Below are 778650 nucleotides of genomic sequence, written 5' to 3'. Positions count from 1 at the left end.
GAATGTTCGACAGATCCTGGATACCGCCGTTGACGATGCGGCCGCGAGGCGTGAATGGACGCTTCGCATAGTATTGACCGCTTGCAGAAGGAATGTCGAGAGCGCTTACGCCCACTTCCTCATTATGCAGGGTCTGGAAGATATACGACTGCGCCGGCCTGGGCAGACAATCGTTCGCTGCCTGCTGGTCGGCGGCACCGATCAGTTCCGCGCAGATCTGGAGCGACCAGTTCGAAACCTCGGGAGCCGTGAAGTTCTTGAAATCGATCGTCATGAGTTCTCCGGTTGTGAGAGTCTCATTGACGATCAGCGTATCGCGATAGACTTCCTGTCCACCCGGGGACTGACGGATGACGGCGATGCAGCGCGCCGTCGTCATGTCGTTCAGACCCACGTTCTGAAGCTGTGCCGTCACAGGGATGGCAACGCCGCGGGGATACTTCTGCGGAATGACGTTAGGCGAACGGATGCTGCGGATGGCGATATCGTTATCATAGGCGATGTTGAATTCCTTCTGATACGTTTGCGTGTATCCGGGAATCGAATAGGTCGCCTCAAGACGGTATGCGCCGCCGGGAATCGTCAACAGATTGAGAATACCACCGGGACCCGCAGCCGGACCTACGGCATTGGTGATCTCGTACTTGTAGAGCCCGGTGGACGATGCCACGTGGGGCAATATGTTGCTCGCTCCCGCGCGTCCTTCATAGATCACGTTCGACGAAGGCAGAGGACCGACGAGCCGGTACGTCAGGTTGATGTTCTGACCGTTGTTCTGACGGAACGAAATGGACGGGCGCGGATACTCGGTCGTGGAGCCATCGTAGACGAAGCCGGACTTGAGAATGCGGCGCGGATCGACGTCATCCGGGAACGATGTTTCGATACCCGACAGCATACCGATCTTCGTTACCGGACGGATGCTGTACCAGCCCGGATACCATGTGTACGGGCTGCAGTAGTCGCCACCGTCACCGATCTGATAGGCCATCGTGGCATAGAACGTGGGCACCTGTGTGTACTCGTACTCAGGCCATACGTAGGTATAGCCCGTACGGTACGTACAGATCTCGAAGAGAAGGTGCGACGTACCATCCCACTGGAACGGCGTCGAGAACGGGAATTTCACCCAGGTCGGCGTGCCCGCGATGGGAGACCATACGTAGGAACCGTTCTCATAGACCGTCGTGAATCCCGTATTCTCGAACGGACTATTCACCGTATTCCGGTCCGTCATCTTCACCTTGATGGTGAAGCGGCGACTGGTGAACGGCGTAGCATTACGGAAGTTGAAGGAGACGGACTCCATCATACCCGGTACGAGACCGTAGTAAGCAGCTTCTTCGGCACGGATCACGAACTGGGAACGAATCGTCCACCAGTAGTCGGTAAATGGATTAGGATTGTAGCCCGGTGGGATGAATATCCGGCTGCTTCCGGCTCCCCCCGCTACTTCCGTGTACAACTGGGCCTGCGCGGAGCTGAAGACTCCCAATAGCGCAATGGCCGAAAGGATCGCCGCCAATAGATGTCGGCGTCGATGGAGGAACAAACGATTCATAGTGTTGCACCCACAACAATGAAGAAACTGAATAGAAACCTATTCTCGCTTTTCGTTCGATTCAATACGCAGGCGGGTACACGTACACACACCGGATATCCTTGTCTCCCCGGATATCTCCAGACATCGTCCCCGCCCCCGTTCCGTTCCATAAGGAAAATAGCAATTCTTTCGTGTTAGCAAATAGTGAATTTTCTACAGCGGAACATCGTAAGCTTTACCGTCGACAATGCCCGTATCTTCGCGTAACTATCATGGAGAATTGACGAATGTCCTTGTTCGAACATACATCCGAGGCGGTTTCCCATATCCGGGCCAGGACGTCGGCTGGGCCGGCCATCGGCATCATCCTCGGCACGGGGCTCGGTGGCCTGGTGGAACATATCACCGTGGAAACGGCCCTGGACTATGCGGACATCCCCCACTTCCCCCTTTCGACCGTCGAAAGCCACCACGGCCGGCTCCTGTTCGGAACCCTTGCGGGGCGCCCCGTCGTCGTCATGCAAGGTCGCTTTCATTATTATGAAGGCTATACGATGCAGCAGGTCACGTTTCCTGTACGGGTCATGCATGCCCTGGGGGTACGCACGCTCATCGTCTCCAATGCCTGCGGCGGCATGAATCCGTTGTATCGACGGGGGGACCTGATGATCATCGACGATCATATCAACCTGCTGGGTGACAACCCGTTGATCGGCCCGAACGACGAGCGCTTCGGTCCCCGGTTCCCGGACATGAGCGAGCCCTATTCCTGTCGTCTGATCGACATGGCGCGAAATGCCGCACTGAAACTGCAACGAAATGTCCATCGCGGTGTCTATGTCGCTGTGGCCGGCCCCAACCTCGAGACACGGGCGGAATACCGCTTCCTGCGCACGATCGGAGCCGACGTCGTAGGCATGAGTACCGTACCGGAAGTCATCGTGGCCCGCCACATGAACATGGAAGTCCTGGGTATGAGCATCGTCACCGACGAATGCTTCCCCGATGCCCTGGCCCCGGCACGGCTCGAAGAAATCCTGGCCGCGGCAGCGTCGGCAGAACCCACATTGACGGCAATCATTCGAGATGTAGTGGCACAACTGGATTGATGGATCATGATGTTACGTAGCGCAGCCCTTCTCACCGTCTTCTGCCTCCTCCTCGCCGCATGCAGCCCAGAGGAACCGGTCATCAATTCCTTCGAGGATCGCTGGCGTGTCCTGACGGCCGAAGATGCCGGTCTCGGAACCTATACGATGCCCGACGGCAGCCGCGTTGCCGGGCAAGCATGGCGGAACGATGCCTCCACACCGTTGAACGTCACGCGCTTCCGCACGTTCCGCGACGAGCTCTTCGTCCTTCGTGCCGACGCTCCTGAAATCGTCGTCCTCGCCAACGATACACTCCGCGAACGCGCCCGTATCGATTGCGGGGCACTGGGTGCGGCCCAGGATATCGCCTTCGCCAATGCCACGACGGCCTATGCCACCCACCCATCGTCGAACGTCGTGAGCATCATCGATCTCACCACCTATTCGATCGTGCGTACTATCCGCGTGGACTCATTACCGAACGGCATCGCTGCCGCCGGCAACCAGATCGGCGTGGCATGCTCCGGATCCGGAACGATCGCCATCATCGACAGCCGTTCCAACGCCGTCGAAACTACCATCCCCGTGAACCATGCCCCGTTCTTCATCGAGCCAGATGCCGCCGGCGAACAGTTCGTCGTGGTTTCACTGGGTGACGGACGCCTGAACGGGGGTACGCGGACCGTACCGACGCTGTCCCTCGTCAATCTGATACGTCGAATGGTGACGTCGACGGTCGACCTGACGGCCCGTGCCTCCGAAGGACCGCAACAGAACGCATCCGGACTTGTCGTGACGGCGAGCGACTATGCCTACGTCCCCGTCCAGAACGGCCTGCTGCAGATCAGCACACGAGGCCGTGGCAGAGCCAGCGCCGTGCAGTTCGAGGACTATCGTAGCATCTGCTACAATCCGAATCGTGCGGAGCTCATCTGCGTGAAGCAGGACAAGCGTACGGTCGATGTCTACGACGAGTATGCCGAGAACCGCAAGACCACGACGACAGCCACCATCGACATCCAGACGTTGCTCGGAATCGCCCCATGAAGCATCCTGTGATTGATGCGCTCCTCGCAGGCGCCTCAGTTCGCTCGTCCAGAATCGCCTTTCCCGACGCAACGGATCCACGAACGATTCATGCCGTACGCCGGTGCATGGATGCAGGCCTGTGCATACCGACCCTCGTCGGCAGAACGGCGGACATCATGCTGAAGGCATCGTTCGAAGGTATTTCCCTCGATGGTATCGCTATCGTCGACCCGACGCATGAAGACAATCTGATCGCCTGCAGCGCCTTCCTGCACGACCGGCGAAAGGACAAGGGGCTGACGGCCGACATGGCGCGGGACCTGGCCCTGAATCCTCTCTATACGGCCGGCTGGCTGTTGCACGAGAACCACGTCGATGGCGTCGTTGCAGGCTCCCTTTCCACGACCGGTGACGTGCTGCGTGCGGGAATCACGACCGTCGGTCTCGCGCCGTCGAACAGCACGGTCAGCAGCTTCTTCCTGATGATCGGCGAACGCAGTACGTTCGTCTTCGCGGATTGCGGCGTGGTACCCGACCCGACGGAGGCACAGCTCGTCGATATCGCCACGGCAGCGGCGGACAACTACCGCCGTATACTCGACGACGATCCGCGCGTCGCCTTCCTCAGCTTTTCGACGAAGGGCTCGGCATCGCATCCTTCCGTGGATAAGGTCCGCCATGCCTTCCTGCGATTCCGCGAGCGCAATCCGTCCGTCATCGCCGATGGCGAACTCCAGGTGGATGCCGCCATCGTCGAACACGTGGCGGCAACGAAAGCGCCCGACTCTCCTCTCGAAGGTCGGGCGAACGTTCTGATCTTTCCGGATCTCAATTCGGGCAATATCGCCTACAAGCTCTCCCAGCGTCTCGGCGGCATGATCGCACTGGGACCGATCGTCCAGGGACTGCGCAAACCGTACTGCGACCTGTCGCGCGGATGCACTGCCGACGACATCGTCCTGGTCAGTGCCATCACGTCCCTCATGACCGATGCCTAGTTGCGGCGTACGACGAGTTCTTCCTTCATATCCTTGAAATCCTGCTCGGACAGATAATAGTGTGCATTACAATACTGGCACACGAGCTCGTTCTGTCCGTCCGCTTCCATACCGGCCACCTCGTCGTAACCGAGTGTCAGCAACATTCCCTTGAACCTGTCGATCGAACAGCGGCAGAAGAAGTCCACCGGCGTCGATGCGAGGATGTCGATATCCGTGGGCATGACCTGGCGCAGGATGTCCTCCGGCGTATAGCCGTCGTCGAGGAACTGCGTGAGACGTCCCAGATAGTCGATCGTATCGTAGGCGCGGAAAATGTCCTCCGGTCGTGCACCGGGCATGGCCTGGATGAGCAGCCCAGCGGCCTGCTTGATGTGATCCTCTTCATCGAAACTCACGTCCAGGACGAAGGCGGATGGAATCTGTTCCGACTGCGTGAGATAGTAGCCGAGGTCCGACGTGACGTCGCCCCGACGTAACTCGACGATACCGGTCACGGGCTCGTATTTGCCGTAGAGGATACGAGAGACCTTCATGATGCCGTTGCCGAGCGCCGACGTGCTCTGTTCCGCGGGCTTCGAGTTGAGCGTGGCATACCCCCGCACCTCTCCAACTTGCAGTGCTTCGGCATAGATACTGGCGACGGGACCATCGCCTTCGAGCTGGATCACGACGCGCTCTTCCCCATTGAGGAACGATGCCATCAGTCCGGCACCGGTCGCAGCACGTGCCAGCATCAGGGCGCGCAACGGCTCGTAGTGATGTCTATCCTGCGCAGCGCGTGAGAGTTCGGTACTGCGGATACATGCCGCGCGGAACATGCCATCCTTCGTGATCGCACGAACGACCCTGTCCCGTTCCGTCCATTTTCGTTTGATTTCATCCATCGAGGGAGCCTTTCAGGTCCGACAGCGCCTTGAGCGCCTGCATCGGAGTCATATTGTCAAGATCGAGTTCCTGCACCTTGCGGCGCAGCGCATCGTCACGAACCTCGAACATCGATAACTGCCCGGCTTCTTCCAGCCGGATCCGTTCCACGGCGGCAGCACGTCCACCGTCGACCGGCCCATGATGCCCCTGTTCCAGTTGATCCAGTACGGCCCGTGCCGTACCTATCACCGCAGGAGGAAGACCTGCCATGCGTGCGACGTGGATACCGAAGGAATGATCGCTGTGCCCGGGAATGACGCGGTGGGTAAAGACGATCGAATCGCCAACTTCGCGCACTTCCACCTGATGGTTGTGTATCCGCGGGAATTGATCGGCCAGCGCCGTCAATTCATGGTAGTGCGTGGCGAACAGCGTCTTCGCCCCCGTCACCTCGTGCAGATACTCGGCGATGGCCCAGGCAATGCTGATACCATCGAACGTCGCCGTCCCCCGTCCGACTTCATCCAGCAGGATGAGACTCCGCGCCGTGGCGTTGTTGAGGATGTTGGCCGACTCCTGCATCTCGACGAGGAAGGTACTCTCACCGGCGAGAATGTTGTCCTGTGCTCCTACGCGGGTGAAGATGCGATCCGTCAGCGGTATCCGTGCCGACGTTGCCGGAACGTAGCATCCTACGTGAGCCAGGAAGACGATCAATCCTGCCTGACGCAGGTAGCTCGACTTACCGGACATGTTGGGGCCGGTGATGATCTGGATCTGCTGCTGTTCTGTATCGAGCCGTATCGAATTGGAGACGTAGCGCTCGCCCGGCGGCAGCAGCCGTTCGATCACGGGATGGCGGGCATCCTCGATGACGAGCTCCGTGCCGTCATGGATATCCGGTTCGCAGTATTCATGACTCCGTGCGACGTCCGCGAACCCGGCCAGACAGTCGATGGTCGCGATCGCTCGTGCCGTCTTCTGGATGGCGGCACCATGCACCGAAAGTTCGGCACGCAGTTCCTCGATCGCCTGCGCTTCCATGGTGGACAGATGGGACTCGGCATGGAGGAGCTTCTGTTCGAGGTCACGCAGGTGCGGCGTCGTGAACCGCTCGGCGTTGGCCAGCGTCTGCCTGCGTTCGTAATGTTCGGGAACGCGGGCCTTGTGCGTATTCGTCACTTCGATGTAGTACCCGAAGACACCCGTCATCGCCACCTTCAGTGACGTGATGCCGGTGGACTGTCGTTCGGCCTCCTGGTAGTCGGAGATCCACTCCTTGCCGTTCGTCAGTGCCGAACGCATTTCGTCGATCCCTGCATGATATCCCTGGCGGAAGATCATGCCCGTTCCCACCTGGAGCGGCGGTTCGTCGGACAGCGCACGTCGCAGGAGCGCCGTCACCTCCGTGTGATCGTCGACGGCATCGCCTATACGGGCTACGGCATCCGTCGCACTGCGCCGCAACGCCTCCCGAATCATCGGCAGGCGTTCGAGACCCGAGCGAAGAGCCACGAGATCGCGGGACGTCGCCCTGTTCATCATGACCTTGGTCAGCAATCTCTCGATATCGCCCATGCCACGCAGATTCGTGCGTACATCTTCGGCGATGGATGGTTCGAGGACGAAGCCACGGACGACGTTCAGGCGTCGGCGTATCGCCTCCATCGACACGAGAGGCGATTGCAGCCAGCCGCGAAGCAGGCGCCCGCCCATCGGCGTGCACGTATGATCGAGCAACGTTATCAACGACCCCTGACGTCCGTCACCATGCATCGACGCATGGATTTCGAGATTCCTGCGCGTAGCCGCATCGAGGATCATGAAGCCATCGGCATGATGGACGTTCATACTCGTGATCTGCGTCAGCGATGTCTTCTGCGTTTCACCGACGTAGTGCAGGACGACACCCGCGGCCGTCAGGCCGTGAACGAGTTCATCCGTACCGAATCCCTTCAGCGACGCGGTGTTGAAGTGACGCAACAAGGCATTGCGTGTGAACTCGGCATCGAAATGCCAGGTATCGAGTCTGGTGAGCGATGGCGTAGCCGGCAGAGCGTCGACGAGGGGTTGCCACCATTCCTTCTCGTCCTTGTTCACGATGAGCTCGGCCGGCGTCAGTGATTCGAGGACGCTGGCGATGCGATCGACGGGGATGTCGCCAGCGGAAAACAGGCCCGTCGACACGTCGGCGAAGGCGAGGCCGCAGATGGACGGGCTGGCCTTCGTCGGCCCCGTGATGCATGCAAGGATCGTATGACTGTTGTTGTCGAGCAGTTTGTCATAGAGCACCACGCCGGGCGTGACGACTTCCACGACGTCGCGTCGTACGATGCCGCGTGCCTGTTTCGGGTCCTCGAGCTGTTCGCAGACTGCCACACGATGGCCTGCCCGCACGAGCTTCGGGAGATAGGAGTCGAGCTGGTGATACGGGAATCCTGCCAGAGGAATCTCGCCTGCCGAACCGTTGTTCCTCTTCGTCAGTGTGATTCCGCAGGCACGGGCCGTGAGGACGGCGTCGTCACCGAACGTTTCGTAGAAATCACCGAGGCGGAACAGCAGGATCGTATCGGGATATCGGGTCTTGATCTGACCGTATTGCCGCATCAGCGGCGTTTCTTTGTCTTTCATCGCAGCGAAAAATACGAAAGGAAGATCGCCTGTAACCTTCCCCGGAGGCCGGCGTACACACTCCCGTACATTTCACGATCATATCATTTCGGAAGTCGCCATGAAATCAATCAAGAACCTGCTCGCTGGTGCGGCCCTCACACTCGCCATGTTCGCCGTGACGCAGAGCGATGTTCGTGCCGCCGACAATTCGGAAGTTCCCCTGCACCCCGTCCGGACCACGATGGTCGTATCCAACGGCGCCAATGTCAAGATCGATGCCGATGCCGGTGATGTCCGCGTCGTCACGTGGATGTTCGACAAGGTCGCCATCGAATCCAGGGGCGGTGAATACACGCTCGAACGTACCACGACGCAGGACGGCAACACGATCCTCTTCCATGCAAAGCAGATCGATCCTTCGAAGCCGCTGGACGGCAAGGGCATCACGCACACGCTCTACGTTCCGGCCTCGACCCACCTGGAGATCTTCTCAGGTAACGGCAACGTCTTCGTCAACGGCGTCTACGGTGACGTCAAGGTCGCAGCCGACCAGGGCGAAACCACACTGGAACATGTCTCCGCCATCACGGAAGTCATCTCGAATAGCGACATGGTACGGTCCGGCGCCGGATCCGCCCTTGCCGTACCTGCCCATCAGCAGGTGGCACTCGACCTTCCGGGTACGTCCTTCGCAGAATGATCGCGCGCCTCGACGCACGACAGACGGGATGCACGGAGTAAAAACCGTGCATCCCGTCTTCGTTCTTCCCGAATCGATGAATTTCATTATCTTTGTCGCTCCTTAACGGAGAGGTGGCCGAGTGGCTGAAGGCAACGGTTTGCTAAACCGTCATAGTGGTTAAGACCGCTATCGAGGGTTCGAATCCCTCCCTCTCCGCATCCATTGCCCCGCTCCAGTGCGGGGTTCTCTTTTTATGGCAACGCCCAACGAACGATCGACCCGCTCCATCATCCAGAACCGCAAGGCCCTGCACGACTATGAAGTGCTCCAGCGGTTCGAGGCCGGCATCGTATTGACCGGAACCGAGGTGAAATCCCTCCGTGCAGGCAAGGTATCCCTCGTCGATGCCTATGCCATCTTTCCTTCGAAGGCGTCGGACGAGCTGATGCTCGTCGGCATGCACATCAATCCGTACGACTTCGGCAACAGGGAGAACCATATCCCTACGCGTCCGCGCAAGCTGCTCCTCCACGAACACGAACTCGTGCGCCTGCGTACCGGTGTGGAAGAGAAGGGTCTGACCATCATTCCGCTCTCCCTCTATTTCTCCGGCCCGTATATCAAGGTCGAACTCGGTCTCGTCCGAGGCAAGAAACTGTACGACAAGCGCGCATCGATCAAGGATCGCGAACAGGAACGCGCGATGCGCCGCGATACCGACTAGCCCCCATCCCATCACGACGACATCGCCATGCTGACAATCTCCGAACAACTCGACGTGATCCGCCAGAACGTGGTGGACCTCCTGCCCGAAGAAGACCTCGTCCGCAAGCTCGAACGCAGCGTCACGACAGGGAAGCCGCTGACGATCAAACTGGGACTCGATCCGAGCCGCCCCGACATCCACATCGGCCATGCCGTCGTTCTCAACAAGCTGCGCCAGTTCCAGGACCTCGGCCATCGCGTCGTACTGATCGTGGGCGACTTCACGGCGATGATCGGCGATCCCACCGGAAAGTCCAGGACGCGCCCCGCCCTCACCCTCGAGGAGACCCGCGAGAATGGCCGTACCTACGTCGACCAGGCATCGAAGGTACTGGACATGGAGAAGACGTCGGTGGTCCACAACAGCGAATGGCTCAACGCCCTGACCTTCCAGGACGTCATCGCCCTGGCGGCCAAGTATACCGTGGCACAACTGCTCGAACGTGACGACTTCACGAAGCGATACAGGGCCGGCGAGCCCATCAGCGTCCATGAATTCCTCTATCCCCTCTCGCAGGCCTACGATTCCGTGGCCATCGGCAGCGACATCGAGATCGGTGGTACGGACCAGAAGTTCAATCTGCTGGTTGGACGTGAGATCATGCGCTCGTCCGGGATGGAACCGCAGTGCATCCTGACGATGCCCATTCTCGAAGGCACCGACGGGGTCGAGAAGATGAGCAAGTCCCTGAACAACTACATCGGCCTGTCGGATTCGCCGAAGGACATGTTCGGCAAGACCATGTCCATTCCCGATACGCTGATCCCCCGCTACCTCCAGTACGCATGCTATGCACCAGCCGATGAAGTGCAGCGTACGACGCAGGGCCTGGCCGATGGTTCCGTCCATCCGCGTAATGCCAAGGTCGATATCGCCAAGCGGATCGTCGCACGATATCATGGCCAGGGCGATGCCGATGCCGCCTTCGCCGAGTTCGAGCGGATCTTCGTCAAGAAGGATGTTCCGGACGTCATCGAAGAACGCACCATCGACGGTCCTGCCGACCAATCGCTCGTCGACGTCATGGTCGCGACCGGTCTTGTAACTTCCAAGGGCGAGGCGCGTCGTCTTATCCAGCAAGGCGGCGTCAAGGTCGATGGCGAGAAGATCGCAGACATCGCCGCAGTGCTGAACTTCGCCGAACCGCGCATCGTGCGCGCCGGTAAACTCAAATTCCTGCGTATCTCGGTACAATGATGCTCAACGCCTGGGAAGGATCCCGCAGTGGCGCTGCCAACATGGAACGCGACATGGATCTTCTCGATATGGTCCGACGCGGCGACGTCGCACTCGCCTTCAGAACCTATACATGGGAGCCGTGGACGGTATCCCTGGGCAAGCATCAGCAGGACGAACAGATCGACCGGGAGGCCCTCGTCAATTCCGGTTTCGACCTGGTACGACGCCCCACCGGCGGCCGTGCCGTCCTGCATGCCGAAGAACTCACCTACTGCATCGCCATTCCGGTCACGGATACCCGCACGCCGCGTGCGGTCTATGCCGGTATCCATACCATGCTGCTGTCGGCACTGCAACCCTTCGTACCGGGACTGTCCTTCGAAGAAGCTCCATCGGATCTGCAGCATCACTATGCCACGTCCGGAGCCCTGGCCGTTTCCTGCTTCACGAGCAGTGCCCGGACGGAGATCGTCCATGGCAACCGGAAGGTCGTCGGCAGCGCCCAGCGGGTGATCGACAACGTCATACTCCAGCACGGCAGCATCCTCACGGGACCCGGCCATCTGATGATCGGCAATGTCGTCCGTGCATCGGCGGACGAGCGAGCGCGCCTTACGGAAACGCTCATGGCTTCGTCGGTCTCTCTTTCGGAAGCATCGGACCGGATCATCACGCCGGAAGACATTGCGGAAGCCATCCATGCTACCGCTTCCGAACATCTTCGCCATATTTGAATCCTCTTCCTTCCGGAGTCCCAATGTCACGTACGCACATCGTCGTCATCACCCTGATCGTCGCAGCATCGGCATTTCTGACGGGCTGTCTCCGTACGATGACGACTGTCATCCTGAAATCCGATGGCACGGCGATAGTGCGGGACTCGATCCTCCTGTCGATGAAGGGCTCGACGGCCGAGGACCGACCCGACTTCCTGTCGGACTCGGTACGGAAGGCGATCGACAGCCTTGCGACGGCCAGCGCTGGTACACTTGGTCCCGATGCCAGATTGACCAATCTGCGTCTGGTCGACCAGGGAGAATATCAGGGATGGATTGCCGAGTATACCGTCGCCAACGTGAACACACTTCGCATCGACCAATCGCGCCTTGCGAAGATGCTCGCCACGCGCGTCATCGAAGAAGAAGAATCGGGCTCGACGGCCGGTATGACGTTCTCCTATGCGAAGGACAGGATCGTCATCACCAATGTCCCGGACCTGAAGAGCGACGCCAAGGACAAGAAAAAGAAGAAGCAGTCGAAAGAACAACTGGACATGGCTCTGGGCATGATGGAAAGCTTTCTCGGCGGCATGCGCATGACCGTCAACGTCCAGTCCGAACCGATCATCAAGAAGACGAACGCGAAGTACGTGAGCGGATCGACGATCACCATGTACGATGTCAACATGGACAAACTGATCGCGGCATTCCGCAAGAACAGGAATCTGATGAACGAGCTGGAAGGCATCGAGTCCATGGCTCGACAATCCGACTTCGAGAAGGCTCTCCGCAAACTGCCCGAACACACCGTCACCATCGAACTCCAGCCGACCATCACCATTCAATGGTGAGCTTCGGGCGGGATCGGAACGGAATCCGTCCGCCCGTTATCGTTCGTTGAGAAGTGGCTCGAGGGGACGCAGGATACTGATACCGGTATGGCTTTTCACACCGTTGACGTATTCGCTCACGGAGACGTCGAGGACGACCTGCTTCTTCTGCGATGACGCATGAAGCAGGTGCGCCACACCGTCGGCCGTACGATGGATCATTCCCGTATGGGCATAGTCCAGGCCTTCCTTGTTCGTCGTGATGGCTACGATGTCGCCGGTCTGCAACTGCGGCTCGATCACGTCGATACGATCCTTGGGAATGTAGTACCTGACCTGACCGTTGATGGCCGTTTCGATGGTCTCCATCTTCTCGACGAGAATGGAATCGTTCTTGAGCGGCGCGTAGTACTTCGGATTCCTCGACATGAAGTTCACGTCGAGCGGGAATATCACCCCGCCGAGTTCACGCGACATGTCCTTGACGACATGCTTCGCGACATTGTCCTCGATCCATTCGGCCGTATAGTGCAGACGTGAAGTATAGTCTCCGAGCTGTCCTCCACGATAGCGAGTGAAGGTCACCTCATGCTGCAGATCGGGGAACGTATAGCGCCCCTTCTTCACGATCCTCGACATGTCGAGAACGTTCTCGAAGAACGTCACGCAGTCCAGCCCCGTGAGATCGATACGGCATACTTCGGGTCCATCCCCTTCCAGCGTACCACCGACGTAGGGCGTCCCCTGGAACAGCATGGCGAACTGGCCCATCAGCTCTCCGATGGGTTTCCGGTTCCATTGCTCCGTCGATGCCTGACGCATCGCCTGGGAGAAGATGTATCGCGTCGTCGCCTGCTTGTCCGTATTACGTTTGCGGCTGCTGCGCAGGGCCGATTGCATGGCCATCGGGGCCACGGCGATCAGCGCAAGGAAATGTCGGCGTTCCATCGTGTCCTTCATCATCGTGCCAGTGCTATACCGAGATCGGCGAGTTGCCTGCTATCCACATCCGAGGGACATCCGTCCATGAGGGACAGTCCCGACGTCGTCTTGGGGAATGCGATCACATCGCGGATGTTGTCCGTTTCCGCGAGCAGCATCACCAGACGGTCGAAACCGAAGGCGATACCACCATGCGGCGGTGCTCCATACTGCAGAGCCTTCAGCAGGAAGCCGAACTTGGCATCGGCATCCTCGCGTGAGAGACCGAGCAGATCGAACATCCTCTGCTGTACTTCGTTGCGATGGATACGGATACTTCCTCCGGCCGCTTCGTAGCCGTTGATGACAAGGTCATGAGCCTGGGCACGAGCCTTCGACGGCTCCGACTCGAGCAGTCCGACATCGTCGGTCAGCGGTGCGGTGAACGGATGATGACGCGCGACGTATCGTTGTTCTTCGTCCGAATATTCGAGGAGCGGGAAGGCGAGCACCCAATGGAAGGAATACGTTCCGGCAAGACGGTCATGGATGCCGGTACGACGGGCGATCTCCTGACGCAACGCACCGAGGATGAGCTGCGAACGTTCCCACTCCCCTGCCGCGAACAGCAGGAGGTCGCCATCTTCCGCGCCGGATGCCGCGAGGATCGCATCGCGTTCGGCATCGGTGAGCATCTTAAGGAAGGATCCCGTCGTCTCACCGTTGGCATGCTTCAACCATGGCAGCCCCTTTGCTCCGTACTTCTTCGAGAACTCGGTGAGCTCATCGAGCTGCTTCCGCGAGAAAGTCGCACAGCCCTTGGCATTGAAGACGGATACGACGCCACCGCTCGCTACGGCATCCTTGAAAACGGCGAAGCCGGAGTCGGCGACGGTTTCCGTAATCGTCCTGAGCTCGAGTGCATACCGGACGTCCGGCTTGTCGCTGCCGAACCGGTTCATCGCTTCGGCGAAGGACATACGCGGGAACGGAACGGGAACGTCAATGCCCTTGATCTCCTTCCAGGCACGTGCGATGAAGGATTCGGTCAAGGCGAGGATGTCGTCCTGCTTCACGAAGGACATCTCGACGTCGATCTGCGTGAATTCCGGCTGACGGTCGGCACGAAGGTCCTCGTCGCGGAAACACTTGACGATCTGCATGTAGCGGTCGAAGCCGCTCACCATCAGCATCTGCTTGAACAGTTGCGGCGACTGCGGAAGAGCGTAGAACTGCCCCTTGTTGATACGGCTCGGCACCAGGAAGTCGCGGGCACCTTCGGGCGTCGACTTCGTGAGCACGGGGGTCTCGATTTCGACGAAACCTTGTTCGTCGAAGAACCGGTGCGTGAGCTGATACAGCTTGTTGCGGATGAGGAAGTTCTGCTGCAGGGCGTGACGGCGCAGGTCGAGAAAGCGATACTTCAGACGCAATTCTTCGTTCGTCTGGAGATCGTCCACGATTTCGAAGGGCGTGAGTTCGGCTTCGTTGATCACACCGAAGTCCTCGGCCAGCACTTCCACGAGACCGGTCGGAATGCGCGGATTCGGATTCTCGCGCATGCGCACGGTTCCGCGGATCCATACCACCCATTCGGAGCGTAGCTCCTTGGCACGTGCGGCAAGATCGGGGTGCGTCTCGGACTGGATGACGGCCTGTGTGATGCCGTACCGGTCCCGGATATCGAGAAAGATCAGGCCGCCGAAATCCCGGCGGGCATTGATCCAGCCATTGATGGTAACGGAAGTGCCGGCGTGTTCCGGACGCAGTTCCCCGCAGGTCGTTGTTCGCTGTTCGAATGTCATGATCGCAATATGCTAAAGTCACGGAGCATGTCATCGATCGCCGAAATGACGTGCTCACGTGGAATGTCCGAAATACTGCCCTGCTGCGCCTCGAGAGGACGGCACGGCGACATGTAGGGATACCACGGCATGAGTCCAGGATCGTCATGCATGAACAGCACGACGCTCGGCGTCTTCCATGCCGCGGCGAGATGTACGGACGACGTATCGGGCGTCACGATAGCGTCCATGAGGGATAACAGGCAGGCGTATTCGTGGAACGACGGCACGATGGGCACGGCGACGGCTCCCGTCGACTCCACGATCCGCATCTGCATGTCCTTGTGCGGCGGTGCAGCGAAGATGTATGGATCAACTCCCGGGTGACGATGCCGTATGGTCGTCAGCACCTCCGTCATCGCCTCCTCACCGTACATCCGCGAGATGTCGCTGCCACTGATGTTGACGCCGAGCCGTATGTGACCGTCGTCGTGCAGACCGAGGATGGACATGGCCTTCCGCCGTTCCTCGTCCGTGACCTCGTATTCGAGATCGAGCTGCTCCGTCGAAGGATCGATGCCGAACGGCATGAGCAGACGTGCCAGACGTTCCACGATGTGGACGGAAGAACGGTCGGCCAGCGGCACCACGTGCGTGTAGACGCCACTGTTGGCCTTCTCTATCCCAAGGGCCATGCGCGCACCACTCCAGCGTACGAGCATCGACGACGTCGTCGACGGATTGTCCATGAGATCGATGACGAGGTCGTAGCGCTTCCGTCGCAATGCCTTCAGCAGGCCGACGACATCGGACAGCGACTTTCGATAGACATGGATGTCATCGGTATAGGCCGCCACCGCGTGACGGACGGCGAGATTGTTCGGGCTCAGCACCATGTCGATCGTCGCGAACGGCAACCGGTTGCGCAAGGCACGCATCACGGGAATCGAAACCAGGACGTCGCCGATCCTGTCCTGCCTGAGCAGGAGGATACGCGCATTGTCGGGAAGATGCAGGACGTCGGCCGGCTCGGTGACACGCATGGCCTCTCGCGAGCCGGACAACAGTCCTGTCACGCGGCGGCGTATCGCCAGTTCGATATGTTTCAGTGCATTGGCCATGATGGAAACCGCAATTTACCGCCCAGGCGCACGACGATAAGCGTCGATCGTACGGATGGCCGTATTCTTCCATGTATAGGCATCGGCATGACGCCGGCCTTCATCGCGTCCGGCATCCGGTATGTTCCATGCTTCGTCGATCGCCGCAGCGATGGAATCGACATCGAACGGATCGGCATAGACGGCATGCGGCCCTCCCGCTTCCCGCGCGGCACCGTACGATCCGGCGACGACAGGGACGCCGCAGCGCATGGCTTCGAGAACGGGGATGCCGAATCCTTCGTAGTACGTGGCGAAGACGAGACAGGCCGCATTGCGCAACAATACCTGTGTTTCCTCTTCCGTACGATATCCGGTGAAGATGGTGTTCGTCCCCCGTGCGGCTTCGTGGATCCGTTCGGCCCCCATACTGTCCGCCCCCGCCACGACGAACGGATGATGGGCCGCATGTCGCGTACGCTTCATGGCCTCGATCATCGCCGGCAGGTTCTTGCGGATGCTCACGTGGCCGATGAAGAGTGAATATCGGCCGGCTTCCAGACCGAAGGTATCGAGAACGACCGCATCGCGATGCGAACGCACGGGATCGATGTGATCGCAGCCGAGAGGCGTCACCGTGATGCGCGCCGCATCGACGCCGAACATCTCCATGAGGTCGGATGCAGTGGCACGGCTCGGTACGCAGATGCCGTCGGCCCAACGCAGCAGTGCATTCAGTCTCCTTGCGCCACGTTCACGGAAGACGTCGGAGGTATATCCTTCGATATGCCGGGTCTCTTCACGGAAGATGGCGAGATCATGAATGGTCACGACGTGGCCGGCACCAGGAACGGTCGGATAGTAGGCATCCGTGGCATGCACGACCTGCGGTCTCCGGATGATGACCGGAAGGCCGGGGAGGTAATAGCGGACCGCATGCTTCATATCCGGATCCATCGCTCCTTCGCGTCCTTTCCGGGACGATTTGACGAAGTACCGAACGTCGACTTCCGCTTCTACCAATGCGCGGGCGAGATGGTCCGTATATCGTCCGATCCCCGTCGGTGTCGGCGTACACAACGTCGATACGTCGAGTCCGACGGACATCATCGATCCACTCCTGCAATCGCTTCCGCGTAGACGTCGCGCGTGGCACGGGCTGCTGCATCCCACGTAAGCATCGCGGCACGGAGCGATCCCTTCCTGCGCAGTTCGTCGCGCAATGCTCCATCGCGATGGAGGAGGTCGATACCATGAGCGATATCGTCCACCCGTTCCGGGTCCACGAGCAATGCCGCATCACCCGCGGTTTCGGGAAGACACGTCGTCGTCGACGTCAGTACCGGGCATCCGCAGGCCATGGCCTCCAGCACTGGCAGGCCGAATCCTTCGGCGAGCGAAGGGAACAGCAGAGCCTGGGCCCCGCCGTACAGGGCCGCGAGATCGTCATTGGATACCGACGGCAGGACGACGATCCCCGGATGGGACAGTGCCTCGGTATAGGTCGTCCTGAACGTGCTCACGTCGGCAGTCGTCCCGCTCAGGACGAAGACGAGTCGAGCTGCCGATCCATCACCGGTCCATGAACGATATGCATCGAGAATGGCAGGAACGTTTTTCCGCACATCCATTCTCGCAACGGCAAGGAAGTACGGCACGTCGTCGAGATGATGCAGCGCGGAAGGGAGACCGGCACCGGCTTCCATCGGACGGAAGGGGGCGCCCACTCCGAGATGGATGGGAATGACCTTGTGGACCATGTCGGGAAAGCGATCGATGATGGTCTCTGCCACATACCGCGAAGGAACGATGACCTTGCGCGCTCCCTCCATGATACGCCGGACCTCGATGGCGAAGCCAGGACGCCTCATCGGGAACAGGTCGTGTACGGTAGCGATGTAGGGCAGGCCCGGCAGCACCTTCGAACGATGGGACGTGTAATGGACGAGATCCGCCGACGCCAGCGTCTTCCTCATCGCCCGTGTCTGCAGGTGGCGGGTGACCGTCCCAAACGCAGAGCCGAGCATGAGGTCATGCGGAATACCGCCCTTGACGAGCAGGGATGGAGAACGTCCGATCGCCTCTCCAACCTCGTCGACCCGACTCGTCGTCGTAGCCACGACGTATCGATCGTCACCCGGCATCGTCGTCAGCACACGGACGAGCTCACGTGCATAGCGTTCGATACCGCTATGTCCCGTGATACGTGTTCCGTCGAAACCGATGATCATCGCCCGCTCCGTACGGACATCAATTCCATGTAGGCCTGCAGCACCTCTGCGGGTTCGAGCGTTTCGAGGTCCTCACGACCGTTCGTATATGCGACGCGATGAGGTACTCCGAAGGGCTGCCATTCCACCAGGAACGAGGCCTTCAGCGAGTACATGACGACGACGGGTGTTCCCATCGCCGCGGCGGCATGAACGACGGACGTATCCGGTGTGATCACGACATCCATCCTCCCCAACGTCGCTACGACGGAACGGAAATCCTTCGTCGGCTCGCAACACGATATTCTGGACGGATCCATCGAAGCCAGCCGTAGAGCCATATCCCGACGTGCGCCGTCGGAGAACAGCACGATGTGGGTGTCGGCATCGACGGCCATGAGCAGCGTCAGGAATTCGGCATTGCGCTCTTCGGACCACATCCGATAGGGATTGCCCGCCGACAGATTGAATCCGATAGTGTGATGTCCTTCGTTCCCCCTCACCTGCTGGGCCGCGAACCGCTCGTTGGCGGCGTCCAGGCGGATTCTCATCGGAAAGGATGCGGGATCGCAACGTACACCGAACAATGCTTCCACGATCCGCAACTGCATCTCGGCCATCGCGGAGACGTTCCGTTCGACGGGAACCTGGACGTCGAACCACGTCGCGTAGAGATCTCGACGTGCGGCGTTCTCGAAGGATACGGTGATCGCCTTCGAGCCTCCGAGTCTGTTGGCCATCAGTCCGGCCTTCGTCGTCTTGTTCATCACAAGCGAGATCACGACGTCGTACCGTTGGCGGCGACAGGCCTTCCGTACTGCACGGAACGCAGACCGGCTTCCGTCGTAGACGTGGACATGTCGGATACGGTCATCATCGGCCAGCAATCCGGCGTTGCGGTTCGAGGCGACGACGTCGATAGCGGCATCGGGTACGACCGATCTCAGGGCATCGAAGAGCGGCGTCGTGACGATCATGTCGCCGATGGCGTCATAGCGAAGGATCAGGATCGACCGGACGGAGCTGGGGTCGAGGGGCAGTTGCACACCGCCACGCCGCCACCGGAGGCGTGCGGGAAGGTAGAGCAGTCGTTTGATGGCATCCTTGAAGGACATGGGGATCCGTCATAAAACGAAAAAGGAGCAGTTCCCCGCTCCTTTCGTAGAATCTTTCAGTATCGACAGTCTCAGTCGACTTCGAACGACACGTCGTAGGAGACATCCTGGGCGAGAGCATAGATACGTTCGATCGCACCCGATATCTCGGAAATGGATGCCGGATCGTCACTCTGATCGTATGCTTCCTGCGAAGGATAGATGTAGACTTCCTGGAAGTGGTTGTGCTTGTTCTTGGATTCATATACGGCGTACTGCGCACCATTCCCCGCATAGAACTGCTTCAGCTTCTGTACCGAAGCGAGATACTCCGGACGCTTGCCGTCGGGGATGGAATACGAGACGCGGAACTGGACTTTCGCCATGGAATCCCTTGTCAACCGAGTGGAACGAAATCGATGCTGCAAACTTACGGAACTCCCGCCGTGCCGACGGGACGATTTTTTTACACACTCAGAAGGCCATCGTTTCACGGATGGCTGCGGCCACCTTGTCGGCATTCGGCAGGACGGCCTGCTCGAGCGTCGGTGCGAACGGCGTGGGCGCGTCGTAGGCCGCCACGCGTTTGACGGGAGCATCGAGGAAGCGGAACGCCTTGTCCGCGATGCGTGCCACGATCTCTCCTCCGAATCCGCCCGTCATCACGGCTTCGTGTGCCACGACGGCCCGGCCCGTCTTCCGTACCGATGCCAGCACGGTCTCTTCGTCGAACGGCACGAGCGTACGGATGTCCACCACTTCGACGCTGACACCGTCACGTTCGAGCTCATCGGCGGCGGCAAGGGCCATATGGACCGCGCTGCCATAGCAGATGACGGAACAGTCGCGTCCCTGGCGAACGACGTTGGCCTGACCGAGCGGTACGACGTACTCCCCTTCCGGCACTTCTTCCTTGATCTTCCTGTAGAGTCCCTTGTGTTCGAAGAACACGACGGGGTTGTCGTCTCGCATGGACGCCGTCATCAGGCCCTTCGCATCGGCGGGAAAGGCCGGGCAGACGACCTTGAGACCGGTCGCATGGACGAACCAGTTCTCGGGGTCGCGCGAGTGGAACGGATTGCCTCCCACGCCACCACCCGACGGGCCGCGAACGACCATGGGTACGGGCAGGCTCCAGCGATAGGCCGTGGTACCGGCAACCGTCACGAGCTGGTTGAATCCGTTCGTGATGAAGTCGATGAACTGCATTTCTGCGACGGGCCGCATGCCGTTCAGCGATGCGCCGATGGCGGCACCGATGATGGCGGCCTCGGAAATCGGAGCATCGATGATGCGCTTCGGTCCGAACTCGTCGAGAAATCCCTTCGTGAGCTTGAAGGCACCGCCATACGTGCCGATGTCCTCACCGATCATGAAGACACGATCGTCCTTGTGCATTTCGATACGAAGCGCATCGGCGATGGCTTCGAGATAGGTCATTACTGGCATAGGTCCTTAGAGAAACACGTTGCGATATGCTTCCTCGGCGGCAGGCCACGGCAGCTCCAGACCGCGATCGATCGACGCGATCATGTTGTCGAAGGTCGTCTTGCGCAGATCGTCGATGTCCTGCCGGGACATGATGCCCGCATCGACGATACGACGGATGTAGGTTTCGACGGGATCCTTTTTCTTCCACTCTTCGAGCATGTCCTTGGGTACGTAGGCGAAGTCGTCATGCTCGGCGTGACCACGCATACGCATGGTGACGGTTTCGATGAGGGACGGGCCTTCACCACGGCGTGCGCGTTCGACGGCACGGCTGCATGCTTCATAGACGAGTTCCACATCGGTACCGTCGATCGTCTCCCCGAACATGCCGTATCCGATCGCACGATCGGAGAGCCGTTCGCAGGCGAACTCGAGCGAGTTGGGAGTGGAATAGGCGTATTGATTGTTCTCGATGATGAGGATCATCGGAATCTTGCGCACCGCGGCGAAGTTCAGAGCTTCGTGCACTTCGCCCACCTGCGCTCCGCCATCACCGATGTAGGTCATGGAGACGGTGGTGATTCCACGCAACTGATCAGCCATGGAGAAGCCGGCGGCGACGGGAATCATGGCACCGAGATGACTGACGTTACCGTAGATGCGCTTCGCCGGATCCGCATAGTGTCCCGTACCGTCCGTACCACGCATCTGGCTCCCCTCACGGGCGAGGTGGTTCACCATCAAGGTGTCGACGTCCTGTCCGAATACGAAATGGGAACCGATGTTGCGGTGCATGGGAAAGAGTACGTCCTTCTTCGGGTCCAGCGCATAGGCCGATCCCACCGATACCGCTTCGTTGCCGAGCTGCGAATAGACGCCACCGAAGGCCTTGCCCTGACGATAGAGCCGGAGCATCGCATTGTCGAACTCGCGTGCCATCAGCATGTAGACGAGCATTTCCTTGCGCTGCGCGTCGGTAAGACCTGACGTCCGCTGGTGCTGCTGTGATGTACGTTTAGCCATTGAAGATCATTCGTAATGAGGTCGCAAAGATAGGGACAAACGCGACGACGCCCCGCCGACCATACGTCGACAGGGCGTCCTTGAGGAACGTTGTTCGTTACCGGTTCACCATTTCTTCTTGGCGCCACCGGCACGGACCTTCTTCACTTCGGCAGGCGTCACGGCCGGCCCCTTGTTGCCGAAGCTGTTGTAGACGTAGCTGATCACACCTGCCACATCCTCGTCCGTATACTTCGAGGGAAGCGGAGCCATGACTCCGTTGTATTCCTTGCCGTTAACCTTCACCTTGCCGGACTTGCCGAACACGACTTCATGGATGATGACTTCCTTCTTCGCCGACTTCAGATAGTCGCTCTTCGCCAGCGGAGGATAGACCGTTCCGAGCCCCTGGCCATTGGCCTGATGGCACGTCTTGCAGTATTCGTTATAGACCTTCTGTCCCTTCGCCATCAACGCCTTGTCCTGTGCCGATGCCGACCCGACGAGTCCAACCAGGGCCATCATGACGACCAGGCACGTTCCCAACCTTTTCATGACCGCGTCCTTTCTGAGGAATTAGTTCGTAGTACAAATATAAGACTCTTTTGTCCGAATATCAGTGTCCCGAACAGCACGATGCGGTTTTCTCATGCGACGGCGCTTCCGGACTGAGATATGGAATACCTAGGGCGGATCCGCGCAGGACGAAGACCAGGCCGAGAACGAGGGCCACGGCCGGCACGACGAGGCGATGCTTCAGCCGCACCCACTGCGGGAGGAGCCGCACACCGACGGCGAGGGCGAGCATGACCGGTGCGGTTCCCAGACCGAAGGCAGCCATGAACATGGCTCCGCCGACCGGTGTGGCCGCCCCGATCGATCCCATGAGCGCCACCGTCACGAGGCCGCACGGCAACAGGCCATTGAGCGCCCCAAGACCGATCATGGCAACGGGAGAGTGACGACGGAGCATCGGCATGATCCTCGAACGCAACGGCCCGGTCCACTTCGTGAGCCGTTCGACGGGCAGTATCGACGTGTGCCACAGCAACTGTACCACGACGGCCACGATCATGAGCGCACCGGCGATCACGGAGACGTACCGTTCGTACCCGGCGATGGCGACGATGCTTCCACCAAGGCCTGCGAGCATTCCGAGCAACATGTAGACGGCGATGCGTCCGGCCTGATACAACACACGCCCACCGACGAGGGTGACGACTCCGCCCTCCCCTCTCGGCAGGGCCAATGCGATCGGACCGCACATACCGATGCAGTGCAGGCTTCCCGCGATTCCCAGCATGAATGCCGCAAGCAGGTCCATCCGTTACCTCACGTCGATCATACGTTCGATGCGATACGTCCTGTCACTCTTCCATTCGACGAAGACACGCCAGCGGCCACGATCCATACCGTTCGATGGAATGTCCATGGTGCCACGGCCATCGACGTGCAGAGGCAGCGTCCTGTCGTCCTTCACCGAATTCGGTCTGTACAGCGTCACCGTGCCGTGCGCCATCGACGCATGCGACGAAGGGATACGAACGACGAGCCCGGCGGAATCATCGACGACGACATCGGCTTCGGCACCGAGCCTGCGGCCGTTCTCGAGTGCGTGGGCCGTAGCCTCGTGCGCCAGCGTATGCTCGTAGTAGTCGGGTCGGACAAGATCGACCTCACGGCTCGCGGCATAGGCGACGACGCCGAGCGTTCCCAGTGCGAACAGCGTATAGACGATGGTGACTCTCCAGCCCCAGTTGATCTTCATCACCTGCTCCCGTTTCGTGAAACAAGGAACGAGGTCTGCTCATTCCATACTTCGTCGTCATTCGCGCGAATGGACACACGGATCGGTATCGAACCGCGACTCGTCAGTGAATCGGGTACGATGAGCATGAAGCGTCCCTTCCGCTCCTCGTATGGACCGATCGTCGTCATGTCCGTCAGTGGCTTGATGATGACGTTCGCCGGCTCGATGACGCGCATCGATATCGTCCGGCGCTCGCTCGTCTTGTTGATCACTTCCATACGATAGAAATTCCCGACACCCTGGGATGTCGCTACCCACGTCGTTCCTTCCTGCCGCAACACGAGAATGTCGACGTCACGTCGCGTGAAGAACAGCACGGCGACGACGGAGACGAGTACGATCCACACGGCGGCATAGGCCTTGATGCGCGGCGTCATCCAGTTCGATGCACCGTCGATGATGGACTTCACACTTGCATAGCGGATCAGTCCCTTCGGACGGCCGATCTTCGTCATAACGTCATCGCAGGCATCGATGCAGGCCGTGCAGTTCACGCACTCGAGCTGGATACCGTTCCGGATGTCGATGCCCGTCGGGCAGACCGTCACGCACTGATGGCAGTCGATGCAGTCGCCAAGGCCCGAAGGACGGGGCTCTCCGGCCGCGGCAGCTTCCTTGTCTCCCCTCGTGAACTTGCCCCGCTTCTCGCCTCGACGGAAATCGTACGTGATGGCGATGGTCGATTCATCGACCAGGGCCGACATGTACCGTCCGTACGGACAGACGATGATACAGGCCTGCTCACGGAACCGCGCGAAGACCAGGTAGAAGACACCCGTGAATGCGAGCAGTGGAAGGAAGACGACGAGATGAGGAGCGATCCCTTCCCTCACGTACGACAACAGCGTATCGCTGCCGATCAGATAGGCGAGGAAGACGTTGGCGATACCGAAGGAAATGGCGAAGAAGATGGATTGCTTGGCGACGGTCCGCAGGATGCGCTCCTTCGTCCATGGCCCGTTCGTTCTCCGCACCTGCTCCGCAGGCGGGCCGTCGATCATCCATTCGATCTTCCTGAAGACCATCTCCATGAAGATCGTCTGCGGGCACAGCCAGCCACACCAGATCCGTCCGAGCGTCGCCGTGAACAACACCAGCGAAACGATGCCCGTAAGGAAGAGCAGGACGAGCAACCAGATGTCCTGTGGCCAGAAGACCATGCCGAGGATCACGAACCGTCGTTCGAAGAGATCGAAGAGCATGAACTGATGACCGTTCACCTCGATGAACGGGGACAGGACGAGGAAGGCCAGCAGCAACCATCCGAGCACCGTACGCCAGCGATAGAACGGTCCGCTCGGCTTCCTCGCGAAGATCCATTTACGACGGCCATCACGGTAGATACTGCCGAGCTCGTTCCTGAACCGCTCGTGATCCTCGACGGGTGCATCGGTGATTGACATGATTACGGCTTCTTCGTAGTGCTTACTGACATGGCACGTCCCTACCCTCTTCGACCGGCTTTGGATCGGGAGGGTTGGAACCGCGCTTGGATATGACGTAGGAGGCGACCTGAAGCAGCTCGTCGTCGGACAACCGGTTCGTCGATCCATACGGCAGCATGCCCTTTTCGGGGAATCCCGTCGTGATGTTCTTCATGATGTCCTCGATCGAGCAACCGTGGATCCAGTTGTCGTCCGTAAGATTCGGCCCAACCTGTCCACCCAGATCTTCCCTGTGGCATGTAGAGCAGAGATTGTTCGTACCGTTGAAGATGGCCTTGCCTTTCTCGAGGCTGGCGGCATCCGTCAGCAGCGTGGCCTTGACCGGACCTTTCTTCGGTGCCGATGCGATGGCCGCTTCCCAGTGCTTCACCTCGGAGTCGTATTCGTCGATCTGCCCGCGCTGCCCGAACATGGGTGTCTCGAGCACATGATAGTTCACCATGTAGACGACGGAGAAGACCATCGTCAGGTAGAACCCGTACAGCCACCATCGCGGCAGATTGTTGTCGAATTCCTTGATGCCGTCCGCATCGTGATCGAGCAGTCTGTCCTTGTCGTTCGTGGACATGATCATACCTCCCTGTTCGGATAGTGATGCCGGGCCGGTGCGTTGGCGGGAAAACGGACGTCATCAAGAGGCAACGCGGACATCCGTTCCATACGATGCTTGTCGGTACGGAAGAACCACACGATGAGACCGAGGAAGAAGCCGAAGAACAGGACGAGGGCGAGTACCGGATAGTATTCGATACCGGGAATGTGTTCGAGAACGTTCTTGTACATGATCATTCCTCCATTGCGACGGCGGGTTTCTTGATGTCCGTTCCGAGTCTCTGCAGATAGGCGATGAGAGCGATGATCTCACGATCGGCCGAGACGTCCTTGAATCCCGACGAACGGAGTCCTTCGGCGATCGTGGCCGCCTGCGCGGTGAGATCGGTCACCGCCTTCGACTCGTACCCTTCCGGATACGGCACGCCGAGCTTGCGTAGCGTGATGATCTTGCCCTCGGTATGACCGAGGTCGAGCTTGGCATCATAGAGCCACGGATAGCCTGGCATGATGGACTTCGGCGACGTCGACCCCGGCTCCTTCATGTGGTTCCAGTGCCATGCATCAGGATACTTGCGTCCGATACGATGCAGGTCGGGACCCGTTCGTTTCGATCCCCAGAGGAACGGACGATCGTAGACGAACTCGCCGGCCTGCGAATACTGTCCGTAGCGTTCCGTCTCGCTACGGAACGGACGGATCATCTGCGAATGGCATCCCACGCATCCTTCACGGATGTAGAGGTCGCGTCCTTCGAGTTCGAGCGGCGTATACGGCGTCACCGTTGCGATCGTAGGCACGTTCGAGCTGATCAACGCAGTCGGAACGTATTCGACGATACCGCCGATGAGCACGACGACGACGACGAGAACCGAGAACCGGAAGGGTTTCTTCTCGAGCAGACGGTGCCAGTAGTCGTGCTTCGCATCGGCCGCGTCCACGCGCGGTTCGCGGACGGCCCGTACTCCCTCGTCGGCGATGAACGAACCGCTCCGCGCCGTCTTCCAGAGGTTGTAGACTCCGAGGCCGGTACCGAGGAGATAGAGCCCCCCACCCACCGAGCGCAGGACGTACATGGGAACGATGCGGATCACCGTTTCCAGGAAGTTCGGATTGACGAGCGTGCCGTCCGGATTGAAGTCCTTCCACATCAGCGACTGTACGATGCCACCGAAGTACAGCGGAATCACGTAGAAGGCGATGCCGAGCGTCATGGCCCAGAAGTGCCAGTTGGCGAGCTTGACGGAGAAGAGCTTCGTACCCCAGATGCGTGGCACGATGTAGTAGAGCATGGCGAAGGTCAGGCCGCCGTTCCATGCAAGCGCTCCGAGATGGACGTGGCCGATGATGTAGTCGGTATAGTGCGTGATGGCGCTCACACCCTTGATCGACATCATGGGCCCTTCGAACGTGCTCATGCCGTAGGCCGTGATGCCGACGACCATGAACTTGAGAACGGGATCCGTACGGACCTTGTCCCATGCTCCGCGAAGCGTCAGGAGACCGTTGAGCATGCCGCCCCACGACGGAGCGATGAGCATGACGGAGAAGACGGTACCGAGCGACTGTGCCCAGTCCGGCAATGCAGTATAGAGCAGGTGGTGAGGACCGGCCCAGATGTATATGAAGATGAGCGACCAGAAGTGGACGATGGACAACCGGTAGCTGAATACCGGACGTTCGGCCGCCTTCGGAACGAAGTAGTACATGATTCCGAGGAACGGTGTGGTAAGGAAGAATGCCACAGCATTGTGTCCGTACCACCACTGCACCAGGGCATCCTGTACACCTGCGTAGGCCGAATAGCTCTTCAGCAGGGATACCGGAAGCTCGAACGAGTTCACGATGTGGAGCAGGGCCACGGTCAGGAAGGTCGCGATGTAGAACCATATGGCCACGTACATATGCCGTTCACGGCGCCGGGCGATGGTACCGAGCATGTTCCATCCGAACACCACCCACACGATCGTGATCAGGATGTCGATCGGCCATTCGAGTTCGGCGTATTCCTTGCTCGTCGTGAAGCCCAGCGGCAGCGTCACCGCTGCCAGAACGATGATGAACTGCCATCCCCAGAAATGCAACCTGCTGAAGAAGTCGCTGTACATGCGCGCTTTGCACAGGCGCTGCAACGAGTAGTAGACTCCGACGAAGATCGCATTGCCTGCGAAGGCGAAGATGACGGCATTCGTATGCAACGGACGAAGGCGTCCGTAGGACAGTTGAGGAATGAAGCCGAGGAAGTCCGGTGCCCACAGCTTGATGGCGATGATGAGACCCACGAGCATGCCGATGACGCCCCATACCGCCGTCGCGATCGCGAAGTTCTTCACGATGGCGTTGTCGTAGGCGAACGATTCGACCTGTCCCCGCCCTTCATCCCGTTCCGGTCGTGCCATGTTCATGAATCGAGTCCTTTCGTTGTACGTTGATGTTCGTCGTTTTCAATGTTCTCGATCTTCGCAGGTTCGTCGAAGAGCATGCGTATCGCCGGTGTCGACGTGTCGTCGAACTGTCCGCTCCTCGTGGCCCATAGGAAGGCGAACAGGAAGCCGCCCGAGACGAGCAGGCTGCACGGGACCAGCAGCATCATGATGTCCATACCGACCTCCTCGCATACCAGCGTGCACCCGCCACGCTCATACCGATCACCGTCAACGAGCTCACCGGCATGAGGATGGCCGCCGCAAGCGGCGTGAGCATTCCTCCGAGCGCCAGCGAAAGGCCGACGGCATTATAGACGACCGATACGCAGAACGTCGCGATGATGAGGTTCTTCATCCGCCGCGCATACCGCAGCAGGGCGGGAAGTTCTCCGAGTGCCGAGGCGTTCATGATGACATCGCAGGCGGGCACGAGCGTCGCCGTATCGTCCGTCACGGCGATCGCCGCATCGGCGGCCGACATGGCGGCCGCATCGTTCAGACCGTCACCGATCATCAGCACGGTGTGTCCCGAAGCGCGCAATGCGTCGATATGACCGACCTTGTCGGCGGGCTGCCGTCCGAACGACATCTCGTCGTCGTCGAACATGGACAGGAGCATGGCACGATCACGCAGGCCATCCCCCGACAGCAACCGTACGGAATGGCGTTCGCGAAGTCGTCCCATCATCTCCGATATTCCTTCACGCAATTCGGAGCGGAGCCGGATACTTCCGGCATACGAACCATCGACGGCGATGTGGGCCGCTCCGTCGGTCGTATCGGTCACGCGCCCTTCCGGACACATTTCTTCGACGAGGGTCGACGAGCCGATGACGACGTCGTGACCATAGGCTCTTCCCGTCATTCCCCTGCCCGCCACCTCATGCGCCGTGGCACATATGGTTTCATCGACCGGCCATACCTGGGCAAGGGATCGGCTTACGGGATGCATACTCTGTGCAGCGACGGAACGGACGGCCATCCACTCGTGATCGGCCAGGGAACGGCCATCATAGGAAAGCCCGTGCAGCGACTTCGTGAGCGTTCCCGTCTTGTCGAATACGATCGTCGAGCAGCGATCCAGATCGAGCAGAACGCCGACGGATCTGAGATAGATGCCGCGCTCGCCGAGCCTGCCCATCGCCGTGCCCAGCGTGACCGGCGTCGCGAGCGTGAGCGCGCACGGACACGCGATGATGAGGACTGCCGTCAGGACGTTGACAGCCATATGGACGTCGGGCATCTGCGCGATGGCGCCGCCCGCGGCGAGTAGCATGGCGACGACCGTGAACCATCTGCCGAAGGTATCGGACAGCGTGAGCAAGGAACTGGTCCGGATGCGCGGCGTGGCACGTTCCCACAAGGATGCCAGGTAACCGTGCGATACGACGTTCGTGGCCGCGATCCGGATGGCCGTACCGACGACCTTGCCACCGGCGAAGACGGCGGCCCCGGACGTGCATTCGATCGGAAGCGATTCACCCGTCACGAATCCGTAGTCGAGATAACCGACCGGACTCAACACCGTTCCGTCACACGGTATCGTCTCGCCATTGCGGACGACCATGACGTCACCGACGACGACGTCGTCGACAGGTACGGCAGGAGTGTTGCCATTCCGCTCTACCCGAACGGAAAGCGGGAAGAACGAGCGATAGGTCCTGTCGAACGAGACCGCATCGAACGCCTTCTGCTGGAAGAGCCTGCCTACGAGGAGCAGGAAGACGAGACCGTTGAAGGAATCGAGGAATCCCTCACCGTGTCCCGTGACAATGTCCGCGACACTGCGGAAGAAGAGCACGAGGATTCCGATGGCGACGGGTACGTCGAGATTCAGTGTGCGCCTGCCGATGGCTGCCCATGCCGAACGGAGCCATGGTGCGGCGGAATAGACCAGAACAGGTATCGAGAGGAGAACCGCGAAGATGCTGAACATCGTCGTGAGCGACGACGACAGCCCATCACCTGCAAGGTATCGGGCGATACCGAACAGCATGACGTTTCCGGTGGCGAACCCCGCGACGCCCAGACGCTGATAGATCGCCCGCCGCTCCCTTCCGTCGGTGGCCGTCGCAACGGGCTTGACGAGGGGTTCGTATCCGAGCGACGACAACAGCTCGGCGACGGATCGCAGTGTCGTGACCGCCGGATCGAAATCGACCCTCACGGTCTTGCGCAGCACGTCCGTTTCGGTATGCACGATCCCGGCGTCGAAGCTCGAGAGCCGCTCGAGCAGCCATACGCAGCTCGCGCAGTGCATGGCGGGAATCGTGAAGCGGACTCGTACGAATCGTAGGTCGGAGTACTCGACGAAGGTCCGGGATATCGCCGGATCGTCCAGGGCCTCCATGTCCGTCCGTGCGGCACCCTTCTTCATCGAGATGCCGGGATTCGACCCCAGGTCGTAATACGTACAGAGGTCGTGGTCCCTGAGCAACGCGTAGACGGAACGGCAGCCCGCACAACAGAAGGCCTCGTCCCCGTCCAGGATTTCCGTGGAACAGGGATCGCCGCAGTGGGCACACGTCGTCGTTCGATCGGATCCTGGTATCGGCCGCAGTGGCATTTGTCCGCTCATGATGTAGCACTACAAATTTTGGATCACTACGTCCGAAATCCCATGATTTTTGTCATGGTTTGACGCTATCGTTCGCCAATCGCACGTTCAGATCCTTGGCCCGGCTGGCCAACTGGGATAGCGTGGTACGTCTCGCGAGAGATGTGAAGCGCGTCCGGACCTCGACCCAGTGCTCGTGGGCCGGACAGGGTTCCTGATGTCCGCATCCGGGAAGGCCCAGCATGCACTCCGTGAACATTTCCGACCCGTCGATGGCGCAGATGATATCGTAGAGGGTGATGTGGGCCGTAGGACGTGTGAGGGCCACGCCTCCTTTGGGACCGCGATAGGATATCATGAGACCAGCCTGCGTGACCTGCTGCAGGACCTTGGTGAGGAAGTGGAACGAGATGTTCAGTTGCTCCGCGATACGGCTGATGGCCACGTAGTCCTCCCCACGCTGAGAAGCAACGTAGATGGCGGCCTGGATGCCGTAGATACAGGACTTGGAGAGAATCATCGCGACAGGGAGTAATTCGGATTCGGGACTCTGAATACGAATATAGGGCAGCCAGGGCGGGGGTCAAGAGGAGGAATGAAAAAGAGGGACTGCCGGAAAGATGCGACAGCCCCTCGTTCGATTCTCAGTAATACATCGGATAGCGGTTCGGGTCTGCCTCGTTCATCATGGCATACACCGCTTCGAAGACATGTTCGGCTTCCGGCTTGGACCAGTAGTTTCCGTCCGTACCGTATGCTGGCCGATGCTGGCGCGCGCAAATGGAGCGGGGTTCGGAATCCAGATGGCGGTATCCGCCGAGGCGCTCGATGACCTGCTGCATCATGTAGGCCGTGGTACCGCCGGGAACGTCTTCGTCGAAGAAGAGGATCCGGTTGGTCTTCTCGAGCGAACGCAGGATGACGCCGGTCGTATCGAACGGCAACAGTGTCTGCACATCGACGACTTCGACGTCGATACCGACCTGGTCGAGCAGGGATGCCGCTTCGAGGGCGACGCGGCAGCTCGCGCCGTAGGTGACGATCGTGAGATCACGTCCTTCACGGATGACGTCCGGTACGCCGAGCGGCACCGTGAATTCGGCGACGTTCGTCGGCAGCTTTTCCTTGAGGCGATAGCCGTTGAGCACTTCGACGACGAGGGCAGGATCGTCGCTCCTGAGCAGCGTATTGTACATCCCCGCAGCCTGGACGAAGTTCCGTGGAACGCAGACGTGGATACCGCGGACGAGATTGATGATGCCTGCCATCGGCGATCCGGAATGCCATACGCCTTCCAGACGATGTCCGCGCGTACGTACGATGACCGGTGCGCGCTGTCCGCCGCGCGTACGCCAGTGCACCGTGGCGAGGTCGTCGCTCATCAGTTGCAGAGCGTACAGGAGGTAGTCCAGGTACTGGATTTCGGCGATGGGACGGAGGCCGCGCATGGCGAGGCCGATGGCCTGGCCGAGGATCGTGGTTTCACGGATGCCCGTGTCGGTCACGCGCAGTTCACCGTACTTGGCCTGCAGACCGATCGTTCCCTGATTCACGTCGCCGAGCTTTCCGGCATCCTCACCGAAGATCAGGACGCGGGGATCGCGGCCGAGAATGGCGTCGAAGCAGGCATTGATGACTTCCGAACCGTTCAGCGACTGCGCATCGTCCGTGATGACGGGAGCGATGGCCTCGATGTCGAGAGCGGAACGCCCTGTTTCGTCGAAGAGATGCGACGAATACAACGGGGTGATCCGTTCATTGTAGGCATGGCGCCATTCCGACAGGGGGCCGCGTATGGCGGCGGGAGCCATCCGTGCAGCCAGCAGCGCACGATGCGTCGCCACCATCACGTCCCGGCGGAACGGTTCACGAATGGCGACCAGCTCGCTGCATACCGCGTGTACTGCCGCGGAAGCGTCGGCCATTCCCTGTGCGGCAAGAGCGTCGGTCAGGGCGTCCAGGATGGTCCGAACGTCGGCGATCTCCTGTTTGATGGGATTCATGTAGGCGTCCCACGCGGCCTGTCTCGCCTCCTGCACGAGCTGCGCGGCGGCGGTATCCATGGCCGTCAGTTCGTCTTCCGTGGCCATCCCTTCCTCGACGATCCATGCACGCATGCGTGCGATGCCGTCGTAGTCCTTCTCCCATTGCAGACGTTCGGGGGACTTGTAACGCTCGTGGCTCCCCGACGTGGAGTGCCCTTGCGGCTGCGTCACCTCGATGACGTGGACGATCTGCGGAACATGCTCGCGACGGGCGGTTTCGGCGGCTTCGGCATAGACCTTCATCAGTGCCGGATAGTCCCAGGCACGAACGGTACGGACGTCGTATCCGTCCTTCGTTCCTGCTGCACGCTGGAAGCCGGAGAGAAGCTCTCCCACGTTGCTCTTCGTGACCTGGACGTCGTTCGGAACGGAGATACCGTATCCGTCATCCCATATCGAGATGATGGCGGGAGACTTCAGCACGCCGATGGCATTGACCGATTCCCAGAACATTCCCTCGGCGCACGATGCGTTGCCGATGGTTCCGAAGGCGACTTCATTGCCGTTGGCCGAGAATTCCTTCATCTCCTTCAGAACGTCGACATCGCGATACAGACGCGATGCATAGGCCAGGCCGACCAGCCTCGGCATCTGCGAGCCCGTCGGCGAAACGTCGGCCGAGACATTGTTTCTGGACGTCTGTTCGAGGAAGCGTCCCTGGTCGTCGAGGAATCTCGTCGCGAAATGACCGTTCATGGAGCGTCCCGCGGAGGCAGGTTCCGCTACCACGTCGGTATGGGCATAGAGCTGGGCGAAGAACTTCTGGATGCTGCTCTCGCCGGTGGCGAACATGAAGGTCTGGTCGCGGTAGTATCCGGAGCGCCAGTCGCCGGGGCGGAAGGCGCGGGCCATGGCCAGTTGGGCCACTTCCTTGCCGTCGCCGAAGATGCCGAACTTGGCCTTGCCCGTCAGTACTTCGCGTCGGCCGAGCAGCGATGCATGGCGGCTTTCCGTCGCCATGCGGTAGTCGTTCAGTACGTCCTCACGCGACCATGCCGGTGCATGACCATTGCCGTTCGATGCCGATGTGCCGTTGATGTTCGCCGTGGTTGTCATCCGTTGAGATGTGGTCTTCTTTTTCATAGGCTGCAAAGTTACGAAATAGCGGCGCGGACGGCCTGCTCGGCAAGCCGTAAGGTATTCTCCAGCACGTCGTTAACGATGACGACGTCGAAGCGGTCACGGCTTGCCATTTCCATTTCCGCGCGGGAGAGACGAAGGGCGATCTGTTCGTCCGTCTCCGTATGTCTGTTCCGGAGGCGGGCTTCCAGAATGTCGATGGACGGAGGCGCGATGAACATGAGCAGGGTGTCGTCCGGGAATGCCGCCCTCAGCGAGAGGGCACCCTTGACATCGACGTCGAAGATGACGTCCTCACCCTTGTCGATCGACTCCTGGACCTGTGCACGCAGGGTGCCGTAGTAATTGCCGAAGATCTCTTCGTATTCGATGAGGCCTTCATGTTCGATCTCGGTGCGGAATTCCTCCCGTGTGAGGAAGACGTAGTCCTTGCCATGTACTTCGCCGGGGCGCTGGGCACGCGTGGTGGCGGAAACGGAGAACTGAAGGTGCGGAAATACCGTCAGCAGATGTCTGGCGACGGTCGTCTTCCCCGCTCCGCTCGGAGCGCTGAGAACGATGAGGTGCTTGCGTCCGTGTGCGGCGGCATCATTCGACATTCTGCACCTGCTCACGCATCCGTTCGAGTTCTTCCTTCATCTGGACGACGACGATGGCGATGGCCGCGTCGTTCGTCTTCGAACCGATCGTATTCACTTCCCTGTTCATCTCCTGCAGCAGGAAGTTGAGCTTGCGCCCCACACCCTTGCCATCCTGGAGGTTCTCGCGGAAGTACTTGATGTGGCTACGGAGGCGTACGCATTCTTCGGAAACGTCGAGCTTCTCGGCCAGCAGCACGATTTCGAGTTGCAAACGCTGCTCATCCACGGCGTCTTCGGCCATCAACTGGCGCACACGCTCACGCAGACGTTCACGTTCCACCGGAATCCGGGCGATCGAGCGGGCCTCGACGTCGACCAGCCCCGTCTCGATGCCTTCGAGACGTGCGGCGAAGTCCTTGTAGAGCTCGGCACCTTCCAGATCGCGCATCGTATTAAGATTCCGCAATGCGTCCACCAGGGCGCGATGCAGCTCAGGCCAGGGATCGGGGCGCTCTCCCTCGGCATCGGGTGCCTGGAAGATCGACGAGAACTGGACGAGGTGATCCATCGTGATCTCGCCATCGAGCGAGAGCTCCTGCTTGAGGGAACGCAAGGCCTCCACGTAGCCGCGGGCGATCGTCGGATTGACACGCACCGGCTGGGCAGAAGGCATGTCATCCTGACGGATGAAGATCGACAGCGAGCCGCGCGATACCTGTTCGCGCGCCGTTTCACGAACGGCACCTTCCTTGTCCGCCCACTCCTTCGGCATGCGGCAGTTCAGTTCCAGATATCTGCCGTTGACGCAACGGACTTCGATGCTCGTAGGTGTACCGTTGACGACGGCATCGCATTTGCCGTACCCTGTCATGCTTCGGATCATGATCAGCCTTCCTTGGTGTTCGCTTTGACGCAAGAGTGCAAAGATAGCACTTCGGCACAGGTCGGCCGGACGTAACTTGTCGTCATGGATCGAAGCCCCGTAGCAGCCGTCGTGGACGTCGACGGTATCGCGAATGCCGTAACCGGCCGCCTTCCGGCAGTCCCCCGTATGATGATGATCGCCGGGTCGGGCATCATGGAGGCGATCCGCGATATCCCCGTCCTCGCCGACATCCCCTACATGGACCTGCCCACCATGCCGGTACCGACGATCGCCGGTCACGGTGGTTCGTTACGACTCGTCGACATCGACGGCATTCCCGTCGGAATCTTCACCGGCCGCTTCCATCTCTACGAAGGCTGGCCATACGACGTGGTCACGGCGCCTGTCCGGATCGCCCATGCCCTGCAATGTTCGCATCTGCTCGTCACGAATGCGGCCGGAGGCCTGTCCCCGCTGTTCGATGCCGGCGACGTCATGATGATCGACGACGTGATCGACGCCACCTTCCGTATGTCGATGGCATCCGGTACGGCGATACCGGTCGACGGCGAATGGACCACGCGTATCCTGCAGGAGGCCCTGCGATCCGGAATCGCTCCTGCCCGCGGGATCTACGTCCAGGTTGCCGGACCGTCCTACGAGACGCGCGCCGAAATACGGATGTATCGTCGAATGGGTGCCGAAGCGATCGGTATGTCGACGTCGCGGGAACTGCGTCATGCGGCATCCCTCGGCCTGAAAGCGGCAGCCTGCTCCATGATCACGAACGTTCTGTCCGACAGCGCCATCCGTAAGGTGACCCACGACGAAGTGCTGGAAGCGGCGAGAACGGGCGCGGGTCGTCTCCTCTCCGTCGTCCGTGCCGCCGCACATACGGTAGATACACCATTGCCGACTGAATGAAGTTTTCCGATTTTGCGCCCATGCAACGACGTAAAGCCAATAGCCGACATCTCGTCATCATGGTATGCTGCATGGTCGCAGCCGCCCTGCTCGCGAGCTGCAAGTCCTCCTTCACCAGTCCCTACGGCATCCGTGCCCTCAGGGTCGACGAGCCGATCTTCCCGATCAAGGCCGTACGGCTCAAGGATTCCACGCTCCGGCTGTCCTTCATCACGTCTCCCCGCCTGCGCACGACCGATCCGGGCATACGCTGGGTGGAAGCCGCCATCGGACCCGATGAACGCTCGCTGAACGACACCATCACCTTCGCCTTGAGCTATACGAATACTCCTGGATCCGAAACGACGGTGACGCTCGTCGGCGATGCTCCATGGGATACACCGAGCGCGCGACGCTCGGCATCGGCCGTAGCCGACATCTCCGTCGTGACCTCCACGGATCATCTGATCTTCAGGCTGCCCCTCTCCTATCAGGAAGCGCAACCGATGGATCTCACGCCGTTCGTCGTCAGCCGTGGTGACAGTGCCCTGGAAATCGGCGTCCAGGCCAAACGTATCTTCCTTCTTAGCGACGAATACCTGCCGACGTCGGAAAACTTCCGTGTCATCATCTCCGATGAAAAGGGCACCGTGGTCTGGCGGTCGGACGCCGGCATGAACTTCATGCAGGCCATCACGTCGGTCGAACCCCAGACGCCGAACCACATCCAGCGCTATGCCATCGTCTGGAACGGACATCATACCATGGGAGAGACCGTTCCGCCGGGTACGTACAAGGCCGAGCTCATTATCCCCGCGCGGCCCAGAGCCTACATGAATACAGTCGAATTCGCGTGGCCGCCGAAGTAATCGAAGGAAGCCATGAGCGCTGGATGGACCGGGCACTCGACCTCGCGCTGAGGGGTACGGGACACGCCAGTCCGAATCCGCGTGTCGGCTGCGTCATCGTCGACGGCGATCGCATTCTCGCCGAAGGATGGCATGCCTATCCGGGCGCACCCCATGCCGAGGCCATGGCTCTCTCCCTGCTCGACCGGTCCACGATCACACCGTCGACCACTCTCTACGTCAATCTCGAACCGTGCTCGCATCACGGACGTACACCGCCGTGTGCCGATGCCATCGTCGCATCGGGCATCAGAAACGTCGTGACGGGAATCGGCGACCCGAATCCCTTGGTATCGGGCACGGGCATCCGCAGGCTCCGCGATCACGGCATCGCGGTCGAAACCGACGTCCGCGAAGAGGAATGCCGCTGGATCAACCGCACGTTCATGCATCATGTCACGACGCTCACACCATACCTCGTGCTGAAGATCGCCCAGTCGCTGGACGGCTGCGTGGCCCGTACGGCCACGGCGCCCTATCCCGTGACGGGTGCCGGAAGCCGCAGGCGTGTCCACGCACTGCGGGCCGAGTTCGATGCCGTGATGACGGGAATCGGTACGGTACTGGCCGACGATCCGCTCCTGACCGTGCGCGACGTCGAAGGGCGGAATCCCCTGCGCATCGTCCTCGATACCCACCTTCATCTGCCCTTGCAGAGCGCCATCGTACGAACGGCGCAGGACGTTCCCACGCTGTGCCTGTGCTCGCCGGATTCCGCGTCGGGCCCGTCTGCAGAGCCGTTACGCGATCACGGGATCGACGTCATCGGAATACCCGTGCGGGACCGGCATATCGACCTCGGCGAGGCCATGCGACTGCTCGGAGGAAAGAACGTGGCCTCCGTCATGTGCGAGGCAGGACCACGGGTAACCGCTTCGTTGCTCGAGCATGGACTGGTGCAGGAGCTTCGGCTTCTGACCGCTCCCTTCATCATGGGTGACGGCCTCCGGTGGAACGGCGGATTGCTCGCAGACAGCACGTGGCGCCTTCACGACGTCGAAACGATCGACGCGGATATCCATACCACGCTGATTCGCGAATGAGTAACTTCACGGTTATGAATCGTTCGCTCGCAATCCTTCTCTGCCTGGTTCTCTCCTCGGCCGCAATCGTCGCACAGGGCATTCCCCAGTCCCTCGCCCAGGCACGCAAAGCCGCAGCCACCAGGAACTGGAAGGACGTCCGCAAGCATGTATCCGTCGTCCTCAAGAAGAATCCGGCCATGCCGGAGGCCTTGATGCTGCTCGGCATGGCCGAACTGGAAAGCGGTGCGCCACTGGCGGCGCTCGATGCCGTACAGCGTGTCATCGCCTCGAATCCCGGGATCATGAGTGCATACCTGTTCAGCGCAGAATGCCGTCAGAGACTGAAACAGCCGGACAGTGCCGTTGCCGTGCTGAGAACCGCCGCACGACTGTTTCCCGATTCGTTGCAGCCCGATTATGCCCTAGGCATGCTCTATTTCCGCGCCGCTCGATACGATGACGCCCTGACACCGCTCGAGACCGTCGTCTTCAAACGCCCGGACTTCCTCCCCGCCATCCGCCAGCTCGCCGTCTGTTATGCGAAGCTCGACCGTCTCCAGGAAGCGTCCGACCTCCTCGGTCGTGTCCTGGAAGAAAGCCCGGCCGACGTCCAGACCCGCATCTGGCTCGCCGAAACGCAACTCGGCCTGAAGCACTACGATTCGACGGCCGCGTTGTACGAGACGGCCGTGAAGGACCGTCCGAACGACGCCGATGCATGGTATAACTACGGCATCGCCCGCCAGAATCTCGGTCAGGTCGACAGTGCCATCAAGTACTTCCGCAGAGCAATCGCCATCAGACCGAGTTTCCCGGAAGCATACTTCAACCTCGCGATCTCCTACCAGCAGCGCGGCTTCGACGAAGAAGCCGTGCAGGCCTTCCGCCGTGCCGCGCTGCAACGCCCGTCCCTCGCTGCCGATTCCTACAATTCGATCGCCGTCATCTATCGTGGACAGGGCCGTTTCGACGAAGCGATGGAAGCGCACCAGCAGTCGATCGCACTCAACGATACGAACGCTCTCTACAGGGCATCCGTAGGGAACACCTACTTCGCGGCGAGCAAGTTCGAGGAAGGTCGCCGCTACCTCGAAGAAGCGCTCAGGAAGTTCCCCGACGACACCGAACTCCTGTTCACGCTCGCACGACACTACATACGCCTCGGCGACCTCGACAAGGCCAAGGCCATCGAATCCGACCTGGACAAGCGCGCCCCCGAGCTGAGTGCCCAGCTTCGTGGAATGCAGAAATAACCTTCGACCGTCATGACATCATTACGTCTTCTCGTCGTCCTCCTCTCCGTTCCATGCATGATCACGACGGTGTCCGCACAGCAGGGCATGTCCAACGACAGCAAGCGCCTGCTCGATACCTCGCTCCGTATCCTGGGGATGAATCGTGCCGACTGCGCCATGCCGCCGGACCTCCTGCCTTCCGACACACATCGCCTGCCATGGCATGACCGACTCTTCAGCGACCCGTTCGGAGCTTTCGGTCAGGCCGACGGTCTCGCGAAACTCATCGCCGGGCGGTCCGACAATTCAATGGATCTGGCCGCACGCACGGCTTTCCCCTATCTCGACCTCACGGCATTCCGCAGATCGGTCTACGACAGCCGTATCACGGCCGACGAACTGATCCGGAGACTGCGCATCGATCCGAGCGATCGGACGGGCCTCGTTGGCTCGACCCTCCTGCTGCGCTATCTATCGGCCTTGGTCCAGGCCGCCGATGGCATGTCCGACGCGGCAGCACGATTCAGGAACCAGAAGATCCTCGTCGACATGTGCGATACGCTCTGGCAGATGAGCCGTGAGAACGAGACATCCTCGCTGTGGCAGTTGCACGACGACGAAGTGGAGGGCATGGAACGCGCCAGCACCTTCTTCCTCGCCTCGTCGCTCGCTCCCTACCAGGACATCTACACCCACGGTTGGTCGGCCTATCTCCATATCCTGCAGTACGCACGCGAGTCGCTGCAATCGAACGATCTGCTCCGCGACAGCATCCGCAGCATGACGTTCTCCACACCGTACGGACGTGTCGCCATCGGCGGCAAGGGCGACGACGTCTACGAAGGCACCTACTTCCTCATCATCGATATCGGGGGGAACGATCTCTACCGCTTCGATCTCTCGGCGAAGGAAGATGCCATCGATCGTCCCGTGCGCTGCATCGTCGACCTCGCAGGCAACGACCTCTACACCGCCGGTTCCTACGAGCTGGGCTCGGCCGTCGGTGGCGTGGGAATCCTCATCGACGCTTCGGGCAACGACACCTACCTGGCAGGCGACGCTTCGTTGGGATGTGGCATCTTCGGTGTCGGCATCGTCCACGACATGGCCGGCGACGACTCCTACTCGTCCGGCATCAACTCCCAGGGTGCCGGCATCTTCGGCATCGGTCTCGTACTCGACGATGGAGGGCAGGACATCTACCGTGCACATGCCCAGGCACAAGGCTTCGGTGCGACACGCGGCATCGGCATCCTGTCCGACCTCGCCGGCAATGACCAGTACCTGGCCGCGAGCCCGTACGTCGACGTCCTGCGCTACGAAGCACATCAGGTGACGTTCACCCAGGGTGCGGCCCTCGGCTATCGTCCACTCGCTTCCGGAGGCATCGGAATCCTCGCCGACGAACGGGGCAACGACGCATATTCGACCGACATCTACGGTCAGGGTACGGGATACTGGTTCGGCCTGGGCGCCCTGCTCGATCGGGCGGGTGACGACCGTTACGTCGCCTATCAGTACGCACAAGGCGCCGGTGTCCACTTCGCCACGGGCATTCTGAGAGACGATTCAGGCGACGACATCTACGTGTCGCATGGCGTCTCGCAGGGCTGTGGTCACGACGTCGCCCTGGGGGCCCTCATCGACGAACGGGGGAACGACAGCTACATGGTCGAAAGCCTGTCCCTGGGCGGCGGCAACGCCAACGCCGTATCGGTCTTCATCGACGTCACGGGGAACGATGCCTACGTCGCAATGCATACACCGACGACGATGGGCTATTCCGACTTCCGGCGTAACTACGGCATGATCGGCATCTTCGCAGATGGTGGCGGCAACGATACCTATGGAGCCTCGACGCGCAACAACAGCGTCAGCGTGCAGTCAACCTACGGTGTCTTCAACGACGCGGACCTGATCCCTGCGCCGGCAGGGACGACGTCACCAACGACTCCACAGTACGCCGTCATGCCGCTCGCCCAAAGCGTGGACAGTCTCTTCATCCAGGCCTCCGCGGCCCCCCTCCGTTTCCAGAACAACGTCCAGCCCGCACGGGACAGGATCGTCTCGCTCGGCGTGTCGGCCCTCCCCCATCTCGCCACGCACTTCGGTACACAGATGCCACGTGAACGCCTGGCTCTGGAATACATTCTCCCGAAGATCCACGAGTCGAACGGCGTCGCCGTCGAAACCCTGCTGCGTGACAGCCTTTCCAGCGAGGATCCCGCCGTCGTATCGATGTGCGCTACCGTCGGTGGCCGCATCAGAATGACGTCGATGGTTCCATCCCTCATGGTTCTCGTCCGCGACGATTCATGGCGGAAGCGCCGCCTGGCAGCCATCACCATCGGCGAGATCGGAGATTCGAGCGGTATTCCGGGACTGAAGATGCTGCTCAAGGACGATCATCCCTACGTCCGCTCGCGTGCCTCCTTCGCACTGGGCATGATCGGTGGCACGGCCGCCTTCCAGAACCTTCAGCCGGCTCTCGCCGAAGAACAGCAGATCGTACGGTATGGTGCGGTGGAAGGACTGGTGCGCGGCGCGAAGCGACCCGCGGCTCCGGTCATCTCCTGGTGGCGTACGCTGTCGAACAGGGCCACGCTGACGAGCGGCCTTCGCCTCGTCGGTGCCGTGGATACGACGACGGCGGATGCCGAGGACGTCGCCCTGTTCGTCAAGTCCGCCCCTCGTTCCACGCGCGAGACCTTCTACCGCATCCTGCCCTCCGCACCGGTGTTCTGGAAGAACCAGGCCGCCACCTATCTCGCGATGGAATCCGATGAAGCCCTGCAGGCCATGCTGCGTCCTCTCGCCGTGTCCGGTACGCCGATCGCCATCGACGGAAAGAAAAAGAAGAAGAGCAAGAAGAAGAAGTGATCCGTCATCATCTCACTCTCGAACATGTGGCTTCCGCCATCGCCAACCTGCGTGGCGCCATGGTGGCCGATGCCTATTCGCAGGAGAAGTATCAGTGCATCCTGACGTTGATCCACGACATGACCGAGCGCACGCTGGTCATCGGCGTCGATCCTGCGTACGGCTGCATCGCCGAGCGTCCGACCACACAACGGGCACGACGTAATACGATCGATCTCTTCCCCGCACTGATGGAACGGCACGTCGCGACGGCAACGAAGCATCCCGATGACCGCATCGTCACGCTCTGGTTCGAGGACTGTCAACTGCATGCCCTGCTCTACGGAGGTGGAAGCGGCAACATCGTCGTAACGAAGGACGGCATCGTCGTCGACGCCCTGAGGAAGAAGAACGAGGTGATCGGCCAGCCCCTGAACATCACTCACTACGCGCCGGTATCGTTGGTGGATGCCGTACCGACGACGACCGTGGCCAGAGCACTCGGTGCTTCGGATATCCATCTCGGCATGCAGTATGCGCGGGAAGTCTGTTTCCGTTGCGGCATCGATGCCGATATACGCATCGGCGATCTGGACCAGGACTCCGCGAAGCGGCTTCGTGCAGAAGCCGATCACCTCATCGCCGAAGCGCGACGAACGACGACGTTCCACATCCTCGAACGACATGACGACATCCTTCTCTCGCTGCTTCCCCTGAACGGATATACGATCGTCGATACGGACCACGACATTCTCTCGGCCATCCGTCGTGTGACAGGTATGCGACGCTCCGCCGTACGACGCGTCTCGGCCCGCACCGTCCTGGAGCGGGACCTGACGAAGACCGCCGCGCGACTCCGCCGCAGTATCGACGGGATGCAGGGCGATGCGGCCACACAGGACCGTGCGTCGACGTACCGACTGTGGGCGGACCTCCTGCTCTCCACGTCCGATCCCACACAGACAGGACTGACGACGATCGACCTGCAGGGATGGGACGGTGAACCGTTGACGATTCCGCTCGACGACCGCAAGACGCTCGTCGAGAACGCTACCATGCTCTATGCCAAGGCCAAGGCCTCCGACGAAGCAGCGCGCGTACGTGCTGCGCGACTCCCCAACTTCGAGCAGCGGCTGCAGTCCGTCGAACGCATGCTCGATCACGTACGGCAGACCGAAGACCCCGACGAACTGGAAAGGATCCAACGCTCGATGAAGAACGATCAAGGCATGCCGGACGATGTCTCGGCCAAGTACCGCGTGTTCAGACTCGATGACGTCTATACGCTCTACGTCGGCAAGAGCGCCGCGAACAACGACGAACTCACGATGCGGTTCGCGAAGCAGAACGACTGGTGGTTCCACGCCCGTGGCGTGAGTGGTTCCCATGCCATCCTGCGGGGCGGAGGCAGCGAGAAGCCTCCCAAACAGATTCTCGAGCAGGCCGCGGCCATCGCCGCCTATTACTCGCACGCGCGCAACGCCTCCTATACGCCCGTCGTCTACACGCAGCGCAAGTACGTCCGCAAACCCAAGGGAGCGAACGTCGGTGCAGTGACGCTCGAACGTGAGACGGTCATCATGGTACGACCGTCGATTCCGGGTGAAGAACTGTGACCCCTGACGTCACTTCCGGACGATCTTGAACTCCACACGACGATTACGCTGGCGTCCCTCTTCCGAGGCGTTGGAGGCAACGGGACGGGCCTTGCCGTAGCCAACGGCCTTGAGCCGTGCGTCGGCGATACCCTTGTCGATCAGATAGGCCTTCACGGCATCGACACGATGCTGCGACAGCAGGATGTTGTCGGCGTCGTTACCGACGTTATCGGTGTATCCCGCCACTTCGATCCGCACGGCCGCATCCTTGTTGAGGAAGGACACGAGCCGGTCAAGTTCGGGTTGCGACTCTTCGCGCAGATCCCATTTGCCCGAATCGAAGAAGACGTTCTTGAGCGTGATCGTCGTACCCGCATTGATGGGTACCAGCAGCAGGTCCCGCCGCAGTTCTGAATACGAGCCCAGCTTCCTGGTATCGAGCTGCTCGCTCACGGGATAGTATCCCGGCGCTTCGGCCCTGAATCCGTACAGGTCGCCGGACGGCAGTGAGATGGTGAACTCGCCCGTCGTTGGTGAAGATCGTGCGTCGCCCGTCGTTCTGCGCTTGGTAAGGCTTTCGTAGACCACCTGCGTGGTGATCGGCTTCTTCGTCACGGCATCCAGCACGCGGCCGGTAACGAGTACCACGGGCCGTGGGCGTACGCCCTCCGTCAGCTTGACACGGAAGATGTCCGCGCTCTTCGTTACCGGATCGACGCCGCACAGGTAGGCGAAGTCGCCCTTGGCTGGCACGGTGTAGTAGGCATCCCATTCCTTCGAATTGATGGCGGGACCGAGATTCATCGGAATCGACCATGAGCGCCATGTATCGTCCAGACGGCGGGACATGAAGATGTCCGAGCCGCCATAGCCCTTGAAGCCATCCGTCGAGAAGTAGAGCGTCATGCCGTCGGCGGCGATGAACGGCGAATTCTCGTTGCCCCACGAGTTGATGACAGGCCCCATGTTGACCGGTTCGCCGAACCCGCCGTTGTCCTTGCGGAAGCTCACGTAGAGATCGCGGCGGCCGTTCGCATCACGCCGCGAGACAGCCATGACGAGGACACGTCCGCTCGGGTCGAGCGACATCTCGACGTAGCGGTCGCGGTTGTAGTAGTTGTCGATCTCCACCGGCACCGGCACGGTCCATCCACTGTCCGTCCGGGTGGCCATCGAGATGCCCGTTCCCTTCGGCCGGCCGTCGGGATAGTAGGTATTGCCGACGAGGGCCGTGTTGCCGTCGGGCGAGATGCTGATGATGAAGTTGGCGCCCTCGTTGTTCAGCGGTGGACCCGGATTGATTGCCGGACCCCACGATCCGTCCTTCTTCCTGTCGCTGTACCACACGTCCTCGCCATCCGGATTGCCGATGTTCTGGGGATGCGGATAGCGTCCGAACCACAGACGCTTCCCATCGACGGAGATGACGGGCGAGAGATCCGCGCCCTGACTGTTGATCTGCGTGCCGAGGCTTTCCTTGACGACGTTGACGGGATGATCGGGTGCGAGGTTGATGCTCGTACTGTCCTGCCGGACTTCGAGGTAGTCGATCTCGGCGGCGATCCTGCGGCCCAGCGAGAAACCGATCTTTCCGCCGAACGGCATCGGCGGTTCGATGGTGGCGACGATGGAGCCGTTAACGACGAGGGATATCCACGATCCCCTCTTGCGGACTTCCATGACGTTCGTGCTGCCGTCGGTCTTGATCTCGCCGCTCATGCTCCACGGATAAAGATCGGCGATGGCCTGGCCGTAGACGTGCCAGGCCTTGAAGTTCCCTGCCGAGGACACCGAGAAGATGTTGGCGTTCTCGGCGTTCACCGCGCCCCATACGATGCCCACCGAATGATCCCGGCTGCCGCCCGTCACACGGAACGACGTCGAGATATCGAAGTCACGGTCGTAGTTGATGTATTCGTCCACGAGAAAGAACCATTCTCCTCGTGGACTGTTCTTGACCACCTTGTAGCGGCCATCGGACACCTCGGCGCCCACACCATCCCTCGTTCCCACGTCCCACCCACGGCGATTGTCGTCGAAGTCCTCGCGCATGGACAGGGGCAGAACCTGGGATGAAAGCACACCTGTCCACATGAACAGGACGGCCAGAACGCCAACGAGTCGATTATTCTTCAAGGTAGGTGTATCCGTAGAGGCCTGAACGATAGATGGCGAGGAATTCCTTGCCTTCCTGCATGGTGATCCGCTTCTCCTTGATCGAGGACGTCACCCACGCTTCCATCGTGCGCACGAGTTTCTTGCCGTTGAATTGTACGTAGTCGAGAACGTCGGCCACGGATTCGCCGTCGATGACCTGCTGGACTTCGTGTCCCTTGTCCGTACAGACGATGTGGACGGCATTCGTGTCACCGAAGAGATTGTGGAGGTCACCCAGGATTTCCTGATAGGCGCCCACCAGGAAGACGGCCATGTAGTACGGCTCGTCTTCCCGCAGTTCGTGCAGCGGGAGCGAATGGGAGAAGTCGCGGACACCGATGAAGTGATCGATCTTCCCGTCCGAATCGCAGGTGATGTCCTGCAGTGTCGCGTTCCGTGTCGGCTTCTCGACGAGGCGATGGATGGGCATGATCGGGAACAGTTGATCGATGGCCCAGGAGTCCGGCAGCGACTGGAAGAGCGAGAAGTTACAGAAGTACTTGTCGGCGAGCAGCTTCGGCAACGCACGCAGCTCGTCGGGCACCTGCTTCAGCTCGGCCGACATGTCGTTGATCTTCAGGGCCATCGACCAGTACAGCTTTTCGGTAAGGGCGCGGGACTTGAGATCGAGGAGTCCGAGCGAGAACCGGTCCAGTGCCTCTTCCCGCAACTGCTGCGCATCGTGCCAGGCTTCCAGCATCGTGCGGCTGTTGAGGGATTGCATGATGGTATGCATTTCTCGGACGATGTCGTGGTCCTTCTTCGTCACCCTGTCCTTCGACGTCCAGCGCGGGACGCTCGTCGTTTCGAGGACGTTGAAGATCAGGACGCTGTGGTGCGCCGTCAGGGCACGGCCCGACTCCGTGATGATGTTCGGATGCGGGAGGTTGTGCTTCGTCGCGGCGTCCTGCATCGTGGCGATGGCATCGTTGGCGTATTCCTGGATCGAATAGTTGATGCTGGACGACACGGAGGAGCGCGAACCGTCATAGTCCACACCGAGTCCCCCGCCGATGTCCACGAACTGGACGTTGGCGCCGAGCTGCATCATATGGACGTAGAACTGGGACACTTCCCGTAATCCGGCCTTGATCTTGCGGATGTTGGTGATCTGGCTGCCGAGGTGGAAGTGGATCAGTTTCACGCAGTCCAGCAGTGAGTTCTCGCGGGCATAGTCCACGGCTTCGAGCAGTTCGGAGGCGTTCAGCCCGAACTTCGAATGGTCTCCGCCGGATTCCTCCCACTTGCCGGAACCCGACGCCGCCAGCTTGATGCGGATACCGATGTTCGGCCGCACCTTCACCCGTTCGGCCACGGACTTGATCAGCCGCAGCTCGTTCAGCTTCTCCACCACGATGAAGATGCGCTTGCCCATCTTCTGGGCCAGCAGCGCCAGCTCGATGAATTCCTCGTCCTTGTAGCCATTGCAGATGATCAGGGCTTCGGGGTTGTCCATGATGGCCAGCACGGCATGGAGTTCCGGCTTGGAACCTGCTTCGAGGCCGATATTGAACTTCTTCCCGTGACGGACCAGCTCCTCGACGACGGGCCGCTGCTGGTTCACCTTGATGGGATAGACGCTATAGTAGTTGCCGCTGTAGTTGTATTCGACGGCGGCTTTCTGGAAGCAACCGGAGATCTTCTCGATCCGGTCGTCGAGAATATCGGGGAAACGCAACAGGACAGGAACGCTCACATCCCGCAGGGCCAGCTCGTCGACGAGCTCCTTCAGATCGATCTGGGACCCCTTGGCCTTGCGTGGCATGACCACGACGTTGCCCCGTGCATTGATGCTGAAGTATCCTATGCCCCAGCCGGATACGTTATAGAGTTCCATGGAATCTTCGGCACGCCACTTGCGCATGTACGACTCCGTTACCTCGAAGGGTGTGGTGAGAAATTGAGGCGCGAAATTAATGAAATGTCAGGGGTTTACGCCCTCTCGCCGGGCGTCGACTATATTTGTGTCCCATGGCACAACACACCGACCTCGATACGCTCAAGCAGCAGTTCGCGGACTTCCTGAAACGGAAGAAGTACCGCAACACGCAGGAGCGCTATAAAGTCCTCGACCGGATCGCCGAACTCGACCGGCATTTCAGCGCCGACGAGCTCTACGTATACATGAATACGCACGGCGACCGCATCTCGCGGGCCACCATCTATTCCACCCTGGACCTCCTCACCAAGTGCAACATCCTGATGAAGCACAGGTTCCAGGGCGACAGCGCGCACTACGAGCTTTCTTCCCGCATGCCGGACCACGACCACCTGATCTGCATCGAATGCGGCCGCATCACGGAGTTCCGGGAGAAAACCATCGACGAGATCCGCCAGCGCGTGAGCGAAGAACTCGGCTTCAGGCCCCTCAGCCACTCGCTCCAGATCTTCGCCGTCTGCAAGGATCCGGTGAACTGTGAGTACAACAAGGGCGAATGAAGTCTTGCATTCCCGACTTTTTTCGTGATTTTATTTCGCGCGCGTGGCACAACCATGTCACGTTGGACGTATGACTCCCTACCGGAGTCGGTGCACGGAGCACCACCGTTTCCGATACCGACTGCCGCACAACACCAACACGTATGAAAAATCTTGTGATCGTCGAGTCGCCCTCCAAGGCGAAGACCATACAGAAGTATCTCGGGGACGATTTCACCGTGACTTCCTGCATGGGCCACATCCGCGACTTGCCGGGCAACGACAAGGCCATCGACATCGAACACGACTTCGAACCCGTATACGAGATATCGGAGGACAAGAAGAAAATCGTCGCCGACCTCAAGAAGATGGCGAAGCAGGCCGAAACAGTCTGGCTGGCGAGCGACGAAGACCGTGAGGGCGAGGCCATCGCCTGGCACCTCACGGAAGCCCTGGAACTCCCTGCCCCGAAGACTCGCCGCATCGTCTTCCATGAAATCACCAAGCCCGCCATCCTCAAGGCCATCGAGCATCCCCGGAACGTGGACCGCAACCTGGTGGACGCCCAGCAGGCACGCCGCGTTCTGGACCGGCTGGTTGGCTACGGCCTCTCGCCGGTGCTGTGGAGGAAGATCCAGAAGAATCTCTCTGCCGGCCGCGTCCAGTCCGTCGCCGTACGCCTCGTCGTGGAACGGGAACGCGAGATCCAGAACTTCACGTCCACCAGCCAGTTCAAGATCACGGCCGAATTCGACGTCAACGGCAAGACGCTGACGGCCGAACTGCCGAAGCGCTTCGATACCGAAGAGGAGGCACGGGCCTTCCTGGAACGCTGCAAGGGCGCCGTCTATTCGATCGCGAACCTCGAGACCAAGCCGGCGAAGAAGAGCCCTTCGGCTCCCTTCACCACGTCGACGCTCCAGCAGGAAGCGAGCCGCAAGCTCGGATACTCGCTGTCCCGCACGATGAAGCTGGCCCAGGATCTCTACGAAGGCGGCCATATCACCTACATGCGTACGGACTCGGTGAATCTCTCCGAGCTGGCCATCGGAGCGGCACGCGACGAGGTACGGTCCTCCTTCGGTGCCGACTACAGCAATCCGAAGAACTTCACCACGAAGGTCGCCAGCGCCCAGGAAGCGCACGAGGCCATCCGGCCTACGGACTTCTCACGCAGGACGGCCGGTGAATCCGATCCGCACAAGAAGCTGTACGACCTCATCTACAAGCGGGCCATCGCTTCCCAGATGGCCGACGCCCGTATCGAGCGCACCATCGCCACGATCAGCATCTCCACGATGCCCGAAACGCTGACGGCGACGGGCGAAGTGCTGGTCTTCGACGGTTTCCTGAAGGTCTACCTGGAATCGACCGACGAAGAACAGGACGAGGAGAATTCGAAGATGCTGCCTCCACTGACGGTGGGCGACATGCTCGGTCTGAGGACCCTGCAGGCGCAGGAACGCTATGCACGGCCTCCGGCACGGTACACGGAAGCGAGCCTCGTGAAGAAGCTTGAAGAGCTCGGTATCGGCCGGCCGTCCACCTATGCCCCCACCATCTCCACCATCCAGGCACGGCAGTACGTCGTGAAGGAGGACCGCGACGGCCGCCAGCGCGAAGTACGCGTGCTGACGCTGGCCAAGGACGAGATCACGCGCCGCGTCGACCTCGAGAACACCGGCGCGGAGAAGTCCAAGCTCTTCCCCACCGATATCGGCGGCGTGGTGACGGACTTCCTTACCAAGCACTTCGACGACATCATGGACTACAACTTCACGGCCAACGTGGAGAAGCAATTCGACGAGATCGCCCAGGGTCATATCAGATGGAACGATATGATCCGCGACTTCTACGTACCGTTCGAGGAAGAGGTCAAGCGCACCAGTGCCACGGCCGAACGGCAGAGCGGTGAACGTCACATCGGTATCGATCCCAAATCGGGCAAGAACGTCTACGTCCGCCTCGGACGCTACGGTCCGCTGGCCCAGATCGGCGATGCCGACGATCCCGACAAGAGGCAGAAGGGCCTGCCGGGAACGTTGTCCATCAACACCATCTCGCTCGAGGAGGCGCTCGAACTCTTCAAGTTCCCCCTGCCCGTCGGCGATTTCGAAGGCAGCGTGATGGAAGTCAAGGTCGGTCGCTTCGGTCCTTACATCGAACACAACGGCGCCTTCTATTCCATTCCGAAGGGCGAGGACCCGCACACGGTCACGCAGACGCGGGCCATCGAGATCATCGAAGCACGGCGTATCGCCCTGGCCGAGCGGACCATCAAGGAGTTTCCGGAAGATCCGACGGTGAAGATCCTCAAGGGTCGCTGGGGACCATATATCGTCGTGGGCAAGCAGAACGTGCGAATCCCGAAGGGTACGGATGCAGCCACGCTGACGCTCGAGGAATGTCTGCAGCTCGCAGCCCAGCAGGCCCCGGCTCCGAAGAAGGCAGCGGCGAAGAAGACGGCCGAACAGGCCCCTGTCGCGAAGAAAACCGCAGCGAAGAAGACACCTGCGAAGAAGGCCGCGAAAAAGACGGCTGCGAAGAAAGCCGCCAGGAAGACGACGAAGTAACCATCACGACAGACGAAATCCATCCCGGGCCCGACGTATCCACCGATCGGGCCCGATTCGTTTCACCCACCCCGATGCGATCCACCCATGGCTACCTTTCGGCCTCTTCAGCCGGAGTACCCGCCGTCCACGATCGACATGGTGAAAGTCCCATATCGATCGTCCCGATGAACATCACACTTCCTATCATATACGATGAAACCTTTTCCCGCGTTCGCTGTTGTTGATGGAGTTCGGTAGGAACCTCGGACGGTCAGATACGCACGGAATACGATATCCGATAGTTCGACGTAGTGCATGATGCGTGGCCTTCGAAGGACGGCGCGATCCATAGCTTTTCCATAGATGATACGCCCATAGCCGTCCATCCATTCGATAGATATATCTCCAGGCCGCACGGAGCGGCCACATATTCCATATTCATTCCTTCGAGGAGGGTCTCATGGTACGTCTACTTATCTGTTCACTGGTATTCTGTCTTGCTGCGGCAAGCAGTTGGGCACAGGGCCCCGACAAAGGGCGTAATCAGGCGGAAACGACGCAGGTGTGCAAGCCCGACTGCCTGAGCGACAACTTCATCTGCTACGAGAATGTGACATGGACGATGTATGGCTGTAGCTGGACCGCATACTACTGCTATCGGAAGGCTTGCGGCATCTGGTGCGATGTCCAGCCGATCTCCGTCTACTGCAATACCAATCCACCATGTATGACGCTGACTCCGTCCCAGGTCTTCGAGATGGCTGCCAAGCAGATCATCTACGATGTTTCCCTTACGAAGGGGCTACTGGACTGCATCCCGACGGCGGAAGGACAATGCCGCCCGAACTGGCGCGTGACGTCGTCGTCATGCTGGAAATGGCACCTCGTTGCCGGCCCCGTTCCCGACTGGCGCGTCACCATCTGCGAAGTCAATACCTGCTGCCTCTTCCTCTACGAGATGTGCATCATCGACGGTGAGTATCAGATCAGACGGCTCTCGTCGTCCACCGATCCTACGCCGTGTCCTTCCGGATGCATGAAGGTCTGCAACGAATAAACAACTGAAAGGAACAATCTCATGAAACTGTTCGTGATCGCAGCATGCACGCTTTGCATGTGTATGATGACGGCCCATGCGCAGACACCATCGCAGAAGCCCGGTGAACGTCCGTGGGTGATCGACATGAATGACGGCTCTCAGTGGGTGTCTACCGACAACGGCAAGAACTGGCAGCCACGAACGGCAGACCGGAAGAAGATATCGAAGGAAGCTACCGCGCCCGGGGGCTTCACGATATCGCGTCTCGACGCTTCGGGGCTTGCCATTACCCTACCCGGCGAAACCACCGGTACGGGAACCATCATGGTAACTGATATTCTCGGCAATATTCTGTATCATGACAATGTTACACTGAGTCAGGGACGAAAGTTCGAAGTCAGAGGTAGTGTCTCGTCGTTCCCGAATACGGTACTCGCTGTCACCGTCAAGATCGGTGAACGTGTCTATCGTGAGGTCGTTTCTCCCGTGAAATAGATCCAGAAGTGCAATGGATCCAGAATACGACAAAGCATCGTCGACATGGCGGGGCCCCCTTGGGCTCCGCCATGATGTTACAGTAGTGCCAGGTTGTTCCAGTATGATCATCGCTACGCTGGTTCTGTGCGCGACACTCCATGCATCCCCGGTCCTCCCGCAGCAGGACAGTCTCGATCACCCGGAGGAAGTGGACTGGTTCCCTGTGGTACAGCGCGTACTGCCACCTCTCGTGGATGGTACGAAGGACCGATATCACACCTTCGGCTTCCTGCGTTCCGCAAGTGATGATGATTCGATCCTTACGGCATGTTCCACAGGTCCGGGCCATCCCGTCATCCTCCGGTCGACGGACTTCGGTTCCACATGGAACGTGGCCTACGATCCGGGTTATCAGGGATACGACGACGTCCCGAAGGACGGGGCGAGTGTTCCCGACGGCTTCGTATGCTACGTCATGAACCGGGGACGCGTCATCATCAGTCGTGATGCAGGACGGACCTGGCATGAACAGCGATTGGACACCATCGCCAACATCAATGCCGTCGACTTCATCGACCCGATGAACGGCATCCTGCGATGGGGCTACCGCGGCGTCGATGCACTGAGGACGTCGGACGGCGGCAATACGTGGGATTCGGTACGGATCACCGGGGTCTACGTCAACTCCGCCAGCTCCGTGATAGATATTGCCATGACCGGCCTCGACACGTGGACCATCTTCCGGGGTTATCAGGATACGACATGGTCATATGTCACCCGGGATGGCGGTACGACATGGAACATGACCACGCTTCCTCCGCGTGCGCTTACGATGAAGAGAATGGGAGGCTCCAGGCTATGGGCCTTCTGCCTCAATTATCTGCATCCTGATGATCTCTCCGATTTCCGCACCTACGACGAAGTATGGGAAAGCGAGGATGCCGGCCTTACGTGGAAGCGATTGATCAAGGCGAACGTCGCACCTCCGTGGGGTGTCCGCGATGCCGTCCGTATCGGCGGAGGCCTTCAGGTAGTCGGCGGCAGTGCGAACAAGTTGTACTTCGTGGAGCAGGGCGACTGGAAGGTGCAGAAAGTCGACGCATTCGGCCTTCCCGAGGCTGCTGTCCGCAACCTCCATCGGCATCGCGAGAACGTGATCTTCGGCACGATAGGCCCCGACTTCTTCCGTATGACCTACGTCCCGTCTCATACGTCTTCCGTCGATGACGATGGAACCTCGTCGCCGCCGACATCGATGGTCCATGCCTCGCCCGGAAGCCGCGTTGCGATCGGCCGTCCACTCGGAAGCGATCCCGTGCTCCATGCAACGACCCTTGACGGCAGCGATGTTCCCTACTGCTTTTCCATCGACGATGGCGGGAATCCGGCACTCATCGTTCATCGTACGACTGCACACGGAATCTATGCCGTCACGATCGATCGTGGAAGCAACAACATCCATCGGATGTTATTGATCGTACGATGAGCACCGATACGACAATACACGATGATACATGTTCACGTGTCCACCATTGTCGACGAAGCTCGGGAATCACAAGTCGTTCGGCTGGACAGGATCACGTGCATAGCATGATGACAGCCGGTCCGCATCACGTTGACGAGTTCGACATCGCGACGTTGATGGACGGCTCGACAACATGGTACATATCCGGATTCCGCGCCATTCTGGACACCCTTCGCCCGGGCGGATGCATCGACATCCAATCACACGAAGCGGTCATCAACGCCCACGCATCGTTTCGCCGCCGTCGGAGACGAAGACCTCCACCCCTGCGTATCCATCGAAGGACAATACGTATAGATAGAACGGAAAGGGCCCCCGACAGGGAGCCCTCGATGTTCGTTCGGACAGGATCACTTCACGAAGAGCATTTCGCGATATCCGGGTAACGGCCACTGATGGACCGCTACGACACGCTCCAGCGCATCGGCCGCCTTGCGTACCGCTGCCATCGCAGGCAGGACGTTGACCTGCATATGATGGGCCTTCTGATGCACTTCTTCGCCGCCGAGATCCATGTTCTGCGTACGCAGATGCTCCAGTGCGTCGGACAACTGGTCCACGTGTTCGCGGACACGGGAGACGGTGCGGTCGACGGCCGACGATGCGGTGACGGCGATCGATGCCACGTCCCGCAGATAGGCCAGTGCTCCAGGAAGCAGCTGCGTCTGTGCGATCCACTCCGTCGTCTCCCCTTCGATGTTCACGCCCTTGAAGTACTGGTCGAACATGATTTCCTCACGTGCTTCGAGCTCACGCTTCGATAGTACGCCCCACGCCTCGAACAGCGCGACGTTCTTCTTCTGGGTCAGCAGCGGAATCGCGTCCATCGCCGTCGGAAGGTTCAGCAGCCCGCGTTTCTCGGCTTCCTTGTGCCACTTCTGCGCATATCCATCGCCATTGAAGATCACGCGGCGGTGCGCACCGTAGACTTCCTTGAGGACATCGATCAATGCCGCTTCGAACGTCTGCTTCTTCTTCATGCGTGCTTCGATCATGAGCGTCATGGCTTCGATCGATTCGGCGGCGATCGTATTCAGCACCGTCGTCGGGAAGGACACGCTCTGGCTGCTTCCCACGGCCCTGAACTCGAATTTGTTGCCGGTGAATGCGAACGGTGACGTGCGATTGCGGTCGCCAGCATGACGCGGCAGTGGCGGCAGGACCGGGGTACCCAGGCCCAGCAGGCCCGAGCGCTTCGTTGCACCACCCTTGCCCGACAGCAGACGGTCGTAGATCTCCGTCAACTCGTCCCCGAGGAAGATGGACACGATAGCGGGCGGAGCCTCATTGGCACCGAGGCGATGGTCGTTCTGTGCCGAGGCCACGGAGATACGCAGGAGGTCCTGATGGATGTCCACGGCACGGATCACGGCAGCACAGAAGAACAGGAACTGCATGTTGTCGTGCGGTGTGTCTCCGGGCTCGAGCAGATTCATTCCCGTATCCGTCGACATCGACCAGTTCAGGTGTTTGCCCGATCCGTTGACACCGGCGAAGGGCTTTTCATGCAGCAGACAGACCAGGCCGTAACGGCGTGCCGTAGTGCGCAGCACCTGCATCACGAGCTGCTGATGGTCGGCGGCCACGTTGCTCTGTTCGAAGATCGGCGCCACTTCGAACTGACCGGGTGCCACCTCGTTGTGACGCGTCTTGATCGGAATGCCGAGAGCATACAACTGATGCTCGGAGTCGGCCATGAAGGAGAGGATGCGATCCGGAATCGAGCCGAAGTAATGATCCTCCAGTTCCTGACCTCGCGGGGGCTTCGCGCCGAAGAGCGTACGACCGCACATCACGAGATCCGGACGACGATAGTAGAACTCCTCGTCGATCAGGAAGTATTCCTGTTCGACACCGCAGGTACTGCCGACTGCCGATACGTCGGTCACACCGAAGAGGGAGAGTGCGCGCTTCGCGCTGTTGTTGAGCGACTGCATCGAACGCAGCAGCGGCGTCTTGAGGTCGAGAGCTTCTCCCGTCCACGAGGCGAAGGCCGTAGGAATGCACAGCGTGGCACCGTTGCTGTGGCGGATGATGAAGGCAGGAGACGTCGGATCCCATGCCGTGTATCCGCGTGCTTCGAACGTGGCGCGCAGACCACCGCTCGGAAACGAGGATGCATCGGGCTCACCCACGATGAGCTCCTTGCCCGAGAACTGCGAGATCGCCGAACCGTCGCCGGCAGGTACGAGGAAGCTCTCGTGCTTCTCGGCCGTCGAGCCCGTCAGGGGCTGGAACCAGTGCGTATAGTGCGACGCACCCTTTTCCATCGCCCATGTCTTCATGGCCAGAGCGACGGTGTCGGCGATGGCTGGATCGATGGCGTCACCGCGTTCCATCGTCGATTGAAGGGAACGCCATGCCGTCTTGCTCAACCTCTGACGCAGCTCCTCCATCGTCAGCACGTCCGAGGCGAATACGTCGTTGACGACGGAGCTGGGATTCGGCGCCGTCTTCCCGTCCATTCTCCAGTTGCGGGCTGCGGCAAGGATATCGTAATGTGGCATCGTTGATGTTCTGTTGGTGTTGGATGTTGGTTGCGGAATTGACTGCGGCATCATTCGACAGGTGTGATCGACAGCGTCTCCTTATGGGTGCTCAGCACCACGTTCGTCTGCGTGCGGGTTACTCCCCTCCATTGCTGGATGGTGGACAACAACTGCTCCAAAGCCGACGTATTTTTGACGCGCACCTTGATGAGGTGCGATGCCGTGCCCGTGATGGCATGGCATTCCTGGATGTCCTTGCGTTGACGGCACTGGCGCCGGAAGGAGTCGTAGTTGGCGCTGGAGTCGATGTCGACGAAGATGAATGCCGCCACGTCGAGCCCGCATTCCACGGGATCGAGAAGGGCCGTATACTCGCGGATGACTCCCTGCTCTTCGAGTTTGCGCACGTGATCGCTCACGGTCGGCACCGACGTCCCGATCCGCTCGGCGATATCGCTGAGGCTGAGACGGGCATTCTCCTGCAGAAGAGTGAGGATCAGACGGTCGCGATCTCGAAGAGACATTTTATGCTCGTAAAGTTTTTACGTCGCGAACTTAAATCTTTTAAGAAAATCACACAAGATGATTAAAAATATTCTCGTCTGGATATGGCGAACGCTGGTCGCAGGGCTGGTGGGATCGGTTCTCGTCGTGGTCCTGTTCCGCTTCGTTCCGCCCGCCATCACACCGCTGATGGCGAAGCGTCTGGTGGAAGCTCCGTTCAGGGGAGACAGGATGACGATCGTCCATCGGTGGGTATCGTACGACGACATCGCGCCGTCGCTGCTTCGTGCCGTTCAGGCCGGGGAGGATGCGGGATTCCTGCGTCATGGTGGTATCGACTGGAAAGCCGTCGATCGTGCACAGAAGGCGAATCCGGGACGGATCAAACGTGGCAAGCCGCCGCTGGGTGCATCGACCATCACGATGCAGACGTCGAAGAACGTCTTCCTCCTGCCCTACCGGAACATGATCAGGAAGGCGGCCGAAGTTTACTTCACCTACCTCACCGAGGCGCTGTGGGGGAAGAAACGCATTCTCGAAGTCTACGTGAACATGATCGAGTGGGGAGATGGCATCTATGGCGCAGAAGCGGGTGCACGGACCTATTTCGGCGTCCGTGCATCGGCGCTCACGGCCGATCAGGCGGCGCGTATGGCGGCCGTCGTTCCGAATCCACGACGCTTCCACGCGGATACACCGAGCAGTTATACGAAGAAGCGGACGAGTTTCATCAGGGGGCGGATGGGCGGGATTCCCCTGCCCAAGTGATCAGGAGCGAACGATCAGGACTGCGCGTCCTGACGGCATATGTCGATCGCCGTACGCATATCCTCCGGCGGTTCGGCCTCGAAGTCGAGCGGCTCCCGCGTGATGGGATGCGTGAAGCCGAGCGTGCGTGCATGCAAGGCCTGACGCGACATGCAGGCGAGAATACGTTGAGCCGTACGCTTGTAGAGATGGTGTACGCCATTGAGTGCCGACTCGCGTCCACCGTAGTCCGCATCGCCGACGATGGGATGCTTCAGGCTCGACATATGGACGCGGATCTGATGCGTACGTCCTGTGCGAAGCTTGCACTTCACCAGCGTCGCGCAGGAATAGCGCTCGAGCACCGTGTACTCCGTGGCGGCGTACTTGCCTCCGCGGTCGACGACGGAATAGGTCTTCCTGTTACGCGGATTCCGGCCGATCTCCGTTTCGATGAGTCCCCTGTCCTCCTTCACGACTCCCCACACAAGGGCGTGATATTCACGGCGAACGGTACGGTCGCGGAACTGATTCGCGAGAGCCAGCGTAGCCTGATAGGTCTTGCCCACGACGATGAGGCCGGACGTGTCCTTGTCGAGCCGATGCACGATTCCGGGACGTACTTCGGATGAGCTGAAGAGCTGCGATTCGTCGAAGGAAAGTTCATCGTCCTCCACCTCCGCATCGGCCGACTCGTTCTTGTCGGATGCATCCGCCTCCTCTTCCTCGTCGTCTCCCCACGATTCGCGTCTACCCAGGACGTCGATCGGCTCCTTCACTCCCATCTTGAACAGCATGGCGTTGACGAGTGTACCCGACCTGTTCCCGAATCCGGGATGCGTCGACATACCCGCCGGTTTGACGAGGACCATCAGGTAGGGATCGTCATAGACGACATCGACGGGAAGATCCTGCGGAATCAGTTGCAGTGGTGGTGGCTTCATCACGGTCACACGGATGACGTCACCCGGCTTGACCTTGTAGTTCGAGCGCGATGGTGCATCGTTCACTGTGACCGAGCCACGTTCGATGGCCTTCTGCACACGCGACCGCGTGGCATGGATGATGGAATGCGTGATGAATGCGTCGAGCCGTTCCGGACGCTGCTTGGCCGGAATCACGAACTGATAGATATGTTCTATACGTTCGGGATGATCAGGATTCTGGGCTGACGTCATGGTTCTCGTCCGTCGATTGGAGCGATCCGGAGCGCAACTGCGCGCCGGTAGGCATATGTCTGCTGAGCAGGATCAGAAGAACGATACCGACGCTCACGCATGAATCGGCGACGTTGAAGACGGGAAAGTGCGTATACAGTTCACCGAGCCAGTTGAGGTCGGGAATGTCGACCTGGACGAAGTCGACGACCTTGCCGTAGAACAAGGCTTCCTCGCCATAGAACACGCCATAGAACATCCGGTCGATCAGGTTTCCCACGGCGCCCGCCAGAACCAGTGATACGGCGAACTGTACGCCGCGATGGAAGGGGCGCAGTTTCCATAGGTACCATACGAGGACGGAAGCGATGACGATCGTCACGAGAGTGAGCACGATCTTCCCCGCACCGAAGCTGATGCCGAAGGCCATGCCCGGATTCTCGACGTAGGTAAGGCGTATCGCATCACCGATGAGAGGATGGCTCTCTCCCAGGTACATCCCTTCATGCCTGATACCGAACAGGGAGAATCCCTTCACGGCCAGCTTCGTTGCCTGGTCGACGAGAACGAGGGACAGGGCGAGAATGAAGTACTTGTAAGGAGCGAGACCGCTGCGGTCATTCCCCGACATCATTTCAGCGCGTCTGCATTCTTCGCAACGATACGGTCCACGCCATCCTCAGGGCAGCGCTGATGGATCTTGTACGATGCGGAAAGCGTCGTGATCGGCACGGCCATCAGACGTTCCTTGGCGATCAGGATACCGCACATACGGCAGATACCGTAGGACTTGTCCTGGATGCGCTGCATGGCTTCGTCCAGCTTGCGGATATAATCCTGGATGCGCTGGATCTGCGCGTACGTCTTCTCTTTTTCGATGGCTTCCGAACCTTGTTCGGCCATGTGCATCGAATAGATGGCACTTTCCTCGGCGGACTCGCTATTGGTAAGATCCTCGAGCCGTTCACGGAGCATGCGAAGTTCTTCCATCGCATCTTCCTTGGACTTTTCGATGACCGTACGGAAAGACGTAAGGTCCTTATCCGAATAGCGTACGCCCGGCTTGGGAGCGATCGGCAGTTGAGGTTTGGCCGCTGTTTTCAGCGTTACCTTGGGTGCTGGAGCTTCTTTAACAGAAGCTGCTCCGGCGGCCTTTTCGACCACCGGAGCAGCTGGGACTGTCCCGGAAGACTTCTTGGTAGACTTCTTCGTCGCCACGTTCCTACTTGATGCTGACTTGGACTTAGCTGAATTACTCTTAGCCGTACTGTTTTTCGACGGTTCGACAGAGGGTTTAGCCTGTGCCTTCGGCGAAGTCTTTTTGGAAGTCCTGTTCGGGCTCGAAGCCGAGTTAGAGCGAACCCTTACTTGGCTTTTTTTTTTGCAGCGGATTTCTTGGCTGCTGCCTTCTTCGCTGCCGGCTTCCTGGCTGCCTTCTTCGCCGCCTTCTTCACTGCCGGCTTCTTGGCTGCCTTCTTCGCCGTAGCCTTCTTTGCCGTAACCTTCTTGGCTGCCTTCTTGGCGGTAGCCTTCTTCGCTACCGTCTTCTTGGCCGCCTTCTTGGCTGCGGACTTCTTGGCTGCTGCCTTCTTTGCTGCTGCCATGGAACGTACCTCCAAAAAGTAGAACATGAAATCTAGTACGCCACCCTGGCGTACCACCTTCACACGCGTTGGACGCGCACGCCAACTTGATAGCCATTGATCTCGAGATCGGTCTCGTATGGACCGTCCCCCCTGTCAATGATATCAGCGAGCGTTTCTGTTGCAATGTACGTGCGCATGGTCTGCAGGGCATCCGATGTCGTATCGTCCGTAGCATATACGATGGTGATACGATCCGTTACATCGAACCCCGAGTCCTTGCGGAGTTTCTGAACCTTGCTCACGAACTCGCGCGCGAGGCCTTCCTGTAGAAGAGCTCCATCCAGTTCCGTATCCAGGGCAACCGTGATTCCCTGATCGGACGCTACCAGCCAACCCTCGATGTCCTCGCTGACGATCTCCACATCTTCGAAATCGATCTGTACCGTTTGATCACCGATCGTAACGGCCAGAACCGAAGATTGTTCCAAACGGCGCACTTGTTCGCTGCCGAGAGACTTGATCGCTTGCGCCACCCCCTGCGTGTTCGCACCGTACTTCTTTCCGATGATCTTGAAGTTCGGCTTTGTCGAACGTCTGACGATGTTGGTATCGTCGGATACGTATTCGATGCCCTTCACGTTGATCTCTTCGAGAATGATGTCTTCCACCGTTTGCAGTTGCCGACGTACTGCCGGACTATCTACCGGAAGAAGAATACGACGCAGTGGTTGACGCGTCTTGATCTTCGCCTTTTCCCTCAAAGAACGGGCAAGCGAAACGATGTGTTGTGCTTGCCACATCCGATGCTCAAGATCGTGATCAATCAATGATGCATCGGACGCGTGCAATATACTACAATGAATGCTCAAATGTTCTTCGTCGGTACGCAAGCGAAGAAAAATCCATTCGGCAAGAAACGGTGCGATCGGTGCGACCATGTGAACGACGCTGAGCAGGACATGATGCAACGTCTGATACGCGGCCTTCTTGTCGTCATCGTAGTCACCCTTCCAGAAGCGCCTGCGATTGCGTCGCACGTACCAGTTCGATACGTCGTCGATCACGTACTCCTGCAACACCCTGCATGCCTTCGTGAACTCGTACGATTCCATCGCCGCCATATACTCGGCGATGACGGTGTTGAGCTTCGAGAGTATCCAACGGTCGATCTCCGGCCGCTCTGCGACTGGCACGGGAGCCTCGCGTCCAGTATAGCCATCGATGTTGGCATACATGGCGAAGAACTCGAACGTATTCGTCAGCGAGCGGAAAAAGTCCGCGATGACGGTCTTCGCGATGTCTTCTTCGTTGAAGAGCTTGGGCTTCCATGCAGGCGATGATACCATGAGATACCATCGGATGGCGTCAACGCCGTACTTGTCGATGAGTTCGAATGGATCGACGGTGTTGCCTCGCGACTTGGACATCTTGTGTCCGTTGCGGTCGAGGATGAGATCGTTCACGGCGACATGCTTGTAGGCAGGTTTGTCGAACAGAGCCGTGGCGATGTTGTGCAACGTATAGAACCATCCGCGCGTCTGGTCGATCCCTTCGGCGATGAAGTCAGCAGGGAACGACTGCTCGAAGAGTTCCTTGTTCTCGAAGGGATAGTGGAACTGTGCGAACGGCACCGAGCCGCTGTCGAACCATACGTCGATCACTTCACGGACACGACGGTACGTGACACCGTTGCGTTCGAAGACGACGCGGTCAACGAAGGGACGATGGAGATCGATGTCCACACCAGCATCGGCAACGGCCACTCTCTGGCCGCTGTCGGTTTCATAGAGACCGGACGCGAGTTCTTCGATACTGCCGACGGCCATGATGTCGGAACCGTCCTCGCTCACCCACAGGGGCAGTGGAGTACCCCAGTACCGGTCGCGCGAAAGCGACCACTCCTTTACGTCCTCCAGCCAGTTGCCGAAACGTCCCGTGCCGATCTCTTCGGGATGCCAGGTGATCTCCCTGTTGAGAGCGACAAGGCGATCCTTGTATGCAGGCGACGTGATGAACCAGGAATCGCGGGCGTAGTAGATGACGGGATTGTCCGTACGCCAGCAGTGCGGATAGCTATGGAGATAGTCGAACGCCGCCTTGTAGATCTTGCCGCGCATCTTGAGCGTCTTGACGATATCGCGATCGGCTCCCTCTTCCGTGTGATCGGAATACGTGAAGGTTTTCACGGCACGTCCGGCGAATTCCTTCACCTCATCCGTGAACTTGCCGTTCGGCGTCACCGGCTGCGGAACCGGCAGACCATGTTGCTTGGACAGCTCGAAGTCATCCTGACCGAAGGCCGGAGCGATGTGGACCACACCCGTACCGTCTTCCGTCGTGACGAAGGTACCGGGAAGGATGTGCAGGACGTTGGGATGCGCAGCGGCGTCGAGAACGACGTCGTCGAAGATCTGTTCGTAGGAGGAACCGACGAGATCGGCACCGGTGAAGCGTTCGAGCACTTCGACCTCACCATCGAGGATCTCGAGGCGCGACTCCGCAAGAACGAGATTCTCGGTCACCTGATCCTTGCCGACGGTATGCGTATTACGTACGAGAACGTACTGGATGTCCGGCCCTACCGCGAGAGCGACATTGGCGAAGAGCGTCCACGGCGTCGTCGTCCATACCATGATGGAAGCACCGATGATCCTGTCGATGGGCGATGCCACGATCTTCAGCTTGAGATAGACGTTCGGGTCGCGCACGTCCTTATAGTTCAGGGAGAGCTCGTGGGACGACAGCGGAGTTCCGAGCGTCGGCGACTGGGGAACGACCTTGTAGCCCTTGTAGATGAGTCCCTTCTCGAAGAACTGCTTCAGAGCCCACCATACCGATTCGATATAGTCGTTGGTGCAGGTGATGTAGGCCGAATCCATGTCCAGCCAGTATCCCATACGGCGCGTGAGCGTCCGCCAACCATCGTCCATCCCGATGTTGCGATAGACGAAGTCCTTGCATGCGGCATTGAACTTGTCCACGCCGAGCGCTTCGATCTGGGACTTCTCGGTGATACCGAGTTCCTTCTCGACGGCGAGCTCGACGGGAAGCCCGTGCGTATCCCATCCGGCCTGGCGGCGGACGTAGTGACCACGCATGGACTGGAAGCGACAGGCGATATCCTTGATACTGCGCGCCATCACGTGATGGATGCCAGGACGGCCGTTGACGGTCGGCGGTCCCTCGAAAAAGCTGAAGACAGGATTGCCTTCGCGCGCTTTCAACGAAGCGTTGAATACGTCATGATGATCCCAGTAGGAAAGGATCTCTTCTTCGAGCGCGGGATACGAGAAATCGTCAGGTAACGATTCAAACATAGAGGGAATGCGGAAGTACAAGCATGGTGCAAAGTTACGCACGACACAGCTTATGCCGAAGCCACTTCCTCACGATGCAGGGGAAGGGAGATGGTGAACGTCGTTCCTCTTCCCTCCTCGCTGTGGACGTCGATGGTGCCGTCATGTGCGTCGACGATCCACTTCACGATGGCGAGGCCGAGCCCCGTACCCTGGATGCTCTTGCTCCGCGCCTTGTCCACACGATAGAACCGGTCGAAGATGAAGGCCGTATCCCCTGCCGGAATACCGATACCGGTGTCGGCGACGATGATGACGGCATCGGAGTCGTTCTTCCGCAACTGCACACGCACCATGCCTTCGTCCGGCGTATACTTCACTGCATTCTCGATGACGTTGAGCAGGGCCTGATGGAGACGTACTCGATCGCCGTCCACCATCACGTGAGGCTGGATGTCCTGGTCGAGAACGATACGCTTCTGCTCGGCCAGGATGATGACGTCGTCACAGATATCCTCGACCAGCGCACTCAGACGCAGCGGCTTGCGGTCGACCATGACCTGGCCGGTATCGGCGCGGGAGAGGTCGAGCAGCCCCTGCACCAGACTCGTCAGACGCTCCACTTCCTCGAGACAGCTTTCGAGCGTCGCGCGGTATTCATGGGCCGTCATCGGGCGTCTCAATGCGATCTCGAGCTCGCCCATGAGAATCGCGAGCGGCGTCTTCAGTTCATGAGAGGCATCGGAGGTGAACTGCCGGATGCGCGTAAAGGATGTCTCCAGTCGCGCGATCATCTCGTTCAGCGTTTCCGTCAACCGCGCGATTTCGTCGTTCGTGGGAGGCATCGGCAGACGCTGGGCGAGATTCTTTGCCGTGATCTTCCGTGCCGACAGCGTGATCTCGTCGACCGGACGCAACGAACGCTGGGCGAGGAACCATCCTGCGAGCGACGACAGCAACATGGCTACCGGCATACCGTAGAGCATCAGTGAGAACAGACGCCGCAGCGTCGCATCCACCTCACCGGCGGGATAGGCGGCGGCGACCTCGGCCGCACCACCTCGATACAGCACCAGACGATAGCGTATGCCACCGAGCGTATAATACGTATGGATACGGTCGTCGACGACCTTGGCCCCATGTTGTTCGAACGTCGAGAACAGCGGCAGGCTGTCGGTCTGGAGATTGTCGGACCTCCATACGATCACCCCCTGACGGTCGTTCACCTGGATCAGATAGTTCGACGAATTGAGAAGCATGTGTTCGTAGACGGCCGACCATACCGGGTCGTCGAGCTGCGTCTCGTTCTCGGGTGGAAGGACCGGTCCAACAACGTCGCGTGCAGACACGCGGTTCAGGAAGGCGAAGTCGTCGGTACGTTCAGGCGTCTTCGTACGCTTGTCACGACGCAACGGCATGAGCGGACGCTTCGCGGCCTGCTGTTCCTTCCGTATCACCGTTTCGAGCGAGGCGGCCACTCTCGACAGCGATGCATCCAGGTTCTCGTTGAGTTCACTGGACACCGTGAAATACGCCACCACGGCGAACGCTGCCAGCGTCAGTGCCACGAGGGCACTGTACATGAAGGTCAGCCGGGCACGAAGAGAGAGTTTCACACACTCAATATAACAGACCTGAAGGGCACCTGCCCTTTCGTACATTTGCCGTCATGCTGAACGACCAGCGCCCGATCGGCGTTTTCGACTCCGGAATCGGCGGCTTGAGCGTACTCAAGCACCTGTTCCGTATCCTTCCCAACGAACGGTTCGTCTACCTTGGCGACACTGCCCGCGTGCCCTACGGCAACAAGAGCACGGAGACCATCCGGAACTACAGCCGGCAATGCTCGGCCTTCCTGATGCAGCACGACGTGAAGATGATCGTCGTGGCATGCAATACCGCATCGGCTCTCGCCCTCGACATCCTGCAGGCGGAGATGCCCGTACCCGTCCTCGGCGTGATCGAACCCGCGGCGATGGAAGCGGTGACCCGCACTCATAACGGCCAGATCGGCGTCATCGGCACCCGCGCCACGATCGCGAGCAATTCCTATGCACGCTCGATCGACCGGAGTGCCGGCCCTCGTTCGATCACGGTACACAGCCAGCCGTGCCCACTCTTCGTTCCACTGGTCGAAGAAGGATGGCTGGACACACAGGCGACGCGCCTCGTCGCCGCGGAATACCTCCGCCCGCTCATCGCCAATCATATCGATACGCTGGTCCTGGGATGTACGCACTATCCCCTGCTCGGACCGATGCTGGCATCGATGCTGCCCGGCGTCGCACTCATCGACTGCGGCGAATGCACGGCCCTCACCGCCGCCGACATGCTCGGCGAACGGCAGGAAGCGACGGGCAGGGCGCCGGACGTCCTCTTCTATCTTACCGACCATACTCCGTCATTCCCCGTCCTTGCGCGGCAGTTCCTTGGCCTCACGAGTGTCAACGAAGCGGTACGCGTGAGTATCGACCACCTTGCCGGTCCGCACGGCGTCGCCCTGGGAGCGTGAACCGATGGCAACCTATCTGCTGCGAAAGATCCTCTATTCATTCCTCGTCCTCATCGGCGTCGTGCTGGTGACGTTCTTCATCCGTCCTCCGGGTGATCCGGCGCGCGTCCTGCTCGGACAACGGGCCGACGCGGCATCCGTGGCGGCACTGCGCGAGCAGCTCGGCCTCGACAAACCGATGCCCGTGCAGATCGCCACCTACATGTACAACCTGACGCAGAAGGATATGGGGACGTCGATCGCTACGAACCGCCCCGTCTACGAAGCGCTCAAGGAGCGTATCGGCCCCACGGCCCTGCTGGCAGTGTCGTCGATGGCCATCGCGACGATCCTGGGCATCCTGTTAGGGGTCATCGCGTCGTGGAAGCCCAATTCGTGGCTTGATACGCTCACGATGTCCACTTCGCTCTTCGGCATCTCGTTACCGGCCTTCGTCGTCGGTCTGCTCTTCGTCCTGGTCTTCGGCGTCCTGCTCGACTGGTTCCCGAACAGCGGCTACATCGATCGAGGTCCCGAGTATCTGTTTCTGCCGATGATCACGCTTGCGATACGTCCGCTGTCCATCATCGCACGCGTCACGCGAAGCAGCATGCTCGACGTGCTCGGTCAGGACTACGTCCGCACGGCACGTGCCAAAGGACTCAACAACATCACGGTCTTCTTCAAGCATGCCTTGCGCAACGCGCTGAATCCCGTGGTCACGACGGTGAGCGCATGGTTCGCCGGCCTTCTCGCCGGTACCTACTTCATCGAATTCATCTTCAACTGGCCGGGCATCGGGCTGGCGGCATTCAATGCCATCGAGAAGCTCGACTATCCGATGATCCAGGGCACGGTGTTGTTCACGGCCGTCGTCTTCGTGGTCGTCAACATGCTGGCCGACATCGTCTATGCCTTCATCGATCCCAAGGTGCGCCTGAAATGAGCAAGCAGCAATCAACGCAGGAGCAGGGTGAGAGCCTTGGTCGTCTGGCATGGCGCCGTCTCAGGAAGAATCCCGGTGCCGTCGTCGGTCTCTCGATCCTCGTCGTCATGGTCCTCATGGCCATCGGCGCACCGGTGGTCACGCAGTTCGATCCTACGACGCAGATCCTCGAATACTCCGTGAAGCCAGCTGGCTTCCGCGGCAAGGTCCTGTACAAGAAGAACCCGTCCGATCCTTCCACTCCGTCCATCATCGCCATCGATCGTTTCGAACTGCGTGGCGATTCGGTGCACTACGTCGATCCGGCGGGACAGGACTACCGCATCGCCATATCGGCCCTTGCAGGCAAGGGCCAGGACGAATGGTACGATGAACCGCTCTTCCTTCTCGGTACGGACCGCTTCGGCCGCGACATGTTCTCGCGTCTGGTCTACGGCATGCGCGTCAGTCTCAGCGTCGGTCTCATCTCCGAGTCCATCGCCCTGGCCATCGGTATCCTGCTCGGTGCACTGGCGGGATTCTTCAGAGGATGGGTCGACGACGTCATCATGTGGTTCGTCAACGTCGTATGGTCCTTCCCTACCATCCTGCTCGTCATCGCCTTCAGCGTCATCCTCGGCCAGGGATACTGGCAGACGTTCATCGCCATCGGCGTGTCGTCGTGGGTGGACATCGCCCGTATCGTACGCGGACAGTTCTTCTCGATCCGCGAACAGGAATACGTGGAAGCCACGCGGGCTCTCGGCTACGGCACGGCGCGGACGATATGGCGGCATATGCTTCCCAATGCCGCCGGTCCCATCATCGTCCTGTCCACGGCAGGTTTCGCCACTGCCATCATCGCCGAAGCATCGCTCAGTTTCATCGGCCTCGGTGTGCAACCTCCTACGCCATCGTGGGGACAGATGATCCGCGACGGCTACGGCTACATCGCCGTCGGAACGAACTGGGGCATGACACTCTATCCATGTATCGCCATGGCCGTGGCGGTCTTCGCCCTGAACCTGTTCGGTGACGGTCTGCGCGACGCGCTGGATCCGAAGACGACGCAACGGTAAGGGGTCCGCGCATGGCCGACATCATCCGGGACATCGTCAGCAACGGCACCTATCCGCCCGTGCTGCTACTGTTCGGCGAAGAGGAATTCCAGGTCGACGAAGCTGCCAATGCTCTCTACACCGCAGCGGCTGCAACCGATGCGACGGGCATGAACAGCGACGTCATCGACGGCGAAGGCACATCGATGGATACGGTGTTCTCCATCGCGCGTTCCTATCCCATGATGTCCGAACGGCGCACGATATGGGTGCGACGATTCGACAAGATTTCGGCATCGCGCGACAGGAAGGGTAACGATCCCCTGTCCCAGTATCTCGCTTCGCCTTCGCCCACGACCTTCCTGCTCCTTACCGCATCCATCCCTTCGGCCGACGGCATCGGTGCCACGTCGAAGTCGAACGCCCAGACGGCATCGAGGAAGATGTCCGCTCTGAAGTTCCCGTTCAACGTCCTCCTCAAGAACGCGCAGTGGCAGGAATTCCCGCGCATGAAGGAACCACAGGTGCTTTCGTGGGTACGGGACAGGACACAACGACTCGGCCTGACCATGTCGCCGGAAGTGTCGGACTTCCTCCTGTTGCGTTGCGGGACGGCGCTCCGCGATCTGTCCATGGAGATCGACAAGCTTCGGACGTATGCGGGCGACAGGACGGATATCGGTATCGACGACGTCAATGCCGTCGTCGGTGCCGGAAAAAGCTATAACGTATTCGAACTGCAACGTGCCGTAGGACGCCGCGATGCACCGGCCGCCTTCACGATCCTGACACGCATGATGGAGGCCGAGCGGCAGGAAATCCTCATCATCGCCATGCTCACGCGATATTTCGTGACGCTCTTCCGTCTCTGCGACGTCCAGGGTACGACCGACCGGAACGAAATCGCACGGCTGGCCGGTATGCAACCTTATGCCGTGGCCGACAATCTCGCAGTACTCGACCGCTATGGTCCGGCACGTATCGAAGCGGCACTCTATGCCCTGGCCCAGGCCGATCTCACCATCAAGTCATCGTCGACGGATCCCCTCGTCATCCTCCAGACGATGCTCACCAGGATACTCTCATGATGCGAACGCCGGAACAATGCGCTCAGGAACAGCTCGACGCCTATAACGGTCGCGACATCGATGCCTTCTGTGCCGTCTATACGGACGACGTGGAACTCATCGATCTGCATTCCGGCGACGTCTTCTGCCGTGGCATCGATGCCATGCGCGAGCGATACGGACGCATGTTCACCGAACGTACGGCACTGCACTGCACGCTGGTCCACCGGATGACATGCGGCAATACAGCCATCGACGAAGAGCATGTGACGGGACTCCGCGACGATGGGATCGTCCATGCCGTCGCCATCTACGACGTACGCGACGGCTTCATCGCCCGGGCGTGGTTCGTCCGGGAACGCCCATGAGCGAAGCCACCACGACACCGACCAATCCTCTCCAGTTGCATGCAGATATGCATACGCATACGCGATGCAGCGACGGCATCCTCTATCCCCATCAGCTCGTCGAGAAGGCCGAGCGGCATGGCTTCATGGCGTTGTCGATCACGGATCACGACAACATGGATGCCTACGCGGTGCTGCGCAGGGGTGGATACAACGGTCCGGTAACGCTCGTTCCGGGCATCGAGGTCTCGTGTTTCGAACACGGCCGCGATACGCACGTCCTCGGATACCATCTCGACGAACATCACGGTCCGCTGAATGAATACATCACCTTCTTCCGCAACGACCGCGAACGTCGGGCCGTGGAGATGGTGGAGAGACTGAATCGGATCAACATCCGTATCTCCTACGACGAAGTGACGGACCAGGCCGGATCGGCTCCGATAGGACGGCCCCACGTGGCCGCCGTCATGGTCAAGCACGGCTACGCCAAGCACCTCCAGCAGGCCTTCGACGTCTATCTCGATACGGGCAAGCCGGGCTACGTGGCGAAGTCGGCCTTCACCATCAAGCAGGCCGTGGACATGATCCATGCCGCAGGGGGTGTGGCCATCGTGGCCCATCCCGGTCGTACCTACAACGATCCACGGCTCTTCCTCGCCCTGCTGGCCACGGGCATCGATGGAGTGGAGGTCTACCACCCTTCCCACTGGTTCGTCACGCGCGAATACTATCGCGTACTGGCGAAGCAGCACGACCTCGTGATCTCCGGAGGATCGGACTACCATGGAACCCGGGACTACGACGAGCGCAACTTTGGTAATTTCGGCCTTCCGGTCGAGCTGTTCGAAGCATTGGCAGCACGCGCCCGGAATTACCCTACCACACCCTGATATCACGACATGACACAAGCGATCACAGGCCGCACGGATGGTGCCGGCCTCCGCATCGGCATCGTAGCCGCACTCTGGAACGACTTCATCACAGGCAAGCTCCTCGAGGGGGCCCTCGAAACACTCCAGCTCCATGGCGTACACGAGGATGACGTTACCGTCGTCCGTTGTCCCGGCAGCTTCGAGATACCCATCGTCGCATCCACGATGGCGGAAAGCGGTTGTTACGATGCCATCGTCACGCTCGGCGTGGTCATCAAAGGCGATACGGCCCACTTCGAATACGTATCGGGTCCGGTCGCCGACAGCATCGCCCGCATTTCCGTCGACACCGGCATTCCCTGCGTCTTCGGCGTCCTCACGACGTATACGATCGAACAGGCTCAGGAGCGTGCAGGCGGTGGAATGGGTAACAAAGGTGCCGAGGCGGCCGTCGTAGCTCTGCAAATGGCGTCGATCCTGACGCAGCTCGACGAGGCCCATGCACGTCAAGAATCCTGATTCGGTTTCCTCACGATCCACGCCCATACATGGTGTCCACATTCCGTCGACTCGTCCTCGGCCTTCTCTGCGCCTATGCGATCCCATGCACGCTGGAAGCACAGCAACTGCAGTTGACCGACTGGCAGACGTTCTCGTCCCTGCGATCGGTACGCTCGGCGTCGATCGATAGTGAAGGACGTATCTGGGCAGCGACGTCGGGCGGCGTCTTCGTCTACGACCCCGCCACCGAGGCCGTGAGCCAGTTCCGGAACATCGGCGCCCTGCTGTCGCTCGACGTCACCTCCGTGATGTGCGACCCCGCGACGAAGAAAGTCTATATCGGATGTCTGGACGGCGGCTTCGACGTCGTGAACGAAGACTTCACCTGGAAGAACGTCACCGACATCCGCCGCGCTACGCAGTATCCCAGGCGTCGTATCAACGACTTCGTACTGCGCAATACGACACTCTATCTCGCCACGGACTTCGGCATCGTGAGCTACGATACCGAACGCGGCGTGTTCAACGAGACGGTGGACCGCATCGGTACGCTACAGGACAAGACACCCGTCAACGGCATCACGATCCTGCACGATACCCTGTGGGCAGCGACGGATTCAGGCGTCGTAGCCGCTCCGCTCGACGTCACCACGCTCCGCCTTCCCAGCGTCTGGACCGTCTACGGTACGGCCCAGGGCCTCGGCTCGGCACGCGTCTCGCGCATACGGTCGGATGGCACCACGATCGTCGTCACCGCCGGGACGAGCATACAGACGCTGTCGAACGGTTCCTTCCAGACGCTCGCTACGGCACCGGCCGTCATCAACGGCCTCTCCGTCCTGGATGGCGTCGTCTACTACTCGACGATCTCCGGAGTATATACCCTTTCGGGCGAAGTCCCCGTCGTATGGCCGTCGGAACTGAACGGACACATCACCTATCGTGCGGACGGACGGACATCGTTCGTCGGCTTCGTCCGTGACCGCTCCATCGCCATCGGCACGGCGGGTCCGGCCCAGCCTGTCGACGTGAATTCCCCGATCTCGAACCAGTTCGTCCATCTCGCCATCGACAACGAAGGAGGTCTGTGGGCGGCTACGGACGTCGATCCTCCCCGTACCGGCGTCGGCATCACGACGTTCGACGGCACGCGCTGGACCAACATCACGACGACCGACAATCCGGAACTGGCCACGAATGCCTGTTACCGCGTCAACGCACAGCCCGACGGCAGCGTATGGATCGGCACGTGGGGACGCGGCGTCGTACGTGCGAAGAAGACGGAGACCGGCATCGACCTGTTCCGCTACGATCAGAACAACTCCGGGCTGCGCGGCATCGCCTCCGATCCCAACTACGTCCTCGTCGGCGACGTGGCTACGGATCGCAACGGCACCACGTGGATGGTGAACGAACAGGCGGGAAGCCAGATACTGATGAGCATTCCCAGGGACAATCCGTCGGCATACCGTACCTACTCCAACTGCGCCGATCCTCGCAGCAATCTCTTCCGGTCCTTGGCCATCGACCTCGCAGGAGGCAAGTGGATGGCCAGCAACGCCGCGAACGGCCTGCTCGTCATCAACGACCGCAATACGCCCGAACCGTCCGACGATATCTGCAACGTCGTCCGGTCGAGCAACACGCAATTGCCCGACAACACCGTCAACATCATCCGTCTCGACCGTAATGGTGCGCTATGGATCGGTACCGCCAAGGGCGTGGCCGTCATCGCATCACCCGGTACCGCCACCAACACGACCGTACCTTTCGTGCGCCGCATCACGGCTCTCTCCTCGGTCGTCGTCAACGACATCCACGTCGATGCCCTCAACTACAAATGGGTCGCCACGACGGGCGGGGTCTTCGTCCTCAATGAAGACGGTACGGAAGTTCTCGCCACGATCTCGGCAGCGAAGACACCCCTGATCGACGACAACGTGCGATCGGTGACCGTGGACGAACGTACGGGCCGTGCCTACTTCGGCACCGCCGTCGGCCTCTCGTCGGCCGCGACGCAGAGCATCCGTCCCCTCCCCTCCTTCGCCATGACCTTCCATCCCCAGCCATACCGGCCGTTGTCGGGTGCCCAGCTCGTGATCGATGGCCTGGCCTCCGATGCCGACGTACGCATCATGACGCCGAACGGCCACCTCGTGGCCGCACTTCAGACGCGCGGACGCCAGGCACTCTGGGACGGCCGCGATACCGAGGGCAGGATGACGCCTCCCGGTGTCTATATCGTCCATACCGTATCGGCATCCACCAAGGAATCGGCCGTCGGCAAGGTCGTCGTCACCCGTTAGGTGCCCCTTCAGCTGGGGTGCTCTTAGTATCTTTGCGCCCTCATTCCGATATCACCTTGGAGAATACGATGAAGATCCATCTCACACCTGATGGCAAGAAGCTGGTGACCGTCATCCCCGGCGATGGCGTTGGACCCGAATGTGTAGAATCCGCCATGAAGATCATCGAGGCCACCGGTGCAGCCGTCGCCTGGGAAGAACGTCATGCCGGTGAACGCGTATTCAAACAGGGCATCGCTTCCGGCGTGCCGCAGGAAACGATCGACTCCATCTCCAAGACGCGCGTCGTTCTGAAAGGCCCCCTCGGAACACCCGTAGGCTACGGTGAAAAAAGTGCGAACGTCACGCTCCGCAAGCTCTTCGAAACCTTCGGCAACATCCGTCCCGTCCGTGAACTGCCCGGCGTACCCACGCCGTACAGCGGCCGCAAGCTCGACCTCGTCGTCGTGCGCGAGAACGTCGAAGACCTCTATGCCGGTATCGAGAACATGCAGACGCCCGGCGTGGCACAGTGCCTCAAGCTGATCTCCCGCAAGGGCTGCGAGAAGGTCGTCCGCCTCGCCTTCGAATTCGCTCGCGCCGAAGGCCGTACGAAGGTGCATTGCGCTACGAAGTCGAACATCATGAAGATGACGGAAGGTCTGCTGAAGCGCACCTTCGAGGAGATCTCCAAGGAGTATCCCGATATCGAAGCCAATCACATCATCATCGACAACTGCTGCCACCAGCTCGTCAAGAAGCCGGAGCAGTTCGACGTGATCGTGACGACGAACATGAACGGCGACATCATGAGCGACCTGACCTCGGCCCTCGTCGGCGGCCTGGGCTTCGCCCCTTCTGCCAACATCGGTACGGAAGTCGCCATCTTCGAAGCCGTCCATGGATCGGCGCCGAAGTATGCAGGCAAGAACAACATCAATCCTACGGCCGTCATCATGTCCGCAGTGATGATGCTTCGTCACCTCGGTGAATTCGAAGCGGCAGCCACCATCGAGAATGCCGTCGTCGTCACCTGGGAAGAAGGCAAGTACCGCACGCGCGACGTCGTGGGCGATGCCGCGGCATGCACGACGTCCGAATACACGGATGCCGTCATCGCCAACTTCGGCAAGAAGAGTGCACAGTACGCCATCCGCGACGTCAAGCCGATCCAGCTGCCGGCCTTCAGCTCCGAACGCGATATCGTGAAGACCAAGACGCGCCGCGTGGCGGGTACGGACATCTTCATCGAAAGCCCGCTCGATCCCCTCGCCCTCGGCGCCGCCATCGAACGCCTGACGGCCGGTGCGACGTCAACGCTCAAGATGATCTCCAACCGCGGTACGCGCGTCTATCCTCCTACGGGCACCATCACGGACTGCACGGATCAGTACCGCGCACGGTTCCTGAAGACCGAAGGCGAGATGACGGACGCGGAAATCATGGATCTCATCCATCGCATCAGCGCCGAGATCCGCTGGGCCCACGTCGAGAAGCTCCAGGAATTCGACGGAGTTCCCGGCTGGACCAAGGCACAGGGAGAAGATTGATGAGAAACGTTTGTCCAATTGCGCCGGACTCCGTATTTTTGTCTTCCCCTGATGCGGAAGTGGCGAAATTGGCAGACGCACCATCTTGAGGGGGTGGCGCTCGCAAGGGCGTACGGGTTCAAGTCCCGTCTTCCGCACTCATGAGCATACGACGAAGCCCGACTCTTCATTGAGCCGGGCTTTTGTTTTTCGTATCATGTCGCCGCCGATCCGATATGATGACATACATGACACATGAGAGACCACAACGACAACAGAAAAGCCCCTGCATGGTCGTCCATGCAAGGGCTTCATTATCCACGCCGTGCTGTTTACGGATAGAACCGGACACCCGCCGCGACGTCGAAGGCGACGCCGAAGCCGGGCACGATGCCGATGTTCGGTCCCATTTCGAGGAAGATCTCCAGCGGTGTACGCTTCGGGATGACGTTCAGACCGAAGACCGCGCGGGCCGCGATACCGACGTCTCCATCCTTGCGGTAGTAGAAGACGTCGTCCTTGCCACGCTTGTACCAGATGCCGTATCCTTCGCGCCCGAAGCCGAGTCCGAGGCCAGGTCCGGCATAGAGCTTGACGACCTGGGACTGGAAGGCATCGAAGTGCCAGAGATAGTCTACCTGGAGACGCGGGTTACCGAAGTAGGAGCGACCGATGTCGCCCACCAGCGCATTCTCCTTGTTCAGCCAGTACTTCACGGTACCGCCGAGCGGTTCTCCCACGATCAGGCCGAATCCGAATTCCTTTCCTTTAGGACCCTGCCCGTATGCGCTGAGGCTGCATACGAGGGCTGCCATCACGACTGCAAAGAACTTCATACTCCCCTCTATGACGTGTGTGCGTTCTATGATATCAACGTTTCGTCAGCTTGAATGCGAGCTTGAGCCGATCGCGCAGGGTAATGCTCGCGCGCGGGTCGCGAGGATGGAGCAGCGATCCACCTGCACGGAAGACCTGCACTGCATCGAAGTCGAGTGCGACCGACGTCGTCGTACTGGACGTGATGCTGACGTAGGGATCGAACTTCATCCACAGGTTCTCGGTATCGTCATTCTCGAGCCGGAAGGGCGTACCGGTCCCACCTTCGTAGACGGTTCCGTCGACGATGACGGTGACGCGATCGGCGGCGAAATCTCCGAACGTCGGATCGTTGCGATACTGATCGGCTTCGCTGCCACTGAACTTATGCATTTCCAGCTTGATCTTGTCGTAGGTACCCGTCGGGATCGGCGTGTTGAATGCCGTCCGGACTCCCGCACGTGCGAACACGATGAGAGCAGGACCGGTCTTGACGTCACGACCACCGTTCGTCGTGTCCTCGTCGGATCTCTTGAGCTTGATCCTCGAAATCAGGATGCGGACACTGTCGACCCGGATACTGTCGGCGAACAATCCGCCTTGTACCGCACCGGTCTTGACGGACGTGGCCTTGACCATATCCGAACTCATCGACGTGCGCATTTCCAGCCGCGGTTCCGGACTGGGATCACTGCTGCTTGTGCATCCGGCGATCAACGCGATCGCCACCATCATGGCACAAAAGCCAACGAGCGGCTTCTTCATCGTACTACCCCATAAAATGAGAGGTGAATTCAGGTCATGGGACGTTCGGGGTCGCGGCTTTGTTCCGCGACCGCGCCATATGACGCATCACGGCCTCGGCTGCGAGTGCTCCCTGGCTGACGGCATTCTCCATTGCCGGCGAGGCATCGTTGTCCGTATTGGCGAAGAAGATCGCCCCATCCGGACGCGATACCGCCTGTGCGATACCGGCATGCGACCCGAGCGTAGGTACGACGATTCCGTGTCCCCACCGCCATAGATAGACTCCCGTTATGGAATCGCGCTGCTTCTCCGACAACGTCTCTTCGAAAGCCGTCACGGAATCGTGTGCGAAGCGGACGAAGGCCTCGTCGTTCTGCAACATGGAGCGTCGTGCGATGTCGACGGGTGCGAACAGCGATGCTACATGCTGGCCACCGGCATCACGCTGGACGGTCGTCGGTGCGATGACGTCGGTATATCCTCCGGCCATCGGGAAATGCCACGTGTCGTATATGCGCTCGTCGACGAGCGGCATGCCGGACGCGATATGGATGGTCGCGTATGGCGCATAGGTCAGGGCCCTGCAGGCCGCCGCACGCTCGGCGGAGATATCCGGCATCAGGTGCGGCACCTGGAACTTCGGAATGGCCATGATGACGCAGCGGGCCCGATGACGGATGATGGTTCCTTCGTCATCGATCGTGTCCACGATGGCGTCACTGCCATCCTGTCCCGCACGTACCGCAAGGCGTCCCGTCATGACAGGGAGACGCCGTGCAAGGCCACCCGAGAGAACGGAGGTACCCCCGGGAAACGTATAGCGTCCGAGATCGAAGCTCCTGCCGAACTCACTGGAATAGAAGTTCAGGAGACAGTAGGCATTGGTGGCGTCCAGAGGAGCGCCCATGGATGACTTGCTGTAGGCATCGAGGATTGCGTCGAGGGTCGGCGATTGATAACGACGTATATAATCACGGCCACTCGTACCGTCGAGCTTCCGGAGCCGGTCATTCAACACCGCAGGGAGCGGATAGGACGGCAGGGTATCGCCCAGGGCGAGAAGATCGTCGCGGAAGCGGCGCATGCCGTCGCGGTCGGCATCCGAACGTATGGCCCTGCCGAGGTCGGCATCGGACCAGAGGTCACGATACAGAACACCATCGAACACATAGCCATCGCCGGGACATTCGACCGGCTGGACACCGGCATAGTCGATCAATGCTTCGAGCTCGGGTGTACGGTCGACGAAGTAGACGGAGCCCAGCGGTATCGAAACGGCCCCATCCTGATGGCTGACCGCCGTTCCACCCGGACGTGGTTCGGATTCGATGACCCGGACGTCGATCCCCTGCCGATGGACCATGGTCGCCGCCGCCAGTCCGGACATGCCGGAGCCCACGACGAGAACGTCGCAGCGTTCGGTACGGGATGGTGACGGGAACGAGCCTCCGTCGCGGAGATAGCGATGTGCAAGACGGAAGCGCTGACCGTCGACGATCGGTCCTGTACGAGCGGACGAAGCCGGTGCCTTCGATGTCGCATCCTCGGCAATACGTCGACATCCCTCCATACCCATCGTATACGTGGCACCGGAGGCGAGCAGGACATAGCGAAGAAAATCCCGACGTGTAGTCACGGACATACCGGAAGGTCAGCGAAGGACGGTCACGTTCACGGTATTGCGCACACCGTTGACGATCACGTTGCAAAGGTAGCTCCCCGATTTCGCCGGTGTAACCGGTAAACGTACGGAACCGGCCGGAACAGATCCTTCGTACAGCCGTTCGACGAAGCGCCCTTCGATACCGTAGAGATCCACGACGACCGATGCCGGTACCGGCTGTTGCCATTCCAGTGTAACACTGCTGGCCGATGGATTCGGGAAGACGGATACGTCGATCGGCATCCGGCCCTGGTAGGCATCGCCGACGCTGACCGCTTCCTTGATGACGCCGAGTGGCAGAACGCGTTCACCGAATACGGCCTCGGTGTCTTCGGACGTTCCTCCGAACCACCGCTCGATCACGTCCGTGTATACGCGGCGGAAATCGTATTGATATCGCAGGTCACCGTTGCTGTCGAAGTTCGTGAGATCGGGCGACGTCCCGAAGACGGCGGCGTTGACCTTGTTCCCGAAGACGAACTGGACGGACGACGTACCGTGGTCCGTACCACGGCTTCCGTTCTCGTACGGACGCCGGCCGAATTCCGATGCCGTGAAGCCCACGACGCGGTCGGCGAAGCCCTGCGTGAGTGCGTCCTGCATGAACTGTCCGATCCCCGTGCTGAGCGATTCCAGAAGAAAGGGGTGCAGCCCTGTAAGATCGTCGTTCTGCTGCTGGACGTGTGTATCGAAACCACCCATGTAGACCATGTAGACCTTCGACTTCAATCCACCCGATATCAGACGGGCGACGAGCTGGAGCTGGCGTACGAAACCGTTGTCAGCATAGTCGACCCTGTTCGTTCCCCTGTCGAAGGCTTCCTTCACCACCGTCGAATACCGGTCGGACTGTTCGGCGACGAGACGGACGAAGTTGAACTCCTTGCCGTAGAACGTATCCTCGGGCAACGGATTCATGTCGGGCGACAGCCCCTGTCCGAGTTCGAAGAACTTCTGCGGATCGGTCAATGCGATGCCGACGTCACCCTTCGGACTCTGGAAGAGCATGGACAGCGTGCCACCGATCTGCACGGCGACAGGATGCTCGGGAAGGTTTTCCGGAAAACCGGGAAGCGTTCGTGCATAATAGCGACCGACCCAGCCGTCGACGAGACGGGCATTGGGGTCGGACGTGTTGAAGCCGCTCAGCCAGATATCCGTCGAGCGGAAGTGGGACAGGTTCGGATTCTCGTATCCGATTCCCTGGACGATCGCGAGACGTCCATCCTCCAGCAGCCGGCGAATGTTGTACGTTCCCGCCGGATCGAGGGCCGGATGCATGTAGACGCGGGACAGGACGTTGACGGCCTTGTCTTTCTTCACACCGATCGTAGGACGGATCTTGTAGTATTCGGGATCGTCGGCAGGAATGATCGTATTCAGCCCGTCGTTACCGCCGAACATCTGGATCACGATCAGGATGTTGTCGTTCTCCGCCTGCAATGCCGGTATGAGCTCCACGGGCGAGAACGCGCGCAGCGGGACTCCGCCAAGGACCTGTGTACCGACGGCCGCAGCGGTCGTTGTCTTGATAAAGTTGCGACGTTTCATCATTGTCACCGTGGTAGTTAGCAGAGTTGAAAGTCCGGCGCCTTCGAAAGCGTCGTCAGCAACCCACGAACTCGTGCGGCTGCGGCGGAAGGATCCTGCAGAACCTGCGGCCACTCGTAATCGGGCGTGTTCTGCAGCAATGCGCTGAGATAGAAGGTGTGGCGCTCCTCGGAGACGGGCATGGGCAGCAACAGGCCAACGACCTCACGAACGAATTTCTTCGCGTCGGTATGATCGGCGATACCGGTGATGAAGGACATCAAGTCCGTGTCGCTCATCTGGCCGACGACGGCCGAGACGAACTGGCGACGCACGGGATAGGTATTCGTGCTGATCCACGAACGGTAGCCGGGCCATCCCGCCACCGTGGGAGGATCCATCATGGCCTGATCCATACGCGCCACCCAGCTCTGGGGATTGCCTGCATCGGTGCCGAGTGCATGCATGAAGCTTGCAACGTATTCGACGGGCGTCTTGATCTGCGCGCCACGCAGTGCGAGATCGAAGAAGTGTGCGCTGGAGAACAGCGTCTTCAGCAGCGGCTTGATCCTGAAATCGTTCGCGATGAAGACCTGCGCAAGCTGGTTCAATACCGTCGCATCGACGTCCGTCGGCGAGCTGTAGACGTAGAACCTGTAGAGCTTGTCGGCGATGAACCTGCCGACGGCTTCGGGACGCTGCTGGAACAGGATCTCGATCAGACGGTACACTTCCTCGTTCTTGACCTGGAATTCCGTGTTGTTGTCGACGGTACGCGCGGGAATCGTCTGTCCCATGAACTGTTTCGCACCGACGTCGTGCCGCGCCGCGTTGAACCACGTCTTGTATTGCCCGTTCGGTGCGGGTTCGTCGTTGTATCGCTGCGACTTCCATCCCGTGAGTACGCGGGCCGCTTCCTTCACGTCGCCTTCCGTATACCATCCGATGCCGGTGGTGAAGAGCTCCATGAGTTCGCGGGCGTAGTTCTCGTTCGGTCGTCCGACTTCGTTGAAGTGACTGCCGAGATACCACACCATGGCATCGTCGAGCGTGACGTCGAGACACATCCGGCGGAAATCGCCGAGGCGGTCCTTCCGCAGCGTCAGGTACTTGCGGTAGAGTATCTGCGGTATCGTATAGCTTTCACCCTGGTCGAAGCTGAACTCCGTGGCGAAGTGATCGTTCCAGAACGCCGTCAGTTTCTCCACGGCTTTCACGTCGGCGGCCATGGCCTTCAGCCACCAGTTGCCGAGCTGGGCCATGTTCGCATTCCACTGCCCTTCGATGGCGAATCTCGTCTGCAGGTCGGCCCCTTCGGGATTCTCGGTCACGGCGTCGATCCAGTTCCCCGGCGATGGCAGATCGGCTTCGTCATCCGAACCCAGGAGTTCTTCGACGACATCGGCGGCATTCCTTCCGACGTAGGCCGTGGCCTGCTGATAGGTCGGGCCGAAGCCGATACGACGAAGGAGATGGTAGACGTCTTCGCGCGTCAGCGGTGTCGAATGCGGCTCCAGGCCCGCTGCCACGATCAGACCGGTTTCGGGACCGATATCCATCGGCGACCGGTCGCGTGACATCGGCACGAAGCCGGTGAAAAGTGCTCGTCTGTTCATACCTACCTCAAGGGTGTTGTGATCGTCAACGAGACGGTTCTGCAGTAGTAGCGGCCTTCCGGCAGGTTGTTGTCGTACGGAAGATCGGACGGCCCGACGCCGGTCACCTGGTCGAGCCGGACCTGCGGTGCCACGGATGCAAGATACTGCTGGACGGCACGGGCGCGCGACTGCGAAAGTTCCATGTTGTGCGAGAGCTCGCCGAGCCTGTCCGTCGTTCCCTTGATCGTAGCCGTGCTGTTCGGTCGGGCCGACGCCGCGATGACGCGTTTCATCATCTCACGATTCTGCTCGCTGATGAGGGATTGATCGAAGTCGAACACGATGAGACTCAGCCTGCTCACCTCGTAGTTGCTTACCGTCTTGATCAGCGGGAAGCGCGTGGACGCATCCACAGTGCTGCCGTCCTGCTGGGTGACGGCAAGACGCGCATCGAGCGTATCCACGGGATTGACGACAGGGCCCAGCTTGTCCGTCATGTCCTGGTCGAGATCGAAGACGATACGTTCAGGCGCCAGACCGTCACCACCTCGTGTCGCCACGGACGTTCTCGCCCTGCCGACGTCGAGGTTCCACGAACGCGCGAGCTCGGGATTCCGCACCGACGTCGTGAACTCGTGCCTGGGCTGTACGGGAATGTATTCGTTGAATCGCGTATGGACGACCGGCCCCATCACCGTCGGTTCGGACGACGCCAGTTCGACCCGGCGATTCTCTTCCCATCCTTCGGCGTATCGGTCGCTGGAAACGAGAGCGGGCCTGTCGAGCGTACGAAGGACGAAGCGCGATGTGGCAAGACCCCATCGCGATGTGAGATAGGAGATCACGTTCTGCGCCCGGCGTTCGGCCAGCTTCTTCCTCTCGTCGACGGCAGGCAGTTCGCGTCCGTCCGTCGTTCCCGTCACCGTCAACGTCGCACGCGGATTGTCCACCATGCGGCGGCCGATCACGTCGAGCATACGGTAGTAGATGGGCAGCGTCTGCTTCGGCAGGGCCTGCTCGTTGAATCCGTCGGTAGGTTCGTTCGATGTATAGCGTTCACGCAACGTCGCCGACGTCGAGTCGAAGAACAGATACGGCAGGAGCGGAAAGGTCTGCGTCACCACCGTCTCCCTCAGCTCCAGGGGCGTCGTACTGATCGATGCGATCATGACGGGCGCAGGTTCCTTCACCGACGCCGTCGGTGGCGGTGATGGCGGTGTCGATGGCTCTTCCGGACGACGCACCGCCGGAACGGGTGCAGGCTCGTTGAAGGTATAGCGCACCTGGACACCGGCCATCAACATCGATTGGTTCCATGTATCGGTGGACGTCACGGAGTTCAGACCACGACGATAGCCGACCTCGGGGCAGATCGTCACGTTCTCCATCCACGGGATTTCAGCCCCGATGGATCCGATCGCACCGTACGACGTGCCGAGCCCGGGAAACTCTCCCGACCCGGTCGGGCGGCGTTTCAATCCTCCGGGAAACAGGACGGTCGATGGTTCGACGATCTCTTCCGACTGCGTATAGTTCGATCCGACGAGTGGATTGCCTGCGTCTGCAGCGATGCGCAGATAGACGGGCAGCCATGCCAGAGGCTTGACGCGCAGACCGACTTCGACGTTGACGTAGCCGAGCGTCGACTGGAAGGCATGCTGCCGTCGCAACGGCACGTAGCTGTTCGTTCCTGGATCGAGCACTTCGAAATTGTCGTTGCTCATCGTGGTGAGCTGTGCAGGTCGTGAAGAAAAGACGAGAGCTCCGCTGGCTTCGATCAGACCGCCGAACAACGCGTACTCGCCCGTCAGTCCGGCAAAGAAGCCGCTCGCTGTGCCGTTCGTGAAGTTCCCGCAATCGTCGCTGCCGGGAATGATGGAAATGGACGACGTATTCCAGATGTATTGATAGCCACCCTTGACGCCGATGGAAGGAGGCTGGGCGACGGCGACCGCACCACTACCGAACAACAGGGCGGCACACAGCCGGCCCAGGATAGACATCCTCTTCATGCGTCCTTTCGTGACCGGTACGGAGGTCAGACCGTGCCGATCGTTACAGCGCCATGACCAGACTGAGCACCTGAGCCCATTTCGTGAGGTACAGAATCCGCGCGCCATAAAATGTCCCGAAGCCGATCAAGGTTACACCGGTGCACTGTTGAATCCTCGTGATGAAGGTCGGCGTCATGCGCTCCTTGTAATGCAGTACGAGACGCACCATGACGAGGAGCCAGAGCATGTTGCCCGCTCCAAAACCGAGAGAGAAGGCGAGATCGTTCAGCATCCTGCTCTCGAAGAGATCCAGCTTCTGGATGAAGGTCGACATCGCTGCGAGCGAAGGGATGAACGTCGGATTGGCGAGGTTGGCGATGGCGAAGCCGACTCCGATGAAGAACGGACCGTGTCCCTTCAGACGCTCCATCAGGTTCTTCTTGGTGGCATCGCCCTTCTCTTCTTCCGCCGCCATCGGCAGATGCTTGTCGCGCAACTGCACGAGACCGAAGCCGATCATTGCGACGACGATGACGAGCTGGATGATGAGCGTGAGGAGCGGACTCGATGCTTCCATCGAATTGAGCTTGTCCACCACGGCGGAGGTGGCCATCATGGCCAGGGCGCAGTAGATGACGTCGAAGAGACCGGCACCGAGTGCGAGCTTGGATGCTGCCCTGCTTCCCTGCCGTATTCCCGTGCGGATCGCGGCCATACCGATCGGTCCGGGCGGAATGGCCAGGATGAAACCTACGATAAGACCGATCAGGATAGCGAGAATCATTGCTCGACGAGGTGATGATAGACCGATAAACATACGAAATGGCCTTCCGCTGGCCAATCCGTTTGCTATCTTTGGCCCCTTCGATTCGGGGGATACGTTGCATGCAGAATACATCTCGGGGAGGAGCCGGACTACTCCCCACCCTTGGCCTGTTCACGACGACGACACTCGTCATCGGCGGCATCATCGGCTCGGGTATCTTCAAGAACCCGGCATCGATGGCGGCCCTCGTCCGCTCGCCTGAACTGCTCCTCCTCGTATGGATCGGCGCAGGCATCGTCACGATCTTCGGAGCCCTGACGAATGCCGAAGTGTCCAGCATCATTCCGGCGACGGGTGGACAGTACGAATACTTCCGGACGATGTACGGCGATTTTACGGCATACCTCTATGGATGGGCGCTGTTCGCCGTGATCCAGTCAGGCTCCATCGCCTCGATCACCTACGTCTTCTCGTATTACTTCGACTCCGTCTTCCACTTATGGACGCTGCCACCCGACGTCGTGGCATCGGTGGCCATTCCCCTGCCCTTCGGAACGATCTATCCCTTGAACGAGATCGGCATCAAGCTGCTGACATGTGGCGTCGTCATCCTTCTGACCATCGTGAACTATCTGGGAGTGAAGGAAGGCGGCCGTGTCCAGGCCTTCTTCACGATCGCCAAGATCCTCGCCATCTTCGTCCTCGTCGGCGCCGCCTTCTTCTTCGCGACAGGATCACCGCAACACTTCTCGCTCGACTCGACACAGGGCATACCGGTCGGCATGGCTCTCGTCGGCGCCGTCGTACTGGCACTGAACAAGGCGTTATGGGCCTATGACGGCTGGAACAACATCACGTACGTGGCGGGCGAAGTCAAGCAGCCCAATCGCAACATTCCGCTGGCCCTGATGATCGGCACCGGCAGTGTGATCGTCGTCTACGTCCTCATCAACCTGGCCTATCTCTACGTCCTGCCCATCGATGCCGTCGCGGGCTCGCAGAGCGTGGCGGCCGACGTGGCCCTGGCCGCCATGGGCAAGTACGGTCTGATCTTCGTCAGCGTGGCCGTGATGATATCCACCGTCGGTACGTCGAACGGCACCATCCTCGTCAGTTCGCGTGTCTACTATGCCATGGCGCGTGATCGCATGTTCTTCCGCCCGCTCGGAACCGTCCATCCCCGCTACCACACACCGTCGCTCTCGCTGGTGGCCCAGTGCATCTGGACGTGCGTGCTGATCTTCACGGGTACGTTCGATATGCTCACGGACATGCTGATCTTCGTGAGCTGGGGATTCTATGCGCTGGGAGGATACGGTATCTTCATCCTCAGGAAGAGGATGCCCGATGTCGAACGGCCTTACAAGGTGTGGGGTTATCCCTATGTCCCTATCATCTTCATACTCTTCGCCCTCGCCTTCCTCGTCTTCTCCATCGTAGCCGACGTCCAGAACTATATCGACGGTCGTGCCCGTGGAGAGGATCCCATCATCAACACCGCTTACGGCATCATTCTTCTCATCGTGGGAATTCCCTTCTACTGGTATTTCCGCAAACGACGGGAAGCTACACCTTCGGATAACTGACGTACCGGCGGTTACGTGCACCGCCGGTTCCATGCACGACATCAGAAGGTGATCCCGATCGCCACGTTCAGGAAGTTGCGTTCCGGCTCACCGTTCTCGCGTCCGACCATGTTCGAGAAGACGTACCGTGCTTCGAAGAACGGGCTGAAGCCACCGAGATTGATCTCCAGACCTGCTGCGAGCGAGGCGCCGAAGCGCGACGTACGCGGTTCGATCTCCTGCTCGGGCGCGATGATGCCCGTCAGTACGTCCCGTCCCGAAGACAGCGCCACGCTCCGATAGGTATACATGAGCTCGCCCGATGCATAGGGTGTGAGAAGGGACCTGGAGAACAGGAAGGTCAGCCCCGCATGGACCGGCACGATGTTCGTCACCGTCTGCACCGTGATCTTCCGTCCGTCGCTGAGCATGGCCGTCTGTTCCTGATCGGGGAACCTGTTGAAGGCGATCCCGCCGGAGAAGCTCAGGTTCTCCGACATCCCGAGTCTGAACCGCGCTCCCAGGTGCATACCGAGGGATGAAGCGACGTCGTAGGTATAGGACAGGCTATCGATCGTACGAGGGAACTGATAGACCTCGGCAATCCTGTCGCTCGGCGTGGCGACGCCGAACGAGATGCCGAGCTTCAGACCTTCGGGCTTGTTGCCTTCCTCGGCATGAAGGAAGGTCGTCGAGAACAGAAGTGCCGTAGCGACGGCTGCCGTGCGGAGTCGGCTGATTGAGGTCATGACGTTGCACCGAAAAGTCAATAAAACAGATGGTTCGTACGGCCGGTCGGTCATAAAGTTGCGCAGACGAACTGGAGAAAGCGCTTGTGATCAGGTGCCGTTCCATGTCCAGATCGTCCGATACTGTCAGTCCTACGATTGTTCCTCCCTCCTTGTATCCGCACGTATGTATCGGGAACCATCCCCGATGCAGGAACGTCCTGCGGGCCAGGTGCCGCTTATAATGAATAGTGGTAGTTTTGCAGGTTACACACAGGAACAACGAGGACGCATGAACAGCACGAAACGGACGCTCGGCACGGTCATCATGGCATTGGGCATTGCCGGAACGGCGACGGCACAGAACAATGTCGTCATCCCCCCGGCTCGTATCGGCCTGTACGGCGGACTGGGCCTCGACGGCAACAGTCCTTCCATCCAGGCATGGAGAACCCCTCTTCCGAACAACCCCAACATCCTGTCCTTCCGCAATGATACGGCAAGGATCAAGGATGGCAGCACCGGCCTGAGCGGTGCCTTCGGAATCATGGGCGGTTTCCCGATCACCCGTACGATCCATTTCACCGGACGTCTGGGCTACAACAACGTGAACGGTTCGGCCGAACTCGTCGAACGTCACGTCGACACGACCCTGACGCACAAGCTTTCGGGTTCTGTAGGACTTCTCGAAGTGACGCCGGCCGTCGAGTTCTACGACCTCCTTCCCGTTTCCATCCACGGTATCGTCGGTCTCGAATTCGGCATCCCCCTCTCGTCGTCCATGACGCAAGATGCCACCATCTCCGCATCGGGCTTCGAGGGTACACAACGATTGAGCGGTCCCGACAACATTCCGAACACGACCGTACGCGCGGCCCTCATGCTCGGCGCCGGATACACCCTCAAGCTGTCCGAGAAGTGGTATCTGCAGCCAGAGATCAGCTATCGCATTCCTCTCACGAACGTTTCGTCGGACGTCACCTACTCGCCGTGGAAGTTCTCCCAGTTGCGCCTCGGCGTCAACATCTTCTTCGACATCAGCCCCGATCCCGAAGGCAAGCCCGCGGCACGCAACGGCATCAGCGCATCGATGGAAAAGATCGTCGCCTTCGATCCCGATGGCAAGGAGTATCCGGTATCGGTCGTCAATGTCGAGGATGTGCGCTATAACGAAATGTTCCCCCTCGTCCCCTACGTCTTCTGCGCCGAGAACCAGACGCAGCCCGATACGATGCTGCAGCGGACCAACGTCTCGACCGAACAGGGCGAGTTCATTCCCGAGTCGTTGCCGCTCGACGCCGTCGAAGTCAATCGTAACCTCCTGAACATCATCGGTACGCGGATGCAGAAGTATCCACAGGCATCGCTGACCATCACGGGTACGACGGACGGCAAGACGGAAGCCAAGGCCAAGGAACTCGCGCGCCAGCGTGCCGACTTCGCCAAGGACTACCTCGTCAAGCGGTTCAACATCCCGTCGGATCGCATCACGACGAATACCACGACGACTCCCGCGAAGGCATCGTCGAACCTCGATCCCGACGGTATCGCGGAGAACAGACGTATCGAATTCAGCAGCAACGTCCCCGACGTCCTGACACCGGTCGTCATCACGGCCGACAACCAGCGCGTGGCCACACCGGACGTGATCTCCTTCCATCCGAAGGTCGAAAGCGAAGACTCGCTCAAGAGCTGGTCCCTCCGCATCTCCCAGGCCGGAAGGCCGCTGCGCGATCTCAACGGCAAGGGACGCCCCATGGCCATCTCGTGGGCCATCCGTCCTAACGAACTCTCGGCAGCCCAGGTGCCCGTCGACTACGAATTCTATGCGGCCGACGCCGATGGCGATACCGCCGTCATCTCCGGCTCCCTGCCCGTCGAGTACGTTTCCAGCGTCCGCAAGCGCACGGAAAACCTGCCGGATCGTACCGTGGACAAATATTCTCTCATCTTGTTCGACTTCGACAAGGCGACGCTCAACGACGACAATGCCCGCATCCTTCGGGAAATGGTCCTGCCGAGCATCAAGAGCAATTCGCGCGTCAGTATCGTCGGCTATACCGACCGTATCGGCAATGACGAATACAACCGCAAACTCTCGAAGGAACGTGCCGAGACGGTGAAGGCGTTCCTGTCGTCGCAAGCCAAGGACGCGAAGTACACGTCGAGTGGCGTAGGCGAATCGTCGCAGATCTTCTCCAACGATCTGCCCATCGGCCGCCAGCTCTCGCGTACCGTTCAGGTCATCGTGGAAACTCCGCGCCGCTGATCCAGACCCGTATTCCGCATTCTGCAAGGAAGAAGAGTGTACAAGTATCTTTCGTCCATCGACACACCGCACGATCTGCGCAAGCTCCCGGAGTCGGAACTGCGCACCGTGGCCGATGAAGTACGTGAATGCCTCGTCGATACCATCACCAAGGTCGGTGGGCACTTCGGTGCGGGCCTCGGTACCGTGGAACTCACCGTGGCACTGCACTACGTCTTCAACACGCCGCACGACAAGATCGTCTTCGATACGGGCCACCAGGGCTATCCGCACAAGATCCTCACAGGACGCCGCGACACGCTCAATACCATCCGTCAGAAAGGTGGCCTGTCCGGCTTCCTCAAGCGCACGGAAAGCGAGTACGACGACTTCGGTGCAGGACACGCATCGACGTCCATCTCGGCAGCGCTCGGCATGGCCGCCGCACGCGACCAGCTCAAGGAAGACTACAAGGTCGTCGCCGTCATCGGTGATGGCGCCATGACCGGTGGTCTCGCCTACGAAGCCATGAACAACTGCGGCGTGCTGAAGAGCGACATCCTCGTCGTGCTCAATGACAACAACATGTCCATCGCCCCGAACGTCTGGGCACTGTCGAACTACTTCTCCGAGATATTCGCATCGCCTACCGGACGCCGTCTGCGCGACGGTATCGTGGGCATGACCAATCGGATGGATTCGATCGGTGACCGTATCCGCACGCTCGCCCATCGTATCGAAGGCGGCATGAAGGCCGTCATCACACCGGGCATGCTCTTCGAAGCACTGGGCTTCCGCTACTTCGGTCCCGTCAACGGCCATAATATCAACCAGCTCGTCAAGATGCTGCAAGGCATCCGGGAGATGAAGGGCCCCATCCTGCTGCATACCATCACACAGAAGGGAAAGGGCTACGGTCCCGCCGAGCGTGACAAGCAGTTCCTCCATGCCATCGGCAAGGTGGACAAGATCACGGGCAAGTCGCTCAGCAAGCCGCCGGCCGTACCGCAGCCTCCATCGTACCAGAAGGTCTTCGGCGAAGCGATGGTCGAGATCTGCAGCACCAATCCCAAGGTCGTCGGCATCACGGCGGCCATGCCGGATGGCACCGGTCTCGATATTCTCCAGAAACAGTATCCCGACAAGGTCTACGACGTCGGCATCGCCGAGGGTCATGGCGTGACCTTCGCCGCAGGACTCGCCACGCAGGGCATGGTGCCCGTCGTAGCGATCTATTCGACCTTCCTCCAGCGGGCCTTCGACCACATCGTCCATGACTGCGCCATCCAGCACCTGCACGTCGTCTTCGCGCTGGACCGCGCGGGCCTCGTCGGTGCCGACGGTCCGACGCACCACGGAGTCCTCGACCTCGCCTACCTCCGTATCATCCAGGGCATCATCGTCATGGCGCCGAAGGACGAACAGGAACTGCGCGACATGCTATGGACGTCGGTCCACACCTACAAGAGCGGTCCCGTCGCCATCCGGTATCCGAGAGGCAACGGTGTGGGCGCCACCATCAAACCCATGCAGGCCATCGAACTCGGCAAGAGCGAGACGCTGCGCCCGGGTGTCGATGTCGCCATCCTCGCCGTCGGTAACATGGTAGCGCACGCGATGAAGGCGGCCGAACAGCTCGAGGCCGAAGGCATCAGTGCGGAAGTCGTCAACGCCCGCTTCATCAAGCCGCTCGATACGCAGATGATCGACGATGTCGTCCGGCGTATCGGACGTATCGTAACCGTCGAGGATGGTCAGATAGAAGGCGGCTTCGGAAGCGCCGTCGCGGAGTACGTCGCCCAGCGTCATAGCCATACCTGCGACATGCACATCCACGGCATTCCGGACATCTTCGTCGATCACGGAACCCAGGACGAACTCTACAAGGACATGCTCCTCGATGCCGATGGCATCGCCCACGTCGTCAAGGACTTCCTCGGCGACGCCGTCGTACGGCGCGCCCTGGTATAGAAGCATCGTCGATGACGCTCTATTGGAAGCCGTGCGGGTCCGTCGATCGCACGGCTTTCGTCGTTACGGACCATCGACAGGATATGTTCATGATCGGAATCCTGCGTGCAACCGATCATGCATCAATCGATCACGATCATCTCTCACGAACGTACGGGCACCATGCGCAAGCTCATCGTCGCCAATATCATCTCTCTCGATGGTTGCTACGAAGGTCCGGACAGGAATGTCATGTCCCTTCCCATGGACGAGGCCTTCGACATCTACAATGCGGAACGTCTTGCGGAAGCGGATACCATGCTGCTGGGAAGAGCGACCTATGAGCTGTTCCGCGGCTTCTGGCCGACGGTCGCGGAACAGATCGATCTTCTCTCTTCGTTATCGCCCGCAGGACGTGAGGCCAATCTCGCGATCGGCCGGCGGATGGATGTGATCGACAAAGTCGTCGTATCGAATACCCTGCAGCCCGAATCCCCTGGCGCCTGGCAGCGACCGATCACGGTCGTCGATCGCGCGAACATCCATGATACCATCGATACGCTCAAGCAGCGCCACGGCAAGGACATCATCGTGTTCGGAAGCAGGACCTTGTGGACCGACCTGCTCGCCCACGGTCTCGTCGACGAAGTACACATCATGATCGGCGCCGTCATGCTGGGCGGAGGCACACCGGTCTTCGAACATCGCCATCCGGCATCGTTCGAACTCATCGGGACACGGACGTGGGATTCGTCGGACAACGTCGTGCTGAAGTACAGGCCGCGTCCATCCCCTTCGACGTGAGCATCGACCATCAGTCGTACAGGTTCCGGACATGCAGGTTGATGTACTTGTTCAGCCCGCTCCCCTGTCGTGCCAACGCCTTCATGGTATCGACGTGAAGCTTTCCGGCCCGGCGATAACTGTAGGTATATGCCCTCGACGTATCGCTGAACGTTACCGTGATGAAGTCCGGTCCGATCTCATACCCAGCGATGCCTGACGTCCCACTCCAGTTCCGGTATCGTTCCATGGCAGCAGTGATCGATATGATGTCTATGTGGACTACTGTCGAGACCCTCATCCCTGCACTCAAGATAGGGATACGGAATGAGAGGACCTGCCGTATGGCGTGCCTGGACCATATCCGGGGAATGGCTCATGGAAAACCGGAACTTTCTTCCCACCTTGCGCCCGTGTGAATAGTCACGGACGAGAATATCCATTCATTTCTGATCCGATGCAACGGAACCTGAAAGCGTACCCGATATGAACGACATCGACGACACCATCGCCGGACTCGAATTCGCCCAGATCGGCTGGGTGGTTCCGGATATCCGGACCGCCATGACGTTCCTTACGAAGACTCTCGGAATTGCCGGCTTCCACGAGCCGCAACATATACGGGCGCAGGATCTGAACATGAGCTATCATGGTGAGGTCGTCGCCGCCGATTGGCTCACCACCCAGACCTACAACGGCGGAACCTTCATCGAACTCGTCCAGCCTCTCTCGGGTGAAAGCATGTTCCACGACTACCTCGCCAGATATCCTGCGGGTGGCACGCAGCACCTCGCCTTCCGTCTGCCCGTCAGCGAATTCGAGCGGATCACTGGTGACCTTCGTGGCCAAGGCTATGCGGTCATCAGCGAAGTGGATCATCCCATCGCTCGCATGGCCTTCTTCGATACGTATCGGACCCTCGGAGTCGTCACCGAGATCATGGGTATCACACCTGAAGGGGCGGCTGTCATCGAGCAGATGAAGGAAACGAGATGAAGGATACCGGCAAGGTCCGTCGAATCCGACGAGAGTGGATGCTCCCCCCTGCGGCCTTTTCGACGAAGAACCGTCATGCATGATGGCGAAGTCGTATGTACCATCGTTACCGAGTCTCGTGCCATGAAAACGTATACATGCCCGATGCACCCTCAGGTGCTGAAAGACGAGCCCGGCAAGTGCCCACTGTGTGGCATGACGTTGGTTCCCCTGGGAAATCCATCCGTATCCCATGAGCATGTAACCGGACACGGACACTCCGGACATACGCGACATGATGACGCCAAAGGGGGCTTCGACAAGCATGAGGGTCATCATACGGGAGACTTCCTGAAACGCTTCTGGGTGAGCCTTGCGATAACGATCCCGATCCTGTCGCTCTCGCACATGATACAGCAGTGGCTGGGCTTCGGCCTCGCGTTCGCAGGCGACAGATATGCATTACTCGCACTCGGAACGGCGATCTATATCTATGGCGGCATGCCCTTCCTGAAGGGAATGCTTGGAGAGATCAGGGCGAAGGCCACAGGTATGATGACGCTCGTCGCCATCGCCATATCCGTAGCCTACGTCTATTCCGTCGCCGTCGCTCTCGGTCTGCGGGGCATGGACTTTTTCTGGGAGCTGGCGACGCTCATCGACATCATGCTGCTGGGACATTGGCTGGAAATGCGTTCCCAGATGGCCGCATCGAAAGCACTGCAATCGTTGGTGGCCCTGCTGCCGAACGTCGTGACCGTGGAACGGAACGGTGAAGCGGTGACCATAGCGCTCGAGGACCTGCAAAAAGATGAAACCGTCATCATACGACCAGGGGAAAAGATTCCAGCCGATGGCGTTGTAGTGGAGGGACGTTCGTACATCAATGAAAGTATGCTCACCGGAGAAAGCCTTCCCGTACGGAAAGAGACGGACGGGAAGGTCATCGCAGGATCCATCAACGGCGATGGGGCAATGAAGGTCAAGGTAACGGCGGTCGGAAGGGACAGTTATCTGAACAGGGTCGTCGATCTCGTACGCGAGGCACAAGCCGCACAGTCCAGTACGCAGAACCTCGCGGACAAGGTGGCGAAATGGCTGACCTTCGTCGCCATCGCCGTCGGCGTGGGAACGTTCATGTACTGGTTCGTCGGTGGTGGAGATGCTGCCTTCGCACTGGAACGGATGGTCACGGTCATGGTAACGGCCTGTCCGCATGCCCTGGGCGTAGCGATCCCGCTCGTCGTCGCCATCTCCACCACGCTGTCGGCGACCAACGGCCTGCTGATCCGCAACAGGACATCGTTCGAACTGACGAGGAAGTTGTCTACGATCATATTCGACAAGACCGGAACGCTCACCATGGGCGCCCATGTAGTGAAGACGGTTCTCCCCTTGACGGACGAATACGATGCCGACGCGGTCATCCAGTATTCCGCCGCAGTACAACAACATTCGGAGCATCATATCGCAAAGGGCATTCTGGCGGCATTGAAGGAAAGGAATCTCACCCTATGGACATCCGAGAATTTCAGGTACATGCAGGGAATGGGCGTGCAGGCGGTCGTCGACGGAAAGGACGTCGTAGCCGCCGGGCCCAACTACTTCAACGAACACCGTCTTCCGCTGCCGGAGATCCCGGGATCCATCGATCGAGACACCGAAACAGTGAGCTTCGTCCTGATCGACGGTCGGGTCATGGGAATGATCACGCTGGCCGACAGTATTCGCGAGGGCTCCCGACAGGCGATCGACGAACTCGGCAAGATGGGCATCAAATCCTTCCTGCTTACGGGAGACAACGAGAAGATCGCCGCCGCGGTGGCCGGTCAACTGGGTATGGATGGCTTCCGGGCGAACGTGCTGCCGCACGACAAGCAGGAGAAGGTGAAGGAGTTCCAGGCGAACGGCGAAGTCGTGGCGATGACCGGTGACGGCGTCAACGACGCTCCTGCATTGGCACAGGCGGATGTCGGCATCGCCGTGGGATCGGGCACGGATGTCGCAGCCGAAACTGCGGACATCATCTTGGTGAACAGCGACCCGAGAGACGTCGTCAAGCTGATCGACTTCGGCAAGCGCACCTACAGAAAGATGGTGCAGAACCTGATATGGGCCGTCGGCTACAACGTGGTGGCCATCCCTCTTGCGGCAGGAGTGCTCTATCCCGACTTCGTTCTGAGCCCGGCGATGGGCGCCGTACTGATGAGCGCCAGCACCATCGTCGTGGCGATCAACGCGAGTCTTCTACGGTTCAGACAATCGGGCAACGACAGGTTCGGTGGAAGGCTTCGGTCAGGAAGGCCGTGAAGGGGAAGAACCAGGTTTCCTGACGAGGAATCGATGACCGCTACCGATTCCGGTCATTTTCACCGCGCCAGTAACTTCTTCCAGAACATACTGGTTACGCATTCGTGATCTCGCTGGGACTCGAACCCAGGACCCTTTGATTAAAAGTCAAATGCTCTAGCCAGCTGAGCTACGAGATCGGAGAGCCACAAAAATAGGAAGATCTTCGAACATAGCATCCGGCTTGTCCGACAGGGTCGGAACCGTATACCGGTCGCTACCCTACCCTCGCGGCGGGCAGGATGGGTATCGATACCAGAACGGCAAGCGCAATGACGACGATCCAGACCGCTCTCGAGTTGGTCCTGCCCAGGAAAAAGATCATCAACAATGCTTCGAAGACCGGGAATACCTGATACCATGCGGCTGCGCCAACCATTCGCCCGAAGAGCAGCTCCATCGCGAACGCGTTCATCGACACGCAGGATGCACCTGCCTGTGCAGGCCCGAAGAATCGTGCGGCAAGCACGAAGGCGACACCGATCGACAACATGAAGAACGTCCTCCATCGGCCCGATCTATCGAGGACATGATTCGGCTCTTTCAGCATCGGCATTGGCTCACCCCTTGATCTTCGAGATCGTCTCTCCCCTCGACTTCGTCGGCCTGGTCATGTCCTCGATGGCGAGGTCGATGGCCGCCTGGACAAGCCGCTTGACCTTCGGATTACGGTAATCGCCGGCCTTCCGTACGGGAATGTGCCGGATCAACGTGCCGGTTCCGTGGAGCAGGCCATGCGGATCGTCGAGCAGCGTGCCCTTGTTGAATCCGAGGTTGAGGTGGTCCGTATAGATGGGAATCATGCAGTAGGCATCGCCGAGCTTCTCGGAGATGGAGAAGACCGTCGTGAGAGCATGCGTGTGATAGAGCAACTCGTTGCAGGCGGGATGCATGTCGAGCATGAAGGACCGGAGATCGCAGAAGAGATCGATGACCTCGCCGGATTTGTATTCCAGCAGCGAAAGAAAATCGGGATGGATGGGTTTGACCGTTGCCATATCAGTCCGCTCTTCGTTGAATGACTACGTGGCGATAGTACATATCGGCCAGATCGTATCACGTCACCGATCATATACCTTTGCACATCGAGTCGACCGTGCCCACACCACGGCGTCGATCGCGGATACATGTGACCACAATGCGATTGGAGGCAAATATATCCACAGTTAGAATACTCCCATACCTATGGCGAGACCTATCCGCAGGATTCGCCGGACGTGAATCACTTCTTCCTGTTCTGTTCGGCGATATCCTCGATGTCAGCTTCCGCTATCCCTTCCCGCGAGAGAACACCGGCGATGAAGGCACTTTTGCCTTCGACGTAGTCATCGATGTCCGTAACGGCCGCAGCCAGCCCTTTCTTGACCCTGCCGTATTCCGTCGCGAGTTCCGCATCGGCGCGGAGGGCGTTACGGAGCAGAAGATGGTTGGTAAGACTGATACTGTGTTCGATGCAGCAATACAGATGATGCTTCGGCCATACCGTTCCATCGCCCGTCATCGGAACGGAAGCGGACGGCATCCGGAACATGTATCGATCCTTGATGCCGAGATCGCCGGCATATTCGTATCCGAGTCCTTCAAGGATGGGAATGACGTGGCCCAGTTTCCCCTCATCGGTCACGATGAGATCGATGTCGAGTACGGGCTTGGCCGCGAGACCGGGCACGGATGTACTGCCGACGTGTTCGATACCGATCACGAGATGTCCCAGATGCGATGCATAGACATCCCTCAATCGCGTGAACTGTTCCTGCCACGCAGGGTCGTATTCTTCTATCAGGATGGCGCTGTTCATCCCGCAAAGCTACGGATGGTTCGCCTGTGGATACGACGACGGTCGTGGACATGTCCATACCCGCATCGTCGATGATGCCAGGCATCAGAAGCGTTCTTCGATCAGCTCGCGATTGACGGCGGCACCGGCGAAATTTCCCGAGGCGACGGCCGCCGCAACGGACCGGAACATGGTCGTACAGTCCCCGGCCGCATAGATTCCCGGAACGGTGGTGCGCTGCATGGTATCGACCGTGATGAGGCCGGATTCCGTGTGCTCGCAGCCAAGATCGCGCGGAATATCGCTGTGCTGCTTCATGGGCACGCGGGCATACATGGCGGATAGCGACATCGACCCGCCATCGGCGAATACGACGTTCCGCACGTATCCGTTCTCGTGATCGATGGCACCGATCTTCCGCTCGACGATGTCGATACCGTGTCGAGCGAGACGCTCGGCATGTTCCATGCTCAGCGTCGAGGGTCCATTGGTCAGAAGCACCACATCGTCCGTCCAGTTATCGATGAGACGAGCGACCTCGAACCCTGCATCACCGTTCGCGAGCACCGCGGTACGTTGGCCACGGACTTCATAGCCATGACAATACGGACAATGGAGTACGGAGATTCCCCAGCATTCACCGAAGCCCGGAATGTCGGCATGGATATCGATCATGCCCGTCGCGAACACTACCTTGTCGGCACCGAATGTCAGACCTCCGTCCGTACGAACCGAGAAGCCGTTTCCATCCTTTTCGACGCTGGTCACCATGCCGCTCACCGTATGCACGGACGGATACTTCAGTACCTGCCGCAATGCCTCTTCCCGTATGGCCGACGGCGTCTCGCCATCGCGGGTGAGCATGTTGTGCGAAGATGGCGTTTGCTTGTTGCATGGCCGGCCGGCGTCGACGATCAACGTCTTGCGCAACGATCTCCCCAACGTCATCGCTGAAGAAAGACCGGCATAGCTTCCTCCGACGACGAGGACGTCATATCTCCCGGACTGCATCGACGAGCTCCATTCGATGGTGGTGAAAGGGCCGAACCACGAACTTACGGATACGCCCCGTTCATCCTGGAACTCATTCCATCATCCGTTCCATGTCCATACCATATCGTGGAGACAGGATGGGCGGTGGAATGGGTGGAGGTGGCGGAGTCGGTGGCGGTGTAGGTACAGGAGGTGGTACGGGTTTGGGCGGTTTGGGTATCGGTTCCTGATTCCGGTTCGATCCATGGATGGCGTACATGGCGATTCTCCGCGGTAATGGCTACGGATTGACTCCTGCCATACCCTTCCGCGTGGAGAATGGTTCCTGCATGAGGGCGGCTATGGGGTTACCCGGTGCGCGCACACGATCAATGCATGGAGAAGTACTCTTCCCTCGTCATGAGATAGGATGGGTGCAGGAGTCCTGTGGGTGGATAGAGGACGTCGTGCGTATACCGGAAGCCTGCTTTCCGCAGGATATGTCGTGAACCTTCATTGGCGGGATTGTGCCCTGCATAGAGTGCCACCACACCAATGCGTTCGAACGCATAGGCGACCGCGGCACGCGTCGCTTCATCCGCATAGCCATTCCCCCACCGGCTGTGCAGGAGATGGATTCCGACTTCATGGATGTCGTCATGAGGACGTATGCCGCAGCATCCGACGAAGTCCCCCGTGGCCAGCTCGAAAATGGGCCAGTACTGGATGCCATGCCGTTCCTGCGTTTCGATCTCCGTCGCCAGTCGCCTGCGCACATCGTCCTCGGTCCAGGGCTCACGCGAAATCATCCGCGTTACCCTGGTATCTCCCCACAATGCCATCGCCAGTGCGGAATCGTCGACCGTCCAATGACGGAAACCGAGACGTTCGCTGACGAGGAAGTACGATGCCGACGACCGTGTCATCGGATGAATCGGGGATGCATCAGGTTGTCCAGCGAGAAGACCTCGGCGATCTTCTCTTCGGACAGCAGCTTGCGCTGGCGTACGATGTCGATGATGTTGCCGCCCGTCTCATAGGCTTCCTTCGCGATGGAGGCACTGACTTCGTATCCGAGAATGGGATTCAATGCCGTCACGATGCCGATGGAATTCAGGACCATCGTCCGTGCATGTTCGGGATTGGCCGTGATACCCGTCACGCACTTCGTACGCAGCGTATGACATGCACGCGTGAGCGTCCCGATGGACTCGAACAGACAGTGGGCGATGACCGGCTCCATCACGTTCAATTGCAACTGTCCCGCTTCCGCGGCGAACGAGACGGTGACGTCGTTGCCGATAACGAGGAAGCAGACCTGGTTGACGACTTCGGGGATGACCGGATTGACCTTGCCCGGCATGATGCTCGATCCGGGCTGGAGTTTCGGCAGGTTGATTTCGTTGATACCCGTACGTGGTCCTGACGAGAGGAGACGAAGATCGTTGCATATCTTCGACAGCTTGATGGCTACGCGTTTGAGCACGCCACTGATCTGGACGTAGGCTCCGGTGTCCCACGTGGCTTCGATGAGATTCTGTGAAAGTGTCAACGGAATGCCCGTGATCTCGGCGAGGTGCTTCACGGCGACGGGAGGATAGCCTGCCGGTGCGTTGATGCTCGTACCGATGGCCGTAGCACCGAGGTTGATTTCCGTCACGAGGTCGCGCGCTTCCTGCAGTCGCTTGATGTCCTCTCCGACGTTCACGGCGAAGGCGTCGAATTCCTGCCCGAGTGTCATGGGAACAGCATCCTGTAACTGCGTCCGCCCCATCTTGAGGATGTCCGCGAATTCCCTTCCCTTGTCCTCGAAGGCCCCTTGCAACAGTGCGAGAGCATCGATCAGCGTCTCCATCTCGCGATAGAGGGTGATACGGAAGGCCGAGGGATAGGCATCGTTCGTCGACTGCGAAAGGTTGACGTGGTCGTTGGGATGGACGACTTCGTACTTTCCCTTGGGTTCGCCGAGAAGTTCCAGCGCCTTGTTGGCGATGACTTCGTTGGCGTTCATGTTCGTCGAGGTTCCTGCGCCGCCCTGGATGACGTCGACGACGAACTGGTTGTCCAGCACTCCGTCGATCACGGCATCGCAGGCGCCGATAATGGCATCGGCGATACGTACGTCAAGTACACCGCAATCCCTGTTCGCCAGTGCCGCCGCCTTCTTGACGTAGCCGAGACCCGCGATGAACGATGGCGTATGCGAGATCGGAACTCCCGTGATGTGGAAGTTCTCCAGAGCCCGGAGTGTCTGTACGCCATAATACACGTCATCGGGAATCTCCCGGTCGCCAAGGAAGTCGTGTTCTGTTCGCATGGAGGAATTGCCGTAAGGACTGTACAATCGTTCGGAACTATCGGATCGGAATCACTCAGAACTGCAGGGTATTGGCATAGCGCGGAAGGATGGCATCGATACCGTACCGCTCCCTGATGCGGGATGCGAGTACGATTCGCGGCTCGTCTTCACCGTGCGTCAGGATGAGTCGGGGCGCCGACCCTGCGAGATGACCGAACCAGTCGAGCAATTCGTCCTGTCCGGCATGCGCGCTGAAACCGCCGAGCGTATGGATCTTGGCCTGCACCCTTATACGGTCGCCCAGGACGCTGACGACTTCCTGACCATCGACGAGACGGCGGCCCAGCGAGCCATGCGACTGGAATCCGACGATGACGACATGGGAATTCGGATCGTGAAGATTCGCGCGAAGGTGGTGCAGGATGCGGCCGGCGGTGCACATTCCCGAGCCGGCGATGACGACGAAGGGCCCCTTCGCATCGTTGATGGCCTTCGACTCCTCGGCCGTTGCCGTCAGCCTGAGACTATCGAGATCGCGCTGCATCTGGCCCGACTGCGAGAGTGCCGTGCTTTCCTCGTCGAAGAGGTCGGTATGGCGCGTATAGATACGCGAGGCCTCGATGGCCATCGGGCTGTCGAGATAGATCGGAATGTGGGGGATGTCTCCGTTCCTGAACAGCTCGGCCATATGGAACAGAATCTGCTGCGTCCGACCGATGGCGAAGCTAGGTATGAAGATCTTGCCCTTCTGGCGAATCGCCTGCTGGAGTATCTGCTTGAACTGTTCCACCGTCTCGGCGAGGGACGGGTGGTTGCGGTCGCCGTAGGTCGACTCCATGACGACGATATCGGCCCTGGCCGGAGGTTCGGGGTCGCGGAGGAAGGGCAGACCATTCGGCCCGACGTCTCCCGAGAACACGACGGTACGCGTCCCCCTGTCGTCCGTCACCTGCATTTCGACGGTCGTAGAACCGAGCATGTGACCGGCTTCATGGAGGCGAATGGAAATACCCGGTGCGATATCGACGAAGGCATTGTACGGTGTGGGCTTCATCAATTGAATCGTCCGGTCCACGTCATCGGCCATGAACAACGGCGCGTCGTCGCGGTTGACCTTGAACCCCTTCTTCTGTGCCTTGCGGACCTTCCGTTCGTAGTCCGATTCCATGATATGGGCGGCATCATGAAGGATGAGGGCGGCAAGTTCGATCGTGGCATCCGTCGTGTAGATCGCATTCGCGAATCCACGCCGGATCAGCATCGGAAGTCTGCCGCAATGGTCGAGGTGACCGTGAGTGAGGACGATGGCGTCGATATGCCTCGGTTGCAGGTCCCGCGGAACGATATTCATCGCTTCCAGTTCGGCATTGCCCTGGAACATGCCGAAATCGACAAGGACCGTAGCTGTGGACGTTTCCACGCAGTAGGCGGATCCGGTGACTTCACCGGCCGCTCCGTAAGGGGTGATAACCATAGCGCGAAGATACGGGTTGCATATTTGGTAATTTGCGTGTCATGACACAAGAGCAAGACGACAAACCGAAAAAAGTCGACTACCGGCTTCTGCGGAGACTGCTCCGCTTCCTGCGCCCCTATCGGCTGCATATCGTCTGCGCCATCATCCTGACGCTCACGGCATCCGCTCTCGGTCCGCTCAGACCCTACCTCACACGCATCGCCATCGACGAACACATCGCCAAGAACGACATGTCCGGCCTGATGTTCTTCGTTGTGCTGATCGTAGGCTTCCTCCTGCTCCAGGGCCTGATGCAGTATGCCCTGTCGCTCCTCATGACGTGGGTGGGACAGCGCGTCCTGCTCGACATCAGGAACACGCTCTATCGTCACGTCCAGTCGCTGGCTCTCCGATACTACGATACGACGCCCGTAGGGCGCATCGTGACGAGGGTGACGAGCGATGTGGAAGTGCTCAACGAACTGTTCTCGTCCGGCGTGGTCATGATGATCTCCGACATCATGGTCATCGTGTGGATCCTGTACTTCATGGCGCAGACGTCATGGAAGCTGACGCTGCTGACGATCATCGTCCTCCCCTTCCTGCTCATCGCCTCCTTCATCTTCCGGGCCAAGGTACGGCGGGTCTACAACCTGATCCGACGCCAGGTGGCACGCATGAACGCCTTCATGAACGAGTTCGTGACGGGTATCAGCATCGTCCAGCTCTTCCGCCAGGAACGCAGGATGACGGACGAGTTCGGTGCGATCAACCGCGAGCACCGGGAATATCAGGATCGTTCCATCCTCTACTATGCCGTCTTCTTCCCCGTCGTCGAACTCCTGAGTGCGGTATCCCTCTCCATCATCGTGTGGTATGCCTTCGGCAACATCCTGAGTGGAGAGATGACGATCGGCATCCTGATCGCCTTCACGCAGTTCACGGAAATGTTCTTCCGGCCGGTCCGCGATCTCACGGAAAAGTACAACACGCTGCAGAGCTCGGTCGTCGCCTCGGAACGCATCTTCGACCTGCTCGATACGGACATGAAGGTGAAGGATACGCCGAATGCCGTGCCGTTCAACGGACTGCAGTCAGGCATCCGCTTCCAGGACGTCCACTTCGCCTATGACGGCAAGACGCCGGTGTTGAAGGGCGTGAGCTTCTCCGTCGGCAAGGGCGAGACCGTCGCTATCGTCGGCGCCACGGGTGCAGGCAAGAGTTCGATCATCAACCTGTTGTGCCGGTTCTACGAATTCCAGCAAGGCGACATCATGCTCGATGGGCAGACGATACGCTCCATCGACCAGCACTCGCTTCGTGCCCACATCGCCGTCGTGCTGCAGGACGTCTTCCTGTTCTCACGAAGCATCGAGGACAACATCTCGCTGGGACGTCCCGACATCTCCGACGAGAAGGTCGTCGAAGCTGCGAAGGCACTCGGCGCATGGGACTTCATCAATCGCCTGCCCTCGGGTATGGAAACGAACGTCCGCGAGCGCGGAGCCGTCCTCAGCGTCGGACAGAAGCAACTCATCTCCTTCTGCCGTGCCCTCGCGACGGATCCCGACATCCTGATCCTCGACGAAGCCACATCCAGCATCGATACGGAAACGGAACAACTGATCGAACGCTCGATCTCGACGATGCTCGAAGGGCGGACATCAATCGTCATCGCTCACCGTCTCAGCACCATCCAGCGAGCTGACCGTATCGTCGTCATGCATCACGGCGAAGTCGCCGAACAGGGAACACACCAGGAGCTGCTCGCCCTCGGCGGCCTCTATGCGAAGCTCTATGCCCTGCAGTTCGACAACACGTCGAGTACGACGCCGACCCGCCAGAACTGAGGACAGGTGAAGAACCCGTCCCGCATGGAACGAATCATGTGCATGACAATGAAAAAGGAGACTGCCGCACAGCGACAGTCTCCTTCATTCGTTCGTCGATGATCGTGCGTCAGGCCTTGAAGATCCTGGCCGACACCTGCTGCCAGATCGACGCGAGCGATACGCTGTCTTCCTTGGTACCTGACTTCGTCAACTCGTCCAGAGCCACCACTTCTTCGTCCGTGAGGCGATGCCATGCGCCCGGCTTGAGCGCTTCCGTCGAGAACGGGCCGACGCGCTGACGTTCCATTGACAGGACTTCCAGTCCGACGTCCTTCAGCACCTTCGTCACGTCCGTGATACGGCCACGGCGCATCGCCACCTTGATCCAGCAGTTGCGCGCATTCTTCTGGTGGAGCGTGACCTTCGTATCGGCGTCGACATCCAGCCATAGTTCGCGCAGCTTCTTCTCGATCTTGGTGAGTTCCGTCTTCTTCACCTGGCGATGGACCTTGAACAGCATGTCGCGGGACAGTCCGGCCAGCTTCGACCTGCGCAGGTTCCGGTGTTCGGGATCGTTCGTCACGATGACGATGCCGGACGAGCTCTTGGGGAGTACGCCGTTCGGAATGAACCATCCGCGTTTGTTGCTGAGGAAGCTGTAGAGCGTCCTTCGATACTCTTCCTTGGAGCCGATGAGTCCGTGCGGCTTGTTGAAGACGACGTAGATCGGCTTGACCGTCTTGCGTTGCAGAACGCGACCGTCCACGCTGATCGTATCGCGATCGAGCTTGACGTACGTATTCGGCTGATTGTTCACTTCGTCGTTGATGCCGATGCGGCCCGCCTGGATGGCCTGCAGTGCGAGTGCACGGGATCCCCACTGGTAGGATACGAGCGATTTGAGGAGCGTCGTGCCCGGTACCTTGCGGATGACGGGTGCAGGACGACGATCGCGGCCCTGACCACCCTCGCGCCGACCTCCCTGATCCCCGTACGGACGCTGCTGGCGGTTGGGATCGAAGCGGCGCGGTGCATCGGGATTGTTGTCATCCCTGCGATCGTCCCGCTGTTGCGAACGATCTCCGCGTGAGCGGAATGTCCGCTGCTGTTGTCCACCCCTGTCGTCACGCTGGAAACGACCGCCACCACCGCCTTGACGCGGTCCGCGGTCTCCTCCACCACGTGCATCACCCGATCCACGCTGGAATCTGTCGTTCCCCTGCTGGCGATCTCCGCTGCCCTGGCGATCGCGATAGCCACCGCCACCTTGACGATCCCCATAGCTGCCACCGCCCTGACGATCGCGGTAGCCACCGCCACCCTGACGATCTCCACCGCCCTGACGATCTCCACCGCCCTGACGATCTCCGTAGCCACCGCCACTCTGACGGTCGCGATAGCCACCACCTTGACGGTCTCCGCCACCCTGACGATTGCCGTCGTTGCGATCGCGATAGCCGCCACCCTGACGGTCCCCGTAGTTGCCACCACCGCCCTGACGATTGCCATAATTGTCGTTACGCTCGCGGTAACCACCGCCCTGGCGGTCTCCGTAGTTACCACCACCGCCCTGACGATTGCCGTCGTTGCGATCGCGGTAGCCACCACCCTGACGGTCTCCGTAGTTGCCACCACCACCGCCCTGACGACTGCCGTCGTTGCGATCGCGATAGCCGCCACCCTGACGGTCCCCGTAGTTGCCACCACCACCGCCCTGACGGTTGCCGTAGTTACCGCCACCCTGACGGTCCCCGTAGCCACCACCCTCCTGGCGATTGCCATAGTTACCGCCGCCGCCACCCTGGCGATTGCCGTAATTGCCGCCGCCCTGGCGATTGCCATAGTTACCGCCGCCCTGACGATTACCGTAGCCACCGCCCTGCTCGCGCTGCTGTCCTCCACCTCCGCCGCCACGGCGTGCGCCCGGACCGAAGAACTTCAACTGGCTATCGTCGTCCTCGAATCCATCCTCGTTCCATGACGAGGAGTTCCCCTTGTCCGAACCCGAAGGTTCGTCACGTCTGTTCCGACCACGTTGGTCGTCGTTCTGTTGCATGGTGGTGACCATTGACTCGTTACAAATGACGTTTCGTTCTCACTATTCCGTAAACACACCCATGCCGTAGAATTTCTCACGGCGACGGGTGACCAGCTCATCCACTGAAAGGCCCACGAGCGTATTCAATTCTTCGACGAGCGCAGATTGTACCGTTGTGAATATCCGTTCCGGATCGCGGTGTGCGCCTCCAACCGGCTCCGGTATGATACGATCGATAATGCCCTGCTCCTCGAGATCGGCGGCACCGAGCTTCAGCGCCTCGGCGGCCTGTTCCTTGTATTCCCAGCTACGCCACAGGATGCTGGAGCAGCTTTCGGGTGCGATGACGGAATACCATGCATTCTCGAGCATGAGAATGCGGTCTCCGATACCGATTCCGAGCGCTCCCCCGCTCGCCCCCTCGCCGATGATGACGATGAGGATGGGCGTGCGCAGGCTCGACATCTGCAGCAGGTTCCGTGCGATGGCTTCGGCCTGGCCACGTTCCTCGGCTTCGAGACCGGGAAACGCCCCCTGCGTGTCGAGGAAGCAGATGACGGGCAGACCGAACTTCTCCGCCATGGCGAAGAGGCGGTATGCCTTGCGATATCCTTCCGGATTCGGCATGCCGAAGTTCCGGTAGAGATTCGACTTCGTATCGCGTCCCTTCTGATGGCCCACGACCATCACCCTGCGCCCGTTCAGCGACGCCAGGCCGCCGACGATGGCAGGATCGTCACGATAGGACCTGTCGCCATGCAGCTCGACGAAGTCCTCGAAGCAGTGCGTGAAGTAGTCCAGCGAATACGGACGATCCGGATGACGCGCGATCTGCACGCGCTGCCATCGCGTAAGGTTACGGTAGATGGTTGCCCGTAATTCTTCTACCTGATGTTCGAGCTCTTCGATCTGCGGTTGAATGTCGAGCGTGTCCGCCAGCGCTCTCATCTCGGCGATCTTCTTTTCCAGCTCTACGATCGGTTTTTCAAAATCAAGCGTGATGTTGCTAGCCACGAATGCGTCGTAAAAGGTGTTTCAACAAGATTTCAATGTCGAGAGCGATCGAGTACTGCTCCACGTAAAAATCGTTCAGTTGTTCGATAGCAGACGGCGACAATGCGGCCGGCGTGCTGATATGAACAAGCCCGGTGATTCCTTCCTTCCCTACATTACGCTGTATGCCGTCGGCATACAGTCCTACCACGCTGTATGTTCCCCTGAGGACCATGCTCCACTGGCTGACGTTCTTCCTAGTACGAGTGGAGGCCAAACCCAAAATTAATCCGGGCAAGTGTAGCAACAAAACGAAAATGGCGGCCACGATGTCCACCACCCGTTTCACGGTCCTGTTGCGGAACGTGGTGAGCGGGGAAACCTTCACGGTGGGCTCGATACCCGCTACTTCGTTGATGATCCTCGCCGTCACGATTTCGTCGTAGTCGGCCGCCATGTGGAACCGGACCCTGTCCGCCGAACAGGCGGCCATGAGGCGCATGATTTCGGCCTGACCCACGTTCCTGTCCGTCATGATCACTTCCGTGATGCCGTGCATGGCGACGAGTTTGGCGAGGTAATCCGTGGTACCGAGCACGGGATATCCGACGAAGGTATCGCCCGTATATGCTCCATGCGCGGCGATACCCACGATGTCCGCATTGCGGTGCTCCGCACCGTGCAGGGCCTGGACGATCCGTTCCGTGCGTTCGTTCAGTCCAACCAGCACGATGCGCCGGATCTTGCGTCCGCCCACCATTGCCTCGGCGACGGCCGCAGCCCCCCGGATGATGGCGAAAAGAATGACCGAGAATCCGATGGTCATGAGGAGGACGCCGCGGCTGAAGGCGAACTGCTTGAAGAAGTAGGTGAGCGACGACAGCATGAAGAAGGTCACGAGCAGTCCGACGATGCTGCGCCGTACCGTCGGCCTGTGCTCGACGTATTCTCCTACCGCCACCATCGAGCAGAGCATGACGACGGAGATGACGAGGAAGACGGTGGGATAGGCATAGTCGGGAAATCCGAACGGACCGTCGAACCGTATGGTCGTGGCGGCCATCAGCGCACCGTTGATGGCGAGCAGATCGAAGAAGGCGATGACGAGTTCCCTCTTTCGGCGTAGCACACGTTCGAGGCCGGCACGAAGGACGATCCCCATCCGCAGGAACAGGAGGAACAGCGGCGAACCGCCGAAATGCTTCTTCGCGAAGATCCGCATGGCCTGGTAGAAGACCTGTACCTCGTTCATCGAGCTTCGCTTGGTGCTCTCGCCCTTGAAATGGACGATGCTGGTCTCGTGCACGTACATGATCTTCCGTCCGGTCTTCTGCACGCGATAGCACAGATCGAGATCCTCGCCGTACATGAAGAAGTCGGGATCGAATCCACCGAGAGCCCGCACATCGTCCGTACGGCCGATCATGAAGGCGCCGATCAGCGCATCGATCTCGTAGGTTTCGTCCACGCTGCGGAACGTCTGGTTGTACTGTGCGAAGAGCGGTGAATTCGGGAACAGTGACTGGAGCCCGAAGAGCTTGCAGAACGAGGCCCAGGGCGTCGGGAATCCGCGCCTGCATGCGAGCTGGAAGGTACCGTCGGGATTCAGGACCTTGCATCCGGCCATGCCGACGTCGGCATGATCGTCCATGTATCGCACCATGACGTTCAGCGTGTCCTGTGCGATGATGGTATCCGGATTGAGGAAGAGCACGTACCGCCCGCTGCAACGGTCCAGTCCGGCGTTGTTGCCACGACCGAAGCCGACGTTCCGGTCCAGCGGTATCCACGTCACCCACGGGAACAGGGGCTCCAGTTCGGCGACCGAGTTGTCGTCCGAACAGTTATCGACGACGACGACTTCGACGTCCACTCCCGCTGTGCGTTGCTCGATGGAGCGCAGGCACTGCAGGAGGTAGTCCTTGACGTTGTAATTGACGATCAGGACACTGACGTCCGGGCGCTCCATCGCTTACCGCTTCCCGAAGGTCAGGATGGTGGTGAGCTTCAGCTTCCAGACGAGGTAGGCCGCCTCGAAGATGATGTTCTTGCTCATCTTGGAAACACCGCTGACGCGGTCCGTGAAGACGATGGGAAGCTCCAGGATGCGTGCCCCCAACCGCCAGGCCCGGTAGTTCATTTCTATCTGGAAAGCATAGCCATTGGACCGGATGCGCTTCAGGTCGATGTTCATCAGCACGTTCACCCGGTAGCACTTGAATCCGCCGGTCGCGTCGGCGATGGGCATGCGGGTGATGATGCGCGTGTAGAGATTGGCAAAGTAACTGAGCAACAGGCGGCTCATGGGCCAGTTGATGACGTTCACGCCGGCCTTGTACCGGGAGCCGATCACGAGGTCGTTCTCTTCGATGGCTTCGAGCAACCGGAGAAGATCCTTCGGATCGTGGGAGAAATCCGCATCCATCTGCATCACGACGTCGAAGCCCTGCTCGATGGCCCATGCGAAGCCGGCGCAATAGGCCGTGCCGAGCCCCATCTTGCCTGCACGTTCGATGATGTGAAGATGCACGTCGGTAGCCATACGGCCTTTCACGAGCGCAGCCGTTCCATCCGGCGATCCGTCGTCGATGACGAGGATATGCGTAGCGGGAACCACGTCGTGGACGGCATCGATCATGCGTCCGATGTTGTCGTATTCGTTGTAGGTCGGTATGCAAACGATACTCTTCACGCCCTGCCGTGTCCTTTGATCATGACAAATACGGTTCGAACCAGAATTTCGAGGTCGAGTTTGAACGACATGTTCTCGATGTAGAAGAAGTCGTACCGCAGACGCTGCTGGATTTCCTCCACGGACTCGGGATTGGACTTGGCCTTGACCTGCCACCATCCCGTGATCCCCGGACGCACCTTCAGGCGACGCCGATAATACGGCAGAATGGTCGACCATTTCTCGACGTAGAACGGCTGCTCGGGTCGGGGCCCGACCAGGCTCATCTCACCCTTGAGCACGTTCCACATCTGCGGAATCTCGTCGAGGTGCGTCTTGCGGATGAATCGTCCCACCGGTGTCACGCGCGGATCGTTCTTCGCAGTCCATGACGGCTGCCTGCCGGTATCCGTCACCATCGACCTGAACTTGAACATCTTGAAGTGGTGTCCGTGGCGTCCGACCCGGTCCTGGAGGAAAAAGACCGGTCCGTGCGACGTAAGTTTCACGAGCAATGCCACGAGCAGCCATACGGGCATGCCCGCGACGAGGACGAGCAGGCTCAGCACGATGTCCAGCGTGCGTTTCGCGAACTCTTCCCAGGGCTGCATGAGGTCCGGACTGACCTCGATCAGCGGCGCGCCATAGATCTGCTGCGTCCGCGCCTGACCACTGAATATCTCGTACAGGTCGGGCACGATCTTCACCGTGCAATCCTCGTCGGCACACTGTGCCGTGACTTCCAGCAGTTCGTTGTGGTCGGGCTGCTCCATCGAGATCAGGACTTCACGCGGACGTGCCTGGCGCAGGACGACGGAGAGATCCGTCATGCTGCCGAGCGTCCGCACGGGCTGTCCCTGGTGCACGAGACCATCGCCGTGCTGTTCGTCGCGAACGGGAACGACGCCCAGGACGTCGTAGCCCCAGGCCTTTTCCTTGTGGAGATCTTCCAGCAGGGAGCGCAGTCGTGGAATCGTGCCCACGAGCACCGTCGGCACCCTGACGATGCCATGCTCCCTCAGGTATCGCTGCAACTGGCGCGCCGACAGGCGGCCGATGCAGGCCGAGAGGAACAGGACGATCCAGTAGAGCAGGATCGTGAAGCGCGGATTGCTCTTGAACTGTTCGCCCGAATCGATGAAGATCAGGAAGAAGAGCACGGCCACGCCTGCGAGCGTCTGCTTCAGCACGACGAAGAATTCCTCAAAGGGCGAGCGTATGTAGTAGTCCTTGTACAACCCACCCGACCAGAACATGACGACCCAGTATGCGATGGAGAGCAGCATGGCAAGCATCTTCATCTCCAGGTCGTAACGCCGGAAACCCGGCTCGAAGACTTCACGCAGGAGAAGGAAGGCGAACAGGCTGAAGATCACCGCCAGGACGTCGAAGGCGAGCTGCAACGAACGCGGACGCAGCATCCATTGCGAACCCGGATGCTTCTGTCCGCCGAAACCGGCCGACGGCATCGCGGATGCAGGGAGTGTATGATCTGCGGCTGATGACATGCGTTACGCTGAAGCTCGTGATTGCAGCAAACGCCGGACCATTCCGACGTCTGCACGTGTGATGAGCCCCGTCACGACGGCCATGACGACGAAGACGACTGCCGATAGCAACGTCCCCAGTGCGATACCGAGATGCTCCGGCGCCATGACGGCGACGGCACAACAGACGGCCGTGACGATGACGATCCTGAACGGGGCGGACAAAGTTAGCGACTCTCCGAGGACACGATGGAGGAGGACATATGACACGATGGAAGAAACTCCGACGGCCGCGAGCTTCGAGAGCACGGCTCCATAGGCATTCCACTCCGGTATGAGGACGAGTCCGGTAGCGACGGTAGTGACGGCAAGGGAGATGGCGATCGGCAACGCCCTCCGCTGATGCCCCATGGCGACCATCAACTCCTGTACGAAGACGAGGATGAAGATCGGTAACGGCATCCACAGGAACGTAACGAAGTGTATCAGATTGTCGGAATACCTTCCCTTGCTCACGACGTCGATGATGAAGGGAGCCGCTGCCGACGTCACCGTGGACACCGCGATTCCGGCAAGAACGATGATACGGAGACCGGTCAGGGCGAAGCGCCGGCATTCCTCCCAGTTCTCCTTCGCGAGATGGGCGACGGCCGGGACGAGCGACATCGTGATGGCCATCGGAATCGTTCCCGTGAGCGGGACGAGAGTCTGATAGGCCGCACTGAAGATCCCCATCTCGCGAGGGGTGCTGAACCGCTCCAGCATCATACCGTCGATCTTGTCGTGGATATTGGTGAGGATGACGAGGACAAGCACGGGCAATGCATCGACGACGAGTGACTTCATCGTCGCCGTCGACACCCAGCGGGGGCGGAAGTTCCTCCCCTTGTCCATGACGAGCAGCGTGAAGAAGCCCGGTAGCGTCGAACACATATAGGCCACGATCACGGTCGACGGAGTGAGCGCATCCTTCCACAACATGACGAGACCGACGAAGATGACGGCGTCGAGAATGGCCAACCCGTTGACGAAGCCGAAGCGCACATGCGCACGGTACGGCAGTTCCATCGTGTAGCGCAGCATTCCCGACCTCGAGGTGAGGAGCAGGAACAGACACCACAGGACGACGTCGACGATGGACAGATGGGCGAACTGCGCATAGCCGAAGCACAGGAGCGTCGCCACCACCCACATCATCAGCTTGAATGCCAGCGTCGACGATAGTATCTCACGCGCATGTTCCGGTTGCTGGATGACGCGTCGCATCGACACGCCGTTCAGACCGAAGTCGACGAGCAGGATGAGAATGAGATCGGCCACGCGTCGTACGGCGAAGAGTTCGCCGTTTTCTTCCTTCGTCAGCGTCGACAGGATCACCCGTTGCGCGAGGAAGTAGAGCACGATGGTCATGCCCTGCGTGAACAGCATGGTGATGCCGCCGCTGAATACCCTCCGGCCCAGTGACTCGGAGCGCTCAGCCATCGGTCCGCTCCGTTGCGGGCTTCCATGCATCGAGGCGACGGCCCGTGCAACTGCGATACATCCCGGCCAGGAAGCACATGTTCATGGCGACGAAGAACTGGATGGCTCCGATCACGGGAATGCGGGAGCCGAACCGTTCTGCTGCATGGCCAAGCAGCGCCAATGCATACAGCACGAATTGTCCGTAGAAGAGCAGTCCGAACAGAAGGACGTTGTCGACAGCGAGAATCGTCGCGACGAACAGCATGACGAGGAAGACGGGACTGAGCCAGCGGAGGATCCGGTGGGACCACAGCAGCCATGCGACGATACCCGACGTCGGCGACAGCAGTCGCTTCGCATGTCCCACACAGGCGAAGCCGCTGGCCACCGTACGCACGGTACGGCGCATTTCCATGGCCATGTCGTTCGGGCGGTATTCGACGGCACGCGCATGCGGTGTGAATACCGCACGTCGGCCCGCGAGAATGGCGAAGAGAACGTTCATCCAGTCGTCCGCCACACGGGAGTCGGGCAGCGGCCGCAACAGAGCCGTGCGTACGGCATAGAGAGCGCCGTTCGATGCCATCGTGCTTGCCACTTCCGATTCGAGGACATTCACCTTGTCCTCCATCGACCGATACATCGCCTCCCCTTCCGATGCACTGTCTCCTGCGAAGGCCTTGCCGCCACGATCGTTCTTGCCGAGAACGGCGCCGGTCCGGTCGTCGGCGAACGGGGCCATCAGTTCTTCGAGAGCTCCGGCCTGCAGCCTGGTGTCGGCGTCGGTAAATACCGTGATATCGGTTCGAACGAGAGGGATGATCCGGCGAAGCACTCCATTCTTTCCACTGCGTTCGCAGCGGTGCAGAACGATATCCACACCGGCGTGACGCCCTGCCCAGTCGAGCACGATCCCGGCCGTATCGTCCTCCGAACCATCGTCACCTACGATGATGGAGATCTTCGACGCAGAATAGCCGTTGCCGACGATGCTGTCGAGGCAGTCGACGATGTAGTCCGCTTCGTTATAAGCGGCGACGACGACAGTGAGCGCCGGATGCAGCGCCTTGACGTGTCGTACGGGGTCGCGCCGGAAACGATGGACGACCAGCAGCAGCAGTGGATACAGCAGGTGCGGGTACAGGATACCGACCACCGATACGACGGCGAGCACCAATGCTATATCGGAATCGGACATTCTGCCGTTTACCGAAGGATGGTATAGAACAGACCGACGAGTGCCGTAATGGACGACACGATACCGGCGATCACGGCATAGGTCTGGATTTCCGTACCGGCCGGAACGTCGGGAGAACGCGGGACGTAGACTTCGTCTCCGGGCTCCACGTAGATGTCGTCATTGCTTTCGACCCAGACGCGCGTCTTCCCCTTGATGATCCTCGCACGGCCGGGCTTCGCTCCCTTGGCGAAGCCTCCTGCCCTGTCGACGTACCACGACAGCGACTGTTTCGGTACGAAGGAGACGTAGCCGGGCTGGTGGACCTGGCCGTAGACGTAGACGCGTTCCGGAGTTTTCGGTACGACGATGATATCGCCGTTCTCGAGGATGATATTGTCACTGGAAGAGGGATTAGCGAACGCCTTCACGAAGTCGCATGAAACGTAGGGCAGCCGGTAGTTCTGATCGATCCTGAACCGCAGCGTATCCTCGAGCGTCAGGTCGCTGTACTGCAGGCGCCGGGTGGCGTTGTCGTACAATTCCTTCGCATTGTTGGGCAGCGGATCCTGGCGTACGACGTAGGCCAGGGCGAGAGCGGCATGCTCGGTGATACCACCGGCATCCTTGAGAACGTCGGCAAGACGCGTCTCACCCGGAACGATGATGGTGGCACCGGGTTGCCGTACTTCGCCGTAGATCTCGACGACGCCCTGTCGCGGAGCGGCTCCGGTCACTGCGAGTCGTTCCACGATGATCGTACTCCCAGGCTGAAGATCGACATCCTCGCCCGTGAGATGCAGCATGCTGTCGACCTGCAACGAGATCTTTCCATCGCCCCCACTCTGCACGAGCATCACCCGCGCGAGATCGGCATCGGGTGTCGGGCCTCCGGCAGCATCGAGGAGAAGCGAAACCTTGTCTCCCGGCTTGTAGGAAATCGTCACGGGATTGGCTACGGCACCGGAAATGGCGACGGCCGCGACGAGCTTGTCCTCATAGGGCACCACGATCTCGTCGCCTTCGCGTACGTGAGGATCCAGCATGGCGAAGCCCGTAAGCTTGGCCTTCAGGAGGTCGACGCTGGACGATCCCTTGCGGTGGCGGACGACGATGTTGCGTGCGGCATAGGGCGAGATGCCCGATCCCGTATTGCGCGTGAGTTCCTGTACCTTCGAAGTCTCCGTCATGCTGCCCGCTGCGCGGACCTGTTCACCGACCGCCGCATCGCGGCGCAGCAACCATGGTTGACGGGCCACTGCAAGCAGTGTCGATACCCGCATCGATGCGGGTACGGTGTAGGTGCCCGGATACGGTACGTTACCCTTGAGGGTGACGTAGACAAGACGAGGGCGACGCAACGCGACGAAGCATTCCACCGTACCCCGCGAGCGGGCCTGGACGATGGAGGTGATGGTATCGCGCACCTGCTTGAGCGTCATGCCGTCGACGTTGATCAGGCCATAGCGTTCGAGCAGCAGCGTGTTCTCGGGTGTAACGACCGTGAGCTTTTCCGTGAAATCCAGGGCCGTGGTCTGGTAGGCGATCAGATCGCCGGGCCCGACGAAATAGACGGCGGCATCCACGACGTTGTCGGTCGGCACCTGTTCGGACGTCAGGAGGTTGTTGAGCGTCGAACCGGCGCGGGCGTTCGGCATCAGTTTTTCGAGATCGAACGATCCCCCACCCTGAGCCCGCAGGGGGGTGATACAACAAGCAATGGCAAGGCACAGCCACAACGCGGACACGACGCCGCGGATCGTAGAAGTCATCCGATTCCCGGAAATGGACACAAGCGGAGTTCTGGACGGGGCAAAGTTACAAACATTGGGTGGTGATGATGGCGGCGATACGATCAGCCGCACGACCATCCCATAGTTCGGGAACACGCCCCTTGCGAACATCGCCGGCAAGGATGCGGGCGACGACTCCTTCGATGGAGATGCGGTCGGGATTGACCAGGATGTTCGTTCCCACATCGACGGTGACGGGGCGCTCCGTCGTCGTCCGTGCGGTGATACACGGAATGCCGAGTGCGGTGGTCTCTTCCTGGATGCCACCCGAGTCCGTCAATACGAACCGGCACTGCATCATGAGGGCGAGGAAGTCCACGTAACCCGCCGGATCGATGAACTTCACGTTCTCATGCAATCCCTTGTCCAGTCCCCATTGCACGATGTTCTTCCGTGTGCGGGGATGAACGGGAAAGACGACCGCGACGTCACGCGCCACGGTGTCCAGTACGTCGAGTAACATGCGGAGCTGGGCGGGATCGTCGACATTGCTCGGACGATGCAGGGTGATGAGCGCATACGATCCCGGTGTAACGCCGATGCGTGCATGGATGGCCGAGGCCCTTGCCCCGGGAAGGGCGTAGTGCAGGGAATCGATCATGGTATTGCCCACGAAGTGGATACGGTCGCCCGCGACCCCCTCGTGCAGCAGATGCTTCCGTCCGCTCTCTTCCGTCACGAACAGATCGTCGGCGATGGCATCCGTGGCCAGGCGGTTGATCTCTTCCGGCATCGAACGATCGAAGGAACGCAGACCCGCCTCGACATGGGCAACACGGATACCGCACTTCACGGCCGTGAGGGCGCAGGCGATCGTACTGTTCACGTCACCGACGACGATGACGTAGTCCGGACGTTCGTCGATGCATATCGACTCGAAGCCGGTCATGACCCGCGCCGTCTGCTCTGCGTGGGAACCGCTCCCCACTCCCAGGAACCACGTCGGCTGCGGCATGTCGAGATCATTGAAGAATGCATCGGACATCGCCGCATCGTAGTGCTGACCTGTATGGACGATATGATGTTCGACGGTATCGGTGTAAGCCTGGAAGGCCCTGTGGATGGGAGCGACCTTCATGAAATTGGGTCGTGCACCCACGACGGAGAGGACGCGCTTCACTTACCGTCTCCGAGAAGGACGATGTTCTTGCGTGATCCCTTGATGATCTTCGTGGAGTTACGTGTATCGATGACGACCTTCGCGTTGCGGACGATCATCTCGATGTCGAACGAACTGTGATCGGTGGTGATGACGACGACGTCGTGACGCTGGACGAACTTCTCCGTCAGCGTCTTGCGCGACGTCAGGGTCTGGCCCTTCACATCGACGGACGGAATATAGGGATCGAAGTAGCTGATGTTCGTAATTCCATCCTCGATCAGCAGTTCGGCGACCTTGAGAGCCGGCGAGTGTCGCAGATCGTCCACATCCCGCTTGAAGGCCATGCCGAGCAGCAGAACCTTGGCCTGATACATCGATACCTTTTGCTTGGCGAGCTCGCGTTCGATCATGCCGCGAACGTAGAACGGCATCGACTCGTTCACCTCCGCAGCGAGGGTGATGAAGTTCGTCACGAAGTCGTATTCACGGGCCATCCACGACAGATAGTAAGGATCGATGAGGATGCAGTGCCCGCCGATACCCGGCCCCGGGAAGAACGGCATGAAGCCGAAGGGCTTCGTCGAGGCCGCTTCCACGACCTCCCAGATGTTCACACCGATACGGTCGCACAACTGGGCCAGCTCGTTGACGAGGGCGATATTGACGCTGCGGAAGATGTTCTCCAGCAGTTTTTCCATTTCGGCCACCGACGGCGAGCTTACGGGAACGACCTGCGAGATGATGCGCTTGTTGACGGCGATGGCGAGATCGGTGCAGGCGTGGGTCACACCACCTACGACGACCGGAGTGTTCTTGGTATCCCAGACCTTGTTACCGGGATCGATCCGTTCGGGCGAGAAGGCCAGGAAGTAGTCCTTGCCGCAAATCATCTTCGTCGCGTCGAGTATGGGCTTGACGTATTTCTCCGTCGTACCGGGAAAGGTCGTGCTCTTGAGGATGATGAGCTGACCCGGGCGCATGTTGCGCGCCACTTCCTGCGTGGCGCTCACGATATGGGAGATGTCGGGATCCTTGTTCGGCGTGAACGGCGTCGGCACGCAGATGTAGATGACGTCGCAGTCGCGCACCTGCTCGAAGGACGTCGTAGCCGTCAGCTTCTTCTGCTTCTTGACCACACTGTGGATGGCGTCGTCATCCAGGTCCTGGATGTAGTTCCTGCCTGCATTGAGCTTCTTCACCTTGTCGGCACTCACGTCGATGCCGATGACCCGTATTCCGCTGGACGCGAATTCGAGTGCCAGCGGCAGTCCAACGTATCCGAGGCCGATGACGCCGACAGTGATCTCGCCGTCGAGGACGGACTTCATCAATCGCTGTTCGTGACGCGTGACGTTCTTGCGTGGTCGTCCACGGCGACGCAGCGTCGCATTTGCGGGAGCCTCACTGCTCATAGCGTTGTTCCGTACTGTCGTTGATAATACTCTCTGTATTCACCACTCCGCACCGAGGCGCACCACGCGTCGTTCTCGACATACCAGCGGATGGTCGAGGCGAGGCCCTCGGCGAAGTCCACGGATGGCTTCCAGCCGAGTTCGGACGAGATCTTCGCCGGGTCGATGGCATAGCGCCTGTCGTGCCCGGGCCTGTCCGCCACGTGCGTCATGAGGGAATGGGGCTTGCCGAGGACGTCGAGAATGGTGCGGGCGACGTCGATGTTCTCCCGCTCCCCGAATCCACCGATGTTGTAGACCTCCCCTGCCCGACCGTGTTCGAAGGCAGCCATGATTCCACGGCAATGATCATCCACGTGCAACCAGTCCCGCACCTGCCGTCCGTCGCCGTAGATAGGTAGCGGACGATCCTCTCGTGCGTTGAGGATCATCAACGGGATGAATTTCTCGGGAAACTGATAGGGGCCATAATTGTTGGAGCACCGCGTGATCACCGCATCCATACCGTAGGTGCGGACGAAGGCGTTGACGAGACAGTCCGCCGAAGCCTTGGACGCGGAATAGGGAGAGGAAGGATCGAGCGGGCTCGCTTCGGTGAAGACGCCGTCGGCTCCCAGCGAGCCGTATACTTCGTCCGTGGAAACCTGGAGGAAGCGGCCGACCTTGTGGCGGCGTGCGGCTTCGAGCAGGACGAGTGTACCTGTGACGTTCGTTTCGATGAAGGGCGCCGCCGAGGCGATCGATCTGTCGACGTGAGTTTCCGCTGCGATATTGACGATTCCGTCGAACGGTCGTGCCGACAGGATATCGTCGACGACGACCGTATCGTTGATGGACCCTTTCACGAACGAGCACCGGTTCCCGTCGATGCATCCATCGAGATTGTGCAGGTTCCCGGCATAGGTCAGCGCGTCGAGAACGACGACGTCGGCATCGGAACGTTGCAGCAGCAAGCGGACGAAATTGCTTCCGATGAAGCCAGCGCCGCCGCTGACGAGGAGTCTTGTCACAGGATTTTCGCCCAGCGATTCATAATTCACGTCCAACGCAACACAAGCATTGATGAGCCCTGGACGGCATTGCTGACGTGTGCGATCATATTTTCGTGGACAAAATAGGAAAAATCAGGACTGCATACCGGGCGGCGTTTCCCGACCGGTCAGCCGTAGAACACTCGCGGCGAGCGACGGCACGGTATCGGAATACATGTGGAGGATTAGACTGTGCGGAAGGTTCTCCATACCGTACGGGCTTCCGCAGACGACGATGACGATGGGCTTGTCCCCCGCCAGCCTGCGCATGATGGCGGGAAGACGATCCATGTCCGACATATGCCCACGATATGCGACGGCCTTGCCGAAGAAGGCGAAGACCACCACGTCCGCATCGGCGATACCATTCCGCAACACATCCAGATCGGCATCGTCGATGCTGTCGTCCAGATATCCGAAATCCGAGTTCCCTTCCGTGGCCTTGGCCAGGTAGTGGAACCACGTCGTCGCGGCATCGGCGTCGGCTTCATCGATGACGGCGAAGGCCGCATACTGGTTGTGCCGGGTGATGGGAAGGAGGTCCACGTCGCCGGAGATGCGCATGGCTCCCTGGGCCGCCTGGAGTGCGATCACGGCATGACTGCTCTGGTCTATCACGATCGGGGCCGACGGTGCCTCTCCGATACCGGTGAACTCCCGGGCACGTTGCCAGCGGCGTTCCGATTCGGCGAGCCGTTCTTCGGAAACGGTACCGTTCTCGAGGGCGGAGACCAGGGCCCTGATGGCTTCGACAGGATCCTCGGGCAACAGAACGACGTCGTTCCCGGCAAGCACGGACATGACGGCGGCCTCTGCCGACGTCCACGTGGATGCGATCGCCTTCATGTCCAGAGCGTCCGTCGTGACGAGGCCATCGAATCCCCATTCCTTGCGGACGAGATCCGTAACGACGGCATGGGACAACGAGGCGGGCAGGGCCGGATCGAGGAAGGGCACCAGCATATGACCGATCATGAGCGTTTCGACACCTGCATCGACGACGGCACGGAAGGGTGCGAATTCTCTGGTCGCCGCGACGTCGGCCGTGGCTGTGATCGTGGGTAACGACACATGACTGTCGACATCCGTATCGCCGTGCCCCGGTACATGCTTGCCACAGGCCAGCACGGCATGACGCTGCGTTCCCCGCACGTACGCCACGGCATGGGCCGCCACGGTCGCGGGGTCCTCACCGAAGCTCCGCGTGTTGATGATCGGATTCGACGGATTGCTGTTGACGTCGCAGACGGGGGCGAAATTCCAGTGCACGCCGATTGCGCGCGCTTCCTGGGCGATGCAGGCCGCCACGTGTTCCGTAATACCCGGCAGGGTATGTCCCAGTGCCATGGCCCGGGGGAAGGCGATGCCGCCCTCCAGACGCATCGGCAGTCCGTATTCGTAATCGGCGGCGATCAGCAGCGATCCCTTCGCCCGTTTCTGGAGGTCGGCTATCATCGTGGCCGTCGTCTCGACGTCGCCGAGAAAGACAGCGATGCCGCCCACTCCCCGATCGACCAGATCGTACAGGCGATTGCGGTAGGAGGAATCGGACCAGAACTTGGCGTCGGCCCGGGGCATGACGAGCGACGCGGCTCGACGATAATGTGATGACATGCCCTAAATTACGGCCGGGAATGACGTCGGCCTTGTAACAACTCTTTTGGCCTTGTGTCGATGCACAAGAAATCCACAGGAAAGCGGGAACCGGGAATGGCGACGGGTACGATGCAATCGCGCCGGACGGACGCTGACGACGTCTCCGATCTGGAACTGTACGCCAAGCTGGCGCACGATGATGCACCGGCCCAGGCTGCATTGTCCATACTCTATCGCCGTTATTCCCAACGCATCTACACCTACTGCCGGAAGATTCTCGGAGACAACCAGACGGCCGAGGACCTTTTGCAGGAAACGTTCGTCAAACTCTTCGACAGCGGCAGGCAAGGACGCGTCATCGAGAACTTTCCAGCCTACCTGATGACCATCGCACGGAACCTGTGCCTTTCATATCGCTCGCGCCATAAGAAGGCATTCGTCCCCGTCGAGGATTTTCACCTGACAGCCAGTGACGTCCCGTACGAACACAAGGAACTTCTTCAACTCATCCATGCTTCGCTCGAATTGTTGCCCGACGATTACCGTGAAGCCTTCGTCCTGCGTGAATACAACGGACTCAGCTACAACGAGATCGCCGAAGTCATCGGTGAGTCCCTCGACGTCGTCAAGGTGAGGATATTCCGCGCCAAGAAGAAGCTGCGCGACATCCTCGCCCCATACCTCAACGATCTGAACAACAACGCGTAGCAAACGCACAAGACTTATGACGCATTTGACCCCAGACGAAGCGCTGTATGCATTCATGGACGGAGAGCTCGAACTTTCCGACGAACAGCGCCTGTTCGATTCTCTGGCCCAGACGCCGGAGCTGAGAACGGAAATGAAGGACATTCTGTCCATCCGCAATGCCGTCCATCGCGATGTCCTCTTCCCGTCACCGGCAGCCGAAACCGGAATTCTCGCAGCCGCAGGATTCACCAGCGCAGCAGGTACGGCGGCAACGTCCGCTACCGTAGCGGCCACCGGAATGTCCGGCTGGCTGGCATCGTTCGCTCCGATTCTCTATACGCTGGCAGGATCGGTCGTCGGCGGTGTCGTCGTCTACATGCTGATGCTCGGCAATCCCCAACAGACGTCGAACTGGGCTTCCGCGGAACGCAACGGCACGACGGGTAACGTGACGGCCGGCGCTCCCGTTTCCACCGAACCCACGGCGGATACTCCCGTCCGCATCGACACCGTCTTCGTCCGGTCGAACGCATCGGCACGCGCCATGGCGTCCAGGCAGTCCGGAACGTCGACGTCGGAATCCGTCAGCAACGACACGCAGCCGCCGACGTCGGAAGCGGAATCCACCCTGAACACGACCATCGAACCGACACCGCTCCACGACATGGCGTCGTTACCCCCGCTGACGTCCACGCAACAGACCACGCTGGGTGCCGATGCCGCCGTACCGGCAGCATACCTCACGGCGGCCGCGACGCAGCAACTCCCCGTGTCGCTTCGTCTCCGTTCGCTCGCATCGGGTATTCCTTCCAGCGAGACTCCGCCGACCGACCTTCAGAACGCACTGCTGCCGAATGCGGCCTTCGCTCTTACCATGCCTCTCGGCACGGAACATCGCATCGGTATCGAAATGGGCTCCGAATCCTTCCGCCAGAACTTCAACGGCATGCTCGCCGACAGGCCGGTGGAATACTACCAGGTTCCGGTTCTCTTCTGGATGGGTGCCAACTATCAGTATTCTCCGACCGAGTTCAGCATCCTCGAAGGCCTGCGTCCCTTCGCCGAAATCACGGCCGGCATGGCCTTCGCGCAAGGCCCGCTGGCACGCGGCTCCATCGGCCTGCAGTATCAGCCGTCCGGTCCGATCCGCTTCAGCGTCGGCATCGATGGCGCGGCACTGATGTATCAATTCCAGAACCGCTGGTTCAATTCCACGAAATGGGGCATTACCTATGGCATCAGCATCGATATGGGTGGCTTCCGTTAGGAAGCCGCTGCCGGTCCTCCTGGGCGTCGTGCTGGGTCTCGTGATGCTGGCCTGTTCGTCCCCGCTCGACCTGAGTACGGACAGGAAGATGAACTATGCGGACAAGACGACGAATCCGACGAGGATCTCGCTGCTCTACTACTACGGCGACAGCGCCATCGAATTCATCTATACCGACCCGGAAATCCTGAAGGGCGTGCTCATCGATACCGGTGCCGCGCCGTTCCGCGTCACCATTCCCCATCTCCAGACGCCGAATACGCGATTCACGCCGACGAAGGACTTCACTCCACTCGTCACGGAATTCTCGTTCGGGGTCGAACGCCAGCCGTGCGACAACGTGATCTCCACGCTTGTGAATTCGGATACGTGGTTCAACGTCAAACACCTGACGAAGGACTACACGATCAAGGAGTATCTGTGGTTCGCGGATACGAGTGGACGTCAGTTCCGTCTCGGCCTGGCCAGCGTCGAGGAAAAACGCCTGGTCAAGGGACGCATCCAGATTTCCATCGCCGATCCCGATCGCCCGCGCTTCGTGAACTACAATGCCCTGGTCACACTGGAATACTGACATCGGACGATGGTGAGTCGCGAACGTCGGATCAGGGATAGGGATATCCGACGTTGCAGACAGAGGAACAATCCACCGAGGAACGGTTCTCGGATCGGCGCTGGCCAGGCGGCTATGGAATCGCCCGGCGCAGCAGGACGTGGTCGGATAACACGACGACCAGTACGAGATCGTACCCGGCTGGGCGGGCGTATCCTCTCTCCAGCACTTCCCCTTCACGACATGACCCCTATCCGTGCATCCGGCATGCGGAAGCTGCGGCGGGAATGCCATCGGAATATCACCACATACAGCGCGACCTCCGTGCAGGCATCGAACGGATCGTTCACGACGGCCCTATCGGATTGGCCATGGATCCGGTCAACGTATACACGATGATATGATATCGTCGATGATCTCCACCCCAGGGGCAAGGTCATCCTGCCCACGCCAGACCGTCAATCCTTGAGGAATTGAACGTTCTCACCCTCGAACTCGTGAATGAGCGTACGATAGGAGTCCGGAATGCGTTCCGGCTTGTGGGTTGCGGGATTGAGATAGACGAGGACGCCCTTCGCCGTGGCGAGAATCGCGCCATCTTCGCGCCGGATGACGTGCTCGAAGCCGAACGACGAGTTCTTCACGAACGACACGCGGGTGAATACCGTATAGGCATCGTCGAACTGTGCGGCCAGCTTGTATTCGATCTCCGTCTTGACGACGACGAAGCGGTGCTTCGTCACGAAGGCACGGCGGTCGATCGGTATACCCATATCGCGGAAATATTCGATACGGGCGGCCTCGAGCCAATAGAGATAGACGGCGTTATGGACGATGCTTTGCCGGTCGACATCATAGGAACGGACGCGACTGTGCAGTCTGTGATTGAACGTACCGTATCCCTCGATGGTAACGGGACCATGATCGATCGTCGCTTCGTCGTGCTCGTTGGTAGGCATGTCTATGTTGATAACGTATGCGGAGTGAAACGCATGCAAAGATACATCAACGCGATCCAGCAACCACATCGGCAATGACGGCAGCCGCCGTTTCCGCGGCCGCCTCTCCCACCTGATGATGGAAGACGGCCCGCATCGTACCGGACTTGATCGGTGCGATGCGAAGACCCCGTTCAGCACACCCGACCATGATTTCGGCATCGGACATGGCAGGAATACGGAAGGCGACGATATTCGTCTGCACCCGTCCCGTGTCGATATCCACTCCCTCGATCGATGCCAGACGTTCCGCGAACGCCCGGGCGCGTTCATGATCCAGAGGAATCCTGGGAAGGATGCTGTCCAGCGCGTACAGCCCGGCAGCGGCCAGAATACCGGCCTGGCGCATACCTCCCCCGAGCATCTTCCTCCAGCGTCTGGCCCGTTCGACACGCTCGCGCGTGCTGACGATGAGCGACCCCACCGGAGCACCGAGGCCCTTGGACAGGCAGACACTGATACTGTCATATGGTTCGGCCACGACGGCCGCAGGCTCCCCGACCGCTACGCAGGCATTCCAGATCCTCGCACCATCGCAATGGAAGGGAACGCCGATCTCGTCGGCGACGGATCGGAGCTGGCGCACGTAGCCCATCGACAGTACCGTGCCGCCATGACGGTTGTGGCTGTTCTCCACGGCAATGCATGCCGTCCGCGGATAATAGTAGGCCACAGGACGTACGGCCTCCATCACGTCCGCGAGTGGCATCTCACCTGCTTCGCTCCGGATGCCACGGATCTGGGCACGAGCGACGACACTGGTGGCCGCATTCTCGTAGTGGAAGATGTGTGCATCGGCATCGGCGATGATTTCCTCACCCGTACCGGCATGAAGGGCGAGACATATCTGATTGCCCATCGTACCGCTCGGAACGAACAGGGCCGCCTCCTTGCCGAACAATGCGGCGATGCGGTCCTGAAGTTCGTTCAGGGTCGGATCCTCACTGTAGACGTCGTCACCGACATGTGCGCGGGCCATGGCCTCCCGCATTCCTTCATCTGGAACGGTAAGGGTATCCGAACGGAGATCGAGCATGAGAGTGCGAACGTAGGTGGATCATTCCGTCAGCATCAGCGGAATCGTCCGCACTGCGCCCGACGGCATCTGGATCCGCAAGATATGAAGGCCCGGTGAAGGCGCCAGTTCCGGAAGGTCGAGACGCAGGGTCTGCCGCCCACCATCGACATGCACGGACTCCATGGTTCCCACGATGCGTCCCACGCCGTCAAAGAGGGTCAACGTCACGTCTCCCTGCGCCGATGCGTCGACCGGAATGGAGATCGTTCCATGAACGGAAGCAGGCAACGGGCTGGGTGTGCCGACGACGAGCGATGCCCGGTCGTCCTGCTCCACGCTCACGGTCGTGTCTCCCGACTCACTGCTCACCCTGACCGCCGCGACCTTGGCCTCGTAGCAGTCGAACCGTGCGATGATGTCGTCGATCCTGACGCCGGGTGTCGGAAGCGTGGCGCACATCTGGACCTGGATGCTCTCCCCCGGTTTCAGCACGAAGCTCGCGGGATCGAACGTGAAGATGCCGGGATGACGCCACACCTTTAGCTCCTTCACTGCGGCGGCGGTCGGACCCAGATTGGAGAATTCGACCGTCTTGCACGACGTCGCATCGTCCTGGGAAATCCGGAAGTCGAGAGACGTGGGATTGACGCCGAACTTGACCGCATTGTAGGTATAGGTTTTCTCGACGTACCTGCCCGACCGTGTCCGCATGCGGACGGTGGCCGTCGCATCCTGTGTCCTGTCGATCACCCTTACCCGATAGTGGACCGAGGCATCACTGACATTGAACGTTTCATCGACGTTCAGTTCGTAGTTCGTCAACGCGATCGCCTCGACGTTCACGATTCCACCACATGCGGTGGTTCCGGACGGAACCATCCGTCCCCAGGTATCGACATCGCCACAGACGGTCTCTTCTTCGTCGACGGCCAGGGAATCGTCACAGGCGACGGAAATGTCGACGGAGACGGGTGTACCATAGGCACGTCCCTGTTGCAGACCGTCGATCGAACCGTAGGTCCAGGCCATCCACTTCACGGCCGGGGTGCTCGACTCGATGATATGATCGCCGGAACCGGTCGTGACTCTGATGAAGGCATAGGGCGATCCGGCTATCGAAGAGATGGCGGGATATGCGGCCGTCAACGTCCGGCCGTCGATCTTGATCTTGGCTGCATCCTCCACACGAAAGACGACGTTCAGGAAATTGTCCACTCCCTCCGGTGCCGAGAATACACCATAACTCACCCAGCGATCGACCGATGGAACGCATTGCATCATCGGCTGTCCCGCTTCCACCGTCGGATGCCCCTGAGCCTTGTCGACCTTTCCTTCCTGCGTCGTGCCCACGAGTGGCGGCTGGATCCTGGCATAGGACTTTCCGTATTGTACCATGAGAACAGGTTTACTCGCCTTCCAAACCGTAGGACGATCCGTCGACGTCTCCGTATAGCTTTCGCCTCGGCGGAGATTCCTGCGATTCAGGTACGAACTGCCGTTCGCCGCCAGGGATTGAAGGAGCGTATTGTCCTCAAGGGCAATGACGCGTACGACATCTCCCCGGTCGTCGTCGATGCCATATTCCACACCGTTCATCCCGGTGACACGCTGAGCCTTGTACATACACGGAATCGTCACGAAATCGGTACCAGCCATCGTGGTCGGGAACATGGCATCGTGAACGTTGTTGCGGACGAAGTGCGCGTCGGCGGCGAACATGCCGGTTGGCGGCAGGATGTCGGGATAACGCATGATGGCCACCTTCGTATGCCCCGACACGACACCGATGGGCTTGTTCGAGCGGATGAGTGTGCCGGAAATGTCCGACGACCATTCCTTGTTCGTCACGGGATCGATCTTCGCCTTGATGAGGAAGGTCTCGCCGCGATCGAGCTGGATGTTCCGGGGCGTGCCTTTGGGAACGGATTCGGCATCCTTACCACCTTCCGTCGTGACGGTCGGTATATAGGTGACGATCGTATTGTCGACGGCTGCGACGATCAGTATCTGGCCAGGACGGTACTTGTAGCCGGCACTGGCAGTGCCGTACCGATCCTGGTAGAAGTTCATCGAGTAGTACTCCGTCCCCCACCCTTCGACCGGCAGATGTCGGGCGATCTCACCGTTGCCGTTCCACGCCTGATAGGTCGAGACGGAAACGGGATGGTCCGCGGTGATCATGATGCCGTGCGCCTTGCGGACTTCGGATTCCTCGTTCATGTATCCCTTGGGAATCGGCACCTTCTTCACGACGTTGGGTTCGAGTACGAATACCTGGTCGATGATCGCATTGTCGTTGCGACTCGATCCGGGCGTCGTGATACGGACCCTGGCCGCGCTTCTCGACGAGATCAACAGGGTCATCGGTACGGGTAACGGATTCTCCGCCGGCGCGGCCCAGACCTGCGGAAAGGCGACGACGTAATGCAGACCTTCCGCCACGGATTCCGTACCGCGCTTCTCCGTCGTCCCGGCCTGCATGAGACAGGATCCGATGACGAGCGACAGAATGGCGGCAACGACGATTCGATACGAGGATACGATGGAATACATACGCTGAACACAGGATAGTGATATGGATGAACATGGCGATCCGCCTGCCACACACCTCCGATCCGTTCGGGGGACCTACGGACTGCCTCACCATGCACTGGAGATGGGCACCACCTACATAACAACCGACATCGGACAACGTTACAATTCCATCGATGTACGTACGATGACATACCCGTGCTGACGGGATGGCGATCATGACGAAACGGATTTCACTCCGTGTAACGCCGGACAGAATTCCAGACCGTATTTTGCGGCCATGCAACTCGATCCACGTCTCAATCCCGCCCGCTCGTCGTTCGGTCGTTCGGGCGAATCCTATTCGTATCCGTTCGGCTCATGGTCGGCCGTCATGCAACATCACGATACGGTCTACGGTGAGAAACCCTGGATGATCCATATCGACGAACACGGCAACCGCTTCGGCTGGTCGTATGCCGTCTTCATCGACGTAGCACGTCGTCTTGCGACGCTCCTCCAACGGAAAGGCATCGAACGCGGATCACGAGTCGCCATCGCCGGACACAACCACCCCGATACCATCCTCTCCTACTTCGCATGCTGGATGCTCGGCGCCTGCGCCGTGCCCCTGAACATGACGGAAGACGACGGACGCCTTACCTATATCCTCGACAACAGCGGTGCCGCCATCGTGTTGTGCAGAACGGAATACATGAAGCGTATCGAGGACCTTCCGCAAACTGCGGCACGACGACCCATCCTCATCGACGTGGATACCGATGCGACGGATCCCGTCTTCTACGAAACACTACGGACGCTCGCACCCTCCCCCTGGCAACATGCAGGTGAGGACATGCGTTTCGACGAATGCCTGATCGTGTACACAAGCGGTACGACGGGCAATCCCAAGGGTGTCGTCCTGATGCAGCAGAATCTCTTCGCTGACGGCTACGACATCGCGGCATGGCACGGGGTCGACGAAGACACGAGAATGATGTGCGTGCTTCCTGTTCATCATGTGAACGGCACCATCGTCACGCACGTCGCTCCGTTCCTGGCGGGCGCGAGCATCGTTCTCAACAGGAAGTTCTCGGCGACGCGCTTCTTCGACGTCATCAGACGAGAGAACGTCCATATCGTCAGCGTCGTCCCGACCCTTCTCGCCTTTCTCCTCGAAGCCGATGCGGATGCATCGGATGTGATCGGGAACGGCTTCCGGCATATCATCTGTGGTGCGGGACCATTGACGTGCGAACTGGCGAATGCCTTCGAATCGCGCTACGGCATTCCCATCGTCCATGGCTACGGACTATCGGAAACGACCTGCTACAACTGCTTCCTGCCCGCCGACCTGAGCGAAACCGAACATCGGCACTGGATGCAGGACTACGGCTTCCCTTCCATCGGCATTCCCCTTCCGTGCAACGAAATGGCCATCCACGACGATCACGGCAACGCAGTCGGCGAGGGCGAACGCGGGGAGATCGTGGCACGCGGACCCAACACGATGAAGGAATACTATGCCAACGAGAAGGCCAATGCCGAGGCCTTCACCCATGGATGGTTCAGGTCGGGCGACGAAGGGTTCTACGTGAACGACGCGCAGGGACGCCCGTACTTCTTCATCACCGGACGTCTGAAGGAACTGATCATCCGTGGCGGTATCAACCTCGCGCCGCTGGAAATCGACGAAGTGCTCGCACGTGCGCCTGGCGTCAAGGCCGGCATCTGCGTGGGATTCGTCAACGACATGTATGGTGAAGAAGTCGGTGCTCTCGTCGTTCCCGACGATGCATCGAGCAAGGCCGAAGATATCCTGGCCTTCTGCCGTGAACACCTCCCCTTCTCCAAGGCCCCGAAGGTCGTCCTCTTCACGGACACGTTGCCCGTGACGTCGACCGGCAAGTATCAGCGGAACAAGGTCAAGCACCTGTTCGCCGACTATCAGGGTGTCCAGTTCAGACAGTAGTGGTCACCCGATATACGGCCGGGAACGTCCGCGTCGACATTCCGTGTCAGCGCAGATCGTACGCCTTCACCCCGGGACGCGGCATATAGAAGCGGGACGGGGCCAGTTTCACGCTCTGCGGCTGCATCTTGTTGGCCGAGAAGACAGCACGGACGACCCAACCACCAGGCACGACGTACAGCGTGGACGCCGGTTCGGTGATCTCGGGATGTGTATAGGCCAGCTCGTCCAGTTCCACCGGTGAAAGACCGGCGGTATCGCCCGGCTTGAAGAAGTGAAACAGCATCGTACGCTTGCGTCCGGGATTCAGCTTCGGCGACATGATGATGCTCTGTGCGATGCGTTCCGCCGAGCGCAGGATCTTCGTCGTATCGTAGGCTTCGACCTTCACGAAGTAGATGGCCGCAGCTTCCGAGTCACCGACATCGAGCAACGAATCGGCCACGGCGTAGAACCCCTCGACGTCGTTCACGGAACTGCGGTGCCAGACGAACAGGGCCGCCAATCCGAGGGACAGACCGAGAAGAATGGTGATGAACCATTTGGTACCGGCATTCATGCTCATGAGAGCGCTCCGATGAAGGCTGGCAGTCCCTGGGCTTCGACGGCGATGCCGAGAACCAGCATGGTGATGGCAATACTGAAGGGAATGGAAATGTTGTCGTCGAGTTTCAGTCTGATCGATCCCGCCTCGGCCACACCGCCCAGCACGGCACCGATGGCACCGGAGGCCACATACGTCCAGGGCAGGGAATAGATGGCCGCATAGACACCCACGACGACGATGGCGGTCAGGATGAAGGTCATGGTCCCGACGACACTCTTGTCCAGGAATGGTCTCGTTCCGAACCTCCTGCCGACGAGGGCAGCGAACGTATCGGAAATGATGAGGATGGAGAAGGCAGTAACGGCGATAACCTTCGGGAAGAGCAGGACCATCAGCGTGGCGGCGATCAACACCCACGAGGCACCGTTCAGCAGGAGCCTGTCGGTACGCAGTTCATGGTCGCGCAGCAGCGATCCGAACAGCCTGAGCATCAGGGCCCGGGTGGGCTCGTGATAGTGCATCAGCATGTCGATGAGGATCGCCACCACCATCATCGGCACCAGGATCCACAAGGCCGCCGGGCGGGATATCTGCAGATAGATGATCGGAATGAGCAGCGACGTTATGTGGATGCCCTTGCGGGCAAGTTCGTTGCCGTACGTGATCTGTGCTGAGTCGGACATAAATTCGCGGGTTCTCTCTCCTACACGGCCAAATGCATGAACGGATTACGGCTACGCGCCTGCGCGAAAATCAACCTCGGACTCGAAGTGCTCCGCAAACGCGACGATGGCTACCACGACATCAATTCGCTCTTCATTGCCATCGATCTCCACGATGAGATATCCATCCATCCTGCCGATGGAATCGAAGTCGTCTGTGAACCAGCCGTAACCGACCGTCCGGATGACAACCTGGCAGCTCGCGCCGCCCATACCCTGGGATCCTTGCCGTCCGCACACGGACAGGGGGCAAAGATAACGGTTGCGAAACAGATACCGACCGGCGGTGGACTCGGCGGAGGAAGCAGTGATGCAGCGACGACCCTCGTCGGTCTGAACAGGTTCTGGAACTTCCCTGCCGACGATGCCGCACTACTGGCGATGGCCTCGTCTCTGGGCAGCGACGTCCCCTTCTTCCTGCAGCCGTCCGTGGCCCTGGTTCAGGGGCGTGGCGACGTCATCACGACGATCGACATCGACCTTCCCTTCGTCGTCGTCCTCGTCGTGCCGGGTATCCATGTTTCCACACCGTGGGCGTATTCCACATTGGGGATAACAGGTGAACAACCGGCGACGGATCTGATCCGGTCACTGAGACAATCCATTGACGATCATCAGGATATGTCGCATCATTTCAGGAATGATTTCGAGCCGGTGGTATTCGCGCAACATCATGTATTATCAAGTATCAAGCAGCGATTCTATGAAAAGGGTGCTGCCTATGCGTCGATGAGCGGCAGCGGGTCGACGATGTACGGGTTATACACAGATGTGGATAAGGCTCGTACAGCAGCATCGGCGTTTGGGAACATGGCCGTGTATATTTGTTCTCCTGTCAACGACTCGTTTGTGACCAGCCAATGAAGATCATCGTAGCAGCGGCGGAAGTGGCACCGTTCGCCAAGGTCGGCGGCCTGGCGGACATGGCGGCGGCCCTGCCGAAGGCGTGGCATGCGGACGGACACGATGTGATTGTCGTCCTTCCCAAGTACGGAACGATCGATCCCGAACGATACGGGATGGTGAAGACCGACATGCTCGTCGCCGTGCCATTCGGGACGTGGGTGGAGTATGCGACGGTATGGACGTGCTCCCTGCCGGGCTCCACGGTACCGGTCTATTTCGTCGATTCGTCGGACTACTACAACCGCCCGGGCATCTACGGCTACCACGAAGGCTTCCTGGATAACGACCGGCGCTTCATGTTCCTCAGCCGTGCCGTCTTCGAACTCGCACGTGCGCTGGATTTCCGGCCGGACATCGTCCACGCCCACGACTACCACACCGCACCGACGATGCCGATGCTCAAGGTGCACTACTGGAACGACCCGTTTTTCGAGGGCACGGCAGGCATCTTCACCATTCACAACATGGCCTATCAGGGCATGTACGATCCGGTACGGGCCATGAGCTTCGGGGGCTTCTCCCCCGAAGACTTCCATCAGGGAAGCTGGTATGAACAGGACGGTATCTTCAATGCCATGAAAGCCGGCATCATGTTCGCGGACAAGGTCACGACCGTCAGCCCGACCTATGCCCAGGAAATCAGATGGACGCCCGAAGGCATGGGACTCCAGTCCGCGCTCCAGGTCCGTGGCGCCGACCTCGTCGGCGTACTCAATGGCATCGATACGTCGGAATGGCATCCGGACGTCGACGACTACATCCCGGTTCGATACAACCGGCAACACATTGAAAAAAAAGAGATTAACAAGCGCGCGCTGTTACTCGAGGCCGGCCTTTCACCTGAAGACGTCCATGACGATCTTCCTCTGATGGGGATGGTCACGCGCCTCACCGATCAGAAGGGTATCGGCCTTCTATACCAATGCCTTGAGCCATTCATATCCGATCACCGGATGCGCTTCGTCATTCTCGGAACGGGCGAGCAGCGCTACGAGGAGTTCTTCCGCGACATGGCCTCTCGATACCCAAGGCATGTCATTGTGGGAGAAGGATATAACACACCTCTCTCTCACAAGATCCAGGCCGCGTCGGACTACTACCTGATGCCCTCCCGCTTCGAACCGTGCGGGCTGACGCAGATGTTCGCCCAGACCTATGGGGCGGTTCCCATCGTCCGTTCCACGGGAGGTCTTACCGACACGGTAGAGCCCTACGATCCTATCATGTTCACGGGAACGGGCATACGGTTCCAGCGCTATCATGCCGATGACTGTGCGGCTGCTATCGACCAAGCCCTGAGACTGTACAAACAGGAGCCGCACTGGACGCGTATCCGCATGAACGGTATGGCGACGGACTTCTCCATCATGGCGAGCGCACGCAAGTACATCGACGTCTTCGGCTGGGCCCTCGAACGACGCAGTTGAACGTCAGCGCTTCCGTTCGGGCACGAAGGAGATCAGCACCTCGAGTCCGAGCGTTCCGGGGAACAGGTCCATGGGCACGATGCGCTCCGCCCGGTAACCGGCGGCTTTCCATTCCCTGACGCTGCGACGGATTTCCTCGTGGCCGCAGAAGATTTCCACGACACGACGTGGCTCTCCCTGTGCGATGGCATCGATGACGCCCTTGGCAGTACCCGCTCGCGGCGGATCGAGAATGACGACGTCCGATTCCACCGCTCCCCTGCCACGTGGCATGCTCCAGAGCTTCCTGATCGACTGTGGTGTCACGGCCGAAGCGATGGCGAGAGCCTTCCCCCCAGCACGACCGATGTTGTAGCGTGCGTTACCGACCGTATCCTCGTCGAGGTCCATGGCCACGACGTTCTTCACCTGCGACGCCAGGGACGCTCCGAACAGACCATATCCGCAGTAGAGGTCGAGCAGACGGTCTTCCGGTCGAACTGCCGCCAACGTACGGGCAACGTCCACGAAGGCCGGAACGATGGCGAAGTTGATCTGCGAAAAGCTGAAGACACCGACCTGGTACTGGACGTCGTTGACGGACTGCCGCCATGCGGCGTGACCGAAGATCTTCTTCGACTTGATGCCTCCCGGGGTCCGCTCCATATCCAGATAGTACCGGCTTCCGCGCGGATCGTGGAACATCCATGCGGAAACGACGGACGGATGCTCGCTGCGGACGTATTCGGCACAGCGTTTCGCTGCGCGGACGATATCGGCATCCATGAACTGCACGTTCAGGATCAGCACGTGTTCGTCATAGGTACCACGCACGATGACGTGATTCATGGCACCGGCCAGGGGGTCACGTGGACGGCGCAGGAAGGTTTCCACCGACTTGAAGATCCCCAGATGCGATGCCGGCTCCAATGTCTCTTCGGCTGCGTCCACCTTCGGGACCGAGCCATCGCCGTTGGCCAGAAGCAACTGTCCTTCACGCCGCAGCATCATGACACGCCGACGCGACGTGGTACGATAGCCACGCGGCAGTGGAGCGCGTACGAGAGGGTCGATCACAGCACCATCGGCACCGACGTTCGCGAGGAAGGCAGCGGCAGCTTTCCGCTTCACCTCGTATTCCTTCGCATATGGGGTCTGCCCGAACGCCGCAGGGCCGTGGAGAATGCGCATATCGGCCGCACGCAGTGCATCGGCCAGGTAGGTATCGAACGTTCTGATCTTGTACATTCAACCGAGGGGTTTGACGACGACGATAGAGGTATCGTCGTCGAAGACATGTGAATCCGTGTACTGCCGGAGATCTTCCTGCAGACGGTCGAGTAATTCTCTAGCCGTACCCACGCGATGACGGCGGGCGCTCTCGACGAGGCTGCCGACGTCGTATTCGTGTCCAGCGGGATTGCGGGCTTCCGTGACGCCATCCGTGTAGAGGATAAGGACTGCATCGGGTTTCAGCGTGCCGATACCCATGCGATACGGTGGCGGGTCGGCGATCACACCGGTGATGATGCCACCGTCCGAGAGCAGGACGACGTCCTCACCGTCCAGAAGGATCGGCGGATTATGCCCGGCATTGACGTAGTGCACGGCCATCGTACGGGAATCGACGATGGCGAGGAACATGGTCACGAAGACTTCCGGCTCCGTGTTGTCGCAGATGAGTCTGTTGATCCTGTCGATGAGCTGCGTCAGCGGGAGATCGAGCTTGGCCAGGACGTTCAGGGCCGCCTGGACGTTGGCCATGAGCAGGGCCGCAGGAACGCCCTTGCCGGCCACGTCTGCGATGGCGAGAAGCGTCCTGTGATCGTCGAGGGGAATGACGTCGTAGTAATCGCCGCTGATATGCTTGCTCGGATAGGTATCGGCGGCGATGTCGATACCCGGCGTGGGTGGCAACTGAACCGGAAGGAGGCCGCGCTGGATGTCGGCGGCGATGGACAGTTCGCTTTCGAGCCGCTGCTTGTCCAGTTCCTCCCGGAACAGACGTTCGTTCTCGATGGCGGCCATGGCCGTATTGCCCAATGCCTCGACGAAGAGCACTTCGTCGTCCGAGAACCGTTGTCCGTTCAACTTGCCGCACAATGCCAGCACACCCTTCTTGTGTCCGTGCACGGTCATCGGCGACACGACTGCGACACCGTTCCGTTCCAGCAACGGGCGGAGGTGGTGTTCGGCGGACAGGTCTTCCGTCCGGAAGGGATGTTCCACCTCGAGGATGTCGGGATACAGATCCTGGAGGCTGGCGGCGGCCTGGCGATTGATGATGACGTGTTCGTCCTGCTCGGACTCGGTAAGGAACAGTCCGAAGCTGCTGATCATCAACTGCCCCATAAGACGATAGGACAGTGTGCGGAGCATCTGGTTCAGTTCCATCGCCCCGGTGAAGTCACGCGCACTTTCGAAGAGCGTGTAGACGAGCAGGTTCCTCGCCTGCAGATCCTTCTTCGCCTGGATGAGGGATCGCACCATCTGGGCATTGTGGACCGCCGTCGACGTAATGGAACGTACGAGGTCCATATAGGTCCGTACGTCCGGTTCCTGTTCGATCCCGTCCAGGCTATGACCAAAACATAACACGGCGATCAGATCGCCCTGACGTTGCAGTGGAATGCACCAGTACAGACCTGCCGAAGCGAGCACGGCCGTATCGGGATCGTCTTCACTGGTGAAGACAGGCTCCGTCAGATCGAACCGCGGAACGGAAAGGATCGACACGCCCTTCAAATGCTTTGCTATCAAGAGCTTGCCATCCGGAACGAAGGCACATGCACGGCGTATCTTCAGCTTCCCCATCACGCTCAGAAGTGCCACGTTCAGGATCCTGTCGTCGGAATCCGTTTCCGACAACTGGGCGCTGAGGTCGAGCAACGACGTCAGATGCATCGCCGACGAGGCGGCGAACGTGGATCGAGGGGAACCGGAAGTATAGGCCAACATGATGCGAATATACCATACCGTCCTGGGCCTGGGCTCGAAAATGCCGTAGTTTTGGACTCAATTTCCACGGCATCAGCACTCGGAGCATCATGGTTCGTCGATACGTCGTCCTCGTTCCCCTCCTGTTCCTTGTCACCACGTTCGCCGGTCTGTCGCAAGGCGTCACGACGGGTTCCCTGGCCGGTACCGTCTCGGTACGGGCGGGCACGAAGCCCGGCGCGTTGCCGGGAGCTACCGTCAAGGCCATCCACGAACCCACGGGATCCGTCTACGGAGCGATCTCGCGGGAAAACGGACGTTATACCATCAAGGGCATGCGTCCGGGTGGGCCATATACCATCAGGGCCACGTTCGTGGGCTACGAAGCCCGTGTCGTATCCGGCGTCACCATCGTCGTCGGCGAAACCTTCGACCTCGATCTCGCGCTCGACGAGCTCGGTACGAAGACGAAGGAAGTGGTGGTGACGGCAAGGGGTGATGCTCTCTTCGATGCTTCCAAGACCGGCTCGAGCTCCATCATCACCGGCGAGACGATCAGGAACGCTCCGACGATCAACCGCAGCATCACCGACATGGCGCGCATCAATCCGTACGCGTCACAGGCGCAATCCGCCGGAGGAAGCTTCGACGCCACGGCGGGCATCAGCATCGCAGGACAGAACACGCGCTTCAACAACTTCCAGATCGACGGCGCGTCGGCGAACGACGCCTTCGGCATCGGCGGAGCCGGAACGGCGGGAAGTGTCGCCAACAACAACTTCGTCACCCTCGAAGCCATCGACGAACTCAAGGTCGCCGTCTCACCATACGACGTCCGCCAGAGCGGCTTCACCGGAGGTCTGATCAACGCCGTCACGCGCGGCGGTACGAATACCATGAAGGGTTCGATCTTCTTCTACGGCAGGAACGAGGCCCTGGTAGGGCTCAGCCCCGATGTGAACCGCAGACCCTTCGACAACTTCTACGATGCGCAGATGGGCGGACGCCTCGGCGGTCCCATCGTCCGGGACAAGCTGTTCTTCCATGTCTCCGCCGAGACGCGCCAGCGCTCCACACCTGTCGAGGTAGGTATCAACGATCCCAACGCCCTCAACAACTTCGCCGTGAACCCGCAGGTGATCGACGAAGTGGCCCGCATCGCGAGAGACGTCTATGGCTTCGACCCAGGTGCCACGACCAATCCCTATTCCATTCCGAACCGCTCGTACAACATCCTGACGCGTCTGGACTGGAACATCTCCGATCAGCACAAGCTGCAGTTCAGGCACAACCTCCTGTACGGGACGCAGACGCGGAATCTGCAGCGCACGAGCACCGTCTTCGGTCTTACGAGCCAGGCCAACGACTTCACGACGTGGAGTAACCAGTTCGTCACGCAACTCAACAGCGTGCTGGGCGACGGCGTATCCAACGAGTTCCGGGCGACGCTCACGACAACGAACGAACAACGCGTCCTCTCGACCAATCCCTTCCCCGAAATCAGGGTCTACGTAGGCTCACGCGAGTACGTGACGTTCGGGCCGGAGCGCAACTCCCAGGCCAACGCCCTCGATCAGACGCAACTGACGCTGACGGACGATGTCTCCTTCTTCCTCGGGGCGCATACGCTCACGCTGGGTACGCACAACGAGATAAGCTGGTTCAACAACCTCTTCATTCCCGACGCCTACGGAAGCTATCAGTTCGAGAACGTCCAGACCTTCCGCGATTCCACGCCCAACTACTATCGCCTGAGCTACGCCAACACGGCCGTCACGGGCAGCACCCTGCTGCCGCGCCAGCCGTGGAGCATGATGCAGGCCGGACTCTATCTGATGGACGAATGGCAGGTGACCCCGACGCTGCGCGTGACAGGCGGCCTCCGGGTCGACGTTCCGGTCTTCTTCACCAATCCGCTCGAGAACCCGACCTTCGCCCGGCAATTCCCCGGCTTGTCGACGTCGCAGATCCCGTCCACGGCCCTCCTGTACTCACCGCGCGCGGGCTTCAACTGGGACGTTTCCGGCGACAAGACATTCCAGATCCGGGGTGGAAGCGGCCTCTTCACCGGTCGTGCACCGGCGGTATGGATCGGCAACCAGTACACCAATACGGGCATGGACCTGTATCGCGTGGAGATCGGTCGTTCAGGCGCAGGACAGAGTCCCATCATCGACCCCGTCACAGGGCAACCGGCCAGGATCGACGTCTCCGCACCTCCTCCACGTCCGGGCGATCCGACCTTCCCCGGCACGGCGACGAGTCAGCGCAGCGCTATCAACATCACGGACAAGAACTTCAGATTCCCGCAGATCTGGCGTAGCACGCTGGGCTTCGACTACCGGCTGCTTCCGGGCATCACCCTCACGGTCGAAGGCATGTACGGAAGGAACATCAACAGTATCGACTATGCGAACCTGAACCTGCGTCCTTCGGGCCGCGGCGTTTCACCGCTCGATGGACGTCCGATGTATGCCGACGCGAGCCGTACGGATTCGCTCGTATCGCCGGATTTCACGCAGGTCCTGCTCCTGCGCAGCCGTTCGGAAGGATATTCCTACTCGACATCCGCCCAGCTCAACGTCGATGCCCGCAACACCATCGTCCCGGGCCTCGGCATCCTGCTGGCCTATACCCACATGGCAGCCTACGATCTGAACGCGTCCACGGATGCGACGGCATCGAGTCAATGGGGCAATACGGACGCCGTCGACCCGAACAACGCGACACTCGGACGTTCGAACTACGACGTCCCCCATCGCATCCTCGCCAACGTGAGCTATACGATTCCCTGGACGTCGGACGTCAGCACGACGATCGGCATCGTCTACAGCGGGAATTCCGGACGCCCCTATTCCTTGTCCTACATCCAGGACTACAACGGAGATAATGCCCTGGGCGGCAACGACCTCATCTACGTTCCCAAACGCGAGGATTACGGCACGAAGGTCGTCGTGACGCAGCCCACCGGCACCGATCTCCGGACGCCGGAACAGGTATGGGAACAGATCATGTCGTTCGTCGAAAGCAATCCCGTGCTGAAGGAATATCAGGGACGCATCCTGCCCCGCAACGCGCTGCGCGAACCCTGGCTCAACCAGCTCGACCTGCGTCTGACGCAGAAGCTGCCCGCCTTCGGAACGAACAGCGTGGAATTCACCCTTGACGTACAGAACCTGCTGAACCTCATCGACAGCGAGAGCGGCCTGCAGCGCTACGTGAACTTCCAGAGCTACAACATCTTCGGTCTCACGACGACGAACGGCACGCCCTTCGACAACCAGGGACGCCTGCGGATGACGTACAGCCAACCCGTCACCAACGGACGTCCGGGCATCTACAACACCGACAACTACGGCTCACGCTGGCGCATGCAGCTCGGCGTGCGCTACAACTTCTAGATCATCATGAAGCATCTTCTCTTCCTGCTCTGTTCCGTTCTAGCCGTTGCATGCAACGAGAACGTCCTCGATCTCCCCGATCCGCCTCCAGCGCGGTTGCGCATCGTCAACGTGACGGAAGACGTCGAGACGCTGTCCGTCATGGTCGACTCCTCCGCACGCCTCACGATACCGCGCGGCAAGGCCTCCGGATTCGAACAGGCGGCGGCCGGCCGGGCCATCTCCTTCGACCTGAGCGACGGCAACGGACAGGCTCTTCGACGTGAATCGCTCTACTACACACTCGGTGGCGACGCGCGCGTCCTGCTCTTCGTCAAGGGCTCCAGGACCGGGCTCATCGAATTCCGCCGCGCCATCCAGGATACGCTCGTCGATCCCGCGTCGCCGCAGGCCTTCGTGCGGTTCACGCATATGGCGGAGCTCACGGACCGCGGCCAGCTCGTCGAGCTGTGGGTGAAGGGCGGCCAGCGTGTCTTCCCCGAAGACTATCTTCCCGGCATCACGTCGCCGAAGGCCGAGCCCATCGCACCGGGTACCTATACCTTCGAGCTGCGTGAGTCCGGCACCACGTCCGTCCTCGCCGAATGGCCGGCGATGGACATCAGGGCCGGCATGTCCGTGATGCTCTACACCTACGATCTCGCCCCGCCGGAACTGGACCGTATCGGTACCGGCTCCTTCTGAACATGTTTCCATTTTCATCGCAGAGTACGCACATGACTGGTCTTCGCCATCATCTCGTCGGAACGGCCCTCGCCCTGCTGGGTGCGGCTGCACTCCACGCCCAGGACCCCATTTCGATCGCCGATGCCAAGCAGCAGCAGTTCGAGACGACGGTCACCAAGGTCGCAGGTCGCGTGACGGTAGCCGGGCAATTCCGCAATACGGCCTTCATCCAGGATCGCACGGCAGGCATCGCCGTCTTCAACAACAACTTCCGTACGGGTGTACGCATCGGCGACTCCGTCGTGATCGAGCGCGCCGTCCTCCGCGAGTTCGGACAATCGACGGGTCAACCCGGAACGGGGCTAACGCAGCTCGCCGGCGACTCCCTCCGCTTCACCGTGATCCCGGTCGAACGCATCGATCCCACGCCGCGTAACGTCACGATTCCCAACATCCTCGAAAGCGTCGAAGGCCAGCTCGTCAGGGTGCGCCGCGTGCGCTTCATCCAGACGGGCTCCTTCCAGGGCGAGACCACCTATCAGGTCACGGACCAGTTCGGCAACTTCCTCGACGTACGTCTCGATGCGGCGACGGAAGTCGCCATCAACCAGCTCCCGATCCCCGAAGGGGACGTCGATCTCATCGGTGCCATCAGCCAGTTCCGCGGCTCGTATCAGCTCCAGCCCCGCTTCGCCACCGATATCGGCCTTCCCCCTATCGTGATCGATACCGTTGCGCGTTCGCGTACCCTCGATCTGTCGACGTGGAACCTGGACTGGTACGGATCGGCCGATACGCTGCGTGGCCCGCGCGACAAGAACCGTCAGCGCCGCAGCATCCGCCAGGTCATGGACTCCGTCCGCTCCGACATCTACGCCCTCCAGGAAGTCCTCACCCAGACTGCCCTGGATGCATTGAGCGATTCCATCTCCGGTTCGTACGGCAACTTCCTCGCCACGGACATCACGTCGGATCAGAAGCTGGCCTATATCTACAACCGCGACGTCGTGACTCCGGTATCGCGCGGACTGGCCGTCAACGGTGGCGCCCAGGCATGGGCCAACGGACGCTTCCCCTACCGCCTGACGTTCGAGGCGAAGGTGGAAGGAACGACGCATCGTCTCGTCGTCTTCAACATCCACGGCAAGGCCACGGACTCGACGACGGCACAGGAAGACTACGACCGCCGCAAGGTCGATGCCGAGACCTTCCATGCCTATCTGCACGACTTCTACAACGACTCGCTCGTCATCGTGATGGGCGACTTCAACGACGAGATCATCAACACCGTCATCGACGATACCAGGCGTACGCCCTACGCCGTCTTCGTCGACGACTCGACGAACTGGTTCATCCCGACCTACACCCTTGCAGAACGCGGCCTCTCGTCCTACGTGGGCGGACGCCGGAGCTTCCTCGACAACATCATGGTATCGAACGAAGTCAAGCCTTACGTCCATCGTACGTATCTGGAAACGCCGTCCGCCTATCTCTCGTCCTATTCGTCCACGGTCACCGACCACCTTCCCGTCACGATGCGCGTCTTCACGGGCAACATTCCGGTATCCGTCCAGGAAGACGTCGCCGGGACCGGCCTTCGCGTATCGCCGAATCCTATGTCCGATCATGGCATGGTGGAAGTGAACATGGAGAACGGTGGACGTCTTTCGGCATCGCTGATCGACGGCATGGGTAGCGTCGTTATGGAACTCGCCGACGAAACCGTGGCGCCGTCGATCCGCCTCCTGCAGATCCCTGTGGCGGCCCTGGCTTCGGGCTCCTACATGCTTCGTGTTTCGGTGAACGGTATCGTTCGTACGCAGCCCGTCGTCATCGTGCACTGATGACGCTCATCAGCGCGATGGCCGCGGTTTCCGCACGCAGGCGATAGCGGCCGATCCTGATACGACGAATGTTCGATGCATCGAGCAGATCCTGCTCCCCTCGTGAAAAACCACCTTCAGGGCCGACGTAGATCCAGCAGCCGCTGGAATGCGTCGGCTCCGTCGTAATGGCCCCGCCGAACTGGTCGCCGGCATAGGCCACGGCATCCGAAGGCATGCGTCCGATGACGTCCTGCAGCGTCGCGGGCTCGTGCAGGACGGGAAGCCACAGCCTGCCGCACTGCGTGAGCGCGGCCTTCGCCTTCGCCTCCATCCGCTCCATCTTCACGGAGCCATGATGCTGATGATGGTCGGCATCGATGAACATGAGATCCGTCACGCCGAGCTCCGTCGCCTTTTCCACCACGAATTCCATGCGATCGCGATTGTCCAGCAGACCCATGCACAGGACGAACGGTATGGCAGCGGTTTCCACCGAACGTGATACGACGTGAAGGATCATGTCGGTGCGTTCCTTGCGTTCGACGGTACAGCTCGCGAGGAGGCCCTTCCCGTTGAGGACACCAACGCGCTCCCCGTCACGCAGGCGCAGTGCTGCCAGATGTCGTGCTGTTTCGGGAGGAGGAACGATGGTCGTCGAATGCTCGGCGAGACTCTCGATGAAGACGTTGTCCATGAACGGTGATCGTGTGTGAATCAGTCGGAAGGCACGGCGAAAATGCCGTATTTTGGGGCTTCGAACACCATTCAAATCGATCGAGCAGCATGACCAGCTACACCTGTATCGAAGTCTATACGCCGTTACCCGGCATCGGTGCGATCAAACTCAATCGACCGAACGTCCTGAACGCCCTGAGCCTGCAGACGATGATCGAGCTGGTGCAGGCCTTCGAAGCATACGACAACGACTCCACCGTCCGCTGCATCGTTCTCCACGGTAACGAGAAGGCCTTCGCCGCCGGTGCCGATATCACGGAAATGAGCGATGCAGATGCCATCGAGATGCTGCGCCGTGACCAGTTCAGTCGCTGGGAACGCATCCGGCTCACCAGGACGCCGGTGATCGCAGCCGTCAGTGGCTTCGCCCTCGGTGGCGGATGCGAGCTGGCGATGGTCTGCGACATGATCGTCGCGAGCGACACAGCACAGTTCGGTCAGCCCGAAATCAACATCGGCGTGATGCCCGGTGCCGGTGGCACGCAGCGTCTGACGCGCGCCGTAGGCAAGGCACTGGCCATGGAGATGGTATTGACGGGACGTATGATCTCGGCACGTCAGGCCTTGCAGGCGGGCCTCGTCAACCGCGTCGTTCCCACCGAAGTCTATCTCGACGAAGCGATGGCGTTGGCGCAGGACGTCGCTGCCAAGGCGCCCGTCGCCGCGCGACTCGCCAAGGAAAGCGTGCTGAAGGCATTCAGCACCACGCTCGAAGGAGGAATGGAATTCGAACGCAAGAACTTCTACATGCTGTTCGCCACCGAAGACCAGAAGGAAGGGATGAAGGCCTTCGTCGAAAAACGGAAACCTGAATGGAAGGGCAAGTGATGACATTCGAGACGATCCTGTATACCATCGAGGACGGCATAGGTACGATCACGCTGAATCGTCCCGATTCCTTCAACGCTGCCAACGAACAACTGACGACGGACCTGCAGCAGGCCCTGGCCGATGCCACCACGAACGAGGCCGTGCGCTGCGTCGTATTGACGGGCGCAGGCAAGGCCTTCTGCTCCGGACAGGACCTCAAGGACGCTCCGACCGGTGGCGGCAAGCGCAGTCTCAAGGATTCCCTGCACCGTCGTTACAACCCCATCATCCGGGCCATGCGCTCCATGCCCAAGCCCATCATCGCAGGCATCAACGGTGTGGCCGCAGGCGCAGGCCTTTCCCTGGCCCTCGCTGCCGACGTCCGCATCATGAGCAGCGCCGCACGCATGGTGGAAGCCTTCATCGGCATCGCCCTCATCCCGGATTCGGGAGCGACCTGCTTCTATCCCCGCATGCTCGGCTATGCCAAGGCCTTCGAATTCGCCACGCTGAACAAGCCCATCACGGCCGACGACGCGCTCCATCTCGGAATGGTCAACATGGTCGTGGCCCCAAGGGCCTTCCCTGCCGCACTGGCAGCCGTGGCCAGACAGTATGCCCATGGACCGACGCAGACATACGGCTTCGTCAAGGAACTTCTCCAGCAGGGCATGACGTCGACGCTCGACGACATGCTCGAACGCGAGGCCGACTATCAACAACGCGCAGGTGAATCGGCCGACTACACCGAAGGTGTCACGGCCTTCATCGAGAAACGTTCGCCGCGCTTCACCGGACGCTGATCCACTACGGAGATGTGCGCCAATGGCACGTACCAAACCGACACTGTTCGAGCAGATCAAGGACGAAGTACGCGAAGAGCGGCCGCGGAGAAGCTGGACGACGTCACCCGTCGTGCGGGTCTTCATCATCGTGATCACGATCACGGCCGTGGCCATGTTCTTCCCGGGACGCTCCGGCGATACACAACGGACCGTATTCGATGGATCCTTGCTGGGAACGGTGTGGACGGAAGAGACGATCGTGGCCGACTATCCCTACCCTGTGCTCAAGCCCGACGACGTCCTGGAGACGCAACAGGCCGCGGCACGGAAGGAAGCGCCCTTCGTCTTCGTGCCCGACGGTAACGCCACGGAAACGGCAACGGCACAGTTACGATACATCAGCCGCGGCATCTCCGACGGTATCGACTCCAATTCGCGCCTCGGATCGTCGCTCCGCGACCGCATCCAGTATCTCTCCACGCCGTCGCGCCGCCAGCTCGGCGCGATTCTCGACAATCGTGGTCAGGCCATCATCGGCGCGGTCTATTCGACGGGATACATCGACATCGACGACTCCACGATATCCGGCGACGTTCTCACGGTGCGTCCTACCCCCTCCACCGAGCGGATCGTTCCCATCTCCAGCATCGTCGACTCTGCGGGCTGTGCCCTGCTCATCGGCGATCGTCTGGCAGCGCTCCCCGATGACCTGCAGGCCCTGGCCACCGATCTGCTGATGGCGGCCATGAAGCCGAACCTCCGGTACGACGCCGGGCTCACCGAACGTGCACGCGACGAAGCGGCCCTGGCCGTACCCACGACGCAGGAGATCGTACAGAAGGGAGATCTGGTCATCCGCAAGGGCATGCGCGTGGATCAACGTGCGCTCGCGCGCCTTGTCTCCTACCGCGACGCCGAATATGCACGCAGCAACACGCGGTTCTCGGTCCTGGTCATCGTGGGCAGCCTCGCCCACTCGGCCGTCATCATCTCCATCCTGATCCTGTATCTGTACTTCATGCGGAGGCATTCCTTCAACAGGAACGGACAGCTCGCGAGCCTCTGCCTTCTTCCCGTCCTCACGGCTGGAATGGGATGGCTGAGCGTCAACCTCCCCACCGATCTTCCGCTGGAGTATGCCATCGTCATTCCCGCGATGTCCATGCTCATCAGCGTCCTCTACGAGGCACGCACGGCCTTCGTCGTCACGCTCGTCATGGCCTTCACCGTCTCCGGCGTTCGTGGCAACGACTATCCCGCGGCCATCGTCCTGCTGATCGCAGGCATGCTCGCAGCGTACTCGGTCACACGGATCCAGAGCCGTACGCAGATCTTCACGTCCATCCTGTCCATCTTCGTCGGTATCGTCGTCACGATCCTCGCCGTCGATCTGGAACGTTCCACGCCGGGCAGCCTTCTTCTCGAGAAGCTCATTCTCGGCACCGTGAATGCCGTGCTCTCACCGCTGCTGACGTTCGCCGCCATCATCCTGCTCGAACGCGTCTTCAATGTGGCGACGGACCTGCGTCTGGACGAGTTCGACAATCTGACGCATCCCCTGCTGCAGCAACTGAACGAGCGCGCACCGGGCACCTACCAGCATACCCTCGCCGTAGCACGACTGAGTGAAGCGGCTGCGAGCGCCATCGGCGCCAATCCTCTTCTCGCCAAGGTCGGCGCCCTCTTCCACGATATCGGCAAGCTCGAGAAATCGGAATACTTCGTCGAGAACCAGATCGACATCGACAACAAGCACGACAAGCTGCCGCCGAAGAAGAGCGCGGCCATCATCAGGCAGCACATCCAGGACGGCATCGAACTCGCGAAGCAATACAAGGTGCCCGAGCGCATCTGGAAGTTCGTGCCCATGCACCACGGCACAATCCTCATCAAGCACTTCTACGCGAAGGCACTCGACGAGTCGTTGCTGAAGGAATCTACGGTCGATGAACAGGACTACCGTTATCCGGGACCACGACCGGACTCGAAAGAAACGGCCATCGTCATGCTGGCCGATGCAACCGAAGCGCTCTCACGCCTCGTCACGTCAGGTCAGCGCGAAGACCTCGAACGCGCGGTCGACAAGATCGTCATGGAACGCTTCATGGACGGTCAGCTCGACAACACGCCCCTGACCATGAAGGACCTGCAGCTCATCAAGGAATCCTTCGTACGCAACCTCATCGGATCGTCACATCAACGCGTCCGCTACAAGGAAGTGAGCAACCCGCAGGACAACACCGCACCGTCGGCATGAATGCAGCACCGCAGCTTCCTCCGCCGTTGACTCGCGACATCACGCAGTTCACCCATTACCTGCGTCTCGAGCGTGGGTTGGCCGAAACGACGATCGTCGCCTACGAACACGATATCCGTCAGTTCGCCGGCTTCCTGGCGAACCGTGCAATGACGGCGTTCCCCCAGGCGACACTCGCCGTGGCGCGCGATTTCTTCGTCGCCCTTGCCGATGTCGGCATCGGTACGACGAGCAGGGCGCGCTATCTGTCGTCACTGAAGCATCTGTATCGCTACCTCGTCGCGGCCGGCCGCGCCACGGCCGATATCACCGAAGCGATGGAACTGCCGAGAGGAAAACGCCATCTGCCCGATGCTCTCACGGTCGACGAGATGCAGCGACTGCTCGACGTCATCAATCTCTCGTCTCCCGGCGGCCTGCGTAACAGGGCGATGCTCGAAACCATGTATGCCTGTGGACTGCGGGTCAGCGAAACGGCGACGCTACGGCAACGCGACATCCTTGCGGAAATGGAAATCGTCCGCGTCTTCGGTAAAGGCTCGAAGGAACGCATCGTCCCTATCGGTCTGTCGGCTCTGGAATGGATACGACGATACCAGACGGAAGCACGGGGCAGCCTGGTGAAGACGAGCGAAACGGACGACATCCTCTTCCTCAACTATCGCGGGAAGCCGCTGTCGCGCATGGGCATCTGGAAGATCATCAACGAAGCGGCAACGTCGGCGGGTATCGAGAAGCACGTCCATCCGCACATGTTCCGTCACTCCTTCGCCACCCATCTCATCGAAGGCGGTGCGGACCTCCGTGCCGTCCAGGAGATGCTCGGTCATGCGGATATCGCGACGACCCAGATCTATACGCACATCGATCGCGCCTATATCAAGGAAGTGCACACCTTGTTCCATCCCCGTTCCCGTGGCTGACCGATGAAGACCTTCCTTCGTCTGTCGCTCGTTACCCTCCTGTTCGGTATCGGTACCTTCGCCGTCGTTGGCTCTACGTTCACGGCGGACGTCAAATGCGGTATCGACAATCTCATCGATACCGACTTCGCACTGCTGAAGGGCAAACGCGTCGTCCTCGTCACGCATGCTGCGGCACGTGCGCGCAGCGGTCGCAGCACTGCCGAAGAGTTCATGCTCCGCAAGGATATCCGGCTCGTGCGCATCCTGGCTCCCGAACATGGCTACTATGGTGTCGTCAGTGCCGGAGAAACCGTCCATTCCGATACGCTCGGTGGTACTCCCGTCGTATCGCTCTACGGTGCCCTGCGGCGTCCTGATTCCTCCATGCTGTCCGATGCCGACGTCGTCGTCATCGACATGCAGGACATCGGGGTCCGGTCCTACACCTACATCAGTACCATGACGGAAGTCATGGAAGCATGCGCACTGTTCTCGAGGCCCCTCATCGTTCTCGATCGTCCCAATCCGTTGGGCGGCACGGTCGTCGATGGCAATCTCCCTGACCCGGCGCTTCGCTCCTTCATCGGCCGCCTCCCGATTCCCTACGTCCATGGATGCACGATGGGAGAATTGGCCACGATGACGAACGAGGAAGGCTGGCTCGCGAAAGGTGCGGGAGGGCAGCCACGACGCTGTTCACTCACCGTCGTGCGGCTCAAGCGCTGGAAGCGTTCGATGTCGTGGGAGGAAACCGGACTGCCGTGGTATCCGACGTCACCGAACATCCCTACGGTCCATGCCGTACGAGGCTATGCCGTCACCGGATTGACGGGTGAACTCGGTCCCGTCTCCATCGGGATCGGCACCGCATCGCCATTCACCGTCATCGGCGCCCCGACACTTGCATTCGATACCATCCTCGTGCGACGTCTGGCCCGGTATGGGGTCATCGCCCAGGCCGCGCGCTACAATCCTGCCGTCGGCAAGTTCGCCAGGCAGGTCTGCACGGGCTACTACCTCGCCTTCTCGATGAACGACGACGTCAAGCCTTTCCGTGCCGCACTCGCTCTACTGTCCGTACTGCACAGATCACAACCCGCCCTCTTTCCGGATTCACTCGCATCGAGCAGGCAGGCAGGCATGTTCAACAAGGCCGTCGGATCATCGGCCATTCTGCCGCTGATCCTTTCCGATGGCTCGTGGACCGATATCGAGGCCCTCGCGGTAGCGGGCCTGCAGGACTTCCTGAAGCGCAGGGAGAAATACCTGCTGTATTGAGTACGAAGGAATGGACACCATCCGGGAATGTTCTCCGGATTCGAAGGCCGGGCCAGCCAATCGACACTCATCGTCGTCGTTACCGATGAGCGGCACGAAACGGTCGTTTCCTGCTCACCGCATGGGATGGCACGGCATATGGCAAGGATCGCGGTAGGCGGCGGTCACCATCGGACTGCCTTTTCGCGTCGCGAAATCGTCCGTCGATTCTATCGAGGCGATGTCAACGTACTTCGCTGAAGCAGGGCGCGCTCGTCCTGGAGTATCACTTCCGAACGCAGCATACGACCATCCTTCGTACCGAGACGAATGACGACATAGGTATCGACGGGCAGATCGCATACCGTGATGATGCCATCGTGGATCGTATAGTCGACATCCTTCAGAGTACGTCCTCCGAGGTCCTGACAATCGAGCGTCATCCCGGTCGAGACCGTAGTGAGCTCAGGAACAGGACCGTAGTCGACGCAACGTCCCCTCCGACGAACGTCGATCTTCGACACCACGTTGCCGCTGCTACCAGCACTGCTGTCGATGGCGATCGCGCTGCTGGCATGACCACCGACGTCGGCGCCAGCCTTGTTGAAGGATCCATTGCTGAGCCACGTCCTGTCCTCCTGCCGGATCAACACACGAAGCTTCGCCGACCAGGGTAGATCCGAAGCCGGGATCGCGAACATCTTCTGCCGAAGATCGACGCTATCTGCCAAAATCCAGCAACGTCCGGTCTCTCCATCCCACAGGGCGATGCTTCCATGACCGCCCACCTTGGACGATACGGACCACGATATCGGGATACTGTCGTTCACGATGGCGACCGTCCCGTTACCCGGAGCGCCGATATGGACTTCCTGTGCCTGTGTCGCGATCCGTGTCGCCAGTAACATCGAAGCGAGAAGCAGACATCGCGTTCTGGATCGATACCCTTCGTAGGTGATCATGATGATAAATGCCTTCGTTCGGTGAACATTCCGGAGGAACGAGATCGTTGTTTGACCCGAATCGTTTTGCCCAATGGACACAAAACGGGGCCGGTTCAGCAAGAAACATATCGAATGCGCTCTTGATGTCCGGGTATCTGTCGTCTACGTAAACCTGCCGTGATCTCCTGTCTTCGGGCAACGCGAAAGGACTACTACTTCCTCTTCGCATGACATGGATGATACATGACTTGACGAATTCAGACCTCGCCACCCGTGTATACCGATTCTTCGACCCTATGTACCTGATTCGCCGCTCGGCCGATCCATCGCATCCGGATCCCGTTCACTCCTGCCGGTCACCGATGATCGTGCGTAGCACATGCGAACGTTTGATGATAGCCAGGCCGACGGAGATGCGCCGGGTGAGAGGATCCGTACCATCGAAGAAGACATGGTCACCCTGGACGATCATCCCGCTGGAACCGCCGCCATCGAGATTCATGGCGTCGTATGCTCCGAGCAGCTTCATCACGGATGCCATCTGCTGCAGCGTCGCCCCCGTCTGATGTTCTTCGGAGCGTGTAGGCTCCACCGCGGCGATGATGATGCGATTACCCAGACGGTCGACACCAAGGGCCGTACGAGCGAGATTCTGCTGGATGAAGCGTCGTCCCGTCGATCCCTCCGACATGGCTTCATGTTTGGCCACGCCATCGCGGACGAGACGCGGGGTGCCGCTGACGGCATTCATGAATCGTGTGCCACGGTGGATGTTGGTCTGATACGTGATCGTCAACGTATCTCCGATGCGCGGGAACGCGCCGCGCAGCTGACTGCGCGGGAACGACACGATGCATCCCCTCAACGGCATGTCCACCGTACCGGAATCGATACCGAGGATCTGGCAAGGCACGGCGACGTTGATACCGGGCGAACGCAGGTACCGCAGCCTGATCTTGATCATCGGATATTCGGCATTCGCCTCGCGCTGCGCCTCGGCGATCTCATTGCGGAGTTGCTCCTGCGTGAGGGCGATGTCGGACGAATCCCCTTCCAGCGTCATCGTGTCCTTCACGGCCTCCGCGAAGAACTTCTGGACCTCCTTCGCCGAAACATGCGGGATCTTCGGACCACCGTAGTCGTTGTAGATCACGATACCGGTACTGTCCATGCGACGGTTCACATTGGCCACCGGAAATGTCCTGTAGCCGAAGGATACCGTACCGCTGATAGCGAACGTATCGATGATCATCGTGTTCTTCATGTCGAAGAAGGCACTCGACCATTTCTTGTACGGATTCATCTCGACGACTTCGCCGTCGATGACGCAGGGTCCGATCGGCGTATTCCGATAGGCGCGCCAGAAATTGGCATTGACGAGACACAGGGCGTTGTTGCTCGTCGTTTCGTTATACCGTCCGTACATATCGGCAAGACGTTCCAGCCCGTCGTTGGCGTTCTCGGCCTTGACGATACGCACGGCGTTGCCCTGAACGGTCCGGTCCATCGTCACGACATGAACGTCGAGAGGCACTGCTCCATTGGAGCGATACTGATAGTACTGGACGCCGGGAGACAGTTCATGCTCACGCATGATGGTCAACCGCGTCATGGCCGTGTTACGTATGTGCGGCGCACGGACGCGTCTGCTCCGTTTCGAGGCTACCCGTGTCTTGCCGGCCTTCTTCGTCCCGGACCGAGACACGCCCTTCTTCCGGGTCTGTGCCGAAGCGACGGCTTTCTTCTTCCTGCCCTTCTGTCCGGCCTCGACGTTGGGAGGTATGGCGATGCAGAACGCGAGCGCCATGAGCACTGCAACGAGAAGACGATATGGTAGCCGGTGGGGGGTCGTCATGCACTTGGGTTCAAAGTTAGGATCGTACCGCATGGCAGCCAACCCGCAGATATCAACACCTACGTCGTGCGCCCCGAGTCGGCCCGACCTTTTTCGTAGCTTTGCCCCGATTTGTTCCATTGCATGCAAGACCGAAAACATGAGCTCGGTAGTGTTAATCGATCGCGCCACGGGATACGTGACGGTCAGCCTGAACCGTCCCGACAAACTCAATGCCCTGAATTCGGACGTCCTGGATGCTCTCGAGGCAACCTTCGCCGAGATCAAGGCCGATCCCACAATCCATGCCGTGGTGGTGACCGGCAGTGGCCCGAAGGCCTTCGCCGCCGGTGCCGATATCGAGGAACTCCACCGGCAGGACACCTATAGCGGTCGTCTGTTCGCGGAGCGTGGACAACGCGTGCTGAACGCCATCGAGCGTCTCGGCAAGCCCGTCATCGCTGCCGTCAACGGCTTCGCGCTCGGAGGTGGTTGTGAACTGGCCATGGCCTGCCATATCCGCTTCGCTTCGGAGAACGCACGATTCGGCCAGCCGGAAATCAACCTCGGAATCATTCCGGGATACGGCGGTACGCAACGCCTGAGCCGCCTCGTCGGCCCTGCGAAGGCGATGGAACTGGTGTTGTCGGGTGACATGGTAGGAGCCGACGAAGCCCTGCGCCTGGGCCTGGTCAACCGCGTCTATCCTCAGGACACGCTCCTTGCATCGACCCAGGCGTTCGCCGCCTCGCTGGCAACGAAGGCTCCCCTGGCACTGTATGGCTGCCTCGAAGCCGTGCAGGTTGCCGATGACACATCACTGCTCGAAGGTCTCTTCGTCGAAGCCAGCATCTTCGCACGTGTCTGCGGTACGCAGGACTTCAAGGAAGGTACGCAAGCCTTCCTCGAGAAGCGGCAGGCATCGTTCAGCGGACGCTGAACGACGAGATGACGAAGATCGTCGATCTGATCCATTCCCTGATCGCGATGCCCGTGCTGGCACTCGCCAGCCGCATCGCGGCGATCTTCAATGCGAAGGCCGGACAACGATTCACGGGACTTTCCGGCGATGACTGGAAGGTCCCGTCCCATATCGGCCCTACGCTATGGGTCCATGCAGCCTCCATGGGCGAGTTCGAACAACTCGTTCCGGTCCTTCAGAGAATCCGTGCATCAAGGCCAGACGTCTACATCGTGGGCACGGCGTATTCACCATCCGGTTTCGTCCATCAGCGACGCTCGGGCCTGGTCGACGACCTCCACTACCTCCCCGTCGACACCCGGCGCAACGCGAGGAAGACGGTCCGCTCCATCGACGCGGATGTACTGCTGGTCGGCCGATACGACCTGTGGCGCAATCACGTCCTGGCCTGTTCCGCTCACGGTACGTCCGTCATGCTCGTCAATGCGACGATGCCGTCGTCCGGACGCAAGGGATTCCTCCGGAGCTGGACGGCCGACACCTACCGTCGATGCTCGTCCATCACTGCCGTCACGGAAGCGGATGCCGCAACGTTGCACATGCTGACGGAACGAGTCGTGGATGTACTCCCCGACACGCGATACGATCGCATCACGGATCGCCTGCATCATCCCCTGGCCGATATTCTCGCCCTGCGTGACGAGAGCGTCACGACGATCGTTCTGGGCAGTTCCTGGGAACCGGACGAGGACCTCTTTCTTCCTGCGTTGCGGCTTCACGGCCTGCGTCTCGTCATCGTTCCGCACGAGCCGACGGAAGATGCGCTGCAGCGCATCGAACGACGCTTCCCCTGTACACGTCTGTCCGTCGCATCCGCAGGAACGACAGGTCATCTCGTCGTGGACAGTGTGGGCAAGCTGCTTTCGCTCTACGCCATCGCCGACGCAGCCTTCGTGGGCGGTGGATTCGGTGCCGGTGTCCATAGCGTGGCCGAACCGGCCGGATACGGGATTCCGCTCGCCTGCGGTCCGCGCATCGACCGTGCTGCCGATGCCATCGCACTACGCGATCTGGGTGCACTTCATGTCGTCACGACCGTGGAAGAAGCCATGACATGGATCACGATGCACGTCGTCGATATCGACAGACGCAAGCAGGACGGAGAGACCGCCGGACGCTATATCTCGTCGCGTACGGGCAGCAGCGGAATCATCGCCGATCGTATCGATGCGGCCTTGCCGAAGCGAACGACAGAACCGTAACTCAGTGTATGACGGAGACCGTCGCCGTTCGCCGGTCCCGTCCACTACGGCAATACACCTGATAGACACCCGACTGCAAAAGCGATGCATCGATATCGGCTCCTCTTCCCTCCAGTATGCGCCGCCCGGCGACGTCGAAGAGCGTCCATTCGATACCGGACGGCTCTGTCACCGGCCATGCGATCCTGAACCGGTCACGGACAGGATTGGGATAGATGCCGAGCGGAACGTCGCCATGCTCTTCCCGTCCATCGACCCCCACATCGTGGGGAGGGGTCAACTTGAGAATGCATTGCTTCAGATCGTCGATGGAAACGTAGACCGAACCGTCGTTGCCGACGGCGACACCGACGGGCCGTGCCCATCTCGTATCGCTGTTGTTGGTATCGTTGATGAAGCCCGTACAGAAGTCCTGAGCGACGTTCGCGACGGTATCGTTGTCGTCGTCGAACTCCAGGAAGACGATCTTCGAACCGCTGAGTGGCTGTCTGTTCCATGACCCTCGCAGGGCCATGAAGGCTCCGTGGCGCCATCGCTGCGGGACGTTGTCATGCGTGAAAACGATCTGCATCGGTGCCGAATGAGCAGTGACGAGGGCGGCCGGTGGCCGCATGGATGCGACGAGTGCGGTATCGCGCGCCGTCGTCGGCTTGATGTCCTTGTAATCCGATGCATCGAGATCGAACCAGCGTTGATAGTGATAGGCGAAGGGATAGCCGTAGAATCCGTTGTCCCTGATGAGATCCACCCATTCGGGCGGGATGTCGTTGCCCTGCAGATCGCTTCCGTTATTGTTCCCCCATAGCCTGCCCGTCCGTGGATGAAGCGTAAGGCCGACTCCGTTCCGGATTCCCGTGGCGTACGGACGACGTCCGCTGCCATCCATCTCGTACTCTTCTATGAGAGCCCTGTCCGTCTCGCGATCCGCATTGCCTCTCGACCCTACACTCACGTAGAGCTTCCGGTGCACGGTATCGATCACGAGGGAGCGTGTCCGATGATTCCCTCCGAGCTGATTCTGCTGCTCGGCCTTGTTGATGACGACCTGCCGCTGGTCGAACCTGTATCCGTCCGGGTCGCTGCGCCAGAGCTTGAGAATGGCCGCCTCCGTACCGACGTACATCGTATCACGCCAGAATCGCACGTCATGTCCGTTCACGAATCCTGTTGCGGCTACGATGGCCGTATCGGCGATACCGTCGTGATCGAGGTCGGGCAGGGCGAGAACGTTTCCGCGATTCATGTTGGCGACGTAGAGCACGTCGTTCGGTCCCCATGCCATGAAGCGTGGTTTGTTCAGGGTCGCGACCGGAGCTGCGTAGAACACGGACGCCGTCCAGCCTTCCGGAAGGTTCACGGAGTTCGTCGGCGACGGCAACGAGATCGCGGAGGCGAAGCGGGGCGGGACGGTGATGGTGGTACGGACCAGCCCGACGGACGATACGGGAGTCATCGGTATCGTGCCCGGCTGGGGATCGTCCTGTGCCATCAGGGCCGTACAGGCCAGTATCAGAAGAGGAATCGTGGTACGTATACGGTACATCGCATCACCCTGGAACTGTTGGTATCCCACCAAAAACAACGACCCCCTTCCGGCGTATACCGGAAGGGGGTCGACTGGTTTCGTCCGATCTCTTGGCTTAGCGTACGACGTTCAGCACTTGCGGTGCGCTCGTGTACGGGCCGGAGATCACTTGATAGTAGTACGTGCCGGACGGGAGGAGGCTGAGGTCCACCGTCAGCTCATACTGACCCATTTGCAGATCCGTATCTACGATGTCGAGGACACGTTCGCCCATGTTGTTGTACAGGGCGATGGTCGTGTGACCCGAGAGACCGATCGAGTAGTTGATGACCGTCGTCGAGCTTGCCGGGTTCGGATAGCTACCCTTTACACCGAAGGCGGTGTTCGTGATACCTACCAGGCGGAGACCCTTGGCGCACTGAGGATCGACGACAATCTTGCCAGGTTCGTTGTTGAAGACAACGTATTCCTTGCGCTCGATGTTTTCGCTCTCATGGTCGTTCCAGTACATCTGGATCGGGAGTTCGCTCGTGAAGAGGTTGTTCGGATCGGCACCCTTCGCGAGGAATGCATCGAACGTCAGCTTGAAGAGCGGCGTACCGTTGTCACGCAGCGGCGTCTTGACGGCGCGCTTGTCCTTCAGGTCGATTTCGATCATGTTGGCACTGACCTGGTCGAGCTTCAGGATGTCCCAGCCATCCATCTGAAGACCAGTGCGGATGACGTCGTTCATACCCGTACGCGGGCGGACCAGCGTGTTATCGTAGGAGATACGGATGCGAACCTGCGTCAGATCCGACGGGGCGATATCTTCCGGCAGGGCCTTGAGTTCGACGGCGACGTCGACGGACTTGCCAGGAATGGTCTTGTAGTCACGGCCGATGAAGTCGGTCGTTTCAAGATAGATACCGTTACCGACGAGTTGGGACGTCTTGGTTTCCGAAGCACCGCTCGGATTCGTGATGTCCTTGAAGTCGATGGCAGCCGTGAAGGCCTGAGCACGTTCCGGCAGACGGCCAGCGAGGTTCTGACCGGCCTTGATGCGCGTTACGTAGTTCGGCGTGAAGCGGACGGTGACGTCGCGCGATCCACCGGCAGGAACGGTCATCGTGTTGGTCAGAGGATTCGTGACGACGTAGTTGAGGGCGTCCGGACCGGTGATGTCACCGATCTCGATCGTCATGTCGGCCGCGCTTTCGTTACGAACCGTAACCGTCTTCTCCGTGGAGTTGTAGATCCAGTGCTCGAAGTCCTGGTTGGTTACGATGAACGTGCCTTGCGTTTCTACGCGGGCCAGCAGCGTGTACTGACGCTTGTAGGTAGCATCGGACGTGATTTCGTACTTGACCGTGAACGAACCGGGGCGCGACGGCGTGAAGATGACGGGAACTTCCCATACATCCGTGCCAGCCTGGAGAACGACGGGGTTAGCGACGCTCGGGCGTTGCCACGTCGGATCGATCGTGAAGCCTTGTGCGTTGTCGAGAAGCTGGATGTCCGTGATCGTTACGGAGTGCGTACCCTTGGCATCGCCAGTCGTAGGATTGGTCGTGCCATCGGGATGCTCGTTGACGATCTGGAGCATGTACTTCTTGGGAGCGTCTGCGAGTTGGAAGAGACCGAAGTCGTGATCTTCACCCTTGACCTGCGGCTGCCATGCGGTAGCCGTGAGTTCAGCCGAGACCGAAGCACCGGATTCCGTTTCGAAGAGAACGGCAGCGACGTAGTCGTTGCGTTCTGCAGCGCGGTTCGGCAGTTCGTTCGGAACGAAGGCGACCGTGATGTAACGCTCACCGGCATTGTTCGGACCAGCAGCGAGCTGGGTCGGGAACGAACCGACGTTACCATTATCGACGATCTTGAAGGCAGCGGCATCAGCACCCGTGATGACCGGTTGCTTGAAGGTGAGAGGCTGGTTACCGGAGTTACCGAAGACCAGCTTCGTTTCGTATTGCGAGATACCCTTGGCCGTCACGACGTTGTCGATGACGCGCTCGTTCCACGTAAGCGGATTGGTGTAGGGTGCGTTAGCGACGCCCATACCTTCGAGAACGGCGATCGTGTCGTATTCCTTGGCATTCGTGTAGAACGGAACGTCTACGCGGTGAGCCACATCGGCTTGACCCTTCGGGCTGTACATGACCGTGAACGTGTAACGCTCACCACCCTTGATCGTGATCGGCATCTTGTCGTCTTCGAGACCGATCGGAGCGAAGAAGTTACCACCATGGTTCACACCATCGAGGTAGGTCTTGTCATAACCCTTGATGATGACGTCGACGTTGCTTGCGTTCGTGATGACGACGGGCTGGCGGACACCAGGCGACGAAGCCGGAAGCGTACCCCAGTTGCGATCGCCGACGTTGACCTTCGGTTCGGCACCGCGGACACGGAGTTCCGTAGCGGGCATGTCGAAGCAGTCGAGCGATACGAGAACCGTGTCGAGCTTGAGCTCGGGCGACGTGATCATGGCGCAGACCTGAACCTTCTGGCTCGCACCCGGAGCGAGCGTGAAGCTCGTCGGATTGAAGGTATACGTGCCAGGGAAGTATTTGGCCTTGATTTCCTTCACGTTCAGAGGCGCGTTGGCGTTCATGTTCGTGAAGGTGATTTCCTTGCAGGAAGGCGTGTTGTACGGCAGAACGCCGAAGTCGATGGCCTTGGGATCGAAGGCGAGCTTGTCGGCGATATACGTATACGTCTTTTCGACGAACTTGCCGGAGCGCGTTACGACGAGAACCGTAGCCGTTGCATCCTTCGTCTTGTCGAGAACCTTCACCTGGAAGCGAACCGTGGGATCGCCGCTGTTGAAGTTTTCGTCGACGATGAGTTCGTAGTTGTCGAGAACGTCGGCATAGACGGCGAAGATCGAACCGCACGTCGTGTTTTCGGGCAGGATCTTGCCTTGAGCGTCGACGTCACCGCAGACGATCTGTTCCTTGACGCTGAGCGAATCATCGCAGGCGATGCTGAGATCGATGGCGATCGGCGTACCGTAGGCACGACCTTGTTGCAGACCGTCGAGCGAACCGTAGTTCCATGCAGCCCACTTCACGGACGGAGCGTCCGATTCGATGGTGTGGTCACCCGTGCTGATGTTCGTGCGAACATAGGCGAAGGGCGTACCGGGCAGGAGGCGGGGCGAGAAGGCCGACGACAGGGCGCGACCATCGAACTTGATCTTGCCGACTTCATCAGCACGGCAAACGATGTTCATGAAGTTGTCCATACCGTCCGGTGCATAGAACACACCGTAGTTCACCCAGCGATCGACCGAGGGAACGTACTGGAGCATGGGCATACCGGATTCGACCGTCGGGTGACCTTGGGGAAGGTCGACCTTGCCATCGTCCGAACGACCCATGAGGGGAGGAAGGATCTTGGCATAGGACTTACCGTAGTGACCGACGAGAGCCGGCTTGCTGGTCTTCCAGAACTTGGGAACTTCGACCGACGTAGCGAGGAAGCTTTCGCCCTTGCGGAGCGTACGTTCGTTCTGAAGGCCGGCACCAGTGACCTGCATCGACTGAACGAGCGTATTGTCTTCGAGAGCGACGATACGGATAACGTCACCCTTGTCATCGTCGATACCGAATTCCTGAGAAGCCATACCGACGACGCGCGTCGGCGTATACTGGCAAGGAACCGTTACGAATTCCGTACCGGCCATTTCGACCGGCAGCATGGCGTCGTGAACGTTGTTACGGACGAAGTGAGCTTCGGCAGCGAAGGCACCCGTCGGAGGAAGAACGTCCGGATAGCGCATGATGGCCACCTTCGTGTGACCGGAAACGACGCTGACGGGACGGCTGGCCTTGATATACGTACCGGAAAGGTCCGTGGACCATTCCTTCGTACCGTTCGGATCGATCTTGGCCTTGATGAGGAAGGTTTCACCACGCTCGAGCGTTACCGTCTGCGTGCTGCCCTTCGGCGTGGAAACGGCATCCGGACCACCTTCGGTCGTAACCGTCGGCGAATACGTGACGACCGTGTTGTCCTTGTCGGCGATCACCAGGATCTGGCCGGGGCGGTTCTTGTAACCGGCGCCTTCGGTACCGTAGCGATCCTGATAGAAGTTCATCGTGAAATAGTTCTTGCCCCATGCTTCCACCGGAAGATGGCGAGCCATTTCACCGTTACCCTGCCAAGCCTGGAACGTCGAAACCGAGATCGGCTTGTCCGACGTCACCATGATACCATGGCCCTTGCGGGTTTCCGATTCCTCGTTCATGTAACCGATGGGGATCGGAATCTTCGCCACTTCGTTCGGCTTGAGCGTGACTTCCCTGTTGATGCCAGGGTTGTTGTTACGACTGGGGTCGGCCGGCGTCGTGATGCGCACCTTTGCCTTGCTCTTCGAGGAGATGAGCAGCATCATCGGCACGGGCATCGGCTTTTCCGTCGGGCTAGCCCAGACCTGCGGGAAGGCGACGACGTACCGGCGCCCTTCGATTAACGACATCGTGCCCCTCTTCTCAGTCGTCGTCGTCTGAGCCGAGAGTACACCGAGCCCCGTGATGAACGCCAGCAGCGCTACCACAAGGGTCCGTGTCGTGGAGGAAACAACTCGCATTGGATATGCTCCGAATGTGATTTGGATGGAGATGAAGTTTTGAACGAATTCTTCGTAGCGTGTCGAAGGGTCTGCCTTCAAGGTCTCTTTCTCCGGGTCAACTGCCTAATATAACAGAACCTTAGATATTTCCAAGCTGTCTGTTACCAACATGGTAAAAGCCCGTTTTTCAAGGGCTTTTTCCTGCTCACTCCATAACAACAACGGTACAGGGTAAAAGTTACATTGAAGTGCCAGATTTTTTCCACACACACCCGCGCTCCAGGAATCGACGTAACCGGGTGTTGACCCAAGGCTCTACCGGCAGAACGGCTACCGCCAGCAACGCACCGACCAGCACGTCGATAACGTAGTGGTAGCGGAGGTAGATGGTCGACAGGATGAGACTGCCTCCGATGACGACGAACAGCCACCGGAATCGCGACCTGAAGCGGAATGCGAGGAGAATGTTGACCAGGGTCATCATCGTATGCCCGCTGGGCATGCAGTCCCGGTTGACCAGGCCTGCCGCGTCGACGACGCCCCTGGCCACTCCCCCGCCCACGTTGATGAGGTCCCGCAACAGGGGTGTGAAGATGATGCCCGGAAGATCGACGTCCAGCATGCCGAAATCATGCAACGTGAACCGGGGTCCGATGGCCGGCAGTGCGAAATACAGGAGGTACGAGACGTAGTAACAGAAGGCCATACCCCGTGCGAAGATGTCGAGCCTGTCCACATCCCCTTTTCGCCAGAGCTCGACGGCCTGGATGATGGGCAGGAGATAGAAGAGGAAGTAGCAGATCTGGAGGTATTCCGTCAGTGCGGGCACGCTGAACCGGGCCAGCCACCTCGTGGGATCCGTACCGAAGATGGCCCTGTCGATGGCGATGAAGAGATGGTCGTAGTCGACGGGATGCACGATCCGTACGAATGCATGCACCTGGTCGTACATGAGATAGATGACGGGAATGATGTAGAACCGGCGCAGGAAGCCGAAGACGGGCAGTTCGGTCGTGACCCATGCCACAATGAGGGCCATGATCGTGACCCCGATGAGCATATCCTGCAGGATGATGCTGGATGCATTCGGAACGTACGGGTAGAAGACCAGCGCCAGTACGCAGTAGATGGCCATGACGACGGCCGTGTAGATGTCGTAACTCACGATGGATGCACGAATCTTGTCCATGAACTGCCGCAACTGGTCCGTCGTCGTGGCAATGCCCATCATGCCCTCCCCGCCTTGTCCGCAAGATCCTTCCAGCAACGGTAGAGCTCCTCCGGCGAGAGTTCCTCGGCCCTCGTCCTGGCAAGGTCGAACGGACCGGTTTCCCGTGCGAGGTCACGGATGGATACGCCCAGCGTCCGGCCACACCATTCAGCGAGACTGTTGGACAGCACCTTCCGGCGCTGGCTGAAGGCGGCGCGGACGAAATTCATGTAGGCAGGCATGTCGACGTCGAACGGATCCGTCTCCCGGAATTCGAAGAGAACGACGGATGACGTTACGTCCGGTCGCGGGAAGAAGCTTCCCGGCTGCACATGGAAGAGCACCTTGGCCCTGGCCGCGAAGGCCGTTGCCACGGCGAGGATTCCGTATTCCTTGGTGCCCGGCTGACCTACGCACCGCCGCGCCACTTCGCGCTGCATCATGATGACGGCGCGTGAAACCGTACGCCGATGGTCGAACAGCCAGAAAAGGATATCGGAGGTGATGGCATAGGGAATGTTGCCGATGACCTTGACATGATTCGCAGGGACTCCCGGACAGGCCATGGCCGGGTCCACCTTGAGGATGTCCGAGTGCAGGACCCGGAACCGGTCGTTCTTCGCCCAGGGTTGTGCCACGACGTGATCGATAGCCCTCTGATCGACGTCGACGGCCACGAGACGTGACAACCGGCCGGCGAGCAGACGCTGCGTCAGCACACCCGTGCCCGGTCCGATCTCGATCACGTGATCTCCCTCCACGGCCTCGACCGCAGCCACGATCCTGGATGCCGTACCGGGATCCGTCAGGAAGTTCTGACTGAAACGCTTCTTCGGGGCGAACGTGCTCATGCTTCTCCGCGCAATTCGGCGAACGCGTCACGGAACCGCTGCCACTGGCCGACGAGATCGTCGGAAACGACCTTGACGTCGGCAAGCACGGGCATGAAGTTCGTATCCCCGTTCCACCTCGGCACCGCATGGATGTGGAGATGATCGGGCACACCGGCACCGGCGCCACGCCCGAGATTGGCACCGACGTTACATCCGTGAGGACGCATCACGTGCTCGATGACGCGCAACGACGTCTGCACGGCGCCGATGAGCTCGTGCGCCTGGGCCGTACCCAGCGTCGCGAGATCGCCATGATGCTCCTTCGGAGCCACCAGCAGATGACCGGCATTGTACGGGAATCGGTTCATGACCACGATCGTCGATGGAAAACGCGCTACGACGAGATTGTCCGGCGTATCCTCCGTCGCTGCGGCACATGCGCACAGGAAGCAGCCTTCGGCGTTACGTTCGTCGGCGCTCTGGATGTATGCGGATCGCCAGGGCGACCAAAGTTGTTGCATGGATATGACCCAAGTATTACGGAGCGATGCCCGCCGCGGGAGACGCGCCCCCTGCTCGTTCGGAGAGCGTCGACATCAGGATCCCGGACACAGCGGAACGGCACCATAAAAATAGCACCTGCCTGCATCCCGTACCGTCCATCGAAGAGATGTATCCGGTTCCTGCCGTCCTCACGGTGCGAAGCGCAGACCCATTCCCATCTGCAACGCATTCACCCGAAGATTCGCGGAAGGACTCATGTTGGCCAGGCCGATGGTGTAGACATGGCGAACATGCTGCCGAACGGAATGTCGTAGTGCAAACCAATCCTGAATGCCATGCGCACATCCGTTCGATCGGGAATATCGTCGCGGCCCGTGACGATACCTCTGCCTCCATCGACGTATTCGACGCTTCCCGGAGGGAACAACGAGGGATCGAACTTCGCGTCCGGAGAATCCAGCAGTTCCACGCGCTGCTCTCGGCTTGCCGAGACCGGCACACCGATCACGGGTCCGACAGCGACACCGAATCCTGAACCGAACAGATCGAATTCGAAGAGGGATCGAGATCGATCAGCGAGTATCCGACCTCGGCGACATGCTGCACCGTCGAATAGACGATGTTCTGATCCTCCTCTACCGAAGGAAGACGGTCACCGTTCACGCGATAGTTGGCAGGCAGCTTGTCGTAGACGACTCGTGTGGTGACGGACGGTCTGAAAGTGCTGGAGCGTCCGAAAAAGTATTCAGCCGTGATACCTGCATAGTAGCCATCGGCTCTTCCGTCCGTGAAATCCGGACACAGGACGTCTCCGGCAACAGATCGGCATCCCGGACGAATGATAGACTCGATTGTATCCTCCGGCGAAGCCGACGTACAGCCTCGGCATGCCGTTCGGCATCAGCGGGTCGTCGGCAGAATGCTGTGCCGACGAATTGCTGCTATCGAATGATAGCAGCAATCCGACGACGACGAAGGTTCGAGTTACCAGGGAGACGCGCGTCCACCCTTAGAGGGCGAAGCGCAGGTCGACACCCATCTGCAGCGCGTTGATCCGGAGATTCGCGGAGGGGCTCACTTCGGTAATACCGAAGTTGTAGTAGATACAGGGGACGAGGAGCAGACGGCCGATCGGCATTTCGTACTGCGCTCCGGCCTTGATGGCCACACGTACACCGGCGCGATCGGGGATGTTGTCACGGCCCGTGACGATGGCACGGCCACCGTTGACGTATTCGACACTTCCCGGAGGAAACAGCGAAGGATCGAACGTAGCATTCAGCGGCTCGATCAGCTCCATGCGTTGCTCACGGCTCACCGAGATCGGAATACCGACCGTGGGACCGACGACGACGCCGAAGTTCGAATTGAAAAGGTTCAGCTTGTAGATCGCTTCGATGTCGATCAGTGAATACTTGATCTCGGCGACGTGCTGCACCGTCGAGTAGACGATGTTCTGGTTCTCGTCCACCGAAGGAAGACGGTCTCCATCGACACGGTAGTTGGCGGGCAGATTGTTGTAGATCACCCGCGCAATGATCGACGACTTGGAATCCTTGGGACGCCCAAGGAGGTATTCGGCCGACATGCCGAAGTAGTAACCATTGGCAGTACCAGTCGTGAAATCCGGACACAGGACGTCACCGGCGACCGACTGGAATCCCGATGAGTGCAGTGAACGATTGTATCCCGCTACGGGACCGACATAGATCCGCGGCTTGCTCTTGGCCGGGATGAGAGGATCAGCCAGTTCCTGCTGAGCCGTAACGATCCCTGCGGATCCGAAGATCAACAGGAGGACGAAGTAAACGAGTCTCCTCATACGTGCACCCTAGTTGACGATAATTACGGGGACGCTCACTTCCCCGCTCCCATGCTGAACGACTAACCGGTAAAGGCCAGACGATAAACCGGAATGCGTGAATTTAAAATGCTGCGAGCCTTTTATCAAGGACAAATTTTGCCCAAGTGCCACAACATCGCCGGCTACGTTCACAATATGCACATTCACGACCGTTTCCAGCGTCGACAAAACCTCGAGGTCGAAACTTTCCGATGCAGGTTGCGGATGGACGGCCGCATGCACGACCGGTATCGTTCCGAGCCGCACCATCCGCAGGCCCGATGCACACTGCTCGGCCACGATTCCCGCCACCGCCGATGACCCGTCGATACACGACGTCTCACCGGCCTGCAGGATGATCGTGAACTGTGCAGGATCCTTGAGCATGGCCAGCAACGGCACGCTCCACGTGATGTCGGCAGGCACGGCCATGCTGTCGAACGTCATGACGAAGCGCTGCTCATTCTGCTCGATCCGCACCGTCGTACGGGTCTGTATTCCGTTGTGCGTCACGATGGCGTCGACCGTCGCAGCTTCGACGACGAGACGCGAGCGCGGCACGGTTGCCGTGATGGTCAGGGGTTGCGACGATGCGAGAGTCGCAGCCGTATGCCATGCCATGTCGACGCTGAACGACTTGCCCGGCTCGGTGGTGATCTGCGGTGTGATCGCCGTCTGCGACGGCGAATAGATGATCCTGACGTTCTTCTCGTGGACGATGTCGATGTCGCGCCCCACGATGTGAGCCGTGATCTTCGATGGTGTCGTTCGATCGAAGACGGTCGTTCCCGTCCACGTCCGTTCCTGCCCGGGCATGATGGTATCGGGGAAGACGACGACGTCGAGCGGAACCGGTATTCCCCCCGCATTCACGTCGATACTGTCGATGACGACGTCGACGTCACCGGTGTTGCGGAACGAAACCGAATACGGGACATCATGACAGGCGATCGCGGAAGCGGGTGCCGTCATGGAAGAGATGTAGTCCTTCTCGTCGATGGTCCTGCCACGCCCCCTGATGGTGATGCGCGATGTCATCGTCGCATAGGCGGGTGCCGCGTCATGATCGACATCGATGTACATCACGTGATCGCCGGAACGCGTGGGCACGAAACGTATGAGTCCATTGCGGTCGAGATTCGTCCCCTGCTGTCCGGGTGCGAGCATGGCCGGGTCGATGGTGAATGCCGCGACGTCCGGACCGCTGATCCTGAAGGCGTGAAGCGTCAGGGGCTCATTCCCGCCGCTGTGCAGCACCGTCGCGATGGAGTCCTTCGGAGTATTCACCAGAACGGATCCCATATCGATATCGAACGGTGTGATTTCGGGCAGCGTTCCGACACCTCTCAACGTTATCGTTACCGTATCGTGATAGCGCCAGTCCACGACCGCCTTGTATCGCGCTTCGAACGGCCCGACCTGCACCGGCTGGAAACTCCCCAGGTCCGCCACGCGATCGTTGCCGGAGAACGACAGCCTACGATTCCTGAATCTGGTCATCACGAAGGGGGCGGTCCGACCTTCCTCCCGGACGATCATGACGGTACAGGCCGCTTCGCCGAGGTTCGCCAGCGTGATCGTCGTGTCGTTGATCGTTCCGATGCGGCGACGTCCCCAGTCGATCACGACGTCATGGACATCGGGTCGTATCCCGCGTCCCCGATATGACATGCGCGGGTTGATGGCCGGTGTCGACTCGACGGTATCCGTACGGGAATATGTCCTGATGCTATCCGGCGTGAAGCACACCCGGACGAGGATCGTATCACCCGGAGCGAGCGTCTTCGGAAGTCCTGCAGCGGCGGCGTCGACGACGAACTGCGGAAAGGACCCGGCGAGCGACAGCGTGTCGACGACGATGGAGACACTTCCGGTATTGACCACCGCCACCCGAGCACAGGCCGTATCGCCGATCCGCACCGGACCGAAGTCGAGATCGTGCGCCACGAGAGAAGCGGATGTCGTCACGCGTACATCGATGTCCTTCCTGAGATCGCATGGCAGATCCACCGCAAGCGTGGCCTGTCCTACGTCTCCCGTCGAATCGGGCCTGAAGCACACGATGACGAAGATCGAATCGTGCGCGGCCAGCGTCGTGTCCCTCCTCGATGGAGTCACCGAGAATCGCACATCTCCGATCAGCCTCACGTTCCTGATATGCACGGGTGTACTGTCCTGATTACGTATCCACACCGTGTCGCAGTCCCCGCCCGTGACGGAGGCGAGCTGGACGTCGCGAGGCACGGCGATGTCGGGAGCATCGTAGCGATAGACCCATTCGCGACCATTCCCCTGGTCGTCGTACGAATGGATGGTGATCACGCCGTCCTGCCACGGATCCTTCACACTCGCATAGAACTCCGTAGTACCGTTCGTATCGAGCGGCGGCGAGATGTTCCAGCGGAAGTTCGTGGTATAGGCCGTCTGCACGGTAACGTTGTCGACCTTCGGCACGTTCGTGCGGCTCGTATCCTGGATCGTCCCTTCCACCGTACCGCAGTTGACGGTGAGCCTGTAGGTCGGCGGCGATCGATCCTCGACCGGTTGTGGCTCGTAGGATACGCCGAACAGATTCGCATAGGAGTCGAACCGGCTCGTTCCATACATGACGCCCGAGAACGTGCCTTCCTCGCACGTCAGTGAATGCACGCCGGGCTGCAGGCGCACCTGGGCCCAGTGCAGCGTCGTACCCGCCATCACCTGCGTCGCGAGTGCGGGCACCATCGTCGTGGCAAGCGTCCCGTCGATGGTGAGCGTAGGCAGGGCCGTTTCCTCGACGACGAGGTTGATGAAGAAATGGAAGGTCTGCCCCGGTATGTCGTCCTGCTTTTCAAGTGTAGGGAACTGTATGAGCGCCGAACTCACGAACTGTTCGATCGGCGGCACCACGACCATGGCGGGATCGATGTTCTCCGTCGTGTCCGTCGGCTGCCTGCTCGGCATGAACTGGACGACGAGGAACGGTTTGTCGCTCGACCAGAGGATGGGGATGTCGACGTTCTGGAACTCGATGCTCTCACCGGCGGAGTTCAACTGCACGGATGCAGAGCCGAGTTCGGATGAGAAGGTGACCTGCGTATTGTCCTCGGAAGCGACGATGCGCACGTAGTCACCGTTCCGTACCAGGGCGAACGGCGTCGTGGCATAGCGCTTCCCCCATTTCGCGATCGGGGGCAACATTTCGACCAGGTGGTCCTTCGAGTACACATCCCGCCTCGGTATGGAGGTACGCATGTGGCCCGACAGCACGGCGACGGGTTTGGAGGACCTGATCCTGCTTCCGCTCAGATCACCCGTACCGACCGGTGTCCTTGCGGACTTCACGAAGTAGGTCTGATTCCTGTTCAATGTCACGGTCTGTGTAACGCCTGCCTGTCCTCGGTATGTCCGGACGGAGGGCGTGACCTCGATGACCGTGCCGTCCTCGGGAGCGAGGACCATGAATTCACTGGAACGCACCACGGTATCCAGCGTGGCCGATGGAGACGACAGGTTGTACCGGTCGTTAGGACGGCAGACGGTGAGATAGTCCGTTCCGAGATGCTTGATCGGAATGGCGATGTAACTGTCCGTCGATGCCGCCAGCGTATTCACCGTATAGACGACGACGGGAACGTCGGACGTGATGCCGATGCCGAGTTCCTGCACCGTTTCCGACGATATGGCAGCATAGGACGCTGGTACCGTTTCGGTGAATACCGAGTTGGCGCGGACATAGCGGACGACGGGACCGAATACCGGATAGTCGATGGTGACCACGGCATCGAACTGGGAGGCGATGAAAATCTGCAGGCGCGGCGCGGCGCGGAACTCTTCCAGTTCGTTCTGCATGAAGCCGACGATGAACCGTGTTCCTTCGAGAGACGATCCGCCCTTCCTGGGTAATATCCTCTCCTGCTGTGCCCTGGAAAGATGCACGGCCAGCAAACCGAACAGAAGTGTACACAGTAAACAACGCCGCAGCACTGTCCCTCCGTAGGTGGCTCACGACGATGATAACTAACGTTCGGGAATTTGGTTACATCCCCTCGCCGGTTTTTATTTCCACGGCTTTGAAGGGTATGGGCAGGGCCCTCATGCGCGGTCGGTCCGTCCGCCACAGGAAACCGGGAAGACGGAATTCCTCGACACGCCCCATGACGAGATTCTCCGGATGATGTTCACCGGCCACACCACCGAGCCAGTAGATGTCTTCGGGACGACCCTCGATGAAGTCGACGACGATCGTATCGCTGGTGAACCGCGCCACTCCTTCTCCCCGTTCATCCTCGGTACGGAAATAGATGCTCTTGGCGTTATCGACGGCCGTGAGCTTCCGCACGGTATCCTTTACGATGCCGATGACGATTTCCCGCCCGCTGATCTGATCGAACCGGTCGGGATGGACGGTATCGGTATGATTGACCATGATGGCATTTCCCGTTCCGGTGACCTTGTGCAGGGCGTGCTGCGGCGCGTCCACACGTATGGTGTCGCTCTTGAGCAGCATGGAATCGCTCCAGAGGATCGGATCCTGTTCGAGCATGATGATTCCCGAGTCCATCGCATACTTCATTCGCCGGCTTCGTGCGGAGACCGAGCCCCGGACCATTTCCGCATTCCCGTTGGCCAGATAGAACGCGGAGTCGCCCCGCCATGTCTCGAGCGAGTCGGCGCGGATGTGCATGGTATCCTGTTCGTCCGGATCCCACTGCCATGCCGAAGCATCACCCGTGATCTGCATGTAGCCCCTGTTCCGGTCGTGATAGGCGCGCGCGCCGGACAGCCAGGCCGTACCGACGGAATCGGATATCACGACGCGCCCCATCGCCCTGTTGATGCGCGTGTCGCGTTCGTGGATGACGGTATCGGCCCAGATGCGTGTGGAGTCGTCGATCACGCGGACGGAGTCGACGAATGTGGCCACGTGGGCCTTGGTGGAATAGGAGACCTTCGTCGACCTGATGGTCCTGTTCCCGTCGATCACCGTCACACCTCCACGGGCGTCGGTCATGAAGTTGCCGCCGTCATACGTGGCGAGCGGTGCGAGCATGGTCATCGTCCCCTGAACTACCTTGACGTTGCCGTAGAGCTCTACCCGGTTGAGCAGAAGGTAGTGGAAGGCACGGTCGCAGGTGACGATGACGTTCCCCTGCTGGAACCGTACCTTGCCGATATATTCCCGTGTGCCTGACTCCGTCGGCCCGGTCCCGATCATCGTTTCCGAACTGCCGGTATAGATCAGGGGCTGCTCCGGCCCCATATCGTCCTGTGCCGTAACGGGTACGAGGCAGCACAGGACCGCGGCGATGGCCAGAAGAAAAGATGCTGAACGCGTCATATCCTCAAAACTACGTGCCCGCCGCGTGATAATTTTGCAGACACCTTCCTGGAGTATTCTTTTCATCGTGTACGAAATCGCAACTCTCCCGCGTGAGCGGGCCGTCATCGTGGCCGTCGTCCGCAAAGGATCCGACCCGGCCATCGTCACCGAACACCTGGACGAGCTTACGCTCCTGCTTGACACGGCGGGTGCGGACGTGGCAGCACGCCTCTATCAGGAGCGCGAGCGCCCGGACATCTCGACGGCGATCGGCAAGGGCAAGATCGAGGAAGTGAAGGAACTGGTGGTGGAGAATGGCTGCAGCATGGTCGTCTTCGACGACGACCTGAGCCCGGCCCAGGTCCGCAACCTCGAGAAAGCCCTGGAAGTCAAGGTTCTGGACCGCTGCGGCGTCATTCTCGACATCTTCGCCTCGCGCGCCAGCTCCGTCGAGGCGCGCACGCAGGTGGAGCTGGCCCAACTGGAATACCTCCTGCCCCGCCTGACGCGGATGTGGACGCACTTGTCGAAGCAGTTCGGGGGTGTGGGAACGAAGGGCCCGGGCGAAACGCAGATCGAGACCGACCGACGCATGTACCGCACACGCATCCAGCGTCTGAGGGCCAAGCTGTCCGACATCGACTCCCAGCGCTCGGTACAGCGCAAGTCACGCGAGGGCATGCCCCGCTTCGCTCTCGTGGGCTATACCAATGCCGGCAAGTCCAGCCTCATGCGCGTCATCACCGAAAGCGACGTCCATATCGAGGACCGACTGTTCGCCACGCTCGACACCACCGTACGCGCCTTCGCGCTACCGAGCGGACAACGCGCCCTGCTGTCCGACACCGTAGGCTTCATCCGCAAGCTGCCGACCCAACTGGTGGCTTCGTTCCGCACGACGCTTGCCGAAACACTCGAAGCCGACGTCGTCCTCCACGTCGTCGACGTCGCCAACGAACACTTCCGCGACCACATCAGGGTGGTGACGGAAACGTTACATGACCTGGGCGCCGAGAACATTCCAATGCTCCTCGTATTCAACAAGATCGATGCCGTGGAAGAGCGCCATCTTCTCGATGATGTCGAAACGGAATATCCGGGCTGCGTCTTCGTTTCCGCAGAGCGTGGCATCAACATCCAGCGCCTGCTCGTCCGCATGCAGGAGACCTTCGAAGAGCATGCCGTGACGCAGACGCTGATGATTCCCTACGACCGCATGAAGGAGGTCGCCCGGCTCTATCAGGACGCCGAAATCCTGAGCCGCGAGGAAAAGGATGCGGGCGTGTACTTGGCTGTCCGCGTACAGAGCGATAAATTGACCGGGTTCACGGCCCGCTACGGCGGATTCGTGATCAGGCACCACGACGAATCCTTCGAGTAACACCGTACTACTGGATACCACGACATGACGGCAATCTGGATCGCACTCATCGCCATCGTGACATACACCGTCACCATCGGTCTCGTCGTCATCGGACAGGAAGTGCATCCCGTCGTTGCGATCCTGCTGTTCGCGCTGGTATCCTATGGCGCATTCAAACTTTTCCAGACGCGCCTTACGCGCCTCTGATCCGCTTCACCGAAGGTTCTGCGCATGCTGCGCCATCTGTCGATCCGTGACTTTGCCCTGATTGGGACCGTCGATCTCGATATCGGGCACGGTATGACCGTTCTGCTGGGTGAAACGGGTGCGGGAAAATCCATCATCATCGATGCCCTGGCCGCCGCCCTGGGTGAGCGCATGTCGTCCGACATGCTCCGCTCTGGAGCACGCAAGGCCGTGGTCGAAGCCACCTTCGACTCCTCGTCGATGCCCGCCCTCGTGAAGGCCATCCAGGACAAGGAACTGGGATGGGATGGTACCGACGTCGTCTTCCGCCGCGAACTCACCTCGTCGGGCACGTCGCGCTGCTTCGTGAACGACACACCGGTACAGGCCACGGTCGTACGCGACCTCGCCGAACACATCATGGACTTCCATGGTCAGCACGATACGCATGGCCTGCTGAGTCCCGCACGTCATCTCGAAGTGCTGGATGCCGCTGCCGGGTTGTCAGCCGATGCCGATGCCGTACGTACGGCATGGTCGACCGTCACGGCCGCACGCACGGCCTTGCAGACGATCCTGGATCGCTCCGATTCCGTCGATGCCGAACGTACACGCCTGCAGTTCCTGCTCGACGAGATCGCCGGTATCGGCCCGGAACCGGGTGAAGACGAGCATATCGCGGCAGAACTGCGACGCGCCGAATCGAGTGAACAGGTCGTCGCCCATGCCTCCGCCGCCCACAGCGCTCTCTATACCGGAGAAGGCAGTGCCTATGACGACATCACGAACGCCCATCAGCATCTGAAGGCACTGACGGGCTTCGCGCCCGATCTCGAACGCTTCCTGCCCGAACTCGATGCCGCCCTCGTCAGCATCAAGGAAACGGCCAAGGCCGTCGCCGCCTATGCCGACCCGGAGGACTTCAGTCCGGAACGTCTGGAAGAACTCCGTCAACGGCAGGTCCTGCTGCAACGCCTCGTACGCAAGTACGGCACGCTCGATCGTGCGGTGGAGGAACGCCAGCGCCTCGAGCAGGACGTCCATACGCTCGAGCATATGGATGAAGCCATGGCCGCCGCGGAGCGCCGCCTGGAAGAGACACGTACCGCCGCCATGACGTTGGCGAAGAAGCTTTCGAAGAAGCGGACCACCTTCATCGTGGACTTCCAGAAGCTCGTCAACGATGGTCTGCACGAAATGGGTATGCCGTCGGCCGTCTTCAACGTCCACCACGTCACCGGCGAACTCGGTTCTACGGGAATCGACAGGATCGAATTCCTGCTTTCGGGCAATGCCGGCGAATCGCCCAAACCGCTCGGCAGGGTGGCCTCCGGCGGTGAACTCTCACGCGTCATGCTTGCCGTCAAACGCGCCATCGCACGTCAGGGAGCGATGGCGACGATGGTCTTCGATGAAATCGATACCGGTATCAGTGGCCGTGTGGCCCGTCATGTCGGCGACGTGATGAAAGGTCTGGCCGAACGCCATCAGATCATCTGCATCACGCACCTGCCGCAGATCGCATCGCTGGCCGATGCCTTCGTGAGCGTACGCAAGACCGAACACGACGGCATCACGGAAGTACAGGCCTCCGTCATCGATACCGACGCCGCACTTACGGAAGTGGCACGGCTGCTCAGTGGCGTCGACGTCACCTCGGCCGCCCTCGACGGAGCCCGTGAGCTCATGGGACGGCGAACCGCAACGCGCAAACGGTAACAGGTAGATCATGCTCGACCCGGGTTCATATCTCTACAACAGGACCTTCCTCTCCTACGAGGAACTGGAAGCACGGCTCGCTGCGAAGGTGGAACCCCTCGCTATCTCGCGCGTCCTCGACGCATACGAAATGGCCCGAAACGTCCACGAATTCCAGAAACGGAACGACGGTACGCCCTACTTCTATCACAGCACACGTGTGGCCCGCATCCTGATGGACGAGCTCGGCGCCTACGATACGGACCTTCTCATCGCTGCCCTGCTGCACGACGTTCTCGAGGATTCCGACACCATCACGAAAGCTGTCCTCGATTATAATTTCGGCAGCTATGTGACGTATCTGGTCGTGACGCTCACGAAGGATCTTTCCAAGCACAAGACCGATCCGGACACCGTCGACATCGCTCATGCCGAGGTCCTCAAGTCGGCCGGTGAGGACTGTCTGCTGATCAAGCTCGCAGCCCGGCTGGACAACTTCCGCTGTCTCTATTTCAACCTGAAGCGGAATCCGCTGATCTACGTGCGGAATACGTTCGAACGCTACCTTCCCCTCGCCGATGCCACGCAGAATCGTGGCCTTCATCATCTGGCAGCGGAAATACGCAAGGAAGCGAACAAGTTCCTGGGGTGAGGGTACTTTGGAAGAAGAGCATCCTCATTCGCTTCGTAGTATCACCTCAGAATTCTAGCGAACCAGACCACTCCATCAACTAGAAGACTCTTTCATTGGTGGTGGCAGCGGGCCATACCATTCCACTGGCGAATTGACCTGTGGAAACTTGTGAAGATACTTATCGCAGAACTCCAAGGTATTAGCAATCTTCAACTTTACACAATCATCTGCATGTTCCAATTCCGGGTCAAGAATAGCATGGATCTGTGTACTCACCGTTCGACGATCAACACCTAGGATTTGCGCTGTCGACATGACGAGCCGATAGTCCTTGGGCCATGGTATGGCAACTCGAGATTCTCGCCTCTGTACATTCGGATCACATACGCTCTTACTATTGTCAGCATCCTTGAATGGAATACGGAAGAACGGAAACTGTATCTCGAACTCATGGTGGTCCGTTCCCTGATATGGAATTGACACGTTGGTACCTTCCCTTGCCGCCCATCCTATCCATCCTGCTATCAGTTTGGCAGCTTCAGGTGTATAGTGGATCCCGGCCCAGTTTGCTCGTTCATATTCTGAGCTCGCATCATACACTGCCGTACCAAAGACTCCGTGTTCTCTGACGTATATAGTACCATATCCAACCGCTCCCCGCACCTTAATGCCATCAGCCAACAAACAGCAATAGAGCAAACCGATACTATTGTTTATTGCATAAAATACTGTCTGTGCGATAACACGATCTCCCGTGAGAGGGAAAGCAATCGCGATAGTATCCTGGAATAACAATGCTGTAGGGGTTTCCAACCTCCGTTCGTTTCCAATATGGGCCGACAGTGCATCAGGTAGTATCCTCTTCCAGATATCTTCTAAAGTATCTACCACACGTACCATCTGATCGTCTGTTAGGCTCTTAAAGCCCAACACATCTAGGAGACAGACAAATCCCTTATTCACCGTCCCTTTCATCCTCAGACACCCAAGTCTTTCATACGGTAGCCTTCCTCGATCGCAGTACGGCCGACAACGGCACCCATGCGGCGAAGCCCATCGTGACGAGGAGCAGCGTCAGCGCGGCCATCAGCACACGCGACGGCGAAGCCCGTTTGAGCGGCACTACGGCGGCATCCAGTTCGACGACCGTAGGAGTGTCCTTCGCTTCCTGGATCAACTCCTGCATCCGCTGCGTCTCGAGGTAGGCGTTGAGCTGCTCCTTGATCTTGAGATCGCGGAGGAGATTCGTATAGGTCCTCGTAAGCGCGGGAACGTTTTCGAGCGGGATCGAGAAGCCGTCCGTCTGGACCAGGCCACCACGCTGTACCTTGTCGTACTGCGTGCGCAGGGCTTCGACCTTGCGCTGGAGCAGGATCGTCTGTTGCGATGACGGCTGGAAGTCCTGCTGGACCATCGCGAGCTCGAGCTCGGCCTTCGCCAGTTCCGTACCGACCATGACGGCATTCTGTACGATGGCCATCATCTGTTCGTCGAGGGCGATGATCTTGTTCTCCTTCTGGAACTTCTCCTGCACGGCCTGCAGGGAATCGATCAATGCCCTGTTGGAAGCGATCACGCGTTCGATGTACTGACGCGACCTCCGTGCCTGCGTCACCGTCTTCTCGCGGTTCAACCTGTCGAGTACGACACGGCATGCGTTGGCGACGTCTGCCGCTGTCTTCGCCGCCAGCGTCGTCTTGTCCCCGAACGGGAACCAGCCCGTACTGATCTGGACGTCGACGCTGATGGTGCCGGTCTTGCGCGTATCGACGGCGATGCGCGAGTCCAGGTCCTTGACCAGCTCTTCGTCGTTCATGTCGTTGAAGAACGGCGTCTCGCGAAGCTTGAGCGTATCGGCCACACCGAGGAGCAGCGTCCGCGAGCGCAGGATTTCCGCAAAAAGCAGGGATCCCCGGTTGGATTCGGCTCCGCCGAGGCCGATGGAGATCGGAGCGGCCTGCATGAGCGAGGAGAGGCCACCGGCGCCGGTCTTCTGCTCCGGCGGCATGATGGTCGTGCCGCTCTTGTAGGTATACGGCATGATGAAGCTGAAACCGATGACGACGACGAGGGCGACGACACAGACCTTGACGTAGGTGCCACGGTACGTGCGATATGCTGCGAGCAGATACATCGGCTCCTGTTCTTCGGTCGGTCCGGTCGGTTCATTCATGTTGGTTACCTGTTGCTCAGATTCACGATCGTGAGTACGACACCGACGATGGTGACGAGCTGCGTGGCCACGGTCAGCGACGTCGTGAAGATGTCGATGAACCGCGTTTCGGGTTCGTCCAGAACGAGGATGTTGTCACCCGGTTCGATGATGTAGTTCTTCGAATCCGCCGGGAACTGATCACCCTTTACCTTGATCACGAGGGTGGCGGCTTCGTCGGCGCGGAATCCGTATCCGCCGGCCAGCGAGATGTAGTCGCTGTATCCGAGTCCGGGTTTGTAGACGATACGACCCGGATTGCGGACACTGCCGGTGACGTTCACGTACAGATTGTGCTTGGGCACGTAGATGCTGTCGCCATCGCGCAGGACCGGATTGTTCTCCTTGCTGTTGTTCTCGAACAGATCCTTGAAGTTCACGGACATGATGCCCTTGACTTCACGCGACTTCGTCCTGTAGTACTGAAGTTCGTTCCGGCTCATTTCGGATGGCGGAAGGCGCTTGAGACGCTCGTATTCCTTGTCCTCGAGGCTCAGTTCGCTCGTACGGATGATGACGGCGTCTTCGATCGAAGCCTTGTCCGTGAATCCCCCCGCGGCCATGATCACGTCCGTGACCCGCGTCACCTGCGGAGTGACGGGATACTTTCCGGGATAGGTCACCTCACCTGCGATCACGACGCTTTCGCGTTCCTTCCACCGTGGAATGGCCCTGATGTAGAGACGGTCCCCCGAACGGAGCGGAAGATCGCCTGGCAGTGCTCCGCCGGTATACCATGTATCGCGCCACGACGTAAGATCCAGGAACTGTTCCTTGAGATGGCGGCCGTCGTCCTCGATACTGACGAGGAGCACGGAGTCGAGCACACCGGACGGCAGGAAGCCGCCGGCGAAGCGAATGAGGGTGGACACGGAGTCTCCCTCGACGAAGTCGTAGGTCCCCTCTCGCGGCACCTCGCCGCTGATTTCGATCACATTCTTGTGGGTGCGCAGCGGAACGATGATACGGTCTCCGCCCAGCACCGTCGGATTGCCGTTCGGATCGCCGTTCGACAGATAGCGTTGCAGGTCCACCTTCAGCGGCATACGCTCGCCCTCACGCATGACCGTGATGGCACGCACCGATCCCGTATCGAGTGTCCCTCCTGCCTTCTGCAATACGTCGAAGACATGGTCCGCGGCCGTCGCCGATACGACGGACGGTACACGGACGGCACCGAGGACATAGACCTTGAATTGACGAAGGCGCTTGAGGGAAACGTCGATCTTCGCCGAACGATAGACCTTCGACATCTCTTCCGTGATGAGGATCCGGGCCTTGTCCAGCGTGAGCCCCTTGACGGATACCACTCCGGCACGCGGGATGACGATCTTGCCTTCCGGCGTGATCGGCAGGTCGAGGTGGACGGACTCGCTCGCCCACACGCTGATGGTCAGCACGTCGTTCGGTCCGAGCACGTAGGTCGATGCGTCGACTTCCCGCTCGAGCAGACCGGACGATTCTTCGGACAACCTGGTAGCGCGCTTCACTCCCGTCGTATCGTAGTCGTTGGGTCCCTTAGGAATGAACCTGGGAGTGGCGAAGTTGTTGTACTGTGCCATCGACGGCAGCGTACAGATCCCCATGAACAGGGCCACGATCAGCCGTGGCCACCACGACACCGCCGTAGGGTGCGAACAATGTTGCATGCCGTTGCGAGTATTGGACATGAATAGGGCAAAGATACGAACCAGCCATTGGTAAATTTGTTGCATGAACCACGACAATCTCCTCGCCGCCGCCGTCCAGGCGGCCCGTACGGCCGGCCTTCTCCTGCGCGAGGGGTTCGGCACGGTCATGGAACGCCGGTCCAAGGAAGGTCTCCATAACATCGTGACCGAATACGACATCCGCTGCGAGCAGCTGATCGTCGACCATCTCCGGTCCGTCTTCCCAGACAGCGGTTTCACCGCCGAGGAAGGCGGAGCCTCCCGTGCCGATGCCGATCTTCACTGGGTCATCGATCCCCTGGACGGGACGGTGAACTTCGCTCACGGCATACCCGTCTTCTGCGTCAGCATCGCCGCAGTCATCCACGGAGAGCTCGTCTGTGGCGCGATCTACAATCCATCCCTCGACGAACTGTTCACGGCCACGAGGGGTCAAGGCGCCTGGCTGAACGGACGACGCCTGCACGTAACGGCCACGGAGTTCGTCCGTGAGTCCATTCTCGTGACGGGTTTCCCCTACAACGTGAACGAGAACCCGGACCACTGCATCGATCAGTTCGTATCGATGATACGACAGGGCATTCCCATCCGTCGTCTCGGAAGTGCCGCACTGGATCTGGCCTACGTGGCCGCAGGCCGATTCGACGGTTACTGGGAAGTATCGTTGCATCCATGGGATATGGCTGCCGGCGTCCTGATGGTACAGGAAGCGGGGGGCACCGTGACGCATTACGACAATCGTCCGTTCGTACTCGGCAAGGACAGCATCGTCGCCACGAACGGCATCATCCACGACGAACTCGTCGCCATTCTCGAAGGAGCCCAGCGATGACCATCCATCATATGTCGGGCGCAGGAAACCGGTTCGTGGTGATCGACAACCGCGTCGAACATCTCGACCTCACCCGCCTCCACGCCCTGGCACCGGCCTTGTGCGACAGACGGCATCTCCATCTCCCGCCGGCGGAAGGCCTGCTCGTCCTGCAGGACGTCATGCCTGGAGGCTTCAACGGCGAATTCCTCAATCCCGATGGTTCGCACGGTGCGATGTGCGGCAATGGGGGACGATGCATCGTGCGCTTCGCGCTGGACAACGGGGCCGAGACGAATGCTGACGACGTCATCGACTTCACCCTGTCCGGAGAAGGATATTCGGCCACGCTCTCCGGCAACGACATGGTCACGCTGGAGTTCCCCGCACCGAAGGAAGTACGCCAACTGGCTCCAGGAGAGCTGCACGGCATTTCCGTGCCGTCGGTCTACGTGAACGTCAATTCCGACCATATCGTTCTCTACGGACCCGATCTCGGCATCGCCTTCGAGCATCTCAGAACGTCCGATCTCGACACCATCGCCCTCCCCTTCCGGCATCACCCGGCCTTCGCACGTGGCGTCAACGTCAATGTCTATGCCGTCGACGAGGACGGAACGATCCATGTCCGTACCTTCGAGCGTGGCGTGGAAGCGGAGACCGGCGCCTGTGGTACCGGCGCGTTGAGCACCACCATCGCCGCGTGGCTATCGGAACGGTCGAGCCCTACGGCACGTGTAATCCCGCCGAGCAGACGTCCGTTGTTCGTCACGATCCACGAGGATCATGGAGACATCCGTTCGCTGGACCTCACGGGCGATGCCATCTACGACCATGCGCCGACCCTTCATCACTGACATCCACCAAGAGCGATCCCCTATCCCATGCTTCCCTTCCTCTCCCTCAGCGAAACCATGTTTCCGCAGGCCGTCGATATCCGTCGGCACCTGCATCGCAATCCGGAACTGTCGTTCCAGGAATTCGAGACGTCGGCCTTCATCCGGAAACAGCTTGAGGACATGGGCATCGACCATCGCGTCGTCGCCGGCACCGGCATCGTGGCACATATCGGCAGCGGGGGTCGATGCGTCGCGCTCCGTGCCGACATCGACGCACTGCCGATCACGGAAGAGACCGGCCTGCCATACAGCTCGGAACGTCCGGGCGTCATGCATGCATGCGGACACGACACGCATACGACGATGCTGCTCTCCGCGGCCCGCATGCTCAAGCAGAACGAATCGTCACTGAACGGCATCGTGAAGCTGCTGTTCCAGCCCGGTGAGGAAAAGGTACCGGGTGGGGCCAACATCATGATCGCCGAAGGTGCACTGGAAGGACCGAGACCCGACGTCATCTTCGGTCAGCACATCAACCCCGAAGTACCGTTCGGTGAAGTATCCTTCGTGAGCGGCCCGATGCTCGCATCCGCGGATGAACTGTACTGGACGATACGCGGCTTCGCGGCACATGCGGCACAGCCGCACAAGGGCAAGGACCCCATCCTCGCGGCCGCAGGACTGATCCAGCATCTTCAGACCCTCATCACCAAGCGCCGCAATCCGCTCGATCCGGGCGTGCTGACGATCGCCAGCATCCACGGCGGAACGGCCACGAACATCATTCCCGACGTCGTGGAAATGAAGGGAACGCTGCGCGCCTTCGACAATGTGTGGCGTGAACAGGCATGGGAGTATCTCGAGCGACAGACGCGCGACTACTGCGCCCTGCACGGATGTGAAGGTACGATCGACATCGTGAAGGGATATCCCCCTCTGATCAACGACGAGGACGCCACGCGCTTCGCGCGGAACGTCGCCGAATCCATGTTCGGCATGGACAAGGTATCGGACTTCGAACCGAAGATGTGGGCGGAGGACTTCGCCTTCTATTCGCAGCATATGCCGGCATGCTTCTGGATGCTCGGTGGACGCCCCGACGGCATGGATCACATGCCCGGCCTCCACAATCCGAAGTTCGCACCCGAGGAACGGGCCATGATCTACGGAGCGGCCATGCTGGCCGGTGTGGCCTTCGACTATCTCGCAGGTCAGCCGAACAGGGCCTGACTCGTATAGTTGATGATCGTCCATACCACCGCCACGACGGGAGCCCAGGTCAGGAGCATCCTGATCGTGTTCCGTCTCGAGATACGCTCCGTGGTCGTGAGCAGGATGGCGGCCACGATCCATATTCCCATGAGGGTACCCGGGAAGCCTGCCAACCACGACGGCATGTCGGAAGCAGTGGTCTCGAGCCATATGGTGACGCCACCCTGGACCAGGTGACCGCTGACGATTGCGATGGCGAAGACGATGGTGCGCAATGCCCAGTAGCGGAACGAACGCCGCAGGTGGGGTCGGCCATGCATGAGGACGATGGCCGTTATCCCGGCAGCCATGCCGAATTTCATTTCATGGAATCCCAGTGCATTCCATAGCAGGCCCGCCCCTACCGATCCGAAGATCGTAACGGTGAGACCGAAGATGTAGTCCCACTTCGTCAAACCTCCGCCGACGGAACGTTGTCCGTCACGGTTATCCTTCGAGGTACGGTCGATATCCCCGGACATACTCACCTGCTGTAATGGATACGGAAATTCTCACGCTCTACGTAGCGTGATCTCGGTGATCTCCGGCGGCACTCCGATACGCAAGGGAGGTCCGACCGTGCCGAGGCCACGATTCACGTACACGTACTGCGAACCGGTACGATACAGTCCGGCCCATTGCTTGTAGACGTACTGCGCCGGACTCCACTCGAAGCCGAGGAGATTCACCCCGAACTGTCCACCGTGCGTATGGCCGCTCAGCATGAGGCCCACAGGCGTCTTGCCGAGAATCGCCTTTTCCCAGTACGTCGGATCGTGCGCCAGCAGGATGACGGCATCGTTCTCGCTCACACCGTCGAGAGTACTGCCCAGCCGGGCATACTGCTGCTTGAATCCCGTATTGTCCGTACCTGCGATGACGATGGACTCGTTACCGATCGACAGACGACGATGGCGATTGACGAGGAGGTCGATACCCCGGTCCTCGATAGCCTTGATCAACTGTCGATGTTCTTCGGCGGTATTGTAATGATCGTGATTACCGAGCGATGCATAGACGCCTTCGGGCGCCTTCAGGAGCTCGAGCTCGCGTCCGAGCGTCGTGAGTTCGCGCGGAAGGGCGTTGACGAAGTCGCCCGTGATGACGATCGAATCCGGCTTGAGCTCGTCGATCATCCTGCGTGCTTCCTGGAACGGCCGGTGGTCGGGGAAGGAGCCAGCATGGACGTCCGAGATCTGGACGATGCGCATGCCGTCGAAGGCCTTCGGAAGATTGGGCAGCGGAACGTCGATGCGATGGACCTTGAAGTCGTAGAGCGTCCGATACATTCCATTGCCTACCATGGCATACGGCACCACGGCGGTAGCCCATCCCGCCTTCGAGAGGAATGCACGACGCGTACCGTCGTGGGTCGCCTGCGTTTCCACGGGCGACACCTTCGCTGCCGGTCTGCGCATCTTCCCGACGATCCAACGGATTCCCTGGACGATGTCGCGTATGAGCAGGACGGGCAGGATGCCGATCTTGGGCAATGTCCACAGCGTCACGATGCCGAACAGGAAGACATCGAAGCCATCCATGCGGAAGAAGTGACGACGATAGACGACGTACCAGTAGATGCAGAACATCACGGCGGCGACGATCCAGGAGGATCGGTACCACCATCGATTCATGTCGTTACCGCGCACGAAGGACGTCCATCTCGACAGGACGTAGAGATCCATGACGGCCTGGATGACACCGACCCAGATGGAGAACGTTATCAGATTCGGAGGGTTCATACGATTTGTGGAATCGACTCGGGACGAACGGTGATGAAGAGAGCATCGGCCTCGGCGACGACACGATCGGGGTCGTCGGCCCTGCAGATCACACCCTTGAGGAAGTTCTTCCTGCCATCGATCCGTTCGATCCACGAACGGATTTCATGCTGGACATGCATCATCATCGGCGCACGGAACCGGACGTTCAACTGTGCCGTCGGCGCCTTGATACCACGAACGCTCAGGGACTTGCCCATCGTTTCGTCGAGCAGCAACGACACGAAGCCACCATGTACCGTTTCCATGGCGCCATTCATGCGTTCGTTCGGAGCGAGCCACGTGCGCACGACTCCATCCCCTTCATCGAAGACGAAGCTCAACCGCAGCGACCACGGATTGGCCATGCCGCAGCCGACGCACATGTTATCTTCCTTCGGCCTCAGCAGATGCAGGCCGTCGGGAATCGTCATGGGCGGGATCACGGTCGCTACACCCGTCGACGGATCGTGGAGAGCGTACATGGGGCCCCAGTGCTCGATATGACATCCCAGCTCCGTCGCCAGAGCGGGAACGAGGCGGCCCCGTTCACCTACCGGCGCTGCGTGATAGAGAACGCCATCGGGTGAGTACACCAGACTCGCGGCATTGAAGGGAACGGATAACGAGATGCCATAGAACAGACGTCCTTGTTCCATTCTCGTGAACACGATGGGAGTATCGGCAGGCTTGACGTAGTTCATTTCGTCGCCGCAGCGGCTGACGAACGGGTAGTCCGGGAACATCGGATTGGCCGTGGGTGCGAGACGCCTGTAGAAGAAATCCACGAACCAGGGATCGTCCTGTTCCAGACCGTTCAGCGACAGTATACCTCTGTCGGAAAGGTCGTAAAAGTATTCACGCGTGGACAATGCAGTTCTTCATGGTTGGTGGAACCCGACCGATGTGGACGATTCTCGCCGGTTTTGAGTTTTCACCCGTATCGTCCGAAATCGGCCAGGTCCCCGTAACACCAGGACCTTACATCACTTCCGGAGCCTTCACGCCGAGAATCATCAGGCCGTTGTACATGGCACGACGGGTGACATCGGCCAGCAGGAGACGGGCCGATTCCAGGGCGGGTTCGCTTCCGAGGATGCGGCAGTCATGATAGAAGTTATGGTACGCGGCTGCGAGATCGCGCAGGTATTCGGCCAGCGTATGCGGTTCGAGATGCTCGCAGGCCCGTTCGACGACGGTGCGCATGCGGGACAGCAGCGTGATCAGTTCGATCTCCTTCGGATGGACGAGTACGCCGACGTCCGCTCCTTCGTCGATGGCGACGCCCTTCTCGGCGGCCTTGCGCAGGATGGAGCAGATACGGGCATGGGCATACTGAAGATAGAAGACGGGATTCTTGTCCCCTTCCTCCTTCGCGAGTCCCAGATCGAATTCGAGGTGCGTACCCACGGCACGCATGATGAAGAAGAACCGGACGACGTCCGCTCCCACTTCATCGATGAGATCGTCGAGGGTGAAGGACTTGCCCGAGCGCTTGGAGAACTTGACGGCCTCGCCGTTCTCGATGAACGACACCATCTGATGGATGACGACCTTCACGCGCGACGTATCGTAGCCGAGGGCCTGCACACCGGCCAGGACGTCGGGAATGGTCGCGATATGATCGGCGCCGAAGATGTCGACGATGACGTCGAAACCTCGCTCCAGTTTGTCGCGGTGATAGGCGATGTCGGGAAGCCTGTACGTCGGCTCGCCGGTGCTTTTCACGATCACCTTGTCCTGCTGCTGTCCGAGCTGCGACAGTGCGAACCACGTAGCACCATCCTTCTCGTAGACGAGTCCTTTCGCGCGGAGATCGGCGATGGTCTGTTCCACCCTGCCGCTGCTGTAGAGCGAGTCCTCGTTGAAGAATACGTCGTGATGGATGTTCAGCACGTCGAGCGTACGCTTGATGGCGGCGAAGCACCATTCTTCTCCACGCTTGCGGCAGAAGACGAGAGCTTCGGCGGATTCCTCGCGATAGCGATCGCCCACTTCGTTCCGGATCTCCTCGGCGATCGTGCGGGGATAGTCGCCATGATATCCGTCTTCGGGGAACGGGTAGTCTTCGTCGCCGAGCACCTGACGATAGCGGGCATAGATACTCTTGCCCAGCATGTTCATCTGGTTGCCGGCGTTGTTGAAGTAGTATTCGCGGGTCGTATGATAACCGCACCACTGGAACAGGTTGGCCAGCGTATCGCCGACGGCGCAGTTGCGGCCATGTCCTGCATGAAGCTGCCCCGTCGGGTTGGCGCTCACGTATTCGACGTTGACCGTACGGCCTGCACCCACGTCACTCCTGCCGATGGTCGCGCCAAGTGCGGAGAGATCGCGCAGCATGGCATGGTAGACGGCCGGTGCGAAGGTGATGTTGATGAAGCCGGGACCTGCGATATCGATACGTTCGACCAGAGGCACGTTCTCTCCGATCGCCGTCACGAGTTCCTGGGCCAGTGCGCGGGGATTGCTCTTGCGGATCTTCGCGAGCGACATGGCGACCGTCGTCGAGAGGTGGCCATGCCCCTCCTGACGCGGAATCTCGAAATGGATCGGGGTGTCGGCATCGACGCCGATGGACGTCAGGGCGGTGCGGATGTGCGGCTCGATATACTGCTGCATCATCTTACTCGGCCCTCCGTGCCTTCGTCGTCGCGACCGCCTTGGCGGCACCGGCAGACGTCAGCGTGAAGGCCTTCGCATCTCCCCACAGGCGTTCGAGCTTGTAGAAGTCACGGGCATCGGGAAGCATGACATGGATGACGATGTCGAAGTAGTCGAGGATGACCCACGACGACGTGTTCCGTCCTTCGGTGCGGGCATTGCCGAAGCCGACCTGCTTCACGTTCGTGGCGATGGCGTCCACGACGGCACGTATCTGCGATTCGGAATCACAGGTAAGGATGACGAAGAAATCGGCGGGTGCGCTTTCGATCTCGGACAGGTCGAGGATCAGGATATCGTGTGCCAGCTTGTCCTGGGCGATACGTGCACACAGGACTGCGCGACCTTTCTGCGTACGGGGTTTCGTATATCCGGCCAAAGAATGTTCCTCTGGAATAAGTATCAATCGTTGAAGAGCGGGAGCGATTCCAGGTCCGTACCGAGCACCACGCTGGCGCGGACGAACATCATGGAATCGATATCGGAGACGACGAGCGTATCGGCGATACCGAGGACGCTCGCTACCTTTTCGGCCGACAGTCTGTCGCCGAGCCGGTCGATGACGTGGGAACGCTGCGCCGTTGCCGGGTCCGAAGAAATCTCGACGACGTCGAAGCCACGTTCCCGAAGGAAGGCCATGGCACGCTGTGCCGCGCCATCGACCCTGGAAGCGTTGACGATGTTCACCTGGATGACCTGCCGCTGTCCGGCTCCGTTCCCGTCACCTTCCACGAAGGGCGTCACGGGTGGATTGAACAGTCGCCAGACGAACGAGCCGAGCAGAACGATCACGACCAGGCCCAGCAAGCCAATGAGCACCCACGGCCATAACGGCCGGCGGCGCTTCGCCGTCATTCCCTGTCCTCGTCGGTCATGTACTCCTCGAAGTGGCTTCCATGACGGAGCAGCTTCTTGTAGAGCAATTTGCGGGCGCGGAAGAGATGGGCCTTGACCGTGCCGAGAGGCTGTTTCAGTCGTTCGGCGATCTCGAGATAGTCCAGTTCCTCTTCGTGGCGCAGGCGGATGACTTCGCGGTACTTCTCCGGCATCGTCTCCAGTGCCTCACGCAGCAACTGTGCCCGCTCCTTCGCCAGCAATGCCGTATCGGGCGTATGCCCCTTGTCGGCTGGATCCATGTACAGATCCCCGCCATCGCGGGTAGCGATCGGCTCGTCGAGTGAAACGGACTGGAAGCGGCGCTTCCGCAGATGGTCGATGCATCGGTTCGATGCGATCTTGTACAGCCAGCGTGAGAAGGGATATTCGAACTGGAAGGACGGTAGGGCCGCATAAGCCTTTACGAAGGTCTCCTGTACGAGATCTTCCACATCTTCTTCGTTGCGGATCATCTTCCGGATCAGGAAGGAGACGATCCGGCGGTACTTCCGTTCCAGCTTTGCGAAGGCATTCGTATGACCGGCCAGGATGTCGCGTATGACTGCTTCATCCTCGGCTGACGACTCCATTGCCTGCTGCGAAACTTCCTTCATATGCGGCTCGATGACCCCGGAGGGACGGTTGCGGAAAGGGCGGGATTCGAACCCGCGGTACCGTTGCCGGTACACACGCTTTCCAGGCGTGCCAATTCAACCACTCTTGCACCTTTCCGTAGCCACGAATATACGGTTTCGGAATGGAAGAATCGCGTGGAGAAAAGTTTTCCCCATCGGTGCATTCCACCGTAACCGTACGTGATACCGTGAGTTATTGATATTGTACGACCAGAAAAAGGCCTCTGTCCAACTCCCTCACATTCGTACATTTGCTGAAGGAGTTGAACGATCCAACGCAATCCGGGGACGAGTCTGAATCGACGTCGCTTCATAACCAGCCTGGCCGCGGCAACGGCGCTTCCCGCCGTAGCCTCCTCCATGACTCGCGACAAGGGTTCGGAAACGACCGCAAGCGAAGGAACGGCAGGCCCTCTGATACGTCCTGGCGCCATCGCACCGGGCCAGACAGTGGGTATCGTCTGCCCCGCAAGTGGTGTCATGACGAAGGAGCTGTCGGACTTCATCACTCTTTGCCAACGATGGAACGTCACGGTCAAACTGGGCGCCAATGTGTCGAAGCGCTACGGCTACCTGGCCGCACCCGACGAGGAACGGGCCAGGGAACTGATGGACTTCGTGAACGACCCTACGGTGGACGCCATCGTCTGCGGCCGCGGCGGATACGGCGTGATGCGCATCCTGCCGATGCTCGACTTCCAGGCCATACGGGCAGCGGGAAAGATCATCATGGGCTTCAGCGACATCACGGCGCTGCTCATCGCCGTACAGCAGTTGAGTGGCCTCGTCACATTCCATGGTCCGGTGGCGTCTTCCACATTCGATGCCTTCACGACGACAGCGATGACGGATGTCGTCCTGCAGGCACCGACGAAAGCCGAACGACGCTCATCGGCATTTTCCGATCCGCAGGTCCGCGTCCTCTCTCCTGGTCTGGCGCGCGGACGGCTGACGGGAGGTAATCTCGCGATGATCGTGAGCACGTTGGGCACCAGGTACGAGATCGATACGAACGGAGCCATTCTCTTTCTCGAAGAGATCAACGAAGAGCCCTATCGTATCGACCGGATGCTGACGCAACTATGGCTGGCAGGGAAATTGCAGCAGTGTGCAGGGATAGCCCTCGGCAACTTCAGGGATTGCGAAGCGAAGGGTACGAGCAGGTCCGAACCGTCGTTCCCCTTGCAGCAAGTCATTCAGGATCGTATTTCGTCATTGAAGTTGCCTGCCGTTTACGGTCTGCCCTTCGGCCACGTCAAGAGCAAGCTCGTGCTTCCCCTCGGCGTCCAGGCCGAACTGGACGCCGACAATCGCTCGCTGCGGTTGCTGGAAGATGCGGTGACACACGCGTGAATTTGAATTACCGTTTTACGACGATGGAGTAGGAGGAGAACATGTCTCGAACGATACGCTTCGCTCGATACTTGTGCATCATGGTCATCGCATGCCTGCTGTCGGGCGCTGCGATGAGGGCACAGAACTTTGCGGTGTACAACGTAAACACCGCCAACTTTCCTACGATCACGGCCGACTACATCGCCCTCGATCCGGCCGGAAATGGATACACCGATCTGAAGAGCACGGACTTCCGTGTCGTGGAAACGGCTGCCAACGGCGCACCACAGGATCTTACCGCGACGGTGCAGCAACGCTGCCGCGACATCGTGGGAGATCCGGCCGCCAGCATCCTGCTCGTCGTCGACGTCTCCAACTCCATGGGCGAGACGGTCGGCAACAAGAAGCGCATCGAATACGTGAAGGACGCGGTGACGGCCTTCATCAACAGGATACGCTTCACGCCGAACACGAGCGTGGCCATTCTGGGCTTCGACGGCATCAGCAGATTGATCTGCGACTGGGAGCAACGGCCGAACGTCCTCATCGATTCCATCAAGAAAATCCAGCCCGGTACGGCCACCAAGTACGAGATGTGCTTCGACGGCGAGCCGAACGTCTTCGCCATGATGCGCACGCGTCCCCAGGACGTCCCGAAGTTCGTCTTCTTCCTCACGGACGGCCACCCGAACCCGCTGATGGACAAGCCGAACGAATTCGTCAAGAGAACGTCCGACAGCGCCAATGCCCAGGGCATCAAGATCTACGGTATCACGATCCTCGAAACGACGACCCACCCGGTGCTGCAGCAGATCTGCGACAACACGGGCGGCAAGGCCATCGTCACGACGGAAGACAAGCTCGTCGATCTCTACAGCTACCTCTCGCTCGAAACCCAGGTCCGCCGCATCTGTACGCTGGAATGGCGCTCCCCCTTCGTATGCAATGACCAGGCTCGCCTGCGCACTGCGGTGGTAACGCTTCTCCGGGGCAACCCCAGTCCGTCGGCAACGGTACAATACGTGACTCCACCACGAAGTCTCGCCTCCGTACTGATATCGGATCCCGTTCTGTACTGCGGCGACCCCGCACCGGCGAGTTCTCAGACGGCGACGGTGAAGATCACGCCCCAGAACACACCGTTCACGATCACGTCGGCGACGGTGACACCGAGCACGTACTTCTCCCTCGTCTCGATCAACGGCAATACGAATCCCGTCAACATGACGCTGCCGGTGGGCGTGGAAGCGACGATCGTCGTGCGCTTCACCCAGCAGGGCATGCGCCAGTTCCGCACGGCACAGCTTATGCTGAACGGCAGCCCGTGCCCACAGGCCATCACGCTCGTGGGCGGTACGGGACAGGTCGTACTCTCTTCCCCCAACGGTGGAGAGATCGTCTCGTCGTGCGACACCGTCACCATCAAGTGGGCCGGAGTTCAACCCACGACGCCCGTCCTGCTCCAGTTCTCCGAGGATGATGGCCAGACATGGAACACCATCCAGGCCGACGTCACGGGTCTCAGCTACAAATGGCTTCCGCCACGCCCGGGCATACGGTATCGCGTGCGCGTCAGCGTATCGGCCACTCCCAGCTATCTCTGGGCCACGCAACTCGGTGGCGCAGGCGCAGAAACGGCTGCGGCAGTAGCCGTCACCCAGGATGGCATCAAGGTCTATGCTTCCGGCTGGTTCGACGGACCGTCGAGGTTCGGCACGCAGGTCGTGAACAATACGGCAGGCAATACCGACGGCTACTTCGTCGAGATGGATGCCGATGGCAAGATCGTCAAGACGACGCTCCTCACAGGAAACGGCAACAATGACGAGCGGGTGATCGGGCACGTCGTGGACCGTGCCGGCAACGTCTATGTGGCAGGATATTTCAGCAGCAAGAACGCCCTCTTCGGCTCGCTGCCGCTGTCCTTCGCTCCCAACGACCTCGATACGCGCAACATGTTCGTGTTCAGGTTCAGGGCCGACGGCGCCCTCGACTGGGGCGCCTACGGCACGGGGAACGGCTTGAGCCGCTGTACCGCCGACGCGAGTGCCATCGGTATCCGCTACAATGCGACGGGTGACCCCGAAGTGGTCGTCGCAGGCCGGTTCACGGGCTTCATCCGCGTAGGCATCAACCGCGGTACCATGCAGTACGAGGAAGTACGCTACAACGACAACAATGCCCGCTCCTACTACGTGATCTACGACAAGGACGGCTATGCGCGGCTGACGCCGAACGCCGGGGCTCCGCCGAGCTTCCAGTACAGCTCGAAGCGCGTCACCGATGCCGCTGGCTGCGTCTACGAAACGGATTCCTATACCGGTACCAGGACCTTCGCCGGCGCAAGCACGATCACGTTGCCGAACAACGGTCTGACCGACGTCTTCGTTTCCAAGTTCTGTGCGGCACCGGCCTCGCAGGATGCCAGCGATTCCTCCTTCAAGGTCCTCGCACCGGAACTGTCCTTCTCGTCGCCGTCCGTCACGATGGACCCCACAGCACAGGGCCAGTCCTCGTCCAAGGCCTTCACCGCCCTGCTCTGCAACACCGGTGACTATCCCGTCGTCGTTTCCACGGCCACGGTCGGTGGTCCGAACGGTGGAGACTTCCGTGTGGTGGGCGAGCTCAGGAACGTACGCCTCGCACCAGGACAGTGCATCGCCATCGAATTCGAGTTCAAGCCGACGGGAACGGGCATGCGGACCGGCACCCTGACGGTCGAAGGCACGTGCAATACCGTGGCACAGCTCGTTCTCGAAGGGAACGGCCTCGCTCCATGCACCTGGAAGGTCCAGGAAGTGGCCGATCTCGGCAAGACCATCATCGGCACGCCTCTCAGCATCACGGGCGTCTGCCTGCTGCGCAACGATAGCCCCACGCCCTTGTCCGGTACCCTCAGCGTAGCGCCGGGCGGTGAATTCGTCGTGACCCCGTCGGGTCCGTTCAACATTCCTCCGGGCGGCTGCCTGACGGCCGACATCACGTTCACACCGGTCGTGGGCACGAGCGGTGTCCGCTCCGCCGTCATTTCCTACGGTCTGCCTACGGAATGCGGCACGCCCATCACGGACCTGCGTGCACAGATCCTCGCACCGGAGCTCAGCATCTCGAACGTGGACTTCGGTCTGCGCCGCCTCCTCACCGTGAACAACGACGTCATCGTCATCCGCAACCTCAGCAGCGATCCGGCCACCATCACGTCGCTGACGCCGTCGGATCCGAATAATCCGCATCTGAAGCTCACACTTCCCGGCACTCCGCGCACCCTCCAACCCGGCGACACGTTGCCGATTCCCGTCCGCTACGAACCGCAGGACAGGAACAGTCACGTCGTGACCGTAACGGCAGCCGTCGCCGGTCAGTCCACGCCGCTCGTGGGTGAAGCCAAGGGCAAGGGCTATCTGCCCGTCATCGATCCGAAGGGCTATACCTTCGGCCCGTGGACGGTACTTCAGCAATCGCCCGAAATCGGGACGGTCGTGATCGGCAACTCCGATGCGGAAAGCCCGCTCACCATCTACAGCGTGGACTTCGCGGCGTCGCAAGCCGACTTCACGTGGGTATCTCCCCCACCGTCGTCGGCCGTGACCATCCAGCCGAACGGAACTCCGCTCACACTCCAGGTACGCTTCACGCCGCAGGCCGAAGGTATACGCACGGTAAGCGTCTGCATCATGCACGACGGCAAGCCGGGACCCGACGACATGCCGCCCTATGCGCAGTCGTGCGTCGACGTCACGGGCGTCGGCACCAAGCCTTCGGATCTGCCACCGGTCGACTTCGGTGACGTACTGACCTGTGCGACGAAGACCGTTTCCACGATCGTCATCCAGAATCCGAATCCACAGTTCCCCCTCGTCTGCCAGGCCCCAGTCGCCACCGGTGACGTCGCCAACTTCTCGCTCTCCGAGATGGGCGCCTTCATCGTTCCCGCCGGAGGCAACCGCACGCTGGAGCTGGTCTTCAGCCCGACGGCCGTGATGACCTACAACGTCTCCTATTCGATTCCCAACGATCAGGGGCTGGGCCTGAACATCAACGCCACGGGCCGCGGTGTACGCACGCCGATCGATCTGCGCTTCGGCACGATTCCCTCGGGTATCGTCGGCCAGGCCGTTCCCACCCCGGTCCGGGTTACCTTCCCCGACCTGGATACGGTCCGGATCACGGACGTCACGGTACGCTTCACGTATCCGGCCCGCTACATGCGCTTCAACGGCACCTTCATCAATCCGCAACAGACGGGATGGACGTTCTCGCCCGACCAGTCCGTACCGGGTGAGCTGACGGTCCGCGCAACGGCGGCACCGGGCACGTATCTGCAGAACGGCGACTTCATGACGCCGATGTTCGACGTCTTCCTCAACATCGACTCGACACTTCCTATCACCGCCGACCTCGCCACCAACCTGTCCTGCCTGATTCCATCGGGAGACTCGGGAGAGATCGAAATGAAGCGCGTCTGCTTCACGGCAGGCCGCCTCGTCAGGTTCGGAGCGCAGCAGTTCGGCCTCATGGCTCCGTATCCGAGCCCGGCCCAGGACATGGTGTCCGTGACGTATACGACGGGTATCGAGCTGGCCACGATGTTCGAGGTGGTAGACGGCATGGGCAACATCGTCCGCACCATCACCACGGACGTCGGTCCGTCGGCCGAGTACTCCCTGGACATCGACACGCGGGATCTGGCCAACGGCATCTACTATCTGCGGATGTTGTCCGGACCGTACACGACGACGCGTGTCTTCACGGTCGTCAAGTAGGATGGTTGAGCAGGGATTCGTGTAAGAAATATCGTCCGACTACGTCAAGGGCCTTGCGCATGCAAGGCCCTTCGTTGTTTCCGTATCTTTGCGCTTCATTTCCATTCTCCCGAATACCGTCATGATCAACCGTATCGTCGAAGCTCTCGGAAGTCAATCGGATTACTACCTCAACCACACGTCCACCACGATTCCCAGGGCGAATCTCCACGTTCCGTCTTCCACGAGCATCGATTCCGTCTTCGGTATTTCGGATCGTTCGACGCACGTCCTTCGCAACCTGAACTGGATCCTGAATACCGGACGTCTGGCGGGTACGGGATACGTTTCGATCCTGCCCGTCGATCAGGGTATCGAACACAGCGCGGGCGCCAGCTTCGCGAAGAATCCGATGTACTTCGATCCGGAGAACATCGTCCGCCTGGCCATCGAAGGCGGCTGCAATGCCGTAGCCTCCACCTTCGGAGTTCTCGGCAGCGTGGCGCGGAAGTATGCGCACAAGTTCCCCTTCATCGTCAAGATCAACCACAACGAACTGCTGACGTATCCCAACAAGTTCGACCAGATACTCTTCGGTACCGTGAAGCAGGCCCACGACATGGGTGCGGCCGCCATCGGAGCCACCATCTATTTCGGTTCGCCGGAGAGCGGACGCCAGATCGTCGAGATCGCACAGGCCTTCGCTCTGGCCCACAAACTCGGCATGGGAACCATCCTCTGGTGCTACATCCGCAACAGCGCATTCAAGACGGACAAGGACTACCACGTGTCGGCCGACCTCACGGGACAGGCCAACCATCTCGGCGTGACGATCGAGGCCGACATCATCAAGCAGAAACTCCCCGAGAACAACGGCGGCTACGAAGCGCTGAACATGGGTGGTTCGAGCTACGGCAAGATCGACAAGCGCATGTACACGGAACTGGCTACGGACCATCCCATCGATCTCTGCCGCTATCAGGTCGCCAACTGCTATATGGGCCGCATCGGCCTCATCAACAGCGGTGGCCCTTCCGGTAACAACGACATCAACGAAGCCATCACGACGGCCGTGATCAACAAGCGCGCCGGCGGTATGGGGCTCATCAGCGGCCGCAAGGCCTTCCAGAAGCCGCTCGGCGACGGCGTCGCCATCCTGAACGCCATTCAGGACGTCTATCTGTGCAACGAAGTAACGGTCGCCTGATGGCCGATCAACCGAAACAATCGGCGCTGCGCGAACTGCGCCGCCTCCTCCCCTATCTCCGGCGGTACCGGTCGAAGATGGTCTGGGGCCTCGTCTTCATCACGCTGTCGAACGTATGCTCCACGACGATTCCGCGCGTCGTCGGGCAGACGATCGACACGCTGAAAACGACGACGACGGCGGGGGACATCTGGTGGCTCATCGCCCAGATCCTGCTGCTGACCATCGGCAGCGGCATCTTCATGTATGCCACGAGGCGCACCATCATCCTGATGTCGCGCCTCATCGAAGAAGACCTGCGGAACGACTTCGTGGCCGCACTCCAGGTGCAGGCCCAGCGGTTCTTCCATGATCGCAGCACGGGATCGCTGCTCGCCCACTTCACCAACGACATCGGTGCGGTGCGCGAATTCATCGGCCCGGCCATCATGTATACGGCGAATACGATCACGACCTTCGCCTTCGCGCTCTCGTGGATGATGATGCTCAACGCCACCCTCACGGTCGCCATCCTCGTTCCGGTGCCCTTCATCGCATGGGCCACGTACAAGCTGGGACGCCGTATCCACGAATTGTACCGCTCCGTACAGGAAGAATACGAGCACATCACGACCCATGCCCAGGAGACCTTCTCCGGCGTCCGCGTCGTGCGCGCGTATTCGAGGGAAGACCACGAATCCGTCCTGTTCGACGAACTGAGCCAGACCTACTACCGGAAGAACATGGGCCTGGCCAAGATCCAGTCGCTCATGATGCCGTCCATGACGGTGCTCTTCAACATCTCCTACATCGTCGTCATCGCCGTCGGCGGATGGCAGGTGATGCAGCAGGCGCTGTCCGTAGGTGAACTCACGCAGTTCTTCATCTACCTCAACCAGCTCCTCTGGCCGATCGCGGCCATCGGTTGGGTGACCGGTATGATCCAGCGCGGTGCGGCATCCATCGGCAGACTCGGCCGGATCATCAGCCATGCACCGGAGATCGCCGATTCGGAGCGGACCGACACGTCCATCACGGCATTGAAGGGCGACCTCAGACTGGACAACGTCTCGCTGAGCTACGGTGAACGTTCCGTACTCCACGACATCTCCATCCACGTTCCGGCGGGCACGTCGCTCGGCATCGTCGGCGCCGTCGGCGCCGGCAAGTCGTCGCTCATCAACCTGATTCCCAGACTCTACGACGTCACGGGCGGCAGTGTGACGATCGACGGTCACGACGTACGCGACATCCCGCTGAGCGTCCTGCGCGGCGGCATCGCCGTCGTGCCCCAGGAGTCATTCCTGTTCTCCGAAACGATCCGCAACAACGTCCGCTTCGGACGCCCGGACGCAGCCGATGCCGACGTCGAGCGTGCAGCCGAAACGGCCCAGCTCGCGAAGGATATCGAGACGCTTCCCCTCGGCTACGAAACGGTCGTGGGCGAACGCGGCATCACGCTGTCGGGTGGCCAGAAGCAGCGCACATCCCTGGCCCGGGCCATCCTCTCCGATCCGAGCATCCTCATCCTCGACGACTCGCTGTCCGCCGTCGATACCGACACGGAAGAGCGCATCCTGAGTGGACTCAGGAACGTGATGAAGAACCGTACCACGCTCTTCATCTCGCACCGCATCTCCACCGTGAAAGACTGCACGCGCATCGTCGTCCTCGACGACGGCAGGATCGCCGAAGAAGGCAACCATGCGACACTCGTGGCCAAGGGCGGCATCTATGCCGATATGTACGAACGACAACTCCTGGAAGAAGAGCTATCATGACGGTATACGACAACGTCCTCCAACTCATCGGCAATACTCCACTCGTCCGGCTCAACAGGATCACGAAGGGAATCGATGCCACCATCTACGTCAAGCTGGAAAGCAGGAATCCCGGTGGCTCCGTCAAGGACCGTATCGGTATCGCCATGCTGGAAGCGGCCGAACGTGAAGGCCGCATCAAGCCCGGTGCACTCATCATCGAGCCCACGAGCGGCAACACGGGTATCGGCCTCACACTGGCGGCCCGGCTGAAAGGCTACAACTGCCTCTTCATCATGACGGACAAGGCCTCGCAGGAGCGCGTGCGTTACCTCAAGGCCCTCGGCGCCGACGTCCTTATCGTCTCGAGCGCTGCCAAGATGAGCTCGCCCGAATACTACTGGAACACGGCCAAGCGTCTGAGCGAAGAGCTCCCCAACGCCATCATGCTGAACCAGTACGACAATCCGGCCAATCCTGCCATCCATGAAATGACGACGGGCCCGGAGATCTGGCGCGACACGGACGGCACCATCACGCACTTCGTATCGGGCATCGGTACGGGCGGTACCATCACCGGCACGTCACGGTACCTCAAGCACCAGAACCCCTCCATCAAGGTCATCGGCGCCGATCCCGTGGGATCGTCCATCAAGACCTTCAAGGACACGGGACGTCTGGTGGAAGCCCTTCCCTACCTCATCGAAGGTGTGGGGCAGGAGCGTATCCCGCAGAACCTCGATCTCAATCTCATCGACGAGATCATCAACATCCCAGACAAGGAAGCCTTCATGACGGCGCGTGCCATGGCACGCGAGGAAGGCATCTTCTGCGGCGGATCATCGGGCATGAACGTAGCCGGAGCCCTGCGGGTGGCCAAGCTCCTCCCGAAGGAAGCCGTCGTCGTCGCCATCGTCTGCGACACCGGCGAACGCTATCTCACGAAGCACCACAGCGACGAGTGGCTGCAGGAAAAGGATCTGCTCGAGAACAACCGCCTTACGCTGCGCGACGTCATCGCTTCCAAGCGTACGCGAGGCAAGCTGCCCGCATTGATTTCCCTGCCCTCCGACGCGACGGTACAGGAAGCGCTGTCGCTGATGAGCGAATACGAGGTTTCCGACGTTCCCGTCATCGATGGCGAAGAGGTAGTGGGAACCGTTCGCGAGAACAAGCTCATGGGTGCCGTGATCGAGAACCGGGCCACCATCGAACGCGACATCCGTGACTTCATGGAACGGCCGATGCCGATCCTCGATGCCCATGCGGACGTTCAGGAGGGAATCAATCTTCTGAAGGATGTGCCGATGGTCGTCGTGAAGGAGTTCGGCCGTGTCGGCGGTGTGCTCACCCGCCACGATGTGATCGAATATCTGTGACGACGGGTGGCGGGAGGTTCCGTGGAACCTCCCGCCACGTCGTATCATTTCACTGTTGTCCGGGCTTCCACCACGTGAGATCGATGGCGTCTTCACCGCCGTCCACACCGAGCACTTCACCGTTGATCCAGTTGGCTTCGGGCTTGACCAGCAGACGCAGTACGTTGGCGATATCTTCCGGCGTCGTGAGACGGTGGTAGGGATTGCGCATGAAGGCGTTGTTCATGATCACGTCGCTGCCCGGAATCTTGGCCAGGGCCGGCGTATGCGTCACACCCGCGCGGATCGAATTGGCCGTGATGCCGAGAGGTGCGAGTTCCAGTGCGAGCTGGCGCATGTACGATTCCATCGCTGCCTTGGCGGCGGAGACGGCGCCGTACATCGGCAGCACCCGCGTGGCACCGGCACTGGTCAGACCGACGATACGGCCGCCGGGACCCATGAGGCCGTGGCGGACGACGTCCTGCGTGTAGTAGATCACGCTGTTGGCCATCACGTCGAGCGTCATCTCCAGGTTCTTCTGGGAGATCGCATCGTTCGGCGTATCGGCGATGAAGGGCTTGAGCGTACCGAAGGCCAGCGAATGCAGGAGGAGGCGGATCGTGGCTCCCGGCTTGCCTTCGAACAGCGTCCTGATGTGCTGCATCAGCTCGGCGCGGCGTTCCGCATCGGCGGCATTGATGTTGTAGAAGTGATGTTCCACGCCAAGTCCGGTCAGCTCGGCCTGCAGTTCCTCGACCTGTTTCATGCCGGCGGCACGATCCAGGTGCACTCCGATGATGTTGATGCCATCCTGGGCGAGCGCACGTGCGGCGGCGCGGCCGAAGCCGCTGGATGCGCCGAGAATGAGAGCGTAGAGATTGGTCGAAGCTGCCATGGTATCCGCGATGTGTACCGAAAAATTGCCGTTGCAAAGTTAGGAAGACGATCCTCGGCGGCCAACCTCACTTGCGGAGGAAGACGTAGCCCTGCTTTTTCGAGCCGAAAAGCTGCTCGTTCGTGGGCGAATACCCCCGCTCCCAGATCATGATTCCGTCCGCCATGACAGTGATGGTCGACGTCATGTAGGAAACGCCCTTGATGTCGCTTGCACAGGCCATACCGTGCGTGCCACCCACGTAACGGTCGGCATCGGTCTGGAAGTACAGCTCGCAGCCACGACGCCGGACGAGGTCCTTCTGGCTGCGCTCTTCGAATATCGTACTGTCGGCCCAGGCGCCGCGTACGGCGTCGGGATTCCTGACGGACCATACGATGCTCTCGATCATTCCCTCTTCCACACGCATGACCTGGTATACCATCTGGCGTTCGGGCTTGTCCTCCGCATCCACACGGGACAGCTCCACATAGAACCATGCCCCGTCCCTGCGGTCCGGCCAGATACGCTTGACGTGCAGCGTCATATCCATGAAGGCCGTATCCCGCCGTGCATGTTCCGCGCTGCTGAAGGTTCCTTCCATCCATCGGACCAGTCTGTCGTAGTCCACGTCCTCCGCGGCGAAAGCCCCCGGAACCCCGAGGACGAAAACGAACAGCAGTGCAAGGAGGGGTCGCATCATGACTTTTCAGCGGAAACGTTGGACAAGCTCGTCGAAGGTGATCACCACGTAGGTCGGCTCGCCACGTGGGCTGGTATGGGGCACGGTACAACTGAACAGGTCGCGCACCAGAGCCTGCTGCTCGGCACCCTGCAGGCGGTCGGACCGCCGTACGGCCTGCCGTCGTGCGAAGGCGCCCGCCAGACCTTCCTTGCGGCGCTCGGGAGGAAGCCTGCCGGCATCTTCCAAGGTCGCGAGGATATGGGTCAGCGTGTCTTCCTCGTTACCAGGACGGACGTCGGACGGAACGGCATGGATATCCACACTGCCATCCGCTTCCACATCGAGGCGAAAGCCGAGCGCCATGAACTCGTCGTGATACTCCCGCAACAATGCTCCATGCGACGGCGACAACCTCAGGCGTACGGAGAACAGAAGAGCCTGGCCCGCCGCTTCCGCCGGAGCCGTCTGCCGCAATGCCCGTTCGTACAGGACGCGCTCATGGGCCGTTTGTTGGTCGATGACGACGATGCCTTCGGCAGATGTGGTCACGAGATATCCCCCGGAGGCGGACAGGATCGTCGAAACGGAACTGTCGCCCGCGGTCGTCCCTGCGAACAGTTCCTGATATCCTCGCCGGGCCGCTTCGGTGAAGGGCCGCTCGGTCTGGTGTGCCTGGTAGGAACCACTGCCGGTACCACCACCGAACGACCATGACGTACCCTGTGACGGTGCGGGCTGCAATTCGCCGGTCAACCTGTTCAGGATGAAGGGCGCTCCCTGCGGCGAACGCGGAAGGGATTGCAACGGTGCATTCGCCAGTCCCGCATCGCCGATGAAGGACGGTACGACGTTGGCCTTCTGCAGCGCGGTGGCGACGCTCTGCTGCACGAGCAGGTAGACGAGGCGCTCGTCGTCGAACTTCACCTCATGTTTCTGCGGATGGACGTTCACGTCGACGCGCTGCGGATCCAGCGTCAAATGAAGGACGAAGACCGGGTGCTGGCCGGGATCGAGCAGATGTTCGTAAGCGGAGGCTACGGCATGGGCGAGCGCGCGGCTCACGATGCCTCTGCCGTTCATGAACATGAATTGTCCACTCCTGCTCTGGCGCGACAGCGATGGCATGCCGACGTAGCCACGCACCGAGATGCCGCCCTCCTCCCCCTCCACGGCGAGGAGGCCATGCGTGGCGTCCAGGGACATGATCATGGCGATCCGCTCGCGCAGATCGCCCGGCTTCACGTCGAATACCAGCACGTCTCCGTCATGGAACGTGAACCGGAGATCCGGACGCGACAATGCCAGACGCTGCATCGTTTCGGAGATGTGGCGGAATTCCGTCAGGTCGGACTTGAGGAACTTCCTCCGCGCCGGCACATTGTAAAAAAGGTTACGGACAAATATCTGCGTCCCTACGTCGCCGGCAACGGGTCTGATCTCCGCTTCCACTCCGGGGCGCACCGTAAGGGACCACCCCGTGTCGTCGCCGGCCTGACGACTGCGTATCTCGACGTCGGCGACGGCCGTGATCGAGGACAACGCCTCTCCCCTGAATCCGAGGGTACGGATGGAATGGAGGTCCTGCTCGGACGCGATCTTGCTCGTGGCATGGCGCACGGGCGCCAGGAGAAGGTCCTCCTTCGACATTCCCCCGCCATCGTCCACGATATGGAGGAGCTGTTTGCCCGCATTCTTCACCACGACGGTGATGTTCCGGGCCCCGGCGTCGATACTGTTCTCGACGAGTTCCTTGACGACGGATTCTGGGCGCTGCACGACTTCACCGGCGGCAATCTGATTGGCGAGATGATCCGAGAGGATCCTGATGGTGGAAGCCATGTCTGACGCAAGAGTGGTATTATTCGGATACGTCAAGATAGAGAGATGATCCCATACAAAATGGGATGTCCGATCGAACGTCAACGCAGGATGACCATGACACGACCTTCGACAGGCGAGCAGATACTGGACATGTTCCTGCTCCGCACCAGGGAGCCGGAATACGCTACCGACCGACCGTACTACACGACGGGATCGATCGTCGCCGCAGCCATCTTCCGTGTGGCTATCATCGGCATCGCAGCCATGATCTACAACGCCAACACGTATTCGGACTATACCTGGTACATCACCCTCTTCCTGATCTGGGGTATCGGCGTCTATCCCGCCTACGTCCAGTACCAGCGCTTCAACGAGCATATCGAACGTATCTCCGAGGAAACGCTCTGCGGGAAATGCCGGTACTTCAATCCCACGAACCAGCTCTGCTCGATCCTCGACGAACACGTAACGGACGACTACGTTCCCTGCGGCGGCGAGGCATGGGAACCGAGAGGCACCGATCAGTGATCGCCCGTCGTGGCCGCGATCTTGCGTAACCGGTAGATGCCCTTGTCGTCGATCTCGAACGTGAACGTCTTGTTCACGGCATTGGCATAGGTCCAGATCTCCACCGGGCGATCGCCTGACGTCGGCTTGCGGCTCACGTTCGTCGGCGGGCCGTGAAGGATGTAGATCTTTCCACGTTCGCTCTTCGCGCCGTCGGGTTCCTGTATCGTACTGAAGGCGAAGAAGGCCTGGTCCACACGCTTGAAGTACTCGGCCATACGTTCGTTGTACGTGGTGGCTCCGGTCTGATCCTGCCTTCGCCAGTAATCCATGAGCTTGGCACGACGCTCGGAATCCGGACCGTCGTCGATCCTGTCCATCTCCTCGTCCGTGAGGATGTAGCGCATGATGTCGACGGCGTAGTTGAGATTCCGGAGACTCAGCGGCATCATTTCCCAGAGGATCTGGAACTTCGTCGCGATGGTGTCGGACGTCCCGCGTCTGACGAGGCGCAGTTCGTAACGGCCTGGTACCAGCGCCGTCACCGGAACGGGAATGCGCATGGTAGCGATCGGATGCGTCATCGCATCCAGCTTGCGGAATTCGAGGAAGGGCTTGTCCGACGTGGAACGCGTACTGATGACCGGCACGATGCCGGGTTGCGACGTCACGGATTCGACGACATCCGAGACCTGCCACCAGCGGATATCACGTGCATCGGGCGGAAGCTGCCTGATGCTGTAGTCGTACGTCTGCGGCGTCTCGTCGGCCACGAAGAGCAGCGCGACGGCGTCCCTGGCTACGAAGGGCAGATTGCCCGTGAAGACGAAGGGACTGACGAGATCACCATACGGTCCTTCCTGCGGATCGGCGAACATGACCGGCGAGAGCTGGCCGCCGCGCCGTCCCGGACTGAACGTCACGGGAGGAAGCTTGAGCTTCTTCTGATTGCTTTCCTTCTGCGCGCTGATCTCCAGCGATACGGTATACGTGCCAGGGCCTACCGTCATCTGCGCCCATCCGTAGTGGAACTCGTTCTTGTTGTTCGTCTCCTCGAACGAATTCGTATAGGCCGTACCTCTCCACAACTGCCTGTTCCTGATCACTCCGAGCGAATCGCGTACTTCGATGTTCACCGGCATGTCGGCCTTGTAGTTGCCGCCGATGTCGCTTCTGTCCGTGACCTTGACGAAGGTCAGGAAGTCGCTCGCCATCCTGAAGAAGACCGTCAATTGCGCCGAGTCGGCGCCCTTCGTGGGCAGGACGTAGGTTTCCGCATAGAAGCGGTCTCCGTAGTCCACGAAGATCGTCTGGTCGCGCATGCCTCTCGGCTGGGCCAGTGTACCGATGGTAAACACGAACATCGAGATGATCGTCGGAACGAGAACGCTGTGTTTCATGGCGATGTCGATGGAGGCTTGGGAAGATAGTCGAGCTCTTTCAGGAAGTCCTGAAGGATGATGGCCGCCGCCACGACATCCTTCGTGCCCTTGGTCTGACGACGCTTTTTCTTCATTCCTGTTACAAGCATGAGTTCACGAGCGCGCTTCGTCGAAAAGGCCTCGTCCACGGGCATCACGGGAATGGCGATACGCGTGCGGAGTTCCTCGATGAAGGCTTCGATCCTTTCGATGATTTCCGTCTTCTGGTCGTCATGACGCCGGGGCACGCCGACGAGGAGCACGTCGATGCGATCGGCTGCGAGACGTTCCTGGATCGACGTCCATATGGTCGCTGCATCATTGACGATCACTGGCCGTGTGCTGACCACGATATGGAATTCGTCGCAGACGGCCACGCCGATGCGGGCCATACCGTAGTCGAAGGCTGCGAGGCGTTTTCCGCGCAAAGTGGTGAGATCGATCATACCGGCTCCTCGTCAGTAACGGCGAACTGGGCGTTGCGGAGACGTGGTCCTTCCATGCCGTGAGGGATGCGGAAGATGACCTGCGTCCCCTTCCCTACCTCGCTCGTCACGCGCAACGATCCGCCATGCTGATGCATGACGTGCTGCATGATCATCGTTCCGATTCCGGTTCCGCTTCCATCCTTCGAGGTCGTGAAGAAGGGCTTCATCATGTTCGTCATCGTTTCGTCGTCCATTCCTGCTCCCGTATCGCTCACCCTGACGTAGACGTTCGTGCGGTCGAACCACGTGGCGATCTCGATCGTACCGGGTTGACCGCGCATGGCCTTGATGCCGTTCTCCACCGCATTCCGTATCGCACGGGAGATCTTGAGTCTGTCCACGTTCATCATCGTCCCGCGAAGCTTCATCGAGAACGTGACGTGCGGGAACACCGTCGGATCGAACTCGTGACGTATCTCCGTGCACAGTTCGGCGGAATGGACGGGCAGACGATTCAACTCCTCACTGCGGCCGACGCTGACGAGGTCGCGTACGCGCTGGATGAGGACTCCGACCTGGAAGAGAATGCGCCTGCGGCGCTCACGCGTCACGTCGTTGCCGTCCACATCGAGCTGTTCCGCATTGAGGCGAATGGTGGACAGATTGGTCTGCATGTCGTGGGCGAGCTGTGCCCAGTTCACGATACGCCTGCGTTCCAATGCTTCGGTAATGTCCACACCGGTGATGACGCAGCCGTTGTATCGTCCGAAGGCCCCACGGAGCGGCACCGCGGAGAAGACATACTCTCTCGACGCTTCACCGTCGGTGATGACGACCTTGTCGGAGACTGCCGTACGGATGCTCTGCACCTGATTGACGAAGTCGAGCAGATCTCCGACGCCATCGTGCAGGGCATAGGTACGGAAGAGCCTGCGCATCGGAACACTACTCGTGATCTTGAGAAGGTGGGCCGCACGGTCGTTGGTGCGGAGCAGACGTCCGTTCGCATCGAGATGGATCACGAGGCCTGCGCCCGGCAGTTCCATCATCGCGCCGAGCAGCCGGCGCTGACGGAAATTGATGCTGAGCATGAACAGCAGACCGAGTCCCATCAGGATCGGTACGACGTAGGTAAGGACGTCCCGTCCGAACCGTATCATGCGCCAGAATATCTGATGCTCGCGGGCGATGACGATGCTTCCCTGGGCTCCGGCGATGATGAAGCCTGCGGGATGCCGATGGACGGCGAGATTCGTGGCTTCGCCGTCGACCGTCAGCGTATCGCTCGACAATACTTCACCGTGTGCCGTCGCGGCCAGGATGCCGCCCGTGCAGCAGATCACCAGGGAGTCTGCGATATGCCGGACGAGGAGGGGGCGCCCATAGGCGCCGTTGATCGTCTCGCCATCGGTCGAGGCCAGCGTTCCGAGCTGGCGCAGCGACGTGACGCACAGATCGTACCGTCCGTTCTGCAACCGGACGATGGCCGACGTGATCTGGCCGTTCTGCATGTAGCTCGTGATCAACTGCGGCGGCACGTCCACCGTAAGGAACTGCGACCGCGACGTAGCGGGATCGACGATCGTGATCTGCGTGCCGCGGACATCGTCGATCGGCGTATAGACCACGATGGCGGTTCCGACCTGTTCGAGACGTGATTGCGGTGCCATGGGAACGACGACATACGTCCGCACGCGCTGCGTGGTATCGAGGACGGTGAGATAGGACAACGTACCGACGGGATGGATATAGGCGACGTCCAGACCTTCCCTGCCGCTCAAGGACAGGAGTCCGCTGATATGATCGTCGAACACCCTTGTCGTGATGGTCTTCTCTCCCAGCGTACACGCAGTGAGGGTCCCGCCGATGCTGACGTAGACGACATCGCTGTCCGGTCGTCCGCTGATCTCGACCATCGTCCCCGTGCCCTCGAGCCTGGATCGACTGCGCTCGGTAAGAGTCTTGTCGAAGACGGCGAGCCAGTGCTGCTGACCTTCTTCACGGATCACGACGGCGATCCCATCTCTCAGCGGCATCGCCGCACGTATCTCCATGCCCGAACGCACGTGACGTTTCGGCCGGCCCTCCGCGTCGATGGTCCGTAGCGACGGAGCGTTCACATCCCATACGGATCGCTGTTCCACGACGTACCACAACGTCCCCTCCTCATCGGCAGGAAGCATGGTACCGGCGATGCGGCTGACGGGCCGCAGCGTGAGTGGGTACGAATCGTCCGCTACCGCACGCAGCGATGGCAGGGCGGAAAGGAGAAGGACAACGATCAGCTTCCGCATCATTGCGGCTGGACCTCACAGATACAGTAGGCTTCCACACCTTCCTTGCGTCCGGCGAATCCCAGACGTTCGGACGTCGTGGCCTTGATGCTCACGCGTTCGAGCGGGAGTCCGCACAGATCGGCCATGCACTCGCGCATCGACTGCTTGTAGGGAAGGATCTTCGGGGATTCAAGGATGAGCGTGGCGTCGATATTCACGATACGATGCCCCGATTCGCGCACCAGCTTCACAGCATGGCGAACGAAGGTACCGCTCGGCTCACCGCGCCACCGCGGATCGGTATCGGGAAAATGCTCGCCGATATCGCCCAGCGCCAGGGCGCCCAGGAGGGCGTCCACGAGAGCGTGCAGGACGACGTCGCCGTCGCTGTGGGCGACGGTACCATGTGGCGACGGAATGGTGATTCCGCCAAGAACGAGCGTTTCGCCTTCGGCGAGGCGATGGACATCATAGCCGAATCCGACCATTACATGTTTCCTTCGTGAACGAAGCGGAAAACTACGAAATTGCACGCCCTATGATCGATGAAGCCGTCAGTGTCAGTGATCTTACCAATGCCATCCGTGCCCTGCTCACGGAAGGAATCGGCGACGTCGTCGTCGAAGGCGAGATATCGAACTACAAGCATCATACATCCGGGCATCGCTACTTCACGCTGAAGGACTCCGAAGCCCAGATCGCCTGCGTCATGTGGCGTACCCGCTCCGTGTCCTTCGTGCCTGAAGACGGCATGCGGGTCGTGATATTCGGACGTCTGACCGTCTATCCGCCACAGGGCAGGTATCAGATCGACTGCGCCCTCATGCGTCCGGCCGGTATCGGAGACCTCCATCAGGCCTTCGAGGCGCTGAAACGCAGGCTCGACGCGAAAGGGCTCTTCGCCTGGGAACGCAAGCGGCCACTGCCACGTATGCCCGTCGTCATCGGCGTCATCACGTCGCCGACCGGGGCTGCCGTGCAGGACATCATGTCCACGATCGCCGGCCGGTTCCCTGCCGCGCGCGTCATCTTCCGTCCGGCCCTCGTCCAGGGCGACGGGGCAGCCGAGGATATCGCGCTGGCCATCGACCAGATGAATCTCACCGACGCCGAAGTCATCATCGCCGGCCGTGGTGGTGGGTCCCTGGAAGACCTCTGGGCCTTCAACACCGAACCGGTCGCCGAGGCCATCTATCGCTCGCGACTACCGGTGATCTCGGCCGTAGGGCACGAAACGGACGTCACCATCGCCGATCTCGTCGCGGACGTCCGTGCCGCTACACCGACGGCCGCTGCCGTCCTGGCCACTCCGGTAACGATCGACGATCTGCTGATGTCCATCGACGAAGCGCGCCTGAGCATGATCGACACCATGACGGAACGCGTGGACGACCTGATGGAAATGGTCACGGACTTCCTGGACGGCACGGCGGCGCAGCGTCTGATGGAACGCATCCATCTTCGTGCCCAGCGGATCGACGAGCTCACGGTGCGTTACGAACGCAGCGTTCGTCATCGTCTCGCCATGCTTACGCAACGCGTCGACCATGCCGTCACGCTATGCAGGTCCCTCCATCCACTGGCCCCGCTGCGCCGTGGCTTCGCCGTGGTCGAACGCAATGGCCACGTCGTGATGACCGACGAGATGCTGCAGCCGGGCGAGACCGTCACCATACGCCGCCACGCCGACGTCAGCATGGCGCTCATTCAAGCAACAACGCCCTTAACGGAGAACATCGATGGCGAAGACCAAGGAACAACCCTCGCTTGAGGATCAGCTCAGGCGTCTCGAAGACATCGCGCGTATGCTCGATGCAGGAGATCAACCGCTCGACGCCCAGCTCAAGGCCTTCGAGGAAGGCATGAAGCTGGCGGCCGACTGCAGATCGTATCTCACCAATGCCGAACTCACCATCGAGCGACTCACCGGCGATGTACGTCCCGAAGCATAACCTCATGACCGATCGCGACGAGATGATCGCCTTCATGCAGGACCATCCCTTCGCCATCGTGATTTCCGGCAGCGGCAGCAGGCCCGTCGCGACGCATATGCCCGTCGTCGTCCGGCAACGGAACGACGACGTCGTCTGCACGTTCCACCTTTCACGCGCCAACGACCACTGGAAGGAGCTCACCGGGGGCGAGACGCTCGTCATCTTCTCCGGCGACCACGCCTACATTCCGCCGTCGATCTATACGGCCATCGACGTTCCGACCTGGAACTACACGACTGTTCATGCCTATGGCGACTCGGCCATCGTCACCGACGCCGAGGCCGTCCGCGACCGCCTCAGGACACTGATCGAGATTCACGACGCCGATCCCGGCCTGTGGGAACGTCTGACGCCGGATCTGGTGGACCCTCTTCTCGGCGGCATCGTGATGGTGGATATGAGGGTACGGGAACTGCAGGGCAAGCACAAGATGGGACAGAACCGTTCGGCCGCCGATCAGGAAGCCGTACGCATCCATATGGAATCGCTCCGGTCACGTCCCTGAACCTGCTTGTACCCTACCGGGTCATTCGGCCTTGTGCGGCCGCATCATCAGATCGCGGATCGCCGTTCTCGGATCCTCTCCGTCGAACAGGATCGAACCGACCTTCTCCGTGATAGGCATTTCTACATTCACTGCCGCCGCCAGTTCGAGCGCGGATCGCGTCGTGGGCACCCCTTCGGCGACGGCACTCATCCCCGACAGGATATCCGTCAGCGTGCGTCCCTTCCCTATCTCGTCACCGACGTAACGATTCCGGCTGTGCCGCGACGTACACGTCACGAAAAGGTCCCCGAGGCCGGCGAGCCCGAAGAAGGTGGACTGCTGCGCACCGATGGCGACGCCAAGGCGGGATATCTCGGCCAGACCGCGCGTGATGAGGGCGGCCTTCGTATTGTCCCCGAGACCTAGACCGTCGACGATACCGGCGGCGATGGCGATGACGTTCTTCAATGCGCCGCACGTTTCCACACCGACGACGTCGTCGGTGGTATAGACCCTGAAATCCTTCGTCGAGAACACGCGCTGCACCGTATCGGCGAAGACCGTATCGAGGCTTGCGGCCACGACGGTCGTCGGCATGCGGAGAACGACTTCCTCGGCATGGCTCGGGCCGCTCAGCATGGCATAGCTGCGATGTCCGATCCCGGCATCGTCGAGTATCTGCGAGACGCGGAGATGAGTCTTCAGTTCGATGCCTTTGGCCACGTTCACGACGTCCATTCCGGCGAGGATGCCAGGAGTGGCCGTCAGTACGGGACGGATGAACTGCGTCGGTATGGCGATGACGACGAGGTCGGCTCTGCGGACGTCCGACAGATCGGTCGTGGCGGTAACGGACGTGGAGAGGACGGCACCGGGCAGGAAGCGTTCGTTCGTTCGACGCGTATTGATTTCGTCGACGACGTCCTGTTTGCGCGCCCACAATGCAACGGAATTGCCATTGTCCGAGGCGACGGCGGCCAGTGCCGTTCCCCATGCTCCGGCACCGAGAATGGCAACGTGCATATCATGCATGGCGATCTGGAGGGGTCAGGACTTCTTCTTGAAGATCTGCATCCGGGAGAACCGGTTTTCCGTGCCTGCCAGCAATCGCTTGATGTTCGTACGATGGGCGTAGATCACGAGCAAGGACAGGACGATGCAGAAGTGAACGAGGACATGATAGCCTTCTATCTCGACACCGAAGATATTGTGCCGGATGGCCATCGTTCCGGGTACGCTCATGGCGGCGATGATGCTTCCGAGAGAGACGTATCCCGATGCGAACAGGGCGAAGAGGAAGATACCGGCAGCGATGGACACTTCGATGGGAGCCACCGCGATGAGCAGGCCTACCGACGTATTGATGCCCTTGCCACCACGGAAACCGGCGAAGACGGACCATATATGACCGACCACGGCCGAGAACCCGGCGATGAGCTTCACGACCGTCGCATCCTCGAACGGAGTACGGTTCTGGAATGGCATCTGCGTATCGAAGAACAGTGCCACCAGAAGTACCGCGACGAGTCCCTTGAGAATATCGGCAACCTGGACGACAACGCCCCACTTCCAGCCGAGGACGCGGAAGGCATTCGTACTGCCCATATTGCCGCTACCCTTCTGGCGGATGTCGAAGCCGAAAACCTTTTTGCTGATGATCAACGCCGTAGGAATCGAGCCAATGAGATAGCTTTGGGCGATGATCAGTATGAGCCGTAGTAACGGATCCATGCTTGTCCCTGTTCATCCGTCGTAATGACGAGGCAAGTTACGATATTCCGTACACACAAAGTCCAGACGTGGATCGTCTTCAACGCTTCGTTAGGAGATCATGATGTCAACAGATACGACGATCAGCACCCGCCTGCGCCTCGAGGAAATCGACCGCGAACTCGACGAACTGCGGCATGAACATGCCGAACTGCGCTCACGGTGGGAAACCGAGAAGCTTCATATCCAGACGATCCGGCAATTGAAATCCGAGATCGAATCCGTCAAACAGCAGGCCGTCGAGGCCGAACGCGCCGGCGACTACGGCCGTGTGGCCGAACTGCGGTACGGGACCCTGAACGACCTCGAACGGCGCCTCGAAACCGCCAACCGGGAACTCACGGCCCTCCAGTCGACGTCCGCCCTCCTCAAGGAAGAAATCGGCGCCGAAGACATCGCCGAAATCGTGGCGAAATGGACCGGCATCCCCGTCCAGCGCATGCTCGAAACCGAGCGGACGAAGCTGCTGACGATGGAAGACCGGCTCCACGAACGCGTCATCGGACAGGACGACGCGGTACATGCCATCTCGAACGCCATACGCCGTTCCCGCGCAGGCCTGCAGGACTCCAAACGTCCGATCGGCTCCTTCATCTTCCTGGGCACGACCGGTGTCGGCAAGACGGAAATGGCACGGGCCCTGGCTGAATTCCTCTTCGACGACGAAGGCGCCCTGGTCCGGATCGATATGAGCGAATACATGGAAAAGCATGCCGTGTCACGCCTCATCGGTGCGCCCCCCGGCTACGTGGGCTACGAAGAAGGTGGGCAGCTCACCGAAGCCGTCCGCCGGCGCGCCTATGCCGTCGTGCTGCTCGACGAAATCGAGAAGGCCCACCCCGACGTCTTCAACATCCTCCTGCAGGTACTCGACGACGGCCGCCTTACCGATGGTCAGGGTCGTGTCGTGGACTTCCGCAACACGATCATCATCATGACGTCGAACCTGGGCACGGAAATCATGCAGGACAAGTTGCTGGAGATCACGGAGGAAAACCGGGACCAGGTCATGACGTCGATCCGGGTACAGATCCTCGACCTCCTGCGCAAGCGCCTCCGCCCGGAATTCCTGAACCGTATCGACGAACTGATCCTGTTCAAGCCACTGGTCTTCACGGAAGTCGAGAAGATCGCCAGACTGCAGATCGATGCGGTCGCCGGCAGGCTCAAGGAACTCGGCATCACCCTCGACGTCTCGGATCCATGCCTCGAATGGCTGTCGAAGCGCGGCTATGATGTCCAGTACGGCGCCCGCCCGCTGAAGCGTGTGATTCAACGCTACGTGACCGACCCCCTTGCATTAAAGGTGCTGGGTGCTGAAGTTCGTGCAGGCGACACCGTCGAACTGGATTGCGACGACAACGGCCAGACGGTATTCAGCGTACGCAGGTCCGACCTTACACCTACCGACTAACGGATGCCTCTTCCTTCGATACGCTCGATTCTTCCCAGCATTGCCGTCATCACCATGCTGGCATCCGCAGTGGCCTATGGTCAGTCAGATGACGTGGCGACAGGACCGAATCCCCTGCTCACGACCGGCGGCGCATTCAACTGGATGCGCGGCGCGATCTCGGATTCGACCACGACCGTGAGCCAGCTCCGGATCATGAGCACACGCATGTCCGGCAACCGCCTCATCGTACATGCCATTCCGCTGGACGGCAGCGGCAACGTCATCCGCAGTGGCCTTACTGGATGGTCCGTAACGACGCGATGCCGTTCCACGACGGATGCGAGTATTCCACATGTACCGGATGTTCGCGAAGTAGCCTGGACATCGACCTCGTCTTCGACGTCGGCCGTCCTGTGTATCGACAACTCGGCAGCAGGCGGAAGGTTCGCGGCCGACGCGCTGACCGGACTGCGCACCGCTCTGACGTCCATGACCGGACGCGACTCCGTCGGAATCCTGATCCTGAATCACGACACCGAACGCCGCTCACCGCTGGCACCGACCTCCCTTGCCGCCGAATCCAGTTCGGCGGATTCCATCGAAATGCCCAACGGTCTTACGGCCCTGTGGGCATCCGCGATGCAGGGCATCGCGATGCTCGCGGATCAGGCCAGCCCCGACAAGGTCCTCATCCTGGCCACGACGTCGGACGATAACGCATCCGTCCTGTTCAGACTCAAGGACGTAGTCGACAAGGCCCGCAGTCTCGACATCCGCGTCTATTGCATCAATGCCGCCGAAACGACACTCGGATATCTCTATCGATATGCATCCGGAGCCACGGCAGGTCGCAACTATACGATCGCCAACGAAGACGGTAGCGACGTAGGTAACATCGTCCGCGAGATACTGTTCGCGAGCAAGCACTACGTCGAACTTTCCATTCCTGCACCGGAAACGGACGCGGCCTGCGCCGATCTCGTCGTCGGTGTGAAGGTCGAAGGTCCGTCAGGAAGCTCGGCCGCCGATTCCGTCCGTCTTCCCGTTCGTGACCGTGACCTTCAGCCGTCGGTCATCTGCGTGGCGGCATTCCCTGACTCCGGTGAAGGCGCACTGCAGGACTACTATTCCCTGCTGGTTACCCTGGCGGAACGTCTCATGGAAGACAATACGCTCGACATCGAGCTCATCGGCCACGTCGGTCTCGACTACAAGGGCAACGCCGTCGCACGTGGAGCCGAACGCGCACGTTTCGTCGCCGACTTCCTTACGGGATACGGCGTCAGCACATCGCAGGTGCATACGCGGAGTGCAGGAAGTGCCTATCCGCTCTACTACATGCAGCAGGAGGCATCGCAACGCCTTCTCAACAACAGGGTCGAATTGCGCTGGCTGAGGCCGGACGACGAACCGTATACCATTACCGTAGGTCAGGTCGAAAGCGAAGAGCAGGCTGAAACGCTCGTACGTACGTGGTCCGCACGGAAGTACAAGGCATACTTCGAACCCGTCGTCGTCGATAACGCACCCGCCTACAGGGTCAAGGTATGGGGTTTCGCCACGAGATCGCAGGCTACCACTGCGGCCGATGGTATCAGGAAGAAATACAAGGTGAAGACGACGATCGAATGATCTCCGCTCGACAACGACGGGCGGAGTAGACATAGCCGAAGCAATGCCCCTCACCGACCCTTTCATCGGTGACAGCTTCGAAGCATTCCCTGGAGCACCGCTCTACCTGGACTATCCACCCGTTCGCGAAGTGATCCCCTCCTGTACCATGCGGCTGCACTCGATATAGTGCATGCCATCAGGTCTTCTTCCGCGAAGCGTTCGCCCGTGCGTTGAAGTCCAGGGCAAGACCGAGCCCGTAGTCGAAGTCCTCCTGCGTCGCCATACCGTTATCGTCGATCAGGACGTAACCCTTCATAGGACGTCCGGCCATTTCCATCGTCCGGCACCCCTTCCCGGCGATGGACTGGCCGTGCAGGTCGGGATCGCGACATATGGATCATGCATCAGGATACGCGTCACTGCCAGACGATCTTCTCTGCAAACGGAGACTACGACATTCTGCGAAGTATCTCCATCGACCGCACCTGGAGAATGGACGTACTCGCACCACCACCTTCGGGTATGTGCGCTACGATATACAGGACAACGGGGCCGCTGTTCAGCTCCATGATCCTTTGTTCCTGTGACGAACCTAAACCTCGCCTATGCATGTGGTTGGCTACGGCCGACCGATGGGTCGCACCGAATTGGACCTGACGATGCGCTCCCACCGACCGACCGGCAGAACACGTAGGAACTACGTAGACGACTATCGCGATGGGCCATCGGGGGCCATACCGATGTAACGAAGAAAATACAGTACGATGGAGATGATCATCTTTATTATTGTCCGTTCCGAGTGGGGTTCGGAACGGTATAGTGTATTCATACATACTTATTTACAGAGGTTTCCGATGTCATGTGAACCTTCCTGTCGTCGCACACTTGTCGGCATCTTCATCGCCGTAGTGTGCATGCTCGCTGCAAGTACGAACTTGCGCGCCCAAGCCGGTTGCAACGATTGCAACGGTCCTGACCGTGTCGTGCCCGTAAACATCTGCCTGCAGGGCGTGAACCAGGTCGTCAATGTGACGCTCTGCCACATGGTGTTCTGCCCGCCGATCGTCTATGGTCATCCATGCAATCCCAACAACCTTCCGATCAATGCCCGTACGGTCATCAAGAAGATATGCCCGACGATTCCGACCGGTAACATCGCTGGCCTGGTTCAGGCCACGATCGCCGGCCTCGGCATCTGCTGCGATCAAGGTCAATTCATGACATGGTGCCCCACGGCACCGAATCCGAACGTATTCAACTGGCTCGTGAGTCATTCCGTGTGCTGGGAGATGGATCCCGCTTCGGGATGCTGGACGTCCTGCAATCCGTCGCCGTGCTGCACGAACCTGGTCCGCTTCACACGTCTGACGACGGGTGAGTGCCGGACGACGGTTCTCAGGACCTGCGAAGAGCCCGGTGAATGCCCGACGACCCAGTGCGTCCGCATTCCCTGCGCTCCCTATCCGCTGCAGTGCTGCATCCCCTGATGACGTGATGCGGTAACGTTGTCGGGAGCAGGTCACCCCACGGCCTGCTCCTTTTTTGTTCCTCAGGGCGTTCGACGATTCCGGCATTCCACGCCCTCGATATCGTGTGTGCGACCATATACTTCGACGTTTGAATCACCGGACAAAATTATCCGGATATTGTCGGACCCGGTTAAGGAACCTTTACTTCCCTGTCGGGTCGGACAGAGTCGATCGGCGATGATTTTTCCATAATGTGGAACATTCTGAGTGGGGTTCAGAATGGTATATCGGTATTCATCTATATTATTTGTTCGCGAGGTAACCGATGTCACATGTACGTTCGTTCCGTACGATACTCGCCAGTGCGTTCATCCTCGTCGCTGGCCTGCTCGTTCCCACCCTCGATCTCACCTCCCAGGTTCTGTGCGAATGCACGGCCAGCCAGGAGAAAACGGCACAACTCACCGTCTGCATAGGAGGCGTGAACCGCGAGGTGAAAGTCGCATACTGCAACACATCGTATTGTCCGCCCAAGGTTGGAGTACAGCCTTGCAATCCGGGCAATCTTCCCATCAATGCCCGCACCGTGATACGGCGAATCTGTGTCGTCGATGGCGGCGCCCTCGTCACGGACCCCCAGGTACTGCTGAACGCCACCGTTTCGGCAATGGGTATCTGCTGCAGCGGCTACCGTTTCTTCCCGGAATGCCAGCACCCACCGGCGCCCTTCCACTGGATCGTCAGCTGGCCGAAGTGCGCGAAATTCGACGTGGCAGGACAATGCCTCATCGGCTGCGATAATTCGCCCTGCTGTACGCATCTCGTACGCTTCATACCTTCAACGACGGGAGACTGCACCACGACCGTCCTCCGTTCCTGCGAAGACCCTGGTGAATGCTCTTCCACGGACTGCATCCGTCTCGAATGCCGCTATCCCATCGAATGCTGCTGGTAGTGCGGTAGCACCACGAATGATCGATGATGGTGATCGACCCCACCGATCACCTTCTATATAGTGCAATCATCCGATTACGTCATGAGGAGAGGTCCGATGTCAACATCCGTTCGTCGATGTCATGGCTCTGTCGTCGTCATGCTCATCGCAATCGCCAGTATCGTCCTCGGTACCGTGGCGACCAGTGCCCAGAGCGTATGCACATGCACCCCTGCGCTATCCATCACCCGACAGATCACGATATGTTTCAACGGAGCTCAACGGCAGGTCGAGGTTACGTACTGCAACGAGAGCTTCTGCCCACCGAGCACACAGATCACCGATCACTGCAATGCACAGAACCTTCCGATCGATGCCCGTACGGTCATCAAACGCATCTGTCCGATAGGGTTCGCGACGACCAATGCACAGGGACTGATGAATGCCACGATCGCAGCCATCGGACTCTGCTGCAACAACCAGGGCGGAATCTTCGAATGCCAGCCTTCCACTGTCTATCACTGGATCGTACGCTGGCCGAAATGCGTCTACTTCGATGCCACGGGGTGTCTCGAAGCATGCGACGATACGCCATGCTGCCATGCCCTCGTTCGCTTCCGTCCGAATTCACCGACACCGGGGCGTTGTGAGACGACCGTCCTCACGAACTGCTCCGAGAATCTCGAATGTCCTCCATCACCCGTCAACACCTGCATCAAACTCGACTGCATCTATCCGGTCACCTGCTGCTGGTGATCGAGAAGAGATCGTTGCATGGCGCAACGATCTCCCGTTCGTTCCAGACCTTCATGAGATATCCGGTGTGTACTCCGACCTGAGTGGGGTTTCAGGAAGGACCATTGTTCCATTCATCTATCTACTATCACGAGGTTCCCGATGTCACGTGAACGCTCATTCCTCGGTGTACTGATCTGTACACTCCTGCTCACCGCCTGCCTGTTCCATCCCGGATCCCGGGCCTCGGCCCAGGTCATCTGCGACTGTCCTCCCGACCAGATGCGGGATGTCACGCTAAGAGTCTGCATCGGTGGTGCGAACCGTACGATCGTCGTATCGTACTGCAATACCAACTACTGCCCACCGCAACCCGATGTCCAGCCCTGCAATCCGGACAATCTCCCCATCAACGCACGAACGGTCATCCGGAAAGTATGTATCGTCGATGGTGGCCCTGCACTCGCGAGTGCACAGGATCTCATGGATGCCGCGATCGTCGCCATGAGCATCTGCTGCAACGACTATCAGTTCTTCCCTCCGTGCGAAGACCCACAGGCACCGTTCCACTGGATCGTCACGATACCGCTATGCGTCCAGTTCGATGCGGCCGCACAGTGCGTCTGGGCCTGCGACGATTCGCCGTGCTGCACGCATCTCGTTCGCTTTACACAGACGGCCTCCGGTACGTGCGAAACGCGCATACTCAAGACCTGCGACGATCAGCGGGATTGCCCGACGGCGGACTGTATCCGCCTCGCCTGCCGCTACCCTGTCAAGTGCTGCCTGTAATTCCGATATACGGATGATATCCTGCGGGCATGATCTTCCCCACGGATCGTGCTCGTGGATTCTCTACGATACAAGGCCTACGTCCGACAGGATACAGGGCTTCATTCACCACTCTTCTCAAGAGGTTCGCGATGTCACGTCAACATTCGTTTCTCGGCGTATTCGTCTGTACGCTCCTGCTCATGGCAGCCATGTTCCATCCCGCCACGGATACGTTCGCACAGGATATCTGTGGATGTCCTCCCGATCAGGAACAGAACGCTACAATCACGATCTGCGTGGGCGGTATGAACCGCACCGTGATCGTCGCCTACTGCAACAAGAACTACTGTCCTCCGGAACGCGGCGTTCAGCCATGCAATCCGGACAATCTTCCGATCAATGCACGCACGATCATCCGGAAGGTATGCATCATCGACGGCGGCCCCATTGTCGCCGATCCGCAGGTGATCATGAATGCCACCGTCGCAGCGATGGGTATCTGCTGCAGTGGCTATCATTTCTTCCCTCCATGCAAGGATCCCCAGGCTCCTTTCCATTGGCTGGTGACGACTCCGAAGTGTGTACGATTCGACGTAGCCGCCCAATGCGTCTATGCCTGCGATAACACACCATGCTGTACGCATCTCGTTCGCTTTACGCAGACGACGACGGGCGAGTGCATCACCGACGTCCTCCACTCATGCGACGATCCGGTCGACTGTGAAGGCGACTGCATCCGCCTCGAATGCCGGTACCCGGTGGAATGCTGCTGGTAATCCTGCACGACTCCGTGAACGACGAGGGCGATCTCAATGGAGGTCGTCCTCTCGTCGTTCCAGGCGTACGTAATCGCTACGCAATACAGGTAACATCAGAATTTACTTTCATTCGAAGAAGCTTTTGCTTATTGTTGGCCAACTCTGAGTGGGGTTTTCAGAGGGGATATATTCTCTTTTATCGTTCTTTTTTTCTAGGGGTTTCCGATGTCAACAAGAACATTCTGTTGTCGTCTGCTCGTAGGCATGTTCATCATCCTTGCCGGCATGACGATGTCGAGCGCTAGTGCAAGCGCTCAAGCCAACTGCGACTGCCCTGTAACGATGCAGCGCGTCAAGGTCATCGACATCTGCTTCGAAGGCCAGATCCGCCAGGTCGAAGTCACGTACTGCAACGAGACGTTCTGCCCGCCGCGTGTCATTCCGGATCCGTGCAACGTCCCGAACGTTCCGATCAGCGCCCGTACGGTCATCTGGAGGATCTGTCCTATCGGCTTCGCTACACCCAATGCACAAGGACTCATGAACGCGACAGTCGCGGCCATGGGACTGTGCTGCGGCAACAAAGCCGGCATCTTCGACTGCACGATCGTCGCACCCGAATACAACTGGATCGTCCGCTGGCCGAAGTGCGTCTACTTCGACGCTGCAGGATGCCTTAACGCCTGCCCGAACACGCCGTGCTGCGGTGCTCTCGTCCGCTTCCGTCCGAACTTCCCGATGCCGGGTCAGTGCGAGACCACGATCCTGGCAGACTGCTCGGATCCGACGCCCTGCCCGCCGCCGCCCGCCGGCTTCAACTGCCTGCAGCTCGATTGCCACTATCCGATCAACTGCTGCTGGTAATCGTCCGCTGTAACGAAGATTTCCACAGGCGACCGTCCCCACCGGTCGCCTGTGTTCGTTTCGGATCCCTTGCCGGAATACGACCGGATCGTCCGCAAACCGGAATACGTCTTCTTCGATACGGTCGGATGCGTCAATGCCTGCCCGAACACATCATCTGCCCTGTCCTGCACCGCCCAGCGGCACGACCTGCATCCAGCTCGAAACGATCCGGTCAGCTGCTGCCGGTAACCACCCGCAGGACCAGCCTCCCAGCCCTGCTCGTAGCATGTTTGTAACCGGATCGCGGAATCCTTGTTATTGTGCTCAGGGAGTACGGCGACACCGGTAGAATTCCGGATCGCGCCGTCATGTCCTGCAACCTGATGGAAGATCCCGATGTCACGAATCTTCTTCCATCGTCATCGACCTGCGGGTACCGCTCTCGCCGATACGTGATATCGGCGAAGGGAAGGTCTTGTAGTCCGTCTGTACGGAGGCATGAGTCTCGAGTATGATCGTGGCACCCTGCGACCGCCCTGACCCGAACGGCGGCCACTGCCGCTATCCGGATGGCAGTATGAATATCAAGCAGAATCGTATCCATCGTCGGGTCCTGCGAGCGGGGGTTCGAGGACTCATGACAACACCATTCTTTTCATGGAGGTTTCGATGTCCGAATCAATTCGTCGCCGAGTGCTCATCTGGATGCTGTTCGTTCTCATAGGTTCCATAGTACCAGGGGCACTTGCCAGCGCCCAGGCCGACTGTATCTGTACCTTGCCACAGATCGTCACAAGAATCACCATTTGCTTCGATGGCCAGTATCGCCAGGTGGACGTGACATACTGCAGCGAAAAGTTCTGTCCGGCATCTACGACCACCGACGCTTGCTCGACCTCGGTCGCCATCGACGTACGCACGCTCATCAAGAGAATCGCTCCCCTCGGCTTTACGACGACCAATGCTCAAGGCCTCGTGAACGCCACCATCGCGGCGATGGGGCTCTGTTGTGGTAATCAGGCCGGGCTGTTCAGTTGCCCATCCTCGACGAACGAGTACGTATGGCTGGTACGATGGCCGAAGTGCGCATCGTTCACCGCCGGTGTCCTGGATCTTCACGAGGGTGGACCATGCTGCGGAGCCGTCGTACGCTATCGACCGAACACTCCGACACCAGGGCTGTGCGAAACGACTGTCCTCAAGAGCTGTACGGTACCGGGAATATGCCCACCGGTCGTAGTAGGCGGTGCGCCCGTCATCGACCTTGCCTGCGATCCATTTCCCGCATCGTGCTGCTGGTGATATCCGACAATACCTCGCGGAACCACGTATGGTCGGCCGTCCCCGCCGATCGACCATACGTCTATCGTATCCATCATCATGGATGACGCCCCGACGTTCAGATGCCGTATCCATGTTTCTCCCCATACTCACCGCGAGGTTCGTATGTCGCGAGGTTCCTATGTCCTCCCCTAGCCTTCGTCACTGTCTCCTGACCATAGCTCTTCCTGTCCTCCTTCTGTTCACGGTTCCGGTATCGGACATCATGGCCCAACCATGCGCCTGTCCGGAGCCCGACTACATCGTCAGGCAGATCACGGTCTGCTTCGACCATCAGATGCGGCAGGTGGAGGTGACCTACTGCAATCAGACGTTCTGTCCTGCCATACCGTATCCGGGCGACTGCAATCCCCGGAACCTCCCCGTCACCGCTCGCACCGTCGTCCGGAAGGTATGCCCCGTCGGCTTCACGACGATGAATGCCCAGGGACTCATGAATGCGACGGTCGCAGCCCTGGGACTATGCTGCGGTAACCAGGCGGAACTGTTCGAATGCCCGGATACGGACCAGACATACAACTGGATGATATCCTGGCCTCAGTGCGTCTACTTCGATCTTTCCGGATGTCTGCAGGGTACGGACCAGTCCATATGCTGCTCCTTCCTCGTGGAATTCCGCCCGAACTACCCGACAGCAGGCGTATGCCGGACGACCGTGCTCGACGACTGCACTCCACAGGTCATTCCTGTCCCTTGTGAGCTCTCCACGACACCCGTGGGCTTCCCGATCCGGCTCCATTGCAGCTATCCTGTCGAATGCTGCTGGTAACGACTGTGAGGGTCCGACCGTTTCGCAGGCGGTCGTCCTGTCGGAAGCCGCCTGCACGCGGCCGAGATCGTAGATATGCCGCCGTGATCGGAATACCGCATTTGGTATACATGAATATCATCTATCTTGCGATCAACATCTGAGTGGGGTTTCAGATATCATAGGTACTATCATCCGTTATCATGAGGTTTCCGATGTCAAGAACACCGTATTTCCATCGTGCCGTGATCGGAGTTCTGATCTTCCTTGCCGGCATGGTGTTCGAGAGCCGTCAGGCGACGGCGCAGTTCTGCGTTTGTCCTGCGACGATGCAGACGACGAAACGAATCACGATATGCTTCAATGGCGCCATGCAGCAGGTCGACGTCACATTCTGCGACGAGACCTACTGCCCACCGGGGCCACCGACGACGGCCGACCCTTGTGATCCACCCAACGACCCGATCAATGCCAGGACCGTCATCGACCGGATCTGTCCGATAGGATTCGTAACGGCGGACGCACAGAATTTGATGAATGCCACCATCTCGGCCATGGGATTCTGTTGCGGTGACCAGGCGGGAATATTCGCCTGCGCTGCTGGAGCTACCCGTGCCGACTGGATCGTCCGATGGGCCAAGTGCGTCCAGTTCGATGCCACCGGGTGTCTCGTCCCCTGTCCAGGATCACCATGCTGCGGTTTCAGGGTCGCATTCTTCCCGGGCAATCCTCCCGGGCTCTGCGAAACGCTGATCCTCGACAACTGTTCCGATCCTACGTCGTGCACGTCAAGCACCTGCACGGAACTGCAGTGCTTCTTCCCGACGCAGTGCTGCTGGTAACGACGACTGTCCATAGAGTACTTCCGAACGGCCGTCCCCACCGGCCGTTTTCCATACCCGGCCCGATCGACGCTATGTCATGTGACCGTAGCGGGCGGTCCATGTCGTCGCCCCGCCATATCCGCCTGAAGGCGGCCGACCCGACGGTCGTCCGTGTGCCGGTTTCGTTACGATGCGATCCTTTGCATTCGTCAGGATTTTCCTTATTGTTACGCGTTCCGGGTGGGGTTCGGAACGATATAGTGGTTTATACTTTTTGTTATGAGGTTTCTGATGTCACAGTCAACCTTCTGTCGTTATGTGGCGGGAAGTGTACTTCTCATCTGTATGCTGTTCCTCGCCTCCACCACACGGGCCACTGCCCAGGACAATTGTCGTTGCCTTCCCTCGGAAGAGCAAAGCCAGCTCATCAAGATCTGCTTCGGTCCTACCGGAAGCGCCTTCGTGAAAGTCACCTACTGCAACGAATCGTACTGCCCTCCCAAGAAGGGCGTCCAGCCATGCAATCCGGACAATCTTCCCATCAGCGCCCGTACGGTCATCAAGAGCATCTGCCCTGATGGCTTCACGACCACCGACGCACAAGGGCTCATGAATGCCACCGTCGCGGCCATCGGCATCTGCTGCGGCAACGGTACGTTCTTCCCGCAGTGCCCGGAATCCGAACGCATCTTCAACTGGATCGTAAGCTGGCCGAAGTGCGTGGTCTTCAACGCCGACCGCTGCCTCGTAGCTTGTCTGGATGCTCCGTGCTGTACCAATCTTGTTCAGTTCGAACGCACCGGTACGGGCGAATGCATCACCCGGGTACTTTCGGAATGCCCCGATGATCGCACGTGCGATGCGGACTGCATCACACTCGATTGCAAGTATCCGACGAAGTGCTGCTACTGATCCAGGATTGTTCGGGGTGGATTCCCACCATCCGCCCCATGATTATCGTCGACGACACGACCGATCACGACTACGACACCATTACCCGGAGCATACCATGAAATCGCTGATCGTTCTGGCCCTCCTGCTGTCCTGTTGCGTCCTCGATGCGCAGACACCGCTGGAGCCGGCACCACAACAGCCGAAGCAGGACGTTCCTGCCATTGGTGAACGTCATTACCTTTCCGTCGATCTGAGCAATACGCTGTTCGGCAACTGCGGCTGCGCGAACGGAAACGGCAGCGTCATCACGACGTCCCTGAACCAGGAAGTGGTCCCCTGGTTCGATCTGTCGGCTTCGCCGAATCCTGCGCAATCGTCGACGACGGTGCATGTCTACAACCCGTCGCTGGCAGGATCGGACATCCGTTCACTCGCCATCTATTCGATGGCAGGCGACAAGGTCCGGGACCTCACGGATGCGATGAGAGGACACATGGCGAGCGCACGCATCGACATCGACGTCAATCTGTCGGATCTGCCGATCGGCATCTATCTGATCTATCTCGAGGCGGGAAAGAAGACCCGGCGTGCGAAGATCGCGATCGTACGCTGAGCGTTACCGGCTCAATGCGTCGATCCGTGTACGGCTTCCAGCCAGCGCTCGGCGTCGATGGCGGCCATACATCCCGAACCCGCAGCCGTGATGGCTTGACGGTAGACGCTGTCCTGTGCGTCACCGCACGCGAAGACACCGGGGATGTTGGTATAGCTGCTCTTGCCTTGCGTCTGGATGTATCCCGTCTGATCCATGTCGATGAGATTCGTGAAGAGTGACGTATTGGGCTGATGTCCGATCGCCACGAAGGCCCCGTCCGCCTCCACCAGCCGCTCCACGCCGGTCTGCGTGTCCTTGACGCGGATGTGCGTGAGCTTTTTCGCACCATTGTCGTTCGTACCTACGTACTCTTCGACGACGCTGTTGAGCATAAGGGATATCTTCGGATTGGCTTTCACACGATCGACCATGATCTTCGATGCGCGGAACTCCTCACGCCTGTGCACGACGGTGACATGCTCGGCGAATCGCGTCAGATAATTCGCCTCTTCCATCGCGGTGTCGCCACCACCGATGACGTAGACGTGAAGCCCCCTGAAGAAGAAGCCATCGCACGTCGCACATGCGCTGACGCCGAAGCCCATGAATTCCTGTTCGCCCGGCACTCCGAGCAACTTCGCGGAAGCACCCGTGGCGACGATGACGGCATCCGCCGTATACTCGGTTCCCTTTTCGTTCCACAGTGTGAACGGTCGCTTGGAGAAATCTACACGCGAGATGAGTTCGTAGATACTTCGTGCTCCGAAACGGTGGGCCTGCTTGCGGAAGACTTCCATCATCTCCGGTCCCATGATACCATGTTCGAAGCCCGGATAGTTCTCCACTTCCGTCGTGATCGTCAACTGTCCACCCGGCTGCAAGCCTTCGAAGATCACGACGTCGAGATTCGCCCTGCTGGCGTACAAGGCTGCAGTGAATCCTGCCGGACCCGATCCGATAATGGCGATGGTGCTATGATTCTGACCCATGAATATCCCTGTTGTTCGAATGGTGTGCCCCTAGGGCGCGTGCATTACGCTGAAGTCCCGCCAGCTTGGGTCGCTTGATGGGACTGTTTCGAAAGCGTATGACGAAATTATCAGGCTGCAAATTTAACACGTCGTCAAGTTTCAGGAAGGTTTCTCCCTCCCTGGGTTCGAAGCGCGCTTCCGACGTCGGCGTCTGGAAGCGGTTCCAGGGGCAGACGTCCTGGCAGGTATCGCAGCCGTAGAGCCAGCCGTCGAGGTTCCGGACTATCTCGAGAGGTATGTCCGTATCCCCCTTCGTCTCGATCGTCCAGTACGAAATGCACTTCGTGGCGTCGACGACCGACGGCTGGACGATAGCCTGTGTCGGACAGGCATCGAGGCAGGCCGTACAGGTACCGCAGTAGTCGGCCATCGGCGTGTCGGCCTCCAGATCCGCCGTCGTGATGACCACTCCGAGAAAGAACCACGAACCGATATCCCTTCGCAGGATATTGCCGTTCTTCCCCATCCAGCCGAGACCGGATCGTACGGCCCACTGCTTTTCCATGACAGGACCGGTATCGGTATATCGTCGCGTTTCAGCGCCGGGTACGATGCCACGGATGCGCTCGCACAGGTCGTCGAGCATCGGCGGCAACACGACGTGATAGTCGTCGCCCCAAGCATAGCGCGACAGCTTTCCGACGGTTCCGTCCGGATGGATAGAAGGCGTGTAGTAGTTCCTGGCTACGACGACGACGCTGCGTGCTCCGGGAACGATGGCGGAAACATCCCTGCGGCTTTCGCCGTTCCGCTCCATGTAGTGCATCGATCCATGATATCCCCTGTCGAGCCATTCGCGATACATCGCATACTCTTCGTCGAGCGGCTCCGCACGGGCGATGGCCACGGCGTCGAATCCCGCATCGAGGGCAGCCTGTTTCACGGCTTGCGTCCGGATGTATCGCTCATCGTCCATCGTCAGGCCACGTCGTCCAGATGACGCAGAACATGTCCGATGTCGACCTTCTCGATCGGGTGGCGAGTGGACGGAAGTACTGCGAACTCCGCCCCGGGTGTGGCCTTGTAGAAGGCGACCGTCTCGTCGAGTCCTACCATCTCATCGCGGTCACCGAGCATGAACCGGACCGGCACGGACATCGAGGCCATGCCTTCCGGCGTGAGCAGGGGCGTCGTTCCGAGATCGCGCATGAGACCGGCCGTACGATCGAGGACGGATCGCCATCGATCCGCACCGTGACGACGCTGCAGGTCCGCCGCGAAGGCCGGGACTTTCTCGGCGATGACGTCCGCATTCAGCCGCCCGGCTTCCTTCTCGGCACCTTCACGTGTCCATGCCAGCTTCGTACCGAGCGTGACGATGTTCCTGAACAGTTCGGGTCTGCGAAGGGCAAGTGTCATCGCGACATACCCGCCCATACTGTAGCCGAAGATCGTCACCGGATCGCCGGCACCGGCGTCGAGCTGTCGTTCCAGTTGGTCGACGAACAATGGAATCGTCCATGCACCACCATCGTCGGCAGTGGTACCGTGTCCGGTGAATTCCAGGAACGAGCCGCGCTCGCCGAGTCGTTCCACCAACGGTTCGAATTGATGGCGACTGCCCAGGGCTCCGTGAAGAACGAGGATCATATACGTAGTTACGATAGATGTGTGAAGAACGACGTGAATGACGCGAGGCCGTTTCCGCGGCATCGGACGTCAGGCGAACAGATCGAGGATCTGCCCGGGATGATCGACGAGATACCCCGCGTGAGCGAGCTCCTCTCTCGATCCGTATCCGTACGATACGGCGATGGATGCGACTCCGTTATGATGGGCGCCGTCGATGTCGTGATGTCTGTCTCCGATCATCGCGATCGTGGATGCCGACAGCCCTTCCTGCTCCATGACCCAGGCGATGAGTTCCTTCTTGTCCACGCGCGTTCCATCCAGCTCGCATCCGTAGACTTCGCGGATATGACCTGCCATCGGCGTGGACGCCACGATGTCACGGGCATAGATCTGTGCCTTCGACGTAGCGACGTAGCAGATGATATTCCGTTCGACGAGACGATCCAGCGTCTCCACCACTCCCTCGTAGACGTCGTAGTCGAACATCGGCCCATCGCGGTAGATGGCCCGGTACCGCAGTACCGCTGCATCGAGCAGAGTCCGGTCGTCGGAATTCAGGAGACGGGCGAAGGACTGCCACAGGGACGGACCGATACACCAGCGCAAGGGATCGTCGTCCGGAATCGTCACACCGAATTCGGCGGACGTCATACGAAGTGAATTGACGATACCACGATACGAATCGACCAGTGTACCATCGAGGTCGAACAGAACGGCATGAGGGGTCATTCTCGGCCCAGGAACTCAATAGGAAGCCCCGATGGATCGAAGGCTACCAACCAGAAATATCCCTGTCCCATATCCATCGGCTCGTCCATCGCCATACGGACACCATGGGACCGGAGGTGGTCGAACATCGCGTTGACAGACGGAACGTCGAAGCTGAAGGTCGTGCGGGCGGGATGTACATCGGCAGACGGCGGCTCGGTGCGCCCCCCGATGAGGTACATGCCATACGGTTGCCCATCGCTCGCGGCACCGAAACGGAAGTATGCGGCATTGTTTCCCATGGACTGCCAGTCCGTCAATCCCAGGATGTCGTGATAGAAATCGAACGACGCCTTGAAATCCACGGCATAGACGGAGACCATGGCAAGGCCCTGGATGCGGATGCGTTCATTCATCGCTCATCACCAGGACGGTGGTACCTTCGGGCATGACGATCCGGATGAAGAGCGGCTGCCCTTCCGGACTTCTGAACACCTCGCATCGATCACCGCATCGCTCCTGCAGATCAGCGATGGTATCGTCGTCGAGATCCCCGTCATAGACGAGAGGCCTGCCTGCCACGGCCGTCTGCTGCAGCGAGATCGACATGTGCCCATCCGTCATGTCCACTCGCGGGAACGGCTGCGCATGCTCTTCCGTAACGATGAAGCCCATCATCTCGGCCATCGTCTTTTCCTGGGCCACGTCCTTGACCGGTACGATCATTCCGTCGAAGTAACCGAGAACGGGATTTCCTTCCCGGGTCGGGCGCAGGGCCTTCGTTTCCGGCTGACGATGGACGAACATCTCCATGCCACCGGGCCCCGTCACATTCAGTTCCGAAGGGCTCACGGGCATGGAGCCGAGATTCCCGGCCTGCAGTTCCTTGTGCAGGAGCTCAGGATCGGAGTTGAAATAGGCCAGCGTGGGCGAGCTCACCGTCGTCTGCATGAGCGTGACGATGACCTGACCATCCGTCAATCGTGCGAACGTCGGCGGAAGTGATTCGTCGGCAGCCAGCAGCGTGAAGCCGATGGCCAGCCAGGCGGCCAGCGATGTGGCCACGTCCTGCGTGGCGACGAGGATACGGGCTGAATGTCCCAAGTGCGGCATAAGACGGCGGGTGGATACCCGGAATGTAGCGTATGATATCTGCGATAATACGACGAACCCCGATGACTATACGTCATCGGGGTTCGATCGATCGACATATTCTGCGGTCGGACGGTTACTTCGGCAGCACGTCCATGATGACGGTACGGTTGTACATCCGGCCTTCCGGCTGATCGTTGCTCATCGGTGCGTCGTCGGGGCTTTCGCCACGACCTGTCGACGCGATACGAGCTGTACGACCTGCGGCACGCAGGGCCGCAGCCAGAATGGTCTTCGTCTGTTTGGCGCGCTGTTCGGAGAGCTTCTGGTTCACTTCCGGACGACCGATGTTGTCCGTGTGCCCATGGACGAAAACGCGCGATCCGGCCTTGATACGGGGCGCGATCTCGTCACGCACGAACGGCGTGGTACGGGCTACCGGATCCTCTTCGCCATAGTCGAAGAGCAGTTGATAGCGCTCGCCGCGGGCGTCGTTCTTGGCACGGAACAGTTCGAAGGGAACGGCATCCGTCAGCGTGCGGCCATCGGCCGTACGGGCCGTGACTTCGGCGCGGAATTCGGCACGCTCGGCCGTTCCGAGCAGACCGGTAGAAGCCAGCAGGGCTTCGTCCGAGCTGTACGGACCATAGCTGACGTTCTGGCCGTTGCCCGAAAGGCGAACCGACCACGATTCGATGCTCTCGTTGGTCGTGAGTTCGATCAGGATGTTGTTCTCGATCGATGCGTCGCGCACGGCCTTGACATGGACGCGACGGGCGAGATCGGGATTGCTGAAGACGAATTCCACACGACGGTTCTCGAGGTCGACCAGCGGACGGTCCTCCTGCGGCGTGCGGGCCGTACCGGACACGATGCGGGGATTGATCTGCCCCTTCGTCGTGATGCGGGCCGGATCGATCTGCCATACGTCCACGAGATACTTCTTGACGGATTCGGCGAGAACGTCGCCGTTCTTCTCGATCGGATCGGAACCGACGAGTTCGACGGTAACCGACTGGTTGGCGCGCATACGCGCACCGAAGATGTTGAGCACGTTCAGATAGATTTCGCCCGTACGATATGCCTGTGCTTCGCGATTGGCGAGGTCTTCGGCATCGAAGCCCTTCATCTTCATGAAGTCGACCGTCTCACCCGACGAAACGAGAACGTAGCGGGAAGGGATGGCCGTGTTGTTGCGATCGAAGAAGACGTACGGCAGCATCGGATAGAATTCCTCGATGACGGACTTGCTGTAGATACCGTCCTCGGGAGGGCTGACACGGAAGAAGCGGTTTTCGGACGAGACCTTGTTGACGTCTTCGTTCTTGCCGAACTTGATACCGATACCTGCGCGGATCGTTACCGTGCTCAGTGCGTCGTCGAGCGATCCCTGCAGATTCGGGAAGTCGACACCGCGCTGATTCATGAGCCACGTGCCTTCGACGAACGGAGAAAGGATCCACTGCGATTCTTCGGACGGCTGGGAGAGGAAGATGTCGTAGCCAAGGCCAAGCGTCGCATTGTACGTCACGCCCGATGCATTGGGAATCTCCATTCCCGTACGCGCCGTGCCGCCTTCGGGGGTATAGTCGAACGTGGCCGCGCTCTTGATGGCAAGGCCGGGGCCGACGGAGATATGGAAGCCGTTGTCCGTGATCGGATAGATCAGGAGTCGGGGCTCGATGGCGATATAGCTGTTGTTGAACTTGTATTCGTCGCTGTAATAACCTCCACCCGGCTTGAGGTAGGACTGGTCGTCCTTCGTCGTGAGATTCCGCATGTCGTAGGATGCGCGGAGCTGGAGTCCCCACCACGTACGGCTGCGATACTCGGCGAAAAGACCGCCATAGAGGCCGAGCCCCGAGCCGTCGTTGATGACCTTCGGGATGTACTGTCCGAAGGGACGGGCAGGATCGCTCACCCAGTTGGCATAACCGACACCGGCCAGGTTGTAGTTGAGGCCGAGGTTGGCGCCGAAACGCCACGGTACGTACGGCAGCGACTGCGCCGATACGGATACAGCACCGGCCACGCAGGCCAGAACTACCGCGATGGAGAGAATTGTGACACGAATTTTCATACGTACTACCGTGTAGTTTGGATAAGGTTGTCAACGTGCTTGCAAAAATGAGGCCAAATTTACGCAAAGTGCTATAGTAGGTTCTACGGTATTGGTAGGTTTGCCGGCGATGAACGATACATTACGACGACTCAAGGCCGCCCTCGACGTAGAGCGGGCGGCGCATGCCGACCGGTACAAGGCGCTGGTCGAACATGCACCCGTACGGCAGCGTGTGGGCGAAGGCATCTGCTGGTATCCGGTACGGATCAGGGAAACGGGCTACGGCTTCGGAGAATATCCGTTCGTCGTCGTCGAACGTCCGCCTGGCAGCAATCAACCACATCAGATGTCCGGTGGAAAACCTGCCGAACTGTTCTCGATGGAACAGGGAGGCGGTGCACTCCGTGCCCCGGGTGTCCTTCATTGGGTCAACGGCAACGTCGCCCATATCATCCTCCGCGGCAACGACCATCCCGAATGGCTGGACGAGGGAAGGATCGGCCTCGAGCTGGTCTTCGACGCTTCAGGCTTCCGCGACATGGAACAGGCTCTCGATCGTGTCGCAACGGCCGAAGACGACAGGCTGGCCCATCTCCGCGATGTCCTGCTCGGCGATGAACGAGCATCCATGCAGCAAGGCCTTGCCCTGCCCCCGCTCCCCCCGTCGTTGAACGCATCGCAACGCGATGCCATCGCCAACGTCCTTTCGGCCGAGGACGTGGCCATCATCCACGGTCCTCCGGGAACGGGCAAGACGACGACCATCGTCGAAGCCGTGCGGCATCTCGCAGCCAGGCAACGTCCCATCCTCGTCTGTGCGCCGAGCAACAGCGCCGTCGATCTCCTCACCGAGCGTTGTGCGGCCGCGGGCATGGACGTCGTCCGAATCGGCAATCTCTCCCGCGTCGATCCCGCCGTGATGCAGCATACGCTCAGCGAACGATGGAAGTCGCACGGCATGGCAGACGACATCAAGGCATTGAAGAAGAGGGCCGACGAATTCCGTCGTATGGCGCTGCAGTACAAACGCAAGTTCGGACGCGACGAAGCACGTCAGCGTAAACTCCTCCTGGACGAGGCGAAGAACATCGTCGGCGATGCCCGCAGGATGGAGGAACAGGTCACGGATCTCATCCTCGGCCAGGCCGACGTGGTCACATGCACGCTCGTCGGCTCCCGCAATCATGAACTGAAGGGTCGTCAGTTCGGTACCGTCGTCATCGACGAAGCAGGACAGGGCCTCGATCCGGCCATATGGATTCCCATCACGCGCGCGGACCGCGTCGTGCTGGCCGGCGATCCCCACCAGTTGCCGCCGACGGTACTGTCGCAACAGGCCGCGGGCATGGGACTTTCCACGACGCTGCTGGAACGGAGCATCAAGGCGCAACCTCATACCGTTTCACTGCTGACGGAACAGTACCGGATGAATCACGTCATCATGCGCTACAGCAACGACGCCTTCTACGGCGGCGCGGTCACGGCGCATCCCGACGTTTCGCTGCACACGTTCCCGGATGATGCACCGATCACGGAATCGCTCGTCTTCATCGATACATCGGGCAAGGGCTGGACGGAGCAACCGGGCGAAGGGGCGGAATCGCTCTGCAATCCCGGTGAAGTGGAGCTCGTACATCACGTGCTCGGCGAACTCGCCGAAACGGACGGTCACGAGGCCATCAGCGTCGGAATCATCTCCCCATACAGAGGTCAGGTACGGATGATGCAGCAGGACCTGCAGCACCGCTTCGCCTCATCGTTCCGCACGTTCGACGTCGATACCGTGGATTCCTTCCAGGGCTCGGAATGCGACGTCATCGTCATCTCCCTCGTCCGCAGCAACGACGACGGCGACATCGGCTTCCTCAAGGACATCCGTCGTATGAACGTCGCGATGACGCGTGCGCGCAAGAAACTCGTCGTTATCGGCGACGGCTCGACGATCGGCGCCCATCCCTTCTACAAGGGCTTCATGGATCATGTGGCCGATCATGCCACGTTGAAGAGTGTGTGGGAGATCATGGTGTAGCATGGCCTCCCGACGGAAGGTGTGAAGATCAGACGTTGAACCGGAAATACATGATATCACCGTCCTTGACGATGTATTCCTTGCCTTCCACACGATACAGGCCCGCATCCTTCACGGCCTGCTCGCTTCCGAGGCGATTCCATTCGTCGTAGGCCATGACCTCGGCGCGGATGAAGCCCTTCTCGAAGTCCGTGTGGATGACGCCTGCGGCCTGTGGCGCCGTGCTGCCCTTGCGGACGGTCCATGCACGGCATTCCTTCTTTCCGGCGGTGAAATACGTGATGAGGCCGAGAAGCGAATAGGCTTCGCGGATGACGCGATCCAGTCCGGGTTCTTCCATACCCAGATCGGCAAGGAAGAGGTCGCGATCGGCTTCGTCCAGCAGGGCGATTTCGGATTCGATCTTCGCACAGATGGGCACGACGACGGCGCCTTCCTCGGCGGCGCGCTTGCGGACGGCATCGACGTACTGATTGCCGTTCTTGACGCCTTCCTCGTTGGTATTGGCGATATACATCACGGGCTTGTCCGTGAGGAGCTGCATGGCACGGATCCACGCGCCCGTCTTCTCGTCGCGCTCGAACAACCGCGCAGGCTTGCCCCCGTCGAGGTGCTTCTGAAGAAGATCGAGCATCTCGAATTCTTCCTTGGCATCCTTGTCGTTGGCACGGACCTTCTTCTGCACACCTTCCATACGCTTCTCCACGGATTCCACATCCTTCAGGATGAGCTCCGTTTCGATGATGTCGATGTCGTGCAACGGGTTCACGTCGCCGTGCACGTGGACCACGTTATCGTCGCTGAAGCAGCGGACGACGTGGGCCACGGCGTCGCAGGCGCGGATGTTGCCGAGGAACTGGTTGCCGAGACCTTCGCCCTTCGAGGCTCCCTTGACGAGGCCGGCGATGTCAACGAATTCGACGGTCGTGGGCACTTCCCTGTCCGTCTGGAATCCGTCCACCAGCTTCTTCAACCGGGGATCGGGAACGTTCACGATACCGACGTTCGGATCGATCGTGCAGAACGGATAGTTGGCGGCTTCGGCTTCGTTCGACGTCAACGCATTGAAGAGGGTGGACTTACCGACGTTCGGCAAGCCGACGATTCCGCAGGCAATGGCCATGGATCAGGCTCGGATTGAATGATTTCAGGTTCGGGATCGACGACGATCTCCCACACGGATCCGGGATCCGGGCAGGTTTCGGCTTCGACAGAACTGCAAAAATACAATCCGAGCCGGCATGTTGGACTTTTCGGGATCAGTCAGCCATGGAAGGCAGGGCGACGGATGGCTCGGGAATGGCCTTGGGGCTATCGTATATCCCGACCATCGCCAGAATGGCATCCGAATGCTTGTAGATATCGTTCAGGCTGGTCAGTTCGTGCCGTGTCTCGTTCTTGGCGGCGTCGAACGTGATGATGACCCGCCTGCCTTCCTTGAGGATGAACCGGCATAGGGGTTTACGGTTCGTATCATCGAGCAGAACGTTGAAGTACGACTGCGCATCACGATGGGTGACACGATTGGCCGGAATCGAGGATCGGAGGATAGCCCGCACCACGTAGTAAGCCTCGAGTTCTTCCTGTGTCGTAACGATGCTGGATTTCTCGGGGTGTACATCGTCACCGGTCGTCCCCGACGGCTCAGCGACGGGTTCGGCGACCGCCGACTTGTTCATCGCCATCGTCAGACGCTCGTTGATAAGATCGTTGATGTACTGCGAATACGACTTACGTACGAAATCCTTGAACTGGTCCAGCACTTTCTGGGTCACCATCGAGGGATAGACCAGTCTCGCGAAATAGCGAGTGAAATCGTCCGACGGCTCCTGAATCTCCCGCTGGATGATGGTACGTATCTCTCCAAGGTACTTCAGCTCACTGGCCGTATTGACGATGCTTTCGACATCGAAGTAGCTCTTGTGGAATTCCTTGAGCTTCTCGACCTGGACGTCCTTGATTTCATCGATGCGGAACTCGAGGAATGGCTTGTCATCCATCTTGTTCGGCTCTACGAGATCCGTATAGAACCGATAGGTAATGCCGTTCGTAAGGATTCCGAACTTTGCCTTTGATACATGAAAATAACGTAGAAGCTGGCCATCATGAAGATTCAGATTCTGATTCCAGTGCTTGCATTCGACAAGAATCACCGGCTGGCCGTCTTTCATGATGGCATAGTCGATCTTCTCTCCTTTCTTGGTCCCGATATCCGAAATGAATTCAGGAACCACTTCCATCGGATTGAAGACATCATAGCCCAGACTCTGGATGAATGGCATGATGAATGCATTCTTTGTCGCCTCTTCGGTCTGGATACTCTCCCGCAGCTTTGCGATCCTATCCCCAAGCTGCTTGACCTGGTCTTTGAAGTCCATCGGAACCCTCGTAGAGTGTAATTACGGATAACAACGATCACGTAGCAGTATGATGATCACTACGTACTAAGTATCGATACGATTTGGATGCAAGCATACGAAAATCGCCCGTATCAAGCCAGATTCTACCCGTTCACGTCTCCGAATTGTAACCGTCCCCTCCCCAATGCCTCCCAGACCACATGAAACACGCCATCATTCCGGCTCTGCTCCTTTTCATGGCGATAGCCTGCCCACCACTTCAGGCGCAGCCCGAGCCAGTCGTCGCTCCCCGCTTGCCTGCCAATTTCGTTCGGCAAATCAACCCGCGTGCAACGCGATTCATCGCCTCCCTCGATACCGGGTGGTGGCATTCGCGGACGATGGGCGATCTGCACGATACGACCATCATCCCGTGGTCGATGCAACTGACTGACGTCATCGACGCGGTTCGGTCAACCGGTGATACCTCGGTATCGTTCGGCATGAGGAATCACGGGGAACATGTGGTCACCCTCGTACGCTCCGGATGGAGCTACATCCTCGAAGAACGATATGGCGGAGGCGGCCTGGCCGCCGTCCGCATGTACAAGTACGTGGAGAACCAGACATTGACCGTGAATGCCTCGGGTCAGGGAACGCTGCGCGGCGATTCGACGGCCTGGGCACAGGTAATGTCGTCAGGGATCCTCGCAGCCAACGGACCGTCCACCTATTCCTCGACGGACAGCACGGAAGCCACGATGGTCTCCATGTCTCTTCACGACGTGGCCAGTCGCCAGCGTGCACAGCGCCTCATCGTCGTCTCCGTCGATCGTCATTTCCGTGCCCCCGAGCCACTCCGAGGAACGCAGTGGAAGATCGAAGCGCATCTCGATGACCCACGACTCGTATCGTCCTTCGCCATAGGTTTCCACCAGACCGACCGGTATGTGATCGCTCCATGCTCCGACTGTCATACGACGACATGGCCGTACCACATGCGCAGTGCCGATAGCATCCAGATATGGGCCCAGGCCGCTGTATGTCCGACCCTGTGCATAGGCAGGACCCTGCCGCAGTATATCATGGACGTCCTCGGTTCGACATGGGGAGTCATCGACGACGATACCATCACCTTCGAAGGGAACGGGACCGAGGTGATCCTGAAAAGAATGGATCCCTGATCGCTCCACGGCATGGCATAACGACAGCAGGGCCACGGGTTCGCACCCATGGCCCCGCCATCATGCAGGGAGCATGCCGTTATCGGACGACGTGCACATGAAAGTGATGCACGATCGATCCGACACGTACACGCAGGAAGTAGACTCCAGGCGAAAGCGGCAGACCATCCGTATGTACGGCCTGCCACTGGAGCACGAATTCGGATTCCATTGGACTACCTTCGTATAGCGTCCGGACGGTCCGTCCGGCAAGATCCATCAGCTCTATGGTCACGTGGCGTTCGAAACCTTCCGGCAGGACGAGCGAAAGCGTCGCCTCCGTCGAAACGGGATTCGGGCGGCACACGAACGACGTCGTGATGATGTCCGACCCTTGCTCCTCGACGCTCAGGACCTGCCCACCATCGTCGCCTCCTCCGTCATTGCCATCATCCGGCTGACCGTTATCCTCATATGTCGTGAAAGGAGTGACGATGGCATGCCGCAGGCCGAGACGGATGATTTCATCACGCCATTCCTTCCATCGATCACTGTCCTTGACTTCCTTCTCCATAAGGACGAGAAGGTCCGTGATCCGGAATCGTGCCCATAGCTTTGGGACGAAGAGATTCATTGTACTGTCATCCGTGAGTCGGGCAGCGAAGGTATGCTCGACAGGACCACGCGTGTCCGTACCGCGTACGGTAACGGTGTTCTCACCCGGCTGGCTGTATCGTCCGGCCAGTACGATCTGTTCGCCTTCGTAGACGTCCGGTACGACCAGCGGATGGACATCGTAGACGACATCCGGCGTAAAGGAAAGTATCGGATTCTTGACGATAGGATTCCGTATATGGTTATACAATGCCGCGATACGATCGAGCGTATTTCCTACCGTACGGATGATCTCGATGCCCCCGTTGTTGCGTGTGGCGAGGTCGGTCAGCAACGGTTCGTCGACGTTGTCGCCCACACCGAAGACGAAGATCCTCGTCTGGAACCTGTTCGCATTCACGATGGCTTGCTGATCGACCGTAGCCTGACCATCCGTGAGGAAGACGATGACGTTCACGTCGTCGGCATTCCGATACTGCTGCAACGCGGCGACGAGCGCCCCCATGATATTCGTCCCGCCATCGGCCTCGGCCTTCTGCACATAGGCGATGGCTTGTTCCACGGCCTGCGGCGTAGCATCGACGTGTTCGGTCTTCCATGGCCGCACGGCGCTGCTGAAGGTGATGACGTTAACCTTGTCCCGCACGTTGAGATGCTGAAGACAGTAGATGGCTGCTTCCCTGGCCTGACCGATCTTGGCGCCGCTCATCGACCCCGATACATCGAGGACGAACGTGAATCTCTTCGACAGGATGTCTCCATCCTCGATTCTCGACGCAGGTTCGGCAAGCATGATGGCATAACCGTCTTCGTCCGCAGGCTTGGTGCTCAGGACGTTCATCCGCAATCCATCGGATTCGAGTCGGAACTCGCAACTGATCCGGCCCTTTTCTCTCGGTACATCGTGGCGGACGATCCGGACGGTTCGGTCGGTGAACACGTCGTCGGAACCGTTACCGATATCGGCATGCTCCATCGCATCCGCTATCCGTCGCTCGCTTCGGATGTCGAGTGTCCATTCGTCGACCAGGCCCGACTCCTGTATGACCGGCAAGGCGTAGGTGATCCTGCCGTCGGTGAGGGAGAGAAGTTCGACGTAGGTCAGCTCGACGTCGATCGTATCGCCGGCATGCGCCGAGTCACGGAACGGAAAGATGAACGGACTCGTGCCGAAACCGTCGAAGATCCACGATGGGGCGCCGCCACCGCCATTCGGCGCCACGGTATCCGATGTATGCATCGTCCCGGCATACCACGTACCACCTGTTCTCCATCTGATACTCGTCACGGTCGCCTTGTCGCTCAGCGGAAAGCCGTAGCGCATCCTTCCGTCGTTCATGACGCGGAAGCGCTGCAGTACCGTCGTTACGGCAACCTGTTCACGGATCGTCGTCTGCACCCGCAACCCCGAGTCCGGAACCGACCACAGTCCACTTCGCCCCTTCACTTCGAGCAGACCGGAAGCCTGCATCGTATTCCATCCCAGCAGGAGCACCAGGATCATGATGTATCGTTTCATCGTCATGACTCCGTATGGTATCAGGGAAGAATGATGAAGGAGGCCGACGTTCTGTTTCCATCCACTTCGACGACGGCATGGTACATGCCTGCTGCGGCCCTTCCGCCAGCGATGGTCTGAACTGTCCATGTCAATCTCGTCACGAGATCCTTCACGGAATCGTCGTAGAGTACCGCTATCGAACGGCCCAGCGCATCGTGGATCGTAACCCGCATACGACGTCCACGAGCCTGTTCCGTCGTCGTTACCGTCGCCGTTACGACATCGGACGAAGGATTCGGCGAGACGGCCAGGCTGAGTGTTTCGATCGGACGTTCGCCATGCTCACCGGGTATCGTCGTCGGCTGTCCTCCGGGATCGTTGGGATCGGCATAGAGGGCTGTGTATTTCGTGAGGATGTTGAACCGGATGCTCAGATCGATGATGGCATCGACGAGCTCCTTGCGTTCACCTACTCGCGTGATCTCCTCGATCAACGCATCGATCTTCTCCCTGGCCCATAGTCGTGCGATGGCCTTGTTGCTGCGCGCAGGATCCCCGAACACGACGTCGTTGCCGATGGTGAACGGAACGTCGGACGTCGAGCCGGTCAGCGTGACGGGATAGAGGCCGCCGGCACGATACCGCCCGACCTGGAGGACACGTCCGCCGACGTAGACGTCAGGGAGGATTTCCGGATAGATGTCGTAGTTGTCCAGCGTTCCGTAGTACAGATGCAGACCCGACATGTAGGGCAGGGAGATGCGACGGATATGCCGTGCCGCGAGCACGGCGATGCTGTCGTCCGATGCCACCATCGTCACGAATCCGTTCGTCACGCGCGCCATGCCGTTGAGCAGTCCGGCGCTCGGCTCCGCACCGATGCCGATCGGGAACAGCCGCACGCGCTGCGTATTCCATGCCACCATGCTGTCCAGGATCGCCGCTTCGTTCAGTTCGCCCCATGACGGCTGGCCGTCCGTAAGGAAGACCACGACCTTCGCTCGTCCTTCATCGTACGTCATCCGGAGCGCTTCGCGCAGACCACCGGAGATATTCGTCAGTCCCTTCGCACTGCGCGACCGGACGAAGGCGCGGGCTTCTTCGATATTTCCGGGTGTGGCATCGACGACGTCGGGGCTGAACGGAACGACGTTGGTGCTGAAGAAGACGATGTTGAACTTGTCCTGTGGCGTGAGGTTATCCAGGAAGGCCATGAGCGCAGTACGCAGTTGTTCCATGCGTGTCCCTTCCATACTGGATGAGACATCGGCGACGAAGACGGCGCTTCTCGGCAGGACACTGGCATTGCTGTCGGGTGACGTCACCCACGTCGCATAGAAGGCATCCTGCCCGAACGAATCGGCCTCGACGGGCACGTAGGTAAGCACACCGACATCGACGCCATTGCGCTCGGCTCGTATCCTGATGGTGTAGTCCTTCGTCGGAACGTAGTTCTCGTCCCCGAACGTGCAACGGAAGCTCCTGGCATTCACCCGTTCGACTCCGTCCATGGTTTCGTTCATGAAGGACGTGGTGACGCTCCTGATCTCGGACGCTGCGGTGATCGTCGTGAGCAGGCTCACGCGTTGCAGCGGCACGGGAGAGACTCCGGTCGTTCTGAGAAGATGCTTGTACGACACCACTCCTTCATCGTACGGGAGGAACTCGGTATAGGTGATCTCGACGCGGACGTCGCTTCTCGGATTGATCGGAGCGATATTCAGTTTGAAGACGTTGTCGCCGATCTCCTGCAGAAGCGCCGGATCGATCAGCCTCCGTATCTGGGCGTCGTAGGCCGCCTGGGCCTCCTTACGCTCACGGACGCTCGCCTTGTACCGTACGCTGTTGAACCAGTAGTACATATCGGTGATCACAGCACCGGCAGGTAACGGAAAGATGAAGGTCGCCTCGACGGCAGCTCCCATCGTATTGACGAAAACCTGATCCACATGCGTTTCGGCGATGTGATCCTGGATCGTCACCTTCGCATCGTAACTGCGTATCTCGGCATTGGCATACGTGCTCGACGAATTGAGCGGTCGAACGAAAAGAGATCCGACTGCTCCCGCCTGGGTGGAAAGCGCCATGAAGAGCACCGCAGCAAGTAGACTTCGATAGTACATGAACCCTCCGTGGTATAGATCGTATTACCAACGGAGGCAACCTACACGTCATGGAGTTGCAGCGCACCTTAGCAAAACCTTTACTGCTCACCCGCTCCTATCTGCTGGAAGAATGCCGTGAGCCCCGTACCATGCGGTATCTGGAGCTTCCTGCGCAGCCTGTGTCGATAGATCTCCACGCTCGCGACGGAGACCGTGAGAATGTCGGCGATTTCCTTCGATGAAAGGTTGAGCTTGAGCAGACTGGCCGTCTTCAACTCGCTCGGCGTGAGCGTCGGGCACAGCGTGGTAAGCTCACGGAAGAAGGCATCGTGGACGTCGTGCAACTGCTCGTTGAGATTCCGCCAGTCCTCGCCCGTTCTCTTGTGGGCTTCGATACGGCGAAGCAGATCCTTGAGCGGATTGGCCCGCTGTCCTGGCCCCATCTCCAGAATGGTACGGACCTCGTCCGCGATACTTGTCAACAACTCGTTCTTCTGCGCCACGGCCATTGCCGACGTGTTGAGCTCGCGCGTCTTGCTCACGAGGTCGAACTGCAACCGTTCGTTCTGCATCTGGACGACCTGGCGTTCACGCTCGGCCCGCTCCACCTCCAGACGCAACTGCAGGGCCTGGCTGTGACGCGCATGTATCTGGCTGTCGATCTCCAGTTTGCACTCATGCCACCTGCGGAGATGATGGAGTGCCTTGGGATGGAGATCGGTCCGTTCGTAGACATGGGCAAGGAGCCGATGCGCTTCCGCCTCTCCGTTCAACGTGGCATTGGCGGAGGCGATGGCGAGTGCGGCCTTGAGGTGTCTGATCGCCGCATCCCATCGTTCTTCGAGTATCGCGAGCTCCGCGCGGTTGCGCTCGATATCGATATGCAGCGCGTAGTTATCCGTCCTCTTTCCCGCAGTCGCGGCTTCCTTGAAGATTCGCGCTGCGGACGGATACTTCTTCCGTCGCAACTCCACCTCTCCCAGTGTGATCGACGCGAGGATCTGCCGATCGACATCGTGCGTCTCGACGAAGAGACGCCTGGCATGCTCCGCGAACTCCCAGGCCTGTGTGTACAGACCACCTTCGAGATACAGCTGACTGAGATAGAGCATGGAGTTCGCCTTGCCTTCGGCATATCCGATCTGCGACATCACGGCGATGCTCTCCGTGAAATGAGCCAGCGCCGAGTCGTGATCGTTCATCGACTGATAGACGCGTCCGAGATTCGTCAACGTGAAGCCGACTCCCATCATGTCATTGTTGATACGGTGCAGGTCGAGACTGCGGCGGGACCATTCGATACCACGCTCGCTGTCGTCGATGTTGATGTAGACATCGGCGATGTTGCCCATCACACGCGCCCGCATCGGTCCGTCGTCGAGACGTTCGGAAATGGCGAGACATTCGGAGTATGCCTGCAAGGCCGATGACGGCTGATTCAGCGCAGTGCTCGTCGAACCGATGTTGACGAGTACGTGCATCAGCACCGAATCGTCCTGTAACACCCGCAAGGACTGCTCACTCATACGATAGAACCTGAGGGCTTCTTCGTTCCTTCCGAGGCCCCGTAATGCAAGCCCGATGTTCTGTTGACAACGTGCAAGACCACTACGATCCTTCAGGCGCATATACCGGTCGTGCGCCGTATTGAACGTCGAAAGGGCGCCTTCATAGTCATGCGCAGCGTATTGACATATCCCCCCCATTCGCAAGGCATGGACTTCACGCTCCTTCAAGCGCCCCTTCCGCGCTTCCTTCTGTGCCTTGATCGCATAGCCGAACGCTTCGTGCGGACGTTCGTACTGTATCTCACGGCATGCCTGCAGATAGATTTCGACGCGGCGAGAGATCCCCCGCGCCATGCGCAGCTCATCGAGAATGACAGGAGGAGAAGCTTGATTCATGGAACAAGCTAAGGTTTTGTAAAGGTACGGGCAAGGTGCCTCCGAACATGTGGTTCGTAAATTGCTTTCGAAACAGGGCTCAGTGATAGCAGGGTATCAACATGAAACGACGCATTTGGGGCTTCCTCGCAGTATGCATGCTCGCATCCGGAACGGCGGCTGCACAACCGGTACTGGGTTCCTCGTCATTGCCTACCGTAGGCAGATCCTATACACGTTACTACTACGACACCACGGGTGTCGATGCCGGTACGTCGGGTACCGGCGTCTTCTGGAACTATTCCACGCTCACCTGGACGCGAGCCTCGACCGAAACACGGATCGTAGCGCGCAATGTCCTGCCTATCGACGTACAGGCCCGCTATCCGGAGGCACAGTTCGGCGTCATCAACGATACGACGACGACGCTCATGCAACTCCGCAACGGCTTCCTCCGCGAAGTCGGCATCTCCACGCCGAAGGCGGATATCGCCAGCTCGACGGGGAATCCGTACGACACACGTCCGGTGGAGCTCAAGTATTCGACGCAGCACAACGACACCTGGCAAGCACAGATCACGACCAAACCGGCTTCGTTCTCTCTCGGCCGTGCAGGTACCGTCAGCACGGTCTATGATGGATATGGACAGTTGTTCCTTCCCGACGGCAGTATCCGTGACGGTATCGCAAGGACGACGACGACGACCAGGACCACGGATACACTCCGCCTTCAGGGCCCGTCGCCGGGTACCGTTCTCGTCACGACGCTCACCATACGTCATACATGGCAGCCCCCGGCCCATGACGTTCCATTGCTGGAGATGTCTACCACGATCGTTTCCACGACACGCAACGGCCAACCTGTCGGCCCACAGCAACGCTGGCGCTCGGTATGGTCCAGTATCAGACCCGATGGTGGAACGAGTGTAGAGGGTGATGCGGAAACGTCGCGCGCCTACCCGAATCCGGTCCGACGTGGCGGTGTCGTCCACATCGCCGATCTGTCGATGATGCCGCAGTACGTACGTTACGTCGACGTACACGGACGACAACTGGATGCGGTATGGTCGCTGGTCGGTGACACGGAATTGTCGGTTCAGGTACCGGAACTCGGCACCGGACCGTACATGATCGTCATCGCGGACGATCGCAGGGTGAACGTGATTCCCGTCGTGGTGACCCCGTAAGGTTCGCCACGACGGTGACGTCATTACCAGACGACCTGGAAGCCGAGTCCGAGATAGCGGTCGTTCTGATCGAAGAACATTCCGTGCATGCTGCGTCCGTTGTAGCCGTAGATGCTGAGCATCAGGCCACGTCCGTTCCAGCCGTCGAAGAAGACGCCGAGCTGGGCGGCCTGGGCTGTTGCATACGTGCCATCGATACCGACGAGCTTCCAGTCGAAACCACCACGAAGGTGGAATGGCCCGCCGATGTGCTGGCGTACGTCGACACCGGCTTGAGGAATGACACGGTCCGCGCGCTTCGGCTGCGTCGCGAACAGCCAGGTGAATCCCGCATAGGGACGGATGCTCCCGATGTGGTAGCCCGCAATCAGTTCGACGAACTCCCTGCTGTAGACGAACGGCGCCTGCCGTGTGAACACTCCTTCGCCATCGGCATACCCATCCACCAGGTGCGAAGAGATGTGCGCGATGCGCAATCGTGCATGGAGAGGCGACGACGGCAGTGCATAGGTCGCGTTGAGACCGAAGAAGTAGTCGCTCGTCTCGACGGGAAATTTGAAGTTGCCCTCGGAGCGAAGACGCGTGAAGGTGAAGAAGTCGGCACCGATCCGCAACCTCCCCGACGCCGTATCATCCAGCGGATTCATGACGTCGACCGTCGCACCGATGTCCAGACGCAGGTGCTTGACACCGAACTGTACCATCGTACCGATACGTCCTTCGAGCGGATTCGCGACGGGTGCGGCGAAGGGCCCGTCGTCCACGGCCGATACGGCCGGTATGGTCATGACGGCGCCGAGCGTGCATACTGCTATGAATCTGCGTATCAGTTGCGCGTAATGCCGCGCTTCGACGAGTGAATGAAGTCGATGCACTTCTGTACGTCCGGATTGATGACGGGATGTGCCTCTACGTATGCCTTGATTCCATCCGACGTATTGTAACCGGCATGCAACAGAAGACGATAGAATTCCTCGATATCGGCGATCGTCTCCGCAGTGAACCCACGACGGCGAAGGCCGACGGTGTTGAGCCCTTCCACGACGAGTGGCTGTCTGCCTGCGAGCGTATAGGGGGGCACGTCCTTGGCCACCTTCACACATGCGCCGATCATACAGTGAGCGCCGATACGGCAGAATTGATGGACACCCGTCAGGCCACCGACGATGGCCCACTCGCCCACTTCGACGTGTCCGCCGAGCTGGACACCGTTGACGAGGATGGCGTGATCGCCGACGACGCATTCATGCGCTACGTGGGAATAAGCCATCAGAAGAACGTCCGATCCCACCGTCGAGCGTCCGCTGATGGCCGTACCGCGGTTGACGGTAACGCATTCGCGGATGACGGTGCGGTCGCCGACGATGGCGAGCGTAGGCTCCCCCTTGAACTTGAGATCCTGCGGTTCGGCGCCGATCACGGCACCAGGGTAGATACGGACATCGGCACCGATACGTGCGCCATCGGCGAGAACGACATGGGAGATCAGTTCCGTACGATCGCCGATTTCGACGTCATCGTTGACGACACTGAAGGGTCCGATCTTCACACCGACACCGAGGCGTGCCTTCGGCGATACGATCGCGGATGGATGGATCTGCGTATCGACGACGCTCATATCGCCTCCCGATCCACGACTGCTGCCGAGAATTCTGCTTCGGCAACGAGCTGATTGCCGACGTAGGCTTTACCGACGAGATGAACGATGTTCATGCGGAAGCGGGTCATCGTGAGCTGCATCACGAGTTGATCTCCGGGAGTGATGGTTCGTCTGAACTTCACGTTGTTGATGCCCGTGAAGAGAACGAGTTTCTTCTCGATCTCGATACCCTTCGTCACCAGTAGCAGACATCCCGTCTGTGCCATTGCTTCGAGGACGAGTACTCCGGGGAAGATCGGTCTGTTCGGGAAATGTCCGGTGAAGCAGGGTTCGTTGACCGTGATATTCTTGATACCGGTGATACGGTTCGTATCGGGATCGAATTCGGTGATACGATCGACCATCAGGAAGGGATACCTGTGCGGCATCAGCTTGATGATGGTGTTGATGTCGAAGACCGTACCTTCGGTAGGACTCTTCTGATACTTCTTTACCGTCTGCTGTTTTTCGTAGAGCCTCCGCACCTTCCGTGCGAACTCGATGTTGCTCGCATGACCCGGACGTGCCGCAAGGACCTGGGCGCGCAGGCGCGCACCGATGAGAGCCAGATCGCCGAGCATGTCGAGCAGCTTGTGCCGTGCCGGCTCGTTATGATAACGAAGTTTATTGTTATTCAGGATGCCGTTGCTGCCGAGGACGGCATTGCCTTCGATACCCATTTCGCGCAGCAGTGCGCGAAGATCGTCGTCGGACATGTCCTTGTCGACGATGACGATGGCATTGTCGAGGTTACCGCCCTGGATAAGGCCCTGCTTCCAGAGCATCTGTACTTCATGCAGGAAACAGAACGTGCGGGCAGGAGCGAACTCCGATACGAATTCCTTGTCCAGATCGAACAGACCGGTATGCTGGCTGCCGAGAGCGGGGTTGTTGTAATCGACCAGCACCGTCACACGGTAGTCGTCGTTCGGTAGTGCCACGATCTCCGTGCCCCGTGCCTCGTCCTGATATCGGACGGGACCTTCGAGGATCAGTTCATCGCGGTCAGCATGCTGCTCCTGGACGCCGACGCGCTGGATCATCTCCACGAAGGGCAGCGAGCTGCCGTCGCCGACGGGAGGCTCGTTGTTCGACAGGTCGATGAGGCAGTTGTCGATGCCCATGCCGACGAGTGCGGCCAGGACATGTTCGACGGTATGGACGCGGGCCTCGCCAACGGCGATGGTCGTACCTCTGGCAATGTCCACGACGTTGTCGACCAGGGCCGGTACCTCGGGCGAGCCCGGAAGATCCGTCCTTACGAAGCGATAGCCCGTATGCTCCGCTGCCGGACGGAAGGTGATCGACGACAGGTTACCGGTATGAAGGCCGACACCGGACATCGATACTTCGGCTGCTACCGTACGTTGTTTGTTACTCACTCGTTCGTTCCTCCACTCGTCAATTCCTCCACCCGTCGCTGCAGCTCGCGGAATTCCTGCAGAAGCTGCGGCAACTGCCGGAGTGCCGCTTCCATTCGTATTGCCGTCTTGTGTTCCTTGGCCGGTGAACCGAAGTATGCACCGGATGTCGTGATCGATTTCGAAACGCCCGACTGGGCCTCGATGACGACGTCGTTTGCCGTCGAGATATGACCGACGACTCCAACCTGTCCGGCGATACGGTTCCGTTCGCCGAGTCTGGTACTGCCGGAAATGCCTGCCTGGGCCGCGATGGCCGTATTGTCACCAACCGTCACACCGTGCGCGATATGAACGAGGTTGTCGAGCTTCACGCCGTTTCCGATGAGCGTCTTGCCTACCGCCGCACGGTCGATCGTCGTATTCGCGCCGATCTCCACATGATCCCCAACTTCCACGATTCCCACCTGCGGAATCTTCTCATAGGAGCCATCGGTGTTCTCGAGGAAGCCGAAGCCGTCGCAGCCGATGATGGCGCCTGCATGGACGATACAGTGCGCACCGATACGCGTACCGGCGGCACAAACGACGTTGGCGTGGATGATCGTACCATCGCCTACCCTCGTGCCCGGATAGAGCACGACGTTGGCGAACATCTGTACGTTGGGACCGACGTCACATCCTTCGCTGACGACGCATCCGGCACCGACCGACGCCGTAGGATGGACACGGGCGGACGGATGGATGGATGCCGCGGGATGGCGCAGTCCTTCCTCCATGCGGAGCGGAGGGAAGAAATGCTGCATCACGATCACGAATGCACGATAGGCATCATCCGCAAGGATGATCGTCCGTCCTGCCGGAACGTAGGACGCAAGGTCCTTCGACACGATGACGCAGGATGCCTGCGTGAGGGAGAGGAACTTGACGTACTTCTCGCTCGCGACGAAGGTCAGTTCTCCCTGCCGCGCGAATTCAATGCGATTGATCCCCGTAATGTGTACGGTACCGTCACCCTGCACGTCGCCGCCCACCATATCGGAAAGCTGTCGTACGGAAAAACCACGCAGGGTCGAATCACTGTTCATCGGGGAATATCCTCTTCCTTGGGCTTAGTCGTATCTGTCTTCGTCGTAGTCGTATCGAGTACAGGCGGCGAAGGCATGATGGGAACCGAGCCAGGTGGAATGCCATTGGGGGCATGCACCCTCGGCTTCGGTTTCTCGGCGTTCTCCACCGGCTGTTCGTCCGTCTGTTCCGGTTCCGTCGTCGTCGTTCTGCGCGCCTTCCGTCTCCGGGGTTCCTCGGCACGCTTGTTGCGTGGATCGTTCGAGATGATATCTGCCTGCTTGCGTTCGAGATCACCGGCATCGATGCCGAGTTCCTTCATCACCTTGACGGTGAGATCGTACTTGGCGTTGACGTAGACGAGCGGTTGCGTGCTCTTGTCCCAGACGATGTCGTATCCTTCGGCGGCTGCGACCTTCTGGATGGAAGCATAGATCTTCGTCCAGATTCCCTTGAACAACTGCTCCGCAGTCTTGTCGTGCTCCCCGCCCGGTTCGAACTTGTCGCGTGCATACTTGTCGCGGTCCTGCCGTTTGGTCTCGAGCTCCTTCTCCTTCGTCGTACGCTCGGCATCGCTCCAGATCAGGCGGTTCTTCCTCATCTCGAGCTCCAGTTCGTCGATATCCGTCTGGCGTTTGGCGATCTCCTGCTTCCACTCTTCCACCAGGGCGTTCAGACGTTCTTCGGCCTGCTTGTTCGCTTCGTACTGTGCGCGGATGGCATCCGTCGAAACGTATCCGATCTTCTGTGCCCACGACGCCGTACTTCCGCACACTGCCGCTACAACAACGGCGATACCCCATAACCATGAAAGCTTCATGGTCGTTCTCCATCGATGATGTTGAAAAGGGGTGTCAAGATTCATGCGGGAAGTCTGCTGTTGATTGGCCTGACCGGCTTGACGGTTCGCTCGCTTATCGTCCACCACGCTTCAGCTTGTCCAGTACCTTGAAGGTCAGATCGGCCTTGTCTTCGCTGTACAGCACCAGGCCAGCGACCTTGTCGAGGACGAGGGCGATCTTCTCTTCCTTGGCGACGGCATTGATGGCGTCCTGGACCTTCTCGCGGATAGGCTTCAGAAGGCCTTCGCGCATGCGAGCCACTTCACCGGTCTGACCGAGCTTCTCTTCCTGATATGCTGCGAAGCGGCCACGCAGTGCGGTCAGCGCGTCCTGTTCCTTCTTCTTCGCGTCGGGCGACATCATCGCTTCCTGCTTCGTGTACTGCTCGATGCGCGTTTCGAATTCCTTCTGCATCATGCGCAGTGTGTCCTGGATCTTGAGACCGACTTCTTCGATCTTCTTGCTGGCATCGATGGCTTCAGGCATTTCCTTGATGATCGTCTCCGTGTTCACGACACCGAAACGGAATCCCTGGGCACCACTCTGAGCCTGGGCCGACGCCACACACAACACTGCGGCGCAGCATACGCCTGCGATACGAAACAACATACTGGTCACCTTGATGGAACATGATTGACTATATGAGGCCGTCAACGCCCGAACTGGAAGTGGAATCGCCACCCGGATCGTTCCCCCGTGGCATACACCGGATCGAACCCGTAACCGAGGTCGAAGCCGAGCAGACCGATGGGATTCAACAGGAGGCGAACACCAAAACCGGCGGAGCGTTTGAGACCGAAGGGATCGGCCGTGCGGAGGTTGGACCACACATTTCCCGCCTCGGCAAAACTAAGCAAATAGATCGGGAACGGATTGAGTGAGAGTGCGAACCTCAATTCGGCCACGAAGCGCGCCTGGACACGTCCCCCGAGGTTCGTTCCTTCCGCACTGACGGGTCCGATGGAGTTGTCGGGATAACCGCGCAGTGGCGTGATGGCGAATCCACCGAGACCGTTACCACCCATGTAGAAGACTTCCTGCGGCGGGATGGTCGTATCGTTCGTGATGCCGTCCACGTATCCGAGCTCGCTGCCGAGGAACATGACGAGACGCGGATTGCCGTTGATGCTCACGAGCGGGTTGATCATGTCGAAATTGAGACCGACCTTGGCGAAGTCCGTCGTACCGATGCCGAGGAAGCCCGTCGTGACGCGCGTGCTCAGCGAGAACCGCGAGCCGCTCGTCGGGAAGATGAGGTTGTCGTAGCTGGTCCGCGAAATCACCTGCGACAGCGTAAGGGCGGTGTTCGTACCCTGACGATAGAAGAGGCTGGCCACGTTGCTCTGGATGCGCTCGAAGGAAACCGACCAGTCGCCGCGGAAGAAGTCATCGGGGAAACGGAAGCGGCGGCCGATGTTGGCCTGGGCCCCCGTACGACGTACGTCGATGTTGAAATTCTGCCGCGTATCGAACAGACTGAAACCGACGCTCGTAGGCTGGTTGAAGAGCCACGGCTCGCTGAAGGAGAGCTGGAAGGTCTGCAGACGCGAGGCCTGACCGAATTCCCACTGGAACGACAGGATCTGTCCGGCACCGCCACGCAGCGGTTCGGCGATGTTGAAGTTGTTGAGCGTGACGCCTACGGAGCCCGTTAGACCGAAGGCACCGGCGAAGCCGACGGATGCGTTGAAGGTGTCCGTGGAACGTTCTTCGAGATTGTAGACGACGTCGACGCTCGTTGCATCGACGGGACGTACGTCGGGCTTGATGGCCTCGGGATTGAAGTAGTTGAGGACGCCGAGCCCGCGCACGCTGCGGATGATGGCGGCCCGATTGAACCAGTCGCCCGGCCTCGTGAAGAGCTCACGTCGGATGACGCGATCCTTGGTCTTCGAATTACCCTGGATCTCCACGCGGCGAATCGAATACCGGTCCCCTTCGATCACACGGATCGTGATGTCGACGGAGTCGTCGGCGACGCGCGTGAGATCGGGCACCATACGTGCCATGAGATAACCGTTATCCGAATACAGCGACTTCGCGTCGGTCTGATCCTGGTTGATCTCGAGATTCTGCTCCACCTTTTCCTGATTGTAGGCCTCGCCTTCCTCGACGCCGAAACGGCGCTTCAGGGCATCTTCCTCGTACACGGTATTGCCCGTGAACATCACCTTCCGCACGAAGACCCGATGCCCTTCGGATACGGCCACGCGTATCGTGACCTTCTCCGTCTCCTCGTTGTAGATGACGGTATCGGACAGGACCTCGCCGTCGATATATCCCTTGTTCAGGAAGAACTTGTGCAGCTTGGCGATGTCGGTCTTGTACTTGGTGACGTCAAACTTCGCCGACTTCCAGAACTGCCACCATGCCTTCGTCTTCGTATCCTCGAAGGCACCGGCGAGCTCGTCATCGGAAAAGGCCTTGTTGCCCTCGAATTCGATCGCGCCGACGTGGTATTCCACGCCCTCGTTGATATGGAGGAGGAGGTCGAAACGATTGGCCGAGTCGATGTCGACGACTTCACTTTCGATCTTGGCGAAGCTCATGCCCTCTTTTTCATAGAGCTTCTTCACGGCCTGACGTATTTCATAGACGTCGAAGGGCGAGATGATGTCGTCACGATTCTTGGCCACGGCCTTGCGGATATCCGCCTCGGACAGATCGTCGTTGCCGTCGATCACGATATGACGCAGACGCGGCGCCTCGCGCACCTTGATGACGAGGAAGACACCCAGAGCCGTTTCACGGTCCTTTTCGATGCGGACATCGGCGAACTGGCGCCGGTGCCACAGGTTCCGTACGGCCATCACGAGGTTGTCCGGACGTGCTTCCTCGCCTACGCGCAGTCCGGAGACGGCGATGATGGTTTCCGCATCCGTTCCCTGGGCCACACCGTCGACACTTATTCCGGCGATGATGGAATACCGTTGCTGTTGCTGGGCGTGGAGGCCTGCAACGGCGGTCAGGAACAACAAAACAAGGACGACCGCCTTACTTGAACGCATTGAGGATTTGACGAAGCGTGGAGAGATGTTCTTCTTGTTCGCGATCGGCGGCATGGTTCACCTGCTGGGACGTCATGCCGAAGCGGCGTTCGCGGCGCGCATAGTCATAGAGCGCGAGATAGAGATCCTGACGACGGAATTCCGGCCAGAGCCGTTCCGTGACGTAGATCTCGGCATAGGCCGCTTCCCAGAGAAGGAAGTTGCTCAACCGGTATTCACCGCTGGTCCGGATCACCAGATCGGGATCGTCCATGAAGGACGTCTGCAGATAGCTGGAAAGTGCTTCTTCCGTAAGATCCTCGGGCGACACCTTGCCGCGCCGTACGTCCAGGGCGATCATCTGCACGGCCCGGAGAATGTCCCAGCGTGCGCCATAGCTCAGCGCCAGGGTGAGGGTCAGCCCCTCGTTCTCCTTCGTGCGTTCCATCGCGTCCTGCAGGACCTTCTGGACGCCCTTGGGCAGGGCGTTCGTCTTGCCGATGGTGCGGATACGGACCCCGTTCGCATGGAGTTCGTCCACTTCTTTCCGCAGATAGGATTCGAGCAGTCGCATCAGGAAGCCCACCTCGGTAGCGGGGCGCTTCCAGTTTTCTATGGAGAAGGCGTAAAGGGTAAGGTATCGCACTCCCAGTTGGGATGAGACCTTGACGATATCGCGGACACTTTCCATGCCTTCGCGATGGCCGTCGATCCGCGGGCGCATACGTTGTTGGGCCCAGCGCCCGTTTCCGTCCATGATGACGGCCACGTGACGCGGAATGCGTCCGGTCTGGCGTAACGTATGCTGGATCGAGCGATCGTCGGGCTGTAGCTGCTCCTCAGACCAGTTCACTCTTCCTCCCATAGTGCATGTAACCTGCAAAGATACCATAGGCGCCGAAACTGGCGCAGTGGGAGTATGGAAGAATCTATAGGCGATCGCTCACGCTAAGTTGTTTTTCTGTATGGTATTTGGTATGTTTGTTGTTCGCTCGGTGCTTCTTTCCGCTCTCCATGAGAGCACGCACGAATCGCCGGGCAATAATATTGTATGGACAACTCGCGGTTCGAGGCACACTTGAACGTCACGAAAGCAGATATCGTAGACAAGATCGCCAACGAAACCGGCCTGACGAAGCTGGAGACGAAGGCTGTCGTTGACGGATTACTTCTCAGCATCATCGAATCCCTGGCGGACGGCAAGCGCATAGAGCTCCGGGGTTTCGGAGTGTTCAGCGTGAAGAGCCGCAAGCCGCGCATGGCACGGAATCCGCGGACCGGTGATCCGGTGCCGCTGGAAGAACGGTTCATACCGACGTTCAAGGTATCGTCCGAATTCCAGGAAAAGGTTCATGAGCGCCTGCGCTCCGAATCCGTGACGCCAACGAACGGTCAGTGAGCCATGTCCGACCGTCCTGACGTTCGTACGGGTCGCCCCCTGCTTCTGGCACTGGCTGCCGTGCTGCTCATCGGTGGAGCGTCCTATGGCGTCAGCCGATGGCTGGTCTCGCAGGACGTCGAGAAGGGTCGCCCCCTCGCCGAAGAACGCAGTCGTCAGCGCCAGGCTGCCGACAACGCGGAAAAGGCCGATGTGGCCCAGCAGCAGAGGAACGAACGTCTGTCCTCCCTGCTGGACAACATCTCGAAGCAGTTGGCCGAACGCCCGAACGACAGCATGCTTGTGATTTCCGCCGCCAACATCTGCTACGACCTCGGTCGATATGCCGAAGCGGTGACCTACTACAAGCGGTTCATTGACAACATCGATCCGAACAACCATGCCGTCAACATCGACTACGGTTATGCCGTGTTCGAGACTGGACGGCAGAACGAAGGCATCGCGATCATCGAACAGGTCCTGATATCGGAACCACGCAACCAGATCGCCATGTTCAACATCGGTGTGATGTACGTCCGGAGCAACAACCCCGATCGTGCACTCATATGGATGAAGAAATGCCGCGACGTCGACCCCGCTTCCGACATCGGCAAGAGGGCTGCCAACGTCATCCAGACACTGCAACAGACATCATAACTACCATTTTCCAGAACAACAATCCTCGAGGTCATCATGCCCTGCGGAAAGAAGCGTAAGCGTCATAAAATGGCAACGCACAAGCGCAAGAAGCGTTTACGCAAGAATCGCCACAAGAAGAAGAACCGCTGATACGAGACCCTGGACAGCAATGTCCAGGGTTTTCTTTTTCCCACCGTTTATCGCTTCGTACAGACGATGATCCTCGGTATCGCCGCGGCACTGTCCACACTGCTGTTGTGGAGCGTCGGAACGATGGCCTTCCTTACGGCCTCGCGCGCCATCAATCCCGCCCTGCTCAATCGGACGCGGCTTGCCCTGGCCGTGGTCGCCACAGGCATCCTGGCCTGCATCCTCACCCCCTTCTGGCCCTGGCAGCTCATCAGGGGCGCCACACCGACGCAATGGATCTGGCTCGGGCTGTCCGGTATCGTCGGTCTGACGATCGGCGATTTCCTCGGCTTCAGTGGTCTGCGCATCCTCGGCGCGCGACGACAAAGCGTCATCAGCACCATCGCTCCGGCAGCGGCCGCCACCGCGGGCTTCATTGCACTTGACGAGCGGATTTCGTGGATCGGCATCGGCGGCATGACGTTGTCCATCGCCGGCATCATGTATTCACTGAGCGGTACGGAAGAACGGAGCGACGTCGATCGCGACGGCTATGGCTCGTTCACGGCCGGCGTTCTCTATACCATCGGCGGCGCCGTATGCCAGGGCGTAGGCCTCGTTCTCGCCAAGCTCGGTCTCGAAGAACAGCCTCTTTCCCCCTTCCATGCGACGTTCCTTCGGATGAGTATCGGATTCGCATCCACGTATCTGCTCGACATGATGAGGAGGACACGCATCTATCCGATGCGGACGGCTTTCGCCGACAAACAGGGTGCACGGAGCATGCTGATCGGCGCCGTCTTCGGCCCCATCGTAGGCGTTACGTGCTCGCTCATCGCCGTCAAGCATCTCGACGCGGGTATCGCCCAGACCATCTTCTCTCTCATTCCCTTCGTCGTCATGACTATCGCCGCGGTCCGCTATCGCGAGCGCCTGCGCCCACAAGTCATCATCGGCGCCGTCATCGCCGTCGCCGGTGTGATACTGCTGGTACGGGGTTAGCGAACGACGACGAACTCCCGGGAGATCCATGCTCCGGCATCGGGCTGATAGATGGATACGATGTATATGCCGTTCGTCAGATCGACGTGCAGTGAGAGATCAGTACGTCCATCGGCGAGATCATACCTTCCTACGGCATACGACCGGACAGCAGTGGCATGGACGACACTGATCACGGCCTGCTGTTCCCGCTCGGAATCGATGCCGATGGACAGCATGCCTCCATCGTACCGTATCGCGGCGATGTTGATAGCGCGATGTCTGTCCGCCAGTCTTTCGCGTCCCGCCTCGGCGGCATTCTTCGGTTGACCGCATGCCTTGACGCGGTGGATCGTATCCCCTTCCGGGGTCATTCCCTGGTACTCGTAGTAGCGACGGATGATGGAATCCGCTTCCGGCTTGATCAGGCTGAGATAGGTCCAGTCCGGCAGCGCACAGTACTGGGCATAGAAGGCATCGAAGTAATCGATGATCCGCGAGAACCGTTGTCTCCGGATAGCTCCGTTCTGTGCGGGCGTGACGTTCGCGCTTCCGCAGGAGAAGAACGCGCCGAGGGAATAGTCGGCCTCCTTCATCGACGCGACCATACCATAGTGGGACGAGCCCTGGCGCCGGGGGGCGATCTCGACGTAGACCGAGCAGGCCCGTGCCGTCGGCAGGACGAAGACAGACCGGCACCACATGTGCGGAGACGTCCCTTCGAACGTCGCCCATGTGCCGGGTGTCGCAGTGGAATCGATCATGACGCTGTCGATAGTCTGGAGAACGACACCATCGCTCGCCCGCACGAGACGCGCCACGTATTCCGTACGGTCATCGAGCTTCCAGGTATCCGTGAATCGTTCGAGTCCGACGTTGTAGTTCCGGATCGACGCTTCGCGATAGAAGCGGATGGAATCCTCGTCGTTCTCGATGAAGAAGGGCTGCGTCCTCAGCACCTTCCTCAGATCCTCCTGTACGCCGACGTCCGGTCCGTTCTGCACGTAACCATCGGAAGGTATCTGTGCATCGAGGAATACGCGGCGTACCGAGCCGCTGCCGGCAACGGTCACTTCACCGAACTGATAGACGACGACGGCATCCTCGAAGCCGTTCACGACGTTGAAGTACTTCACGAACTGGCGATCGGACTTCGTGACGACAAGGATGGTATCCGCTGCGTTCGCGGTACCGGACGACGTGGACATGACCGTCATGAGGATGACGACAAGTGAAAGGACCCGACTACGACTCATTGGCGATCGTTCGTTCATCGTTCGATGCGCGTGGGTCAGTCGCATGTACATGGCCCTCCCATTGGCGGACGATCACAGGACGTCGGGATCTGACAACCGCCACTGTAGGCGGGCATACCCTGTTTGCAAAGGCTCTGCGTACTCACCACCATGCAGCGATGCATTTCCTGGCCATCCTGTATATAGATACAGGAATAGCTGCACGTCGTAGGTGCGATGGAACAATTGGACGTAACCGGTACGTCGCCGGCGATTCCGTGAGGTGGGATACAGGACGATACCATGGATATCGCACGGAACATCGGATGGATACCCAGCCACCAGGTTCCGGCATGAAGTCGGCCTCCCGCACCAGCGGCGAACAATGTGACGGCGATGAGCAGGAATGTCTTCATGACGATGGCCATACCGCACCAGATCGTACATTGTTCCCCGGTGGAATCCGATGGGAAAAGTTCTTTCCGAATGTTCGGGGGAATTCCCTACGTTGCGCACGAAATTTCCGTCCGTATGGCCGGATTCACCCATTCCATCCAGAAAGCGTATCGACTCCATGGACGTCATAACGAAAATTCACGCCCTCCTGAACACCGTCGGCGTACCTGCCATACTCGAAGATCCGGACGCTCTCGCGACGATGAGCGACGATCATCGGGACATGCTGCACGAAGCACGTGATCTCGCCTCCACTGCCGTGGAAGAGAAGCCCGAGGACGAACAGCTCATCGACCTTCTCTATATGTCGCACATGACGCTGAGTACGTCCCAGTATCTGTACAGCGTCCTTGCCGCCGACGAGCCGGCCGCCGTCCCCTCTCCGGCGGAACTCAACAAGACCTGGGCGGGCCGTCCCCTGGTGAAGTACGACAAGAATGCACTCAAGGACATGCTCGTCCCGACGACGACCCTCGATACGTTGACGCAGGTAGGCCTCCCCGACGAAGCGGAGCCCTATCTCTCTTTCGAGCCTGTACTGAAGCGCCTGGCCGAAGCCGAGGAACTGGATGGCGAAGACGAGGATTACGACCGCTACTTCCAGGCATACTGGCTGCTCGGCTATACCGAAGATGACGATGCCCTGTGCATCGACGAGCGCGCTGACGGCGTCGTTGCCCTGCTCCAGAGAGACTGGGGCTTCTTCGCCATGCAGTACGTCAACGCCAGCGTAGGCCATCTCGTCCAGACCATGCAGGCCTATGACGACATGCTCAAGAGCGTCGACCCGCAGGCCATCGCCGAGTCCTTCCCCAACATCCAGGTTCCGGATGAAGCACGCATCGCCTTCCTGGCCCGTGTAAGTGCCTTCGACCCAGGTGCGATGGCCGAAGGTGCGTTCTGGTACGAGGAACTCTCCCTGCTCGAACAGGGTGGTGGAGAAGATCAGGATCAGGAATGACGATACCGACGTCCAGTCGATCCGCGAGGCCCGTCCGATGACCATCGGATGGGCCTCGTCATTTAGGGGCGTAGAAGCAGGTCGTGAACGTCACATGACTTGACGAAGCCATGACCGGTACCGATCGTGAAATGCGCCCCATCCGCTCACACGAAGGAGCAGGGCATTCTTCGTACCTTTGCAGGATCATGAGTAATAATCAACGTTCGGATTTCGCGGACGTCGTGGAGTCGATGCCAGCATGGCTTCCATGGACGAAGCGAAATTTCCGGATGCAGTATCGCCTGGCGAAACACACGCTCGTACCATGGTTGGAGCGCCTGCACGTACTCCCCCGACCTGCCCGCGTCATCGAGATCGGTTGTGCCGAAGGTGGCGTTCTGAGTGCGTTCGTGGAACGAGGCACGACACTCGCAGTAGGTACCGATATCATGGATCTGCTGTTGACGACGATATCGACTCCGATAGCGGAAAAGCTCGGCCTGGATATCACGTACAGTCATCACGACGTGATCTACGAGAATCCCCTTCCCGAATGGACGGGCATTTTCGACGTCGTCATCCTGCGCGACGTGATCGAACACCTCGACGATGCGACGATCGCACTCCGTAACATCTCACGGCTTCTCGCACCCGGAGGCGTCGTCCTCGTCACCTTCCCGCCCTATACGTCGGCCTTCGGTGGGCATCAGCAACTTCTCGGTACGAAATCGGGAGGCATTCCCTTCGTCCATCTCCTGCCGAAGTCATTGTTCATGAAACTCGTCGCCCGCGGCGGAGCCGTGAATGCCGAAGAAGTACGCCGGCTTCATCGCATCAGGCTGAGTGCCATGGATGTACGGCATGCAGCCGCCGATAGCGGACTCGATATCGTGGACGAACGGTATTTCATGTTGCGGCCGGTGTTCCGGTGGAAGTACAACAAACCGATTCCGACCGTCGACATCTCCTGGCTGCGCTGGTTTCCGCCCGTACGGGCCCTGGCGATGGAAGCGGCCTTCGTCCTGCGGAAGAAGCCGGCCTGACGATCATCTTCTTCCGACCGACCGACAACGAAAAAGCCCATCCGACGAATGTCGGATGGGCTTTACTGTTACTGTCTCAGGTATGGAATTCGCAACGACGTTCGAGCCGGATTCCGATCACTTCGCCAAAGCCGAGCTGCGACGTTCGCGGATGACCGTGACCTTGATCTGGCCGGGATATTCCATCTCCGTTTCGATGCGCTTGGCGATGTCGTTCGCGAGCTGATCGGCACGCAGATCGTCAATACGCTCCGGCTCGATGAGAACACGCACTTCGCGACCTGCCTGGATGGCATAGGTCTTGGTGACACCGTCGAAGCTCGTGGCGATCTCTTCCAGCTTCTGCAGACGCTTGATGTAGTTCTCGAGCGATTCACGGCGGGCACCGGGGCGGGCTCCGCTGATACTGTCGGCAGCCTGGACGAGCACGGCGATCGGGGATTCCATCTCGATGTCGTCGTGGTGGGCACCGACGGCGTTGACGACGAGCGGATGCTCCTTGTACTTCTTGACGAGTTCCATACCGAGAAGGGCGTGAGGACCTTCGAGGTCACGATCGACGCACTTTCCGATGTCGTGCAGGAGGCCTGCGCGCTTCGCCAGATTGACGTCGAGGCCGAGTTCGTTGGCCATGATACCCGTCAGGAAGCCCACTTCGATAGAGTGGCTGAGCAGGTTCTGTCCATACGACGAGCGGTACTTCATCCGGCCGATGTACCGGATCATTTCCGGGTGGACATTGTGGATGCCCAGTTCCATGAGAGCGTTCTCGCCCACACGTACGAGCTCTTCTTCCAGTTCCTTGCGGACCTTCTCGACGACTTCCTCGATGCGGGCGGGATGGATACGGCCGTCGCCCATCAGGCGTTCCAGGGCCGTACGTGCCACTTCACGACGGAATGCGTCGAAGCCGGAAATCACCACGGCCTCAGGTGTATCATCGATGATCAGGTCGATTCCCGTCGCTGCTTCGAAGGCCCGGATGTTCCGTCCTTCACGACCGATGATCCGGCCCTTCATCTCTTCCGACTGGAGGTTGACTACCGAAACCGTCGACTCCACGCAATGATCGGAAGCCGTGCGCTGGATGGCCTGGAGCACGATACGTTGTGCTTCCTTGCGAGCGTTGGCCTTGGCTTCGTCACGGATGTCCTTGACGAGCTGGGCGCCATCGGCGCGGGCCTCGTTGACCATGTTGTCGATCAGATACTTCTTGGCATCGTCGCGGCTCATGCCGGTGATGCGCTCGAGGCGGACGTTTTGCTCCTCGACGAGTGAATCGATTTCCTTGACCTTCTGTTCGACGCTGGACGACTTCTTGACCAGTTCGGCGTCGAGGGTCGCAAGTTGCTTCTCCTTCTTGGAGATCACTTCGAACTTCTGATCCAGTCCTTCTTCACGCTTGCGAAGCTCCTTCTCGAGGTTCTTCACCTTCACCGACTTCGAATCGAGTTCGCTCTCGGCCTGGCGGCGCAGCTTCTGCGCCTCTTCCTTGGCTTCGAGAATCTTTTCCTTCTTGATGTTGTTGGCGTCCTTCGAAGCCTCCTCCACTACGGACTTGGCCTTCGCTTCGGCATCGGCTACCACGCGGGCAGCCATCTTCTTGCCGGTAAGATATGTGAGCAGAAAGCCGACGAGCGCTGCTGCCACGCCCACGACGATGCCCATCACCGATTGATCCATGCGTGCTCCTTCCCGTCCCCTGACGGTATCGGTCAAAAAAAGAGCCGCATCCACTATCGCCGCGGGGACTGTGCCCCGTTAACGGTCTCTAAAGAACCTTCTGTTTACGCACGGTGGGTAACATCCTGGCCATCGCTGACTTCCACTGAGGATCATGATCCCGTACCTGGCCCGGGGTGTTCCTGCCTTGCCGTCAGGCAACGGATGAGGCCTGCCATTGATGGTCAGAGCCTGTTTCCCTGTAAAGACAAAATGTTAGGTTCTTTATCAAGCGTGCGACAACGATAGCGGAATGCGGCTACGCCTTTTCCGACACGAACCGTACCGAAGGACTCTCGACGAACGAGCGACCGGAGGGAGTGTGCAAGTCCTGGAAGGGATTAGGGAAGCGGTTGCCGCCAGGCACGTTCAAGGTATTGAGCCATCTTGTCCAGTTCGTCGCTGACGAAACGGACATCCTGTGCGTTCTGTGCTTCAGCTTCTTGGTATCGTTCTGCGATGTTCAGAGCCGCCAGCAGTGCAAGCGTCGGGGTCGACTGCTCACGCAACGATTGTTGCAGCTGTTGGATCTGAAGATTGACTTCCCTGACTGACTTCTTGATCTTCTCTTCGTTATCTCCACGAAGAGTAAGATCCTTTCCACCAATCGTAACTCGGATCGCCTTCGACATGGTGTCGTGCCAGCGTTATCGTTAGTAGTGGCTCAAATCTAACGAATTCCGAACAATTCCTGCAGACGTCCGGCCACACCGTCCAGACGATCGGCCAGATCCAGAATGTCGTCCCCGGTCAGGATCGCTTCGGCCTGCATGATGCCGTCGGATGCCACCGGTGCCGGAACGCCTCCGAAGAGGAACATCTGCCCCTCCATCATCGGATCCTCGATATGCCGAAGTCCCGCGGCGCGATACTTTTCGACGATGGCCATGGCCCGATCGAGTTCATCGTGCAGGGTCCGTATCTCGTCTTCGAGTCCCTGCAGCTTGTCCTGGGCTTCGACGAAGCGCAGGGCCACGGGCTCCAGTTCGTCGAGCCGAGCTTCGAGGGCATCGCGTTCCAACGTGATACGCTCGACGTCGGCCGTATACTGGGCATTGACGGACGGTGCGTCGTCGTTCTGCGAACGCATGAGCAGCGTTTCCTGCAATTCCTGGAGTTCCTGGAGGAGCTGGGTACGGCCTTCGAGTTCGAGCCGTACCTGCATGAGCTGCTGGGCGATGGACGTATGGTCCTGTACCAGCGCCTCGGCCTCGGACAGGCGTTGACGAAGCTGCCCCAGTTCGGTATTCAGGTCTTCGATGGACGCCGCGTAGGCATCGCGCTGGCGGATGATCTCCCCACTCTCGTCGGCGGCTGCCCGCAACAGGCCCATCTGCTCGTCCCGCAAGGACAGTTCCGTGCGGAGGTAGCGGACTTCCTCCTCAGCGGCCTTGACCTGCGTCGCGGACGTCGTATTACGTGCCAGTGCGTCGCGCAATTGCCCGATCTCCGTTTCCAGCTCGATGATCGACGACGACTGGACGTCCCGCCGCGTGAGTTCGGCCTTGAGTCGTTGGATTTCTTCTTCTGCCATGCGTAGTAGTCCGATCTGCTCTTCGCGGGCCTCGAGATCGCCCTTCAACTGCTTGATCTCGTCTTCGGCCCGATCGATGCTGCGCTTGAGCTCTTCGTTATCGCTGTCGGGACGCTGGTCTCCGATACTCGGCAAGGCGCTCAATTCCTCACGGGCATCGCGCAACTCGCTCTCGAGTAGGGCGATGCGGTTCAGCAACGAACGTTCATTGTCCGCCAATGCCTCGACTCGTTCCAGCAATCCCTTGATGCGCCCTTCCAGCGAAGCGATCTCGGCCATGTACTGCTCTCGCTGCTGCTCGAGTTGTGTGGTGTCGACGACGGCGATTTCACGTACGACTTCCACTTCCTTCAGTACTTCGACTTCACGGACGACTTCGACAGGCTCTACCGACGCCAGTGCCTGCTCTGCAGCCGTAGCCCGATCGAGGAGGGAACGTTCGTTATCGGACAACGCTTCGACCCGTTCCAGCAACCCTCTGATGCGTCCTTCCAGGGCATCGATCTCGGCTATGTGTTCGGAGCGCTGCCGCTCGAGTTGCGTCGTGTCGACCACGGCGACTTCGCGCACGATTTCGACAGGTTCGACCGAAGCCAGCGCCTGTTCGGCGGTCGTAGCCCGATCCACAGCGGCCTGCATTTCCTCCCGCGCCATCTCGAGAGACACCTCGAGATCCAGAACCTTCGATTCCAGGTGCTGTATCCGTGCTTCGGCAGCGGGATCGGTACCTGCTGCCGCTTCGGCATCCTTCAGGGCCGACCGGAGAGCGTTCACCTGCGACTGCAGGATGGAATTCTCCTGCCGCAACGTCACGATCACGTCGGCCGACTTCCGCACCGTGTCCCAGAATCGTAGGACGGACGCCTCCAGTTCGGGTTGGGCCTTGTTGACCGCATCCTCTTCGAAGAGATTCTGCGGTTGCTGCTCGGGATTGGGTCGTGGGCTCATCAGGCGCTCTCCTGGTCCGTACCGCCGCGAACCGACGCTCCAAGTGTCGTAGCCGCGGCTGAAATAATGCTTCGAACGACGTCGTCGACGTCACCGTCGACGAGCGTGCGCTCGTCACTGCGGAACGTCAACGCGATACCGATACTCTTCCTTCCCTCGCCGAGCTGACGCACGTCACGGTAGACGTCGAAGACGTCCACTTCGCGCAGGAGCGTCGAGGACGACGAACGCACGACCTTCGCAATGTCTCCAGCCGTCACCGCATCGTCGACGACGAAGGCGACGTCCCGACGCATCGCCGGATACTGGCCAATGGCCGTATAGCTCTTCGTTCCCTGCTGCAACGTACGTATTCCGATTTCGGCGGCATGGACGGGTCTGTCGAGGTCCAGTTGCGCACAAAGCGCGGTAGAGACCTGACCGATATGACCGATGACCGCACCGCGTACCACGACGTTCAGCACGTTGACCGACCATATCGTCGATGCTTCCGCAGGACGGAAGACGACGTTGTCGATACCACACCGTTCGAGCATGGTCCGCACGGTACCGATGACATCGTAGAGATCGGCCGGGCGGTCCTTGGCACTCCAGTGCCGCTCGGCCAGGCCTGTCCACAACAAAGCCAGACGTTCTTCCTCACGAACGCGCAGTTCCTCCTTGCCATCGGCGAAGAATACCTTCCCCGCTTCGAACAGACGGATGGACTCTGCTCCATGACGATGATTGAGCGCAGCCGAAGCCAGCAGCGACGTCATCATCGACGTCCGCATGGCGCTGTTCTCGCGGCCGAGCGCATTCTTCAGCATCACCACGTCCCCACCACCGGCCTGGGCCAGCTCGGGCGACGTCTGCACCAGCGTATAGCACTCGCTGAATCCCATGTCCGCCAGCGTCGTCCGCAACCTGCGCGTCAACGGCGCGGGTTTGAGATCCGCCCGAAGACCGCCACCGGACATGACCACACGCGCATGGGTCGCCGCGGGGATGTTGTCCAGTCCGACCAGCCGAGCCACTTCCTCGCAGATGTCGATCTCTTCATGCAGATCGACCCGCCACGACGGCACCGTCACCATGAACGACGATGCATCGGCATCGCCGATCTCGCATCCGATGGATGTACAGATCGACCGTATCGATGCGTCGTCGACGTCGATACCGTTCATCGAACGCATACGTTCGTTGCGGACGCGGAACGTCGGACGGACATACGGTTCGGGATAGACGTCGATCGTTTCGCCCGGCGTTCCACCGGCCAGCGAGCAGATCAGTTCCGTCGCTCGGTCCAGGGCACCGATGATGTTCTCGATATCCACGCCGCGTTCGAATCGGTAGGACGCGTCGCTGGAAATACCCAGCGCCTTCGCCGTCCTGCGGATACTGCTCGGATTGAAACAGGCGCTTTCGATCACGATATCCGTCGTCGCCTCGTCGATCTCCGAGTTCTCTCCGCCCATCACGCCGGCGATGGCCACCGGGCGTTCGGCGTCGCAGATCATCAGCATATCGCCACGTAATGTGCGCGACTTCGAGTCGAGTGTGACGAAGTCCTCCCCATCCATGGCACGGCGCACGATGATCGTACCGCCCTTCAACTTCCCGGCGTCGAAGGCATGCAGCGGCTGACCGCATTCCATCAGCACGTAGTTGGTGACGTCGACGACGACGTTACGTGGACGCAGGCCCACGGCCGTCAGCCGATCCTTCATCCATTGGGGAGATTCCTGCACCTTCACGCCGCGGATCGTGCGAATCGCATATCGCGGGCAGAGTTCCTTATCCACGGCCTGTACCGTTGCATCCGCTCCGGGTTGCGCTGCGATAGGCCCGACCTTGTACGACGTCGTGTGGGGATCCTCGCGCATCGCCGCCTTCAGTTCGCGGGCGATACCGATATGGGACAGACAGTCTGCGCGATTCGGCGTCACGGCCATGTCGTAGATCACGTCGTTACGTCCGATCACCTCGGCCAGTGGCAGGCCTATCGGCGTATCAGCGGGCAGCACCCAGATTCCATCGTGATCTTCACCAAGGTTCAGCTCGGCCTTCGAGCAGATCATGCCTTGCGACTCCACGCCCCGCAGCTTGCGGCGGGCGATCACGAAGCCGCCGTTCGGCACCACGGCACCATCGATAGCCACGGCCACGACCTGTCCGGCCGCCACGTTCGGCGCCCCGCAGACGATCGTACGGTCCGCGCCCTCGCCGACGTCGACCGTACAGACGCTCAACTTGTCGGCATTCGGATGCTGGATACGTTCTTTGACGAAGCCGGTCAGGAATCCTTCGAGAGCCTTGGCCTGGTCGTCGATGTGTTCCACTTCGATTCCCAGATCGGTCAACACCTGACCGATACGGGACGGCGGCCACGCGACCGGGTCCAGTTCCACGAATTCCTGCAACCAGCGATGAGAAATGTTCATTTGAAGCTAATTCTACGTGAATACGGGCAAATATAATGGTGTCAACGAGCTACGGGGCATCGCTAGTTTTGCACACGATGGTGGTGACAACGACCGTTTTCATCGGTCGAAGCGGCCAAATCATTTTACCGTTTGGTGATCTCGAAGAAAGCCGTATATTTGTAATCCCTACCGCGGGGTGGAGCAATTGGTAGCTCGTCGGGCTCATAACCCGAAGGTTGTAGGTTCAAGTCCTGCCCCCGCTACAACGGAAAAGAAAGCCCTCGAATACAGATGTGTTCGAGGGCTTTTTGTATTGAATTCTTCCCGATACCCCGATACTAGACAGGGTTAGATCGTTCTACAGCTACGAGGATGCTATACTGCTAATACAAGCATCGAACAGTACTTTGGATTTCGTAGGGTTCTTAAAGACTACAGCAGGAAAATTGTCCGGGTATTCTTGGGTTAACTTCTGCGTAATCAATAGTATGGCCCTTTTGACTTCTGTTGCTATCGCTACACTGTGGCCAGCCGCAATAAACTCTGGGTCGGCAAGATTCTGGGTAATCTTGAGCCTTGTAAACACTACGGAAGCAAGTAGCCGATTTCCGTGTATGAGAACACCATATTGTTTCCCACTCCGCTTATCTATCTCTTTTACCATTCTTCTAAGCTCCATATCGATCAGTCGTTGTATTTGGACTGCATGATAGACCCTCAACGACGACGTATTTGGATTAAACAATCTCTTATAAGGACCTTTGTCTAGATCTGCCCAGAATCGACCTATTTCTTTCTTTGCCGTAACAGCAAGGTTAGGGTCGCTAGATGAACAGGCCAAGGCTATTGTCGCTTCCTCTAGATCAAACGATTTATCCGTAGGCTTATAGCCTTCTGATCGTGCGATGTGATAGTCAATCCCATCCATCTGCAACTCGAGGCGTATCCTCTGTTGTTCTTTTTCCTGTGATACAAAGTCACGAGCTTCAATTCTATTCTGTGTATTGTTTGACCGAGTAATCAACTCTTCATACTCATCAGCAGTATCCTGCAAAGAAATAATGCGAATTGGCACGCTGACGTGACTAAGATTTTCCCCAGCATAACGTCCGATACTACTAACAGTTTGCGCACCATTGACAACATGGACGCCATTCGCTCGGAAGCTTCCGACATCACGATTTGCTCCACCGGCAATAGTCTTCTCTATCGACTTAGCTGTCACAGTGATTCCGTTGTTGAAGTACCAGAAGTCCATCGGGCGTTCATGAATAGTAGATATGATTTGACTATTGACCTCAGTGTTCCCCAATGAGCTACGAAGGTTCTTTGCAAAGAGCAGGTTTCCGAACTTCTTCCACCAGTTTGCAACTTCACTTCCTGGTACTGTACCATAGTATGCGGCATATGGAGTTTCAATTTTTCCCCAGGACGAAAGGGTAACATCCAATGAAATACCTCCTCCAGAAGCGCTCTCGGCCATAAGTGCATAGACCTTATCTTGACCAAGATTTTCGAATACAGCTATTTCTGAGGCATCATTAAGTTCATTGAGTAGATCCGTTATGGAACGCTGTGCGTGGATCGCCAACTCTGTTCTTCCGGTATGTACTAAGACCAACTTGATCTGACAACCAAAAGTGGAGAGCGCATGTTCAATGCTATCTTGGCGCTGTTGCAGGCGAGTATTGAATCGATCAAATTCCGAGTTCACTAAATCTCTTACCCCACGACAGAATTTCAAGACCTCAGCACTACTAGGTTCTGCTTTGCCATCTTTAATCCATTTTGATTGTACCAATACAATCGTATTCTGGCTTTCTGAATAGAACACTGCGTCAAGACCATTGTCATCTGAACCATCAATGATTGAATTAGCAGCATCGATCTCTGAACAATCTGTAACAGCTTGGACCGCGAATGATGCCAGACAGCGAGTTAACACCTTGTCTGCAATGTTAGGGTCACCTTCACTAAGCTCATCCCGGGCAATTAAGGTGCTATATGCTTGCTGTACCCGGCGTTTAATCTGATTGAGATGAGTGACACTCATTCCTAGACTCCATACTTGTGGATGTAATCAAATCCGTGTTTGTTGTGTATTGTTCGCACAACCTATCGTCAAGCTTATCGTTACCTTGCAGGCGGTCTGTTACTCATCCTCCCACATACCCCATCGCCGCCTTCGCAAATGCCTTCCACTTGTCCTTGTGGACGTACGGCACCTGTACCCATTCCTTCATCGCACGCCCCTTACCGGACGGATCGAAGAGGATGGCGCCTTTCAATGCGATGGCCGTTTCGTGGTCCTTGCCCGTGAGCTTGAAGACCATGCACCGCTCGAACAGACACATGAAGGCCTTGCCACCGATCTTGAAACAGGGCTTGCCGAACATCTGACTGCGTTCTGCCCCCGTGAACGATTGGCCAATCTCGAGGTAGAGTTGTTCTTCCTTGTCCATACTTCCTCCGTAGTATTGCTCACGGAAAATACGTGGAAGTTCTGTCGCAGAAGCAGTTCTCCCAACGATATCGCATCAGACTATCGTTTCGTTGAGATTAGGAAGTACACCTTGCCATTACAGCTCGAAGACCCATCCAGACTATAGTACAGCGGGCGGTTGTAGTCCCCACCTTCCCAAGGATAGGCCATCGTGAGGTTAATCGCTCCCATACTTTGATAGTCGGTGGAATCGTCGTCGGAATCATTGTCACGAACATAGCCCATGATCCTGAACGACTCCCCGTGCACTCGCGGTATCGAGAACGATATGGTCTTGTTGATCGGAATGGCTTCACCGTCACCACCCTGTACATAGTCATTCCACCGACGTTCCACGGGACTGCCGAGCCTGTTGCCTTTCCTGTCGAAGACCTCGAACCGGTAGTAGAAATCCCCATCACCGGCCGTACCGAAATCACAATCCTTGCCGATCTCCAACGATGAGAATGTGATGTCGAAGTTCTGCCGGACGTTCGGATCCATCTCCCACTTCGGTATGCTGTACTCCACACTTTGCCCGAGTAGTACGGGCGAGAGATCATACAGGTGTCGTAAGGTGTACGATATCGGCATTCCGGGATTGGTCGGACTGTACTGCGCTTCTCTGCGAATCAGTGCGTTCACTTCGCCGATGGATTGAAGCGTGATCGCCTTCGCTGCGCCTTGTGCCGAACCGCCGAATACAAGAGCCTGGAAGCTATAGGTCGTATTCTCGTCGAGGTTGGTGAATTCGACCTGTCCCGAAACCATACGGTATCCGGCTTTCAGGGTATTCTCGAGCTTCTCCGACGACGTCGTCGCCGTGACCTTGATCAGGAATATCCGCCCATAACTCACAGTCGATATATAACACGGCGGATTGCCCTCGCCGATGAATGGTTGGAGATCGGCTACCGGAACGGAGCTGTCGAAGCCGGGCTTATCCGATGAAACGGTGAAATAGACTTGCTTCAGGTAGAGAAGTACTGAACTACGTTTCGTGCTGCGTTCCTCCGTGAACTCATTCCCGATGTTGCCCACCAGCCAGTCGACATTCAGTCCGAGCTTCATGAATGCCGATTCCTTCGAGTGGATAACGCTATACTGATACACCATCTGTGCGGCAGAAGGTTTGGAGTCGACGGCCAGTCGCTGAATAGCATCATTGACTGACGCCTTCGTCGGGCTGCCGACTTGCATCGACGTACCGTTGTCCAACGTCAGAACGATTTCCTTCTTCCTCCCCTCGATCGGTGTGAGTCTGCCCTGCTGCAGTTCCTTCCCCTGAACGATCGCGCCCGGATACAGGACATCAGCATACTTTCCGAACGAGCCGATCTCCTCGAACCGTGCGGAAAGACGACGCTTGCTCGATGTGGACACATATCGTTCTCCATCTTCTTCGAGCATGTCGGCGGCCGTTCCAACTTCGGTTTCCTGCGACGGCGGCGCTTCCGGCAGACGTCCAGCCCTTGCGATCAGTTCACTCACTGTTTTCGGGGGATCCGGCGTAGTCGTACCTTCCTTCCCACAGGACGACAACAAACAGAGTACTGCGATCAACGCTACTGTATTCTTCATAGTTCTTCGATAACCGGATGATTGACCAACTTGACACGATATGTATGATGCATTCTCCGCAAACCTAATTCGCAGAGCACCCAATATCCTCCCCGCAACCTGGTATTTCAAACCCGATTTCACGGAAGCAGCTATTTCATTCACCCGAATCGATGTTTCGTCAGTCCATAGCAAATGAGACTTTCTCTTGCTTCGACTGAACACTGTTTAGTATATTCGCGTCGTTAATTTCAAGGAAGTCGGTACACAATGGGCATCGCAGAACGGAAACAACGCGAAAAGCAGGAGATGCGCGACCTGATCCTCGAGGCAGCGACGGAGATGTTCATTTCCGATGGCTTCGAGAAGACGTCGATACGGAACATCGCCGAAAGTATCGAATACAGTCCGGCGACGATCTACCTGTACTTCGCGGACAAGGACGAGCTCTTCCACGCCATCCACGAGAGCGGCTTCAGGATGCTGATCGACTCCTTCCAGTCCGTGTCGTCCATCGCCGATCCGATGGAACGCCTCGCGGCCCTGGGCAAGGTCTACATCCACTTCGGCATCCAGAATCCGGAGTTCTACGATCTGATGTTCATCATGCGGGCGCCGATCTCGACGATCGAACGCGCCGGTGAATGGAAGTGCGGCATGGAAGCTTTCGAATTCCTCCATGCCATCATCCGCGAGTGCCTGGAACAGGACCTTCTGAACGTCGACGATCAGCCGAGCCCGGCGATCTCGATGATGGTCTGGAGCGTGGTTCACGGACTGGTTTCCCTCCACGTACGCCAACGCATGAAGATCGTCGGCATGAAGTATCAGCGACTTCAGAACGACGATACGCCGGCTTCCGAACGGGTCGATCTTCCGACAACGGACGAAGAGGTCGAAGGCCTTCTGTTCGGCACGGTCGATATGTTCGTGAACGCCCTCCGCAAACGCAAGCGTAGCGGATGAGATAGGCATCTTCTCCATCTCCTAGCCACTCTTCACGAGTGGCTTTTTTCGGCCCTGATACTGAACAGTGTTTATAATATAATCGAAATCAACAATGAGAACAGTATTTACGGCGATAGCCGTTCTGCTCATGCTGTGGGGTCAGCTCCGGGACGCCAATGCACAGGAATCATCTATCCTGTCGGCCTACATCGACGAAGCGCTGCATGCGAACGACGCCGTACGACAGAGGGAACAGCTACTCGTGAAGGCTCACGCCGCCGAAGCCGAAGCGGAAGGAATGCTCTACCCGCGTGCCGACGTCCTGGCGAGCTATCTCCGGGCCGGAGGTGGACGGACGATCGACATGCCGATCGGAGATCTTCTGAATCCGGCTTATGCGGCATTGAACCAGTTGACGAACTCGAACCGCTTTCCGACGCTGCAGAACATGTCCGTACAACTCAATCCCGACAACTTCTACGATGCGAAGGTCCGCATCTCAGCACCACTCCTGAACATGGACGTGCGCTACAACCGCAGCATCAAGGAACGTCTGGCGGACGTGGCATCGTTCGACGTGAACGTCGTGAAACGCGAGCTCGTGAAGGACGTGAAGACGGCATACTTCCGGTGGATGCAGTCGCAGGACGCCGTCGGAATCCTGCAAAGCGCCCTCGTCCTGCTCGACGAGAACATCCGCGTGACACGCTCGCTGCTCAACAACGGCGCAGGCAATCGCACGGCCCTGGTCCGCGCCACGAACGAAGCGGAGAAGATCCGATCGGAACTGATCTCCGCCGAAGAAACGAAGGCGAATGCGGCCGCAGCCTTCAACGTCTTGTTGAACAGACCACTGGACGCTGCGATCGTCGCCGATACGATGCTCGCTCGTACGACGATGCAAACGGCCGAAGACAGCGGGCGTTCGATCGCCGGAGACGCAACGGCAGCCGTAGAACGACGCGAGGAAACGTCCGCACTGTCGTCATCGGTACAGGCGTTGGACGAAGCCCGTGGTCTGGCCGGCTCGCACTGGATTCCGAAGCTCAGCGGCTTCGTCGATCTCGGCTCGCAGGGATTCGACTTCCGCTTCGGTAATAAAACCCGATACTATATGGCAGGACTTTCCTTCGAATGGAATCTGTTCTCGGCCTTCTCGAACTCGCAGAAGGTACGTCAGACCGAAGCCGACCGTGCAGCGCTGATATCGCAACAAGGTGTGGTGAAGAATCAGCTCGCCCTGCAGTACTACGCAACCGCCCGTTCGCTCGCATCGGCACGAGCACGGCTCGCCTCTTCCCTCTCCCAGACCGATGCGTCGAAGCGGTTCTACGACGACATGCAACTGCTCTACCGTGAAGGCAAGGCCATCTACATCGAGCTGCTCGATGCGCAGAACGAGTTCATGACGGCCCGCCTGCGCGAATCCCTCGCACGTATGGACGTATTCATCCGCACGGCCGAACTGGAACGCGCCTCGGCATCCTATCCCCTTCATTGACCTCCAACGATCGCTCACGAATTCCTGTAATGAACATGAACCATCATTCCATCCTCGCATCGATGGCATTGGGCGCAGCCCTGATCGTCACCGCATGCTCACACGATACGGGCAAGGCCGCGGCAGGCCACCAGGCAGCAGCGCAATCCATCCCGGTCCATACCGCGCCCGTCGTCCATCAGACGACGACCGACGTCGACCCCATCACCGCATCCGGCCTCGTCGCATCGGAACTGGAGGCACGGCTGTCGTTCAAGACAGGTGGTATCATCCGCACCATCGATGTCCGCGAAGGTGAACGGGTACGAAAGGGACAGCTCCTGGCCACACTCGACCTGACGGAGATCGATGCCCAGGTCGGACAGGCGCAGGAGGCACTGGCGAAGACCGAACGCGACATGCACCGTGTCCGCAACCTCTATCGCGATTCCGTGGCGACACTCGAACAGATACAGAATGCCACGACGGCCTACGAGCTCGCTCAACGCACGTTGGAGATCGCACGCTACAACCGGTCCTTCTCCGAGATACGCGCCACGAACGATGGTGTGATCCTGAAGAAACTCTCGAACGAAGGCGAACTGACGGCACCCGGTACGCCGGTTCTCGTCCTCAACGGAACCGGACCACAGAACTGGAAGATCATTGTGTCCGTGCCCGACAAGGACTGGGTACGCCTGCGCGCAGGAGATCGTGCGACGGTAACGCTCGATGCATTCCCGGACAGGACGTTCGGAGCCACCATCACGACGGTCGGTCAGGGTGCCGATCCACGGTCCGGCCTGTATCAGGCGGAACTCCGTTTGACGGACGCTCCTCGTGAACTCGCCGCAGGACTGTTCGCCCGTGCGACGATCACACCGGCGACAGGTCAGGCATCGGCTATGGCCCTCGTTCCCATCGATGCCATCATCGAAGGGAACGGTTCCCAGGCCTTCGTCTTCGCAGCCGATAATGGCAAGGCACGCAGGGTCTCCATTCGTATCGACAGGATCCGTACGAACGACGTCTCCATCACAGGTCCGCTCGACGGCGTCACGTCCGTCATCACGGGTGGTTCGGCCTACGTCACCGACGGCGCCACGATCCGTGTGGTCCGCTGATATCGCCCTTCTCCATCATCCACTCCGCATATCCAATGAACATCACACGATTCTCGGTAGAGAACTATCGGTTCACCCTCGTCATGTTCATCGCCGTGCTGGCGCTGGGCATCACATCCCTCCTGACCATGCCCAGGAGCGAGGACCCCGACATCATCTCGCCCCAGTTCGCCATCGTCATCGTCTACCCCGGTACGACACCATCCGACATGGAACAGCTCGTCGTCGACCCCTTCGAGAAGAAGATCAACGAACTCGACGACATCAAGCGCATCAAGACCGACATCAACGACGGCCTCGCTGTCATCCAGGTCGAATACAAGTTCGAATCGAATGCCGACGACAAGTATCAGGAAATCGTACGCGAAGTGAATTCCATCAGGAAGGACCTTCCCGCAGACATCAACAGCATCACCATTCGCAAGTTCACGCCGACGGACGTGAACATCCTCCAGTTCGCCCTGGTCAGCGAGAGCGTCCCTTATTCCGTATTGCAGCATCATGCCGACGAGTTGAAGGACAGGCTCGAGAAGGTACGTGGGCTGAAGAACATCGATGCACAGGGCTTCCCCGATCAGCAGGTGCAGGTAGAGCTGAACCTCGACAAGATGGCGCAGATGCACGTTCCGACGTCTGCCGTACTCGGTGCGCTCCAGAGCGAGAACGTCAACATGCCTGGTGGCAGTATCACGGCCGGAAACCGGAAGTTCAACGTGAAGACGAGCGGCGACTACGGCTCACTCGACGAGATAGCGGCGACGGTCATCGCCTCGACGGGAGGATCGATCGTTCGTCTTTCCGACGTGGCTTCGGTCACGATGGGGTACGAGGACGAGACGCACATCACACGTCTCGACGGCCACCGCTGCGTGTTCGTAACGGCCAGCCAGAAGAGCGGGCAGAACATCATCGATGTCCGCAAGGACGTGGAGCCGGTCATCCAGGACTTCCGATCCACCCTTCCGGCGTCGGTGGACTTCCTCACCGTCTTCGATCAGACGGAAAGCGTCTCAACACGTCTGCTACGCTTCGCCAAGGATTTCAGCATCGCCATCCTCCTCGTCCTGATCACTCTGCTTCCGCTCGGTTTCCGTGCTTCGGTCGTGGTGATGATCTCCATCCCCTTGTCCCTTTCCATCGGACTCACGCTGCTCAATCTCTTCGGATTCAACATCAACCAGTTATCCATCGTTGGCATGATCGTCGCCCTGGGTATCCTGGTCGACGACTCCATCGTCGTGGTCGAGAACATCGAACGATTCCTGCGCATGGGTGTGGAACGTACCAAGGCAGCCATCGGCGCCACCTCGCAGATATCCCTTGCGGTACTCGGCTGTACCGTTCTCCTCATGTTCGCCTTCCTGCCGCTGATGTTCCTGCCCGAAGCCGCAGGCGCCTTCATCCGCAGCCTGCCCATGGCCGTGATCACGACGGTCTTCGCATCGATGGTCGTATCGCTCACGGTGGTCCCCTTCCTCGCCAGTCACCTGCTCAGGAATCATGGCGTCGGCGAAGAGAACTTCTTCCTCCGTGGTCTGAAGAAGATCATCAGCGGCAGCTACAGCAAGGTGCTCGATGCCGCATTGCACCGTCCGAAGATGACCCTCGTCATCGCCTTCTCCATCTTCGCGGGAGCCATCGCCCTCGTCCCCGTCGTCGGCTTCAGTCTGTTCCCGAAGTCGGAGAAGCCGATGTTCCTCGTGAACATCGAGATGCCGAACGGTACGAATATCCATGCGACGAACGAGGTCACACGCGACGTGGAACGGGTGCTACGGTCGAAGGGATCGGTCATCCGGAACTTCTCTACCAACGTCGGCAAGGGAAATCCCCGCATTTACTACAACGTGACGCAGCGTAACGAGGCCGAGAACTTCGCCCAGATCTTCGTCCAGCTCCAGCCGGAGACCGGAACGAAGGAGAAGATCGCCGTCATCGACGACTTGCGCGAACGCCTGAACCATATCGCCGGGGTGAAGATCGAGGTCAAGGACTTCGAGCAGGGACCGCCGATCGATGCCCCTCTCGCCTATCGCATCTACGGTGAGGATCTGGATACGCTACGTGCTGTCGCAGCACGCATCGAAACATTGCTGAAACGGACCGGCGGCACGCTCTATGTGAACAACCCCCTCAGCGTCCAGCCTACCGATGCACGTATCCGCATCAACAAGGACAAGGCCGGCATGCTCGGTATTCCGACGGGAGAGATCGACAGGACGGTACGCCTCGGCATCGCAGGGCTGAACATCGGCACCTATCGCAACGGTAACGAGGACGAGATGAACATCAATGTCTCGATACCGCACAAGGGACCGACGGCCTCGTTCGATGTCTTCGATGCTCTCTACGTCCAGTCACTGACCGGCACGACGATTCCGCTCCGGAACGTCACCGACGTCGAGTTCGAGACGTCACCCAACCTGATACGGCACTACGACAAGGAACGCACGGTCACCGTCTCCTCGTTCCTGAAGACCGGCTACAACACGGCGCGTGTGAATGCGGCCATCGTCGAGCAACTCAGGACGTTCCCGTTTCCGACCGGTGTCCGCTATCAGGTCGCCGGAGAGCAGGAAAGCCGCAGCGAGAGCTTCTCCGGACTGGGCATCATCATCCTCGTGACGGTCTTCGGCTTCATCGCCGTCCTCATCCTCGAATTCAAGACGTTCAAGAGCATCGCCATCGTCCTGTCCGTGATTCCCCTCGGCATCATCGGTGCCGTGGCGGCACTCCTGCTTGCCGGCGAGACGTTCTCCTTCACGGCGACGATCGGTATGATCGCCCTCGTGGGAATCGAAGTGAAGAACTCGTTACTGCTGGTAGACTTCACGAATCAGCTTCGTGCCCAGGGCAAAGGCCTGATCGAGGCCATCCAGGAAGCGGGCGAAATACGGTTCGTGCCCATCGTCCTTACATCCCTCACGGCCATCGGCGGACTGTTGCCGCTGGTCATCGAATACAATCAGCTCTACTCTCCCCTGGCCATCGTCATCATCGGCGGGCTTGTCAGCTCCACCCTCCTGTCCCGTCTGGTGACGCCAGTCATGTACCTGCTTCTTCCTCCGGACGTCGAAGCTCGACCGGCCGAAGCGCCGCTCTCGGGGACGGTATGATACCCTGTGGAACCTCCGGACATCGATAGCTGGAACACTTTTTCATCATCAAAGTCGAAGACATCGACGACCGTCGAAATGTCACGTTCACATTCGCTGCAGGTGAAGCCATGTACATCGTCTGTCTGGCTATCATCCTCGTGTCGTCCTGTATGCTCACAGGATGCACGAAGAGAACGGAAGCCGATCGGAAGTTCGACGAGAATATCGCCGCGAAGAAAGACGCCATCGACGAGCAGGCTACCAGGGCCAAGGCGGAACTGGACCGTCAACGCGAGGCCTACTATGCCAGCGTCGACGAACACATGGTCCGCCTGAATGCCTATCTCGACTCACTCGAAACCGTCTATGGTCAGGCCAAAGGCGATGTGAAAGTCGAGATGCGCAAACGGATTTCAGAACTGTCGGCGGTACGCGATACCATGCGACATCGGTATATGGAGGTCCGGACGGCTTCGGAAGAAGCCTACCAGGATCTGAAACGACGCTTCGACTCATTGAAGGAACGGAATCGCTTCTGGGAACCGAACTACAACACGCAACCGAAGCCGGACAAGAATGCCGGTACGGGTGTGAAGCTGGCTCCCAACACCAACAAGAAGTGACATCCGGTGCATGCTGTACGGTCATCCCTTTCCGCACGAAGGGATGGCCGTCGGTGTTTATGGCCCGCTACTTCTTCATGAGACGTTTCGCTGAAGCGGCCAGGAGCTTTTCGAGCACGTTGATATCGATATCGCCAAGTCGCTTGACGTAGAGACATCCCATGCCGGTCGTGAACTTCCCGAGTTCCGACAGCAGATCGGCATGATGCTCGAATCCTTCGGTGAGATAGATGGTGAGCTTCTGCTTTCTCGGCGAGAAACCCATCACGAACCAGTCCCCTTCGCGCCCGCTCGCGTAGACATAGCGATAGTCGCCGAAGCCGACGATGGAAGGGCCCCACATCACCGGAGGGGACTTCGTGACCTTCGCCATCATGGACACGATGGTCCTGCAATCGTCGCGTTTGCCTTCATCCGCAACACTCCCGATGAAGGCTTCGGCGTTCATATCCGTCTTCTTCGTCTTGAGTTCAGCCATACGACCACTCCCGTTCATAGAAGTATCCGAACGTTCGCCTCGTCCTGCAGGCAAGATACTTCGATCGGAACCTGCTCTCCATCAATGAACGAGTCGGGCCGATTCCCGTGGCCGTGCTGAAATCACTCGAAAGACCGGATACCGATCTTCATCGTACTGCCTTCGACGGTCGAAACCAGGAAGCTGCGGTCGTCGATCACGGCCGGCACCACTCCATCAGGAAAGTGGAGATCTCGCGGCTGCAGGCGCTTCCCGTCGATCGTACCCCGGTACAGCCCGTAACTGATGGTATAGGGCTTGACCGACGCCGTATCACCGAACGTATAGTTGTTGTAGATGGCGACGATACGATCTCCGGAACAATCGTAGTCCACGATGAAAGATCGCTGGTTGTATGCCTCGTCGATCTTCTTCCGGCTTTCACCGTATGGGAAGTCATTCCGGTACGTTCGCCAGACCGTAGTGTCGAGACTCAATGGATACTGTTCGACGGTTCGTCCACGACCATCGAGCAGGCTGATACGCGGAATGAGATTCTGCCATTCGTATAGCTGTCCACCCGGTCCACGGCGATACAGGGCATAATTCAATCCACTCCATTTCCTTGTCCGGTATTCGGGTTCGGCGCTCCGGAACGGCCTGCATTCCGTACCGTTGACGGCCATGATGCGGATGTTGGTGTCGCTCGCCGTCAGCCGTTCGCACCTGTTGACGCTGAACGTGTTCGCGATGATACCGTTCCGGTCCGTATCGTAGAACATCCATGTCGAGATATTGACCGTCGTATCGGACGAGCATCCGCGATAGTAGTCCAGCGTCGTGAACGTATCCTTCACGACATCGTAGGTCATCACCTTGCGGTAGTCGTCGTAGGCATTGCAGGGAACGAGAAGAAGCGAGTCCCGTATCGCCCAACTGGCAGACAGCAATCCGATCATCGGGTCCTTGACGACCGAGTCGATGCGCATCTGCCTGCTCTCTCCCGTCCTGACATCGGTACGGACCATCACGAGCGAATGCTGCAGCATCGTGTAGATCACACCATGCTTCCGATCGTAGATATGCTCCCGTCGTCCGGCACTCGGGGCATAGGTTCCGAGATCCACCGTATAGGAGGCCTGCTCCCGTCCAGACATTCCGTTCCCTCGTCCGGCCGACGATCCGCCTTCGTCCGACAGAATCGCCGCGAGGATCATTTCAGCCGTCATCTGGCCTCCGGACTTGTCCACGGCAAGCACCTTGCCATCCTTGCCGAGTGCGATGTAGAACGATTCCTTCGATGCCGATACTTTATCCCTGTACAAACCGAGCTCGTCCGCAATGACGGCGCTGGCCGAGGGCCACTGTTCACGATATCGCTCCGCCCCTTCGTTGTCGAGGCCAAGAACGAAGACCTTGAAGTCGATCTTCATCGACCGCCTCAGATCCGTAACGATGCCACCCACGGACTGCATGCAGAGGTTGCATGCGGCGACATCGGTATAGAGATAGATGCTGGCCGCTGCTTCGTTCGAGGATCGGAGCATGCGGACCTTGCTTCCGACTTCAGGCAATCCTTCACCGGCATGGCACACCGTGATCGTCAGGAATATGGCCCAGATCGAGATGTACAGGATCTTCCAGTTCACGAACACTCCGGATCTATATCGATGGATACAATGACGTGCCCGCACCCACAGTCGGGAGCGGACACGCCGTGTCGCTTCGCTTCGTCGATGTTCTTATGGCATGAACAGTACCGTATAACCGCCGTTCACGTCGGTCGCGATACCGCTGATATTGATGACACGTCCGTTGAGGAGCGGATATGTCGGGCTATTGTCGATCGTTACCGTCGTCGTCGGGGGGAACGTGATAGCCCTGTTGGCCAACGGTATCGTGACAGGGCCGGTAATACGCGGGACCGTTCCCGTCATGTCCGTATAGGGCACCTGAAGGATGAGTCCCCCGCCACCTCCACCGCTCGGGGCGATGATAGACTCGGTCACGACCGTTTTCGTAATGGTGATCGTGCATCCCGTACCCGAGGAATTGCAGTCGGGAAGTCCCGTTCCACCGTCATAGCGCTGTACCGTCATCGTCGTCACCGTCGTCGTTTTGTCGGCATGGGCTGCCGACAGGATGCCCAGGAGGCATACTCCGAGAACGGCGGCAGAACGGATGATTCGTCGCATACTCATTACTCCGGAATGATTGAGGGATGAAACAACCAGGATCAAGGAAGGAAGGACACGGTGTATCCACCGTTGACGTTCGTCGGGATACCGCTGATGTCGATGATACGACCGTTGAGGAGCGGATAGCTTGGGCTATTATCGATCGTCACGGTCGTCGTTGCCGGAAAGATGATGGCACGATTGACGACGGGAACCGGTACGGGGCCGGTGCCGCGTACCACTTCGCCCGTCATGTTCGTATTGAGGACCTGAAGGATGAAGCCGCCACCACTGGGCGAGATGATCGAACCGGTCTCCGTCGTCGTCGTCACCGTAACGGTACATCCGGAGCCGGAAAACTCGCAATCGGGCGTACCCCATCCGGCATCGTACCGCTGGACGGTCTTGGTCGTCGTCGTCGTCGTCTTGTCGGCGTGTGCCGTGGACATGGCACCGATAAGGCAGATGCCGAGCATCGCGGCATATCTGGTCAGTCGTCGCATACTCACTACTCCGAAAAATAGAATGGATAAGAAAGAGTATCCCACGACATCGAGTACTCCTAACCGGTATGGAGCCCCCGACGCCCGGATACGAACGATATCGAAAGAAGAAGATCCGTCCTCCATGCCCGGTCACTACAACGGACAACGATGCGGTCATGTTTCTGCACTACGAAGCGAATATAGACGGACACGATGAGCACAAGCAAGGAGAATCGATGTGCCAATGTTTCGGCAACAGGAAATACCGGTTACCGGGGACGTCCGGCACTCTCCTCCTGCTTCTCAGTAACCATGGCTCCATCCATCACGCGACAACCTGCTCCATCGCCAGTCCTTGTTCACGTTATGGAAGGAAGGATACGGAATACCCGCCGTTGACGTCTGTCGCGATACCGCTGATATTGATGATACGACCGTTGAGGAAGGGATAGGATGGACTGTCGTCGATCGTTACCGTCGTCGTCGGGGGAAGGGTGACAGCGCGATTGACCAGAGGCTTGGTAACCGGTCCCGTACCACGTGGTACGACACCGACCATATCCGTATTCGCAACGTGAAGAATGAAGCCTCCTCCACTTGGGGCGATGACCGAACCCTTTTCCTGCGTTCTCGTTATCGTGACGGTACATCCCGTACCCGAGGACTCACAATCCGGCAGACCGAATCCGTTATCGTAGCGCTCGACCGTTATCGTCGTCGTCGTGGTCGTTTTGTCTGCATGAGCCACAGAAACCACCCCAACCATGCAAATGGCAAGAATCGCCATTGAGTGAACTATCCGTCGCATACGCACTACTCCAGTAAGAAATGTAAGAATATGGGACCTCCGTCTCCGACCCTTTACCGGTATGGAGTATCGGATACTTCGGCCTATCTATCACGGGAAGGAAACCTTACAGGGCGAACCAGGCACTACATTCAGCGGACCACAACCTTGCACTACGAATGCAAATTATACTACAATATCGAAGGCAAGCAAGAACAATTTGCCGATTCTCACCCGATACGAACGAATACCGACAAGCAGGTAGTATCGGGAAGCGAGGACTGACGGAGAAGCCATCTCCATCGTTCAACGACGCTTCCCGCACGATCGTCATAGCCTTGTCAGTAGCCTGTCGGTTGCTTGTTCTTCTTGCGCCATTCGAGGATGGGTTTGAACGGACCGTACTTGTGCTGTTCCTGGGTGAACGGATCGGAGTACGGGCCATCGCAATAATCGACGGGTTTATCGACCTGAACGGGATAGTCGTCATCCAGCTCGGTATGCGGACGTTGGTGAAGCTTGTCGTCGTTGATATAGGAGGCGACGTCTTGCGCTTCCTCGTCGGTCAGGACAGGCTTGTCCCAGCGTGCGAGATCGAAGGGCATATTGTACTTGATGAACTGCGCGCTCTTGATGAGCCGGTGCATGCTCGATCCGGGCTGATACGACTCCTTGCCCCATACCGGAGGATAGACGTAGGACTTTCCGTCCTCCTTCAGTACGCCCTGGCCGTCATCTCCGTGGCAGCGCATGCAGTGGCGGGTGTATATGTCACGTCCTTTATGCGGGTCGGCCGGACGGTTCAACAGTACGATTTCCTTGAGCTGATCGCCAGGAACGTGACCGCCGACGGGAACTCCGGCACTGAGCCACTTCATGTAGGCAAGAATAGCGACCATTTCCTTGCTGTCCAGCGGCATCGGCGTGCCGTTCATCGGACGCTCGATGCAGTTATTGACGCGATCACCGAGCGTCAGGATGCGTCCTTCACGTCCTCTGTATTGAGGGTATCGCGCGTGTGCGGAGAAGAAGTTCAGACCGTAGGGTCGGGTACCTGCATCGAGATGGCAGTTCTGGCAACCGAGCCCGTTGTTCCCGAACTTGCCGACCGTTCCTTTCGGACCGAGGTAGTACGGGAAGTTGACGATGAGTTCACGTCCGTAGCGGATCATCTCCCCGGTCGGGCCACTCGGAATGGTGGACGTATCCGGTGCAGTGTGAAGAGGTATCGCCGTTGCGGCGACTGTCGGTTCTTCCTGCCGATCAGCCGGCGGTTGACACGAGGCTATGGCCATCACGATGACGGCGAGATACAGGATGTTACGACGCATGAATCGTCCTGCCCTTGACGTTGGTTATACTCTGCTCCCCTGTGCAGGATCAATAACCCACGACCATGATTTTGGTTTCACCTTCAGATATTTTTCCGGCGGCGGAACGGTTCGACGATCTGTCCGAGGAAGCTGTCCGGATATCGCTCCACGCCGTCGAAGCCGAGCGGAATGTCCCGGCCGTTCACCGGGATATACGCCGTTCCGAACAGGTAGTCCCACAAGGAAAGCGAGAGGCCGTAGTTCACGCCCTTCACGTCGTGCGGAAGCTCTTTCGCATGATGCCAGATATGCATCTGCGGCGAGTTGAAGATGTACTTCAGAGGTCCTATCGGAAGGGAAAGATTCGCATGGTTGAGATGGCCGATGGCCAGGGCGAAGATATGGACCGCGAAGAAGTCCTTCAGTCCGAAGCCGATCAATGCGAGCGGAAGATACTCCAGCACGCGATAGACGACGGTTTCCATCCAGTGGAATCGCAGATGGGCCGCGAATCCCATCTGCTCGACGCTATGGTGTACCATGTGGAACCGCCATAGCCAGGGCACCGCATGGAGAAGTCGATGGACATTCCATTGGATGAAGTCCCTTACGACGAACAGGATGAGAAGCTGCGACCACCACGGCAAACCGCGCACGTCGATGATGTCGAATTCGTTGATTCCGAGCAGCGATGCGGCACCCGAGCGAACGAAATAGACGACGACGTTCGAAATGGCGGCATAGCCGATCAGGGAAAAGACGAAGAAGTTGAAGAACATGTACCAGGCGTCGAGCCAGAAGTCCTTGCGGACGATTGCCTGCTTCTTCCGCCATGGAACGACGATTTCCAGGCCCCAGACGACGAGCGAGACGCCAATCAGCCAGTAGAAGTAGTTGTTCCACGATGGCGTCGTGATCTCATACCACAGGTAGTTCGCGTATCCCAGATAGGCATTGACGACGATATCGACGATCTCTGTCATGTGCGCTTCGATCCGTAGGATTACTTGCCTTTCCTGCCGCCAGAGGATTTCGGAATGACGACGGGTTGACCTTTCTCCGCCCATGCCTTGTATCCACCGAGCATGTCATGGGCATTGGTAAAACCGTTCTTCTTCATCATTTCCAGCGTCGCTGCACTCCTGCGTCCGGTTGCACAGTAGACGACGATCTGTTTCTTCCTGCTGAGCTTCTTCACCCTGCTCTCGAACTTGTCCGAATAGAAGTCGATCCATACGGCATTGGCGAGATGTCCAGCTGCATATTCATCGGCCTTGCGCACGTCGAGGACGATGACGTTCTTCCTGTCGATCATCTTCCGCGCCTGTTCCACGGTGACGTCACCGGTATCCCCTGCGAAGGCCTTCGCAACGACGACGAGCAATGCGATCATCACTGCGACATAGTGCTTCTTCCCCATGATCAGCTCACAGTATGTGGTTGGTGCGACGTCATGGCCCGACGTCAAGTCGTCAATATACGAATCCGGTCCTTCGACGTATCCGAACCATGATTATCGCTCTTCCGGGACCGAACATAGTGTCCTATTTCCATAACTTCGGCAGCATGAATGCCTGCCTGCAGCGAAATACCCCGCCTCTCCTCGTCGTCCTTTGTTTCGTCGCGTCCATCGGCCTGTCGGCCCAGGACCTGCGATGGAATCTGAGTGACGACAGCAGCCAGTACGTCAAGCTCTCGATGATGGCGCAGTTCTGGGCACGATACAACGAGAGCAATCCGGGAACGGTGCAACAGGGAGAGCCCGCTGCCACCACGTTCGACATCGGCATCCGCAGGGCACGGATCCAGTGCTACGCCCAGATCACGGAGAGAGCATCCCTCTTCCTCCACTACGGCTTCAACAACTACAACACGAACTTCGCCATCGGAGGAAATCGCAGGCTTCAGGCTTTCTTCCACGACGTCTTCGGAGAGTATCGTGTGTCGGAACGTAACGAACTCAAGCTCGGCATGGGGCTGACCTTCGTCAATGGCCTCTCGCGATTCTCGCAGCCTGCGGTGATCGCCATCGCCACGACCGACATTCCCGTCTTCGGCCAGGCGACGGTGGAACAGATCGATGTCTTCGGACGGAAACTCAGCATGACTGCACGTGGACAGATCGGTCCGATCGACTACCGCCTCGCATTGTCCGACCCCTTCCCCGTCACGTCGACGGGAAGTCCGCAGCCAGCCATCAATGCCACCGCGACGTTCGCGCAACAGGGACATCACCTGCAGAAACAGGCCTACGTGATCTGGCAGTTCCGTGATCATGAACCTCATACCATCGCCAATATGGCCGGATCGTACTTCGGCACACGCAAGGTCTTCAACGTCGCAGCGGGCGTGATGCATCAGCCGAATGCGATGTGGCGTACGGCCGGTGCCGATACGGTCTACGATGATCTGCTCCTCATCGCCGTGGAATCCCTGTACGATGCGCCGATCGATGCGTCAGGTACGACACTCAGCGCCTATGCGGGTGTCTTCCGCAACAACTACGGCAAGAACCATCTTCGATACAACGGCATCATGAACCCGGGGACGGGTACCGCGCCACAGTCGGGTTCCACGTTGCAACCGATCCCTAACGTGGGCGCTACATACGGTAACGCCTATCCGATCTACGGTACCGGTACGGTCGTCTACGGTCATTGTGGAGTACTGTTTCCGAAGATCATCGGCGAGGCCGGCATCATGCCGTACGTCAGCGCCTTCTTCGGCAACTACGACCGCCTCGGCAGTACGGTGGACGTCTATCGTCTGGGTGCATCACTGCTCATCGACGGTATACGGGCCCGGGTATCCGTCGACCTGGAGAACAGACCGACCTTCGGACTTCTTGCCAACGGAGCGGGTGAACGGCAGGAAACGATCGTCCGTGGCGAGCGGAAGAACCAGGTCGTTCTTCAGTACCAGATCAGCTTCTGACGCCGATACCGCCTCCGTACGACCCGGCGATGAGATTCGGAATACGATGCTTCCATAGTATACCGCACAGGTAATCAGCGCCGTTACCATCGCAGCCATCAGAACTGCGGAACGTGTTCGTACATCGACGTCCAGTCCGGTCGGATACTACGCTTGGTGAATGAACGGCCGTGGATCCTTCAGGCGCTTCCAGAGATAGGCAACGTAGGCCGCTCGACGTCTCGTTACATCGTCGGTATCGTGGTTCAGGAACTCGTCGGGTACGCAGTCGACGGCATGGATCAGGACATCACGGGTGAGAGTCTGCGCAAGGATCGGGTCCCACTCACGTACACGCTTCGCCCGCGATTCCAGCACATGGTGCTCCGGAGCACGGCGGCGCGGCGACTCTTCCGTCACGTTATTCCAGTTGTACTGGAACGGCAGCGACGCACCGTGATCGATCAACCAGAGCTTCTTCATCCACAGCAGAAGATTCGGATTGCGAGCCGTACGATCCATGTTCATCACCAGGGCATCGAGCCATACGATGCGCGACGCTATATCTTCATCGATCGAGGGAATGTCGTCGGGACGGATATCCCGGGCACCCTTCATGTAGTGGAATCCGAGATTGAGACCGCGGCTCGCATTCAGCAGATCTGCGAGCTCGTCGTTCTTGTCGTCGCTGACGACGTCATGTCCCAGCATGATGAGCCTGCGTTCCGGAACATCGAGGTCGAGCGCTTCGGCAAGCTCGGCAACGATGATTTCCGCGACGAGGGCCGACTTTCCCTGTGCCGTTCCGTGAAGCTTGACGAAGTACGGTCCTGCATCCGTATCGACGATCACGGGCATCGTGCTGCTCTTCCTCTCGGCGGCGAGCACACGATTCACATGCAGGGCCTCTACTTCAGGAAGCAGTCTTTTCATGGTAGTCGTCATTCGCTCGTTCCATACGTTCTTCACGACGCAAATCTCGGCATTCCACGTGTCAGTTCATCGGATTCCATCCGCCCATCGCCATACGTGTTCCACGTACCCGGACCGTGCGGTCCGGCAGTATCCTTCCCCTCATCGGCCTCGACATAGGCGGGGGCGCTACCACCACCATGCCCGGCCCGGTCATCGGGGGCTGCCTTCTCCGGCGGTGTACCGATGATGCCGTCCGTGTCGCTCAACTCCATCGCATCCTCCGGCTCTTCCCTATCGCCATCGATGCCGGAATCGCGGTCGTCCTGCGGCTCGCTCCATCCGGTCGGGTTCGTCCCGTTACCCCACCTCCAGAACTCGAGACGGGTAGGGATGACGTATTCCACGGCGACATAGGGTTCTGACGTGTTATTCTTGTACTCAGTGACGATTTCACTAGATTAGTCATGTCTAAATTATTTTTACGACATGAAACACCCTAGTCCGTCCCTCGAGGAAGTACATCAGAGCGTCGATACGCGCAGCCGCAATGGCTTCTTCCGCAGGTTGCTGGCCTTCATGGGGCCGGCATATCTCGTCGCCGTCGGCTACATGGATCCGGGCAACTGGGCAACGGACATCGCCGGGGGCAGCAAGTTCGGCTATACGCTGTTGTGGGTGCTCGTCCTGTCCAATCTCATTGCATTGCTGCTGCAGAGCCTCAGTTCCCGGCTCGGTCTCGTACGTCGCATGGACCTTGCGCAGGCTTCGCGACAGACCTATCCGCCCTTCGTCAATTTCGTCCTCTATGGCCTGGCCGAACTCGCCATCGCGGCCTGCGACCTGGCCGAGGTTCTCGGTATGGCCATCGGCCTGCAACTCCTCTTCGGCATCCCTCTTCTCTGGGGTGTCGTCATCACGCTGCTCGACACGTTCATCCTGATGGCCATCATGCGCGGAAACGTGCGCAGACTGGAAGCCATCGTCCTCGGCCTCATCACCATCATCGGCCTGGCCTTTCTTTCCCAGGTCATCATGTCGAAACCCGATGCGGGGACGCTGGTAACGGGACTGGTTCCACGCATTCCGAATACCGAGGCCCTCTATATCGCCATCGGAATCATCGGTGCGACGGTCATGCCGCACAACCTCTATCTCCACTCCGCCCTCGTACAGACCCGCCTGTTCTCGCGCGACCGACGCGGTATCCTCGAAGCGTTGAAGTTCAACGTCATCGACTCGGCCGTGGCCCTGAACCTGGCACTCTTCGTCAATGCTGCCATCCTGGTGGTCGCGGCCTCGGCGTTCTATACGCGCGGACTGCATGACGTCACGGAGATCCAGGACGCCCATAAGCTTCTGGCTCCACTGCTCGGCAGCGACATCGCACCCATTCTCTTCGCCGTGGCACTGATCGCGGCGGGACAAAGCAGTACCGTCACGGGGACGCTTGCCGGTCAGGTCGTCATGGAGGGATATCTGGGGCTGCGCCTGCGCCCCTGGCTGCGCCGCATCGTTACACGTGCCATCGCCATCATTCCTGCCGTCATCGTCATTCTCGTGGCTGGAGAAGAAGCCGTCGGCGAGCTTCTGGTACTGTCGCAGGTGATCCTCAGTCTGCAGTTGGGCTTCGCCATCATTCCCCTCATCCATTTCGTCAGCGACCGCCGGGAGATGGGGGAATTCGCCATTGGGCGAATCGTGAGGTTCCTCGCGTGGTTGAGTGCCTTCGTCATCATCGGTCTGAACGGCCGCCTCGTCTACGCGGAGATCGCCGGATGGATGGAATCGAGTGCAACACCCTACATCTATTGGCTGACGGTCGTACCCGCCTGCCTGTTCTTCGTCGCAATCCTCGTCTATGCCACCGTCATGCCCTTACGCACACATCGCAGACGACACATTCTCATGCCGCACAAGGAGCAGCATGGCGCGATGGATCTGAACGTCGACATACGCTATTCCCGCATCGCCGTGACGGTCGATTTCTCGGATGTGGACGAGAATGCGCTCCGTGCAGCCGTTTCGATGGGAGACACCGGCAGTACGATCATCCTGTTCCATGCCGTGGAGACACCGGGCGCACTGGTCATGGGTGAAGAGGCCTACGACAGGGAGACGAGCGCTGACCGTACACGTCTGGAGCGCTACGCCGATGAGATACGTCGGACCGGACGCAGTGCGGAAGTACGGATATGTCACGGTGAGCCCCGCAAGGTCCTGGTCGGGCAGGTCGCGGAAAGCGGCGCCGATCTGCTCGTCATGGCAGGGCATGGTCACTCCGGCATCAGCGACATCGTCCATGGTGCGACGATCGACGCCATCCGGCACAAGATTTCGATCCCGATGCTGGTGGTCTGAGCCCATCCCACATCACGATCATCGTTCAGCTCGTCGGCAATACCATGCTGCCTGTGGAACAATAGCCCCGATCATCGAACTGCATCTCGATGACGTGACGTTTCGTTCCCGTCGCGCGATCGAATTCGACGACGAGCTGCGCCTCCTCTCCGGCGCGGCCGCCAGCGGCGGAAAACCTGAGGATGACCTGGGCATGCAGGTCACGAAGCCAGGCACCACGCACACCTTCGGCTGTTCCCATACGCACTTCCAGTTGATCATTGATCTCCATTTCATCGCCCGTCGACGTGATGTCGATAATCTTGAAATGATTGAGGTCGATGTCTTTCGAGAACTGGACGTGAACGGTCGTATACATGAACACCTCTGATAAGAGTGCATGATCCTTGCCCGGGATCGGAGGAGTAGCTGCGCTGGACCATACACGTACCGCGGTTCCAGCACAGCACTACGCTACTCCATGAACCTGCATTGCATGGGTACGAACTTCCTACTTTCCATGGAGCCAGGCATCCCGCCAACCGGGGAGCGCCACGGAAATACCATGTTCAGGGGATCAGATGTTCTCGGAATCCGGATTGTAGAGGCCTATGGCGTAAGCGTACTTCACGAGGCCGATCGTGGAATTGATGCCGAGCTTGGCCATGATGGCTTTGCGGTGCTGTTCGATGGTGTGAATGCTGCGGAACAGTTGCTCGGCGATCTCCCGCGACGTCAGTTCGTCGTAGACAATCATCTTCAGGATCTTGAGTTCGGTTTCGGTCAGGCCGAGACGGCGATTGCTGATGGTGGGCTGATAATAGGAACGCTCGAACTGGGCGAAGGAACCGTTCATGACGTTGCGGAGGCAGGCGAGGATTTCGTCGATTCCCGCGACCTTCAGGACGTAACCGTCGGCATCGGCCCGAACGGCGCGAAAACGTACTTCCGCTTCACTGTATTGTGTAAGAAGGATCACATAGGGAAGCGTGCCGCCCGATTTCAGTTTGCGACACAACTCGATACCATCCATGACAGGCATACCGACATCGGACAGGACGATGTCGATCTCGTTCCGACGCTGACCGATCTCTTCGAGGGCGGCCACGGAATCGGTGGCGGATCCCACGATATGGATGTCCGACGTCAGCAGCAATGCGGCCTTGATACCCTCAAGGACACTGCGATGGTCATCGACCATGTAGACGCGGATCGGATTGCTTGTCGTCATGTTCGGCTTGCTCCAGGCTATGTGTTCAGTATGTCGTTGCTTCCGCCAATGGTACGCTCACGTGCGTGAACGTGCCGTGTCCAACCGTAGTATCGAGATGGAGCGTTCCTCCGTAGGTACCCACACGTGCAGCAACCTCGCGGAGTCCGAGTCCTTTGCTGGTCGTCCCGACATCAAATCCCGTACCGTTATCCTCGATCGAGAGATCGACCGTGGATTCATGGACGATGAGCTGCATTTCGATGACCGTTGCGTTGGCATGCCGCAATACGTTCTGCAGCAGGCTTTGCGCGCACCGGTAGAGGCATCGGGCGAGATCATGATGGATGGTGTCGATGTCTCCATGTGCACCGTAGTTGATCGAAAGGCCATTCACGGCCAGGGCCGTGTCCTGGACAAGTATCTGCATCGCCGCCGCGAGGCCCTGCGATTCCAGTACCGTATTGGATAGCTCATGGGAGATACGCCGGACGTCGTTGGCCACTTCGACGATTTTCTCCCGGGCACGTACCATGACGTCCTGCATGGATTGTTCCGACAACTGTTCGCCGCGGCCCAGCTGATCGATCAGCAGGCGCAGGATGGTCAGGTCCTGTCCGACGCTGTCGTGCAGATCCCGTGCGATCGATCTGCTGACGCGATCCTGCGTTTCGATGATGACGCGTGTCTTCTCCTGTTGCCGTTCTACTTCGATCTGTCCGAGCTGACGTTCGTAGCTGGCACGGAAGTCCACGATACGTCCGATCGATCCCGACATTTCATCCAGTCTTTGCGTCTGCACGTCGGCGAGTTCCTGCAACAGGCGCGCCCTGTAGCGCTCGTCGTCGCCGGGTATGATGACGAGATGTTCCCTGAGGACGTTGGCGCGTTCCTCGTAGAGGCGATGCTCGTAGGCGGTGGCGCTCGCAAGTTCGAACCAATGCGCCGCGTCCGCCGGTGAGTCGAGCACTCCATGGATGCGTCCGCGCAGGGAGTAGACCTCTACCCGCGCGACTGCCGATGCCGAGGCGACATCGTCCATCGAGATGCTCTCCACCAGATTCCTGGCCTCTTCGTGCTTTCCTATCCTCACCAACAACTCTGCCTTGCCGACGATCAATCTGATGAACTGGGATGTCGGCGGCGTCGCGTCGATACATGCCAGCGCCTCGTCATACAACCTGAGCGCTTCGACGTGTTGTTGTTCGATCTTTTCCATCACTGCCAGATTTTGAAGAAGAATCGCCCTCCCTGTCGATGGCGAATCGAAAGGGGGTTGTGCAAGCGCTTCGCGCAGCATCACCTTGGCACGACCATGATCGCCCGTTCGCTGCAAGGTGGCGGCTACGTTGGCACGGATACCTTGCGTCTGACGGGAACTTCCCTCCTTCTCGACGACGTCGAGGGCCGCAAGATATGCAGTCGTGGCGGCAGCAACATCTCCATTGATCAACAAAACCGATCCGATCTCCACACGACAGAACGCCGCATCGAGGATCCATCCATGTTCCTGGAACGTAGCTTCGGCGCGAAGCTGCATCGAGATACTGCGCGCGTACTCGCTCCGCTTGCGCGCAAGGTGCCCCTGGCGGTGCAGCAATGCCGCGAGAACGAGTGCGTGACCTCCCTCGGCAAGAGCTTCAGCCAGATCGAGATGGACGACGACGTCGGATGGGTTTCCAAACGTAGCACACCATCTGCTGCGGACGAGTTCGTCCACGAACATGATTCCCTTATCCAGAGGATCGTAATGCCGATCCATCAGGGCTTTGGACGTGACGTCGTCACGAACGAGAATCGCCTGATTCAGATCATACAATGCGGAAAGGACACGCCCCTCTCCAACGGCCTGGTCGAAACGCCGCTCAACTCCGACACGATTGATATTCCAGAGAAACGAGAATATTTCTTCAGAATACCTACTTCCAGGGATTGCCAAAGGAGCCATAGGAACCACAATTTGCGTACAAGTATGGATACGTCGGCATCATGTCGAAACCGTCCTCCCCCATTACATCACCATTTCCGGAAGAAGCCATATCCTATGGATGAGAATCCTATACCTGGCGCAGACCTCAAGACGCTGAGCTTTATGGCTTGCGAAGTCAATCTCCTCACCCTTACACCTGCAGGCCTCGTCCGAGGCCCCAAGGCAATGTTGCCGATAGGTACGGTCGTCATCGTCGATAGCCGCTGCTTGATTCCCGTAGGCGGTGTGACGTACAGGATCGCATATCCGTCCCTTATCGTCATCGCCTCCTGCTCGAATCCCAGTTTGATCAACCTCGCCGCCGAAACGGCACAACCGGTCGACGTAACCGTGCCGGCTCCTCCTGAAGAGTGACATGGTGTTGTGAGTGCGATGGAAATGTAGAGAAGAGACTGCGGGGCCCCCGGTGATCGAGACGATGACCGGGGGCTTCGTCGTGTATGGGGACCTGCCGGGTCGAGCAAGGTCCGCATCACAGAAATATGTAGAATTGCCGAATGTTGCGCTACGGTATTTATGCGCAAATGATCGCAGGCATCGTGAACCCCGAGGAGAGAACGAATGACATGGTCGAACTACGGCGGCAACATCGTCGTCAAACCGAAGCGGATAGAACAACCGACGACGCTGCAACAGCTCATCGACATCGTTCGCAATGCGGAGGCCCACGGCCTCACCGTACGCGGCTTCGGCGACGGTCATTCCTTCAGTTCCGTGGCGGTGACGGACGACGTCATGGTACGGACGCATTCCTATGCCTCTCCCCTCCCCTTGCCACCGATGCGGAATCTGGCGGGTAATCCGCGTCTCGTCAACGTCGAAGCGGGCATCACGCTCGCACAGCTCATCAGGCATCTGCGTTCGTTGAAGACTCCCCTCGCGTTGCCGAACATGGGCAGCTATACCGGGCAGGCGCTGATCGGCGCCATCACGACCGGTACGCACGGAAGCGGGCTCACACTGGGGCCGATCGCCGAGATGGTCAGATCCGTCCTCATCGTCGCTTCGGGTGGCCGCGTCTTCCGCATCGAGCCGTCCAACGGAATCACGGATCCGGCCGTACCCGAGACCGGCGTAACGCTCGTACAGAACGACGACTGGTTCCACAGCGTCGTCGTATCGATGGGCTGCATGGGACTCGTACACTCCCTCGTCATCGAAGGCATTCCGGATTACGAACTCTTCGAAGACCGTCGCCTCGGACGGTGGACGGAAGCACGATCGATGATCGACGTCGACCACGCCATCTTCTCACGATTCCGGCACCAGGAGATACTCGTCAATCCGTATTCGACCGACGGAGCACCGAAGGTCCTCGTCACGGCACGACGTACACGCACGACCGAAGCCCTTTCCCCTCAGCCGACACGGGACAGTCCCTGGCTGGCGATAGCGAACGTAGCCCAGGAGCTCGTCGGAATCGGACTGCAATCCCATATCGTCAATCATCCGACCCAGATCCCAGGTCTGTTGGATTCCGGCCTCAGCGCCCTGCGTGGAACGTTCTGCTCGCACTACGACGGCGTCCTGACGCTCGGCCTGGGCGGCATCGACGGCTATGCGAACGAGATCGCCGTGCCCTTCGAGCAGACTGCCACGGCCGTCGACATCATCATCGAAACGTTGAACAAGCTCCGCGTACCGAAGAACTGGCGTACGTACGTGACGTCACCGTTCTCCCTGCGCTTCGTCGCGGCATCTGCGCACTACCTGGCTCCGCAGTACGGACGTCCGACGTGCATGATCGAACTGCCGTTCATGTCCCTGCCCGACATCGGTGTGACGGAAGAAAGCGTCCTCATCCTGAATCACATCCAGCGGCGCCTGCAGACCACGTGCGATGCGCGGATGCACTGGGGACTGGAATTCGATGCTCTCACCGCCGAACAGGTACGCACGATGTATCCCCGATGGCAGACGTGGTGCGAGGTTCTTCTCGCCCTCGATCCCCGCGGTACGTTCAGGAATTCGTGGACGCGCAGGGTCATCGAACCGTTGCTGCAGCATACGGGTGGTACGATCACGGCCTGATATGGCGTCTTCCGCATGCGCCCACACCGTCACAGTTCCAGTTCGACACCGAAGATGGGAATGATTCCCCACATCGGTTCGGCCTCGACGCTCTGATCCTTGATATCCCAGTAGTACAGCTTCGTGTTCTTGCGGTTGTAGATGTTGACGACGTTCAGATACGTCGTCAGCGATGCCCCCATGAAGTACCAGCGCTTGTCCGCCCGAAGTGATAGCGAGTGATAGGCAGGGAGGTAGTCGGTATTCGTATTCGCGACATCCCGCACCGTCCTGCCCAGCGCGCGCGAGGCGACGGGATCGACCGGTGTCACGGCCTTGCCACCTGCATAGACGAACCGTGCACTGAAGATCCAGGCACTGTCCGGCGCATAGCCTATCAGCAGATTGAGTACCAGACGATTGTCGAACGTCCGGTTTCTCCATGTTCCGTCGAAGTCCCGATAGCGGCTCCGGAAGTACGATGCACCGGCAGTGCCGTACCAATGCCCCGACAGGCGTTTCTGGACGAGGAGTTCGACACCGCGTGTGTAGGCGGAACCGCTGTCGCTGAAAACTCCGTACTGACCGTAATTCGAGACGTCGCCTGCGACCTGGTCGACGACGAACAGGTACGGCACGTTTGCGGATAACGGAAATCGATCGTATTCCTTGACGTACCCTTCCAGTGATATCTTGACGTCGGGCATCGGCAGCCAGTTCACGCCGACGATGCCGTGCATCGCACGAGGAACGTCGCGCCGCAGGTTGGACGGATCCTGCGCCAGAAGGAAGGGCGGCAGCTCCTGGTGGAAGACGCCTGCGGAGGCCGTGATCCAGAACGGTTCGGATACCTGATACGATGCCTGGAATCGAGGGTCCACAGTCCAGCGTCTCATCGCCGTCGAATACGTTCCACGAATACCTGCCGTCAACGTCAACCGTCCGAGCCGCTGACGGAACGATGCGAAGCCCGCCATCCATCCTGCGTCGAACGACTGCGATGTCGGCCGTTCGGAATCTTCCGAACGCATGATGCGCTGACGCGCTTCGATACCGCCTTCGAGATGGCTACCGTCGGCTATCGTCCATGCCGTTACGCTGCGCAGATTGAAGACATCGTCATTCACCGTCGTCAGCTCCACCAGACTGTCGCGATCGACCGACGACCATGTGTTGCGCGCATCGATATGGGAATAGGACAGTGCGGTATTCGTCACTACCGACTCGCCCCACAGTGCCCGCCAGGTCAGCCCAGACGTCGACACATGATATCCTTCGTCACCGTAGGTACTGTTCCCTTCGGTCTGCGCCACATCCTTGGGACGTTTGAAGTCGCTGACACCGTAGATACCAAGAGCGGAAATGCGATGTCCCGCTCCGGGATCGAAGACGATCTTACCCTGGACGTCGCCGAAGTTCGGAGCCTTGCCGACATCCAGCAGGGCGACGATGGCGTCCAGATAGCTTCGCCTGCCCGACACCATATACGAGCCTGCATTGCCGATCGGACCTTCGATATTGCCACCGAAGCCCGTCATGTTGAGATCGATCTGTCCTTGAAGACGTTCGCGATTACCCTCGCGGAACGATACATCGATGATGGCCGACGTCCGATCCCCATAGGTCGCGTCGAAGCCACCGGCCGACATCGTGAGATTCTCCACGAAGTCCATGTTGACGATGGAAATGTTTCCACCTGTCGCGCCCTGCTGTGGGAAGTGATTGATATTCGGCGTATAGAGCCCGTCGATATAGTAGCCGTTCTCCATCGGACTGCCGCCGCGGACGACGAGATCGTTCGCCTCGTCCTCCGGTTGCGTTACGCTCGGCAGATTGAGCAGTGCCCTGTTGAGGTCACCGACGGATGCAGCGGAACGACGTAGTTCCTCGGCATTGAAGGACACCGTACTGACGTTGGCATCGGCACCATTGTCGAAGTAGTTCGCCGTCACCAGCACTTCGTCCATATCCACGGAAGACTCGTGCAACCCTGTGTTCACGATCGTCACCCGTCCGGACCGCACGAAGACGTCGGACTCCACGCGTGGTCGATAGCCGAGCAGACGTACTTCGATCTGTACGATCCCAACGTCGACACCCGTGATCCGATAGGTACCGTCCTTCTTCGAAACGGCTCCTTTGTCGGAATTCCGTACCCGCAAGCTCACACCAGGCAATGGTTGCTGCGTAGCTGCATCGACAACGGTACCGCTGACGATACCGCCCATGACGTTCCTCTGGACCTCTGTGCTGTCCTGCGCCCACCCTGTCGATACGAGAATGCCCAGAATCATCAGCGACGTCGTTATTCGCACAGCCATCGTCAGCCCCGTTGAATGATCCGTATCCATCTGCGATCCATGCGTGCCACCCTCTCAATACCGGGTGCAAAGATCATACTTCGTCCGGTCCCGCAGAAGGGATTTCCTGACGGGATCTGTCGGAGGCAGGCTCCCCGGATCCGGTCCGGACACTGCGGCTGTAACACGTATGCGTCAGAACAATCAACCACATTGGAATCAACGGCTTGCGACCGGATTTCTACCTATTTCCGGACGTAGTCAGAAAATGACTAGAAATAATGGGTATCTGGGGCTAACTTTCCTTCCACCCTCTCAACGCAACGGACAACATGCTGCGATACAAAGCCGACCGCCGAACACTTGCCTATATGGCAATGACGACAACCCTGTTCTTTTTCCTCTGGATATCGGAGGGCTTCAGTCCGTGGCTCTACGTCATCTATCTCTTTCTGTCGGTCGCGGTGACGGTCATAGCCCACAATCACAATCACCTGCCGATCTTCCGGAACAAGACGCTCAATAATCTTACGGATTACTGGCTCACCGTGTTCTATGGCTTCCCGGCATTCGCCTGGATACCAACGCACAACATGAACCATCATGCCCTCAACAACCGCGAGGGAGACTATACGATCACCTATCGGTTGACGGAGCACAATCACCTGCTGATGCTTCTCCTCTATCCTTCGGTCAGCTCCTTCTATCAACAGAAGCCCATTCGTGACTACCTCAAGATGCTGAGGAAGGACAACCGCCGGAAATACTGGCTCGCGGTCATGCAGTATGCATTCCTCGTCGCCTGGATCGTTACCGGCCTGCTCATCGACTGGCAGAAGGCCCTGCTCTACATCATCATTCCCCAACAGTTCGGCCTGTTCGCGGTTCTCGTCTTCAACTACGTACAACACGTTCATGCCGACGAAGAATCCGAGTTCGATCACTCCCGCAATTTCACGGGCTTCCTGAACGTACTGCTCTTCAACAACGGCTATCACACCGTCCACCATGACAAGGCGGGAACGCACTGGAGCAAGACCCCCGAACTGCATGCCAAGATCGCGGACAAGATCGCACCGGACCTGAACGAGCGCAGTTTCTGGTGGTATATCATCCGTGTCTACTTCCTTTCCATCATTATTCCCTCCTATCGCACGCGCTCACGGCGCCTCGAACGGATGGCAGGAACGTCGAAGACCATGGCTGCGGAAACGCTCACGAAGGATCACCAAGCACGTGGCGTACAGCCATCTTCTTCTGCGTCGTGAAGTCGTACAGGACGATGACGTCCGTTCCTTCTGCCACGACGTCCCCCGCTTGGTCGATAAGGAGATGACGAAGCGTAAAACTCGTCCTGCCCGTCGACGCCAACGATGTCCGTACGGTAATCGTACCGGGATAGTGCAACTGCTTCTTGAAGTCGCACTTCGTGGATGCCAGGATGGGACCGACGTTCGTGGTGTTGTAGATATGCATCAGACCCACCTCTTCCCAGTATGAGACGCGTGCAGCCTGGATGTACTGGAAGTAGGCGATGTTGTTGACGTGACCGAAGCGATCCAGGTCACTCCAGTCGATCCTGAGATCCAGCGAATGTTCCGTCATCATGAGACCTCGACAGATCCGTGTTCAATGAAACGACTTCTCCCGGATCGGGAACGACGAGCCGTGTTCCGGTCCGCCGTGCTTCGTTCTGCAGACGATCGATGGGTTCGGCCCACGGATGGATGGCGAGATCGAAGGTGGCCCAGTGTATCGGCAGGAGAAGCTCTCCGCCCACCATACCATGTGCGGCAACGGCCTCTTCGGGAAAGAGATGGATTTCCGCCCAGGCCTTGTCGTAGGCCCCGATGGGCATCAACGTGAGATCAAACGGACCGAAGCCCTTTCCGATATCGTCGTATTGCGGCATGAAGCCAGAATCGCCGCCGAAGTAGACGCGATGATCCCCATTGACGAAACACCATGATGCCCACAGTGTGGTGTAGGTCGACATCATGCGTGTCGACAGCGTACGACCCGAATAGTGCCGTGCAGGCGTGCAGATGATCGTGTTGTCACCGTGCCGTACGTCCTGCCACCAGTTCCGTTCCACGATACGCTCGGCAGGGACACCCCATCGACGCAGGATCGCGCCGAGACCCATCGGCACGATGAACTGGCGCGTGCGCTCGGCCACCATGCGGATCGTCCACTTGTCCATGTGATCGTAGTGATCGTGGGAAAGGACGACGGCATCGACGTAGGGAATGTCGGACGGATGAATCGGCGAGGCATGGAGACGACGCGGCCCGATCGATTGCGAGAACGACGCGCGCTCGTTGAGGACGGGATCGAGCAGATAGCGTTGACCACCCATCTCCATCAGCAGGGAGGCATGGCCGAGCCACCACACCTTCGGCGCCTGCGAGGCCGACGCGAAAAGATCGGCCGACGCGATGGGATGGACGGTAATGGGATCGGGAGGTCTGCCGATTCCTTTCGGGCGCCGGGCATACCTCTTGAAGGCATCCCACATGGCTCCGTCGACATTCAAGCGTGTCGGGATCGGATTGGTATACATGGGGTCTTACGACGTTCCTGTCATCCGTTCATTTCACCGACGTCAGTCGGCGATGCGAACGGCTTCGATGTCGAGATGCATTTCGTGCTTGCGCAGCACTTCGTCGTCGAACCGCTGCTCCTTCCTCAGAGCCACAAGTTCCTTGCGCTGTATACCGATGAGTTCGGCGACGACTTCACGATAACGCTTCATCAATGCCTTCTCGTGTTCGTCGCATTCCAGTTGATCCAGATGCTGCGCGATCATCCTGATATCCTGCTCGTACTGCGTCCGCAGCGACCGCACCAGCTCATTCTCGTGGAGCTCCGCGGAGAACCGTGCGTTGAGATGACTCAACGAAGCTTCCGTCATGCGAAGCCGTATCGCCGCCTCCTGCTCCTCCTCGTCCATACGTTCATCGACTTCGTGGATGCCGAGTACCCTGATGAGGACCGGCAGGCTCAATCCCTGCAGGACGAGCGTGAAGAGGATGACGACGAAGGTGATGAAGAGGATGAGGTTCCGTTGCGGGAAGGTGGCACCATCGGCGGCGACGAACGGAACGGACAATGCCGATGCGAGGGACACCACGCCACGCATACCGGACCAGCTCACGAGGAAGACGCCCTTCCATCCCGGATTGCTCTCGCGTTCACGTATGCGCTTACTCAGGATCCTCGGAATGTAAGCGGCCGGATAGACCCATGCAATACGGATCGCGATCGTGAGCAGGCTGATGAATACACCATACATGATGGCCTGCATCAGGGAATAGTCGCCAAGCCCCGCCACGATGGCCGGAAGTTCGAGACCGATGAGGATGAAGACGAGGCCGTTCAGAACGAAGACGACCGTCGACCAGGTCCCCGTCGCCTGGATACGCGAACGGTAACTGAGTATCTCGTGCGAACGGAAGGACAGGAACAGTCCGCCGCTGACGACGGCCATGACGCCGGAGAAATGGAACTGCTCCGCGACGATGTACATGAGATAGGGCGTCATCAGCGTCAATGCCGTATCGATGCTCGGAGTCGTCGGCATCCACCGATGGATGACGTACATGATATGGGCGATGGCAAGGCCAATGACGACTCCCATGCCAGCAACGACGAAAAAGTCGACGACGGCGGCACGGAGAACGAACTGTCCGGATACCACGGCCGCCAGTGCGAAGCGGAATACGATCAGACTCGATGCATCGTTGACGAGGCTCTCGCCTTCGAGGACGGTCAGAACGCGTCGTGGAATCGCCATGCCTTTCAGGACGGACGTAGCGGCGACGGCATCGGGCGGCGATACGATACCCCCAAGGAGGAAGCCGAGCGCCAGCGTAAAGCCGGGTATCATGGCCGAGGAAACGAGGGCGACGGCCGCCGATGTGAAGATCACGAGACCGAAGGCAAGCAGCGCGATGGGCCGCTTCCACCTCCAGAATTCGTACCATGACGTATACCATGCCGCTTCGTACAGCAAGGGCGGCAGGACGAGCAGGAAGATGAATTCCGGATTGATGCCTACCTGTGGAATGCCCGGTACGACACCGATCAGCAATCCTGCGATCACGAGGAGGATGGGATATGATATCCGCAGTCTCTGCCCGAGCATGACGAGCATGAATACGGCGAACAGGAGGCTGAGGATCAGCAGGAGCTTGTAGGGAAGCATGGTGGCAAAATAGCTTCCCCGGCGCCATCCCGATACATCCGCTACGGTACCATCCGGTAGCCCACGCCGATCTCCGTCCTGATGATGAGAGGGCGGTCTGGATCGACTTCGAGTTTCTTCCTGAGTGCCGCTATGTATACCCTGACGTACTGCATCTCTTCCTGCGCACCCGGTCCCCATACGCTGCGGAGGATATGGTGATTCGTGACGACGCGCCCGGCATTTGATGCGAGCACGCGCAACACGGCGAACTCCGTGGCCGTGAGATGTATGCGCTCCCCGTCGCGCATGACGACATGACCCGCGAGATCGATGCTCAGAGGTCCGATCACGACGTCGGCCTGCGTCTCGGTGCGCGCCCGCCGGCGCACGTGGGCACGCATCCGTGCGAGCAGTTCGGGGATGGAGAACGGCTTGGTGATGTAGTCGTCGGCACCGGCATCGAGCAGGGCGACCTTCTCGTGCTCCGCATCCCGTGCCGTGATGACGATGATGGGAACATCGCTCCATGAGCGTACGGTACGGACGACGTCGACCCCTTCTCCGTCCGGCAGACCGAGGTCGAGGAGGATGACGTCGGGACGCGTCATCGCCGCCTCGACGGAAGCCGAACGCACGCTTCCGGCTTCGATCACACGCCAGTCCTGCGATTCCAGGGCGATACGTATCATACGTCTAATGGCGACCTCGTCGTCGACCAGCAAGGCTGTAGGACTGTCCGTCGTCATGTCTTCACCTCTGAATCTTCCTCGTTCGGAATGGTGATCACGAATCGTGTGCCAGCATTCTCCTTCCGATCGGGATGGGCCACTTCGACACGCACCGTGCCGCCATGTGCGGTGACGAGGCCATCCACGATGGCCAGGCCCAGGCCCGTACCACCGCTCGGTGCGGAGCTGCCTCGATAGAATTTGTCGAAGACGTGGGGACGCTCTTCATCCGGAATGCCCGGTCCATGATCTTCGACGTCGATACGGAAAGAAGCCACCTCCGGGATGAGCCGGATGACGATGTCCGTACCGGGCGGCGTGTAGATGGCCGCATTCAGCAACAGGTTCCGCAGAACGTGTTCCATATACACGGCGTCGCATTTGACGAGTGGATGCACGACGGAGCTTTCTATCCGGACCGGATGGTCGGCGAGCTCATGTTCCAGGGCTCCGACGACGCTGCGGACGAGATCATGCATATCGGTCCACTCCGGCCGAAGCATCACGCCTCCGCCTTCGATACGCGTCATATCAAGCAGATTGGCGACGAGCCTGTCCAGACGCACCGTTCCCTGGCGTATCTGCTCGAGCAGTTCGACGATACGCGCGTCACCATCCTCGCCGAGCAGTTCGTGGATGACTCCGGCCGATCCGCCGATTGCCGCCAACGGCGTTCGTATCTCGTGCGAAACGGTGTTCAATAGCAATCGATACAATCGTTCCCGTTCGTCCGTCATGCGTAGCCGTTCCGCTTCGGAGCGGAGCCGCTCCCGTTCGATGGCACGTGCGATCTGCTGGAGAACGGACCCGAGGGAAACGATGTCCACGGCCTCGCGCGATTGTGCCCGCAGACGAAGCCCCAGAATGCCGACCACATGATCTCCGACGATGAGCGGATGGAACGTCCCATCCGCCGAAGGCAGCGTGTCCGTTCCGTTGCCCGCCGACTTTCCGTTACGGTAACTCCACGTGGCCACACCGACGTCCTTGTCCGCCGGAACATAGGTGGCGCCCGGCAGCACGATCTCGGACAACTGCTTGTCGTCCGCATCCGGCATCATCAGACAGACATCGACGTCGAGCATCTGTCCGAGCCGCTCGGAGACGACGACGGAGATCGCGTCCAGCCCTGCGGCATCGCCGAGATCATGGGCAAGACGGTACAAAGTATCGGTACGACGTTCACGTCGCCGGATCACCTTCTCCCGCAGCCGTATCCGTGTACTGAGTACGGATGACGTGAGTGCGACGATGAAATACAGGACGAAGGTCAATCGATCCTCTATCCTGCCGATGCTGAACGTCAATCGCGGCGGGATGAAGAAGAAATCCCACATTACCGCCATCAATGCGGCCGTGACGAGGACCGGTCCCCTACCCGCCAGCATGGGCAGTATCGCAACATAGACGAGGAGGATGAGCCCGACGGCCTGATATCCTACGATGGGCAGAAGAGGCAGGCAGGACATCGTCAAGGCGAGGCCGATCAGCAAGGGTACGGGATAGGCCGCCCAACCGGACATCGGCGTCAGTGAGATCGGTCGTCGCTGTCCGCCGGCATTGTCGTCGTCGATACCCTGCACGATGGCGATGTCGACGTCACGACTCTTCTCCACCAGCTGCGACACGAGCCCCGTGCGGAACGTCCATGCAAGGCGTCCCCGGACGCGTGGTTTGCCGACGACGATGGTGGATGCATTGATACGCCGAGCCGCCGTCAGCAGTCCCGATGCTATGTCATCGTCGTCGAGAACGATGACGTCCTGTGCCCCAAGTTCACGGGCAAGGGAGATGTTCCGCGTCAACTGCTCACGCTGCTCTTCGGACACCATACGTGGTGTCCGTACATAGACTGCGAACCACGGTATGTCCCGTGCGGCGGCAGCCTGCCGTGTCCAGCGTATCAGCCTGGCTGCGTACGGACTCGGACCGATGGCGACGAGGAAGCGCTCGCGCGCAGGCCATACCGTATCGATCCGTTCGTCGACACGATAGTCCAGCAATTCCTTGTCGACGTGGTCGGCCGTGGTACGCAACGCCATCTCACGCAGGGCCGTCAGATTGCCGACACGGAAGAAGTTGCTGGCGGCCTGTTCGCGCCGATCACCCGTATAGACACGTCCTTCGCGAATGCGCTGCAGAAGATCTTCGGGCGATATGTCGACGAGTTCGACATCGTCCGCCTGGTCCACCACGCTGTCCGGCAAGGTTTCCAGTACGCGGATGCCGGTGATACGGCGGACGTTGTCGGCTCGGCTCTCGAGGTGCTGGACGTTCAGCGTCGTATAGACGTCGATGCCTGCATCGAGCAGTTCCTGTACGTCCTGATACCGCTTGGGATGGCGCGTTCCTGGTGCATTCGTATGGGCGAGTTCATCGACGAGGACGACATCCGGATGCAGCGCCAGAAGGTGATCCAGGTCCATTTCCATGATGGTCGTATCGCGATGACCGACGGCCATGCGCGGGATGACGACCAGCCCATCCAGCAGGGCCGCCGTCTCCGAACGTCCGTGCGTCTCCACGACACCGACGACGACGACGCGTCCTTCCCGTACGAGCCGGTGCGCAGCCGTGAGCATGGCATAGGTCTTCCCTACGCCGGCCGACATTCCGAGAAAGATCTTCAGCCGGCCACGCCCCTCCCGTTCACCTGCCTGGATGAGCGAGGTGAGAAGTCTGTCGGGATCGGGGCGTGTCGGTTCTTCGCTGCTCATACGTTCCGTTACTGTTGCGGCAGTTGGTCCAGCGCAACATTAAGCTTCCTGACGTTCACGCGATACTCGCCGAGCATGAAGTATTGCGGCGATTCCGTCATGCGGTCGATCAGGTCCACGACGTCACCGCGCCAGGATTCCGGCCATCCCCGTGCCTTCACCACGGACCCGACCTGTATCCGTGCCGATTGCGGGCTGATGTGCGGATCGATACCGCTCGCCGACATCGTCACCAGATCATCGGGTACGTCGGACGGTCGTACGTTGAAGCGCTTCGACAGCGAATCCCGCAGTTCTGCGATCCGCGTCTTCAGCTTCGCGTTGATGGGTCCGAGATTCGAGCCACCGCTCGGTAACGGCTGGCCGTTCACGGCCGAAGGACGGCCGATAAAGTACGTCGGCGATTCGACGACAGGGCCGATCGACATCGCGATATCGTCCTTCGATGGCCCCATGACCAGTCCCAACCCGGCGATCAGGCCGGGATACAGGACTCCGGTCAGCATCGTCATGACGGCGAGGAATGCCACGGACTGCCATATCAGAGTGATGAGCTTGTTCATCGTCATGCTCCTCAGAATGCCACGCTCATCGACGCCGTCACGAAGACGTCGGATGAACGGAAACCGTTATCGGATGGGAAGACATCGTTATCGGCGCCGAGCCAACGCACCTCACCACGCAGCAGAACGGGAGTCGAAGGAAGGACGTCGATGTTGAGCGAGGCGCCGCCGGTCCTGAACGACGTTGCATTGGCCGGTGCGATCAGGATCGTGTTCGGATCGTCGAACCATTCCATGCGGGCTCCGATCCGCACCGCATCGGAAACGGAGTATCGGGATTGCAGTGCGAGATACCACATGTTGTGGGTCGCGTCGGTACCACTCGTCGAATCGGCCGGGCGATGTTGAATGCATGCATCCGCGAGAAGAGCCAGTAACAGGTCGTCCGACGCCTGCAGTTGCACCCAAACATTATTGTGGATACGAAGGCCCGATCCCGACGGCGTAGGCTCGTTGCCGACGTACGTACTCCAGTTCATCGTCAACGCCGATGTGGGCCTGACGACGATCTGCGATCCAAAGGCCTTGTCGTCGTTGACGTCGACGATCTGCTGCCAGCCATTGAGCAGAAGGATACTGGCATCGATCATCGGGCTCGGTGACCACGTCAGCTTCACCGCGGCTTCGTAGTAGGGGGTATAGTCGGCGATGAGGGAGCGGCTCACGTTGATGTTGTCACGCGCGATCATGCTCTCGTAACCGATATGCGACGGCATGATGCCGGCATCGATCCACAGTCCATTCGCGATCCGTGCACCTGCCGAGAGCTCGTGGACGTTCTTCCACGCGGCGTCGGCGCCCACGTAGTTGGCTTCGGCGAAGGTACCGGCCTGCAAGGCAACGCGCAGACGATAGTCATCCGAGCCGTACCTGAAGGCGAGCAGTGCATGATTGACGATGATCTCGTCGTTACGCGACGGCTGCGTCTGGAACGACCGCTGATGATTCCTCGGCTGATTGCCCGACCACGAATACATGACATCGACGTTACCGTTGATGGTCAGCGAAGAGTCCTGCGCTGCCGATAACGCCATATCCGAAAACGAGCAGGAACCCACGATCAGTCCTGCCATGAACATCCGTCTCATACGAATCCCAATGCTGTGAGAAGAATATCGACCAGTTTGATGAAGAGGAAGGGGGCCAGCAGACCGCCCACGCCGTAGATCAGGACGTTGCGGCGCAGGACGACGGCGGCACCTGCGGGTACGTAGGCAACGCCACGAAGTGCGAGTGGAATCAGCAGTACGATGAGGAGTGCATTCACGATGACGGCACTCAGGATGGCACTGTGCGGGGAATGAAGTCGCATGATATCCAGTACGGCGAGCGGTCCGTGTTCACCGCCCGATACCACGTACAATGCACCGAACATCGCAGGCAGGATGGCGAAGTATTTCGATACGTCGTTGGCGATACTGAACGTCGTCAGGGCACCACGCGTCATGAGGAGCTGTTTCCCGATCTCGACGATCTCGATGAGCTTCGTAGGGTTGCTGTCCAGATCGACCATGTTCCCTGCTTCGCGTGCCGCCTGCGTGCCGGTATTCATCGCCACGCCTACGTCGGCCTGGGCAAGAGCGGGCGCATCGTTCGTACCGTCGCCGATCATCGCCACCATGCGGCCTTCGCCCTGTTCGCTGCGGATCCGGGCGAGCTTGTCCTCGGGTCGCGCCTCGGCGATGAAGTCGTCCACGCCGGCTTCGGCGGCGATGGCGGCAGCCGTCAACGGATTGTCGCCGGTGATCATCACCGTGCGTATACCCATCGACCGCAACTGCATGAATCGTTCGCGGATGCCTTCCTTGACGACGTCCTTGAGTTCCACCACGCCCATCACACGATCGTCCTGGCATACGAGCAGCGGCGTACATCCCTGCTGTGCGATGCGGCGTGCATCGGCTTCGCATTCGGGTGGGATCGTGGCACGACGCTCCTGCAGATACGAGCGCACGGCATCGACGGCACCCTTGCGGATCTCCATGACCGTACCGTTACGATCCACATCGGCACCACTCATGCGCGTCTGGGCCGTGAACGGAATGGCCGTATACCGTAGCGAGCCCGACGTATCGTTGGCTTCGGCATGACGGGTCTGGACGAGCGCTACGATACTGCGCCCTTCTGGCGTATCGTCGGCCAGGGATGCGATCATGGCCGACCTTGCGAGATCCGTGGCGCTCACGTGCGGTGCGGGCATCAGCGATGTCGCCATACGGTTGCCGTACGTGATCGTGCCCGTCTTGTCGAGCAGGAGGACGTCGACGTCCCCCGCCGCTTCGACGGCACGACCGCTGCGTGCGATCACGTTGCGGCGTACCATGCGGTCCATACCGCTGATACCGATGGCACTGAGGAGACCACCGATGGTGGTGGGAATGAGGCAGACGGCGAGGGCGATGAGGACCGTAGGCGATGTATCGGCGATGCCGAATCCCCCGTCACGGAGAAAGCCGGTGAACATCGGCAGACAGCCGACGACGAGGAGGAATACGACGGTAAGGCCGAGCAGAAGGTTCGAAAGTGCGATCTCGTTCGGTGTACGCTGGCGCGAGGCACCTTCGACGAGGCCGATGATACGGTCGAGGAAGGCGCTACCCTGTGCCGCAGTGATGCGCACCACGATACGGTCGCTGATGACGGTCGTGCCACCGGTAACTGCACTGCGGTCGCCACCGCTCTCGCGGATGACAGGGGCAGACTCGCCCGTGATCGCTGACTCGTCGATCGAGGCGATACCCTCGACCACTTCGCCGTCGGACGGTACGAGGTCACCCGCTTCGCAGACGACGAGATCGTCCACGACGAGCTCCGATGCGGGAATGCGTTGTTCTCTGCCGTCGCGCAGACGTCGTGCCATAGCCGTGGTACGCATCTTGCGCAATGCTTCGGCCTGGGCCTTGCCGCGGCCTTCGGCGACGGCTTCGGCGATATTGGCGAAGTAGACCGTGGCCCACAGCCAGCCGGCGATCTGCAGATCGAAGGAAGCCGGAATACCGTTCGCGAGATTGTAGAAGCCGATGGCGGTACAGACGACGGCACCGATGGCGACGAGGGCCATGATGGGCGTGCGGCGAAGATCGTTCGGATGGAATTTCCTTGCGGCGTCGACCAACGCCGTCTTCATTGCTTCACGGGAGATCATTGCACACCTCCTGTACTCATGATCAGATGTTCTGCGATGGGTCCGAGCGACAGCACCGGGAAGAACGTCAGTGCGCCGATGATGAGAAGGACGACGAGAAGGAGCATACCGAAGATCGGCGTATCCGTGGGGAAGGTTCCCGGCCCCATCGGCACCTTGCGTTTCGACGCCATGCGGCCGGCGATCGCAAGCACGGGAATGATGACGCCATAGCGTCCGACGAGCATGCAGATGCTCGTGACGATCGTATAGAAGTCCTTCGACGCATCGAGGCCTGCGAAGGCACTTCCGTTGTTGCCGGCCGCACTGGCCATGGCATACAGGACTTCGGATACACCGTGCGCACCGCCGTGCAGCATCGACGCACGTCCGGCCTCCGTGGCGAGAGCGAGCCCCGCACCGACCATGATGCACGTGCTGGGCAACAGCACGGCGATCATACTCATCCGGATCTCGAACGATCCGATCTGCTTGCCGTGATATTCCGGCGTACGCCCTACCATCAGCCCTGCGAGGAAGACCGTCAGCAGGATGAAGACGATGAGACCGTACATACCAGACCCAACGCCTCCGAACACGACTTCACCGAGCATCATGTTGAGCATCGCCAGTCCACCGGCGACGGGCGAAAGCGAGCTGTGCATGGCATTCACCGAACCGTTGGAGCTCGCCGTCGTGGCATTGCTCCAGAGGATGCTGTTCGTGATGCCGAAGCGCACTTCCTTCCCTTCCATCGCCGTCGTCATGCCCACGGCTCCATTGGAAGAGAACTCGGCCCACATGGAAAAGCCGATGAAGGTCACGAAGAGGGCCATCAACGATGCGACGAGGATGCGCCCATGTCTGCGGTCATTGACCATACGGCCATAGGCGAAGACCAATGCGACGGGAATCAGGAGCAGACTCAGCATCTCGACGAGATTCGAGAACGGTGTCGGATTCTCAAGAGGATGAGCGCTGTTCGCATTGAAGACCCCCCCTCCATTGCTGCCGAGCTGTTTGATGGCGACCTGCGAGGCCGCCGGCCCCATCGGCACCATCTGCTCCATACTACCTGCCGTCGCGATCTGCGTTGTGGCATCGAAGTTCTGGATCACACCCTGGCCAAGCAGGAGGATGGAAACGATGACGCTGAGAGGGAGAAGAATGTAGATCGTCGAGCGCGTCATGTCGGCCCATGCATTGCCGACCTTGTCGGTTTCCGTACGGACGATACCGCGGGCCAGTGCGAACAGCACGGCCATGCCGGCAGCCGCACTGAGGAAGTTCTGCACACCGAGGCCGATCATCTGCGTGAGATGACTGAGCGTCGTTTCTCCTGCATAGGCCTGCCAGTTCGTATTGGTCACGAAGCTGACCGCCGTGTTCAGCGAAAGCAGGAACGGAACCCTGCCGGCGTGATCCGGATTCAGCGGGAGCCACTGCTGCACCTGTTGCAACAGCACCAGTACGACGACGCCAACGACATTGGCGACAAGAATGGTACGGCAATACTGCCACCACGTCATTTCACGACCGGCGTCCACACCGGTCAAGCGATAGACGAACCCCTCGACCGGTCCCAGCCATCGCAGTAACGACGACCGTTCTCCGGTCGCTATCGCCGCGATGATCCTGCCGAGCGAGGGGCCCACCAGCATCAGCACACCGAGGAAGACGGTGAGCTGAACCCACATCATCGAAGACATCGTGATCCTTTCTGAATGAACACCTGCAACTTGCCACGACATCCATCAAGGCCGGATCAATAGTCAGGGGCATGGCATTAAGACCGTATAAAGATCGTCCCCATGCCCTGGTACGAAGCCTATTCCAGAGCTTTCGCGAACTCCTTCATCGCCGTACCCAGAAAATCCGCCAGACCAGGATGCCGGTCGTCATAATATCGCCTGAACTCCGGATCGCTCACGTAGAGTTCGGCCAGGCCACGGTACCTCTCGGCATTGCACGGATAGAAGTTCTCGATCCAGCGATGATGGCGTACCACCAGACGTTGTACCTCGGTGCCTGCAGGATCCGTTCCCAGATATGGAACGAGTTCCTGCGCGATCGCCTCGCCCTCCTTCTTTACCGCATCCCACTCGCCCTTCGAAAGTGCGGACAGACGCTTCGTCGTGTCTTCGACGGCATCTTCGCCATATCTCTCCTTCGCCTCCCGTTCATATCGTTCGATAGTATCGGGTGCGAAGCCTTCATATAGATCCTCACGTGATACAGGCATTGTCTTGTCCTCCAGTGTAGTGATTGTTCGACCGATCGTCTGCAACAGACGGCGCAGCCGCTCGACACGCAGGGTCAGCTCGTGGCGATGCCCCTTCAATGCCGAGACCAGATCGAAGTCCGGATCGTCGAGGATCGTCGCGATCTTCCTGAGCGGAACATCCAGTTCCCGATAGAACAGGATCTGCTGGAGCCGCAGAAGGTCGGCATCGGAATAGCGCCGATAGCCGGCTTCGCTTCGATGCGACGGCTTCAGAAGGCCGAGATGGTCATAGTGGTGCAAGGTCCGGACGCTTACGCCAGCCAGTTCCGCCAGCCTCTGTACGGTATAGTATGCCGTTGTCTGTTGCATGGTATCGAAGATAGGGGCTGACGTTACGTGAGAGTCAAGGGAAACGTTCAAGCCACCGATCCGGAAAGACACTACGCTTCGATTCTGCAATGGACTTCGGCTGCATAGACCCTCAGGATGAAGTCGGACATGAAATCGAACATATAGTGTGGCCTGTCGGCTCCTACGAAATCCGCACCGAAGGACTGTATGATGTCCTCACTGACGAACTGACTCAAGCCAAGGCAAGTATCCTCGCGATAACCATGTTCAGGGTTGCGTGGCGATGCGGCGAAGAATGACACGTCCGACATGATGAGGGTGATCGCGCGTGGGCAATCCTCCGGGACATAATCCGCCACGGAAACGATCCATTCGAGCGTCACTATCCGCGCAACGACATCGTAGGTCAGGCTACGAAAAACATAGTAGTTGTGAAGATCATAGAAGTCCTCGCCGACGATCAATTGTGTATGATCGATCCTGAACCCAATGAAGTTCATGTGTATCTCGCTTCTCGTTGTGTGAACGATCCAACGCCCCATAGTAATACGACGGAAAGGGCATTCAATGGCAGCATCCTCTCGATATCCATAGATACTACATCATAATAGCTCCTGACGGAGATAGAGCTCCCCGTTCATAAATTACGTGTGCTATTCGTCAATTGCGTTACGACCGGACATTCCGCATCTTCATATCGTTCGATGCACCGTTCGCGCTACTGTGAAGCCATGTTGCATATCGTGGCGAGATAACAATGAAGACAGGAAGAATATGAACCGCAGAACGTTTGAGCCTTTGGCATCGTCGATTTTCACGATTGGCATTCTCGACATGCTGGGCTTCGAGATGCCTGGTGTTGCCTATATCGCAGCCGTCGTATCGTCGATCGCGACAAGCATGCTGGTCCCGCGTTGGGACATCAAGCCTCTCGTACGTATGCTGATCATGGCCGGCATCCTGGGTGTATCGGTGCTGTCGGCGACGGTACTACCTCGTGGCACACACGAGGGGATCGAAAGCAGTTTGTTCTTCGTGATCCTCGGTGTTACATCTCCCTTGTTCTGGGAGATGCTGCTTTCTCCCGGTCATGAGAAGGAAGCATCGGCATAGGCTTTAATGCACATCCGATGAATGGAAGGGCGGCTGATCGTGAGAGCAGTTGTCCTTCTTCATGTGGGCATTGGCCTGTCAATGTAGTCATCGATACGATCGTGACAGGATGCCAGAGGAGTCACCCCACGAGGGCGAGACGTACCTGCAGTTCGTTGTAGCGCTGCACTTCGATCGGTACGCCGAAGCGATCCGTCAGCAGGTCCGTTCCTACCAGGTCGACCGGTCTGCCGACGAAGGCACACGTTCCCCTGTCCAGTACCAGAAGGCGGTCCGCCCGTTCGGCCGACGCGAGAACGTCGTGCGATACGCAGATGACGGACATCGAATGCAGATCGGCGGCTTCGCGCATCAGACGATAGACGATGCGCTGATGACGGAGGTCCAGGGCGGATGTCGGCTCATCGAGCAGGAGCACGGACTTCGACGACTTTCCCTGTCGCAGTTGATGGAGCGCGCGTGCGATCATGACGAGCTGGCGTTCTCCCCCCGAAAGCGTGGAGAACATATCGCAGGCCTTGTGTCGCAACTCGACCTGTTCGAGTATATCCATCGCTCCATAGTCCCCGTTTCCCCGCCACCACGAGCGGGACTGGGCCATTCCCTGCACGACGTCGATGACGGGCAGCGGAACGTTCGTGGCCGTATGCTGGGGTACCACCGCACGCAACGCAGCCAGCTCACGCGGATGATACTGCCGGATGTCACGACCGCCCATTTCCACCATACCCGATGAAGGGCGGACGTCCCCCGCCAGAACCCCCAGGAACGTACTCTTTCCCGCACCGTTCGGCCCGATGATCATCGTGATCGTACCGGGTTCGGCCGTGAGGGAAACGCCGTCGAGAATCGCGGTGTCTTTGCGTCGTACGGCAATGGATGATGCTGTGATCATACGAACTCCCGTCTGCGCTGACGAATCAGCAGGCTGAGAAAGAAGGGCGCGCCGATCGCTGCCGTTACCACTCCGATCGGCAGTTCGCGCGGGATGACGATGGTACGTGCCAGGCAGTCCGATGCGATGAGCAGCGTAGCGCCCAGAAGGGCCGAGCCCGGTATCACCGTACGCAGATCGGATCCGATGAGCATGCGCACGATATGAGGAACGACGAGACCGACGAAGCCGATCGGACCACAGTAGGCCACGACGATTCCCACACCTGCGGCGACGAGCAGGATGACGCTCGTCGTCAGACGCCGTACGGGCACACCGGCATGGGCGGCTTCCCGTTCTCCGAGAGCGAGGACGTGGAGACCGCGGGCCAGCGGTTGGGCACAGATCAGACTCACGATGGCGATCACGCACATGATGCCGGCCATCGTGGCATCCACCGCACCGACACTGCCGAGCAGCCAGAAGGACATGTTCTTGAGCTGTGCTTCCGTCGCCACGTAACTGCAGAAACCGATGATGGCTCCGAGCAGGGCATTGAGGGCGACGCCTGCGAGAATCATCAGCGACACCGACGATGTACCGCCGATACTTCCAAGACGCCATACCAGCACGACGGCAGTGAGACCACCGATGGCGGCAGCGGCAGGAAGGGAGAATGCAGAGGCCGCGAGTGCGGTGCCACCGCTCGTCAGAATGAAGATCATCGCACCGCTCGCGGCACCACTGCTGATACCGAGCAGTCCCGGGTCGGCCAGCGGATTGCGGAATAGTCCCTGCAGCAGGACACCGCTGAGTGCGAGGATGACGCCTGCCGCCGCCGATGCGAGCACACGGGGCAGACGTATCGTCAGGATCACGGTGGTATGCAACGGGTCGCTCGCTGAACGACCCGTCACGACATCCACCAACGTATCGACGACGTCCGAAACCGGAATAGGAAGGGCACCAAGACTGATGGCCATCACGAAGGCCACGGCCAGCAGGACGGCGAGTCCGGTCAGTACCATGACGGCCCTGCGCACACGTCGGCGCATGATGACCATCTCCGGCATCGTCATCGCATCCGTCGTCATTGCGCGTTCCGTAACAGGTCGTACAACGTCTTCGTTCCTTCCGCAAGGCGCGGACCGAAGGTAAGCATCAACGCATCGTCGACCTTGACGATCTTCCCGGCCTTACCGGCACGGGTGGCCGCCACCCCGGGCAGGGCTCTCACTCCATCCATTCCCCCGACGCTCGCCGCGCCATGCTCTGTGACGACGATGATGTCGGGATTCGCGCCGATCACGGACTCCGCCGTGATGGCGATGTTGCCCTTGGCATCGATGGCATTGGTGGCTCCCACGGACTGTACCATCGCATCGGACACCGTGCCCTTGCCGGAAATGTAGGTGACGCTCTTGCCGCGCAGATAGAGGAAGAGGATACGTTTACCGACTGGCTTCGCGGTGATTTCCTTCCACAAGGCGGTCATGTCGGAACGCAACTTCGCCGTGAGCTCCCTGGCTTTCGCCGCCGCACCGAACGATGCACCGATGGTTTCGATGCAGCGGCAGGTTTCGTCGAGTGTCTCGGGACGTTCGACGGTAACGATCTTCACCCCTGCCGCCTTGAGTTGTCCGATCACGTGCGGGGGACCGGCTTCGCCGATGGCGACGATGTGCGTAGGCTTCAGACTCAGCAGTCCTTCGGTCGACAGTGCCGTGAAGTATCCCACATTCGTGAGCGAATGCACGGAAGCGGGATACGTACTCGTGACGTCGACGCCGACGACGTACCTGCCGAGACCGAGGGCGAAGAGCGTCTCGGTGACGACACTGCCGACGGAGACGATACGCTGCGCGGAAAGGGACGACACGGCCATCGTCATGATCATCGCGATCAGACACAGGCGGCGCATCGCGGCCATACGATCAGCCATTGACCACCTCTCCCGCCTGACGCAGTTCCTGCCAGAGCGATGCCCAGTCCTCGCGTTCGGGAACGCCGGGCTTGCGCTTACCGAAGAACTGGACGATGAAGTCTCCGTTCTCCGCGAAGGCTTCGATGGAGTGGATCGGCCCGTCGTCGGACGGCTTCTCGACTGCCCATACGGTATGTACGCGATCGAGGTTGAGGTGAAGGTTCCAGAGCGGATCCATCACGTTGATCCACGGACCCGTCGCCATGATGTTCGATGCAGGCCCGGAATGGATCTGGATCGCACCATCGTTGCCGACGAAGCACATGATTTCGGCATTGCGTTCGCTCACGGCATTCAGCATCGTCGTGATCGATTCGCGAGGAATGGAACGTGCGAGGTCGTCACCGGCAGCATGCATGGCCGCGATGCGCGTCACACGGTGCTTGCGAAGCATCGGGAAGAAGTCGTGCGTATCGCGCAGTGCGCGCCAGTCGGCACGGAACCGTTCGACGTCCACATCGGTGGACGATACGGGCGGCGCGGGAGCCGGGCGAACGGCGAGACCGTCATCCTGCGTACCACTACGGTACTGTTCCACGAACTTCCTGTAGGCGTCGAGGTCGCTCGTCTCCGTCAGATAGATCTTGTGGACGGCCGTACCCGAAGCATCGAACGTCTGGATGCTCCGCAGCGTGCCGCGGGGCGACTCGGTTTCGCATGCGAACGAATAGGCCCAATGACGCGGAAACATCCGGAGGTCGATGTCGGCGCCGACGACGAGGACGTGTTCGGGAGACCCGGAGACATTCTTGTAGATACCCTTGCGTTCGTGGACGCAGGCTTCGTTACGGGTCAGCGCCATCACATAGCCGAAGGTCCCGGCCCCCTTCATGATGTCCAGACACGAAACGTCCAGACGCACGTTCTCGGTTCCTACCAGCGCAGCTACAAGCTCCCCTTCGCTGATGCCCATCTGGGCGGCGGCGTCCCGTGCACGCGGGGGGCGTGCCGACGTACGCATCCTATTCCATGTCTCACGGATGCTTGCTGGTTCCATAGTCTCTATCCCTTCTGCCAGATAATGAATCGTTCTCGATCTGAATTCGAAGTTACCGTATTTCACCAACATATCTTAATTTAGACTTAGTCCAAATAAGGGCTCAGCCATATTTTCGATTGTACGTAATCGACAGGAGTGAATGACGATGGTACGCAACTACATGATTTCCAAGGCGATTGCAGTGCTGGCCCTGCTCGGGTCCGTACCCGTGGTGGCCGAAACCCACGATTCCGTTTCGATGGGCGCGCAGTACGCCGATCAGGTCTTCTATCAGTTCGGATCGGGAGAAAGAGGTCGTTCATCGAATGCCAATTGGCACATCGCCTTCTCCACGACCGGCACGTCGGGCACAATTCTCACGAACGGCGCCGCCGGCGTGAAGCTGCAATGCGTGCCCGGCAAGACGGTCGGAGACTGGGCGACCATCGACACGGCTGGTTCCGGTGCATGGCCCATCGTCTACAACGATGCCAAGGACTGGTCGGAAGGCGCCTTCAGCCGTACCCGCGACGAGAACGATCCCTTCGACCTCGGCTGGGGCAGCTACAGCATGATCACGCATACGGTCGTCGGCAAGCGCGTCTTCGTCATCACCCTGCCCGACGGCACGGTCCGCAAGATCAGGGTCGACGGCCTCGTGAGCGGTGTCTTCACCGTCACCCATGCCGGCCTTGACGGCACGGACGAGCAGACGATCACGATCAACCGCAAGGACTACGCGACGAAGAACCTGATCTATCGATCGCTGTCCGAACATGAGACCATCGATCGTGAACCGGCACGCACGGACTGGGACATCACGTTCACCCGATACGTCGAACCCATTCCCTACGGTCAGATCATGATGGACTATCCGGTGACGGGCATCCTCACGGCTCCCGGTGTAGCGGCCATCAGGCTCACCGGCGAAGCCGCCCTGAATCCTGTCCTTCCCGTCGAACCGGCATGGGACAGTTCCGCGATGATCATCGGCAGCACCTGGAAGTCCTATACGGGCGGTGTCTACGTCGTCCGCGATTCCATCGCATGGATCGTCCGCAGGGCGAGCGGCAACATCGTCGTCTTCAAGCCGACGCGATTCAGCGGTGGAGGTACGGGAACGACGTCGTTCACGACGGAGGCAATCACGACGTCCGTCACCGAACACGACAACGGCCGGACGTCCCTCGCCCTCATGCCGTCGATGGTCGATCATGGCTCCAGCGTCCGCATCGTGACCGATCTGCCGTCGGCTGCTGCGTGCTCCATCGTGGATGCGACGGGACGCGAAGTCGTGAATCTCTCCATCGAAGCAGGTCTTACTTCGACGGTCCTTTCGACGTCCACGCTCGCCAACGGCATGTATCGCGCCGTCGTGCGAAGTCCGTTCGGTATCACGACACAAGCCTTCATCGTACGATGATCCTTCTTTCGCTGATCGCAGCAAGCGTGCTTGCAGTGCAGCAAGACTCGATCCCGGCCCGGCACGATACGATACGTTCGTATCGTGCCGACGAGGTCGTGGTGACGGGACAACTGCTGCCGACGTCGATAAGCCGCAGCGTCCATCGCGTCCGTATCGTGGATGCGGAGCGCATTCGCGCACAGCAGGCGGTGACGCTTCGCGACGTCCTGGTACAGGAATCGGGCATTCGCCTTCAGCAGGACATGGCTCTGGGTACGGGTCTGAGCCTCGGGGGTATCTCGGGCAACAACGTCAAGATCCTCGTCGACGGAGTTCCCGTGATCGGGCGTCTGGATGGTTCGATCGATCTTTCACAGGTACCGGTCCAACGGGCACAACGCATCGAAATCGTCGAAGGCCCGATGTCCATCATGTACGGCACCGATGCATTGGGCGGTGTGATCAACATCATCACTGCCGCACGAGCGGTGGACTCGCTCCATGTGTCGGCATACGGCCAGCACGAAACGGTCGGCGCATGGAATGCAGGCACGACGGTACGCGGCATGGTCTCCGACGTGGATGTCCACGGCTCCTTCACCCGCAATCTCTTCCGGGGCTGGAATCCTCCGGGTACGATCGCCGAACGTTCGTTCCAATGGAAGCCTCGCGAACAGTATCTCGTCGATGCAGGATTCGGTCTGAACGTCTCGTCCATGCAGCTCAAATACGACGGTTCGTGGTGGAACGATCTGATCCTCACGCGCGGCGAACCGCGTTCGCCTTTCGGAACGTCGGCCATCGACGAGCATACGACGACGCGCCGCATGCAGCACTCGGTGTCGCTGCTCGGCGATATCGTGGAAGGATGGAAACTTTCCGGCCTTACGAGCTTCTCCACCTTCGACAGAATGCGTATCGGCATCGTCAAGGATCTTGTGACGGGCGTGGAACGGACATCGATGCAACCGGGATCGAGCGATACGAATACGCAGCGCACGGTCATGACGCGATGGATGCTTCGCCCACCGGCATTCTCCGACGCTTTCGCACTCGAAGTCGGCGGTGAAGGAACGTCCGACGTCGTGACGGGTAACAGGATCGCACAGGGTCGGGCCACGATGGTCGACGTGGGCCTTTTCACCGCACTACAGTGGCAACCCATCCGGCAACTGATCGTACAGCCGGGCCTTCGCTATGTCTACAACTCCCGATACGGTGGACCATTCACGCCGGCATTGAACGTACGCTGGTCGGCGTCGCATGACGTCACCTTCCGGTTGGAGTACGGGCGCGGCTTTCGGGCGCCCTCACTGCGTGAACTGGCGATGGAATTCATCGACATCAATCACAACATCACCGGCAACGACAACCTGCGTGCGGAGTATTCGCATCATGCCGGCATGTCGATGGACATCGGCCTTGCCGGTGAACGGGCCCTCCTGTCGATCAGGCCGTCGATCGTGTTCAACGACATCAGCGACCAGATCACGCTCGCACAGGTCGATGCGACGCGCTACCAGTACGTGAACATCGGACGCCAGCGTACGATGATGGCGCGGACCGACGTCGTCGTCGACGTCTCCGATCTCCAGATCAAACTGTCGGGTGCGCTGACCGGTACGCAGCGCCGGTTCGAAACGGGTACGATGAGCTCCTGGATGATGTCGCCCGAAGGCAACCTCCAATGCACGTGGTCCGATCCCTGGGTGGGCATACGCTGGAACGGCTTCGCAAAGGTCACCGGATCGCAACCCACGGTCCAGCTGCAGGAAGACGGCACCCTGACGAACGGTTCGATCGCCGCCTATACGGTGATCGACGTCACGGCCGATCTGCCCGTCATCCTTTCGTTCTTCCGTGCATCCATCGGCGTACGCAACCTTCTGGACGTCACGATGCTGCAGTCGACGAGTGCCGGAGGTACGGCGCATTCGCCGTCGACCGGATCGATTCCCATGATGTGGGGCAGGTCCATGCTCTTCACGATTCGCTACGAGATGTAATCATGCCCTATACTCGCCTGCTCTCAGCCCTGCTGCTGATTCCCTGTCTCCAGTCCTGCCTGCCGTCCGACAAGCTCGTCGCTCCGCCCGCACCCGGCAGTTCGAAACGCATGCAGGTGCTCGTCGGATCGACCTACGACAGGCAGGTCTTCGTCGATCTCGCCACGTTGGACACCGTCCTCACCGTCCCGCTCGATTCGTGGAATCTCTGCGTGAACTCACGGCCCGACGACCATACGATCCGTCTCAACACGGGTCTCGTGGCTTCCGTCCAGGATGCAGGAGAAGTCCCGTTCGACGATGTACGGAACGCGCCGGCGACTGAGTCGCGCTACGATCATCCGACGGGCAGGACCGATTCCATGGCCATCGGTATATGGTGGAATGCCGACGGTAGTGGCGACGGCCATGTTTACGTCGTCCACCTCGGCTACGATACGAAGGGCAGGGACCTCGGCTTCCGCAAGATCCAGCTCGTGTCCGCCGAAGCGGATCATATCGTCCTGCGGGCAGCCACCCTCGACGGATCGTCGGATACGACCGTCACCGTCGCGAAGGATCCCCTGCGCCGTACGACCGGCATACGGCTGGCACCGACGGTCCAGGTCGTGACGCACGAACCGCCGGCGGACAACTGGGACATCGTCTTCACGCGCTATACGCACGTCTTCTGGGAACCGGCGTTCACGCCTTATGCCGTGACCGGTGCCCTGGTCAACACGACACGCATCGAAACAGCGAAGACGAGGAAGACTCCCTTCGTGGCCATCGACCGTACCGCTGCGGAAGCGATGACGTTCACGAAGGACCGCGACGGTATCGGATACTCGTGGAAGTCCTACGATCTCAACGCGGGAACCTATACCATCGATACGACGACCACCTACGTCATCCACGACGTCTACGGTCAGTACACGAAGCTCCGCTTCCTCGACTTCTACGATTCGCAGGGACGCACCGGTGCCCCGCTGTTCGACGTGGCGCCGCTATAGAGCACTCCCATCAAACGAGGATGATCTCGTGCCGGATGTCGGCCGTCTTCGCCAGCATGGCATAGACGCCGCAGTACTTCTCGATGGAGGAATGGACGGCGCGCTCGACCTTGGGACGTTCGGCCGGATCGACGCCGACTTCATAGACCATACGAATCGTCTTGTAGACCTTGGGATGATCTTCGGTTAGATCCCCTTCGACGCGGATCACGAGCGACCGCATCGTCACACGCGATTTGGCCACGAACAGTGCGACGTCGATTCCCGTACACCCCGCCAGGCCGCTCAGGAGCAGTGTCTTCGGGCTGATGCCCTGTCCCGTTCCTCCGGCTTCGATGGCGGTGTCGATCGGAATCGTGAAGCCCTGCTGGTGGACATCGAACCGAACCCCGCCCTTCCATGTCGTTTCCGTCCTGTGAGTCGCCATACCGATATCCCGTTCGTATCGTGATGAAAACACTGCAAACCTACGGCATCCGATAATTGATTAGATTTGTAATCGTCTTAGAGCTACGGGTATACGTAGCCTCTCATATTCCTCCTGCCTTCCGTTTCCATTGTCCGCTTGGGTTTACGACACGGTTAGCATGAATTGTGTCACGGCAAGGCGCCGTGCACGCGAGGGATGTGCGATCGTGTTGTTTCATCTTCCAAGGAACGGTCAATGACCTTTTCCGATCTGTCCCTTATTGACCCTATTCTCCGTGCGCTTGAGGCGGAAGGGTATTCCAATCCCACGCCCATCCAGCAGCAGGCAATACCTCCCTGCCTGGAAGGCAAGGATCTCTTCGGCTGCGCCCAGACGGGTACGGGCAAGACGGCGGCGTTCGCCCTGCCCATCCTTCAACGTCTCGGCACGACGCCCTTCACCAAGGGGCCGCGCGCCCTCATCCTCGCACCGACGCGCGAACTCGCTCATCAGATCAGCGACAGCTTCCGTACGTACGGGAAATTCATTCGCTTCCGCCATGCCGTCGTCTATGGTGGTGTATCGTCACGTCCCCAGATCGACGCCCTGCGTCGCGGCGTCGACGTCCTCATCGCCACGCCCGGACGTCTGCTCGATCTGATCGAACAGCGTGCGCTGACGCTGGAACGCGTGGAAGTGCTCGTCCTCGACGAAGCCGACCGCATGCTGGACATGGGCTTCATCACCGACATCCGTCGCATCATGCCCATGCTGCCGAAGGAACGTCAGACGCTGTTCTTTTCGGCAACGGTACCCAACGAAATCAAGAAGCTCTCCAACGATCTGCTCCGCGATCCCGTTCATGTCGAAGTCGCCCCTCAGGCCACGACGATGGAAACCATCGAGCAACTTCTCTATTTCGTGAACAAACTGCAGAAGCGCGAACTGCTCGCCCATCTGCTCGAACATCAGATCCAGGGCAGCGTTCTCGTCTTCACACGCACGAAGCACAATGCCGACCGCGTCGTCAAGGACCTCGAACGTACGGGTGTACGAGCCGAAGCGCTCCATGGTGACAAGTCCCAGCAGGCACGCCAGCGCGCACTGCGTAATTTCAAGGAACGTCGTACACGCGTTCTCGTTGCTACCGATATCGCGGCACGGGGCATCGACATCGACGATCTTGCATTCGTGGTGAACTACGAGCTTCCCGATTCGCCGGAGAACTACGTCCACCGCATCGGCCGTACTGGCCGGGCAGGCGCGTCGGGCACGGCCCTATCGCTCTGCAGCCCGGACGAGCAGGATTCGCTCCATGCCATCACGCGACTCATCCGCCGCCGTATTCCGGTCGTCAAGGATCACCCGTTTTCGACACCCGAGCACGAGTATCAGGCTCCGCAGCAACGTTCGTCCGGAGGACAGCAGCGCCAGGGCGGACAGTATCGTCGCTCCTCGGCCCCCTATCGTTCCGGTTCGGGATCGGGATCGCACCGTACACGCAGGCACTAACAGTGAAATGAGATGAGATGATCTCTCTCGACCGTTCCGGTATGTCCAATGCGGATACCATTGCCGCATTGGACGATCTACCAGTCGGCATCTTCCTGTCCGACAGAGACGGTCAGTGCACATACGTGAACAAGGCCTGGGTGCAGGTCACGGGATTGTCGATGGACGAATCCCTGGGCCTCGGATGGTTCAAGGCCATCCACCCCGACGACATGGCCTCGGTACTCAAGGCCAAGGCACAGAGCGAAAAGACGAAGACGGCCTACAGCCTTACCTACAGGATCATCCTGCCCACGGGGGAAATCCGGTATCTCCACGTGACATCTACACCGCAAACCGATGACGACGGCGCACTCCGCCTCGTCATCGGCAGCGTGTTGGACATCACCCGCGAGGAACGGCTCCGCCAGCAGCTCGAGCAAGAGAACCGCTCGAAGTCGGACTTCATCGCACGCATGAGTCATGAATTCCGTACTCCTCTGAATTCCATCCTCAGCATCTGTCACCTGCTCCAGCTCGAACAGCTCAGCGCGGCGCAGCTCGAATACGTGGACATGCTGCAATTCTCGACGAAGAATCTTCTGGACCTCATCAACGATATCCTGACCCTGAACCAGGTCGAAGCAGGTGGCATCACCCTGAATCCGGAAACGTTCGGGCTGCACGATCTCATCGACACCTTCTGTGCTCCGCTCGCCATCAAGGCACGCGAGCACGGTACCGAGCTCACGGTGGCTTACATGGGTGAAGTGCCCTTCATGGTCATCGGCGATCCGATCCGGTTCGGCCAGATCCTCAACAATCTGATCTCGAATGCCGTCAAGTTCACCAAGGATGGTATCATCCGCGTCGAAGTCCAGGTGCGGGAACGGGACGATCTGACCGTTACCCTGGCCGTCACCGTACGCGATACGGGCATCGGCATTTCGAGAGAGGAACTGCCCCACGTCTTCGACCGCTTCCGTCAGGCCAATCCGTCCATTTCGAAGCAGTACGGCGGCACGGGCCTCGGCCTGGCCATCAGCCGTGAACTGGCACAGATGTTCGGCGGCGACATCACCGTCACAAGCGAGCTCGGCAAGGGATCGTCCGTCACGGCCGTCCTGCGCTTCGGCGTCGTATCGCCCATGGCAGTGACGACCGATGACAGGCCTACCTCACAACGTCCGCTCGAAGGAAAGCGCATCCTGCTCGCGGAGGACCACTCGCTGAACGCACGGCTCATGCGCCGGATCATGGAACCCTGGGGTGCACGCCTCGTCGTGGCCGAGAACGGCCTCGAAGCCGTGGACATCTACAGGAAGGAAGGGGCCGATCTCGTCGTGATGGACCTGGTCATGCCACTCATGGACGGTCTCGAAGCCGCAATGAACATCCGCAAGACCGATCCCGACGTGCCGATCATCGCATTGACGGCCACGTCGACGGACAAGGCGCGGATCCTGGCCAACAAGGCAGGGATGAACGGAGTGCTGCCCAAACCCTTCGAACCGGCGGAACTGCTCAGGATGATCCTCGAGCATCTTCGGTGATGGCATAGCGCTCGACGATCCAGTCCGGAATGACGAGACTCCGGCCCGTCGTCACGTTCACCATGATGAAGTCCTGATGTCCCTGGGCCGCCACCTTTCCGGTCCCCTTGTTGACGATCCAGAACTCGACCCGCACGCCACGCTCGGAAAAGGAAGCGATGCGCGTTCGCACGGTCACCATGTCCCCCATGTGCAAGGGGCGTTTGTAGTCGATGGTACAGGAGCTGTTGACCCACGAATAGCCGTGGTCGAGGAATTCTTCCATGGACATCCCGTAGCAGCGGTCCATCTGATCGTAGCGGGCGGCCAGAACGTAGTCCAGGTACCGGCTGTTATGAACATGCTTGTTCATGTCTATGTCATCGGGCCGCACAGCCAGATCGGTTTCGAAGGTTGCATACATGGCACAAAATACCACGCCTCTGGGCCAGCTACTCCGTATATTTGTCAGCTACATGAATGCACCAACCCATTGATCCATGACGACATCCGAAGAATCAGCAGAACGCGCACCACATACCGACCAGGCACAGGGTGAGCAGTCCGGCGAAGCCGGACGCAAGCGTCGCCGCCGTCGGCGCGGACGCAATCGTGACAAGGGCGAAGGGGCTCCGCAGGATCAGGCCGAAGGCCAGGTATCCGACGACGATGGCGATGACGACGGTCCCGATACGGACACCGGAGACGGTGGCCCTGCATCGGCCGACGACGCAGCCGGCGGCGATCCGGAACGCAAGAAGAAGCGTCGCCGCAAGAAGAAGAAGCGCGGTGGCGAAGGTGGTGACGAGCAATCCGCCGAACAGGACGGCACAGCCGCCCCTGCAGGGGATGCCGCACCACAGCAACCTGCCGCAGCACCCCAGGAGAAGCTTGACAAACCCGAAAAGCAGGGACGTGGACGCCGTGATCGCGACCGCAGAGGCAACGAGCGTTCCGAGCAACCCGAGCGTTCCGAGAAGAAGGAACCGCCTTCCCGCGGTAATGCCCTGCAGCGCCGCATGTCCCGCATCGAACCGGTCAAGGACGTCTACGACGACGATCCCGTCATTCCGTCGGCACCAGTACCACCGGCGACGACGGTCGAAGGATACGTGAGCAATCATCGCGGCTGGCAGCGCGAAGTCCTGATGAAGCTCCGCGACATCGTCCGTACCTCCGCACCGGCACTGGAAGAATCCATCAAATGGTCCCAGCCCGTCTTCGAAGGCAACGGTCCCGTCTGCTACATGAAGGCATTCAGCGACCACGTGAACTTCGGTTTCTGGCGCGGAACGGAACTGGACGATCCCGAACATCTCCTCATCGGAGACGGCATCAAGATGCGTCACGTCAGGATCAGCCAGGTCAACGACGTACGCCGTGAGTTGTTCGAATCCTTCGTTCGCCAAGCCGTACGCCTGAACATCGAGAAGGGCGATCCGACGTTGTCATGATCTGCCCCCATCGCCCCCTTACAGGAGGGCGATGAAGGCTCGATCCGACCGGAAGGCTTCGCTGTCGCGCAAGGCCGACAAGGTCGTCGTCCCCATCACGTAGTGGTCGCTCCGGCCACGATAGTCGACATCGATCTCCGACCACGGAATGGTCCGGAGCAGCTTCTCGTCCGAAGAACGAGCATATACCCTGACAGGGACGTCCGTCGTGAACTGCGGCGCACGTCCCTGTTCCAGTTTCTTGTACTCGTACCGATAGTTGTACCGCAGTGCGGCGATGTCCGACAGGACAGCCGATGCCGTAGGATGCCCACCCGCCCCCTTGCCGATGAACGACTGTGCGTCGCTGAACGCACCGTGCAGAAGGACCGCGTTGTATTCGTCGTCGACTTTCGCCAACGTAGTCGATTCGGGAACGAAGCGAGGCAGCACGAAGGACGTGAGCTTGTTGTCCACGAGAACGTTGTTCGACACGAGCTTGATGGTCGCACCGCGTGCGCGTGCGGTGGCCGCATCGAAGGATGTGACGCTGGTGATACCGCGGCGGATGACGTCACCCGGCTCGAGCACGACACCGAAGGCATGGGCTGCGATGATCAGCGTCTTGAATGACGCATCGTATCCTTCCACATCGAGCGTCGGATCGCTTTCCGCGAATCCCAGACGCTGCGCTTCGGCCAGGACTTCACCGTATCGCGCATCGCCACTGGCCATCACCCGCGTAAGGATGAAGTTCGTCGTACCGTTCACGATCCCCTGCACCCCGTCGAGCAGATCGTTGTCGTAGTACTCCTCGAGGTTGCGGATGATGGGAATACTGCCACAGCACGAAGCTTCGTAGAGCAAGGGGGCACCCGTCTCGCGTTGCAGGGCCAGCAGTTCGTGGAACCGCGTCGCGACCATCTTCTTGTTGGCCGTCACGACGGCCTTGCCGCGGCGGAGTGCCGTCGACACGATGTCGAAGGCCGCATCGGCATCGTCGATGAGTTCGACCACGACATTGACGTCATCGTCGTTCAGGATATCGTCGCGATCGAACGTGAACGCTTCGGCGATGACCGGGCGCTGCTTGGAGCGATCCTTCACGCAGATGCGTGTAATGCGTGCCTGCAGGCCGGGCGTGCGGTGCAGGACGTCGTACAGTCCCTGGCCGACGCAGCCGAAACCGAAGAGACCGAGATTGAGAGCGGAAGTTGCCATGTGGTGATCAATGAAGAATTGTTGATGTACGAATGATGGATGCCAGACGATCCTGATCGATGAGGAAGGCGTCGTGACCGGCGGGGGATTTCAGGACGCGATATCCCGCGCCCGGGATCTGGTCGGCGATGAAGGTCTGTTCGGCTGTCGGGAAGAGCATATCGCTGTCGATGCCGATCACCAGCGTACGTGCGCGTATCCCTCGCAGTGCGGCACCCGCACCGCCGCGCCCCCGACCGAGATCATGACTGTCCATCGCCTTGCTCAGGACCCAATACGCATGGGCACTGAAGCGCTGCACGAGCTTCGCGCCCTGATGACGCTGATAGGATTCGGCGCGATAGTCGTCGAGGCGCTCGTCCTCGTCACGCTGACGTCCGTTGTACAGCACAGCCGTGCGATAGGAGATCATGCCGATGGCACGGGCGGCGGAGAGGCCACGTCCCCCTCCCGTCACCGATCCGTCGGTGAAGGACGGATCGGCTTCGAGAGCCATGCGCTGTGCGGTATTGAAGGCGATGCCCCATGGCGAATGCCGTGCATTCGTGGCGATGGGAATGATGCGCTCGATACGCTCCGGCTCCATGACGGCCCACTCGAGCACCTGCTGTCCTCCCATCGACCCGCCGACACAGACGGCGATGCGCTGGATACCGAGGTGGGCGCGAAGAACGATCATCGCCCGCACCATATCGCGTATGGTCACGAGCGGAAAGCCGTTCAGCCACGGCGAACCCGTCGCAGGGTCGACACTCGTAGGACCGGTGGAACCGTAGCACGAGCCGAGCATGTTGGCGCAGATCACGAAGTACCTGTCCGTATCGAAGACGAGTCCCGGACCTACGAGACCCTCCCACCATGAAGCAGCATCGCTGCTGCCGGTAAGGGCATGGCAGATCCAGATCACGTTGCCGCGGTCCTCTCCGAGTTCGCCCCACGACTGATATGCGACGTGGAGCCCCGGTAGTTCGATACCGGATTCGAGTGAAAAGGGTGTATTCGAGGAGTATACCTGCAACTCCGTCGCGGTCGTCTGCCTGTCCGTCATCTGCTTGCCCTCAAGGCTTGTTCGAGATCCGATATGATGTCATCGACATGTTCGATGCCCACACTGAGACGCAGCGTGGCCGGAGCCACGCCTGCCGAGCGTTGTTCCTCGCTCGAAAGCTGTTGATGCGTCGTGAGCGACGGCTGGATGATCAATGTCTTGGCGTCTCCCACGTTGGCGAGATGGGAAATGAGGGAGAGGTGATCGACCAGGCGCCGCGCGCGTTCGCTGCCACCGGTCGGTTCGAAGGAGAGCACGGCACCGAAGCCGTTGCGGAGATACTTCCGGGCAAGCTCATGATAGCGCGCCGACGGCAGGCCGGGATAGTTCACGAAGGAAACGTCGTCCTGTGACTCCAACCACCGTGCGATGGCCAGGGCGTTGTCACATGCCCGCTGGACACGCAGTGACAGTGTCTCCAGGCCCTGCAGCAGCAGCCACGCGTTGAACGGACTCTGGCTCGGACCCAGGTCGCGCAGCGCTTCCACGCGTGCACGAATGGCGAAGGCGATGTTGCCGAACGGACCGCCCGCACCGAAAACATCCCAGAACTTCAGCCCGTGATATCCCTCACTGGGCTCGGTGAATTGCGGGAAGCGTCCGTTCGCCCAGTTGAACGTACCTGCATCGATGATGACGCCACCGATGGCCGTGCCATGACCACCGATCCATTTCGTCGCACTCGCCACGACGATGTCGGCGCCGTGATCGATCGGACGGAAGAGATATCCTCCGGCACCGAAGGTATTGTCCACGACGAGCGGTATGCCATGCTGCTTCGCGATGGCGGCGATACGCTCGAAGTCCGGCACGTTGAATCCGGGATTTCCGATCGTCTCGAGATAGATGGCCTTCGTTCGCTCGTCGATGAGATAGGCGATGGAGGTCGGGTCGTCGCCGTCGGCGAAGCGGACGTCGATGCCGAGACGCTTGAACGCGACCTTGAACTGGTTGTAGGTACCGCCGTACAGGAAGGACGTGGAAACGATGTTGTCTCCCGCTTCGGCCAGAGTATGCATCGTGAGGAACTGTGCTGCCTGGCCACTGGCGGTAGCCACGGCGGCCTTGCCTCCTTCGAGTGCGGCGATGCGCTGTTCGAACACATCCGTCGTCGGATTCATGATCCGCGTGTAGATGTTGCCGAACTCCCTCAGTGCGAACAGGTTGGCTCCGTGATCGCTGTCACGGAAGGTGTAGGACGTGGTCTGATACAGCGGTACGGCACGACTGCGTGTCTGTTCCTCCACGTTGGTGTATCCCGCATGGAGTTGCTGTGTTTCGAAGCGGAGTGCTGCCATGGTCGATGATCCCGAATGTTGTTGTCATGTCGCCGTTCTTTCGGGTATCGATGGGTTTTCCGCTGTGCACGAACGAAAAAACGCCACCCCCCGGAAGGAGAGTGGCGTTGTAGATAGCTGCTCGTAGTTGGTTCGCTAGACGCCAGTCCCCTTATGATGCATGGGCATCATCATAGACCAACACATCATCGGGGCGACGTGATTGGAAGGGGTGGTATGGCGAAGCGTCGTGTTCATTGTCGGAGTGCGAAGATAGGGATTCGATCCAGATACGCAAGTGAGCGAAGGTTATTTTTCCATTTGATATCATTCGCCCCGCGTGCCGATGCTACCTCAGGGCGGCTTCCAGAGCCGTCTTCGCGTCGGTCTTCTCGTCGCGGTACTTGACGATCATCGGTGTGCTGATGGAGAGCCCGTGCGCGCGCCCGAAGTCCGACGTCACCGCCCTCGACCCCGCGACGACGACGGCTCCCCTTGGTATTTCGAGCGGCTGCTCGGCAGTGCTGCGCAGGATGGTCTGGTTGACGAGATCGTAGACCGGCGTGCTGGCATTGAGGATGACGCCGCTGCCCAGCACTGCACGACTGCGGATGAGGACACCTTCGTAGACACCGCAGTTGCCGCCGATCATGACGTCGTCCTCGACGATGACGGGCCGGGCGCCTGCGGGCTCGAGTACGCCGCCGATCTGCGATGCGGCACTGAGATGGACACGCTTGCCGATCTGGGCGCAGGTTCCTACCAGGGCGTGCGAGTCGACCATCGTTCCTTCGTCCACATAGGCGCCGATGTTGATGTACATGGGCGGCATGCAGATGACGCCATGACCGAGGAACGCTCCATTCCGGATCGTCGAGCCGCCGGGAACGACGCGAACGTTATCGGCCAGCGTCAGCATACGCGTCGGCAGACTGTCCTTGTCGAAGAACTGGAAGTTCTCGTCGGTCGATACGTCGATGAGACGTCCCTTGCGGAACAGGACGAGGATACCGCGTTTCACCCACTGATTCACCTGCCACGATCCGTCGTCCTGGGGCGATGCGCTCCGGATGGTACCGTCGTTCAATCCCTGAACGAAGTGCTGCAGCGTTTCCGTCGTGCCGCGGTCGTACTGGATTTCATGTGCCGGCAGTGCTGCCAGCGCTTCCACCCTGCTCTCGAGGTCGTTCATGATCATCTTCCTTTCGAGAAAGCGATGTTGAGCATCTTGTAGATGAGTCGTGCGGTCGTCAGATCGGTATGAGATACGTTCTTGACAGGTGCGAGTTCGACGACGTCGAAGCCGACGACGCGGCGCCCGCTCTTCACGACTTCACGAAGCACGTCGATGGTTTCGCTATAGAGCAGACCGTCCGGCTCCGGGGTGCCCGTCGACGGCATGATGGCGGGATCGAAACAGTCGACGTCGAACGTCACATAGACATCCTTCGCGAGCGTGTCCACGACGCTCTTCTGCCATGCCTTGCCGTGGAGGCCGCGACGGATGGCCGAGGCATAGAATGTATTGATGCCCTTCTCCTTGATGAACCGTGCTTCCTCGATACACTGTGCACGGATGCCGACCTGGCTGATGCGCTTCGTCGGGAAGAACTCGGCCACACGTGCCATGAAGGAGGCGTGCGAATACGGCGATCCCTGATACTCCTGGCGGAGATCGGAGTGGGCATCGAAATGCAGGACGCTCATCTTCGAATACTTCCGGAAGTGGGCGGCGATGGGAGCCGTCGAAATCGTATGCTCGCCACCGAGCGTCACCACGAACTTGTCCATGTCGATCAGGGCATCCACCTGCTCTTCGATGATGTCGAGAGCATCCCTGTCGACGGCCTTGCCGAAGCGCAGCGGCTTGAGCGTGGCGATGCCCTTGTCGAAGCACAGCTCGCGGTCGAATTCGTCGTCGTAGAATTCCACGTAGGCACTCGCGTCGACGATCGCCTTCGGTCCTTTGGCTGCACCTCCGCCGTAACTCACGGTATGTTCGTATGGAGCCGACACGATGGCGATAGCGGATGATTCGAGCGCGGAATAGCGCTCGTCGATGGCCAGGAAGTTCTTCGTCGGGCCGAGAGTCTTCATGATTCGTGATGGATGGTGTACAACGTCGTTGTCGTCCGGTAAGCGCAAAGATAGTGTCGGCACGGCTTGTATCTTTGGCACCATCCGCAGCATTCAGTCACAGACATGGTGAACAGTGGCAGCATCCATCAGAACACAGCGCATCGGATGGTATTTCTATGACTGGGCGAACAGCGCCTTCTATGCCACGGTCGTGACGGTCTTCCTGGGCCCGTACCTGACGAACGTCGCCGAGGCGGCGGCCGTCGACGGCAAGCTGCACGTAATGGGCTTCACCGTGAATCCCGGCTCGTGGTTCCCGCTCATGGTCTCGCTGGCCGTCGTCCTGCAGGTCATCATCCTTCCCGTCGTGGGGGCATTGACGGATACGTCGCATCGCAAGCGCAGGCTCCTCGGCATGTTCGCCTTCACGGGCGCCGTCGCTACGACGGCCCTCTACTTCCTCCAGGTCGATCTCGGCAACTACCTGATCGGTGGCGGACTCTTCGTACTCGCCAACCTCTGCTTCGGTGCCAGCGTCGTCGTCTACAATTCCTTCCTTCCCGATCTGGCATCGCCGGAGGAACGGGACAAGGTCTCGTCGCGCGGATGGGCGCTGGGTTATCTGGGTGGAGGCCTGCTGCTGCTGCTCAACCTGCTGTACTTCTCCTACGTGAAGAGCACGGATGGTCCGGTAGGGTTGGCCGTACGCATCATCCTGGCGAGCGCAGGTATCTGGTGGGCCCTCTTCACCATCGTTCCCATGATGATGTTGCGGGACCGGCCCGCGACAGGTACCACGCCAGGCAGATTGAAGACCGGTGCGGCGTTCCGCCAGTTGTGGTCGACGCTCAAGCACATGACCGGCTACCGTCAGACGTTGCTCTTCCTGGTAGCCTATCTGCTCTACAATGATGCGGTCCAGACCGTCATCGCCCTCGCGTCGCAGTACGGGCAGGAAGAGCTGGGCCTCGGCCTCGATACGTTGACGACGGCCATCCTGATGGTACAGTTCGTGGCCATCGGCGGGTCGCTGCTGTTCGAGCGCATCGCTCACGTGACGAGCACGAAGCGCGCCATCATGATCTCGCTCGTGATATGGTCGGCCGTTCTATTCGCCGCCTATACGGTGGTATCCACCGAAGCCCACTTCTACATCATGGCGGCGGTGATCGCCGTCGTTCTCGGCGGTACGCAGGCCCTGAGTCGCTCGATGTTCTCGCAGATGATTCCGCACGGACGCGAGGCGGAATACTTCTCGCTCTACGAGATCAGCGACAAGGGCACATCGTGGATCGGCCCCCTGGTCTTCGCCCTGGCGTTGAACATCACGGGCAGCTATCGGGCAGCGGTCCTTTCCCTCGTCGTGTTCTTCATCGCGGGCATGATCGTGTTGGCGAACGTCGACGTCGGACGTGCCATCGAGGAAGCTGCCGACTGACGTCGGCCACCGCACGGACGTATCGTCAGTGTGCCTGTTCCCGTCCGTCGTCCAGTGAGCAGATACCGTTCAGGATGGCCCACTTCGTGAGCCCGACGGTATTGTTCAGGCCGAGCTTCGTCATGATGTTCTTGCGAGGCTGCTCCACAGCATGGATGGAGAGGAACAGCTCGTTGGCGATTTCGGTCGAGGTCAGTTCGGCGCACACGATGTATCGCAGGACGTCACATTCGCGTGGCGTGAGCTGTCCACGGGAAATGTCCTGCACGATCGGTACACCGGGGAAGAGACTCCTTCCGTGCCGTGTGAACTCGATGGTCCCGATCAGTTCGTCGGACGTCGACGATTCGAGGACGACTCCATGTGCGCCCGCTTCGACGGCCTTGGCCTGCATGCCCAGATCGCCATGGGGCATGAGCATGACGACCTTACATGCGGGCGTCATATCCTCGTTCTCCCTGCATGTCCTGATGCCATCCATCGGCTTCGCCGATGCGTCGAGGATGACGGAGTCGGCGCCGGTTCCGTGGTGCTCCATTCACTCCATCGCCCCGTCTCCCCTGGTTGCCGTTCCGACGACGGACAGATCGCCGTGTCCGGCCAGAAGCAGTTTCAAACCGTCGCGTATGAAGACATGGCCATCGACGATGTAAATACGCCACATCTCTATCATATACGTGTGAGGTCTGTCGGCCTCGGCGCTACATGGTCTTTGCCGCAAACTACCACACGAGTATCAGACATCGCTCACCGGGCTGAAAACGACGACGGCCATCCGATATGGATGGCCGTACGCATGGTATCGATGTCGGAGGCAGGATCAGTCCATGATCCGGCGGAGGAAGGCGGGAGCGTCGCTATCGCCACCGCTACCTGCGGCACGACGTACGCTCGGCGTATAGGCTTCGCCCGTCGCGTTCGGCGTCACGGGAATGCTTCCAGGTGTACCTCCGGTTGCGGTCGACTGTCCGCCCGACTGCGGTGCAGGACGGTTACGCCATACGGCGGGTGTGTCGAACTCCTGCAGTTGACGCGAACCGCTCGGCGTAGGTGCAGCGGGAGCGGGCTGAGACCTCGTTTCGACAGCGGCCGGACGATAGGCGGCCGGTTCCGGTGCGGGAGCGGATTGTTGCTGTTGTTGTACGGGAGCTTGCTGTTCTGCTGCGGGCTCCGCCTTGATGATCGTGATGGCCGGCTTGGTAGCCTTCATATCCTCGGCACGACGGAAGCCCGTCGCGACGACGGTGATGGCGATCTCGTCGTCCATACCTTCATCCACGACGACGCCGTGAATGAGGTTGACGTCGTCTCCTGCGGCCTTCTCGATGATGGAGACGGCTTCGCTCACTTCGTGCATCGTCATGCTCAGACCGCCCGTGACGTTGACGAGCAGCCCCTGTGACCCGCTGATGGACATGCCTTCGAGGATCGGCGAATTGAGGGCACTCGTTGCTGCTTCGAGTGCGCGGTGTTCGCCGCGTGCCATACCGATACCCATCAGGGCATCGCCCATGTTGGCCATGACCGTGCGGACATCGGCGAAGTCGACGTTCACGTAGCCGACACCGGAGATGATGTCGGAAATGCCCTTCGTGGCATTGTAGAGAACTGCGTCGACCTTGGCGAGCGCTTCGATGAAGGACGTGTTCTTGTCGACGATCGTCAGGATGCGCTGATTCGGAATGACGATGAGTGCATCGACGTGTTCGCGCAATTCCTTGATCCCCTGCTCGGCGATCTGCATGCGGCGGCGCGATTCGTACGAGAACGGCTTCGTGACGATGCCCACGACGAGGGCCCCCAGTTCACGGCCGACCTTGGCGATCACCGGTGCTGCTCCGGTTCCCGTCCCGCCGCCCATGCCTGCCGTCACGAAGATCATGTCGCTGCCGTCGAGAGCATCGCGCACATCGTCGATGCTTTCCTCAACGGCCTGGCGTCCCTTATCGGGATTGGCGCCCGCACCGAGGCCACGTGTGACGCTCTTTCCAAGCTGGATCTTGATTCCGGCCGGATTGTTCATCAGTGCCTGGTGGTCGGTATTCGCCGCTACGAATTCGACGCCTTCCAGGCCGCGGGTAATCATCGTGCGTACGGCATTACCGCCGCCGCCGCCGACTCCCACAACCCGGATCCGCGCATCGTAGGTCTGCGTGGTATCCAGCTCAATTGCCATACTTCCCCCCAAGGAATACGGAAACATTGGACATCATAGATTTTCGAACCATCGTTTGAGGCGGTCCACCACACCGGCCTTCTCCTCCGGTACGAGCGGTTCCGCGGTTACTGCCTCGTCTTGTTGGGTTTCCTTGGTCACAGGAACAGACTCGGCTTCGTGTTCCTGTGCCTGCTGCGCCGCATACAGGATCAATCCTACAGCCGTGCTGTACATCGGATTGCTCACCTCGCGTGCCAGACCGTCCACGCTGAATCCCGTGGGGATACCGATCTTGACCGGGAAGCGGAAGACCCGCTGCGCGAGTTGATCAGCACCACGTACCAGCGAACATCCTCCCGTGATCACGATACCGGCGGCCAGTTGATGGGCCAGACCGGACTTCATGATTTCCTGGAGGGAGAACTCGAAGATTTCTTCCATGCGCGGTTCGATGATCTGGCAGAGCACGCTCTTCGTCACTTCCGTCGGCGTGCGTCCTCCTACCCCGGGAACCTGAAACACTTCGTCGCGATTGATGCTGTCGCTCAGCGCGTGACCGAATTCGAGCTTGATACGCTCGGCTTCGACCTGACGGATGCCGAGGACGGCCATGATATCGTCGGTTACTTTCTGTCCGGCGATGCCGAAGATCGACGTCGACCGGATGATGCTGTTCTTGAAGATGGCGATGTCGGTGGTGCCGCCACCGATGTCGATGATGGCGACGCCGAGTTCCTTCTCCGCTTCGTCGAGCACGGCACAGGCACTCGCCAGGGGTTGCAGGACGATGGAATCGACCGTCAGCCCCGCGCGCTCGGCACAGCGATACATGTTCTCGATGGCCGTGAGGGATCCAGTGATGACGAGGACGTTCGCCTCGAGACGGATGCCGCTCATTCCCACCGGATCGGTGATGCCGTCCTGTCCGTCGATGATGAAGTCCTGCGGTATCACGTGCAGGATGCGCCGGTCGCCGTCGATCTTCACCTTGCGGACATCGTCGAGCAGACGCCTGACGTCAGCCCCGCTGATCTCGCGCGTGGGCGACGAGATCGTGACGATACCGCGTGTGATGAACGACGAGATATGGTCACCCGCGATGCCGATGACGACACGCCTGATGCTGATACCGGATTGCTGTTCGGCCTTTTCGACGGCCTTGCGGATCGCTTCGGCGGTCTTGTTGATGTTGGTGACGACGCCCCGCTTCAATCCTTCACACTCCGACATCCCCGTACCGAGGATGTCGGTACGCCGCGTCACCGGGTCGGACGCGGCGACGACGGCACACACCTTCGTGGTACCGATGTCGAGCCCGACGTAGATGTTCGTCGAATTCATTGCAGTGTCATCCCTTGTAGCGTACGATCACTTGGTTGCGCCAGCGAAGATCGATTTCGTTGACGGTAGTCATGTCGAGCCGTGTCGACGTCCGTTTCCAGAACAGATCCATATCCGCCAAGGCCTGCCGTGCGACGGCGACGTCGCGGATCGGCAGTCGCCATACCGCTTCGTCCGTGGTGACGATGGCCTGCTGGCGTGCACCGTCGAGGCGCACTTCGGAAATCGACTGATAGAGAACCGGGTCGAGATTCTGCGCCGCCGCCACCAGCATCGCAGCCAGCGTACGGACGTCGGCCTTCGACAACGTGTCACCTTGCGACGACTGGAGGATCGGAACATTATGGCCCGTACGGATCGATGCGGGCGGAAGTACCGTGCCTTCGGCGTCGACGTAGCGCAGCTCGCCGCCCTGGACGACGATATGGGCAACGGGAAGACGTTCCTGCACATCGACGGTGATGTCCCGAACTCCGGACAGGTGCACGGATGCCGAACGGACGTAAGGCAGTCGCTCGACGACTTCGCGGACGTCGGCCAGCGAGATCGATCGCACCGACTTGTCGGCCAGCGTGTCCACCACCATGTGCACCGCCGCCAGACTCAATCCCGAAGCACCGGTGATGATCACCCTCCCGATCGCCTGCCGACCCTGCCACTGGCTTGCCACCAATGCCAGGAAGACGACTGCCAGGAGCGCGACGACCAATCCCGGAGCACGACGTCGTACTCCGGCCTGCTGCTCCGTCCCCGGGTGGGGTGCGTGCTGACGTTGGCGCTGGCCTCTTCCTCTTGCCGTCACTGCATGCCTCGCGTTGTGGAAAACTCGACTGAAATTCACACACCTGTGGAAAACTTCAAGCCTCGTCTCCTACCCTCAAGCTCGGTTTCCCGTGCTTTTGGTCGATATCCTTGCACAGTGCAACGGCTTACGACCACCGCAAAACTAGAGCGTTCGTGTGGAAGAAACAAACGAAGGACCATTCATGATAGCCCCATTTCAGAACAAGTTATCCACATCACGTGGAGAAACTCAGGAGAGAGCCCTGGTACGCCCACCATCCACCAGGATACTGGTTCCGGTGATGTAGCCGGACATCGGCAAGGCGAGAAAACCGACGGCATTCGCGATCTCTTCCGGGCGGGCGAAACGGCCCGCCGGAATCTCGTCCAGCATCTCCTGTCTGACGTCATCGACCGCGATCCTCGCCCCCTCGGCCTTCCGGTCGATGATCTGGGTGAGCCGCTCCGTCTCCGTCGCCCCAGGCAATACGTTCGTCACGGTGATTCCGTACGGCGCCAGTTCCGTCGCGAGCGTCTTGGACCACGATGCCATCGCCCCCCTGATGGTATTGCTCACACCGAGCCCTTCGATCGGCTGTTTGACCGATGTGGATATGATGTTGACAATGCGGCCGTAGCCCGCGGCCTTCATTCCAGGGACGAGAACCGACGTCAGACGATGAGCTATAAGTATATGATTGGAAAATGCTTCCAGGAGTTGTTCCGGCTTCGCGTCGATGAGTTTTCCACCGGCCGGTCCTGCCGTGTTATTCACACAGATGTGGATTGCGCCTACGTTATCCACGTGATTCTGAACACTGTGGACAAGCTCGTCGGGTCGTGTGACATCGGCGACGACCATCGAATGGACCTGGCCTTTCGACGTATCCAGCGTGGCGATGACGTCGGCCAGTGCCGACTCCGTCCGGGCGAGCGTGGTCACGGACGCCCCCAGTTGTGCGAGACGTTCCGCAGAAGCTCTGCCGATTCCTTTCGATGCACCGCAGACGAGTGCGCGATATCCGGTGAGAGGCATGATCGATTCGATATTGTTGTTGATGATCGTCGTGAATGGATCCGTCGTCGCATTGCGAGGCGCGAGTTCCGTATTTTCTGTAGCCTGCGTCCCGATGGCACGTCCACGTGTTCCCGGACAGCGGTTCAAACTTACTCAGGTCCAAACGAGGTATAGTCATGGCAGTTATCCCCCCGCTGAATTTCCGGCAATGGATCGACGACCACCGGCACCTGCTGAAGCCTCCCGTCGGTAACGCCAAGGTCTACGAAGACACCGATTTCATCGTAATGGTCGTGGGCGGGCCCAACGCCCGTAAGGACTATCACTACAATGAGGGTGAGGAGTTCTTCTATCAACTCGAAGGCGACGTCACCGTCAGGATCATCGACGACGGTGTTCCGAAGGACATCCACATCAGACAGGGCGATATCTTCCTCCTTCCGCCACGAACGCCGCACTCGCCGCAGCGTCCGGCCAACACCATCGGCCTCGTCATCGAACGCAAGCGTACGGAACAGGAGCTCGATGCCTTCATGTGGTTCTGCGAGCGATGCGGCAACAAGCTATACGAAGAATACCTGCCTCTCAAGGACATCGTGACGCAGCTCCCCCCGCTCTTCGAACGCTACTGGGGCTCGCTCGAGCACCGCACGTGTTCGAAATGCGGCACCGTCATGGCACCACCCGCCAAGGCCTGAAGCCGCATCCCTTCTTCTTCAGTGAATCATTCTCCCACCAACATCATCGACGATGCTCAAGATCGACTGTCATGCACACATCCTCCCCGAACGATGGCCCTCGCTGAAGGAACGCTACGGATACGGCGGATTCATAGAACTGGATCACTTCACGCAGGGCAAGGCAAAGATGATGCGGGACGACGGGACGTTCTTCCGTGAAATCGAGGAGAATTGCTGGAATCCCGAAGCGATACTCGAGGACATGGACCGGCACCAGGTCGACACCATGGTCCTCTGTACCGTCCCCGTCCTCTTCTCCTACTGGGCCAAGCCTGCCGACGGCCTCGACTGGAGCCGCTTCCTGAACGATCACCTCGCCGGCGTCGTGGCCGACGATCCGAAACGGTTCATCGGCCTCGGCACCGTGCCGATGCAGGACATCGACTTCGCCGTCAAGGAAATGAAGCGGTGCAAGCTCGAGCTCGGCCTCCCAGGCATCGAGATCGGAACGAACGTCAACGGGAAGAACCTCGACGACAAGACCCTCTTTCCCCTCTGGGAGGCTGCACAGGATCTCGGCGTCGGCATCTTCGTCCACCCGTGGGACATGATGGGCGCGGACCGCACCAGCCGCTACTTCCTGCAATGGCTCGTCGGCATGCCGGCGGAGACGACGCTCGCCATCAGCTCCATGCTCTTCGGTGGCGTCTTCGACGCGTTTCCGGACCTGAAGGTAATGTTTGCACATGCAGGTGGGACGTTTCCGTTCACAGTGGGTCGTATATCCCATGGATATCACGCGCGGCCCGACCTCTGCAACGTCAACCGTGTCCAGGATCCGACCGACTACATCGGAAAGTTCTGGGTGGACAGCATCACGCACAATGCCGACGCCCTGCGCTTCCTCATGGCATTGCTCGGTCCGGAGAGAATCGCCTACGGAACGGACTATCCCTTCCCTCTCGGCGACCTCGAACACGGCAAGTTCATCGAGGACATGGCGGACCTTTCCGAAACGATCAAGCAACAATTGTTCGCCGGTACCGTTCTTGATTTCCTGAGCCTCCGCGCCGAAGACTACACCAGGCCTACACCCAAGGATCTGCCGGACGATTCGACGGTCTACGAATGAGTCCGTTTCGCAAAAACCTGTAGTTTTGCAGCGCCTGGAGGGCTCGCATAATGGTATTGCAGCGGTCTTGAAAACCGCCGGGCGCAAGCCTGTGGGGGTTCGAGTCCCTCGCCCTCCGCGACATTTTTTCAACACCCACCGTACGTGGGACAATTCGGAACTTCGGAGCAACCACAATGAAGCGCATCGCTTCCCTCGTAGCAGCAGCTACCCTCGTGATGGTTGGGTGTTCGGACGACAAGAACAACAACCCCACTCCCGACAACTCGAACTATTTCCCGACGACGCAGGGTTCCTACTGGGTATCCGATACCAAGGAACTGAGCGGCGACGCATCGAATCCCACGGAAAAGAATCCGGGTGTGGACAGCACCTTCGTCAACCGCACGAACGTCACCGTCGGTGGCCAGGTCGCGACCGAATTCGTCACGCACAGTACCGTCGGCGAAACGATGTCGATGGACACGGTCTACTTCCGCAATGACGCTTCCAAGACGTATCGCTACTTCGAACTCGCGATCGACGGCATCACGGGCATGAGCGGCGTGGATCTCGGTGCACGCTGGATGCTGATGGCCGATGCCAACGCAACGGCCGAATGGACATCCCTCGACGAGACGATCAGCGACATTCCCCTGACGTATCAGGGCATGAGCATGAAGGGAACGGCCAAGCTGAAGTTCACCGGCAAGAAGGTCGGTGCCGAAACCCTCACCGTCGGTGGTACGGCAGTCACGACGCTCCACTATACGACGACGCTGAAGATCGACCTCAGCATCGACACGCAGAATCCGATCTTCGGTACGATCACCGTACCGATCTCGACGAACACCGACGTATGGGTAGCCAAGAACATCGGTATCGTCAAGACGCTCACGCCTCCGAGCAAGATCACCGTGGGTTCGTTCGGCAACGTCGACATCGACGGCAGCAGCAACGTCCTCGTCCGCTACTCCATCAAGTAAGCACACCATCACGACGATTCCGGAAGGGCACCCGCGGGTGCCCTTTTCTTTTTTGTGCAGGATCGCAGGACCGATGTAACCGCCTGCGGGCGTCGTGCCTCCCACGGCATGAATCACCATCACACGAACGGGAACGGTATGGACGAGACGTACGACCGGCAGCAGGAGTTCATGGACCTCCTGCGCCCCGTGCAGGCAAGGCTGGAGAAGTTCGCACTGAACATGACCCGCGACACGGACGCAGCCCGGGACCTCATGCAGGACACGATTCTCGCCGCATGGCAGCATTTCGATACCCTGCGCGACCACGCAGCATTCAAGAGCTACGTGTTCACGATCGCCTCCAACATGTACAAGCGCAAGTTCGTGCGGGCGAAGTTCTTCGGCCTCTACAGCGAGGAACTTCAGGAAACACTCGAGTCCTCCACTCCTTCGCCCGAACGGAGCACCGAACTTTCACTCGTCCGTGAGGCGCTCCAGACGCTGCCACACAAGTATCGCGAGGCCCTGGTGCTGTTCGAGATCAACGGCCTGAGCGTCACGGAAATACAACGCGTCCAGGGCGGCACGGTCAGCGGCGTCAAGGTACGCCTGATGCGCGCACGGCGGATGCTGGCCGACCGGCTCGGCATTCACGACGATCTCCCCGTTCCCGAAACGGTGCCCCAGGCCTTCCCGACCACCCAACTCCTGTGATCACGACTACAGTGGAATCCGTCATGAATCCGAACCAATCACTCCGCTCGACACTACAGGCCCTGAAGGACGAGGCCCCTCCCTCGACGCCGCTACTGTCCGAAAGCGACGTACGGTCCCTCCTGCAGTCGCCCCCCCCTCCCACCGCACAACCGACGTCCATACCGTGGATCATCACCGGTAGCCTGGCCGCCGCGGCTACGGTAGCCACCATCGCCTTGTGGCCGGATGCCCCCGAACCGCTCACTCCGCCTGCCGCCTCACACGCTGCGGCGGAACGGGGGAACGTCACCGATGCCCATACACCTCCGGCGATCCCGGCGAACAAGACGGTTCCGCTCCCTGCCCCTGCTACCGCCTCGGCGGACGAATCGAACGGATCCGCAATGACCATTCCGACGATGGAACTGAGCCGGGCGGAATTGCAACGCCTCGGCCTGGACGTACAAGGTGACCGCATCCGATATCGGCAGAACGAGGACATCGTCACCATCCGCACCAACGGTATCGGAGCACGCCGGCATGATTCGCCGGAGGATGGCCCCGTTCCCCCCTATGCACGCATGGTCCAGCTCTATCATGGGAACGACATCCATGCCTCATGGTGGAACAAGGACGATGCCGAACGACGCGATGCAGTACAGCAGACGAAGACGACGCGTCTGGTCACGTCCGTCAACGACATGATCGGCATCCGCATCCCGCTCACGCCCGACGCACGGACCTATGCGGTGCTGTGGTTCGATGCCGCCGCCGTCGCCGATCCGCACCGGCCGCTGCTCCCGTCCCGCTATACCAAGGCCGTCGACGACTTTACCCAACGGCAGACGACGACGCTCTTCGGCGCTGCGACCATCTCTCCCAATCCGTTGACGTCCGGCACGGCCATGCTGAATCTCGACCTGCGGTCGGACCTCACCACCTCGGCCATCGTCGTCGACATGAACGGCCGGGAGATCGCCACGCTCTGGAATGCACGCAGCATGCAACGCGGACAGCACCGGATACCGATCACCGGACTCGACGACGCAGCAGCGGGCATGTACCTCGTCGTCATCCAGGCAGACGGCCGGGCGGACCGCATGATCCAACGACTTCTCATCCAACGCTGATTCAAGGAGCATCATCATGAAAACGATCTTCCTCGCACTGCTCCTCGCTGCTTCCCTGCCCGTCCTCGCCACGGCACAACGATCGACGATGCCCGGTGTCGTCGTCAACGAGAACGGAACGTCGACAACCCTGCGCGTCGTCAAGCTCGACGTCTCCGTACGCATCACGGGCACACTGGCCGTGACGACGATGGATATGACGGTCCACAATCCGTTCCCCCGCATCCTCGAAGGCGAGTTCGAGTTCCCGATCACGGAAGGACAGACGATCAGCCGCTTCGCCCTCGACATCAATGGACACGTCCGTGATGGCGTCGTCGTTCCGAAGGAGAAGGCGCGTGCGACCTTCGAGGCCATCATCAAGCGGAAGGTCGATCCCGCCTTGATGGAATGGACGCGCGGCAATACCTTCCGCTCGCGTATCTATCCGCTTCCAGCCAACGGAACGCGCCGCATCGTCATCGCCTACGAACAGCAACTCCGCGCTTCGTCGGACGGCTATCTGTATTCCCTGCCCTTCGCCTTCACCGATACGGTGCGGACGTTCTCCTTCGTCATGGACGTCGCGGCCTTCGGCACACGGCCCGTCCTCAGCGGCAGCGACTGGAAGGACGTCGACTTCACGCCGAACGGCCGTACCTACCACGCGGAAACGCATCTGGAGAATGCCGTCATCGACCGCCTGTTCCAATGTCTCATTCCCGTGACGTCGGGAAAGACATTCACGGCCGTCAACGACTTCGACGGACGGAAGTACTTCGCGACCTTCCTCGGCATCCCGTCGCAACGGACACGCCGTATCGCCCCGTCCCGTATCACGCTCGCCTGGGATGCCTCGCTCTCGGGCATGAAGCGCGACATCGACAAGGAGCTGAACGTCCTCGACAATCTCTTCCGTCTCTATCCGAACGTCGACGTCACACTCGCACCGTTCGCCATCGGTGCACTGCCCGTGCAGAAATTCAGGATCACGTCCGGCAACTGGTCCGCTCTGCGGACGGCCCTGCGTTCGATGGTCTACGACGGCGGTACGCAGTTCGCCACCGCACCACTGGCAGGAGGAGGCACGGACCTCTACCTGCTCTTCTCCGATGGCATATCGACGTTCGGCGCTGCATCGGCACCGCCGGGCGACGCCGAAGTCATCACCATCGCGAGCAGCACGACGGCCAATCATGCGTCGTTGTCCGACATCGCACGTCGCAGCGGCGGATCGTATCTGAATCTCGCCGAAGGCACGATCGACGATGCCGTCGATCTTCTCGCCTATCGTCCTGTACGCCTTGCGTCCGTTCGCGTCGAACAGGGTGACGTCGACGGCCTCTACCCTGTCGGAGGACAGGTCGCGAACGACATGATCACCGTAGGTGGCATCCTGAAGTCCGACGAAGCCGTGATCGAGCTTCAGTTCGAATCCGGTCCGGGCACGGCACGCCTCGAGCGCATCCGTATCTCCGGTCGCGAGGACTTCGATTCGGGCACGACCGTCGCGCGTCTCTGGGCACACAGCGAACTCGGCCGTTACGGCGCCGATCCCGTACGCAACGAGGCGGCCATCACCGCGATCGGACAGCGCTTCGGCATCGTCACGCAGGGAACGTCGCTGATCGTGCTGGAACTACTGGAGGACTACGTTCGCTTCAACATCGCACCGCCCGCAAGCGAGCCCGCTCTCCTCGCACAATGGACGGAGCGCCGCAAGGGTATCGTGGACGACAGCGTACGCCGCCGATCGCTCCACAAGGAAGAGATGCTCGCACTGTGGAATCAACGCAAGGAGTGGTATGACAGGGTCTTCGAGCCCTATGTACCACCGGTCACCGACATCCCGATGCGTGAACCGGACAGTACGGCCTTCACGTTCAAGACGCCCGTTCCTCTCAAGATCAGGAACGGAACCACCGGTATCCTGCGCGGACTCGTCACGGGCACCGACGGCAAACCGGTTTCCGGTGCGACCGTTCGCATCCTCGGCACCACCCGAGGTGGCCTCACGAGAAATAACGGCACGTACTATATCACGAACGTTCCGGCAGGCGACTATACCGTCCGCATCAACATGCCGGCGAGCGGAGCGGTACGTGACACGGTTTCGACCAATCTCACCGTTCTGCCAGGCCATGAGCAAACGGTCGATGCGCGATTCCGGCGTGGAGTCATCGACTTCTACGAGAGCAATGGAGCTATGGATAGAGAAGGTCCGCTGCCCGCAGCATCCGTGAAGGGCAACGGCTTCAACATCCGCGGCAGCCGAGCGTCCGGTGCCGTCGTTCGCACACAAGCGGTCGAAATCACGGATCAACTGAGCGACGGATTCGCCGCGGGCTCGGGCAATGCGGCAGAGCCCGTCGTCGAAGCCGAAGTCTCGCAGCGGTCGGACGACGTCACGCTTACGGAAACGGCACGTGCACTCACCACCCCTCTGCCCGCCGCCCCCGAATCGTCCGATGCCCTGATGCCTGCGAAGTCCCCGCAGAACCGTGAAGGAACGACGGACCGATTCAAGAAGGAGGCCACCGCCGCGACCACGTCGGGCAGAATCATGCTGATCGACAGCGATTCATCGACGTCCTATCTATCTGCGATGAAGGCTGCGAAGCCTGCCGATGCCTACCGTATCTACCTGACGTTGAGGCCGCAGTACGAGAACTCGCCGCAATTCTATCTCGACGCCGCGGACATCCTGCGCTCGAAGGGCAGACTGGCCGAGGCCCTGCGCGTCCTCTCCAATATCGCCGAGCTCAAGGCCGAGGATCACGAGCAACTGCGCGTCCTTGCCGGCAGGCTGCTGCAACTCGGGCATGCAGACCTCGCAGTCCTCATGTACGAAGACGTCCTGCGTATACGTGGCGAAGAACCGCAATCGTACAGGGATCTCGGTCTGGCACTCGCCGCTGCGAAGCGATATCCCGACGCCATCCGCTATCTCTACGCCGTCGTCGATCGTCCGTGGGACAATCGCTTCCCCGAGGTCGAGATGATCGCCCTCAACGAACTGAATCATCTCGTCGCGAAGAACGGATTGTCCGTGGACACGACGGTCGTCGATCCGAGATTCATCGGCAACATGCCGGTCGACGTGCGCATCGTCCTCGCGTGGGATGCCGACAATACGGACGTCGATATGTGGGTCACGGATCCCAGCGGTGAGAAGTGCTTCTATGGCCACAGGGAAACGACCATCGGCGGACGCATCTCACGCGATCTGACCGGCGGATACGGTCCCGAAGAATTCCTGCTGAAGAATGCGGCGAAAGGTGCCTACAAGGTACAGGCCAACTACTACGGCAATAGCCGTCAGCGTGCGAGCGGTCCCGCCACGATACAGCTCGAGCTCTACACGCACTACGGCAAGCCGAACGAAACGAAGAAGACGATCACGCTGCCGCTGACCGGCAACAAGCAGACGCTCGACATCGGTACGCTGATGATGGAGTGACGATCACTGGCGTGCAGCCTGGACACGACGTCGGGATACGTAGAGATCCAGACCACCGGTGCCGCCCGGGCGATTGGATGCGAAGACGATGGTACCGTCGGGCAACCGTGCGCAGTCGCTGTCGTCGAACTCGGAATTGAGCCATTCGAGAGGCTCCGGTTCCTGCCACATGCCATCACGGAAGACGGAAAGGAAGATGTCATAGCCTCCCTTGCCGCCGTATCCGTTCGAAGCGTAGAGCAGTGAATCGTTGGAAAGGAAGACGGGCGTGATCTCGTTGCCCTCCGAGTTCACGACGTTGTTGACGAGGACCGGTTCCGTCCAGTCCCTGTCCACCGTCCGCTCGCTCATCCACAGATCGAGGCCGCGGCTGACTCCCCTGTCACTCGAGAAGACGAGACGCGTGCCATCGGGCGAGATGGCCGGGTGGGATGAGAAGAACTCGCCATTGCAGACGTCGAGGGCACGACCGCAGTTGACCTGCCCCCCGTCGCGCAGGATGTTGACGATTCCCATATAGGAACGTCTCGAATGCATGAGGAAGGCCGCCCCCACACCTTCGCCATTATCGGCGAACGAGACGAAGGCCCTGTGCTGCCCTATCTGGTTGAAGGTACCGGCAACGGGTACGACGTCGACATATACATCGAGTGCACGTGGCGGATCGCAGGAATAGACGGTAGCCCATTCGGTGCGTTCCGATGAGAAACAGAGTCTTCCGTGTACGGGATCGAAGGACGGCGCATAGTCGTCCGCCGCCGAATTGACGCCGACCCACAGTACCGGCAGGGCATACTTGTTCATGAGATCTTCGGCATCGTACATGGCCTGGCCCTTCGCCACGCAGAAGGAGGCGAAGATGGAGATACAGACCATGATGCTGCGGACGATCATCGCTACACTCCCCGCGTTTGAGGATCCCACACGAACTTGTGCACCTGCAACTGGAACCGCACGGGAAGGTGATCTTCGAGAATCCAGTTCACGAGATCGACGAAGGGCACGGCATCGAAGACACAGGAGAACAGGACCGCTGCCGTACGTTCTCCCAGTGCATACTTGCGGACGACGTCGCGGGCCCATTCGTAGTCGTCGCGCGAAGCGATCACGAACTTCACCTCGTCGTTGGCATCGAGAACGTCGAGATTGGGCCAGTAGTTGAGCGACGACATCTTCGAATCAGGACATTTGACGTCGAGGATACGAACGATGCGGCGGTCCAGGAGTGAGACGTCGACATGACCGCCCGTTTCCACGGCGACGGTATAGCCCTTGTCGCACAGCAGCGCCATGAGTGGGAAGACGTTGATCTGCTCCAGTGGTTCCCCACCCGTGAACTCGACGAACCGGCATCCGATGCGTTCGATTTCGGCAAGGATGTCGGCGCCTGTCATCGACCGCTCCCGATGGCGCTTGTCCAGGGCATAGGGCGTGTCGCACCATACGCATCGGAGCTTGCAGCCCTGCAGACGGACGAAGGTACAGGGAACGCCGGCACGTGTACCTTCTCCCTGGATCGAGTAGAAGATTTCGTTGACGTTGAATCCGAGTGTCAGCGGATCGTCAACAGGCAATATTTCACGTGTCGGCTGAACGAACATAGAGTACAAAGTTACGTCACTGCGATGAACCCGAAGGATACGTCCGGTGGATCGTTCTCCACACCTGGCGCCGTGTCGCGAAGCGAGTTACGGACCGGGATCGGCAAGACCGATGCCCTTCACGCGACGCTGACGAAGCCGGAGGCTCCTTCGAACAGTGCGATCAGAACTTCCCTGGCATGCCGATGTTCCTGCGCACGCAGGTGAGGATCGCGTTCGAGAAGACCGAAGGCTTCCTCTCTCGCTCGAGCGATCACCGGAACGTCCGTTACCAGATCGGCGAATCTGAACTCCGGCAAACCGCTTTGCCTGGTGCCCAGCACGTCGCCCGGACCCCGCAACGACAGGTCGACTTCGGCGATGCGGAAGCCGTCCGTCGTCTCCTCCATCGTCTTCAGTCTGATGACGGAGGCAGCCCGGTCCTCGACCGTCGTCCTTCGATTGATCTGGTACCGGAAATGATCCTTCGTTGCGAGAAAGCAATATGACTGGTGACCGCTCCTGCCCACCCGGCCACGTAGCTGATGCAACTGGGCCAGACCGAACCGTTCCGCATTCTCGACGAGCATGACCGTGGCATTGGGCACGTCGATGCCGACTTCGACGACGGTCGTGGCGACGAGAATGTCGAACTCCCTGTTCAGGAAGGCTTTCATCGCATCCTCCTTCTCGTACCAGAGCATCTGTCCATGAAGGAGGCCGACCTTGAGATCGGGAAACACTTCATGCTGAAGCGTCTCGTGATGCTCGACCGCGGACTTCAGCTCGAGCTTCTCGCTCTTCTCCACGAGAGGATAGACGATGTAGGCCTGGCGGCCCTCGGCGACCTGCTCGCGGATGAACCGGTGGACGTCGGAGATCTGCGATTCGAAGACGACGTGGGTACTGATCGGGCGGCGTTCCGCCGGCATGGCGTCGATGACGGAGACGTCGAGATCACCATAGACGGTCATGCTCAACGTACGGGGAATCGGCGTAGCGGACATGACGAGGATATGCGGCACCCGCGGCCCCTCATCGTGCGAGTCCTTGCCGAGCCGCTGCAATGCGGCACGCTGTGCCACACCGAACCGGTGCTGTTCGTCGATGACGATCAGACCCAGGTTCCTGTACCGGACGTCGGCTTCGAACATGGCATGCGTACCGACGATGATCTGGGCCTCGCCTGCCGCGATCTCGCTCAGCGCCGCTGCGCGCATGGCCTTCTTCTGTCCACCGACGAGCTGGACGATCCGTATGTCCGTCCCGTCGAGCAACCGCCGGATGCCGTTGTAGTGCTGTTCCGCGAGGATTTCGGTCGGCGCCATGATGAGCGTCTGATATCCGTTGTCGACCGCACAGAGCATGCAGAGCAATGCCACGATCGTCTTGCCCGAACCGACGTCGCCCTGGAGCAGCCTGTTCATGGGCACACCGGACGACATATCGTTGGTGATTTCGTGGATCACGCGGCGTTGCGCCCCGGTGAGCTGAAAGGGAAGACGTTCCGTGAGAGCCCGTGCGCGAGGACTCTTCGGCGATACGACGAGACCGTTCTCCGGACGTTTACGCGACCTCCGCCGTACGGCCAGCAGCAACTGGAAGAAGAACAGCTCTTCGAACTTCATGCGCTGGCGTGCATCGTTGATGGCCTGCAGCGACGACGGGAAATGCAGTTCCCTCAACGCACGATCGCGTGGAATCATCCGCAGGCGCTGGCGTATGTCGACGGGTACGGGATCGACCATCGTACCGATGGCCTTGTCGATGACCTGCCCTACCATGTCCCGCATGAGCCGCATCGTGATGCCGGCATTGCGCATGCCCTGCGTCAGCGTGTACTTCGGCAGGATCACGCCCGACCGGTAGTCGGCCATGTCCTCCTCGTCGATGCGTTCGATCTCGGGATGATGGAACGAGATCTGGTTGAATCGTGGCTCGTATTCCGGAGTACCGCTCACGACGACGTACTGGCCCTGGGTCAGTGCACGTTTGTAGTAGTCGACCATGTTCCAGAATACCAGCTTGGCCGTACTGCCGCTGCCGTCGGTGATGACGACGGACAGCATGCGGCGTCCCTTGCCCACCGTGCTTTCGCGTACGTCGTGCACGGCGGCGATGAGCGTCACTTCCGACGTGACCTTGGCGATGGAAGCAGCGTCGCCGTTCCAGAGATCGGGCCGACGGTACGATTGGTGCAGGGCGGCGATACTGGGTGCGGCATTACGATCCACGTAGCTCCGTGGTACGTACAGGAGCACGTCCTCGATCGTCACGAGACCATCCTTGGCCAGTGCTTCCGCCCTTCGTGGGCCGATCCCCTTCAGGTACTGAAGCGGAAGGATGCGCGACTCTGCTGGCGCATCGCTCATACCGCCCTTATCTCCATTGGCTCGCAGCGCCGTCGACGATGGACATCCAGTGATGCGAATCCGGAATCTCTCCGAAGCGCACGGCGTTGAGGCGTTGCTTGAGGGCGAACATCGTGCAGCCGGGTTGTACGTCGAGGGTGAACTCGTCACCGTCGATGGAAACGGCACCGATGGGAGCGATGCTCGCGGCCGTACCGACGCCGAAGGCTTCCGTGACATGCCCTGCGGGAATGCCCGCGCGCAGTTCGTCGACCGTTACCGGACGTTCCTCGACGCGCAGACCCATGTCCTGGGCGAGCGTAAGGACGGCATCTCGCGTCACGCCGTCGAGAATCGTATCGGTCGTGGCCGGCGTCACCAGGGCTCCGTCGACGATGAAGCAGACGTTCATCGTTCCGGATTCCTCGATATAGTGATGATCCCTGGCATCGGTCCACAGTACCTGATCGAATCCCTGCTGCTGTGCGAGCTTCGTGGGCAGCATCGCGGCGGCGTAGTTGCCGCCGCATTTGGCGGATCCGGTACCACCTGCGGCTGCGCGGACGAAGTCGCGCTCGACCTTGACACGGAGCGGACGTGTGTAGATAGGACGGAAGGGGCCGCCGACGATCATGAAGATGTACTCGTCGGATACCTTGATCCCCATGCGCTCTTCGCTGGCGAAGACGAACGGACGGATATAGTAGGCCGAATCGGGTCCGGGCGGCACCCAGTCGCGATCGGAATCGATCAGCGCGGGCATCGCCTTCGTGAAGAATTCCTGCGGCACCGTGGGCATGCACATACGGGTGAGCGAACGGTTGAAGCGCTCGTGATGCTTCGTATCGCGGAAGATCGCCACCCGTCCATCCTGCCAGCGATAGGCCTTCATCCCTTCGAAGACGGTCTGCGCATAATGCAGGCCGAGGGCCAGGGGGGACAGGGAGATGTCCCCATAGGGCTGGATCGCCGGTGTGGACCACTCACCATCACGATAGCGCGAAATCACCATGTGATCGCCAGGCACGTTCGTAAGGGCTCCACTGCGCACCGCTTCGACATCCAGGCGCGGACTTGTTACTGTTTCGATGATCATAGCGTTCTGAAATTGGAGGCATGAATGTTCTGCTGGTCGATCTTCTGCAGTATGACGGTCATCCAAGATACCCAATTCGAACCGTCGTCTGACCGTTCCCAGGTACCGGACAATGCCGTTCCTTCGTCGTTGAACGTACCGATAAAACGTCCCGATCTCCCCGTGATCGTCACGTTCCGTCCGTCGAGGTGGCCTTATACGTACCAACGGCTCCGTGATTGTCGAACGGATACGTTACGTACGCTCCTTCGGTCGCATCGTATCCGATGACGCCGATGGCCTTGATCTCCAGCCCATCGATACGGTCCCCCACACGATGCACGAGGAAGAGGTCCGCTCGACAAGCTCTCGCACGTGTCTTCCGCTTCCAGGGCCACGGGCTGCGCGACCGGGCCGGCCTTCGCCCCTACCTCCGCATGAACCACCGCCGATGAGAATGAGGGCGCATCGCTGGCCAGTTCGTGGTACGGAACGCCATCCCCATCGATCTTCGCCATGATGGTATTCCGTTCCCGCAGGACGGGACTGCAAATATCGTCAACCCCGGCGACGCGCCCACCGTTCGATGCGATCGCTGATGACGATACGAAGGTCGTGCGGGCGCAGTCCGAGAGAGGCAGCCATCGATTCCGACACATAGGGCAGGAAGAACTGGACGACCGAGCCCCGTTCCGAAACCATTCCGTCCAGATATGGCCTGAAGAATCCGGCGAGCTGGAGGACATGACCTGCCGGATCGTAGAGAACGAATCGCTCGCTTCGGATCACGCGACGCGCCTGATCCCGCAACTGCCGATACCACGTACGGGCACGAACGGCGCGAGGCGGAAACGGTGGCGCATGCGAACTACCCGTCGCGAACGTCATCGCCACCAGCACGGTCGCCCCATGGTCCCGTGCCCGTTCCCTCATGCCATGGAGGACGACGGGCTCTCCCGCCACGATGAAGGTATCGCGCCTCAGCAGCGTCGAGTCCCAGATCGTGGACCTGTATCCTGCCGACCTCTCCATCACCTGCCATAGGCAGAGCAGATAGGCATTTATCCAGAACGCGCTGCGCGCTACCGGACCGTAGGCCTGCGGCTGTGCGCCGGCGAACATACCGGCCAACCGACCGAAGGGCTCGCTCCTGACGGCATACGTGGAAAGCTTGCCCTGGCCGAGCGCGTCGGTCCATAACGAATCGAACAACCCGTAGTCGATCACGTCCGATGTATCGTCGACACCGAACGTCTGCCCCTCGCCATCGTAGATAACGAGAAGGAGGGTGAAGAAGAGCATGCGGAATGGGAGACCTCTTCCCCGCCCGTCGGCGAATGCAATGAGCCTGCTGAGCATCGGCAACTCCGTATCGATCCATGACTGCAACTGTCGACCAAACACCTATCTTGTGCCGCATCAACATTGGAATGTGACATGGAGATCATCACGACCGTCAGGGGCATGCAGGAACGGGCGGAAGAATTGCGACGTACGGGATCGACGATCGGTTGCGTGCCGACGATGGGATTTCTCCATGAAGGGCACGCATCGCTCGTGCGCACATCGGCATCGCGTCACGTCCATACCGTGACGTCCATCTTCGTGAACCCCACACAGTTCGGTCCGAATGAAGACTTCGGCAGATATCCGCGGGACTTCGAACGCGACGTCGCCACGGTCGGCGATGCAGGAGGCTCGATCATCTTCGCCCCTGCGGTCGAGGAAATGTATCCCGACGGATACGCCACCTCCATCCATATCACGGGTGTCACCGAGCCGCTCGAAGGCGGTTTCCGCCCCGGCCACTTCGACGGTGTGGCAACGGTCGTCGCCAAACTGCTCATCGCGATGCAACCGCATGAGGCATTGTTCGGCGCCAAGGACTATCAGCAGACCTGTGTCGTGAAGCGCCTCGTACGTGATCTCGGTGTTCCCGTGACGATCACGGTAGAGCCTACGATCCGCGAGGCCGACGGCCTCGCCATGAGTTCGCGCAACATCTATCTGTCCGCACAGGATCGGCAGAAGGCCACCGTGCTGTTCAGGGCGCTGACGGCAGGCATCGCCGAGGCCGAAGGCGGCATGACGTCGCCCGACGGTATCGAGCGGACGATGAAGGATGTCCTTTCAAGCGTGCCGGAACTGTCGGTCGACTATGCCAGTGCCGTTCTCGCCGACTCCCTGCAACGACCTTCATCTTTCGACGACGGCGCCGACATCGTCCTGCTCATCGCCGCACGTCTGGGGTCTACACGGCTGATCGACAACATGACGTGCAGGGTCGGAGACCGGCACGCCGCCCGCCCATGATCCACACCGCAGGTATCGCATGCCGCACGTCACACTGTCTCCCCTCGTTCCCGAACGATTCGACGACTTCATCGCCCTTGTCAATGCCCTGGCCGACTACGAATCCCTCCCACGTCCGGAACCCGATGCCGTAGCGCGTCTCCGTAACGATGCCTTCGGAGAACGTCGCCGATTCGAAGCGGTACTCGCCGACCTCGACGGCCATGCGGCAGGATATGCCATTCACTTCGAGACCTATTCGTCGTTCCTCGCACGGCCCACCATCTATCTCGAAGACCTCTTCGTTCTCGACGACGCACGCCGTCATGGCGTCGGGAGCATGCTCTTCGATCATGTGGCCGGACTCGGCCGTACACGCGGTTGCGGCAGGATGGAATGGCAAGTGCTGGACTGGAACCAGCTCGCACGCGATTTCTATGCGAAACGAGGAGCCACCTGGATGCAGGAATGGCTCCTCTACAGAATCGTCTATTAGATCCGTGCCGCGAGAGGCACCGGATGGATCAGGAAGACAGCCCCGCATCGAGGAACGTCGTGAAGTCCTGCTCGTTGCGCGTGAATGCCTTCTTGGCGATGTAGGTTCCCTCCCTCGACAGCACCACGTACAGCGGCAATGCCACGGTACCGTACTGCGTTTCCTGCATGCGCTGGTTGGAGATGAAGGGCTCGGACGGTCTGTCCGTATACAACCGGACGAGAACGTACTTGTCCATACGACTCCGGATACCGCTCTTCGGGAACATGTTCAGTTCCATCCAGCGGCAGTTCGTACAGGCGAAGCCCGTAAAGTCGATGAAGATCGGCTTGCCCGTGCGTTGCGCTTCGGCCTTGGCCTTGTCGAGATCGTCGAACCACACTTCCTTCGCGTCGGATACCGGACCACCGACGCCGGCACTCGTGACCGACGTATTACCGCTGCCTGCATCGAGCACTTCGTGATAGTTCAGCGGAGGCATCAACGCGTCGATCTCACCGAGGGGCTTCGCCCCGATACCGGAGAGCAGCCAGAACCCGACCGAGGCGAAGAGCACCGCGAAGATGGCACGCAGACCACTCACGGATTCGAGCGGACTGTCCAGCTTCATGCGGAACGTCCCGACGAGATAGAGCACGGTCAGGAAGGCGATACCGATCCAGATGGCGAGGAAGAGGTCTCGAGGCAGAATGCCCCAGCCCCAGACGAATTCCGCCGTACTGAAGAACTTAAGAGCGAAGCCGAGTTCGAGGAAGCCGAGTACGACCTTCACGTTGTTCATCCAGCCACCCGAACGCGGCATGCGCGTCATGAGCGACGGGAAGAGGGCGAGGAGGAAGAACGGCGCGGCGAACGCCACGGAGAAGCCCACCATGCCGATGGCCGGCCCCATGTACTCGCCTTGTGCAGCGCTGCCGATCATACCGGCCACGAACGCACTCGTACATGTGAACGAGATCAGTGCGAAGGTCAGTCCCATCAGGAAGGTCGAGCTCAGACCGTCGCCTTGCGACTTCTTGTTGAGAGCGTTCAGGATGCCGACGGGGACCTGGATTTCGTATGCACCGAAGAGGTTGAAGGCGAGGGCGAAGAAGAGCGTACCGATACCGAGATTGATCCATGGATTCGAGGCGATCTGTCCCACGGCACTCGCACCCCATAAGGCCGAGATCAGAATGCCGATCAGCGAGAACGTCAGGATGATACCCAGGGCGAAGATGAGTGCGTCGCGGAGTTGCTTGCCCTTGGCCTTCTCGTGCCTCTTGGTGAAGAACGATACGGTGATGGGCACCATGGGATAGACACACGGTGTAGCCAGTGAACCGAATCCTACCAGCAGACCGAGGAGGAAGATCGACCATAGTCCTTCCTTCTTCGCTGCCTCGATATCGGCATCACCTGCGTTGGATGCGGCCACTGCCGGCTTGGATGCCGCCGTCGAAGATGTCGTTGCGGCAGGCTGTTCCGAACCACCCTGTTCCGGCGCATCGGCTTCGGCGACTGCCACCACGGCAGGATCGGCGACGGCCGTGATCTCCACCGTGACCGGAACCTTGTAGTCCTTGGACGGCAGGCACGACATCGTATCGCATATCTGGACGTTCACGATGACCGTCGCAGAATTCGTGCCGAGCTGGAGTTTCGGATTCAGGCGTACCGGCACGCTGATGGAGAACGTACCCGTGACCTTCTCCGTCGTCACCATGAAGCTCGAATCGAAGACGGACTTGAACTTGTCGAACCGGGCCTTGCCGGCTGCCTTCAATACGGACCCGGGCTCGACGCTGACGAAGGTCGGCGTAGGACCGAGGCCTTCGGGTCCGAGCGTCTCACGTGTGGAATAGGTATGCCATCCCTTGTCCATACGGCCGGTCACCTTGACGACGATCGTATCGCCGGCCGTTCCGGTAATGCGTGCGACAGGATCGAAGGTGATGTGTTGTTTGTCCTGCGCTGCGGCAGGAATCACGGATAACAGGAGCAGTGCGCACAGGAGAGGGCGGAGAAGGGCAAGCATTCGGTCAGTCCTTAGCGTTCGATCGAAGATAGTCAATAAGCAATTCGGCGTCGGCGATCGGATCGTCCGACACCGAGCCGCCCTGTAGTTGAGCACGAAGGCCCTGTTGAAGCATCGTCGCTCGCAGACGAACGTGATGCGGGATTGTTATCGTACCGGAGATACGTCGCAAGACGGCCATCGCATTCTCACCGGCCGCAGCGCCGACGGCACGGCGGGCGCAGACACGCACCATTCCGTGATTACCGGCAATGCGCGCGGCGCGAGCCCGATCGAGCTCCAGAAGAACGGGATCGGAGGTAGTCATGAAAAATGCCGTAACTGGTTGTAACCCTGCTAACTTACGGAAAAGGCCGATTTCGTATCTTTGCAACCCATTCTCCACCACTGCAAGTGACTATGAGCGCCACTGCGACGCTTGATGCCATCCTATCGCTTTCCAAACGTAAAGGTTTTGTTTTCCAGTCGTCCGAGATCTACGGCGGCCTGAACGGCTGCTGGGACTTTGGTCCGCTGGGCGTGGAACTGCTGCGTAATATCAAGGACGCATGGTGGAAGGCCATGACGTATCGAACGGATGTGGTCGGCATCGACGCCGCCATCCTGATGCACCCCCGCACATGGGAAGCGTCCGGACACCTCCAGCAGTTCTCCGATCCGATGATCGACAACAAGACGTCGAAGCAACGGTATCGCGCCGACAACCTGATCGAAGAATACATCCAGAAGCTCCGCTCGAAGAACAAGATCGCCGATGCCGACGCCGTGGAAGCGCGCCTGTCCACCGTCGCGACGAACGAGGACTACCACAGCATCATCATGGACTTCGGGATCACGGATCCGGTGTCCGGCTCCACGGACTGGACCGAAGTACGGAACTTCAACCTGATGTTCAAGACCTTCGTAGGCCCGGTCGAGGATGCATCCAACGCCGTCTATCTGCGTCCGGAAACGGCCCAGGGCATCTTCGTCAACTTCAAGAACGTGATGGACTCGGCGCGGATGAAGCCGCCGTTCGGCATAGCGCAGATCGGCAAGTCCTTCCGCAACGAGATCAACACGAAGAACTTCCTCTTCCGCACCCGTGAATTCGAGCAGATGGAGATGCAGTTCTTCGTCAAGCCCGGTTCCGAAACGGAATGGTTCGACTACTGGCGCCAGGAACGCTGGAACTGGTTCCTCACGCTCGGCATCCGGGAAGAGAACCTGCGCCGCAAGCCACACGAGAAGCTGGCCCACTATGCGGCGGCGGCCGAAGACATCGAATACCGATTCCCCTTCGGCTGGGGTGAAGTGGAAGGTATCCATTCCCGTACCGACTACGACCTGGGCCGTCATCAGGAATTCTCGGGGAAGAAGCTCGAATACGTCGACACGGTCACGCGCGACCGCTTCGTTCCCTATGTGATCGAGACCGCCGTCGGTGCCACGAGAACCTTCATGGCCGTCCTCTGCGACGCCTATGCGGAGGAGGAAGTGGCCGGCGACAATGGTGCGACGGAAACGCGCACCGTCCTGCGTCTCGATCCTTCGCTCGCCCCGATCACGGCCGCCGTCTTCCCTCTCGTGAACAAGGACGGCATGCCCGAAGCGGCCGAGACAATCTACCGCGATCTGCAGCGCAGCTTCCGCGTGGAGTACGACACGAGCGGCGCCATCGGCCGCCGTTACCGCCGTCAGGACGAAGTGGGGACGCCGTTCTGCATCACCGTGGACGGTCAGACGGTGAGCGACGGTACCGTCACCCTTCGCGAACGCGACAGCATGCAACAGGAACGTTTATCGGCTCAGGCACTTGAAGAGGTCATTCGTCGTCGGTTACGTCGATAACAACGTTTCCGGCCTTCGGAGATCACCATGAACAGACGCACCATCCTCATCGGCGGTTGTACGGCAGTCATCCTCTCGCTCGGCTTCATCGCCGTGGGTGAGGACGACGTCTATGCCCGTATCGGCAGGTCGATGACGACGTTCGGCGCAGTGTACCGCGAGATCGCCTCGAACTACGTCGACGATATCGATCCGGCTACCGTAATGGAAGCCGGTATCGACGGCATGCTCAGCAAGCTGGATCCCTACTCGGTCTACATGAAGAGCGAGGAGACCGAGGACGTGGACATGCTGTCGACGGGTATGTATACGGGCTTCGGCATCACCGTCGGACTGCGCGACAAGTTTCTGACCATCACGAACACACGTACGGGTCTGCCGGCACAGCAGGCAGGGATCCGTATTGGCGATCGCATCCATTCCATCGACGGCATCGTCGTCGACACCATGGCTCCTCGCGATCTCCGTCAGTTCACACGCGGCACACCGGGCTCCATGGCCGCCTTCCGCATCATTCGCGAAGGACGTCAGGACACCTTGGACTTCATGCTCCGGCGCGTCGAGATGGACGTCGAGAACATCGCCCATCAGGAACTGCTGCCGGGAAGGATCGGCTACATCAGGCTCGCGCGGTTCTCGCGGCGCTCAGCCGAGGACATTCGCAAGACCATCGGGGCGTTGCGTGAAGAAGCGGACCTGCGCGGTCTGGTACTCGACCTTCGCGACAATCCCGGGGGCCTGCTCGACGCTGCCGTCGGCGTGGTCAAACTGTTCGTACCGAAAGGCAGTCGAATCGTGACGACGCGTGGTCGTTCGGCGGCTGAAGAACGCACCTATGCATCGGATACCGATCCGGTGGAACCGGTATTGCCGCTCGCCGTCCTCATCAACGAAAGCAGCGCCAGCGCCAGCGAAATCGTCGCAGGCGCCATCCAGGATCTCGACCGCGGCGTCATCATCGGCCGCCGTTCGTTCGGCAAGGGCCTCGTCCAGACGGTCATCCCTCTTCCCTACGATGCCATGCTGAAGATGACGACGGCTCGCTATTACACGCCGAGCGGCCGCAGCATCCAGAAGATCGACTACGCGGCCCGCCGCGGAGATCACAGGACAATGCCCGATACGGCACACTTCCTGACGAAGAACAGGCGCACGGTACGCGAACTGAACGGCATCGAGCCCGATACCCTCGTCAGCGACAGCGTCTATCCCGCCATCGTGGAACGCCTTCGCGACAACGATGCCTTCTTCCGGTTCGGAACGGTCTACACGGCTTCGATGGATTCCCTGCCGGCATCGTTCACGGCCGACAAGGCCGTCATCGATGCCTTCCTGCGCTTCGTGGAAACCATGCCGACGGAGCGACGCTCGCCCGTCCTGGCCGACCTGGAATACTCCAGACGTCAGGCCGAAACCGAACGCTGGCCCTCCGCCGTCCTCAAGAGCATCGAACAGGCCGAGAAGGCTGCCGAACGGGAATTGACCAAGGTACTCAGACAGCATCAGGATGCGGTCAAGGAGCTTCTCGAGCAGGAGATCCGCGCCCGCTTCCAGAACGACCGTGTGCGCCTCTCACGCTCGTTGCGCGTCGATCCATGCGTACAGGCAGCCGTACGCGTCATCGGATCCGCGCGGTATGCGACATTCCTCGAGGCAGTAACTACGGACGAACAATAGATTTGCACGGACGGAGCGACACTACCGATATCCGTCGCCCGTCAATGCAAGGCTACTCCCACAGCAACGAACATCCATTCAGGGACTCAGCGGTACCAACATGAGGATTACCAAACAGTATACGAATCGTGAGAGCCAGTCGCTCGACAAGTACCTTCAGGAGATCGGCCGCGTCGAACTTCTGACGGGCGATGACGAAATCGTGCTGGCCCAGGCGATCAAACGTGGCGGCTTCGACGGAAACCTGGCCCTCGAGCGTCTCGTCAAGGCCAACCTCCGTTTCGTGGTCAGCGTGGCCAAGCAGTATCAGAACCAGGGTCTCTCCCTCGGCGACCTCATCAACGAGGGCAATCTCGGTCTGATCAAGGCGGCGAAGCGGTTCGACGAAACGCGGGGCTTCAAGTTCATCTCGTATGCCGTATGGTGGATCCGTCAGTCCATCCTCCAGGCTCTCGCCGAGCAGTCCCGTATCGTGCGCCTTCCTCTCAATCGCGTCGGCGCGCTCAACAAGATCGGCAAGAAGTTCAGTGAACTCGAGCAGGCCTACGAGCGCGAACCTACGGCCGCGGAACTGGCGGAACAGCTCGACATGAGCATCGCCGAGATCAGCGAGACCATCAAGATTTCGGGACGCCACCTCTCCGTGGACGCTCCGTTCGTCCAGGGCGAGGACAACCGTCTTCTGGACATCCTTCCGAACGATCAGCAGCCGCCACCCGACAGCGAACTCATGCGTGAATCGCTGCGCGTGGAAGTGCAGCAGGTCCTCAAGACCCTGTCCGAGCGCGAAGCGGAAGTGATCCGTCTCTACTTCGGTCTGGACGATTCGCAATGCCTTACCCTCGAAGAGATCGGCGAGAAGTTCAACCTCACGCGCGAACGTGTCCGCCAGATCAAGGAAAAGGCCATCCGGCGCCTGCGCCACGCATCCCGCAGCAAGGCTTTGCGTGCCTATCTCGGGTGATGGCCAGCCCGTTCACTGAATATCTCGGCGTAGTCGGACGTACTCACGGTACCGATGGCACGGTCGTCCTGCAGGACACCGTGGGCATCCGTACCGTGCTGCGTATCGGGAGCACCATCGGCATAGGCTATTCGAGAGAATTCGCCCGCCCGTTCACGCTCGCAGGCTTCGAGGACAATCCTCCCCTGCTGCGCCTGCGCCTGCGCGAGTGCCCCACCGTCGAAGCCGCACGAGCCCTGATCGACCAGGCCGTCTACATCAGCTCCGAAGACCTCGTCGCGGATCAGGACGGACGCTTCGCCATCGGCGACATCGAAGGCAGTCGCGTCATGACCGACGACGGGCTGGAACTTGGTACGGTTTCGGAAGTATGGCTCTTGCCGGCCAACGACGTATGGATCGTGACCCGCCCCGATGGGTCGACGGTCCCCGTACCGGTAGTGGACTCCGTGGTACGGTCGGTCGACGTCGAGCACAGGATCATCACGATCCATCTGCTCGATGGTCTCGTGGACGTCGATACTCCATCGTCACCGGAGGATCACGATGAGTGAGACCGTCCGCCTTCGCATCGACATCGTCTGCGCCGTTCCCAAGACCCTCGACTCCGTCGTCACGACGAGCATCGTCGGCCGTGCACGGGAGAAAGGCCTCGTCGACATCCACGTCCATAACCTGCACGACTATGCCACCGACCGTTTCCGTCATATCGACGATACGCCCTACGGTGGAGGTGCAGGAATGATCCTCGAATGCGAGCCGATCTTCTCCTGTATCGAAGGCCTTCAGGCACAGCGCACGTATGACGACGTCATCTATCTGACGCCGGATGGTGAACGCCTCGCCAACGCACGATGCGTCGAACTGTCCATGCGCAGGAACATCATCCTTCTGGCAGGACATTACAAGGGCGTGGACCAGCGCGTACGCGACGTTCTCGTGACACGCGAACTGTCGATCGGAGACTACGTCCTGACCGGTGGCGAACTGGCCGCAGCCGTTCTCACCGACGCCATCGTCCGCCTCGTTCCGGGCGTTCTGGGCGACGCCGAATCCGCCCTCGACGATTCCTTCATGAACGGTCTGCTGGATGCGCCCCACTATACCAAACCCGCCGATTTCCGCGGACATCGCGTCCCCGACATACTCCTGAGCGGCAATCATGCCCGCATCAGGCAATGGCGCCATGACCAGGCGCTGACCAAGACACGGGAGCGTCGACCGGACCTGCTCTCGGAGAACGACGGACAATGACCATCGCCGAACGCACCATCACGATCCCGAACGGCGACGGACGGGACCTGCACGCCACGATCACACGCAGCACCGGTGAACGTCCGATGGACCTTGTCCTCCTGCTCCACGGATTCAAGGGCTTCCGCAACTGGGGATTCTTCCCCGTAACGGCACAGCATCTGGCCGATGCCGGCTTCGTCACCGTCCGTATGGACTTCTCCGGCAATGGCATGAACGGCGGCGCCGATCGCGTCGTCGACCTCGATGCCTTCGCACGGAATACGATCTCGGCCGAAGTGCATGACGCGCATACGATGATCGCTCACCTGCGTGCCATGGCAGACCAGCTCGGATGGAACGGCAGACTGCATATCGTCGGCCATTCACGCGGCGGCGGCATCGCTCATGTCGTCGGCCGTGAACTCATCGAAGGCAACAAGTCGCCGGATACCACCCTGTCCCGATGTGTCGTATGGAATTCCGTCGGTACATGGCAGCGCTGGACCCCACGGCAGCGTGCGGCCTGGCAGGATGCGGGCTTCGTGGAAATGGAGAATGCCCGTACAGGACAGAAACTGCGGATGGACGTGTCCTATGCGGAAGACATCGAACGTGCATCGGACCGGCTCGACCTCGTCCGCGCCTCCGGAGTCCTCGCTGACGGAATGCTCTACATCCATGCCGACCAGGACATCACCGTGCCGCTGAAGGAAGTGAAGGCACTACGGTCGCGGTCGGGAACGTCAGCACCATTGTACGTCGTGCCGAATACGACCCATACGTTCGGCATGACCCATCCCCTCGATCATATCACACCTGCTCTCGTAGAGGTATTGGAGACCACGACGTCATGGCTTCGTTCCTAACACCAAGAACAACGCTTTTGTGTACCGTCGCGGCAGCCCTGCTCGTCGGCGGTTGCGAACTGTTCGTCGTCGGCGGAGGCCGCCGTGCACAGCAGGTCGTCGAACGTAGCCAGCGCACGCCGATCGGCGTGGTCTACCTCTTCAAGGAAGAGCTCGACAGCAACAACACGGTAGCCGCCACGGAGCTCATGGTCCATTCGAGCGGACGCAGGCTGCTGGCCGTGGAGAAGTTCGAGATGAAGGACGAGATGGCCCGTATCCAGCGCCTCATCGCCAACAAGCCCATAACGGAATGGGCCGAGGACACCTTAAGTGCCTCGGCCCGTGATGTGCGTATTACGCTGGATCATATCCGCAAGATGCATTTCAGCACGATGTTGTCGGGTGACTCCTGGTTCATTTCCAGGATCCACGACAAGTGACGATCATCGTACGACGGCTACCGATCCCGTCCGTACGAGTCCGCCTACCTGCATCCGATACGAATACATTCCTGAAGCCAGACCTGCGGTGGAGAACGACACCCTGTGCGTTCCCGCACCGAGCGCCGAGGTGAACGGCTCCACGACTTCCATGCCGTTCGCGTTCACGAGACGCACCGTCACATCCATTGGCCTGTCGAGCGTCATGGGAATCGAGAACCTGTCGGCCGCAGGATTGGGGCTGGCATTCTCGACGCGTACGACGCCGGGGATGGTTTCGTTCACCGATGTGGACGGATCGAGATGGTGGTGGATGAAGTCGCCATACGGCGCGACGTAGAAATGATTGCCGACGGTACCGACGGCAGCTGCGCAGCTTCCGTCTCCGGGCAGGCCTTCATTCCTTACGATCCATGTGTCTCCGTTATCGTTGCTGTAGTAGGTTCCGGACTTGTCCGTCGTGGCGACGATCTCGCCCGGCTTTCCGAAGGCGATGCCGGTGATGTGACAGTTGATCACGTATTCCTGCTTCCAGTCCCCGCCCTTGAGATACTTCCATGATTCGCCGTCGTCCGTCGACATCATGACGACCGCATTCTGGATCTTCGAACTCGTTGCGAGTGCATTCCGACCGAGGAACATATTGCCCTGGTGGTCGAAGCGGATGACCCGGAAATTATCGTCCGACTCGCCTGGCTCGACGGTATTCGACGGATTGTCGATACGTCGCCAGAAATTGACGCCGTCGGGATCGAGACGGAAGATGCCCTTGTTGTAGCCGATCGAGCACCACATCTTGTTCGAGTTGGGGCTGAGCGCCACTTCGAACAGACCTTGATACTGCACACCGGGCAGGGCCTGCTCCGTCCACGTCGTACCACGATCGTCGGTGAGGAACATCTTCGTCATTCCCGATCCACCGTCGATACCGATGGCCAGACGCGGCTCTCCCGCACCTCTGTTCCTGATCGCGATCGAGCGCACTTCCTTCGACGGCAGCGTAGAACCGATATCGGTCCACGTATCGCCGTTATTCGTCGAGCGGAAGACTCCATTCCCCTTCTGGGCGATGTAGAGATTATCGTCAGTTCCGACCACGATGGCCATGACGGGCTTGTCATAGCCCATACCGGGCAGGCCTTCATACTTCCGTTCCCACGTCGCGCCATAATCGGTGGACCTGAACAGCGCATCGTTCGCCGTACCGGCGAAGATGTGCCCACGGGAATTCGATGCCAGACAGATCACGCTACCGGGAGGGCCTTGCGAGACTTCCCAGAATTCTGCTGCCTTGAGCGATACGATCGAAAAAAAGAGGGCGACGGAAAGCAGTAGTGAACTACGCATCGGATGACCAGAATATCTTTGCAACATCGTGTCAAGATACAATTTTCCCTGAATAGCAAACCAGCTTAGGATCCGTCGTATGCATCTTCATTTCATCGGTGTCGGAGGAACGGCCATGGGATCGGTCGCCATCGCCTGCAGCAAGGCCGGACATCGCGTCACCGGCAGCGATACGGCCCTCTACCCCCCCATGAGCACCGTCCTGGCCGAAGCGGGCATCGACTGGTATGAAGGCTACGACGCGGACCGCCTCGCGGCCCTGCAACCCGATCTCACCGTCGTGGGCAATGCCATCAGCCGCGGCAACGCCGAGCTGGAACGCATCCTGAACGACCGGCGCCCGATGACGTCCATGGCCGAGCTGATCGGCCGGCTTTTCATCGATCGCAATACGTCCATCGTGGTGACGGGGACGCACGGCAAGACGACGACATCGTCCATCACCGCATGGCTGCTGGAATCGGCCGGGCGCGAGCCGGGCTTCATGATCGGTGGCGTACCGGGCAACTTCACGACGGGCTGCCGCCCGGTATCCGGTGAGCTGCACGATACGGACCGCGGAATCTTCGTGACGGAAGGCGATGAATACGATACGGCCTTCTTCGACAAGCGGAGCAAGTTCGTCCACTACCGTCCGACGATCGCCATCATCAACAACATCGAATTCGACCATGCAGACATCTTCGCGGACCTCGCGGCCATCATCCGTTCGTTCGAGCAGATGATCCGCATCGTACCAATGAATGGCGTCGTCATTCCGAACGCCGACGATGCGAATGCCATGGCTGCGGCGTCGAAGAGCACGGCACCGGTGGAGCCGGTAGGCTTCGCCGATGGGGCCTACTGGAGGATCACGGACGTGGTCTACGACGTCGATGCCTCGCACTGGACGATGCTGCGGAACGGTGTCCTTCATGGCAGGTTCACCGTCGCCATGCCGGGCGAACACAGCGTACGGAACTGTGCGGCGGCGATCGCAGCCACGGCACATGCAGGACTCGGTGCGGAAGAACAGGCCACGGGCCTGGCCACCGTCCATCTCCCCAAACGGCGCCTCGAGCGTATCGCGACATGGCGGGGTGCGACGGTCATCGACGACTTCGCCCATCATCCCACGGCCATCGCCGCCACGATCGGCGCCCTTCGTCAGCAGTATCCCGGCGCACGTATCCTGGCCTGCTTCGAACCGCGCTCGAACACGACGACGCGCTCGTTCTTCCAGCACGAACTGGCGGCATGTTTCGATGGAGCGACGGCAGTATGCATCGGACCGGTAAACAGACCGGAACGTTATGCAGTGGAAGAACGCCTGGACACGAATCGTCTCGTAACCGATCTTGCGGCCCTGGGTATCGCTGCGGTGAGCCTGGACAGTACCCTCGCTTCCGATCCGCAGTGGGGACACTATGCGGAGGAATTCCTTGGGAGCCACGTGCGGGAAGGCGACGTCGTCGTCCTTCTCAGCAACGGCAACGTCGGTGGTCTGAGAGCCATGCTGTCGCACCCATCCCCATCTTCCGTCATCGCGTGATCATCAGCTTGCGAAGACCGGACTCGCTGGACCTTCCGTCATCGGACGTACCCGTCACACGGTAGAAGTAGAGGCCCGGCGGCACGACGTCGCCGGCAGTGGTCCGGAGATCCCAGGGGGCGCCGCCGTTGCCATCGCGTTCGCGGACGCGGGCGATCACCGTGAATCGCTGATCGAGAATCTCGACTTCTGCCGATTGCGTGAGATTGGCGAACGTCAGCGCCACATCGCGTCCGAGCCGCGCAGGCTGCGGATAGACGAAGACGGCGTCGACATCGGATGCAGTCAGGACGAAGCCGATGGTATTACCTGCGCCGTTCGTCATGGGAGCGCCGGAAAGGCCCGCAACGCCGCTCACCCGCACGTAGTACGTCACGCCCAGGGCCCCCAGCGGTGAATCCGGAGAGAACGTCAGTGTGACACTGTCGCCATCGGCCGGTTCGGCCGTAGCCACACGACCCGACGGAGACAGGGCGTAGTTCGATGATGTTGTGACTCCCTCGCCCGGAGCTTCGGAGAATGCCAGCCGTATCGAGGACGGACCGAGAACACGCACACCCGTGAGATACAGTTCCCGAACGGGCGGTGCATCGATCACGGCGAGCGGCAGGACGCCATGCTGCGTCGGCACGTCGCGCCCGTCCATGAAGGACGCGATATGCAGCATGACGGTATCGTTGGTCGTCGCCATGGGAGCGAAGCGGATGACGAGCTGATTCTCCCCGCCTCTGACGGCCGACGTGGAAGGAGAGGTTCGGCCCGTCACCTCGTCTTCCATCACGAAGGCATGCGGCTGTACGTCGGTCTCTGGCATCATGGACGAGAAGGCCACGACGACGGAGACACCGTTGGCCAGAGCGTCGCGCGTGACCGATATGGGCATCACCGATACGGGTATGCCGGAAGTCGCAGCACCGACGGCCACGACGTTCGAGCGAACGCTCTCTTCACGACCGTCGTCCGGCACCGCCGATACACGATATCGATAGACGGAGCCGGCCTTCAACGTATCGAAGGTCGCGCGTGGTGCATCGACCGTCGCAAGCAGACGGAAGACGGGAGCGCCGTCCACCGTGGAATAGACATTGTATCGTGACGCGCCGCCGACGGCGGACCATGTGAGATCGACCGTCGAAGGTGTCCGCAGGTTCGCGCGCAGCCCGGCGGGGGCGTCGATACGCCGCGTCGATGTATCGGCTTCGACGAAGCGGAACGACGTCATGAAGCCCACTTCGGGAACCGTCACGCCGAATCCCACTTCATTCACACCATTGCGATTGAAGTCATAGGTGAGCATCCGCGGCGAGGCGACATCTTCCGTATACCACATCGGCTCCATGGTGGATCGTGCAGGATTCCAGCGGAAGATGTAGAGCCGCGGGAAGGCGCTCACCAGGAGTTCGTCGCCACCACGCATATCCACCTGCCCGCCGTCGACCCCGTTACGGAATCCGATCCCGTAGCGAACGCCGTGGATACGATCGGTCCATACCACCTGATACGTATCCGGCCCCGTAGCCTTGATCATATGATACGTCCATGCCTGACGGCCGTACTCGCGTTCGCTGTTGGGCTGGACGGAATCGGGAATGCCGATGACGACGTCCTTCCTGCCGTCACCGTCGAAGTCCTTGCCGACGACGTAACCCGAACCACCGATACCATCGCCGAGAAGGACGAATTCCTCCCTGAAGCCCGAGCCAGTCCATTCGTGGATGACGAGATCCCCGTCCGTATCTCCGAAGGCGACCTCCATACGTCCATCGCCGTCGAAGTCTCCGGCCGCGACGCTCACCTCGTCCACGCGGTTGTTCGCCGTACCGGGCGGCGGCGGTGTCGCATTGACGGCCATACCGATTTCTTTATAAACTCCATTACGATAAGCTGCAACGACGAGCCCCGAGTCCGACAGCATCAACAGATCGTCGAGTCCGTCGCCATCGATATCGGCCATCCCTGCGGCATTCCGCCGCCCCGACACGGTATCGGCGTAGAGGATGCGTCCGAACGGGCTGCCGCCCTTCGTCCCGGCCTGATAGAGGATGGCACGTCCGACGACGTGGGCGAAGATTTCCGGAATACCGTCACCATTGCTGTCACCGAGACCACGTGGAATCCATGCACTGGCGAGCGTATCGCGTTCCGTGAAGTTGAGCCCGTCGCGCTGGACCGTCATCATCGGTCCGAACGACCCTCCGCTGAGGTCGTTCATCACGAACGTGGCCAGGCCATCGCCATACAGATCGCGGACGTCGTTGACGACGTAGCCTGCGAACGGATCTCCGCGAACTTCCTGCATGCCGGTACGCGGTGCGGCCTCGTCGGGCAGCGTGAACGTCATCACGGCACGTCCGGTGTCTCCATTGTCCGCAATGGCCAGCAGGCGCGCTTCATGAAGGGCACCGGGAACGGCGTCGGGTAGCAGGACGGAATGCGTCCGCGTGAACCTGCGCGTGTCGCGCCACGTGAAGAGCGTGCCGGCGCCCTGCGGACCGTATTCGACGACGAGGGTAACGGGACGCGACCATCGGGACGTGATCATCATTTCCTTGCGATCTCCCTCCCATACCGGCACGGCCTCGCTGTCGGTAAGGACAGGAACCCCACGGACGACGTTGAGACGCTTGCGGTCCTCGAGCGTCCGACCGGTCTGCAGTTTCGCTACGAGGCGGATCGTATAGAGCCCCGGAACGAGCTGGGCACCAGCGAGAGAACCGAGTTTTCCGTTCACGGTCTGGACACCGCTGCCGATCGTCGTCCACGACATCGGTTCGGCGATTCCCCTGCCGATCTGAAGCGTGTACGATGCGAACAACAGGGACGTGACCGTACCGTGGATGTCGAGCTGAAGATCGCGGTCGGCGTCGAGCTCCTGCTCGTTCCGCAACGACGTGATACGCACGACGGACGATCCGGGAGCTTCGACCAATGCGGCGACATCGAGCCTGCCCGCACCGTACTGCTCGTCCCACCCCGTTTCGCCCAGATCGACGCTATGCTCCTGCAGCATACCCCGTACCTCGTCAGGAGTAAGGCCGCCGTTACGCTCCATCAGCAAGGCGACAGCCGCAGCTGTATATGGTGCGGCGAACGACGTTCCGTTGACGGACCGATAGCGTGAATCCACCTGCGTCGTCCATATCCCCTCTCCCGGAGCGGTCAATGCCACGAGAGATCCGGTACTGGAGAACGGCGCCCGCTGATCGCGGTCGTTCGTCGCACCGACGGCGATCACTTCATCGTAGCCGGCCGGATACTGCCGGGATACCGTTCCCGTATTTCCTGCCGATGCCACGAGAATGCAGCCGAAGGCGGAGGCCATGCGCACGGCATCGCGAAGGACGGGTGAATCGACGCCGTCGCCGAAGCTCATGTTCACGACGGATACTCCGTTCAGGGCGGCATAGACGAGACATGCCGCGACGTCGTCCTCTTCGGCGTTGCCCGTCGCATCGAAGGCGCGCAGGCTGACGACCCGACTGTCGTAGGCCAGTCCGGCAACACCTTTTTCGTTATTCGCGCGTGCGGCAATGACGCCGGCGACCGACGTTCCGTGCCCCTGTTCGTCGAAGGGAATGGGATCGCGTTCACGATCGTCGCCGATGTTCCGTACGTCCTGGTCGACGAAGTCGTACCCGATGACATCGTCGACATATCCGTTACCGTCATTGTCGATACCGTCGAGGTCACCCATCACGCCATCGACATTCACGGTCGACGGCCATGCATCGAACCTGCCGTTGCCGTTGATGTCCTCCGCACGGTTGACGGCGAGCTGATCACGAAGATCCTCATGTTCCCAGTCGATACCGGTATCGATGATGCCGACACGGATACCCTTGCCCGTAGCCCTGGCCCATGCACGCACGGCACCGATGGTACGCAGTGCATATTGACGGTCCGAGAGCGCATCGTTCGTGATGGCCTCGTGTAACGGTATGCGCCTGTTGGGCAGGACGTCGTCGACGTCGGCACGACGGCGCAGTGCTTCGAGCTCGGCGGCACTTCCGACGTCGGCGACGATATACCTCGACATGACATCGAGGGCCTGGCGTTGCACGGCCGACATCGCCTTGTCCGACGGCTTGGCCGACAACATTTCCATGGGCAGCAGTGCGCGTCCCTGCGGTATCGTCCGCAACGCCGTCATCGCATCCGCGGACGGACGCAGTCTGACGATCACGCGTTCGCGTCCATGGGCGATCTGGATTCCCATCAATACACAGATGACGATGAGCGAGAACCTCACGTTAGCCCCTTTCAACATCGTTGTAGAGATCCCGCCTGGCGAACGACAGGGCGAGACGCAGTAGAGGAAGGTCGACGTCCGCGCCGACACGTTCGCGCACGTGCCGCAGCTTCGCATACCGGTGATGACGCATGTAGTCCAGCACGTCATCGTACAGGTCGTCCGGAACGAGGCTTCGGCGGTCGACGTCCAGTCCGGCCTCGATGGCCCTCTGTATCTGGGCTGCCGCCGTCGGCAGCGTCATTCTCATCGAGCGTGCTGCATCTTCGAAGGACCGGCTCTTCTCCACCGCTTCCGCAATGCGTACCAACGTATCGTCGGGACGAATCTTGGGAACGGCCCGTGTTTCCACTGCCTGGAACTCATGGATCGTACGCACGATTTCCGCGCCGTAGCGAGAGATGAAGACCTCGCTGCCGTGACGTCCCCCGACGAGGCGGGCGATCTCCATGGGCTGATCGATGGCGATACGCTCGAGTTCACGCAGACCCGCAAGGCTGCGGTCGGGAACGCCCTCACGCCCGGCGATGCGCGTACGCAGCTCCCGCAGGCGGCGGACCAGTTCCACTGGCGCTTCCTTCGACTGCTGCCACTCGATATGGATGGGCGACGGAAGCGTGCCTGCGGCACGACGACCATCAGGCAATACACCGATGGTCGGATACATGTCGGCCGTCTGCTGCAACCAGCGCCGTTCGATGGCTCCGTCCAGCGCCTCGAGAACTTCCTGGCGCGAATGTTCGCGGCACGTCGCCCATGCGGCGCACCGGTCGAGCCGGTACGACACGACCTTCTCCGTGAGCGCACCCGTGACGATGTCCGCCAGAACTTGGCGGCCGAACCGTCCCTGCACCTGATACGCGGCACTGATCAACTGCATCGAGATGGCCTGCAGTCGTTCGTTCATGGACGGCGCGGCATGCGACGGCAGACAGGACGAGCATCGTCCGCAGGTTCCCTGTGCCTCTCCGTCCCTGAAGTATGCAAGGATGAAGTTACGCTTGCACATCGGCGTTTCCGCATAACGGGCCACGACGTCGAGCTTGCGATACGCATGATTGCGCCTGCGATGGATCGTCTCCATATCGATGGGCAATGCCGTCGCCGCCATCCGTTCGCCGAGCAGCGTGATGCCGCCACCCGTCATCGGCGCCGTGTAGACCACGAGCTTGCGCATCTGCAGCGAACGCATGGTCGTACCGAATTCATGTGCCGTGACGCCCGTGCGCCTGAGGAATTCCGTGACCGAGAAGTCGAAGGCCTCGTCGATGCTGCGTCCGCCGATCAACCGTATCAGACCTTCCATCACCGTTCGTTTTTCAGGTGGAGCGGACCGCATCTCTTCGGCCAGTCGTTCGCGCGTGGTGCGGAGCATGAGCCTTCCCGCACCGCTTGCCGTGGTATGCAGCATCAGACCGTGCCGCTCCAGGATACCGAGGATGCCGTTGACGACGGCGACGGGCATGTGCAGGTCGCTCGAAATGGATCCCGCCTCGGCGAGGACGGGATGGGATGCCACCTCTCCTATGCGCACACCGGCGCGTTCGCAGAGATAGCCGTATACGGCAACGATCCTGTCGTATTCGGGATAGGTGGCATCGAGGAAGAATTCCATGAGACGACGATCCTCGCGCTGGACGAGCATCGTACAGGTAGCGGGTACACCGTCCCGTCCTGCCCTGCCGGCCTCCTGGTAGTATGCTTCGAGGGTGAGCGTCAGATCGGTATGGACGACGTTCCGGATATCGGCCTTGTCGATCCCCATACCGAAGGCATTCGTCGCGACGAGAATCTGCGTGGTACCCGAAAGGAAGCGATCCTGTACCGCCGACCGTTCACCGGTTTCGCGTCCGGCATGATAGGCATCGACGTTCAATCCTCTGCGCTTGAGCTCGTGAGCCAGGAGATCGACACGCTTGCGGGATCCTGCATAGACGAGCATCGGCAACTGCCCGTCCGTCCGTGCCAGTCGCGTGATGAACTCGGCCTTGTAGGCCGTTCGTTCGACGCGGAAGGCCAGGTTGGGGCGATCGAACCCCCGTACGATCTCGACGGGAGACGTCATGGAGAGACGTACGACGATGTCCTCGCGCACGTCCGGAGTGGCCGTGGCAGTAAGGGCGACGACGGGTACGCGGGCGCGTTCTTCGAAGACGGCCGGAATCGTCATGTAGGCAGGACGGAAGTCATGCCCCCATTCCGAAATGCAGTGCGCTTCATCGACGGCGACGAGCGACAATGGTATCGACCGAAGCAGGCGCCGGAAGGTCGTCCCCTCGAGCCGCTCAGGTGCCACATAGAGGAGCTTCACGTCGCCCCTGTAGGCACGATGGATGATGTCGTTGACCTCTCCCTGCGACAGCCCGCTGTGCAGCGCCTCGGCGGTGATACCGCGCTGGCGCAGGCGTTCGGTCTGATCCTTCATCAACGCGAGCAGTGGAGATATGACGAGTGTGCAGTGCGGCAGCACGAGAGCGGGAATCTGATAGCACAGGGACTTCCCCTGGCCGGTCGGCATGACGGCTACGGTATCGCGGCCTGCGAGCACTGCAGCGATGACTTCTTCCTGACCTCCCCGAAAGGAAGTGAAGCCGAAGATATCGTGAAGAACGGTGCGGGCCGTCGCGATCGATGACATCGTATCGATCCTACGGAAGAATGAGCAGGGATGACGTACCATGTCCCTGCACGCGGACGAGCACGGGACCGGGCGGCACGGCGGCTGTCGTCAGCGTTCCTGTGAACCGGACAGGAATGGTAAGCGTAGCGATGACGGCACCGCGTACGTCGGCGACGACGACTTCTCTTGGAACGGATGCGGCATCGACGACATCGATATCGATACGTCCGTCACTATGGGTCGTGACGACAGGATCGCGAAGAAGGTGAAGAGGGTCGAACAGCCGATCGACGGGATCGTTGCAGATATCCGTCAATCGCACGAATCCGTCGTACGACGTCACCCTCACGTTCGCATCGGACAGGCTGTACCATACGATACGCACGGGACTGCCTGGCGCACGCCCAAGAACGGCCCGGAACGGCATGTCGATAACGGGTCCGTTCCCGGAGCGCAGGTTTCCGCGTACGATGACGGTACCCTTCGTGCGGCCAACTTCATCGGGCAATCGTCCTTCGGCTACGAGGATCGTCGAGTCCCATGCGAGCTTCATCGTGAACGTCACGTTACTGAGGTCCGCACGCAGACGTGTACTATCCTGCCGTACCGACACGACGATACGATCACCGGTCATCGCCTCCATCGAGTCGGCGGCGAATACGCAGCAGCGCCCCTTCTCCGTTCTGGCGATGAGCCATATCGTATCGGCGACCATTTCACTGCCGTTCGTGAAGATGACGATGTGCGGCCGGACGTAGAAGGCTTGTGCGGACGTCCCTGTGAACGTGACGTACATGCGTCGTCGTTCACCGGGCATGATGTTGTTGTCCGAAACAGGATCGATGGTGAAGCCGGGCAGGACGGTTCGACCCGGCGAAGGTACGATGCGCGTACCGGTATTGACGAGATCGAAGGAATCCACAGCCGTTTCGCACGGTCCGATGATTCCGAAATCCATGGTATCACGCGAGAGCTCGATATCGAGCTGTGCACGGACACCGATGGTACCGGTAACTGCGACGGCAGCCAGGATGAACAGACGCACGACGGCGACCCACATCGCTAGCCTTTCGCGACCACCGAACCCACGATGAACGGAGATGAATCTGCCAGACGGCGCATCACGTCGTCCACCTTGTCGGGCGAGACGATGACGACCATACCGACGCCGAGATTGAAGACGTGGCGCATTTCATCGTCCGAAACGTTTCCGGCGGCCTGGATGAGGTGAAAGATTGCAGGCACGTCCCATGTCTTCCAGGCGACGTCGAGTGCAAGGCCGTCGCGCAGGACGCGTGACGTATTGCCGACGAGGCCACCGCCCGTGACGTGGGAGAGCCCGTTGACCAATCCCGCATCGACGAGCGGAACGATCGGATGCAGATAGGAACGATGCACGGCGAGAAGTGCGTCACCGACGGTCGTACCGAGTTCGTCCAGGTGCTGATCGATACGATAGGTCGGGAACAGTGCCGCGCGTGCCAGTGAATAGCCGTTGGTATGCAGACCCGTCGACGGAAGACCGATCAATACGTCACCGGCCTTGATATGCTCGCCGTTGACGATCTTCGGCTTGTCCACGACGCCGATGATGGTACCCGCCACGTCGTATTCTCCGTCTGCATACATGGACGGCATTTCCGCCGTCTCACCACCGAGCAGAGCGCATTCATTCTCCTTGCAGGCGACGGTCATGCCCTTGATGACGTCGGCTGCGACATGCGGAGCGAGACGTCCGGTAGCGAAGTAGTCAAGGAAGAACTGGGGTCGGGCGCCACAGGCCAGGATGTCGTTCACGCAGTGATTGACCAGGCACTGCCCCACCGTGTCGTGCTTGTCGGCCATGATGGCCACCTTGAGCTTCGTGCCCACGCCATCCGTGCTCGCGACGAGAACGGGATGGTCGTATCCCGGGAACCGGGCGTCGAAGAATCCTCCGAACAGGCCGATTTCCGAAAGCACGCCTGCCGTGCGTGTTGCCTTGACGAAAGGTTTGATCGTGTCGACGAGAGCCTCACCGGCTTCGATGTCGACACCTGCGGTACGGTAGTCTAGGGCCATGGTGGTATTAGCGGACTGGTTCCCATTCATCGGAGGAAGAACGTCCGGTGAACATCACGGAGAGAGCGTTGACCGTCCACCAGAACAGTACACGAAAATACCCAAATTTGCGGAACCGTCTCGGCGACTCTATCACCAGCAGCTCCGGGGCGAAGCGTACACGCGCCCGACGCGAGATGCGGGCCAGCAGGTCGAAGTCCTCCCCCGCCGCGAGATTCTGCCGATAGCCCTTGACGGCACGGAAGACGTCGGTACGTATGACCTGGCATTCGCCGCGCCCGACGCCGAGACGAAAGCCGTTCAGGACGCGGACGTAGGTATTGTAGAATCCATGGAAGAGCCTGTCCGCGACCTTCCGCTCTTCGGGCGGGAAGTTGACCGGACAGGCAAGGGCCGAGGCCCGTGCATACGGTCCGCTTCGCATTGCGAACCGTTCGATCGTACTCATGAAAAGCTCGACGTCGGCCGGATAGGTATCGCCGTTGATGAAGACCAGGACCTCCCCTCGCGCCTGTGCCGCGCCGTTGTTCCGCCCCTCGGCGATGGTCTGGCGACGTGCCTCCGTATGCCGTACGACGATGTCGGCATGACGGTCCGCGATCTCCAGCGTACCGTCCGTACTCCCTCCGTCGCTCACGACCAGTTCGGCTCCGTATCGCTGACGCAACGCCTTCGGGAAACAGCCCAGCGTGCGCTCCAGGAGCTTTTCCTCCTGCAGCACGGGCACGACGATGGTGATCCGGTACATGGCCTCGGTTGCCGACACGATCAGAAACCCACGGATATCTTGAAGGGATACAGTACCCGGAACTGCGTACCGTCGGGTCCGAACTCCAGCGTAGGACCCGGCAGACGGATGTTGTTCAGACACTGACGAAGGAAGTTGACGATGCCGATCCTGGATTCAGGAATGATCTTGACCCAGTCGTAGTCGAGTCCGATCATGAACCGGGACTTGAGCGGGAGGTAAGCCCCGGTGTCGTCCAGGATTCCGTAGTTGCGGATACCGTACCCTACGCTCAGCATGAGCCAGTCCGGCCACAGCGATTCGGCGGATTGCGGTAGAAGGTTGTTGACGTTGACGGCGAGCCAGAAGGTGGCGCTGTTGTAGTCATCGATGAACGTCCGGGGACGTTCGTTGATGGTACGATCCCCTACCCATTCGGCGGGCACGTAGCTCCAGCGCGGCGTGAAGTTCTGCAGAAAGGGCACGTAGTACTGCGCAACATGGAAGCCCGCACCGGCGATGTTGGCATAGGCGTCGGACGGCGAGAAGCCCCAGTGCTTGGCGAAGCCGTCTTCGACTTCGACGTAGGTCTGATAGGCGAGGCCCATTCCGCTGCCGATCAGTACGGCAGGCTCCTGCGAAAAGCCACAGTCCATCAGCATGTTGGACAGGAGCGACGACATCATGTAGCCACTGTACATATGGCCGCACTTGTCGACCTGGTTCACCGTTTCCCAGTCTTCGACGATATGGAACGAACCGCGGTCGCCACTCCACCATGCGTTGGTCTGGATGATGTGCAGACTTACGGCGAGCGATGCATAGCCCACGCCGAGCGCGATCGTCGGCAGCGCCTGGATGTCGGTTTCGTATCTGGGTGTATTCCCGAAGAACGTATACCGTGGATTATCGGCATACATGAAGGCCGACCTGGGTACGAAGAGTGTATCGTCCGATGCATGCACTGCCGTGCTTTCACCGCGCATCCCCTCTCCCGCCTTCACGTCTGTATCACCCTTCTGGGAGAGCAGCGGCAACGGCAGGACGAAAGAGAACAGGAGAACGAGGCTCCGTACGGTACTAGATTTCATCAACACGGACCTGCATACGCACCACGTTCTTATCGAGCAGGGCCGGGAAGTATGCAACGACGTCACTGGGCTTTGGTCGGCCACCCGAGAACCCGGTCACCGACGGCGGTCCGGTAAGGATCAGCGGAGCGATCTCCTTGCCGAAGCGTTCGATCGACGCCTTGTCGCGCGAGCGGACACCGATACGCATCATGACTTCGTTAGGAACGATGGGGGCCGCGATGGCACCATGACAGGCATTCATGCCCACGTACTCCGTCCGTATCTCATCGAACCTGAGACCGAGACGATCGAGACGCGTACGCAGGATCCTGTCGGCCGCCTGCGCTTTTTCATAGGCATCGGGCGCCGAATAGGTCAGGGATCCGAAGGACACGTAGCCGTCCAGATAGCTTGCCGAGACCTTGTAGAACGGCGTGGCCGGACGCCCCTTGATGCCGTGGACCTTCACCCGGTCGTTGCCGAGATCTTCGAGACGGATGCTGGTGAAGTCGGCGACGCAGTCCGGTGTGATGTATTCGGCGGGATCGCCGATTTCGTAGAGGAGCTGTTCGGATACCGTTTCGCGTGAGACACGGCCACCCGTTCCTTCGTGCTTGGTGACGACGAACGAGCCATCCGGATAGGCTTCGATGATGGGGAAGCCTACGTCGGCCATATCGGGAAGCGAGCGCCAGTCACCGAGGAAGTTACCGCCCGATGCCTGAGCTCCGCATTCGTTGATATGACCGGCCACCGTACCCGCGGCCATCAGATCCCACTGCTCGGCCGTCCAGCCGAATTCGTGAATCATGGGTGCGAGGGTCAGCCCCGTATCGGTCGTACGGCCGGTGATGATGATCTGTGCGCCCTGGCGCAATGCTTCCACCACGGGCCAGGCACCCGTATAGACGTTGGCGCTCAGGAGCCGGTCGCGGACGTCCGACAGCGGCTCGCCCGTTTCCATGTGCTTGAGCTGGTGCCCCCCATCGATCAGTTCGTCGATACGAGGCAGGATGTTGTCGCCCAGCACGACGCCGATCTTCAGTCCCTTGATGCCCTTGGCGCGGGCGATATCGAAGATCCGGTCCCGAGCCGCTTCCGGATTCACTCCCCCACCGTTGGTGATGAGCGTGATGTTCCGTTCCACGAGGTAGGGAAGGATTTCGTCGCAGACGTCGATCAGGTCACGCGCATAGCCCAGGTCGGGATTCCTCATCTTCTGCTTCTGCAGGATGGACATCGTCACTTCCGCCAGATAGTCCATCATGAGATAATCGATCTGGCCACGGCTCACCTGTTGTAGCGGAGCGCTTTGGAGGTCGCCCCAGAATCCCTGGCCTGAAGCGATGCGAATGGAAGGTTTCATACTGTCGTCGATACCGGTGGAGGGTCGTTGTGATCGCCGCGTCCGGTCTGGATGACCGGACAACCGCTGGCTCCGTTGACGAGCCGATGCAGTCCTGGTGCGGAGAACCGGAAGATACGAAACATCACGGGCTCGGGCCGGCTCAGACGCACCGTCACGGTCGTCCATATCAGCGCATGATGCAGTTCAACGATCACGATATCCTCGTATTGGATCGTCTCGACGTTATCGAAGAGAACGGACCGTACGACGATGCCCTTCGTCTTGATCTGCGTTCGCTGGAAGACCAGGCGCATGGCCATCTGTACGCTCTGCACGCCGAGGATGAGCGGGAAAGCATAGACGTAGATGGAGGGCGGTGCGACCGTATAGCAGATGATGCCCACGAGCACGGCGAGGATGAAGAAGCAGAACACGAACACCACGCCCGGAGCATGGATGAAGGCATCGCGGTCCTCTCCGAGCTTCAGCCTCTTCACTTCGAGGTTGTCCAGGACCTGCCGGAAGGCCAGGGCCCCGAAGAACAGGCATGCGAAGGCGAAGGCCACGTAGATGGCATGGAACAATGTTTGGGCTTCGTCACTCATTTATCTGGCGGCACCATTGTCCGACGTGAAATAAATGTTCATGTTTGCAGTAGAGCTGCGGTGATATACATCCTCACTCCAGAATATGGATCCATTGGCGGAACGACTTCGGATGGAACGCGAGCGCCAGCGGCGGACGCTTCGCGAACTATCTACCGAGACGAAGATACGGGAACCGTATCTAGCTGCACTGGAAGAGGGCAGATACGACGTTCTTCCGACAGTGTACATGCGCTCGTTCGTGCGCACCTATGCGACGGCCCTGCACATTCCTGCCGACGATCTCAAGGCCCTGATCGACGAGGTCTTCGAACACGATGACGGCATCGCCGCGGCCGATAGATTCCCGACGCACAAACGCCAGCCCCAGCCGGACCGCCCCAAGCCGCAGCCTCAGCAGCGCACCCGGCCGTCCCTCCCCCAGTTGCCACCCTCGGCCATCCGATGGCTGCTCATGGGTGCACTGGTCCTGTTCGCCGGAGTGATGGGATGGTACTTCTTCGTGCGGGATACGACGCCATCCCCGGCACCCCATACCGATACGACAAACGTCGTGGAGATCGACGCCAACGATGCGACGACGCCGGCCGCCTCGGCATCCGGTGAAGAGGTGGAAGCGGATAGCCTGATTCTTACGGCTACCGTCAGCGACACTGCATGGTTGAACATCACCATGGATGGAAAACGCACGCAGCAGATTGTGGCTACGCCGGGTATGGAGCTGCGCTGGAGCGCACAGGACAAGTTCGTTCTCTCCCTCGGCAACGCAGGCGCGTTGCAGTTCTATCGCAACGGCGAACAACTCAAGCCCTTCGGAAAGAAAGGCGATGTCGTACGGTCGGTCGTGATCACCAAGACCGACATCATCTCCTCGTCGACGGCATGGCGTCCTTCGACGTCCACGAAGCCCGCCACCAAACCCACAACCGAGCGTCCGGCGATCACCACGGCACCGCCGCAACGTATCCAGCGTCCTGCCCGGCCCTAGACCTGCAGCCGTACGATGTCGTGGACCCGGATCACGCCGACGCATCGGCCACGATCCGTGACCGGCAGGACCCCTATCTGACGTTCCCGCCGCTCCATGAGCTGGAGCGCATCATGCAGTGTGGCATCGGAGGCGATGCTCACAGGATTGACCGTCATCACATCGTCGACCACGATACCGTCTACCGTCACTCCCCTCGTGACAAGACGCCGGACGTCACCGTCCGTGAGAATGCCCAGCAGGGCATCATCGGCACCGCAGACACAGACGCAACCCAGACCGAATGACGAAAGTACAGCCAATGCGGCGGCGAGCGACGTGCCCGCCGGCACCCTTGGCAGTGCGCTGGCTGAATGCATCACTTCCTCCACCGTGCGGAGCAAGGTAGAACCGATCATTCCCTGCGGATGGGAATGGCGCAGACGCTCCATCGCATCCCCCGCTTCGTGCAGGACGCCCATCGCCAGCAGATCCGCCAGAATGAGGGCATTCGTCGTGCTCGCCGTAGGAATGATGTCGTTCGCATCGAGTTCGCGCGTGATCGGTGCGATGAGCGGTACACGTGCGAGATCGGACAGCCGGCAGTCGGCGCGTCCGGTGATCGAGACGACGGACGCCCCCATCTCCGTTGCCATCGCCGCGAAGCGTATCACTTCGGAGGTCTCGCCACTCTTGGAGAACGTCACCAGCGCATCTCCTTCCTCGATGAGTCCGCTATCGCCGTGAAGGGCATCGACGGGATGGATATATATCGACGGCTTGCGGATGCTGTTCAGGGTAGCGGCCAGTTTGCGGGCGATGAAGCCCGACTTCCCGAGACCGGTGGTAAGGACCTTTCCCGACGAGAGCAGGACGTGGACGGCCTGATTGAAACTGTCGTCGATACTCGCGTCCAGCAGCTCTATACTCGCGCGCTGCCATTGCAGGGCCGTCCTGACCGTCTCGAGCAGCGACTGATGTTCGGATGTCTTCATAAGGGATCGAGTATACAAACAAAAAACGAACCCCTTGCCGTTGCCGGCAAGGGGTTCGCTCTGAAAATGTCTGCCGTTCTTAGCGAACGACGGTCATCGTCTTGGACGTTACGACATCACCGGCCGTCAGCTTGTACATGTACGATCCCGACGTCACTTCATAGCCAGCAGCGTTGCGGCCATTCCATTCGATCGCATAGAAGCCGTTGGAACCGGCCACTTGTTGATCATACAGCGTGTTGACGAGGTTACCCATCATGTCGTAGACTTCGAGCTTCACGTTCGAGCGGAACGGAACGCGGAAGCGGAACGTCGTCTTGCCATTGGACGGGTTCGGGAAGTTGTCCTCGAGCGCAACATCATTGTCATTGCTGAAGACGACGTTGATGATGTTCGAGAAGCTTTCCGCACCGTCGCGGTCAACCTGGCGGAGACGATACTCGTAGTTCGTACCCGACGATACCTTGTCGTCGAAGTGCTTGTAGTTGATCGTCTGCGTCGAGTTGTTGGCACCAGGCACGAAGGCGATGGACGTCCACGGAGCGTTTGCAGCATCGGAATTATCGACGCAGCTCAGCGTGGTTTCGCCAGTGCTGAGGTTCGTCGTTTCCTTCATCGCGCGGCGTTCTACATGGAAGCCCATGTTGTTCTTTTCCGAAGCCGTTTCCCAGAAGAGATCGACACCGTTGGAACGGGGCTTGCCATCGAAGAACGTGAGTTCGACGGGGATGACGCACGGTACGAAGATCGGCGGGCTGTTGAACGAGCGCGGGCCGAAGTACGGACGAAGCAGCGGAATCCACGAACCACGCGTGAAGGTGTGATATCCGAGGCTCAGACCGGAAGCACCAAGGTGCGGATACCCCGGATTACCGATCGTCGGCGTGAACGGAACCCAGTCACCGCTGAAGCGGGTGAGTTCGTATGCGAAGCGGTTGTCGTTGAGCAGAGCGCCACCACGCGAACGTACACGGAAGTTCTTGTCGACCAGCAGGCTTCGATTACCGATACCGAAGGCCGGAATATCCGAGTAGACCGTCGTGACCATACCCATACGGCTTTGCGAAGCACCGAGTTCGTAGCCTTCCGTACCCATCTGGGCAACCGATGCCCAGTATTCGCCAGGAGGCAGAATGACGGGCTTGTTGAGCAGATAGGTGACGTACTTGCCGAAGACGGGATCCGGCGTATTGTCGAGTTCGTCTTCGCCACGATGCTTGATCATCGTCGAGTTGGCGATCGTTTCGCCCGGAACACCACCTTGGTCACGATAGAGCGTGAACGAGATGTTGAGGATATCCTGGTTCAGCTCGGCCCAGAAGGCCTGATAGCCAAGTACCGTGTCCTGCGTATAGAGCGTGAAGCGCATGGCGATCTGACCGGACGAGTTACCGGCATCGGCACCGAACATTTCGTCGGCCGAAACGCCACCGGAGAACTGACCCCACAGACCAGGCGTGTACTGAGGATTGTTGACACCCGTCCAGGTTGCAGCCGTCGAACCGGACGAGAAACCTCTGTGGTCGAGACCCTTACCGGTCACACCCGAGAAGGCGAGCTTCGGAACGTCGTTGACGGGGTTGAGCGGGTTGGCTTCATAGGCGAAGGACGGTCCGAAACGGATTTCGAACATCGTGAACGTGGAGTCGTTGAGCGAATCCAGGTCACCGCCCGGGAAGAAGATCTTGCCCGTTACCTTGTAGTTGCCAGGCGTCGTCGTACGGAAGTTGGCATCCGGGAACGGAAGGATCACTTCACGGTTACCAGGCAGCGTCGGTACGGTGATCGTACGGCAATAGATCCATTGCGACTCGTTGTTCTCCGGCTTGATCTTGATCTGGACAGAGAAGGCGGGAGCCGGAATGTGCGTGTTGTTGGACAGCTTGATGCGGATCGGAATACGCGTGGCCTGGCTTGCAGGTGCCATCGTATACGGCCAGATCAGCTGGATGTTCGCGAGCTCGATGTCCGTGACTTCGCTCGGGAAGAGAATCTTGACGTTGTCGACGAAGAAATCGTCGTCGTCATCAGCCGGATTCGGCGCCGACGAGTTACGCATGGCGCGAACGCGCAGGCGGAAGCGGAAGTTACGGGCACCTTCGTTGACCCAACGAAGAACGGTATCGGGGATCGGAATGGTGACCTTGTAGAACTCGAAGTCCTTACCGTCATCGAACAGATCTTCGCGCAGACCACCGAGCGGCGGCGTCGCCGACTGGTTGAGCTGCTGGTTCTTGTTGACCAGGTCATAGCCACGCATATAACCACCACCACCCCAGATACGGAACGGTTGTGCGTACTGCGTGCCGAAGTTGGCCATGTCGAGAACCCAGTTCGCGATGTTCGTGATACCGGTTACACCGTCATCACTGGGCTTGGCGAATTCGACCCAAAGTTCGTCGGCATTGCGGATGAACGGCGTAGCGGTGTTGACGGCGAGACCGTTGACACGGTGCTCGGGGCCTACCAGGCTGTTATCCGAGAAGCCACGGGGGAAGGTGATCTTGCCGGCACGTTGATACGAGATCGAGAGTACGGCATTCTTGCGGCGAACGAGGTTGATCGGGAACGAACGGAGTTCGTCACCGCCATACTGGCCTGGCGGCGGAATTTCACCGTCACCCAGGGTCTTGCGGTTCATGCGGATGACAGGCGAACGCAGACGTGCGAACTGCGAGTTGGCGGCCGTGTACTCGCCGCGCGGCGGCGGCGGGTTGTTCGTCGCTTCGTCGCCGCTGACGACCTGGCTTTCGATATTGACCCACTTGAGAACGGACGGCATGTAGGCACCGCCGACGACGTGGAATTCGCGGACATCGTCGTTGAATTCCGCCAGACGACGCATGACGAACAGGCGGACGCCCGTCGTATCGTCGTACGGCCACTCATCGCCCAGCGGCAGGTTCATCGTGTCCTTGGGCTCGGCGATAACCGTGGCGACGAGACGACCGATGTTGTAGTCGATGAAGGGGTTCGGTTCCCAAGGCATGAACGTCACCTTGATGAACTCGTACGGGGTAACGTACGTACCCGGATTCAGATAGGGCTGGTTGACACCGTTGATGTCCGAACGTTGAACGCGCTGGATACCAGCCGTCGAGTCACGCAGGAGAGCATCCGTAACCGGCTGCGACCTGTTGTAGACGATCTGGCCCGTGGCTTCGTTCGTGATGCGGAAGCGCACCTGGAAGTTGATGCCTTGCGGCGTGAAGTTGACGCCCTGGGGACCCTGGATGTTGTTCGTCAGGTTCTGGACGATGACGACAGGCTGGATAGCACCGAGGCGCGTTTCACCGGCCAGCAACTCGTAGTTGTTGGCGTTCGCCGGAGGAATCGGCACGGAGAAGTCCAGCGGAGCGTTGTTGTTCTGCGGGCGTACGCGATAGGACACGTTGATTACGCGCAGGACGTTCTTCCATTGCTTGAAGCGGATCGCGAGGAAGTCGTGGGGAAGACCACCATCCTGCCCTGCCGGCGTTGCGCGAACACCACCGTTGGGATCCGTATCGACGTTATAGAGATATTCCGTCGACTGCGTATAACGCGTCACGTGGGGTTCCCAGCTCAGCGTCGTCGGGCCGCTCGTCGGATAGTCGTTCAGACGGCGTGCGCCACCCGATACACCGACCGTCGAGTTACAACGCATCCACGCCGAAGCCGGAAGCGGTTGCAGAGCACCCGTGGGAGCGTTGCCGAGGAACTTTTCGTACTGGAACGTCACCGTGCTGTCCGTACGGTTCAGGATGACCTGACCGCTCATACGGTAGTGCTGGCCGACGCCCGGACGGTTGTTGACCGGGAAGTTGACGTTCTGCGTAACGGCACCTACGACGGCCGTCTTGGCACCGATAGGCGTAAGATTGACGAAGTAGATGATCAGGCGGTCGTTGGCGGGTGAACGCTTGTACCATACCTGACCGAAGTTGTCGACGATGCTGCGCTCGGAGTCGTAGACCGACACCTGGAGATCGTCCCAGAACGGGGCGATCAGCGCCGGACGCGTGCCACCGACCCATGCGCCCGAACCGTCGATGCTGTTCTGATCGAGCATACGGTTCGTCTTCGTACGGATACCGCTCGTCGGATTCGCAGGGTTGTTACCGCAGGCTACGTATTGATAGCCCCAGTTGTCGGCCGTTGCATCCGTCGTATCCGTACCCGTGGCGCTACGGCCACGCGTATCGTCGCTCGCAGGATCATAGACCGAGAACTGTCCCGGGCGAATCTCGAGAGCCTGACGGCGCACCGGGAAGCCCTGGGCATCGAATTCGTAGAAGTAACGACGGTTGCTCAGTGCGATCAGACCGTTCGTCGAAACGTAGAATGAGTCGTAACGAACTCCATTAAAATAGAACGGGAAGCCGATCGAGATCGGACCCGCAAAAGCGTCGTCCGTCGAGTCGTTCATGTTGCCGGGATTACGGAAGAAGGCATAGCCACCGTAAATGTTCCGTTGCGGATCATTCCAGTATAGCGGTGGCTGCTGACGGGGACCAGAAACGATCTGGCGCCACGTGCCGGGCTCCGTGAGTGTGTCGATGAACTGAGACGGATCCGGACGCCAATATTCCGGGACCTCATCATCGCTATCAACGAAATAATATCCCGTCGATATGGCCGGGTCGGTTCTGGGATTGGCGGCGGTGATGTTGAACGGAAGCGGATACGACGCCCTCGGCGATCGTACACCGCTCTTCCGCAACACATCCTCACCATCTTTCCCATCACCGGCATAGGCAAGCGACACGCTTACCAGCCCGGTCACGAGGGCAAGAAGTAGGAGTCTGCTTCTCATGAAAACCTCGAAAAAAACAGTGAACAAGTACGTGCAGTATGTTCTGATGTTAATGTCAGCATGCTCAACAACACACCCATTCCAGCCCAACGGCGTTGGATACGGAAGTGTAAAATGACCATTTCATGACACATAGTCAAGAGGAAATTTTTCTACCGGATGTCGCTCATGCCCTCTTGCAACCATCAACAACATCAACCAAGCCAAAAAGTTACGTCAGGACCGGAACCTCTTCCCGAACCCTGACCACTAATCCCGAGCCTGACCCAGATGCCGGACGTACGAGGAGAGAACTTCGGGATACAGGCGATGTTCCGCCTCCTTCACCTTGTCCTGCAACGTCTCCGGCGTATCGCTCGAAACGATCGGCACCCGCCGCTGCCCGAGGATACGTCCACGATCGTATTCACCATCGACCATATGCACCGTGCATCCCGACTCGGTTTCGACCGCTTCGATGACCGCACGATGTACATGCATTCCATACATTCCCTTGCCACCGAATCTGGGTAACAAGGCAGGGTGGATATTGAGAACATGTCCCGACATTCCCTGTATCACACTCTGCGGCAGCAGACGCATGAATCCGGCCAACGCCAGCACTTCGACGTCATTCTTCCGCAATACTTCCAGCAACTCCCCTGCGGATTCTTCCTGCGCCTTCCCCACCAGCACGTGGCTTTCGACACCGAGATCGCGCGCCATCTGCACGATACCGCTGTCCGGTCTGGTTCCCACGACGAGAACGACCCTGTATGGACAGGCAGCATCGGACTGTGAGTACCGTATCAATGCCCTGGCATTGCTTCCGGCACCCGATCCCAGAACGGCTACACGATGGTATGCGATAGGAGAAGTCATGCTGCGAGGATGAACATAGCACGACTACGCCACCATGACCAAGTGGAACTTATACACATTGGATTATTTTGCATGTCCGCCGTTCATCAACATGATTGCAACCGTGATCCATCACTGCCACGCCGTCGTCTGCCTGTTCGCACTCCTTTGCCTTGTTTCCTCCGCACATGGCCGACCCGTGGCCGATACGACGATGCCGACCGGTACCATCACGGGAACCGTCGTCAATGCGACGACACAGGCACCCGTATCGGGCGCAACCATCCAGGTGATGGGCAGCACCCGCGGTGCGGTCGCAGGATCGGGCGGGAGATTCGTGATACGGAACGTTCCTGCCGGCATCGTCAACCTCCGCATCACGGCCATCGGCTTCGAAGCGTCGATCCGTCCCGATATCGCCGTCGGCCCGGGCAAACCGTCGACGGTGACCATCGGACTGAATCCGTCCGACATCACGCTGGACACGGCAGTGGTAACGGCCAGTGCCCTCGGTGACCCACAGACGATGACGAGTACGGGCCGCCTGACATCCGAGGAAGTACGCCGTGCACCGGGTGTGCAGGAGGACGTGGTCCGCGCCATCGCCCTGCTGCCCGGTGTGGCCACGACACGCGCGGGACGCAATGATCTTGCCGTACGCGGCGGAGCACCGTTCGAAAACCTGTTCATCGTCGACAACATCGAAGTACCGAACATCAATCACTTCGGCGCCCAAGGGTCTTCGGGCGGACCGCTTTCCATCATCAACATCGACTTCGTTCGCGACGTCTCGCTTTCGACAGGAGGCTTCGGACCGAAGTATGGCGACAGGCTTTCGTCCGTAACGAACATCACCCTTCGCGAGGGGAACGATCAGCGATTCGGCGGCGAGATCAACCTGTCCGCCACATCCTTCGGAGTGATCGGCGAAGGCCCGATCGGCAAGGACGGCAACTATCTCTTCTCGATACGACGGAGTTATCTGGATCTGATCTTCACACTTGCAGGTTTCGGATTCGTGCCGGAATACTGGGACTTCACAGGCAAGGTATCGTATTCGCTGGACGACCGGAACTCGCTGTCCTTCCTGCTGATCGGAGCGCTCGGCAGCGTACGCTTCAACAACGAGTCGACGGACAATCGCTATTCCAACAGCCGTGTGGCATCGCCTTCGCAGAATCAGTACTTCTCGGGCCTGACATGGAAGCATCTCTTCGAGAACGGATTGCTGACGATGACACTGGGACGAACCTTCACCGCCTTCCGCACCAGTCAGCAGGACACGAACGCGACGGTGGTGTTCAGCAACGCATCGGACGAAGGTGAGACGAGCCTGCGCGCCGACCTCCTCTACCTCCCGACTCCTGCGATAGAGCTGTCGGCCGGAACGGTATCCAAGTACGCCAGCAACCTCTCCTACGATGTCCTCATACCGGGCTATGCACGTCTCGACGCATCAGGAAGTCCGCGACCGCTGCGGAAAGACACATCCTTCAGCGCATTCCGCACATCGTTGTATGGCCAGGCGGCATGGAGCCCATCGGATCGATGGAAATTCGTCGTCGGTGGCCGTATGGACGTCTATTCCTATCTCGACGAGAAGGTCGTCGTTGCGCCGCGAGCGTCGGCGAGTTACAGCCTCACACCTTCGTCCACACTCGCCGTCAGTGGCGGCAGATACTATCAATCGCCACAATTCATCTGGTTCGTCGGAGATCCGGGCAATACCGCTCTCGCGCCGCTTCGTGCCGATCAGGTGGTATTCTCCTATCAATGGCGTGCGCGCGAGGACCTGAACATCCAGATCGAAGGATACTACAAGCGGTACGGCAACTATCCCGGCCGGATCTATCGCCCTCAAGCCGTCCTCTCCCCTTCCGGCTACGACGACATCTACAACGACATTCCGTACGGACTCGAACCGATCTCCACGACGGCATCGGGAACGACCTACGGCGTCGAACTCTTCATCCAGAAGCGCCTGTCCGCCATCCCCGTCTTCGGCCTCGCGAGCATCAGCTTCAACAGGACCCGATTCGCTGGCCTGGATGGGACGGAACGTCCCGGCGCCTTCGACACGCCGATCTTCGGGACGATCGCCGCAGGGTGGCGGCCCGATCCCGTATGGGAACTCAGTTCCAAGCTCCGCGCCTCCACCGGCCTGCCGACGACGCCCTATATCACGACGTCCGATCGCGCGACGGAAACGGGCTTCCCCGTCGGCGCTCTCGACTTCGCATTCTACAACGCCGGGCCGAGGTTGCCGTTTTTCTATGCACTCGACGTTCGTATGGACAAGCGCTGGTTCTTCGACGGCTGGCAGCTGATCACGTACATCGACGTGCAGAACGTCACGGGCATGCGCTACGTGAGCGGATATCGATGGAATCCACGAACCAACCTCGTCGAGGAACAACGCAGCATCGGTATCCTTCCGTCCATCGGCCTCAACGTGGAATTCTGATGACCCTCGAGGACATCATGCGTCGTATCCGAGAATCGGCGAGAGCCAGCGTTCGCATTCTTCGAGAGCCATGCCCTTGCGTCGTGCATAGTCTTCCACCTGATCCTTCAGGACCTTGTTGACGGCGAAGTACTTCGCGTCCGGATGAGCGAAATACCACCCGCTCACACTCGCGGCAGGCATCATCGCGAACGACTCGGTCAGGCGAACTCCGGCATCCCCTTCACCATCGAACAAGGCGAACAACGTCTTCTTTTCCGTGTGATCGGGGCAGGCAGGATAGCCCGGTGCGGGACGGATCCCTTGATACGACTCGCGGACGAGGTCCTCGTTGGTGAGATCTTCGGATGAGGCATAGCCCCACAGATCCTTGCGCACCTGTTCGTGCAGCCACTCAGCACAGGCTTCCGCGAGACGATCGGCGAGAGCCTTGATCATGATCGAACTGTAGTCGTCATGATCCTTCTCGTACTTCGCGCAAAGCTCGCTCACACCGTCACCTGCGGTGACGATGAAGGCTCCCATCCAGTCCGCGATACCCTGATCCGTATTGGCCAGGAGGTCCGCAAGGCTCTGATTGGGAATGCCTGCCGCTTTCTTGGACTGCTGGCGCAGCATGTGCAGCGTCGCACGCACTGCGTTACGTTCTTCGTTTTCATAAACGACGATATCTTCTCCCGTCGATGAGGCCGGGAAGAGTCCGGTTACCGCGCGCGCGCGGATGGAACGCTCGCGGACGATTCCATCGAGCAGCCTGTTCGCATCCTCGAAGAGCTTCCTGGCTTCGGAGCCGACGGTCCTGTCCTCGAAGATATCGGGATACTTGCCGCGCAGCTCCCATGACTGGAAGAATGGCGTCCAGTCGATGTACTTCCTCAAGGTCCCGAGCGGAACGTCGTCGAAGGCGGTGACGCCTGGCGTGCGGGGTGCCGTCGGACGGTACGTATCGAACGATACGGCCTTCGCATTGTCCTTCGCCTGCTGATAGGTCAGGTACTGCTTGTCGTCATGACGTCGGGCATAGTCCTCGCGCAGCCGAAGATATTCCTCCTTCATCTGGCGTGCGAACGGATCGCGCAGTTCGTCGTTGATGAAGTTGCCTGCGACGGGCACCGCCCGCGATGCGTCGAGGACATGGACAACGGAACCGCTGTAGGAAGGTGCGATCTTGACGGCCGTATGCATACGGGAGGTGGTGGCACCTCCGATCAGGAGCGGGACGTCCATGTGTCTCCGTTCCATCTCCTTCGCCACGTGGATCATCTCGTCGAGCGACGGTGTGATCAGTCCCGAGAGGCCGAGCACATCGGCATTCTCGGATACGACGGTCTCCAGGATCTTGTCGGTGGGCACCATCACGCCGAGATCGATGACACGGTAGTTGTTGCAGCCGAGAACGACGCCGACGATGTTCTTTCCGATGTCGTGAACGTCTCCTTTCACTGTTGCGAGCACGACCGTTCCCGTAGGCTTCTGAGAAGACTGTCCGGCAAGGCGCTTCTCTTCTTCCATGAACGGTGTCAGGTAGGCCACGGCTTTCTTCATGACGCGAGCCGACTTCACGACCTGGGGCAGGAACATCTTTCCCGCGCCGAACAGGTCACCTACCTCGTTCATGCCGTCCATCAACGGTCCTTCGATCACGGCGATGGGGCGTCCATAGGCGACGCGGGCTTCTTCGATGTCCGCGTCGATGAATTCGGTGATGCCCTTGACGAGAGCATGTTTCAGGCGCTGTTGCACCGTTCCCGAACGCCAGGCCTCGTCCTTCTCCACAGCCTTGTCGGCCACCTTCACCGTTTCGGCGAAGACCAGCATCCGTTCCGTGGCATCCGCGCGGCGGTTCAGGAGCACGTCTTCCACGTGTTCGAGCAGGTCCTTCGAGATCTCGTCGTAGACATCGACCTGGCCGGCATTGACGATGCCCATGTCCATCCCTGCCTGGATGGCATGATAGAGGAAGGCCGTATGCATGGCACGGCGTACCGGTTCGTTGCCGCGGAACGAGAAGGAGATGTTACTGACTCCGCCCGACACCTTGGCGAGGGGCAGATGCTCCTTGATCCAATGCGTGGCGCGGAGATAGTCGACGGCATAGTTGTTGTGTTCCTCGATACCCGTACCGACCGTGAGGATGTTGGGATCGAAGATGATGTCCTGCGGCGGGAAGCCGACTTCCTCCGTCAGGATACGATAGGCACGTTCGCAGATCTCGATACGGCGTTCGAAGGTGTCGGCCTGGCCATTCTCGTCGAACGCCATGATGATGACGGCGGCGCCGTAGTCGCGACAGACGCGGGCACGACGCTTGAATTCATCTTCTCCGTCCTTCATCGACAGCGAATTCACGATACCCTTGCCCTGCAGGCATTCCAGACCTGCTTCGATGACGCTCCACTTCGATGAGTCGATCATGACGGGCACGCGCGAGATATCCGGTTCCGCGGCGATGAGCTGCATGAACCGCTGCATGGCGGCTTCGGAATCGAGCATCCCTTCGTCCATGTTCACGTCGATGATCTGAGCCCCGTTCTCGACCTGCTGACGGGCCACGTCGAGAGCCTTCTCGTAGTCGTTGTTCAGGATGAGCTTGGCGAAAGCACGCGAGCCCGTGACGTTCGTCCGTTCGCCGACGTTCACGAAGTTGGTTTCGGGACGTATGACGAGAGGTTCGAGACCGGACAGGGTGAGGAGGGGCGGACGTTCCCGGACGCTGCGTGGAGCCATGTCCGCCACGGCTTCCGCCATCGCTCGGATATGATCCGGCGTCGTACCGCAGCAACCGCCGAGGATATTGAGGAAGCCCGCTTCGGCATAGTCGCGAGCCTGCTGGGCCATGAAGGCCGGAGTCTCGTCGTAACCGCCCATCGCATTGGGCAGACCGGCATTGGGATAGAGCGAGACGAAGGTCGTAGCCAGCTCGGACAGTTCTTCGATATAAGGCCGCATCATCGCCGAGCCCAGTGCGCAATTGAGGCCGATGCTCAGCAGGTTACGGGTGTGGGCCAGCGAAACCCAGAACGCGGAGGTCGTCTGTCCGGACAGGGTCCGCCCACTCTGGTCCACGATGGTACCGCTGAGCATGACGGGCAGGTCGTTCAGACGTTTCCGCAGTTCCGCATCGAGCGTCATGTCATCGCACAGTTCAGCGAATGCCTTCACGGCGGCTTTGGCGTTCAGCGTATCGTAGATCGTTTCGATCAGCAGCAGATCCACACCACCCTCGGCGAGGGCGACGATCTGTTCCTTGTAGACGTCGCACATCTCCCTGAACGATGCCGCACGAAAACCGGGATCGTTCACGTCGGGCGACAGCGACAGGGTCTTGTTCGTCGGGCCGACGGCACCCGCCACGAAACGCGGCCGATCCGGCATCCGGCGCATCATCTCGTCGGCTGCCTCCCGTGCCAGTCGCACGGCGGCGCGATTCATCTCGACGACGAGGTCCTCCATGCCGTAGTCCGCCTGGGCGATCCTATTGCTGTTGAAGGTATTCGTTTCTACGATATCGGAGCCGGCCTCGAAGTACTCCAGGTGGATGGAGCGTATGGCATCGGGTTGCGTCAACACCAGGAGGTCGTTGTTACCCTTGAGGGGATGCCGATGATCGGCGAACCGTGAACCCCGGAAATCATCCTCTTCCAGTTGAAGGCGCTGGATCATGGTACCCATGGCACCATCCAGCAACAGGATGCGCTGTGCGAGTAGCGAACGTATGTCTGACATGGTATGTGCTGCAGTGACTGTGAGCCGCTAAGTTACGGCATCTCGTCATTGGAATCCCCTATGACGATGGCCTTGATATGGACGTCGTGGCCATCGACGACGTAGATGAGCCTCCATTGCCGGATGGCGAGCATGCGCCGTCCGTCGGGCAGCATCGACGTACGTCTGTAGGGATGCGGATCGGGGTCCAGCGCGAGGACTCGCCGGGCATGATCGAGGACATCGGCCGGAGCCATGACATGGACATCATGATCGACATGGACGTCGAAGACCGCCGAGCGGACGTCATCGTCGACCCATCCCGCAGCACTGCCGGGAAAAGAGTCGGCATACGGGATATAGGGCTTGATGTCGAGCACCGGAGTTCCGTCGAGCAGATCCGTCTCCGCGATGGTGATGCGAAGCCCGTCGATGGCCACGATGCGTGCCACCGAGAGACCGATGGGATTGGGTCTGTGCGGCGACCGTGTGGCAAAGAGCCCACGCTTGTGCGTGCTTCGTGGAGGCAGGACCTTGGGTTTCCACGTCGTGGCACGGTGGAACCAGCTCACGATCCATATCCGCTCGATGCCGGCCATGTCCTCAAGGGCCTGTTCGAAGTTCCTGCCCGCCATCAGTTCGACGACGGCTTCATGACGTCTGTCGTCCACACCGGGCTGGCGTGGGGCATCGTACTTGGAGACATAGGGACTATGGACGATACCGATCGGTTCGAGCGTCAGCATCAGTATGCCGAGCCGACGGTCAGGGAAAGGAAGACACCGCCGAAATCGTTGATCGGACTCCCCTTCACGCTTTCCAGACCATTGCCGCCGAACGGTATGGTATAGTACCGTATCTGGACGCCGATCAGGCTGCCTGCACCGATGGACCCGAAGAACGAGCCGAAGCCGATGAAGCCTCCGGGGCGGACGTAGGTCGTGGCATAGCCGAAGGAGTTGAAGAACTCGTAATACAGTCCGTCACGGATGTAGGGCGTCGCCAGAATCACCGTCGGGCCGATGCCTCCGCTCACGAACGGTCGGAAGGAGTCCTGCAGGGATTCGCTGAACAGGCGGTACTGAAGGCCAACGGTCATCGGCACCATGAAGAGGCGATTCACCTTGTTGGAAACGACGGGGACCGGTCCGAACCAGGCATTCTCGAATTCGTCGGTATTGCGGCGTCCGGAAATGGCCAGATGGAAGAATGCCGTGAGGTCGCGCGACAGGATGTGCTGATAGAATCCGCCCACTCCCCAACCGCTTCCGGAGAACAGCAGATCGAGTCCCATCGCCGTCGTGGCGGCCTTCGTCTCGCCGTCGTTCTCGAGCAATGGGCGAGGCGACGTGAAGACGATCAGCGTGTCGGGTGGAGGGGGAAGCTCACCGGTAATCTGTGCGGACAGTCTCGTGAAGGAACCGATCACACAGCACAGGACGAACGTTACTATCGGGAGGCGTCGTGTCATGACGGATTGTGGTCTCATGTCTTGGGTGTAAAATAGTCCGAACCGAAGAAAGTTACAGGGTCGGCCTACCGCCCATCCACCTGTGGATAACATTGTTAGTCGCTGACGATTCCGTAGTTTACAGTTCCTATGCAGCTGCGCGAGTTCCAACGCATCGTCGACACTCTCTTCAAGCCCAACGCGGCAATGCGCGGCGACAATATCGGTCTGCACGTTTCATCGCGTCGCGATACCGCCCGTAAGGTGCTGGTATGCCTCGAAGTGACCGATGCCGTTCTCGCCGAAGCCATCACTCTCGACTGCGACGCCATCCTCGCCTTCCACCCTCTCATCTACACTCCGCTTCTGCGACTGGATCGTAACGACAGGGTAGGACGGTTGGCATGCTCTCTCATTGAGAACGACATCGCACTTTTGTGCGTGCATACGGCGTTCGACGCATTCCCGAGGGGCACGAATCACGTCCTGGCCAACCGCCTCGGCCTGCATCCGCTCCGCCCCCTGCAGCCATCGCCGGTCGGCGAAGGCTTCGGCATGGGACTGCTCGCCGCCGCGCCGGATGGCATGACCTTTGATATGCTCATGGAACGGACGACGGCCGTCTGCGGTTCGCCGGTACGCTACATCCCGCCGACGACGGACATCGTGACGTCCGTCGCCCTGGTTGGAGGCAGCGGCGCTTCCTTCATGGACGACGCCATCGCGTCGGGTGCCGACGTCTTCATCACGGCCGACGTCAAGTATCACGGCTTCCATGCCGCGGACGGCGTCATCGGATTGATCGACCCTGGACACTTCGAAATGGAACGGTTCGTTCCTGCCGGGATGATCCAGGCCCTCGGCCTCGAATACGGTATGGCGGCGGAGCTCGTGGAGAGCCGCGTCGTCACCAATCCCGTTCGTTACGCTGCGCCGGCGGCAGCACCTCCCTACGTCCATTCATCACTATCGTAGATTCTCATGGAACACCAGATTACGCTGTTGGCGCGCCTGGCGCAAATCGATGCACAGCTCGACGAGCTGCACGATGACCTCGGCGACCTTCCGCTCGAAGTCAAGAAACACGAAGGCATCGTCCGCGAGCGTACGCTCGTGGCCGAACAGACGATGCAGGCCCTTCGCGATCTCGAGCATCTCCGCGGTACGGCCCATGTGACCGGCCAGGAACTCATCGACAAGGAAACGCGGCTCACCGAGCAGCAGTTCCAGGTCAAGAACAACCGCGAGTTCGATGCCATCACGAAGGAACTGGAATCCATCAAGCTGCAACGCGTGGAACTCGACGACGCTCTCCGCACGGCCAACGTGAAGGAAGAGAATCTGAAATCCACCCTCGAGCAGCAGCAGCGGGACCTCGACGAGGCGAAGGAATTCCTGACGGACAAGGAGCGTGAGCTCGAATCGGTATCCGGCGAACACAACGACGAACTCCGCCGTCTCATCGACCAGCGCAAGCAGCTCGTGGTGAACGTCGACGGCACGATGCAGATGGAATACGAGCGTATCCGCACGTTCCACCGCGAAGCCGTGGTTCCCCTGCGCAAGAACAGCTGTTCCGGCTGTTTCTCGGCCGTCCCTTCCCAGCGCATCATGGAAATGAAGTACAATCACGACAAGATCTATACCTGCGAGAACTGCGGGCGCATTCTCTATCCGGAGAACATGGTCGTGAACGTCGAAGAACGCATCGAAGGCTGATTACGGTACTGAACAGATCGGTCACGGGGGGACGACGGGCAGCTGCCGCAGGCATGTCCTGCGGAGGAAAGTCCGAACTCCACAGAACGGCACGCTCGCTAACGGCGAGGCGGCAAGGAGGCGGATCGGTCCCCGATCCGCACCGAGCCGACGGAAAGTGCAACAGAAAACAAACCGCCGCGGCTCGTCCGCGGTAAGGGTGAAACGGTGGGGTAAGAGCCCACCAGCGTTCCGGGTGACCGGCCGGCTGGCAAACCCCGTGCGGAGCAAGATCAAGCAGAAGCGGGACACGCAGGTGTGAGAGGCTGTTCGTCTCTCAGGGTCCGCCCACCCGCTTCGGGTAGATCGCCCGAGGGCGGCGGCAACGTCGCTCCCAGATAAATGGCTGCCTCCCCGCCTATGGCGGGAAGACAAAATTCGGCTTACAGGAGTCTTCCCGTGCCCGATCGTCTTGTACTACCATACAGCGTTCCGACGTCGATATCATCCGACCCGGTCCTGCGCGAATTCTTTCCCGAATTCGTCACACAATGGCTTCATGATCTTACGGTCGTATGGCCCGATATCGATGTTCGCCATGAAAAGGAAGAACTTTATAGATTCGGGCATACTATCAAGGGTTCGTTCCTCCAATTCGGCCTGCGCGACCTCTCCGCCGTCGGAAAGGACATCATGGCAGACGCCGAGCGCGAAGACTGGGCATCGGCACGCCAATGCGTCGAAGGTCTCCGCGTCGTTATGGCAACGTTGAAGGACGAGCTCGACAACAAGAGGTTCCCCCTATGATTCGCCGTCTTCTTCCCCTTCTGCTCACGACCTTCGTCACGGTCGGTGCCTTGGCCCAGACACGCGTCGCCATCCTTCCCTTCCGCAACATGGATGGACACATCAGCAGGAACCCCTGGACCACCCAGCTCTCGGACTCGCTCACGAAGGCAGTGCTCGCGATCGAGCCGGCCCAGACGAAGTTCATGGTCATTCCGGCCGACTCGGTGGAGATGGCGATCTCGGAACTGAATCTCGATCCGACGAATCCCCAGTACGAATCCGATATCTGGAAGGCCGTCTCCACTCTCGGAGCCGCAAAGGTCGTCCAGGGCAACTTCTTCCTGCAGGGAGACCGCGTCCTGCTCAACGTCTACGTCTACGACATCGCGACGAAGATGGCCGACCCCGTCAACCAGGCGAAGAACATCTACAAATCGCCGACGACCTATCTCGAGGCCATCCGCCCGATGGCGAAGAAGATCCATCCTGCCCTGATGCAGTAAGCCCGTACGGACAAGGAACAACAAGCACATCCCGGAATCGACGTCAATGCTCAGCCTACCTGTCATCCAACCGAACGAACAGCAACTTCCGAACGGCCGCCGCCCCGAATGGCTCAAGGTGCGCGCACCCGGCGGCGAGGACTATGCCCGTGTGAAATCGATGATGCGCACGAAGGCATTGCATACGGTCTGCGAGGAGGCACGTTGTCCGAACATCACGGAATGCTGGAATGCGGGTACGGCCACGTTCATGATCGGTGGCGACACCTGCACCCGGTCCTGCGGCTTCTGTGCCGTGAAGACGGGCCGCCCGATGCCCATGGACGACGGTGAACCGCTGCGTGTGGCCGAGGCGATCCAGGCCATGAATCTCAAGCATGCCGTCATCACGTCCGTCAACCGCGACGAACGCAAGGATGGAGGCTCCGAGCTCTGGGCCGCGACGATCCGCGAATCGCGGAAACTCAATCCCGATACCACGATGGAAGTGCTGATTCCGGACTTCAAGGGCAACATGGAGAACCTCCAGCGCGTCGTGGATGCCCATCCCGACATCCTGGCCCACAACACGGAAACGGTCCCCCGCCTCTATCGCCGCGTACGCCCGCAAGGGAAGTATCACTGGACGCTCGCCCTCCTCGAAGAGGCGAAGCGCCAGGGCATGCGCACCAAGACGGGCATCATGCTCGGACTGGGCGAAACGCCCGAGGAAGTGGTACAGACGATGAAGGATCTCGTCGCCGTCGGAACGGATATCCTGACGCTCGGACAATACCTCCAACCCACGAAGAACCACCTTCCCGTGGACCGCTTCGTCCACCCCGACGAATTCGCCCGCTACAAGCAGATAGGCCTGGAGATGGGATTCGACTATGTCGAATCGGGACCGCTCGTACGCAGTTCCTACCACGCAGAACGCCATCTATGATTCGCGTGACCGTGCTCGGCAGCGGCACGTCCACCGGTGTTCCGTCCGTCGCATGCGAGTGCCCTACATGCAGGAGCACCGATCCGCGTGACAAACGCCTGCGTACCTCGTTGCTGATACGGAGCGAAACGACGACCGTCGTCATCGACACCTCCCTGGACTTCCGCCAGCAGATGCTGCAGCACGATATCATGGATATCGACGGCATCGTGTTCACGCATCACCACTTCGACCATATCGGCGGGTTCGACGACATCAGGCCGTACAACTTCAGGTACAACCGTCCGATACGCATCCATGCGATGCGGGAAACCGTCGATGTCCTGCACGACACGTTCCCCTATGCCTTCGGTCTGATCGCCCCGAGTGGTGCCGCTGTCCCGTCCGTCGATACCCATATCATCGATACGGACCCGTTCACCATCGGCGACATCACACTCCAGCCCGTTCCCATGAAGCACGGCTCCATGCGCGTGAACGGCTATCGCATCGGATCGCTCGCCTACTGTACCGATACCAACAGTATCTCCCGAGACTCGATGGACATGCTCACGGGCCTGTCCACCCTCATCCTCGACGGTCTCCGTTACGAACCTCATCCGACGCACTTCACGGTATCGCAGGCCCTGGCCGTCATCGACGAGCTCCAGCCCGGGCAGACCTACCTCACGCATATCTCGCATCAGATCAAGCATGCGGACTGCGAAACCCGACTGCCGGCGAACGTCCGGCTGGCCTACGACGGCCTCGAAGTAACGATCCCCTGACATGCCCGGGGGCCAATGAACCTGGACCTCGAATCACTTCCCTTTTCCTGCAGCTGTACCTTGCTCGAAAGTAGATACTTGACTAGTCAAATAAATTGTCGTATGTTCGTGTCGTGAAGAAACAACAACCATCACTACTCGAGAGCATCGGGCAGACGAGACCATTCTCGTCGATCGGCCAGGAGACGCTCGTTTCCCTGCTGAAGACGGCCGACGTGATCAGGACGCGGGCAGAACGGGATCTCGAGCCGTACGGACTCACCTTCCAGCAGTACAATGTGCTGCGGATCCTGAGAGGCGCCGGCGAGCCGCTGCAGACGATGGAGATCGCCAACAGGCTGATCGAACATGCACCGGGCATGACGCGCCTCCTCGATCGGCTCGAAGCCAAGAAACTCATCCAGCGTGAGCGCATGTCCACCGACAGACGCGTCGTCCTGTGCAGCCTCACGGAAGCCGGTCGAGAATTGCTCCTCTCGTCGGATGCGGCGATGGACAAGATCGATCACACGACACTCGAATCCATGGACATGACGGACCTGAAATCACTGCTCACCATTCTCGCCGACGTGCGAGAAAGGTTTTTTTAAAACACAGATAGTTGATCAATCAATTATCAACCAGTCACTTTTCTCACAGGAACTACGATGGGACCGCTCACCCGCCGCATCATGGCGACCTCCTCCTCTCTCCCGCTCGCGATCATCCGAATCGTGCTCGCATTCGTCGTCCTGCCCCACGGCCTGCAGAAAGCATTCGGCATGTTCGGAGGATTCGGCTTTTCCGGTACGATGCAGTATTTCACGCAGACGCTGGGCATTCCCGGTCCACTGGCCTTCATGGTCTTCGTCGCCGAGCTGGCGGCTCCGGTCGCGCTCATTCTCGGCTTGTGGAGCCGTCCCGCGGCCATGCTGATCTTCATCAACTTCGTCGTGGCGGCCTCGATGCACACCGCGAACGGCTTCTTCATGAACTGGAACGGAGCGATGCCCGCTGGAACCGAGGGCTACGAATACCACCTCCTCGTCCTGTCGATGTCATTGGCCATCATCGTCGGTGGCTCCGGATCGGTATCGCTCGATCGTCGAGCGATACAGGCATGATCCGGTCGAAAACAAAAAGCCCCGCTGAACGCGGGGCTTTGTCGAGGGTTTCTCGTCGGACAAGGTCCGACGGCACATACGTACTTGACTGTTTGTTCTTGTCTCTCTGACGCCACTCCGGGAGGAGGGTTGAGGGGTGTGCATGACTCGAGAAAGACGGGTAACGCCATCGAAACCGAACTAACAAACATACGAACGGGTCAACGAATAAACTATTGTAGTTTTTTCGGTTTCCATCATTCGAATGCGACGTTCCGTATCGATACGGCAAAGAGCATACAAGCCGCACCACGAGGAGCAGCCTGCACGAATCACGTACAAGTGTCGATAGCTTGACGAAACGTTCACGTCCGCCGGGCGCGGTCGTTCAGGAAGGCTCTTCGTCGTCGGACGGCGACATCTCCTCGGTAGAGGGGCCTTCTCCAACAACACCATCGGGACTATCCGCGTCGCCCCCCGCTTCCGTATCACCGGAATCGACGGCGGCCTCGCCAGAACCTTCGCCCTCGGTATCCGGGGACGATCCGGGGTCGACGCCCCCTCCTTCTTCCTCGGAGGAACCGTGCTCATCCGGACTGTGCCAGTAGGCACCGGAATTGGCATCCGTATCGGCAGCGGCCTCGGCCGTATCTCCGTCGAGCAGAAGGCTGATCTGACGGCGAAGTGTACGGTGATCGGTCGTGACCTGGATGGTATCATCCATATCGATCATCGTCGTCGTCGTCTTGAGCAGATCGTCGATCTCGCGGAGCTTGGGCAGATCGGAAAGGCTGTTCAGCCCGAAGACGCGCAGGAAGTCATCCGTGGTGCCGTAGAGTAGCGGTTTGCCCGGCGTTTCGGCGCGGCCGACCATGGCCACGAGCTGTTTTTCGGTAAGCGAGTTCACTACCTCGCCCGAATTGACGCCGCGAATGGCATCGACTTCGGCCTTGGTGATGGGCTGACGGTAGGCCACGATGGCCAGGGTTTCCAGGGCGGCCTGGGTGAGCCGCTTGCGGTTCTTGGCCTTGAGCAGACGCTGGACGAGCTGACCGTGCTGGGGTGTCGTGGCGAACTGATAGCCGCCTGCGATCTTGACGATACGGAAGGGTCTGTCCGTCTTCTCGAGGTCGTCGTTGATCTCGTCCACCAGGTCGTCGAAGTAATGGACGGGCACCTGGAATGGCGGTTTCGGCGGCTCCTGCGGCTTGTCGCCGTCGAGCGGCAGCGACTGCTGTCCGGGAACCGTCTGGGAAGGATCCTCGAGAACAAGGATGCGATGCATGGCGCGGGCGGACAGCGGATCATCGCTCGCGAAGATCAGCGATTCCAGTGCGCGCAACTGGTCGAACCTGCCGAGCGTGAAGAAGTACGGAACGTTCAGACGCTCCGCACCGGTGGCTTCATCGTCCTCGACGGCCGGATCCATCGTCGGCTCTTCCGGAAAACCGGCCTCACCGCTCTCGTGAAGTTCTTCGTTGATATCAGACATTCTCTTGCTCTTCCGTCATTTCTTGTTGTTCATTCTCATCGCGCGCGACGACCATGATATCGTCGAACGCCTGGTCCTGCTGCACACGGATGTGCGAGTTCTTGGCGAGCTCGAGCAGGGCCAGGAAGGTCACCACGATGTGCATCTTCGAAAGGCTGCCGATCAGCTCGAAGAAACGCACGCTGGGCCGTGAACGCAGGATATGGACGATTTCCTCGGCCTTTTCTTCCACCGTGAACGGGAAGCGCGTCACCACGTGCGGGTCGGGAAGATCCGGAGCCCTGTCGATGGCCTTCTTCAACGCCTTGAGCAGGTCGAAGAGCGTCGCATTCCTGTAGGCGCCGTCGGATGCCGCGTGGATTTCCTCACCTTCGAACAGTTGACGGTACATCACGTAGCGCTGTTCGTCGGCCTGCGTGGCGAGGGTCTCCGAGGCTTCCTTGTACCGCTTGTATTCCAGCAGCGCCCGTACGAGTTCCGCACGGGGGTCGTCCTCGATGCCCTTGTCGACCTCGGGAATTCCCGTAGGCTCGCGCGGCAGCAGCATTTGTGCCTTGATCTGGACGAGCGTCGAGGCCATGACGACGAACTCGCCCGCAAGTTCCAGATCGAGCAGTTCCATCAGCCGCACATAGTCGAGGAATTCGTGCGTGATGGAGGCGACGGGAATATCGTAGATATCCAGCTCGTCCCGCTTGATGAAGAACAGCAGCAGGTCGAGAGGACCTTCGAAATTGTCGAGGCGGACACTATACATACTTGCGCGGCACGCGGGCCGTGATGGCTGTTGTGATCTCGTAGGGAATTGTTTCGGCCCATGCTGCGACGTCGGTGGCGTCGATCGACGCGATCCGTCCGTCGACATCGGCCTGACGCCCGATAAGCACGACGTCGTCACCGATGGCTACCGGATCGTCGCCGACATCGACCATGCACTCGTCCATGCAGATGGTACCGACGACGGGATAGGATCGGCCATTGATCAGGCAGGTGGCCTTTCCCGTAAGCTTGCGCGGATAGCCGTCGCCGTATCCCACGGGGATCGTCGCGATGGTACGGTCCGCCGGCGCGGTATACCGTCTGCCGTAACTCACCGTTTCCCCCGCCCTGATCCTCCGTACGGAGAGCACCTTCGTCTCCAGTGACAGGACGGGGCGCATCGTCATCGCGTCGTCGAAGGGAGGGGCATAACCATAGAGGGAAAGTCCGGGGCGGACCATCGTACACAGTGCCTGTTCGGCCTGCCAGATGGCGCCGGTGTTCGCAGCGTGGACATGGACAAAGGTACGACCTGCGGACGACAGCGTCGCCACGACGGTCCGGAAAGATTCCAGCTGCTCCAGGAGGAAGCCGCTGTGCGCTTCGTCGGACGTCGCGAAGTGGGTGCAGATACCCTGTACGTCGATGCCGGGCAGACGATCCAGCGCGTGGACGAAGTCCACTGCCTCGTGAGGCTGCACACCGTCGCGGTGCATGCCCGTGTCGACATAGACATGGACGATGGCCTTCGTTCCGCCCTCCGCCGCCAGCGTTCCGAGGGCAGCCACCTGATCGAAGTCGCAGGCCACCGTGGTCAGCGCATTATCGACGACGATCCGGGCCTCATCGGCCATCGTCGGCGTCAGGACCATGATCGGCACCACGATTCCCTGTTCGCGGAGCGTCACGCCTTCGTCTGCGAAGGCCACACCGAGCATGTCCACGCCGCTTTCCTGCAGCGTGCGACTCACCTCGATCATGCCATGGCCATAGGCATTGGCCTTCACCATGGCCATGATCTTCCGTCCTTCGGCGCGGTGACGCAGTTGGGACAGATTCCATCGGAGCGCACCGAGATCGATGCGCGCAACCGTACATCTCATGTCGTGATGTCCTCCGCCGCATCGGCCCATTCAAAGGCCACGCGGATACCGTCCACGGTCACCCCTGCGCCGAGAGCGCACATCAGCTTGATACGGGCCTTCTGGCCGTTCAGGTAATCCGCGAAGATCACACCCGCTTCATGCAGATGACGGCCGGCCCCTTCGTAGGCATAGGTATGTTCGATCCGTCCTACCGGGCAACGCGAGACCAGAACGACGGGCAGGCCTGCGGCCACGGCTTCAGACAGTTCGTAGTAGACGGGCGGGGTCACGTTCCCCACACCGAAGGCTTCCACGACCAGTCCCTGAGCGCCCTGCTCCCTGCAGGCCCGTACCAGCATGCCGTCCATACCCGCATAGGACTTGAGCAGCGGTACGGACGACGGCAGCTCCCCCACCCTGAAGACTTCGCGGTGGAGGGGGCGGCGATGGATCAGCAGATGGCCGTTCGTCACTCGTCCGAGTGGACCGAAGTCGAAGCTGGTGAACGTGTTGAGATCCTCCGTATCCGTCTTCGATGCCTCGGATGCGGCGGTGAGCATACCGCCGAGACAGACCATCACACCGAGTCCCGACACACCGGGATTCGCCGCGACCGTCACGGCATCGCGCACGTTGCGTGGTCCGTCCCAATCGGGCTCGCTGGAATTGCGCATGGCACCGATGACGATGACGGGTTTCGCCGTATCGACGGTACAGTCGAGGAAGTATGCCGTTTCCTCCAGCGTATCGGTTCCGTGTGTGATCACGATACCGTCGATGGACGTATCGTCGGCGTACCCCTGGACGATGCGTGAGATTTCGAGCATACGGGCCGGGGTGATGTGGGGTCCGGGCAAGGTTCCGTATTCGTGGATGAGGATGTCGGCGACATCGTGGATGCCGGGAATCTGGGCGAGGATCTCGCCACCCGACATACTCGGAACCACTCCACCCCACTCCTTGTCGAGTTTGGAGGCGATGGTACCGCCGGTAAAAATGATGACGACTCGCGGTCGACGGGACATGGTGACGTGGTCAACGATCGGTGGAACGAAGCGCGAAGATAGACAGGTCGTGGCTTTCACCCGCTCATTCGTAGTTTTGCAGATCATGATATCGACACCCTCTCATCTTCATCATCTTGCCGTCTACACTCCTGGTGCCTCACCCGAAGAGATCCGTCGGCAATACGGCCTGTCCAACGTCGAAAAACTCGCCTCGAACGAGAATCCTTCCGGTTCTTCGCCCCTCGCCATCGCCGCCGCGCAGCAGGCTCTCGCGTCCGCGAGCATCTACCCCGACGGCGGACAACGGCTGCGGGCGCGTCTGGCGGACGTCCACGGCGTGACGCCTGCCCACATCAGCGTCAACAACGGCAGCGATCCGATCATCCATCAGATCATGCATACGTTCCTCCTTCCCGGAGAAACGGCGCTGTCGTGCCGCGGAGGCTTCGTCAGTTTCGGCATCGCCGTACGGTCGACCGGTACGGAACCGCAGTTCGTTCCGCTCACCGACGACTACCGGTTCGACGTCCATGCCCTTGCCGCGGCCATCATGCCGCAGACCAAGGTCATCTACATCCCGAATCCGAACAATCCCACCGGAACGCACATCACCAGGGACGAGCTGACGTGGTTCCTCGACCAGGTACCGAATGACAGGCTCGTCATCCTCGACGAAGCCTACTGCGAGTATGCATCGCATCTCGCACCGGACACCTATCCCGATGCGTCGACGATGGGACGTGACAATGTGATCGTGCTGAGAACGTTCTCCAAGGCCTACGGTCTCGCGGCCCTGCGCGTGGGATATGCCGTGGGTCATCCCGACGTCATCCAGTGGCTGTTGCGTACGAAGCTGCCGTTCGATCCGAACGGCCCCGCCTGCGCCGCAGCCGTTGCAGCACTCGACGACAAGGACTTCGTGCGGAAGACCGTGGAACTCAACGCGGAAGGCCTGGCCCTCCTGCACGAGACACTTCGCACGAACGGCTACCGGACCTCGAACTCCATCGCGAATTTCGTGATGGTGGATTGCGGTTCGCCGGACCATGCAACGACATTTCATCGTACGTTGCTGGAACGTGGCTTCATTTCGCGTCCGCTCGCAGGCTTCGGTCTGCCGCACTGCGTACGCATCAGTACGGGCACGAACGATCAGAATCGGCGGCTCGCAGCCGTGCTGCGCGAACTCGCCGGCGCTTTTGTTACAATCTGAACATCGATGGAATACACGACATGAGTACGGACACGATGACGGCTCCCGCGCCGTCGACAACCGAGGACTTCCTGCCCATCAACGGCACGGACTACATCGAATTCTACGTCGGCAACGCCAAGCAGGCGGCCTTCTTCTACCGTACGGCCTTCGGCTTCCAGCTCGTGGCCTATGCAGGCCCCGAAACGGGTGTCCGCGACCGTGCGTCCTACGTGCTGCAGCAGGGCAAGATCCGTTTCGTACTCACCACGCCCATGCACCCGGATTCCGACATCAACGCCCATATCGCGAAGCATGGTGACGGTGTGAAGGTCATGGCCCTGTGGGTCGATGATGCGGAGAAGTCGTGGAAGGAAACCACGTCGCGCGGTGCGAAGAATGCAGGCGAACCCCGCACGCTGACCGACTCCTTCGGCGAAGTCAAGACGGCTTCCATCCACACGTACGGCGATACGATCCATACGTTCGTCGAGCGCCGCAACTACTCCGGTCCCTTCATGCCCGGCTACGAGCCGATGACGGACAACTACATCACGACGCCCGTAGGGCTGCTCCACGTGGATCACTGCGTGGGCAACGTCGAACTCGGCCGCATGGACGAATGGGTGAAGTTCTACGAAGACGTCATGGGCTTCAAGCTTCTGCTGACGTTCGACGACACGGACATCTCCACGGAGTATTCGGCACTCATGTCGAAGGTCGTCTCCAACGGATCGGGCTACGTCAAGTTCCCCATCAACGAACCGGCCGCTGGACGCAAGAAGTCGCAGATCGACGAATACCTCGAATTCTATCATGGCCCCGGTGTTCAGCACATCGCCATCGCCACGAACGACATCATCAGCACGGTGAGCGAACTCCAGCGCCGCGGCGTGCAGTTCCTGACCGTTCCGGACACCTACTACGCCGATCTGCTGGAGCGTATCGGCAAGATCGACGAAGACCTCGAACCTCTCCGCAAGCTCGGCATTCTCGTCGACCGCGACGATGAAGGCTACCTGCTCCAGATCTTCACCAAGCCCCTCGAAGACAGGCCTACCCTCTTCTTCGAGATCATCCAACGCAAGGGTGCTCGTTCCTTCGGCAAGGGGAACTTCAAGGCGTTGTTTGAGGCCATCGAACGCGAACAGGCTCGCCGCGGCAACCTGTAAGAAGATCCCCCTCCCAAGCACACGACCGACATACTCTCTGTTCCACACTTCTACGTGATCCATTCTATGGCATCTGCGAAGTCTGCCAAGCGCGGCAGTCAAGCCGCTACAGCGGTCCCACACGGATCGCAACCGTTTCTGCAGTCGGTGAACGAGTACTTCGACAAGGCAGCAACAGCAACGAACCACCCCAAGGGTCTGCTCGATCAGATCAAGGTTTGCAACTCGGTGTACTACATGCAGTTCCCGGTTCGCATCAAGGGTGAAATCCAGGTCGTCCAGGCATGGCGTGCCGAGCACTCGCACCACAAGCTTCCCTGCAAGGGCGGTATCCGCTACGCCGAAACCGTCGATCAGGACGAAGTACAGGCACTCGCTGCGCTCATGACCTACAAGTGCGCGGTCGTGGACGTACCCTTCGGTGGTGGCAAGGGCGGTATTCGCATCAATCCGAAGAACTACTCTGCGGAAGAACTGGAACGCATCACCCGCCGCTATACGGTGGAGCTGATCCACAAGAATTTTATCGGGCCGTCGGTGGACGTACCCGCTCCCGACTACGGCACCGGCCCACGTGAAATGGCATGGATCGCCGATACCTACCAGGCCTTCGCCAAGGACGAGATCAACGCTCTCGCCTGCGTGACGGGCAAGCCCGTCGGTCAAGGCGGCGTACGCGGCCGTACGGCGGCTACGGGCCGTGGCCTCTTCTATGCCGTTCGCGAAGCCGTCGGCGACGCACGTCTGATGAAGAAGCTCAAGCTCGAAACGGGCCTCGACGGCAAGCGCATCATCATCCAGGGCTTCGGTAACGTGGGCTACCACGCCGCCAAGTTCCTCCAGGAAGGTGGAGCCACGATCATCGGTATCATCGAATGGGACGGCGCCGTCGTCAACCCGAAGGGTATCGACGTCGAAGCCCTCAACAAGCACCGCCAGTCCACGGGAACGATCACCGGCTTCGCCGGCGGCAAGACCATCAAGGACGGCAACAGCGTCCTCGAACATGAATGCGACATCCTCGTCCCTGCCGCTCTCGAATCGCAGATCTACAAGGAAAACGCACCGAAGATCAAGGCCAAGATCATCGCCGAAGGCGCCAACGGCCCGGTAACGTCCGTCGCCGAAGAAATCCTGCTCAAGAAGGGAATCCTCGTGATGCCCGACATGTTCGTGAACGCAGGCGGCGTCGTGGTATCCTACTTCGAATGGCTGAAGAACATCTCCCACGTACGCTTCGGCCGTATGGACAAGCGCTTCGAGGAAGGTTCCAACACGCGCCTCGTCGATACGATCGAACGTCTGACGGGCAAGAGCCTGTCGCAGACGGAAAAGCGCATGGTGGCCCGCGGTGCGGATGAAGAGGATATCGTGAACTCCGGTCTGGAAGACACGATGATCTCCAGCTATCATAACATCATGGACATCTACTTCGGTCAGCCCAAGATCAAGGACATGCGTACTGCGGCCTTCGTCAATTCGATCGACAAGATCGCGACCGCGTACGCACAACTCGGCATCTTCCCCTGATCGAGCCCCGCGGCTGATCTACTGCGGTCTCATCTCCGAATACGAAAAAGGCGTGTCGTTCCGAAGAACGACACGCCTTTTTTCATGATCGACTCTTTCCGCTTCGCCTATCGCGTCACGGTCACGAGCTGCGTGAACCAGCGGCCACCCTGCTCGATACCGATCACGTAGGTACCGATGGCGACCGGCATGCCGTAGCCATCGCGGCCGTCCCAGCGGACGGGCGACGTACCGGCGTCACCACGCAACGTACGTACGATCACTCCGGCAGGAGTCACGATCCGTATGCCGTACGGTGCATCGAGCGGCAGCATGATCCGGCATTCGTCCGTGACCGGATTCGGCACGACGAGGGTCGAGGATGCGGCATCGGCTTCGGCAACGGAACTGGACACCGTACGGTGGACGAAGAACTCGTCCGATCCACCGGTCGATTCCAGAAGCACGCGAGCCATGCCGCCTTCACCGCCAATGGCCGAGACGCATACGTCGAGCGTCTCTCCCCTGCGGATGGTCATGGGAAGCTGCGCGGGCGATACGATGCGATACGTGCCCGCATCGGCGCCGGAGATCGTAATGGCACTGATGACGGCGGAATCGCAGTCGAGAGCGCCGATCGTATTGCACTTCTGTGCCTGTTCGTCCTTGCCCGCCACGAAGGCCAGCGTATCGCTCGCGAAGGTGATGGCCGGAACGACCGTCGCGGTGACCGTGATCGTGGCCGTACCTCCGTTGGAATGGACCGTGATCGTGGCTTGTGCGGTACCGGTCTCTTCCGGCACGAACCTCAGATTGACATCCTGCGTACCGCTCGGTGCGATCGTCAGCGGCAATGAGGCACCACCCGCGGTAAAGGCGCCCTGGGGCTCGACGGTGTAACCCGTCACGATGAGAGACGAACCGCCGTTATTCCTGAGCAACCCTGCAAGGACGGTGTCCACGCTACCGCACAGGGCAATCGTGCCGAGGTCGATCGTATTCGTCGATACGGCGAGAACGCCCGGGCCGGTGCCGGCGCTGACGCTGACCTTGACCTGGCGCGTCATGACCGTGCCGCACTTGTTCGTGATCGTGCAGGTGTACAGGCCGGAATCGGCGCGAGCCACCGTAGCCAGACGGAAACGGTCGCTCGTCGCACCGTTCACGGGAGTGCCGTTCTTCGCCCACTGATAGCGCAGGCTGTCACCGGTGACGGCGACCGTAAGAAGCAGGGAATCTCCGGCCTTCAGGGATTGATCGGGCGACACCGACGTCACCTTCGGCGGGGACATGATGATGAGTTTGGCGACGGACGTCACGGCCTCGGGCTGACATGTGCCGCTGATCTGGCACGTATAGTCCGCCTGGTCCAGCAGACTGGCACCGCGTATGACCAGTCGCTTGGTCGTGGCGCCGTTGATGAATTCACCGTTCTTGAGCCATTGATACTGCAGCCCGTCACCTTGGGCTTCGACGGTGAAGACGGCGCTGTCTCCTTCGCAGATGCTCCGTCCGACGGGTTGGGTCGTGATCGTCGGCCTCGTCGTTAACGTCACCGTCGCCGTATTCGACGTCACGGTACCACAGCCGGTGATGACGCAGTCATAGGTACCGGCATGCTCGGCACGCGCCGATGCGAGCGTGAGCGTAGCCGTCGTTCCCCCGGGAACGTCGACACCGTTCTGGCGCCACCGGTATATGAGTCCGGCACCCTGTGCCGTAACCGAGACCGAGAAACTGCGGCCTTCGCAGGCCATGACGTTCTCCGGTTGCGTCAGGATGTTCGGCAGACCACTGATCGTGAAATTCTGACTCCGGGTTATTTCGGCGCCGGTAGCATCGTCGACCAGACGTATACGGTAGGTCGTTCCCGATGCGGTTCCGTTCGGAATCGTCCATGTATACGTTCCCGCCGTGGCGGCGATGTTGGTATTGACGCCGATGACGTTGGCGAAGTCGTTGTTCGACGCTTCGATCCTGAACATCGTATGTCCGGTCTGCGTCCAGGTGATCGTCACCGGGGAACCGGCACAGAACGACGCGCCCGCAGCGGGTGCCGTGATGGTGGCACCGGTGACCGTGATCTGGATGGCACCGGAGAGATTCCAGTCATCGATGTCGGACGCCTGCCCATCGTGATTCACGGCATTCCCTGCCGCGTTGAAATTGACGATACCGTGCTGGGCAGGTGCCGTCCACGTGAAGACGAAACCGGCGACATGGTTCGCCATCTGGCGGGGTTCGACATGCGTCAGCTCGCCATTGAGGGGTTTCGACCCCGGACCGGGCGTGAGAAGTCCCGAATTACCACCGGCCTGGTCCTTGAACGACAGGTTCATGCCTGCGTAGTCATGCTGAGGATGGGCGACGGTCAGCGTGTAGTTCGAGGGCTGTCCGGCCCGGACCGTTCGCGCTCCTTCGAGAAGGACGGTCGTGTTGTTGCTCTGCCCGCCGTGACAGCCGGCACAGCCGGTCGCCGACAGCAGGCTCATCCCGTCCTGATGCGCCTGCACCGCGGTGCCGGTCATCATCAGAAGGGCTGCCATGGCCAGCAGGACTGGCAGCCGATGCGCGGTGGAAAATGAACGTATTGCAAGAGTCATGCACATGCCTCCGGATAGTAGATGTTGCAGCGATCGATGGATGGTAACGAATGTTACCTCAACCCCACAACAAATGATACGACACCATTGGGCAAAAAAAAAAGGCCGGTCTAGCGACCGGCCTTACGTTCATCTTGTTCCCTGGATCAGGAGTTGGCGAAGATGTTGGCTTCGATACTGATCGTTTCGCCGACACTCTTGCCTACGACACCGGCCTTGCCCGTGATATTATGGTCCTTGAGGGACACGGAGAAGGTCGTCTTGACCATCACGAAGTTGCCGGTGGCGCGCTTCTTCGTGGCATCGGATTCGGGGAGATAGGTCAGGTTGACCGTCGTCGTCAGAGGCTTCGTGACGCCGTGGCAGGTGAACTTGCCGACAGCCGTGGCGGTAGCGACATTGCGGCCATCCTTGGTCTCCACCTTGATGTCCTTCAGCGATTCGATATCGAAGGTGATGGTCGGATACTTGCCCGCATCCAGCCATACGTCGCTGTACATGTGATCGTCGCGCTTGGCGATGGCCGTCGTCATCGACTTCACGCCTACCTCGATACGCCCCTTCGTCGCTTCGAGATTGGCGGGATCGAACTGGAAGCTGCCCGTCACGTTATCCGCCGTGCCGTTGATCTTCTCCATCGGAGCGTCGCTCTGGAAGAGGATCTGGTTCTGGCCGACGCTGTTGTTCAGGGAATACTTCTTCGTTCCGCCCATAGCTCCGGAGAAACCCGTTCCCGCGATGGCGCCGTTGAGCGATACGACGGTCAGCACTCCGAGTGCCAGCACCTTCATTGCCTTCATGTCCAATCCTCACTGTTACAATGATGAATTATGTGTTCACACACGCATATTACGAACGATCTCGGCCAGTATTGCAACGGAGGACCGAATTTCGTCGTGCGTCGTGTCCTTCGAGACGCTGAAGCGTATCGCCGCTCGGGCTTCGGCCGCGGACAGTCCCATCGCGCTGAGGACGTGACTGGGCTGCTGGCTGCCGGATACGCAGGCGGAACCGTTGGAAACGGCCACACCGGCGATATCCATGGCCTGCAGGATGGCCTCGCCGTCGAGTCGGTCCGCGTCCAGGAAGGATACGTTGAGGATGTGAGGCAGAACGCCGTTCGCGGGAGTGTTGAACCGGATCTCCGGAATGGTCCGGACGAGAAGATCGCGCAGGAGGGTTGTACACGACGTCATGTGGGCCGCGTGCGCGTCCATCCTGGCATGGGCCTTTCTGGCAGCGGCCTGGAAGCCGACGATCAGGGCTACCGCCTCCGTACCGGCACGGCGGTTGCGTTCCTGCGCCCCACCCTGCTGATGGGACTTGAAATCGATTCCCTTGCGGATGAAGAGAGCGCCGATCCCCTTCGGGCCGTGGATCTTGTGCGCCGAAACCGTCGCGAAATCCACGCCAAGTGCCTTCACGTCGACGGGGATCTTCCCGAACGACTGTACGGCATCGGTATGGATGTAGGCAGACGGTATGCGTTCACGCAGGGCGGCGATGGGCTGGATCACACCCGTTTCGTTGTTGGCGTGCATGATGCTGACCAGGCACGAGGCCTGATCGTAACGTGCGACCTCGTCCGGACGGACACGGCCGTCGGCATCGACACCGATGACGTCGACGTCGGTTCCATGTGCGGCCATCTCTTCGGCGGGATGCAGGACGGCATGATGTTCCGTGGCGCTAACGACGATCCGGCGCACCAGGGCCGATTCGGCATACATGCTCTTGAGTACGGTATTGTCCGCCTCCGTGCCACCGCTCGTGAAGATCAGTTCGGCCGGATGGGCGTTCATCAGCAAAGCGATTTCCGTACGGGCGTTCTCCACGGCCACACGGGCTGCACGGCCCAGCGAGTGGATCGACGAAGCATTACCGTAGGAATCGCGCATCCACGGCAACATGGCGTCGAGAACGTCCTCGTCCATACGCGTCGTAGCACTATTGTCGAGATAGATCATGGCAGGTCAGGTACGGCCGAATCCCTTGTAGAGATCGAACTTGGCGCTGTAGACGACGATGTTCAGCTCTTCGTCGCGCAGTGTACCGCCCGACGGGGAAAGGTAGAACGTAGCCACGTCGTCCGTCGGTTCCTTGGCCAGACGTCCCTGTGCGTCCACGTAGAACCGCACCATCCTGTATCCCAGACGTTCTTCCGCCGTAGCGGCCTGGGCGAGCAGATGTTCGGGAGAATAGACGAGAAGATCGCTATGTTCGGCGGCCATACGGATGAGGTGTTGGTAAGAGCTTCAAATTAAATAATTTTGGCGGCTTGTGCCGGACCTGGCGTACGGCCCGTGCGGGCTAAAATCCGTCTATCGGGTAAACGTCATCGGCGTTTTGTCATCAACTGCGAATTTCCATGATCAGCCTGCTCAAGAAGATCTTCGGCACAAAACACGACAAGGACGTCAAGGCCTTGTTGCCGATCGTCGATGAGATCAACGAGATCTACGAGACCTACCATACGCTGAGCGACGACGATCTGCGCGCGAAGACCGACGAGTTCCGACAGCAGATCGCCGCCTCCATCCAAAGTCTCGTCGAAGAGGAAGAGGCTATCCGTGAGCAGCTCCGCAACGATGGCAGCATGACGCACATCGAGCGCTCCAACGCCTATGCCCGCATCGGCGAGATCGAACGCGAGAAATTCAAGACCGTACAGGAAACGCTGGACGGCATCCTGCCCGAAGCCTTCGCACTGGTGAAGCAGGCATGCAAGCGCCTGGTCGGACTCGAGTACGACGTCGTCGGCCAGCAGCTCCGCTGGGACATGGTCCCCTACGATGTCCAGCTCATCGGCGGTATCGTCCTGCACCAGGGCAAGATCTCGGAAATGGCCACGGGTGAAGGCAAGACGCTCGTCGCCACCCTGCCGCTCTATCTCAATGCGCTCGCAGGACGCGGCGTGCACCTCGTGACCGTCAACGACTACCTGGCCCGACGCGACCGCGAGTGGATGCAGCCCATCTTCGACATGCTCGGCATCTCGACCGGCTGCATCCAGTCCAACATGCCTCCCCAGCAACGGAAGGCCGAATACCAGGCCGACATCACCTACGGTACGAACAACGAATTCGGCTTCGACTATCTGCGCGACAACATGGTGAACGACGCCGTCGACATGGGGCAGCGTGGGCACTGGTTCGCCATCGTCGACGAAGTCGACTCCGTCCTCATCGACGAAGCCCGTACTCCGCTCATCATCTCCGGTCCGGTAACGACCGCCAGCTCCGATCAGGCCTTCGTGGAAATGAATCCCCGCGTACGCCGCCTGGTCGAAGTCCAGAGCCGCCTCATCAACACCCTCGTCGCCGACGCCGAGAAACTGTCGGCATCGGGTACGAAGGAAGACCGCGCCAAGGCCGGCGTATGCATCCTCAGTGCGCACCGCGGTATGCCCAAGCACAACCGCCTGGCCAAGCTGCTGCAGGATCCGGACAACATGAAGCTCCTCAAGGAAACGGAGCTCGACTACCTGAAGGAGCAAGGACAGCGCATGCACGTCATCGACGACGAGCTGTTCTTCACCGTCGACGAGAAGAATCACCAGATCGACATCTCCGACAAGGGCCGCGAACTCCTCTGTTCCGCCCAGGAAGATCCCGAGATGTTCGTGATCCCCGACATCGCGTCGGAGATGAGCGCCCTCGAAGGCGACGAGACGATCACGGGACAGGACAAGCAGGAGAAGAAGGACGCACTCATGCGCGTGTTCGCCGAACGGTCGGACCGCATCCACGTCATCAACCAGTTACTGCGCGCCTACTCGCTCTACGTGAGAGACGACGAATACGTCGTTCAGGAAGGCAAGATCAAGATCGTGGACGAGTTCACGGGCCGTATCCTCGAAGGGCGCCGTTACTCGGACGGACTGCACCAGGCCATCGAAGCCAAGGAAGGCGTGATGGTCGAACAGGATACGCAGACGTTCGCCACGGTCACGCTGCAGAACTACTTCCGCCTGTACCACAAGCTGGCCGGCATGACCGGTACCGCCGAAACGGAAGCGGGAGAATTCTTCGAGATCTACAAGCTCGACGTCGTCGTCATTCCCACCAACCGCGGAATCGCACGGAAGGACCTCGACGACCTGATCTACCGTACCAAGCGCGAGAAGTACAACGCCGTCGTCGAAGCCGTCCAGCAATACATCAAGGACGGCCGCGCCGTCCTCGTGGGCACGACCAGCGTCGAAGTATCGGAAGTACTGAGCAAGATGCTCAAGCGCGCCAACGTACCGCACAACGTCCTCAACGCCAAACAGCACCAGCGCGAGGCCGAGATCGTATCGGGCGCCGGACGCAAGGCGGCCGTGACCATCGCCACGAACATGGCCGGCCGCGGTACCGACATCAAGCTGGATGCCGACGTGAAGGCCAACGGCGGCCTCGCCATCATCGGTACCGAGCGCCACGAAGCACGACGGATCGACCGCCAGTTGCGCGGCCGCGCAGGCCGTCAGGGTGACCCGGGATCGTCGCAGTTCTTCATCTCGCTCGAGGATGACCTCATGCGCCTCTTCGGTGGCGAGCGTATCGCCGCGGTGATGCAGCGTCTGAAGGTACCCGAAGGTGAGCCCATCCAGAGCCCCCTCGTGACGAAGTCCGTAGGCAACGCCCAGAAGCGCGTCGAAGGCAACAACTTCGGCGTCCGGAAGCGCCTGCTCGAATACGACAACGTCATGAACCAGCAACGCGAAGTGATTTACGACCGCCGCCGCCACGCCCTCATGGGCGAGCGCATGCGCGGTGACTTCTTCGAATACATCAACGAGATGTCGGAGGACTGGTACGACCAGTTCCACGGCGAGAACGATACGGACGGCTTCAAGAATGCCGTGCGTACGACGTTGCTCTGCGAACCCGACATCACGGAACAGGACTTCTCGTCGCTGAAGAAGGAAGACGTCGTCCAGCGTGTCGTCGATGCGGCCACCGACTTCTACGACCGCAAGGAAACGATGCTCGGCAACGAATTCATGGGCGCACTGGAACGCGTGGCCACGCTGCAGACGATCGACGATCGCTGGCGCGAACACCTCCGCGGCATGGACGATCTCAAGGAAGGTATCTACCTCCGCGCCTACGGACAGAAGGATCCGCTGCTCGAATACAAGCAGGAAGCGTACAAGATCTTCATCGATCTCGTGAAGGACATCAACAAGGACTCCGTCCACTTCGCCTTCCGCTACTTCCCTGCCGTCGCCCAGCAACAGCAGCGCGCACAGGAACCGGTCGAGCAGCAACAGGAGCAACGTCCCGCCCCCGCGCAACGCCCGGCACCGCAGCCTCCTGCAGCACGGTCCGTCACGGCTTCACGTCCTCTGACGTTCTCCCATCCTACGGCGTCGTCGTCGTTCGGTGGAGCCGAAGAGACGGAACGCGTGCCCGCGCAACAGAACGTCACCACGGTCCGCAACGAAGGCCCCGCCATCGGTCGCAACGAACCGTGTCCGCACCATCCGGAGAGGAAATTCAAGAACTGCTGCGGCGCCGACGGAAGCAAGCACTGTGTCCGCACGTCATAAGAGGCCATGCGTGTACTCATCATCGAGGACGAACCCAAGGTAGCCGCCTTCCTGCGGAAGGGCTTCGCGGAACTCGGCTGGTCCGTGGATCTGGCGAACGACGGCAAGTCGGGTATCGCGAGTGCGCTCGCCGGAACGTATGACGTCATCGTCCTCGACCTCCTTCTGCCGCTCGTGCACGGACTGGACGTATGCAAGGCCATCCGTTCCGTCCGTACGACTCCGATCCTGATGCTGACGGCACTGGGAACGACCGAGGACAAGGTCAAGGGTCTCGAACTCGGTGCCGACGACTACGTAGTGAAACCATTCCAGTTCGAAGAACTGGTCGCGAGAGCTCGTGTTCTGACACGCCGTCATGGCAGGTCCGAACCCGAGCTTTTTCGTGTCGGTGACCTCGTCCTCGATGCGGAACGCCGCCTCGTCTCCCGCGCCGGTACGGAAATCGCACTCACGCCGCGTGAATACGCCCTGCTCCTCGAACTCATCAGACAACCGGGCAAGACGTTCACCCGCGCCGAACTGGCACAGCGTGTCTGGGGTATCTCGCACGACACCGGCACGAACATCATCGACGTCTACATCAAGTATCTCCGCAACAAGATCGACAGACCGTACGAACGGAAGCTGATCCATACGGTCCACGGCACCGGATACATCATCCGCGACGACGTGCCATGAAGATCGGCACCCGGCTCACCATCCTCTTCACGTCCATCACGGGTCTCGTTCTGGGCGGAGTGCTGGGTTTCATCTACGTGCTGACCGCCCGGAATGCGAAGGACGACTTCTTCGAGCGTCTCCGGGAGCGCGCCGTCATCGCGGCGACGGTCTTCCTCGAACAGGATGAACTGACGCGCCACCGTCTGCTCGAATCGAATCGCCGGTTCCTCGTCACGTTACCCTACGAACGTATCCTCATCATCGACCGGCAGAACCAGCCGCAGTTCGTGGAAGCCAAGGCGGATACACCGATCCCCCATCATCTCGTGGCACAAACGCGCCGCGAGAATCTCGTCCGCGAATGCCGCGACTCCGTCTGCACGGCAGGCCTCTACTACCACGACAACCAGGGAGACTTCGTCATCCTGGTCTCGGCCGTCGACGCGGTAGGCAACGGGAAGCTCGCCGATCTGCGGTTCATGATGACGGCGGGACTCTGCGTGGGTATCGTGCTCATGACGATGGGCGGCTTCATCTTCTCTCGCAGGATCCTGCGTCCGTTCTCGAAGATCGTCACCGACGTTCACAGCATCTCGTCCACCAACCTCGATCATCGTATCGACGTCGGCGACGGCCGCGACGAGATCGCACAACTGGCTTCGACGTTCAACGAAATGCTCGAACGTCTGCAGACATCCTTCGAACGGCAGCGCCTGTTCGTCGCCAACGCATCCCACGAACTCCGCACGCCGCTCACTTCCATCATCGGGGAGATACAGGTAGTCCTGGCCCGTCCGCGTACGGCCGATGAATACAGGACGACGTTACTGTCCATCGCTTCCGGAACGGAGCATCTCAATGCCATCGTGAACGGTCTTCTGCTCCTTGCACGGTCGGATGGCAGCCGCTCGCTCGAAGGCACGCATCCCGTCCGTGTGGACGAATGCCTCCTCGATGCCATCGACCTGCTCGGCAGGCAGTACGACACGGGCCGTATCCGCCTTCACACCGAGACGATGCCCGAAGAGGAATCGCATCTCACCATCGACGGCCATGAAGTACTGGTGGCCGTCGTTCTTACGAACATCATCGACAACGCCCTTAAGTACAGTGAAGATAAGCCGGTAGATATTTATCTTGAATCCGACGGAACGACCATCACCATCACGATAGAGGACGATGGCATCGGTTTCGACGATACAGCCGCCGGTCACGTGGCGGATCCATTCTTCAGAACCGACGACGCGCGACTCCATGCCGAGGGGCATGGCATCGGTCTCGCAGTCACGGAATCCATTCTCCATCACCTCGCCGGAACGATCGATATCAGCAGCGGTCCGGCAGAAGGCACGACGGTCATCATCCGGCTTCCAGCCTCGACGAAGCGTTAATGACATCCTAATCCCATTCTCATGATATTCTCATGAAAACGGCAAACGCATCGCGGTGCAATGCCGTCATACGGTCGGTTGACACAACACGAATAGCCTCATGTCCAGGTACCGATTCATTTCGATCGTCGTAGTGCTCTCGTCGTACGTATCCCTCGGTGCGCAACCGGTACGACGGGAACTGTCCGTGGAATCGGCCGTGCAGACCGCCCTCGCGCGGAACGCCGGCATCGCCGTCGTCCGTGCGGACGTACGATCGGCCAGGGGCAGCCTGCTGCAGGCATCGACGGGATACAATCCCTCTCTCGCCATCGAATACAATCTGTTCAACCGTACGAACGGCAAGTGGCTGGACTTCAACAACGGCGCCAATCCGAGCCAGCAGACCGCATCGATCGATACGAAGATCGACTACTCGGGAACCGTCGGCGGCCGTACGTCCGTTGCCGAGAAGGACGTCGAGGTCAACGAGACGGTCCTGACGGCAACACAACGACTCCTCACCGCCCAGGTGCAGCGTGCGCTCGTCGACATCCAGGCCTATGCGCGCCAACGACGGATCACGGATGGAGCCATCGACTCGCTCCGTGCGATGATCACGGCCATGGAGTCGATGAGAGGACGAGGCGTCTATGCCGAACAGGAACTGCTGCGCATCGGCGTCCTGGGCTACCAGCTCGAGCGGGCTGCCAGCGAGATCCGCATGAACGAACGCAATGCGATGGGCGCCCTCCGGGTTCTCCTGGGCGACAGCACCGACGTCGTCTACGACGTCACGCCCTTCGCCACCCGTCCCACGACGTCGTTGTCCGACACGCTCACCGAACCGTCTCTTCTCTCCCTGGCCATGCGCGAGCGGCCCGACCTCGCGATCAACCGCATCCAGCGCGAGCGCGAGCTCGCCAATCTCAGCTATCAGAAACGCCTCGCCTGGCCCGACCTCCGCATGGGCCTCACCTACGACAAGCAGGGAAGCTCCTGGCCCGACTACATGGGCCTCACCATGTCTCTCGAGCTGCCGTTCTTCGACCGCAACCAGGGTGGCATCGAGATCAGTCAGGCCAACATCGAACGCAGCGATGCCTCGTATCGTGCCGGCATGGAATCGGCCACACAGGACATACGCTCGGCCCTGGCCTCGCTTCGCGAGTCGACCAACCTGCTTCAACGGGCACGCACACTGGATAACGCCACCGGTGGCGAACGCGCGACCACCCTCCTGAACGCCTACAGGGCACGCGCCCTGGGCTTCATCGAATTCGTCGATCTCTATCAAGCCATCGTCGATGCCTCCATCATGTCCATCGAAGCGGAGCGCCACTGGTACAACTCCGTCATCGATCTCAACGTCGCGGCCGGAACGACGGTACTTCCCATCAACTGATCCACCTGACTCCGAGTAGCCTCATGCGACTCCATCATGTCCTCCTGTCCACGATCGCCATCGCATCCCTGACTGCATGCAATCATGCCGACAGCGACGACGACGCGCCCCGTGCCCAGGCACTATCTCTCGACTCGGTGTCGAAGAACATTCCCATCAGTGTCGATACGGTCCACGCCACCGCTGCCGAGCAGTACATATCGCTGACGGGCCGCGTGACGTACGACGAGGATCTCATCTCCCGCGTCGTGCCCTTCGCCGGCGGCATCGCCGTCGACGTCCGTGCGGACATCGGCGACCAGGTTCGCAAGGGGCAGTCTCTCGCCGTCGTCCAGTCCGCCGAAGTCATGGACGTATCGTCGCAGGCCGCAGCGGCCCGAAGCAACGTCGCCGTGGCAGAGAAGAGCCTGCATGCAGCGGAGATACTCCACAAGTCCGGCCTGATGACGGATCGCGATTACGAAGCGGCCGTACGTGAGGTGGAACGCACACGATCGGAGCTTCAGCGCACGCAGGACGTCAGCGGGCTGCTCGGCTCGTCGTCGTCGTCGAACTACACCGTGAAATCCCCGCGCACCGGCACCATCGTTCAGCGTGCCATCACACAGGGGTCCCACTTCCGTGCCGACGACGACAGCCCCCTGTTCACGGTCGCCGATCTGTCGCGCGTATGGGTACTGGCCAACGTCTACGAATCGGACATCAATGCAGTACGTGAAGGGGACTCGGTCGCCATCCAGGTCATCGCCTATCCGGACACGACCTTCCACGGCATCATCAATCGCATCTACAGCGTTCTCGATCCCGGTAACCGTACGATGAAGATCAAGATCCAGGTATCGAATCCCCGACTCCTGCTGAAGCCGGAGATGTTCGCCAACGTCGTCATCCGCAGGAAGGAGCATCGCTACCTGCCGTCCGTCAAGACGACGTCGCTCATCTTCCACAACAACAGTCATTGGGTACTTGTCGTAGGAGCCAACGACAAGATCTCGCCGCGGAAGGTCCATCCCTACCGTGAGGTGGGAGACCGTACGTACATCATGGATGGCCTGGCCGAAGGAGAGCATGTGGTGGCCAGCAATCAACTTCTGCTATTCAACGCAATCGTACAATGACCGCACTCATCAGATTCATCATCGCCTTCTCGCTGCGGAATCGCTTCCTGATCCTCTTCGCGACGGCAGGTCTCATCGTGGCTGGCCTGGTATCGTTCTCGACGACGATCATCGATGCCTTCCCCGATGTCACCAATACGCAGGTGACGATCATCACGCAATGGCCGGGAAGAGGTGCGGAAGAAGTCGAGAAGTTCGTCACCATCCCCATCGAAGCGTCCGTGAACGGCGTCGCGAGGAAGAGTTCGCTGCGCAGTACGACGCTCTTCGGTCTGTCCGTGATCAGGATCATCTTCGACGACGACGTCTCGGACCTGGAAGCACGGCAGAACGTCGCCAGCCTGCTCGCCAATGCCGACATGCCCGAAGGCGTCAATCCCGAGATACAACCACCGTATGGCCCCACGGGCGAGATCTTCCGCTATACGCTGCGCAGCAAGACGCACTCGGTCAGCGATCTGAAGTCGCTGCAGGACTGGGTGATCGAACGCCGCATCAGGTCCGTGAGCGGCGTGGCGGACGTCGTGAGCTTCGGCGGCGTGGTCAAGACCTTCGAGATCGGCGTCAATCCGAACCTGCTCAAGAAGTACGACCTCACGCCGCTCGCCGTCTACGACGCCGTCACCAAGAGCAACGTCAACGTCGGTGGCGACGTCATCGAGAAGAACGATCAGGCCTACGTCGTCCGCGGTATCGGCCTGCTGCAGTCGATCGACGACATCAACAACATCATCGTCGATTACATCGACGGCATGCCGATCCTCGTCAAGAACGTCGCAGACGTCTACGAATCCACCCTGCCGAGACTCGGCCAGGTCGGACGCAACGCGGAGCCCGACGTCGTCCAGGGTATCGTCGTCATGCGCAAGGGCAAGGATCCAGGCCTCGTCATCAAGGCCCTCCAGGAGAAGCTCGACGAGATACGCGCGACGGCGCTGCCGAACGATGTGGAGATCGTGCCCTTCTACAACAGACAGAACCTCATCGACTACTGCATCGGCACGGTATCGCACAACATCGTGGAAGGCATCATCCTCGTCACGGTCATCGTGCTGCTCTTCATGGCCGACCTGCGCGCCACGTTCATCGTGGCCATCATCATTCCCCTGTCATTGCTCTTCGCCTTCGTCTGCCTCAAGATCAAGGGCATGCCCGCGAATCTGCTGTCGATCGGCGCCATCGACTTCGGCATCATCATCGACGGGGCCGTGGTGATGGTGGAGGGGATATTCGTGGCATTGGACCATCTATCCCACAAGATGGGCATGGACCGGTTCAACAAGATGTCGAAGCTCGGCATCATCAAGCGCGTGGGCACGGAGATGGGCAAGTCCGTCTTCTTCGCCAAGATCATCATCGTCACGTGTCTCATTCCGCTCTTCGCCTTCCAGAAGGTCGAAGGGAAGCTCTTCACGCCGCTGGCCTATACGTTGACGTTCGCCCTGCTTGGAGCGTTGCTGCTCACGCTCACGCTCGTACCGGTACTGGTGAGTATCCTCATGCGGAAGAACGTGCGGGAGCGCCACAACGTCATCGTCGACTTCATCCGCAAACGTATCATCGGCCTCTACGATCTCGCGGCACGTAACAGGAAGGTCTCCATCACGGCCACGGCCGGTGTCGTGGCAGCCGGTATCATGTCCTTCGGCCTGCTGGGTACGGAATTCCTGCCGCACCTCAACGAAGGAGCCATGTACGTACGGGCCAATCTTCCCCTCAGCATCTCGCTCGAGGAAGCCGTGCGTCTGTCGGCAGGCATGCGTGACATCATCCGCAACTTCCCCGAAGTGCGCGGTGTGCTGTCGCAGACGGGACGCCCGAACGACGGAACGGATCCAACGGGATTCTACAACGTGGAATTCCATGTCGACCTCGTGCCGCAGGCACAGTGGAAGCGGCATATCACACGCGACGACCTGGTGTCCGAAATGCAACGTCGCCTCGCCATCTATCCGGGCATCAACTTCAACTTCTCGCAGCCGATCATGGACAACGTCGAGGAAGCCGTGTCGGGTGTGAAGGGATCGATCGCCGTCAAGATCTTCGGCCAGGACCTGCACGTCATCGAGAAACAGGCCGAGCATGTGGAGTCGATCCTTCACAAGGTACCCGGCATCGCCGACCTCGGCATCATCCGCAACCTCGGTCAACCCGAACTCCGCATCGAGCTCGACAAGCAGCGCATGGCCACCTACGGCGTGACGTCGGCCGACGCGAACAGCGTCATCGCCATGGCCATCGGCGGGAAAGCCGCATCGCAGTTCTACGATGGCGAGCGCAAGTACGGTATCCGTGTGCGCTACCTGCAGGAATATCGCAGCAACGAAACGGAGATCGCCGATCTGCGCGTACCCACGCTCCACGGCACGACCGTTCCGCTGAAGGAAATCGCCACCATCAAGTCCGTCACCGGCCCGTTGCTCCTCTTCCGCGAGGGCGCCGCACGATTCATCGCCGTGAAGTTCTCCATCCGCGACCGCGACATGGGCAGCACCATCGCCGACGCGCAGCAGCAGATCGGCAAAGCCGTGAAGCTGCCTGCGGGAGTGACGCTGACGTGGACGGGCGACTTCGAGAACCAGCAGCGCGCGGAGTCCACACTGGCCGTCGCGGTTCCCATCAGCCTCATCCTCATCTTCCTGATCCTCCTGGCCACCACGGGGAACGTCCGCGACGCCGTCCTCATCATCCTGAACGTACCGTTCGCATTGATCGGCGGCATCTGGGGTCTGCTTCTCTCGGGTACCAACTTCAGCATCTCGGCGGGCATCGGCTTCATCGCCCTGTCGGGCATATGCATCCTGAACGGCGTGCTGCTGGTCAACGAATTCCACCGACGGCGTACGGTCGACAAGCTGTCGCTGAAGGACGCCATCCGCGCAGGCGTGGAAAGCCGCATACGTCCCATCATCATGACGGCACTCATGGGCATCCTGGGCCTGTTGCCGGCCGCATTGTCGACGGGTATCGGTTCGGACGCCCAGCGTCCCCTGGCCATCGTCGTCGTCAGCGGCTTCGTCACGGCAGCCATCCTCTCGCTGGTGATCTTCCCGCAACTGTTCTATGCGGCGTATCACCGCCACAGAAAGTATACGGGATAGCGGCGGCGATCCACTCCGAGATCGTATACGGAGAGGCCGCTCCTGACATACCGTTGTCAGGAGCGGCCTCGTAGTTTCGGGAGACACAATCCGGAGCCATGACGATGACGACCATCACCATCGAACCATTCGCCGTCGCCGGCATCGCCGTACGGACGACCAACGAGAACGGCCAGGCCATGACGGACATTCCCGCGTTGTGGGCGCGGTTCATGTCGGAGAACGTCATCGTACGCATTCCGGGCCGCGTCGACGACACGGTCTACTGTATCTACACGGATTACGAGAAGGATCACACCCGGCCATATACGACGCTTCTGGGCTGCAAGGTGGCCAGCCTCGACGATCTTCCCGCAGGTCTCACGGGCAAGGTCCTGGGTGGCGGAACCTATACTCCGTTCATTGCGAAGGGCGATCTCACGGAAGGCATCGTCTACCACGAATGGTTACGTATCTGGAATGCCGGCATCGACCGCACGTTCACGACCGATTTCGAAGTGTACGGTCCGAAAGCCACGGACATGAAGAATGCCGAAGTCGATATCTTCATCGCCGTCGCATAACAACCCACCGATACCATGGTCGCTGAATCCAACAACTACTTCGCTCGCTACGAAGAACCCCTGCAGGGTTTGTTCCTCTTTCTCAGGAAGCTCATCCTCGACAAGGATCCGAACATCACCCAGACCATGAAGTATCAGATGCCCTTCTTCTGCTACAAGGGCAAGATCTTCTGCTATTTCTGGATACACAAGAAGCTCGGGATGCCCTACATCGGCTTCATGGAAGGCAGCAAGATCGACCATCCCGATCTCGTCAGCGAAGGGCGTGCTCGCGTGAAGATCCTGCTCCTCGATCCGGACGAGGATATTCCCGTAAAGAAGATCGACGACATCCTGACGATGCTCCTCGCCTTGTACCATACCGACGAGAAGCTGCGGAAGGCAGTACAGTGCATGTCGCGACGACGCTGAGTCCGTCGTAGCGTCCGTCATCGCTCCCCTCGATCGTACACGATGACGATCGTGCTAGAGGCATTCCTGTATGCGTATCTCCCCTTGCAGGTCGATCGTGACGTACTGTGAAGGCTTGTCCGTCCAGCACCCGGAATTGAAGTATCGCACGCCATCGACGCTCGTCTCCGTCGCATGATGCGTATGGCCGCAGAAGACCACGTCCGCTTCATGCTGCTTCCTGCCATAGACTGCGGCATCGTGCCCTACCTTGTCGCTCAGGCGAAGCCACTTCTTGCTGGTACGTTTCACCCATCGGCTCATGCGGTGTTCGGGGTCCATCTTCTGCAACAGCAGATAGAGCCACGACGCGACGGCCGTCACGATGACGTGATCGTTGATCCACTTGTCGAACTGATGTCCGTGGATGGCGAGATGGCGACGCCCGTGCGATTCCCACAGATATTCTTCGTGGACGGGTACGCCGAGCAGATGGCTCAGGATTTCCGCCACGCCACCATCGTGATTGCCCACGACCCAGACGACGTCCACTCCCCTGCGTGGGTTCGACATCCTGCGGATGTAGGAAAGGAACTTCCAGTCGTCCTTCGACAACCTGTTGAAGTTCAGATCGTCGAAGACATCGCCGTTGAGGATCAGCCTGTGATATGTGCAGGACCGGAGCAGTTCGAGCAGCCTGCTCGACCGGCTTACATCCGACCCGAGATGAATGTCCGACACGATGATCGTATCGACCTCGGTGTCATGATCCGGAACGATCGTCGACGGCATCGTCGTCGAGGGGTCTGAAGGCATAGGCATGCTGTACGAAATAGTTCTTCGGGAAGGGTGCGCCGAGACCGTATCCGGATGGCTTGGCACCCTTCGGGAGGTAGGCGGTACCGAACATCCAGTCCCATATCGCCAGCTTTGTCGAGAAATTCCTGTTGTGCGCCTCGTCGTCCACCGCATGATGCCAGCGATGCATTTCCGGACCGTTGATCACGTATTGCAACCAGCCCGTTCGCACGTCGATGTTGCTGTGAATATACATTCCCCAGACGGCATCGATACATCCCTTGATGACGGCGACCTCGGGCGAGGCCAGCAGGACGATCGGCGCGAACTCGATGGTCTGGTTGATCATGATTTCGAGCGAGTGCGAACGCGATCCGCTCAACCAGTCCACATCGTGTGTCGAGTGATGGGCCTCGTGCAGCCGCCAGAGCGTTGCGCTGCGATGCTGGAGGCGATGGAACCAGTAGATGTAGAGGTCGTGCACGACGAGGAAGATCACGACCTGCACGACGAGCGGCAGATCGCGTACGAGCGTCCATCGATGTATTCCGGTTCCGGTGTCCACGTAGTGGAGTACGTTGAAGATGATCAGGCCGAGAACGTAGCTCTGGACGATCGTGTACCAGAAGAAGTCGTTCCAGAATCCTTCACGGAAGAGTCTCTGCCCCTTCGAATAGGGGGCCATACGCTCCAGTGCGATGAACAGCAGCGCGGCCCCTATCGTAATCCCCATCGTGACGACTTCGAGATTGCTCATCAGACCGTCACTGTCTCGCGTGAAGGAACGCGGCGCAGCTTGGCACGCGGACCGATCTCGCTGTCGTAGACGCGCTTGATGCCGTCACCGAGAGCCACTTCGATGTCGCGGATGTTCTCTACAAGACGTTCGAGTCCACCGAGTTCGACGGAGGCGGCCTGGTCCGTACCCCACATGGCGCGATCGAGTGTGATGTGGCGTTCGACGAAGCCGGCACCGAGAGCGACGGCCGCCCACGTCGTGGCGAGGCCCGTCTCGTGTCCGGAATATCCGATCACGATCTCCGGGAACCGCGCACGCAACGTGGTGATCATCCTGAGGTTGAGCTCGGCGACGGGTGCTGGATAGGACGACGTCGCATGAGCCACGAGAAGCTGGCGAGGATCGAGCACGGAGATGGCTTCTTCGATCTCCTCCATCGTGGACATACCCGTAGAGATCATCAACGGACGTCCGGTGGCCTGCATGGCGTGCAACAGGGAGATATCCGTGAGCGAAGCCGAGGCGGCCTTGTAGAAGGGTACGTCGAAGTAGCGTTCCATGAACTGGACGGCTTCCTCGTCCCAGCACGACACTGTCCAGTCGATACCATTGGCGCGGCAATAGCGCTGGATCTCGGCGTAGTCTTCGGCATTGAATTCGACCTTGTAACGGTAGTCGATATAGGTCATGCGTCCCCAGGGCGTATCGCGTTCGATCAGCCACTGATCGCGCGGAACGCAGATCTCGGGAGTACGCTTCTGGAACTTGACGCAGTCGGCCCCGGCGGCAACGGCACCGTCGATCATCTTCTTCGCGGTTTCGACCGAGCCGTTGTGGTTGATGCCGATTTCGGCAATGACGTAGACCGGTGCGTCGTCGCCTACGCGACGGTCGCCGAGCATGATTGAACGTTGCGACATGATGGGCCTCATCTCTACTGATGGGATGGAATGAATTACCAGATCGTCCAGCCTCCGTCCACGACCAGATCGTGTCCGGTCATGTAGGAGGATGCATCGCTCGCGAGGAAGACCAGGGCACCCCGATAGTCCGAGCGACCGGCCATGCGGCCGATGGGTGTGCGCTTGCTGTAGTTGTCGATGAAATACTGTTGCTGACCGTTCTCGACGCCCCCGGGCGAGAGCGTATTGACCCGCACGCCCGCATGTCCCCAGTACGATGCGAGGAATCGCGTCAGCATCCCCACCGCACCCTTGCTGGCGGGATAGGCGGCCGATTTGAAGAAGGGCTGCTTGCCGTCGGGCGTCCTGTAGATGGACTGATCGGGCGCTACACTACCGTAGGTGGAACCGATGTTGATGATGCTGCCCGCTCCGCGTCCGGCCATGACGGCACCGAAGACCTGGCAGCAGAGGAAGACACCCGTGACGTTGACGTCGAAGACGCGCTTCCACAAGGCGAGCGGATACCGTTCGAAGGACGATAGCTCCGCGGCCAGCACAGGATGCTCGACCATATCGTTGATGGCCGCATTGTTCACGAGCACGTCGATGCGTCCGTAGTCCGCAAGCAGCATGTCGCGCAGTGCCACGAGCGACCCGGGATTGGTCACGTCGAGCATTACGCCGCGATGCGGTTCGCCGATCTCGGCGGCGGCATCGATGGCGGCGTGCTGATCGACGTCTGCGGCGATGACGACGGCACCTGCTGCCGCGAGTGCACGGCAGTGCTCACGACCGATGAGGCCGGCTGCACCGGTGACGATGGCCACACGACCGTCGAGATGGAAGGACGAGAGGACGTCGTTCATACGGACTCCGCGACGCGCCTGGGTTTCATGTTGAAGTTGCTCGTCTTGCGGAAGACGGCCTGGACGGGCTCGCCACGCAGCAGTTCGTCGACCGTGCCGTTGACGACCGCATCGCGCAGCATGGGGAGCACGGCATCGTAGGCATCCAGAACGTGTTCGATGTCTTCATCGGTATGTGCGTAGCATACCGTATGGAAGCCGCCCCACAACACGCCACGGCGGATCATCTCCTGCTGCATCAGGGACTTCATCAGCAGCGGATCGCCTGCAGACGCATCGAAGGTGACGATGGAACGACATGGAAGACCCGACGCCCTGGTGAAGTCCATGCCGTGTGCCGCCGCGATGGCATTGTATCCATCGCGCAGACGCGTTCCCTTCGCCGCGATGGCCGTGGTTACGTCGTGATCGCGCATGAATTCGATGGTGGCCTTCGCCGCCGCCAGCGACAGGGCCTCTCCTCCGAACGTCGTGAAGAAGAAGACGTCGCGTTCGAGCAGCGACATCACATCGGCACGACCTGCGAGGATGGACAAGGGCATGCCGTTGGCGACGGCCTTGGAGAAGCAGACGAGATCGGCACGGGCACCGAAGTATTCCTGTGCTCCGCCGAGAGCGATGCGGAAGCCCGTCCACATTTCATCAAAGATCAGAAGGATACCACGTGCATCGCAGATCTCGCGAAGAACGGACAGGAAGTTGTCCACGGGTACCGTGAAGACGGCGGGCTCGAGGATGATGGCGGCCGTATCGTCGTCGATGGCGTCGAGTACGCTCGTCACGTCGTTGTAGTTGAACGTATAGGTCAGATCGCGCACCGCTTCCGGGATTCCCGCTGCGCGGTCCGTCACGCCGATGTACCAGTCATGCCAGCCATGATAGCCGCAGCAGAGGATGGTATTGCGTCCGGTGAAGGCACGTGCCAGGCGCACGGCGGCCGTCGTGACGTCGCAGCCCGTCTTGCTGTAACGAACGCATTCGACGTTCGGAACGACGTCGCGTACGAGTTCGGCCACTTCCACTTCCAGCGGATGCATGAGCGAGAACGTCATACCGTCGGCCAGTTGCCTGCGTACCGCTTCGTCGACGACGTCGAAGGTATAGCCCAGCGAAAGCGGGCCTACGGCCATCGTCATGTCGATGTATTCATTGCCGTCGGCATCCCATACGTGACCATGATGACCGCGCACGGCATAGACGGGAGCGATGCCGCCCACGTACTGTCCCGGTCCCTTCGCCAGCGTCTGCGTGAGCGCGGGAATCAGGCCCGTAGCACGGCGTCGCAGGTCGTTGGAGGCGGTGATGTCCGGATCCCGTGGATCAGAGGCCGTTGCGATCGACATTGTGTACCTCGATGGTGGTGGTGAGGGCCGTGCGGATACGGTGTGCGATCCGCTCGCCGGTGAAGCCTTCGTGATGGAGCACTTCCGTGAGACGCCCGGGGCGGAACCAGCGTTCGTCGAGTGCGATGCTCTGCACCTTGCACATGCGTTGATGTGCGAGAAGCGTCTCCGCGAGGATCGTATGCAGGCCGCCCGTACGGAAGTGATCCTCCACCGTCACGACCAGTGTGCTCTCCTTCGCCGCGTCGAGCAGCAACGCCGTATCGATGGGCTTGAGCGTCCGCATGTTCACGACCTGGACCGTCAGGCCATCGGTCGACAGCAGATGGGCCGCCTCCATCGCCTGGCGCAGCAGGAAGCCGTAGGTGAGGATCGTGACGTCGCGAGGGCCTACGGCCGGGCCGCTGACGATTTCCGCACTGCCGAGTGCGAACGGGGTACGATGCTCCACGGGAGCCGGACCGTTGGTATAGCGGATGTAGAAAGGGCGCCCGCTCCTGACGATGTGGGGCAGGCCGATGACGAGGTCTTCGGCGTCGGACGGACAGAAGACGCCGACGTTCGGGATGCCGCGCATGAGGGCGATGTCTTCGATGGCCTGATGCGTCGGGCCGTTGCCGTCGGACAGGAACCCGGGAACGCCACCGACCATGATGACCGGCAGGTTCGCGATACCGACGTCCGTACGGATGAATTCGAAGGCACGCATCGTGAGGAACGTCGCAAGGGCATGCGTCACGACGATACGGCCACGCAACGCCAGCCCGGCAGCGGCGCCGATCATCGTCTGTTCGGCGATGCCGACGTCGATGAACCTGTCACCGAGGAGATCCGGAAGGTTCCGTATGGCGGCACGGTTCTCCGCCGTCATGACGATCACCCGCTCGTCCTGGCGTGCGAGATCGTAGAGGGTCTGTTCGTACGTTGAATACATCAGCGGACGTGAAGTGTTTCGGAAGTAAGGGTAGTGCGTTCTGATCCGTGTAGCTCCTGTAGTAGCGCGTCGACCTCTTCGGTCGTGAAGTTGCAGAACCAGCGATCGGCACGTTCGGCGATACTCGGAACGCCGTGGCCGCGTTGCGTCGAGGCGATGATGGCCGTGGGGCGGCCATGCTGCGGAGCCCATCCCTCGAAGACCGCGTGCAGTGCATCGAAGTCATGGCCATCGACGCTCAGGGAATTCCATCCGAACGCCTCGAACTTGTCCGTGATGGGTTCGAGCGGTATCAGTTCTTCCGTGCGGATGTTGGCCTGGAAATGATTGCGGTCCACGACGACGATGAGGTTCTCCAGTGCGAGGGCCTGGGCGGTGAGACAGGCTTCCCATACGCTGCCTTCGTTGAGTTCGCCGTCGCCAAGGATGACGACGACCCTGTTCGCATCGCCACGCATCCTGATGTCGAGGGCGAGACCGATGCCTACCGACAGCAGATGGCCGAGCGATCCCGAATGGAATTCCACACCGTCGACGGCACGGTTGGGGTGCCAGTAGATGCTGTCGTTCACGGACAGATGGTTGTTCAACCGCTGCGGATCCATGAAGCCGAGTTCGGCGAACGTACCGTAGAGCGCAGGTACGTCATGGCCCTTCGACAGCAGCAGGTAGTCCCTGTGCGGTGCATGGACCGTATCGGGGCTCACGTTCAGGAAGTGACCGTAGAGGTAGACGAGGAGATCGGCACAGGAGAGCGAGGCACCCGTGAAGCATCCTCCATCCGTGGACATCCTGAGGATGTGTTCCCGTACGCGCAACGCACGCTGCTGCAATGCCGCCTTGTCGATGATCGTAGTCGTCATATGTGGGAACGCTGTATTGGTGCGGGACGAGTGTGTTCCTGCGAGATGGTCCGCAGGACGTCGAGATGCTCACGGTACCAGTTGACGCCTGCGAGGTGGGCGTTCAGTGCGAGGATTTCCGGACGGCGCTCGAGCAGGTCCAGGACGTCGTCGATACCGAACTGCGGATTCGTCGGGAAGAGCTCGTGATAGACCGCCTTCACCAGCATGTAGTCTTCGGGATAGTCGATCGTCCAGCGATGCGACATGCTGTAATCCAGCCCCCGCTCCCATGCGACGTTCCTCACCCTGACGTCCGGATTGCCGTCCCACATCCACGGCGTCGTATGCTCGCGCTCGTGCGCGCGGTGCGCGCCGTGCCACGCACGCTCGAGTACGGACATGGTCATGAGTTCCACGTCGTTCCCATCGGGATACGTCGCGGGATGGAGATTGCCGACGTAGTCCACATCGGCAGGGCTTGCGAGATAGTTGCCGATGATACGATCAACGACGACCGGATCGATGAGGGGGCAGTCGCTCGGAACCTTCACCACGACGTCGGCGGAATAGGCGATGCCTGCTCTGTAATGTCGATCGAGAAGATCCGTGGGATGACCCTGGAATACGGGAATACCGTGTTCGAGGCAGGTGGCCACGAGCAGGTCGTCGGCCGGATCCGTCGTCGCCGCCACTACGCACTGCGTGGCGAGCTTCGAGCGCATCACGCGCTCCATGAACCGGATGACGAGCGGCTTGCCTTCGAGCGGAAGCATGACCTTGCGCGGCAGGCGGGTGGAACCCGTGCGGGCCTGGCAGACGACGATGATACGCTGCGTCATGCCGCCCTCCTGCCGTAGGAGCGGTCCATCACGCGCCGGCATACATCGGCGATGACGGCACCCGACGTACCGCCGTTCTGGATCGGCGTCATGCGGTGGAGCTGTTCCAGCGGAAAGTCGCTGAACACCGTCTTGCCCAGGGCGATGCCGACGTAGACGCATGACGAGAAGCGTGTCACGAGCGTATCGCAGTGTGCGATCATCGGATGGACGTCGCCTCTGTCGTAGACGATGGCGCCGGGTGCCCACTGCTCTATTTCCTTCGTCGCACGGTCCACACGTTCGTTCGGATGCAGCTTGAAGATGAGCTCGCGTCCATCGGCGATCCGTACGGCACGTTCGATGAATCGACGACGGTTCTCGTACTTGAAGGTCTCGCGGGAATCGGACGTAGCCACGAGGACATAGTCCTTGTGCGGGAACGGAATGTCGTGATAGGCAGCACAGTGGTCGAAGTTCGGAATACCCGTGACTTCGATCTTGTCGGGTCGCACGCCCTTGCGGATGAAGTGATCGCGATACCCTTCCGAGGCCACGCAGAACTTGAGGTAGGCATCGCTCAGGCCCGTCGTGGACGTCGAGGCCAGGTAACGAGGAAGGCCGAGCCACTTGACGAGGTAATAGGCCAGATTCTCCGGGTCGGTCATCCCTTCCTGGACCAGCACGATCCGGCGGTGCCGGATGTTCTTCGGCACGACGAGGTCGCTACAGGTGACCACGAGGTCGTAGGGCTGGCGTTGTCCGCGATAGTCGACCCGCAGATCGTGCCGCTCGCAATACGAGAACACACGATCCTTGAAGGTACGGCCGGCGATGGTGAATTCGAGGAACTGCTTCCGTTCGAGGACGGCGAGGAGCCCATCGGTATAGAAAGGAGTGAACCAGCAATCGGCGTCCGAGAGATGCTTCGCGATGGCGTGCATCATCGTCGTCTGGTTCATCGAGCCGCAAATGAACAGTATTCGTTTCACGGTGGCAAAACTCGCCACGGGGCATTATGCGAGGATTACGTCATCGTGAAGGTGTGATGACGCGATCGCCGCTCCATGTTACGGCTTCGCAAAGCGTGGGTCGGTCAGCAATGACCGATCCGTCAACGCCTTCATGAAGGCTACCATCGCCGCTTTCTCGGCATCGGTGAGGCTGAGCTTGCGAACGCGCTTGTCCTTGTTGACGAAGTTCGTCCCCCCACGATCGTAGTGATCCATCACCTGCTCGAGCGTGCGGAGGTCTCCCTGTTCGCTGTCCCCCGTCGCCATGTAGGGCGGGGTAAGCTCGATGTTGCGCAGCGTCGGCGTCTTGAACCGTCCTTCGTCCGCTGGCTTGCGCGTGACGTTGTACCGGCCGACATCGAAATAGTGATGGAAGAGACCGACGTTATGATACTGGTTGTCCGTGAAGTTCACTCCGCCATGGCAGGCCCCGCACTGCGTGCGCTCGCTGAAGAAGAGGCGCATCCCCTCCTGCTCCTGGGCATTGAGCGCGTTCCTGTCGCCACGGATGTAGCGGTCGTATGGACTGTCGGCACCGACGATCGTGCGTTCGAAGGTGGTGATGGCCTGGATCAGGCGACGCATCGTGATCACGGTATCGCCCCAGGCATCCTTCCACATCCGGCGGTAGTCGCCGGAACGCATCAGCTCTGCGGCCTTGACGGTATCGGCATTCATCTCCGCAGGATTCATGAAGGCAGCCATGGCCTGCTCCTCGAGCGTACCGGCACGGCCGTCCCAGAAGAACACGTTCTGATAGGCGACGTTGAGCAACGGAGGTGCGTTGCGCTGGCCGCGTGCACCGTCCACGCCGACGCTGACCTGATTGGGCGAATCCGTGAAGGCATTTTCCTGACGGTGACAGGTACCGCAGGCCACCGTGTTGTCCGACGACAGGCGCATCTCGTAGAACAGATGACGTCCGAGCTCGGCCTTCGACCGTGTGATGGGATTGTCCGCAGGAAACGGCACGGCAGGCATGTGGGCAGGCACTGCAGGGAACGGCTCTTCGGCCGGAGGACGGAGCGTATCCGTACATCCGGCCAGTGCCACGGCGATCACCGCCAGTATCCAGCAATGTCGACGAGTGCTCATGCGAAGGTGTCCCGCAATTTGTCGAGGAATTCCCGCGCCTCCCGGCCCTTCAGCCCGAAGGGCTCCAGTGCTTCCACGGTATCGGGCAGCGTCGTAAGGTATGACCTCAGCGCGCGCAATTCGTTACGCGAGAACCGCCGCGAGTGCAGGATATAGTCCTCGAAGGCTTCATAGGCCACGGGAACGATCTGGCGCACGATCTCGGCCATGGCTTCGCCATAGACGCGGATCTCGTACTGGGCATGCGGATCGATGCGAAGCTTCAGGAAGTGGAAGAGATTGTGCAGGTCGACCTTCCAGTACCACTCCGTGTAGTTCGAGACGGGAAGATTGATGCGCGCGATCTCGCGCGCCAGGTTCTCGCCGAGCAGGTCCTGATACTCGTCGTAGAGACCATCCTGCGTCGTACGCATACGCTCGGCGATGGCTTCGGCCTGTTCCTGCGGGAAGGCTTCTTCGCCACGCCCCTGCTTGTTGACGATGCTCTGCGGACGGATCTGGTCCAGCGACGGCACGTAGAACTCGTCCTTCATCTCCGAATAGCGTCCGCTGTATTCGTTGACGTTCGCCGTACGATGACGGATCCATTGCCGGGCCACGAAGATGGGGAGCTTGACGTGGAACTTGAATTCCACCATCTCGAAGGGCGTCGTGTGAAGATGGCGCAGCAGATAGCGGATGAGGCCTCGATCCTCGTGTACCTTCTTCGTGCCGGTGCCGTACGAAACGCGGGCAGCCTGCACGATGGAGGAGTCGTCGCCCATCACGTCGATGAGACGAATGAAGCCTTTGTCAAGACACTTGAATTCCTTGCCAATCAATTCACCGACTACGTCGTTCATATGCTCCTCGTTTGATGAATATGGGCTTCCGGCCCATTGAACAAAAATACATGTTGGGTATCTTCGCGCCCTCTATTCACCTATCGATATTCATAGCATGGGTACTATCGTTTCCTTTCTCTCGTCGTTTTCCGGATCTTTCATCCTGATCTTCCTCCCCGTCTGCGGCGGCCCGGTTTCCTGGGCGCAGTCCTTCGGATCGTACGACGAAATGCTGACGGCATTCAGGAACCAAGTACCAGATTCCAATGGAACTTATGAGGTAGATGGCCTGATGATCGAACATGGTCCCGTCACCATCATGCTGGTGAGCGGTACCGTCCATCTGGGCAGTCCGGTCGGCGGGCGTCCGGTATCGGCCGTCTTCATCGGCAAGGGGTCGGCGATCTTCACGCCTACCCTGCCTGTGGAAAAAATCAATCTCCAGCGCTTCTATCCGAACGACGTCTACAACGAGGAATTCACCTCGGCCTTCTTCCTGTTCGTCGACGATGACATGACAGCCCAGTTCAAGTCAGGCACCCACAAGCCCACGGAACGGCCCGGAAGCGATGTGCGCGGCATCATGGCCGCAGGTGTGGAAGCCTATGTCTCCACCGACGGCAAGCAGGTGGAACCCACCCTCGCGCGCGCCATCCTTAACAACCGGCGAGGCGATCGGGGTTTCATCTGCCAGACCTACAGCAAGGAAGGACAATACCAGGCCATCATCGGCGCCGATCCCTACGATACGGAACCGTATACGCTCACCATCGGCGAGCGTGGTACGCTGGGATGGAACTGGACGTCCGTCAACCAATGTCCTCCACCCGAAGGTGTCGCAGCCGTCGACAGCAACAGCGTATCGGCGGGAGACATGATCTACGTCGGCCAGCATACGATCGTCTGCAGCATCGACAGATCCCTGGCCATGAAGACGACCGACCGCATGGACGTCACGATAACGACGGACTCGGCGGAGTGGATCTCGTTGTCGCTGAACTATCGCCTGACGGTGGACTCCGTCCGCGAACACGGCGGAGCGATGCTGACGACGCATCGTCCGGACAAAAGCGGCCTTCTCTGGATCAAACTGCCGCGGATGATGCGCCGCGGTGAACGTACGGCCTTCGTGATAACGTATCACGGTGAAGTCATCGAACGTCAGGGCGACATCACGTTCCTCAAGACGTCGATCGACTGGTATCCCTATCATGGATACAAGCAGCTCTCCTTCTTCGATCTCGTCTTCGAACACGACCGCCGCTATATCCTCGTATCGATCGGCGACAAGGCATCGGAAGAGAAGCAAGGCGATATCGTACGCAGCCGCTGGCTGCTCGGACGCAAGATGAGGAATGCCTCGTTCAACATCGGTCTCTTTCGCGAGAAGACGATCGAAGGCAACGGCTATCCCGATGTCCAGCTCAACTACTACACGAAGGACCAGGTCGACGTCGTGGAAACGGATGTGAAACAGGCGCTGAACTTCTTCACGAAGCTGTTCGGTCCCCTGCCCATCAATCGTCTCTATGCGACGGAGTTGCCGGCCTTCCACGGAGAAGCGTTTCCGGGCATGCTCCATCTCTCGACGCTCGCCTTCTACAAGGTCGAGGATGCCAGGACCGACGACTTCTTCGGCGAACAGTTCACGTCACATGAAGTGGCCCACCAGTGGTGGGGTATCGCCGTCGACTTCCTTTCCTATCGCGATCAATGGCTGAGCGAGGGCTTCGCCATGTATTCGTGCCTGCTCTATTCGCAGCTCGCGGCAAGCGAGGGCGACAAGTTCTTCCGTCTGCTGGAAGAGTACTCGAAGAGCATCCGGAACAACGGCAAGAATATGTTCGGCACGTTCCGCAAGCCGCCGTCCATCTCGCTCGGCGGCCGCGTCTCCTCCGGCGGAAGCGGCGGAGAATACAACACGTTCATCTACTACAAGGGTGCGTGGGTCGTGCACATGCTGCGGAACATGATGCTCGATCTGACGACGATGAAGGAAGATGCCTTCATGACCATGTTCAAGGACTTCTACGCCACGCACAAGCTGAAGTCCGCCACGACGGAGACGTTCCGCAGTACCGTCGAGAAGCACGCCGGACAGGACATGTCGTGGTTCTTCGATCAATGGGTACACGGCAACGACATCCCCACCTATACCTTCGCCTGGAAGCATGAGAAGCAGGCCGACGGAACGTACAAGATCACGTGCCGCGTCCGCCAGGACGACGTCCCCGAAACCTTCCGCATGTACATACCGATCAAGATCGTGACGGAAGACAAGAAGGTCTACCGCATGCGTCTCCATATGACGGGCAAGGAGGCCGTGATCGACCTCCCTGCCATCGCCGGCGAACCGGACGACATCGTCTTCAACGATCTGACGTCGGTGCTCTGCACCGTCAGGACCGAGAAATTCTAGCTTCCGCTGTTGGCGACGAAGGGCTGCAACATGCGGGCGAAGGCACTGACGTTCCTCGTCTGCATGTACAGCCGGCCGGGGCCCATGAATTCGCAGACGAGGCCTTCGCCGGATGCGATCGTGGAGAAGAGGCCGCGCGCTGCTTTGCGAATGGTATAGGTGACGGTCGACGGGAAGGCCACGATATGGCCCGTATCCACGATGTACCGTTCACCTGGCTGAAGGTCCTTGGTATAGATGGCACCGAAGGAGTTCAGGAAGAGCGTGCCCGTACCCGAGATCTTGGAAAGGAACAGTCCTTCCCCCGAGATCAGGGCCTTGATCGATCCCTGTGTATCGAGCGTGAGCGAAGGATCACCGGCGAGATAGGCTCCGCTTTGCGCGAACCACGTCTCGTTGCGGAGATCGAGCTGGACGATGTCACCGGGGGCGGACGGTGCGAGGATCAGCTCGCCATTGCCGTGTACGGCCGAAAACAACGATGCGAACAGCGATTCGCCACCGACGGCCGCCTTCAACGTGCCGAGAATACCTTTGCCGCTCGACGTGGCTTCGAGTTCGATGGTCGGGCTCATCGACACCATGGCGCCGGATTCGCCCCGGAACTGCTCACCCTGCTGCATGTCGACGCGTAGCATGGAATACACCGGGCTGTATTCGATCGAGAACTTCATGACATCTCCTTGGTTGGATCAACCGTTGTAGATATGACCGCCCGACGCTGCATATTCCTTCAGTGCGGCGGCGGATTCGGTGCGACATACGTCGCGGATCACGTGGATGTTGCGCTGGGCATAGCCGTCGATCCAGTTGTCGGCCTTGACGCCTTCGTCGAAGCCGATGGCCCGGATATCCTCGTCGCGCGCACCGATGACGAGCGTACGCAGGCCCGACCACGGAATGGCCCCCATGCACATGGCGCATGGTTCAGCCGATGCATAGATCGTATACCGTCCCGTCGCTCCCAGGTCCCACGTTCCCGCCGCTTCTTCCGCCATCATGATGGCGACCATCTCCGCATGCAGGATGCTGAGGTTGAGCGACGTGACGAGGTTGAGGCCGACGCCGGCCACGGCACCCGTGTCGTCGTTCACGATGATGGAAGCGAAGGGGCCACCCGTACGATGTCTGATGTTCAGGCGAACGAGATCGATGACTGCCTTCATGCGTTCTTCATGCCCGGCATGTGGCTCGGGCGCCTTCCATTCCGCTATCCAGGACGGCAGTTCTACGTTCATGATGGACCTCTTCGTTTGGTCGGACATTTCCCGCGAATGTACATATTCGCGGCCATGCGTATCGTCGTCCAGCGTGTATCGTCCGCCTCCGTCACCGTGAATGGTCAGGTGACGGGTTGTATCGACCGGGGTCTGCTCGCCCTCGTCGGCATCACCCATGGCGACTCCCCCGCCGAAATGGAATGGATGGCCGACAAGCTGCTATCGCTCCGCATCTTCTCCGACGATGAAGGGAAGATGAACCGTTCCGTATCGGACATCGGCGGCGGAATCCTCGTCGTTTCACAGTTCACGCTCTACGGCGATCTGAAGAAAGGAACGCGTCCATCCTTCATCGACGCTGCACGCCCGGAACACGCCGAACCGCTCTACGACATGCTCGTGGCACGTGTTCGCGAGCGCGGCAAGGAGCATGGGCTGAACATCGGCACGGGAATCTTCGGCGCGATGATGGACGTCGCGCTGGTGAACGACGGTCCTGTGACGATCATCCTCGAGCGTGAGGCCGGGAGATAGTCATCGCATCACATACTATGCGGCCCCATACAGGAACGTTCTTCCGGTACCGGCTCGTGCAATCCGTTCCTGCGGCAGGTACCGCAGGTTCCTCCCCGCTTCGCGCAATGAGCACAGCGCGTACAGTTCCTGCACGCACTGCACGGCACGCTGCCCGAACACGCCGCCAGCGGATCGTCCTGCGGCACGAACGACGTACAGAACAGACCTGCAGCGAACAGGATCAACACCTTCTTCATGCATCATCTCCTTTCCGTTTCGATCGATCATATATGCCCATTCGGCGATCTTCCGGTCGCAACATAATGGCATCACTCACCATGGCACATCCCCCCTGATCGGGATTTTCACCCCGTGTGCTGGTGACGAATCGGAAAGACCATGTCCATCAAACGACGACGGCGGCATGGAATGGTCCACGCCGCCGCCGTATGATGTTCGATGTATCGTCTATCAGACCACGACGGTCTGCTCGTTCATGTTCTCGAGCGAACGGCAGATGGCGGCCAGGCATTGCGTGGCCAGAGCACCGTCGATGACGCGGTGATCGTACGTCAGCGAGAGGTAGACCATGTGACGGACGACGATGAGGTCTTCACCGTTGACCGTGCGTACGACCGGACGCTTCTGGATGGCACCGATACCCATGATGGCCGTCTGCGGCTGGTTGATGACCGGCGTTCCGAAGAGCGAACCGAAGGAACCGACGTTGGTGATCGTGATGGTGCCACCGGAGATATCGTCGGGGACGAGCTTCTTCGTGCGGGCACGTTGCGCCAGATCGTTCATCGCGCGGCCCATGCCGGTCACGTTGAGCGTGTCAGCATTCTTGATCACCGGAACGATGAGGTTGCCATCGTCCAGCGCCGTGGCCATGCCGAGGTTGACGCGCTTGTGCAGGATGATGTTCTTGCCATCGACGCTGACGTTGACCATCGGCCATTGCTTCACGCCTTCCACGCAGGCCATACCGAAGAACGGCGTATACGTGAGCTTGAATCCTTCGCGCTTCTCGAAGGCACCCTTCATCTTCTCGCGGAGCTTGACGATGCCCGTGACGTCGGCTTCGGCCACGCTCGTGACGTGCGGCGACGTCTGCTTCGAGCGCACCATGTGCTCTGCGATCAACTGACGCATGCGGTCCATGGGAATCACTTCGTCATCGGCGCCGATCGGCAGCGACGGCGTGGAAACCGCTGCAGGAGCCGCAGCTTGCGCAGGTGCCGGGGCGGCAGCCGGAGCAGGAGCTGCAACGGGAGCCGGAGCACCCGTACGTGTGCGGAGATAGTTCTGGAAATCGGTCTTCGTGACGCGGCCTTCGAGACCCGTTCCCTGGATGCGGTCGAGCTCCTCGACGCTCACGCCTTCCACTGCGGCCATGCTGCGCACGAGCGGCGAGTAGAAACGTCCACCCGACGTACGGGGAACACTGGAGGTGGCAGCCGACGCGACGGCAGGGGCTGCGACCGACTTGGCGGCACCGTTCGTGGCAGGAGCAGCGGGTGCGGGTGCTGCCGCAGGAACAGGAACGGCCACTGCGGGTGCAGGGGCTGCGGCAGGTACCGATGCGCCGGCACCGGTTGCGATGCGGGCGATGACCTTGCCGACTTCGACGACGTCGTTTTCGTTCGCGAGAATGGCGGACAGCACACCGGCCGTCGGCGACGGTACTTCGGTGTCGACCTTGTCCGTGGAGATTTCGAGGAGCACTTCATCGCGCTCGATCTTGTCGCCGACCTTCTTCACCCAGCGCAGGACCTTGCCCTCCTGGATCGATTCGCCCATCTTGGGCATCACGACGTCGACTTCGGCACCACCGGCAGCGGGGGCCGGAGCGGGCGCAGGAGTCGCAGCAGGTGCGGGTGCAGGGGCTGCGGCCACGGGGGCAGGGGCCGGAGCGGGCGCAGGAGTTGCAGCAGGTGCGGGTGCAGGGGCTGCGGCAGGAACGGACGCATTGGCATCCGTGCTCAGGATCGCGATGACCTTGCCGACCTCGACCGTATCGTTCTCGTTAGCGAGAAGCTGTACGATCACGCCGGCGGACGGCGACGGTACCTCGGTATCCACCTTGTCCGTGGAGATTTCGAGAATCACCTCGTCACGCTCGACCTTGTCGCCAACCTTCTTGACCCAACGAAGGATCTTGCCTTCTTGAATTGACTCGCCCATCTTGGGCATCACGACTTCTACGTTCATGTCGCGCGTCTCCGCGGTAAATGTGTCGGTTCGGATACGAAAAAAGAGCCGCAACATACCGAAAGTTGAGGGATTGGGCAACGTAACGACGGGCATCAGAGCGATGCCAGAGCTTCCGCGAGGTGTGGATGGCGGAAACGGAAGCCATCCATTTCCGTCCGCATCGGATGAGCGTACTGTCCGTGAATCACGAGGTCGGCCTGGAGACCCAGCACGATGCGCAGGACGATGGAAGGAACGGGCAGCCACGACGGTCGGTGCAATGCTGTTCCGAGTGCCTTCGAGAACTCCTTCATTCTCACGATGCCCGGTGCGGTGATGTTGTACGGCCCGTGAACCTGCGGCGAAGCGATGGCCCACCGGAATGCCCCGATGACGTCGTCGCGATGGACCCACGGCATCCATTGATCCCCTGGACCCAACGGTCCGCCGATGAAGAACTTCATGGGGCCGGCCATACGGGGCAGTGCTCCTTCGTTCCGATCGAGTACGAGGCCCAGCCGCAGAACGGCCACACGTGTGACCGTGCCGGCGCGTTCAGCCTCGGCCTCCCACAGTCTGCATATGTCGGCGAGGAACGTGGCACCCGCGGGCTGCGATTCGTCTCCGGGAATGCTCGTATCGCCGTAGAAGCCGACGGCCGACGCGTTGACGAGGGCTGGCGGGCGCACACAGTGCAGAATCGCATCGACGATGGCGCGCGTACTGCTCACGCGGCTGTCCAGTATCTCCTTGCGGTAGGACGACGTCCAGCGATGGGCTCCGACGTTCGCACCGGCGAGATTCACGACGGCTCCGGCACCATCGAACAACGCTACGAGATCGTCATCCCATCCGGCACTCGCAGCGCCTTCGACGTGGCGGCGTTTGCGGGATATCACGACGACGTCGTGTCCTTCACCATTCAGGGCTTCGGTGAGAGCCGTGCCGATGAAGCCCGACCCTCCTGCGATAACGACACGCATGATAGTCCTCCAAATGTAAAAGGCCCCGTGGTTACATACCACGAGGCCCCGAAGTTCCAGTGCGACGAAGACCTTGCGGCTTATTCCTGGCCGATCACCCACACCTTGAGGGTAGCGGTGATCTCGGGATGAAGCTTGGCCTTCACGTCGAAGATACCAAGCGTCTTGATCGGCTCTTCGATGATGATCGTGCGGCGATCGATGTGGAAGCCGCGGAGTTCGAGTTCGGCGGCGATCATCTGACCCGTGACCGAACCGAACAGACGGCCTTCTTCACCGACCTGCATCGGAATCGTGATCTGCAGTTCCGCGAGTTGAGCGGCGACGACTTCGGCCTGTTGCTTGGCCTTGGCCATCTTCACTTCATACTGCTTCTTTTCGGTTGCGAGCGAACGGATGGCACCGGCCGTGGCCATGTATGCCATGTTGTTCGGAATCAGGTAGTTGCGTGCATACCCAGGCTTCACGGCCACGATTTCGCCGATCTCACCGAGGTTTTCCACGTTCTGACGAAGGATTACGTTCATGGTTTTCTCTCTTCAACAACGTCCGGAAATAAGGTTGATCAGGAAACCGGAGCTTCCGACTTCGTCGGTGCGCCAGTTGACTTGTTCGCTTCGGCCATCGCGGCTGCACGGAGAGCCTGTGCTTCGGCGCGAACCTTGCGGAATTCGCGGAGCTTCGGATCCAGTTGCATCGTCAGGTGACGCAGGACGTTGTCTTCGAGAACGAAGAAACGCTCAAGCAGCGGAATGGTGTTCGACGGCGATTCGAAGCAGCAGTACACGTAATAGCCGTTGTACTTCTTCTTGATCGGATAGGCGAGGCGACGACGACCCCACTTGTTGACTTCGACGATCTGTCCGCCGTGGTCGACGATGTAGTCGGATACACGCTTGACGATCGCTTCGGTGTCGGCGTCTTCGAGCGCCGCATTGACAATGTAGGTCGTTTCGTACAGGCGACGTACACTCATGAGGACCTCCTATGGATGCTTTCGCAGCCGTCGCTGTCCATACAACGGCAGGTATTGGGGAATGAATTCACTGCAAGAGCCGACAAAGGTACGGCACTACCTTATGGAAAACAAATATTGCCGAATAGTGATGTAACAATCCCCTGCCGTTCGTAAGCAAAAAACCGTAACTTCGCAACTCTTCTAAATGGTATCGGGTGACCTCATCGCTGCCCGAAGTTGTCATAATCGTTTATTTCGTGGTTTAGTCGCATGTCTGACCTGACCAACGCTTCCGAGCCAATCGAGGAAGCATCCGCCGAAGCAACGCCTGCCCCTGAGGCAGCCCCTGCCCCCGAGGCAACACCGGCTCCCGTAGCCGAAGCCCCGGCAGCCACAACGGAACCTGCCGCCGATGCCGCTCCTGCGGCCGACGCAGCGCCCGGATCTCCCACCCCTGCCGCCGCCGAACCGTCCATGACGGAAGAGGAACAGGCGGAAGACCAGCGCAAGAAGGCCGAAGAGCGCGCGCGCAAGGAAGAAGAACGCAAGCGTCGCGACGAAGCCTACGAACAGCTCCAGCACCTGAAGGATACGAATGCGACCTTCGACGTCGTGCTGATCGAGCGCGTCAAGGGTGGGCTGCGCGGCGAATACAACGGCATGCGCGTCTTCCTGCCGGCATCGCACTTCGGCATCCGCAAGAATGTCCCCGAAGAGGAGCTGGGAACGGCGATCGGCCAGACGGTACAGGTCAGGGTCCATGAACTGCAATCGGACGATACGGGATACAAGTCGGCCGTGGTGACACGCCGCGACATCCTGCTCGACGAATTCTGGAGCACCATCGCAGCCGGTGCGGTCTATGACGGTACCGTCACGTCGGTCACGACGTTCGGCGCCTTCGTCAACATCGGCGGTGTGGAAGGCCTCGTCCACGTATCCCGCCTGTCGAATTCCCGCATCGACAACCCGGCGACCGTGGTCAAGAAGGGCGACCGTCTCAAGGTCACCGTCGCTGAAGTGGACAGCGAGAAGCGCAAGCTGTCGCTGAGCCACCGCGAACACGAAGAATCGCCGTGGAAGGGTGTCAACGCTGCCTATCCCGTCGGCAAGCGCGTCAAGGGTACGGTTCGCCGTATCACGGACTTCGGCGCCTACGTCCAGGTGGCACCGCGCATCGAAGGCCTGCTCCGCATCAGCGAGCTGTCGTGGACGCAGCGTGTGAAGCATCCGTCGGACGTGATCGCCATCGGCCAGGAAATCGACGTCGAAATCCTGTCGGCCAACGAGGACAAGCAGCAACTCGGCCTGGGATACAAGCAGACGCAGTCGAATCCGTGGGAGAACGTGCTCTCGATCCTTCCGGTCGGTATGGAAACGCAGGGCATCGTCCAGCAGTCGTCCACGCAGGGCGCCGTCGTCCGCGTCGCCGAAACGTTCGATGGCTTCATGCCCCGCAGTAAGATCGTGAGCATCGGCCGCGGACAGAAGGTCGAATTGAATCCCGGCGATACGATCACGGTCATCGTCGCGGACGTCGTGCCCGCGTCGCAGTCGCTGATCCTCGCCATGAAGGGCGCCGAGCAGTCGAACGAGGGCCGTGAAGACCGCCGCGAACGCGATGGCGGATCGTTCCCCCGCCAGGCCCGTCAACCGGACAGTGCCGGCGTGACGCTCGGAGATCTCCTCAACGATTCGGAAAAGAGCAACCTGTACAAGGGCTGATCCATTGCCGGACAATGAACATTTCAGGAAGCCGTCGCGGTACATCCACGACGGCTTCCGTATTTTCAGGGCATTATGATGATCGTGCAGCACATCGTCCCTTCCCTCCGCATCCGCAGGATGATCGCCACCACGTTCGTCGTGCTCGTCATGTCCTTCCTGCCCGTGCTGTCGCAGCAACAGGGCGGCAGCATCATGCTCCAGCCGCGAGTGGTCACACCGGCCGAATTCATCACGGGTGATACGGTACACCAGGAAGGCCGGCTCAACGTTCCGGGCGAAGTGACGATACGCTTCACGCCGGAACAGGACACCGCATATCGCGAAGCGCTCCGGACGAACATCAGCTCGTCCCTGCGATTCACCATCGCTACCAGAACACTGTCCTCCATCCTCCGCACGGCGACCGCCTTCCACCGCGAACCTTCGCCATGGGAAGCGGCGATGCGCACGATGGACATTCCGACGGCGATGTTCATTCCGAGCGGACAGCAAGTGGTGCAGCAACAGATCAACGTCGCCAATTCCATGTACGTCCCCGGCGTACTGATGCGGCCGATGGGCACCGGCAACGCCATGATCAACTTCAGCGACATCGGCCGGTTCTTCGGCCTCAGCGAGGACATCTCGCCACGCATCCGCTACTTCGTCGACGAGACCATCGAAGTCCATATCGTCGTGTATTCGACGCAGGCCCGTATCATCGCCACCGTCTTTCGCGGCATCCAGGGTCCGGGCACGTACGAGATCGTATGGAACGGACGTGACGAACGGGGAAAGATCGTGAGCAACGGCGACTACATCGCGGAAGTGCGCCTGGGCAACGAACGCCTGACGAGGAAGCGCATCGTATGGCCGCCGCAGAACTAGGCCGGTAACTTTTCGAATCGTCGAGCACTCGTATCCGGCGTATCATCGAAGGAAGCACATGACACTCCGGCACCTTCTTCTGGCCGTGTTGTTCTCTACCGTTTCGGCATATGCCGCCCATGACGTCGAACCGCAGACCGTCGTCCTGCGATTGCGCGCGGACAGCCCGACGGCCAGGGCGTGGATCGAGGCCGGTCGTAAAGGCCCGCTGACGTCCCTCACCTCGATCATCGGCGACCATTCCTCGGAAGGCTACGTCTCCGATGCTACGCTGAAGGCCTATCAATGGGCGCTCGACAAGCGTCCCCAGACGATCGTCACCAGCAATCCCGGTCATACCGTCGCCCGCATCGCCGTCGTGCATTATTCGGCGCTCCTGCCCCCCCTCACACTCGCGCGCAAGCTGGCCACACATCCCGATGTCGACTACGCCGAACCGCTTCCCGTCCGCCGTATCGACGGAACACCCAACGACCCCCTTGCCGTAGATCAATACCATCTTGGCAAGATCGGCGCCTTCGAAGCATGGGACATGCTCCCGGAAGGAGTTTCCACGGTGATCGGCGTCGTGGACACAGGCGTTGACACGACGCATCAGGACCTCGGCGCCAACGTATGGAAGAATACCGGCGAGATGGGCCTCGACAACAATGGCTTCGACAAACGCTCGAACGGCATCGACGACGACCGCAACGGCTTCGTCGACGACTGGATGGGATGGGACTTCCTCGGTGCCGATGGACAGTCGCCCGACAACTCCCCGCTCCCCGGCAATCCCCACGGAACGCACGTCGGCGGCATCTGTGCCGCCATCGTCGACAATCACCTCGGCGTCGCAGGTGTCGCACGCAACGTCAGGATTCTTGCCGTGAAGGTAGGCCGCGATGATGTCAACAGCAGGACGGTGGGCCGTACGGGTGACGGAATCCTCTATGCCGCATCGATGGGGGCGTCCGTCATCAACTGTTCCTTCGGCAGCTCGGCACAGTCGTTCGCCGACATCGACGTCATCAATGCGGCAACAGGCCTGGGTGCGCTGATCGTCGCAGCCGCCGGAAACGACGGCGACGACCTCGCCTACTATCCTGCAGCCTATCCGAATGTCCTGTCCGTAGCCGCAACGAATACGGCCGACCGCAGGGCCTTCTTCTCGAATTTCCACGCAACGGTCGACGTCAGCGCACCTGGCCAGGGAATCCTGTCCACCGTCCTCAATCAGGGCTACGAGGCATACGACGGAACGTCGATGGCCTCGCCCGTGGTTGCCGCCGTGGCTGCCATGCTGCGCATGGTGCGTCCGAACTTCAGACCCGATGAAGTCCTGGCCGTGATCAAGGCGACGACGGACGACATCGACGCGGAGAATCCGTTCAGCGTGGGACGTATCGGCACCGGGCGCGTGAACGCCCCTCGTGCCCTGCAGTCGTCCACAGCCCGGTGGGCATCGTTGACGTCGACAACCTTCATCGAGGAGACGCCGGACGATGTCTTCGCCCCCGGTGAGGATATCACCCTGCGCCTGACGGTCAAGAACATCCTCGATCCCCTGTCCAACGCCACGCTGACCACCCGCATCATTCCGTCGGACGTCGCCCCGCTCATCACGAGCGGCCCGATCTCGGTAGGGGCTATGCAGCGTGGAGAAGAGCGCACGTTGACGGACATGGTACGACTGACCCTGCCCGACGATACACCGATGAACGGCACGTTGCGCCTGCTCATCGTCCTGACCGACGCCGACGGTCGTACCGTGATGCGCGAACTCGTCACGGCCACCGTGAACCCGTCCTATCGCAACATGACGGAGAACGACATCAAGACGACCGTCAACAGCATGGGGAACATCGGCTACAACGACTACCCGAACAACGAACAGGGAATAGGACTGTCGTATATCGACGACCGCAGCCTCCTCTTCGAATCGGGTCTGCTCGTCGGAACGTCGCCGACGAATCTCTCGAACGTCGTACGCGGTGCCGCCACGTCGTTCAAGGACACGTCCTTCCATGCGACGCGCGTCGTGTCCATCATGCGCGACAGTGTACCAGACGGCATCCGCGCCGTAACGGGCTATGACGACCGTTACGACAACTATGCCACCGGCGTCAGCGTACGCCAGCATGTCTATCAATCCCCTGCCGACTCGATGCGCAACGTCATCACGGCGGTATACGACGTCACGAACCGGACCGATACCGTCCAGTCCGACGTCTACCTGTCGCTCTTCTTCGATTGGGATATCGGGACGGCCGGGCTCGAGAACGGATGCGCATGGGACTTCGACAACGGCATCGGTCTGGTGCAGCACGCGAACCGTCCCGACCTGCCGAGCGTCGGCGTCAGCATGATCTCGCCCAATACCGTGAACTTCTACGCCATCGACAACGATGGCAATTCGACCTTCAACCCGGGCATCTACGACAACTTCATCAGGGCGAAGAAGTGGCTGATGATGACGAGCGGCATAGGTCGTTCCAATTCACTCGTCACCGACGTGTCGATGATGATCGGTGCAGGGCCGTTCGCCCTTTCACCTGGCCAGACGCAGCAGATCGTCTTCGTCATCGGCGCCGGAAGCACCTATGACGACGTGGTCAAGGGGATCAGGGCTGCACGTAATCGTGCCGTGAACATGGGGCTCAACGCCACGACGTTCGTGCGTACGCCACGAGCGGACAGGATCGTCCATGTCGAGAACGGCCCCACGCTGTCGCCCGGTACGACGGAGATCATCTTCGAACTCCAGAGCAGAACGCCCGTCACCATCGACATCGTGGACGCATTGGGTCGCGAGATACGCACGGTCTATGACCAGCCGAGCGTCCAGCCCGGCGTACACAACGAGTCGATCACGATTCCCGACGGTGCGAGCGGCAACTACTTCATCCGCATGCGCACGTTCCGCGGTACGACGGTATCACCGTACTCGTTGATACGCTGATCGTCGAACGCATGGCGTCACCGTCGGGCCATGACCCGACGGTGACGCGAGATCATTCCGTTCTGCGTTCGAGAAGAGCCACGGCTTCCACGTGGAAGGTCTGCGGGAACATATCCACCGGCGTCACGAAGCGCACGTCGTATTTCTCTGCCAGCAGCGCGCAATCGCGTGCCTGCGTCGCCGGATTGCAACTGACGTAGACGACCTTCGGTGCGTCGATACGGAGAATATGTTCGACGAGCATGGCATGCATTCCGGCACGAGGTGGATCGACCAGCAGGACGTCGGGCTTCGGGAACGAATCGAGCAGCGTCGTGGCCGCCGCCGAATGCAGGTCCACGGTATGGAATTCGACATTCGCAATGCCGTTGCGTTCGGCATTGGCACGTGCATCGGCGATCGACGATGCCACGAGTTCCGCACCGACGACATGCTTCGCCCTGCGTGCTGCGGGAAGCGTCAGTGTTCCTGTTCCGCAGTAGAGGTCCCATACCACGTCGTCACTGCCGATATCCGCGGCATCGATGGCCCGGGTGACGAGATTCGGGAGCTGGACGGTATTCGTCTGGAAGAACGAGAACGGCGAGATCCGATAGCGGATACCGTGAGAATCTTCTTCGAGGTAGCCCGGACCGCGCTGTTCGACGATGGTACCGACGGCCACAGGAGAACGCGTGTCGTTCACGGCGGCGACGAGCGTGGAGTCGGCGGGCAGTCCTGCGTGCTGATCGAGCCAGGATGCGATGAAGGCACGTTCGGCATCATCGGATGGCGAGGTCGTGACGAGAATTGCCATGACGGCACCGGTGGCCACGCTCGTGCGGATGACGAGATGACGTGCGAATCCATCGTGGAATCGCTGATGATGGGCCTTGATACCATATCGTTCGGCGAGTTCGTGCGTGGTCTTCAGGATACGGTTGGCCAGTGCGCTCTGGAGCATGCAGTCGTCGAGGTGCCGCACCTTGTCGAAGCGTCCGGGCACATGTAGCCCCAGTGCGAACGACGTCTCGAAGATCTCACCGGAGGCGATCTCCTCGTTCGTGAGCCACCGCGAGGCCCCGAAGGAGAATTCCATCTTGTTGCGATAGTGATACGGCTGGGGGCAGGCCACGGTAGGCCTGTACTCTCCCACGGAGACATGGCCGATACGCTCGAAGGCGTCGATCAGGTGCTGCCTCTTCCATACACACTGCTCGCCATAGTCGAAGTGCTGCCACTTGCATCCGCCGCAGGCACCGAAATGCGGACACGGGGGCTCGAGCCGGTAGGCGGACGGCTCGTGTATCTCCGTGGCGACGGCCTCGACGAACCGCTTCTTCTTGCCCTTGACCCTTGCCGTCACGCGCTCGCCGGGGAGCGCCCCTTCGACGAAATGAACCACACCGTCGACGCGGCCGACGGCGATGCCTTCGAATCCGATCGTATCGATGGCGACTTCCACATATGTAACCGGACGTTCTTTCCTCATGCCTCTACCGTAGATTTGTGCTGCAAAGTTACCGTGAGCGCACATGATCACCATTCGTTTGTTTCGTCAAGACGTCTTCGAGATCGTCCCCATGGCACGGCTCACGGAGATCGACCTCGGCCAGCTCCCCGAAGGAGCGATGGTATGGGTGGACATGGACACTCCCACCAGCGAAGAGGAAACGACAGTACTCAGGACGTGGTTCCGGGTCCATGAACTCGTCCTCGCCGACATGCACCGGGCATTCCGGAAGTCGGACGACGACCGCCTGCACCATCCGAAGGTCGAGGACTTCGGTTCCTACCTCTACGTGATCATGCACGCACTGCAACTCCATGACGAGGAGACGGATGACGACGACCCCACGTCCTACCGCTATGCGTCGACGGCGCAGGTCAACATCATCATCGGCGAGAACGTCCTGATCACGCATCATGCCGTGTCCCTGCAGCCGATCAGGGCCCTGGGCGAATCGTGCAGCATCAACCATCGCCTGATGCGCCGCGGACCGGACTTCCTCCTCCATCTTCTGCTCGACGACCTCGTCAATCAGTATCTGCCGCTCGTCACCATGTTCGAAGACCGTATCGAGGAAGTCGAGCATACCGTGTTCAGGCAGCCCACGACGCTGACGTTGTCTCGCATCCTGAACATGAAACGACGCCTGCAGGAGGCACGACGAACCGTCGTCTACCAGCGCGAGATCGTGAACAGACTCGCACGCGGAGAGTTCGATCTCGTGGCACTCGATGAATCGGTTTATTATAGAAATGTTTACGATCATCTCGTCCGCGTTGCAGATCAGCTCGAAGCTGCGCGCGACGGCGTGACGTCCGTCATGGAAGCCTACTTCTCCGTCAGCAACGCACGACTCAACCAGGTGATGAAGGTACTCACGGTCATCAGCACGATCTTCCTGCCACTGACCTTCATATGCAGCATCTACGGCATGAACTTTCACTTCATGCCTGAACTCGACTGGGAGTACGGCTACAGCCTCATCTGGGCCATCATCCTCGTCATCGGCGTTTCGATGGTCATCTACTTCAAGCGGCGAGGCTGGCTTGACTGACGTCTTCCGCATCGTCACCGCGCTCGCCCTGATCGCCTGCACGGGATTCACCATACCCATGCAGCAGGCCGCCAATCCGTGCCGTATCACGTCGGTACGGGCCGAAGCGATGCCGGACTCCATCGTACTGCGCATCACCGGCAGCCCACGCCTGGAGCAGTATCAGCGGCCCGAACGCACGGGACGCAGCGTCGTCCTCCGCATTCCCAACGCGACGCACGCGGCGACGCTCGACAGCACGCTCACGGCGGCGGGCCTCGCCATCAGGCACGAGATCATCCGCGACATCCTCGTCTATCGCATCACGATACCGGCGCGAATCAAGGACGTCGCATGGCGACGAGAAGGCCCGTCGACGGTCGCTCTCTCCTTCATCAAGGAGGCATCGCCACCCGGCGACGACCGGAACCGTCCATCGGGCAACAGGAAGAAATGGGAGCTCGACGTCATCGTGCTCGATGCAGGACATGGCGGCGTCGACGGCGGTGCAGAAGGCACGAACGGCGCTCTCGAGAAGAACGTCACCCTCGCCATCGCGAAGAAGCTCAGGACGCTGATCCGCGAAGCGATGCCCGATACGCGGATCGTGATGACGCGGGACGACGATACGTTCGTCGAACTCTTCCGCAGGACGGAGATCGCCAACGAAGCGGGTGGCAAGCTGTTCATCAGCATCCACTGCAACAGCATGCCTACGAAGCCTCATCCGGCGCATGGCTGCGAAACGTACATCCTGAGGCCTGGACGCAATGCCGATGCCGCACGCGTCGCGGCACGCGAGAACGCATCCATCCAGTTCGAGCGGTCCCAGCAGCACTACAAGGGCATGTCGGCCGACCAGTTGATCATGGCCACGATGGCGCAGCGCAGCTTCGTCCAGCTCAGCGAGACGCTCGCTGCAAAAATCCAGCGCGAGGTATCACGTCGTACGCCGCTTCAGAACCGTGGTGTAAGCCAGGCCGGATTCTATGTCCTCGTCGGGGCGTCGATGCCGAACATTCTCTTCGAAACGGCCTTCCTGTCCAACAAGAGCGATGCAGCATACATCACGAGCGAAAAGGGCCAGGAGCAGGTCGCCGCTTCCATGCTGGAAGCCATCAAGGCCTATGCCCGCAACTACCGGGAACTGCTGAAGTAGGCCGGTGCCATTCATTCATCGTAGATTCGATCCCGTGACGTCAAGCACACATAACTATACCGCCCGCCAGCTCATTCCTCGCGTCCTGCGATTCGTTCGTCCGTTCCGTGGACTCCTCGCCTTCTCCCTCGTCGCCAACCTGCTCTTCTCGCTGTTCAACGCGCTGACGCTGGCCATCGTCGAGCCCGTGTTCCGGACGCTGTTCAGCGGACAACAGTCGGCGTCGGGAGCGATGGCCCTGCCACCGAACGTCACGCAGGTAGGAACGACGCTGAAGACATCCTTCGACAACTTCATCTACGGCCTGCTCATCTCTCCGGATTTCTTCACGACGATCCGCAATCTGAGCATCGCCATCTTCCTGCTCTTCCTGTTCCGCAGCATCACGAAGTACATGAGCAACCTCATCTCCACACGTCTGGAGGAAGGCATCATGAAGTCCATTCGCGACGCCCTGTTCATGAAGTTGACCGATCTGTCCATGGAATACTACGGGCGCAGGAAGACGGGAGAGATCATCTCGTTGCTGACGAACGACGTCGGAGTCCTCAACCACGCCACCATCAACTCCATCACGGCGCTGTGGCGTGAGATCACGACCATCGTCATCTACGTCACACTGCTGCTGATCATCTCCGCCAAGCTCACGGCCATCGCTCTCGTCATCAGCCTTCTGGGCCTCGTCCTCATCCGCACGTCGACGACCTTCCTGCGCAGGTACGGTGCGCGCATGCAGAATGCCCAGGCGGACTACACGGCCACGCTTCAGGAAACGGTCACCGGTATCCGCGTCATCAAGGCGCTGACGGTCGAACCGCTGATGATCCGGAAGTTCGTCACGCAGACGGCCCATTTCGTGCGCTCGGCACTGAAGAACACACGTGTCCTCTCTCTCGTTCCGGCCGTGAACGATACGTTCGGCATCCTCGCTCTCGTCGCCGTCTTCTACGCCGGTGGTGCGGCTCTCGCTGGGGGCGAGCTTACGGCACCGAATCTCATGACGTTCCTCTTCCTGCTCTTCGGACTGATGCAGCCCATCTCTGTCACCATCAGTACGATCGCCGGCATGCAGCGCGGCATCGTAGCCGCCTCGAACATCGTGAACACACTCGATGAGGAACCGTCCGTCGTCACCGGCACGGAACAGGCCTTACCCTTCGAACGGACCATCGACATCAGGAACGTATCCTTCGCCTACGGAACCGCGGACGTGCTCCGTGACGTATCGTTCTCCATCCGGCGCGGGGAAACCGTCGCCCTGGTTGGAGCGAGCGGAAGCGGGAAGTCCACGATGCTCGATCTCCTGATGCGCTTCTACGATCCACAGCGAGGATCCATCGACTTCGACGGAACGAACGTGCGCGCCTTCGATCTGGCTTCGTACAGGAGGCGCTTTGGAACGGTCTCGCAGGAGACGATCCTCTTCAACGACAGCGTCGCCAACAACATCTCCCTCGGAGAACCTGACGCCGAGCGTGCGTCCGTGGAGCGTGCTGCAGGCATCGCGCACGCGGATACCTTCATCAGAGCGTTGCCGGAAGGCTACGATACGAACATCGGCGACCGTGGCATGAAGCTCTCCGGAGGGCAGCGTCAACGTGTGGCCATCGCACGGGCGCTCTATCGCGATCCCGACGTCCTCCTGTTCGACGAAGCCACGTCTGCACTCGATACGGAATCGGAGCGAATCGTCCAGGATGCCATCAACGGTGTGCTGAAGAACAGGACGGCCGTCATCGTCGCACACAGGTTGTCGACGATCGTTCATGCGGACAGGATTCTCGTCTTCGACCACGGCCGAATCGTCGAGGAAGGATCACACGATGAGCTGCTGGAACGCAAGGGCGTCTATGCCCGTCTGCATGCGCTCCAGTTCAAGGAATCAACGGCTGCCGGGAGCTAGCCGTTCACCGAGACCTAGTCTGCGGAAGACCGTATAGTGCGGCGTCTGCATTTCCAGCGGCACATAGCCGATGGCGAGCGTCGATGCGACGGAGGCCTGCACTTCCTTCGATATGCCCGGATGGTAGTAGACGACGAGCTGCTTGCCCGAAGCGATGAGGGCGATGAGCGTGGACTCGTCGGCCGTACGCGCATTCAGTGCGACGGGCGTGTAGGTATATCCTTCGTTCCATCCGGCCATCCAGCCCTTCGTATACCAGGCGAGTTGCGGATTGAAGGCATCGCCGGCATTCTGCCGGTGATAGAGATAGACGAAGGTATGGGCCGTGCGCTCCTTCAGTGCTTCGGCCACCGCCTTGCCTCCTTCGATGTCATCGGGGCGTCCGAGCATGACGACTGCCACGCAGCGAAGGATCATGATGGCACATGCTCCGTAGATCACAGTGCGATATCCCTGGACGGAAAGACGATCCACGAGACGGCGCGGCAGGACGAGCGGCAGAATGACGAGCGCGGCCATGAAGACCACGACGAGCATCACGCGCATGTCGACGAACATCGTACGCATCCCTATCCGCACGAAGGAAAGCAGCGACCATAACGTCACGGCCGACACGAGACCATAGACTGCCACGATCATACGGCGTACGCATCCCGTGAGCATGCGCTCCAGGCCGTACACGGCCACGAGGACGACGGCCGGAACGAGTATGACGGTATAGTGCGGATTCTTCGTCGCGGCGATACTGAAGATCAGCAGACCGGCCACGAACCATGCGACGGCGAGGATCGCTCCCCGCTGTGTCCGCGCCGGCAGCATCGATCGCCACACGACGGCCATCATGACGTAGACGAAGGCCACGACGGAAAGGGCGTGTCCGACGAGGAGTTGATTGACGTAGTACAGAGCACCGAGCTGACGACCGTTCCCTTCCACTGCCGTCGTCATATGCGGCACCGTGAGTGCGAGCCAGAACTGATCGCCATAGTGCGAGACCATGGAGAGGTACCACGGCAGGGCCAGAAGGATTCCCGCCACTGCCGGCCAGAGCGCCTTCGCAAGCCCCTTCACATCCTTCCTGACATCGACGACGTATGGTACGAGGAACAGCAGCGGCAGCAGGGATACGACCATCTTCGTCAACAACGCCGCGGCGAACACTGCGGCGAAGATCGCACCATCCTTCCATGCATCGCCACGGTCCTTGCGTTCATGCATCCGGAGCGCTGCCCAGAATGCAGCCAGCACGAACGTCATGAGCGGTACTTCCGTCATCATCTGACGTCCGTACAGCAACCACGGCAACGTCCCCGCAAGCATGCACATCGCGAGAACGGCATGGTCGAAGCTCATGAACCTGCGTGCGATGAGGAAGATGAGCCACAGCGACATCCCGGCACACAGTGCGGAGAACAGGCGCACGGCAAGAGGCGTCGGCCCCATCACGCGAATCATCATGGCGCCGACCCACGGGACCATCGGTGGCGGTGTGGACGAATACAGACCGCCAAGAGCATGGGGCGTCTGATCCCACCACGCATCGTAACGGACGATGCTCTCCGCGCGGACGGCGTACAGGCCCTCATCCCAGGGCTGGATCTCCTGTCCTGCAAGACGCAGCAGGAACAATCCCGTCAGGGCCAGGATCGCGGCAGCGACGGTATGATGCCGGGCCGTCATTGTACGAAGTAGATCATGCGTGGAGTGAAGCTCACGATGAGGACGGCGATGGCGAACCAGCCGACGATCTTCCTCGTCGGGCTCAACGGAACGTCATCCGCGACGGGCGGATGCGGAATACGTATCACGAACCGGATGAGAATGGCCCAGATCAGCCATCCGTCACCGAGGGTGAACATCCATGGAATCGTTCGTTTCATCGCGTCGAGGGCGGGCAGGATCGAATGCTGCAGCCAGATCACGAAGCCCTCGGGTGACGGCTCGGACAAAAGCTCCTGCACCACGCCGAGCAGGGAAAGCATTCCCGCGACGAACAGACACCACCAGAGGATGCGTGCCACGCGGAACTGACGCTCGCCGATCAGCGCATAGAGCACATGACCACCGTCGAGCTGACCGAACGGCAGCATGTTGAGCGCCGTCACGAACAGTCCGAACCAGCCTACGCAGAGAAACGGATAATGATAGATCTCGTTCATCGGCGGAATGAAGGAAGCGCCCTGTGCGAAGACGCTGCGCATGGCGCTGAAGACGATCGTATCGCCGAAGTACATCCCCGTCGTCAGCATACCGTTCATACGGTATTCCGGATGGATCTGATACAGATAGTCGATCGGCGGCAACGTGGCGAAACCGACGGCAAGGATGGCGAGGCAGACGACGAAACCGGCCAGCGGGCCAGCCACACCGATGTCGAACAGCACCGTGCGCGAGGGAATGGCCTGCCGTGTACGGATGACGGCTCCCATCGTACCGAACGGCAACAACCAGAGGAGCGGCATCGGTATGAAGTACGGCAGGGAGACATCCACGCCGTGTCGACGCGCGGCGATATAATGACCGAACTCGTGTGCGCTGAGGAAGAGCATGAGGAGCACGGCATAGGTAAGACCGTGCGTGATGTTCGTCACCTCGAGCCAGTTCTGCCCGATCCATGCCGTACCTGCCAGCATGGTCGACGCGAACGTCAGCACGAACAACAGGGCGTGCAGCCACATCGGCGAACGCTTACCCACGCGAGGCAGAGCCTCTCCCGAAACCGGCGTATAGCCCATTCCGTCAGGCCTCCGGCCTCATTTGGGGGAAGAAGACGACGTCGCGAATGGAATCGTTGTTGGTGAGCAGCATGACGAGACGGTCGATGCCCACGCCGAGTCCGGCCGTCGGCGGCAGGCCCACTTCGATGGCATGGAGAAAGTCCTCGTCCACCACCATGGCCTCGTCGTCGCCATCCGCACGGATACGCGCCTGATCTTCGAGACGCTGACGCTGGTCGACAGGGTCGTTCAGCTCGGAGAAGGCATTGGCCAGCTCGTTACCGTTGATGAAGAGCTCGAATCGCTCTACGAGCCCCGCCTCCGTTGGATGTGCCTTGGCGAGCGGAGACATTTCGACGGGATAGTCCGTGACGAACGTGGGCTGGACAAGATGCGGCTGTACCTTCACGCTGAATATCTCGTCGAGGATCTTCATTGCGCTGGCCTTCGGATCGATGTCGACGTCCAGCGAACGGGCGGCAGCCAACAACTCTTCGCGCGAACGGCCCTTCAGGTCCATGCCGGTATGCTCGGAGAACAGATCGAACATGCGGACCCTGCGGAAGGGCTTCGCGAAGGAGAAGTCCATCTCCTGGAACGTCACGTTCTCGGAACCGTTCACGTCCATGACGATGGTATGGAGCATGTCTTCCGTCATGTCCATCATCCACTGGTAGTCCTTGTAGGCCACGTAGATTTCCATGGCCGTGTATTCCGGATTGTGGGTCTTGTCCATCCCCTCGTTCCGGAAATTCTTCGATATCTCGTAGACGCCTTCGAAGCCTCCGACGATCAGACGCTTGAGATAGAGCTCGTCGGCGATACGCAGATAGAGATCGACGCCGAGCGTGTTATGATGCGTCACGAACGGACGTGCCGTAGCGCCACCATAGAGGGGCTGCAGGATCGGCGTCTCCACTTCCAGCCAGCCGCGCTCGTCGAAGTAGCGCCGCATCGTCGTGATGATCCGTGCACGCTTGCGGAACGTATCCTTGATTTCCGGATTGACGATGAGGTCGAGATAGCGGCGACGATACCGGTGCTCCTTGTCCGTGAAGGCATCGTATCGTGTCACGTTGCCCGCTTCGTCCACTTCTTCCTTGGCGACGGGAATGGGCGTGACGGACTTGGTCAGGAGTTCGAACGAACGGGCATGGACGCTGATCTCACCCATCCTGGTACGGAAGGCGAAGCCTTCGATACCGACGATGTCGCCGATGTCGAACAGCTTCAGACGGTCGTAGGCGTCGCCCAGATCGTCCTTCTTGAGATAGACCTGGATACGACCGCTATGGTCCTGGATATGGCAGAACGAAGCTTTTCCCATCCGTCGCATCGTCATGATACGTCCGGCCACCGCCACGCGTTCGAGCGGAGTGGGATCGTCATCGGAAAACTCCTGCAGGATCCGGGCGGCATCGTGCGTTTTCGCGAAGGATACCGGATAGGGATTCACTCCTTGTTCGCGCAGAAGATGCAGTTCTTCCAGACGGCGCAATTCCTGTTCGTTGCGTTCTTGTACAGCCATGGCCTTCTCGTGATAACGGTCGTTCGGGACAAAGCGCAAAGATACGAGTTGGGCGCCTGATGGCCGGGGCCGGTATCGCTCGGATACGGGTTTTTGCCATTGCGCGGGCCTTCGGCAAGGGCGTATGTTTGCGCATGGTGGAAGACGAATACGGTCCGGCACAGGAAATGGATCCTAGAACGGCTGCGGACATCCAGCTCCGCGCACGTCTCATGGAGATCGGTGAGCGACTGTTCGCCGAACGGGGCTATACCGCGACGACGGCCGATACCATTGCGAAAACGGCAGGCATCTCGAAGAAAACGCTCTATCGCCTCTTCCAGACGAAGGAGGACCTCATCCTCGCAGTCGTCCGGATGAGCATGACCCGCACGGCATCGATCGTCGATCCGATCTACGATGACCGGTCCGGCAACTTCGTCGAACGCCTCGATCGTCTCCAGGGGCTCGTCAGCGGACAGTTCGCACGCATCAATTCCAGTACCCATATCGAGGACCTGCAGCGTAGCGCTCCGGTCGCCTGGGACGAACTTCGACACTGGTATGCCGAACGCCTGATGCGATTCAGGACCCTCGTCCTCGAAGGCCTCCAGGACAACGCCATCCGCAAGGATATTTCCGCCGAGCAGCTCCTCGCCATCTATACGGCCATGCTGACGCGCTGCCTGGACCACACCCTCCTTTCCGATACGAACCTCCAGGCCGTCGATCTCTATCGAGGCTTCATGGGCATCTTCATCCACGGCCTCGCAGATCATACGAACGTCGCATCGGAGGCCGCCGTATGACGATCGACCCCGTCTTCACCCGCTGCCTCGACACGGCCGAACGGATGTTCTTCCAGTTCGGATACCAGCGCGTCACCACCGAAGAGATCGCCCGTGCGGTAGGTATCTCCAAGAAGACGCTGTACGAACTGTTCCCGAAGAAATCGGACATCATCGTCCAGTCCCTGCTGCGCAACGGACGAGCGCTCACCACGTTCATCGGAGCGTGTTCCTTCGACGCCCGGACCTTCCGGCAGGAATTCATGGACCTCATCCAGATGATCGTGCGGATGAACGGGACCTATTCACGCCTCATCATGCGCGATCTCGAACAGTCCGATCCCGTTCTCACCGCACGGATCCAGCGGCAGCGGCGCAGGTTCCTGACGGAACGACTGAAGACCATACTCGACAGAGGCATCGCCTGCGGCATCATACGCAGGACCGTAAACCTCGACGTCGCCGTCGTCGTCATCATGCTCGGCATCGACGACCTCCTTCACCCCGATGCCCGCCAGGTCTCCGACCTCCCCCTCCCGACCGTACGCGTCATGTGCTCCGTTCTGCTCGACGGCATCATCGTCCACACCTTGTGACGATTCGGATACTTCGGTATCGATACGAGGAACGGACGTCGACGTCATCCCGGATGACGGCAACCGAACGGCACGAGCACCCGTGGATTCCTCTCGTATCCACCGATCATCATAGAGACATACCGACGTAGCAGGTCCGTTGGCACGATAGACCGCGTGACGACCACGACTACGAACGACCGTCGTACGGCCGGACACCCGTAGGATATGACGAGCGTGCATCCGATCCGCACCGATGTCACGTTCGACCGCCGTCCGGTACGATACACATACGACTGTCAGACATTCCTTCACATCGACACTCCGATCGATACAACTGCTATCCATTACGACGCGTTCCATCATGTGCACTCCCTCCCCGCTCATCCGGGTATTGGCCCTGTTGTCGGCGGTCCTGTGGGCCTACCCATCCTATGGTCACGAGACCGATCTCCATATCCTCGTCTTCAGTAGAACGACGGGCTACCGGCATCCCTCCATCGCCGACGGCATCGACATGTTCGATCGTCTGGCAGCGGAACGCGGGTTCACGGTCCGGTTCACGGAAGACGCCCGCATGTTCGCGGCGGATACACTCTCGCGATATGACGTCGTCGTATTCCTGAGCACGACGGGCAACGTCCTCGACGCCGCCCAGCAGCATGCCTTCGAGAACTACATCCGCGACGGTGGCGGGTATCTGGGCATCCATGCGGCGAGCGATACCGAATACGACTGGCCATGGTACGGACGACTCGTCGGCACCTACTTCTCCCATCATCCCGAGATACAACAGGCGGAAGTCCTCGTGGAGGACAATCTCCACAGCAGCACCTCGCATCTGCCACGACGCTGGAAACGCAACGACGAATGGTACAATTTCAGGTCCAATCCGCGCGGACAGGTTCACGTACTGGCTTCACTGAACGAGAGATCGTATCAAGGCGGGTCGATGGGATACGATCATCCCCTTTCCTGGTGTCATCATGTGGACGGTGGTCGTTCATGGTATACGGCCATGGGACATACATCCGAGAGCTACAGGGAAGCGGACTTCGTCGAACACGTCTACAACGGTCTCGTATGGGCAGCTGGCAACGATCGCTCGGATGCGACGGCCACGGTACATGCGACCTACGCCAAGACCGTACTGGCCGACAATCTCGATCAGCCCGTGCAGATAGAGGCCCTGTCCGACACCGAATTCCTCATCCTGCACCGCAACGGCAAACTCGTCCACATGGATTCCAGAACCGGTACGATGACGACGGTCGCGAATGCCGGAATCCCGATCGCAGGCGAGAATGGCGCCCTGGGTATGGTACTCGGCCACGACTATCGCACGAATGGAACGCTCTTTCTCCTGCATGCCGATCCGGTCGTCGGACAGTATTCCATCATCCGATCGGTGTACGATGCGGGAATCCGAAAGCTGAGGTCCGCCGATACCATCCTGCGGATACCGTTCGATGGTGGTGTCTGCTGTCATTCGGGTGGTGATATGGCCATGGCCCCGGACGGTACGCTCTTCATTTCACTCGGCGACAATACCGTTCCCTTCTCTTCCGGCGGCTTCGCGCCCGTCGACTCGGCGGCAGGACGTGCACAGTACGATGCCCAGCGCACATCGGCGAATACGAACTCCCTGAGCGGCAAGGTGCTTCGCATCCGCCCTACCGATACGGGATACGAGATTCCCGAAGGTAATCTCTTCCCTCCCGGGACGGCCGGTACCAGACCCGAGATCTACGCCATGGGCTTGCGCAACCCGTTCCGCATGACCCTCGATCCGACGAACGGCTCGTTGTGGGTAGCCGACGTCGGCCCCGATGCGGCGAAGGACGATCCGAAGCACGGTCCGATGGGCTATGACGAGATCAACCATACAGCGCATGCGGCCAACTTCGGTTGGCCCTACTTCGTCGGCGCCAATCGTGGCTATCTGTTTTCCGGAGGCAGGAAGGACACAGCATCGCCGGTGAACACGTCACCGAACAATACCGGTCTGACCACATTGCCGCCGGCTGTCGCGGCCGCCGTCTGGTATGCCTACTCACCTGCATACGTCTCCGATGATTTCGGAACGGGAGGCAGGTGCGTCGCCGTCGGCATCATTCCGCATGCTTCCGAAGGCACTACGTCCCGATACGCATTGCAGCCGTTCTTCCACACCACACTGCTGGCCTACGACTTCGTGCGGTGCAATCTCCGGGCCGTGATCCTCGATGACGATCGCAACATCCTGAAGGTCATCCCAATCTATGACGACAAGGATTCCGTGGGCATCATCGACATCACGACGACTCCCAACGGAGAACTGTATGCACTGGGATGGAGGGATAAGACCGGACGTACGGCCAGCGGTTCGCTATTCAGATTGACCTCTCTGCATAATACGGTCGGCCCTCTGCAGGCCAGAATCACCGCATCCGTCACCGATGGCAAGCTTCCACTCGACGTGACCTTCATCGGAACACGATCGACGGGCAGTATCGCACGCTATGAATGGGACTTCGATGGTGACGGATCGACGGACGATACGCGGCCCGATCCGACCCATACCTTCACGAAAGCCGGCCTGTACAGCCCCGTCCTGCGCGTCGTCGATGACAGTGGTAACGTCGCTACTGCCACCATGGAAATCGTCGCTGGCAATACAGCGCCGACCATATGGTTCGTCAGCCCGATGGAAGGCGAAGTTGTCGGATTGAGCGATCGCATCGACTATCGGGTGGAAGCCATCGATCCCGATGCCCTGCCGATACGCGACGAAGACATCGTCGTCCAGTTCTCGTTGGGCCATGACGACCATGCCCATCCCCTTGACCTGACCTATGGTCCCGCAGGAACGTTACACCCACCCGACATCGAAGGCCATGGCGAGAATGCGAACATCTATGGTGTCGTAACGGCCAGGGTATCCGATTCCTCCATCGGTGAAGCTCCCTCCCTCTCGGCAAGAACGGGTGTCGTGCTGCGTCCGCCCATGGTGCAGGTCGAGCATGCCGACGTCCTGAACGGCATCGTCCTGGAAGAATGCATGGACACCGGAGGCGGTTTGAACGCCGGCTTCATCGATCAGCACGACTACTTCGTGATATCGCCATTGAACCTGCATGGCGTCACGGCCATCGACCTACGCTATGCGACCGTCACCGGCGGATACCTCGACATCCATGCCGACAATCTCGGTGGCGAACGCCTGGCGCGGATCGATCTCACCGGCGTGACGGGAGGATATCAGAACTGGCATACGGTCCGCACAGCCATCCCCAGAACGTCGACCACGCACAGCTACTTCTTCGTCGCAAGCTCCGATCGTGGTGATCAGGGGCTGTTCAACATCAACTGGTTACGATTCGTCAAGGATGGAGATGCGGCCAGCAATCCGGAGCCCCGAGACCCGCATACATCGTTCGATATCTATCCGAATCCGGTATCGAGCGCACTGCATATATCGTTGCCTGCAGGTGAACCCGGCACATATATGTTGGTCGACGTGTTGGGTCGGGTCGTCGGAGAAGGATCGTTTTCGTCGCCGATCGACGTTTCCCGCTTTCCGGACGGCATCTATAGAGTCCACATCCGTACGTTCGGGGGTACCGTGTCCACGTCCGTCACTGTCATGCATTGATATCCGGAGAAGCGATCCCGTTTCGTCTGCCGATGGATCGGATTCCTTTCCTTTTGGGAATGCCTTTCGGCGGCAGGTATCCCTATGTAGTTACGCCACACGAAATAATAACCGCGTTTACGATCGACACTTCGTGCGGATCGCAGATAACGACTTGTCGTGGTATTTCACGACAACGCCGGAAGGAAGCGCCGTATCGTGAATGAATCCTGAACATGGAATTCGGATATGGACGACCGGATGTCGAGATATCGGCGTGACGAGGATGGCATACCTTCGACAGACGACGGAACAGGAGTGCCTACGTACAACTACGTCCGAGATACCCGCAACGGCCCGGAATGTCAGTAATGGCCTGTGTTTTCAATGCGGGACGGCCGGGCTCCGACTAATAACATCCTAATAAATACTACTGTCCGGCATAGAGGAAAAATGGTATATTGACCTAGGAAACTCGAAACGGATTTCCGGTATCTGGGCATAATAGTATACACGAAATCCTCTCGATTATCGTTTTACGCAATAACGTGACATCGGAACCCTGCAGCAGTTGCACTACGCTGCTGTAGCAACCGAATATAACCCCCTCATAGCCCTACGCCCCTCACCAAGCGTAGGGTTTTTTGTTTGTGCAGTGCTTCAATGCGTGGTCGATCTGCGTTGACGTTGTGCTTCGAACAGCACGACGCCAGCAGCGACGGAAGCGTTCAGCGACGCGACGCGTCCGAGCATGGGAATCGTCACCACGACGTCGCATTCCGCCTGCACGCGAGGGTGAAGTCCCTCGCCTTCACTGCCGATCACGATGATGACGGGACCATCGTACGTATGCGCGGCGTCGTACGATGCATCGGCCGGAATGGCGGTGCCGATGATGCGCCATCCGGAAGCACGCAGGTGCGCCAGCGTTTCGGACATCCGCTGCACACGCGCCACGGGAAGCAACTCCAGCGCACCGGCAGAAGCCTTGACGGCAGCGGGTGTGATCGGCGCCGTGAATTTTACGGGAAGGATGAGTCCTGCAGCACCCACACATTCGGCGGATCGTGCGATCGCTCCGAGGTTGTGCGGATCGGTGATGCCGTCGAGCGCCACGAGCAGCGGTGCAGGATTGGAAGCCAGCGCATCCTCGACCAGCCGCTCGAGCGTAAGCGCAGTACGCAGAGGACGAAGAGCGATCACACCCTGGGCATCGTTGCGGCCCAGACCAAGTGCGGCTTCCAGTGCGCCGAATTTCCGGCGGTCCATCACGCTGCATGTGATACCGGCACGCTTCGCGGCGATGCGCAGCTCCGCCATCGGTCCGTCCTCGCCACCATAGCTCAGGAATATCTTCTCCAGCGGAGTACGTGCGGCAAGTGCTTCGGCAACGGCACGACGTCCGACGACGTACCGCGCGGGATCAAGTTCTGTAGGGAGTTCACTCACGATATCGACGCCACCACGTCGCGGAGGATGTCGCCGAAGGCCACGACATCCGAATAGGAATTGTACAAGGGAACGGGAGCGACACGGATGACGTTCGGCGTACGCCAGTCGACGACGACGCCACGTGCCACGAGTGCTTCGAAGATGGCACGTCCATGATTGTCGAAGAGAATGCTGAGCTGAGCTCCACGCTGCGATGCGTCGCGGGGTGTGATGATACGCATACCGCTGAACGTCGACGCGATATCGTCGACGACACGTTCGAGGAGGTTCGTAAGCGCCGTACGTTTGGCTGCCAGGCGCTGCATACCTGCTTCCATGAAGATGTCGAGCGAGGCCTTATGTGCCGCCATGGCAAGGATCTGGGCATTGCTCAACTGCCAGCCGTCGGCACCGTATGTCGGCACGAAGCCATGCTCCATGGCGAACCGCGTGGACTCCTCGTTACCCCACCATCCCGCGAGACGCTGAAGCTCGCGATCGTCGGCATGGCGTTCATGAACGAAGACGCCGCCAACACCACCCGGACCCGAATTCAGGTACTTGTAGGAGCACCAGACGGCGAAGTCGGCATTCCAGTCGTGCAGCGAGAGCTCGACGTTGCCCACCGCGTGGGCGAGATCGAACCCTACCTTGGCTCCTGCTTCGTGTGCAGCGGCAGCGATGGCCGCCAGGTCGAAGAACTGTCCACTGTAGAAATGCACCCCACTGAACAGTACGAGGGCCGTCGCATCTCCGTGTTCACGGATGGCAGCGACGATCTGTTCCGTCTTCAGCCACGATGCACCGGGCTCGGGCTGGATCTCGATCATGGCCTGTTCCGGATCGAATCCGTGCAGTCTGATCTGGCTTTCCACGGCATAGCGGTCGGACGGGAACTCCGAACCCGACATGATGATCTTGTATCGTGATGCCGTAGGACGGTAGAAGGAAACCATCATGAGATGGAGGTTCACCGTCAACGTATTCATGGCCACCACTTCGTGGTGCTTCGCACCGACGATGGTGGCAAGCGGCTCGCGGAACATCCGGTGGTAGGAGAACCATGGATGACGGGCATGGAAGTGTCCTTCCACACCATAGGTTTTCCAGTCGTCCAGCTCGGCCAGGACGGCATCCTTCGTGGATACCGGCTGCAGACCGAGGGAATTGCCGCAAAAATACAGGACGGGGCGGCCGTCGTGCAGCGGGAAGTGGAATCGCTGCCGGAACGAAGCGAGCTCGTCGGCAGCATCCATACTGCGGGCGTATTCGGGCAGACCGGATGCGTGTTCTGGTGGGGTCATGACAGGCATGTGAAGATCAGAAGAAACAAAAAGGTCAAAAGTCGGTCGTTTCCGTCGTACAGGCTATTTTCGACGCAAGATTGCACGGAACAACAACACATGCGCCTACGAATCCAACGCTCTTTGTCCATCCTACTTCCTCTCGTCGTCGCCATTACCGTCGGCGCCTGCGGCTATCTCGACAAACCACGTCCTATGAAGATGTATTGCGAGGCAGGTCCGAAGAATTTCATCGAACAGGCGGCTGGGGTCTTCGACAGGAACGGCTATACCATCACCGAGCGCAGGGACGAGGATGGCTATCTGGAAGCGCAGGACACCACATACCAGGTGCTGTACCGGTACGTGTCGCTTATCCGCACGTGGAAGGTCAAGCATACCGGAGATACGGTCGTGATCCACGTATCGAGCGTTTCCGAGCGTCTGGACGGGAGCGACGTGACCCAGACCTGGGACAAGAAATGGTCCGGCGACGAAGTCAAGGAATGGATGCGCCCGATCATGAATTCGCTGGAATCCGTCTGTGGTCTCGGCAGCCCGCTGCGGCCCAGATAACGAGGTCCGCCTTGCCGTCACCGGCCATCCGGCATCAGTCCACGACGAGATCGTCCGGCACCTCGACGTTCATCAGCAGCATGGCCGAAGCGATCGTCTTGCCCTGGGCATCGAGCTTGAGCGAAACGGTCCCACCGCCGCCGAGCGTATTGTGCAGCACGAAATTGATGGCCCACAGGTTGGGTAGTTCATACCGCTCCACGGGCCCGAGGGCGAGACCCTCGAAGTGAGCCTTGACGCGTTCCACGGTAAGGATGTCGCGTAGCAGGGGATACCATTCTTCCTTGAATGCGATCACGCCGCAGTTCGCGGCATCACCTTTATCGCCACTGCGGGCATGGGCAAGTTTCGACAGCGGAATAATCATCCCCAAAGATACGAAGGGCCCCCGTCGTTCGTCCTAACACGGGAAAATCCATAGTTTTGTGGTTCGCCATACTCGTCGCGAGGAATCCATGAACCGCGTCATGTTCAAGTCGAAGCTTCATCGTGCCCGCATCACGCAGGCGGATCTGTATTATGAAGGCAGCCTGACGATCGATGAAGATCTGATGGAAGCCGCTGATCTGATCGCCTACGAGAAGGTGTCGGTCGTCAACATCAACAACGGTGAACGGTTCGAAACCTACGTCATCCCCGGAATCCGCGGCAACCGCGACATCTGTCTCAACGGTGCGGCCGCGCGCAAGGGTCATATCGGTGACGAAGTCATCATCATCTCCTATACGACGATGCCCGATGCCGAGGCACGTGCCTACCATCCGACCGTCGTCCTCGTCGACAAGAACAACGACATCGTCTCCACATCGCAGAGCGTCGAGGCCTATACGTCCATGGGGCATCACTGATGGTCGACCATGAACGCCGCCCCCTCGCCGTAGCGATCCTCGCAGCGGGCAAGGGCAAACGCATGGGGAATCCCGACAAGGCAAAGGTCCTGGCCCCGTTGCACGATCGTCCGCTCCTCGCCTACGTCCTCGATCAGGCCCGTGTGCTGGATCCTTCCCATGTCGTCGTCATCGTCGGCCACCAGCGCGACGCCGTCCGGAACTTCGTCGCAGGTCACGATCCATCGGCCGTCTGCGTCGTCCAGAGCGAACAGCTCGGCACGGGACATGCCGTACAGCAGACGCGGACGGAACTGGGAGACAAGGACGTCGACGTCCTGATCCTTTCGGGCGACGTTCCCCTTCTGACCGCGGAGACGCTCGAAGCCTTCCTTCAGGATCACCGTACAGCCGAAGCCGACATCTCGGTTCTGACGACCACGGTATCGGATCCGACGGGATACGGGCGGATCGTCCGCGACGCCGATGGCAATCTCCGGAGCATCGTCGAACACAAGGACGCATCGGAAGCCCAGCGTGCCATCGGAGAAATCAACTCCGGCATCTACATCGTCCGCTCGGCCGACCTGTTCCCCGCGCTCGACCTCGTACGAAACGGTAACGTCCAGGGCGAATACTACCTGACGGACATCATCGGCATCCTGCAGGCGGACGGGAAGCGCGTTCACGCTTTCCATACATCGAACTGGGAGGAACTCCACGGCATCAACACCATGGATGACCTTCAGCGCGCCGCCGACATGCTGACACTCCGCGATACGACGGCATGATATCGGCCGTCGACCATATCGGTATCGCCGTGCGTGATCTCGAAGCGAGCATGGAGCTCTATCGCAGGATCTTCGCCGTTACGGACTTCCACAGGGAGCAGGTACAGGATCAGGGAGTGGACATCGCTTCCTTCCTCGTCGGCGACGTCCGTATCGAGCTCACGGCTCCCCTGCACGACCAATCCCCCATCGCCATCTTTCTCGACAAACGCGGCGAGGGCATCCATCATATCGCCTTCCGGACGGATACAATCGACGATGATCTGACGCGTTTGAACGCCGATGGTATCCGCCTGATCAATACGACTCCACAGGCAGGTGCCCACGACATGCTCATCGCCTTCCTTCATCCGAAGTCGACAGGTGGTGTGCTGATGGAGCTCTGCTCTCCCAATCACTAGTTCTCCCCGTACGCCCATGCCGACTCTGACCCTTCTTCGCCACGGCGAATCACAGTGGAATCTCGAAAATCGATTTACGGGCTGGGTCGACGTCAATCTCTCTCCCAAGGGTGAGCAGGAAGCTGCCCGCGCCGGAGCCTCGCTCGCGGACGTTCCCGTCGACAACGTCTTCACGTCGGTGCTGCTGCGCGCCATCCGCACGGCCGACATCGCCCTGGAAGCCGCCGGAAAACACGGCCTGCCCATCATGCGCGACCAGGCCCTGAACGAACGTCACTACGGCGACCTGCAGGGCCTCAACAAGAAGGAAACGGCGGACAAGTACGGTGACGACCAGGTACATATCTGGCGTCGCAGTTACGACATCGCTCCCCCGAACGGCGAATCGCTGAAGGACACGCAGGCACGCGTCATCCCCTACTTCGACGGAACCATCGCGCCCCTGCTGCGAAGCGGCTCCAACATCCTCGTCGTGGCGCACGGGAACTCGCTCCGCGCCCTCATCATGAAGATCGAAGGTCTGTCGCCCGAAGAAATTCTGAAGGTCGAAATCCCCACCGGTATACCTATCAGGTACGAACTGGATTCATCTCTCCATGTCCTTTCGAGGACCATGCTCAATCCAGCGCATGCATAAATCACTAGCCCTGCCAGTCGTTCTCGGGCTTCTCCTCGCAACCGGTATCACGCGTGCCCAGAACGAATCCGTGATCCTCCGTGCGATGAAGACCGAGCTCGACCGCTCGATGCGCCAGCTCGCCTCGCAGCCCAATCCACCCTACTTCCTCTCCTATGCCGTTACCGAAACCCGGACCACGCAGTTCGCCGCGTCGTTCGGGTCGCTCGAATACGACAACCATACCGTACGGCGCGTCCTGGATGTGGACCTGCGCGTTGGTTCGTACGATCTCGACAACACCCGCCCCATCCGCGGTGTGGCCTACGAGTTCGGCCGGGGTACCCGCGGTGTGACCCTGCCGCTGGAAGACGACGAAGCGGCCATCCGTTCGTTGATATGGTCCACGACGGACCGAGCATACAAGGCCGCCGAAGAGCGCCTTGGCAAGGTCCTCACCAACAGGCAGGTCAAGGTGAAGGAAGAGGATACGTCGGCAGACATGTCGCACGAAAAGGCCTACCATCATCTCGACAATCCTGTCGACTTCGCCTTCGACACGCTCGGATGGAAGGGCATCGTCCGCAACCTTTCGGCGATGTGCCTCGGCAATCCCGATCTCTACACCGGACGCGTCACCTTCCAGGCCGACTACCTGACGAAGTACTTCGTCAATAGCGAAGGCTCTGTCATCCGTACGATCGAACCGATCGTGAAGATGTTCGTCATCGTCAAGGCCAAGGCCGACGACGGGATGTCGCTTCCCCTGTACAAGAGCTATTCGGCCTTCACTCCCGAGGGCCTGCCCTCGCTGGAAGACATGAAGAAGGACGTGCGCTCCATGATCGACCTCTGTCTCCGGTTGCGCAATGCGCCGCTCATGGAGACCTATTCGGGACCCGCCATCCTGTCCGGCCGCAGCGCGGGCGTCTTCTTCCACGAGATCTTCGGTCATCGTGTGGAGGGGCACCGCCAGAAGGACGCCAATTCGAGCCAGACCTTCAAGCCCTTCCTGGGCAAGAAGATCCTGCCCGACTTCATCAACGTCGTCTTCGACCCGACCAGGAAGCAACTCGCGGATCATGATATCGTCGGTTATTATCAGTACGACGACGAAGGCATCCCCGGGCAACGCGTCGTGGCCGTCGAGAACGGAGTCTTCCGCAACTTCCTGATGTCCCGCTCACCCATCGAGAACTTCACGAACAGCAATGGCCACGGCCGCCGTCAGGCAGGCTATCGTTGCGTCTCGCGTCAGTCCAATCTCATCGTCGAAGCGCAGAAGAAGGTACCGCTGGACTCCCTGCGCGCCATGCTGCGCGCCGAATGCAGGAAGCAGGGCAAGGAATTCGGCCTGCTGTTCGACGACATCCAGGGCGGCTTCACCTTTACCGGACGTACGGTTCCCAATGCCTTCAACGTCCAGCCCCTCGTCGTCTACAAGATCTTCGCCGACGGACGTCCGGACGAACTCGTACGCGGTGTCGACCTCATCGGCACGCCGCTGACGACGTTCAATAACATCGTGGCCGCGGCGGACGACACGGGCATCTTCAACGGCGTGTGCGGTGCCGAATCCGGTGGCGTACCGGTGAGCGCCAGCGCGCCCAGCCTGCTCGTCAGCACCATCGAAGTACAGAAGAAACAGAAGTCGCAGGCCAAGCCTCCGATTCTCGCCGACCCGTCGACGACACACAAGGAGGGCCATCCATGATGCGTTCATTCGCCGCGTCCGTACTCGCGATGGCAGGACTCTGGGCTTCGGCCCAGGCAGCACAGCCCGATCCCAAGCTCATCATCCGTGCTCTCGACGACGAGATGCGGCGGAACATGATGGAACTGAAGCTCGGTGATCTGGAACGTCCCTATCACATGGAATACACGCTCACCCTGCGCCGCCGCGTGGGCTGCCACGCCATCCTCGGCAACGTCGAGGACATCGACTCCGGCACCACCGCCACCGTCAACGTCAAGATCAGGGTCGGTGGTCCGCGCTTCGACAACACGAATTTCTTCGACGTCGGCCTCGGCTTCTTCGGCAGCAGCGACGACGAGGAATCGTTCCGCAACCGCAGCATTCCGTTCGAGATGAACTACGAGAACCTGCGCCGTGAACTCTGGCTCGCGACCGATGCCTGCTACAAGCAGTCCGTCGAACTCTATGCCAAGAAACAGGCCGCCATCAAGAACCGCACGCGTACCGATACGACGTGGGACTTCTTCTACATGGCTCCCGAGGAACTGACGGACCTCGATAACGGACAACTGACCGCATCCGTCGGCGATGCACGACGTCTCTGCGTCGAAGCATCCGGCATCTTCAAGAACTATCCCGACATCCAGAGCTCGCGCGTAGGATTCGAATTCGTTCCCGAAGAAGTCTACTACGTCAACTCCGAAGGACGCCGCGCACACAAGTTCGACGTGTTCTGCGGCGTGGAGATGATCGCAGCTTCGCAAGCATCGGACGGCATGCCCGTCGCCGAGACCTATGCCGCCTATTCCATACGGCCGGGCGACCTTCCTACGAAGGACTCCCTGCTGCGTGCCGCCGAAGCGATGGCCAGGACGCTCACGTCCATCGTGAAGGCCCCGACCATCGAAGCGTATTCCGGCCCCGTCCTCTTCGAAGGCCAGGCCGCAGGCGAGATCGTGGCGCAGGTCTTCGCTCCGAATCTCGTCGCCCAACGCTCTCCGTTATCCGACGGAGGCTTCTCGACGAACGACCGGTATCAGGCCTTCCAGAACAAGATCGGTGGTCGTGTACTGCCCGAATTCATGTCCGCACGCGCCGTACCGTCGCAGAAAACCATCGGTGGACAGCCCGTGGCCGGACACTACCTGATCGACGACGAAGGCATGAGGGCGATGGATGTCGCACTCGTCGACAAGGGCTATCTCAAGACCCTCCTGTCGTCACGCGTGCCGACCAAACGCATCCGCATCAGCAACGGACATCAACGCGGCGGTGCGGCCATGGTCAGCGTCATCGAGTTCATGAACAACGACAACAAGCGCGCACTGGACGACAAGGGCCTGAAGACACGCCTTCTCAAGCTCGTCAAGGACCGTGACCTTCCCTATGGAATCATCGTCCGCAAGGCACTGAACCAGAACCTGCTGTTCACGGGCATCTTCCCGATGATGGGAACGGACTTCCCGATTCCGCAAGGCGAAAGCAAGATGGGCATCGTGGAAGCCTATCGCCTCTATCCCGATGGCCGCGAAGAGCTGATCCGCGGTACGGAAGCGGCAGGCCTCTCGGCGTCGATCTTCAAGGACATCATCGCGACGGGGCGCACGACACGCGTGCACAATCTCCTGGCACCGGCCGTGAATCCGGCCTTCCTCACGGGAGGCTCGTCGTACACCATCGCCACGATGGCCACACCCGATCTTCTCTTCGAGGACATCGAGATCAAGCCGATCGAAGGCGACTTCCCCAAACCGCCCATCCTGCCAAATCCGTTGGCAGGCAACTGACGGTATACCTGAGAACGACGACGACGTCCACCCCATGAAGGTGGACGTCGTCGTTAATGGCCGAAGCGTCGCTCGTGCGATCCGCCGAGCCGTCAGTTCAACGAGTATCGCACGCCGAAGTACACCATGCGCTGATCCATCGGTCCCCAGGCCATCGACGCATCGAAATGCGGTCCATACGGCGTCTGGGGCGAGATGATGGGATCCTGCTGGAAGTAGTTGGTGAGGTTCTCGACACCGACGTAGAGATCGAGGATGTCGAACTTCCTGGTGATCTGACCATTGATGCGGATGAAGCCGGGGAAGGAATCGCCTCTGCGCAGGTCGGCGGGAAGATGTGCCGTAGAAGGCAGACGGCCTTCGCCGTTGTAGATGAACGTGGCATCGAACTGCCAGTCGTTGCCTTCCGTCAGGTACGATGCGGTCGCGAGGAACCGCGTGCGGCTCATCATCGGTCGTTGACGCAGCGTATCGCCGAACGTCGTCTGCACGTCCACCCAGCGATAGGCGAAATGCAGGTCGAGGCGCGGTATCGGAGAGAACATCATCTGCAGCATGGCACTCGTCGCGAAGGAACGTCCGTTCGGCGCGAGATTCCCAAGATAGATGTTGCCCGGCGTACGGTCGAAGTCGACGACGATCTGATCCGCGAATTCCGTGTGATAGACTTCGCCATCGAAGGTGAATATCCTGTCGAAGAGTTCGAGCGAATGCGTCAGCGAGACGCCGTAGTTCCAGGACTGCTCCGGACGGAAAACGGAATCCATTCTGGGCGTCATGGACGAGATGAAGGCCGAGATGTTCTCGGCGACGACGGTCGCCACGCGGAAGCCACGTCCTGCAGATGCACGCAGCGTCGTCATGTCCGACAGTGCATACCTGAGGTGCATCCGCGGCGTCCAGAACGTACCGTACAGATTGTGGGCATCGACCCGTGCACCGGCGATGAAGGTGAGGTTCTTCAACGGCGACAGCGTCATTTCCGCGAACACGCCGGGAACGGATTCCTTCCTGTTCAACGTGTCGACCATGATGCGCTCGCGAACGTCATCGTACTGATAGGACAGACCGCCGATGAACTTCACGTCATCCGAGAACGGCAGGGCGAGAATGGCGCGTGCTCCGAGCGAGCGTTGCGAACCGTCATAGGTCCGCACACCGAAGAACGACGCGTTGTCGTGCCACGAACCATTGACGACGAGAGCCACACTGCTTCCTTCGACATCGGGCATGATGTTCAGCAGACCGACCTTGGCGAAGCCTTCGTAACGATCGATCGTGGTGCGGATACCGTAGCGCGCGAGGGATGGACGATCCTGATCGAAGGACGTTCCCGTCTGACCCGATGCATATTCGTCCCTGATGATGCGGCCAAGGATCTGGATCTCCACTTCATCGTTGTTGAACCACCACCGGTTCAGAAGATTGAGCTGGCGGAAGTTCGGCATATCCAGAAAGCCGTCCGCATTCTGGTCCACGGTACCGTTGAACAGTCGTCCGTGTGCCATGATCATCGTCGACCATTCGTCGCCGACGGGCAGGGCCGACGTGATGTTGATCTCGCCACGACCGAGCGAGTTGCCGTAGGCGTTCACGAAGAGCTTCTCGCTCGTCGTCGGCTTCTTGAATTCGACGTTGATCTGGCCCGTCATGCCTTCATAGCCGAAGATCACGGACGAGGCCCCTTTCGAGATACTCACCGACTCCATGAACGGGCCGGGGATATGATCCAGACCATAGGGCAGCTCCATGCCGCGGATCGACGGCACTGCCTCCGTGAGGAACTGCGTATACGAGCCGCGCAGGCCGAGCAACTGGATCTGTCTGGCGCCGGAGACGGCGTCGGAATACGACACTTCCACGCTGCCGCTTTTCTCGAAGGACTCGGCGAGGGAGCAGCAGGCGGCCTTGGTCAGGTCCTTTGCCGTCAGGATTTCCGTCTTCTGCGTGGCACGGGTGATCATGGGTTGTTCAGCCTCCACGGTGACGGCATCGGCCGTGACGGGTTTCATGACGACCTCGATGGAATCCGACGTCGGAGCCAACACGACGGTCTCGTATCCCACGTACCGGATCTCGAGCGAGTCGTAGGCATGGCCGTGGCCATCGTCATGGCGTTCCAGACGGAAGAGTCCGTCGGCATCGGTATACGTACCGTGTGACGTGCCGCGCCACAGTACGGTGGCTCTGGCGAGGGGTTGGGTCGCACCGTCCGAGGAAGTGCCGAGTACGCGGCCCGCCACGGGATGCTGTTGTGCGGCCGCCGACATCGTCGACACGGCCATCATCAATAGAACGATAAGGGATCGCACGATTCCTGATTCCTGAATGTCATGAAATAAGGGTGACATTCCATGCCGCTCCGGCGGCATGGCCGAAAGGAAACCGGAATCGGTCTAGATCAGGAAGACGCCCAGGAGATCGGGAGTCGGGGCCGGAGGCCCGGCGTATATATCATCGGCGTACTGCTGGCCATGCTGAAAGAAGTCATAGCTCAGTACGACGTCGAGCGACCCGCTACCGGTATAGGGAAGAAAGAGATCGCAGACCTTGGCGACGGGGATCTGGTGTCCGGACGTGGGCACGGCATCCGTATCCAGCGTCGAAACGGTAACATTTTCCTCGCAGCACGCATCTTCACCTTCGTCGGTCGATTCTTCGTCGTCACTGCAGCACTGATCCACATCACAACCTTCACGCTGTTCCGACTGCATGAGACCACTGCAGAAGTGGTTCAAGGCGGGGGTACCCGTCGCCGCCGTCAGGTACAGCAGTGAAACGAATAGGAGCACTATGGTTCGCACGATGTGCATGGGACAAAGCTACGCAGGTAGTATGGAAGGGAACAATCGATATTTTCATCGTGTCGCTGATGGTCAACTGGTTTTCCACCATCGCAGGAGGGAGCGATGAGCGAGTTCGTCAAGCACTACAGCAACGGTGAAGTCACCATCGTCTGGAAGCCGGATCTGTGCATCCACTCCGCCAATTGCTTCCGCAATCTTCCCGAAGTGTTCAATCCGAGGGTCAAGCCCTGGATCAAGCCCGATGCGGCCCCTACGGAACGCCTGATCGCGGTCGTTTCGGCCTGTCCGTCCGGCGCTCTCAGCATCGAACAGGAAGAACCCGAAACCTCACCGGAAGCAGTGGCCGAACCACCGGTCAACGGCAAGGCCGCACATTCCGCCGACCCCGCCTTGAGGATCGACGTACAGCGTGGCGGCCCCTATACGGTCGTCGGCCGTGTGGACGTTTGTCTGTCAGACGGATCGGTGGTCGAAAGGACGCATGTAACAACCCTCTGCCGGTGCGGTCTATCCAGGGCCAAGCCGTTCTGCGACGGGTCCCACGTCCATTCCGACCTGGACAGATAGGCTGCCGCTTTTTCGCCGTTCGTTCCGTATCTTTGCATCCGTATGCGTCGTCTCTCAATCATCGCCGCCGTTCTGCTCGTCGCCGCCACCACGGCCTGGGCAGTCCAGGTATCGCTGCAGTACTTCCAGGCCCGCTCCAACGGTTCCTCGATCGTCGTGGAATGGAAGTCGGCTACGGAAAACGACGTGACGCAATACGACGTCGAACGCGCCGGCGAAGACCAGGTCTTCCGCTACGTTTCCACGGTCACGGCCAAGGGCAGCAACCAGACGTATCAGTACGTGGACGACGAAGCCTTCGGCAAGCGTGACGGCAACGGCACCACCATCGCCAAGAACTACTTCACGTATCGCCTCAAGATGGTTCACGGCGATCGTTCCGTAGCATATTCCAACTCTACGGGTGTCACGCACAACGTGAGCGGCATCAAGCGCACATGGGGTATGATCAAAGAGATGTTCCGCTGACCGTGCATTCCCACGGCAGTACCTCTTCCCTTCTTCTGTACGTCCTCCTCGTCATCTTCGGATGGGCCCCGCTGATTGCCGGCGATGGCTCGTTACCGGTTCGTTGCGGCTTCGCGACTCCGGAAGCCGAGGCCCGTCTCGCAAGCCTGAACAATGGCATCCTGGCCGCACAGCGTCCAGTCCTTCCCGAATCCGTCTCCTCACCCGGCGGACGATTCCGCATCCACTTCACCCGCACGGGTCCAGACGCCGTCCCGCCCGACGACGCGGATGGCAACGGCATTCCGGACTACGTCGACGAAGCAGGACACGCCCTCGACAAGGCCTTCCTGGCCGAAGTGGATACGATGGGCTACGTCTCTCCTCCATCCGACGATACGGCCGGCGGATCGCCCCAATTCGATCTCTACCTGCACGATCTCAGCAAGGCTGGCCAGGGCTTCGGCCTGTACGGCATCACCGAACCGGAACGTGCCCTGAACGGCTCCGGCCTGACACGCTATACGTCATGGATGGAAGCCGACAACGACTTCTCCCCGAACGACAGGAATGCCTTCGACTCCGTCATCTATGCAACGACCGGCATCGCCGCGCTGCGCGTGACATGTGCCCATGAATTCCATCATATGATCCAGCTGGGGGGATACGGCGACACGGGGATCCAGCGTAGCATCCACGAACTGTCCTCCACGTGGATGGAAATGCGTGTATGGCCGGAAATACGGGACTGGACGGCCTATACCGGCGCCCTGCTCAGGAATCCCGAACGTTACCCGCTATCACTGCCGGAGACCGCCAACGGCTACTACTGGGGCTGGTTCGGCAAGGCCATGCACAGACTCGACGGCGATGCGCCGCTGCGACGTACATGGGAACTGATCGCCACCGGCATGCGCCCCTTCGCTGCGCTCGATCAGGCCTGTGGCGAGTCGGGCAGCAGGCTCGAGCCGCTGTTCTGCAACACCATCGCCGAACTGTACCGGACGGGATCGCGCGGACAGTCCAATACGCTGCTCCCGAAGGCCGAACTCCTGCCGGAAATCCATCTCGCAAGCGACGACCGCGTACGTCCGCCTTCCGCCCTGATCACAGGAGAGCTGCGTCCGTACGAAGTGCGTTGCCATCGTTTCTCCGTTCCATCGCTGACGGATGCGGACCGCCCCGTCTCGGTCGCCATCGTTTTATCCGCACCGGACACGGATGCCATGATCGCCTCGTCGACGGCCGCACGTACGGCCTATGCCATCACGCTGACGTCGAACAGGACGGAAGAGGACCTGCCCATCAACGGATCCGCATGGGGCCTCAGGATCACGTCAACAGGAATCTGCTACAAGATGGACGGCGTCACGACCGAACGCGTGGAGGGTCCCTATCCCATGCCGTTCGTCAGGTCCATGCACGACAGGTTGAACATTCCCGTTCCCTTCGCCATGCCCGGCGATCACGCCACCATCACTGTCCTCATGCCGACGATGAGGGTCATCGCGAGCGACGAAGCCACGGTGATCCTGGACGATACACGCATCGTCGTACCGTGGGCCAATGCCTCGACGCTGCACTCCGGCATCTACCTTCTGCGCGTGAATTGCAGTGACAGGACGGAACTCTACAAGCTGGTGGTACGGGAATGACGATCATCACCGCAACGGACATCACGAAGACGTACGGGCCGCGCCGCATTCTCCGGAACGTCTCGGCAGCCGCACGTGGCGGCGACTGCCTCGGCATCATCGGCCAGAACGGCAGCGGAAAGTCGACCTTCGTCCGCATCGTCGCCGGAGTCCTGCGTCCTACGTCCGGCACGGTGAGCTTCGAACTCGACGGACGTTCCATCACCGACGAATCGCGGCCGATGCACTCGGGATTCGTGGCGCCGTATCTTCGTCTCTACGACGAGTTCACGGCCGTCGAACTACTCGACCTCCACGCGCGTCTGCATGGCCGTATCGTGGATTCCACACGTACGCATGAAACATTGGAGCGTCTGGAACTCTCCGAGCGATGTACGGACCGCATCCAGACGCTCTCCAGCGGTCAGCGGCAGCGCGTGGCGATGGCATTGGCCGTTCATCTCGAACCTCCACTGCTGATCCTCGACGAACCGTCCATCACGATGGACAACCGTGGGCGTGAACTCGTAGAACATGAAATACGTCGTCATCGTGAGCGAGGCGGCATCGTGATCCTTGCAACCAACGACGACCGCGAGAAAGAGCTATGTACACATCACGTTTCTATCGACGTACCGGTCTCTCCCTGATGATGTCGGGCATGACGGCCTTCCTGGTCTCCTGCTCCGATACCGCCCATACGTCGAACAATCCCAGCGCCCGCACGGCCGCCACCCCCCTGCCCATCAGCACGTGGAAGATTCCCGAGACCCTGGACTTCTGCGGTGAGGCCGTCCCGCTCGACGTTCCCGAAGTACGCGAACGCGTCGAACGCGAGTTCTACGTGAACCTGCAGACTCCGGGCCAGATCATCCTCTACATCAAGCGTTCGGGACGCTACTTCCCGCTCTACGAACGCGTCATGAAGGAGATGAACATGCCGACGGACCTTCGCTTCCTCTCCGTGGCGGAGAGTGCGTTGTTCATGGCACGATCGACGAAGGATGCCGTAGGGCTATGGCAGTTCATGCCTGCCACGGCGCGGGCGATGGGACTGGTCGTGAACGACTGGGTGGACGAACGGCGCCACCCCGAGAAGAGCACGCGCGCGGCGATGAAGTACCTGAAGAGCGGTTTCGACTCGAACGGATCGTGGACGAATGCGGCCGCCGGATACAACATGGGCCACACGGGATTCGGCGAGAACATCGCCTATCAGAACAAGAAGTCCTTCTACGATCTTTATCTCAACGAAGAGACATCCCGCTACATCCTCCGCATCGCCGTCATCAAGCACATCATGCTGCATGCACACGACTACGGCATCATCGTGCCGGAGGATGAACGCTACGGACGTGAGACGACGCGCACGGTCCGTGTCTCCGCTCCCGTCGACAACCTCGCCCAGTGGGCCCTTGCCAACGGTTCGTCGTACAAGGACGTGAAGCTGCTCAATCCGTGGATCCTCGGACGGAAGCTGCCCGCTCCCGCCAGCGGCGCATGGGAAATCAGCCTGCCCGTCAATCGATGATCAGACGTCGAACCTTCCCCGGTCCGACCGGTACCAGCATGTACCATCCCTTCGGCAGACCGCCGATGGACAGTTGTCCGTCGACGATGCCGACGATATTTCCGAGCAGATCGACGATCATCGCCTTCCGACCGGCGAGTGACTCCCCTGCCTGGACATCGTCGTCCACGCCCACCGTCGTACGCGATACGACAGTATCGCGCCACCATGTGCCCGTGCTGCGCGTCCCGACATGGATACGGTAGATGTCGCCGCCTCTCGGTTCGACGTGGATGGCTTCGACTTCCTTATCCGCAAGGCCCTCGTTCCATTCGTGCCATTCGGCTTCATCCGGTGTACGCGTGTAGATGCCGAGGCCCGAGAAGTAGCCCGTCGAGATGAAGAACGTGGACCGTGCCGAGGCGACGCTGAAGAGCGTTGCGAACGGTATGGGAATGCCTTCCTGTGCCAGCGTCCAGTCGGCCTTCGCCGGATCGTGAAGATAGATTCCCCCTGCGAGCTCGTTGAAGGCCAGGGCCGTCGCCGCGATCCAGCCGGCATCGTTGGCACTGGCTACACCGCCGGTGATGGGCTTCCTGGGCAGACCGTAGTTCATCGGAAGCCAGCCCTCCTCACCCTTCGCACGGTACAGGAAACCTTCGTGCCGCGTTCCGCAGAGGATCCCGCCGTCAGCCAGGGTCGTCAGCGATGTGACGGTCAGGATACTGTCGAAGGCCGGTGCGATCGTGATATCCGCCGTATCCGTACCCGTGACGGTCGACCATAGCCCGAACCTGAAGAGGCCGAGATAGACCGTATCCCCCACTGCCAGCAGCTTCATGGCCGTACAGCCCTCGGGCAGTCCCTTGATCGGCGTCCATGTTCCGTTCCGGAAGACGAGAACGCCGTAGCGATTGGTACCGCAGTAGATGTCGCCCGTCGATGTGACGGCGACATCCGTCACGCGCACCGTTCCGCCACCCGTGGAATCGATCGGGAAGCCCGTCAGCTCTGCCTGCCACGTCAATCCGTGATCCGAACTCGTATAGACTCCTGCATGCGTACCGCAGACGAGGCGCGTGGACGATCCGGTGATCGACGTCACGAAGTCGTTCCCCTCGCCGGTGGCGAGTCCGCTGCTTCGCTGCCACTGCGCATGCAGGGGCGCCGTACTTCCGAGGACGGCCAGCATACACACGGACAGCCACCAATAAAAAAGCCGCTCCGAGGAGCGGCCCATATGTGTCACGAGCGACATCAATTCTTTTCGTTCTTCTGGAAGACCGGCGATTGCTGTTCGACGACCATACCGTATGCCTTGATTTCCACCGAGGCATGATCGGGGTGGTTCGTATGGAAGCTCACCGTACCCGTGAAGGATCCCTTGGCCTGCGGAACGATCTTGGCGATCAGGTCGAACTTCTCGCCCGGCTTCAGGACGGTCTTCCCGGTCGTGTTCAGTACGATGCCGTTATCCGTCTTGAAGTCCGACAGTACCATGTCCGCGTTGTCGTTGTTCGTGATCGTCAGCTTGGACGATGCTTCCTGTCCGATCTTCAGATCGTTGAAGGAGAAGAAGACGGTCGGCGCGATCTGCAGGGCACGGACGATGTCGGCCTTGAGGAAGTAGTATGCCGTTGCCGTATCACCCGGCTTGCCGGGCTCGAGGGGTGCCGAGCGGATGGTGATGCTCTTGGTGAGAGCGCCCGATTGGGACGGACTGATGTTCAGCTTCACCTTCATGGTGCTGACTTCGCCGGGACCGAGTTCCGTCTTGTCGGGATCGGTCTTCGTGCAGCCACAGCCCGGACGGATTTCGACGAGCTTGAGGGTACCGGTACCGACGTTCTTCATTTTCACCTCGGCTTCGAGGTGGCCCGATGTCGGAGCCTTGGTCTTGCCCCAGTCATATGTATCGCCCCCGACAATCTCCAGCTTGGGTTGTGCGACGGCAGCGATGGACGCGCCGACGAACATGGAAAGGGCGACCGATGCAAATCTGTTCATTGTAGAAACTCCAGTTAGACGATCGTCAGACTCAGCCTGATTTGACGGTATGAGCGCAAATATAATTTAGGCCGGGTACAAAAAAGACAGTAGCTTCCGGGAATCATCGGAACACCCAAATGCGTGCGTTAACCCTTGCCTTTGCCATGATTACCGGATGGACGACGCTCACGGCCGGAACGGTCGAACCCAGACAACTGACGACATCGCGCGGTGCCAAGGTCTACGCCGTCCTCCATCGTCCGGATACGCCGGGCAGGGTTCCCGCCATCGTCATCGCACCGGGCATGGGATACGACATGGATCGCCCGATCATCAAGGATCTGGCCGAAGCTGCGGCACGTCACGGATTTGCGGCCATCCGCTTCAACTGGAACTACTATTCGACCGACCCGAAGAGCGGCAGGCCGTCATCCGAGCTCGCGAACGAGATCGACGACTTCCGCGCGGCCCTCGAGGTAGCGAAGAACGATCCGCACATCGATCCATCCCGCATCGTCATCGCAGGGAAGTCGATGGGTAGCCTTGCGGCGTGGACCATCTTCTCCCAGGACTCCGCACTGAGGGGCCTGTTCCTGCTCACACCCATCTTCAGCGAAGAAGGCGCCTATCCCGGCCTCGCCGCATCGACGCGACCGGTCGTCATCGTCGTGGGCAACGACGATCCCTCTTCTCCCCTGCCCAGAATGTATAGTGCGCTCGCACAGACGAAGGGCAACGTCGCGGCCGTCGTCGTCGGGGGAAATCACGGTCTGAACGTCGGTCCGAAGGACGACCCCGCCCACGCACGGAGCAATGCGGACAACATCGCGACGGCCATCCAGGCGATCCTGCACTGGGCCGATCTCGCATTGAAGAAATAGGACGCCGATCAGAATCCGCGAAGAAGTCTGACGCCGATTCCGACGTCGGTCATACGCCACGTGGCATCGCTGGATACGCTCATAAGGGGAAGCCCGAGCGTGAGCGTCGGTGACAGATAGACACCGCGTGAAATGCTGATGTCGTATCCGAGTTGTACGTAGGGAACCACCATCAGCCGCTGTGCGTCCGGCAGACCACGTGTGTCGTGCACGATTTCCTTGCTCGGCGGATTGCCGTTGAAGTACCGGTCGTCGGGCGAAAGGATGCGCTCCGTATGCGTGGCGGACGTACCGAGGAGAAGCATCCCGCGTATTCCACCACCGACGGTGATGTGCGTACCGAGCAATCGATACCTGGCACCGACGGAGACCGCCGCATAGTGCAGGGTGCTGGCGTAGATGTATTCCGTCTGGAAGATCCGTCCGTCGGCAAGCGGAAGCGGGTCGCTTTTCGCATTAAACGAGGCGTTCTGCGCACGATAACCGAGCGTCCCCGCAAGAGCCCAATCACCCGCTACCCAGTAGTCGCCGGTGATACCGAGGGCGAGAGGGAGCCCCGTACCGTTCTCGTAGGTACAGCACGTGAAGCCCAGATCCTTCGCCAGGTACGGCAGACTTCCACTATGCATCGTGTATCCGCTGGCGATCTCGGCGCCGATGAAGCGGATCGGGCTCGTGCTCGGAAACCGCGCACTGTACTGCCAGTCGAATCCCTGGGCACGGAGGCTTCCGATGCCCGCACAGACAAGAAGGCATATCGCCGACAACAGACCTATGACCGGCTTCATTGCGTCACCATGACAGGCGTGACGGCTACGAGACGTCCGTTATCGGCTTCGATGATATAGGCCCCTGCCGAAAGGCCCCGCAGATCGCATCCGATCACGTGCGTGCCTTCGTTGAAGACCCTGTCGGCGAACGTGCGGACAACACGGCCATAGGCATCGACGAGGCGCATGGCGATCGTATGCGTATCGCGGACCATGAGCGTCACCGTCGTCTCTTCTCTCGCAGGATTCGGGAACGCACCCATCGTGAACAGCGCCGCCCCCGAACCCAGCGTCTTGAATTCCAGACCGCAGACGGAGTCGATCTCGTACCTGCCGGACGTCGCGCGGACGTCGAGTACGGACGGGCAACCGTCGTTACCGAACGTCACCGTCGCGTCGCGCATGGCGATCTCCGTCGCGGCACTCGCACCGAGGAACGTATCGAAACGAAGGATGATGAACGTGTTCTTCGAGGTGAAGTTGCCGTTGCCGCGGATGTCGAGGAGCAGCGATCCGCGCGGGTCTTCGCCCTCGTTGATGAATTGCGCGCCGTCGGTCGCCGTCGACGTCGTCACTCGTCCGTTGTACCGCAACAGGGTTGGATCGTAGGTGATACGCAGGTTGGCGCGACTCGCCAGCGCGATCCTGTCCGCATCCACGGATACCGGAACGAGAATAGCCGTGCCCGGCTTCGACCGCACGACGCCGGACATTGCGACGGCGATGGTGTCGGGCCGTACGACGTCGACCGTGAAGGGGATGCGTACCTGTCCGGTGAGTGCATTCGATACGAAGGTCAGACTGCCCGTCCGCGGCTTGCCCAGTGCCGTCGCGGAATATGTCAGGTGCACGGTTTCACGTCCACCCGGTGGTATGACGAAGCTGGAGCGATCGATCTGAACGTCTTCCGTCGCGGGCTCCACTCGGAGTGAATCCACGCGCAGGTCGGCATTGCCGACGTTGATGATCGTGAGAGCACGTTCGGACGTGGACGTGCAGGACTGCAGCAGCACGACCGTACCGAAGTCGATTTCCGATGGCGACGGCTGGAGCTGCGGACGTTGTCCGAATCCTGTGCAGTTGATGACGATGTCCTGCGCCCCATCTGGCACCCCACGGATCGAACGGCGCAGAAGGTCGGTCATGACGACGTACTTCATCCGATGCGTCCCCGCGTCCGTCGGCACGAACCGTATCCTGATCGTATCGACGGCATTCGTGCGGAACAGCGGGCCCTCGTCGGCCAGCTTCCTCGTCACCTTGAACGCAGCGGTGTCGCGCACCGTCGCGCCTCTCTTCTCCTCACCGTCGACGCTGATGTTGAGATTACCGTCGTTCGTCACCACGATGATGGCTTCGACGCCGGATCCATCGGCAGGAACGTTGCCGAAATCGATGGTATCGTTCCGTATCTGGACGGGCGTGGGAAGCCCCTGAGCGCTCACGATACGGATCTTCTGTTCGACACCAACACCGGACATGCTGCCGACGACGGAGTCGACATCGGACGTCGGATCGGGACGATAGACGACGGTGAAGACGCCACTGTCGCGTCCCCTGTCGAGCGGCGTATAGCTGATATCCCAATCCACGTTGTTATGTCCGGGGAAATCGAAGTCCGGATATGGCTGGACGCCGAACTCCGGCGAACCCGTCAGCACGGGCGTGATCATCCGTATCCGCTGGGCGGAGATCCGCACGGGATTGTCGATGACGTTACTCAGGCGGTACTGTTCGACGGGCGGAAGCGGCCGTGGACTGACGTAGACGCTATCGAAGGCGAGGAAGGGTCTGTTCGACGCCAGGATGCGCGTCGTCTTCAACGCGAGCAGGCGGAACCGCTTGGCCAGGAAGGGGCCCTGCTGGTTCTCCGTTTCGACGATGCGGAGATTCAGCAGCGCTTCGTTGATGATGTCGGGCGGATACTGGGGATTGTTGGCGATGGCCCGGAAGGTGATCTGGAACGACCGCGTTTCGCCTGCCGGTACGGTGAACGGGAAACGGTCGACGGGAGCGTACTCTTCCTTCCGCGGGTCTTCTGCCGGAACACCGGGGACGTTGACGATCGAGAAGAAGGGATCGAGCTGCGTGGGAACCGTCAGCTCACGCGTCCCCTTGTTGTGTACCGTGAACGTCCGGAACGTCGGGAATCCCTGCAGGGTGACTCCGAAGTTGATCACCGTATCCGCTCTGTCCGCATCGTCCCAGTAGATGTCGGCCACAGGTTGCGCCGTGACCATGCCCGCGCCTGCAAGGAGACACGCTATCGCTATCAGGGTACGGATGCGTAGATCTATTACCACGTTTTGAAGATGTTCAGAAGCAGGGACGGAAAGATCCCCAGGACGATCACACCTACCGTGGAAACCAGCAGTGTGATACCAGCCAGGCCTGGTTCCGAGTCCTCTCCCTCACCCGTCGGTTCGTTGAAGTACATCTTCACGACGAGTCCGAGGTAGAAGAACACGGAAATCACAGACGAGACAACGGCGATAATCGTGAGCCAGGTGAACCCGGTTTCGATCGCCGTGATGAAGAGCAGGTACTTGCCGAAGAAGCCGCCGAAGGGCGGGATACCGGCCAGCGAGAACATGAAGATGGCCATCAGGGCCGCAAGGACGGGATGGCGGCGGTTCAGGCCGGCATAGTCGGCGAGGTCGAGGTTACGACCGTTCTCACGCTCGATGATCCCTACGATGACGAAGGCGCCGAGCTGCATGAAGGTATAGGCCGTGACGTAGTAGATGATGGCGGCGAATCCATCCGATGTTCCGGCCACGATACCCATGAGCAGGTATCCGGCGTGGGCGACGGAGGAATACGCCAGCATGCGCTTGACGTTGGTCTGCACGACTGCCGTGATGTTGCCGACGAGCATCGTGATGGCGCTGACGACGGCCAGCATCATCTGGATGTTGGCACCGTTCGGCGTCGCGGCACCCATCGGAAGGATAGCCATGAAGACGGGGATGAGAGCCGAGAAGGCAGCGGCCTTACCAGCCGTACTCATGAAGGCCGTCACGACCGTGGGAGCACCTTCGTAAACATCGGGCGTCCACTGATGGAACGGGAAGGCGGCGATCTTGAAGCTCAGTCCTATCGTGAGGAGGACGGAGCCGACGACGAGGAGCGTCGGGAACTGGACAGCACCGGCTCTGATGGCACCGGCGATGACGTCATACTGCAGCGACGTCGTGGAGCCGTAGACGAGGCCCATGCCGTAGACGAGGAAGCCCGTTGCGAAGGCACCGAGCAGAAAATACTTGAGCGACGCTTCGATGCTGCGGATGTTCGTGCGGAGGAAGCCAGCCAACACGTAGAAGCTGATGGACATCAGTTCGATACCGATGAAGAGCACGAGCAGGTTGTTGGCGTGGGCCATGAACATCATGCCGCTCACGGCCGAAACGAGCAACGTATAGAATTCGTCGTATTCCGCACCTTCGCGCCGCAGATACGGCCGTGCCGCCAGCAGCGTCATGATCCCGGCGCCGCAGAAGAGTACGTCGAAGTATGCGGCGTAGCCGCCCATCGTGATCATGTCGTTGAATGACGTTCCCTTATGTCCGGACGTCACGATGGCGAGAACCGCCGTCAACGCCAGGGTACCCATGTAGTAGCCGTAGACGAGACGCGTGTTCTCGCGCACGAAGGCCTGGATGAGGATCCCGATGGCGCCGAGGGCCAGCCAGATCACGACGAGAGGGAGCGAACCGAAGAGATCGATCTGCATGTGCTATACCTTGCTGGTCCGAATCACTGAGCGTTTCCGTCCACCGACGCCGAGGCCGGTGTACGACTGAACTTGAAGTGTTCTACGTGTTCAACTACTGCCTTGATGGAGCGTTCCGACAGGTCCATGAACGTCCGGGGTGCGACACCGATCCATACGATGAAGATGACGAGCGGTACGAGCTGCCAGTACTCCATCCTGCTCATATCGCGCAGATGATGGTTTTCCGCATGCTTGTTCTGTCCGAACATCACGCGCTGGAACATCCACAGCAGGTAGACGGCGGCGAAGATCACGCCGCTGGCACTCACGATGGCATAGCCCCAGTTGTTGAGGAAGGGCGAGCGGAAGGCACCGAGCAGCGTCAGGTATTCACCGACGAAGCCGTTCAGGCCGGGCAGGCCGACCGAAGCGAACATGGCGATGGCGAAGAAGACCGCGAAACGGGGCATCACGCTGGTGATACCGCCGTAGTCTTCGATCTCACGCGTATGGCGACGCTCGTAGAGCATACCGACGCAGAGGAAGAGCATACCCGTCGACAGACCGTGGTTGACCATCTGGATGACGGCACCCTGGACACCTTCGACCGTGAGGGAGAAGATCCCCAGCACGACGAAGCCGAGGTGGCTTACCGAAGAATAGGCGACGAGCTTCTTGATATCCGTCTGGACCATGGCCACGAGTGCACCGTAGATGATGCCTACGACGGCCAGGACGCTGATGGGGCCGGCGAAGTACGCCGACGACTGAGGGAACAGTTCGAGGTTGAAGCGGATGAGGCCATACGTTCCCATCTTCAGCAGTACGGCGGCCAGGATGACGGAACCGGCGGTCGGGGCCTGAACGTGGGCGTCGGGCAGCCACGTGTGCAGCGGGAACAGCGGCACCTTGATCATGAAGGCCAGTGCGAAGGCCAGGAACAGCCACATCTGGACGTCGAAGGGAATGTCGGGGCCGATGGCCCGGAGCTTCATGAGGTCGGTCGTGAAGCCGACGCCTGCACTCTGGCCGTAGGAACCGAGCCAGATGATGGCGACGAGCATGAGCAGCGAACCGGCGAGCGTATACAGGAAGAACTTGATCGCCGCATAGACACGATCCTTACCTCCCCATATCCCGATGATGAAGTACATCGGAATGAGGATGAGTTCCCAGAACACATAGAAGAGGAAGGTATCGAGGGCCATGAAGACGCCCGTCATGCCGAACTGGAGCAGCAGCAGCAACAGGTAGTATTCCTTCGTCTGCTTGCCGACGGACTTGAAGGACGCCAGGATGGCGATGGGCATGATGAACGTCGTCAGCAATACCAGAAGCAGGGACGTGCCATCGAGGCCGATCCTGAATCCCGCATCGATGGCGGGGATCCACTTGGCGTCGATCACGAACTGCATCGCAGACGTGCTCTTGTCGAATTCCGGCAGAAGGAACAGGGACGCGCCAAACGTCAACAGCGACATCACCAGCGCCGTCACGCGAATGGCCTTTTCCTGCTCGCGCTTGACGAGCAACAATGCCATCGCACCGGCCAGCGGCGCGAACAAGGTACACAACAGTGCTGATACGCCCATAGCGTACGGATCCGTTCGTGATCATTGAAAAAGCGGCGCAATATAGCAAACAATGATGAACGGGGCCGAGAGACGGATGTTCGCTTTCTTATGCCACCACCATGCAGGGTGACACATGTATCCTTCCTATCTTTGAAGTCTATCTTCCTAATGGGTTGAGGGGGATCAGGACATGGTCGTGTTGGGCGATACGGACGCCACCGTCGATCCAATCGACAGTGCGGCGTTCATCGCATTGTTGAAGAAGGAACTGCTGCATTCACCATCACCAGCAACGCTGGATGATGCGCGCGCACGCGCCCTGTGGGGAACGTCGTCCCTTCCGAACCCTTCCGACCGGATCGCCTGTTGCCAGATCCTCGCCCAGGCCGACATCCAGGCCGGCCGGTTCGCCGAGGCTCATGGCTATGCCCGCCTCGCTTATCACATCGCCGGTTCGAAGCCGGCCCTCGTGGCCGAAGCCGACTACGTGCACGGCATCGTCCTGAACCGCGAACGCCGCCTCGTCGAAGCTCTGCCCGTACTGGAGTCCGGTCTGAGAAAGGCCGACGATGCGGGCAACGTCACCCTGAAGGCCAAGATCGCCACCCTGCTCGCCGGCGTCAACGACGAGCTCGGCAATGCCGAAGCCACGGAAGAGCTCTACTTCCAGGCACTCGTCCTGCGCGAACAGCTCGGCGATCCCCACGGTCTGGCGGTGACCTACTACAACTACGCCGAACTGTGCGTCCGCCGGGACGATATCGGACAGGCCCTGGAGTACTTCATGCGCTCCCTGGAACTTGAGCAGCAGCTCGACGACCGGAGCGGTATGGCGCAGACGGCCTGTCAGATCGCCATGCTGATGGTGAAGCAGGAGAATCCCGAAGCGGCATTGGCCATGAGCCATACGGCCCTCGGTACGGCACGTTCCGTGGGCATCCCCGCCCTCGTCGCCTATTGCCTGGCCAATCACGCCACGGTGGTCGGCGCCCAGGGCAATCCTGCCGAACATCGCCGTGCGGTCGAAGAAGCCATCGCCTATACCCAGCCCTTCGGCTTCTCGCAGATCATCGGCCCGCTCTACGGAAATCTCGGAGAGCTCCTCCTCGCCGAAGGCGACCTCGTCCGGGCGGAAGCCTATCTCCAGCGCGGACTCTCCATCATCCGCGAAGAAGGCTATCGCTTCGGTGAAGGAACGCTGCTGCTGACGCTCGGCCGCCTGAAACGGCAACAGGGATCGAACGACGAAGCCGAGCCCATCCTGCGCGAAGCCGCGCGCCTGCTTCATGACGTCAAGGCTCACGGACTCGAACTCGACGCCCTGCTCGAACTCGCACGGACGGCCGCCGCGACCGGAGCCACGAGAGAATCCAGCGAATGGATGATATCGTGGGCATCGGCATATCGCGAAGAACACGACGCTGCCGTCAAACGCAAGCTGGACCATGTGCAACGCAGACTCGAACGCGAGCGCCGTGCCAAGGAAGACGAGATCAACCGCCTGAAGTACGTAGAACTCAGCAGTGCAATGGAACAACTCCGCACCGTGAACATCGAGCTCAAGGAGCTCGCCGCGGAGAAGGACGAGTTCATGGCCATCGCCGCGCATGACCTCCGCAATCCCCTGTCCGATATGCGGCTGATGCTGCAATCCATCATGTCGGATATGGATGGTATGGACAAGGCCGATCTCATGTCGTCGTGCCGCGATCTTCTGCTCACGACGTCGCGCATGATCTCCACGGTACACACGTTCCTCGAGATCAGCAGGAACGATCGACGCTCGAAGGATCTCAACGACGAGATCGTGGATCTCGGCCTGTTGCTGCAACGTGCCAGGGAACGCCATCGTACGCGTGCCGATGCGAAGAGCATCTCCATCATCGTCCACGTTCCCGTTCCCGTATGGGCCGCAGGCGACGCGTCGATCATCGATGCGGTCCTCGACAATCTCGTTTCGAATGCGGTGAAGTTCTCCCCCCCTGCATCGTGCATCACCCTTCGCGCCGACGCCGACGATCACACGGCACGGTTCAGCGTGATGGACGAAGGCCCCGGCATCTCTTCCACGGATGAAACACTGCTCTTCACGAAGTATACACGCCTGAGCGCACAGCCGACGGCCGGCGAGGAATCCCTTGGATTGGGGCTGTATCTCGCCAAACGTATGGCGGAACGTATCAATGGCAGGCTGGTGTTCGACCGCGCCTATACGGCCGGTTCATGTTTCATTCTCGAACTGCCCCTCATAAAACAGTGAACCCCGGACGAACCGGGGCCCACCGTGACCTCAATTCGCACTGTACATTCCGATCGTCTCCCCTGCCATGCCTGAACTGCACAAGGCGAGATGCCGAGCGCCGCTCGTTCATGACCGTCGGAACTACAACCATGCGATCTTCTAGAATCCCGTACGCCACATCAAGCCCAGGCGTACGGCGATCGAATTCCATGCAGTAGGCGTCGACACCATCGGTGTCGCCGCCTGTATCGACACGTACGGCGTCACCAGTTGCCGTCGATAACCGAACAGACCGGCCAGGAAGTCATGTCCCGCCCCGATCTGCAGGCCGACGCGCGGACGGAAGTCCGTCGTCGTGCGATACTTGATACTCGTGTTCGGTGCACCGGGCGTTTCGCCCGGCGCTGTGCCCGTCGATTGCTCGTGCTGCCAGAGGACGATCTCGTTGCCGCTCATCGGCATGTCCACCGTTGCCCCGATGGTGAGATACGCTCCGCGGGAACCCACACGATAAAGACCGTTCAGCGAAGCCGACAGATAGAGAATCTTCGCATTCGTCTCGAATGTCGCGTTGAACGTATTGACTCCGTCGTGCTCCGGCACGGCCGATTCGCTCTTCGTCCAGCGATAGTCGAGGCCTGCCATGAACGACAGACCGTACGACTCCCTGCGCGGCAGGTAGCTGAAGACCGCTCCGAGTGCAGCACCGTAGCCGAAGCCACCCGTCGTCTTCACCGATTCCGGCGACGCACCCGGCACCATGCTGCCACGATAGGATACCGTGAGGTCTCCGAAGTTCATCATGAGCAGGGCCGATGCATAGCCGCCGATCCAGTATTCGTGCTCGACATGGAAGGTGTCGGGCGGAATCTGCACTTCGTCGATGTTGCCCGTATTGACGAGCTGTGCCACGGAAGTAACGGACGCCGCGATGGCGACGATGACGACGAGGAGGACACGGACGATATGGTCGCGGTTCGTCATCATCGCAGTAGTTGTGCCTTGAGTATCGCCCTGCTGCTCTCACCGAGCGCCGTATCGTCGTACGGCGTGGCCACGAGGACGAGGTTGTAGAGTCCTTGCGAGGCTACGGCGGACGCCTCGAACCGTGCCTTGTAGAAGGCTCCCTTGGGATATTCCTTGTCGACGATCGGATTCCCCTGTTCGTCGAGGAGATAACCGATCAGCTTCCCACCGAGATCGTAGGCCGAGGCCGTGAGGCGGAGGCGGTCGTCAGCATTGAACTGCACGATGGTCCTGTCCTTGAACGGGTTCTCGAGCAGTGCGGCATTCGAGATGATGGCGTTGGGTACGCGGACGAAGATCGTATCGAGATAGGCCACCATCGCCGTATCGCGCACGTAGACGCCGACGAGTCGATAGGCGTAGGTCTCACGACGGTATTCGACCACGTCCGTGAAGTTCCCGTGCGTACTGCCAGTGAGGCAGACGCAGGACAGGAACCGGCCATCACTCAGATACGTGAGGCTCGGACGCGATTCGAACGCCAGGTTCGCAGGATCGCGTCTGTCGACGAAGGCCCGTTCGATGTAGTAGCCACGGAAGCAATGCTCGTCCTCCGTCCTGAACGAGAGCCCTACCGTGAGATCCCCATCGTACTGTCCTGCCAGCACCGCCCTCGTATTACACGTATCCGGCGGAGGAGGTGCGCTGTGCCAGCGCGAATTCATCTCCACGTTGTCGTGCGTGGCATACCATACGTTGCGTTGCGCACCCGAACCCGTGATACTGTCGTGGTCGAGCTTGAAGGCATTGGCCTGGAAGTACGGTTCGGGCTGCGTGAAGGCGATGAGACTATCGCTCAGGAAGGATCCGTTCGTGCTCGCGAGTTCGAATCTGCCGATGCGGATGGAATCGCCGAGACGGGTGATACGGAAGGCATTGCCGACCGAATCGGGGCCATGTACGACGATGCTCACCCTGCCGTTCATGATCCGTGGCACGATGGCGTAGCCGTCCATACCGGCCGGTGCATATGGCACGAGCGGAGTCAATCCCGTCGTACCAGGCATGAGGCGCACGGTATGTACGGCAGGATTCAGTCCACCCGTCATCATGAGATCCGAAACGTCGATGCGGAACGTACCGTTGGCCCAATGTTCCCAGCGCAGGCTCGTACGCTTCAGCCAGATGTCGAACGTGGCCGTGTCCGGACGCGGATCCTGTTGTACGTACAGCATCACGTCGGCGTCCGTCTGTGCATGCAGCACGGACGAGGCGCAGAGTCCCATGACGACGATGAGCACGATGTTAACGAGGTACCGCACTGCTCCGTCCGCGATTGTTCCAGGAAACGTTCCAGTCCTTCGTACTGATGATGCCGTCGAGATCCGTATCGAAGAGCGAGAAGCCTTCGATGTCGCGATTGTCCCAGATCAGGTTGTGATCGATGCGACGGACGTCGTCGTCGTGATCGACGTTCCCCGCCACCATACCGAACCAGCGGCGTCCGTCCGCCACACCGAGCAGCTTCATCGAAGCCGCGCCACCGAAGAGATCGAGACCGGTCGTGAAGTCGAGTGCACGATTGACGTTGCTCGGCGCCACGGTTTCCGCGTCCTGCGTCATGACGGCAAGGTGATTCCTGTGACGGAAGACGATGTAGTAGTCGCCGGGACGAATACTGCGTATGGGCAGGGGCAGGAACGTGACGGGGTCGACGACGTAGCCGTTCCTGGTGAGCAGGGCCGTCTGATAGTGCACGGCCGACGAGCTCGAGATCGACGTACGGAATTCGACGATCATCCAGTCCACGATGGAATCGGGCAGCGTGGGCACAACGATGGCCGAGCGCAGTGGATCGAGCGTATAAGGATACTCGTTCGGTGGCGTCGTGGGAACGAGGTTCCGCTGACGCAGGTCGGTGGCCATGACGGGTGCGAGGTTGTCCGCATACGAGCGCATGGCGCCTTCGAGATAGACACGTGCGCGCATCACCCACACCGTCGCGAAGGACGACAGGCCGATGGCGAAGTCACCGCTGCTGCGGATGCCGTGAGCCGAGCTGTAGCGCCAGATGTCGTCGCTCTGCGTGGGCAGGGTCGAGATACCGTCCGTCGCATACTTGTCCACGATGAAGCGTTCGAGTGCGAGCGAATCGATCTTGATCACGAGTGCGGGAATCGTTTCGATAACGCCGGCGTTCTCGACCGACGGCAGGCTGTCCGAACGCCACGCATAGCCGAATTCGAGAACGTAGGTGCTGTCCGGCACCGTGATTCCCGTTGCATCCTGGAAGTCCATCTGATAGAAGCGGCGCACCTTGTCGACGCCCTGGCTCGTCGGCAGCGGAACCGTCGACGGCTTCACGCGCACGGACGCCATACGAACGCTTCCCATATCGGCATCGCGCTCGAAACGGATGAAGTTGTGCGTACTGTTCATGACCATCCTGCGGCCCGGGACGAGGGAGGTGCGGACCATACGGCCGTTGATCTCCGGCCACAGTCCTACGAAGACGGGATCGAGCGTGGCCGATGTATATCGCAGCGCACTGCTGACGGCCGTCGGAGTATCCAGTTCGGTGAAGATGTGTCCGCGCAGGACGAGCGAGTCGTTGATCGTGACGTCCCACGGCAGCTCGACGCCACCCGGATTGTCCTGATGAAGTTTCTGGAGTACGGTAGCCGTACGGAGCATCTCCGCACCACCGCGCGTGAGAGCGAGACCGTAGTATCGCAGGTTCAGACGCTGGTCGGTGCCCGGTGCCTGGGCGATCGATCCCTTGTCGCTGCGCCAGATCCATGCGTCCCTCTGCATGGCGAGGTTGTCCGATGCCGTATTGAGGACTTGTCCGTCCTGAAGGTCGAGGCGTTCCACGATACGGAGTCCGCCACCGCGCGTCACGTCGACGCCCTGCGCGTTGTCCACTTCGAGAACGGGAACGAGACCTTCGCCCGATATCTCCTGGCGTGCGGCGCCATTCACCATGACGGTGCCGTCGCGGCGCCCCGGATTGATGAGTCCTTCGTGCATCAGGCGGCCGTGCGCCTCGATGTGCGTCGCGGCGACCATGTCGAAGACCGTCAGCGTATCCGCCGAGCTGAAGAGCGAGGCGGCCACGAGCGGACGCGTCACGTCCTTCAGGATCTTCCTCGACTGTCCTTCGAAGTAGACGCTGTCGTACGTCGTATGGGCCACGAGCTGAGTATCCGCGGCATGGTTGCGGAGATACTGCACCATGCCACCGATGCTGTCCTGCTTCAGGGCAGCATCGCCATATACCTTGATGGTACCGACGTTATGGATCTTGCCTTGACTGGTGAGCAGACTCGGTTGCTGGGCATATGCCGCGACACCGCCTGCGAGAAGCATGGCGAGCACGGCCAACACACCGTATGATCGTTGTCGCATCATGGCTGTCCCACCTGAAGCGTGCCCGCGTTGAAGACCGTGGCATCGGTCTCGACGGTGAGGTTCGGTACGAGAAGGAGGGCGCCAGGGTAGACGACGAGACCACCGTCGATATCGGCAGCCGAGGTATCCTGTGCCAGCATGGGCACGAGTGCCCGAGCCTGGCGCTTGACGTACATGAGAACGGTCGACGTCGGCACGAGCGAGAACGTGTTGAACGCCCCTTCCCTGCCGATGAGCAGCGTCGAATTGGGTTTGACGCCGATCATGACTTCCGTAGCGAGCGAATCGGAATACTTCTCGCGGACGGCGTAGTTGTCGTTCGCGCGGACGTAGCCTGCATGGACGGTGAAGCCGTCGATCACGACGCGATCCACGGGCTCGGGCTCACGCGCTTCGTCCCACGTGAAGGGATTGCTCCAGCGTCCGCTCGCGATGGCACGCAGGACGTCCCGGCTGCCGCGCAGCAGCATGTCGTTGCCATTGTCCACACGGGAGTTGTCCGGACCGTTACTGCTTACGTTCGACAATTCGATGTAGGCCAGACCGGTGCTCTGGGCGAGAGGGCGCCGCTGATAGGTCGGCGGTATCGTCGGCGTGAGCTTCGTCGCCGTTTCGTTCGGCGAGGGCGAGGCATTGTACATCTTCAGCAGACGCTCGCTGGACTCGGGAGCCCACGTACCAGGAAGATCGTCGGCCTTGTATCCGGCACGTACGAGGGCACGCCAGGTACCGTCGTATCGTGCCGTGATCTTGCGGAAGATGTCGGTCGTGGGATCGAATGCATTGGGACGCGTACGAGGGCGTACGTCGAGCGTGAGTTCACGCGGAATCTCGCTGAACCGCAGGCCCGTCTCTTCGTTGTTGTAACGATAGAACGTCACCGTATCCCCACCGGCCAGCTCGCGGCGCAGGGCGCCTACGACCTCGGCATTGTTGGTGTAGGAAGCCGTGCCGATCTTCATCGACAGCGTATACGGCAGCATCACGACATTCGTGTCGTTGACGCTCAGGTTCGTCGCCATGAAGACGTCACCCGATGCCGTCTTGGCGGATCGTGCGGTACGCAGCGATCCGTAGGGCTTGCTCGATGCCGTGGCCTGGATGATCTGCGGCTGCGTGCCGTCGTAGTTCACGAGCGACGACGTGTCGAACTGGACGTTCGTCAGAGGTACATGTCTGTTTACGAAGGATCCGAGCACGTCCATCTGCGTCGACGTTCCCATCACCAGCATGGCACGGCCATCGTTGACGAGTGCGAGGCTGGACGATGGCATGACGACGGCGACTCCAGCCCTGTCGGGCATGAGCAGTGTACCGTTGATCACGGTCGCGCTGTCGTGGAAACGGCTCGTATCGGAACCCGTCACGAGCTGCCCCGCGTCGTTGATCCGCACGTGAGCGCGGGCATTGCTCTTCGTACCCCAGTACATGTCACCGAGAACGAAGAGCGGAGATTGGACATCGCTGTCGAAGAGATTGTCGACCCGTACCTCCGACGAATCGGCGACGGTCTTGGGACTGAACAGCAGCGAGAGATTGTTGTAGCGATTGACGTTGCCGCTGAGACCACGCTCTTCGGTGATGAACTGCGGCTGCGTGCCGTCGTAGTAGAACGTACCGTGATAGGTACGCGATCCGCTCAGGACGATGCTGTAGGCACGGCCGACGAGGACGCTGTCGGGAATGTCCTTCGTCGCTCCGTCCTTCATTTCGAGATCGGTATAGAAGCGTGCCTGCACGGACTGATTGTCCGCAGCCTTCGCATACCGTACCAGGCCGGGCACACGCCAGTTACGGTCCTGGCCAAGAACGGTGGTATTCGCCGTCCTTCCGCCAAGATCGGTGAAGAGATTCGTCCGGCCCTGGAATTCGATCACGTTGTTGGTGATGGATGAATAGAGCGCATCGTTCTTGTACCTGCCCGTGTCGGACTTGAAGCGGATGGTTCCGTTGTTCTTCACGCGACCCGTCGCACCGTTCTCGAGATGTTGTGCCTGAAGCACGCGGCTTCCCAATCCCGTGAAGAACACGAGAAGCAGGAGAAGGAACGATCGATATGGTAGCCGGATCAGGTTCACGGTTTGCCGATGTTGATTTCGCCGTCGTTCGTCAACTCGCCTCTATTGAAGATCGAACCTTCCACGTCGAGCGAGCCCGGAGCGTAACGCCACACGATGCCGTCGTTGGCGACGACCAGATTCCGGACGACACGCGCATAGCTGTCCTGGAGCATGTAGAGTCCGCCGCGGACCACGTTCACGTCGCCCCTGAACTCCACGCGGGCCTGATTGTAGACGCGGACATCACCCGTACGGATTTCCGTATTGCCGTTGACCACGACCTGCGCATTCTCACGGATGTGGATGGTGGCGCCATTGGTCACCAGGGTCTGTGCAGAAACGCTGCCGGTCCCGAATACGACGAGACAGACCGCCATGGCGATCACCAGACCCACGTAATGGGTTGTCGATAGTTCGATATGGTTGCGCTTCATCTTCATCAGGGTTGCACGAACGAGCCCACGCATCTCCATCCGCCGTTGAGGTAGATCAGCGTCACACCGACGTCCGCACCATTCGGCACGACGAAGGGTATGCCCGCGATGGTGACGTCGTTCTGCGTATCGTTAGCCCAATAGACGTAGATGACCTGACCAGGCGTAGGATTGATGATACTCAGGATATCGTCGTCACCGCCCACACCGTTGTCCGACTGGATGTAGAAGGCGCTGTACTGTGCTGCATCGAGCGTCACGTTGTCGGTCGCGGCAGGTACGTTGGCCTGCACGCTCGGATAACCGGTCACGGAGAGCACGTTTGCTACCGACGCCCACTTCATGGTCGCATTGTTACCGGTCTTGGTATCCATGACGAGCACGTCGTTCACGTTTCCGACCGAAGCCGGCAGCGTATACGTGTTGTCGTCCGCCATCGTCGGCGCCGCCTTGAATCCGGCATAGTTCACGCCCGACGGCGGAAACGCACCGGTCGTCGCCGTCGGTTCGTAGAAGCGGAGCTCGCTGGCCGTGTTGTTGTTGTTCGCGAGCCAGATGTTGTTGTTGCCGAAGGCGACCGTGTTCGCCGTGGAAATGGTCATGGCCGAGCCACTGTTGAAGCCCGCGGTGTTGTTCGCGCTCAACGTGAGGTTCTGTCCGCCCAATACGGACGAATACTGGCTGCTGGCGACGTTGTTCTGGCCACCGAGTACCGCCGAGTAATTGGCTCCTGCCGTATTGGTTTCACCGCCACCGACGAACGAAAGTCCGCCCGATGCACTATTGCCCTGACCACCGACGGCAGCGGCACGATCGCCGGCCGCGGCATTGCTCTGGCCGCCGACGACGACAGCGATGTTTCCGGAAACGTTGTTGCTGGCACCACCACCGAGGAAGCCGATGTTGGCCGTATTGGTATTGCTCTGACCGCCGACGATGATGGCCTTGTTCCCGATCGAGGTGTTGTTGTTGCCACCACCGATGAAGCCGAGGCTGCTCGAATTGGCGTTGGACTGGCCTCCGACGACGACGGATGCATTCGCCGATGCAGTGTTCGACTGTCCGCCGAGAACCAGCGCGTAGGAATTCGTCGCCTGATTCGACTGCCCGCCACCGACGAGGGAATACTGGGCGGATGCAAGATTGGAATTACCACCGACGGCAAGAGAATACTGTCCCGTCGCTCCGTTGCTGTTGCCACCGACGACGAGGGAATACTGACCGGACGCGAGATTGTCGTTTCCACCGAGGATAGCGGAATACTGCCCCGTTGCCGTCCGACCGGCCGCACTGCGCGATCCCGAAAAGTCGTTGGCATACTGACCAATACCCGTGGGGGCGATATTGTTCAGGGCCGCAACGCGGCGCAGGTTATAGTTACCGCTCGAAGCGATTTCCACGGGACCGTTACCGAGTGTCGTCGGATCGACCCAGCTCATCGTACCGGTCGAGCCGTTGATCACGAACGTCCATGTACCGGCTGTGAGCGACGCAGGCCACGTGAGGGCGTACGACGTAATGCCCGTTGGAGGTTGCAGACGAATGGAATTCATCGGGTTGGAAGGATCTTCCACCCGCAGGGTCTGCACGGTCTGTTCGGACACCTGTGCCGTCGCCATGCCGGCCGCCGTCGTCAGGACGGTGGCGCAGACGAGTATGGAGCGCTTCATGATGTTGCCCCTTCGAACCATTAGTTGTTGCTCCGGGACAGTTCGACCCAGAGGTTGCTTGTACCATCCCATACGAGCATGATGGTATCGAGATTCTCCAGCAATGCCCCGCCATTGAGACTCAGATTGCCGCCGTTCACCAGTTCGATACCGTTGCCGGCAGCCGCCGCCACGCAGCGGATGATGAGCCGGTAGCCGTTCGTGATGCCGTTCGGCAACGTGATCGTACGATTGGCGGGAACGCCATCGGAATTGAATCGCACGAAGGTCATGTTGTCGAGTTGCGCAGCCGTGATGGCCTGGTTGTCCGCCGTGACGTTCACCGTGTTCGCACGGATCGTCGTGACGCCATCCACCCATTCCATCGTACCTGTCGTCGTCGTCGCCGCGGACAGGCGCAGTACCTGGCCTGCCGCTCCAACACGATCGGGAAGCGTATACGTGTTGTTCAGGTTGGCATTCGTGGCCGCAGGCGCCTTGAAGGAAACGTAGTTCGTATTGGCTCCTGGATAGGCACCCGACGTATTGTACGCTTCATAGAACCTGAGCTCACGGGCACTGTTGCTGTTGTTCGCGAGCCAGAGATTGCTGTTGGCGATGACGAAGGCATTCGCCGTCGAGATACTCATGACGTTGCCACCGCCGTTGAAACCGAACGAGCCGTCCGCTCCCGCAGCGAGCGTCATGTTCCGTCCGCCGGGAATCGTCGAGAAGTTCGATGCGATGCTGTTCGAGCTACCACCACCGATGAAGGAGTGATTGCCGGTGATGCTGTTGGACTGCCCAGCGCCGATCGCGGCGTGCGTACCGGTCGATATCGTGTTCGACTGCCCACCACCGATGAAGCTGTAGTCGCCTCCGGCACTGTTCGAATTGCCGCCGGCGGCCGTTGCATTCAGTCCCGACGCGGTGTTGCTCGCTCCGCCGCCGATGACGGAATTCGTGCCGGACGCGATGTTGTTCTGCCCTGCTCCGATGAAGGAACGTTGGCCTGATGCGGTGTTGTTGGCACCACCCACGACGACGCTCCGACGTCCGGAAGCAGTGTTGCCGCTACCACCACCGACGACGGCGCCTGTATCACTCGCCACATTGCTTGCACCGCCACCGATGACGGAGTAGACGCCCGATGCGTTGTTGTCCTGTCCACCGCCGACGAAGGCATTGGCACCCGACAACTGGTTGTTCGTACCGCCACCGATGAAGCCACCGCTACCGGCTGCGGAGATGCTGTTGTTCGCACCACCGCCGATGGCAGCATTCGTTCCTGCATTCGTGTTGCTGTTGCCGCCGAGGATAGCCGACCCCTGGCCCGAAGCAGTGTTGCCGTTACCACCGGCGACGAGACTGTACTGTCCGCTCGCCGTATTGCCGAGACCGCCGAGAACGAGCGAGTAGTTACCGCTCGCAGTATTGTTCTGTCCACCACCGATCAGCGAATAGTTGCCGCTGGCCGTCTGGGAGCTGTTCGTACGGCTTCCCTGGAAGTCGTTCGAATAATTACCCGGAGTACCGGCGATGCCACCTTCGTTCAGGGAGCCTACACGACGCAGGTTGCCGTTCGAGCTCGACACGAGTTCGATGGTAACGCCGACGTTGCTGCTCCACGTTAACTGATATGGTCCGGTACCTGTCACGGCGAGAGCCTGTCCCGTCGTGGGCGGTGTCGGTGGCCAGCGCAGTGTATAGGCCGTGATCGCCGAACTGGGCGGGAGGAAGGTGATGAAGGCTCCCGGCTGGTCGTTGCGTTCGATGCGGAATCCCTGGAAGGTCTGGATACCGTCCGTCTGTGCATGCAGATCGACGTGCTGGAACGACATCACGACACCGACGGCGACGAGCATGGTGATCGTACCGGACATCATCTGGCCAAGTTGGCGATATGAGCGCATCGACATCATTGATTCGTTCTCCCTACTTCGATCCAGATCTGATCGACGTCATCCCATACGAGCATGATCGAATCGGCCTGCTGCATGTCGTAGTCCGCATTCCCGGCCAGACGCAGATTGGCGTCCGTCGCGCGCAAACGGATACCGCGATCCGGATTCGTTCCCGGCGCATTCGAGACGACGCGCATCGTGAGCAGCATGCCGTTCGTCACCCCGTTGCTCAGACTCGTCCTTCTGTTGGCAGGTACGTTGTCGGACGTGACGCGCAGGAATTCGACGTTGTTCATGACGACGCCGAGGATCGTCGTCAGATCCAGGATGATCGTCGTCGCCGAGCTGCGATAGTTGATCGGAGCGGCGGCCCATGTCGTTGCCGCACTGGTCGTCGTCGGCGCAGGCGTGGCAGCGATGGTCAGCAGATCGCTGACGGCCCCCGTACGATCGGGAAGCGTATATGTATTGTCGTAGTCGTTCGCCGTGGCGGACGGAGCGTTGAAGGCTACGTAATTGGTATTGGCACCCGGAAAGGCTCCATTCGTTCCGTAGTTCTCGAAGAGCCGTGCTTCGCGAGGCGTGCCGTCGTTGTTCGCGATCCAGATGTCGGCGTTGGCGACAAGGAATTCGTTGGCGGTAGCGAAGGACGTCGTGACGCTCGCTCCGTTGAAGCCTGCCTGGTCGGCCGCCGATAGCGTCAGCACCCGGCCGCCCATCACGACGCTTCCGGCACCGGTCACGCTGCCATTCTGTCCACCGAGCAACGTCACGTTATCCGCGCCGGCCGTATTGGACTGACCTCCGAAGATCGATCCGCGAGCGAAGGCGCTGACGGTATTGGATTGCCCGCCACCGATGAAACCATAGCCGTTCGAGACGGTGTTGGATGCTCCGCCGATGATCGTGCCGTACTGATTGGTCACGCCGTTGTTCGTGCCGCCGAAGACGACGGTACCCGAAGACGACGATGTATTGCTACTGCCGCCACCGACGAACGAATAGTTCGAGCTGGCGCTATTGTTGTCACCACCGGCGAGCGTGGCACGGTTGGTCGAGTTCACCGTGTTGTTCATACCGCCGAGTGCCGTGGCATGCGTCCCGGTGACCGTGTTCTGATAGCCGCCGAAGATGCCGGCATTATCGCCCGTGTTGTTGTTGCCCGAACCACCACCGATGAAGGCCTGGTTCGACGTCATCGTATTTCCCGTACCGCCGCCGATGAAGCCGCGGTTGGATGACGAGCTGTTACCGCTGCCACCCATGATCGTACCGTCGTTACTACTGACGGTGTTGTTGGTGCCGCCGAGGATTCCGCCTTCGCTACTGTTGACGCTGTTGCCGGTACCACCGACTGCGACGTCCGTCGTGCTTCCCGCCGAGTTGCCCAGGCCGCCACCGACTGCCGCTTTCGACCCGCTCGCCGTATTGCTGGCGCCGCCAAGAATCGTCGAGCGATCGCCACTGGCCGTCTGGGAAGCGCTCGTCCGGCCGGCCTGGAAGTCGTTGGCGACATAGCCCGGAACTCCGGCGGGAGAACCCGGCGAGAGCGTGCTCGAAGACCGGCGCAGATTCCGTGACCCGGACGACTCGATTTCGAGCAGACTGCCTGTCGGCAGGGACCAAGAGAGGATGAAGGGAGTCGTACTGCCATTGGTGACGAGAACGGATCCTGCTGTAGGAGGATCGTACGGCCATATCAGCGAGTATGGCGTGATCGCCGTCGTCGGAGTCGTAAAGAGAATCGTGCTCGCGGGTGCGCCGCCATCGCGTTCGATACGGAAACTCTGGAAGGTACGGATGTCCGTGTCCTGGGCCATGACGCACAGAGCGGTCCCGGCATGTATGCACATACCCAGGAAGAATCCCCGCAGCCATGGAAGGGAGCTATATGATCTGCGCGAGGTCATGCGTCAGATTCCATTCCCTTTAGTTGTTCGAACGACTTGTTTCCGCCCAGTTCGCGCCGGTCCAGATGAGCATGATGGTGTCGTCGGCGCGACCCGTCCAGTTACCCGTCAGGTTGACGTTGCTGCCCGCGGCATCCGGCAACTGGATGTAGTTCCCTGCAGTTTCGAGGATACGCAGGATGAGGATCTGCCCTGCATTCGAACCGGCCGAAAGGACGAGCCCCGTTCTGTCGGCACCACCTGGATCGAGAACGATGTAGGAACGATTGCCGACCGTCACCGTCTGGTTGTTACCCGTCACGGCCAGGTTAGCCGGCGGACGTATGACGACGCCACCATCGACATCGAGCGATACCGTGGGGTTGTTGTTGCCGATACCGACACGCGTCGCTCCTGCTCCCACGGTCGGATGGTTGAAGACGATCGTGTTGTTCTGCGTTACCGCTGCACCATAGCCGAAGGCCATGGAATGATTGCCCGACACCGTGTTGGACTGACCACCGAGGATGGTGGCATGCGTTCCGGACACGCTGTTGGCCTGACCGCCGAGAACGCTGGCGTAGGAGTTGCTGGCCGTGTTCGAGAGGCCTGCGCCGATGAAGGCATAGGCACCGCTCACGGTATTCGAGCTACCACCTACGAGCGCGGAATACTGTCCGCTCGCCGTCTGCGTAGCAGCACCACGTGCGGCCTGCAGATCGATGGCATACTGTCCGACGGGAGCTCCGGCTATACCATTGGTATAGGCGAGCTTGCGGCGGACGTTACCCTGACCTGCCGTCACTTCCTCGAATATCTCGCTGCCTGCTGCCGCTCCCCATTCCAGCGTCGCGGCCGATGCCGTAGGCGCGGGGCTGGTTGCGATGCGCAGGACCTGACCGGCCGTACCGGTCGCACTCGGCATCGTATACGTATGGCTCGTAGCGATCGTCGCCGGTGCCACGAACGTCACGGTACCACTGGTGGAACCGACGAGCGTTGCACCGCCGCTCATACGTGCATTGAACATGTACGTCGTGCTCTGATTCGACGTGCCCGTAAGGATCGTTGCGAGATCGGCCGGCGTGTCGGCCGTCGTCGAACCGAGATAGATGTTGCGATTGTTCTCGCTCGCTACGACGAGAGGATAGAGCGTACCCGTCGTGCCGCTCGTGCTGAGATAGGCACCGAGGCCCGTACCACCTGCGATGGCGTTGGCGTCCGAAGACAGACCATAGGCGACGTTACCTGCCGTACCGCGGACGTATCCTTCGAAGGCCCTGCGACCACGCGTACCCGCACTCGTCGAAGCGCGGAAGGCCGTGCCCGTACCCGCCGTCGTCGGCGTAACGATGACGCCGTTCGATGCGGCCTGGATGTCGATACCGAGGTCGGGCGCGTTGAAGCCGGCAACCGTACCCATACGCATACCGATACCCGTACCCGCTGTCGTCGTTCCCACGAGGATACCGGCGTCGTTGGCTCCGGAAGCACCGATGCCACGAACGACGAGGCCGGAAGACGTCGTGGTGGACGCCATGTCGACGTCGATGCCACGACCACCCGTTGCGGGAATGGTTGCGATCGTCAGCCGGGCATTCGTCGTCGGCGTCGGCGTACCGATACCGACTTCACCCGTCGACAGGATTCGCATCCGCTCAGCATTGTTCGTAATGATGGGCAAGGCGAATGCCGACGTCGTACCGAGGTTCTGCACGCTGGCAACTGCGTTACCGCCGAGCAACCATGCCGTGCTGCCGAGCACACTACCGACGCTCCGCTTCAGGAGATCGCCGTTCGCATCCGCGACGATGATACCGTCGTTCGCCGTCGGCGTATAGACCGTTGCGATGGCTGCGCCGCCCGTGCTGCGAAGACGGACGTTCGCCGTACCCGCCGTACCGTTCACGTCGAGAAGACGTGCGGCGGCAGGCGTAGCGCCGATGCCGACTTCACCCGTCGACAGGATCCGCATCCGTTCGACATTGTTCGTGATGATCGGGAGGTCGAAGGTCGACGTCGTACCGAGCGTCTGTTCGCTCGGCACCGAATTACCGCCGAGTGCCCAGAAGTTTCCGAGGCTGATCCAGCTCAACTGGCCTGCCGTCGTTCCGGACAGGACCTGGCCGTTGGTGGAGGGCAGGGCCGTGGGCCACGTATAGACGGTATTCGTCAGGAGACCGTTAGGGGCGGTATGACTGACGTAATTGACGTTGTTGTTGCTGAACAACCGCAGATCACGGGTACGCACCGGCAACTGCGCATGCGCTTCCACGGCGCATGCCAGCACCACGACCGCTGTCGCGATCATACGTACGATGGTTCTATGATTGTTCATTCGTTTCATTGAGTGTCAACCGATGATGCAGTCGTTCTTGCGTTCCTACCATGCTGTTCTGGCGGTCAGGAAAGAGAAACGAGGCCCTCTCTTCCCTGACTGCCGGGGGTACTCCCCCGACAACTCGAAGACTACTATTAGGGGATCGGAATCCAGATCCACGAGATGCGCTCCGTGCCGATGAACGGACCCGCAGCGGAGACCGTGATCGTACCGGCAGCGACACCCGTAACCTGGAGAACCTGACCACCACCCGCCGTGTCGTACGACGTCACAAGAATGACATCGTTCGTCAGGTCGGGCGTACCCGTAACCGTAATGGCAGCCGTGTAGGCACCGGCCGTGGGTGTGAACACGCCACGTTCGACGTTGGCAAGAGGATTGACCGTCCACGTCGACGTACCGTCGGCGTTGGCGACGAGGATGTAGCCCGCCGTGCCGGCGGACGGGATGTTCGTCGTCACGGGAATGGTACCCGAAGCATCGGGCAGCGTATAGTTCCGTGCGCCCGTGAGGGGGCCCGTCACATTGAGCGTACCGGTGTTGGCCGATGCTCCGTCACCAAGGATGATCGTACCGTTCTGTGCATTGTCGCCCAGCGTCATGTTCGCCGTGGCGTTGTCGTACTGGAAGCGGGGGCTGGACGTCAGCGAGTTGTTGTCCGTGAAGTAGGCTACTTGACCAGCGGCACCATTGGCGTCGACGGTCACGAGTTGCTCACCCGTGGGGATGAGGAACCAGCTCATGGCACCGGTCGGATCCGACTGAAGGAAACCGTTGTTTCCGGCCGTAACACCTGCTGCGGGCCACGTCAGTGTATAGGACGTCGTAGCTGCTGCTGCTTCGTGGGTCAGCGTGCCGCTCGTCGAACCGATGAGCTGCAACGAACGGGTACGCAGGGGAAGCTGTGCATACGCTTCCGAGGCACAAGTGATCAGGACGGCCGAAACGGCGAGTCCCTTGAGAAGATTAGAGAACTTCACTGAAGAACTCCGGACAAAAGTGGGTAATGTGGTTGATTGTAGTGACACGTGCTTGAGGTCCATGATCAGGGATTCTTCACCATCCAGTTGATGGCTTCACCAGGATTGAGTCCACCCGGGAAGTTGATGATGAACGTCGTGGCCGTCCGCGATCCGTTCACGACGAAGGGAGTGGCGGACACGCTCGACGATGCTTCGGGAGTAAGGGAGATCGCGGCCTGCGGATCCAGCGTGGATCCTGCCGGCAGCGTGATGACGACCGTGAACTCGGGCGAAGCCGTACCGTTCTGATACCGACCGCCATAGATGCCGAGCATGGCGAGAACGGAACTCTTGTCGCGCTTCGTGAGCGTACCGTTACCTGTGGCGACGACCAGGCCGTCATCCGATGCGACAGGTGCGATGACCGGTGCGCCGGACAGCGACGTCATCGAGACAGAACCGGTCGAACGGGCGATATTCACGCGCGTGGTACCGTTGGTGCTGATGCGGACATCGTTGTCGTCCGTCGTTCCGATATAATCCGTGGGGCCGATGCCGGTATTACCGGCACGGGACCAGTAGTTGGCACGCTCGGGACTTTGCCAGATCGGGCGCCCGAGCTGGATCTGGAGCATAGCACCGTCGATTCCCGGAGGAAGCGGAACGGCGATATCCTGGCTGTTGCCCACCAGAATGTGGCCGGACAGCAGCGGGATCTGCGGCAGTTGCGTAAAGATCGTCGGACCGTAGTGCGTGGTCGTCGTCGTGGACGACGTCGTGAACTTCGGTGCCGAGATGATGATGTTCGTATCGGAAACGAGAAGAGCGCCGCTCCATACCGGTGTCTGGCCGACACCCTTGCTGACCATGACGCTTCCCTCGTTACCGGCATTGCCGTTGAGCGTGAGCGGCGTGGTATTGCCCATCAGGTTGAGCGGTCCCTTGATGTCAATGAGCCCCGAACTACCGTTGAGCATGATGAGCGAGCGACCACCGGCACGTACGTCCAGATCCATGATCCCCGACGTCGCCATGTTGCCGATAATGGGACTGCCCGGCGTCGTATTACCACCCACGGTCCAGGACTGGCTGCGGATGAGGCTGGACAGGTTGAACCATGTCGGACGTCCGTTGAACAATCCAAGGAACGAGCTGTCGGCGCCCGGCGGAAGATATTCCGCATAGCCGGCCGTACTGCCCACGAACATGTTGTTGTGCGGCAACGGCAACTTGGGGAAGATCGAGAAGCGGACGGTGTCGTTGAAGATCGTAGGACCGTTGACGGTGAGCGGACCGGAGATATTCGTCACTCCGGCATTCAGCGTATCGGTCGTGATGCTCTGAAGGGAAAGTCGGCTCGTATAGGAAGGCGTGGCGAGCGGACCGTTGGAAATCATCACCTGACCTTGCGTACCGGCCTGGCCATTGAGCCAGAACGGCACCGTGGCACCGGAGAGGTCGATGGTCTTCATGATCCTGACGGGGCCATCGGCCGTGATGATACCGAGGGGAGAGATCGTGAGGCGCGTCGTGTCGTTCGTCTTCATCACGAGCGGCGCCGCGTCGCGCGTACCGAGGTAGTGGCGCGTCTGGTCCGTACCGGCATTGCCCGTCAACGTCCAGAAATCACCGCTGTTACCGTCCGTTCCAATGGAAATGAATCTCCGCCATACGGGAGCGGAAGGTATACCGCTGTTGTACTGGAATTCCTTCTGGTCGAGATTGTAGATCATCAGTCCCGTCGCCGGGAGGGAAATGGCATCGCGCTGGGCGACGGTCACGCGGGGAATCAGCAAGCCCTTGTTGGTAGCGCTCAGATCCAGCAACGCAGACGGGTCAGGAGTGGCAGTGCCGATCCCGACATTGTCCTGTGCGGTGGCGATCCCGATGGCGAGGACGAGTATGGTGCATACCATCCCTATCCTCATACGCCAGCTATGCTGAGTACCAAAGTTCATCAGTTGATTCAGTTGATCCCTATGCCCGTAGTTGCATCCGTACAGAGGTCGTTGCACGTCGCGGTACAAAACTGCGTCAGGGGCTTCATCCGGCAAATACGTAGATTTGCCTAATCCGTTGATTTATATAGATTTGCAGGGTTTTACCTGCGTACTTTTGCTACGTGGATGTACGTAGCAAGAGCGATCGTATCTGCGTTCTGTCAAGGCCTGCGGGTCAGACAGGCTCGCCAAAAATAACACTAACCTTCAAAACGACAACCAGTTATGAAATTATCCACGACCGCACCCTCCTGGCTGATCGTCGGCCTCGGCAACCCCGGAGCGAAGTATGCCGCAACCCGGCATAACATCGGTTTCATGGTCGTCGACGAACTGGCCAGGCAGCACGACGCCGAGTGGAAGGAGCCGTCGTCGTTGTGGCAGGAGGCATCGTATCGTCATGCAGGACAGAGCGTTCTTCTCGTGAAGCCCCTCACCTACATGAATGACTCGGGACGTGCCGTGAAGCACCTTCTCGGCCTGCATCGCCTGGGCCCGGACCGCGTCGTGGCCATCGTGGACGAATACAACTTCCCCACCGGCAGGATCCATCTCCGGTCTTCAGGAAGCGATGGCGGACACAACGGACTGACGTCCATGATCACGGAACTGGGCACTCCCTCGTTCTGGAGGTTGCGTTGCGGTATCGACAGGAAGTTCGGTCCAGGTGGGCTCGTCGACTACGTCCTCGGTGCATTCCCTGCCGATGAAGAGGAAGCCCTGCGAACGATGATCACCAGTGCGGTGAAGGCGGTCGACGATATCGTCCGCATCGGTGCGGAACGTGCGATGCAGGGTGTGAATACGCAGCAGCAATCGCCGACACCCTGATGCGATGGGTACAGGTAATGCACGGTACTACGATCTCTTGATGACGACGAGCGTCTTGTCGTCCTGATAGCCTGCGCCCGCACTGTAGAGCTGGATCTCCTCGAGCAGACGGTGTGCGAGCAGTTCCGCGGAAACGTCGTGATTATCCGCGACGAACCGCTGCAGACGTTCCTCACCATAGAGGCTGCCGCTCCTGTCCTGTGCCTCGGTGATTCCGTCCGTATACAGCAACAGGATATCGCCACTGCCCATATTGATATTCTCGACCCGGAACGGTTGTTCCTCGACGATACCGAGGATGCCCCCGGTCGGCTGGAGCAGTGTCGTCGTTCCCGTTGCGGCGTTGTAGTGCACGGGCGGGCAATGTCCGGCATTCGCATACAGTACCAGACCGTTCGCCGAATGCGTCAGCTCGCAATAGCATAGCGACACGAAGCGTTCGAACGGGAACGTGTCGTAGATGAGGGTATTCAGTCGTGCGATGAGGGACGAAATCTTGGTGTGGAAGCTTACCCCCATGCGCAGCGCCCCGCTCACGAACAGTGCCTGCACGGCAGCGGGCAGTCCCTTGCTGGCCGCATCGCTGATCACGACTCCAAGCCTGTCCTTGTCTTCTTCGGGAGGATAGAGATAGTCGAAATAGTCACCACCCACGACGCTGTCGGGTAGCGAGATACCGTAGAGATCGTATTGCTTGAAGCGGAGTGCATGGTCGGGCACCAGTCCGCGCTGGATCTCCCAGGCCTGGTCGAGGTCGTGCTGGAGCTTGCGTTCGCGCTGTGCCGACTGCATGTTCCGCAATGCCGTCGTGGCCGCACTGCCGACCACGACGATCGTATCGTAGAATTCCTCATTGAGATCGTGGGCCGTGAAAGCCATGGCGTAACGGAACAACGGACCGGACGGGCAGCGTACGACGTCGCCCACGCCCGTCAGCGAATAGACCCTCTTTCCGCGAACGTCCTCATCCGATCCCGAGGCCACCAGCGTCTTGCGCTGGGCGAGCTGGGCCATGGCCGGCATGTCCTCGAGGGTCCGGCGCGTTCCTTCGTTGAGGAATTCCATTTCGCCGTACTGGACACGCAGGATGTAGGTCTCGTTCTTCGGATCGAGTTCCCATACGCGTCCTCCGGTCATCACCAGTTGTGCGTTGTCCACGATGTCCCTCACCAGTGATCCGAGCAGTTCGACCGGATCGCGGTAGTCGTGGGACAGCAGTTTATCGATGAGCTTGTAGGTGGCCCGCTGGTGCAGACCGATATTGGAACCGGGATTCATGCGGTAGGAGGAAAATATCCGTCTGATGCGATCACACGTTGTACGAGTTCGGCTTGGCGGACAGTGGGAACGATCTCGGCGAGATGGTCGTAAAGATATTCCAGTCGAGCATTCTCGGAATCCATCTCGATCAGATGCTGCTTCTGATCCGTGTTGAGGCCTGACTTCGGCGCCATGTAGAACGAAGGTGCGGAGGTCGACGTTCCCTTCGTATCGAACAACCTGGCCGACGTTCCATAGACGAGTTCGACGATCTGGTTGTAGAGATCGGCACAACGGGCGATGAGGTTCGTATCGACCGGCACGTCTTCGTCGTCGAGGAACTCCACTTCACCGACGACGTATGGGGCGTCGTCTTCCTTCACTCCAAGGAGCCGGAAGCGCTGCACGCCTTCCACCATGACGTCCATGCGTCCATCCTCATACTGCTGTGTGAGGGAGGTGACGCGTGCAGCGCATCCGATCGGATAGAGATGTCCTTGCTCGACCAGATTGACACCGAACACCTTGCCTTCCGTCATGCATTCGCTTATCAGCGCGCGATAGCGCGGCTCGAAGATGTGCAGAGGCACCTGCGATTGCGGAAAGAGGACGAGGTTGAGCGGGAAGAGGCCGAGTAGCATGAGCTTACTTCGCGAACTTCTTGTACCGTGCGTTGATGCGCCCCCAGTGGAGGTTGTTCAGGAAGCTGTCGATGTATGCGGCGCGGCCGGGACCGCTCTTGTGATAGTAGGCGTGTTCGAACACGTCGCACGAAATCAGCGGGATACCGCCCCAGATCGCGCCATAGTGATGTTCGTCCACGAGTACGTTGAGCAGACGGCCGGAATAGAGCTGATCGATGCAGAGCACGCCCCAGCCCGAAAGCTTGGCGGCCAGTGCCGTGGCCTTGAAGTCGGCTTTCCATGCATCGAACGATCCGAATTCCTTCGTGATGGCAGCTACGACGTCAGGGCCCTTCGCCGGATCACCGTCGCCGCCGAGAACTTCCCAGTAGACGTCATGAAGGACCGTACCGGCGTGATTCCACGTCTGACGGCGCTTCAGTTCACCGAAGTCGCTCCAGTTGCCGTTGGCGAGGGACTTGTCGGCGTTCGGCAGGGCGGCTTCGATCTTGTTGAGGAACGTCACATAGCCCTTGTGGTGCGTATTGTAGTGCCAGTCCGTGGTCTCGGGTGACACGACATCCTTGAGCAGCTCCTTCGCTTCTTCGTCGCTGTAGGGACGCGGATTGAACTTCCATTCGTACGACATCACTGGATCCTGAATGGTTGGAGAATAGGTTAGACGCCGAACGATGAACCGCAACCACAGGTCTTGGTTGCATTCGGATTGTTGAAAGTGAAGCCCTTGCCCATGAGGCCGTCGCTGAAGTCCAGCGTGATGCCCATGAGATAGAACATGCTCTTGGTATCGATGAACATCCTCACGCCTTCGGCTTCGAGAACGCGGTCGTTCTCACGCGAGGACGCATCGAATCCGAGCGTATAGGACATGCCGGAACAGCCGCCGCCCTTGACGCCCAGCCGGAGGCCGTAGTCGTCGGGAATGCTGTTCTGTTCCTTGATCTTCTTGATTTCGGCCAGGGCCTTGATCGAGACATTGATGTTGTCGTGCTCATCCGTGCCGGTGATTCCGGTAGGAATGGAGACGCTGTCGGCTCCGAGGATTGCTACGGACATGGCAGTGCGATCAGGTTGTGAGTGTAGGTTGATTCAATTTCACTTGAACGATATGTCTGTTGCCGACGAGTTCGGCTACGGACATGGAGGAGAATGTCGTCGTGATGCGCTCCTGCAGGATCGCGAGCGGACCGCGGATCGTGCAGCAGTGCTGTACGCTGCAGTCGTGTTCCGTCTCGTCCTGGCAGTCGACGATCGCCTGCCGGCCCTCCACGGCTTCGATCACGTCGGCGATGCTGATCTTCTGCGGAGCTACGGCCAGGACGTAGCCACCGCGCACGCCCTTCGACGAGCGTACGTAGCCGGCATGTCCCAACTGCTGCAGCACCTTGGCCACGAGCGTGAACGATATGTTGAAACGTGCGGCCACGTCCTTGGCCGAGACGACCGTCTCGGGCTGGCGCGCCATTTCCTGCACGGCCAGCAGAGCGTATTCGACGCGTTTGGAGAGCTTGAGCATGGTTATTGATCGTAGTCGGCGAAACATCCATCCGTGAGCGGATGGGATTGACAGGTGAGGATGTAGCCCTCTTCCATTTCATCGTCGCTCAATGCTTCGCGCTCGTCCATCACGACGCGCCCGGTCGTGAGCTTCGCACGGCACGTGCAGCAGGCTCCGATCTGGCAGGCGAACGGCGGATCGACGTTCTCGCGGATCGCCGCCGTCAGGATGGTTTCGTCGGGATGCACTTCGAACGTATGCTCCTGGCCGTAGAGGCGCACGGTCACGGTACGCGTCACGATTTCATCGCCGGCGTCCGTGGGCGCTACCTGGTCTCTCTGTTCCATATCGTCCTTCGTCAACGTGAAGTATTCGCGGTGTATATGACGATCATCCACCCCACGTTCGTGGAGGACGTCGAGAATACCCTGCATCATGCCCTGCGGACCGCAGATGAAGAATTCGGAGATGGCCGGATCGGGCACCCAGGACCGTATCAGAGTACGTACGGTATCCGGCTCCATCCGTCCCGCGATGGCCTCGCGTGCGGATGATGCCGTATCCTCGAGTATGTGGACGATACGCAGACGGTCGCCGTAGTCGGTCCTGAGCTTCTGCAACTGGCCGTCGAACATGATGGACGCCTCGTTCCTGTTCGCATAGAGCAGCGTGACCACGCTGCCCGGCTCCACCCTCAGGATGCTCTTCAGGATCGACAGCAGCGGCGTGATCCCTGATCCGCCACCGAACAGCACGTAGTGCCGTGCATGGTCGGGCTGCAGCTCCCTGGTGAAGTTGCCCATCGGAGGATAGACCTCGATGCTGTCGCCGACACGTACGCGGTCGTTCAGCCAGCCCGAGACGACGCCGTCATTGATGCGTTTGACGCCGATCGTCAGCGGTTCGTCGAGTACGGGGCTGCTGCACAGCGAATAGTTGCGGCGATGACTCACGCCATCCACATCCACGCGTACGGTAATGTATTGTCCCTGCTTGTACTGGAAGACCGGCTTCAGATCGTCGGGAACGGCGAACGTGATGGCGATGGCATCAGGGGTTTCCCTGCGGACGTCGGCGATGGTGAGCGTATGGAATCGAACGGACATCAGAACAACCCGATTTGAAACAAAGCGGCCTCGGACATCATGGTCTTGTCCCACGGCGGATCGAAGGTAATCTGTACGGTCACGTCCGTGACGCCTTCCACGGACCTGGCCTTCTGTTCGACTTCGGCAGGTAGCGACTGGGCGGACGGACAATTGGGAGTCGTCAGCGTCATGAGAATATGCACGGCCGCCCCGTCGACGACGCGAACTTCGTAAATCAGTCCGAGTTCGTAGATATTGATCGGGATCTCGGGATCGTAGATCGTCTGTAACGCTTCGATAACCTTGTCCCGCAGATGCGCGTCAGTGTTCATGCCGGACGTCCTTTCTGCATGGCCGAGAAGGCGAGTGCGTACAACTTTATCTGTTTGAGCATGGCAACCAGCCCGTTCGCACGGTTTTGGGAGAGATGCTGTTCCAGGCCGATACGTTGGATGAAATCGGTCGGCGTGGCCACGATCTCCTGCGGCGTGCGGTCATTGTAGATGGACATGAGGAGTGCGATCAGCCCCTTCACGATGAGGGCATCGCTGTCGGCTTCGAAATGGACGAGGTTGCCGTCGAACGAGGGAAACAACCATACCTGGGACTGACATCCCTTGACCTGATAGCGCTCGCTCCGGTGTTCTTCCGGATACGCGGCCAGACCCTTGCCCATGGAGATGAGCTGGGCGTAGCGGTCCTCCCACGATGGCATCGTGTCGAAGGTCCGGATCAGGTCGTCGATCGTCGCATCGATGGTCATCGCAGCATTCTCACGGCCTTGTTGACGGAATCGACCAGGATGTCGACCTCTTCACGCGTCGTGTGGCAGGCGAAGGAAGCACGAGCCGTGGAGGTCACGCCGAAGCGCTCCATCAGCGGCTGCGTACAGTGGTGTCCGGTCCTGATGGCCACCCCCATGGCATCGATCAGCGTACCGATGTCGTGGGCATGGACACCGTCGACCACGAAGGAGACGATGCCGAGTTTTCCGGGGGCGTTGCCGATGATGCGCAGCCCGTCGATCGACGTCAGTCCGGTCGTCGCTGCCGTCGTGAGTTCACGCTCGTGCTCGAGCAGCATCGCATGATCGATGTCCATGAACCATCGTATCGCAGCAGCGAGCCCGGCGGCACCGGCGATGTGCGGGGTACCGGCTTCGAAGCGCATCGGGACGTCGTTGTAGGTCGTCTTCTCGAAGGACACCCGCGAGATCATCGATCCCCCCCCCTGATACGGCGGCATGGCGTTCAGCACATCGTATCGGCCGTAGAGGATTCCGAAGCCCGTCGGACCGTAGAGCTTGTGCGCGGAGAAGACGTAGAAGTCGCAGCCGATGGCCTGGACGTCGACGGCAACGTGGGGCACTGCCTGCGCGCCATCGACGAGCGTAGCGGCACCGTACCTGCGAGCCATGGCGCATATGGCCGCGACGTCATTGACGGTCCCAAGCGTATTGGAGACATGCGTTACGGCGACCATCCGCGTACGTTCGTTCATCATCGACGCACAGGCGTCCATGTCCAGCGAACCGTCGTCGTGGATCGGCACCACACGCAAGGTCGCTCCCGTACGTTCACAGAGCATCTGCCACGGTACGATATTGGCATGATGTTCCATGTACGTCACGAGGATCTCGTCGTCGTTTCCCACGTTGGCCGCTCCCCATGCCGAAGCCACGAGGTTGATGCCTTCCGTCGTTCCCTTCGTGAACACGATCTCTTCCATACGCGCGGCATGCAGCAGCATGGCCGCCATATGACGTGCATCCTCGTAGAGACCTGTCGCCTCCGCCGCGAGCGCGTGAGCGCCGCGATGGACGTTGCTGTTCGACACCGAGTAGTACGAGGCGATGGCATCGATCACGACCTTGGGCTTCTGTGCCGTGGCCGCCGTGTCGAGATAGACGAGTGGGCGATCGTGCACCGATCGTTCGAGGATCGGGAATTGCTCCCGGAGATGCGATATGATATCCTGCTGTAGCATCACGACGGTCAATCCCGCCAGGATTCCAGTTTGTTCTGAATGCGTTCTTCGATGAAGGTGCGCAGCCCTTCATGTTCGAGATGGGACGTCACGTCCGCAGCGAAGGCGAAGGTGAGCAGCGCGCGCGCGTCGTCGACGCCGAGTCCACGGGAGCGGAGGTAGAAGATGGCTTCCTCGTCGAGTTGGCCGCTCGTGGCTCCGTGGGAGCACTTCACGTCGTCGGCCCATATCTCGAGCTGCGGCTTCGCATTCACCTGTGCGCCGTCGCTGAGCAACAGCGTATGATTCGATTGATAGGCCGTCGTCTTCTGTGCCTGCGGACGCACGTAGATCTTGCCGTTGAACACGCCCGTCGACGATCCGTTGTAGATGCCCTTGTAGAGCTCTTCACTATGACAGTACGGCACGGTATGGTCCACGACGGTGTGATTGTCCGCATACTCCTTGCCATCCAGCACGGATACGCCGTAGAGATATCCCTCGGCCGTGGGATGGAGTAATCTGATGGACAGATCGTTCCGCGTGAAGGCACCACCTGTACACGACGTCATACATACTGCCTTGGCTGCCTTGTCGAGATGTACGCCGGTATATCCGATATGATGGCCGAGCGATACGTCGTCGACGAGCTTCGTGTAATTCACATGACTTTCTTCGGCACCGAAGATCTCCGTCACGGCAACACCGAGAGCGGCATGGGTCCCGACGGTATGATGCGATTCGATGACGTGCAGCGACGAAAAGGCTTCGGCGATGATGAGGATACGCGGCGTGTGCAGCACGTTGTTCGACGGCGACGTGCCGATGATGACGACATGCACCGGACGGTCGACGATCGTCCTGACATCGACCTTGATGACCATGCCGCCATGGGCTATGGCCGTGTTCAGGGCCACGAAGGGATGCGTATCCATCGGCAAGGTCGTGTTGATCTTCTCCCGCACCGATGCATCGCCTGCGACCAGTTCATCCGTCAGCGGGAGGACATGGAGCCCTTCGACACCGTTCGGCAGTGTCGACGACGCGGCATCGAAGATGCCGTTGACCATGACGATCTTCCATGCATCGACGCCGGGCAGCGGCGGAACGGACGCGGGTGCGAAGTCCGCAGGCCCTTCGGCGGGAACGAAGTCGAGTCCCATGAGGGGCATGAGATTCGTATACTTCCACTCTTCATGCCTCGTCGTCGGCACACCCTGGCGCGTATAGGCTTCGAGGGCATTGCGTCGGGCCGTATGCAACGGACCGTCGGCATGACCGTTCACGTGACGCTCGCGCGACACGAAGGCACTCTGGACATCGCTGCTGAATCGTTCGATACTCATGATCAGGCTCCTACCGGGGAATCCTGCTTGATCCAGTCGTATCCCTTCTCTTCGAGTTCCAGAGCCAGCTCCTTGCCTCCCGATCGCACGATGCGACCGTTCCACAGTACGTGTACGACGTCGGGAACGATGTAGTTGAGCAGTCGCTGATAGTGCGTGATCAGGACGAAGGCATTGTTCGGTGTCCTGAGCGCGTTGACTCCCTCGGCGACGATGCGCAGGGCATCGATGTCGAGGCCGGAGTCCGTTTCATCGAGCACGGCGAGCGTCGGTTCGAGCATCGCCATCTGGAAGATCTCGTTGCGCTTCTTCTCGCCACCGGAGAATCCTTCGTTGAGCGAACGGCTCAGGAAGGACTGGTCCATCTCGACGAGCTTCATCCGCTCACGCATGAGGGCCAGGAACTGTGCCGGTTCGAGGGGCGGGAGGCCACGGTGCTTGCGCATCTCGTTCACGGACGTCTTCAGGAAGTTGGCCGTGGATACGCCGGGAATCTCCACCGGATACTGGAAGGCGAGGAACATGCCTTCGCGCGACCGTTCTTCCGGAGACATCTCGAGCATGTCCTTGCCGTTGAAGGTGACGCTGCCGCCGAGCACTTCGTAGTCCTCACGGCCGGCCAGTACGGAGGCCAGCGTGGACTTGCCCGACCCGTTCGGTCCCATGATGGCGTGGACTTCTCCCGGATTGACGGTCAGCGTGATCCCTTGCAGGATCTCGCGTCCTTCGATACCGGCCCTCAGATTCTTGATCTCGATGATGGACATGACTGGACTTGAAATACGTGATTGTGATTCGATCCTGATACGGGCCTTAACCTACGCTGCCTTCCAGGGAAATGGCCAGAAGCTTCTGCGCTTCGACGGCGAACTCCATGGGCAGTTGATTGATCACGTCGCGGCAATAGCCGTTCACGATCAGGGCTACGGCTTCTTCGGTGGCGATGCCACGCTGATTGCAGTAGAAGAGGATGTCCTCGCCGATCTTCGACGTCGTGGCTTCGTGTTCCACGATGGCATTCCTGTTGGCGACTTCGAGATACGGGAAGGTGTGAGCCCCGCACTGGTCGCCGATGAGAAGCGAGTCGCACTGCGAGAAATTCCGCGCATTGGCGGCCTTCTTGAGCACCTTGACGAGGCCGCGGTACGAGTTCTGGCTCTTGCCGGCCGAGATACCCTTGGAGACGATGCGCGAACGCGTGTTGCGCCCGATGTGCGTCATCTTCGTACCGGTATCCGCCTGCTGCATGTTGTTGGTGACGGCGACGCTGTAGAACTCGCCCACCGAATCGTCACCCTTGAGCACGACGCTGGGATACTTCCAGGTGATGGCCGAACCCGTTTCCACCTGCGTCCATGAAATCTTCGAACGGGGGCCTTCACAGATCCCGCGCTTGGTGACGAAGTTGTAGATGCCCCCGTTGCCGTGCTTGTCTCCGGGATACCAGTTCTGGACCGTGGAGTACTTGATCTCGGCATCCGTATGCGCCACCAGTTCGACGACCGCCGCATGGAGCTGGTTCTCGTCGCGTTGCGGCGCCGTACAGCCTTCGAGGTAGCTCACGTAGCTGCCCTCGTCGGCAACGATCAGCGTGCGTTCGAACTGGCCGGTGTTACGGGCATTGATGCGGAAATACGTGCTGAGTTCCATCGGGCAGCGCACGCCCTTCGGGATGTAGCAGAACGAACCGTCACTGAAGACGGCACTGTTCAGGGCTGCGTAGTAGTTGTCCGTCGCGGGTACGACGGAACCGATGTAACGGCGGACAAGATCGGGATGCTCCCTGACCGCTTCGCTCATGGAGCAGAAGATGATCCCCTTCTCCTTCAGCGCTTCCTGGAAGGTCGTTTTCACGGAGACACTGTCCAGAACTGCGTCGACGGCCACACCTGAAAGCAGTTTCTGCTCTTCGAGAGGGATGCCCAGTTTGGCGAAGGTCGCCAGCAATTCGGGATCGACTTCATCGAGGCTGTTCAGCTCGACCTTCTTCTTCGGAGCCGCATAGTAGATGATGTCCTGGAAATCGATCCTGGGATAATGCACGTTCGGCCAGACAGGCTCCTTCATCGTCAGCCAGTGGCGATAGGCCTTCAAACGCCATTCGAGCATCCACTCGGGTTCTTCCTTGCGGGCGGAAATGAATCGGACGACGTCCTCGCTCAGCCCTTTCGGGAGGAGGTCCTGCTCGATATTCGATTCAAACCCGTATTTGTATTCGCTCTGGACGACGTCGTCCAGCACCTGTTGATCGTTAGCCATAGTGGTGTCCACGCGGATTCAGAGCCGCAATATACGACTTTTTTAGTCCGCTTTTGGCGCGGTAAAAACGGGGCGTATTACCCCGTTTTTCCAGTCAGTCCACTATGACGATCCGTAGGCTGCTTCGTTGTATGCCGGAATCGGCCATGAGATAGTAGGTGCCAGCGGCAAGATGACGGACGTCTACGTCCATACCGGCCACTTCACCGGCCCCCGCATATTCCCATAACGTCCGGCCCGTCATGTCGAGCAGGCGCAGGTGGACGGTGCCATCCGTCACCGAATTCATCGAGACGGTGAATCGTCCGGAAGCCGGATTGGGATGGACGGCCACGACGGCGGAAATCTCCGTATCGTCGGCGACCGATACGGCACCGTTGACCTTCACGATGACGGTCCGTGTGGCGGTATCACCGCAACGGGACGTGATGAAGCAACGATATGCGCCGCCATCCCGTACCGAGGCCGAGGGAATATCGAGGGTTCCGCCGGAATACGCGGGAAGCACCATTCCGTCCTTCTCCCACCTGTAGGTGAGCTGTTCGCCACGGGCTTCCACTGCAAGCCGGACGGGCTGGCCAGCATCGACCGTGACGTCCGTGGGTTCGTGGACGATGGCGATGCCCGCACCGATCGACAGGATAGCCGGCTGGGACGTCTGGCCCACACCGCAGACTCCGTTGACGAGGACATCGTACGTTCCTGCCTGAGTGGCCGATTCGGCCACGACGGTCAGGACATTGTCCGTAGCCCCATTGATGGGCGAGCCGTTGCGACGCCATTGATATCGGGGATTCGTCCCGTCGGCCTCGACACTGAAGGTCACCGATGAACCAGGACATACCTTGGCCGACGACGGCTGCCGCGTGATATGGGACGGCATCACGATGGTGAGATCGGGCTCCGTGTACGAGAGATGGCCACGGGTCGACCTGACGGCAACCGCCCATTTCGCGTTCGGATCCAGTCCCATCGGTGGCGTCCATATCACGGAATTCGCTGGCGTTCTGGGAGTGATGACCGTATGTTCGACACCGTCATGAAGCAACACGACGGAATATTCCTGGTTGGCGGGCATTCCTTCCGTCGTCCAGGAAATGCTGATCGCGTTCTCCGCACATAGACTCTGTCCGCCGCGCGGCGTCGTCAGTTGCACGAAGCCGAAGGCATACTTGACGACGAAACCGTCGGTCGTCGGTGCCTCGCCCGCATTCTCGAAGGTACCGTCCGCCGCGACGACACTGGGTGATGACGTGACGCCACCGAGGTAGACGTCACCGCGACTGTCCTTGCAGATGGCGAGCACCTGATCGGTATCCTGCCATCCCATCAACGTCGCGAAGAACTGCGTGCTGGTGTTGAGCGAAAGCAGGAAGGCATCCGTGGCCCCGCTCATCTGTCCCGTCGATCCTGCGCCCATCGATTCGATGTCCCTCGACGTCGTCGAACCGGCGATGAGGCAGACGTCCTGATTCGCCATCGCGATCGCCGTCGGTACGTCGTCGCCCCTGCCGCCGTAGTAGGTGGAACCTACGAGGGTCTTGCCGTCTTCGGTGAGCTGGGCCAGGAATATGTCCTTGCCTCCACGGAATGCCGTCTGCAGGCCGGAAACCATCGGGAGATCGGGCGACGTCGTCTCGCCGACGACCATCACGCGATTCCTGCTGTCGACGGCGACGCCGCGTCCGACTTCGTTGTCGTTACCACCGAAGAACGTGGAGAAGATCAAGCCTCCCCCATCGATCATGAACTTCGTCACGATCGCGTCCGTCGTACCGCCGTTGTAGGTCCAGTCGTACGGCCGGCTCTGTTGCCAGACCCATGGATCGTATTTCGGATATGTCTCGTAGTTCTGGGACGTCGTATAGCCGGTGACGATGACGGCGGAATTGTTCGGCACGCACAGTGCCGTGAACTCCTCGTCGCCTTCGCTGCCGAAGTACGACGCATAGCCGATACCGCTTCCGATGCCCTGGACCTTCATGATGAAGCCGTCGAGCCCACCGTTATGGGTATGGTCGTAGGCACTGTTCAACGGGAAGCCCGACGGCGACGACGTGCTGCCGCAGATGAAGATGCTCCTGGTACCGTCCAGGGCCACTGCCTTGGGATGTTCGTCCTTGCTGCCGTTGATGTAGCATCCGAATCTGAGCGTATCGAGTCCGGGCGACAGCTTCACGATGAAGCCGTCGATTCCGGCCGAATACGTCTGGCCGATCGATCCCTTGATCATCGGGAAGTTGGTGGACTCCGTTTCGCCGATGACGACGATGTCCCCTTCGGAGTCGACCGCCAGAGCGGTCGCCCCGTCGTTCCTCGTTCCGCCGATGAACGTCCATGCGTGGATCGTCTTCAGATCGGACGACATGACGCAGACGAAGGCGTCTTCCGATCCGCCATGCTCGGACTGCAGGCCTCCCTGTGCGAGAGGCTGCAGGGTCTGGGTCGACGTTCTTCCACAAACGGCGACCCGACCATTAGGCATCGTTGCGATCCCGGTGATGGACTCTTCCTGGTCCCCACCGAACAGTCTTGCATGAACGAGTGGTTTTCCCGCCGTATTCGCCCTGGCGGTCACACACATAGCGGCGGCGAATGCCACCACAACAATTACGTGTCTCCCGACACGTGCCCGGATTGTAGAGAGGTGTAGCATGCTCGCAATAAACGAAAAAGGTTGATAATAACTACATCGACCTTTCCACTGGTGGTTCTTCCGTGAGTTGGGTACCGATCATCGTGCCACGACTCCACGAACTGCATCATGGAGACCACCGCCGTTGATCTCGAAGAGATAGACGCCCCCGCCCAGCTCGCCGACCGGAATGTCGAGTGTGCGCAGGCCCGCATCGACGTTACCGAGATCGACCACCGACACGACGCGGCCACGCTCGTCCACGACGCGCAGCGTAGCTGCGGAAGAGGTGCGGAACGTGCATTGGATGCGGACGACGTCGGAGGCAGGCGTGGGACCGAGCAGACGGATGGCCGAAGCGGCGACGGCAGGCTCTTCATCGACGCCTACGGTCGTAACGCTCACCGTCACCGCGTCGGACGTAGCGGTTCCGCATGTACCGGTCACGACGCACTTGTAGGATCCTTCATCGAACTGCTGTGCGGACGACACCGTCAACTGACGGGCCGTACCCTTCGGTGCGGGAATGTTCTCGTCGTTGAGTTTCCATTGATAGGTCAGTCCCCCGCCCGACGCTTCCACGGAAAGCGTGAAGGGAGAGTTCTTCTCGACGGTGACGTTCTCCGGCTGCTTCGTGATGGCCGTCGCCGCAGAGACCGAAACTTCCACCTGATGGCTCGTCACCGACGGATTGCAGGCACCGGTCACGACGACGTCGTACTTGCCGGCGCTCGCGGCGGACAGGGACGGAATGACGTAGGTAGCAGCGATCGCACCGTTGATGTTGCCGCCGTTACGGCGCCATTGATAGCGGATATTCGTGCCCTTCACATCTACGGAAAGCCTGGCCTCGGCACCTTCGCAACCGGAGACTGCCTGCGGCTGCGTCGTGATGGCCGGCGGTGCGTTCAGCGTGAACGTCGCAGCACTGACGCTGAGATGGCCGCGCGAAGACCAGAGACGGATCTTGTACTGACCTCCGGGAACCAGCGACGTGTCGGGCTTCCAGAGATAGGTCTTCGCCGTGATGTCCTTGGCCAGTTCCTTCCAGGTCTGACCGTTGTCCGGAGAAAGCTCGAGCATGTACGTATCCACGGCTCCTTCGAGGACGCCCCACGAAATCGCCTGGTTCGTACCGATGCACCATGCTTCTCCACCACGCGGAACCTGCAGGTCCATCGTGCCCTTGGCGTACTTCATGAGGAAGCCGTCGGTCGCACCTCCGCCGTATCCACCCTGGAAGGGCGTGAGGCCGGAAGGCACGTCGGTCGATGTCGTATAACCTCCGACGTAATAGTCGTCGTTGGCGTCGACGACGACGTCCGTCGGCGTGTCGTTGCCACTGCCGCCGAATACCGTGGCGAACTTCAGGGCCGCCGTCGAGACCGAGGCCACGAAGGCATCCACACCGCCCTTGCGTTCGCTGCTGGAACCGGCGCCTTCGACCTTGAGACCAACCGATGTCGTCGTTCCGACGATCACGGCTCCGTTGGCGGCATCCGGCTCGCACCGGGCCACGATTTCGTCGCCCGTACCACCATAGTAGGTACAGCCCACGAGTTCCTTGCCGTCGTCGGAAATGATCGTGAAGAAGGCATCCTTGCCACCGGCCCTGGTCTGCTGGAATCCGGCCGTTGCAGGAAGGTCGTTGGACGTGGTTTCACCGACGGCATAGACACGGCTCAGGGCGTCGGTATAGACTCCCCTGCCGACATCGTCGCCTGCACCGCCGAAGTAGGTCGAGAATTCCAGTCCACCGTCATTGGCACGGAACTTCACGATGACGGCGTCGGACGCACCGCCGTTATAGGTACGGTCGTACGGACGCTGGTTCTGGTTCCACATGGTAGGCTTGGGGAACGTCTCGAACGTCGTCGAATTCGTCAGACCCGTCAGGAAGATCGCTCCCGTGCCGTCGACGGCGACGTCGGTGAAGTACTCGATCCCGTCCTTGCCGAAGTACGTCGAGAACCTGTAGGTAGCACCGGCCGTGGCGATCTTGGTGAGGAAGCCATCCGTCTGTCCGCCGAACGTCCGTTGATATCCGTTCGTCGTCGGGAATCCGGTGACAGAGGTCGTCGAACCGCAGATGATGATGTTACCCTGGTCGTCGACGGCCATGGCATAGGGGATGTCTTCCTTGCCTCCGCCGACGTACGTGCCGAGCAGGAGATTCGTGGCCGTGGCGTCGAGCTTTGCGACGAAGACGTCGGTACCGCCCACGTACATCTGGCCTACGGAACCGGACGTCACCGGGAAGTCCGTCGATACCGTCTCGCCCGTGACATAGATGTTGCCCTGCGCGTCGACGTCGAGATCGGCGGCCCTGTCGTCGTTGGCACCACCGAGGAAGGTGTAGTGCAGGACGCGGGACAGCGTGGGATCCATGATGGCGACGTAGGCGTCCTGTCCGCCCTTCATCGTGCTGCTGTACTCACCGGCACTTTCGGGGAAGCTGATCTTCCACGTCCATCCGGCGACGGCGATGTTGCCGCCCGGCATCCTCTTGATGGCCACGACACGGTCTTCGTTGTCGCCACCGATGTAGGAACCGTAGACGACGGGATCGATCGTGAGATGTCGTGACGTGTTATAGTCGGGAATGTCGAAGCGTATGCCGTCACCAGTCGCCATGAACCGTGCATTCACGCCCTTGGCCTTGTTCCCTTCCTGATAGGCGAAGAGATCGGACATGATGATCTGGCCGAAGCGCGTACCGACCTTCAGCGTCGTGTTCTCGACGTCGACGCTCGGATGACCCTCGAAGGCCAGGTTGACCTTGCGCAGATCGGCGCCTGGACGGATGTCGAGGTCGTAGCGCACGTTGCCGTTTTCGATGTAATAGACTGCGTCGATGCCGGGATAGAGGTCGCGGATACGGACGCGCTTGTAGATCGGAACTTCCTGGCTCCATTGCTCGGGGCGCTGGGACGTGATGTAGTTCACGCGGGCACGAGCTTCACCTTCGCCGACCACCGAGGCGCGGGATTCGTCGATACCCTTCCATACGGCCCTGATGACATGGCCTTCGCGCGTCGCGCTCGCGGCCTGGATCAGGAACTGGTCGAATACCAGACCTTTCCTGGTGATCCATACATTGAGATTCGGCGTCCTGGCCATGAAGAGCACCTCTTCCGGCCATTGCCCCTTGTTCATGAGGAAGCCGACCTTACGGACCGTGGACGGCATCGTCGTAGCGGCGCTTATCCCCACCATCGCTACGATCCCCAAGATGATGGCCATTGCTTTCCTGGCCCCTAAAGAATGGCGTACACAACTGATCACACATCCCTCCACTGAAGTATTTTTGCCCCGAACTCCAACCAGTAAGAACAACGGACAGAGCGTTTCGTTACCAATCGGAAACACAATGATACGACTTGCGGTGAATATTGATCATGTGGCCACGATTCGCGAGGCCAGAGGCGGATTGGAGCCCGATCCCGTCCATGCGGCCGTACTCGCCGAACTGGCCGGAGCGTCGGGCATCGTATGCCACCTGAGGGAGGACAGGCGCCACGTGAACGACCGGGACGTCCGCGTCCTGCGTGACACCGTCAGCACGAAATTCGACCTGGAAATGGCAGCCGTGGACGAGATCATCTCCATCGCCCTGGACGTCGTACCGGACCTTGTCACGATCGTGCCTGAAAAACGTGAGGAACTGACGACGGAAGGCGGCCTGGACGTCGCCGCGCAGCCCCATTTCTACAAGGACCTGTGCTCGCTGATGCACGACAAGCTGATCCAGGTGAGCTACTTCATCGACCCCGTTCCCGCACAGATCGAAGCCGTGGCCCGGACGGGAGCCGAGATCATCGAGCTGCACACGGGAACCTATGCCAATGCCCGCACGCGGACGGCAGCCGAGGCGGAACTTACGCGCCTGCGCCTCGCCGCCGAAATGGCGCAGGACGCGGGGCTGATCGTGACGGCAGGACATGGCCTGGATATCCGGAACATCGGCCCTGTCTGCGGCATTCCCCAGATCGAAGAAGTGTCCATCGGACACAGCCTGATATCGAGGGCCGTCTTCCTGGGTATGGAGCGCGCTGTACGGGAAATGATCGAGGCCATCGCCGCAGTACCCAATTCCTGATGGCGACCGGCGGAAAACAGACGAGCCGACTCCCTGCATAAGGGAGTCGGCTCGCATCGTATCCGGATAATGAGAACGTCCTAGTCGCGGCCCGCGAGCGATGCCTTGACGAAGTCCCGGTTCATCTGGGCGATGAATTCGGCACTGATGCCCTTCGGGCAGGCGGCTTCGCATTCGTAGTGATTCGTACAGGAACCGAATCCTTCGGAATCCATCTGCAGCACCATGTTCATGGCACGCGTCGAACGTTCGGCCTGTCCCTGGGGAAGGGATGCAAGGTGGCCGACCTTTGCACCGACGAAGAGCATGGCCGACGAATTCGGGCAGGCGGCGACGCAGGCACCGCAACCGATGCAGGCGGCGGCGTCCATCGCGCGATCGGCATCGTGCTTCGAGATCGGAATGGAATTGCCGTCCTGGGCATTGCCCGTATTCACGGTAACGAAGCCACCTCTCTGGATGATGCGGTCGAAGGATCCGCGGTCGACGACGAGGTCGCGCAATACCGGGAAGGCCTTCGCGCGCCACGGCTCGATATAGATTTCGTCTCCGTCCTTGAACGAACGCATGTGCAGTTGGCATGCGGTCGTACGGGCCATCGGTCCATGAGGGCGGCCGTTGATCACCATACCGCACGTGCCGCATATCCCTTCACGACAGTCGTGGTCGAAGGCCACAGGATCCTCGCCCTTGCCGAGCAGTTCTTCGTTGAGAACGTCGAGCATTTCCAGGAAGCTCATGTGTTCGCTGACGTTGTCGAGGTCATAGGACTTCAACATGCCTGAAGCGTTCGGTCCGGCCTGACGCCAGATATGCAGGCGTAGTCTCATTACTTGTAACTCCTGGTTGCGAGGTGCACATTTTCGAATTCGAGGGCCTCCTTGTGCAGGACGGGCTTGCTGCCCACACCCGTGTACTCCCAGGCGGCTGCATAGCAATAGTCCTGGTCGTTCCGGCGCGCCTCACCGTCTTCCGTCTGATATTCAGTACGGAAATGGCCACCGCATGACTCGTTGCGATGGAGGGCATCGTAGCAGAGCAGCTCGCCGAATTCGAGGAAGTCGGCCACGCGCGTCGCCAGTTCGAGCGTCTGGTTCAGCGACTCGCCTGTACCGGGGATGTGGAGGTTCTGATAGAATTCCTCGCGCAGTGCGGGAATGCGTTGCAGTGCGTCCTTCAGACCGGCTTCGTTCCGTGCCATACCGCACTGGTCCCACATGATCTTGCCGAGCTCGCGGTGGAAGGATGTAGGCGTACGCTTGCCGTTGATCGACAGCAGGAGCTTGATCCTGTCTTCGGCTTCCCTGGCTGCCGCACGCGCTTCGGGCATGCCGGCATCGACCTTCTCGAGACCACCCTGGGCGAAGTATCCGCCGATGGTGTAGGGAATGACGAAGTAGCCGTCGGCCAGACCCTGCATGAGTGCCGATGCGCCGAGACGGTTGGCACCGTGGTCGGAGAAGTTGGCTTCGCCCAGGACGAAGAGGCCCGGGACGTTGCTCATGAGGTCGTAGTCGACCCACAGACCGCCCATCGTATAGTGGACGGCGGGATAGATCCGCATGGGGACGTTGTAGGGGTTTTCGCCCGTGATCCGTTCGTACATCTCGAACAGGTTGCCGTAGCGGTCCTCGATGACTTCCTGGCCGAGGCGCTTGATGGCATCGGAGAAGTCGAGATAGACGCCCAGACCGCCCGGGCCTACGCCACGACCGTCGTCGCAGGCTTCCTTCGCCGCACGCGATGCGATATCGCGGGGCGAGAGATTGCCGAACGACGGATACTTGCGTTCGAGATAATAGTCCCGTTCGCTTTCGGGAATCTGATCGGGCGAGCGGGTATCCCCCTTCTTCTTGGGCACCCAGATACGGCCGTCATTACGCAACGACTCCGACATGAGGGTGAGCTTGGACTGATAGTCGCCACTCTGGGGAATGCACGTTGGGTGGATCTGCGTATAGCAGGGATTCGCGAAGAGAGCACCGCGCTTGTGGGCACGATATGTGGCCGTGACGTTGCAGGCCTTGGCATTCGTCGACAGGTAGAAGACGTTACCATAGCCGCCGGTCGCGAGGATGACGGCATCGGCCATGTGCGTCTCGATCTTTCCGGTCACGAGGTCGCGAGTCACGATACCGCGGGCACGTCCGTTGACCATGACGAGGTCCATCATCTCCTTCTTGTTGTGGAGATGCACCTTGCCGAGGCCCACCTGACGGCTCAGGGCCTGATAGGCTCCGAGGAGGAGCTGCTGGCCCGTCTGCCCCCGCGCGTAGAACGTCCGCGACACCTGGGCGCCACCGAACGAACGGTTGGCCAGATAGCCGCCGTATTCACGGGCGAACGGCACACCTTGTGCGACGCACTGGTCGATGATGTTGACGCTGACCTGGGCCAGACGGTAGACGTTGGCCTCGCGTGCGCGGAAGTCTCCGCCCTTGACCGTATCGTAGAACAGACGCCAGATACTGTCGCCGTCGTTCTGGTAGTTCTTGGCGGCATTGATGCCGCCCTGTGCTGCGATGGAGTGGGCGCGGCGCGCGGAGTCGTGATACGTGAAGGCGTGGACGTTATATCCGAGTTCGGCCAGCGTTGCCGCTGCCGAGCCACCGGCCAGGCCGGTGCCGACGACGATGACGGTATACTTCCGCTTGTTGGCCGGATTCACGAGCTTCAGATCGGCTCTGTGCTTGTCCCATTTCTGTTCGATGGGGCCGCTGGGAATATTGCTCTTCAATTCCATGGGTTTCCTGACTCTCTTCCCTTATTTCACAAGTCCGAACAGAATAGCTACCGGAATCGAACTGAAGCCGAGGGTCAGCAGCAGTCCGAGCGCCGGGCCGATCGTACGTATCACGGGAGTGACGCGGGGATTGGTGATACCCAGCGTCTGGAATGCGCTCGATACGGCATGGTTGAGGTGCATTCCCATCAGGATCATCGCAACGATGTAGAGGATGGCGATCAGCGGTTCGTGGAAGCTCTCCACGACCATCCGGTAGACGTCGTGACGTCCGAGCGCATCGACGTGATGCGAGTAGTCCGGATGAGCGATTCCCCACGTGAAATGAGCGAGGTGGTAGAGGAGATAGACGAGCAGCATGGTGCCCGACAGCAGCATCGTGCGCGAGGCGAGCGTGGAGCGCCTGGGTTCCACCTTCACGTACTTCTCGGGGCGAGCGGCACGGTTACGTGACGCCAGACTGAATGCCGAAAGAATGTGCAGGATGAAGGCGACGACCAGCCCCGATCTCGCTACCCATATCGCCGAGCCATGCAGCATTTCGCGAAGTTCCACGGCATAGGCGTTGGTGTGTTCGGCCCCCAGGAACACCAGCAGGTTCCCGCTCAGATGCGCCACCAGAAACAGCACCAGCATGATCCCGGTAATGGCCATCACCCACTTGGTAAAAATCGTGGATCGCCATACCTCCGAAAACGCTCTCATGTATGTCCTCGTACGTTGTAGTCCTGCGTGCACCGGCTCCCTGAACACTCCGCACGCCCAGAAGTGCCGCCAAAGTTACGAAAGGCACGGAGAACGTCCCGATGAAGACGCTGCAACCTTCATTCCCGGCCGTCGTAACTTGCCCCTCGATCATCATTCCATTGCCTCCGGACACAGCATGCCTTTTCTCAGCGTCTCGAATGTCACCAAACGATTCGGCACCCACCTGGCCAACGACGATGTGAGTTTTTCCGTCGAACCGGGACGCATCTTCGGCCTTCTCGGACCCAACGGTGCCGGCAAGACGACGCTCATCCGCATGATCACGAACATCATCATGCCGGACGAAGGCCAGTTGCTCCTGAACGGCAATCCGGTATCCGCCGTACAGCAGAACTTCATCGGCTACCTGCCCGAAGAACGCGGCCTGTACAAGAAACTGAAGGTAGGAGATCAGCTCGTCTATTTCGGACGTCTGAAGGGATTGACCGCAGCCGATGCCCTGCAACGTGCACTGTGGTGGCTGAACCGCATGGACGCCAACGGCTGGGAGACGAAGAAGGTCCAGGAACTGTCGAAGGGCATGCAGCAGAAGGTCCAGTTCATCTCCACCATCCTGCACGAACCGTCACTGCTGATTCTCGACGAACCGTTCAGCGGACTCGACCCGCTGAATGCCGACGTCCTGATCGGCGTCATCAAGGAGCTGCAGCAGCGCGGCACCACGATCCTGCTTTCGACGCATCAGATGGATCAGGTGGAAAAACTCTGCGATGACATCGTCCTGATCAACAAGGGACGGATCATGCTCGAGGGCTCGGTGCGCGAGGTAAAGGCCCGTCAACGACAGAACCGCATCCATTTCAACTTCGACGGGAACGGTGAAGCCCTTTCCACGATCGCGGGCACATCCGTCATCTCGTCATCCATGGGTCGTGCCGAGCTGCGCTTCGATGAAACGACGACGAGCGATGCCGTCCTCCGCAAGGCCGTGGACCTCGTCCACGTCACGCGGTTCGAAGTGGCCGAACCGTCGCTGCACGACATCTTCATCGAAACGGTGAAGCAGGCGTAAGGGTCACCAGGCCGTCGTGCCCACGATGAAGAGACCGTGATAGCCGATGGACGTCTGCGGAACGGGATGATATTGTCCGAGTGCATAGAAGTACCGCAGCCGCAGGACTCCGCGCTGGAACGTGCCGATGTAGAGATCGGCACAGATGAAGGGTCTGATGTCCGCCGCACCACGGCCACCGGCATATCGCGAACCCGACAGCATGGCGCCGGCGCCTATGGCCCCTCCGATGATGGGCGACGTCCGTTCATCCGTCCATTCTTCCGTGCTCAACCGGAAACCGACGGGAATATGGATCTGGTCCACCGACAGCCCGGATGCCAGGCCGAAGCCTGCGACGGGCTGGACCATCGCGGACAATGTGATACCTCCCGCCTGATGGAGCGGAGCGACGACTCCGATGCCCACACCGACGCTGCCGTGCGAAGTCGTCACACCAGCGGAATCGACGGATGCGAGCAGCGATCCAAGCACAAGCTCGACTTCTGCCTTCTTCCGCTGCTGGGCAAGGGCATCGCTACCCGTCGCGAGTAACAGCATCATCGATCCGAATACAGCGGCTATCTTGCACATATCATGCGTAATCGTCTCGTCCGTTTCATTCTCGCCGCCGCCGTCCTTCTCGCACTCGCAGCGGCCGTTCTATGGTGGCAGTTGTCACGTAGGATAACGGATGACCCGCAACGATTCGTGTATGTCCCGCGCGGCTCGAGTGTCGTCGCAGCCGTCGACACGATCGACGCCCAATGCTCCCTGCCGTCGGCTTCCCTCGTCTCGTTGAGCGCACGGGTGCTCGCGCGCCTCAGCGGCCGGACGATACAGTCGGGCTGGTACGTGTTCACGGATACCTCGACGCAGCTCGACGTCCTCAAGGCCCTCTTCAGCGGACATCTGCGTCCGACACGACGCGTTACGATTCCCGAAGGACTGCACATCCGCGAGATCGGTGGCATCGTAGCCCGGGCACTCGACATCGACTCGGCGAGCTTCGTCGACATCGCCGAACGCGATTCCGTCCAGCGCTCCTTCGGTGTCGAGGGAACGTCCATGGAGGGCTACCTCAAACCTGATACCTACGAATTCTTCTGGCGTGAAGACGCCACCGTCGTCGTGACCCGCATGGCCCGCGAATTCCAGTCGATGTGGAATCGGGAATGCGAAGGACTTCTGGCATCAAGTGGCCGGACGAAACACGAGATCGTCACACTGGCATCGATCGTCCAGGCCGAAGCCGCCACGACGTCCGAAATGCCGCGTATCGCCGGAGTGTATGCGAACCGTCTGTCACGCGGCATGCGCCTGGAAGCCGACCCCACGGTACAGTACGGACTCGGCCAGCGTCGGCGTCTGCTCTATCGCGATCTCGACGATGCGAGCCGGTACAATACCTACGTGGTGGAAGGGCTGCCGCCAGGTCCCATCAACAATCCAGGACTCGAAGCATTGCGCGCGGCACTGCGCCCCGAAGAGCACGACTACCTGTTCTTCGTGGCACGGGGTGATGGTTCTGGCCTGCATACCTTCGCACGGAACGGCCAGGAACATCTGCTGAACGTACGCCGTTACCGCAGGAACCGGTCACTCGCTCCACGCCCGTGACCTCATTCCCCTCTTGTCGCGCGCCTGGATACGGAAGGAGAACGGGCGTGACCCGTCCTTGCGTTCGATATCGAATTCGATGATCCATGCAGGTGCAGCCGGATCCCTGTCGTTCGCCCGGTAGTTGTTGCCGTAGAGCGTCTGGATGCGTCCGACGTTGCCGTCCAGGATGTCGAGCACCGGACGGTCCATCTTCGGACCGAAGTACTTGACGACGATACGTTTCTTCGTGCCACCGGCGACATCCTTCGCCGCCAGGATTTCCGGCGCATCGAACGAACGGATGCGGATCGGCACCGGGCTGCCGACGCGTTGGTCGTCGACGTAGCGCTCGAGATAGATGGTCTTGTTCGTATCGGAGACGGAGGGAGTATACCGGATCACATCGCCCGTCGTGCGCTGTATCTCACCACGTTCACCCTTCAGGATGGCCACGACCTCGACGCCCGGCATGGACGGCAGACGGGTCGCCAGTTCGGCCTCGACCCCCGGATAGATCGCTTCCGGGAGGGCCAGGGCCGCAAGAGGTTCGGCGGATACGACGAAGGAAGCGCTTCTGCTCTGCCCGTCGCGCCGCAGCAGCGTCACGTCCACGTTCAGCGTCCCCGATCTCGGTGCGATACCGTCGAGTACGACCGTACGGGTCGCGGCGTCCACATAGGAACGCACGGACGCCGAGCCATCGCCCGAAGCCTTCACGGCAGGAGCATTGGCCAGATCACGCGACACGTCGGCACCGCCCACGCTGATACGATTCGTCCACCGCGTTCCGTGCAGCACCGTGACGCGTTCACGGGCAGGCTGCACCCAGAATTCTCCCAGCATGGTCTCGCCGCCGAATGACGGCCCCCCTTCCCGGATCCTGATCGTATCGACCTTGCCAGGCAACTGGACGATGGCATTCGGAGCGGGCTTGTCGTCGACGACATAGGACAGCATGAACTGCGTACTTCCCTGGATGCGCAGGCCCGACGGTACGTTGTCGGATTCGTTGGCATTGGCCGTGGAAACGGACGTCGGCACGCCCATCGCCGTCAACGTTACGCGGAACGTCCGGCCGATGCCGCTCTGCATCAGTGCCGGGCGCCAGCGGAAGACGGCCGCGCTGCGCGAGGGATCGTGAACGAGGGAGAACAGTTGCGTCGCCGTATCACCGGCATTGATGACGATATCCTTGCCCGTCGTCTCGTCGAAGACGGTGGCCGAAACGCGGACGTCCGTAACGGCACCCGTGTATCGGATGACGTTCAGGGAGTCCTGCTGGACGAGGATCAGTTGATTGCCCGTATCGCGTACGGCTCTGCTCTCGAGGCGGACACGCTCCGGTTGCAGATCGAGACGCGAATAGTCATAGGGGGACGGCCCGGTCGGCTGGGTCTGGTCCGACGGATCGGGCATCAGCAATACGAGGGCCACGACGTACAGTACGAAGTAGATCTCGACCCGCCGGCGGTTACGGGGTCGGGCGGTCATCGCGCTGCAGGATGGTCTTGGAAAGGATACGGTCCAGTTCCGTGCGAACGAGGCGTTCGACTTCCTGGCGTTCCACGGCGTTCAGGCGTTCGGCGAGAATTCCGACACTGGAGGCGAACTGACCGAGGGCGAGGGTCGTTTCCTTCATCGATATCAGGAGTTCGGGATTGGGTGCGACGGCCTGGACGGCCGACTGCACGGAATCCCTGACCGAGCCGATCATCTGATCCTGACGTTCGACGATGTCCATCAGCGACGTCGAGATGGCTTCGAGCTGAACGGCCATCGCGGCATAGTCGCGTCCGATCTCGCCGAGCTCGCGAAGCAGCTCGTCCGTCATCGACGAACTTCCACCGTTGCCCGTCGCCCCGGCATCCGGTTCTTCGGGTGGGGTGAAGAACATCACGCCGAACAGGGCCACGAGAAGCAGTGCTTCGAGGATGACGCCTGCAACGACGAGGGCCGGCGTCTCGACGACGCGCGTACGGTTCAGACCGACGGCCACCAGCAGCATGGCGGCACCGAAATAGACGAAGGCATTGATCGGAGCGTAGTAGAACCGGTTCACCACTTCCTGCATCCACAACGACGTACCTGCCCACAGCCCGAGCGGGTGGAGGACGACGACGTTACGCCGCGTGAGGCGGAACAGCTCACGCTCCGTCGTGCATATCTGCCAGGTGATCTTGAGAGTTGCAACGGCGCTGAGCTGCCGTTCGAAGCGCAGCTCGCGATAGATGTCGCGGAGGAGGGTGCGCCCCTGGACGCTGGACAACGTTTCGAGTTGGGTCATGACGGATCAATGATAGGGAATTTTCCATCTCGCCCTGTTGCCGTCATCTTTGTGAATGTCGGTTGTCCTTGGTATTCTGTACGCTTCGTTATGATTTGGTCACGTGATAATCGCGGAGAGGTTCATGGTTCGATGCTACGCTCTCACGTTTCTCTTCCTGCTGTTGCCGGCCCTCATGCTGGCCGGTCCTACGACCCGCCCGCCGGTACGAACGGATCGTCCTCTTCCCGCAGGCTTCGTCCCTAACATCGGCCAGGTACACTGGGGCGACGGAGAGCCCGCACCGCACGTGCAGGCCACGTTCACGTGGAACGGCACGACGGCCTTCATCCATCCAGAAGGGATGCACGTCGTACAGCAACGGGTGCACCGCCTTCCTGCGCGCCCCTACGAAGAAACGGAAGCCGACGTCCTTCGTTCGGACATCGTCTTCGTCGGAGCCAATCCGATGGCCCGCGTCGACTACGCTTCGCCCCATCCGCATAGCGTGCGCTACCTGAAAGGAAGCATCGATCCGGCCGCCCAGACGACGCGCTCGTATACGACGATGACCTATCACGACGTATGGCCGGGTATCGACGTACGGATGTACGTCACCACGGCAGGACTCAAGTATGACTTCATCGTCCATCCCGGTGCCGACCCGGGACGCATCGTCATGCGGTACGACGGCGTGGACAGGCTGAAAGTCACGTCGACCGGCCGCCTCGAAGCGTCGACCGGCCTCGGTACGTTATCCGAGGATGCACCGGTCTGCTATACGATTCCATCCGCCACGTCGGCCGTGCGGACATCCGTGAGGGCACGGTACGATGTCGACGGCGCAGCGGTTCGCTTCGCTCTCGGAGACTATAGCGGGAACGACGTTCTCGTCATCGACCCCCAGCGCGTCTGGGCCACCTACTACGGCGGTGCGGGAGATTTCTACAACGCGAAGGTGGCGTTCGACGGCGATGGCAACGTCATCCTCGCCGGTACCACACCGGTGGCCAACCTGCCACGTTCGACGGGTGTCATCCAGAACAGGATCAAGGGCGGGAACGACGGATTCGCGACGAAGTTCGACGACCGCGGCAATCTCGTCTGGCACACGTACTACGGCGGCGACAAGGAAGACATCTTCTTCGACGTGAAGACCGATGCGAAGAATTGCATCTGGCTCTGCGGTACGACGAGCAGCGGCAACCTGCCCTACCGTAACGGAGGCGTCCTGCAGGGCAGTGGCGCATATGGCGATCCCGATTCCGTCGACCCTTCGCCCGAAGCGCTCATCGTCAAGCTGAATCCCGACGGTAGCTGGAACGACAGCTGGCTCATCTACGGTCGTGGTGCAGATGTCGCGACGGGTATCGCCATCCGCAAGGATCGCATCGCCATCTGCGGCTATACACGAAGTCCGAAACTCGGCGGTCTGTACGGAACGCCCTATCTCTTCAATCCGCTGAACAACTACAATCAGACGGAGATGTTCATCTGCCAGGTCAAGCCACGCGTCAACTCGACGGACCGTTGGACGAACGACTGGCTGACCTTCTACGGCAGCGGCAACGACGACTTCGCACAGGGCGTCGCCTACGACCCCCAAGGCAACGTCCTGGTCGCCGGCAATGTGGAAGATCTCGGTGTGAGTGCCCCCTTCCCCACGACGGACGGTACGGCGCTGAGAGGCGACATCGACGGTGTCATCCTGAAATTCTCTCCGACCGGTCAGCGGTTGTTCGTGACGGTGATCGGCGGCGACAAGGTGGATCAGGTGAACGGCATCGCTGCCGACGGCATCGGCAACGTCATCGTCGCAGGCCAGACCGCCAGCCAGAATCTTCCCGTCGCCAACGCCATCCAGCCTGCCTATGGCGGTTCGTTCCTCGATGGCTTCGTGGCCAAGTACAACGGTCTGGGCAACGTCCAGTTCCTCTCCTATATCGGCGGGAACAAGATGGACGGCATGAAGAGCGTCGCCGTCGACCGGTCGAACAACATATGGCTGAGCGGGTTCACGGGTTTCGAAAGCAACCTCCCCACGACGCCCGATGCATTCCGTACGCAGCCTTCCACGGAAAGCGGCTCGGACAGCTACATCGTGAAATTGAATCCCGCAGGCACGACACGTCTCTATGCATCCTACTTCTGCGGCGACCCGCAGCATCCGGTTCCTCCCGCCGTTCCCGCTACCATGAACACGGACTTCGGCGATGACTTCGGTGACGCCATCGCCTGCGATGCCGATGCCTACATCGTCATGGGTACGCTCACCCGTACGTTCCGCATGCCCGTAACGCCAGGCGCCTATCAGGATTCCGCCCACATCCAGCAGGACACACTCCGCTACAATGCCTTCGTCGGCTATCTGTCGGATTGCCGTGACTCCGTCATCGACATCGTCTCCAATGGTCCTGCCGTGCTCTGTGCAAACGAAGCGCGACAACTGCTCGCACCGACGGGCTTCGCGCAGTATCGCTGGTCTACGGGCGACACCACGCGCACCATCACCGTCTCGGATACGGGTTCGTACATCGTGATGTGCCGTACGCAGCAGGGCTGCCGCTATCGCGACACCATCGTGATCACGAGGAATCCCCGGCCAGTCGTCCGCGCCGGAAACGACGTCAGCGGCTGCCGCGATTCCATGATCGTCCTCACCGCCGACGCGAGCGGAGGCACCGCCCCGTATCGCTACAAGTGGAACAGGATCGAGAGCGGACCCGACTACATCGACTCGGATACGATTCCATCGCCGAAGGTCTATCCGCCGACGGCATCGCGCTACGAAGTGCTGGTCACCGATGCGGCTGGATGCACCGCACGGGACACCGTCGCCGTCTCCATCGTCGATCCGAGACCGACGTTCAGTCCGGCATCCGTCGACTTCGGCGCTGTGGAAGCCTGCGCATCCTACCGCGATACGACGGTGACGATCACCAATCCCATGCTCTACGAGATCGCATTGACGAACTTCATCGCGGACAAGGCCGACGTCAGCCTCCTCACGTCGCTGTCGCCCGCCATCACGATTCCCGCATCGGGCTCGACGACGATCCGCGTGCGCTTCTCCCCTGCCGCGACGGGTACGACGACGGGCACGTTCCGTCTCGTCGGAACGCCATGCTCGTGGTCACTCGCCGTTCCGTACAGGGGTACACGACAGTCCCTCACCGCTACGGTACAGCCCGGCTCCATCGGTTTCGGATCGAGCACGTCCTGCGAGACCGTCGTACGCGACACCGTCGTCATCATCCGTAACGGAAGTACAGGAACGATGACGGTCGAACCCGGCCTCGTCGCCGCACCGTTCAATGTCATCGAACCTACGACACCGACGACGCTCGCAGCCGGAGAGACGCTCGCGGTACGTATCCGCTACACGCCGACGGCGAACGGCACCTTCAACGACGTCGTCCGCCTCGCATTCCAAGCCGGAGCATGCCGCGATACGCTGCGCGTCAACCTGAATGCGACGCGCGCAAACGTCGCGGTACGTATCGAGCCGTCGTCGTTCGTCATGCCCGAGCTCAAGGGATGCGAGACCACGAGGGATACGACGCTCACGCTCTTCAACGATTCGGACGTTCCCGTCACGGTCGAACTCAGCCCCCAGCCCAATGGCTGGTGGGCGGTCAGTCCATCAGGCCCGATCACCATTCCCGCCCGGAACTCGGCGCAGGTGCGCATCGAAGCCCGACCTGCGTTGGAGGGCCAGACATCCGAAACGTTCACGTTCAAGGTCCGGCCATGTGATCAGACGATCGCAGTGAAAGGTACCATCACGAAACAGGGGATGGTACTGTCCGCACCATATATCCTCGATTTCGGCGAAGTGGCATGGTGTCCTCCATTCAACGATGCCAGCGTCCGGCGTGACAGCATGTTCTACATCAACGGTATCGAGGGTACTGCAAGCATCGCCTCCCTTCGGCTTCCCGCAGACTTCACGACGACATTGACCGAGGGGATGCAGTTCCCGCCCGACACACGGGTAGCATTTGCCGTGACATGGCGCCCGACGCGTACCGGCGCGTATCTCGACAGTATCGTCATCGTCCTTCAGCCATGCGACATTCGCCATGTCATCGTCGTGAAGGGTTCCGCAACCACACCATCGCTCAGAGCCGAGACACCGGTCGTCAATGCGGGAACGATCGCACAGACGACATCCGGAACCGTGCGATTCACGAACGACGGAACGGCCCCGATCGGCGTCGTGCTGACGTCACCCGCCACGACGACCATCACGGCCACGCGCCCGGCACTACCCGCTACGCTGGCACCCGGCGCCGTCATCGACATCGATTACCGGACGGTGTGCGATGGACGTACCGACGTTTCCGATACGATCCGTGCGGACTTCGCCTCCGCCACCGCACCGGAGTGCGCCTCGGCGACGAAGACGGTCATCACCGCACGATGCTCGGACGACGTACCGGTCAGCATCGGCGGCACCATCGTCGTCGACACCGTCGCCGTAACGACGGGGCAACGCTTCCGCCTGCCGATACGACTCGTCTCGTCCACCGGCCTTTCCGCTCTCGCGAACAAGGCATGGTCGGCCGACATCGCCTACGATCCGGCCATTCTCGTCGGTTCGGGAACGACGCCGGACTGTTTCACGGCAGGCCAGGCGGGACCATGTACCATCACGCTTACCGGAACGACGACCGATACGACGGGAACACTCACGGAACTCGACTTCACCGCAGTGCTGGGCAATACCAGTCACTCCGATGTGAAGCTGGTCGGATTCACCTGGTCCGATGCTCCCGATGCGACCATGACACTCGTCGATGGGCATGTCACGATCACGGACATCTGTCCGGTCGATGGTGGACGTTATCTCGTTCCGAAGGCGAACGGCCTGCGCATCGGCATCCATCCCGTGCCTGCTGCGGACGAGATGACGATCGATCTCGAAGGGCTCGGTAAGGAAGGGGCCATGTGGACCATGCATTCGTCCATCGGCCGCGAAGTGGCGGCGGGAACGTTCCAACCCGATGCATCGGGAACCGGCCATACACTCGTCGACGTGAAAAGCATCGCGGCTGGTACGTACGTCCTCACCATCACGGCACACGGCACGATGTTCTCGATGCCCGTACTCATCACCCGCTAAGGAGCGAACCATGCAGACATTCATCACGACCATCATGACGGCGTGCGTGGCGCTTCTTCTCCCGATGACGACGCTCCATGCACAGGAGGCGATGTCGGCCCGGCCGACCGATCCCGAACCGGAACCCGTCTCGTACGCACCCGCCACACCGTTGCTGTGGCTCGGAGTCGGCGGCGGCCTCCAGCTCTCCATGCATTCGGCGAGCAACATGACGCTGCCCCAGGCACCGACGTGCTGCTCCGGTTACGACGGAACGTCGAAAGCGGGTATCGCCTTCGGCATCGAAGGTGGACTTCCCGTCGGAACGAACCTCTCCATCCTCGCCCGCCTCTCGTTCGCACCGTCGGGTGCGACGATGCGGAAGGACGAGGCCACGACGGTCCGCGTCGGCTCCCAGGCCGTGACCACGGCGCTACGACATACGCTCGTCACGTCCATGACGGCCCTCATGCTCGAACCGGCCGTGGAGTACCGCATCAATTCCAGGTTCGGCCTCATGGGTGGTCTGCGGCTCGGTACGCTGACGGGCGTGACCTACGACCAGAAGGAAGAGCTGGCCGACCCCACGCTGCCCTATGACTACGGCACGGGCGGCAGTACGTTCAATGCGTCGTCGGGCGACGTCAAGGACGTCAACGCCCTGCAGTTCGGCATCGTCGTGGGCGCACGCTACTGGATGTCGCTGAACGCCATGGGCACGCTGGCCCTCGTCCCGGAGGTCACCTATGCGCCGATGTTCACGGACGTCGCGAAGAACGTCCCGTGGAGCGTCTCGGCCTTCCGTGCGGGTATCAGCGTACTCTACACGATCATGACGACTCCGGGGAACAGCGATCCGCTGAGGCCTGGACGCTGATCCCATTCAGGACCAGTCATCTTCTAATGACGACCCGGAGAGCCGACCTCGCGTCGGCTCTCGTATTTTTGTGGCTTCCCAATGAATCGCGAAGATCCATGTCAGACATCATACAGGAAATAGGCCGCCGCCGTACCGTGGCCATCATCTCCCACCCCGACGCCGGCAAGACGACGCTGACGGAGAAGCTGCTGCTCTATTCCGGGGCCATCCACCAGGCCGGCGCCGTGACCGGTGGCAAGCACTCGTCCACGACGTCGGACTGGATGGAGATCGAACAGCAGCGCGGTATCTCCGTTTCGTCGAGCGCCATGCGCGTCGAATACGACGGTCACCTCCTGAACATCCTCGACACTCCGGGTCACCAGGACTTCTCCGAGGATACGTATCGGACGCTCATGGCCGTGGACTCGGCCATCATGCTTCTCGACGCAGGCCGTGGCGTGCAGGAACAGACCATCAAGCTCTTCAAGGTCTGCCGCGACCGCGGCATTCCCATCATCACCTTCATGAACAAGCTGGACCGCCCGGCCCGCAATCCGCTCGAACTGCTGGACGAAGTCGAACAGGTACTCGGTATCACGGCCATACCGCGCACCTGGCCGATCGGTGACGGGCAGGACTTCAGAGGTATCTACGACCGTGATGCGGAGCAGTTCTACGAGTTCGAGCGTACGGTAGGCAACAAGTACAAGGCTCCGATGAAGGTAGGCGACATCCGCAGCGAACACCTGCGGTCGTCCCTCGGACCTATGATGCACGACAAGCTGCTGGAGGACCTGGAATTCGTCGACCACGTCATTCCCGCCTTCGACCGTGACGAATATCTCCACGAGCGCTGCACGCCGGTATACTGGGGCTCGGCCATCACGAACTTCGGCCTGGAGCACTTCCTGCAGCAGCTCCTGCAACTCGCTCCGGCGCCGCAGGCCTTCGACATGTCGACGGGATCCGTCAAACCCGAATCGTCCGAATTCACCGGCTTCGTCTACAAGGTCCAGGCCAACATGAACAAGGCACACCGGGACCGCATTTCCTTCGTCCGCATCGTGAGCGGCCGTTTCGAACGTGGCATGACGGCCTTCCATCCGCGCAGCGGCAAGGAGACGAAGCTCAACTATCCGTTCCAGATCTTCGGCCGGGACCGCGAGATCATCGACGAAGCGTTCCCGGGCGACGTCATCGGCCTCACGAATCCCGGACTCTTCCGCGTAGGCGATACGATCACGACGAAGAGCGATGCCACGATTCCGAACTTCCCGCGCTTCGCACCCGAAATCTATGCCAAGGTCTTCCCGGCCATGGGCTCCTTCAGCAAGTCCTTCCGCAAGGGTATCGACCAGTTGGCGGAAGAAGGTGTGGTGCAGATCTTCACGGAGTCCGACGGCAATCCCGTTCCCCTCGTAGCGGCCGTGGGCGAGCTCCAGCTCGAACTGTTCGCATGGCGCATGGAGAACGAATACAACGAGAAGGTCAAGCTCGAACGTCTGCCCTATACGCGCACCCGATGGCTGGGCAGCGAGGTACGTCCCGCCACTGCCGTTCCCATCATCTTCGACGATCAGCAACGCCCCGTCGCCGTCTTCAAGAACGAATGGGAAATCAACTACGCACTGGAACGGACCAAGGACCTGATACTGAACGAGAAGCCCGACGCCTGACGCGCGTGCATAGGAGACGGCTGTAACCTGACGGCACGTTGCATTGTTGTCGTCGCGGATCCGCATCGCGTACGGGAGACCAGCAATGGCACATTTCGCATCCGTCTGGATCATCGTTCTGGCTACGATCGCTACGGTCCATGCCGGGGAGCAGTCCATTTCCGGCATCGTCAACAGCATCGCCGTTCACCCGCTACCGTGGCATGACGATCGTAACGGTACCATCGGAACGTCCCGCGACGAAGTCGTCGACTTCTTCATGGTCGATATTGCGGTCGGGTCGTAGCTCGAATGACGGGTAGGTCGGCCTCCCCCTTCCTCATGGAGACATCGGCCCTGGGTTCCGGTACATACGTATTGCAGGTCATGACGCCGTACGAGCGCCATGACCTGCGGATCATGAAACTTGCCTAGTCGTTACCGGATACCGGTCAATCCACGAGCTGCCCCATCTTTCCTGCGACGAAGTCGCGCCAGGCCGCGCGGATCTCGTCCTGCGAGTTCATGACGAACGGACCGGAGGCGACGACGGGTTCGTCGATGGGTTCGCCACTGAGGACGAGCGCATAACCGGCTTCCCTGGCGGTGACGGTGACGACACCGGTCGTTTCGTCGAAGACGGTCAGGTAGTGCTCACCGACGTCGTGCGAACCGTTCACGTTGATGCTGCCCTTGAGCAGATAGAGCATCGCCGATGTATGGGACCCGAAGTCCAGCTCGAACGATGCACCCGCGTCCATGTAGAGCATGATGGCGTTGATCGGTGTGCTGGTCGTGGCTGGCCCAGTGACGTCGCCGAGGCTGCCTGCCACGACATGGGCCCGTGCAGCGCCGTCGGCCAGCATCACCACGGGAATGTCGCCGCGATGGATATCCTGATACTTCGGCTCCATCATCTTGTAGGCGCGCGGCAGGTTGATCCACAACTGGACCAGTTCGAGCGTTCCGCCCCGTTCGACGAACCGCGGAGAAGGCCCTTCACTGTGCAGTATGCCACTGCCGGCCGTCATCCACTGGACCTCACCGGCACCGACGATCCCTTCGTTGCCGCGGGAATCCCGGTGATACACTTCGCCCTGGAAGACGAAGGTCACGGGCTCGAAGCCCCGGTGCGGATGCGGCTCGATGCGGTGTGCCGTGGCGCCTTGCTCGTACTTCTGTGGACTGGCGTGGTGCAGCAGCACGAAGGGACTCACCTGGTCCAGTGTCTGTGAAGGAAGGGGCTGTTTCACTCTCATAGGCCCCATCGGGAATTCGGGGGCGTACACGACCGTGCGCACGCCCCGTCGTTTCGTTGCCATGACTTGAACCAATCAGATGGTTTTTTGAAGCTGTACGTTCATGTACAAGCGGACATCATCGCTCACGACGATTCCTCCGGCTTCCGTGACACCGTTCCACATAAGACCGAAGTCCTTCCGGTTGATCTTGCCCTTCAGCTCGAAACCGGCCTTCGCATTGCCATAGAAGTCGGTAGCCGTGCCACCGAAGTCGACATCGAGCGTCACCGGCTTTGTGATGTCGCGGATCGTGAGATCACCCACCAGGCTGTATTCTCCGTTGGGCAACTTCCTGAATTCCTTCGAAACGAAGCTCAGCGTCGGATACTTCTCCGCATTGAAGAAGTCGTCGCTCTTGAGGTGATTGTCCCTCATCTCCACCTTCGTGTTGATGGAATTCACATCGGCTTCGAACTTGATGTGCGCCTCGGAGAAATCATCGGTCTCGCTGACGACTTCGCCCTTGAACGACGTGAATTCACCCGTGACCGTGTTGATCATGAGGTGCTTGATCTTGAATTGCACTTCGCTGTGCGCTGCGTCGATTGCCCACGTTGACATGCCCGTCTCCCAGTATTGTGATGGATGGAATGTGTTACGACACGAATATACGTGTTTAAACACACATTGCAAAGGACGTCGCTATGGGGAGCTTATTGTCGACTTCATCCGCTCCTGGAAACGAGGTCACTCCGCATGGTTCGGACGGGATCCGAAGGGCGGTTGCATGTGGCTGCATGTGCGCTCGGCCGGCGTGCCCGTGTCTAGTGACGTTCACGGACGATGGAGACTCCGGCCGATGTACCGAGCCTGGAAGCACCGGCCTCGAGCATCGCCTCGGCCGTGGCTCGGTCACGGATGCCACCGGATGCCTTGACACGGACGTCGGCACCGACGTTGGCGCGTAGCAGACGGACATCGTCGAGCGTCGCCCCACCCGTGGAGAATCCCGTCGACGTCTTGATGTAGTCCGCCCGTATCCGCGTGACGACGTGGCACATCCCGACCTTCTCGGCATCGGTAAGGAGGCTTGTTTCGATGATGACCTTCACGATTCCCTTCCGGCCGTGAACGGCCGATACGACCGCGGCGATATCGGCTTCCACGACATCGATCTCGCCGCTCTTCAACGCGGAGATATTGATGACCATATCCAGCTCGGTGGCTCCGCGATCCATCGCGAGCATGGCTTCGGCGACCTTCGTCTGCGTGAACGTTCCTCCGAGAGGAAAGCCGATGACGGTGCAGGTCGCGACCGGAGTATCCGCCAGCATGGCGGCGGCGCGTTCGACGTACCATGGAAGGACGCAGACGCTCGCGAAGGCATGTTCTCGTGCTTCCGCACAGAGCCTGTCGATCTGTTCGACGGTGGCATCGGGCTTCAGCAGCGTATGATCGATGGTAGTATTCAAATGCATGGGATTCCTCTATCGAACGACGGGAGGTCCATCACTCCACGTCGATGTCCCGGCCGAAGACGTCGGGAACCTTGAACTGATGTTGTCCGAAGGCGGAGAAGAGCTGGTCCGTCGTGAAGATGATTCCCGTGAACCGGCGCTCATCGAGATTGTAGGCGAAGTCGAAACGGAATGTCGCATCCTCGCCACTCGCCTTCAGGTTGTGGAAGCGGATGCCGAAACCGACGGCATGATGGAAGCGTGTTCCGTTGAGGCCGGTGCCCTGATTCCATACCGTCCCGCCGTCATAGAACAAGGCTCCCGAAAGACCGAGGATCCAGACCTTCCAGTCCGGGAACCAGCGGAACTCCGCGTTGCCGATCAACCTGTTATCGCCCGCGAGCTGGTTGGCAGCATAGCCGCGAAGGCCCGCATCGTTGTCGAGGACAAGCTGACGGAAGGCGCTCCAGTTCCACGCCGTCTGGCTCCGGAGGCGAGCCGCGATGACGACGTGCGGCGAGATGCGCAGATGTCCGAGTCCCATCACTTCGAGATAGGTGTATTTCGCACGACGGTCGCCGAATCCTGATCCTGCGCCGACACGACCGAAGAGATACACGTCCTTGGCGACGTAGGCCGATTGTTCGGCCTGCCCGCCAATGTACCACATCGATTCCCCGCCGTTACCCATCGAAAAGACGCGGCCCATGACAGCCGTGCCCCATGCACCGGTCTGCAGATCTTCCGTCTCGTATCCATTCAGGAAGACGGACCGCTGGAAGTTCTGACGGATCGAGGAAAACGCGACGAGCAGTCGTGCCGTGTTGTCGAAAGCCTGACGCGAGCTGGGAATGGTACGCTGGACCCAGTCGGCCGAGACCGAGCCCGTCATGAAGAGACGATCACGATCGCCGTAGGCCTGCGATATCCATGTGTTGAGGCTGCGTTGATGGAACGGCAGCAGGATCGGCTGCTTGTTCACGTAGGCGAAATCGCGTCCGAACGCATTCGTTCCCGAAATGCTGTAGGCCACCGGTGTGGACAACGTACGGAAGGGACGCGTGATGCCGAGTGTCTGGTCCGTACGGTACTGGTTCGCCATCAGCGACGCATTCAGGCTCAACTCGGTGCGGAACAGCCGGCGTTGGTAGAGCTGGACGAGACCTTCCCATCCGATGTCGTTCTCGGTGCGGTAGAGCCCCTGGACGAGGATCTTCGTACCCGTACCTGCGACGTTGATCTCGTCGACCTTGCCACCGATGTTCGTGATGCCGCCGCCCGTGCCGAAGAGGATGGCGGGACGCAGCGAGAAGCGATCCTGGCAGTAGACGACGACGTCGACGCTGTCCGCTCCTACCGGTTCGGTATAGACGCGCACAGCGCTGAAGAGTCCGGTACGGCGCAGGTTGCGCTCCGTTTCCAGCAGGTCCACGGTATCGAGATCGTCTCCCTCTTCGAACAGCAGTTCGTCCTCGATGAGATAGGGCTTCGTCATCGTATGGAAGGCGTTCAGGATATCTCCCGCGAAGAACCAGTCGTTGTGCCGACGGTCGAACACGTCCCGCTGATCCAGCACGATATCACGGATGACCGGCTGGGCGAACGCGTCGACACTGGAGCACAGGAGAAGGATGAGGATCGAACAGGAGAGGAGACGACACATCATGCAGGACGACCATCCTCCTGTCTGAGCTGCTGGATGGCAGCCAGCTCGGCATAGACCTGCGGTGTGGTCGTACAATCGAGGACGCGCTGCACGAGGTCGGCGCAGTCGGCATAGGATACCGAACGGATGCGATGCTTGAGTTCGAGGATGAGTCCGGGAGCGACGGACAATTCATTGAGGCCGAGGCCGACGAGCATTTCCGTCGCCGCGGCATGACCTGCCATTTCACCGCAGACGCTGACCGACTTGTCGTTGCGGCGAGCGGCATCCACGATCATGGCTACCATCCGAAGAACGGCCGGGTGCAGGGCATCGAAGATATCGGCGACGAGCTCGTTCGTCCTGTCCGTGGCGAGGGCATACTGCGCCAGGTCGTTCGTTCCGATACTGAGAAAGTCGGCGACCTTGGCGAAGGAGTCGGCCATCATCGCGGCCGCAGGTGTTTCGATCATCACTCCGAGCGGCATGGCGGAATCGAAGTCGATACCCGCATCGGTGAGCCGGCGCTTGCACGACTCGACGATCTCGCGTGCCTGTTCGACTTCTTCCAGGACACTGACCATCGGCAGCATGAAGCGGATGTTCCTGTTGACCGATGCGCGGAGCACGGCCGTGACCTGCTGTTCGAAAAGATCCGGACGATAGAGCAGGAAGCGTATTCCCCGCAGGCCGAGGGCCGGATTGTCTTCATGATTTGGGATGCCGTCGCGGAACTTGTCGCTGCCGACGTCGAAGGCCCTGAAGGTCACGGGCAACGGGAAGGCACGTTCTGCGATATCGCGATACCATGCGGTCTGCTCTTCCACCGTCGGATAATGTCCGCGCTGCATCAGCAGATATTCCGTCCGCACGAGACCGATACCGTCGCCACCCGATACGAGGGCGGCTCCGACCTGTTCCGGTGTGTCGATGTTGGCATGGAGCGTCACCGTCACACCATCGGTGGTAACGGTCGGCTGCTTGATCAGGGCTCCCAGGCGCTGCCGGTAGTCGGCTTCACGATCGAGCTTGTTCCTGTATTCGCGGAGGTGCCGTTCATCGGGATCGACGATGACGATGCCGGCATAACCGTCGATGATGATGGTCGTATTCGAAGAGATCTCGCCCGTCGCATTGCGGATGCCGATGACGGCGGGAATACCGAGATCGCGGGCGAGGATGCACGAATGCGAGTTGATACCGCCGATCTCCGTCACGTATCCGAGCGTCTGCGTCTGCTTGAAGAACAGCATGTCCTGCGGCGTGATGCTGCCGGCGACGACGACGCTGTTGCGTGCCGCTGCATGGACGAGCGTACGGTTCCGGAGCGTGGCGATGAGCCGTTCCTTGACGTGTTCGAAGTCCTGGGCGCGTTCACGCAGGATGGTATCGCGTGCGGAGTGCAGGATGTTCCTGTGGACGTCGAATTCCTGGACGACGGCGGACTCGGCGAGGAGACCGGTTTCGATGCGTTTGACGATCGACCCCGTGATGATGGGATCGCTCACGATCAGCAGGTAGGATTCGATGATCGTGCTGACGCTCGTGGATTCGACACGGGCAAGATCGATGGCGTTGACGAGCTCCGCGGCCATCGCTTCCATGGCGACGCGGAAGCGCCCTACTTCGTCGGTGACGCGGTCCGGAGAGATGTGGTCCTGCGAGACCGACGGAGAGTCGATACTGAGCACGAAGGCATGACCGATGGCGATGCCGGGGCTGGCCGGAACGCCTTTCAGGATATGCTGACCATAGGGAGCCGTGGTACGTATCATGAACTCCGCCGGTCGTCGTATCTGCAGTCCGTCGCGCATACTCCATTCCGTGAATGGACAAGGATGCAGGGTAGTATCGCCATCGTTCAGGGCTCTCCGAATCCGGAAGCGAAAAGATCGGCGATAGCGGCTGCCGCAGTGGACTCGTCGGGGCCGTCGACATGAAGTCCGAGATCGCAGCCCTGTTCCGCCGCGAGCGTCATCACGCCGATGATGCTCTTGGCGTTGATGTTGAATCCGTCGCGGATGAGGTAGATGTCGCTTTTGTATTGGGCGGCCAGCTTCACCAGCATCGCTGCCGGGCGCGTGTGCAAACCCGCTCTGTTGGTCACCCGTACCGTCGTCGTGATCATTTCGTCTCGCTAGTTCCGTGCGTGGGCTCTGCCGCCTTCCGGAGCCGATTCATCAGCGCCTCGTTGCGGCGAACAGCCTCGTCACAAAGTACGATTATTTTTTCCACATGCAACCGGTCCGCACGCCTCAGCTCGGCGAAGAGCGTAGAGGGCAGCAGAGGCCGCCATTCGATGCCGGGAAGTCCCGGATCCGACGTGGCGAGCATGACGATACGGAGTGGTTCCGTACCGTCGCCGGCGGAGGCCACGTTGACGTACGAAGTCCCGATTTCGTCCACGGAATCGACCAATATCATCGATGCTACGGGAGCGTAATGTCTGTACCTGGTTCCGGGCGAATGTGCCGTATCGTCCACCCGCTCCGGATCGACGACGGCGGCACCGGACACTTCGTGAAGCTGGACCCGCGTGACGCTGCCCGGACGCAGGACGACGATCCGCCCGCCGACGACGCGCACGACGGTGGATTCGAGCCCTTCCTGGCACGGGCCACCATCGACGACGGCGGCGATGGTCGCCTGCAGGTCGTCCATGACATGCTCGGCGGTGGTCGGACTCGGTCGGCCCGAACGGTTGGCCGATGGTGCGGCCAGTGGCATACCGGCCTCTTCGATGATCCTGCGTGTGATATCGAGTCCGGGAATCCGTACGGCGACGGTGTCGAGACCGGCACTGACGATGGCATCGACGACGGCGGTGCGGGGAAGGACGAGCGTGAGCGGCCCCGGCCAGAACGCCTCCATCAGTCGTTCGACGATCGTTCGGTCCGCGGTGTCGACCACGGACCAGTCCACGACCTCATCCACCTGTTCGCGTGCCGAGCAGTGGACGATGAGCGGATTGTCCTGCGGCCTTCCCTTCACGCGAAAGATCCGTCCGAGCGCCTCGGTATCGTCGATGCGTGCAGCCAGACCATAGACCGTCTCCGTCGGAATGGCCACGAGCTGTCCGCCACGGAGCAGTTCGCCGGCACGGCGGACCGCCCCGTCGGGATCGGAAAGAGCGTCGAGAATGTCCGTCGTCATGATGCACCGACGAAGTATGCATGCTTCAGGACGTTCCGGGCCATCGGATCGAGGGCATAGCCGCGCACCCAGGGTTGCAGCAGACGGTAATGCATCTCGTAGAAGAGCATGATGGACGGGGCGTCTTGCGTGAGCTTGCGTTCGGCCTGACGATACAGGTCGTGGCGCAGATCGGCGGCAGGTTCCATCATCGCACGCTTGATCAGGCTCGTGACTTCGGCATCGTCGTAACGCACGCTGTTGGGATAGGACGGTGCGGTCGGATCGGCCGGCAGGAGGGCGCCATTGTACAGTCCGAGGAACGTCTCGGGATCCGGATAATCACCGTACCAGCGGGTCCCCCACATCGGCAGCGTACCGCTCTCCGTCTGTTCCAGGAACTGTGCGAAGTTGAGCATACGGATACCGATGTTCACTCCGAGATGCTCCTTCCACATCTGTTGAAGGGCCTCGGCGGTCTGCTTCAGACGCGGCTCCGGATAGATCGTCATCTCGATGGCCGGGAAGCCCTGCCCGTTCGGATATCCGGCGGCAGCGAGCTCCCTGCGGGCCGCCTCGGGATCGAAGCCGACTCCCGGGATGTCGTCGATGGGATAGTCGGGCAGCACGGGTGGTGTGATGCCGTGATTGGCGGGCCCCCACGGCGACCCCTGCAATACGTATCGCACGATGCGGTGACGGTCCACGCTCAGGGCCAGGGCACGACGCACACGACGGTCGTCGAAGGGCGCCTTCGTGCACTGGAAGTCCACGAACCAGGTACACAGGGCGGGAATACGCTGCAACTGGAACTGTGCGAAACGCCCCTGGAGCTTGCCCGTTCCGGGTTCCACGAGTACGGGGAACACTTCCGTGGGAATCGTGAAGTTCTCGTCCAGGTCCCCCTGCCGGAATGCGGAGAACTGGACGTTGTCGTCCTTGATGAAGGATACTTCGATGCGATCCAGATAGGGCAAACGGTTGCCGTGTTCGTCCGTCTGCCAGTATCCGGCATTGCGGTCGAGGACGATGACCCGGTCCTCTTCCCATTTCGTGAGGCGGAACGGACCCGTTCCGACGGGATGGCGGAAGATGTCCTTGCCGTAGTGTTCGATGGCTTCCCTGGGAACGGGGCACCCGAGACCATTGGCGAGGACGAGGAGGAAGGGGGCCTGCGGCTCCACCAGACGGACGATGAAGGTGGAATCGTCGGGGGCCTGGAATCCTTCGGGAAGGGCGGCGGCGGGGTTGGTCGCGCGCTCCGCATGATATCGGTCCACACCGACGACGCGCTCCTTGAAGGCCCAGTAGGTCAGGGAGCCCGACGTCGGGTCGCAGCAGCGTGTAAAGGAATAGACGAAGTCCTTCGCCGTCAGGAGACGTCCACGGCCTCCGGGGAAACAGGGATCGTCGTGGAACCGCACGTTCGTGCGCAGGTGGAACGTATAGGTACGTCCATCGGGTGAGATATCCCACGACCGTGCGAGTTCGCCCTTCACCTGCAGGGTGGAATCGAACGTGATCAGACGGTCGAAGATCTGGAGGGCGAGATCGTCCCCTACCTTGCTCACGATCTTGATGGGGTCGAGGGCATTCGGCGAACCTCTCACCATGTTCAACCGGAAGGTACCACCGTAGGTCTTGCCGCCGTTGGCCGGACGCAGTGCCGTTCCGGCGTGGTGTTTACCGTTGCGGGACACGCATGCTACGAGCATGGCACATAGCACCAGATACGCTAACTTTCCATTCTTCATGACGACAATGTATCACTCCCGTGTCAAGTACCCATGCGGCCAGTAACAACCTTCGTGGTTTCCCCCACCATGCCCGATGCGCTCGCACCTCTCAAGGAGCTGGCTTACAACTACTGGTGGTGCTGGAATCCCGATGCCGTGGAACTCTTCCGACGTATCGATCCCGCCTTGTGGGAAGAAGTACATCACAATCCCGTTGCCCTGCTCACACGTCTGTCCCACGCACAATTGCAGGCCATGGCGGATCGTGTCGAATACGTGAACCAGGTGAGGGAAGTATATGCGCAGTTCCGTCGGTACATGGACGATCGGGGCTGGTACGCGTCCCAGGATCCCAAGCCGGGCTCCTACATCGCCTATTTCTGCGCCGAGTTCGGCATCCACGAGAGCTTTTCCTGCTATTCCGGCGGTCTGGGCGTCCTCGCGGGCGATCACCTGAAATCGGCAAGCGATCTCGGCCTCCCTCTCGTGGCCATGGGTCTCCTCTATCAGGAAGGCTACTTCCGCCAGTATCTCACGCAGAATGGCTGGCAGAACGAACAGTATCTCGAAGTCGACTTCTTCTCCCTGCCGCTCACGCCCGTCACCCGTGCCGACGGTACGCCCATCACGATTTCCGTGGACCTGCCCCTCGGCCGCTGCCATGCCCAGATCTGGCGTATGAACGTCGGCCGCGTCCCCCTCTACCTGCTCGATACGAACGTGCCGCAGAACACGGATGAACGTCTGCGCGACGTCACGGACCGCCTCTATGGCGGTACAGTGGACACACGCGTCATGCAGGAAATGATGCTCGGCATCGGAGGCATGCGCGCACTGCAGGCCATCGGCATCGAACCCGCCGTATGCCACATCAACGAAGGTCATGCAGCGTTCTGCCTGCTCGAACGGAGCAGGCAGTTCATGGATCGTTTCAGCGTGACGTTCCGCGAGGCATGGCAGATCACGCAGCAGTCGAGCGTCTTCACGACCCATACGCCCGTACCCGCGGGTAACGAGGTATTCCGGTTCGACATCATGGAGACCTATCTCAGATCGTACGTCGAAGCCCTGGGCATATCGTGGGTCGAGTTCCTGTCACTCGGATCGCAAAGTGCCCCGTCGTCCGACATAGGCTTTTCGATGACCGTACTGGGTCTGCGAGGGGCGGTGTATCGCAACGGCGTGAGCAAGCTCCACGGCGAGGTGGCCCGCACGATGTGGCGGGACGTATGGTCGGAGTTCGCACGTTCCGAAGTGCCCATCGGCGCCGTCACGAACGGCATCCATACGCAGTCGTGGATCGCCCCCGAAATCGCCGACCTCTACGACCGCTATCTGTCGCCGACCTGGCGCACCCGCCCCGACCTCGAGGAGTCGTGGAAGAACGTCGACGCCATTCCGAGCTTCGAACTGTGGCGCGCCCATCAACGCCGCCGCGAACGTCTCGTCCTCGGAGCACGGCAGCATATCCTCAGCAAACACAGCACGTCTCTCACGCAGGAACAGATCAACAGCATCCACGACTATCTGGATCCCGACGTCCTCACGATCGGCTTCGCACGACGGTTCGCCTCGTACAAGCGCGCCGATCTGCTGATGCACGACATCGAGCGGCTGGCCCGCCTTGTACACGATCCGAAACGTCCGGTCCAGTTCGTCCTCGCCGGCAAGGCCCATCCGCGCGATACCGAAGGCAAGGAGCTCATCCAGCGCGTCCTGCAGAACATCAAGCGTCACGGACTCGAGCAACGCATCGTCTTCCTCGAGGACTACGACATCGACGTCGCACGACTCATGGTCCGCGGATGCGACGTCTGGCTGAACACACCTCGCCGCCCCTACGAGGCGAGCGGCACCAGCGGCATGAAGGCCGTCCTGAATGGAGCCCTCCATTGCAGTATCCTGGACGGATGGTGGGCCGAAGGCTTCGATGGCTACAACGGTTTCGCCATCGGCCGCGGGGAGCAGTTCGACAACGAGCAGCAGGACGTCACGGATGCGGAAACGCTCTACGACATGCTCGAGCATACCATCGTCCCGATGTTCTACGACATCGGCAAGAGCCGCGTCCCCGAGCGCTGGATCGCCCTCATGAAGAACAGTATCCGTACGCTCGGCGGCCGGTTCTCCGCCGTACGGATGGTCCACGACTACGCCGTCGAGGCCTACATCCCCGCCGTCGAACAGCACTACGTCATGATCGCGAACCAGGCCGAGCAGGCCCGCGCCCTCGTACGTCATATCGGCATGATCGACGCCCGCTGGAAGCAGGTCCGTATCGGTCCGGTGGCCATCCACGGCACGACCGGCGCCCACGTCGGGAAACGCATTCACGTGACGGCCGAGCTCATGCTGGGGGCGCTCTCTCCGGACGACGTCCTCGTCCAGGCCATCTATGGCCGTGTGGACAGCAAGGGAGACATCTCGCCCGCACATACGACGACGCTCGGTGCCGTGCGCAAGGAAGGATCCACGACCTACTACGAAGGCGACTACGCATGCGAGGAAAGCGGCATGCAGGGCTGCACCGTCCGGGCCGTTCCTGCACATCCTCTCTTCGTGCATACGGCCGACGCGATGCGAGCGACCTATGCGGATATCGGCTGAAACTTTTTACCTTTCCCGATGTCACTCCTCTAGATCATCAGATCTTAATGGGCTAAACATTCCGCTTTTCTGGAGATTTCCATGATGATTCGTCTTTGTACGCTGTTGGTGGCATTGGGCGTAATGACGGCAGGTGCTTCGGCACAACTTTCCAACGTGACGTTCCTGCACAACTCGCCGGATCCGTCTCTGAGCACCATCGACCTGTACGTCACCCAGGCGGGCAACACGGTCAAGTTCGAGGACATCGAATTCCAGGCCGCCAACAACCTCGACGGCATCGCCATCTTCGATGACCTCGAAGTCACGTTCGCCATCGCACTCGGCAACAGCTCGGATGCCAGCAATCCCGTCGCCACCTACAACCTGCTCCCCACGCAGGAGAAGGCCTACATGGCCATCTTCCGCGGCGTCCGCGAAACCACGGGATTCGTTGCGAATCCTGACGGACAGAACATCACGCTGAACCTCCAGATCTTCGAAGTGGCACGTCAGATTTCGGACCCTGTGAAGGCCGGCCTCTACTTCGTCCATGGAGCCACCGACCTGGAAATCGGCGACCTCTACGTCCGAGGCCGTGCACAGGCAGCGATGACGAGCCTGAAGTACGGGATGAATTCGACACAGCCTCTGCTCCTCGACCGTGAACGCATCACGCTCGACTATACGAAGGCAGGAGACAAGACGCGCGTGACGGGATCGTTCGAAGTCGATCTCGGAACGCTGGCCGGACAGGTCATCGTCCTGACCCTTTCGGGATTCAAGACGCCGGAAGATAATCACAACAGCATGGATACGCTGTCCCTGCTCGCAGTGCTCGAGAATGGAAGCGTCGTCAAGTGTCCCATCCTTGCCGGCTCGCAGACGGCCCGCGTCCAGTTCGTCCATAACGCTCCGGATCCTGCCGTGGGTGTGGTCGACATCTGGATCAACACGGTCAAGAACACCAGCATGGACAACTTCGCCTATCGCAAGGCTACGGGCTTCGCCAATCTGGCTGCAGGCCAACCCCTCGTCATCGGCTTCGCCCCCGCGACGGCCACGAGCTATCGCGATACGATCAAGACCGTCACGCTTCCCGCCCTGCGCGCCGGACGTAGCTATACGATCGTCCTGCAAGGCCTCGTCGACACGACGAAGTTCCCCGTCAATCCCGACAGCCGCGATCTGAATCTCACGGCTCTGATCGTGGACAACGCCCTCGAAACCTCGAACGAAGACGGCAGGACGGTTCTCCGTATCGTCGACAACTCGCCGAACGCGCCGGAAATGGACATCATCACGCGTGCCGATACGAACCTCTTCTCCGGCGCACGCTATGGTGACTTCATGGCGGCATACAAGGGTATGGAACCCCGCGTCGATACACTCTGGGTACGCGATGCGAACAACAAGATCCTCCGTGGCTGGGTCGCCGACCTCCGCGGTACCAACCGTGCGACACTGGCGCTCGCCAGCGGCATGTTCGATCTCACCAGCGCCGCCCCCAGCGCCACCTTCAAGATCATCCTCGTCGATCCCAACGGCACGGTGAATGCATCGCTGCTCGAAGTCGCCCCTCCCGACACCTCGACATCCGTGGCCGAAGAAGGCATGGTTCCCGCCTCGGCATGGACGGTATCGCCCGTTCCGGCATCCGGTGACGTGACGCTGAGCGTCGCGGCCTCGCTGGTCGGTCCGGCCCGTTTCGACGTCTACGATGCTGCCGGCATGTTCGTCGGTAGCTGGATCGCCGCCGGTGCGGATGCCGCCTCCGCCGTCATCCCCGGATCCACGCTCGCGACGGGTACCTACCTCGTACGCGCCACGATGCCCGACGGTCGGACCATCGGCACGACGCGCTTCGTTATTTCTCGCTAAGTCTTTATATTTGTCGTTCTTCCAGCAAGACCCCGCCCCGAAGGGCGGGGTCTTGCGTTGTCAACAGCACTCAAGCAGGCCATGTTCGAAAGTCTAAGCGAAAAACTCGAGGAAGCGCTCAAGCGCATCCGGGGACAGTCCAAGATCACGGAAGAGAACATCGGTGAAGCTCTCGCCGAAGTCCGCCGTGCCCTGCTCGACGCCGACGTGAACTTCAACGTCACGAAGAAGTTCATCGACGACGTCAAGGAGAAATCCCTCGGCCTGGAAGTCAAGGGTAACGTCCTGCCCGGTCAGCTCATGATCAAGCTGATCCACGACGAACTCGTAGCCCTGATGGGCTCGACGAAGTCGGACATCGCCGTTGCGGCCCAGGCGCCTACCATCATCATGGTCGCCGGTCTGCAGGGTTCGGGCAAGACGACCTTCTGCTCCAAGCTGGCCTTCATGCTGAAGAAGAAGGGGCGTCAGCCCCTGCTCGTTGCCTGCGACATCTACCGTCCGGCAGCCATCGACCAGCTCAAGACCCTGGGACAGTCCATCTCCCTGCCCGTCTTCTCCAAGGATGACGCCAAGCCGCTGGAGATCGCCCAGGAAGCGGTCCAGTACGCGAAGAAATTCGGCCGCGACGTCGTGATCGTCGACACGGCCGGTCGTCTGACGATCGACGAAGAGATGATGCAGGAGGTCGCCGACCTCAAGAGCAATCTCAAGCCGCACGAAGTGCTGTTCGTATGCGACGCCATGACGGGTCAGGATGCCGTGAACACGGCCCAGGCCTTCCACGAGCGCCTCGAACTCACCGGCGTCGTGCTCACCAAGCTCGATGGCGATACGCGCGGCGGTGCCGCCCTGTCCATCCGTGCCGTCACCGGCAAGCCGATCAAGTTCGTCGGCGTCGGTGAGAAGGTCGACGCACTCGAACCGTTCTATCCGGAGCGGATCGCATCGCGTATCCTCGGCATGGGCGACATCATCACCCTCGTCGAAAAGGCCCAGCAGCAGATCGACGAGAAGGAAGCCGCCAAGCTCGAAGAGAAACTCAAGAAGAACCAGTTCACGTTCGAGGACTTCCTCGAACAGATGCGACTGATCAAGAAGATGGGTTCACTGCGTGACCTTCTGGGCATGATTCCCGGAATGGACAAGGCGATGAGGAACGTCCAGATCGACGAGAAGGCATTCTCCCGCGTCGAGGCGATGGTCCTGTCGATGACGATCGAAGAGCGCCAGAATCCCCGCCTGCTCAACGGCTCGCGCCGCAAGCGCATCGCCGACGGCAGCGGCTCTTCCGTTCAGGACGTCAACCGCCTGATCAAGCAGTTCGAAGACATGCAGAAGATGATGAAGAATATGACGCGCGGAAAGATGGCCAACATGTTCGGCCCTCAATCCCCCGTGCGTCGCTGATCAACCACATTTTCCCATTAGGAGACCCCCATGGTCAAACTCCGCTTGCGTCGCCGTGGTCGTAAGAAGCACCCCTTCTACGACATCGTAGCGATCGACGGACGCGCCCGTCGTGACGGCGCATCGATCGAACGGGTAGGGTACATCGATCCGATGACCTCGCCCAAAACCGTCGTCCTCAGTTCCGAACGCGCCCTCTACTGGCTGGGCGTCGGCGCACAGCCGACCGACGTCGTCCGCCAGATCCTGAGCCGCGAAGGCGTCCTGCTCCGCCGTCACCTTGCCCTCAAGGGACACAGCGAAGCCGAGATCGAAGCCGCCGTAGCACAACACCGCGACAAGGCATCGGCACGTCATACGCGCCTGAAGCAACGTCGTGCCGATCGTGCCAAGGCCAAGGCAGCAGCCGCTGCAGCCCCCGTCGAAGCGCCCGCTCCCGCAGCCGAAGAACCGGCCGCGGAAGCCGAAGCACCGGCAGAAGCAGCAGAATAATTCCCTTCCGCCTATCATAACGCGCAGGTTCCAACGTCGGAGCCTGCGCGTTTTCCTTTTTCTGCTGAAGTTTGCACATGCTCCATCAAACATTGCGCGATCTCTACGTCGTCGAGCGTAAACGCTTCAAACGTATGCTCGCCCTTTGCTTCACCATGGCAGGGCTCTACTGGCTGGTCATCTATGCCATCGTAGGATTCGACCTCACTCCCGATGCCGCAGCCGATGCACTGACGCTGCGCGCGGGGCAGACCGTCATCTACCTCATCCTCATGACGCTGTGGGGTGTGGACTATCTCCGCGAGGAACGACGCCTGAAGATCGTGATCGAGACGGCGAACGGACGCGATGTACGCCCCGATGCGGTGATGACCGCCGATATCGACGGCAAGCGCCTCGGAGCCTTCAGCATCCTGCGTCCTAAAGGAGCGGGCAAGGCTCCCTTCATCATGCCCCTCGTCAACCTCGCCGGCCTCGCTGTCGCCGCCTGCCTCATCGTCATGCAGTACGTCAACGCCATCCGCATGATCGCATCGTGACGACGACGGAACGCACCATCAGGCGTCTGTCGCGCATGCTCGATACTGCCGTGGCCGACTACAACAAGGATCCGGCTACGGCCGCGCGCACAGCGAACGATGCGCTCGTGTTGGCCGACAGGCTCCTGGACGAAGCGTCCCTTTCTCCCTCCGACCGTACGACGATCGTTACGGAACGTATCGCCGCCCTGCGCATCCTGGCCCAGCACTATCATTTCAATGGTGAACCCGACGCAGCACGTCATGCGGGCAAGACCGCCCTGCGCGAAGCACGGGCCCTGGGTGACGACCGCACACTGGCCAAATGCCTGCTCTCGTGCGGCAGTCATGAAATGCTGATCGGCGATCTCGACCTCGCCGAAGCGTACCTGACCGAAGCCCGCAATACGTTCGACCGCACGGGCCATGACGAAGGCGTCGCGATGACGACCTACAACCTTGGGATGCTGTACGGACGTCGCGACGATCTCATGCAGTCGCTGGAAGCCTACAACGAAGCACTGAACATCGCGAGGAACAGCGGCCTCAGCACCATCGAGGCCGGATGCTACACCAGCCTCGGTGCCCTTTACGAGCAGCGTGCGGAATACGAGCGTGCCGTGGAGCTGCACCGCAAGGCAGCGGCCAGGGCACGGGATCTCGGCGACAGGTTCATGGAAGGCAATGCCATCGCCAACGCCGCGACCGCTCTCTACAATGCGGGGTATGCCGAAGAGTCGACGACGATGATCGAACAGGCCCTGGCCATCCATCGCTCGCTCGGAAACAGGTATGGCGAGGGAACGCTGCTCAACAACCTGGCCGGCCGGCTGCTCTTCGCAGAGCGTCCCGCCGATGCCCTCGTCATGTACGAAGAAGCACTGCGCATCTGCCAGCAGTCGGGCCACATCCGCGAAGCCATCGTCGCCCGCTGCGGCCGTGGGACGTCGCTGCTCAGACTCGGCCGCATCGCACAGGCCGTCGAGGAAAGCGCACTCGGGCTGGCCGAAGCCAGGGTACTCGACGACACGCGCCTGCTGCTCCATTCCTGTACGGCGCACATCGAGGCACTGCTCACCTCCGGCGATGCTACCCAGGCACGAGCACTCTTCGACGAAGCGTATGCCCGTGCGGCAACGTCGGACAGCCGCTCCTACACGGTCATGCTGCTCGACCTCGGCACGCGCGTCTACGAAGCACTGAAGCAGTACCGCAAGGCTCTGGCACTGCAGCGGGAACGGTACGAGGCCTTCGAGCGGCAGCACCGCGAGGATGCATCGCGGCGAATGGAACTCCATGCCGCCGAACTGCGGCTCGCCGTCGCGGAGCGCGACAGGGAGATCCTGCGCCTCCAGAACGAACGACTGCGTGCGGAAGTGGACCGGAAGCTCCAGGAACTCACGTCCATGACGCTGCAGATCGCCGAACTGCAGCAGGGCAGGAAGACGTCGCGTGACGAAACGAAATCGGCATCGTGGACCATGTTCCAGGACAAGTTCAACACCCTGAACAACAGGTTCACCGAACGCCTCGCACTGCGATGTCCGGACCTCACGCCCATGGAACTGCGCATCTGTTCGATGCTCAAGCTTGGCCTGGCAACGAAGGACATGTCCAGCCTGCTCCACGTCACGGAGCGCGCCATCGAGAAACATCGCTACAACATCCGCCGTAAGCTCGGCCTCGATCCGAAGGTCAACATCGTCACCTTCCTCGAGCGTGCAGTAGTAGAAAGGTAGTACGGCAGCCGCCGTCATGGAACCGTAGGTTCGCAGCCTAACGGTATATCAATGACAAACGGAGCGCTGCCATGAACCACTTCCACATTCTTATTTTCGCACTGGTCATCACGGTCTTCACCACTGCATGCAGCAAGGACGATTCGTCGAACACCCCTTCTCCGTCCTCGGGAAACACGATGGCGGCGAAGATCGACGGCTCGGACTGGAGCGGATCGCTGACGGTGAGCGGAGTATACAGCAGTGGAGTCCTGGCCATCGCAGGACAGGACAACAACGTACGCCAGATCCAGATCCGCCTGCTCAATCCGAGCGGTACGGGCGATTATCCGATCGGCGGTACGGCCACCAATCCGCACATGTGCCAGGTTACGATGGGTACGACGCAGAATGACATGTATACGACGATGATCGGCGTCGGCAACGGTACCGTCACGCTCACGAAACTCAGCAGCACCGAGGCCGAAGGAACGTTCTCCTTCACTGCACGTAACATGGCCGGTTCCACGAAGTCCGTCACCGGCGGATCCTTCAAGGTCAAATTCTGACATCTCTTCAACCTTCAGATCATCCATGAAACCGTTCTCCATCGCCGCACTGATGCTGTTTCTCGCCTTCGCCGCAGTACAGGGACAGGACCTGCCCATCGCCTATCGCGAAGACTTCGACTCGACGAGTACGGAATGGGGCGACTATCAGACCCAGGACATCACGCAGAAGATCATCGACGGGTACTTCGTCCTCGACAAACGCTCGGAGACAGGCAACTGGCACGTGACGATCGGCGAGTTCATCGAGCAGGACAAGGACTACGAGATCGAGACCTCGCTCACGCAGATCGCCGGCGTGGAGAACCACGGCTACGGCCTCACCTTCCACGGCCCCAACCTCGACAACAGCTGGAACTTCGTCGTTTCGTCGAACGGCTACATCCGCATCAACAAGTGGGTCAACAACGAGTACAAGGACGTGCTGGCATGGAAGGAGTCGGGATACGTCAAGCCGATGAAGCAGACGAACATCCTGCGCGTGCGCAAACGCGGTTCGGAGTTCACCTTCTTCCTCAACAACGAGGAAGTCTACAGATGTCCGGCCCCGCGCACGACGGGCACGATGATGGGGTTCCACGTCAACGAGCGCATGACGGTGGCCATGGACTACTTCGTCCTCCGCACGAACCGCAAGCCCATCAACCTCGCGAAGAACCTGCCTGCATCCCTCAAGCGTACGCGGCTCTCCGACGCCGTTAACTCGTCCTCGACGGAGAAGAGCCCCCTCATCTCTCCCGACGGGACGATCCTCTACGTCACGCGGGAGAAGTACGATCAGAGCCCGATCGACAAGGTAAACAGCGAAGTCTATCTCTCGCAGAAGATGGCTGATGGAACGTGGAGCACTGCCCGCAACATCGGTCGGCCGATCAACAACGATGGACACAACTTCGTCGTATCCTCCACGCCCGACAACAACACGCTCCTGCTCGGCAACACGTATAACGGCGACGGATCGCCGAAGGGTTCGGGCTTCTCCATCAGCGAGCGTACGATCGACGGCTGGTCGATGCCCAGGACCGTCGAGATCGACGACTACGTGAACCACAACAAGTACATCGAGGCCTGCCTCTCCGCCGACGGCGGCACGCTGCTCATGACGGTGGAGCGCGACAGTTGCCTTGGCGAGCGCGACATCTTCGTGAGCTTCAAGCACGAGGACGGCAGGTGGTCGCGTCCGCAGCATACCGGCAACACCATCAACTCCTACCTCGACGAAGCGGCACCCTTCCTCGCCGCCGACGGCATCACGCTCTACTTCACGTCGGCCGGCCACAGCGGCTTCGGCAGTTCGGACATCTTCATGTCCCGCCGTCTCGACGATACGTGGAGGAACTGGTCGGAACCGGAGAACCTCGGCCCCATCATCAATACCAGGGGATGGGACGCCTACTTCAACGTACCGGCCGATGGCGCCTACGCCTATCTCATCGCCAACGGTCCGTCCGGTTCGCTCGACATCTGGCAGGTCGACCTTCCGCCGAGCCTGCGTCCGCGGCCCGTCGTCATCGTCAGCGGCATCGTCACGGACGCATCGACGCAGAAACCGATGGCCGCACGCATCCGGTACGAACGGCTCAGCGACGGTGCGGAACTCGGCACCGCCATGTCCGATCCCGCCACGGGCGCCTACAAGATCGTGCTCACGGGCGGCGAGGAATACGGCTTCCGTGCGGATGCCCAGGACTACTATGCCGTGAGCCGCAGCCTTTCGACGAAGGACCTCACGACGTACAAGGAAATCAAGCAGGACCTCACGCTCGAACCTGTCGTCATCGGCCGCGGTATCCGCATCAACAACCTCTTCTTCGACGTCGGCAAGAGCGACCTGCGCCCGGAATCGCGTCCGGACCTCGATCGCCTCGTAGCCTTCCTGAAGTCCAATGCCACCATCGCCATCGAACTCGGCGGGCATACGGACGACGTCGGCAAGGACAAGGACAACCTCACCCTCTCGGACAACCGGGCCAAGGCCGTCATGACCTACATCACGGAACATGGCATCGACGCCTCTCGCATCTCGGCGAAGGGCTACGGAGAGACGAAGCCGCAGTCGATGGACAAGACGGACGAAGGACGCCAGTTGAACCGTCGCGTCGAGTTCGTCATCACCAGAAAGTAATCCAACGCGAACGGCGCGGTCTTTCTCGCGGATGATACCGATTATCCGCAAGGCTGCGCCGTATATTGCGCCCCATGAAACGTGTTCTCATCACCGGCGGCGCCGGTTTTCTCGGATCGCATCTCTGCGATCGCTTCATTGCGGAAGGCTATCACGTCGTCTGCATGGACAACTTCATCACGGGTTCGCCGGACAACGTCGGCCACCTCATCGGCCTGGAGCGATTCGAACTCGTGCAGTACGACGTGACGAACTACATGTACGTCGATGGCCAGCTCGACGCCATCCTGCACTTCGCATCGCCGGCATCCCCCATCGACTATCTCAAGTTCCCGATCCAGACCCTGAAGGTCGGCTCGCTCGGCTCGCATAAGGCACTCGGTCTGGCCAAGGCCAAGGGAGCCCGCTTCCTGCTCGCGAGTACCAGCGAGGTCTACGGCGATCCGATGATCCATCCCCAGCCCGAATCGTACTGGGGCAACGTGAATCCGGTGGGCATCCGCGGCGTCTATGACGAGGCCAAGCGCTTCGCCGAAGCCATGACGATGGCCTATCACCGCTATCACAACGTCGATACACGCATCATCCGCATCTTCAACACGTACGGTCCGCGAATGCGCGTCGAAGACGGCCGCGCCATTCCTGCCTTCATGAGCCAGGCCCTGCGCGGCGAGCCCCTCACGGTGTTCGGGGACGGCTCGCAGACACGGTCCGTATGCTACGTCGACGATCTCGTGGACGGCATCTATCGCCTCCTCCACAGCTCGATCAACGATCCCGTGAACGTCGGCAACCCCGACGAGATCACGATGAAGAAGCTCGCGGAAGAGATCATCGCCCTCACCGGCTCGTCGAGCACCATTTCGTACAAGGACCTGCCCCAGGACGATCCCAAGGTGCGCCAACCCGACATCACGACGGCGACCACGCAACTCGGCTGGACGCCGAAGGTGGACAGGGCCGAAGGGCTGCGCCATACGCTGGCCTACTTCCGCAAGGCACTCGGAATCGGTGCCTGATGTTCGCCTGGCTCTCCACGGCACGTCGTCGCCTCCGGAGCCTCTTCCGCAGGCAGTCCGCGGAATACGCTTCCGTCGTCTCGCTCATGGCATGCATGATCCTGGCCCTCGGCAGCATCGTGCTCGGCCTGGTCCAGCATTCGCTGATCATGCAGACGAACGGATATCTGACGCTGATCGACATCGGTAACTCCCTGCTCTTCCTCGCTGCCGTGCAGCGCAGCATGCGCAGGCCCGACCTCACCTTCAACTACGGCTACGGCAAATACGAGAGCCTGGCCATCCTGGTCAGCGCCAATCTTCTCCTCGTCCTGACGGTATTCACGCTCGGCGAGGCGTTCTCGCTGTTCCAGCGGCCACCGGAAATGCGCAACAACATCATCCTCGTGGTGTGGAGCGTCATCTCCTTCATCGTGATGCGATGGACGGCCCGTCTGCTCGAACGCTATGCCCAGCGCTATCACATGCCCATGCTGCACTACGATGCCGAGCTGTGGCGTGTGGACTCGTTCGTCGAGATCGGCGTCGTCGTCGGCCTGGGTGCCAGCGCAGCCCTGCACGGCATCAAATGGTTCGGTGTGGCAGCGGTGCTCGACAGCGTCGTCTCCATCGCCCTCATCCTCGTCACGCTCAAGGTGCCGCTGCAGCACGGACGCGAAGCGTTCCGTCAGTTGCTGGATCGTACGCTACCGGACGAGATGCAGTACGAGATCCTTGCCATCATCGCCGAAAATTTCACACGTATGTGCGAATTCAGGAGCGTGCACACGCGGCAGTCGGGCAAGGACATTTTCATCGAGATCGACCTGGTGATGCCGTACGACTATACCCTGCAGCAGCTCTACGAGCTGGAGAAGCAGATCCTGGATGCCCTGCATGCGCGCTTCCCTACGGCTATTCCGCGCGTCTACGTGACGCCCTGCGACGGCTCGTGCGAACTTCACGGCACGAGTACCTGTCCCATCAAACGATCGCTGGCCGCCCCGCCGTCGACGCCCTGAAGGATCAGAACGGAACGTCGGGTCCCCCACCGATGAAGCCGTGGTCGTTCCCCGAATCGAACTGAGCGTCGTGATAACTGAGATTGTGGAACCGGGCCAGCTCCTTGTTGTAATGGAGGCGTACGTCGCCTACGGGACCGTTCCGCTGCTTGCCGACGATGATTTCGGCGATGTTCTCCGTCGAACGTCCGTCCTCGAACGTCTCGATCTTGTAGTATTCCGGGCGGTGCACGAACATCACGACGTCGGCATCCTGCTCGATCGATCCTGATTCACGAAGGTCGGAGAGCATCGGACGTTTGTCGGCACGTTGCTCGAGCGTACGGTTCAACTGCGAAAGGGCCACGATAGGAATGTTCAATTCCTTGGCCACCTGCTTGAGCGTATGGGAAATGACGGAGATTTCGCGTTCACGGCTCTCCGCCTTCGGGGCATGCATGAGCTGGAGGTAGTCGACGATGATGAGCTCGATCTTGTGCTCCATTTTCATCCGCCGGCACTTCGCCCTGAACTCCACGGGCGACAGGGCGGCCGAATCGTCGATGTAGATCGGGGCGTTCATCAGCTTGTCGATGCGCGCCACGATGTCGTGCATTTCCTTCTGCGACAGACGGCCGGAGCGCAGGGCCTGCAGATTGACCTCGGCATCGGCCGAGATCAGACGCAAGACGAGCTGTTGTGCGGACATTTCGAGCGAGAAGAAGCCCACGGCATGACCTTCGCGGGCAGCTTCGCGGGCGATGCTCAGCGCGAAGGCCGTCTTTCCCATCGATGGCCGCGCCGCGACAATGATGAGATCCGACGGCTGCAGTCCGCTCAACTTCTCGTCCAGCGCGGTGAAGCCCGTAGGTACGCCCGTCACGCCGTTACCGTCACCGGAGGCCAGGGCGAAGATGCGCTCGATGGCTTCCTTGGTGAGCTTCTTCATGCCCGAATAGGAGCGCTTCAGACGTTTCTCGGCCACGTCGAAGATGCGCTGCTCGGCACGGTCCACTTCATCCAGTGCGTCGGACGTTTCGTCGTAGCAGTCGGTGATGATCTCACCGGCGACCTTGATCAACTGGCGCTTCAGGTAGCGTTCGAGAACGATGCGCGCATGATGTTCGACGTTCGCGGCCGTGACCGTCCGCGCGGAGATGTCGGTGAGCGTATACATGCCGCCCACCCGCTCCAGCGTTCCGTTACGGCTCAGCTCGTTGTTCAGGGTCACGAGGTCGATTTGCACCCCGCGCTCGAACATGGCGATCATGGCCGTGAAGATCGTCTGATGCTTGTCGTGATAGAAGCAGTCGGGATCGAGCACTTCCACGACCTTGCTCACCGCGTCCTTGTCCACCAGCATGGCACCGAGCACGGCCACTTCCGCATCCGTCGAATGCGGTGGTATGTGTCCCGTCAGTTCGTCGAGTGCCAATACCTGTGCTGCCGTGGAGGGTCGTTTCGTGCGATCGTTCGATGCCATGGAGGACTGCCGATGATATGCTGTGAGTGTGTTCGTCGGGCGGAATGCAAGACTGCAAGTTTATCAAAAGGAAACGGCGCCGGCAGCACACCGTTGCTGACCCATTCTACAGCGGATCCGCATCGTTATGCACTGCGTCGTCTCCGGTTGTTCACCTGTCCGGTGCGGGTTATCCACCGCCCTGCGCGGATATGCACCGGTTTTCCCGAAGGATGCGCACCAGGCGCTATGGAATGACGATTTCGCGCTGAAGTTCCGCGCTGGCATAGAGGGCTTCGACGATCTTCATACGCTCGACAGCCTCGCCGACGGTGGAGATCATCGGCACCAGACCCTTCACGGCGTTCACGAAGTGCTTGAGCTCGGCTTCATAGCTCTTGCGGTAGACGAGCTGCTGCTGTTGCGACTTCGGCGGAGCCGGAGTGGTCGTATTGAAGGTGTTGCCCTGACGCTTGACGAGCTTGAACGGATTGATGAAGGCGCTGCCCTTCTTTCCGAAGACGTTGCAGTAGTAGAGGTCTTCGGCACGCATGAGGGACCAGCTCGTTTCGACCGTGGCGACGCTGCCGTTCTCGAAATGCAGCATGGCCACGACGACGTCCTCGACGCTCTTCGTCTCGTGGTGGAAGGTGCTGCCCACGACGCTGCGTACGCGGCCGAAGTTGAAGACGTGGAGAATCATGTCGATGACGGTGATGCCGAGATCGATCAGCACTCCGCCGCCGCTCTTGTCGGCCTGCGCGAGCCATCGGGCATCCGTGCTCCGCTGCTTCACCCAGCCGGCCTTGACGTAGAAGACGGGACCGATGTCGCCACGGTCCACGGCATTCTTCATGTTGACGACGTCCGGGCGGAAGCGGTGATTCATTCCCACCATGACCTGGACGTTGTGCTCCTGTGCCGCGACCTTGATGTCCATCGCCTCCTGCAGCGTACGGCCGACGGGGCGTTCCACGAAGACGTCCTTACCGGCCTGGATGGCCTGCAGGGCCACGTCGTGGTGCCCGTCCGTACTCGTCGTCACCACCACGGCCTGGACACCGGGTATAGCCAGTGCGTCCTCGACGGTCCGCACGGCATGGGGCACCTTGTACCGTTCCGCGAGGATCCGCGCCTTCGAGATCTGGCGATCGGCGATGCCCAGCAGCTTGACGCCGGGCATGGCGGCGAGGATCGGAAGATGGATGTTCTGCGCAATGTTCCCTGCGCCGATCAGGACTACACCGATTGATTGCATACGAGCGGATCGTGGATGATGATGGGCAAATCTACGGCTTCTGCAGTGCCTCCAGGACTTCCTGCACGGTGATGCCGTTCATGCACAGGAAGTGACCTTTGGGACATGCCGCCCGCCCGATATGACTGCAGGGCCTGCAACCGAGATCATGCTGCACGATGACGTGACGAACGCCATACGGTGCGAAGCCGAGCTCGGGAACGGTCGACCCGAATATGGCTACGACAGGCAAACGCCGTGCCGATGCCAGATGCATCACACCCGTGTCGTTCGTGACGATGGCGTCGCAGGTATCGAGAACGCGCGCAGTGTCCTGGATGCCGCCGATTCCATCGGCGCGCTCCACCGGAACGCCACTCGATGCGGCGATTCCGTCGCACAGTTCCCGGTCGTCCGGCCCTCCCACCAGGACGGGCACCAGGCCCTGCTCCTCCACAAGACGGCGACACAATTCGGCGAAACGTACGGCCGGCCAGCGTTTCGTGGCATGATGGGCACCAGGAGCGACGGCGATACGACCGCGAACGACAGCGGTATGGGCATCGGGCGGATAGTAGCCGAGCGTCCTCTCTTCGGGCAGCCATACTTCCGGACCGTCGCTGTCGAATGCCAGCGGCAGATGGGCCACGGACTTGCGGTACCGCGCCACGACGGGGATGATGGGCTGCGGACGCCGTTTGAGATAGACGAGGGCGAGTTTCTCGAGACGATGCTTCGGTGCCCGCACGGCGTCCCGGCCGAGTCCCTTGCGCAGAGCGGCGGAACGGAAGTTGTTCTGCAGGTCGACGACGAGGTCGTAGTGACCGCCTGGCACGGATTCGCGCATGGCGAGTTTCACGTCGTCCAGTTCGGGGTCGGGGCTGGTACGGGGCTCGATCTTCCACACCTTCCGGATGCGGGGATTGTCGGCGTGGACACCGGCGAAGCGACTCGCCACGGCGACGTCGATGATAGCATCGGGATAGGTATGCCGGAGCTGTCGTATCAGTGGTGTGGCGAGGATCACGTCACCCATCGACGACAGCCTGATCACGAGAATGGATTGCATACGCCGTTTTTTTGGGATATTTGCCGCGTCGATTGTTCCATCCCCCGCAGTACGCTCACCATGAAGTTTTCCGTAGAACAGGACGATGAACTCGTCATCTTCACCATCAAGGAACCGTCACTCGATTCCACCAACGCCCCCGAAGTGAAGAGCGAGCTGCTGATCCTGTGTCAGCCGAACGTCAAGGCCCTCGTCATCGACATGTCGATGGTACATTTCTGCGATTCACAGGGCCTGAGTTCGCTCCTGCTGGCACATCGCCAGATGTCGGAAGCGGAAGGCTTCGTCATCCTCGTCGGCATGCAGGATCAGGTACGCAACCTGTTCCGTATCTCGCAGATCGAATACCTGTTCGAATTCCATCCGACGCTGGCCGACGCCATCACCTGGCTCCAGGCCGATTAATTGTTCCTGGCTTCGGGCTTTTCCGGCAGCGGCAGCGAGCCGGGAAGGCCCATCAGCGGGAAATCCTTGCGCAGCGGATAGAGAGGTTCACCCTGCTCGTCCATGAAGTCCTCGGGCATGTAGAAGCGGCGCAGGTCGGGATGTCCGTCGAAGATGATACCGTACATGTCGTAGGCTTCGCGCTCGTACCAGTTGGCGCTTTCCCAGAGTTCGACCGTCGACGGAACATGGGGATGACGTTCCTGAACGGCGGTTTTCACGCGCAAATGCGTCTTGTTGGGAATCGAATAGAGGAAGTAGACGACTTCGAAACGATCCGTCGGACGCGCCCAGTCGATGGCCGTGACGTCGATGAGCTGATCGAAGCGCATGGCCGGATTTTCCTTGAGTTCCGACAGCACGTCGATCAGTTCCTCGTTCCGTACGATGAGGGTGAAGTCACCGTGATGCTCCACGGATTGTACACCGGCCGCCACGTTGCGGGCTACGGTCAGGATGGCGTCGTTATTGAGGGCCATGGATAGTCGTCCTTCGTTTACGTAGTGATCTTCTTCTGCCGACGCGCACGCTGACGCGCCCATTCCGGTACCGTGTTGAACACGTAGTCCCACAACGGATTGCTCACACCGTATGCCGTCTGTTCATCGACATAGTGGTGCTTCATGTGATATTCCTTGAGGAATCGTCCCGCCTTGTTGTTCATGTTCCAGTGATGCGTGGCGTAGTGGATCGTGTCGTACGCCACGTAGCCGAACAGGAACCCGCTGAACAGCCCCATATGATAGGGAGCTGCCACCGTCCTGAACAGGACGAAGAACAATATCGCCAACGGCACGCTGACAAGCAACGGCATCACGAGGCGCGTGGAGTCGCGCGGATAGTCGTGGTGCACGCCGTGGACGAGGAAGTGCAGCTTCTTGCCGAGGTCGGACGTCGGATGGATGTGGAAGGCGAACCGGTGGATGACGTATTCCGTCAGGGTCCATAACAGGATACCGCCGAGAAAGACACCTATGGTCGCCAGAATGGACGTTGCCATGATGCTGAGAACGGCGGCAGCGGTGAGCACCGGTACATAGACAACCGCTGGCAGCCACCAATGGATGTGGGAGAAGTATTCAAGAACGGGGTTCTTGAACAGCCTCACCGTCTCATCCTTATTGGAAACGAATTTCGCTCCCATGATTCCGTATCGAATAGTGGTATTGGATCAAAAATACAGGATTTTCGTGTCGTGAATGCTTTACGATCCGTCATCAATTCCCGATGGGGCCGCCGGACGCTCCTGGTCCTTTCACCACTGCTCCTGTTCCTGTGCTGGGACCTGATCGTTCCGTTCAGGACCGACATCCCCTATGCGCGTGCAGTGACCGACGTTGACGGACGAGTTCTGACGATATTCTTGAGTTCCGACGACAAATGGCGGCTTCCCACCGAACTCGACGACATTTCCGAAGACCTGCGCATGACCATCATCTACAAGGAGGACAAGTGGTTCCGCTGGCATCCCGGCGTCAATCCCGGGGCCCTCCTACGTGCAGCATGGAATAATGTTACGACGGGGAAAAGAACGTCGGGTGCATCGACGATCACGATGCAGGTCGCGCGCCTTCTCAATCCCAAACCTCGAACCTGGTACAACAAGGTCCTCGAAATCGTCCATTCATTCCAGCTCGAACTGCATCATTCGAAGGACGAGATCCTGCGGCTCTACCTCAACCTGGTTCCCTACGGCGGCAATATAGAGGGCGTGAAGGCAGCATCCGTGCTCTTCTTCGACAAGATGCCGAAGCGCCTCAGCCTTGGTGAGATCACGACGCTGGCCATCATTCCCAACCGTCCGACCTCGTTACGTCTCGGCGCTGCGAACGGGGCCCTCCAGAACGAGCGAGACCGCTGGCTGCGCCTGATGTACGACGACGGTGAGATAGGCCAGGACGACTACGACGACGCCGTCCGCGAGCCGCTCGTCGTACGCCGTATCGAGACGCCTCGCAAGGCATGGCATCTCGCCGTGCGGCTCCGTCAGGCCGACCCCAATGCCGTGACGATCCGTTCCACCATCCGCGCGGAGATGCAGGACCAGGTGGAAACGCTGGCCTACAATCATATCCAGCGCCTGCGCCCCTACGGCATCTACAATGCGTCCGTCGTCGTCGTGGACAACAGGACGATGGATGTCGTGGCCTACGTCGGCTCCGCCGACCCCACCGACGTCGAGCACTCGGGGCAGGTAGACGGAGTACGGGCCGTACGGTCACCGGGTTCCACGCTGAAGCCCTTCGTCTACGGCATGGCCTTCGACCGCGGCCTGCTCACACCGAAGACGATGCTTTCCGACGTCCCGGTGAACTATGACGGCTACGCACCGGAGAACTACGACCGCCACTTCAACGGTGCCGTATCGATGGAGCAGGCTCTGGCACGTTCGCTGAACGTACCGGCCGTGACGACGCTCCATCAGGTGGGCGTCGCGGCCTTCGTCGATGCCCTGGCGCGTGCAGGATGCACGTCGATCGGACGGAAGAGGAAGGACCTCGGTCTGTCCGTCATCCTCGGTGGATGCGGCACGCGTCTGGACGAACTCGTCCGCCTCTACGCGGGCCTCGCCCATGAAGGCGAGATACGTCCCCTGCGATGGATCCACGGCACCCCACGATCGTCCGACACCGTACGCCTGCTCAGTCCGGGCGCCGCATGGATCGTCACCGAAAGCCTCACGCAGCTCACGCGGCCCGATCTTCCGAACGGCGTGGAGGCCGGAGCGCGCATACCGAAGATCGCATGGAAGACCGGCACCTCGTACGGACGCAGGGATGCGTGGAGCATCGGCTACAACAGACGCTACACGATCGGCGTATGGGTGGGCAACTTCAGCGGCAACGGTGTCCAGGACCTCACGGGATCGACGAGCGCCACGCCATTGCTCTTCGACATCGTCAACACCATCGACCGTTCGCAGGATGACCGGTGGACGGCCATGCCGCAGGAACTCGACGAGCGCCTTGTCTGCAGCGTAACGGGCCTTCTGCCGGCGGATTCCTGTCAGGACCGCATCATCGACGTCTACCATCCCGGCGTCTCCAGCGGCAAGCGGTGCGAACATCTCAGGGAGATGGCGATCAGCGCGGACGGCCGCATGAGTTACTGCACCTCGTGTCTCCCCCCGACGGGCTATCGGCGCGTCATCTATCCCGATCTACCCCCTCCCCTCCTCGCCTTCTATCGCGGTGAGAACATTCCCGTACGCATCCCTCCTCCGCACAATCCATCGTGCACACGGATGTTCACCGATGGAACCATCGGCATCGTGAGCCCGTTACCCGGGAAGGAATACATCCTCGAGACCGACGGCGAGTCCAGGCTACAATTGCGTTGCGCAACGATGAACGACGTCGAGACGGTCTATTGGTATCTTGACGATGTCTTCCTCACCTCCGCTCCTTCGTCGGGCGTCGTCTTCATCGAACCGGGCAAGGGACGTCACGAGGTGAGCTGTCTCGACAACAAGGGACGTTCGACGAAGGTCGCATTCACCGTACGGTACTGGTAACCATGAAAACGATCCGTCTGCTGCCGGGATATACGCTGGTCGATGTCGATCCGGCCACGTTCGGAGCACTGTTCCGCGAACGCCGTGCCGAGATGTTTCCTCATAGCCTCGAATTCGATGCGGAAGCGGCGCTCAGTGCGCAGGAGCGTCAGCGGAAACGCGAGCTGGCGCAGGACATGCCTGCGATGTATTCGATACGATGGGCCATTCGCCATGGCCGCCGATTCATCGGCTGGACCTACGGATTCCAGGAGAATGCCGAGCGGTTCTACATGTGCAACACGGCCATCGAGCGGGAGCACCGGGGAAAAGGTCTCTACTCCGCCCTGCTACCTCATGTGCTGCGCAACCTGGGTGAACACGGCTTCCAGGTCGCCTACAGCCGGCATGCCGCGACAAACAATGCCGTGATCGTTCCGAAACTCAAGGCCGGCTTTCACATCACCGGCATGGAGCTGTCGGATCGTCACGGCACCATGGTTGTCCTGTCCTATTTCTTCAACGACCTTCGTCGTCAGGCTCTCCACTTCAGATCGGGCGAAGTACGCCCCGGACCGATCCTCGCGGCATTACTTCAATCCTAGAGCCCTGTGCATTTCATCTCCGTAGTCCGTCAGGATCTCGTCTCCGGCCTTGATCGGACGGACGGCGACGACCCAGATGCGCCCCTTGTCGGAAACGTATTCCGCATTGGGCTTGCGGCGCGAGCCATGATAGTCGCACGCATAGCGTGCGATACCACATGACGTCTTCGCAGCGTCGAGGACGTACCTGCTGTTGAGCTCGATGCCGTAGGCTCCGAGCGCGTCGTCGTCGTATTTGAGGTTATACTCCTTCTGCGTCATCTTCTCGCCGTAATATTCGACGATATGTTCTCCCAGAGCGAAGGGACGCAGGGCGAACAATCCCAGACCTGCGCCCGGGATATTGCTCTTCGCGACCTTCAGTCCGTATACGTCCTGCGTATGCTTGCCGCAGTACGGATGGGTAATCGTCGTCATACGCTTGCAACGACCGTTGGGACCTTCGTAGGCACATTGTGCCGTCACGGGAATGGAGTGTCTCTTCATAGGGCGCGAATATACGCCTAGAGGACAAGCTCCGCACCGACGAAGATATTTCGTTGTGCCGCCGGGAAGAATTCCTTGCCGTTTCCGCCGGCGATGTAGCGATGATCGAAGAGGTTGTTGACCTGAATATTCAGCCGTACGGACTTCAGTATCGCATACGATGCGTTGAGGTTCACGACCGTCGCGGCATCGATCAGGTTATCGTCATAACCGGTGGCATTCAGCACCATCGTCCGGTATTCTTCCGAACGGTTACGATCACCGAAGTTATCGGTATACATCCTGCCCATATGCTTCAACGTGGCGATCGCACGGAGATCGCCGACGGAATACGTGAGCCCGACATTGGCGAGCAGATCCGGAAAACCGGCGATCGGATTGTCCTTCAGCGACATCGTCGAAGCGTCCGTGACGAAGGTGAAGTCCACGATCCTGTTCCGGCTGATCGAAAGATTACCCCATACCTGCAGTGCACCCGCGGAGGCGGACGACAGCACCATGGCCGAGGCCTGGAACTCCAGGCCCATGTGCACGGTGCGCGGGGCGTTGCCTTCGATGGGCAGACCGAAGATGTCACGCTGGCCGTTCTTCACGAGCTCGTCGGTGAAGTTCATGTAGTATCCGGTCACGCTGCCCTTGAAGCGTCCGACGGCGATCGCCCACTGCGCTTCGATATCGAGCATGTGCTCGGGCTTGACGAGGGGCTTGCTGAAATCGTAGCGTGTGACGCCGCCCGTCGTATCGACGGCGAAGCGGGGCGTAGGACCGTACCACGAATCGGATGCCGCATAGAGGTTGTTGCGGCGAGGCTCGCGTGACGTATAGGCCACTGCGACGAAGGCATTCTGTTCTTCGTTGATGTTCCAGTTGGCGCCGATGCGCGGATTGGCGAAGAGGTAATGGACGTTGAAGAGGTCGCCGCCGTTGCCCACGACTCCGTCGACGCCGTCATACTGCGTGAATTCGCCGTTACGACGTTCATTGGAGAGATTGTATCGATGCGATACCACCTGGAGTTCGGTGTTCACCGTGAAGTCGTCGGCCACGGCCCATACCTGACGTGCGAAGCCGGAGATCACGTCGCGGGCGCCATTGTACGAATAGAACTTGGCATCCGGATCGTAGCCTTCGGGGAGACCTTCTGCATAGCGGATCTTGCCCCAGTGATCGCTGCGATGGATGCGGAACTCGGCACCGGCGGTCAACTGGCCGTAGGCATTGTCCCACACGATACGCGGGATCCAGCCCCCATGACGATTGTCGACGTTGGCCCGTACGATGGCGTTGGCGAAGCCGGGAGCCTTCGTCGGGTCGATACCGAAGGAGCTGGCCGAGGCCCAGGAAGCATCGTAGTCGAAGAAGCCTTCACCGGAGTAGTAGAACAGCGACGACTTGAAGGTGAGGCCCTCGGCGATATCCCAGTCGTTCAGCAATTCATAGTGGGGCTGCGAGAAGTTCTCCACTTCCTGTGGCCGGCGCGTGGCCGTATAGGACAACGTGCGGCCGTCGGCTTCGTAGCCGAAGTCGCTGAGATTCCGGCGACGCAGGATTGGATCGAGCGCCCATTCCTTCGGAAGTCCCGTATAGGCCAGGCCATCCGCGACAGGCCCGCCGAAGACGTTGATCTGCGTCGTCACATGATCGTCGAAACGGGCCGCGCTGAAGAACCAGCTGGTGAGTTCGGAGAACGACTGGTCACGATAGCCTTGCGAGTTGATGCGCGAGATACGGCCGTAGACGGCATAGCGGTCGATCATTCCCGACGATACTTCCAGCGAATACTTCGCAAGGGCCGGCTGGACACTGCGCGTGAAGGGATCGACGGTATTCTGTGCCGACGGCAGGCCTTCCTGCCAGCCCACACCGGTCGTGATCTTGACCTGGCGCTGGCTCGCGAAGTTCGACGTGGTGAGGTTCACGCTGCCGCCGATGGCGGCGGCTCCGTAGTTGACCATCCCGGCACCGCGCTGGACCTGGATGTTCTCGACGTTGCTCGCGAGATCGGGAAAGTTGATCCAGTAGACGTTGTGGTCTTCGGGATCGTTCTGCGGAATACCATTCACCAGAACGGCGATGCGGCGCTGATCGAAGCCCCGGATGGACAGATTACTGTAGCCTACGGCGTTGCCGTTCTCGGAATAGAACATCGTCGACGGCATGTCGGCCAGCAGCTTCGGCAGATCGTTCACCGTATGGGAGAGATCGAGGTCCGCCCGGGTGATCTCGCTGAAGACGACGGGCGTCTGCCGTTCTCGCGCACGGAGCGTGGTGACGGTCATGCTCGGCACCGAATAGATACGGATCGTATCGCGTTGACTGCGGACTGAATCGGCTTCGGCAGCGGCCGCAATGGATGGAGTGAAACAGGCCGCCAGCACCGTGGCGGCAAGGGCAAGACGTGGAGACATGGGACGGTCCCTGAGTGTGTGTGACACAAGAGAACGTCCGTTAGAACGGTAGGCAGGATATCCTTGAAGGAAGGATTCCGTTTCCCTTCGCCGGCATTATCCGGATCAGGTACCAGAGTATGATCTCAGCCGCCCGTACTTCGGGCAGCACCTCTAACGGAGCGCACGAACTTCGGCAAAAAACGTCTAACGACAATGAAGGATACCTGCCGTTCGTTCCATCGCTCACTATCTTTGCAGCATTCGTCCGGCGCCGAAGCGGCATATCCGTCACGCGCCGATGCCCACACTTTTCGGTTGCCGATCATCCATGGACAAATTCATCGTCGAAGGCCCCGTGCGGCTTCAGGGCCGCGTGTCGATTTCGGGAGCGAAGAACGCTTCCCTGGCTCTGCTGCCTACCTGCCTGCTGGCTCCGGGCGTCTACCATCTGGGAAATACGCCGAACAATCGTGACGTATGGACGATGAGCCGCCTGCTCGGCTCGATGGGTGTCCATGCGGAACTGAACAACAACACGCTCCTGCTCGACTCGACCAACATCACGAGTCATGAAGCTCCGTACGATCACGTGAAGAAGATGCGGGCGTCGATCTACGTACTCGGGCCGCTCGTGGCACGCTACGGCGAGGCGCGCGTGTCCATGCCGGGTGGCTGCAACTTCGGTCCCCGCCCCGTCGACCTCCACCTCAAGGGTCTGGAGAAACTCGGCGCGGAGATCAGCCTCGAAGGTGGTTACATCATCGCGAAGAGCCCCCGACTCGAGGGAGCGCGTTTCCACTTCGACATCTCCAGCGTCGGAGCCACGGTCAACATCCTCACCGCAGCCGTGCTGGCCAAGGGGCACACCACGCTGACCAATGCGGCCGTCGAACCCGAAGTGACGTCCCTCGCACGCATGCTGGTGAAGATGGGCGCGAAGATCGACGGTATCGGCACGACGACGCTCGAGATCGAAGGCGTGGACGACCTCCATGCCGTCAACGAAGAGACGATTCCCGACCGCATCGAAGCCGCCACGTTCCTCATCGCCGCCGCGATGACGAAGGGCGACGTCATCCTCGACAACGTCAACCCCTATCACCTCACGTCCGTCATCCAGAAACTCGAGGATGCCGGCTGCGAACTGGACATCACCGGTGAGACGGTACGCATCACGATGAACGACGACCCCAATCCGGTCGACATCACGACGGCACCGTATCCGGGTTTCCCGACCGACACGCAGGCACAGTGGGCGGCCTTCATGCTGCGCGCCAAGGGTGCGGCGCGCATCACGGACAACATCTATCCCACGCGCTTCGGCTACGTTCCCGAACTCCATCGTCTCGGTGCCGACGTCGAAGTCGTCGAGAACACGGCCATCATCAAGGGTGGTCGTCCTCTCACGGGTGCAGCGGTGATGTCGAGTGACCTGCGCGCAAGCGTCAGCCTCGTGATGGCAGCGCTCATCGCCGAAGGACGTTCGGAAATCCTGCGCGTCTACCATCTCGACCGCGGCTACGAATCCGTCGAGAAGAAGCTGAATTCGCTCGGCGCGAAGATCAAGCGGGAACGCACCGAAGAGTTCTGAATCACGATATGACCAGGTATTCCGCACGCCATACGCTCTTCACCGTCATCTGCATGCTGCTTGCAGCGTACTGCGTACCACTTTCGGCGCAGTCGCAGATCTCGACGAAGAAGCGTGAGCTGGAACGCCTGCGTTCATCGATCACGGCAACGAAGAAGAAGATCGATGCCCTGAGCGGCAACGAGTCGAAGGCCATGCGGACTCTCGGCTCGGCCCAGCGTCAGCAGCACAGGGTATCTTCCTTCATCGCCACGCTCGAAGCTGAACTTCAGTCCCTGCAGGATTCGGCATCGACACTGGAAACGCAGATCGCCTCCACACGGAATGCATTGCAGAAGACGGAAGACGCCTATGAACGTGCGGCACGCAGTCTCATCGAACTGCGCGCCACGCGGAAAGGCCTTCCGCCCCGCTCCACGACGACGAACGAACTTTTCCGCTCCATCTCGGCACAGGTCTCGGCCTATCGCGCACGCATGTCGAGTCTCCGCGATTCCCTGGCCTCACAGCAGGAACTGCTGAACGAGTATGCGACGACGAAGAATCAGGTCCTGACATCCAAGGAACAGGAACAGCAGCGCCTTTCCTCCACCATCGCGGGCAGCCAGAAGCAGATACGCCGTATCCAGTCCGACAAACGCCTGCTGGTACAGGAACTGCAGAAGAAGAAGGAAAGCGCGCAACGTATGCGCTCGATCATCGGAGATCTGGTGGCCCGCGCCGAGCGCGATCGTCGTGCGCGTGAAGCCGCACGCGCCGCGGAGCGCGAAAGGAAGCGCAGGGAAGCCCTGGCGCGGAACTCGAAGAAGACGCCACGTGCGTCGGCGAAGCCAGGAAACCAGCCCATGGAAGACGATGTATCGACGGGAGGACCGATCACCGGCGGATTCGGGGCGAAGTCCCTTCCGTGGCCTACGGCTTCACGCGCACTGGTTCATGGATATGGCAGCTACAGTAATCCCGAAACCGGCACCGTGCTGGAGAATCCCGGTATCGACATCCGGTGTGCCCTCGGCACCAGCGTCCTGTGCGTCGGCGCAGGAGAGGTTTCGTCCGTAAGCTGGTTGCCCGGCTTCGGCTCCCTCGTCATCGTCGATCATCACAACGGTTTCCGCTCCGTCTATGCCAATCTCGCCACGGTCAACGTGCGGAGCGGTAGCACCGTACGTTCCGGGACGCTCGTGGGGACGAGCGGCGAGTCGGTGGACGGCACCTTCGTCCACTTCGAGTTATGGCGGGGACGTGAACGGCTGAATCCCCTTACCTATCTCCGCTGACGCCGTTCTCCAACTGGAGGTAGGAATCGATGGCCTGGGCGGCCGCATGGTTCTTCGTGCGACGATAGGCGCTTCCGAGCAGACCGCACATACGATCGCGATACTGACGGCGCCTGCCCTGTTCCGACACCTGAAGCCAGGCACGCTGTTCGTATGCACGGCGCAGCAGACGTATCACGCTACCCGGTGACCTGGCGCTGTCTGCCGCCGCTTTCTCGACAAGGCGCGACAGACGTCGTTCGTAGGTATCCTCGTTGATCTGCACACTGTCCAGACCGAGACGATGGATCTTGTGATCGATCTGTTTGTTGATTTCGTTGACGTTCTCCACGCTGAAGTCGTAGACCGTGAATTTCGAGATCATGGCGGGCTTCAGCCGGACCCATACGCGTGAGGCATCCGTTCCGAAGCCGTGGCTGCGCAGTTCGTCGAGGACGTTCGAGCAGGCATCGTAGGACAGGTTCGTCTCCACCAGTGCCAGTGCGGCTCGCAGGGCGAGATCCCCGATCAGGCCATCCGTCTTCTCGAAGTGCCTGAGCATGATCTGGCGCATAAACTGCCCCTGATTATAAACACGTTGAAAATCTCCGGCGCTATAGGCCTGACGCGACCGGAGCACACGCAACGTGCTCGCTGCGTTGTCCTTGTATCCGAGCATTTCGAGCAGGCCGATGGCCTGCGAGAATCCGAATTCGACGTAATAGTCGATCTTCGGCACGTTGGCGATCTCGCAGACTGCCTTCAGATAGGAGTTGCGTCCGCGATTCGCACGCACGTTCGTGAGTTTGTTCAATCCTGTCGTATCGTCGAATCCGGCATCGCTCGGCGTATCGCGTGGAATGGAGATGATTTCGACGAAACCCGAATCGAGGAAGAAGCGCACGAGGTGGTTGGCATCGGCATGGCCCATGGGATCGCCGAGACGAGAATCCACGCCGGTGACCATGACGTTCACGACCCGTCCGCCCGGTGTCGGGAAGTTCTGCTGCTTCAGCGTGATGGTGGTATCCGTGACATTGAACGTCACGGTATCGATACCGTCGGCATTCAGCCGTTTCGCCTTCTTCACGGTATCGGCCGCAGCCGTGTCACCCGTGGTGCGGGCTGCGTCGGCAGGCCGCTTATCGCTGGTATCCGATGTGCAGGCGGCAAGGGCCGCGATGATCGACAGAAGGAAGGCAAGGGTCAGTATATGCTTCATTTCTCAGCTCTTTTGGCCTCATCCCAGTACCGATCCATCTCTTCCAGATTCATGTCGGTCAGGGCTCTGTTGTGTTCGCGCGCACGCGCTTCGATATGTTGAAAACGGCGCATGAAGGTATTGATGGTCATGTGCAGCGAATCCTCGGCGATAATGCCTTCATGACGCGCCGCATTGACGAGGGCGAACAGGACGTCACCGAACTCACGCTTCACACCGCCCTTGTCGTCCGCATCGATCTCGACCTTCAGCTCCTGCAGTTCTTCGTCGACCTTCGCCCATACGTCCCTGCGATCGTGCCAGTCGAAGCCCACGTTGGCCGCCTTGTCCTGTACGCGCTGGGCGCGCAGGGCCGCTGGCAGGGACTTCGGCACACCGTCGAGGATCGACGTACGACCTTCGTTCATCTTGAGCTTTTCCCAGTTCTCCAGCACCTTGGCCTCGTTCTCGGCCACTTCGTCGCCGAAAACGTGGGGATGACGATTCACGAGCTTGGTGAATTCGTTATGGATCACGTCCCTCAGCGAGAAGGCACCGCGCTGCTCGGCCATCACGCCATGCATGACGACGTGCAGGAGGAGATCTCCGAGCTCCTTCGAGAATTCCTTGTCGTTGCCGGAAGAGATGGCTTCCAGCGTTTCGTAGGCTTCTTCTATCAGGAGATGGGAGATGGACTCGTGCGTCTGTTTCATGTCCCACGGACAGTCCGCACGCAGGATCCGTACGAGCTCCACGAAGGCCGCGAAATACTGAAGCGTATCCGACGGATCGGCAGGATGCGGAATGGGACGCATGACTTGATCGTGGAAATGATGAAAAAGACGACGAAGCCCGACGAAATTACGGAAACGGTCCGCATCATGATCAGCGGAACATGCTACATCGTATATCCCACACCGGCGAGCAGCCGCAGGCGCTGCCATCGGACCGTCGCCGGCCGATCGGAACCGTTGAGGATGTCGTCGAGCACGGTCGTGGCGACGGTGCGGGGAAACTCCGACGAACTGCCGAAAGCATAACCGAGTCCGGCCGTGACGGTGAAGGGCCCGAAGGCGAAGACCGCTCCACCGGTCAGATGGATGATGTTCCAGGTCGAGATGGCGAGCGATGCTTCGGCACCCGGATCGACGGCACTCATGTCCGAGACGATACTGAAGAAGTACGTCCTCAGATCGGTTGGCATGTATTCCAGTCCGATACCGGCGTTGAGCACACTGCGGAGTTGTTCGCGCACGACCGGTACGACGGGCGTTCCGCTGACGAGCGTGGTGTCCGGATGGGTATCCACGACGTCGTAGGAACGCACTCCATCGAACCATTCCGCACTGCAGTGCAGACGCATCCTGTTGCCGAAGAGATAGGCGGCACCGACCCCCACCGACATCGGCGAATTGTGGCGGGCGGCGATATCCCGTTGATCCGTCACCATCGATACATCCTTGATGGTGGAATCGAGAACGCTGAAGCCGATGACGTGGTTGGAGACGTAGGCATCGCCACTGCCGAGAACGTGCAGGCCCGGCGTGGTGAACGTGGCACCGAACGACCAGCGCCCGTAGTGGATGGAGACGCCGGCTTTCCAAAGCAGACGTGCGGCGAAATACTGAAGGTGACCGACGTCATCGAGACCGCTGACCTTGCCCTCGCGTTGCGTGAGGATGGCGCGCAACTCGCCACGACGGTTATGACTGCGGAAGGCACCGAACATCGTCACTCCTACGCTGATGTTGCCGTTGAGTGGGCGTGCCCATGAGATCCCGCCCCAGTATTCGGACATGTCCTGGGTGACGAAGATGTCCCGATACAGGCCATAGCGCTGGTCGTCCACGTCGAGCACGTCCTGACGTCTGTCGTTCAGGCGGAAGGAGAAGACCTGGCGAGCGAGCAGTCCGTACGTCCAGCGATCGACGAGCGTCGTATCGAACCGGAGCTGACCCGCCACCAGGCCACTCGTGGGATCTATACTCAGATAATCGATACTGCTGCCGCCGTCACCGGCATTGTTGACGCTCAGATTGCTGAGCTCGAAGACCTGCGTACCGAGACTGAGACCGGGCGATACATGCCCCCCGAGCGCTCCGGGATTGTAGAAGATGGCGCTGAGATCGCGGGCGCTGCCGATGACGGCACCACCGAGCAGCGTGCCCGACGTGCCGTAGTGGATATTCCAGTAGTGCGAGTCCTGGGCATGGACCGATACCGACGCGCATATCGCCAGCAGGACGAGGATGCGATGCATCATAGGAACAGCATCGGCAACAGGGTGAATGCCAGCAGGACGCAGAACGTGATCAGCATGCGCCATGCGAAGGCCGGCGTACCGCTCACGAGGGCGATGACGTTCTTCACGACGGCATTGGCTGCGATGGCGATGAAGATGGCATTGCGGGCCATGGCCGCATCGATGTGCCCACCGCGGAGGAGATCGGCTGCCGTCAGCGTGATGACGTCGGCATCGACCAGACCGCCGATCGCACTCGTCACCATGAAGGCCGAACCTCCATAGTACTGCGTGGCTGCCGTACTCACGAAGGAGACGGCCGCGAGCAGGACGGCGAAGAAGATCGCAGGAACGAAGGACAGCGGATTGCGCAGTTCCATCGGCACGGCTTCCTTGCTTCCGTTGCCTCGCAGACCGATGACGAAGCTCAGGACCACTCCAGCCACGAAGGCCGTCATCAACGGCACGACGAAGCTCCATGCGAGATCGGGAAGGAAGACGGCAAGCAGCACGAGCACGCGCGGAAACTGCATGGCGTTCGACAGTGTGGCGGCCTGCCAGCAACTGTTCAACTGCGTACCGTCACGACGTACTTCGCCGGCGAAGGCCGACGTCGACGCCGTCGTCGAGGCGAGGCCTCCGAGGATTGCGACGATCTTCTTGCCGAGCGAAGGACCAAGGAATTTTTCGAGGAAGTATCCGACCCATGAGACGCCCGTGACGAGAATGACGGCGGTCCATAGACCCGCAGGCGAAAAGAACTCGTTCGGGCCGTAGCGTCCGTTCGGGAGGATGGGATAGATGACGAAGATGAGGGCGAGGAACTTCACCGTATCGGTGAATTCGATATCGGTGATCGTCTCGCGGAAGAACTTCTTGACGCGCGCCTTCGCTTCGAGGACGAGGGTCAGCACGACTGCCAGAGCGATCACGACTTCGACGTAATCCGAAGCCGACGGCACGGACACCATATAGGCCAGGCCGAAGACGGCGAGGCCTGCCAGTTCCGTCGTGATGCCTACATGATCCCGGTCGCGTAGGCGCAGGGCGATGAGCATCGTCACGATGGCAATGACGCATACGATCGTCAGCCCCGTCACCTGCAGCCATCCGCAGACGAAGGCGATGGCTGCGATCAGCATCATGTCCCGCAGACCGATGCTGCTTCCCGTCTTGGCCGTTTCCCGCTGCGCGCCGATCAGCAGACCGATCAGCAAGGCCTCCATGAGTGCCACCCATGGATTCCACGCAGAGGAATTGAACAGGCCGTTCATACTCATCAGCCCGCAGGAAGGTTAGGACAACGGCACGACGTATTTCTGATTCGGCTTGGCGAGGGCGCGGCGCACCCATTCACCCTGTTCCTCGCTCATGCGACGCACGGCAAGACGTTCCTTGTTGCACGGGCCGTCGCCGTTGATCACACGCTTGAACTCGTCCCAGTCCGGATCCCCGTAGGCCCAGATACCCGTGACGGGATCCTTCTTCAGCTCGGGATCGGGCACGGTGAGCCCCAGTTCCCAGATCTTCGGTACGTACTGGTTGAAGAACTGCTGACGCATATCGTCGTTGGTGGCCATCTTGACCTTCCACTTCATGAGCTTCTCCGTATGCTGGCTCATGGTGTCGGGCGGACCGAAGAAGTGCATGATCGGACGCCACCAGCGGTTCAGGGCGGCCTGCACCATCTCGCGCTGCTTCGGCGTTCCGGTCGCGAGCGTCACGACGTTATCGTAACCGTACTTCAGGTGGAAGGATTCCTCCTGGCAGATGCGTTCGAGCGCACGGCAGTACGGTGCATAGGAGCCCTTCGAATTCGCCACCTGGTTGATGATGGCGGCGGCGTCGATGAGCCATGCGATCACGGCCGTATCGGCCCACGTCATCGCAGGATAGTTGAAGACGTTCGAATATTTCGACTTTCCGTTGAGGAGATCGTCGATCATCTTCTCGCGCGGCTTGCCGAGCGTCTCGGCAGCGCTGTAGAGAAGCTGGGCATGGCCCACTTCATCCTGGACCTTCGCCATGAGGGCCAGCTTCCGCTTGAAGCCCGGTGCACGGGTGATCCATGTTCCTTCGGGCAGGGCACCGATGATTTCGGAATGGGCATGCTGTTCGATCATGCGGACGAGCTGACGCCGGTATTCCTTCGGCATCCAGTCATGCGGTTCGATCTTCTCTCCGCGTGCGATGCGTTCCTCGAATTCGGCCAGCTTCCCGGCATCCTCGTCGAGCTGCTCCGCCGTGGGAGCTTCGACCATGCTCAGATTACCGTACATGACATTCTCCTCGATTACTTGCGTTGGTTAGCATCAGAATTTCCCGCTCTGCGCATGCTGATACCGCAGATGATAATATCCCATCGGCGTCAGCATCGTGGGATTGGCCTCCGCATCCTTGTAGATGCTCGTCACCTGGAACTTCACGTATCCGCCCTTGCCGGTACGGACCAGTACGACCTTGTCCGGACTCGGATTGATCGTATGTCGTAGTGGATCGTAGACGAAGAGTGCATTGGGGCACGTCACGCAGTTCGGCACGACGCGATTGGCGGCTGCGGTGTCGTCGGACCGCAAGGCAGGTGCCGCGTCGATACTGACGAAGCCTTCGAAGCGCGACGTCACGACGGCGCCTTGCGTCACACCGATGCCGACCGTTCCGGAATTCAGCTCGATGTCGACGGTACGCGTACGGCCCTCCCCTTGCAGGTAGGCGAAGCGTACGTCCCACTCATCGGTCGCCTTCTTCGAAGCCGGAACGATGGAATCGCCGTCGAACGAATAGTAGAGCCATCCCTCGGTACTGTCAGGACGCATGTTGGTCTTCGTCTGCACGACGGGTGCGGGCCCGGGGCCCGTCGTCGTGTCGCTGCTGCAGCCCGGCGCCAGGAGAACGGCCAGTCCGAGCATGCCGGCGATGATCGTCGTCTTCGTCATATCTCTCATTCCTCCTTCATCTTCATCACGGCAACCACTTCATTGCCGATCATGGTCCCATGCTGGGCACCGGCGTCGCAGGCGCGCCTGTAGTGAATACCGCCATACATTCTGGAGATGCCTGCTTCCTCGGAAGCGTGCTTGAAACTCTTGAACGAACGCGGCGGAAAGCCGAACGGCACTTCCGTGGAATCCACGAAGGGCATGTCGCCGAAGTGGTGGGTGAGCACCACGGCCGCAGCCGCCGTGATCGTACTATGACCGCTGGCATGCTCCGGGAACGGCGGCGTCTGCAGGAACGGTTCCCAACTGACGTCGATGTACTTGTTGATGTAGGTAACAGGACGAATCAGGTTGCTCTTGAATTTTTCCGCCCAGCACGCCGTGAATGCGTCGAACAGGGCGCTGGCCAGCATGGTATAGACTTCCATGCTCTTGACCATGCCCGTCTTTTCCTTCAGCATCACCTCCTGGGCGATGTTCATCCAGTGGCCACCGGGCGAGATCTGTCTGGAATTGTAGACGAAGTGCCCACGGTAGCTCGTGACCACGGGGTTGTCGTTCCAGAAGTTGGCGATCTCCTTCTGCTCCGGCGTCAGGTTCTTGCCCGTCATGTACACTTCGTAGGCGGCCTTGTAGAACGGAGAGCCCTTGCGTGTGCTGAACGGCACGTTCGGCTCCACGGGGAACTGCTCGGCCTTCTTCAGGACGATCGTACGGACCGTGCCGCAGTATGGGGAGAGGGGCTTCGCGAAGTTCGGTGGAGTCGGCTCCCAGCAGGAATCGCAACGAGGCCACTCCCAATCCGGCAGGCCCTGGGTGCGGGGGAAGCCATCGGCCTTCGCATAGGCGTTGATCGCCTTTCCGACGGCGGTGCCGAACAGTTTCGACCGCTCGAAGACGTCGGCGTCGACGACGCCCTGCAGCTTCTTGAACTGGACGTTGGCCAGGCTGTCGGAAAAGTTGATGCGGTAGAGAAGCTTGCTGCAGGCCGTCTGATAGGCGGCGATGGCGCTCACGCGCCAGTCATAGGTCTTGTTCTTGTCGGGTACCGGACATTCCTTGAATCCGTTGAGCTTGCCCACCAGGCTCACATAGCCGGGCTCGGCATAGAAGGCGGCCTGATATCCGGCGAGATTCGCGTAGGTATGGATACGGGCCGCGATGGGCGGACCGAAGCCATCCTCCATGATGACATCGATCACGAGACGATTCCACTCATGTACGAGCGTCGCACCGTCCAACTGTGCTGAAACCGGCATCCAGCTCATCAGAATGAGGAGCAGGAAAAGGCTGATCTGCTTCATGGGGTTCCGGAACCTGAACAACAAGACACGACACATCCGTCGCGGATGGCACGATCGCAAATATACTCTCCCGGAACGAGTCGGCGGCCGCTAGCGGCCGCGCTTCTGTCTGGATCGTGTCTTTTCCGACGGTGTGGAACGGGGTACGGAGTAGACTCCGGGGCCGGCCGACGGACTGTACAGGGTCTGGGATCCCGTTACCGTCGCACACGGGAATTCCCGGCGCATCCGGCGTCCCTTGGGCAGCGTGATGACGGCCGATGTCGGAGACGTCATGAGGCCGGGTGTGATCCAGCCGTACGGACTCGACACCCCACCTGTACGTCCCACGGGGAACGTGAAGGCCGACGGCACGCCGCCGTTGATGGCTGCGACGACCAGGACGGAATCGCCTCCCCACGGCATGGCCACCAGACCGCGGCCGACGTCGGGTACGACGAAGCCCGACGAATCGGAACGGACAGGTGCGAAGCCTCCCCTGCCATCGCCTTCCAGAACCAGACCGATGCCGGCATCGTAGCCGATGATCTCGGCGTCCGCGCCCTTGCTGTTCCCATCGAGAATCAGGTCCATGTCGTCGTCTCCATCGACGTCCATGGCAAGGATTCCGTAGACCGGAGAGATCTGGGCCATATCGGGGAGCGGACGGAAGGTGAATCGTTTACCCTCGTTCACAAGGACTCCGGACTGGAACGTCGATGTCGTCAGGCGGATCGCCGAGGCCGGCAATACAGCAGGCACGATATCGGCCATCGTGGCTTCCGACCATTTACTGAAGGACGTGAAGGTTCTCGTAAGGACGGGCATGTGTTGCGCTACGGCCATGCGCGGACGTTGCGGGCGCTGCACTCCGTCGACGTCATAGGATACGAGCGGATCGATGCTTCCGTTATCGTCGAAGTCCGCGGCGACGAGTTTCATGGGCGCGGCCTGCGACACCTTGAACCTGCTGTTGAGCCCCAGGTTTCCGAGAACGTAGTCCATGTCTCCATCGTTGTCGACGTCGACGGGCACGACGCAATTCCACCACCCGGTCAGCGTATCGAGGGCCAGGGCGGCCGTAACGTCCGTGAACGTCTTGCCGTCATTGCGCCACAACCGTGGTGCCATCCACAGGCCGACGACGAGGAGATCGGGATCGCCGTCGTTATCGTAGTCGGTCCATATCGCACCCGACGTCATTCCGGCCGTTGCGAGGCCGGGAGCGAGCCGATCAGTGACGTCGACGAAGCTCCCTTCGTCGTTGCGGAGCAAGGTGCTGCGGCAGGGTTGGGGGAACATCCCCGGTACGACGGAACCGCCGATGAAGAGATCGAGATCACCGTCATCGTCGAAGTCCGCCGCGGTAGCACAGGATCCGCTCGCCGTACCATTGGGAACGCCATTCGGCACCTGCGTGAAGCGTCCCTTGCCGTCGTTGAGATAGAGCCTGTCCTTCAGTTCCTCGTCGTCGAGATTGAACTCGTTCCCGCCCGTCACGACGAGCAGGTCGAGATCGTTGTCGTTGTCGACGTCGAAGAGCAAGGCCGCGACGTCTTCCGATTCCGTCGCCTCTTCCAGACCCGACGTCGTCTGCGGTTCGAATGTCTTCGACGCGGTCTGGAACAGGACCTGCGTTGCGGCATATTTGGCGCCGGTGCAGACGAGGTCGATCAGTCCATCACCGTTCAGGTCTCCGGCGGCGATACCGGGACCGTTCTGGGAGAACCGGTGCGGCAGGAGCCGTTCACGCTTGAAGTCGTCGTAGTAGTTCTCACGATGGCGGAAGGGCACCAGCGTCGCATCCTGGCGCGTCATCAACGGATGGACGCCGGGTTCGGGGTGCCACACCGTCGTACCGCCATACGTGGCGACGGCTGTCGTATTCACTCCCGGCTTCCCGACGACGGACCGCTGGCCGTCGGACCATCGTATGACCAGACTGTCGATCGACGTGATGCCACCGAGACCGATATGCATGACGGGGTCCACGCTCGACAGGTAGCCGCGTGTGACGTAATGCTCCCGCACGAGCTTCACGGCACCGGCATGCACCGTCACCCTCGCACCTATACCGTGTGTATTTCCGGGCTGGTCCTTCAGTGACAACCGCAGGTAGTTGTGGCCGTGGGCTCCGTCTTCGACCGTCATGTTCCGGTAGATGAAGGCCACCGTATCGGTGTTGTTGAGGACGAGGTCGAGATCGCCATCGTTGTCCAGGTCGGCGAAGGCCGCTCCGTTCGATACGACACTGTCGGCCAGTCCCGCCGTACCGGCCACGTTGCGCAAGGGCAGGGCACCGTCGTTGTAGAACATGTAGTTCTGCAACTTCGACCGGGGCATGGTCTTGTAGGAATCGGGAAGCACGTTCTTCGTCGCCTGCAGGTTGTAGGAATGATCCTGGTCCCCGATGTCCCGCTTCGTCCCGTTCGTGATGAAGATGTCGTTGCGGCCGTTATTGTCGAAGTCGGCGATCAGACAGGACCACGACCAGTCCGTCGCGGCCATTCCTGCCAGATAGCAGATGTTCGAGAAATGTCCATTACCCCGGTTGAGCTGATAGGTATTGTGGATGCGCTGCGTGCTGTCGAAGAAAGGGCTGTAGATACTGCCCCCACCGAGCTGCGTCATGCGGCGCTGGTGACGTTCTGGCAGCATGTCGAGCGTGACGACGTCGAGAAGGCCGTCGCCGTTGACGTCTCCGATATCGCTGCCCATCGACGCCCACGACATGTTCTGCAACGCCGACATGGCCCGTTCCCTGAACGTTCCGTCGCCGTTGTTGTAGTAGAGCTTGTCCCGTTCCTCGAAGTCGTTGGCTACGTAGATATCCGGCCAGCCGTCGTCGTCGAGGTCGCCGATGCTCACGCTCAGACCGTAGCCGATGTCCGAGATGCCGGCGCTTTTCGAGACGTCCGTAAACCGTCCGTTCCCGTCGTTGCGCAGTAGACGGTCCGATACGCCGGGATTCCAGTATCCCTGTCGACGTGCTTCGCCGTTGTTCAGAAGATAAAGATCGAGATCACCGTCACGATCGTAGTCGAAGGGAGCCGCCATGGTCGACATGGCATGGATGTCGAGTCCGGCCACCCTACCCTCCTCGAGGAAGGAACCGCGACCGTCGTTGACGAAGTAGAGATTCGGCTTGTAGCGTCTGCAGATGTAGATGTCCAGGTCGCCGTCACTGTCGAGGTCGGCCAGCAGGGCACCGGAGCAGTTATCGAACGATGAGGAAGGATAGTTGAGGGAAGCGGTCTGATCTTCGAAGCCCAGGCCCCCCTTGTTGACGTAGAGACGGGCTCCTACCTGCGTTCCGGTAAAGACCAGATCCACAAGGCCGTCGCCGTTCACGTCACCGGCTGCGACTCCGCAACCGTTGTAGGCGTAGAAGTCGTGTACGATGTTGAACGAATCACTCTCGGTGATCACGTTGGCGAACGTGATTCCCGACACGGACTCTTTCAGGCGCTCGAATCGCTGGGCAGCAGCGGTGCCGACGTCCAATACGGCTATCGTGATGGCAACGGCCAGCCCGGCAACCCCTTTCGAGATCTTCATAGGCCCCCTTGGCTCCACATCCCTTGTTTCTACATCTCTTCGTCAACTCTTCGTTCGAAGCAGAATGCCTATTCCGACAAGAAAGAACAGTGCATTCGCCGACCACGCGACAACCTCCACAGGCACCGGAAGGTTCACTCCCATGGCTTGGGATACTTTGGTGAACGCAATGTACACAAAACTGATGGCCATTGCCGCCGCAATCTGTACGGCAATCCCCCCCCTGCGCCGTACCGAGGCGAAGGGCACCGCCAGCATGACGACGATGAAGTTGGCCCAGGGGAAAGCCCATTGGCCGTAGTAGTCTATCTCCTGTTGACGCGTGTTCTTGCCACCTTTCTTCAAGGTGCCGATATAGTCCCTCAACTCGTCGAAATTCATCTCCTCTACGTTGCGCTGCAGACGCTCGATCTGGTCGTTGCGGATGGAGAACGGCGCCTTGACGCCCTGGACTTCATCGACGATGACGGAGTCGTTCCTGAAGGTACGCCGCAGACCTGAATCGATGATCCACCCTCCGCCCGCCGTATCCCAGCGCATGCCGGGCGCATCGATACGCCATACGATACGGGGAGACGTCACGCTCGAATACTCTTCGATGTTCACGCCACGTGCCGTACCGGTGCTGCCGTCGAAGAACTCTATCGAGACGTTACGCGTAGGCGTGTCCCGGAAATAGAGGTTGAACAGGGTCTGGGCTCCGGTACTGCGCTGAAGGTAGGTACGCTCGTTGGCGAACTTCCTCGCATTGGCCTTCGGCACCACCCAGCCGTTGAAGTAGAGCTGCCCCGCGCTCATGAGCATCCCGAGGATCATGAGCGGCAGCATGAACCGCAGGAGGCTCTGCCCTCCGGAACGCATGGCCGTGATCTCGTTGTTGCCCGACAGGCGGCCGACGGAGAACAGCGACGCCAGGAGCATGCCGATGGGGATGAGAAGCTTGAGGATGTTGGGCAGGAAGGAAAGGTAGAAGTCGACGATGACGCCGAACGTGGCCTTGTTGTCGAGGAAGTCGTCGAGACTCTCGAACAGGTCGACGATGATGAAGATCAGACAGAGTGCGCCGATGGAGAAGACGAGAGTGGATACGTACTGCCGCACCACGTAGCGATCGATGATCCGTATCATGCCGTCCGCCTCCTTCCCGCACGTCGGGCGGCATTGAGTCCCTGCCACCAGCATATCGCCAGTCCTCCGACTGCCAGGATACCGACCCACATGGCGAACTCCTCGGTCCGCACCGTGCCCATCCACGGCATCGTGGCAAGGATCGACGACCACGACACGGAGATCAGACCGACGGCGAGCGAAAGACCGATAGAACCCGTCACGATACCGATGAGAAGATGCGGGGCGGCCATGAAGGACGGTGTGGCCCCCATCGATGCGCCGATCCTCATGTCCTGCTCCGCACGATGCAGTTCACTGCGGAAGGCATGGAGCAGTGCCGTCATGAACAGGATGAACGACAATACGGCGGCCGCTCCACCAAGTATCATGACGTCACGACGACGGCTGTCGATGGCGCGGACGTAGTCGATGGGCCATACGACCTTGTAGACGTCGGGCCAGGAATCCTCGCAGGCCGAAGCCAGCAGCGTCATGGAACGTTCGTTCAAGGCTGCATCGGAAGGCCGCAGACGCACCACGTCGGGGACGTCGACGACGGTCCTGAGATCGTCGTCGAGGCGAAGGTCACGGGAGAATTCCGACCACATGCGTTCAGGTGTACGCCATTCAACTCCTCCTACCGAGGGCATGGTCCGCAACGTATGGACGAGGCTGCGGATCACGGAATCGGGCGTACCGGCATGCAGCATGACGTCCATCCGTACGTCCGCGGCCATCCGCTCCGTATCGCGCCAGGTACCCAGTGCCCATGCGGCACCGACCAGACACCATAGCGTACCGACGAAGGCCGTGAGCATCATCCTGATGCACGGTCCCCTGCGGCGCGCCATCAGCCGGCGCATCGACGACACATGGAACCACATCGTCATGACGCGCCACCTCCCCGCCTCAGACGTACGGCGTTCCGGGCATCGCCCACGATGCGGAACAGGTCCCTCCATTCGAAGTGTATCGTACGACGGATATGTGCGGTACAGAGGACTCCGACGACGATCGTATTGACGACCAGACCGAGCCCCACCCACTGATACAGTCCGGCGAAGCCGATAGCCAGTTGTACGATGACGCTCACGACCAGACCTATCGCCGAGTAACGCACGATGACCGTGCTGTCCCCCAACGCGCTGATGACGGATGCCATGAGGAAGAAGGGCATGCCGAGCGCAGCAAGGATCAGCACGTTGAAGTGCCCGACGGCGGCGGCGTACTTCGGACCGAGAAGCGGGATGATGACGTTACTACCACCGGATTCCAGAACGATCAGTGCGATGATGCAGGGCAGCAGGGTGACCGACATCGCCTTCGTGATCAGATGGCCCAGCTCTTCGTTCTTGTGTGCGGCATGCAGTCGTACGGCCGCAGGGTAGATGAGTACCGTGACCGCATCGAAGGCCTGTTCGAAGAACCGGTACAGGTTCTTGGCGGGATTGTAGACCCCGACCACACCGGTCCCGAAGAAACTCGCGATCATGAAGACGTCGAGCTGACGCGGCGTCGTACTCAGCGTCGTGGCGACCGCCAACGGAATACCGTACCGCAGGTAGTCGCGTACCGTGATGCCACCCGTCAGGCCGAAGACGAGTTCCCGATGCGTAAGGACGATGGCGCACAACGAACTGGCCCCCATTCCCACGAAGTCGATGAAGATGATATCCTCGAGCGAGTTCAGCGTCCCGTTATGCAGGGCCCATATCGTCATCACCGTGCGGATGCCGAACCATACCGTATCGACGATGAAGAGATCCCGCATCCGGAGATCGCGATAGATCAGCTTCAGACAGAACATCCGCGGCAGCGTGAGCAGGCAGTACAGCGGCAGCATGTCCGCCACCGTGGTGAATCGAGGCTCGTGGAAGATATCCGTGAGCGGTTGCTGCAGCAGATAGACGAGCAATACCGAGGCACCGACGATGAACGTATAGAAGACGAGGCCGATGGTGTTGACCTTCGGACGTTCTTCGGGCCGGACTCCGAACTGGATCAGCCCCTGTACCGCAGCACCATCGGAAATGATCATGATCCACGTGTTCAGCGCTACGAGAAGTGAGAACACTCCGTAGACGTCAGGGGAGAGAGCCTTGATCTGCTGAAGCTGGACGAGACCGTAGCCGACGTAGAGGACCTTGTCCGCCAGCGACCACGATATCTTGCCCAGGTGTGCGGTGATTTTCATGAAGGGCAAAAGTACGGAAGAAGGTTCAGCCCAGGACGCGCAGACGCCATGTCATCGATGGTCCGTCGAGATGCAGCCGTACGATCGTCGAGGGTAACGTCCGGCCATAGCCTGGCGCACATGATGCCGGAACGGTATCGACCGCACCACCACTCCACGTCAGCTCCACGGTACAGGTACGTCCCGTCAGTACGACCCTGCCCTCCTGGTGGATATCGATGCCGACGGCAGGAGCGATGTGGAAACAGACCCGGGCGTCATGGCGTCCGTCGTAACGATCGGCGCCCTCGATCATATCGTCTGTCACGACCAGCTGCCTGCTGTGCGGGCGATCGTATCCGCGATGGACGGCATCCCATGTCGTCGCCGAAGCCGAGAGGATCGTCCCCTTCGCCCTGTCCCCCATCATCCAGAACAGTCCTTCGACGGAGTCGTCAGGCCAGTCGTTCTGCTCCAGTCCCTGCACCACCAGGGTACTGTGGACGGCCGTGCTGCGGTCCTCGTTGCGACGTCGCGGGTCGGCCCCGTAGGTGAACGTTCCGGCATCGATGACGACGTCTTCGTCATCGACGCGCAGGGTGATACTGTTCTGGTCGTTGTGGGCATGTCCGCCCTTGCCGTGCTGACCGATGGGACCGCACCGGGCCGTCAGCCGGAACGACGGCCGATGCCATACGGTGAGCCCGAAGTCCGGGAAATGCATGAAGGGTTCCCGTGCGGGAATCGTCAGCATGTCGGGAAGCATGACACCCATGCCGTCGTCGTTATCACCGATCAACGGATTCGGGGTGACGGCCGCCAGGAAACGACGGGCGACGTCCAGACGGCGGCGCCATTCCGGCCCAGGGCGCGGGATCGTATCGTCCTGCACGACGGCGGCATCGAGCAATGCCGTGACGTGCTCGACGAAGTCGATGCAGTGCCGATGATATCCCGTGCTGGCTTCGAAGTTGCCGCCGTCGTCGAGGAACTGGATCCGCAGTTCACGATCGAGTTCGCCGACGGCGAAGGTGAGCCATGAACGGGCTTCGGCATATCCATCGAGATAGAGACCGCAGGCGACGAGGCCGAACAGGTTCGCGAGGTAATGGCTGTTGCGCATCCCTCCGCTCCATTCGCGTGTGGCCATGATGTGTTCCGCATGATCCACGACGGAAGCGGCGATCCATGCATCGAGGCTGCCGTCGCCCATACCGGACTGCCGCGCCCAGTCCCAGGCGAGCAACATGTTGTAGATGCGTATTCCCGGGCCGGTGGCGACGGTCCACTGCGGGCCGTACTGCGGAGGACAGGAGACGATGAAGTCGATGATCTGTGCGCGCAGGACGCCGTACCAGTGATCGCGCCGCTCCTGGTCGACGAGGGCGGCGAGCGCACAGACCGGCCACTGATGGCCGCGGCCGAACTCGTGGGGAAGTTTGAAATCGGCTTTCTGGACGACGACCTTGACGTCGGCATACCATGCCGTAGCGTCGAAGCGATGTCCGTGCACGGGATCGAGCGTCCAGTCGAGGGGCACGTGATCGCAGGGCAGCTCCGCCGCCCGTTCGCGTGCATCGACGATGGTATCGGCATGGATACCGGCCGTCGGCCCCTCCCACCACCATCGCGGAGCGGCACTGGTATACGGCCCGCTACCGAGGATGTCGAACCGGTGCCGTGCGATCTCTTCCGCGCGTGCCAGGATGGCCGGGCCGTGAAGATCGATCCATGCTGCCGGTGGGGTGGGGGCGAGTCCCGCCTTCAGATTCCACAATGTGGACGGCCGTGTATACGTCGAGCCCTCTGCTGCACGGGCGCGCAGCTCCCGATCGGCACGGCCGAGACGCAGCCTGTCCATCAGCTTGCCCAGGATGAAGGGCCGCGCAGGGCCGAGCGTCAGGCGTATTCGTGTCAGTCTGTCCATTCCGTACAAGTTACCATCCTATTTTTGCCCGTCAGCGTCCCAACCCAACACCAAGAAGTCCTTGCATGTGCGGCATCATCGGTCTTGTCGATCCACAACAATCCCAACACGATGCGACGCGGATCGGCCTGGCCATGCTCGACGTCACATCGCACCGCGGTCCGGATCACCGGGGAATATGGTGCACGCCGCCCGTCGTGCTGGGGCACAACCGCCTGAGCATCATCGACCTCTCCAGTGCCTCGAACCAGCCGATGACGTATGGCGATCTGACGATCACCTACAACGGTGAAGTGTACAACTACATCGAGCTGCGGCAGGAGCTCGAGAGCGACGGCTTCGTCTTCACCACATCGGGAGATACGGAAGTCATTCTGGCCGCCTACCGGCGGTGGGGGCACACCTGCGTGGAACGCTTCATCGGCATGTGGGCCTTCGCCATATGGGACGATGCATCGAAGGAGCTTTTCTGCTCACGCGATCGTTTCGGCATCAAGCCGTTCCACTACATCGAACGTGACGGACGCCTCTACTTCGCCAGCGAGATCAAGGGATTGAAAGGCACTCCGCTCTTCCGCGGCGGCCTCAACGAAGCACAGATCGCACGCGGACTCTATCTCGGATGGATGCATCATCACGAAGAGACCTACTTCAACGACATCAAGGCACTGCCCGCTTCGCACAACCTCATATGGCAGAACGGACGAATCCGGATCGTGAGGTATGCCGACGTCGACACCTATACGACCGACGAAGGATCGTTCGAGGAACATGCGGCCGGCTTCCGTGACCTGTTCATGGATTCCGTGCGCCTTACGGCTCGTCGCGACGTTCCGATGGGCGTCTGCCTGAGCGGCGGCCTCGACAGCACGAGCATCGTCAGCACGCTTGCCAGCAGCACGGACGAGCACAGGATCAAGACCTTCACGGCCTACTACACGAACAAGGGCGAAGTGGACGAACGCCCCTACATCGATCATGTGCTGAAGGCCTATCCGCAGATCGAGGCCCACTACATCTCTCCCGACGCCGACGACATCGCAGCGGCCATCGACCGCATCACGTGGATCATGGATGCACCGATGCCGTCGTCTTCCTACGTGTCGCAGTACTTCGTCATGCAACTGGCATCGCAGCAGGGGGTCAAGGTCGTGCTCGACGGTCAGGGTTCGGACGAGATCATGGGCGGGTATATGCATTCGATGTACAGGATCATCGCCGACCATCTTCGTGGCGGACACATCGGCGAAGCTCTGGCCGATCTGAATGCCCACGGATCACGCCAGGGATACCCGGCAGGAAAGCGCATCGACATTCTCGGCAAGAGCGTGCTGTCGGCAGTGCGCGACGAGCCCTCCATGTATGCCCTCGAATTCCGCAAGGTATATCCCTGGATCCTCAGGCAATCGGCCGACGACGTCCCCTTGCGTCTGGAACTGCCCGCAGGTTCGAAGCTGAACGGCTTCCTCTACAACCTGCTCCGCGTGACGCTGCTCCCCACGCTCCTGCATACGGAAGACATCAACGCGATGGCCTTCTCGATCGAGTCGCGCGTCCCCTTCCTCGATCATCGCCTGGTCCAGTACTGCTTCTCCCTGCCGAACGATCACAAGGTCCATCGTGGCGAGACGAAGCGCGTCCTGCGTGCCGGCATGCGCGGCATCGTACCGGATGCGGTGCTGGATCGCAAGGACAAGACGGGATTCACGACACCGGGTCACATCACCTGGCTCCGCGGTCCGTTGGCCTATCTGCTGGAGGGCGGGTGGGAGGAAATGAACGACGTCGTCGACCACAAGGCCCTGATGCAGATCATCGATCAGTATCGTCGTGGCGAGAACCGCCACGCTCTGTTCGTCTGGCGTCTCGCCATGCTCCGTGCCTTCCTGCGCACGGCATAGTACGTCGCGATACCCCGCCATACGATGGTCGAACGGCGACAACGAGCGACATGCGCTAGTAGATCAGCATCAGCGTGACGTGTTTCGGCGTATGCAAGGCATAGACTCCCGACGCGATATGCAACAACGATCCCGCATCGCCCCGACTCGCGCGCAGGGCACCGTCCGTCGCATACATCGACCACTCCTGGCCTTCCGCGATCAGTTCTATCGACTCGTGTGCCTCCACGACCGGGACGACGACATGCCGTTCTCCGTCGCTCGTGACTTCCACGTTGCAACGTGTGAACGCACGTGTCTCGGAAACGAACAGCACCATCTCCAGGGGCAACTCGGAACATCCGGCAGGTACGTAACACGTATCGCGATATTCACCGGGCATCGTACCTCCGGCACAGACGACGATGACGGCATCGCCGTGTGGTGCGACACCGATCGGGAACTGGCCGGGTGGCGACGACACGTCGACTCCGCGTGCGAACCTCGGCGCCGTGATGACGACAGCCGTGTCCGCCGAATTCCGGAGCGTCAGCGTACGGCAGATGCGCTGGCCGGGGGCCAGATCGAACCATGCGATCTCTCCTCGTCGGGCATCACCGTCGACGAAGGACAGGCCATTTCCCTCCCTGTACCGGACCGCGAAGCTCGCCGTCCCCGTACAGCCTCCTGCATCCGTAGCATCGACCCCGTACACTCCCGCAACGGTGACGTCGATGGAGCGCGACGTCGCGCCCGTCGTCCACAGGTATGATGCGAATCCTGCCGGCGCTTCGATCCGTACCGTATCACCGAGGCATATCGGGGGTGGATCGACGACCTTCAGTTCCGGTCTCTCCCGCACGGTGATGCGTATGCTCGCCGTATCGGCGCAACCACCGGGGAACACGACGATCGCGCTCAACGTCACTGACGAATCGGCCTGCCATGACAACGAATCGCAATCATCGCATATCGGACCATCCGGACCGAACCACATCGTCGTGAGGCCTCCGCTCGCGACCAGCCGTACGATGGAGCCCGTACATACGGCCGTATCGGGACTGAGATGGAAGGATGCCGGTTCGAAGGCATTCGTATCGCCGTTGATGGTCACGTTATAGAAGACGCTTCCGTCGCATCCCGTTTCGCCGAGGCGTACCGAATCGATCTTCCGTCCGCCACGTCCACCCGCATACGAGCTCGGATTCAGGTTGAATGCATTGATGGTTCCGAGGCGAACGACTCCACCACCGCCGCCGCCGCCATTACCGTACGGATCGGGACCTCCCGTGGCCCCTGCACCACCGTGCGCCAGCAGCGTCGGGACGTCGACGATGGAAACGGCCGTGATCAGCATCGCGCCTCCGGCCCCGCCACCACCGCCTGCACCGTTGGGTTCCGAAGCACCATCGCCACCCGCAGCGGAGATCACATGCGTTCCATCGCCCTTCAGCACGGGCACGTCGATCACGAGGATGCCCCCACCGTCGCCACCATGAGCTTCACCACCGTTACGGAATGCGGAACCTCCACCGCCGCCCATGAACAGCCAGTTCACACCGGCATCATAGGACAGCGGGTCACCGGACGTAGCGTTGTACCGACGATAGGCACGTCCTCCGCATCCGAGATGCGAACCTCCCTGGCCTCCTCCGAGGATTGCCCCTCCGCCACCACCGCCATTGACGGAGCGTGCCGTTCCATAAGGCAGGGCATTCGCGGTCACCGACTCGCCACGGCTTCCAACGAAGCCGGCCGCATCATCCGTCGCACCGACCGTATCGACGATCGCCCCGTTACCCTTCCTCGCACGACCGCCACGGAAGCCTCGTCCTGCCACCGAGATGTCCTCTTCCATATAGAGCGTATCGCTGACCTGCAGGGCCAGGACGCCGCCAAGACGCCCGTCCCATGGACGGCATGTCAAGCGGGATACGACGACGGCCGAAGCATAGACCGGCATCCGTACGAGTTGTACGCCGTTACCGGGTGTGAACGGCTGGGATATCCGGTTGCGCAGGACGATGTCGCCGCCCGTCGAGCCCGGAGTGGCACTCGCCGTGATGGAGGCGACGACGTTACGTTCGAAACGGCCGGTCGTGCCTATCGAACGCAGTCTACCCTGTCCAGCTCCGGGATTCGTATCCTGCGTGGCACCCTGCATCTGGATGAGAAGCACGACGTCGCCTGTGGTGAAGCCCGATACGTCGTCGACCCGGACCGTATTCGCGCAAAGGGCGAGATCCAGCACTTCGGCATAGTCATTGATGATTCCACCGATACGGACGGGCTGCGCCGACGCCGTACAACATGTCACCACGAGAAAGAATAGGAACCTGCGGATCATGGACGGTAATGTACGACACGTCCTTCATCCGTCAATGACGTCCCGGTGTGGGCAGCATCGACAGGAGCTCGTTGCGATACCTGTCCGAGATCTCGACTTCGTCACCGTTACTCATCTGCAGGCGGAAGGCCTTGCCACGCACGATACGACTGATATGCTGGACGTTCACGAGGTTCGAGCGATGGACACGGACGAAGCCCATCTTCGCCAGCACCTTCTCGCATTCTCCGATACTCTTCGCCAGCACCTTCGCCGACTCCTTCGCCAGGAAGAACCTGCTGTAACTGCCTTCACCACGCACACGGATGATCTGTTCGCTCGGACGCAGGTCGATTCCCTTGTTGCCCGGAAGGGCGACGAGATTGTTATGGAACGGGAACAGACGCTCCCGCGTCGTCGCGCCATAGGAAGCATTGTGCAGCAACTGACGGCGTATGCGGGACAAGCCCTCCATGAACACCGGGAGATCGAGCGGCATCAGGAGATAGTGCGCGGCGCCGGCATCGAAGGCATCCATCGCGAACCGGGCGTCGGCGGTGATGCACATCAATGCCGGCCTGGTCCCGTACCTCTGCTGCCATGATCTCAACGTGATCCCCTGGTCGACACCGGGATCCATGATGACGAGGTCGGGCTTCGTCATGCGCAGAACTTCCCGAAGGGCCAGAGCCGTAGTACAGACGTCAACGATCTTGATCTCGTAGTCAATGATGTCGATATGCTCCAGCAAGGATTCCACTATCTGTTGTTTCTTGCCATCCATCATCAGCACCGTGTGCATCGTCATCAGTAGCCCTTCAGAATATCGGATTGTATAGCCATACCGTACCCAAGCCTGCGCTCGTGTGACGTTCCCACGCAGTTGTATCAGCACAATTACGACTTAGGGTACTCTTTCGCTACCCATACTTTACGTTGGGGTGGTATGGCTTGAACAACTGATTACTATCGCCTATGTCCGTATCGACATGGTGGTATGTGTCCGGAACGGAGGTCGTCCGGATCATCGTCCGCATTGTGAACGTATCGTATCCCGGGGGACACGATTCCACGGGATGGTCCCTGTCCATATCGGAGTACCGCATGCCGCATACAGAGAGCTGAACGGACACGCGATTCCGATGGAACAGGACCTGCATCGAATGGTGCCGTCGCGAGAGTGCTGCAAGCGTCGGCCCGGCATACGGGCGGGCTGCGATCACGGCAGCATTCCTTTTCCCCATAGATTCGCGACGTCGGCAAACGTCACGGACATCATCCCAACAACATCGCCCCGGCCTGCGAGCCTGCATGATCGCTGCATTCTTCTCCCTCTTCCTTCTGCTCGGTGCAGGCATCGCCTATCGATGGATCAGGAACGTTCCGCCGCCGTCGGACGTGCGGCGCATCATCGGAAGCATCGTGCTCAACATTTTCCTTCCGGCACTCACGTTCCACGTCCTATATACCGCGCCCGAAACCACGGATCTGATCGCCGTACCTGCCGTATCGATCGTCACGATTCTCGGCACCGCGGCGCTGGCATGGCTCGTCTACGGTATGCTGCTGCGCAAGCGTCTCGCGGGGCCTACCATCGGAGCCCTCATCCTCGCAGCCGCATGGTGCAATGCCACCTATCTCGGCTTGCCCGTCACGGCAGCGATGATCGGCGACCACGTTCGCCGCGTTCCCGTCCTGTTCGACCTTCTTGGCATGTCCCCAATGCTGTTCACGCTCGGTACGCTGATTGCCGTGGAATACGGCACGAAGGGCAAACGTCATACCATCGGCGAAGCGCTGCGTCAGATCGCCACACTGCCACCGCTCGTGGCAGCCATCGCAGGCATCACGCTCAACCTCCTCGACGTACCGCTGCCGGATGCCATCGGTCAGGCCTGTGAGATGGCCGGACGCTGCGTGGCGCCGTTGATGATCTTCGCCGTAGGTTTGGCGTTGAGGCCTCCGCAATGGAAGATCCTTCCATGGACGTTGCCATCGGTGGGCATCAAGCTCGTCGTGGCCCCATTGCTCGCCTCGCCGCTGGTCCATCTGTGGATCGCCGATCCGGACGTCCTGCGTGCGACGATGCTCGAAGCGGGGATGCCCACGATGGTCCTCACGATGGTCTTCGCCGAACGGTACGGCCTGGATGAAGCGATTCTCGCCCAGACCATCCTGGTAGGTACCGTAGTTTCCATGCTTACACTACCGTATCTCGTATGAACGTACTTCATGTCGCCAACGGCGACCTTGCCGTAACCGACCTTCAGGAACGGTTCCCCGGAAATTCCATCGCCGTATGGCGCGAAATACTGGCCATAGGCCCGATCGACGGCCCCATCGCGAACGAGGCATTCTGGAATCTACGCGAGGCCTTCATCCGCACGACCTACGGCGCGGATACCAGCGACTACCGCACGAAGGTCGTCGAAGAGTTCACGCGCATCACCGCCACCGGAAGGATCAGGGACCTGCGGCTATGGTTCGACGAGGACCTGATGTGCCAGATCAATCAGGCCTTCCTGCTCTATCATCTGCGCCCACCCTATACCATGGGCGCACGGATCCACGTCCGCTGCAGCGACTCTTCCATCGAACTGCATCATGAGGACCTCGCCTATGCCGCACGTATGTGGCGTATCTATGCGGGCGGCGATGCGGCAGAAATGGCCCTCGCCGTTCAGGAAGATGCACCGCCTGTCCTGCTCCCCTTACGGGAGGCGTGCAGGCTCCACCTCGGCAGGGTGACGGGTCCGGACAATCCGGTAGCGAGCGACGTGGCCATCCTCCGCTCCTATATCGACCAGGGCATCACGTCATCGTACGACATCATGGTACGGTTCCTGCAGGAGCATCCGGAGTACGGATACGGAGACCTGCAGATCGAGGCCCTTCTGCGCAGTATCGGCCATCCGCTCCAGGGATAGTTCACCGACCGTTCCACACGATCTGGCTTCATCGCATCACGACCCACGGCAACGTGATGGATCGCATACCATCGGTGAGGTGGATGTAATACGTGCCCGTCGACGGACGGAACGGGAGATCGACACCATAGGCCAGCTCACCGGCTCCGGCCACAGTAGTACCGAGCGTGGCGCCAGTAACGTCATACAGCACGATCGTCACCTTCCCTTCGGTCATCGCCGTCGAGAACAGACGTGCTGCATCGCGTGAAGGCATCGGTACGATACGCGATGCACCCGACGCCCCATGACCGTCGGAGCCCTCATCCACCGAGGTCGCGAGAAGACCGCTGCAATCGCTCATGCGCCATGACAACAGTTCATGACGTTCGACGGACTTGCCCGTCGCGGACGTAAAGCCCATCCAGGCCGTGCCGGTCGGACCGAGTCCCAGCAGACTTGCGATATCGACACTATCGACGACCAATGCCGGGCGCTCGAAACGTCCCGTCGTGCGGGATTGAGATACGTGTCGAATTCCACGGCCAACGTCTTCGGCATTCCTTCGTAGCCGATACCTTCGCCGGATTTGCCGAGTGCCGTCGGGCCCGAGTTCTGGACCACGAACACGATACCGTCGGCACCGGGAAGGGAGCCGTCCGGCAACTCGTTATCGTTGCCGTTCGTCATGCGAAACGTGAAGGTCGTGGCGAAGCCTCCCATACCTTCAACCTGCTTCCTGCTCCAGACCGCACCATCCGAATACGGCTGCGTTTCCGTGAGGACCACGGTTCCACCATCGATGCGGGTAGTGCCTGCCGCATGGTAGTCCTCCCCTTCGAAGTCCTTCCAGACCATGGCCAAGATTCGCGACCTGAGCGTGGGTTCTTGCCTGATTCAGGTTCCCAAAATTCTGCCATTCAGGGTCCTGCGCTCTTAGCAAGCAGGCCATGGATAACAATATCGCGACTACCGCCATTCGTAGGAGCATATCAGACACCACAATATTGAGATGAGCTCATAGATCGAATATGCATGAGCCCAATCGGGTAGTATCGTCACAACGGTTCGATTCGGGAAAGCGCAGATGTAGTATCCCGACAGCGTCCCCACTGCTCGTTCACACCACGCACGAGAAGGGGACTCCATACCGTCAGCAGTACATCACTTCAGAACGATCCAGGGAACGGAAGCTGAATGCATGCCATCCGTGATCCGAACGAGATAGGAGCCTGCCGCGGGATGGAACGGAAGTTCGAAACCCTGCCTCAACTCGCCACCTCGAACATGCACGGTACCCAGCGCTCTGCCGGCGGCGTCCTCCAGCACTATCACCGTATTGTCGCCGAAGACCACTTCCGTATACAAGCGTCCCCGGTTCTGGGACGGCATGGGAACGATAACGGTACTGCCCGTCAGCTCCTTCGGGACCGGAGAGACGACACCGTCGGCAACCGACGTAGCGAGACCACTACATCCATCGAGTGTCCATGAGAGCAGTTCGTGACGTTCGACGGATTTACCCGTGGCGGACGTGAAACCGATCCATGCGGTCGTCGAGGGATCGAGTCCGAGCAATGGTGCCAGGTCGACGTCGTTGACGACCAGTGCAGGCCAATCGAACCGCCCCGTCGTATCAAGATAGATCTTCAGCGTCCGTCCATGGTAGTCGATCCTGCCGTGATAGATCCTGCCGTCGGGAACGATCGCAACGACCTTGGTCGTGATCCCGAGGTTGTACGGTGCGACGTGCTCCGCTCGACAAGGACCGAGCCCACCTGTCTGAACGGCGATGTGATTGCCGTCGGGATCGCTATATGCTGGATTGAGATACGTATCGAACTCGACGGCGAGAGCTTTCGGTGTCCCATCGTATCCGATGCCCTCACCGACCTTGCCGACCTGGGCCGGCCCATCGTTCTGTACGACGAAGACGATACCGTCGGCCCCGGGAAGCGATCCGTCGGGTAAATCGCCATCGTGCCCCTCCATCATCCGGAATCTGAAGGACACGGTAAAGCCAAGACCGGTGGAGACCTTCGTCGTTCTCCATATCGCACCGGCCGAAAACGGAATCGCATCCGTCAGCAGGACGCCGTCATCATCCATCGTCTTCGTGCTTCCGGCCATACGTACGGCATCGTCGCGAATGGCGTCGATACTGTCGGAACATGTCCTGGCAAGGATCTCGATCGTGGACAACAGACTGTCACGTTCGTCGCGACCACCGATAACGAGAGCCACGGCATTCGTCGGAACACCATCCAGCCCATATGCGGTGGGAACGGAGACGGTTCCGTGGAATACACGCGGACCCTTCATCGACGGTCCGGGGCGGATGCTCCCGGCGTCGAGATCGATCCAGTCGGACGAGCTGAGGACGACGACATTCGTGGCATTCCCACCAGCGACGACGGCTCTTGACGGCGATATCTGCGCTACACCCGCCCATTGCCGTCCATCCGTCATGCGCCCGATCTCATGCACCTGTGTCCCGTCGAAGACATAGGCCCTGTCGGATGTCACGAACGGCTCTTCCTGATATGCGCCGCCACAGATGAGTGCGCGTCCGTCCCACAACTGCGTCGTTGCGGGATAACAGACACTGTCGTTCAGCGCCATCGTGCGCGTCCAGGCACTGTCGACATAGGAATATCCGTACCGCTCCCGATAGGAATTCTTCTGGCCGCCTCTACCGCCCACCACGGCCCATTGTCCCGTCCTGCCCCGTACGGTAACCGGCGTACTCATGGGAAACGGATGGGATCTGATCCGAACGGACTTCCCCGTGGATACCGTGAATATCTCGGCCAGGGCCATGGGAACGATGCTCTCGTCACGACCACCGACGACCAGTATCCTGTCGTCATCCAGCCAGTACGCCGCATGCTGGGCACGTCCGACCAGGAGCGAACCGATCACGCTCCACGTCCCGGTCGTACGATCGTATCGCTCCACCTCGTCGACACTGGCCCCGTTATCGTAGCCACCGATGACGATGATGTTCGAGTCCTTGTCGAACAGTGCGGTATGCGTATGCCGATTCCTGAGCATCGGCTTCGCCAGCTCGACGTGGCCGGTATTGACGTCGATGATCTCACAGTTCCTGTCGCGCGAAGGACCGATTCCACCAATGACGAGGACCTTTCCGTGTCCGATATGCACGGTTACGGGAAATGCCCTTGCGCTCAACAAGGTCCCGAAGAATCTCCATCGAATTTCTTGTGCAGCCAGGGTACCGGGAAGCATGAGGGAAAGCAACAGCGCCGTTATCCGTACCTGCATACGACCTCGTCATATCATATTTTGGCCATAAAATACCGTGTGCTGGATAATTTTGCGGTATTGCTCCCTATCCGATCGCCTATGCCCGCCCCACAGTTCGTGCGCCACGTATTCTCACGCCTGATGCGTTTCTTTCCGAAAGAGCACGGCAAGTATTCCATCCTGACCCGTATCTACTTCAGATGGCTGGCCCCGTCGTCCACGTACGTCATCGTGGATGATCTGCACTTCGGCATCAGGATGAACCTCGATCTTTCGGAGTACCTGCAGGCTCACCTCTTCGTGTTCGGAAGCTATGAACTGCCCACCGTACGCTTTCTCCGGCGATATCTGCAGCGCCATGACGTCGTGTTCGACGTCGGTGCACAGATCGGCTATCTGAGCCTGGTCATGGGCAAGGCGGCCGAAGGCGGTACGACCATCTACTCGTTCGAACCGGAAACGACGAATGCCATGCGACTCCGGAACAACGTCCAGTTGAACGGACTCGCCAACGTCAACATCGAGCAGTGCGCACTCTCCGACAAGACGGGTACGCTGAAGCTCTTCCTGTCACGCGACAACAATGCGGGAACGCATTCGACCGTATTCGTCGAACACAACGTCAGTACCGACTACATCGAGATCCCGGCTACGACCATCGATGCCTTCGTCGAAGCCCGTTCGATACCGAGGCTCGATCTCATCAAGATCGACGTCGAAGGTGCGGAACTGGAAGTCATCCTCGGTGGCACCAGGACATTGTCGAGGTTGTTCCCGGTCATCGTGATGGAGCTGAGCGACGGCCTGCAGAAGTCCCGGGACTTCACGACGCAACAATTGAAAGCGCTCCTTGCCGACCGAGGGTATTCCTCATTCCGCATCGACGATGACGGCTCGCTGCGAACGAGTCCCGTCGACGAATATCATCTCAACGACAATATCGCCTTCATACATTCGGACAACATGGACAGGGCACGGCCTCTGATCCGGGGATAACCACACAGCGCCAAGAATCAGCTATTCTTGCGCAGCACCACGAATACACCGGCCGACGTATAGATCTTCATGCCGGGCATGGAAACGGGATAGTCACGATAACTGCCATGCCGCAGTGCATGCCGTACCGTGTTCATCTGCCTGAGCGTACGCGGCACCTTTCGCCATCCTCCTACGACGATCTTGTCGTTGAAGAACGGGATCTCATAGTCACCATAGTAGACACGCTCGACTTCTTCGAGCCCGGTCGGGGCCACGATGCGCTCCTGGAACGAGGCCAGATCATGGTGCCGTTGAAAGAAGACCGGCTTCGACGTGTACTTCTCACCGTAAACGTCCTGGTCCAGGAACCATTCCTTGTAGTGGCCTTCGTTCAGGGGCGTGGTAAGGACGTACAGGCCTCCGGGTTTCAGCAGACGGGCGCTCTTCGCCATCGCCTCGCTGTCCAGATTGCCTTCGAAATGTTCGATGACGGAAATGTTGGTGATGATGTCGAACGATTCCGGCTCCAGTTCGGACGCCAGGAAGTCCTGTTCGATCACGTGGAATCGTCCCGAGACGTCCGCACCACCCATCACCTTTCGGGCATAGTCCTTCTGGATCTGTACCCACGAGAACTTGTCAAGACAGGTCACGTCCCACGACGAACGTTTCAGGATCCACGTCGGAAACAACGAGGGGCCGGTACCGATATCGAGATAACGCAACGGCTTCCCGAACAGTGGTTCCAGTCGTGAAGCGATGAGCGGGAGCTCTATCGCGCGTTCGTATCCGAATCCTTTGATGCGGTAGAGAAAGCGCAGTCGTCGTGCATGTGCATCGATATCACGCAGCAACCGTTCGTCGATATGTTCTGTCTTCATTGTGCAAATATCGCTCGGCACAGGCAATGCGCCATACGGACGGCGGAATACACTGCGCTCAGCGCCCGATGATCCGTTCGAATATCCGCGCGAACGGAAGCCATAGCGAATACCGGTTCCGCAGGGCGTCCACGACCACCCACTGCCCGTCACGGCTCAACGTATGGAACCCCGCGGGTTGCTTCCAGTTCGCGGCGGGCGGCATCGTCCCGACCGGTGTTTCGGCATAGTGTTCCGGTGTGAGACGGTCGATCCTGTGTATAGCCACGGCGCATCCATATCCACGGGAACTGTCCTGTGCAGGACGATACAGCATGCCGCCCTGCTCCCATACGGAGCCACCCGGACGACTGCTCCGGACGTCCAGGGACAGAGGACTGGACGGATGCGATACCCATGGTCCATGCGGAGCGGTTGCATACCATAGAAAGACCGATGCATTCTCCTGCAGTCCCGGTATCCCTCCCCAGAGCCACCAGTATCCATCACGGTGAACGATGGTGGGATCGATGATTCCCTTGTCCTCGAAGAGTACTGCATGTTCCACAAGGCGCATCGTATCCGTGGCGAGACGGTACAACACCGTCCTGCCCGAGGCACTGCCCTCCGGCAGAACGAATATCTCACCACCATGACGGAAGATGCAGGGATAGGAATAGTGCCCGTCTCCGACCAGCAACGATATCTCGTCTCCCCAACGCCTGCCGTCCCATGAACGTGCGCGTATCTCGCCCTTCTCACGGGAATCGATGTATTCGTAGAGTATCCACGGAATGCCGTCGATATCGACGACGAACGGATCGGCATTGAATGTCCTCACCCTGGGCCAGGGCAGCCAGTGCATGTGCTGCGGTAGCGCCAGGGGGCCGCCGGCCTTGAGATCCGCTTCTTCCAGCCTGCCGATACCGCAGTTCCATTGCTCGTAGACGAAAAGTCCTTTGAGACGCTTCAGCAGGATCGACATGGCAGGATGCTGCGTCCGGCCGGACTGTGCGGGATCGATCACCGCGGTAACGCGTACCGACTGTACGTCCAGGCCGCCGGTACCGGCGAGTTTGGCCAGGCCGAGGGCGAGAGCATTCACGAGATCGGCACGATTGGCGCCGGTACTGTAGTTCACGAACCGGATATGTTCCGTCAGCAGAACATCATCCGTCCCTGTACGGAGGAACCGCACGACCACCATCGGAAATCGATACCACCTGGCGTCGTCGACAGGATCGGGCGCACCGGTCGTCACTTCCATGTCAAGAACGGACGGCTGGGCCGATGGGACGACATGACCCGTACACAGGATATCGAATCTGTCACGTAGGTTCAGTACGAACTGCCGATCGGTCACACCGACGTCTAGAACAACGCGCATGTCTCAGAACGAAAAAAGGACCAATTCGGAATAGAGATTGTCCAGCAACGACGTATCGATCTCGAAGGTCGATCGATAGATCCTCGGCGTGACGAGCGGAACGAGCATGCTGAAGGAAGCTGCGGACGATGGATACATTCGCGCATCCATCGCGATCAACCTTGACCGCATGTGCCGCATGATGTCTCCCCGGCATACGACGGACACTTCCGCGAAGAATGCAGGATCGGAAAGATACACAATGTGGGCCGTCGGCAGCGTGAAGCCCTTGTACCTGCGCATGACGCGCTGGGCGATCAGGTTCGTCGACCGTCCATCCGTCGATGCGACGCGTATCGGAACGCAACCATATGGGAGATGGTCCGCGACGAGGGTCCGTTCGACGTCGGTCAGATGCGGTGAGATCGCTTCGAGGCCCACCGTTACACCCACACCGTCCCGCATGCCGAACAATCCTTTCGGATGCGGGAAGAGAAGCCTCACGTTGGTGTCGAAGCTTCGATACCCAAGGGAATCGTAACGCTTCATGATCTGCGGAATGGGCGTATGCCCGACGACGACGCAGCGATCGTATTCCAGAACGGCACGCTGCAGATCCATGCTATGAGCCCGATACTCCTTTAGCACGTACCAGGTGGACAGGCTGACGGTACGGAAGACATGTCCGCCGAGATGCCGTTCGGTCTGGATAGTGCCCAGGTATCCGACGGCGTTCCCGTCGTCGAATACTCCGACACCGACCACGTCGTCGATCCGGTTCCAGCCATTGCGGAACAGCACCGACCAATCGCGATACTGATCCGTCGGAAACGTATTCAGCAATGGCAGACAACGGTCTTCATCCACCGGTAGCAGCATCCTGCGCGCAACCGCACCCATGTTGTTCCTCGTATTACTCACGAAACCGACGCTTACCGATCCTCGGTCAACATACGGACCTCGTCATCGGAAAGCGCCCTGTCATACCACGCCACGTCGTCGATGATTCCTTTGTACGGCGTTGGTCTGTCCAGCCCCGTATAGTCGGACCGTATCACGGCCAGGCGCATGGGTTCGTCGGTCGTCGGCGAAATCGGGGAGCCATTCCAGGGTATCGTGCCTTCCCCTTGCAGTTGTCCGTCGATGAAGAAACGCCCGCCATTGGCGGTGAAGACCGCACATACATGATGCCAGACCATCGGCGCTGGCGAGGTGACATCCCTGCGCACATGTGACGAGAAGTGATTGCTCGCGTAGAATCCGACGAAGTTCGAGTTCTCCCAGAAGAAGCTCATGCCGTTACCGTCGGGATGACGGTACTTGCACACGACCTGCGACAAGTCCGTCAGTCGGTCGTACTTCATCCAGAACGACACGGTCAACGGGAATTGTTGTACACGCCTCGGTAAGGTCGCTTCCGCATACGAGGTGGTGTGTCCTGCGAACTGCATGGCCTTGCCTTGCTCACCCTTGCGATTCGCTGCCGGCTGAATCTCCGATACCGTTCCCGTACTACCGATTCCCGCGACCTCGCTGATGTCGCCATCGAGCGGGAAAAAAGCTACGAGCCCATCCGTGACGGGGAGCAGATCGGACTGGCCGACGCGAACGACGATGTGGCTGTTCTTCCCCATTTCGGTCGTTACCATCCTCGTGATCGCGGGGAAGCCACCTGCCTCGATCTTCAGCGACACCTTGCCCACCGCCACATTGCCGAAGGAGAATCTGCCATCGCTACCCGACGACGTCGTCCGGCCTTCCGACACCAGACCTATCGTCGCGTTTGCGATCGGGCTTTCGCTACCGGCGAGAAGAACGAGACCGGTGATGGTGGCCTTGTCGGGGTCCTGATCGGAAAGGATGATATCCGCGGTGGACGTGGCATCGATACCGACCTGTACGGTCTGCACCCCATAGCCCGCGCCTTCCTTTCTGGCACTGACGGTATAGGTACCGGGCTGGACGTTGCCGAACGCATATCTCCCGTCGGCATTGGTAGTCACGGCCTCCAATGCAGGAATGGTCGTAACGACGATGCCCGATAGCGCCTGGCCATCCTTCGTCACCGTTCCGATGATACTTCCCGTTGTCCCGGGCTCCCTGCTCAGGAGGATATCGGCTGTCGCTGTACGGCCCGATACGACGGAGACGTTGCTGGATCCCCGGCCGCTGTCACCGGCCACGGCGCTCACGACATACGTCCCCACAGGCACATCGGTGATCGTGAACGCGCCGTTGGCATCCGTACGTACGCTCTGCGTAGGCGGCAGCGTCGATACGAAGGCCAGGGGGACAGGCACCTGTATCCTTGCGCTGTATACCGTTCCCTTGATGACGCCGAACTGTTCGGACGGTTTGACGGTATCGCTCCCACAGCCACTCACGATGACCATGACCAGGATTCCGGACAGGAGGTAGAAGATCGATCGCATGGATCCCGTGACGAATGGTTGTGAATGCCTATACAAACATAACAATGCCGTCGAGCTGCAGCCTGACCGCAGCCCGATGTACCGCTATGATCGACATCGAGGGAGTTCGTCACAGGACATTCGGCAATGCGAACGACCGATATCAGGAACCTCGTATATCTATCTCACCCTCGGTCCCACATCCGTCGCACCCGGGCGACATACCCTTACCGTCGAACGGGTTCGGGCCGTGCATCATGGAATACGGTTACGCGAAGTAGTCGCGCAGATGATCGAGCACGGCGAAGTTCGTGAGCTCGTAATGCAATGGTGTGATGGCGGCATAGCCTTCGCCGACGGCGATGTCGTCCGCCCCTTCGACGGGCTCGAGCTGGACGAAGTCGCCAGTGAGCCAGAAGTATTCACGGCCGTGAGGATCGAGTCGCCGTTCATAGTGATCGTTCCAGACGCTTCGTCCCTGCCGTGTGACCTTGATTCCCTTGAACTCGCTTCTGTCGATGGAGGGGACGTTGACGTTGAGCAGTGTTCCTTTCGGCAGACCCGCCTCGACCAGCTTTCCCGCTACCGTATGGGCGACGTCGGCTGCCAGCGAGCAATCCGCATGCATGTCCCATGAGGTCTGGGATACCGCCATGCTTGGTACACCCATCAGCGTTCCCTCCGTTGCGGCGCTGACCGTTCCGGAGTAGATGGCGTTGACGCTCGTATTGCTCCCGTGATTGATGCCACTGACCACGATGTCCGGCGGCTCGGGCAGCAACGTACTGATAGCCAGCTTCACGCAATCGGCCGGCGTACCGTTGATGGCGTAGCCGAACATCATTCCGTCGCGATAGAACGGCGTGGCGCGCAATGGACTCGCGACGGTGAGGGCATGGCCTACCGCACTCTGCTGACGATCGGGAGCCACGACGACGACGTCGCCCAGCCTGCGCATGCTCTGCACGAGAGCGAAGATTCCCGGCGAGTCTATTCCGTCGTCGTTCGTTACGAGAATGCGTCGTGTCATCGTGTGATGTCGAGATAGATTACGAATACCATCAGTCCAAGCAGCAACGCCACACCGACCTGCTGAAAACGCATCTTGACGTTCGTCGGTATCTCACGACGGATGATGGACTCGATGCCGACGAAGACGAGGTGTCCACCGTCGAGCCCCGGGAGAGGAAGCAGGTTCATGACGGCAAGGGAGATGGAGATCAGGGCCATGAAGCGGAAGAAGGCTTCGGCTCCGAGCTCACTGCTGCGCGATGCCATCTGTGCGATCCGGATAGGGCCGCCGAAGCTCTGCTTGACGCTCACGTCGCCACGGAATACGTGGGTAACGGAAGCGCCGATCATGCTGATCGTGCCCCCGACTTCGCCGATGGCCATCGACAGCGACGTCAACGGACCGTAGGTCGTCGTGCGGGTTTCTCCGACGTAACTCTGTGCGAGTTCGACACCGATCGTACTGTCCTCGCTCACCGTCAGCGGCACGGGCAACGTGGTGCCCTTCCGTTCGACGTGCAGGACGAGGCTACGGCCTGCATGGGCACGAACGTACTTCTGGAGTTGCGGCGTCGTGCGTACGGCCATGGAATCGGCGGCGAGGATGATGTCGCCCGCCTGCAGTCCCGCCTTGCCGGCAGGCGCCAGCGTCACGACACCGGCCAGGCTGACGCGCATTCCTTCCGGATTCATGCCCAGCCCCTGACCCGCGGCCATCGCTCGCACGACATCACGCCCCGGAATGCGCACGGCACGCTCTTCGCTGCCGCGGCGGATATCGACGACGTGATCTCCGGTGGAACCGGACAGCCCCGTAGAGGCGATCAGCCCGAAGGACTCTCCGATCTCCTCCCAGGTCGATACGGACTTCCCGTCCACGCGTACGATCTGGTCCCCTGCCTGGAGGCCAGCCCGTTGCGCGACGGAGCCGGGTTCGACGTACGACAATCTGCTGACGACATGTTCCTCGCGGCCATTGAACATCGGGATGGCCCAGAAAACGGCGATGGCGAACAGGATGTTCATCACGACACCGGCCACGAGAACCAGGGCCTTTTGCCAGTTCTTCTTGACGCGAAACTCGTATGGCTGCGGAGCTTTGTCGACGAACTCCGTATCGAAGCTTTCGTCGATCATTCCCACGATCTTCACATAGCCCCCGACCGGCAGCAGGCACAGACGATAATCGGTCCGCCCCTCGAGATCGAGGTCTTCCGGAATGGGACCGAACGTGAAGCCCGTCTTCCAGTTCCATCCGAACAGACGACGGCCCATGCCGAGCGCGAAGACGTCGGCACGCATTCCGGTCCATTTGGCGGTCAGGAAATGTCCGAGCTCATGTACGAAGACCAGTACGCCGATCACGACGAGGAAGGAAAGGACAGTCTGTAGAAGTTCCATAGTCCGGTCGAAATGATATCAGATGTTCAGGAAGATACGGGCCCGGCGGCGGGCTTCGGCATCGACGGCGACGACGTCATCCAATGACGGATGAGCCACGCTTTCCATGTCCGCCAGCGTACGCTCGATCAACGACGCTATTCCGGTGAAGCTGCAGCGCCCTTCGAGGAAGGCCGCCACGGCGATCTCGTTCGCGGCGTTGGCTACGCAGGCTGCCGTTCCCCCTTCCTTCAGGACGTCGTAGGCGATCCTGAGGCACGGGAATCTGTCGACGTCCGGACGTTCGAACGTCAGCGTGGACATCGCGGCGAGATCCATGCGTGGAATGTCGAGCGGCATCCGTACGGGATAGGTCAGGGCGTACTGGATGGGTACGAGCATGGTGGGCAGTCCCATCTGCGCCTTGACGCTGCCATCGACGAACTGCACCATGCTGTGGATGATGGATTGGGGATGGATGACGACGTCGATGTGCTCCGGAGCCAGATCGAACAGCCATCGCGCTTCGATCACCTCGAAGCCCTTGTTCATGAGCGTCGCCGAATCGATCGTGATCTTCGCTCCCATCGTCCAGTTGGGATGTCGCAGGGCCTGCTCCGCCGTGACGTCTGCGAGCTGCTCGTGCGTGAAGGTCCGGAATGGTCCTCCCGACGCCGTGATGATGAATTTCTCGATGTCGGCGATACGCTCGCCGGCCATGCATTGCAGGATGGCACTGTGTTCGCTGTCCACGGCGATGAGCGTGGCTCCGTGTTCACGCGCCGCGGCCGTCATCACGTCGCCGGCACTCACGAGCGTTTCCTTGTTGGCCAGGCCTATCACCACGCCCGTGCGGATGGCGGCCATCGTCGGCACGACACCACTGAAACCGACCATGGCGCTCATGACGATGTCGTTATCGGAATGGGCGGCGGCTTCGCACAGTCCTTCCTCGCCGAGGAGGACGGGACCCCTGAATTCCGGACACTGCATACGGAAGCTGCGCCAGGCCTCTTCGTCGCGGATGGCGACGCCACGTGGTTCGTGGCGGCGCACCTGGGCGATCAGATCGTCGACCCTGGTATTGCAGGTGATGAAGTTCAGTCGGAAGTCGTCACCACGACGGGTGAGGATATCGAGCGTTTGCGAGCCGATCGATCCCGTAGACCCGAGGATGGTGATGGTGCGGGGAGAGCCGGACATGAGGCCTTACATGAACTGGCGGGTGATGTCCTTCGATGTGCCGGGACGGAAGGCGCGGAATTCACCGGCCTCGAGCTTGTCGTCCTCGACCAGCGATACGAAGAGGAAGTACTTGCGCAGCCATCGGCGGAGCGTCGTACCACGATGACGTTCGATGAAGTGTACGATGTAGGGGTGGGCGGCGATGGAGATACGCAGACCCCACGTGCGCGCCCTGTAGTTCCGCAGCCACCGGTCGATCCCCGTCACCGTCGTTTCCGGATTCTGCACCTTGCCCATGCCGAAGCAGAGCGGACAGTCCTCGCTCGAGCGCTCGGCGATGTTGCGTCGGATGCGCTGGCGGGTGATCTGCATGATGCCCAGTTGCGTGACGGGATAGACGACGGTCTTCGCACGATCGCGGGACAGTTCGCGCCGCATCTCGCTCATGAGACGGCGGCGGTTCTCCTCCTGCTGCATGTCGATGAAGTCGATGAGGATGATGCCGCCGATGTCGCGCAACCGGAGCTGCTTGGCCACTTCACGAACTGCCTCGAAGTTGGTCTTGACGGCATTGTGTTCCTGCGTCCGCTCGTTGGAAGCGCGGCCGCTGTTGACGTCCACGACGTGCATGGCTTCCGTGTGATCGATCACGACGGAGCCACCGCTAGGCAGCGGCACCTTGCGTGCATGCGTGAGCTGGACTTCGGCTTCCACACCGTAGATATCGAACAGGGGCTGGTTGTCGTCGTGGAATTCGATCTTGCCGTCGAGGTGCGGGGCCGTACGGGTAACGTAGGCCTTGATGTCGCGGTAGAGGTCGTGGTCGTCGACGATGACCTGGGCGACATCGTCCTTGAACAGGTCGCGGATGACGCTGTGCGTGATGCCGGGCTCGCGGTAGAGCAGTTGCGGGCCCTTCGCCTTCGCGACTTCGGCTTCGACGTCGCGCCACTTTTCGATCAAGGCCTCGAAGTCGCGCTGGACGTCACTGTCCGGCAAGCCGGCAGCGGCCGTCCGGATGATGCATCCGGTACCTTCGGGCAGGATGGACTTGGCGAGGCTGCGAAGACGGCGACGTTCGCGGAGGGAAACGACCTTGCGCGAGACACCGATGGAATCGTCGAACGGCAGAAGGACGACGTTACGGCCGGCCATACCGACCTTCGTCGTAACCCGCACACCCTTTTGACCATAGGCGTCACGTGTAACCTGGACGATGACCTGCTGCTTCGCCTGCAGGTTGATCGTCACCTGTCCGGAACGCTTCGTGGAAAAGGTTGGGAGACGTTTCTTGGGCGAAGCCTTGGCCTGGCGCAGGGCTACGGCGGCACTGTCCACCGTGTCGGCTACCGGCTGCGGGGCTTCGTCATCGTCATCGTCGTCCGTCGACAGTTCTTCCATCGACTGGTCGACGTCGGAGAAATGGAGGAAGGCATCCTGTTCGAGACCGATGTTCACGAAGGCTGCATTCATACCCTGCAGGATCTTCGTGACGCGCCCGAGATAGATGTTACCGACCTGGTTTTCGCGATCGGGTTCTTCCGTGAACAGCTCGGCCAGTCGTCCGTCCTCCGTGATAGCGATACGGACGTGGGTCGGCGTTGAATTGATCAGGATCCGTCGGACCATAGGGGACCCTCACGTCGAGCGAGGGGTAGAAATAAAAAAAGCCAAGTTTACCGTGGCGCCTTGTAGACAAACTGACCGTTGCTTCCTTCCGGACCTGGCGGGGTTGGGTTCGCTACAACCGCACGGGACTTGGCCGTAACTTTCTTGTGGGGTCACAAATATAGGAAACCCATTTGAATTGACAGCGGAAAAACGCTCAGGGGCGCTTGAATTCCGGCGTCAGCCCCTGCCAGCATTCCCAGTAGTCGGTCTGCAGCTCTGCGCAACTCATGGCGAACGCCGTAGGCTTGCTCACGAATCGCGTCTCGAACATGAAGGCCAGCGTGCCGTCGAGCTTCACCGGCTTCAACTCCACCTGCGTCATTTTCTTGTACGTATCCGCGTCGGGACCATGGCCACTCATGCAGTTGTGCAGCGATGCGCCACCCGGTACGAAGCCGCCGCCTTCCTTGGCATCGTAGATGCCTTCGATCAGGCCCATGAATTCGTTCATGAAGTTACGATGGAACCACGGCGGACGGAACGTGTTCTCGGCCACCATCCATCTCGGCGGGAAGACGACGAAGTCCATGTTCGCCGTGCCCGGAATCTCCGAGGGAGATGTCAGCACCGTGTAGATGGATGGGTCGGGATGATCGAACGATACGGTATTGATGCACTGGAACTTGCGCAGATCGTACTTGTACGGCGCATAGTTGCCATGCCATGCCACGACGTTGAGCGGCGAATGATCGTAGAGTCCCTTCCAGAGATTACCCTGGAACTTGGCGATGACGTCCACGATATCGGTCGTCTGCTCGTACCATGCCACCGGCGTCAGGAAGTCGCGCGGATAGGCCAGGCCGTTCGCACCGATCGGTCCCAGATCGGGAAGACGCAGCAACGCACCGTAGTTCTCGAGGATGTAACCACGGCTCGGACCGTCCATCTCAACACGGAATTTGATCCCGCGCGGAATGACGACGATCTCACCAGGCACCGCATCGATGATTCCCAGTTCGGTATAGAAACGTAACGCGCCTTCCTGCAGGACGATGAGCATCTCACCGTCGGCATTGTAGAAGAACTGCTTCGTCATCGACGCGTTGGCCACGTAGACGTGGATGGCATTGCCAGCATGGACGTGCAGGTCGCCGTTCCCCGCCATCGTGACGATACCTTCGATGAACGTCGTCGGACGTTCGGGAAACGGCAGCGGATCCCAGCGAAGCTGGTTCGGCGTCGTCTCGACCTCGTCGAATCTGGAACGGATCAGACCGTTATCGATACGTTCATAGGGTTTATGGACGACGGACGGGCGGATGCGGTACAGCCACGACCGCTTGTTCGCCGAGCGTGGCGCGGTGAAGGGCGTGCCGCTTACCTGTTCCGCATAAAGGCCATAGGCCGGCTTCTGGGGCGAATTGCGTCCTTCCGGCAGCGCTCCCGGCACGGCCTCCGTGGCGAACTCATTACCGAAACCGGACATGTACTGATTCATTCCATGACTCCAGATCAAATTCTCCTGCGGGGCAAATATACTGTCGCCCGGCCTCTGTGCGAACGCCCTCACGAGCCTATTTACTACGGCATCCTTCACACGTGGCTTTGATTGACCGACCAGTCGGTTATTATCGTCGACTTCAGTAAGTTCGACGACAATCAACGATCGCCATTCATCCGGAGAGACCGACATGGAACAGCGCATGCGTGACCTGTTCAGCAGTATCGACAACAGCGACGCCGACACCTTCGCATCCTTCCTTACCGAGGACGTCGTCCTGCAGTTCGGCAATGCCGAGCCCATCCAGGGACGCGACCTCGTACGCGACGTCATCGCCGGCTTCTTCGACAGTATCCGTGGCCTGAAACATCAACTGCATACGCACTGGCTGCAGGACGACGCCCTCATCTGCAACGGTTCGGTGACCTATACGCGCCACGATGGCAGCACGCTGCAGGTCCCGTTCGCCAACATCCTCATGCGGAAGGGTGACCTCATCAGCAAGTACCTGATCTACGTCGACACGTCCCAACTATACTCGACAGCGGCCTGACCGACGGCGCAATGCCAGGAAAGAGATCGCCCGCATTCCATCGAAGGAATGCGGGCGATGTCGTCTTCGTCATTGCACGGCTCCGTCACCCGGCCATCATGTCCTTCACTTCGTCTTCGAGCTTGTCGAAGTTCTCTTCGTTCTTCTCGACGATGAAGTCTTTCATCTTCCTGTACTCGTCGATACTGTCGAACCGCATCCTGTAGGCCACGGCCGTACGGTCGGGATCGATCTCCTCGAAGCTGGCCACGGCGCGGAAGCGATGGCCGGAGATGTGATCCCATACGATCAGTTCATGTTCGACGATCTTCACGAAGACGGACTCGTTCGGATAGTCCGCACCGTCCGGTGCATGCATCGTGAAGATCCACTTCCCGTTGGGCTCGAGTTCGCAATCGGTAAACGTATTCGTGAAGCCCTTCGGGCCCCACCACTTCGCGAGATGCGCAGGATCGGCCCAGGCCTTGTAGACGACATGCCGCGGCGCCTGGAGCACTCTTCTCGTCACGATATCGCGTTCGGGATCGATTCCCGACATGTCGAGGACTGGTTCACTCATAGGTCGATCACTGAGAAGTACGTCGGGCCGAATCCGTTGGAATGGAGCGAAAGAAGCTCCATCATCCGATCTCGACTCGTGTGTGTGTGAACGGGAATATCGGAACTCCCGCAACGTTGGCGCGCCCAGCAGGACTCGAACCTGCGACCCACAGCTTAGAAGGCTGTTGCTCTATCCAGCTGAGCTATGGGCGCAGCACTGCAAAGTTACGAAGAGGCAGGGAGTCAGCAGGTAGATTTGAGGCGCAAACCGAGACGCCGAATGCTTCGTCAGGGATTTGGCAGTGAATCGAAGCACTTCATGAAATCATAGACCAACTGGCACCCTGGTGTACAGCCGGAACCGGGTGGCTGGCATGCCTCGGTAGAATAGACTCCGACAAGTTCGAACTTCAGCCTTGCATTGGCCCCGGTAAATAGATAGGGCGAGCATGCCGAGCATTGTGAATAGCCCTCGTTGCATACATTGATCCACATGTAGCATCGACTTGAAGAAATCGTACAGACATCTCCTGCCGGAAGACATTTGGTACAGACATACCATTTCACGCTTTGATATGCGGGGCAATTGCTGACGGTCAACAACCCCCTTCGTCTCATGACTTCCAGTGCATAGCTTAGGTTCACGCGATAGTCTGACAGGCAAATTCCAGTTGTCGTGCAGTGCAACCACCCATCCGCGAGGGCAAAGCCTTCTATACTACTACAAAGTTCAAGCACCCCATTGCAGAATCTGTACTTGAAGTTGAGCCTAGCCTTGAATGGTATTCCATTCACACAGGAACCGCTGTCTGCATCGTTGAGGAACTGCCCATCGGTAACGATAAGGTCCCGCCAAGGCGTGGAAGGACACTCTGTCACCGCGCAACCACAGGACTGATTCTTGAAGAGATATGACAATTCCGGGCACGGATTAAGAATCGGATCGCATATCGGCCCGGCTGTGCGCGAGCACAGACGACAACTACGAATGCCAGTACGAGAATGGCGAAAAGGCTACGCATATCGTATTCCGGAAACAGTACATGAAAGGGGTTCCTGTTTCGGCCTAGATACACGCACACCGTTTTCGTCACGAAGAACTACGTACTACTTCCAGTCTGAACCGCCGCAATCGTCCGACCGCCGGGAACCAGAACGGGATACGCGAGAAGTGTTTTGGCCATGCACCGGTTATTCAGGATTTTCCCGACATGGAACCAGCTGGTTACGACACTCAGGATCACCCACATGACGAGAATTATCGCCGGCATCAACATGACCATCGACGGATTCTGCGATCACACGGCCGGGATCGCGGATGAGGAACTTCACCAGCACTACACGGAACTCCTTCTGAACAGTGGCACGCTTCTCTACGGAAGGACTACCTATCAGCTTATGGAGGGGTACTGGCCTGCATTGGTCGAACGCCCCTCCGGAGACAAATCGATGGACGACTTCGCATTGGCTATCGACAACATCCCGAAAGTCGTGTTCTCGCATACGTTGGAACGTGTCGAATGGCGCAATACGCGCCTGACCCGCCGCGATCTCGAGGAAGAAGTCCTGGCGATCAGGCAACAACCAGGCAAGGACACTCTCGTAGGAAGTCCCAGTCTGATTGCCGCGTTGACGGAGCTCCGGCTGATCGACGAGTTCCAGCTCTGTATCCATCCGGTCATCGCGGGAAAGGGGTTGCCGCTCTTCAGGCATATCAGCGACAGAATGGTTCTGACGTTGATCAACACGAAGACATTCGGTTCTGGCGCGGTGATGCACTACTACGTACCGGCAGCCCGATAGCGGATACCCATTGTCATGAACGCCATTCCGCCAGGGTCAACGCGTCGTCCCGCTTTTCTTCACCGTCCCGACCGACGATCAATCAAGGAAACAGCCATGTCCGCCACCCTCGCCGACCTGCTCGACTACACTCGCAACATGACGAAGTTCTACCTCGGCCATCTGCAGGACATCGACATGAAGCGACATTATGACGCCAATGGTATCCAGCTCAATGCGCCGCTATGGATCTGTGCCCACCTCGCGTGGGCCGAACAGTCGATGATCGCCGGGGCGCTGGGCAACGTCCCCAGTCCGTACGAATGGCTGGATACGTTCAGTATCGAGTCGCGTGGAGAATCGACCGATGCCTGGCCGGAATTCGAGGATGTGAAGACGGCGATGGACGTCATTCACCGGACGTCGGTCGACGTCCTGCGTGGTCTGCCCGAAGAAGAACTGATGACGGTCATGCCCTTCCCGCTCTTCGGACGCGACGTCCCGAAACGGACGGTCGTCTTCCATGCCATCCGTCACGAAGGCGCACATGCCGGACATCTGGGCTGGCTGTGCAAACTGCACGGAATCCATACGATCTGACGGTCGACTGCCATTGGAGCTGGCATTCCTGCCGATTTGTCATGATCGGAATGGGGTTACATCGGAACGATTTCCCAGGGTGACAGGGTTTCGTCGATCGCGATACGGATACTCCCGTATGGTGAATCCAGGCTGACCGGATCGTGATTCCCCACTCCTTCGAGCAGGGCCGCCTCGCGTTGCAGTTCGGCGAGCCATGTGTAGAGCGAGGGAGAGACCGCTACTTCCTTGGGAGCACGGCCGTGCTCCTGTACGAACTGTTCGATCGAGGCAAAGACCTCGTCGAATGCATCAAAGTAATCCATAACCGTATGCCCGGAAACGCTAGTGTGTGCGTACACGTACAGTAACACCATAACGCGCCCTAATGTTACAGCAATCCTGATGCCAAAGTTTTCCACACAAGACCTAAGGCTCTCATTTGCTTGCATTTAGTGAATTATTACCTATCTTTGCCTCCCTTTTTCGGCCCTTGCAGTTTGTTTCACCACTGTTTCCGTCGGCATCGCGCCCGGGCCGAGCACGATGATCGACAGTAGGAGTAAGTATGTCGGAAAACATGACAGCTGCCGGTGAAGACGTCACGATGAGTGCCGTTGCAACGGCTGCCGAAAAGCCGGCAGCACCGAAGCGTACGGCCCTTGCCGCTATCCTCAACGGTGAGCTGGACAACATTTCCATGGACGATTCCTCCTTCGAGGCGCTCTTCGAGCGTTCCATGTCGAAGGTCAAGGAAGACGAGATGGTCCACGGTACCGTGGTCTCCGTGACGAAGGACGAAATCCTCGTGGATATCGGCTTCAAGTCGCTGGGCGTGGTACCTCGCTCGGAATTCGTAGGCGCTGAACTGCTCACGGCCGGCGACACCGTCGACGTATTCGTGGAGAAGATCGAAGACGCACAAGGACGCCTGATGCTCAGCCGTCGTCGTGCGGACTTCATGAAGACCTGGGAAGACATTCTCAAGCTGTACGAAACCCAGCAGGTTGTTCCGGTCCGCATCCTTCGCCGCATCAAGGGCGGTATGGTCGTCGACCTTCTCGGTATCGAGGCCTTCCTGCCCGGTTCGCAGATCGACGTTCGTCCGGTACGCGACTTCGACGCATGGGTAGGCCGCGCTATCGACGTCCGCGTCGTGAAGGTCAACCACCCCAGTGAGAACGTCGTCGTCAGCCACAAGGTTCTGCTGGAAGAACAACTCAGCGAACAACGCGGCAAGATCCTCGGCACACTCGAGAAGGGTCTCGTCCTCGAAGGTACCGTCAAGGCCATTTCGGACTTCGGTGTCTTCGTCGACCTCGGTGGCGTGGACGGTCTCGTCCACATCACGGACCTCTCGTGGGGCCGCGTATCCCATCCGTCGGAAATCGTGCAGCTCGACCAGACCGTCAAGGTCGTCGTCCTGGACTTCGACGAGAACAAGAAGCGCATTTCGCTCGGCATGAAGCAACTCACCTCCCACCCGTGGGAACAGATCGGCGAGAAGTACGAGCCGGGTACCAAGGTACGTGGCAAGGTCGTTTCGCTGACGGATTACGGCGCCTTCATCGAAATCGAGAAGGGCGTGGAAGGTCTCATCCACATCAGTGAAATGTCGTGGACGCAGCACGTCAAGCATCCGTCGCAGATGGTATCGCTCGGCCAGCAGATCGAAGCCGTCGTCCTCAACATCGACAAGCACGATCGCAAGCTCGCTCTCGGCATGAAGCAGCTCGAGCCGGATCCGTGGTCGGACCTCATGGCCAAGTATCCCATGAACTCCGTTCACAAGGGTACGGTTCGTAACCTCACCAACTTCGGCGTCTTCGTCGAACTCGAGCCCGGCGTCGACGGTCTCGTCCACATCAGCGACCTCTCGTGGACGAAGAAGATCCGTCACCCTGGTGAATTCGTGAAGAAGGGCGACGAACTCGACGTCATCGTCCTGTCCATCGACTCCGACCACCGCCGCATCTCCCTTGGTCACAAGCAGATCGGCGACAATCCGTGGGACGTGTTCGAGAACACCTTCACGGTGGGTAAGGAAACCGAAGGCACGGTCGTCCGCATCATCGACAAGGGTGTCATCGTGGAACTGCCCGAAGGCGTCGACGGCTTCGTTCCCGTGTCGCAACTTTCGTTCGCACCGGTACGCACCATCGCCGACTTCTTCCATGTCGGTGACGTCCTTCCGCTGAGGGTCGTCGAATTCGACAAGGAACAGAAGAAGATCGTCCTCTCCGCCGTGGAATTCCTCCGTGGCAAGGGTACGGACGAGATCACGGCCTACAATGCGAACCACCCGGTTCCGAATGCCGACAAGTACAACACGGACGGAACGGCATCGGCCGAAACGTCCATCGAGGACCTGGAGTCATCCGAACCCGTCGGCGGCGACAACGCCTAAGACATTCCGCACGTAATCTTCAAGCCCCCTGCCGTTCCGACGGCAGGGGGCTTCGTGTTTCCGGAGGTTATGTTTGCATGTCCGTCATCCACCCCGTCATCATCATGTCCATCGCCCCTCTTCTCGAAGAACTGTTCGCCATGACGTTCTTCGGCATCAAGCCCGGCCTCGAACGTATCGAAACGCTTCTCACGCACATCGGCGATCCGCACGTCATGCTTCCCGTCATCCACGTCGCAGGTACGAACGGCAAGGGCAGTACGTGCGCCATGCTTGCTGCCATCCTGCAGCAGGCGGGCTACAAGACCGGACTCTATACATCACCGCATATCGCCCGCTTCAACGAACGCATACGGATAAACGGCACCGAGATCTCCGATGAGGATATCGCCCGCCTGGCGCGGCCCCTCATGAATGTCGCCAAGCCGATCGGCGGGACGTTCTTCGAGGTGACGACGGCGATGGCACTGCAGTACTTCGCCGAACAGCGCGTCGATGTGGCCGTCATCGAAACGGGACTCGGTGGACGTCTCGACGCGACGAACGTCGTGTCTCCACTGCTGACGATCATCACGTCGATCGACATCGATCACGAGGAGTATCTCGGCTCGACGCTGACCGGGATCGCAGGAGAGAAGGCAGGCATCATCAAGGCCGACGTTCCGTGCATCGTCACGGAACCGCGTCCGGAACTCCGCTCCGTCTTCGAAGAACGAGCACAACGGCTCCATGCTCCCCTCACCTTCGTCGACGACGTTCTGCAGGTCGACGTCGACAGCTATCATCCGGATCTCACGATGACCGTGAGCGTCATCGATCAGAACTTCCGGTACTATCTGACGACCGACCTGTGCGGACCGCATCAGGCGCGGAATCTGGCAGGTGTGATCGCAGCCCTGCCCGTATTGCGGTCGATCTACTTCATTTCCGAAGAGCACGTCCGCCTAGGCCTTCAACGTGTGCAGGCGGTAACCGGACATGCCGGACGCATCCAGCTACGACGGCACGAGCCACCGATCGTCCTCGACGTCGCCCACAACCCTGCGGGAATGAAGGCCCTCGTCGAGACGCTTGCGGCTTGCGGCCTCGCTGGGCACCCCTGGCAGGTCGTCTTCGGTGTCATGGCCGACAAGGATGCCGATGCCATGCTCGCGGATCTCAGACCGCTCACGCAGACGCTCCACGTCTGTGCACCGGACTACAAGCGTTCGATGGCACCGGAAGAACTCGCCGAACGCGCAATGAGGAACGGCTTCGATGACGTAAGGACGTTCGGCACGGTCGCCGACGCCGTCCGTGCGGCATTGGAAGCCGACATGGCAACGCTCGTCTGCGGTTCGTTCTACGTGGCCGAGGAAGCGTCCGCAGTCCTGCCGAACGATCGATAAATCACGGCCGACGAGGATGTCGTTACCCGGGCCATCAGAACACCAGCATGAGGGCGAACAGTGCACCGACGACGATCTGCAGATAGATGGTGTTGATGTTGGCCTTCACGAGTGCACGTGAATGGATGTTGCGGCGCATGTAGCTGATGACCCAGGCCCCATAGACGAGCCCGATACCGGCCGGGATCCAGAGGAGCGGCGCATGGTGCCGTAGGCCCAGCCATACCGTCGTGGCGATGGCACCGGCCCAGAACAACGTATAGAACCAGACGGCCGCGTCCTTGCCGAACGTCACCACGAGATGGTTCTTTCCCGTCGTGGCGTCACTGTCGGCATCGGGCACCTGATTGATGAGCAGGATGTTCGTCGTCAACAGTCCGGTCGGAATGCCGATCAGGAAGGCTTCCCACGACGACGTACCGGTGAGCACGTAATACATTCCGGCCGTGATGAGCGGGCCGAAGGCCATGCCGATCGTCACTTCACCCAGCCCCCTGCGCGCCACGAGACGGACCGGCGGAGCGGTATAGAGATAGCCGCAGAACAGGCCCGCAAGACCGTACCAGAGCACGCCCATACCGATCTGCCACGTCAGGAACAGGCCGATGGCGAAGGCCCCGATCATGAGCCACATGGCGACGGTCCGCGTTCCCTTGAGATCGATCAGCCCCATCTCTATGGCACGTGACCCGCCGGAATACTGGACGAAGTACTTCGTATTCGCCTGGTCCGTACCGCTCTTCACGTCGAAGTAGTCGTTGTAGACATTGCTCGCGAGATGGAGGAGGGCCACGCCGAGGATCGCCAGGGTCGCATACAAGCCGTTGATCGGTACACCGGCCACGCTACCGGCGAAGGCGAGACCGATGAAGCACGGAACCAGGGCCGCGGTCAGGAAGGGTGCCCGCGTGATGACGAGCCAGCGGACGATCTTCGTCGCCGTCCTGATCGGCACGTCGACGGGACGTTCGAGTTCCTCGGTGACGCCGCAGTATCCGATCTGCTGCCCGTCCTTGAATGTCGGTGACAGACGTATCCGCGCTCCGAAGACGTCGCCGTTCTTCCTGATGAAGTTGGTTTCCGTGACGTACTCGCCCGTCGCATCAGCCTGGGAGAGCCACGTCTTCAGGTTCTGCAGGACGATTTCTCCTGGTGAGAATACGGAAACGCGCAGCTTGCCCACCGTTTCTTCCTTCGAGTAGCCGAACAGCGTCTCGGCCCCCTGGTTGAAGGTCTGGATGATGCCTTCCATGTCGCAGGTAATGGTGCTTTTCATCGTCGCGTGTCCCGGTTTCTGGAGATGTGCCCGTCGAAGAAGTGGACGAATTTATGCACGACCGACTAATCGGTCAAACGATATTCCATTGTCCGGGCTGATAGGGCGGGCGTGACCGATGGCGGGGTACCGTCGGATGATGCATTGACGGCTAGGCCGTATTTTCGCGTTCTGCAACGATTATCCATGCCTCCCAGCCCTCACATGATGCAAGCCCTGCTCTCCGTCTCCGACAAAACCGGTATCGTCGATCTCGCCCGCGAACTGCATGCCCTGGGCATCGGTCTGATCTCCACGGGTGGAACGGCCGCAGCGCTCAAGGAGGCGGGCCTCCCCGTCACGAAGGTGAGCGACATCACCGGATTCCCGGAAATCATGGACGGCCGCGTGAAGACCCTCCACCCCAAGATCCACGGCGCCCTGCTCGGCGTTCTTGACAACAGCGCCCACGTCCGGGAAATGGAAGAGCACGGCATCACGAGCATCGACATCGCCATCATCAACCTCTATCCCTTCGAGAAGACGCTGGCGAATCCGTCGGCGACGGAAGAAGACCTGATCGAGAACATCGACATCGGCGGTCCGGCCATGGTACGCGCCTCGGCGAAGAACTTCAGGCATACGTGCATCGTGGTCAATCCCGGCCGCTATTCCGAGTTGATCGACCACCTGAAGAGCGGCAACGTGCCCCAGGTCTTCAGACGTCAGCTCGCTCGCGAGGCATTCTCCCACACGGCCTACTATGACGGCATGGTATCGTCCTGGTTCGCACGTACCGAAGGTCTGGCGCTGCCGGACGAGCGCGCATTGCCACTGCGCAAGGAGCAGGCCCTGCGCTATGGAGAGAATCCGCATCAGCGGGCCGCTCTCTACGGAGGCTTCCTGAACATCTTCGCACAGCTCCACGGCAAGGAACTGTCCTACAACAACATCCTCGACATCGACGCGGCCGCGAAGCTCGTCCTGGAATTCGACGAGCCCACCTGCGTCATCGTCAAGCACAACAATCCATGCGGCGTCGGCAGCGGCACCGACCTCGTCGATGCCTATCGCAAGGCCTTCGCCACCGACACGGTAAGTCCGTTCGGCGGCATCATCGCCCTGAACCGGATCGTCGACAAGGCCTTCGCCGAAGAAATCCATTCCCTGTTCACGGAAGTGCTCATCGCCCCGTCCTTCACGGACGAGGCCCTCGACATCCTCCGCAAGAAGAAGGATCGCCGTCTGATGACGATGGACGAAGCCGCGTTGCGGGCGTCGCTCGGCATGGACGTACGGACCGTGGCCGGCGGCTATCTCGTCCAGGACACGGACAAGGAACTGCTCGACGAGACGGCTCTTCGCACCGTCACCGAGCGCCATCCTACCGATGATGAACGGGCGGCGATGATGTATGCATGGAAGATCGCCAAGCACGTCAAGAGCAATGCCATCGTCTATGCCGTCAAGGATCGTACGCTCGCCATCGGCGCAGGCCAGATGTCACGTCTGGATTCCGCCCGTATCGCCGTACGCAAGGCCGAGGATGCCGGCATCGATCTCAAGGGATGCGCCGTGGCTTCGGATGCGTTCTTCCCCTTCGCCGATGGCCTGATCCAGGCTGCGGAAGCAGGGGCGACGTGCGTCATCCAGCCTGGCGGGTCGGTCCGCGACGAAGAAGTCATCGCCGCGGCCAATGAAAAGGGACTGGCGATGATGATGACGGGCATGCGCCATTTCCGACACTGAGCAGAACATCCGGGGAGGTGGGGCGTCATGCCCTACCTCCCGACCTGGTCCCTGGTGAAATTGACGAACTTCGTCCCGTCGTAGCGATAGGCCCCACCGGACGTACCTACCCATATCGTCCCGTTCGTATCCTGCAAAAGGCTCTGGATATGGGCACTGGCAAGACCATCCTTCTGCGAATAACGGAAGAAGGATGCGCCGTCGTAGCGGTACAGGCCGTCACCTACGGTACCGATCCATACCCTGCCTTCCCTGTCCTCCATCATCGTCCACCCGAACGCACGCCCCATACCATCGCGCACCGCGAACCTGGTGAACGACGTTCCGTCGTATCGGCTCATCCCGCCGCGCTGTGTGGCGAACCAGAGATTTCCTTTACGGTCTTCCAGGATACACTGCACGAGATCATCGCCGAGACCGTTCCGTGTCGAGATGCGGGTCAGGGTCTTCCCATCGTAGCGATACGCTCCTCTTCCGTTCGTACCGAACCAGATACGTCCGCCCCTGTCCTGTACGATGCAGCTCACCAGATCCGGAGCTGCATAGACGCTGCCCGACGCGTGTCGACGTTCGACCGCCGGAAGGGCGAAGTCGACGAATCTCCTCCCATCGTAGCGTGAGACGCCGCCTGCCGTGCCCACCCATAATGTTCCGGATCTGTCCAGCAGCATGCTCCAGACTTCATCGTGCCTCAGTCCGTCCTTCACGGTATAGGTCGTGAACGATCGGCCATCGTACCGGCTCACACCTCCCGACGTACCGAACCAGATATTCCCCTTCGCGTCCTGGACGATGCCTCGCACGGCATCGCCTCCGAGCCCCTGCGCCGTGGTGAACCAGGCAAGGGCCTTCCCGTCGTAGCGACATACTCCATCATCGTTGGTACCGAACCAGATGTTCCCGGATCGATCCTGATACATCCGTCTGATGTACCGGCTGATCTGCGCGCCGGATGCGGGAAGGGTCCATGATCCTCCATTCTGCATCGGATCGTACGTCGTCGCAGCGATACGCGACGGTACGACCGGCATCACGAAGAGCAGCGATACGAGGACGTGTTTCATATGTCCATGGATGGGAAGAGGAGACCGGATGACGCCCGTGATGGAACAACACGGACAGGTCGATCAGCCGTGTATCCTGCCTCGCAGACGTACGATGTCGAGCAATGCCCGGCGTCTGCGACGCATATCGTCGGCGGCATTACGCAAGGCGAGCGTACGCTCCATGTAGGAAATGACGCGCGGATGATCGCCGATAGCCTGATAGCAGCGTGCGAGCAATCCTGCGATACGCTGCTTGCGCCATGGCTCAAGACGACACCTGCCTTCGTCTGCGAAAAGCTCCTCGAGTTCACCGATGCATTTCCGGCGCAGGACGATGTCGTCGGCATCAAGCACCAGTGCCATCGCACGCACGTAGCGCGGAAGCGCTTCACTCGTATGCGGCTCGACGATCGCGAGAGCCTCGGCCAGTCGTCCGGATTCGGCGAGGATTTCCGCATGGCGCCATACGGTATAGCGACAGGACGGATAGGTGTCGATGCCGTCCCGCAACCGCGCCAGCGCTTCACTTTGCTCGAGCGCCGCAGGAGCGTCGCCGATGACGAGCAAGGACTCCGTCAGCAGCGTGCGGGCTTCGTATTCCACACGGGCGTCCCCGATCGCCTCGGCTGCCTGTATCGCACGGCGGAACAACAGATGGCCGCTGTCGTGTCCCGTCGTGATCGCATCGACGTAACCGCGCAGGACCAGAAAACGCACCTGCAGCCGCTCCAGATGATGATTACGTACGATCGAATCCAGCGTCCGGCATCCGATAAAGGCAAGATCGGGCCGGCCGTGATCGACCCAGTAATAGACGGCATTGACGAGGAAGCTGGACAGCAGGGCCACGTCGTCGCCCGCGGCATCGATGGTATCGCAGAGAACCTGGACACGATCGGCCGACGTCTTCTCCGGCAGCAGCAGCAGATCGAGAAGGCGGATGACGTACGTCCGCAGCGACGAACGCGACAGGATGTCGAGATGTCGCACCACGTCACGCAGGATCGACCGAGCGGCCTCGTGATCATCGCGATGGATGGCCGCCATCGCTTTCAGGACTCCGAGATCCACGTCGAACGACGCGTCGTCGGTAGTCCGCACATGCCGCTCGCACATATAGAGCAGAGGCACCGAGAATGGCTGGCCTCGATCGAGCTCGAGTGCGAGATCGATCAACGGACTTTCGACGACATAGGTGCGCAACGGAGGTGCGATACGTCGCTGCGTGAGCGACGTATCGCCAAGGATATCGTAGATGTTACGGACAACGACAGGTGCGTGTACTGAGGGCATCGTCAATTCTTGCCGTGCATGCGGCTGGCCTCATGCAGAACGTTGAGATTGTGCTGAACCTTGCAGTATACAGTTTCCGGAGGAAAATGCCCGCGTTTATCCGGCGTTCCCACTGGCACGTCCAGTAGCAACTCCACGGCGTCCTCGAGCACCTTGATGGGATAGATGAAGAACTTCTTGTGCTGGACGGCATCGATGATCTCCTGCCGCAGCATGAGGTCCCTGACGTTCTGCGCCGGAATGAGGACGCCCTGCTTTCCGGTCAGGCCCCTGTCCCTGCACACTTCGAAGAAGCCCGTGATCTTTTCGTTGACGCCGCCGATCGGCTGGATGTCGCCTTTCTGGTTGATCGATCCGGTGATGGCCAGATCCTGCCTGATGGGGAGATTCGAGATGGCGCTCAAGAGCGCCACCATTTCGGCAGCCGAGGCACTATCACCGTCGATACCGCCATACGACTGCTCGAAGGCAATGCTGGCCGCGAAGGAAATGGGCTGCGAGCGCGAGAACAGCGAGCGGAGTAATCCTGCGAGGATGAGCACTCCCTTGGAATGGATGGCACCGCTCAACTCCACTTCCCGTTCGATATTGATGATACCCGAACTTCCGGCGCTGACGGTTGTCGTGATACGTGCTGGTTTGCCGAAGCTCACGATACCGGTGCTATAGACCGTGAGCCCGTTGATCTGTCCCACGCGTGCCCCCTTGACATCCACGAGCAGCGTTCCCTTCCGGATCTGCTCGCGAATGGATTCGTCGACGCTGTTGCTTCGCCAGTGCCGTTGATCGATTGCCATCTGGACATGGGAACGGGAGATCACCAGAGCGTTGGCCTTGTGTGCGTAGAACGAGGCTTCACGCAGGAGGTCCGCGACGTAGCTGAACTGCAACGTGATCTTGTCCTGCGACTCCGTACGCTCCACGGCCCATTCGATGAGGGCTGCCGCACCCGAACGGTCGCAGTGCAGCAGGCCATCCTCCGCCGCGAGCAGTGAGAAGAAGGCCGCATAGTTCTTGATCATCTCCTGCGTGCGGTCCATCTGATGATCGAATTCGGCATGGACCTTGAACATCTTGTGGAAGTCCTCGTCCGATCCCCACAGGTAATGATAGATGGAAGGATCGCCGAGCAGGATGATCTTGACGTTGACCTTGATCCATTCCGGCTTCAGCGCATTCAACTGGAACTGCGAATCGGTGTTCTGGATTTCGAGCCGGTTGTAGAGCATCACCTTCTTGAGGGCCGACCATATCTGCGGGTCGCCGAGCACGTCCAGGGCATTCATGATCACGTATCCGCCGTCGGCGCGCAGGATGGCCCCCGGTTTGATGTGCGTGAAGTCGCTGATGTAGAAGCCCCGTGCATCGTAACGCTTCTCGATGCTCCCGAAGAGCGAAGCATAGGTGGGAGACGTTTCGATGATGACGGGAGCGACCTTCGTATCGTAGTTGTCCAGTACGAGATTCACGCCGTACTGGGCGAAGAAGGCCTTGATCGCTTCGTCGACGGCGGCATCCGGTGCGCCGGTCTGACGGGCGGCGAAGAGTCGCACGAGTTCGTCGAGATGTTCGAGCAGGTGCTTCTGGACGCCGTTCAGGTACTCCACGACCCTGTCCCTCGTGAAACTCGTACGCACGCTTTCGAACGCTGCATTGACGATGAGGGCCACCGACATCTGGTCGAACTCCGTGAGGCTCTTCCGGAACTCGGCGATGAGGCGCATGCTCTTGCGTCCGATCTCCACCAGCTCTTCCTTGTGCGCCGCATACTCCTCGCGGATCTGGGCGGCGCGATCCATCGTCATCGTTCCCGCCTGGATCAGTTCGTCGAGCTGCTCCACGGCGAAGGGCTTTCCGTCGATCACCGGAAATATCTCGGTACGCACGTTCCCTTCGTCATCCTGCATCTGTCCTACGGCGAAGCCTCGCGGACGCAGCTTGGAATCGAATTCGTTGAGGAGCCCTTTCTCCTGCAACTGATACTTCTGGATGATGCTCTTGCGGTCGGACTGGAACTGGTCTTCCTCGAACAGTTGCGGAATGCGCCGCTTGAGGTAGGCGAGGGCATCGTCGATCATCCTGGCGAAGACGCGGCCTTCGCCTTTCTGGAAACGGATGAGGACAGGCGTCTCCGTCTGCTTGAAGTTGTGTACGTAAGCGAAGTCGAAGAATTCCTTCGGGTCGCTCTTGTGTTCGTCGAGAATGGTCTGCACCGTCGTGAGACGCCCGGTACCGACCATACCCGACACGTAGATGTTATATCCCTGGGATCGTATCTGCGCTCCGAGCCGTATCGCGTCCATGGCGCGTTGCTGTCCCACAATACGGGTAAGCGGCTTGACTTCGCGCGTACTCTTGAAGGGCAGTGCGGACGGTGGACAAGTCCATCGCAGTTGTGCCGCACGCAGAGGTGCATACTTTCGCATCATCGGTCGTTTCGCCATGATCTTCTTCCTTACGTAATGACTGTTTGCGACACCCTGCCCCAGTGATCGATCCGACAGAGTTCATTGAACGAACACATACGGCACGCTCCATCGACCGGATCGACGGGATAGGATGCGGCGCGCATCCTGTCGACATGCCCGCCTACGACGTTCAACAGCGCCGACACTTGTTCTTCCGCCGAAAGCATCGCCGCTTCGTCCCGATGCCGTGATCGATCCGCCATCGGTTCACCGATGACGGGATCGTTGATGACGATCCGTTCCACAGGATCTTCCGTTGCACGCATGGAACGTCCGAAGGTCACGTATCGTGCACAGGCGGCGACGGCCGGGATACCGTTCTTCTTCATGTTTGCGGTGACGGCCGCCAGATAGAGCGTCATCTGCGTCTTGACACCGCTGATGACGTCCCTGCGCGATGCCGTGGAGGATCTGGTCGTCTTGTAGTCCGTCACGACGACTCCCACACCTTCTTCTCCAGTTCCGATATCGATACGGTCGACACGCATCGACACGGCTTCGTTCCGTAGCGTGCCGTCGGGCCCTACGATGTCGATGGCATCGTCGACTTCGTGTTCGAAGTATGCCGGGCGCCGTGCCGAAGCTCTCTGGATGGAGAGCTCGAGTGCGAGCCAGCGCCGCAGGATCCCTGCACGATCGGCGGTACCGAGCATGGCCCTGCGCTCGACGTCGACGTAGGTGTGTCCCATATCGAATTCGGGGGCGACTGCATGATAGACGTCGACGAGCCTGTCATACAGCGATGCCTCGGGAATGGCCGTGATATCGATCGGACCTTCGCCCGTACGATACGATTCGTAGAAGCGGCGTGCGACGTCATGCAGGAGATTGCCGCGCTCGAGGCCGCTCAGCGAGTCATCCTGTTGCGAAGCCACGTCGATACCGAGGAGATGCCTTGCATAGTACTGATAGGGACAAGCGGCGACGGTATCTAGTCTCGATGGACTGAGCGGACGATGTGTGATCGTGGCGATACGTTCCGTGACGGCAGGATCGGCATGCGGTCCTATCACGGCCTGCTGCCGGATGTGGCCGTAGGCATCGGGCTCGCCGTCGCGTATCCGCGCCTCGTCGATGTTCATGATGAAACCGCTGGTGTCGTCTGCGTCGAGGATGCCGTCTCCCGTCACCTCCCTGTGATCGAACCGTCGGCCCGTGACATCCCTGATCATCGCGATGAAGGTCGAGGGCATCGTCGGTGCGTCATCGATGACGTGCGGCCGCGTCAGCAGGAGCAGACCGTCGACGTCGACGGCATCCATGACGTCCTGCAATGCATCGAGCTGGCGCGCGGCGGCACGGCCGGGGACGAGATCCTCGTCGACCCCGTCCGGTATCCGTACGGGGAATTCGCCTTCGGTCATGGCCGGCACGATGACGATGCTCCATCGTCGTTCGCAAACGGCCTGTGGAGGCAGTACATCCACGCCGTGCACGTACGAATCCGGAACGCGTACGTCGATGTCGAGCACCATACGTATGAGCTCGGAGACATGATGATCGACGGGTGCAGGCTTCATGGAGGTGACGTCGGCGAGACGGACGTACCGGTCGCAGGTTTCCATCAGCGTGGTGATACCGGCCTCGTCGACCGCTGCGACGTCGAGCACATCGGCACGACGCTGACGCTCGCGTGCCGCCTGACCGATGCCCAGGCCCTGGACGATGTCCTTGCGTACGATGGCGACGAAGTCCGCAGCGGAGACGGAATCGTCGAACTGGGGCAGACGTTCCTGCAGGTGGACGACGGCCGTCAGGGCATCGTCGAGCATGCGCTTCCGTTCGTACCAGTGGTCGTCACCCTCCCTGCGCTGCATGTCGCGAACGATGATGCGGCGTTGCTGGAGTCTGCGACTCCAGTCGAGCGCACCTTCACCGCCCTGCAGTTTGATTTCTTCGGCGGCATTCAGCAGTGCATGTCCGTAGTGACCTATTCCCGTCACGTATCCGCTGCGCAACAGCCGCTCCATATCGGAACGCCTCCAACGGTATCTCATGACGTCGAGTGCGGCGAGCACGGCGGTGACGGAGCCGACGGTCGAAAGACGCCGTGTCCCCTCTCGGGAAACGGGCACTCCTGCGTCGCGAAAGGCATTGAGGACATGACGTTCGGCATCGCTTCGCGATGCGACGGCGACGCATATCCGCGAAGGCGTCACGTCACCTTCCATCAGACGACGCTTCACGAATGCTGCGATGAGGCGAGCCTCGTCACGCCGCGTGGGCAACGTGCGTTCGACGATGCGGATCGGCATCCGCTCTTCGCTGCCCACCGTGCCCACCTGCCAACCATGACCGACGAGCCACGTCGTATGATCCGAGACCGCCCTCGACGCACTGACGTCGTCGGGAAGCCAGCGTATACCCACGTTCCATCCCCGCTGCGCGAGGATGTGCAGAAGAATCCGTTCGACGTAGGTGACGTCGTGCAGGCCCGTCACGAGCAGGGTACGGATCGGCTCCGCGGAATCGCGCAGACGCAGGATGACCTCATCGGCGCAGGCCACGCCGTCCGTGACCCTCAGCACCAGATCGGCCCTGTCGGCCAGCCCCGTACCCTTGAGCGTGCGGTAGGAAGACCAGAGGTCGGCGACCTGGCGCAGACGCCTGAGACGTCGCGGTGCCAGCTCGTCGTCGTATTCGTACAACCGGTCGGGACTCCATCCTTCGAGAGTCCATTCGACGATACGGGACACGGTGACGCCGAAGGCCCCGGGAGGGAGTCCGGCCCTGATGGCCGCCTCACGGAGCAGGACGCTCGCATCGGCATCGGAACAGAGCATCGGCCGTTCGTCGAGAACGGCCCCTGCAAGGTGCCGGAGCAGCACGTTCATCGTCATGACCAGCGGTGGCGTACCGCCGCCATGGGCCCGTGCCCATGCGGTCAGCGCGATGCGCTGATGCAGGACCGTCGGCACCACGACGATCATCGTCTGGCTACGCTCGGAATCGAGCGACGCCATGCAGGCTTCCAGCGTCGGGGTCTGCAGGAGATCCCGTATCTGGCCGTCATGGACGTACTGCGCGTACCGATGCATGTGCTTCCATGGAAGAGGATGAGGCAGGGGGAGCGTATCTTCGCACACCCAATCGTCGTGTAGTCGTGGACGAATATGATGCGCCCTCTTCACCTGTGCAAACCGCTGACCATTATTCTCCTGTGCATCGTATGCTGGGGGTGCGGTGCAGGCCAGCCCGTGCGCGTCATGCCGACAGGGACGACGACCATCACGGCCTCGGCAGGCGGCCCCATCGCGCCCGGCAAGGTCCCGTCTGTCATCATTCCCTATCTCACTGCCGGCGTCATGCACGGTGTGACCGACGACATTACCGTACACGGCAATGCGCATCTGCTGATGGCGGCCTTCGGCGTGGGTGGCATCGATGCGGGAGCCTCCATACGGGCATGGCATCAAAACGGCTCGCTTCCGGAGCTCACCGTTGGGGCACGACTCATGTTGTTCTCGGACTTCAGGTCTTTCGGCGACATGCGCTTCTATCCGGACCTCGCGGCCACGTTCAGCTACGATACGGGCGGTGGATGGCTCGCCTACTTCGGCCTTCATCAGACACTGCAGACGACGACCGTGAGGTATTTCGCGAGCCCGTTCGCCGGACTCCAGGTTCCCCTTTCGGCGTCGTTCTCCATACAGGCCGAGTTCATCTGGCAGGCAGTGAACCACGTCACGCGCAACGGAGTCCTCGAAGGACGGTCGTCCATCGGGGGCCACGGCTCGGCAGGCGGCTTCATCGGGGGAGCGTTCAGACTATGATCCTACGATTCCATCACCTGGCCATCCGTTGCCTGCTGCTCCTGCTGCCCGTCGCGGGCGGTTGCACCATGGATTCCTTCCTCTTCAACCCTGCACGCCTGTCGCAGTACGACCTTGCCGATTCGGTCATTCCCGTGTCGCGCGTCGAAGCGGTAGAGTTCTCGTCCGGTGGCTTCCGCATCTACGGCTTCTTCGTGCGGCAACCGGATTCGGTGCGGCAGAAACCGCATGACGTCATCATCTACAGCCACGGCAACAAGCATCACATCGGCGAATACTGGAACCGTGTCGAGTATCTCTACAAGGCAGGTTTCGACGTCTTCATCTACGACTACCGTGGCTACGGCAGAAGCGAGGGCACCAGCAGCGAAACCGGATTGTCCGAAGACGCCCGTGCGGCCTACGACTACGTGACATCCCACATCAACGAAGATTCCGTGCGCGTCACCTGCTACGGCTATTCCCTCGGCGCTGTCGCGGCCACCGTGCAGGCGGCGGACCGGCAGCCACAACCTCATGCAGTCATCCTCGAAGCCCCGTTCGCCGACGGCGAAACGCTTGTACGTAGCGGCACGCTCCTCGACATTCCCGGCGGCTACCTGCTCGACGGGACGTTCGACAACAAGGGCAGGGTCAGACGCATCCATGCGCCGCTCCTCATCCTGCACGGGACCGACGACCGGTTCATCGACATGGAGGCCAACGGCCGCGTTCTCTATGACGCAGCCAACAATCCGAAGACCTTCATACCCGTCGTAGGAGCCGACCATGAAACGCTTCCCGCAACGATGGGAGTGCGGACCTACATGGACATCATCATTGGATTCATCAAAGGCAATTGACGTGTTCACGGGACTCATCGAAGAAATCGGCACCATCGACCACACGGCACCCGAAGGTGACGGCGTACGGTTCACCATCACTGCACGGGACGTCATGGATGACCTGGCCGTCGACCACTCCATCTCCGTCAACGGCGTCTGCCTTACCGTCACGCAACGCTCGGCCACGAGCTTCGACGTCACGGCCGTCGCCGAAACCCTGCGGAAGACGACGACAGGCCATCTCGCCAAGGGCGACAAGGTCAACCTCGAACGTGCCGTACGCCTGAACGACAGGCTCGGAGGACATCTCGTCCAGGGCCACGTGGATGCCACGGGCATCGTGGACGACATCATCGTCAACGAAACCGGACGCGAGATCTGGGTGCGATTTCCCGCCGCCTATCGCAAGTGGCTCATTCCCGTCGGCTCGATCTGCATCGACGGCATCAGTCTCACGGTGGCCGCTCTCGAGGACGAACGCTGCAAGGTGGCCATCATTCCCCATACGCTGACGCATACGACGATCGGAGAACGAAGGATCGGCGATATCGTCAATCTCGAATTCGATATGATCGCCAAGTACATCGACAATCTCACGAATCACGCCTAGCATGAACCCAGCAACGATCGGCGAGCTCAGGGCCTCGGGATGGGCAGGCGGCTCCGTCAAGGAAGAACTCCGACGCAACGTGATCCAGCGCCTGCGTGATCGCAAGCCCGTCTTCAACGGCATCATCGGATTCGACGATACCGTGATACCCCAGATCGTGAACGCCATCCTGGGTGGACACGACATTCTTCTGCTCGGCCTGCGGGGTCAGGCAAAGACACGCATCGCCCGCCAGCTCATCCATCTGCTCGACGAACGGATCCCGATCGTCAGAGGGTCGGAACTCCACGACCATCCCTACCATCCCGTATCCCATCATGCCGTGACGATGGTCGCAGAGATGGGCGACGATACTCCGATCGAATGGATCGGACGCGAGGAACGCTACGGCGAGAAGCTCGCCACACCCGACGTGAGCGTGGCCGACCTCATCGGCGACATCGACCCCATCAAGGCCGCGACGCAACGTCTGCACTACGCTCACGAAGGTGCCATCCACTTCGGCATCGTCCCGCGCTCCAATCGCGGCATCTTCGTGATCAACGAACTGCCCGATCTCCAGCCCCGCATCCAGGTCGCACTCTTCAACATCCTCCAGGAACGCGACATCCAGATACGCGGCTTCAACGTCCGCCTGCCGATGGACATCCTGATGGTGTTCACGGCCAATCCCGAAGACTACACGAACCGCGGCTCCATCATCACGCCGCTGAAGGATCGCATCCAGTCGCAGATCCTGACGCATTATCCGCGTTCCATCGACGAAGGTATGATCATCACGGCACAGGAGTCGTGGCTCGAACGTTCGGACCTGCGGCTCGTCCTGCCGTCCTTCCTCAGACAGATCGTGGAGAGCGTGGCCATGCTCGCACGCACGAGCGAATTCGTGGATCAGAGCAGCGGCGTCAGCGCCCGCCTCACCATCGCCACGATGGAGAACGTCGTCTCCAATGCCGAACGCCGCTCCTACATGACGGGCGAGGACGTGATCGCTCCCCGTCTGTGCGATCTCACCCGCGCCCTTCCCGGCATCACCGGCAAGGTCGAACTCGTCTTCGAGGGCGAACAGGAAGGCCCGCAGAAGGTCGCACACGCTCTCATCGGCAAGGCCGTACGCGAGGTGTTCAGGATGTACTTCCCCGATCCGAACGTGAGACGCTCGCGGAAGCAGCAGGGACAGCAGGAAGATCCGTACGCGCCCATCGTCCGGTGGTTCGAACAGGGCAACCATGTCGATCTCGACGATACCATGCCGGTCGACGAATTCTACGGCGTGCTGGTCCAGGTGCCGACACTGGCGAGGCTGACGGCTGCGACGCTCGGGATCGATCCCGCCGATACGGTCAGGATGGCCACGGCGATGGAGTTCGTGCTCGATGCCCTGCATCAGCACTCCAAGATCGCCAAGGACGATACGGACAACGGTCCGTCATATCGCGATCTCGTCGGGTCGATCTTCACGCCCGGCAACATGGACGACGACGAAGATCTGTAGAACGATCCGTCAGTCTTCCCATCCTGCGGGAAGGTAGGTGGATCGTGGTGATCCGGCTACGCGCCATGCCACGCGTCCCGCCAGCGAGGAGATACGGACGAGGTCGGCGAAGTTGATCTTCGCGATCTCGTCGCCCTGACGATGATAGTCTCCATGTTCGCCTGTGAAATAGAAGAGCACGGGAATACGCTTCATCGCGAAGCTCGCCTGATCCGAACGGAAGAAGTAGGCCTCGATGTCGTAGGCGAGCGTGAACGGTCTGTCCGCGGCTTTGTTCTCTTCCTCGTTGATGGCGATGAGGTCCGGGCACCGCAGATGCCCTCCGATGCTGAGTTTTCCGTTCTCGCTTCGTCCGATCATATCCATGTTCAGCATGCCCACACACTTCGCCAGGGGAAGAAGAGGTGTCGCCGCATAGGCCTTCGATCCCAGCAGCCCCCGTTCTTCGGCGCTGAAGGCGATGAAGAGGATGCTGCGATCCGGGCGCGCGGCCCCCTTCGCGAAGGCCTCGGCATTCATGAGCAGCCCTGCCGTACCCGATGCGTTGTCGTCAGCACCGTTGAAGATACTGTCGCCCTTCTCGTTGGGACGCCCAGTTCCGATGTGATCGTAGTGTGCGCCCATCACGACGTATTCATCGGGATGAACGGCACCCTTGAGCAGACCGACGACGTTGCGCACAGGCACGGAGTCGCGTACGAACGTGACCACGCACGAGATGCGCACGCCGGGCAGTTCCATCGACTGCGGAGCGCAAAGCGAATCGATGAGAGCACACCGCCCACGCAACACACCCACGGAATCCACGAGTGCCTTCAGTACCGCTTCACCCACATGGAAGACGGGCAGCAGCTTGACGTCGGGTTTCGTCCACATCAACGGCACCGCATCCTTCGGAAGGTTGGGATACAGCATCGGCCAGGGATATCCCGATACCGTGAGCGCCCTGCCCCGCATGGCATCGACGGCCAGGATGGCCACGGCGCCGTGAGAACGGGCGTTGCGGATCTTCTCCGTCATCGAACCATGCTGCCTCATCGACGACGGTTCGCCACGCATCACCAGAACGACGGCGTCGCGGGCGTCGATACCGGCATAGTCGTCGTACTGCTGTTCCGGCACCGTGATGCCGAAACCGGCGAAGACGACGCGCTTGTTCCGGATATCGGCGTTGCCCGTACCGCTCATCTCGAACGGGATGAAGTCCGCCTTCAGCGCCATGTGGACGGTGTCGCGCCCCTTGAGGATCGTCAGCGTCGTCGGCTCGGCGAGATGCATGCGCTCGAGGTGATAGCCATGGAAGTAGCTGCCGTTCAGCGGCTCCAGGCCGAAGCTGCGGAACTGGTCTGCGATATAGTCGGCGGCACGTTCGAGTTCGGGCGATGGAGTGTTTCGGCCGCGCATGTCGTCGGAAGCCAGGACGTCGAGATGACGGCGGGCCGTCACCGTATCGAAGCGTCCGTTGAAGTCGTTCGGAAGCGTACCCGCACCGAGCGGCAAGGCAATGAGGAACGATGCACAGACGTGCAGCAGGAAGGCATTCATATGCGGGTTCGTTTCGTCAGGCGAGGAAATACTTGATCAGCACCGTCATCCCCTCCGGTCCCGAGGCGAACTCCACGACGTCCGCGAGATGACGTATCAGGAACACTCCCCTGCCGCCTTCGCGCAGCAGCCGGTCGGGATCGCGTGGATCCGGTACGGCATCGGGATCGAAGCCCGATCCCTTGTCGCTCACGAGAATGATGATTTCATGTCCTGACGTCTGGACGTCGATGTTGACGGGCTTCGACGGATCGCTGTTGTTGCCGTGGATGATGGCGTTGTTGACGGCTTCGGTAAGTGCGACGAGCAGGTTGTGGTAGCGGTCGGGGCTGAGCCGGTGGCATGCTTCGATATTCTGGAGGAACGGTTCTACACCGGTGATGCTGGAGCGTTCGCTCGGCAATGTCAAGGTATATGTCCGCAACCCGTTCATGCTATAGTAGGACGTGTGCTTGAAGGAGGAGATTCGGCAGCTCCCTGCGACCGGTCACGTTGATATGCTGGAATTCATACCATCCGCTGACCGTCAGCGTGGACCCGCTGGTGAGGGTGTATCTGATCGAGGTTTCGGGCGCCCAGAACCTGACCGAGTTGCCGAGCCCCGGCAATCCCGGAGTCTGGTCGATCATCCTGCGTTCGAGACTGTACAACCGGACACCTGCGCCGACGCTAAGGATCGTGCCCAGGCGTGAAAATACAAGGAATTTGGTCAGGTATTCGAGATTGCTCGTCTCCGGGGCCTCGGCGAAGTCCGCCCATGCGAACAACGACCGCTCGTCATACCGTATCAGGATCTGAGCTTCTCCATGCAGCGTGGGCGTCAATCGCACGAGCATGCTGTCGCGATAGGATATCTGCCGGAAGCTGAACGACCGTATGGATGCGGCACGATCCTCGAAATCATAGACGGTATAGTTGGCCAGGACTTCGAGCAACGGACGCATCGTCACGACGCGACCGGTGATCCATATCTGCGGTGCGAGGCGGATAACCCTGTTCTCGTTGTTCTGCGCGCTACGCTGGGCCTTCAGGAAGACGGTATGAAGATACTTGCCCGACAGCTCGACGGAGGCCGCCAGACCCTCCGAGACACGCCGTGTATAGCTGACCTTGACGATGCCCGTGAGCTCGTCCCTGTCGTCGTAGTTCACGTCGCTCGGCGTGTCGTAGCGCAGGAGGGACGTCATCCCTTCCAGCCGTACGGTATCGTTGCGTGACGGCCGCCATTCTCCCCGACCCATCATGCTCGTGCGCAGCGTGTTGTTGTCGCGCTGTTTCTCCTGCGACTGCAGCGAGGCCAGATCGTCACTGGCGATACCGAAGCGGGCCAGCACACCGTTCTGTTCGTCGCGTCGGTAGAGAGAGGCGCTGACGAGGCCGGTCGTGGAAGCCGTGCGGCCTTCCAGCTCGGCGTTGAGGTCGATGACGAGTTCGGAGAGGTTCCGGTTGACGGCCGTGATGGGAATATCGGCGACAGCCTGGCCGTACTGCCGATCGATTCCGGCCATCTGGACGGAGGCCGTCATCCCCGCCCTGACGTTTTCCGTCAACTGGTACATCACGTTGGCGTCGACCTGGACGCGGCGTTCGCCGCGCGTTTCCACGGACAGCTCGTTGGGCGCCCCGGTGAGCGTGGTGAAGAAGTCCCGCCGCAACGACGTATATGCCGCCGCGACGCGCAATGCGGAACCATCGCCGATGGTACGCACGACGTCGGCACGGACTTCGGCGTCGGTATTCGTCCGCTGGGCATCCATGCGGTGATAGTCGGCCAGCAGGCGCGACGAGAACAGCCAGTCGTCGATACCGAAATCCCTCAGACGTCCGGACAACCCGATGATGGAGCCGGTGGCCACCTGTCCGAGTTGGGCGGTATTCTCCAGGCCGCCGAGCAGTTCGATGCGGGCTTCGGCAATGGGTTCGTATCGTACCCCAGCCGCCCCGTTCAACCGCTCCAGCGAGGAAAGTCCGAGCGAACGCGAATCCCGCGACAGGATCCACGACTGCCGTAGTAATGCCGTAATGGATGTACCGAGAGGAAACTCCCAGCCCAGTTGCGACGTCTCGTCGTCACGAATCGCCGTCGTCTGCGTACGGAATGCCGAACTGCGGTAGGCATTGATCCAACGTAGCGTTCCGAACGGTGTCTCCTGGGTGACGTCGGCGTTTCCGGTGAACAGGAAGGTGTTCGCGATCTTGTCCACGCCGAACCGCAATTCGTTTCCAAGGATATTCGGATCGGGATGTAACAAAGGTGCCATTTGTTGCGCAACCAGACCCCCGGCATTCATCACGAGGAGCAAGAGTGCCAGACGCATGGCGTCACGGTATCCGAACGAAGGTTGACGGGCCATCAAGGATTTCGCAGAGGCAATACTGGCATGTAACAAAACGGGGTTGCAAGTCAGGTATCTTTTCTAATTTCGATTCGAATGTCCAATTCTCCCCGCACCATACTTCTTCTGGATGCAGACGCAGGGCGCCGTACGGAGACGGCTGCGCAGCTTCTGCCGCATGAAGTGTCCGTCCTCGTCGCCGGCGATCTCTCGACGGCACAGCAGCTCGTACGCCATCACCGGCCGAGCGCCGTGCTGTTCGATGCGTCGTTTCTGGCCCAGACGGACCTGCGGGAAAAACTGTTCATCCATGGACTGAACGTCGACGTTCCCTTCATCGTCCTCGCCGACGAACGTGAGCCGCTGGCCACGACAAGTGTTCCCTACGGTGTCATCTCGCGTCCATTGACGGATGCCGGCATCCGTTCGTTACTGACGATTCAGGGGCTGCCGGTGATGGGCGAAATTCCGCCCGTCGTGCAGCCACAGAGCCCGCAGCCGTCGCTGCTCTATGCCCTGCCTCACGAATATCGCACTCCTTTGACGGACATCATCGGTTCCGCTTCCTACCTTCATGGACATGCGGCAGAATCGGGTCCGGAGGAGATCCGGGAAATCAGTGCCGAAATCCTCTCGGCCGCACGGCGCCTGCTGCGTACCACGGACAACTTCCTGATGTACGCCCAGATCGAAACACTGGCCGAAAGCCCGATGCATATCGACCGGATGAGGCTGTGCACCACGCGCGAACCCGCCAGCATCATCTACGATGCCGTCGTCCAGCGCGCCCTAGCCCATCAGCGCCAGATGGACGTCTCGCTGGCCCTCGATATCGAGGGAATTCCGGTGGGGATCATGGAGCAGCATCTCGACAAGATCACGGGCGAACTCATCGACAACGCTCTCTACTTCTCGCGGCCGGGTACGCCCATCACCGTCAATGTCACGCCCGGTCCGAACGAGATCGTCTTCTCGATCCGCGACCACGGCGTGGGGATGAACGAGAACGAACTGCATCAGATCGGCGCCTATCGTCAGTTCCGCCGCAAGAGTCAGGAACAGCAGGGTGTGGGCCTCGGTTTGATCATCGCCAAACGCCTCGTGGAACTGCATGGCGGCACCTTCACGATCTCGTCGGCCCTCGGCCTGGGTACGTCGATCTCCTTCACGCTGCCCAGGGCGGTGTAACGGTCCCTCGCCCGACATCCTGTCCACTTGCACCGCATCCCGGTCATGAACCGGGGAACACCCTCAGATGATCTCCAGCTTCGCGTAGGCGAGCATGAGCTGCTTGCGCTGACCGTTGCCGAACTGCACGGTGGCCTTGGCCTGCTGGCCGACGCCACTGATCCCCATGACCGTGCCGACGCCGAACATCGGATGGCGCACACGCTGCCCGACGCGCAGGGACGGAACACTGCCCGCTCCCGACACCTGTGAATAGGATTCTCCCGACGGGATCTGCGAATACGATGATCCCTGGGGTCGTTGCGGACGCGCAGGTGTGGCCGGCCTGGACGTACTCGCTCCCGCACCGCGCATCACCTGTCCGGTAACCTGCAACGTCTCCTTGTCGAGCTCGGAAAGGAACATCGACGGACGTGCGAAGACGAGCTCGCCGAAGCGATAGCGGCGCTCGGCGAAGGAAAGGACGAGCTGCTCGCGTGCCCGTGTGATGCCTACGTAGAACAGTCGTCGTTCTTCTTCCTGTTCACTGGGATCCATCTCCGCCTTGGCCAGCGGAAACAGCCCCTGCTCCATGCCTGCGATGACCACGAGCGGAAACTCGAGCCCCTTCGCTGCGTGCATCGTCATCATCGCCACGCGGTTGTTGCCGAGTTCGGGATCGTCCTGTTCGCTCACCAGCGCGACCTGTTCGAGATACGTCGCCAGCGTCAGCGTCTCGTCCAGCTCCTGCTGCTCGGCGACGTGGGACAGCACCCGTTCGATGTTGTTCCAGCGGTCGAGCGACTCGTCGGTATCCTGTTGCTTGTAGAAGAACGGGAGTCCCGTCGCCTCGATATACGACTGCGCGAGCGAAGCCGGCGTGAGTTCCTCCATCGACGCCTGATGGCGGACGATGAGGTCGACGAATTCCTTGATGGCCGTCACCGTGCGCTTCTGCAGGTTCGGCACCATCTCCACGCCGCGCAGTACGTCGAAGAGTGGCTGATTGGTCTGCGTCGCATACTCCTGCAAACGCTCCAGCGTGGTCTGACCGATGCCGCGCGCAGGTTCGTTGATCACACGCAGCACGCTTTCGCTGTCGGTGGGATTCACGAGGAGACGCAGATAGGCGATCGTATCCTTGACTTCCTTGCGCTTGTAGAAGCTGACGCCGCTGACGATGTGATACGGGAGGTTCACCCGTCGCAGTGCGTCTTCGAGGGACTGCGACTGCGCATTGGTACGATAGAGGATGGCGACGTCGCTGTACTTGTAGCCGTGCTGCTCGATCCTCGTGCGGATGGTGCGGGCCACGTTCTCGGCTTCGTCCCGGTCGTCCCGGCAGGCCAGGACGGTGATCTTCTCGCCTTCGACGTTGTCCGTCCACAGCTTCTTCTTCAGTTGCTTGCGGTTGTTGCGGATGACGCTGTCGGCGGCGGCGAGGATGACCTTGGTGGAACGATAGTTCTGTTCCAGGCGCACGACGGTCGCGTCCGTGTAGTCCCGCTCGAAGTCGAGGATGTTGCGGATATCGGCGCCGCGCCACCGGTAGATACTCTGGGCGTCGTCCCCGACCACGCAGATGTTCCTGTACTTGCGCGCGAGCATGTTGACGACCTTGTACTGGGCACGGTTCGTGTCCTGGTACTCGTCCACCAGCAGGTACCGGAACCGGTCCTGATACTGGTCGAGGACGTCGGAATGATTCTCCAGCAGCCGGATCATGTTGAGGAGGAGATCGTCGAAGTCCATCGCATTGCTCTGGCGCAGACGTTTCTCGTATTCCTCGTAGATCTGCCCCGTCTGCTTGTCGATGATCGTATCGGCATTGCGCGCATATTCCTGCCACGGAATCATGGCATTCTTCGCGGCGGAGATGCGCCCGCGTACGCCCTGCGGCGGCAGCACCTGCTGCGACACGCCGAGAGCGTTCATCACGGCCTTGATGGCACCGAGGGAATCGTCGGTATCGTAGATGGTGAAGCTGTTCGTGTAGCCGATGCGCTCGGCCTGCTGACGCAGGATCCGTGCGAAGATGGCGTGGAACGTTCCCGCCCAGATGGCCTTCGACTGTGCCTGACCGACGAGATGGGAGATACGCTCCTTCATCTCCTGCGCGGCCTTGTTGGTGAACGTCAATGCGAGCAGGTGCGACGGATGCACACCCATCCGCAGGAGGTAGGCGATACGATAGGTCAGGACGCGCGTCTTGCCCGATCCTGCACCGGCGATGATGAGCAGCGGGCCTTCCGTATGCGATACGGCGGTCCGTTGTGCATCGTTCAGGCCTTCGAGCAGGTCGGATGCGGGAGACGTCAAGGGAACGAGTTGCAGGGTCATGAATCGGAGCCGCTACTTGAGGAAGAATCCTTGCCCTTGCGGACATAATCGGTCAGGTAGAATCCTCCACCCTTGTAGATCACTCCTCCACCGGCGGAGAACCGACGCTCCACGTTCCCCTTGCCCTTGTCGGCCAGGGGACATTCGTCGGGAGGACAATGCGTCAGCGGCTCGTCCTTCATCGACTGGATGACCTCGAAATCCTTACCGCACGTGGCGCAATGATAGTCGTAGGTTGGCATGGTCGGGCGGCGTGTGGTGAACAACAAGCGATGGTGATTCCACAAAAATCGCGAACTGCTGCGGAAGTACCGTAGGAAGGTTGTCCACCGGACCGGCTACAGCTCCACGAAGCCCGTTTTCTTGTAGACCTTGCGGAGAGTCTTGCGTGCGCGTTCGCGGGCATGTTCGGCGCCACGGCGCAGCACGGTCCGCAGGGCTTCCTCGTCGGCCCGCAGGGCCATGAACCGCTCGCGGATGGGACGCACGTAGGCTGCCACGGCCTCACCGACGGCTTCCTTGAAGGGAGCATATCCCGTCGATCCCGCGAACTCCCGCTCGATCTCGGCGAACGTCCTGCCCGTGGCGATGTGATAGAGCGACATGAGATTGGAGATGCCCGGGCCGGTCGCTTCGTCGTAGCGGATCTCGGTGCCGGAATCCGTCACGGCGCGTTTGATCTTGTTCCGGATCTCGTCGTCGGTGTCCGTGAGGAAGATCGACGCCTTCTCGTTGGGATCGGACTTCGACATCTTGCGCGTGGGCTCCTGCAGCGACATGATACGTCCACCCACTTCGGGAATGTACGGCTCGGGCACGGTGAACGTGGGCGAGTAGTGATGGTTGAAACGCTCGGCCAGATTGCGTGCGAGTTCGAGATGCTGCTTCTGATCCTGTCCTACCGGCACGAGATCGGCGTTGTAGAGCAGGATGTCAGCGGCCATCAGGACCGGATAGGTGAAGAGACCGACGTTGACGTTATCGGAATGCTGGGCGCTCTTGTCCTTGAACTGCGTCATCCGCGAGCATTCTCCGTAGCCCGTAAGGCACGTGAGCACCCACATCAGCTGCGAGTGTTCGGCGACGTGGCTCTGGACGAAGATCATGCTACGATCGGGATCGACTCCACCGGCCTGATACATGGCAGCGAGATCGAGCGTACGCCTGCGCAGCTTGGCCGGCTCCTGGCGGACGGTGATGGCGTGCTGGTCCACGATGCAGAACAGCGAATCGAATTCTTCCTGCAACCGTGCCCAGTTCCGCAGCGCTCCGGCGATATGTCCTATCGTGAGCTCACCGGATGGTTGCATACCGGAGAGAATGACCTTGCGCTGTTGTTGTGCCGTTTCCATGTTGATGTCGGTCGGATGATTGGTTTCACATCGTAGGGTTCCGATGACGGATGTACGTCACGGAAGCTGTTCGTAGCGGTATCCCACGGCCTCTTCATCGAGGACCTGGGACGGCGTGTTGTAGCCCGGAGCCGACGCCTGGAACGGCGGCATCACGTCGTTGAGATTCGTTCCCGTACGACCGCCGCTGGCAGGCACGTAGGTGCGGCCATGACGCCTGAGCCAGGCCGACCAGATACGGTCGATGTTCGAGTGATGAATCCAGAACACGGGGTCATTGGGCGACGTGGCCTGCGTCATGTTACCGGATACGGTCTTGTCGCCGACCTTGAAGATGCCACCCACCCAGATGTGGACGATGTTATGCTGCGTCGAACGGCGTTGGCCGGGAATCGGGATGACGTCCATCAATCCGTTCTCGCATGTGTCGCCGCGCACGCCACGCCAGCCTTCGAGCGAATTGCGGAAGCTCTTCACCGAATCCACGGAAGAATCCCACGGTGCGCTGTCGTAGGTCGAGATATCCAGCGTCTGCGCGATCTCGTCCGTCGTCGGCAGATAGACCGTCTTGTCGAGGAACGTCCTCATCCCGCGCGTGAGATACGGCACGGGATTGGGCTCCGTGTCCACGTCGACGTGAATCGAATCGATGTCGTCCGTGTCCGTGATCGCGATCGGGAAACTCCCCTTGCGGAAGGGACCGGTCTTCACGGCATAGCCGTCGGATGCATCGCCGTCGCCGCCCATGAAGTCGTCCGTGAACACCCTGTCGGCCGATCCCGATTCCGTCCAGTCCCAGTACGGAATCGCTACGTCCTTGCCGCTGACGTCACGCAGGGCCTTCTCGAACAGACGCAGGAAGGTCCGGTGCCATGGCAGGAAGGCCGGATTCATATGTGCCGGATACGAGGAATGATCGGGATGAGCATTGCAGTAGAAGGCTTCGAGGTGCCATGCCACGAACTGGTCGTAGTAATTGTATCGCACGTCGAACGGACTCGGCGTCTGCTTCAGCTTGAGGATGGCATCGGTGAAGTCCTTGCGTTCCTGTGCGCTCAATGACGAGACGTTCTTGCGGACGATGGTTGCCTGACCGGGATTGGTGGAGTCGCTCGCACAGGATGCGAACACGAGACCGGAAACGGCGACGAGTAACGGTGTGCGCAGCGCGCGGATGATGTTCATCGGTGTATACCTGATGTCTGATTGCGATGTCGGGGACAAGCTGCAATGATACGACCCACGGCCGAGAAGCCACGACAATTCAGCATATTCGCAGGACGATGACCCCTTCCTCTTCCTTCGTCCGCCGCACCCTCGCAGTGCTGACCTCGCTGCTGATGATCGGCACCATCTCGGCTCAAACGGAACTCGGTTCCGACTCCGGTCCGTCGTCGAGCTGGGCCCTTCTGAGTATCCAGCGCACATGGACTCCTCCCGGCAACACACCGAACTTCGGTTTCGGCTTCCAGGGCTTCTCCGCACTGGATGAAGACCGTCGGTGGTGGATGGGGCTCGGCCTGATGGGATCCGGCATCGGCAGACGCGATCTGCTCGCCATCGTCGGAGGTCCGTCATGGTTCTTCATCGGCGATGGACGCCTCGGCGGCTTCGCCTTCACGCAGGTCGGCCTCGCCATGACGTCGAACAGCGGATTGACGGGCTTCAACTTCTTCACGGACCAGACCCTCGTCTTCGGTGCGGCGTCGATGAACGGCGTAGGCATGACGATGGAGCTGTTCACGAACCTCAGACTTCAGCTGGCCGTCGTGGCCAACATCTATACCGTCGACGGCGGCAAGACGCCGTTCGGATTGCAGTTCGGTCTTTCGAGCGGAGGGCGATAGCATGTCCTTCCCCTTCGGCTTCGGAGGCTACCGCATCGCCGAGGGCGACGCGACGCATGAAGCGGCATTGCGCCATGCTCTCGAACGCGGCGTCCAGCTCGTCGATACGTCCGCGAACTACGGCGATGGCGCGAGCGAGCGCCTCGTGGGGCACTTCGACGTTCCGGCCGTCGTGACCAAGGCAGGCTACAGCCGCAGCGGCAGCTTCCCCGAAACGAGTGCGATCGCCGACGGCACATGGCATTGCATCCATCCCGACTTCCTCGAAGACCAGCTCGCGCGCTCGCTGGAACGCCTGCGACGCACGTCGATCGACACCCTCCTGCTGCACAATCCCGAATACTTCCTCGCCCGTGCGCATCATGACGGCATGGCGGTCGCCGACGCACGCGATGAGTTCGCACGACGCCTGCGTGCATCGTTCGCCTGGCTCGAAGAACAGGTACAGGCAGGCCGGATCGAATCCTATGGAATTTCGTCGAACACCTTTCCGGGCGAAGCCGGCGATCCCGACTTCGTCTCACTGGACGTGTGCCTCGGCTGTGCCGCGGATGTCGCCGGTGATCGCCACCATTTCCGCTGGATCCAGTTACCGATGAATCTCGTCGAGCATCATGCGGCAACGACGCTGAACCATCGGGATGGAACGTACAGCGTCCTGGACGTCGCACGCGACGCCGGCATCAGGGTCCTGATCAATCGTCCCCTCAACGCCATCATCGGCAACGATCTGATTCGTCTCGTGACGCATCCCACACCGCTGCATCAACCGGATCCGGCCATCGTCGAACAACGCATCCATGAACTGGAACGGACGGAACACGACGCCATGCAGGTCGTGCTGGCGAACACGAAGCTCTCGCCGCAACAGATGACGGACGTACAGGAAGTCTTCCGCTGCGCCTCGGCACTCTGTTCGTCATGGCGTTCGTTCCAGAGCCTCCCGCACTGGAACGACGTCCGCTCGCAGTATCTCGATCCGCGGTGCGACGCCGCACTGTTCATGGCCGGGCACAGCACCGATGGCACACTCGTCCGCACCTATGCCGAAGGTCTGTCGAACGTCCTGGACGACATCTCCGTACTCTACGCTTCGCAGGAGAACGACAGCCTCGAGGAACTGCGTACATCCCTCGCGGATGAGTTCGGCCTGCCCCTCGATACACGATTGCAGCACATCGCACTACATGCATTGCGCTGCACCGTCGGCGTCGATACCGTCCTCGTCGGCATGCGCCGCCCCGACTACGTCGACGACGTCTTCGCGACATTGAACCTTCCGGCCGTCGCCATCCACCGCACGACGTGGATGCGCGTAGCGGCACAACTACAACGACTCTCGGCCTGATCACCATGACATCATCGCATCCCATCCGTATCGCACCATCGCTTCTTTCCGCCGACTTCGCCAGGCTGGCCGACGACGTCCGTCGCTGCGAAGAAGGCGGTGCGGACATCCTGCACGTCGACGTCATGGACGGCCATTTCGTACCGAACATCACCATCGGCCCCCTCGTCGTACGCGCCCTGAAGCCCGTCACCTCGCTGCCGATGGACTGCCATCTCATGATCACCAATCCCGACGACTACATCGAGGATTTCGCGGCTGCAGGGGCGTCGTGGATCAGCGTCCATGCCGAAGTCGCCCATCATCTCCATCGTACGCTCACACGCATCCGTGAGCTCGGATGCAGACCCGGAGTCGTCCTCAATCCCGTCACGCCGATCGAGACGGCAATGGCAGCGGCCGGCGAGGCGGACTTCATCCTGCTCATGAGCGTGAATCCCGGATTCGGCGGACAATCCTTCATTCCGTCCTTCCTCTCCCGTTGCGAACGTCTTCGCACATGGCTGGACAACAACGGACTCTCTTCCGTCGAGATCGAAGTCGACGGCGGCGTGAAGATCGACAACGTGCGAAGCGTCGTCGACGCCGGAGCCAACATCATCGTCAGCGGCAGTGGATTGTTCGGCGGCGATCTTTCGGCCAACATCCGTACGATGCGGGCTGCTGCAGAACGCTGAGGAACAGCATCCTCATCGATTGCTGGACAGGATTGTCCGTAACGTTTCGACCGTCTCCGCATCGAGCCTGTCGGCGGCCGTAGCCAGCAACGCCAGACTGCAATGACGGTAGACGTCTCGGAGCTCCCGTGGAATGGCTTCGAGTTGAAGACGCACGCCTTCCGCATCGCCACGTACGACGGGGCCCGTCATCGCGAAGGGCAGTCCCTTCTCCAATGCATCGACTGCATTGCGCTGCGTACGCTCCATGATGGGCGCGAGAAAGATATCGGCGGGAATGCCGGCAGCCTCTGCGAGACGTCGTCCGAGTTCATACGCCGCATAGGTGAAGTTCGACGCTGCCACGGCCGAGGCATGATAGACACGCTTACGTTCTGGCGTCATGTCCTTCAGTCGTACCGGACGCCCTCCTGAAGATTCGACGAAGGTGCGGCATGCAGTCCACGAGGCTTCATCGCATTCCACCCCCCATCCGATACCGTCGAGTGCGGAGGGATCGTCGTCACCGAACGTCTGGAACGGATGTGCGGCAGCCGTCATCGCTCCCGCATCACGACAGGGCGCCAGAATGTCGACGCCGAGCGATCCGTTCACATGAACGACGAGCGTACGGGTGAGAGCGGCACCACGCCGTGCGGCGATCGTTTCCACCACACTGCGCAGCACGGAATCCTTCACGGCGATGACGAGAACGTCGCCGATGGCCGTCGCGGACGATGACCATGCGTCGAAATCGTTCCGTCGTACTTCGACGACGGAACGTCCTGCATCGCGCAACCGCCGTGCGAGGGCGCCACCGACGCGTCCGACACCGACGATCGTCACGACCAGGCTCATGACAGACGTTCGAGACTGTAGCCGTCCTTGCCGTCGAGCATCGTCCATCCCAGTTCCCCGAGCACACCGCGCAGGCGATCGGCTTCGGCCCAATCGCGTGCGGTACGCGCAGCCCAACGTTCGTCGGCGACGGAACGCACGTCATCGGGAACGACGACGACGGGACGAGGCGAGAAGACCCATACGTCGAAGATGCCGTTGATGGTCTTCAGCGTTTCGATGATGGCAGCCGCATCCTGTGGCTGAACGGTGGCGGCAGGCCACGCGTTGATGAAGGAGAAGAGCTCTGCGAGGGCCTTCGGCGTATGGACGTCCTGGACGAGCTCCGTGAAGAACCGCGTTCGCAGCTCCTCTCCCGGATGATCGCCGGACGGCTTGCCGTCGACCGCACTGCGTTCGAGAAGGTCCCAGACGTAGTCCTGCACCTTCCTGCGCGCCACACCGGCGGCCCGCAGACCATCGAACGTGAAATTATAAACGGACCTGTAATGCGAACTCAGCATGGCGAAGCGGATGTCGAGCGCATCGAGTCCTTGCGCCATCAGATCCCTCAGCGTGAAGAAGTTGCCGAGCGACTTGCTCATCTTCTTCCCTTCGACCTCGAGGAACTCGTTATGGCACCAGAAGCGCGCCTGTTCGGGAACGTGATATCCTGCCGTGCACTGGGCCAGTTCGTCTTCGTGATGGGGGAAGCGCAGATCCACGCCCCCCGTGTGTATGTCCAGGGGAAGGCCCAGCAGTTCCTTCGACATGGCCGAGCACTCGATGTGCCAGCCCGGACGCCCCGGAAGCGATGCGCCGTCGATGTCGAAGTCCCAGTACGGCTCGCCGCCCTTGCGCCCCTTCCAGAGAACGAAGTCGCTCACCGATTCACGGTCGTATTCGTCGGCGTCGATACGCACGCCTTCGCGGAAATGCTCGGCGTCGATCGAGAACAGTCTTCCGTACGGATGACCCTTCCTGTAGGCGTTCACGTTGAAATAGACAGAGCCGTCGCTGACGTAGCCATAGCCTGCTCCGACGATATCGCGGATCAGGCCCTGCATGTGATCGATGAAGTCCGTAGCTCTGGGATTGGCGAAGAAGTGTTCCTTCCGGATACCGAGTGCGGAGATGTCGGCGAGGAACTCGCGTTCGTAATACTCGGTGAACAGACGCAGATTGGCACGAGCATCGTCCGTCTGCGGCCCCATGGCCTCGGTCCAGCGTGCCGAACCGATGGCGCTGTCGCGGATCGTCTTGTCGTCGATATCCGTGATGTTCATCACCCACCGGACGTCGTACCCACCCGCCATACGCAGCGTACGCTGGATGATGTCGGCGGAGAGGAACGAACGCATGTTTCCGATATGAGCCACATTGTAGACGGTCGGTCCGCAGGAATACATTCGGATATGATCGGCGTGAAGCGGACTGAAGGGCTCTATGGAGCGGCTAAGGGTATTGTATAGATGTATCTGCATGGACGAAAAATACGAACTAGCTCGACCCGGCAAGGGGTGTAACGGGAAACGGATAGTGTCTCGGTTCGGAATGATCGGTGCCAGGTTGGCTACACCACGTACGCACCGTACGGAGACTGGCCCTCCAGCGTGACTATGTCACGGCCTACTGCCCGGCCCTGCGTCAATGGTAACGATGGGCGATCCCTGCAGAGACCAGTCGTATATCCATCCCGGCATCGAATACGAGACGTCGGGCGCACAATCGCTACGACGTGTACATACTAGTGGACGTGCTGTTGAATTGTTCTGGGGTGAACTCAATCACGACGCTGACATCGTACACCCCGACGATGGCAAGTACTATTCGGCGGAACATACCGCATCTCCATAGATACCGATGAGATAAATTTCAATATGGTGAACATACATACCATACCGTTGAAGGTACCCCAATGAATGAAGGCGGGATACCTAGGCCTGGAATAGCGCATCGGCTATTCCAACTCGGACACACCGGAAACGGCGAGCAGCAATATCTATTACGACGCCGGGCCTGTCACGCCAACATGAACGAGCGCATGCTGATGCTGCCCAGATCGAGCGATTCATTGAAGAACGTCAGCTTGTCCGCCTTGCGTCGCAATGCGAGCGCATAGAGCATGGGCAGGTAGTGCTCGTTCGTGGGGATGGACAGCTGGGCGGCGGCACCGAGCGAAGGATAGTTCGCGAGGGAGGCAAGATCGTTCTTCTCGATGAGGTCCTTCGACGTCTGATCGAACTCGATGGCCCAGTCGTACGGCTTGCCCTCGCCCCAGCGGGCACGGCGCAGGTTGTGGACGATGTTTCCGCTGCCGAGGATCAGGACTCCCCTGTCGCGCAGGGTACCGAGCATGGCGGCGAGGGCGGCATGCTGGTCGGGACGCATACCGACGTCGAGGCTCAACTGGAGGACGGGGACGTTGGCACCCGGGAACATGCGGACGAGGACGCTCCATGCGCCATGGTCCAGCCCCCATTCATGATCGAGCAGGATGGTATGGCCCGTCAGCGTCTGTCTGGTTTCCTCGGCTATTGCCGGCGATCCCGGTGCGGGATACTGTACTGCGAACAGCTCGTCCGGGAAGCCGCCGAAGTCATGGATGGTACGCGGACGCTCCATGGCGGTGACGTAGGTACCGGCCGTTTCCCAATGTGCGCTCACGCACAGGATGGCTCTCGGTATGGGCAGATTGCTGCCCACCTTCCGCCACGTGCGGGAGAACTCGTTGTCCTCGATGGCATTCATGGGATTACCGTGTCCTACGAACAGGACGGGCATTGCGGGCGACGCGGGGCCGTCCGCCAGTGCACGAACGACGGCAGTTGCATCCGTCATGGCCAATGCTCCTCCAGCGCCGAGCGCTGTCATGAATGTTCTGCGGGTGATCATCGACGATCCGTGATCCTCGTTACTGTTCCTCGCCTTCGATCCATACGGACACTACCTTGTTCGTACCGAAGTGATAGACGAGATCGGCATAGCCGGCGACGTCGTACATCACAATATCGGCCATCTTGCCGACTTCGAGCGAGCCGACGTATTCGGCCACACCGAGAGCGGCGGCACCGTGCAGCGTGGATGCCGTGATGGCCTCTTCGATGCTCATGCCCATGTTCATGCATGCAAGGGAGATGATCTGCTGCATGTTCTCGCAGAAACACGAGCCCGGATTGCAGTCCGTGGCAAGCGCCACGACGGCTCCGGCATCGATCATCCGGCGGGCGGGGGCATACGGGAGTCTGAGGGTATAGGCAGTACCTGGCAACAGTGTGGCCACCGTACCATGCTTCTTCATCGACTCGATGCCGGCTTCGCTCGCGAAAAGCAGATGGTCGGCCGATATCGCTCCGCTTTCCGCAGCCATCTCGGCCGCACCGAAGGCGGAGAGTTCGTCGGCATGGATCTTCGGTATCAGTCCGTGAGCCTTCGCGGCGGCGGCGATCCGACGGCCATCGTCATTGGTGAAGTATCCGGTATCGACGAAGGCATCGCAGAACTGCGCGATGCCCTGTTCGGCGACGCGCGGCAGCATGTCGTCGATGATATGATCGACGTACGCTTCGCGGCGATCACGGTATTCCGGCGGGACGTCGTGGGCGCCCATGAACGTGGCCATGATACGCGGTGCCATCGTATCGTTCAGGATCGCCACGGCTTCGAGCTGGCGCAGCTCGCTGTCGAGCGTCAGGCCATAGCCGCTCTTGATCTCCATCGTCGTCGTGCCATGCTCCATGGCCGAATGGACGAGTCCTTCGCCTACGTGGACAAGATCTTCCACCGATGCGTCGCGGACGGCATTCACCGTGGCCAGGATTCCCCCGCCTTCGGCCGCGATCTCCTGATAGGAGACGCCCTGGAGACGGCGTGCGAACTCGGTGGCACGCGAGCCTGCGAAGACGACGTGCGTATGCGAATCGACGAAGCCGGGCAGGACGGTGCGTCCTTCCGCGTCGACGATTTCGAGATCTGCGACGACGATGCCGAGGGCCGTGAGCCGAGCTTCGTCGTTGAGCAACGACAATGCGTCTTCCGAGGTTCCGATCCAGCGGATCGTATCGTCGAACAGGATCGCGCCATCACGGATCTCGCCGATCTCCCTCATCGCGGCACCCGTCCGCGAGCGTTGGCCTGCAGCATCAACCGTGATGAGTGATGCGATGTTCGTGATGAGCGTAGCCATGGCCGTTCCCGTTTACGATTTGTAGTAGCGTCGCGTCTCCGCCTTGCGGAGCTGACGTTCGATGATGAGGTCGGCGAGCAGATCCGGAACGTCCGGTGGCATCGCCGTGGAGAATATCTCGTTGACCTGTTCCTCGCTCACGTCGATGCGATAGAGGATGGCCATGAGCCGTTCGGGGTTCGTGTTCAGGAGAGCGACGATACGCTGCACGAGTGCCTCGCGCATGAGCGTGAGCAACGTATCGGTACTCAGCGATGCGTCCTCTTCCTTCAGGTCGAAGGCGATGGAGACCTTGTCGATCGCCGACAGGACGACGGCTGTCCGTTCCGTCCCCTCAGAGGACATCGGACGCTCCACCGCTACGCAGCGTGGCCACGACCTTCTTCACGTCCTGGGCGCGGCTCTTGTGGCAGATCATCGTGGCTTCGTTCGTGACGACGACGACGAGATCGTCGAGACCGAGGGCCGTTACCACGTGACGTCCGTCGTGGGCGTTCACGACGATCGAGTTCTTCGTATCGAGAACCACGACGTCACCCTGCGTCACGTTGTTCTCGGAATCGCATCCGCGCATACGGTCGAGCGCGTCCCACGATCCGACGTCGTCCCACGGGAAGGAAGCAGGAATCACGTAGACGTTACCGGCATGTTCCATCACGCCGTGATCGATGGAAATATCGGGCAGGGCGCCGAAGATCGCGGAGAGTTCGTCCGTCGCCCGATTCGCGATGGCCTTCGCCATCGGCTCGATGGCATTGCCCACGGCGGGGAGATGCCGTTTCATCGCATCGGCAAGTGCGTCCACACGCCAGAAGAACATGCCGCTGTTCCACAGGTAGTCGCCGCTCAGGACGTACGACGTCGCCGTGGCGAAATCGGGTTTCTCCTTGAACAGCAGCACCTTCGACACGGGCGCTTCGGGCGATGCGTGATGTCCGTCTATCTGGATGTAGCCATAGCCCGTTTCCGGTCGTGTGGGTGGTATTCCCATCGTCACCAGCGCATCGTGGCGTTCGGCATAGTTCAGCGCCTCGTTCACATCGTGCCGGAAGGCGTCGGCATCTCCGATGAAGTGATCGGCCGTCAGCACGGCCATGACGTTGGAGCTGTCCGGCGTACGTGCATCGATGACGGCGCAGGCCAGAGCCAGGCACGATGCCGTGTTCCGCTTCGCCGGTTCGGCGATCACGTTGGCGGCCGGCAGTTCCGGCATCGCATCGATGATGGGCTGACGGAGCAACTCGCTCGTGATGATGAGGATGTTCTCGATCGGCACGAGCGGCTCGATACGGGCGATGGCCTCTTCCAGCATCGTATACTTCGGTGACGTGAGGCTCAGGAGCTGTTTCGGACGTTGCATCCGCGACAGCGGCCAGAAGCGTTCGCCGGAGCCGCCGGCCATGATGACGACGTATCGCATGGGGGTTACATCAAGGTTTCGGCAATCTGTACTGCATTCGTGGCCGCGCCCTTCCGGAGGTTGTCGGACACCACCCACATCATCAGCCCATTCTCCACGCTGTCATCGCGGCGAAGCCGCCCGACATAGACCGGGTCCGTGTCCTGCGCCGACAACGGCATCGGATAGACCCCATTGGCCGGATCGTCCTGGATGACGATCCCCGGTGCCGCGGCCAGCACGTCGCGCGCTGCGGACGGCGTGATGGGACGCTCGGTTTCGATGGCGATGGACTCGGCATGACCACCGGTGACGGGAATACGCACGCAGGTCACGGCGATACGCAGATCGGGCAGGTGCATGATACGGCGTGTTTCACGCTGCATCTTGATCTCCTCTTCCGACCCGCCTTCGGCTTCGGCGATGTTGTGGAACACGGCATTGTAGGCAAGCGTGTGTTCGGTGATGCGTGACGACGGAACACGTCCCGCGATCTCGTCGCGCAATTGGTCCACGCCCTTCTGTCCGGCACCGCTGACGCTCTGATAGGTACTGACGACGACACGTTTCAACCCGAATGCCTCGTGCAGAGGTTTGAGTGCCACGACCATCTGTATCGTCGAGCAGTTCGGATTGGCGATGATGCCGCTGTTCGTGAGGGCATCGGCGGCATTCACTTCCGGCACGACGAGCGGAACGTTCGGGTCCATACGCCAGCAGCTCGAATTGTCGATGGCCGTGGATCCGGCCGCGGCGAACTTCGGAGCCCACTCCCGGGACACGCTGCCGCCTGCCGAGAACAGTGCGATGGATTTCGGGAGAAGCGCTTTCAATGGCCCCGTCATCGTCGCCTCGTCCAGAGGCAATACCGGGTAATCTTCACCACGGAAGGGGATGACGATTCCGGCCGAACGCGGCGAAGCGAGCAACGTCAATCGGTCGACCGGAAAATTGCGTTCTTCGAGAACGCGGAGCATGGTGCGGCCCACGAGTCCTGTGGCGCCTACGACGAGGATGTGCATGCCACAAATCTACGGAGTTATATTGCCTTCCATGATCAGAGTTCTCCTCATTCTCTGCATAGCCGGCGTAATCCCGCTCCGCGCGCAGGATTGTTCCGCCCTGTCGTGGGAAGCACGCCTCACCTACGACGCCAACCACATCGCCAGTACCTTCGTCAGAGGTTCGTCGGGCGTGGTGAGCGACGCTCTCCTGCCCCTCACCATCGGCGTTCCCGTAGGGCTCTATGCCTACGGCATCTCCGGCATCGCGGGCTCGCAGGAGAACAAGCGTTATGCGGCGGAGACCGGACTCCAGGCCATGGTGACGATGGGCGCCACCTATGCCATCGTACTCGCAGGCAAACACATCTTCGACCGGGATCGTCCGTGGCAGGCCTATCCGGACTGCATCACGAACTACCGTTCGGATGCCGACGGCTCGTTCCCGTCGGGTCACTCCGCAGGCAGTGCGGCCCTGGCCACCACGCTGGCCCTTCGCTACAAGGAGTGGTACGTGATAGCTCCGGGTGCGCTATACGCACTATGGACCGGCTTCAGCAGACTGAACCTGGGCATGCACTATCTGGGCGACGTTCTCGCAGGGTATGGCGTGGGCATCGGTGTCGCAGTCCTTGTCCATGCCCTGAACACGCAACTGTTCGACCTGGCCGATCCCATCCTGCCGAAGTCCGGCCTGTACACCATAGACTCAGGGGCGATGTACGGTCACCAGCCCATCTTCCATTTCTCCCTCTCCTTCTAGTCCATGAAGCTGTCCGTCCATCAATGGTGTCCGGCCTACGCCGATCCCGACACCAACACCGTCCGTATCGTCAACGAGATCAGAACGACGCAGGCCGACGTCCTGGTCTTTCCGGAGCTGTGCACGACGGGCTACTTCTTCGTGAGCAGGGACGAAACGCGGCGTCTGGCGGAACCGGTTGACGGCCCTCACCTCGGCGAGATCACGAAGGCCGCCGACGAGCACGGCAAGGTCGTGGTCTGCGGCTTCGCGGAGCGTGCCGGCGAGGCCATCCACAACAGTGCCGTCATCGCCGTTCCTGGGGAACGTCCGCGCGTCTATCGCAAGACCCACCTCTTCTACAAGGAAACGCTCTGCTTCGATCCGGGGGACACGGGATTCTTCGCGGTCACGTTACCCCATCTCGACTGCACGCTCGGTACGATGATCTGCTACGACTGGCGCTTCCCCGAAAGCGCCCGCGCCCTGGCCCTGCAGGGTGCGGACGTCATCGCCTGTCCGAGCAATCTCGTGACGCACGTCTGGCGCATGGCCATGCCCGTACGCGCCCTCGAGAACAAGGTCTATCTCGCCGTCGCCAACCGGACCGGCTCCGATACGAACGGAGACGAAACCCTTTCGTTCAACGGCGACAGCGTCATCTACGACTGCAACGGCAACGTCATGGCCTCGGCAGACGCGACGAACGACGCCATCGTCATCGTCGACGTGGATCCGGCCGCGACGCGCGACAAGTCCTTCAACCCCATCAACGATATCTTCCGGGATCGTACTCCCGCACACTATACAGTCATCACGCAGCGGCCCGCATGACCTTCGCTTCCGTCTCACACATTCATTTCGTCGGCATCGGCGGTATCGGCATGAGTGGTATCGCCGAAATCCTGCTCACGCAGGGCTTCACCGTCAGCGGCTCCGACCTCCAGCGCTCCGACACGACGGACTACCTGGCCGAACGGGGCGCCACCATCCATATCGGACACGACGCGGCCCATATCGAAGGAGCGGACGTCGTCGTCTACTCCAGCGCCGTTCCCATCGTCAGCAATCCGGAGACGCTCGCCGCCCAGGAACGGAACGTTCCCCTCATTCGCCGCGCCGAGATGCTCAGCGAAGTATCGCGGCTGAACTACACGCTGGCCATCGCCGGTACGCACGGCAAGACGACCACGACGTCGATGTGCGGCCAGATCCTGATCGCTGCGGGCATGGACCCCACCGTCATCGTCGGCGGCAAGCTCAAGGGACTCGGCGGCAGCAATGCGCGTCTGGGCAAGGGAGACTGGATCGTCCTCGAAGCCGACGAATACGACCGGTCCTTCCTCCAACTGCTGCCCACCATCGCCATCGTTACGAATGTCGAAGCGGATCATCTCGACATCTATGCCGATCTCGACGACATCCAGGGCGCCTTCGTCGAATTCGCGAACAAGGTCCCGTTCTACGGCATGACGTGCGTCTGCCTCGACGATCCCGGCGTGCGGACGATCCTGCCCTTCATCAAGCGGAAGGTCGTCACCTACGGCCTGTCGCCCCAGTGCGACGTCAGGGCCATCGATCTCACGTCGAACGAACGCGCCACGTCCTTCGGACTCGTCCGCAACGGCGACTTCCTGGGCTCCGTCCATCTCAACGTCCCCGGCGAACACAACGTGCGCAACGCCCTGGCAGCCATTTCCGTGGCCCTGCAATGCGGCGTTTCCTTCGACGTCATCGCTTCGGCCATCGCCGATTTCACCGGAGTCTATCGCCGCTTCGAGATCAAGGGCGAGCGCAACGACGTCCTCGTCGTGGACGACTACGCCCATCATCCGACGGAGATCCGCAGCACGCTCGCTGCGGCCCGCAAAGGGTGGAAGCGCAGGATCGTGGCCGTATTCCAGCCGCATACCTATACGCGTACGCGGGACTTCTACAAGGACTTCGCCCTCTCGTTCGACGACGCCGACGTCATGGTCCTCACGGATGTCTATCCTGCCCGCGAGCTTCCCATCGAGGGAGTCAACGGCCGCATGATCGCCGACGCCGCCCGTGCAGCGGGGCACCGCTCCGTGCACTACGTGGAGGACAAGACGCTACTCCCCCACGCCCTGGCCGACATCGTCCAGCCGGGAGACATGGTCCTGACGATGGGTGCGGGCGATATCTGGAAGGTCGGAGACGCGCTCTTGCGGGAATAACTAACTTTGTGGTCTTGTTCGAACATTTACGAGGAGTCAGAGTTGATGTCGACGGCACGCACGTTGAGCATCCTCTTCAGCATCGCTGCACTCACCGCCGTACAGCCGCTTCAGGCACAGAAGGGCAAGAAGGCGTCGAAGGTCGCAGCTCCGGCAGTTACTGCCGGCAACACGTCTCCCCTCATCCTGGCCACCGTAGGCCCGGAACAGGTGACGTATGCCGAGGTGGAACGAGCTTTCCAGAAGAACATGAATCGCCGCGAAACGAAGTTCTCTTCGATTCCCCGCGACACGGCAATGGAGTTCCTGCGCCTGTACACGAACTATCGCCTGAAGGTGCTGAATGCCCGCGAACGCGGTGTCGACAAGGATTCGGCCGTGAAGGCCGACATCGGCAACAACCGCAAGCTCCTTGCCGAAACGTATTTCTTCGACAAGAAGATCGCCGACCAGCGCACCGATGAGCTGGCGAAGCGCCGTCTGAAGGAAATCCAGCTCAACATCATCCTCTGCGCCGTCAACAATCCCGAAACGAAGACCCTCGACACCCTCGTCAGCTACCGGAAGGCCCAGCGCCTGATCACCATGCTGAACGGTGGGGCCGACTTCGAGAAACTCGCACGCGATTCGTCGGACGACAAGGAAACGGGTGCCAATGGCGGTTCCCTGCCCTGGATCTCCGGCGGTTCCATCATCAAGGTCGTGGAAGACGAGGCTTATCGCGTCGCACCGGGCACGTTCTCGCAGTCGCCCGTGAAGTCGCGCTTCGGCTACTTCATCGTCAAGGTCAAGCGCGAAGAACCGCGCGCCCTCGTGAAGTTCCGCCATATCCTGCTCCAGGCCAAGGACGAGCGTGACTCGGTGGCCACGGAGCGCCTGGCCGACTCCCTGATCGCCGTCCTGCGCAAGGCGCCGAACCAGGACGTCCTCTTCGGTCAGCTCGCGGAGAAATTCTCCGACGACAAGGCCTCGGGCGCCAAGGGAGGCTACCTCGGCAGCCCCTATTCCCGTTCCGGCGGTCTCGAAGCCAACGGCTCGCGCCTCGTGCCGGCCTTCGAAGAAGCCGTCTTCGGACTGAAGGATGGGGAGATCAGCGGCAAGGTGAAGACCCTCTTCGGCACGCACATCGTCCGCCGCGACTCCACGAAGCTCCCCGATGTCCAACTGGAAAAGGACAATGCGAAGCGCGTCTACCGCCGCCTCTACTTCGAAGAAGACAAGCGTGTCCTGATCGACTCCCTGAAGAAGGCCTGGAACTGGGCCTGGAACGTTTCCGTCTACGACCGGCTCATGCACGCCATCGACACGACGAAGAACACGCAGGATACGTCGTGGACACGTACGATTCCCGTGGAACTCAATCCGCAGACGCTCTATTCCTCGCCCCGCATCACCTATACCGTGGCCATGTTCACCGATTCGCTGCGCCGCCGCCTCGACATGCGCGGCTATACGCTGAATCGGGCCGGCTTCGAACGGGCCCTGAACAAGATGACCGACCCCCTGCTCGTCGAGGAAGCGACGAAGAACCTCGAGAAGAGCTATCCCGACTTCGCAGCCCTCATGCAGGAATTCAACGACGGCATCCTGCTCTTCAAGGTCGAAGAACAGGAAGTATGGAGCAAGCTGCGCTTCGATACGGCCGATGCACGGGTCTTCTACGACACCACGAAGGCACGCTGGATGTCCGACCGTCGCTACCGCATCACGGAAATCCACACGCTGAACGATTCCATGGCCAAGGCCCTCCGCAGCCGTATCGACAAGGGCGAGGACATCGCGAAACTGGCCGGTGAATTCACGCAGCGCGAAGGCCTGCGCGACAAGAACGGCAACATGGGAGCCCTCGCACCCCGCACGTCGAAGCTGGCCCAGAAGGCCGAAAGCGTCAACGCTCTCGCCGGCACCGTCATCGGTCCCTTCGAGGAAGAGAAGGGGTACAGCATCATCCGTGTCGATGCCATCGAACCGCCGCACGTACGAAGCTTCGACGAAGCCCTGCCCGAGCTCGCACCCGCCTATCAGGATGCGCTCCAGAAGCGTCTCCAGGAGATCTGGCTGTCCGACGTCCGGAAACGATTCCCGGTCGTATACAATCAGAAGGCCCTTGATTCGCTGTATTCCAGGAAATGATCAACGTTGTTCCGCCTCTGAGGCCGTCCATGCACCGCATCGTCATCATCGTCGTCCTGTTCGCCCTGGCAGGCCCTCTTGCCATCGCACAACCCAATGCCGTGGAGCGCATCGTCGCCGTGGTCGGGAAGGAGATCGTGCTGAAGTCCGACGTGGACGGCCAGATAGAGCTGCTGGCACAACGGGATCCGAAGATCGACCGTAACGACCCCAAGCTGCGGCAGTACATCCTCGACGCCCTGATCAACGAGCGTCTGGTCGTGTCCAAGGCCCTGGAGGACTCGGTGACGGCATCCGACGACGAGGTGACGCAGCGCATGGATTACCAGATCCAGATGCTGGTCCAGCAGTTCGGCTCGGAAAAACGCATCGAAGACATCTACGGCATGTCCATGGCACGGATCCGCCGCGAATTCCGCGAGGAGATCCGCAAGCAGATCCTCGCCGAGAAGATCCGCAACGAACGCTTCGGCAACGTCAAGGCCTCGCGTGCCGAAGTGGAAGACTTCTACGGCCGCTATCTCGACTCGCTCCAGAACGTTCCGGCACGCGTTGAGCTCGCCCACATCGTGAAGTACATCAAGGCCTCCGACGATCAGAAGAAGGAGACCTACGGTCTGGCCCTGCGTATCCGCGACTCCATCCTCAAGGGCGGATCGTTCTCCGACTTCGCCCGCCGCTACAGTGCAGACCCCGGCACGGCGAGCAACGGTGGCGACCTGGGCTTCGTCGAGAAGGGCAAGTTCGTTCCCGCCTTCGAAGCGGTAGCCTTCGCCATGCAGCCGAACGAGATTTCCCAGCCCGTGGAAACGCCCTTCGGCTATCATATCATCCAGTTGATCGACAAGAACACTTCGGCCATCAACTGCCGTCATATCCTGCTGCGCGTAGGCCAGTCGGACAGCGATCGTGACCGCGCCCGCGAAGCCCTGCTCGACGTCAAGAAGAAGATCGAGGAAGGAATGAGCTTCGAAGACGCCGCACGCCAGTTCTCCGAAGAAAAGGAAACGATGGGCTTCGGCGGCTCCATGGGCCAGGTCGATCTCGCCCGCCTTCCCGAAGACATGCGCTCCGTCATCGTCAACCTGAAGGATGGCGGCATGAGCGATCCGATGCCCTACGCAGCCGACCCTACGAAGCCGGGCTTCCACATCATGTACCGCAAGCAGCTCGTTCCCGAGCACAAGCCGACACTCCAGGAAGACATCAAGCTCATCGAGCAGATGGCCGCCATGGAGAAGAAGCAGCGTCAGGAACAGGAATGGATCAAGGAGCTGCGCCGCACGCTGTACTGGGAAATCAAGCAGTAACGTCGTTCGCTCACGACGATGTCCGCACGGACTTCGGGAGACCCTCCGCAGCTTCGTCGATCCCGACGACACACCACAGGTCCGATGTCCCGCACGTCCGGATTCGTCGACGGATCATCCGTCAGGATGACGATGTATCGAGGTGGATGATCGCATCGCGCCGATGACCGGCTTCAGCGCATGGCTCCTACCAGCTCCGTGAAATCGAGAGGCGGACGATGTTCTCCTGATACGTGCCACCGAGGACGGCAGGTGTGACGCGTTCGTTGAAGAGATTACGCTCCACACGGAGGTCGACGACGGCATATTCCCACAAGGGAGCGTTCACGCCGAGGAAGAAGCCCGTCCGCGTGCCGTAGGTATCGTCCATGGCGACGGTCAGTCCACCACTGGTATTCACGACGTCGAAGAAGTAGTACGACGCCGAGCCATCGACGGTATAGATCGTATTGCGTCCCGCCTGCTCGCTGGTCTGCACGATGTAGCCCAGGCCGAGTCCGAGCGTCAGCGGAATCTCGAGTGACAGGTTCTGCGAGAGATTGATGCTCGTGACCCTGTAGTCGTAGAGATTGCCCTTCGTCTCGCTGTTCTGCGTGGCCACGTTGAGGTTGGTTCCGGCACCGAGTTCACCGATGCGGTAGCTGTAGCCCGAAGCGGCCGTGATCATCGTCGTACGGTTGACGTACTGCAGGAGCGGATTGGTCGCATCGCTCTCCTGAACGTACGGTGCATACGACAGACGCAGGTAGGGCCACTTGCGGATATTGAGGCCGAGTGTCGCACCGATGCTCGTGATCGTACTCGTGGCACGCTTCCAGGGTATGAGATTGTCCCGGTCGCGGCGCATGAACAATCCCACCGTCATCTGCCGTTTCCAGAGGGCCTGGTCGACGCGCGCATCGTAGCGGAAGATGTCGGTTCGGAGGTTCGGTACACCAAGGGCGCGGAAGCCGGGTCCGACGCGCCGTACGGAGGCGGACAACTTGGTGCCGCTGCTGCGGACGTTGACCGTCGTGGCGGCCGTCAGGGCCCAGTCCACGTAGGTCGACGACGAACCGTCGACGAGGTCGAGAAGGAATTGCGGAATATCCTTCGATGCGAACTGCGGAGCGTTCTGATCACCGGCAGTGAGCGACAGCGCCGCCTCGGCCTGCAGGCTCCATATACCTTCGATGGGTTCGACCTTGAAGTCGAGTCCTCCGAGCATGTTCTTCTGCGGTGTCAGCGACGTGTTGGAATCGACGATCGACAGGCTCGTCCTGTCATCGATGGTATAGACGCCGGTGAAGAAGATGTGCGGACCATCCTTGCGTCCGAAACCGACCTTGGCCGCAGTCAGGCGGCGTCCGAACGACGATTGATCGTAGTTGGCATACAGACCCGAGTCGAGACGGAAGGTATCGAGGCGTGTCAGCGGCGCCTGTGTCGTGCCGGTCGCGAGATGGATATAGAACCAGCCCGGATTCCATTCCAGACTGCCACCCTGGAGACGTATGCCGCTCACCGTGATCGGAGAGAAGACCGGGAATACCGTTCCTACACCGACGGTCGGCAGGTGGCTGATGAATTCCTCCGCGTCGGACATGATGCCGAGCTGCTGGAGATAGGACGTATACCCCGTGACGTCGCCATTGGCTACGTCGCGCATCTCCTGAACCTTGCGTACGGCATCCAGTTGCTTGAGCCGTTCCGGATCGTACTGTGCGAGCGAGTCACGCACGGCATCGTAGTTCTCGAGAAGCTCACCGCTCTCGCTTCTGGCGAAGTCCTCCAGCATGCGGTAGGCACGCTGCGTGACGATGCGCTTGATGGCATCGGGATCCAGCATCAGCGAGAAGGCATTGATGTCCTGCCGTATTCCCGACTGCTCGCTGCTCATCAGGATGTTGGCCGTGATCGGCACTCCGTAGATCGTCAGCGTCGGATTCAGCTCCATACGCCAGAGATCCGGAGGCTTTTCCTGGAAACTCCCCTGTCTGTTGGAGGCCTGTCCGAGAATGCGATAACCACCCGTGAACATCACGGGGGCTTCGCCCTTGTCCGCACCGAACACGAAGAACTGGGCTCGTACGGGAATGGCGCAGAACAGACACATCACGACCATTCCGATCGACCGGGGAAGATGGCGCACGGCGAGTGATCTATGGTTGACGATTATGGTGCGGCCAGACGTTCGACACGAAGCGGTCCTATCGGCGGATCGGCAGGTGTCGGCGCGAGATTGACGACGTCCCCTTCGCCGAGCTGACCGTATTCGTTGGTGCCCCACGTCCACAGACCGCCGTCGATACGGACGGCCATGGCATGCGCACCACCGGCCACGATGCCGGTCACGGCATCGAGACGGGAAACCTTGACGGGTTCACGGCGGCCTACCCTGGTACCGTCGCCGAGCTGGCCGACGGAATTGTTACCCCAGGCCCATACGGTTCCCGTCGAGTCGAGAGCGAGGGAGAACGTGCTACCGGCAGCGATGGCCTTGATGCCTTTCAGGCCCTTCACCTGGACGGCCTGCGTGCGGTCCTTCGTCGTACCGTCACCGAGCTGACCGCTCGCATTACCTCCCCATGCCCACACGCTGCCGTTGGCACCGAGGGCGAGCGTATGGAAGTCTCCGCACGAAACGTTGGTGATCTGCGGACGCTGAACGGGGAAGACGATCTTCGATGGCCACGTCACGCTGCCTTCGTCGGGATCCCCCCCGCACTGACCGTACGTATTGGCGCCCCAGCAATAGACTTCCCCGGCGAGCGAGGCGCTGGCCGTGTGCGCGCCACCGCAGGAGACCGAACGGGCCCCTCTCAGCACGAAGTGCTTGAACGGCTTCAGCACGTGCAGCACTCCGTCCACCTGCCCCGTCGTGGCATTGAAACTCTGCGTGAGCCACGTGCCCAGTTCGCCGTTCCTGTTGTAGCCCCACATCCATACGTCGCCGGTAGTGCTGATGGCCGCACTGTGCCGCGCGCCCGTGGATACTGCGAGGATGTTGGCAAGCTGGATCTGCGTGGGTTCGGCGACGTCCGAACGCGTATTGTTCCCGATCTGTCCGTAGTCGTTGAGTCCCCATCCCTTCACGTTACCGCCCTTGATGACGGCGAAGGATTGGGCCATACCGGCGGCCAGTGCCTGGACGTCCTTGACCTTCGTGGCATCGAGTTTGGAGGGCGACTGGACGATGGCACCGTAGGCCTTGGCGACGGCGCGCTTGTAGTTGTTGCCCCAACCCCACACGGTGTTCTTGGGGTCCAGCAGCGTCAGCGCGAAGAGCTTCATCTGGCTCATCACCTGGGGATTGTATTCGACGCCGCTGATTTCCGGAACCTGCGTGTTCTCCGGAATCGTTTCCGCTGCCGCGAACTGGCTCATCTGGGCGACGGTGGAGAGCCGGCCCTTGATGCTGGTCGACGTCTGGTTCACGACCTGGACGTCGGAGATCGCGGCCCTCGATGCCTTCAGATCCGTGATGTCCTTCGTGAACTGGTCACGGATCGACTTCGGCGGCTTCTCGTCCGGCGTTGCCGACAACGAATGATTCTCTCCCGCTGCCATCACGAGCACCGGAAGCTTGACGGAATCGCCCTTCTCGAGGTCGTAGAACCGGAAGTTATCGACGTTGAGGTGCCCCGTCTTCGACTGGTCCTTGATATAGACGCGGGCTGCGCGATTGATGAAGCGCGTCACGTCCCATTCGACAGGGGCGAGCCTGTCGGACATCGCCGCCTTCTTGTCCATCGCCGTCGACTTCGCCACGTAGTATTCACGCTGCGATTCCGGCAGCCGGCGCGTTTCGAGCTTGAAGGTATCCTTCGGCAGACGTTCGACGAGCAATTCCACGGCGACGTCGTTCGCGGCCGTTCCGCCATAGATGAAGCCGACGGCACTGTTCTTGATCTGGAATTCTTCGGAATACATCACGCCCATCATGGCGTCGCCCTGAACGTCGCCGTACGACGTGACCCATTGCTCGCGATGATGACCGAGTTCTCCGAGAACGGGATGGGCTCCCGATTGCGGACCACGCCGGAAGGCATCGCCGTCGAGCGTCCAGCACGCGAGCGACTTCAGTTCGAAGTCCCAGTTCTCGCCCGGACACGTTTCGTCGGCCTTCGTCACGGGCGGCCTTGCACCGCCTCCTGTACCGGTCCCCGTCGTATCCTCTTCACCACGTTCCGGACGACGCGGCGTAAACGACCATATCTCGCTCTCGCCGAGATTGACGAGGGCCCTGCCCCCACGATCTTCGACGGCCGTGATCTTCCATGCATAGCTGCGATCGTATTCGAAGGCACGTGACGATATAGGATACTGCAGGAGCATGCGCGTAAGGCCGTTGGCCTCGAACCATGCGGGATTCCTCGCCATGGCGTCGGCCGGCGTTTGCTTGCCGAAGATCTCCACGATACGGAGGTTGTAGGCGATGCGCTGGCCAGGCCCCGGCGGCACGCTCGCCATCCACGTGAAGACGGGAAGCTTCTCCTGGATATCGGATTCGTCGGGCGGGCTGATCAGCACCGGCTGCGACATGCGATTGATGACGATGAACTTGCAATCGCGTCCGAGCACCTGCTCCGTCTCCGCGGAGATCACTTCGCAGCATACCGTATAGTCGCCCGTCGGCACGTTCCCCGTCTGCAGCAGTGCGTCACGATAACGGGCATTGGCCTGATCGATGGATACAGGCTGGACGTCGGCTCCGGTGACGACCTTGCGTCCCGGCTCGAGAACGATGATGCGCGTGGTGGCATCGGCGATGATGCCGTCGGGTACGGACGTCTCTTCGACCGTACCATGCAGACGGACCCTGACGGTCGTTCTTCCTCTGTTGTTGAGTTCGACCTTCCAGAGATCGGCGACGCGGAGTTGATTGGGTGGCGGCTGGGTAAGGCGAACGTCGACCATTTCCTGCGCGGCACCGGAAACGGATGCCACGATCAGGCATGTCAGGACGTAAAGAATAGGTATTGTCCACCTGCTCATTCGGGACCCCCGGTGTGAACGTGACAGCCAGTTGATGAATCGGGCCTACCGACGCATCGTAGAATCAGGTTGTTCCAAACATACTCACCAATGTTGGAACTTTTTCGGTTTTGGAATTTCGAAGGCGCGTGAAAAAATCGGCATTTGAGATTACCCGCAAACGCCGTTTCTTTGCGCGAGTCACGTTCTAACGAACCCGAGGGGTTTGGTGCGATGAAACGACACGGTCTCAACATTTCCGCTCTTCGATCTCGAGCGCTACCCCGCATCCCTGTCGAGCCCCGTACGGTGGCTGACGTCGTTCAGCGACCGGACGGCTTCGGCTTCACACGTCGCCAGGCACTCGGCATCACCGGGCTGCTCTCCCTTACCGCAGCACCGATGGCACAGGCCATCACCACGGCATTCGAGGCCACCTATCGTCTCGTCCGCCGCGGTCAGAAGATCGCCTTCCTCGTGGCAGGCGTCGAGCGCTGGGTACTGGATCCGAAGCGATTCGGTGGCAGCCCCGTCATCGACTGCAAGGAAACGGATACGGGCATCGTTGTCCGTCTTCGCGGTGCCTTGTTCCCGGGAACGGACATTTCCGCCGACCTCGATGCATATATCGGCCGCGGTGCGGCACCCGACGCACGGTTCACGCTCCACGCGTGGCAGGCGGAACTCGAAGCGCCCTTCGTCCCCTGGCTGCTCGACAAGGAGATGGCGCGAGGCCATGCGGGATGCGCTACGGTGCTGACGTCAGGCGAGTTCGCGGGCCAGAGTCCTGCGAATGCCGACGTCACCTTCCGTCCGATGTGGGCCGTCGGCCTGCGAGGCGGATCCGTTACGACGGTTGGCTCACTCCACCTGCCTTCGGTACGATGCACGATCTCCCTCCTCGATTCCACCCAACGCACGATGCTCGCGAAGAGTGCGCACAGCCGCACGCTGATACGCCTGCATCGCGACAATGCCGCGTGGACCGTGCCCCTACAGGTCGCCGGTGTGGAAGACTGGACGCTGCGCGCCCATCATGATGCCTTCGACATGCTGTCCTATGAAGTGGCCGACGATGGTCGTGCCGCCGTCGTCCTCGAAGGCTCACGCGAAGGCGGCGTCGTCTTCCGCGCACGCGATACGGACGCCGACCTGCCCCTTCGTGACGTACGCTATGCATGGACACGCACGGAGGAAGGGCTGCACGAAGCCTTCGTCGCCCGCTATCCCGAAACGCCCGTCTGGATGAACGTCGACGGCATATCCCTGGAACTCGGTGATCGCCGCGAGATTCCGCCCCTGGAAATCGTCAGCCGCAACGGCATCATCGACCGCCTGCACGTGGCGCCGGGCCTGCTGCGATACAGCATTCCCATGGAAGGCGCCGTCACCGAACCGGTACGTATGCAGCATGGCATGCAGGTGGCATTCCTCACGTCGGCCGTGTCGAGCAAGGTCCTGCCCGCTCCGGCCTTCCACATGGCCGGGCTGCAGATCGACTTCAAGCAGAACGTCTCGACGATCAAGCAGATCGACGGCGCATCGCTCAGCAAGGAAGCGAAGAAGAACTACAAGGTCAGCAAAGACCTCGGCCGGTGGGGCAAGGTGAAGTTCGGCCTGCCGAACAATCCCCGCGTCAACGTCATCCGTCCCGAAGACCTGCTCGTCCTCACCTTCGAATTCGTCGGCCTGACCATCAACAAGTCGGCAGGGACATTCGGCGGTTCAGGCAAGCTGGTCGTATGGTTCCAGCCGCAGCACATCGCCGAACGCGCCTTCTTCTACACCGATCCGAACGCCAATCCCAAGAAGAAGCCGAACGAAGGATATCCGAACAGCGCTCCGAGCGGTTCGGACGAGCCGCCGCTGGACCCTCCCATCGACGCCGTGATGGCCCAGGACTCGCGCCTGGCCTTCAACGTCCCGAACGGCTATTCCGGCACGTACAGCATCGAAGGTCTGCTCGACTGGTCGAAGTTCACGCTGAACGTCTCGCCGTCGGCCAAGCCTCCCGAAGTGGCGCTCACGTTCGGCATCCTCAACACGAGCTTCCTGTCCAGGTACGCCCTCAGCACGGAAGCGGCCACGAAGAACGTGAAGCCCTTCAAGCTGGCCAGGACCAGGGCGAAAGCCAGTCAACCACCCACGGCGTCGGGCGGCAGCTCGTCGGCCTTCAAGAAGTACACGCTCCAGGCCGGTGCCGCGGCACAGCTTTCGGAACGTTCCGACATCAAGGACCGGTACGAGTTCGATCCCGACATGGCCACGGCCCTGTCGCCGCAGGTCATGGACGAGCTCATCGCCGTGGTCAATCAACGTCCCCCGATCAGGGAACCGCAGGCCGACGAAACGTCGATCGAGTATCCCTACCGCCTGATGCTCTCGCCCAACAAGTATGCGGGATGGGCCCATGCGAAGACGGCGAGGATCGATCCCGATTCCCGCAGGGCCGAGCTGTGGCATACACGCCTCGGCGTGAAGCATTCCGACGGTTCCGTCGACGAACACGCAGCCTACTTCCGTACCGTGCGGGCCATCTGGTCTCCCGACTTCGGCACCTTCCGCGAGATGAGCGCCATCTACAAGGAACGTCCGTTCCGCACCTCGCTCAACCGTCGCGACCGCCACGAAATCGTCCAGCTCACCAGCGACTATGCGATGAAGAAGACCAAGCCGGCTCCGGTACAGGTCAATCGCATGATGCTGACGTCGCTCGGCGCGTGGATGGACAGCACGGGTGCGTGGGACCCGATCGGCGAGGACAATCTCGAAGTGGAAAGCTGGGTCCAGCGGGGCGCCCAGGGGCGCGACAGCTTCGTGCGCGTCGCCTACAAGGGCTTCCTCTTCCCGTTCGGCAACAGGGCCACGCTCATCAAGGAAACGGAGCGCAAGTTCCGCCGCACACCGCGCGGCGACATGGCCGCCTATCTCATGCAGCGCATGTTCATCATGCTGCGCGAGCCTGTCCGCGAATTCCCTGCCGATGGCCTGAAGGGCATGTCCTATCAGGGGCGCGACTTCCCGTTCCGCCGCGTCCGCATCACCACGAAGGTCACGCCGAATCTCGAACTGCCTGTGCAATTGTCGCCGCAGTTCTCGACCAATTCCTTCTGGCCGCAGTTCAGCCATAACGGTGCGATACAGGACGTGGCCTGGAGCTGCGTCGGTACGGACTGGGACAACAACGAGATCCAGTTCTCCACGCCGCTCGTCTTCCTCGCCAATCCGGATGCCACGACGGATGCGACGAGGCTGAACGGATGGATCGACAACCAGTACGTCAAGGCCCAGAACGACAAGCGACGCAACATCAAGATGCAGGGGCAGTCCATCGCCCTGGCGCCGAGCTCGAAGCTCGGCGATACGTCGCTGCTCGTCAACGTCTTCAAGCTCTCGGGCTATGCATCGCCGACGGCGCCGGTCAACTATCCCATCTTCTTCCCGAAGATGGAATCGTCGATGGTCAAGCTCGACAAGGTGGCCGAACTCGTCGGTGCAGATGCAGAGCGTTCCATCGTCTACTATCAGAAGTATCTCGACCACGCCTTCGAACAGGGCCCGACACCGGCCAAGGGCGCACCGGTCAATCCTGCCGACATCAAGAATCCGTCGCAGATCTTCGCGCGACTCCTCTCTCCGCTGATGATGGACTTCAGCGCGAAGTCCGACAAGTCCGGCGGCCTCGCCGCTCCGAGCGTCAACATCGGCGGTCTCTCGCGTGCTCTCGGTCCGATTCCCGGCGACCTCGAGAACATCGCCAATACCGCAGCGGCCGTGGGCAACTTCGATCCGATGCAGTTCTTCGAAGACCTGCTCAAGACGAAGATCCTGGGCGACATCACGCTGAAGGACGTGCTCGACTTCGTGCAGAACATGCTCAACAACATCGACAAGATGCCCGGTCTCGACCGAAAGGATGACTACGGCATCAAGGACGATGTGAACGACATCAAGAGCAAGGCCGACGCCATCAAGACCGAAGCGCAGAAACTCGCCTCCGACGTCTCCCAGGATGTCAAGGATGCCAAGCAGGCGCTCGTCGACGAAGTGGACAAGGTCAAGAATGAAATCCAGGGCTACATCAACGGTGGCAAGAAGGTCGTCGAAGACCGCATCAAGGAATGGAAGAAGCGCGTCGAGGACAAGGTCAACGAACTCAAGAGCGAGATCGAGAAGGCGCTGAAGCCGCTGAAGGATGCGGGCAACGAAGCCTACAAGAAGTACACGGAAGTGCAGGACGGCCTGCAGCAGCTCAAGCAGGGCCTCCAGCTCGTCTATGAATGGAGTACGGAGATCAAGAGCAGTCCGGGCAACATCCTGGTACCGCTGAATCCGGGAGCGACGGACAAGGACGACCAGGCCATCCTCTACCTCAAGGCCTCGTTCACCAAGAAGCTCGACCTCAATCCGCCCGAGATCCTGCTGTACGGTTCGCTCTCGAACTTCGTCATCAACCTCATCGGCGACGGTGCGGCGCAGTTCCTCGTCATCAAGTTCACGCGCCTGGCCTTTTCCGCCAAGCTCGGCGAGAAGCCCGACATCGACCCCGACATCCAGAGTGTGGAATTCGCCGGGGCCCTGTCGTTCGTCAACAAGCTCAAGGACCTCATCCCGCGCGGCGGCAGCGCCGGCGGCGTGGGATTCTCCTTCGACTTCGACGTCCAGCCTACCGGCATCTCGGCCAGCATGACGATCGGCCTGCCGAACGTCACCGTCGGCGTGTTCTCGCTGCAGAACATGTCCTTCCTCATGCGGCTCACCATTCCGTTCGACGGCCGCTCATTCTCGGCCTACTTCGCCTTCTGCACGAAGGAGAATCCGTTCCGCCTCACCATCATGGTCTTCGGCGGCGGCGGCTTCTTCGGTATCGAAATCACGCCGACCGGCGTACGGATGCTCGAGGCTGCCTTCGAATTCGGCGGCAACTTCGCCTTCGACTGCGGCGTGGCCAGCGGCGGCGCCTCCGTCATGGCCGGTATCTACTACAAGATGGAACAGAAGGAAATCGACGGCAAGCTCGTCCAGCAAAGCGAGCTCACCGGATACTTCCGTCTGACGGGCAACCTTTCCATCCTCGGTATCATCCGCGTGAGCCTGCTCTTCGAACTCAAGCTCACGTGGCAGAGTAACGGTAAAGTTTACGGGACGGCGACCATCGAAGTGGAGATCGAAATCCTGTTCATCAGTTTTTCGGTCGGTGTTACCGTCGAACGCCAGCTCAAGGGCAGCGATGGGGATCCTACCTTCTCCGACATGCTTCCTCAACCCGCCATGTGGCAGGAATACTGCGATTGTTTCGCCTAAAGGATGGAGTGACACATGCGCTCACAGGAATTTCAGTGGACAGCCGTGCCCTACGACGTGGAGCAGCGGGATGGGAAGCGGATGCTCTCCGTGGCCATCGCCGTCCTCCCCAAGCTGCAGGACAGTACGTCGGCACCCGCCAAACTCGGCGACTATCCCGATATGGTGGACTGGCCCGCGACGCTGAACACGATACGATTCAGCATCGACATCGACGGCACGACGATCGGCCATAGCGACCTGAAGTTCAAGGACGAGCTGCCGGACTCGACGGTATGGAAGGCAGTCTTCCCCGCCACCACGATGGTGCGGCCCTTCGAGTACACGCCGTTCACGGACTTCAAGATCGTCTCCTTCCCCGTCAAGGGCGTCCTGCTCACGACCGCGGCGATGTACAAGAACTTCGCCAAGGAGTTCAGCGCCGACATGCCAGTGATCACGCCCGAGACGATCGCGCCGGCCGCATCGACGGATGTCAGCTACTACAACAACCAGCAGTCGCAACAGCAGCTCCATCCGGCGCTCCAGATCATCCGGGACTTGATACCGGACAACGAGGGCGACCAGGCATTCAAGTCCCTGAAGGAACGCTGGGAGATCCAGGGCATGGAGGCCATGGAGCGCGACAAGGGATCTACGCAACCGCATCCCATCAAACAGGGTCCAGTGGACATCAAGGAGATGAAGCCGGAGAACATGCTGTTCCAGCCGTTCGACACGTCGTCTCCGCTCGGTCAGCTCCGCATGGCCGAAGTCTATCATACCGCCCGCAACTATTCCCGCGACGGCAAGCTCAACGGCAAGGCGGCACGCCGCGTCGGCCGCCCGAAGATCGAACGTCCGAAGTTCGATTTCCACCAGGTCGTCTCCGTCATGCGCGAATATCCCGTGATGATGCGCAAGCTGGGCATCGTCCTGCACGTCGAGTTCGCGCTCCCCGACGGCGTGGACAAGGAAGGCGCCATCAGCGTGAAGGCGGACTGGAGCAATCCGAAGACCAGTCCCACCATCCACCGCAATCCCAAGGTCGCCTATCGTCTCGACATGGACGGCGATCCCCGATACTGGCAGTTCCTGCCGCGTCCGTCGAACGACTCCGAAATCGTCGGCCCCGTTCTCTGCCTCAACAATGCCTCGCACTTCGGCATCACGCAGATCGACGTCGATACGGCAGCACTCAAGACGATCAACTACACGCGCGGTCTGAAGGAGCGTCTGATGCACATGCGTCCGTCCTTCAGGAGAAAGGCCGATCCGAACGACAAGAAGGACCCCAAGGATCCCAGGATCGTGGAACGGACGCCACCCGACGAACGCGTCAGCGCCGCACCGCCGAGCACGCGCGGAACCGGCCTCTCCCTGGTACGGCACAATCGTGCCCTGAAGGTGGCCAAGGCCCTGCTGCGATCGGCGGCGAACTTCAACAGGATCATCGCCGGACAGGAAGTACTGCTCTATGCCGACGACCTGCTGCGCGGATATCGCATCGATATCTGGGACGAAACGGCAGGGCGCTGGGATTCCCTCTGCCGTCGTGATGCGAACTATCGTTTCCCGCTGGCTTCCGGCGCGCTCAGGACGGAAGGCCTCGCCGTGAACGACGAGGAAGGCGTGCTGTCCATGGCCGCCTCGCGGCCCCGCAGCTCGGAAAGCGCCCCCATCCGCGACCTCTACGTCCATGAGATCGTAGCACAGTGGGAAGGCTGGAGCCTCGTCGTCCCACACATCGGCTCCTACATCGGCACGGAAGACGAGCTCGCCGCGGAACAGCGCAAGAGCACGCCACCGGCCGACTTCGAGTACCAGGTGGAAACGGAATTCCGCGTTCCGAAGAACTCGCTGCCGCGGCTGCGGTTCGGGCGCAAGTACCGGATGCGCGCACGCTTCGCCGACATCAACGGCAACGGTCCGAAGAAGGATGAACTGAATCCGACGGACTTCACCTGTGCGACGCCGCTGGTCCACTATCTCCGCTGGGATCCTGTCGTATCGCCTACCATCGCCCTCCGCAATCACCCCGTGGAAGGCGAGAGCCTGGAGCGCGCCGTCATCCGCAACTACAATGCGAGCGAGAACGATACCGACGAAGTCGATACGGCCGAAACGTCGGATCGCCACCTCTTCCCTCCCGTTGCCAGCCAGCAGACGTGCGAACGACACGGCATGTTCGACTCCACGCCGACCGGCCCCATGCGAGGCGAGCAGAGTACCTACGACATGATCAGGAGTCGCCAGAAGGACATCCCGTCGCAGTGGTATACGCGCGGCACCGACGGCTCGCTGAAGCCCCAGGCCGGACTCGACACCCCGCCGCCACCTGCACAGCAGGATGAAGCGATCCGCTATCCCTTCATGAACAGCGGTCCGACGGAAGCCCCCTATCTCTCCGATCCCATCGCCCGCGGCGTCACGCTCCAGAAGATTCCCGGCATGACGGCCGGTGAGTTCATGGAAGTCACGCTCGGCGGCGTCAACTCGGCCACGATAGCATCGCCCGGCGGTGTCGTCAGCGTCTGCTTCGACCCCATGTCGTCATGGCCCGCCATCCGCAGCATCATCGTCCGCCTGGCTTCCGGCAATGGCAAGCCTTCGTGGGATCCCGGCACACGCGTGCTCACCATCTTCCTCCCGAAGGGTGAGCAGGCATGGATCACGTTCAGCTCCAACGTCGGTGAAACGAAGACGGAATGCGGCGCCAACCTCGACATGCTCGGACAATGGGCGACACTCGGGGCGGCAGGGCTTACGCCCGCCGCACTGGACGCTGCCGCACGCGGTCTGGGCTGGCTCGTCACACCCGGGCGCACCCTGCATCTCGTCCATGCCACGCAGAAGCCTCTCAGGAAGCCGGAGATCAAGGACCTCTCCGTCTACGAACGGTTCTTCGGTGCGACGGAAGCCGGCATCCGTACGACCGACACCTACGTCCATGCCCGCACGTCGCACAAGATCGACGTCAACGCCGAGTGGGACATGTGGGAGGACGATCCTCTCAAACCGGAACCAGTCCTTCTCAAGCAGAGCAGCTTCGTCTACGAACACCTCTGCGAAGACCGTACCAACGACAAGATCGAACACGATCATATCCACGAGTTCGGCGATACGAAGTATCGTGGTGTGACCTACACGCCCACGGCAACGACGCGCTTCCGCGAATATCTCCCGGCGGCACTCCGCAAGGATGCCGCCAACCTCACACGTCGCGGTATCGGCAAGGCCGTCGACGTCCTCAGCACGAAGCGCCCGGACGCCGCCAACCTCCTCTATGTCGTACCCTCGTTCAAGTGGGTCGAAGAGGCGAAGGTCATGTCCGGCAAGACCATCACCAGCACCCGCAAGGGCGGCGGTCTGCGCGTCTATCTCGACCGGCCGTGGTATTCGAGTGGCAACGGTGAACTTCTCGGAGTGCTGCTCTATTCCACGCAGAAGTTCACGCCGACGAATCCGTCGAGCGGTTCGGACAGCAAGGACAGCAAGAACAAGGACAACAAGACGACGCTCAAGGGCCTGTCCATGACCATCGATGCGAGCAAGGGGCTGCAGGCATCGCAGTTCGGCTCCATCGCCGCGCTGATGGGAGACCTGAAGCTCGACATTCCCGAGCAGCTCCATCCGTATGTCACGCAATGGGGTCTAGACCCCATCTGGCTGTCCGCACCGACACCCTCGGACAACTCGCCGCGCATCTCCAACTTCATCAATCCGGCCAAGGTCCTCACCAGTGTCTCCATCGCCGAAGTGGCGCCCACGCAGCGATTCATCTGCGTGGGATATACGCCGAAGTTCGACAAGGAGCGCAAGCTCTGGTATTGCGATATCGAAATAGATCCAGGTCAGTCATACTATCCCTTTATCCGCCTCGCTCTCGTGCGCATGCAGCCGAAGTCCGTCGCCAACGAGAATACGGGCGAGGATGTCTATGTCTCGCGCGTCGTCCAGTCCGAATTCTGCCAGATTCCGCCGGACCGCCAGGCCATCGTCAAGGTAGAAGACGACGACAAGGCCGTCACGGTCAGCGTCATCGGCCCCACGTATCGTATGAATTCGACGGGCCAGCAAGGCAGCGAAATGGAAGTCACCGTGGAGAAGCGCGACGCAGGCGTCGCCGGTTCGTCCGATCTCGGCTGGACACCGGTGGTCACACAGCGTATCGACAGGATCCATGCGGCCAATATGTGGTCCGGCATGATCTCCCTGCCCGATGCCGTCGGCAGCCAGTACCGTGTCGTGATCAAGGAATACGAACAGTTCTACTCCGATCCCCAGGATTCGCGCCGGCGCGCGACCAGCCTCGGAGACAAGGGATCGAATAGTGGCGACGTGGAGTTGACATTCGACAAGCGTATCGTCTATGCCGACGTCCTGCCCCTGGGCTGACGTAATAAGAACGGTACGAACGGTCGGTGATATCCGGAACGGTCGGCGTCCGCCTACAGCGGAACGCCGATCGTCAATCCGAGGACCGTCCACCAGTAATTCGGCTGCGAGACGAAGCGCCTGTCAGGCGTCAGCGTAACGTCGATGCAGAAGGTGAGATCTTCGCGGATGTCGAGGGCCTGGTAGCCGAGCGAAAGGAGCGGCATACCGTCGTTCTTCAGTGGAGTCCAGTGCCATCCGATGCCCAGGCGAACGATATCGGTACGTCCTAGTTCACCATAGAGGATGACCGGCATTCCGATGGTATTGAGGGTCTGGCCATCGGGAATGCGGCTTGCCGCCAGCCCCGCATCGAGGGCGAGCCCTTTCGCCAGAGCAAGGGTCGTCGTGGCCGTGACGCCACCGGGCGAACGGCCGGAGAACGCCAGACCGACATTGCGCAACCGTACGCTCGATCCGGTGCCAGGTGCGAGTGGATCCGACGCGATGGCGGCGGTCACGGTAAGGAGGGACAAAACAAGGCCAATCGCTGTCTTCATCCGGCAAAGATCGGAAAGGATGGCCAAGCTGAGGGAATTCGTACGTTGCAGTCGGGTTGTGTTTTCATACACCATATTGTTCGGGGGAAGGTCATGAAGGTACTCAAATACATTCTGTGGGGATTACTGACCGTCGTCGCGCTCGTCATCGTCATCGGCCTCTTCCTGCCACGACAGATTCACGTGGAACGGTCCCGCGTCATCGACGCACCTGCCAATCTCATCTTCGATCAGATCAACTCCCTGAAGAAATGGTCGGCGTGGTCGCCGTGGCATCGCATCGACCCGAACATGAAGATCAACTACTTCGGCCCCGAGTCCGGCCATGGTGCAGGCTATACCTGGTCGAGCGACAACGACTCCGTCGGCAACGGCAAGATGGTCATCGCCATCAGCGAGCCCGGCCGCAGGATTTCGACGTCGATGGAATTCATGGAGAACCATCCGTCCAGCATCAACTTCCTGTTCACGCCGGAGAAGAACGGAACGAAGGTGACCTGGACGCTGGACAGCGACATGGGGATGAATCCCTTCATGCGCTGGATGGGCCTGATGATGGACAAGTTCACCGGTCCGCACTTCGAAGCCGGACTCCGCAACCTCGACTCGCTGGTGAAGACCATGCCGCGCGGCCACGTGGGCTCCATCGCCATGATGGAATATCCGGGTGCGAACGCTCTCTCCATCCGCGGTACGATCGCACCGAAGGACATTCCGATGGTGATGGCCAGGGACTACAGCGAGATCATGAAGTATGCCGGATCGAAGGGCCTCGTCATGAAGGGCGCTCCCTTCGCCATCTACCATACGTGGTCCGACACCACCACGGACATGGAATCCGCCCTGCCCTACGACAAGGCCGATCCCGGCAGCGGACGCATCAGGGGCCTCGTCATTCCGAAGGGTACGGTCGTGCGCTGCGAGTTCTTCGGCCCCTACGAACAGAGCATGATGGCCCACATGGCCGTCGAGCAGTGGGCCAAGGACAACGGCAAGAAGCTCGGCGACGAGCCGTGGGAGGAATACGTCACGGACCCCGGAACGGAACCCGACCAGTCGAAATGGCTCACCAGAATCTACTATTGGGTCAAGTAGGCGGTATATTTGCCGAATGTCTTCTCCCTTCTCGGCGCTGTTGACGCGCCTGTTCCTTCTGCTCTTCATCGCCGGGGGTGTCGTCTGGCTCGGTGGCACGGTCATCCGCGCTGCCGTCGGCTTCGACGTCTTCGTCCCCGGCACGCTTGTCTTCAAGCCCGAACAGCCGGAAATCGTCCGCCTGCACACCATCAGGCTCTTCGCCCTGGCTGGTGCCTGGACGAACTGGTCCTTCGCCGTCTGTGCGGTGGGAGCCATCGGCCTCATGATCCTCACCAGATCGCTGTTCCGCCAGCGGGGCTGGCTTCTCATGTGCGCCATTCTCGTCATCCTGATCCTGCCCGTCCAGGGCTATCTGATCTGGGACGACATACGCCTGATCCAGCTCTTCGACAGGAACATCGGCACCCCTCTTGCCGGCGTGGGCGAGATCTTCGGCGTATTTTTACAGCGCTACACCAATCTGGCGCTGAACATGATGGCGGCGCTCTCCTTCATGGCTGCTGCCACCGTCGTCTTCCTCGCCACGCTTCGCCCCCTGCATCGGAACTGATCATGAAAGCCGAAAAGATTCTCGAAGAGCTCACCGAACTCGCCAGGAGCATGGGCTATACCGTACGCCGCGAGACGGGCACGTTCAAGGGCGGCGCATGCGTCGTCCGGGAACAGCAGCTCATCATCGTCAACCGCACCATGCCGCCCGAAGCGGCCTCGGTCATCCTGGCCCGCGCGCTCTGCAAGCTGGACGCCGACGACCAGTTCGTCAAGCCGGCCGTCCGTGAGATCCTCCAGCGCGAACGAGCCTGGATCGCCGACCATCCCGATGTGACATTCGAACCGCGGACCCAGGCCGCATGACCGACACACAGAACACCACGGAACCGATCGACACCCGCTGCGGTACGGTCGCCATCATCGGACGCCCGAATGCGGGCAAGTCCACGTTGCTCAATGCCATTCTCGGTACGCACCTCTCCATCGTCACGTCCAAGCCCCAGACGACGCGCAAGCGCGTGCTGGGCATCCTGACGGACGAGACGACGCAGCTCATCTTCATCGACACACCGGGCATCCTGGTCCCGCGATACAAGATGCAGCGCTCCATGATGGGCTTCGTGGGCGAAGCCCTCGACGAAGCCGACGTCATTTGCCTCATCGTCGATGTCGTCAAGGCCGTGGAGCACAAGACGATCATCGACCCGATGATCGCCCCCCTTCTGAAGAAGCACAACCGTCCTGTCGTCCTCGTACTGAACAAGATGGACGCCCTGCCCGTGAAGAAGGAAGCCCTCCCCCTGATGGAGGAGGCGCGTCAGAGCGGCCTCTTCACGCGGGCCATCGCCATCTCGGCGTCGGACGAGACGTACGTCGAAGACCTGGTCTACATCCTCAAGGGCCTGGTTCCCGAAGGCCCCTTCATCCACGGTGAAGACGAGCTCAGCACGCAGCCCCAACGCTTCTTCGTCGCCGAGCTCATCCGTGAAGTCATCTTCCGGAAGTACAAGGAAGAGATTCCCTATGCGAGCGAGGTGGCCATCCTCGAGTTCAAGGAACGGGAACAGGGCAAATGGTATATCGCCGCCGACGTCTACGTCGAGCGGGATACGCAGAAGGCCATCATGATCGGCGCCAAGGGTGCGGCACTCAAGCAGGTAGGCGAAGAAGCCCGCGCGGCGATCGAGGAGCACCTCGGCCAGCCCGTCTTCCTCGAACTCTTCGTCAAGGTCCGCCAGGACTGGCGTAACGACCGCAACCAGCTGGCCGACCTCGGCTACTGACCCACGATTTCCCGGATAAATGCGTCCCTCTCCCCTATCTTTGGAGCTTCGGCCATTCGCCGGAACCGGAGATCCGGGAATCACGAACTCGAAATGTACCGTCCGCACATGCCGATCATCCTGCTTCTGCTCGTTCTCATTTTCGGAGGATGTTCATCGACCCAAACGCTGCCCAAGCAACGCACGGCCGACGACGTATTCCGTGATGCGAAGGCTGCGCTGGACGACGACGATCTGATACAGGCGGCGAGCCTCTTCGACATCATCAAGCTGCAGTACCCTGCCAGCCAGTATGCCGACGACGCCCAGTACTACCTTGCCGAGATCAACTTCCGCAAGGGCGAATTCATCCTGGCCGCCTTCAACTACAGCATGGTACGCCGGGCCTATCCCAACAGCGACTTCGCCAAGGAAGCTCTCTTCAAGAGCGCCGTCTGCTATCTGGAACTGTCTCCGCCGTTCGACCGCGACCAGGAATACACGAAGAAGGCCATCCAGGCGTTTTCCGAATTCCAGGCCGTCTATCCCACGGATTCGCTCTCGCTGAAGGCCCTGGACCATATCGGCGGCCTGCGTACCAAGCTCGCCGAACGCTACTTCACCATCGCCGAGCAGTACGTCACGCTCGGTTCCATGAAGGGCGCGGTGGTATACTACGATGCCGTCATCGAAGAGTATCCCGACACGCACTTCTACGAAGATGCCCTCGTCGGCAAGATGACCGCCCAGCAACGACTCAAGAAATACGACGACCTACGGACGACGATCGCACGCTACCGGGGCACGGTCAGGAGCGGCAAGCGCGGAGCCGAGGTCGACCAGATCGAAAAGGAACTCCCATGAAAACACCCGCCGAATCCGAAGTCTTCATGACGCATCTCGTCTTGCCGAACGACACGAACCAGCTCGGCAACCTTCTCGGAGGGAAGCTCATGCACTGGATCGACATCGCCGCCGCCCTGGCAGCGATGCGCCATTCGGGTCGCGTATGCGTGACGGCATCGGTGGACGAGATCAGCTTCAACGAACCGATCAAGCTCGGTCACATGGTCCTTATCAAGGCCGTACTCACGCGCGCCTTCCGCACATCGATGGAAGTCTACGTGGAAGTGGAGCGCGAGGATCCTCTCAACGGTACGCGTACGCGTACGTCGAGCGCCTTCCTGACCTTCGTGGCCATCGATCAATACGGCAAGCCCCTTCCCGCACCGCCCATCGAACCGCAGTCGACGGAAGAGATCTCCCGCTTCGAAGAAGCGGCCATTCGCCGCGAGTCCCGTCTGCGCTACCGCGAAACGATTCTGGCGCGCCGGGGATGAGAGCGCTAGCGATATTACTGCTGGCGCTGTGCGGCGTGTTGCCCGGCATGGCGGCCCAGGCGGATGACGACGCAACGGCCGTGATCCGCTTCATCCGTGCCTATGGCTCGAAGGACGAGCGCATGCCTCCCGTCGTCCTGATGGACTCCCCGACGACCTCCCAGCAAATCATCGGGGCACAGTTCGCCACCGTCGAATTCGACGTCCAGGCCGCGACCATTCCGAACCTCTATGCACGGCTCGTCCACTGCACGGCCGACTGGGAGGACGATCCCAACGGCTTCGTCAACGACGTCATGAACCGCACCAGCCTGTTCGACTGGAAGGTGGCGCCCCAACGCTCATCCTACTTCAATTACCGCGGTGCGCTCCAGATTCCCAACGACCAGATCCAGATCAGGTTCTCGGGCAACTACAAGGTGCGGATCTACGACATCAGTACGGACAAGCTCCTGGCGGAGACGAGGATCTTCGTCGTCCAGCCCATGGCGGAGATGCAGTTCAACTTCATGACGGACTTCTACGAGCCGCGGTTCAAGGTGAGCTCGATCGCCCTGACGCTCGAAGCCGTCGTGCGGACGCAGTCGGCATCGCTCATCAGCAACCTTCTCAATACGGTCGTGCTCTATCGCAACGCCCGGTGGTACGAGCCGTTCATCATTTCGGAACGGTTGCAGACCATCACCAATCCTCCGCAATCCTCCACCTACGTCGGCGGCCTCTTCGCCGGCGGCAAGGTCTTCCGTATCGAACGCATACCGGCGGAGAACGAATACCGCATCCTCGACCTCTCCAACATGGCCCTGTTCCCGAATACGGGCCAGCCCGTACGCCTCCCTCTCTCGGATCTGCGCCGCAACGGATCCTTCCTGCAACGCACCGACGACGGCGTGATGACGACGTCCATGATCTCGTCCTACAATGACGAATACGTCCCCATCGAATTCATCCTCGACCCGCTGCCCTATCCGTCCGAGCTCGACGTCTTCGTCGTGGGGTCGTTCAACAACTGGCGACCGGATCGCACGTGGCAGATGTACTACGACGAGGAGACACGTCTCTACCGTCTGCGCCAGTGGGTGCGCCGGGGCATACACAACTACATGTATGCGAGCGGCACGTACAATATCGACAACGGCGAGTTCAAGGACTTCACCTTCGAAGAGTTCGAAGGCAATACCGCATCGGCGGGCCACGGCTTCGTCGCCTTCGCCTATTATCGCATGCAGGACTACGGCGGCTATGACGGCATCATCGCCGTAGGCAACACGAACATCTACCAAAGCGGACGCTGACCGTGGCAAAATCCCGACAACATCCTGCGATGGAATCCTCGCGCGCGGACGACGATCTCGACGCATCGTTGCGCCCATCCCATTTCAGCGAATTCACGGGGCAGCCCAGGATCGTCGAGAATCTCAAGATCTTCATCGCCGCCGCCCGAGGCCGCGGCGAAGCCCTCGACCACGTTCTGCTGACAGGCCCTCCGGGCCTGGGCAAGACGACGCTGAGCTACATCATCGCACGCGAGATGGGTACGCAGATCAAGGCAACGTCAGGACCGGTCCTCGAAAAACCCGGAGATCTGGCAGGCCTGCTCACGAATCTCGAAGAAGGCGACATCCTCTTCATCGACGAGATCCATCGCCTCAGCCCCGTCGTGGAGGAATACCTGTATTCCGCCATGGAGGATTTCCGCCTCGACATCATGATCGACTCCGGGCCATCGGCGCGATCGATCCAGCTCTCCCTGCCGCGGTTCACGCTCATCGGCGCCACCACACGGGCGGGGTCGCTCACGGCTCCGCTGCGCTCGCGTTTCGGCGTCGTGAACAGACTCGACTACTACGATCATGCCGAGCTCGCGCGTGTCATCACACGATCGGCCGAACTGCTCGGCGCTCCGATCGACCGCGACGGTGCGGAAGAACTGGCACGGCGTTCGCGTGGTACACCGCGTATCGCCAACCGGCTGCTCCGTCGTACACGAGACTTCGCCGACGTCAAGGGTACGGGAACGATCACACGCGAGATCGCACGCATCGCGCTCGCCGCACTCGACGTCGACGAATACGGCCTCGACGAGATGGACAAGCGCGTCCTCCTCGCCGTCATCGAGAAGTTCAACGGCGGACCGGTCGGCATCTCCACCATCGCTGTCGCCGTCGGCGAAGAGCCGGGCACGCTGGAGGAAGTGTACGAACCCTTCCTCATCCAGCAGGGCTTCCTGCAACGCACTCCACGCGGACGCACGGCCACGCCGCTGGCCTACCGGCATTTCGGCGTACGGCCGCAAACGACGGATTCGGGACTCTTCGATCAGGAGGCAGAAGCATGATCCGCTCATCCATCATCATCACGGCGATGCTCTGCATCGCATGGTCATCCCTGTCGGCACAGGAACAGCCGATCGCACGACAACCCGTCACGACGTCCATCGTCGGCACGCCGACACGTCTGGCGATGGCCGTCGAAAACGTCTTCACGTCGATGGCCTGGTATGCCCGCCTCGGCTTCAGCCCGCTGTCGACGTACTCGACCAAGCCCGATTCCATCATGTACCTCACCGACGGCCAGGTGGCCATCTCGCTCGTCAGGACGACGATGCCATCGCCCGTCCTCTACTTCCGTGCGCAGAACATGAAGGCCGTCATGGACACGCTCAAGGCCCTCGCCATCGCCACCACGTACGACGTGCGCGGGCCGAGCTTCGGCGAGATACGCTTCCGCTCTCCGGGCGGTGTGTTCTGTGCCGTGCGCCCTGCGGACGACGAGCCCGCCGTGAACGCTACCGTACACGAGAACACCGTCTGCGGACGCAACACGGAGTGGAGCATCGGCGTGGATCGCCTCGCCCACGAGAAGAACTTCTGGCATGCACTCGGCTTCACCGTTCGCCGCGAAGCCAACGAGCCCTATCCGTTCACCATCGTGTCGGACGGCATCGTCAGCATCGGCCTGCACGAACAACGGGACATTCCTACGCTGGCCATTACGTACTTTGCCACGGACATGGAAGCCCGCATCGACAGACTCAAGAAATCCGGCATCACGTTCGAGGAGGAAATCCCTTCTCCGGACAATCGCATTTCGAACGCCATTCTCAAGTCGACCGACGGACAGTTGATCTTCATGTTCGAAGGCGTCCAGTAATTCACGATCAATACAACACACGGAACCACGACATCCGATGTCAAAAGAAATCACCTCCCGCGCCGAAGATTATTCGCAATGGTATATCGATCTCGTTCGCAAGGCCGGCCTTGCCGACTATTCAGCCGTGAAGGGCTGTATGGTGATCAAGCCGTACGGCTTCGGCATCTGGGAGAACATGCGCGACCAGCTCGACAGGATGTTCAAGGAAACGGGCCACGTCAACGCCTACTTCCCGCTCTTCATTCCGAAGAGCTTCCTCAGCAAGGAAGCCGCCCACGTGGAAGGCTTCGCCAAGGAATGCGCCGTCGTGACGCACTACCGCCTGAAGAATGCCGACGACGGCAGCGGCGTCATCGTCGACCCCGATGCCAAACTCGAGGAAGAGCTGATCGTCCGCCCGACGTCCGAGACCATCATCTGGAATACATATCGCGACTGGATCCAGTCCTATCGTGACCTGCCACTGCTGATCAACCAGTGGGCCAACGTCGTTCGCTGGGAGATGCGCACACGCCTCTTCCTGCGCACCGCCGAATTCCTCTGGCAGGAAGGGCATACGGCACACGCCACCGCCCAGGAAGCCATCGAGGAAACACGGAAGATGCTGGACGTCTATGCGACGTTCGCCGAAGAGTGGATGGCCCTGCCCGTCGTCAAGGGCGTGAAGACGGCCAACGAACGGTTCGCCGGCGCCGTCGACACGTACTGCATCGAAGCGCTGATGCAGGATGGCAAGGCCCTGCAGGCCGGAACCTCCCACTTCCTCGGGCAGAACTTCGCCAAGGCCTTCGACGTGCAGTTCAGCTCGAAGGACAACACGCTGGAATATGTCTGGGCCACGTCATGGGGCGTGAGTACACGTCTGATGGGCGCGCTCGTCATGGCGCACTCGGACGACGAAGGTCTGATCATCCCGCCGAGACTCGCACCGACGCAGGTCGTCATCGTGCCGATTCCCAAGCCGCTGCCCGAACTCACGGAAGTCGCGGATCGTATCGCCGCTGAACTGCGTGCGAAGGGTATCCGCGTGAAGATCGACAACGACGATCAGAACCGCCCCGGATACAAGTTCGCCGAATACGAGAAGCTCGGCATTCCCGTACGCCTGGCCCTCGGAGCCCGCGACCTCGCCAACGGAACGATCGAAGTGGCACGCCGCGACACGAAGGAGAAATCGAGCGTCACCCTCGACGGTCTTGCGACCACCATCGAAACGCTGCTGGCCGACATCCAGCGCACCATGTTCGAACGTGCGCGTGCCTATCGCGACGATCACATCACGCGCGTGGACACCTGGGAGCAGTTCGTCGAAGTGCTCGACGGCAAGAGCGGCTTCATCAGCGCACACTGGGACGGAACCCCGGAAACCGAAGAACTCATCAAGACCGAGACCAAGGCCACGATCCGCTGCATTCCGCTGGACAATCCCCAGGAAGACGGCGTCTGCATCCGTACAGGCAAGCCGTCCACACAGCGTGTACTGTTCGCGCGGGCATACTGAGATCGACTCCATCACAAATGGAAGCACGACCATGACATCCCGAACCATCCCGCCGCACGACCCCCTCGCCGAAACTACGGTCAGGGCGATCAAGGCCGGTGATGTCGAAGCGCTCGGGCGTCTCCTCCGGGATAACATCGGCCTCGCAACGGTGAGGATCGGCAGCGACACTACGTCGCGCACCTTGCTCCATATCCTCACGGACTGGCCGGGGCACGTCGCCAACGGTGCTGCGATCGCCGCCATGCTCATCGGGGCCGGAGCGGACGCCGATGCGGAATTCGTCGGAACGCATACCGAAACACCGCTGCACTGGGCCGCGAGCAACGACGACGTCGATGTCCTCGACGCCCTCCTTGATGCCGGAGCGAACATCGATGCCACCGGCGCCGTGATCGGCGGCGGCACGCCGCTGGACGACGCAAATGCCTTCGGGCAATGGAAGGCCGCACGCCGCCTGGTGGAGCGTGGCGCACGAACGACGCTGAAGGATGCCGCTGCGTTGGGCCTGATGGATCGCCTCGAACGTTCCTTCCTCGATGCATCGCCCGATGCAGGAGAGGTCGACCTGGCCTTCTGGTACGCATGCCATGGCGGACAGCGGCGCAGTGCGGAGTATCTGCTGGACAAGGGAGCCGACCCGAACTGGATTCCGGACTGGGAGCGCCTGACGCCTCTCGATGCAGCCATCCGCAGCGAGGCGCACGACGTAGCCGAGTGGCTCCGTACACGTGGCGCCCGCACGGCAGGCGAATCGACGCTGGAATGACTCGGCGGACCTGACCATCGCGAATGGCGATCCGTCGTCCGAATGCACCTGACATACGACGAGGCCCGGGCCGGAGAGTCTTCCGGCCGCGGGCCTTCTTCGTTCTATCGATGGTGCCCGTCAGCGAATCACGCTGAACCGTCCGAGCGATCTTCGCTCGCCCGCAGCGAGGCTGCACAGATAGGTACCACTCGCCAGACCGTCGATGGCTATGGCGATGGAACCGTTGCCGATCTCCACCCGTGCTCTGTGCAAGAGGCGTCCCTGCATATCCATCACGTCGATCGTCGCCTCCGTCGCAGGCATCTCGGGCGGGATGACGCGCAGCACGCTGCCATCGGTATACAGACGCAGGGAGCCGAGCCGTTCGCGATCCTCCCGGACGTCGACCGTGAAATTGACGGGATGGCAGATGAGCGGCTGCCGTTCGAAGCCAGTACCTTCGGGCACGTAGTACAGCTTCTGGTGCACGAAATCGACGGTGTGCTCGAAGCTCGTGGCATGCTGTCTGGACTCCCATTCGATGTTCTCGCTCTGGAGGAGATACCGGGCCGTGGGCGTACACTGTCCGTCGAACATGATCACGAGAGGCATGGCTGCCGGTCCCGACATCACGCCGTGCAACTGGACCGACTGACCCGCCATATCGTTGTAGGCCCACTTGGGTGGATATCCAAGACGGACGCAACCGTATTCATCCGACGTGCTGGCACACGACACCACCGTACGTTCCCTTCCCGTGGTCAGGTCGAGGGCGATCACCTTCAGATATCCATCGCGTTCGCTGTCGAATCCAGCGATCAGCAGCGTGTCCGAATCGGCCAACCGGCACATCGGGCCGTAAGCCGACGGCTGCCATGAGCGGAGCTCTTCGCCCGTGAACGCATCGAGCTCCACGATCCAGCCGCCTTGCGCTCCTTCGACATCGTGCCAGTTCGTCGAGGCGACGTAGATGCGCTGGTGCCAGTCGTCGATGAAGACCGACGAAGGAGAATCGGTGAAGGTCCGGATACTGTCACCCGTCAGCAGGTCGCGGAGCTCGGGCGTGGCCACGAAGAACGGCGACGTCCTCGTCACGTAGACCATCGCCCGCGCCAGCCTCGTCGAAATGGTCATGACGCCGGCCTTTTCCTTCCGTTCCCAAAGCTGCTGTCCGTTGAAGAGATCGTACATCCGCGACGTTTCCGTGGAATCGTCCACCGTGAATTCCGTCACCATGCATCGCAGGCCGTCGGGGCTGACCGCCAGCGCATGGGGCGCACGCGAACCGCGCAGATGCAGCAGTTCCTCGCCCGACTCCGGTTCGATCGTCACGACGGACGTATCGTCGGATCTCAGCAACACGACCGACGTTCCGCCATCGGAGATCGCATATCGGTAGACCGGTTTCACGTCGTTCGAAATCCAGCGCGGCGGAGCCACGGGAATCCTGCTGGACGGCACCTGTGCCATGACCCCGCCCGCCAGGAGGACGAGGCCACCCAGAATACCGGCCGTGAACGAATGACGAGTACGCATAGCCATGAAAGCACCCTGTGTGAATGATAAACAACGAGACCGGATTGCACCCATGAACAGGAGGCAGAGACAGGAAGGGAACGGGATATGTTACCGGCCGCAGGGCGGCCGGCGGCGGGTGCGTTCCGGCCCTTCTTCCTGCATACTGTTCCCTGATATAATGGTAACTTTGGGGTCTATGAATCAATTCCGAAACTTCTGCATCATCGCGCACATCGACCACGGCAAGTCGACCCTTGCCGATCGCCTCCTCGAGATGACGGGGCGCGTCACCCAGCGCGAGATGGTCTACAATCAGATCCTCGACGACAACCCGCTCGAACAGGAACGCGGGATCACGATCAAACTGCACGCCATCCAGATGGAGTACAGGTCCAAGGCTGGCGACACCTATCAGCTCAACCTGATCGACACACCCGGCCACGTCGACTTTTCCTACGAAGTCTCTCGCTCGCTCCATGCCTGCGAGGGCGCCCTCCTCGTCGTGGATGCCACGCAGGGTGTGGAAGCCCAGACCATTTCGAACCTCTACATGGCCATCGAACAAGGGCTGGAAATCATTCCGGTGATCAACAAGATCGACCTGCCGAGCGCCGTGACGACGATCGACACCGTCAAGCAGCAGGTCATCGACCTGCTCGGATGCAAGGAGGACGAACTCATCCTCGCCTCGGCCAAGGCCGGTATCGGGATCGAGGAAATCCTCGAAGCGGTCGTGGCCCGCATCCCCGCACCGAAGGGAGACCCCGACAAACCGCTGCGCGCGTTGATCTACGATTCCATCTTCGACGCCTATCGCGGCGTCATCGTCAACGTCCGCGTCTTCGACGGCCGCCTCAGGGAAAAGGACAAGATCCTGTTCATGGCTACGGGACAGACCTACGACGTCGACGAAGTGGGCATCCTCCACATGAAGCGTCATCGTACCGGCGAGATCTCCGCCGGCAACGTCGGCTACTTCACGGCCGCCATCCGGCGTCTGCAGGACACGAAGGTCGGTGATACGGTCACACTGTCGGGCAACAGGTGCGAAACCGCCATCGACGGCTTCCGTGAAGTGAAGCCCATGGTCTTCAGCGGTATCTATCCCGCCGACAGCGACGACTTCGAGGACCTGCGCGAAGCTCTCGGCAAGCTCACGCTGAACGATGCCGCCATCTCCTTCGAACCGGAAAGCTCGTCGGCACTCGGCTTCGGATTCCGGTGTGGCTTCCTCGGACTCCTCCACATGGAAATCGTGCAGGAACGTCTGGAACGCGAGTTCAACCAGACCATCGTCACCACCGTCCCCAACGTGCGTTATCACGTCGTCACGACGAAGGGCGAAGAGCTGTGGGTGGACAATCCGGCCCAGCTCCCGAATCCTACGTTGATCGAAGTGATCGAAGAGCCATATATCAAGGCCCAGATCATCGCCCCCACGGAGTATATCGGCACGATCATGAAGTTGTGCATGGATCGCCGCGGTACGATGCTCGGTCAGACGTATATTTCGCCGACGCGCGTGGACATGAGCTTCGAATTGCCTCTCGCCGAAGTGGTCTTCGATTTCTACGACAAGCTCAAGAGCAATACGCGAGGTTATGCCTCGCTCGACTACGAATATTCGGACTACAAGCCGGGTGAGCTGGTGCGGCTGGACATCCTGCTGAACGGCGAGCAGGTGGACGCGCTCTCGTCGATCGTCCATCGCCAGAAAGCCTACGAATGGGGCAAGAAGCTCACGAGCAAGCTCAAGGAACTCATCCCCCGGCAGATGTTCGAAGTGGCCATCCAGGCTGCCATCGGAGCCAAGATCGTGGCGCGGGACAGCATCGCGGCAATGCGGAAGAACGTATTGGCCAAGTGCTATGGCGGCGACATCTCGCGGAAGCGCAAACTGATTGAAAAGCAGAAGGAAGGCAAGAAGCGGATGAAGCAGGTGGGCCGGGTGGAAATCCCGCAGGAAGCCTTCCTCGCCGTTCTTTCCATCGATGATTGATCACTCCCGGATTCTCTCCCAATGGCTGTAATGGACTGGATCGTCTCGTTCCTGCCCGACTCCGTCGAGGCGATGTACAAGACCCGCAAGGCGAAGAAGCTGGCGCAGAAAGCACCCGAGACCTTCTTCGAGCATCTGTGGTCATGGGTGAAGACGCTCGTATGGGCCATCACGGTCGTGACCATCGTCAACGGCCTGGCCCTCGCATCGTTCACCGTACCGACGGGATCGATGGAGTCCACCGTACTGGCAGGTGACTTCGTCTTCGTGAACAAGTTCATCTACGGTCCGAGCACGCCGCAGATCATCCCCTTCCTGAACATGCCGCTGCCCTACTACAAGCTGCCGGCATTGAGCCCGCCGGACCAGGGCGACATCATCGTCTTCATCTTCCCGGGCAACCGCGATCAGGTGGAGGCCGACAACTTCGAATACTATCTCAAACGCTGCGTCGCCGTCGCCGGTGACACGCTCCAGATCAGGAGCGGACACATCTTCGTCAATGGCAAGGAATTCCCGCTGCCCGAACATGCCCGCTTCGAGGACATGGCTCCGGAAGAACGCGAGATGTCCCACCTGCGCGATCGCATGCTGTCCTTCCCTCCCGGACGCGGCTGGGACCGCGACAACTGGGGCCCCCTGCGCATTCCGAAGGAAGGCGACGTGATCCCGCTGACGCGCGAGAACATCCGCGAATGGGCCACCTTCATCATGCGTGAAGGTCATGCCATCGATACGGAACGCATGACCATCGACGGTAGTCCGGCATCGTCCTATACCGTGGAACGCGACTACGTCTTCGGCATGGGCGACAACCGCGACAACTCCCTCGACTCACGCTTCTGGGGCTTCATTCCCGAACATGACGTCGTGGGAACGCCGATGATCGTCTACTGGTCGTGGGACAACGTCGATCCCGTCCTGTCGGCCCGCGTCGGTGTCCAGATGGAACGTTCGCTCTGGGAGAAGCTCAAACGCATCCGCTGGTCGCGGATCGGCACCATCGTGCGATGATCGAACGCCTCCTTCGTCGTCTGCTGGTGGCCGTCGTCTTCCTCGCCGCCACCGTCATCGTCTTCTTCGGCACCTTCAGTGCACCGACAGGTTCGATGGAGCGGACGATTTCGAGCGGCGACTTCGTCATCGTGAACAAGTTCCGGTTCGGCCTCAATACACAGAATCTCGTCCCCTTGTTCGGCAGCCTGCTATCGTTCAAGCCCCTGCTGCAATGGTCGGGTCCTGAACGCGGCGAAGTCGTCGTCTTCATCCATCCCGGCAAACGCGACGTCGTGACGCCCACCGTCGGTGAATACTATCTCAAGCGCTGCGTGGCCGTCGCGGGTGATACGGTGACGATACGCGGAGGCCGGCTCTACGTCAACAGCCACTTCGTGCCCGATGCCCCGTATGCCCGCCCCTCGGCCGAAACACCGGAAATGCGGATGATGCGGAACAAGGACGAACAGTATCTGACGTTCCCCGCCGGCTACGGCTACACCTCCGACGATTATGGCCCGCTGCGCGTCCCCCGGATCGGAGACACACTGTGGCTCGAGGGAAAAGCCTTCGCAGCCTGGTCTGTCTTCATCGAGCGCGAAGGACACGAGGTCGACGGCAATTCGCGGACGATCGACGGCACTCCCGCGAATCGCTACGTGGTCGAACAGGACTACGTCTTCTGTCTGGGCGACAACCGCGACAACTCCCTCGACTCGCGCTTCGACGGCTGCGTCCCCGTACGCAATCTCTACGGTAGTCCCCTGGCCATCGCCTGGTCATGGGACATCTCACAACCACTGCCGGATCGATTCTCCACGATCCGATGGTCCCGTATCGGTCAATGCATCGAATGATCTCCCTACGCGACGTGTTATGGACGGCGCTTGCGGCTACTGCAACAGCGCTCCTGCTGAAGATCTTCGTGATCGGTGCATTCATGATTCCGTCCCATTCGATGGAACGGACGCTGCTCGCGGGCGACTACATCGTCGTCAGCAAACTCGCCTATACCATCGGCTCCGTCGAGCGCGGCGACGTCATCGTCTTCCGTGGCCCGGATACGACAGGACCGGACGACGACCGCCCGCTCATCAAGCGCGTCGTGGCCGTCGGCGGCGACAGCCTGGTACTCACACCGAACGAAATCTTCGTCAACGACATGCGTCTGCCCACACCGCCGCTGAGTGCGGCGCCCGGCCCTGTCAGCATCGCCGACTCGGGGATCCTGCGTCTGCGCATTCCCGAGGGACGTCTGTTCGTCATCGGCGACAACCGTGCCAACAGCTACGACTCGCGATATTGGGGTCTGCTGGACAGTACGCGGATCATCGGCAAACCGCTCTTCGTCTACTGGTCCTACGGTCCGTCCACCGACGATACCGCGAAGCACGTGCGATGGGGCCGCCTCTTCTCCATGATCAGATGATGAACACGAAGATGCAGGGCATCTACCTCCATATTCCCTTCTGCGAACGGAAGTGCACCTATTGCGACTTCTATTCGATCGAGTCCACGGGGCTCATCGACACGTTCGTGGATCGCCTGCTCCATGAGATCGCGCTACGCGGAAGAATTACGGAGCGCCCGGCCACAAGCGTCTTCTTCGGTGGTGGAACGCCGTCGCTGCTTCGTCCCGATCATCTAGCCCGTATCGTCAAGGCATTGCATGACGTCCATACCATCGCCGACGATGCAGAATGGACGATGGAATGCAATCCGGGTACCGTTTCGCTGGAATCACTGACGGCCTACCACGGCCTCGGAATCAACCGACTGTCCTTCGGCGTGCAGTCCTTCGTCCCGGAAGAGCTCGCCTTCCTCCACCGCATCCATTCTCCCGAACAGGCCGACGAAGCGATGCATCTCGCACGGGCCGCGGGCTTCACGAACGTGAACATGGACCTCATGTTCGCCTTGCCGCCACAGACACCGGAATCGCTCGAACTGTCGCTGTCGCGCATGCTCGCGCTGAAGCCCGATCATATCAGCGCCTACTCCCTCGTCTACGAACATGGCACTCCGCTCTATGCCCAACTGCAGAAGGGTCTCGTACAGCCCCATCCCGAAGAAGAGGATGCGGCCATGTATGCCCATGCGATGGATCGTCTGACCTCGGCCGGATACGAACAGTACGAGGTCAGCAACTTCGCCTTGCCCGGACATCGCTGCCGCCACAATCTCACCTACTGGCACGGCGACGACTACGCATCCTACGGTCCGAGCGCCCATGGCTACGTCGATGGCGAACGGTACTGGAATCATCGCAGTCTCACGTCGTGGTCGGAAAAGGTCGACGCAGGAATCCCCCCCAATGCGAACACGGAACGGCTCGGTCCAGCTGAACGGCTCGTGGAACTGGCCTTCCTGCAGCTCCGTGCCGATGGCCTCGACAGGCAGATGTTCACATCCACCTTCGGTGTGGATCTCATCGATGCACTTCAGCCCTACCTCGGCTACTGGCTCGACGCCGGCTTCGCCGTCGTCGATGAGGAGAGAATCGCCCTGACGTCGGCAGGCTATCAGGTCTGCGACGAGATCACGCTGAAGGTCGTAGCCGCGTTGGAACGGCTGCGCTGAGATAAGGCTTCAGGATGCGCCCCTGCGCATGGAACCGGATACGATTCCCGTACATGCCTTCACATCGGTCGTCGTGCCTTCACAGGCGACATCCTCCGCCGGGCATGTACGTCACGCGTAGCCAACGGCATCACGAGACACGGATCCCCTCGACGATACTCGACCGGTAGGCGCGCCGGGCGGGATAGATGGCCGCGCAGCATGAAAGGATGAGCCCGGTGGCCACGGTGACCATGACATCCGTCGTGTGGACGTCGACAGGCAATGCAGGAATCAGATAGCCTGCAGCGGGATCGAAGGAAATCCATCCGTAGTGGATCTGTCCCAGGCATACTCCGATACCTATGGCCGTTCCTGCGGCCACACTCACGACGCCGATCAACAGCCCCTGCAAGAGATAGGTACGCTGGATCATGACGTCGGTAGCGCCGATGGACTTGAGGATGGCGATATCCCGCCGTTTGTCCACGACGCTCAGCGTGAGTGACACCAGGACGTTGAAGGCAGCCACGAGAACGATGAGGGCCAGGACGATGAACGATCCCAGACGTTCGAGCTTCATCGTATCGTACAGCCCGCGATTGATGTCTTCCCACGAGAGCACCTTGACGGCGAATCCATGCGACGCCGTCGCCGCCTGGAGCCTGGCGGCATACTCGGCCGCCCTGTCATGCCGGGCCATCGTGATATCGATCGCCGTCGGCGCCGTACGACGCGTCAGCGCGCGGATGACGGACACGTCCGTATACGCATAGGTAAAGTCGACGTCCCGCGTGGAGTTGGACTGGAATATCCCTCGCACCACGGCACGACGACCGTTCGGGCGGGCCATCGTCATCAACGCCTGTTCGATCATCTCGGGAGACAGCAACGTCACCGTATCGCCGATGAAGGCCTGGAGTTTGTCGGCGAGACCGGCCGCAAGTACGATGGATGGCGTATTGTCGTGTGGCGTCGTCATGAAGGTACCGACGACGATGGAACGCTGCAGACCTGAAGCGCGTGCAGCATCCCCCGGCTTCAGCCCTACGCCGGTCATCACCGACGTGATGCCGCGGGACTGGATGACGAGTCTCGATTCCATCACGGCCATCGTCGTCGCGCCCGGAAGCGTCGAAGCGACGATTCCTTCCAGCCGCTCGGCATCCTGCAGTGCCGTTCCTTCGGCGGGGATGACGCGTACGTGCGGACCGAAGCCTACCATGAGATCGCGGGCCACGTTGCGGAAGCCGTTGAAGATGGACATCACGATGATGAGGGCTGCCGTGCCGATGACGATACCCAATACGGACGACACCGTGATGATGGAGATCACGGAGAACTGACGCGGGACAAGATGGCGCAGGGCCAGGCGAACGATCATGACGAACCAGCCACCCTGCGATGGCGCTCAGCGTTTCTTTGGGGAATCCATCAGGGCGCGTTGTACGCGCAGGGGCTCCGTTGTGGGAGCAGCCACGCGCTCGTAGATACCGTCGCTGTTGAGCACGCGCGCCTTGACGTTGTCCGCAAGATACAGCTTGAGCACGTCGCGCAGGCGCACCCTGAGCTTGCTTTCGTAGACCGGGAAGAGCAGCTCCACGCGACGTTCCATATTGCGAGTCATCCAGTCCGCACTGGAAATGAAGACCTCTTCCTTGCCGCCGTTGTGGAAGTAGAAGATCCGGCTGTGTTCCAGGAAGCGGTCCAGGATACTCCGCACGGTGATGTGGTCGCTCACACCGGGAAGACCGGGACGCAACGCACAGACGCCACGCACGATGAGTTCGATCCGGACACCGGCCATCGATGCCTTGTACAGCTCCCGGATGATGACGGGATCGATGAGGGCATTCATCTTGGCGATGATGTGACCACGCTGGCCATTCCGCTGATGCTCCGCCTCGCGACGGATCAGTTCGACGAATCGGTCGCGCAGATTCACCGGAGCGATACCGAGATGCTGCCATGCCCGATGCTTCGAATATCCCGTCAGCATGTTGAACAGATGGACGAAGTCCCGCTCGAATTCCTGGCGTGCCGTGAAGATGCCGATGTCCGTATAGATGCGCGATGTCGTCAGATTGTAGTTGCCCGTCGCGACGTGGGCATAGGTCAGCACCTGCTTGCCTTCCTTGCGGATGATGAGGCATACCTTGCAGTGCGTCTTCAATCCGAGGACGCCGTAGACGACGTGCACACCCGCATGCTCGAGCTCGCGCGCCCACTGGATGTTGTTCTCTTCGTCGAAGCGGGCCTTCAGCTCCACGAAGGCCGTCACGTTCTTTCCGTTGCTGGCCGCCCGCTTCAGGGCGTCGATCACGGGTGACGAGCCACCGGCTCGGTAGAGTGTGATCTTGATGGCCAGTACCTGCGGATCGTCGGCACCTGCCTTGATGAAGCGCACGACGGAATTCGTGAAGGAGTCGAAGGGATGGTGGACCATCAGGTCGCCGTCCTTCAACGTATCGAACAGGTTCGCTCCTTCGATGTTGAACTCCGGCAGTACACGCGACGTGAAGGGCGTATCCTTCAACTTGCGCTTGTCGAGCGTCATCAGCGAGAGGTATTCCTGCAGGTTCAGCGGGAGATCGGTGGAATAGACGTCGATCGGATCGAGGTCCAGCGACTTCATCAGGAAGGTCTGGAGAAATCGCGGCATGTCCGGCCCGACTTCGAGACGTACGGGGTCCGTTCCCCAGCGACGCTGGCGAATACCTTCGGCGACGGCCGTAATGAGGTCGTTGGCCTCATCCTCGGCTATTTCGACATCGGCATCGCGCGTGACGCGGAAGACGTGGGATTCGCGGAACGCAAGACCCGGGAACAGGATGCCTGCATGGGCACGGATGATTTCGTCGAGCGGAATGAAGTGGTGCCCACCAGCCCGCGGCAGTTTGACCAGACGCGGCAATGCCGAAGGCAGTTGCAGGACGGCGATCTTCATCTCCTGCTGGCCATCTTCGTCGTCGAACAGCACGAAGGCGATGTTCAGCGAACGATTGAGCAGACGCGGGAACGGGTGTCCCGGATCCAGTGCCAGCGGCGTCAATACGGGCATGATGTTGTCGACGAAGTCGCGTTCGAATTCCGTCTTCTCTTCTGCCGTCAGCTCATCGAAGGTATGGATGACGATACCCTCGCGAACCATGCCGGGAAAGATATCGTTCCGGTACATCTCGGCCTGTTTCCTGCAGAGGGGCAGTAACCGGCTACGGATCTCCTTCAGTTGCTCGGACGGCGTCATACCGTCTTCCGTCAGTTCCGTCACGTCCGAATAGATCTGCTCCTTCAGCCCAGCGACCCGAATCATGAAGAATTCGTCGAGGTTGGTACCGAAGATGGACAGGAACTTCAGACGCTCGAGTAACGGATGCGTCGTGTCGGCCGCTTCCTCGAGAACGCGCCTGTTGAACTCGAGCCAGCTCAGTTCACGATTGAGATAGAGGGATTCGTCCGTAAGATCGATCTCGGGATCAGCCTTGGCCCGTTTCGAAGCTTTGGTTTTCATGGTAGCGATGGTATGCCGGCAAAAACAGGTAAAGATAGGCTTGTCCAGACGGACTTCCACATGATCTGTTGGTTATGCCCGAATACCCTGTTCCGGCGTAGGTCCGTCCGGCTTTTTCGGTCACGACGCCTGTTTCCTTCATTACTTGCCAGACCTCCTCGTCTCTGTAGCCCCAACGGCTGCACTATCTCCGTACAAATTCAGCCATCCCACCAAAATCTAACTCGTCCGTTGATACATCGGGCCGTCCTCAACGCCTTCGATCACAGATATTCCTAATCCTAGTCATCATTCAATGTTCGAACGAGAAACAAGGCCATTCCGCCCGCTAGATTAACAGCTAGCTCAGCATGCCGTGCCTTGGGACGGTATATCTTCACATGTCCGTGAGCATCTCCTTCCTTGTTTCTTAGAGTTCCGAGACCTTGAACTACGCTAGTGCAGCCTTGAAGGATTTGTTTCAACGACTGCTCCGAATGTTGGTTCGGTGCAAGATTCAACAATCTGGCCGCAGAAGCATACAGCTTGGGCAACTCGTCATCGATTGGGCCCTCTGACTTTTCGTCCAGGATATGCTTACAAACCAGCTCCAAGAGAGTCCTCGCCATCGTAATCGCACCCTCGGGGTCATCATGTGCCCGACCAAGCGCCTTGTCCCAGTTCCTTTGAACTTCTTCTCCAATGAACTTTTCCAGAACGACGGATGTACGTGCGGCATGAGGTGCAGTCGAACCCGATTCGAGTTTCTCAAATAAAGCCTGCATACTTTTCCATATGACATCTCTGCGATCCTTATACCCACCTTCGTTTTGCATCAGAGCCCGGAATTGCCCCAGATCGCGCGACGCGCGAATAGAATCCGGAATCAGTTCCTTAAGTACTACGTCGCGCATTAGTTCTGATCGAATGAACTGATAGGAGTCCTCCTGTTCACCAATGTCTTTTGCATAGGTGGCGGCGTCAATGAGTATTCTCTGAAGGGATTCCAATTGATCAATGCTGACTGAATACACAACCGACTCCTCCGTCTATTCCGTACGAAGTTCAATGAACGACATATTACACTAGTATCCAGTATCGGCCTGGGTAGTGTTTGCATCGCTTTCACGACTTTCAATCGTCGGGCACGACTGCCGTTCATCTCATCCCTCCATTTGCCTATAGTGCAGCTGAATCTACCGGCATCCCAGTGCTACTCCCCTACGACGACCAGACAAAGGGCACGCGACAACTCCCCCGATACGGCATCCACGGCCTCGACAAGAGCGACATATGGCCCGGGTGCCACCGTCACCCCATGATCGTCGACCCCATCCCATGCCACGATGCCCATGGTCCCGACGAAGACGGCATCGAGCAGCGTACGCACGGGCATTCCTTCCGGCGTCAGTATCCTGAGCGATGCCACGGCCTGACCAGCCGGAATGTCGAACCGCAACAAACATGGGTGAGCCGGGGCACCGGCTCTCGTACTGAACGGGCTGGGAGAGGCGACGAGCTTCCCACCGGATGGCAACGGCAAGCCGACGCTGTTCTTCCGTGCCGGAGTACCTCCTCTCGGATCGCCGCTCGACAACCACGATTCCGAGGCCATGCCGGACAGCTCGGCCAATGGCTTCTCCAGCGAGACTCCGCTCCGCTCGGGCAGGTGCGGATTGTGCCAACGACTGTCGTACCGGATACGGTCGACGACGAAACCGGAAGGTGTCATCACCGACACTTCACCGGCATCGGCATTCAGATTCCATCCTCTTCGCATGGATCCACGACGTGTCATATCATCCGCCCCCCCAAGCATGGCGTCGACCGACGTATCGGCCGCAAGGACGGCGAACGCTCCAGGTCGAAGGGTCACGGAAGTCTCGATATCCGTCGTATCCCACACGCCGTTGGAGCGCGTATCGGCCAGATACCAGCCTTGCAGGTCGATGGTATCCGACGTTCCATTGTACAGCTCCACATAGTCGCACTGCCAAGACATCGGATCGAACATCACTTCGGTGATCGTCAGGCTTCCCCTGCGTGGCGGCACGACGATCGGCAGTATGGCCGTATCGTTGTCCGGACGGTCGTCGCCATCGTCGAACCATGCGATGATGGTCGCCGAAGCTCCCGCAGTAGCGGTATCGAGAACCCCATCGTACGACAGCGATACGTCGATCCATGATCCCGGCGTCAGTTCAGGGACCGATTTCCCGGCCGCCGTTCCATCGGCGGACGACATCGATCCAAGAACCCTGAGCACCGTCGATGGCATGGCGCTGCGACCGACGTTCGCCACACGTACATGTATCGCATACGTGGCACCGTCGATACCGACGTTCGCGATGGCCCGGTCGTGGTCGAGCGTCACGATGCTGTTGAGATAGCCGCACGTCGCACTGTCGCGTGATCGCGACGCATGCCATGACGACAAATCCGAGCGTTCGAGAGAGCGGCCCCGTATTCCCTGTTCCATGTCGTAGCTCATGGAATCGACGACGACGATGTCCCCGTTCCTGACGACGACGTCATCCACACCGTTGTTCAGTGACGGCAGACGGACTTCGACGAGCAATGCACGTTCGTCCACGTACCGTGCTTCACGCAATACCACCGTATCGCGGGTGAATACCGCATAGCGTCCGGCAGGAAGCGTGATATCGGGGATTCCCGCGCACGTTCTCGCATCGCAGACGGACCAGGATGTCATTCGAATGCCGGTGCTACCGGCATTCACCACTTCGATCCATTCCGGTTCACCGGCAGCAGGGACCGCATGCACTTCATTGATGCGAATCTGCGCACCGCATGGAATCGTCAGGAACAACATGGAAAGGATGAGGCCGATCGCACTCCATACGATCGCGGATCGTACCGATTGATCGCACGCGACGGAATCGCTCCTGCGATCATACGTCCCGTGACGCCGTCTTCCGCTCTTCTTCATGACACGATAGTTCCGATGGTGGACACCGGAACTATCGTACTGGAATCATCTCGGGATGTGACTTACGGGCGGAAATCCGGAGCGGCCAGGACGACGATGGCATTGTGTCCGCCGAAACCGAAGGTATTGTTCATGGCCACGCGTACCGTGCGGCGCTCCGCAGTGTTGGCGACGATGTTCATGCCTTCCGTCGATTCGTCGGGATCGTCGAGATTGATCGTCGGCGGCATGATACCGTCACGGATCGCCATGATACAGGAAATGGATTCGACGGCACCGGCTGCACCGAGCAGGTGTCCCGTCATCGACTTCGTCGACGTGATGCGTGCATTCGCATTCGTACCGAAGACGCTTCGCATGGCCGCGAGTTCGCTTTCATCGCCCTTCGGCGTGGACGTAGCGTGTGCGTTGATATGGTCGACCTGTTCCGGATCGATACCGGCGATTTCGAGAGCGAGACGCATCCCGCGTGCAGCTCCGAGTCCTTCCGGATGCGTAGCGGTGATATGATAGGCATCGCTCGTCTGCGCATACCCCATCACCTCGCAGAGGATGGGCGCACCGCGGCGCAGGGCGTGTTCGCGCTCTTCGACGATGAGGGCACCCGCACCTTCTCCCATCACGAAGCCATCACGGTTCCTGTCGAACGGACGTGATGCCTTCTGCGGCTCGTCGTTGCGCGTACTCAGGGCCTTCGACGAACTGAAGCCGCCGAGAGCCGATTGCGTGATCGGTGCTTCGCTGCCACCGGCCACGACGATGTCGGCCAGACCGCTACCCACATACAGCGCGGCTTCGATCAACGCCGTCGTCGACGTCGCGCATGCGCTCACGGGAGCGAAGCTCGGCCCACGCAGACCGTATCGGATGGAGATCAGACCGGATCCCATGTCCACGATCATCTTCGGTACGAGGAAGGGCGAGAACCGCGGGGTACCATCGCCGGCGGCATAGTCGAGGATCTGCGTCTGCAGCGATCCGATACCACCGTTGCCGCTGCCCCAGATGACTCCCGCACGATCCTTGTCGATCGCATCGAGGTCCATCTGCGACATCTTCAGCGCCTCGTCCGCAGCCGCCAGTGCATAGTGGGCGAACAGATCGCTCGACTGCACGGTCTTGCGATCCAGCACCGCCGCCGCATCGAAGCCCTTGACCTCGCAGGCGAATCGCGTCTTGAAGCGCGATGCATCGAAATGGGTAATGGGCCCCGCACCGCTCACGCCGTTGACGAGATTGGTCCAGAACGTGGACAGATCGTTGCCCAGCGGGGAGACGACTCCGAGACCGGTGATGACGACACGACGTTGATTACGCATGATGTTCTGATGAAGAAGTGGAACGTGGACGACGAGCACCGAGATCGCGCCAGATACCGTCGACGAGTGACTTGAGCACGTCGTCGCCGAGTACACGGCGCATCTGGATACCCGTCATGAGATTCGCGATGATCTGTAATGCCATGACATGGGCGGCCTTGTCCGCCTTGAACGACCCGTCGCGCTGGCCGTCGCGTACGATGGACGTCAGGAGGTCCAGTATCTGTTGCGAGGTCGAACGCACGGCGTCCTGCACGGCTTCGCCGAGCTGAGGGAAGAGCGCCGTGACGGAACTGATCATGCAGATCAGATCGCGGCGCGCATTGTTGAGATAGACCTGGATGAAGGTCGACATACGTCGTACCGGGTTCTCCTGGCCGCTCGTTTCTCGTTCGAGATCGACGACGCGGTGGCAGGACCGCTCGATCAACGCAGCCAGCAGATCGTCCTTGGAATGGAAGTGGTAGTGGATGGCCGTATGACGTATTCCGAGAGCATCGGCGAGGTCGTAGAACGAAAATGCGGAAGGCCCCGCAGTGAGCATACGGCGTTCCGCTTCATCCAGTATGTGTTCGCGTGTCGACATAGCGCCACGAACTTACTGACTGGTCAGTAAGTTCCCAAATCCTTGTTCGGCCATACCGAACGATCCGACATCGGTCCGGAAGGCAGCCGATCACCCCGACGATGCCTATTTCGGCAATGTGAGCCATAGCAGTTCGGATTGTTTCGACCCGAAGTTCGTCGCGATCGCCATTCCATCGTCGATATCCTGAACGATGACCCCAAGCGGTATCTCGAAGACCTCGCCTAGGGCCCCTGTCTCGATGTTCACGGACCGGCCGACGGTGACCGGCGGATTGTCGCCATTCGGAAGGCGCTTGCCCGTATAGTGCGACATCGGCATCTGGAAGAAGACGTAGCAAGTCATTGATGTCGAATCACATAGAATCTTCAGCGGACGTACGAGAGAATCGCCCAATGCCTTCACCTGCGACAACGGTGACGAAGCCGTCAATGTTCTCATCCTGTTCTTCCATTCGATGCGATGCTCCGGAGGCAGCGTCACGGCTATCGTGCGCACGATCTCGCCCTCCCGGTCGTGGACATATAGCGTATCCGACATGCTCTGCAGCTCGAGGAATCCATCCTTGCACAGCGAAAACATCTGCCAGTAATAACTCGAATTGAATCCGTCGAAATAGATCCTGTCGAATCTCCCCTGCCGATGCCATGTGCCGTCCTTCAGCGTCAACAGGGAAGCCCCGTCGTCGATGAAGTCCATCGATGAATTGAAGGGCCTGCGGCCGATCCAGTATCGTCCAGACCTGGTGTCGTACAATATTTTATGCGTTGTTCTTTGCCGTTCCGCAATCGGAAAGACGAGAGTATCCGCATTCTGAGTACTGTAGTCATAGAAGAACAGATAAGGGTATACTGTTTCAACATCCGTATCGTAAACGAGCAACCCACGTTCACGGTCCAGGGCAATAAGTGTGGGGCCATACGGCCGATAGGGAATATTCTTCGCGGCGATTCTTCCGGTATACAGCGTCGCTCCCTTGTCCGAAACGATATGGAGTTTTCGGCTGCTATGATCGAACAGGGCGAATCGCCCCTTCTCGCCTTGATACTTAAGACTCGTATTCCGGCTCGGATCGAGCGCCGTGTCGAGAGGCACCCGTTTGGCGATCCGCGCATGTCGCACACCCTCCAGGGCATATCGCGCGCCCATCTTCGAAGTATCCGGTGTTCCAACCTTGTCGGCAATGACCGCCGGATCGAAATTGGCTGTTCCCGGAATACCGATGTATTCGACGACACCATTGCCGTTCACCAGCATGAGTACCGTCGGTTTCTCGATACGGAACAATGCGAAATAGGCTCCCATGTCGTCGCCGACGATAGTGGCCTCGACGTCCTGCTCCTTCCGGAATCGCTCCGTCGACGATGGAGATAGGCCCTTCACGAAGAACACGACGGGCACCTGTCGTTTGGCCATGACCTCGCAGAAACTCTTCAGCGTCAGCATACAGGTATAGCATGCCCGCTGATCGGTAAAGACATAGACGACATTGGCTCGCCCCTCGTCCTCGCCACGAAGCGTCACCACGTCGCCGACACGAGTCCTGGTATTGTACGAGTGGTCATTCGCCGTTCGCCCAGTGACTGGTAGGAAATACAGAGAAAGCAACAGAATCATTGAAAGGATATGTCTCATGATCGATCTTCCACTATAATGTTTTCGGCGCACTATGAATAGCACGACAGAGATGCTCCGAGACGGGTTTGTCATGCCCATTCATGGTACGAATAGTGTAATCCTTCCGGAGGCATCTACTACTGCACCATCGCAAGGGACAGTGATGCCATTGTACGAGGGATTCCCGGGCCAGTCCACAATTCGAAGTTGATACTCACCTGGTCCGAACATGAATCCCGGAAATGCAAGCAATGAGATCGGATACCAGAAACCGACCGGACTGAAGTTGAGGGTAGGCACGTCAACTGTGACTAACCATCCTCCGCCTGGAGCCGCAACGATTTCTCCGATGACACCAGCTTCATCAGGTGTGATTGTAAGCTGACATGTCGAACCTTCATGCGGACATGGATTACCAGGAGTAACATCTCCCGCCCAAGTCCTTGTACCACCAGAAGATACCTTCTTGTATTCCGTTCTGAGAAAGTCAGCCCTTACGTGACAGAGCGTTACAAGCAGAGTCACGGCAAGTACCATAATGTTCTTCATGATGCCCTCTATGGAATGTACGGGAACGTGATGGTAAAGCTTCCGTCTGGAGCCAACGTGACACCGGACATACTGATGGTTGCACCGACATACTGTGGCTGGCTAGTGTATTCGACGATTCGAACCATCGCTTCGCCCGACATGAACGTGAATCCGCCCATCGGTATCGACGGATCGACTTCGGATGTAATAGTATTGCGAGCTTCCAGTCCGTCGATCCTGCCATTCACGACGAGACCGAGCGGAATGATCTGGCTCCCATTCGCGGAATGGAGACCTTGTTGAATGACGATATAACAAGTACTACCAACCTCTTCGCATGATTCGGCGCCAGTCTCGCCTCCACCGGCAGCTACCCACAATCGGTTGCACCCACCATCGGTACAGCGATAGATCCAGATCTTCAGAATATCGGCCGAGGCCGACGACATTCCCATCACTATCAAGATGATGGCAAGCGAGATACGACAAAACAAGGTCGTCATAGTACCCCCAGAATAACGTGAATCGGCCGACTACAGCCAACAACTACATACATGTAAACCGCACGGCACTACACATTGCGCGATTTATCTGGTGCCAACTTATACCGTACCCGGACCGAATACTACTCTTTGTTACGATATCACCTATCATCCTCCATCAACCATATCATCTTCTCGACGAACGCACGACCATTCGTTCCGGCACTGATCACGGCAGTTGATCGAGTATGATTTCCACCACCTCTTCCAATCCCCTTCCATCCTCTTCGGTGAAGCGTCCGGGCAACGGACTGTCGAGATCGAGCACACCGATGAGACTGCCGTCCTTCACCATCGGCACGACGACTTCGCTGCGGGATGCCGCATCGCAGGCGATGTGACCCGGGAATTCATGCACGTCCGGTACGACGATGGTGCGACGCTCCGCCGCTGCTGTCCCGCATACACCACGTCCGATGCCGATGCGGATGCAGGCCGGCTTGCCCTGGAACGGACCGAGGACGAGCTCGTCGCCATCGAACAGATAGAAGCCTGCCCAGTTGAGGTCGGGCAGCGTATGAAAGATCAGGGACGATGCATTGGCGAGATTGGCGATGAGCGAAGGCTCGCCATCGACGAGATGGCCGAGACCTTCGTGCAGTGCGGCATACCGGGCCTCGACCGAAAGACCTGCCGTATCCGTTACGGTGAACATGAGAGTCCTATCTGACGACGAAGGTCGCCCTGAGTGTATTCGCCACATTCCGTCCATGCAGAAGGACGACGTAGGCACCTGCCGGAAACGTCGACACATCGATCATCGACCCATCACGCTGGTCCACGTCCGCCCGATGCATGCGCCGTCCCAGCATGTCCACCACTTCCACCGCGACGATGTCGTCGTCGCGATTCCACGTCAATCGTACGGCATCCGATGCGGGATTGGGCATCACACGGATGTCATGCGACGGGATGATGTCCTCGACGACTCCGACCGGCACACCGAGAACGACGTTGCTGCCCGAACTGTCGATGCAGCCGCCCTCGAAGGTCCGCACGACGGCAAGACGTCCCGCTGCTTCGGCATCGGCCCATTTCACCGTGACGATGGGCGTTCCCTGACCGGCAAGGACGGTCCCCTGCTGAACGGTCCAGACGAAGCCCGATCCCACATGACCGCGTACCTGATAGGTGTGCTCGGAACCACGCTCGACGGAACGCGGCCCGACGATATAAGGCAAGGCCTGGGGCAGGGTGCGGCCTTCCATCGGCAACCACTCCACATCATCCGTGCTCGTGGCCGTTCCGTCGTATCCGGAAGCATCCGTGACGTCTCGTCCCGATCCGTCATCCATCGGCCAGCTTCCGATCAGACCCGATTCCGGGCCACTGTATCGCCGATACATGGATTCGCGTATCTGCTCTTCCGTCCGCGGCACGTTCCATATGCGCAGATCGGTCAGTCGTCCCTTCTGCCTCCAGTTCCCGAACGTATTGGATCCGATGGCGATACGTTTCTTGCCGGTCGGCGAATCCGCGAAACTCGAACGGGAGACGAGCTGACCATCGAAGTATATACGCATGTCGTCGAAGCCATCGCTGACCAACGCTACGTGTCTCCACTTGTCCAGTGACGACTCGTATGGTGCGGTAAGCCTGCCGCCCTGCGCCCATGAGCCGAAGTCCCAGTACAACGTCTTGTCGCTCCACGGCGTATGAGCCTGGAAGCGGTTCTCCGAGCTGTCGGCCGTACCGATGACGAAGGCCGACTCGTTTCCGAGGTCCTGCGACGGAACATAGCACCAGAATTCGACGGTAGCGGCACGTCCATCGAAGACGAAGTCCTCGTCGACGAAGACGGCCGGCTTGCCGAAGTCCACTCCGCGATCGTAGCACGGCTGCAACGACGTGAAGGATTGTCCACGCCACGGACTGATCCTGTTCGCCGAGTGTCCGCGCACGCGCCACGTGAACGATGTACCGGAAGGGAGGCCCGCCACGTCGCAGGAGGTTGCCGCGATATTGTCGGCATGATGATAGACGACCTCAGGCTTCGCCGAATCGCGGATCTCGAACTCGTACCATTGTGCTTCGTCGACGCCCTGCCACCTGAACGTAGCCACATCGGTCCTGCCGACATCGTTGCCGGGTGTTTCCGCGGAGGGACGCGGCGGCATCATTGGATAGATGTCGTCGCATCCGATCGGCGCCGCGGACGATGCCCAGTATCGCTCGCCCATCGTCAGTGATCGATGCTGCGGCGACACGTCCGACACGCTCTCGCCCGTACCTTCCAGGAAGCGCCAGCATCCCATGAGTCCGGCGATGGTATTGGGCAGCCTGCGATTCATGTTCTCACGAATCTCTTCCTGCGTTCGAACCACAGACCATATCCGGAATTCGTCCACCATGCCCGACGAGAACAACTGATCGCGCATGGAACCGATGTTGAGGTACTGCAGATTCGTCGGAGTGCTCGCCGTCCGTTCCGACGAGACGAGTTTGCCATCGAAGTAGATGGCCTTGAATGCCGCACCGTCACTGACGAGTGCGACGTGTGTCCACTTACCGAGATACGGACCGTACCATGCCGTCAACCGGCCATTGGCATTGAGGTTGCCGTAGTCCCAGTACACGACCTGATCACCCCACGGAACGTGGGCCTGGAAGCGGTTACCGGTGTTGTCGGACTCTCCTATCGAGAACAGCGTACTGTTCGTCTCGACGTCGACGTATCGCCAGAACTCCACGGTCACGGGACCGCCGGGCCATACGAAGGCGGCATTGTAGGCGCGGGATGTCGTACCGTCGAGCTTCATGGCCTTCCCGCTGCAGTTGTCGGTCACGCTGAAGGTCTGGGACCGCGACCATGGTCCGACATACGTCGGATTGAAGGCCCGTATCCGCCACCAGTACTTCGAGTTGAAGAGCATGGGCATGGTCCATGTTCCTTCGACGCGAACGACGGCGACGTGGATGAGTTGACGGAAGTCGGCATCCTGTGCGATCTGTACTTCGTACTGATCGGCTCCGTCCACGTTCGTCCATACGAGCTGGGCGGGAATCGGAACGTTCGTCTGGCCGTGGGCAGGACTCACCAGTTGCGGTGCGACGAGCTTCACACCTGCAGGATACCGGCGCGGCAATGCCGTCACCGACGAAGACCGGACACTGGTACGCGATCCTCGTACGACACGGGCCGCATAGGTGTACGACGTGCCGTTCGTGACGGCATCGTCGACGTAGGTCGACACGTACGACGACACGACGCGCAGTCTGGTCAAGGGACCGCCTGCCACGCCTTTGAGAAGTTCGACCTGCGTGCTGTCGTCCGTCGTCCTCAACGACCATCTCAGGACGACATGTTCGTGCGCATCCTCTACCGTGAGATGGTATGGTGCGGCCAGACCGCCTGCATCGAACGATCGTGCGAAGATGTCGTTGGCCGGTTGGACGTCTCCTGCCGCCGTCACCTGAAGCCGCATCGTCACCGTGCCTTCGGGCAGGAGCGCCGTGACCGGGAACGGAATCGTGTCCTGCCTGCCGAGCGGCAGACGTGCGATACGGATCACGGTATCGTAGACGGGATCGGGATCGCGTACCCACTTCATCGTCAGACGAACGTCGATGGCATCGATATCCATCGCTCCATTGTTCCGGATGACGATACGCGGTACGACCGGAGTCACGACCTTCTCGTTCGCACGCGGGTCGACGATGTCGAAGGCCTGCACGTCCTTGTCGACGCCGATGGTGAAGACGTCGTCGGATATGTCGAAGATGTCGCTGTTCTCCTGACTGCTGATACGGACACGGCATTGCGACGACGGTATGGCAGGCACCGTCCACGTCGTACGCTTCTGCGTCGCATCGGTGAAGAAGCGCACCGTGGCCCATGACTTGCCATCGTCCGTCGAGTATTCGACGAGAACGCGTTTGACGTCCCTGGCGTCCCATTTCACGTCCACATCCTGTCCGGCACGCAGCAGTTCACCGCCGTTGGGCGATACGACGCCGATCGAGGCGGAAGACGACGCAGCGATACGGAACGGACGCGTCATCGAATGGTCGGGTCCAGGTGCGACACCGGGAATATCGACGGCCTCGACCCGCAACAGGTAGTCACCAGCCGAATCCAGCGACATACCATCGAAGCGCACGGTGAAGGCCTCGTCCGAACCGAGTTTCGGAATCACCGCTGTCTTCGCGCGTTTGATGGATCCGTCGGGCGTCGTAACGACCGCGCGTACGACGATGGCCGAAAGTGGCAATCGGCCGGTATTGCGCAGGATCGCTTCCGGTCTGAACTGCGCTCTGGGTGCGAGGACGGCGCCGGGCTGCGGCGCATTGATCATCACGACCTGTATGGCCGTATCGCGTCTGATGCCGAACGACGTGATGCAGTCGCGCTGCGCCATGACACTGCCGAAGAGTGTGGCCACACGTGGGTGGAATTCGAGCGACGTACCCAATGCGGTCAGATGGCAGTAGCTCATGATCGTGCCGCGGCGTGGCAACGTGGCGTCGAAGCATCCTCCTTCGGCATTCCAGCACGAGTCGATCGGTGGCTCCCACGAGCAGTTGTGCGTATGCGAGGATCCGATGTTATGACCGAGTTCGTGCGACGTCACGTCGACATCCCAGATGTATCCTCCCCATGCCGGAAGATTGACGTTGCCACCCACTCCGCATACCGAATATCCGTAGTCGGAGCACAGCACTCCGACGTAGGCGAGGCCACCGCCGACACTCGACGACAACAGCATCGTCGCCGAACGGGAAACGTACTTCATCCTGTCGTTCCAGTACGACAGCAGATGCCCCAGGGCATCGCCGATCTCACCGGGATAGGGATCCTCCTTCGTCCATATCCGGAGATACGGCAGGCGGATGTGGACGTTGGCATCGCGCGCATAGACCGTGGACGAGGCACCGAGGATGGCGATGGCGTATTCCGCAGCCGTCGTCAGGCTGCCGTCATGCCTGAGGAAGAAGCTGTAGGAACAGTCCACTGCGAGGTGCAAGGCATAGGGGATGTTCCGCTGACCGGCATCTCCCTTCATCTGTTCACCGCCGTGCTTCCGTACGATGGCGAGAATCGAATCGGTGCGGCGCTGATAGTCGGGAAGCTCTTCCGCATGGCATCGCGAGGGCGAAGCCGGAGCGTCACGTCCATCCACGACGGAGTGTTCGGCCATACCTCCCGGTACGATCGCATCGGGAACGATCACCAGACGTCGGCTACCGCCGGGTTCGGGAATGTCGATGATGCCGACGACGTGCGTAGGGAAGGCGGCGATGAACACCGACGATCCCGGACGCCCGGCCACGCTTCCACGCATGAGGGCGTGATCGGGGATATCGGCATAGACGTCACCGACATGCGTCCCGGCCACGAGAACGGCTTCGGGGAGGAACAAGTCGAAACGCTCTCCCGTCAGCGTCATGTCTCCCATGGACGTCGGGACGGTGATGACGACGTTCTTCTGCGGCATCGTGCGCATCGTACCGACGATGTCGGCCGGCGGCCGAACGCCACCCGTCGACGTAGGACGGAAGGTTACCTGCGCCTGGAGCGAGACGGCGACAAGGGCGAGAACGCATAGCGTGAAAACGGTACGGGACGGCATCATGGGCTATCCATCGATATGTATCTTTTTCGGTCGGAACGAAGATAGCGATTCAGCCACCGCCTATATTCGCCACATGGAACAAGACTCCCTCTTCGACGCCGCGACCGCCCCGTCCGAAGCCACATCGCGTGCTATGGAACTGCGTGCGGCGATCAACCGTCACGACCGCCTCTACTATGTGGAGGCGCACCCCGAAATCGACGACAGAACCTACGATGCGCTGTTCTCCGAACTGCAGGAACTCGAACGGAAGTATCCCTCGCTGATCACGGCCGACTCCCCAACGCAACGAGTCGGGGGCGTGCCGACGGGTTCGTTCCGGACCGTGACACATGCGCGTCCGATGCTCTCGCTGTCGAACACCTATTCGCGCGAGGAAATAGAGGACTTCGACCGTCGCGTACGCGACGGCCTCGAAGGCGCCCAACCATCCTACGTCTGTGAGCTCAAGTACGATGGCGTGGCCATGTCCCTCACCTATCGCGACGGCGTGCTCGCGCTCGCCGCCACTCGCGGCGACGGAACGTCGGGCGACGACGTGACGGCCAACCTGCGGACCATACGCTCCGTACCCCTGCGCCTCGCCGATGTCGATGTAGACGGCAAGCCGCTCCGTGACCTCGAAGTACGCGGCGAGATCTACCTTCCCATCGACGACTTCATAGCCATCAACGCACGTGCGGAAGAAGAAGGCGAGAAGCCCTATGCCAATCCGCGGAATCTTGCGGCAGGTACACTGAAGCAGAAGAACCCCGCCGACGTCGCCAAACGTCCGTTGCAGTTCGTGGCCTACTGGCTCGCAGCCGATGGAGTACAGCTCACGAGTCATCATCGCAATCTGGAACTGCTCGCCGAACTCGGCTTCCGTACGGGCAGCGGCATACGGCCCTGTTCGTCGATCGACGAAGTCGTGGCCTTCATCGACGAGTGGGATGTGCAACGCGACAAGCTACCCTTCCAGATCGACGGCATCGTGATCAAGGTCGACAATCTCCGCCAGCAGGACGAACTCGGCTTCGTAGCGCGATCGCCACGTTGGGCCATCGCCTACAAGTACGAGGCCAAGAAGGCGCAGACCGTGCTGCGCGACATCACTCTGCAGGTGGGACGCACCGGAGTCGTCACACCCGTCGCCGAACTCACGCCCGTCCTTCTCGCAGGATCGACGATCTCACGCGCGACGCTGCACAACGAGGACTTCGTCCACGACCTCGACCTCCACGTCGGAGATACCGTCATCATCGAGAAAGGTGGAGACGTCATTCCCAAGGTCAGCGGTGTCGTCGCAGCTCTCCGTCCAGCCGATGCGCAACCATGGTCGATGCCGCATATCTGCCCATGTGACCATCGGAGCACGCTGCACAGACCGGAAGGAGAGGCGAACTACTATTGCAACGATGGCTCGTGTCCCTGGCAGGTACGCCGGCGTCTGCAGCACTTCGCGTCGCGCGATGCGATGGACATCGACGGACTGGGCGACAAGGCCATCGATCAGTTCATCGAAGCGGGGCTACTCTCCTCGCTCGCCGACGTCTATGCCTTGCCGTCGAAGTCCGAGCGGATACTCGCACTGGACCGCTGGGCACCGAAGAGCCTGGAACGGCTGACGAACGGACTCGACGTCAGCAAGACCCGCCCGTATCATCGCGTCCTGTTCGCACTCGGCATACGCTTCGTCGGTGAAGGCGTGGCACGTATCCTTGCCCGCGCATTTCCTTCCATCGACCTGCTCGCCGATGCCACCCGCGAAGAACTGATGGCCGTGAACGAGATCGGCGATCGTATCGCGGACAGCGTGCTGGACTTCTTCGCCGACGGGAACAACCGGACGCTCGTCGCGACCCTGCGCGAACAGGGCCTGCTGCTCGAAGGCGAAGTCGTGGCACCGCAGGCACAGGTATTCGCAGGCAAGACCTTCGTCCTCACAGGTGAGCTGGTCACGATGACGCGCCGCGAAGCGGAAGAGATGATCCTCACTATGGGGGGCAAGGCATCGGGCTCGGTCAGCAAGAAGACGTCCTACGTCGTTGCCGGCGAGAATGCCGGCAGCAAACTCACCAAGGCGCAGGAGCTGGGCGTACCCGTACTCACCGAGGAAGAGTTCAGGAAGATGTTGCCGCAGTAGGCGCGGACGTCCACACCTGCCCCATCCTTGGGGCGATATCGATCCGATACGAAGAAGGCCCTTCACATGAAGGGCCTTCGTGGTTTTCGGCAAGGACGTCGTCACGGGCAGGAGCGGAAGATCAGAAATTCTGCAAGGAGTACTGGATGGTCACGATCAACTGGTTCCGCACCTGCGTCGCAGGGCCGGTCGTGCCGTTGTCCCGTACGACGGGAACGCGATCGTCGTAGAAAATGTCCGTCATGAAGCCGACGCTGAGGAAGCTGTTGACCTTCATGAGGATCGCGTTCTCGACCGTCAGTATCCAGAGGTCCGGTGCGTTATAGCGGCAGAAGGCATTGAACCGCGACTTCCACGTCACGTTCTCGAAAACGATCCAGTCGAGATTCATGTTGATGAGACCGCCGATGTCGGTCTTGATGTGCGCTCCGCTATCGACCCCATACGCCCCTTGACGCGCGAGATCGTCGTCGAGAACGAAGATCGTCCTTGAGGAAAGCGGCGACACCAGCATCTTGAATTCCTTGATGGGTGTCCACTCAAGACCGAGGGCACCGGTGAGATAGGCCGGAGCGAAGAGATTCGAGATCTTGAGGAACTTCGTCGTGTCGACGGGGTCGTGCTTGTCGTAGTTCAGACCTTGATAGAACTGGGTACGGAAGTCGAGGAAGGCCGTATAGCGCATGACGTCCGTCTGCTTCAGAGAAGCCTTCGAGGTGAAGATGATACGGTCGTCGTTCTTGCGGAAGGATTCCGTGCCGAGCTTCGTGATACCGTAGCCGAGATCGAGGTCGTTGTCCCACGAGAACCGATCGTCGATGTAGTCGGCCGATCCGAGGAACAGCCCCTTGAGGGTCACGGTATTCTCGCCCCCGCCGGACCAGTTGTTGAGCATGACGCTCGTGATACCTCCACCGATGGAGAACTTCAGCTTCCACGGAAGCGAGTCGGCCTTCATGGCTTCGATCTTCTGCAAGTCGTCCGATACCTTCTTGCTGTCCACCTGTGCAGCCGCGCCGGACACCACCACCAGTGCCACGAACATCAAGGTATACCATCGCATCATCGCTGTTCCTCCGAACATATTGGGATAACTGGCCGCAAAAATACGTGGATAGAACACCGCACCATAGCCGTAGTTTTGTGTCATGCCCTACCTTCCCGTCATGAGCGCATACGAATCCGGCCTGGACCGCGCCTCGATATGGCGTCAACCGTCCGTCAGCCCTGTCCTCTCCCTGCCCGTCCGTATGAAGGCCGATGTATCATCCACAGGCGCAGGTATCTGCATCGCGATGGTGGATTCGGACTTCGTCCAGCATCCCGACCTCATGCTTCCCGAGAACCGCATCCTGAAGTACTACGACGCGGTCGACGACATCGAACACGATCTACCGGGTATGACGGCTACGCCGCGGCACTGGCACGGTACGATGACGGCATGCACGGCCGCCGGCAATGGCCATCTCTCGCAGGGCAAGTTCCGCTCGCTGGCTCCCGATGCGTCCCTCGTGCTGATACGGACGATGGACGAGACGGGACATATCACGACGGACGTGATCGTACGCGCCTTGCAATGGATCGCCGACAAGGCGGAGACCTACGATATCCGCGTCGTGAACATGTCGGTCTATGCCGACGAGCTCGACCATTCGATCGACCATCCGGTCAACCGCCATGTCGAGGAACTGGTAGCCGAGGGGATCGTCGTCGTCGCTGCAGCGGGAAACAATCCCTATGCCCCGATCCGTCCTCCTGCCGCCGCACCCGGAGCGCTCACCATCGGTGGACTGAACGACAAGAACACACTGCGTACGGACGATGGCGAACTCTATCATTCGACGTTCGGCATCACCGACACGGGCATACAGAAGCCCGAACTGATTGCACCCGCCATATGGCTGCCCGGACCGATCCTGCCCGATACGACCGTTCACCGCGAAGCTGCCGCACTCTGCGCTCTCGACGCGATGGACGACGACATGCTCCTGGCATGCGCCCCTCGGCTACTCCCATATACGAAAATCCCCGTGGCCGTGTGGACGTCGAGAGACGTCATGACGATACGGCAGCGGATCGCGGAACGCCTCCACTCCGAGCTCATCGCTACACCGTTCTATAAAATGGTGGACGGTACGAGCTTCGCCGCGCCGATCGTCACCAGCGTCGTCGCACAGATGCTGTCCATCGATCCCTCCCTGCGCCCCGGCGACGTCAAGGACATCCTTGCATCGACGGCGGCACTACTGCCCGACCAGCCCACGATCCGTCAGGGGTACGGCGTCCTGCAGCAAGCCGAAGCGCTGCGTGCCGTCAGATCGCGCGACTAGCGCTCCACGCCATAGGAAATACGCATCGCGACGGGTGGGCCACTGACGCCCATGACGTTCACCGCACGTACTCCGATGGAATGCAGACCGTCCCGCAATTCCCACGGCAGCGCGGCCCCCTTGACCTTGCGCCACGTCGCATCGTCGAACGTCACCTCGAAATGATCGAACCACGGCATACCGTGTTCGAGCTCGACCTGGAAGGAAGGTTCGGCGGCGAACCTCGGCATCGCACGGACGTAGTCGTCCTTCGTCCGTATCGGATAGCGCTGCATCACGGAGTCGAACGGTGCAGGCTTGTCGAAGTAGTACGTGAGAGCCGTATGATTCACCGGCATGTAGATGTCCCGGGTATCGTCCGTGAAGGTCGTACCGTCCGCGGGAAGCCCCTGGAAGGTGAGATACTGGTCCCGTGAATCCATGAGGAGGGCGAGCAGGCGGGACTTTCCGTCCTTGTTCACCACGATCGTCAACGAGCCGTTGAATGATCGCACGAATGCTTCGTAGTCGTGCAGATAGCGTTCGACATCCGTCTGCGCGTTCCGCACCCCCGTCGCAGGAAGGCGCAACACCGATGCACCACGCTCTGCGGACATCTTCAATGCATTCAGTCCTTCCAGCGCATTCAGATACGTACTGTCCTGGCGCATGAAGACGTTCATCTGTGGATCGAGATAGATCCATTTGTCCAGCGTGTTCGACCATGCCTCGACCACGACATGTCCGCGCCCAGGCGCGCCGTAGGCGACGTCCACCGTGCGCAGTTGCTGGATACGTGCCACGTGCCCGAAGGAAGCGAGGACGTCGACGAGGACCCTTGCATATCCCTCGCAGTTGTAGCGCATGCCCTTGCCCGCCGACTGGAGTATCTCCACGCTCGACATGTCGAGCGAGGGGGAACGGCGGCCGTCATGGACCCACTGACGATGGACCCAGTCCATGGCCGCGATGAACAGATCGGGATCGCGCATCCGCACGAGATCGACCTTCGATGCGATGAATTCTCTCAGCCGCTTCAGTTCGGGAGTACGGGGGCTCGACGTCAGGGAAAGGATGCGATACCGCTCGTCGATGACGCGGTTGTTGGACGAAATGACGGTGATCTTCCTGAGTGGAGGGGTTTCGTCGGGCAGCGTCGCTCCGCGGAGCGCATATCCGGTACTTACGGCCACGAGGGCGCACAGAGAGAGGTAGTGTCGCATCGGACATAACAACCGAAAACCGTCGTATTCGTTACGTCGACGATTGTTCCGTTACCGTAAACAAACAGCAACATCCGTGCTTCGACAAATCGGGTTTGCAGAAATGCGGACTACCGTTCGCGAGCTCGTTCCCTACTGTCTCTGCTTCCTCCGCTGCCGTCCGGCCTTGTCGTTGGCCAGAACGTATTGCGTACCCTGCATCATGGAGAACATGTAGCGCCGCATGCTGTCGGCACGTACGGCCTCCTGCCGAAGATAGTTGGTCACGTCGCCCGTGCGGTAACGGTAGAGACCTTCCGCTCCGTCGTCCTTGTGGATGAACAGGTACTGTGCATCGAGGCAGGCCATCCTGTCGTCTTCCGTGATGAAGATGAACGGACGTCGCTCGCGCAGGAGGTCGACCCCCATCGTATTGTTCACGTACGATCGCCGCAGCAGTCCCATGATCGTCGGAAACACATCGATCTGCCCGCCCACCGTGCCGACGGCCGATGGCCGTATGACGCCCGGTGCGAGTACGATGAAAGGCGAATGGTGGTAGGACAATGGTACGTCGTACGGATTCACGCCCGTGATGCCGCCGTGATCGGCGACGAAGACGAACATCGTGTTCCTGAACCAGGGTCGCTTCGCGGCTTCGTGCATGAAGGTACCGATGGCCCAGTCCGAGTACTCCACCATCTGGGGTTCGAGATGTTCACTTTTCGGCGTGAAGGGGATGCCCTGCGGCAGGATATAGGGACCATGATTGCTCGTCGTCATGAAGGCCGTGAAGAACGGACGTCCCGCCGCATGATACCGATCCAGCACCGGCAGGGACCATGCGAACATCTCGTGATCGGGAACACCGAGAACGCTCAGCACCTTTTCCGATGGATAGTTCTGCTGGCTGAATATCTCGTCGAAGCCGTTCCATCGCAGGAAGCCACCGACATTGTCGAATTGATCGTCGTGCGTCGTGAAGTACGCCGTGCGGTACCCGAATTCCTTGAGCGTCACGGCGAAGCCCGTATGGTCGTTCATCTTGACGCCGTTCATGGGATGGCGCCGCAGCATGGACGGGAAGGAGAACAGCGTTCCGTAGATACCGTTGTGCGTATGGATGCCGGCGGAATAGATACTGTCGAACGACATTCCGATCGATGCCAGGCTGTCGAGTACCGGTGTCAATCCCGTGGGATGTCCCTGACGGCGCATGTAGTCGGCCGACATTCCTTCCATGATCACGAGAACGACGTTCATCGCGAGCGGCTGCCCCGTAGCGGCGACCGTCCGCGCCAGGGGTGAGTCGAATACCGTGTCCGTCTGCATGCACATATAACGACGCACCTCGCGCAACGCTTCGTCGTCCGGCATCAGTGCAAGGGCGCGATTCTCCTGCTGCCGTGCATCCATCCAGCTCCGCAGGAAGGTGAAGACCGGATTGAGCCCGAGCTGGTTGGTGAAGGCATACGGCGTGGCGAAGGCGGTACCGACCCTGATGGGCGACTTCTGCTCCCACCGCCCCCTGATTCCGAGGATGCAGAGCAGCATCGTCGGCACGAACACTCCGATGGCGATGGCCGCATGCTTCCACGACCGCTCCTCGCGTATCCGCATCGAGGGCAGATATCGCCGATGGGTCCGTCGCATGGCCCATATCCATGCCCCTATGACAGCGCAGAAGACGAGAAGATAGACGCCGAAGCGGGCTTCCTGCACGATCATCCCGATCATGAAGGCCGGATTGTCCGCCCACTGCAGCGCGTCCACGGTGATGCGCGATCGATACTGGACCATGTACGGTACGTCTGCCGCGCAGATGAAGAAGGCGATGCCATAGAACACCGTCAGGTAGATCCCGGCTGCGGCATAGAGCTTCGGTCGGTCGAGCCGGACGATGGAAGCCAGGGAAAGGACTGCGAGCGGCAGGGCGAGGATGTAGCAGGAGATGACGGTATCGAAGCGCAGTCCCATCCAGAACGCCGTCAGCAAGGACTCCATCCGTCCCGTGGCCACGCTGTCGAGCTGCGGCAGATTGACGAAGAGGACGAGGGCCCGGAACAGCAGGAAGACGACCAATCCGACACCGTAGACCGTCAGCAGATAGGAGATATGCAGATATCGACGATTCACGGTTGAGATATCGCTCCGGGGCGTAGTTTTGCCTGTTCCAATTCGGCAAAGTTACCATGAAGCGCTTCTTCCCTCTCCTGTTTCTTCTAACCGCTGCGCTGTCGGCACGGGCGCAGGTCTCCACCAGGGCCATCGACGGGTTGCGCACGAAGTCGATCCGGTTGATCGCCATCACGAACTGCACGGTGATTCCCGAACCAGGGAAGCGCATCGACAGCGCCGTGATCATCATCCGCGACGAACGGATCGAGGCCGTGGGCAGGAAGCTCTCCATCCCGCAGGGAGCGGAAGTACGGGACAGTCGCGGCATGTGGGTCTATGCCGGCTTCGTCGATCCCTATCTCGACGTAACGTCGGTCGGCGAAGGAAAGTCCGAGACGAAGGATCGCCCATGGTGGGAGGACGAAGGACCGGAGACGCCGACGGCAGTCGGCATCCGCCACTGGAACCAGGCCGTCCATCCCGAAGTACGCGCCTCGACCATGATCAACGTCGCCGACGATGCCGCGACGCAACTTCAGAAGCTCGGCATCACGGCCGGTGCCGCAGGGTCGCTCGACGGCATCTTCCGCGGAACCTCCGCAGCCATCCTGGTACGTCCCGGCACGGCATCCATGACGGTGATCGCCGACAACGTCTATCAAGGCATATCCTTCCGCAAGGGAACGTCGCGCACACCCTATCCATCGTCGATGATGGGCTGCATCGCCCTGATCCGCCAGACCTTCAGCGACGCCACCTGGTACCACAACGCCCACACCGTGGCGAAGCGCAATGCCTCCCTCACACCTCCCGAAACGAACATCGCCCTCGAAGCACTGATCGCGAACAGCCAGCTTCCCTTCATGGCAGAAGCGCAGGACGAACACGACGTCATGCGATGGAACGAACTGTTCCGTGGCACCACGACGATTCCCCATATCATCAAGGGTAGCGGCTTCGAGTACCGTCGACTCGCCTCGATGGCCTCGCTGAAGCCCAACATCGTTCTCCCTCTCGCCTTCCCCACGACACCCGACGTCCGCGACGTCACCGGTGCAGGCGAAGTCGCACTCGTCGACCTCATCCACTGGTACTGGGCTCCCGACAATGCCCGTCTGCTCGACAGCGTCGGCTGTACCATCGCCTTCACGACGCATGGCCTCAAGGACAAGTCGTCCTTCCTCGACAACGTACGTCTGTGCGTCGCCCGCGGCATGGATTCGTCCCACGCACTGGCTGCACTCACGACGACGGCCGCGAAGTTCGCAGGCATCGCGGACCGCTGCGGTCGCATCGCCCCGGGATACTATGCGAACGTAGTATTCGCCAGTGGCGACATCTTCGACAGCAAGACGTCCATCAATGCCGTCATGGTTGCAGGCAGGACCACCGAAGTCAAGCGTCAGGCCGACATCGACATGCGCGGCGTCTGGACCATGACGTCCAGCGCCGTGAGCCGGAATCTCACGGTACGCATCAGCGGCAGTGCGACGGCTCCATCCGTCGCCGTCAAGGCGGACAGCATCCCCGTGCCGTCGACCTTCACGGTCAGCGGCCAGCGGATGCACTTCACCCTGCAGCTCGACACGCTCGGTATCAAGGGCATCGCACGCGGCGCGGCACTCGCCGACAGCATCCTCGTGAGCGGCGTTCTCACGGCACCGGATGGAGCCGACGTGCCGTTCGTCCTGCGTCGCGACTCACTGATTCGGAAGACGCCCGACGTACGTCCTCCCGTCGCTTCACGCCGTCCTCTGCCGACCTGGCTGCCGCTCGGCCCCTTCGGCATGGACAGCCTGCCGGCGCAGAACACCATCGTACTCAAGAACGCGGCGGTATGGACCTGCGGTCCCGACGGCGTTCGTCAGAACACCGACGTCGTCATCAGCGGCGGAAAGATCACGGCCATCGGCAGTGGCGCGGGCGCCGGTGCCACGACGATCGACTGCACGGGCATGCATATCACGCCCGGCATCATCGACGAACATTCCCACATCGCCATCTCGCGCGGCGTGAACGAAGGAACGCATGCCGTCACGACGGAAGTGCGTATCGGCGACGTTCTGGATCCCGACGACATCAACATCTATCGTCAGCTCGGCGGAGGCGTCACGGCGTCCCACCTGCTCCACGGTTCGGCCAATCCGATGGGTGGGCAATTGCAGTTCATCAAGCTGCGCTGGGGTGCGGATGCCGAAGGACTGAAAGTAAACGACGTCCCCGGCACGGTGAAGTTCGCTCTCGGCGAGAACGTCAAGCAGAGCAACTGGGGTGATCGTTTCACGGTACGCTATCCGCAATCACGTATGGGCGTCGAACAACTCATGCGCGATGCCTTCCGTGCAGCGCGCGAGTACGAGCACGATCTGAAGGACACAGACCCGGGCAAGCTTCCCGTACGCCGTGATATCCAGCTCGATGCACTGGTCGAGATCCTCAACGGCAGCCGCAAGATCCACTGCCACTCCTACGTGCAGAGCGAAATCCTGATGCTCATGAGACTTGCCGAAGAATTCGGTTTCCGCGTCCATACCTTCACGCACATCCTTGAGGGATACAAGGTCGCACGCGAGATGGCGAAGCATGGTGCATCCGCGTCGTCGTTCGCGGACTGGTGGGCCTACAAGTTCGAAGTCTTCGACGCCATTCCGGAAAGCCCCGCCATCATGCACGAACAGGGAGTCCTGGTCAGCATCAACAGCGATGACGCGGAGATGGCCCGCCGCCTCAATCAGGAAGCTGGGAAGAGCGTCAAATACGGTAACGTCAGCCCGGAAGAAGCCATGCGTTTCCCCACCATCAACGCTGCGAAGCAGATGATGGCCGACAGGCGCATGGGAAGTATCGAAACGGGCAAGGATGCCGATATCGTCGTATGGACCGGCAATCCCCTTTCGAACATGTCACGCGTCGAACGGACCTACGTTGACGGACGCGAGATGTTCTCCCGCACCCAGGATGCGCGCATGCGCGAACGCGACGCCGAACTGCGTCGATTTTTGGAACAGGAAGCGCTCAAGTCCATCGCCTCGGGTGGTGCCGTCGCCGGTCGCGGCTCGGGACCGCGTCGCATGTATCACTGCGACGACATGGAGGACGAAGGCGGCGCCGAACACACAGAACGATGACCACCATTCCTCTCAGGAACCTTCCCGGATCGGCTCTGCTCCATGCATGGCTGGAACGGAATCCATCGCTCATACGCCATTTCCCGACGACGACCATCGACCGCGCATTCTGCGAAACACGTCGTAACGACGGCGCTGCACGTTCACGTCTTCGCTCCCTCGTCGAAGACGGTCTCCGTACGGTGGAGATGTCCGAAGCACAACGTGCATCGCTCCATGCCCTCGTCGAAGAACGGGCCGTGGTCACCGTCACTGGACAGCAGATCGGCATGTTCGGGGGACCGTTCTATACGCTGCTGAAGATCGCATCGAGCGTGGCCCTGGCCCGTGAACTCACCACGACGCTCGATATGCCGGTCGTACCGGTCTTCTGGCTCGAGGACAACGACCACGATGCGCACGAAGCTGCGACCGCAGTCCTTCAGCAGGCCGATGGCTTCCCCGTCGGAATGCCGTTCTGGGATGGCGACTCACCCCGCATCCCCGTCGCGCAGCGCACGTTCGGCGACGATATCGCGGAGCGTCTCGCTCCGGCGCTCGCCATACTGAACGGCCAGGATGCGGACAACGTCAGGGCAGTCCTGACTTCGATCTACCGTCCGGGCACGGCATGGAACGATGCTTTCGTCCAGTTGCTGCAACCGATGCTCGGTGCATGGGGAGTGCTTGTCGTGCGGGGCTCGGACGTGATACGTCACGGTCTTCATCTGCCTATCCTTCTCAAGGAGCTCGCATCGCCCGGTGCCGTGCGAGAACGCATCGACGAAGCATCCGCCGCACTGAAGAGTGACGGTTACCATGCACAGATTCAGGGGCACGACGTCAACGTCTTCATCCATGACGACGAAGGACGCCGCAGGCCGACGACGGAAGAAGCGCCGGCCATGATGGACCTCGCGGCGAAGGAAGCGCACAGGTTCTCGCCATCGGTCGTGATCCGTCCCGTCATCCAGGATGCCGTCCTGCCGAGCGTAGCCACCGTGCTCGGTCCGGCCGAGCTCGCCTACCACGCACAACTCGGCAGCGTCTACGAATGGTTCGGCATCCGCATGCCCATGCCGGTGCTGCGTCATACGGCGACGTTGATCGATGCGAGGACGCAGCGCCTGCTCGAACGTACCGCACATGAAGCCTCATGGTTCATGAGACCATGGCCAGACGTCGAACGGGATGTCGTCGCCATTCTCGACACGAACCGGACCCCACCGTCCGACGAAGCGGCCCCACATATCGCGGCACTGCTCGCTCCCTATCGCAAGGCCCTCGGCAGTCTCGATCCGACGCTCCTCGGAAGCGTCAATGCCGCCGAAGCCAACATCGTGAAGGCTCTCGATCAACTCGACGGCAAGATGCGCTCGGCCGTCAAACGTGTCAACGGCGAGATCCTGGATCGATACCGCTGGTGCGCCAACACCATCTATCCGTTCGGGGCACCTCAGGAACGCGCATATGCGCTGGGAGTGTGGTTAGCCAGATTCGGTACCGAAAGCCTTCGTAACATTGCAGGACAGATCTGTTCACAGGACCGTACGGTCCATACGATCATCAACGGATAGAGCATGGAGCGTCCCTACATCCTTGTCGTCGACGACAACAAGATCACGACAAAGCTGATGCGTCGATATCTCGAGACGCACGGCTTCGATGCAGACGAAGCGAACGACGGTATGGAGTGCCTCGACAAGGTCGCCGTACGTCAACCCGATGCCATCATCCTCGACGTCATGATGCCCCGCCTCGATGGCTTCGAGACGGTACGCACGCTCAAGACCGACCCTGCCACCGCACGAATTCCCGTCGCCATCGTCACGGCACTCAACGACATGGCCACGCAGGTCAAGGCGGTCGAAGCCGGAGCGGACGACTTCCTCACCAAGCCCATCGAAGAAAAGCTGCTCATCACCAAGGCGCGGATGCTCACCACGCTGGGCCAGGAACGCCGACGCATAGCGCGTCTGCGTACCATCATCAACAGCCTGCTCAACCAGAACCGCGAATCCATCGAATCGCTCCTGAAGGAAGAAGGCTTCAGCGGCGAATGATCGCCCCGTTAAACGCAACGATACCATTGATACGTCCTGACCCTTGCTCCGCGATTCTTTGCTATGTTGGCAGCGGACGACGTCGACGTGTCCCGAAACAACCATCATCAGACAATGAAAAAGTTCCTCTTCCTGGTCCTCCTCGTGGGCTGCACCCAGATCCAGCAGATCACGAACAGCCTTTCGTCGCTTCAGAAACTGCAGTTCAAGCTCAATAGCGTCACGCAGATGAAGCTCGCAGGTGTCGACATCACGCGCATCTCGTCGCCGGGCAGCCTTTCCATCGCCGACGGCCTCGCCCTGACGCAAGCCTTCGCGCGGAAGACACTGCCCACCAGCTTCACGCTGAACGTCGATGCGAAGAACCCCAACACGGGAACAGCGGGCACGAGGCAGACGGCCGTCACGCTGAAGGACCTCGACTGGCGTCTGTTCATCGACGACAAGCAGACGGTCGCAGGCAATCTGCAGTCACCCCTCGAAATTCCCGGTAACGGCCAGACGGCCGTGATCCCCCTCGGCGTGAGCCTGGACCTGTATTCGTTCTTCGCCGAAAAAGGCTATGACGGCCTCGTCAACCTGGCCCTCGCCCTCGGTGGAGCGAACGGTTCCGCCGCCCGACTCAAGCTGGACGCACAACCGAGCATCACCACGCCGTTCGGCCCGATGACGTATCCCAGCCGTATCACCATCGTGGACAAGGAGTTCCGCGGTAGCTGATGGACTATCTCATACTTGCCGTAGGTGCCCTCGGCAGTGGCCTGTGCGAATACCTGGCCTCTGCCCTCTTCAGTATGCCCGCCTCCGTCATCGCCACGATGGCCGAAGAAGGATCGGATGCGGCTTCACGCGTTCGTGCGGCGATGGACGAACACGAGGAAGCAAGACTGTCGATCAGTATCATCGACGTAGCCTTCCTGGTGCTGACGACGGCCAGCGTGGCCTCCCTGACGCTGCCCTTCGCGAACAGCTCCCTCTTCCTCATCGACATGCTCGTCCTGATCTCGGCTGTCGTCCTCATCAAGACTGTGGCCGCCGTGATCGGCGCCCGTTTCTGGGATCGCATGCTGCGCGGTACGAGTCTGCTCCTCGGTGCTGCGATCTTCACCGCACGCCCCTTCATCTGGCTCCATCGCCTGCTCATGAAGATCGCACGCCCGGGCGACAGCGAAGACGACTCACGCGAGGAACTCGAAGCACTCGTGGAGACCGCGCGTGAGGAAGGCGCCCTCGACCCGGGTGAATACCGCATCATGACCAACATCATGAAGCTCAGCAGCATCGAGGTCAGCGACGTGATGACGCCCCGTATGGTCGTATATGGTGCGAATGAGGACATGACGATCAGCGACGTCATCAAGCAACCCGAACTCCAGATGTATTCACGCTTCCCGGTCTTCGACGACGAGTCGCTCGACAGCGTCAGCGGCTACGTCATGACGAAGGACGTTCTCAGGGCCGCACTGGCAGGGCGCCATGCCGCTCCGATCTCGAAGCTCAAACGCGACGTGGACTTCATTCCCGAAAACATCTCGCTCGATCAGGCACTCGAGCTTTTCCTGCAGAAGAAACAGCATCTGCTGATGGTGGTCGACGAATATGGAGGTGTAGAAGGCCTGCTGACGCTGGAAGACGTCATGGAGACCATGCTCGGCGTGGAAATCGTCGATGAAGCGGACCACGTCGTGGACCTGCGTGCTCTGGCGAAGCAACGCCGCGACCAGCGCATCGCCCGTCAGAACGAGGCAAGCGCCACTACTCTCGAATAGTCAACGGATTCCGTTACAAACGGATACTGCCGGCCGGGCACCTTCCCACAGCCAGTAGGCGCCGTAACTGCGCCTACTAGCTGAAGAGAAAGGGAGAAAGACAGTGCATGGGCATGGGCATGGGATTGGGCACTACGAAACCAATCCTGTGTGGTTGTACTGTGGTGCTGGTCTCACAATCGAAAGGGCTTGTGTTCATCATCGGGTTGTCTGCATTTCAAGTGGGCGATCGGTGCCTGAGCCAATGGTCAATCACGGAAAGGATCGATGATCCTAACTTGCGACACCTGACCCTGGTACGTCGTCCAGATCCAATCCTGCGTCACTGGGTCCTGATACACCGCATTGATCGTCGATAGATTTGCCGTTTTGTAATCGCTGATTTGAGTGGTCGTATAGGTGCCCGGGGCACTGATACAACCGATCCAAAGGAGTATGGCGATGAGCAAATCCATGACAATCCTCAGTGACCGTGAAGCAGATCGTAACCGAGGGCAACTTCACGTTCCGGACATGCGCCAGAGCTGCCATTTCCATATATTTTGGGACATCGTATTCCGATGTCTTCATATCCGAGTTTACCTATGTATCATACGCTACATCAGATAGTCGAAGCGCTGCAACAGCTCGATAAATGGCCGCTGGAAAGCATGGGGAGCAGGACGTCGAAACGCAAGACCAATGAAGAGAAGATCCTTGCCGGCTTGAATTTGGGACACATCAGATCGGACATTCTGCTCGCCCGGTACATCTATGGAAGCAGCGGAAGGATCGACAGCAGGTATCGAAAGCTCGTCACACGTACACAATTGAAACTCGAGCTCGAATTGCTCGGAGCCGCGCTTCCGGACTCGCTCCCCTCACGTACCTACAAGCACCTCACCGTGGTACGCAGCGCCGTACTCGGTCAGATGCTGATCCGGCTCCGTGCCAGCAGCGGCGCACGACGTCATCTGCTCAACAGCGTCCACAAGTGCACGACGCCGGAAATGCTATGGTTCGCCATCGCCTCACTGGACGTGCTGGCCTTCGACGCAGCCAGCAATGGCTCGCGTCAGCAGGTCGAACAACTGACGGCCATGAAGGACACCTTCATCGAGAGCGCTTCCATCATCAGCGAGATCAACGATATCCGCAACAGGATCATCGCAGCCACACGGAAGTCACGCCGTGACAGGACAGCCCTCACACCCGTCGTGGCGAAGGCACGTAAACTTCTCGGTACGAACAGGACGACGGATATCTCCCCCTATGTACAGATAGCCGCGAGCCGGCTTGCGGCTACGGTTGCGCAGGTGCAATCGGATATCAAGCTCGGCCTGGAAGGAGCGGCCATGCTGCAACAGGCCTGCGAAGCCCTGGGGTCCTTCGACACGGCGATGCGTCGCGAATATCATCAACAGCGGCTCTTCATGTTCCTCATGGATGGGCAGGCACGCAACGCGCTGGAAGAGGCCTCGCAGATCCAGCACCTGACGGTGAAGGGAAGCACGTCATGGTTCCAGGCGACGGAAGGATTGACCGCACTGCTCCTCCAGAGCGGAAGGATACGCCCCGCCCTCGAAGCCTGCCTCACGGCAACCTCGCGTTCGGAATTCAAGCATCAGCCCACACCGCTCTAGAACGACATCCTGTTCCGCAAGAGTATCTGCGAGCTGCTCGAGACGACGGTCGATATGACCAGGTCGTCCAGGAGCATGGCCGCGCGACAGATCGAGACGGTAGAGGCTACCAACGAGCCGACCGTACTGAGAATGATCTATCGCATCCTGTACAGAACGAGGACCTCGGACATGGTCGGCCTTCAGGATGCCATCGGCACCTTCAGCCGGGCACTGATGCGCTCGTCCGTCTACGGACGCGATACACGGCTGAAAGCGTTCCGCCGGTTGCTGTCGTTATGGTCGAGGCTGGACTTCGATGCGAAGGCGACGATGGCACGGGCCGCCGGGAAAGAGCACCTCGCGGCGATCCAGGATCAATCCCTCTCGAAACTCTCGCCATACGAAGTCATTCCCTTCCATCTCCTGTGGAAGCGCCTCGTTGCGATGACGTCCTAACGGACGACATTCATGACGACCGTGGAATCGTCCATCCGCAACCGGAGCCATCGTTCCATGGTTCGCTGACGCGCCGGGCGGATCGTGCGTCTCGCATGGACATAGACGATGGCAGGCCCCGATGCCGGATGATGGTATCCGACATTCACGACGTCATCGAAGACGACCATCATCTCATCGCGAATACGCTCGACCTCATCGTTCATGTTCTTCACCTCACCGAGCTCGCTCTTCAACGAGTCGATCGTGCGGTCGCGGGACGCGATCATGTCGTCCGTATGCATGATCACATGTTCGAGATCCTTGCGCTTCGCATCGCGTTCGAGAGCGAAACGCCCGATATCACCGGGTTGGCGAACGACCATCCGCGCCGCGGCCAATCCGTAGCCATCCCTCATACCGTCGAGTTCCTTGAGCTCATTGCTGGATATCTGGTCACCGATGACCGTCAGCTCGATACGTGATGAATCGGGAGTGAAGGCCTTGTCCGTCACCAGCACCGACGCAGTAGGATGCTTTGCCCTGAAATCGGCAACGAACCTGCGCACGCGGTTTTCGAAGAGTCCTTCCTGTACCAGACGCACCATGATGAGTACCGAAGGAAGGAGCGTAACGACGACGACGGCGAAGACGATGTTCCGTACCCGGCGCGCCCGGGCGGAGTCGATGATGGCGATGTGCCTGAACTTCAGTATCCGCAGCACGACGAACGTCGCCGCACCGATGCAGACGGCATTGATGAAGAACAGATAGAAACCACCGAAGAAGAACACCGGGTCCATGTGGGCGATACCGTACCCCGCTGTACAGAGCGGCGGCATCAAGGCAGTCGCGATGGCGACACCTGGGACGACGTTGCTCCTGTCCTGGCGCACGACGGCGACCGCCCCCGCGATACCGCCGAAGATGGCGATGAGTGCATCGAGCAACGTCGGTGTCGTTCGTGCCACGAGTTCTGACTCGGCCTGACCGAACGGGGACAGGAAGAAGTACAGCGCAGAAGTGACGAGACTGATGACGACGGCGATGGCAAGATTCCGCCCGGAACGGAGCAGGAGCATTACGTCCCATATGCCGATAGCCACGCCGGCGCCGATGATCGGCCCCATGAGTGGGGAGATCAGCATCGCACCGATGATGACGGCCGTGGAATTCGTGTTCAGTCCGAGCGACGCGATGGCGATCGCCGCCACGAGAATCCAGGCCTTCGGCCCTCTGAAGTCTATGTCCTTGCGTACGAGCTCGACGACGGCTTCCTGGTCGATGATATCATCGATGCGGAATATCTGTCGCACGTAGGCGATCACACGCAGCAACGGCCGAGGTATTCGGGCCATAAGCACTTCCCTGTTATCTGACGACGAGGAGTCCCCGGCCATGATACGAATGAACGTCGTCATTGTACATGGCATCGGCTCCCACAGGCCCCATCCTGAAACGTCCGAGAGAAACTGCACGGACGATGTAATAGTAGCTGCGCTCGGTAGCTTCGGCGCGGACGAACAGGTTCATACGGTCGTCGCGGTAGTCGTAGTACTGCGCCACCGCCGCGTCCTTCGCCCAGGCCATCGTGCTGAGTCCACCGAGGCGCGGGTTCTCGAGTTCGAGCCCGGCAGGCAGCACATCGGTGATCACGACGTTATCGACCGAGCTTCGATCCGTGGTACCGACGGTGATCTTCACGACGACGAGATCATTCTGCTGAAGGACGAGATTCGGGAGCTGATTCCCGTTCCTGTCGAGGAAGGTTCTGCGGACACGCAGCGTTCTGTCCTCTTCCTTGAACTGCCCATCTGCACGCAGACCTTCGACCGCCCAGTAGTAATAGACGGTACCACCCGACGCCGCGATGCGATAGGAGCTGCCGTCGGCATGGTCGATCGTTGCCGTGGCACCGTCCATCACGGCGACCTGCTTGCCGTTGCGTGTGATGACGGCCTTGACGCCGCTCTTCACGGCACGGCGTGCAAGCTTGCCGAGCGCGAGTACCGCGAAGGCATTTTCCTGCGTGGAATACACGTCGTCCGCCTGCATGCTTTCCGAAAGGCGCCGTGCGAGCGCTCCCGTCTGCGCGTCGTCCGGCGCGGCCGTCACCAGCGCATACAGCGACAGCGCCATATCGCGGCGCGGCGATGCGAACGAACCACCGAATTCGGCCTGATACGTTTCAGGGACGAAGACCTTCGGCACGACGGCATCATAACTTCGCCTGTCACCGAGCAGGAGATAGGTACAGGCAAGAACGTATCGACTATCCTGCGACAACGACGATGCATGACTCTTCCACACGTTCATCGTCGAAACATCCTGACGTCCGGCAGCGGCCAGCACGAAGAGCGAATAGAAGACGTCACGCGGAGGCTTGTTCCCGCCATACGTCTTGGCCTTGTGCGCGATGAACTGGAGCAGTCTGTCCAGCACGCGCTGGTTGACCTCGTACCCGGCCTTCTGCGATTCGTAGAGGAAGTGCGCGGAATAGGCCGACGTCCACCACGACATGTCGCTGCCACCCGGCCAGGTCGTGATCCCGCCATTGTATCCCTGCATGCCTTCGATCTTGCGTATGGCCTCCTGCACGTTGCGCGTCGGATCGCTCGTCATCACGACGTCCGTCTTCCACGCCTTGACGAGATCGGCGAAGTATATCTGCGGGAATGCCTTCGATATCGTCTGCTCGGCACAACCGTACGGATAGCCGAGCAGTTGTCCGAGATTCTTGGCGATGCGCACCGCAGGGAACGAACTCACAACCAGGCGCCCTTCCGCAGTGCCCTGCATGAATGAGTGCTGCAGCGATACCGTTTGCGCTTCTCCTGCCTTGACGCTTCCCGCACCGCTCTGCTCCATCAATGGAACGTTGGGGCGGACGCTGATCCGGATGGTCTGCACGAAGGTCTCCCCCATCCCCTTGACCGTCGTCGTGATCGTCGAGACACCGAGCCCCGGCCCTGCGACGACGACGAACGGGACACGTGCTTCACGGGACGCGTCGATGGCGATGCGCTGCATAGCAGGCGATGCGAGCTGGACAGGACCCGTGGCCGACATGCTGACTTCCGCGGATGCATTGCGCGACGTCGTATTACTGACGAAGACCGGGACGTTCACGGTGTCGCCCGGCGTCATCGCCCGCGGTAACGGCGTGCTGATCACGATGGGATCCGCAACTGTCATCGTCTGTTGTCCCGATCCGAACGAGGAGCCCTTCCAGGCAACGGCCATGACGCGAACGGCACCACTGAAGGCGCTCGGCAGTTCGACGTCGATGGATGCCTTTCCACTCCTCGCGGTAAGGATCCCACTCCAGTACGACAGCAGCGTGACGCGTTGCGCAGTGAAGGGATTCAACCTCCGCATCATGTCCGCACCGGCCCCGTAGGCCATACGGGCGATACGCAACTCGGGGAAGAGGAACGGATACATGTCGTAGCTCTCCGATTCCAGTGCACGCTTCTGATAGAAGTAGCCATGCGGATCCGGCGTCTTCGTATCCCGGACCTGCAGGATGCCTTCATCGACGACCGCGATCGTGAGCTGTGCGCCCGGCTCCGTGCTGACGGTGATCGTCTGCTTCCGGTTGCTCCGCGTACTGGCTGCTGCACCGATGGTGATGGGCAAACGGCTTCCCGGACGTTCCACCATCAAGGCCTGATATCCGTGTGCCACCGTCAGTGGCATGTCGCTCTTCGCATGCGGCTTGATGAGCGTCGCCGTCACGTACACGTTCGGCGTCCATTCATCCTTGATCTTGAGTTTCAGCGTCGCCGAGCGCTTGTCCGTCTGCACCTGGTGATGTTCGAGCACTCCGTCGCGTTCGACGGTCACGAGCAGCTTGCCTGCGAACGGCGTCTTGAACAGTACCGCTGCCGTTTCGTTCGGCTTGTACGACTCCTTGTCGAGAACGATGTCGACGAGACCTTCGGTATTGACTTCGAACGACGATGCCTGCGTGTCACCCCAGCCCCACGACCAGAACGAATAGCCCACGTAGCTCGTGCCGCCCGGCGCACTGATGCGTACTTCGTATTCACCGCTCATCGGTGGACGATACGGGAACGACGTCTTGTCGCCGTCGATCTCGATCTGCCGATCGTCCATCACGATCTCACGCTTCTGCGAGACGTAACGATACCCTTCGCCGTATCCTTCCATCACCGTATGGTATTCGGTGCGGACGATCTGCAGGCGAGCAGTGCCGCGAGAGAGCTTCGCATTGTAGTCCGATGCGATCAGGCCGATGTTGACGGCGTTCTGCGTACTGGTATACTGGTCGAAGCGCCTGATGCCGAAGAGAACCGGTTGCGTATGGACGTCGCGGACGTCCGAACGATGGACGGGGCGACCCGTTTCATCGAACACCGTCACGAAGAATCTCGCCTGCAGGAGGCCGTTGTTACGCAGGGTGGAATCCAGCGTGAACGATTCTCGCGCCATGCTGCCATCGCCGATGACGCCGGCACGCTGATATTCGTGATAGATCCCGTCGTTCTTCGCCGTGAGGTCGAAGGTATAGTCCTTGAACTGCCGTGGCGCGAACGTCTTCCTGTTGACGTAGGCCGAGACTTCGTACTTCCGTCCGACAGCATCCACGCCATGGAAATATCGGGCATTGATCGTAAGGTCGACAGGGACGGCGGGACGTACGACATCGCTGCTGAAGGCGAGATCGACCTTGATGCGATCGGGAAGGAATTCCTCTACCGAGATATCGGTGGTGGCGAGCAAGACGTCATTGCCGGCATATACTTCGGCGATGTACGTTCCCGTGAGTGACGAAGCGGGAACGGGGATGTCGGCCGAGGATGCCCCCTGGTCGTTCAGGGTCAGACGTATGGACCGGAACTCGCGTCCGTTCGGCATCAGGATACGCAGTCGTGCGGGCACGTTTGCCACCGGCCTCCATGCGCGATCGCGTACGATCGTGTTGAGGTGGATGGTTTCGCCAGGGCGATACAGCTCGCGTTCGCCATAGATGAAGGCCTGATACCCTGCGGCGTTCTCGTGCAGCCCCCCGACGTCGAAGCGTGACTTGTCGACACGGGTATCGGCCATTGCGAGGAAGGTGAAGTCATCGCCATGACGTGCCGTGATGAGGCCGATGCGGAAATTGCCGAGTCGCTTCTTCAGGTCCTCCATGCGTGCCACGCCGTCGCTGGCGGTCTGCACATGATCGATCACCTGATTGTTGGTACTGATGAGCGTGAGCTCCACGCCGCCGATCGGTTCGGCATCGTTGATGGAGTTGGCGAAAATCGTCAGATCGTCGGTACCTTCCTTCGCGATCAGGCCGACGTCGCTCAGCGCCACGATCTTCGAAGCCTGCACCCACTGTGATTCCGTGCTCTCGACCTTGACGAGATACATTCCCTTGCGCTCGATATGATCTCTGACGTCGAACGTCAGCACGCCCGTTCCATTCTCGGTCAGACCGAGATCGGCCGTCGCATATTCGCGTGTCATCACCGTATCGCCGTAGTCGCTCAGACCGATCCAGCGGAAGTCGTAGGATCTCACGTTCGTCTCTTCGTCGTACCACGAGTACCGCCGCCCTTCGCGCAGGAAGTGAAGAATGTTGTTCTCGTAGATCTTGAAGACGGTGAGCTTGACTCGAGGGACGTTGACGATGTTGATGCCGAGCGCACGGCTTCCGCGGCTGCCCAGATACATGGCCTTCGACGAGGCGAAGGCGATACCGGGCTCCATCGAACGGAATTCGAGTTCCCTGCCGTACGCTTCCTTGAGCACGCCTCCCACCACGCCTTTGATGGCGGTCGATACCCGGAGACGATAGTAGTCGTCCGCGATGAAGGTGCCACGCACGGTGAACCCCGTCGCCGACCCTTCCACGGTGACCGCCAGTGCGGGTTCGATGGTCACTGCGCCAGACAGCGTCGCCGGATCGACGGCCTGCGTCGTCGTGACGTCGACCACACCTTCCGTACCTTCCCAGCGTGTACGGACATCGACGATGTCCAGGACGTACCGTGACGGCACGACGATGGACGACGTGATCTCTTCCGTGCTCAGGGCATCGCTTTCCGCACAGCCCAGGCCCTTCTCGATTCTCGAGAGCAGGCCCGTCTCCTCATCCTCATCGACGGAACTGGACGAGATGGCCACGACGACGTCACGTCCCGTCGTCGTGTTCACGAGGGAGAACGGGACCGAAGCGCTGCCGCGCATCAGATGCAGCTTCGGTACGACGTCGTTGGGATTGACGTCGTAGTTGAATCGCAACGTGATCTGCACGTCGACGCTGCCATCGGCAGGATTCTTCGTCCACAGGGCGGCAGTACGCTCGACACCGAGATACGGCGTATGGAAGTCGAAGGTCCGTCTGTCGGGAATCGGCGTTCCTGCGGCGGAATGATCGAGAACGCGCTCGGTGATCTCCGCATGATAGGCCGTCGCGGGAAGGAAGCCCGTACCTGGGGAGAAGACGAGCTGCCTCGACGAGATCCATTTGAACTTTCCATAGACGTCCGGCGAGAACGTCACGTATCGCGTCGTATCCCAGCGTTGCAGCAGCGAATCCGGCACCATGTCCTTGTCGAAGGTGAACATCAGGTTCTGATGTGGCTGCACCACGTCGCCGAAGTTCACGGCGACACCTCCATTCCCCATCGACGTGCAGGCGACGACGTAGAGGATCAGGGATGAAAGGAAGAGGGATGCGAAGGATCGGCGAAGTGACATGATGCCCCCGATAGCGGACGGTTGTTCTTGATCAGCACAAATCTATAACTTGTCAGCGCACCGTACGGGATCCATTATGAACGCATATTCGATTCGCAAGGCCACCAGGGACGACCTCGCCACGATGGCTTCCTGGGCCATGGACGAGGGCTGGAATCCCGGCCTGTCCGACATGACGGCATTCCATGCCGCGGATCCCGACGGCTTCTTCGTCGGAGAGATGGGCGGCACCATCGTCTCGTCCATCTCGGCCGTACGGTACGACCGGACATTCGGCTTCGTGGGTTTCTATATCGTACGCCCGGAATACCGCGGCAAGGGCTTCGGCCTGGCTATCTGGAACAAGGCGCTCGAGCATCTCGGCGACATCCCGTCGGGTCTCGATGGCGTCGTTGCGCAGCAGGACAACTATCGCCGAAGCGGCTACGCATACGCCCACGCGAACCATCGCTACGGCGGCATCGCACCGCAGGTCGACGGCAACGGCATCACGGTCGACCTGCATATGGTTCCCTTCGACCAGATATGGGACTACGACGAGGCCATCACCGGCTATCCCCGTGCATCGTTCCTGCGTGCGTGGCTCGACATGGATGGAGCGAACGAACGTGCCATCGTCCGCGACGGCAAGGTATGTGGCTATGGCGCCATACGTCCGTCACGGCATGGCCACCGTATCGGCCCGTTGTTCGCCGACACACCGTCGGATGCCGATTCGCTCTTCCGCTCTCTCTGTTCGGGCATCGTGGGCAAGGACGTCTTCCTCGACGTTCCCGCGACGAATGCTGACGCCGTGGCCCTGGCCCGCCGTTACGGCATGGAACCTGCGTTCGAGACTGCACGGATGTACAAGGGCAGCGTCGTGCGATATCCCGATATGGGACATACGTACGGCATCACGTCCTTCGAGCTCGGGTGACGACCTACACTTCGACGACGGTCTTGACGGCGACGAATTCGTGAAGCCCCTCGATGCCCAGCTCGCGGCCATAGCCGGAATCCTTCACGCCTCCGAACGGGAATCGGGCATCGCTCCGGACGAAGTCATTGACGAAGACATTTCCTGCATGAAGCTCTCGCGTGAAGAGATCGGCACGCCGGCTGTCCTTCGTGAAGACTGCCGCGCCGAGACCGAACGACGTACCATTGGCGATACGCAGGGCTTCGTCGTCCGTGGAGAACGTCATCACCATCGCCACCGGACCGAACAGCTCTTCCTGGGCGACCGGATTGTTCCCGGCGACATCGGACAGGACGAGCGGACGTATGAAGAAGCCTCGTTCGGGCAGCCCTCTCAACGGATCGTCGCTCGCCACGGCACCTGCGGCGACTGCGCGTGATATCTGGTCTAGAAGTGCGTCGCGCAGATCGCGGCGTGCCATCGGACCTATCTGCGTGGATGCATCCAGTGGATCACCGACGACACGTTCGCGCATGAGCTGGATCATCCGTTCGGTGAAGATCGATGCGATCCCCTCGTGAACGATGAATCTCTTGGCCGCGATGCATGATTGGCCGCTATTGATGCAACGCGATTCCACGCACGTACGAACGGCATGATCGAGGTCGGCATCCTCGAGTACGACGTAGGCATCACTCCCACCGAGTTCGAGAACACTCTTCTTGACGTAACGTCCGGCCAGCGCCCCCACCGCCATACCACCGCGCGTCGAACCGGTGAACGTCACGGCGCGAATGCGTTTGTCCGCGATCACATCTTCGACTGCGGGTACATCGATGAACAGCACGTCGACCAGGCCATCGGACAGTCCTGCTTCGCGACACAAGCGTACCGCCTCCAATGCGCTTCCGAACGTCGTCGGCGCATGCTTGAGCAGGACGCCATTGCCCGCGATCAGCGCAGGGGCGGCGAACCGGAAGAACTGCCAGAACGGGAAGTTCCAGGGCATGATGGAAAGGATCAATCCCATCGGCTCGCTGCGCACCACACTCGACCGGAACTCGGAGGCCACGACACGGTCGCGAAGAACATCGTCGGCATAGTCCGCCATGACGCTACAAGCCGTTGCGCACTTCACCACTTCCGACACGGCCTGTCCCAGCGGCTTCCCCATTTCGGCCGTGATGATGCGTCCTGCGCGTGTCGCTCCTTCTCGCAGCACCTCGCCCAGACGTCGTATGATTTCAGCGCGTTCCGCACGCGAGCGGCGTCCCCACTCTTTCTGTGCGGCATCGGCACGGGCGAGCACGTTCTCGACATCTGCCGGACCATGTTCGGCATAGGTGGCGATCACTTCATCGGTCGCGGGATTGACGGAGGAGAAGGGCATGGGGTTGCTCGCAGAGATGGGGTGGAGCGGTAAACTAAGAAGAAGCACACCTCCCACTACCGGCGCTAACTGTGCGATCGAACAGCAGCGGCGTACCTATCCACGACAGATTTCGAGTACGGATTCTTTGCAGCCTTATTGTCGACCATGATCCATACGTGATGTTGTGAATTGGGCACGAGTACAGATCTTTGATAGCTTCCTCCCTACGCACAAGCTTGTCCGCCGCGTCAGCGCGGACGCCTACCATCCTAGGGTCATCAGCGACATCTATTCTGGAGCATTGTAATGTACAGAGTGCCCGCGCTACGGACTCGTACCATTCCGAACACGCGCACGCTGAAACGCATTATGGCGCGCCGATGGCGACAACCCGTCAACCCGTGATCCGCGCGACCTCATGTCGGTCCTCATGGCCATGCGCTCTGCCGATTCGCGGCTGCGGGGCCACATCCTCACACGTCAAACGGCAGTGTCTGCGTTCGGATGGACACTGACGCCACATGATTCCGCCGATGCCGAGCGCGCAGAGAGAGCCAGCAGACGACTACGCACCGTCATTCCGGAGATTATCCGCCATCAAGTACAGGCTGTCTTGTACGACGCGTTCGCGCTTGAACTCGGATGGGGCGTAGGCGTCGATGGCATTACGCCGGTGGCGCTGCGCCGGCATGAACCCGTCGAGCTGGAAAAGGTCTCCGACTACGCCATCAACATCGTCGGCGACAATCCGTCGCGCATGGATCGCCTCATGCCGCTATCGCCGCAAGAGCCGAAGGAACAGTTCATCATCGACATCAGCGACGACGACATGACGGCGGCCTCCTGCGCTCGGCGCTTGGACGCGAAGTATTGATCGCCAACATGCTTGCTGAATGGGGCAACTATAACGCGAAGTTCAAAGGGATTCTGCAAGGCATCTACGAGGATGGTGCGGGCCCAGACGAACGTAGTGCAGCAGAAGGCGCGATGAAGACGGCGATCGAAAACAACTACATCCTGACATCGGATGCTATCCAGTTCACGTTGAACGAACTGGCAAAGGCGGGATCGGGCACGTGGTTTCGGGAGATTATCGAAATGGCGCGCGGACATCGCCATCGGCCTGTCGGGGCAGGCGAATACATCGGAGATTGCCAGGGGCAGCGGATCAAGAGCCGGCCTTCAGGTCCTGAACTTGATTAGGGCCGACATCCACTACGACGACATCGTTCGTACCGAGGCCATCATCAACGACCAGCTTCTTGCACACGACCACCGCCTGAATACCGGTAGCACGAGCGAGCCACAGTATGCGTTCCAGTTCTCCATGCCGGAAGAAATCGACCTCGAAACCCGCGTGCGGGCGGTTACGGATGTCTACAACTCTATGATGCCACTGGATACTGAAGAGGCATACGCAATGATGGGATAATAGCGCCTTGATGGCACCCCGGATATTATGCAGAAGGCAGAAGGAAGTGGGCTCGCATGACAAAGCGTGACATCCTTGAGGCCATCGGCGTACGCGCCGTCTCCATGATCGAAGAGAACGTCCGTCAGGGCATCGGCTACGACCGGAAGGCGTCCAGTACAGCACGCGCCCGTTCGCCATACCAGCCGGACGCCTGCGCTCCATACGGGCGTACGCTGGATTCGCGAAGGAAGGACGCTTGGCACCATTCAAGGCGAAGGACGGGAAATTGTGGGCTGTGGTCAAGGGCGGGTACAAGGACCTGAGAGCCATGCGCGGGCAGAAAACGGACGGCGATTGGCTGACGTCGACCGGGGCCATGATGCGGAACCTCAATGTCGCCGGCGTAACCGACGAGACCGTGCGCATCGGATTCGACGATCCCGTGCAGGAACGGAAGGCCTCTGGCTCTCGGTAACCGGCGCAGGCCGCAGCCGCAGACTGTGGCGCTTCATGGGTCTACGGCCAGAGCAGGAAAAGAGACTCGCCGAGCACGCTGGACTCGTCGCGAAGGCGGGGATCGACTTCCTCGTGCAACCCGGCATTCGAGTAAGACGTTCATATGACAAGGCTCGTGGCGGGCCTTGTCATCATCGGTTGCGTGCGCCCATGTTACGGCGCACTGCCCGGCCCCGCCTCAATGGTGAAGATCGGCTTTTGTACGGGCGTCGTCCAGTCATACATCCAGCCAGGCATCGAGTATGTGGCGTCAGGTGAACAATCGCTACGCCGCGTGCATGTCGTGGATGTACTGTTGAATTGCTCCGGGGTGCATTCAATCACGACGCTCACGTTGTATACTCCGACAATGGCAATCAAAGGATACAGCGTTCCGGCGTATCCAACGCCGCCGCTCTTTGATTCAGAACAATAGCACGAGCGCCCACCGGCGACAGCCACGTCGGTGGCGGCCCCGGACGACGGATCGCACAGCGGGTCGTTCGCCGCTGGACGTGGATTCTGCTTCGACGTGAGGGCATGTACGGCGCTCGTCATACCCATCATGAGCGTGACGATGGCCAGAATGGCCATTCTAATCATGGTTATCGACATACCTATGTGTTCAAGGATAATTACTGCACCATCATCGTACTCGTGCAGACGACAGCACCAACGCTATTGATGCCGCAGACGATGAAGAGACCCGGCCCCGTCGTAAGCGACTTCGAGCTGGGCCAACTCGTCACGGCAGCCTCGGCCACCGGCACCCCTTGCTGCGAGAACGCCTTCACCTGCACGATGGTGTTCGACGAGACGGACGCATTTATCGTACCCGTCGTGCCGCCCCTAACGGCCATGCCGCAGTTTCCGGCCGACGCAACACACGCATTATCCGCATTGACGATGGACATGAAGTTCTCGAACGTAGGATTATTCAGGAATATCCGGACGCGCGCCGTACTGAAGACGTCGCCCCGTGTGAACGTATCGTTCGATCCACCATCGGTAAAGACGTTGACGCGGATGCAGGCGAACACCGTATCCGTAATGGCGGATGGGATGACGTAGCGGACCTTCGATGCCAGCGGATAGACGGAGTAGACGCAGGGAGACGACGCCCCGCTCTGACTGATGCGGAAGGTGTCGAGCAGGGCCATGCGCTGGCCGTTCGACTGCCGCACCAGCTCGACGGAATACGACACTACATCATCGGATACGTACTTCGACAGTGGAACGTTGGCCGCTCCGCCCCGCTTGACCCAGTATGCGTAGCGGAAGAAGCCGATGGTGTCTCCCGCGATAACGGGCATGTATGCAGTACGCGACTTTTGACTCAACTGGGCGTTGGTAACCTCGTTGAAATACTGCTTCGTCGTCTTGTTCCAGTTCCACACCTTTTCGCGGCACCAGCTATCCAGCCAGATACGTCGCCCATTGCTCAGGAAGTCGTCGAAGACGAGCTTCGTTACCGTCGAATCGGATTGCGTCTCGAAGTGCCACTGTGCCGTCCAGATGCGCGGGTCAATAGGAACAGTGGTATCGGCACCATTCGGCCCCAGCGGATAGATCTTTGCATCCGGACGGTAGAACTGGAAGGACGAATCACATTGGGCAAACGCTGGAACGCAGGAGCACGCTACCAGCAACAACACTACTATTCAGCGGATCATACCGCACCTCCATAAACAACACGGCTAACCCCATATCAATATAGCTATTCAACCAGTATACCATATCCCCGAAACGGAGTACCCGGCCTATTCGTAATGCCAGCTCACCCCGCCGCCGCCTCGGGCCGATGGGTCGACAATGCCGTCAATCACGACCCGGCGACCGGCTGCAGCCCGTAGCACCTCGGCCATGCGCCGGGGGCCGTAGGCCACGTAGAGCGCCACGTACTCCGTGTCGCCGGGATACGCAGCCCGGTATTCCGATTCCAGCCGGTGCCACTCGTCCTATTCTTCCGTTGTGGCGTAGGTGCGTGTCTCGCTCATTTCTCGCCTTCTAGTATTCTATCCGCCCACCGGACCAGTTCACCGTGTATGCCAGGGAACATCTCGGCGAAAAACTCATTGCCTTGCAGCTTCAATTCCATCGCGTGAGCCGTCAACTCGGTCGCCGGGGACATCTCGTCATCCCAATAGGACCAATGATGACCATATCCGAGTTAACCACGAGATACCGCCGCGATGCGGTCAGCCGTGTGGCCGTTGTCATGTCCTGTACGTCGCGCAGCGGCAGTTTCCGCCGCGTGGCATACTCTCGCACGACGTCGCCGTCGCATGCAATAATAGGGTTGATTGTCTCGGCCAGCGCCCGTTGCTCCGGGTAGGGCTGCGTTGCCCACGAGTACAGATCTTTGATAGCTTATTTCCGGATTGAATATCGGACATATGAGTCTGGAATCCAAGTCGCTCGTTACTCTCGGATACGACCAATCTGATTCCATCGTATGAAGGATACCGGCATGATCGCCCATGGCCTTCGTGAACCAACCTGCATCGTGGATCCTGCCAAGTATAGCCCCTTCCCACCGCTCCCCCATCCTTTGTAACTTCGCCTCCGACACGGACGTACAACCGCCCTACCAGTATGGAATACCTGATCTCCCCCGAAGGACTGCTGTCCTTACTTACGTTGACGGTCCTGGAAATAGTCCTGGGCATCGACAATCTGATTTTCATCAGCATCATCGTGGCACGCCTGCCGCATGATCAGCAAGGGCGCGCACGAGCCATCGGCCTGTCCCTGGCGTTGATCCTGCGTGTCGTCTTCCTCTTCGGTGCGACCTTCATCGCGGGACTCGTCCATCCCCTGTTCAGCATATTCGGCCATGGGGTGAGCGGGCGGGATCTGATCATGTTCGGCGGCGGCTTCTTCCTGCTGGCAAAGGCGACGACGGAACTCCACAACAAGCTCGAAGGCGAGGAACATGGCGCCGGCGGCGGCCGCCGATCGTCGTTCGCGGGAATGATCGTCCAGATCATCGCCCTCGACCTGGTCTTCTCCATCGATTCGGTGATCACGGCCATCGGCCTTACACAGCATATCGAGGTGATGATTATCGCGGTGATCGTCGCCGTGATCGTGATGCAGCTCAGCGCAGGCAGCATTTCCCGCTTCATCGAGCAGCATCCGACGATCAAGATCCTGGCACTGGCCTTCCTCCTCATGGTCGGCATGGTCCTCGTTCTCGAAGGCTTCCATGTAGAGGTACCCAAACCCTACATCTACTTCGCCATGGCCTTCTCCGTCGCCGTCGAGATGCTGAATCTCCGTTTCCGCAGGAAGCAGGACAAGAACCCCGTGAAGCTCCATATGCCGTCGCTGGAGGAACCCTCGAAGTGACGAACCTGCTCGCCCTTCTTCGCCTCTTGCCCGACGCCATCGTGCAGGGACAGGCCGACACGATGATCCTCCACACCACGGCCGATTCACGGCATGTCGTGGCAGGATCACTGTTCGTCGCCATCCGCGGCACATCCTTCGACGGACATTCGACGATCAAGGATGCCATCGACAAGGGGGCCGTATGCATCGTCGTCGACATGGACTACGATCGCACGACGATTCCATCGTCGATCACGGCCGTCGCCGTCGCCGATACCCGACTGGCCTATGCACGGATCGTCCACTTCATCAGAAACCAGCCCTCGGAGGGCCTGCGCATCTACGGCGTCACGGGAACGAACGGCAAGACGACGTGCGCGACGATCCTGGAACAACTGTTCAGGACGAGCGGACGTACGACCGGCTTCATCGGAACCACGGGCATCCGCTACGATGGGACGACCCAGGACTTCGGCTATACGACGCCACATGTCGACGTCCTGTGCGACATCTTCGTCACGATGAGAAAGCACCGCGTCGATACCGTCTGCATGGAGGTGAGTTCACACGCCCTGGACCAGTACCGCACGTATGGCATCAAGTTCTCGGCAGCGCTTTTCACGAATCTGACGCACGATCACCTCGACTACCACGGTACGATGGAAGCCTATGCCGCTACGAAGAAACGTCTGTTCGACGGCCTCGGTCAGGATGCGGCGGCCATCGTCTGGGGCGACGACCCGTATGCGGAGTTCATGGTGCAGGATTGCAAGGCTCGCCGTATCGTTCGCGTCGGCACGAACGACGACAACGACGTCGCCGTGGAGGACATTTCCGTCGGCGCCCATGGCACGACCTTCACCCTCGTCCTGCCCCCGCGCCGCCGTACCGACGTCCCCCACGATCTCGTTATCACCACGCAACTGATCGGACGGTTCAACGTGGCCAATGCCGCGCTCTGCGCCGTGACGGCGATACAGGAAGGCATGCCACCGGCGAAAGTGGCCGAATGCATGGCAAGGATCAAGGGGCCGGCAGGTCGTATGGAACGCTATCCGCTGGCCAGCGGCGCCGTAGCCGTAGTGGACTACGCCCATACTCCCGACGCGCTGGAACAGGCGTTGACGGTCCTGCAGGAACTCGTGCCGACCGGTTCGAAGCTCTATACGGTCTTCGGCTGCGGCGGGGATCGCGACTCCACCAAGCGTCCGGCCATGGGACGCATCGCCACGGAGCATGCTGATCATGCATGGATCACGAACGACAACCCTCGCAGCGAGAATCCCGGGAACATCGCCGACGGCATCCTTTCAGGCATTACGGACAGGACTCGCGCGACCGTGGAACTGGATCGGCGACTGGCCATCACCCAGGCGCTCGACCGGGCGAAGCCGGGCGACATCGTCCTCATCGCCGGCAAGGGCCATGAAACGTATCAGGTGATCGGCACCGACCGCATCCATTTCAGCGACGTGGAAGAAGTCGCGCACTGGAACGCGGCGCACAGATAGTGCCGGTACGGCTACCGCATACCTTTCGAACGGACGACTACAAGCACGAAAAGGCGCCTCTCATGACGAGAAGCGCCTTCGATGGTAAGCGTCGCACAGAGCCGAAAAGGATCAGTCCTGTTCCATCTGCTGACGGTGCTGACGGCGAGCCGCCTTCAGGCGAGACATGCGACGGTCAACGCTGGGCTTGACGAAGAACGCACGCTTCTTGAACTCACGCAGCACACCCGAACGCTCGTACTTCTTCTTGAAGCGGCGCAGGGCGCGGTCGATGGACTCGTTGCTCTGGATGGTAACTCCGATCACAGACAGATCCTCAGATTAGGGTTGGTTGGGTTACTTATTACTTGACGTTCTCGACGAGACGTTTTTCCTTGTTCTTCTCGAAGTGCACGATCAGGCTGGCACGTCCGTTCGTCATGACTTCCTTCGACCGCACGATACCGACATCGTCCCAGGTCTTGTGGTAGATCACATCACCGACCTGATACTCGTTCTTCGGGGAATAGTCCTTCGAATCCTCGCGCGACAGACGTATCTGGGCAACGGACTTGTCCGTAAGTGCCTGCAATGCATCCAGGTTGACGAGTTGCGAGTGGTGGCTCACACTGCAACGGGCCCATTGCTGGCGTCCGTTCTCCGTTTCGAGCGGTTCTCCGATAAGCTCGTGCTTCGTCTCCCGCATCAGGAAGGGCGAATAGAGCAGAATGTACTTCGCCTTGCGCTTCGGCCGCTTCGTCTCAGCAGACTTGCTCGCCGTGGCCATAGGGTTCTCCGCATCAATGAGATTTCAGGGACTTCAAAGATACGGGGTTTATGTGGAAAAACCATGGCCCGGTCGTCAGACCTCGGCCAGACGGGCCTTGAGCTGCTGGATGACGGGCACGGGTGTGGGGTCCACGTTGTTGAGGATGGCCAGATGCCAGCTCATCCAGTCGCCAAGATAGATGGCCGTGAACATCCGGCTGAGCAGGGTCGACCCCACCCCCTCGACCGTCATGATGTTCTTGACGTTCTTGCGGATGATCTCCTTCAGGGCGTCGAACCGGAGCTGGACGCGCTTGTGGTCGTCGATATCCCGGAGGAGGACGACGCTGAACTGCTTGGTGAGGCCCCTGGGATGCTGCCAGCCGTTGATCTCGTTATGGTTCATTTCCGGCAGGACGTGGCCGAAGGCCACCTGCTTGCTGTTCTCCTGGATCTGACCGCGCCAGCGCAGATTAACGGCATCCATGCGCTCCGATGCCGAATAGATGACGGGGAAGGTTCCATGCAGCTTCTTCGCCAGGACGAAGGCAGGGTTCTTCGGCGACGTCGATGCGAACAGGTCTCGCAGTGCCTCGATGGACTCGAGCAGTTCGGCGACGCCCTTGTTACTGGCCTTGACGGCCTTCGGCTCGAAGGCTCCGCTGCGTCCCATGATGGTGAGGAGCGGGAAGAACGAATAGGCCAGGGCGCAACGCGGCTGATAGCCCTTCGGCACGGTCACGAGCGGATAGCCGGCCTTCGCCGCCTTCGTCGAGATCCTGCCTCCGGTGGAGATGCAGAGAATCCGCTGCGTCTTCTTCACCACGGCGGCATAGGCGGACAGGGTTTCCTCCGTATCGCCGGAATAGCTCGAGCAGACGACGTTGGTGGCTGCGTCCACCCACCCGGGAACGGTGTAGCCGCGATGGACGGAGAGCATGAGATGATCGGCTCCCGGCGTCGCCGCTGCATAGCTGCGCAGCAGGTCCCCGCCGATGGCACTTCCGCCGAGTCCGAAGATGGCGTACCGGTTCGATGCGGCCTTCTTCGCGAAGAGCGGCGCCTGCTCGCCGATGGCCACGGCCTCCCGTATCTGGTCGGGAACGTTGTACAGCACTTCGAACATGTTCGACTTGTCGACGGAAGGAACCTTATGAGCCGGCATGATCTATCCTTGTTGAGTGAGTCACGAATATAGACCACACGGCAGAATCACACACGTGGAGTCCGTGTAAATCGTCGCATGGATTCCCGTAGATTCATACCTGAGCCATCCCAAACCTTCCATGGACTTCATCACCTATCTCGAACAGCGCCTGCACGAACCCCTTCCGGGATTACGCGCACACCGGCAGTTCGTGCCCGCGATACCGGATGCGGCGAAGCGGCTGGCGGCACCGCCTGATGGTGCGCGGCAGAGCGCGGTACTGGTCCCGCTGATCGAGATGGCCGGCATACTGCCGAGCATCATGCTCACCCTCCGCAGCGAACACCTGAGGAACCACAAGGGCCAGATATCCTTCCCTGGAGGACGGGTGGACGATGGCGAGGAGATCATCGATGCGGCCCTGCGGGAACTCGACGAGGAAGTCGGCATCGCCCCCGATGACGTCGTCGTTCTCGGAACGCTCAGTCCCTTGTATATTCCGCCCTCGAACTCGGCGGTGACACCGGTCGTGGGCAGGGTGCATATTCCCGAACACTACAGACTCAGCGAGGCCGAAGTGCAGGAAGTCTTCCTGCTGCACCTATCGGATCTGATCGATCCGGCCAACGTCGCGGAGGAACCGTGGACGCTCTACGGCCAATCCGTGAACGTCCCGCACTGGAAGGTCCACCCCGCCGCCCCGCTGTGGGGCGCCACGGCCATGATCCTGAACGAACTGATCTTCATCGCACGCGAATACATGGACATCATTACGGACGAACGGCAATGAAACGACCGCTGGCCGCCACGGCACTGACGCTTCTCATCACGACGGCCTGTACCGAACAGCACGGTCCTTCGCAACACCTGATCGAAACATATACGGCCGTGGTGCTCGCCCGTGAGCAGGGCACCGATTCCGCCGCCGCGCAGGCGAACGTTCGCGCGGTGATGACGAAGAACGGCTATACACCGGAAAGCCTCGAAGCCGAACTGCGCACGATGTCCCGCAATCCCGATACGTTCAGGGCATTGTACGACAGCGTCAACATCCGGTTGCAGACGGCACGCCAGCGTGCCAACGACGCGCGTCATTGATCGCATGAGCGACATCTACGTGTGAAGGCGTCATGACCCGATCAACTGCCCGCGTACCGCATCGGCCGTGATGCGATACATGTCGAGATCCGTGAAGAGACGCCGGTACAGATCATGTCCGTATCGCGCGAAGGCATCGTAGTAGCCCGTATACCACTGATGCAGGATGATGCCGTGATCGAACGACTCATGAAGGTCGTCGACGGTCTCCACACCACCGCAGCGGATGATGTCGAAGGGACGATGCGGACCGTGCTCGGCCAGCGCCTGCCGGGCCCTGATGCAGAGCTCGAGTGAGGAAGCCTTCACCACACGTCCGCTGAGCCCACCGCCGAAGGTCGACGTGAAATAGTCGTAGACGGGCAGTTCTTCGGGCATGATCATCGGGCGCCGCGCCGCATAGGCAGTGGAGGTATTGCCGAGGATGATACCATCGAAGCCGAGATCGAGCAGCACCCTGACGAGGTCCGTCACCTGATCGGGATTGGTGTCCGTACCGAACTTCACGACGACAGGCAAGGGGCGCTCACGGTGCCGCAGCACATGTTCCGTCACGTAGTCGAGACGACGCAGCAGACCGTCGTCCAGCGCCACGCCCTGATGGCAATGACCCGGCACGTTCGGACAGGATTCATTCAGTTCGATATAATCCACACCGGCATCGATGTACTGGCGCATCCCCTGGGCCAGGGCGGGCAGAGCCTCGTTCTCGGCCATACCGGGATCGGCGCTCACGCTCGCTCCGACGGGACATCCCTCGATACGTTCGAGCCTGGAAAGTCGCGCCGCGACGGCAGCATGACCGGGGTTCGGAAGTCCGAGCCAGTTCGATGCCGAACCGGAGCGCGGGTAGGCCGTCACCGGCCACTTCACGCCATCGCGTACGTTGCCCGTGCGTGGTCGCGACGTCGTGGTCCCCGCGACGTAGGCACCGGCGCCCTGTGCCGCCACCACGTGGTATCCCTCTCCACTCTTGAACATTCCTGCCGCATTCCACAGAGGTGCGGACAGGAGCCCCCTGCCTCCGTCGTATCCGCGGAGGTCGGCGGAACGTCTGGAGACATGCTGCCTGGCGAAACGTTCGGAAAAGACGGTACGGCCGATGGAGAACAGCTTGACGGCCACCTTCGGTGGAAGACGTACGAGGCCGGGGCGGAAGGAATGCTCGAGGCGGGCCAATGTTTCAAGGACGGACATGGAACAAAGATACGGCGATCGCCGGCAGCGTCATCCTTCCCAGCGCAGGTGCTTGATCTCCTCGCCCTTCGTGCCGATCTCCGTCATCGCTTCCATGCCGATGGTCAGATGCAGGTCCATGAATCTCTCGCTGACCTGGCGGTCCGAGTCCTCGGTCTTGACGCCGTCCGCGACGATCGGCACGTCGCTCACGAGCAGGAGGGCGCCTCTCGGGATGCCGTTCTTGTGACCGACGATGAAGATCGTGGCGGTTTCCATGTCGATAGCCAGACAGCTCAGCGAACGCAGCCTCAGCCGGAAGTCGACGTCCCATTCCCATACACGGCGATTCGTCGTATAGACCACGCCCGTACGGTATTCCAGATGGTGCTTCAGGATCTTGTCCGACACGAACTTGTGCAGCTTGAAGCTCGGCAGGGCGGGCACTTCGGGAGGGAAGTAATCGAGGCTCGTTCCCTCTCCGCGGATGGCCGCGATGGGCAGCACGAAGTGACCGATCTCCGTCGACTCCTTGAGCCCGCCGCACTTGCCCAGAAAAAGCACGCCCTTCGGTTGCCGTGCCACGAGCAGGTCCATGACGAGGGCGGCATTCGGCGAGCCGATGCCATAATTGACGATACTCAGCCCCTCCTTCGACGTCGCGACCTGCATGGGCTTGTCCAACCCACGCACGGGAACGTCACAACGCTCGGCGAAGCGATCCACGTATCCCTTGAAGTTCGTGAGCAGGATGTAGTCTCCGAAATCCTTGATCGGAGTACCCGTATAGCGTGGCAGCCAGTTGGCCGCTATTTCTTCCTTGGTGTTCATGGCGTCAAGATAACGGTCTTGACGTATTGCGTGTCGTTATTACGGATATGGACGATGCCCCATGTATTTTCGGGCATGGTCACGACGCTCTCCCCTTACCGCATGCTGCCGTTCCTGCTCGCGACGGCCCTGTTCATCCCCGCTCTTCTCCATGCCCAGCAAAGCGTCCTTCAGGCAGGTCCGATGCTCGGGCATCTCGACATGCAGGAAGCACGGATCTGGATCCAGACGAAGAGCGAAGCCGATGTCTACGTGACGTACCGCGATAGCAGCCAACCAAGCGAGGCGTTCAGAACGCGGACGATCCGCACATCGGAGGCCACGGCATGCACAGCGACGCTGGTCGCCGACCGCGTTCGTCCCGGCCGCACCTATCTCTATGACGTCCATATCAACGGCAAGGCCTGCCGCTTCGACTACCCTACCCGCTTCCGCACGCAACCGGTATGGAAGTGGCGCCCCGATCCACCGCCGACGTATACGATCGCCCTCGGCTCCTGCTTCTATGTCAACGAGGAAGGCTTCGAGCGCAGCACCGGCAACTACGGCAGCGACTACGAGATCATGACGGCCATCCATGCCGCACGTCCGGACTTCATGCTGTGGCTGGGCGACAACACGTATCTGCGCGAACCCGACTGGAACAGTCGTACAGGCATCCTCCATCGCTATACGCATACGCGCTCGCTGCCGGAACTTCAGCCATTGCTCGCATCGACGGCCCACTACGCGATCTGGGACGACCACGACTATGGCCCGAACGATGCGGACCGGAGCTGGTGGGGCAAATACAACGCGCTCGAGGCATTCAGGCTGTTCTGGCCGAACCCGTCTTATGGCGTGATGGACAGACCAGGCATCGCCACATCGTTCGAGGCCGGTGACGTCCAGTTCTTCCTTCTCGACGACAGATACTATCGTGCGGCGAACAACCGCAAGGACGGGGAACGTACGATTCTCGGCAACGAACAGATCGAATGGCTGATCGATGCCCTTTCATCGTCGACGGCAACGTTCAAGATCATCGCCATAGGCAGCCAGTTCCTTACCGACAACGTGCGGAAAGAGTGCTTCGCACGCATGCCGGAAGAGCGCAGGAAGATCATCGACATGATCACGCGCAACGGCATCAAGGGCGTTCTCTTCGTCAGCGGCGACATCCATGCCGCGGAACTGTCGAGGCTCGACCGTCCGGATACCTATCCCCTCTATGAATTCACGTGTTCGAGCCTGACGGCAGGAGCCAATACGGGCATCAACGACCAGTCGAACACCTTTCGCGTTCCCGGTACGGCCGTGGGCCAGCATAACTTCGGCACCATCACCGTCGGCGGACCGTCGAAGAAGCGCGTGCTTACGTTGCGCGTCTTCGACAAGTCCGGTCGGGAGTTATGGAACAGGGTCATCACCGAAGGCGAACTGCAATAGACTTGCAGAGATCTAGTATTCGGGTTCCCAGGCGAGACTCTTCACGAACGCCGCGATATCCGCCGGGCGTTCCGCACGGGCCAGCCCCTTCTCGAAGAAGTATTCGGCGATGGCGACGGCGACGGTGATCGACGACGTACGGATATCCATCATCGGAGGATAGATCAGTCCCTTGTCGAACTGTTCCTGCGTCACGAGCGATGCGAGCGTACGTGCCGCTCTCACGAAGGCGCCGTCGGGGATGTGTTGCGGCCGTGCGGCCATGACGGCGAGTCCCATCGCAGGGAAGATGTAGACATTATTGCCCTGGCCGGGATGATAGGTACGGCCATTCAACTCGACAGTCGGGAACGGACTGCCACTGGCGAAGATGGCCTTGCCGTTCGTCCACGTATAGGCTTCTTCGGCGGAGCATTCGCTCTTCGACGTCGGGTTGGAATACGGGAAGATGATGGGCCGCTCCGTAGTGCCGGCCATGAGTTCGATCACTTCCTGCGTGAAGCTTTTCGGTATCGTGCTCGTGCCGATGAGGGCCGTCGGACGCAGTGCACGGACGCATTCCACCAGCGTATCCACGGCGGCGTGGTCGTGCGCGTACGGAGCCTTGCTCTCGGTGAGATCCGTACGTGTCGACGTCACCAGTCCCTTGCTGTCGACCAGCCAGCAGCGCTTGCGCGCGTCGTCGATCGACATACCGTCCTTGACCATGACATAGACGAGCAGGTCCGCGATTCCCACACCGGCACTGCCTGCACCGAAGAACAGGAAGCGCTGGTCCTGCAGCTTCTCCTGCTTGAAGCGCAGGGCGGCCAGGATTCCGGCCACACCGGTCGCCGCAGTGCCCTGGATGTCGTCGTTGAAACTGCTGATGCGATGGCGGTAGCGATTCAGGACCGGTACTGCATGATGATTGGCGAAGTCCTCCCACTGGATCGTACAGTCCGGGAATACCTCTTCGACGGCCGCGACGAATTCTTCGATGAAGGTATCGTAGTCATCGCCGTTCAGCCGCGGTTCGCGGATGCCGATGTAGAACGGATCGTTGCGGAGTTCTTCGTTGTTCGTGCCCACGTCCAGTACGATGGGCAAGGTATGATGCGGCGGTACGCCGGCACAGGCCGTATACAGCGACAGCTTGCCGACGGAGATTCCCATCCCCTGTGCACCGAGGTCGCCAAGACCGAGAATACGCTCACCATCGGTGACGACGATGAAGCGCACGTCTTCCTCTGGCCAGTTACGCAGGACCTCCGCGATACGACCACGCTGTTTCGCGGAGATGAAAAGCCCCTTCGGACGACGGTACATGCGACCGAAGAACTGGCAGGCCAAGCCGACCGTCGGCGTATAGACGACGGGCATGTATCGTACAGGATCGCTCATCAGGATGCGATAGTAGAGCGACTCGTTGCGCTCCTGCAGATCGCTGAAATAGACGTATCGGTCGAGATCCGTCGGCAGACCGTCGATATGGGACTGGATACGCTTCATCTGCGTATCGGGAGACGAGACGATGTCCGGCAGCAGACCGGTGAGCCCGTACCGATCACGTTCCTCGGCGGTGAATGCCGTGCCCTTGTTGTATCGCGGATCGCGCAGCAGATCATAGCCGCGCTTCTGTGTTGGAGGTGTAGACATAAGGGACAAAAATACTGTTTCTCCGTAGCTTGCGGCGCTAAAACGGAGAAATGACATGCGTTTGTTCCTGATCGCCCTCGTCGTATCGTTCACCGGACTTTTCGAAGTATCCGCTCAGCAGATGTTCCGGCCGGCGATCCGGCAGCAGATCGCACTCGACGCCGGCATACAGCTTCCGTTCGGCAACGATGCCAAGGGACTCGATCTTTCTCCCGCCTTCGGCATCAACGCCACACTGTGGCATTTCGTATCGCAGAACGTCGGCATCTTCGGCACGGTGGGTACGTCGTGGTTCAACCTCGGCAAGAACGTAGCCACCACACAGGGCACGATGGACCTCTCCGCCTTCAATCTCCAGTTGACCCCGCTCATGGGCGGCGTGGGCTACATGCATACGGAGTCGGACATCGTTCCTTTCGGAGGCATCTCCGCAGGCGTGACATTCGTCACGCTGAACTTCGGTAGCGGCCGCCCGATCTCCGAGCTCAATAACGAAGCGCACTTCACCGTCGGAGGATTCGGCGGTGTGGGGCTGCGCGCCACCACGAATCTGACCTTCCTCGTGATCGCCCGATACCATCATCTCGTCGGCGAAGAACTGTCGTCGCTCGGCCTGAATGCCGGCATCACGTGGGCATTTTTCTGATACTCCGGAGTTCCTACGTCGTGAAGACCTTCCTAGCCCTGCTGTTCACCACCACTTCACTCCTCGCCCAGAAGCAGGAATCGCACCTGCAGAACATACGGCAACTGACGTTCGGCGGCGACAATGCCGAAGCGTACTTCAGTCCGGACGGAACGCACGTATCCTTCCAGAGCAACAACAAGGCCTGGAACGTCCAGTGCGATCAGATCTTCGATCTCGACATCGCTGCCGCTTCGGCCACGCAAGGTCTGCGTCCGCCCATGATCTCCACCGGCAAAGGACGCACGACATGCTCGTACTACATGCCCGACAACGTCCATATCCTCTATGCCTCGACGCATGAAGGGGGCGAAGCCTGCCCACCGGAACCGGAGCCGCGCAAGGATCGCAAATACCTGTGGCCGGTCTATCCATCGTACGACATCTACGTCGCCGACAAATCGGGCCGTATCGTCAAGAAGCTTACCGATCATCCCGGCTACGACGCGGAGGCCACCGTCTCTCCGAAGGGCGACAAGATCGTCTTCACGTCCGATCGCTCGGGCGATCTCGAACTGTGGACGATGAACATCGACGGTAGCGATCAACGTCAGGTCACGTCGGGCCTGGGCTACGACGGCGGCGCCTTCTTCTCTCCCGATGGCAGGAAGCTCGTCTTCCGCGCCTCGCGTCCGAAGACGGACAGTGCCCAACGCGAATACAAGGACCTGCTTCGTCAGGGACTCGTGGCACCGACGGAGATGGACATCTATACCTGCAACGTCGATGGCTCGGACCTCCGTCAGGTGACTAATCTGGGCAAGGCGAACTGGGCTCCGTTCTTCCATCCTTCCGGCAAGAAGATCATCTTCTCGTCGAACCATCATTCGACGCGTGGCTACGACTTCCAGCTCTATATGGTCGATCTCGACGGAACGGGCCTCACGCAGATCACCACGGAGAGCATCTTCAATGCCTTCCCAATGTTCTCTCCCGACGGCAAGAAGATCATCTGGTCGAGCAACCGCAACAACGGCGGCACGCGCGACACGAACCTGTTCATCGCAGACTGGGTGGATTGAAGAGTGTTGTGAAAGGAATACGAGACAGGCTTTGAAGGGGTACGATCCCTGCTTCAAAGCCTGTTGTTCCTTCCGGGCAAGCCTGTACGATAAAATAGCAGGACCTCGAAATATAAAATAGCAATAGGCATTCAAGATTTCAAAGCCAGTAAAATCAATGAGATACGACACTGTACATTAAATAGGACCCTAGGATTCCATAAATTACGGACATGAGTTCATACCCGCTTCGCATCCCGTTTCCTGACTTCAATTCACAGATCGTTGAAGATATCGTCGAGCTGGAAAAGCTCAAGGCCAGGAGGTTCGACGGCAGTACCCATCCGGTCCTGTTCTTCGCGATAAAGAAAGTATTCCATCTTCTGGAAAGCCTGGGGTCCGCCCGGATAGAAGGGAATCGAACGACGATCGATGAGCTGGTCGAGGCCAGCATCACGCAACAGATGAGCTCTACCGAATCCTTACGCGAGATCGCCAACATCGAAGACGCGATGTCGTTTCTCGAACATGAATTCGAGAGGAATCCCGATCGACCTATCGACAGACCATTGTTGAGCGAACTTCATCGGCTGGTCGTAAAGAACCTGAGATCGCCCCTTGATGGGGGTGAAGGTGACGAGTCACCGGGCAACTACCGTATTCTCCAGGTCATGATCCGTGGCTCACGTCATCATCCCCCACCCTCGACACAGATCGAGAGCCTTATGGATGAACTGGTGAACTTTATCAATGAAGGCCAAGAGGTCCGAATGGACTTGCTTCGTATCGCCATCGCGCACCATCGGTTCGTCTATATCCACCCGTTCCGTAATGGTAATGGCCGCACCGTACGCTTGCTCACATATGCGATGTTGTTACGAGCAGGATTCAGAGTCGGGAACGGCAGGATCCTGAACCCGACAGCCGTATTCTGTCGAGACAGGGATGCTTATATGAACGCACTGTCGATCGCGGATGCCGGAGACGACACCTCGTTACTTGCATGGTGTGGCTTCATGCTCAGCGGTCTACGTACGGAGATTTCGAAGATCGACACGCTGCTGGATGCAAAGCATCTGTATTCGCTCATTCTGGTGCCAACGATCAAGCTGGCACTACAACGCGAGATCATTAGCGGCACCGAAGCGGAAGTCCTGAAACAGGTAGCAGAAGAACAGATCGTGGATGTTTCGGCATTCAGAACGTTCTATCCCAAGCTCTCCCCATCATCATTATCGCAGACGATCAGTAGATACAAGAAACGCAGGTTGATTTCACCATATCCACACGACAAGGCACGGAGATACATCATTGATGTCCTGCATGGCCCTCTCCTACGCCTGCTTATGGAATCACTTGATGCGGCAGGCTTCCTACCTGACAACCACAATCATCCAGATATCACGGAAAGACCGGAATAGTGGGCACTCCGCTATGTGCCGATCGCCTCGACATCCCTCTCGTACTCCTCCCACCCCGCCCCCACATGCTCCGCACGATGGGCATCGGAGCCATAGACGAGGTCGATACCCAGTTCGCGGCATCGCTTCATGAACCATACCGGAACATAGCTCTTGTTGCAGGCCCTGGCGCGCAGACCGGCCATGTTCACGTCCACACCGACGCCACTCGATACGAGCAGCGGCAGGATATCCGTCAAACGCCGTTCGAGCTGGGCATCGTCGATATCGGGAAGATCGAGACGGAATTTCTCGATAAGGTTGATGTGACCGATGCGACGCGATCCGGGCAACAGTGCCGCGAGCTCGATGGCTTCTTCGACATGATCGTAGTATTCGTCGACGATGCGTTCCATCGATCCGTAATATGTAAGCAGACCGTCGCGGAAGTCGTCGACGTTGTAATCCACGCAGCGCATGCCGTTCATTCCGGGCAGGTAGTGCACGGACATCACGATGTCTTCGAGTTCCTTGTGCCAGCGGTCGGCCATACCGAGCACGTAGTCGTCCTGTCCCGGCAGATAGTCGAGTTCGAGGCCGACACGCACGTCGAGGCGCTCCTCGTATTCCCGCTTGAGCCGTCCTACCGTCTCGAAGTAGAGGGGCAGCATGCCGGCCCTCATCGCGATCCTGCTCGCGAGCGCTTCATCCTTCAGCCATCCGTCTGGAATCGGAGGATGTTCGGTCACCGTGTATCGCCTGAATCCGAGCCGTTCCGCACGTTCGAGATACAGTCCGAGATCGTCACCGTTGCCGTGCGGACAGAAGTGCGTATGCGAATGTCCGTCCCATTTCATGATATCGTTCATCGGACCATGCTACCTGACATTGATGGATCTCCCTGCGAGAACTGCCTGACGGCCGATGCGAGATCGTTGCAGACGTCGGTACGGACCTGGTCCCGTACATGGACGACGCGCGCACGATCACGGCGATGATAGAGCCATGATGTGATGATGCGCAGTTCGTCGAGTTCGCATTCCGTGAACGGGCCGTCCACGACACCCGTGTAATAGACGTCGTCCACGACCTGATACAGCGTATCCAGACTTGCCGACGTGCTGACGATGCGTTGAACGCGCAGACGTCCGGAGCGGACGAAGAAGACTTCGACGGTACTGTACAAGTCCTGCGTCGGCACGACGACGATGACGTTGGTCTCACTGACGGCGAGCGGACGATCCTGGGCATGAAGCGTGACGCGTTCGATCTCCTTGATACCATCGCGCAGCAGTGCGGCGCGTTCGAAGTCGAGGCGTTCCGCACAAGCCTCCATCTGATCCCGCAGAAGGCTGATGGCTCCACGTTCCACGTTGGCGAGGAAGTCCTTGGCACGTTCGACGGATCTGTCATAGTCGTCGCGCGTCTGCAGTGCGGCGCAGGGCGCTTCGCACCGCTTGATATGGAACTGGAAGCAGGGTCGGACCTCAGGCGCAGGATGGAGCGGCCCATCGCATACGCGGAGCTTGTGCTCGCGGATCATCATGTTCATCACGCGTTCGGCCATGCGTTCACTGCGGAACGGTCCGAAGTAGTCGGCTCCGTCCTGATCGATACGATCCACCAGCTCGATGCGCGGGAATGCTTCCTTCGTGATACGCATCAGCGTCGGTGGGAGATATTCACGTCCCGCCACATTGTACGGCGGATGCTTTTCCTTGATCTCCCGCGATTCCAGCAGCATCGCGCCGAGTTCCGTTCCGGTCGTCACCCACTGGATATGCCGGATATAGCGGATCATCCGCGAGACCTTGCGGCTGTGCAGGGGCGTACTGTGGAAGTAGGACATCACGCGCTTGGCGATGGACTTGGCCTTGCCCACATAGAGAAGGCTCTTCTTCGTGCTCAGAAAGTAGTAGACGCCGGGTTCGTCCGGCAATTCCTTGAGATAAGGCTCCAGTTGGGCCCGGATCTTCGTTTCCCTGCGCGGCTGCGTACGCGGAGCGTACTGCAGGGCCAGGAGATCGGCCAGGGACCGGGCATCGTGCTCGTTGCGGGCGCGTTCGATCATCAGCACGAGCGCTTCGGCCGTGGCTTCGGCATCGCCCAGCGCACGGTGGCGTGCCATGATGTCCACGCCGTAATAGGAGGCCACCGATCCAAGATCGTGCCTCGCGAGACCTGTGCTCAGGCGGCGCGACAACTTGCAGGTACAGAGCTGCGTCACCTCCCCCAGCGGCTCTCCTGCCCGTATGATGGCTCGTTTGACGAAGCCCCAGTCGAAACCGACGTTATGGGCGACGAATACCGTCCGCTCGTCCAGCAGTTCCCGTGCGATTCCGCCGATGACTTCCTCCTCGTCGGGTGCCGAGGCCACCATCTCGTCGGAGATGCCTGTCATGCGCGTGATGAATTCGGGAATGGGCTGATGCGGATTCACCAGGGACGTCACACGTTGGACGATGACGCCGCCTTCGATCACGCAGTAGCCCAGCTCGATGATGCGGTGCTCGCCGCTCGTGCCGCCCGTCGTTTCAACGTCGGCTACGACAAAGCGCAGATCATCGAGAGCAAGATCGGTTTCGAACATCCCGGAAAATACAATGCCGTAGCCTCGCAAGAGGCTACGGCATATTGTGAAGGTGAGAAGGAGATCAATTATTCACGACCAACGGCATTGTGATGAAGACGTCCGTTTCATCGCTCGGAGTAACGCCGTCCTTCGTAGCCGAATTATCGAAATGCGAAAGTGAGACCTCGAGAACGCCCGTCCCTTGGGTGTGTGTAGTCAATGTATAAGACAATCCAACGTTCAATCCGTTACTATCCTTGTCCAGATTTGTCACCTCGGCCAGGTCCTTCGGCGTGACGGTGTAGAAGAACTGGTGTTGCTCCTTGTGCGCCGCCACATCCGCCGTCAGATCCTCGTGCGGATTGACCGACACGTTCATGAGCTGGATGGTGCCGGAATAGGCCACGCCGCGTTTCAGCCGTATCGTGTCGATCCTGTTGGGATTGTTGCCGCCCGGGCCGTCGGCATCCTCCCACACGAATCGGGTAGTGTCGTTATGATCACCGACGAGGAGAAACGTCACGGTCGTGACGACATCATGCTCCTCGCCATGATCGTTCGGCGTGGCCGATTGTTCCGAACAGCCGGTCGAGAATACGACCGCGGCCAGGGCGATCACGAGAGACGTCAGGATGCGGTTCGACGGGATGAGATTCTTCATGTCTTTTCCTTGCAATGGGTTAGAAGGGGATTGTCATTCTGATGACGACGTCGCGACCGACGTCGTCGACGAAGTAGCGGAACCGGCTGAGGTAGTCCCGGTACCGTTTGTCGAAGAGGTTGTTGCAGGCCACGCTGAACTTCACGTGCGTTCCGAACATGTCCAGATGGCCACCGACGGAGGCATCGACCCGGCCGTATCCGGCGGGTGGGTCCACATAGTCCTGACCCGATATGAAACGGTCCTGCCGCCTCACACCGAGCAGGCTGACGTCGACGAAGGGATCATGGAATTCCCACAGGTCGTGAAGATGGAAATGGGCGCCGATCCGGCCACGGTCTGCCGGCATCAGGAAGAGAGGCGTATCCCGGTCGATATCCGTTCCCCGCACGATGGCCGCCGATGCGTACAGGCTCACGACCTCCGCGAGGGCGACCGTCGCGCTGAAATCCGCACCGTTGATCGTGGCTCCGGTCTGGGTGAACCGGTACGTCGGGAAGGTCCCCCGCACCGTGATCGTCGGATTGGCCGGATCCGGAAGCGAATAGATATAGCCGTCGAACAGGTTGGTATAAACCGTCGCCTGGACGTCGACACCGGGCACGGCATAGCGCACGGTAAGGTCGACGGCCAGATTCCGTTCCGCATGGAGAGTGCTGTCACCGATCTCATAGAGGGCGACTCCGTGATGGACGTCGTTGCTATAGAGCTCGTTCACCTGGGGTGGACGCCATCCCGTCCCGATGTTGGCGCTCAGCGTCCAGGCCTCGTCCGCGGCATAGGATGCGCCGATACTCCCGGAGAGGCTGGCGAAGCTCTTCCGCTGTTCGACCGGCGTCTGCTGTGCACGATTGCGGACCGTAGCCATCAGCCAGCGATAGTCATAGCGCAGTCCTGCGGCAAGTGTCCAGCGATCGAACAGCCACGATTCGACGGCATATCCTCCAATGCCGTAGGACCGGTAGTCGGGCACGAGGAATACCGTCCCGCTGCGGTCGTTGACCTGGCGCGTACCGGATACCCCGACGGTACCGGACACGTTGTCGGCCAGCCTGTGCTGCAACGACGCTTCGGCCGACATGGTCGTCAGAAGGAGCTCCATCGCCGGAGTGGCGAGGGCCCTGTTCAGGCGGTCGATGGAATCGCGGGCCCGCACGACGGGATCGTCTCCCCGACCGATGATGCGGGTATTGTGGGCATCGAATTCGCGTCTGGTGTTCTGCTGCCACCCGTACGTGAGCTGGAGCTTGCCCAGACCCTCGATCTTGCGGAAGGCCTGGATGCTCATCAACGTATGCCGTACTTCCTGCCGCGGACTCGTGATATCGTAGGAAAAGGGCGGGTCGACGACCGGTCGTCCACGCTGGATGGCACGCTCCAGGTCGGCGGCATTGCCGAGGTGCGATCCCTTGAAGATGCCGAGCGTCGTCGAGAAGATGCTGCCGTGGACCAGGATTCCCATACTGTCGGTCGCCCATCCCATGTCGGCCGAACCGTTCAGCTCGGAGAATCCCGTGTTTGCGAGGCGATAGTCGGGCGTTGAAGCATCTCCTGCACGACGACCGCTGCCCTGGACCCGTAATCCAAGCGGCATGCCGAAGAGTCCCCCACCCTCCACGAAGACCGAGGCCGCACCCTGGCGGTTGTTCGTGAATCCGTTGAGGTTGACCTCTCCGTTCACCACGGCAGCGGACGGCAGCGGACGGGGATCGACGCTGATGACGCCACCCATGGCATTCGGACCGTACATCACGGAGGCGGGCCCCTTCACCACCTGGATGCGTCCCGGGGTGAACGGATCGATTTCCGGAGCGTGCTCGGCACCCCATTGCTGCCCTTCCTGGGCGACACCGGCATTCATCGTCACGAGACGCGTGCCGGACATACCGTGAATCATCGGCTTGGAAATGGACGGCCCCGTATTCATGACCGTCACACCCGGTATCGACGTCAAGGCGCTCGCGAAGGTCTGTCCGCGGTGCTCGTCGATCTCGGCCGGGGTCAGGATCTCGATCGGCTGCGTCGACAGTCCGGCCGTAGGACCGCGGTCCTCTTCGACGAGAATCTGGCGGGACTGGACGCCGGACGGTGCCAGCAGGATTTCGAGCCGCAGCTCATGATCCAGCAGGAGTGTCAGTCGTTTCCGGTGATATCCCACGAAGGACAGATCGACGATGGCCGTGTCGGGCAGATCATGCAGGTGGAACGTTCCCGTACGATCCGTCAGGGCCCCGGTCCGGGTACCGGCAATACGAACGGTAACACCTTGCAATGGCGCATGCGTCAGGCTGTCGCGGACGATGCCATGCAGATGGTTGTCGGGGGCGGCCGACGCCGGAATGTGGATTAATACCACATATACGACGCACGACAGCCACCGAAGGGTGGTAGTCATCGAAATGGTATGGAAGGTGGAACAGCGCTTAACCGGGGCGCTGTTCGGGCGGGGCACGATCGGAAAGGGTTCGTGCTGTCGCTATCGGACGATGTGGATCGACGGGACGATACTGTACGTCGTCGACCGTCGCCAGATGGACGAGTACCGTGGTACTCGGCAGCAGGATCTGCTGCTTGGTGACGTGGCACAGCGAACAGTCGCCTGCCCCGTCCTGATGATCGCCCGTCGCAGCCGTTACCACGACATCGTGACGTAGTTCGTCATGATGGGTGTGGACGGAGCTCGCACCCCATACCATGGCGAAGCAGAGCATGAGCACTGCTGCCGTGGGACGAAGTATGCGGGCGATCCTGTCGAACATGATTCTGCGAAGTTACGGCAATGAGGAACGATTTAATGCCATCGCTACGTCTTTGACGGTAGAAGCACGTTCAACCACCTGATGTATTTTGTACGCCATGAAAGCACTTCTTCTGACAGACTCCTCGTTCTCCGTCGAAGACGTCCCTCCGCCGGTGCCAGGCGAACACGATGCACTGGTGAAGCTCAAGACGGCGGCCCTCAATCACAGGGATCTCTTCATACGGGAAGGATTGTACGCCAAGATCGTTCTCCCGGCCATCCTGGGTTCGGACGGTTGCGGTGTGGTGGAGCAGACACCGGAATTCCATCACCTGATCGGCCGTCGCGTCATCATCGATCCTTCCATGGACTGGGGTCCGGATCCGATGGCCCAGGGCAGGGACTATTCCATACTCGGCATGCCCCGCTCGGGAACGCTGGCCGAATACGTCGCCGTACCTGCCGCCAATCTCTACGAAGCACCCGCCCACCTAACCGACGAGCAGGCCGCTGCGCTGCCACTCTCCGGGGTGACGGCATGGCGTGCGCTGATGGTGCAAGGCAAGTGCTCCGAACACGATACGGTACTGGTCACCGGCACCGGTGGCGGTGTGGCGACCATGGCCGTGCAGTTCGCCGTCGCGAGTGGTGCGCGCGTCCTCGTCACCAGCAGTTCGAACGACAAGCTCGCACGTGCGATCAAACTCGGCGCCCAGGGTGGCGTGAACTATACATCCGAAACGTGGACGAAGGATCTGATGGCGATCTACGGTCAACCTGACCTTATCATCGACGGGGCCGGTGGGGTCGGTTTCAACGATCTGACGAACATCGTCAAACCCGGTGGCCGCATCGTCCTCTATGGTGCCACGCGCGGCACGACGCCCAACGCCAACATGCACAGGATCTTCTGGAAGCAGTTGCGTATCACGGGATCGACGATGGGCACGTCCGTCGATTTCGGTGACATGATCAGTTTCGTCGCCGACAAGCAGATCGTTCCCGAAGTGGACAGCGTCATCCCTCTCGACCGTGTCGTGGAGGCGTTCGATCGTATGCGCATGGGCGCACAGTACGGCAAGCTCGTCGTACGCATCTCCTAAACGAATCCTATCGAATGCAACTATCTTCCCTTCTCGGCCATGCATCCGAGCTGGTGCGCATCGTACGCAAATCGCCCCAGCCCCCGGACGCCCTGGCCGCCGACTTCCTGCGCGCACGCAAGTACATCGGGAGCACGGAACGCCGCTTCCTCAGTGAACTCGTCTTCCATACGCTCCGCACCCTATCGCTCGCCGATGACGTCACAAGGCGATTCACCCTGCCCGACATCGTCCACGGCGCTCTCGCGCTTGCCTTGTCGGACACCATGCCGATCACGCTCTCCGAGGCCATGACGGCAGCATCGAAGACGACCGTCGCGGATCTTGACCAGCCGATGCAGGACGCCGTAGCATGGTGCCGTACCCATCTCGACATCCGGGCCAACGCCCCCGACGACATGTCCGACGCGACCTGGGCATGCACGCAGCCCTGGCTGCTCGATTCCATCGGCAACGACGGCGTGGACCTCTTCCGCAGCATGCTCGGTCCCGCCCCGTTGTGCCTGCGCGTCAATCTGCGCCACACCACACGTGACCGCGTCATGCACGAACTCGCGTCGATGGGTATCCAGGCCGAGGCAGGACGCTGGTCGCCGGCAGCCATCATCATCCGCCAACGCGTCAACCTGCTCCAGCACGCACTCTATCTCAACGGCATGATCGAGATTCAGGACGAGGGCAGCCAGCTCATCGGTTATGCCTGCGATCCGCATCCGAACGACGATGTTCTCGATGCCTGTGCAGGGGCGGGAGGCAAGACCGTACACCTTGCCGACCTTCAGAACGACAGTGGCCGCATCCTTTCCGCCGATATCGAGGGAGCACGCCTCAAGGAAATCTTCGGCCGTACCAGACGGGCAGGTGTGCGCAGCGTCGTCACACGTCTCGTCCATCTCACGCGCGGCCTCGACGTCAGCGACGCCCGTCGCGGCTTCGACGTCGTTCTCGTCGATGCACCGTGTTCGGGGATGGGAACCGTGCGTCGTCTTCCGATGGTCAAATGGCGGCTGACGCCGGAGCTGGCCAAACGTCATGCGGCCAAACAGCGCAAGATCCTCTCGACCTATGCACGGCATGTCGCCCAGGATGGCGTTCTCGTCTATGCCACCTGTTCCATTCTCCCTGCGGAGAATCGTCAGGTCGTCGAGGCTTTTCTTGCCGATCATCCGGAATTCGTCGAGGAGCCGCTCGCTCCCGTCCTGGCACGCCACGGCATCACGGTGGATGGACTGGACGGAACGTCGGGTATGCTCCAGGTCGATCCCTGGCATCACGGTACGGACGGCCTCTTCATGGCCCGACTGCGGAAGGTATCCTGAGACGGCGGGGTCGGACGGGTTTTCGTATCTTTGTGTCCTTCAATGGTCCCGTAGTTCAGCTGGATAGAACGTCAGCCTCCGAAGCTGAAAGTCAGCAGTTCGAATCTGCTCGGGACTACGATCAAGCCCATGACCCACATGGACTCATACGACAGGCCGGATCATCGCGATTCGGCCTGTTTCATTTTCACGATGGTAGGACCTCCGCTCATGGATGTGGCGGGCTCTTCAGGATACAGAACGGAACGATGAAGGGTCGATCACCGAATCCCCGGTCCGGACAGTGAACAAACAGCTCGGTCGAATGATCCGAACGGCCGAAACACCGGAAACAACCACCGGTTGTCGAAATACAACGGGAAGTAGCGCTGATACAACTGCCTGTAGCGTCATTACCACTTGGCGCGCCAATATCAAATCAGGAGGATATCACATGGTGGATACAGACTGGTATGTATTAGTCCTAGGCATTGAGAGCCTTGGGGGCCCCATCATTTTGTCTGATGGGCTTGAGATTAGGCCACTGGCATCAACATTGAGTGTATTTGATCTGGCGAATGCTGGTGCTTCTGGCTTTAAAGAATGGGCAGTACTTGAGCCTGTAACTTCGCTTTGTACAGTTGAAATTTTCTCTCGTCAACAGCAAGGCAGCACCACAGGATACGACACTCTGAATCGTGCCTGGCTTGCAACTACACTACTGCTCTTACGAGGATATAATAGGATTCATGGCATAGCATGCAGCAGCTACTCATGGAGCGCAATCGCAGGTAGTGCGCTTCGACCTAAATCCCTGTATGGCGATCAGAATAATGAAGCTTCATATAGGAGAGAGGAGAACCTGCCTAAATTTCAGGGCGGCCTTCTAGACTATCATCACCATTCTCTGCGCAACATTGAGCCTTGTAGAATAGACAGTAAAGACTCCGAATGGATCGCCATCCACTTTGAGTCTTGCGCTAGAATAGCATCAGAGAGCAATTCCTTCCGCTTCGCACTCGAAGCGGCGGAAGACTGGCGTTTTGCCAAGGAAAGTCGCTCGGCCGTCGCGAGAATCTGGTCAGGGATCGAGGCCATATTTGGCATTAGTAGTGAATTGGTGTATCGCGTGTCGCTCTATTCAGCAAGTTTACTGGTGGAACGAGGGGAAGCAAGAAAGACAAAGTTTGATAAAATTAAACGCTTGTATAGTCTGCGAAGCAAAGTCATTCATGGAGAACAGGTATCGGATGAAGATATTCACAAGTGCTTAACGGGCTCGTTCTATCTCCTTCGAGATCTCATCGTGTATTCGATAGAACAAGGTCGACATATCTCAGATCATGAGATTGATGACGCAGTCTTTGGGTAGTATTTGTACGGCCAAGCCCAGATAGTATTTGCCTGTGCCGTGTGGATCGGACGCAACCCAGCATTACTTCGATCTCGGCTTGTATGAATGCAGCAACTTCGGCACGATGACTTGTTAATGAGCCCAGCAATCCCGCGCCATCTTAACAGGATCGAGCGACGCCGATTGCCCGCTGGCTTTCAGGGGAGTACGAATGGCGCACCGCATCCACAACCTGTCGGAAAACACATGAGAAAGGGGCTGTCCGTATTCTATGGGCAGGCCCTTGATCGTTTCCCGGGCTTTCCCTTTTTCCACAATAGGAATATTGTACCCAGCCCTGTCCGTCGTAAATGAACAATATCACCGAATCCTCGGTCCGGACAGTGAAAAAACAGCTCGGTCGAATGATCCGAACGGCCGAAACACCGGAAACAACCACCGGTTGTCGAAATACAACGGGAAGTAGCGGCGATACAACTACCAGGAGCGGCGTAACCCCTTGGCGCGCCGATATCTTTGTGGCGTCGACACTACATCACCATATCGAGGACGACAACCATGGGAACGACCTTCATCGGCACCAGAATCGCCAACGCCAGGAAGAACAGGAACATCTCGCAGGCCCAGCTCGCCGAACACATGTTCGTCAGTCCGCAGGCAGTCGGGAAATGGGAACGCGGAGAATCGATTCCGGACCTCCTCACCTTCAATCGGCTCGCGGAAGTTCTGGGCGTGGATCTCAACTACTTTTCGGAGAACTTCCAATCGACGGCAACGGAAGCTCCGCCCGCCGAAACGGGAAGTACGCCACCGCCGGAACCACCGCCAGCCGGTCATGGAGACAGGCCGCGTTGGGACATGTCCCAGGGGAACTGGGCGAACGTGGACTTTTCCGGATTGAAGAATCTGCACGGACAGTTCAGCGCGTCCAACATGCAGCACTGCACGTTCATCGGTTCGGACCTGTCCGGACTGCTCCTGAAACGCAACAACGTGGACGCCTGCGACTTTTCGGGCTCGGACTTCGCGAACAGCCATATCCATAGTTCCAACGTCCACAAGGACGTATTCAAGGACTGCTCACTGAAGGGTACCCGGTTCACGGGGAGCAATGTCTATGCCTGCGACTTCACTGGTGCCGATCTGACCGGTGTGACCTTCGCTTCCAGTGGCTTCGAGAAGAACATCGTCGCACAGACCGTATGGAACCGGACCTCGTTCATCGAGACACAGCTCGTCGACATCGTGTTCGATGGCACCATGCAGGACTGCAGTTTCGAGAACTGCGTATGTACGAGAGTGACGTTCAGGAATGCCACGATCATCAATACGTTTTTCAAGAATGTCAACCTGAAGAAGGTGCAGTTCGTCGACTGCCGCGTGGACCGGATATCCTATGCATTCCTGAAGAACGGGAAGGCGGACATGAGCGGTATCACATTGTTGGCTGAGAACGCGGAGTGAATCCGGAGCTGCGGATCGGCACGACGATGATGAAGGAATGATCTCCGGCGTGTCTCCGGCAATCCGGGATGTGACAGCCTCGGAGGCATCGGACTTCCGGGGCCGTTCTTCTGAAAGGAACCCGCGACATGGCCTCGTGCTGCCACCCCTCCGTAACTTCTGGCATATCACTACCACGGATCAGCGATGCCCGGCGTAATGCCTTGCCATACTCCCGCGAGCCGTTCGAACGGCTTCGAACCTCGTGGAACCCGGTGCGATGAATGATCGGACCTCATACTCTATCGTTCGGTATGCATGGCGGCACGTCCTTTGCCCGGTGGTCCTTCTTCTCGTCGTCGCTTCCTGCAATGGACAGATCAAGACGAGTCCATCCGGAGACCCGGCGAAGATCACCCGAGCGACCATCGTACGGACGAAGGGCATCAGTTCCGGTGCTGTCATGTGTGCATTGCAGGACAAGGATGGAAATCTCTGGTTCCGCATCGACGGCGAAGGAGCCTATCGCTTCGACGGAACGTCCTTCGTCAACTTCACCACGACGGACGGTCTGTGCAGCGACAAGGTGAGCGCCATCATCCAGGACAAGGAAGGACGCTACCTGTTCGGTACGGACAAGGGTATCTGCGTCTATGATGGCAAGTCCTTCTCGGACCATCCCGCCACGAAGACGCTGCACGGTGCTGGCATAACCTGTCTTCTGGAGGACACGGACGGCAATCTCTGGTTCACCACGGAGAACGACGGGGTTTGGCGGTATGACGGGAAGTCGATCAGGAATTTCACGGAGAAGGATGGTCTTGTCGACGATGCCGCCATGAGCGCTCTCGAAGACAAGGATGGCAATCTCTGGTTCGGTACGAAATGGTTCGGCCTGAGTCGGTACGATGGCAAGACCTTCACGACATTCTCCCGGGAAGAAGCCGGAAACTGAGTTCATCAACTCCGTATCGATATCCCGTCGACGTCGGCGCCATCCGTGCGGTGCAGCTCCGCATGTTCCGTACTCAGCTCCATCGTATCCGTACCTCCGTACATCGCCGGATGGCCATAGTACCCGCCGATGACGCCATTCAAGGGCCGGACGTCCGTCACGAGAAGCCCTCGCCAGTTGGCCAGGGCATGGACCTTCGCCCGTACGATGAGAGCGGCATTACGCAGTTCGGAATAGAAGCGTTCCCGCATCTTCGGTGGCACCACGCATTGGACGAAGCCCGTCTCGTCCTCGATGGTAACGAACAGCACTCCATTGGCCGTCGGCGGGGACTGGCGCAGAATCACGATTCCAGCCGTCACGATCTCGCCCCCTTGCAGGCGGTAGCACGTACCGATCGATCGCACTTCCAGATCGTTCAGTGCCCTTCGGTACAGTGTCATGGGATGGATGCGTGCCGCGCCGTGCGTGACGTAGTCGGCAGCGAGACGTTCGGGTGCCGTCATGTGAGGCAGAACGGGAATGTCCTCGTCATCCACGAGCGGCAGATCGAACAGCGATTCCTGTCTTGCTTCACGTTCCTTGTCCCTGCGACGCACGGCGACGCCGGCTTCCCACAATGCGGTACGCGAGCCGTTGGAGATACCGTCCAGTGCACCGCTCATGGCGATGGCATCCATCGTATCCTTCGGAATGTCCGTACGCCTCACGAAGTCATCCACCGATGTGAACGGTCCCATGAGACGTGCCCACAGGATACTGCGCGCGATATCCGTCGTACAATGGGCGATAGCCGTCAGCGGCTTCCTGATCGCGAGCGATCCATCCTCGTCCCTCTCGAGTTCGTAGCGGAACCACGAGCGGTTGATGTCGGGTGTGCGCACTTCGACGCCGAGACGTCTGGCTTCCTCCTGCAGCGTCATCAGATTGTAGAATCCCGGGCGGCACTGCAGGAAGGCCGCCATGTATGCGGCGGGATGATGCTGTTTGAGCCAGGCACTCTGGAAGACCGTCTTGGCGAATGCCGCGGCGTGCGAACGACAGAAGCCGTATCCCGTGAAGACGCGGACCTTCTCCCAGATCCGCGCTGCAGCCTGATCGTCGACTCCCTGCGATGCGGCACCATGCATGAAGCGTTCCCGTACGTGTTCGATCGCCTCCATGTCCTTGTTCTTGCTGATCGTACTCCTCGCCTTCTCCGCATCGCGCAAGGGCATGGCGCCGACGGTATGGATGATTTCCAGTACCTGCTCCTGGAAGACGAGCACTCCGAGCGTGTCGCGCAGGATCGGCTCGAGGATGGGATGGAGATACGTCACGGGATCGAGGCCACGACGACGTCGTACGTATGGATTGACCGTGCCGCCCTGGAGTGGCCCCGGTCTGAAGAGTGCGATCTCCGTGAGGATGTCGAAGAAGTTCTCCGGCTGATGCTGTGCCAGCAGATGCATCTGACCTTGCGATTCCACCTGGAAGACGCCGAGCGTCTCGCCGGCCTGGAGCATGGTGTAGATATCGGGATCGTCGAGGGCGATCTCGTCGATGTCCACGGTCTTCCCTTCATGACGCTGGATGAGCTCCAGCGTTTCGGCGATACAGGCGAGCATACGCAGACCGAGCACGTCGAGCTTCACGAGGCCCATCTCCTCGATATCGTCCTTGTCGAACTGCGCGATACGTACGCCGTTGGCGGAGATCTGTACCGGCGTCAGCGTATGCAACGGACGATGCGAGAGAATCATGCCTCCGTTGTGTTGACCGAGATGACGCGGCCTGCGCATCAGGCGCTCGGCCACATGCAGGAGCGTTACGAGCAACGGTGAATCGCCGACGACGGCCACGAGCTCGTCACGATACCCGGCCGTCGGCTTTCGACGATGACCGGGCATGGCCTTCGACATCCGCACTACCGTCTCATGCGGCCACCCGAGAGCCTTCGCGACATCGCGAACGGCCATGCGAAGCGAGTAGGTCTGATACGTCGCCGTCATCGCCGTATGACTGATGCCGTAATGATTCTCGATCCATGCGATGACTTCATGCCTGCGTTCCGTATCGAAGTCGACGTCGATATCCGGCGTACCGACCCGTCCATGATGCAGGAATCGTTCGAACGTGAGCTTATGTTCCACCGGGTCGACTCCCGTGATGCCTAGGAGAAAGGCCACGATGGAGTTCGCCGCTGATCCACGCCCCGAGCATCTGATCCCCATTCCCTTGGCGGCATCGACGATCTGCGCGACGACGAGGAAGAAGTCCGCCAGCTCCATGTCCCGTATCACATCCAGCTCATGCTCCATCGTCGTGCGTTGCGCTTCGTATCCCCTGCCATCTCCGTATCTCTTGTGGAATGCCTCCTCGCAACGCTTCCGCAGAACGTCCGGCGCCGTTTCACCCGCCGACACCCCGGCTGCCGGCGGTGTGATCTCTTCACGAAGCACGTCCATCGAACATCGTTCCGCCAGCATCGCCACAGCCTCGAAGGCATCGGGGAACGGCAGGAGCTTCCTGAGCTCGTCTTCGGTCTTCAATCGTTGTTCATCATTGACAGGCCGATCGCGATGCGTGTCGAAGACCGTGATACCGTGCCGGATACAGGTCATGACGTCGTAGATGACGTAGTCATCGGCACATGCATACCGCACATCTCCACCGATGACGCACGGAAGCTCAAGTTCCCTGGCGATGGCATGCATGCGGGCCGCGATTCCTGTATCACCGGGCCTGCGGTGATGGATCAGTTCGACGTAGAGTTCGTCGGGAAAGACATCGCGCAGCTTCAGGAGCCATTCCTTCATGGCAGCGTTGTCGCGCCTGTGAGCATGGTGCCAGAGACGTCCGTCACGTCCTCCCGTGAGGCAGACGATATCGTCCCGGAACGCCCTGCAATCCTCCAGCGATACGACGGGATTGTCCCGATCCCGCTGCAGCGCTATCGTGAGCAGCGTACTGAGGTTGGCGTATCCATCCGCATTCCTGGCGATGAGAACCAGCGAAGCTCCTTCGACATCGACCTCGGCACCGATGATCGGCTTGATGCCTGCGCGACGGCAGGCCTGCTGGACCTGGACGGCACCGCTCATCCCCATCCGGTCGGTTACGCAAAGGAAGCCGTGTCCGAGTGCACGGGCACGCTCGGCCAGCTCCCTCGGCGACGAGCCACCGGAGAGGAAGGAGAAATGTGAATGGCAATGCAGCGCGCCGAACATGATTGTGCCCATCGATCGATGAATCAATGTGACACCCCCTGTCATCCGTCAGTCGTACAGTCTCGAAAGCATCCATCCATGCCTCGTGCGGAACACTTCCATGACGATGGTGGACGTTTCCAGAAGCAGATAGTATCGATGATCGTCCGTTCCGTCTTCCGACGCCCACCACGCCGTTCTCGACGTCCAGCGATCCAGTATGGAAGACACGTGATAGATCCCCCCGCGCCAATGCACGGCTATGGGTCGCGTTCCTTCGCACGACACGTCGATCTCTTCCATACAGAGCCTCATGCGGCCCCCCCGTCATGATCGTAGTACGAAAGGAGCGCTGCCCGTTCCGGCAGATAGGCATCGGCATCGACACGGACGATGCGCCGGAGCCCATGAGGATAGCGACGAAGGACGAGCGGAATCACGTCGTCGATGCATGGGCGTGGACGGAACATCGTCGCCTGCATCGCAGGAGGCTGAAGAAGCCCCATGAGCTTCAGACGGAGACCACTGCACCAGCGATCGGTATCGAGAAGATCCTGCAACAGCGTCCTCGCGGCCGTCATCAGGAACGTACTGCTCCACTGCACCTTCCCGGCGAGAATGCGTGACGACCGGACGATGACGTTATCCGCCCGATCCAGCATCTGCACTTCGATGGTCGTGGCATGGCGTCCTGCCAGTTCCGTCCATGCTTCCTCCACCATCATGGCCATGACGGGAAGCAATGCAGCAGGCTCCCGCTCCGGATCATCGAACCGCCCCAGCGCAACGACGGAAGGGGGTGGGCTGTAGACCGGCAGCTCGGTTCGATCGGGAACGCTATGCAGAAGATCGTGCAGGGTGTGCCCTTCCGTACCGAACTGGGCATGCAGATGCCGCCGCGTAAGATGCTGGACGTGAGCCATCGTGGAAAGACCGAAGAGGCGAAGGCGTTCCACCAGTTCATCCGAATATTCCAGTACACGCAGATTCGACGTATTCCATGTCGCCAGGAACTGCGCGGCTCCATCACGCGGAACCGTCATCGTTTTTCCGGGTTCGGCGATCACGGCGGCCAGCAGCGCCAGCGTCTGCGTCATCGCACGACCGCCTTGTCCGTACGTATCGTGCAGGATACCCCGTACCTGTACCGGACGATCCATACCACAGTAGATGAGGCCGAGCCGTGGAGCGATCATGAGCGGTGTGGTCTCATGCACACGCGCCAGTATCGTTTCCCATGTTGTCTGTTCCATCGCGGCATCGCGCTGGAGGATCAGGACGGATGGCTGCAACGCACGCGCGCGCGTCACGGTCATGCCGCATTCGATGCCCACGGCTCTCGCTTCCGGCGTGGATGCGATGATCGAACCATGGCGCTCGATCGCGATCATGTCATGACGCTCTCCACCCGACCGCAAGGCCAGCCGTGCAGCCAGTGCGGGATAGTGGGGAAAGATGATGGCGCAGAGCGACGACATGACATCACACACGCTTGATGCAATGATTGACGACGCCGACGATATGCAGATCCATATCGTCGGTGATCTCGATATCCCTGTATGCCGGATCGGGATTCTCGGCATGAAGGATATGCCGCGTTCCCTGGATCAGATACCGCTTCACGGTCAGCTCGCCATACACACGCGCGACGACGATCTGTCCGGACTTCACTTCCGCGGCCCGGTCGATGATGATCGTATCGCCATGACCGATCCCCGCACCGATCATCGAATGTCCGTTCACGTGCATGAGATAACTGTCCAGCGGATGCTGCAGCAGCATTTCGGCGAGGTCGATCTCCCGCTCGATCACGTCATCGGACTCCGTAGGCGCTCCGGCACTCACTCCCGTGCGCAGTAACGGAAGGCGTACGGATCGACGGAGCGGCCCTTCCTCCGCGGTCGGACTTCCCTCACCCGTCAGCATCCAGTGGCTGCTGATGCCATGATCGGACGTCAGTCGCGCCAGCACACCCGGCAACACGGCACTACGGCCGCTTTCCCATGATCGAACCGTACTGGCGGCCACCCCCATGGAAGCCGCATACTGCTCGCGGCTCTGCGCGAGAATCGCCTTTCGGACATGCCGATGACGAGCACCAAGTTCGGAAGCATTCATCTCTATCACCATACAATGGATACATATGTATCAATTCATGGCGCAATATACATTCCAAATGACTTTTTTGATACGTACGTATCAATTTCCGGCAAGAATCGGGCTCATTCCGAACGATCCTTCGCAGCTTCACTGCAATACGTCATAGGAGCATCGGCAAGATTGCAGGCCTTACGTGACCGGACCCTGCCATTGATAGTGTCGATCTCATGCAGTGATACGACGTCATGCACGTCGCCGTCGATCGATCCGGTTGAGTCCCTCGACCTCGGCCGTCGTTTGAAGAGCAGGCCGCCTTGATTCCATTCGCCATCATCGATCCCGATCAGAACGCCCTTGCCTGCCGGGAATTCGCGGCGGTTCGGCATCCCTGAAGTATCTTCGGCGGTTCCCTGTCACATCATCCATACTACATCGAGTGCACCCATGAATCCGACCATCGTCCAGCTCGAACCCATGAGCCTCCGCGGCCTGGCACGACAGTTCACACCGGAAACGAAACAGGAAATCATGCAGCTATGGGCCGACGCCGTCCCCCTCCTGCACACGACACCGGGCTTCACCGGCGACGTCGTCTATGGCGTGACGATCGATATGGCCATGAACGACGGAAAGATGGAGTCGTTCGACTACATGCCGGCCATGCAGGTACAGCCGGGATCGGCAGCACCGGAATGGTCCACCACCGTCGACGTTCCCGCAGGAAAGTACGCCGTCTTCACCTTCGACGGCCATATCAGCGGCTTCCCGGCATGGATCATGAAGGTATGGACCGAAGGCCTGGCAGCCAATGGACTCAAGCACAGGATGGCCCCTGACTTCGAACGCTATGACAGCCGGTGGAATCCGGAAACGTCGTCAGGTCCGGTAGACTACTATATCCCTGTCGAATGACGAGGATCGGCGACATCTGTCTCCACCGGAGAGCCCTCGGAATTTCCATCATCATCCCAGTTCGATCATGCGCAGAATCATCCTGTCGGAGATGACGACGCTCGATGGCTATTTCGCCCGCCGCGACGGCAGTATCGACTGGCATATCGTCGATGACGATTTCAACACCTATGCCATCGACCTTCTCGAACGGGTCGATACCATCCTGCTCGGTCGCAAGACCTATGAACTGTTCATCCAGTTCTGGCCGGCGGCGCACGACAATCCGGTGATGACACCGTCCGACCTCGTCATCGCCGATCATCTCAACGCGGCAGAGAAGATCGTCTTCTCGAGGACCCTCGATCATGCGGACTGGAAGAACACGACCGTCCATCGCTCCATCGATGCGAACGAACTCCGTCGGTTGAAGGAACGCCCCGGCAAGGATCTCATTCTCTATGGAAGTGCGAGTCTCGTTCCGGACTTCGTAAAGAACGGCCTCATCGACGAGTATCATCTCTTCGTCTGTCCGCTGATCCTCGGCGATGGCCTTCCCTTGTTCGATCGCATGACGACAGGAGATCTTCCCTTGACCTTCCAGAATACCCGGACATTCAGTTCCGGCGTCGTCGCGATGGCATACATGGCCGGAGCGTAATCCTTCATGACGATACTCCGTCACGTCCATTCGATCCGGACATGACGGAGTATCGTCATGGCGACGGGCTGGCCCTCACCCACTACCGACACTCGTGCACTCTCACTACGGGTGCCGATGGAAGCTTCCCGCTCGATCGGTCGCATGTAGCACCTCGTTGCTATCTTCCTGCATCGGCAGTCAACGAATCGAACGGCATCGATGCAGCACTTCGACATCACTCTCGATCAGCACGCGCCCTTCATCGAAGGAGGAGGAATCGTCGTCGGCATCATGTTCGATCCACGAACGAAGCGACGTATCCAGCCGGACGAGGCAGTGAGGATGGTCAACGAACGGAAGTCTCTGGACGTCGATGGCCACTACGCCGGTATCGCCGTCGTCGACGGTCGCATCGTGGAACTCGTGGATCCGTACGAACTCCGTCGACTGTACAGGATGACCTTGCCCGACGGCAGAATCAGATACATGACGAGGCTGCCCGGATCCTCGCCGCAGGGATCACTCGACCTGCGCGTACTCGCCAATGCATGGATGCCGGTCATGGGATTCACGCACTCGTCGATGGTCGAGGGCATCGAACGCTGTCTCCCATCTCCCGACCCGTTGCACTCCACAAGCCGCACGTCGACCGAACGGAGGAACGACCTCACCCCGTCGCTCGACGGCTTTCCCGACAGTGTCCTGGCCCTTTCGGGTGGATTCGATTCACGGACCCTCCTGGCCTGGTCCATCCGCGAAGGGGTCGATATCTCGACAACGAGTTACGGTTCGATGGATATGCCCGACTGCTCGACGGCATCCGATGTGGCATCGCGAGCGGGTGTGCGGCATACCTTCTTCGACGTCGCCACCGTCGTCGATCGGATGAGCATCGACGACATGCAGTCCATTGCCCGACATACGGCACTGGCTTCCGAAGGGACATATCATTTCGCCCATGCGATGGTGCTGCCTTCCATCGCGTCGATCCTGCCGCCCGGCGGCATCCTCATCGATGGAGGCTTCGGTGGCTTCCTGCGTGGAGGACTCGCGAACGGCCTGCGGTACCAGGGCCGTGCGGCTCTCCATTCGGGAGACGCACGACGTATCCTTCCCTACCTCATGGCACGCTCGAACGACGTCTTCGTCGATGATGTCGCACGGCGTATGACGGACATGGTGACGGAGGACCTGCAGCGTGCGCTCGACGAGCAAGGCCCGTGTACCAAAGGATCCGAACGTGAGTGGATCGACAACTTCTTCGCCTCGTGGTATCTGCACGGCTACGTCGCCAGTCCGCAAGGCGTCTACGACCACTATCTCGATTCCACGATTCCCTTCCTGCACCGCTCGGTCGTCGATTGGGTATTCTCGCGACCCGCTTCCTTCAGGGATCATGGCCGATGGTTCCGATCCGTCATTTCCGCGTCCGCTCCACGAACGACGTCCGTACCCTTCGTCGGCAAACGCTCTCTCTATCCCTGGTTCTGTGCGGGAAGACCGTTGATGAATGCCCTTCATTCGAAGATTTCACGAACGCGCTTCGTCCAGTCGGATACGATCAGCGACGTCGTCTACGGGAAGATGAAAGAACCCGTCGACGATCTTCTCCATTCATCGTGGGTCGGCCAGCTCGGTATCTGGGATATCGGCAATCTTCGGTCGGCGGCGGATAAGCTCGCCGTCTACGGCTATCTGCAATTGATCACGTAGAAGTGGCGACGATCATCTCCGCGTTGCTTCCACCTTCACCACCGCCTCCGTACGTATCACGTCACCACGCTCGCAGCATGCCCTGATGTGTGCGATGATGGACGTCCGCTCGTCATCCGGAAGGACATTCAGTATCGAAGCGATGGACGGTGCTCCATCGAAGGGGGCTTGCACGAGCAGGAGGTCCGGCGAAGCATGTATACGATGTTCGACGATATGCGGTACGATCCTGACGTCCTGCCAGTGTTCGTCGCCATACAGGCGCTCGATATCGGATACGGCGAAGCGGGCCGGTGCACGATCGAGATACGTTGCGGGTCCGTTCGGGAACAGATGCCTCAGGAGACGCAGACCGGCCTCACCAGCTTCCACGAGCGACACCCCCATCCAGCTCTGCGGATATTGTCGCAACGCATGGCCATGCAGAGGCTCGAGAGCGGTGAAGTGTCCACCCCGCCGAAGAACCCGTGCGATCTCGTCGAGAGACGTTCCCGTATCATCGACATAGGCGAGCACTGCACGCGATGTCACCAGATCCATACTGGCATCGTCGATGGACTCCAGTGAAGGCAGGGCCTCACCCATAAGGGACCAGCGATTCTCGTCGGCAGCTTCACCAAGCCAGACGGCCGTCTGGAACATGCGCTGCATGTCGGGTTCGGTTCCCGTGATATGCGCGTCCGGAAATGCATCGAGAAGATGGGCCATCATCAGGCCTTCACCGGAGCCGACGTCGAGGATGTTCTTCACGTCGTGATTCCGCACTCCCGCCAGCATCTCCTCGGCCTGCCGGTGATAGGGAACGAACGTCGACGCATCCACGCCCACGTTACCGTATCGTGCGATCATCATCGCCGTCCATCGGGCGATACCGGGGCTCATGGTCCTCCCCCCGTTCATATCGTGACGCGTTCGTTACGAACCGATGCGGCGACCGCAAGACGCACGATGGCGGCGAGACCGTTCACTGCGGAAAGGTCGAACCTCTCCGGCAATTGCCGTTCCGGGAACCAGCGTCCATGTTCGGCGAAGATGGCGACCCGATCGGCCAGATCGAAGTCCGGCATCGGGAACGACCTCGTTCGACCATACCTGCCATCGGTGAGGATCGCCAGTCCATGTTCCAGTGCCGGCAACCCTTCCAGCGGATCTTGCACCCATGCAGGCAGGGCGGCACCCGATCGCATGATCGCATTGGCGGATCCCATCTCACGCATCGCCTGTTGCGTCACGCATGAGATGATGGCATCGACGTCTCCGATATCCGCAACGGCACGGGCTTCGTGCAGAGCGATAGCTATACCGAGTGAACCGAGGAGCGTCGGCCTCAGTACTTCGATGGACGTCGTGGCCAGCATGGCATGGCGAACGGCACCGATCCACGCATAACGCCCATCACGCCGGATCGTAAGATCGACGAGTCGGCGCGCTACCGTATGAATGATCCCGACAGGATCGAACGCCTCTACGGCAACGTCGACCATCAGGGGACGGTCTTCCCTTCCCCCTGCACCGATCGCGATCGAAGCGCGGAGAACGTCGCGACGGAACTCCGGATCGATGGGATGTTCCACTCTCTCGATGCATCGGCGAAGCGGTGCACCGTCGTAGACGGTGCCAAGCGACGACCCTTCCGACGTCCTGACGCCGGAGTCACCGACGGGAGTCAGGAAGTACGGTATATCGAGAATGCGGAGCTGTTCTATTTCGGAGAGGATGATGGCGTGCTCGACGGAGCCGGGTTTCGTCGTTCCGGTCGCCACCTTTACAAGACGATTCAGCGATGCATCCCTGTCCCAGGCCGAGAGCAGGGCCGCACTCGTCGTCGAAGCCTGCAGTATGCGCTGACATGTCCACGTATCGCGGTGAATGGAACGGACCGGAATATCGGGATCGACGGCTAGCACCCATTCATGAACCACAGCATGCAGTGGTCCTGCAAGAAGATCATCCATCCGTGCATAGCCGCGTTCGACGTGATCGTGCCATCGACGCACGTCGACGTGCAGACCGTCGAACACCGGTACGTAGTCGGGATGTTCGAACGTCACATGTCCATCGGAGCCGGTTTCCACTTCTCCCGTCAGCTCCGCACGTGCCTTGAACGGCGTGCGGAACGGACGCAGTGGTGTGAGAGCACCCATGTCTTCCGCAGGACGTCCTTCGCCGACGGGAAACGACATCACGACGAGCCCTGTCGACAACGACGACTCATCCAGCATGTGCTGCGCATATCGCTCGGCGGCATCGATGCCGGCGTCGGCGGACATTCTCGGTTGCAGCACCATCTCCATGTCGATCACCGCAGGCCACGATGCCGAGGCCACCACGTTGTCGAGCCACAGGTCACGGGCTTCCAGATGTTCATACATGCACACCATGGCGCCGAAACGCTCGTAGTACAAGGCTACGTCGTCGAGACTCGCACATGGTGCCGTCGTGACGAATCCTTCCCATGCATAGCCGGGTCGTAGAACCATGGGCCGTATGTGCAGCAGAGGCTCATCGGCGGCGGCATTCAAACGTTCGAACAGATCGAGCGTACGCTCGACTATACGAAGATCCTTCGGCTTGTACGCGCACCTGCGATCTCCATCGAACGTCATGAGGGCCACGGATCGTCCATGGTCATGAAGGTCGCCTGCGTCGAGAGAGACCCGCAGGAGTTCGGCAGGAACGCCGGTTCCCGGCCACAACTCGACAAGAGCCTCCGCATCCGATGCGAGCCGTGACAACAGTTCGGCCACGTACTCGAGCCAGTGCGTGACGAGTGTCCCTGCGACGTGCGCCAGCATCGGCAGGCGCTCGACCATATCCGGCCATGTCGTTTCGTCGGCGGCATAGGGCGTGGATGCAGGCATACCGAGTGCGGTACATGTAGCCTTCCATGCGGCGAGCTCATCGGCGACGACACTTGCCAGCGTCATGATCGCACGTCGATGCAGGCCACGGAGCATATCCATCCTGGCACCATGCGTGATCGCGACGGGATGATCCGCACACATCCCATCGAGCAACGATGCGGCATAGGCCACGACCGGTGACAGCATCGCAGCGGTCGCGCGATGTTCGGGTAGTCCTTCGTCGAGAAAACGGTCTTCCAGGGGAGCGGTGTTCAACACTCCGTTCGCATGTCGGATCCATGAAGGCAAGGCCGGATGGTTCGCGATGATATGACCATCATGGAACCACCTCGAATCGACACTCCCCCCGAACCATGTATCGTCCAGACCATACGACCAGGTCCGACGTCGGTCGTTCACGACCTCGTCAGACGTCGGAACGACGACATACCATTCCTCGGAACGCTGCCGTGGTGGTACCGATCTGTCGAGCGGCGTCATACCCTCACCGGCTCGATGAGAACACCCAGCTTCCACAGTCCATCGATGGCGTCGCTCACCCATGCGGCATCGACCGACGATGATGTTGCAACGGTCCGGATCACATCCGCGCGATTGCAGGTGCCTTGACGAAGCGTATTCACCAAGGCATCCATCGCTTCGACGTTTCCGTGATGAGCCCTTCTCGCCTTCCCTCCGATCCGCCCCGTCACGACGAGGGCATCGTCGTCGATCTGCGTATTGACCCATGACGGTATCGCACAGATGTCATCATCGGCAAGAACCAGGCGTCGGCCTCGCGCCACGACGTCGGCGACCGTTGCGGGAATGTCGTCCGCGGACGTGAACTCCACCTGGGCGAACGTGATATAGCCGAGAGGATGGGCATCGTCGGCAGTCACGGGAGCGATGAGGGAAATGGTACGGTCCACCGTATTCACGAGGAAGCCCGTGACGCAGGCAATGGAGCCGTGAGCATGCGTGTCGTCGTTCAGATAGTCCTTCACGGACTCGTACCACGGTGCCCGACGCAGCTTGGCGCGTTGTTCCACGGCAGCTTCGGGATGGGCCTGCAGGTAGTCCCTGTATCGTCCGGCCACACCATAGGCATAGTCGGCTTCCCTGTTCAGGGGCAGGCATTCCGCAAGAGCGAGTTCTTCCGGCGTATACGTCGCGTGGATACGATCCATCAGCGACGTGGTCAGGACGGAGAACCGCGTGAGCCAGCTTCCGTGTTTCGCCGCGAGGTCGAGCAGATTCTTGATACGCTCGGGATGCTTGTGCGCCACGGCCGTCGTCGTCGGCGGGAAGGTACCCGTGATCGTATGGAAGTCCACGCAGTACTGTTCGTAGTCGGGATTGTCCATCGGCTCCGTACCCCAGTAGAGGAAACCGGAATCGACGGCGGCACCGAGTTCGTTCTGAAGCGCCGTGATGAGTGCGTGGAACGTTTCGCGTCCACCGCTATGGTAGTCGAGTGGAACGGATTTCTTGTCCGGACTCAACGCACAGAACCAGCATCCGACACTGCATCCCTTGTTGAGTTCGACGGCAAGCGAGGAGTGGATGTTCTGCATCGCATGATGGGGGCCGAGGTCGAGCACCTGACGATTGATCTGGCGCACGCGCCACTGCTGCCATGCGGCATCTGCAGGTTGGCAATGTTCGTGATAGAATCTGTTCGTCCACATCATCTTGAGATAGGCGAGCGTCTGCAACCGATCGAAGACTGCCGACGTTCCACCGGCGACGATGGCGTTGAGCTCTTCCGTATCGAGACGCAGTCCCCTGGCCTCGAGCGTTCCTTCCATGTCGTCCGTGAGCGCCTGACGGAACGTCGGATCGGAACTCCACTTCTCGAGAAAACGTTTCTCATGGGCAAGCTCGCGCAACGCCTCATGATAGGCTTCCATCGTCATGGCCGCGGACAGGTCGTGTGTGATCGTCATGGTGTTTCCTCCTCGACAGGTATTCCGAGCAACATCTCTCCTACGGATCCTTCCACAAAGGGATCGACGCCGGCCAACGACGAGAACGTCATCGTATCACCGTTACCGAGCGCACATATGCCAAGGTTCATGTCCGTAGCGACGAGATAGAATAATTCGTAGATCACGCCGACATGCTTGAGAATGGCCGCATAGGCCATGGCTTCGTACTTCCACATGATGCGGGTGAACCGCGCACCGAGCGTCATGAGGACCGGTGGTGGCACGCTCGTCCCCGATGCCTGCATCGCACGATACCACATGATGTCGAAACGGGAATCGACATCCGCACAATGGACGAGGGCATGCCTCGCACCGTCGTATCGCCAGAATCCGGGAGCCACTCCCTCCACGTTACGGATCGTGAGATAGACGTCGATCTCGTGGGCGGCGCCGCCGCTCGGGACCGGCCGCCTGCGCAGTTCGAACGGTATGGACGTACCATCCGGCGACGCTACGTCCATCGTCATACGTCCCGTTTCACGCACGGTGCGCCACAGCAACGTACCGAGCTGTTCGAGCGTCATCGGTCGTTGCGAGAAGGTCCGAACCGAACGACGCGTAGAGACGATATCTTCGAGAGATCGTGAGGTCACGGTGGTCGGCACCGGCAGCGACACCAGTCGTTCGTTCGGATCGTACGGTCTGTCCACACCCGGCGGATCGATGCGGCCCACATGACGGAACACTCCCCCGCTGGCGCGCGTATGACGGCCGAATCTGCTGCGGAAATGGAAGAGCATATCGGTAGTGGACCACTGGGCAAGCGTCGCATCGTCATCTTCACCGACGCGCAGGATACCAGTCTGGTACAGCAACGATGTCAGCAACCGGTCGTCATCGTCGGTCGCAAGGATACGCGATGCCTGCATCCACGACGTACAACGTTCGAGCAACGACGGGTCGAACACTTCCACACGTGCAGACGCTATCGGAGATTCGATCAGCACATGTCCACCTTCACGACGCATCGTCACGAATCGTGACCATCGGGCTTCGGAGGGCGGTACGTCGGCCGTGGCATCCACCATGAAGTCTGCCGCCATCGGGACGATCGTCGCATACAGGGCATCGCCGTCGACGATATCGACCTGGAGAACCATGGCCTTGCACAGCCGCTGAACGACTTCGTAGTATTTCGCGAGATCATCGGGTGATGACGTCGCCAACGTGTCTTCAACGATACGCGGATCTTCGCCGTCCCTCAGGACGCTCACCAGTGTATGGACGAGGGTTTCGCCTGCATTCTTCAGTTCGAGGCGCAGGAACTGCGTCACCAGTTGAAGCGCTCCGTCGACAACGTCGATCGATGCTGCTTCGGCAGGAAGGAGGCGGAATCGGGGACGTAGTGACATCAGATGAACATCGCTATTGGGTTCAGATCCATTTCGGCCGTGGG

The 778650-nt window shown here is 60.0% G+C and carries 634 protein-coding genes, 8 tRNA genes, 2 other RNA genes, 1 pseudogene and 1 other annotated feature (1 of these 646 running past the window's edge); of the genes and pseudogenes, 266 read left to right on the top strand and 379 right to left on the bottom strand.

Features of this window, described 5'->3' with window-relative positions; genetic code table 11:
- Positions 1–1357 (bottom strand): annotated as a pseudogene (locus tag BGO89_12635) (hypothetical protein).
- Positions 1358–1830: 473 nt separating this feature from the next.
- Here BGO89_12635 and BGO89_12630 point away from each other — a divergent pair.
- From BGO89_12630 to BGO89_12620, 3 genes are read left to right on the top strand one after another with little or no spacing between them, the layout of a single operon-like run.
- The gene (locus BGO89_12630; protein ID OJX57319.1) at positions 1831–2652 is read left to right on the top strand and encodes a purine-nucleoside phosphorylase; all 822 of its coding nucleotides are present in this window, start codon (positions 1831–1833) and stop codon (positions 2650–2652) included.
- 6 nt (positions 2653–2658) lie between these two features.
- On the top strand, positions 2659–3681 hold the full coding sequence (locus tag BGO89_12625; protein ID OJX57318.1) for a hypothetical protein: 1023 nt from the start codon (positions 2659–2661) through the stop codon (positions 3679–3681).
- Positions 3682–3689: 8 nt separating this feature from the next.
- Positions 3690–4661 carry a phosphate acetyltransferase gene (locus BGO89_12620; GenBank protein OJX57396.1) on the top strand — a complete coding sequence of 324 codons (972 nt, stop codon included), beginning with the start codon at positions 3690–3692 and terminating at the stop codon, positions 4659–4661.
- Here BGO89_12620 and BGO89_12615 read toward each other — a convergent pair.
- Positions 4658–5548: a hypothetical protein gene (locus BGO89_12615; protein ID OJX57317.1), complete on the bottom strand. Its 891-nt coding sequence runs from the start codon at positions 5546–5548 to the stop codon at positions 4658–4660. The two genes, BGO89_12620 and BGO89_12615, sit on opposite strands and share 4 nt — an antisense overlap.
- The gene (locus BGO89_12610) at positions 5541–8162 is read right to left on the bottom strand and encodes a DNA mismatch repair protein MutS (GenBank protein OJX57316.1); all 2622 of its coding nucleotides are present in this window, start codon (positions 8160–8162) and stop codon (positions 5541–5543) included. Before BGO89_12610 ends, BGO89_12615 begins: the two co-directional genes overlap by 8 nt.
- A 100-nt stretch (positions 8163–8262) precedes the next feature.
- Here BGO89_12610 and BGO89_12605 point away from each other — a divergent pair, with 100 nt between their 5' ends.
- The 6 genes from BGO89_12605 (at position 8263) to BGO89_12580 (ending at position 12341) form a co-directional block, all read left to right on the top strand.
- Positions 8263–8844, top strand: coding sequence for a hypothetical protein (locus tag BGO89_12605; GenBank protein ID OJX57315.1), 582 nt, complete (start codon positions 8263–8265; stop codon positions 8842–8844).
- A gap of 107 nt (positions 8845–8951) precedes the next feature.
- A tRNA-Ser gene (locus BGO89_12600) sits at positions 8952–9042 on the top strand.
- Between the two features lie 37 nt (positions 9043–9079).
- The gene (locus BGO89_12595; GenBank protein OJX57314.1) at positions 9080–9550 is read left to right on the top strand and encodes an SsrA-binding protein; all 471 of its coding nucleotides are present in this window, start codon (positions 9080–9082) and stop codon (positions 9548–9550) included.
- Between the two features lie 27 nt (positions 9551–9577).
- Positions 9578–10789, top strand: coding sequence for a tyrosine--tRNA ligase (locus BGO89_12590; protein ID OJX57313.1), 1212 nt, complete (start codon positions 9578–9580; stop codon positions 10787–10789).
- Positions 10789–11505, top strand: a complete 717-nt coding sequence (locus BGO89_12585; GenBank protein ID OJX57312.1) for a hypothetical protein — start codon at positions 10789–10791, stop codon at positions 11503–11505. Before BGO89_12590 ends, BGO89_12585 begins: the two co-directional genes overlap by 1 nt.
- A gap of 23 nt (positions 11506–11528) precedes the next feature.
- Positions 11529–12341: a hypothetical protein gene (locus BGO89_12580; protein OJX57311.1), complete on the top strand. Its 813-nt coding sequence runs from the start codon at positions 11529–11531 to the stop codon at positions 12339–12341.
- A gap of 36 nt (positions 12342–12377) precedes the next feature.
- Here BGO89_12580 and BGO89_12575 read toward each other — a convergent pair whose 3' ends face one another.
- The 22 genes from BGO89_12575 to BGO89_12470 all read right to left on the bottom strand — a co-directional run bounded on the left by BGO89_12575 (position 12378) and on the right by BGO89_12470 (position 35241).
- Positions 12378–13226 carry a hypothetical protein gene (locus tag BGO89_12575; protein OJX57395.1) on the bottom strand — a complete coding sequence of 283 codons (849 nt, stop codon included), beginning with the start codon at positions 13224–13226 and terminating at the stop codon, positions 12378–12380.
- Between the two features lie 53 nt (positions 13227–13279).
- On the bottom strand, positions 13280–15046 hold the full coding sequence (locus BGO89_12570; protein OJX57310.1) for an aspartate--tRNA ligase: 1767 nt from the start codon (positions 15044–15046) through the stop codon (positions 13280–13282).
- On the bottom strand, positions 15043–16146 hold the full coding sequence (locus tag BGO89_12565) for a hypothetical protein (GenBank protein OJX57309.1): 1104 nt from the start codon (positions 16144–16146) through the stop codon (positions 15043–15045). Before BGO89_12565 ends, BGO89_12570 begins: the two co-directional genes overlap by 4 nt.
- 15 nt (positions 16147–16161) lie before the next feature.
- Complete coding sequence (locus BGO89_12560; protein OJX57308.1) at positions 16162–17232, bottom strand: hypothetical protein; 1071 nt, start codon at positions 17230–17232, stop codon at positions 16162–16164.
- On the bottom strand, positions 17232–18356 hold the full coding sequence (locus BGO89_12555; GenBank protein OJX57307.1) for a hypothetical protein: 1125 nt from the start codon (positions 18354–18356) through the stop codon (positions 17232–17234). Before BGO89_12555 ends, BGO89_12560 begins: the two co-directional genes overlap by 1 nt.
- Positions 18353–19450: a hypothetical protein gene (locus BGO89_12550; GenBank protein ID OJX57306.1), complete on the bottom strand. Its 1098-nt coding sequence runs from the start codon at positions 19448–19450 to the stop codon at positions 18353–18355. The genes BGO89_12555 and BGO89_12550 overlap by 4 nt, the downstream gene beginning before the upstream one ends.
- A gap of 71 nt (positions 19451–19521) precedes the next feature.
- Positions 19522–19815, bottom strand: coding sequence for a hypothetical protein (locus tag BGO89_12545; GenBank protein OJX57305.1), 294 nt, complete (start codon positions 19813–19815; stop codon positions 19522–19524).
- An 88-nt stretch (positions 19816–19903) separates the two neighbouring features.
- On the bottom strand, positions 19904–20878 hold the full coding sequence (locus BGO89_12540) for an alpha-ketoacid dehydrogenase subunit beta (protein ID OJX57304.1): 975 nt from the start codon (positions 20876–20878) through the stop codon (positions 19904–19906).
- Between the two features lie 6 nt (positions 20879–20884).
- The gene (locus BGO89_12535; protein OJX57303.1) at positions 20885–21817 is read right to left on the bottom strand and encodes a hypothetical protein; all 933 of its coding nucleotides are present in this window, start codon (positions 21815–21817) and stop codon (positions 20885–20887) included.
- 171 nt (positions 21818–21988) lie between these two features.
- Positions 21989–22417, bottom strand: coding sequence for a hypothetical protein (locus BGO89_12530; GenBank protein ID OJX57302.1), 429 nt, complete (start codon positions 22415–22417; stop codon positions 21989–21991).
- 61 nt (positions 22418–22478) lie between these two features.
- Complete coding sequence (locus BGO89_12525) at positions 22479–23186, bottom strand: hypothetical protein (GenBank protein OJX57301.1); 708 nt, start codon at positions 23184–23186, stop codon at positions 22479–22481.
- Positions 23187–23189: 3 nt separating this feature from the next.
- Entirely contained in the window at positions 23190–23630 is a 441-nt protein-coding gene (locus BGO89_12520) for a hypothetical protein (GenBank protein ID OJX57300.1), read from the bottom strand.
- Complete coding sequence (locus tag BGO89_12515) at positions 23630–25075, bottom strand: cytochrome c oxidase accessory protein CcoG (protein OJX57299.1); 1446 nt, start codon at positions 25073–25075, stop codon at positions 23630–23632. The genes BGO89_12520 and BGO89_12515 overlap by 1 nt, the downstream gene beginning before the upstream one ends.
- A gap of 22 nt (positions 25076–25097) precedes the next feature.
- The gene (locus BGO89_12510; GenBank protein OJX57298.1) at positions 25098–25691 is read right to left on the bottom strand and encodes a hypothetical protein; all 594 of its coding nucleotides are present in this window, start codon (positions 25689–25691) and stop codon (positions 25098–25100) included.
- On the bottom strand, positions 25688–25906 hold the full coding sequence (locus BGO89_12505) for a hypothetical protein (protein ID OJX57297.1): 219 nt from the start codon (positions 25904–25906) through the stop codon (positions 25688–25690). The genes BGO89_12510 and BGO89_12505 overlap by 4 nt, the downstream gene beginning before the upstream one ends.
- Complete coding sequence (locus BGO89_12500) at positions 25903–28068, bottom strand: cytochrome C oxidase Cbb3 (GenBank protein ID OJX57394.1); 2166 nt, start codon at positions 28066–28068, stop codon at positions 25903–25905. Before BGO89_12500 ends, BGO89_12505 begins: the two co-directional genes overlap by 4 nt.
- Before the next feature lie 2 nt (positions 28069–28070).
- A complete protein-coding gene (locus BGO89_12495; GenBank protein ID OJX57296.1) occupies positions 28071–28271 on the bottom strand; it encodes a cytochrome oxidase maturation protein, cbb3-type in 201 nt (66 codons plus the stop codon).
- Complete coding sequence (locus tag BGO89_12490) at positions 28259–30661, bottom strand: hypothetical protein (protein OJX57295.1); 2403 nt, start codon at positions 30659–30661, stop codon at positions 28259–28261. Before BGO89_12490 ends, BGO89_12495 begins: the two co-directional genes overlap by 13 nt.
- Positions 30662–30725: 64 nt before the next feature.
- Positions 30726–31169: a transcriptional regulator gene (locus BGO89_12485; protein ID OJX57393.1), complete on the bottom strand. Its 444-nt coding sequence runs from the start codon at positions 31167–31169 to the stop codon at positions 30726–30728.
- 127 nt (positions 31170–31296) lie between these two features.
- Positions 31297–33735 (bottom strand): transketolase, encoded by a 2439-nt coding sequence (locus BGO89_12480; GenBank protein ID OJX57392.1) that lies wholly within the window; start codon positions 33733–33735, stop codon positions 31297–31299.
- 56 nt (positions 33736–33791) lie between these two features.
- Positions 33792–34376 carry a guanylate kinase gene (locus tag BGO89_12475; protein OJX57294.1) on the bottom strand — a complete coding sequence of 195 codons (585 nt, stop codon included), beginning with the start codon at positions 34374–34376 and terminating at the stop codon, positions 33792–33794.
- Positions 34366–35241, bottom strand: coding sequence for a YicC family protein (locus BGO89_12470; GenBank protein ID OJX57293.1), 876 nt, complete (start codon positions 35239–35241; stop codon positions 34366–34368). Before BGO89_12470 ends, BGO89_12475 begins: the two co-directional genes overlap by 11 nt.
- An 84-nt stretch (positions 35242–35325) precedes the next feature.
- Between BGO89_12470 and BGO89_12465 the strand changes: the two genes are divergently transcribed.
- From BGO89_12465 to BGO89_12440, 6 genes are all read left to right on the top strand, one after another.
- Entirely contained in the window at positions 35326–36147 is an 822-nt protein-coding gene (locus BGO89_12465; protein ID OJX57292.1) for a hypothetical protein, read from the top strand.
- Positions 36148–36218: 71 nt separating this feature from the next.
- Entirely contained in the window at positions 36219–36995 is a 777-nt protein-coding gene (locus BGO89_12460) for a hypothetical protein (GenBank protein ID OJX57291.1), read from the top strand.
- Positions 36980–38077 carry a riboflavin biosynthesis protein RibD gene (locus BGO89_12455; protein OJX57290.1) on the top strand — a complete coding sequence of 366 codons (1098 nt, stop codon included), beginning with the start codon at positions 36980–36982 and terminating at the stop codon, positions 38075–38077. Before BGO89_12460 ends, BGO89_12455 begins: the two co-directional genes overlap by 16 nt.
- A complete protein-coding gene (locus tag BGO89_12450; protein ID OJX57289.1) occupies positions 38074–39312 on the top strand; it encodes a hypothetical protein in 1239 nt (412 codons plus the stop codon). The genes BGO89_12455 and BGO89_12450 overlap by 4 nt, the downstream gene beginning before the upstream one ends.
- A 12-nt stretch (positions 39313–39324) precedes the next feature.
- The gene (locus BGO89_12445) at positions 39325–42174 is read left to right on the top strand and encodes a hypothetical protein (GenBank protein ID OJX57288.1); all 2850 of its coding nucleotides are present in this window, start codon (positions 39325–39327) and stop codon (positions 42172–42174) included.
- Positions 42171–43769, top strand: coding sequence for a hypothetical protein (locus BGO89_12440; GenBank protein OJX57287.1), 1599 nt, complete (start codon positions 42171–42173; stop codon positions 43767–43769). The genes BGO89_12445 and BGO89_12440 overlap by 4 nt, the downstream gene beginning before the upstream one ends.
- 9 nt (positions 43770–43778) lie before the next feature.
- Here the strand turns inward: BGO89_12440 and BGO89_12435 are convergent, their stop codons facing one another.
- Together BGO89_12435 and BGO89_12430 are read right to left on the bottom strand one after the other, a co-directional pair.
- Positions 43779–45803, bottom strand: a complete 2025-nt coding sequence (locus BGO89_12435) for a hypothetical protein (GenBank protein OJX57286.1) — start codon at positions 45801–45803, stop codon at positions 43779–43781.
- Between the two features lie 73 nt (positions 45804–45876).
- A complete protein-coding gene (locus tag BGO89_12430; GenBank protein ID OJX57285.1) occupies positions 45877–47772 on the bottom strand; it encodes an arginine decarboxylase in 1896 nt (631 codons plus the stop codon).
- Positions 47773–47879: 107 nt separating this feature from the next.
- Here BGO89_12430 and BGO89_12425 point away from each other — a divergent pair, with 107 nt between their 5' ends.
- From BGO89_12425 to BGO89_12405, 5 genes are all read left to right on the top strand, one after another.
- On the top strand, positions 47880–48347 hold the full coding sequence (locus tag BGO89_12425; protein OJX57284.1) for a hypothetical protein: 468 nt from the start codon (positions 47880–47882) through the stop codon (positions 48345–48347).
- A gap of 143 nt (positions 48348–48490) precedes the next feature.
- Positions 48491–50899 carry a DNA topoisomerase I gene (locus BGO89_12420; protein ID OJX57283.1) on the top strand — a complete coding sequence of 803 codons (2409 nt, stop codon included), beginning with the start codon at positions 48491–48493 and terminating at the stop codon, positions 50897–50899.
- Positions 50900–51443: 544 nt separating this feature from the next.
- Positions 51444–51938, top strand: coding sequence for a hypothetical protein (locus tag BGO89_12415; GenBank protein OJX57282.1), 495 nt, complete (start codon positions 51444–51446; stop codon positions 51936–51938).
- Between the two features lie 21 nt (positions 51939–51959).
- Positions 51960–52415 (top strand): hypothetical protein, encoded by a 456-nt coding sequence (locus BGO89_12410; protein OJX57281.1) that lies wholly within the window; start codon positions 51960–51962, stop codon positions 52413–52415.
- Between the two features lie 103 nt (positions 52416–52518).
- Positions 52519–53883, top strand: a complete 1365-nt coding sequence (locus BGO89_12405; GenBank protein ID OJX57280.1) for a hypothetical protein — start codon at positions 52519–52521, stop codon at positions 53881–53883.
- A 389-nt stretch (positions 53884–54272) separates the two neighbouring features.
- Here BGO89_12405 and BGO89_12400 read toward each other — a convergent pair whose 3' ends face one another.
- Both BGO89_12400 and BGO89_12395 read right to left on the bottom strand, forming a co-directional pair.
- Positions 54273–56429, bottom strand: a complete 2157-nt coding sequence (locus tag BGO89_12400) for a glutamine synthetase type III (GenBank protein OJX57279.1) — start codon at positions 56427–56429, stop codon at positions 54273–54275.
- Positions 56430–56479: 50 nt separating this feature from the next.
- Positions 56480–56935 carry a hypothetical protein gene (locus tag BGO89_12395; GenBank protein OJX57278.1) on the bottom strand — a complete coding sequence of 152 codons (456 nt, stop codon included), beginning with the start codon at positions 56933–56935 and terminating at the stop codon, positions 56480–56482.
- A 58-nt stretch (positions 56936–56993) separates the two neighbouring features.
- On the opposite strand from BGO89_12395, the gene BGO89_12390 reads away from it, so the two are divergent.
- On the top strand, positions 56994–57683 hold the full coding sequence (locus BGO89_12390; GenBank protein OJX57277.1) for a monofunctional biosynthetic peptidoglycan transglycosylase: 690 nt from the start codon (positions 56994–56996) through the stop codon (positions 57681–57683).
- A gap of 14 nt (positions 57684–57697) precedes the next feature.
- Here the strand turns inward: BGO89_12390 and BGO89_12385 are convergent, their stop codons facing one another.
- The 6 genes from BGO89_12385 to BGO89_12360 all read right to left on the bottom strand — a co-directional run bounded on the left by BGO89_12385 (position 57698) and on the right by BGO89_12360 (position 65284).
- Positions 57698–58804, bottom strand: coding sequence for a hypothetical protein (locus BGO89_12385; protein ID OJX57391.1), 1107 nt, complete (start codon positions 58802–58804; stop codon positions 57698–57700).
- Between the two features lie 13 nt (positions 58805–58817).
- The gene (locus BGO89_12380; protein ID OJX57276.1) at positions 58818–59453 is read right to left on the bottom strand and encodes a signal peptidase II; all 636 of its coding nucleotides are present in this window, start codon (positions 59451–59453) and stop codon (positions 58818–58820) included.
- The gene (locus BGO89_12375) at positions 59450–59899 is read right to left on the bottom strand and encodes a hypothetical protein (protein ID OJX57390.1); all 450 of its coding nucleotides are present in this window, start codon (positions 59897–59899) and stop codon (positions 59450–59452) included. Before BGO89_12375 ends, BGO89_12380 begins: the two co-directional genes overlap by 4 nt.
- A 284-nt stretch (positions 59900–60183) precedes the next feature.
- Entirely contained in the window at positions 60184–60486 is a 303-nt protein-coding gene (locus BGO89_12370; GenBank protein ID OJX57275.1) for a hypothetical protein, read from the bottom strand.
- Positions 60483–63722 (bottom strand): isoleucine--tRNA ligase, encoded by a 3240-nt coding sequence (locus BGO89_12365; GenBank protein OJX57274.1) that lies wholly within the window; start codon positions 63720–63722, stop codon positions 60483–60485. The genes BGO89_12370 and BGO89_12365 overlap by 4 nt, the downstream gene beginning before the upstream one ends.
- Positions 63723–63772: 50 nt before the next feature.
- Positions 63773–65284, bottom strand: coding sequence for a hypothetical protein (locus tag BGO89_12360; protein OJX57273.1), 1512 nt, complete (start codon positions 65282–65284; stop codon positions 63773–63775).
- Between the two features lie 86 nt (positions 65285–65370).
- Between BGO89_12360 and BGO89_12355 the strand changes: the two genes are divergently transcribed.
- From BGO89_12355 to BGO89_12310, 10 genes are all read left to right on the top strand, one after another.
- Entirely contained in the window at positions 65371–66213 is an 843-nt protein-coding gene (locus BGO89_12355; GenBank protein OJX57272.1) for a glutamate racemase, read from the top strand.
- A gap of 4 nt (positions 66214–66217) precedes the next feature.
- The gene (locus BGO89_12350; GenBank protein OJX57389.1) at positions 66218–67138 is read left to right on the top strand and encodes a peptide ABC transporter permease; all 921 of its coding nucleotides are present in this window, start codon (positions 66218–66220) and stop codon (positions 67136–67138) included.
- Positions 67135–68196, top strand: a complete 1062-nt coding sequence (locus tag BGO89_12345; protein OJX57271.1) for a hypothetical protein — start codon at positions 67135–67137, stop codon at positions 68194–68196. The genes BGO89_12350 and BGO89_12345 overlap by 4 nt, the downstream gene beginning before the upstream one ends.
- Positions 68197–68207: 11 nt before the next feature.
- The gene (locus tag BGO89_12340; protein OJX57270.1) at positions 68208–69263 is read left to right on the top strand and encodes a DNA polymerase III subunit delta; all 1056 of its coding nucleotides are present in this window, start codon (positions 68208–68210) and stop codon (positions 69261–69263) included.
- The gene (locus BGO89_12335; protein OJX57269.1) at positions 69260–69610 is read left to right on the top strand and encodes a hypothetical protein; all 351 of its coding nucleotides are present in this window, start codon (positions 69260–69262) and stop codon (positions 69608–69610) included. The genes BGO89_12340 and BGO89_12335 overlap by 4 nt, the downstream gene beginning before the upstream one ends.
- Positions 69607–70482: a hypothetical protein gene (locus tag BGO89_12330; protein OJX57268.1), complete on the top strand. Its 876-nt coding sequence runs from the start codon at positions 69607–69609 to the stop codon at positions 70480–70482. The genes BGO89_12335 and BGO89_12330 overlap by 4 nt, the downstream gene beginning before the upstream one ends.
- A gap of 9 nt (positions 70483–70491) precedes the next feature.
- Positions 70492–70983, top strand: coding sequence for a 6,7-dimethyl-8-ribityllumazine synthase (locus BGO89_12325; protein ID OJX57267.1), 492 nt, complete (start codon positions 70492–70494; stop codon positions 70981–70983).
- Between the two features lie 29 nt (positions 70984–71012).
- On the top strand, positions 71013–73271 hold the full coding sequence (locus tag BGO89_12320; protein OJX57266.1) for a hypothetical protein: 2259 nt from the start codon (positions 71013–71015) through the stop codon (positions 73269–73271).
- A gap of 68 nt (positions 73272–73339) precedes the next feature.
- A complete protein-coding gene (locus BGO89_12315) occupies positions 73340–74800 on the top strand; it encodes an isocitrate dehydrogenase (GenBank protein OJX57265.1) in 1461 nt (486 codons plus the stop codon).
- Between the two features lie 53 nt (positions 74801–74853).
- Positions 74854–74937 (top strand) — tRNA-Leu (locus BGO89_12310).
- Positions 74938–75111: 174 nt separating this feature from the next.
- On the opposite strand, the gene BGO89_12305 is transcribed toward BGO89_12310, so the two are convergent.
- From BGO89_12305 to BGO89_12275, 7 genes are all read right to left on the bottom strand, one after another.
- Positions 75112–75615 (bottom strand): hypothetical protein, encoded by a 504-nt coding sequence (locus tag BGO89_12305; protein OJX57264.1) that lies wholly within the window; start codon positions 75613–75615, stop codon positions 75112–75114.
- Between the two features lie 34 nt (positions 75616–75649).
- Positions 75650–76330, bottom strand: a complete 681-nt coding sequence (locus BGO89_12300; GenBank protein OJX57263.1) for a hypothetical protein — start codon at positions 76328–76330, stop codon at positions 75650–75652.
- 64 nt (positions 76331–76394) lie between these two features.
- Positions 76395–77984 (bottom strand): hypothetical protein, encoded by a 1590-nt coding sequence (locus BGO89_12295; protein ID OJX57262.1) that lies wholly within the window; start codon positions 77982–77984, stop codon positions 76395–76397.
- 9 nt (positions 77985–77993) lie between these two features.
- Positions 77994–79559 carry a hypothetical protein gene (locus BGO89_12290; GenBank protein ID OJX57261.1) on the bottom strand — a complete coding sequence of 522 codons (1566 nt, stop codon included), beginning with the start codon at positions 79557–79559 and terminating at the stop codon, positions 77994–77996.
- A 14-nt stretch (positions 79560–79573) separates the two neighbouring features.
- Positions 79574–81151 (bottom strand): hypothetical protein, encoded by a 1578-nt coding sequence (locus tag BGO89_12285; GenBank protein ID OJX57260.1) that lies wholly within the window; start codon positions 81149–81151, stop codon positions 79574–79576.
- Positions 81152–81153: 2 nt separating this feature from the next.
- Positions 81154–83145: a hypothetical protein gene (locus tag BGO89_12280; protein OJX57259.1), complete on the bottom strand. Its 1992-nt coding sequence runs from the start codon at positions 83143–83145 to the stop codon at positions 81154–81156.
- 43 nt (positions 83146–83188) lie between these two features.
- Positions 83189–83911: a hypothetical protein gene (locus BGO89_12275; GenBank protein OJX57258.1), complete on the bottom strand. Its 723-nt coding sequence runs from the start codon at positions 83909–83911 to the stop codon at positions 83189–83191.
- A 101-nt stretch (positions 83912–84012) separates the two neighbouring features.
- Between BGO89_12275 and BGO89_12270 the strand changes: the two genes are divergently transcribed.
- Positions 84013–85479: a hypothetical protein gene (locus BGO89_12270; protein ID OJX57257.1), complete on the top strand. Its 1467-nt coding sequence runs from the start codon at positions 84013–84015 to the stop codon at positions 85477–85479.
- A 41-nt stretch (positions 85480–85520) separates the two neighbouring features.
- On the opposite strand, the gene BGO89_12265 is transcribed toward BGO89_12270, so the two are convergent.
- Entirely contained in the window at positions 85521–86207 is a 687-nt protein-coding gene (locus tag BGO89_12265) for a hypothetical protein (protein OJX57256.1), read from the bottom strand.
- A gap of 271 nt (positions 86208–86478) precedes the next feature.
- Here BGO89_12265 and BGO89_12260 point away from each other — a divergent pair, with 271 nt between their 5' ends.
- The 3 genes from BGO89_12260 to BGO89_12250 all read left to right on the top strand — a co-directional run bounded on the left by BGO89_12260 (position 86479) and on the right by BGO89_12250 (position 91188).
- Entirely contained in the window at positions 86479–88455 is a 1977-nt protein-coding gene (locus tag BGO89_12260) for a hypothetical protein (protein ID OJX57255.1), read from the top strand.
- Positions 88456–88476: 21 nt separating this feature from the next.
- Positions 88477–90405, top strand: a complete 1929-nt coding sequence (locus tag BGO89_12255; protein ID OJX57254.1) for a 1-deoxy-D-xylulose-5-phosphate synthase — start codon at positions 88477–88479, stop codon at positions 90403–90405.
- 162 nt (positions 90406–90567) lie between these two features.
- Positions 90568–91188 carry a hypothetical protein gene (locus BGO89_12250; GenBank protein OJX57388.1) on the top strand — a complete coding sequence of 207 codons (621 nt, stop codon included), beginning with the start codon at positions 90568–90570 and terminating at the stop codon, positions 91186–91188.
- 10 nt (positions 91189–91198) lie between these two features.
- Here BGO89_12250 and BGO89_12245 read toward each other — a convergent pair whose 3' ends face one another.
- The gene (locus tag BGO89_12245) at positions 91199–91417 is read right to left on the bottom strand and encodes a hypothetical protein (protein ID OJX57253.1); all 219 of its coding nucleotides are present in this window, start codon (positions 91415–91417) and stop codon (positions 91199–91201) included.
- Between the two features lie 236 nt (positions 91418–91653).
- Between BGO89_12245 and BGO89_12240 the strand changes: the two genes are divergently transcribed.
- Both BGO89_12240 and BGO89_12235 read left to right on the top strand, forming a co-directional pair.
- Positions 91654–92163, top strand: coding sequence for a hypothetical protein (locus BGO89_12240; protein ID OJX57252.1), 510 nt, complete (start codon positions 91654–91656; stop codon positions 92161–92163).
- A gap of 123 nt (positions 92164–92286) precedes the next feature.
- Entirely contained in the window at positions 92287–94452 is a 2166-nt protein-coding gene (locus BGO89_12235) for a copper-translocating P-type ATPase (GenBank protein OJX57387.1), read from the top strand.
- A gap of 102 nt (positions 94453–94554) precedes the next feature.
- Here BGO89_12235 and BGO89_12230 read toward each other — a convergent pair.
- The 8 genes from BGO89_12230 to BGO89_12195 all read right to left on the bottom strand — a co-directional run bounded on the left by BGO89_12230 (position 94555) and on the right by BGO89_12195 (position 101013).
- Positions 94555–94631, bottom strand: a tRNA-Lys gene (locus tag BGO89_12230).
- Positions 94632–94708: 77 nt separating this feature from the next.
- Positions 94709–95047: a hypothetical protein gene (locus BGO89_12225; protein ID OJX57251.1), complete on the bottom strand. Its 339-nt coding sequence runs from the start codon at positions 95045–95047 to the stop codon at positions 94709–94711.
- Between the two features lie 4 nt (positions 95048–95051).
- Positions 95052–95489, bottom strand: coding sequence for a hypothetical protein (locus tag BGO89_12220; GenBank protein OJX57250.1), 438 nt, complete (start codon positions 95487–95489; stop codon positions 95052–95054).
- Positions 95490–95713: 224 nt separating this feature from the next.
- Positions 95714–96289 carry a hypothetical protein gene (locus tag BGO89_12215; protein OJX57249.1) on the bottom strand — a complete coding sequence of 192 codons (576 nt, stop codon included), beginning with the start codon at positions 96287–96289 and terminating at the stop codon, positions 95714–95716.
- An 84-nt stretch (positions 96290–96373) separates the two neighbouring features.
- Positions 96374–97279 carry a pyridine nucleotide-disulfide oxidoreductase gene (locus tag BGO89_12210; GenBank protein OJX57248.1) on the bottom strand — a complete coding sequence of 302 codons (906 nt, stop codon included), beginning with the start codon at positions 97277–97279 and terminating at the stop codon, positions 96374–96376.
- Between the two features lie 350 nt (positions 97280–97629).
- Complete coding sequence (locus BGO89_12205; GenBank protein OJX57247.1) at positions 97630–98166, bottom strand: hypothetical protein; 537 nt, start codon at positions 98164–98166, stop codon at positions 97630–97632.
- Positions 98163–99557, bottom strand: a complete 1395-nt coding sequence (locus BGO89_12200) for an aspartate ammonia-lyase (GenBank protein ID OJX57246.1) — start codon at positions 99555–99557, stop codon at positions 98163–98165. Before BGO89_12200 ends, BGO89_12205 begins: the two co-directional genes overlap by 4 nt.
- Positions 99558–99612: 55 nt before the next feature.
- Positions 99613–101013: a hypothetical protein gene (locus BGO89_12195; protein ID OJX57245.1), complete on the bottom strand. Its 1401-nt coding sequence runs from the start codon at positions 101011–101013 to the stop codon at positions 99613–99615.
- 41 nt (positions 101014–101054) lie between these two features.
- On the opposite strand from BGO89_12195, the gene BGO89_12190 reads away from it, so the two are divergent.
- Positions 101055–102845 carry an antibiotic ABC transporter ATP-binding protein gene (locus tag BGO89_12190; GenBank protein OJX57386.1) on the top strand — a complete coding sequence of 597 codons (1791 nt, stop codon included), beginning with the start codon at positions 101055–101057 and terminating at the stop codon, positions 102843–102845.
- Positions 102846–102954: 109 nt separating this feature from the next.
- Here BGO89_12190 and BGO89_12185 read toward each other — a convergent pair whose 3' ends face one another.
- The 12 genes from BGO89_12185 to BGO89_12130 all read right to left on the bottom strand — a co-directional run bounded on the left by BGO89_12185 (position 102955) and on the right by BGO89_12130 (position 119573).
- Positions 102955–104895, bottom strand: coding sequence for a hypothetical protein (locus BGO89_12185; GenBank protein OJX57244.1), 1941 nt, complete (start codon positions 104893–104895; stop codon positions 102955–102957).
- Positions 104896–104925: 30 nt separating this feature from the next.
- On the bottom strand, positions 104926–105879 hold the full coding sequence (locus tag BGO89_12180; GenBank protein OJX57243.1) for an acetyl-CoA carboxylase carboxyltransferase subunit alpha: 954 nt from the start codon (positions 105877–105879) through the stop codon (positions 104926–104928).
- The gene (locus BGO89_12175) at positions 105872–107827 is read right to left on the bottom strand and encodes a hypothetical protein (protein OJX57242.1); all 1956 of its coding nucleotides are present in this window, start codon (positions 107825–107827) and stop codon (positions 105872–105874) included. Before BGO89_12175 ends, BGO89_12180 begins: the two co-directional genes overlap by 8 nt.
- A 3-nt stretch (positions 107828–107830) precedes the next feature.
- A complete protein-coding gene (locus BGO89_12170; protein ID OJX57241.1) occupies positions 107831–108550 on the bottom strand; it encodes a dolichyl-phosphate beta-D-mannosyltransferase in 720 nt (239 codons plus the stop codon).
- Positions 108547–109950, bottom strand: a complete 1404-nt coding sequence (locus BGO89_12165) for a hypothetical protein (protein ID OJX57385.1) — start codon at positions 109948–109950, stop codon at positions 108547–108549. Before BGO89_12165 ends, BGO89_12170 begins: the two co-directional genes overlap by 4 nt.
- 90 nt (positions 109951–110040) lie before the next feature.
- Complete coding sequence (locus BGO89_12160; protein OJX57240.1) at positions 110041–111444, bottom strand: hypothetical protein; 1404 nt, start codon at positions 111442–111444, stop codon at positions 110041–110043.
- Between the two features lie 46 nt (positions 111445–111490).
- Entirely contained in the window at positions 111491–112678 is a 1188-nt protein-coding gene (locus tag BGO89_12155; GenBank protein OJX57239.1) for a hypothetical protein, read from the bottom strand.
- Positions 112679–112686: 8 nt separating this feature from the next.
- Positions 112687–114315 (bottom strand): hypothetical protein, encoded by a 1629-nt coding sequence (locus tag BGO89_12150; GenBank protein ID OJX57238.1) that lies wholly within the window; start codon positions 114313–114315, stop codon positions 112687–112689.
- Between the two features lie 160 nt (positions 114316–114475).
- A complete protein-coding gene (locus tag BGO89_12145) occupies positions 114476–115570 on the bottom strand; it encodes a UDP-N-acetylglucosamine 2-epimerase (GenBank protein ID OJX57237.1) in 1095 nt (364 codons plus the stop codon).
- Positions 115567–116880, bottom strand: coding sequence for a UDP-N-acetyl-D-glucosamine dehydrogenase (locus BGO89_12140; protein OJX57384.1), 1314 nt, complete (start codon positions 116878–116880; stop codon positions 115567–115569). The genes BGO89_12145 and BGO89_12140 overlap by 4 nt, the downstream gene beginning before the upstream one ends.
- Positions 116881–116960: 80 nt before the next feature.
- Positions 116961–117974: a dTDP-glucose 4,6-dehydratase gene (locus tag BGO89_12135; GenBank protein OJX57383.1), complete on the bottom strand. Its 1014-nt coding sequence runs from the start codon at positions 117972–117974 to the stop codon at positions 116961–116963.
- A gap of 114 nt (positions 117975–118088) precedes the next feature.
- Positions 118089–119573 carry a hypothetical protein gene (locus tag BGO89_12130; GenBank protein ID OJX57236.1) on the bottom strand — a complete coding sequence of 495 codons (1485 nt, stop codon included), beginning with the start codon at positions 119571–119573 and terminating at the stop codon, positions 118089–118091.
- 96 nt (positions 119574–119669) lie between these two features.
- Here BGO89_12130 and BGO89_12125 point away from each other — a divergent pair, with 96 nt between their 5' ends.
- The 3 genes from BGO89_12125 to BGO89_12115 are packed head-to-tail and all read left to right on the top strand — an operon-like array spanning position 119670 to position 122122.
- Complete coding sequence (locus tag BGO89_12125) at positions 119670–120299, top strand: hypothetical protein (GenBank protein OJX57235.1); 630 nt, start codon at positions 119670–119672, stop codon at positions 120297–120299.
- A gap of 16 nt (positions 120300–120315) precedes the next feature.
- The gene (locus tag BGO89_12120) at positions 120316–121548 is read left to right on the top strand and encodes a hypothetical protein (protein ID OJX57234.1); all 1233 of its coding nucleotides are present in this window, start codon (positions 120316–120318) and stop codon (positions 121546–121548) included.
- A complete protein-coding gene (locus tag BGO89_12115; protein ID OJX57233.1) occupies positions 121514–122122 on the top strand; it encodes a hypothetical protein in 609 nt (202 codons plus the stop codon). Before BGO89_12120 ends, BGO89_12115 begins: the two co-directional genes overlap by 35 nt.
- A gap of 437 nt (positions 122123–122559) precedes the next feature.
- Here BGO89_12115 and BGO89_12110 read toward each other — a convergent pair whose 3' ends face one another.
- The 3 genes from BGO89_12110 to BGO89_12100 are packed head-to-tail and all read right to left on the bottom strand — an operon-like array spanning position 122560 to position 126670.
- A complete protein-coding gene (locus BGO89_12110; protein OJX57232.1) occupies positions 122560–123060 on the bottom strand; it encodes a hypothetical protein in 501 nt (166 codons plus the stop codon).
- A gap of 46 nt (positions 123061–123106) precedes the next feature.
- Entirely contained in the window at positions 123107–124135 is a 1029-nt protein-coding gene (locus BGO89_12105; protein OJX57231.1) for a hypothetical protein, read from the bottom strand.
- Positions 124136–124156: 21 nt separating this feature from the next.
- On the bottom strand, positions 124157–126670 hold the full coding sequence (locus BGO89_12100; GenBank protein OJX57230.1) for a hypothetical protein: 2514 nt from the start codon (positions 126668–126670) through the stop codon (positions 124157–124159).
- A 259-nt stretch (positions 126671–126929) separates the two neighbouring features.
- On the opposite strand from BGO89_12100, the gene BGO89_12095 reads away from it, so the two are divergent.
- On the top strand, positions 126930–128600 hold the full coding sequence (locus BGO89_12095; GenBank protein ID OJX57229.1) for a hypothetical protein: 1671 nt from the start codon (positions 126930–126932) through the stop codon (positions 128598–128600).
- A gap of 46 nt (positions 128601–128646) precedes the next feature.
- On the opposite strand, the gene BGO89_12090 is transcribed toward BGO89_12095, so the two are convergent.
- On the bottom strand, positions 128647–129165 hold the full coding sequence (locus BGO89_12090; protein OJX57228.1) for a hypothetical protein: 519 nt from the start codon (positions 129163–129165) through the stop codon (positions 128647–128649).
- Positions 129162–129830: a hypothetical protein gene (locus BGO89_12085; GenBank protein OJX57227.1), complete on the bottom strand. Its 669-nt coding sequence runs from the start codon at positions 129828–129830 to the stop codon at positions 129162–129164. Before BGO89_12085 ends, BGO89_12090 begins: the two co-directional genes overlap by 4 nt.
- Before the next feature lie 36 nt (positions 129831–129866).
- Between BGO89_12085 and BGO89_12080 the strand changes: the two genes are divergently transcribed.
- The gene (locus BGO89_12080) at positions 129867–130733 is read left to right on the top strand and encodes a 4-(cytidine 5'-diphospho)-2-C-methyl-D-erythritol kinase (GenBank protein OJX57226.1); all 867 of its coding nucleotides are present in this window, start codon (positions 129867–129869) and stop codon (positions 130731–130733) included.
- The gene (locus BGO89_12075) at positions 130730–132202 is read left to right on the top strand and encodes a hypothetical protein (protein OJX57225.1); all 1473 of its coding nucleotides are present in this window, start codon (positions 130730–130732) and stop codon (positions 132200–132202) included. Before BGO89_12080 ends, BGO89_12075 begins: the two co-directional genes overlap by 4 nt.
- A gap of 3 nt (positions 132203–132205) precedes the next feature.
- Here the strand turns inward: BGO89_12075 and BGO89_12070 are convergent, their stop codons facing one another.
- Both BGO89_12070 and BGO89_12065 read right to left on the bottom strand, forming a co-directional pair.
- A complete protein-coding gene (locus BGO89_12070; GenBank protein OJX57224.1) occupies positions 132206–133429 on the bottom strand; it encodes a hypothetical protein in 1224 nt (407 codons plus the stop codon).
- Positions 133430–135139 carry a hypothetical protein gene (locus BGO89_12065; GenBank protein ID OJX57223.1) on the bottom strand — a complete coding sequence of 570 codons (1710 nt, stop codon included), beginning with the start codon at positions 135137–135139 and terminating at the stop codon, positions 133430–133432.
- Between the two features lie 89 nt (positions 135140–135228).
- Between BGO89_12065 and BGO89_12060 the strand changes: the two genes are divergently transcribed.
- Genes BGO89_12060 through BGO89_12050 form a run of 3 tightly spaced genes read left to right on the top strand, consistent with a single transcriptional unit; the run spans position 135229 to position 141029 of the window.
- Positions 135229–138519: a hypothetical protein gene (locus tag BGO89_12060; protein ID OJX57222.1), complete on the top strand. Its 3291-nt coding sequence runs from the start codon at positions 135229–135231 to the stop codon at positions 138517–138519.
- Between the two features lie 6 nt (positions 138520–138525).
- Positions 138526–139203: a hypothetical protein gene (locus tag BGO89_12055; protein OJX57221.1), complete on the top strand. Its 678-nt coding sequence runs from the start codon at positions 138526–138528 to the stop codon at positions 139201–139203.
- Between the two features lie 32 nt (positions 139204–139235).
- Positions 139236–141029, top strand: a complete 1794-nt coding sequence (locus BGO89_12050) for a hypothetical protein (protein OJX57220.1) — start codon at positions 139236–139238, stop codon at positions 141027–141029.
- On the opposite strand, the gene BGO89_12045 is transcribed toward BGO89_12050, so the two are convergent.
- Entirely contained in the window at positions 141016–141705 is a 690-nt protein-coding gene (locus BGO89_12045) for a hypothetical protein (GenBank protein ID OJX57219.1), read from the bottom strand. The genes BGO89_12050 and BGO89_12045 overlap by 14 nt on opposite strands.
- 107 nt (positions 141706–141812) lie before the next feature.
- Here BGO89_12045 and BGO89_12040 point away from each other — a divergent pair, with 107 nt between their 5' ends.
- From BGO89_12040 to BGO89_12020, 5 genes are read left to right on the top strand one after another with little or no spacing between them, the layout of a single operon-like run.
- On the top strand, positions 141813–142574 hold the full coding sequence (locus BGO89_12040) for an enoyl-CoA hydratase (GenBank protein OJX57382.1): 762 nt from the start codon (positions 141813–141815) through the stop codon (positions 142572–142574).
- Complete coding sequence (locus BGO89_12035; protein OJX57218.1) at positions 142574–143359, top strand: 2-(1,2-epoxy-1,2-dihydrophenyl)acetyl-CoA isomerase; 786 nt, start codon at positions 142574–142576, stop codon at positions 143357–143359. Before BGO89_12040 ends, BGO89_12035 begins: the two co-directional genes overlap by 1 nt.
- 22 nt (positions 143360–143381) lie before the next feature.
- Positions 143382–145598, top strand: coding sequence for a hypothetical protein (locus BGO89_12030; protein OJX57217.1), 2217 nt, complete (start codon positions 143382–143384; stop codon positions 145596–145598).
- Positions 145595–146521 carry a site-specific tyrosine recombinase XerD gene (locus BGO89_12025; protein ID OJX57216.1) on the top strand — a complete coding sequence of 309 codons (927 nt, stop codon included), beginning with the start codon at positions 145595–145597 and terminating at the stop codon, positions 146519–146521. The genes BGO89_12030 and BGO89_12025 overlap by 4 nt, the downstream gene beginning before the upstream one ends.
- A gap of 3 nt (positions 146522–146524) precedes the next feature.
- Positions 146525–147781, top strand: a complete 1257-nt coding sequence (locus tag BGO89_12020) for a hypothetical protein (GenBank protein OJX57215.1) — start codon at positions 146525–146527, stop codon at positions 147779–147781.
- A gap of 209 nt (positions 147782–147990) precedes the next feature.
- On the opposite strand, the gene BGO89_12015 is transcribed toward BGO89_12020, so the two are convergent.
- Positions 147991–148722, bottom strand: a complete 732-nt coding sequence (locus BGO89_12015; protein OJX57214.1) for a hypothetical protein — start codon at positions 148720–148722, stop codon at positions 147991–147993.
- Between the two features lie 325 nt (positions 148723–149047).
- Entirely contained in the window at positions 149048–150511 is a 1464-nt protein-coding gene (locus tag BGO89_12010; GenBank protein ID OJX57213.1) for a hypothetical protein, read from the bottom strand.
- Between the two features lie 187 nt (positions 150512–150698).
- Between BGO89_12010 and BGO89_12005 the strand changes: the two genes are divergently transcribed.
- A complete protein-coding gene (locus tag BGO89_12005; protein ID OJX57212.1) occupies positions 150699–151478 on the top strand; it encodes an enoyl-CoA hydratase in 780 nt (259 codons plus the stop codon).
- Between the two features lie 8 nt (positions 151479–151486).
- Positions 151487–152722: a hypothetical protein gene (locus BGO89_12000; protein OJX57211.1), complete on the top strand. Its 1236-nt coding sequence runs from the start codon at positions 151487–151489 to the stop codon at positions 152720–152722.
- Between the two features lies 1 nt (position 152723).
- Here BGO89_12000 and BGO89_11995 read toward each other — a convergent pair whose 3' ends face one another.
- The 9 genes from BGO89_11995 to BGO89_11955 all read right to left on the bottom strand — a co-directional run bounded on the left by BGO89_11995 (position 152724) and on the right by BGO89_11955 (position 168515).
- A complete protein-coding gene (locus BGO89_11995) occupies positions 152724–154265 on the bottom strand; it encodes a hypothetical protein (GenBank protein OJX57210.1) in 1542 nt (513 codons plus the stop codon).
- Between the two features lie 97 nt (positions 154266–154362).
- A complete protein-coding gene (locus BGO89_11990) occupies positions 154363–158790 on the bottom strand; it encodes a hypothetical protein (protein ID OJX57209.1) in 4428 nt (1475 codons plus the stop codon).
- Positions 158791–159043: 253 nt separating this feature from the next.
- Positions 159044–160036: a hypothetical protein gene (locus BGO89_11985; GenBank protein OJX57208.1), complete on the bottom strand. Its 993-nt coding sequence runs from the start codon at positions 160034–160036 to the stop codon at positions 159044–159046.
- Positions 160033–160866, bottom strand: a complete 834-nt coding sequence (locus BGO89_11980; protein OJX57207.1) for a ribosomal RNA small subunit methyltransferase A — start codon at positions 160864–160866, stop codon at positions 160033–160035. The genes BGO89_11985 and BGO89_11980 overlap by 4 nt, the downstream gene beginning before the upstream one ends.
- Positions 160863–161369, bottom strand: a complete 507-nt coding sequence (locus tag BGO89_11975; GenBank protein OJX57206.1) for a hypothetical protein — start codon at positions 161367–161369, stop codon at positions 160863–160865. The genes BGO89_11980 and BGO89_11975 overlap by 4 nt, the downstream gene beginning before the upstream one ends.
- 236 nt (positions 161370–161605) lie before the next feature.
- Positions 161606–161860 (bottom strand): hypothetical protein, encoded by a 255-nt coding sequence (locus BGO89_11970; protein OJX57205.1) that lies wholly within the window; start codon positions 161858–161860, stop codon positions 161606–161608.
- Positions 161861–162361: 501 nt separating this feature from the next.
- Entirely contained in the window at positions 162362–163174 is an 813-nt protein-coding gene (locus BGO89_11965; GenBank protein ID OJX57204.1) for a hypothetical protein, read from the bottom strand.
- 9 nt (positions 163175–163183) lie between these two features.
- Complete coding sequence (locus BGO89_11960) at positions 163184–167122, bottom strand: hypothetical protein (GenBank protein ID OJX57203.1); 3939 nt, start codon at positions 167120–167122, stop codon at positions 163184–163186.
- Between the two features lie 91 nt (positions 167123–167213).
- The gene (locus tag BGO89_11955) at positions 167214–168515 is read right to left on the bottom strand and encodes a hypothetical protein (GenBank protein OJX57202.1); all 1302 of its coding nucleotides are present in this window, start codon (positions 168513–168515) and stop codon (positions 167214–167216) included.
- A 64-nt stretch (positions 168516–168579) separates the two neighbouring features.
- Between BGO89_11955 and BGO89_11950 the strand changes: the two genes are divergently transcribed.
- The 3 genes from BGO89_11950 to BGO89_11940 all read left to right on the top strand — a co-directional run bounded on the left by BGO89_11950 (position 168580) and on the right by BGO89_11940 (position 172396).
- Positions 168580–169878 carry a GTPase HflX gene (locus BGO89_11950; GenBank protein OJX57381.1) on the top strand — a complete coding sequence of 433 codons (1299 nt, stop codon included), beginning with the start codon at positions 168580–168582 and terminating at the stop codon, positions 169876–169878.
- A 213-nt stretch (positions 169879–170091) separates the two neighbouring features.
- Complete coding sequence (locus tag BGO89_11945; GenBank protein ID OJX57201.1) at positions 170092–171765, top strand: DNA repair protein RecN; 1674 nt, start codon at positions 170092–170094, stop codon at positions 171763–171765.
- Between the two features lie 10 nt (positions 171766–171775).
- Positions 171776–172396 (top strand): hypothetical protein, encoded by a 621-nt coding sequence (locus BGO89_11940; GenBank protein ID OJX57200.1) that lies wholly within the window; start codon positions 171776–171778, stop codon positions 172394–172396.
- A gap of 75 nt (positions 172397–172471) precedes the next feature.
- Here BGO89_11940 and BGO89_11935 read toward each other — a convergent pair whose 3' ends face one another.
- From BGO89_11935 to BGO89_11925, 3 genes are read right to left on the bottom strand one after another with little or no spacing between them, the layout of a single operon-like run.
- A complete protein-coding gene (locus tag BGO89_11935) occupies positions 172472–173353 on the bottom strand; it encodes a hypothetical protein (GenBank protein ID OJX57199.1) in 882 nt (293 codons plus the stop codon).
- Positions 173354–173372: 19 nt separating this feature from the next.
- Positions 173373–174551 carry a hypothetical protein gene (locus BGO89_11930; protein OJX57198.1) on the bottom strand — a complete coding sequence of 393 codons (1179 nt, stop codon included), beginning with the start codon at positions 174549–174551 and terminating at the stop codon, positions 173373–173375.
- 5 nt (positions 174552–174556) lie between these two features.
- Entirely contained in the window at positions 174557–176212 is a 1656-nt protein-coding gene (locus BGO89_11925) for a hypothetical protein (GenBank protein OJX57197.1), read from the bottom strand.
- Between the two features lie 91 nt (positions 176213–176303).
- Here BGO89_11925 and BGO89_11920 point away from each other — a divergent pair, with 91 nt between their 5' ends.
- Genes BGO89_11920 through BGO89_11910 form a run of 3 tightly spaced genes read left to right on the top strand, consistent with a single transcriptional unit; the run spans position 176304 to position 179140 of the window.
- Positions 176304–177092, top strand: a complete 789-nt coding sequence (locus tag BGO89_11920) for a hypothetical protein (GenBank protein ID OJX57196.1) — start codon at positions 176304–176306, stop codon at positions 177090–177092.
- Positions 177089–177928: a diaminopimelate epimerase gene (locus tag BGO89_11915; protein ID OJX57195.1), complete on the top strand. Its 840-nt coding sequence runs from the start codon at positions 177089–177091 to the stop codon at positions 177926–177928. The genes BGO89_11920 and BGO89_11915 overlap by 4 nt, the downstream gene beginning before the upstream one ends.
- Positions 177929–177955: 27 nt before the next feature.
- Positions 177956–179140, top strand: a complete 1185-nt coding sequence (locus BGO89_11910; GenBank protein OJX57194.1) for a hypothetical protein — start codon at positions 177956–177958, stop codon at positions 179138–179140.
- Here BGO89_11910 and BGO89_11905 read toward each other — a convergent pair.
- The 8 genes from BGO89_11905 to BGO89_11870 form a co-directional block, all read right to left on the bottom strand.
- A complete protein-coding gene (locus BGO89_11905; GenBank protein ID OJX57193.1) occupies positions 179122–179643 on the bottom strand; it encodes a hypothetical protein in 522 nt (173 codons plus the stop codon). The two genes, BGO89_11910 and BGO89_11905, sit on opposite strands and share 19 nt — an antisense overlap.
- Before the next feature lie 30 nt (positions 179644–179673).
- A complete protein-coding gene (locus BGO89_11900) occupies positions 179674–180903 on the bottom strand; it encodes a hypothetical protein (GenBank protein ID OJX57192.1) in 1230 nt (409 codons plus the stop codon).
- Positions 180900–181793, bottom strand: coding sequence for a hypothetical protein (locus BGO89_11895; protein ID OJX57191.1), 894 nt, complete (start codon positions 181791–181793; stop codon positions 180900–180902). The genes BGO89_11900 and BGO89_11895 overlap by 4 nt, the downstream gene beginning before the upstream one ends.
- A gap of 109 nt (positions 181794–181902) precedes the next feature.
- Positions 181903–183543, bottom strand: a complete 1641-nt coding sequence (locus tag BGO89_11890) for an arginine--tRNA ligase (protein OJX57380.1) — start codon at positions 183541–183543, stop codon at positions 181903–181905.
- Positions 183544–183547: 4 nt separating this feature from the next.
- On the bottom strand, positions 183548–183919 hold the full coding sequence (locus BGO89_11885) for a ribosome silencing factor (GenBank protein OJX57379.1): 372 nt from the start codon (positions 183917–183919) through the stop codon (positions 183548–183550).
- 68 nt (positions 183920–183987) lie between these two features.
- Positions 183988–184440, bottom strand: a complete 453-nt coding sequence (locus BGO89_11880) for a hypothetical protein (GenBank protein ID OJX57190.1) — start codon at positions 184438–184440, stop codon at positions 183988–183990.
- On the bottom strand, positions 184437–185051 hold the full coding sequence (locus BGO89_11875) for a hypothetical protein (GenBank protein ID OJX57378.1): 615 nt from the start codon (positions 185049–185051) through the stop codon (positions 184437–184439). The genes BGO89_11880 and BGO89_11875 overlap by 4 nt, the downstream gene beginning before the upstream one ends.
- A gap of 52 nt (positions 185052–185103) precedes the next feature.
- Positions 185104–185193 (bottom strand) — tRNA-Ser (locus BGO89_11870).
- A gap of 197 nt (positions 185194–185390) precedes the next feature.
- Here BGO89_11870 and BGO89_11865 point away from each other — a divergent pair.
- From BGO89_11865 to BGO89_11845, 5 genes are all read left to right on the top strand, one after another.
- Positions 185391–186449 carry a hypothetical protein gene (locus tag BGO89_11865; protein ID OJX57189.1) on the top strand — a complete coding sequence of 353 codons (1059 nt, stop codon included), beginning with the start codon at positions 185391–185393 and terminating at the stop codon, positions 186447–186449.
- 80 nt (positions 186450–186529) lie between these two features.
- Positions 186530–191194, top strand: coding sequence for a hypothetical protein (locus BGO89_11860; protein ID OJX57188.1), 4665 nt, complete (start codon positions 186530–186532; stop codon positions 191192–191194).
- A gap of 121 nt (positions 191195–191315) precedes the next feature.
- Positions 191316–192380 carry a fructose-bisphosphate aldolase gene (locus tag BGO89_11855; protein ID OJX57377.1) on the top strand — a complete coding sequence of 355 codons (1065 nt, stop codon included), beginning with the start codon at positions 191316–191318 and terminating at the stop codon, positions 192378–192380.
- Positions 192380–194140 carry a hypothetical protein gene (locus BGO89_11850; protein OJX57187.1) on the top strand — a complete coding sequence of 587 codons (1761 nt, stop codon included), beginning with the start codon at positions 192380–192382 and terminating at the stop codon, positions 194138–194140. Before BGO89_11855 ends, BGO89_11850 begins: the two co-directional genes overlap by 1 nt.
- Positions 194137–195498 (top strand): cystathionine beta-synthase, encoded by a 1362-nt coding sequence (locus tag BGO89_11845; protein ID OJX57186.1) that lies wholly within the window; start codon positions 194137–194139, stop codon positions 195496–195498. Before BGO89_11850 ends, BGO89_11845 begins: the two co-directional genes overlap by 4 nt.
- A 49-nt stretch (positions 195499–195547) precedes the next feature.
- Here the strand turns inward: BGO89_11845 and BGO89_11840 are convergent, their stop codons facing one another.
- From BGO89_11840 to BGO89_11830, 3 genes are all read right to left on the bottom strand, one after another.
- Positions 195548–196375, bottom strand: coding sequence for a hypothetical protein (locus BGO89_11840; protein ID OJX57185.1), 828 nt, complete (start codon positions 196373–196375; stop codon positions 195548–195550).
- Between the two features lie 67 nt (positions 196376–196442).
- Positions 196443–197057, bottom strand: coding sequence for a hypothetical protein (locus BGO89_11835; GenBank protein OJX57184.1), 615 nt, complete (start codon positions 197055–197057; stop codon positions 196443–196445).
- A 6-nt stretch (positions 197058–197063) separates the two neighbouring features.
- A complete protein-coding gene (locus BGO89_11830; protein ID OJX57183.1) occupies positions 197064–198878 on the bottom strand; it encodes a hypothetical protein in 1815 nt (604 codons plus the stop codon).
- Between the two features lie 132 nt (positions 198879–199010).
- Here BGO89_11830 and BGO89_11825 point away from each other — a divergent pair, with 132 nt between their 5' ends.
- The gene (locus tag BGO89_11825; protein OJX57376.1) at positions 199011–199388 is read left to right on the top strand and encodes a hypothetical protein; all 378 of its coding nucleotides are present in this window, start codon (positions 199011–199013) and stop codon (positions 199386–199388) included.
- Here the strand turns inward: BGO89_11825 and BGO89_11820 are convergent.
- Genes BGO89_11820 through BGO89_11805 form a run of 4 tightly spaced genes read right to left on the bottom strand, consistent with a single transcriptional unit; the run spans position 199382 to position 203980 of the window.
- Positions 199382–200767 (bottom strand): hypothetical protein, encoded by a 1386-nt coding sequence (locus BGO89_11820; GenBank protein ID OJX57182.1) that lies wholly within the window; start codon positions 200765–200767, stop codon positions 199382–199384. The two genes, BGO89_11825 and BGO89_11820, sit on opposite strands and share 7 nt — an antisense overlap.
- Entirely contained in the window at positions 200764–201234 is a 471-nt protein-coding gene (locus tag BGO89_11815; protein ID OJX57181.1) for a hypothetical protein, read from the bottom strand. Before BGO89_11815 ends, BGO89_11820 begins: the two co-directional genes overlap by 4 nt.
- Complete coding sequence (locus tag BGO89_11810) at positions 201231–203513, bottom strand: hypothetical protein (protein ID OJX57180.1); 2283 nt, start codon at positions 203511–203513, stop codon at positions 201231–201233. The genes BGO89_11815 and BGO89_11810 overlap by 4 nt, the downstream gene beginning before the upstream one ends.
- Positions 203510–203980 carry a 2-C-methyl-D-erythritol 2,4-cyclodiphosphate synthase gene (locus BGO89_11805; protein ID OJX57179.1) on the bottom strand — a complete coding sequence of 157 codons (471 nt, stop codon included), beginning with the start codon at positions 203978–203980 and terminating at the stop codon, positions 203510–203512. Before BGO89_11805 ends, BGO89_11810 begins: the two co-directional genes overlap by 4 nt.
- A 50-nt stretch (positions 203981–204030) precedes the next feature.
- Between BGO89_11805 and BGO89_11800 the strand changes: the two genes are divergently transcribed.
- Genes BGO89_11800 through BGO89_11790 form a run of 3 tightly spaced genes read left to right on the top strand, consistent with a single transcriptional unit; the run spans position 204031 to position 205991 of the window.
- A complete protein-coding gene (locus tag BGO89_11800; GenBank protein ID OJX57178.1) occupies positions 204031–205263 on the top strand; it encodes an exodeoxyribonuclease VII large subunit in 1233 nt (410 codons plus the stop codon).
- The gene (locus BGO89_11795; protein ID OJX57177.1) at positions 205232–205444 is read left to right on the top strand and encodes an exodeoxyribonuclease VII small subunit; all 213 of its coding nucleotides are present in this window, start codon (positions 205232–205234) and stop codon (positions 205442–205444) included. Before BGO89_11800 ends, BGO89_11795 begins: the two co-directional genes overlap by 32 nt.
- Positions 205425–205991, top strand: coding sequence for a hypothetical protein (locus BGO89_11790; GenBank protein OJX57176.1), 567 nt, complete (start codon positions 205425–205427; stop codon positions 205989–205991). Before BGO89_11795 ends, BGO89_11790 begins: the two co-directional genes overlap by 20 nt.
- Before the next feature lie 21 nt (positions 205992–206012).
- Here BGO89_11790 and BGO89_11785 read toward each other — a convergent pair whose 3' ends face one another.
- On the bottom strand, positions 206013–206996 hold the full coding sequence (locus BGO89_11785) for a glycerol-3-phosphate dehydrogenase (protein OJX57375.1): 984 nt from the start codon (positions 206994–206996) through the stop codon (positions 206013–206015).
- Between the two features lie 24 nt (positions 206997–207020).
- A complete protein-coding gene (locus BGO89_11780) occupies positions 207021–207704 on the bottom strand; it encodes an acyl-phosphate glycerol 3-phosphate acyltransferase (GenBank protein OJX57175.1) in 684 nt (227 codons plus the stop codon).
- Between the two features lie 100 nt (positions 207705–207804).
- Here BGO89_11780 and BGO89_11775 point away from each other — a divergent pair, with 100 nt between their 5' ends.
- The 8 genes from BGO89_11775 (at position 207805) to BGO89_11740 (ending at position 216287) form a co-directional block, all read left to right on the top strand.
- On the top strand, positions 207805–209157 hold the full coding sequence (locus tag BGO89_11775) for a hypothetical protein (protein ID OJX57174.1): 1353 nt from the start codon (positions 207805–207807) through the stop codon (positions 209155–209157).
- Between the two features lie 3 nt (positions 209158–209160).
- Positions 209161–210771, top strand: a complete 1611-nt coding sequence (locus tag BGO89_11770) for a hypothetical protein (protein ID OJX57173.1) — start codon at positions 209161–209163, stop codon at positions 210769–210771.
- 896 nt (positions 210772–211667) lie between these two features.
- A complete protein-coding gene (locus tag BGO89_11765) occupies positions 211668–212240 on the top strand; it encodes a hypothetical protein (GenBank protein ID OJX57172.1) in 573 nt (190 codons plus the stop codon).
- A 307-nt stretch (positions 212241–212547) separates the two neighbouring features.
- Positions 212548–213177, top strand: a complete 630-nt coding sequence (locus tag BGO89_11760) for a hypothetical protein (protein ID OJX57171.1) — start codon at positions 212548–212550, stop codon at positions 213175–213177.
- A gap of 138 nt (positions 213178–213315) precedes the next feature.
- The gene (locus tag BGO89_11755) at positions 213316–213912 is read left to right on the top strand and encodes a hypothetical protein (protein OJX57170.1); all 597 of its coding nucleotides are present in this window, start codon (positions 213316–213318) and stop codon (positions 213910–213912) included.
- A gap of 141 nt (positions 213913–214053) precedes the next feature.
- Positions 214054–214683, top strand: coding sequence for a hypothetical protein (locus tag BGO89_11750; protein OJX57169.1), 630 nt, complete (start codon positions 214054–214056; stop codon positions 214681–214683).
- A gap of 131 nt (positions 214684–214814) precedes the next feature.
- On the top strand, positions 214815–215441 hold the full coding sequence (locus BGO89_11745; protein OJX57168.1) for a hypothetical protein: 627 nt from the start codon (positions 214815–214817) through the stop codon (positions 215439–215441).
- A gap of 246 nt (positions 215442–215687) precedes the next feature.
- On the top strand, positions 215688–216287 hold the full coding sequence (locus tag BGO89_11740; GenBank protein OJX57167.1) for a hypothetical protein: 600 nt from the start codon (positions 215688–215690) through the stop codon (positions 216285–216287).
- Here the strand turns inward: BGO89_11740 and BGO89_11735 are convergent.
- Both BGO89_11735 and BGO89_11730 read right to left on the bottom strand, forming a co-directional pair.
- A complete protein-coding gene (locus BGO89_11735; protein OJX57166.1) occupies positions 216263–216460 on the bottom strand; it encodes a hypothetical protein in 198 nt (65 codons plus the stop codon). The genes BGO89_11740 and BGO89_11735 overlap by 25 nt on opposite strands.
- A 444-nt stretch (positions 216461–216904) precedes the next feature.
- Positions 216905–217177 carry a hypothetical protein gene (locus BGO89_11730; GenBank protein OJX57165.1) on the bottom strand — a complete coding sequence of 91 codons (273 nt, stop codon included), beginning with the start codon at positions 217175–217177 and terminating at the stop codon, positions 216905–216907.
- Positions 217178–217731: 554 nt separating this feature from the next.
- Between BGO89_11730 and BGO89_11725 the strand changes: the two genes are divergently transcribed.
- From BGO89_11725 to BGO89_11710, 4 genes are all read left to right on the top strand, one after another.
- Complete coding sequence (locus BGO89_11725; GenBank protein OJX57164.1) at positions 217732–218379, top strand: hypothetical protein; 648 nt, start codon at positions 217732–217734, stop codon at positions 218377–218379.
- A 194-nt stretch (positions 218380–218573) separates the two neighbouring features.
- The gene (locus BGO89_11720) at positions 218574–219200 is read left to right on the top strand and encodes a hypothetical protein (protein OJX57163.1); all 627 of its coding nucleotides are present in this window, start codon (positions 218574–218576) and stop codon (positions 219198–219200) included.
- A gap of 327 nt (positions 219201–219527) precedes the next feature.
- Positions 219528–220094: a hypothetical protein gene (locus BGO89_11715; GenBank protein ID OJX57162.1), complete on the top strand. Its 567-nt coding sequence runs from the start codon at positions 219528–219530 to the stop codon at positions 220092–220094.
- 97 nt (positions 220095–220191) lie between these two features.
- Complete coding sequence (locus BGO89_11710) at positions 220192–220689, top strand: hypothetical protein (protein ID OJX57161.1); 498 nt, start codon at positions 220192–220194, stop codon at positions 220687–220689.
- 11 nt (positions 220690–220700) lie between these two features.
- Here BGO89_11710 and BGO89_11705 read toward each other — a convergent pair whose 3' ends face one another.
- The 7 genes from BGO89_11705 to BGO89_11675 form a co-directional block, all read right to left on the bottom strand.
- Complete coding sequence (locus tag BGO89_11705) at positions 220701–221660, bottom strand: thioredoxin-disulfide reductase (GenBank protein ID OJX57160.1); 960 nt, start codon at positions 221658–221660, stop codon at positions 220701–220703.
- Positions 221644–222618, bottom strand: a complete 975-nt coding sequence (locus BGO89_11700; protein ID OJX57159.1) for a tRNA epoxyqueuosine(34) reductase QueG — start codon at positions 222616–222618, stop codon at positions 221644–221646. Before BGO89_11700 ends, BGO89_11705 begins: the two co-directional genes overlap by 17 nt.
- 2 nt (positions 222619–222620) lie before the next feature.
- Positions 222621–223292 carry a hypothetical protein gene (locus tag BGO89_11695; protein ID OJX57158.1) on the bottom strand — a complete coding sequence of 224 codons (672 nt, stop codon included), beginning with the start codon at positions 223290–223292 and terminating at the stop codon, positions 222621–222623.
- Between the two features lie 69 nt (positions 223293–223361).
- Positions 223362–224003, bottom strand: coding sequence for a hypothetical protein (locus tag BGO89_11690; protein ID OJX57157.1), 642 nt, complete (start codon positions 224001–224003; stop codon positions 223362–223364).
- Positions 224000–224398, bottom strand: coding sequence for a hypothetical protein (locus tag BGO89_11685; protein OJX57156.1), 399 nt, complete (start codon positions 224396–224398; stop codon positions 224000–224002). The genes BGO89_11690 and BGO89_11685 overlap by 4 nt, the downstream gene beginning before the upstream one ends.
- Complete coding sequence (locus tag BGO89_11680) at positions 224391–225095, bottom strand: hypothetical protein (protein OJX57155.1); 705 nt, start codon at positions 225093–225095, stop codon at positions 224391–224393. Before BGO89_11680 ends, BGO89_11685 begins: the two co-directional genes overlap by 8 nt.
- A gap of 115 nt (positions 225096–225210) precedes the next feature.
- Entirely contained in the window at positions 225211–227106 is a 1896-nt protein-coding gene (locus tag BGO89_11675; protein OJX57154.1) for a hypothetical protein, read from the bottom strand.
- Positions 227107–227263: 157 nt separating this feature from the next.
- Between BGO89_11675 and BGO89_11670 the strand changes: the two genes are divergently transcribed.
- Complete coding sequence (locus tag BGO89_11670; GenBank protein ID OJX57153.1) at positions 227264–229165, top strand: hypothetical protein; 1902 nt, start codon at positions 227264–227266, stop codon at positions 229163–229165.
- A gap of 28 nt (positions 229166–229193) precedes the next feature.
- On the opposite strand, the gene BGO89_11665 is transcribed toward BGO89_11670, so the two are convergent.
- From BGO89_11665 to BGO89_11655, 3 genes are all read right to left on the bottom strand, one after another.
- Positions 229194–230288 (bottom strand): redox-regulated ATPase YchF, encoded by a 1095-nt coding sequence (locus BGO89_11665; GenBank protein OJX57152.1) that lies wholly within the window; start codon positions 230286–230288, stop codon positions 229194–229196.
- Positions 230289–230424: 136 nt separating this feature from the next.
- Positions 230425–231543 carry a restriction endonuclease gene (locus BGO89_11660; GenBank protein ID OJX57151.1) on the bottom strand — a complete coding sequence of 373 codons (1119 nt, stop codon included), beginning with the start codon at positions 231541–231543 and terminating at the stop codon, positions 230425–230427.
- Positions 231544–231668: 125 nt separating this feature from the next.
- Entirely contained in the window at positions 231669–231896 is a 228-nt protein-coding gene (locus BGO89_11655) for a hypothetical protein (protein ID OJX57150.1), read from the bottom strand.
- A gap of 9 nt (positions 231897–231905) precedes the next feature.
- Here BGO89_11655 and BGO89_11650 point away from each other — a divergent pair, with 9 nt between their 5' ends.
- Positions 231906–232688, top strand: coding sequence for a hypothetical protein (locus tag BGO89_11650; GenBank protein OJX57149.1), 783 nt, complete (start codon positions 231906–231908; stop codon positions 232686–232688).
- A gap of 79 nt (positions 232689–232767) precedes the next feature.
- Here BGO89_11650 and BGO89_11645 read toward each other — a convergent pair whose 3' ends face one another.
- From BGO89_11645 to BGO89_11635, 3 genes are all read right to left on the bottom strand, one after another.
- A complete protein-coding gene (locus BGO89_11645; GenBank protein OJX57148.1) occupies positions 232768–234807 on the bottom strand; it encodes a hypothetical protein in 2040 nt (679 codons plus the stop codon).
- A gap of 14 nt (positions 234808–234821) precedes the next feature.
- Positions 234822–236879 (bottom strand): hypothetical protein, encoded by a 2058-nt coding sequence (locus BGO89_11640; protein OJX57147.1) that lies wholly within the window; start codon positions 236877–236879, stop codon positions 234822–234824.
- 107 nt (positions 236880–236986) lie between these two features.
- A complete protein-coding gene (locus tag BGO89_11635; protein OJX57146.1) occupies positions 236987–238750 on the bottom strand; it encodes a hypothetical protein in 1764 nt (587 codons plus the stop codon).
- Between the two features lie 143 nt (positions 238751–238893).
- Here BGO89_11635 and BGO89_11630 point away from each other — a divergent pair, with 143 nt between their 5' ends.
- A complete protein-coding gene (locus tag BGO89_11630; GenBank protein OJX57145.1) occupies positions 238894–239958 on the top strand; it encodes a hypothetical protein in 1065 nt (354 codons plus the stop codon).
- A gap of 23 nt (positions 239959–239981) precedes the next feature.
- Here the strand turns inward: BGO89_11630 and BGO89_11625 are convergent, their stop codons facing one another.
- The 8 genes from BGO89_11625 to BGO89_11590 form a co-directional block, all read right to left on the bottom strand.
- Positions 239982–240746: a hypothetical protein gene (locus tag BGO89_11625; protein OJX57144.1), complete on the bottom strand. Its 765-nt coding sequence runs from the start codon at positions 240744–240746 to the stop codon at positions 239982–239984.
- Positions 240747–240784: 38 nt separating this feature from the next.
- The gene (locus BGO89_11620) at positions 240785–241576 is read right to left on the bottom strand and encodes an acyl-[acyl-carrier-protein]--UDP-N-acetylglucosamine O-acyltransferase (protein ID OJX57143.1); all 792 of its coding nucleotides are present in this window, start codon (positions 241574–241576) and stop codon (positions 240785–240787) included.
- Positions 241573–242940, bottom strand: a complete 1368-nt coding sequence (locus tag BGO89_11615) for a UDP-3-O-[3-hydroxymyristoyl] N-acetylglucosamine deacetylase (protein OJX57142.1) — start codon at positions 242938–242940, stop codon at positions 241573–241575. The genes BGO89_11620 and BGO89_11615 overlap by 4 nt, the downstream gene beginning before the upstream one ends.
- A 35-nt stretch (positions 242941–242975) precedes the next feature.
- The gene (locus BGO89_11610) at positions 242976–244046 is read right to left on the bottom strand and encodes a UDP-3-O-(3-hydroxymyristoyl)glucosamine N-acyltransferase (GenBank protein OJX57141.1); all 1071 of its coding nucleotides are present in this window, start codon (positions 244044–244046) and stop codon (positions 242976–242978) included.
- Positions 244043–244801 (bottom strand): hypothetical protein, encoded by a 759-nt coding sequence (locus tag BGO89_11605; GenBank protein ID OJX57140.1) that lies wholly within the window; start codon positions 244799–244801, stop codon positions 244043–244045. The genes BGO89_11610 and BGO89_11605 overlap by 4 nt, the downstream gene beginning before the upstream one ends.
- A gap of 139 nt (positions 244802–244940) precedes the next feature.
- Positions 244941–245432, bottom strand: a complete 492-nt coding sequence (locus BGO89_11600) for a hypothetical protein (protein ID OJX57139.1) — start codon at positions 245430–245432, stop codon at positions 244941–244943.
- An 86-nt stretch (positions 245433–245518) separates the two neighbouring features.
- Positions 245519–247786, bottom strand: coding sequence for an outer membrane protein assembly factor BamA (locus BGO89_11595; GenBank protein ID OJX57374.1), 2268 nt, complete (start codon positions 247784–247786; stop codon positions 245519–245521).
- A 76-nt stretch (positions 247787–247862) separates the two neighbouring features.
- Entirely contained in the window at positions 247863–248747 is an 885-nt protein-coding gene (locus tag BGO89_11590; GenBank protein OJX57138.1) for a di-trans,poly-cis-decaprenylcistransferase, read from the bottom strand.
- 159 nt (positions 248748–248906) lie between these two features.
- Here BGO89_11590 and BGO89_11585 point away from each other — a divergent pair, with 159 nt between their 5' ends.
- The 3 genes from BGO89_11585 to BGO89_11575 all read left to right on the top strand — a co-directional run bounded on the left by BGO89_11585 (position 248907) and on the right by BGO89_11575 (position 251003).
- Positions 248907–249254: a hypothetical protein gene (locus BGO89_11585; GenBank protein ID OJX57137.1), complete on the top strand. Its 348-nt coding sequence runs from the start codon at positions 248907–248909 to the stop codon at positions 249252–249254.
- Positions 249255–249257: 3 nt separating this feature from the next.
- Complete coding sequence (locus tag BGO89_11580; protein OJX57136.1) at positions 249258–249890, top strand: hypothetical protein; 633 nt, start codon at positions 249258–249260, stop codon at positions 249888–249890.
- A gap of 198 nt (positions 249891–250088) precedes the next feature.
- Entirely contained in the window at positions 250089–251003 is a 915-nt protein-coding gene (locus BGO89_11575) for a hypothetical protein (GenBank protein OJX57135.1), read from the top strand.
- On the opposite strand, the gene BGO89_11570 is transcribed toward BGO89_11575, so the two are convergent.
- Together BGO89_11570 and BGO89_11565 are read right to left on the bottom strand one after the other, a co-directional pair.
- A complete protein-coding gene (locus tag BGO89_11570) occupies positions 251000–252199 on the bottom strand; it encodes a hypothetical protein (protein OJX57134.1) in 1200 nt (399 codons plus the stop codon). The genes BGO89_11575 and BGO89_11570 overlap by 4 nt on opposite strands.
- Positions 252200–252273: 74 nt before the next feature.
- Positions 252274–252645 (bottom strand): hypothetical protein, encoded by a 372-nt coding sequence (locus BGO89_11565; protein OJX57133.1) that lies wholly within the window; start codon positions 252643–252645, stop codon positions 252274–252276.
- Positions 252646–252791: 146 nt separating this feature from the next.
- Here BGO89_11565 and BGO89_11560 point away from each other — a divergent pair, with 146 nt between their 5' ends.
- Together BGO89_11560 and BGO89_11555 are read left to right on the top strand one after the other, a co-directional pair.
- Positions 252792–253634 carry a hypothetical protein gene (locus BGO89_11560; protein OJX57132.1) on the top strand — a complete coding sequence of 281 codons (843 nt, stop codon included), beginning with the start codon at positions 252792–252794 and terminating at the stop codon, positions 253632–253634.
- Between the two features lie 188 nt (positions 253635–253822).
- The gene (locus tag BGO89_11555; GenBank protein ID OJX57131.1) at positions 253823–254659 is read left to right on the top strand and encodes a hypothetical protein; all 837 of its coding nucleotides are present in this window, start codon (positions 253823–253825) and stop codon (positions 254657–254659) included.
- Positions 254660–254776: 117 nt separating this feature from the next.
- Here BGO89_11555 and BGO89_11550 read toward each other — a convergent pair whose 3' ends face one another.
- The 4 genes from BGO89_11550 to BGO89_11535 all read right to left on the bottom strand — a co-directional run bounded on the left by BGO89_11550 (position 254777) and on the right by BGO89_11535 (position 261286).
- Positions 254777–256342: a ribonuclease Y gene (locus BGO89_11550; GenBank protein ID OJX57130.1), complete on the bottom strand. Its 1566-nt coding sequence runs from the start codon at positions 256340–256342 to the stop codon at positions 254777–254779.
- 380 nt (positions 256343–256722) lie between these two features.
- Positions 256723–257013 carry a hypothetical protein gene (locus BGO89_11545; GenBank protein OJX57129.1) on the bottom strand — a complete coding sequence of 97 codons (291 nt, stop codon included), beginning with the start codon at positions 257011–257013 and terminating at the stop codon, positions 256723–256725.
- Between the two features lie 38 nt (positions 257014–257051).
- Positions 257052–258863: a hypothetical protein gene (locus BGO89_11540; protein OJX57128.1), complete on the bottom strand. Its 1812-nt coding sequence runs from the start codon at positions 258861–258863 to the stop codon at positions 257052–257054.
- Positions 258863–261286, bottom strand: coding sequence for a phenylalanine--tRNA ligase subunit beta (locus tag BGO89_11535; protein OJX57127.1), 2424 nt, complete (start codon positions 261284–261286; stop codon positions 258863–258865). The genes BGO89_11540 and BGO89_11535 overlap by 1 nt, the downstream gene beginning before the upstream one ends.
- 172 nt (positions 261287–261458) lie before the next feature.
- Between BGO89_11535 and BGO89_11530 the strand changes: the two genes are divergently transcribed.
- Positions 261459–261534: transfer RNA gene (locus tag BGO89_11530), tRNA-Met, on the top strand.
- Between the two features lie 98 nt (positions 261535–261632).
- On the opposite strand, the gene BGO89_11525 is transcribed toward BGO89_11530, so the two are convergent.
- The 3 genes from BGO89_11525 to BGO89_11515 form a co-directional block, all read right to left on the bottom strand.
- The gene (locus BGO89_11525) at positions 261633–263321 is read right to left on the bottom strand and encodes a hypothetical protein (GenBank protein OJX57126.1); all 1689 of its coding nucleotides are present in this window, start codon (positions 263319–263321) and stop codon (positions 261633–261635) included.
- Positions 263322–263424: 103 nt separating this feature from the next.
- Positions 263425–263730 carry a hypothetical protein gene (locus BGO89_11520; protein ID OJX57125.1) on the bottom strand — a complete coding sequence of 102 codons (306 nt, stop codon included), beginning with the start codon at positions 263728–263730 and terminating at the stop codon, positions 263425–263427.
- 80 nt (positions 263731–263810) lie between these two features.
- On the bottom strand, positions 263811–265241 hold the full coding sequence (locus tag BGO89_11515; protein OJX57124.1) for a hypothetical protein: 1431 nt from the start codon (positions 265239–265241) through the stop codon (positions 263811–263813).
- Positions 265242–265580: 339 nt separating this feature from the next.
- Between BGO89_11515 and BGO89_11510 the strand changes: the two genes are divergently transcribed.
- From BGO89_11510 to BGO89_11490, 5 genes are all read left to right on the top strand, one after another.
- Complete coding sequence (locus BGO89_11510; protein ID OJX57123.1) at positions 265581–266276, top strand: hypothetical protein; 696 nt, start codon at positions 265581–265583, stop codon at positions 266274–266276.
- Positions 266277–266406: 130 nt separating this feature from the next.
- A complete protein-coding gene (locus BGO89_11505) occupies positions 266407–267759 on the top strand; it encodes a hypothetical protein (GenBank protein OJX57122.1) in 1353 nt (450 codons plus the stop codon).
- Positions 267760–267794: 35 nt separating this feature from the next.
- Positions 267795–268862, top strand: a complete 1068-nt coding sequence (locus BGO89_11500; GenBank protein OJX57373.1) for a hypothetical protein — start codon at positions 267795–267797, stop codon at positions 268860–268862.
- 35 nt (positions 268863–268897) lie between these two features.
- Entirely contained in the window at positions 268898–271978 is a 3081-nt protein-coding gene (locus BGO89_11495) for a multidrug transporter AcrB (protein OJX57121.1), read from the top strand.
- A 110-nt stretch (positions 271979–272088) separates the two neighbouring features.
- A complete protein-coding gene (locus tag BGO89_11490; GenBank protein ID OJX57120.1) occupies positions 272089–272583 on the top strand; it encodes a hypothetical protein in 495 nt (164 codons plus the stop codon).
- Positions 272584–272650: 67 nt separating this feature from the next.
- Here BGO89_11490 and BGO89_11485 read toward each other — a convergent pair whose 3' ends face one another.
- From BGO89_11485 to BGO89_11450, 8 genes are all read right to left on the bottom strand, one after another.
- Complete coding sequence (locus tag BGO89_11485) at positions 272651–273061, bottom strand: hypothetical protein (GenBank protein ID OJX57119.1); 411 nt, start codon at positions 273059–273061, stop codon at positions 272651–272653.
- A 122-nt stretch (positions 273062–273183) separates the two neighbouring features.
- Positions 273184–274695 (bottom strand): hypothetical protein, encoded by a 1512-nt coding sequence (locus tag BGO89_11480; protein OJX57118.1) that lies wholly within the window; start codon positions 274693–274695, stop codon positions 273184–273186.
- 87 nt (positions 274696–274782) lie between these two features.
- Positions 274783–275241 (bottom strand): hypothetical protein, encoded by a 459-nt coding sequence (locus tag BGO89_11475; protein OJX57117.1) that lies wholly within the window; start codon positions 275239–275241, stop codon positions 274783–274785.
- Between the two features lie 35 nt (positions 275242–275276).
- A complete protein-coding gene (locus BGO89_11470; GenBank protein ID OJX57116.1) occupies positions 275277–275720 on the bottom strand; it encodes a hypothetical protein in 444 nt (147 codons plus the stop codon).
- A 346-nt stretch (positions 275721–276066) separates the two neighbouring features.
- The gene (locus BGO89_11465; protein OJX57115.1) at positions 276067–276450 is read right to left on the bottom strand and encodes a hypothetical protein; all 384 of its coding nucleotides are present in this window, start codon (positions 276448–276450) and stop codon (positions 276067–276069) included.
- Between the two features lie 380 nt (positions 276451–276830).
- Positions 276831–277820: a hypothetical protein gene (locus tag BGO89_11460; protein ID OJX57114.1), complete on the bottom strand. Its 990-nt coding sequence runs from the start codon at positions 277818–277820 to the stop codon at positions 276831–276833.
- 83 nt (positions 277821–277903) lie between these two features.
- A complete protein-coding gene (locus BGO89_11455; protein OJX57113.1) occupies positions 277904–278785 on the bottom strand; it encodes a hypothetical protein in 882 nt (293 codons plus the stop codon).
- A 20-nt stretch (positions 278786–278805) separates the two neighbouring features.
- The gene (locus tag BGO89_11450) at positions 278806–279222 is read right to left on the bottom strand and encodes a hypothetical protein (GenBank protein ID OJX57112.1); all 417 of its coding nucleotides are present in this window, start codon (positions 279220–279222) and stop codon (positions 278806–278808) included.
- Positions 279223–279311: 89 nt separating this feature from the next.
- Here BGO89_11450 and BGO89_11445 point away from each other — a divergent pair, with 89 nt between their 5' ends.
- Entirely contained in the window at positions 279312–280736 is a 1425-nt protein-coding gene (locus BGO89_11445; protein OJX57111.1) for a hypothetical protein, read from the top strand.
- 147 nt (positions 280737–280883) lie between these two features.
- Here the strand turns inward: BGO89_11445 and BGO89_11440 are convergent, their stop codons facing one another.
- Positions 280884–281648, bottom strand: coding sequence for a hypothetical protein (locus BGO89_11440; protein OJX57372.1), 765 nt, complete (start codon positions 281646–281648; stop codon positions 280884–280886).
- A gap of 32 nt (positions 281649–281680) precedes the next feature.
- Complete coding sequence (locus BGO89_11435; protein ID OJX57110.1) at positions 281681–282034, bottom strand: hypothetical protein; 354 nt, start codon at positions 282032–282034, stop codon at positions 281681–281683.
- 82 nt (positions 282035–282116) lie between these two features.
- On the opposite strand from BGO89_11435, the gene BGO89_11430 reads away from it, so the two are divergent.
- Complete coding sequence (locus BGO89_11430; GenBank protein ID OJX57109.1) at positions 282117–283988, top strand: iron/manganese transporter; 1872 nt, start codon at positions 282117–282119, stop codon at positions 283986–283988.
- A gap of 25 nt (positions 283989–284013) precedes the next feature.
- On the opposite strand, the gene BGO89_11425 is transcribed toward BGO89_11430, so the two are convergent.
- The 3 genes from BGO89_11425 to BGO89_11415 form a co-directional block, all read right to left on the bottom strand.
- Positions 284014–284346, bottom strand: a complete 333-nt coding sequence (locus BGO89_11425) for a hypothetical protein (GenBank protein OJX57108.1) — start codon at positions 284344–284346, stop codon at positions 284014–284016.
- 198 nt (positions 284347–284544) lie between these two features.
- Entirely contained in the window at positions 284545–285198 is a 654-nt protein-coding gene (locus BGO89_11420; GenBank protein ID OJX57107.1) for a hypothetical protein, read from the bottom strand.
- Positions 285199–285223: 25 nt separating this feature from the next.
- Positions 285224–286996 carry a hypothetical protein gene (locus BGO89_11415; protein OJX57106.1) on the bottom strand — a complete coding sequence of 591 codons (1773 nt, stop codon included), beginning with the start codon at positions 286994–286996 and terminating at the stop codon, positions 285224–285226.
- Between the two features lie 225 nt (positions 286997–287221).
- On the opposite strand from BGO89_11415, the gene BGO89_11410 reads away from it, so the two are divergent.
- Complete coding sequence (locus tag BGO89_11410) at positions 287222–287521, top strand: hypothetical protein (protein ID OJX57105.1); 300 nt, start codon at positions 287222–287224, stop codon at positions 287519–287521.
- A 207-nt stretch (positions 287522–287728) separates the two neighbouring features.
- Entirely contained in the window at positions 287729–289198 is a 1470-nt protein-coding gene (locus tag BGO89_11405; GenBank protein OJX57104.1) for a hypothetical protein, read from the top strand.
- Between the two features lie 29 nt (positions 289199–289227).
- Here the strand turns inward: BGO89_11405 and BGO89_11400 are convergent, their stop codons facing one another.
- Positions 289228–291498 carry a hypothetical protein gene (locus BGO89_11400; protein OJX57103.1) on the bottom strand — a complete coding sequence of 757 codons (2271 nt, stop codon included), beginning with the start codon at positions 291496–291498 and terminating at the stop codon, positions 289228–289230.
- 356 nt (positions 291499–291854) lie between these two features.
- On the opposite strand from BGO89_11400, the gene BGO89_11395 reads away from it, so the two are divergent.
- Positions 291855–292745 carry a hypothetical protein gene (locus BGO89_11395; protein ID OJX57102.1) on the top strand — a complete coding sequence of 297 codons (891 nt, stop codon included), beginning with the start codon at positions 291855–291857 and terminating at the stop codon, positions 292743–292745.
- On the opposite strand, the gene BGO89_11390 is transcribed toward BGO89_11395, so the two are convergent.
- From BGO89_11390 to BGO89_11340, 11 genes are all read right to left on the bottom strand, one after another.
- Positions 292693–293085 (bottom strand): hypothetical protein, encoded by a 393-nt coding sequence (locus BGO89_11390; GenBank protein ID OJX57101.1) that lies wholly within the window; start codon positions 293083–293085, stop codon positions 292693–292695. The genes BGO89_11395 and BGO89_11390 overlap by 53 nt on opposite strands.
- Positions 293042–294040 (bottom strand): hypothetical protein, encoded by a 999-nt coding sequence (locus BGO89_11385; GenBank protein ID OJX57100.1) that lies wholly within the window; start codon positions 294038–294040, stop codon positions 293042–293044. Before BGO89_11385 ends, BGO89_11390 begins: the two co-directional genes overlap by 44 nt.
- A 42-nt stretch (positions 294041–294082) precedes the next feature.
- Positions 294083–295684 (bottom strand): Na+/H+ antiporter, encoded by a 1602-nt coding sequence (locus BGO89_11380; protein ID OJX57099.1) that lies wholly within the window; start codon positions 295682–295684, stop codon positions 294083–294085.
- A 41-nt stretch (positions 295685–295725) separates the two neighbouring features.
- Positions 295726–296412 carry a hypothetical protein gene (locus BGO89_11375; protein OJX57098.1) on the bottom strand — a complete coding sequence of 229 codons (687 nt, stop codon included), beginning with the start codon at positions 296410–296412 and terminating at the stop codon, positions 295726–295728.
- Entirely contained in the window at positions 296409–299111 is a 2703-nt protein-coding gene (locus tag BGO89_11370) for a hypothetical protein (protein ID OJX57097.1), read from the bottom strand. Before BGO89_11370 ends, BGO89_11375 begins: the two co-directional genes overlap by 4 nt.
- A gap of 8 nt (positions 299112–299119) precedes the next feature.
- The gene (locus tag BGO89_11365; GenBank protein ID OJX57371.1) at positions 299120–299674 is read right to left on the bottom strand and encodes a hypothetical protein; all 555 of its coding nucleotides are present in this window, start codon (positions 299672–299674) and stop codon (positions 299120–299122) included.
- Between the two features lie 11 nt (positions 299675–299685).
- Positions 299686–300753, bottom strand: a complete 1068-nt coding sequence (locus tag BGO89_11360) for a hypothetical protein (GenBank protein ID OJX57096.1) — start codon at positions 300751–300753, stop codon at positions 299686–299688.
- Positions 300754–300758: 5 nt separating this feature from the next.
- Positions 300759–302819, bottom strand: a complete 2061-nt coding sequence (locus BGO89_11355) for a potassium-transporting ATPase subunit B (GenBank protein OJX57095.1) — start codon at positions 302817–302819, stop codon at positions 300759–300761.
- Positions 302816–304507, bottom strand: coding sequence for a potassium-transporting ATPase subunit KdpA (locus tag BGO89_11350; protein ID OJX57094.1), 1692 nt, complete (start codon positions 304505–304507; stop codon positions 302816–302818). The genes BGO89_11355 and BGO89_11350 overlap by 4 nt, the downstream gene beginning before the upstream one ends.
- A gap of 119 nt (positions 304508–304626) precedes the next feature.
- Positions 304627–305391 carry a hypothetical protein gene (locus tag BGO89_11345; GenBank protein OJX57093.1) on the bottom strand — a complete coding sequence of 255 codons (765 nt, stop codon included), beginning with the start codon at positions 305389–305391 and terminating at the stop codon, positions 304627–304629.
- Positions 305392–305462: 71 nt separating this feature from the next.
- Positions 305463–305873, bottom strand: coding sequence for a hypothetical protein (locus tag BGO89_11340; GenBank protein OJX57092.1), 411 nt, complete (start codon positions 305871–305873; stop codon positions 305463–305465).
- A 334-nt stretch (positions 305874–306207) separates the two neighbouring features.
- Here BGO89_11340 and BGO89_11335 point away from each other — a divergent pair, with 334 nt between their 5' ends.
- Complete coding sequence (locus BGO89_11335) at positions 306208–306486, top strand: hypothetical protein (protein OJX57091.1); 279 nt, start codon at positions 306208–306210, stop codon at positions 306484–306486.
- 121 nt (positions 306487–306607) lie between these two features.
- On the opposite strand, the gene BGO89_11330 is transcribed toward BGO89_11335, so the two are convergent.
- The 4 genes from BGO89_11330 to BGO89_11315 are packed head-to-tail and all read right to left on the bottom strand — an operon-like array spanning position 306608 to position 310341.
- A complete protein-coding gene (locus tag BGO89_11330) occupies positions 306608–307381 on the bottom strand; it encodes a hypothetical protein (protein ID OJX57090.1) in 774 nt (257 codons plus the stop codon).
- Complete coding sequence (locus BGO89_11325; GenBank protein OJX57370.1) at positions 307378–308424, bottom strand: hypothetical protein; 1047 nt, start codon at positions 308422–308424, stop codon at positions 307378–307380. Before BGO89_11325 ends, BGO89_11330 begins: the two co-directional genes overlap by 4 nt.
- A 26-nt stretch (positions 308425–308450) precedes the next feature.
- Positions 308451–309281, bottom strand: coding sequence for a hypothetical protein (locus BGO89_11320; GenBank protein OJX57369.1), 831 nt, complete (start codon positions 309279–309281; stop codon positions 308451–308453).
- Positions 309282–309294: 13 nt separating this feature from the next.
- A complete protein-coding gene (locus BGO89_11315) occupies positions 309295–310341 on the bottom strand; it encodes a hypothetical protein (GenBank protein OJX57089.1) in 1047 nt (348 codons plus the stop codon).
- Positions 310342–310483: 142 nt separating this feature from the next.
- Between BGO89_11315 and BGO89_11310 the strand changes: the two genes are divergently transcribed.
- From BGO89_11310 to BGO89_11300, 3 genes are read left to right on the top strand one after another with little or no spacing between them, the layout of a single operon-like run.
- On the top strand, positions 310484–311746 hold the full coding sequence (locus tag BGO89_11310; GenBank protein OJX57088.1) for a hypothetical protein: 1263 nt from the start codon (positions 310484–310486) through the stop codon (positions 311744–311746).
- On the top strand, positions 311743–313734 hold the full coding sequence (locus tag BGO89_11305; protein ID OJX57087.1) for a hypothetical protein: 1992 nt from the start codon (positions 311743–311745) through the stop codon (positions 313732–313734). Before BGO89_11310 ends, BGO89_11305 begins: the two co-directional genes overlap by 4 nt.
- 2 nt (positions 313735–313736) lie before the next feature.
- A complete protein-coding gene (locus BGO89_11300; GenBank protein ID OJX57086.1) occupies positions 313737–314726 on the top strand; it encodes a hypothetical protein in 990 nt (329 codons plus the stop codon).
- 10 nt (positions 314727–314736) lie between these two features.
- Here BGO89_11300 and BGO89_11295 read toward each other — a convergent pair whose 3' ends face one another.
- Positions 314737–315153, bottom strand: coding sequence for a hypothetical protein (locus tag BGO89_11295; GenBank protein ID OJX57085.1), 417 nt, complete (start codon positions 315151–315153; stop codon positions 314737–314739).
- A gap of 237 nt (positions 315154–315390) precedes the next feature.
- Here BGO89_11295 and BGO89_11290 point away from each other — a divergent pair, with 237 nt between their 5' ends.
- Positions 315391–316647, top strand: a complete 1257-nt coding sequence (locus BGO89_11290) for a DEAD/DEAH box helicase (GenBank protein ID OJX57084.1) — start codon at positions 315391–315393, stop codon at positions 316645–316647.
- A gap of 17 nt (positions 316648–316664) precedes the next feature.
- Positions 316665–318179: a hypothetical protein gene (locus tag BGO89_11285; GenBank protein OJX57083.1), complete on the top strand. Its 1515-nt coding sequence runs from the start codon at positions 316665–316667 to the stop codon at positions 318177–318179.
- On the opposite strand, the gene BGO89_11280 is transcribed toward BGO89_11285, so the two are convergent.
- Positions 318151–318582, bottom strand: coding sequence for a thioesterase (locus BGO89_11280; protein OJX57082.1), 432 nt, complete (start codon positions 318580–318582; stop codon positions 318151–318153). The genes BGO89_11285 and BGO89_11280 overlap by 29 nt on opposite strands.
- A gap of 688 nt (positions 318583–319270) precedes the next feature.
- On the opposite strand from BGO89_11280, the gene BGO89_11275 reads away from it, so the two are divergent.
- Positions 319271–319612, top strand: coding sequence for a hypothetical protein (locus tag BGO89_11275; GenBank protein OJX57368.1), 342 nt, complete (start codon positions 319271–319273; stop codon positions 319610–319612).
- Between the two features lie 18 nt (positions 319613–319630).
- Here the strand turns inward: BGO89_11275 and BGO89_11270 are convergent, their stop codons facing one another.
- From BGO89_11270 to BGO89_11250, 5 genes are all read right to left on the bottom strand, one after another.
- Positions 319631–320812 carry a hypothetical protein gene (locus BGO89_11270; protein OJX57081.1) on the bottom strand — a complete coding sequence of 394 codons (1182 nt, stop codon included), beginning with the start codon at positions 320810–320812 and terminating at the stop codon, positions 319631–319633.
- Positions 320813–320819: 7 nt separating this feature from the next.
- Complete coding sequence (locus BGO89_11265; GenBank protein OJX57080.1) at positions 320820–321860, bottom strand: homoserine O-acetyltransferase; 1041 nt, start codon at positions 321858–321860, stop codon at positions 320820–320822.
- The gene (locus tag BGO89_11260) at positions 321857–323158 is read right to left on the bottom strand and encodes an O-acetylhomoserine aminocarboxypropyltransferase (protein ID OJX57079.1); all 1302 of its coding nucleotides are present in this window, start codon (positions 323156–323158) and stop codon (positions 321857–321859) included. Before BGO89_11260 ends, BGO89_11265 begins: the two co-directional genes overlap by 4 nt.
- 328 nt (positions 323159–323486) lie before the next feature.
- Complete coding sequence (locus BGO89_11255) at positions 323487–324335, bottom strand: 2,3,4,5-tetrahydropyridine-2,6-dicarboxylate N-succinyltransferase (protein ID OJX57078.1); 849 nt, start codon at positions 324333–324335, stop codon at positions 323487–323489.
- On the bottom strand, positions 324332–325234 hold the full coding sequence (locus BGO89_11250; GenBank protein OJX57077.1) for an agmatinase: 903 nt from the start codon (positions 325232–325234) through the stop codon (positions 324332–324334). The genes BGO89_11255 and BGO89_11250 overlap by 4 nt, the downstream gene beginning before the upstream one ends.
- A gap of 115 nt (positions 325235–325349) precedes the next feature.
- Here BGO89_11250 and BGO89_11245 point away from each other — a divergent pair, with 115 nt between their 5' ends.
- The gene (locus BGO89_11245; protein ID OJX57076.1) at positions 325350–326654 is read left to right on the top strand and encodes an MFS transporter; all 1305 of its coding nucleotides are present in this window, start codon (positions 325350–325352) and stop codon (positions 326652–326654) included.
- Between the two features lie 25 nt (positions 326655–326679).
- Here the strand turns inward: BGO89_11245 and BGO89_11240 are convergent, their stop codons facing one another.
- From BGO89_11240 to BGO89_11220, 5 genes are all read right to left on the bottom strand, one after another.
- The gene (locus BGO89_11240) at positions 326680–327192 is read right to left on the bottom strand and encodes a hypothetical protein (protein OJX57075.1); all 513 of its coding nucleotides are present in this window, start codon (positions 327190–327192) and stop codon (positions 326680–326682) included.
- Between the two features lie 282 nt (positions 327193–327474).
- The gene (locus BGO89_11235) at positions 327475–328830 is read right to left on the bottom strand and encodes a cell division protein FtsZ (GenBank protein ID OJX57074.1); all 1356 of its coding nucleotides are present in this window, start codon (positions 328828–328830) and stop codon (positions 327475–327477) included.
- Between the two features lie 33 nt (positions 328831–328863).
- Entirely contained in the window at positions 328864–330153 is a 1290-nt protein-coding gene (locus BGO89_11230) for a cell division protein FtsA (protein ID OJX57073.1), read from the bottom strand.
- Positions 330154–330160: 7 nt separating this feature from the next.
- Entirely contained in the window at positions 330161–330862 is a 702-nt protein-coding gene (locus BGO89_11225; protein ID OJX57072.1) for a hypothetical protein, read from the bottom strand.
- Between the two features lie 324 nt (positions 330863–331186).
- On the bottom strand, positions 331187–331972 hold the full coding sequence (locus BGO89_11220) for a short-chain dehydrogenase (protein ID OJX57367.1): 786 nt from the start codon (positions 331970–331972) through the stop codon (positions 331187–331189).
- A 158-nt stretch (positions 331973–332130) separates the two neighbouring features.
- Here BGO89_11220 and BGO89_11215 point away from each other — a divergent pair, with 158 nt between their 5' ends.
- The 7 genes from BGO89_11215 (at position 332131) to BGO89_11185 (ending at position 339978) form a co-directional block, all read left to right on the top strand.
- On the top strand, positions 332131–332652 hold the full coding sequence (locus BGO89_11215; protein ID OJX57071.1) for a 3-hydroxyanthranilate 3,4-dioxygenase: 522 nt from the start codon (positions 332131–332133) through the stop codon (positions 332650–332652).
- 52 nt (positions 332653–332704) lie between these two features.
- On the top strand, positions 332705–333766 hold the full coding sequence (locus tag BGO89_11210) for a 2-amino-3-carboxymuconate-6-semialdehyde decarboxylase (GenBank protein ID OJX57070.1): 1062 nt from the start codon (positions 332705–332707) through the stop codon (positions 333764–333766).
- A 36-nt stretch (positions 333767–333802) separates the two neighbouring features.
- Positions 333803–333887 (top strand) — tRNA-Ser (locus tag BGO89_11205).
- Between the two features lie 55 nt (positions 333888–333942).
- Positions 333943–334731 (top strand): hypothetical protein, encoded by a 789-nt coding sequence (locus BGO89_11200; GenBank protein OJX57069.1) that lies wholly within the window; start codon positions 333943–333945, stop codon positions 334729–334731.
- A 138-nt stretch (positions 334732–334869) separates the two neighbouring features.
- The gene (locus BGO89_11195) at positions 334870–335427 is read left to right on the top strand and encodes a hypothetical protein (GenBank protein OJX57068.1); all 558 of its coding nucleotides are present in this window, start codon (positions 334870–334872) and stop codon (positions 335425–335427) included.
- Positions 335428–335450: 23 nt separating this feature from the next.
- Complete coding sequence (locus BGO89_11190; GenBank protein OJX57067.1) at positions 335451–336539, top strand: hypothetical protein; 1089 nt, start codon at positions 335451–335453, stop codon at positions 336537–336539.
- Positions 336540–336555: 16 nt separating this feature from the next.
- Positions 336556–339978 (top strand): hypothetical protein, encoded by a 3423-nt coding sequence (locus BGO89_11185; GenBank protein ID OJX57066.1) that lies wholly within the window; start codon positions 336556–336558, stop codon positions 339976–339978.
- A gap of 3 nt (positions 339979–339981) precedes the next feature.
- On the opposite strand, the gene BGO89_11180 is transcribed toward BGO89_11185, so the two are convergent.
- The 5 genes from BGO89_11180 to BGO89_11160 form a co-directional block, all read right to left on the bottom strand.
- On the bottom strand, positions 339982–340872 hold the full coding sequence (locus BGO89_11180) for a hypothetical protein (GenBank protein ID OJX57065.1): 891 nt from the start codon (positions 340870–340872) through the stop codon (positions 339982–339984).
- Between the two features lie 2 nt (positions 340873–340874).
- Positions 340875–341579: a hypothetical protein gene (locus BGO89_11175; protein OJX57064.1), complete on the bottom strand. Its 705-nt coding sequence runs from the start codon at positions 341577–341579 to the stop codon at positions 340875–340877.
- A 119-nt stretch (positions 341580–341698) separates the two neighbouring features.
- A complete protein-coding gene (locus tag BGO89_11170) occupies positions 341699–343930 on the bottom strand; it encodes an ATP-dependent DNA helicase RecG (GenBank protein ID OJX57063.1) in 2232 nt (743 codons plus the stop codon).
- 7 nt (positions 343931–343937) lie between these two features.
- Complete coding sequence (locus BGO89_11165) at positions 343938–345005, bottom strand: hypothetical protein (protein ID OJX57062.1); 1068 nt, start codon at positions 345003–345005, stop codon at positions 343938–343940.
- 537 nt (positions 345006–345542) lie between these two features.
- Positions 345543–346343, bottom strand: a complete 801-nt coding sequence (locus BGO89_11160) for a hypothetical protein (GenBank protein ID OJX57061.1) — start codon at positions 346341–346343, stop codon at positions 345543–345545.
- A 78-nt stretch (positions 346344–346421) separates the two neighbouring features.
- Here BGO89_11160 and BGO89_11155 point away from each other — a divergent pair, with 78 nt between their 5' ends.
- Positions 346422–347297 (top strand): pantoate--beta-alanine ligase, encoded by an 876-nt coding sequence (locus BGO89_11155; protein OJX57060.1) that lies wholly within the window; start codon positions 346422–346424, stop codon positions 347295–347297.
- A gap of 19 nt (positions 347298–347316) precedes the next feature.
- The gene (locus tag BGO89_11150; GenBank protein OJX57059.1) at positions 347317–347772 is read left to right on the top strand and encodes a hypothetical protein; all 456 of its coding nucleotides are present in this window, start codon (positions 347317–347319) and stop codon (positions 347770–347772) included.
- A 28-nt stretch (positions 347773–347800) separates the two neighbouring features.
- Here BGO89_11150 and BGO89_11145 read toward each other — a convergent pair whose 3' ends face one another.
- Both BGO89_11145 and BGO89_11140 read right to left on the bottom strand, forming a co-directional pair.
- On the bottom strand, positions 347801–349789 hold the full coding sequence (locus BGO89_11145) for a hypothetical protein (protein OJX57058.1): 1989 nt from the start codon (positions 349787–349789) through the stop codon (positions 347801–347803).
- Positions 349790–349793: 4 nt separating this feature from the next.
- Positions 349794–350177 (bottom strand): hypothetical protein, encoded by a 384-nt coding sequence (locus tag BGO89_11140; GenBank protein ID OJX57057.1) that lies wholly within the window; start codon positions 350175–350177, stop codon positions 349794–349796.
- Positions 350178–350188: 11 nt separating this feature from the next.
- On the opposite strand from BGO89_11140, the gene BGO89_11135 reads away from it, so the two are divergent.
- The 7 genes from BGO89_11135 to BGO89_11105 all read left to right on the top strand — a co-directional run bounded on the left by BGO89_11135 (position 350189) and on the right by BGO89_11105 (position 356784).
- Entirely contained in the window at positions 350189–351619 is a 1431-nt protein-coding gene (locus BGO89_11135; protein ID OJX57056.1) for a glycine--tRNA ligase, read from the top strand.
- A gap of 27 nt (positions 351620–351646) precedes the next feature.
- Positions 351647–353296, top strand: a complete 1650-nt coding sequence (locus BGO89_11130; protein OJX57055.1) for a hypothetical protein — start codon at positions 351647–351649, stop codon at positions 353294–353296.
- Between the two features lie 100 nt (positions 353297–353396).
- Positions 353397–354260, top strand: a complete 864-nt coding sequence (locus BGO89_11125; protein OJX57054.1) for an RNA polymerase subunit sigma — start codon at positions 353397–353399, stop codon at positions 354258–354260.
- Complete coding sequence (locus tag BGO89_11120) at positions 354260–354814, top strand: 16S rRNA processing protein RimM (protein ID OJX57053.1); 555 nt, start codon at positions 354260–354262, stop codon at positions 354812–354814. The genes BGO89_11125 and BGO89_11120 overlap by 1 nt, the downstream gene beginning before the upstream one ends.
- The gene (locus BGO89_11115; protein ID OJX57052.1) at positions 354807–355514 is read left to right on the top strand and encodes a tRNA (guanosine(37)-N1)-methyltransferase TrmD; all 708 of its coding nucleotides are present in this window, start codon (positions 354807–354809) and stop codon (positions 355512–355514) included. Before BGO89_11120 ends, BGO89_11115 begins: the two co-directional genes overlap by 8 nt.
- The gene (locus tag BGO89_11110; GenBank protein ID OJX57051.1) at positions 355511–356362 is read left to right on the top strand and encodes a hypothetical protein; all 852 of its coding nucleotides are present in this window, start codon (positions 355511–355513) and stop codon (positions 356360–356362) included. The genes BGO89_11115 and BGO89_11110 overlap by 4 nt, the downstream gene beginning before the upstream one ends.
- 17 nt (positions 356363–356379) lie before the next feature.
- The gene (locus tag BGO89_11105; protein ID OJX57050.1) at positions 356380–356784 is read left to right on the top strand and encodes a hypothetical protein; all 405 of its coding nucleotides are present in this window, start codon (positions 356380–356382) and stop codon (positions 356782–356784) included.
- A gap of 3 nt (positions 356785–356787) precedes the next feature.
- Here BGO89_11105 and BGO89_11100 read toward each other — a convergent pair whose 3' ends face one another.
- On the bottom strand, positions 356788–358131 hold the full coding sequence (locus BGO89_11100; protein ID OJX57049.1) for a hypothetical protein: 1344 nt from the start codon (positions 358129–358131) through the stop codon (positions 356788–356790).
- 79 nt (positions 358132–358210) lie between these two features.
- Here BGO89_11100 and BGO89_11095 point away from each other — a divergent pair, with 79 nt between their 5' ends.
- Positions 358211–359662 (top strand): hypothetical protein, encoded by a 1452-nt coding sequence (locus BGO89_11095; protein OJX57048.1) that lies wholly within the window; start codon positions 358211–358213, stop codon positions 359660–359662.
- Here the strand turns inward: BGO89_11095 and BGO89_11090 are convergent.
- From BGO89_11090 to BGO89_11055, 8 genes are read right to left on the bottom strand one after another with little or no spacing between them, the layout of a single operon-like run.
- Complete coding sequence (locus tag BGO89_11090; protein OJX57047.1) at positions 359652–363911, bottom strand: hypothetical protein; 4260 nt, start codon at positions 363909–363911, stop codon at positions 359652–359654. The genes BGO89_11095 and BGO89_11090 overlap by 11 nt on opposite strands.
- 1 nt (position 363912) lies before the next feature.
- A complete protein-coding gene (locus BGO89_11085; GenBank protein ID OJX57046.1) occupies positions 363913–366549 on the bottom strand; it encodes a hypothetical protein in 2637 nt (878 codons plus the stop codon).
- A 10-nt stretch (positions 366550–366559) separates the two neighbouring features.
- Positions 366560–367591, bottom strand: a complete 1032-nt coding sequence (locus BGO89_11080; GenBank protein OJX57045.1) for a hypothetical protein — start codon at positions 367589–367591, stop codon at positions 366560–366562.
- A 2-nt stretch (positions 367592–367593) separates the two neighbouring features.
- Positions 367594–368592 (bottom strand): phosphoribosylformylglycinamidine cyclo-ligase, encoded by a 999-nt coding sequence (locus tag BGO89_11075; protein OJX57044.1) that lies wholly within the window; start codon positions 368590–368592, stop codon positions 367594–367596.
- Positions 368593–368599: 7 nt separating this feature from the next.
- Entirely contained in the window at positions 368600–369340 is a 741-nt protein-coding gene (locus BGO89_11070; GenBank protein ID OJX57043.1) for a hypothetical protein, read from the bottom strand.
- Between the two features lie 20 nt (positions 369341–369360).
- Positions 369361–370356, bottom strand: coding sequence for a hypothetical protein (locus BGO89_11065; protein OJX57042.1), 996 nt, complete (start codon positions 370354–370356; stop codon positions 369361–369363).
- A gap of 43 nt (positions 370357–370399) precedes the next feature.
- Positions 370400–371758: an ATPase gene (locus tag BGO89_11060; GenBank protein ID OJX57041.1), complete on the bottom strand. Its 1359-nt coding sequence runs from the start codon at positions 371756–371758 to the stop codon at positions 370400–370402.
- A complete protein-coding gene (locus BGO89_11055) occupies positions 371755–372345 on the bottom strand; it encodes a hypothetical protein (GenBank protein OJX57040.1) in 591 nt (196 codons plus the stop codon). Before BGO89_11055 ends, BGO89_11060 begins: the two co-directional genes overlap by 4 nt.
- An 85-nt stretch (positions 372346–372430) precedes the next feature.
- On the opposite strand from BGO89_11055, the gene BGO89_11050 reads away from it, so the two are divergent.
- Complete coding sequence (locus BGO89_11050) at positions 372431–373333, top strand: hypothetical protein (protein ID OJX57039.1); 903 nt, start codon at positions 372431–372433, stop codon at positions 373331–373333.
- Here the strand turns inward: BGO89_11050 and BGO89_11045 are convergent.
- From BGO89_11045 to BGO89_11035, 3 genes are all read right to left on the bottom strand, one after another.
- Positions 373330–374307, bottom strand: coding sequence for a hypothetical protein (locus BGO89_11045; protein OJX57038.1), 978 nt, complete (start codon positions 374305–374307; stop codon positions 373330–373332). The two genes, BGO89_11050 and BGO89_11045, sit on opposite strands and share 4 nt — an antisense overlap.
- A gap of 79 nt (positions 374308–374386) precedes the next feature.
- Positions 374387–379072 (bottom strand): hypothetical protein, encoded by a 4686-nt coding sequence (locus tag BGO89_11040; protein OJX57037.1) that lies wholly within the window; start codon positions 379070–379072, stop codon positions 374387–374389.
- 279 nt (positions 379073–379351) lie between these two features.
- Positions 379352–379963 carry a hypothetical protein gene (locus tag BGO89_11035; GenBank protein ID OJX57036.1) on the bottom strand — a complete coding sequence of 204 codons (612 nt, stop codon included), beginning with the start codon at positions 379961–379963 and terminating at the stop codon, positions 379352–379354.
- Between the two features lie 91 nt (positions 379964–380054).
- Here BGO89_11035 and BGO89_11030 point away from each other — a divergent pair, with 91 nt between their 5' ends.
- Positions 380055–382406: a hypothetical protein gene (locus BGO89_11030; protein ID OJX57035.1), complete on the top strand. Its 2352-nt coding sequence runs from the start codon at positions 380055–380057 to the stop codon at positions 382404–382406.
- Positions 382407–382421: 15 nt separating this feature from the next.
- On the opposite strand, the gene BGO89_11025 is transcribed toward BGO89_11030, so the two are convergent.
- From BGO89_11025 to BGO89_11015, 3 genes are read right to left on the bottom strand one after another with little or no spacing between them, the layout of a single operon-like run.
- On the bottom strand, positions 382422–386132 hold the full coding sequence (locus tag BGO89_11025; protein ID OJX57034.1) for a methionine synthase: 3711 nt from the start codon (positions 386130–386132) through the stop codon (positions 382422–382424).
- A gap of 32 nt (positions 386133–386164) precedes the next feature.
- Positions 386165–386857, bottom strand: coding sequence for a tRNA (N6-threonylcarbamoyladenosine(37)-N6)-methyltransferase TrmO (locus BGO89_11020; GenBank protein ID OJX57033.1), 693 nt, complete (start codon positions 386855–386857; stop codon positions 386165–386167).
- Positions 386857–387540, bottom strand: a complete 684-nt coding sequence (locus BGO89_11015) for a hypothetical protein (GenBank protein ID OJX57032.1) — start codon at positions 387538–387540, stop codon at positions 386857–386859. Before BGO89_11015 ends, BGO89_11020 begins: the two co-directional genes overlap by 1 nt.
- Before the next feature lie 171 nt (positions 387541–387711).
- Between BGO89_11015 and BGO89_11010 the strand changes: the two genes are divergently transcribed.
- The 8 genes from BGO89_11010 (at position 387712) to BGO89_10975 (ending at position 393349) form a co-directional block, all read left to right on the top strand.
- Positions 387712–388536, top strand: a complete 825-nt coding sequence (locus BGO89_11010; protein ID OJX57031.1) for a Nif3-like dinuclear metal center hexameric protein — start codon at positions 387712–387714, stop codon at positions 388534–388536.
- 6 nt (positions 388537–388542) lie between these two features.
- A complete protein-coding gene (locus BGO89_11005) occupies positions 388543–389280 on the top strand; it encodes a hypothetical protein (protein OJX57030.1) in 738 nt (245 codons plus the stop codon).
- Positions 389281–389306: 26 nt separating this feature from the next.
- Positions 389307–389721, top strand: an RNA gene (gene rnpB / locus BGO89_11000) — RNase P RNA component class A.
- 341 nt (positions 389722–390062) lie between these two features.
- On the top strand, positions 390063–390551 hold the full coding sequence (locus tag BGO89_10995; protein OJX57029.1) for a hypothetical protein: 489 nt from the start codon (positions 390063–390065) through the stop codon (positions 390549–390551).
- A 46-nt stretch (positions 390552–390597) separates the two neighbouring features.
- Entirely contained in the window at positions 390598–391479 is an 882-nt protein-coding gene (locus BGO89_10990; GenBank protein OJX57028.1) for a lipoyl synthase, read from the top strand.
- Positions 391479–392246, top strand: coding sequence for a hypothetical protein (locus BGO89_10985; protein ID OJX57366.1), 768 nt, complete (start codon positions 391479–391481; stop codon positions 392244–392246). The genes BGO89_10990 and BGO89_10985 overlap by 1 nt, the downstream gene beginning before the upstream one ends.
- A gap of 113 nt (positions 392247–392359) precedes the next feature.
- On the top strand, positions 392360–392836 hold the full coding sequence (locus BGO89_10980; GenBank protein ID OJX57027.1) for a hypothetical protein: 477 nt from the start codon (positions 392360–392362) through the stop codon (positions 392834–392836).
- A 57-nt stretch (positions 392837–392893) separates the two neighbouring features.
- Complete coding sequence (locus BGO89_10975) at positions 392894–393349, top strand: hypothetical protein (protein OJX57026.1); 456 nt, start codon at positions 392894–392896, stop codon at positions 393347–393349.
- Positions 393350–393716: 367 nt separating this feature from the next.
- Here the strand turns inward: BGO89_10975 and BGO89_10970 are convergent, their stop codons facing one another.
- From BGO89_10970 to BGO89_10955, 4 genes are read right to left on the bottom strand one after another with little or no spacing between them, the layout of a single operon-like run.
- A complete protein-coding gene (locus tag BGO89_10970; protein ID OJX57025.1) occupies positions 393717–394820 on the bottom strand; it encodes an SMC-Scp complex subunit ScpB in 1104 nt (367 codons plus the stop codon).
- The gene (locus BGO89_10965) at positions 394813–395577 is read right to left on the bottom strand and encodes a hypothetical protein (protein ID OJX57024.1); all 765 of its coding nucleotides are present in this window, start codon (positions 395575–395577) and stop codon (positions 394813–394815) included. Before BGO89_10965 ends, BGO89_10970 begins: the two co-directional genes overlap by 8 nt.
- Positions 395570–396712, bottom strand: a complete 1143-nt coding sequence (locus BGO89_10960) for an alanine racemase (GenBank protein OJX57023.1) — start codon at positions 396710–396712, stop codon at positions 395570–395572. The genes BGO89_10965 and BGO89_10960 overlap by 8 nt, the downstream gene beginning before the upstream one ends.
- Complete coding sequence (locus BGO89_10955) at positions 396679–397689, bottom strand: L-asparaginase (GenBank protein OJX57022.1); 1011 nt, start codon at positions 397687–397689, stop codon at positions 396679–396681. Before BGO89_10955 ends, BGO89_10960 begins: the two co-directional genes overlap by 34 nt.
- Before the next feature lie 85 nt (positions 397690–397774).
- Between BGO89_10955 and BGO89_10950 the strand changes: the two genes are divergently transcribed.
- The 3 genes from BGO89_10950 to BGO89_10940 all read left to right on the top strand — a co-directional run bounded on the left by BGO89_10950 (position 397775) and on the right by BGO89_10940 (position 401565).
- Entirely contained in the window at positions 397775–398884 is a 1110-nt protein-coding gene (locus BGO89_10950) for a histidinol-phosphate transaminase (protein OJX57365.1), read from the top strand.
- A 35-nt stretch (positions 398885–398919) separates the two neighbouring features.
- On the top strand, positions 398920–400035 hold the full coding sequence (locus BGO89_10945; protein OJX57364.1) for a 4-hydroxyphenylpyruvate dioxygenase: 1116 nt from the start codon (positions 398920–398922) through the stop codon (positions 400033–400035).
- Between the two features lie 138 nt (positions 400036–400173).
- A complete protein-coding gene (locus BGO89_10940; protein ID OJX57363.1) occupies positions 400174–401565 on the top strand; it encodes a glutamate dehydrogenase in 1392 nt (463 codons plus the stop codon).
- A gap of 107 nt (positions 401566–401672) precedes the next feature.
- On the opposite strand, the gene BGO89_10935 is transcribed toward BGO89_10940, so the two are convergent.
- The 4 genes from BGO89_10935 to BGO89_10920 form a co-directional block, all read right to left on the bottom strand.
- Positions 401673–404090: a hypothetical protein gene (locus tag BGO89_10935; protein ID OJX57021.1), complete on the bottom strand. Its 2418-nt coding sequence runs from the start codon at positions 404088–404090 to the stop codon at positions 401673–401675.
- Positions 404091–404293: 203 nt separating this feature from the next.
- A complete protein-coding gene (locus BGO89_10930; GenBank protein OJX57020.1) occupies positions 404294–404947 on the bottom strand; it encodes a hypothetical protein in 654 nt (217 codons plus the stop codon).
- 36 nt (positions 404948–404983) lie between these two features.
- Positions 404984–406114 carry a hypothetical protein gene (locus BGO89_10925; GenBank protein ID OJX57019.1) on the bottom strand — a complete coding sequence of 377 codons (1131 nt, stop codon included), beginning with the start codon at positions 406112–406114 and terminating at the stop codon, positions 404984–404986.
- A gap of 6 nt (positions 406115–406120) precedes the next feature.
- Positions 406121–406378 carry a hypothetical protein gene (locus BGO89_10920; protein OJX57018.1) on the bottom strand — a complete coding sequence of 86 codons (258 nt, stop codon included), beginning with the start codon at positions 406376–406378 and terminating at the stop codon, positions 406121–406123.
- Positions 406379–406515: 137 nt separating this feature from the next.
- Between BGO89_10920 and secA the strand changes: the two genes are divergently transcribed.
- The 8 genes from secA (at position 406516) to BGO89_10880 (ending at position 418314) form a co-directional block, all read left to right on the top strand.
- Positions 406516–409683, top strand: coding sequence for a preprotein translocase subunit SecA (secA, locus tag BGO89_10915; GenBank protein ID OJX57017.1), 3168 nt, complete (start codon positions 406516–406518; stop codon positions 409681–409683).
- Positions 409684–409689: 6 nt separating this feature from the next.
- The gene (locus BGO89_10910; protein OJX57016.1) at positions 409690–410364 is read left to right on the top strand and encodes a DNA-binding response regulator; all 675 of its coding nucleotides are present in this window, start codon (positions 409690–409692) and stop codon (positions 410362–410364) included.
- Positions 410361–411737 carry a hypothetical protein gene (locus BGO89_10905; GenBank protein ID OJX57015.1) on the top strand — a complete coding sequence of 459 codons (1377 nt, stop codon included), beginning with the start codon at positions 410361–410363 and terminating at the stop codon, positions 411735–411737. Before BGO89_10910 ends, BGO89_10905 begins: the two co-directional genes overlap by 4 nt.
- Positions 411738–411837: 100 nt before the next feature.
- Entirely contained in the window at positions 411838–413121 is a 1284-nt protein-coding gene (locus tag BGO89_10900) for a hypothetical protein (GenBank protein OJX57014.1), read from the top strand.
- 23 nt (positions 413122–413144) lie between these two features.
- The gene (locus BGO89_10895) at positions 413145–414239 is read left to right on the top strand and encodes a hypothetical protein (protein ID OJX57013.1); all 1095 of its coding nucleotides are present in this window, start codon (positions 413145–413147) and stop codon (positions 414237–414239) included.
- Positions 414236–417340: a cation transporter gene (locus tag BGO89_10890; protein OJX57012.1), complete on the top strand. Its 3105-nt coding sequence runs from the start codon at positions 414236–414238 to the stop codon at positions 417338–417340. The genes BGO89_10895 and BGO89_10890 overlap by 4 nt, the downstream gene beginning before the upstream one ends.
- A 104-nt stretch (positions 417341–417444) precedes the next feature.
- Entirely contained in the window at positions 417445–417903 is a 459-nt protein-coding gene (locus BGO89_10885; GenBank protein ID OJX57362.1) for an AraC family transcriptional regulator, read from the top strand.
- Between the two features lie 15 nt (positions 417904–417918).
- Positions 417919–418314 carry a hypothetical protein gene (locus BGO89_10880; protein OJX57011.1) on the top strand — a complete coding sequence of 132 codons (396 nt, stop codon included), beginning with the start codon at positions 417919–417921 and terminating at the stop codon, positions 418312–418314.
- A 54-nt stretch (positions 418315–418368) separates the two neighbouring features.
- Here BGO89_10880 and BGO89_10875 read toward each other — a convergent pair whose 3' ends face one another.
- From BGO89_10875 to BGO89_10825, 11 genes are all read right to left on the bottom strand, one after another.
- Complete coding sequence (locus BGO89_10875) at positions 418369–419085, bottom strand: hypothetical protein (GenBank protein OJX57010.1); 717 nt, start codon at positions 419083–419085, stop codon at positions 418369–418371.
- Positions 419057–419848, bottom strand: a complete 792-nt coding sequence (locus BGO89_10870; GenBank protein OJX57009.1) for a fatty acid hydroxylase — start codon at positions 419846–419848, stop codon at positions 419057–419059. The genes BGO89_10875 and BGO89_10870 overlap by 29 nt, the downstream gene beginning before the upstream one ends.
- Entirely contained in the window at positions 419848–420750 is a 903-nt protein-coding gene (locus BGO89_10865) for an N-acetylneuraminate synthase (protein ID OJX57361.1), read from the bottom strand. The genes BGO89_10870 and BGO89_10865 overlap by 1 nt, the downstream gene beginning before the upstream one ends.
- Before the next feature lie 35 nt (positions 420751–420785).
- Positions 420786–421601 (bottom strand): short-chain dehydrogenase, encoded by an 816-nt coding sequence (locus tag BGO89_10860; protein ID OJX57008.1) that lies wholly within the window; start codon positions 421599–421601, stop codon positions 420786–420788.
- Entirely contained in the window at positions 421598–422905 is a 1308-nt protein-coding gene (locus tag BGO89_10855; protein OJX57360.1) for an aspartate aminotransferase family protein, read from the bottom strand. The genes BGO89_10860 and BGO89_10855 overlap by 4 nt, the downstream gene beginning before the upstream one ends.
- Before the next feature lie 16 nt (positions 422906–422921).
- Positions 422922–423878 carry a transketolase gene (locus BGO89_10850; GenBank protein ID OJX57007.1) on the bottom strand — a complete coding sequence of 319 codons (957 nt, stop codon included), beginning with the start codon at positions 423876–423878 and terminating at the stop codon, positions 422922–422924.
- Positions 423878–424741 (bottom strand): transketolase, encoded by an 864-nt coding sequence (locus BGO89_10845; protein ID OJX57006.1) that lies wholly within the window; start codon positions 424739–424741, stop codon positions 423878–423880. The genes BGO89_10850 and BGO89_10845 overlap by 1 nt, the downstream gene beginning before the upstream one ends.
- Complete coding sequence (locus BGO89_10840; GenBank protein OJX57359.1) at positions 424738–425562, bottom strand: acylneuraminate cytidylyltransferase; 825 nt, start codon at positions 425560–425562, stop codon at positions 424738–424740. Before BGO89_10840 ends, BGO89_10845 begins: the two co-directional genes overlap by 4 nt.
- Positions 425559–426503, bottom strand: a complete 945-nt coding sequence (locus BGO89_10835) for a hypothetical protein (protein OJX57005.1) — start codon at positions 426501–426503, stop codon at positions 425559–425561. The genes BGO89_10840 and BGO89_10835 overlap by 4 nt, the downstream gene beginning before the upstream one ends.
- A gap of 108 nt (positions 426504–426611) precedes the next feature.
- Positions 426612–427649 (bottom strand): hypothetical protein, encoded by a 1038-nt coding sequence (locus tag BGO89_10830; GenBank protein OJX57004.1) that lies wholly within the window; start codon positions 427647–427649, stop codon positions 426612–426614.
- Positions 427646–428491, bottom strand: a complete 846-nt coding sequence (locus BGO89_10825; protein ID OJX57003.1) for an FAD-dependent thymidylate synthase — start codon at positions 428489–428491, stop codon at positions 427646–427648. The genes BGO89_10830 and BGO89_10825 overlap by 4 nt, the downstream gene beginning before the upstream one ends.
- Positions 428492–428588: 97 nt before the next feature.
- Between BGO89_10825 and BGO89_10820 the strand changes: the two genes are divergently transcribed.
- Complete coding sequence (locus tag BGO89_10820; GenBank protein ID OJX57002.1) at positions 428589–430892, top strand: hypothetical protein; 2304 nt, start codon at positions 428589–428591, stop codon at positions 430890–430892.
- On the opposite strand, the gene BGO89_10815 is transcribed toward BGO89_10820, so the two are convergent.
- Both BGO89_10815 and BGO89_10810 read right to left on the bottom strand, forming a co-directional pair.
- Positions 430889–431566 (bottom strand): TIGR00266 family protein, encoded by a 678-nt coding sequence (locus BGO89_10815; GenBank protein ID OJX57001.1) that lies wholly within the window; start codon positions 431564–431566, stop codon positions 430889–430891. The two genes, BGO89_10820 and BGO89_10815, sit on opposite strands and share 4 nt — an antisense overlap.
- 18 nt (positions 431567–431584) lie before the next feature.
- A complete protein-coding gene (locus BGO89_10810) occupies positions 431585–432157 on the bottom strand; it encodes a hypothetical protein (protein OJX57000.1) in 573 nt (190 codons plus the stop codon).
- Between the two features lie 27 nt (positions 432158–432184).
- Between BGO89_10810 and BGO89_10805 the strand changes: the two genes are divergently transcribed.
- Positions 432185–432646: a D-tyrosyl-tRNA(Tyr) deacylase gene (locus tag BGO89_10805; GenBank protein ID OJX57358.1), complete on the top strand. Its 462-nt coding sequence runs from the start codon at positions 432185–432187 to the stop codon at positions 432644–432646.
- Between the two features lie 15 nt (positions 432647–432661).
- Here BGO89_10805 and BGO89_10800 read toward each other — a convergent pair whose 3' ends face one another.
- The 5 genes from BGO89_10800 to BGO89_10780 form a co-directional block, all read right to left on the bottom strand.
- Positions 432662–432916: a hypothetical protein gene (locus BGO89_10800; protein ID OJX56999.1), complete on the bottom strand. Its 255-nt coding sequence runs from the start codon at positions 432914–432916 to the stop codon at positions 432662–432664.
- Positions 432917–433099: 183 nt separating this feature from the next.
- Positions 433100–434842, bottom strand: coding sequence for a 2-oxoglutarate dehydrogenase, E2 component, dihydrolipoamide succinyltransferase (locus BGO89_10795; GenBank protein ID OJX56998.1), 1743 nt, complete (start codon positions 434840–434842; stop codon positions 433100–433102).
- Positions 434843–434937: 95 nt separating this feature from the next.
- On the bottom strand, positions 434938–435807 hold the full coding sequence (locus BGO89_10790; GenBank protein ID OJX56997.1) for a TIGR01777 family protein: 870 nt from the start codon (positions 435805–435807) through the stop codon (positions 434938–434940).
- An 80-nt stretch (positions 435808–435887) separates the two neighbouring features.
- On the bottom strand, positions 435888–436334 hold the full coding sequence (locus BGO89_10785; protein ID OJX56996.1) for a 50S ribosomal protein L9: 447 nt from the start codon (positions 436332–436334) through the stop codon (positions 435888–435890).
- Between the two features lie 38 nt (positions 436335–436372).
- A complete protein-coding gene (locus BGO89_10780; GenBank protein ID OJX56995.1) occupies positions 436373–436783 on the bottom strand; it encodes a 30S ribosomal protein S6 in 411 nt (136 codons plus the stop codon).
- A 252-nt stretch (positions 436784–437035) separates the two neighbouring features.
- Between BGO89_10780 and BGO89_10775 the strand changes: the two genes are divergently transcribed.
- The 3 genes from BGO89_10775 to BGO89_10765 all read left to right on the top strand — a co-directional run bounded on the left by BGO89_10775 (position 437036) and on the right by BGO89_10765 (position 442301).
- Complete coding sequence (locus BGO89_10775) at positions 437036–438490, top strand: hypothetical protein (protein ID OJX56994.1); 1455 nt, start codon at positions 437036–437038, stop codon at positions 438488–438490.
- Between the two features lie 75 nt (positions 438491–438565).
- The gene (locus BGO89_10770) at positions 438566–439360 is read left to right on the top strand and encodes a hypothetical protein (protein ID OJX56993.1); all 795 of its coding nucleotides are present in this window, start codon (positions 438566–438568) and stop codon (positions 439358–439360) included.
- 58 nt (positions 439361–439418) lie between these two features.
- Positions 439419–442301 (top strand): hypothetical protein, encoded by a 2883-nt coding sequence (locus tag BGO89_10765; GenBank protein OJX56992.1) that lies wholly within the window; start codon positions 439419–439421, stop codon positions 442299–442301.
- Between the two features lie 52 nt (positions 442302–442353).
- Here the strand turns inward: BGO89_10765 and BGO89_10760 are convergent, their stop codons facing one another.
- Complete coding sequence (locus BGO89_10760) at positions 442354–443772, bottom strand: 23S rRNA (uracil-5-)-methyltransferase RumA (GenBank protein ID OJX56991.1); 1419 nt, start codon at positions 443770–443772, stop codon at positions 442354–442356.
- A 43-nt stretch (positions 443773–443815) separates the two neighbouring features.
- Between BGO89_10760 and BGO89_10755 the strand changes: the two genes are divergently transcribed.
- From BGO89_10755 to BGO89_10745, 3 genes are read left to right on the top strand one after another with little or no spacing between them, the layout of a single operon-like run.
- Positions 443816–444844 carry a magnesium and cobalt transport protein CorA gene (locus tag BGO89_10755; protein OJX56990.1) on the top strand — a complete coding sequence of 343 codons (1029 nt, stop codon included), beginning with the start codon at positions 443816–443818 and terminating at the stop codon, positions 444842–444844.
- Positions 444837–445982, top strand: a complete 1146-nt coding sequence (locus BGO89_10750; protein ID OJX56989.1) for a hypothetical protein — start codon at positions 444837–444839, stop codon at positions 445980–445982. Before BGO89_10755 ends, BGO89_10750 begins: the two co-directional genes overlap by 8 nt.
- 34 nt (positions 445983–446016) lie before the next feature.
- Positions 446017–447885: a hypothetical protein gene (locus BGO89_10745; protein ID OJX56988.1), complete on the top strand. Its 1869-nt coding sequence runs from the start codon at positions 446017–446019 to the stop codon at positions 447883–447885.
- Here BGO89_10745 and BGO89_10740 read toward each other — a convergent pair.
- The 3 genes from BGO89_10740 to BGO89_10730 form a co-directional block, all read right to left on the bottom strand.
- Positions 447865–449565: a hypothetical protein gene (locus BGO89_10740; GenBank protein OJX56987.1), complete on the bottom strand. Its 1701-nt coding sequence runs from the start codon at positions 449563–449565 to the stop codon at positions 447865–447867. The genes BGO89_10745 and BGO89_10740 overlap by 21 nt on opposite strands.
- A complete protein-coding gene (locus BGO89_10735) occupies positions 449562–450563 on the bottom strand; it encodes a hypothetical protein (protein ID OJX57357.1) in 1002 nt (333 codons plus the stop codon). Before BGO89_10735 ends, BGO89_10740 begins: the two co-directional genes overlap by 4 nt.
- 61 nt (positions 450564–450624) lie before the next feature.
- A complete protein-coding gene (locus tag BGO89_10730; GenBank protein ID OJX56986.1) occupies positions 450625–452130 on the bottom strand; it encodes a lysine--tRNA ligase in 1506 nt (501 codons plus the stop codon).
- A 134-nt stretch (positions 452131–452264) separates the two neighbouring features.
- Between BGO89_10730 and BGO89_10725 the strand changes: the two genes are divergently transcribed.
- Positions 452265–452918: a hypothetical protein gene (locus BGO89_10725; protein ID OJX56985.1), complete on the top strand. Its 654-nt coding sequence runs from the start codon at positions 452265–452267 to the stop codon at positions 452916–452918.
- A complete protein-coding gene (locus BGO89_10720) occupies positions 452915–453493 on the top strand; it encodes a hypothetical protein (protein ID OJX56984.1) in 579 nt (192 codons plus the stop codon). Before BGO89_10725 ends, BGO89_10720 begins: the two co-directional genes overlap by 4 nt.
- Before the next feature lie 44 nt (positions 453494–453537).
- Here BGO89_10720 and BGO89_10715 read toward each other — a convergent pair whose 3' ends face one another.
- Entirely contained in the window at positions 453538–453726 is a 189-nt protein-coding gene (locus BGO89_10715) for a hypothetical protein (protein OJX56983.1), read from the bottom strand.
- A 2-nt stretch (positions 453727–453728) separates the two neighbouring features.
- On the opposite strand from BGO89_10715, the gene BGO89_10710 reads away from it, so the two are divergent.
- On the top strand, positions 453729–457106 hold the full coding sequence (locus BGO89_10710; GenBank protein ID OJX56982.1) for a hypothetical protein: 3378 nt from the start codon (positions 453729–453731) through the stop codon (positions 457104–457106).
- A 639-nt stretch (positions 457107–457745) separates the two neighbouring features.
- Here BGO89_10710 and BGO89_10705 read toward each other — a convergent pair.
- Together BGO89_10705 and BGO89_10700 are read right to left on the bottom strand one after the other, a co-directional pair.
- The gene (locus tag BGO89_10705) at positions 457746–458537 is read right to left on the bottom strand and encodes a 23S rRNA (guanosine(2251)-2'-O)-methyltransferase RlmB (protein OJX56981.1); all 792 of its coding nucleotides are present in this window, start codon (positions 458535–458537) and stop codon (positions 457746–457748) included.
- Positions 458531–459820 (bottom strand): kynureninase, encoded by a 1290-nt coding sequence (locus BGO89_10700; GenBank protein ID OJX56980.1) that lies wholly within the window; start codon positions 459818–459820, stop codon positions 458531–458533. Before BGO89_10700 ends, BGO89_10705 begins: the two co-directional genes overlap by 7 nt.
- 123 nt (positions 459821–459943) lie before the next feature.
- Between BGO89_10700 and BGO89_10695 the strand changes: the two genes are divergently transcribed.
- The gene (locus BGO89_10695) at positions 459944–460375 is read left to right on the top strand and encodes a hypothetical protein (GenBank protein OJX56979.1); all 432 of its coding nucleotides are present in this window, start codon (positions 459944–459946) and stop codon (positions 460373–460375) included.
- A 34-nt stretch (positions 460376–460409) separates the two neighbouring features.
- On the opposite strand, the gene BGO89_10690 is transcribed toward BGO89_10695, so the two are convergent.
- Positions 460410–460742, bottom strand: coding sequence for a hypothetical protein (locus tag BGO89_10690; GenBank protein ID OJX56978.1), 333 nt, complete (start codon positions 460740–460742; stop codon positions 460410–460412).
- A gap of 88 nt (positions 460743–460830) precedes the next feature.
- Here BGO89_10690 and BGO89_10685 point away from each other — a divergent pair, with 88 nt between their 5' ends.
- Genes BGO89_10685 through BGO89_10660 form a run of 6 tightly spaced genes read left to right on the top strand, consistent with a single transcriptional unit; the run spans position 460831 to position 466493 of the window.
- Positions 460831–461223, top strand: coding sequence for an aspartate 1-decarboxylase (locus tag BGO89_10685; GenBank protein ID OJX57356.1), 393 nt, complete (start codon positions 460831–460833; stop codon positions 461221–461223).
- Positions 461223–461993, top strand: coding sequence for a hypothetical protein (locus tag BGO89_10680; GenBank protein ID OJX56977.1), 771 nt, complete (start codon positions 461223–461225; stop codon positions 461991–461993). Before BGO89_10685 ends, BGO89_10680 begins: the two co-directional genes overlap by 1 nt.
- Positions 461990–462394 carry a methylmalonyl-CoA epimerase gene (locus tag BGO89_10675; GenBank protein OJX56976.1) on the top strand — a complete coding sequence of 135 codons (405 nt, stop codon included), beginning with the start codon at positions 461990–461992 and terminating at the stop codon, positions 462392–462394. The genes BGO89_10680 and BGO89_10675 overlap by 4 nt, the downstream gene beginning before the upstream one ends.
- A 16-nt stretch (positions 462395–462410) precedes the next feature.
- Complete coding sequence (locus BGO89_10670; protein OJX56975.1) at positions 462411–463031, top strand: 2,3-bisphosphoglycerate-dependent phosphoglycerate mutase; 621 nt, start codon at positions 462411–462413, stop codon at positions 463029–463031.
- Positions 463032–463041: 10 nt separating this feature from the next.
- Positions 463042–464724, top strand: a complete 1683-nt coding sequence (locus BGO89_10665) for a hypothetical protein (protein OJX57355.1) — start codon at positions 463042–463044, stop codon at positions 464722–464724.
- Positions 464724–466493, top strand: a complete 1770-nt coding sequence (locus tag BGO89_10660; GenBank protein ID OJX56974.1) for a hypothetical protein — start codon at positions 464724–464726, stop codon at positions 466491–466493. Before BGO89_10665 ends, BGO89_10660 begins: the two co-directional genes overlap by 1 nt.
- Before the next feature lie 92 nt (positions 466494–466585).
- On the opposite strand, the gene BGO89_10655 is transcribed toward BGO89_10660, so the two are convergent.
- Together BGO89_10655 and BGO89_10650 are read right to left on the bottom strand one after the other, a co-directional pair.
- Positions 466586–468781, bottom strand: coding sequence for a hypothetical protein (locus BGO89_10655; GenBank protein OJX56973.1), 2196 nt, complete (start codon positions 468779–468781; stop codon positions 466586–466588).
- Between the two features lie 108 nt (positions 468782–468889).
- A complete protein-coding gene (locus BGO89_10650) occupies positions 468890–469306 on the bottom strand; it encodes a hypothetical protein (protein OJX56972.1) in 417 nt (138 codons plus the stop codon).
- Positions 469307–469402: 96 nt separating this feature from the next.
- Between BGO89_10650 and BGO89_10645 the strand changes: the two genes are divergently transcribed.
- Genes BGO89_10645 through BGO89_10625 form a run of 5 tightly spaced genes read left to right on the top strand, consistent with a single transcriptional unit; the run spans position 469403 to position 473479 of the window.
- Positions 469403–469867 (top strand): hypothetical protein, encoded by a 465-nt coding sequence (locus tag BGO89_10645; GenBank protein ID OJX56971.1) that lies wholly within the window; start codon positions 469403–469405, stop codon positions 469865–469867.
- A gap of 42 nt (positions 469868–469909) precedes the next feature.
- Positions 469910–470335 (top strand): hypothetical protein, encoded by a 426-nt coding sequence (locus BGO89_10640; protein ID OJX56970.1) that lies wholly within the window; start codon positions 469910–469912, stop codon positions 470333–470335.
- A gap of 2 nt (positions 470336–470337) precedes the next feature.
- Entirely contained in the window at positions 470338–471969 is a 1632-nt protein-coding gene (locus BGO89_10635; protein ID OJX56969.1) for a hypothetical protein, read from the top strand.
- Positions 471966–472598 (top strand): hypothetical protein, encoded by a 633-nt coding sequence (locus BGO89_10630; protein ID OJX56968.1) that lies wholly within the window; start codon positions 471966–471968, stop codon positions 472596–472598. Before BGO89_10635 ends, BGO89_10630 begins: the two co-directional genes overlap by 4 nt.
- The gene (locus tag BGO89_10625; protein OJX56967.1) at positions 472598–473479 is read left to right on the top strand and encodes a hypothetical protein; all 882 of its coding nucleotides are present in this window, start codon (positions 472598–472600) and stop codon (positions 473477–473479) included. Before BGO89_10630 ends, BGO89_10625 begins: the two co-directional genes overlap by 1 nt.
- On the opposite strand, the gene BGO89_10620 is transcribed toward BGO89_10625, so the two are convergent.
- Entirely contained in the window at positions 473469–474650 is a 1182-nt protein-coding gene (locus tag BGO89_10620; protein OJX56966.1) for a hypothetical protein, read from the bottom strand. The two genes, BGO89_10625 and BGO89_10620, sit on opposite strands and share 11 nt — an antisense overlap.
- A 65-nt stretch (positions 474651–474715) precedes the next feature.
- The gene (locus BGO89_10615; GenBank protein OJX56965.1) at positions 474716–475465 is read right to left on the bottom strand and encodes a hypothetical protein; all 750 of its coding nucleotides are present in this window, start codon (positions 475463–475465) and stop codon (positions 474716–474718) included.
- Positions 475466–475584: 119 nt separating this feature from the next.
- On the opposite strand from BGO89_10615, the gene BGO89_10610 reads away from it, so the two are divergent.
- Positions 475585–476328: a hypothetical protein gene (locus tag BGO89_10610; protein ID OJX56964.1), complete on the top strand. Its 744-nt coding sequence runs from the start codon at positions 475585–475587 to the stop codon at positions 476326–476328.
- Between the two features lie 8 nt (positions 476329–476336).
- Here BGO89_10610 and BGO89_10605 read toward each other — a convergent pair whose 3' ends face one another.
- The 4 genes from BGO89_10605 to BGO89_10590 are packed head-to-tail and all read right to left on the bottom strand — an operon-like array spanning position 476337 to position 482405.
- Positions 476337–477116 (bottom strand): hypothetical protein, encoded by a 780-nt coding sequence (locus BGO89_10605; protein OJX56963.1) that lies wholly within the window; start codon positions 477114–477116, stop codon positions 476337–476339.
- The gene (locus tag BGO89_10600; protein OJX56962.1) at positions 477113–479338 is read right to left on the bottom strand and encodes a hypothetical protein; all 2226 of its coding nucleotides are present in this window, start codon (positions 479336–479338) and stop codon (positions 477113–477115) included. The genes BGO89_10605 and BGO89_10600 overlap by 4 nt, the downstream gene beginning before the upstream one ends.
- Positions 479339–479394: 56 nt before the next feature.
- A complete protein-coding gene (locus BGO89_10595) occupies positions 479395–480831 on the bottom strand; it encodes a hypothetical protein (protein OJX56961.1) in 1437 nt (478 codons plus the stop codon).
- A gap of 23 nt (positions 480832–480854) precedes the next feature.
- The gene (locus BGO89_10590; protein OJX56960.1) at positions 480855–482405 is read right to left on the bottom strand and encodes an NADH dehydrogenase; all 1551 of its coding nucleotides are present in this window, start codon (positions 482403–482405) and stop codon (positions 480855–480857) included.
- Between the two features lie 172 nt (positions 482406–482577).
- Here BGO89_10590 and BGO89_10585 point away from each other — a divergent pair, with 172 nt between their 5' ends.
- A complete protein-coding gene (locus BGO89_10585; GenBank protein OJX56959.1) occupies positions 482578–484647 on the top strand; it encodes a hypothetical protein in 2070 nt (689 codons plus the stop codon).
- 141 nt (positions 484648–484788) lie between these two features.
- On the opposite strand, the gene BGO89_10580 is transcribed toward BGO89_10585, so the two are convergent.
- From BGO89_10580 to BGO89_10530, 11 genes are all read right to left on the bottom strand, one after another.
- Positions 484789–485616: a hypothetical protein gene (locus BGO89_10580; GenBank protein ID OJX56958.1), complete on the bottom strand. Its 828-nt coding sequence runs from the start codon at positions 485614–485616 to the stop codon at positions 484789–484791.
- Entirely contained in the window at positions 485613–486917 is a 1305-nt protein-coding gene (locus BGO89_10575; protein OJX56957.1) for a hypothetical protein, read from the bottom strand. The genes BGO89_10580 and BGO89_10575 overlap by 4 nt, the downstream gene beginning before the upstream one ends.
- Positions 486901–489006, bottom strand: a complete 2106-nt coding sequence (locus tag BGO89_10570; protein OJX56956.1) for a hypothetical protein — start codon at positions 489004–489006, stop codon at positions 486901–486903. Before BGO89_10570 ends, BGO89_10575 begins: the two co-directional genes overlap by 17 nt.
- Positions 489003–491084, bottom strand: a complete 2082-nt coding sequence (locus BGO89_10565) for a hypothetical protein (GenBank protein ID OJX56955.1) — start codon at positions 491082–491084, stop codon at positions 489003–489005. The genes BGO89_10570 and BGO89_10565 overlap by 4 nt, the downstream gene beginning before the upstream one ends.
- Positions 491081–491506, bottom strand: coding sequence for a hypothetical protein (locus BGO89_10560; protein OJX56954.1), 426 nt, complete (start codon positions 491504–491506; stop codon positions 491081–491083). Before BGO89_10560 ends, BGO89_10565 begins: the two co-directional genes overlap by 4 nt.
- A complete protein-coding gene (locus tag BGO89_10555) occupies positions 491506–493191 on the bottom strand; it encodes a hypothetical protein (protein ID OJX56953.1) in 1686 nt (561 codons plus the stop codon). Before BGO89_10555 ends, BGO89_10560 begins: the two co-directional genes overlap by 1 nt.
- Complete coding sequence (locus tag BGO89_10550) at positions 493191–495035, bottom strand: hypothetical protein (protein ID OJX56952.1); 1845 nt, start codon at positions 495033–495035, stop codon at positions 493191–493193. Before BGO89_10550 ends, BGO89_10555 begins: the two co-directional genes overlap by 1 nt.
- A 32-nt stretch (positions 495036–495067) precedes the next feature.
- Positions 495068–496873: a hypothetical protein gene (locus BGO89_10545; protein OJX56951.1), complete on the bottom strand. Its 1806-nt coding sequence runs from the start codon at positions 496871–496873 to the stop codon at positions 495068–495070.
- Positions 496874–496982: 109 nt separating this feature from the next.
- A complete protein-coding gene (locus BGO89_10540) occupies positions 496983–499280 on the bottom strand; it encodes a hypothetical protein (protein ID OJX56950.1) in 2298 nt (765 codons plus the stop codon).
- Between the two features lie 137 nt (positions 499281–499417).
- Positions 499418–500263, bottom strand: a complete 846-nt coding sequence (locus tag BGO89_10535) for a hypothetical protein (GenBank protein OJX56949.1) — start codon at positions 500261–500263, stop codon at positions 499418–499420.
- 65 nt (positions 500264–500328) lie between these two features.
- Positions 500329–502161, bottom strand: coding sequence for a hypothetical protein (locus BGO89_10530; GenBank protein OJX56948.1), 1833 nt, complete (start codon positions 502159–502161; stop codon positions 500329–500331).
- Between the two features lie 309 nt (positions 502162–502470).
- Between BGO89_10530 and BGO89_10525 the strand changes: the two genes are divergently transcribed.
- Positions 502471–503076, top strand: coding sequence for an aminoacyl-tRNA hydrolase (locus BGO89_10525; GenBank protein OJX56947.1), 606 nt, complete (start codon positions 502471–502473; stop codon positions 503074–503076).
- Positions 503077–503103: 27 nt separating this feature from the next.
- Here BGO89_10525 and BGO89_10520 read toward each other — a convergent pair whose 3' ends face one another.
- From BGO89_10520 to BGO89_10455, 14 genes are all read right to left on the bottom strand, one after another.
- Positions 503104–504354, bottom strand: coding sequence for a hypothetical protein (locus BGO89_10520; GenBank protein OJX56946.1), 1251 nt, complete (start codon positions 504352–504354; stop codon positions 503104–503106).
- Complete coding sequence (locus BGO89_10515) at positions 504351–504977, bottom strand: hypothetical protein (GenBank protein ID OJX56945.1); 627 nt, start codon at positions 504975–504977, stop codon at positions 504351–504353. Before BGO89_10515 ends, BGO89_10520 begins: the two co-directional genes overlap by 4 nt.
- 4 nt (positions 504978–504981) lie before the next feature.
- Positions 504982–505608 carry a hypothetical protein gene (locus BGO89_10510; GenBank protein OJX56944.1) on the bottom strand — a complete coding sequence of 209 codons (627 nt, stop codon included), beginning with the start codon at positions 505606–505608 and terminating at the stop codon, positions 504982–504984.
- 29 nt (positions 505609–505637) lie between these two features.
- On the bottom strand, positions 505638–505961 hold the full coding sequence (locus BGO89_10505) for a heme biosynthesis protein HemY (GenBank protein OJX57354.1): 324 nt from the start codon (positions 505959–505961) through the stop codon (positions 505638–505640).
- 85 nt (positions 505962–506046) lie between these two features.
- Positions 506047–506496, bottom strand: a complete 450-nt coding sequence (locus BGO89_10500) for a hypothetical protein (protein ID OJX56943.1) — start codon at positions 506494–506496, stop codon at positions 506047–506049.
- Positions 506497–506498: 2 nt separating this feature from the next.
- Positions 506499–507584: a hypothetical protein gene (locus BGO89_10495; GenBank protein ID OJX56942.1), complete on the bottom strand. Its 1086-nt coding sequence runs from the start codon at positions 507582–507584 to the stop codon at positions 506499–506501.
- Positions 507584–507898 carry an SUF system Fe-S cluster assembly protein gene (locus BGO89_10490; protein ID OJX56941.1) on the bottom strand — a complete coding sequence of 105 codons (315 nt, stop codon included), beginning with the start codon at positions 507896–507898 and terminating at the stop codon, positions 507584–507586. The genes BGO89_10495 and BGO89_10490 overlap by 1 nt, the downstream gene beginning before the upstream one ends.
- Complete coding sequence (locus tag BGO89_10485) at positions 507895–508329, bottom strand: hypothetical protein (protein OJX56940.1); 435 nt, start codon at positions 508327–508329, stop codon at positions 507895–507897. Before BGO89_10485 ends, BGO89_10490 begins: the two co-directional genes overlap by 4 nt.
- Complete coding sequence (locus BGO89_10480) at positions 508326–509552, bottom strand: cysteine sulfinate desulfinase (GenBank protein OJX56939.1); 1227 nt, start codon at positions 509550–509552, stop codon at positions 508326–508328. The genes BGO89_10485 and BGO89_10480 overlap by 4 nt, the downstream gene beginning before the upstream one ends.
- A gap of 8 nt (positions 509553–509560) precedes the next feature.
- The gene (locus BGO89_10475) at positions 509561–510877 is read right to left on the bottom strand and encodes a Fe-S cluster assembly protein SufD (GenBank protein OJX56938.1); all 1317 of its coding nucleotides are present in this window, start codon (positions 510875–510877) and stop codon (positions 509561–509563) included.
- A 2-nt stretch (positions 510878–510879) separates the two neighbouring features.
- Positions 510880–511638, bottom strand: coding sequence for a Fe-S cluster assembly ATPase SufC (locus tag BGO89_10470; GenBank protein OJX57353.1), 759 nt, complete (start codon positions 511636–511638; stop codon positions 510880–510882).
- Between the two features lie 52 nt (positions 511639–511690).
- Positions 511691–513136 carry a Fe-S cluster assembly protein SufB gene (locus tag BGO89_10465; GenBank protein ID OJX56937.1) on the bottom strand — a complete coding sequence of 482 codons (1446 nt, stop codon included), beginning with the start codon at positions 513134–513136 and terminating at the stop codon, positions 511691–511693.
- Positions 513137–513230: 94 nt separating this feature from the next.
- Positions 513231–515621 (bottom strand): hypothetical protein, encoded by a 2391-nt coding sequence (locus BGO89_10460; GenBank protein OJX56936.1) that lies wholly within the window; start codon positions 515619–515621, stop codon positions 513231–513233.
- A 249-nt stretch (positions 515622–515870) separates the two neighbouring features.
- Positions 515871–519014 (bottom strand): hypothetical protein, encoded by a 3144-nt coding sequence (locus tag BGO89_10455; GenBank protein ID OJX56935.1) that lies wholly within the window; start codon positions 519012–519014, stop codon positions 515871–515873.
- A 127-nt stretch (positions 519015–519141) separates the two neighbouring features.
- Here BGO89_10455 and BGO89_10450 point away from each other — a divergent pair, with 127 nt between their 5' ends.
- The gene (locus BGO89_10450; GenBank protein ID OJX56934.1) at positions 519142–519870 is read left to right on the top strand and encodes a pyridoxine 5'-phosphate synthase; all 729 of its coding nucleotides are present in this window, start codon (positions 519142–519144) and stop codon (positions 519868–519870) included.
- An 80-nt stretch (positions 519871–519950) separates the two neighbouring features.
- Here BGO89_10450 and BGO89_10445 read toward each other — a convergent pair whose 3' ends face one another.
- The 3 genes from BGO89_10445 to BGO89_10435 are packed head-to-tail and all read right to left on the bottom strand — an operon-like array spanning position 519951 to position 523318.
- Positions 519951–520700 carry a hypothetical protein gene (locus BGO89_10445; protein OJX56933.1) on the bottom strand — a complete coding sequence of 250 codons (750 nt, stop codon included), beginning with the start codon at positions 520698–520700 and terminating at the stop codon, positions 519951–519953.
- Positions 520700–522613, bottom strand: coding sequence for a succinate dehydrogenase flavoprotein subunit (gene sdhA / locus BGO89_10440; GenBank protein OJX56932.1), 1914 nt, complete (start codon positions 522611–522613; stop codon positions 520700–520702). The genes BGO89_10445 and sdhA overlap by 1 nt, the downstream gene beginning before the upstream one ends.
- Positions 522614–522634: 21 nt before the next feature.
- Positions 522635–523318, bottom strand: coding sequence for a hypothetical protein (locus BGO89_10435; GenBank protein ID OJX56931.1), 684 nt, complete (start codon positions 523316–523318; stop codon positions 522635–522637).
- Between the two features lie 178 nt (positions 523319–523496).
- Here BGO89_10435 and BGO89_10430 point away from each other — a divergent pair, with 178 nt between their 5' ends.
- The gene (locus tag BGO89_10430; protein OJX56930.1) at positions 523497–524393 is read left to right on the top strand and encodes a hypothetical protein; all 897 of its coding nucleotides are present in this window, start codon (positions 523497–523499) and stop codon (positions 524391–524393) included.
- 3 nt (positions 524394–524396) lie between these two features.
- Here the strand turns inward: BGO89_10430 and BGO89_10425 are convergent, their stop codons facing one another.
- Complete coding sequence (locus tag BGO89_10425) at positions 524397–524933, bottom strand: hypothetical protein (protein OJX56929.1); 537 nt, start codon at positions 524931–524933, stop codon at positions 524397–524399.
- A 36-nt stretch (positions 524934–524969) separates the two neighbouring features.
- Between BGO89_10425 and BGO89_10420 the strand changes: the two genes are divergently transcribed.
- The gene (locus BGO89_10420; protein OJX56928.1) at positions 524970–525992 is read left to right on the top strand and encodes a hypothetical protein; all 1023 of its coding nucleotides are present in this window, start codon (positions 524970–524972) and stop codon (positions 525990–525992) included.
- Here the strand turns inward: BGO89_10420 and BGO89_10415 are convergent.
- A complete protein-coding gene (locus tag BGO89_10415) occupies positions 525972–527465 on the bottom strand; it encodes a hypothetical protein (protein OJX56927.1) in 1494 nt (497 codons plus the stop codon). The two genes, BGO89_10420 and BGO89_10415, sit on opposite strands and share 21 nt — an antisense overlap.
- A complete protein-coding gene (locus BGO89_10410; protein ID OJX56926.1) occupies positions 527446–528258 on the bottom strand; it encodes a hypothetical protein in 813 nt (270 codons plus the stop codon). The genes BGO89_10415 and BGO89_10410 overlap by 20 nt, the downstream gene beginning before the upstream one ends.
- A 124-nt stretch (positions 528259–528382) precedes the next feature.
- Here BGO89_10410 and BGO89_10405 point away from each other — a divergent pair, with 124 nt between their 5' ends.
- The 4 genes from BGO89_10405 to BGO89_10390 all read left to right on the top strand — a co-directional run bounded on the left by BGO89_10405 (position 528383) and on the right by BGO89_10390 (position 536165).
- Entirely contained in the window at positions 528383–533362 is a 4980-nt protein-coding gene (locus BGO89_10405) for a hypothetical protein (GenBank protein OJX56925.1), read from the top strand.
- Between the two features lie 10 nt (positions 533363–533372).
- Positions 533373–534218 (top strand): hypothetical protein, encoded by an 846-nt coding sequence (locus BGO89_10400; protein ID OJX56924.1) that lies wholly within the window; start codon positions 533373–533375, stop codon positions 534216–534218.
- A gap of 98 nt (positions 534219–534316) precedes the next feature.
- Positions 534317–535879: a peptide chain release factor 3 gene (locus BGO89_10395; protein ID OJX57352.1), complete on the top strand. Its 1563-nt coding sequence runs from the start codon at positions 534317–534319 to the stop codon at positions 535877–535879.
- Between the two features lie 85 nt (positions 535880–535964).
- Complete coding sequence (locus BGO89_10390) at positions 535965–536165, top strand: hypothetical protein (protein OJX56923.1); 201 nt, start codon at positions 535965–535967, stop codon at positions 536163–536165.
- 145 nt (positions 536166–536310) lie between these two features.
- Here the strand turns inward: BGO89_10390 and BGO89_10385 are convergent, their stop codons facing one another.
- The 8 genes from BGO89_10385 to BGO89_10350 all read right to left on the bottom strand — a co-directional run bounded on the left by BGO89_10385 (position 536311) and on the right by BGO89_10350 (position 545087).
- Complete coding sequence (locus BGO89_10385) at positions 536311–537180, bottom strand: hypothetical protein (protein ID OJX56922.1); 870 nt, start codon at positions 537178–537180, stop codon at positions 536311–536313.
- A gap of 12 nt (positions 537181–537192) precedes the next feature.
- A complete protein-coding gene (locus BGO89_10380) occupies positions 537193–537720 on the bottom strand; it encodes a hypothetical protein (protein ID OJX56921.1) in 528 nt (175 codons plus the stop codon).
- A gap of 203 nt (positions 537721–537923) precedes the next feature.
- Positions 537924–538577, bottom strand: coding sequence for a deoxyribose-phosphate aldolase (locus BGO89_10375; GenBank protein OJX56920.1), 654 nt, complete (start codon positions 538575–538577; stop codon positions 537924–537926).
- Between the two features lie 31 nt (positions 538578–538608).
- Entirely contained in the window at positions 538609–540222 is a 1614-nt protein-coding gene (locus BGO89_10370) for a hypothetical protein (protein OJX56919.1), read from the bottom strand.
- Complete coding sequence (locus BGO89_10365) at positions 540219–542015, bottom strand: phosphoenolpyruvate--protein phosphotransferase (GenBank protein OJX56918.1); 1797 nt, start codon at positions 542013–542015, stop codon at positions 540219–540221. Before BGO89_10365 ends, BGO89_10370 begins: the two co-directional genes overlap by 4 nt.
- Positions 542016–542062: 47 nt before the next feature.
- Positions 542063–542329, bottom strand: coding sequence for a phosphocarrier protein HPr (locus BGO89_10360; protein ID OJX56917.1), 267 nt, complete (start codon positions 542327–542329; stop codon positions 542063–542065).
- Positions 542326–543354 carry a threonylcarbamoyl-AMP synthase gene (locus tag BGO89_10355; GenBank protein OJX56916.1) on the bottom strand — a complete coding sequence of 343 codons (1029 nt, stop codon included), beginning with the start codon at positions 543352–543354 and terminating at the stop codon, positions 542326–542328. The genes BGO89_10360 and BGO89_10355 overlap by 4 nt, the downstream gene beginning before the upstream one ends.
- The gene (locus BGO89_10350; protein OJX56915.1) at positions 543351–545087 is read right to left on the bottom strand and encodes a hypothetical protein; all 1737 of its coding nucleotides are present in this window, start codon (positions 545085–545087) and stop codon (positions 543351–543353) included. Before BGO89_10350 ends, BGO89_10355 begins: the two co-directional genes overlap by 4 nt.
- A gap of 33 nt (positions 545088–545120) precedes the next feature.
- Between BGO89_10350 and BGO89_10345 the strand changes: the two genes are divergently transcribed.
- The 10 genes from BGO89_10345 to BGO89_10300 all read left to right on the top strand — a co-directional run bounded on the left by BGO89_10345 (position 545121) and on the right by BGO89_10300 (position 558388).
- Positions 545121–547676 (top strand): hypothetical protein, encoded by a 2556-nt coding sequence (locus BGO89_10345; protein OJX56914.1) that lies wholly within the window; start codon positions 545121–545123, stop codon positions 547674–547676.
- A 123-nt stretch (positions 547677–547799) separates the two neighbouring features.
- Positions 547800–549536 carry a hypothetical protein gene (locus tag BGO89_10340; protein OJX56913.1) on the top strand — a complete coding sequence of 579 codons (1737 nt, stop codon included), beginning with the start codon at positions 547800–547802 and terminating at the stop codon, positions 549534–549536.
- 81 nt (positions 549537–549617) lie between these two features.
- Positions 549618–550946, top strand: a complete 1329-nt coding sequence (locus BGO89_10335) for a signal recognition particle protein (GenBank protein OJX56912.1) — start codon at positions 549618–549620, stop codon at positions 550944–550946.
- Between the two features lie 30 nt (positions 550947–550976).
- Positions 550977–551438, top strand: a complete 462-nt coding sequence (locus BGO89_10330) for a 30S ribosomal protein S16 (protein OJX56911.1) — start codon at positions 550977–550979, stop codon at positions 551436–551438.
- Between the two features lie 77 nt (positions 551439–551515).
- Positions 551516–551977 carry a hypothetical protein gene (locus BGO89_10325; protein ID OJX56910.1) on the top strand — a complete coding sequence of 154 codons (462 nt, stop codon included), beginning with the start codon at positions 551516–551518 and terminating at the stop codon, positions 551975–551977.
- Positions 551974–553695, top strand: coding sequence for a hypothetical protein (locus BGO89_10320; GenBank protein ID OJX56909.1), 1722 nt, complete (start codon positions 551974–551976; stop codon positions 553693–553695). The genes BGO89_10325 and BGO89_10320 overlap by 4 nt, the downstream gene beginning before the upstream one ends.
- Before the next feature lie 71 nt (positions 553696–553766).
- Positions 553767–554243: a hypothetical protein gene (locus tag BGO89_10315; protein ID OJX56908.1), complete on the top strand. Its 477-nt coding sequence runs from the start codon at positions 553767–553769 to the stop codon at positions 554241–554243.
- A gap of 604 nt (positions 554244–554847) precedes the next feature.
- A complete protein-coding gene (locus BGO89_10310) occupies positions 554848–556368 on the top strand; it encodes a hypothetical protein (protein ID OJX57351.1) in 1521 nt (506 codons plus the stop codon).
- 74 nt (positions 556369–556442) lie between these two features.
- Entirely contained in the window at positions 556443–557387 is a 945-nt protein-coding gene (locus BGO89_10305; protein OJX56907.1) for an NAD-dependent dehydratase, read from the top strand.
- Positions 557387–558388 carry a hypothetical protein gene (locus tag BGO89_10300; GenBank protein ID OJX56906.1) on the top strand — a complete coding sequence of 334 codons (1002 nt, stop codon included), beginning with the start codon at positions 557387–557389 and terminating at the stop codon, positions 558386–558388. Before BGO89_10305 ends, BGO89_10300 begins: the two co-directional genes overlap by 1 nt.
- A gap of 4 nt (positions 558389–558392) precedes the next feature.
- Here the strand turns inward: BGO89_10300 and BGO89_10295 are convergent, their stop codons facing one another.
- The 3 genes from BGO89_10295 to BGO89_10285 all read right to left on the bottom strand — a co-directional run bounded on the left by BGO89_10295 (position 558393) and on the right by BGO89_10285 (position 562135).
- Complete coding sequence (locus BGO89_10295) at positions 558393–559850, bottom strand: replicative DNA helicase (GenBank protein OJX56905.1); 1458 nt, start codon at positions 559848–559850, stop codon at positions 558393–558395.
- Positions 559851–560076: 226 nt separating this feature from the next.
- Complete coding sequence (locus BGO89_10290; GenBank protein OJX56904.1) at positions 560077–561087, bottom strand: hypothetical protein; 1011 nt, start codon at positions 561085–561087, stop codon at positions 560077–560079.
- A gap of 31 nt (positions 561088–561118) precedes the next feature.
- On the bottom strand, positions 561119–562135 hold the full coding sequence (locus BGO89_10285) for a hypothetical protein (GenBank protein OJX56903.1): 1017 nt from the start codon (positions 562133–562135) through the stop codon (positions 561119–561121).
- A 60-nt stretch (positions 562136–562195) separates the two neighbouring features.
- On the opposite strand from BGO89_10285, the gene BGO89_10280 reads away from it, so the two are divergent.
- Entirely contained in the window at positions 562196–562540 is a 345-nt protein-coding gene (locus BGO89_10280; protein ID OJX56902.1) for a hypothetical protein, read from the top strand.
- On the opposite strand, the gene BGO89_10275 is transcribed toward BGO89_10280, so the two are convergent.
- Both BGO89_10275 and BGO89_10270 read right to left on the bottom strand, forming a co-directional pair.
- Complete coding sequence (locus BGO89_10275; protein OJX56901.1) at positions 562537–563058, bottom strand: hypothetical protein; 522 nt, start codon at positions 563056–563058, stop codon at positions 562537–562539. The genes BGO89_10280 and BGO89_10275 overlap by 4 nt on opposite strands.
- Positions 563059–563075: 17 nt before the next feature.
- Positions 563076–563723: a hypothetical protein gene (locus BGO89_10270; protein OJX57350.1), complete on the bottom strand. Its 648-nt coding sequence runs from the start codon at positions 563721–563723 to the stop codon at positions 563076–563078.
- Positions 563724–563756: 33 nt separating this feature from the next.
- Here BGO89_10270 and BGO89_10265 point away from each other — a divergent pair, with 33 nt between their 5' ends.
- Together BGO89_10265 and BGO89_10260 are read left to right on the top strand one after the other, a co-directional pair.
- Positions 563757–566093, top strand: a complete 2337-nt coding sequence (locus BGO89_10265; protein ID OJX57349.1) for a penicillin-binding protein 1C — start codon at positions 563757–563759, stop codon at positions 566091–566093.
- Positions 566094–566095: 2 nt separating this feature from the next.
- Positions 566096–566677: a hypothetical protein gene (locus BGO89_10260; protein ID OJX56900.1), complete on the top strand. Its 582-nt coding sequence runs from the start codon at positions 566096–566098 to the stop codon at positions 566675–566677.
- On the opposite strand, the gene BGO89_10255 is transcribed toward BGO89_10260, so the two are convergent.
- Together BGO89_10255 and BGO89_10250 are read right to left on the bottom strand one after the other, a co-directional pair.
- On the bottom strand, positions 566663–567142 hold the full coding sequence (locus tag BGO89_10255; GenBank protein OJX56899.1) for a hypothetical protein: 480 nt from the start codon (positions 567140–567142) through the stop codon (positions 566663–566665). The two genes, BGO89_10260 and BGO89_10255, sit on opposite strands and share 15 nt — an antisense overlap.
- Positions 567143–567180: 38 nt before the next feature.
- Positions 567181–569571, bottom strand: coding sequence for a hypothetical protein (locus tag BGO89_10250; protein OJX56898.1), 2391 nt, complete (start codon positions 569569–569571; stop codon positions 567181–567183).
- A gap of 65 nt (positions 569572–569636) precedes the next feature.
- Positions 569637–569736: a binding site (TPP riboswitch), on the bottom strand.
- A gap of 145 nt (positions 569737–569881) precedes the next feature.
- Between BGO89_10250 and BGO89_10245 the strand changes: the two genes are divergently transcribed.
- Both BGO89_10245 and BGO89_10240 read left to right on the top strand, forming a co-directional pair.
- On the top strand, positions 569882–571144 hold the full coding sequence (locus BGO89_10245; protein ID OJX56897.1) for a UDP-N-acetylglucosamine 1-carboxyvinyltransferase: 1263 nt from the start codon (positions 569882–569884) through the stop codon (positions 571142–571144).
- Positions 571145–571152: 8 nt separating this feature from the next.
- A complete protein-coding gene (locus BGO89_10240) occupies positions 571153–572421 on the top strand; it encodes a hypothetical protein (protein ID OJX56896.1) in 1269 nt (422 codons plus the stop codon).
- On the opposite strand, the gene BGO89_10235 is transcribed toward BGO89_10240, so the two are convergent.
- From BGO89_10235 to BGO89_10180, 12 genes are all read right to left on the bottom strand, one after another.
- Positions 572405–573622 carry a hypothetical protein gene (locus BGO89_10235; GenBank protein OJX56895.1) on the bottom strand — a complete coding sequence of 406 codons (1218 nt, stop codon included), beginning with the start codon at positions 573620–573622 and terminating at the stop codon, positions 572405–572407. The two genes, BGO89_10240 and BGO89_10235, sit on opposite strands and share 17 nt — an antisense overlap.
- Positions 573619–574416: a nucleoside triphosphate pyrophosphohydrolase gene (locus BGO89_10230; protein OJX56894.1), complete on the bottom strand. Its 798-nt coding sequence runs from the start codon at positions 574414–574416 to the stop codon at positions 573619–573621. The genes BGO89_10235 and BGO89_10230 overlap by 4 nt, the downstream gene beginning before the upstream one ends.
- A gap of 83 nt (positions 574417–574499) precedes the next feature.
- Complete coding sequence (locus BGO89_10225) at positions 574500–575864, bottom strand: hypothetical protein (protein OJX56893.1); 1365 nt, start codon at positions 575862–575864, stop codon at positions 574500–574502.
- Positions 575861–577123 carry a hypothetical protein gene (locus tag BGO89_10220; GenBank protein OJX56892.1) on the bottom strand — a complete coding sequence of 421 codons (1263 nt, stop codon included), beginning with the start codon at positions 577121–577123 and terminating at the stop codon, positions 575861–575863. The genes BGO89_10225 and BGO89_10220 overlap by 4 nt, the downstream gene beginning before the upstream one ends.
- 15 nt (positions 577124–577138) lie before the next feature.
- A complete protein-coding gene (locus BGO89_10215; GenBank protein OJX56891.1) occupies positions 577139–578122 on the bottom strand; it encodes a 1,2-phenylacetyl-CoA epoxidase subunit A in 984 nt (327 codons plus the stop codon).
- A gap of 33 nt (positions 578123–578155) precedes the next feature.
- Positions 578156–578779, bottom strand: coding sequence for a hypothetical protein (locus tag BGO89_10210; GenBank protein ID OJX56890.1), 624 nt, complete (start codon positions 578777–578779; stop codon positions 578156–578158).
- 5 nt (positions 578780–578784) lie between these two features.
- Positions 578785–580086, bottom strand: a complete 1302-nt coding sequence (locus tag BGO89_10205) for a hypothetical protein (GenBank protein ID OJX57348.1) — start codon at positions 580084–580086, stop codon at positions 578785–578787.
- 90 nt (positions 580087–580176) lie between these two features.
- The gene (locus tag BGO89_10200) at positions 580177–583623 is read right to left on the bottom strand and encodes a hypothetical protein (protein ID OJX56889.1); all 3447 of its coding nucleotides are present in this window, start codon (positions 583621–583623) and stop codon (positions 580177–580179) included.
- Positions 583624–583665: 42 nt separating this feature from the next.
- The gene (locus BGO89_10195; protein OJX56888.1) at positions 583666–584751 is read right to left on the bottom strand and encodes a hypothetical protein; all 1086 of its coding nucleotides are present in this window, start codon (positions 584749–584751) and stop codon (positions 583666–583668) included.
- Positions 584748–585623, bottom strand: coding sequence for a hypothetical protein (locus tag BGO89_10190; GenBank protein ID OJX56887.1), 876 nt, complete (start codon positions 585621–585623; stop codon positions 584748–584750). The genes BGO89_10195 and BGO89_10190 overlap by 4 nt, the downstream gene beginning before the upstream one ends.
- Positions 585620–586927: a hypothetical protein gene (locus tag BGO89_10185; GenBank protein OJX56886.1), complete on the bottom strand. Its 1308-nt coding sequence runs from the start codon at positions 586925–586927 to the stop codon at positions 585620–585622. Before BGO89_10185 ends, BGO89_10190 begins: the two co-directional genes overlap by 4 nt.
- Positions 586928–586952: 25 nt before the next feature.
- Positions 586953–588767, bottom strand: a complete 1815-nt coding sequence (locus tag BGO89_10180) for a hypothetical protein (protein OJX56885.1) — start codon at positions 588765–588767, stop codon at positions 586953–586955.
- 131 nt (positions 588768–588898) lie between these two features.
- On the opposite strand from BGO89_10180, the gene BGO89_10175 reads away from it, so the two are divergent.
- Positions 588899–590734: an asparagine synthase (glutamine-hydrolyzing) gene (locus BGO89_10175; GenBank protein ID OJX56884.1), complete on the top strand. Its 1836-nt coding sequence runs from the start codon at positions 588899–588901 to the stop codon at positions 590732–590734.
- A gap of 55 nt (positions 590735–590789) precedes the next feature.
- Here the strand turns inward: BGO89_10175 and BGO89_10170 are convergent, their stop codons facing one another.
- Positions 590790–593060, bottom strand: coding sequence for a hypothetical protein (locus BGO89_10170; protein OJX56883.1), 2271 nt, complete (start codon positions 593058–593060; stop codon positions 590790–590792).
- Positions 593061–593091: 31 nt separating this feature from the next.
- A complete protein-coding gene (locus tag BGO89_10165) occupies positions 593092–593847 on the bottom strand; it encodes a hypothetical protein (GenBank protein ID OJX56882.1) in 756 nt (251 codons plus the stop codon).
- Between the two features lie 503 nt (positions 593848–594350).
- Here BGO89_10165 and BGO89_10160 point away from each other — a divergent pair.
- Both BGO89_10160 and BGO89_10155 read left to right on the top strand, forming a co-directional pair.
- Positions 594351–595262: a hypothetical protein gene (locus BGO89_10160; GenBank protein ID OJX56881.1), complete on the top strand. Its 912-nt coding sequence runs from the start codon at positions 594351–594353 to the stop codon at positions 595260–595262.
- The gene (locus BGO89_10155; GenBank protein ID OJX56880.1) at positions 595259–595966 is read left to right on the top strand and encodes a hypothetical protein; all 708 of its coding nucleotides are present in this window, start codon (positions 595259–595261) and stop codon (positions 595964–595966) included. The genes BGO89_10160 and BGO89_10155 overlap by 4 nt, the downstream gene beginning before the upstream one ends.
- Before the next feature lie 28 nt (positions 595967–595994).
- Here the strand turns inward: BGO89_10155 and BGO89_10150 are convergent, their stop codons facing one another.
- From BGO89_10150 to BGO89_10140, 3 genes are all read right to left on the bottom strand, one after another.
- A complete protein-coding gene (locus BGO89_10150; GenBank protein ID OJX56879.1) occupies positions 595995–596309 on the bottom strand; it encodes a hypothetical protein in 315 nt (104 codons plus the stop codon).
- Positions 596306–596803, bottom strand: a complete 498-nt coding sequence (locus BGO89_10145) for a hypothetical protein (GenBank protein OJX56878.1) — start codon at positions 596801–596803, stop codon at positions 596306–596308. The genes BGO89_10150 and BGO89_10145 overlap by 4 nt, the downstream gene beginning before the upstream one ends.
- Before the next feature lie 306 nt (positions 596804–597109).
- Complete coding sequence (locus BGO89_10140) at positions 597110–599110, bottom strand: hypothetical protein (GenBank protein OJX56877.1); 2001 nt, start codon at positions 599108–599110, stop codon at positions 597110–597112.
- 243 nt (positions 599111–599353) lie between these two features.
- On the opposite strand from BGO89_10140, the gene BGO89_10135 reads away from it, so the two are divergent.
- Positions 599354–600208, top strand: a complete 855-nt coding sequence (locus BGO89_10135; GenBank protein ID OJX56876.1) for a hypothetical protein — start codon at positions 599354–599356, stop codon at positions 600206–600208.
- 17 nt (positions 600209–600225) lie between these two features.
- Here BGO89_10135 and BGO89_10130 read toward each other — a convergent pair whose 3' ends face one another.
- The 10 genes from BGO89_10130 to BGO89_10085 all read right to left on the bottom strand — a co-directional run bounded on the left by BGO89_10130 (position 600226) and on the right by BGO89_10085 (position 611512).
- Entirely contained in the window at positions 600226–601071 is an 846-nt protein-coding gene (locus BGO89_10130; protein ID OJX56875.1) for a hypothetical protein, read from the bottom strand.
- Between the two features lie 58 nt (positions 601072–601129).
- Positions 601130–602413, bottom strand: coding sequence for a hypothetical protein (locus BGO89_10125; GenBank protein ID OJX56874.1), 1284 nt, complete (start codon positions 602411–602413; stop codon positions 601130–601132).
- 27 nt (positions 602414–602440) lie between these two features.
- Positions 602441–603316 (bottom strand): hypothetical protein, encoded by an 876-nt coding sequence (locus BGO89_10120; GenBank protein OJX56873.1) that lies wholly within the window; start codon positions 603314–603316, stop codon positions 602441–602443.
- Positions 603317–603348: 32 nt separating this feature from the next.
- A complete protein-coding gene (locus BGO89_10115) occupies positions 603349–604848 on the bottom strand; it encodes a hypothetical protein (GenBank protein OJX56872.1) in 1500 nt (499 codons plus the stop codon).
- Between the two features lie 247 nt (positions 604849–605095).
- Positions 605096–605857, bottom strand: a complete 762-nt coding sequence (locus BGO89_10110; GenBank protein OJX56871.1) for a 5'/3'-nucleotidase SurE — start codon at positions 605855–605857, stop codon at positions 605096–605098.
- Positions 605854–607239, bottom strand: coding sequence for an RIP metalloprotease RseP (locus BGO89_10105; protein ID OJX56870.1), 1386 nt, complete (start codon positions 607237–607239; stop codon positions 605854–605856). Before BGO89_10105 ends, BGO89_10110 begins: the two co-directional genes overlap by 4 nt.
- An 18-nt stretch (positions 607240–607257) precedes the next feature.
- Positions 607258–608421: a 1-deoxy-D-xylulose-5-phosphate reductoisomerase gene (locus tag BGO89_10100; protein OJX56869.1), complete on the bottom strand. Its 1164-nt coding sequence runs from the start codon at positions 608419–608421 to the stop codon at positions 607258–607260.
- A gap of 6 nt (positions 608422–608427) precedes the next feature.
- Positions 608428–610032 (bottom strand): hypothetical protein, encoded by a 1605-nt coding sequence (locus BGO89_10095; protein ID OJX56868.1) that lies wholly within the window; start codon positions 610030–610032, stop codon positions 608428–608430.
- Between the two features lie 36 nt (positions 610033–610068).
- An RNA gene (ffs, locus tag BGO89_10090) (signal recognition particle sRNA small type) lies at positions 610069–610167 on the bottom strand.
- A gap of 61 nt (positions 610168–610228) precedes the next feature.
- Positions 610229–611512, bottom strand: coding sequence for a homogentisate 1,2-dioxygenase (locus BGO89_10085; GenBank protein OJX56867.1), 1284 nt, complete (start codon positions 611510–611512; stop codon positions 610229–610231).
- Between the two features lie 193 nt (positions 611513–611705).
- Here BGO89_10085 and BGO89_10080 point away from each other — a divergent pair, with 193 nt between their 5' ends.
- On the top strand, positions 611706–612068 hold the full coding sequence (locus BGO89_10080; protein OJX56866.1) for a hypothetical protein: 363 nt from the start codon (positions 611706–611708) through the stop codon (positions 612066–612068).
- An 85-nt stretch (positions 612069–612153) separates the two neighbouring features.
- On the opposite strand, the gene BGO89_10075 is transcribed toward BGO89_10080, so the two are convergent.
- Together BGO89_10075 and BGO89_10070 are read right to left on the bottom strand one after the other, a co-directional pair.
- Positions 612154–612627, bottom strand: coding sequence for a polyketide cyclase (locus BGO89_10075; protein ID OJX56865.1), 474 nt, complete (start codon positions 612625–612627; stop codon positions 612154–612156).
- A 117-nt stretch (positions 612628–612744) separates the two neighbouring features.
- A tRNA-Arg gene (locus tag BGO89_10070) sits at positions 612745–612821 on the bottom strand.
- Between the two features lie 1035 nt (positions 612822–613856).
- Between BGO89_10070 and BGO89_10065 the strand changes: the two genes are divergently transcribed.
- The gene (locus BGO89_10065) at positions 613857–614411 is read left to right on the top strand and encodes a dihydrofolate reductase (protein OJX56864.1); all 555 of its coding nucleotides are present in this window, start codon (positions 613857–613859) and stop codon (positions 614409–614411) included.
- Positions 614412–614507: 96 nt separating this feature from the next.
- Positions 614508–614990, top strand: a complete 483-nt coding sequence (locus tag BGO89_10060) for a hypothetical protein (protein ID OJX56863.1) — start codon at positions 614508–614510, stop codon at positions 614988–614990.
- Between the two features lie 56 nt (positions 614991–615046).
- Here the strand turns inward: BGO89_10060 and BGO89_10055 are convergent, their stop codons facing one another.
- Positions 615047–615295, bottom strand: a complete 249-nt coding sequence (locus tag BGO89_10055) for a hypothetical protein (protein OJX56862.1) — start codon at positions 615293–615295, stop codon at positions 615047–615049.
- A 242-nt stretch (positions 615296–615537) separates the two neighbouring features.
- Here BGO89_10055 and BGO89_10050 point away from each other — a divergent pair, with 242 nt between their 5' ends.
- Together BGO89_10050 and BGO89_10045 are read left to right on the top strand one after the other, a co-directional pair.
- On the top strand, positions 615538–617376 hold the full coding sequence (locus tag BGO89_10050) for a 30S ribosomal protein S1 (GenBank protein ID OJX56861.1): 1839 nt from the start codon (positions 615538–615540) through the stop codon (positions 617374–617376).
- A 77-nt stretch (positions 617377–617453) separates the two neighbouring features.
- Positions 617454–618764, top strand: a complete 1311-nt coding sequence (locus BGO89_10045; GenBank protein OJX56860.1) for a hypothetical protein — start codon at positions 617454–617456, stop codon at positions 618762–618764.
- 34 nt (positions 618765–618798) lie between these two features.
- On the opposite strand, the gene BGO89_10040 is transcribed toward BGO89_10045, so the two are convergent.
- The gene (locus BGO89_10040) at positions 618799–620016 is read right to left on the bottom strand and encodes a hypothetical protein (protein OJX56859.1); all 1218 of its coding nucleotides are present in this window, start codon (positions 620014–620016) and stop codon (positions 618799–618801) included.
- Positions 620017–620226: 210 nt separating this feature from the next.
- Between BGO89_10040 and BGO89_10035 the strand changes: the two genes are divergently transcribed.
- Entirely contained in the window at positions 620227–621768 is a 1542-nt protein-coding gene (locus tag BGO89_10035) for a bifunctional phosphoribosylaminoimidazolecarboxamide formyltransferase/IMP cyclohydrolase (GenBank protein ID OJX56858.1), read from the top strand.
- 32 nt (positions 621769–621800) lie between these two features.
- On the opposite strand, the gene BGO89_10030 is transcribed toward BGO89_10035, so the two are convergent.
- The 4 genes from BGO89_10030 to BGO89_10015 all read right to left on the bottom strand — a co-directional run bounded on the left by BGO89_10030 (position 621801) and on the right by BGO89_10015 (position 629661).
- Complete coding sequence (locus BGO89_10030; GenBank protein OJX56857.1) at positions 621801–622832, bottom strand: hypothetical protein; 1032 nt, start codon at positions 622830–622832, stop codon at positions 621801–621803.
- A gap of 63 nt (positions 622833–622895) precedes the next feature.
- Entirely contained in the window at positions 622896–624113 is a 1218-nt protein-coding gene (locus tag BGO89_10025) for a hypothetical protein (GenBank protein ID OJX56856.1), read from the bottom strand.
- Complete coding sequence (locus BGO89_10020) at positions 624110–626536, bottom strand: hypothetical protein (protein ID OJX56855.1); 2427 nt, start codon at positions 626534–626536, stop codon at positions 624110–624112. Before BGO89_10020 ends, BGO89_10025 begins: the two co-directional genes overlap by 4 nt.
- Before the next feature lie 26 nt (positions 626537–626562).
- The gene (locus BGO89_10015; protein ID OJX56854.1) at positions 626563–629661 is read right to left on the bottom strand and encodes a hypothetical protein; all 3099 of its coding nucleotides are present in this window, start codon (positions 629659–629661) and stop codon (positions 626563–626565) included.
- Between the two features lie 27 nt (positions 629662–629688).
- Between BGO89_10015 and BGO89_10010 the strand changes: the two genes are divergently transcribed.
- Genes BGO89_10010 through BGO89_09995 form a run of 4 tightly spaced genes read left to right on the top strand, consistent with a single transcriptional unit; the run spans position 629689 to position 633277 of the window.
- Positions 629689–630348 carry a hypothetical protein gene (locus BGO89_10010; GenBank protein OJX56853.1) on the top strand — a complete coding sequence of 220 codons (660 nt, stop codon included), beginning with the start codon at positions 629689–629691 and terminating at the stop codon, positions 630346–630348.
- The gene (locus tag BGO89_10005) at positions 630345–631190 is read left to right on the top strand and encodes a hypothetical protein (protein OJX56852.1); all 846 of its coding nucleotides are present in this window, start codon (positions 630345–630347) and stop codon (positions 631188–631190) included. Before BGO89_10010 ends, BGO89_10005 begins: the two co-directional genes overlap by 4 nt.
- A gap of 1 nt (position 631191) precedes the next feature.
- Positions 631192–631782, top strand: coding sequence for a riboflavin synthase subunit alpha (locus BGO89_10000; protein ID OJX56851.1), 591 nt, complete (start codon positions 631192–631194; stop codon positions 631780–631782).
- 1 nt (position 631783) lies between these two features.
- Positions 631784–633277 (top strand): magnesium chelatase, encoded by a 1494-nt coding sequence (locus tag BGO89_09995; protein ID OJX56850.1) that lies wholly within the window; start codon positions 631784–631786, stop codon positions 633275–633277.
- Between the two features lie 9 nt (positions 633278–633286).
- Here BGO89_09995 and BGO89_09990 read toward each other — a convergent pair whose 3' ends face one another.
- Genes BGO89_09990 through BGO89_09980 form a run of 3 tightly spaced genes read right to left on the bottom strand, consistent with a single transcriptional unit; the run spans position 633287 to position 637176 of the window.
- Positions 633287–634822 carry a hypothetical protein gene (locus BGO89_09990; GenBank protein OJX56849.1) on the bottom strand — a complete coding sequence of 512 codons (1536 nt, stop codon included), beginning with the start codon at positions 634820–634822 and terminating at the stop codon, positions 633287–633289.
- 16 nt (positions 634823–634838) lie between these two features.
- Positions 634839–635255 carry a hypothetical protein gene (locus tag BGO89_09985; GenBank protein OJX56848.1) on the bottom strand — a complete coding sequence of 139 codons (417 nt, stop codon included), beginning with the start codon at positions 635253–635255 and terminating at the stop codon, positions 634839–634841.
- Between the two features lies 1 nt (position 635256).
- On the bottom strand, positions 635257–637176 hold the full coding sequence (locus BGO89_09980; GenBank protein OJX56847.1) for a hypothetical protein: 1920 nt from the start codon (positions 637174–637176) through the stop codon (positions 635257–635259).
- A 78-nt stretch (positions 637177–637254) separates the two neighbouring features.
- Between BGO89_09980 and BGO89_09975 the strand changes: the two genes are divergently transcribed.
- Complete coding sequence (locus BGO89_09975; GenBank protein OJX56846.1) at positions 637255–638346, top strand: hypothetical protein; 1092 nt, start codon at positions 637255–637257, stop codon at positions 638344–638346.
- A 63-nt stretch (positions 638347–638409) separates the two neighbouring features.
- Here BGO89_09975 and BGO89_09970 read toward each other — a convergent pair whose 3' ends face one another.
- The 4 genes from BGO89_09970 to BGO89_09955 form a co-directional block, all read right to left on the bottom strand.
- Positions 638410–640665: a hypothetical protein gene (locus tag BGO89_09970; GenBank protein ID OJX56845.1), complete on the bottom strand. Its 2256-nt coding sequence runs from the start codon at positions 640663–640665 to the stop codon at positions 638410–638412.
- A complete protein-coding gene (locus tag BGO89_09965; GenBank protein OJX56844.1) occupies positions 640662–640907 on the bottom strand; it encodes an FmdB family transcriptional regulator in 246 nt (81 codons plus the stop codon). The genes BGO89_09970 and BGO89_09965 overlap by 4 nt, the downstream gene beginning before the upstream one ends.
- A gap of 96 nt (positions 640908–641003) precedes the next feature.
- Positions 641004–642017 (bottom strand): tryptophan--tRNA ligase, encoded by a 1014-nt coding sequence (locus tag BGO89_09960; GenBank protein OJX56843.1) that lies wholly within the window; start codon positions 642015–642017, stop codon positions 641004–641006.
- 57 nt (positions 642018–642074) lie between these two features.
- A complete protein-coding gene (locus BGO89_09955; GenBank protein OJX56842.1) occupies positions 642075–643202 on the bottom strand; it encodes a hypothetical protein in 1128 nt (375 codons plus the stop codon).
- A 137-nt stretch (positions 643203–643339) separates the two neighbouring features.
- On the opposite strand from BGO89_09955, the gene BGO89_09950 reads away from it, so the two are divergent.
- Genes BGO89_09950 through BGO89_09940 form a run of 3 tightly spaced genes read left to right on the top strand, consistent with a single transcriptional unit; the run spans position 643340 to position 645889 of the window.
- Entirely contained in the window at positions 643340–643864 is a 525-nt protein-coding gene (locus BGO89_09950; protein OJX56841.1) for a hypothetical protein, read from the top strand.
- 1 nt (position 643865) lies between these two features.
- A complete protein-coding gene (locus tag BGO89_09945; GenBank protein ID OJX56840.1) occupies positions 643866–645212 on the top strand; it encodes a hypothetical protein in 1347 nt (448 codons plus the stop codon).
- Positions 645213–645217: 5 nt separating this feature from the next.
- Positions 645218–645889: a ribulose-phosphate 3-epimerase gene (locus BGO89_09940; GenBank protein ID OJX56839.1), complete on the top strand. Its 672-nt coding sequence runs from the start codon at positions 645218–645220 to the stop codon at positions 645887–645889.
- A gap of 12 nt (positions 645890–645901) precedes the next feature.
- Here the strand turns inward: BGO89_09940 and BGO89_09935 are convergent, their stop codons facing one another.
- The 7 genes from BGO89_09935 to BGO89_09905 all read right to left on the bottom strand — a co-directional run bounded on the left by BGO89_09935 (position 645902) and on the right by BGO89_09905 (position 653312).
- The gene (locus BGO89_09935) at positions 645902–646726 is read right to left on the bottom strand and encodes a hypothetical protein (protein ID OJX56838.1); all 825 of its coding nucleotides are present in this window, start codon (positions 646724–646726) and stop codon (positions 645902–645904) included.
- On the bottom strand, positions 646723–648189 hold the full coding sequence (locus BGO89_09930; protein OJX56837.1) for a cysteine--tRNA ligase: 1467 nt from the start codon (positions 648187–648189) through the stop codon (positions 646723–646725). The genes BGO89_09935 and BGO89_09930 overlap by 4 nt, the downstream gene beginning before the upstream one ends.
- A gap of 538 nt (positions 648190–648727) precedes the next feature.
- Positions 648728–649546, bottom strand: a complete 819-nt coding sequence (locus tag BGO89_09925) for a 4,5-DOPA dioxygenase extradiol (GenBank protein ID OJX57347.1) — start codon at positions 649544–649546, stop codon at positions 648728–648730.
- A 73-nt stretch (positions 649547–649619) separates the two neighbouring features.
- A complete protein-coding gene (locus BGO89_09920; protein OJX56836.1) occupies positions 649620–650891 on the bottom strand; it encodes an imidazolonepropionase in 1272 nt (423 codons plus the stop codon).
- A gap of 12 nt (positions 650892–650903) precedes the next feature.
- Positions 650904–651236, bottom strand: a complete 333-nt coding sequence (locus BGO89_09915; protein ID OJX56835.1) for a hypothetical protein — start codon at positions 651234–651236, stop codon at positions 650904–650906.
- Positions 651226–652311, bottom strand: a complete 1086-nt coding sequence (locus BGO89_09910; GenBank protein ID OJX56834.1) for a hypothetical protein — start codon at positions 652309–652311, stop codon at positions 651226–651228. The genes BGO89_09915 and BGO89_09910 overlap by 11 nt, the downstream gene beginning before the upstream one ends.
- A 5-nt stretch (positions 652312–652316) precedes the next feature.
- On the bottom strand, positions 652317–653312 hold the full coding sequence (locus BGO89_09905) for an aspartate-semialdehyde dehydrogenase (protein ID OJX56833.1): 996 nt from the start codon (positions 653310–653312) through the stop codon (positions 652317–652319).
- Positions 653313–653343: 31 nt separating this feature from the next.
- Here BGO89_09905 and BGO89_09900 point away from each other — a divergent pair, with 31 nt between their 5' ends.
- From BGO89_09900 to BGO89_09880, 5 genes are read left to right on the top strand one after another with little or no spacing between them, the layout of a single operon-like run.
- Positions 653344–654054 (top strand): hypothetical protein, encoded by a 711-nt coding sequence (locus BGO89_09900; GenBank protein OJX56832.1) that lies wholly within the window; start codon positions 653344–653346, stop codon positions 654052–654054.
- A gap of 3 nt (positions 654055–654057) precedes the next feature.
- A complete protein-coding gene (locus BGO89_09895; protein ID OJX56831.1) occupies positions 654058–654867 on the top strand; it encodes a hypothetical protein in 810 nt (269 codons plus the stop codon).
- Positions 654864–656234, top strand: a complete 1371-nt coding sequence (locus BGO89_09890) for a UDP-N-acetylmuramate--L-alanine ligase (protein ID OJX56830.1) — start codon at positions 654864–654866, stop codon at positions 656232–656234. The genes BGO89_09895 and BGO89_09890 overlap by 4 nt, the downstream gene beginning before the upstream one ends.
- A 45-nt stretch (positions 656235–656279) precedes the next feature.
- Positions 656280–658367, top strand: coding sequence for a hypothetical protein (locus tag BGO89_09885; protein OJX56829.1), 2088 nt, complete (start codon positions 656280–656282; stop codon positions 658365–658367).
- Positions 658364–659677: a hypothetical protein gene (locus BGO89_09880; GenBank protein ID OJX56828.1), complete on the top strand. Its 1314-nt coding sequence runs from the start codon at positions 658364–658366 to the stop codon at positions 659675–659677. Before BGO89_09885 ends, BGO89_09880 begins: the two co-directional genes overlap by 4 nt.
- Positions 659678–659864: 187 nt before the next feature.
- Here the strand turns inward: BGO89_09880 and BGO89_09875 are convergent, their stop codons facing one another.
- Both BGO89_09875 and BGO89_09870 read right to left on the bottom strand, forming a co-directional pair.
- Positions 659865–661808: a hypothetical protein gene (locus BGO89_09875; GenBank protein OJX56827.1), complete on the bottom strand. Its 1944-nt coding sequence runs from the start codon at positions 661806–661808 to the stop codon at positions 659865–659867.
- 23 nt (positions 661809–661831) lie between these two features.
- Positions 661832–664654 (bottom strand): hypothetical protein, encoded by a 2823-nt coding sequence (locus tag BGO89_09870; GenBank protein OJX56826.1) that lies wholly within the window; start codon positions 664652–664654, stop codon positions 661832–661834.
- A 288-nt stretch (positions 664655–664942) separates the two neighbouring features.
- On the opposite strand from BGO89_09870, the gene BGO89_09865 reads away from it, so the two are divergent.
- Together BGO89_09865 and BGO89_09860 are read left to right on the top strand one after the other, a co-directional pair.
- Entirely contained in the window at positions 664943–669937 is a 4995-nt protein-coding gene (locus tag BGO89_09865) for a hypothetical protein (protein OJX56825.1), read from the top strand.
- Between the two features lie 15 nt (positions 669938–669952).
- Positions 669953–674314: a hypothetical protein gene (locus BGO89_09860; protein ID OJX56824.1), complete on the top strand. Its 4362-nt coding sequence runs from the start codon at positions 669953–669955 to the stop codon at positions 674312–674314.
- A 53-nt stretch (positions 674315–674367) separates the two neighbouring features.
- Here the strand turns inward: BGO89_09860 and BGO89_09855 are convergent, their stop codons facing one another.
- On the bottom strand, positions 674368–674928 hold the full coding sequence (locus tag BGO89_09855; protein ID OJX56823.1) for a hypothetical protein: 561 nt from the start codon (positions 674926–674928) through the stop codon (positions 674368–674370).
- Positions 674929–674946: 18 nt separating this feature from the next.
- On the opposite strand from BGO89_09855, the gene BGO89_09850 reads away from it, so the two are divergent.
- The 11 genes from BGO89_09850 (at position 674947) to BGO89_09800 (ending at position 684471) form a co-directional block, all read left to right on the top strand.
- Complete coding sequence (locus BGO89_09850; GenBank protein OJX56822.1) at positions 674947–675948, top strand: hypothetical protein; 1002 nt, start codon at positions 674947–674949, stop codon at positions 675946–675948.
- A 16-nt stretch (positions 675949–675964) separates the two neighbouring features.
- A complete protein-coding gene (locus BGO89_09845; GenBank protein OJX56821.1) occupies positions 675965–676501 on the top strand; it encodes a hypothetical protein in 537 nt (178 codons plus the stop codon).
- Between the two features lie 2 nt (positions 676502–676503).
- Complete coding sequence (locus tag BGO89_09840; GenBank protein OJX56820.1) at positions 676504–676806, top strand: hypothetical protein; 303 nt, start codon at positions 676504–676506, stop codon at positions 676804–676806.
- Positions 676803–677726 (top strand): GTPase Era, encoded by a 924-nt coding sequence (locus tag BGO89_09835; GenBank protein OJX56819.1) that lies wholly within the window; start codon positions 676803–676805, stop codon positions 677724–677726. The genes BGO89_09840 and BGO89_09835 overlap by 4 nt, the downstream gene beginning before the upstream one ends.
- A 108-nt stretch (positions 677727–677834) precedes the next feature.
- Complete coding sequence (locus BGO89_09830) at positions 677835–678569, top strand: hypothetical protein (protein ID OJX56818.1); 735 nt, start codon at positions 677835–677837, stop codon at positions 678567–678569.
- Positions 678566–679045 (top strand): acyl-CoA thioesterase, encoded by a 480-nt coding sequence (locus tag BGO89_09825; protein OJX56817.1) that lies wholly within the window; start codon positions 678566–678568, stop codon positions 679043–679045. Before BGO89_09830 ends, BGO89_09825 begins: the two co-directional genes overlap by 4 nt.
- A gap of 47 nt (positions 679046–679092) precedes the next feature.
- Positions 679093–680340, top strand: coding sequence for a hypothetical protein (locus BGO89_09820; protein ID OJX56816.1), 1248 nt, complete (start codon positions 679093–679095; stop codon positions 680338–680340).
- A gap of 29 nt (positions 680341–680369) precedes the next feature.
- Positions 680370–681383 carry a Holliday junction DNA helicase RuvB gene (locus BGO89_09815; protein OJX56815.1) on the top strand — a complete coding sequence of 338 codons (1014 nt, stop codon included), beginning with the start codon at positions 680370–680372 and terminating at the stop codon, positions 681381–681383.
- On the top strand, positions 681380–682198 hold the full coding sequence (locus BGO89_09810) for a hypothetical protein (protein ID OJX56814.1): 819 nt from the start codon (positions 681380–681382) through the stop codon (positions 682196–682198). The genes BGO89_09815 and BGO89_09810 overlap by 4 nt, the downstream gene beginning before the upstream one ends.
- Before the next feature lie 37 nt (positions 682199–682235).
- On the top strand, positions 682236–683702 hold the full coding sequence (locus BGO89_09805; protein ID OJX56813.1) for a proline--tRNA ligase: 1467 nt from the start codon (positions 682236–682238) through the stop codon (positions 683700–683702).
- 31 nt (positions 683703–683733) lie between these two features.
- Positions 683734–684471 carry a hypothetical protein gene (locus BGO89_09800; protein ID OJX56812.1) on the top strand — a complete coding sequence of 246 codons (738 nt, stop codon included), beginning with the start codon at positions 683734–683736 and terminating at the stop codon, positions 684469–684471.
- Between the two features lie 120 nt (positions 684472–684591).
- Here BGO89_09800 and BGO89_09795 read toward each other — a convergent pair whose 3' ends face one another.
- A complete protein-coding gene (locus BGO89_09795; GenBank protein OJX56811.1) occupies positions 684592–685989 on the bottom strand; it encodes a hypothetical protein in 1398 nt (465 codons plus the stop codon).
- A 160-nt stretch (positions 685990–686149) separates the two neighbouring features.
- Between BGO89_09795 and BGO89_09790 the strand changes: the two genes are divergently transcribed.
- The 5 genes from BGO89_09790 to BGO89_09770 all read left to right on the top strand — a co-directional run bounded on the left by BGO89_09790 (position 686150) and on the right by BGO89_09770 (position 691546).
- Positions 686150–687970, top strand: a complete 1821-nt coding sequence (locus BGO89_09790) for an elongation factor 4 (GenBank protein ID OJX56810.1) — start codon at positions 686150–686152, stop codon at positions 687968–687970.
- A 72-nt stretch (positions 687971–688042) separates the two neighbouring features.
- Positions 688043–688984, top strand: coding sequence for a signal peptidase I (locus BGO89_09785; protein ID OJX57346.1), 942 nt, complete (start codon positions 688043–688045; stop codon positions 688982–688984).
- Positions 688981–689823 carry a signal peptidase I gene (locus BGO89_09780; GenBank protein ID OJX56809.1) on the top strand — a complete coding sequence of 281 codons (843 nt, stop codon included), beginning with the start codon at positions 688981–688983 and terminating at the stop codon, positions 689821–689823. Before BGO89_09785 ends, BGO89_09780 begins: the two co-directional genes overlap by 4 nt.
- The gene (locus BGO89_09775) at positions 689820–690395 is read left to right on the top strand and encodes a signal peptidase I (GenBank protein ID OJX56808.1); all 576 of its coding nucleotides are present in this window, start codon (positions 689820–689822) and stop codon (positions 690393–690395) included. Before BGO89_09780 ends, BGO89_09775 begins: the two co-directional genes overlap by 4 nt.
- 11 nt (positions 690396–690406) lie before the next feature.
- The gene (locus BGO89_09770; protein ID OJX57345.1) at positions 690407–691546 is read left to right on the top strand and encodes a hypothetical protein; all 1140 of its coding nucleotides are present in this window, start codon (positions 690407–690409) and stop codon (positions 691544–691546) included.
- Between the two features lie 130 nt (positions 691547–691676).
- Here BGO89_09770 and BGO89_09765 read toward each other — a convergent pair whose 3' ends face one another.
- The 10 genes from BGO89_09765 to BGO89_09720 form a co-directional block, all read right to left on the bottom strand.
- Positions 691677–692909 (bottom strand): hypothetical protein, encoded by a 1233-nt coding sequence (locus tag BGO89_09765; GenBank protein OJX56807.1) that lies wholly within the window; start codon positions 692907–692909, stop codon positions 691677–691679.
- A gap of 27 nt (positions 692910–692936) precedes the next feature.
- Complete coding sequence (locus tag BGO89_09760; protein ID OJX56806.1) at positions 692937–695036, bottom strand: hypothetical protein; 2100 nt, start codon at positions 695034–695036, stop codon at positions 692937–692939.
- A gap of 281 nt (positions 695037–695317) precedes the next feature.
- Positions 695318–696049, bottom strand: coding sequence for a hypothetical protein (locus tag BGO89_09755; GenBank protein OJX56805.1), 732 nt, complete (start codon positions 696047–696049; stop codon positions 695318–695320).
- 179 nt (positions 696050–696228) lie between these two features.
- Positions 696229–697965, bottom strand: coding sequence for a hypothetical protein (locus tag BGO89_09750; protein OJX56804.1), 1737 nt, complete (start codon positions 697963–697965; stop codon positions 696229–696231).
- Between the two features lie 62 nt (positions 697966–698027).
- Positions 698028–699284: a beta-ketoacyl-[acyl-carrier-protein] synthase II gene (locus tag BGO89_09745; protein ID OJX56803.1), complete on the bottom strand. Its 1257-nt coding sequence runs from the start codon at positions 699282–699284 to the stop codon at positions 698028–698030.
- Positions 699277–699870, bottom strand: a complete 594-nt coding sequence (locus BGO89_09740) for a hypothetical protein (protein OJX56802.1) — start codon at positions 699868–699870, stop codon at positions 699277–699279. The genes BGO89_09745 and BGO89_09740 overlap by 8 nt, the downstream gene beginning before the upstream one ends.
- Before the next feature lie 105 nt (positions 699871–699975).
- Positions 699976–701397, bottom strand: a complete 1422-nt coding sequence (locus BGO89_09735) for a hypothetical protein (GenBank protein ID OJX56801.1) — start codon at positions 701395–701397, stop codon at positions 699976–699978.
- A 647-nt stretch (positions 701398–702044) separates the two neighbouring features.
- Positions 702045–702467 (bottom strand): hypothetical protein, encoded by a 423-nt coding sequence (locus BGO89_09730; protein OJX56800.1) that lies wholly within the window; start codon positions 702465–702467, stop codon positions 702045–702047.
- 262 nt (positions 702468–702729) lie between these two features.
- The gene (locus BGO89_09725) at positions 702730–703215 is read right to left on the bottom strand and encodes a hypothetical protein (protein ID OJX56799.1); all 486 of its coding nucleotides are present in this window, start codon (positions 703213–703215) and stop codon (positions 702730–702732) included.
- A gap of 7 nt (positions 703216–703222) precedes the next feature.
- Positions 703223–708133, bottom strand: a complete 4911-nt coding sequence (locus BGO89_09720) for a hypothetical protein (GenBank protein OJX56798.1) — start codon at positions 708131–708133, stop codon at positions 703223–703225.
- A gap of 133 nt (positions 708134–708266) precedes the next feature.
- Between BGO89_09720 and BGO89_09715 the strand changes: the two genes are divergently transcribed.
- Positions 708267–710258: a hypothetical protein gene (locus BGO89_09715; protein ID OJX57344.1), complete on the top strand. Its 1992-nt coding sequence runs from the start codon at positions 708267–708269 to the stop codon at positions 710256–710258.
- Between the two features lie 121 nt (positions 710259–710379).
- On the opposite strand, the gene BGO89_09710 is transcribed toward BGO89_09715, so the two are convergent.
- Complete coding sequence (locus BGO89_09710) at positions 710380–711408, bottom strand: hypothetical protein (GenBank protein OJX56797.1); 1029 nt, start codon at positions 711406–711408, stop codon at positions 710380–710382.
- A 100-nt stretch (positions 711409–711508) separates the two neighbouring features.
- On the opposite strand from BGO89_09710, the gene BGO89_09705 reads away from it, so the two are divergent.
- Positions 711509–712588 (top strand): hypothetical protein, encoded by a 1080-nt coding sequence (locus BGO89_09705; GenBank protein OJX57343.1) that lies wholly within the window; start codon positions 711509–711511, stop codon positions 712586–712588.
- On the opposite strand, the gene BGO89_09700 is transcribed toward BGO89_09705, so the two are convergent.
- Positions 712585–713790: a hypothetical protein gene (locus tag BGO89_09700; GenBank protein OJX56796.1), complete on the bottom strand. Its 1206-nt coding sequence runs from the start codon at positions 713788–713790 to the stop codon at positions 712585–712587. The genes BGO89_09705 and BGO89_09700 overlap by 4 nt on opposite strands.
- Before the next feature lie 132 nt (positions 713791–713922).
- Positions 713923–715905, bottom strand: a complete 1983-nt coding sequence (locus tag BGO89_09695) for a hypothetical protein (protein ID OJX56795.1) — start codon at positions 715903–715905, stop codon at positions 713923–713925.
- A gap of 56 nt (positions 715906–715961) precedes the next feature.
- Between BGO89_09695 and BGO89_09690 the strand changes: the two genes are divergently transcribed.
- The 5 genes from BGO89_09690 (at position 715962) to BGO89_09670 (ending at position 722826) form a co-directional block, all read left to right on the top strand.
- The gene (locus BGO89_09690; protein ID OJX56794.1) at positions 715962–719015 is read left to right on the top strand and encodes a hypothetical protein; all 3054 of its coding nucleotides are present in this window, start codon (positions 715962–715964) and stop codon (positions 719013–719015) included.
- Positions 719012–720571 (top strand): bacillithiol biosynthesis cysteine-adding enzyme BshC, encoded by a 1560-nt coding sequence (locus BGO89_09685; GenBank protein ID OJX56793.1) that lies wholly within the window; start codon positions 719012–719014, stop codon positions 720569–720571. The genes BGO89_09690 and BGO89_09685 overlap by 4 nt, the downstream gene beginning before the upstream one ends.
- 3 nt (positions 720572–720574) lie before the next feature.
- Entirely contained in the window at positions 720575–721057 is a 483-nt protein-coding gene (locus BGO89_09680) for a hypothetical protein (GenBank protein OJX56792.1), read from the top strand.
- A gap of 63 nt (positions 721058–721120) precedes the next feature.
- A complete protein-coding gene (locus BGO89_09675) occupies positions 721121–721777 on the top strand; it encodes a hypothetical protein (GenBank protein OJX56791.1) in 657 nt (218 codons plus the stop codon).
- The gene (locus tag BGO89_09670; GenBank protein OJX56790.1) at positions 721777–722826 is read left to right on the top strand and encodes a hypothetical protein; all 1050 of its coding nucleotides are present in this window, start codon (positions 721777–721779) and stop codon (positions 722824–722826) included. Before BGO89_09675 ends, BGO89_09670 begins: the two co-directional genes overlap by 1 nt.
- 248 nt (positions 722827–723074) lie before the next feature.
- Here BGO89_09670 and BGO89_09665 read toward each other — a convergent pair whose 3' ends face one another.
- On the bottom strand, positions 723075–723281 hold the full coding sequence (locus tag BGO89_09665) for a hypothetical protein (protein OJX56789.1): 207 nt from the start codon (positions 723279–723281) through the stop codon (positions 723075–723077).
- Positions 723282–723410: 129 nt separating this feature from the next.
- Between BGO89_09665 and BGO89_09660 the strand changes: the two genes are divergently transcribed.
- Complete coding sequence (locus BGO89_09660) at positions 723411–724448, top strand: hypothetical protein (GenBank protein ID OJX56788.1); 1038 nt, start codon at positions 723411–723413, stop codon at positions 724446–724448.
- 75 nt (positions 724449–724523) lie between these two features.
- Positions 724524–724886, top strand: a complete 363-nt coding sequence (locus BGO89_09655) for a hypothetical protein (GenBank protein ID OJX56787.1) — start codon at positions 724524–724526, stop codon at positions 724884–724886.
- Here BGO89_09655 and BGO89_09650 read toward each other — a convergent pair.
- Positions 724883–726223: a hypothetical protein gene (locus BGO89_09650; GenBank protein ID OJX56786.1), complete on the bottom strand. Its 1341-nt coding sequence runs from the start codon at positions 726221–726223 to the stop codon at positions 724883–724885. The genes BGO89_09655 and BGO89_09650 overlap by 4 nt on opposite strands.
- 13 nt (positions 726224–726236) lie before the next feature.
- Entirely contained in the window at positions 726237–731582 is a 5346-nt protein-coding gene (locus tag BGO89_09645; protein OJX56785.1) for a hypothetical protein, read from the bottom strand.
- Between the two features lie 76 nt (positions 731583–731658).
- On the opposite strand from BGO89_09645, the gene BGO89_09640 reads away from it, so the two are divergent.
- On the top strand, positions 731659–732501 hold the full coding sequence (locus BGO89_09640) for a hypothetical protein (GenBank protein OJX56784.1): 843 nt from the start codon (positions 731659–731661) through the stop codon (positions 732499–732501).
- 4 nt (positions 732502–732505) lie between these two features.
- Here BGO89_09640 and BGO89_09635 read toward each other — a convergent pair whose 3' ends face one another.
- On the bottom strand, positions 732506–733873 hold the full coding sequence (locus BGO89_09635; GenBank protein OJX56783.1) for a hypothetical protein: 1368 nt from the start codon (positions 733871–733873) through the stop codon (positions 732506–732508).
- Positions 733874–734273: 400 nt separating this feature from the next.
- Here BGO89_09635 and BGO89_09630 point away from each other — a divergent pair, with 400 nt between their 5' ends.
- From BGO89_09630 to BGO89_09615, 4 genes are all read left to right on the top strand, one after another.
- Complete coding sequence (locus BGO89_09630; GenBank protein OJX56782.1) at positions 734274–734729, top strand: hypothetical protein; 456 nt, start codon at positions 734274–734276, stop codon at positions 734727–734729.
- 8 nt (positions 734730–734737) lie between these two features.
- Positions 734738–735058, top strand: a complete 321-nt coding sequence (locus tag BGO89_09625; GenBank protein ID OJX56781.1) for a hypothetical protein — start codon at positions 734738–734740, stop codon at positions 735056–735058.
- Positions 735051–735287, top strand: a complete 237-nt coding sequence (locus BGO89_09620) for a hypothetical protein (GenBank protein OJX56780.1) — start codon at positions 735051–735053, stop codon at positions 735285–735287. The genes BGO89_09625 and BGO89_09620 overlap by 8 nt, the downstream gene beginning before the upstream one ends.
- 277 nt (positions 735288–735564) lie before the next feature.
- On the top strand, positions 735565–735744 hold the full coding sequence (locus BGO89_09615) for a hypothetical protein (GenBank protein OJX56779.1): 180 nt from the start codon (positions 735565–735567) through the stop codon (positions 735742–735744).
- Positions 735745–735938: 194 nt separating this feature from the next.
- Here BGO89_09615 and BGO89_09610 read toward each other — a convergent pair whose 3' ends face one another.
- Both BGO89_09610 and BGO89_09605 read right to left on the bottom strand, forming a co-directional pair.
- Complete coding sequence (locus BGO89_09610; GenBank protein OJX56778.1) at positions 735939–736379, bottom strand: hypothetical protein; 441 nt, start codon at positions 736377–736379, stop codon at positions 735939–735941.
- Between the two features lie 20 nt (positions 736380–736399).
- Positions 736400–737413, bottom strand: a complete 1014-nt coding sequence (locus BGO89_09605) for a hypothetical protein (protein OJX56777.1) — start codon at positions 737411–737413, stop codon at positions 736400–736402.
- A gap of 946 nt (positions 737414–738359) precedes the next feature.
- Here BGO89_09605 and BGO89_09600 point away from each other — a divergent pair.
- Positions 738360–739115: a hypothetical protein gene (locus BGO89_09600; protein OJX56776.1), complete on the top strand. Its 756-nt coding sequence runs from the start codon at positions 738360–738362 to the stop codon at positions 739113–739115.
- On the top strand, positions 739112–740608 hold the full coding sequence (locus tag BGO89_09595) for a UDP-N-acetylmuramoyl-L-alanyl-D-glutamate--2,6-diaminopimelate ligase (protein ID OJX56775.1): 1497 nt from the start codon (positions 739112–739114) through the stop codon (positions 740606–740608). The genes BGO89_09600 and BGO89_09595 overlap by 4 nt, the downstream gene beginning before the upstream one ends.
- A 111-nt stretch (positions 740609–740719) precedes the next feature.
- Here BGO89_09595 and BGO89_09590 read toward each other — a convergent pair whose 3' ends face one another.
- The 3 genes from BGO89_09590 to BGO89_09580 form a co-directional block, all read right to left on the bottom strand.
- The gene (locus tag BGO89_09590) at positions 740720–740914 is read right to left on the bottom strand and encodes a 30S ribosomal protein S21 (protein OJX56774.1); all 195 of its coding nucleotides are present in this window, start codon (positions 740912–740914) and stop codon (positions 740720–740722) included.
- Positions 740915–740951: 37 nt separating this feature from the next.
- On the bottom strand, positions 740952–741374 hold the full coding sequence (locus BGO89_09585; protein OJX56773.1) for a hypothetical protein: 423 nt from the start codon (positions 741372–741374) through the stop codon (positions 740952–740954).
- Positions 741375–741449: 75 nt separating this feature from the next.
- Positions 741450–742520, bottom strand: coding sequence for a bifunctional phosphoglucose/phosphomannose isomerase (locus BGO89_09580; GenBank protein OJX56772.1), 1071 nt, complete (start codon positions 742518–742520; stop codon positions 741450–741452).
- A 121-nt stretch (positions 742521–742641) separates the two neighbouring features.
- Between BGO89_09580 and BGO89_09575 the strand changes: the two genes are divergently transcribed.
- Together BGO89_09575 and BGO89_09570 are read left to right on the top strand one after the other, a co-directional pair.
- The gene (locus BGO89_09575) at positions 742642–743292 is read left to right on the top strand and encodes a hypothetical protein (GenBank protein ID OJX56771.1); all 651 of its coding nucleotides are present in this window, start codon (positions 742642–742644) and stop codon (positions 743290–743292) included.
- Positions 743289–743600, top strand: coding sequence for a hypothetical protein (locus tag BGO89_09570; GenBank protein ID OJX56770.1), 312 nt, complete (start codon positions 743289–743291; stop codon positions 743598–743600). Before BGO89_09575 ends, BGO89_09570 begins: the two co-directional genes overlap by 4 nt.
- 30 nt (positions 743601–743630) lie before the next feature.
- Here the strand turns inward: BGO89_09570 and BGO89_09565 are convergent, their stop codons facing one another.
- The gene (locus BGO89_09565; GenBank protein ID OJX56769.1) at positions 743631–744797 is read right to left on the bottom strand and encodes a hypothetical protein; all 1167 of its coding nucleotides are present in this window, start codon (positions 744795–744797) and stop codon (positions 743631–743633) included.
- Positions 744798–744827: 30 nt separating this feature from the next.
- Entirely contained in the window at positions 744828–745607 is a 780-nt protein-coding gene (locus BGO89_09560; GenBank protein OJX56768.1) for an AMP nucleosidase, read from the bottom strand.
- Between the two features lie 102 nt (positions 745608–745709).
- Between BGO89_09560 and BGO89_09555 the strand changes: the two genes are divergently transcribed.
- The gene (locus BGO89_09555; protein ID OJX57342.1) at positions 745710–747035 is read left to right on the top strand and encodes a hypothetical protein; all 1326 of its coding nucleotides are present in this window, start codon (positions 745710–745712) and stop codon (positions 747033–747035) included.
- Positions 747036–747047: 12 nt separating this feature from the next.
- Here BGO89_09555 and BGO89_09550 read toward each other — a convergent pair whose 3' ends face one another.
- Positions 747048–748673, bottom strand: coding sequence for an NAD-dependent malic enzyme (locus tag BGO89_09550; protein ID OJX56767.1), 1626 nt, complete (start codon positions 748671–748673; stop codon positions 747048–747050).
- A 55-nt stretch (positions 748674–748728) separates the two neighbouring features.
- Between BGO89_09550 and BGO89_09545 the strand changes: the two genes are divergently transcribed.
- The 3 genes from BGO89_09545 to BGO89_09535 all read left to right on the top strand — a co-directional run bounded on the left by BGO89_09545 (position 748729) and on the right by BGO89_09535 (position 751780).
- Positions 748729–749319, top strand: a complete 591-nt coding sequence (locus BGO89_09545; protein ID OJX56766.1) for a hypothetical protein — start codon at positions 748729–748731, stop codon at positions 749317–749319.
- Positions 749320–749339: 20 nt separating this feature from the next.
- Positions 749340–750380: a hypothetical protein gene (locus BGO89_09540; GenBank protein ID OJX57341.1), complete on the top strand. Its 1041-nt coding sequence runs from the start codon at positions 749340–749342 to the stop codon at positions 750378–750380.
- Between the two features lie 212 nt (positions 750381–750592).
- Entirely contained in the window at positions 750593–751780 is a 1188-nt protein-coding gene (locus tag BGO89_09535) for a hypothetical protein (GenBank protein OJX56765.1), read from the top strand.
- An 11-nt stretch (positions 751781–751791) separates the two neighbouring features.
- Here the strand turns inward: BGO89_09535 and BGO89_09530 are convergent, their stop codons facing one another.
- The 5 genes from BGO89_09530 to BGO89_09510 all read right to left on the bottom strand — a co-directional run bounded on the left by BGO89_09530 (position 751792) and on the right by BGO89_09510 (position 757751).
- Positions 751792–752616, bottom strand: a complete 825-nt coding sequence (locus tag BGO89_09530; protein ID OJX57340.1) for a histidinol-phosphatase — start codon at positions 752614–752616, stop codon at positions 751792–751794.
- Between the two features lie 8 nt (positions 752617–752624).
- Complete coding sequence (locus BGO89_09525) at positions 752625–754349, bottom strand: hypothetical protein (protein OJX56764.1); 1725 nt, start codon at positions 754347–754349, stop codon at positions 752625–752627.
- 64 nt (positions 754350–754413) lie between these two features.
- A complete protein-coding gene (locus BGO89_09520; protein ID OJX56763.1) occupies positions 754414–754992 on the bottom strand; it encodes a hypothetical protein in 579 nt (192 codons plus the stop codon).
- A 19-nt stretch (positions 754993–755011) separates the two neighbouring features.
- A complete protein-coding gene (locus tag BGO89_09515) occupies positions 755012–757387 on the bottom strand; it encodes a hypothetical protein (GenBank protein OJX56762.1) in 2376 nt (791 codons plus the stop codon).
- 28 nt (positions 757388–757415) lie between these two features.
- Positions 757416–757751: a hypothetical protein gene (locus BGO89_09510; GenBank protein ID OJX56761.1), complete on the bottom strand. Its 336-nt coding sequence runs from the start codon at positions 757749–757751 to the stop codon at positions 757416–757418.
- 97 nt (positions 757752–757848) lie between these two features.
- On the opposite strand from BGO89_09510, the gene BGO89_09505 reads away from it, so the two are divergent.
- From BGO89_09505 to BGO89_09480, 6 genes are all read left to right on the top strand, one after another.
- Complete coding sequence (locus BGO89_09505; GenBank protein ID OJX56760.1) at positions 757849–758835, top strand: hypothetical protein; 987 nt, start codon at positions 757849–757851, stop codon at positions 758833–758835.
- Positions 758836–758849: 14 nt separating this feature from the next.
- A complete protein-coding gene (locus BGO89_09500) occupies positions 758850–760154 on the top strand; it encodes a hypothetical protein (protein ID OJX56759.1) in 1305 nt (434 codons plus the stop codon).
- A 44-nt stretch (positions 760155–760198) separates the two neighbouring features.
- A tRNA-Arg gene (locus BGO89_09495) sits at positions 760199–760275 on the top strand.
- Between the two features lie 312 nt (positions 760276–760587).
- Positions 760588–761505 carry a hypothetical protein gene (locus tag BGO89_09490; protein ID OJX56758.1) on the top strand — a complete coding sequence of 306 codons (918 nt, stop codon included), beginning with the start codon at positions 760588–760590 and terminating at the stop codon, positions 761503–761505.
- A gap of 540 nt (positions 761506–762045) precedes the next feature.
- The gene (locus BGO89_09485) at positions 762046–762951 is read left to right on the top strand and encodes a transcriptional regulator (protein ID OJX56757.1); all 906 of its coding nucleotides are present in this window, start codon (positions 762046–762048) and stop codon (positions 762949–762951) included.
- A gap of 319 nt (positions 762952–763270) precedes the next feature.
- Positions 763271–763885, top strand: coding sequence for a hypothetical protein (locus BGO89_09480; protein ID OJX56756.1), 615 nt, complete (start codon positions 763271–763273; stop codon positions 763883–763885).
- 5 nt (positions 763886–763890) lie between these two features.
- On the opposite strand, the gene BGO89_09475 is transcribed toward BGO89_09480, so the two are convergent.
- The 5 genes from BGO89_09475 to BGO89_09455 form a co-directional block, all read right to left on the bottom strand.
- Positions 763891–767094: a hypothetical protein gene (locus BGO89_09475; protein OJX56755.1), complete on the bottom strand. Its 3204-nt coding sequence runs from the start codon at positions 767092–767094 to the stop codon at positions 763891–763893.
- 48 nt (positions 767095–767142) lie between these two features.
- The gene (locus tag BGO89_09470; protein ID OJX56754.1) at positions 767143–767376 is read right to left on the bottom strand and encodes a hypothetical protein; all 234 of its coding nucleotides are present in this window, start codon (positions 767374–767376) and stop codon (positions 767143–767145) included.
- Between the two features lie 8 nt (positions 767377–767384).
- Positions 767385–768551: a hypothetical protein gene (locus BGO89_09465; GenBank protein OJX56753.1), complete on the bottom strand. Its 1167-nt coding sequence runs from the start codon at positions 768549–768551 to the stop codon at positions 767385–767387.
- A gap of 4 nt (positions 768552–768555) precedes the next feature.
- Positions 768556–768999 (bottom strand): hypothetical protein, encoded by a 444-nt coding sequence (locus BGO89_09460; GenBank protein ID OJX57339.1) that lies wholly within the window; start codon positions 768997–768999, stop codon positions 768556–768558.
- A gap of 296 nt (positions 769000–769295) precedes the next feature.
- Complete coding sequence (locus tag BGO89_09455; GenBank protein OJX56752.1) at positions 769296–769559, bottom strand: hypothetical protein; 264 nt, start codon at positions 769557–769559, stop codon at positions 769296–769298.
- A 58-nt stretch (positions 769560–769617) separates the two neighbouring features.
- On the opposite strand from BGO89_09455, the gene BGO89_09450 reads away from it, so the two are divergent.
- The 3 genes from BGO89_09450 (at position 769618) to BGO89_09440 (ending at position 772420) form a co-directional block, all read left to right on the top strand.
- Positions 769618–770085 carry a hypothetical protein gene (locus BGO89_09450; GenBank protein ID OJX56751.1) on the top strand — a complete coding sequence of 156 codons (468 nt, stop codon included), beginning with the start codon at positions 769618–769620 and terminating at the stop codon, positions 770083–770085.
- A 67-nt stretch (positions 770086–770152) separates the two neighbouring features.
- Positions 770153–770725 carry a hypothetical protein gene (locus BGO89_09445; protein OJX56750.1) on the top strand — a complete coding sequence of 191 codons (573 nt, stop codon included), beginning with the start codon at positions 770153–770155 and terminating at the stop codon, positions 770723–770725.
- A gap of 201 nt (positions 770726–770926) precedes the next feature.
- Entirely contained in the window at positions 770927–772420 is a 1494-nt protein-coding gene (locus tag BGO89_09440; GenBank protein OJX56749.1) for a hypothetical protein, read from the top strand.
- A 12-nt stretch (positions 772421–772432) separates the two neighbouring features.
- Here BGO89_09440 and BGO89_09435 read toward each other — a convergent pair whose 3' ends face one another.
- The 5 genes in view from BGO89_09435 to BGO89_09415 are tightly spaced (at most 14 nt apart) and all read right to left on the bottom strand, a layout consistent with a single transcriptional unit that may run on beyond the window.
- Positions 772433–773302 (bottom strand): hypothetical protein, encoded by an 870-nt coding sequence (locus BGO89_09435; protein ID OJX56748.1) that lies wholly within the window; start codon positions 773300–773302, stop codon positions 772433–772435.
- A 14-nt stretch (positions 773303–773316) separates the two neighbouring features.
- The gene (locus BGO89_09430) at positions 773317–775764 is read right to left on the bottom strand and encodes a hypothetical protein (protein ID OJX56747.1); all 2448 of its coding nucleotides are present in this window, start codon (positions 775762–775764) and stop codon (positions 773317–773319) included.
- Positions 775761–777212, bottom strand: a complete 1452-nt coding sequence (locus BGO89_09425; protein OJX56746.1) for a hypothetical protein — start codon at positions 777210–777212, stop codon at positions 775761–775763. Before BGO89_09425 ends, BGO89_09430 begins: the two co-directional genes overlap by 4 nt.
- The gene (locus BGO89_09420; protein OJX56745.1) at positions 777209–778606 is read right to left on the bottom strand and encodes a hypothetical protein; all 1398 of its coding nucleotides are present in this window, start codon (positions 778604–778606) and stop codon (positions 777209–777211) included. The genes BGO89_09425 and BGO89_09420 overlap by 4 nt, the downstream gene beginning before the upstream one ends.
- A protein-coding gene (locus tag BGO89_09415; GenBank protein OJX57338.1) for a hypothetical protein crosses the window boundary here: on the bottom strand, positions 778606–778650 show its final stretch. 2211 nt of this gene lie beyond the right edge of the window; only the last 45 of its 2256 coding nucleotides appear in the window; the start codon falls outside the window, past its right edge; the stop codon is at positions 778606–778608. Before BGO89_09415 ends, BGO89_09420 begins: the two co-directional genes overlap by 1 nt.

The organism is Candidatus Kapaibacterium thiocyanatum (genome assembly GCA_001899175.1).
Classification (GTDB): domain Bacteria; phylum Bacteroidota; class Ignavibacteria; order Kapaibacteriales; family Kapaibacteriaceae; genus Kapaibacterium; species Kapaibacterium thiocyanatum.
This window is presented reverse-complemented; position numbering and strand designations above follow the sequence as displayed.

Coding starts and splice junctions, on each gene's coding strand:
- BGO89_12630 (OJX57319.1), top strand. CDS start 1,831: ATGTCCTTGTTCGAACATACATCCGAGGCGGTTTCCCATATCCGGGCC.
- BGO89_12625 (OJX57318.1), top strand. CDS start 2,659: ATGATGTTACGTAGCGCAGCCCTTCTCACCGTCTTCTGCCTCCTCCTC.
- BGO89_12615 (OJX57317.1), bottom strand. CDS start 5,548: ATGGATGAAATCAAACGAAAATGGACGGAACGGGACAGGGTCGTTCGT.
- BGO89_12610 (OJX57316.1), bottom strand. CDS start 8,162: ATGAAAGACAAAGAAACGCCGCTGATGCGGCAATACGGTCAGATCAAG.
- BGO89_12605 (OJX57315.1), top strand. CDS start 8,263: ATGAAATCAATCAAGAACCTGCTCGCTGGTGCGGCCCTCACACTCGCC.
- BGO89_12595 (OJX57314.1), top strand. CDS start 9,080: ATGGCAACGCCCAACGAACGATCGACCCGCTCCATCATCCAGAACCGC.
- BGO89_12590 (OJX57313.1), top strand. CDS start 9,578: ATGCTGACAATCTCCGAACAACTCGACGTGATCCGCCAGAACGTGGTG.
- BGO89_12585 (OJX57312.1), top strand. CDS start 10,789: ATGCTCAACGCCTGGGAAGGATCCCGCAGTGGCGCTGCCAACATGGAA.
- BGO89_12580 (OJX57311.1), top strand. CDS start 11,529: ATGTCACGTACGCACATCGTCGTCATCACCCTGATCGTCGCAGCATCG.
- BGO89_12575 (OJX57395.1), bottom strand. CDS start 13,226: ATGGCCATGCAATCGGCCCTGCGCAGCAGCCGCAAACGTAATACGGAC.
- BGO89_12570 (OJX57310.1), bottom strand. CDS start 15,046: ATGACATTCGAACAGCGAACAACGACCTGCGGGGAACTGCGTCCGGAA.
- BGO89_12565 (OJX57309.1), bottom strand. CDS start 16,146: ATGGCCAATGCACTGAAACATATCGAACTGGCGATACGCCGCCGCGTG.
- BGO89_12560 (OJX57308.1), bottom strand. CDS start 17,232: ATGTCCGTCGGACTCGACGTATCGACGTTGTGTACGCCGACACCGACG.
- BGO89_12555 (OJX57307.1), bottom strand. CDS start 18,356: ATGATCATCGGTTTCGACGGAACACGTATCACGGGACATAGCGGTATC.
- BGO89_12550 (OJX57306.1), bottom strand. CDS start 19,450: ATGTCCTTCAAGGATGCCATCAAACGACTGCTCTACCTTCCCGCACGC.
- BGO89_12545 (OJX57305.1), bottom strand. CDS start 19,815: ATGGCGAAAGTCCAGTTCCGCGTCTCGTATTCCATCCCCGACGGCAAG.
- BGO89_12540 (OJX57304.1), bottom strand. CDS start 20,878: ATGCCAGTAATGACCTATCTCGAAGCCATCGCCGATGCGCTTCGTATC.
- BGO89_12535 (OJX57303.1), bottom strand. CDS start 21,817: ATGCTCGTCTACATGCTGATGGCACGCGAGTTCGACAATGCGATGCTC.
- BGO89_12530 (OJX57302.1), bottom strand. CDS start 22,417: ATGAAAAGGTTGGGAACGTGCCTGGTCGTCATGATGGCCCTGGTTGGA.
- BGO89_12525 (OJX57301.1), bottom strand. CDS start 23,186: ATGGACCTGCTTGCGGCATTCATGCTGGGAATCGCGGGAAGCCTGCAC.
- BGO89_12520 (OJX57300.1), bottom strand. CDS start 23,630: ATGAAGATCAACTGGGGCTGGAGAGTCACCATCGTCTATACGCTGTTC.
- BGO89_12515 (OJX57299.1), bottom strand. CDS start 25,075: ATGTCAATCACCGATGCACCCGTCGAGGATCACGAGCGGTTCAGGAAC.
- BGO89_12510 (OJX57298.1), bottom strand. CDS start 25,691: ATGATCATGTCCACGAACGACAAGGACAGACTGCTCGATCACGATGCG.
- BGO89_12505 (OJX57297.1), bottom strand. CDS start 25,906: ATGATCATGTACAAGAACGTTCTCGAACACATTCCCGGTATCGAATAC.
- BGO89_12500 (OJX57394.1), bottom strand. CDS start 28,068: ATGGCACGACCGGAACGGGATGAAGGGCGGGGACAGGTCGAATCGTTC.
- BGO89_12495 (OJX57296.1), bottom strand. CDS start 28,271: ATGGACATCATGATGCTGCTGGTCCCGTGCAGCCTGCTCGTCTCGGGC.
- BGO89_12490 (OJX57295.1), bottom strand. CDS start 30,661: ATGCCACTGCGGCCGATACCAGGATCCGATCGAACGACGACGTGTGCC.
- BGO89_12475 (OJX57294.1), bottom strand. CDS start 34,376: ATGTCGAATGATGCCGCCGCACACGGACGCAAGCACCTCATCGTTCTC.
- BGO89_12470 (OJX57293.1), bottom strand. CDS start 35,241: ATGATCCGAAGCATGACAGGGTACGGCAAATGCGATGCCGTCGTCAAC.
- BGO89_12465 (OJX57292.1), top strand. CDS start 35,326: ATGGATCGAAGCCCCGTAGCAGCCGTCGTGGACGTCGACGGTATCGCG.
- BGO89_12460 (OJX57291.1), top strand. CDS start 36,219: ATGGTCGCAGCCGCCCTGCTCGCGAGCTGCAAGTCCTCCTTCACCAGT.
- BGO89_12450 (OJX57289.1), top strand. CDS start 38,074: ATGAGTAACTTCACGGTTATGAATCGTTCGCTCGCAATCCTTCTCTGC.
- BGO89_12445 (OJX57288.1), top strand. CDS start 39,325: ATGACATCATTACGTCTTCTCGTCGTCCTCCTCTCCGTTCCATGCATG.
- BGO89_12435 (OJX57286.1), bottom strand. CDS start 45,803: ATGCGCGAGGACTTCGACGACAATCGCCGTGGGTGGGACGTGGGAACG.
- BGO89_12430 (OJX57285.1), bottom strand. CDS start 47,772: ATGCGCAAGTGGCGTGCCGAAGATTCCATGGAACTCTATAACGTATCC.
- BGO89_12425 (OJX57284.1), top strand. CDS start 47,880: ATGGCACAACACACCGACCTCGATACGCTCAAGCAGCAGTTCGCGGAC.
- BGO89_12420 (OJX57283.1), top strand. CDS start 48,491: ATGAAAAATCTTGTGATCGTCGAGTCGCCCTCCAAGGCGAAGACCATA.
- BGO89_12410 (OJX57281.1), top strand. CDS start 51,960: ATGAAACTGTTCGTGATCGCAGCATGCACGCTTTGCATGTGTATGATG.
- BGO89_12405 (OJX57280.1), top strand. CDS start 52,519: ATGATCATCGCTACGCTGGTTCTGTGCGCGACACTCCATGCATCCCCG.
- BGO89_12400 (OJX57279.1), bottom strand. CDS start 56,429: ATGCCACATTACGATATCCTTGCCGCAGCCCGCAACTGGAGAATGGAC.
- BGO89_12395 (OJX57278.1), bottom strand. CDS start 56,935: ATGTCTCTTCGAGATCGCGACCGTCTGATCCTCACTCTTCTGCAGGAG.
- BGO89_12390 (OJX57277.1), top strand. CDS start 56,994: ATGATTAAAAATATTCTCGTCTGGATATGGCGAACGCTGGTCGCAGGG.
- BGO89_12380 (OJX57276.1), bottom strand. CDS start 59,453: ATGATGTCGGGGAATGACCGCAGCGGTCTCGCTCCTTACAAGTACTTC.
- BGO89_12365 (OJX57274.1), bottom strand. CDS start 63,722: ATGTTTGAATCGTTACCTGACGATTTCTCGTATCCCGCGCTCGAAGAA.
- BGO89_12360 (OJX57273.1), bottom strand. CDS start 65,284: ATGTACAGTGCCCTCGTGGCACTGACGCTGGCAGCGTTCGCCGTGGTG.
- BGO89_12355 (OJX57272.1), top strand. CDS start 65,371: ATGCTGAACGACCAGCGCCCGATCGGCGTTTTCGACTCCGGAATCGGC.
- BGO89_12350 (OJX57389.1), top strand. CDS start 66,218: ATGGCAACCTATCTGCTGCGAAAGATCCTCTATTCATTCCTCGTCCTC.
- BGO89_12345 (OJX57271.1), top strand. CDS start 67,135: ATGAGCAAGCAGCAATCAACGCAGGAGCAGGGTGAGAGCCTTGGTCGT.
- BGO89_12340 (OJX57270.1), top strand. CDS start 68,208: ATGGCCGACATCATCCGGGACATCGTCAGCAACGGCACCTATCCGCCC.
- BGO89_12335 (OJX57269.1), top strand. CDS start 69,260: ATGATGCGAACGCCGGAACAATGCGCTCAGGAACAGCTCGACGCCTAT.
- BGO89_12330 (OJX57268.1), top strand. CDS start 69,607: ATGAGCGAAGCCACCACGACACCGACCAATCCTCTCCAGTTGCATGCA.
- BGO89_12325 (OJX57267.1), top strand. CDS start 70,492: ATGACACAAGCGATCACAGGCCGCACGGATGGTGCCGGCCTCCGCATC.
- BGO89_12320 (OJX57266.1), top strand. CDS start 71,013: ATGGTGTCCACATTCCGTCGACTCGTCCTCGGCCTTCTCTGCGCCTAT.
- BGO89_12315 (OJX57265.1), top strand. CDS start 73,340: ATGAAGATCCATCTCACACCTGATGGCAAGAAGCTGGTGACCGTCATC.
- BGO89_12305 (OJX57264.1), bottom strand. CDS start 75,615: ATGAAGTTCTTTGCAGTCGTGATGGCAGCCCTCGTATGCAGCCTCAGC.
- BGO89_12300 (OJX57263.1), bottom strand. CDS start 76,330: ATGATGGTGGCGATCGCGTTGATCGCCGGATGCACAAGCAGCAGTGAT.
- BGO89_12295 (OJX57262.1), bottom strand. CDS start 77,984: ATGTCCGTGACTACACGTCGGGATTTTCTTCGCTATGTCCTGCTCGCC.
- BGO89_12290 (OJX57261.1), bottom strand. CDS start 79,559: ATGATGAAACGTCGCAACTTTATCAAGACAACGACCGCTGCGGCCGTC.
- BGO89_12285 (OJX57260.1), bottom strand. CDS start 81,151: ATGAACAGACGAGCACTTTTCACCGGCTTCGTGCCGATGTCACGCGAC.
- BGO89_12280 (OJX57259.1), bottom strand. CDS start 83,145: ATGAAGAGGATGTCTATCCTGGGCCGGCTGTGTGCCGCCCTGTTGTTC.
- BGO89_12275 (OJX57258.1), bottom strand. CDS start 83,911: ATGATTCTCGCTATCCTGATCGGTCTTATCGTAGGTTTCATCCTGGCC.
- BGO89_12270 (OJX57257.1), top strand. CDS start 84,013: ATGCAGAATACATCTCGGGGAGGAGCCGGACTACTCCCCACCCTTGGC.
- BGO89_12265 (OJX57256.1), bottom strand. CDS start 86,207: ATGACCTCAATCAGCCGACTCCGCACGGCAGCCGTCGCTACGGCACTT.
- BGO89_12260 (OJX57255.1), top strand. CDS start 86,479: ATGAACAGCACGAAACGGACGCTCGGCACGGTCATCATGGCATTGGGC.
- BGO89_12250 (OJX57388.1), top strand. CDS start 90,568: ATGCGCAAGCTCATCGTCGCCAATATCATCTCTCTCGATGGTTGCTAC.
- BGO89_12245 (OJX57253.1), bottom strand. CDS start 91,417: ATGGAACGATACCGGAACTGGAGTGGGACGTCAGGCATCGCTGGGTAT.
- BGO89_12240 (OJX57252.1), top strand. CDS start 91,654: ATGAACGACATCGACGACACCATCGCCGGACTCGAATTCGCCCAGATC.
- BGO89_12235 (OJX57387.1), top strand. CDS start 92,287: ATGAAAACGTATACATGCCCGATGCACCCTCAGGTGCTGAAAGACGAG.
- BGO89_12225 (OJX57251.1), bottom strand. CDS start 95,047: ATGCCGATGCTGAAAGAGCCGAATCATGTCCTCGATAGATCGGGCCGA.
- BGO89_12220 (OJX57250.1), bottom strand. CDS start 95,489: ATGGCAACGGTCAAACCCATCCATCCCGATTTTCTTTCGCTGCTGGAA.
- BGO89_12215 (OJX57249.1), bottom strand. CDS start 96,289: ATGAACAGCGCCATCCTGATAGAAGAATACGACCCTGCGTGGCAGGAA.
- BGO89_12210 (OJX57248.1), bottom strand. CDS start 97,279: ATGCAGTCCGGGAGATATGACGTCCTCGTCGTCGGAGGAAGCTATGCC.
- BGO89_12205 (OJX57247.1), bottom strand. CDS start 98,166: ATGACACGGTCGTCGGCATCGTACTTCCTCGTCAGCGAACGTCTCGGT.
- BGO89_12200 (OJX57246.1), bottom strand. CDS start 99,557: ATGCGAACAGAACACGACTTCCTTGGCGACCGGGAGATTCCCGATGAC.
- BGO89_12195 (OJX57245.1), bottom strand. CDS start 101,013: ATGGTTATCACCCCTTACGGAGCGGCCGGTGAAGTCACCGGATCCGCC.
- BGO89_12190 (OJX57386.1), top strand. CDS start 101,055: ATGACACAAGAGCAAGACGACAAACCGAAAAAAGTCGACTACCGGCTT.
- BGO89_12185 (OJX57244.1), bottom strand. CDS start 104,895: ATGGTCACCACCATGCAACAGAACGACGACCAACGTGGTCGGAACAGA.
- BGO89_12175 (OJX57242.1), bottom strand. CDS start 107,827: ATGGAGCGCCCGGACGTCAGTGTCCTGATCGTCAATTACAACGTCAAG.
- BGO89_12165 (OJX57385.1), bottom strand. CDS start 109,950: ATGCTGCGTCCGCGTTCGTTGCAGCTCGCCTTCGACGTCCTGGCGGTG.
- BGO89_12160 (OJX57240.1), bottom strand. CDS start 111,444: ATGCTGTTCACGCAGGGCATGACCATCGTGCTCTACTTCCTCGCGCAA.
- BGO89_12155 (OJX57239.1), bottom strand. CDS start 112,678: ATGTCCGATTCCGATATAGCATTGGTGCTCGCCGTCGTATCGGTGGTC.
- BGO89_12150 (OJX57238.1), bottom strand. CDS start 114,315: ATGCCGAACGCCCGCGCCGGTTCGACGCTCAACAACCTCCTGACGTCC.
- BGO89_12140 (OJX57384.1), bottom strand. CDS start 116,880: ATGAAGTCCGTCCTCGACGGCGAGATCACTGTCGGCGTCATCGGCCTC.
- BGO89_12130 (OJX57236.1), bottom strand. CDS start 119,573: ATGCCCCGGGCCGACGCCAAGTTCTGGTCCGATTCCTCCTACCGCAAT.
- BGO89_12125 (OJX57235.1), top strand. CDS start 119,670: ATGCACAAGAAATCCACAGGAAAGCGGGAACCGGGAATGGCGACGGGT.
- BGO89_12120 (OJX57234.1), top strand. CDS start 120,316: ATGACGCATTTGACCCCAGACGAAGCGCTGTATGCATTCATGGACGGA.
- BGO89_12115 (OJX57233.1), top strand. CDS start 121,514: ATGGCATCAGCATCGATATGGGTGGCTTCCGTTAGGAAGCCGCTGCCG.
- BGO89_12110 (OJX57232.1), bottom strand. CDS start 123,060: ATGCCTACCAACGAGCACGACGAAGCGACGATCGATCATGGTCCCGTT.
- BGO89_12105 (OJX57231.1), bottom strand. CDS start 124,135: ATGCTCGATCTCCGTTCGGATACCCTTACCGTTCCAGATGAAGGAATG.
- BGO89_12100 (OJX57230.1), bottom strand. CDS start 126,670: ATGTATTCCATCGTATCCTCGTATCGAATCGTCGTTGCCGCCATTCTG.
- BGO89_12095 (OJX57229.1), top strand. CDS start 126,930: ATGCAACTCGATCCACGTCTCAATCCCGCCCGCTCGTCGTTCGGTCGT.
- BGO89_12090 (OJX57228.1), bottom strand. CDS start 129,165: ATGAGCATGAATGCCGGTACCAAATGGTTCATCACCATTCTTCTCGGT.
- BGO89_12085 (OJX57227.1), bottom strand. CDS start 129,830: ATGTCCGACTCAGCACAGATCACGTACGGCAACGAACTTGCCCGCAAG.
- BGO89_12080 (OJX57226.1), top strand. CDS start 129,867: ATGAACGGATTACGGCTACGCGCCTGCGCGAAAATCAACCTCGGACTC.
- BGO89_12075 (OJX57225.1), top strand. CDS start 130,730: ATGAAGATCATCGTAGCAGCGGCGGAAGTGGCACCGTTCGCCAAGGTC.
- BGO89_12070 (OJX57224.1), bottom strand. CDS start 133,429: ATGTACAAGATCAGAACGTTCGATACCTACCTGGCCGATGCACTGCGT.
- BGO89_12065 (OJX57223.1), bottom strand. CDS start 135,139: ATGTTGGCCTATACTTCCGGTTCCCCTCGATCCACGTTCGCCGCCTCG.
- BGO89_12060 (OJX57222.1), top strand. CDS start 135,229: ATGGTTCGTCGATACGTCGTCCTCGTTCCCCTCCTGTTCCTTGTCACC.
- BGO89_12055 (OJX57221.1), top strand. CDS start 138,526: ATGAAGCATCTTCTCTTCCTGCTCTGTTCCGTTCTAGCCGTTGCATGC.
- BGO89_12050 (OJX57220.1), top strand. CDS start 139,236: ATGACTGGTCTTCGCCATCATCTCGTCGGAACGGCCCTCGCCCTGCTG.
- BGO89_12045 (OJX57219.1), bottom strand. CDS start 141,705: ATGGACAACGTCTTCATCGAGAGTCTCGCCGAGCATTCGACGACCATC.
- BGO89_12035 (OJX57218.1), top strand. CDS start 142,574: ATGACATTCGAGACGATCCTGTATACCATCGAGGACGGCATAGGTACG.
- BGO89_12030 (OJX57217.1), top strand. CDS start 143,382: ATGGCACGTACCAAACCGACACTGTTCGAGCAGATCAAGGACGAAGTA.
- BGO89_12025 (OJX57216.1), top strand. CDS start 145,595: ATGAATGCAGCACCGCAGCTTCCTCCGCCGTTGACTCGCGACATCACG.
- BGO89_12020 (OJX57215.1), top strand. CDS start 146,525: ATGAAGACCTTCCTTCGTCTGTCGCTCGTTACCCTCCTGTTCGGTATC.
- BGO89_12015 (OJX57214.1), bottom strand. CDS start 148,722: ATGATCACCTACGAAGGGTATCGATCCAGAACGCGATGTCTGCTTCTC.
- BGO89_12010 (OJX57213.1), bottom strand. CDS start 150,511: ATGGCGCTCGCGTTCTGCATCGCCATACCTCCCAACGTCGAGGCCGGA.
- BGO89_12005 (OJX57212.1), top strand. CDS start 150,699: ATGAGCTCGGTAGTGTTAATCGATCGCGCCACGGGATACGTGACGGTC.
- BGO89_12000 (OJX57211.1), top strand. CDS start 151,487: ATGACGAAGATCGTCGATCTGATCCATTCCCTGATCGCGATGCCCGTG.
- BGO89_11995 (OJX57210.1), bottom strand. CDS start 154,265: ATGTACCGTATACGTACCACGATTCCTCTTCTGATACTGGCCTGTACG.
- BGO89_11985 (OJX57208.1), bottom strand. CDS start 160,036: ATGATGGGCATTGCCACGACGACGGACCAGTTGCGGCAGTTCATGGAC.
- BGO89_11980 (OJX57207.1), bottom strand. CDS start 160,866: ATGAGCACGTTCGCCCCGAAGAAGCGTTTCAGTCAGAACTTCCTGACG.
- BGO89_11975 (OJX57206.1), bottom strand. CDS start 161,369: ATGCAACAACTTTGGTCGCCCTGGCGATCCGCATACATCCAGAGCGCC.
- BGO89_11965 (OJX57204.1), bottom strand. CDS start 163,174: ATGAGGAGACTCGTTTACTTCGTCCTCCTGTTGATCTTCGGATCCGCA.
- BGO89_11955 (OJX57202.1), bottom strand. CDS start 168,515: ATGACGCGTTCAGCATCTTTTCTTCTGGCCATCGCCGCGGTCCTGTGC.
- BGO89_11945 (OJX57201.1), top strand. CDS start 170,092: ATGCTGCGCCATCTGTCGATCCGTGACTTTGCCCTGATTGGGACCGTC.
- BGO89_11940 (OJX57200.1), top strand. CDS start 171,776: ATGCTCGACCCGGGTTCATATCTCTACAACAGGACCTTCCTCTCCTAC.
- BGO89_11935 (OJX57199.1), bottom strand. CDS start 173,353: ATGAAAGGGACGGTGAATAAGGGATTTGTCTGTCTCCTAGATGTGTTG.
- BGO89_11930 (OJX57198.1), bottom strand. CDS start 174,551: ATGAATGAACCGACCGGACCGACCGAAGAACAGGAGCCGATGTATCTG.
- BGO89_11920 (OJX57196.1), top strand. CDS start 176,304: ATGAACCACGACAATCTCCTCGCCGCCGCCGTCCAGGCGGCCCGTACG.
- BGO89_11915 (OJX57195.1), top strand. CDS start 177,089: ATGACCATCCATCATATGTCGGGCGCAGGAAACCGGTTCGTGGTGATC.
- BGO89_11910 (OJX57194.1), top strand. CDS start 177,956: ATGCTTCCCTTCCTCTCCCTCAGCGAAACCATGTTTCCGCAGGCCGTC.
- BGO89_11905 (OJX57193.1), bottom strand. CDS start 179,643: ATGTCCGGGGATATCGACCGTACCTCGAAGGATAACCGTGACGGACAA.
- BGO89_11900 (OJX57192.1), bottom strand. CDS start 180,903: ATGAACCCTCCGAATCTGATAACGTTCTCCATCTGGGTCGGTGTCATC.
- BGO89_11890 (OJX57380.1), bottom strand. CDS start 183,543: ATGCAGCAGTATATCGAGCCGCACATCCGCACCGCCCTGACGTCCATC.
- BGO89_11880 (OJX57190.1), bottom strand. CDS start 184,440: ATGACGGCGAAGCGCCGCCGGCCGTTATGGCCGTGGGTGCTCATTGGC.
- BGO89_11875 (OJX57378.1), bottom strand. CDS start 185,051: ATGGAGTCGTCAGCCGAGGATGAAGCAGTCATACGCGACATCCTGGCC.
- BGO89_11860 (OJX57188.1), top strand. CDS start 186,530: ATGGTCATCGCATGCCTGCTGTCGGGCGCTGCGATGAGGGCACAGAAC.
- BGO89_11855 (OJX57377.1), top strand. CDS start 191,316: ATGATCAACCGTATCGTCGAAGCTCTCGGAAGTCAATCGGATTACTAC.
- BGO89_11850 (OJX57187.1), top strand. CDS start 192,380: ATGGCCGATCAACCGAAACAATCGGCGCTGCGCGAACTGCGCCGCCTC.
- BGO89_11845 (OJX57186.1), top strand. CDS start 194,137: ATGACGGTATACGACAACGTCCTCCAACTCATCGGCAATACTCCACTC.
- BGO89_11840 (OJX57185.1), bottom strand. CDS start 196,375: ATGGCAGCTTCGACCAATCTCTACGCTCTCATTCTCGGCGCATCCAGC.
- BGO89_11835 (OJX57184.1), bottom strand. CDS start 197,057: ATGATGCGACCCCTCCTTGCACTGCTGTTCGTTTTCGTCCTCGGGGTT.
- BGO89_11830 (OJX57183.1), bottom strand. CDS start 198,878: ATGGCTTCCACCATCAGGATCCTCTCGGATCATCTCGCCAATCAGATT.
- BGO89_11825 (OJX57376.1), top strand. CDS start 199,011: ATGTTCCTGCTCCGCACCAGGGAGCCGGAATACGCTACCGACCGACCG.
- BGO89_11820 (OJX57182.1), bottom strand. CDS start 200,767: ATGAAACACAGCGTTCTCGTTCCGACGATCATCTCGATGTTCGTGTTT.
- BGO89_11815 (OJX57181.1), bottom strand. CDS start 201,234: ATGATCGATCTCACCACTTTGCGCGGAAAACGCCTCGCAGCCTTCGAC.
- BGO89_11810 (OJX57180.1), bottom strand. CDS start 203,513: ATGATGCGGAAGCTGATCGTTGTCCTTCTCCTTTCCGCCCTGCCATCG.
- BGO89_11805 (OJX57179.1), bottom strand. CDS start 203,980: ATGGTCGGATTCGGCTATGATGTCCATCGCCTCGCCGAAGGCGAAACG.
- BGO89_11800 (OJX57178.1), top strand. CDS start 204,031: ATGATCGATGAAGCCGTCAGTGTCAGTGATCTTACCAATGCCATCCGT.
- BGO89_11795 (OJX57177.1), top strand. CDS start 205,232: ATGGCGAAGACCAAGGAACAACCCTCGCTTGAGGATCAGCTCAGGCGT.
- BGO89_11790 (OJX57176.1), top strand. CDS start 205,425: ATGTACGTCCCGAAGCATAACCTCATGACCGATCGCGACGAGATGATC.
- BGO89_11785 (OJX57375.1), bottom strand. CDS start 206,996: ATGCACGTTGCCATTCTCGGTGCCGGAGCATGGGGAACGGCACTGGCC.
- BGO89_11780 (OJX57175.1), bottom strand. CDS start 207,704: ATGGATCCGTTACTACGGCTCATACTGATCATCGCCCAAAGCTATCTC.
- BGO89_11775 (OJX57174.1), top strand. CDS start 207,805: ATGATGTCAACAGATACGACGATCAGCACCCGCCTGCGCCTCGAGGAA.
- BGO89_11770 (OJX57173.1), top strand. CDS start 209,161: ATGCCTCTTCCTTCGATACGCTCGATTCTTCCCAGCATTGCCGTCATC.
- BGO89_11765 (OJX57172.1), top strand. CDS start 211,668: ATGCTCGCTGCAAGTACGAACTTGCGCGCCCAAGCCGGTTGCAACGAT.
- BGO89_11760 (OJX57171.1), top strand. CDS start 212,548: ATGTCACATGTACGTTCGTTCCGTACGATACTCGCCAGTGCGTTCATC.
- BGO89_11755 (OJX57170.1), top strand. CDS start 213,316: ATGCTCATCGCAATCGCCAGTATCGTCCTCGGTACCGTGGCGACCAGT.
- BGO89_11750 (OJX57169.1), top strand. CDS start 214,054: ATGTCACGTGAACGCTCATTCCTCGGTGTACTGATCTGTACACTCCTG.
- BGO89_11745 (OJX57168.1), top strand. CDS start 214,815: ATGTCACGTCAACATTCGTTTCTCGGCGTATTCGTCTGTACGCTCCTG.
- BGO89_11740 (OJX57167.1), top strand. CDS start 215,688: ATGTTCATCATCCTTGCCGGCATGACGATGTCGAGCGCTAGTGCAAGC.
- BGO89_11730 (OJX57165.1), bottom strand. CDS start 217,177: ATGGCGACCGAGGTCGAGCAAGCGTCGGTGGTCGTAGATGCCGGACAG.
- BGO89_11725 (OJX57164.1), top strand. CDS start 217,732: ATGTCCTCCCCTAGCCTTCGTCACTGTCTCCTGACCATAGCTCTTCCT.
- BGO89_11720 (OJX57163.1), top strand. CDS start 218,574: ATGTCAAGAACACCGTATTTCCATCGTGCCGTGATCGGAGTTCTGATC.
- BGO89_11715 (OJX57162.1), top strand. CDS start 219,528: ATGCTGTTCCTCGCCTCCACCACACGGGCCACTGCCCAGGACAATTGT.
- BGO89_11710 (OJX57161.1), top strand. CDS start 220,192: ATGAAATCGCTGATCGTTCTGGCCCTCCTGCTGTCCTGTTGCGTCCTC.
- BGO89_11705 (OJX57160.1), bottom strand. CDS start 221,660: ATGGGTCAGAATCATAGCACCATCGCCATTATCGGATCGGGTCCGGCA.
- BGO89_11700 (OJX57159.1), bottom strand. CDS start 222,618: ATGGACGATGAGCGATACATCCGGACGCAAGCCGTGAAACAGGCTGCC.
- BGO89_11695 (OJX57158.1), bottom strand. CDS start 223,292: ATGATCCTCGTTCTTCACGGAGCCCTGGGCAGTCGCCATCAATTCGAA.
- BGO89_11690 (OJX57157.1), bottom strand. CDS start 224,003: ATGACCCCTCATGCCGTTCTGTTCGACCTCGATGGTACACTGGTCGAT.
- BGO89_11685 (OJX57156.1), bottom strand. CDS start 224,398: ATGAATGAACGCATCCGCATCCAGGGCCTTGCCATGGTCTCCGTCTAT.
- BGO89_11680 (OJX57155.1), bottom strand. CDS start 225,095: ATGCCGCACTTGGGACATTCAGCCCGTATCCTCGTCGCCACGCAGGAC.
- BGO89_11670 (OJX57153.1), top strand. CDS start 227,264: ATGAACGATACATTACGACGACTCAAGGCCGCCCTCGACGTAGAGCGG.
- BGO89_11665 (OJX57152.1), bottom strand. CDS start 230,288: ATGGCCATTGCCTGCGGAATCGTCGGCTTGCCGAACGTCGGTAAGTCC.
- BGO89_11660 (OJX57151.1), bottom strand. CDS start 231,543: ATGGACTTCAAAGACCAGGTCAAGCAGCTTGGGGATAGGATCGCAAAG.
- BGO89_11655 (OJX57150.1), bottom strand. CDS start 231,896: ATGCCACCACCCGGTATCGAGGGAGGCGATGAATCGCGTTGCACGCGG.
- BGO89_11650 (OJX57149.1), top strand. CDS start 231,906: ATGGGCGATCTGCACGATACGACCATCATCCCGTGGTCGATGCAACTG.
- BGO89_11645 (OJX57148.1), bottom strand. CDS start 234,807: ATGACGATGAAACGATACATCATGATCCTGGTGCTCCTGCTGGGATGG.
- BGO89_11635 (OJX57146.1), bottom strand. CDS start 238,750: ATGGCGCGGGGGATCTCTCGCCGCGTCGAAATCTATCTGCAGGCATGC.
- BGO89_11630 (OJX57145.1), top strand. CDS start 238,894: ATGAAACGACGCATTTGGGGCTTCCTCGCAGTATGCATGCTCGCATCC.
- BGO89_11625 (OJX57144.1), bottom strand. CDS start 240,746: ATGACCATACCGGCCGTATCGGCCGTGGACGACGGGCCCTTCGCCGCA.
- BGO89_11620 (OJX57143.1), bottom strand. CDS start 241,576: ATGAGCGTCGTCGATACGCAGATCCATCCATCCGCGATCGTATCGCCG.
- BGO89_11615 (OJX57142.1), bottom strand. CDS start 242,940: ATGTCCGGTGTCGGCCTTCATACCGGTAACCTGTCGTCGATCACCTTC.
- BGO89_11610 (OJX57141.1), bottom strand. CDS start 244,046: ATGAACAGTGATTCGACCCTGCGTGGTTTTTCCGTACGACAGCTTTCC.
- BGO89_11590 (OJX57138.1), bottom strand. CDS start 248,747: ATGGTATCTTTGCAGGTTACATGCACTATGGGAGGAAGAGTGAACTGG.
- BGO89_11585 (OJX57137.1), top strand. CDS start 248,907: ATGGACAACTCGCGGTTCGAGGCACACTTGAACGTCACGAAAGCAGAT.
- BGO89_11580 (OJX57136.1), top strand. CDS start 249,258: ATGTCCGACCGTCCTGACGTTCGTACGGGTCGCCCCCTGCTTCTGGCA.
- BGO89_11575 (OJX57135.1), top strand. CDS start 250,089: ATGATCCTCGGTATCGCCGCGGCACTGTCCACACTGCTGTTGTGGAGC.
- BGO89_11570 (OJX57134.1), bottom strand. CDS start 252,199: ATGACGGTCATGTCCACGTCGTCCGGTACCGCGAACGCAGCGGATACC.
- BGO89_11565 (OJX57133.1), bottom strand. CDS start 252,645: ATGGCCATCGTCATGAAGACATTCCTGCTCATCGCCGTCACATTGTTC.
- BGO89_11560 (OJX57132.1), top strand. CDS start 252,792: ATGGACGTCATAACGAAAATTCACGCCCTCCTGAACACCGTCGGCGTA.
- BGO89_11555 (OJX57131.1), top strand. CDS start 253,823: ATGAGTAATAATCAACGTTCGGATTTCGCGGACGTCGTGGAGTCGATG.
- BGO89_11550 (OJX57130.1), bottom strand. CDS start 256,342: ATGGATCAATCGGTGATGGGCATCGTCGTGGGCGTGGCAGCAGCGCTC.
- BGO89_11545 (OJX57129.1), bottom strand. CDS start 257,013: ATGTCGAAGGCGATCCGAGTTACGATTGGTGGAAAGGATCTTACTCTT.
- BGO89_11540 (OJX57128.1), bottom strand. CDS start 258,863: ATGAGCCCACGACCCAATCCCGAGCAGCAACCGCAGAATCTCTTCGAA.
- BGO89_11535 (OJX57127.1), bottom strand. CDS start 261,286: ATGAACATTTCTCATCGCTGGTTGCAGGAATTCGTGGAACTGGACCCG.
- BGO89_11525 (OJX57126.1), bottom strand. CDS start 263,321: ATGAGTGTCACTCATCTCAATCAGATTAAACGCCGGGTACAGCAAGCA.
- BGO89_11520 (OJX57125.1), bottom strand. CDS start 263,730: ATGGACAAGGAAGAACAACTCTACCTCGAGATTGGCCAATCGTTCACG.
- BGO89_11510 (OJX57123.1), top strand. CDS start 265,581: ATGGGCATCGCAGAACGGAAACAACGCGAAAAGCAGGAGATGCGCGAC.
- BGO89_11505 (OJX57122.1), top strand. CDS start 266,407: ATGCTGTGGGGTCAGCTCCGGGACGCCAATGCACAGGAATCATCTATC.
- BGO89_11500 (OJX57373.1), top strand. CDS start 267,795: ATGAACCATCATTCCATCCTCGCATCGATGGCATTGGGCGCAGCCCTG.
- BGO89_11495 (OJX57121.1), top strand. CDS start 268,898: ATGAACATCACACGATTCTCGGTAGAGAACTATCGGTTCACCCTCGTC.
- BGO89_11490 (OJX57120.1), top strand. CDS start 272,089: ATGTACATCGTCTGTCTGGCTATCATCCTCGTGTCGTCCTGTATGCTC.
- BGO89_11485 (OJX57119.1), bottom strand. CDS start 273,061: ATGGCTGAACTCAAGACGAAGAAGACGGATATGAACGCCGAAGCCTTC.
- BGO89_11475 (OJX57117.1), bottom strand. CDS start 275,241: ATGAGTATGCGACGAATCATCCGTTCTGCCGCCGTTCTCGGAGTATGC.
- BGO89_11470 (OJX57116.1), bottom strand. CDS start 275,720: ATGCGACGACTGACCAGATATGCCGCGATGCTCGGCATCTGCCTTATC.
- BGO89_11460 (OJX57114.1), bottom strand. CDS start 277,820: ATGCGTCGTAACATCCTGTATCTCGCCGTCATCGTGATGGCCATAGCC.
- BGO89_11455 (OJX57113.1), bottom strand. CDS start 278,785: ATGACAGAGATCGTCGATATCGTCGTCAATGCCTATCTGGGATACGCG.
- BGO89_11450 (OJX57112.1), bottom strand. CDS start 279,222: ATGGGGAAGAAGCACTATGTCGCAGTGATGATCGCATTGCTCGTCGTC.
- BGO89_11445 (OJX57111.1), top strand. CDS start 279,312: ATGATTATCGCTCTTCCGGGACCGAACATAGTGTCCTATTTCCATAAC.
- BGO89_11440 (OJX57372.1), bottom strand. CDS start 281,648: ATGAAAAGACTGCTTCCTGAAGTAGAGGCCCTGCATGTGAATCGTGTG.
- BGO89_11430 (OJX57109.1), top strand. CDS start 282,117: ATGAAACACCCTAGTCCGTCCCTCGAGGAAGTACATCAGAGCGTCGAT.
- BGO89_11425 (OJX57108.1), bottom strand. CDS start 284,346: ATGTATACGACCGTTCACGTCCAGTTCTCGAAAGACATCGACCTCAAT.
- BGO89_11420 (OJX57107.1), bottom strand. CDS start 285,198: ATGACGACAAGCAATCCGATCCGCGTCTACATGGTCGATGACCATCGC.
- BGO89_11410 (OJX57105.1), top strand. CDS start 287,222: ATGGATGAGAATCCTATACCTGGCGCAGACCTCAAGACGCTGAGCTTT.
- BGO89_11405 (OJX57104.1), top strand. CDS start 287,729: ATGACATGGTCGAACTACGGCGGCAACATCGTCGTCAAACCGAAGCGG.
- BGO89_11400 (OJX57103.1), bottom strand. CDS start 291,498: ATGGCTGTGCGAATAACGACGTCGCTGATGATTCTGGGCATTCTCGTA.
- BGO89_11395 (OJX57102.1), top strand. CDS start 291,855: ATGACGACAACCCTGTTCTTTTTCCTCTGGATATCGGAGGGCTTCAGT.
- BGO89_11390 (OJX57101.1), bottom strand. CDS start 293,085: ATGATGACGGAACATTCGCTGGATCTCAGGATCGACTGGAGTGACCTG.
- BGO89_11385 (OJX57100.1), bottom strand. CDS start 294,040: ATGTATACCAATCCGATCCCGACACGCTTGAATGTCGACGGAGCCATG.
- BGO89_11380 (OJX57099.1), bottom strand. CDS start 295,684: ATGCTTCCCTACAAGCTCCTGCTGATCCTCAGCCTCCTGTTCGCCGTA.
- BGO89_11375 (OJX57098.1), bottom strand. CDS start 296,412: ATGACGACGGACAGTCCTACAGCCTTGCTGGTCGACGACGAGGTCGCC.
- BGO89_11370 (OJX57097.1), bottom strand. CDS start 299,111: ATGAGCAGCGAAGAACCGACACGCCCCGATCCCGACAGACTTCTCACC.
- BGO89_11365 (OJX57371.1), bottom strand. CDS start 299,674: ATGAACAAGCTCATCACTCTGATATGGCAGTCCGTGGCATTCCTCGCC.
- BGO89_11360 (OJX57096.1), bottom strand. CDS start 300,753: ATGTTCATGGCAGGACTGATCGTGGGTTCCTGCTCGTTTTCGGATATG.
- BGO89_11355 (OJX57095.1), bottom strand. CDS start 302,819: ATGATCTCCCGTGAAGCAATGAAGACGGCGTTGGTCGACGCCGCAAGG.
- BGO89_11350 (OJX57094.1), bottom strand. CDS start 304,507: ATGTCTTCGATGATGTGGGTTCAGCTCACCGTCTTCCTCGGTGTGCTG.
- BGO89_11345 (OJX57093.1), bottom strand. CDS start 305,391: ATGCAACAGACAACGGCATACTATACCGTACAGAGGCTGGCGGAACTG.
- BGO89_11340 (OJX57092.1), bottom strand. CDS start 305,873: ATGAACTTCATTGGGTTCAGGATCGATCATACACAATTGATCGTCGGC.
- BGO89_11335 (OJX57091.1), top strand. CDS start 306,208: ATGCTGGGCTTCGAGATGCCTGGTGTTGCCTATATCGCAGCCGTCGTA.
- BGO89_11330 (OJX57090.1), bottom strand. CDS start 307,381: ATGATCACAGCATCATCCATTGCCGTACGACGCAAAGACACCGCGATT.
- BGO89_11325 (OJX57370.1), bottom strand. CDS start 308,424: ATGGTCATCATGCGCCGACGTGTGCGCAGGGCCGTCATGGTACTGACC.
- BGO89_11320 (OJX57369.1), bottom strand. CDS start 309,281: ATGCGCCGCCTGTGTCTGATCGCGATGATCATGACGATGGCCGTGTCG.
- BGO89_11315 (OJX57089.1), bottom strand. CDS start 310,341: ATGGAACCAGCAAGCATCCGTGAGACATGGAATAGGATGCGTACGTCG.
- BGO89_11310 (OJX57088.1), top strand. CDS start 310,484: ATGACGATGGTACGCAACTACATGATTTCCAAGGCGATTGCAGTGCTG.
- BGO89_11305 (OJX57087.1), top strand. CDS start 311,743: ATGATCCTTCTTTCGCTGATCGCAGCAAGCGTGCTTGCAGTGCAGCAA.
- BGO89_11300 (OJX57086.1), top strand. CDS start 313,737: ATGCCCTATACTCGCCTGCTCTCAGCCCTGCTGCTGATTCCCTGTCTC.
- BGO89_11295 (OJX57085.1), bottom strand. CDS start 315,153: ATGGCGACTCACAGGACGGAAACGACATGGAAGGGCGGGGTTCGGTTC.
- BGO89_11290 (OJX57084.1), top strand. CDS start 315,391: ATGACCTTTTCCGATCTGTCCCTTATTGACCCTATTCTCCGTGCGCTT.
- BGO89_11285 (OJX57083.1), top strand. CDS start 316,665: ATGATCTCTCTCGACCGTTCCGGTATGTCCAATGCGGATACCATTGCC.
- BGO89_11280 (OJX57082.1), bottom strand. CDS start 318,582: ATGTATGCAACCTTCGAAACCGATCTGGCTGTGCGGCCCGATGACATA.
- BGO89_11270 (OJX57081.1), bottom strand. CDS start 320,812: ATGGCAACTTCCGCTCTCAATCTCGGTCTCTTCGGTTTCGGCTGCGTC.
- BGO89_11265 (OJX57080.1), bottom strand. CDS start 321,860: ATGACGGACAGGCAGACGACCGCGACGGAGTTGCAGGTATACTCCTCG.
- BGO89_11260 (OJX57079.1), bottom strand. CDS start 323,158: ATGGCAGCACTCCGCTTCGAAACACAGCAACTCCATGCGGGATACACC.
- BGO89_11255 (OJX57078.1), bottom strand. CDS start 324,335: ATGATCATGAACGACCTCGAGAGCAGGGTGGAAGCGCTGGCAGCACTG.
- BGO89_11250 (OJX57077.1), bottom strand. CDS start 325,234: ATGAAGACTCTCGGCCCGACGAAGAACTTCCTGGCCATCGACGAGCGC.
- BGO89_11240 (OJX57075.1), bottom strand. CDS start 327,192: ATGGAGCACCACGGAACCGGCGCCGACTCCGTCATCCTCGACGCATCG.
- BGO89_11235 (OJX57074.1), bottom strand. CDS start 328,830: ATGGCAATTGAGCTGGATACCACGCAGACCTACGATGCGCGGATCCGG.
- BGO89_11230 (OJX57073.1), bottom strand. CDS start 330,153: ATGAATTCGACGAACATCTACGTCGGGCTCGACATCGGTACCACGAAG.
- BGO89_11220 (OJX57367.1), bottom strand. CDS start 331,972: ATGCCTCTCACCGGATATCGCGCACTCGTCTGCGGTGCATCGAAAGGA.
- BGO89_11215 (OJX57071.1), top strand. CDS start 332,131: ATGGCAGTTATCCCCCCGCTGAATTTCCGGCAATGGATCGACGACCAC.
- BGO89_11210 (OJX57070.1), top strand. CDS start 332,705: ATGCTCAAGATCGACTGTCATGCACACATCCTCCCCGAACGATGGCCC.
- BGO89_11200 (OJX57069.1), top strand. CDS start 333,943: ATGAAGCGCATCGCTTCCCTCGTAGCAGCAGCTACCCTCGTGATGGTT.
- BGO89_11195 (OJX57068.1), top strand. CDS start 334,870: ATGGACGAGACGTACGACCGGCAGCAGGAGTTCATGGACCTCCTGCGC.
- BGO89_11190 (OJX57067.1), top strand. CDS start 335,451: ATGAATCCGAACCAATCACTCCGCTCGACACTACAGGCCCTGAAGGAC.
- BGO89_11185 (OJX57066.1), top strand. CDS start 336,556: ATGAAAACGATCTTCCTCGCACTGCTCCTCGCTGCTTCCCTGCCCGTC.
- BGO89_11180 (OJX57065.1), bottom strand. CDS start 340,872: ATGATCGTCCGCAGCATCATGGTCTGTATCTCCATCTTCGCCTCCTTC.
- BGO89_11175 (OJX57064.1), bottom strand. CDS start 341,579: ATGTTCGTTCAGCCGACACGTGAAATATTGCCTGTTGACGATCCGCTG.
- BGO89_11170 (OJX57063.1), bottom strand. CDS start 343,930: ATGAGCGATGCGCCAGCAGAGTCGCGCATCCTTCCGCTTCAGTACCTG.
- BGO89_11165 (OJX57062.1), bottom strand. CDS start 345,005: ATGATCATCGAAACAGTAACAAGTCCGCGCCTGGATGTCGAAGCGGTG.
- BGO89_11160 (OJX57061.1), bottom strand. CDS start 346,343: ATGCTCAGCAGGCTCATTGCATTCGCCGACGGGCGGGGAAGAGGTCTC.
- BGO89_11155 (OJX57060.1), top strand. CDS start 346,422: ATGGAGATCATCACGACCGTCAGGGGCATGCAGGAACGGGCGGAAGAA.
- BGO89_11150 (OJX57059.1), top strand. CDS start 347,317: ATGCCGCACGTCACACTGTCTCCCCTCGTTCCCGAACGATTCGACGAC.
- BGO89_11145 (OJX57058.1), bottom strand. CDS start 349,789: ATGCTTGCCCTTCTCCGCCCTCTCCTGTGCGCACTGCTCCTGTTATCC.
- BGO89_11135 (OJX57056.1), top strand. CDS start 350,189: ATGAGCGCCACTGCGACGCTTGATGCCATCCTATCGCTTTCCAAACGT.
- BGO89_11130 (OJX57055.1), top strand. CDS start 351,647: ATGAACAGACGCACCATCCTCATCGGCGGTTGTACGGCAGTCATCCTC.
- BGO89_11125 (OJX57054.1), top strand. CDS start 353,397: ATGAGGATTACCAAACAGTATACGAATCGTGAGAGCCAGTCGCTCGAC.
- BGO89_11120 (OJX57053.1), top strand. CDS start 354,260: ATGGCCAGCCCGTTCACTGAATATCTCGGCGTAGTCGGACGTACTCAC.
- BGO89_11115 (OJX57052.1), top strand. CDS start 354,807: ATGAGTGAGACCGTCCGCCTTCGCATCGACATCGTCTGCGCCGTTCCC.
- BGO89_11110 (OJX57051.1), top strand. CDS start 355,511: ATGACCATCGCCGAACGCACCATCACGATCCCGAACGGCGACGGACGG.
- BGO89_11100 (OJX57049.1), bottom strand. CDS start 358,131: ATGCGTAGTTCACTACTGCTTTCCGTCGCCCTCTTTTTTTCGATCGTA.
- BGO89_11095 (OJX57048.1), top strand. CDS start 358,211: ATGCATCTTCATTTCATCGGTGTCGGAGGAACGGCCATGGGATCGGTC.
- BGO89_11085 (OJX57046.1), bottom strand. CDS start 366,549: ATGTCATCGATCGCGACGGCCCGCACCGTTCTTCACGATATCTTCGGC.
- BGO89_11080 (OJX57045.1), bottom strand. CDS start 367,591: ATGTGGGTCGCCGTCGTGCGTCTGTTCATCCTGGCTGCCGTCGCAGTT.
- BGO89_11075 (OJX57044.1), bottom strand. CDS start 368,592: ATGGCCCTAGACTACCGTACCGCAGGTGTCGACATCGAAGCCGGTGAG.
- BGO89_11070 (OJX57043.1), bottom strand. CDS start 369,340: ATGTACCGGATCACCATCGTCGTGCCCGTGCTGCAGGAGGAAAAGCTC.
- BGO89_11060 (OJX57041.1), bottom strand. CDS start 371,758: ATGAAACCTTCCATTCGCATCGCTTCAGGCCAGGGATTCTGGGGCGAC.
- BGO89_11055 (OJX57040.1), bottom strand. CDS start 372,345: ATGAGTGACGAAGCCCAAACATTGTTCCATGCCATCTACGTGGCCTTC.
- BGO89_11050 (OJX57039.1), top strand. CDS start 372,431: ATGGATCCATTGGCGGAACGACTTCGGATGGAACGCGAGCGCCAGCGG.
- BGO89_11045 (OJX57038.1), bottom strand. CDS start 374,307: ATGAAGACATCCGAACATCAGTCGCTGCTCGAGACGGTCAGGACGGCC.
- BGO89_11035 (OJX57036.1), bottom strand. CDS start 379,963: ATGACTTCTCCTATCGCATACCATCGTGTAGCCGTTCTGGGATCGGGT.
- BGO89_11030 (OJX57035.1), top strand. CDS start 380,055: ATGATTGCAACCGTGATCCATCACTGCCACGCCGTCGTCTGCCTGTTC.
- BGO89_11025 (OJX57034.1), bottom strand. CDS start 386,132: ATGTCAGACATACGTTCGCTACTCGCACAGCGCATCCTGTTGCTGGAT.
- BGO89_11020 (OJX57033.1), bottom strand. CDS start 386,857: ATGCTGACGCTCGAACCGATCGGTATCGTCCATAGTCCCTATGTCTCC.
- BGO89_11010 (OJX57031.1), top strand. CDS start 387,712: ATGCAGCTGCGCGAGTTCCAACGCATCGTCGACACTCTCTTCAAGCCC.
- BGO89_11005 (OJX57030.1), top strand. CDS start 388,543: ATGGAACACCAGATTACGCTGTTGGCGCGCCTGGCGCAAATCGATGCA.
- BGO89_10995 (OJX57029.1), top strand. CDS start 390,063: ATGATTCGCCGTCTTCTTCCCCTTCTGCTCACGACCTTCGTCACGGTC.
- BGO89_10990 (OJX57028.1), top strand. CDS start 390,598: ATGCTCAGCCTACCTGTCATCCAACCGAACGAACAGCAACTTCCGAAC.
- BGO89_10975 (OJX57026.1), top strand. CDS start 392,894: ATGGGACCGCTCACCCGCCGCATCATGGCGACCTCCTCCTCTCTCCCG.
- BGO89_10970 (OJX57025.1), bottom strand. CDS start 394,820: ATGTCTGATATCAACGAAGAACTTCACGAGAGCGGTGAGGCCGGTTTT.
- BGO89_10965 (OJX57024.1), bottom strand. CDS start 395,577: ATGTATAGTGTCCGCCTCGACAATTTCGAAGGTCCTCTCGACCTGCTG.
- BGO89_10960 (OJX57023.1), bottom strand. CDS start 396,712: ATGGGCCGATGCGGCGGAGGACATCACGACATGAGATGTACGGTTGCG.
- BGO89_10955 (OJX57022.1), bottom strand. CDS start 397,689: ATGTCCCGTCGACCGCGAGTCGTCATCATTTTTACCGGCGGTACCATC.
- BGO89_10950 (OJX57365.1), top strand. CDS start 397,775: ATGATATCGACACCCTCTCATCTTCATCATCTTGCCGTCTACACTCCT.
- BGO89_10945 (OJX57364.1), top strand. CDS start 398,920: ATGACGGCTCCCGCGCCGTCGACAACCGAGGACTTCCTGCCCATCAAC.
- BGO89_10935 (OJX57021.1), bottom strand. CDS start 404,090: ATGGCAGCCCTTCTGATGATGACCGGCACCGCGGTGCAGGCGCATCAG.
- BGO89_10930 (OJX57020.1), bottom strand. CDS start 404,947: ATGAAGGCAATGAAGGTGCTGGCACTCGGAGTGCTGACCGTCGTATCG.
- BGO89_10925 (OJX57019.1), bottom strand. CDS start 406,114: ATGATCTATCTCGACAATAGTGCTACGACGCGTATGGACGAGGACGTT.
- BGO89_10920 (OJX57018.1), bottom strand. CDS start 406,378: ATGGCCGCCGAACATAGCGATCTTCTCGTCTATTCTCCCGAACATCTG.
- secA (OJX57017.1), top strand. CDS start 406,516: ATGATCAGCCTGCTCAAGAAGATCTTCGGCACAAAACACGACAAGGAC.
- BGO89_10910 (OJX57016.1), top strand. CDS start 409,690: ATGCGTGTACTCATCATCGAGGACGAACCCAAGGTAGCCGCCTTCCTG.
- BGO89_10905 (OJX57015.1), top strand. CDS start 410,361: ATGAAGATCGGCACCCGGCTCACCATCCTCTTCACGTCCATCACGGGT.
- BGO89_10900 (OJX57014.1), top strand. CDS start 411,838: ATGTCCAGGTACCGATTCATTTCGATCGTCGTAGTGCTCTCGTCGTAC.
- BGO89_10895 (OJX57013.1), top strand. CDS start 413,145: ATGCGACTCCATCATGTCCTCCTGTCCACGATCGCCATCGCATCCCTG.
- BGO89_10890 (OJX57012.1), top strand. CDS start 414,236: ATGACCGCACTCATCAGATTCATCATCGCCTTCTCGCTGCGGAATCGC.
- BGO89_10885 (OJX57362.1), top strand. CDS start 417,445: ATGACGACCATCACCATCGAACCATTCGCCGTCGCCGGCATCGCCGTA.
- BGO89_10880 (OJX57011.1), top strand. CDS start 417,919: ATGGTCGCTGAATCCAACAACTACTTCGCTCGCTACGAAGAACCCCTG.
- BGO89_10875 (OJX57010.1), bottom strand. CDS start 419,085: ATGCCGTCGACGATCGTTCCGGATCATGACACCGAGGTCGATACGATC.
- BGO89_10870 (OJX57009.1), bottom strand. CDS start 419,848: ATGAGCAATCTCGAAGTCGTCACGATGGGGATTACGATAGGGGCCGCG.
- BGO89_10865 (OJX57361.1), bottom strand. CDS start 420,750: ATGTCGCAACGTTCAATCATGCTCGGCGACCGTCGCGTAGGCGACGAC.
- BGO89_10860 (OJX57008.1), bottom strand. CDS start 421,601: ATGAACGACGTCCTCTCGTCCTTCCATCTCGACGGTCGTGTGGCCATC.
- BGO89_10850 (OJX57007.1), bottom strand. CDS start 423,878: ATGTATTCAACGTACGAACAGACCCTCTACGATCTCGCACGCCAGGAC.
- BGO89_10845 (OJX57006.1), bottom strand. CDS start 424,741: ATGACGACTACGATCATCGACAAGGCGGCATTGCAGCAGCGTGCGTTG.
- BGO89_10840 (OJX57359.1), bottom strand. CDS start 425,562: ATGACGCAGCGTATCATCGTCGTCTGCCAGGCCCGCACGGGTTCCACC.
- BGO89_10835 (OJX57005.1), bottom strand. CDS start 426,503: ATGAACCAGACGACGATGATGCACGCCATCGCGAAGCATCTCTCGGAC.
- BGO89_10830 (OJX57004.1), bottom strand. CDS start 427,649: ATGAGCACTCGTCGACATTGCTGGATACTGGCGGTGATCGCCGTGGCA.
- BGO89_10825 (OJX57003.1), bottom strand. CDS start 428,491: ATGAACGACGTAGTCGGTGAATTGATTGGCAAGGAATTCAAGTGTCTT.
- BGO89_10820 (OJX57002.1), top strand. CDS start 428,589: ATGGGTACTATCGTTTCCTTTCTCTCGTCGTTTTCCGGATCTTTCATC.
- BGO89_10815 (OJX57001.1), bottom strand. CDS start 431,566: ATGAAGTTCTCGATCGAATACAGCCCGGTGTATTCCATGCTACGCGTC.
- BGO89_10810 (OJX57000.1), bottom strand. CDS start 432,157: ATGTCCGACCAAACGAAGAGGTCCATCATGAACGTAGAACTGCCGTCC.
- BGO89_10805 (OJX57358.1), top strand. CDS start 432,185: ATGCGTATCGTCGTCCAGCGTGTATCGTCCGCCTCCGTCACCGTGAAT.
- BGO89_10800 (OJX56999.1), bottom strand. CDS start 432,916: ATGATCGATCGAAACGGAAAGGAGATGATGCATGAAGAAGGTGTTGAT.
- BGO89_10795 (OJX56998.1), bottom strand. CDS start 434,842: ATGAACGTAGAAGTCGTGATGCCCAAGATGGGCGAGTCAATTCAAGAA.
- BGO89_10790 (OJX56997.1), bottom strand. CDS start 435,807: ATGCGTGTCGTTATCGCAGGAGGGTCGGGCTTCATCGGCACGGCTCTC.
- BGO89_10785 (OJX56996.1), bottom strand. CDS start 436,334: ATGAACGTAATCCTTCGTCAGAACGTGGAAAACCTCGGTGAGATCGGC.
- BGO89_10780 (OJX56995.1), bottom strand. CDS start 436,783: ATGAGTGTACGTCGCCTGTACGAAACGACCTACATTGTCAATGCGGCG.
- BGO89_10775 (OJX56994.1), top strand. CDS start 437,036: ATGTCTGACCTGACCAACGCTTCCGAGCCAATCGAGGAAGCATCCGCC.
- BGO89_10770 (OJX56993.1), top strand. CDS start 438,566: ATGATGATCGTGCAGCACATCGTCCCTTCCCTCCGCATCCGCAGGATG.
- BGO89_10765 (OJX56992.1), top strand. CDS start 439,419: ATGACACTCCGGCACCTTCTTCTGGCCGTGTTGTTCTCTACCGTTTCG.
- BGO89_10760 (OJX56991.1), bottom strand. CDS start 443,772: ATGAGGAAAGAACGTCCGGTTACATATGTGGAAGTCGCCATCGATACG.
- BGO89_10755 (OJX56990.1), top strand. CDS start 443,816: ATGATCACCATTCGTTTGTTTCGTCAAGACGTCTTCGAGATCGTCCCC.
- BGO89_10740 (OJX56987.1), bottom strand. CDS start 449,565: ATGACGGCCCGGCATCATACCGTCGCTGCCGCGATCCTGGCCCTGACG.
- BGO89_10735 (OJX57357.1), bottom strand. CDS start 450,563: ATGTGGCTGCACGCCCTGTTGTTCGTGCTGACGTTCGCGTCGACCATG.
- BGO89_10730 (OJX56986.1), bottom strand. CDS start 452,130: ATGGCTGTACAAGAACGCAACGAACAGGAATTGCGCCGTCTGGAAGAA.
- BGO89_10725 (OJX56985.1), top strand. CDS start 452,265: ATGGTGGAAGACGAATACGGTCCGGCACAGGAAATGGATCCTAGAACG.
- BGO89_10720 (OJX56984.1), top strand. CDS start 452,915: ATGACGATCGACCCCGTCTTCACCCGCTGCCTCGACACGGCCGAACGG.
- BGO89_10710 (OJX56982.1), top strand. CDS start 453,729: ATGTCACGTTCGACCGCCGTCCGGTACGATACACATACGACTGTCAGA.
- BGO89_10700 (OJX56980.1), bottom strand. CDS start 459,820: ATGACCCCACCAGAACACGCATCCGGTCTGCCCGAATACGCCCGCAGT.
- BGO89_10690 (OJX56978.1), bottom strand. CDS start 460,742: ATGATTATTCCGCTGTCGAAACTTGCCCATGCCCGCAGTGGCGATAAA.
- BGO89_10685 (OJX57356.1), top strand. CDS start 460,831: ATGAACCGCGTCATGTTCAAGTCGAAGCTTCATCGTGCCCGCATCACG.
- BGO89_10680 (OJX56977.1), top strand. CDS start 461,223: ATGGTCGACCATGAACGCCGCCCCCTCGCCGTAGCGATCCTCGCAGCG.
- BGO89_10675 (OJX56976.1), top strand. CDS start 461,990: ATGATATCGGCCGTCGACCATATCGGTATCGCCGTGCGTGATCTCGAA.
- BGO89_10670 (OJX56975.1), top strand. CDS start 462,411: ATGCCGACTCTGACCCTTCTTCGCCACGGCGAATCACAGTGGAATCTC.
- BGO89_10660 (OJX56974.1), top strand. CDS start 464,724: ATGCGTTCATTCGCCGCGTCCGTACTCGCGATGGCAGGACTCTGGGCT.
- BGO89_10655 (OJX56973.1), bottom strand. CDS start 468,781: ATGATGGCCGTGTCGACGATGTCGGCGGCCGCACAACAGCATCCCGTG.
- BGO89_10650 (OJX56972.1), bottom strand. CDS start 469,306: ATGCACATCGTGCGAACCATAGTGCTCCTATTCGTTTCACTGCTGTAC.
- BGO89_10645 (OJX56971.1), top strand. CDS start 469,403: ATGAGCGAGTTCGTCAAGCACTACAGCAACGGTGAAGTCACCATCGTC.
- BGO89_10640 (OJX56970.1), top strand. CDS start 469,910: ATGCGTCGTCTCTCAATCATCGCCGCCGTTCTGCTCGTCGCCGCCACC.
- BGO89_10630 (OJX56968.1), top strand. CDS start 471,966: ATGACGATCATCACCGCAACGGACATCACGAAGACGTACGGGCCGCGC.
- BGO89_10625 (OJX56967.1), top strand. CDS start 472,598: ATGATGTCGGGCATGACGGCCTTCCTGGTCTCCTGCTCCGATACCGCC.
- BGO89_10620 (OJX56966.1), bottom strand. CDS start 474,650: ATGCTGGCCGTCCTCGGAAGTACGGCGCCCCTGCATGCGCAGTGGCAG.
- BGO89_10615 (OJX56965.1), bottom strand. CDS start 475,465: ATGAACAGATTTGCATCGGTCGCCCTTTCCATGTTCGTCGGCGCGTCC.
- BGO89_10610 (OJX56964.1), top strand. CDS start 475,585: ATGCGTGCGTTAACCCTTGCCTTTGCCATGATTACCGGATGGACGACG.
- BGO89_10605 (OJX56963.1), bottom strand. CDS start 477,116: ATGAAGCCGGTCATAGGTCTGTTGTCGGCGATATGCCTTCTTGTCTGT.
- BGO89_10600 (OJX56962.1), bottom strand. CDS start 479,338: ATGGTCACGGCGCAACCTGTGGCCGACATCTACTGGGACGATGCGGAC.
- BGO89_10595 (OJX56961.1), bottom strand. CDS start 480,831: ATGCAGATCGATCTCTTCGGTTCGCTCCCTCTCGTCGTGATCTGGCTG.
- BGO89_10590 (OJX56960.1), bottom strand. CDS start 482,405: ATGGGCGTATCAGCACTGTTGTGTACCTTGTTCGCGCCGCTGGCCGGT.
- BGO89_10585 (OJX56959.1), top strand. CDS start 482,578: ATGGTCGTGTTGGGCGATACGGACGCCACCGTCGATCCAATCGACAGT.
- BGO89_10580 (OJX56958.1), bottom strand. CDS start 485,616: ATGATGACGAACCGCGACCATATCGTCCGTGTCCTCCTCGTCGTCATC.
- BGO89_10570 (OJX56956.1), bottom strand. CDS start 489,006: ATGATGCGACAACGATCATACGGTGTGTTGGCCGTGCTCGCCATGCTT.
- BGO89_10560 (OJX56954.1), bottom strand. CDS start 491,506: ATGAAGATGAAGCGCAACCATATCGAACTATCGACAACCCATTACGTG.
- BGO89_10555 (OJX56953.1), bottom strand. CDS start 493,191: ATGGTTCGAAGGGGCAACATCATGAAGCGCTCCATACTCGTCTGCGCC.
- BGO89_10550 (OJX56952.1), bottom strand. CDS start 495,035: ATGATGTCCGGTACGATCACCATGCTCGTCGCCGTCGGTGTCGTGATG.
- BGO89_10545 (OJX56951.1), bottom strand. CDS start 496,873: ATGGCCCAGGACACGGACATCCGTACCTTCCAGAGTTTCCGTATCGAA.
- BGO89_10540 (OJX56950.1), bottom strand. CDS start 499,280: ATGAACAATCATAGAACCATCGTACGTATGATCGCGACAGCGGTCGTG.
- BGO89_10530 (OJX56948.1), bottom strand. CDS start 502,161: ATGGTATGCACCATACTCGTCCTCGCCATCGGGATCGCCACCGCACAG.
- BGO89_10525 (OJX56947.1), top strand. CDS start 502,471: ATGAAATTATCCACGACCGCACCCTCCTGGCTGATCGTCGGCCTCGGC.
- BGO89_10520 (OJX56946.1), bottom strand. CDS start 504,354: ATGAATCCCGGTTCCAATATCGGTCTGCACCAGCGGGCCACCTACAAG.
- BGO89_10515 (OJX56945.1), bottom strand. CDS start 504,977: ATGCTACTCGGCCTCTTCCCGCTCAACCTCGTCCTCTTTCCGCAATCG.
- BGO89_10510 (OJX56944.1), bottom strand. CDS start 505,608: ATGTCGTACGAATGGAAGTTCAATCCGCGTCCCTACAGCGACGAAGAA.
- BGO89_10500 (OJX56943.1), bottom strand. CDS start 506,496: ATGCTCAAGCTCTCCAAACGCGTCGAATACGCTCTGCTGGCCGTGCAG.
- BGO89_10495 (OJX56942.1), bottom strand. CDS start 507,584: ATGTCCGTTCGATTCCATACGCTCACCATCGCCGACGTCCGCAGGGAA.
- BGO89_10490 (OJX56941.1), bottom strand. CDS start 507,898: ATGAACACTGACGCGCATCTGCGGGACAAGGTTATCGAAGCGTTACAG.
- BGO89_10485 (OJX56940.1), bottom strand. CDS start 508,329: ATGACCATCGATGCGACGATCGACGACCTGATCCGGACCTTCGACACG.
- BGO89_10480 (OJX56939.1), bottom strand. CDS start 509,552: ATGCTACAGCAGGATATCATATCGCATCTCCGGGAGCAATTCCCGATC.
- BGO89_10475 (OJX56938.1), bottom strand. CDS start 510,877: ATGAGTATCGAACGATTCAGCAGCGATGTCCAGAGTGCCTTCGTGTCG.
- BGO89_10465 (OJX56937.1), bottom strand. CDS start 513,136: ATGGCTAACGATCAACAGGTGCTGGACGACGTCGTCCAGAGCGAATAC.
- BGO89_10460 (OJX56936.1), bottom strand. CDS start 515,621: ATGCCTAATGGTCGGGTCGCCGTTTGTGGAAGAACGTCGACCCAGACC.
- BGO89_10455 (OJX56935.1), bottom strand. CDS start 519,014: ATGGCCATCATCTTGGGGATCGTAGCGATGGTGGGGATAAGCGCCGCT.
- BGO89_10450 (OJX56934.1), top strand. CDS start 519,142: ATGATACGACTTGCGGTGAATATTGATCATGTGGCCACGATTCGCGAG.
- BGO89_10445 (OJX56933.1), bottom strand. CDS start 520,700: ATGAGACTACGCCTGCATATCTGGCGTCAGGCCGGACCGAACGCTTCA.
- sdhA (OJX56932.1), bottom strand. CDS start 522,613: ATGGAATTGAAGAGCAATATTCCCAGCGGCCCCATCGAACAGAAATGG.
- BGO89_10435 (OJX56931.1), bottom strand. CDS start 523,318: ATGAGAGCGTTTTCGGAGGTATGGCGATCCACGATTTTTACCAAGTGG.
- BGO89_10430 (OJX56930.1), top strand. CDS start 523,497: ATGCCTTTTCTCAGCGTCTCGAATGTCACCAAACGATTCGGCACCCAC.
- BGO89_10425 (OJX56929.1), bottom strand. CDS start 524,933: ATGCTGTTACTCGCGACGGGTAGCGATGCCCTTGCCCAGCAGCGGAAG.
- BGO89_10420 (OJX56928.1), top strand. CDS start 524,970: ATGCGTAATCGTCTCGTCCGTTTCATTCTCGCCGCCGCCGTCCTTCTC.
- BGO89_10415 (OJX56927.1), bottom strand. CDS start 527,465: ATGACCGCCCGACCCCGTAACCGCCGGCGGGTCGAGATCTACTTCGTA.
- BGO89_10410 (OJX56926.1), bottom strand. CDS start 528,258: ATGACCCAACTCGAAACGTTGTCCAGCGTCCAGGGGCGCACCCTCCTC.
- BGO89_10405 (OJX56925.1), top strand. CDS start 528,383: ATGGTTCGATGCTACGCTCTCACGTTTCTCTTCCTGCTGTTGCCGGCC.
- BGO89_10400 (OJX56924.1), top strand. CDS start 533,373: ATGCAGACATTCATCACGACCATCATGACGGCGTGCGTGGCGCTTCTT.
- BGO89_10395 (OJX57352.1), top strand. CDS start 534,317: ATGTCAGACATCATACAGGAAATAGGCCGCCGCCGTACCGTGGCCATC.
- BGO89_10390 (OJX56923.1), top strand. CDS start 535,965: ATGGCACATTTCGCATCCGTCTGGATCATCGTTCTGGCTACGATCGCT.
- BGO89_10385 (OJX56922.1), bottom strand. CDS start 537,180: ATGGCAACGAAACGACGGGGCGTGCGCACGGTCGTGTACGCCCCCGAA.
- BGO89_10380 (OJX56921.1), bottom strand. CDS start 537,720: ATGTCAACGTGGGCAATCGACGCAGCGCACAGCGAAGTGCAATTCAAG.
- BGO89_10375 (OJX56920.1), bottom strand. CDS start 538,577: ATGCATTTGAATACTACCATCGATCATACGCTGCTGAAGCCCGATGCC.
- BGO89_10370 (OJX56919.1), bottom strand. CDS start 540,222: ATGATGTGTCGTCTCCTCTCCTGTTCGATCCTCATCCTTCTCCTGTGC.
- BGO89_10365 (OJX56918.1), bottom strand. CDS start 542,015: ATGCGCGACGGACTGCAGATACGACGACCGGCGGAGTTCATGATACGT.
- BGO89_10360 (OJX56917.1), bottom strand. CDS start 542,329: ATGATCACGACGACGGTACGGGTGACCAACAGAGCGGGTTTGCACACG.
- BGO89_10355 (OJX56916.1), bottom strand. CDS start 543,354: ATGACGACGGACATTCTCGACGCTCTTTCCGATCCCGACGGGGCGGTC.
- BGO89_10350 (OJX56915.1), bottom strand. CDS start 545,087: ATGAAGAATGGAAAGTTAGCGTATCTGGTGCTATGTGCCATGCTCGTA.
- BGO89_10345 (OJX56914.1), top strand. CDS start 545,121: ATGCGGCCAGTAACAACCTTCGTGGTTTCCCCCACCATGCCCGATGCG.
- BGO89_10340 (OJX56913.1), top strand. CDS start 547,800: ATGACGGCAGGTGCTTCGGCACAACTTTCCAACGTGACGTTCCTGCAC.
- BGO89_10335 (OJX56912.1), top strand. CDS start 549,618: ATGTTCGAAAGTCTAAGCGAAAAACTCGAGGAAGCGCTCAAGCGCATC.
- BGO89_10330 (OJX56911.1), top strand. CDS start 550,977: ATGGTCAAACTCCGCTTGCGTCGCCGTGGTCGTAAGAAGCACCCCTTC.
- BGO89_10325 (OJX56910.1), top strand. CDS start 551,516: ATGCTCCATCAAACATTGCGCGATCTCTACGTCGTCGAGCGTAAACGC.
- BGO89_10315 (OJX56908.1), top strand. CDS start 553,767: ATGAACCACTTCCACATTCTTATTTTCGCACTGGTCATCACGGTCTTC.
- BGO89_10310 (OJX57351.1), top strand. CDS start 554,848: ATGGACTACTTCGTCCTCCGCACGAACCGCAAGCCCATCAACCTCGCG.
- BGO89_10305 (OJX56907.1), top strand. CDS start 556,443: ATGAAACGTGTTCTCATCACCGGCGGCGCCGGTTTTCTCGGATCGCAT.
- BGO89_10300 (OJX56906.1), top strand. CDS start 557,387: ATGTTCGCCTGGCTCTCCACGGCACGTCGTCGCCTCCGGAGCCTCTTC.
- BGO89_10295 (OJX56905.1), bottom strand. CDS start 559,850: ATGGCATCGAACGATCGCACGAAACGACCCTCCACGGCAGCACAGGTA.
- BGO89_10290 (OJX56904.1), bottom strand. CDS start 561,087: ATGCAATCAATCGGTGTAGTCCTGATCGGCGCAGGGAACATTGCGCAG.
- BGO89_10285 (OJX56903.1), bottom strand. CDS start 562,135: ATGCAATCCATTCTCGTGATCAGGCTGTCGTCGATGGGTGACGTGATC.
- BGO89_10280 (OJX56902.1), top strand. CDS start 562,196: ATGAAGTTTTCCGTAGAACAGGACGATGAACTCGTCATCTTCACCATC.
- BGO89_10275 (OJX56901.1), bottom strand. CDS start 563,058: ATGGCCCTCAATAACGACGCCATCCTGACCGTAGCCCGCAACGTGGCG.
- BGO89_10270 (OJX57350.1), bottom strand. CDS start 563,723: ATGGGAGCGAAATTCGTTTCCAATAAGGATGAGACGGTGAGGCTGTTC.
- BGO89_10260 (OJX56900.1), top strand. CDS start 566,096: ATGAAAACGATCCGTCTGCTGCCGGGATATACGCTGGTCGATGTCGAT.
- BGO89_10250 (OJX56898.1), bottom strand. CDS start 569,571: ATGTCTCCACGTCTTGCCCTTGCCGCCACGGTGCTGGCGGCCTGTTTC.
- BGO89_10245 (OJX56897.1), top strand. CDS start 569,882: ATGGACAAATTCATCGTCGAAGGCCCCGTGCGGCTTCAGGGCCGCGTG.
- BGO89_10240 (OJX56896.1), top strand. CDS start 571,153: ATGACCAGGTATTCCGCACGCCATACGCTCTTCACCGTCATCTGCATG.
- BGO89_10235 (OJX56895.1), bottom strand. CDS start 573,622: ATGAAGCATATACTGACCCTTGCCTTCCTTCTGTCGATCATCGCGGCC.
- BGO89_10230 (OJX56894.1), bottom strand. CDS start 574,416: ATGCGTCCCATTCCGCATCCTGCCGATCCGTCGGATACGCTTCAGTAT.
- BGO89_10225 (OJX56893.1), bottom strand. CDS start 575,864: ATGATGCATCGCATCCTCGTCCTGCTGGCGATATGCGCGTCGGTATCG.
- BGO89_10220 (OJX56892.1), bottom strand. CDS start 577,123: ATGAGTATGAACGGCCTGTTCAATTCCTCTGCGTGGAATCCATGGGTG.
- BGO89_10215 (OJX56891.1), bottom strand. CDS start 578,122: ATGTACGGTAATCTGAGCATGGTCGAAGCTCCCACGGCGGAGCAGCTC.
- BGO89_10210 (OJX56890.1), bottom strand. CDS start 578,779: ATGACGAAGACGACGATCATCGCCGGCATGCTCGGACTGGCCGTTCTC.
- BGO89_10205 (OJX57348.1), bottom strand. CDS start 580,086: ATGAAGCAGATCAGCCTTTTCCTGCTCCTCATTCTGATGAGCTGGATG.
- BGO89_10200 (OJX56889.1), bottom strand. CDS start 583,623: ATGAAGATCTCGAAAGGGGTTGCCGGGCTGGCCGTTGCCATCACGATA.
- BGO89_10195 (OJX56888.1), bottom strand. CDS start 584,751: ATGATACGGATCATCGATCGCTACGTGGTGCGGCAGTACGTATCCACT.
- BGO89_10190 (OJX56887.1), bottom strand. CDS start 585,623: ATGACGATGTGGTTCCATGTGTCGTCGATGCGCCGGCTGATGGCGCGC.
- BGO89_10185 (OJX56886.1), bottom strand. CDS start 586,927: ATGAAAATCACCGCACACCTGGGCAAGATATCGTGGTCGCTGGCGGAC.
- BGO89_10180 (OJX56885.1), bottom strand. CDS start 588,767: ATGGACAGGCTGCGTCTCGGCCGTGCCGATCGGGAGCTGCGCGCCCGT.
- BGO89_10175 (OJX56884.1), top strand. CDS start 588,899: ATGTGCGGCATCATCGGTCTTGTCGATCCACAACAATCCCAACACGAT.
- BGO89_10170 (OJX56883.1), bottom strand. CDS start 593,060: ATGATCCGCAGGTTCCTATTCTTTCTCGTGGTGACATGTTGTACGGCG.
- BGO89_10165 (OJX56882.1), bottom strand. CDS start 593,847: ATGACGATGCACACGGTGCTGATGATGGATGGCAAGAAACAACAGATA.
- BGO89_10160 (OJX56881.1), top strand. CDS start 594,351: ATGATCGCTGCATTCTTCTCCCTCTTCCTTCTGCTCGGTGCAGGCATC.
- BGO89_10155 (OJX56880.1), top strand. CDS start 595,259: ATGAACGTACTTCATGTCGCCAACGGCGACCTTGCCGTAACCGACCTT.
- BGO89_10150 (OJX56879.1), bottom strand. CDS start 596,309: ATGAGCGATTGCAGCGGTCTTCTCGCGACCTCGGTGGATGAGGGCTCC.
- BGO89_10145 (OJX56878.1), bottom strand. CDS start 596,803: ATGGTCTGGAAGGACTTCGAAGGGGAGGACTACCATGCGGCAGGCACT.
- BGO89_10135 (OJX56876.1), top strand. CDS start 599,354: ATGCGTTTCTTTCCGAAAGAGCACGGCAAGTATTCCATCCTGACCCGT.
- BGO89_10130 (OJX56875.1), bottom strand. CDS start 601,071: ATGAAGACAGAACATATCGACGAACGGTTGCTGCGTGATATCGATGCA.
- BGO89_10120 (OJX56873.1), bottom strand. CDS start 603,316: ATGGGTGCGGTTGCGCGCAGGATGCTGCTACCGGTGGATGAAGACCGT.
- BGO89_10115 (OJX56872.1), bottom strand. CDS start 604,848: ATGCGATCGATCTTCTACCTCCTGTCCGGAATCCTGGTCATGGTCATC.
- BGO89_10110 (OJX56871.1), bottom strand. CDS start 605,857: ATGACACGACGCATTCTCGTAACGAACGACGACGGAATAGACTCGCCG.
- BGO89_10105 (OJX56870.1), bottom strand. CDS start 607,239: ATGGAACTTCTACAGACTGTCCTTTCCTTCCTCGTCGTGATCGGCGTA.
- BGO89_10100 (OJX56869.1), bottom strand. CDS start 608,421: ATGTCCGGCTCTCCCCGCACCATCACCATCCTCGGGTCTACGGGATCG.
- BGO89_10095 (OJX56868.1), bottom strand. CDS start 610,032: ATGGTCCGACGGATCCTGATCAATTCAACGCCGACCCACGTCCGTATC.
- BGO89_10085 (OJX56867.1), bottom strand. CDS start 611,512: ATGAATCAGTACATGTCCGGTTTCGGTAATGAGTTCGCCACGGAGGCC.
- BGO89_10080 (OJX56866.1), top strand. CDS start 611,706: ATGGAACAGCGCATGCGTGACCTGTTCAGCAGTATCGACAACAGCGAC.
- BGO89_10075 (OJX56865.1), bottom strand. CDS start 612,627: ATGAGTGAACCAGTCCTCGACATGTCGGGAATCGATCCCGAACGCGAT.
- BGO89_10065 (OJX56864.1), top strand. CDS start 613,857: ATGACGAGAATTATCGCCGGCATCAACATGACCATCGACGGATTCTGC.
- BGO89_10060 (OJX56863.1), top strand. CDS start 614,508: ATGTCCGCCACCCTCGCCGACCTGCTCGACTACACTCGCAACATGACG.
- BGO89_10055 (OJX56862.1), bottom strand. CDS start 615,295: ATGGATTACTTTGATGCATTCGACGAGGTCTTTGCCTCGATCGAACAG.
- BGO89_10050 (OJX56861.1), top strand. CDS start 615,538: ATGTCGGAAAACATGACAGCTGCCGGTGAAGACGTCACGATGAGTGCC.
- BGO89_10045 (OJX56860.1), top strand. CDS start 617,454: ATGTCCGTCATCCACCCCGTCATCATCATGTCCATCGCCCCTCTTCTC.
- BGO89_10040 (OJX56859.1), bottom strand. CDS start 620,016: ATGGAAGGCATCATCCAGACCTTCAACCAGGGGGCCGAGACGCTGTTC.
- BGO89_10035 (OJX56858.1), top strand. CDS start 620,227: ATGCCTCCCAGCCCTCACATGATGCAAGCCCTGCTCTCCGTCTCCGAC.
- BGO89_10030 (OJX56857.1), bottom strand. CDS start 622,832: ATGAAACACGTCCTCGTATCGCTGCTCTTCGTGATGCCGGTCGTACCG.
- BGO89_10020 (OJX56855.1), bottom strand. CDS start 626,536: ATGATGCGAAAGTATGCACCTCTGCGTGCGGCACAACTGCGATGGACT.
- BGO89_10010 (OJX56853.1), top strand. CDS start 629,689: ATGATGCGCCCTCTTCACCTGTGCAAACCGCTGACCATTATTCTCCTG.
- BGO89_10005 (OJX56852.1), top strand. CDS start 630,345: ATGATCCTACGATTCCATCACCTGGCCATCCGTTGCCTGCTGCTCCTG.
- BGO89_09995 (OJX56850.1), top strand. CDS start 631,784: ATGAACCCAGCAACGATCGGCGAGCTCAGGGCCTCGGGATGGGCAGGC.
- BGO89_09990 (OJX56849.1), bottom strand. CDS start 634,822: ATGAATGCCTTCCTGCTGCACGTCTGTGCATCGTTCCTCATTGCCTTG.
- BGO89_09985 (OJX56848.1), bottom strand. CDS start 635,255: ATGAACGGGTTGCGGACATATACCTTGACATTGCCGAGCGAACGCTCC.
- BGO89_09980 (OJX56847.1), bottom strand. CDS start 637,176: ATGGCCCGTCAACCTTCGTTCGGATACCGTGACGCCATGCGTCTGGCA.
- BGO89_09975 (OJX56846.1), top strand. CDS start 637,255: ATGTCCAATTCTCCCCGCACCATACTTCTTCTGGATGCAGACGCAGGG.
- BGO89_09970 (OJX56845.1), bottom strand. CDS start 640,665: ATGACCCTGCAACTCGTTCCCTTGACGTCTCCCGCATCCGACCTGCTC.
- BGO89_09965 (OJX56844.1), bottom strand. CDS start 640,907: ATGCCAACCTACGACTATCATTGCGCCACGTGCGGTAAGGATTTCGAG.
- BGO89_09960 (OJX56843.1), bottom strand. CDS start 642,017: ATGGAAACGGCACAACAACAGCGCAAGGTCATTCTCTCCGGTATGCAA.
- BGO89_09955 (OJX56842.1), bottom strand. CDS start 643,202: ATGAACATCATCCGCGCGCTGCGCACACCGTTACTCGTCGCCGTTTCC.
- BGO89_09945 (OJX56840.1), top strand. CDS start 643,866: ATGTCCTTCCCCTTCGGCTTCGGAGGCTACCGCATCGCCGAGGGCGAC.
- BGO89_09940 (OJX56839.1), top strand. CDS start 645,218: ATGACATCATCGCATCCCATCCGTATCGCACCATCGCTTCTTTCCGCC.
- BGO89_09935 (OJX56838.1), bottom strand. CDS start 646,726: ATGAGCCTGGTCGTGACGATCGTCGGTGTCGGACGCGTCGGTGGCGCC.
- BGO89_09930 (OJX56837.1), bottom strand. CDS start 648,189: ATGCAGATACATCTATACAATACCCTTAGCCGCTCCATAGAGCCCTTC.
- BGO89_09925 (OJX57347.1), bottom strand. CDS start 649,546: ATGACGGATGCAACTGCCGTCGTTCGTGCACTGGCGGACGGCCCCGCG.
- BGO89_09920 (OJX56836.1), bottom strand. CDS start 650,891: ATGGCTACGCTCATCACGAACATCGCATCACTCATCACGGTTGATGCT.
- BGO89_09915 (OJX56835.1), bottom strand. CDS start 651,236: ATGTCCTCTGAGGGGACGGAACGGACAGCCGTCGTCCTGTCGGCGATC.
- BGO89_09910 (OJX56834.1), bottom strand. CDS start 652,311: ATGCGATACGTCGTCATCATGGCCGGCGGCTCCGGCGAACGCTTCTGG.
- BGO89_09905 (OJX56833.1), bottom strand. CDS start 653,312: ATGCACATCCTCGTCGTAGGCGCCACAGGACTCGTGGGCCGCACCATG.
- BGO89_09900 (OJX56832.1), top strand. CDS start 653,344: ATGATCAGAGTTCTCCTCATTCTCTGCATAGCCGGCGTAATCCCGCTC.
- BGO89_09895 (OJX56831.1), top strand. CDS start 654,058: ATGAAGCTGTCCGTCCATCAATGGTGTCCGGCCTACGCCGATCCCGAC.
- BGO89_09890 (OJX56830.1), top strand. CDS start 654,864: ATGACCTTCGCTTCCGTCTCACACATTCATTTCGTCGGCATCGGCGGT.
- BGO89_09885 (OJX56829.1), top strand. CDS start 656,280: ATGTCGACGGCACGCACGTTGAGCATCCTCTTCAGCATCGCTGCACTC.
- BGO89_09880 (OJX56828.1), top strand. CDS start 658,364: ATGATCAACGTTGTTCCGCCTCTGAGGCCGTCCATGCACCGCATCGTC.
- BGO89_09870 (OJX56826.1), bottom strand. CDS start 664,654: ATGAGCAGGTGGACAATACCTATTCTTTACGTCCTGACATGCCTGATC.
- BGO89_09860 (OJX56824.1), top strand. CDS start 669,953: ATGCGCTCACAGGAATTTCAGTGGACAGCCGTGCCCTACGACGTGGAG.
- BGO89_09855 (OJX56823.1), bottom strand. CDS start 674,928: ATGGTGTATGAAAACACAACCCGACTGCAACGTACGAATTCCCTCAGC.
- BGO89_09850 (OJX56822.1), top strand. CDS start 674,947: ATGAAGGTACTCAAATACATTCTGTGGGGATTACTGACCGTCGTCGCG.
- BGO89_09845 (OJX56821.1), top strand. CDS start 675,965: ATGTCTTCTCCCTTCTCGGCGCTGTTGACGCGCCTGTTCCTTCTGCTC.
- BGO89_09840 (OJX56820.1), top strand. CDS start 676,504: ATGAAAGCCGAAAAGATTCTCGAAGAGCTCACCGAACTCGCCAGGAGC.
- BGO89_09835 (OJX56819.1), top strand. CDS start 676,803: ATGACCGACACACAGAACACCACGGAACCGATCGACACCCGCTGCGGT.
- BGO89_09830 (OJX56818.1), top strand. CDS start 677,835: ATGCCGATCATCCTGCTTCTGCTCGTTCTCATTTTCGGAGGATGTTCA.
- BGO89_09825 (OJX56817.1), top strand. CDS start 678,566: ATGAAAACACCCGCCGAATCCGAAGTCTTCATGACGCATCTCGTCTTG.
- BGO89_09820 (OJX56816.1), top strand. CDS start 679,093: ATGGCGGCCCAGGCGGATGACGACGCAACGGCCGTGATCCGCTTCATC.
- BGO89_09815 (OJX56815.1), top strand. CDS start 680,370: ATGGAATCCTCGCGCGCGGACGACGATCTCGACGCATCGTTGCGCCCA.
- BGO89_09810 (OJX56814.1), top strand. CDS start 681,380: ATGATCCGCTCATCCATCATCATCACGGCGATGCTCTGCATCGCATGG.
- BGO89_09805 (OJX56813.1), top strand. CDS start 682,236: ATGTCAAAAGAAATCACCTCCCGCGCCGAAGATTATTCGCAATGGTAT.
- BGO89_09800 (OJX56812.1), top strand. CDS start 683,734: ATGACATCCCGAACCATCCCGCCGCACGACCCCCTCGCCGAAACTACG.
- BGO89_09795 (OJX56811.1), bottom strand. CDS start 685,989: ATGCGTACTCGTCATTCGTTCACGGCCGGTATTCTGGGTGGCCTCGTC.
- BGO89_09790 (OJX56810.1), top strand. CDS start 686,150: ATGGTAACTTTGGGGTCTATGAATCAATTCCGAAACTTCTGCATCATC.
- BGO89_09785 (OJX57346.1), top strand. CDS start 688,043: ATGTACAAGACCCGCAAGGCGAAGAAGCTGGCGCAGAAAGCACCCGAG.
- BGO89_09780 (OJX56809.1), top strand. CDS start 688,981: ATGATCGAACGCCTCCTTCGTCGTCTGCTGGTGGCCGTCGTCTTCCTC.
- BGO89_09775 (OJX56808.1), top strand. CDS start 689,820: ATGATCTCCCTACGCGACGTGTTATGGACGGCGCTTGCGGCTACTGCA.
- BGO89_09770 (OJX57345.1), top strand. CDS start 690,407: ATGCAGGGCATCTACCTCCATATTCCCTTCTGCGAACGGAAGTGCACC.
- BGO89_09765 (OJX56807.1), bottom strand. CDS start 692,909: ATGATCGTTCGCCTGGCCCTGCGCCATCTTGTCCCGCGTCAGTTCTCC.
- BGO89_09760 (OJX56806.1), bottom strand. CDS start 695,036: ATGAAAACCAAAGCTTCGAAACGGGCCAAGGCTGATCCCGAGATCGAT.
- BGO89_09750 (OJX56804.1), bottom strand. CDS start 697,965: ATGAAGAAGAGCGGAAGACGGCGTCACGGGACGTATGATCGCAGGAGC.
- BGO89_09745 (OJX56803.1), bottom strand. CDS start 699,284: ATGCGTAATCAACGTCGTGTCGTCATCACCGGTCTCGGAGTCGTCTCC.
- BGO89_09740 (OJX56802.1), bottom strand. CDS start 699,870: ATGTCGACACGCGAACACATACTGGATGAAGCGGAACGCCGTATGCTC.
- BGO89_09730 (OJX56800.1), bottom strand. CDS start 702,467: ATGTCGTCGGCCTCGGCCGATATTCTGAAGATCTGGATCTATCGCTGT.
- BGO89_09725 (OJX56799.1), bottom strand. CDS start 703,215: ATGTTCACCGTAACGGATACGGCAGGTCTTTCGGTCGAGGCCCGGTAT.
- BGO89_09720 (OJX56798.1), bottom strand. CDS start 708,133: ATGATGCCGTCCCGTACCGTTTTCACGCTATGCGTTCTCGCCCTTGTC.
- BGO89_09715 (OJX57344.1), top strand. CDS start 708,267: ATGGAACTGCGTGCGGCGATCAACCGTCACGACCGCCTCTACTATGTG.
- BGO89_09710 (OJX56797.1), bottom strand. CDS start 711,408: ATGACACAAAACTACGGCTATGGTGCGGTGTTCTATCCACGTATTTTT.
- BGO89_09705 (OJX57343.1), top strand. CDS start 711,509: ATGAAGGCCGATGTATCATCCACAGGCGCAGGTATCTGCATCGCGATG.
- BGO89_09700 (OJX56796.1), bottom strand. CDS start 713,790: ATGCGACACTACCTCTCTCTGTGCGCCCTCGTGGCCGTAAGTACCGGA.
- BGO89_09690 (OJX56794.1), top strand. CDS start 715,962: ATGAAGCGCTTCTTCCCTCTCCTGTTTCTTCTAACCGCTGCGCTGTCG.
- BGO89_09685 (OJX56793.1), top strand. CDS start 719,012: ATGACCACCATTCCTCTCAGGAACCTTCCCGGATCGGCTCTGCTCCAT.
- BGO89_09680 (OJX56792.1), top strand. CDS start 720,575: ATGGAGCGTCCCTACATCCTTGTCGTCGACGACAACAAGATCACGACA.
- BGO89_09675 (OJX56791.1), top strand. CDS start 721,121: ATGTTGGCAGCGGACGACGTCGACGTGTCCCGAAACAACCATCATCAG.
- BGO89_09670 (OJX56790.1), top strand. CDS start 721,777: ATGGACTATCTCATACTTGCCGTAGGTGCCCTCGGCAGTGGCCTGTGC.
- BGO89_09665 (OJX56789.1), bottom strand. CDS start 723,281: ATGGATTTGCTCATCGCCATACTCCTTTGGATCGGTTGTATCAGTGCC.
- BGO89_09660 (OJX56788.1), top strand. CDS start 723,411: ATGTATCATACGCTACATCAGATAGTCGAAGCGCTGCAACAGCTCGAT.
- BGO89_09655 (OJX56787.1), top strand. CDS start 724,524: ATGGCCGCGCGACAGATCGAGACGGTAGAGGCTACCAACGAGCCGACC.
- BGO89_09650 (OJX56786.1), bottom strand. CDS start 726,223: ATGGCCCGAATACCTCGGCCGTTGCTGCGTGTGATCGCCTACGTGCGA.
- BGO89_09645 (OJX56785.1), bottom strand. CDS start 731,582: ATGTCACTTCGCCGATCCTTCGCATCCCTCTTCCTTTCATCCCTGATC.
- BGO89_09640 (OJX56784.1), top strand. CDS start 731,659: ATGAACGCATATTCGATTCGCAAGGCCACCAGGGACGACCTCGCCACG.
- BGO89_09635 (OJX56783.1), bottom strand. CDS start 733,873: ATGCCCTTCTCCTCCGTCAATCCCGCGACCGATGAAGTGATCGCCACC.
- BGO89_09630 (OJX56782.1), top strand. CDS start 734,274: ATGTCGGTCCTCATGGCCATGCGCTCTGCCGATTCGCGGCTGCGGGGC.
- BGO89_09625 (OJX56781.1), top strand. CDS start 734,738: ATGCTTGCTGAATGGGGCAACTATAACGCGAAGTTCAAAGGGATTCTG.
- BGO89_09610 (OJX56778.1), bottom strand. CDS start 736,379: ATGTCGATAACCATGATTAGAATGGCCATTCTGGCCATCGTCACGCTC.
- BGO89_09600 (OJX56776.1), top strand. CDS start 738,360: ATGGAATACCTGATCTCCCCCGAAGGACTGCTGTCCTTACTTACGTTG.
- BGO89_09585 (OJX56773.1), bottom strand. CDS start 741,374: ATGGCCACGGCGAGCAAGTCTGCTGAGACGAAGCGGCCGAAGCGCAAG.
- BGO89_09580 (OJX56772.1), bottom strand. CDS start 742,520: ATGCCGGCTCATAAGGTTCCTTCCGTCGACAAGTCGAACATGTTCGAA.
- BGO89_09575 (OJX56771.1), top strand. CDS start 742,642: ATGGACTTCATCACCTATCTCGAACAGCGCCTGCACGAACCCCTTCCG.
- BGO89_09570 (OJX56770.1), top strand. CDS start 743,289: ATGAAACGACCGCTGGCCGCCACGGCACTGACGCTTCTCATCACGACG.
- BGO89_09565 (OJX56769.1), bottom strand. CDS start 744,797: ATGTCCGTCCTTGAAACATTGGCCCGCCTCGAGCATTCCTTCCGCCCC.
- BGO89_09560 (OJX56768.1), bottom strand. CDS start 745,607: ATGAACACCAAGGAAGAAATAGCGGCCAACTGGCTGCCACGCTATACG.
- BGO89_09555 (OJX57342.1), top strand. CDS start 745,710: ATGCTGCCGTTCCTGCTCGCGACGGCCCTGTTCATCCCCGCTCTTCTC.
- BGO89_09550 (OJX56767.1), bottom strand. CDS start 748,673: ATGTCTACACCTCCAACACAGAAGCGCGGCTATGATCTGCTGCGCGAT.
- BGO89_09545 (OJX56766.1), top strand. CDS start 748,729: ATGCGTTTGTTCCTGATCGCCCTCGTCGTATCGTTCACCGGACTTTTC.
- BGO89_09535 (OJX56765.1), top strand. CDS start 750,593: ATGAGTTCATACCCGCTTCGCATCCCGTTTCCTGACTTCAATTCACAG.
- BGO89_09530 (OJX57340.1), bottom strand. CDS start 752,616: ATGAAATGGGACGGACATTCGCATACGCACTTCTGTCCGCACGGCAAC.
- BGO89_09525 (OJX56764.1), bottom strand. CDS start 754,349: ATGTTCGAAACCGATCTTGCTCTCGATGATCTGCGCTTTGTCGTAGCC.
- BGO89_09520 (OJX56763.1), bottom strand. CDS start 754,992: ATGAAGAATCTCATCCCGTCGAACCGCATCCTGACGTCTCTCGTGATC.
- BGO89_09515 (OJX56762.1), bottom strand. CDS start 757,387: ATGACTACCACCCTTCGGTGGCTGTCGTGCGTCGTATATGTGGTATTA.
- BGO89_09510 (OJX56761.1), bottom strand. CDS start 757,751: ATGTTCGACAGGATCGCCCGCATACTTCGTCCCACGGCAGCAGTGCTC.
- BGO89_09505 (OJX56760.1), top strand. CDS start 757,849: ATGAAAGCACTTCTTCTGACAGACTCCTCGTTCTCCGTCGAAGACGTC.
- BGO89_09500 (OJX56759.1), top strand. CDS start 758,850: ATGCAACTATCTTCCCTTCTCGGCCATGCATCCGAGCTGGTGCGCATC.
- BGO89_09490 (OJX56758.1), top strand. CDS start 760,588: ATGGTGGATACAGACTGGTATGTATTAGTCCTAGGCATTGAGAGCCTT.
- BGO89_09485 (OJX56757.1), top strand. CDS start 762,046: ATGGGAACGACCTTCATCGGCACCAGAATCGCCAACGCCAGGAAGAAC.
- BGO89_09475 (OJX56755.1), bottom strand. CDS start 767,094: ATGTTCGGCGCGCTGCATTGCCATTCACATTTCTCCTTCCTCTCCGGT.
- BGO89_09470 (OJX56754.1), bottom strand. CDS start 767,376: ATGGAAGAGATCGACGTGTCGTGCGAAGGAACGCGACCCATAGCCGTG.
- BGO89_09465 (OJX56753.1), bottom strand. CDS start 768,551: ATGTCGTCGCTCTGCGCCATCATCTTTCCCCACTATCCCGCACTGGCT.
- BGO89_09460 (OJX57339.1), bottom strand. CDS start 768,999: ATGCTGACGGGTGAGGGAAGTCCGACCGCGGAGGAAGGGCCGCTCCGT.
- BGO89_09455 (OJX56752.1), bottom strand. CDS start 769,559: ATGCCGAACCGCCGCGAATTCCCGGCAGGCAAGGGCGTTCTGATCGGG.
- BGO89_09450 (OJX56751.1), top strand. CDS start 769,618: ATGAATCCGACCATCGTCCAGCTCGAACCCATGAGCCTCCGCGGCCTG.
- BGO89_09445 (OJX56750.1), top strand. CDS start 770,153: ATGCGCAGAATCATCCTGTCGGAGATGACGACGCTCGATGGCTATTTC.
- BGO89_09440 (OJX56749.1), top strand. CDS start 770,927: ATGCAGCACTTCGACATCACTCTCGATCAGCACGCGCCCTTCATCGAA.
- BGO89_09435 (OJX56748.1), bottom strand. CDS start 773,302: ATGAGCCCCGGTATCGCCCGATGGACGGCGATGATGATCGCACGATAC.
- BGO89_09430 (OJX56747.1), bottom strand. CDS start 775,764: ATGACGCCGCTCGACAGATCGGTACCACCACGGCAGCGTTCCGAGGAA.
- BGO89_09425 (OJX56746.1), bottom strand. CDS start 777,212: ATGACGATCACACACGACCTGTCCGCGGCCATGACGATGGAAGCCTAT.
- BGO89_09420 (OJX56745.1), bottom strand. CDS start 778,606: ATGTCACTACGTCCCCGATTCCGCCTCCTTCCTGCCGAAGCAGCATCG.